Source organism: Microbacterium sp. 05T445 (assembly GCF_056395865.1).
In genome coordinates, this window is sequence record NZ_JBFTKJ010000002.1 from 1194014 (window position 1) to 1943142 (window position 749129).

The window sequence follows — 749129 nt, forward strand, 5'->3', positions numbered from 1 at the left end:
CGGACTCGGCCTCAAGCCGCGTGTCGCATACGGCCCGCTGCGCGTCGCGCTGAGCGGCCGCAGGGTGTCGCCGCCGCTGTTCGAGTCGATGGAGCTGCTCGGCAAGTCCGAGTCGATCCGCCGCCTCGGGGCACTGGTCGACGCGCGCGGGTGACGGCTCGGTTTGGAGCACGTGCCGGTCTCGCGTAGACTCATTCCTCGGCACGGCTTCGGCTGACAGCCTTGGGGTATGGTGTAATTGGCAACACGGCTGATTCTGGTTCAGTTGTTCTTGGTTCGAGTCCAGGTACCCCAGCCAACGAGAAAACCCCCGCAGAGCGGGGGTTTTTCGTTTTCTGCGCCGATGTGACGAGGGGGCGGGATCCGGATGCCGGATCCCSCCCCCTCTGCCTGTCTCAGGCGGTCGCGACGGCCGCGGCAGCAGTGCGGCTGCGGTGGCTGATGCGGTGGCCGATCCAGAAGCCGATCGCGATGAGGCCGCCGAGCGCGATGACCAGCATCCACGGCAGCAGGTTCGGCGTCGCCCCGGCAGCGCCGTCGGCCAGCTGCTGCGAGCCGTCGGCGATCTGGGTGTTGCCGTCGCTGAGTGTCGCTGCGCCCGCGGACAGCTCGTCGGTCCCGCCGGCGAGCGTGGCCGAGCCCTCGGCGAGGGTCGCCGTGCCGGCGTTGAGGTCTTCGAGCCCGCTCGACAGGCTCTGAGCGCCCGCCGACAGCGACGACGTGCCCTCGGCGAGGCTGGTGGCACCCGAAGAGAGGGAGCCGGCGCCGGCGTTGAGGTTCTGCGTGCCCGACGCGAGCCGTGCGGCACCACCGGCGAGCGTCTGCGTGCCGTTGGCGAGGCTGGCAGCGCCGTCACGCACCTGGGCGATGCCGGCGGTGAGCTCGTCGGCGCCTGCCGCGAGCGCGGGCGCGCCCTTGTCCTTGTCGGCGAGGGCCACGGTGCCGGGCCACTTGTTGGCGGGGTTGCCGTGAACGAGCCCATCGATGCCGCCGCGCAGCTGACCGGCGCCCCCTGCCGCCGCCAGGATGCCCTGGGCGAGAAGGGGGGCCTTCTCAGTGGGCGCGGACATCGCACCGACCTGCTTCTCGAGGCCTGCGGCAAGCAGCGCGAGGCTCTGCAGCGTCGTGTTCGAGGCATCGGCGGCGGCGAGCGTCTTCAGCGAGCTCGAGAGCGTCGCCGCGTTCAGAGGGGCCTCGGCTGCGAGCGTCGCGAGTGTCTTTTCGGCCGCGGCGAGCTTCTTGACTTCCGGGGTCGCGCCTGCGCCGGCCAGCGCCTCGAACTCCGAGGCCTTCGTGAGCAGCAGCTTCGCGTACGTGTCGGCACCCACGGCACCGGCGGCGAGCAGGTCGGCCTTGTCGGCCAGCGTCGCGGCCCCGGTCGCGGCCTGGCTCGCACCGGCGGCGAGACGCGAGGCGCCCGCGGCGGCCGAGGCGGCGCCCGAACTCACACTGGCGGCCCCGTTCGAGGCGGACTGTGCTCCCGCCGACAGCGACGTCGCGCCGGCGGCGAGGCTGGCCGCACCGGCCGCCGCGGAGGTCGCGCCGTCGGCGAGCGTCGCGGCGCCGGTGGCGGCATCCGTCGCTCCGTCGTCCAGCTTGGTCGCGCCGGCGGCGATGTCGCCGGCGCCGGCGGCCACCTCGCCCGCGCCGCTGGCGAGCTGCTGCGAGCCGTCGTCCGCCGTCGAGGCGCCGGCGGCGAGCTGCTCCGCGCCGGCGGCGATCTTGGCGGTCGTGGCGACGTACAGGAACACCATCGCCGCCAGCAGCACGCTGAGGACGATGACGGCGATGCGCATGCCGAGGCCGTGCACATGGGTCGATGATCTCGTCATTGAGTGACTCCAGGTTCGCGCCTGCGGGGGCAGGCGGTGAGGGACGCACCGGCATGCTGTCACCGGCCGACGGCGGGGCAGGGTGCCCGGCGTGGCCGCACCCTCGTTGGTGCGGCATCCGTGAGCGCCGTCGCGAAGCGGTGCGAATCTAACAGCGCGGTCCGCGCGACGGGAGGGTCGGGCGCGCGGTCTTCAAGGTGGAACCAAGTTTCACAAGGAGTGAGACTCGATTTCTTGTAGACCGTCCACAAAGCCGACCGCGCGAGCGGATGCCTCAGCTCCTGATATCCGCGATCACCTCGGCGGCGGCCTCCACCCCCAGTGCGAAGTAGTCGGGGTTGTCGTCGCTGTGGAGGAGCATCATCATCGCCACAGCGGCCGCCCACGCGTGCGCGCGACGCCACGTCGCGGTGTCGTAGCGCGTGCCGGTCGCGGCGATGAAGCGTGCGCGGCCGGTCTCGTCGAATGCGAGCCAGGCGATGGCGAGGTCGTAGGCGGGATCGCCGCCGGTGACATCGCCGAAGTCGATGATCCCTGCGAGCGTGCCGTCGCGCGCGACGAGGTTGCCGGGGTGGAGGTCGCCGTGGATCCACACCGGCGGGCGTCCCCATTCGGCGGCGGCCAGGCCGCGCCCCCACACGGCGCGCATCGCGGCCGCGCCCGTCGCGTCCAGCGTTCCGGCGTCGGCGAGGGCGGAGATGCGCTCCTGCATCAACGCCGCCTTGGTGGCGAGTGCCTGGCCCCGCACCGGGTTGACCGGGTGGTCCGCAGGGGCGGTCACGTGCAGCGCTCCGAGGGCGTCGGCCAGGGCCTCCGCCCATGTCGTGCGGGTCGGGCGGGGGATGTCCGTCCCTCGCGCGCCGTCGATCCAGGGCACGACGGACCACGCCCACGGGTAGCCCGCCCCGGGGGTGCCGGCGACGACGGGAGCGGGCACGCGCATCCCCAGGGGGGCGAGACGTGCGGCGATGCCGGGGAGCACACGCTGCTCGTGCACGACGAGCGGCGCCGCGAGCGCACGGCGGGGCAACCGCACGGCGTGCGCATCGCCCAGGCGCCAGATCTCGCTGTCCCAGCCCTCGGCGACCTTCTCGAGGGGCAGGGAGGCGGCATCCGGCACCGTGTCGGCCGCCTGAGCTGCGACGAGCGTTCGGATCAAGGCGGCATCGATGGCGATCTCGGCAGAGGGCTTGTCGGGCACGGTATCGAAGATACCCGTTGTGTTTATGTTGGAATGTGTTGTATTGTGTGGGAAACCCACCGAAGGGCAGCCACATGTACGCAACGGAGCGCCAGGAGCAGATCGAGCTCCTCCTCGCCGCCGAAGGCCGGGTGAGCGTCGTCGGGCTCGCCGAACGTTTCGACGTGACGACCGAGACGATCCGCCGCGACCTCGATCACCTCGAGTCGGTGGGAGCGCTGCGCCGCGTCCACGGGGGAGCCGTGGGTCGCGAACGTGCCAGCACGCGCGAACCCTCGCTCGAGGAGCGCCTCCAGCATCACGGCACCGCGAAGGCGGCGATCGGCCACCGCGCTCTCGACGTGCTCGGCGCGGACTTCAGCGGGTCGGTCTTCCTCGATGCGGGAACGACGACCGCCGCCGTGGCATCGGCCCTCGCACCCCGCCTCGCAGGGTCGCGCATCGAGGTCGTCACGCACTCGCTCACCCTCGGCCACGCCCTGGCGGGTGTCCCCGGCGCCTCGCTCTCGTTCGTGGGCGGCCGGGTGCGCGGCCTCACCGCCGCTGCCGTCGGCGCCGACACGGTCCGCGCGATCGGGGCGCTTCGCCCCGACGTCGCGTTCATCGGCACGAACGGGGTGTCGGCCGGGTTCGGGCTGAGCACCCCCGACCCCGACGAAGCGGCGGTCAAGCGCGCCATCGTGCAGTCCGCCCGCCGCGTCGTCGTGGTCGCCGACGCCGACAAGCTCGGCGCCGAGCTGCTCGTCGGCTTCGCGCCGCTCGCGGAGGTCGACGTGCTGGTGACGGATGCCGCTCCCGACGCCGAGCTGGCCGCGGCCCTCGCCGAGGCCGAGGTGGAGGTCTGGCTCGCATGATCGTCACGCTCACCGCCAACCCGTCGCTCGACCGGACGGTGACCCTTCCGTCACCTCTCCTGGTCGGCGAGGTGCAGAGCGCCGACGCCGCCCGCGAGGACGCCGGAGGTAAGGGCATCAACGTCGCCCGGGCGATCGCGGCGGCGGGGGAGGCGTGCACGGCCGTGCTGCCGCTGGCCGCCGACGATCCGTTCGACGGCGTGCTGCACCGTGCCGGGCTGACGCTGCGACGTGTTCCCGTCCGCGGGCACGTCAGGGCGAACCTGGCGATCACCGACCCGGCAGGGGTCACCACCAAGCTCAACCTCCCCGGTGCCGACCTGTCGGCGGCCGAGGTCTCCGCGCTCCTCGACGCGGTGGTCGCCGCGTCGGCGGGCGCCCGCTGGCTCGTCCTCGCAGGATCGCTGCCGCCCGGGGTCGCCGACGACTTCTACGTGCGCGTGACCCGCGCGGTGCGCGCCGCCCATGGCGGCGCCGCACCCCTGGTCGCCGTGGACGCGGCCGGCGCCGCGCTGACCACGACGGTGGCCGATGGCGCGCCGGACCTCATCAAGCCCAACGACGACGAGCTCGCCGAGCTCATCGGCGTCGACCTCGACGGCGCCGCAGTGGCGGCGATCGCCGACATGGCGCGCGCCCTCGTCCCCGCACGGGTCGGTGCGGCGCTGGTCACCATCGGCTCCCGGGGTGCGGTCCTCGTCCACCCCGACGGCGCCTGGACCGCCACGCCGCCTCCCATCCGCGTGGCGAGCACCGTCGGCGCCGGCGACAGCTCGCTCGCGGGCTACGTGCTCGCCGAGAGTCGCGGCTCCTCGCCCGAGGAGCGACTGCGGCTGGCCGTCCGCTACGGCGCGGCGGCGGCATCCCTCCCGGGTACGCAGGCTCCACGGCCCGCAGACCTTCCCTCCGGCGACGTGAACGTCACGCGCCTGAACTGAACCCTCGCACCGACTGACCGCAGGAGGTCACCATGACCGACACCATCACTCCCGGCCTGGTGAGCCTCGACGCGCCCCTGGGCGCCGACAAGTCCGCCGTGATCCGGGCGCTCGCCGCCCGCGTCGTCGCGCAGGGCCGCGCGATCGACGCCGATGCGCTCCACGCCGATGCCTGGGCGCGCGAGCAGAAGGACGAGACCGGGCTTCCCGGCGGCATCGCGATCCCTCACGCCAAGAGCCCGGCGGTCACGATCCCGTCACTGGCGTTCGCGCGCCTGCGCCCCGGCGTCGACTTCGGCGCCCCCGACGGCCCCGCCGACCTGGTGTTCCTGATCGCCGCGCCCGCCGACGCCGCCGAGGCGCATCTCGCGGTGCTCTCGAAGCTCGCCCGCAGCCTCATGCAGGAGGACTTCACCGCGGGGCTGCGCGCGGCCACGACCGACGACGAGGTCGTCGCGATCGTGCAGGCGGCCATCGGAGAACGGGAAGCCGCACCCGCCGCACCTGCGGCGTCGGCAGCGGTCCCGGTCACCGGCGACGGGCTCACCGTCGACGGCCGACCCGCGCGCATCGTCGCGGTGACCGCCTGCGCCACCGGCATCGCCCACACCTTCATGGCGGCGGACTCCCTGACGGCCGCAGGCAAGAAGGCCGGCGTCGACCTCGTGGTCGAGCCGCAGGGTTCCAGCGGCTACCAGGCGCTGCCCCGCGACGTCATCGAGGGGGCGGATGCCGTCATCTTCGCGACCGATGTCGACGTGCGAGAGCCGCAGCGGTTCGCCGGAAAGCCCGTGATCCGCTCCGGCGTCAAGCGCGGGATCGAGCAGCCGGACCAGCTCGTGGCCGAGGCGGTCGCGGCCGCACGCGACCCGCAGGCGACGCGCGTGGGCGGCGAGGTCGCAGCGGCGTCCGCCGCCGCAGGGGAGAAGCTGTCGTGGGGAGCCCGCATCCAGCGGATCCTCCTCACCGGTGTGAGCTACATGATCCCGTTCGTCGCGGGCGGCGGGCTTCTCATCGCCCTCGGCTTCCTGATCGGCGGGGTGAACGTCAACCAGGACAACCAGGCGTTCAAGGTCATCATCGACAACGCGCTGTGGGACCTCCCGCCCGGCGGGATCGGCCAGTATCTCGGCTCGGTGGCCTTCGTCATCGGCGCCACCTCGATGGGCTTCCTGGTGTCGGCGCTCGCGGGCTACATCGCCTTCGCGATCGCGGATCGGCCCGGCATCGCGCCCGGCTTCGTCGCCGGCGCGGTCGCGGTGCTCATGAACGCCGGCTTCATCGGCGGCATCATCGGCGGCCTGCTCGCCGGTGTCGTCGCCTGGTGGATCGGTCGGTTCCAGGCGCCTCGCTGGCTGCGCGGCCTCATGCCGGTGGCGATCATCCCACTCCTCGCGTCGATCGTCGCGTCGGGCCTCATGATCCTGTTCCTCGGCCGCCCCATCGCGACGCTGATGGCGGGACTCAACTCGTGGCTGACCGAGCTCGCCGCGACCGGCGCCATCATCGTGGTGGGTGTGATCCTCGGCCTGATGATGTGCTTCGACCTGGGCGGTCCGGTCAACAAGGTCGCCTACGCGTTCGCCGTCGCGGGCCTGGCGGCGGGCTCCGCCGACAACCCCACGCCCTACCTCATCATGGCCGCGGTGATGGCCGCCGGAATGGTGCCGCCGCTGGCGATGGCCCTCGCCTCGACGGTGCTGGCCCGCGACCTGTTCCCCCCGGTCGAGCGGGAGAACGGCAAGGCAGCGTGGCTGCTGGGTGCCTCGTTCATCAGCGAAGGGGCGATCCCGTTCGCCGCGGCCGATCCGCTGCGCGTGATCCCGGCATCCATGGCCGGCGGTGCTGTCACCGGCGCGCTCATCATGCTCTTCGGGGTGCAGTCGCTCGCCCCGCACGGCGGGCTGTTCGTGCTGTTCGCGATCGACCCGATCTGGGGCTTCCTGGTCGCGCTGGTCGCGGGTACCGTCGTGTCGGCGCTGGCCGTCATCGCCCTCAAGCGGTGGGTCGGCCGCAAGGAGCTCGAGCAGGCCGAAGCGGCCGTACCCGTGGCGGTGTGAGCCCCTCGTCCGACAGAATCGGAATCGTCGACCCCGACGGGTCCGGCGCAGACAGGAGAGAACCATGGCAGAACGTCAGGCCACCATCGCCAGCAGCTCGGGACTGCACGCCCGTCCCGCGAAGCTCTTCGTGCAGGCCGTGCAGGCGCAGTCGGTCCCGGTCACGATCGCCGTCGAAGGCGGCGCCGACCTCAACGCCGGCAGCATCCTGTCGCTCATGGGCCTCGGCGCCTCGCAGGGGACGGTCGTGACGCTCAAGGCCGTGGGCGACGGCGCCGACGAGGCCCTCGACGCGCTGGTGACCCTCCTCGAGACGGATCTCGACGCCCAGTAGAAGTACTCTCGCCCGGTGCGCCGGCGAGCGCAGTCGTGACGACGGATGCCGCGGGTCGAAGCCGCTGCGGCATCCGTCGTCCGTGTCCGGGGTCTGGACGACTCAGAGGTCGGTGGCGTCGCCGGGGTCGAGCACGACGAGCTCGCCGCCGTCCTGCTCGGCCGCCCAGCCGAGGCGCGCGCGGCCCATGTCGCGTCCGGCCACCGAGAGCGTCATGTCGTGCGTGCCGAAGACCTGCCGGGGCTTGACGGCGAGCACGAAGTCCATCGCCTCGCCGATCTTCAGCCACGGTGCGCCCACCGGTGCGGCGAGCAGCCTCACGCTGCGCCCCTCGGGCACCGCGTACGAGTCGCCGGGGTAGTAGAACTCGTCGTTGACGAGGACGCCCACGTTGTCGACCACCGGGATCGACGAGTGGATCACCGCGTGACGACCGCCGAAGAACTCCAGGCGGAACGGCTCGACCTCGATGACGTCACCGGCGTGGACGGTCGTCACGTCGTACCCGGCCGCCGCCTTCGCTACCCCTTCCGGGCCGAAGACGGGCGTCCCGGGGAACTGCTCGAGGATGCGGTCCAGGTGCGCACCGGTCCAGTGGTCGGCGTGCTCGTGGGTGATGACGATCGCGACGACGGAGTCGAGGTCCCCGAGGGGAGCGGTGAACGAACCGGGGTCGATGACGAGCGTCTTGCCCGCATCGACGAGGGTGAGGGCGGCGTGCTCGAACTTCGTGACTCGCATGCGACGAGTCAAGCGCTCCGGGGGCGCGCAGGGCAAGCGGGCGCCGGGCGCGTGAGCGGCTCCTGTGTCGATTTGGAGCGGGCCTGCGAGCCATGGCATAATCGAACGGTTGCCTGAACGGCCCCATCGTATAGCGGCCTAGTACGCCGCCCTCTCACGGCGGTAACGCGGGTTCGAATCCCGCTGGGGTCACCAGTCAGGCAACAGGATGCAGCATCCGCTGCGGATGCTGTACGGCCCCATCGTATAGCGGCCTAGTACGCCGCCCTCTCACGGCGGTAACGCGGGTTCGAATCCCGCTGGGGTCACAGTGAGAACGAGCCCCCGGTCACAGACCGGGGGCTCGTTCGTTTCTCCCGGACGAGCTCGTGCCGCCCCGCTAGGCTCGGCGACGATGGACACCCGTTTTCCGCGATCGCTCTACGGCCGGGGCACCGAGCCCGACCCGCGCTTCAGTCTCGCCAACGAGCGGACCTTCCTCGCCTGGGTGCGCACGTCGCTCGCGCTCCTGGCCGCAGGGGTCGCCCTCATCGCCCTCGACGTCGGCGTGTCCGCGGGGTTCCGCGTCGCGTCGGCGAGCGTGTTCGTGGTGCTCGGCCTGCTCGCCGCCGTCCAGGCGTGGGTCGGCTGGTACCGGGTCGAGCGGTCGCTGCGAGAATCCCGGCCGCTCCCGGGAGCCGCGTTCGGCCCTGTGCTGACGGTGGGGGTCGTCGTGGCGGTGATCCTGCTGGTCCTCGGACTGCTGTGGTGACCGAGCCCGACGCGCCGTACGACCCGGGTCTCCAGCCCGAGCGCACCCTGCTGGCGTGGCGGCGCACCTTCCTCGCGCTCGGCGTGGCGGGTGCCGTCGCGGTGCGCCTGGCGGCCGAGGTCAGCCTGTACGCGGCGATCCCGCTCGGGATCCTGCTGGTCGGCGCGGCGATGGCGGGCTACCTGCGGGTGTCTCGGCGCTATCGCCGCGCCCATGAGGGGCTCCGCGACCGCGACGTCCTCGAGATCGACGGCCTCGCGATCGCGCTCATGACTCTCACCCTGGTCGCGATCGCGGTGGCCGCGGGGGTCTACGTGATCGGAGTCGGCACCGCCGCGGCGGCGGGCTGAGGCATCCGTCAGTCGCCTTCGTGATCTGCAGATGCCGGCTGCCCGGCCTTCGCCTCCTCGCGCCTGGTACGACGACGCCGGCGGACGAGCCGCACGATGCCCCACACGGCGAGGGCGACGACGGCGGCCACCGCGAGCCAGGGGAGGAGGAACCCGATCGCGACCACGATCCCGTTGAGCGTCGCGACCAGGCCGTTCCACCCCGCGGCCAGGCCATCGCCGAATCCTGCCGGATCGGCGGTCACCGGCTCCGTCTCGGGGACGACCGAGACAGACAGCGTCGACATCGCGACCTGGTCGTCGAGCATCTTCAGCTGTTGCTGGTAGGACTCCAGCAGCGCCTGACGCTCCGACAGTGCGGACTCGGCGGCGATGAGGTCGGAGACGTTCTGGGCCCGCGCCATGAGCTCGGTGAGCCGGTCCACTGACGCCTGCGCGGCGTCGATGCGGGCCTGCAGATCCACGGTCTGCGCCGTGACGTCCTGCCGGTTGAGGTTCGTGGCGGTGACCTCGCCGACATCGCCGAGCTCGTCCACGAGCTTCGGCAGCTCGTCGGCGGGCACCCGCACCGTGATCCACGCCCCCTCGGTCGGGGAGGGGTACGGCATGGTGTCGTACACGATCCCACCGTCGGTCGGCGACACGGGACCGACGGTGCCGTCGGTGCCCACGCTCATCGACTCGACGTACCCGCCGTGCGCGATCGCGGCGTTGCCGATCGCGCGGGTCGCGGCCCCGACCTCGGCGACGGTGACCGTGGCCGAGGCGGTGGTGATGATGTCACGACCGGATGCGACGTCGCCCGTCGTGCTCCCGTCCGCATCGGGTGCGAGCAGCTCGGGCGCCGACGGGCGGGCGTCGGAGCCGGCGACGTCGGAGGCGTCGTCCTGCGCGCTTCCGGAGCCGGCCAACGGGGCGGGGGCGACGGCGGAGTCGCTGCTCGGGGCGCCACCGCCGACGAGCAGGCCGACGGAGGGCGCGATCACCGCGGCGACCGCGATCACGGCCGCGGCGGCGCCGCCCGCGATCCAGAGACGGCCGCGGCGCGTGCGGCGCGCGGAGTCGCGTGAGCGCTCACGCGCGATGTCGGCGAACAGGGCGTCCTCGATCTCGTCCACGCGCTGCGCGCTGAGGTCCGGCAGCGCCGGGTGGGCCTCGGGGGCCGGGGGCTGCGTGCTCATGTGCTCTCCTTGACGACGGTCCGGAGACGCGTCCGGATGCGGGAGAGACGATTGCGGACGACACCGTGCGCGACGCCGAGCTCGTCGGCGGCGGCCTGGTACCCGTAGCCCTCCGCAGCGCAGAGGCGGAAGATCGCCCGGTCGAGCTCGCTCAGGCCCTCCACGGCCGCCATGATCGCGGCGGCCAGGCTCTCGTCGATCACCTGCTGCTCGACGTCGACCGTGGCCGGAAGGCTCTCGTCAGCCGGCGCCGCGGTGTGCTCGCGGTCGCGCCGCTGGCGGCGGATCCGGTTCGCGCACTGGAAGCGGCAGATCGTCGCGAGCCACGGCAGCAGCGAATCGCCGACGAGCTCGAGGCCGGGGAGCTTGCGCCAGGCGACGAGGAACGTCTCCTGGGTGACCTCCTCGGCGTCCGCGGGGTTGCCGACCAGGCCGTGCGCGAGCCAGTACACAGGGCGTACGTAGGCGCGGTACAGCGTGCGGAAGGCGTGCTCGCTTCCGCTCGCGGCCGATGCCACGAGCGCGGCGTCACCGGCGGTGCCGCCCGGCGGGTCGTCGTCGGCCATCCCCATCCTCCGAATTGTCTCTCACGGTGTCAGTGTCCGCACTGCGGCGATCGTCTCACGACGCCGTTGCGCGGCATCCCGAGCCTGTATCCTTGTGCGAGCGAGAGGGAGTATCCCGGTACCGCGCATCCGTCATCACGGGTCCCGACAGAGCGACCCCGGGTGCGCGCCGCAGGCCGACCGGCCGGCGGGGGAGAGACTTTCGGCTTCGACCGACCCTTCGCACGCTCCCTTCGAAAGGCCCTCAATGGACCTCGAACTCCCGCTGTGGTTCGAAATCGGATCCCTCGTGATCCTCTCCCTGATCCTCCTGGCGGATCTGCTGCTCATCCTGAAGCGGCCCCACATCCCCTCGGCCAAGGAGTCGACCCTGTGGGTCGTCTTCTACGTGTGCCTGGCACTGCTCTTCGCGGGCCTGATGTGGATCTTCGCCGGCCCCGAGTACGCCGGGCAGTTCGTCGCGGGCTGGCTGACCGAGTACAGCCTCTCGATCGACAACCTCTTCGTCTTCGTGCTGATCATGTCGCAGTTCGCGGTGCCACGGCGCTATCAGCAGGAGGTGCTGATGGTGGGCATCATCATCGCCCTGGTGCTGCGCGGCATCTTCATCCTCCTCGGCGCCGCGATCATCGAGGAGTTCAGCTGGGTCTTCTACATCTTCGGAGCGTTCCTCGTGTGGACGGCATGGCGCCAGGCGTTCCCCGGCGGCGACCACGACTCCGACGTGAAGCAGGAGAACTTCGTGGTGCGGATGCTCCGCCGCACGATCGACATCTCCGACCACTACGACGGCGCGAAGATCCGCACGGTCGTGGACGGCAAGAAGATGTGGACGCCGATGATCATCGTGTTCGCGGCGATCGGCGTGACCGACCTGCTGTTCGCGATCGACTCGATCCCCGCGATCTTCGGCATCACCCAGAGCGCGTTCATCGTGTTCACGGCGAACATCTTCGCCCTGATGGGTCTGCGCCAGCTCTACTTCCTCCTGGGCGATCTGCTGGACCGTCTGCGGTACCTGCACTACGGCATCGCGTTCATCCTGGCCTTCATCGGCCTGAAGCTGGTCTTCCACGCGATGCACGTCAACGAGCTGCCGTTCATCAACGGCGGCGAGCCGATCGAGTGGGCCCCCGAGATCTCGACGTGGATGTCGCTGGGCGTCATCGTGATCTCGATGGTCGTGGCGACGGTGGCGAGCTTGATCGCGTCGGCGCGGGAGAAGCGCCAGCAGACGGATGCCGCGGCCGCCGTCGAGGCGCCGAAGACCTCCGACGGGAGCTGACGGACGTCATCTCGCGCGGGGGCGGCCCGGGCCGGTGGTAGCCTGGGCTCGTGCGGATCGCTCGCCTTCTCCTTAGCGGCCGCGACGAGTCCTAGTTCCCAGGCCTCCCTCGTCGCGGAGTTCGTCGCGGGCCCCACGTCATGCGGGCACAGCCCCGGAGGAGAACGAGAACCAATGAGCACGACCGACGCATCCGGCATCCCGGATCGCCCCCGGACCCTCGCCGAGAAGGTGTGGGACGACCACGTGGTCGTCCGCGGCACCGACGGCCAGCCGGACCTCATCTACATCGACCTGCACCTCGTGCACGAGGTCACCAGCCCGCAGGCGTTCGACGGTCTGCGCGCCGAGGGGCGCCCGGTGCGCCGCCTCGACCTCACGATCGCGACCGAGGACCACAACACCCCGACGCTCGACATCGACAAGCCGATCGCCGATCTCACCAGCCGCACGCAGATCGAGACGCTGCGCCGCAACGCCGCGGAGTTCGGCGTGCGCCTGCACTCGCTGGGCGACAAGGAGCAGGGCATCGTCCACGTCGTCGGGCCACAGCTGGGTCTGACGATGCCGGGCATCACGGTGGTCTGCGGCGACTCGCACACCTCCACGCACGGCGCGTTCGGCGCGATGGCGTTCGGCATCGGCACCAGCGAGGTCGAGCATGTGATGGCGACCCAGACGCTGCCGCTCAAGCCCTTCAAGACGATGGCGATCACCGTCGAGGGCGAGCTGAAGCCCGGCGTCACCGCGAAGGACATCATCCTCGCGATCATCGCGAAGATCGGCGCGAACGGCGGGCAGGGCTACGTCCTGGAGTACCGCGGCAGCGCCATCCGGGCCCTCTCGATGGAGGGCCGCATGACGATGTGCAACATGTCGATCGAGGCGGGCGCGCGCGCCGGCATGATCGCGCCCGACGAGACGACGTTCGCGTACCTCGAGGGCCGCCCTCATGCACCGAAGGGTCAGGACTGGGAGGATGCCGTCGCCTACTGGCGGACGCTTCCCAGTGACGAGGGCGCCGTCTACGACGCCGAGGTCTTCCTCGACGCCAACGAGCTCGAGCCCTTCGTCACGTGGGGGACCAACCCCGGCCAGGGGGTGTCGCTGTCCGACGTCGTCCCCTCGCCGGACGACTTCGCCGACGCCAATGAGCGCGCGGCCGCCGAGCGCGCCTTGGAGTACATGGACCTCGTTCCCGGCACCCCGCTGAAGGACGTGCCCGTGGATGCGGTGTTCATGGGCTCGTGCACCAACAGCCGCATCGAAGACCTCCGCGCCTTCGCGTCGGTCATCGAGGGCCGCACGAAGGCCGATGGCGTGCGCGTCATGGTCGTGCCCGGATCGGCCCGCGTCCGCCTCGAGGCGGAGGCCGAGGGGCTCGACAAGGTGTTCCAGGACTTCGGCGCCGAGTGGCGCTTCGCCGGGTGCTCGATGTGCCTGGGCATGAACCCAGACCAGCTCGCGCCGGGGGAGCGCTGCGCCTCCACGAGCAACCGCAACTTCGAGGGCCGGCAGGGCAAGGGCGGTCGTACGCACCTGGTCTCGCCGCTGGTCGCCGCCGCGACGGCGGTCCTGGGCCGTCTCGCGAGCCCGAGCGACCTTCCCGCACCGGTCGGGGCTGCAGCCGAGGGCACGGAGGACTGACATGGACAAGTTCACGACGCACACCGGGATCGTCGCGCCGCTGAAGCGCTCCGCGGTCGACACCGACCAGATCATCCCCGCCGTGTACCTCAAGCGCGTCACCAAGACGGGCTTCGAGGACGCACTGTTCGCCAGCTGGCGGCAGGACCCCGACTTCGTGCTCAACCAGCCCGCGTACGCCGGGGCGAGCATCCTCGTCGCCGGTCCCGACTTCGGCACCGGCTCGAGCCGCGAGCACGCGGTGTGGGCGCTGCGCGACTTCGGTTTCAAAGTGGTGCTGAGCCCCCGGTTCGCCGACATCTTCCGCGGCAACGCGGGCAAGCAGGGCCTGGTGGCGGGCGTGATCTCGGAGGACGACCTGGAGGCCGCATGGGCGGCGATCGAGGCGGATCCGGGTGTCACGATGACGGTCGACCTGGCCGCCCGCACGGTCACCATCGGCGAGCTTGAGCTGGCTTTCGAGATCGACGATTACACTAGGTGGCGGCTTCTCGAAGGGCTCGATGACATCGGGCTCACGCTGCGCGACGAAGACAAGATCGCGCAGTTCGAGGCTCGCCGAGAGGCGTGGCGGCCGCGGACGCTTCCCGTTCCGTAGTCCAGGCCGGGCGCCCCGATCGGGCGCCCGACCTCTGCAAGCCCCCTCGTGCACACTTAGTGAGGACCACCGGATGAAGCCGCTTCTTAACGTCGCCACGAGCGAAGTCTCCGCAGCAAAGGCGGGAGATCTGGAACTGAACGGTGAAGTCCTCGCGATCCGCGGCGGCCGTCCCCTGACGGGCCGCGTCGAGGTGAAGGGCGCGAAGAACCTCGTCACGAAGGCGATGGTCGCGGCCCTGCTCGGAGAGACGCCCAGCACCCTGCGGGACGTGCCCGACATCAGCGACGTCAACGTCGTCCGGTCGCTCCTGGAAGTGCACGGCGTCACCGTGCGCGACGGCGAGGAGGAGGGCACCCTCCACCTCGACCCCAGCGGCGCCGTCGCGGCGCACTTCGAAGAGATCGACGCGCACGCCGGGGCATCCCGCATCCCGATCCTGTTCTGCGGCCCGCTGCTGCACCTGCTCGGCGAGGCGCTCATCCCCGACCTCGGCGGCTGCCGCATCGGCGACCGCCCCATCAACTTCCACATGGACGCGCTGCGCGCCTTCGGCGCCGTGGTCGACAAGAGCTACGAGGGCATCCGGATCACGGCTCCCAACGGGCTGCACGGCGCGAACATCGAGCTGCCCTACCCGAGCGTCGGCGCGACCGAGCAGGTGCTGCTCACCGCCGTGCGGGCCAAGGGCGTGACCGAGCTGCGGAACGCTGCCATCGAGCCCGAGATCATGGATCTCATCGCCGTGCTCCAGAAGATGGGCGCGATCATCTCGTACGAGCCGAACCGCGTCATCTTCATCGAGGGCGTCGACTCGCTGCAGGGCTACGACCACCGCGCGATCTTCGATCGCAACGAGGCGGCCTCGTGGGCGTGCGCCGCCCTCGCCACCGACGGCGACATCTTCGTCGGCGGAGCCCGCCAGCAGGAGATGCTCACGTTCCTCAACGTCTTCCGCAAGGCCGGCGGCTGGTTCGACGTCCGCGAGGACGGCATCCAGTTCCGCCGCGGCGGAGCGCTCAAGCCCGTCATGGTCGAGACCGACGTGCACCCTGGGTTCATGACCGACTGGCAGCAGCCGCTGATCGTCGCACTGACGCAGGCCGAGGGCGAGTCCACCGTGCACGAGACGGTGTACGAGAACCGTCTGGGCTTCACGGAGGCGCTGAACCTGATGGGCGCCGACATCGTCGTGCACCCCGACGGCATCGACGCCCCCGCCCGCCGCGTGCCGCGCCGCGCCCTCGAGCAGGCCGCCGTGATCAACGGGCCGACCCCGCTGCACGGCGCCGACGTGGTGGTGCCCGACCTGCGGGGCGGTTACAGCTACGTCATCGCCGCCCTCGCAGCCGAGGGCGAGTCGATCGTGCGCAACGTCGGCATCATCCGCCGCGGCTACGAGAAGTTCTTCGCCAAGCTCGACATGCTCGGCGCCGACTTCGACGTCATCGGATGAGGCCGGTGGCGACCACCCGTCTGCGCGCGTCGGCGGAGAAGACGCGTCCGAGCATCTTCTGGCCGCTCGCGGCCATCGTGGTGCCGCTGCTCAGCCTGCTCTTCAAGCTCGAGATCGAGGACGGCGAGAAGCTGCCCCGCGACGGCGCCTACGTGCTCGCGCCGAACCACATGAGCGAGATCGACCCCCTCGTGGTCGCCCTCGCGGTGTGGCGCCTGGGTCGCGCGCCGCGGTTCATGGCGAAGGAGAGCCTGTTCCGTGTCCCGGTGCTCGGCTGGGTGCTGCGCGTGACCGGCATGGTCCCGGTCGCCCGCGCGACCTCGGCGGCCGCCGCCCGCGCGACGCTGGAGGCGTCCGAGACGCTGGTACGGCACGGGCGAGGGGTCATCGTCTACCCGGAGGGGTCGCTGACCCGCGAACCCGACCTGTGGCCCATGCGCGGCAAGACCGGTGCGGTCCGGCTCGCGCTGGCCGGCGGCATCCCTGTCATCCCGATGGCGCACTGGGGCTCGCAGCAGGTGCTCCCTCGCTACGGCAAGCTCAAGCTGTGGCCGCTGCGCCGCCGCGTGCGCGTGATCGTCGGCGACCCGGTGGACCTGTCGGCCTACGCCGACAAGGCGACGTCGCAGAGCGCGCTCGTCGAGGCCACCGACGCCGTCATGGCCGATGTCTCGGAGCTGCTGTCGCAGCTGCGCGGCGAGCCGGCCCCTGCCGAGCGCTGGAACCCGGCCGATCACGGTCAGAAGGAGACGGGTCGCCTTGAGCCGTAGACAGGATGCCGCACGCCCGCGCGTCGCCGTGATCGGCGCCGGCAGCTGGGGCACCACGTTCGGCAAGATCCTCGCCGACGGCGGTGCCCACGTGACGATGTGGGCGCGCCGCCCCGAGCTCGCCAGCGAGATCCAGGAGGGCAAGCGCAACAGCGAGTACCTCCCCGGCATCAACCTGCCCCGCGACATGCACGCGACGCACCACCTCTCCGAGGCGCTGGACGGCGCAGAACAGATCTACCTGTCGATCCCCAGCCAGGCGGTGCGGCAGAACCTCAAAGCGGTGCGTCCGCTGATCTCCAAGACCGACGCGCCCATCGTGTCGCTCATGAAGGGCGTCGAGCGGCGCACCGGGCTGCGGATGAGCCAGGTCATCGAGCAGGAGCTGCACTGCGACCCCGACCGCATCGCGGTGGCATCCGGACCCAACCTCGCCCTCGAGATCGCCCGTGAGCAGCCGACCGCCGCGGTCATCTCGTCGACCAGCCAGGAGACGGCAGAGGCCGTCGCCCGCCGTGCCCGCAACCGCTACTTCCGCACGTTCGTGAACACCGACGTCATCGGCACCGAGTTCGGCGGCGTGCTCAAGAACCTCATCGCCGTGGCGATCGGCATCGTCGACGGCGTCGGCTACGGCGAGAACACGAAGGCGTCGATCATCACGCGCGGCCTCGTCGAGATGACCGACTTCGCCGTCGCATTCGGCGCGCAGCACGAGACGCTGCAGGGCCTGGCAGGGCTCGGCGACCTCATCGCCACGTGCCAGTCGCCCCTCAGCCGCAACAACACCGCCGGGCGCCTGCTCGGCCAGGGTTATCGCTTCGACGACGTGGTCAAGCAGATGAACCAGACCGCGGAGGGGCTCGCGTCGGTCGCGCCCATCCTGCAGCTGGCGCGCGAGGTGGGTGTGCAGATGCCCATCGTCGAGCAGGTCAAGATGGTGCTCGACGGCACCATGAACCCTCGCGACATCGCGCCGCATCTCACGACCGACGACGACACCCCCCAGGGCGAGAGGACGACGAATGGACAAGCCGGCGGTGGCGGTGCTCTTTGGCGGTCGATCCAGCGAGCACTCGATCAGTTCCGCAACGGCGGGCGGGGTGCTGCGGGCGATCGACCGTGACCGCTACCGGGTGATCCCCATCGGCATCACCCGCGACGGCGTGTTCGTCCTCGAGGACGACGACCCCGACAAGTTCGCGCTGGACGCCGAGCGGCTTCCCGAGGTCGTCGACAACGGCACGCGCGTGGTGTGGCCCGAGGGCGGCGCCGACCGCACGCTGCGCGTGCGCCGCGGGGACGGGTCGCTCGACGACCTCGGCCGGCTCGACGTCGTCCTGCCGATCCTCCACGGCCTCCACGGCGAGGACGGCACCGTGCAGGGCTTCTTCGACACGCTGGGCATCCCGTACGCGGGCGGCGGCGTGCTCGACTCGGCGCTGTGCATGGACAAGCACTTCATGAAGGTCGTGCTCGCCGCGGCGGGTGTCCCCGTCTCGCCGTGGATCACGGTCACCCGCGCGCGGTGGGAGCGCGATCCCGAGGGCGTGCGAGCGGATGCCGCAGCCCTCGGCGAGCCGTCGTTCGTCAAGCCCGCCCGTGCCGGCTCGAGCGTCGGCGTCTCGAAGGTGCACGACGCGTCCGAGCTCGACGGTGCCCTGGCCGTCGCGTTCGCCGAGGACGACAAGGTCCTCGTCGAGTCGGCCATCGTCGGCCGCGAGGTCGAGGTCGCGATCCTCGAAGGGCGCGACGGAACCGGCCCGCGGGCGTCGCTGCCCGGTGAGATCGTGCTCACGACGCGCGAGTTCTACGACTTCGAGGGCAAGTACCTCGGTGGCGACGGTGCGGAGGTCGTCTGCCCCGCCGATCTGTCGGAGGGCGAGATCGCCGCGATCCGGGAGCTCGGCATCCGCGCATTCGAGGCTGTCGACGGCCGTGGGCTCGCCCGTGTGGACCTCTTCCTCGCCGAGGACGGGCTCTACGTCAACGAGCTGAACACGATGCCGGGGTTCACGCCGATCTCGATGTTCCCGAAGTGCTGGATCGCGACCGGGATGTCGTACCCCGAGCTCATCACCGAGCTGGTCGACATCGCGCTGGAGCGCGCCGCCTGAATCGGCGGCCGACCCCGCGGGTCAGCCGTCCTGGGCCGTGCCGTCGGGCAGCAGCGACTCGGTGTTCGTGCATGCCGCCTCGCGGGTCGTGGCGGTCTGCAGCACCAGACCGAGCTGCGTGAGCACCTCGTTGGGGGAGACGGTCTCGTTGTCGATGAACACCTCGACGGCGGGCACCCGCCCGTAGGTGGTGACGAGGTACTTCGGCGCCTGCGTCTCGTCGACGACCCAGTCCACGTCGCCCAGCGTGATGCACTTCGCCTCGGTGGGGCCGGGCGGCGTGACCCCGCAGCGCAGCAGCACGGCGGACGCGTCGTTCCCCCACGCGCCGGTCGCCTGTGCGTCCGTCCATCGGCGCGCTTCGCCGTCGACGCTGCCCGGCAGGCGCACGGTCACCTCGGCGCAGGCGGGGTCGTTCGCGCCCTTCGCGGGGTCGAGGTCGACGGTGGTCGAGCAGCCGGTGAGGCCGATCGTCGCGACGGCCGCGAGCCCGGCCGCGACGAGGGTGGGGATCAGGCGCACCCCTCCAGGCTAACCCGGGCCCCGAGCCGCCGACGCACGGTCGCGAGCCGACCCCGGTAGCGTGGACGGGTGGTCGACGAGCGCAGGGATCCGACGGTGGGCGAGCTGAGCGAGGGGCGCATCCTGCGCAGCATCCTCGACCGCCTCGGCGAGTCCAACGCCCTCGTCGGGCCGGGCGACGACGCCGCGGTGATCGCCGCGGCCGACGGGCGGGTGGTCGCGACGGTCGACACCCTGGTGCACGGGCCGGACTTCCGGCTGGCGTGGTCGAGCGCCTACGACCTCGGGTACAAGGCCGCCGCGGTGAACCTCGCCGACGTCGCCGCGATGGGCGCGACCCCGACAGCGCTGCTGGTCGCGCTGGCGATGCCCGAGGCGACCCGGCTGTCGTTCGTCACCGGCATCGCCGACGGTCTGCGCGCGGCGTGCCGCGATCTGGCCCCCGGCTGCCGGGTGGAGGGCGGCGACCTCACGGTGTCCGACACGCTGACCCTCGCCGTCACGGCGCTCGGGGCCCTGGCGGGGCGGGATCCGGTGCTCCGCTCCGGCGCGCACCCCGGCGACGTCGTGGCGGTCGCCGGCGACCTCGGCCGCGCCGCGCGCGGGCTGCGCGTGCTGTTCGAGCGTTTCACCGACGCGCAGGGGGCGCCCGTCCCGGTCGACGAGAGCGTGCTCGACCCTCACGAGCGCGCCGACCTCGCGGCGCAACTGCGGCCGTCGCCGCCGGTCTGGCTCGGCACGGCAGCGGCGGATGCCGGCGCCACCGCGATGATGGACGTCTCGGACGGTCTGGTGCTCGACGCGACGCGCCTGGCGACGGCATCCGGGGTCACCCTCTCTCTCGAGTCCCCGCTGCTCGGCGCGGACCCCGCGTCGGCGCTGGCGGGAGGCGAGGATCACGCGCTGCTGGCCACGTTCCCGTCGGATGCCGCCCTCCCGCACGAGTTCCACCGCATCGGCATGGTCCGGGCACGCGGCGAGGAGCCCGTCCTCGTCGACGGGCGCGCGTACGAGGGGCGCACCGGGTGGGATCCGTACCGGGATTGGGACGCCCGTACCGGGTGAGGCGCTGTCGGCGACATTCGCTAGCGTGGCACCGTGACCGCGCTCCTTGACCGCTCGACGCCCGAACAGCAGGCCATCCCGACCGCGGCGATCTCGCGCCTCGTCGCGGCGCTGGACCGCATCGAGTACCTTCACACGCTGACGATCGTCCGTCACGGGCACGTCGTGGCCGAGCACACCTGGGCGCCGTACCGGCGCGACCTGCCGACCGCGATGTACTCGGTGAGCAAGAGCTTCACGTCCATCGCGGTGGGCATCGCGATCTCCGAAGGACGGCTCGACCTGGACGAGCGCGTGATCGATCTGCTGCCGGAGCATGCGCCGGACCTGCCGTCCGCGCACCTGTCGGCGCTAAGCGTGCGGCACCTGCTCACGATGACCACCGGACACGACAGCGAGCCCCCGCTGTGGGGCGAAGCCGACTGGGCGACGACGGCGCTCGCGACCGACCTGCCCTACGAGCCCGGCACGCACTGGCAGTACAACACGCCCGCGACGCACCTGCTGTCGCTGATCGTGCAGACCCGCACGGGCGAGCGGCTGCTCGACTATCTGCGCCCGCGGCTGTTCGATCCGCTCGGGTTCCGCGACCCGGAGTGGGAGCAGAGCCCGACCGGCGTGGATGCCGGCGGATTCGGGCTGTCGATCCGTCCCGAAGAGCTGGCCGCGTTCGGGCAGCTGCTGCTGCAACGAGGGTGGTGGGGTGGGCGGCAGCTCGTCCCGGCGGAGTGGATCGACGAGGCGACGGCGTTCCAGGTGCCCAACGACCTGCCCGCCACCGACTCGCACCAGGGGTACGGATTCCAGTTCTGGCGGTGCCGTCACGGCGCGTACCGCGGTGACGGCGCCTTCGGGCAGTACGTGGTGGTCATGCCCGGCTCCGACGCCGTCGTGGCGATCACCGGCGGCCTGCCCGACATGCAGCCGGTGCTCGACCTCCTGTGGGATGTGCTGCTGCCCGCGTTCGACACCGTCGAGCCGGTCGCGCAGCGCGCCCTGCCCACGCCGATCCCTCCCGCAGGGGGTGAGCGGCGCGACGTCGACCTGCGGTTCGCCTACGACGGCCCGATCACCGAGGTGCGCATCGGCGACGGTGTCGTCACCATCGACGGCACCGAGCTGGTGTGCGTGCCCGGCGAGTGGACCGTCGCCGCCTTCGCGCCGTCAGGCGACGAGGCCCGGTTCTGGTACGGCGAGCAGGTCGCGGTCTCCGGCGGCTGGCGGGGCGACGTGTTCACGGCCGAGGTGCGCACGCTGGAGGACGCGCCGACGGTGCGGCTGGAGCTCGCCGCGGACGGCCGGCTCCGCCTCACCCGCGACGTCGGCTTCGAGAACGAGCCCTGGGAGGGCGATCCCGTCGCTCAGTCCGCGGTCGTCGCCCACCACAGCGTCGTGTCGCCGTAGCGCTTGGACCGTGTCGCGATGAGGCCCGTCGGAAGAGCCGGCTCGGGGGAGCGCGTCCCCCGCTCGATGACGACATCCGCCCCGGGCGCCAGCAGCGGCGCCAGCAGCGCGAGCGTCGACGCCAGTTCGGTCTCGCCGACGTCATAGGGCGGGTCGAGGAACACCAGGTCGTAGGGGCCGTGCGCCGACCGCAGGAAGGCGTCCGCCGAGGTGCGGTGCACGCGGATCGCGGCATCCGTCCCCACCGCCTTCGCGACGCGACCGGCGTTGCGCTGCGCGATCGTCGCGGCGCGCGGCGACTTCTCGATCAGATCAGCGGATGCCGCTCCCCGGCTGATCGCCTCGAGCCCGAGCGCACCGGACCCGGCGTAGAGGTCGAGCACCGCGGTGCCGCGCAGGAGGTCGGCCGACTCGAGGGCGCCGAACAGGGATTCGCGCACGCGGTCGCTCGTCGGTCGGGTGCCGGCGTCGGGAACGTCGAGCACGAGGGACCCCGCACGGCCGGCGATGATGCGCGTCACCCCTTCACGATATCGGTCAGGCGCGCCCCCGCTGAGGCGGACGTCGCCCGTCGAATCTAGACTCGACCCGTGGCCACCTTCACCCTCGACTCGAGCCTCGGCGGCGCGGTCGGCGGAAAGACCGCGGCGGCCCTCGAGCGCGCATTCGGCATGACGACGGTCGGCGACCTGATGGCGCACTACCCGCGGCGCTATGCGCGGCGGGGCGAGCTGACGCAGATCTCGTCGCTGCCGGTCGGCGAGCCGGTGACCATCGTCGCCGAGGTGCGGCGGGTCAACGAGCGGCGCATGAAGAACCGCAACGGCTCGCTGCTGGAGGTCGTGATCAGCGACGGCAACGGAGAGCTGTCGCTGACGTTCTTCAACCAGGCGTGGCGCGTGAAGGACCTGCGACCCGGCAGGCGCGGCATCTTCGCCGGCAAGGTGGGGGAGTACCGCGGCGCCAAGCAGCTCGCCCACCCCGACTACGAGCTGTTCGACGACGAGGAGCAGGCCCGCCTGACGGCCGAGGCCAACGCGAACCTCCCGATCCCCATCTATCCCGCCACCAGCACGGTGGCCAGCTGGCAGCTGCAGAAGATCATCGCGCTCGTCCTCGACGGGCTCGGGGACGTGCCCGATCCGCTGCCGGACGACCTGCGCGCCCGGCACGGCCTGCTCGACGCCCGCACGGCGATCGAGAAGATCCACCGACCTGCCGGAGCCGACGACGTGGAACCGGCACGCGCGACGCTGCGCATGCAGGAGGCGTTCGTGCTGCAGGCGGCCCTGCTGCAGCAGCGGCAGTTCGTGCGCGCGCTGTCGGCGATCAAACGCGCCCCGGGCGCACTCCTGGAGCGCTTCGATGCGGCGCTGCCCTTCCCGCGGACGCCCGACCAGGTGACCGTCGGCGACGACGTCAGCCGCGACCTGCAGGGCGACTGGCCGATGAACCGCCTCGTGCAGGGGGAGGTCGGCTCCGGCAAGACGCTGGTCGCGCTGCGGGCCATGCTCCAGGTGGCGCAGGACGGTGGGCAGTCCGCACTCATCGCCCCCACCGAGGTGCTCGCGGCGCAGCACGTGCGTTCGATCGCGCGGATGCTGGGGCCCCAGCTCGCACCGGAGCTCATGCCCACGCTGCTCACCGGCCAGCTCCCCGCCGCCGACCGCCGCAAGGCGGCGCTGCGTGCGGCATCCGGACAGGCGCGCATCGTCGTGGGCACCCACGCGCTGCTGAGCGAGACCACGACCTTCGCCGACCTGGGGCTCGTCGTCGTCGACGAGCAGCACCGCTTCGGCGTCGAGCAGCGCGAGTCGCTGCGTGCCAAGGGAGCGTCGCCGCACGCCCTGGTGCTGACGGCGACGCCGATCCCTCGCACGGTCGCGATGACCGTGTTCGGCGACCTCGACGTGTCGACCATCCGCACCATGCCCGCCGGCCGCGCCGGCATCGAGACGTTCGTGGCTCCGCTGGCGGAGCGCCCCGGCTGGTTCGGCCGCGTATGGGAGCGCATCGCCGAGGAGGTCGCGAAGGGACGCCAGGCCTTCGTCGTGTGCGCCGCGATCGATGCCGAGGCCCTCACCAAGGACGACACCGCCGACGAGCCTGCGGGCGACGCCGAAGGCGAGGCGAGCCGCACCCGCTGGGGCGTCGTGCAGGTGGCGGACCTGCTGTCGCGGCATCCGTCCTTCACCGACATCCGGGTCGAGATCCTGCACGGCAAGATGCCGTCGGACGAGAAGGACGCCGTCATGCAGGCCTTCGCACGCGGCGACGTCGACGTGCTCGTGGCGACGACCGTCGTCGAGGTCGGCGTCGACGTGCCCAACGCCTCGACGATGGCGATCCTCGAGGCCGACCGGTTCGGCGTCTCGCAGCTGCACCAGCTGCGCGGTCGTGTCGGGCGCGGTGGCGTTCCGGGCCTGTGCCTGCTGGTGACCGAGGCGCCCCTCGGGTCGCCCGCGCGCGAGAGGGTGGATGCCGTCGCCTCGACGCTCGACGGCTTCGCCCTGGCGGAGGTCGACCTCGAGCTGCGCGGCGAGGGCGACGTGCTGGGTGCGGCGCAGTCCGGCGCCCGTTCGTCGCTGCGGCTGCTTCGGGTCGTGAAGGACGCCGACATCATCGCCGAGGCCCGCGTCGCCGCCGAGCAGGTGCTCGCCGACGACCCTGCGCTGCTGCGGCATCCGGGACTCGCCGCCGCCCTCGAGCACAACGTGGGAACGGCCGAGCGGGCCGCCCTGGCGAAGAACTGAGGCGCGTCCGAGCGGTGGTTCGCGCCCAGTAGGCTGGTCGGCATGAGCAGCCGGATCGCCGTCGTCCCGGGATCGTTCGATCCGCCGACCCTCGGCCACCTGGACGTCATCCGCCGCGCCGCGTCGCTGTACGACGAGCTGCACGTGCTGGTGGTGCACAACCCCGGCAAGGAGGCGATGCTCCCCATCGCGCAGCGTCAGGCGCTCCTGGAGCAGTCGATCGCCGAGAGCGACATCGAGGGCGAGGTGATCGTCGCGTCGTGGAGCATGGGCCTGCTCGTGGACTACGCGACCGAGGTCGGCGCAGGGGTGCTCGTGAAGGGCATCCGCTCGCAGGTGGATGTCGCCTACGAGACGCCGATGGCGATCGTCAACCGCCACCTGGCGCATGTCGAGACGGTGTTCCTGCTTCCCGACCCCGCGCACGCCCTGGTGTCGAGTTCACTGGTGCGGCAGGTGGCGGGACTCGGCGGCGACGTCACGCCGTACGTGCCCTCGGCGGTCGCGCGCTTCCTCGACACCGGCGCCCGCGGGATCTGACCCCGCCGCGCCACGCCGCGCGGCAGGCGGAGCCGACGCCGTTCCCCGCCGGTACGATGGGTGATCGTGGTCAGAAAGCATGTGACGGGTCCGTTCGTCCTCCCGGTCCGCGACATCATCCGCCATCCCGGAGAGATGCGCGAGCACACTCTCGAGGTGGGTGCTCCGGCCAAGTGGGGCGAGGGCCTGGTGTCCGTCGCCGAGGGCGAGCCGGTGGTCGTCGAGGTGCGTCTGGAGTCGGTGCACGAGGGGATCCTCGTCTCCGGAGACGTCGACACCGAGTACACCGGCGTCTGCAGCCGATGCCTCATCGACATCGCCCAGCCGCTCGAAGTCGAGTTTCAGGAGCTTTTCGCGTATCCTGGAGAGGAAGAAGCTGACTTCGAAGTTCAAGACGACCACGTGGATCTTGAAACTCTGGTCAGGGAAGCGGTCGTCCTGTCGCTTCCGTTTCAGCCGGTGTGTCAGCCGGATTGCCCCGGCCTTGACCCGGTCACGGGCGAGCGACTGGCCGAGAACGCCGGATCGCCGCAGAGCGAGCCCCTCGATCCACGTTGGGCCGCGCTCCAGGACTTCACCACGACCAACGACGACGAATCACCGCGCTCCCGCGGCTGATACGGCATCGAGAACACAGAAGAGAGCTAGCCATGGCAGGCAACCCCCCGAAGCGGAAGGTCTCCCGTTCCAACACGCGCTCGCGTCGCGCGCAGTGGAAGGCCGAGGCGCCCGCCCTCGTCAAGACGGTCGAGAACGGCAAGACCGTCTACAGCCGTCCGCACCAGGCGAAGGTCGTCACCGACTCGCAGGGCACCGAGCTGTTCCTCGAGTACAAGGGCCGCAAGGTCGCCGACGTCTGATCGTCGCACACCTGAGGTGACCGACGTCACTGCCGAGCGCACCGCGCTCGCAGACCTCACGCAGAAGCTCGGAGTCGACATCGACCCCGAGCTTCTGTCGCTTGCGCTCACACATCGCTCCTGGGCGTACGAGAACGGCCAGGTGCCGCACAACGAGCGCCTGGAGTTCCTCGGCGACTCCGTCCTCGGACTCGCCGTGACGGTGCGCCTGTTCACCGGTCACCCCGACCTCGACGAGGGTGCGCTCGCCAAGCGGCGCGCCAGCGTCGTGTCGACGGTCGCCCTGGCCGAGATCGCGCGGGGCATCGGGCTGGGCGAGCACCTCAAGCTCGGTCGCGGCGAGATCCTCACCGGCGGGCGCGACAAGGACTCGATCCTCGCCGACACCATGGAGGCGATCCTCGGCGCGGCCTACCTGTCGGCGGGACCGGATGCCGCCACCGGCCTGGTGCTGCGCCTGGTCGAGCCGCTGCTGGCCGACCCGGAGCGCTACGGCGCCGCGATGGATCCGAAGACCGCGCTGCAGGAGCTCGCGGCGCACACCCGACTGCAGCCGCCCGTGTACGAGGTCACCTCGACCGGGCCCGACCACGACCGCCGGTTCACGGCGACCGTCACCGTCGGCGACCGCACCGCCCGCGGCATGGGCACCAGCAAGAAGCACGCCGAGATGGCCGCCGCGCTGACGGCGTGGCGAGAGCTCAGCGGGCGTGCCTGAACTCCCCGAGGTCGAGGTCGTCCGCGCGGGCCTCGCACCGGCCGTCACCGGCGCCACCGTGCTCGGCGTCACGGTCTTCGACGAACGTGCGCTGACCCGTCACGCCGGGGACGGCGCCGACTTCGAGGCGCGTCTGGGGGGACGCGTGGTCAGTGCCGCCGCGCGGCGGGGCAAGTTCCTGTGGCTCCCGCTGCAGCCTGCGTCCGGCGAGAGTCGGTCGGCGGAGGCCGTCGTCGGCCACCTCGGCATGAGCGGGCAGATGCTCCTGCGGGCGCCGGGCGCGGCGCCCGAACGACACGAGCGCGTCCGGATCGACCTGGCGCATCCCGTCCACGGTGAGCTGTCGGTCGTGTTCGCCGACCAGCGCACGTTCGGCTCGCTCGCGATCGACGACCTGCTGCCGACCGCGGACGGCGCGCCCGGCGGATACGGGTGGGCCGAGGCATCCGTCCCCTCCCAGGTGGCGCACATCGCGCGCGATCCGCTCGACACCGCCTTCTCGGATGCCGCCTTCCGGCGAGTGCTCGCACGCAAGGACTCTGCGATCAAGCGGGTGCTGCTCGACCAGACCGTGCTCAGCGGGGTCGGCAACATCTACGCCGACGAATCGCTGTGGGCCGCCCGCATCCATCCCGAGGCGCCGGCGCGGACGCTGTCGACGCGCGCCGTCAACCGCCTGCTGGCCGAGGTGCGCCACGTGCTCGACAAGGCCCTCGCCGAAGGGGGCACCAGCTTCGACGCGCAGTACGTGAACGTCAACGGCCAGGCCGGCTACTTCGCGCACTCCCTCAACGCGTACGGCCGCACCGGGGAGCCCTGCCCCCGATGCGGCCGCCCGATCGTGCGGGTGTCGTTCACCAACCGATCCAGCCACTTCTGCGCGCACTGCCAGCGGATGCCGCGACCCGCCGGCGCCTGATCACAGCGGCAGCACCTTCTTCCACGCGCCCGCATACGACGCGGGCACGAAGCCGATCGCCTCGTTGATGTCGAGCATCGGCCGGTTCTCCTCGGCGTTGAACGTCGACACCCGCGGCGACTCCGGCACGAGGCCCTGCCAGCGCAGGAGGTTCGCGCACTTCACGATCGTGCCCAGCCGGTGCCCGCGATGCTCCTTGACCACGAGCGTGCCGAACTGCTGCGTCGCACTGTCGTGATCCTGCGCGATGGTCAGCTCGTTGTAGGCCACGACCTTCCCGGTGGGCACGTGCAGCACGGCGGCGACGGAGACGGTGAGGCCCTGTGCCTTCAGCCGGGCGTCGCGTCGCTGGACGCGCGCGGCATCCCAGTGCTGCTCGTCCACGACCAGGCCGCCCTGGGGCGTGTCGGTCGACATGCGCGAGAGCACGTGGGCGAACGCATCGAGGTGCTCTGCCGGGGTCGGCGACGTCCAGGCGATCTGCCGGTAGTCCTCGCCGGCCACCGACAGTGCGTCGGCGAGCATCCGCTCGACGGGCGCGGGATCGCCGGTCAGGTCGAAGACGCTGTTGCGCTCGACCTGTTCGAGACTGAACCCGTTCGCGAGGTGGAACCGCACCTGAGGATCGTCGGCGGGAACGGCGCCCCAGCCGGTCGACGGCTCGAGGCGCGGGCCGACGATGTCGGGGCGGTGCAGCGTCCACGTCTGGATGGTCGCGATCCCGCGCTCGCGCGCCTCCCGTTCGACCTCGGCGAGGAGGATCTCCTCGACACCGCGTCCCCGGAAAGGCGGGTCGACCATGAGGTCGAACTCGACCGTGCTCGCGCCCGGCTCGTTCGAGATCATGAGCGTGACCGCTCCCCGTACCTCGTCGTCATGCAGGGCCGCGAAGCCCAGCTGCGTCCAGTCGGTCTGGTCCTGCCAGGACCCGAGCATCTCGTCGGGCTCCTCGCGGAGGTCGTCGTGACCGGCATCCTCCAGGCAGACCGCGTTGGCGATCCGCACCATCTCGAGGAACAGGCGGGCGTCCGCGGCGTCGGAACGCTCCGGGACGGGGATGGGCTGAACCGTCACCACTTCCAGCGTCGTCAGGTCATTCATCGAGCACCTTCTTCCATGCGCCCTCGTACGCGATCGGCGCGAAGCCGATCGCCTCGTTGATGTCGAGCATCGGGCGGTTCTCTTCTGCGTTGTAGGTGATGACGCGCGCCGAAGCAGGCGCCACGTCGCGCCACGCCAGCAGCGCAGCGCACTTGACGAGCGTTCCGAGCTTGTGGCCTCGGTGCTCCTTGAGGACGAGCGTGTCCTCCTGATGGGTCGCCTCGGTGCGGTCCCTGCCGATCACGAGCTCGTTGAACGCGCACAGCTCGCCGGTGGCGATGTGCTGGGCGGCCGTGACCTGCAGAGTGCGGCCGGCGTCGACGTACTTCGCATCGTGCTCGGCGACCCGCGCGGCATCCCACACCTCCTCGTCGAACTCCATCGCCGCAGCAGGCGCGTCGGTCGACATCCGCGACTTCATCCAGCCGTAGCCGGCGACGTACTCGGCGGGTGTGGGAGCGGACCACTGCACGAGCCGGTACGGCGCGGAGGCCGCCCGCGCCTGGGCGAGCAGGCGTTCGACGTCGGCGAACGACCCGGTCAGGTCGAAGGCGCTGCAGCGTTCGACCTGCTCCAGCGTGTAGCCGTGGTGCAGGAAGAAGCGGGCGACGTGGTCCTCCGGGATCGTGCCGAACCCGGTCGGTGGAGCCAGCCGCGGCCCCTCGGAGGCCGGGTGCTCGGCCCAGGACTGCAGCACGGTGCGGCCGTGCTCTCGCGCGGTGAGCTCGACCAGCTCGTAGGCCGCGGAGCCGATGCCCCGGCCCCACACCTCGTGCCGCAGCTCGACGAGCCACATGGCGACCTTCGATCCCTCTTCGTGCGGGATGTCGATGCCGATGCGACCGACCGTGCGGCCCGCGTCGACGACCAGCCAGGTCAGCCGCGTGGCGTAGTCGGACGGCTGGTAGTGGGGGAGCAGCTCCTCGGCGGAGATCCCGTGGTCGTCGTGCCCCGAGATCTCGCGGTAGATCTCGTTGCGCACGCGGACCATGTCGATGAAGTCGGCGGCGTCGGGGGCGTCGACCGCGGCGGGGACGATGAGCGGGCGGAACTCGAGCCCGGTGAGGGTGGTCATGTGCGGTGTCCTTGGTGTGGAGGCGAGGAAGCGGTGGGTGGGGTCCGCCGCCCGGAGCGGGCGGCGGACCCGGTGGCCGTCACGGCCGGGGTGCGAGGAAGGCCTCGCGCTGGTAGGCGCGTTCACGCTGCGCGGTGGCCTCCAGGTGCCGGTACGACTGCGCGTGCCGGCGTCGGTCGTCCGCGAGTCGCGGCCTGCGGGTGCTCCAGATGAGCAGCCAGAGCCCCAGTTGCAGGGCCAGGCGGTCCACGAGCGGAGTGCGGTGGTCGCGGCTCGGGAGCCGCAGCGTATCGGGGAGGCCCGACGGGCGCTGCGGCGCGGTGAGAGTGTTCATGATGTTCTCTTTCCGGATGAGGAAGGGATGCCGCCGGCGGACGCCGGGGCGGGGAAGCCGTGCCGCAGCACGACGGACGGAATGCAGGGGGGCGCGCGCTCAGCACCGCGAAGCGGATGCGGCGCAGCAGACGGGTAGCGCCCGGAACGGGCAGACTCGTCCCCTGCGGGGATCAGATGGCGGCGGGGAAGCGGCCGCTCAGCACAGCGCCGAAGGAGTCGGTCCCCGACGCGACGGCACGAATCGCTCCGCCATCACGGGCGGCGATTCCAGTGGAATTCATCAGCATCATCGGGGGACCTCCTTTCTCGACTTCAGACGCGGAGAGTCACGCTAGCGCGCCACCGATACCGGCGTCAAGCGAATTCGCAGATTCGGAGCGCACATGGCGTGTCGCGGCATCCGCTCTCCTCCGGCCGGTCGGCGGGGTTGCGGCGGTCCGCTCGGGTAGCGTAGGCGGGTAATCGACCGGTGGGGGGCGCGCATGCACCTGAAGAGCGTGACGCTCAAAGGGTTCAAGTCGTTCGCCCAGCCGACGACGTTCGCCCTCGAACCCGGCGTGACGTGCATCGTCGGGCCGAACGGATCCGGCAAGTCGAACGTGGTCGACGCCCTGGCGTGGGTCATGGGCGAGCAGGGTGCCAAGACGCTGCGCGGCGGCAAGATGGAAGACGTCATCTTCGCCGGCACGGCCACTCGCGGCCCGCTGGGCCGCGCCGAGGTGCAGCTCACGATCGACAACAGCGACGGCGTGCTCCCGATCGAGTACTCCGAGGTGACGATCAGTCGCACTCTCTTCCGCAACGGCTCGAGCGACTACGCGATCAACGGCGAGTCGTGCCGCCTGCTGGACGTGCAGGAGCTCCTGAGCGACACCGGTCTCGGCCGCGAGATGCACGTGATCGTCGGTCAGGGACGCCTCGACAGCGTGCTGCAGGCGACGCCCGAGGACCGTCGCGGCTTCATCGAGGAAGCCGCAGGGATCCTCAAGCACCGTCGCCGCAAGGAGAAGACGCTGCGCAAGCTCGACGCGATGGAGACGAACCTCACGCGGCTGAGCGATCTGGCGGGCGAGCTGCGACGCCAGCTCAAGCCCCTCGGGCGGCAGGCGGAGATCGCACGCGAGGCGGCGACCATCGCCGCCGTGGTGCGCGATGCGAAGGCACGGTTGTTCGCCGACGAGATCGCGGGGCTGCGTGCCGAGCTTGCTTCGCACGCCCAGAGCGAGCAGGAGCGCCACGGCGAGCGGATGGTGCTGCAGGAACGCCTGGACAACGCGCGGGTGCGGATCGAGCAGCTCGAGAACGACCAGCGTTCCGAGAGCGTGGACCGTGCCCGCCGTGTGGCGTTCGGGCTCGAGCGCGTGCAGGAGCGGCTGCGCGGCCTGTATGCGCTGGCCGGTCAGCGGCTGGCGCTGCTGGGCGACGCCGAGGACGAGGAGCGCCTCGAGCTCACGACGGTCTCGCAGGCCATGATCGACGAGGCGCGCGCCGAGATCGACGACGTCTCGGACGGGCTGGGCTCCGCGCAGGATGCCGCCGCCGAGGCGGGGCGCGACGTCGTCCGCGCCCGCGCCGAACTCGATGCGCTCGATGCCGACATCGCCGCGCAGAGCGCGCTGGTCTCCGAGCACGACATGCGGATCACCGCGCTGCGGGGGACCGCGGAGGCGGCGGCATCCGCTCTCGCCGCCGTGCGCACCGCCGTCGAGCGTCAGCAGAAGGCGCTGGATGCCGCACTCGCGCGTCGTGCCGAGGCCGAGCAGATCCTCGCCGGCGTCGACCCGGACCTCGTTCCCGAGGGATCCTCGGCCGATCACGCCGCCGCCTACGAGAAGGCGCAGCGCGACGCGACGGATGCCGAGTCCCGCGTCGGCTCGCTCCGCGAACGTCTGCACGCCGCCGAACGCGAGCGTGAGGCTCTGACGGCGCAGACCGCGGCGCTCAGCCGTGCGCTCGACGTCAAGAACGGGGCATCCGCCCTGATCGCACAGGGCCACGACGGCGTACGCGGGCTCGTCGGAGATGCCGTGCAGGTCAAGCCCGGATTCGAGGCCGCGATCGCCGCGGTGCTCGGGCCGATCGCCGAGGGCGTGCTGGTCGAAGACCGCGAGCGAGCCTTCGCTGTCGCGGATGCCGCGAGGGATGCCGAGGCCGGCGTCGTCGACATCGTCATCGCGGCGGCGGGGCCGACGCGCCCGCCCTTCCCGAAGCTCCCGGGTGTCGTGCCCGCGGGCGAGGTCGTGACCGCCCCGGAGGGCGTGCTGGGCCTTCTCGCCTACGTCGTGGTCGCGGACGACCTCGAGGCGGCGCAGATCGCGGGCCCCGCGCTCGCGACCGCCGAGCTCGGTGGGCCGATCACCGTGGTCACCCGGCGCGGCGAGGTCTACACCCAGTACTCGCTGCGCGCCGGCACCGGCGCTTCTCGCTCCCGCCTCGAGCTGGCAGCCGAGCGCGATGCCGCGGCCGACCGCCGCGACGAGATCGCCGTCGTCGCCGACTCGCTGCGCGAGGCGCTGGGCGACGCGACACGCGACCTCGAGTCGGCGAGGCAGCGTACGAAGGCCGCGCTGACGACTCTCCGCGAGCACGACGCGGCGCTGGCGGCGCACGCGGAGCAGGTGAACCGCGCCACCGTGCGCCATGAGGCCGCTGTCGCCGAATGCGAGCGACTCGCGGCGGGTCTCGCGCAGGCCGAGTCCGCCGTCGAGGACGCCGAGGGCTCGGCGCGATCGGCCGACGACCAGCTCACCGCCGCGCTCGAAGCGCCGCGGCCGATCCTCGACGCATCGGCGCGCGAGGGCATGCTCGCCGCACTCGAGGAGGCCCGCGACGGCGAGATGCGTTCGCGCCTGGAGGTCGAGACCCTTCGCGAGCGCATCCGCGCCGGCGAGGCGCGCGTCATCGCGCTGGAGCGTCAGCGTGAACGCGAGCGCGAGGCGGCCGCCGAGGCGGCACGCCGTGCCGTGATCCGCCGCGCCCAGCGGGAGATCGCCGCAGGGGTGGCAGGACAGCTGCCCGCCGTGATCGACTCGGTCGATCGCTCGCTCACCCAGGCGAGGGTCGAGCTGGCCGAGGCGGAGTCCGAGCGCACGGCGCTGACCGCCGAGCTGGGCGAGCTGCGCACGCAGGAGTCCGCCGTGCGCGAGCGTCTGGCCGGGTTGACCGAGAGCGTCCACAGCCTCGAGCTGCAGATCCACGAGAAGCGTCTGCACGTGACGGGCCTGCTCGAACGGGTGCAGTCAGAACTGGGCCTCGACGAAGACATTCTGGTTTCGGAATATGGCCCCGACCAGCCGGTTCCGATCGATCCGACGGCGCAGGCCGAACCGAGGGACAGGGACGACGGCGAGCCGGAGGCAGCGGCATCCGTTCCGTACGACCGCGCACAGCAGCGGCGACGCCTGCAGGAGGCCGAGCGCAAGCTCGCGCAGCTCGGCCGGGTGAACCCGCTCGCGCTCGAGGAGTTCGCCGCGCTCGAGCAGCGTCACAAGTTCATGACCGAGCAGCTCGCCGATCTGACGCAGACGCGCAAGGATCTGCTGACGATCATCGAAGAGCTCGACGAGCGCATGCAGTCGATCTTCCTGGCCGCCTTCGAGGACACCAGGACGGCGTTCGGCGAGGTGTTCCCGATCCTGTTCCCCGGAGGGACCGGCTCGATCTCCCTCACGGATCCCGATTCGCCGCTCACGACCGGGATCGAGGTCGCGGTGCGGCCGGTGGGCAAGAAGATCGAACGGCTCTCGCTTCTGTCGGGCGGTGAGCGGTCGCTCGCGGCGGTCGCATTGCTCACCGCCATCTTCAAGGCCCGGCCGAGCCCGTTCTACATCCTCGACGAGGTCGAAGCGGCGCTCGACGACGCCAACCTCGGCCGCCTTCTGGGCGTCTTCGAACAGCTGCGCGCGTCGAGCCAGCTGATCGTCATCACCCACCAGAAGCGGACGATGGAGATCGCCGACGCGCTGTACGGCGTCTCGATGCGCCAGGATGGCGTGTCCGCCGTGGTCGGCCAGCGGATCGTGGAGCGCGTCGCGTCCTGAGCCGAGCCTGTGGAATCTCCGCCGCGCGGACGACGCAGGGTGAGTAGCGTTGCGGCATGCGCACGTCCGTACGCGTCGGCCTGACCTCGATCGGCCTCCTGACGCTCCTGCTCGCCGGCTGCTCGGCCTTCCCGACCGAGGGCGCGACCCGCGTCTCGCCCGATCCGTCGGCGTCCGCGTCCGGTGGCGGCGAGAGCTCGGAGCCGGTCGAGGAGACCGAGACGCTGCCGCCCGCCGACCTCACCTTCGCCGCCGGCGCCGACCTCGCGCAGGGCGAGTGGATCGCCGGATGGAACGACCAGCTGATGGCGACGGACTCCCGATTCACGGTGTCCTCACCCGATGACGGCAACGGCAGCTGGGCCTACCTCGATGCGCAGTCGCAGTGCGTCGTCTCGTTCTACCAGGGGGCGATCACCGACCTCGAGCTCGGCGCCGACGATCGCGAGAGCACCGACAACATGCTCGCCGCCGTGCTGGGCGAGCTGATTCCCGGCGTGACCGCTGCCGACGTCGCTGCGAACGCCGTCGACGACGCCGTGGCGCAGTCGGTGCAGGCCGGGACCGTGGATGTCCGCGTCGTCATCGGCACCACCGCGGACGGCGGCACCTGGGGCGACTTCGGCCGGACCTTCGGGACTCTCGGCACGTCGCTCTTCGTGAACGTGGAGTGCCCGTCGGGTCAGGACGCGTCCACCGAGATCTCCGCGCTGTTCGATCAGTACCTGGCCGTCGTCGTCTCCTCGACCTCGACGGAGTGACGGCCGTCGCCCCATAGGCTGGGGGAATGGCAGAGAGCTCCTGGTCGCTCGGTCGCGCGCTGCGCGGCATGTTCGTCAAGCCCACCATCGATGAGGGCACCTGGGACGACCTCGAGACCGCATTGCTGACGGCCGACTTCGGGCCCGACGTGACCGAGCGGATCGTCGACGAGCTGCGCGAGAAGGTGGAGCGCTTCCGCACCACCGACCCGCGCGATCTGCAGCGGATGCTGAAGGAGACGCTCGAGGAGCACTTCGCGAAGTTCGACACCACGCTGCGGCTCACCGAGCGACCCGCCGTCGTGCTCGTCGTGGGTGTCAACGGCGTCGGCAAGACGACGACCATCGGCAAGTTCGCGAAGTTCCTGCAGCGCTACGGCCGCACGGTGGTCGTCGGGGCGGCCGACACGTTCCGCGCAGCCGCCGTCGACCAGCTCGCGACCTGGGCCGAGCGCGGCGGCGCGGCGATCGTCCGCCCGCAGCAGGAGGGGCAGGACCCGGCATCCGTCGCCTTCCAGACGATCGAGTACGCCAAGAACACCGGCACCGAGATCGTCCTGGTCGACACGGCCGGTCGCCTTCACAACAAGGGCGGTCTGATGGACGAGCTCAGCAAGATCCGTCGCGTGATCGAGAAGCAGGCGCCCATCAGCGAGGTGCTGCTGGTGCTCGACGCGACGACCGGGCAGAACGGCGTGATGCAGGCGCAGGCGTTCCTCGAGCACGCGGGTGTGACCGGCCTGGTCATCACCAAGCTCGACGGCTCGGCGAAGGGCGGTTTCGTCCTGGCGGTGCAGGAGCGGACCGGGATCCCGGTGAAGCTGCTCGGCCAGGGCGAGGGCATCGGCGACCTCACCGGCTTCACGCCGCACGTGTTCGCGGCGTCCCTCGTCGACTGATCCGATCGCCGGATCGAGCCGATTCCGCGCCATGCCGCGTTCGGGCTATCGCCGACGCGCTCGTTGCGGTTTCATGGGGTCATGGCGATCGAGCACGACTACTTCGGACTCCTCGAATCGGGGCCTGACGGATCGATCTTCTGGTCGGAGAACGTCGAACTGGGAGACCAGTCCGTCACTGTGGATCTCACGGCGCCCGACCAGGATGACGTCTCGGAGGCGGCACTCGATGTCGCCGCCGCGCTCATCTCCGCCATCGAGGACATCGACCGCAGCGCGCGCAATTCGATGGTCAACGAGCTGAACGATCGCACCAGCGAGGTGACCGAGTACATCCTGCAGCAGCAGGAGCTGCTCGGGGACGCCATCGAAGACACGCTCGTCGACATCTCGGGCGACGTGCACATGGACGTCATCCGCTCCCTGCAGCTGATGAGCATGACGATCCTCGCCGACGAGCACGGCGGCTCCGATCCGTTCGCGGTGCTCGAGTATGCGCTCGATCCCGACGCGACCGACGACGTGCTGCTGGTCAACCTGGACTCCGACGGCGGCGTGCTGTCGGTGACGAGCGCGGACTGAGCGATGCGGCCGGCACGGTCCGGCCGTGCACGGGCAGCGGCAGCCGGCGGTTCTCTCGCGCTGCTGCTCGCCGTGGCCGCGTGCGCCCCGACAGCGGCGTCGTCGGAGGAGTCCGGATCGCCCGGTGAGTCGGCGGCGCCGGAGGTGTCGGCGGCGCCGACCGCGAACGCGACCGAGTGCGTCGTCGGCCAGTGGAGCGCCGATCTCGACGACCTCATCGGACAGCTGGCCGACCAGCTCGCGGCATCCGGACTGACGGTGTCGGGCGCCGATGCGACGGGCAGCCAGACGCTCTCGATCGGGCGCGAAGGCGTGCTCGGATTCGACGCCGACATGACCTTCACCCTCGCCGTCGACATGGGCGGCGGGCTCACGATGACGATGACGCAGGCGCACACCGGCACGTTGCAGGCGAGCTGGGACTGGACCGATGACGCGACGGCCGAGGGCGGGACGATCCGCTTCTCGGACTTCCAGGACTCGGGCTACGCCGTGCAGACCACGGTCGACATCAACGGCCGGGCCGCGGACGCGCCGTTCCCACCGCCGTCGGTCGCCGCTGCCGACGTGCCCACGGTGGTCGCGTGCGAGGGCGACACGATGACGACCCACCCCGAGGGGTCGCCTTTCACGACGACCTGGAACCGCACCGACTGACGACGGGAGCGCTACACCGCCTGCGCGAACCCGCGTTCGACGTGCACGTCCTCGGCGATGTGGGCCAGGTGCACCGGGATCTCGTGCCCCTTCGAGAGCATCGACTGCGCCCAGAGGCGTCCGGCGCGGTACGAGGACCGCACGAGCGGGCCGGCGAGGACGCCGAGGAAGCCGATGCGCTCCGCCTCCTCCTTGAACTCCACGAACTCCTGCGGCTTCACCCAGCGTGCGACCGGAAGGTGCCGGGGCGACGGGCGGAGGTACTGCGTGATGGTGATGATGTCGGTGCCGGCGTCGTGGAGGTGCTGCAGGGCCTGGACGACCTCTTCCGGCTCCTCGCCCATGCCCAGGATGAGATTCGACTTCGTGATCAGGCCGGCATCCCGCGCCTGCGTCAGCACGTCGAGCGAGCGCTCGTAGCGGAACGCGGGGCGGATGCGCTTGAAGATGCGGGGCACCGTCTCGACGTTGTGCGCGAACACCTCGGGGCGGCTGTCGAACACCTCGCGAAGAAGGGCCGGATCGCCGTTGAAGTCGGTCGCGAGGATCTCGACACCGGTGTTCGGGTTCATGGCGTGGATCTGCCGCACGGTCTCGGCGTGCAGCCACGCGCCGCCGTCGGGCAGATCGTCGCGGGCGACGCCCGTGACCGTCGCGTACCGCAGGTTCATGCGCACGACGCTCTCGGCGACCCGGCGTGGCTCGTCGGTGTCGTAGTCCGCGGGCTTGCCGGTGTCGATCTGGCAGAAGTCGCAGCGGCGGGTGCACTGCGATCCGCCGATGAGGAATGTCGCCTCGCGGTCCTCCCAGCACTCGTAGATGTTGGGGCAGCCGGCCTCCTGGCACACCGTGTGGAGCTCTTCGGACTTCACGAGCGAGTGCAGCGCCTGGTATTCCGGGCCCATCTTCGCCTTGGTCTTGATCCACTCCGGCTTGCGCTCGATGGGCGTCTGCGCGTTGCGCACCTCCAGGCGCAGGAGTTTGCGGCCGTCAGGCCCGGTGGCGGGGGCGGATGCCGCTCCCGGCGTGCTGCAGGCGCTCATGCCGGGACTCCCGCGAAGTCGGCCTCGAAGACACGCGTCACGGTGGCGATGACGTCGCGCGGGGAGACGTCGGCGCCGACGATCTCGCTGATCGTGGTGACACCGGCATCCGTGATCCCGCACGGGATGATCCCGCGGAAGCCGGCGAGGGAGTTGTCGCAGTTCAGGGCGAACCCGTGCATCGTGACGCCGCGCTGGACCCGCACGCCGATCGCGGCGACCTTGTCCTCGCCGAGCGGCCGGCGCACCCACACGCCGCTGCGCCCCTCGACGCGGTAGCCCTCCACGCCGTGCCGGCGCAGCGCCTCGATGAGCAGGTGCTCCAGCCGGCGCACATGCGCGACGACGTCGACCGGCTCGGCGAGGCGCACGATCGGGTACCCGACGAGCTGGCCCGGTCCGTGCCAGGTGATCTTGCCGCCGCGGTCGACGTCGACGACGGGCGTGCCGTCGGTGGGACGCTCGTGCCGCGCCGTGCGCGCGCCGGCGGTGTACACCGGCTCGTGCTCGAGCAGCAGCAGCGTGTCGGGGCGTGCGCCCTCGACGATGTCGGCATGGATCCGGCGCTGCAGCGCCCACCCGTCGAGATAGGGGACGTAGTCGGGGGAGAGGCCGACCGTCTGGACCTCGAGCATCGTGCTCCTTCGCTGGCGCGGGCAACCACCTCACGGCAATTGCTGGATTGCGTCCAACAATACATCGCATGGGCGGATGTCGGAGGCCGGCCGTACGGTGCGTGCGTGACGACCATTCAGAACGAAGCCGATGTCTCGGTGGTGCTCGATGACTGGCCGGGAGCGCTCGCCGAGTTCGGGGAGGCCCTTGGCGCCGCGGGCGTGAGCGTCGAAGGCGGCGGTGTATGGGTGCACGGTGGGCGCGGTCTGGCGCATTTCCTGGTGACCGACGCACCGGCGGCGGTCGCCGCGCTCGAGGCGGCCGGGCTCGGTCCCGTCACGGTGAGCCCGGTCGTGAGTGTGCGCCTCGCGCAGGACGTGCCGGGTCAGCTGGGCGCCTTCGCCCGCCGCATGGGAGACGCGGGCATCCGGATCCTCGTGCAGTACAGCGACCACGACCGTCGCCTCATCGTCGTCGTGCCCGATGCCGATCGGCGCGGCGCGCAGCGAATCGCCGATCAGTGGGAGCAGGAGCGCGTCGCGCGCGAGTCATAGGGTGGGCTTCATGTCCACCGAGCCGCGCGCGGGGCGTCCTAAGGCGTCGTCGCGCGAGACCATCGCCGAAGCCGCCTGCGAGCTGTTCCTGGAGCAGGGGTACGAGCAGACCTCCATCGTCGACATCGCCAACCGCGCCGGCGTCAGCCGCTCGAGCTTCTTCAACTACTTCGCGTCGAAGTCCGACGTCCTGTGGGCGGGGCTCGACGAACGGCTGACGGCCTTCGAGGAGCATCTCGCCGCCGACGAGGGGACGGATGCCGCCGCCGCGGTGCGCGCCGAGACGCTCGGCATCGCCGAGGACTTCGCCCCCGACAGCCTGGCGCTGGGCATCGTGAACGCCGTCGCGATGGGCATCGCGGAGGAGTACGAGCGCGAGGCCGCGCTGCGCCGGTCCCGGGTGGCGCGGGCCGCCGCCGCGCGCTTCGCGCGAGGCGGTGCCGACCGCATCCGCGCGGAGGTGGCCGGGGCGGCGTGGGGCGGGGCGGTCCTCGCCGCGATCGAGGCATGGGCGCACGACGGCGCCGGGCGCACGTCGCTGTCGCGGTTCCTCGCACGCGCCGCCGATGCGGCGGCACCGCTTTCCCCCGACGTCCCGGTCGGCGACGTCCGGCAGCTGCGCGTGGTCGTCCAGGCGTCCGCGTTCGAGCAGACTCTCGCGTTCTACCGCGACGTCGTCGGAATGCCGCAGGCCGAGGCCTACGAGGCCGAAGGAGGCGCGCGGGTCGCGATCCTGGCAGCCGGCCGCGCGACGCTCGAGATCGCCAATCCCGCGCAGGTGGAGTTCATCGACCGCGTGGAGACCGACGGAGATGCCCCGAGCGATCGCATTCGTCTCGCCCTGGAGGTGAGCGATACCGATGCCGCCGCGGCCCGACTCGAGAAGGGCGGCGCCGACGTCGAGGCATCCGCCCGCGAGACGCCGTGGCGCTCGGTCAACGCACGTCTGCGTGGTCCGGCGGGACTCCAGCTGACGCTGTTCCAGGAGCTCGGCGAGGCGGACTAGCCTCGCCGCGGACGTTTCGCCGGCTGCCGGACAGGTACGGGGTAGGACACCCCGCCACTGGAGGCACCATGACCCCCGACACCCTCGACGAACTTCTGAACCGTTCGGCGCCCGCGACGAGCGCAGCAGATCCCGTCGATCTGCGCGCGATGGCAAGCGATGCCGCCCGCTGGGCTCCGCGTGGCCGGCGTCGGCGCCTCGGCATCGCGGCGGGTGCGCTGGCTGTGCTGCTCGTGGGCGGCGCCGGGGTCGCCACGGCGAACTCGAACTGGCTGTGGGGTGCGGGGATGGAGAACCCCGATCACAGCGTCACCTACACGTCGCCGACCTGGGGCGAGTGCGAGCTGCGCCTCGGAGGGTTTCAGGCGGCGAATCCCTTCGATCAGGCCGGGATCGACCGTGTGATCGACGCGTGGTTCGCCGACGCGGACATCGAGGCGCAGATGCTGCCGTTGGTTCCCAAGTACCTGCGGGTGCTCGAGGATGCCCAGGCGGCGGATCCGGTTCCGATCACGGACCCGCGGCTGCCCGATCTCAACTATTGGACGGCCGTGGATCAGGCGGTGGGCGAGCTGCTTCACGACGAGTTGAAGCGGAACGGCTATGACGGGGAGACCGGCGGAGGGCTGTCGTCCGGGGCGAGTCAGGTGCACTGCGACGGCGAGCAGTGGAAGTGAGCCGCAGCGACCAGCTGCTCACCGCAGCGCTCCTCGATGCGTCGGCCGACCTGCTCGCGTACCTTCAGCGCCGTGTCGGGGTCGACGATGCGCCGGATCTGTTGGGGGAGACGATGGTCGTCGCCTGGCGCAGAGTCCGCGATCTGCCTCCGGAGCCCGAACGTGCCCGCATGTGGCTGTTCGGCATCGCGCGCGGGGCGCTGCTCAACCATGCGCGCGGCGAGCGTCGCCGTTGGGCGCTCGCCGACCGCATCCGTGTCCACGTCGATCGGGGCGCGGCCTCGCCGGCTGCTGACGAGGGTGCCGAGGTGCGCGACGCGATAGCCCGGCTCGATCCGGACCTCGGTGAACTGGTGCGGCTGGTGCACTGGGAGCGGCTCACCCTCGTGCAGGCTGCGGAGCTCCTCGGCATCCCCGACTCGACCGCGCGAACCCGGTATGCCAGGGCGAAGGAGCAGCTGCGCGCCACGCTCGGCGTCGAGGTACCCCGGTGACGCCGGGAGGCGGCATCCGCTCGCGTAGAATCGGGGGATCATGGCGACTTTCGGCACTCTCTCCGACCGGCTCACCGAGACCTTCCGCAATCTCCGCACCAAGGGCAAGCTCACGCCCGCGGACGTCGACGGCACGGTCCGCGAGATCCGGCGCGCGCTGCTCGACGCCGACGTGGCGCTGCCCGTCGTCAAGGAGTTCACCGGCAAGGTGCGCGAGCGCGCACTCGGCGACGAGGTCAACCGGGCGCTGAACCCCGCCCAGCAGGTCGTGCAGATCGTCAACGAGGAGCTCGTCGCGATCCTCGGCGGCGAGCAGCGCCGCCTGCAGTTCGCCAAGAACCCTCCTACCGTCATCATGCTCGCGGGCCTGCAGGGCTCCGGTAAGACGACGTTCGCCGGAAAGCTCTCGCGCCAGCTCGCCAAGGACGGCCACACGCCGCTCCTCATCGCCGCCGACCTCCAGCGCCCCAACGCCGTGAACCAGCTGCAGGTCGTGGCCGAGCGCGCGGGCGCCGCGATCTACGCGCCCGAGCCGGGCAACGGCGTCGGCGACCCGGTGAAGGTCGCCAAGGACGGCGTCGAGGTCGCGCGCCGTCAGCAGCACGACGTCGTGATCATCGACACCGCCGGACGCCTCGGCGTCGACGCCGAGCTGATGAAGCAGGCCGCCGACATCCGCAAGGCGACCGACCCCGACGAGGTGCTGTTCGTCATCGACGCGATGATCGGACAGGATGCCGTCAACACGGCCAAGGCCTTCCAGGACGGCGTGGACTTCACCGGTGTCGTGCTGTCGAAGCTCGACGGCGACGCCCGCGGTGGTGCCGCCCTCTCGGTCGCGTCCGTCACCGGCCGACCCATCATCTTCGCGTCGACCGGCGAGGGCCTGGACGACCTCGAGGCGTTCCACCCCGACCGCATGGCGTCGCGCATCCTCGACCTCGGCGACATCCTCACCCTCATCGAGCAGGCGCAGCAGGCGTTCGACGAGGAGGAGGCACTCAAGGTCGCGGAGAAGCTCGCGACCGAGACCTTCACGCTCGAGGACTTCCTTGCTCAGATGCAGCAGATGCGGAAGATGGGCTCGATGAAGAAGATGCTCGGGATGCTCCCGGGCATGGGCTCGATGAAGCAGCAGCTCGAGGACTTCGACGAGCGCGAGATCGACCGCACCGAGGCGATCATCCGCTCGATGACCCCCGCCGAGCGTCGCAACACGAAGCTTCTCAACGGCTCCCGGCGCCTGCGCATCGCGCGCGGCTCGGGCATGACCGTCACCGACGTCAACCAGCTCGTGCAGCGCTTCGACCAGGCCGCCAAGATGATGAAGACCGTCGCGCGCGGCGGTGTGCCCAACATCCCCGGCATGGGCCCGATCCCGGGTGCGGGGCGCCCCGGCGCGTCGTCCAAGCGCGGCAAGCAGCAGAAGGCCAAGGGATCCCGGTCGGGCAACCCCGCCAAGCGCGCGGCCGAGAACGCGGGCATCGCCGCCGAAGCGCCCGCGCCGACCGGTTCCGGCTTCGGTCTCGGCGGTGGCGGCGCCAAGGGCGCGCCCACCGAGGCCGACCTCGCCGAGCTGCAGAAGATGCTCGGCCGCGGCTGACACCGGAGCGGACGGATGCCGCGGCTCGCGGCATCCTTCTCCTGCGGCGACTCAGTGGCCGAGCGCCGCGAGGTGGTCGCGCAGCGTGGGACCGGAGCGGAACTCCCCGACGAGATGGCGGACGACTTCGCGCAGGTCGCCGTCGGTCGCGTCGGCGATGGCCAGCTGCCGTGAGTAGCTCGCGCCGTCGGTGAGGATGCGCTCGATGCCGGCGAGCTCACGCGCGCACTTCAGCTCGACGGCGATGTCGCCGATCTCGGCGAGCGTCTCGCGCAGGTGCTCGGCGACGGGACGCTGCGTTCCGAGGTGGTCGACGATCACGCGCGCGTCCAGGCCGTAGCGCGCGGCGCGCCACTTGTTCTCGCGGATGAACCAGGGCTGGATCGTCTCCAGCGGCAGTCCTTCGTCCAGCCGGCGCGAGAAGTGCTCGACGAGCACCTGCACCAGTGCGGCCACGGCGGCGAGCTCCGGCAGCGTCGACATGCCGTCGCAGGCGCGCACCTCGATGGTGCCCCACCGCGGCGCGGGCCGGATGTCCCACCGCACCTCGGTGGCATCCTCCATCACGCCGGTGCCGACCATGTCGTCGAGGTATCCCTCGAACTGGCTCCAGTCGTGCAGCGGCCACGGCAGTCCCGCGGTCGGCAGCTGCTGGAACACCAGCGCGCGATTGGACGCGTACCCGGTGCGCTCGCCCGCCCAGAACGGGCTCGACGCCGAGAGCGCCTGGAGGTGCGGCAGATACACCGCGAGCGCGTTGATGATGGGGAACACCTTGTTGACGTCTTCGACGCCGACATGCACGTGGATGCCCCAGATCATCATGTTGCGCCCCCACCATTGGGTGCGCTCGATGAGCTTGTGGTAGCGCGTCTTGTCGGTGACGCTCTGGTCGTACCACTGCGCGAACGGGTGGCTGCCGGCGCAGAGCAGATCGACGCCGTGCGGGTCGGTGTAGGTGCGCACCGCGGCGATCGCGTCAGCGATGTCGTCGACGGCGGCTGCGACCGTGTCGCCGATGCCGCTGGTCACCTCGACGGTGTTCGTCAGCAGCTCGCCGGTCACCGTGTAGCGCTCGAGGGTCGAGTCCTCCTCGAGCGCGTCGAGCAGGTCGGGCGCGCGCGGGATGAGGTCGCCGGTCGCGGTGTCGGCGAGCATGAGCTCCCACTCCAGCCCGACCGACGAGCGCGCGGAGGTCGCGAAAGGGACCGTCATGCGCACAGTGTCGCATGCGGATGCCGCAACCCGCGCGCGTCGCGTCACACAGCGCGACAGCGCGCCCGGCTACGCTGAACCGCGGGCGGGCCCGTTCCCGGGTGCGCCGAGGAGAGGTGAGCGGATGAGCGACCGGAACGTGGTCGTGAAGGCGGAGAGCCTGCGCGAGCAGGTGGAGCGGATGATCGCCGCGCGCATCATCTCGGGCGAGCTGGCTCCGGGCACCGTGCTGACGGTGCCTTCGCTGGCGGCGGATGTCGGTGTGAGCGCCACCCCGGTTCGTGAGGCGATCCTCAACCTGGCCGGGCGCGGGTTCCTGCGTCCCATCCGCAATCGCGGGTTCGAGGTGACCGATGTCTCCGAGGACGAGCTGCGCGAGCTGAGCGAGGTCCGGGTGCTGCTGGAGGCCCCGCCGATGCGTGCGATCGCCGGCAACCTGCCCGATGAACTGGTGCCCCGGCTGTACGCGCTCGCCGAGACGATCGTCGCGGCCGGCAGCGACGGCCGGTTCGAGGACTACCTCGCCGCCGACACCGAGTTCCACCTCGCGCTGCTGGAGTGCGCCGGAAACCATCAGCTCGTGACGATCGTGCGAGAGCTGCGCCAGCAGACCCGGCTGGGCGGGCTGTCACGGCTCGCCGAGAGCGATGCGCTGACCGCGTCGTCGCTGGAACACGCGGAACTCGTGCGGCTGCTCGTCGCGGGCGACGGCGCGGGAGCGGAAGAGCTGATGCGGCGTCACATCGGGCACATCGGCGGGCTGTGGGCCGGCCGCGAGGAGCCCTCGACAGGGCGCTGAACGACGCTCGGCACATGACGCCTGGGTGTGTAATATGTTACACATCACTAGGAGGTGGGCATGCGGGTCGTCGTGATCGGTGCGGGCGCCATCGGCGCGGCATGCGCACTGGCGCTCGCCGAAGCAGGTGCCGATGTCGTGGTGGTCGACAGGGCCGGCGTCGCCGCGGAGACCAGCAGTCGCTGCGAGGGGAACATCCTCGTCTCCGACAAGGCTCCGGGCGCCGAGGCCGACCTCGCGGTGGTCGCCAATGGCGCCTGGCGCGCGCTGGCGGCGCGCCTGGACGAGGATCGCGCACCGGGGCAGCCGGCGACGGAGTTCGAGGCGAAGGGCGGCGTCGTGGTCGCGTTCCCCGCGGGGCTCGCGGCGCTCCACGAGTTCGCGGCCGCCCAGCGCTCTCTCGGCATCGCCGCCGAGCCGGTCGACGGCCAGACGCTCCGTGCGCTCGAGCCGCACCTCGCCCCGGAGGTCGTGGGCGGTGTGCACTATGCCGATGATGCGCAGGTGCAGCCCAGCCTGGCGACGCAGGCGATGCTCGCCCGGGCGCGGCGGCGGGGGGCGCGGCTGCGCCTGACCGAGGTGACCGGTGCGCTCATGGTGCACGGCCGCATCAGCGGAGTCCGCACGGCGGAGGGACCGGTGGAGGCGGATGCCGTGGTCAACTGCGCCGGACCGTGGGCGGGCGAGGTCGCGGCACTGCTGGGCGCCCGACTCGACATCCGCCCTCGCCGCGGGATGATCCTCGTGACCGTCCCGATGCCGCAGCGCATCTTCCACAAGGTCTACGACGCGGACTACGTCGGTGCCGTCGGCTCGGGCGACGCCGCCCTGCAGACGTCGACGGTCGTCGAATCGACGCCCGCGGGCACCGTCCTCATCGGATCCAGCCGTGAGCGCGTGGGCTTCTCCGCAGCGGGCGCGCTGCCTCCGCTCGCCGAGATCGCGGCGAAGGCGACACGGCTGTTCCCCTTCCTCGCCGACACGATGCTGCTGCGCACGTACCACGGGTTCCGGCCGTACACGCCCGACCACCTGCCGGTGATCGGGGCGGACGGCGACGTGGCGGGTCTGTTCCACGCTGCAGGGCACGAGGGCGCGGGCATCGGCCTGGCGCCGACGACGGGGGAGCTGATCGCGCACGCCGTGCTCGGCGCCGCCGCACCGCTGGACCCGCTGCCCTTCCTGCCGACCCGCGCGAGTCTGGCGGCGGCATGAGCGCGCACATCGAGTTCGAGGGCCGGATGCTCCAGGCCCGGGACGGTCAGACGATCGCGGGAGTGCTGCTCTCGCACGGCATCCGCACGTGGCGCACCGCCGACGGTGCCCCGCGCGGGATCTTCTGCGGCATCGGCGTCTGCCAGGACTGCGTGGTGACCGTCGACGGCGTCGAGGGCGTGCGCGCGTGCCAGCGCACCGCGGCGGACGGCGCCGTGGTCACCCGGGAGGCGCGATGACGACCGTCGCGATCCTGGGAGCCGGCCCCGCCGGACTCGCTGCTGCGCAGGCCGCGCTCGCGGCCGGCGCCGACGTCGTCGTGCTGGACGAGGGCGAGCGCGTCGGCGGGCAGTTCTGGCGCCATCACGAAGAACTCACCGACCCGAGGATGCAGCACCAGTGGTCGCGGTTCCTCCGGCTGCGCGACGCGGTGGCCGCTGCCGCGGTGCACGCGAGCAGCAGCGTGTGGCGGATCGAGATCGAGCCGCGCCTGCGCGTGCACGCGCTCGCCGGTCCCGTCGACGGGACCGCGCGCCGGGCCCTGACCATCGACGCCGATGCGCTCGTCATCGCCACCGGAGCCCACGACCGTGCCCTGCCGGTGCCGGGCTGGACGCTTCCCGGCGTCACCACCGCGGGTGCGGCGCAGGCCCTGGCCAAGCGCGACGGGGTCGCCGTCGGCGGCCGTACCGTGGTCGCCGGTGCCGGCCCCTTCCTGCTGCCCGTCGCCGCGACGCTCGCGCACATCGGGGTCGACGTCGTCGAGGTCGTCGAGGCGTGCAGCCTCGGTGCGATCGCCCGCGGCTGGGGGCGCGCGCCGTGGCAGCTCGCCGGCGCCGCCGGCAAAGCAGGGGAGCTCGCCGAGTACGCGCTGTCTCTCGCACGGCACCGCACGCCGTACCGCACCGGGCAGGCGGTGACCCGCATCCACGGCACCGACCGCGTCGAGGCGGTCACCATCCAGCGCATCGATGCCGACTGGCGCCCGATCGCGGGCACCGAGCGGCGGATCGCCTGCGACGCGGTCGCGCTCGGCCACGGTTTCGTCCCGCGCGTCGAGGCGCTCGTGCAGGCCGGCTGCGCGCTGTCGCCGGCGAGGTTCGCCGTCGTCGACGAGCGGCAGGCCACCACGGTGGCGGGCGTCTATGCGGCGGGCGAGGTCACCGGCATCGCCGGCGCCGACGCCGCCATGGCCGAGGGCGCCGTCGCGGGATTCGCCGCTGCCGGCGGCTCGCTCGACGACCCGCGCCTGCGCCGCGTGCTCGGCGCGCGCCGCCGCTTCCACGCGTTCGCCGCACGCCTGGCGACCCACGACGTCCGCCGCGGCTGGACCGGCTGGCTCGACGCCGACACGATCGTCTGCCGATGCGAGTCGGTCACCCGCGCGCGCATCGAGGAGTATGCGGATGCCTCGAGCCGCGGCATCCGACTGGCCACCCGTGCCGGACTCGGCGCCTGCCAGGGCCGCACCTGCGGGCGCACCGTCGAAGAGCTCACCGGCACCGCGATCGGCTTCGACGCGCGCCCGGTGCTGTCATCGGTGCGCATCGGAGAGCTGGCCGCCGTCCACGCCACAGACCCCCTCACCGCTGAGAAGGAGCACGAATGACCGAGCCGAACATGGACCTGGGCGGCGTCGTCGTCGCCACGACGCTGGCGTTCAAGGAGGACGCCTCGGCCCCCGCGGGCCTTGCCGTCGACTACGACCGGTTCGCCGAGCACGTCGACTTCCTGATGAGCAACGGATGCCGCGGCGTCGGCCCGAACGGATCGCTGGGGGAGTATTCGTCCCTCACCGACGAGGAGCGCCGCAAGGTCATCCAGGTCGCCGTCGAGGCCGTCGACGGCCGCGGCATCGTGATCGCGGGCGTGCACGGCGTCGGCAGCCACCAGGCCCGCCACTGGGCGGAGCTGGCACGTGAGGACGGCGCCGACGGGGTGCTGCTGCTCCCACCGACGCTGTACCGTGCCAACGAGGGCGAGGTCATCGCGCACTACGAGGAGGTCGCGAAGGTGGGCCTGCCGATCATGGCGTACAACAACCCCTTCGACACCAAGGTCGACCTGGTGCCGTCGCTGGTCGCCAAGCTCGCCGAGATCCCCGAGGTGGTGGCGATCAAGGAGTTCTCGGGCGACGTGCGCCGCGTATACGAGATCAAGGAGCGCTGCGACATCGACATCATCGCCGGTGCCGACGACGTGCTCTTCGAGCTCATGGTCAACGGCGCGGTGGGATGGTTCGCCGGCTACCCCAACGCCTTCCCGAAGGAGGCGGTGGAGCTGTACACGCTGTGCATCGAAGGCAAGTGGCACGAGGCCAAGGCGCTGTACGAGCAGCTGGTCGCGGTGTTCCGCTGGGATTCGCGGACCGAGTTCGTGCAGGCGATCAAGCTCTCGATGGACATCTGCGGCAACTCCTACGGCGGGCCGACCCGCCCGCCGCGCGGCCCGCTCTCGGACGAGCAGCGCGCCCAGGTGACCGCCGACACCGAGCGCGCGCTGGCCGCGCTGCGAGAGCGCTGATGCGCGCGCGCCGGGTGATCTCGGCCGTCGACTCCCACACCGAGGGGATGCCGACGAGGGTGGTGACCGGCGGTGTCGGCCGGATCCCCGGTGCGACCATGAACGACCGCCGCCTCTACGCGATGGAGCGTCTCGACGGGCTCAGGGGCCTGCTCATGAACGAGCCGCGCGGTCACGCGTCGATGTCGGGCGCGCTGCTGCAGCCGCCCGCGCGTGGCGATGCGGACTGGGGCGTCGTGTTCATCGAGGCCTCCGGATTCCTGCCGATGTGCGGGCACGGAACCATCGGCGTGGCGACCGTGCTGGTCGAGACCGGAATGGTCGAGGTGGTCGAGCCGGTCACCGAGATCCGCCTCGACGTCCCGGCGGGGCTCGTCATCGCCAGGGTCGCCGTCGAAGGCGGTCGGGCGGTGAACGTCACCATCGAGAACGTGCCGAGCTTCGTGGATCGACTGGATGCCGAGATCGCGGTCCCCGGCTACGGCGCAGTCCCGTACTCCGTCGCGTTCGGGGGCAACTTCTACGCGCTCGTCGACCTCGATGCCGTCGGGCTGCCGTTCGATCGCGACCGCAAGGACGACATCGTCCGCTGCGGCCTGGCGATCATGGACGCGATCAACACGCAGGCCCCTCCGCGACACCCGGTGATCGCGGGAGCCGACCACGTGCACCACGTCGAGTTCATCGCGCCCGGATCGGATGCCGTCCGCTCACGCCACGCGATGGCGATCCACCCGGGCTGGTTCGACCGGTCGCCGTGCGGGACCGGCACGAGCGCCCGTATGGCCGAGCTGCACGCCCGCGGCGAGCTCGCGCTGCACACCGACTTCGTCAACGAGTCGTTCATCGGCACCGCGTTCACGGGGCGCCTGGTGGGGGAGACGACGGTCGGCGACGTGCCGGCCGTCGTCCCGACGATCACCGGGCGCGCGTGGGTCACCGGGATCGGGCAGTATCTGCTGGACGACGACGACCCGTTCCCCGAAGGCTTCGTCTTCTGACGAACGACGCAGCCTCGTGAACCTCGATCCCGATAGGAGTCCCATGGACATCGACGTCATCGCGCAGCGCGCCGCGGGCGCGGCCCGCCCGTTCGCCGAGACCGAGCCGCGTGCCCGCGCGGCAGCGCTGGTCGCGGTCGCAGACGCCCTCGACGCGGCAGCGCCCGAGCTCATCGCCATCGCCCGTGAGGAGACAGGACTCACCGAGGCGCGTCTGGTGGGGGAGGTGCGGCGCACCACGAACCAGCTGCGACTGTTCGCCGAGGTGATCGTCGACGGCTCCTACCTCGATGCGCGCATCGACGAGGCAGACCCCGGCTATGTGATCGGTCCACGCCCGGACGTGCGCCGGGTGCTGGAACCCGTAGGGCCGGTGCTCAACTTCGCGGCGTCGAACTTCCCGTTCGCGTTCTCGGTCGCCGGGGGCGACTCCGCGGCCGCGCTCGCCGCGGGCTGTCCGCTCATCGTCAAGGCGCACTCCGGCCATCCGGAGCTCTCCCGGCGCACCGCGGCGATCGTGACCGGGGCGCTGGCCGCGGCGGGCATGCCGGACGGCGTGTTCCAGCTCATCGAGGGTCAGGATGCCGGTGTCGCGATGCTGCGGCATCCGCTCATCCGCGCCGGAGCCTTCACCGGGTCGACGCATGTCGGGCGGCTGCTGGCCGACGTCGCCGCCGCGCGTCCACGGCCGATCCCGTTCTTCGGCGAGCTCGGCAGCGTCAACCCGGTCTACGCGACCGGTGGCGCGGTCGCAGACGAGCCTGAGCTCCTCGACGGGTTCCTCGCGTCGGTGGCGGGCTCTGCGGGCCAGCTGTGCACGAAGCCCGGCTTCCTGTTCGTGCCCGCCGGCGCCGACCTCGCCGGCGTGGGCGCGTCCGCGGCCGCGGTGACGGAGCACCGCCTGCTGAACCCGGGCATCGGCCGCGCGTTCGAGGAGCGTCGCCGCGCGGTGCTCGAGGCGCCTGGTGTGACGGTGCTCGCCGAAGGCGGCGTGCGGGTCGAGGACGAGCAGCGCTTCGCCACGCCGACCGTCGTCGAGGTCGACCTCGACACGCTGCGTGCGCACCGCGACGAACTGCTCGAGGAGTCGTTCGGCCCCCTCTCGGTGATCGTGCGCTACGCCGATGCCTCGGAGCTCCCCGACGTGCAGCGCGAGCTGTTCCCGGGCAACCTGACCTCGACGCTGCACGCCACGGCGCAGGAGCTCGCGGACGGCGAGCTCACGGACCTCGTGGACGCGCTCGCCGAGACCAGCGGCCGGGTGCTGTTCGGCGGCTGGCCGACGGGCGTGTCGGTCACCGGTGCGATGCAGCACGGCGGTCCGTACCCGGCCACCACGAGCGATGCCACCAGCGTCGGCACGGCGGCGATCACGCGGTTCCTTCGCGGTGTGGCCTATCAGAACGCCCCGCAGGAGCTGCTGCCGCCCGCGCTGCGCGACGACAATCCGTGGGGCGTCGTGCAGCGCCGCAGCGTCGCCGGGCTCTCGTCCGGCTGGGGATCGCTCACCGGCGCGCACTGACACGCGCGGGACGACGACGGGCGGATGCCGCGGCATCCGCCCGTCGTGCTGTCACCGCAGGCTGAATCCTGCGGCGAGGGGGTCGTCTGGATCGAGCTCGAACGTGCACGAGCCGACGCGGAACGCATGCCCGGCCACCTCGGGGATGACCCCGGCGGCGGTGCGCTCGACGACCCGCGCGCGGAAGGTCGTGCCGATGATCGAGTCGTGGGTGAGGACCTCGCCCTCGCCCAGCTCGCCGGTGTGGTCGAGCAGCGCCACCCGCGCGGCGGTGCCCGATCCGCACGGGCTGCGGTCGACCTCGCCGTCGGCGAACACCGTGACGTTGCGCTGATGCGGGCCTTGTGCGGTGCGCCCGAGGTCGTCGAACAGGATGGTGCCGTAGACCCCTGACAGTCGCGGGTCGGGCAGCTGGGCGGCGGGATGCTCGTCGAGCGCCCACTTGATCTCGCGGCCGAGTCGGATGAGCTCGGCCGTGTGCTCGGGCGTCACGGCGAGGCCGAGGGCGGCGGCCGGCAGCGTCGCGTAGACGGCCCCTCCGAACACGAGGTCCACGGTGACCTCACCGCGGCTGGTCACGACCGCGATGCCGCGCTGCAGCACGCGCGATTCGACGTTGCGGAACACGACCCCCGTGGTGCGACCGCCCTCCCGCTGCACCCGGGCCTGCACGCGGCCGCTCGGCACGTCGATCGTGACGACCGTCTCGCCGTCGTCGGGAGCCGGCATCCGTCCTGATGCCACGGCCCACGCCCCGAGCGCGATCGTCCCGTGGCCGCACGCCGTCGAGAACCCGTCCTTGTGCCAGAACAGCACGCCGAAGTCGGCTCCGTCGTCGTCGGGCTCGGTGAGGAATCCGCCGTACATGTCGTCGTGGCCGCGAGGCTCGAGACAGAGGAAGCGCCGTACGGCGTCGGTGTCGGCGCCGATCGCGTTCATGCGTCGCGCCGCCACCGTGTCGCCGACGGTCGGCACGTCCGTCACGATGCGGAACGGCTCCCCGGCGGTGTGCCAGTCCTCCGTGGTCCAGCTGGTCTTCTGCGTCATCGCTCCTCCGAAGCGTCCGGGGCGATCGCGAGAGCCGCGACCGCGAGGTCCTGCCATCCCATGCCGCAGGTCTTGACCACGCGGGGCCGATCGGCGCTCGGCGCGATCCGCCCGGTGAGGATCGCGGCGGCGGGCACGAGGTCGTCGGCGCGCAGGTGTCCCTCCTCGATCGCGAGCACGACATCGCCGGCCTCGGCGAGGGCGACGCGCTCGGTCTCGACGATCACCTGGGCGCGCCCGAGCAGCGCCCCCGGCAGCTCTCGTACCCGCGGCTCGTGCGAGCCCACGGCGACCACGGTGGCGTGGTCGGCGACGAGCCCATCGGCGAACAGCGGCGCGGTCGCGGTGGTCGCGCACACGACGAGATCGGCGCCGGCGACGTCGTCGGGAGTGCCGGCGCGGGCCTCGAGGCCGAGCCGCGCCACGTCGGCGACGGCGCGCTCCCGCCGGGCGGCGTCCCGCCCGATGAAGGTCACCCGACGCACGTCGCGGATGGCGTGCAGGGCCTCGACGTGACGGATGCCCTGCGGGCCGGTGCCGAACACCACCAGCTCGGATGCCTCAGCGGGGGCGACGACGTCGACCAGCGCCGCGGACACCGCGGGCGTCCGGATCGCCGTGAGCTCGGTGCCGTCGAGCAGGGCGAGCGGACGCAGTGTCTCGCCGTCGAGGACCACGTACACCGCCTGGATCCGGTCGAGTCCCCGGTCGGGGTTCGCGGGGGAGACCGTCGCGAGCTTCTGCCCGGCGAGCGCCCCGACTGCGGCGGGCATGAGGAGGAGCTGACCGTGGGGCACGTCGACGATCGTCCGGGGAAGGTCGTCGTCGGGGTCGAACCCGTCGCGGACCGCCTGCTGGAGCGCGCGGATCGCGACGATCGGACGGACGGACGCCCGCAGAGCGGGGCCGTCGATGAGGCGGAGGTCCGCGAGGACGCCGCGGGATGTGAGCATGGACAGACCCTAACGTGTGGTGTGTAATATGTCACGTACTGCGGGGCGATGGCGCCTCGCCCTATGGATCAAGGGTGACTCATGGCACGGAAGAAACTGCTCGCAGCAGCCGCGTCGGCGGCGGCGCTGTCCCTCCTCATCGCCGGCTGTTCATCGTCGGGGACCACTGGGGACGCGGATGCCGGCGAGGCGAAGACGGGAGGCATCCTCAAGGTCCTCTCCAACGGCGATCTCGACCACTACGATCCGCAGCTGAGCGCGTACGTGCCGACCTACAACGTGCTGCGGGCGATCGTGCGGCCGCTGGTGAGCTATGCCGCCAGCACCGACGCCGATGAGCGCATCCAGCTGCAGCCCGACCTCGCCGAGGCCGTTCCGACGCCGAGCGAGGACGGGCTGACGTACGAGGTCGCGCTGCGCGAGGGCCCGGCGTGGGACGCTCCCGACGGCGCCCGCGCGATCGTCGCGGAGGACGTCGCGCGCGGCTTCAAGCGCATGTGCAACCCGGTGATCGCCAGCGCGCAGCTCAGCTACTTCCAGAACCTCATCGTCGGCATGGCGGACTTCTGCGAGGGCTTCGCCGCCGTCGCCCCCACGCCGGCGGCCATGAAGGAGTACATCGAGGCGACGCCGATCAGCGGCATCCAGACTCCCGACGAGCAGACCGTGGTCTTCACGCTCACCGAGCCGGCCAGCGACTTCCCCTACATGCTGTCGCTCGACTCGACCGACCCGGCCCCGGTCGAGGTGCTCGACTACCTGCCCGATTCGCCCGAGTACCGCCAGAACTTCATCGCATCCGGCCCGTACCGCATCAAGGAGTACGTCGCCGACGCCAAGCTCGTGCTCGAGCGCAACCCCGCCTGGGAGGCCGAGAGCGACCCGCTGCGCAAGGCCAACGTCGACGGTGTCGAGATGACGATGGGCGTGGAGGCGGATGCCGCGATGCAGGAGCTGCAGGCGGGATCCTCCGACATGCTGTTCGACCTCAGTCCCAGCAACGCCAACATCCAGCAGTTGAAGGCGCAGGGCGACGACAAGCTGCAGTTCTTCGCCAACGGCGCCGTCGACCAGTTCATGTGGATGAACACCGTCTCCGACAACAACGGCGGTGCGCTGCGCGACCCAAAGGTGCGCGAAGCGCTGCAGTACGCCATCGACAAGGCCGCCGTCGTGCAGACCATGGGCGGCGACGAGCTCGCCGGCGTCACCAACGGCATCTTCGGCCCGGGCATCGTCGGGTACGAGGAGTCCGACCCGTTCCCCACCGATGGTTCGAAGGGCGACCCCGAGAAGGCCAAGAAGCTGCTCTCCGAAGCGGGCTTCCCCGACGGCATCACGCTGAAGTTCCCGTACCGCCAGGTGGGGCTCCAGCCCGACATCGCCCAGACGATCCAGTCGAGCCTCGCGAAAGCCGGCATCACGGCCGAGCTCACACCGGTGCAGGCCACCGACTACTACGCCAACTTCATGACCAACCGCGACAACGCCGCCACCGGTGCATGGGACATCGCGCTGGTCGGCTGGTCGCCGGACTGGCAGGGCGGCGCCGCGCGGAGCGTGTTCCAGCCGCAGTTCTCCTTCAGCGGCACGCCGCAGACCTACAACTACGTCGACTTCGACAGCGAAGAGGCCAACGCCCTGGCCGCGCAGGCGCTCGCCGCCGGCACGCCCGAGGAGGCGGCGTCGCTGTGGCATGACGTGGACGTCGCGGTGATGAAGGACACGCCCATCGTCAGCATCGCCTACCGCAAGGTCCGCGTGTACCACTCCGACCGCGTCCAGGACTTCGCCGTGTACGCCCAGAGCCAGAACGGCGACTGGACGAACCTCTGGCTGAACGACTGACCAGCAACCGCTGACGAACGGGGCCGGGCGGCCTGTCCGCCCGGCCCCGCGGAAGGGAGCCATGATGGCGCTACTGGATGTCCGCAACCTCGTGGTCGACATCCCCACCGAGGACGGAACGGTGCATGCCGTGCGGGACGTGTCGTTCCAGGTGCAGCAGGGGGAGTTCTTCGGCGTCGTGGGGGAGTCGGGCTCGGGCAAGTCCGTGATGGTGCAGTCGATCATGGGGCTGATCCCCGCCGCCCGTACCGCGGGAACCGTCTCGTTCGAGGGGCGGGATCTGCTCCGACTGCCGGCGGACGAGCTGCGCGGCATCCGGGGAAGGCAGATCAGCATGATCTTCCAGGACCCGCTGTCGAGCCTGCACCCGCAGTACACGGTCGGGTGGCAGATCGTCGAGCAGATCCGCGCCCACGAGAAGACCAGCCCGGCGGCCGCCAAGGCCCGTGCGATCGAGCTGCTCGAGAAGGTGCGCATCCCGGATGCCGCACACCGCTTCTCCGCGTACCCCCACCAGTTCTCCGGGGGCATGAGGCAGCGCGTGATGATCGCGATGGGCCTCGCGCTCGAGCCCGCGCTGATCATCGCCGACGAGCCGACGACCGCACTGGACTCGACGGTGCAGGCGCAGATCCTCGATCTGCTGGGCGAGATGCAGCGCGATCTCGGGACGACCATCCTCATGATCAGCCATGACCTCGGCGTGCTCTCCCGCGTCGCCGACCGCGTCATGGTGATGTACGGCGGGCGCAAGATGGAGCTGGGCGCGAGCGCCACCGTGCTCGAGTCGCCGGGTCATCCGTACACCTCGGGCCTGCTGCGCTCCTCCTCCTTCAACCGTGCGCCCGGCACGCCGCTGATCCCGATCGCCGGGCGTCCGCCGAGCCTGCTGAGTCCACCGGTCGGCTGCGTCTTCCGAGACCGGTGCGCCGACGCGCTGCCCGAGTGCACCTCCCGGCCGCCGGTGCGGCGCTACGACGACGGCACCGAGGTGTCGTGCTGGCGCGAGGATCCGCCCCGCGAGCCTACGGAGGCGCACGCGGCGCCGGCCGCCGTCGCGGGGGCCGCCGACGCGGGCGCCGAGTTCGTGCGCGTGAACGGGCTGCGGGTCGCTTTCCCGCAGCGGCGGGGACCCGATCGCGTGGTCCTCGAGGACATCGATCTGTCGGTGCGTCGCGGCGAGACGCTGGGGCTGGTCGGCGAGAGCGGATGCGGCAAGACGACGCTCGCCCGCGCGATCGCGGGTCTGGTCCCGGTGTCGGCCGGATCGGTGACGTTCGACGGCGAGTCGATCGTCGGTCTCGGGCGCGATCAGTGGCGGTCGCTGCGGCGCCGAGTGCAGGTCGTGTTCCAGGACCCGTTCGGATCGCTCAACCCCCGGCGCCGCGTCGGCTCGATCATCGCGGACCCGCTGCGCATCCATCGCGAAGGGACCGCGTCCGAGCGGCGCACCCGCGTGCAGGAGCTGATGGAACTGGTGGGACTGAACCCCGAGCACTACAACCGCTTCCCGTCGCAGTTCTCCGGCGGTCAGCGCCAGCGCATCGGGATCGCCCGCGCGCTGGCGCTGCACCCCGAGCTGATCATCCTCGACGAACCGGTCTCGGCGCTGGACGTCTCGATCCAGGCGCAGGTGCTCAACCTCCTCGACGAGCTCCAACAGCGACTGGGGCTGACGTACCTCTTCATCTCGCACGACCTCGCCGTCGTGCGACATGTGTGCGACCGCATCGCCGTGATGGAGTCCGGTCGCATCGTGGAATCGGGGGATGCCGGCGAGATCTACGACCACCCGCAGCATCCGTTCACCCGGCGGCTGCTGTCGGCGTCCGCGCCCGAGATCCCCCGCGTGCTGCGGCCCCGTCGTGTGCTCGAGACCATCACGGAAGGGGCCGCCTGATGGCCGTGTATCCCAAGACCGCGACCGCCGCGGCACGCGTGATCGGGCAGGTGCAGGCGCGCAGCTCGCTCTCGCTCACGATGCGGCGGCTGTTGCGCGACCCCGCCAGCGTCGCGTCGATGATCGCGATCGTGCTGATCGTCCTGTTCGCGCTGGGCGCCCCGGTCGTGGAGGCGCTCACCGGGCACGGACCGACCGAGCAGTTCCGCGACACCGGGCTGACCCCCGAGGGGCTTCCGGTCCCGCCAGGAGGCGAATTCCTGCTGGGCACCGACCAGCTCGGCAGGGACATCCTCGTGCGTCTCGCCTACGGTGCCCGCGTCTCGCTGCTGGTCGGCGTGGCGGCCTCGCTGCTGGCGGCGCTCATCGGCATCGTCGTGGGCGTCGTGGCCGGGTTCGTGGGCGGCGTCACCGACACTGTGCTCAGCCGCATCATCGATCTCGTCATGACGGTGCCGTTCCTGCTCGTGTCGATCGCCCTGGTGTCGGTGGTCGGCCCGAGTCTCGGGCTCTCGATCGGAGTGATCGTGTTCTTCGGCTGGACCGGGCTCGCCCGCGTCATCCGCGGGCAGGTGCTCGCGCTCCGCCATCGCGAGTTCGTCGAGGCGGCGCGATCGCTCGGCGCGAGCCGGACGGCGATCATGTTCCGCGACATCCTGCCCAACCTCGTCGTGCCGATCATCGTCTACACGACCCTCATGATCCCCGGCGCCATCGTGTTCGAGGCGACGCTGTCGTTCCTCGGGCTGGGAGTCGTGCCGCCGACACCGAGCTGGGGCAACATGCTGGCGGATGCCGCCAACGGGTCGCTGTACCTCGTCGCGTGGTGGATGGTGGTCGTGCCCGGAGGGGCGCTGCTCCTGCTGACGCTCGCGTTCAACCTGCTCGGCGACGGGCTGCGCGATGCGCTGGACCCCTCGGCGGCGAAGGGCGGAGCGCGATGACGCGGTTCATCCTCTCGCGCCTGGGCTTCGGCGTGCTGGTGCTGTTCCTGCTCAGCGTCTTCGTGTTCGTGCTGTTCTACGTCACGCCGTCGGACCCTGCCCGCATCATCGCGGGAGACAAGGCGACCGAGGAGCTCATGGCGCAGATCCGCACCCGCCTGGGGCTCGACCTGCCGATCTGGGAGCAGTACCTGCGCTTCGTCGGGGGGCTGCTCACCGGCGACCTCGGCTACTCGTACCGGTCGAGCATGCCCGTCGGGCAGATCATCGCGCAGCGGCTGCCGGTGACGCTGTCGCTCGTGTTCGGCGGGATGGTGTTCTGGCTGGCGATCGGCCTGCCGATCGGCATCTCGTCGGCCAAGCGTCCCGGCTCGGTGCGCGATCGCGTGGGCCAGGGTTTCGCGATCGTCGGCATCAGCTTCCCGACCTTCGTGCTCGGGATGCTGACGCTGTACACGCTGTACTTCCTGCCGACGAAGGTGGGACTGACGCTCTTCCCGCCCGGCGGCTTCACGCCGTTCTTCGAGAACCCGCTGGAGTGGGCGTGGCATCTGCTGCTGCCGTGGACCACGCTCGCTCTGGTCGTCGCCGCCGTGTACGCGCGGCTGACCCGCGGCCAGATGCTCGAGGTGTTCGGGCAGGACTACATCCGCACCGCCCGCGCGAAGGGGCTCACCGAGCGCCGGGTCACGTATGTCCACGCGTTCCGCAGCGCCATGCCGCCGCTGATCACGCAGCTCGGCGTCGACCTCGGCCTCATGCTCGGCGGCGTCATCGTGATCGAGCAGGTCTTCGGCCTGCTCGGCGTCGGCTCGCTCGCCGTCTCGAGCGTCGCCCAGCAGGATCGCCCCGTCATCATCGCCGTCGTCCTGCTCGGCGGCGTGTTCGTGGTGATCTGCAACCTCGTCGTCGACGTGCTGTACGCCGTGATGGACTCCCGCGTCCGCACCGCCGGCCGGTGACGGCGAGCCGCGGCATCCCGTTCCCCATCCCCATCCCTCAGCGAAGGAGCACCATGTCCCACGCCCACTCCCATGCCCCGACGTCGCTCGACACCGCGGCCCGGCCCGCCGGGTCGATGCCGGCATCGGACGGCGTCGATCCGCGGATGCCGCGCCTCGCGCAGGCGGCAGGATTCGCCGCGGAGATGAGGTCGGGGTGGGGTGAGGCCGACCGGACCCCGATGCTGCCGGAGGGGGCGGCCGCTGCCGCGGCGCAGCACCGCCGCCGGCTCGCCGACGCGCTGCCCGGCCGCACGCTCGTGGTGTCGGCCGGCCGCGCCCCGGTGCGCGCCAACGACACCGTGTACGAGTTCCGCGCCGACAGCGACTTCCTGTGGCTGGTCGGTGCGGCGATCGAGGACGCCGTGCTCGTCATGACCGGTGCCGACGCGACGGTGTACCTGCCGCCGCCCGGCCGCCCGGGCGACGACGCGTTCTTCGCGGACCCGCTCCACGGCGAGCTGTGGGTCGGCCCCATCCCCGGCCTCGCCGAGTACGCCGCCGCCCTCGAGGTCCGCACGCGGCCGCTGTCGGAACTGGCGTTGACGGACGACTCTCTGATCACAGGGACGCGGCCGGCGGCCGGGCCCGTCGCGGCCGCGCTCGCGGGCGCGGACCGCTCGGGCGATCTCGCCCGGGTGCTCGCCGAGCTGCGGATGTACAAGGACGAGTGGGAGGTCGCAGAACTGCGGGCAGCCGTCGACGACACCGTCGCGGGCTTCGCCGCGACGACGCTGGAGATCCCGCGTGCGGTGCGCCAGGGCGGGGAGCGCTGGCTGCAGGGCACCTTCGACCGGCACGCGCGCACCGTCGGCGCGGGGCCGGGGTACGCGACCATCGTGGGGTCGGGAGCTCACGCGCCGATCCTCCATTGGGTGCGGGCCGAGGGTGCGGTCGATCCGGAGGCGCTGCTGCTGCTGGACATGGGTGTCGAGCGCCGCTCGGGCTACACCGCGGACGTCACCCGCACGCTGCCGGCGAGCGGCCGCTTCACGGCCACGCAGCGGGGCGTGCACGACCTCGTGGAGCGCGCGCACCGTGCGGGCCTGGCCGCCGTCGCGCCGGGGCGTCCGTGGAGCGACTTCCACGCCGCGTGCATGGAGGTGCTCGCGCAGGGCCTCCACGACTGGGGCCTGCTCTCGGTCTCGGTCGACGAGGCGCTCTCGCCCGCCGGCCAGCAGCACCGGCGCTACATCGTCTGCGGCGTCGGACACCACCTCGGCATCGACGTGCACGACTGCGCGTCGTCGAGCTACGCGGCCTACCAGGGGGCGACGATGCAGCCCGGCATGGCGCTCACGGTCGAGCCCGGGCTGTACTTCCACGCGTTCGACGAGACGGTGCCGCCGGAGCTGCGCGGCGTCGGCGTGAGACTCGAGGACGACATCGTCGTGACGAGCACGGGCTCCGACATCCTCTCTGCCGCCCTTCCCATCGACGCGACCGGCGTCGAGGAGTGGATGCAGACGCTCGGCGCGTGAGGTTCGGCGGGCTCCCGGGACACCCCACGGGCGGGTGTTCGCGGGAGCCCGCGCGTTATGGGATAATTATGGGTCGGACCGCACGCTCGACCCTCTATCCAGCGTGGTGGTCCTCCTCTGAGCTCCCGCCGGGTGTGCACCCCACGCTCCAGGCGACCGGTTCGTTCACTTCCCACACATTCAGGAGAATCGTGGCTGTCAAGATCCGTCTCAAGCGCCTCGGCAAGATCCGTGCGCCCTACTACCGCATCGTCGTGGCCGACTCGCGCACCAAGCGCGACGGTCGTGTCATCGAGGAGATCGGCAAGTACCACCCGACCGAGGAGCCCTCGTTCATCGAGGTCGACTCGGAGCGTGCGCAGTACTGGCTGTCCGTCGGCGCGCAGCCGACCGAGCAGGTGCTCGCCATCCTCAAGCTGACCGGCGACTGGGGCCAGTTCAAGGGCGACAAGAACGCGGTCTCGACCGTGAAGACCCGCGAGGACAAGGCCGCATTCGAGGTCGACTCCTCGAAGAAGTCGGTCATCAAGCCCAAGGCTGAGAAGAAGGCTGCGGAGCCCGCCGAGGCTCCCGCCGACGAGGCGACCGACGCGGCCGCCGAGGCCGCCGAGGCCGCCGAGTAATCCGTTGCTCGCCGCCGCGCTCGAACACGTCGTCAAGGGGATCGTCGATCACCCGGATGACGTCCGCATCGACTCGTCCACGTCGCCTCGCGGCGACGTGCTCGAGGTGCACGTCCACCCCGACGACCGGGGTCGCGTGATCGGGCGCGGCGGCCGCACGGCCAAAGCCCTGCGCACCCTCATCAGTGCTCTCGCCGACGGCCGCCGCGTGCGCGTCGACGTCGCGGATGACTGAGGTGGCAGGCGAAGACACCGCGGGTTCGGGCGCTGACGCCCGCAAGCCCGCAGGAGCGATCCCCCCTTCCGGCAAGACGCAGCTGCGCGTCGGCCGCCTCGTGAAGGCCCACGGCCTCAAGGGTGCGATCAAGCTCGAGCTGTACACCGATGACCCCGAGGGGCGCTTCGTCCCCGGCGCGACGTTCACGCTCCAGGTTCCGGAGTCGTCGCCGTGGCACGGCAAGCCGCTCACGGTGCGCGAGTTCCGGTTCATGAACAGCCACCCCGTCGCCTTCTTCGAGGGCGTCGACGACCGCAGCGCGGCCGAGGAGCTCATCCGCGCGATCCTCTGGGTCGACGAGGACGAGAAGTCCTCGCCCGCCGAAGAGGACGCCTGGTTCGACCACCAGCTCGTCGGGCTGGACGTCGTGCGCGACGGCGCCGTCGTCGGCAGGGTCGCACGGGTGGATCACTTTCCCGCGCAGGACCTGCTCATCGTGAAGGTGCGCGACGAAGAGGTCCTGGTGCCGTTCGTCAAGGCGATCGTGCCCGAGGTCGACATCGCCGCGGGTCGGCTCATCGTGACGCCGCCCGCGGGGCTCTTCGAAGAGCTGCCGGACGACGAGGACGCGCCCGCCGAAGCGGACGCCGACGGCGCCGACGCCACCGACTGACCCCCGCTCACACGCGGCACCGGCCGCCCGTGCGGCAGATGTGATCTGCGGGTAACACGGCGGGAAAGGCCCCGGAACCTCGGCCAGCGATCATCGGAGGCATGGGCGAAGTACGCACCGTGTGCTCTTACTGCGGCGTCGGCTGCGGGATCGCGGTCACGACCTCGCGCGCCGGGGCGGGGCATCCGCCCACGATCACGAAGGTCTCGGGCGACCGCGCGCACCCGACCAACGCCGGCCGGCTGTGCACCAAGGGCGCCACGCACGCCGAGCTGATGCAGGCGCCCGGCCGCATGACGACGGCGCACATCCGGCGTTCGCGCGGCGAGCCCACCACACCGCTCGCCGTCGCAGACGCGGTGACGGATGCCGCCGCCCGCCTGCGTGCGATCCTCGACGAGCACGGACCCGATGCCATCGCGCTCTACGTCTCGGGGCAGATGAGCATGGAGGCGCAGTACCTCTCGAACAAGCTCGTGAAGGGGTATCTGCGCGGCATCCACATCGAGTCGAACTCCCGGCTGTGCATGGCGTCGGCGGGAACCGGTTACAAGCAGTCGCTCGGCGCCGACGGGCCGCCCGGATCGTACGAGGACTTCGACCGGGCCGACCTGTTCTTCGTGATCGGATCGAACACCGCCGACTGCCATCCCATCCTGTTCCTGCGCATGGCCGACCGGCTCAAGCAGGGCGCGAGGCTGATCGTCGTCGATCCGCGACGCACGACGACGGCCGACCGCGCCGACCTGTTCCTGCAGATCGTGCCGGGCACGGACCTCGCCCTCCTCAACGGCCTGCTGCACCTGCTGGTCGAGGCCGGAGACATCGACGAGGAGTTCATCGCCGCCCACACCGAAGGCTGGGGGCATATGGCGGAGCTTCTCGCCGAGTACCCGCCCGCCCGCGTGGCCGAGCTGACCGGCCTCGCCGAAGACGACATCCGCACGGCCGCCCGCTGGATCGGCGAGGCCGACGAGTGGATGACGCTGTGGACGATGGGCCTCAACCAGTCCACCCACGGCACGTGGTCGACGAACGCGATCTGCAACCTCCATCTCGCGACCGGGGCGATCTGCCGGCCGGGCAGCGGTCCGTTCTCGCTGACCGGTCAGCCCAACGCCATGGGTGGCCGCGAGATGGGCTACATGGGTCCCGGGCTGCCGGGGCAGCGTGCGGTGTTCAGCGCATCCGACCGCGGCTTCGTCGAAGAGGTCTGGGGGCTCGAGCCGGGCGCGATCCGCGAGGAGTCCGGCACGGGCACGATCGACATGTTCCGCCGCGCGGCCGACGGCGAGATCAAGGCGGTCTGGATCATCTGCAGCAACCCGGTCGCCTCGGTGGCGAACCGCAAGACGGTGATCGAGGCGCTGGAGACCGCCGAGCTCGTCATCGCGCAGGACGTCTACACCGAGACCGCCACCACCGCGTACGCCGACATCCTGCTGCCCGCGACGCTCTGGGTCGAGACCGACGGCGTGACCGTCAGCAGCGACCGGACCCTCACCCTGGTGCGCGACGTCGTCCCCGCTCCCGGCGAGGCGCAGCCGGACTGGCTGACGATCTGCCAGGTGGCGCGGGCGATGGGTTTCGAGGGCTTCGACTTCGCTTCCAGCGCCGAGGTGTTCGACGAGATCCGGCGCTTCTGGAACCCGCAGACCGGGTGGGATCTGCGCGGCGTGACGTACGAGCGGCTGCGCGAGACACCCGTGCAATGGCCTGCTCCGCCGGACGACGTGGCGACGCGGCATCCGATCCGGTATGTCAACGACGGGGTCAGCCAGTCGCTGCACGTCGAGGAGGACGGCACGGTGCCGCGGCTCGCCTTCGCGACGCCGTCGCGGCGGGCGCAGTTCCTCGCTCGACCGCATCTCGCGCCCGCGGAGCTGCCCGACGACGACTACCCGTGGGTGCTCAACACCGGCCGCCTGCCGCACCACTGGCACACGATGACGAAGACCGGACGCGTCGCGAAGCTCGCGAAGCTGCACCCGGGGCCGTTCGTCGAGGTGCATCCGATCGATGCCGAGCGGCACGGGATCGCGGAGGGCGACCAGGTCGAGGTCGCGTCGCGCCGCGGCCGGTTCGTCGTGCCTGCCGTCCTCACCGACCGCGTGCAGCCGGATGGCCTGTTCGCGCCGTTCCACTGGAACGACGAGCACGGCGAATACGTCACGGTCAACGCGGTCACCAGCGACGCCGTGGATCCGCTGTCGGCGCAGCCGGAGTTCAAGTTCGCCGCCGTCTCGCTGCGCCGCGTCGGCCCAGCGGCCGGGGGAGCCGGGGCGTCCACCGCCTCCGCCGACGAGGCCCTCGCGGGTGCCGGCGTCAGCCTCGCACCGCCGCAGCTGAGCGAGGTCGAGGGTGCGTACCTCGCCGGGTTCCTGTCGACGGTGCGCTCGGTCGTGCTCGCCCCGGGCGAGGTGCCCGTGCTCCCCGCCGAGTCCCCGCTCGGAGCGCTCGCTCGCGCGTGGTTCGACGGCGTCCTCGCGGGCGCCTTCTCGCGCACCTCCCTCGGGAGTCGGATGCCGCCGGCCGACGCCGCGGACGAGGTCGTGGTGCTGTGGGGCTCGCAGACGGGCAACGCCGAGGAGTTCGCGACGACTGCCACCGCGGCACTCGGAGCACGAGGCATCCCCGCCCGCGCGCGGAGCATGGCGGAGCTGCGCGCCACGGACCTGACCGACGTGCGCCGACTGCTCGTGGTCACCTCGACGTTCGGCGACGGCGGGCCTCCCGACAACGCCGCCGCGCTCTGGCACGAGCTCAACGCCGCCGGTGCGCCGGAGCTCGCGGGGCTCCGCTACGCGGTGCTCGCGCTCGGCGACTCGAACTACGACGACTTCTGCGGCCACGGTCGCCGGCTGGATGCGCGCCTGGGCGAGCTCGGCGCGACGGCCCTCCTCGATCGGGTCGACCTCGAGCCTGACGCCGACGAGCCGCGGGCGGCGTGGCTCGCGCAGATCCTCGAGACGCTGGCCGCGGAGGGGGCGACCGCTGCGGCCCCTCTGCCCGCGCCGGCTGCGCCCGCCAAGCGCCTCTTCAGCCGTGCGAACCCGGTGCACGCCCCGCTCGTGCGCAACGATCTGCTGAGCGCAGCGGGGTCGCAGAAGGAGGTGCGGCGCATCGCGTTCGACCTCACGGGCTCGGGTGCGGCATACGAGGCGGGCGATTCGCTCGGCGTGGTGTGCACCAACGCGCCCGCAGTGGTGGCGGAGTGGCTCGCCGCGACCGGTGTCGCCGCGCACGCGATCGTCGAGATCGATGGCGAGGAGCGCACCTTCGCAGACGCGCTCCGCACCCGCCTGGACATCACCAGGGCCCCGCTCGAGCTGGTGCGCTTCATCGCGGAGCGCAGCGGCGACGGCACGCTGGGCGCACTGCTGCGCCGTGAGAACAAGCGCAGGCTCGAGCAGTTCCTGTGGGGCCAGCAGGCCGTCGACCTGGTGCGCGACTTCCCGGTGCAGGCTTCCGCGTCCGAATGGACGGGGGTGCTCAAGCGCCTGCTGCCCCGTCAGTACTCGATCTCGTCGAGTCCCAAGTCCGACCCGGACACCGTGGAGCTCACGGTGTCGGTGGTCCGGTTCCGGACGGAGTCGGGGCGCGCCCGCGGCGGCGTGTGCTCGACGTTCCTCGCAGACGGTGACGCCCACGCCGCGCCGGTCTACCTGCAGCGTTCACCCGCCTTCCGCCCTCCCGCCTCCGGCGACACGCCGATGATCATGATCGGTCCGGGAACCGGGATCGCGCCGTTCCGCGCGTTCCTGCATGACCGCCGCGCGGACGGGCACACCGGCCGCAACTGGCTGTTCTTCGGCGAGCAGCACGCCGCGACCGACTTCTACTATCGGGACGAGCTCGACGGGATGCGCGCGGACGGCTTCCTCACCCGCCTCGACGTCGCGTTCTCGCGCGACCAGCGCCAGAAGATCTACGTGCAGGACCGCATGATCGAGCACGGGGCGCAGCTGTGGCGCTGGCTCGAGGACGGCGCGCACCTCTACGTCTGCGGCGACGCGATGCGCATGGCCAAGGACGTCGACGCCACCCTCATCGGCATCGCGCAGCAGCACGGCAGCCTCTCCGACGAGGCAGCCGCCGAGTATGTGCGGGGCCTCGCCGCCGACGGGCGCTACGTGCGCGACGTCTACTGAACGTCCCGTCCCTCGCCTCGTGGCCGCCGCGCACGGAGATGAGCGGATGCCTCGACCCGAGGCATCCGCTCATCTCCTGCACGTGCGATCAGATGCGCTGCGAAGCCAGCGACTTCCGGGGGATCACGTAGACGAACACGGTGAGCAGCAGCAGTCCGACGTAGGCGGCGACGAAGCCGTGGAAGGCGGCGGAGTAGCCGCCGGTGGCGAGCTGGGACGCGTTGAGCACCTGCGGCACGAGGAACCCGCCGTACGCGCCGATCGCCGAGATGAGGCCGAGCGCCGCCGCGGAGGTGCGGGACATCTTCGTCGCCTCGGGGGTGCCGGGCTCGAGGCCCTTCGCCTGCGAGCGGGCGGCGAAGATGCTCGGGATCATCCGGTACGTCGACCCGTTGCCCATGCCGGTCGCCGCGAACAGCACCAGGAAGCAGGCGAGGAACACGGCGAAGCTGTGAAGCGGCAGCGTCCAGACCAGGGCCAGGGCACCCAGGGCCATCACCGAGAACGCCCCCACCGTCACACGTGCGCCGCCGAACCGATCGGCGAGGCGGCCGCCGTACGGCCGCGCGAGCGAACCGACGAGTGCGCCGAGGAAGGCGAGCGAGACGGCCGCCTGACCCACCTGGATCGTCGAGAACTCGGGGAACTGGTCGGCGATGAGCTTGGGGAACACGCCGGCGAACCCGATGAACGAGCCGAACGTGCCGATGTAGAGCACGGCCATGATCCAGAGGTGGGGTTCCCGCAGCGCCGCGGCGGAGCTGGCGAAGTCCGCCTTCGCCGAGGAAAGGTTGTCCATGTACCGCCAGGCGCCGAACATCGCGACGAGGATCAGCGGGATCCACATCCACCCGGCGAGCGAGATGTTGAGGGTCGCGCCGGCGCCGATCGTCACCGCGATCGGCACGGCGAACTGGGCGACCGAGGTGCCGAGGTTGCCGCCTGCCGCGTTGAGGCCGAGCGCCCAGCCCTTCTCCTTCTGCGGGAAGAAGTAGGTGATGTTCGCCATGGAGCTCGCGAAGTTGCCGCCGCCGACACCGCCGAGGGCTGCGATCAGCAGCAGCACGCCGAACGGCGTCCCGGGGTCGGCGACCGCGATACCGAGCAGGGTCGCAGGGATGAGCAGCAGGCCCGCCGACACGATCGTCCAGTTGCGGCCGCCGAAGATCCCCACCATGAACGTGTAGGGAACGCGCAGCGTCGCCCCGACGAGGCTCGGCAGCGAGATGAGCCAGAACGATTCCGAGCTCGTGAGCTGGAAGCCCGCCGCCGGCAGCATCACGACGACGATGCTCCACAGCTGCCAGATGATGAACCCGAGGAACTCGGCGAAGATCGACCAGCCGAGGTTGCGCCGCGCGATGGCGCGGCCCTCCGCGAGCCAGAAGGCCGGGTCCTCGGCGTTCCAGCCGTCGATCCAGCGACCCGGTCGTCGGGTGAGGGCGACGGGTGCGAGGTGCGAAGCGGTGATGCGGGGCGGTGCGGCGGTCTCCGTCGGCGACGGAGCGTCGGTCGTGGTCATGGCGCCTCCTGGGATGAGCAGACACGGGGGTGCGTGCGTCTCCACGCTAGGAACCGGGTGTTTCGGCCCGCCGGACCCCGCGGTTACCTCTCGGTCACTTCTCGCTCACGCCTCGCCGCGAGCCGCGGTGGGCACCCCGTCACACGACCGAAACACCGGCTGCTTCTAGACTCGAAGACATGCGCGTCGACATCGTCACGATCTTCCCGACGTTCTTCGACGTGCTCGGCGTCTCGCTGATCGGGAAGGCGCGGGATCGCGGCATCCTCGACATGCACGTCCACGACCTTCGCGACTGGACCCACGACCGGCATCGCACCGTCGACGACACCCCGTACGGCGGCGGCGCCGGGATGGTGATGAAGCCGGAGCCCTGGGGCGAGGCGCTCGACGAGGTGCTCGACGACGACGCCGTGCTGCTGGTGCCGTCGCCCGCCGGCGAGCTGTTCACGCAGCCGATGGCGCGGGAGCTCGCGCAGGAGAAGCACCTCGTCTTCGCGTGCGGACGCTACGAGGGGATCGACCAGCGCGTGGTCGACCACTACGCCGAGCGCGGCCGCGTGCGGCTGGTCAGTCTGGGCGACTACGTGCTCAACGGGGGAGAGGTCGCCGCGATGGCCGTCATCGAAGCCGTGTCGCGCCTCATCCCGGGAGTCGTCGGAAACCCCGAGAGCCTCGTCGAGGAGTCGCACGAGCTCGGCCTGCTCGAGTACCCGAGCTACACCAAGCCCGCGCAGTGGCGCGGGTTGGAGGTGCCGCCGGTGCTGCTCAGCGGCAACCACGGCGCGATCGCGGCGTGGCGGCACGAGCAGAGCGTCGAGCGCACGCGCGCGCACCGGCCGGACCTGCTGCCGCAGTCCGACTCCGCGTCCTGACGGAGACGGATGCCGCGGCCGCACGCCCGCACGCATCACGCGGGTTCGACCACATCGAGTCGGTAGCCGCGTTTGACCACGGTCTTGACGAGATCCGGGACCCCCAGCGACTCGCGCAGGCGCGCGACGGCCATCTCGACGGCGTGGGTGTTCTCTCCCGACCGCGGCAGGGCGGCCTGCAGGCGCGGCCGCGAGACGACACCCCCGCCGGCGTCGAACAGGGTCCCGACGATGTCGGTCGCGCTCCGCGACAGCGGGATGTGACGGCCGTCCAGCACGATCCCGGTGCTGCGCAGCTCCAGTCGGCCGCCCGAGGTCGGGAGGGATGCCACACCGCCTCCGCCGAAGTGCGTGACCACGGCGCGCACGAGCGACCCCAGACGACCGCGCTCGGCGACGAGCGGTCGCAGGCCCACGCCGCACAGCGGACCCGCCGTGATCGGACCGACGGCGGCCATCAGCAGCCGCCTTTCGGCCTCGCGCTCGACGATCTCCTCGAGCACGCCCTCGTGACGGGCGGCTGCGAGCCACTCCGCGGCGCCGGGAGCGGAGGTGAACAGCACCGCGTCGACCTCGCGCTGTGCCGCGGCGATGACAGAGCGCGAGACGGCGGCGGGATCCGGGGGAGGACCCCATCGGTACACCGTCAGGCTCACCACGTCGGCGCCCGCCTTCACGAACAGCTCGTCGAGCCCGTCGGCCCCCGAGCCGTGGTGCTGCACCGCGACACGGCGGCCGGCGAGCCCCTCGGCCAGGAGGAACTCGCCGAGCTCGGCCGAGGTCTCGGACTCGGCGACCCAATCCGCGGTGAGGCCGGCCTGCTGGATGGCTCCGCGCGCCTTGGGGCCCCGCGCGACGAGCTGAGCCCGCGAGAGCGCGGCGTGGAGCTCGTCGAGGAGCCCCGCTTCGTCGGCGGCCTCCATCCAGCCCCGGAAGCCGACGCCGGTCGTCGCGACGACGACGTCCGGCTCGCGCGCGATGAGCTCGCGCGTCGCGGCGATGAGGGCGTCGTCGTCGATGTGGGGCACGATCGTGAGCGCCGGCGCATGCCGCACGTGGGCGCCGTGGCGCTCGAGCGCGGCGGCGAGCTCGGACGCGCGACGATCGACGGCGATGACGATCGTGCAGCCGTCGAGAGCGGCTGAGAGGGTGGGGCGCGGGGTGGAGCTCAACGGACGATGCCACCTGCCAGGAGGGGGTCGGGCGACAGCAGCCCGGCGCGGGCCACCTCGCCGATCACGATGACCGCGGGATTGCGCACGCCGGCGCGCCCGGCATCCAGCACCACGCCTCCCAGCGTGCTCCGGGTGGTGCGCTGGTCGCGGTGGTGACCGCGTTCGACGATCGCGACGGGCCGGTCGGCGGGCACCCCGGCGTGCAGCGCGTCGGAGACGACGCGGGGCAGAGCGCCGACGCCCATGAGGATGACGGTGGTCACGCCCTCGTCGCGGAGGGCTGCGACCGTGGCGTCGGTCACCTCGGACGGGCCGTTCACGATGTGCACGGCACCGGCGACACCGCGATGCGTGATCGGGATGCCGGCGGCCTGGGGAACGGCGATGGCGCTCGAGATGCCGGGGACGACGTCGACCGGGATGCCGGCCGCGAGGCAGGCGGCGACCTCCTCGCCGCCGCGCCCGAACACGAAGGGATCGCCGCCCTTGAGACGGACGACGTGCTTGCCTTCTCGCGCGCGACGGACCAGCAGGTCGTTGATCTCCTGCTGGGGCACCGGGTGGTGGCCCGGATGCTTCCCGACGTCGACGACCTCCGCGTCCGCGCGGACGTGCTCACGGATGTCGGTCGGGCCGAGGCGGTCCATCACCACGACGTCCGCGCGCCTCAGCAGGCGCCACGCCCGCACCGTGAGCAGATCGATCGGGCCCGGGCCGCCGCCGACGAGGTCGACACGCCCCATGGCGGTCATCGCTCGCCCTCCCAGCGGACGAGGACATCCCCGCCGTCGACCGCCACCGGCCAGACGTGCAGGCTGCGGGGCTCCTTGCCCTGGGTGTCGAGGCAGGCGCCGGTGCGCAGATCGAAGACCTGCTTGTACATGGGGGAGGCGACCGTCGGGACGCCCTGGCGCGTACCCACGATGCCCCGTGAGATGACGTGCGCGCGACTGTAGGGGTCGAGGTTCGACAGGGCGTGGACGCGGCCCGGCGTGCCGTCGGGTCCTCGAAGGAGGAACAGCGCGATCTGCGTGCCGCCGAGGAGGGCGGCCCTGCCGCGCTCCACCTCGAGGTCGTCGAGCGCGCAGACGCGCACCCAGCCCTCCCTCGGGGCGGTGTCCTCGGCTGTCTGCGGGTCGACGAGGGTCATCGGCGCACCTCCAGGGTCGTTCCTGCGATGACCACGCGCGCGTCGGCGCGCTCGCCGTCGGTGGCCGGTCGTGGCTGTCCGCGCTCGACGGTGTACGCCAGCGACGGGTCGGGCGTGGTGGGCGTGTTGACGAACGACGCGAATCGGCGCAGCTTCTCGGGGTCTTCGAGGGTCGCCTTCCATTCGTCCTCGTAGGAGTCGAGATGGGCCGCCATCGCGGCATCCAAGTCGGCGCAGATGCCGAGGCTGTCGTCGAAGATCACCTCGCGGAGGCCGTCGATGCCGCCGTCGAGGTCCTCGAACCATGGTGCGGTGCGCTGCAGCCGGTCGGCGGTGAAGATGTAGTACATCAGGAACCGGTCGATCGCGGTGAGCAGCTCCTCGTCGCCGAGTCCTTCGGCCAGCAGCACGGCATGGCGAGGCGTGAACCCGCCGTTGCCTCCGACGTACATGTTCCAGCCGGCTTCGGTCGCGATGACGCCCACGTCCTTGCCGCGGGCCTCCGCGCACTCGCGCGCACACCCCGACACGCCCAGCTTGAGCTTGTGGGGCGAGCGCAGGCCGCGGTAGCGCAGCTCGAGCTGCACCGCCATGCCGACCGAGTCCTGCACGCCGTAGCGGCACCAGGTCGAACCGACGCACGACTTGACCGTGCGCAGCGACTTGCCGTAGGCGTGGCCCGACTCGAAGCCCGCGTCCACGAGCCGCTTCCAGATCGCGGGGAGCTGTTCCAGGCGCGCCCCGAACATGTCGATGCGCTGACCGCCGGTGATCTTCGTGTACAGGCCGAAGTCCTGGGCGACCTGCCCGATCACGAGCAGTCCCTCCGGCGTGATCTCGCCGCCGGGGATGCGGGGGACCACCGAATAGCTGCCGTCCTTCTGCAGATTCGCCATGACGTGGTCGTTGGTGTCCTGGAGCGTCGCGTTCTCACCGTCGAGCACGTGGCCGCGCACGAGCGTGGCGAGGATGCTGGCGAGGGCGGGCTTGCAGATGTCGCAGCCGCGACCCGAGCCGAAGCGCTCGATGACGGCGCTGAACGTCGTGAGTCCGGACACACGGACCGCATCGAACAGCTGGCGCCGCGACATGTCGAAGTGCTCGCAGATCGCGGTGCTGAGCGTCGCCCCGGACTTGGCGAGCTCGGTGCCGACGATCTTCTTCACCATCATCACGCACGAGCCGCACGCCGCCCCGGCCTTGGTGCACGCCTTGATGCCCGCGACATCCGTGCATCCCTCCTTGTGCACGGCGTCACGGATGGCGCCCGCGGTGACGTTGTTGCACGAGCACACGAGCGCCTCGTCGGGCCGGTCGCCGGTCGGAGCCGCGACGCCGCCCTCCGGCAACAGGTAGGCGGCCGGGTCGCCTCCGAGCGCGCCGCCCACCAGCGGCCGCAGCGCGCCATAGGCCGAGGCATCACCGACGAGGATGCCGCCCAGCAGCGTCTTCGCGTCGTCCGACAGCACCAGCTTCTTGTAGACGCCCGCGACCGGGTCGGCGTAGGTGACGTCGAGCGCCCCCGGTGTCTCGGCGAACGCGTCGCCGAAGCTCGCCACGTCGACGCCCGACAGCTTGAGCTTCGTCGACAGGTCGTAGCCGGGGAAGGATGCCTCTCCGCCCAGCAGCCGCGTCGCAGCGACCTCGGCCATCGCGTAGCCGGGGGCCACGAGCCCGACGCACGCTCCGTCGTAGTTGGCCACCTCGCCGATCGCGAGGATGCGGGGGTCGGACGTCTGGCAGCCGGCGTCGATCCGCACGCCGCCCCGGGGATCCACGTCGATCCCGGCGGAGCGCGCGAGCTCGTCGCGAGGACGCACCCCGACGGTGAACACCACGACGTCGGTGCGCGCGTACGAGCCGTCGCGGAACTCCAGCCCGGTGACCCGCCCGGTGCGATCGGGGTCCAGCCGCGTCGTCACCGTCCCGGTCCGGACGGCGATGCCGCGCGATTCGATGAGGCGACGCAGCGCCGTGCCTGCGGGCAGATCCAGCTGTGCCGACATGAGCCGGTCGGAGGACTGCACCACGGTGCAGTCGACGTCGAGCCCCTGAAGGGCGCCGGCGGCCTCGAGCCCGAGCAGGCCGCCCCCGATCACGGTTCCGACCAGTCGGCGCCCGAGCTCGGCGGACCGCCGCTGAACGAAGTCCGCGAGGCTCTCGACGTCATCGAGCGTCCTGTAGACGAAGCAGCCGTCGAGGCCGAAGCCGTCGACGGCGAGGCGCGCCGCATACGATCCGGTCGCGAGGATGAGCCTGTCGTAGCCCACGCTGGTGCCGCTGCGCGTGGTCACCCGCCGCGCCGCGCGGTCGACGCGCGTCACGGCATCACCTCGCAGAAAGCGCACGCGAGGGTCGTCGAGCACCGCGCGCTCGAGCTCGAGGTCCTCGGGGGAGGCGCCCGCGAAGAAGCCGGTCAGCCCGACGCGGTCGTAGGGGTGCCGCTCCTCCTCGCCGATGAGGGTGATGCGCCACCGCTCGTCGCCACGGCTCAGGAGGCTCTCGACGAAGCGGTGCGCGACCATGCCCGCGCCGACGACCACCACATGGGTGCCGAGAGCGGGGACGCCGGTCATGTCGTCACGGTACGCGGGCGATGTTGCCGCAGCGTCAGCGCCATGTTTCCAGCTGCTGACGCGGTCGCGGTGTGCCATGGCTCCTCCTTGCAGGACGGATACTCGGTGACGCCGACGCTACGAGAGCGGTGTTTCACCGCCGGACCGCCCGCGGTTACCTCGAGCGAACGTTTCGATCACAGCGCCTCCGGGGCCGACGTGAGAAGAGCGCGCCGGATGCCGCCTCCCGCTGCGCGCACCGATGCGGCGCCCGCCGCGCAGCGAGGGCCCTTGCCACCGCCCGCTGCGAGGAGGATTCTCTCCGCATGGGGACACTCGCATCGCGCGAGCTCGAGTTGATCCGCGCCCAGTTCACATTTCCCGCACGCGATCGCGTCGTCACGAACAACGCGGCGAGCACGCAACCGCCGCTGGCGGTGTTCGAACTGCTGCGCGACCTGTCCGAGACGTACGAGAACGTGCACCGTGGCCAATCCGACGCATCCGTCCGCACGACCGAGATGTTCGAGGCGTCCTACGACACCATCGCGGCGTGGGTCGACGCGCCGTCGCGGCGCACACTGTCGATGCACCGCAGCACGACCGAGGCGATCAACGCCGCGATGTACTCGTTGATGGCCGATTTCCGCGACGGCGACAACGTCGTGACGACGCTGATGGAGCACAACTCGAACTACGTGCCGTGGCATGCGCTGTGCCGCGAGATCCTGCCGCGCCTCGGCCGCCGGGTCGAGTGCCGTCTCGCGCGCTTCGACCATGAGACCGGCCGGCTCGACCTCGACCACCTCGCGTCGCTCGTCGACTCCCGCACCAAACTGGTGTGCTGCACCGGAGGCTCCAACTTCCTCGGCACGAAGCCGCCGCTGGACGAGGTGCGCGCGATCGCCGACGCCGGCGGCTACGAGCAGCCCGACGGGCACCGCGGTGCGCTGCTGCTCATCGACGCCGCGCAGCGATTCGCCAGTTCGCGCCTGGATGTGCGATCGATGGATGCCGACTTCGTCGCCTTCTCCTTCCACAAGCTGCTCGCGCCCTTCGGCGTGGGTGTGCTCTACGCCAAGGAGGCCCTGCGCGAGTCCCTGCCGCCGTTCCTGTACGGCGGCGACATGATCGCCGAGGGGAAGGTGTTCCCGGACCGCGTCGAGTACAACGACCTGCCGTGGAAGTACTCCGCCGGCACGCCGAACATCCTCGGCGTCATCGCGTCGGCGCAGACCCTTCGCCTCATCATCGACATGGTCGGCGCCGATCCGGTGCGCGCGTGGTTCCGCACCGACGACCCCCTCGACCAGGATGCCGTCGAGACCGCGATGTCGATCGTCGCCGAGCACGCGGCATCCCTCACCCGCCAGGCGATGGACGGCCTCTCCGACATCACGGGGCTGCGCATCTACGGGGTGCCGCGGGGCGAGGAGCGCACCCCGCTGGTCGCCTTCAACGTCGGTGGACACTCGCCGTTCGACATCGCGCGCGCACTGAACGCGCAGGGGATCGAGTCGCGCGCCGGATGCCACTGCGCGACGCTCGCCCACCACGACCTCGGTATCGACCCGCCGGCGAGCTGCCGCGTGAGCTTCGCGCTCTACAACACACCCGACGAGGTGGATGCCGTGGTCGAGGCCGTGCGCCGCGCGGTGGACTCACCGGAGGAGTTCCGGGCGATCCCGGCGCCGCCCGCGTCCGTCGATCGCACCATGTCGTCGGCAGGCCATGGCCAGGCAGGCCGGCCATCCCGCTCGGGTAGGGTGTAGCGACCCACCGCGAGGAGGACATCCGTGCACACCTGGCCGGGATCGGCGTATCCGCTCGGGGCGACCTTCGACGGGAGCGGCACGAACTTCGCCCTGTTCAGCGAAGGCGCCGAACGGGTCGAGCTGTGCCTGTTCGGGGAACGTGGCGCGGAGACGCGCGTGGACCTCGTCGAGGTGGACGCGTTCGTGTGGCACGTGTACGTGCCCAACATCCAACCCGGGCAGCGCTACGGCTACCGGGTCCACGGCGCGTACGACCCCGCCCAGGGGCTCCGGTTCAACTCCGCCAAGCTGCTCCTCGATCCCTACGCGAAGGCGGTCGAAGGTGCCGTCCGCTGGGGACAGCCGCTGTACGGCTACACCTTCGGCGACCCCGACTCCCGAAACGACGAGGATTCCGCCGCAGACATGATGAAGGGGGTGGTCGTCAACCCGTTCTTCGACTGGGCCGGCGACCGCAGGCCCGGGACGCCCTACTCGGAGACGCTCATCTACGAGGCGCACGTGCGGGGTCTCACGATGCGGCATCCGGCCATCCCCGACGAGATGCGCGGCACCTACAGCGCCCTCGCGCACCCCGCGATCATCGAGCATCTCCTGAAGCTCGGCGTCACCGCCATCGAGCTCATGCCGGTGCACCAGTTCGTGGACGACGCCATCCTCCAGGACAAGGGACTGTCCAACTACTGGGGCTACAACACCATCTCCTTCTTCGCCCCGCACAACCGTTACGCCGCGACAGGTCAGCGCGGACAGCAGGTGCAGGAGTTCAAAGGCATGGTCCGGGCGCTGCACGCCGCGGGGATCGAGGTGATCCTCGACGTCGTCTACAACCACACCGCGGAGGGCAACCACCTCGGACCCACGTTGTCGATGCGCGGCATCGACAACGCCGCCTACTACAAGCTCGAAGACGACAAGCGCTTCTACACCGACTACACCGGCACGGGGAACAGCCTCAACGTGCGCAACCCGCATTCGCTGCAGTTGATCATGGACTCGCTGCGGTACTGGGTGCTCGACATGCACGTCGACGGATTCCGCTTCGACCTCGCCTCGGCGCTGGCACGCGAGTTCTACGACGTCGATCGCCTCGCCACGTTCTTCGAGCTCGTGCAGCAGGATCCGGTGGTGTCGCAGGTGAAGCTCATCGCCGAGCCGTGGGACGTCGGCCCCGGCGGGTATCAGGTCGGCAACTTCCCGCCGCAGTGGACGGAGTGGAACGGCAAGTACCGCGACACCGTCCGGGATTTCTGGCGCGGCGAGCCGCAGGCTCTCGGCGAGTTCGCCTCACGGCTGACCGGATCCAGCGACCTGTACGAGCACTCCGGGCGCCGGCCGGTGGCATCCGTCAACTTCGTCACGGCGCACGACGGCTTCACGCTGCGCGACCTCGTCTCGTACAACGAGAAGCACAACGACGCCAACGGCGAAGGCGGACGCGACGGCGCCGACGACAACCGCTCCGACAACTTCGGCGTCGAAGGACCCAGCGACGATCCCGCCGTGCTGACGCTGCGTGCTCGCCAGCAGCGCAACCTCATCGCCACGCTGCTGCTCAGCCAGGGCGTGCCGATGCTGCTGCACGGCGACGAGCTGGGCCGCACGCAGCAGGGGAACAACAACGGCTACGCGCAGGACAACGAGACGACGTGGGTCGACTGGGATGCCGCCGACCTGCCGCTGCTGGAGTTCACCGCCGCGATGGCGCGGCTGCGGCGGGATCACCCGACCTTCCGCCGGCGACGGTTCTTCGAGGGCCGTCCGGTGCGCCTGGACGTCGGGACCACCGTCCAGGACATCGCGTGGCTGCGCCCCGACGGCACGCTGATGCAGCCCGAGGACTGGGACTCGGGATTCGGCCGGGCCGTGGGGGTGTTCCTCAACGGACTCGGCATCCGCGAGCAGGATCGCCGTGGCGAGGAGATCCGCGACCGCCACTTCATCGTCCTGTTCAACGCGGGCGACGACATCATCGACTTCCGCATCCCGGTGGTCGAGCACAGCCCCGACTGGGAGGTCGTCATCGACACCGCGGGGGAGCGGGCCGACTCGGCCGTGCTGGAACCGGGCGAGGTCGTCCGTCTGGCGGCCAAGTCGCTCATCGTGCTCAGCGAGCACCCGCGGGTGGAACGCGAGATGGATCACTCCGTCGCGGCGTCGCTGGCGGCGCTGGCGGCCGCGACGCCGCCCGCCCACGCTCCGCGCGCAGAACTGCGCACCTGAGCAGACGCGACCGGGGCTCAGTCGACGCCGAGCCAGGACCGATCGGTGAGGACGATCGGTCCGTCCTCGGTGATCGCCACGGTGTGCTCGGAGTGCGCGCCGCGGGAGCCGTCGACCGAGCGCAGCGTCCAGCCGTCGGGATCGGTGATCAGCTCGTCCGTCGTCTGCAGGAACCACGGCTCCAGCGCCATCACCAGCCCGGCGCGCAGCGGGTAGCCGCGCCCCGCCTTGCCGTCGTTGGGGATGTGCGGGTCACCGTGCATGATGCGGCCGACGCCATGGCCGCCGAAGTCGGTGTTGATCGAGTAGCCGTCGCCGTGCGCGACCGCCGCGATCGCGGCCGAGATGTCGCCGATGCGGTGGCCGACGGTCGCGGCCGCGATGGCGGCATCCAGCGCCCGCTCGGTGGTGTCGATCAGCGCGAGATCCTCGTCGCGCGGCGTGCCCACGACGAACGAGACCGCGGAGTCGGCGACCCAGCCGTCGACCGAGACGGCGAAGTCGAGTGACACGAGGTCGCCGTCGCACAGCGCGTAGTCGAACGGCAGTCCGTGCAGCACCGCGTCGTTGACCGATGTGCAGATGACCTTGCCGAAGGGTCGCGCCCCGAACGAGGGGTGGTAGTCGATGTAGCACGACTCGGCGCCGGCGCGGCGGATCAGGTCGTGCGCGCGGCGATCGATCGCCAGGAGGTTCGTGCCCACCCGGGTCTCGTCGCGCAGCGTCGCGAGGGTCTCGGCGACGAATCGCCCTGCGGGCTTCATCGCCTCGATCTCGGCAGGAGTGCGCAACTCGATCATGGGGGGTCCTCTCGTTTCCCTCCATTCTTGCCGACTCCGCGAGGCGTGGCTGGGAGGATGCTCCGGGGCGCGCGGATGCGGACCACGACGATCGCCCGCGGGCGTAGCATCGGAGGCATGTGGCTGCGTCGCGCGTTCTTCGGCTGGCTCATCCCGGCCGCTTTCGTACTGCCGCTGTGGCTGCTGGTCGGATGGGCCGTCTTCAATGCGGGCGGCTGGGCGTTCCTGTGGGTGCTGTTCCTGGCCATCCCCGGCGTGTTCCTGTGGCAGCTCCTGCTCACCCTCCTCGTGCGTGCGCGAGGCACCGTGCGCGCCCATCGCGCCGTGTCGTGGTGGGACGTCCTCGGCTTCACGGTGTGGCACGCGCTGGTGATCTCGCTCGGCTTCTTCGCGCAGTCGTGGTGGGCGCCGGTGATGGTCGTCGCGATCCTCGCGGGGGTCGGACTGTTCTGGCTCGAGCTGTGGCAGCTGTGGAGCGAGGCCCGCCCTTCACGGTTCGTGCTGCATACGACCGACGGTGTCGCGTACATCCCGGCGCAGGCGGACGCTCCGGATCCCGTGGCGCAGGAGGTCATCGTGATCACCGAGAAGCAGGGACCGCCCGCAAGCTGACGTGGTTTGGCGGGGTGCGGCATCCATGGCAGAATGGTTGTTTGTGCCCTGACCGGTTCTGCCTCAGGGGAACCAGCTGTACGGCGTCACGCCGGAGGCCTGCGGCACGCTCATTCCTTTTACCATCATTCCCGCGGTCGACCTGTGGCGGCCGCAGAGAGAGACGATCATGCAGATCCTCGACGCCGTCGACGCGGCTTCGCTCCGCTCCGACATCCCGGAGTTCGCCCCCGGCGACACCGTGAAGGTGCACGTCAACATCACCGAGGGCAACCGCTCCCGCATCCAGGTCTTCCAGGGCGTCGTCATCGGCCGCTCGGGCGACGGCGTGCGCGAGACCTTCACCGTCCGCAAGATCAGCTTCCAGGTCGGCGTCGAGCGCACCTTCCCGGTGCACTCCCCGGTCATCGACCACATCGAGGTCGTGACCCGTGGTGACGTGCGTCGCGCGAAGCTCTACTACCTGCGCAACCTCCGTGGCAAGAAGGCCAAGATCAAGGAGAAGCGCGACAACTGACACCTGCTGTCACAGCGCATTCGACGAAGCCCCGGACCGGCGTGTCCGGGGCTTCGTCGTTCTCCGGGACGGCCAGGAGTGTGCGACCCTTGAAGGCGGGCGCCGCGACCGTCGACACCCTGAAGGATCCCCATGACGACCGAGAAGTCGGCCCCGGCAGAGCCGGCGGAGACGCCCGCGGCGGACGCGGCCACCATCCAGCCCCGTCGCCGTGGCTGGCTGATCTTCCTTCGCGACGTGCTCGTGATCATCCTGATCGCGGTGCTGGTGTCGCTGGTCGTCAAGACCTTCGTCGTCCGCTCGTTCTACATCCCCTCCGGCTCGATGGAGGACACCCTCCACGTCAAGGACCGCATCCTCGTCGACGAGATCACGCCGCGCTTCGGCGGGTACGAGCGCGGCGACATCGTGGTGTTCCGGGATCCGGGCGGCTGGCTGCCGCCGAGCACCGAGCCGCCTCGCCCGCCCGTGGTCGAGGGCATCGAGTGGGTGCTCTCGCTCGTAGGCCTGGCGGCCCCCGACAGCGACGACCACCTCGTGAAGCGGATCGTCGGCCTCCCGGGCGACCACGTCGTGTGCTGCAACGCGCTCGGCCAGATCACCGTGAACGACGTGCCGATCGACGAGAGCGCGTACATCGAGGTGCCGCCGGGGGAGTCCGCGGCATCCGGCGACCCCTTCGACGTCGTGGTCCCCGACGGCAGCCTGTGGGTGCTCGGCGACAACCGCTACCGCTCGAAGGACTCGCGCTACAACACCGACCAGCCCGGCAAGGGATTCGTGCCGATCGACAACCTCGTCGGGCGTGCGTTCCTGGTGACCTGGCCGTTCGACAGGTTCGGTCTGCTCGACTTCCACCACGAGGTGTACGCCGGCGTCCCGGACCCCGTCCAGGAGAGCGACTCGCGATGACCGTCGCCGAGCCCCGGCTCACGCTCGAGCGGCGCCTGCTGCGCGAGCACGCACTCGTGATCGCGTGCGACGAGGTCGGGCGCGGCGCGCTGGCCGGTCCCGTCGCCGTCGGCGCGGCGGTGGTGGATCCGGTGCGCTCGCGCAAGCGGATCCCGCAGGGTCTGCGCGACTCCAAGCTCGTCCCGGAGCCGAAGCGCGCCGATGTGGCCGCCCGCGCGGCGACGTGGGTGGCGGCCAGCGCCGTGGGCTGGGCGAGCTCGGCGGAGATCGACGAGATCGGGATCATGCGCGCGCTGGGCCTGGCGTCGATCCGTGCGCTGGCTGATCTGCGCGCGCAAGGGGTCGTCCCCGAGGAGGCGATCGTCATCCTCGACGGCAACTACGACTACATCACCCCCGCCGGTGCGTGGGGTCTCACCGTGCGGCCGGTGATCAAGGCCGATCGGGACTGCGCGTCCGCGGCCGCGGCATCCGTGATCGCGAAGGTGGCCCGCGACGGGCTCATGACCGAGCTGCACGATGAGCTCCCCGTGTACGACTGGGCTCGCAACAAGGGGTACGCGAGCCCCGACCATCGCGAGGCGATCCGCACGCACGGGATCAGCCGCCACCATCGTGCGTCCTGGTCGATCGCCGAGGCGCCCACCCTGTTCTGAGCGTTCGCCGGCGGCGGACCCTGGGGTGCGGCATCCCTTCGCGCCCATAGGATGGAAGCACCATGGATGACGACGTCTTCGAAGACTACGACCGCGAGCTCGAACTCGCGCTGTACCGCGAGTACCGCGACGTCGTCTCGCAGTTCCAGTACGTGATCGAGACCGAGCGCCGCTTCTACCTCGCCAACGAGGTGAACGTCGTGCGCCGCGACACCGAGCACGACTTCTACTTCGAGATCTCGATGTCCGACGTGTGGGTGTGGGACATCTACCGCGCCGACCGCTTCGTGAAGGCGGTGCGCGTGCTCACGTTCAAGGACGTCAACGTCGAGGAGCTCTCCCGCCGGGACTTCCACCTGCCCGAGGAGCTCTCGCTCGACACGTGAGCGGGACGTCCGCTCCTCCCCAGGTCGGCGATCCCGGCATCTTCCGCCTGTTGTGAACGGATGCCGCATCCTGCCGTCCTCGCGAGCGCCCTCTCGCGCGACGATGCCGGAATGGCAGACAAGGACCTTCTCGGGCGTGCGGGCGAGGACCGCGCCGCCCGCTACTTCGAAGAGCTCGGGTTCGCGGTCCTCGCCCGCAACTGGCGGTGCCGAGCAGGCGAACTGGACCTGGTCGTGGCGGACGCCTCCGCCGTCGTGGTCGTCGAGGTCAAGACGCGTCGCAGCGACGACTACGGCCACCCGCTCGAGGCGATCGACGCGCGCAAGCGTGCGCGGTTGTGGCGTCTCGCGATGGCATGGGCCGGCGCTCACCGCGACCAGATGCAGGGCCGCCGCCTGCGCATCGACGCGATCGGGCTGACCGGCGCCGACCCCGCCGCTGCGCGCCTGGAGCACCTCGCCGACGTGGAGGTGCCGTGAGCGTCGCGCGCACGTGGGCGGTGGCGCTGGTGGGCGCCCAGGGCGAGTGCGTCGAGGTGGAGGCGGATCTGTCGCAGCAGACGCCGGAGTTCCGCATCATCGGCCTGCCCGACAAGGCGCTGGGCGAGGCGGTGCAACGCGTGCACAACGCCTGCGCGAACAGCGGCGTGCCGCTTCCCCGGCGGCGGCTGACGGTCAACCTGTCGCCGGCGAGCCTTCCCAAGCAGGGCTCCGGGTTCGATGTCGCGATCGCGGTGGCGTCCCTCGCGACCGAGGCGACGATGGACGTCTCGTCGATCTCGGCGACCGTGCACATCGGCGAGCTCGGGCTCGACGGGCGCCTGCGGCCCGTGCCGGGTGTGCTGCCGGCCGTGGTCGCCGCGCGACGAGCCGGGCATCGTCGCGTGGTGGTGCCGCACGCGAACGGGGCGGAGGCCGAGCTCGTCGACGGGGTCGAGATCTTCGCCGCGGTCAACCTCGCGCAGGTGATCGCGTGGCACGGCGGCGACATCGAGGTGCCCGACGACGTCCCGGTGGCGATGATCGACGACGACCCGGTCCGCGGGCCGGAGCCCGACCTCGCCGACGTGATCGGCCAGCGCGACGCCGTCGAGGCGCTCATCGTGGCGGCCGCGGGCGGCCACCACCTGCTCATGTGCGGGCCTCCTGGCGCGGGGAAGACGATGCTCGCACGCCGGCTCCCCGGCATCCTTCCCGAACTGGACGACAGCGCGGCCCTCGCCTGCGCGTCGATCCGGAGCCTGTCGGGGTCGCGGGTCGTCGAGCTCTCACGCACGCCTCCGTTCGAGGCGCCGCACCACAGCGCCAGCGTGGCGGCGCTGGTGGGCGGCGGGTCGCGCGTGGTCCGCCCCGGAGCGATCGCGCGGGCGAGCGAGGGAGTGCTGTTCCTCGATGAGGCGGGGGAGTTCGCCGCCAGTGCTCTGGACGCGCTCCGTCAGCCGCTGGAGTCCGGCGCCATCGCCATCGACCGCGCCGGCGCGCATGCGCAGTACCCGGCGCGCTTCCAGCTCGTGCTGGCCACGAACCCCTGTCCCTGCGGTGACTACGGCATCCGCGGCGGGACGTGCACGTGCCCGCCGGCGGCGGTACGTCGATACCTCGGCCGGCTGTCGGGACCGCTGCTGGATCGCATGGACATCGAGCTGACGCTGACGCGTGTCTCGGTCGCGCAGCGCGACGCCTACCCCGTGACTTCGACGGCGGTGGCGCGCAGTCGCGTCGCCGAGGCGCGTGCCCGCGCGCGACGTCGTCTCGCAGGTACCCCGTGGCGGCTGAACGCCGAGATCCCGGGGGCGTGGCTGCGTGAGGGACCGCTCGCGCCGTCACCGGTCGTGCGTCGGCCGCTGGATGCCGCGCTGCACCGCGGGGTGCTGACGCTGCGGGGATACGACCGCGTGCTGCGGGTGGCGTGGTCGCTGGCCGACATCGAAGGGCGCGAACAGCTCGGACCCGCGCACGTCGGCAAGGCGCTGTACCTGAAGAAGGGGATCGCGCTGTGACGGCGTTCGATCTCAGCGCCGCGGCGGCGTCGCGTGCTCTCGCGTCCCTGCGTCCCGATCTCGCCGGCGAGCAGGCACGTGCGCGGTACGCCGTCGCCGTGTGGTGCTGCCTCATCGAACCCGGCGACTCGGTCGCGGGCCGCATCGTGGCGGCCCGCGGGTCCGTCGAAGGGCTCGAGGCGATGCTGTCGGGTGGAGCGCTGCCCGAGGTCGCCTCGGGGGAGCTGGCCGACGCCCGCAGGCGATGGATGCCGCGACTGTCTTCGCGCGCGGTCGCCGACGCGCTCCAGTCCGCGGCGGCGCGTCGGGTCGTGCTGGTGACCCGTGACGACCCGGAGTGGCCGACCCAGGTGGACGACCTCGACGGGCACGCGCCGTTGTGCCTGTGGGTGCGCGGAGACGTCGCGGCGCTGGCGCGGTTGCAGGACTCCGTCGCGATCGTGGGCGCCCGCGCCGCGACCCGGTACGGCGAGCAGGTGGCGATGGAGCTGGCCGCGGAACTGGCCGGCGACGGGGTGCCCGTGATCTCGGGCGGCGCCTACGGGATCGACGGCGCTGCGCATCGGGCGGCACTCGCGGTCGGCGGACTGACCGCCGCACTGCTCGCCGGCGGCGCCGACCGCGCCTACCCCGCAGGGCACACCCAGCTGATCGACGACGTGGTCAGGGACGGCGTGGTCGTGAGCGAGGTGCCGTGCGGCACCGCACCGACGAAGTGGCGGTTCCTCCAGCGCAATCGCCTCATCGCCGCGCTGTCGGCGGCGACGGTGGTCGTGGAGGCGGGGTGGCGCAGCGGCTCGCTCAACACCGCCGGGCACGCGGCCGCGCTGGCCCGGCCGCTGGGCGCAGTGCCCGGCCCGATCACCTCCGCGACGTCGGCCGGCACGCACCGGCTGATCCGCGAGTACGGTGCCCAGTGCATCACGGGCGCCGACGACGTGCGCGAACTGCTGGGCGTTGTGCCCGCGCGACAGGGAGCGATGCCCTCCGAAAACGGGCGCACCGACGACCTGTCCCGCGTGAAAGACGCGATGAGCACGCGCGTCTGGAGAGACACCGGCGACATCGCGCGGCGAGCGGGAATCGCTCCCGATGCCGTTGCGAGCATGCTCGGTCTGCTGCGCCTGGAGGGCGCGATCGAAGCGAGCGCCGAAGGTTGGCGACTGCGCCGCGTCGCATGAGCCCGGTGCGTCGCACCGACGTCGGCACGGGCGGGGGAGCAAGCTGGTGGGGTGAACATCACCGAGTCGGCGGCGGCGTACCTGCGCCATGTCGCCGACGTGCGGCGGCTGTCGCCCGCGACGGTCAAGGCGTACCGGTCAGATCTCGCGGGACTGGCCGCCGCCTGCGGTGACGTCGAGTTGGCCGACGTGGGACTCGACCAGCTCCGGGACTGGCTGTGGGTCGCGGTCCAACGCGGCGACAGCAGGGCGACGATCGCCCGTCGCTCCGCCGCGGTTCGCGGGTTCTTCTCGTGGGCGACGGAGACCGAGCTCATCCACGTCGACCCGAGCCTTCGACTGGTCGCCCCCAAGCGCGGTCGCACGCTGCCCAAGGTGGCGACGGTGGACGTGCTGGGGCAGGTGCTCGAGCGGATGGAGCGCGCCGCCGCCGACGGCGACGCGATCGCCCTGCGCGACCACGCGATCCTCGAACTGCTCTACGGCTCGGCCCTGCGCGTGTCCGAACTGTGCGGCCTGGACATCGACGACCTCGACCGCGAGCGGCGCACCGCCCGGGTTCTCGGCAAAGGATCGAAGGAGCGCGTCGTCCCGTTCGGCCTGCCGGCCGCAAGGGCGGTGGACGCCTACCTCGTGCGCGGACGCTCGGCGCTGGCCGCGCGGGCAGTGGAAGGTGGCACGCCTGCGGCATCCGCTCTGTTCCTAGGTGCCCGCGGCGGGCGGATCGGGCCGAGGGCGGTCTACGACCTCGTCTCGCGGGAATTGGGACCGCAGCTGGGCGCACAGGTCGGCCCCCACGCCCTGCGGCACTCCGCGGCGACGCATCTGCTCGACGGCGGCGCCGACCTGCGCGCCGTGCAGGAGATGCTCGGTCACGCCAGCCTCGGCACGACGCAGATCTACACGCACGTCTCGAGCGAACGCCTCGCCGCGTCCTACCGGCTGGCGCATCCGCGCGCCTGATCAGGTTCAGCAGCAGGGCAGGAGCACGGCCCGCGGCACCCCGCCCAGCAGGACGAGCGGATTGATGTAGGCGCCGTCCAGGCGTACCCCCAGGTGCAGGGTGCCCGCGGCGGCATGACCACCGGTCGCGAGCCGGCCGACCGCGGTTCCCGCCGCCACGACGGCGCCGGCCGCGAGGTCCGAGGCGACCGGTTCGAGCGTGGAGACCAATCCGTCGCCGTGGTCGATCGTGACGACCCCGCGCCCGGCCACCTGCCCGGAGAACGCCACCACACCCGGCGCCGGGGCGCGGACGGTGTCGTCGCCGAGCGGCGCCATGTCGATGCCGCGGTGCCCGGGCCCGTACTCGTGCGCCGGCGCGACGAATGGGCGCTCCAGGCGGAACGGGCGAACCGGCCACTCCCAGTCCCGCGACAGCGCGACCGTCCCTCCCGGCGCGGGCGCGTCGTCGCCCCGCGCCTGCGCAGTGCCCGCAGCGCACAGCAGGGTGGCCACGCACACCGCGACCGCGAGAGCGCGTGCGTTCGCGCGGCGAGCCGGCGGCCGCATCGGGATGGTCATGAGGCGACTTTCGCTCACCCGCGACAGCCCCGGAAACGGATGCCGCAGACCGGCGCGGAGCCGCGGTCGACCGCCGTCGGGGGAGGAAGGTCCGCAGGGTCGCCGGCTGATACACTGGGTGAGCACTCCGCATGTCGGGGTGACTCCGCGTGCCCACAGCGCTGAAACCCCTGAGTCTGACGAAGGGTGAGGCGCGGCATCCATCCCCAACGGTCCCTGCGAACGCTCACGAGCGGACGCGAGGCGGGAATGAGCCGGGCACCAGGCTCGCCGGAACCTCCGGCGCGAGAACAACCGCAACAGGCGCGAACGCGCCGGACAGGAGAACGGCCATGGCCGTCGTCACCATTCGCCAGCTGCTCGACAGCGGCGTCCACTTCGGACACCAGACCCGCCGGTGGAACCCGAAGGTCAAGCGCTTCATCCTCACGGAGCGCAGCGGCATCCACATCATCGACCTCCAGCAGTCGCTGACGTACATCGACAAGGCGTACGAGTTCGTCAAGGAGACGGTCGCCCACGGCGGCACCATCCTCTTCGTCGGCACCAAGAAGCAGGCGCAGGAAGTCATCGCCGAGCAGGCGACCCGCGTGGGCCAGCCCTACGTCAACCAGCGCTGGCTCGGTGGCCTCCTCACCAACTTCTCGACGGTCTCCAAGCGCCTCGCGCGTATGAAGGAGCTCGAGGAGCTGGACTTCGAGGACCCGGCCGCGAGCGGCTTCACCAAGAAGGAGCTCCTCCTGAAGAAGCGCGAGCTCGACAAGCTGCACAAGTCGCTCGGCGGTATCCGCAACCTCCAGAAGACCCCCTCGGCCATCTGGGTCGTCGACGCCAAGCGCGAGCACCTCGCCATCGACGAGGCCTCGAAGCTCGGCATCCCGGTGATCGGCATCCTCGACACCAACGCCGACCCGGACGAGTTCCAGTACCCGATCCCCGGCAACGACGACGCGATCCGCTCGGTGGGCCTGCTCACCCGCATCATCGCCGACGCCGCCGCGGAGGGCCTGATCCAGCGCCACCAGCCCACCGACGAGACCGCTGACGCGGAGCCCCTCGCCGACTGGGAGCGCGAGCTGCTCGAGCAGGGCGCCGCCGCCGCTGAGGCCGACGCCGTCGAGCTGGACGCCGAGGCCGTCGTGGCCGAGGCCGTCGCCGAGGAGCTGGCCGCCGAGGGCGACGTCGCAGACGCCGTCGTGGTCGAGGCCGCTGCCGAGGAGCTCGCCGCCGAGGCCGTCGTGGCCGAGGCCGTCGCCGAGGAGCTGGCCGCCGAGGCCGGCGACAACGCGTAATCACCTCTTCACGCCCGGCGGAGTCGTCCCAGGACGACTCCGCCGCGGCATCCACGAGAACTCACAGAATCAAGGAGCCGCCACCCATGGCAAACTTCACGATCGCCGACATCAAGACGCTGCGTGAGCAGCTCGGCACCGGCATGGTCGACACCAAGAAGGCGCTCGAGGAGGCCGACGGCGACCTCGAGAAGGCCGTCGAGATCCTGCGCCTGAAGGGCGCGAAGGGCAACGCCAAGCGCGCCGACCGCTCCACCAGCGAGGGCCTCGTCGCCGCGAAGGAGGTCGACGGTCAGGTCACGATCATCGAGCTCAACACCGAGACCGACTTCGTCGCGAAGAACGACCGCTTCCTCGCGCTGGCCGAGAAGGTCCTCGACGCCGCTGCCGCCGCGCACGCCGAGTCGGCCGAGGCCGCCCTCGCCGCGCCCGCAGGTGACCAGACCGTCGCTGAGCTCATCTCGGACGAGGCCGCCATCATCGGCGAGAAGGTCGAGCTGCGTCGCGTCAGCACGCTGTCCGGCGACCACTTCGAGATCTACCTGCACAAGACCAGCAAGGACCTGCCCCCGCAGGTCGGCGTGGTGCTCGCCTACTCGGGCGACGACGCCGAGACTGCTCGCAGCCTCGCGCAGCACATCTCGTTCGCGAACCCGTCCTACCTGTCGCGCGACGAGGTCCCCGAGGCCGACGTCGAGAAGGAGCGCGAGATCGTCACCGAGATCTCCCGCAACGAGGGCAAGCCCGAGGCCGCCCTCCCGAAGATCGTCGAGGGCCGCGTCAACGCGTTCTTCAAGCAGGTCGCCCTGCTCGACCAGGACTACGCCAAGGACAACAAGCTGTCCGTCGCGCAGGTCGCGAAGGACGCCGGTCTGACCCTGACGGGCTTCGCCCGCTTCAAGGTCGGCGCCTGACATTCTGAGAAGGCCCGCATCGGCAATCCGGTGCGGGCCTTTTCTCATGCCCTTCGGTAGTTTGTGGGAGACGAGAGGACCACTGTGATCAACGAGAACACCGGACGCCGCCGCGTCCTCCTGAAGCTGTCCGGCGAGGCGTTCGGGGGTGGCCAGCTGGGGGTGAACCCCGACGTCGTCAGCCAGATCGCACAGGAGATCGCCGCGGCCGTCGACCGCGTCGAGATCGCCATCGTCGTCGGCGGCGGGAACTTCTTCCGCGGCGCCGAGCTGAGCCAGCGCGGCATGGACCGCGGTCGCGCGGACTACATGGGCATGCTCGGCACCGTCATGAACGCCCTCGCGCTGCAGGACTTCCTCGAGCAGGCGGGCGCCGCCACGCGCGTGCAGTCGGCCATCGAGATGACCCAGGTCGCCGAGCCCTACATCCCTCGCCGTGCCGAGCGGCACATGGAGAAGGGCCGTGTCGTGATCTTCGGCGCCGGCGCGGGGCTGCCGTACTTCTCGACCGACACGGTGGCCGCCCAGCGCGCCCTCGAGATCGACGCGCAGGAGGTCCTCGTGGCCAAGAACGGCGTCGACGGCGTGTACACCGCCGACCCGAAGAAGGATGCCTCGGCGACGAAGATCGACCGGATCACCTACCTCGATGCGCTGCAGCGGGGCCTCAAGGTCGTGGACTCGACCGCCTTCAGCCTGTGCATGGACAACCGCATGGATATGCGGGTGTTCGGCATGGAGCCCGCGGGCAATGTCACCCGAGCCCTTCTCGGCGAGTCGATCGGCACTCTCGTCACGGCCTGAGGGCCCCCGCCGATAGACTTGACGAGCCCCATCCACGTGAAGGAGACACTGTGATCGCGGACGTCTTGACCGATGCCGGAGCGCGCATGGACCGCGCCGTCGAGGCTGCGAAGGAGGACTTCGCGACGGTGCGCACCGGACGGGCGAACCCGCAGCTGTTCCAGAAGGTCCTCGTGGACTACTACGGAACCCCCACGCCGCTTGCCCAGCTCGCCTCGATCAACAACCCCGAAGCGCGCACCCTCATCGTCACGCCGTACGACAAGTCGGCGCTGAAGGCGATCGAGCAGGCGATCCGCGACATCCCGAACCTCGGCGTGAATCCCACGAACGACGGCAACCTCGTGCGCATCACGATGCCCGAGCTGACCGAGGAGCGTCGCAAGGAGTACGTGAAGCTCGTGCGCAGCAAGGGCGAGGACGCCAAGGTGCACGTGCGCGGCATCCGTCGCAAGGCCAAGGACGACATCGACGCGCTCAAGGGCGAGGTCGGCGACGACGAGCTGACTCGGGGCGAGAAGGAACTCGACGCGCTCACGCGCGCCCACGTCGACGACATCGACGAGGCGCTCAAGCGCAAAGAGGCCGAACTCCTGGAGGTCTGAGGCCTGCGCATGACGGACGCATCCGAGCCGCCGGGGGGTGACGAACCGGACTCCCCGCAGACGCGGCGCGAGGCCGGTGACGCATGGCGCGCGGCCGATCCGCACGACTCCGGCCAGCTTCAGGCCCATCTCCGCGCCGCCCGCAGCGAGCTCGAGAACCAGGTGGCTCAGGCTCGCGCCGAGTTCGAAGAGGCGAACGAGCGCATCAAGGAGCGCACCGGCCGCGATCTGATCCTCGCGACCCTGATCGGGCTGGCGATCGGCGCCGTGCTGCTGGGGTCGCTGCTGTTCGTGAAGTGGGCGTTCGTGGTGTTCGCCCTCGCGGCGGCGCTGCTGGCGGTGCTCGAGTTCTCCCGGGCGCTCATCGCGAGCGGCCGGCGCGTCGACCTCGTCCCGCAGCTGATCGCGGGCGCGGGCCTCATCGTCTCCGCCTATTTCATCAGCTCCTGGCTGCACTGGGTGGTGCTGTTCGTCGCGCTCGCCTTCGTCGTCGTGTGGCGCCTCGTCGCGCAGATGGCGGCCCACGACGGCCGCACCTACGGCACCGTCCTCGGCGACGTGCTGATCGCCTCGTTCGTGCAGCTGTACGTCGCGTTCCTCGGCAGCCAGTGCGTGGTGCTGCTGAGCAAGGACGGCGGCGAATGGTGGGTGCTGTCGTTCATCATCGTGGCCGTCGCGGTCGACACCGGCGCATACGTCGCCGGGATCACCCTCGGCAAGCACCCCATGGCTCCCCGGATCAGCCCCAAGAAGACGTGGGAGGGCTTCGCCGGAGCAGCCCTGGCAGCGATCGTCGCCGGCGTCCTCGTCGGACTGTTCATGCTCGGACTCGACTGGTGGATGGGCATCGTCTTCGGAATCGTCATCCTCGCCACGGCGACGGTCGGCGATCTGGGAGAATCGATGATCAAGCGCGACCTCGGCATCAAGGACATGAGCTCGTTCCTGCCGGGGCACGGCGGTGTGCTGGACCGGCTCGACTCGATCCTTCTCTCGGCCGTCGGCGCGCTGGCCCTCTACGACTTCCTCACCCCGCTGGTGGCATCATGACGGCATCCGAGACCACATCCCGCTCGTCCTTCCCCGAAGCCCGAGGGCGGGAGAAGGGCTACGAGAAGCAGCCGGTCGACGAGTTCCTCGCCCGCGCGCGCATGTCGTTCGAGCAGGGGACCGAGGTGCTCACCGCCGCCGACATCCGCCAGGCAGCCTTCCCGCTGGTGCGGCACGGCTACGCGATCGCGTCGGTGGATGCCGCGCTCGGCCGCATCGAGGACGCCTTCGCCGCCCGTGAGCGGTCGTCCGCCGTGGCGGCGACCGGAGTGCAGGCATGGGTCGGCCACACGCGCGAGCTCGCGCAGGAGGTGCTGGACCGGCTGACGCGCCCGACCGGGAAGCGGTTCGCCCGCGTCTCGCCGCTGCGGTACGGCTATCGGATCGCCGAGGTGGACCTCGTCACCGACAAGCTCGCGCGGTTCCTCGAGACGGGGGAGTCGGTCACCGTCGAGCAGGTGCGGTCGGTCGCATTCCGCATGCAGCGCGGCGGCTATCGCGAGACGCAGGTGGATGCCGTGCTCGACGCGGTCGTCGAGGTCATGCTCGCCGTCAAGTGACCGGCAGCGGCGGGCCGGATGGAAAGCCCGGTCGCCCCTGTGCAAGAATCGGGACCACTGTGACTTCTGGAAACGAGCCGTACCCGACCAGACGCGCCCGTCGTCACGAGCTGTCGACGCGCACCAGCGCACGGACGGTCCCGACGACCCGACCCGGTGGCGCCGTCGCCACGGCGACCCGCGCCGGCAGCACCGGCGGTGCGCCCGCAACCGCGACCGCCCGCTGGTCGCGCAGCCGTGGCGTCCTCGGCGCCTTCGCCGCCTTCGCGGTGCTGGGCTTCGTCGTCGCGTACATCGGCCCGACGGGGCTGGCGCTGGCGCAGGCGAGCACCGAGGACGAACCCGCGCAGTCGCTGTACGCGAGCTCGCTGGACGACGTCCAGTTCATCGACGGCGTGTCCGACCCTGATGCCGAGCCCGTCGCGCTCGACCGCGGTGGGTACGACGTGTTCGTGAAGCCCAAGCCCAAGCCCGTTCCGACCGCGGTGGCGGCTCCCGCCTCGGGTGGTGGGTGGCGCCCGCCGTTCGTGTCGCCCGATCCCGGGTCCGCGCAGGCGATCGCCTACGACATGGTCCTGGCGCGCGGCTGGGGCGACGACCAGTTCGCCTGCCTGGTGGCGCTGTGGAAGAAGGAGTCCGGCTGGCGCGTCAACGCGTACAACGCCGGCAGCGGTGCCTACGGCATCCCTCAGGCCCTCCCCGGCAGCAAGATGGCCAGTGCGGGCGCTGACTGGGAGACCAACCCGGCGACGCAGATCGCGTGGGGACTCGGCTACGTCGGCGGACGCTACGGCACCCCGTGCGGCGCGTGGGACCACTCGCAGCGCACGGGCTGGTATTGAGCCATGCCGCGGTCGAACCGCCGCCGTCACGACTCCAGCGGCGACGAGTCGTTCGAGCGCCTGCTGGCCGGCTGGAAGCGCACCGAGATGCGCCGGGGCGTGGAGTGGACCGTGCAGCCGGTGTCGGCGGCGCAGGCGCAGAAGGCGTACACCTGCCCGGGTTGCGGCAGGCAGATCGAGGTGGGCGTCGCGCACCTCGTCGCGTGGCGTGCCGACGGCGTGCTCGGTGATGCCGCCGATCTGGCGGCGCGCCGGCATTGGCATCAGCATTGCTGGAAGGTGGCGTGATGGAGATCCGCGGACCGATGCAGCTTCCCGCGCGTCGTGAGGATATCGAGCTCGAGACCCTCGACGGACTGACGCTCGTGGGGGAGCTCGCACTGCCCGAGGACCGCGAGCCGGTCGCGACGCTGGTGACGCTGCATCCGCTTCCCACCGCCGGCGGGTTCATGGACTCGCACATCCTGCGCAAGGCGGCGGCGCGGCTTCCGGCGCTGGCCGATCTCGCGGTGCTGCGCTTCAACACCCGCGGGACGACCTCTCCGCGTGGCACGAGCGACGGCGGGTTCGACGGGGGCCGCGCAGAGGCGTTCGACGTGGCGGCCGCGATGGACTTCGTGCACGCACGCGGCCTGCCGCGCCCGTGGCTGGTCGGATGGTCGTTCGGCACCGAGCTGGCGCTGAAGTACGGCCGCGACCACGCAGTGGAGGGCGCGGTGCTGCTGTCGCCGCCGCTGCACCGCGCGACCGACGCCGAGGTTGCCGCGTGGGCGGGCGATGACCGCCGCCTCATCGTGCTCGTTCCGGAGTTCGACGACTACCTGCGACCGGATGCCGCGGCACAGCGCTTCGCGAGCGTCCCGGAGGCCGTCCTCATCCCTGTCGAAGGCGGCAAGCACCTGTGGGTGGGGGAGAGCCAGACGCGGCGCGTGCTGACCGAGATCGTGGCCGCCGTCAATCCGGACGCGCTGCCGCTGCCGACCGAGTGGGACGGCCCGGTCGTCGCGGACTGACGCGGGTCAGCGCTCGTTCTGACGCGGGATGACCACCTGGCGGTAGATGATCAGGATGCTCGCCGCGACCGGGATCGCGACCAGCGCACCGAGCAGTCCCAGCAGCGAGCCGCCGGCGAGGGCGGCGATCACGACGACCGCGCCCGGCACCGCGACCGCACGGCCCATGATGCGCGGCGAGATCACATACGCCTCGATCTGCATGTAGATCAGGTAGTAGATCGCCGCGATGAGCGCCGTGACCGGCGTGGGGCTGAGCACCAGGCACGTCAGCACGATGATCGTGGAGCCGGTCAGCGTGCCCACCAGCGGGATGAGCGAGAAGAAGAACGCGATGACCGCGAGCACCGCCGGGAAGGGGGCGCGGATGATCGTCAGGAAGATCGCGCTGAGGACGCCGTTGATGAGGCCCAGCGTCACCTGGCCGATGACGTAGTACCCGACCGAGTCGGTGATCTGCTCGCCGAGGTCCATGAACCGGGCCCGCTTGGATGCGGGGACCAGCTGGTAGACCGCGCGCTTGAGGCTGGGGGTCGACGCCGTGAAGTAGATCGTGAGGATCAGCACGATGAAGGCGCCCGCGAACCCGGCGATCATCGCTCCGATGATCGCGATGATGCTTCCGCCGATCTCCCCGCCGATGGCGCCGACGTCGAGCGAGTTGTACCAGTCCTCGATGTAGGTCCAGGCCTGGTCGATGTCCAGGTTCGGGAACACGGAGTGCAGCCAGGACTGGATCTCGCCGACGGGATCGTCGAACGCCCCCTTGTCGATGAGGTCCTGGATCGCGGCGACCAGCTGCCCGATCTGCTGCACGATGATCGGAACGACCATGACGATGATGCCCGCGAACGCGGCGAGCACGCCGAGGATCGTGATGAGCACGGCCGCCCAGCGGGGGAGCTTGCGGCGCTCGAGCCAGGCCACGATCGGGTCGAGGCCGAGTGAGAGGAACAGCGCGGTACCGACGTACAGCAGGATCGTCTGCAGGTTCTGGATGCTTCCGATCAGCAGCAGCCCGAGACCGACGCCCAGCGTTGCCAGCAGCGCGGTGCGGAACGGGTTGTGCAGCTTCATCGGCGTCCCCCCTCATCGACCCGGTGTCGATGCGTGTCCGCCCAGGATACGCATGACCGGCGTTCAGCCCGGGAAATGCTCCCTCTCACGCGCCTCCCAGGTCGTATTCGATAGTCTGAAACGTCGAATCGAAGGGCCGTGCTCCGATCACGCGCCCGGGAAAGGTGTTCTTCGTGCGTTTCGTGTGGGCTGTGGCGGCATTCGTGCTGGCCGCCCTGATGATCGGCGCGGGCATCGCCCAGCGGACGGTCTTCCAGGGTCCCAAGACCGAGACCACGGCGATCTCGGTCGAGGAGTCGGCTCCGTACCTCCTCATCGACGGCGCCGTGCTCAATCAGATGGCGGGTACGCAGACGCTGCGCGCCCAGGCCAAGGGCGACCTCTTCGCCGCTTACGGCCGGACGGCCGATGTCGAGGCGTGGCTCGCCGACACCTCGTACAACCACGTCACCCTCGACGACCAGGGCCAGCCGTCGACCGAACTCGTGAAGCCCACGGCCGCCACTCCCGACGACGCCACTACCGGTGACACCGGCGCGGGCGATGCCGCTGAAGGCGATGCCGCCGCGGGCGACGCCGTCGCCGACGATGCCGCTGCGGGCGAGGATGCCGCTGCCGCCGGTCGCAGCCCGGTCGGGTCCGACCTGTGGCTCGACGAGTATCAGCAGAGCGATCTGCTCATCGCGCCGCTGCAGCTACCCGACGACATGAGCGTGCTCGTCGCCGTCGACGGCACCGCGCCGGCTCCGAGCACGGTGACCGTGACCTGGCCGCTGGAGAGCTCCACGCCGTGGGCGGGTCCGCTCATCGTGGGTGGCGGCATCCTGATGGCCGTCGGCGTCTTCCTGTACATCCTCGGCATCCGCCACGCGCGCCGTAAGCGCGGCCCGCGCCGGAAGGGGCTGCCGATCCCGGTGACCGAGCCGATCGACATCGCGATGGAAGACGAGGACAAGGGCGTGATCAGCAGCTCGCAGGCCCCCACGCGTCGCGCGGTGTCGGGTGGTCGACGTGCGTTCGCCGTCGTCCCCGTCGTCGCCGTCTCGGCGCTGCTGTTCTCGGGCTGCTCCGCCGACGCGTGGCCGCAGCTCAGCGCATCGCCGACGCCGTCGCCGACGGCGACCGTGGTGGCGCCCGAGGGCCAGCAGGCGCCTGCCGTGACCAAGGCGCAGGCCGAGCGCATCCTCACCCGCATCGCCGCCACCGTCGCAGACGCCGACGCGGCCATGGACGGCGATCTCGCCGACACCCGCCTCGAGGGTGCGGCCCTGGCTGCGCGCGACACGAACTACAAGCTGCGCGCGGCGATCGCAGACCTCCCTGCGCCGGCGCCGATCCTGTCCAAGCCGCTCGAGATCATCCTGCCGCAGGCGTACGACGACTGGCCCCGCTCGGTGATCGCCGTCGCCGATGACGAAGAGTCGAAGACGTCGAGCATCATGGTCATGACGCAGCAGGATCCCTGGGCGGACTACAAGCTGTCGTACATCGGGAGCCTGGAGGCATCCACGTCGCTGCCCCGCCTCGCGCCCGCCTACATCGGCGCCTCCCAGGTCGAGCCCGACTCCAAGTTCCTGCTGCTGCCGCCCGACCAGGTCGCCGCCGCCTACGCCGACGTCATCAACAACGGCGAGTCCAGCCAGTACTACGACATGTTCGAGGTCGAGGGCGATCAGCTGCGCACCAGCATCGAGGCCGACCGCAAGCGCCGTCTCGACGACTTCAACCAGACCGGCGCCTCGACGGGCAAGCTCGAGTTCTCCTCCGCGCCCGGACCGCAGCCGCCCTTCGCGCTGCAGACGGTGGAGAGCGGTGCGATCGTGGCGGTCAACCTCAACGAGATCGACACGGTCACGCCCACGAACCCGGACGCGGTCATCAAGGTCCCGGAGAACAACCAGACGGTGAGGACGCTCGCCGGCGCCGATCAGTCGGCAACGGGCTTCTCGACGACCTTCAGCGACCAGGTGTTCTTCTACGTGCCGGGCCCCGGCTCGAGCGAAAAGATCCGCCTGCTCGGCTATTCCTCCGACATCCTCGACGCGAAGGTGATCTCTTGAGCGACCCCTCCCTCGGCTCGGCGGTGCGCGGCGCCGTCGACCTGTCCGCGCTGCGCAACCGCCCCGCGGGCGCGGCCCCCGGCGAGGAGCAGCCGGCGGGTGAGACGATCGCCGTGCCGTCGCTCGTGCTCGACGTCACCGACGACACGTTCCCGCAGGTGCTGGAGCTGTCGCGCACCGTTCCCGTGGTCGTGGACCTCTGGGCGGAGTGGTGCGGACCCTGCAAGCAGCTGAGCCCCGTGCTGGAGCGGGTCGTCACCGAGCTCGGCGGCTGTGTCGTGCTCGCGAAGGTCGACGTGGACGCGAACCCCCAGCTGTCTCAGGCGTTCCGCGCTCAGTCCATCCCGATGGTCGTCGCCCTCGTCGCGGGCCAGCCGGTGCCGATGTTCAACGGCGCGGTGCCCGAGCAGCAGGTGCGCGAGGTGTTCGCCCAGCTCCTGCAGCTGGCCGCGCAGAACGGCGTGACCGGTTCCGTTTCGGTCGATGGAGCGGCGCCCGAGGCCGAGCCGGTCGAAGCACCGCTGCCGCCCCTGCACGTCGAGGCGTTCGAAGCCATCGAGGCCGGGGACTACACGCGCGCGATCGCGGCGTACGAGAAGGCCCTCGCCGAGAACCCGCGCGACGCCGAGGCGCGCGCCGGCCTCGGCCAGGTCCGGCTGCTCGACCGTGTGCAGGGCCTGGACCTGCACGCCGCCCGTGCCGCGGCTGCCGCCGCTCCTACCGACGTCGAGGCGCAGCTGAACGTCGCAGACCTCGATCTCTCTGGCGGCCACGTGGAGGATGCCTTCGCGCGCCTGCTCGATCTGTTCGCCGCGCTGCCGGCCGACGAGCGCACGCCCGTGCGCGAGCGGCTCCTGGAGCTGTTCGCATTGGTCGGCGACGCCGATCCGCGCGTGATCGCGGCGCGCGGACGCCTCGCCTCGCTCCTGTTCTGACGATCAACGCCGAAGGCCGTCGTCCGTTGGACGACGGCCTTCGGCGATTCCGCTCAGCCCTGCGTGGGCGACGGGATGTGCGCCTGCGTCTCGTGGCGGAGCCACAGGACGCCCAGCGGCGGCAGCACGAGCGACGCGCGTCCGCCCGCGCCGGCATGGACGACGCCGAGGTTGCCGACCCCCGATCCGCCGTACACCTGCGCGTCGGTGTTGAGGATCTCGTGCCACACTCCGCTCTCGGGGAGATCGAGCTCGTACGAGCTGATCGGCGTGCCCGAGAAGTTCGCGGCGACGACCACGGTGTTGCCGTGCCAGTCGCGTCGGGCGAAGGCGATGACGTTCGGGTTCCACTTCGGCCCGCCGAGGCGGGTGAACGCCGCGCCGTCGCCGTCGCGCGCCCACAGAGCCGCATGGTCGCGGTAGACGCGATTGAGTGCGGCGACGAACCCGTGCAGCTGTGCGTGGGTCGGCTGGTCGAGCAGCCACCAATCGAGCGAGCGGGCGTCGGACCACTCCGAGAGCTGGCCGAATTCCTGTCCCATGAACAGCAGCTGCTTGCCCGGGTGGCCCCACTGGTACGCCAGGAAGGCACGCATGTTCGCCAGCTGCTGCCAGTGGTCTCCCGGCATCCGTGCGAATAGGCTCCCTTTGCCGTGCACGACCTCGTCGTGGCTGATCGGCAGGACGTAGTTCTCGCTGAAGGCGTACACGAACGAGAACGACATCTCGCCCTCGTGATGAGAGCGATACAGCGGATCTCGCTTGATGTACTGGAGCGAGTCGTTCATCCAGCCCATGTTCCATTTGAACCCGAAGCCCAGGCCGGCCTGGCTCGTGGGCGCGGTGACGCCGGGGAAGCTCGTCGACTCCTCGGCGATCATCGCGATGCCCGGATAGCGCTTGTACGCGGTCGCGTTCACCTCCTGGAGGAAGCGGATCGCCTCCAGGTTCTCGCGTCCGCCGTGGACGTTCGGCGCCCACTCGCCCTCTTCGCGCGAGTAGTCGAGGTAGAGCATCGATGCGACGGCGTCCACGCGAAGGCCGTCCACGTGGAACTCCTCGAACCAGTACAGCGCGTTGGCCACGAGGAAGTTGCGCACCTCGTTGCGGCCGTAGTCGAAGATGTACGTGCCCCAGTCCCGGTGCTCGCCGCGACGGGGGTCGGGGTGCTCGTACAGCGGTTCGCCGTCGAACCGCGCCAGGGCGAAGGCATCCTTCGGGAAATGCCCGGGGACCCAGTCCATGATCACGCCGATACCGGCCTGGTGCAGCCGATCGATGAGGTGGCGCAGGTCATCGGGATGGCCGAACCGGCTGGTGGGTGCGTAGTACCCGGTGACCTGGTAGCCCCACGAGCCGCCGAACGGGTGCTCCGCGAGGGGCAGGAGTTCGACGTGGGTGAAGCCCTGGCCCGTGATGTAGTCGATGAGCGGATCGACGGCGTCGCGGTACGACAGCCCCTGCCGCCATGAACCGAAGTGCAGCTCGTAGACCGACATCGGCCGCGACACCGGCGCGCTCTTCGCCCGCTCGGCGAGCCAGGCGCCGTCGCCCCACGTGTAGGCGGAGCCGACCACGACGGACGCGGTCGCGGGCGGCACCTCGGCGAAGCGCGCCATCGGGTCGGCCTTGAGCGCCCACTCGCCGCCGCGGGAGCGGATCTCGAACTTGTAGGTCGTGCCTTGGCCGATGCCGGGGATGAACAGCTCCCACACGCCGCTCCCGCCCATCGAGCGCATGGCGTGGCCTTGGCCGTCCCAGCCGTTGAAGGCGCCCACGACCCGTACGGCGCGGGCGTTGGGCGCCCACACCGTGAACGCGGTCCCCATGGCGCCCTCGTGCTCGCGCTCGTGGGCGCCGAGCACGCGCCACAGCTCCTCGTGCCGTCCTTCGGCGATCAGGTGCAGGTCGAGCTCGCCGATCGTGGGGGAGTGCCGGTACGGGTCGTCGCTGACGTAGTCCGGGCCCTGGGGATAGCTCGCCGCCAACGTGTAGGGGCCGCGGCTGCCCGTGCGCGTCCCTTCCCAGATGCCCCCGCGCACGTGCTCCAGCGGAACGCGCGTGCCGTCTTCGAAGACGGCCGTCACGCCACGGGCGAGGGGACGCCGCGCACGGATGGTCCACGTGGGCGTGCCTTCGGCATCCGCGTCGGGATGGATGCCGAGCACTGCGTGCGGGTCGTGGTGCGTTCCCGCTGCGACGGCATCGAGCAGCTGGTCGGAGGGCGTCATCGGGACTCCTTCACATGGAGGATGTGGACGGGCTCGGCGAACGCGTCCAGCATCACGAAGTTGTGATCCGCCCAGGTCCACCGGGCACCGGTGAGGAGGTCCTCGACCTCGTACGGGGCGCCGGGCTCGACGCCCCACACACGGGTGTCGAGGTGGACCATCGTCTGACGCACGGAATGCGGGTCGGTGTTGACGACGACGATGATCGTGTCGCTGCGCCCGTCCGGCGACAGCGCGGCCTCGAGGTGCTTCGCGTACACCAGGATCGCGTCGTCGTCGCTCCAGTGGACCGTGAGGTTGCGCAGCTGCAGAAGTGCGGGATGCGCCCGCCGGATCTCGTTCAGGCGGGTGAGGAAGGGCGCGAGCGATTCGCCGCGGTCGACGGCGCCCGTCCAGTCGCGGATCTTGTACTCGTACTTCTCGTTGTCGATGTTCTCTTCGGACCCCGGCCGCGCCACGTTCTCGTACAGCTCGTAGCCGGCGTAGACGCCGTACGTCGGCGACGCGGTGGCGGCGATCGCCGCCCGCACCCGGTACGCGGGACGCCCTCCGAACTGGAGGTACTCGGTGAGGATGTCTGGCGTGTTCACGAACAGGTTCGGCCGCAGGAAGTCGTCGGTCGTGTGGGCGAGACCTGAGAGGAACTCCTCGAGCTCGGCCTTCGTGTTGCGCCACGTGAAGTAGGTGTAGCTCTGCTGGAACCCGGCCGCGGCGAGGCTCTGCAGCGGCGCCGGTCGGGTGAACGCCTCGGCCAGGAACACGACGTCCGGCTCGGTGGCGGTCACCTCGCGGATCAGCCACTCCCAGAACTGCAGCGGCTTGGTGTGCGGGTTGTCGACACGGAAGATGCGCACGCCCTGCGCGATCCAGTGACGCACGACCCGCAGCACCTCGGCGCGGATCCCCGCGGGATCGTTGTCGAAGTTGACCGGGTAGATGTCCTGGTACTTCTTCGGCGGGTTCTCGGCGTACGCGATCGAGCCGTCGGGCAGCGTGGTGAACCACTCCGGGTGCGCGGTGACCCAGGGGTGGTCGGGGGCTGCCTGCAGCGCCAGGTCGAGAGCGACCTCGACTCCCGCGCCGCGGGCCGTGCGCACGAACGAGCGGAAGTCGGCGAGCGTGCCGAGGTCGGGGTGGACGGCGTCGTGCCCGCCGTCGGCGGAGCCGATCGCCCACGGCGACCCCGGGTCGCCGGGCCCCGCGTCGAGGGTGTTGTTGGGGCCCTTGCGGTTCAGCGTGCCGATCGGATGGATCGGCGGCAGGTAGAGCACGTCGAAGCCCATGTCGGCGACGGCGGGCAGTCGCTTGGCGGCCGTGCGGAACGTGCCGCTCTTGATCGTGCCGTCCTTGAGCCGGCGCGCGCCCTCCGACCGGGGGAAGAACTCGTACCAGGCGCCGACGCCTGCGCGCTCGCGCTCCACGAGCACCTCGTGCTCGTCGCCCACCGTCGCCAGCGACATCAGCGGCCGTGCCCGGAAGCCGCGGGCGATCGTCGGATCGGTCACGATCCCCAGCGCCGCCGTGTCGTCCACGTCGCTGTCGCGAAGGGATGCCGCGGCCGCGGCGAGCGTCTTCTTCTCACCGGCGGGGCGGCCCCGCTCGGCGCAGGCCCGGTCGAACAGGAGCGCGCCGAGCTCGCGCATGAGGGCGGCATCCACTCCTGCGGCGATCTTCAGCGAGGCGGCGTGCTCCCACGTCGCGAAGTCGTCGCCGAACGACTCGAAGCGGAAGCGCCACACGCCCTGCTCGAGCAGCGCCACCTCCGCGCGCCAGCGGTCGAAGCCGTCCTCCAGCGGGTCGAGCCGGTGCAGCGATTCGTCCCCCGAGGGCGAGAACAGGCGCACCTGCACGCCGATGCGGTCGTGCCCCTCGCGGAACGCGGTCACTCGGAACGGCACGACCTCGCCGGCGAACGCCTTGGGCCGGTAGTCGCCCCACGGCACGGACGGCGAAGGCAGCGCCAGCGGGACCCGCTGCGATGCCGTGTCGCGTTCCGGCTGCCAGGCGCGGATGTCGCGGACAGGGAGGGCCGAGGCGCTTCGCCACGGGCGGGAGCGCGCGGAGCGCGTCGACGTGACCACGAGTCGAACCTATCGCGCGGCCGACGACCGCGACAGCGACGTGACCGGGCCGGGCCACCCTCGGCGGCTATTCGGCACGGAACAGGTGCATCGAGGTGCCGGGCAGGGCCACGACATCACCGGGGCGGGCGACGAAGCGGGCCTCCGCAGGGACCTCGTCGGCGCTCGACCACAGCGAGACGTAGCGGCTCACCCCGTCGATGTCGGGCAGTGTCACCTGCGTCGCCCGCTCGGTGCCGTGCACCATCAGCAGCACGCGGTTGAACTCCTCGAACTCCGGCGTCGACGCGGCGACGTACTGCAGCGTGCGGTGGGACGGATCGGTCCACCGCTCGATCGACATCGTCTCGCCGTGCTCGTCGTACCACTCCATGACGGAGGCGGACGGCGTGTGCTCGCCGAGGCGGGCGAACCGACGCGGGCGCAGCGCCGGGTTCTCGCGGCGCAGCCGCAGCAGGTGGCGCACGTGGGCGTGGACGTCCCGCTGCCAGGGGGCGTGCTCCCACGAGAGCCACGTGAGGGCGGAGTCGTGGCAGTACGCGTTGTTGTTGCCGCGCTGCGTCCGGGCGAACTCGTCGCCGGCCGTCAGCATCGGCACGCCGGCCGACAGCAACAGCGTCCCCAGCAGGTTGCGCATCGCCTTGCGGCGCGTCGCGAGGATGCCCTCGTCCTCCGTCGGTCCCTCCGCGCCGTGGTTGAACGACCGGTTGGTGTCGGCGCCGTCGCGGTTCTGCTCCCCGTTGCCGTGGTTGTGCTTGACGTCGTACGAGACGAGGTCGCGGAGGGTGAACCCATCGTGCGCGGTGACGAAGTTGACCCCCGCGAGCGGCCCGCGCTCGTCGCTGAACGTGTTGGCTGACCCGGCGAGCCGCGTCGCGAACCCGCCGATGCCGACAGGTGAGGTCGATGCGCGCCGGGCGTAGTCGACGTCGCTCAGCCAGAAGTTGCGGACGCGGTCGCGGTAGCGGTCGTTCCACTCGCTCCAGCCCTCGCCGAAGTTGCCGGTCTGCCAACCGCCCATGCCGACGTCCCACGGTTCGGCGATCTTCTTGACGCCCTCCAGCGCCGGGTCGTCGACGATGGCGCGCAGCAGCGGGTGGTCGGGCGTGAAGTTGTGCGCCGCATCCCGACCGAGCGTCGCCGCCAGGTCGAAGCGGAAGCCGTCCACCTGCACGTCGTTCGCCCAGTACCGCAGCGAGTCCAGCACCAGGCGGGCGGCGGCATCCGTCGACGTGTCCAGGGAATTGCCGCAGCCGGTCACGTCGATGTACGCGCCGTCCTCCTGCTGCCGGTAGTAGGCGCGGTTGTCGATGCCGCGCAGGCTCGAGCGAGGACCGCCGATGCCCTCCTCGGACGTGTGGTTGTAGACCACGTCGAGGATCACCTCGAGGCCCGCCTCGTGGAGGCCCTTCACCATGCCCTTGAACTCGCGCAGCACCGCATCGGGGCCCTCGCGACGGGACTCCTCGGTCGCGTACGGGGCGTGCGGGGCGAAGAAGCCGACGGAGTTGTAGCCCCAGTAGTTGGTCAGCCGGTGCTGGAGCAGCCGCGGCTCGGTCGCGAAGGCGTGCACCGGGAGCAGTTCGATGCTCGTCACGCCCAGGTCGAGGAGGTGCTGCACCATGGCAGGGTGCGCGAGACCCGCGTAGGTGCCGCGCAGCGCCCCGGGGACATCGGGATGCCGCTTCGACAAGCCTTTGAGATGGCCCTCGTAGAGCACTGTGCGGTCCCACGGGACAGCGGGCTTGGCGACACCGGCCCAGTCGAACGTGCTGTCGACGACCGCCGACCGCCAGCCGTCGAATCCGGTGCGCACGAGCCCGCGCGCGTACGGGTCGAGCAGCAGCGTGCCGGGGTTGAACGTGTTGCCGGGGCCGGGAGGGCCGTCCACCCGGACGGCGTAGCGCGTCCCCGGTCGCAGCAGCGGGGTCGTGATCTCCCACACGCCGTCGCCGACGGGCGCCAGCGGTTGCGTGGCCGTGATCCAGTCGAGGTCGGTGTCGTCGAAGACCACGAGGTCCACCGCGTCGGCGGCGCCCGACCACACCCGCAGGCGTCCGCCGTCGGGCAGGAGCACCACACCCATCCCGTCCAGCTCGGAGCCGAGCAGGCCTCGGGCGGGCTGCACGACGACAGGGTTCGGGCTGACCATGCGGACTACGATAACCATGGTCCGAGTCGGGCAGGTTACGGGACCGGATGCCGGCGGCTCGGATACCGGGTCGCACCCGGTGCACGTCGATCGCGAAGGGGGCCCGGTGAGCGTCTACCTCGACCACGCCGCGACCACGCCGCTGCGCCCCGAGGCTCGCGAGGCGTGGCTCGCCGCGGCGGAGACCGTCGGCAACGCGTCCTCGATCCACGGTGCGGGTCAGCAGGCGCGTCGTGTGCTGGAGGAGGCCCGGGAGCGGCTTGCCGCCGTGGTCGACGCCGATCCGATCGAGATCGTGTTCACATCCGGCGGCACCGAGGCGGTGAACCTCGCGGTCAAGGGCCTGTGGTGGGCCCGCGCGGACGAGGCCGATGCGGTGGTCCTCCCGGACGGCGAGCACCACGCCACGCTCGACGCCGTCGAGTGGCTCGAGGGTCAGGGCGCGCGACTGCGGCACGTCGGGATCGACGCCGCCGCCCGGATCCGTACGGACCGGTTCGCCGCGGCCCTGCCGGGCGCCGCCCTCGCCACGGCGCTCGTGGCCAACAACGAGACCGGCACCGTCAACGACGCTCCGGGACTCGCCGGCGCGGCCGCCGGGGCGGGCGTCCCGCTGCACCTGGACGCCGTCGCGGCGTTCGGCCATGTGCCGGTGACGTTCCGCGGCTGGCGCGGGGATGCGCGGGGACGCACGGGACTGGCGGCGATGAGCCTGTCGGCGCACAAGATCGGCGGCCCCGCAGGCGTGGGGGCGCTCGTGGTCGCCCGCGGCGCGGAGCTGACCGCGCTGCTGCACGGCGGCGGCCAGCAGCGGCGGCTCCGCGCGGGCACGCAGGACGTCCCCGGCGCGGCAGCGTTCGCCGTCGCCGCCGAGCTCGCGGCGGGTGAGCGCGAGGCGGAGGCCGCTCGGCTCGCGGGGCTGCGCGAGCGGCTCGTGGGAGGCATCCGTTCCTCCGTCTCGGGCGCGCAGCTGCTCGGCGACCCCGTCGATCGCGTGCCGGGCAACGCCCACCTGCTGTTCCCGGGCGCGTCCGGCGAGACGCTGCTGTTCCTCCTCGACATGGCCGGGATCGCGGTGTCGACCGGGTCCGCGTGCCAGGCCGGCGTGCCCGAGCCCTCGCACGTCGTCCGTGCGATGGGGCGGACGGATGCCGAGGCCCGCCAGGTGCTGCGGTTCACGCTGGGCCGCACCACCACGGACGCCGACGTCGACGCCGTGCTCGCGGTGCTGCCGGAGTCCGTCGAGCGTGCGAGGGCGGCATCCGGGTCCCGGTCAGGTGCGGGTTCGTAGACTGGTCTCATGCGGATCCTTGCGGCCATGAGTGGTGGAGTCGATTCCGCCGTCGCGGCCGCGCGGGCCGTCGAGGCGGGACACGACGTCGTCGGCGTGCATCTGGCGCTCTCCCGCGCCGGTGGGACGCTGCGTACCGGCAGTCGTGGCTGCTGCACGATCGAAGACGCGATGGATGCCCGCCGCGCGGCCGACCGGCTCGGCATCCCGTTCTATGTCTGGGACTTCTCGGAGCGGTTCCGCGACGACGTCATCGATGATTTCGTCGCCGAGTACCGTGCCGGGCGCACACCCAACCCGTGCATGCGCTGCAACGAGAAGATCAAGTTCGCCGCGCTCCTGGAGCGCGCGCTGGAGCTCGGATTCGACGCGGTCTGCACCGGGCACTACGCCACGCTCGTGGACGGCCCCGAGGGCCTCGAGCTGCACCGCGCGTCGGATGCCGCGAAGGACCAGTCGTACGTGCTCGGCGTGCTCGATGCGCAGCAGCTCGCGCACACCTACTTCCCGCTCGGAGCGACGCCGTCGAAGGCGCTCGTCCGGGCCGAGGCGGAGGAGCGCGGTCTGACGGTGGCCCACAAGCCCGACAGTCACGACATCTGCTTCATCCCCGACGGCGACACGCGCGGGTGGCTCGCCGACAAGGTCGGCGCCGAGCAGGGCGACATCGTCGACCGCGCCGGCGCGGTCGTGGGCACGCATGAGGGCGCGCACGCCTTCACCGTGGGCCAGCGCCGCGGGCTGCAGCTCGGCGTGCCCGCCCCTGACGGCAAGCCCCGCTTCGTGCTGGAGGTGCGACCGGTGTCGAACACGGTCGTCGTGGGGCCCAAGGAGGCACTCGCCACGGCGGAGATCGCGGGGGAGCGGTACTCGTGGGCGGGGCGCGCCCAGGCGCCGGGGGAGTTCGCCTGCCACGTGCAGATCCGGGCGCATGCCGACCCCGTGCCGGCGATTGCGACCCTCGCCGAGGGCACCCTCACGGTCGTCCCCGTAACCCCGTTCGACGGCGTCGCCCCCGGGCAGACGGCGGTCCTCTACGACGGAACCCGCGTCATCGGGCAGTTCACGATCGACCGCACCGTGTCGGCCGTCCCCGTCGACGCCTGACGGGCGAGCGGATGCCGCCACCCTGCCGCGCCACGGCCGCGCAGGGCCTCGGCACTGTCGGAGCCCGCTCCTAGACTGGCGGGGTGACGGATGACCTCGGTACGCCAGCTCCCGGTTCGCTCGACGAGGGGCCGGCCCTTCCCGCCGACGCCGGACTGGAGGCTTCCCGTGCGGAGGCCCAGGAGCTGACCGAGCGCATCCTGGACGCGCGCGACGCCTACTACGGCCGCGACGCCGAGCTGGTCGACGATGCGACGTACGACGGCTGGATGCACCGGCTCGAAGAGCTGGAGCGGCTGCACCCCGAGCTGCAGGGCCAGGACTCCCCGACGCTGACGGTCGGTGCGGCCGAGAGCTCGATGTTCGCACCGGTCGAGCACGCGGAGCGCATGCTGAGCCTCGACAACGTGTTCAGCCTCGACGAGCTGCGCGACTGGTGCGTCAAGACCGAGACGGCGGCGGGCCGCAGAGTCCGCTGGCTCACCGAGCTCAAGATCGACGGCCTCGCGATCAGCCTGCGGTACGAGCGCGGCGTGCTGACCTCGGCGGCCACGCGGGGCGACGGGCGCACCGGCGAAGACGTCACGGTGAACGCGGTGCGGGTGGCGGGCATCCCGCAGCGGCTGGCCGGGAGCGGGCATCCCGATCTGGTCGAGGTGCGCGGCGAGGTGTTCATCCCGGTCGCGGCCTTCGAGAAGCTCAACGCGCTGCAGGCCGACATGCGTGACCGCGCAGTGGAGGAGACCCGTGCCCGCAGCCGGGTGTTCGACGAGGCGAAGGCGCGCGTGAGCGCGGAGCGACGCTTCCCCTCTTTCGCGAACCCGCGCAACGCGGCCTCGGGCGGATTGCGCCAGCAGCTCGACAAGAAGGACGGACTGGAACGCGAGGCCGGCCAGGCGCGCCTGGACTCGCTGCGGCTGTTCGTCCACGGGATCGGAGCGTGGAGCCGGCCGCCGGTCGATTCGCAGAGCGAGACGTACGGCCTCCTCGCGGAGTGGGGGCTGCCGACGAGCCCGTACTTCCGCACCGCCGACGACATCGACGGCGTCCTCGACTTCGTCGCCCATTACGGCGAGCACCGCCACGACGTCGAGCACGAGATCGACGGCGTCGTGGTCAAGGTCGACGAGCTCGCCCTGCACGACGAGCTCGGCGCGACCAGCCGTGCACCGCGCTGGGCGATCGCCTACAAGTACCCGCCCGAGCAGGTGAACACCAAGCTGCTCGACATCGTGGTGTCGGTCGGGCGCACCGGACGCGCCACGCCCTTCGCGGTGATGGCACCGGCGCGCGTCGCCGGGTCGGTGGTGCGGCAGGCGACGCTGCACAACCAGGACGTCGTGCGCGCGAAGGGCGTCCTGATCGGCGACACCGTGGTGCTGCGCAAGGCCGGCGATGTGATCCCCGAGATCCTCGGCCCGGTCGTCGAGCTGCGCGATGGCACCGAGCGCGAGTTCGTGATGCCGGCGGACTGCCCCGAGTGCGGCTCGCCGCTGGCGCCGGCGAAGGAGGGCGACATCGACCTGCGATGCCCGAACACCCGCGCGTGCCCGGCGCAGGTGCGCGGTCGCGTCGAGCACATCGGCTCGCGCGGAGCGCTGGACATCGAGGCGCTCGGCGAGGTCACCGCCGCCGCGCTGACCCAGCCGTCGGTGCCCGACGTGCCGCCGCTGCAGACCGAGGCGGCGCTGTTCGACCTCACCGTCGAGCAGCTCGTGCCGATCGAGGTCGTCGTCCGCGACGCCGAGACCGGTGAGCCGCGGATCGACGAGAAGACCGGCGAGGTGGTGCGGCGCGCGCCGTTCCGGCGCAATCCCACGCCGACCGAGAAGAAGGCCGGGATCGAAGGGCCGCAGCCGTCGGCTCAGGCCCTCACGCTCATCGACCAGCTCGAGCTCGCGAAGACGAAGGAGCTGTGGCGGTTCCTCGTCGCGCTGAACATCCGCCACGTCGGCCCCGTCGCCGCCCGTGCGCTCGCGCAGTGGTTCGGCTCGGTGGACGCGATCCGCGCCGCGTCCCGCGACGAGCTCGCCGATGTGGAAGGGGTCGGCGGCATCATCGCGGACTCGCTCCTGGACTGGTTCGACGTCGACTGGCACCGCGAGATCGTGCAGCGCTGGACCGACGCCGGAGCGCAGCTGGCGACCCCGGGGCATCCCGGGCCCGGCGCCGCCGTCACCGCCGGGGGCGTCCTCGACGGGTTCACCGTCGTAGCCACGGGCTCCCTCGACGGCTACAGCCGCGAGGGGGCGCAGGAGGCGATCATCAAGGCAGGCGGCAAGGCGGCCTCCAGCGTCTCGAAGAAGACCGACTTCGTCGCCGCCGGCCCCGGAGCGGGGTCCAAGCTGGCGAAGGCCGAGGAACTCGGCATCCGCATCCTCGACGCCGCGCAGTTCCACATCCTCGTCACCCAGGGGCCGGACGCCCTCGACGCACTCGTGCCCGACGCCGGCTGAGAAGGCCGATCGCCCGGCCTCCGACGCCCCCGGTGCATTCGCATGTCGAGGCTGGGAGGATGGCGGCATGTCGCAATGGCTCTACCGCATCGTGCCCTCGCGCCCGGAGATGGTCCTCCACGCGACGCCCGAGGAGACGCGCACCGTCGGCGAGCACTTCGCCTACCTCGTCGCGCTGCGCGATCTCGGCATCCTGATCCTGGCAGGTCGCACTCAGGAGGAGGATTCCTTCGGCATCGCGATCTACGAAGCCGACGACGAGGAACGAGCCCGCGAGATCATGAACGCCGACCCGGCGATCGCCGCGGGGGTGTTCCTCGCCACGCTGCACCCGTATCGGATGGCGGTGGCCCGGGGCGGGCTCGCCGGCTGAGCCGTCAGGTCCCCGCGTTGAGGGTGAGCAGCCGGTCGCGCACCTGGCGGCGCAGCACCTTGCCGATCAGCGACTTGGGCAGCTCGTCGACGACGTAGACGCGGCGGGGCACCTTGTACGGCGTCAGGATGCTGCGCGCGAACTCGCGGACCGCCTCGACGTCGATGTCCTGACCGGGGGCGACCACGATCGCCGCCACCACCTCCTCGCCGGAGTGCTCGCTCGGCAGGCCAACGACCGCCGCGTCCTCGACCTGTGGATGCTGGCGCAGCGCGTTCTCGACCTCGGTCGGGGCGACATTGAAGCCGCCGGTGATGATGAGCTCCTTGATGCGGTCGACGATGCGCACGAAGCCCGCCTCGTCGATGGTCACGATGTCGCCGGTGCGGAACCAGCCGTCGGTGAAGACGGCCTCGGTCTCCTCCGGCTTGCCGTAGTAGCCGCCGAAAACCTGCGGACCGCGCACCACGAGCTCGCCGCGCTCCCCGGCCGGCACGTCCTGCGTCGGGTCGTCGGGGTCGACGACGCGGCATTCGGTGCCGGGAAGGGGAAGCCCGACGGTGCCGGGCACGCGGTTGTCGGCCACGGGGTTGGCCATGAGCACCGGCGAGCACTCGCTCAATCCGTAGCCCTCGACGAGGTAGCCGCCGGAGGCCTCCTCGAACGGCACCACGAGCTCGTGCGGCAGGGCCATCGCCCCGGAGATGGCGACCTCGGTCCCCGCGAGCGAGACGCCCTTCTCGCGTGCGGCCTTGAGGAGGCGGTCGGCGATGGGCGGCACCAGCGGCAGGAAGGTCGCGGGGTGCTTCTTGGTCACCTCGAGCACCATGTCGGGGTCGAAGCGCGGGAAGAGCACCAGGCGGGCGCCCATCGACATCGCGAACGTGAGGCACAGGGTGAGCCCGTAGGCGTGGAACATCGGGAGCACGGCGTAAACGACGCAGCCGTCGCCGCGCACGATCGAGGGCACCCATGCGCGCGCCTGGGCGGCGTTGGAGAGCAGGTTGCGGTGCGTCAGGGCGGCGCCCTTCGGCGTTCCGGTGGTGCCGCTCGTGTACTGGATCAGGGCGAGGTCGTCGGTGCGCGGGCGCGGATGGGATGCCGGCAGCGGGGTGCTCGCCACCACCTGCTCCCACGGCACGGTGCCCGTCACGCGCGTGGCCAGGGCCTCCCGAGCCTCGCGCGCCTTGGCGATCGGGAGCTTCAGCGCCAGACGCGTGCCGAACGGCATCGCCTTGATCACATCGGCCGAGATCAGGTTGGTCACCGCGAGGTCGGACGGGAACTCCTGCACGGTCTGCACGACCTTGGTCCACACGATCGCGTGCTTGGCGCCGTGGTCCTCGAACTGCTTGCGCAGCTCGCGCGGCGTGTACAGCGGGTTGTGCTCGATGACGACTGCGCCCAGTCGCAGGATCGCGTAGAACGCGACGATGTGCTGCGGACAGTTCGGGAGGACGATCGCGACCGGGTCGCCGGCTTTCACGCCGAGGTCGCGCAGACCCGCTGCGGCCCGTTCGATCTGCTCGTGCAGCGACCGGTACGACGTCTCGCGTCCGAAGAACTGCAGGGCCGCGGCATCCGGATAGTCCCGTGCGGACGCGTCGACGATGTCGACGAGCGAGCCGGTCACGGGCGCCAGGTCCTCCGGGACGCCGTCGGCGTAGCTGGCGGTCCACGGGCGCGGCGGGTCGTAGGTCGTCACGGCGACAGCCTACGCCGGGGGAGGCTTCCGCCCGCGGACCGCTCGCCTCCGGCCCGCGCCCGCAGACCGCGCGGCGGGCTTGACTACACTTGGGGGGTGTCTGAAATCACCCCCGATCTCGTGCGCCATCTCGGTGTGCTCGCCAGGATCCAGCTGAGCGACGAGGAGGTCGAGCGACTGACCGGTCAGCTCGACGTCATCGTCGACAACATCGCGAAGGTCTCTGCGGTCGCCACGCCCGACGTTCCCGCGACGAGCCACCCGATCGCGCTGCAGAACGTGTTCCGCCCGGACGAGGTCGGCGACCAGCTGACCCTCGCGCAGGTGCTCCAGAATGCACCGGATGCCGCGGACGGCCGTTTCCGCGTGACAGCGATCCTCGGCGAAGAGCAGTAAGGGGCTCGCACGTGACCGATCTCACGAAGCTGAGCGCTGCCGCGCTCGCCGACAAGCTCGCCGCCGGCGAGGTGTCCAGTGTCGAGGCGACGCAGGCGCACCTCGACCGCATCGCGGCGGTGGATGCCGACATCCACGCCTTCCTCCACGTGAACGAGCACGCGCTCGCCGTGGCCGCCGACATCGACCGCCGTCGCGCCGACGGCGAGGACCTCGGCCCGCTCGCCGGTGTGCCGCTGGCAATCAAGGACGTGCTGGTGACGACGGACATGCCGTCCACCAGCGGCTCGCGGATCCTCGAGGGCTACATGTCGCCGTACGACGCGACAGTCGTCGCCCGCTCGCGCGCGGCGGGCCTCGTGCCCCTGGGCAAGACGAACATGGACGAGTTCGCGATGGGCTCGTCGACGGAGCACTCCGCGTACGGCCCGACCCGCAACCCGTGGGACCTGGACCGCATCCCCGGCGGCTCCGGCGGCGGCTCGGCCGCGGCCGTAGCGGCGTTCGAGGCGCCGCTGGCGCTCGGCTCCGACACCGGCGGCTCGATCCGTCAGCCTGCGCACGTCACCGGCACGGTCGGCGTCAAGCCGACGTACGGCGGCGTGAGCCGGTACGGCGCCATCGCGCTGGCATCGAGCCTCGACCAGGTCGGCCCCGTGACCCGCACGGTGCTCGACGCGGGCCTCCTGCACGATGTCATCGGCGGCCACGACCCCCACGACTCGACCTCGCTCGCACACGCATGGCCGTCGTTCGCCGCCGCAGCGCGCGAGGGCGCCACCGGTGAGGTGCTGAAGGGACTGAAGGTCGGCGTCATCCGCGAGCTCCCCGACAGCGGCTTCCAGGCCGGCGTGTCGGAGTCGTTCCGCGCGGCGCTGGCAGCGATGGAGGCGCAGGGCGCCGAGATCGTCGAGATCAGCGCGCCGCACTTCGAGTACGGCGTCGCCGCGTACTACCTGATCCTTCCGGCGGAGGCATCCAGCAACCTCGCCAAGTTCGACTCGGTGCGCTTCGGCCTGCGCGTGGACGTGCCCGGAGGCACCGTCGAGGACGTCATGGCCCGCACCCGCGACGCCGGCTTCGGCGACGAGGTCAAGCGCCGCATCATCCTCGGCACGTACGCGCTGTCGGCCGGCTACTACGACGCGTACTACGGCTCGGCGCAGAAGGTGCGCACGCTGATCCAGCGCGACTTCTCCGAGGCGTTCGCGCAGGTCGACGTCATCGCGACGCCGTCGGCGCCGACCACCGCGTTCAAGCTGGGCGAGAAGATCGACGACCCGCTGCAGATGTACCTCAACGACGTCACCACGATCCCGGCGAACCTCGCAGGCGTACCCGGCATCTCGATCCCGTCGGGCCTGGCGGCGGAGGACGGCCTGCCTGTCGGCATCCAGTTCCTCGCCCCCGCCCACGAGGACGCCCGCCTGTACCGCGTCGGTGCCGCGCTGGAGTCGCTGCTGGTCGATTCGTGGGGCGCGCCGCTCCTCGACAGGGCGCCGGCGCTCGGCGCGAACGGAGGTGCCCGCTGATGGCGAAGGACAAGCTGATGGACTTCGACAAGGCCCTCGAGCTCTTCGAGCCGGTGCTCGGATTCGAGGTCCACGTCGAGCTCAACACCGAGACCAAGATGTTCTCGGCCGCGGCCAACCCCGCGAACTCCGCGAACCACGGCGCCGAGCCCAACACCCTCGTCGCCCCGGTCGACATGGGGCTGCCCGGCGCGCTGCCGGTGGTCAACGAGACCGCCGTCCGCTACTCGATCAGCCTGGGCCTGGCGCTCGGCTGCTCGATCGCGCCGTCGAGCCGATTCGCGCGGAAGAACTACTTCTACCCCGACCTCGGCAAGAACTACCAGATCTCGCAGTACGACGAGCCGATCGCGTTCGAGGGGTCGGTCGACATCGAGCTCGCCGACGGCGAGATCGTGACCGTGCCGATCGAGCGCGCGCACATGGAAGAGGATGCCGGCAAGCTCACGCACGTCGGCGGCTCGACCGGCCGCATCCAGGGCGCGGAGTACTCGCTGGTCGACTACAACCGCGCCGGCGTACCGCTGGTCGAGATCGTCACCAAGCCGATCTTCGGCGCCGAGCATCGCGCTCCCGAGATCGCCAAGGCGTACGTCGCCACGATCCGCGACATCGTGATCGCTCTGGGCATCTCGGAGGCGCGCATGGAGCGCGGCAACCTCCGCTGCGACGCAAACGTGTCGCTGCGCCCGCGCGGCCAGGAGAAGCTCGGCACGCGCACCGAGACCAAGAACGTCAATTCGATGCGCTCGGTCGAGCGTGCGGTCCGATACGAGATCCAGCGGCAGGCGGCGATCCTCGCCGACGGCGGCACGATCACGCAGGAGACGCGCCACTGGCACGAGGACACCGGCACCACCTCGCCCGGCCGCCCGAAGTCGGACGCCGACGACTACCGCTACTTCCCGGAGCCCGACCTGCTGCCGGTCGAGCCGGCGCTCGAGCTGATCGAGCAGCTGCGCGCGGCCCTTCCCGAGCCGCCCGCCGCCCGCCGCCGTCGTCTGAAGGCGGACTGGGGATTCACCGACCTCGAGTTCCAGGACGTCGTCAACGGCGGGCTGCTCGCCGAGGTGGAGGCGACCATCGCCGCCGGCGCGTCGCCCGCCGCCGCCCGCAAGTGGTGGACGGGCGAGCTGACGCGCATCGCCAACGCGCAGGAGCGCGAGGCCTCGGAGCTGGCGACGCCCGCCGATGTGGCCGCGCTGCAGGCGCTCGTGGACGCCGGCACCCTCACCGACAAGCTCGCCCGCCAGGTGCTGGAGGGCGTCATCGCGGGTGAAGGCACTCCGCAGCAGGTCGTGGACGCCCGCGGGCTTGCCGTCGTCTCGGACGACGGCGCGCTGATCGCCGCGATCGACGAGGCGCTCGCCTCGCAGCCCGACGTGCTCGAGAAGATCCGCGACGGCAAGGTGCAGGCCGCCGGCGCCGTCATCGGCGCCGTCATGAAGGCGATGAAGGGGCAGGCGGATGCCGCCCGCGTGCGCGAGCTGATCCTCGAGCGCGCCGGAGCGGCCGGAGCCTGATCCGGCGCCGTCGTCGACGCGCCGAGAGGGCGGATCCCCTGGGGGGGATCCGCCCTCTCGCATGTCGGTGACACCTGAGAGGATCGAACACATGGGGCGTGGCGACGGTACGGGCCGGATCGTCTCACCGGAGGGCGCGGACGACTCCGGGACCGGCATCCTGCATGTCGACATGGATGCCTTCTACGCGTCCGTCGAGCAGCTCGACGACCCGTCCCTGCGGGGCAAGCCGATCATCATCGGTGCGCCCGAGAGCAGGTCGGTGGTCTCCAGCGCGTCGTACGAGGCACGCCGGTTCGGCGTGCGCTCGGCGATGCCGGTCGGTCAGGCGCTCCGGCTGTGCCCCACGGCGATCGTGGTGACCCCCCACTTCGAGCGGTATCTCGAGATGTCGGCGCAGGTCATGCGGATCTTCCGCGACGTCACGCCGCTGGTCGAGCCGCTGTCCATCGACGAGGCGTTCCTCGACGTGCGCGGCGCCCGCCGACTGTGGGGGAGTCCCGGCGAGATCGCCCGCATGCTCCGGCGTCGGGTGCTGGACGAGACCGGACTGCACTGCAGCGTGGGCGTCGCCGCCACCAAGCACGTCGCGAAGATGGCTTCCACGCTGAGCAAGCCCGACGGTCTGCTCATCGTCGCCGAAGCAGACACGGCGGCGTTCCTCGCTCCACGCTCCGTGCGTGCGCTGTGGGGTGTCGGTCCCAAGGCATCCGAGGCGCTGGAAGGACGCGGCATCCGCACCATCGCAGACGTGCTCGATGCGCCGCGCGAGGTGCTCGAGCGTGCCCTGGGCGCCGCGATGGGCGACCGCGTCTGGCATCTCGCCCGCGGCATCGATGCGCGTGAGGTCGACACCCGGCGCGTCGAGAAGAGCGTGGGGCACGAAGAGACCTTCCACGAGGACATCGCCGACACCGTGGTGCTGCGTTCGGAGCTGCGCCGCCTCGCCGATCGCGTCGGGGCGCGCCTGCGCAGCAACGGGTGGGAGGCCTCGACGATCGCGATCAAGGTGCGCTTCGCGGACTTCACCACGATCTCCCGCTCGCAGACGCTGCCCGAACCCACCGCGGTGGGTCAGCGCATCGGGGATGCCGCCCACGAGCTGTTCGCATCGGTCGACCGCATGCTCCCGGTGCGTCTCATCGGGGTCCGCGCCGAACGGCTCCGGGAGGCGGGTTCTGCGGTGGCCACGCTGTGGGACGACGACGAGGGGTGGCGTCGCGTCGAGGACGCACTGGACGGCGCGACGGCGCGATTCGGGCGAGGGGCGGTCACCCGCGCCACGCTGCTGAACCCGCGTGGCGGCGGAGCACCGCCGACGAGCCCGCCCGCGCCGCGCCTGGATCAGGGGTGAGCGCCGGCACGGTCGCGCGATCGCGCTGTGCCGAGCCCGCTCGGGCCGCTAGCGTTGACGCATGCCCAACATCGCACTCGAGCTCGGCAAGCAGTCCGCGTCCTTCGGCGTGAAGAGCGCCTACGGCGAGCAGCAGGACGTCGACGGCGTCCGCCTCATCCCGGTCGCGCTGACGTGGTCGGGGTTCGGCGGCGGTTCGGACGAGGCCGGCAACGGCGGCGGAGGCGGAGGCGGCTGGGCGATCCCCGTCGGGGCCTACGTCCGTCGCGGAGACGACCTGCGGTTCGAGCCCAACATCATCGCGCTCATCGCCGTCGCGGTTCCGTTCGTCTTCTTCGCCGGCCGCGCGCTCAGCCGTGTCATCCGCACCCTCAAGAAGTAGCGCCGACCCGGTCGGATCCTCGCTCGCCGCCGCCGTCGGCCGTGTGATCACCGCGATCGGCGCGGTCGCGGCATCCAATCCTGTCGTGCTCGTCGACGGGCGCAGCGGTGCGGGCAAGACGTCGTTCGCCCGCGCGCTGGTCACCGCCTGGCCGCAGCGCGGCCGTGTGCAGCTGGTGGCCCTCGACTCGATCTATCCGGGCTGGGACGGTCTGGACGAGGGGGTCGAGCTGGCGCGCACATCGATCCTCGTCCCGCACGCGCGCGGGATGATCGGCGTATGGGAGAGATGGGACTGGACCGCGGGGATGCCGGCGGAGGCGCACGCGGTCGACCCGTCGCTGCCGCTCATCGTGGAAGGATCCGGGCTCCTGACCCCCGCGACGGCCAAGCTCGGCGACGTGCGGGTGTGGCTCGAGTCCCCGGCGGCCTCGCGCAAGCGCAGGGCCCTGGATCGCGACGGCGACGCGTACCGGCCGTACTGGGACCGGTGGGCGCGGCAGGAGCAGCGTCACATCGAGCGGGACGATCCGGTGCGCCACGCGACGCATCTGTTCGCCGTGCCGTGACGTCGGGCGATCAGTCTTCGCGGTCGATCGCCGCGACGAGACCATCCAGGCGGTACGCGATCCACTCGTAGACACCGAAACGAGGATCGCCGGCTTCGTGGTCCTCCGGGCCGTTCACGCCCAGTCGGGTGGCCAGGACGAGACGGATCGCCGAGAGTGTGCGCAGCCAAGCCCGCGCGGCGTCGGGGTCGAGGCGGATCTCGACCTGTTCGAGCAAAGCCGGGTCGTCGGGATCGTCCGGGATCTGGGCGGCATCGTGCAGCGACGCGAGCACGACCTCAGCGTCGGCGGCGCGGCGATCGAGGAGGTCGGGCTGCGTCAGCGCGCGGAACTCGCGCGTCGCGGCGTCGTCATCGGGGTACGCGTCCGGCGAGAGGCGGGCGATGGCCGGGTCGCCGTCGTCGGGCGTCGACTCGCGCAGCAGATCGGCGAACTGACCCACGAGACCTGCCAGGTGGGCTGCCTCCAGGCGGGCCAGCTCCATCACGATCGTGCGGTCGCTCATCGAGGTGCCTGCCGGACCGTCGCCCACAGGCCGTAGTCGTGCATCGCGTGCGCGTGGAGCTCCATGTGCTCGCGGGCACCCTCCGAGACGACGGCGTGGCCCTCGTTGTGCACGGCCAGCATGAGCTGCTCGGCGCGGGCTCGCGGCATCCCGAAGTACTCCCGGAACACATGCGTGACGTAGCTCATCAGGTTCACCGGATCGTCCCAGACCACCGTCTGCCAGGTGCGGCCGGGATCGGTCTCGGACGCGAGGTCGACGTTCTCGTCGACGTCTGGTGTGACCAGCGGAGTCATCAGGCCCATCCCAGCTCGTGGAGGCGCTCGTCGTCGATGCCGTAGAAGTGCGCGATCTCGTGCACCAACGTGGTGTGCACCTCGTCCCGGAGCTCGTCCTCGTCATCGCACACCGCCAGATGCGGCTCGCGGTACACGATGATCCGATCGGGAAGCTCGCCGACACCGTACCGCTCTCGCTCCGTCAGAGCCCAGCCGTCGTACAGGCCCAGCAGGTCGAGGCTGCCGTCCTCCGGACGGTCCTCGACGACGAAGACGACGTTGTCGAGCCCTTCCACCATGTCGTCGGGGAGGGTGTCGAGCTCGTCGATCACGAGCTGTTCGAAGCGCGCGGCATCCATCTCCATCATGATGCCTCGCTCCTACGCGAATGGGGCGCGATACTCGCGCCCCATTCGACCGGATTGGGGTGAGTAACGGGACTTGAACCCGCGACCCCCTGGACCACAACCAGGTGCTCTACCAACTGAGCTATACCCACCATGTCTCCCGCTCGCGCGGGCAACCAGACGATTCTCTCACACCTCAGGAGCAAACGACGACACGACGGCGGCAGCGGCCGCACGCGCGCCGTCACTCGTCGGCCCGGGCTCGGGGACGAAGACCGCCTGGCGGTAGTAGGCCAGCTCGCGGATGGATTCGAGGATGTCCGCGAGCGCACGGTGACCGCCGTCTTTCGCCGGCGCGTGGATGTAGGCGCGCGGGTACCAGCGCCGGGAGAGCTCCTTGATGCTGGACACATCGACGTTGCGGTAGTGCAGCCACCGGTCGACGCGCGGCATGTACTTGGCGAGGAACATACGGTCGGTGCCGATGGTGTTGCCCGCCAGCGGCGCCCGGCCCTCCAGCGGGACGAACCGCTGGATGTACTCGAGCACCTGGAACTCGGCATCGGCGACCGTGATCCCGTGAGGGATCGCGTCGAGCAGCCCCGACGTGCGGTGCATGTTCGTCACGAACTCGTTCATGTTCGCCATGGCCGAGTCGTCGGGTTTGATCACCACGGCGAAACCGGGGTCGAGCGGTCGGAGCTCGAAGTCCGTCACGACCACCGCGATCTCGACGAGTTCGTCGACACCGAGGTCGAGACCCGTCATCTCGCAGTCGATCCAGACCAGCCGGTCGTTCTCGGATGCACCCACCATGTGCTCCATCCTTGTCAGTGGTCCAGACATCCCACGGGCCTGGACGCAGGCTCCGGCTCCCACGCCGTTCCCGTCGCCCCTCCGGGAGGATTCGAACCCCCGACCTGGCGGGTAGAAACCGCTCGCTCTGTCCCCTGAGCTACGGAGGGAAGGGTGTATCCACACTACCGGGTCGCGCCATGCCGACGCGGACCTGGTACTCGGGCGCGGCGCGGCGTAGCGTCGGGTCGGAAGCATCGAGAGGAGTTCGCCATGAGCACCACGGACACGCACCACCCGCTCTGGGTCGCGTACGGCGCGTCCGGCGTCGCCGGGAGCATCCGCAAGGACGACGACGGCTACACGGTCACGATGGCCGGTGCGGACGGTTCCGCGGGCACGTATCCGTCGATGGAGATCGCCAAGAGCGCACTGCACTCCCGGATGGCGCCGGGGAGCGACTGGCCCAGCTTCCGCGAGCACTGACGCCCGGCGCGGAACGGATCAGGAGGAGCGCTCCGCGGCGGCGGGCGCAGCCTCGCGGCGGGTGTCGAGCAGGGGAAGAGCCAGGTGGACGAGCGGGCCGATGAGGACCGCGAACAGCACCGTGCCGATTCCCACCGTGCCTCCGAGCGCCCAGCCGACGAGGAGAACCGTCACCTCCACGAGCGCGCGGCACAGCCAGATCGGCCAGCCCAGCCGCGCGTTCATGCCCGTCATGAGCCCGTCGCGGGGGCCGGGGCCGAACCGCGCGCCGATGTAGAGCCCTGACGCCACAGCGACCACGAGGATGCCGCCCAGCAGTGTGGCGAACTGCGCGACCAGTCCGGTGATCGGCGGCACGATCCCGAGGACGATCTGCATGCTGGTGCCGACCAGCAGGATGTTGGCGACCGTTCCGATGCCCGGCTTCTGGCGCAGCGGGATCCACAGCAGCAGGACGAAGAACCCGACGATGTTCGTGATCCATCCGATGCCGACGCCGGTGCGCACCGAGAGTCCTTGGGCGAAGACCGTCCACGGATCGACGCCGAGTCCGGCCTCCACCGTCAGGGCGCAACCGGCGCCGTAGAGGAAGAGTCCGACGAGCAACTGAGTGACACGACGAGGCATGACTACATCCAATCGCAGAATTGGCCCGTGGCGACCAGTCCAATGCGACTAGTCTGGCTGCCATGGACTCCCGCGTCTCGGCGCGTGCCCTGGCCACCTCCCTCGGCGGGTGGCGCACGCGCGAACCCGCCTACGAAGCACTGGCCGACGGCATCCGCCTGCTGTGCCTCGACAACCGCCTCGCTCCACGCACTGCCCTGCCCGCCGAACGGGAGCTCGCCACGGCCCTGCACGTCAGCCGCAGCACCGTGGCCGCCGCCTACCGGAGCCTGCGCGGGACCGGGCACATCGCCAGCCTGCGGGGGTCCGGCAGCGTGACGCTCCCGCTCGGGCGGCGCGAGCCCGGCCGCGTCCTGGCCGTCGACGGCATGATCGATCTGCAGCAGGCCAGCCCGCCGGCCTGGCCGGGTCTGGCGGGGATCATGGCCGATGTCGGCGCGAACGCCTCGTCGCTGGTCTCGCGCGTCGGGTACGACGTGCTCGGGCGCATCGAGCTGCGAGAAGCGATCGCACGGCGGTACACCGAGCGCGGGATCCCGACGACGCCTGCCGAGGTCCTGGTCACCACGGGTGCGCAGAGCGCGATCCACCTCGTCTCGTCGGTGCTCATCGGCCGCGGCGACCGAGTGCTCGTCGAAACCCCGACCTACCCCCACGCCGCGGATGCGCTCCGGCGTGCGGGTGCCCGTCTGGTGGGGATCCCGGTGGTGACCGATGCCGGCTGGGACATCGATCGCGCCGAGCAGGCGTTCGCGCGCACGCTGCCGGTCATGGCATACCTCATGCCCGACTTCCAGAACCCGACCGGCTGCAGCATGAACGCGTTCGAGCGGGAGTCGCTGCTGACGGCGGGGGAGCGGTCGGGGTCGGTGATCGTCCTCGACGAGACGACCGCCGATCTCGACATCGATCGCGGGCCGCTCGCACCGGGATTCGAGACGAGCGAACCCGGCACCGTCGTCCGACTCGGGTCGCTCGGCAAGACGGTCTGGGGCGGGCTGCGGATCGGGTGGGTGCGAGCCGACGGGGACCTCATCCGTCGCCTCGTGGCCGCGCGTCCGGCGCATGACCTCGGAACGCCCGAGTTCGAGCAGGCGATCGCGACGCGGCTGCTCGAACACTTCGACGACATCGTCGAGCAGCGGTCGCAGCTGCTGCGGTCGGGTCGAGATGCGGTGGTCGAGGCGCTGCGCCCGGCGCTGCCGTCGTGGGGCGTCCCCGACGTCCGCGGCGGCGTCTCGCTGTGGATCGAGCTGGACGCGCCGCTGAGTTCCGCGCTCGTGATGGAGGCGCGTTCCCGAGGCGTGCTCCTGTCGGCCGGTCCCAGGTTCTCGGTGGAGGGTGGTCACGAGCGCCACCTGCGGGTGCCGTTCACGTCGCCGCCGGAGGAGATGGTCCGCGCGGCCGGCGTGCTCGCCGACGCATGGGCGGCTGTTCGCGCGGGGGCGCCGTCGTCGCTGGTCGAGCAGGCCAGCGCCGTCGTCTGACCCGGTGCCCCGTGGTGACGTGACCGGCCCCGCCGGGATCGCCCGTCATCGTGTGAAGCGCAGGCAGTCGATCGCGTCGTCGGCGTTCCAGAAATCGCCCAGGTCGCGGAAGGCATGCGAGCCGGGATGGTAGCGGCGCGCCCGGAAGCGGATGCCTCCCGGCTCGGCGACCTGCTGCACGTGTCCGATCACGCGACCGCTCCTGTCCAGGACGCGCCAGAGCGCAGGCGCCGCCTCCTTGAGGCGCACGGACGAGCGGAGCGTGGGTGGGGTGGCATGCGTGCGAGATTCGATGATGAGAGACATGGCGACCTCCTGTGTATCGAAGATATGTGCGACCTCCGACATCCGTGCGCTTCGCGATTCCTCCCCGGCACGCGCTGCTGACAGGCGATCCCCAGATCTCGAGTCGACCGCGCCGGACGCCGGCCCGGGCGACGACGCTGGACCCACCGCCGGCGTCCTCGGGCACGGGGCGCCGGCGGATCGGGGAGGGTCCCCGGAGAGAAGGAGGAATCATGAGCGACAACGGCGACCGGATCACGATCACGGGGAACGTGGCCACCGAGCCCGAGTTCAAGCGGACGACGGGCGGGGTGGCGATCACGACCTTCCGCGTCGCCCGAGACCTGCGACGCTTCGACCGCGCGACAGGGGCGTGGACGGATGCCGGCACCAACTGGTACACCGTCTCGGTGTTCCGTGCGCTGGCCGATCACGCCTTCCGTTCTCTCAACAAGGGGGATCGGGTGATCCTCACGGGTCTGCTGCGGCTGCGCGAGTGGGACAACGGCACCCGCCGTGGCACGGCCGTCGAGATCGACGCCGACGCCATCGGTCACGACCTGCTGTGGGGGACGTCGACCTTCGTGAAGGACACGGGATCGCGGCCGGAGGCTGACGATGTCTCGGTGACGAGCGTCGACGCCGATGACACGTGGGCCGCGCCCGGCCTCGCGTCCGACGAGTCTGGACCGGGCCGGGAAGCCGAGCTGGTGGGCGCTCCGGCGGGAGCGGGCGACCGGCCGGTGCTCACCGTCGTGACCGAGGAGACACCGTTCTGACGCGATCCAGGGTTCCCCGGGAGGGCGGAGGGCGGCCGTACACTCTCCTCTGTGAGCCGAGACCTGCCGACCCGCGTCCCCTGCGTGAGCCGTCGGCGAGGTCGGACGTCCGCGGGCTCCGCTGCGGCGATCCTCGCCGCGGCGCTGGCGCTCACCGCCTGCACTCCCGGGATCCCGTCCGCGAGCCCGACGCCCTCTGCGACGGTGACCGCCTCCGGGACGCCCGTCGCCACGCCCACCGCCACGGCCCCGGCACCGCCTGCGCTCGTGCCGGAAGGCACCGCGGCCGACAACCTGCCGCTGTTCGCCGCCGTGACGGCTGGAGTCTGGGCGACCGACGCCCGGCTGTCGGGTCGCGCCTATATCGACGCCCTGGTGGCAGCGGGCTTCGACAAGGCCGCCATGCAGGTGACCAACGACCAGTCGACGGTCGGCAACCCCGCCGAGACGATCCAGTTCGCCGTCCGGTGGGGCGACCAGTGCCTGATCGGCCAAGTCGGTCCGGCGACGGGCGACCCGGTCACGGTGGTGGTTCCGGGGCTGGCCGAAGGCGCCTGCCTGGTGGGGAACACGCGCCCGATCGACTGGTGACGTCGACCAGCGCCGGCGACGGCACCCGCGGCGGCGCTCACGGCTCGCGCCGCACTCCCGGCCGGTAGGCTGGGACGCTGACGTCCGATTCCGAGGAGAACAGAAACCCGCATGGCTGAGTACATCTACTCGATGGTCCGCGCCCGCAAGTCCGTCGGCGACAAGCTGATCCTCGATGACGTCACGATGGCGTTCCTCCCGGGCGCGAAGATCGGCATGGTCGGTCCGAACGGTGCCGGCAAGTCGACGATCCTCAAGATCATGGCCGGGCTCGACACCCCGTCGAACGGCGAGGCGAAGCTGAGCCCCGGGTTCACCGTCGGCATCCTGATGCAGGAGCCCGAGCTCGACGAGAGCAAGACCGTTCTCGAGAACATCCAGGACGGCATCGCCATCAAGGCGAAGGTCGACCGCTTCAACGAGATCTCCGGTCTGATGGCAGACCCGGACGCCGACTTCGACGCCCTGCTCGCGGAGATGGGCGTCCTCCAGGAGGAGATCGACGCCGCCGACGCCTGGGATCTGGACTCCCAGCTCGAACAGGCGATGGACGCGCTGCGCACCCCGCCCGGCGACGCCCAGATCGGGCCGCTCTCCGGTGGTGAGAAGCGCCGCGTCGCACTGACCAAGCTGCTCCTGCAGAAGCCCGACCTGCTCCTGCTCGACGAGCCGACCAACCACCTCGACGCCGAGAGCGTGCTCTGGCTCGAGCAGCACCTGCAGAAGTATGCGGGCGCGGTGATCGCGATCACCCACGACCGGTACTTCCTCGACAACGTCGCGGAGTGGATCGCCGAGGTCGACCGCGGCCGGCTCATCGGCTACGAGGGCAACTACTCGACGTACCTCGAGAAGAAGGCCGAACGTCTCGCCATCCAGGGCAAGAAGGACGCCAAGCTCGCCAAGCGCCTCGCCGAGGAGTTGGATTGGGTCCGCTCCAACGCGAAGGGGCGCCAGGCGAAGTCCAAGGCGCGCCTGGCCCGCTACGAGGAGATGGCAGCCGAGGCGGACCGCACGCGCAAGCTCGACTTCGAGGAGATCACGATCCCGCCGGGGCCGCGCCTGGGCAGCGTCGTGATCGAGGCGAAGAAGCTGCAGAAGGGGTTCGACGGCCGCTCGCTCATCGACGGGCTCAGCTTCAGCCTCCCGCCGAACGGCATCGTCGGCGTGATCGGCCCGAACGGCGTCGGAAAGACCACGCTGTTCAAGACGATCGTCGGTCTCGAGCCTCTCGACGGCGGCGACCTGAAGATCGGCGAGACGGTCAAGATCAGCTACGTCGACCAGTCGCGCTCGAACATCGACCCGAACAAGACGCTGTGGGAGGTCGTTTCGGACGGGCTCGACATCATCACCGTCGGCAAGACCGAGATCCCCTCGCGCGCCTACGTGTCGAAGTTCGGCTTCAAAGGTCCCGACCAGCAGAAGAAGGCGGGTGTGCTCTCCGGCGGTGAGCGCAACCGCCTGAACCTCGCGCTGACCCTCAAGGAGGGCGGCAACCTGCTCCTCCTCGACGAGCCCACCAACGACCTCGACGTCGAGACCCTGCAGTCGCTCGAGAACGCGCTGCTCGAGTTCCCTGGATGCGCCGTGGTCATCACGCACGACCGGTGGTTCCTCGACCGCATCGCGACGCACATCCTCGCCTACGAGGGCACCGACGAGAACCCCGACCAGTGGTACTGGTTCGAGGGCAACTTCGAGGCCTACGAGGCGAACAAGATCGAGCGTCTGGGCGCGGAGGCCGCCCGCCCCCACCGCACCGCCTACCGCAAGCTGACCCGTGACTGAGAACACGGAGTCGTCGGACGGGCCCMCCGGGCCCGCCCCSACGCCTGCACATCCCCATCCACCTGCGATGGGGCGATCTCGACGCGTTCAACCACGTCAACAACACGTCGATGCTGAAGCTCCTCGAAGAGGCGCGTGTCCGGGCGTTCTGGGTCCCCGAGCCCGGAGAGGACGCCCCTCCCACCGCAGTCCTCGACTCGAGCATCTTCAGCGGCATGCTGACGCTGATCGCGCGACAGGAGATCGAGTACCTCGCACCCGTGCCGTATCAGCGGCATCCGCTCGACGTGCAGATGTGGTTCGGCAAGCTCGGCGGCTCGAGCATCGAGGTCTGCTACGAGGTGTACAGCCCTGTCGAGACCGGTGAGAGCGGACAGACGCTCTACGCGCGCGCGACGACGGTGATCGTGAAGGTGGATGCCGCGACCGGTCGTCCGCTGCGGCTCTCCGCCGAGGAGCGCGACGCCTGGGAGCCGTACGTGGGCGCGCCCATCTCATACGGCCACCGGCGCTGACTCACCCGGCGGCCGTCCCGGCGTCAGGCACGCGGACCATGATCTCCTGCGCCACGCTCGCCATCAGCGTGCCGTCGGCCGCGTAGACCCGCCCGGTCGCCAGGCCGCGGCCGCCGCGGGCGCTCGGCGACTCCTGGACGTACAGCATCCACTCGTCCACCCGGCCGAAACGGTGCCACCACATCGCGTGGTCGAGGCTCGCGACCTTCAGACCGGGCGTCGCCCACGACAGGCCGTGCGCGCGAAGGATCGACTCCTGGATGGTGAGGTCGCTGAGGTAGGCGAGCGCGGCGCGGTGCACGCCCGGGTCGTCGGGGATGGGGCGGCGCACGCGCATCCACACGGCCTGCCTCGGCTGTCGGTCCTCATCGGCCGCGGCATAGATCGGGGACGGGATGTGGCGGAGGTCGACGGGTCGATCGGTGAAGAAGCGCTTGGACATCGGGTGCAGACCGTCCAGGTGCGCCTCGATGTCGGGCTGCTCGTCGGGGCCGGGGATGCCCTCGGGCATCGGGGCGTGGTGATCCAGACCGGGGTCCTCGTCCTGGAACGACGCGATCATCGAGAAGATCGGGACGCCCTCCTGGAACGCCTGCGTCCGACGGGTGGAGAACGACCGGCCGTCGTGGATCCGGTCGACGGCGAACGTGATGCCCTTGGTCGAGTCACCAGGCCGCAGGAAGTAGCCGTGCATGGAGTGCACGACCCGCTCCTCGGGCATCGTCCGCGACGCCGCGACGATCGACTGCGCCAGCACCTGACCGCCGTACACCCGCCCCAGCGGCATCGACTGCGACCGTCCGGTGAAGATGTCCTCGGTGGTGCGCGCGTCCGACGCGCTCAGATCGATGACCGACAGCATCGACGCGACCGGATCGGTCTCCGGCACGGATGCGGTGTGCGGCTCGGCGTCCACGGGGCTCCTCTCCCGGGCGGCGGCCGCCCCTGGGTCCGCTTGGTAGCTTAGGGGCGATGTATCCGCGCCTCCTGCTCGCCGATCCCGACTCCGCCTCCGATGCCCTCACCTTCGCCGGGCGCGCCGCCCGCTTCACGATCGAGGGCGTGCGCCTGCAGGCCTCGGCCGGGGTCCTCGCGATGACGGCGGCGCCGCTCGCGCCGCGGGGGTTCGGCGATCCCACACCGACCGTGCTGGCGCTGCGCACGCTCGCCGCCGACCCCGAGCTGGTGTGCGACCTCGTGGTGGAGGCATCCGCTCTCTCGCCGGCGCCCGACGATCCGCGCGCGCTGTCGCTTCCCGACACGGCGTTGTCGCCGGCGTGGGCCGGCATCTCGGCGCCGCGCGCGGGCTGGCAGGCGCGACCGGGCATCGACGCGTCGACGCTCGCCGCCAAGGCGCAGGGCGGGATCGCGCGCGTCGCCGACACCGTCCCGACGGACGCCGGGGAGGACGTCGTGCGGACGGTGCGCGCCGCCGTCTGGGGCGCACCGGACGACGAGCTCGGCGGGCTGCCGCTGGGCGTGGCGTTCGCGGCTCTCAGCATGGGCTTCATCAGCGGCGGGGAGACGGCGCGCGTGTTCACCAGCGGCCCCTGGACCCGGGTGAGCCTCGACCGCGGACACGTGCTGGTGCGCGGTCCCGTGGCGACCGGGCTCACGCCCGTGCGGCGCACGGGCACCTCCGCCGGGTGACCCGGACGCCGCCCGCCGTCGTGCGGTGAGGCGCCCGGGCCGACCGGAAACCGTCAGTGCGCGGTCACACGGCCTGTGCGGCCGCGCGGCCGGCGATGCGGCCCGAGAAGAGGCATCCGCCGACGAACGTGCCCTCGAGGGCACGATAGCCGTGCACGCCGCCGCCGCCGAAGCCGCTCGCCTCACCGGCCGCATAGAGTCCGGGGATGGGCGCGCCGTCGGAGCCCAGCGCGCGGGCCGACAGATCGGTCTCGATGCCGCCGAGCGACTTGCGGGTCAGCACGTGCAGCTTGACGGCGATGAGCGGGCCGGACTCGCGGGCGAGGATGCGGTGGGGGCTCGCGGTGCGGATGAGGCGGTCGCCGCGGAACGCGCGCGCCGAGCGGAGCATGGCGATCTGCGCATCCTTGGTGAAGTCGTTGTCGATCTCGCGGTCGCGCGCCTCGAGCTCGAACCGCACGCGCTCGGGATCCAGCGCATCGCCGCCGGGAAGCGCCTGCATGCCGGCGATGAGGTCGTCGAGCTTGTCGCGCACCACGAAGTCTGCGCCGTGGTCCATGAACGCCTGCACAGGCCCCGATGCGCCCTTGCCGAGCCGGGACTTGGCCAGCAGGCGCACGTCCTTGCCGGTGAGGTCGGGGTTCTGCTCGCTGCCCGAGAGGGTGAACTCCTTCTCGATGATCTTCTGCGACAGCACGAACCAGGAGTGGTCGTACCCGGTGGCGCGCAGGTGGGCGAGCGTGCCGAGTGTGTCGAACCCGGGGAACAGCGGGACGGGCAGTCGCGTGCCCGTCGCGTCGAGCCACACCGACGAAGGGCCGGGGAGGATCCGGATGCCGTGATCCGGCCACACCGGGTCCCAGTTCTGGATGCCCTCGACATAGTGCCACATGCGGTCGCCGTTGATCAGCCGCGCTCCTGCGGCCTCGCTGACCGGCTGCATCGATCCGTCGACGTAGGCGGGCACCCCGGTGATCATCGTGGCCGGGGGAGTGCCGAGGCGCTCGGGCCACGCCTTGCGCACGAGGTCGTGGTCGCCGCCGATGCCGCCGGAGGAGACGATCGTGGCGCCCGCGGTCACGGCGAACGAATCGACCACCTCACGAGAGGAGGCGACGCCGCGAGCCGCCCCCGAGGGTGCGAGCACGTCGCCTTCCGCGCCCGTGACGACGCCGTCCTGGACGGTGAGCGCGGTCACGCGGTGACGGGGGAGGATCGTGACGCGCCCGTCGGCCTCGCCCGCCTCCACGGCCGCCTGGAACGGCGCGACGATGCCGGGACCCGTTCCCCACGTGATGTGGAACCTGGGCACGGAGTTGCCGGGGCCGGTGGCGGTGTAGCCGCCGCGCTCGGCCCATCCCACGATCGGGAAGAAGCCGACGCCCTTCTCGCGCAGCCACGCCCGCTTCTCCTGGTGCGCGAACTGCAGGTACGCCTCCGCCCAGCGCCGGGGCCAGAGGTCCTCTTCGCGGTCGAAGCCCGCGGTGCCGAACCAGTCCTGACGCGCCAGCTCGAGCGAATCGCGGACGCCGAGCCGGCGCTGTTCGGGAGAGTCCACGAAGAACAGGCCGCCGAACGACCACCACGCCTGCCCGCCGAGGTTCGACCGCGGCTCCTGGTCGACGATGGTGACGCGCTTGCCTGCGGCGACGGCTTCTCCGGCCGCGACGAGACCGGCAAGCCCCCATCCGATCACGAGCACGTCGGTCTGGTGGGTGGCGGGGGGCATGTCGACTCCTTCGTCGGCGGGGGGTGGGGGGATCAGCGGGATGCTGGCGGGTCCGCGGGCGGTGCCGCGGTGACGGGAAGGGATGTCGCGGTGCGCGCTCCGGCGGCCGGGCCGATGCCCGACGGCTGGAACGTGTTCACCATGGCATGCGCGGCGCGCAGCAGGTAATCCCACAGCGTCGCTTCGTGCAGCGGCGGGAGCTGCAGCTCGTCGACGGCCACGCGCATGTGGGCGAGCCACCGGTCCCGCGCGTCGGGGTCGACGTGGAAGGCGGCGTGGCGCATGCGCAGGCGCGGGTGTCCGCGCTCCTGGCTGTACGTCGTGGGGCCGCCCCAGTACTGCTCCAAGAAGAGGGTGAGCCGCTCTTTGGCCGGTCCGAGGTCCTCCTCGGGGTACATCGGACGCAGCACCTCGTCGTCGGCGACGCCGCGATAGAACGCATCGACGAGACGCACGAAGGTGTCGTGGCCGCCCACTTCGTCGTAGAAGCTCAGCGGCGCGGCGTCGGTCATGACGTTCCTCCGGGGGTCGTGCCGGACGCATCGCCGGGATCCTGCGTCTTCTTGCCGGTGCGCTTGGGCTTCCAGACGGCGCGCTCCGGCGCGGGCGACACCGGGGTGGGCTTGGTCTTGGGCGGGTTGGCGCCGCGCACGCGCTGGGCGCCCTCCAGGCCCGACGGCATGACGGCCGTGAGCGCGGGGAGGGTGATGCCCATCTCGTCGATGGTGTGCTTCAGGCGCATGCGCAGCTCGCGGGCCACGTCGTCCTTGGCGTTGGCGCGCGTCTTCATCACCAGCCGGATCACGAGCGCGTCGCCCGAGATCGACTCGAGGCCCCACACCTCCGGCTGCTCGAGCACGCGGGTGCGCCACTTCGGGTCCTTGGCGAGGGCCTTGGCGGTGTCGAGCATCGCCTTCTCGACCTCGTCGATGTCGGAGTCGGCCGCCACCGACAGATCGAGGATGACGCGCGACCACCCCTGTGACAGGTTGCCGATGCGGGTGATCTCGCCGTTGCGGACGTACCAGAGCGTGCCGTTGACGTCGCGGACGTGCGTGACGCGCACGCTGACGTACTCGACGATGCCGGTGGCCAGGCCCAGGTCCACGACGTCGCCGATGCCGACCTGGTCCTCGGCGACGATGAAGATGCCGTTGAGGACGTCCTTGACGATGTTCTGGGCGCCGAAACCGAGACCGGCGCCGATCGCGGCGGTGAGCAGCGTCAGCGATCCGAGCGCGGTCGGCGCGAGCACGTTGATGATCAGCAGCAGCGCGACGATCACGATCGTCACGTTGACGATGTTGCTGAGGATCGAGCCGAGCGTGCGGGTGCGCTGCACCAGGCGGACCGACGCGAGCGGCGAGCGCTCGAGCGCCTGCGTGTCGTCGACGTTCGCCTTGGACTTGGCGCCGTTCACGATGCGGTTCACGACCCGGTGGATCACGAGCCGGAGCACCCAGCTGAGGATCAGGGCGCCGAGGACGATGCACGCGACGCGCAGCAGATTCCAGCCGGAGGCTACGAAGAAGTCACCGACCTGACGCCAGAACTCGACGCTCGTGATCGATGGCTCTTCGGGCGGCGGAGTGGTGTCCAGGGGGAAGCGCATCATCGTCACGATCCTAACGAGGGATGCCTCCGTCCCGCCTGGGAGCGCGGGTCAGTGCGCGCCCTCATCGGCGCCGGGCAGCGGCGCCGACGCGTCGACGAGCCGCAGCCGGTGCGCGAGGATCACCGCGTGTACGCGGTCGCGCGCTCCCACCTTCGCGAGGACGCGTCCCACGTGCGTCTTGACCGTCGACTCGCTCACGAACAGATGGCGGGCGATCTCGGCGTTGTTCATGCCCTGGGCGATCGCGAGGAAGACGTCGCGCTCGCGGTCGGTGAGCTCGGCGGTCGGGTCGTCCGCGGGCTCGGACGGCGCCGGAACGGGCGCGGCGTGCACCCGCTCGATCAGCCGTCGGGTGACCGATGGGGCCAGCACCGCGTCGCCGCGGTGCACGGCGCGGATCGCCGCCGTCAGCTCGGCACGCTCCGCGTCTTTCAGGAGGAAGCCGCCGGCACCGGCATCCAGCGCTCCGAAGGCGTACTCGTCGAGGTCGAAGGTGGTCAGCACGAGGACGCGTGTCTCGGGGTGCGCCTGCACGATGGCGCGGGTGGCGGCGATGCCGTCGGTGCGCGGCATCCGGATGTCCATCAGCACCACCTCGGGACGAAGCTCGGCGACGGCGCGCACCGCCTCGTCGCCGTCCGCGGCCTCGCCGACCACGACGATGTCGGGCTCGGCTTCGAGGACGAGGCGGAAGCCCACGCGGATCAGCTGCTGGTCGTCGACGAGCAGGACTCTGATGCCGTCGCTCACGGGGTGGTCTCCTTCATGGTGGTCGGTGCCGGGCGTTCCCAGGGAAGCGTCGCGCGGACCCCCCAGCGGCCCTCGCCGACGGGACCGGCCTGCAGCGAGCCGCCGACATGCGCGATGCGCTCGCGGAGGCCGAGGATGCCGAAGCCGCTGCGTGCGGCCGGATCGGCCGTGACCGGAGCGGTCCGCACGCCGTCGTTGACCACCTCGATGTCGATGCGGTCGTCGCGGGCCGACACGCGCACGTCGATCGTCGTGGCATGCCAGGAGTGGCGCATCGCGTTGGTGAGCGATTCCTGCACGATCCGGATCACGGCGAACCGGGTGTCGGCGGGAGCCTGCTCCCACGCGCCCTCCACGCGTAGCACGACGGGGAACCCGGCGCGCTGGGCCGCCTCGACGGCATCCGCGACGCTCGCCGGCTCGGCGGGGGTCAGCGGGGCGTCCTGCGACGGGTCGGGGGCTCGCAGCACCCCCAGCATCGCGCGCATCTCGGTGAGGGCGCCGCGTGCCGTCGTCGCGATCTGCTGCGTGGCGGCGCGGGCCCGTTCGGGGTCGGGCGTCGCCGAGGCTCCTTCGGCGAGGGCGACGACGACGGTGAGGTTGTGCGACACGATGTCGTGCATCTCGCGCGCGATGCGCGTCCGCTCGGCCGCCGCGGCCAGCTGCGCCTGCTGGTCGCGCTCGACCAGCAGTTGCCGGGACCGGTCGATGAGGGCCTCGAGATAGCGGCGCCGGTTGCCGACGTTGATGCCGATGAGGGCGGCGATGAGCATCCCGACCACCGCCACCACCAGTGAGGTGATGAAGTACTGCAGCTCGGTGGGCACCGCCATGCAGGCGACGAGCGTGTACAGCCCCACGATCGCCGAGGCCGCTCCGAATGCGATCCAGCAGGCCTTGACCGATCGGTAGGCCGCGATGGCGTAGATCGCGAACGCGGGAAGCAGGTGGGCCGCCGCGGACAGGCCAGGCGGGAGGATCACCACCGGCACCAGCGTGGCCGCGAACACCGTCACCGGCCGCGTCCGACGGAACATCAGGGCGCCGCTGCCGAGCAGGATCAGGATGACCGCGTACCACGTCTGCGCCACGGTCGGTGTGAGCGGCCCCTCGACGAGGAACGCCGCGGAGGGGGCCGACAGCAGGAACGCGATGATCGCCACCAGCGCGTCGGTGAACCGGGGATGCCGCGCCCAGAAGCGGCGCAGCACCCCCGGCGGGCGTGGCAGCAGCAGATCGTCGTCGGCGCCGGGAGCGGCGCCGACGACGGTCCGGCGGTCACGAGGAGACATCCGATCGACTCTACGCGTCGCGTGTGCGCAGCACGCCCCAGCCGATCAGCAGCGGGATGAGGGTCCAGCCGGCGAGCGCCAGCAGGGACGGCAGCAGGTCTTCGGCACCCGGCGCGGTGAGCGCGCCCGCCGCGTTCATGGGCAGGTACTTCGCGAGATCGACGACCCAGCGCCATCCCTCGCCCGCCATCACGAACATGTTGAACACGATCGGCAGCACGAACAGTGCGCCGACGGTCGCGGCGATCGCGCCGGCGCCGTTGCGGATGATGAAACCGAATCCGAGCCCGATGAGGGTGAAGGCGACCATCGACAGCACGCCGAACGCCAGCGGAACGATCGACTGCGAGGGCTCCGACCAGTCGATCCCCTCCGTCAGGAAGGGGGCCGTCGCGACGATCGAGATCGCGTAGATCACCGCGGTGACGACCGCCATCAGCGCGGAGACCACGACGGCCTTGGCGAGGATGACGCCGCCGCGGCGAGGCTCGGCGGTGAGGGTCGACCGGATCATGCCCGTCGAGTACTCGCCGGTGATGACGATCGCGCCGAGGATGCCCGCGACGAGCATCGTGAACTGCGTCGGCATCAGGATCGCGCTGACAGCGGGGAAGCCCGGTCCGAAGCTGGACGAGGCGCTCGCGATCATCATCGCGATGGCGATCGACAGCACAGCGGCCACGCCGAGCGACCACCAGGTGGATCGGACGGAGACGACCTTGATCCATTCGGAGCGCAGCAGGTGGGCGAAGCTCAGCCGGTAGGGCGATGTCGTGGTGCGCGAGCGCGTCGTGGGCTCGGCGGCGAGGGCGGTCATGCGATCTCCTGGGACTTGTACTCGACGGCGTCACCGGTCAGCGCGAGGTACGCGTCTTCGAGGGAGCCGGTGCGGGAGGTGAGCTGGTGCACGGGGATGCCGAGCTGCGCGGCGAGGTCGCCCAGCGTCTCGGCGGTGAGGCCGGTGATCTCGGCGGCGCCGGGCTCTGCGGCGGTGACGGTGATGTCGGGGCCCGAGACCGCGGCGACGAGGTCGCTCAGACGCGGCGAGCGCACCAGGACGGTGTTGCTCGTCCACGCCCGCACCAGGGCCGACAGCTCGGCGTCGGCCAGCACCTGGCCGCGACCGAGCACGATCACGTGGTCGGCGGTCTGCGCCATCTCGCTCATGAGGTGGCTGGACAGCAGCACGGTGCGTCCTTCGCCGGCGAGGTGCCGGACGAACTGGCGCACCCAGCGCACGCCCTCCGGGTCGAGCCCGTTGACCGGCTCGTCCAGGATCAGCGTGTGCGGGTCGCCGAGAAGGGCGGCGGCGATGCCGAGCCGCTGTCCCATGCCGAGCGAGAACTTGCCGGCGCGCTTGCCGGCCACCGAGCCGATGCCGGTGAGCTCGATCACCTCGTCGACGCGGGCACGGCCGATCCCGTGGGTGGCGGCCATCGCGCGCAGGTGGTTGCGCGCCGAGCGTCCGGTGTGGACGGCCTTCGCGTCCAGGAGCACGCCGACCTCGGCCAGCGGGGCTCGCAGCTTGGCGTAGGGCGTCCCGTTCACGGTGACCGAACCCGACGTGGGCCGGTCGAGGCCGACGATCATGCGCATGGTGGTGGATTTGCCGGCGCCGTTCGGACCGAGGAACCCGGTCACCTTGCCGGGCTGCACGGTGAAGGACACCTCGGAGACGGCGGTCTTGTCTCCGAAGCGCTTCGTGAGCTGTTCTGCAACGATCATGTCCACCACGGTATGGGCGGGCCCGGTCCGCGCGCGTCCGCCCGCAGGATGAACCCTCCGCCGCGGAGTGGTACCACGGTGCCGAACACGACGGATGCCCCGACCCGCATGGGGCCAGGGCATCCGCTCGATGGTGCTTACTGTGCGTCGCGATCCTGCACGGCCAGCGCCCGCTCGACGCCCGCGAGGTTCTCGGCGACCAGGCGGCGCAGCGCCGGGGGCGCGTCGGTGTTGGCGGCCAGCCACGCCCGCGTGGCGTCGCGGAGGGCGACGTCCGCCAGCGGCGACGGGTACAGGCCGACGATCAGGTACTGCGCGATCTGGTACGTGCGCGAGTTCCAGATCGGCAGCAAGGCGTCGAAGTAGCGCGCCACGAAGCCGTCCAGCAGGTCGCGGCCGGCCGGGTGCACGAACCCGAGCGCTGCGGAGCGGACGATCGTGTTCGGCTGGTCGTCATTGTCGACCAGCGACGACCACGCGGCGGCCTTCGCCTCGACGGTCGGCAGCGCCGCCTTCGCCTGCGCGGCGAACTCCCCGCCCTTGGCGGTGTTGTCGGCGGCGAGGGCCTCGTCGATGTCGGATGCCGTCACCACGCCGCCGGCGGCGAGGGCCACCAGCAGCTGCCACGACAGGTCGGTGTCGATCTCGAGGCCGTCGAAGACGACCTCGCCGTCGCGGACCTGGCGCACCTGCTCCCACTGGGCCGCGGTGGCGGCGGCGGACGCGAACGCGGTCACGAACTGCAGCTGGCTGTCGCTGCCGGCCTCGGCGGCCTGCGCGAGCTGCCACAGTGCGTCGGCGACCCTGGCGCGCGTCGCGTCGCGCTTCTCGGGCGCGACGTAGGAGTTCGCGGCGAGCTGCAGCTGACCGAGCGTGGTGCGGACCGTGGTCGACTCGGTCTCGGCGCCGAGGTTGCGCAGCACCAGGTCGACGTAGTCCGACGCGGATGCCTCGGCATCCCGTGTCTGGTCCCACGCGGCACCCCACACCAGCGAGCGCGCGAGCGGGTCGCTGATCTTGCCGAGGTGGTCGATGGCGGTCTGCAGCGACTGGTCGTCGAGGCGGATCTTCGCGTAGGCGAGGTCCTCGTCGTTCAGGAGCACCAGCGCCGGGCGCTTGAGGCCTCTGAGCTCCGCCACCTCGGTGAGGTCGCCGTCCACGTCGAGCTCGACGTGGTGCACGCGCACGAGCGCGTCGCCGTCGAGGTCGTAGAAGCCGACGCCCAGGCGGTGCGGGCGGATGGTGGGGTAGTCGGCCGGCGCCGTCTGCACGATCGCGAAACGCGTGATCGTGCCGTCGACGTCGGTGACGATCTCGGGGGAGAGCGTGTTGACGCCCGCGGTCTCGAGCCACTTCTTCGACCACGTCGACAGCTCGCGGCCGCTGGTGACCTCGAGCTCGGAGAGCAGGTCGGACAGCTCGGTGTTCGACCACTCGTGCTTCTTGAAGTACGCCGCGACGCCCGCGAAGAACGCTTCGATGCCCACCCACGCGGCGAGCTGCTTGAGCACCGAGCCGCCCTTGGCGTACGTGATGCCGTCGAAGTTGACCTGCACGTCCTCGAGGTCGTTGATCTGCGCGACGACGGGGTGCGTCGAGGGGAGCTGGTCCTGGCGGTACGCCCAGGTCTTCTCCATGGCGTTGAACGTGGTCCACGCCTCGGTCCACTCGGTGGCCTCGGCGGTGGCGATGGTCGATGCCCACTCCGCGAACGACTCGTTCAGCCAGAGGTCGTTCCACCACTTCATCGTGACGAGGTCGCCGAACCACATGTGGGCGAGCTCGTGCAGGATGGTGACGACGCGACGCTCCTTGACGGCATCCGTCACCTTCGAGCGGAAGACATAGGTCTCGGTGAAGGTCACCGCACCCGCGTTCTCCATGGCGCCGGCGTTGAACTCCGGCACGAAGAGCTGGTCGTACTTGGCGAACGGGTACGCGTAGTCGAACTTCTCCTCGAAGTACGCGAAGCCCTGACGCGTCTTGTCGAAGATGTAGTCGGCGTCGAGGAACTGCCAGAGGCTCTTGCGGCCGTAGACGCCGAGCGGGATGACGCGGCCGGAGGCGCTGGTGAGCTCGGAGAACGTCGCCTCGTACGGGCCGGCGATGAGCGCCGTGATGTAGGACGAGATGCGCGGCGTGGGCTCGAAGCGCCACGTCGCCGTGCCGTCGCCGTGCTTCTTCGGCTCGGGCGTGGGGGAGTTGGAGACGACCTTCCAGGGCTCCGGCGCGGTGATCGTGAACGCGAAGGTCGCCTTGAGGTCGGGCTGCTCGAAGACCGCGAACACGCGACGCGAATCGGGCACCTCGAACTGCGAGTACAGGTAGACCTCGCCGTCGACCGGGTCGACGAAGCGGTGCAGGCCCTCACCGGTGTTGGTGTACAGGCAGTCGGCGTCGACGACGAGCTCGTTCTCGGCGGCGAGGTCGTCCAGCGCGATGCGCGAGTCCGCGAACGCGGTCGCCGGGTCGATGGCCCGGCCGTTGAGGGTGATCTCGCGCACCTCGCGCGCGATCAGGTCGATGAACGTCGAGGCACCCGGCGTCGCGGTGAAGCGGATGACGGACCGGGATCCGAAGACCTCGGCACCCTTCGTCAGATCGAGCGCGACCTCGTACGACTGCGTGTCGACGATCGCGCGGCGCTCCTGCGCCTCGATGCGGGTGAGGTTCTCTCCAGGCACTGCTTTGGCTCCCATGGGTGAGGATGACGGATGATCTCGAGGCGCTCGCAGAGCGAGGACTCGTTCCGGCGGCTGCCGACCAGCGCTGCTGGCGCCGGCGACAACCGTCCCAGCCTACGCGGTGCGGCCGCCGGAATGCCTTCTGACGTGGCTTCTGGCGTGATCGAGCGCCGACGGCAGGTCGTCGAACAGGTGGTTCTCATGGCGCAGCGCGTCCAGGACGCCCACGGTGCGGAACAGCTCCTCGTGCCCGGGACGGACCCCCTTGATGAGGACCGTCACGCCTCGGCGCTCGAAGGCGTGCACGATGTCGGTGAGTACGCGCGCGCCGCTCGCATCGACCAGCTCGAGCTGCGACATGCGCAGCAGGACCACCGAGATGCCGGTGAGTCCCGTGATCTCGTCGAAGACGCGATCGGCGGAGACGAAGATCAGGGGGCCGTCGAGGCGCACGATCGCGATGTGCGCGTCCTCGGGCGCCGGGTCACCCGGTGCCTCCTCGCGATGGGCCGACGTCGCATGCGATAGGCCGCGCAGGGCGAACACCCCTGCGCAGACGACCCCGATCGCGACGGCGACGACGAGATCGACCGACACGGTGATCAGCGCGGTGATGACGAATGCGGCGGCGTCCGCCCGCGTCGAGCCCAGGATCGAGCGCACCGTGCGGGCGTGGACCATCCGCACCGAGGTCAGCATGAGGACCCCGGCCAACGCCGCCAGCGGGATCGCGCCCACGGGCGCGGCTGCGAAGAGGACGATGGCGAGGAGGACCCCTGCGTGCACGATCGCCGCCAGGCGGGTGCGGCCGCCGGAGCGGACGTTGACGGCCGTGCGCGCGATGGCGCCGGTGGCCGGCATCCCGCCGAACAATCCGGACCCGATCGACGCGAGGCCCTGGCCGAAGAGCTCGCGGTCGGGATCGTATGGACCGGTGTCGGCAAGCGAGGCCGCGACCCGCGCCGAAAGGAGCGATTCCACCGCGGCCAGCGCCGCCACTGTGAGGGCCGGGAGCAGGAGCTCGCCGAGAACCGCGGGGTCGAGGACCGGGAGCGCGGGCATCGGCAGCGACGCGGGCAGTGCGCCGATGACCGCGAGAGGGTTCGGCACGAGGGCGGCGCCGATCGTGACGAGGACGATCCCGACGAGGGAACCGGGGATCGCCGGGTTGATGCGCGGAGCGACGGTCATGCACGCGACGACCACGCCGACCGCGCCGAGGGCCCACGGGACATAGGTCCAGTCGGCGCCGGCGATCGCCTGTACCGCTGCGACGAGGGCGTTGGAGCTGTGCTCGCCGGGCCTGCTCAGCGTCGGTGCCACCAGGAGCGGCACCTGCTGCAGGAAGATGATGGCCGCGATGCCGAGCGTGAAGCCCTCGATGACCGGCCACGGTATGAACGACACCGCCCTGCCCAGCCGCATCGTTCCCGCAACGGCGACCATGATCCCCGCCAGCACGCTGACGGTCGCGACGGCCCCGGGGCCGTGCGATGCCACGATCGGGACCAGCACGACCACCATCGCGCCGGTCGGACCCGATACCTGCACGTGAGAGCCGCCGAAGACCGCGGCGAGAAGGCCCGCCACGATCGCGGTCACGAGCCCCGCATCGGCCGACAGTCCCGAGCTCACGCCGAATCCCAACGCGAGCGGGAGGGCGACGACCCCGACGGTGAGGCCGGCCAGGATGTCGGCGCGCCACGTGCGCTTCAGCCCGCGGTAGTCCTCACGCGAGGGGAGCAGGGTGCGCAGACGGCGTAGCGCTGGCCGTGCCCGACCCGGCCGGGGCGCGCCATCCGTCCCGCTCAACTGGTCGGCAGCGCGGGCAGGGATTCGGCATCCGCGAGCAGATCGCGGTCGGCGGAGAGGACGTCCCGCAGCAGTGCGCGGGCGACCGCCAACAGCTGGGCGACCTTGTCGTCGGCCAGCCGGTAATACACGTGGCTCGCACGACGTTCCGACTCGACGAGACGGTGACGGCGCAGCACGGCGAGGTGTTGCGAGAGGTGGGATGCCTCCAGTCCTGTCTCTGCCTGGAGATCCGCGACGGAGACTTCGTCGGCCGCGGCCAGCAGCTCCAGGATGCGGATGCGGAGCGGATGGGACAGGCCCTTGAACAGACCCGCCTTGACCTCGTACAGCGGACGTTGCTGGCGTGTTAGTGGCATGATGAAGTCATCATACCGACGGGGGTGCCGTGCGGACGATGTCAGGATGGAGGGGTGACTTCTCCCGAGCAGCACGCCGTCCCGTTCGCCTCTCCCGCCGCCTCCGCCGGCGCTCCGTTCGTGGAGCAGCCGGTCGCCTACGACGGCATCCTCCTGGCCGGCTTCGGCGGCCCGGAGGGGCAGGACGACGTCATCCCCTTCCTCCGCAACGTCACCCGCGGTCGCGGCATCCCGGATGAGCGCCTCGAGGAGGTCGCTCACCATTACCGGCACTTCGGCGGCGTCAGCCCGATCAACGCGCAGAACCGCGCGCTCAAGGCGGCGCTCGAAGCCGAGCTCGCCCGGCGCGACATCGACCTGCCCGTCTACTGGGGCAACCGCAACTGGGCGCCGTACCTGGACGAGGCGGTGACGGATGCCGCCACTGCCGGCGACACGAACCTCCTGGCCCTCGCCACCAGCGCGTACTCCTCCTTCTCGAGCTGCCGGCAGTACCGGGAGGACTTCGCCCGTGTCCTCACCGACACGGGTCTGGCCGGCACCGTCACGATCGACAAGGTGCGCCAGTTCTTCGACCATCCCGGCTTCGTCCAGCCGTTCATCGACGGCGTCCGCGACGCGGTGGCCGGGTTCCTGGCCGACGGCGTGGCGTCCGAGGCGATCCGGGTGCTGTTCTCCACCCACAGCATTCCGACGGCGGATGCCGAGCGCTCCGGCCCCCGTGAGGGCGACGAGCTGCACCGCGACCTCGGCGAGGGCGGCGCCTACGCCGCGCAGCACCTGGCGGTCGCGGAGGTCGTGATGGCGGCCGTGGCAGCCGAGGTGCCGGGCGCCGAGCACGTCGCGTGGGACCTCGTCTACCAGTCGCGCTCCGGCCCGCCCAGCCAGCCGTGGCTCGAGCCCGACGTCAACGACGTCATCGCGGAGCTCCCGGAGGTGGGGGTGAAGGCCGTCGCCATCGTGCCGGTGGGGTTCATGAGCGATCACATGGAGGTGCTCTGGGACCTCGACACCGAGGCGATGGATGCCGCCGCCGAGGCGGGCATCCGCGCGGTGCGCACGCCGACGCCCGGCGTCGACCCGGTCTTCGTCGCCGGGCTCGTCGACCTCGTCGAGGAGCGGCTGAACGGGGCGCCGGCAGGGGAGCGCCCCCACGCGACCGACCTCGGACCGTGGTTCGACGTATGCCGCCCCGCGTGCTGCGAGAACGTGCGCGCGGGGTTCAAGCCCGCGGCCGCCGGCATCGCGCCCTGACCGGTCTCCGCGAGGATCCCGACCGCGCCGCGGGCGCGGCATCCGTCATCCGCCCTCTCTAAGATTGAGCCCATGCGCATCCACATCGCGACCGATCACGCCGGCCTCGAGTTCTCGACGCAGCTGCAGCACCACCTCGCCGCCGCGGGACACGAGGTCGTCGACCACGGCCCGCTCGAGTACGACCCGCTGGACGACTACCCGGCCTTCTGCATCCGCGCGGCGCAGGCGGTCGTGCGGGACCAGACCGACGGCATCGAGACGCTCGGCGTCGTCTTCGGCGGATCGGGCAACGGCGAGCAGATCGCGGCGAACAAGGTCGTCGGCATCCGTGCGGCGCTGGTGTGGAGCATCGCGACGGCCGAACTCGCCCGCGAGCACAACGACGCCAATGTGATCGCGATCGGAGCGCGCCAGCACACGTTCGACGAGGCCGCCTCGTTCATCGACCGCTTCATCGCGACGCCGTTCACCGGCGAGGAGCGCCACGCGCGCCGGATCGCGCAGCTGGCCGCCTACGAGCAGGATGGCAGCCTCGAGCCCGACCCGCGCGCGACCGCCGGACAGCCCGACGTCCTCGCCGCCGACGACAGCTCGTTCGACCCCGAAGCGGGCTGACGCGTGCCCGAGGGCCATTCCGTCCACCGCATCGCCCGCCAGTTCGACCGCAACTTCGTCGGTCGCGTCCTGGCGGCCTCCAGCCCGCAGGGCAGATTCGTAGAGGGCGCCGGCGTCATCGACGGGCGCACCGCGACGGCGGTGCGCGCGGTCGGCAAGCAGATGTTCCTCGAGTTCGACGACGACCTGTGGCTGCGGGTTCACCTGGGCATGTACGGGGCGTGGGACTTCGCGGGCGAGATCCTCGTCGACCCGACGATCGCCTCGGCCAACGGCCGCATGGGGCAGACCAACCAGCGCGGCACCGACCTCGACACCCCGATCCTGGATGCCGCCGGCGAGAACTCGCTGACCTCCATCGGCGCGCCCCGGCGCACGCGCGTGCACGTGCGCATGTCGGAGCAGACGACGGGCCTCGCGGACGAGGGCGACGAGTGGCCGCCGCCTGTCGTCGGGCAGGTGCGCCTGCGCCTGCTCACCGTCCCCACGCCCTCTCCACTCGCCGCCGGCGCGTCGAGCGGAGCCTCGGGGCGCGTGGGCCCACTGACCTGCGCAGACCTGCGCGGTCCGACGGCGTGCGAGCTGCAGACGCCCGACGAGGTGGCGGCGACCATCGCGAAGCTCGGCCCCGACCCCCTCGTCGACGACGTCGCCGAGGGCGAGGAGCGGTTCACCGCCGTCGTGCGGCGCAAGCCCACCGCCATCGGACTGCTGCTCATGGATCAGAACGTGGTCAGCGGCATCGGCAACGTGTACCGGGCGGAGCTGCTGTTCCGGGCCCGCCAGAACCCGCACACCCCGGGTCGCGACGTGCCAGAGGAGGTCGTGCGCGACATCTGGCGCGACTGGGTCCGGCTGCTCGCGATCGGCGTCGAGACGGGCCAGATGATGACGATGGACGACCTCGACCCCGAGGCGTACCGTGCAGCGATGGCCAGCCGCGACGACCGCCACTGGGTCTACCACCGCGCGGGGCTGCCGTGCCGCGTGTGCGGCACGGCGATCGTGGTCGAAGAGGCCGCGGGACGCAAGCTCTACTGGTGCCCCCGCTGCCAGGCCTGACCCCTGGGCGGCGCCCCTAGGCTGGGGCCATGCGTCAGAACCCGAGCTTCGCCATGACGGATGTCGGCGAGATCCGCCGCCTGATCGAGCAGAACCCGTGGGTGACGCTCGTGAGCTCCACCGACGACGGGCTCGTCGCGTCGCACTACGCCGTGCTGCTGGATGCCGACCGCGACGATCTCACCATCGTCGGCCACGTCGGCAAGCCCGACGACCTCATCCACGGCCTCGGCGAGCGCGAGCTGCTCGTGGTCGTGCAGGGCCCGCACGGGTACGTCTCGCCCGGGTGGTACGGCGGCGTCGCGAGCGTGCCCACCTGGAACTTCGTCTCGGCGCATCTGAGCGGCATCCCCGAGCTGCTGACGCCCGAAGAGAACCTCGAGGTGCTGGAGCGGCTCGTCTCGCGGTTCGAGAGCGGGATGCCGCAGCCGCGCCTGATGTGGGAGCCGCCCAACGATCCGGAGTACGTGCGTCGCCTCGAGAAGGGCACGACCGGATTCCGCCTCACGCCGACGAAGGTCGTGGGGAAGCGCAAGCTCAGCCAGAACAAGCCCGACGAGGTCGTCGAGACGGTGATCGTCGAGCTCGAAGCCGGCGGCAGCCCGTACGCGGATCCGCGGCTTCCCGCCGAGATGCGTCGCGACCTCGCGACGCGGAAGGCCGCTCGGTGACCGCGGCGCAGGGGGATGCCGTCGACGTCATCGCCGACGCGCGCCTGACCGGCGTCGACCGCAGCGATCCGTTCGGCTCCGACCTCGTCGACGTGCATCTCGCCGAAGGCCTCGTCGTCGACATCGCACCCGCCGGTGCGCTGCCGCGGCGCGGGGTCGTGGTCGACGCCGGCGGCGGTCGGGTGGTTCCGGGACTCTGGGACCACCACGTGCACACCGTGCAGTGGGCGCTGTCGGCGCAGCGCGTGCCGCTGGGCGATGCGACCTCCGCGGCGCATGCGGCCTCCCTCATGGCGGACGCGATCGCGCTTCCGGACGGTCGTCGCGTGGGCAGCGGCTTCCGCGACGCGTTCTGGTCCGACGTCCCCGACCTCGCCGCGCTCGACGCGGCGACCGGCGAGACGCCGACGTACCTCATCAACGCGGACGTGCACAGCGTGTGGCTCAACTCCGCCGCGCTGCGGCGCGAGGGCTTCGTCCCCGACGGCAGCGGCATCCTCCGCGAAGAGCCGGCGTTCGAGATCTCGCGGCGCCTCAACGCCGTCGACACCTCGGTGTCGGATCCGCTCGTGGCGCGGATGGCGCAGGATGCCGCCTCCCGCGGCGTCGTGGGGATCGTGGACCTCGACATGGCCTGGAACGAGGACGCGTGGGTGCGCCGCCTCGCGCAGGGGTTCGACGCGCTGCGGGTCTCGTTCGGGATCTACCCGGAGCACCTGGACCGCGCGATCGCCGAGGGCCTGCAGACCGGCGACGTCGCGCGGGGAGCGGCATCCGATCTGGCGCGTGTCGGTTCGCTCAAGGTGATCACCGACGGCTCGCTGGGAACGCGGACCGCGGCGTGCTCGCACGCGTATCCGGGCGACCCGCACAACCACGGGCTGCTCACCGTCGATCTGCCCACGCTCGTCGACCTCATGACGCGGGCGACGGCGTCGGGCATCTCCTCGGCGATCCACGCGATCGGCGATGTCGCGAACTCCCATGCGCTCGAGGCGTTCGCGGTGACCGGCGCGTGGGGCACCGTCGAGCACGCGCAGCTGGTCGCGCATGCCGATGTCCCGCGCTTCGCCCGGCTCGGCGTCGGTGCGAGCGTGCAGCCCGAGCACGCCCTCGACGACCGTGACCTCACCGACACCGTGTGGGCGGGGCAGACCGCCCAGCCGTACCCGCTGCGCTCGCTCGCCGACACCGGTGCGAACCTGCTCTTCGGCTCGGACGCGCCGGTCTCGCCGCTGGACCCGTGGGCGGCGATGGCGTCCGCGGTGTTCCGCACGCGCGGCGGCCGCGAGCCTTGGCAGCCACAGCAGCGGCTGGACCCGGCGACCGCGCTGGCAGCGTCCACCCGCGGCGGCTCGGCCGTGCCCGCGCGCGTTGAGCCGGGCGATCCCGCCGACCTCGTCGTCTGCGAGCACGACCCGCTGAGCGCCGACGAGACGCAGCTGCGCGCGATGCGCGTCGCCGCCACCCTCCTCGGCGGGCGCCTCACGCACATCGCCTGACCCGTCCTGCGATGCGGGGGCTTTCCCCCGTATCGGTTGGGGAGGGGGTCGGATGCCGTCCCGCCGGCGCCGCCGCGAGGCTGGATGGCATGACCACCCCACCGTCCGCTCCTCCCGCACCCCCGTTCCCGGGGTCGGCGGCGACGCCGACCGCGCCGCGGCGCAAGCGGCGTCGCCGGGGTCTCCTGATCACACTGATCGTCGTGCCGCTCTCGGCGGTCGTGCTGCTGGTCGGCGCGGCGGCGGTGTGGTTCGCGGCCAACGCCGTCCGGGCGACGCCCCCGGCGGCGGGCACGGTCGACTTCACGCACCCGCTCGCCGTGCCGCCGCTGGCGCCGTCGCGCGTCGAGAACGGCGTGCGCATCTTCGACCTGACCGCGCAGGAGGGGGAGTCGTCCCTGGTCGCGGGGTCCGCGACGCCGACGCTCGGTTACAACGGCTCGTACCTCGGTCCGACGCTCGTGGCCGACCGCGGCGAGCGCGTGCGCGTCGACGTCACCAACACGCTCCCCGACTCGACGACCGTGCACTGGCACGGCATGCATCTGCCCGCCGCGATGGACGGCGGTCCGCACACGCCGATCGCCGCGGGTGCCTCGTGGCATCCCGAATGGCTCGTGGACCAGCCCGCCGCAACGCTGTGGTACCACCCGCACCTTCACGGCCGCACGCGGGAGCAGGTGGACGCGGGCCTGGCGGGGATGTTCCTGCTCCGCGACGAGCAGGAGGCCGCGCTCGCGCTGCCGCGGGAGTACGGCGTCGACGACATCCCCCTCATCGTGCAGGACCGCTCGTTCAATGCCGACGGCTCGTTCGGCGGTGGGCTGGGCATGCAGTTCGACGGTGTGCTCGGCGACACGATCCTCGTGAACGGGACCGTCGCCCCCTACCTCGACGTCCGCACCGAGCGGGTGCGGCTGCGCCTGCTCAACGGCTCGAGTGCGCGCATGTACGACTTCGCGTTCGCCGACGGCCGGTCCTTCGATCTCATCGCCACCGACGGCGGGCTGCTCGATGCCCCCGTCGACGCGACCGACATCCCGCTGTCGCCCGGCGAGCGCGCCGAGATCGTGGTGACGCTCACCCCCGGCGAGCGCATCGCCCTCCGCTCCAACGCGCCCGACCCCGCGTTGCACGCAGGGTCCGCGGCGTTCGACGTGCTGGAGCTGCGAGCTGCGGCATCCCTCGCCCCCTCACCCCGGGTCCCCGCTCACCTCGCGTCGCTGCCGGACAGCGCGCAGCTCGAGGCGGGGGCGACGGATGCCGCCGCCGAGCGCACGTTCGTGATGTCAGGGCACAACATCAACGACAAGCAGATGGACCTCGGCCGCGCCGACGTCGTCGCCACCGTCGACACCGACGAAGTGTGGACCGTCCGCAACGACAATCCGCTGCCGCACTCGTTCCACGTGCACGACACGCAGTTCCGGATCCTCAGCATCGACGGTGCGCCGCCGCCGGCGGGTCTGGCCGGCTACAAGGACACGATCGCGCTCGAAGGAGACCGGGAGTACCGGCTGCTGGTGCGGTTCGCGGACTACGCCGATCCGACCACGCCGTACATGTACCACTGCCACCTGCTGTGGCACGAAGACCAGGGCATGATGGGACAGTTCCTGGTCGTCGAACCGGGCCAGCAGCCCGAACTGAAGCGTCCCGAGGGAGACACCGATGACCAGCATGACCACTGACCCCGCGGCGCAGCCGACGGCAGACCCCACACCCGCCGGCGCCGGGTTCTGGGCGTCCTACGGTCGCGCATGGGTGCGCACCCCCGGCAGCGCGCTGTATCTCCTGGCCGTCTTCGTGCTGGCGATGATCTCGATCAGCGTGCTGGCGTCGCTGTTCTGGACGAGCGTCGGCCTGCTGATCCTCGTGATCGGCCTGCCGCTGGCAGTGCTGACGCTGCTCATCGCGCGCGGCTTCGGCGTCGCGGACCGCTTCATGCTCCAGCTCACCGGGCTTCCGCCCATCGCCGAGCCGCAATGGAACCGCGACAAGCCCGACGCGACCGGATTCTGGATGACGCTCACACGCCCCGCACGCAACGCGCATTACTGGATGTACCTGGTGCACGGCATGATCGTGAGCCCGATCATCAGCACGATCTCGTTCGTGCTCACCACGGTGTGGCTGAGCGTCGGACTCGGCGGACTGACGTACTGGTTCTGGGGCCTGTTCCTGCCGCGGAGCTGGAACGACGACGGCTCCGGGGGAGAGTGGGGACACTACGTCGCCGACTACCTCCCGCGGCTGTTCGGCGGGTGGTCGAGCTGGGCCGTCGAGGTCACGCTGTACCTGATCGCCGGCATCCTGTTCACGGTGACCATGCCGTGGGTGCTCGGCGGGCTCGCGCGCGGCCATCACGCGGTCGCGCAGGGCATGCTCGGCCGCTGGCGCTCCGACGAGCTCGCCGCAGAGGTGCAGGCCGAGGCGACCGCGCGCGGTGCCGCCGTGCACGCCGAGGACGTCGCGCTGCGCCGCCTCGAGCGCGACATCCACGACGGCCCCCAGCAGCGGCTGGTCCGCCTGCAGATGGACCTGGCGGCGCTCGAACGGCGTGCCGAGTCGGGCGACGCGGATGCCGCGGCCGAGCTCGCCCGCGAGGCCCGAGGTCACGCGAAGGCGGCGCTGGACGAGCTGCGTGCGCTGTCCAGCGGAGTGGCCCCGCCGCTCCTGCAGGACCGCGGTCTCGCCGCGGCGCTCGCCGCCGTCGCCACCAGCTCGCCGCTGTGGGTGCAGGTCGAGGTCGCCCCAGCGATCGACCGCGCGGTGAGTCAGGAGGTCGCGCGCACCGTCTACTTCGTCGTCGCCGAGCTGCTGACGAACGCCGTCAAGCACTCCGGCGCCACGGCGGTGACGCTGCGCGCGTCGCTGCGCCGCACCGCGACCGGTGCGCCCACCCACCTCGACGTGTGGGTGGTCGACAACGGACGCGGCGGGGCGGTCGTCAGCACCGGGCACGGCCTCGAAGGGCTGCAGGGGCGCATCGCCGGCCTGCGCGGCGTCCTCGTGATCGACAGCCCCGTCGGCGGACCGACCGCGGTGGGGGCCCACATCCCGCTCACGGTCCTGCCGTGACGGGTGCCTATCCTGAGGAGATGGCCGTCTCCGCCGATTCGCTCCCGCTCCGCGTCGTGCTCTTCGAGGACTCCGTCCTGCTGCGCGAAGGGCTGGTGCGGCTGTTCGACGAAGCCGGATACACCACCGCAGGCGCCTGGGGCGACGCGGACGACGTCGTCGCCCGCGTCCGTGACGCACGGGCGGATGTCGCGATCCTCGACGTGCGGCTGCCCCCGGGGTTCCGCGACGAGGGCATCCGCGCCGCCCTGGCGGTGCGGGCGGCGCTGCCGGAGGTCGGCATCCTCGTGCTCAGCCAGTACGTCGAGGGTGTCTACGCCCGCGAGCTGCTCGCGGGCGGTGAGGGGGGCGTCGGCTACCTCCTGAAGGATCGGGTCACGTCGCTCGACGAGTTCACGGATGCCGTGCATCGCGTCCGCGAGCGAGGCACCGTGCTCGACCCGCTCGTCGTGCAGGGGCTGCTGTCGGCCCGGCCCGACCCGCTGTCGACGCTGACCCCGCGCGAGCGCGACGTCCTCACCCTCATGGCGGAGGGCCGCAGCAACGCCAGCATCGCGCAGCGCCTGTTCATCGGCGTGGGCGCCGTGGAGAAGAACATCAGCGCGATCTTCGCCAAGCTCGGGCTCGAGGAGTCGGGCACCGAGCATCGCCGAGTGCTGGCCGTGCTCGCGTTCCTGCAGCATCCCTGACACGACGAAGACCCCCGGGAATCCCGGGGGCCTTCGTCACGGAGAAGCTCTCACTCGGCGAGGTGCGCGAAGAGGAACCAGCGGTCCTTCTCGATCGACTCCTTGATGCCGATGGCGATGTCCTGGCTGGTCAGGTCGAACTCGTCGAGCCCGTCGATGGCCGCCTGGACGTCCGCGATGACGGCATCCATGTCGGTGATCACGTTGCGGATCAGGGCGTCCCACTGGGTGAAGCCGGCGGGAACGGCCGTCGACGTCTTCTGCGCGACAGTGCCGACGCGGGCGTCGATCGGCAGACCCAGGGCGACGATGCGCTCGGCGGCCTGGTCGGCGCCGGCCTGCGCGTTGGCCACCACGGTGTCCAGAAGCTCGTGGATCGCGATGAAGTTCGCGCCGCGCACGTTCCAGTGCGCCTGCTTGCCGTTGACGGCCAGGGCCTGAAGGCCCAGGACCACAGGGGTGAGGAACTGCGCCGTCGCGGCAGCGACGTCGGGGTTGGCTGCGGTTGCGGGGGTGGTCTGGGTGTTCGTCATGTCTCGCCTCCATCGTGCGGAGCGTCGCTCGTCTCGGCGATCGGCCTCCGTTGACAGCAACGCTACTCAGCGGGAGGCATTCCGCAAGCAAGACAAGGCTGGGCTAAACGGGCGGTTCCGCGCCGTCGATGCGGGCATGGCGGGCCGCAGCGGCTAACGTCGATTCGTGCCTTCCGCCGATCACGACCTCGGACCGCAGCATCTGGGCGTTCCCGCCAAGACCGTGACCCGTGAGCCCCGCGACCGCTCGCCAGAACACGCCGAGCCCTCGCGGTTCCTCCCGCATGTGCAGGGGCTCCGCGCGATCGCGGTCCTGTGCGTGGTGCTCTACCACTTCTGGCCTGGCCGGATCACCGGCGGGTACATCGGCGTCGACATCTTCTTCGTCATCTCGGGCTTCCTCATCACGTCGCACCTGATGCGCGAGCTCACGGCGACCGGCACCGTGAGGCTCGGTCAGTTCTGGGCACGCCGTGCGCGGCGCCTGCTGCCGGCATCCCTCCTCGTGCTGCTGTTCTGCGCGGTCGTCGTGATGTCGCCGTACCTCATGCCGACATCGGCGCTGCCCAACGAGGTGCGCGAGATCCTCGCGTCGACGTTCTACGTCGAGAACTGGTACCTGGCGCTGAACTCGGCCGACTACCTCAACCACTCCGGCTCGCCGACGACCGTCCAGCACTACTGGTCGCTGTCGCTGGAAGAGCAGTTCTACGTGATGTGGCCGCTCATCATGCTGCTGGCGGCATGGGTCGCGGTGAAGTGGTTCCGCGGCGCACGCCGTCGCGCCATCATCGTGGCGCTGGGCATCGTGACCGTCGTCTCGTTCGCGTTCTGCGTCGTCTTCACGATCACGAACCCCGCGCCGGCGTACTTCGTCACGTTCGGGCGCATGTGGCAGTTCGGCGTGGGCGCCATGATCGCCCTCGTGCCGATGCTGCGCGTGCGCAATGCGATCGGCAGCTTCGTCCTCGGGTGGGGCGGCATCCTGCTGCTGGTCTACGTCACCTTCACGTTCGACGGCCAGACGCCGTTCCCCGGGTACATGGCGGCGCTGCCGACGCTGGGTGCCGCGGCGGTCATCGCCGCGTCGAACACCGACCGCTGGTGGTATCCGACGCGAATCCTCGCGATCCGGCCGGCGCAGTTCGTCGGAGACATCTCGTACTCGCTCTATCTGTGGCACTGGCCGCTCATCATCATCGCGCCCTCGGTGCCGTTCTGGGGTCTCACGATCTACCACCGCGTCGCCTTGCTCGTGCTCTGCTTCGTGCTCGCCTGGCTGACGAAGCGGTTCGTCGAGGATCCCGTGCGCGGCTGGAAGGTGCTCACCACCCGCCGGGCCCGGGTCACGCTGTGGTCCTCGCTCGCCGCGATGATCGTCGTCGCGCTGGTGGCGGGCGCGGCGTGGTTCGTCAACGCCCCGCTCTACAACCAGGGCACGCGCGAGATCGCCGAACTGCAGGAGAACCCGCCCGAGTGCTTCGGTGCCGCATCCGTGCTCGACCCGTCGTGCGCCGACGCCGACTTCGGCGGCAAGATCCTCCCGGCCCCCGGTTTCGCAGGCATCGACCGGCCGGAGAACCCGGAGTGCTTCGTGCAGCTGACCGACTCCCGCCCGGTGTCGTGCACTTTCGGGTCGGACGACCCCGACGCGCCGCGTGTCGCGCTGATCGGCGACAGCCACGCGTACCAGCTCCTGCCGACCTTCCAGCGGATGGCGGAGGCGAACGGCTGGCAGCTCGTCACGTGGTTCAAGGGGGCGTGCCCCTGGAACTCGACGCCGCTGTCGACGCCCGGCGCGTTCGGTGAGGCGTGCTCGCAGTGGCGCGACCAGGTGCAGCAGGCGATCGACGACACCGATCTGGACGCCGTGTTCACCGCTGCGATCGCGACCACGCCGTACTCGTCGGCCGGGTACGATTCCGTGCACGACGCCGCCGTCGCCGGCTACCGGGACGCGTGGAGCACGGTCACCGACCGCGGGATCCCGGTGATCACCGTCGTGGACAACCCGGTGTGGGAGACCGACCCCAACAAGTGCCTGCGCACGCGTGATGTGTCGGAGTGCGACGGGGCCCGGTCGGACGTGCTCGTCGCCGACGACCCGCTGCGGGATGCGGCATCCGGTCTCGACGCCGTGACGCTCCTCGACTTCACCGACGTGTTCTGCGGCGCCGACACGTGCGCGCCGGTCGTCGGCGGGGCGAACATCTACCGCGACCAGGACCACCTCACGGTGACCTTCGTCGACACCCTCGCCCCCTGGTACACCGAGGCCATCGACAAGGCCCTCGCCAGTAGAGTCGAGCCATGATGATCGCACCGGGAGCATCGGTCCTCTCCGCCGCAGGACGGACCCCCGCGCTGGATCCCACCGCGTTCGTCGCCGCGGGCGCACGCGTCGTCGGGGGAGTGACCCTCGGCCCCGGCGCCAGCGTCTGGTACAACGCGGTGCTGCGCGCCGACGGCGACACCATCACGGTCGGCGCCAACTCGAACCTGCAGGACAACGTGTCGGTGCACGTCGATGCGGGCAGGCCCGTCGTGATCGGAGAGAACGTCTCGGTCGGCCACAACGCCGTCGTCCATGGCTGCACGATCGGCGACGGATCGCTCATCGGCATGGGGGCGGTCGTCCTCAACGGCGCCAGGATCGGGTCCGGATGCCTCATCGCCGGCGGCGCGGTGGTGCTCGAGGGGTCCGAGATCCCGGACAGCTCACTCGTCGCAGGCGTGCCGGCGAAGGTGCGCCGGGAGCTCACCGAGGAGGAGCGCGCCGGCCTGCTGCGCAACGCCGAGCACTACCTCGCCCACGTGCAGGAGCATCGGGGAGCCACCTCGGTCGCGTGAGCGCAGCGCGTCATTCCCGCGTCGGGGGATGGTGCTTTCCGCGATGCACCTCGTAGAGGCGCACGTGGCCCGGCCACGACGGGTCGTTCTCGATGGGCAGATCGTCCATGAAGTGCCGGACGATGTGGGCCAGTTGCCCCGGGTGGCTGAAGTTGATGGCGTGCGCGGCACCCTCCAGCAGCACCACCAGCACGTGGCTGTCGGTCTGACTGGCGATCTCGTCGACACGATGCGCGTGGGGCAGCAGCGGGTCGCGCTGGCCCAGCACGACCAGCGTCGGGATGCGCATCTCCAGCAGGCGCTGCAGCGACGGATACTGCGTGAGCGAGCGGAACATGCGCATCGTGCTCGGCACCCCGAACCGCACGTAATCGGGGACCGCGACCCGGGCCATCCTGATCGGCTCGCGCGGGGCGTCCACCGAGAGCTGCTTGATGGCCCGGCGCAGCGGCTGGTTGAAGAGCCCGCCGGCGGGGGAGACGAGCACCGCGCGATCGATGCGCTCCGAGTAGCGGTGCGCGAACTCGATGATGACGGGGCATCCCATCGAGTTGCCGACCAGCGTCGCCTTCTCGACATCGCGATCGTCGAGGAAGTCCCGGGCGGCACGCGCAAGGTCGGGGATGTCGAGCATGTCCTTCCGGCTGCCGCTGCGGCCGAAGCCGGGGAGGTCGGGCACATACGTGTGGAACTCGTCGGCGAGACGCTCGGCGGTCGGCAGCAGGTAGCGGCCGGAGAGCCCGAACCCGTGCACATGCATCATGACGCGCGCATCCTGAGGCACCAGCGGGGATTCGCGGTAGAAGACGTCCACACCGTCGATGCGCGTCCACTTCTCAGCGAGGGTAGACGCCGGGTGGCGCGGCAGCTTGCGGGGCTTGTCGGCCCCGTCGGGTGTCATCGGTGTGCTCATCGCGGCTCCTGGACAGCGTCGATCCGTGCGCAGCCAGTCTGCCGTGCCGTTCGCGCGCGAGGAATAGGCGCGCGCGACCGGCAGACGAAGAACGCCCGGGAGCACGACCTTCGGCCGGCTCATCCGGTCATCGGAGCGGAAGGCGGAGCTCGGCCAATCCGAAGCGGATCGGTTCCGACGGCATCCATGCGAAAGGCCCATCGCCTCGACTTCGTCGGCACGCTGGGCCTTTGGAGGGGATGACGGGAATCGAACCCGCACCATCAGTTTGGAAGACTGAGGCTCTACCATTGAGCTACATCCCCGTGCGCCCGCTGCCGGGCACCTACCGATCGTAGTACATGGTGGCGACCGTCCCGTTCCGGACGCGCGGCCGAGCGGAGGAGCCGGCGATGGAACGCACGGGCGGCCAGGTGGTCGAGGCCCTCGTGGCCACCCTCAACGCGGGCGACGTCGGCGGCATGGACGACGTGTTCCACGACGACGCGGTGATCGAGTGGCCGCAGTCGGGCGAACGCATCGTCGGCGCCGGCAACCGGCGTGCGATCTACGGTGCCTTCCCGCAGCTTCCGGCGATCTCGCCGCGCCGGCTCACCGGCGAGGGCGACCTGTGGGTGCTCGAAGCCGACCTGGACTACGGTGACGGCGATCCGTATCAGACGGTCTTCGTGTTCGAACTGCGCGACGGGCTCATCGCGAAGGAGACCGCGTACTGGACCAAGCCGTTCCCCGCGCCGGACTGGCGCGCGGAGTGGGTGGAGCGGATGTGAGCCGCGCGCAGGAACGTTCCTGGCCGGTCGGCTAGACTTCTCGGGGCCGAAAGGCGCACGTACGCGTGCGAACCCGCCCGGGGCGTAGCTCAGCTTGGTAGAGCGCCCGCTTTGGGAGCGGGAGGCCGCAGGTTCAAATCCTGTCGCCCCGACATCACGGCCCTGAAGAATTCCGAAACCCAGACCTTCAACTGCCGCGTCCTCGCGCGGTCCGATAGAGGAGAAGTAACAGGCATGGTGAACAGCACCGTCGAGAAGCTCAGCCCGACCCGGGTGAAGCTGCACATCACGGTCAGCCCCGACGAGCTGAAGCCGTCGATCAAGCACGCGTACGAGCACATCGCGCAGGACGTGCAGATCCCCGGCTTCCGCAAGGGCAAGGTGCCCGCGCCGATCATCGACCAGCGCATCGGTCGCGTCGCCGTCCTCGAGCACGCGGTCAGCGAGGGTCTCGACAACTTCTACCGCGAGGCCGTCTCGGCCCACGAGCTGCGCGTTCTCGGCCGCCCGTCGGCCGAGGTCACCGAGTGGCCGAACGAGAAGGACTTCTCGGGCGACCTCGAGGTCGAGGTCGAGGTGGACGTGCGTCCCGAGTTCGACCTGCCCGCCTTCGAGGGCACGACCGTCGAGGTCGAGGCCATCGAGGTCGACGAGGCCGCGATCGACGAGGAGCTGGACCGCCTGCGCGGCCGCTTCGGCACGCTCGTGACCGTCGACCGCCCGGCATCGACGGGTGACTTCGTCGAGCTCGACCTCGTCGCCACGATCGACGGCGCCGAGATCGACCGCGCCGAGGGCGTCTCGTACGAGGTCGGCTCGGGCGAGCTTCTCGAGGGCATCGACGAGGCCATCGACTCGCTCACCGCCGGTGAGGACACCACGTTCCGCTCGAAGCTCGTCGGCGGCGACCACGCCGGCGACGAGGCCGAGGTCTCGGTGTCGGTCAAGGCCGTCAAGGAGCGCGAGCTGCCCGAGGCCGACGACGACTTCGCCCAGATCGCGAGCGAGTTCGACACCATCGGCGAGCTGCGCGACAGCCTCAAGGAGCGCGTCGCTCAGCAGGGTGCGTTCACGCAGGGCTCGGCCGCGCGCGACAAGCTGATCGAGGTCCTCCTCGAGAAGGTCGAGATCCCGGTTCCGCCGCAGCTCATCGAGGACGAGGTGCACAACCACCTCGAGGGCGAAGGCCGTCTCGAGGACGACGTGCACCGCGCCGAGGTCGCCGAGGCCAGCGAGAAGCAGTTCAAGACGCAGATGCTGCTCGACAAGATCGCCGAGTCGGTCGACGTGCAGGTCTCGCAGGACGAGCTCACCCAGTACCTCGTGCAGTCGGCCGCGCAGTACGGCATGGCCCCGCAGGACTTCGTGAACGCGCTGCAGGAGGGCAACCAGCTCCCCGCCATCATCGGCGAGGTCGCCCGCAACAAGGCCCTCGCGGTCGCGCTCGGCAAGGTCACCGTCGTCGACACCAACGGCAACCCCGTCGACCTCAGCGGCTTCGTCGCCGTCGAGGACGAGGAAGAGGTCGTCGAGGAGGCGGAGGAGATCGCGGATGCCGCGGCCGACGCCGAGGCCGTGATCGAGGCCGAGGAGGCCGAGAAGCCCGCCAAGAAGGCGCCCGCCCGCAAGCCCGCCGCCAAGAAGGCCGCCGCTGCCGACGAGGCCGAGGCCGCTCCTGCGGAGAAGGCTCCCGCGAAGAAGGCTCCGGCCAAGAAGGCTCCGGCCAAGAAGGCCGCTGCCGACGCGGAGTGATCGCCCGCTAGGCGAGAGCGACAGACTCGAGGGGACGGATGCCGCGGCATCCGTCCCCTCCGTCATGAAAGGTGGACGCATGACCGACTCCTGGAACGCGCGCGTCGACGCGGTGTGGGAGGACGACATCCTCGACGACGACGAGCGGATGACCCTCATCGACGCCCTCGCAGCGGAGCGCCCTTCGAACGATGCCCGGGCGCTGTTCGAGCAAGCCGGTGCCCGCGACGCCGCCGGGCTCGAAGCCGAGGCCGAGCCGCTGTACCGCGCGGCCCTCGAAGCGGGCCTGGATGACGAGCACCGGCCGCAGGCCGTGATCCAGCTCGCCAGCACGCTGCGGAACCTGGGGCGTCCGGACGAGGCCGTGGCGATGCTGCGCTCAGAGGTGGAGCGCGAGCCCGCGTCGCCGCTTCGCGACGAGGCGTCGGCGTTCCTCGCGCTGGCACTGGTGTCCGCCGGCGAAGCTGCGGAGGCGGCATCCATCGCCCTGCGCACCCTCGCCCCGCACCTGCGTCGCTACCGGCGCGCCGTGGACTGGTACGCCGTGGAGCTGACGGGCGACGGCGGCTGATCTGCCCAGGGCGAACACGGGCGGGTCGTTCGTGGTGCGCCGGTAGATTCGATGGCGACCCAAGGAATCAGGAGTACACATGGCCGAACCACTTGTCGCGACCAGCGTCTTCGACAGGCTGTTGAAGGACCGCATCATCTGGCTGGGGTCGGAGGTGCGTGATGACAACGCCAACGAGATCTGCGCGAAGATCCTGCTTCTCGCTGCCGAGGACTCCGAGAAGGACATCTACCTCTACGTGAACTCGCCCGGCGGGTCCATCACGGCCGGCATGGCGATCTACGACACCATGCAGTTCGTGCCCAACGACATCGTCACGGTCGGCATCGGCATGGCCGCCTCCATGGGCCAGCTCCTGCTCACCGCGGGCACCAAGGGCAAGCGCTACATCACCCCGAACGCGCGCGTGCTGCTGCACCAGCCGCACGGCGGATTCGGCGGCACCGCCAGCGACATCCAGACGCAGGCGCAGCTGATCCTCGACATGAAGAAGCGCCTCGCCGAGATCACGGCGTCGCAGACCGGCAAGACCGTCGAGCAGATCAACGCCGATGGTGACCGCGACCGCTGGTTCACGGCGCAGGAGGCGCTGGACTACGGCTTCGTCGACCACATCCGCGAGTCTGCCGTCGACGTCATCGGCGGCGGCGGCACCGGCTCGGCGAGCTGAAGCACCGAAGGCGAAAGAGAGAGAACCCGCACATGCAGACCCCCACCTTCGGTCCGAGCGCCCCGCAGGGCCTCCAGATGCCCGGCAGTCGCTACATCCTGCCGCAGTTCGAGGAGCGCACGGCCTACGGCTACAAGCGCCAGGACCCGTACAACAAGCTGTTCGAGGACCGCGTCATCTTCCTGGGAGTCCAGGTCGACGACGCCTCGGCGGACGACGTCATGGCCCAGCTGCTCGTGCTCGAGTCCCAAGACCCCGACCGCGACATCATCATGTACATCAACTCGCCGGGCGGCTCGTTCACGGCGATGACGGCGATCTACGACACCATGCAGTACGTGTCGCCGCAGATCCAGACCGTCGTGCTCGGCCAGGCGGCCTCCGCCGCTGCGGTGCTGCTGGCCGCCGGCGCGCCGGGCAAGCGCCTCGCCCTGCCGAACGCGCGCATCCTGATCCACCAGCCCGCCGTGGGCGAGGCCGGTCACGGTCAGGCGTCCGACATCGAGATCCAGGCCGCTGAGATCCTCCGCATGCGGACCTGGCTCGAGGAGACGCTGGCGAAGCACTCGAACAAGACGCAGGCTGAGGTCAACAAGGACATCGACCGCGACAAGATCCTCTCCGCCGAGGAGAGCGTCGCGTACGGTCTCGTCGACCAGGTGCTGACCACCCGCAAGCGCGGGCAGCAGGCACTGACGAAGTAGGCACGCTCCGCGTGAGTTCACGGCGCCCCGCCGTCCGGATCCTCCGGGCGACGGGGCGCCGTCGTGCGCAACGGGTGTTCCGCTGACCGCGAACCCGACTCCCTCCACAACGTGCGTCGCAATGCCGCCGCTTGTCGGCGTCAGCTATTAGGCTCGGAGAACAGTCGGGGGGCTTTCCCCGCCGCGACGAGGAGGGGCCACATGGCACGCATCGGTGAGAGCGCCGACCTGTTCAAGTGCTCCTTCTGCGGCAAGAGCCAGAAGCAGGTGCAGCAGCTCATCGCAGGACCGGGCGTCTACATCTGCGACGAGTGCGTCGAGCTGTGCAACGAGATCATCGAAGAGCGCATGGCCGAGTCGTCGTCGGGCGTCGTCGCCGACTTCGATCTGCCCAAGCCGCGCGAGATCTTCGGGTTCCTCGAGGAGTACGTCGTCGGGCAGACCGACGCGAAGCGCGCGCTGTCGGTCGCGGTCTACAACCACTACAAGCGCGTGCGCGCCCACGGCACGATCCAGTCGGCAGAGCAGCGTGCCGAAGAGATCGAGATCGCCAAGAGCAACATCCTCCTGCTCGGCCCGACCGGCTGCGGCAAGACCTACCTCGCGCAGACGCTCGCGAAGCGCCTGAACGTCCCTTTCGCCGTCGCCGACGCCACCGCGCTCACCGAAGCCGGCTACGTCGGCGAGGATGTCGAGAACATCCTGCTGAAGCTCCTGCAGGCCGCCGACTTCGACACCAAGCGCGCCGAGACCGGCATCATCTACATCGACGAGGTCGACAAGATCGCCCGCAAGGCCGAGAACCCGTCGATCACCCGCGATGTCTCGGGGGAGGGCGTGCAGCAGGCGCTGCTGAAGATCCTTGAGGGCACCGTCGCCTCCGTGCCCCCGCAGGGCGGACGCAAGCACCCGCACCAGGAGTTCATCCAGATCGACACCACGAACGTGCTGTTCATCGTGGCTGGCGCGTTCGCCGGTCTGGAAGACATCATCTCGTCGCGCGTGGGCAAGCACGGCGTCGGGTTCGGTGCACCGCTGCACAACAAGGGCGACGATCTCAGCCTGTTCAGCGAGGTGCAGCCCGAAGACCTCCACAAGTTCGGCCTGATCCCCGAGTTCATCGGCCGTCTTCCCGTCGTGGCCTCGGTGTCGCCGCTGGACCGCGAGGCCCTGATGGAGATCCTCACCGAGCCCAAGAACGCGCTGGTCAAGCAGTACCACCGCATGTTCGAGCTCGACGGGGTCACGCTGGAGTTCGACCGCGAGGCGCTGGAAGCCATCGCCGACCTCGCGGTGGCGCGCAAGACGGGCGCCCGCGGCCTCCGCGCGATCCTCGAAGACGTGCTCGGCCCGATCATGTTCGAGATCCCCTCGACGGACGACGTCGACAAGGTCATCGTCACGCGGGCAGCGGTCGACGAGGGCGCGGCACCGACCCTGGTGCTGCGCGAGAAGCGCAAGAGCGCCTGAGCGCCACCCGACTGCGTGTCGGAGGTGCCGAGTAGCTTCGGTGCGTGAACACCCCGCAGCCGTTCTCGATCCACGTCCCTGACGCCGAGCTCGCCGATCTGCGCGATCGCCTCGAGCGATTCCGTCCGCTGCCGGATTCGCCGCGACGACCGGCGTCGGGAATGGATGCCGTGTACCTCGCCGACCTCGTCGACGCGTGGCGGCAGTGGGATTGGCGCTCCCGCGAGGCGTGGCTGAACGCGCATCCGCAGTTCCTCGCGGACGCCGGCGGCGACACGATCCACTTCGCGCACCTTCGCTCCGCACGGGACGACGCGCCTGCACTGCTGGTGATGCACGGCTGGCCGCACACGTTCGCGTTGCAGCTGGACTTCGCCGACCTGCTTCCGGACTTCCACGTCGTGGTGCCGAGCTTCCCGGGCTTCGGATTCTCACCGCCGTACACCGACGGCCCGATGACGGAGGTGCGGCTGGCGGCGACGATGCACGCGCTCATGACCGACGTGCTCGGGTACGACACGTATCTCACCTACGGCGAGGACGTCTCGGCCAACGTCAACGACCTGATCGCGGGCACGTATCCGGCGTCGGTGTCGGGAGTCGTCGTGACCCACTCCCACTTCCCGTCAGCTGCCGAGCGTCCCGCGCTGACGGCCCCGGACGAGATCGCCTTCTTCGCGCGGCTGGAGCGATGGGGCGGGGAGAACGGCGCGTACGGGCACGTGCAGGCCACGCGCCCCGACACGCTGGCGGCGGCTCTCAACGACTCGCCTGCAGGACTGCTGGCGTGGCTCACCGAGAAGCTCGTCGAGTGGAGCGACACACCCGCCGGAGACCCGAGCGCGATCGAGCGGCGTCTCTCGCGCGATCGGATCCTCACCGAGGCGATGATCTACTGGACCACCCAGAGCATCGGCACATCGTTCCGCCCCTACTACGAGGGCGCCGACCAGCCCGACGCGATGCCGTCCGTGGAGGTGCCGGCATCCGTCCACATCCAGCGCCACGAGGGCGACTACCCGCAGTCGCTTGCCGAGCGCTTCTACCTCGACCTGCGCACGTTCGAGCGTCTCGACGAAGGCGGGCACTTCGCGATCGCCGAAGTGCCCACCGTCATGGCCGATCGGGTTCGCGCGTTCGCGCGCGAACTCGGCCTGCTGTGAGCCGCCGTCAGCCGGCGAGCCCGCGGCGCTCGAGGAGCGGCTGGATGTCGGCATCCCGGCCCCGGAAGTCGCGGTAGGCCTCCAGCGGGTCCTTCGAACCGCCCACGCCCAGCAGGCGGCCACGGAAGCGGTCGCCGTTCTCGCGGCGCAGTCCGCCGTTCTCACGGAACCACTCGACCGTGTCGGCGTCGAGCACCTCGCTCCAGATGTACGAGTAGTAGCCCGCGCTGTACCCGCCGGAGAAGACGTGCGCGAAGTACGTGGACGAGTAGCGCGTGGGCACGGCGGGGTTGTCGAGTCCGATGTCGGCGAGCGCGGATGCCTCGAACCCGGCGACGTCGATGTCGGTGGCGGCCTCCGTCACCGACAGCGAGTGCCAGGCCTGGTCGAGCCACGCCGCCGCGAGGTACTCGCTGGTCGCGAAGCCCTGGTTGAACGCCTCGGAGGCGTGGAGCTTCTCGACGACCTCGGCGGAGAGAGGCTCGTCGGTGTCGATGTGACGGGCGTACGCGGCGAGGATCTCGGGCCAGTAGATCCACATCTCGTTGACCTGGCTGGGGAACTCCACGAAGTCGCGGAAGACGTTGGTGCCCGCGAAATGCGGGTACGTGACGTGCGCGAACAGCCCGTGCAGCGCGTGGCCGAACTCGTGGAACAGCGTCGTCACCTCGTCGAGGCTCAGGAGTGTGGGCTGCCCGGCGGCCGGCTTGGGCACGTTGAGGTTGTTCACGACGATGGGGTCGGTGCCGCGCAGCCGGGACTGCAGCACGATCGAGTTCATCCACGCGCCGCCCCGCTTGGTGTCACGCGTGTAGAGATCGAGGACGTACAGGCCCAGCGCCGATCCGTCGGCGTTGTGCACCTCGAAGACACGGGTGTCGGGGTGATAGCCGCCCAGGTCCGTGCGCTCGGTGAAGGTGATGCCGTACAGGTCGGTGGCGGCACGGAACACGCCGTCCTGCAGCACCCGCTCGGCCTCGAACCAGGGGCGCAGCGCCGCCCGATCGAGGTCGTACTCGGCGGCGCGCACCTTCTCGGTGTAGAACGCCCAGTCGTGGGCCCCGAGCGGGAACGGCGCGGGCTCCGCGTCGATGATCGCCTGCAGTTTCTCCTGCTCGCGCCGGGCGTTGCGCGCGGCGGGCGCGGCGAGCTGGCGGAGCAGGTCGTGCACTGCGGCGGGGGAGCCCGCGGTCTCGTCGGAGGTGACATAGGCCGCGTGCGAGTCGTAGCCGAGCAGCGCCGCGCGCTCGGCCCGCAGCCGGACGATCTCGAGCAGCGTGGCGCGGTTGTCGTGCTCGTTTCCGCGTGATCCGCGGGAACGGGATGCCGCGAGCAGCCGCTCGCGCGAGGAGCGGTCGGTGAGGCTCGACAGGTACGGGTGCCCGGTGAACAGCGTGAGCGTGACCACCCACTTGCCGTCCAGGCCGCGGTCGGCGGCCGCCTGCGCGGCCGCGGAGAGCTCGCCGTCGGAGAGGCCGTTCAGCTCGGCCGCGTCATCGAAGACGACGGCGAGGTCGTTCGTGTCGGCGAGCAGGTTCTTCTCGAACTGCGTGGTCAGGGTGGACAGTCGCTGGTTCAACCCGGTGAGGCGCTCCTTCGCGTCGTCGTCGAGCCCGGCGCCGGCATGCGACATCTCGGTGTGGTGACGTTCCACGAGGTAGCGCTGCTCGGCGTCGAGCCCGAGGTCGTCGAGCTGGTCGTGGATGGTCTTGATGCGCCAGTACAGCGCCGCGTCGAGCTGGATCGAGTCCTGGTGCGCCGACATGAGCGGCGCGAGCTGCTCCTCGATCTCCTGGATCTCGGGCGTCGCGTCGGCCGACGAGACCGTGTAGAACGTGCGGGCGACGTCGCCCAGCAGTCGGCCGCTCTCCTCGAGGGGGACGAGCGTGTTCTCGAACGTGGGCATCGATCGCACGCGGGTGATCGCGGAGACTTCCGCACGGTGCGCGGCGAAGGCCGCCTCGAAGGCGGGCAGGTAGTGTTCGGGCCGGATCGCGGCGTAGTCCGGGAGGCCGTAGGGGAGCGTGCTGGGGGACAGGAGCGGGTTGTCGGTCGCCATGCGGCCAGCCTAGTCGCGCGGAGGCGATCGCCGACAGACCTTTGCAAACAGAGAGTTGCAAACAGAGAGTTGCAAAATAGTGCTTGCAAAGAAGTCTTTGCGCTCGTACGATGAGGACATGGCAGACGAGACCCCCACCGCGGCGGACGACGCGGGCGCATCGCTGGAGTCGACGCGGGCAGACCGCGTTCTCGACGCGGGTGCGCTGCGCGCCCTCGCCCACCCGCTGCGCGTGAAGATCTACGACATCCTCAGCCAGTACGGGCCGCAGACGGCGAGCTCGCTCGCCGAGCGACTGGGGGAGTCCTCGGGGTCCACCAGCTACCACCTGCGCGCCCTCGCCAAGCACGAGCTCATCCAGGAGGTCGCCGACCGCGGGTCGGGGCGCGAACGCTGGTGGGAGCGCCCCGTCGGCGGCGTCTCCTTCGCCAGCGCCGAGGCCCTCAAGACGCCTTCGGGCAAGGCGGCCACCCAGATCGTGATGAACGAGTTCTTCAAGCTCCGTCAGGAGCAGCTCATGCACTACATCGATCAAGGTCTGACCTCGGAGACGGAGGACTGGCAGGAGGGGAGCATGATCTCCACCGCCACCGCCCGCCTCACCCCCGAGCAGTCGACCGAACTCTCCCGCAAGATCATGGCGCTGATCGACGACGCCGTGGACAAGTACCGCAGTCAGACCGGCGAGAACGTGCGGCCCGTCACCATCCGGGCAGACGTGTTCCCGCTTCCCGAGCTCGAGGATTAGGAGCGCAGTCATGACCACTCTCACCGCCCACTACGCCACGACGCGGGTCGCGACCCGCACCACCGGCTTCGAGCGCACGCTGCTGCGCGCGGCATCCGCTCTCGACGCCTTCGTCGTCACCCGCCTCGAGCGACGCGACGGCGACGAGCTGCGGCGCGTGCAGCTGGCTCAGGATGCCACCGCCGAGGCGCGTCGTTCGGCACAGGCACGGGGCGCGATGGGCGTGCTGCCGCGATGAGCGACAGCACCGAGATCGCCGAGAAGACCGGGTCGTCGGCCGGGCGGGCACGCAGGGTCCCGCTCGGCCGCGACTTCGGAAAGCTGTGGACCGCGGCGGCGTTCAGCAACCTCGCCGACGGCGTCGGGCGCGTGGCGGTGCCCCTCATCGCCACCACGCTGACCCGCGACCCGCTGGCGATCTCGGCGATCGGCGCCCTGGCGTTCCTGCCCTGGCTCGTGTTCGGCCTGCCCGCCGGCATGATCGTCGACCGCTTCGACCGTCGCTGGATCATGGCGATCGCCAACACCATCCGCGGCACCGCCGCGGTCGGCCTGGCGCTGCTGACGGTCACCGGCTCGATCACGATCTGGTGGCTGTTCGCCGGCGTCCTGGTGTTCGGGCTCGGCGAGACGCTGTTCGACAATGCGACCAACGCGATCGTTCCGAGCGTGGTGAAGCGGCCGGCCCTGGACCGCGCGAACGGCTGGCTGCAGGCCGCGCAGGTCACGATCGACAGCTTCATCGCCTCGCCGATCGGCGGCGTGCTGTTCGCCGTCGCCCTCGCGCTGCCGCTGTGGGTCGGCGCCGCAGGTTACCTCATCCCGATCGTGCTGGCCGTGATGCTGCCGCTGTCGGCCGCGCGTCCTCTCCGCGACGCCGCCCTCGCACCGTCGGCCGAGGCTGCGGTCGCCGCGGGAGACCCGCTCGCCGCCGTCGAAGCCGAGACCGCCCGCCCCGAGCCCGCCGCGAGCGTGTCGGCACGCGACGCGGTGCGATACCTGTGGCAGCACCGGTTCCTGCGCTCCATGGTGCTGTTCACGTCGGTCGTCGGCTGCGCGTTCGCGTTCGCCCAGGCGCCGGTGTTCCTGTACTTCCTGGACGTGCACGGGGTGAAGCCCGCCGCCATCGGCGTGGTCACGGCCGGGATCGGGCTGGGGGCGCTGCTGGGATCGCTCATCGCATCACGGCTGGTGGAGCGCTTCGGGCGAGGCAAGGTGATGCTCGGCGCCAACCTGGTGGCCACCGTCGGCCTCGTCGGGGTCTGGGCGGCACCCGAGGCGATCAGCGCGACCGTCGCCTACGGAACCATGGCGTGCGCGGTGTCGATCTGGAACGTGCCGTGGGGCGCGCTGCGCCAGTCCATCGTCCCGGGCCACCTGTTCGGACGCGTGCTCGGGATCATCCGCACCTTCACGTGGGGGATCTTCCCGTTCGCGACGCTCCTCGGCGGATGGGTGGCCCGATTCGACCTGCGGCTGCCCTTCCTCATCGCGTCAGGGGTGACGCTGGTGGCGACCCTGGTCGCCGCGCGCCTCCTGCTGGAGGCGACGCGGCACACCGTGCCGGAGGAATGATCCGCGGACGCGCTCGGCGCGTCGGGTCTCAGCCGAACTCGTCGTCCGGATCGTGCCGCACGACGGGTTCGCCTTCGGCGTCGAGTGTCACGATGACCCCTGTGTCGAGCTCCGCGATCGGCTTGCCCTCGAGCCAGGTCAGCGTCCAGCGAGGACGCGGCTGACCGAGGTCGTCGCCGGGGATCGAGGCGTCGACACCCCGGACGCCGCGCGCGAGCGCGTCCGGCACGGCCTTCGGCGGCTCGTCGCCCGAGGTCCAGCGTGTGCCCAGCTGCATGTCAGGCCTCCTGCGCGGCGAGCTCGATCTCGGTCACCGACAGGGCGTCGGCATCCGCGTACTGGATGTCGGCGATCCGTCCGACCGCCTTCAGGTCGCCCTCGGCGAGCTTCAGGGCGGCGACGGATGACGCGGGCCCGGCGATGACGGCGCGCTCCACCGGCGTCTTCTGCGAGGCCTTGGCCTCGGTCTTGGCGCGGCGGATGCCGACCAGCGCCTCGCTCACCGTGGTGAGGACGGCGGGGTCGCCCGACTCCTCGTCCGGCGCGACGGGCCAGGCCGCGGCGTGCACCGAGCCCTCGTTGAACCAGGACCAGGCCTCTTCGGTCGCGAACGCGAGCACGGGCGCCAGCAGCCGCAGCAGCGCCGACATCGCCAGGCGCAGCGCGAGGGCCGCCGAGGCCTGCCCGGCATCGGTCTGGTTGTAGGCGCGCTCCTTGACGAGCTCGAGGTAGTCGTCGCAGAACGTCCAGAAGAACGACTCGGTCAGCTCCAGGGCCCGGGCGTGGTCGTAGTTCTCGTACGCCCTGGTGGCCTCGCGCACGACGCCGTGGAGGGTCGCCAGCATGGAGGCGTCGAGGGCGTGCGTGACCTCCGCGCCGTCCGGCACGGGGAACGAGAGAACGAACTTGGCGGCGTTGAGCACCTTGATCGCCAGGCGCCGTCCGATCTTGATCTGCGTCGGGTTCTGCGGGTCGAACGCGGCGTCGGTGCCCAGCCGGCTGGAAGCCGACCAGTACCGCACCGCGTCGGATCCGTGCTGAGCGAGGATGTCGGCGGGCGTGACGACGTTGCCCTTGGACTTGGACATCTTCTTGCGGTCGGGGTCGACGATGAAGCCCGAGATCGCGGCATCCGACCACGGCGCGCGGTCGTCCTCCAGCGCGCTGCGCAGCATCGTCGAGAAGAGCCACGTGCGGATGATGTCCTGGCCCTGCGGACGCAGATCGAACGGCGCGACGAGGTCCCACAGCTCGGGGTCGCGCTCCCAGCCGCCCGCGAGCTGCGGGGTCAGCGACGAGGTCGCCCAGGTGTCGAAGATGTCCTTCTCGCCCTCGAAGCCGCCGGCGACACCGCGCTGGTCCTCGGTGTAGCCCGGGGGCACGTCGGTCGTCGGGTCGACGGGCAGGCTCGCCAGGTCGGGGGTGAGGACCCGCTCGTAGTCCCGCTCGCCGTTCTCGTCGAGGCCGTACCAGACCGGGATCGGCACGCCGAAGAACCGCTGGCGCGAGACGAGCCAGTCACCGGTGAGACCGCCGACCCAGTTCTCGTAGCGCACCCGCATGAACTCGGGGTGCCAGCTCATGCCCTTGCCGAGGGACAGGAGCTTGTCACGAAGGGCCTCGTCGCGTGCGCCGTTGCGGACGTACCACTGGCGGGTCGAGACGATCTCGAGCGGGCGGTCGCCCTTCTCGTAGAACTTCACCGGGTGGCTGAAGGGCTTGGAGACCTCCAGCAGCTCGCCCGACTCCTCGAGGAGCTCGACCATGCGCTTCTTGGCGCTGAACACGGTCTTGCCGGCGAGCTCGGCGTAGGCCGCCTTGCCGGCATCCGAGACGATCGCCTCGGGGGCGTCGGCGAGCACGCGGCCGTCCATGCCGAGGATGGTGCGGTTGGGGAGGTCGAGTTCGCGCCACCACACGATGTCGGTGACATCGCCGAAGGTGCAGATCATCGCGATGCCCGTGCCCTTGTCCTGCTGCGCGAGGTGGTGGGCGAGCACCGGCACCTCGACGTCGAAGACCGGCGTGCGCACCGTCGAGCCGAAGTAGGGCTGGTACCGCTCGTCGTCGGGGTTGGCCACCAGCGCGACGCAGGAGGCGAGGAGCTCAGGGCGGGTCGTCTCGATGACGATGTCGCCGGTGCCGTCGGTCTTGTGGAACGCCACCTTGTGAAACGACGCGGTCTGCTCGCGGTCCTCGAGCTCGGCCTGGGCGATCGCGGACCGGAAGTCGATGTCCCACAGGGTCGGCGCGAGCGACTGGTACGCCTCGCCGCGCTCGATGTTGCGCAGGAACGCGCGCTGGCTGGTGCGGATCGTGTCGTCCGAGATCGTGCGGTAGGTCTGAGTCCAGTCCACCGACAGCCCGAGTTGACGGAAGAGGTCCTCGAAGTGCTTCTCGTCCTCGAAGGTCAGCGCCTCGCACAGCTCGATGAAGTTGCGGCGGCTGATCGGCACCTGGTCGGCGGGCTTGAGGCTCTTCGCGTCGCCCTGGAACGGCGGGGTGAAGCCGGCCTCATACGGCAGGGAGGGGTCGCAGCGCACGCCGTAGTAGTTCTGCACGCGCCGTTCGGTGGGCAGGCCGTTGTCGTCCCAGCCCATCGGATAGAACACCGTCTTGCCGCGCATGCGCTCGAAGCGCACCTTCACGTCGGTGTGCGTGTAGCTGAAGACGTGGCCGATGTGCAGCGATCCCGATGCGGTCGGCGGGGGAGTGTCGACCGAGTAGATGCCTGCGCGTCCGACCTCGGCGGCGCGGATGCGGTCGAACAGGTACGTGCCCCGCTCCGACCATGCGGCATCCCACTTGCTCTCGAGGCCCTCCAGCGCGGGCTTGTCGGGGATCTGTCCCTGCGTAGGGCGGGCGTCGGTCATGGCGTCTCCTCGAGCGATATGTGCGGCACTGTGTGAGCGTGCCTGAGTGTGGGATGTCGCTCGATTCTATCGGGTGCGTCTGCACCCGGGATGCGAGCGGATGCCGGGGGCCCCGGCATCCGCTCGCCGCACGTGCGCTCAGGCGTTCGCGGTGACCGTCGCGGGATCGGTCGCGAGCTCCGGCTCGGGAGCCCGTCGCGCGGCGAACCACGCCGAGACGAGCGTGACGACCGACATGATCGCCAGGATCACGCCGGGGTGCCACCACGCGTAGCCGGTCGCCTCGCCGAGCTGCAGCGTGAGGTAGGGCACGAACCCGCTGATCGTCGCCGCCAGCGCGTAGGCGACCGAGAGCGCCGAATAGCGGAAGCGGTCGGGGAAGAGGTCGTTCATGAGGCCGCCCAGGGCCGCCCACGCCATCGTCGGCAGGATCCCGCCGATCAGCATCGTGGCGACGAGGATCGGGAAGGTCGCGAACTGCAGCAGGAAGTACATCGGGAACGTGATGAGCAGCGTGCCCAGCGCGCCCCACACCACGACGTTCGCCGAGCCGACGCGGGCCGCCCACGCTCCGAAGAGCGGAATGGTGATCAGCTGCAGCAGCCCGCCGATCGTCGTCGCGACCAGCAGATCCTGGAAGCTGAAGCCGAGCTCGGCCACGCCGTAGTTGACGGTGTAGGTGTTCATCAGCGAGTAGGAGCCGATGCCGAGCAGGGCGGCGCCGATCGCGATGGCCATCGCGCCGGGACGCTGCGCGAACATCGTGACGAACGGCACGCGGTCGCGGCGTCCCTCGGCGACGACGCTCTCGAACACGGGCGTCTCCGAGATCGACCAGCGCAGGTACAGCGACACCAGCAGCAGCGGGATCGCGAGGAGGAACGGGATGCGCCATCCCCACGCCGCGATCTGTTCGGCGGGAAGCACGGCCGTGAGGACGATGAACACCGTCGCGGACAGGATGGAGCCGACGGGGGAGCCGAGCTGGGGGACCGACGCGTAGAACGCGCGCTTGACGGGACCGGAGTTCTCGGTCGCGATGAGGATCGAGCCTCCCCACTCGCCGCCGAGCGACAGGCCCTGCACGATGCGCAGCAGGAAGAGGAGGATCGCGCCGAGCCAGCCCGCCTGCGCGTAGGTCGGAAGCAGGCCGATGAGGCCGGTGGCGACGCCCATGATCGCGACCGTCCACAGCAGCGTCGCGCGGCGGCCCAGCCGGTCGCCCATGTACCCGAAGATCACGGCGCCGATCGGCCGCACCACGAACGCGAGCGCGATCGTGAGGAACGCGGCGCTCGTCGCGCCGAACTCGCCCAGCGGGTCGAAGAACAGCGGGCCGACGAAGAAGGCCGAGAAGTAGGCGAAGAGGTAGAAGTCGAAGGATTCGAGCGAGGTGCCCACCATCGACGCCCACGCGACACGGCGCGTCGGGACGGCTTCGAGGGCGAGTGCGGGTTCGGGTGCTGCTGCGGTCACGAGCAACCAGTGTGCCACGGTGCGAGCCTTGTTGGATCCGATTCAGAAACCTCGTCCGTGCCTGGTCGTCGCGGGACTCAACTCGCCGACACCGCGTTGGCCATGATCACCGACGAGAAGAACTCCGCGCTGCGCTTGGGTCGGCGCTCCTGCGTCGCGAAGTCCACGGCGACGATGCCCCACCGCTGCGTGTAGCCCTCCGCCCATTCGAAGTTGTCGAGCAGCGACCAGACGTAGTGACCCTCCAGCGGCACACCGTCGGCGATCGCGCGTGCGGACTGCTGGAAGTGCGCCCGCAGGAAGTCGACGCGCTCCGGATCGTCGACCGTGAGCTCGGCGGTGCGGTCCGGCACCCCGTTCTCCGTGATGATGAGAGGAATCGCCGGATACTCGTCCTTGAGCCGGATCAACAAGTCGTACAGGCCGGCGGGATGGATCTGCTGCCACGCGGCAGCCGAGGTCGGGGCGATCTCGACGGTATTCCCGCCGCCGTCGATCCCGGTCACCCCGTAGTACTGGATGGCGAGCAGATCGCACGGCGTGGAGATGACGTCGAGATCGCCGGATCGCTGCAGATCTCGGAACTCCGCCGGATCGGCGGGCAGCCTCCCCGGCTCCGGTCCGATCGCGTCGTCAGGGTAGGTCCCGAGCAGGATCGGGTCGAGGAACAGCCGGTTCTCCCTGGCATCCGTGGATGTCGCAGCGTCGGGGTCGTCCGGCTCCGTCGCGATGACGGGGATCAGGTTGAGCGCGGGCCCGATCCGACCCGGCGTCCCCAGTTCGCGGAAGCGCTGCACGGCACGGCCATGGGCCAAGAGCTGGTGGTGCACGGCAGCGGCCGCGATGTCGGGGTCGCGCAGTCCCGGTGCGTGGACCCCGTACCAGTGCCCCACGAACGCGTGCGTCTTGGGTTCGTTGAGCGTCAGCCAGTCCGCGGCTGACGGCCCGAGCGCGTCGAAGCACACCTCGGCGTAGTCGGCGAAACGCTCGGCGATGTCCCGTGACGTCCAGCCACCGGCATCCTGCAGCGCCTGCGGCAGGTCCCAGTGGAACAGCGTGATCGTGGGATGGATGCCGGCACCGGCCAGTGCGTCGACGAGACGTCGGTAGTAGTCCAGGCCCTTCTGGTTGACCGCGCCGGCGCCCGTGGGCAGCACACGCGACCAGGAGATCGAGAAGCGGTAGGCGCCGAGCCCGAGCGTGCCCATGAGCGCGACGTCTTCGGCGTACCGGTGGTACTGGTCGGCCGCCGGGTCGCCGGTGGAGCCGTCGACGATCGTGCCCGGCTGCGCCGCGAAGGTGTCCCAGATCGAGGGGCCTCGTCCGTCGGCGTCCAGAGCGCCCTCGATCTGGAATGCGCTCGTCGAGGCTCCCCAGGTGTACCCCTGCGGGAACGCCATCGGCTGCGTCGGCGGCGTCCAGGTGGGCGTGCGCGTGGGGCCGGCCACGGAGCCCGGTGGAGTGCAGGAGGCGAGCGCCGCGGCGAGGGCGCCGCCTCCGGTGGCCAGGAGGAACGTGCGGCGGGTGAGGTCGCTGCGCCGATGCGGGACTGCGGGCATCATCGCCTCCGGGAGTCCGGATCGTCGAGAGCGCTGAGAGCGCTTCCATGCCGTGGTCCAGCCTACTCCCGGCCTGGCGGGTACAATCAAGCATCGACATCGATCCGGCCATCACCGGGGAGTCTTCGGAAGAACGCGAAGCCGGGCTTCGTCAGTAGAACCGAACGGGTCAGGCCCGTCACAGCCGCAGTGAGAGAGGGCGGATGCCTCGGCACCGTCAATGCAGGGTGGTACCGCGGTCCGCGAGGGTCGTCCCCGCAGGAAGCACACGAGCGAGCACCTGCGAGAGAAGATGACCTACCCCCGCCCCTCCGCCTTCGGGCCCGCGGCCGACGCCGCGCCGGCCTCCGTCGTTCCCAGCCCCCGCTTCCCCGACATCGAGCAGGAGACGCTCGCGTTCTGGGAGGCCGATCAGACCTTCCGTGCGTCCATCGCGCAGCGCGACGGCGCGGAGGAGTGGGTCTTCTACGACGGCCCGCCCTTCGCCAACGGCCTGCCGCACTACGGCCACCTCCTCACCGGCTACGCCAAGGACGTCTTCCCGCGCTTCCAGACGATGCGCGGCAAGAAGGTCGACCGCGTCTTCGGCTGGGACACGCACGGCCTCCCGGCCGAGCTCGAGGCCATGAAGCAGCTCGGCATCACGGAGAAGAGCGAGATCGAGGCGATGGGAATCGCCACGTTCAACGCGAAGTCCCGCGAGTCGGTGCTGGCGTACACGCACGAGTGGGAGGACTACGTCACCCGCCAGGCGCGCTGGGTCGACTTCGAGCGTGGCTACAAGACGCTGGACCTCACGTACATGGAGTCCGTGCTGTGGGCGTTCAAGACCATCTACGACAAGGGCCTCGCCTACGAGGGGCACCGCGTGCTGCCCTACTGCTGGCGCGACGAGACCCCGCTGTCGGCGCACGAGCTGCGCATGGACGACGACGTCTACAAGATGCGCCAGGACCCGTCGGTGACGATCACGTTCCCGCTCACCGGCGTCAAGGCCGAGGCCCTCGGCCTCACCGGCGTGCGCGCGCTCGCGTGGACGACGACGCCGTGGACCCTCCCGACGAACTTCGCGCTCGCCGTCGGTCCCGACATCCGCTATGTCGTCGTCCCGGGCGGCCCCAACGGCGCCGCCGACGTGCCCGCGGGCGATGATCCCGAAGGCGCCACCGCGCACCGCTACCTCCTCGCCGAGGAGCTGCTGGCCGGCTACGCCAAGGACCTCGGCTACGACTCGGCCGAGGCAGCTCGCGAGGCCGTCGACCAGACCGTGATCGGCGCCGAGCTCGAGGACGTCACGTACGACCGCCTGTTCGACTACTACGCGGACGCCGCGATCTGGAACACGCAGCGCGCGTGGCGCATCCTCGTCGACGACTACGTCACCACCGGTGACGGCACCGGCATCGTCCACCAGGCCCCGGCCTTCGGTGAGGACGACCAGCGGGTGACCGAGGCCGCCGGCATCCCGCTCATCATGAGCCTCGACGACGGCGGACGCTTCCTGTCGCAGGTGACGGATGTCGCCGGCGAGCTGTGGATGGATGCGAACCGTCCGCTCATCCGCCTGCTCAAGCAGGAAGGGCGTCTGCTGCGCGAGGCGAGCTACGAGCACTCCTACCCGCACTGCTGGCGCTGCCGGAACCCTCTCATCTACCGGGCCGTGTCGAGCTGGTTCGTGCGCGTCACCGAGATCAAGGACCGCATGCTCGCCGGCAACGAGCAGATCACGTGGGTCCCCGAGAACGTCAAGCACGGCCAGTTCGGCAAGTGGCTCGAGGGCGCGCGCGACTGGTCGATCAGCCGCAACCGCTACTGGGGCTCTCCGATCCCGGTGTGGAAGAGCGATGACCCGGAGCACCCGCGCGTCGACGTGTACGGGTCTCTCGAGGAGCTCGAACGCGACTTCGGGCGCCTGCCGCGCAACGCGGAGGGCGAGGTGGACCTGCACCGTCCGTACATCGACGACCTGACGCGCCCGAACCCCGACGACCCGACCGGCAAGAGCACGATGCGCCGCATCGAGGACGTCTTCGACGTCTGGTTCGACTCCGGCTCGATGCCGTACGCCCAGGTGCACTACCCGTTCGAGAACCAGCAGTGGTTCGACGAGCACTCGCCGGCGGACTTCATCGTCGAGTACATCGGGCAGACGCGCGGCTGGTTCTACGTCATGCACGTGCTGTCGACGGCGCTGTTCGACCGTCCCGCGTTCACGGGTGTCTCGTGCCACGGCATTGTGCTGGGCAGCGACGGCCTCAAGATGTCGAAGTCGCTGCGCAACTACCCGGACGTGAGCGAGGTGTTCGACCGCGACGGCTCCGACGCGATGCGCTGGTTCCTGATGTCGAGCTCCGTGCTGCGCGGCGGCAACCTCATCGTCACCGAGGAGGGCATCCGCGCGGGCGTGCGTGAGTTCCTGCTGCCGCTGTGGAACGCGTGGTACTTCTTCGCCACCTACGCCAACGCCGCCGGCGGGGCGGGCGGCGAGGGCTACCAGGCGTCCTGGCGCACCGACTCGACGGACGTGCTCGACCGCTACATCCTCGCGCTCACCGGCGACCTGGTACGCGAGGTCGCCGCCGACCTCGAGGTGCTCGACTCGACGCTCGCGGCGGCCAAGCTCCGCGATTTCGCCGAGGCGCTGACGAACTGGTACATCCGCCGCTCGCGCGACCGGTTCTGGGTGGGCGTCTCCGACGACCCGACCAGCCGCGAGGCGTTCGACACGCTGTACACGGTGCTCGAGACCCTCACGCGCGTCGCCGCGCCGCTGATCCCGCTGGTCTCCGAGAAGATCTGGCAAGGTCTCACCGGCGGACGCAGCGTCCACCTGCAGGACTGGCCGGATGCCGCCGCCTTCCCCGCCGCGGACGACATCCGCGACGCGATGGACGCGGTGCGCGAGGCGTCCAGCGTCGCCAACGCGCTGCGCAAGAAGGAGGGGCGCCGGGTGCGCCTGCCGCTTCCGACGCTCACCGTGGCGGTTCCGGATGCCGCCTCCCTCGCGCAGTTCGACGGGATCCTGCGCGACGAGCTCAACGTGAAGTCGGTCGAGCTCATCGAGCTCGGCGACGACGTGTCGGAGCGCTACGGCATCAGCAAGCGCCTCACCGTGAACGCGCGCGCGGCCGGACCCCGCCTGGGCAAGCAGGTGCAGCACGTGATCTCCGGTGCGAAGGCCGGGGTCTGGGAGGAGCGCGACGGCGTCGTGGTCGTCGACGGCATCGCCCTCGAACCGGGGGAGTACGACCTCACGCTCGAGGCCGGCGGCGTCGCCGACGGCACCGCGATCGCCCTGCTGTCGGGTGAGGGCTTCGTGCTGCTGGACACCACCACGACGCCCGAGCTGGAGGCCGAGGGCCTGGCGCGCGACGTGATCCGCGCCGTGCAGGACACCCGTAAGGCCGCCGGCTTCGACGTGAGCGACCGCATCCGCCTCGGACTGCTGTTCGACGACGCCGCCGACGGCGAGGCTGTCGTGGCGGGGTTCGATGCGGCCGACGTGGCGGGCGAGACGCTCGCCGTCGCCCACGCCGTGGGCACGCGGGCCGGGCAGCTGCTGGTGTCGGGCGACGGTGACACGCCCATCGAGTACGAGGCGGTGGTCGACGCCGGCACGTACGCCAACCGCGGCGCCTTCACCGTCTCGGTCGGCCGGACGGGGGCCTCGGCATGAGCGATCGCGATCGCCGGCGCGCCGACGCCGTCTACGAGGCGCTCCTCGAGCGTCAGGGCGAGCGCTGGGTGCAGCCGCGCGTCGAGCGCACGCGGCGTGTGCTCGAGCTGCTGGACGACCCGCAGAAGACCTACCGCGTCGTGCACGTCACCGGAACCAACGGCAAGACCTCGACCAGCCGCATGATCGAGAGCCTCGTTCGCGCGCACGGACTCCGCACCGGCCTGTTCACGAGCCCCCACCTGGAGCGGTTCACCGAGCGAATCATGGTCGACGGCGCGCCGATCGACGACGCCGCGATCGCCGACGCCTGGGACGAGATCGCGCCGTTCGTCGACCTGGTCGATGCCGAACTCGAAGCGCAGGCGGATGCACCGCTGACGTTCTTCGAACTGCTGACCGTGCTCGCGTTCGTCGCGTTCGCCGACGCGCCGATCGACGTGCTGGTGCTCGAGGTCGGCATGGGAGGGTCGTGGGACTCCACGAACACCGCCGACGGCGACGTCGCGGTCTTCGCGCCCATCGACCTCGATCACGCCGATCGGCTCGGCGACACCATCGCCGAGATCGCGACGGTCAAGGCGGGCATCATCAAGGACGGCGCGGCCGTCGTGTCGGCAAGACAGGATGCCGCGGCCGAGGCCGTGCTGCGTGCAGCCGCCGCCGCGCGCGGCGCGACGATCGCGTTCGAAGGGGCGGAGTTCGCGCTCGCGCAGCAGCGGCTCGCGGTCGGCGGTCAGCAGATCACCGTCCGCGGCCTCGCGGCCACGTACGACGACGAGTACCTGCCGCTGTACGGCGCCCACCAGGGCTTCAACGCCGCACTGGCGATCGCCGCGGTCGAGTCCCTCGTCGGCGGCGGGTCGCAGCCGATCGTCGGCGACGTCCTGGCCGAGGGCCTGGGCACCGTGACCTCGCCCGGACGCCTGCAGCTGGTCGGCGCGAGCCCGACCGTGCTGGTCGACGCCGCCCACAACCCGCACGGTGCGCGAGCGCTCGTGGCAGCGCTGCGCGAGACGTTCGACTTCGACGAGTGGGGCGTCGTGCTCGGGGTGCTCTCCGACAAGGATGCCGCCGGGATCGTCGCGGAGCTGGCACCGGTCGCCGCGCACGTCTTCGCGACCGCGCCCGACTCCGAGCGCGCCGAGGACGCCGACACCATCGCCGACCTCGCCGAGGCGCACGACCTTCGCGTCTCGGTGCACCGCGATCTGGCGGAGGCCGCCGAAGCGGCACGCACGTGGGCCGCGGCATCCGATCGACGCGCTGTCGTGATCGCGGGGTCCGTCGTGCTCGCCGGCGAGGCGCTGGCACTGGCGGCCGCCGAAGACTGGAAGAACGGATGGACCGCGTGAGCGCCGATCGTCAGCCCGAGCCCCGTCGCCCCCGTGGTGCGGCCGAGTCCCTGGCGACCATCGTGCTCGGGTTCGAGTCGATCGTCGTGTTCCTGGCCGGTCTCGTGGTCTACGGCCTCAGGGCGCTGCCGGCGCCGATCGAGCCGTGGTGGGGGATCGTGGCGGGCGTGGTCCTCGCCGTCCTGATGATTCTCACGACACGGGTCGTGCGGTACCGCTGGGGGATCGTCCTCGGGTGGGTCCTGCAGGCGATCCTGGCGCTGGGCGCTTTCCTGCTGCCGGCGCTTGCGGTCGTCGCGGTCATTTTCGGCGCCATGTACGGATATGCCACCATCAAGGGGGCCGCTCTGGATCGGCGCAATGCGCGTCTGGCAGCGAATCCGCCCGAACAAGCCTGACCCGAAACGGAGACTCGCATGCCCACCGAAGAGACCCTCGTCCTCGTCAAGCCCGACGGCGTCGCCCGTGGCCTCACCGGCGCGATCCTCGCCCGCATCGAGGCGAAGGGATACGCGCTGGTCGACATCCGGCTCGTCGAGCCCGACCGCGAGACCCTCGAGCGTCACTACGCCGAGCATGAGGGCAAGCCGTTCTACGAGCCGCTGCTCGAGTTCATGATGTCGGGGCCGTCGGTGGCGATCCGCCTCGCGGGCAACCGTGTGATCGAGGGCTTCCGCTCCCTCGCCGGCACCACCGACCCGACCACCGCCGCACCCGGCACGATCCGTGGCGACTACGGCCGCGACTGGGGCCTGAAGGTGCAGCAGAACCTGGTGCACGGCTCCGACAGCCTGGAGTCCGCCGCGCGCGAGCTCGAGATCTGGTTCGCCTGATCCTCCGCCGTCGCGGCCTCGGGGCGTGCCCCGGGGCCGCCGGCCGTGGTCCCCGCGGGATCAGCCGAACAGCGTCTGCCAGATGTTGACGATCGCGTTCATCTCGAACTGCGCGAGCAGCAGGATGATCGCGTAGCTGACGATCGCCGCCAGCGGCACCCACACCATCAGCCGGTCTGCGGCGTGACGCACCCGCTCGGACACCGGCACGATCCCGGCGCGCAGCATGTGGAGCGTCACCGCGTAGAAGGTCGGGATCGTCACGGACCACGTGACCATGCACCACGGGCACAGCGTGTGCAGGTTCGGCGCGTAGATGCTCTGGCTGATGAGCCAGATCACGAAGCCGAACGCGAATGCGATGCCCGCCCAGAAGCACCACCAGAACCAGCGGGCGAATCGCGCACCCGCCAGGATCGCCACGCCGACGACGATCGGCGCGACCCAGCCGGTGAGCCCGAGGATCGGGTTGGGGAAGCCGAACACGCTGCCCTGCCACGAATCGAGGTTCGCGGTGCACTGCACCAGCACGCTGAAATCGCACGACGCGATCGCGTCGGGGTTGGCGAGCGCGTGCAGCTTCTCCACCGTGAGGGAGAACGCCGCCCACCAGCCGATGACGCCGGCGATCACGAGCCAGATGGCCAGTCCGGTCGGGCGGGTGTGCGTCTGCTGCTCGGGCATGCCTCGGATTATGGCATCCGCGCGTGTGCGGATGCCGCACCGCATCGCCGTGCGAAAACCCCTGGCGCGCCGCGAATGGGCAATCCGGCGAGGGAAGTGCGATAATGGGGGTCGATGACGTGCGGCCGCGCCGTGGCGATCATCACCAGAAGACTTCAGGGCGACGAATGCCCTTGGCAGTGCGAACCTCCGCTTAGCGCCGGACCTCCACTGCAGACCGAGTGAGTTCGCGGCACCGCCCCGTCCAGAGGGCATGGGCGGCGCCGCACGAGATTTCGCCGGGCGACGCGCGGTGCCGCCCCGCTAGGAGTACGCCAGTGATGGCAGATGGAAACGATGAAGACTTCACCCCTCAGACCGAACCGGACGCGCCGCTGACCACAGCGGTCGACGACGAGGTTCCCGCGTCCGACGCGGGTGCTCCGGAAACGGACGAAGGGGCGGTCGAGACCTCCGCGCCGGCGGAGAAGACGAACGAGCCTGCCCAGGACGACAGCGACGCCCCCGCCGAAGACGCGGTGACCGACGTCGCCGCGCCGACGGACGAGGCGAGCGACGACGTCGCACCCGCGACGGAGGACTCCGCATCCGGGACGGACGCCACGGCCGAGGCCGACGCGCCCGCCGAGGCGGATCCGACCGACGACGCCGCTGCGGTCGCCGAGCCGACGGACGCGCCTGTCGCCGAGCCGGAGACGGCGGAAGACACCGCGCCCGGCGCGGACGGCCCCCTGACCGCGGTGAGCCTCGGGCTCCTGCCCGAGGTGTTCGTGTCGGCGGTGTCGACGGAGCTGCTCTTCTACGCGCCCGAGGTGATCGCGCTTCCCGCGCGCCCCGGCCGTCAGCCCGAACCCGAGCCGGAGGCGGCCATCCCCGCCACCGGCAGCACGTCGCGCCGCCGCAACCGCCGGCGCGGCGGCGAGGGCCGGGACGAGGCATCCGCTCCGTCCGAGCCGTCTCAGCCTCGCCAGCGCGCCGTGGAGCTCATCACCGAGCCGCAGCGCATCAAGGGCTCCACGCGCCTGGAGGCGAAGAAGCAGCGCCGCCGCGACGGCCGTGAGGCCGGACGCCGTCGTGCCGTCGTGACCGAGGCCGAGTTCCTCGCGCGCCGCGAGGCCGTCGACCGCGTCATGATCGTGCGCTCGCGCAACGGCCGCATCCAGATCGCGGTGCTCGAGGACAACGTGCTCGTCGAGCATTACGTCGCCCGCAGCCAGGACGCCTCGCTCATCGGCAACGTCTACCTCGGCCGCGTGCAGAACGTGCTGCCGAGCATGGAGGCCGCCTTCGTCGACATCGGTCGCGGACGCAACGCCGTGCTGTACTCCGGCGAGGTGGACTGGGACGCCGTCGAGACCGGCAACCAGCCGCGCCGCATCGAGCTCGCGCTCAAGTCCGGCGACCGCGTGCTCGTCCAGGTCACCAAGGACCCGGTCGGCCACAAGGGCGCGCGCCTGACGAGCCAGATCTCGCTGCCGGGCCGCTACCTCGTGTACGTGCCGGGCGGTGCCATGAACGGCATCTCGCGCAAGCTCCCCGACACCGAGCGTGCGCGCCTGAAGAAGATCCTCAAGGAGGTGCTGCCCGAGTCCTCGGGCGTCATCGTCCGCACCGCCGCCGAAGGTGCCACCGAGGACCAGCTCACCCGCGACGTGCAGCGTCTCACCAATCAGTGGGAGCACATCTCGAAGCAGGTCGAGTCGATCCAGGCGCCCGCGCTGCTGCACTCCGAGCCCGATCTGCTGGTCAAGATCGTCCGTGACGTCTTCAACGAGGACTTCTCGAAGATGCTCATCCAGGGCGACGACGCGCACCACACGATCTCGAAGTACCTCGAGTCGGTCGCGCCCGATCTCCTGGAGCGCGTCGAGCGCTTCGAGGGCGAGCACGACCCGTTCGACGAGTTCCGCGTCACCGAGCAGATCGAGAAGGCGCTGGACCGCAAGGTGTGGCTGCCCTCCGGCGGTTCGCTCGTGATCGACCGCACCGAGGCGATGACGGTCGTCGACGTCAACACCGGCAAGTTCGTCGGGTCGGGCGGCAACCTCGAAGAGACGGTCACGAAGAACAACCTCGAGGCCGCGGAGGAGATCGTCCGCCAGCTGCGGCTGCGCGACATCGGCGGGATCATCGTCGTCGACTTCATCGACATGGTGCTCGAGTCCAACCGCGACCTCGTGCTGCGCCGGCTCATCGAGTGCCTGAGCCGCGACCGCACCAAGCATCAGGTCGCCGAGGTCACCTCGCTCGGGCTCGTGCAGATGACGCGCAAGAAGCTGGGCCTCGGCCTGCTGGAGACCTTCAGCGAGCCGTGCGAGGTCTGCGCCGGGCGCGGGCTGATCGTGCACCACGATCCGGTCGTGAAGCACCGTGCTCCTGCCGCCGGCGCCCCGTCGACCGGTCGCCGCCAGCGCGGCGGTGCGGCGCCCGCCCCCGCCAACGGCGGCTCGAACGGCACCCACGTGATCACCGAGGGCGTGAAGTCGGCGCTCGCGCAGATCGCGGCATCCACGATCCACCACCACGAGGACGCGCCCGCCGCAGAGGCGTCACCGGTCGCTGAGCAGGCTCCCGCGGAGCGTCCCAAGAAGCCGCGCAAGAAGCGTCAGGACTCCGGGTCGAAGAAGCAGCCCAAGACCGAGAAGGACATGCTCCTGGACTCGGTGCTCAACGCGCTCCCCGAGCCGAAGGCTCCGGGACAGGGCCGCGCACGCCGTCGCGTGACGACGGCCGCGCTCACCGGGACTCCCGTACCGCCCACGGCGGACTGAGAGCGATCCGGGGTCGGTTCCGACCGGCCCCGGATGCCTCGTCGGTGTGTCAGCGGCGGTCTCGCCCTCGCACCCTCAGACCCGATGCGATGAGGCGGCGCACCAGCTCGCGACCGCTCACGTGCTGCGCACCGGCCGCGATCAGGCGCGCGTGCGCCTCCTCGGGGACGTCGTAGTGATCGAGGTCGAAGCCGCGCCGGGGGATCCCGTTCGCGGCGGCGAAGGCGTGGAGCTCCTCCAGGTCGGAGTCGGTCACCAGGTGTGCCCACAGGCGCCCGTGCGCCGGCCAGAGCGGATCGTCGATGAGGATCGCCACGTGCAGATCCTACGCACCCCGGACCGCGACACGGGCGCCCTGCTTTCGCGGACTGTTCCCGCATCTGATAAAGTGGACCCTTGGTGCGTCGAGAAATCCGCACCAGGTCTTTCATGACGTCCTGAGCGCGTGCGCGTGCTCCCAGAAGAAACAGGTGTGAAGTGGTTTACGCAGTTGTGCGCGCCGGTGGCCGGCAGGAGAAGGTCGAGGTCGGCACGATCGTCGTTCTCGACCGCCAGGCCGCGAAGGTCGGCGACAAGATCGAGCTCCCCGCGGTGCTTTTCGTCGACGGTGACACCGTCACGACCGACGCCGACAAGCTCGCGAAGGTCACCGTGACCGCCGAGGTCCTCGGCGAGGAGCGCGGCCCGAAGATCGTGATCCAGAAGTTCAAGAACAAGACCGGCTACAAGAAGCGCCAGGGGCACCGTCAGGACCTCACGCGCGTCAAGGTCACCGGCATCAAGTAAGCCACAGGAGACGCAGAGATGGCACACAAAAAGGGCGCAAGCTCCACCCGCAACGGTCGTGACTCCAACGCTCAGCGCCTCGGCGTGAAGCGCTTCGGCGGCCAGGCCGTCAACGCCGGCGAGATCCTCGTCCGCCAGCGTGGCACCCACTTCCACCCCGGCGCCAACGTCGGCCGCGGTGGCGACGACACCCTGTTCGCGCTGGCCGCGGGCTCGGTCGAGTTCGGCCAGAAGGGCGGCCGCAAGGTCGTCAACATCGTGGCGGTCGCTGAGTAATCCAGCGAGTCGCACAGACTTCCGGAAGGGGCGGGCTTCGGCCCGCCCCTTCCCTTTATCCCGATCCCGGCTCGCCCGGGATCAAGACCTGAGGGGGACCGCATGGTCACGTTCGTCGACCGGGTGACGCTTCACCTGCGGGCCGGCAAGGGCGGCAACGGCTGCGTGTCGGTCAAGCGCGAGAAGTTCAAGCCGCTCGCCGGCCCGGATGGCGGCAACGGCGGTCACGGCGGTGACGTCGTGCTCGTCGCCGACCCGCAGGTCACCACCCTGCTGTCGTACCACCACTCGCCGCACCGCTCCAGCGGCAACGGCGGGTTCGGCATGGGCGACCATCGCTCGGGCGCCGCGGGGGAGTCCCTCGAGCTGCCGGTGCCCGTCGGCACGGTGGTGAAGGATGCCGCCGGCGAGACGCTCGTCGACATGATCGAGCCGGGCATGCGCTTCGTCGCGGCCCCCGGTGGTCTCGGCGGTCTCGGCAACGCCGCCCTCGCGAACCCGAAGCGCAAGGCGCCGGGCTTCGCACTGCTGGGCACGCCCGGCTGGGAGGGCGATGTCTTCCTCGAGCTCAAGACGGTCGCGGACGTCGCGCTCGTCGGGTTCCCCTCGGCGGGCAAGTCGAGCCTCATCGCGGCCGTCTCCGCCGCGCGCCCGAAGATCGCCGACTATCCGTTCACCACGCTGCATCCGAACCTGGGCGTGGTGCAGGCGGGCGACCAGCGCTACACCGTCGCCGACGTCCCCGGTCTCATCGAGGGCGCCAGCGAGGGCAAGGGCCTCGGCCTGGAGTTCCTGCGTCACGTCGAGCGCTGCACGGCGCTCGTGCACGTGCTGGACTGCGCGACGCTCGAACCCGGACGCGACCCGCTGAGCGACCTCGACGTCATCCTGGCGGAGCTCGCGGCGTATCCGGTGCCCGAAGGGCAGACGCCGCTGCTCGAGCGTCCCCAGCTGGTGGCGCTCAACAAGGTCGACGTCCCGGAGGCGAAGGATCTCGCCGACCTCGTCCGCCCCGACCTCGAGGCGCGCGGCTTCCGCGTGTTCGAGATCTCCACGGTGAGCCATGAGGGTCTGCGTCAGCTGACGTTCGCGCTCGGCGACATCGTCGCCAAGCACCGTGCGGAGCTTGCGGCCACCCCCGTCCCGGAGCGGGTCGTGATCCGCCCCAGGGGCTCGCAGAAGGAGTTCACCGTGCGCGTCGAAGGCGGCACGTACGGCAACATCTACCGCATCCTCGGCGACAAGCCGCTCAAGTGGGTGCAGCAGACCGACTTCCAGAACGAGGAGGCCGTCGGCTACCTCGGCGATCGCCTCGAGAAGCTGGGGGTGGAGACCGAGCTGTTCCGCGCCGGTGCGACCCCCGGCGCCACCGTCGTGATCGGCGAGGGCGACGGCATCGTCTTCGACTGGGAGCCCTCGATCTCGTCCAACGCCGAGCTGATGGCGGCCCCGCGCGGCACCGACCCGCGCCTGCTGCGCGACACCCGCCGGACCACGTCGGAACGTCGCGAGAAGTACCACGACATGATGGATGCGAAGGCCGAGGCGCGCGCCGAGCTCGAGGCCGAGCGCATCGCCGAGCGCTACCGAAACGAGGAGGACGCCGAGTGAGCGCCCGCGAGCGCGGCGACCTCGTCGCCGCGCGCCGCGTCGTCGTCAAGGTCGGCTCCTCGTCCATCAGCGGGGAGAACGCCCAGAAGATCGCGCCGATCGTCGACGCCCTGGCGGCCGCACACGGCCGCGGCACCGAAGTGGTGCTGGTGTCCTCCGGCGCGATCGCGACCGGGATGCCGTACCTCCTGCTCGACGAGCGCCCCAGTGACCTCGCCACCCAGCAGGCGGCGGCGGCGGTGGGGCAGAACGTGCTCATCTACCGCTATCAGGACGCGCTGCGACCCTTCCGCATCGTCGCAGGGCAGGTGCTGCTCACCGCCGGCGACCTCGAGAACCCGATGCACCGGTCGAACGCCCGCCGGGCCATGGAGCGGCTGCTGGGTCTGCGGATCCTCCCCATCGTCAACGAGAACGACACCGTCGCGACGCACGAGATCCGCTTCGGCGACAATGACCGGCTGGCCGCGCTCGTCGCGCAGCTGATCGGCGCGGACGCCCTGGTGCTGCTCAGCGACATCGAGTGCCTGTACACGCGTCCGCCGCACGAGCCGGGCGCGCAGCCGATCCGGCACGTCAGCTACGGGGACGACCTCCATGGCTTCGAGTTCGGCTCGGTGGTCGTCAACAGCGTCGGCACCGGGGGAGCGGCCACCAAAGTTTCGGCCGCGCGGCTGGCCGCGGCATCCGGTATCGGGGTCCTCGTCACCAGCGCCGACCTCGTCGGCGAGGCGCTGACGGGCGACGACATCGGCACCTGGTTCCAGCCGAACCCCGAGCCCGCGGCGCCCGTCGCGACAGGTCCCGTGCGTACGGCGGTCGATACACTGGGCTGATGACCACCATCGCCACCACGGCACGCGAACGGATGCTGCTGGCCAAGGACGCCGCACGCAGCATCGGCCTGCTGGGCGATGAGTCCAAGCGCGAGGCGCTCCTGGCGATCGCCGACGCGATCGAGGCTGCGACGCCCGCGATCGTGGCGGCCAACGCCGAGGATCTGCAGCGGGGCAGCGACAGCGGACTGTCGACCGCGTTGCAGGACCGCCTGCGGCTGGACGAGCCCCGCGTGGCGGCCCTGGCCGCGGCGGTGCGGGAGATCGCGGCGCTTCCCGACCCGGTGGGGCGCGTGCTCGACGAGCGCACGCTCGCGAACGGCGTCTCGCTGACCAAGGTCGCGGTGCCCTTCGGCGTGGTGGGCTCGATCTACGAGGCACGGCCGAACGTCACCGTCGATATCGCGGCCCTCGCGCTGCGCTCGGGGAACGCGGTCGTGCTGCGCGGCGGAACGGCGGCAGAGCGCACCAACGCGGCACTCGTGCGCGCGATGCGCGACGCGCTGGCCGAGCGGGGGATCGACCCCGAGGCGATCCAGACCGTCGACGAGTTCGGACGCGAGGGTGCCCGCGACCTGATGCACGCCCGCGGGATCGTCGACGTGCTCGTGCCGCGGGGGAGCGCCCAGCTGATCGAGACGGTGGTCACCGAGTCGTCGGTGCCGGTGATCGAGACCGGTGCGGGCGTCGTCCACATCGTCCTGGACGAGACCGCGCCGCTGGACTGGTCGCGCGACATCGTCGTCAACGCCAAGACGCAGCGTCCCAGCGTGTGCAACGCCGTCGAGACCGTGCTGGTGCATCGCGGCGCCGCCGATCGCCTGGTCGGTCCTGTCGTAACGGCGCTCCAGGATGCCGGGGTCACCGTCCACGGCGACGACACCGTCGCCCGGCTGGCCGCCGGCGTCACGCCCGCGACCGACGAGGACTGGGCGACCGAGTACCTCAGCCTCGACCTGTCGATGCGCGTCGTCGACGACCTCGACGAGGCGCTCGCCCACATCCGTCGCTACTCGACCCATCACACCGAGTCGATCATCACGCAGGACGCCGCCAACGAGGCCCGCTTCCTCGCCGAGGTGGACTCCGCCGTCGTGATGGCGAACACGTCCACCCGTTTCACCGACGGCGGCGAGTTCGGCTTCGGCGCCGAGGTCGGCATCTCCACGCAGAAGCTCCACGCGCGGGGGCCGATGGGACTCGCCGAGCTCACCAGTTCGAAATGGCTGGCGCGGGGTGCCGGGCAGGTGCGCGCGTAACGGAATAGACTGTTCGAGTCCGCGCCTCCAGAGGCGAACCCGAACGGAGCCCGAATGACACTCGCCACGATCATCGCCCTCGCCGCAGAGCAGTCCGAGCACAGCGGCAACGTCGCTCTCGAGACGGTCGGGTTCGGCATCACCGCGATCGTGGTCTTCGGCGCGCTCGCGCTCGTGACCCTGTCGTACCGCAACGTGGCCAACCGCCACTCGCGCAAGGCCGAGGCGTACGCGAAGGCTCACGCCAACGATGTCCAGCGAGCGGGGCACGGTCACTGAGGCGGCTTCATGCCGGTGACGACAGCCCCGAGGATCGGGGTCATGGGCGGCACGTTCGACCCGATCCACCACGGTCACCTGGTCGCAGCCAGCGAGGTGGCGCAGTGGTTCGATCTCGATGAGGTCGTCTTCGTGCCCACGGGCGAACCGTGGCAGAAGGCTGACGTGTCGCCGAGCGAACATCGCTATCTCATGACCGTCATCGCGACGGCATCCAATCCCCGCTTCACGGTCAGCCGCGTCGACATCGACCGTCAGGGACCCACATACACCATCGACACGCTCCGCGATCTGAAGGCCCAGCGCCCGGACGCGGAGCTGTTCTTCATCACGGGCGCAGACGCCATAGCGCAAATTCTCAGTTGGAGAGACCATGATGAGTTGTGGGACCTCGCCCACTTCGTCGCGGTGTCCAGACCCGGCCACGTGCTGAACACGGACGGTCTGCCCAGCGACGACGTCAGCCAGCTCGAGATCCCCGCCCTCGCCATCTCATCGACGGACTGCCGCGATCGAGTGGAACGAGGACACCCGGTGTGGTACCTCGTGCCCGACGGGGTTGTCCAATACATTGCGAAGCATCATCTCTACCGGAGCAAGGAATGAGTACACCCGAGCAGCCGGCGACACCAGCCCTCACCCGTAAGCAGATCCGCGAACTGCGCAACACGGGCTCCACGCCCGTGATCGCCGGAGCGACGGACGCCGCCGAGGCGCCCGCCGAGACGGCTGCGCCCGAGACCGCGGCGCCGTACGTCGCGCCGCCGCCGGTCGTCCCGGCGGCCGACGCCGTCACGGCCGCACCGTTCCCGCGTCCCGCTGAGCCCGCCGTCATCGCGCCGGCGCCTGTCGCCGATTCCGCCGTCGACCTCGGCGTCTCGCCGCTGACGCGCCGTCAGGCCCGCCAGCAGGAGCGCATCCGCACCGCCTCGGTGCCGGTGATCACGCCCGAGGTCGTCGCCGCGCACGCGGCCGCCACCGGAGCCGTGGCATCCGGATTCGCGTTCGCGCCCGCCCCTGCGCCCGCCGCGCCTCAGCCTTCGCCCTTCGAGGAGTCCGAGCCCCGCCTGTTCGCAACGGCGGATGACGACGGGGCCGTCTCGACCGACAGCGGCATGCACGCGCTGTTCGGCCTGCCCCGCGAGGCGGCGCCGGAGGAGCAGGCGCCTGCGCCGAGCTGGGAGCAGCCCGCGACCGTTGCGGCGCCGGTGTTCGCCCCCGAGTCCCGCGAAGCCGACGAGGATTCGCTCGACGACGTGTTCGCCGCGGCGCCCCCCGCCGGGGAGCCCGTCGAGGCGAAGTCGGTGAGCCCGCTCCTCGGCGCGAGCCTGCTGGACGCGCCGGAGGCTGTCGTCGAGCCCGCCGTCGTCGAGGCCCCGCCGTCGTTCGACCAGCTCCTCTCCCGTACGACGGGCGCGATCGCGCTCCCGAACGCGCTGATCGTGTCGCAGGCGCCCGAAGTGGCGCCGCTGGTGGCCCCGGTCACCGCGACCGGCGAGGTCATCGTCACCGGCACGTTCAACCTGCCCGAGGGGCTGGGATCGACCGGTCACGCCAAGGGCACCGCCGACGGCAAGGAGATCGACGCGACGCTCGTCGACGGCGAACTCCCGTCGCACTCGTCCCCGACGCCCATCGCGGCCAGCGCCGCGGTGAGCACCGTCAAGACTCCGGGCGACGTCATCAAGCCCCCGGCGCCCGAGAAGGGCGGCAAGCTGATGATGTCGCTGGCGATCACCGCCGGCGTGCTGGCGCTGGCCCTCGTGGGCGTCCTGATCCTCGCCTTCGTGACGGGAGTTTTCTGATGACCGCGAGTGCGCAGTCGCACGACATGCTGCAGATCGCCGCTGCCGCGGCGGACGCGAAGGGCGGCGAGGATCTCGTCGCCCTCGACGTGTCGGGGCCGCTTCCCCTCGTCGACGTCTTCCTGCTCGTCACCGGGCGCAGCGAGCGCAACGTTGCCGCCATCGCCGACGAGGTCGAGGACAAGCTCCTCGAGGCCGGCTTCAAGCGCCTTCGCCGCGAGGGCCGCGAGGAGTCGCGCTGGGTGCTGATCGACTTCGGCGACCTCGTCGTGCACGTGTTCCACGAGCAGGAGCGGGTGTACTACGGGCTCGAGCGGCTGTGGAAGGACTGCCCTGTGGTCCCGATCACCCTGCCCGCTCGAGCGGCTGTCGAGGAGTGACGTTGGTACGGAGCACCCCTCGGAATGTTGTAAGCTAGACGAGTTGCCCCGCGAGAGCGGGAACAACATCCGGGCCTGTGGCGCAGCTGGTAGCGCACCTGCATGGCATGCAGGGGGTCAGGGGTTCGAGTCCCCTCAGGTCCACCGGAAAGCCCCCGATTCTTCGGGGGCTTTTGCCGTTCCTGACCCTTCCGGGGGAGTCTCCGCTCCGGTCGACCGTCTTTCCACAGGCGAGGCGGGCTCATCGTCGGGATGGGTGCTGTACGCCCTATGTTGGGGCGATGAGTCAGGTTCCTGCCGGCTGGTATCCGGATCCGCACAACGCGTTGATGCACCGTTTCTGGGACGGCCGGACGTGGACCGCCGCGACGACGCCGAGCCAGGCGTCCGCGCCGGCCGGCGCGGACGGGAACACCGGCTGGATCTGGCTGATCGTGCTCCTGCCGATCTTGCCGACTCTGCTGATGCTCTTCATTCCTTGGGAGGCGATGTACGCGGGTGCCTATTCGGTGACCGACCCGCGCGCGATCGCGAACGCGCAGATGGCGATGCTCCTGTCGCCTGCGTACGTGCTCAGCTCGCTCCTGGGCTGGGTCGGGTTCGGACTGTCGGTCTTCTTCGCCTACCGCGACTACCGCGAGCTCCAGGCGCGGCAGATCCCCAGACCCGTGCACTGGGCATGGTCGTTCCTCGGCTCGGTGTACCCGATCGCACGATCGGTCGTCGTCAAGCGCCGCATCGGCCGCGGGCTGGCGCCGCTGTGGGTCAGCGTCGGGGTGCTCGTGTTCGGCTTCATCGTCGCCGGCGTCATCAGCGCCCGGATGATGGCAGGCATGTCCGTGCTCTTCTTGAACACGTTGGCGCTGACGGTCTGAGCGGCAGCTGTTCAGGCAGGACGTACCGGTCCCGCCCCCGCCCTATGCTGATCGGCGGTGCACCGTGCGCCATCGAACGGGAAGTGAGACGTGATGCAGAGGACACGACGGAAGCTGGGTATGACCGTGGCAGGTTTCGCGCTGGCCGCAGGTGCCGTGTTCGGAGTCAGCGCGCCGGCCACGGCGTTGATTCCCGGATGGTCGTCCTGGCCCGCCGTCGGGCTCGACGCCTGCCTCTACTGGAAGGGGCAGAAGATGAAGCAGGGGTACCTCACCACGGCGTGCGTGCCGGTGAACAGCACGTACTACAGCTTCCAGTACCATCGCTGATCCAGGACACCGTCAACCCATTGCGCCAGCGAGGTGCGGGGGAGAAGGTGGGAGCCATGAGCGACGTGACCCCCTTCCTCTGGTTCGACGACGCGGCCGAGGAGGCCGTCACGTTCTACACCGGCCTCATTCCCGGCTCGGAGATCATCGAGCTGAGCCGCTACCCCGACGAGGTGCCCGGCATGGGCGGCAAGGTCATGCACGTGCACTTCCGGCTGGCAGGACGTGACTACATGGGCATGGACGCGGGTCCCCAGTTCCCGTTCACCGAAGCCGTCTCGCTGTACGTGGCGTGCAGCGATCAGGCGGAGGTCGACCGCTACTGGGACGCCCTCACGGCTGACGGCGGACAGGAGCAGCCCTGCGGCTGGCTCAAGGACCGGTGGGGACTGTCGTGGCAGATCATCCCGCGGCGCCTGGTCGAGCTCATCCGTCACCCCGACCCGGTGATCTCCCATCGCGCGGTGCAGGCGATGCTCCGCATGCGCCGCATCGACCTCGCGGCGCTGGAAGCGGCGGTGGCTGACGGATGACGCGACACGCCCGGTCGGTGGCGGTCGGATGCCTCATCCTGGCGCTGGCCGCGGCATCCGGGTGCGCCGCATCGGCGCCGGAGCCCGCACCCTCGCGCGTGACACCCACGCTCGGCCGGAGCACGCCGACGGCGGAGGGGGTCTCGTGGCGCGTCGGCACGGACGTGGGAACGCTGGCGTCGGATCTCGCCGCACCGTGGTCGGTGGTGCCGCTCGACGACGGCGGAGCCCTCATCTCTGAGCGCGGCGACGGGACGGTGCTCGAGCTCACGCCAGGCGGCGGCATCCGCCATGCCGGCACCGTGCCGGGGGTGGTCTCGGGAGGGGAGTCCGGCCTGCACGGGCTCGCCGTGCTCGGAACCGGTGAGGAACGCCTGCTCTACGCCTACTTCGGGGCGGCCGATGACAACCGGGTGGTGCGGATGCCGCTGCGCGGCGACAGCGGGAGCCTGGAGCTGGGCGCACCCGAGGTGATCCTCGACGGCATCCCGCGCGCGAACACCCACGATGGCGGCCGCCTCGCGTTCGGGCCGGACGGCTACCTCTACGTGACGACGGGCGACGCCCAGAGCGGCGACGCCGCGCAGGACCGCGACTCCTTGGGCGGCAAGATCCTGCGGATCACCCCCGAGGGCGATCCGGCTCCGGGCAACCCGTGGGGAACGCGCGTGTGGTCGATGGGCCACCGCAACGTGCAGGGGATCGCCTGGACCGTGGACGGGACGATGTGGGCCAGCGAGTTCGGCCAGAACACCTGGGATGAGCTGAACCGCATCGAACCGGGCGGCAACTACGGGTGGCCGGTCGTCGAAGGGACGGCGGGGCGCGAGGGGTTCATCGATCCCGTCGCCCAATGGCCCACCAGCGACGCCAGCCCGAGCGGCATCGCGGCGTACGGCGACACCGTGTTCATGGCGGGGCTGCGCGGCGAGCGGCTCTGGCAGATCGACACGCGCGACGGCGGCATCGTGGGGACGCCGGTGGCCGCTCTGGCGGGCGAGCACGGGCGACTGCGGGACGTCGTGGCGCTGCCCGACGCGTCGGTATGGGTGCTCACCAACAACACCGACGGCCGAGGCACACCGCGGCCCGGCGACGACCTGCTGCTGCGGATCGGGTTGGTACCTGGCCCATGACATGTCGCGGTCGACCCGCGTGTGGGCACGCTACGGTGAGAGCGTGAGCACGCAGCCCCGCTGTCCGCATTGTCGTCACTTCGTCTATCTCGACACCCTGCGGTGTCCGAACTGCGAGGCCGAGATCGGCTACCACCTTCCGACGCGGGAGTTCCACGGCATCCGCAACGGTCAGGCGGTGGTCGACGGGGAGATCTGGTACACCTGCTCGAACCGCGAATGGGCGTGCAACTGGCTGGTGTGGGAGAACGCGCCCGCCGGTCGCTGCTTCTCGTGCCGGCTGACCCGCCGTCAGCCGGCGTCCAACGACACCGTCGCGCTCGAGAAGCTGGCCAAGACGGAGGAGGCCAAGCGCCGGCTCCTCCTGCAGCTGGCGGATCTGGGTCTCCCGATCGTCGGGTGGGACGTGGAGAAGGGCGGCCTCGGGTTCGACCTCATCTCGAGCCTGTCCGACGGCAAGCCGGTGACCATCGGCCACGCGAACGGCATCATCACGATCGACCTCGCCGAGAGCCTCGACGACCGCCGCGAGGCGCTGCGCGTGCGGCTGGGCGAGCCCTATCGCACGATCCTCGGTCACCTGCGACACGAGGTCGGCCACTACTTCCAGAACGTGCTGCTGACCGACGACGCACTGTGGGACCGCTGCCGAGAGCTGTTCGGCGATGAGCGCGCCGGCTACCGCGACGCGCTGAAGCGCCACTACAAGCTCGGCGCCCCCGCAGACTGGCATGAGTCGTTCATCTCCGAGTACGCCACGATGCACCCGTGGGAGGACTTCGCCGAGACCTTCGCCCATTACCTCCACATCACCGGGACGCTGCAGACCGCCGCGGTCATCGGCATCCACCTGGACGCCTCCGTCACGAACCTGCGCGACACGGACGTCGTCCCGCTCGCGTCGTACGAGAACGAGCCCATCCAGCGACTGCTCGCCGATTGGGAGTGGATGTCGCAGGCGTTCAACCGGATCAACCGCTCGATGGGGTTCGGCGACCTGTACCCGTTCACGATCGTGGCTCCGGTGCGGCACAAGCTGGCGTTCGTCCATGAGATCGTGACCCGCGCCCCGCTGAGCCCGGGGGAGCAGTACGCCCTCGCGACGGCCGGCGAGACGGAACGGTCATGACGACGTTCGCGCGAGGGCAGCGGGTGATCGGCGCAGCCACGCACTACGTCGAGAACCAGCCGCCGTGGCGCGTCGACGTCGACGAGTACGCGCTCAACGCGCCGCTCATGGACGCCGTGCAGGCGTTCGGTGCGGGGTGGGCAGACGGCGGCCTTCACGAGGCGGGTGCGGTCGTCGGCTCGAGCGCGTTCCAGCGCGATGCGGAGCTGGCCAACGTCCACACCCCGACGCTGCAGGCCCACGATCGTTGGGGATTCCGGCTCGACGAGGTGGAGTACGACCCGTCGTACCACCGCATCATCGGCGAGGCCGTCGCACGCGGGGCCCACACCTCGGCGTGGGCGGATCCGCGTCCGGGCGCGCACGCCGCGCGCGCGGCCATGTTCATGCTCTTCGCGCAGGTCGAACCGGGGCACGCGTGTCCCGTGTCGATGACCCACGCCGCCGTGGCGTCGATCCAGGACTCGCCGTGGGTCGCCGACGACTGGCTGCCGCGGATGCACTCGCGTGAGTACGACCCGCGCCTGATCGTCGTGGGCGGAAAGCGCAGCGCGCTCGTGGGCATGGCGATGACGGAGAAGCAGGGCGGATCCGATGTGCGCGCGGGCACGACAGTCGGCGAGGCGATGGGCGGCCACGCCTACCAGCTCACCGGGCACAAGTGGTTCTGCTCCGCTCCGATGTCGGACGGCTTCCTGGTGCTCGCGCACACCCGCGACGGCGGCCGCGACCAGGGTCTGACCTGCCTGTTCGTACCGCGGATGCTGCCGCATGACATGCGCAACGCGTTCCGCATCCAGCGGCTGAAGGACAAGCTCGGCAACCGTTCGAACGCGTCCGCCGAGGTCGAGTTCGACGGCACCGTCGGGTTCCTGGTCGGCGAGCCGGGGCGTGGCGTGCGGACGATCATCGAGATGGTGCAGCGCACGCGCCTCGACTGCGTGCTGGGAACGGCCGCCGGGATGCGCCAGTCGCTGGCCGAGGCGCTCTGGCATGCGCGCGGCAGGGAGGCCTTCGGAGCGCTCCTGATCGATCAGCCCGCGATGACGGCGGTGCTCGCCGACCTCGCACTGGAGTACGAGGCCGCGATGCTGACGGGCATGCGCCTCGCGCAGCTGTTCGAGGCAGAGGCATCCGATCGCGACATCGCGCTGCGCCGCCTCGCGACCCCGGTGTCGAAGTACTGGGTCTGCAAGCGCGGGCCCCACCACGCGTACGAGGCGCTCGAGTGCCTGGGTGGCAACGGCTACACCGAGTCCTTCCCGCTGGCGCGCCGGTACCGCGAGCAGCCGGTGATGGCGATCTGGGAGGGGTCGGGCAACGTGATCGCGCTCGACGTGCTGCGCGCGCTCAGTCGTGACAGGGAGTCGGGCGACGCCTTCGCCGACGAGCTCGCCACAACCGCGGGGGCGTCGGCGGTCCTCGACCGGCACGTCGGCCGGACGCTCGCACTGCTGGGACGCATGACCGCCGCCGACCCCGCGGATGCCGCCTCCCAAGCGCGTCGGCTGAGCGAAGACCTCGCTCTCGCGCTGCAGGCATCGCTCATGCTGCGTCACGCGCCCGCCCGCGACGCCGACACCTTCATCGCGGCACGCATGGGGGAGGACCGCGGCGCGCAGTACGGCGTGCTGCCGTCGGCGACGGACGCCGCGGCCATCGTCGCCCGGCACTGAGGCCCGTCACCGCGCCTACGCTGGGAGGGTGAGAACCCGGCCGCGCACCCGTTCGCTCTTCGCGGTCATCGCCGTCGCGGCGGTGGCGTGCGTCGCGTGCGCCCCCACTCCCGCCGCACGACCATCCGTCTCCCCGTCGCCGGTCGCATCGGTGACACCGCGTCCTTCGCCGTCGGCCGACGCGCTCACCGCCGCGGAAGCGGCAGTGGCCGCGATGACGGTGCGTGAGCGGGCGGCGAGCGTGGTCATGGGCCACGTGCCGACGACGGATGCCGCCGCACTGCGGGACTACATGGCATCCACCGGGATCGGCGGGTTCATCCTCATGGGTGCGAACATCCCGGGGGACGAGGGGCAGCTGCGGGCCATCACCGACGCGCTGACGGTCGATCCGGCGAACCCGCCGCTGATCGCGATCGACCAGGAGGGCGGTGACGTGTCGCGGCTGCCCTGGGACGGGTTCCCGGCGCCGTACGCCTTGCAGCAGGCCGACTCCGCCGCGGTGGAGGCCGCGTTCGCGGGGCGCGGCGCGCTGGTGCGCCAGGCGGGTGCGAACGTCAACTTCGGCATCGTTGCCGACGTCACGGCCGACCCGTCGTCGTTCATCCACCGCCGTGTCCTCGGCGCGACGCCGGACGTCGCCGCCGACCACGTGGCCGCGGCCGTGCACGGTGAGCAGGGCGACGTGTTCTCTACGCTCAAGCACTTCCCCGGGCACGGCGCAGCGGCGGGCGACTCGCACTCGTCGATCCCGTCGACGCCGATGACCCTCGATCAATGGCGCGCCGCTGATGCCCGCCCCTTCGCCGCCGGCATCGCCGCGGGCGCCCCGATCCTCATGTTCGGCCACCTGGCCTACACGGCGGTCGATCCGGCGCCTGCGAGCCTGTCACCGGAATGGCACCGCATCGCCCGCGACGAGCTCGGCTTCGACGGTGTCGCGATCACCGACGACCTCGGCATGCTGCTGGACTCGGGGCTGCCGCAGTACGCCGATCCCGTCGCGAACGCGGTGGCCTCGCTCGCCGCGGGCAACGACATGGCGCTGATGGTCGCCCACTCGACCCCCGACACGGCCACGGCCATGGTCGACGGGATCGTGGCCGCCGTCGAGTCCGGCGCGCTCCCGGCCGAGCGACTCGAGGACGCGGCGGTGCACGTGGCGGAGCTGCGGCAGGCGGTCGCGGCCGCGGGGGACGGCCCGCTGCCGTGCGTCACCTGCGAGCACGACCGCTGAGTCAGTCCAGCGCGATCGCGACCAGTCGTCCGCGGATCGCCTGTCCGCGCTCGGCGAATCCGCGCTGCTCGCGGACGTACGCCGCCTTGCCCTCCGGCGTCTCGATCGGGACGGCGTCGTACCCCCAGTCCGCGAGGTCGTACGGCGATGCGCGCATGTCGAGCACGCGGATGTCGCGCGCCAGCTCGAAGGCGTCCAGCAGCAGCTCGCCCGGCACCAGCGGCCCGAGCTTGACCGCCCACTTGTAGAGGTCCATGCCGGCGTGCAGGCAGCCCGGCTGCTCCAGTTCGGGCTGGCGTTCGCGCGTCGGGGTGTCGCGGTTGAGCGGCACCGCAGCGGGGGTGAAGAAGCGGAACGCGTCGAAGTGCGTGCAGCGGAGGTCATGCGCCTCGACGACGGCGTCGGTCGCGCTCTGCCCGAGGCGGAGGGGGACCGGATGCCGGTGCTCCGGCTGCCGGTACACCATCGCCCACTCGTGCAGCCCGAAGCAGCCGAAACCCGGCGCCCGATCGGCGGTCGCCCGGAGGATCCGTCCGACGTTGGCCACCAGCGCGCCCCGCTCGGCGCGGAACGCTTCGCCGTCGACGGCCAGGGCGCCCGGAGCCGCGCCGGGACGGTACCACCGCCACGCGGCACGGGCGTCCTCTGCGGCATCCGCCAACTCCACGCCCTCTCCGGGATGCCAGCGGTGCAGCAGCGACGGCTTGTAGGAGTAGTACGTGAACAGGAAGTCCTCGACGGGGTGGGTCTCGCCCCGCGCGGAACGCTCCCGATGGGCGCGTGTCAGCGACTGGGCCCGCTCCTCGTGCGCCGCCGCGCGCGAACGCCACTGACGGCCGGCGAGCACCGGAGCCGCGGGAGGAGCGATCGTCACCGTTCGAGGATACGCGCGCGGTGCGCCGCCGACCGGGTCCGCGTCAGTCGTGGACGGGCTCGATGAGCTCGGGCGAGTCGTTGCGGACATTGCCCACGGCCGTGGACACCTCGTGGTCGTCCAGCGTGTCGGCGAGGGCCGGGGCAGCATCGATCGCGGCGTCGAGCACGTCTCGGACGTTATCGGTCGTCGGGTCGAGCCACGCGTCGGCGTGGTCGGGGTCGAGGAACAGCGGCATGCGGTCGTGGATCGAGCCGAGGTGACCGATCGCGTCGCGCGTGAGGATCGTGAAGCTCAGCAGCCAGCGCTCGGGGTAGTCGTCGCCCTTGGTCTTGTCGCGCCACCACTCGTAGAGCCCGGCGAGGAACAGCGGCTCGCCGTCGGCGGGGTGGATGTAGTGCGGGATCTTGACGCCGTCGACGTTCTTCCACTCGTAGTAGCCGGATGTCGGGACCACCGCGCGCCGCTTCTCGAGCGCGCCGCGGAACATCGGCTTGTCTTCGAGCTCCTCGGCCCGCGCGTTGAATGCACGGGCGCCGATCTTGGTGTCCTTCGCCCAGGACGGGATGAGTCCCCAACGGGCGGCCTCGAGCCGGCGGGTGGGAGGCTCGGTCTTGGCCGAGTCGAGCACGATCGCGGCGCGCGCGGTCGGCGCCACGTTGAAGGAGGGGGCCGGCAGATCGTCGCCCTCGACGTCGACCCGCAGCACGCCGACGAGCTCGGAACCGGCACTGGCCACCACGAAGCGTCCGCACATGCGGCCAGCCTACGCGCGGCCTCCGACGTCAGACGGCGGCGGGACCGTGTCCCAGGACGCCGACGCCTTCGAGGCGGTCGAGCAGGCCCGCGCCGTCGCTGTCCGCCACCCACGGCACCCCGGCGGCGGCGTGGTGGTTGACCGCCGTGCGACCGCCGGCGAGCACGGCCTCCGCGGGGGAGAGCCGCCGGATCGCGACCGCCACGACCTTCGAGGGATGCTCGTCGGTGAACGTCGTGTAGATCGCGTCGTCGTGCTGGCCGTCGTCGCCGATCAGGAGCCAGCGCACGTGCGGGAACTCCTCGGCGAGGCGACGGAGGTTCGAGAGCTTGTGCGCCCTGCCGCTGCGGAACCAGCGGTCGTGGGTGGGGCCCCAGTCGGTGAGGAGCATCGCACCCGGCGGGAACACGTGACGGCTCAGGAACCGCATGAGCGTGGGGGCGATGTTCCACGCGCCGGTGGACAGGTAGATCAGCGGCGCGCCGGGGTTCTCCCGCACCACGCGCTCCATGAGCACCGCCATCCCCGGCACGGGCTGGCGGGCGTGCTCGTTCACGACGAACGAGTTCCAGGCGGCCAGCAGCGGGCGCGGGATGGCCGTCACCATGACCGTGTCATCGACGTCCGACACGATCCCGAACCGGACGTCGGGGGCGACGATGAACGCCCGGGTCTCGACGGGCTCGCCGCCCTCGACCGTCACCGTGAACGTCTGCCATCCGGGTTCGAGGCTCGCGGGCAGGCGCGTGTCGATGACACCGCCGCGATCGGCCACGACCTCATGGTCGACGCCGGCGATCGTGACGGTCACCTGCGCGTAGCCGATCGGCACCGCCACGAAGCTGCGCCACCCGCGCACGCCGGCGTATTCGCCGGTTCCCCGGGGCTTCGCGGGCGGCACGATCATCACCCGGCCGAGCACGCGCACCCAGTCCGGTCCGCCGTAACCGGGGAAGGGCGTCACCGTGGGGGACTGCCCCCGTCGCCGGGCCCGTCGCTCGCGCCACGCGTGGAACCGGTATTCCAGACGCGCGAGCCACATCACCTTGGCGCGCGCAGGCTGGACGTCGGTCTCGGGCATCCCCTCAGTCTTTCACGTCCGTCGTGTGGACTTCGTCCGGGCCGTCGTGCTCCAGGTGCCGGCGCTCCACGCGCTCGAGGACCTTCTTGGCGACGAAGACGAGCACCAGGAACAGCACGATCACGCCGACGAAGATGTAGCCGGCGTAATGGAGCTGATCGGAGAGTTCGCGGTAGGTCCCCGCGGCGACCGAGGCCACCGAGATGTAGAGGGTCGACCAGAGCACGCAGGCGGGGATCGTCCAGGCGAGGAAGCGTCGATACGGGAAGCCGCTCATGCCGACCGTCAGCGGTACCAGCGAGTGGAGCACCGGCAGGAACCGCGAGATGAAGATCGCCGGACCGCCGCGTCGGCGGAGGTAGCGCTCGGACCGCTGCCAGTTCTCCTCGCCGATGCGCCGGCCCAGACGCGAGTGGCGGATGCTCGGGCCGATCAGCCGGCCGAGCCAGAAGCCGATGCTCTCGCCGATGAGGGCGCCGATCACGACGGCGACCCCCAGCATCACGCCCTCCCAGGGCGAGGCCACCGCCGTCGCGGCGACGATGACGACGGTGTCGCCGGGGACGACGAGTCCGACGAGCACGCTGGTCTCCAGCATGATCGCCAGGCCCGCGAGGAGGGTCCTGACGACCGGATCGACGCTCTGCACAGCGTCGAGCAGCCACGTCAGGAACTCGTTCACGCCACGAGCCTAGAGGCCGCAGCGTCCCTCTAACCTGGGAACATGTCGGAGCCCCTCGCCGTCGTCGACGTCCCGGACTGGGCGGATCCGGCATCCGTCTTCGCCGCCCTGTTCGCGCACGAGACGCATGCGTTCTGGCTGGATGCCGGTCCCGACGCCGCGGAGGGCTGGAGCTGGATGGGAACCGGCGCCCCCGCCGACCCACGGGTCGTGCGCGACACGGTCTGCGCAGGCGACGGACCCGAGGACGACGGTCCCACGTTCCGCGGCGGGTGGGTCGGCTGGATCGGATACGACGACGCCGCCGCACGGGCGGGCGCACCCGCAGCGCACGACCACGATGCGGTGCCGCGGGAGCTGTGGCTGCGGGTCGCCTCCCTCATCGCGTTCGACCACGGCACGCGTCGCGTCCACGTCCTCGGCGCTGCCGCCGAGGTGGATGCGCTCGCCGCAGCGGTGGGCGTCGTCCCCGCCGCCGCGCCCGTCGCCCCGGCGTCGTCGCGCGGGACCGCCGCCGCACGGCATACCCCTGTCGAGTACGCGGCGCTGATCGAGCGCTGCCGCGATGCGATCCGTGAAGGGGATGCCTACCAGCTGTGCCTCACGACGCGCTTCGAGGTGGCGGGGCGCATCGATCCGCTCGAGGCCTACGCCCGGCTGCGCGCGGCCACGCCCGCGCACCACGGCGGCTTCGTGCGCTCCGGCGACGTGGCGCTGCTGAGTGCGAGCCCCGAACGCTTCCTCCACATCGACGCGGCCGAGGGCGCCCCGGTCGTGCGCACCCGTCCGATCAAGGGCACACGCCCCCGCGATCAGGACCCCGAGGTGGACGCGGCGCTCGCCGCGGAGCTTCGCGCGAACGAGAAGGAGCGGGCCGAGAACGTGATGATCGTCGACCTCATGCGCAACGACCTCTCCCGCGTGAGCGTCGACGGCACGGTGGGGGTCGACGCCCTGCTCGAGGTCGAGTCGTATCCCGCGGTGCACCAGCTCGTGAGCACCGTGTCGGGATCCCTCCTTCCCGGGACCACCCTCGGCGACCTGCTGGACGCGACCTTCCCGGCCGGATCCATGACGGGTGCGCCGAAGCTCTCGGCGATGACGATCCTGCACCGCCTCGAGGCCGCCCCGCGCGGGGTGTTCTCCGGCTGCTTCGGCTGGGTGGGCGAAGACGGCGCCCTCGATCTCGCGATGGTCATCCGCTCGATCGTGGTACGACCGGGCGGCGCGTACGTGGGCGCCGGAGGGGGCATCACGTGGCGGTCGGATGCCGCCGCCGAGGTCGCTGAGGTCGGCGTGAAGGCTCGCGGACCCCTGGCGGCGCTGGGGGCGACCCTTCCGCCGGGCTGGTGAGCGCGGCATTCCGCTAACCTGGAGGATGCGCTTCGCGCGCTGCGCGCGCTTTTCCGGCATCCGATGATTGGTTCTTCCCCCGTGAGTCAGACCGTCTCCTCCGACACCACCGCGCCCGCCGAGGGCTACGACGCGTACGCCATCCAGAACAAGTGGCAGGCGCGCTGGGCCGAGGCCGACCCGTTCCGCGCCGGCGGCGCCGACGACACGCGTCCCCGCAAGTACGTGCTCGGCATGTTCCCGTACCCCTCGGGAGACCTGCACATGGGCCACGCCGAGAACTATGCGTACGTCGACGTCGTGGCCCGCTTCTGGCGTCACCGCGGCTACAACGTCCTGAACCCGATCGGGTGGGACTCGTTCGGCCTCCCCGCCGAGAACGCGGCGATCAAGGGCGGTGCCGGCTCGGACCCGCGCGAGTGGACGTACGCGAACATCGAGCAGCACAAGAAGAGCTTCCGCGAGTACGGCTCGTCCTACGACTGGTCCCGCATCCTGCACACCAGCGACCCCGAGTACTACCGCTGGAACCAGTGGCTGTTCCAGCGCCTGTACGAGCGCGGCCTGGCGTACCGCAAGGCGAGCCCGGTCAACTGGTGCCCGAACGACCAGACGGTGCTGGCCAACGAGCAGGTCGTCGACGGCCACTGCGAGCGCTGCGGCGCCGAGGTCGTCAAGAAGAACCTGACGCAGTGGTACTTCAAGATCACCGACTACGCCGACCGGCTGCTGGACGACCTGAACCAGCTCGAGGGCTTCTGGCCGCAGAAGGTCCTCCGCATGCAGCGGAACTGGATCGGCCGGTCGGTCGGCGCCGACATCGACTTCGAGATCGAGGGCCGCGCCGACAAGGTGACGGTGTTCTCGACGCGTCCCGACACGCTGCACGGCGCCACCTTCATGGTCGTCGCGCCCGACAGCGACCTCGCCGCGGAGCTCGCAGTGGGTTCGTCGGCCGAGGTGCGCATGCGCTTCCAGGACTACGTCGAGCGTGTCCAGCGCGAGACCGACATCGAGCGTCAGTCGACCGATCGGCCCAAGACGGGCGTGTTCCTCGACCGCTTCGCGATCAACCCCGTCAACGGCGACCGCCTGCCCATCTGGGCCGCCGACTACGTGCTGGCCGACTACGGCCACGGTGCGGTCATGGCCGTTCCGGCCCACGACCAGCGCGACCTCGACTTCGCGCGGGCGTTCGACCTGCCGGTGAAGGTCGTCGTCGACACGACCGCGCCGATCACCGGCGCGATCCCCGTCATCGAGCTCGACGACGACGGTGTGCCGCTGGATCCGGGTCCGCTCGAGTCCCTCGCCGATATCGACCCGGCCAAGACGGGCATCGCGCTGACCGGTGAAGGCCGCCTGATCAACTCCGGCTCGCTCGACGGGCTCTCCAAGCGCAACGCGATCGCACGCATCATCGAACAGCTGGAGGCCGCCGGCACCGGACGCGCCGCCAAGTCGTACCGCCTGCGCGACTGGCTGATCTCGCGCCAGCGCTTCTGGGGCACGCCGATCCCCATGATCCACACGCAGGACGGTCGCATCGTGCCGGTCCCCGACGACCAGCTGCCGCTGGAGCTGCCCGATGCGCGAGGGCTGGACCTGAAGCCGAAGGGCACGTCGCCGCTGGGCGGCGCGACCGAGTGGATGCAGACGACCGACCCCGAGACGGGCGAGCCGGCGCTGCGCGACCCCGACACGATGGACACGTTCGTCGACAGCTCGTGGTACTTCCTGCGCTTCCTCGCGCCGAACGACCCGACGCAGGCCTTCCCGTCTGCCGAGGCGGACCGTTGGGCGCCCGTCGACTCGTACATCGGCGGCGTCGAGCATGCGATCCTGCACCTGCTGTACGCGCGGTTCATCACGAAGGTCCTGTTCGACATGGGACTGATCGATTTCACCGAGCCGTTCTCGAGCCTCATCAACCAGGGCATGGTGCTGCTGGGCGGCTCGAAGATGTCGAAGTCGAAGGGCAACCTCGTCGAGTTCGCCGCGAGCATGGTCGACCCCGGCGCCGATGCGTCTCGCGTCGCGATGGTGTTCGCAGGACCGGTCGAGGACGACATCAACTGGGAGGACGTCTCGACGACGGGTGCCCAGAAGTTCCTGGCGCGCGCCTGGCGCGTCGCCAAGGACGTCACGAGCGAGCCCGACGTGATCTGGGCCGAGGGCGACGCGGCGCTGCGCCGTGTGACGCACCGTCTGTGGGCGGATGCCCCGGGGCTGGTCGAGCAGACCAAGTTCAACGTCGTCGTCGCGCGGCTGATGGAACTCGTCAACGCCACACGCAAGGTCATCGACACCGGTGCCGGCCCCGCCGACCCCGCTGTGCGCGAAGCGGCCGAGGCCACCGCGATGGTCCTCGACCTGTTCGCCCCGCACCTGGCGGAGGAGATGTGGGAGATCCTGGGCTACGACGGCTTCGTCGGCCTGGTGCCATGGCGCGCCGCCGATCCGACGCTGCTGGTCGAGGAGAGCGTGACCGCCGTGGTGCAGATCGACGGCAAGGTGCGCGGGACGCTGCAGGTCCCCGCTCGCATCGATGCCGCCGAGCTCGAGCGCCTGGCCCGCGCGGACGAGAAGGTCGTGCGGTCGCTCGCCGGGCGTGAGATCACGCGCGCCGTGGTGCGTCCGCCCAAGGTCGTGAGCTTCAGCACGCACTGACGCTCCTCCACAGCCGACGGCGGCCGCGGGGTCTTCACGACCTCCCGGCCGCCGTCGGGGTGTGAGGGCTGCTCCTCCTAGCGTGGGCCCGTGACCGCCGGTGACCCCCGAGATGCCGCGACGACGGATGCCGCATCCGCCCGTCGCCGGCTGGGCATCGGCGCGGTCGTGGTGGTGGTGATCGCCGCGCTGGCGGTCACGGTCGGCATCGGCATCCTTCGCGGCGCGACGGCGCCCGTCGACGAGGTCATGGTCGACCCGACCCCAGCGGCGTCCGCGACGGACTCGACGGGGCTTTACGTGCATGTCTCCGGGGCGGTGCGAGCACCCGGGCTGTACGTGCTCCCGGGCGGCTCCCGTGTGGTGGATGCGATCGCGGCCGCCGGCGGTTTCGCCGACGACGCCGATCGCGACGGGGTCAACCTGGCGCGCGGACTCGACGACGGCGAGCAGCTGCCGGTGCCGCGCGAAGGCGAAGTGCCGGCGGCGCCCGGCGGGGCGGTGCCGGCGGCACCCGAAGGGAAGATCGACCTGAACACGGCCGACGCCGGCCGTCTCGAGACGCTTCCCCGCATCGGTCCGGCACTGGCCGAGCGCATCATCGCGTGGCGCGACGACAACGGCGGATTCACCAGCATCGAGGACCTGCTGGCGGTGCCGGGCATCGGCGACAAGATGCTGGAATCGCTCCGCGACCTCGTGACGGTGTAGCTGATGCCGCGAGGTGCGCTGCGACTGGTCCCGGTCGCCGTGGCCGCGTGGGCGACGGCGGGCGCGGCGATCCTCGCGCCGTCCTGGGCGGCCTGGATGGCGCTCTCGCTGTGGGCCCTCGTCGGGCTGGCGACGGTCACGGTGCTGTGGCTGGGCCGGGCGCGGTCCCGGGGTGCGCGGCCGGCCCTGCGCCGCGCCGTCGTCATCCTCGTCCTCGCCGCAGCGGCCGCTGCCGCCTCGGCTTCCCACGTCGCGTGGATGAGCGCCGCGCGATCCGGCATCGCCGACCTCGCGCTCGACCACGGGCGCGCGGTGGCCGTCCGCGCGGAGGTCGTGGGCAAGGTCGAACGGCGCGCGGACGGGTCGCTGGCGTTCGATGCGCGCGCGGGCCGGTTCGGCGTCGGCGAGCGCTCGGTCGCGGCGGATGCCGACATCGTGGTGCGCGTCGCGCCGGAGGACGTCGACGTCCTCACCGCGTTGGACCTCGGCGCCGTCGTCGACGTGCACGGCACCGCGACGCCCGGGCGTCCGGGGGAGCGTGCGGTGCTGGTGCTGTGGGCGTCGCGCGGGGTGGAGGTCGTGAGCCCGCCGGCCGGCGTGCTGGAGGTCGCTGCGAGCCTCCGACACGCGCTCGTCCGTGCCGTCGACGGTCTTCCCGGCGAAGGCGCGGGACTCATCCCCGGTCTCGCCGTCGGCGACACCTCGAGCGTCTCGCCCGCACTCGATGCGGCGATGAAGCAGGCATCGCTGTCGCATCTGACCGCGGTCTCCGGCGCGAACTGCGCCCTGGTCGTCGGCCTCGCGTTCGCTGCGGCGGCGATGTGCGGCGCCTCGCGCGGCGTCCGCGTGGCGTGCGGCCTCACGGCGCTCGTCGGGTTCGTCGTGCTGGTCACCCCCGAGCCCAGCGTCGTGCGCGCCGCGGCGATGGCGGCGATCGCGATGCTCGCCGTGCTCCTCGGGCGCACCGGAGCCGCCCTCGCGCTGCTGTGCGTCGCGGTGAGCGTACTGCTCGTCGTCGATCCGTGGCTCGCGGCCTCCCTGGGCTTCGCGCTGTCGGTGGCGGCGACGGGCGCGCTGCTGGTGGGCACGCGCCCGTTGGCGGCCGGTCTGGCGCGCGCGATGCCCCGACCGGTCGCGCTGGCACTGGCGGTTCCGCTGGCGGCGCAGCTCGCCTGCGGGCCGCTGTTGATTCTCATCCAGCCGACGGTGCCGCTGTACGGTGTCGTCGCGAATCTCCTGGCCGGCCCGGCGGCACCCGCCGCCACGGTGCTCGGGCTCGCAGCGTGCCTGAGCGCGCCTCTGGGGTGGCTGCAGTCCGGGCTCACGGCGTTCGCCTGGGTGCCGGCCTCCTGGATCGCCGCGACGGCCACCACGACGGCGAGCCTGCCACTGGATGCGGTTCCGTGGCTCGAAGGGTGGCCCGGAGCGCTCACGCTGGCGGCGACCGGACTCGCGGTCGCGCTGGCGATCACGCTGCCGCGCGGGGGAGGGCGCGGGAACCGGCTCGTGCGCGGGACGTCGATCGTGCTCGTCGCGGTGATCGCCGGCGTCGGAGTGGGTGGCGCCGCGCTCGGTTCGGTGGCCGGACGGTGGGCACTGCCGGCGGGATGGACGGTGCTGGCATGCGACGTGGGTCAAGGCGACGCCGTGCTGTTGCGTTCCGAGGGGGCGGTCGCCCTCGTCGACACCGGCCCCGCACCGGAGCCGCTGGCAGCCTGTCTGTCCCGCGTCGGGATCTCCCGCATCGACCTGCTGGTGCTGACCCATTACGACCTCGACCACGTCGGGGGCATCGAGGCCGTGCAGGGCATGGTGGGCACCGTCCTGCTCGGCCCGTACGTCGCCAAGGGGCGTGAGGCGGTCGCGGGCCTCACGGCATCCGGAGCTCGCACGGTCCAGGCGTCCGCGGGCATGTCCGGCGCTCTCGGCGGCGCGCGGTGGCGCGTCCTGTGGCCACCGCCCGACAGTCGGGCCTTCCCATCGGGCAACGACGCCAGCGTCGTCGTCGACATCCGCGGAGGAGGCATCCCGCCCACGCTCCTGCTGGGCGACCTGTCGGCCTCGCCGCAGCGCGCGTTGACGGCATCCGGGCTCCTCGATCCGCCGTACGCGATCGTGAAGGTCGCCCATCACGGCAGCGCGGATCAAGATGCCGCGCTCTACGCCGCCGCGCAGCCCGCGGTCGCCCTGATCTCGGTCGGCACGGACAACGACTATGGCCACCCGCGCGACGAGACGCTCGCCTTCCTCGAGGAGCTGGGCGCCCGCATCGTCCGCACGGATCGCGACGGCGTCGTGGCGCTGTGGTCCCGGGCAGCGGGTGCGGTGTCTGTGTGGCGCGAGAGAGGCGGCTAGGCGGCCGAGCGTCGGTCGGTCTCGGTAGGGTGGAGCAATGGCATCCTCCGCGCGTCGAGCGCCCGCCAAGCCGGCGCGCAGCGCCATTCCTCAGCTCTCGTGGCGTGCCCCGCAGCCCGCGCCGATCGTGCTGGTGTCGGGCCCGGAGGAGGTCTGCGCGGAGCGCGCGATCGCGGGTGTGCGCGACTACCTCCGCGCCGAGGATCCGACTCTCGAGGTCTCCGACCTGCGCGCCGACGACTACGCGGCGGGAACGCTGCTGGCGGTCACGTCGCCGTCGCTGTTCGGCGAGCCGCGGCTCGTCCGCGTCAGCGGTGTCGAGAAGTGCTCCGACACCTTCCTCGCCGAGGCGGTCTCGTACCTCGCCAACCCGCAGGACGGCGCCACGGTCGTGCTGCGCCACACCGGCGCCACCGTACGGGGCAAGAAGCTCCTCGACGCGATCCGGGCCGGCCAGGGCTCCGGCGTCGAGGTGGGGTGCCCGGCCATCAAGCGCGACTCCGATCGCTACGACTTCGCGGCGGGGGAGTTCGGCGCGGCGAGCAAGCGCATCGCGCCTTCGGCGCTGCGCGCACTCGTGTCCGCCTTCGCCGACGACCTCACGGAGCTGGCCGCCGCGTGCCAGCAGCTGATCGCGGACGTCCCGGGCGACATCACCGAGCAGGTCGTCGAACGGTACTACGGCGGCAGGGTCGAGACATCGGCGTTCACCGTGGCCGACACCGCCATCGCCGGGCGGTACGGCGAGGCGCTCATCGCGCTGCGCCACGCCCTGGCCTCGGGCGCCGATCCTGTGCCGCTGGTCGCGGCGGTGGCGATGAAGCTGCGCACCATGGCGCGCGTGGCGGGCAACCGCGAACCGGCGGCCGCCCTCGCGGCGCGGCTCGGCATGAAGGACTGGCAGGTCGATCGCGCCCGCCGGGATCTGGTGGGGTGGAACGAGGAGAGCCTCGGTCGCGCCATCCAGGCCACGGCGCGGGCGGATGCCGAGGTCAAGGGCGGTTCGCGCGACGCGGTCTTCGCACTCGAACGCATGATCACCGTCATCGCGACGCGCGCCCCGTACGGGGCCTGAGCCGCGGGAGCGACGCGAAAGGCCCGCCCCTTGCGGGACGGGCGCTTTCGACTGTCGGTCTCACGACCGGCGGTCGGGATGCCTCAGAGCGCGGAGACCTGCTTGGCGATGGCCGACTTGCGGTTCGCCGCCTGGTTCTTGTGGATGACGCCCTTGCTGACGGCCTTGTCGAGCTTCTTGGCCGCCGTGCCCAGCGCCTTCTCGGCCGCGGCCTTGTCGCCGGCGGCGATCGCCTCGCGGGTGCGACGGACGTGCGTCTTCAGCTCGCTCTTGACGGCCTTGTTGCGCTCGCGCGCCTTCTCGTTGGTCTTGTTGCGCTTGATCTGCGACTTGATGTTCGCCACGTGTCGACGGTTCTTTCGTTCGAAGGTGAATCGGATTGATGTGCCGGTCAGCGAGAGAGGGGCGCTTCGCGGCGGTCGTATGAGCGAACCCACACGCAAGCCAAACAGGGAGTCTACCAGGTCGTCCTGTGCGGCGTTGACAGCCGCGCGTGGTCATGAGTGGTCCCGCGGGTGGTGCATGATCGACGGAGCGGATGCGCCAGCGTGGGTGCCCGCACGCCACATGAGAAAGGGCTCACCATGGCGTCTGCCTCGCTCGTCGACCCGTCCGCGTTCCCCCACGGCTTCCGCTGGTCTGCCGCAACAGCCGCCTTCCAGATCGAAGGCTCACGCACCGCAGACGGTCGCGGCCGGTCGATCTGGGACGACTTCGTGGAGACGCCTGGTGCGGTGCGCGACGGCGGCACGGCCGACCCGGGGCCGGACAGCTATCGCAGGCATCGCGAGGACGTGGCGCTGCTGCGCGACCTCGGCGTCGACCGCTACCGCTTCTCGATCTCGTGGGTGCGGGTGCTCCCCGAGCCCGGAGGCGCCGTGGTGCAGGCGGGGCTCGACTACTACCGCCGGCTGGCCGACGATCTGCTGGATGCCGGCATCACTCCTTTCGCGACGCTCTACCACTGGGATCTGCCGAGCGTGCTCGAAGAGCGCGGCGGCTGGCTCGAGCGCGACACCGCGCTGCGCTTCGCCGACTACGCGCAGGTCGTCGCCGATGCGCTGGGTGACCGCATCCGCCACTGGTACACCCTCAACGAGCCTGTGTCGACGACGCTGCAGGGGTACGCGGTCGGCACCCTCGCGCCGGCCAAGCAGCTGCTGTTCGGCTCGTTGCCCACCGTGCACCACCAGCTGCTCGCCCACGGCCTCGCGACGCGGGTGCTGCGCGACGCGGGTGCCGAAGAGGTCGGGATCGTCAACAACCACACCCTGGTGCTGCCCGCGTCGGAGTCCGAGGTCGACCTGATGGCGGCGGCGACGTACGACCTGCTGCACAACCGCGTGTTCGCGGAGCCCGTCCTGACGGGCGCCTACCCGGACCTCGAGGCCTTCGGCATCCCGCCCATGCCCGTCGAGGAGGGCGATCTCGAGCTCATCAGCAGCGGCTCGGACTTCTACGGGATCAACTTCTACAACCCGACCTCGGTCGCCGCGACGCCCGAGGGCAGCCCGATCCCGTTCGAGGTCGTCCCGACGTCGGGCGCGCCGGTCACGGGGTTCGGTCCGGAGTGGCCCATCGTGCCTTCGGCCCTGACGGAACTGCTCGTGGGCTTCCGGGATCGTTACGGCGATGGCCTGCCGCCGCTGATCATCGGGGAGAACGGCGCGTCGTTCCCGGAGCCCGACCACGTCACGGGCGCCGTCGACGACGCGGACCGCATCGCCTACATCGCCGGCCACATCGACGCCGTCGGTGCCGCCGTCGCGGCGGGGGTCGACGTGCGGGAGTACACCGTGTGGTCGCTGCTGGACAACTTCGAGTGGGCCGACGGCTACACCCAGCGCTTCGGGCTGGTGCACGTGGACTTCGACACCGCCGCGCGCACGCCCAAGGCGTCGTTCGACTGGTACCGCGCCTTCATCGCCCAGGCCCACGCATGAGCGCGCGGCAGGGCGCCAAGGTCGGCGTCGGCTGGTTCACTCTCTTCACGCTCGCGTGGCTCGCACTCTGGACGGTGCAGCTGACACCGCTGCAGTTGCTGATCCCGCTGCAGCTGAACACGCCGGACGACGCCGACGGCTGGATCTCGGGTGTCGTCTCCTCGGGGCTCGTCCTCGCGATCGGCGGTGTCGCCGGCGTGATCGCAGCACCCGTCGCGGGAGGCCTCTCCGACCGGACCCGCGGTCGCCTGGGCCGCCGCCGCCCTTGGGCGCTCGGCGGAGTGTGGCTCGGCACCGTGTCGCTCGGCGCGATCGCCTTCGCATCCGGGCCGTGGGGCGTCGGTCTTGCCTGGGTGGGCGTGTCGGTCGGCGTCGCAGTGGCGTCGGCCGCGTTCACAGCGCTCATCGCCGACCAGCTGACCACCCAGCGTGGTGCGGCATCCGCCGCCGTCTCGTCTTCGCAGGCCCTGGGCATCGTCGTCGGCGTGGGCGTCATCGTGCTCCTGGAGCTCGGCGTGCTGGTCGGCTACCTCGTCCTGGCCGTCTTCCTCGCCGTCGTCGGAACGCTGGCGGCGCTGCTGCTGCCCGATCCGCCGGCGCGGTCGGAGGTGGCGGTCGCGCGCGAGGTGCGCACGCTCGGCGAACGCCTCGCCGCACTGCGCGACCGCGACTTCGCGTGGCTGCTCGCGGGCCGTCTGACGGTCAACATCGGCAATGCCCTCGGCACCGGCCTGCTGCTGTTCTTCCTGCTCTACGGTCTGCACCGGGATGCCGCCGTCGCCGAGGACGAGCTGCTGCTCCTGATCCTCGTCTACACGGTGTTCGTGGTCGGCTCGTCGATCGCGTCGGGATGGATCTCCGACCGCACCGGCCGCCGGATCCCGTTCGTGGTGTGGTCCGCCGTCATCCAGGGGTTCGCGTCGATCCTCCTGGTGCTGGTGCCGTCGCTCACCACCGCGATGATCGCCGCGGCGCTGCTGGGCGTCGGCTACGGCGCCTACATGTCGGTGGGGCTCGCACTGGGCACCGACCTGCTGCCGTACCCGGAGGACCACGCGCGCGACCTCGGCTTCGTGAACGTCTCGGCCAGCCTCGGGCAGCTCATCGGTCCGCTGCTCGGCGCGGGGCTCGTGGCGCTCGTGGGCGGGTTCTGGCTGCTGTTCCTGGTGGGCGGCATCCTGTCGATCGCCGGCGGCATCATGACGTACGCAATCCGCCCGCGCGCACGGACCGGTTCAGCGGTCTGACACCTCGAGGGTGGTGAGGGCGACCTCGAGGACGGCGTCGAACACGCGCGGACGCATCACCGTGACGTGGTGGGTCGTGCGGGGCACGACGATGAGCTCGGCGTGCGGTGCGACCTTCGTGAACAGCCTCTCGTTGACGCGCAGCTGGTCGTACTGACCGTTGACGAACCACAGCGGGACGTCGATGCGGCGCAGGGCCGTGAGCAGGTCGAGCACCGAGAGACTGCGCAGCGCGGTGTCCTGGGCGTCCAGCGCGTAGCCGCCGGCGCCGAAGTCGGCGCGCGTCTCGTCGGGCAGGATGCGGTCGAGCATGCGGTCCGTCAGCCACATCCCGCGATCGGGAAGCGCGTCGAACCCGCGCGCGAGCATCCGGTAGGTCGCCAGTCCCACCCCGCGCGGGATGGCCGTGCAGGATGCCGCGAGGAAGCCCGCGACGGGAGGCTCGTCCTCGCCCCCGGTGTACGCGATCGACAGCAGCCCACCCATCGAGTGGCCCACGAGCAGGACGGGGCCGCGTTCCGCGGCCGAGCGCACGGCGTGGTCGATCGTCGCCCGGGCGGACTCGAGGGTGAACGCCTCGGCCATCCGCGTGCCGTGCCCGGGAAGATCGACCGCCGTCACGGGGTTGCCGCGGGCGGTCAGGTACTCGACCTGGGCGCGCCACATGGTCGCGGACGTCCGGATGCCGTGCACGAGCACGACCTGGACCACCATGCGGCCAGGTTAGCGGCGAGCAGAGGCGCGCGCCGGGCGGCACGGCATCCGGTTGTCAGGTCGGCACCCGTAGAATCGTCTGGACATGTCACCCCGCGCCCTGAAGCCTCTCGAGCCGTCTGCGACCCCTCCTGAGCTGATCCGCAACTTCTGCATCATCGCCCACATCGATCACGGCAAGTCGACGTTGGCCGACCGCATGCTGCAGATCACCGGCGTCGTCTCCGACCGCGACATGCGCGCGCAGTACCTCGACCGCATGGACATCGAGCGCGAGCGCGGCATCACGATCAAGTCGCAGGCGGTGCGGATGCCGTGGGCCACGGCCGACGGCACGTTCGCGCTGAACATGATCGACACGCCCGGGCACGTCGACTTCACCTACGAGGTGTCGCGCTCCCTCGCCGCATGCGAGGGAGCGATCCTGCTCGTCGACGCGGCGCAGGGCATCGAGGCCCAGACGCTCGCGAACCTCTACCTCGCGCTCGAGAACGACCTGCACATCATCCCGGTGCTGAACAAGATCGACCTGCCCGCCGCGGACCCCGAGAAGTACGCGGCCGAGCTCGCCGGGCTCATCGGCGGCTCGCCCGACGACGTGCTGCGCGTGAGCGGCAAGACGGGCATGGGCGTGGAGGAGCTGCTGGACCGCATCGTCGCGCAGATCCCCGCACCGAAGGGCGATGCCAACGCGCCCGCCCGCGCCATGATCTTCGACTCGGTGTACGACTCGTACCGCGGCGTCGTGACATACGTGCGCATGGTCGACGGCAAGCTGGAGCCGCGCGAGCGCATCCAGATGATGTCGACCAGGGCGACCCACGATCTGCTGGAGATCGGTGTGTCCAGCCCCGAGCCGAACCCCACCCGAGGTCTGGGCGTCGGCGAGGTCGGCTACCTCATCACCGGTGTGAAGGACGTGCGCCAGTCGAAGGTCGGCGACACGATCACGAACCACCGCAAGCCCGCCACGCAGGCGCTCCCGGGATACACCGACCCGAAGCCGATGGTGTTCTCGGGCATCTACCCGATCGACGGCAGCGACTACGCCGACCTCCGGGAGGCGCTGGACAAGCTCAAGCTCTCGGATGCCTCCCTGCAGTACGAGCCCGAGACCTCGGTCGCCCTCGGATTCGGGTTCCGCTGCGGCTTCCTGGGCCTGCTGCACCTGGAGATCATCACCGAGCGCCTGGCGCGCGAGTTCGACCTCGATCTCATCACGACGGCGCCGTCGGTGACCTACGAGGTCATGACAGACACCGGCGAGACGGTGACCGTCACGAACCCCAGCGAGTACCCCGACGGGCGCGTGGCGGAAGTGTCCGAGCCCGTCGTCAAGGTCGGCATCCTGCTGCCGAAGGACTACGTCGGCACCGTCATGGAGCTGTGCCAGTCGCGGCGCGGCACGCTCCTCGGGATGGACTACCTCAGCGAGGACCGCGTCGAGCTGCGGTACAACATGCCGCTCGGCGAGATCGTGTTCGACTTCTTCGACCACCTGAAGTCCAAGACGCAGGGCTACGCCAGCCTCGACTACGAGCCCGCCGGCTCCCAGACCGCCGACCTCGTCAAGGTCGACATCCTGCTGCAGGGCGAGAAGGTCGACGCGTTCAGCTCGATCGTGCACCGCGAGAAGGCCTACGCGTACGGCACGATGATGACCGAGCGGCTGCGCAAGCTGATCCCGCGTCAGCAGTTCGAGGTGCCGATCCAGGCCGCCATCGGCGCACGCATCATCGCGCGCGAGAACATCCGCGCGATCCGCAAGGACGTGCTCGCCAAGTGTTACGGCGGCGACATCACCCGCAAGCGCAAGCTCCTCGAGAAGCAGAAGGAGGGAAAGAAGCGCATGAAGATGGTCGGTCGCGTGGAGGTCCCCCAGGAGGCGTTCATCGCCGCCCTCTCGGGAGACGTCGAGGGCAAGGGCGCGAAGTAGCGTCCGCCCGGGCCGTGCGCCCGATCACGCCAGCAGGTGTCGCAGGTACCGTTCCGGCGCCGACAGGTATGAGCGCCAGTGCGAGACCAGTTCCAGGTCGTCCCATTCGGCTTGGCGCATGCCCCACGGGCCGAGCTCGATGATGCGCGCGCCGGGGAGCGATGCGAGCACCGGGGAGTGCGTCGCGCACAGCACCTGTCCGCGCTCCTCGGCGATCCGGTGGAGCGTCGAGATGAGCGTGAGGGTCGACGAGAACGAGAGCGCCGCCTCGGGCTCGTCGAGGCAGTAGAAGCCGGGGGAGTCGAAGCGCGTGTCGAACATCGCCAGGAACGACTCGCCGTGACTCATCTCGTGGAAGGCAGGCTCTCCGCGCGCCGAGGGATTCTCTTCGAGATACGTGTAGAACGAGTGCATCGTCTCGGCGCGGAGGAAGTACCCCCATCGCGCGGCGCCTACGCCGCGCTGGATCCGCAGCCAGTCCGACAGCGGCGACTCGGTGGCGCGGGTGCGGTGATGGGCTGAGGCCGACCCGCCCTCGGGTGAGAACCCGTAGGCGATCGCGATGCCCTCGAGCACCGTCGATTTGCCCGACCCGTTCTCGCCGACCAGGAACGTGACCCCTGGGCCGAGGTCGAGGCCCTCGTCGAGCAGCTGAGCGACCGCCGGGATCGTCACCGGCCATCGGGTACGGTCGGCCGGCGCGAGCTCGTCCCGTGCGCGGACGGCCACGACGGGTGGCTGAAGGAAGTCCGCAGCGCGCATTCCGGCAGTCTCGCATGGCCGGCCGACACGCCTGCCGTCGGCCGTGAGCCCAATGCCGGCGGGCGCCTCCCACGAGCCGGTCAGGAGCACCCCTTAGGCTGGTACCCATGCGTCGAGGAACCTTCCGTGACGACACCGTCGACTACGCCGCCGTCGGCGCCACGCAGGCGCCCGATCTGATGCAATATCCGCCGGAGCGCAGCATCCCCGCGGAGGAATCGTGGCGCATCGGCAGTGGCGAGGGCCGCTTCCAGGCCGCGAGCGAGGCGCTGATGTCATGGACCGCGCTCAAGGGCGCGGGACTCGAGGTCACCGACGTCCGGCCCGCGTCCGGGCCGACGTACTCGGGCGTCAGCTTCGACGCCGAGGGCAACCCCGTCGCGCCGAGCCGCTCCGAAGCCGAGCAGCGCTTCGACGCCGAGGGTACGCCGTTCGTCGGGCCCGGCACGACGATCCGCGTCGACGGCCGCGTGAAGGGGCTGCGCGCCGACGCCGAGCTGCGCGTCATCTTCGCTGTCGAGGAGCCCCGGCGTGTCGGTTTCGCGCTCGGCACCGTGAGCGACTCGGTCGTCAGCGGCGAGGAGTCGTTCATGATCGAGTGGTACGAGAACGACGAGGTGTGGTTCACGGTGCGGGCGTTCGACGCTCCGCATGCCGTGCTCTACCGCGTCATCCCGGCGCTCACCAAGCGCCGACGGCGCGAGCTGTTCACCCGCTACCTGCGCGCGATCTCGCCGCTGTACACGACCCCCGCGTGAGGCGCTGATGGGCTCCGCTCTTCCGCTCGGCGAGCCCGTTCCCGCGGACGGATCGCTGCCTTCGGGCACCCGCGTCGACGAGGCGACCGACTTCGGCGTGTACCTGCACGTGCCGTTCTGCCGGGTCCGCTGCGGCTACTGCGACTTCAACACGTACACGTCCTCCGAGCTGCGCGGCGCCCGCCAGGACCAGTACGCCGACACCCTCCTGCGCGAGATCGAGCTCGCATCGGCCGTGCTCGAGCGGGCGGGAGGCAACCGTGCGGCGTCGACGGTGTTCTTCGGCGGCGGCACGCCCACGCTGCTCCCGCCCGGTGACCTGGGCCGCATGCTCCAGGGCGTCCGCGGTGCCTTCGGCATCGTCGAGGGCGCCGAAGTCACGGTCGAGGCGAACCCCGACACGGTCACCCCGGCGGTGGCGGCCGAGCTCGCGGCATCCGGCGTCACCCGCCTGTCGATCGGCATGCAGTCGGCCGTGCCGCACGTGCTGGCGGCCCTGGACCGCACCCACGACCCCGAGAACGTGCGCACCGCCGTGGCGGCCGCACGCGAGGCGGGGCTCGACGTGAGCGTCGACCTCATCTATGGCGCCCCGGGGGAGTCCCTCGACGACTGGCGCGCCTCGCTCGAGACCGCCGCCGCCCTCGAGCCCGACCACCTCTCGGCGTACGCGCTCATCATCGAGGACGGCACGAAGCTGGCCCGTCAGATCCGACGCGGCGAGGTCCCCGCACCGGACGACGACCTCCAGGCCGATATGTACGAGCTGGCCGACGACCTTCTCGCGGGCGCCGGCTACGACTGGTACGAGGTCTCGAACTGGGCACGCGGCGACGCGCATCGGTCGCGCCACAACCTCGCGTACTGGACCGGTTCGGACTGGTGGGGGTTCGGGCCAGGCGCGCACAGCCACATCGCCGGGGTCCGGTTCTGGAACGTCAAGCACCCGGCCGCGTACGCCCAGCGGCTCGCGTCCGGAGAATCGCCGGCGGCAGGTCGCGAGATCCCGGATGCCGAGGCCCGCGCGCTCGAGAGCGTCCTGCTCCGCACCCGCATCCGTGAGGGGCTCCCGGTCGCGGAGCTGCTCGGCGAAGGACGCCACGCCGTCGCCGCCCTCATCGCGGACGGGCTCATCGACGGCCCCGCCGCCGTCCACGGCCGCGTCGTGCTGACCCGGCACGGACGGCTGCTGGCGGACGCGGTCGTGCGCAGCCTCACGGAGTGATCCGTCCACCGCGTACAGGGGTCCTCCTGGGGGTGGAAGACCCGCTCGGGCGTCGCTCGGCGATCCTGACAGGTGCATCGGATAGAATTGGCACTCCAGTCATGCGAGTGCCAGACGCGGCGTGAGGAGGCGGGATGGTCAGCGAGCGGGGTCTGCAGGTGCTGCGCGCGATCGTTCAGGACTACGTCGACACGCGCGAGCCGGTCGGCAGCAAGGCGATCGTCGAGCGGCACGCCTTCGGCGTGTCCGCTGCCACGATCCGCAACGACATGGCGCTGCTCGAGGACGAAGAGCTCATCGTGGCGCCCCACACCTCGTCGGGTCGCGTGCCGACCGACAAGGGGTACCGCGTCTTCGTCGACCACCTGGCCGAGCTGCGCCCGCTCAGCCCCGCGCAGCGCTCCGCCATCGCGTCGTTCCTCGACGGCTCGGGCGACCTCGACGACGTGCTGGTGCGCACCGTGCGCGCCCTCACCCAGCTCACCGGCCAGGTCGCGATCGTGCAGTACCCCTCGTTCGCCCGCGCCACGGTGACGCACGTCGAGCTGGTGCAGCTCGGCGGCGGACGGATGCTGGTGATCCTCGTCACCGACACCGGCCGGGTGTCGCAGCGACTCACGCACGTCGGTGACGACTTCGACGACGCCGACCTCGCCCGCATCCGCGCCGGACTCGGGACGCTGCTGGTCGGCAGGCCGGTGCGCGAGGGGCTGCAGCGCATCGCAGACCGCCTCGGCGCGCGTGCCGAGCAGGCGCCGGCGCACGAGCGCGCCACCGACGAGATCGTGCGCGCCGTGGCCGAAGAGCTCGAGGAGTTCCGCCAGGACCGGCTCGTGATGGCAGGCAGCGCCAACCTCGCTCGGCGCGAGGCCGACTTCCGCGGCAGCATCTACCCGCTGCTCGAGGCGATCGAGGAGCAGGTCACGCTGCTGCGACTGATGGGCGACATGGTGGCCGACGAGCAGGGGCTCGCGGCAAGCATCGGCCGTGAGAACGAGCCGTTCGGCCTGGCGGAGGCATCCGTCGTCGCCAGCGACTACGACGCGACCGGCTCGGTCGCCCGCGTCGGCGTGCTCGGGCCGACCCGCATGGACTACCCCACGAACCTCGCGGCGGTCCGTGCCGTCGCGCGCTACCTCACGCGCATGCTCGAGCAGGACGAGAACTCCCGCTGACGCGGACGCGAACACACGATTCCCGCGGCACTCCCGCGGCAGGAAGGCGAAAGTGGCTGACCACTACGAGGTCCTCGGCGTCTCACGCGACGCCACCCCCGATGAGATCAAGAAGGCCTACCGGCGGCTGGCCCGCCAGCTGCACCCGGATGTGAACCCGGGGGAGGAGGCATCCGAGCGCTTCAAGCTCGTGACCCACGCGTACGACGTGCTGAGCGACCCCGATCAGCGCGCCCGCTACGACATGGGCGGCGGCGACTCGCCCTTCGGCGGCGGCGCCGGCGGCTTCGGCGGCTTCAACGACATCTTCGAGACCTTCTTCGGGGCCGCCGGCGGCGCCCGCGCGGGCCGGCCGCGGTCGCGCCGCGAACGCGGGCAGGACGCCCTCGTGCGGGTGACGCTCGAGCTCGGCGACGTCGTGTTCGGCACGCACCGTGACATCGAGGTCGACACCGCCGTGCTGTGCGAGACCTGCCAGGGCTCGTGCTGCCAGCCCGGCACCAGCCCGGTGACCTGCGACATCTGCCACGGCACCGGCAACGTGCAGCGCCAGGTGCGCAGCCTGCTCGGCAACGTCGTCACCACGCAGCCGTGCAACGTGTGCCAGGGCTACGGCACGACCATCCCGTACCCGTGCGCGACCTGCCAGGGGCAGGGCCGGGTGCGGGCACGCCGCACGGTGTCGCTCGACATCCCCGCCGGCGTCGAGACGGGCCTGCGGCTGCAGCTGCCCGGCTCGGGCGAGGTCGGCCCGGCGGGCGGCCCCAACGGCGACCTGTACATCGAGGTCACCGTGTCGCCCCACGAGGTGTTCAGCCGCGACGGCGACGACCTGCTCGCGACGCTCGAGGTGTCGATGCCCGACGCGATCCTCGGCACCACCACGACGATCGAGTCGCTGGACGGCCCCGTCGACCTCGAGGTGCGGGCGGGCGTGCAGGCCGGCGACATCCTGACGATCAAGGGCCGCGGCATCACGCCGCTGCGGGGCACGCAGCGCGGCGATCTCAAGGTGGGCGTGCACGTCGTCACGCCCACGCGCCTGGACCACAAGGAGCGCGCCCTCATCGAAGACTTCGCCAAGCGCACCAAGGCGCCCGCTCCCAAGCTGGCCGAGTTCCACCAGGGCCTGTTCGCGAAGCTGCGCGACCGCTTCCGGAACGGCTGAGCCGTGGCGCTGCACTTCCTCCTCGACGACGCGCTCACGGCGGTGCCCGGCGATGCGGTGACGCTCACCGGGTCCGAGGCGCATCACGCCGCCACGGTGCGACGGGTGCGGGTCGGCGAGCAGATCACGCTCGGCGACGGGCGCGGCGCGTGGCTCACCGGCGAGGTCGAGTCGGTGGGGCCGCGCGAGGTGGTCGTGCGCATCGCGGGACGGACGGATGCCGAGGCTCCGCGTCCGCGTCTGGTGCTCGTGCAGGCGCTGGCCAAGGGCGATCGCGACGAGCTCGCGGTGCAGGCGGCGACCGAGCTCGGGGTGGATGAGATCGTGCCGTGGCAGGCGGCCCGCAGCGTGTCCCGGTGGGATGCGGCCAAGGCGGCCAAGGGCCGTGCCCGGTGGTCGACGATCGTGCGGGAGGCCGCCAAGCAGGCCCACCGCGCGTGGGTGCCCGAGGTCGCCGAGCTCGCGACGACCGGGCAGCTCGCGCGCCGGGTGGCGGCATCCGTCGTCCTGGTCCTGGAGCCGACGGCGACCGACCGACTGAGCGCGCTCGCCCTCGACGCCGGCGACGAGCGGGACGTCCTGCTGATCGTCGGGCCCGAGGGCGGCATCGCCGCCGAGGAGCTCGATGCGCTGGCGGCCGCGGGCGCACGCCTCGTGCGGCTCGGCGACACCGTGCTGCGCACCTCGACGGCGGGTCCGGCCGCTCTGGCCGTGGTGAGCACGGCGCTCGGGCGCTGGTGACCGGGCACGTGGCGACCGTCCTCGCACGGGGCCGCGTCGGTAGACTTGCGGCATGACCGATCCCTCGATCTTCACGCGCATCAGAACGGGCGAGATCCCCTCCGAGATCATCGCGGAGACCGAGAACGCGTTCGCGATCCGCGACATCGCCCCGAAGGCGCCGGTGCACCTCCTGGTGATCCCGAAGACCGAGCAGTACCGCAACGTCGTCGAGCTCGCGGCAGGGGATCCCGCCCTCATGGCCGAGGTCGTGGGGCTCGCGAACACGGTGGCCGCAGAGCATTCCGACGGCGACTTCCGCCTCGTGTTCAACACCGGCCCGAACGCGGGCCAGACCATCTTCCACGTGCACGCTCATGTGCTCGCGGGCGGCCTCGACGAGAAGAGCCTCGGTGCCTGATCAACCCCCTCACGACACCGTGAGCGACCGCGTCTTCGCCGACGGCGTCGCCATGGTCCAGCTGCTCGGCCCGCAGGACCGCCTGCTGCGCGTGGTGGAGAAGGAGCATCCCGGCGTCGACGTGCATGTGCGCGGCAACGAGATCACCCTCACGGGGGATGCCGCCTCCGTCGCCGCGGCGCGATCCCTCGTCGACGAGCTCCTCGCGATGACCCGTGCCGGCCACGCGCTCGGCGAGGACGACGTCGCGTCCTCGAACCGCATCCTCCGCTCTGAGGGCGGACCCCGCCCGTCCGAGGTGCTCGGCGAGGCGATCCTGTCGTCGCGCGGCAAGGTCATCCGTCCGAAGACGCTCGGGCAGAAGGCGTACGTCGACGCGATCGAAGAGAACACCATCGTCTTCGGCATCGGCCCCGCCGGCACCGGCAAGACCTACCTCGCGATGGCCAAGGCCGTGCAGGCGCTGCAGCGCAAGGAGGTCAGCCGCATCATCCTGACGCGGCCCGCGGTCGAGGCGGGGGAGCGGCTCGGCTTCCTCCCCGGCACCCTGACCGACAAGATCGACCCTTACCTGCGACCGCTGTACGACGCGCTCAACGAGATGATGGACCCCGAGCTGGTGCCCAAGCTCATGGCGACCGGCACGATCGAGGTCGCCCCGCTGGCGTACATGCGCGGCCGCACCCTCAACGACTCGTTCGTCGTGCTCGACGAGGCGCAGAACACCACCCCCGAGCAGATGAAGATGTTCCTCACGCGCCTGGGCTTCGGCACGCGCATGGTCGTGACGGGCGACATCACGCAGATCGACCTGCCGCAGGGCGCGTCGGGTCTGCGGCTGGTCACACGCGTGCTCGGCGACATCGACGACATCCACTTCTCGTACCTCACCAGCGACGACGTCGTCCGCCACACCCTGGTCGGCCGGATCGTCGACGCCTACAGCGAGTACGACGAGCGGCGCATCGCCGCGCGGCGCGAGCGCGACGAGGCGACTGAGTTCGCCAACCGCGCAGAGCGGCGCGCCGCGACCGCTCGCACGCCCGGACCCCGTGATCACCTTCCGAAGCGAGGACGCCCATGACCATCGAGATCGGCAACGAATCGGGGATCGCCGTCGATGAGACCGTCCTCCTGCGGCTCATGGAGCACAACCTCGCCGAGCTTCACGTGAGCCCCGACGCGGACGTCGCGATCCTCCTCGTCGACGAGGGCGCGATGGAGGCGCTCCACGTGCAGTGGATGGACGAGCCCGGCCCCACCGACGTCCTCAGCTTCCCGATGGACGAGCTGCGCCCCGGCACCGAGGACGCCCCGACGCCGGCGGGACTGCTCGGTGACATCGTGCTGTGCCCGCAGGTGGCCGAGGCGCAGGCCGTGGCGGCCAAGCACTCGACGCTCGACGAGCTCGTGCTGCTCACGACGCACGGCCTGCTGCACCTCCTCGGCTTCGATCACGCCGAGCCCGAGGAGGAGCGCGAGATGTTCGGCCTGCAGCGCGAGCTCATCGCGTCGTTCCAGGCGGCCGAACGGCGCAGACCCCGCGCATGACCGCTGCCCTCCTGCTCGTCGCCGCCGCGCTCCTGCTGGCGTTCGGCGCGCTCATGGTCGCGATCGACGCGGCGCTGGGTGTGACCTCACGCGCGGATCTCGCGGAGCTCGGCGCGGGCGGACGCAACGCCACCTCGCTGCAGCGCATCGCCGCCGATCCCGAGGCGCACGCCAACGCGGTGCTGTTCATCCGCGTGCTCGCCGAGACGACCGCCGCGGTGCTGGTCACGGTCGCCTTCACGCTGCTGTTCTCGAACATCTGGTGGGCGATGCTCGCCGCCGCGGTCCTCATGACCGGCGTGTCGTACGTGGTCGTCGGAGCCAGCCCCCGCACCGTCGGCCGGCTCCACGCCAAGGGGCTGCTGCGTGGCGCGGCGCCGATCATCCGCGGCGTGCGCATCATCCTGGGCCCGCTCGCGCACGGCCTCGTCGCCCTGGGCACCCGCATCACGCCCGGCGCCTCCCGAGGCTCGACGTTCGCCTCCGAGGAGCAGCTGCTCAGCATCATCGACGAGGCGGCCGAGAACGAGCTCATCGAGCAGGACGACCGTGAGCTCATCCACTCGGTGTTCGACTTCACCGACACCTTCGTGCGCGCCGTCATGGTGCCCCGCACCGACATGGTGACCGTGGATGCCTCCACCTCGACCCGTGAGGCGATGTCGATCTTCCTCGAGAAGGGCGTCTCGCGCGTGCCCATCGTTGACGACGACGCCGACGACGTGGTCGGGGTTCTCTACCTCAAGGACCTCGTGCAGTTCGGCTGGCGTGACGAGTCGGGATGGCGGGATGCGCCGATCAGCCGCATCGCGCGCCCCGCGGTGTTCGTGCCGGAGTCGATGAAGGCCGAGACGCTGCTGCAGCAGATGAAGCGCGACGCCGTGCACGTGTGCCTCGTCATCGACGAGTACGGCGGCGTGTCGGGCCTCGTGACGTTGGAGGACCTCATCGAGGAGCTCGTCGGCGACATCTCGGACGAGTACGACCCGCGCGCCGAGGAGGTCACCGAGCTCGAGCCCGGCCACTACCGGGTGAGCGCCCGGCTCGGTCTGGACGAGGTCGGCGATCTGTTCGGTCTCGAACTGGAGGACGAGGACGTCGATTCGATCGGCGGCCTCCTCGGCAAAGCGCTCGGACGCGTCCCGCAGCCGGGTGCGACCGCCGAATACGCCGGTCTCGTGCTCACCGGCGGCGCCTCGCGCGGCCGCGGTCGGGGCATCTCGACCGTGTTCGTCGAGCGCGGCGAATCCGGCGCCGACACCGGGCGCTCGCCCCGGACCGGCGAGATCCGCACCGTGAGCACCCGCACCGGGGAGATCCGGCTGCCGAGGAAGGAAGACACGCCATGACCGAGAACGACTCCGCAACGACTCCCGAGGGGCGCTCCGGCTTCGTCACGTTCGTCGGACGCCCCAACGTCGGCAAGTCGACCCTCACGAACGCGCTGGTCGGCGAGAAGGTCGCGATCACCAGCGACAAGCCGCAGACCACGCGGCGCGCGATCCGCGGCATCCTGAACCGTCCCGCCGGGCAGCTCGTGATCGTCGACACCCCCGGCCTGCACAAGCCGCGCACGCTCCTCGGGCAGCGGCTGAACGACCTCGTCGAGCAGGTGCTCGGCGACGTCGACGTCATCGGCTTCTGCGTACCGGCCACCGAGAAGGTGGGCCCCGGAGACCGCCGCATCGCGGAGTCGCTGAGCGGGTACGGGCGCGCGAAGAAGGTCGCCATCGTCACCAAGACGGATGCCGCCGCCCGCGAGCAGATCACCGAGCGGCTCATCGAGGTCGACCAGCTGCGCGACGACTGGGCGGCGGTCATCCCGCTGTCGGCGCTCACGCGCGACCAGCTCGACGTGCTGACCGACGAGCTGCTGGCACTGATGCCGGAGGGCCCGGCGCTGTACCCCGACGGCGTCGTCACAGACGAGTCGACCGAGGACCGCATCGCCGAGATCATCCGCGAGGCGGCTCTCGACGGCGTGCGCGACGAGCTGCCGCACTCGATCGCCGTGGTCGTGCAGGAGGTCGCACCCCGCGAGGACTCCGACCTCACCGACGTCTTCGCCGACATCGTCGTCGAGCGCGACAGCCAGAAGGGCATCATCATCGGCCACAAGGGCTCACGGCTGCGCGATGTCGGCGCCCGCGCACGCGTGCAGATCGAGCCGCTCCTGGGCACCAAGGTGTTCCTGAAGCTGCACGTGCGCATCGCGAAGGAGTGGCAGCGCGACCCCAAGCAGCTGGGGCGTCTCGGCTTCTGACCGCGGTTCAGCTGCCGGTGAGGTGCAGCGCGGAGCGGACGACGACCACGTCGTCGCCGAACTCCGCGTCGGCCGCCTCCTGGAGGCTGCCGTCGTCCCAGACGACGTCCACCCACAGCCACCCGTCCTGCGGGAACGAGCCGAGGTACGCGTCGCCCAGGCGGTCCGGCATCTCGTCCTGAAGGCGTGCGAGCGTCGCGTCGTCGCCGGCACCCGGCTCGCCTCCGGTCGGGTCGACCGGAGCGATGGGGTCGTAGAGCGCCAGCATGACCGGGGTGTTCGTCATCGCGAACGTGGCTCCGTCGTACGTGCCGCGCACCGCGTAGGCCCCCCACCTGGTGTCGCCCGAGGTCTCCGAGCCATCGACCCCGTCCCAGGTCCAGCCCTCCACCGGCAGCCCCGTGCACTGCGGCGGATAGGACTCCGCGACGGCGCCGAGGCACAGCTGCACGTCGCCGCCCACATCGAGCACGGTGCCGACCGCGCCCACCTCATCCTCCGGTGGGACCGGGGCGACGGTTCCGAAAGCGGCCGGGGCAGGCGTGGCGCCGGGCCCCGCGCCGGCGCACCCGGCGGCGGCGAGCATGACGAACGCGGTGGCGGCGACGATGCCGAGCGGGCGACGAAGACCTCTCATACACCGTTGGTGTCGCGGGCGCCGGGATCGTCTCAGAGCGGATGCCGCGGCATCCGCTCCGCCGGCCGGTTCGCGCTGCGGTCCGAACGGGGTGTAGCCTGATGACATGCGCTTCGGCGGGCTTCTCCTTCTTAGCCGCCGCGACGAGACCTCGTTCTAGGGCCTTCCTCGTCGCGGAGCTTTGTGTTGGCCCGCAACATCAGGCATCGAGCCGGCCCGTTCGGGCGATCCGCTCGACAGACGAGAGAAGCGACGACCATGCAGAACACCCAGAAGCCTTCGGGCATGCCGATCCACAAGTATCGGCCCTTCCACGAGCAGATCGCCGTGCATCTGCCCGATCGCACCTGGCCCGACCAGCGCACCACGACCGCACCCCGCTGGTGCGCCGTCGACCTGCGTGACGGCAACCAGGCGCTCATCGACCCGATGAGCCCCGAGCGCAAGCGCGTCATGTTCGAGCTGCTGGTGAGCATGGGCTACAAGGAGATCGAGGTCGGCTTCCCGTCGGCGAGCCAGACCGACTTCGACTTCGTGCGGCAGTTGATCGAAGAGGACCTGATCCCCGACGACGTCACCATCCAGGTGCTGACGCAGGCCCGCGAGCACCTCATTGAGCGCACGTACGAGTCGATCGCCGGCGCCAAGCAGGCGATCGTGCACCTGTACAACTCGACGAGCGTGCTGCAGCGCGAGGTGGTCTTCCGCACCGATCGCCAGGGCATCATCGACATCGCCCTGGAGGGCGCGCGCCTGTGCCGCGAGTTCGAGAAGCGCATCCCCGAGACCAAGGTGTTCTACGAGTACTCTCCCGAGAGCTACAGCGGCACCGAGCTCGAGTTCGCCCTCGACGTCTGCAACCAGGTCATCGAGATCTTCGAGCCGACCCCCGAGCGCAAGGTCATCATCAACCTGCCCGCGACGGTCGAGATGGCCACGCCCAACGTCTACGCCGACTCGATCGAGTGGATGAGCCGGCGCCTGGCGCACCGTGAGAACGTCATTCTGTCGCTGCACCCGCACAACGACCGCGGCACCGCGGTCGCCGCGGCGGAGCTGGGCTACATGGCCGGCGCCGACCGCATCGAGGGATGCCTGTTCGGCAACGGCGAGCGCACCGGCAACGTCGACCTGGTCGCGCTGGGGATCAACCTGCTGACGCAGGGCGTCGACCCGCAGATCGACTTCAGCGACATCGACCAGGTCAAGCGCACTGTCGAGTACTGCAACCAACTGCCGGTGCACGAACGCAGCCCGTGGGCCGGCGACCTGGTGTTCACCGCGTTCAGCGGCTCGCACCAGGACGCCATCAAGAAGGGCTTCGAGGCCATGGAGGCCCGCGCGGCCGCCGAGGGCGTCACGGTCGACGAGATCGAGTGGGCGGTGCCGTATCTGCCTATCGACCCGAAGGACCTGGGTCGCTCGTACGAGGCCGTCATCCGCGTGAACTCGCAGTCCGGCAAGGGCGGCGTAGCGTACCTGCTGAAGACCGACCACTCGCTGGATCTGCCGCGCAAGCTCCAGATCGACTTCTCGGGCGTGGTGCAGGCCAAGACCGACGCCGACGGCGGCGAGGTGACCAGCGACCAGATCTGGCAGATCTTCACCGACGAGTACCTGCCGTCCGACGTCGCCGACGAGCGCTGGGGCCGCTTCGAGCTGCTGGCCACCAGCACCCGCAGCGACATGTCGGGCGATGTCGCGCTCGACATCACGCTGCGCGACGGCGACGACCGGTACGAGGCATCCGGGCGGGGCAACGGCCCGGTCGCGGCGTTCCTCGAGATCGTCCGCGCGCAGGGCTTCGACGTCACGCTGTACGACTACGTCGAGCACGCCCTCAGCGCCGGTGGCGACGCGCAGGCGGCCGCCTACATCGAACTGCAGGTCGATGGCGAGCGCCTGTGGGGCGTCGGCATCGACTCCGACATCTCGACCGCATCGCTCAAGGCGATCGTGTCGGGCGTGAACCGCGCCATCCGCACGCGGCAGCGCTCCGAAGCCCTCGCGGGCGTCTGAGCGCGAACCGTCGACGGGTGTGCGCGGGTGATCCCTGCGCGCACCCGTCGGTGTTCCCGCCCCAGGCTCCTCAGTTCTTGACGATCGGGATGGCCGACGTCTCGACGGCGACCTTGCGGCGGTAGAGCGCGCGCTGCTCGGGCAGCGAGATGTCGAAGATCACTGCGAGCAGGCGGATGACTGTCGTCACCACGATGCCGACGATCGCCGCTACGACGACGTTCGCGCCGAGCTGCTGCGAGACGGCCAGGATGAGGCATCCGACTCCCGCGGCGACGGCATACAGCGAGCCGACATGCATGATCGCGACCGGCAGTCCCATGATCACGTCGCGAAGGATGCCGCCGCCCACCGCCGCGCACACGCCGACGAACACGGCGGGCACGAGGGGAAGACCGAGCGCGAGCGCCTTGCTCGTGCCGAAGGCGCCGAACATGCCGATGACGAGAGCGTCCAGGCCCACGATGAGGGCGTTGAGCCGCTGGAACAGGCCCGCCAGCAGCATGCCGAAGAGGGCGGCCCCCGCGGCGGTGAGCAGGTACCAGTTGCTCTGCAGGGTGGTGGGCGTGACGTTGAGCAGCAGGTCGCGGATGAGACCGCCGCCCATGCCGACGAGGATGCCGATGATGGCGACCCCGAGCATGTCCAGGCGTCGCTCACCGCGGAACCCGGAGGCGAACAGGGCGCCCTGGATTCCGCCGAGGCCGACGGCGATGAGATCCGCCCACAGCGGGATCACGAAGACCGGCGCGTTCACCCCTCCATTCTCGTGCCGCGCCGCACCCGATCGCGCGGCGGCACGACGATAATTGACGGGTGCCCACCTATCGCGACGAAGTCGTGGTCCTGCGCACCCACAAGCTGGGGGAAGCGGACAGGATCGTGACGATGCTCAGCCGCCGCCACGGCAAGCTGCGGGCTGTCGCGAAGGGCGTGCGCCGCACCTCGTCCCGGTTCGGTGCGCGGCTCGAGCCGTTCATGGTCGCCGACGTGCAGCTGTACCAGGGGCGTTCGCTCGACATCGTGCAGCAGGCGGAGTCGCTCGGCTCCTACGGCGCCGACATCGTGGCGCACTACGACCGCTACACGTCGGCGCACGCGATGGTCGAGGCCGCCGACCGGCTCAACGAGGCCGAGGCGACCCCGCAGCAGTACCTGCTGCTCGTCGGCGGCTTGCGTGCGCTCTCGCGGGGCGAGCACGCCTCTCGCAGTGTGCTCGACTCGTACCTGCTGCGTGCGATGGCGCTGTCGGGCTGGGCGCCGGGACTGGGCGAGTGCGCCCGCTGCGGCAAGAACGGGCCCCACGACACCTTCGTCGCGCAGCTCGGCGGCATCGTCTGCCGCGACTGCGCGCCGACCGGCGCGGCGCGGGTCGACGCGTCCACCGTCCTGCTCCTGCAGTCGCTGATGGCGGGGGAGTGGGACGCGGTGGATGCCGCCCCCCACGGCTCGACGGCGGCCGCGTCGGGCCTCATCGCCGCCTACGCGCAATGGCACCTGGAGCGCGGCATCCGCTCGCTCTCCCACGTCTCGGCCCCGCAGGAAGGTCCCCGGTGACTCCGAAGCCCTTTACGCATCGCGATGCGGTGCCGTACCGCCCGCTCGACTGGACCGGCATCCACCCGCCGGAATACCCGAAGGGGGCCGTGCCGAACCACATCGCGATCGTGATGGACGGCAACGGGCGGTGGGCGAACCGTCGCGGACTCACCCGCATCGAGGGGCACAAGGCGGGCGAGGCCGCCCTGCTCGACGTCGTCGCCGGCGCGATCCAGGCCGGCGTCAAGCACCTGTCGGTCTACGCGTTCTCGACGGAGAACTGGTCGCGCTCGCCCGACGAGGTGCGGTTCCTGATGGGGTACAACCGCGACGTCCTGCACCGCCGACGCGACCAGCTCAACGAGTGGGGCGTGCGCATCCAGTGGGCCGGCCGTAAGCCCCGCCTCTGGGGATCCGTGATCAAGGAGCTGCAGTTCGCCGAACGGCTGACCGCGGGCAACGACGTGCTGACCCTCACGATGTGCGTCAACTACGGCGGACGCATCGAGCTGGTCGACGCGATGCGCTCGATCGCCGACGACGTCGCTGCCGGCAGGCTCAGGCCCTCCGCCGTGACGGAGAAGCTCATCCAGCGCCGGCTGTACCGGCCGGACATGCCCGACGTCGACCTGTTCCTGCGCTCCAGCGGCGAGCAGCGCACCTCGAACTTCCTGCTGTGGGAGTCGGCGTACGCGGAGTTCGTCTTCCTCGACACCCTGTGGCCCGACTTCACCCGTGAAGACCTGTGGCACGGCATCGACGTCTTTCTCGGGCGTGACCGGCGCTTCGGCGGCGCCGTCGACGCACCCACGGCCGATTCAGCACATTCGTCGGAATAGATCGCCGCGGTGGGCGGGTTGTCCCCAGCATGACGGACGCCATCAAGATCGACGTGTGGAGCGACATCGCCTGCCCCTGGTGCTACATCGGCAAGCGGAATCTCGAGAACGGGCTGGCCGCGGCATCCGCGGATGACGACGCCCCCGCGGTGGAGGTGACCTTCCACTCGTTCGAGCTCTCGCCCGACACCCCGGTCGACTTCGAGGGCGACGAGCTCGATTTCCTCGCCGAGCACAAGGGCATGCCCCGCGAGCAGGTGCAGCAGATGCTGGAGCGTGTCACCGGCGTCGCCGCCGACGCGGGACTGGAGTACCGCTTCGACCTGCTCAAGCACACGAACACCGTGAAGGCGCACGAGCTGCTGCACTTCGCGAAGGAGCAGGGCCGCCAGCACGAGCTCGCCGAGCGCCTGATGTCGGCCTACTTCACGGAGGGGCGCCACCTCGGCCGCGAGGACGAGCTCGTCGCGCTGGCCGCGGATGCCGGACTCGACGCCGACGCCGCACGTGCGGCTCTGCAGAGCGGCCGCTACCTCGACGCCGTCCGCGCGGACCAGGCCCAGGCCGCCGCCTACGGGATCAACGGCGTGCCGTTCTTCGTGATCGACGGCAAATACGGCGTGTCGGGAGCCCAGCCCGCGGACGCGTTCGCGCAGATCGTGCGTCAGGTGTGGGCCGAGCACCGCGAGCCCGCCGACGTCCAGGCCTGACCGCCTCCAGACGGAACGGGCCCGCCGCGACGATTCGCGGCGGGCCTGTTCCGTGTGCGGGCTCAGTGTGGGAGATGGGCCTCGATCACCTCGACGATCGCCGGGTCATCAGGCTTGACGGTGGGGCGGAAGCGGTGGACGCCGCCCTCCGGCGTCAGCACGAACTTCTCGAAGTTCCACAGGATCGGGCCCTTCTTACCCTCGGTGTCACGCGCCTTCTTCAGCGCCTTGTAGACCGGCGCCGAGCCGGGGCCGTTGACCTTGACCTTGTCGAAGACCGGGAACGTCACGCCCCACGTCGTGGAGCAGTACTCGAGGATCTCGTCCATCGAGCCGGGCTCCTGACCCATGAACTGGTTGCACGGGAAGCCCAGCACGGTGAAGCCGCGATCGGCGTACGCGCGCTGCAGCTCCTCCAGCTGCTCGTACTGCGGGGTGAGCCCGCATTTCGAGGCGACGTTCACGATGAGCAGCACCTGCTCGCCGTACTCCGCCAGAGTCGCGGTGCCGCCGTCGGCGGTCTGGAAGGGGATCTCGCGCAGGTCGGTCGTGGTCGCCTCGGTCATAGCCCCAGGCTAAGCCCTCCACGCCGAGGGAAGGCCGTTCAGCCAAGGGACGGATTCCTGTAAGAGAATGGAAGGGTGACGACCGCTCTCGCCCCCGCGCCGACGCTGCGCATCGGGCCCATCGAACTCGACGCCCCCGTGGTGCTCGCGCCGATGGCGGGCATCACGAACACCGCCTTCCGGCGCCTGTGCCGCGAGTACGGCGCCGGTCTCTACGTCAGCGAGATGATCACGACGCGCGCCCTCGTCGAGCGCAACGCCACGACGATGCGTCTCATCACGCACCACGAGTCCGAGACGCCGCGGTCGATCCAGCTGTACGGCGTCGACCCCGCGACGACCGAGGCCGCCGTCCGACTCCTCGTCGAGGAGGACCGCGCCGACCACATCGACTTGAACTTCGGATGCCCCGTCCCGAAGGTCACCCGCAAGGGCGGCGGAGCGGCCCTGCCGTGGAAGCTCGGCCTGTTCCGCGACATCGTGACGCGTGCCGCGCGCGCCGCGGGCGACATCCCGCTCACCGTCAAGATGCGCAAGGGCATCGACGTCGACCACCTCACCTACCTGGATGCCGGACGCATCGCGGAGGACGCCGGAGTGGCGGCCGTCGCGCTGCACGCGCGCACCGCGTCGGAGTTCTATTCGGGACAGGCGGACTGGTCGGCGATCACGAAGCTCAAAGAGACGGTGACCAGCGTCCCGGTGCTCGGCAACGGCGACATCTGGTCGGCCGACGACGCCGTGCGCATGATGGACGAGACCGGCTGCGACGGCGTCGTCGTCGGTCGCGGCTGCCTCGGCCGCCCGTGGCTGTTCGGCGATCTCGCACGTGCTCTCGGCGGCCCCGACGCCGCTCCGGCGCAGCCTGTGGACGCGACGCTCGGCTTCGTCGCCGACGCCTTCCGTCGCCACGCCGAGCTCCTGGTCGAGTTCTTCGAGGACGAGGACCGCGGATGCCGCGACATCCGCAAGCACGTCGCCTGGTACTTCAAGGGGTACCCGGTGGGCGGCGAGCTGCGGGCCAGTCTCGCGACCGCCTCGAGCCTCGCCGAGATCGACGATCTGCTGGCGACCATGGACCTCGACGCGCCGTACCCCGGCGCCGCCGCCGAAGGCCAGCGCGGTCGCGCCGGCACCCCGAAGCGGCCCGCGCTGCCCGACGGCTGGCTGAACTCGCGTGAGCTCAGCGCCGAGGCGACCACCGCCATCGCCGAAGCGGAACTCGACCACAGTGGCGGGTGACGTGGCCGGCGCGTCCGACCGCCCGGCGGGGTACGACGACGCGGATGCCGCCCGCTTCCACGCCGAGCGCCACCGTTCCCAGCGCGACGACTTCGCGCGCGACCGCGCGCGCGTGCTGCACTCGGCGGCCCTGCGCCGGCTCGCGGCGAAGACCCAGGTGCTCAGCCCGGCCAGTCCCGCGGACTTCGCGCGCAACCGGCTGACGCACTCCCTCGAGGTCGCGCAGGTGGGCCGCGAGCTCGCGACCGCGCTCGACCTCGCCGCCGACGTGGTGGACACCGCGTGCCTCACCCACGACCTCGGGCATCCGCCGTTCGGCCACAACGGGGAGCGTGCACTCAACGAGTGGGCGGAGGACGTCGGCGGCTTCGAAGGCAACGCCCAGACGCTGCGCATCCTGACCCGCCTCGAGCCGAAGGTGATCGACGCCGAGGGCCGCAGCTTCGGCCTGAACCTCACGCGTGCGAGCCTCGATGCGTCGTGCAAGTACCCGTGGACGGCGGATCACCCGCTGCCCGATCCCGGTGGGCGGCTGAAGTTCGGCGTGTATCCCGAAGACGAAGAGGTGTTCCGCTGGCTGAGGGCCGACGCCCCGGGCCGCGTTCGCTGCATCGAGGCCGAGGTCATGGACCTCTCCGACGACATCGCCTACTCGGTGCACGACTTCGAGGATGCCGTCGTGAACGGCTACCTCGACCCCGCGCGCCTCGTCGACGCCCGCGAGCACGAATGGCTGCTCACCGCGATCCAGTCGTGGGTCGGGTTCGACTTCGCCCGCGACGAGCTCGAGGACGCCCTCTTCCGCCTCACTCGCATGCCCGAGTGGATCGACGCGTTCGACGGCACCCGTGCGGACCTCGCCCGCCTCAAGAACCTCACGTCAGATCTCATCGGTCGCTTCGCTCGCGCCGCGACGACGGCTACGCGCGAGGCGTACCCCACGTCGGTGCTCACCCGCTACCGCGGGCACCTCATGGTGCCGCGCATCGTCGAGGCGGAGATGGCGGTGCTCAAGGGCATCATCGGTGCGGCCGTGGTGTCGATCGAGGGCCGCAAGGAGCTCTACAAGGAGCAGCGCCGCCTTCTGAAGCGCCTGGCGACCGCCCTGTGGGAGCGCCCCGATGTCCTCGACGCGCTCCACGCCGAGGACTTCGCGGCGGCCGAGACGGATGCCGCGCGTCGGCGCGTCGTCGTCGACCAGGTCGCGAGCCTCACCGACCAGCTCGCCATCGCGTGGCACGGCTCGCTCGTCGCACCGGTGGATGCCGCATCCGTCGGCGTCTGGGCGCCCGGCGCGCGTCCCATGGATGCCTCCGCGCACGCGGCGGGCCGCCCCGCCGAGGTGCGCTGATGGCCGGGCGCATCCGTCAGGCCGACGTCGACGAGGTCAAGGCCCGCACGAACATCGCCGACATCATCGGCGAGCGGGTCGCGCTGAAGTCCGCGGGCGTCGGTTCGCTGAAGGGCCTGTGCCCGTTCCACGACGAGCGCAGCCCCAGCTTCAACGTGCGCCCGCAGGCGGGTTTCTACCACTGCTTCGGCTGCGGTGAGTCGGGCGACGTCTACTCGTTCCTACGGGCGATGGATCACGTCACGTTCACAGAGGCCGTGGAGCGTCTCGCGGGCCGGATCGGCTTCGCGCTGCACTACGAGGACGGGGGATCGGCGCCCGAGCACACCGGCCGGGCCCGTCTGTACGCGGCGAACGCGGCCGCCGCCGAGTTCTTCCGTGCGCAGCTGATGACGCCGGATGCCGACATCGCGCGCCGCTTCCTCGGACAGCGCGGCTTCGATGCCGGCGCCGCCGGCCACTTCGGCGTCGGCTACGCGCCCAAGGGCTGGTCGGGGATGCACGCCGCGCTGCGTTCCGAGGGCTTCACGGACGAGGAGCTGTCGTCGGCAGGACTCGTGTCGCAGGGCCAGCGCGGCGTCTACGACCGGTTCCGCGGCCGTGTCGTGTGGCCGATCCGCGACGTGACCGGTCAGGTGATCGGCTTCGGCGCGCGGCGGCTCCACGACGATGACAACGGCCCCAAGTACCTCAACACGCCCGAGACCACGATCTACAAGAAGGCGCAGGTGCTCTACGGGCTGGACCTGGCCAAGCGCGACATCTCGCGCGAGCACCGGGTCGTCGTCGTCGAGGGCTACACCGACGTCATGGCCTGCCATCTCGCCGGCATCACCACGGCGATCGCGACCTGCGGCACCGCGTTCGGCTCCGACCACATCACGGTGCTGCGCCGCGTGATGGGTGACGACTCGACGGCGGGCGAAGTGGTGTTCACCTTCGATCCGGATGCCGCCGGCCAGAAGGCGGCGCTGCGCGCCTTCGCCGACGCCAAGCGCTTCAACGCCCAGACCTATGTCGCCACCGGTCCGGAGGGGCTCGATCCGTGCGACCTGCGCCTCGCGCGGGGCGACGGTGCCGTGCGGGCGCTGATGGAGACGAAGGTCCCCATGGTCGAGTTCGTGCTCGACCAGCGGATCTCGGGCTACGACCTGTCCAGCGTCGAGGGTCGGGTGGGTGCGCTGCGCACCGCGGCTCCCGTCGTCGCCGAGCTGCGCGACCCCCTGCTGCAGCCCGAGTACGTGCGCGTGCTCGCGCGGCGGCTCGGCATGGACACCGAGGACGTGCGGCGCGAAGTCGAGCGTGCGGGCAGGGGCGGCGGCCGTCGGGATGCCGGCCCCAACGCCGAAGCGCAACCTGCCGCCGCCCCCGACGACGGGGCGCTCCGCGTGACCCTCGCGACCCTGCCCCGCACCCCCGAGGTCGGACTGGAGCGCGACGCCCTGATGGGCATGCTGCAGTTCGGTCACCGGATGGATCCGACGCTGGTCGCACGCGCCCTCGAGCTGCCGTTCCGGCATCCCGCTCTCGACGCGGTGCGGGTCGCCGTGCGCGACGCCGCCGGCATGCAGCGGCCGGGGTGGGCGGTGGATGCCGTCGCCACGGTGCGAGAGCCCTACCGCGCCCTGGCGGCCGAACTGCTCGCCGGCGACTTCCCGGCCCTGAGCGACGACGCCGCCGTCGCGTCCGCCGGCGATCTCGCCCGCCGCCTCGTGCTGCGGGGGCTGGACGGCGAGAAGGCGGAGCTGCTCGGTGCGATCCAGCGCGTGCCGGCCGCCTCCGACGAAGGGCGCGCCATCCGGCTGAAACTGCGCGAACTCGATGCGCGCCGCCAGGCCGTGGCGGACGAAGCCTCCTGAACCGTCCCCCACGGCTGGCGTGCGCGGCGGCCGGACGGCAGGATGAGGGTATGGCTCGACGACGGGACGCGGATGCCGCGATCGACTGCTCCGACATCTCGATCGCCCGCGCGGGGCGGGGCGGTCCGGCCCAGCGGGTCGTCGACGGCGTCTCGTTCCGCCTCCTTCACGGCGGGATCCTGGCGCTGATGGGTCCGACCGGGTCGGGGAAGTCCTCGCTCGCGGCGGTGCTCGCGGGCGCCGAAGAACCGGGACTCGCCGTCGTCGGCGGCAGCGGGCACGTCGAGGGCATCCCGGTGCGTCGTCCGGGGCGCGCTCACCGGTATCTCACCTACTACGCGGGGTACCTGCCGCAGTCTGCGGGGGCACGGCTGCCCGCACGCCTCACCGTGGCGGAGGTGATCGGCGAACCGATCACCAGCCGTGACAAGCGAGTGAGCTCCCGCGCCCTCGCGGTGCGGGTCGCATCGCTCCTGGACGAGATGATGCTGCCGCTGGGCGCTGCCGCGAAGTACCCCTACGAGCTCAGCGCGGGCATGCGTCAACGCGTCGCGTTCGCCCGCGCGCTCGTGCTGCAGCCGCGCGTGCTGATCGCCGACGAGCCCTTCGCGAACATGGACGTCGAGGTGCGCAAGACGGCGCGGGATGCCGTTCTCCGCCGCCAGCGCGAACTCCAGATGGCAGCCCTCGTCGTGACCAACGAGCCCGAGGTGGTGAAGGATCTCGACGCCGACGTGCTGGTGCTGCACGCGGGGCACACGGTGGCCTTCGGCCACGGCACCCGGGACCTGCTGTGGACCCCCAGTGGCGAAGCCGATCGGCGGCTCGTGAGCTCATGAAAGTGGCGTCGATGGTCATGAGCACGGGTTGAGCTTTGCTAGTATGGACTGGTTGCCCGCACGAGAGTGCGGAACATTCCTCCATAGCTCAATTGGCAGAGCAATCGGCTGTTAACCGATAGGTTCTTGGTTCGAGTCCAAGTGGGGGAGCGAAGGCCCTGAGGCTCCACCCTCGGGGCCTTCTTCTGTTTCCCCGACGAGGTACGCGATCGTCGTGCCGAGCGCCCCGGCGATTGCGCGCAGGTCATCGAGTGACCATCCCCGCTCGCCGCGCAGGCGCTTGCCGAGGCTGCTCTGGTCAAGGCCGACCTGGCGCCCCAGCGCGGTCTGCGTGATGCGGCGATCCCACATGATCATGTGCACGCGTCGCCCCACGACGGCATCGAGGCTCTCGCCCGTCTGAAAAGTGCTGATCTGACTCATGCCGCACAGCATAGCCTCATACGGTCAAAACGGACAACACGCGCGCAGGTTTGTCTGATTAGTCCGATATGTCCTATGGTTCGGAGCCATGAGGACATCTCAGCAGGATCAGGACGAATCGGACTACCTCACTCCGATCGAGGCGTCGCGAGCAACGGGGCTCAGCGTTCGTCAGCTCGCTCGGCTCGCCGACGCTGAGCGCATCCGCAGCATCCGGCCCGGCACCCATCGCAGGTATCGCACTGAGGACATCTCGGCGATCATCGCCGGCGAGCCGTGGGCGCCGGCGTCATGAAGTTCTTCATGACGTTGTGGCTCAATGCCGCGGCCGAGGTGACGGTGCTCCGCGAGCACGTCGCCTGGCTCGAGCAGCAATGGACCCGCGCCGAGACGGACGCCGACTACTGGTACTTCGAGGCCAACAACCCCGACGAGGCCCGCGAGCGCCGCCGCTCGCTGGCATCCACGGCCGCGCTCGACGCGCGCGCCGCGCGACAAGAGACCGCTCAACGATGGGCGGCCGATGCCGCCAGGAAGCAGGCATCATGACCAACCTCGACTGGTGCGACCGCGGCAACCACTTCTGCAACGTCGGCGGATGCCAGTGCCCGTGCCACACGGCGGAACCGTTCGAACCCCCGCGGTCCCGCGTGCGGTTCGTGGACACGGACCCGCGACCGCGCGGCCTCGACGCGCTGATCCCGACCGCGGTGGCCACCCCCGCGCCGGACGTGCGCATGCTCCAGTGGAAGCAGCTCGAGGCGGCGCTGTTCTCTCTCACCAACGCGCAGTTCGAGTACGAACGCGGCGAGCACGAGAATGGCCGCACGCATGTCGAGGACTGCCGGCGCGCGATCGGTGCGCTCGCGCTGACGCTCGCTGACGGTCCGGATGCCGAGGGCTATGCGCGGCTCTTCGACGCGATCATGACCGAGCCGAAGGTGCAGCGATGAACCGCCGGCTTCACCTCGCTCTCGCACTCCTCGTCGCGTCCGTGCTCGAGATGCTCGCCGTCCGGCTCATCGACGCGCTCGTGCCCGGTGACCTCCTCGCGGTCGGCCTGTGCATCCTCGCGGGCGTCGTAGCCGGCGTCTGCGTCGTCGCCTATTGGGAAGAGGTGATCGACCGTGCCCGATCGTGAGTACTTCGTCTATCGCACGATGAAGGGCACCCAGGTCTACACCGTGACGGCGCGTTCGAAAGCGGATGCAGTGCGCAAGGTGATGGAAGGACACGGGACGGCTGAGAACTTCGAAATCACGGATGCCGCCCGCACCGCGCTGGCGATCGAGGCGGGCGAGCTGTGAGCGCACTCGATGGAACGCTCGAGGTCGGCGACATCGTTTGGCAGCAGATGTACTCGCCGGTTCACCCGAATCCGCACGCAACACTCGCCGAGCGGATCGCCGGCGGTGTGACCTACATGCAGCGCCGCCAGATGCGCCTCAAGCGCATTTGGCGAGACGGCGTCGATGGGCCTTGTCCGCACGCCGACGAGGACGGCCTGCATCCGCTCAGCGGCTTGCCTCTAGATGAGCACTCCGAGCACTACTACTGCGTCGCGCTCGACAACGAGGCGGACGGCTCGAGCACCACGAACAACTGGTGCGTGCTCGAGCACGCCGAGGTCGACGGTGCCCTGTGGTGAACGAACGAACCGCACCGTGGACGGGCGAGATCGACGCGGTGGAGATCGCTGGCCACATCGCCGAGAGCCCGACCACCCTCGGGCGCGGTTTCGACGGCGACCTCTACGAGTACGTCGACGGCGTATTCATGCGCGACGAGAACGTGGTGACGAAGCGCACCGCGGCCGCGCTCGGCAAGAAATGGTCGCGCACCGTCGCCGGCCAGGTCGAGGCGCACCTGCTGAACATCGACCTTCCCTCAGTAGGTCTACCCGAGCTGCCGAGCGGCCGGCTCCCGTACATCGTGCTCGAGAACGGCATCTATTGGTGGGAGGACGACACGCTCGACGAGCACTCGCCCGAGCTCGGCGCGCTCACCAAGCTGCCGATCACCCACGACCCGATCGCCGTCCCGCACTCGTTCATCGAGTGGCTCGGGCAGGTGTTCGGCGACGACGCCGAGATGCACCGGCACATGTGGGAGGTCATCGGCTACCTCATGATGACCGGCAACCCGTTCCAGAAGATCATCCTCTTCCACGGTCCCGGCGGCGACGGCAAGGGCACGCTCATGCGCGTGCTGCGCGCGATGCTCGGCAAGCCCAACTACAGCTCGGTGTCACTGCACCAGCTCGTCGACGACCGCTTCGCGACATCCGCCCTCTACGGCAAGATCGCCAACATCTCGGGCGACCTGTCCGAGAAGTTCCTCGCCGACCCGCAGGTGCTCAAAGAGATCACCGGCGGCGACTCGATCAACGCCTCGCGCAAGTTCGGCCAGTCATTCGAGTTCGTGCCCTACGCGGTGCCGCTGTTCTCCAACAACGGCCACTTCCGCACCTCCGACACCTCGCGAGGCTGGCGTCGTCGATGGATGGTCATCAACTTCCCCACGGCCGTCGAAGAGCTGGCGCTGGCCGGCGAGCTGCCCTACCTCGACGAGCAGAACCTCATCGATGAGATACCCGCGATCTTCAACGTCGCGATGGACGGACTGCGCCGGCTCATGGCGCGCGGCAAGTTCGCGCCGCCCGCCGCCGCCCTCGAGGCGACCGAGGCGATGCACAACGACGCCGACCCGTTCATGTTCTGGCTCGACGACGACGACGGCGTGTGGCGCGGTGACGACCAGTCGTCGCCCTGCGCGGACGTGTACCGGAAGTACTCCGCGTGGTGCCGCCGCAACGGCTACAGCGCGCTCGCCTCCGGGCCGTTCGGGATGCGCCTCAAGGGACTCGGCGTCACCCGCACTCGCCCCCGTGACGGTCTCGCGCGCGTGTGGCGCTACCAGGGCATCAGCGTGATGCTCTCGAACGTGGAGGGCTGACATGGTGCGGTCCAGGCGCGCGGCCGCGGTGCCGGCGCGGTCCACCCTCGGGCGCCCCCGCACCCCCGGAATGACGAGGCTTCGCCCTCTACACGCCTGTGGTCGGTCCGGTGGTCCAGGACCGGTCCATGAGGTGGTATCGGGGAGTTCCCAGTGGGGGAGCGGGTGGTCCAGGCGGTCCACCCATTTCCTAACCCACACACAAAGAAGAGAAGAAGTAGAGATAAGCGATCTGCCTGGACCGGCTGGACCGGCGGTGACCACGTGAGCGAGAAGCACCGCGATCCTGTCTTCCTCGCCAACCGGCGGATCATCCGTGCACAGGTCACGCGGGCCTGGCGCCTCGGCGACGACGTGCACTGCTGGCGGTGCGGTCGTGTGCTCGAGCCCGGCTCGCCGTACGACGTCGGCCACATCAACCCGGACGGTGGGCCGGGCATCGACAACCTGGCACCCGAGCACCGGCACCGCGTCGGCGGATGCCGCGGCAACCGGTCCGCCGGCGGCCAGCTCGGCGCCGCGATCACCAACGCTCGGCACGGCTCTAGTACTCCATCGCGGCGCCGGTCGTCGGGCCTGCTCAACTGGCGGTTGGTCGGGTCTTTTTTTAGCCAGCGGTGTAACCCCCGCCTTCGGCTCCAACAGCAATCCCTCCCCCTGAACTGGAGACTCGCATGACCCTCACGCCCACGCTCGCCGATCTGTGGTCCGAGGCCAACTGGCTCGAGTGGCGCTCCCGCGTCGACACGCTGCCGGCCGTCCGGCTCACCGATCTGGTGACGACACCGCAGGGCCGGGGCGAGTTCATCGAGGGCTCGCGGCTGCTGCGCCTCGATCAGCGGGAGCGGGCCGGCGACGGTGGGCGCGGGCCTTCGCCGGCGCAGCTGCTCATCGCCGACATGCTCGGCGCCGGCCACTTCATGAACGCGATCTTCGAGGCGCGCCGCACGACGAAGACGACCGCGTGCCAGGCGGTCATGCTCGGCCGGGCCTCGCACCGCGACGACTACCGCATCGGGTGGACCATGGCGACGACCGGCGCGAAGGCGGGCGAGCGGTTCCGGCAAGACATCGTCGCGCACCTCCAGAAGCTCTACCCGGACCCGAAGTCCGCGCCGTTCACCATCAACTTCGGCAAGGGCACCGAGCACGTGTGGTTCAAGTCGACGGGCGCCTACCTGAACGTGTACACGCCGAACGGTGACGGGTTCCGCTCGGGCGGGTTCGACTTCGCTCTCGTCGATGAAGCCATGGCCGCCGACATCGAGCAGGCCGCCGACATCACCCGCGCCGTCATCCCGACCATGGACACCAAGCCCGGCGCGCAGTTCGTCCTCGCCGGCACCGGTGCGAAGTGGCGGACCGGCAACATGCTGTGGGACGCGCTGCACGACCCGGATGCCGGGGTCGCCTGGCACGGCATCCCCGACCAGATCGACCCGGCCGAGCTGGCATCGTGGGAGCCTCACCTCGAGCACCCGCTCACCCGCGCCACCGGCGGGCGGATGCGGGAGCACATCGAGCTGGCGCACATCGGCGTCGGATTCACCACGCCCATCGAGGCCGTCAAGCGATCGTTCGACCGGTGGCCGCTCGATGACTTCCTCATCGAGTACGGCGGGCAGTTCGGATTCGAGGGCGCCGCCGACGTCATCATCCCGCCAGCATGGTGGGAACGCGCGGCGGTCGACCGCGACCTCGCCGAGCTCGCCCCGCCGGCACGGTTCTCGGCCGCGATGAAGGTTCACCACCTCGGCACGCACGCCGCCCTCGCCGTCGCGTGGGAGTACGAAGAGTCCGCCGATCTGGTCTCCGACGCGCTCGCGCTCGAGGGCGTGACCGAGCGGCCGACGCGGCGCGCGGTCGCGGTGTGGCTGCACCAGACCGGTACCGAGGGATTCGAGCGTGACGTATTCGCCAAGATGCGCCGCAAGCAGCTCGTGTACGACAACTACGGGCACACCGCGATCATCGCCAAGAAGCTCGAGAAGCTGCCGTTGAGGCCCGACCTCAAGCCGACCAAGCCGGGTGACATCCCGCTGTCCACGGTGCGCATGTTGCAGGGCCTCGAGGACGGCACGGTCGTGCACTTCCGACAGGCAGTGCTCGACGGTGCCGCGGCGATCGCCACGCGCCAGAAGTTCGGCAACTACGGATCCTTCCGGTTCGGCCCACCCAAGACCGACCCCGAGGCAGACCTCACCGCACTGGAGGCCGCGGCGCTCGCGCTGCACTTCCTCGACGACCAGCCCACCCACGTCAGCCCGGCCGACGCCGTGCAGTTCTGAGGCGACGATGATCTACCTCGATGTCACACGCGAGAGCGTCGTTGTCGTCTGCCAGGAGTGCGGAATCTGGCAGGTCATGGCGTTCACGAAGCTCGACGCGTGGGAGCGCGCGGCAGCTCACGAAGCGCGCGCCCATCCCGAGCGAACACAGGCGCGCGACGCGCTCTCGACGTTCCGGAAGCGTGCGCGACACGCCGGGTGATTTTCGGGTGTTGGCAGTCGGGTCGAACCTCATGCCGTGGGTTTCTGGCGCGATCTCTTCCTCGGCGGTCCGGCGATGTCGGCGACGGCAGGCCTGCTGTCGTGGTACTCGCCGCAGGACAGCATCCAGTCGCTATTCACCGCCGACGCGCTCCCCGTCGCCCCCGACACGCTCACTCGCGACGTCGCGCTGAGCATCGGCCCGGTAAAGCGTGCGCACGACATCACGTGCGGCGTCCTAGCCGACATGCCGTGGGTGCAGCACGACGGTGCCACTCCGCTCTCGGATCAGCCCGATTGGCTGGTGACCACGGCATCAGGCATCCCGCCGTACGACCTCCGATGGGCTGTCGTCTCCGACCTGTTCATGTCGGGATGGGCGGCGATCGGCTTCCAGCTCGGCGGAGACCGTACGCCGGTCGACGCGATCCACATCCCGAAGGGGAGCTGGTCGCTCGACAACGACGGCACCATCCGCGTCAAGTCCACGGTGCCGGCGAATTACCGGCAGCTCGTCGTGCCGATCCGCCTCGGCTACGGGTCGAACGGCATGCTCGGTGACGCGATCGTGGACCTGAAGGCGGCGCTCTCGATCCGCGGCTCGTACCGCGACCGCATCGAGAACCCGATCGCGCAGACCATCCTCACCCTCGTCGGGGAGCGGTGGGATGCGTGGTCGCCCGAAGAGCGCGAGCAGTTCCGGCAGCTCTGGATCAATGGCCGCTCGGCCGAGGGCGGCGCGACCGCGATGAAGCCGGATTGGGTGACCGTCGACACGTCCGGCGAGATTGCAACCGACCTGTTCGAGTCCGGCCGCAACGGCAACCGCCTCGACCTCGCCAACCACGCCGGTCTGCCTGCGTCGCTGCTGGAGGGCGTGCGTCAGGGCGGCTCGGGCGGCGGCACCGAGATGCGCTACACGGGCGTGCAGAACGGTGCGCAGCGCAACGAGGTCTGGGACTTCGGCCTCAAGAAGTACGCGTCGGCGATCGCCGCTCGCCTCTCGCTCGACGACGTGTGCCCGAAGGGGCAATCGATCCGCGTCGACACCGGCGCATTCCTGTCGGTGCCGGCACCGACCCAGCAGCAGACAAGCGAGGACTGAACATGCACGACATCACCATCCAGGGCGGCGAGGTGCTCGCGAGCCTCGACGAGCGAACCATCACCGGCCTGCTGATCCCGTTCAACGAGGTCGGGCAGACCAACGCCGGACGGTTCACCGTCGAGGCCGGCTCGATCGAGCTGCCCGCCGATCCCGCCGTCGTCACCCTCAACGTCGACCACGACCGGTACAAGCCGGTCGGCCGCGCATCCCGCCTGTGGGAAACGGCGCAGGGGATCATGGCCGCGTTCAGCATCGGCCGCACCCCGGACGGTGACGCGGTGCTCGCCGACGCGCTCAACCCCGGCGGCAAGCGCCGGGCGCTGTCGGCCGAATTCAAGACCGACATCGATGCCGGCCGCGTCGCCCGCAACGGCGTGCTCGCCGGGGCCGCGATCCTCGCCGCCGGCGCGTTCCGCTCGGCTCGCGTGCTCGCCGAGCTGGCCGAGGGCGAGATCGCCAGCGACAAGAGCGAGTCGGAGTACGTCTACACCGACTGGGACGGGCGCAAGTTCAAGCGCGTCTACGAGTCCGAATCCACCACCGAAGAGGTAGACGGCGGCACCAAGACCACCACCGTCACCACATCCACCGAGACCGAGGTCGACTCGGCTGACACCGAAGAGGAGGCCCCCGTGGCCGAGCAGGAAACCGTCATGGCCGGGGCCGTCCCCGGCACCATCGTCGAGAGCGGCGCGGCCGTCACCGCCGGCCGCGCGCCGAGCATCCAGACGATCGCGCAGGCGATCGCCGACCTCAAGACGAACCGCAACGACCAGCAGGCCGTCGAGGTTCTCGCCGGCCTGTCCGACCTGACGTTCGCCGACGCCGGCGGCGCGATCCACCCCAACTGGATGGGCCTCATCTCGGCGGGCATCCCCTACGTGCAGGAGTACATCTCGCTCTTCAACCCCGGCACCGAGATCTACGCCGGCGGCAAGAAGGGCTTCAAGATCAAGCGCGGCACCGCGGGCGCCCCGCTGAATGCGCCGCTTGACGGCACCTGGGCGGGCAACAAGACCGCGATCAAGTCGTACAAGGGCTTCACCACGGACCACTCCAGCGTCCTCGACCGCTGGGCGATCGGCGAGGACATCGGCCGCGAGTTCTACGACCTGCCCGGCGGCATGGACTTCGTGCTTGCGTTCCTGCAGTTCCTCCAGGAGGACTACCTGATCTGGCAGGACGAGCTGGCGCTCGGCTATGCCGTCGCCGCCGCCGGCGCGCCGGTCGCGCCGAACTCGCCGGCCCTGCCGGCGAACTACCCGACCGCGCTGAAGCACCTCATCCATGGCATCCTCGCTGTCAAGAAGCGCAAGGCTGACGGCCGCCGCGACACGCCCACGTTCGCGATCGCGAACGACAAGGACTTCGAGGAACTGATCTACGCGGCCGGCGGCGAGCAGAACCTGCCCGCGTTCGTCAGCATCGCGCTGTCGACCTCGGGCAACGGCACTGTGGACGGCAACGTGCACGTGGTCAACGGCGACATCGGCATCGAGGACACCGGCGCGTGCCTCGTCGGTTCGTCGTACGCGATCGACTTCGACCGTCCCGCGGGCGGGCTGCTCGAGGTCGACGCGCTCGACATCGCACGCGGTGGCGTCGACAAGGCCGTGCACGGCTACCTCCAGACGTTCGTGAAGCGTCCCGAGGCGCTCGTGCTCGTCGGCGTCGCAGACGTCTGATCGGCCGGGGGGAGTGTAGGCGATGGCCGCATGGTTCACGTTCGATCCTCAAGACGAGGCGTCGCTCGAGCGTCTGCTCGGCGACGGTGGGACCAACGAGGGCGCCTGGCCGGAAGCACCGGTCAACCGTCCCGAGGTGCTCACCATGCTCTTCGAGGTCGCACGGGAACAGGTCATCGCCTACGCCCCCGCCCCCGGCACGGCCGAGTCGGCGGTCGCCGCGGTGCTCGAGCGCTTCGGCCTCGAGCACAAGCTCGTCGACGTGCTCGCCGTGCTCGAGCTGGACGCGCTCACCGCCCCGCCGCAGCGGTATGTGTACGCGCAGCTCCAGCAGGCGGTGACGTTGTGGAACGCCGGCCGCACCGCGCCGGACGGCACGGTCGGCGACGGCGCGTTCGTGTTCACACCGCGGCCGCTGGACAAGACCATCCGCGGAATCATCCGCCCGATGGACGGGAAACCCCATGTCCTCTAGCGTCCGCGAACAGGTCGCGGCGCTGATCAAGCCGCTCATCACCGGGAACCGGTGGAGCATCCAACCGCACACGGTCAAGCAGCTCGGAACATCGCTCACGCGTACCACCGTGTTCATCGAGCACACCGGCATCGACCCGCAACCGATCGCGCCGGTCGGCATGGTCGACAACACGTGCATCGTCACGATCCTCTCGGCACTCGCTGACTGGCAGAAGGCCGAGGACGCGCTCGACGCGAAGGTCATGGACCTCATCGCGGCACTCGACGCCTCGACCATCCTCACGTGGTCCAACGCTCGCAAGGTCGAGGTCGCCGAAACCTATCTCGGGTGGGCGATCACGCTCACCGTCATCACACAGAAGGAAGGCTAACCATGGCCAAGATCGCAGCAACTCCCGTGCTCTTCAAGGCACCGGTGAGTCTCGGAACCGACGAGTACACGGCGCACCTGAACAAGGCCGAGTTCGTGCCGACGCAGCCGACTGCATCGGTGACCGACCTCGACGGCAAGGTCACCAACTTCGGCGGCAAGTCGGGATGGATCCTCGACATGGCCGGCTTCCAGGACTGGTCCTCGGCGAACACGCTCGCCGCGTACCTCACCGCTCATGAGGGCGAAGAGATCGACGTGACGGTCGGCCCGGACGCGTCCGGCGCGACGCACGCGGGCAAGGTGATCGCCGCGGCCGTCAACAAGGGCGGCACGATCAACACGCCGGCGCAGTGGGCCAAGCAGCTCCCGTGCAACGGCGATGTCATCACCACCTACCCGGAGCCGTAACCATGGCTGGAGTCGGCCGCATCTCGCTGCTCATCGACTCCCCGCTACGCACCGCCAATCTTGCGTTCCGGGGCCTAGAGCCTGAGGTGCGCAAGCAGATCACCTCCCACACCAAGCGGATCGCCGATCCGGTGTGGAAGGAAGAGACCCGCGGGCACGCGCTGTCCCGACTCCAACAGCGCGTGCTCGCGGGCACGAGCCGCGTGGGTGTGTCCGGACTGTCGATGTCGCTCCGCTCCGGTGGAGGTGGCCGTCTGTCGAGCGGCACTCTCACCGGCTTGCTGGCGCGCGCCGTCGAGTTCGGCGCGAACTTCGCCCGGAAGGTCACCGTCCGCAATCGCAAGGGGACCACGTTCCAGCGGCGCATCGGTGAACGGTTCGGTTCCGCAAACCGACGAGGTAACACCGTGATCCCGGCCGCACGTGCGGTCATTCCCCGGATGGCTTCTCTAATCGTGCAGACCACGATCCGCACCGTCCACGAGCTTCGAGAGAAGGTGAGCAGATAGTGGCCGCCGGCGACATCACCGTCCGCATTGACTCCGAAACTAAGGCGTTCCGGCAGGGCGTCGAGTCCGGCATCATCGCCCCGCTCGAGGACGCCGAGAAAGCACTCGACGACCTCGGCAAGAGCAACGGGCCGGCTGACCTCGAGCGCGACCTCAAGCGTGCGCAGAACGAAACCGAGCAGCTCGCCGACGAGACCAAGAAGACCGCCCGCCAGATCGAGGACTCCTATCGCACCGCCGGCCGCGACATCAAGAAGGGCGTCGGCGACGGGCTCAAGGACGCCAAGGATGAGGCCCGGCAGTCCGGTCGGGAAGCCGCCGCGTCGTTCTCGGGTGAGTGGGACGACGTCGGCGACTTTGTACAAGAGACGGTTGCGAACGGGCTTGGTCCCGCCGGCATCGCTGGTGGCGCGCTCATTGGAGCTGTCGTCGCCACCGCCACGCAGTCTGTCGATGCATGGAACGACAAGATCCAGGGCATCCAGGATGCCACCGCCGAGATGTGGCAGAACGCTGCCGCCGAGGGGCAGAAGTTCGTCGACGGCGAAGCGGTCCGCGCCGAGGCTACGCGCATCCTCTGGGACAAATCCTATGAGGCACAGTTCGCGGCGGCCGAGAAGGCGGGGGTCGACCGTGCCGATCTCGCGGTCGCGATCGCCACCGGAGAGGGCGAGGCGTACGACCGGGTGCACCAGCAGCTCATGGACGCGTACGACGCCGAGGGCCGCAAGGTCGACGAGAACTACGACAAGTACGCCGCGGCCGGTGAGGGCGGCATCCAGCTCGAGTCGTCACAGGCGCAGGAGATTGCACGAACCATCGACATCCTCGACGCGAAGGGCCAAGCCGTCGACGACAACAAGCGCCGTGCCGCCGATGCTGCTGACGCCGAGAAGGTGCTTCAGGAGCAGACCCGCGACCAGATCGACCGCACGGCGCGCGCCGCACAGGAACGCTACGAGGGTCTCGCCGCGACCTACGGCAAGCCGATCCAAACGACCATCAAGGTCAACGTCGACGACGCCGCGGCGTGGGCTCGGCTGGCGAAGCTCACCGGCCCCAAGTACGTAGACATGCGCGTCAAGCCGCGCGGAACGGCGGAGTGGGAATGAGCGACGTCACGATCAGCCACGCCGCCGGCGCCCTCACCGCGGACGCGACCACCGAGTATCGGTCAGAGCGACCGGCGCGGACGAACGCGCATCCGATCCTGGGGTCCGAGGACATCGACTTCACCTTCCGGCCCGCCGGAAAGCGCACGGGTTCGTTCGCGCTCGTGTTCGGCGACGACGCCGCAGCGGATGCCGCGCTTGTGGTGCTGTCGACACCGCAAGTGTTCACGCTCGCAAGCGTCTCCCGGCCAGGCATCAACATGTCGTTCGTGATCGTGACGGGTAGCTCACCCGGCCTCGAACCTGGGCGGGCCGGCGAGACGCTCGTGCGGGTGCCGTTCCAAGAGGTGACACCGTGACCGGTTCAGAGCACGAGTACTCGGTCGCTCTGCTGACCGTACCCGAGACGCCGCTGACGCTCGACGAGGACGACCCCGGCATGGTCGGGTTCAACGCCGGTCGCGCCCCGCACGTTGCGGGCGGACTTCGGCTGAGCGAGGCGTCAGCTGCAGTGCTCGCCGACCTGGACCCGCGGGAGACCCCACGCGTGCGGCTCGACGTGACCGCGACATTCCCGACGATCACGCAGACCCGATCGTTCAACCTCGGCATCCGCGACCTCGAGCGCGACCAGGACGACGGCGTGCCGGTTCTGTCGATTGCGTCCGATGAGGCGCTGCTGTCCGACTACCGGCCGATGACCGACGACGGCACCCCGTTCAAGCTCGCCGCCAGTCTGCGCGACGTCATCGACTACGTGCTGAATGTGGTCTCGCCCGGCGCCGTGCTCGAGGCATCGCCGGCGCACGACGCGAACATGACGCCCGTGTTCGCGGTGACGAACCTCATGCCCAACCCCACCGTCCGGCTCGCGCAGGGCAACTGGCTCGCGGGCGGGACGAACGGCACCCTCACCCGCGGCGCGGCGATCAGTGGCACCCCGGAGTCGCGGGCCCCATCCGGCACCATCACAGCGTGGACCGGGAACAGCGGTCTCGGCACCGGTGGCGCGTTCGCGCAGACCGCCACCGCCGTCCCGTACGCGGCTTGCCGTGGCTCGCGGGAGTACACCGTGAGCACCTACGTGCACGCGAACGTCGCCAAGACGGTGCGGCTGTCGATGCAGATGTTCGGCGACGACGGCGCGCTGCTGTCGGGCGGCACCGATGTCACGTTCGACGTGTACAGCGCGGCCGGCGCTCTCGTCGCGTCCGGGGTGACCTCCTACGCGCTGACCGCGAACACCTTCTATCGGTTCGTGGGCCGGTTCAAGACGCTGCCGAACGCGGCCCGACTGGGACCGTTCATCTACCCGACGTCGGCCGTGCAGTGGGCGAACGGCAACTCGCTCGTCACTCTCGGCTGGATGCTGCACGACGGCTGGTACCCGGTGCCGGTGCGCTACTTCGACGCGTCGACCGCCGCGGACGCGACCTACACGTACGCGGCGACCGGCACCGCCCACCAGTCCGCGGCGACCCGCACACCACTCGTCGACGGCCCCGACCCGGACGCGCTGATCTGGCGCTCCGGGCGCACCGCGCTCGAGTTCCTACAGCCCCTCGTGCAGGCCGCCGGCTACCGGCTGGTGTGCGACGAGCAGCGGCGCTGGACCCTGCGCGACGAGTCGTACCAGGCCGCCGGGACGCTCGCGATCCGCTACGGCGTCAACATGATCGCCGGTGCCGAGCGCATCTCGCGCGACTCCGACCTGTGGTTCGACGCCCGCGTGACCCGCTACCGGTGGAAGGACCGCGACGGTGTAGAGCAGGAACGCGTCGACGCGTTCGCGCTGCCCGGCTACACGAAGGCGACCGAGCTTGTCGTCGAGGCGCCGTATCCCGGCCCCGGCCGATCCGAGTATGCGGTGCGCCGCGCTCAGGGCCGCGGCCGGGAGGTCACCGCGAGCAAGGTCGCCGACTGGACTGCCAACGCCGAGCAGCTCGTCACCGTCGTTCTCGACGGCGCGCCGACGCAGGTCGGCGCGACGCAGACCGTCGAGTACGACCTGTCCAATGACCGCATGACGATCAACACCCGCACCACGGACACTCCTGAATCGGCGTGGGTGCTGATCCCGGAGGGCGAGAGCTGGCTCGACTCACCGATCGGTGAGTCCTGGACTGAGGAGGTCATCTGATGGCAGACCTGGGAGACGACGCGATCGCGGAAGGCATGGCGATCGTCGATCCGAACGCGGATCGCCGGCAGGGTGCCGACGAGATCACCCGCACCCGCGACTACGTGGCGCAGTACTACCGCGCCGCCAAAACCTACGCGGCCGGGCTGGTCGCCGGCATCTCGACGGCATGGGCCGACATCACCGGCAAGCCGACGAACTTCCCGTCCCGCTCCGACATCGTCACGCGGCCCGGCGTCGCCGGGACCGTCGAGCAGGCGCTGAACGACATCTTCGGTCTGGCGAGCGGGAAGGTGAGCAAGGCCGGCGACACGATGACCGGGAACCTGTTCCTGCCCAACGCGACCCCGGCGACCGCCGGCTACACGGCCGCGTTCATCAACAACGACGGGCGGGTGTCGAAGGGTGCCTCATCGATCCGGTACAAGGATCTGCTCGACGACCCCGACATCGCCACGCTCGGCGACATCTGGCCGCGCCTGCGCGAGTTCACGTTCAAGGGCGGCGACGGCAAGCCCGTGCTCGGCTACATCGCCGAGGAGCTGGCCGCCAACCCCGCACAAGAGCGGTTCGTCGTCTACGCGACTGCGCCGGACGGCGACGGGGTGCTCGTCGCGACCGACGTGCCCGAGTCGATCGACTTCCTGCAGATGCTCATGGCGATGACCGCGCAGCTGCACGCCGAGAACCTTGAGCTGACAGCGCGTGTCGAAGCGCTGGAGGCGGCACGATGACCCTCGTCACGATCCGCCCCGGCGTCGCGTTCCAGCAGCCCGCGGCCGAGTCGTTCCAGCGCTACGAGCACGCCCTCGGCAGGCCGGCGGACGTGAACCGCACCACGGTCTCATGGGACGCCCAGATGGTGAAGTACCGCGCGTATCTCGCCTATCTCGCCGGCGGGCCGTGGGCGCCGCTGGCGCTGCACCCGTCCAAGACGAAGCACGTCTACCGCCCCGACGACCCCACCAGCGCCACCGCGTGGGACACCGACGAACACGGCGACCAGCTGCTCGAGGAACACGGCTGGATCGCCGACGTCGCCGACGAGCTGTGGCACCGCGAATACCGCTGGTGGTGCGACCAGCATCGCCACGAGGGCATCCCCGCCGCGGTCGGTGCGACCCCGATCCCACCCTCAATCCCGATCCAAGGAGACGACATGTCGATCATCATCGTTGCGGCTTCGGCCGGCGGCTTCATCAAGAAGGGCATGGCGTTCGCCGACAACCTCACCGAACCGCTCACCGTGCTCACCGCGAAAGAGCTCGAAGCGCTCGACTACGCCAAGGAGCACCAGGGCATCCCGTACCGCAAGGCCGTCTGGGATGCGCCGACGATCCTGAAGCTCATCAACGAGCGCGGCATCCGGCCACAGACCGGCCCCGCCGGCGCCGCCGAATACACGAAGGTCAACTACTGAGTCATGCCGCCCACGGAAGACACCGACGTGGTGCTCGCACGCCTCGACCAGCGCTTGATCGCGGTGGAACGCGACGTGCGAGACATCAAGACTGCCACCGCGCAGCGCACACCAACGTGGCCGTCAGTGATGGCAGCACTCGCGGCCGTCGCCGCGCTCGTGCTCACGCTGCTGCAAATCGTCTAGCGAACTCATCGGCTGAAAGGAAACACCATGACCCCGACCCCCTCCACCCGCGCCGAGACTCGAGCCCGCCTCGAGGCCGCAGGCGCGCTCGAGCTGCCCGCCACCGGCATCGAGTACACGGCCGAGCTCGCTCGTGAGTACCGGCCGCGCGTCTCGGCGCGCGTGCGTGACGGCGTCTACTGGGCCACGCTCGCCACGGCCGCGGCATCCGTGTTCGCGTCGGGCATCGCCGGCATCTGGTTCCCCGACATCGCACCGCAGGTGCTCGCCACCGGCGGCGTCGCGACGAGCGTCATGGGCATCATCGGCGGCGGGGTCGGCGTCATCTACAGACCCGGCGCGCGGGGCTAGTCGAGGTCGGATGACCGGATGCCGGCCGCGCGCATTGCCGCGCGGTCGGCATCCTCGGCGTCCTGGCGGCGGACGGACAGAATGCCGTGCTTCACCCCGACCCGGATCACGACGTAGAGCACGAGCGCGTTCACGAGGATGCCGAGCAGCACCCACAGGATGATCGATGCGTCCATGCGCCCGATCCTAGGCGGCGATCGGTCGCTTCCTGTGCATCACCGTCGCCGCCGCGATCCGCCGGCGGGCCTCGTCGTCGAGGTGGAGATAGCGTTGCGTGGTCGCGAGCGACGCGTGGCCGAGCATCTCTTGCACTGCCCGTAGGTCACCCGTCACGTTGTACGCGGCCGTCGCGCCAGCGTGGCGCAGGCTGTGCGGGTTCCATCCGGTGAGTCGAGTGATGATCTTGTTGACGCTCATCGGGTGCATGTGCGGCGAACGGATGCCGGGGAAGTAATATCCGCCGCGGCCCTGCTCGCGCTCGATCGCGTGCAGGGCGAACAACAGCGGCTCGTTGGCATAGACGATCCGCTCCTTGTTGCCCTTGCCGATGATCCGCAGCCGCTCGCCCTCACGCGCGCGCATGTGCAACGTGGTGAGCTCGGTGAGGCGCAGACATCCGTACCGGGCGAGCAGCACCATCGCGCGCTGCTGAGTCGACGCCCTCGAGAGCGCGAGTTCGACATCGTCATCCGGCGCGACGCGAGGCACCCGCACCGGGACCCGGATCGACCGGATATCGGTGGTCGGGTCGTCGGTGCGGATGCCGCGCTTGTGCGCCCATCCGAAGAACACGCGCCAGGACGCGAGTTCGGACTTCCGGGTCTCGGGCGCCAGCGTGCGGCGGCGCGCCATGATCTGCTCGAGGTCGACGATGCCGGCGCTCGCGAGGTCCACGCTCAGCGCAAGAGTGCGGACGTGCCGCATGCGCAGGTCGATGGTGCCCGAACCGCGGTCGGACGCGAGCAGCCACGTGTGAAAGGCGGTGATGATGAGGCTGTTGTTACTGTTGCTCATATCACCGGAGTTAATCGAAGATGGGAGCGACACGCCGAGCACTTCGGCCGTCCAAAATGCTGAGCGTCAGGCGCTCTGCTCGCCGGCGCCGCGGCCGCGAGCGAAGTCGACGTGAACGATTTCGCCGGACGGCTGGAAACCGATAGGTTCTTGGTTCGAGTCCAAGTGGGGGAGCGAAGGCCTCGGGGCTCCACCCCCGGGGCTTTCTTCTTTCCCGCCGTTCTCTCCAGGAGTGCCGATGCCCGGTCGTGCCAAGCCGTCGCCGCCGCTGGCGGTCGAGGGCGGCGTCCCGGCGCCGGCGCCGATCTACCGTTCGATCCCGTTGCTGATCTCGCTGGCGCTGTTCGCCGGCGCGGTGGCGTGGGTCGGCATCGTGGTGCTGTTGGGCGGCGCACCGTGGATGTTCCCGATCGCAGTGCCCTCACCGTGGCTCTTCCTGGCGCTGGTGCCGTCCGTCGCCGCGATCCTGCTGGCCTTCCGCGGCATCGCGGTGTGGTCGCTCGTCCTGGCCGTGGTGAGCCTGTGGCTGGTGCCGACGGGGATCGCGACGATCGTCGTCGTCCTCGTCGCGCTGTGGACGGTGCGCGGCATCCGTCGTCAGTGGGCCGCCCACGATCTCGACACCGTCCTCGCGACTGCCGCCGCACACGATCTGCCGGTGCTCGTGGTGCAGCACGTTGCAGGCCGGGCCGGACGCCGCAAGCCGTCGGACACCACCCAGGTGCAGGTGCGCGACGTCGACACCGGGGCGCTGTCGACGGCACGCGTGTGGGGCCCGATGCGCACGGGCACCACGCTCGTGCGCCAGGGCATGAACGTCATCGCGCAGGCGCCGCCCGGCGCCGACGCCGAGCTTCGCCGCTGGGTCGAACGTCAGAACCGCCGGGGCGCCGCCGCGCCGGTGTGACCCCACCGGGCGGGCCGCGGCCGGCGCTGTGGGATCATGCGAGCATGGCGCACGTCGGACCATCGATCCTCACCCGCGGCCTCGTCTCCTTCGGGGTCGGCATCATCGCGGGAGTCGCCGTCACGCCCTTTCTGGGGCTCGCCGCGGGTCTGCTGGCAGCGTGGTCGGCGCTGTCGATCACGAGCATGCTGTTCATCCTGCCGGTGGTGTGGCGGATGGATGCCGCGCAGACGCGCGCCCACGCGACCATCGAAGACCCGAGCAGGCGTGTGACCCGGCTGATCGCCCTCGTCGGGAGCATCGCGAGCCTCGGCGCCGTCGCGGTCGTGCTGTTCCAGGCACAGCGGGCCGACGAGCTGACGTCGTTCCTGCTCGCGGGGATCGCGGTGATCGAGGTGGCGGCATCCTGGGGTCTCATCCAGGTCGACTACCTGCTGCGCTACGCGCACCTGTACTACACCGACCCGGTCGGCGGCATCGACTTCAACCAGTCCGAAGACCCCATGTACACCGACTTCGCGTACTTCTCGCTCGGCCTCGGCATGACCTACCAGGTCGCCGACACGAACGTCACGGTGAACGCGATCCGCCGCACCGTCATCGCGCAGACGCTGCTGGCCTACCTGTTCGGCGCCGTCATCCTCGCAACGGTGATCAATCTGGTCACGGGACTGGGCGGCTGAGGGTCGCCGGGCGGTGACCGAAGGGCGGGCGGGAGGCCGCGGCATCCCGCCCGCCCTCGTCCGGTCACAGGTTCGTGAGCAGCTCCTTCATCTCCGCGATCTCGGCGGTCTGGTCGTCGACGACCTGCTGCGCGAGCGCGAGCACGCCGGGGTCCTTCGCCTGCGCGAGCGCGACGTCCGCCATCTCGACGGCGCCCTCGTGGTGCACGATCATCTGCTTGAGGAACAGCCGGCTCGCCGTCGCGCCGTCGGCGGCCTCGAGCGCGGACATGTCGTCCTGCGACATCATGCCGTCGCCGTGGTCCATTCCGCCCGAGGCGTCGGCGTCGTAGGGGACGCCCCAGTCCTCCAACCACCCTTGCATGAGCGCGATCTCGGGCCCCTGTGCGGCCTTGATGCGCTCCGCGAGGTCGACGACGCGCGGGTCGGCCTCGTCCTTGGCCAGCACGACCTCGGCCATCTCGATCGCCTGCTGGTGGTGGGGGATCATCATCGTCACGAACATCTGGTCGGCTGTCGTCACGGCGGTCACGGAGCCCGACGGTGCGGGCGAGCCGTGATCCATGCCGGGCATGGATTCGGAGCCGGATCCACCGCCTGCGCAGCCTGCGAGGAGGACGGCGAGGGCCAGGGGAGCGGCGACCGCGATGGCGCGGAGGGGTGTGCGTGTGTTCATTTCGAGGTCTCTTTCGATCGGCGTGTCGGTTGTTCTGATCCGCGCGGGCGCGGTGACGCATCGCCCGCTCGTGCGGGCGCGATGCGGATCAGGTCCGACTGATCGAGAGCACGATGAGAGATGGTGGATGCTGCGGCGCCCGGTCCGCCGCGTCGCGTGACGCGGCCACGAGCAGGCGCAGGTCGCTCCATGCCATCAGCCATGACGACGGGCGCGGCGCGACGAGGAGTGCGGTCAGCAGCAGCACGAGGACGCAGGCGACCGCCCACGCACTGCCTCCCGACCCGTTCGCGGCACCGGCGCAGCCATCCGCGCAGGACTTCGCTGAAGAGGTGTACGCGCCGCCGGCCATGGCGTCGTTGCCGGACGTCATCGCCGCCGCATGGGGTGCGTGCGCGGCACCTTCGAAGGCCGTCGCCCCGCCGCTTTCGACCGAGATCGCGGATGGCGATCCGTGGGCCGCATGCGAGGCGGGCGAGGTCAGCACATGCATCCCGAACAGGCCGACGACGATGGCGAGGATCGTCAAGAGCCGTACGGCCGACGCCGCACGTGGCGAGGCGGTCGGGAGCGGCATCCGATCTCCTCCTCGGGCGTGGCGGCGGGGCGTGGCGTCGCACCACACTCTACGCCATACCCCAGGAGGGTATCGCGGCTCGCCGCGAGATCAGGCGTCGATGTCGTCGATGCCGGGGGTCCAGGCGCTGCCCGGGCGACCCCAGCCGCGCTTGCGCGCGATCTTCTGCACGGTCTTCCAGTCGCCGTCGTCCAGCCGGTCGACGTACAGGATGCCGTCGAGGTGGTCGAACTCGTGCTGCATGATGCGTGCCCGCCAGCCGTCGACCCGGATGCCGACCTCGGCGCCGTCGAGATCGGTGCCGGTCACCATCACCTCGTCGGAGCGGCGCAGCGGGAACCGCTCGCCGGGGAAGGACAGGCATCCCTCCGACTCCTCGTCGGGATCGGGCGCGCCGGGCTCGAGCGGCCGCATCCACAGCTCCGGGTTGATGATCACGCCGCGCCAGGGCTCACCGTCGTCGTCGGCGTAGGTGTAGGTGTAGATGCGCAGCGGCACACCCACCTGCGGTGCCGCGAGGCCGACGCCGGGGGCGGCATCCATCGTCTCGAACATGTCGGCGACGAGCGTGCGGATCTCTTCCGTGATCTCGTCGACGGGGGAGGCGGGAGCGTGCAGGACGGGATCGCCCATGATGCGAATCGGGAGAACAGCCACGCCTTGAGCCTATCGAGCGACCAGTCCGGCTAGTGTCGATATGTGGTGTGGACCGGTGTCGAGCTCGAGGACGTGGGCGATCAGCTCGTCGGCGCGTTCCAGAACCCCGGCATCCTGATCGGCATCCCTCTCGCGCTGCTCGGCGCCGTCTTCATGTCGTTCGGCGCGCAGTACCAGCACCGCGGCGTGACCAAGGTCGAACGCCTCACCGGGTCCAGCGGGAGCGCGGGGCTGGAACTCAGCCATCTGCTCAAGCTGCTCGCGCGTCCGTCGTGGGTCATCGGCACGCTCATGCTCGCCCTGGCCATCGTGTGCCAGCTCTCCGCCCTCGCGTTCGCCCCGCTGATCGTGGTGCAGCCGCTCGGCGCGATCGCCCTCGTCATCACGACCCTGCTGAACGCGCAGATCAGCGGGCACAAGCCCACCAAGCGATCGCTCATCGCGATCGCCGCCTGCGTCGGCGGCATCTTCGTGTTCGTCACGATCGCGGCGCTGTTCGCGACCGAGAAGCCCGTCTCCAACGGTCAGCTGATCACTATCCTGGTGCTCCTCGGCATCGTCACCATCGTGTTCGCGGGTCTGTGGATCTGGCTGCGCAAGCGCATGGGCGCGCTCTTCTACATCGTCGCGGCCGGTGTGATCTACGGCTTCGTCGCGACGCTCGCGAAGGTCGTGATCGAGCGCTTCAAGGTCAGCGAGTTCAACGGGCTCACGTGGGCATGCCTCATCGCGCTCATCATCGGCGCCATCGTGGGCGCCTACTTCGTGCAGAGCGCGTACGCGTCCGGCCCGCCGGACCTCGTCGTCGCCGGGCTCACCGTCATCGACCCGATCGTCGCGATCTTCATCGGCCTGACGGTGCTGCAGGAGGCCGCCGGCGCACCGCTGTGGGTCTACATCTCGTTCGCCGTCGTCGGGGCGGTCGCCGTCTGGGGTGTATTCCAGCTCGCCCGGCATCACCCGCAGGTGATCAGCGAGAGCCAGGAGCTCCCGATCCAGCGGGGGAGCAGCGGAGGGGTGACGGATGCCGCGCATCCGCGCACCGGTTCCGTCAAGGTCACCGAGGCCGTGTCGAAGGTCTGGCCCGAGCCGCCCGTGAAGGACCGCGCCGACGACACCGACCCGCGCTGACGCGGGCATCCGGCTCGGCGGGCCGGTAGGCTCGTTGCGCGCACCCGGTGTGCGCAAGGGGCGGTGGCCAAGCTGGTGAAGGCAGCGGGCTCATAACCCGACGATCGTGGGTTCAAGTCCCACCCGCCCTACGAAGACCCGGACTCCTGCTGCGGGGGGCTCTCTTCGCCGGCGTACTCGTCGACGACGCGGCGCGCGAACTCGTCGGTCATGCGGTGCGTCTCGTCCTGCTTGCGTACGGCTTCCTCGGCCGTCTCGGTCGACGTCGCCCAGAGGCCGGCGATCCGCTCTTCGAGGTCGCGCACCTGCTCACGGACGGACGCGTCGGAGCGCACGCGCGCCTCCTCGGCGGCATCGCGCACCACTCTGGTGGCGGTGTCGATGATCCGCCGCTCCAGCAGCAGGACGATGCCGACGAGGAACAGCGTCGTGCCGACGCCGCCGAGGACGCCGGCCAGGTACGCCGCGCGGTCCGCACCGGGAGCCGCGAGCAGGCCGAGGACGATCAGCGTCGAACCGGCCACGATGCACGCGGTGAACCACCCCCATCGGATGCGCGGCTGAGCGTCGGTCGGAGACTCCGTCATGCTCACAGCGTAGAACCGGGCATGCACGGCCGGCGCGAACACACGTTTCGCGACGGGATTCGTTCACCCGCCTAACTTTTTTGAGATCCACCCTGTTCCGCGGACCGCCTCTGCGTGTAGCGTCGGCCTCATCAACTGTCCCCTGGCTCCCTGTGGAGGCGAACAATGAAGTTCTTGCAGAGGCTCGGACGATCGATCATGCTCCCGGTGGCTGTGCTGCCGGTCGCCGCGATCCTCTCGGGCATCAGCTTCTGGATCAGCAATGGCGGGAAGAGTCCCAACATCGTGTCGGCGTTCCTCGGCGCCGCCGGCGGCTCGCTCCTGGACAACATGGCTCTTCTGTTCGCCGTGGGCATCGCACTCGGCATGGCGCAGAAGTCTGACGGCACGTCGGCACTGGCAGGACTCGTGTCCTGGCTGGTGGTGACGACGCTGCTCAAGCCCGAGACGGTGGCGCTCTACACCGGGATCGCCGACGTCAACGAGGTCGACCCCGCCTTCCTGAAGGTGCAGAACGTCTTCGTCGGCATCATCTGCGGTCTGATCGGAGCGTTCTGCTACAACCGCTTCAAGGACACGAAGCTGCCAGACGCACTGTCGTTCTTCTCCGGCAAGCGCTCGGTCGCGATCGTCACCGCGGGTGTCTCGCTCGTCGTCGCCGTCGCGCTGTACTTCGTGTGGCCGTGGGTCTACGGCGGACTGGTCACCTTCGGCGAGTGGATCGTCACGCTCGGCCCCTTCGGCACCGGCATCTACGGGTTCCTCAACCGTCTGCTCATACCCGTGGGCCTGCACCACGCCCTCAACTCGGTGTTCTGGTTCGATGTCGCCGGCATCAACGACCTCAACAACTTCCTGTCGGGCGAAGGCACCTACGGGGTCACCGGCCAGTACATGACCGGGTTCTTCCCGATCATGATGTTCGGTCTTCCCGGCGCGGCTCTGGCGATGTACCTGACAGCCAAGACCACGCGCAAGAAGCTCGCCTACGGCATCCTGCTCGGTGGCGCGATCTCGTCGTTCTTCGTCGGCGTGACGGAGCCGCTCGAGTTCGCCTTCATGTTCCTGGCTCCTGTGCTGTATGTGACGCACGCCCTGTTCACGGGAATCTCGATGGCGATCAGCCAGATACTTCCCGTACGCATGGGCTTCGGATTCTCGGCCGGCTTCGTCGACCTCGTGCTCAACTGGATGAACCCGATGGCGCAGAACCCGTGGCTCATCCCGGTGATGGGCGTGTTCTGGTTCTTCGTCTACTTCGGGGTGTTCTACTTCTTCATCAAGCGGTTCAACCTCAAGACGCCCGGTCGTGAGGACGACGACATCCTGGGCGAGGGCACCGAGTACGACACGCACGCCGCCGACGACAAGTACCTCGTCACCGGCAGCCGCTTCATCGACGCGCTCGGAGGCAAAGAGAACATCCTCGAGCTCGAGAACTGCGCCACCCGTCTGCGAATGGAGATCGACGACGTCAGCAAGGTGGATGACGCCGCGCTCAAGCGCGCCGGCGCCGCGGGCACGATGAAACCCGGTGGCAAGTCGGTGCAGGTGGTGTACGGCACCAACGTGCAGTTCGTGAAGGATGCGATGGAGCAGATCATCGCCGGCGAGGTCCAGGCACCGGTGGGAGCCACCCCGGAGCCGGCGATCGCCGCCGCGGCCACCACCGCGGTGATGACCGACGCTCCCGCCACCACCACGGTGAAGCTGCGCCAGCCGCTGGAAGGCACGGTCGTCGCGCTCTCTGAGGTGCCCGACCCGACGTTCGCGCAAGGGATCATGGGCCCCGGCCTCGCGATCGAACCGATCGGCGACACCGTCGTCGCGCCGGCCGACGGCACCATCGGGGCGACCTTCGAGACCAGCCACGCAGTGGCGCTCGTCCTCGAGGACGGCACGGAGCTGCTCATCCACGTCGGCATCGACACGGTCGGGATGAAGGGCGACGGCTTCCAGACCCTGGTCCAGAAGGGACAGAAGGTCACCGCCGGCACACCGCTGCTGCGCTTCGATCTGAAGAAGATCGAGGCGGCCGGCCACCCGTCGATCACCCCGGTGATCGTGCTCAACAACGAGAACGCGTCCGTCTCGTTCGACTGACGGCTGCTTCCGGCCCGCGATGAGGGGACGGATGCCTCGATTCGAGGCATCCGTCCCCTCTCACATCGCGTTGCCGATGTAGGAGTACTTGACGAAGACCTCGGGGGCGAGGCCTGCCTCTTCGAGCACGCCCTGCACCGCGCTCAGCATGTAGCTGGAATCCCAGCCCATGTAGAGCGAGTGCTCGTCGTCGAGGCGGTCCCACTGACCGTTCCAGGACTGCGCGGTGTACACGGGGCCACCACGTCGGGCGCTGTAGGAGATCACCGCGTCGCGTGAGTCGGCCCACAGTCGCTTGAAGACGCGATTGAAGAGATACTTCACGTCGGGCACCTCCCAGTGCTCGCCGCAGTACTCCACGTACGACCACTCCCGATGCCAGCCCGCGGGCCAGCCGCGCCGGCGCACGGCGTCGAGGATGGGAGTGAGTCCGTCGTCGTCGATGGCGGGGCCGCCGGGGCGCTTCCACACATCGACGAACCGCTCCGTGAGCTGTGCGGAGCGCGCGGCGATCGCCGCCGTGCCCCACGCGGGAAGTTCCGCGAGCTCGGCGGTGGTCGCCACGGTGCTCCGGGCGTACAGCGCCTGCTTCTCGGGGAAGGACCGGTCGAAGGCGCGCAGGGCCAGATCCTCTTCGAGGACCGTGAGATTGCCGATCGTGCCGGCCAAGGCACGGTGGCTGTTCTGTTCGTCGTCGCTGTAGGACGCCCACTCGCGGATGCCGTCGCCCGACCAGCCGTCACCGGGCGCCTGCGGGAAGATGTGCTCGACGTCGAACCCACCCGTGCCGTCGACGCCGGCGATGCGGCCGAGCACGTACGGTGCGTGGGGGAGTTCGGAGTACTTCAGCGCCACCGCGATTCGCTCGTCGGACGGGGTGATGCGCGAGATCGCCGAGACCAGCGCGTCGAACCCCTCCTCGCGGGCGCGGCAGAGGCGGGCGACGAGGCGCTCCACCCCGGTGCCGACGACCGAGCGGCGCACCAGCATCGACTGGACCATCTCGAGGGTCTCGATCAGCTCGGCGCGGTCGATGCGGCCGAGCTCGACATCGCGGTACGCCCGCATCACGAGCGGGTACATGGCGGTGCCGAATGTGCCGAGGTACCCGAGGTGACGTGAGATCTCGGCATCCGAAGCCTCATCCGGATGCAGCAGCACGCGGTACACGCGCGACAGCGCCCGCCATTGATCGGCGTGGCGCAGCAGGTCGGCGAACTCGAGCCGCGGGAACACCTGGCGGAATGCGTCGTACACGCCGCGCCCGCCGACGACCGTCACCTCGCGGCCGGTCGTCATGATGAGGTACTGGCGCCAGAACTCGGCGATCGCGTCACCGGTGTTCTGCTCGATCGGCTGCCAGAACTCGGACTCGATCCGCCGCTGCTCTGCGTGCGTGAGTCCCATCAGCACGTAGTTGTGGATGAGCTCGTGATCGCGCAGCGGCTCGCCGGTCGAGTTGAGGCTCTCGAAGATCTGCTGCGCGTTCGCCCCCGCTCCGAGCGTGATCGCGACGTGTTCGAGCTTCTGCAGTCCCCGCCAGATGTGGGGTGCTTCCTCGAGGCTGATCTGACTGCGGAAGAACGCGTAGTTGTCGTCGAAGCGGGAGTCGCGCTGCGAGCCGGGTGGGAGCGGGAGGTCGAGGACGACCCGCTCGAACACCGATGCCCAGGCGCGATGCGGGCGGAGCTTGGTGCGCGTCGCGTCGTGCGAGTGCACCAGGACGCGCTGCAGCTGGTCGGCCAGCTTGGGGTCGGTCTCGCGCACGGTGTGGTGCAAGGCCGCGACGAGCAGCATGAGCGTCGTCGTCCGCTGCTGACCGTCGATCAGCACGAGCTCCGCCTCTTCGCCCTCGCCGCTCGCGGACGACAGCAGCGAGCCGATGAAGTGCATGCGGCGGTCGTCGAGGTCCGCGACCGCGCGGATGTCGGCCAGGAGCTGCTCGCACCCGCCGATGTCCCATCGGTACTGCCGCTGATAGACCGGGACGACGATCGTCCAATCCGCTGCCGACAGCCATCCGATCGTGTTGACAGCGGTCGCATCGACGTTCGTGGCACTCACCATGGCCCGTCCAGTCTATGGGGGCACTCCGAGCGCCCGGTTATTCACGGCCCGCCCCCGGGGGCGTCCGAAGGGCCCGAGGTAGGCTTGCCTAAGTTGGGCCTGTAAAAACGCGCTGGCCCGCTGACCGAAAGGCAATCCGTCATGGGTTACATCAAGTCCGCCGCTCTCGAGGAGACCGGCTTCGTGGTCCTGGACTCGTACAACAACGAGATCGACCCCAAGGAGTGGCTCGACGTCGAGTACGTCGACTGGAAGTCCTCGGGCGACACCCGCTTCGCTCCGCTGGCCTCGGCCAAGGGAGAGATCGAGTGCAACGGCTTCTGGAACCACACCCCGCCGCGCACCGACAAGGACGGCGTGTGGATCGATTCGCAGACCGAGATCGCGCCGACGCTCACCGCACGTGCGCAGGAGCCGGGTGCCAACGTCGGGCGCTGCCGCATCATCGAGCTGCAGCCGAACACGTACGCCGACTGCCTCTACAACCTCCACCAGGACGACAACAACCGCCTCAACCCCGACGGCACCGGCTGGGTCGTGCGCGGCTTCTTCAACCTCACCGACGACAAGGACAGCTTCTTCGTCCTTCGTGAGAACCGCACCGACCCGAGCGTCGAGTACCGCATCGCCCTGCCGGCCGGCGCGCAGCTGATCATCGACACGCAGCGCCTGTGGCACGCCGCCACGCACAACGGCGACGAGCCGCGCTACTGCCTCATCACGTCGTGGGAGTCGGGCCCCGAGCTCGACGCCTACATCGCGAAGTACAACGGCAAGCCCGAGGCGGAGCTGTTCGAGGTTCCGCAGGACGTCCTCGACGCCGGCCAGGCCGAGCAGGCCCGCCGTGACGCCGCCCGTGCCGCGTACTACGCCGCAAAGGGCAAGGCCGAGGTCCAGGCGATGAGCGAGGCCTGAGCCTCGCTCCGCCGACTCCCAGAGGGCGTCGGAATCACAGTCTTGTGATTCCGGGGCCCTCTCGGCGATAATGGCGGCAGCACAACCGAACATGCTCGTCGTGACACCGTCGCAGGTCGTAGGGGAAGACGCACCTGACGAACGGAGAGATCATGGCGACACATCAGGCGCGTGGGGTGATCTTCATCCACTCCGCGCCACGAGCGTTGTGCCCCCACCTCGAGTGGGCCGTTGGCCGTGCTCTCGGGCGTGCGGTGAGCTTCGCGTGGACCGATCAGCCGGTCCTCAGCGGCAGCCGGCGCGCCGAGTTCTACTGGGAGGGCAGCGCCGGCACGGGCTCCGCACTGGCCACAGCGATCCGCGGGTGGGAGCACCTGCGCTTCGAGGTGACCGAGGACCCCACCCCGCGCAGCGACGGCGGCAGGTGGTTGCACACGCCGGGCCTCGGCATCCACTATGCGCAGACCGACACCGCGGGCAACGTCGTCATCGGCGAGGACCGCATCAGGTACGCGATGGAGCTCGCAGGCGGTGACGCGTTCGAACTGCACCGCGAGCTGCAGGTCGCGCTCGGTGCGGCGTGGGACGAGGAGCTCGAGCCGTTCCGCCACGCCAGCGACGCCGCCCCCGTCGTCTGGCTCCACAAGGTGGGCTGAGCGCGCACGACAACTCCACAGACGCAGGCGGTGCGAGGCGCCACTACCGAGGCTCGGAGGCCATGAATCCCGGGTCGCGGGACCGCGAACCACCGCCTGACACGACAGACGCCCCCGGTCGGCTTCACCGGGGGCGTCTTCGCGTCGAGGAATGAGGCCGAGGCGTCAGACCGAGGCGAACGCGGCGACGGCGTTGTGACCGCCGAAGCCGAACGAGTTGCTGATCGCGAGCTGCGGACCGTCGCCGAGCGGCATCGGGGTTCCCGAGATGCGGAACGGCACCTCGGGGTCCTGCGTCGTGAGGTTGATCGTCGGGGGAGCGATGCGGTTCTGGATCGCCAGCACCGTGAAGATCGCCTCGAGTGCGCCGGTGCCACCGAGGAGGTGACCCGTCGACGCCTTCGTGGCGGAGACCGGGATGTCGTCGATCCGCGCCCCGAAGACCGACCGCAGCGCGGTGTACTCGTTCGGGTCGCCGACCGGCGTCGAGGTGGCGTGGGCGTTGATGTGCGTCACGTCGTCGACCGAGGCATCCGCCATCTCCAGCGCCATCCGCACGGCGCGCGACGCGCCGAGACCCTCGGGGTCGTTCGCAGTGATGTGGTACGAGTCCGCCGTCACGCCGCCGCCGACGACGGCCGCGTAGATCTTCGCGCCGCGGGCACGGGCGTGCTCCTCGGTCTCGAGGATGAGCACGGCGGCACCCTCGCCCATGACGAAGCCGTCACGGTCGACGCTGCACGGACGCGACGCCGTCGCGGGGTCGTCGTTGCGACGGGACAGCGCCTGCATCGACGAGAACGCGGCGATCGTCACCGGGTGGATGACCGACTCGGTGCCGCCGGCGATCACGACGTCGGCGTAGCCGGCGCGGATGTGCTCGATCGCGTTCACGAGCGACTCCGTGCTCGATGCACAGGCGCTGGCGACGGTGCGCGCGTAGGCGCGCGCGTTGAAGTGGAGGGAGAGGTTGCCGGCGGCCGCGTTCGGCATGAGCATCGGGACCGTCATCGGCAGCACGCGCCGCGGTCCCTTCTCGCGCAGCGTGTCCCAGCCGTCCAGCAGCGTGTGAAGGCCGCCGATGCCCGTCGCGAAGTCGACACCCAGGCGGTCCGGGTCGACCTCGGGACTGCCGGCATCCGCCCACGCCTCCATCGCCGCGACCAGCGCGAACTGCGAGGACGGGTCCAGGCGCTTGGCGATCGGACGCTCGAGGACCGTGTCGGGGCGCACCTTGGCCTCCGCGGCGAAGGTGACCGGCAGCTGGTACTGCTCGACCCAGTCGTGCTCCAGGGTGCGGGCGCCGGAGACGCCCTCCAGGAGCGCGGACCAGCTCTCGGGTGCCGTGCCGCCCAGCGGCGACGACGCGCCGATGCCGGTGACGACGATGCGGGAGTTGCTCATGTCGGTTCTAGATCCTCGTGGGTGAGCCGGTGGGGGCCGAAGCCCCCACCGGAGGGCTTACGCCTGGTTCGACGTGATGAAGGTGACGGCGTCGCCGACGGTCTTGAGGTTCTTGACCTCGTCGTCGGGGATGGTGACGCCGAACTTCTCCTCGGCGTTGACGACGATCGTCATCATCGAGATCGAGTCGATGTCGAGGTCGTCGGTGAACGACTTCTCGAGGGCGACCTCGTCGGCCGAGATGCCCGTCTCGTCGGTGATGAGCTCCGCGAGTCCGGCGAGGACCTCGTCGTTGGTGAATGCCATGGGATTCTCCTGTTTTTCTTAGGGGTACGGGGGCCCGGGCGGGCCGGGTCTCAGTCTAGGGTCGGGGTTCGCCGTGTCAGGGGAGCACGACGACCTGAGCGCCGAACACCAGTCCGGCGCCGAAGCCGATCTGCAGGGCCAGGCCGCCCGAGAGCTCCGGGTGCTCCTCGAGCAGGCGATGCGTGGCGAGCGGGATCGACGCCGCCGACGTGTTGCCGGTCGTCTCGATGTCGCGGCCGACGACCACGGTGTCGGGGAGCTTCAGCTGCTTGGCGAACTCGTCGATGATGCGCATGTTCGCCTGGTGCGGGATGAAGGCAGCCAGATCGGATGCCTCGATCCCGGCGGCTTCGAGCGCCTGGCGTGCGACCTTGACCATCTCCCACACGGCCCAGCGGAAGACCGTCGGGCCTTCCTGGCGCAGCGTCGGCCACGGTGCGGCGCCGTCGCGGAACTCGGTGAGCGTGTGGTTCATGCCCACGGCGTCGGCCTTCGAGCCGTCGGAACCCCACACCGTGGGGCCGATGCCGGGGGTGTCGCTCGGGCCGACGACCGCAGCGCCCGCGCCGTCGCCGAGGAGGAACGAGATGCTCCGGTCGGTCGGGTCGACGATGTCGCTGAGCTTCTCGGTGCCGATGACGACCGCGTAGTGCGCGGCACCCGCGCGGATCAGCGCGTCCGCCTGCGCCACGCCGTACGCGAAACCCGCGCAGGCGGCGTTCACGTCGTAAGCGGCGGCGGGGTTGGCTCCCACGCGGTCGGCCACGATCGCGGAGACGGACGGGGTCTGCTTCGGGTTGCTGATCGTCGCGACGATGACCGCATCGATCTGCGACGGGTCGACGCCGGAGCGCTCGATCGCCTCGCGTGCGGCGTCGGTGGCGAGGTCGATGGCGTCGGTTTCGGCCACGGCACGGGTGCGCGTGACGATGCCGGTGCGCTGACGGATCCACTCGTCGCTGGAGTCGATCGGGCCGATGAGGTCGTCGTTGGGGACGGCGATCTCGCCACGGGCGGCGCCGTACGCGTAGATGCGCGTGTGAGCGGCACCGGTGGGCTGGACGAGTGTGGGGGTCATGCGCATTCTCCGGTCAGGCATCGACGGCCACGAGCGTGGCGGCCGCCTCCAGGTCGTCGGGGGTCTTCACGGCGACGGCGGGCACTCCGCGCAACGCGCGCTTCGCCAGCCCGACCAGCGTGCCCGCGGGGGACAGTTCCACGATGCCCGACACACCGGCATCCGCGAAAGACGCCATGCACAGATCCCAGCGCACCGGGGAGGCCACCTGGTCGACGAGCAGGTCGACGAACCTCGGGCCCGACGCGATCGCGGACCCGTCGCGGTTCGTCCAGAGCGTGACGGCGGGATCGGATGCCGCGACCTCGGCCGCCGCCTCGCGCAGCGTCTCGACGGCGGGTGCCATGTAGTGGGTGTGGAAGGCGCCCGCGACCTGCAGCGGGATGACCCGCGTCCCGGCGACCGGTTCTGCCGCGAGGGCGCCGAGCGCGTCGAGCGCGCCGGCGACGACGAGCTGTCCGCCGCCGTTGTAGTTGGCGGGGGCGAGTCCGAGCTCGTCGAGGCGGGCGAGGACGGATGCCTCGTCTCCGCCGATCACCGCACTCATGCCCGTGGCGGCGACCGAGGCGGCCTCTGCCATGGCACGGCCGCGGATGCCGACGAGGGTGAGAGCCGCCTGCTCGCTGAGGACACCGGCCGCGGCTGCCGCGGCGAACTCGCCGACGGAGTGGCCGGCGACGCCGCCGACGCGGTCGCGATCGGGCAGCGCGTTCCACGAGAGCAGGCTCGCGGCCACGATGAGCGGCTGCGCCACCTGAGTGTCGCGGATGCGGTCCGCGTCCCACTCCGTGCCCGCGGCGACCAGGTCGACGCCGGCCCAGTCGGAGTAGCGGGCAAGACGATCGGCGGCGCCGTCCATCTCGAGCCAAGGTGCCAGGAAGCCGGGGGACTGGGAGCCCTGCCCAGGGAAGACCGCGATTCTCACCGTTCCATCCTGCCAAGGATCATGGGCGGGCATCTGGCGATACCGTCAAAGAATCCCGCCGGGGTTTGTGCGTGGCCCACACGCTACCGCGGCGAGCGCGTCACGCCGACGGGCGGCGAGGCGCCGCCGGGCGCCGGCGGGAGGCATCCGTGCCGATGGAGCCGAGGATCAGCGCCGTCTGCAGGATGAGCGCCTCGCGTGGTCCCGTCGCATCCCACCCGATCACCTCCGACACGCGCTTGAGTCGGTAGCGCACCGTGTTGGGGTGCACGAACAGCTCGCGCGCAGTGGCCTCGAGCGAGCGCCCGTTGTCGAGGTACGCCCACAGCGTGGCCACCAGATCGGCGCTGTGCCCCTGGAGCGGCCGGTAGATGCGCTCCACCAGCGTGAGCTTGGCGAGCGGGTCGCCGGCCAGGGCCCGCTCGGGGAGCAGGTCGTCCGCCTCGACAGGGCGAGGCGCATGACGCCATGCCCGTGCCACGGCGAACCCGGCCAGCGCGGCACGGGCGCTCTGGCTCGCATCGACCAGGGCGGGCACCGTGGGACCCAGGACGAGGTATCCGCTCCCGAACCCCGGCTCGAGCCGCTTCGCGATCTCGGCGAACGGCAGGTCGATCTCCGCGTCCTCGGCACGCGCAGCGGGCTCGGCACGGCCGACCACGAGCACGAGGCGCGAGCCCTGCACCCCGATCAGCACGTCGACGCCGAGCTTGCGCGCGGTGCGGCGCAGCTGATCGACGTCGAACAACGGGGGAGTCGTGCCCACGAGCACCGCGACCTCGCCGTGACCGTGCCAGCCGAGGGCAGCGATGCGGCTGGGAAGCTCTTCGTCGGCCTCGCCCGTGAGGATCGAGTCGACGACCAGCGCCTCCAGCCGCGCGTCCCACAGGCCGCGGGCCTCGGCCGCACGTGCGTACACGTCGGCCGCCGCGAAGGCGACTTCGCGCGAGTAGAGCAGGATCGCCTCGCGAAGATGCTCGCCCTTCCCCGCGACGCGCTCCTCGGTGACCTCGACGGTGACGCGGATCAGCTGCAGCGTCTGCGTCAGACTGACGCTGCGCAGCAGCTCGCGCGGCGCGGCGGCGAAGATGTCGGACGCGATCCACGGCGTCGAGCCGGGGTCGTCGTACCACTGGATGAACGACGTGATGCCTGCCTGGGCCACCAGCCCGACGGCGGAGCGTCGGGCCGGCGGCATCTCGGCATACCAGGGGAGCGTCTCTTCGAGCCGCTTGATGGTGACGGTCGCGAGATCACCCGAGATGCGTCGCAACCACGCGAGCGTCTCGGTCTTGTCCATCACCTCCGCGGGCTTGGGCATCCGCGGATCAGCTCTCGCCGCCCGCGTTCCCGCTCGTGCCGGCGGTCACGTCGTACAGGCGGTACTTCTGGATCGCCTGGGCGGCCAGGCCGCGGTCGACCACGCCCTCCTCGGCCAGCGCCTGCAGGGTGCGGACGACGACCGACGGTCCGTCGATCTTGAAGAAGCGACGGGCGGCGGCGCGGGTGTCCGAGAAGCCGAAGCCGTCGGCACCGAGGGTCGCGAACCGGTTCGGTACCCACGGGCGGATCTGGTCCTGCACGGCGTGCATGAAGTCGCTCACGGCGACGACCGGGCCCGCGGCATCCTTCAGCTTGTCGGTGATGTACGCGGTGTGCGGCTCCTCCTCCGGGTGGAGGAAGTTGTGCTCGTCGGCGGCGAGGCCGTCGCGGCGCAGTTCGCTCCACGAGGTCACCGACCACACGTCGGCCTGCACGCCCCAGTCCTCGCGCAGCAGCTCCTGCGCCTCGAGCGCCCACGGCACGCCGACGCCCGACGCGAGGAGCTGGGCCTTCGGCCCTTCGCCCTCGGCGGTGGAGATGCGGTGGATGCCGCGCAGGATGCCGTCGACGTCGACATCGGCGGGCTCCGCGGGCTGCACCAGCGGCTCGTTGTACACCGTGATGTAGTACATGACGTTCGGGTCGGGGTGGTTGCCGCCGTACATGCGCTCGAGGCCGTCGCGCACGATGTGCGCGATCTCGTAGCCGTACGCCGGGTCGTACGACACCGTCGCCGGGTTCGTCGACGCGAGCAGCTGCGAGTGCCCGTCGGCGTGCTGCAGGCCCTCGCCGGTGAGCGTGGTGCGGCCGGCGGTGGCGCCGATGATGAAGCCGCGCGCCATCTGGTCGCCCGCCGCCCACTGGGCGTCGCCGGTGCGCTGGAACCCGAACATCGAGTAGAAGACGTAGACCGGGATCAGCGGCTCGCCGTGCGTGGCGTACGAGGTGCCGGTCGCGGTGAAGGCCGCGACGGCGCCCGCCTCGTTGATGCCGACGTGCATGATCTGGCCCTGCGGGCTCTCCTTGTACGCCAGGAGCAGCTCACGGTCGACCGAGGTGTAGTTCTGGCCGTGCGGGTTGTAGATCTTCGCCGTCGGGAAGTACGCGTCCATGCCGAACGTGCGGGCCTCGTCGGGGATGATCGGCACGATGCGGTGGCCGAAGTCCTTCGCGCGCAGCAGGTCCTTCAGGAGGCGCACGAACGCCATGGTCGTCGCGATCTCCTGCGTTCCCGAGCCCTTCTTGGGCAGCGCGTACGCGTCGTCGCCGGGCAGCTGGAGGCCGACGTGGTGCGAGCGGCGCTCGGGGAGGAAGCCGCCGAGCGTGCGGCGCCGCTCCAGCATGTACTGGATGGTCTCGTCCTGGCCGCCCGGGTTGAAGTACGGCGGCAGGTACGGGTTCTCCTCGAGCTGCGCGTCGGTGATCGGGATGCGCATCGAGTCGCGGAAGTGCTTGAGGTCCTCGAGCGTCATCTTCTTCATCTGGTGGGTCGCGTTGCGGCCCTCGAAGTGGTGACCGAGGCCGTAGCCCTTGATCGTCTTGGCGAGGATGACCGTCGGCTGGCCCTTGTGCTCGGCGGCGGCCTTGTATGCGGCGTAGACCTTGCGGTAGTCGAGGCCGCCGCGGCGCAGCTTGCCCCAGATGTCGTCGTCCGACCAGTCCTTGACCAGCGCCGCCGTGCGCTCGTCGCGCCCGAAGAAGTGCTCGCGGATGAACGCGCCGTCCTCGGCGCGGTAGGTCTGGAAGTCGCCGTCAGGCGTCGTGTTCATGAGGTGCACGAGGGCGCCGTCGACGTCCTTCGAGAGCAGCTCGTCCCAGCCGGAGCCCCAGACGACCTTGATGACGTTCCAGCCCGCGCCGCGGAAGTAGCTCTCCAGCTCCTGGATGATCTTGCCGTTGCCGCGCACCGGGCCGTCCAGGCGCTGCAGGTTGCAGTTGACGACGAAGGTCAGGTTGTCCAGGCCCTCGTTCGCGGCGACCTGCAGCTGTCCGCGGCTCTCGACCTCGTCCATCTCGCCGTCGCCGAGGAACGCCCACACGTGGGAGTTCGACAGGTCCTTGATGCCGCGGTTGGTGAGGTACTTGTTCGTCATCGCCTGGTAGATGGCGTTGATCGGACCGAGACCCATCGACACGGTCGGGAACTGCCAGTACTCCGGCATGAGGCGCGGGTGCGGGTACGAGGGCAGCCCTTCGGGCGCCTTCGACTTCTCCTGGCGGAAGCCGTCGAGCTGGCTTTCCGTCAGGCGGCCCTCGAGGAAGGACCGCGCGTAGATGCCGGGCGAGGCGTGACCCTGGATGAACACCTGGTCGCCGCCGGACGGGTCGTCGAGCCCGCGGAAGAAGTGGTTGAAGCCGACCTCGTACAGGGATGCCGACGACGCATACGTCGAGATGTGCCCGCCGACGCCGATGCCCGGGCGCTGTGCGCGGTGCACCGTGATGGCGGCGTTCCAGCGGATCCAGCGGCGGTAGCGACGCTCGAGCTCCTCGTCACCGGGGAACTCGGGCTCGTTGTCGGGCGCGATCGTGTTGATGTAATCCGTCGTGGGAACCTGCGGCACGTTCAGCTGCAGTTCGTGCGAGGTCTGCAGCAGGCTCAGCATGATCTCGCGGCCACGCCCGTGACCCTTGGCCTGCACGAGCTGCTGGAGGGACTCCTGCCACTCGGAGGTCTCGTCGGGATCGCTGTCGAGCGGGTCCTGCGAGTACGGATCCTGATCGTTGACAGTCACAGAAGACCTTTCGTCGTCTGGCAGATCGTGCCAGGGAATCGCTACCGGAGCGGGGCGGGCTTTGTCAGCCCTGCACAACGCACCACCCGCCAGCCTACCGAGTTCGGACGGCCCCGGACGCACCTCGTAGACTGAGGGCGAGGGCCTTTAGCTCAGCTGGTAGAGCGCCACGTTTACACCGTGGATGTCGTCGGTTCGATCCCGGCAGGGCCCACCACGCTCATCAGGGCCGGTCGGACCGCGCCTCCTCGTCGCCGTCCTCGCGCTCATGCGAGACGACATGAGGCAGCGCGAACTCCTCGTAGCCGGGCTGGCCGATCTTCGAATGCCGGTGCGAGTAGGCGAAGTAGACGACGAATCCGATGAGCAGCCACACCACGAAGCGCAACCACGTCTCGACCGTCAGATTGAGCATCAGGTAGATGCAGATCGCCGCCGACAGCCCGGGCAGCCACGGGTTCAGCGGCACGCGGAAGGTGCGATGCAGGTCGGGGCGCCGGCGCCGCAGCACGATCACCCCCACCGAGACGAGAACGAACGCCGACAGCGTGCCGATGTTCACCATCTCCTCGAGCAGTCCGACGGGCGTGAACCCGGCGACGACGGCGACGACGACGGTCACCAGGATCGAGATCACCCACGGTGTGCGGAACCGGGGGTGCACCTTGGCCAGCCGGACGGGCAGGAGCGCGTCGCGCGACATCGCGAAGATGATGCGCGTGGCGCCGATCAGCAGCGTGAGCACGACCGTCGTGAGGCCCGCCACCGCGCCGGCGGAGATCAGCGTGGCCATCCAGGTGGCGCCGTGGAAGGCGAAGGCGTTGGCGAGCGCCGCGGCAGGATCGAGGTCCTGGTAGGGCACCATGCCGGTGACGACGAGGGCGACGGCGCAGTACAGCAGCGTGCAGATCACCAGCGAAGCGATGATGCCGATCGGCAGGTCGCGCTGCGGGTTGCGCGTCTCCTCGGCGGTGGTCGCGACGACGTCGAAGCCGATGTAGGCGAAGAACACCAGTGCGGCGCCGGCGAAGATGCCGCCGACGCCGAACGCGGTCGGCTCGATGCCCGAGAAGAACTGCAGCAGCGGCTGGGTGAGTCCGGTCGCCGCTTCCTTCGGCGCGGCGGGAGGCACGAACGGCGACCAGTTCGCGGGGTTCACGAACAGCAGCCCCGCGACGATGACGAAGAGCACGATGAACAGCTTCACGGCGACCAGCACCATGTTGACCCGCAGCGACTCCTTGATGCCGAAGGTCATCAGCCCGCCGAGCACCAGCACGAGCAGGATCGCCATGAGGTCGACGGTGCCGCCGTATCCGATCTCGGCCGGGATCGGCATCCCGAGCTGCTGCAGCAGGGTGCCGAGGTAGGCGCTCCAGCCCTGCGCCACCACGCTCGCGCCGAGGAACATCTCGAGGATGAGGTCCCACCCGATGATCCACGCGAACAGCTCGCCCAACGACGAGTACGAGAACGTGTAGGCGGACCCCGACACCGGCACGGTCGACGCGAACTCGGCGTAGCAGAGCGCGGCGAGCGTGCACGCGACCGCCGCCACCGCGAAGCTGATGACGATCGCCGGTCCTGCGACCTCGTGCGCCGCGCGGCCGGTGAGCGTGAAGATGCCCGCTCCGATCACGACGCCGATGCCGAAGACGGTCAGGTCGAGGGCGGTGAGGGACTTCTTGAGCCTGAATTCCGGTTCGTCGGTGTCGGCGATCGACTGCTCGACGGACTTGGTGCGAAGAACGCCCATGGTTCGTGCCTTTCGTCGTCGGAAGGGCCGGTCGTCGAATGCTAGTCGCCGCCGCTCGCGCCGTCGATGCCCACGGTAGGTTGGTCACGTGAACGCCAGCCCCGCAGATCAGGCCCGCCTCGTCGAGGTCGCCCAGCTCGACGCCCGCATCCGCCAGGCCGACAACGCCCGCAAGAACCCGCCGCAGGCCGGGCGCGTGCAGGAGCTGCTCGGACGTCGTCAGGAGCTTTCACAGGAGCTCACGATCCGTTTGGGTGCGCGTGACGATCTGCGTTCCGAGCTGGCGCGCATCGAGTCCGACGTCGCCGTCGTCGACGCCCGCGCGGCACGCGACACCGACCGGCTCGCGGCATCCAGCAACTCCAAGGAGGCGCAGGGTCTCGAGAGCGAGCTCGGCGCGCTGGCACGCCGCAAGAGCGATCTGGAGGATGCCGAGCTCGCCGTCATGGAGCGCCTCGAGGTCGCCGATGCCGCCGTCGCGGAGCAGGAGGCCCTGATCGCCGCCACCAACGCGGAGGGCGCCGAGCTCAGCGCCGAGGGCAAGCGTGCCGTCGCCGAGGCGACGGCCGCGTTCGATGCCGCCACGCGCGATCGCGCCGCCGTCGCCGGGGCCGTCCCTGCCGATCTGCTGGGGATGTACAACCGCCTCGCTCTGCGCAGCGCCGGTGCCGCGTTCCTGCGTCGCCGCACCTGCGAGGGCTGCCACATGGTGCTCGCAGGCACCGACCTGCAGGTGCTGCGCCAGGCGGCGGAGGACGACGTCGTGACGTGCCCCGAGTGCGGCTGCATCCTCGTGCGCGACGGCGAGTCCGGCCTCTGACCGATCCCCGTGCCGCCATGGGCGCCGCCGACCCCGCCGCCTGGATCGTCCTCGGGCGGTCGGAGACCGGGGCGACGGCCGTCCACCTGGACGCGGCAGCGGCCGAGACCGGCCGGTCGGAGATATCTGCGGGCGAGCTGACCCGCTGGGTGGCGGACGTCGAAGCGCAGCAGGCGCCGCGATGGGTCTGGCACGACACCCCGCAGTGGTACGCCGCGCTCCTGGCCGACGGCGTCCGCGTCGCGCGGTGCCAGGACCTCCGGCTGTGCCACGCGATCCTCCGCGATTCCGCACACGTCGACGACGCGGCGGCCGTGCGCACCCCGTCGCCGTGGGATGCCGCACCTTCGGCCGAGGCCGATGACTCCCCGCCCGCCCTGTTCGATCTCGACGACGCCGGCCCGGCACCCGGTCCTCCCGCCGGGGTCGACGACGCCCTGGCCGAGTTCGCACGACAGCGCGCCGCGGTCGCCGGGAGCACGGAACCGGGGCGCCTTCGTCTGCTGGTGGCCGCGGAGTCCGCGGGAGCGCTCGTCGCCGCCGAGCTGCGAGCTGCCGGGCTGCCGTGGGATGCCGCCGCACACGACCGGATCCTGGTCGAGACCCTCGGTGAGCGACCGCTCGGCGGCGGGCAGCCGGCGAAGCTCGCCGCCGCCGCGGCACGGGTGCGGGAGGCGCTGGGCGACCCGGCGGCGAGCCTGGACTCCCAGCCGAAGCTGCTGCGTGCGCTGCACCGGGCGGGCGTGCTCGTGGAGTCCACGAGCCGCTGGGAGCTCGCCGAGCAGCGGCATCCGGTCATCGAACCGCTCCTGGAGTACAAGAAGCTCTCGCGGCTGCTGTCGGCGAACGGCTGGACGTGGCTGGCCGACTGGGTGGCGGACGGCCGGTTCCGGGCGGTGTTCGTGCCAGGAGGCGTGGTGACCGGCCGCTGGGCGTCGTCGGGCGGAGGCGCGCTGCAGCTGCCCCGCCAGCTGCGCGAGGCGGTCCGGGCCGACCCGGGGTGGCGGCTCGTGGTCGCCGACGTCGCCCAGCTCGAGCCCCGCGTGCTGGCGGCGATGTCGGGCGACCTCGCCCTCGCGGAGGCCGCCCGCGGCCGCGACCTCTACGCCGGCATCGTCGACAGCGGCGCGGTAGCCACCCGCCAGGAGGCGAAGATCGCGATTCTCGGGGCGATGTACGGCGCGACGACGGGGGAGTCCGGGCGTCTGGTGCCACGGCTGCGGCGCGCCTACCCGCGCGCGATGGGACTGGTCGACGACGCGGCGCGCACCGGTGAGGACGGCGGCATCGTCTCCACCTGGCTAGGTCGCACCTCGCCGCCGCCGTCGGAGGCGTGGTCGGCCGCGCAGTCCCTGGCGACCGAGGCGGAGGCATCCGGGGCGGACGAGACCCGCGCGAAGCGGTGGGCGCGCGATCGGGGTCGGTTCACCCGCAACTTCGTCGTGCAGGGCACCGCCGCCGAGTGGGCGCTCGCCTGGCTCGCCGATCTGCGCGGTCGACTCGCCGCGCTCCCGCCGGTCGACGCCGCGCACGGCGCGCCACGCTCCGGCCCCGCCTTCGCACGACAGCCGCACCTCGCCTTCTTCCTCCACGACGAGGTGATCGTGCACGCTCCCGAAGAGCACGCGGAGGCCGCGGCGCAGGCGGTCACGGATGCCGCGGCCGCCGCCGGACGCCTGCTGTTCGGCGGATTCCCGCTCGACTTCCGGCTCGACGTGCGCATCGCCGAGACCGCCCTCAAGGACTGAGGTCACCTGCAGGCGGGCGAGACCACCTCGACGTCGGCCGGCGTGAGCAGCGGCGTGTGCAGGAGTGAAGGCGCGACGTCACGCCCGAGGTCGACCACGAAGCGGAAGGTGACCTCCTTCGTCTCGCCGGGTCGCATCGAGATCGTCGTCGCGCTCGTCGGGAATCCTTCATCGGTGACGTCGGTCGAAAGGACGTTCTCTCCGCCGACGGTCACTCCATCGAAGAACGCTCCCGGAGGCGCGGCGACGCTCACGCTCATCCGGATGTCACCGGGCTCGACGCCTTCGATACCGCCGCCGGTGACCCACCAGGGGAGGGCGGTCCCCGCATCCGGCGCCGCAGTGTTGGTCAGAGCGACCGTCACAACTCCGTCGGACAGTCCATCCGGCCGGCAGTCCGCACGCCCCACGGTCATCGCGACGTCCAGGAACGGGCCCATCTTCCCCGCCGTGGCGTCATTGAAGTACACCGCGAATGCACCGGGACCGGCGTCGGCATGGCGCACACTCTGCCCGGCGAAGGCGCTTGCTGCGAAGCGCTTCTCGTCCGCCGGGTCCGCGCTCCAGATCGCGATCCGCCCATCGGCTATCGGCTGAACGAGGGCATCCACCAGAGCGAACGTGTCGACACCGCCCGACAGCACCGTCGCGAACAGCGTCGCCGTGAGTTGCTGCTGAAGCGCGGTCTGCTGGTCGCGATCGAGTTCGAGGTACGCATCCACGAGCAGCTTCTGGACCACGTTGTCGGAGTTCAGTTCGGTGCCGTCGGGAAGCACGACGGGCCCGGCGGCGTGCAGCATCGCGGCGACCGCCGGCATATCGAGCGAGATGACGGCGTCTGGGCTGACATCCGAACGGGTGCTCCACCAGGCGGTGACGAGTTCCGCCGTCACCGGGAAGGACGACGGCATGGTCGCGTTCTGGACGAACCGGCCGACGCGGTCGCCGTACAGTTCGGTCGTCGATGCCGGCACGGGTGCGACCGGCTCGGTCTGCCCGGGGAAGTCGCTGCTGTCTGCTTGGTCCACGAGGGACACCGAGCCGTTGTCCGCTCGCAGCAACGCGAACGATCCGCTGATGCCTCCGGCCGTACGAAGCTCAGCGTTGTTCTGCAGCATCACCAGGATGTTACGCGGCCCATCAGCCCCCAGGACCGTCGGCAGCGCCTCCGCTGCGGGCGCGATCTGTTCCAGCGGGGCCGCGGCGACACCGACCGCCCCGGTCAGGCGATCCACCCCGGACGCGAGGGGGGCGATGAGCTGTCTTGTGTCGATGTCGGTCAGAGCGCTGTCGGCCGCGGTGAGCGCGTCCGATGTGCGCCGGAGCGGCCCGGCGAGAGCAGTGAGGTGCTCGACGTCGAATGCGGCTCCGTCGGCAGAACTCGATTCCAGCACGGAGATGAGCGGGTCGGCTGCGACGGTGATGGCGTGCAGGTGGGATGAGACCACGCGCGCCGCTGCGAGGTTCGGACCGATCCAAGGCGTGAGCTCGGCGACACGCCACACCGGATCGCCGCTCAGGGCGTCGGCTTGCGCCGTATGTGATCCGAGCTCGGTCACCACCTGCCCGAGACGATCCAGATCCCTGCTGTTCGCTGCGTCCTCGAGCTGCGATGCCAGGGGGAGCATCGCCTCGAGCTCGGCCTTCAGGAGCACCGCCCTCACCCCGACCCAGACGGCTGATGCGATCAGCACCAGGCCGACTGCGCCGAGAGCAAGGAGGATCGTCCTCCGGTGCGTCCCCTTCCGCGTGGCGTCAGGAGACGTCACCGACTCATCCGTTCGTGTGACCGCGGCGTCGACGCAGGACGACCAGACCAGCGCCACCCAGTGCCAGGATGCCGCCCACGATGGCGATCGGCATCATCGACGCGCTCAGTCCTGTCGCCGGGAGCCCTGCGGTGGCCGGCGTCGGCCGCGGGTCGGTGGCACACTGCGGCGTCGACGGCGGATAGGACAGCGGAACCGCCATCTCCGGGTTCACGGTGATCTTCGCGGAGATGTTGCCGCGGGTCCACCGGAAGTTGCCGTCGGTCTCGACCCACTGCCCGTCCACGAACGCCCAACCGGGCCACCCCGTGGCATTGCCCTGCGCGTCGACCGAGGCGCCCGGCCACAGGACGCGACCGCTCAGGTGACCGTTGACCAGATCTCCGAGCAGGATCGTCGCGGTGTTGGTGCCGTCGGTGAGCACGAGCCGGGCCGTGTGCCCCGTGGACTGATTGTCGGGGTCCGTGAGGGTCACCGAGTAGCTGATCCACGGAACGTCCTTGTTGCATTCGCCCACCGCGGTCGAGCCGGCGAGCGTGGGCTCGACGGGTTCGGTGGGGGTGTAGCCGTCGTCCTCTTCGGTCGCGACGGACACCGTGTTGACAGGTCCGACCGCGGCCGAAGCGGCAGTCGGCACAGAACAGATCATTGCCGCGATGACAAACGCGGACACGACAAACTTGCGCACGTCGATCAGCCTCCCCAGGTGGCTATCTCGCTGGATCCTCACCCCAGTGGAGAGTCCAGTTGGGGTTCATGATACAGCACGTCGGGGACAGCCGCAGGAGGTCAGCGCGGTGCCGGCCGTCGCACGTAGGATGAGGACGCGAATGGGTCGGCTGGACGGTCGCGTCGCGGACGGTTCGCCGTCGCGCGCCGAGGAACGTCCGGGCTCCGCAGGGCAGGGCGGTGGGTAACACCCACCCGGAGCGATCCGCGAGACAGTGCCACAGAAAGCAGACCGCCCCGGTTTCGGCCGGGGTAAGGGTGAAAGGGTGGTGTAAGAGACCACCGGGGTCGTGGTGACACGACCCGCAAGGTAAACCTCGCCCGGAGCAAGGCCAGACAGGGGATGACGACGCGGCCCGCCGAGTCCCCGGGTAGGCCGCTGGAGCGGCACGGCAACGTGTCGCCGAGAGAGATGACCGTCCACGGGGCTCACGCCCCCGGACAGAACCCGGCGTACAGGCCGGCCCATTCGCCCTCTCGGTCGGGACGCCCCCTGCCGCCGTCAGCCGCGCGCGAGCGCGGCCGCCCCGATGATGCCCGCGTTGTTGCGGTGAACGGCAGGGACGATCGGCGTCCGCAGCTCCAGCAGGTGCAGGAACTGGTCGGCGTGCTTGGACACGCCGCCGCCCACCACGAACAGGTCGGGGCTGAACAGGAACTCGATGTGGCTGTAGTACCACTGCAGCCGCTTGGCCCACTGCTCCCACGTGAGGCTGTGGCGCTCCATCGCGGAGTACGCGGCGTAAGCCTCGGCATCCTTCCCGTGCCGTGCGCGCTGCACGTGGCCGAGCTCCGAGTTGGGAACCAGCACGCCGTCGTACAGGAGGGCGGAGCCGATCCCGGTGCCGAGCGTGGTGAGGATCGTGAGTCCGGGCTGGTCCTTCGCGGCGCCGTACCGCACCTCCGCGACACCGGCGACGTCGGCGTCGTTCGCGAAGTGGATGTCGCGTCCCAGGCCGTCCTCGAAGAACTTCTCCGCCTCGAAGTCGACCCACTGATCCGAGACGTTCGCTGCCGACAGGGTGCGGCCGTTCTTCACGATCGCCGGAAACGCGACGCCGAGCGGAACCGAGTGGTCGTCGGCGACACCGAGGGTCGTCAGCACTTCGGTCACGGCGGCGAGCACGTCCGGCGGGTGGGCACCCGGAGGCGTCGCGACCTTGATGCGGTCGCTCACCAGTTCGCCGCGGTCGAGGTCCACGATCCCCGCCTTGATTCCGGTTCCGCCGATGTCCACGCCGACGGCGTGCGCCCCCTCAGATGCCATGGCCCCCAGCCTAGCCACGCGGACGGGGACGCCGCTGAGCCGGCGTCAGTAGGATCGTGCTGACGGTCACCAGCCCCGCGATCCGAGGAGCGCATCATGACGAGCGGCAGCGAGAAGTACTGGTACAACCTCCGCACCGGAGAGGTCGAGAAGGGCTTCGAATCGCCGGCGCCCGATCGCGCCGGTCCGTTCGACACTCCCGAGGAGGCGGCGAAGGCGCCGGATGTCATCCGCGAGCGCTCGAAGGCGTGGGCCGACGAAGAGTCCCGCGAGGACTCCTGGGGCGGCGGCGCCGTGTCCGGCGACGCCGACGGCGACCAGTAGTCTGGCTTCGCCACGGTCGCACGGACGAACCGGGCGGATCGGGCACCGGAGAGGACGCGATGGACAAGCAGCGTGACTTCGTTCTGAGGACCATCGAAGAACGGGGCGTCAAGTTCGTTCGCCTGTGGTTCACGGATGTGGTGGGAACGCTGAAGTCGGTCGCGATCGCCCCCGCGGAGGTGGAGGGCGCGTTCAGCGAGGGCCTCGGCTTCGACGGCTCGGCCATCGAGGGTCTCACGCGCTCGTACGAGTCCGATCTGCTGGCGCACCCCGACCCGACGACGTTCCAGATCCTGCCGTGGCGCGGCGAGATCGACCCCACCGCGCGCATGTTCTGCGACATCACGACGCCCGACGGTCAGCCAGCCGTCGCCGACCCGCGCCACGTCCTCAAGCGCACGCTCGCAAAGGCCGCCGACGCGGGGTTCACCTTCTACACGCATCCTGAGATCGAGTTCTACCTGCTCAAGTCGTCGTCCTTCGGCGCCGACGGCCCGGAGCCGGTCGACTCGGCGGGCTACTTCGACAACGTCCCCGGCGGCACGGCGCACGACTTCCGCCGCCGTTCGGTGCGGATGCTGGAGGACCTCGGCATCTCCGTCGAGTTCAGCCACCACGAGGGCGGTCCCGGTCAGAACGAGATCGACCTGCGCTACGCGGACGCACTGACGACCGCCGACAACATCATGACCTTCCGCACGGTCATCAAAGAGGTCGCGATCGAGCAGGGCGTCTACGCGACGTTCATGCCCAAGCCGCTCACGGGAAAGCCCGGCAGTGGCATGCACACGCACATGTCGCTGTTCGAGGGCGACGTGAACGCGTTCTACGAAGAGGGCGCGCAGTACCAGCTCTCGAAGGTCGGCCGCCAGTTCATCGCCGGACTGCTGCGCCACGCCAACGAGATCTCGGCGGTCACGAACCAGTTCGTCAACTCGTACAAGCGCCTGTGGGGCGGCGACGAGGCGCCCAGCTTCATCTGCTGGGGCCACAACAACCGCTCCGCCCTGGTGCGGGTGCCGCTGTACAAGCCCAGCAAGGGGCAGTCGTCGCGCGTCGAGTACCGCGCCCTCGACTCCGCGGCGAACCCGTACCTCTCCTTCGCGCTCATGCTCGCCGCAGGTCTGAAGGGCATCGAGGGCGAGTACGAGCTGCCCGCGGAGGCGGAGGACAACGTCTGGTCGCTGACGGATGCCGAGCGCCGCGCCCTCGGCTACGCGCCGCTGCCGGCGAGCCTCGACCACGCGCTGGAGTACATGGAGGAGTCCGAGCTCGTCGCCGAGACGCTGGGCGAGCAGGTCTTCAACTACGTGCTCCTCAACAAGCGCCGCGAGTGGCAGGAGTACCGCTCCCAGGTGACCCAGTTCGAGCTCAAGAGCAACCTCGAGATGCTCTGAGGCCGGATCCGGCATGTCCGCGAGTGAACGTCCCCGTTCCCTCACCCCGCTCGCCCGGCTCGGCTTCGGTCGCCTCGCGGAGGCCGAGTCGCTGCTCGCCGAACTGGCGTCGCTGGTCGGCGTCTCGCGAGAGGCCCTGCTCGAGTCCGCGTCCGACGCGGCCGACCCCGACGAGGCGCTGCAGGCGCTGACACGGCTCGCGCGCCGCGACCCCGCACCCGTGCAGCGCGCGCAGGCACGGCCGGGCGCCTGGCGCGTCCTGTGGGCGCTGCTGGGCGCGTCCACAGGGTTCGGCGAGTTCTTCTTCCGGCATCCCGGAGAGATCGACGAACTCGACGGCGCGGGGCAGCGACTCCCGACCGCGGCCGAGCTCCGGGCCACGATGCTGGACGCGGTCGGCGCGGTCGACGGGTTCGCCGCAGAGGGCGGCGAGAGCGCGTGGGTGGCTCTGCGCGTGCGCTACCGCCGCATGCTCGCGCGCATCGCGGCCTACGACCTGCTCAGCCCTGCGCCGGTGGACCAGATCGCGGCGGTCTCGGCGAGCCTTGCGGATGCCGCCGGCGCGGCGCTGGAGGCATCCCTCTCCGTCGCGCGCACGCGCGTGTCGGGCGGCGCCGTCGGGGCCGGGCTGTTCCCCCGCGAACAGGTCGCGCGCACGCGGCTGGCGATCATCGGCATGGGCAAGACCGGCGCGCGCGAGCTCAACTACGTCAGCGACGTCGATGTCATCTTCGTCGCCGGCGGCGAGGGCACCGCGACCGACGAATTCGGCGAGAGCCGCATCGTCGACATCGCGACCCGCCTCGCGGTCCAGACGATGCGCGGGATCTCGGGCGTCGAGATCGAGCCGCCGCTGTGGGAGGTCGACGCGAACCTGAGGCCGGAAGGCAAGCAGGGGGCGCTCGTGCGCACCCTCGACTCGCACCTGGCCTACTACGACCGCTGGGCGAAGAGCTGGGAGTTCCAGGCACTCCTCAAAGCACGTCCGATCGCGGGCGACGAGGAGCTCGCCCAGGCGTACATCGACGCGGTCCAGCCCAAGGTGTGGACCAGCGCCGCGCGGGAGAACTTCGTCGACAGCGTGCAGCGCATGCGCGAGCGCGTCACCGAGCACATCCCGTCGGCGGACGTCGCATATCAGCTCAAGCTCGGGCCGGGCGGCATCCGCGACATCGAGTTCACCGTCCAGCTTCTGCAGCTCGTGCACGGGCTCTCGGACGAGAGCATCCGCCAGCGCGGCACGCTCGACGCCCTGGACGCCCTCGTCGCCGAGGGGTACATCGGACGGGTCGAGGCATCCGCGTTCTCGCGCGACTATCGCGTGCTGCGGCTGCTGGAGCATCGCGTGCAGCTGCGGCAGCTGCGTCGCACGCACCTCATGCCCTCGCGGCCCGAGGAGCTGCGGGTGCTCGCCCGTGCGACGGGCCTGGCCGACACCGGCGAAGGCGTGTGGGCGCTGTGGGAGTCCGTCAAGCGCGAGGTGCGCGACATCCATGTGCGGCTGTTCTACCGGCCGCTGCTGTCGGCGGTCGCGGCGCTTCCCGCCGACGAGCGCGCGCTGTCCACCGAGCAGGCGCACGACCGACTCGCCGCGATCGGGTTCGCCGACCCCGCAGGCGCGCTGCGCCACATCGCCGCCCTGACGACGGGCCTCAGCCGCAAGGCGACCATCCAGCGGCATCTGATGCCCGTGATGATCCGGTGGTTCGCGGACGGCGTCGACCCGGACTACGGGCTGCTCGCATTCCGGCGGTTGAGCGAACGCCTGGGCGACACGCACTGGTTCCTGCGCATGCTCCGCGACTCGTCGGGTGCGGCGGAGAGCCTCTCGCGCGTGCTCTCGGGATCTCGGTACGTGGGCGAGCTCATCGAGTGGATCCCCGAGTCCGCGGCGTGGCTCGACGACCCCGAGCTGCTGCGTCCCCGCTCCGGTGTCGCGTTGCAGCAGGAGGCGCGGGCCATCCAGACCCGGCACGACACGGTCGTCGACGCGATGCGCGCCGTCCGGGCGCTGCGCCGGCGCGAGCAGCTGCGCATCGCAATGGCGGCGATCCTCGGCTCGGTCACGATCGACGAGGTGGCCGACGCGCTGACCACCATCACCGAGGTCACGATCCAGGCCACACTGCGCGCCGTGCGGCGCGAGGTCGTGCCGCCGGAGGATGCCGCGATCGACTTCTCGGTGATCGCGATGGGGCGTTTCGGCGGAGCCGAGCTCGGGTTCGGATCGGACGCGGACGTGATGTACGTCTACCGTGCCAACGGGGTGGATCCTCAGCGGGCGCACGAGCTCGCGCTCCGGCTCGTCGCCGAGCTGCGGACGTACTCCGAGGACCAGCGCGTGCCGCTCGAGCTCGACGCCGGTCTGCGCCCGGAGGGGCGCAACGGCCCGCTCGCGCGATCGCTCGACGCCTACGCGGAGTACTACCGGCGATGGGCGCAGCCCTGGGAGGCGCAGGCGCTGCTGCGAGCCCGCGGTGTGGCGGGCAGCGTCAAGCTCCTCGGCGACTTCATGCAGCTGGCCGACCAGGTCCGCTACCCCGCGGCGATCGAGGCGGGCGCCGTCCGGGAGGTCAAGCGGATCAAGGCGCGCGTCGAGAGCGAGCGCCTGCCGCAGGGCGTCGACCCGTCGCGGCACCTGAAGCTCGGACCAGGGTCGCTCAGCGACGTCGAGTGGCTCGTGCAGCTGCTGCAGCTCCAGCATGCGCACGCCGTGCCCGCGATGCGGACGACGTCGACGCTCGGGGCGTTGCGCGCCGCCGAGGACGCCGGCCTCATCCCGTCCAGCGCCGCCGACCGGCTCGCCGCCGCGTGGCGACTGGCCAGCCGGCTGCGCTCGGCGAACACGCTGCTGTCCGGCCAGACCAGCGACGTCCTCCCGGTCGACCGTCAGAAGCTGGACGGGATCGGGCGTCTGCTGGAGTACCCGCCGCGCTCGGCCACCCAGGTCGAGGAGGACTACCTCGGCGCCACGCGACGCTCCCGGCGCGTCTTCGAGAAGCTCTTCTACGGATGACGCGGGAGCACCCGGGGAGTCGGCCTAACGGTAGACGTCCCGGCGCCGAGGGCCCTAGGGTAGGCGGCGGATGCGCGCTCCGGGGGGACGCAGGATCCCCCGTCCACCGCATCCGCCGGCACCGCGCACGTCGGTGGCCGTTCTCGTAGCGATGGGGGAAGCGTCATGTCCGACCAGATCGACACCGAGGAGACGCCGGCGTTCACGCGGCGAGGAGAGGCGACGCTACGGGCGCGGCACACCATTCCCGCCGGCGAGTCGCTTCCCGACACGGCGTACCAGATCGTGCACGACGAGACGATGCTCGACGGTAATGCGCGGTTGAACCTGGCGACCTTCGTGAGCACCTGGATGGACGACGAGGCGAAGAAGGTCTACGACGACGCGTTCGACAAGAACATGATCGACAAGGACGAGTACCCGCAGACGGCGGCGATCGAGGACAACTGCTGGCACATGCTGGCGAACCTCTGGAACGCACCCGACGCGGCAGGGGCGATCGGCACCTCCACCATCGGGTCGTCGGAGGCGTGCATGCTCGGCGGCCTGGCCTTCAAGCGGCGCTGGCAGCAGGCCCGGCGCGCCGCAGGCAAGTCGACAGATTCCCCCAACCTGATCATGTCGTCGGCGGTGCAGGTGTGCTGGGAGAAGTTCTGCAACTACTTCGACGTGGAGCCGCGGTACGTGCCGATCAGCGAGGACCACAAGACGCTCGACGGCCACGACCTCGAGAAGTACGTGGACGAGAACACCATCGGCGTCGTCGCGATCATGGGCGTCACCTACACCGGCATGTACGAGCCCGTCACCGAGATCGCCAAGGCGCTCGACGACATCCAGGCCAAGACCGGGCTCGACATCCCGATCCACATCGACGGCGCCTCCGGTGCGATGATCGCCCCCTTCCTGCAGCCCGACCTCGTGTGGGACTTCCGGCTCGAGCGGGTGCACTCCATCAGCACCTCGGGCCACAAGTACGGCCTGGTCTACCCGGGTCTCGGGTGGATCGTGTGGCGCGAGGCGAAGTGGCTGCCCGAGGACCTCGTCTTCAAGGTCAGCTACCTCGGCGGCGAGATGCCGACGTTCGCGCTCAACTTCTCGCGGCCCGGGGCTCAGGTGCTGCTGCAGTACTACCTGTTCCTGCGGCTGGGCTTCGAAGGGTACCGGGCGGTGCAGCAGGCATCTCAAGACGTCGCGAAGTACCTCGCGGACGGGATCGGCAAGATCGGAGCGTTCGAGTTGTGGAACGACGGCAGCGACATCCCGGTGTTCGCCTGGCGCCTGGCTGCCGGGCACACCAAGAACTGGAATCTCTACCACCTGCAGGACCGCCTGCGCATGAAGGGATGGCTGGTTCCGGCCTATCCGATGCCCGACAACCTCGCCGACCTCACGGTGCAGCGCATCGTGGTGCGCAACGGGCTCAGCATGGACCTGGCCGACGACCTGCTGGCCGACATCCAGACGGAGACCGCCTACCTGGACGCGCTGGAGTCGCCGATGCCCGTCGAAGGTCAGCGGCCCGGATTCCACCACTGAGGAGCCCGAGATGTCCGCAGATGCTCCTGCCTCGGGATCGGCGACCACGAGCGTCGCCCCCAGCCATCCGCTCGCGCCGCGCAAGGCGGTGACGAGCTTCCTGGGCGTGGGGCAGCTCGCGCTGCTGACGCTCGTCGTGGTGGCGAGCCTGCGCTCGCTGCCGGCGATGGCGGTGTTCGGGCTCGGCAGCGTCACGCTGTACCTCATCCCGGCGATCTTCTTCCTGGTCCCGACGGCGCTCGTCGCCGCCGAGCTCGCGACCGGCTGGAAGGGCGGCGTCTACATCTGGGTCCGTGAAGCGCTCGGCAACCGCTGGGGCTTCACCGCGGTCTGGCTGCAGTGGATCCAGAACGTGGTCTGGTATCCGACGCAGCTCTCGTTCATCGCCGCCGCTCTCGCCTTCGTGTTCTTCGATCCGAAACTGTCGGACTCCGGCTTCTTCACGGCGATCGTGATCCTGGTGCTCTACTGGGGGTCGACCCTCATCACGCTGCGCGGCGGCAACTTGTTCGCCAAGCTCGGCTCGTGGGGCGGCATCCTGGGCACGCTGCTCCCCGCCGCGATGCTCGTCCTCTTCGGAGCCATCTGGGTGTTCAGCGGTCAGAAGAGCGAGGTGCCGCTCGAGGCCTCCGCGATGATCCCGCCGTTCACCGGCCTCGCATCCATCGTGCTCATCGTGTCGAACGTGCTGGCATACGCGGGCATGGAGGTCAACGCCGTCCACGTGAATCAGATGCGCGACCCCGGACGCGGCTACCCGCGCTCGGTGTTCCTCGCCTCGATCCTCATCCTGCTGGTGTTCATCCTTCCGACGATCGCGATTGCGGTCGCGGTGCCGCCGAAGGAGCTGGGCCTCACCAACGGCATCATGCTGGCGTTCCAGGAGTACTTCACCCAGTGGGGGATCGGCGAGTGGGCGACCGCGGTGGTCTCGGCGCTCATCGCCGCCGGCGCGCTCGCGTCGGTCATCACGTGGATCGCCGGTCCGTCGAAGGGCCTGCTCGCGGCAGCCGAGACGGGTCTGCTGCCGCCGGCGCTGCAGAAGCGCAACAAGGAGGGTGTGCAGACGGGGATCCTGATCCTGCAGGGGAGCATCGTGACGCTGCTCGCCGCGATCTTCATCATCGTGCCCGACGTGAGTGCGGCGTTCGTGGCGCTCATCGACATGGCCGCCGCGCTGTACCTGATCATGTACATGCTGATGTTCGCATCGGCGATCGTGCTCCGCCGCAAGGAGCCGGACGTCAAGCGCGCGTACCGGGTTCCGGCGATGGACCTCATCGCCGGGATCGGGTTCCTCGCATGCCTTGCGGCGTTCGTGCTCGCCTTCATCCCGCCCGATGGCTTCACGGCGTTCTCGCCCGCGGTCTATCCGTGGATCGTGGCGGCCGTCATCGTCGTACTCGGCCTGCCGCCCTTGATCTTCTATGCGGCACGGCGCCCCGGCTGGGATCGCCGCAGCGCGGCCGAGAAAGCAAAACACGGCACCCACGAGGAGGACGAGAGCGGCGCGGCATCCGCGACAGCATCGAGCGGATGACGGATGCCTCCACTCGTCGTCTTCGCCTCCGCTGTCGGTGAACCCTGAGCGTCGTCGAGGGCGCTACCGGCACGGACTGCGCCGGCTGATCCCGCGGGCGACCGAGGAGCACGGCCGGACGGCGACTCCGCTCGAGCTCCTGTTCGACCTGACGTTCGTCGCCTCCTTCGCCGTGGCCGGCGACGAGTTCGCCCACGGGATCGCGGAGGGGCACTGGGCGACCGCGACCGTCGCTCTCGTGTTCTCGATGTTCGCCGTGGTCTGGGCCTGGATCAGTGTGAGCTGGTTCGCGTCGGCGTTCGACAACGACGACTGGGTGTGCCGCCTCCTGACGATGGTGCAGATGGCGGGCGTGATCGTGCTCGCCGTGGGGCTGCCGGCGTTGTTGGCTTCGATCGCGCGCGGCGTGGTCCTCGACAACCGGGTGATGGTCGCCGGCTACGTGATCATGCGCCTCGCGCTCGTGGGCAGTGGGCGCGCGCGGCGCGCGTGAATCCTCGCTACCGACGCATACGATCCGCAGTACGACGTCTCGGCGACGACCGTCGTCGCGGCGATCGCGGTTCCGGTGGTCGTCTTCATGGTGGTTCGGCTCCTCCTGCAGGCGTGGCTGGTGTCTGCGCTCCCGCGCGACGCCGCCGCACAAGGGGGTGCGACAGCACCGGCGATCATCGCGATCCCGCTCGCCGCCGCAGGAGTGCCCGTATGGGTGTGTCTGCTGGTCGTGCTCGTCTCACCGACCTGCATGGTGCTCTCGTTCGAACTCGGCGGGTGGCGAACCATGGACGCCCAACTGGCGCGGATCGCCCCGCGCGACGGTCGGTCTGTCCGTTCGGCACCCCTGTGAGAACGCCGCTGACGGCACACGTCGAGCCGTCAGCCGATGGAGGCAGCCGCCGCACGGATCGCTTGGAGAGTCGCCTCCGGCCGGGAGACCATGGAGACGTGCGAGGCATCCACTTCGGTGACCGTCGCACCCGCACGGTCGGCCATGCGGCGCTGCGTCTCGATCGGAATCACGCGGTCTTCCGTGCCGAGGACGGCCCAGCTCGGGATCGTCTTCCACGCGGGGGCGGCGGAGGGTGTCACGTTCGCCACGAAGGATGCCGGACGCTGCGTCGCCACGATGCTCCACCGGTCGGCTTCGGGGAGGTCCTGCGCGAACGCGTCGTGCACCGTCGCCGGCTTCAGGAACGCCTCGGCCGCACCCTCGGGGGCACCCGGGTAGCCGGCGACATCGAGCACGGTGGTCGGATCGGCGACCGCGAGCGCAGAGCCCGAGCCTTCGAGGATCCCCACGACCGTCTCGCCCTCGTCGGGGATGAAGGCGTCCACGTACACGAGCGCACGCACGTCACCGCCGTGCGCGCCGGCGTTCGTGATCACGGCGCCCCCGTAGGAGTGGCCGACGAGCACGACAGGGCCGGTGGTGCGCTGTGCGAGGAACGAGGCGATGTAGGCGGAGTCGCTCGTCAACCCACGCAGCTCGTTCGGTGGCGCCAGGACCGTGAACCCCTCCGCCTGCAGCGGACCGGTGATCGCGTTCCAGCTGGATGCATCGGCCCACGCGCCGTGGACGAGGACGATGGTCGGCTTGCTCTCTGACATTTCGACTTCCCATCTCTTGTGCCGCCGGGGCGGCTGCGGATGATCAAAGTCGCGCCGTGTGCTGTCCTGGACGCGCTGACCGCCACCCTAGAGGCCCGACCGCCGCCCGCGCCAGCATTTCATCCTCAGCGAGCGGTCGACGCGTCTCAGCCGCCGTCGGAGGGGGAGACGCACGGCGACGAGCGCGGGGCGACTGCGAAAGGCGGCCGATGACGGATGCCGCGCCTTGGCACGGCTGCGTCAGGTTGCGGCATCCGTCACCCGACGCCCGATCCGGTCAGGGGCAGTACGGGATGCCGTCGATGCGGTCGCCTTCCGCGGCGCTGCCGGTGACCGCGGCGACCACGCGGAGCGCGCGGTCCCAGTACCGCGCGTAATGCAGAGGATCGGCGTTGATCTGTATGCGATGCGCGACGAGCGTCGGCTCCATCGCGGCGCGGTCGGGCGCGCGGTCCGCCATCGCCCGATAGAACATCGTCGATGCGGAGTACGGGTCCAGGCGCGCTTCGCGGGGACCCCAGGAATCCTGCTGCTGGAACAGGCCGATCGATGTCGTGCGCGAACCGTCGGGATTGGTGGCTCCGCTCGTCTCCCAGTCGCCGTAGTCGATGTTGCGCAGGGACGACTCGCCCATCGCGGTCATGACGGCGATCGTCTGGTCGCGCTCGCCGAATCCGAGGTCCCGACCTGCGGCGAGGATCGTGCAGGCGTTGTCGAGCTGCGCGAGACCGTAGCCCGCGACCGCCGGCTCGGCGGCCGGGGCCGGCACGATGGCTTCCCCGTCCTCCGACAACGCCTCGAAGAACGCACCGGCCAGCGCGCTGCCACCCAGCACGACGACGGCGAGGAGAACCACCGGCACAGCGATCGCGGTGAGGACGGCCGCAACGGTGCGCCCCCGACGCCGGCGACTTCGCCGCCGTGCCGCCGTGCGCCGGCCCGCGGACACCTTCGACCGAGCCGTGCGACGTCGGCGTGGCGTCACGACGCTGCGAGCAGGCATCGGTTCTCGCTTCCGGTCGGGGATGGCGCGGATGTGCCTGTTCAGCATAGGCACGCGCGCCCGGAGACTCGGCTGGTCGGCCTGCCGGCCGCCGTGCGTGGACAGCGAAGGCCCCCGGGCTCCCTTGATCTCTCTCGGGAGCCCGGGGGCTCAGATGCTGGAACGGACGTCAGACGCCGAAGTACAGCTCGTACTCGAACGGGTGCGGGCGCGCGTTGAGCGGCTGGATCTCGTTCTCGATCTTGTACTCGATCCACGTCTCGATCAGCTCGGGCGTGAACACGCCGCCCTTGAGCAGGAACTCGTGGTCGGCGCGCAGCGCCTCGAGCGAGTCGAGCAGCGAGTTCGGCACCTGCGGGATGTTCTTCGCCTCCTCGGGAGGAAGCTCGTACAGGTCCTTGTCGACCGGCTCGTGCGGCTCGATGCGGTTCTGGATGCCGTCCAGGCCCGCCATCAGCTGCGCGGCGAAGGCGAGGTACGGGTTGCCCGAGGCGTCCGGCGCGCGGAACTCGATGCGCTTGGCCTTGGGGTTGGAGCCGGTGATCGGGATGCGGATGGCCGCCGAGCGGTTGCCGGCCGAGTACACCAGGTTGACCGGCGCCTCGTAGCCCTTCACGAGACGCTTGTACGAGTTGAGCGTCGGGTTGGTGAACGCCAGCAGCGCCGGCGCGTGCGCCAGGATGCCGCCGATGTACCAGCGAGCCAGGTCGGAGAGCTGTGCGTAGCCCTTCTCGTCGTAGAACAGCGGCTTGCCCTCGAGCCACAGCGACTGGTGCGTGTGCATGCCCGAGCCGTTGTCGCCGAAGAGCGGCTTCGGCATGAAGGTCGCGACCTTGCCCCACTCGTTCGCCACGTTCTTGACGATGTACTTGAACTTCAGGATGTCGTCGGCCGCGTGCACCATCGTGTCGAAGCGGTAGTTGATCTCCTGCTGACCGCCGGTGCCCACCTCGTGGTGCGCACGCTCGAGGTGCAGGCCCGACTCGATGAGGCGGAGGCTGATGTCGTCGCGCAGGTCGGCCGTCTTGTCGACGGGCGAGACCGGGAAGTAGCCGCCCTTGAAGGGGGTCTTGTTGGCGAGGTTGCCGCCCTCTTCGGCGCGGCCGCTGTTCCAGGCGCCCTCTTCGGAGTCGACCGAGTAGAAGCTGGAGTTCTGCTTCACCTCGTAGCGGACGTCGTCGAAGATGTAGAACTCCGCCTCGGGGGCGAAGAACGCGGTGTCGGCGATGCCGGTGGACGCGAGGTACTTCTCGGCCTTCTTGGCGACCTGGCGCGGGTCCTTCGAGTAGATCTCGCCGTTGCGCGGGTTGTAGATGTCGAAGACCATGATGAGGGTCTTGGCCTCGCGGAACGGGTCGAGGTATGCCGTCGACACGTCCGGGATCAGCTGCATGTCCGATTCGTGGATGTTCGCGAAGCCTCGGATCGAGGAGCCGTCGAACAGCTGGCCGACCGTGAAGAACTCCTCATCGACGGTGGAGGCCGGGATGTTGAAGTGCTGCTGCACGCCAGGAAGATCCGTGAAACGGATGTCGAGGAACTTGACGTCCTCGTCCTTGATGAACTTCAGCACCTCGGATGAATCTTTGAACATGAAGACTCCAGAGGTAGGGCATTCGGATCCGCCCGCGCGGCGGGCATGATGGCAAGCTACCGGCAGGGGATTGCCCGGCAGTATCACCTGTGTTTCCGGGATGTTACGACGGCCTGGGTACGCTTGAGAAGTGACGCAGAGCACGCAGGACTACCCCGGAGAGCGACTCGGGCTGCCCCGTGAAGGTACCGGATCGATCGGCCGTCTCGGCCGCCGAGTGGGCGCGCTGTTCGTCGACTACGGCGCCGCCTACCTCATCTCGGGCTTCTTCGAGTGGGATCCGCTCGCGATCCTCGCGCTGTTCGCCGCGATCCAGCTGGTGTTCCTGCCGACGCTCCAGGGGAGCCCCGGGCACCGGCTGTTCGGGCTGCGCCTGGTTCGCCTGGACGGCGCGTGGGTCGGGCTGTGGCGGCCGATCATCCGCACGGCGCTGCTGATCCTCGCGATCCCCGCCGTCATCTGGGATGCCGACCAGCGAGGACTGCACGACAAGGCGGCCGGCACGGTGCTGATCCGCTCCTGAAACGACCGTCGCCACCGCGATGCGGTGGCGACGGATCAGCTCAGCTCAGCGAGGACGCTGTGCGCGCGCCTTCGTCGGGTCGATGCCCTTCGGGATCGGCAGCGACGTCAGCGACTGGGAGACCGAGTCGACGCGCTTGATCACCGCGGCCATCGTGGCGCGGTCGACCTTCTTCGGGAGCGCCTTGATGGTCGAGGAGAGCTTGGAGATCGGCACGTCGCCCTCGCCATGGCCGACGTAGAGAACGGTGACGGGAACGCCCGACGCCACGCGCTGCACCTTGGAGCGCTCGTCGTTCACCAGGCGCGTGAGGCGCCCACGTGCGCCCTCGCCGACGATCACGACGCCACCGCGGCCGATCGCGCGGTAGACCGCCTCCTGCGTCTTGGGGTTGATGCCCACCGGCATCTCGCTGGCCTGCCACTTGCGACCGAGAGAGGTCGACATGACGTGGCCGGTGGCTCCCGGCATCCCATCGATCTTCTTGTACATCGCGCGCGTCGACAGGCGGGTCATCGTCATCATCGAGGCGAGCACGCCGAGCATGAGGCCCGTGATGCCCCACAGGATGATGCTCCACACCGCGACGGGCGGGATGGCGAAACCGATGCCGACACCGACGGCGGCGCCGAGGAGCAGGGTGCCGATCAGCAGGAACGGCAGCCAGCGGTACTCCTTCTGCGTGAAGGTGTACAGGGTGCGGATCTGGGAGAAGAATCCAGGGCCCTTGTCGGGGGCGGAACTGCGCGCGGCCATAGCTTCCAGCCTACCTTTTCTGAGGGGCTCACCTCGGCTCCTCCACAGTCGACACGGGTCGTTGCCGATCCCCGGCCCGCGGACCGCGGCGGCTCGTCTCGCCGGCACGAGCACAGACTGGGCGCGTGACGAGCGAAGCCGAACCCTGGGGCGGCGCCTACCGCACGATCCGGGCGGTGCGCGCCCGTGAGGACGCCCCGTGGCCGGGCGTGCTCGCACGCAGTGCCGACGGCACCCGCCTCCTGGTCGACACCGGAGTCCTCGGCCCCGGTTGGGCGGGCTGGGGCGCGGCGCCGGACGGCCACGTGCTCGCCCCGCTCGACGTCGTGCGGCGACCCGACGGCCATGACGTGGTGCTGCCCATGTGCACCGAACGACTGGAAGACTTCGTACACCGCAGGGCGGGGCGGATGCCGCTCACCGTCGGGGAGGCGGTCACGTTGGGGGTGAGCGTGCTGCGCGGGTGCGCACAGCTCGGGGTGACACCCGCGGTCACCGGCGAATGGTGGCTCGATGAGGTGGGCAGACCGGTGCTGGCGACGGATGCCGCCCCCACCGGCGCGCTCGAGGCCGCTGCCGTCCTGCTGGGGGCGGTCGCCGTCGATCCACCGTTGCGCGGACCGTGGGAACTCGCGCTGCGGGCCGTCTCCGCCGAGCGCGTCTCCTCGCGGGACCTGCTGGCCGCCGAGGACGCGCTGTTCGCCGTCGCGGCGCCCGAGCCGCTCAGCACCGTCAGTCTGCGGCCGCGCAGCGCGGCAGACCTTGCGCAGGACCGGGAGCCGCGCCACGCCGAACCGGTCGAGGAGGACGCCGCTCCGAGATCGATCTGGCAGGGGCTGCTGTCGGGCGTCGACGACGGTCTCGCCGACACCGTGTCGCGGGCGACGACCGCCGTCTGGCGGCGGCTGCGCGCCCGTGACCGTCCACCGAAGAAGTCCAGAAGACGCGCGCCCTGGCTCGTCGCCGCAGTCATCGGCGTCGCCGTCCTGGCGGGCGGATTCCTCTGGCCGGCGACGGGCGGAGACGCGGGTGCCGGGGCCGCCACGTCGCCTCGGTCGGGCGCGGAACCCACCGCGACAGCCCGCTCCTCCACGCCGCCGGAGTCCGCGGCTCCCGTGCCCACGTCGGTCGCGTCCGCGGCGGGGGAGTCATCCGGCTCCGCGGACGCACCGGGGGATCTCGCAGCGGTGACCAGCACCCTGCTCGACGCGCGCCTCGCGTGCGACGGGGACGAAGGCTGTCTCGCCACGGTCATCGCCGACCCGGCGACACCACCGCTGGGCGGAGCCATCGACCTTCCCGCAGCCATGCGGACGGTCACGCTCCTGGACGACTTCGGCGACCTCGCGGTGCTCCGCATCGACGCCGCGGATGCGGCATCCGCGTCACAGCTCGTGGTGATCCTGCGCAGAGACGAGAAATGGCTGCTGCGCGACGTTCACGACGTCGCGCAGCAGCCATGAGAGCGCGGGGCGCTCTGCGATCAGATGCCGAGCTGGCCCTCGAATGCGGCAGCCTCGAGCCGCGACTTGACGGCTCCGAGGAACCGGGCCGCGTCCGCACCGTCGATGACGCGGTGGTCGTACGACAGAGCGAGGTAGACGTATGAACGGACCGAGATCGCGTCCTTGCCGTCGACCGTCACCACACCCGGGCGCTTCACGACGACACCGGTGCCGAGGATCGCCGTCTGCGGCAGGAAGACGACGGGGGTGTCGAACAGAGCGCCACGCGAACCCGTGTTGGTCAGCGTGAACGTTCCGCCGGCGAGCTCGTCGGGCTTCAGCTTGTTGTCGCGCGTACGGGCCGCGAGGTCTGCGATCTCGTGGGCGATCTGCGCCAGGTCCTTCGACGCGGCGTCACGCAGCACCGGAGTCAGCAGGCCCCGCTCCGTGTCGACGGCGATCGACAGGTTCTCGCTGGCCGGATAGACGATCTGGTCTCCGTCCACCGTCGAGTTGACGATGGGGTACGCCTGCAGCGCCTCGGCGGCGGCGAGGGCGAAGAACGGCAGGAACGACAGCTTGTCGCCCGTCTTCGCGAGGAAGTCGTTCTTCACCTTGTCGCGGAAGTTGGCGAGCTTCGTCACGTCGACCTCGACGACCGTCGTGAGCTGCGCCGTCGACTGCATCGACTCGACCGCACGCTGGGCGAGCACCTTGCGCAGGCGCGACATCGGCTGCGTCGTCCCCCGCAGCGGCGAGACCTCGACGGGCGCCGGTGCGGCGGCGGGAGCGGCCCCGGCAGCAGGAGCCGCGGCGGCTTCGGCGGCACGCAGGACGTCCTCCTTGCGGATGCGACCGCCGACGCCGGTGCCCTTGACCGCGTTGAGGTCGACACCCTGCTGCTGTGCGAGTCGGCGCACGAGCGGGGTCACGTAGGTGACGGAGTCGTCGTCGGCAGCGACCTCAGCAGCCGGCGCGGCCGAAGCCGGCGCAGCGGCGGGAGCCGTGGCGGCAGCGGGCGCGGGGGCGGCAGCAGGAGCCGGGGCAGCAGCAGGCGCCGGGGCAGCAGCCGCGGGAGCCGGGGCGGCAGCGGCGGGAGCCGGGGCGGCAGCGGGAGCGGGAGCGGGCGCAGCGGCCCCGGCCTCGCCGATGCGCGCGAGCGGCGAACCCACGGCGACGGTCTCGTCCTCGGCGACCAGGATCTCCTGGAGCACGCCGGCGAACGGCGACGGGATCTCGGTGTCGACCTTGTCGGTCGAGATCTCGAGCAGCGGCTCGTCGACGGCGACGTCGTCACCGACCTGCTTCAGCCAGCGGGTGACGGTGCCCTCGGTGACGCTCTCGCCGAGCTCGGGGAGGACGACGTCCTTGCCCGCACCGGACGCGACGGGCGCGGCCTCGGCGGGGGCGGCGGCAGCGGGCGCGGCCTCAGCAGGAGCGGCCGGAGCGGGCTCCGCGGGAGACTCGGCGGGCGCAGCGGCCGGTGCGGCCTCCTCGGCCGCGGGCGCGGGCGCCGCCGCCGGAGTACCGGAACCGTCACCGATCTTCGCCAGCACGGCGCCGACCTCGACCGTCTCGTCCTCCTGGACGAGGATCTCCTCGATGACGCCGCTCACCGGCGACGGGATCTCGGTGTCCACCTTGTCCGTGGAGATCTCGAGCAGGCCCTCGTCCGCCTGGACCGTGTCGCCGACGTTCTTGAGCCAGCGGGTGACCGTTCCCTCTGTCACGCTCTCACCGAGAGCGGGGAGGACCACGGATGTGCTCATGAGGATGTCTCCTTCTGAAGAAATAGTCGGATCTAGCTTAGTGAAGGGCGCGACCCGGGAGGGTCAGAGCGCGTGCAGGGGCTTGCCCGCGAGCGCGAGGAACGCCTCGCCGAGGGCCTCCGACTGCGTCGGGTGCGCGTGGATGAACGGAGCGATGTCTTCGGGGTGGGCCTCCCAGCCCACGGCGAGCTGACCTTCGGTGATGAGCTCGCCGACGCGGTCGCCAACGAGGTGCACCCCGAGGACCGGGCCCTCCTTCGCGCGGACCACCTTGACGAGCCCGCCGGTTCCGAGGATCTCACTCTTGCCGTTGCCGGCGAGGTTGTACTCGTACGCGACGATGCCGTCGGCGCCGTGCGCCTCGGCCGCCTGCGCCTCGGTGAGGCCGACCGACGCGACCTCCGGGTGGCTGTAGGTGACCTTGGGGATCTGCGTGTCGGGGATCACGACGGGATTCAGGCCCGCGATCTCTTCGGCGACGAAGATGCCCTGCTGGAAGCCTCGGTGGGCCAGCTGCAGCCCCGGCACGATGTCGCCGACCGCCCACACGTGCGCCGCGCTGGTGCGCAGGCGCTCGTCGGTGAGCACGAACCCGCGGTCGATCGTGACGCCGGCCTCTTCGTAGCCGAGACCGGCCGATGCCGGACCGCGTCCGACCGCGACGAGCAGGTAGTCGGCGGTGAACACGGTGCCGTTCTCGAGCGTCACGGTGACGGCATCGGAGGTCTGCGTCGCCGACTGGAAGCGCACTCCCAGCGAAGAACGGATGCCGCGCCGGCGGTACGCCCGCTCGAGAGCCTTGCTGAGCGCGACGTCCTCGTTGGGCACGAGGTGGTCCAGCGCCTCGACGATCGTGACGTCGGCGCCGAACGAGTGCCAGACGCTCGCGAACTCGACGCCGATCACGCCGCCGCCGAGGATCACCACGCTGCCCGGGATCTCGTCGAGCTCCAGCGCCTGCTCGCTGGTCAGGATGCGGCCGCCGATCTCCAGGCCCGGGAGGCTGCGGCTGTACGAGCCGGTCGCGAGGACGACGTCGGTGCCGCGGTAGAGGTCGTCGCCGACGCGCACGGCGGGTCCCGGCTCGAGGCGCCCCTCGCCGGTGACGACGGTGATGCCGCGCGCCTTCACGAGGCCTTCGAGGCCCTTGTACTTCTTCGCGACGATGCCCTCGCGGTAAGCGCGTACCCCCGCGGGGTCGATGCCGTCGAAGGTGGCGCGGATGCCCATGGACGCGGCATCCCGCGCCGTGTCGGCGACCTCAGCGGCGTGCAGCAGCGCCTTGGTCGGGATGCACCCGCGGTGCAGGCACGTGCCGCCCACCTTGTCCTTCTCGACGAGGGCGACGGTCTTGCCGAGTTCGGCCGCGCGCAGAGCGGCCGCATAGCCGCCGCTTCCACCGCCCAGAACGACGAGATCGAAGGTGTGGTCGGTCATCGTGCCTCCTCATCGAGGTCTGCCAGGACGAAGCGGATCAGGCTGCGCACGGTCGCGGCAGTCGGTCCCTTGTCGGTGTAGCCGTACGGCGCGCCCTTGTGGGTGCCGCTGCCGGCGATGTCGAGATGCACCCACGGGATGCGGGGCGCATCTGCCTCGTCGCCCGTGCGGCCGACGAAATGGCGCAGGAACAGTCCTGCGAAGAGCGAGCCTCCGGCAGAGTCGCCGATCTTGGCGTTCTGCAGGTCGGCGATGGGGGAGTCGAGCTCCTCGACCATGTGCGCGGGGAGGGGCAGCTGCCACGCCGGCTCGCCTGCCTCGGCGGCGGCGGCGAGGTAGCGGGCGACCGCCTCGTCGTCGCCCATGACGCCGGTGTGGCGTGTGCCGAGCGCGACCAGGATGGCACCGGTGAGCGTGGCGACGTCGACGATCACGTCGGGCTTCTCGCGGCTGGCGGCGACGAGCCCGTCGGCGAGCACGAGGCGGCCCTCGGCGTCGGTGTTGAGCACCTCGACCGTCGTCCCGTCGAGCATCCGCAGCACGTCGCCCGGGCGGGTGGCGCGGCCGGACGGCATGTTGTCGGCGAGGCAGAGCCACGCGGACACCTTGACGTGGCCCTGCACGGATGCCACCGCCCGCAGCACGGCGAGCACGGTCGCTGCGCCCGCCATGTCGTACTTCATGCCGACCATCGACGCCGCGGGCTTGAGCGACAGGCCGCCGGTGTCGAAGGTGATGCCCTTGCCGACGAGCGCGACATGGCGCGTGGCGCCCTCCGGCGAGTACTCGAGGCGGACCAGGCGTGGCGGGCGGTCGGAGCCCTGTCCGACGCCGAGGATCCCGCCGAAGCCCTGCTCGCGCAGCGCCTCCTCGTCGAGGATCTCAACCGTCACAGGCAGGTCGGCGACCGCGTCGACGGCACGCTGTGCGACGTCGGCGGGGCCGAGCCACTCGGCGGGCGTGTGGACGAGGTCCTTCACGAGGGCGACGGATGCCGCGGTCTCGACGACGCGCGTGAGCTCGGTGTCGTCGGTCTCGGCGTCGCCGTGGACGACGACGCGCTCGGCGCGCGGCTTGGGTGCCTCGGTCTTGTACCCCGCGAATCGGTAGCCGCCCAGCGCCGCGCCCTCAGCCAGCGCCGGCCAGAGCGCCGGATCGGCCGACGGGGCTGCGAGGGCGACGGTCGCGAAGCCGGTCAGGGAGCGGATGGCGGTGCCCGCCGCATCGCGCAGGGCCGCGGCATCCGGTTCCGCGCCCGTTCCCACGACGGCCAGCGGAAGGGACGTGGCCGCGGGTGCGGGCACACGGACGAAGGATCCGGTCGCGCCCGTGAATCCGACCGCCGTCAGGGCCTCGCGAAGGCCCGGCCAATCCGGCAGATCGGTGGGGGCGTCGGCCTCGAGCGGCGGCAGTGCCAGCACGATCGCATCGGCATCGGACTCTCGGACGGGTGCGTTGCGGTACTCGAGGTCGGGGAACGACATGGTCTCCATCCTAGGGACGACGACTGTTCGCTCTGAGCGACACCGACGCGACCCGAGGTGTGCGCACGGCTCGTACCATGGGGACATGTCCTTTCCCGGTCCGCTGTTCGAGCGTGCGGCCTCGGCGCCGCCCGTTCCGCGCGGCCTGCCCCTGGTGATCGCCCTGACCGGGTTCACGGATGCCGGCAGTGCGGTGAGCCGGATGATCGACTACTTCCGCGACGACCTCTCGCCGTCGTTGATGGTGGCTTTCTCCAACGACGTGCTGCTGGACTACCGCGCGCGTCGCCCGATCGTGTCTTTCGAGAAGGACCACCTGACCGACTACCGGCCGCAACGGTTGGAACTCTCGTTCGCTCACGACGCGCTCGGGCAGCCGTTCCTCCTGCTGGCCGGCTATGAGCCGGACTTCGCGTGGGACGCGTTCTCCGCGGCGGTCCTCGACTTCGTCGACGCGTACGGCGTGTCGACCGTCACCTGGGTGCACGCCATCCCGATGCCGGTGCCGCACACGCGGCCGATCGGCACCACCGTCAGCGGGACGCGCTCGGAGCTGACCGAGGCCCACTCGGTGTGGCAGCCGCACACGCAGGTGCCGGCGACGGCCGGGCATCTCCTGGAGTACCGCCTCGCCGCCGCTGGAGTGCGGGTCGCCGGCTTCGTGCTGCTGATCCCGCACTACCTCGCCGACACCGAGTACCCCGCCGCGGCCCTCGCGGCGCTGGACAGTCTGACGGTCGCGACGGGACTCGTCTTCGCCGGCGACGTGCTGCGCGACGAGAACCACGAGTACCTCGAGAAGGTGACCGAGCAGATCGACGCGAGCGACGAGCTGGCCACCATGGTGCAGGGGCTCGAGGAGCGCTACGACGCCTATATGGCCGGCTCCACGCTCGCCACGCCGATGATCCACACCGGCGATCTGCCCAGTGCCGACGAGCTGGCCGCCGAGCTCGAGCGGTTCCTCGCCAGTCGTCCCGGCGAGGACGACAGACGCGGCTCCTGACCCGGCCCACTGGGGGCGGTGGAATTCGCCGCGGGACCTGCGCGTTGACTTCATTGATGGAGGTGCGTCGATCTCCGCGGGGCGATGCTGGCGGCGCACGGCAAGTATGAGATACTAGACGCTCTGACCCGTTGTCAACCGTTTTCGGCGGCCTCCGCCGAAGACGTGGACTTGACAAGGGTCTTACTAGTGTCCGAAACCGACCGGAACGCGTTCAGCGCGTCGACCGGTGAAAGGCGAAACGTGACTCCAGGCACGAACACGAAGGCTCGCTCGGCCGCGAAGGACACCGAGACGGACGAGACCAAGGCTCCCGCGAAGAAGGCTCCCGCGGCCAAGGGCACGCGCGCGAAGGCCGCGCCCAAGACGGCTTCCAAGCGCGCGAAGAAGTCGGACGCCGACTTCGAGGACGACGTCGAGGAGCTCGACGACGACGTCGAACTCGACGGCGACGACCTCGACGAGGACGCCGACGAAACGAGCGAGGGCTCGGCGACCGCGAAGAAGGGCGACAAGCCCGCGACCGACGAGGCCGCCGCGGCCGACGACGACGAGGACGAGGAGGAGAGCACCAAGCCGGCGTTCACCGAGCCGCTCCCGACCGGCGCGATCGTCATCTCGTCCAGCGACGAGGACGACGTCCCCGTCTACTCGACCCAGATCACCGGCGCCACCGCCGACCCGGTCAAGGACTACCTCAAGCAGATCGGCAAGGTGCCGCTCCTGAACGCGGCCGAAGAGGTCGAGCTCGCGATGCGCATCGAGGCGGGCCTGTTCGCCGAAGAGAAGCTGTCGCACATGTCGGCGGCCGAGAAGACCTCGCAGCTCGGACTCGACCTGCAGTGGGTCGCTCGCGACGGCCAGCGCGCGAAGAGCCACCTGCTCGGCGCCAACCTGCGTCTCGTGGTCTCGCTCGCCAAGCGCTACACCGGCCGCGGCATGCAGTTCCTGGATCTGATCCAGGAGGGCAACCTCGGTCTCATCCGCGCGGTCGAGAAGTTCGACTACACCAAGGGCTTCAAGTTCTCGACGTACGCGACGTGGTGGATCCGTCAGGTGATCACCCGCGCCATGGCCGACCAGGCGCGCACCATCCGCATCCCGGTGCACATGGTCGAGGTCATCAACAAGCTCGCGCGCGTCCAGCGTCAGATGCTGCAGGATCTCGGTCGCGAACCCACGCCCGAGGAGCTCAGCCGCGAGCTCGACATGACCCCCGAGAAGGTCATCGAGGTGCAGAAGTACGGCCGTGAGCCGATCTCGCTGCACACGCCCCTCGGTGAGGACGGCGACAGCGAGTTCGGTGACCTCATCGAGGACACCGAGGCCGTGGTCCCCGCCGACGCGGTGGGCTTCACGATGCTGCAGCGTCAGCTGGAGTCGCTCCTCGATTCGCTCTCGGAGCGCGAGGCCGGCGTCATCCGCATGCGCTTCGGCCTCGGCGACGGCCAGCCGAAGACGCTCGACCAGATCGGCGACACGTTCGGGGTCACCCGCGAGCGCATCCGCCAGATCGAGTCGAAGACGATGGCGAAGCTGCGGCACCCGTCCCGCTCGCAGTCCCTCCGGGACTACCTCGAGTGAGCGAGGCGAACGCCGGCAAGGCGCTCACCGTCCAGGTCGAAGGCTCGTCGTTCGCGCGCATCCCGATCCGTACGCGGGTCGTGATGCCCGGCGACGACCTCGACGAGTTCGTCCGCGAGTACGCGGCTGACGTGGTGCGCGAGGGCGACCTGCTGTTCGTGACCGAGAAGATCGTCGCGATCACGCAGGGACGCTCGTACCTGGTGGAAGACATCAAGCCCCGCAAGCTCGCGTTCTTCCTCTCGAAGTACGTCACCCGCACGCCGTACGGCATCGGCCTGGGCATGCCCGAGACGATGGAGATGGCGCTGCGCGAGTGCGGCACGATCCGCATCCTGTTCGCCGCGGCGGTCTCGGCGGTCACGAAGCTGTTCGGCCGCAAGGGCGACTTCTATCGCATCGCCGGCGACAAGGCGCGTGCGATCGACGGCCCCACCTCCGGCACGATCCCGCCGTACAACAAGGCGGTCGTGCTCGGACCGGAGCGCTCGCGCGAGGTCGCGATGCACCTCAAGGCGCTGCTGGGCGGCGTCCCGGACGTCGCGGTGGTCGACATCAACGACCTCGGCGGCAACATCCTCGGCTCGACGCTCGACAAGGCCGGCGAGAAGCAGCTGGTCGCGATCCTCAAGGACAACCCGCTCGGGCAGGGGCATCAGTCCACGCCGCTCGGAGTCGTCCGCTCGGTCTGACCGCGCACGCGAAAGGGCGCGGCATCCATCCGGATGCCGCGCCCTTCACGTTCCGCGGAGGTCAGAACCCGATGGCCTCGCGGTAGCGCGGCTTGTGGCCGGTGCGGATGCCGGTGACGCTGGGCTTGTTCTCGTACACGCCGGCGCCCCAGTTGCCCTCGACGAGCACCGGACCGTCGGGGGTCACCACGATGTCCCAGCCGACGTACTGGATCTGCGGGACGACGCGCGCGACCTGGTCGACGAACTCCTTGACCTGCTCCACCATCGGCAGCTGGAAGTCGGCGATCACGAAGCCGCTGTCGGGGTGCTTCTCGTGCACGTGGCTGTGCGAGTCGTAGCCGGGACCGACGGCATGACCGTTCTCGTCGAGCATCGTGTAGAAGCCGCCGAAGGTCATCTGGTCGCTCACGGCGCCGCGGCCGAACTTCTGGGCCATCGCGAGGATGTGGGTCTTCTCCCCGTCGAAGAACGCGGTCACCCGCGTGGTGTTCACCGTGCCCGGGCATACCGCCGCGAGGTCGTCGTGCTGGCGGATGACCTCCTCGATGAGGATCTCGCCGCGCGCGAGCAGCCCGCGGTGGAAGTCGTCCCAGTCGGTGACGTCGGCGGCGTGGTAGCGATGCACGCCGGTGCCGGCCTGACCGACGGGCTCCTTGGTGACGATCGTGCCCTGCCGTTCGGTGAACGCGCGCACCTCGTCGGCGTTGCCCTCCTCGACGACCATCCACTCGCGACGGAGGAACTCGCTGAAGACGCGATCGAACTCGACCTTGTCCTGGAACTGGCCGCGGTAGTCGGGGTGGTCGTACTTCTGCGACAGCTCATTGGACACCGGGTGCGTCATGTACGTCGCCCGCTCGGCGCGGTTCAGGATCGCGAAGTCGTAGTCGACGTAGTCCTGGAAGCCGACCTGCTTGAACCCGGCTGACCACAGCATGTCGACCAGCACTGCGGGCGTCCACTTGCCGTGCGCACGCGCGGTCTCCTTCGCGCGCTCCAGCACGGACCCGAGGTCGATGCGGCGGATGCGCCAGGCGAGGTAGCGAAGGCGGTTCGAGAGGGCGAGGCCCTGAGAAGACATGCGTGCTCCGGGTTCGGTTCGGGGGACCCCGATAGTCTAGAGGCGTGACTTCCTCGATCCCTGGGCACGCCCCGTCCGCGCCGGGATCGGAACCTCGCAGCGCCCCCGTCGCGCACATCTCCCGGGGCGCGCTGGCCGCGAACGCACGCCGCGCGTGGGAGAGCGGCATCCGTTCCTTCTCGCCGTCGATCCTCGAAGCGGATGCCTGGGGCCACGGTGCAGGCCTCGTCCTCGAGGTGCTGGAAGCCCAGGGATTCTCCCGTGACGCCGGTGCTCGGACGCCCAGGCTCTCGCCTGCCGCGCTGTACGGCCTGCCGGATGCCGACGGCACGGCCACGCCGGTGCTGCGGCTGACGGGCACCGTCCTCTCGATCAAGGACCTCCGGGCCGGCGAGGGCGTCTCGTACGGCTACGCGTTCCGCGCCCCCGCCGACACCCGCATCGCCCTGGTGACCGGCGGGTACGCGCAGGGCGTGGTCCGGCAGCTCGGCGGCGCCGTCGACGTCGTGATCGCGGGGGAGCGGCATCCGATCGTCGGGCGGGTCGCGATGGACGTGTGCGTGGTGGAGATCTGGGATGCCGCGGTGAGCCGCGGCGACGAGGTGCTGTTCCTCGGCGACCCTGCGCAGCGGGAGCCGTCGCTCGCGGACTGGTCGAGGGCGACGCGGCTGCGCGACGGTGAGCTGATCGCGACAGTCGGCCTGCGCGCGATCCGCGAGGTCGCCCCGTGACCGCGCGCCTGCACGTCGATCTCGACGCCCTGGCGCGCAACATCGCGACGGTCCGCGCGACGGTCGCCCCCGCCGCGCTCATGCTGGTGGTCAAGGACGACGCGTACGCACACGGCCTCGAGCCCGTCGTGCGGGCGGCGGCCGCCGCCGGTGTCGAGTGGTTCGGCGCGTTCGACGTGCGCACCGGCAGCGCCGTGCGCGCCGCGGTGGGGGAGGACGCACGGATCTTCGCCTGGATCGCCGCCTCGCGGGCCGACCTCGACGACGCCATCGCCGCACGCATCGACCTCGGCATCGGCGACGCCGACCTCTTGGAAGATCTCGCGGACGCCGCGCGCGATGCCTCGGCGACGGTACGGGTGCACCTGAAGATCGACACCGGCCTGCACCGCAACGGCGTGCGGCCAGAGCGCTGGCACGCCTTCGTGACGCGCGCTGCGGTACTCCAGCGGGAGGGCCTGATCGACGTGGTCGGCGTCTGGAGCCACATCGCGGAGGCGTCGGATGCCGAGGACGACGACGCCCGCGCCGTCTACGAGTGGGCGCTCGAGGAGGCCGCGGCGGCCGGTCTTCACTCGCCCACGCGTCACCTCGCCGCCAGCGCCGCGTCCTTCGCGCGGCCCGAGTTCCGCTACGACATGGTCCGCGTCGGCGCGTTCTGCTACGGCATCCGTTCCGCGGGCGGTCCGTCTGCCGACGAGCTCGGGCTGGTCCCGATCGGACGGCTCGATGCGGAGGTCCTCGCCGTCGACGGCGACGTCGTCCGCATCGGCCTCGGAGCGCTCGACGGCCTGCCGTCGTCGCTGGGGGAACGCGCCACGGTGGGCACGCCGGCGGGCGCGCGTGCGCTGCTGGCGGTACGGGATGCCGATTCGCTCGTCGCGGCGTGGCCGGGCGCGTCGGCGGGAGACGTCGTGACCGTCTACGGACCGGGCATGCAGGGCGAAGGCAGTGCGACCGACCTCGCGGAACTCATCGGCACGATCGGCGAGGAGATCGCGCTGCGCGTCTCACCCCTGGTGCGCCGCGAGCACTCCTCGCGCTGAACGGCGGGGTGGCGCCCTTGGGGCGCGGCCTCAGGCGGACTCGGAGAGCCGGGCCGTCTCGTCGTGCCACGACGTCGCGATCGCGCGCAGCTTCTCTTCGTACTTGCGTCCGTGGTGGGCGCAGAACAGCAGCTCGCTGCCATTGACCTCGGCCGCGATGTAGGCCTGAGCACCGCACGAGTCGCAGCGATCCGTCGCCGTGAGGCGGTACTCGAGGACGGCGGCATTCTCGGTGGGTGTCGAAAGCGTGGTCATCTCGGTGCCTCCTCGTATGCGTAGAACTCCGTAGCGGTCATGAAATACAACCACGCCGATGTTTCGAGAATGCCGCGAACGGGTCACATTTCGCTCAGCGCGTACCCGGCGTCGGCGCGGAGCGTGTCTGCGCCGGGGCACCGGGTGCCCCGATTACGATGGGAGATTGTGACCGCCGAGTACTCCGCCCATCATCTCCAGGTGCTCGAAGGGCTCGAGGCGGTCCGCAAGCGCCCCGGCATGTACATCGGCTCGACCGACTCGCGCGGCCTCATGCACTGCCTCTGGGAGATCATCGACAACTCCGTCGACGAGGCGCTGGCGGGCCACGGCTCGCGCATCGACATCGTGCTCCACGCCGACGGCAGCGTCGAGGTGCGGGACCGCGCCCGAGGCATCCCCGTCGACATCGAGCCCCGCACGGGTCTGTCCGGTGTCGAGGTCGTCTTCACCAAGCTCCACGCCGGCGGCAAGTTCGGCGGCGGCTCGTACGCGGCATCCGGCGGTCTCCACGGCGTCGGCGCGTCGGTCGTCAACGCGCTCTCGGAGCGGCTCGACGTCGAGGTCGACCGCGGCGGCAAGACGTGGGCGATGTCGTTCCACCGCGGCGAGCCCGGTGTGTTCTCCAACGGCAGCCCCGACTCCGCGTTCACCCCGTTCGAGGACCGCAGCGAGCTGCGCGTCGCCGGTCGCGCCGCCAAGGGCGTCACCGGCACCCGCATCCGCTACTGGGCGGACCGGCAGATCTTCACCAAGGACGCGGCGTTCAACCTGCAGGAGCTCGAGCAGCGCGCCCGGCAGACCGCGTTCCTCGTCCCCGGCCTCGAGATCGTCATCCGCGACGAGCGGCCGGGTTCCGAGACCGGCGAGCCGGTGGAGACCAGCTACCGCTTCGACGGCGGCATCTCCGAGTTCGCGGACTTCCTCGCCCCCGACGCGGCCATCACCGACACCTGGCGGCTCACCGGTGCCGGCACGTTCACCGAGACGGTCCCCGTGCTCCAGGCGTCGGGCGCGATGGTGCCGACCGAGGTCGAGCGCGAATGCCAGGTCGACATCGCGGTGCGATGGGGCACCGGCTACGAGACGTCCTCCCGTTCGTTCGTCAACATCATCGCGACCCCCAAGGGCGGCACACATCAGCAAGGGTTCGAGCAGGGCCTCATGAAGGTTCTGCGCGATCAGGTCACGCAGAACGCGCGGCGGCTCAAGGTCGGCACCGACAAGCTCGAGAAGGACGACATCCTGGCCGGCCTCACCGCCGTGCTCACCGTGCGTCTGCCCGAGCCGCAGTTCGAGGGCCAGACGAAGGAGGTGCTCGGCACCCCGGCGGTCCGCCAGATCGTGTCGAACGTCCTCACGCGCGAGCTCACCGCCCGCTTCACGTCGACCAAGCGCGACGACAAGGCGCAGACGTCGCTGCTGCTGGACAAGGTCGTCTCCGAGATGAAGGCGCGCATCTCGGCGCGCACGCACAAAGAGACGCAGCGCCGCAAGAACGCGCTGGAGTCCTCGTCTCTGCCCGCGAAGCTGGCCGACTGCCGCTCGAACGACGTCGCCGAATCCGAGCTGTTCATCGTCGAGGGCGATTCGGCCCTCGGCACCGCGAAGCTTGCGCGCAACAGCGAGTTCCAGGCGCTGCTGCCGATCCGCGGCAAGATCCTCAACGTGCAGAAGGCGTCGATCAGCGACATGCTGTCCAACGCCGAGTGCGCCGCGATCATCCAGGTGATCGGCGCCGGCTCCGGCCGCTCGTTCGACCTCGATGCCGCGCGCTACGGCAAGATCATCCTGATGAGCGACGCCGACGTCGACGGCGCCCACATCCGCACGCTGCTGCTGACGCTGTTCTTCCGCTACATGCGACCCCTCATCGACGAGGGCCGGGTGTACGCGGCCGTGCCGCCGTTGCACCGCGTGCTGGTCATGAACCCCGGCTCCAAGCCGAACGAGACGATCTACACGTACTCCGAGAACGAGCTGCACACGCTGCTCACGAAGCTCACCAAGGCCGGCAAGCGCTGGCAGGAGCCCGTGCAGCGCTACAAGGGTCTCGGCGAGATGGATGCCGACCAGCTCGCGACGACGACGATGGACCGCGCCGGTCGCACCCTGCGCCGCGTGCGGATGCAGGATGCCGAGGCCGCGGCATCCGTCTTCGAACTGCTCATGGGCAACGACGTGGCGCCGCGAAAGGAGTTCATCATCGACTCCAGCGACCGCCTGCTGCGCGACCGCATCGACGCCTGAGCCTTCACCGCACGCGAGAGGGCCGTCGTCCGTGGACGACGGCCCTCTCGCGTGGAACGAACGGACTCAGCGGATGCCGGTGCCCACCGCGCCGATGACGCCGTCGATCGGGGTGCCCGAGGCATCGCGCTTGGCGCCGGACTCGGGCAGCGTGCGCGTCGCCCCGTCGGACCCGATCGCGCGGGGGTCGGTTCCGACCCATGCGATCGTGAGCGCGTCCTCGCCCTTCAGGAACCGCTGGGCGCGCACGCCGCCGGTGGCGCGGCCCTTGGCGGGGAACTCGCTGAACAGCGACACCTTGGCGCTGCCGGCGTCGGTTCCGGCCAGCGCGCTCGTGGATCCCGCGATCGTCACCACGACAGCGTCGAACTCCGACGGGCCGACCACGTCGAACGCGATCACCTGAGCGCCGTCGGTGAGGCGGATGCCGGCCATGCCGCCCGCCGAGCGTCCCTGCGGGCGCACCGACGACGCGTCGAAGCGCAGCAGCTGGGCGTCGCTCGCCACGAACACGAGCTCGGCGCCGTCCGAGGCCGGCGCCGCGCCCACGACGCGGTCGCCGTCCTTCAGGGCGATGACCTCGATGTCGTGCTTCGTGCCGATCTCATTCGCCGCGACGCGCTTGACCACGCCGTGGGCGGTGCCGATCGCGATCGGGGGAGTCTCGGCGAGGGGCACGATCGCGACGACGTGCTCGCCGCCGCTCAGGCCGAGGTACTGATCGGCGCGCGTGCCCGCGGCCAGCTGCACCGAGTTGCCGGGCACCGAGGGCAGGTCGACCGGAGTGAACCGGACGAGGCGCCCGAGGTTCGTCACGGCCCCGAGGTCGCCACGGGTCGACCCGTCGACGACCGACCGGATGGCGTCGTGCTTGGACCGGCGGGCGGGCGCCACGATGCCGCCGCCGGGAGCGTCGGGGGAGAGTTCGGCCCGGACCATGCGTCCTGTCGCGGACAGGAAGACGCGGCATGGCGCGTCGGCGATCTGCAGGTCGGCGGCCACCGCGGCGGCGCGGGAGCGCGGCTGCACCGGGCCGCCGTTGAGGAGGACGGTGCGCCGGGGCGTGCCGAACGTCTCGGCGGCGGCATCCAGTTCCTTGGCGACCTGCGCGCGCAGCAGCACGTCGCTGCCGAGCAGCTCCTCGAGCTGGGCGATCTCGATCTTGAGGTTGTCGCGCTCGGTCTCCAGCTCGATGCGCGAGAACTTGGTGAGGCGGCGCAGGCGCAGCTCGAGGATGTACTCGGCCTGGACCTGCGACAGGTCGAACACGTCCATGAGGCGCCCGCGCGCCTGCTCGCCGTCATCGGAGGTGCGGATGACCTGGATGACCTCGTCGATGTCGAGGATGGCGATGAGGAGGCCCTCGACGAGGTGCAGTCGCTCTTTGCGCCGCTCGAGGCGGTAACGGCTGCGACGCGTGACCACGCTGATGCGGTGGTCGAGGTACACGCGGAGCAGCTCACGCAGCCCGAGGGTCTGCGGCTGGCCCTCGACCAAGGCGACGTTGTTGATGCTGAACGAATCCTCGAGCGGCGTGAGCCGGTAGAGGTGGTCGAGCACTGCCTGCGGGTCGAAGCCCGTCTTGATCCCGATGACCAGGCGCAGACCGTGGTGCCGGTCGGTGAGGTCGTTGACGTCCGAGATGCCCTGCAGCTTCTTCGCGTTGACGGCGTCCTTGATCTTCTCGATCACGCGCTCGGGGCCGACCAGGTACGGCAGCTCGGTGACGATCAGGCCGGTTCGGCGCGGGCCGAGCGATTCGATGGAGACCTTGGCGCGGGTGCGGAAGCTGCCGCGCCCGTTGGTGTACGCGTCCTTGATCCCGTCGAGGCCGACGATGATGCCGCCGCCGGGGAGGTCCGGACCGGGCACGAACTCCATGAGCTCTTCGACGGTCGCCTCAGGGTTGTCGAGCAGATGCGTGGCGGCGCCGACGACCTCGATGAGGTTGTGCGGCGCCATGTTCGTCGCCATGCCCACCGCGATGCCGGTCGTGCCGTTGACGAGCAGGTTGGGGAAGGCCGCCGGCAGCACCTCGGGCTGCTGGAACTGTCCGTCGTAGTTCGGGATGAAGTCGACGACGTCCTCGTCGAGGTTCTCCGTGAGCGCGAGCGCGGGAGGCGCGAGGCGCGCCTCGGTGTAGCGGGGGGCGGCGGGGCCGTCGTCGAGGGAGCCGAAGTTGCCGTGACCGTCCACCAGCGGCACCCGCAGCGAGAACGGCTGTGCGAGGCGTACGAGGGCGTCGTAGATCGGGGCGTCGCCGTGCGGGTGGAGCTTTCCCATCACCTCGCCCACGACGCGGGCGCTCTTCACGTGCCCGCGGTCGGGCCGCAGGCCCATGTCGGCCATCTGGAACAGGATGCGGCGCTGCACCGGCTTCAGGCCGTCGCGCGCATCCGGGAGCGCGCGCGAGTAGATCACCGAATACGCGTACTCGAGGAACGACGTCTGCATCTCGGATGAGACGTCGACGTCCTCGATGCGTCCGTGGTCGGCGGGTGAGGAGTCGGTGCGGGATGCAGGCATGTGACGTGAAAGCCTCGGGTGACGGCGGGAGCGGCGGGGGCGCGGCCGCTGTGTGCGAGACTGGCCCCGATGACCCTCAGCCTACCCGCGGACCCGGTGCGTGCCCGGAGCCTCACCCGTGTCGTGTCCGAGATGTCGGCGGCACTGGACGGCGGATCGGAGTGGTTCGCCCCGGCGCGCAGCGCCGTCGTGTGGGTGCTCGACGGGCTGGGCGTGTACAACCTCGCCGCCCGCGCCGGGCACGCCCGCTTCCTGAGCGAGGCGCGGACCAAGAAGGATGCCGCGCGCACCGTGTTCCCGTCGACGACGGCGGCCGCCCTGACGAGCCTGCTGACCGGCGCGCTGCCCGGCGAACACGGCATCGTCGGGTACCGCGCACGCGTGCCGGGCACCGACGACGTCATCAATCAGCTCCGAGGCTGGGACACCGACGGGCTGCCGCTGTCGTTCCAGCGCGCGACGCCGCTGTCGGCCTCGCTCGGACGCCCGTTCTTCGCCGTCTCCCGCAACGAGTACGCCGGCACCGGCTTCACCGCCGCCACCCTGGGCGACGCGGAGTTCCACGGTGCCGACGACTTGGACGAGCGCGTCGAGGTCGCCGCCGACCTCGCGGCGCGGCATCCGGGTTCCCTCGTCTACCTCTACGCCCCGGATCTGGACGGCATCGGCCACAAGCGAGGCTGGGAGTCGGACGAGTGGGTCGCCGCGCTGGAGCGGGTGGATGCCGCCGCCCGCCGACTCGCGTCAGCGCTGGACCGCGGCACCGGCGTGCTCGTGACATCCGACCACGGCATGATCGACGTAGCGCGACACCGCCACATCCTGCTGGAGGACGGGGAGCCGCTGCTGGACGGCGTGCGGCTCATCGGGGGAGAGCCGCGGATGCTGCACCTCTACGCCGAACCCGGCCAGGCGGGCGACGTGCTCGCGCGGTGGCGCGAGGCCGAGGCATCCCGTTCCTGGGTGCTCTCGCGGGACGAGCTGATCTCCTCCGGCCTGATGGGCCCCGTGGCCGCGGACGTCGCGGACCGGATCGGCGACGTCATCGTGGCCGCGCGAGCGGGCATCGCGTACTACGACGACCGGCTCAGCGACAAGGCGCCGCAGAAGATGATCGGCCAGCACGGCTCGCTCACCGATGAGGAGCGCGTCGTGCCGCTCATCCGGCTCGGCGCGTTCGCCTGAGCCGGATCAGTCGTCCGAGCGGGCGCCGAAGACGATCTCGTCCCAGGACGGCATCGAGGTGCGTCCCTTGCGGCGCCCCGCTTCGGCCACGGCAGCGGGCGACGGCGCCTGGTACTCGGGAGCCGGGAGCTCCTCGTCCGCGGGCGTCTCGTCGTAGCCGGGCTCCAGCGCGTCGAACAGCGCGACCGGCGCCGACGAGCGCGACGGGGCGGCGACCTCTTCCGCGCCCGGCAGCGGCTCGCGCTGACCGCGCCGCCGACGCAGCGCCTCGAGCAGGTCGGCCGTCTCGGCCGAGGTCGCCACCGGCGGCTCACTGGCGCGCTTGATGGCTGCCTCCTGCACCGCGGGCGCCGCCGGCGACGGAAGGTCGGGCTGCTCGAGATCGGCATCGGGAAGGCGGCGCGGTCCGAACGCGCCGCTGTCGAAGCGGGAGTCGTCCTTGGACGGCACGCTGTCGAGCGCCCTGAGACGGGGGATGAGGCCCTCGGGAAGGGAACCCTGGCGTGAGAGCTGGATCGCGTCGGCGTTCAAGGGCGCCAGCGTGCTGCGGCGCGGATCGAAACCCCACCGGGCGTCGTGGCCGATGTCGTTCGAGGTGAACTCGAGCTTGACGATCCAGCCCGTCGGCTCCTTCCAGCTGGTCCAGCGTTCGCCCATGGCACCGGCCTCGGCCAGCTTGGTCCGCACCGCCGAGCCGAACGTGCTCTGGCCGTCGCTCTCGAAGTCGCCTCCGAGCAGCACCGGCACCGCCAGCGCCTGGCCGACGATGTGCTCGCGCTCGGCGAGCACCGGTCCCTCGAAGCGAACGATGTCCTCGACGCGGGCACCCAGCAGTTCGGCGACCTCCCGTGCGGACAGACCCGAGCGGATGTGGGACTGGATCTCGCGGGGACTGGGACGGGAGGTGTGCGTGTCGCCCTCGCGGTCGCGCCGCGCCTTGCGCAGCTCGATCCGCAGCACGTCGTCGACGTCCAGCGCGAATCTCTCGCCGGACTCGGTCGCCAGGATGAGCTTGTCGTCCTCGGTTCCGATGACCTTGAGCTGTTCCATGCGAACGCCCCTCCGATCCTGCGTGTTCGCCCATGGTGTCACAGGGCACCGCGAGCGCCGGGAATATCCCGCGCGTGCCGCGAGTTTCACGCGAACGCAAGGACCGGACGCCGCCGGATCGCATTTGCGAAAAGGCGAATGGTCGTGCAAACTATCGCCGCCCGCAAGGGCGAGCGCAACCCGCGATACCCGGAAGTTGAGATCTTCACGCATGGCCACCGATTACGACGCCCCCCGCAAGACCGAGGATGACAGCGAGTCCATCGAAGCGCTCAAGGAGCGTGTCCCGGACAAGCTGTCGGGGTCGGTCGATGTGGAGGACGCCGACAACCCGTCGGGCTTCGAGCTGCCCGGAGCCGACCTTTCGGACCTCGAGCTCGACGTCGTCGTTCTCCCGCCTCAGGAGGATGAGTTCACCTGTATGAACTGCTTCCTCGTGAAGCACCGTTCGCAGCTCGACCACGAGACTGCGGCCGGGCCTATCTGCTCGGAGTGCTCGGCGTGAGCTGAGCCCGCCGCACAGCGGCGGACAGACGATCCGGCGTTCGCGAGGAGATGACCCACGCGCTCGTCGGATCGTCCACGTCTGTGACCGGGATCACGACGACTCCGTCGATCCCGCCCCGGATGAGGTGCCACGAGCGCGCGTCGAGACCGGCTCCCCGCGCGTGGCGCGCGTCCTCTCCGACATGCACCTCGGGATCGCCGAGGAACTCGACGCCGATGTGGGCACGACCTGCGCGCAGCTCGCCGTCGCGCACCTCGACCACGGGGGCCGCGGCGATCAGCAATGCGATCAGCGCCACTCCGACGCAGGCGCCCACCACGAGGGCGAGCGTGGTGTCGATCGGGGTGAAGACGAGGGCCGCCATCGGCGCCGCGAGGGCCGCCGCGACCAGGATCCACAGCGACGGGCCGAGGCGTTCGCGGTAGTCGCTGCGAGTGCGTGTGGCGGACCCGGCATTGCGCATGGAGTTCTGCATTACCCTCGTTGGGTGACTGAAACGGTGGACGTCCCCATTATCGCCCCCGACGTCCCGGTGTACGCGCACCCGGGCGACGCCGGAGCCGACCTCGTCGCCGCGGAGGCGGTACGCCTCGGCCCTGGGGACCGTGCGCTCGTCGGCACCGGTGTCCGCATCGCTCTTCCGGACGGCTACGTCGCCTTCGTGGTTCCCCGCAGCGGCCTGGCCGCCAAGCACGGCATCACGATCGTCAACGCTCCCGGCACGATCGACGCCGGCTACCGCGGCGAGATCAAGGTGATCCTGCTCAACACCGACCGCGAGCACGCGCACGAGATCGCGGTGGGCGATCGCATCGCCCAGCTCATCGTGATGCCCGTGCCACGCGCGACATTCATCCCCGTGGAGACCCTCCCCGACAGCGTGCGCGGCGAGGGCGGCTTCGGCTCCACGGGCTACCAGAAGGACGGAGTCCTGGCATGACCGACCCCTCATCCGCCGACGTTCCGCGCAAGGCCGCGCCCGACGACAGGGCTGAGGTCGGCCCGTTCGACGAGTCCGAGGCGAACCCCGTGCGGCCCTACATCGACCTGGGCGGCATCAAGATCCTTCCCCGCGAGGGACTGAACCTGCGTCTCGAGGTCGAGGAGCAGACCAAGCGCATCGTCGCGGTGGGGCTGGACTACGCCGACTCGACCCTGCAGGTGCAGCCGTTCGCGGCGCCGCGAACGGCCGGGCTGTGGGACGAGACGCGCGAGCAGATCCGCCAGCAGATCCGCCAGCAGGGCGGGCGCGTCGAGGAGCGCGAGGGACCGCTCGGCCCGGAGCTCCTCGCCGAGGTGCCCGTCATCGCCGGGCCCGACGGCACGGCCGGCAAGCGGCTGGCGCGCTTCGTGGGCGTCGACGGTCCGCGGTGGTTCCTGCGTGGCGTCATCGGCGGCGCGGCGACAGCCGACGTCGAGGCCGCTGCCGCCGTGGAGGACCTGTTCCGCTCGATCGTCGTCGTGCGGGGAGGCTCGCCGATGCCGCCGCGCGACCTGATCCCGCTCCGCATGCCGGCCACGCCGGGCACCGCGTGAGCGAGACGGCCGTGCCCGACGAGGAGACAGCGCCGGGCGGCGCCGCCGAACCGGACGAGAACACCCCCGGCGCGGATGCCGCTGCCGGCGCGGACGCCGCGCCCCCGGCATCCGCTTCCGAGGTCCTCGGCGCGGCGCTCGGGAACGCGGCCCGCCGAGCCGGGCTGGACCCCGCCGAGGGCAAGACGACGGGGCACGTCGTGTGGTCCGCCATGGGCGGCTGGCGCGGCATCCTCGAGTCGGTCCTTCCCAGCCTCGCGTTCGTCGTGCTGTTCACCGTGACGAAGGACCTCGTCGTCTCGCTGGCGGTGTCGGTGGGACTCGCCGCGATCTTCACGCTCGTGCGGATCGTGCAGAAACAGCCCGTCAGCGCCGCGCTGGGCGGCCTCATCGCCACGGTCGCCGCCGCGGTCCTGGCGCTGCTGACCGGCCGCGCCGAGGACAACTTCGTCTGGGGCTTCTTCACGAACGGCCTGTACGGCACCGCCTTCCTGGTGTCGGCACTGGTCGGCTGGCCGCTGATCGGCCTGGCCGTCGGGTTCCTGATGCAGGAGGGCACCGCCTGGCGCGCCGACAAGCGCAAGCGCCGCGTGTTCTTCTGGCTGTCGATCGCGTGGGCCGGGCTGTTCGCCGCCCGGCTGATCGTGCAGCTGCCGCTGTACTTCTCGGGTGACGTGACCGCCCTCGGCACCCTGAAGCTCGTAATGGGGCTTCCGCTGTTCGCGCCCCTCGTCGCGGTGACATGGCTCGCGGTCCGCGCGCTGTACCCGCGCCGCGAGTCGCACGCGGATACCGCTGTCGAGTGATACATTTATCTCGACATCAAGATAGTTTTCCCCCGATCGGGTGAGGTCGCCCTCACTAGCCGAGCGCTCGCGGGCGGGGGAAGATGGGGATGCCGGACTCCGGCACGATCCCGCCGCCGACGAAGGAGACAGACGTGTCCACGGTTGACAGCTTCGGTGCGAAGAGCACCCTGACGGTCGGCAGCACCGACTACGAGATCTTCCGCGTCGACACGGTCGCGGGCTACGAGAAGCTCCCGTTCAGCCTCAAGGTGCTGCTCGAGAACCTGCTCCGCACCGAGGACGGCGCGAACGTCACGAAGGAGCAGATCCAGGCCCTCGGTTCGTGGAACCCGGCGGCCGAGCCCGACACCGAGATCCAGTTCACGCCCGCGCGCGTGGTCATGCAGGACTTCACCGGCGTGCCCTGCATCGTCGACCTCGCGACGATGCGCGAGGCGGTCACCGCGCTCGGCGGAGACCCCAACAAGATCAACCCGCTCTCGCCCGCCGAGATGGTCATCGACCACTCGGTCATCGCAGACCTGTTCGGCCGCGAGGACGCCCTCGAGCGCAACGTCGAGATCGAGTACGAGCGCAACGGCGAGCGTTACCAGTTCCTGCGCTGGGGCCAGACGGCGTTCAACGACTTCAAGGTCGTGCCCCCGGGCACCGGCATCGTGCACCAGGTCAACATCGAGCACCTGGCCAAGGTCATCTACGACCGCGAGGTCGGCGGCGTCCTGCGTGCCTACCCCGACACCTGCGTCGGCACCGACTCGCACACCACGATGGTCAACGGACTGGGCGTGCTGGGCTGGGGCGTGGGCGGCATCGAGGCCGAGGCGGCGATGCTCGGCCAGCCCGTGTCGATGCTGATCCCGCGCGTGGTCGGCTTCAAGCTCACCGGCGAGATCCCCGCCGCCGTGACCGCGACCGACGTCGTGCTCACGATCACCGACATGCTGCGCAAGCACGGCGTGGTCGGCAAGTTCGTGGAGTTCTACGGCGAGGGCGTCGCCTCGGTGCCGCTGGCCAACCGCGCCACGATCGGCAACATGAGCCCCGAGTTCGGCTCGACCGCGGCGATCTTCCCGATCGACGACGTGACGCTGGACTACCTGCGCCTGACCGGTCGCGACGAGGACGCCGTGGCGCTCGTCGAGGCGTACGCCAAGGAGCAGTCGCTCTGGCACGACGCTGCGAACGAGCCGAACTTCAGCGAGTACATGGAGCTCGACCTCTCGACGGTCGTCCCCTCGATCGCCGGCCCGAAGCGCCCGCAGGACCGCATCCTGCTGTCGGAGGCGAAGGCGCAGTTCGAGAAGGACATCGTCAACTACGCCACGGCGTCGACGACCGACGACATCGTCGACCTCGACAGCAAGCACTCGTTCCCGGCATCCGACCCGGGCAGCGTCCCCGGCGAGGAGACGCCCACCACGCGTCCGGTGCACATCAACAGCGGCGCCCCCGCGACGGCCTCCAAGCCGATCAAGGTCACCACGCCCGATGGCGAGGCCTACATCCTCGACAACGGCGCCGTGACCCTCGCCGCCATCACGTCGTGCACCAACACGTCCAACCCGTCGGTCATGATCGCCGCGGGCCTGCTCGCCAAGAAGGCGGTCGACAAGGGCCTCAAGCGCAAGCCGTGGGTCAAGACGACGCTCGGCCCCGGCTCGAAGGTCGTCACCGACTACTACGAGAAGTCGGGCCTGGACAAGGCGCTCGAGGGTCTCGACTTCTTCACCGTCGGCTACGGCTGCACGATCTGCATCGGCAACTCGGGTCCGCTCATCGAAGAGGTCTCCGCGGCGATCAACGAGAACGACCTCGCCGTCACCGCCGTGCTCTCGGGCAACCGCAACTTCGAGGGCCGCATCAGCCCCGACGTGAAGATGAACTACCTCGCCTCGCCGCCCCTGGTGGTCGCGTACGCACTGGCCGGGTCGATGAACTTCGACTTCGAGACCGACGCGCTCGGCAAGGACCTCGACGGCAACGACGTGTTCCTCAAGGACATCTGGCCCTCGCCGGAAGAGGTCCAGCAGATCATCGACACGTCGATCTCGCGCGAGCAGTTCATCAAGCAGTACGCCACCGTGTTCGACGGCGACGAGCGCTGGAAGAACCTGCCGACGCCCGAGGGCCCCGTCTTCGAGTGGGACGCCGACTCGACCTACGTGCGCAAGGCTCCCTACTTCGACGGAATGTCGATGGAGCTGACCCCGGTCGCCGACATCTCCGGCGCCCGCGTCATGGCGACCCTCGGCGACTCGGTCACCACCGACCACATCTCGCCCGCCGGCAACATCAAGGCCGGCACGCCCGCCGCTCAGTACCTCACCGAGCACGGCGTCGCGCAGAAGGACTTCAACTCCTACGGCTCGCGCCGTGGCAACCACGAGGTCATGATCCGCGGCACCTTCGCGAACATCCGCCTGAAGAACGAGCTGGTCGCCGCGGTCAACGACGGCCAGATCGTCGAGGGCGGCTTCACGCGCGACTTCACGCAGGAGGGCGGCCCGCAGTCGTACATCTACGACGCGAGCCAGAACTACCAGGCGCAGGGCACGCCGCTCGTCGTCTTCGGCGGCAAGGAGTACGGCTCGGGCTCGTCGCGCGACTGGGCGGCCAAGGGCACGAGCCTGCTGGGCGTGAAGGCCGTCATCACCGAGAGCTTCGAGCGCATCCACCGCTCGAACCTCATCGGCATGGGCGTCGTGCCGCTGCAGTTCCCCGCCGGCGAGAGCTGGAAGTCGCTGGGCCTGGACGGCACCGAGATCGTCTCGATCTCGGGCCTCGAGCAGCTCAACGAGGGCGTCACCCCGAAGACCGTCAAGGTCACCGCGGAGCCGAGCGAGTTCTCGCCCGAGGGGAAGCAGACCGTGACGTTCGACGCGGTCGTCCGCATCGACACGCCCGGTGAGGCCGACTACTACCGCAACGGCGGCATCCTGCAGTACGTGCTGCGTTCGCTGGTCTGACAGCTGATTCACGGGGGACCGGATGCCTCGGCATCCGGTCCCTCGTCATGCCGCGGGTAGACTGACAAGGCCCTCCCGGGGCCGGAAAGGAGCGGGGATGTCGCTGCTGTCGTCCATCACCGGACCCCGCGACCTCGACGCGCTGACCATCGATCAGCTCGAGCAGCTCGCGGAGGAGATCCGCGGCTTCCTCGTCGAGAACGTCGCACGCACGGGGGGTCACCTCGGCCCGAACCTGGGCGTCGTGGAGCTCACCATCGCGCTGCACCGCGTATTCGACTCTCCGAACGACCCGATGGTGTTCGACACCGGGCACCAGTCCTACGTGCACAAGCTGCTCACCGGTCGCCAGGACTTCTCGAGGCTCCGCGCGCGCGGCGGGCTCGCCGGCTACCCGCAGCGCTCCGAGAGCCCGCACGACGTCGTCGAGTCGTCCCACGCCTCCAGCTCGCTGAGCTGGGCGGACGGGGTCTCGCGCGCCCTCACCCGCACCGGCCGCAAGGATCGCCACGTCATCGCCGTCGTCGGCGACGGCGCGCTCACCGGCGGCATGACGTGGGAGGCGCTCAACAACATCTCCGACGACAACGACCGCAACCTCATCATCGTCGTGAACGACAACGGCCGCTCGTACGCGCCGACCATCGGCGGTATGGCGCGGTACCTCAACCGCGTGCGTACCGCGGACTCGTATCGCACTCTGCACCGTGGCTCCGATACGCTGTTCCGCAAGTTCGGCCCCGCCGGGCGAGCGGTGTACCGCGGGGTCCGCGGCGGCACGCACGGCTTCCTGTCGCGGTTCACGAACAACGCGGCGCTGTACTCGAACCTCGACATCAAGTATCTCGGCCCGGTCGACGGGCACGACCTGCCGGCCCTGCTCGAGACGCTCGAGCTCGCGAAGTCGTACGGCGCACCGGTGATCGTGCACGCCATCACCGAGAAGGGGCGGGGCTACGCTCCCGCCGTCGAGGACGAGGCCGATCAGTTCCACGCGGTCGGCAAGATCGACCCCGTCACCGGTGAGGCGCTCGGCAGCGCGTCCGGTCCCGCCTGGACCGACGTCTTCGCCGACGAGCTCGTGACCGTGGGGGAGGACCGCGACGACGTCATCGCCATGACCGCCGCCATGCTGCGTCCTACCGGCCTGCTCCCGTTCGCACAGCGGTTCCCCGATCGCGTGTACGACGTCGGCATCGCCGAGCAGCACGCGGTGGCGTCGGCGGCCGGCCTGGCGTTCGGCGGGCTGCATCCTGTCGTCGCGATCTACGCGACCTTCATGAACCGCGCGTTCGACCAGGTGCTGATGGATGTCGCGCTCCACAAGGCCGGCGTGACGTTCGTGCTCGACCGGGCCGGTGTCACCGGTCCCGACGGGCCCAGCCACCACGGCATCTGGGACCTCGCGATGCTGCAGATCGTGCCGCACATCCGGATCGCGGTGCCGCGTGACGAGGCGCGCCTGCGCGAGGTGCTGCGCGAGGCCGTCGCCGTGGACGACGCACCCACCGTGGTGCGCTTCCCGAAGGGCAGCGTGAGCGCGGACCTTCCCGCGATCGAGCGGCTCACGGACGGCGTCGACGTGCTCTCGCGCTCCGACACCCCCGACGTGCTGCTGGTGGGCATCGGCCCGATGGCGCACATCGCCATGGACGTGGCCGAGCGCCTGCGCGCGCAGGGGATCGGCGCCACCGTGGTCGACCCCCGGTGGGTCGTTCCGGTGCAGCCGTCGATCGTCGAGCTCGCGGCATCCCATCGACTGGTCATCACCATCGAGGACGGCATCCGCGTGGGCGGCATCGGCACCCGGGTGCGCCAGGTGCTGCGCGAGGCCGGCGTCGACACCGCGGTGGACGAGCTGGGCGTGCCGGACGAGTTCATCGACCACGCCTCTCGCGAGCAGATCCTGGAGGATGCCGGTCTCACGGCGTCGAAGATCGCCCACGACGTCGTGGCGCAGGTGCTGGGCACCCGAATCCCGGTGGCGCGAGGGGCGCAGACCACCGAGATCCCGGTCATCCCGAATCTCGCCCGCAGCCGCGAGGACTAGCGCGCGACGTCGTCGATCACGATCAGAGGGCGTCTTCGACGGCCTCGTCCACATCGCGTCGACGGGCCGGAACCGTCGCCGCTTCCGCACGCCGGGAGCGGCGCACCGTCCATGCCCAACCGAGCGGAAGCGCCGCCGTCGAACCGGCGATCGTGATGACCGCGAGCCAGTTGCCCAGTTCGAGGGAACGCGCGGTCACGAGCTCGAACGTCCCCACCACGAGCAGTCCGATCGCCGCCCCGAGCATCGCGAATGCGATGACGTGCACGGCGATCCGGCGGCGACGACGCAGCGACCGCCCGAGCCACCACGCGGCGCCGCAGAGCAGCAGCGTCACCACGCCGGAGACCAGGAGGGCGATCGGCACGACGTAGATCAGGAGCATACCCAGGGTGGCCGTCAGCGGCCCCGAGCGAGGGTCGGACGTGACGATCGTCGTCGCCGCGTACAGGAGGTCGAACAGCAGGTTGAAAGCCAGCCACGCCGCCACGGCGCCGCGCACGAACTCGTCCGATGTGAACGCCAGCGGCTCGGCCTCCGTCCGCGGAGACGGTTCGCCGGCGCTCACGCCTTGACTTCTGCGATGAGGTCGAGCAACTCCCGCAGCGGCTTTCGCAGCAACGGCATCCGGGTGAGCGGCAGCGCCAGCCGCAACAGCTTGAGGCCGCGGTCGAGCAGGGTACGGGTGCGCCGCTGTCCGGGTGAGCGGTCGTAGACCCAGAAGAGCGCGAGCAGCAGGTGGCCGAGCACGAGCGCGTCGGGCAGGCTCTTGCGGAACTCGTCCGGCAGCCCCGGCCCGGATGCGCCGTCGACGGCCTCGCGGAACAGCCCCTCCACGATGCGCAGCGCGGGGGCGGACTCCTCCGAGAGCGGATTGATCGGAGACCGAGGCGACACCGCCGCGGAGAGGAACTCGGGTGCGAACGGGTGGTACGGCGTCAGCTGGTCGAGCCCCGTGCGGTACACGATCGCCAGTCGATCGACGAGATCGGTGGATGCCGCCAGCTCCGGCTCCGCGGCGTCCCGGTGCTTCTCCTGCACATCGAGATAGAGCTCCTGGACCAGGTGGTTCTTCGACGCGAAGTGGTAGTGCGTCGTCCCCACCGAGACGCCGGCCTCCTGTGCGATGAGCCGGATGGTGGTGGCGTCGTATCCTCGTTCACGAAAGGACCGCAACGCGATGTCGCGCAGCTGCGCGCGCGTGCGCTCGCTCTTGGTGAGGAGGGGAGTGTGCTCCGCGGCATCCGAACTGAACATGTTCAGACGCTAGCACGGGAGCGCGCGTGAAAGCATGGTGACATGACTTCCGCGAACCTCACCCGTGACGAGACGGCGGCCCGATCGAGCACGATCCGCCTCGACACCGTCGAGATCGACCTCGACCTGCGCGACGCACGCGACCTCGCGACGCAGACCTTCCCGACGACGGCCACACTGACGTTCGCGGCGACGGCGGCGGCGACCTGGCTCGACTTCCTCGGGGAGGCCGTCGACAGCGTGACGGTCAACGGCGCGGCGCGCGACGTCGACTGGGACGGCGCCCGCCTCCGCATCGACGGGCTCGCGGCGCACAACGTCGTGATCGTGCGGGCCCGCGGTCGATTCAGCAACTCGGGCGAGGGGCTTCATCGCTTCCGCGACCCCGTCGACGGCGAGGTGTACCTGTACACGCAGTACGAGCCTGCCGACTCCCGGCGCGTGTACCCGGTCTTCGAGCAGCCCGATCTGAAGGCGCGGTGGCGGTTCACGGTGAGCGCCCCCGCGGGCTGGGAGATCCTGTCCAACGGTGCGGAGACCGCACGCGAGGTCGTCCCCGGCGGAGTGCGCGTCGAGTTCGCCGAGACGCTGCCGCTGTCGAGCTACATCACCGCGGTCGCGGCGGGGCCCTACCACCGCGTCGACGGCGAGTGGCGCAGCGCCGAGCGCACGGTGCCGCTCGGCGTGCTCTGCCGGGCCTCGCTCGCACCTCACCTCGACGCCGACGAGATCCTGGACATCACGCGGCGCGGGCTCGAGTTCTTCGAGCAGGCGTTCGCGTACGCCTACCCGTGGGGCAAGTACGACCAGATCTTCCTCCCCGAGTACAACCTCGGCGCCATGGAGAATCCCGGCCTCGTGACCTTCACCGAGGGCTACATCTTCCGCGGCGCGTCGACGGCGGTGCAGCACGAGGGCCGCGCGAACACGATCCTGCACGAGATGGCGCACATGTGGTTCGGCGACCTGGTCACGATGCGATGGTGGGACGACCTGTGGCTGAAGGAGTCGTTCGCCGACTTCATGGGTGCGCATGCCGCCGTCGTCGCCGGGGGATTCCCGGATGCGTGGGTGACCTTCGCCAGCCGGCGCAAGGGCTGGGCGTACGCGCAGGACCAGCTGCCGACGACGCATCCGATCGTCGCCGACATCCCCGACCTCGAGGCGGCCAAGCTGAACTTCGACGGCATCACGTACGCCAAGGGTGCGTCGGTGCTCAAGCAGCTCGTCGCATTCGTGGGGGAGGATGCGTTCTTCCGCGGTGCGCAGCGCTACTTCGCGGACCACGCGTTCGGCAACACCACGCTGCCCGACCTGCTGTCCGCGCTCGAGGCGGAATCCGGACGCGACCTCACGGCCTGGAGCCGCGCCTGGCTGCAGACCAGCGGGCTGTCGGAGATTTCCGTCGAACGTGACGGCGCGGACGCCCTGGTGCTGACGCAGACCGATCCGCGTCCCCACCGGCTCACGAGCGGACTCTTCGCCATCGCCGACGGGCAGCTCGTCCGGCAGGACGTGTTCGAAGTCGACGCCGTCGAGGCACGCACACTCCTGTCCGACGTGACGGGCGCGGGGATCGACCTCGTGCTCCCCAACGTCGACGACCGCACCTACGCGAAGGTCCGCCTCGATGCGCGGTCGACCGATGCCGCCGCGGCGCACCTGTCGTCGGTCGATGACCCGGTCGCGCGTGCGGTGATCTGGGCTTCGCTGTGGAATGCCACCAGGGACGGTGAGCTGCCCGTGGCGCGCCTCCTGGAGATCGTGTCACGGCACGCTGCGCAGGAGTCGAACATCGCGCTGGTCGCCGACGCGCTCACGCACGCCGACGTCGCGATCGGGCGGTACGCCGCCTCGGGCGCGCGCACGGCCCTCGCCGATGCGTGGCTCGAGACCTGCTGGGCGGCGCTCTGGGCGGCCGAACCCGGCTCGGATGCCCAGCTCGCCTGGGCCCGCGCCCTCGGCGCCGCCGCGGAGCGGTCCGCCGACCGCGCGGACGACATCCGGGGCATCCTCGCCGGCGCTGTCCCGGCTCCCGCCGGACTCGCCCTCGACCCCGAGCTGCGCTGGGCGTGGCTGGTCGCGCTTGCGGCGACGGGGCACGCATCGGAAGACGATGCGGACGCCGAGCTCGAGGCAGACCCGTCGGCGCAGGGACACATCGCGCACCGGACCGTCCTGGCTGCGCGGCCCGACGGCACCGTGCGTGCGGCGGCCTGGTACGCCGCATGGGATGACGAGAGCCTGACCAACGATCATCTTGCGGCCACGATCGCCGGGGTGCGCGCCGGTGATCGGCGTGACCTCGTCGAGGCCTTCGACGACGAGTACTTCGCCCGGATCCGCCCGACGTGGGCCACGCGCAGCATCGAGATCGCGCGACGGCTCGTGGTCGGACTGTTCCCGTCGTCCGATTCACTGGACGACGTCGATGCGTGGCTCGCAGGGAATCAGGATGCCCCCGCCGCGCTGCGCCGGATCGTGATCGAGCAGCGCGACGGCCTCGCACGCGACCTGCGCGTCCGCGCCGCACAGCCGGTGGCACCGTAGGCACGGACCTCCCGCAACGCTGACGACCCCGGGCGCAAGCCCGGGGTCGTCAGCGTATCGGTGAGCGTCAGCTCGCGATTCCCCGGATCGGCGGGTGGTGGAAGGTGTCGCCGAACACGCGCTGCGAGGCGCCCTCACGATCGAGGTACGGCGAGGCGCCGCCGTCGATGAACGGCCAGCCGGCACCGAGGATGAGGCACAGATCGATGTCTTCGACCTCGGGCACCACGCCTTCGTCCAGCATCAGCTTGATCTCCTGCGCGAGGCCGTCCTGTACGCGAGCGAGGATCGTCGCCGCCGAGGCCGGGGTGGAGCCCACGGCCGGCTTCAGCAGCTTCTCGGCAGCCTTGGTCCAGCCGGTCACGCGACCGCCCTTGTCCTTCTCGACGACCTCCGGCAGCTCCGCGAGCGCATGGAAGTTCTCGTTCGCGTAGAACCGCTCGGGGAAGGCGTGCACCATCGTGTCCTGCACGTGGGCGGCGACCTTCCAGCCGACGAGGTCGATGAGCTGGAACGGCCCCATCGGCAGGCCGAGCGGCGCGAAGGCCTTCTCGACGTCGGCGACCGGCGTGCCCTCGTAGACCGCGCGCGCGGCCTCACCCATGACCTTGGCGAGCAGGCGGTTCACGACGAACCCGGGCGCGTCGGCGGTGAGCACCGCGTTCTTGCCGAGGTTCTTCGCGACCACGAACGCGGTCGACAGAGCGGCATCCGAGGTCTGGGGCGTCTTCACGATCTCGATCAGCGGCATGACCGCCACCGGGTTGAAGAAGTGGAAGCCGACCAGCCGCTCCGGGTGGGCCAGCTTCGCACCGATCTCCTCGACCGACAGCGACGAGGTGTTGGTCGCGAGGATCGCGTCCTCGGCGATGATCTGCTCGATCTCGCCGAACACCTGCTGCTTGACGCCGACCTCTTCGAAGACGGCCTCGATCACGAAGTCGCAGTCCGCATAGAGGCTCTTGTCGGTCGTGCCGGTGACCAGGGCCCGCAGCTTGTTGGCCGAGTCGCCGTCGAGGCGGCCCTTCGCCTCGAGCTTGCCGATCTCGTCGTGGATGTACGCCACGCCCTTGTCGACGCGTGCCTGGTCGAGGTCGGTGATGAGCACCGGCACCTGCAGCTTGCGCACGAACAGCAGCGCGAACTGGCTGGCCATGAGACCTGCACCGATGATGCCGACCTTGGTGACCTTCTTCGCCAGCTCCTTGTCGGGGGCGCCGACCGGTCGCTTGGCGCGCTTCTGCACCAGATCGAAGGCGTACATGGATGCCGCGAACTGATCGCCCGTGACGAGCTCGGCCAGCGCCTCGTCCTCACGTGCGAATCCCTCGGCCTTCGTGCCGCTCTTCGCCTTGTCGAGCAGGTCCAGCGCCGCGTACGGCGACGTGGGCACGGTGCCGATCTTCGACTCGAGCATGCCGCGGGCCATCTTGATGGCGATCGGCCACTTGGTGAGACGCTCGATCTTGCCAGGCTCGTTCTTGCGGTCGACCTTGATCTTGCCGCCGAGGACGCCGTCGGCCCAGGCCAGCGAGTCCTCGAGGTAGTTCGCGGCCGGGAAGATCGCGTCCACGATGCCGTAGTCGAACGCCTGCTGCGGCTTGAGCATGCGGTTCTGCTTCAGCGGGTTCGAGATCACGACCTCGAGAGCGTTCTCGATGCCGATCAGGTTCGGCAGCAGATACGCGCCGCCCCAACCGGGGATGATGCCCAGGAACACCTCGGGCAGCGCGATCGCCGCGGCGGAGGCATCCACGGTCCGGTACGTGCTGTTGAGCGCGATCTCGAGGCCGCCGCCGAGGGCGAGCCCGTTGACGAAGGCGAACGTGGGCACGCCGAGGTCGCCGAGCTTGCCGAACACCTTGTGGCCGAGCTGGGCCACCAGGCGCGCGTTGTCCTTCGAGCCGACCTTGCTGATGTCGGACAGGTCGGCGCCGGCGGCGAGGATGTACTGCTTGCCGGTGATGCCGACAGCCTGGATCTCGCCGGACGTCGCCCGCGCCTTGAGGGCGTCGAGCGTCTCGCCGAGCTGGAACATCGTCGCGGGGCCGAGCGTGTTCGGGCGGGTGTGGTCGCGGCCGTTGTCGAGCGTGACAAGTGCCAGCACCTTGCCGGAGGGGAGGCGGATGTCGCGCACTCGCGAGTGCGTGATCACCTCTCCTTCGGTGACGGCGAGGATGGGGGAGAAGTCGATGTCGTCGTAGTTCGTCATTCCTCGATTACTTCCGCTTCTTGCCGTCGAAGTAGGGGTTCTCCCAGATGACCGAGCCGCCCTGGCCGAGGCCTACGCACATCGCGGTGAGGCCGTAGCGGACGTCGGGACGCTCGGCGAACTGGGCCGCGAGCTGGATCATCAGGCGCACGCCCGACGCCGCGAGCGGGTGACCCAGCGCGATCGCGCCGCCCCACTGGTTCACGCGCGGGTCGTCGTCGGCGATGCCGAAGTGGTCCAGCAGCGAGATGACCTGGATCGCGAAGGCCTCGTTGAGCTCGAACAGACCGATGTCGTCGATCGTGAGTCCGGCCTTCTTCAGCGCCTTCTCGGTCGAGGGGATCGGGCCGATGCCCATGATCTCGGGCTGCACGCCCGCGAAGGCGAACGAGACGAGCTTCATCTTCGGCTGCAGGCCGAGCTCCTTGACCGCGCCGCCGCCGGCCAGCAGCGACATCGTCGCGCCGTCGGTGAGGGGCGAGGAGGTGCCGGCCGTCACGCGCCCGTGTGGGCGGAACGGGGTCTTCAGCGCCGCGAGGTCTTCCATCGTGGTCTGCGGGCGACGGCCCTCGTCCTCGGTGGCCAGGCCCCACGAGCCGTCGGCGTCCTTGGTCGCCACCGGCACCAGGTCGGGCTGGATCTTGCCGGCGTCGTACGCCGCCTGCGCCTTGTGCTGGCTCAGCATGCCGAAGCGGTCGGAGCGCTCCTTGGTCAGGTGAGGGAAGCGGTCGAAGATGCGCTCCGCGGTGACGCCCATGTTGAGCGCGCCCGGGTCGACCATCCGCTCCGCGACGAAGCGCGGGTTCGGGTCGGCGTTGCCGCCGATCGGATGGTGGCCCATGTGCTCGACGCCACCCGCGAGGGCGAGGTCGTACATGCCCACGCCGATGGACCCTGCCATCGTCGTGACACTCGTCATGGCGCCCGCGCACATGCGGTCGATCGCGAAGCCCGGGACGGTCTGGGGGAGTCCCGCGAGGATCGCGACGCTGCGGCCGAGGGTCAGTCCCTGGTCACCGGTCTGGCTCGTCGCCGCGATGGCGACGTCGTCGATGCGGTCCTTCGGAACGCCGGGGTTGCGCTCCATGAGCCCGATCGTCGCCTTGACGGCGAGGTCGTCCGCTCGGGTGTTCCAGTACATGCCTTTCTCGCCGGCGCGCCCGAAAGGGGTGCGCATTCCGTCGACGAAGAAGACGTCCGAAATCTCGGCCACTCTGCCTCCAAAAATAGGGATGAGGCCAGCCTAAGAGGGCCCGTGGAACGGCAGGAATCGGGTGGGGGATTCCTACGAAGCGGTTTCCGACGCCTCCGAGGGCCTTTGCACGGAACCCACAAAGGCATCAGCGATCACCTGTGCAGTCTGCTCAATCTGCCAGGGCCGCGCGCCGAGGCCCTCCAGCGCTTCACCGACGGATTCCGGCGTGAGCGGCGTCGGCGGAGTCCAGGCGACGCGCCGCAGCAACTCCGGGGTGAGCAGATTCTCCGTCGGCATGTGGAGCTCTTCGGCGCGGTGCTCCACCTGCGGGCGCGCCGCCTTGAGGCGTGCGTCGGCCTCGGGGTTGCGGTCGGACCACGCTCTGGGCGGCGGCAGCGTGTCACCGCCGGTGGCACGCTCGAGGGGCAGCTGCGTGGTGGCCCGCCCGGCCTCGATCGCGGCCCACCACCGATCGATCTGGGATCGGCTGGCACGCCCCGTGAAGTCCTTCACCGCAGCCAGCGCGGCCTTGGACTTCGGGTCGGCGAGGATCGCCGCCACCAGCGCGCGGTCGGGCACGAGCCGGCCGGGAGCGACATCCTCAGCCCGCGCGTACTCTTCGCGCGCCGTCCACAGTTCGCGCGCCACGGCGAGGTTCTTGCGCCCGCGGACGGTGTGGAGCCCGGAGAGACGGCGCCAGGGCTCTTCGCGGGGCGGCTTCGGCTCGCGTTCGAGCACGGCCTGGAACTCCTGCGCGGCGTAGTCCGTCTTGCCCTGCTCGACGAGCTCGTCCGCGAGCTTGTCGCGCACATCGACGAGGTGCTCCACGTCCAGCGCGGCGTACTCCAGCCAGGACTGCGGGAGCGGTCGCGTGGACCAGTCCGACGCCGAGTGGGCTTTGGCCAGCGTGATGCCCAGCGTGTCTTCGACGACCGCACCGAGACCGACGCGGTCGTGGCCGAGCAGACGGGCGGCGAGCTCCGTGTCGAAGATCGTCGCCGGTTCCAGACCCAGCTCCCGCAACGACGGGAGATCCTGGCTGGCCGCGTGGAGCACCCACTCCTCGCCGCCGATCGCGTCCTCGAGCGCGCTGAAGTCCCCGATCGGCGGGGGGTCGAAGAGGAACACCCCCGCTCCGCGACGGAAGACCTGCACGAGGTAGGCGCGCTGGGAGTAGCGGAAGCCGGACGCGCGCTCGACGTCGACGGCCACAGGTCCATGCCCGTCTGCCAGTCGCCGTGCGGCTTCTGCAACGTGGGTGACCGCGTCGATCACCTCGTATTCAGCCACGTGACGACCTGCGAGTACCGAGCATCGTGATCCCTTCCGAGCCGGGCGGGAGACCCGCCAGCATGCAAACCAGTTCTGCCCATGCTTTCACGTGCGCGGCGATCCCGCCTTCCGGGGACCACGACGCGCGCAGTTCGATCTGCGCTCCGTCGCCCTCTGCGGCGAGGGAGCCGAACCCCTTCGAGAGCGTCTTCGTGGCTGTGCCGGATGCCGAGTGATAGCCGGCGCCGTGGGAGGCGAGCGCATCCGTGAGCCACGTCCAGGCGACGTCCGCCAGCAGCGGGTCGACGCCGATCTCGGGCTCGAGCGGCGCCTGCGCGAAGCAGACGATGCGCCACGGACCGTTCCACGGTGTCGGCTCGTCCGGGTCGTAGAGGAGCACGAGTCGTCCGGCGCCGAACGGTGAGTCGGCGTCCTCCGCCGTCGAGCGGACGTCGGCGGCGATCGCGAAAGCCTGCGGTGCGATCCCCTCGGGAGCGGCGATCTCGCGCACGGTCAGGTCGTCGCGGAACCGGATGGCACGCACCGCTGCGGTCGCCTGCTCGAACGAGCGCGGTGCCGCCGGAGGTCGGTGCTCAGCCACGCGGACAGACTAGAGTGAGGCCTCGATGGTCGCCTCCAGGCGCGCCGCGATGCACGGCGCAACTCGCACCCCCTACCGCCGATCGAGCTCACCCGCTCTCGTCGCCGGGTTGAAGGCCGCGCTGGCTGTGCTCAGCGTGGCCCTGGCCGGCGTGCTCGGCGCGTTGGCCGCCGGTTCCGTACTGATGGCTCGACGCGTGGTCACCCCGGCGCGGCGGCAGGCCGACACGCGGATCCTCGCGCTCGACACGGCCGCCCAGACCATCACGCTGTCGCGGACGCCCGATACGGAGCTGCCAGGCCGATACGGGCTGTTCACGAGCGGGACATCCGACTACGTCAAGCTCGGCTCGGTGCTCTCCGAGGACGCCACGAGTGTCAAGCGCAAGCTGCTCACGCACGTCGGCGCGGACGCGCGACTGGCGCCGGAGGCCGCGTTCAGCGGCTGGTACTACGACCACCCCGGGCAACTGCACCTCCCGTTCACCCCGGAGCTGATCGGTTCCACGGTCGGCCCGTGCCCGGCGTGGCTGTTCCCCGCGGGCGACGGCGACACGTGGGTGATCCAGGTGCACGGCCGCGGCACGACGCGCGCCGAGTGCCTGCGCGCCGTACCGGTCTTCCATGCGCTCGGCATCACCTCGCTCGTGGTGTCCTACCGCAACGACGGCGAGGCTCCGCGCAGTCGCACCGGCACGTACGCGCTCGGCGCGACCGAGTGGCGCGACGTGGACGCCGCAGTGGGTTTCGCGCGCCGAAGGGGAGCACGTCGGGTGATCGTGATGGGCTGGTCGATGGGCGGTGCGATCGCGCTGCAGCTCGCGCTCAACTCCGCCCACGGCGACGCCATCGCCGGCCTCATCCTGGAGTCGCCCGTCGTCGACTGGCGCGTCGTGCTGCAGTACCAGGCGCGCGAGCAGCGCGTCCCCACCGCGATCACCGGACTCGCGATGGAGGCGCTGCAGGCGGAGTGGGCGACGCCCCTGACGCGGACCGGGGCGGCCATCCGGCTCGACCAGCTCGACGTGGTCTCGCGGGCGGCGGAGCTGCGGCATCCGATCCTCATCCTGCACAGCGACGACGACGGATTCGTGCCGTCGGACGCCTCGCACGACCTCGTCGCGGCACGTCCCGACCTGGTGCAGATGCAGGTGTTCGAGGTCGCACGTCACACCAAGCTGTGGAACTACGACCAGCAGCGGTGGAGCGACAGCATCCGGGAGTGGCTCTCCGCCCAGGGGATCGTCGCGGACTGACGTCGCGACGATCAGGCGGCGGTCTTGGTGCGCACCTGTCGCTGCGCGCGCAGGAGCATTCCCGTCATGCCCGAGATGCGCAGCGGCGAGACCACGCGGGTGAGACCCAGCGTCTGCGGGAAGTCGCCGGGGACGGCGAGCACCTCGGTCGCGCTGAGGCCCGTCAGCCCCTGCGCGAGGATGCTCGCGAAGCCGCGCGTCGTGGGAGCCTCGGCCGGCGCGGTCGCGTGCATCGCGACGACGTCGTCTCCGTCGACGTCGACGACGATGAACACCGGTGACTGGCACTCGACCACGCGCTCGTACAGCTCGGGGTGCCCCTCGTACTCGGCGGGTATCGGGGGCAGTTCGTAGGAGTACTCGAGCAGCAGCTGCAGCCGATCGGGCTCGGGCAGCTCGAGGAACTCGTCGCGGATCTCGGCGAGGCGCTCGGGCAATGCGGCGTGGGTCATCCCTTCGATTCTCCCACGCGAAGGGATGCCGCGGCCCGCCGCGATCGCAGGGTCAGGCGCCGGGCGCCGCACCCGGCTCGGCGCCCGTGACGATCGGCACGCGCACCGCGCTGCCCCACTCGGTCCAGGATCCGTCGTAGTTGCGGACGTCGGGGAAGCCCAGCAGGTGCGCGAGCACGAACCACGTGTGGCTCGACCGCTCGCCGATCCGGCAATAGGCGACGATCGCGTCGTCGTCCTTGAGCCCGAGCTCGCCGCGGTAGATCGCGTCGAGCTCGGCGCGCGTCTTGAACCCGCCGTCTTCTGCGACGGCCCGCGCCCACGGCACGCTGCGGGCGGTGGGGATGTGGCCGCCGCGCAGCGCCCCCTCCTCGGGGTACGCCGGGGCGGAGGTGCGGGATCCGTCGTACTCCTCGGGCGAGCGCACGTCGATCAGCGGGCCGCGGCCGAGGTGCGCGAGCACGTCGTCCTTGTAGGCCCGCAGCAGGGTGTCGTCGCGCTCCACCACCGGATACTCGGTCGGCGTCGGCCGGGAGGCATCCGTCGTGATCGGGCGTCCCTCGGCGATCCACTTGTCGCGGCCGCCGTCGAGCAGACGAACGTCCTGGTGGCCGAACAGCGAGAACACCCACAGGGCGTAGGCGGCCCACCAGTTGCTCTTGTCGCCGTAGATCACGACCGTGTCGTCCCGCGAGATGCCCTTGCGTCCCAGCAGCGCGGCGAAGCCCTCGCCGTCGACGTAGTCGCGCACGACGGGATCGTTGAGCTCGGTGTGCCAGTCGACCTTCACCGCGCCGGGGATGTGGCCGGTCTCGTAGAGCAGCACGTCCTCGTCGGACTCCACGACGACGAGCCCGGGCTGGCCCAGGCGGGCCTCCAACCAGTCGCCCGTGACGAGACGGCCGGGCTCGGCGTACTCGGCGAACTTCGCGGACGAGGTGTCGGTCTCGACGGTCATGGCTTCTCCTGGATTCGGGCGGGATGCTCGGCGAGCGGTGTTACGCCGGAGCGGTCGGGGCGCACGGGTGACGGTTAGGGTTGAACAGTCGCCTTCGACCCTAGATTCCCGGGCGTGCGAGCACAGCCCCGCCGTAAGACACCGTCACAGGCATTCCCGCAAGACTCCGACAGGATCCGCATGACCGTCTCCGCCACCCGCACCGGTGTCGTCCACCTCGCGGAGCGCACTCCGCAGCTCGCCGGCGCCGAGATGGTCGCTGCCCTGGTCCCGCCGCCCCAGTTCGCCGACGCGACGTTCGACTCGTACCGCGCCGACCCGGCATTCCCGTCGCAGCAGGAGGCGAAGGACCTGCTGCAGGCGTTCTCCGGTGCGTCCGCCCCCGCGAAGGGGGGACTGTTCCGTCGCGCGAAGCGTCCGGAGCTCAAGCCCGGCGTCTATCTCGACGGCGGCTTCGGCGTCGGCAAGACGCACCTCCTCGCGTCCGTCTACCACGCGATGCCCGCGCGCCGGAAGTACTTCGGGTCGTTCATCGAGTACACGGCGCTCGTGGGCGCGCTCGGCTACCAGAACACGGTGGAACTCTTCCGCGGCTCCGACCTCCTCTGCATCGACGAGTTCGAGCTGGACGACCCCGGCGACACGATGGTGATGACGCGTCTGCTCGCGGAACTTGTGGCTTCGGGGACGAGGCTGGCGGCGACATCCAACACTCCTCCCAACGCGCTCGGCGAGGGTCGTTTCGCCGCGCAGGACTTCCTCCGTGAGATCCACGCGATGGCCTCGAGCTTCCAGACGATCCGCATCGACGGCACCGACTTCCGCCATCGCGCCGTCGACGGCCACGCGGAGGTGCTCGACGTCGCGCACTACGAGCAGGCGATCGCGGATGCCGCCACCACCGGTCTCGCGTCGGACGACACGTTCGACGCGCTCGTCGCCCACCTCGCGCACGTGCACCCGTCGCGGTACATCCGCCTGATCGAGGACCTCTCGCTCGTGGGACTGCGGGACGTCGCCCCGTTCACCGACCAGTCCGCCGCGCTGCGGTTCGTCGCCTTCATCGACCGCGTCTACGACGCGCAGCTGCCGATCCGCGCCACGGGGACGTCACTGGATCTCGTCTTCCCCGAGGAGATGCTCGCGGGCGGGTATCGCAAGAAGTACCTGCGCGCGATCTCGCGCCTCGTGGCGTCGACTCTCGCCTGATTCGCGGCGCGTCTTCGGCGCGCCGAAACACGATGTTTACGTGCGGGCACCCCGTGTAACGGAAGAGAAACACGGGTTGTCCGGCTGCCGAAACGGACCGTCGCGACACTGAAGGGACCCGACGCTATACCCGCGTCCCTGCAGAGAGGTTCTCTTCGCGATGGATCAAGGCAACACCGCATTCATCCTGATAGCGGCAGCACTCGTCCTGCTGATGACTCCAGGACTCGCGTTCTTCTACGGCGGCCTCGTGAAGGCCAAGAGCGTCATCAGCATGATGATGCTGAGCTTCGGGGCCATGGGCCTCATCGGCGTCCTCTGGGTCGTGTACGGCTACGCGATCGCGTTCCCGGGCTCCGACGGCCTCGTGCCGCCGTGGTCGATCGACTGGTCGGCGATCGGCCTGGAGAGCCTGCTCGAGGTCCCCGACGGCGCGGCCTACCCGCCGCTGGCGTTCGTGGCCTTCCAGGCGACGTTCGCCATCATCACCGTCGCGCTGGTGTCGGGCGCGATCGCCGACCGCGCCAAGTTCGGCTCGTGGATGATCTTCGCCGCCGTGTGGGCGACGATCGTCTACTTCCCGGTGGCGAGCTGGGTCTTCAACTTCGGCCTGGCCGATGACGGCAGCTTCGCGTACGGCGGCTGGATCACGTACGGCATGCAGCAGGCCTTCGGCGTCGGCGCGATCGACTTCGCCGGCGGCACCGCGGTGCACATCAACGCCGGCGCCGCGGCCCTGGCCCTGGCCCTCGTGCTCGGCAAGCGCCTCGGCTTCCAGAAGGGCGTGCACGTGCCGCACAACCCGCCGTTCGTCCTGCTGGGCGCCGGTCTGCTGTGGTTCGGCTGGTTCGGCTTCAACGCCGGGTCGGAACTCGCCGCCGACGGCACCGCCGCGGTCGCATTCGTGAACACGATCGCCGCCCCCGCCGCTGCACTGCTGGCGTGGCTCGTGGTCGAGAAGATCAAGGACGGCAAGCCCACCTCGGTGGGTGCGGCCTCGGGCGCCGTCGCCGGCCTCGTCGCGATCACGCCCGCGTGCGCCGCGCTGACCCCGATCTGGGCCATCGTGCTCGGCCTGCTCGCCGGCGCCGTCTGCGCCCTGGCGATCGAGCTCAAGTACAAGTGGGGCTTCGACGACTCGCTCGACGTCGTCGGGATCCACCTCGTCGGCGGCCTCCTGGGCACGCTGTACCTCGGCTTCTTCGCCAACAACACGGGCCTCATCTACAGCGGCGAGTTCACGCAGCTGATGGTGCAGGCGATCGCCGCGGTGTCGGTGCTGGTCTACTCGTTCGTGCTCGCCTACGGCATCGGCTTCGCGATCGAGAAGACGATCGGATTCCGCGTCAAGAACGAGGACGAGGTCGCCGGCATCGACACCGTCGTCCACGGTGAAGAGGGCTACGTGCTCGAGGGCGCCCGCGCCTGACCCGCACGGCAGTGCCCCGAAGGGGCGTCGCGGTTCCCCCCACCGCGACGCCCCTTCGGCGTGCACAAGGCGACGGATGCCGCGCCCCGGCGGATATCGTGATCCCGTGGCCCGCGGCATCCTCTCGTCCCTCCTCGCTCTTCTGCGTCCTTCGCGGTCCTCGCCGGCCCCCGCGCGCATGGCGGAGACCTCCGGCGAGGATGTTCCCGGGCGCTTCGGGCCGACGGCGACCGTCGAGGTCGCCGCACCGCCGAAGGCCGCGCTGCGGATTACGTACGGGCCGGACCACGACGCCGACCCCGACGCGGGGGAGGTGGTGTGGACCTGGGTGCCGTACGCGGAGCGCGACGGGCGCGGCAAGGACCGTCCGGTGCTCGTCATCGCCCGCCGCGACGCCGACACCGTGTACGCGGTCAAGCTCACCAGCAAGGCGCATGACGGCCAGCGCGACTTCCTGCCGATCGGGGCGGGCCCGTGGGACTCGCAGGGGCGACCGTCGTGGGTCGACGTCGACCAGTTCTACGTCGTGCACCGTGACGGGATGCGCCGAGAGGCGGCCGCTCTCGACCTCGAGCGCTTCACGCGCGTGGCCGCCGAACTGACCCGCCGCTACGGCTGGGAGGTCGGCGGGCCGCTCTAGGCTGAACGCACCCGCCCGCAGACGGAAGGTACCCGCGTGTCCGAGACCCTGCATGCTCTCCTCACTCGCCACGTCGCGGCGAGGACGATCCCCGGAGCGGTGGGGGTCTTCGGGGATGAGGCACCGATCGCCGTCGGTCATGACGCACCGGGCGGCGCCGCCATCCGACCGGACGCCGTCTTCCGCGTTCAGTCGATGACGAAGGCGGTCACGGCCGCGGCGACGCTGCGACTCGTGCAGGACGGCATCCTCGCGCTGGATGATCCGGTCGCGACCTGGCTGCCCGAGCTGAGTGCGCCGCGGGTCCTGCCGCACCCCGACGCGCCCCTGGCGGACGCGCGACCGGCCCGTCGACCGATCACGGTGCGCCACCTGCTCACGAACACGTCGGGCTACGGGATGATGACGACCGACTCCCCGCTGAGAGCGGCGATGATCGCCACCGGGATGGAAGCCGGGGCGGAGCCGGTGTCGCTCGGCGCACAGGACTGGCTCGAAGCGCTGGCCGCGCTGCCGCTCGCGTTCGAGCCGGGGGAGGGGTGGCGGTACCATCACTCGTTCGGCGTCCTGGGCATCCTGCTCGGCAGGGTCGGTGATCGCACGACCGAGGAGGTGCTGCGAGCTACCGTGTTCGAGCCGGCGGGGATGACGGACACCGGATTCACGGTCCGATCCGGCGAGGAGCACCGGCTCGTCGCGGCGTTCCGGCGCACGTCGGACGGATTCGTTCAGACCGAACCGGCCGGCCGCGGCTTCTTCGTCGCCCCCGCGCCATTCGACGTCAGCCACTCAGAGCTCGTCTCCACTGTCGCCGACTTCCGGGCCTTCCTACGGGCCATGTGGGACGGCCGCCTAATCGAGCGTGCGCTGGTGGACGAGCTGCGCCGCGATCAGATCCCTCCCGCCGCGAAGGCCGAAGACAGCTTCTTCCCCGGGTTCTGGGAGGGCACCGGCTGGGGCTACGGCGTCTCCGTCGTGACGAGCGGCGACCACCGCGGCAGGTTCGGGTGGTCGGGAGGCCTCGCGACGGACTTCTTCGTGGATCCGGACGGCACGATCTGCATCGTCATGGCCCAAGTCGAGATGGACGACGCCGTGTTCGGCATGCTCGGCGAGCTGCAGGCTGTCACCGGGATCTGACGACGCGCAAGCGGAACCCGCGGTCCCGGGCGCGACGGATCCGAGAGCCGCACCGTGGGGTGACGGCCGACCTCAGGCTGTCTCCTCCTGAGGTGCGCGCGAGGGAATGTGCGTCGGTTTGGTGCCGCGTCCTCGGTCCTCGTCGTCCGCACCCGATCGGGTCGTCGCGGTCCGGGCGGACGCGTGCCAATGCATGCTCTTCACCCTTGCCCACCGTTTGTCGCGGGCCGCTCGCTGCTCGTCGGGTGTCTGCTCGGTGCGGGGATGGCTCGTCATCCTCAGACCGTACGCGCACCACATGTGCGCGCTCACAGCGGGGCCCCCTTCGCGCGCAGCCAAACGAAGCCTCGAACGGGGCACCCGTGCCCATCGCGCACGCCGAACCGCGCCCGGAAACGCGAAAGGCCCGGCTGACCGGGCCTTTCTGGTGGTGGGCGATACCAGACTCGAACTGATGACCTCTTCCGTGTGAAGGAAGCGCGCTACCAACTGCGCCAATCGCCCGTTCCCCGAGGGGGACGAGTAACGATAGTACCGGATGCCGGAGCATGCCTCGAACCACATCGGTGTGACACGCGCGGGGTGCACCTGGTTTTGCATGCGGCGGAGGATCGGCTAAAGTCATTCAAGTGCCCGGAGCGAAAGCGAAGGGAACGAAATGCGGATGTAGCGCAGTTGGTAGCGCATCACCTTGCCAAGGTGAGGGTCGCGAGTTCGAGTCTCGTCATCCGCTCGAGTGCAGGGATCCCCTCCAGGGATCACGGCACGTGGGGTCAAACCACACGCGGTGGCGTGGCCGAGCGGCTAGGCACCGGCCTGCAAAGCCGTTTACACGGGTTCGAATCCCGTCGCCACCTCGCCGACAACTTAACAGCCTCTTTAGGCGCGATTGGCGCAGCGGTAGCGCGCTTCCCTGACACGGAAGAGGTCACTGGTTCGATCCCAGTATCGCGCACTACTTCAAACCCCCGGTTATCCGGGGGTTTTGTGCTTTCCGGGGTGCCCTGTCAGGCTGACGCGATGAGCTCCTTCACCGACGTCGTCGAGGCCCACCGATGCTGTTGCTTCTGACCGGCGCCAGCGGGGCGGGAAAGTCGACGGTCCTTTCACGCCTCGAGCGAGTGGACTGGGATCAGCCCGTCGAGTGCGCGGAGTTCGATTCGATCGGCGTGCCCGCGGACGCCGACACCGCGTGGCGGCACGGCGCGATCGAGCAGTGGGTCGTTCGCGCGCTGCACTCCCAGCAGCAGGGCCGCCATCTTCTGCTCTGCGGTCAGGTGCCGCTGGGGGAGCTCCTGGCCGCGCCGTCGGCCGACCGGCTCGACGGCATCGCCGCGTGCATGCTCGCCTGCTCCCCGGACGTGCGTAGCGCCCGGCTGACCGCTCGCGGCGAGCCGGAGGAGAGCCTCATCCACCACGTGCGGTTCGGCGAGTGGTTCCACCGTCACACGCTCGATCCGACCCACATGCCCGAGGTCATCCGCGTCGACAGCAACGTGCCGATGCGGTGGGACCGCTGGGCGACGTGGGAGGCCGGCGATCCTCGTTGGCACGCCGACATCATCGAGACCGACGGACTGGCGCCCGACGCCGTCGCCGCGCGGGTCGAGGAATGGGCGAAGCGCACCCTCGCGCGTGGCAATACCGCATCCGCAGGCGCGATGGCGCGTCGGTAGCCTGAGCGCGTGACCCTCGTCGACGACATCCGTGCCGAGTTGCGCGCGGCGGCCGACCCCCAGCTCGCTCCGGGCCAGCAGGCGTACATGAAGTCCGCGATGCCGTTCCTGGGCGTGCGGGTTCCGCAGGCGCGGAGGATCGCGAAGCAGGCCGCCCGCCAGACGACGGATGCCGCGGCGCTGCGATCGGCCGGACTCGAGCTGTGGGACGCCGCGGAGTATCGGGAGGAGCGCTATGCCGCGATGGCGCTGCTGTCGGCGCGTGCTCTCCGCGGCGATCAGGATCTCGTCCCGCTCATCGCGCACATGGTGCGCACGGGACGGTGGTGGGACTACACCGACGAGCTCGCCCACCGTCTCGCCGAGCTGCATGACGCGCGGCCCGCCGAGACGGCCGTGCTCGTGCGGGCATGGGCGCGCGACGACGACATGTGGATCCGGCGCATCGCGATCCTGTCGCAGCTGGGGCGCGGCATCCGACTCGATGCGCACGTGCTCTCAGACACGATCGCACCCAACATCGGCGACGCGGAGTTCTTCATCCGCAAGGCGATCGGGTGGGCGCTGCGGGAGTACGCGCGCGTCGCGCCCGACTGGGTGCGAACGTACGTGGCGACGCACGACCTCAGCCCGCTGAGCCGGCGCGAAGCCCTCAAGCATCTGGGTGACCAGCCGGATTCGGGCACTCGCTAGACTCGGGGGATGGAACTCGTCCGGTCGACCGCCATCTCGGCACTGCAGACCGACACGCGAACGCTCGGCGCCTGAGCGGGCGGGGCGCGTCGTGCGCCCGAAGCTGAGTAGCCTTGATCCGAGCCATTCCCAGGAGAGTTTCCGTGACTGACGCTGTGTCCTATCCCGCTGACGGCTTCGCCCTGTTCCCCGACCGTTCTGTGGTCGCGCTGAGGGTGAACGGCGAACTGAAAGACCTCGCGACGGTGGTGACCGAGACGGATGCCGTCGAGCCGGTGACCATCGACAGCCCCGACGGCCTCGCGATCCTGCGCCATTCGACCGCGCACGTGCTCGCGCAGGCCGTGCAGCGCATCAACCCGCAGGCCAACCTCGGCATCGGTCCGCCGATCACCGACGGCTTCTACTACGACTTCGGGGTGGAGCATCCCTTCACCCCCGAGGACATCAAGGCCATCGACAAGGAGATGCAGCGCATCATCCGCGAGGGCCAGCGCTTCGTCCGACGTGTCGTCACCGACGAGGAGGCGCGTGCCGAGCTCGTCGACGAGCCGTTCAAGCTCGAGCTCATCGGCCTGAAGGGCGGTCCTTCGGCGAACTCGGGAACCGTTTCGAAGGTGGAGGGCGCCTCGGTCGAGGTCGGCGCCGGCGAGCTGACGATCTACGACAACGTCGACCGCGACGGACAGACGGTCTGGAAAGACCTCTGCCGCGGCCCGCACCTGCCGAACACCCGCATGATCGGCAACGGCTGGGCCCTGCAGCGCATCGCCGGTGCGTACTGGCGGGGGAGTGAGAAGAACCCTCAGCTGCAGCGGATCTACGGCACCGCCTGGCCCACCAAGGACGAGCTGCGCGCCTACCAGACGCGCCTCGAAGAGGCCGCCAAGCGCGACCACCGCAAGCTCGGCAAGGAGCTCGACCTGTTCTCGTTCCCCGACGAGATCGGCTCGGGCCTGTCGGTCTGGCACCCGCGCGGCGGCATCGTGCGCGGCGAGATGGAGCAGCACGCCCGCCGCCGTCACATCGCGGGCGGTTACACCTACGTGTACACGCCTCACATCTCGAAGGAGGACCTGTTCCTCACCTCGAACCACCTCGTCACGTACAAGGAGGGCATGTTCCCGCCCATCGTGATGGACGAGGAGCGCGACGAGCACGGCGAGATCGTCAAGCACGGCCAGGACTACTACCTGAAGCCGATGAACTGCCCGATGCACATCCTGATCTACAAGGAGCGTGCGCGCAGCTACCGCGATCTGCCGATGCGTCTCGCGGAGAACGGCACGGTGTACCGCAACGAGCTCTCCGGCGCGCTCCACGGCCTCACCCGCGTGCGCGGCTTCACGCAGGACGACTCGCACCTGTTCGTCACCCCCGACCAGCTCGAGGCGGAGACGACTCGCGTGCTCGAGTTCGTCATCTCGATGCTGCGCGATTTCGGCCTGGACGACTTCGAGCTCGAGCTGTCGATGCGCGACGACGAGAAGGACAAGTGGATCGGCTCGGACGAGTTCTGGGACTACTCGACGAACGCGCTGCGCAACGTGGCGGTCGCCAGCGGTCTGAAGCTCACCGAGGTGCCCGGCGAGGCGGCGTTCTACGGGCCGAAGATCGACCTCAAGACCCGTGATGCCATCGGCCGCACGTGGCAGTTGTCGACCGTGCAGGTCGACCCGAACCTGCCCGAGCGGTTCGAGCTGGAGTACACCGATCGCGACGGCCAGAAGAAGCGGCCGATCATGATCCACCGCGCGCTGTTCGGGTCGATCGAGCGGTTCTTCGCGATCCTGCTCGAGCACTACGCCGGTGCGTTCCCGGTGTGGCTGTCTCCGGTGCAGGTGGTCGGCATCCCCGTCGCCGAGGACTTCGCCGACTACCTGGGCGAGGTCATCGACCAGCTCAAGGCCGAGGGCGTCCGCGCCGAACTCGACCACTCCGACGACCGCATGCAGAAGAAGATCCGCACGCACACCACGCAGAAGGTGCCGCTGCAGCTCATCGCGGGCGCGCAGGATCAAGCGGCCGGCACCGTGTCGTTCCGCTTCCGCGACGGCTCGCAGGAGAACGGCGTGCCGATCGCCGACGCGATCCGCCGCGTGCGCGAAGCGATCGACTCGCACGCGCTGGTGAACAACGCGGAGGACTTCGCGTGAGCTCCGACGAGGTCGGGTCGGCGGCGCCGGAAGCGGATGCCGCCGACTCGGCGCTCGTCGACGCGGCGACGCTTCCGGGCGTCCCCGACGAGTTCCAGCGCCTGTGGACGCCGCACCGCATGGCCTACATCCAGGCCGGCCCCGAGGTCCTGCGCAAGGAGTGCCCGTTTTGCGAGGCTCCCCGCAAGTCCGACGAGGACGGCCTCATCGTCTTCCGCGGACGCACGGCCTACGCGCTGCTGAACCTCTTCCCCTACAACTCCGGGCACCTGCTGGTGTGCCCCTACCGCCACATCGCGACGTACGACGAGGCGACCGACGAGGAGGTCGCCGAGATCGGACTGCTGACGCAGCAGGGCATGCGGGTGCTGCGCGAGGTCTCGCGCTGCGACGGTTTCAACATCGGCATGAACCAGGGCCACGTGGCCGGCGCCGGCGTCGACGAGCACCTGCATCAGCACATCGTGCCGCGGTGGTCCTCCGACGCGAACTTCTTCCCGATCATCGCCAAGACCAAGGCGCTGCCGCAGCTGCTCGGCGACGTGCGCCGGGCCGTGTTCGACGCCTGGAACGACTGACAGCGAGCGGATGCCGCGGGCCGAGGCCCGCGGCATCCGCTCGCGCGTGCGCCATCGGCGTTCGCTTGGTCAGCGCACCTGCTGGACGGCGAACTGCAGGCGCGGGTGGGCGTAGGCCTCCTGCGCCTCGACGAGCTGCAGCTCGCGCTCGCCCGACGCGTGGGTGCGCTCGAGGAGGTCGTAGACGCTCGACGTGGTGCGCGCGAGCGCATCGGCCGCATCGCCGGTACGGCGGAAATGGGCGGTGAACAGCGCCGCGGTGACGTCACCCGAGCCGTTGGCCTTCATCGGGATGTGCGGCGTCTGCACGATCCAGGCGCCCTCTTCGGTGACGGCGAGCATCTCGATCGTCCCCTCGGGGCGGTCCGGGCGCTCGACGCTGGTGACGAGCACGGTGCTCGGCCCCATGGCACGGGCGAGATCGGCCGAGGCGAGCGTGGACTCCAGATCGGCGGGCTCGGTCCCGGTCAGGAATCCGAGCTCGAACTGGTTCGGCGTGATGATGTCGGCAGCCGGAACCACGCGCTCGCGCAGCAGCACCGGGATCGCCGGCGCCACGAAGCATCCGGACTTGGCGTTGCCCATCACGGGGTCGCACGCGTACACGGCGGCCGGGTTGGCCTGCTTCACCCGCGCCACGGTCTCGAGGATCACGTCGGCGATGCCCTCGCCGCCCTGGTACCCGGAGAGGATGACGTCGATCTGCGGGAACGCGCCGCGCTCCTCGATGCCCAGGATCACCTCGCGCACGTCGTCGGGGCTGATCATCGGACCGCGCCAGGCGCCGTAACCGGTGTGGTTGGAGAAGTTCACCGTGTACACCGGCATGACCTCGACGCCGATGCGCTGGAGCGGGAAGACGGCTGCGGAGTTGCCCACGTGGCCGTACGCGACCGCGGACTGGATCGAGAGGATCTTCACCGCTCGATCATGCCACTTCCCGCGTGGCGAGCCGGCCACCCGCCGCCCGAACAGCGGCGGCCACGTCCGCGGCGAGCCGCTCGGCATCGACGTCGTCGAGGTCGTGCACGGTGAGCCGGAGCCGATGGGACGGGCTGCCGTCGCCGAGGACGAACTCATCGCCCGGACGCGCGAGCCAGCCGCGTCTCATCAGCTGCTCCGAGACCGCGCGCGCGGGCACCGGAAGGGGGATCCAGAGGTTCAGCCCGTCACCTGCCTCGGCGAGCACGCCGTTCGCGGCCAGCAGCGCGATGAATGCCTCGTTGCGCGCCGCATAGTGCAGGCCGGCACGTTCGATCGCGGTCATGACGGCGGCATCCGTCACGAGTGCATGCGTCAGCCGCTGCAGCAGGTGGCTCACCCAGGTGGTGCCGGGGGTCAGGCGCATGGCGAGGCGATCAGCCGTCTCGGGATCGGATGCCGTCACGGCCAGGCACATATCGGGGCCGAGGAACTTCGACACCGAGCGCACCAGCGCCCAGCGGCGGTGATCGGGCGAGATCAGCGAGTGGAACGGCTGCCGCGAGAGCAGCGAGAAGTGGTCGTCCTCGATCACGAGGACGTACGGGTGCTCCTTCAGCACCGCGCGCAGCTGCTCGGCACGGCGCTCCGACAGGCTCGCCCCCGTGGGGTTCTGGGCGCGCGGGGTGTGGACGACCGCACGCACGCCCTGCTCGAGCGCCGCGCGCAGCCCGTCGACGGTCATGCCCTCCTCGTCGACCGGCACGGGGACCGGCCGATAGCCGCCGATGCGGACGGTGTGGATGCTCGTGAGGAAGCAGGGGTCTTCGAGGGCGACGGCGTCGTCGCGCGTGAGCGCCTGTGCGAGCAGGCGCTCCACGGCATCCGCGGCCCCACTGGTGACCGTGAGGCGCAGTTCGGCCGCCGTGGGGAGGCCCTCGCTCATCCAGGCGCGCGCCCAGGTCTCGAGCCCCGGGTCGATGACCGGCTCGCCGTACAGCACCGGGCGGCCGGTCACGCTCGCCAGCGCGAGCGAGGGGTCGGGGATGAGGTCCGGATCGGGGTTTCCGGTTCCGACGTCGCGGAGGACGCTGTCCAGCGCGAAGCCTTCCTGCGCGACAGGTGCCAGGTCTGCCACACGCGTGCCGCCGCGGCCGCGCGTGACGACGACGCCCGCCTGCGTGAGCTGGCGGTATGCGGCGACGACGGTGTTGCGGTTGACGCCGAGGCCGTCGGCCAGCACACGCACCGGCGGGAGGGCGTCGCCCGGGCGCAGACCACCCCGCTCGATCAGAGCGCGGACGCTCTCCGCGATGTCGGATGCCGAGCGGCCGCCGATGTCCAGCTCCATGCCACCGTCCCTCTCCGTCGTCGTCGCTTGCCGGATGCCCCGGGACCGCTGAGTCTACGGTGCAGTACATGCTATCTTTTGGCCTAGGCCAATACCCACCATTGTCCTCACTCGTCGCGCCTACGCGCGCGACCCGACGAAGGGAACCCTCGTGACCACTGCCGACACGGGAACCGACCGCGTCAAGCGCGGCCTCGCCGAGATGCTCAAGGGCGGCGTCATCATGGACGTCGTCACGCCCGACCAGGCGAAGATCGCCGAGGACGCCGGCGCCGTGGCCGTGATGGCCCTCGAGCGCGTGCCCGCCGACATCCGCGCGCAGGGGGGCGTCTCGCGCATGAGCGACCCCGACATGATCGACGGCATCATCGAGGCCGTCTCGATCCCGGTCATGGCGAAGGCCCGCATCGGCCACTTCGTCGAGGCGCAGGTGCTGCAGGAACTCGGCGTCGACTACATCGACGAGTCCGAGGTACTCTCGCCCGCCGACTACGTCAACCACATCGACAAGTGGAACTTCACCGTCCCGTTCGTCTGCGGCGCCACCAATCTGGGCGAGGCGCTGCGTCGCATCAACGAGGGTGCCGCCATGATCCGCTCGAAGGGGGAGGCAGGCACCGGCGACGTGTCGGAGGCCACCAAGCACATCCGCAAGATCACCAGCGAGATCAACGTGCTGCGTTCGATGTCCAAGGACGAGCTGTACGTGGCCGCGAAGGAGCTGCAGGCGCCCTATGACCTGGTCGCCGAGATCGCCGAGACGGGAAAGCTCCCGGTGGTGCTGTTCGTCGCGGGCGGCGTCGCCACTCCGGCGGACGCGGCGATGATGATGCAGATGGGCGCCGACGGCGTGTTCGTCGGCTCGGGCATCTTCAAGTCGGGCAACCCCGTGCAGCGTGCCGCCGCCATCGTCAAGGCGACGACCTTCTACGACGACCCCAAGGTGATCGCGGACGTCTCGCGCGGCCTCGGCGAGGCGATGGTCGGCATCAACGTCGCCGACCTGCCCGCACCGCACCGGCTCGCCGAGCGCGGCTGGTGACCACGGCGGCTCCGCGGATCGGCGTCCTCGCTCTGCAGGGCGACGTCCGTGAGCACGCCCGCGTGCTCACGGACCTCGGCGCCGGCGTCACCCTGGTGCGCCGGCCCGAGGAGCTCGCCGTCGTCGACGGGCTCGTGATCCCCGGCGGCGAATCGAGCGTCATCGACAAGCTCTCGCGGGCGTTCGGCATGCGTGAGCCGGTCCGGGACGCGATCGCCGCGGGCATGCCCGTCTACGGGACGTGCGCCGGACTCATCCTCCTCGCCGACCGCATCACCGACGGCATCGAGGGCCAGCAGACCTTCGGCGGACTCGACGTGACCGTCAGGCGCAACGCCTTCGGAAGCCAGGTCGACTCGTTCGAGGTGGACCTCGACATCCCGACGCTCGGGGCGCCGCCCGTGCATGCCGTGTTCATCCGGGCGCCGCTCGTCGAGCACGCCGGTGAGGGCGTCGAGCGCCTGGGCACCCTCGCCGACGGGCGGATCGTGGCCGTGCGCCAGGGTGCGCTGCTGGGCACGTCCTTCCACCCGGAGGTGACCGGCGAGCACCGTTTCCACGAGCTCTTCCTCGACATGGTTCGCGAGCGCCGGCGGTGATCGGGCGCGTCGGTGCGGCGGGGGTAGATTCTCACGCATGACGATCAACGACTGGTGGCGGGAGCATCCGGAGGAGCGCTACTGGATGATCGCCCCGTCGCGCGGAGTGGTCGGCGACGCGCTGTCGGCGCCTAAGGCGCAGGATGATCGCCGCTTCGAGTGGTCTCACGAGCTCGTCGGATTCACCGAGCCCGGCGACACGCTCTTCGTCTGGGACCGCACCCTGCCGGTGCCGGGCATCGCGGCGTGGGGTCGCGTGCTCGGCCCCTTGGGCGAGGAGCAGCGCGATCGCCGCGGCGACGCCCTGCCGCACTGGCGGATGCCGATCAGCGACACGCTGCGACTGGCTGCGCCGATCACGCTCCCGAACCTCCGTCGGGTCGGCGACGAGATCGTGACGGTGCGCGATCGTGTGGAGCAGCTCACCGACGGACCGGTGTACTTCCCGTTCATCGGATCCGCCGAGACCCTGGCGCCGGCACCCGCGTATCTGACCAAGGTGCCGCGCGACCTCGTCGCGCTGCTGTCGTCCCGCTTCGGCTTCGAGTTCGCCCTGTAGCGGGCGGCCCCGAAGCACCCCCGGCGGCGACGTCCAGACCGTCCTCGCGAACCCGCACGTCGGCGGGGAATAGAATGTTCCGTCGGGCGGGCGCCGCGCCGCATGGTGCAGGCTGACGCGAACCGCCCACGAGCGTGATTCAGGAGGACCATGTCCGGGCATTCCAAGTGGGCAACGACCAAGCACAAGAAGGCGGTCATCGACAGCCGCCGTGCCAAGTCGTGGGCCAAGCTCATCAAGAACATCGAAGTGGCCGCCAAGCTCGGCGGCCCCGACCTGCAGGGCAACCCGACGCTGTTCGATGCCGTGCTCAAGGCGAAGAAGACGTCGGTCCCGAAGGACAACATCGACCGCGCGATCAAGCGCGGCGCCGGCATCGGCGGCGAGTCGGTCGAGTACTCGTCGATCATGTACGAGGGGTACGGGCCGAACGGCGTCGCCCTCATGATCGAGTGTCTGACCGACAACAAGAACCGCGCCGCGGCCGAGGTGCGCACCGCGCTGACCCGCAACGGCGGCACGCTCGCCGACCCGGGAAGCGTCGCGTACAACTTCACCCGCAAGGGCGTCATCGTCGTCGGCGGCGAGGGCACCAGCGAGGACGACGTCATGCTCGCCGTGCTCGAGGCGGGCGCCGAAGAGGTCGAGCCGCACGCCCAGGGGTTCGAGGTCATCACCGAGGCGACCGACCTCGTCACCGTGCGCACGGCCCTGCAGGACGCCGGCATCGAGTACGAGTCGGCCGACGTCGAGTTCGTCCCGAACCTCAAGGTCGAGGTCGACGCCGACACGGCTCGCAAGGTCTTCCGGCTCATCGACGCGCTCGAAGACAGCGACGACGTGCAGAACGTCTACAGCAACTTCGACCTCACCGCCGAGGTGCAGGCCGAGCTCGAGAACGACGAGGACTGATCCGGACGGCGGCATCCACGCCGCCCTCCGCTGTCCTCCGGCGCGTCGCCCCCGATCAGGCACGCGCTGACGGATGCCCCGTCCAGGCGCGCCTGGGCGGGGCATCCGTCGTCCTCGCCTAACGTGGGGGAGTGACATCCTCCCGCGGCCGTCTGCGCGTGCTCGGCGTCGATCCGGGCCTCACCCGCTGCGGCGTGGGCGTCGTCGACGTGGCTCCCGACCGCTCGGCGACCCTGGTTCACGTGGGCGTGGTGCGCTCCGATCCGCACGCGCCGATCCAGGAGCGACTCGCGATCATCGCGGCCGGTCTGCGCGCCGTGCTCGACGAACACGAGCCGGACGTCGTCGCCGTGGAGCGCGTGTTCGCGCAGCAGAACCGCTCGACGGTGATGGGCACCGCCCAGGCCAGCGGCATCGCGCTGCTCCTCGCGGGCGAGCGCGGTCTGGCGGCGGCCACCCATACGCCCTCCGAGGTGAAGGCGGCCATCACCGGATACGGCAACGCCGACAAGCGGCAGGTGCAGACCATGGTCGCGCGCGTGCTGCGGCTCGACGAGCTGCCCAAGCCCGCTGACGCGGCCGATGCCCTCGCCCTGGCGCTCTGCCACGCCTGGCGCGGCGCGCCGTCGGCCACGGCATCCGCCACGCCTCTCACCCCTGCGCAGCGCGCGTGGGCGGAAGCCGAGCGCCTCACCCGTCGATGACGGCGGGCGCGGGGCGCGTGTCGCTCGAACAAACGTCCGAACCGCGCCGTAGGCTCGACGCATGATCTCCTCAGTCCGCGGCACCGCGGTGCACGTCGATGCTGATGCCGTCGTCGTCGAAGTCGGGGGAGTCGGACTCCATGTCGCGGTGACCCCGCAGGTGGCCCGTTCCACGCACCTCGGCGACGCCGTCCTGCTGCACACGTCGCTCATCGTCCGCGAGGACGCGCTCTCGCTGTTCGGCTTCGAGTCCCGCGAAGAGCTCGTCGTGTTCGGCCAGCTGCTCGGAGTCACCGGCGTCGGGCCGAAGTCCGCCCTGGGCGTCCTGGCCACCCTCACCGTGCCGCAGATCGCCGACGCGGTCTCGGCCGACGACGACGCCCCCTTCCGCCGGGTGTCCGGCATCGGCCCTAAGACGGCCAAGCTCATCGTGGTGCAGCTCGCGGGCAAGATCGCCGTGACGCGCCCCGCCGGCGCCGGGGGAGCGGATGCCGCACCCAGCCCGGCGATCCCCGCACAGGTGGTGCAGGCTCTGGTCGGTCTCGGCTGGTCCGAGCGCGTCGCCGCGGAGGCCGTGGAGATGATCGGCGCCGATGCGTCCGATGCGGACCGTGCATCGGTGCCCGCGCTGCTGCGGCTGACGCTGTCGGCGCTCGGCCCGGCGCGGAAGGAGCCGGTCGGTGGCTGACGTGCGCGAGGCGAGCGAACCGGTGGACGAGACCGAGCTCGCGATCGAAGGCGCGCTGCGCCCGGGCTCGCTCGCCGAGTTCGTCGGCCAGCAGAAGGTGCGCGGCCAGATGCAGCTGCTGCTGGACGCCGCCCGCATCCAGCAGCGCCCCGCCGATCACATCCTGCTCTCCGGACCGCCCGGCCTCGGCAAGACGACGCTCGCGATGATCGTCGCGCACGAGAGCGGTCGCCCGCTGCGTCTGTCGAGCGGTCCTGCCATCCAGCACGCCGGCGACCTCGCCGCGCTGCTTTCCAGCCTCACGCCCGGCGAAGTGCTGTTCATCGACGAGGTGCACCGCATGGCGCGCTCGGCCGAGGAGATGCTGTACCTCGCCATGGAGGACTTCCGCATCGACATCATGGTGGGCAAGGGTGCGGGCGCGACGAGCATCCCGCTGGATCTGGCACCCTTCACGCTCGTCGGCGCGACGACCCGCTCCGGCCTGCTGCCCAATCCGCTGCGCGACCGCTTCGGCTTCACGGCCCACCTCGAGTACTACGAGCCCGAAGAGCTGGAGCGGGTGATCGAACGCTCCGCGGCGATGCTGGGCGTGACGCTGCCGCCGGCCGCCCGTGCCGAGATCGCGCGCCGCTCGCGCGGCACGCCCCGCATCGCCAACCGACTACTGCGCCGCGTCCGCGACTATCTGGTCGTCCACGGTCGCACCGGCGCAGACATCGCCGCGGTCGACGCCGCCCTCGACCTCTACGACGTCGACCGGATCGGGCTCGACCGGCTGGACCGCGCCGTCCTCGACGCCCTGGTGCGGCGGTTCCGCGGCGGCCCCGTCGGCCTCGGAACGCTGTCGGTCGCGGTGGGCGAGGAGGCCGACACCATCGAGTCGGTCGTCGAGCCGTATCTGGTGCGGATCGGCTTCATGGGCCGCACGCCGCGAGGTCGCATCGCGATGCCGGAGGCGTACGCCCACCTGGGTGTGCCCACCGTCGACTCGGCGCTGCGATTCGATGACCTATAATCGCTGGAGGCTTCCGCCCACCCCCCTCCTGCAAGGCAGCGCCGCCCTGGCGCCCGCCTGACCCGAAAGGTGCTCCGGCTCCATGGACTTCGCCTCCTTCCTCCAGCAGTACGGTCTCATCCTCCTGCTGGTCGTGCTCCTCGTCTTCATGTTCTGGAGCTCGCGTCGTCGCATGCAGAAGCAGAAGGCGGAGCAGGAGGAGAAGGCGCGTCAGACGGTGCCCGGCTCCGAGGTGCTCCTGCAGGGCGGCCTCTACGGCACGATCATCTCGTACGACCCCGACAACCTCGACCAGCCGGCTGTCGTCGAACTCGCCCCCGGCGTCGAGATCAAGGTCCACAGCCAGGCGATCCTGCGCGTCGTGAACCCCACCGTGGGCTCGGTGACCGAGGACGAGTTCCTCGCCGCCGAGGAGAGCCACGCCGAGTACGCCGAGGGCGTCGCCAACGGCGACATCAGCTCGATCAGCGACGACCAGATCAGCGCCGCTGACAAGGACAAGAACGACCCCGACACCGACGCCGGAACCAAGTCTCAGGGCTGACACCCGACCATTCGGCCGTTCGGGCTCATCGAGAAAGCGAAGACGTGGCGACATCCACTCCCGTCCGGCATGCGTGGCGCGCGCTGACCGGCCTGCTGGCCATCATCGCGCTGCTGTTCGGCATCAACGCCCTCGGCGTCTACGTCTTCGGACAGAGCTCGTGGGCGCCGGCGCTCGCGCTCGACCTCCAGGGCGGCACGCAGATCGTGCTGGAGGCGCAGACCGAGAACGGGGCCGACCCGTCGACGGAGCAGATGCAGCAGGCCGTCACGATCATCCGGCAGCGCGTCGACGCCTCCGGCGTCGGTGAGGCCGAGGTCACCACGCAGTCCGGCAACCAGATCGTCGTGCAGATCCCCGGACAGGCCGATGAGGAGACCCGCAACCGCATCGAGGCATCCGCCCAGCTGCAGCTGCGCGCCGTGCTCTACGCCGGCGACCCGGCCACCGAGTTCGTCGGCGAGGACGGCAAGTCCACGCCGTACCCGACGCCCGACCCCTCACTGCAGGCGACCCCGACCGCCTCGCCGACCAACGGCAGCGACACGGCGTGGATCACGCCCGCACTCCAGGCCCAGTTCCTCGCGTACGACTGCGCCGATCCGGCCAACGACCCGGCCAACGCGCCGGCCGATGAGCCGCTGATCACCTGCAACGCCGACGGCACGGTCAAGTACATCCTCGGCCCGGTCGAGCTCGACGGCTCGTCGATCGACGACGCCACGTTCGGCCTCCAGCAGAACAACGGCCAGTGGGCCGTCAACTTGCAGTTCGACGGCGACGGCACCAAGACCTTCGGCGAGATCAGCCAGCGCCTCTACGGCGCGCAGGCCCCGCTCAACCAGTTCGCGTTCGTGCTCGACGGCTACGTGCTGTCGGCGCCGTCGATGAACGGCGTGATCCTCGACGGCAAGCCGAGCATCACCGGCAGCTTCACGCAGGAGACCGCGAAGGTCCTCGCCGACCAGCTCAAGTACGGCGCGCTCCCGCTGAGCTTCACGGTCGAGAGCTCGAACTCGATCTCCGCGACGCTCGGTTCGCAGCAGCTGCAGATCGGTCTCATCGCCGGCCTCATCGGCCTTGCGCTGGTCGCGATCTACTCGCTGATCGTCTACCGCGCGCTGGGATTCATCATCATCGCGTCGCTCGCGGTGATGGCGGTGCTGACGTACCTGACGCTGTGCATCCTGGCCTGGCGGATGGGCTTCCGCCTGTCGCTGGCCGGCGTCGCCGGCCTGATCGTGACGATCGGCTTCACAGCGGACTCGTTCATCGTCTACTTCGAACGAATCCGAGACGAGCTGCGCGACGGCAAGTCGATCACCGCGGCCGTCGAGGACGGCTGGGGACGCGCCAAGCGCACGATCTACATCTCGAAGTCGATCAACATCCTGGCGGCCGTGGTGCTGTACATCCTCGCGGACGCCACCGTGAAGGGCTTCGCCTTCACGCTCGGTCTCACCACGGCGATCGACGTCCTGATCTTCATCCTGTTCACCCACCCGGTGCTACAGCTGCTCGCACGCACGAGGTTCTTCGGGTCGGGGCATCCGCTCTCCGGGCTCGACCCGACCGCCCTCGGCGCGGTGTACCGCGGCCGTGCGCAGTTCCGCGAGCCGGTGCTCGCCACCGGTGCCGCCGGGCGACGCAACGCCAAGTCGCGCGGTGAGGCGGCGCGTCGTCAGACCATCGCCGAGCGCAAGCAGGCCGAACTGGCGGCTGCCGAGAACACGAAACCCGGCACGACCGTCAAGGAGGGAGACGACTGATGCGCTCCATGAGCCAGCTCGGCAACGACCTCTACACCGGCAAGACCTCGTTCCCGTTCGTCGGTCGCCGACGTCTGTGGTTCCTCATCGCCGCGATCCTCGTCATCGGTTCCGCGCTGGTGCCGCTGTTCCGCCCCATCCAGTTCTCGATCGAGTTCACCGGCGGGTCGCAGTTCACCGTCAGCGGGCTCGAGGCGCCGATCGATCAGGTCCTCGCGAGTGACGCAGTGCACTCGGTCGTGCCCGACGCCACCACGAAGGTCGTCACCATCGGCGAGAACGCCGTGCGCGTGCAGACCGACCAGGTGACCGACGCGCAGAGCCGCGAGATCTCCGCGGCGCTGGCCGAGGCGTACTCCGTCCCCGAGAGCGAAGTCAGCTACGCGTTCATCGGCCCCAGCTGGGGTGCCGACGTGACCCGTCAGTCGCTGTGGGGACTCGCGATCTTCCTCGCTCTGACCTTCATCATCCTCGCGCTGTACTTCCGTACCTGGAAGATGTCGACCTCGGCGATCATCGGCCTCGTGGACGTGCTCATCATCACGATCGGCGTCTACTCGCTGTTCGGGTTCGAGATCTCGCCCGCAGCCGTCATCGGCTTCCTGACGATCCTCTCCTACGCGCTGTACGACACCACTGTCGTGTTCGACAAGATCAGGGAGAACACCAGCGAGGACGGCGAGGTCTCCGGGCGCACATTCGGCGAGTCGGTGAACCTCGCGGTGAACCAGACGCTGGTGCGCTCGATCAACACGACGGTCGTGGCGATCCTCCCGACCGGCGCGATCCTGTTCATCGGCCTGGTGTGGGTGGGTGCGCAGACGCTCACCGACCTGTCGCTGTCGATCTTCGTGGGAACGATCGTGGCCGCGTACTCGACGATTTTCGTCGCGTCGCCGCTGTACTCGCTGCTGCGCGAGAACGAGCCGGCGATCAAGGCGCGCGACCAGCGCGTCATCGCGGCGCGGGCGCTGGCCGGCACCCCGGCCTGAGGGTCGAGCGCGCGGGCGTAGGATTGTGAGGTCCGGCGGAGGGGAGGGGATCGAGTGACAGAGACCGTCCCTCCCGCCCAGTCCTCGTCCCTGCGCCGGCTCGTTCCGCGGATCTTCTCGCGCTCGGCGCGCCGCGACGACGTCGAACAGCTGCTTCGGACGGTGCGCACGCACCATCCGAAGGGCGACCTGTCGATCGTCGAGCGCGCGTACTCGGTGGCCGAGACGGCGCACTCGGGACAGGCGCGGCAGAGCGGCGAGCCGTACATCACGCATCCGCTGGCCGTCGCGCAGATCCTCGCGGATCTGGGCCTGGGCCCCCGCGCGATCGCAGCGGCCCTGCTGCATGACACGGTCGAGGACACCGAGTACTCCCTGGAGATGCTCACCCAGGAGTTCGGCGACGAGGTCGCCATGCTCGTGGACGGCGTGACCAAGCTCGACAAGGTCAAGTACGGCGAGAGCGCCCAGGCCGAGACGGTCCGCAAGATGATCGTCGCGATGTCGCGCGACATCCGCGTGCTGCTCATCAAGCTCGCCGACCGCCTCCACAATGCGCGCACCTGGGGGTTCGTCCCGCCGGAGAAGGCGCGCAAGAAGGCGACCGAGACGCTCGAGATCTACGCGCCGCTCGCGCACCGGCTCGGCATCCAGGCGATCAAGTCCGAGCTCGAGGACCTCTCGTTCGCCGTGCTGCACCCCAAGCTGTACGCCGAGATCGACAGCCTCGTGAAGCAGCGGACGCCGCAGCGCGAGCAGTACGTGCAGAGCGTGATCGACGCCGTCGACAGCGACCTGCGCGAACTGCGCATCCGCGGCCGCGTGATGGGCCGACCGAAGCAGCTGTACTCCGTCTACCAGAAGATGGTCGTCCGAGGTCGCGAGTTCGACGACATCTACGACCTCATCGGCATCCGCGTGCTCGTGGGCAGCGTCCGCGACTGCTACGCCGTGCTCGGCGCCATCCACGCGCGGTGGACACCGCTGCCGGGGCGCTTCAAGGACTACATCGCGACGCCCAAGTTCAACCTCTATCAGTCGCTGCACACGACGGTCATCGGCCCGGGCGGACGCACCGTCGAGATCCAGATCCGCACGCACGAGATGCATCAGCAGGCCGAGTACGGCGTCGCGGCGCACTGGAAGTACAAAGAGCAGATGAACGGCGGCAAGTCGGGCTCGAAGTCGCTCGACACCGACATGGCCTGGCTCGCCCACATCTCCGACTGGCAGGCCGAGACGGCCGACCCCGGCGAGTTCCTCGACTCGCTGCGGTTCGAGATCGGCGCGAAAGAGGTCTACGTCTTCACCCCGAAGGGGCGGGTGATCGGCCTTCCCGCCGGTGCGACCCCTGTGGACTTCGCCTATGCCGTCCACACCGAGGTCGGCCACCGCACCATGGGGGCGAAGGTCAACGGCCGCCTCGTGCCGCTCGAGTCCGAGCTCAAGAGCGGCGATGTCGTCGAGGTGTTCACCTCGAAGAACCCGGATGCCGGCCCCAGCCAGGACTGGCTCGGCTTCGTCCGGAGCACCCGGGCCCGCAACAAGATCCGCGGCTGGTTCACGAAGGAGCGCCGCGAGGAGGCGATCGAGCAGGGCAAGGAGTCGATCGCCCGCGCGATGCGCCGGCAGAACCTGCCGCTGCAGCGCCTGATGAGCCAGGACTCGTTCTCCGAGGTCGCCCACCAGCTGCGCTACGAAGACGTCTCCGCCCTGTACGCGGCGGTCGGCGAGGGTCACGTCTCGACGCAATCGGTCATCGAGAAGGTCACGGCGCTCGTCGCGGCCAACGACACCGCGACCGGCCCGATCGACCTGCCCGTCGTCGGCCGTGCCCGTGCGCCGCGCGGCGGCGACTCCGGGATCCTGGTGCGCGGGGCCCCCGACATCCTCGTCAAGCTCGCCAAGTGCTGCACGCCGGTCCCCGGGGACCAGATCGTCGGCTTCGTCACCCGCGGCAGCGGCGTCTCGGTGCACCGTGCCGACTGCACGAACGTGAAGTCGCTCATGCAGGACCCGGAGCGCCTCATCGACGTCGAATGGGCGCCCACGACCAAGAGCGTGTTCCTGGTGCAGATCCAGGTCGAGGCGCTCGACCGCTCCGGGCTGCTCAGCGACGTCACCCGCGTGCTCAGCGAGCACCACGTGAACATCCTGTCGGCGACCGTCTCGACGACCAACGACCGCTTGGCGCTCAGTCGCTTCGTGTTCGAGATGGGCGACATCGTCCACCTCGACCGTGTCCTCAACGCGGTCCGGCGGATCGACGCCGTCTACGACGTCTATCGCGTCACGTCGTCCTGAATCTCTGCGAGGATCGCCCCGAGGCGCACGAGCGCCGTGCGCTTGTGGGGGAGCACCCCCGCCTCGAGCCGCGAGATCGCGCGGGAGACGGCATCCGGGTCCACCCGTGCCAGCATCAGGGCCGCCCGTGCGTGCTCGTCGCCCGCGGCGCGTGACAGATCGACCAGCGTGCGCTCGACAGTGGTGACCCGTACGCCCCCGAGCAACTGCAGGTCGTCGGCGGGCACGGCGAGGTCGCGGTAGACGAGCTGCCGGTCGGGGACGACGTGGAGCCGCCGCGAGACGGCGCGCTGCACGGTGTGACGCGCCGGCGGCATCGGGAGACCGCCGTGCACCCACGCCGCGCTCAGGTGGGTCGCGGCGAGTCGGTCGCCGAGGATGCGGCTCAGCGAGCCCGCGCGCAGCGCGGCGGTCTCGACCGCATCCGCCGGCATGTACGCGTCGCCGAGCTCGACGAGATGCCCGTCGAGACAGGCAGCCGTCAGCTCGGCGCGCGAGAGGCGGTCGTCGACGAAGTAGAGGAACGGCGAGGCCATACCGGGAGTGTGCCGCACCGGCGTCGGCGGACGGATGCCGTCAGCCGACGCCTGTGGACAACCCCGGTGGGGCGATCAGCCGCCCAGCGCCTTGAGCCACGACCGGCGCGCCTCGAGCGCCTCGGTCGCGTTCGCGATGGCCTTCTTGTCGCCGGTCTTCTTCGCCGCAGCGAGTTCGTCCTCGAGCTTCTCGATGGCGTCCGTCAGCTGGCGCGTCATGTCGTTCGCACGCGCCTTCTGCTCCGGGTCGTTGCGCTTCCAGTCGGCGTCCTCGCGCCCGCGCAGACCGTTCTCGATGCGACGCAGCTCGTCGTCGAGGGAACGCTCCGTGTCGCGCGGGAAGATGCGGCCGATCTCGTCCCAGCGGCGCTGGATGCCGGTCAGGATCGAGCGCGCCTTCGCGATGTCGCGCTCGTCGGGGACGACCTTCGCCTCTTCGAGCAGCGCACGCTTCAGGTCGATCTTCTCTCGGGACGCCTCGGCATCCGCCGCTTCGCGCTCCACGCGGGCGCCGTAGAGCGCGTCGCCGGCTGCCTTGAACCGCGCCCACAGCGCGTCGTCGACCTTCTTGCCGGCACGGCCCGCGGTCTTCCAGTCGTCCAGCAGCTCGCGATAGGCCGGGATGCCGTCCTCACCCTTGGACGAGAGAGCCTCGGCCTTCTCGACCAGCGCCGTCTTGCGGTCGCGGACGGCCTTGTGCGCCTCGTCGAGCTCGGCGTAGAACGCGCGCCGGTGCTTGTCGACGGTGGCGCGTGCGTCGCGGAATCGCTTCCAGAGCTGCTGCGCCGTCGACTTGGGCAGGCGGGGGCCGTGCTGCTGCTGCGACTGCCACTGCTCGAACAGCGCGTTGAGGTCGGCGGTGGCCTGCTTCCACTGCACGGTGCGGGGGTCGCGGGCGGCAAGCGCCTCGGCCTTCTCGACCAGCTCGGTGCGTGCCTTGACCGCGTCTTCGACGGCTTCGCGCGCCGCGACGGCCTCGGTCTCGGACTCGGCGGCGAGCGTCTGCGTCAGCGCGGCCACGCGCGCAACCAGGCTCGCGAGGTCGCCCACGGCGGCGGCGCCGTCGAGCTTGCCGTTGATGGTCCGCGCGGTGGATCGGAGGTCGGAGGCGGATGCCCCGCCGCGGCGGTGCCGCACCTCCAGGAGCGTCACCTCGCCGGCGAGGTCCGCGTACTTGCGCTCGAAGTACGCGAGCGCCTCCTCGGCCGATCCGTCGGGGTACTGGCCGACCACTCGCCAGCCGTCGGCCTCGCGGACCGACACGGTGCCGTCGTCGTCGACGCGGCCCCACGGCTCGGCGGCGGGGGCCTCCACGACCACCTCGACGACCTCGACGGCGACCACGTCACCGTCGTCGGCCACCTCGACGATCTCCACGGCGTCGACTTCGACGACCTCGACGCTCTCGTCCGCGGGGGCTTCCTCGGCGGGGGCCTCGTCCGCGGGGGCCTCCTCGACGGGAGCCGTAGTGTCGGCGTTGCCCGCCGCGTCGTTCGCGGAGGACTCGTTCTCGCCGGCCTCGGGCGTCTCGGGGGCGTCGGTCTCGGGCTGGGAGTCTGCTGCGGCAGTCACGGGATGCACCTCATCACGGCTCACGCCGTTGTAGGGAGTAGGACGGGTCACAGCCTAGTACGGCGGATGCCTCGTCTCCGATGCCCTCCGCCGATGAGGACCGTGGTGTCAGGGCGTCGGGGTGGCGCTCGGCTCGGGCGTGGTGGCCGTCGGGCTCGGGGCCGGCGTCGTGGCGGTGGGAGTCGGCGTCGACGTGGGGGCCGGCACGCCCGGACCTGCGATGAAGTAGGCGGTCTGCACGCCGATGAGGCCCAGCACGACAAGGCCGCCCACGATGCCCGCGATCAGATTGTCGCGGGTGCGACGGCGCTCCTGGGCGTCGTGGAACTGCCGTCGTGCCTCGTACAGCCGCGTGCGCTCGCGCGCAGCCCGCGCGTCGCGGTTCTTGCCACCGTTCGCCACGTGACCTCCTCGTTCACTCCGTCCGCGCCTCCGCCTCGGCGCCGTCGGATGGACGCGGGCATCGGGTCGCAGGTGCCTGGATCCGCACCCGGGCGGGTTGATCCTACGGGGCGCCACCGCGGCGGCCAAACCACGGCCGATCCGGTGTCCCAGACGCGGGATAGCCTGGTGGGGTGACGATCTCCGCTCCCTCTCCGCGTGCCTCCGGCGCGTCGCGCGGAGCCGCCGGGAGCGGGGGCGCACAGACCGCGCTCTTCCAGGGGCTGACCCCGCTCGCGGTGCGTATGCGTCCCACCTCCCTCGAAGAGGTCGCCGGTCAATCGCATCTGCTTCGGGCGGGATCGCCGCTGGTGACGCTGGCCAACCCCGATGCCGCCGCCCGCGCTGCGACGTCGGTCATCCTGTGGGGCCCTCCCGGTACCGGCAAGACGACGCTCGCGCAGGCGATCGCACGTTCCTCGGGTCGCCGCTTCGTCGAACTGTCGGCCGTCACCGCGGGCGTGCGCGACGTCCGCGAGGTGATGCAGGAGGCGCTGACTCAGCGCGACCTCTACGGGCAGTCCACGATCCTCTTCCTCGACGAGATCCACCGCTTCACCAAGGCGCAGCAGGACGCACTGCTGCCGGGCGTCGAGAACGGCTGGGTGGTCCTCATCGCGGCGACCACCGAGAACCCGTCGTTCTCGGTGATCTCGCCCCTGCTCTCACGATCCCTGCTGCTGACCCTCAAGCCGCTCACCGACGACGACCTCGGGATGCTGCTCGATCGCGCCGTCGCCGATGCGCGAGGCCTCGCCGGCGCGGTCGCCCTCGGTGGCGACGCCCGCGAGGCCCTCGTGCGCCTCGCCTCGGGCGACGCCCGCCGGGCGCTCACGGCGCTCGAGGCTGCGGCATCCCTCGCCGTCCCCGACGACGACGATGCCGACGGGGGCACGCCCGAGGTCACCGCCGAGCAGGTCGCCCAGGCGGTGGATCGCGCGCTGCTGCGCTACGACCGGCAGGGCGACGAGCACTACGACGTCATCAGCGCGTTCATCAAGTCGATCCGCGGATCGGATGTGGATGCCGCGATGCACTACCTCGCCCGCATGATCGAGGCGGGGGAGGACCCTCGGTTCATCGCACGCCGCCTGATCATCTCGGCCGCCGAGGACATCGGCCTCGCCGACCCGCAGGCCCTGCCGATCGCCGTCGCCGCTGCCGACGCCGTGCAGTTCATCGGAATGCCCGAAGGCCGCATCCCGCTCGCCGAGGCGACGGCCTATCTCGCCACGACGGCGAAGTCCAACGCCGCGTACCTCGCGATCGACGCCGCGATCGCGGACGTGCGCAGCGGCGGGTTCGGGCGGGTGCCGGTGCACCTGCGCGACGCGCACTACCCCGGAGCGAAGCGGCTGGGGCACGGCAAGGGGTACGTCTACCCCCACGACGCCGAGATCGGCATCGCCCCGCAGCAGTACCTGCCCGACGAGCTGCGCGGCCGCCGCTACTATCAGCCGAAAGCCCTCGGGGCCGAACGGGATGTCCAGGCCCGCCTGGAGAAGATCCGCCGCATCCTCGAAGGCGAGTGACGGCACCGATTCCGAACGGAGCATCGCATGACCCCGGCTGTCGTCGCGTGCCTTGTCGCTTGCGTCGTCCTGGGCGCGCTGGCGGTCCTCCAGATCTGCGTCGCAGCCGGCATGCCGTGGGGACGCCTCGTCTGGGGCGGACAGCACACGGTGCTGCCTCGGCGCCTGCGAGTCGGCAGCGCCGTGTCGGCGGTGCTCTACGTGGGGTTCGCCGGGATCCTGCTCAGCCGTGCCGGACTGCTGCCCGGTGGCCAGACAGCGGTGATCCGCGTTCTGACGTGGGTGCTCTTCGCGTACTTCGTCATCGGAATCGGCATGAACGCGATCTCACGCAGCCGAGCCGAACGGCTGACGATGACCCCCGCGTGCGCCGTGCTCGCGGCGTCGACGCTGGTCGTGGCGCTCTCCTGAGGGGCACATCCCAGATCTGGTAGGCTTGAGCGGCTCGAAACTCCGTTTTCGGGCATCCCCTCTCTTCTGAACCACCTTCCGGCATGCCCCGGCGTGCAGTCCGGACAGGGCGAAGACAGGGCGATACGCCCGCGAGCCGTGAAAGACACGGCAGCGTCATCGAAAGGAACACTTCGTGGCAACGAAGTCCCAGGACCGCCGCAAGGTCCGTCTGTCCCGCGCTCTCGGCGTGGCCCTCACCCCGAAGGCCGCCAAGTACCTCGAGAAGCGCCCCTACGCTCCGGGTGAGCACGGCCGCACCAAGCGCAAGCAGGACAGCGACTACGCCGTCCGCCTCCGCGAGAAGCAGCGTCTGCGCGAGCAGTACGGCATCCGCGAGAAGCAGCTGCGCATCCAGTTCAACGAGGCCCGCCGCACCCAGGGCCTGACGGGTGAGAACCTCGTCGAGCAGCTCGAGATGCGTCTGGACGCCCTCGTCCTGCGCGCCGGCTTCGCCCGCACCACCGCGCAGGCGCGTCAGCTCGTCGTGCACCGCCACATCCTCGTGGACGGCCAGCTCGTCGACCGCCCGTCGTTCCGCGTGAAGCCGGGTCAGCTCATCCACGTCAAGGGCAAGAGCGAGGGCCTCGAGCCCTTCCAGGTGGCGGCTGCCGGCGGTCACGCCGACGTCCTGCCCCCCGTTCCGGGCTACCTCGAGGTCGAGCTCGACAAGCTGCAGGCCCGTCTCGTGCGTCGCCCCAAGCGCGCCGAGGTCCCGATCGTCTGCGACGTCCAGCTCGTCGTCGAGTACTACGCCGCTCGCTGATCCGTTCAGCGACCGACGGTCGTACACGAAGGGCGCCGGGGCAACCCCGGCGCCCTTCGCCGTCTCCGGCGGCACGCGTCGTTTCCGCATGACGGGTCGCGTTTCGGCCTACGATGGATGGATGCCGCGCCCCGGCGGCCCGCGAGGAAGTGGTGACATGAAGAACCTCCTGTGGTTCCTGCTCGGCATCGCCGGTGGGTTCGTTCTCGCGCACCTGGTCAACAAGGACCCGCGCGGACACGAGATCCTCGCTGACGTCGACGCCCGCATCACGGAGTTCACCGATCGCATCGGCGACGCGTACCGCGAGCAGGAGGCGCGCTTCGCGGGCCTCGTCGACGACGTGCGGGATGCCGCCGCCGACGCCGCGAGCTCCGCGGCATCCGGCCTGGCCGAGGCTGCGACCGACGTGGCCGAAGCCGCCAAGGGCGCGGCGGACAAGCTCACCGACTGATTCCGGCTCACCGCCCTCGCGGCAGCGGGCGCACACCGCGTCCGCGCCCGACATCCGCTTTCGAACACGCACGCATTCGCACGCACACGCAAGGACCCGCATGAAGACCGCCGAGATCGCACAGCGCTTCCTCGATTACTTCGAGAAGAACGGCCACACCATCGTCCCCTCGGCATCGCTGGTGACCGACGACCCGGCGCTGCTGTTCACGGTGGCCGGCATGGTGCCGTTCATCCCGTACCTGTCGGGCGACGTGCCGGCGCCGTACCCGCGCGCGGCCGACAACCAGAAGTGCATCCGCACGAACGACATCGAAGAGGTCGGCAAGACCCCGCGCCACGGCACGTTCTTCCAGATGCTGGGCAACTGGTCGTTCGGCGACTACTTCAAGGAAGGCGCGATCCGCTACGCGTGGGATCTGCTGACCAGCCCCGAGTCCGAAGGCGGACTCGCGTTCGACCAGAAGGATCTGTGGGTCACCGTCTACGAAGAGGACGACGAAGCCCACGACCTCTGGCTGAAGCTCACCGACCTTCCTGAGGAGCGCATCCAGCGTCTCGGCAAGGACACGAACTACTGGAGCACCGGGCTTCCGGGCCCCGCGGGCCCCTGCTCGGAGATCTTCTTCGACCGCGGGCCGGAGTACGGCATCGACGGCGGCCCCGCCACCGACGACGACCGGTACGTCGAGATCTGGAACCTCGTGTTCATGCAGTACGAGATCACCAACGTGCGCTCGAAGTACGACTTCGACATCGTGGGCGAACTGCCGAACAAGAACATCGACACCGGCATGGGCCTGGAGCGCATCGCGTTCATCAAGCAGGGCGTCGACAACATGTACGAGACCGACCAGGTGCGTCCGGTCCTCGACAAGGCGGTCGAGCTGTCGGGCCGCACGTACGGCGCGAGCCATGAGGACGACGTGCGCTTCCGCGTCGTCGCCGACCACGTCCGTTCGTCGCTCATGCTGATGTCGGACGGCGTCACGCCCTCCAACGACGGCCGCGGCTACATCCTGCGCCGCCTGATGCGTCGTGTGATCCGCTCGATGCGTCTGCTGGGCGTCGACGGGCCGACCTTCGACGTGCTGTTCGCGGCATCCCGCGACGCCATGAAGGACGCCTACCCCGTGGTCGAGGCGGACTGGGCGCGCATCTCGCAGTACGCCCTCGCCGAAGAGGCGACGTTCCTGCGCACGCTCGCCGCGGGCGAGGCGATCCTCGACGAGTCGCTCGCCGAGACGAAGGCGGCCGGCGGCACGTCGATCCCCGGCGACGAGGCGTTCCTGCTGCACGACACCTACGGGTTCCCGATCGACCTCACGCTCGAGATCGCCGAGGAGGCGGGCCTGACCGTCGACCGCGCGGCGTTCGACACCCTGATGCAGGAGCAGCGCGCACGCGCCAAGGCCGACGCGCGGGCGCGCAAGCGCCAGCTGGCAGACACCAGCGTCTACCGCGACCTGCGGGCGCAGGGCGAGACCGTGTTCACCGGCTACACCGACCTCGAGGCGGAGTCGCAGGTGCTCGGCATCCTCATCGACGGCGTGTCGGTCGATCGCGCCGGCGTCGGCCAGATCGCCGAGGTGATCCTCGCCGAGACCGCCCTGTACGCCGAGTCCGGCGGCCAGGTGGCCGACAAGGGCGTCATCGTGGGCCCGGGCTACGAGCTCGAGGTGCTCGATGTGCAGAAGCCGGTGCCCGGCCTCATCAGCCACACCGTCGAGGTGTCGACAGGTGAAGTGGGCGTCGGCCAGCCGGCGACGACGGTGGTGGATGCTGCGAACCGCCGCGCCGCGCGACAGGCGCACTCCGCCACCCACCTCGTGCACGCCGCGCTGCGCGACACGCTCGGCAAGACCGCGACGCAGGCGGGCTCGCTCAACCGCGCCGGTTACATGCGCTTCGACTTCTCGTGGGGCCAGTCGCTCTCGGACGACACCAAGACCGAGATCGAGGAGATCGCCAACAACGCGGTGCGCGACAACCTCGAGGTGACCACGCGCGTGCTGCCGCTGGACGAGGCGAAGTCGCTCGGTGCGATGGCGCTGTTCGGCGAGAAGTACGGCGACACCGTGCGCATGGTCGACATCGGCGGCCCGTGGTCGCGCGAGCTCTGCGCCGGCACGCACGTGTCGACCAGCGCCGAGATCGGGCTCATCAGCCTCGTCGGCGAGTCGTCGGTGGGCGCCTCGAACCGCCGTGTCGAAGCGCTCGTCGGTCTGGACGCGTTCCGCTCGCTCGCGGCAGAGCGCGCGCTGGTGTCGCAGCTCACGTCGTCGCTCAAGGCGCCGCGCGAGCAACTGCCCGCGCGCATCGCCGAGCTCCAGGCGAGCCTCAAGGCGGCCGAGAAGAAGATCGCGGCGTTCGAGGCCAAGGCGCTCGGCGACCGTCTGCCCGCCCTCACCGGCGCGGCGACCCGGATCGGGGACACCCTGGTCGTCGCGGAGTCGCTCGGCAGCGCGGCATCCGCCGACGACGTCCGCTCGCTCGCCCTGCAGGTGCGGGACCGCCTCGGATCGGACGCGGCGGTCGTCGCGCTCGGCGCGGTCGTGAACGACCGTCCGGTCGTCATCGTGGCCACCAACGACGCCGCTCGCGCGGCGGGCGCGAAGGCGGGCGTGCTCGCCAAGGGCGCCGCGGGTGTCCTCGGCGGCGGCGGCGGAGGTCGCGACGACGTCGCCCAGGGCGGCGGTACGGATGCCGCGGCGCTCCCGGCGGCGCTGGCCTCGGTGAAGGACGCACTCGGCGCGTGAGCGGGTTCCGGCGGGGGACGCGGCTCGGGATCGACGTGGGCAAGGCCCGGGTCGGGGTGGCCAGGTGCGATCCCGACGGGCTGCTCGCGACGCCCGTGGAGACGGTGCCGCGCGACGAGTCGTCGGTGGCGAGGATCACGGCGCTGGCCGACGAGTACTCGGCGGCCGAGCTCTACGTGGGCCTGCCGCTGAACATGCGCGGTGAGGACACCGCGTCGACCCACGACGCGCGCGAGTTCGCGGCGGCACTGGCGGCGGCATCCGCTCTGCCCGTCCGTCTCGTCGACGAGCGCCTGTCGACGGTGTCGGCACACGCCGCTCTGCGCAGTTCGGGCAGATCCCAGCGATCGTCGCGTAGCATCGTTGACCAGGTCGCCGCGGTCGTTCTGCTCCAGCAAGCGCTCGATGTCGAGAAGAACACCGGTCGCCCGCCCGGAACACTCGTCCCCCAGGAGCCCGCCTGATGTCCGACTCATCGCCCACCGGCGACGCCGTGCCCATGTCGCGTCGCGCCGCCCGCGAGGCCGCCGCCCGTCACGCGGCGACGGGGGAGACGCCCACGGCGCAGCCGGCTGATGCGACGGCAGCGGCATCCGCCTCGACGGAGCCGGCCCCGGCCGCCCCGGGGGCACCCGTCACCTGGGATTCGCTCATCACCGGTGCCACACCCATCATCGGGAGCGGTCCCACCGCTGCGGCGGAAGCTCCGGCGGAAGCGCCGGCGGATGCCGAGCCGGCACCGGGGAGCGGCTTCCAGCCCGTGCCTCTGCGCACGCCGCGCCCGTCCCGCACCGACCTCGATGCGACCGCCGACACGGATCCGTGGCTGTTCTCCGGCGACACCGCGCCCGCGATGCCCTACAGTCGTGGCAACACCGGCGCGACCGCGACGGTGACCGCCACGGCGGCTCGGACGGCGACGTTGGCCGACCGATCGCCCCAGCAGACCGCGCAGCGTCCGCCCACGGCCACGCTCGACGACCTGTTCAGCGGTTCGACCTCGACGGACGACATCGGATACGTGCCACCGCCCACGAACAAGAAGCGCCGCCGCGTCGGCGGGTGGATCGCCCTCGGTGTCGTCCTTGTCATCCTCGGCGGCATCGCCGCGGGCGGTCTGTACGTGTGGACCACCTACGAGGACAAGATCCGCGAGGTGATGGGGTGGGAGGAGCCCAAGGACTACGAGGCGGGCCTGGCCACCGGCGAGACCTCCATCACCATCGAGTCCGGCTTCACCGGTGAGCCGATCTCGAAGGCGCTGTACGACGCCGGCGTCACCAAGACCCCCGACGCCTTCTACGACTACCTGATCAAGAGCGGTCAGAACCCGAACTTCCAGCCCGGTGTCTACACGCTCCAGAAGAAGATGACGTCCGAAGCCGCCCTGGCAGCGCTGCTGGATCCCGCGAACAGGATGGAGTACACCGCTCAGATCCCCGAGGGCTTCACGGTCCAGGGGACGCTCGAGCGCATCTCCGAGGGCACCGGCATCCCGCTCGACCAGCTGCAGGCCGCCGTCGCCGACCCTGCCGCCTACGGTGTGCCCGTCGATCCGGCCATCGTCGCGGCGGGCGGACAGCCGCTCGAGGGCTGGCTGTTCCCTGCGACCTACACCTTCGATCCGAACGTGACGGCGCAGTCCGCGATCCAGACCCTCGTGGACCGGACCGTGGAATCGCTCGATGCGGCAGGCGTGCCGGTGGACAAGCGCCAGGAGATCCTCACGACCGCCTCGATCATCCAGCGCGAGGCGCGCTACGAGGCGGACATGCAGAAGGTGTCGCGCGTCATCCAGAACCGGCTCGACCCCGGCAACCAGGAGACGTTCGGCAAGCTGCAGATGGACTCGACGGCGCAGTACGGCTACGGCGAGCTGCACGACGGTTCGGCCAGCTCCTCCCAGGAGGCGCTGGACGACCCGAACCCGTGGAACACGTACGTCCACACCGGTCTGCCGATCGGCCCCATCGCCAATCCGGGCGACGTCGCGATCAACGCGGCGATGCACCCCGCCGACGGGCCGTGGCTGTACTTCGTCACGGTCAACATGGACACCGGCGAGACGGTCTTCACGAACACCTACGCAGAGCACCAGAAGGCGATCAAGCAGATGCAGCAGTGGTGCTCCGAGCACCCGGACTCGGGGTGCTGAACCCGGCGGCCACCCGCCTGGAGGTGTGGGGCGACCCCATCGCGCACAGCCGTTCACCGCAGCTGCACGCGGCGGCGTACGACGTGCTCGGCCTGGACTGGACGTACGGACGCCGGCAGGTGGGCGAGGAGTCGTTCGCCGGTGAGCTCGCGGGGCTCGACGACACGTGGCGCGGCCTGTCGCTCACCATGCCCCTCAAGGGCGTGGGGTTCGCCGCAGCGGTCGACCGCGACCGCCGAGCCGAGCTGACGGGCGCGGTGAACACGCTCCTGCTCGACCGGACCGGGCCTCGCGGCTTCAACACCGACGTCGGCGGCATCGTGCGGGCACTCGCGGACGAAGGCGTCACGGCCGTCCCGGACGCGCGCATCGTCGGCGCCGGCGCCACGGCGACGTCCGCCCTGGTGGCACTGGCCGAGCTGGGCGCCCGCGAGGTGGAGGTCGTCGCGCGCCGTCCGGAAGCCGTCGAACCGCTCATGCGGCTCGGCGTCCGCCTCGACCTCGACGTGACCGCGGCGCCGTTCGCGGCATCCGCTCTGCGCGACGTGCCCCTGACGATCGCGACGCTCCCCGGCGACGCGCCCGTTGCGGATGCCGCGGCCGACGCGCTCGCCCGCTCCGGCGGCCTGCTGCTGGACGTCGTGTACGGGCACTGGCCGACGGTCCTGTCGGCGGCGTGGGAGCGCGCAGGCGGGACGGCCCGCTCCGGACTGGGGATGCTGCTGCATCAGGCACTGCTGCAGATCCGGATCTTCCGGCACGGCGACCCCGACACCCCGCTCGCGGAGGAGGCGCGCGTCCTCGCCGCGATGCGGAGCGTGCTCGAAGGCCCCGCGGCGGCGTAACCCCCGCCGCGGGCGTGGGAGACTGGACCAATGCTCCGCGTGCTCACGGCCGGCGAATCGCACGGCCCCGAACTCGTCGCCGTCATGGAGGGTCTGCCTGCGGGCGTCCCCATCTCCCGCGCCGCGATCCAGGCGGATCTCGCGCGCCGCAAGCTCGGCTACGGCCGCGGGTCGCGCATGAAGTTCGAAGAGGACGAGCTGACGATCTCGTCGGGTGTCGTCCAGGGGTTCACGCTCGGCAGCCCCATCGCCCTGCGCATCGGCAACACCGAGTGGCCCAAGTGGGCCGAGGTGATGAGCGCCGAGCCGGTCGAGCTCACCGAGAAGTCGCGTGGCCGCGGTGCGGCGCTCACGCGCCCCCGGCCTGGGCACGCCGACCTCGTCGGCATGCAGAAGTACGGGTTCGACGAGGCCCGTCCCATCCTGGAGCGCGCGAGCGCGCGTGAGACCGCGGCCCGCGTCGCCCTCGGTGCGCTGGCCCGGGCGTTCCTCAGCGAGCTCGGCATCCGGCTGGTCAGCCACACGCTCTCGATCGGGCCGGTGCAGGTGCCGTCCGGTGCGGCGCTGCCCACGCCCGACGACGTCGAGGCGCTCGACGCCGATCCGCTGCGCTGTTTCGACGCCGCCACGAGCGCGGCGATGGTCGCCGAGGTCGACGACGCCCGCAAACAGGGCGACACGCTGGGCGGCATCGTCGAGGTGCTGGCCTACGGCCTTCCGCCGGGACTCGGATCGCACGTCCACTGGGACCGGCGCCTGGACGCGAAGCTCGCGCAGGCGCTCATGAGCATCCAGGCGATCAAGGGCGTCGAGGTCGGCGACGGCTTCGAGACGACCCGCCGCCGTGGCTCCGCCGCTCACGACGAGCTGTTCACCGCGACCGACGGCATCACCCGTTCCAGCGACAAGGCGGGCGGCACCGAGGGCGGCATGTCGACCGGCACCGTGCTCCGCGTCCGTGCCGGAATGAAGCCCATCGCCACCGTGCCGCGGGCGCTGCGCACCGTCGACGTCGCCACCGGCGACGCGGCCTCCGCCCACCACCAGCGCTCCGACGTGTGCGCGGTGCCCGCTGCCGGCGTCGTGGCCGAGGCGATGGTCGCGGTCGTGCTGGCCGAGGTCGTGCTGGAGAAGTTCGGCGGCGACAGCATCGCCGAGACGCGCCGCAACTTCGAGGGATACCTCGCGGCCATTCCGGAGGCGCTGCGCAGCGCGACGGAGAGCGACGCCGGCATCGCCGACCATGACCTCGCCCTCTGACGTCGTCGTTCTGATCGGCCCGATGGGGGCCGGCAAGACGAGCATCGGCCGGAAGGTCGCCAAGGCGCTGCGGGTGCCGTTCTACGACACCGACGCCGCCGTGGTGCGCGACCACGGGCCCATCGATGCGCTGTTCGCCGAGCGCGGCGAAGCGCATTTCCGCGCGCTCGAGCGTGCCGCGGTGTCCGACGGCCTCGCCGGCGGCGGCGTCGTGTCGCTCGGCGGCGGTGCCGTGCTCGACCCGACCACCCGCGCCGCGCTGGCGGAGCACCGCGTCGTGCTGCTCACCGTGTCGCCGCGCGTCGTGGCCGCGCGCGTGCGCGATTCGAACCGGCCGCTCCTGCAGGGCGAGGACGCCATGACCCGGTGGACCGCGATCTTCGAGGAGCGCCGCCCGGTGTACGAGGAGCTCGCCGACGTGACGTTCGACACGTCCAGCGGACCGCTGCAGGATGTCGTCGACGCGATCGTCGCCTGGGTCCGCGGCGGCACTGCCGAGCCGACGCCGCACGACGGCGCGCACGAGAAGGAGCAGAAGGCATGACCGATGCCACGACCATCGCCGTGAGCGGGGACGCCAGCTACGAGATCACCGTGGGACGCGGCATCCTGTCGTCCCTCGGCGAGGCTCTGCCGCCCGCCGCCCGCAAGGTGCTGGTGATCCACCCGCCCACCCTTGCGGAGCAGGCCGAACGTCTGCGCGCGCAGCTGGTCGGCGACCGCGAGGTGCTGCTCGCCGAGATCCCCGACGCCGAGGCGGGCAAGCGCATCGAGGTCGCCGCGTTCTGCTGGCAGGTCATGGGCAAGGCGGACTTCACCCGCACCGACGCCGTCGTCGGCTTCGGTGGGGGAGCGGTGACCGATCTCGCGGGCTTCGTCGCCGCCACCTGGCTGCGCGGCGTCGAGGTCGTGCAGGTGCCGACCACCGTGCTCGGCATGGTCGACGCCGCCGTGGGCGGAAAGACGGGCGTGAACACCGCCGAGGGCAAGAACCTCGTGGGCGCGTTCTGGGCGCCGCGCGCCGTGATCTGCGACCTCGACCTGCTCGACACGCTGTCGCGCAACGAGCGGGTCGCGGGCTACGCCGAGGTCGTCAAGGCCGGCTTCATCTGGGCGCCCGAGATCCTCGACCTCGTGGAGGCGGACCCCGAGAACGCCGTCGATCCGCGCAGCGCCGCGTTCCGACGCACCATCGAGCTCGCGATCGAGATGAAGGCGCGCGTCGTGGGGGAGGACCTCCGCGAGGCGGGTCTGCGCGAGATCCTCAACTACGGGCACACCCTCGGCCACGCGATCGAGCACGCCGAGCGCTACCGCTGGCGCCACGGCGCCGCGATCTCGGTGGGCATGGTCTTCGCGGCGGAGCTCTCGCGTCTGGCGGGCCGGCTTCCGGATGCCGCCGTCCAGCGTCACCGCGACATCCTCGAGTCGCTGGGGCTGCCGGCGAGCTACCGCCCCGGAGCCTGGCCGCAGCTGCTGTCGTCGATGCAGCGCGACAAGAAGAGCCGCGGCGGCATGCTGCGGTTCATCGTGCTCGACGACATCGCGAAGCCGACCGTGCTGCAGGCGCCGGACGAGTCGCTCCTGTTCGCCGCGTACCAGGAGGTCGCCGGCTGAGCCCGCGGCGAGGACCGCGGTAGGGTGCACGGATGACGGCATCCCCCGATCCCGGTGTCGCGGTGCGCCGCATCCGCTCCGACGAATGGCCCGCGGTGCGCGCGCTGCGACTGGAGTCGACGAGCGACCCGGACGCCGGCATCGCCTTCCTCGAGACGCCGGAGCAGGTCGCCGCACGCTCCGAGCAGTTCTGGCGCGACCGCGCCGAGATCGCGGCGCAGAGCGACACCACCGCGCAGTTCGTCGCGCTGGTCGACGGCAGCTGGGTCGGGAGCCTCTCGGTCCTCATCCGCGCCACGGGTCAGACCGACCATCTGGGGCGATTCGTGGACGACCGCAGGGCGGACGTCGTCGGGGTCTACGTCAACCCGGCGCACCGGGGCTCGGGCGCCGTCGATCTGCTGCTCGCCGCGGCAGCGGAGTGGGCGACCAGGCAGGGTCTTCACCGGCTCAGCCTCGACGTGCACCGTGACAACCCCCGCGCCCAGGCCGCCTACCGCCGTGCCGGGTTCGTGCCCACCGGCGAGACCTTCTCGAGCTCGATCGGACCGGAGATCGTGATGGCACGGCCGTTGCCCTGACGCAGGGCGACCTGTCGCCCGCTGATATCGTGCGACCATGACCACCCCTCGCCGGCTCCTGCTCGTCAACGGTCCCAACCTCAACCTGCTGGGCACCCGCGAGCCTGAGATCTACGGCACCGCGACGCTGGCCGACGTGGTGCAGCTGACCACGGATGCCGCCGCCCGCCGCGGCTTCGAGGTGCGATCCGTGCAGAGCAACCACGAGGGCGTGCTCCTGGACGCCATCCATGCCGCCCGCGAGGACTGCGCCGGCATCGTGATCAATCCCGGCGGCCTCACGCACACCTCCGTCGTGCTGCGCGACGCGCTCTCCGGCGTGGCGCTCCCGGTGGCGGAGGTGCACATCTCCGACGTGCGCGCCCGCGAGGAGTTCCGTCACCACTCGTACGTGGCGGACATCGCCGTCGTGCACGTGATCGGGGAGGGCGTGGCGGGCTATGCCACCGCGGTGACGCGCCTCATCGACATCCTCACCGGTCAGGCGGAGGGCTGAACACCACATAGTTGAAGTGCACTCATTTTTGAGTACACGCATTTATATGGACCCCCGGAATGCGGAGCTCCACCCCGTGGGGCGACGCGAACGCAACAAGGACACCAAGCGCGCCGCCATCTTCGATGCTGCGGCGGCCCTCTTCGAGGCGCAGGGCTTCGCCGCCGTCACCCCCCAGCAGATCGCCGACCGTGCGGACGTCGCCGCCGGCACGGTCTCCGCTACGCCTCATCGAAGGCCGAGCTCCTGCTGATGGTGTACAACGTCGAGTTCGAGCGCGCCGTCGCGCGCGGCCACGACGCCGCAGCACGTTCCGATGACCGCGAGGACGCGGTCATCGCGCTGCTCGCTCCCGTGCTGGACTGGGGGAGCACGCACGCCGAGAACACGCTCGCCTATCAGCGCGAACTGCTGTTCGGGACCACGAACGAGCGGTACCGCGCAGAAGGACTCGAACTCGCCGCCGATCTCGTGTCCAGGATCGCAGCGATCATCGCCCACCCCGATCCGGCCGACGACGATGCCGTCCAGGCCGCGCGTTCGGTGTTCGGCGCCCTCCACCTCGCACTGATCGAGATCGTGACAGCCGTGTGGCACCTCACCGACCCCGTCGCCACCCTGTCGGGCCAGATTCGTCAGATCATCGCCGGAGCGGACCGCACGGCCCGGCACCCCGACGAACACGGAAAGGGAGAACAACCATGACAGACACGAAGATCGCCACGGTCGCCGTCCTCGGCACCGGTGTGCTGGGCGCACAGATCGCCTTCCAGACCGCCTATCGCGGCTTCCCGGTGACCGCGTACGACATCAGCGACGACGCGCTCTCGGCCGCGCGCGAGCGCTTCACCCGCCTGGGCCACACCTATGCCGCCGAGGTGCCGGGAGCGACACCCGAGACGATCGCCGCCGCGCACGCGCGCCTGCAGCTCACGACGGACCTGGCGGTCGCAGCCCAGGCCGACCTCGTGATCGAGGCGATCCCCGAGATCCTCGACCTCAAGCGGTCGACCTTCGAGAAGCTCGGTGCGCTGGCACCGGCATCCACCATCTTCGCCACCAACTCGTCGACGCTGCTGCCCAGTCAGATCGGCGACGCGAGCGGACGGCCGGACCGCTTCCTCGCGCTGCACTTCGCCAATCGCGTGTGGCAGTTCAACACCGCCGAGGTCATGGGGACCCCCGAGACGGACCCCGATGTGTTCGCCGAGGTCGTTCGGTTCGCCGGCGACATCGGCATGGTGCCCATCGAGCTGCGCAAGGAGAAGGCGGGCTACGTCCTCAACTCGCTGCTGGTCCCGCTGCTGAACTCGGCCATCGCGCTGGCGGCCGACGGCTATGCCGACGTGGACGACATCGACCGCACCTGGCGCATCGCGACGGGAGCACCCATGGGTCCGCTCCAGATCCTCGACGTCATCGGACTGACCACGCCGTACAACATCCTCACGCACGGCTCGGGGGCCGACGCGAAGCTCGCGGAGTGGCTGAAGGAAACTACATCGACGAAGGCCGGCTGGGCGTGGCGACCGGGCAGGGCTTCTACACGTACGCCTGAGCTGCGGCGTCACCTCCGCGTTCACCGGCGGTCCGCCGGACCGTGTCACGGAATGCCGCGGCCTCGCACCAGGCCCGCGCCGCGGCATCCCGTAGAATGTCCTGTCGGCGGTGCGTCGCAGGACGCGCCCGCCCCGAACGACTTTCCCTGACGAACGGACAGATTCACCTCATGGCTTCCACCGCAGACATCAAGAACGGCGTCGTCCTCAGCATCGACGGACAGCTGTGGAGCGTGGTCGAGTTCCAGCACGTCAAGCCGGGCAAGGGCGGCGCGTTCGTCCGCACGAAGCTCAAGAACGTCGTGTCGGGCAAGGTCGTCGACCGCACCTACAACGCCGGCGCGAAGATCGAGATCGAGAACGTCGACCGCCGCGACTTCACCTACCTGTACAACGACGGCGAGGGCTTCGTCTTCATGGACGTGGCCGACTACGACCAGCTGACGGTCGGCGCCGCCACGGTCGGCGACGCGGCCCACTTCCTGCTCGAGAACCAGCAGGTGCAGATCGCGCTCAACAACGGCAACCCGCTGTACGTCGAGCTGCCGGCATCCGTCGTCCTCGAGATCACCTACACTGAGCCGGGCCTGCAGGGCGACCGCTCGTCGGCCGGCACCAAGCCCGCCACGCTCGAGACCGGCTACGAGATCCAGGTTCCGCTGTTCCTGGAGACCGGCACCAAGGTCAAGGTCGACACCCGTACGGGCGATTACCTCGGCCGCGAGAAGTAAGGCGTGAGCGCCCGCTCGAAGGCGCGCAAACGCGCGCTCGACATCCTCTTCCAGGCCGACGTCCGCGGCGACGAGCCGGCGACCGTGCTCGCCGCCGAGGCCAAGCGCGCGGCCAACGAGCCCGCCCGGCAGACCTCGTGGCTGTACGCCCGCGAGATCGTCGACGGCGTGATCGACAACCAGGACGCCATCGACGAGCAGATCACCACGTTCGCGAAGGACTGGACGCTCGCCCGCATGCCCGCCGTCGACCGCGCCGTACTGCGCATCGGCGTGTGGGAGATCCTCTACAACGACGAGGTCCCCACCGCCGTGGCGATCGACGAGGCGGTCGAGCTCGTCAAGGAGTTCTCGACCGACGAGTCGGGGCCGTTCGTCCACGGCGTGCTCGCCCGCATCGCCCGCGCGAGCTGACCGCCCGGCGCGCGCCCGTGTGTCGGCGGGGCTTGGCAGGATGGATGCCGTGACCCCGTCGGCCGGACCCCCTCCGTTCGTCGACCCCGGCAGCATCCGCCGCAGCAGCGACAGCGGCACATACGAGCGCGGGGTCGCGTACTTCGCCGACGGCGCCGTGCAGCGGCTCGACTGGGACCCCGTCACCGCGATCATCGAGGCCGTCGTGGACGGCAGCGGCGGGCGCACGTACCGGACCCGCGTCCGGCTGGATCCGCAGCACCCGGATCGACCGATCGCGGCGACCTCATGCACATGCCCGGTGCAGTTCGACTGCAAGCACACCATCGCGACGCTGCTCGCGGGCAACAGCCTCGCGTCCGCCGCACCCGGCGAGCCGGCGGGGGCGTCGTGGCGCGCGGTGCTCGCACCGGCGGACGCGGCGCCGCGCACCCGCACACCCCTGGCACTCGGGATCGAGCTGCGCCAGCGCGTCCGCCGCGGAGCATCGTCCTGGGCGCCCGCGCGCGTGGAGTCCGCGACGCCGCGCGGCCTTCACCAGCACGGCACCGATGTGCTCGTGGGGCTGCGCCCGCTCGAGCGGTCCGCGCGCTCGGACGCCTGGATCAAGGGCGGGGTCTCGTGGGACGCGCTGCGCCGCCCGACCACCGCATACGACCCCGCGCAGGCCCGCTGGTTCGCCGAGCTGCACAGCATCGGCCGCGACGTCCGCTCCTTCGGCGCCTTCTCCGACGTCTCGGAGTGGCTCACCCTGGACGACATCGAGTCGAGCCTGCTGTGGCCGCACCTGACCGTGGCGGGCGGTCTCGGCATCCCACTGGTGCCGACCAAGCGCACCGCCTCGGTCGCGCTGGCATCGACCGCCGCGGTCACCGTGCAGGCGCGACGCACCGCAGGCGGCCTCGAGATCGCGCCGCTCGTCACCGTCGACGGGGAGCGAGCGGATGCCGCAGCCGTCCGGCCCGTCGGCCGCACCGGCCTCTACCGCTTCGCGGTGCAGCGCGAGCGCATCGACCTCGTGCTGGCCGCCGTCGCGCTGCCCGACCCGCTGCCGGCGCTCCTGACCGCGCGCGAGGCCGTCGCGGTGCCGGCCGACGAGGCCGAGGAGTTCGTGCGCGACCACCTGCCGCGGATCGCACGACGGGTCGCGATCGACGCGCCGGGCTTCGAGGTCGCACCGCCGCCTCAGCCGCGCCTGGTCGCGATGGTCCGGTTCGAGCCGAGCCACCGGCTGGTGTACACGCTGTCGTGGCGATACGGCGACGCCGACCTGCTCGGCTGGGACTCGGCAGGCGAGGACCGCGACGCGGCGGCCGAAGGGCTCATCCGCGGCCGCGTCGAGGACCTCTGGCGCGATCACGCCCCGGTGGACTTCGCTTCCGCGGGTTCGCTGTCGGGGACCGACGCGGCCGAGTTCGCGTCGCAGCTGCTTCCGCTGCTCGAAACCGATCCCGACGTGAGCGTGGAGATCTCGGGGGAGCGGCCGCGTTATCGCGAGCTCGCCGGCGATCCCCGGATCGCGGTGTCCACGGTCGAGACGACCGACGCGGACTGGTTCGACCTCGGCGTGGTGGTCACCATCGACGGCCGGCGCATCCCGTTCGGGACGCTGTTCACGGCGCTCTCGCGCGGACGCAAGAAGATCCTGCTCAGCGACGGCGCGTACTTCTCGCTGTCGCACCCCTCGCTGCAGCGGCTGCGCGACCTCATCGACGAGGCCGGGGAGCTCGACGAGTGGGAGACGGGGCCGCGCCTGAGCCGCTATCAGACCGCGCTCTGGGCGGACTTCGAAGACCTCGCCGACGAGGCGCAGCCCGCCGTCTCGTGGCGCACGACGGTCGAGGCGCTCCGCGATGCCGACGGCGTGCCCGCTGCGCCGCTCCCGATATCCCTGCACGCGCAGCTGCGCCCGTACCAGAAGGTCGGGTACGACTGGCTCGCCTTCCTGTGGCGGCACCGCCTCGGCGGGATCCTCGCCGACGACATGGGACTGGGCAAGACGCTGCAGCTGCTGGCCCTGCTCGCCCACGCTCGTGAGAGCGGCGAAGCGCGGCCCTTCCTGGTGGTCGCGCCCACCTCCGTGCTGTCGACGTGGCGCAGCGAAGCCGCACGGTTCACGCCCGACCTGCGGGTGGTCGTGGTCGACGCGACGCGCGCGAAGCGCGGTACGACGGTGACGGATGCCGCCGCCTCGGCCGACGTCGTGGTGACCTCGTACACGCTGCTGCGGCTGGACGAACGCGAGTACGGCGCCGTGGAATGGGCGGGCCTCATCCTCGACGAGGCGCAGTTCGTGAAGAACAGCCAGACCAAGGCCTACCGGGTCGCGCGCGACCTGCGCGCGGACGTCGTGTTCGCGGTCACCGGCACCCCGATGGAGAACAGCCTCACCGAGCTGTGGGCCCTGCTCTCGCTCACCGCGCCGGGACTGTTCGCCTCCGGCCGGCGCTTCCGTGAGGAGTACGTGGGGCCGATCGAGAAGGGCAAGGTCCCCGAGAACCAGGAGGGTGGTGCGTACCGCGCCGGGCGCCTCGCGCGGCTGCGGCGCCGCATCCGCCCCCTCGTCCTGCGCCGCACGAAGGAACTCGTCGCGGCCGACCTTCCCGCCAAGCAGGAGCAGGAGGTGCGCATCGAACTGGGAGCCGCTCACCGCGCCCTCTACGACACCGTGCTGCAGCGGGAACGGCAGAAGGTGCTCGGACTCCTGGACGACCTCGATCGCAACCGCTTCATCGTGTTCCGGTCGCTGACGCTGCTGCGGATGCTGAGCCTGGCTCCCGAACTGGTCGATCCGGCGCACGCGCACATCGCGCCCAGCAAGCTCGGCCCGCTCTTCGAGCAGCTCGACGAGGCGCTGGCGGAAGGGCACCGCGCACTCGTGTTCAGTCAGTTCACCTCGTTCCTGGGCCTGGTGGCCGCGCGACTCGAGGAGCGCGGCATCCCGTACGCCTATCTCGACGGATCGACACGCGACCGCGACGCGGCCGTCGATGCGTTCCGCGGGGGAGAGGCGCCGGTCTTCCTCATCAGCCTCAAGGCCGGCGGCTTCGGCCTGACACTCACCGAGGCGGACTACGTCTTCCTCCTGGACCCCTGGTGGAACCCCGCCGCCGAGGCGCAGGCGGTCGACCGTGCGCACCGCATCGGCCAGCACCGCAGCGTGATGGTCTACCGGCTCATCGCGAGCGGCACGATCGAGGAGAAGGTGATGGCGCTGCAGCAGCGCAAGGCCCGCCTGTTCCGCTCGGTCATGGACGACGACGCGCTCTTCGGCAAGGCCCTCACCGCCGACGACATCCGCGGTCTGTTCTCCGACTGAGGCTCCGGCGGCACCGCAGCCGAGCGCGCCGGAACGCCGCGGATCCGCTTTTGCACGGCCGGGGCGACCGGTACCCACGGCGAGCCTCGCCTAGACTCGTGTGGTTCGATTCAGGAGGACTCCCATGCGCATCACGGGCCTCGGCCACGCCGGAATGTTCATCGAGACCGCCGGAGGAACCATCCTCTGCGACCCGGTGATCGGCCCGACCTTCTTCGGGTCGTGGTTCCCGTTCCCCGACAACCGGGCACTGGACTGGGAGAAGTACGGCAAGGCCGACTTCCTCTACATCTCGCACCGGCACCGCGACCACTTCGACCCGGCGCTCATGCACAAGTACGTGCCGAAGGACATCAAGGTCCTGCTGCCGGAGTATCCCACCGACGACCTCGAGCAGGACCTGCGGAAGCTCGGCTACGACAACATCGTCTACACCCAGGCGGGCGTCCCCCTGGAGTTCGGCGAGCTCAAGGTCATGGTGACGCCGCTGCGCGCCCCCAGCGACGGCCCCATCGGCGACTCGTCGCTCAGCGTCGACGACGGAACGGCCAGCATCCTGAACCAGAACGACTCCCATCCGCTCGATCTCGAGAAGCTGATGACGTTCTCCAAGCCCGACGCGTACTTCACGCAGGTCTCGGGCGCGATCTGGTGGCCGATGGTCTACGACCTGCCGCAGGACGCGAAGCAGAACTTCGCCAAGCTCAAGCGCGACGCCCAGAACAAGCGGGCGATGTACTACATCGAGAAGGTCGATGCCGAGCACGTCTTCCCGATGGCGGGTCCGCCGATGTTCCTGCGCGAGGAGCTGTTCCGCTACAACGGGTACGGCCTCGAAGGCGACGCGATCTTCACCGACCAGCGGCAGTTCCTGAAGCACATGAAGGAGCACCGCCCCGAGCAGAAGGGCTACGAGTTCCTGCCGGGGACCGTCGTGGAGGTCTCGGGCGGCGACGTCTCCATCACCCAGACGCTGTACACGGATGCCGAGATCGACCGCATCTTCGACGACAAGTGGTCGTACCTCGCCGAGCAGCGGGACTCGCGCCAGGACGAGGTGAGGGCCGAGGAGGCCTCGCGCGCCGCCGTGCTGCCGCCGGCCGAGATGCTCGCTGCGATCCAGGAGTGGTGGGAGCCGCTGCTGCGCCGCGCCCGCACCATCCGCAACGGTGTGGGCGGCAACGTGCGCTTCCGCATCGGCGAGCTCGACATGGTCGTGGACTTCCCGAAGGCGAAGGTGCGCGAGTACGCCGGCGAGGAGTGCATCTACTGGTACACGATCCCCGCCGATCTCGTCTCGACCAACATCGCGGACCACGAGATCGACTGGTCGAACTCGATCTTCCTGTCGATGCAGTTCGAGGTCGGACGCAGCGGCAAGTTCAACGAGTTCCTGACGACATTCCTCAAGTGCCTGTCGCGCGACCGCATCGAGTACGTGGAGAACTGGTACGCGGAGCAGACCGATCAGACCGAGGACGCGCAGCTGGGCGACTGGATGGTGCAGCGGCGCTGCCCGCACCTGCGCGCCGATCTCACCAAGACCGGCAAGATCGAGGACGGCGTCCTCACGTGCTCGCTGCACGACTGGAAGTGGGACCTCGCGACGGGCAAGTGCCTGACCAGCCAGGGGCACCCCATCCGCGCGTCGCAGGTGGAGGACGATCTGTTCCGCGCAGCGACGACTCCGGCGGCCTGACGACCCCGATCCCGACGGCTCGTTGTGGAGTTTCTACAACGAGATGACGAACTCTCTCCGCCGATGTGTGCGCTCGACGCCAATCTTCGCGGGTTCGTATCACCGCGCGGCCCTTCCGAGTCCTGATCACCGTGCCCGCATCCGCGGGCGATCAGAACCCGAAGGAGCCACGCCATGACCACCGTTCCGATCACCGGCGCCGGCAGCGTCGTCCCCGCGTCCACCGGTCGCACGAATCCCGCCCGCACGTTCCTCGCCCTGGCCGCTCGCGCCGAGGCCGGTACCAAGGTCTTCCTGCAGCGCTGGAGCGTCGCCGCTCTGCGCATCGCACTGGGCGCCGTGTTCGTCGTGTTCGGGGCGCTGAAGTTCATCCCCGGCGCGAGCCCGGTGGAGGAACTCGTGAGCCGGACGTGGGAGAAGCTCACCTTCGGACTCGTGGACGGCCAGGCCGCACTCGTGGCCACCGCGATCATCGAGGTGACCGCCGGTGCGCTGCTGATCGCCGGGGGCGCGTTCGCCCGCATCGGTCTGGTGGTGCTCGCCTTCGCCTTCGTCGGCATCCTGTCGCCCATCGTGCTGCTGCCCGCCGAGGTGTTCGGTCCCGCCGGGCCGACGCTGACCGGCCAGTACATCTTCAAGAACGTCGTGCTGATCGCCGCGGCGCTCGTCGTCGCCTCGCGGGTGCTGCGCGGGCCGTCGCCGCGACGCTGACCCGAGGCACATCGCACGACGAAGGCCGGCTCCCGCGGGGGCCGGCCTTCGTCGTGCCCTAGACTGGTTCCGATCACAGCAACCTTTAACCCCGTCCTGTGAGGCGGAGAAGGGAGCGGCGGATGAGCACGCGCATCGTGCTGCACGAGGCCGACATCGCCCGGGCCCTGACTCGGATCTCCCACGAGATCCTGGAGTCCAACAGGGGCCCCGAGGGCCTCGTCCTCCTCGGCATCCCCACTCGCGGCGTCACGCTCGCCCATCGCATCGGCGCGCTCGTCGCACAGTTCGGCGGAGTACCGGTCCCCGTCGGCGCGCTCGACGTCACGATGTACCGCGACGACCTGCACCGCAACCCGACCCGCGCGCCGCAGCCGACACAGATCCCCGCGGGCGGCATCGACGGCAAGGTGGTCGTGCTGGTGGACGACGTGCTGTTCTCCGGCCGCAGCATCCGCGCGGCGCTCGACGCCCTGCAGGACATCGGCCGCCCCGCCGCGGTGCGTCTCGCCGCTCTGGTCGATCGCGGTCACCGCGAACTGCCGATCCGCCCCGACTTCGTGGGCAAGAACCTGCCGAGCTCCCGCGACGAGCGCGTCAACGTGCGCCTGTCCGAGAACGACGGCGCCGAAGAGGTGACGATCGAGTCATGAGGCACCTGCTCGACACCAAGACCCTCTCTCGTGAGGACGCCCTGCGCATCCTCGACGTCGCGGAGGACATGGCCGACACCCAGCGTCGCGAGGTCAAGAAGCTGCCGACGCTGCGGGGCAAGACCGTCGTCAACCTGTTCTTCGAAGACTCCACCCGCACCCGCATCTCGTTCGAGGCCGCGGCCAAGCGGCTCTCGGCCGACGTCATCAACTTCTCCGCGAAGGGCTCCAGCGTCTCCAAGGGGGAGTCGCTGCAGGACACCGCGCAGACCCTGCAGGCGATGGGGGCGGATGCCGTCGTCATCCGCCACGGCGCCTCCGGCGCACCACGGACCCTCGCCACCAGCGGCTGGATCAGCGCGGGCGTGGTCAACGCCGGCGACGGCACGCACGAGCATCCGACGCAGGCGCTGCTGGACGCCTTCACGATCCGCAAGCGCCGGTTCGGCGACGACAGCCGCGGACGCGATCTCGCCGGGGTCTCGGTCACCGTCGTCGGCGACATCCTGCACTCGCGCGTCGCCCGGTCGAACGTGTGGCTGCTCACCACGCTGGGAGCCCATGTGACGCTGGTCGCGCCGCCGACCCTCGTGCCGCAGGACGTCTCGAACTGGCCGGTGCGCGTGCTGTACGACCTCGACGAGGCGATCGAGGCGGGCCCGGACGCCCTGATGATGCTGCGCATCCAGCTGGAGCGGATGAATGCGGCGTATTTCCCCACTGAACGGGAGTATTCGCGCCGCTGGGGCCTTGACGCACGCCGACTGCAGGCGCTCGGAGCCGATAGCATTGTGATGCACCCCGGACCCATGAACCGGGGTCTGGAGATCTCCGCAGAGGCCGCGGACTCACCCCGTTCGACGGTGCTCGAACAGGTGACCAACGGCGTCTCGGTGCGCATGGCCGCGCTCTACCTGCTGCTGGCGGGCGCGGAGCGCGACACCGCCGATCCCGCACCCTCCGGGGACGGACGAGAGAAGGAGAACACCCGATGAGCGAGACCCTTCTCTTCCGCGGAGCGCTGGTCGAAGGCAGCACCGCCGCCGATCTCCTCGTCTCCGACGGCGTGATCGCCGAGGTCGGCACCGGCCTCAGCCACGCCGGCGCGACCGTCGTCGACGTCGACGGACTCGTGCTGCTTCCCGGCCTGGTCGACCTCCACACGCACCTGCGCGAACCCGGGTACGAGGCATCCGAGACGATCCTCACCGGCTCGCGCGCGGCTGCGGCCGGCGGCTACACCGCGGTGTTCGCGATGCCCAACACCTCGCCGGTGGCCGACACCGCGGGCGTCGTCGAGCAGGAGCTCGCCCTGGGCGAGGCGGCGGGCTTCGTCACCGTGCAGCCGATCGGCGCCGTCACCGTCGGGCAGAAGGGCGAACGCCTCGCCGAGCTCGGCGCGATGGCCGACTCGCGTGCCCGCGTGCGCGTGTTCAGCGACGACGGCTTCTGCGTGTGGGACCCGCTGATCATGCGCCGCGCGCTGGAATACGTGAAGGCGTTCGACGGCGTCATCGCCCAGCACGCGCAGGACCCGCGCCTGACCGAGGGCGCCCAGATGAACGAGGGCGCCGTCTCCGCCGAGCTGGGCCTCGCCGGCTGGCCGGCGGTCGCCGAGGAGTCGATCATCGCCCGTGACGTGCTCCTGGCCGAGCACGTCGGCTCGCGCCTGCACGTGTGCCACCTGTCCACGGCGGGCAGTGTCGACATCATCCGTTGGGCGAAGAAGCGGGGCGTCAACGTCACCGCCGAGGTCACGCCCCACCACCTGCTCCTCACCGACGAGCTCGTGCGCGACTACGACGCACGCTTCAAGGTGAACCCCCCGTTGCGCCGCGAAGAGGACGTGCTCGCGGTGCGCGAGGGCCTGGCCGACGGGACGATCGACATCGTCGCGACCGATCACGCCCCGCATCCCGCCGAGGCGAAGGCCTGCGAGTGGCATGCGGCCGCCAACGGCATGGTGGGCCTGGAGAGCGCCGTGCGCGTGGTGCAGCAGGCGATGGTCGACACCGGCCTCATCACGTGGGGCGATGTCGCCCGGGTCATGTCGCGCGAGCCCGCCCGCATCGGCCGCCTGGCGGGCCACGGCACGCCGCTGACCGAGGGTCAGCCGGCATCCCTCGCCTTCTACGACCCCGCTCCGCGCCGCACCTTCACGACCGGCGACCTTCGCGGTCGCAGCGTGAACTCGCCGTACCTCGGGCGCGAACTGCCCGGCGAGGTGCGGTGGACGCTGCACCAGGGCACGGCCACGGTCGCCGACGGCGTGCTGCTGGACTCCCCGGGGGTGCGCGCATGACCCGTGAAGGCGCCCTCGCGGTCATGACCGCCGTCGCCGTGGGGCTGCTCGCCGCGCTCGCATGGGCGTGGTGGCGCAAGACCCGGCGCGACGCGACGCCGTTCGTGCACCCTGGCGATCTCCCCGCGGATGCCGCGGTGGTCGCGACCTTCGAGACGCTCTACGTCGCCACGACCAAGCACGACGAGCCGCTCGAGCGGATCGCCGCTCCCGGGCTCGGCATGCGCTCCCGGGCGACCGTCACGGTCGCCGACGCCGGCGTCGCCGTCGATCTGACCGGGCAGGAACGGTTCGTCCTGACCCCCGATCAGATCATCGACGTCGGCCAGTCCACCGTCGCCATCGACCGCGTGGTCGAACAGGACGGTCTCACCCGCCTCACGTGGCGCACCGACGCGGACACGACCGTCGACTCCTACTTCCGACCCCAGGATGCCTCGGCCCGCGCCCTCGTGGACGCCGTGGCCGGCATCCTTCCCCCGACCCAGACGGGAACCGACGCATGACCTCCCTGTTCCACACAGACCCGGCCGTCCTCGTGCTCGAGGACGGGACCCGCCACGTCGGCCGCGCGTACGGCGCGCTCGGCACGACGATCGGCGAGGTGGTCTTCGCCACCGGCATGACCGGCTATCAGGAGACCCTCACCGACCCCTCGTACGCGGGTCAGATCGTCCTCCAGACGGCACCGCACATCGGCAACACCGGCATGAACGGCGAAGATCCCGAGTCCCGACGCATCTGGGTCTCGGGCTACATCGTGCGCGACCCCTCCCGTGTGGTGTCGAACTGGCGCGCCGACGAGTCGCTGGACGACGCCCTGGTCAGTGACGGCGTCGTCGGCATCAGCGGCATCGACACGCGCGCCGTGACGCGCCACATCCGGTCGGCCGGATCCATGCGGGGCGCGATCTTCTCGGGCGATGCCGCCGCCGTCGATCCCGACGAGCAGCTTCGCCTGGTGCGCGAGGCGCCGCAGATGGCCGGTCAGAACCTGTCGGCCGAGGTGTCGGTCGCGACCGCCGAGGTCACGCCGGCGACGGCGGAGCGCATCGGCAACCTCGCCGTGCTCGACCTCGGCGTCAAGCAGGCCACCGTCGACAACCTCGCCGCGCGCGGCTTCGACGTGCACGTGCTGCCGCAGGACGTCACGATCGACGAGATCCGCGCGATCGAGCCGGTCGCGGTGTTCTACTCGAACGGCCCGGGCGACCCGGCCGCCTCCGGCGACCACGTGGCGCTCCTGCGCAGCGTGCTCGACGACGGCCTGCCGTTCTTCGGGATCTGTTTCGGCAACCAGCTGCTCGGCCGCGCCCTGGGGCTCGGCACCTACAAGCTGCCGTTCGGCCACCGCGGCATCAACCAGCCGGTGCTCGACAAGGCCACCGGCCGCGTCGAGATCACCGCTCACAACCACGGTTTCGCCGTCGATGCCCCCCTGGAGGGCGCGTTCGACAGCCCGAACGGCTACGGGAAGGTCGAGGTGAGCCACGTCGGCCTCAACGACCAGGTCGTCGAGGGCCTGCGCGCGCTCGACATCCCGGCGTTCTCGGTGCAGTACCACCCCGAGGCCGCCGCCGGCCCCCACGACGCCAACTACCTGTTCGACCGCTTCCGCGACCTGGTCGTCGCGACTCTGGAGACCAAGAAGAATGCCTAAGCGCGACGACATCAACTCCGTCCTGGTCATCGGCTCCGGCCCGATCGTGATCGGGCAGGCGTGCGAGTTCGACTACTCGGGCACGCAGGCCTGCCGCGTGCTCCGCGAGGAGGGCGTGCGCGTCATCCTGGTGAACTCGAACCCGGCCACGATCATGACCGACCCCGACTTCGCCGACGCGACGTACATCGAGCCGATCAACTGGCGCGTGATCGAGACGATCATCGCCAAGGAGAGGCCCGACGCGATCCTGCCGACGCTGGGCGGTCAGACGGCGCTCAACGCCGCGATCGACCTGCACAAGCACGGCATCCTCGAGAAGTACGACGTCGAGCTCATCGGCGCCGACTTCGAGGCGATCAACAAGGGCGAGGACCGCCAGATCTTCAAGCAGCTGGTGCTCGACGCGGGCGCCGATGTCGCGGCATCCGTCATCTGCCACACGATGGACGAGCTCCTCGCCGGCGCCGAGAAGCTCGGCTACCCGCTCGTGGTGCGCCCGTCGTTCACGATGGGCGGCCTCGGCTCGGGCTTCGCGTACGACGAGGCGGACCTCCGTCGCATCGGCGGCGCGGGCCTGCACGACTCGCCCACGAACGAGGTGCTCCTCGAGGAGTCGATCCTCGGGTGGAAGGAGTACGAGCTCGAGCTCATGCGCGACACCGCCGACAACACGGTCGTCGTCTGCTCGATCGAGAACGTCGACCCGGTGGGCGTCCACACCGGCGACTCGATCACCGTCGCCCCGGCGCTCACCCTCACCGACCGCGAGTACCAGAAGCTGCGCGACATCGGCATCGACATCATCCGCGCGGTGGGCGTCGACACCGGCGGCTGCAACATCCAGTTCGCGGTGAACCCCGAGAACGGGCGCATCATCGTGATCGAGATGAACCCGCGCGTGTCGCGCTCGTCGGCGCTGGCCTCGAAGGCCACGGGCTTCCCGATCGCCAAGCTCGCCGCCAAGCTCGCGATCGGCTACCGCCTCGACGAGGTGCCGAACGACATCACGAAGGCGACGCCGGCGAGCTTCGAGCCGACGCTGGACTACGTCGTCGTGAAGGTGCCGCGCTTCAACTTCGAGAAGTTCCCCGCCGCCGACACCACGCTCACCACCACCATGAAGTCGGTGGGCGAGGCGATGGCGATCGGGCGCAACTACGCCACGGCGCTGCAGAAGGCGCTGCGTTCGCTCGAGAAGCGCGGCTCCAGCTTCCACTGGGGCGACGAGCAGCGCTCGGCGGACGAGCTCCTCGAGATCGCGAAGACGCCGACCGACGGGCGCATCGTCGTCCTGCAGCAGGCACTGCGCAAGGGCGCCACGATCGAGCAGGCGTTCGAGGCGACCAAGATCGACCCGTGGTTCCTCGACCAGATCGTCCTCATCAACGAGGTCGCCGAGTTCGTGCGCCAGGCGGGCGAGCTGGATGCCGCCACCCTGCGCGTCGCCAAGGAGCACGGCTTCAGCGACGCCCAGATCGCGCAGCTGCGCGGTGACAGCGAGGCCCAGGTGCGCGGCATCCGTCACGGCCTGGGCGTGCGTCCGGTCTACAAGACGGTCGACACGTGCGCGGGGGAGTTCCCGGCGCTCACGCCCTACCACTACTCGAGCTACGACCTCGAGACCGAGGTGACGCCGTCCGAACGCACCAAGGTCGTCATCATCGGCTCGGGCCCGAACCGCATCGGCCAGGGCGTCGAGTTCGACTACTCGTGCGTGCACGCGTCGTTCGCGCTCTCCGACGCCGGGTACGAGACGGTGATGGTCAACTGCAACCCCGAGACCGTGTCGACCGACTACGACACGTCCGACCGCCTGTACTTCGAGCCGCTGACCCTCGAGGACGTCCTCGAGGTGCTCCACGCCGAGGCGCAGTCCGGCACGATCCTGGGCGTCATCTGCCAGCTCGGCGGCCAGACGCCGCTGGGTCTGGCGAAGGGCATCGAGGAGGCGGGGTACACGATCCTGGGCACCAAGCCCGCGGCCATCGATCTCGCCGAGGAGCGCGAGCTCTTCTCGCGCCTGCTCGACGACGCCGGCCTGGTCGCACCGCGCAACGGCACCGCGATCGACGTCGACGGCGCCGTGGCGGTCGCCGAGGAGATCGGCTACCCGGTGCTGGTGCGCCCGAGCTTCGTGCTCGGCGGCCGCGGCATGGAGATCGTCTACTCGACCGAGGCGCTGCGCGACTACTTCGTGCGGATCGCGGATGCCGCGATCATCGGCCCCGGCATGCCGCTGCTCGTGGACCGGTTCCTCGACGACGCGATCGAGATCGACGTCGACGCGCTGTTCGACGGCGAGGAACTGTACATCGGCGGCGTGATGGAGCACCTCGAGGAGGCCGGCATCCACTCCGGCGACTCGTCGTGCACGCTCCCGCCGGTGAGCCTCGGCCGCACCGACATCGACCGTGTCCGCGAGGCCACGCACGCCATCGCGAAGGGCGTGGGCGTGCGAGGGCTCCTGAACGTGCAGTTCGCGATCTCGGCCGGGGTGCTCTACGTCATCGAGGCGAACCCGCGCGCGAGCCGCACGGTGCCGTTCGTGTCGAAGGCGCTCGGCATCCCGCTGGCCAAGGCCGCGTCGCGCATCATGGCCGGCGCCTCCGTCGCCGAGCTCAAGGCCGAGGGCCTGCTGCCCGCGCAGGACGGCTCCCGCGTGCCGCTGGACGCCCCCGTGGCCGTCAAGGAGGCGGTGCTCCCGTTCAAGCGGTTCCGCACCCGTGAGGGGCAGACCGTGGACTCCGTGCTCGGCCCCGAGATGCGCTCGACCGGCGAGGTGATGGGCATCGACCGCGACTTCCCGACGGCGTTCGCGAAGTCGCAGGAGGCCGCGTACGGCGGTATGCCGCAGTCCGGCACCGTGTTCATCTCGGTGGCCGACAGCGACAAGCGCGCCGTCATCCTGCCCGCGCACCGCCTGCAGGAGCTCGGCTTCGACCTGGTCGCGACCGAGGGGACCGCCGAGATCCTCGCCCGCAACGGCATCGCCGTGCGGGTGGTGAGCAAGTACTCCGAGACCCAGGAGTCCGGCGGCACCAACATCGTCGATCTCATCAACGCGGGCGACATCGACATCGTCGTGAACACCCCCTCGGGCGGCGCCGCACGCGCCGACGGATACGAGATCCGCGCCGCGGCGGTCGCCGGCGACAAGGCCCTGTTCACCACGATGGCCGTCCTCGGCGCCGCGGTGAGCGCCCTGCCGGTGCTGCGCGAGGGCTTCAAGGTGAAGAGCCTGCAGGAGTACGCCGCCGAGCGACAGGGAGCTGCATGATCTCATTCGGGGAACGCGTCCGCGCCGCGATGGCGGAGCACGGGCAGCTGTGCGTCGGCATCGACCCGCACGCCCACCTGCTGGCGGAGTGGGGGCTGGATGCCTCCGCCGCCGGTGCGCGCGAGTTCGGCCTCCGCGTGGTCGAGGCCGCCGCCGGGCAGGTGGCGGTGGTCAAGCCGCAGGTCTCGTTCTTCGAGCGCTACAGCTCGGCCGGCTTCGTCGCGCTCGAGGCCGTGCTCGCGGCCGCCCGAGAGGCCGGCCTGCTGGTGATCGCCGATGCCAAGCGCGGCGACATCGGCTCGACGATGGACGCCTACGCCGGGGCCTGGCTCGCGCAGGGATCGCCGCTGGAGGCCGACGCGCTGACCGTCAGCCCGTTCCTGGGCGTGGGCGCCCTCGACGGCACCTTCGAGCTCGCCCGGCGCCACGGCAAGGGTGTGTTCGTGCTCGCGGCGACGAGCAATCCCGAGGCGCTGTCTCTGCAGCGCGCGACGCATACCGACGGTGAGACGGTGTCGGCCGACATCGTCCGCGAGGTGTCCGAGCGCAATCTGCGCGCGACCCCCGACGGGCAGTGGGGGAGCCTCGGCTTCGTCATCGGCGGCACGGTCGAGTGGGCGGATGCCGGCCTCCGGCCGTTCGCTCCGACCGCGCCGATCCTGGGGCCAGGCTTCGGTCATCAGGGCGCGGAACCGCGGCACCTCCGCGCGCGCTTCGGCGACCAGGCGGAAGCGGTGATAGCGTCGGAGAGCCGCAGCATCCTGGCTGCCGGACCCGACCGGCTCGCCGCGCGCATCTCCGAGCGCGCCCTTCTCTACCGTGGTGATTGACATGCCCGATTCACGCACCCCTCCCGAGGTCGACAGGGTGGCGGCGTCCCGCCGCGCCGTCGCCGCTCGACGCGAACGCGCCGCCCTGAAGAAGGACGTCGCCATGCGGGTGATCACGCCTCAGGAACTGCTGCGGCGCGCCCTTGCCGACCCGACGTCACCCGCCGGCGCGATGCGGGTGCCGGAGTTCCTCACCGCGATCCCCGCGATCGGCGAGGGCAAGCGCGACCGCATCCTGCAGGATCTCGAGATCTCGCCCGTCAAGCGCCTCGGCGGCCTCGGCTCCCGGCAGCGGGAGGACCTGCGACGCTTCCTCGACGCACGCTGGCCCGAACTCGAGCCGCGCGGCGGCCGCAGCCGCCTCGTCGTGCTCGCGGGCCCCACCGCGGTGGGCAAGGGGACGGTGGCCGCCCACATCAAGGAGCACCACCCCGAGATCCTGCTGTCGGTGTCTGCCACGACCCGGGCGCCCCGCCCCGGTGAGGTCGACGGCGAGCACTACTACTTCGTCGACGACGCCGAATTCGACCGCATGATCGCCGACGGCGAGCTGCTCGAGCACGCGACCGTGCACAACGCCTACCGCTACGGCACGCCGCGGGGCCCGATCGAGAAGGCACTCTCCGAGGGTCGCACCGTGCTGCTGGAGATCGACCTGCAGGGCGCCCGTCAGGTGCGCGAGGCAGACCCGTCCGCGACGCTGGTGTTCCTGCTGCCGCCCAGCTGGGACGAGCTCGTCCAGCGGCTGGTCGGCCGCGGCACCGAGGACGCCGCCGAGCGCGCACGGCGCCTGCGCACCGCGAAGACCGAGCTGGCCTCGCAGGGGGAGTTCGACTACCGCGTCGTCAACGACGAGGTCGCGCACGCCGCGTCCGAAGTCGCCCGCCTCGCGCGCTGACGCCAGAGCGCACCGCCGATAGGCTTCCGCGGTGCATGACGAGCTCCTCGACGGTCAGCGACTGGCCGAACGGTTCTACTTCGATGCGGTCCGCCCGCTGATCGCCGAGCGGTGGCCAGGCCTTGCGGTCGCGGCCGGGCGTCTGGGCGCGGGCTCCGACGTCCTCGGGCTCGACGATGCGACGTCCCGCGACCACGACTGGGGGCTGCGGCTGAGCCTGTTCGTCGACGACACGATGGTTGACGCGGTCGACCGGGCCCTGGCCTCCGATCTGCCGGAGAGCTTTCTCGGACTGCCGACGAGGTTCGCCTTCTCGGGTGACACGGCCGCTCGTCATCACGTGCACGTGTCATCACCGCGCGCGTTCGCCGTGGAACGGCTGGGCTTCGACCCTTCCGCGCCGATGACCGCGGTCGACTGGCTGTCGGTGAGCGGCCAAGCGGCCCTCGAGATCGTCGCCGGGCCGGTGTTCGTGGACGACACCGGCGACATCACCCGGATCCGCACGGCGCTGCGGCAGTACCCCGACGGTGTGCGGAGCTATGTCGTCGCCTCGGGGTGGCAGCGCATCGCCGAGGAGCTGCCGCTGCTCGGCAGAGCCGCGCAGGTCGGCGACGACCTCGGGTCGCGGATCATCGCCGGCCGCATCTGCGCGACCGTCATTCATCTCGCGTTCGTCCTCACGCGCAGATGGATGCCGTACGCGAAGTGGAGCGGCACTATGCTCGCGGGCATCCCGGGCACCGGGGCTGTGACCGACGCGCTGGACGGCGCGTTGCGGGCCCGGGACGGCCAGGAGAGGCAGGAGCGGCTCGCGACCGCGCTCGACGCTCTCCTCGACCTGCAGCGGGACGCGGGGCTGCCTGCCCCCGCACCCGCGACCGAGGCGTTCTGGGACCGCCCGTTCCTCCACCCGCGTGCCGAGATCGTCCAGCATCTGCGGGAGCGGATCACGGATGCCGACGTCGCCGCACTGCCATCGGGCCGCGGCTGCATCGAGCAGCGCACCGACAACGTCGCGATCCTCGTGGACCCCGCGGCGCGGCGCGCCCTCGCCGCGGTGTGAGCCTGCGGCGCGCCGACCGGGTAGACTGGTGGGATGCGTCCGCGCGCCGATGGCGCGCGCCCATCGGCACACCGTTCACGCCGGGCCGCGGCATCCATCCCCGCCCCGGGCACATCGTCAGACCAGGAGGTTCCCATGGCCGGAACGAACCAGGGCATCATCGAGCCCCCCATCGACAGCCTGCTCGAGAAGGTCGACTCGAAGTACCAGCTCGTGATCTTCGCGTCCAAGCGTGCGCGCCAGATCAACGACTACTACTCCGACCTGCACGAGGGCAACCTGTTCGACAACGTCGGCCCGCTGGTCGACTCGACCGTCGAGGACAAGCCCCTCACGATCGCGATGCACGAGATCCACGAGGACAAGCTGCGCCTGCGCCGCGCGGAGTAATCCTCCCCGTTACGACCGCTATGCCCCCGAAGACGGCCATGTCCGCCTCCGGGGGCATACTGGTGTCCGCCCCCTCGACTCCCGGCACGCCCTGACGACCGGAGCCACGAAAACTGGAGTATCGATGACCGACCTGCGTCTGTTCACGTCCGAATCCGTCACCGAGGGCCACCCCGACAAGATCTGCGACCAGATCTCGGACTCGATCCTCGACGCGATCCTGGACGCGGACCCCAACGGGCGCGTCGCCGTGGAGACGCTCGTCACCACGGGTCTCGTCCACGTCGCCGGCGAGGTGTCGACCTCCGCGTACGTCGAGATCCCGGCGATCGTGCGCGACGTCGTGAACCGCATCGGCTACACCTCCAGCGAGACCGGCTTCGACGGCGGCTCCTGCGGCGTGAGCGTGTCGATCGGCGCGCAGTCCTCCGACATCGCCGCCGGCGTCGACAAGGCCTTCGAGCGTCGCGAGGACGGCTCGGAGGACCCGCACGACCTGCAGGGCGCCGGCGATCAGGGCATCATGTTCGGCTACGCAACCACCGAGACGCCGCAGCTCATGCCGATGGCCGCGTGGACGGCGCACCGCATGGCCGAGCGGCTCGCCGAGGTGCGCCGGTCGGGCGAGCTCCCGTTCCTGCGCCCCGACGGCAAGACGCAGGTCACGCTGGGCTACGACGGCGCCGTCCCGAAGACGGTGGAGTCCGTCGTGCTCTCGACGCAGCACCACCCCGACATCTCGCAGAAGGCGCTGCGCGCCGCCGTCCGCGCCGAGGTCATCGACCCGGTGCTCGAGGCGACCGGGCTCGACCTTCCCGACGTGAAGTTCTACATCAACCCGGCCGGACCGTTCGTCATCGGCGGCCCCAAGGGCGACGCCGGCCTCACCGGACGCAAGATCATCATCGACACGTACGGCGGGGCATCCCGTCACGGCGGCGGGGCGTTCAGCGGCAAGGACCCGTCGAAGGTCGACCGCTCCGCCGCGTACGCGATGCGCTGGGTCGCGAAGAACGCGGTCGCGGCCGGGCTCGCCGACCGCCTCGAGGTGCAGGTCGCCTACGCGATCGGAAAGGCCAAGCCGGTCGGGCTCTACGTCGAGACGTTCGGCACCGGCCGCGTCGACGACGAGGTCATCACGCGGGCGATCCTCGACGTCTTCGATCTGCGCCCGAGGGCGATCATCGACCAGCTCGACCTGCTCCGTCCGATCTACGCGCAGACCGCGGCGTACGGCCACTTCGGCCGCGAGCTGCCCGATTTCACGTGGGAGCGCACCGACCGCGCCGACGCGCTGCGCGCGGCCGCCGGGCTCTGACCCCGGCCGCGTGACCGCGGTGAGCGACGAGCAGCACGGCCCCGACGAGGGCGCGCGGCGCGTGCGTCGTGTCGCGCGCGTGCTCGTGGACTCGCCGCTGCCGCAGCTGGACCGGCTGTTCGACTACGAGATCCCACCCGAGCTTGCCGTCGACGCGCAGCCGGGCGTTCGCGTGCGCGTTCCCTTGCGCAGCGCCGGCCGTGTCGTGGACGGCCTGCTCGTCGAGGTGGGCGAGCCGGATGCCTCCGACCGCCCGCTCTCGCAGCTCGAGGCCGTGGTGTCCCCGGTGCCGGTGCTGCCCCCCGCGCTGTATGCGCTTGCCCGTCGCGCCGCCGACCGCGCCGCGGGATCGGCCGGCGACATCCTGCGTCTGGCGATCCCCAAGCGGATGGTGCGCGCCGAGAAGGCGTGGCTCGCAGCCGACGCGCCCGCACACCCCGTGGTCGACGCCGCGGCGGTGGAGTGGGCGGATGCCGTGCTCGCCGTGTATCCCGGGTTCGCCGAGGCGCTGGAGCAGCGCGAACGACTCGCGGTCGATGCTCCGCCGTCCCCGACGTTGCTCGAGGACGGCACCGTGGTCGGCTCATGGGCCGTGCTGTTGGCGGCTGCTGCCACGCGCACGCTGGCGTCGGGGCGGAGCGCGGTCATCGCCGTCCCGGACCACCGGGACCGTGCCCAGCTGGAGGCGGCGCTGGGAGGCCGCATCCCCGACGAGGCCTTCGTCCGCGACGACGCGAAGCAGAGCGGACCTGCCCGCTACGCGGCGTTCCTGCGCACGCTGTCCGAGGCCCCGTGCGTCGTGATCGGCAACCGGTCGACCGTGTACGCCCCTGTCGCCGATCTGGGTCTGATCGCACTCTGGGACGACGGCGACCCGCTCCTCGCCGAGCCCCTCAGCCCCGGCGTGCACGCGCGCGATGCCGCGCTGCTGCGCCAGGAGCTCGACGGCAGCGCCCTCGTGTTCGCCGGCCACACCCGCACGACCGATGTCGAACGACTCGTCGGCATCGGCTGGGTGCGCGAGCTTCCCGCCGCGCGGCGTCAGAGCCCGCGCGTCGTGCTGAGCGCGAATCGCGAGGGCGAGTCGCGCGCCGCGCGGGTGCCGTCCTCGGCGTTCGCCGCCGCACGCGAGGCTCTCGCCGACGGTCCGGTGCTGGTGCAGGTGGCCCGGCCCGGCTATGCGCCCGTCCTGGTGTGCGCGAAGTGCCGGCATCCCGCCCGCTGCGCGCACTGCGGCGGGCCGTTGCACGCCGCCCGGCACGGCGCCGTCCCGGCGTGCACGTGGTGCGGCCGGGCCGCACACGCCTGGAGCTGCCCGGAGTGCTCCTCGACCATGCTGCGCATGGCCTCGTCGGGGAGCGAACGGACGGCGGACGAGCTCGGTCGGGCTTTTCCCGGCATCCGGGTCATCGTCGCCGACGGCGATCATCCGGTGGCTCAGGTCGACGCGCGCCCGGCGCTGGTCGTGGCGACCCGTGGCGCCGAGCCGCTCGCGATCGGCGGCTACCGGGCCGTGATCCTGCTCGACGGCGACAAGATGCTGATGGCCGACGACCTCCGCATCGGCGAGTCGTGCCTGCGCTGGTGGTCCAACGCCGCCGCGCTGGCCGCGCCCGGCGCGCCGGTGCATCTCGTGGGCGTCGGGGGAGACGTGGCACGGGCCCTCGCCACGTGGACGCAGGCGCAGTACGCACGGGCGGAGCTGGCAGACCGCGCGCCGCTGCGGATGCCGCCGACGATCCGCGTCGCGGCGCTGGACGGTCCGCGCCGTGCCGTCGATACCGCCCTCGCCGACCTGCGGGAGGCCGTTCCCGAGCTCGACCCCGAGGCCGTCCTCGGTCCGATCGCCCGTGAAGACGCCGTGCGCGCCCTCGTGCGGTTCGACTACGGCCTCGGCGCGCGCGTGACCGAGAGTCTGCGGGCCTCGGTCGTGGCGCACGCGGTGAAGGGCCGCCGCCCAGCCAAGGGACGCGCTCCGGGGGCCGCCAATACACTGAAGGTTCGGGTAGACGTGCCCGACCTCGACCTCTGATCCTCGACGTTCAGGAGCCTCATGCGTCTCGTCTTCGCCGGCACACCCGCGCCGGCGGTCCCGTCGCTGCAGCGATTGGCGGCATCCGGTCACGACATCGCCGCGGTCGTCACCCGCAACGACGCGCCCATCGGCCGCAAGCGCGTGCTGACGCCGTCGCCGGTGGCCGCCGCCGCGACCGAGCTCGGACTGCCGGTGATCCGCGCCGACCGGCTCGACGCCGCGGTGACCGCAGAGATCGCAGCGCTGGAGCCGGAGCTCGGCGTGATCGTCGCGTACGGCGGCCTCGTCCGCGAGCCGCTGCTGTCGACGCCCGAGCACGGCTGGATCAACCTCCACTTCTCGCTGCTGCCGCGCTGGCGTGGCGCGGCACCGGTGCAGCACGCGCTCATCGCGGGCGATGCGCAGACCGGGGCCAGCGTGTTCCAGCTCGTCCCCGAGCTGGACGCGGGAGCCGTCTTCGGCGAGTTCGCCCTCGACATGCCCGCCGGGACCACCGCGGGAGAGCTGCTGTCGATGCTCGCCGAGGACGGCGCGGGGCTCCTGGAGGACGTCGTCGGCGACATCGCGGCCGGGACCGCCGTCGCGCGCCCTCAGATCGGCGAGCCGACGTACGCGGGCAAGCTCGGCGACGAGGACGGCCGCATCCGCTGGGACGAGCCCGCTGCGGCGGTGCTCGGGCGGATCCTCGGCGTGACCCCCGAGCCCGGTGCGCACACGACCATCGACGGTGCGCGATTCAAGGTGCTCGCCGCCGCCCCGGCCGGGGATGACACGCCGCGACTGGCACCCGGTGTGCTCGCCCTCCACGGCAAGCAGGTGATCGCAGGAACCGCATCGGCGCCGATCGCGCTGGAGACGGTGCAGCCGGCCGGCAAGGGCGCGATGCGTGCCGCCGACTGGTGGCGCGGCCTGCGCGAGACGACCCCGGTGGCGGGATCGTGAGCCGCACGGTCGCGGCGCGCCGCGTCGCCTACGAGACCCTGCGTGCCGTCCACGAATCGGACGCCTATGCGAATCTGCTGCTGCCGACGGCGATCGGGCGGGCGGGGCTGTCGACCGCCGACGCCGCCCTGGCGACCGAGCTCACCTACGGCACGCTCCGCCGGCAGGGCACCTACGACGCGGTGATCGCCATCGCCGCCGACCGTCCCGTCTCGGACGTCGACCCCGCCGTGCTCGACGCGCTCCGCCTGGGGGTGCACCAGCTGCTCTCGACGCGCGTCGCCTCGCACGCCGCCGTGAACGAATCGGTCGAACTCGCCCGCGCTGCCGGCGGGCGCGGCGCCGCCGGCTTCGCGAACGCGGTCCTGCGCCGCATCTCCCGCGACACGCCGGGCGACTGGATGACGCATGTCGCCGCGAGTGCCCGGTCCGACGACGAGCAGCTCGGCCTGCTGTTCTCGCACCCGGTGTGGGTCGTCCGGGCGTTCCGGCGGGCGCTGGCCGCCGAGGGGCGCGCCGACGAGCTCGAGGCCCTCCTGACGGCCGACAACGCGTCGCCGCGCGTGACCATGGCCGCGCTGCCGGATCTCGCCGACGTGCCGGAGGACGCCCGGCGCACGCCGTTCTCGCCCATCGGCTTCCGTCTGGGCGGCGGCGACCCCGATGCGATGGTGCGGGGCTCGGGCGGCCGCATCCGCGTGCAGGACGAGGGCTCGCAGCTGGCCGCCCTCGCTCTCACCCGCGCACTGCCGGTGAATGCGGGGGAGCGGTGGCTCGATCTGTGCGCCGGCCCGGGCGGGAAGACCGCGGTGCTGGCGGCCGAGGCGCTCGCACACGGCGCGGCGCTGGAGGCGAACGAGATCTCGCCGGCCCGCGCCGGACTGGTGCGGCAGGCGATCGCCGGCGTGCCGCTGGAGGTGCCCGTATCGGAGCAGGACGGCCGCACCCGCGCCGAAGAGGCGCCGCAGAGCTATGACCGCATCCTCGTGGATGCCCCGTGCACGGGTCTCGGCGCCTTGCGACGTCGCCCCGAGGCGCGGTGGCGCAAGGCGCCCAGCGACGTCCCCGCGCTCAGCGAGCTTCAGCGCGAGTTGCTCAGCGCCGCCGTCGGCGCGCTCAAGCCGGGCGGCGTCGTTGCCTACGTCACCTGCTCGCCGCATCTCGCCGAGACATCGGGCGTGGTCGCCGACATCCGTCGCGAATGGGGTGCGGCGCTCGAGGAGCTCTCGGCTCGCGACGTCATCACCGCACTCGCGGACGCCGATCCCGTCCTGCCGCCGCAGGCCGACGGGAGCGGGCGGGCGCAGCTGTGGCCGCACCGCCACAACACCGACGCGATGTCGGTCTCGCTGCTGCGTCGGGTCTGATCACTCGCGCAGCGTGAAGCTGCGCGGCATCCCCTCGAACTCGGCGCGCAGGGCGGTCAGGGCCTCACGATGCGTGCGCCCGAGGTCGCGGGCGTCGACGGTGACCTGGGCTCCCTCGGGCATCGCGTCGGCGAGCTCACGCAGCACGGCGACCACGCGTTCCGTGCCCGCGAGGCCCAGTTCGCCCGAAAGGCGCAGGACGCGGCCGTGATCGGTGTCCTCGACGGTGAACGCGGGGACGGCGACGCTGTCGTGGGGCTCGAGCAGATGCATGCCGAACCGCTCGGCGAGCGTCTCGATGACGGCGATGCCGCGCACGGAGTTGCCGTGGGCGTCCAGCCGCGGGCTGAAGGCGGCGACGCCGAACTGCGACGGGGCGACGGCGAGCAGTCCGCCGCTCACCCCGCTCTTGGCCGGAAGGCCCACCCGCAGCAGCCACTCGCCGGAGTAGTCGTACATGCCGCAGCTTGTCATGATCGACAGCACATCACGGGCGACGGCCTCGGCGACGACGCGGTCGCCGGTCACCGGGTTGACCCCGCCGAAGGCGAGGGTCGCCGCCATCACGGCGAGATCGCGGGCGGTGACCAGAAGCGAGCACTGCCGGAAGTACGTCTCGACGGCGATGTCGACGGAGCCGTCGACGATGCCGTACGAGCGCAGGAGGTGGGCGAGCGCCCGGTTGCGGTCGCCGGTCGCCGACTCCGACGCGTAGACCTGCTCGTCGACCCACAGCGACCGGCCGGCGAAGGCCGAGAGCCCCTCCACGATGAGCGCGGTGCGGTCGTCGACGCCGTCACCGGGGATGAGGGCGGATGTCGCGATCGCGCCGGCGTTGACCATCGGGTTGGCCGGGCGCCCGGTGCCGGGCTCGAGGCTGATCGCGTTGAACGGCTCGCCGCTGGGCTCGGCGCCGACCTTGCGCAGCACCGCGTCGCGGCCACGCTGCGCCAGGGCAAGTGCCAGGACGAAGGGCTTGGAGATCGACTGGATCGTGAACTCGTGGTCGACGTCGCCGACGGCGCGGACCCGCCCGTGCGGGCCGACGGCGGCGAGGGCGAGCCGGTCCGGGTCGGCGGCCGCGAGCTCGGGGATGTACCCGGCCGGTGCGCCGTCGTCGTGCGGGCGGACGTCTTCGAGAACCTCGTGCAGCAGCGACGTGATCGGATCCACGGCTCGACCATAATGGACGCGTGCTCCCGACCTCCGAGAACGGCCGCCAGGGCGGCATCCGCATCAATCCCAGCATCCTGGCCGCCGACTTCGTGAACATGCAGGCCGAGCTCGCACGGATCGCGACCGCCGACTTCGTGCACGTGGACGTGATGGACAACCACTTCGTCCCGAATCTGACGTTCGGGCCGCAGATGGTGGAGCGCATCCAGGCGACGAGCCCCGTGCCGCTGGATGTCCATCTCATGATCAGCGACCCCGATCGCTGGGCGCCGGGGTATGCGGAGCTGGGCGCCGCGTCGGTCACCTTCCACCTGGAGGCCGCGACCGAGCCGGTCGCGCTGGCACGCCGGCTGCGCGACATCGGCGCCCGCGCGGGCGTCGCGGTCAAGCCCGCGACGCCGGTCGACGGCCTCTTCGACCTGCTCGACGACTTCGACCAGATCCTCGTGATGACCGTCGAGCCCGGGTTCGGCGGGCAGTCGTTCATGCCCGAGACGATGCCCAAGCTGCGCAGGCTCGCCGACGAGGCGCGGCGTCGAGGGTCATCGGTCTGGCTGCAGGTCGACGGCGGCATCGCGGACGCGACCATCGCGCAGGCCGCCGAGGCCGGTGCCGACACATTCGTCGCGGGGTCCGCCGTGTTCGGCGCCGCCGACCCGGCCAACGCGATCGCGGGCCTGCGCGCGGCCGCCGCCGCGCACCACATCCACTGAGCCGCCGTCACGCGGCGCCGCGGCATCCTCCCGGTTCGATACCCTGGGTGTTGTGAAGACGTTCGACACGCTGTACGCCGAGCTCGCCGCGAAAGCGGTCGAGCGCCCCGAGGGATCGGGCACCGTCGCGCAGCTGGACGCCGGCGTCCACGCGATCGGCAAGAAGATCGTGGAGGAGGCCGCCGAGGTCTGGATGGCGGCCGAGTACGAGTCGACGGATGCCACGGCCGAGGAGATCTCGCAGCTGCTGTACCACCTGCAGGTGCTGATGCTCGCGAAGGGGCTGAGCCTCGAGGACGTCTACCGACATCTCTGAGCGCGCGCTCCCATCCGCCCTCGAACCCGAAAGCCCCGCTGCCATGCTGCGAATCGCCGTGCCGAACAAGGGATCGCTCGCCGAGACCGCCTCAGAGATGCTCCACGAGGCGGGCTACATCGGTCGTCGCGACCCCAAGGACCTCCACGTCATCGACCCCCAGAACGAGGTCGAGTTCTTCTACCTCCGCCCGAAAGACATCGCCACGTACGTCGGCTCCGGCGCGCTGGACGTCGGCATCACCGGCCGCGACCTGCTGCTGGACGCCCGCATGCCCGGCGCCCGCGAGATCGAGGCCCTCGGCTTCGGCGACTCGACCTTCCGTTTCGCGGGCCCTCCCGGACGCTTCTCGGCCGTGCAGGACCTCGAGGGCGCCCGTGTCGCGACCGCCTACCCCGGCCTGGTCGACGCGTTCCTCGACGAGCACGGCGTGGCCGTCGACCTGGTCCCGCTGGACGGCGCGGTCGAGTCGGCGGTGCGGCTGGGAGTGGCGGATGCCGTCGCCGACGTGGTCTCGACCGGCACCACGCTGCGCCAGGCGGGGCTCGAGATCTTCGGCCCGGTGCTGCTGCAGTCCGAGGCCGTGCTGATCACGTCGCCCGCCGAGGCGGAGGGCACCGAGACGCTGCTGCGGCGCCTGCGCGGCGTCATGGTCGCCCGGCGCTACGTGATGGTCGACTACGACCTGCCCGTCGCCCTTGTCGACGAGGCGGTCAAGATCGCCGGCGGCATCGAGTCGCCCACGATCTCGCCGCTGCGCGACCCGGAGTGGGTCGCGGTGCGCGTCATGGTCGCCCGCAAGGGCGTCAACCAGGTCATGGACGCGCTGTACGCCATCGGCGCCCGCGCCATCCTCGTCACCGCGATCCACAACGCGAGACTCTGATGAGGGGGACCGTGTCATGAGCCTGGTCTGCCGCGTCATCCCGTGTCTCGACGTCGCCGCGGGCCGCGTCGTCAAGGGCGTGAACTTCCAGAACCTGCGCGACATGGGCGACCCCGTCGAGCTCGCGCGGGAGTACTTCCGCCAGGGCGCCGACGAGATCACCTTCCTCGACGTCACGGCGACCGTCGACGAGCGCTCCACGACGTACGACGTCGTGCGCCGGACGGCCGAAGAGGTCTTCATCCCGCTCACCGTCGGCGGGGGAGTGCGCTCCACCGACGACGTCGCGCGGCTGCTGGCGGTGGGCGCCGACAAGATCGGCGTCAACTCGGCGGCGATCGCGCGTCCGGGTCTGCTCGACGAGATCGCCGACCGGTTCGGCGCCCAGGTGCTGGTGCTCTCGCTCGACGTCAAGCGTTCTCCCGCGACCGAGTCGGGCTTCGTGGTCACCACGCACGGCGGCCGCACCGAGACGACGCTCGACGCGCTGGAGTGGGCTCGCGAGGCGATCGACCGCGGCGCGGGGGAGCTCCTGGTGAACTCCATCGACGCCGACGGCACCAAGCAGGGGTTCGACCTGGAACTCGTCGCGCTGATGCGCGAGCTCGCCAGCGTGCCGGTGATCGCCTCGGGTGGCGCCGGCAAGGCGGAGGACTTCGGCCCGGCGATCGAAGCGGGGGCGGACGCCGTGCTCGCGGCATCCGTCTTCCACTCCGGACAGCTCACCGTGGGCGACGTCAAGGCGGCGATGACCGCCGAGGGCATCCCGGTGAGAGAGGTGGCGGCATGAGTGAGACGGTCGACGAGCGCGTCGCGCGCGTCACGTACAACGGCGACGGGCTGGTCGCCGCGATCATCCAGCAATGGGACACCCGTGAGGTGCTCATGCTGGGCTGGATGGATGCCGAAGCCCTCCGTCGCACGCTGACCGAGGGTCGCGTCACCTTCTGGTCGCGCTCCCGCCAGGAGTACTGGCGCAAGGGCGACACGTCCGGTCACATCCAGCTCGTGCGCGAGGCGCGCCTGGACTGCGACGGCGACGCGGTGCTGGTCGAGGTCGAGCAGGTGGGTCCCGCCTGCCACACCGGCACCCGCACGTGCTTCGACGCGGACGACCTGGAGGCCGTGCGCGGCCCGGAGCCGGTCGCGTGATCCGCCGCGCACGGCTGATGTCGGTCGTCGTCATCGTCGCCTGCGGTGCGCTGGGCGTGATCTCGTCCACCCAGACCTGGCTGACGGTCGTGCTCGACGACGGCGCCCACCACGCGCTCGAGGTGCCCGGTGCCTCGGCGGTGCCCGTCCTCGCCCCGCTCAGCCTGGCCGTTCTCGCGCTCGGCGCCGCGCTGTCGATCGTCGGACTCGCGCTGCGCTACGTCTTCGGCGCCCTGGCGGTCCTCATCGGCGGGCTGCTGGCCTGGCTGACCGCGGCCGTGGTGTTCCAGCATCCCGTCTCGGCGGTCGCCTCGGTCGTGACCGAGGCGACAGGCATCGCGGGGGAGTCGTCGGTCGCGAAGCTGGTCGCGTCCATCACGGCGACGGCCTGGCCGGCGGTCACCCTGGCCGTCTGGGCGGTCCTCGTCGTCGCCGGCGTGTTCGTCCTCGCGACCGGTCACGCGTGGGCGCGCACCGGTCGCCGCTACCGCACGGTCGATGCTCCCCGCACGTCCACCCCGGCCGGATCCCGGCCCCACGACGCGGCCGGATCGCGCTCCATCGACGACTGGGACGACCTGTCGCGTGGCGAGGATCCGACCGCCTGACCGCTAGACTGGCGGCGTCCCGCGCTTCCCAGGATTACCGAGGAGATTTCCATGAGCAACAACATCGGCGACCCCGGCCACGGACACTCGCCCGCCGCCTGGACGGCCGTCGTGATCATGCTCATCGCGGTCACGCTGGGCACCGTGTTCTTCTTCCTCGACATGCCCGCACTGGTCTGGGCGTCGGCCGGACTCCTCCTCATCGGCCTCATCGTGGGCTGGGCGATGGCCAAGGCCGGCTACGGCGTGAACGGCTCGAAGTACGCCGCGAAAGAGCACTGAGCCGTGCTCGCCGACCTGACGGCCGGCGCAGTCGAGGATGCCGAGGCCCGCGCCTCGGTGCGCCCCCTGGCGACGGTCGAGGCCGCAGCCCTCGCGCAGCGTCCTGCGCTCGACGTCCTCTCTGCGCTCGCTCCCTCCGATCGCGTCAAGATCATCGCCGAGGTCAAGCGCGCGAGCCCCTCGCGCGGTGACCTCGCCGACATCCCCGACCCGGCGCTGCAGGCACGCCGCTACGAAGAGGGCGGGGCATCCGCCATCTCGGTCCTCACCGAGGGGCGCCGCTTCAAGGGCAGCCTCGCCGATCTCGAGGCCGTGAAGGCCGCGGTCGCGCTGCCCGTGCTGCGCAAGGACTTCATCGCCACCGAGTACCAGGTGCTCGAGGCGCGCGCGTCGGGCGCCGACCTGGTGCTCCTCATCGTCGCCGCACTCGAGCAGGACGTGCTCGAGCGGCTCTACGCGTTCACGCAGCAGCTCGGCATGACCGCCCTCGTCGAGACGCACTCGGCCGATGAGGTCGACCGCGCCGCCGACCTCGGCGCGCGCCTGGTCGGCGTCAACGCACGCGACCTCTCCACGTTCCAGCTCGACCGCGACCTGTTCGGGCGCCTCGCGGAGCGCATCCCGGCGGACGCGGTCAAGATCGCCGAGTCCGCGGTGCTCGTGCCCGAGGACGTCGCCCACTACCGGGCGTCCGGCGCAGACGTCGTCCTCGTCGGCGAGGCCCTGGTCACCAACGACCCCGTGTCCACCCTGCGCGCATTCCTGGAGGCAGGCGCATGAGTCTTCGTGAGGCCGCCGGGCCCCTGTTCGGCGAGTTCGGCGGGCGCTACATGCCCGAGTCGCTCATCGCCGCGATCGACGAGCTGACCGCCGAGTACGAGGCCGCGAAGGCCGATCCGGCGTTCCAGGCCGAGTTCGTGAGCCTGCTGCACTCGTACGCAGGGCGCCCGTCCCCGATCACCGAGGTGCCGCGCTTCGCCGAGCACGCCGGCGGTGCGCGCGTGTTCCTCAAGCGCGAGGACCTCAACCACACCGGATCGCACAAGATCAACAACGTCCTGGGCCAGGCGCTGCTCACCAAGCGCCTCGGCAAGACGCGGGTCATCGCCGAGACCGGCGCGGGCCAGCACGGCGTCGCGACGGCGACCGCTGCGGCCCTGTTCGGCTTCGACTGCACGATCTACATGGGCGAGGTCGACACCGAGCGCCAGGCTCTCAACGTGGCGCGCATGCGCCTGCTGGGCGCCGAGGTCATCCCGGTCACGACGGGATCCCGCACGCTCAAGGACGCCATCAACGACGCCTACCGCGACTGGGTCGCCAGCGTCGAGACCACGAACTACATCTTCGGCACCGCGGCAGGGCCGCATCCGTTCCCCGCCATGGTCCGCGACTTCCAGAAGGTCATCTCGGAGGAGGCGCGCGCGCAGCTCCTCGATGAGGCCGGCCGGCTCCCGGACGCCGTGCTGGCGTGCGTGGGCGGCGGCTCGAACGCGATCGGCATGTTCGACGCGTTCCTCGACGACGAGGGCGTCAAGCTCTACGGCGTCGAAGCCGCCGGCGACGGCGTCGACACACCTCGTCACGCGGCATCCATCGAACGCGGCCGCCCGGGCGTGCTCCACGGCGCGAAGACGTACGTGCTGCAGGACGAGGACGGCCAGACGATCGAGTCCCACTCGATCTCGGCGGGCCTGGACTACCCGGGCGTCGGCCCGGAGCACGCGTGGCTGGCCTCCATCGGCCGCGCCGAGTACATCCCCGCGACCGACGACGAGGCGATGCAGGCGCTGCGCCTGCTGTCGCGGACCGAGGGCATCATCCCGGCGATCGAGTCCGCGCACGCCCTCGCCGGTGCGCTGCGGATCGGCCGGGAGCTCGGCCCCGACGCCATCCTCGCGGTGTGCCTGTCCGGTCGCGGCGACAAGGACATGGACACCGCCGCCCGCTACTTCCACCTGTACGACGAGGAGGCCGGGGCATGAGCTCGCGCGTCGCCGCGGCGATCGACGCCGCCCACGCCGAGGGCCGCGGCGCATTCGTCGGCTACCTCCCGCTCGGGTTCCCGGATCTGAGCACGAGCATCGAGGCCGCGGTCACGCTGGCCGAGAACGGCGCCGACATCCTCGAGCTCGGCCCGCCGTACTCCGACCCGGTCATGGACGGCACCGTCATCCAGGAGGCCACGCAGGCCGCCCTGGCCCGCGGCTTCCGCCTGCGCGACACGTTCACTGCGGTGCGCGAGATCACGCGGCGCGTGGATGTGCCGGTGCTCGTGATGACGTACTGGAACCCCGTGATGCAGTACGGCGTCGACCGCTACGCCGACGACCTGCTCGTCGCGGGCGGAGCCGGGCTCATCACGCCCGACATCACGCCGGAAGCCGCACCCGAGTGGATCGCCGCCAGCGAGCGGACGGGCCTGGACCGCGTCTTCCTCGCGGCACCCACGTCGACCGACGAGCGCCTGGACCTCATCGTCCGCAACTCGACGGGCTTCGTCTACACCGTCTCGACCATGGGCATCACGGGGGAGCGCGCGCAGCTGGATGCGGCCGCGCGAACGCTGGTGTCCCGGCTGCGAGAGCACGGCGCCGAGCACGCCTGCGTCGGCATCGGCATCTCCAACGCCGAGCAGGTCGCGGGTGTGCTGGAGTACGCCGACGGCGCGATCGTGGGCACCGCGCTGGTCCGCGCCCTGCGCGAAGGCGGTCTCGAAGGCCTCGCCACGACGGCGCGCGCCCTCGCCGCGGGCACCGCTCTCGACGCGAACTAGACTTCTCAGGTCGGCGGATGCCGCCGGCCGCCACCTGCACGGATCCAGCAAGGACACGGTTCTCCCATGATCACCGCCGCCGCGAGCGTCGTCGCCAGCATCCCGAGCCCGCCGATCAGCTACTTCGACATCGGCCCCCTGCGGATCCACATCTACGCGCTGTGCATCATCACGGGCATCATCATCGCGACGCTGTGGACCAACGCCCGCCTCACCAAGCGCGGGGCCGAGCCGTGGGTCGTGATCGACATCGCCCTCATCGCGGTGCCGCTGGCGATCATCGCAGCGCGCATCTACCACGTGCTGACGCACTGGAGCTTCTACTTCGGCGAAGGAGCCAATCCCTGGTCCGCCCTGTACATCTGGGAGGGCGGCATCGCGATCTACGGCGCCCTCATCGGCGGTGCGATCGGTGCGTGGCTCGGATGCCGGTGGACCGGCATCCGCTTCTGGACCTTCGCCGACGCCCTCGCGCCCGGGCTGCTGCTGGCGCAGGCGATCGGCCGGTTCGGCAACTGGTTCAACCAGGAGCTGTTCGGATGGCCCACCGACGTCCCGTGGGGCCTCGAGATCGACTATCCGAACCCCGCGTGGCCGATCGGCCTTCCCGAGGGCACGCTGTTCCACCCGACGTTCCTGTACGAGGTCATCTGGAACACCCTCGGCGTGATCTTCCTCGTGTGGGTCGGTCGCCGCTTCCGTCTGCAGTGGGGGCGCCTGTTCGGTCTGTACCTGGTCTGGTACAGCGGCGGACGCATCGTCTGGGAGTCGATCCGCATCGACCCGAGCGACATCTTCCTCGGCATCCGCACCAACGTGTGGGCCGCCATCGCGGGCGTCGTCATCGGTCTGACGATCTTCTTCGTGCAGAAGCGCCGTCACCCCGGGCTGGAGCCGTCACCCTATGTGTCCGGACGCGAATGGACGGCCGGACAGGCTGTACAATCGCAGAACACCGACGACTTCGTCGACGTCAGCGAACCCGTGACGTCCGAGATCGACGGGGCCAGCGCCACAAGCACTCCTGCCACCAAGTAACGCGCCTCATCCCCCAGAGGCGTGCGCACAGGGCCGACGTCGTCCCATCTTGATTATCAACGTGAGGACGGTAGGTATGGCTTCGAGCCCCCGTCACGTCGCCTCCCAGGAGGCGAGCACCCCCGCATCATCCGGCCGGGCCGGATTCCCGCAGAAGCAGGGGATGTACAACCCCGCTTTCGAGAAGGATGCCTGTGGCCTGGCCATGGTCGCCACGCTTCGCGGCGAGGCCGGCCACGACATCATCGAGCTGGCGCTGACCGCGCTGCGCAACCTCGAGCACCGAGGCGCGATCGGCTCGGACGCCGGCACCGGTGACGGCGCGGGAATCCTGACGCAGATGCCGGACGCGTTCCTGCGTGCGGTCGTCGGCTTCGACCTGCCCCCGGTCGGGGAGTACGCCGCGGGCATGGTGTTCCTGCCCCGCGACGACGAGGCGCGCACCGCGCAGAAGTCGGGGATCGAGCGGATCGCGGCATCCGAGGGCCTGACCGTGCTCGGCTGGCGCGAGGTCCCGACCGCCGACGAGCACCTGGGCAAGCTGGCGTTCGCCGCGCGCCCGGTGTTCGAGCAGCTGTTCGTGTCTCGCCCCGCGATCGGGAGCGAAGCGGCCCTGTCGGGCATCGCGCTGGACCGCCGCACCTTCCGTCTGCGCAAGCGCGCGCGCACCGAGCTCGACGCCTACTTCGTGTCCCTGTCGGCCCGCACCCTCGGCTACAAGGGCATGGTCACGACTCTCCAGCTCGAGCCGTTCTACCCCGACCTGACCGACGAGCGGTTCGCGTCGGAGCTGGCCGTCGTGCACTCGCGGTACTCCACCAACACGTTCCCGTCGTGGCCGCTGGCGCAGCCGCTGCGCATGCTCGCGCACAACGGCGAGATCAACACCGTCAACGGCAACCGCAACTGGATGCGCGCGCGTCAGTCGCAGCTCGAATCCGAGCTGCTGGGCGACATCGAGCCGCTGCTGCCGATCTGCACCGAGGGCGCCAGCGACTCGGCGTCGTTCGACGAGGTGCTCGAGCTCCTCACGCTCACCGGCCGCAGCCTGCCGCACGCCATCATGATGATGGTGCCGGAGGCCTACGAGAAGCAGGCCGACATCGACCCGAAGCTGCGGGCGTTCTACGAGTTCCACTCGATGCAGATGGAACCCTGGGACGGCCCCGCCGCGCTCATCTTCACCGACGGCACGATGGTCGGCGCGACGCTGGACCGCAACGGCCTGCGTCCCGGACGCTGGACCGAGACCACTGACGGCCTCATCGTCATCGGCAGCGAGACCGGCGTGCTCGACTTCGAGCCCGAGCGCATCAAGCGCCGCGGGCGTCTGCGTCCCGGCCGCATGTTCCTCGTCGACACGGCCGAGCGCCGCATCATCGAGGACGACGAGATCAAGGCCCAGCTGGCCGATCTCGCACCGTGGCAGGAATGGCTCGACGGCGGACGCGTGCGCCTGGCCGACCTCCCCGAGCGCGAGCACATCGTGCACCCGATCGCCTCGATCACCCGCCGTCAGCGCACGTTCGGGTACACCGAGGAAGAGGTCAAGATCCTCCTCACCCCGATGGGGCAGACCGGAGCCGAGCCGCTGGGCGCGATGGGCTCCGACACCCCTGTCGCCGTGCTGAGCGAGCGCCCGCGCCTGCTGTTCGACTACTTCACGCAGCAGTTCGCGCAGGTGACCAACCCGCCGCTGGACTCGATCCGCGAAGAGGTCGTCACGTCGCTGAGCCTCGGTCTCGGCCCGGAGCGCAACCTGCTCGAGTGGGGTCCCCAGCACACCCGTGTGGTGACGCTGGACTTCCCGGTGATCGACAACGACGAGCTGGCCAAGATCCAGCACATCGACACGGCGCTGCCCGGACGCACGTCGGTCACCATCCGCGGTCTGTACCGCGTCGAGGCCGGCCACAAGGGCATGAAGAAGCGCCTCGAGCAGATGTGCCAGGAGGTCGACCAGGCCATCGAGGACGGCGCGGAGTTCATCGTGCTCTCCGACCGCGACTCCAACAAGGACCTCGCGCCGATCCCGTCGCTGCTCATGCTGGCGGCGGTGCATCACCACCTGATCCGCAACCAGACGCGCATGACGTGCGGTCTCGTGGTCGAGGCGGGCGACGTGCGCGAGGTGCACCACATCGCGACGCTCATCGGCTACGGTGCGTCCGCGGTCAACCCGTACCTCGCGATGGAGACGGTCGAGTACCTGGTGCGCTCCGGCTTCATCACCGGCCTCGCGCCCGAGAAAGCGGTAAAGAACCTGATCTACGCGCTCGGCAAGGGCGTGCTGAAGATCATGTCGAAGATGGGCATCTCGACCGTATCGTCGTACGCGGGCGCGCAGGTGTTCGAGGCGATCGGGCTGTCGCAGGACTTCGTCGACACCTACTTCACCGGCACCGAGTCCAAGCTCGGCGGCGTCGGACTGGACGTCATCGCGGCCGAGAACGCCGCCCGGCACGCGTACGCCTACCCGGAGGATGCCGCCGTCCGCGCACACGAGCGGCTGTGGACCGGCGGCGAGTACCAGTGGCGCCGTGACGGGTCGCCGCACCTCTTCAACCCCGACACGGTGTTCCGGCTGCAGCACTCGACCCGCACGCGCCGCTACGACATCTTCCGCGAGTACACGAAGCTGGTGGACGACCAGGCGAACGAGCTGAAGACGCTCCGCGGCCTGTTCGCGCTCAAGACCGAGGGCCGCACGCCGGTGCCGCTGGACGAGGTCGAGCCGGTGTCGTCGATCGTGAAGCGCTTCTCGACCGGGGCGATGAGCTACGGCTCGATCTCCCGCGAGGCGCATGAGACGCTCGCCGTCGCGATGAACCGCCTCGGCGGCAAGTCGAACACGGGCGAGGGCGGCGAGGATGCGGACCGCCTCCTCGACCCCGAGCGGCGCAGCGCCATCAAGCAGGTCGCGTCGGGACGCTTCGGCGTGACGAGCCTCTACCTCACCGAGGCCGACGACATCCAGATCAAGCTCGCTCAGGGTGCGAAGCCCGGCGAGGGCGGTCAGCTGCCGCCGACCAAGGTGTACCCGTGGGTCGCGCGGACGCGTCACGCGACCGCCGGCGTCGGCCTCATCTCGCCGCCGCCGCACCACGACATCTACTCGATCGAGGACCTCAAGCAGCTGATCTTCGACCTGAAGCGCGCCAACCCGGGCGCACGGGTCCACGTGAAGCTCGTGAGCCAGTCGGGCATCGGGGCGGTCGCCGCCGGCACCGCGAAGGCGCTGGCCGACGTCATCCTGGTGTCGGGTCATGACGGCGGCACCGGCGCGAGCCCGCTGAACTCGCTCAAGCACGCCGGCACGCCGTGGGAGCTCGGCCTCGCCGAGACGCAGCAGACGCTCATGCTCAACGGCATGCGCGACCGCGTGGTGGTGCAGGTCGACGGTCAGCTCAAGACCGGCCGCGACGTCATCATCGGGGCGCTGCTGGGCGCCGAGGAGTTCGGTTTCGCGACCGCGCCGCTGGTGGTGTCGGGGTGCATCATGATGCGCGTCTGCCACCTCGACACGTGCCCCGTCGGCGTCGCGACGCAGAATCCGGCGCTCCGCGCCCGCTTCAACGGCAAGCCCGAGTTCGTCGTGAACTTCATGGAGTTCATCGCCGAAGAGGTGCGCGAGTACCTCGCCGAACTCGGCTTCCGCACGCTCGACGAGGCGATCGGCCGCAGCGACCTGCTCGACGTCGACCGTGCGGTCACGCATTGGAAGACCGGCGGGCTCGACCTGGCTCCGGTGCTCGAAGGCCCCGCCTTCGCCGAGGACGAACCACGTCGCAACACGACGGCGCAGCTGCACGAGCTCGAAGAGCACTTCGACGTCGCGCTCCTGGAGCGTGCGCGCGAGGTCGTCGCGCACGGCGGGCAGATCACGATCGACCTGCCGATCCGCAACACGGAGCGCGCCGTCGGCACCCTGCTCGGCCATCACGTCACGCGTGCGCACGGTGAGAACGGCCTGCCCTCGGGCAGCATCGTCGTAAACCTCACCGGGTCAGCGGGGCAGTCGTTCGGCGCGTTCATGCCGGCCGGCATCACGCTTCGGCTCGAGGGCGACTCCAACGACTACGTCGGCAAGGGGCTCTCGGGCGGCCAGATCGTGGTCCGTCCGCCGCGCGGCGCGACCTTCGACGCCTCGCAGAACGTCATCGCGGGCAACGTGATCGGCTACGGCGCGACGCAGGGCACGCTGTTCCTGCGCGGTGTCGTGGGCGAGCGCTTCTTCGTCCGCAACTCGGGGGCGACCGCGGTCGTCGAGGGCGTGGGGGACCACGCGCTCGAGTACATGACCGGCGGCCTGGCGGTGATCCTCGGCGCGACCGGGCGCAACCTCGGCGCCGGCATGTCCGGCGGCACAGCGTACGTCTACCGGCTCGATCCCAAGCTCGTCAACCGCGAGGCGCTCGCAACCGGCGAGCTCGAGCTCGGCGAGCTGGGTTCCGGGGATGCCGAGATCCTCCGCGACCTGCTCGAACAGCACGTCGCCGAAACCGAATCGACCCTCGCCCAGGCTCTCCTCGACGACTTCGAGGCGGAGCTGGCGAACTTCGTCCGGGTCCTGCCGCGCGACTACGCCGCGGTGCTGCAGACCCGCCAGGAGGCCGTGGCCGAGGGGCTGGACCCCGACGGCGACGTCGTCTGGAACCGCATCCTGGAGGTGACGGGTGGCTGACCCGAAGGGCTTTCTCAAGGTCACCGAGCGCGAACTGCCGCCGCGGCGGCCCGTGCCGGTGCGCATCATGGACTGGAAAGAGGTCTACGAGCCCGGTGACACGGCGGTGCTGCGCCGCCAGGCGGGCCGCTGCATGGACTGCGGCGTGCCGTTCTGCCACAAGGGCTGCCCGCTGGGCAACCTCATCCCCGAGTGGAACGACCTGACCTGGCGCGGCGAGGGCCGCGCCGCCAGTGAGCGCCTGCACGCGACGAACAACTTCCCGGAGTTCACCGGGCGGCTGTGCCCGGCGCCGTGCGAGAGCGCGTGCGTGCTCGGCATCAACCAGCCCGCCGTGACCATCAAGCAGGTCGAGGTCTCGATCGTCGACGAGGCGTTCGCGAACGGCTGGATCGAGCCGGAGCCGCCGGGGCGTCTGACGGGCAAGACCGTCGCCGTCGTCGGGTCGGGTCCTGCCGGACTCGCGGCCGCGCAGCAGCTCACGCGCGCCGGCCACACGGTCGCCGTGTTCGAGCGCGACGACCGCATCGGCGGGCTCCTGCGCTACGGCATCCCCGACTTCAAGATGGAGAAGAAGCACCTCGAGTCGCGGCTTCGCCAGATGCAGGACGAGGGCACGCGGTTCCGCGCGGGTGTCGAGATCGGCAAGGACATCACCTGGTCCGACCTGCGCGCCCGCTACGACGCCGTCGTGATCGCCACCGGATCGACCGTTCCCCGTGAGCTGCCGATCCCCGGCCGCGACCTCGCCGGTGTGCACTTCGCGATGGAGTACCTGGTCGAGTCCAACAAGGCGGTCGCGGGCGACGCGGTGCCCAACCAGATCTCGGCCGAGGGGAAGCACGTCGTCGTCATCGGCGGCGGCGACACCGGCGCGGACTGCATCGGGACGGCGCACCGTCACGGCGCGCTGAGCGTGACCAACCTCGCGATCGGCCGCCGCCCTCCGGGGGAGCGGCCCGAGCACCAGCCCTGGCCGATGGACCCGAACGTGTTCGAGGTGCAGTCGGCGCACGAGGAGGGCGGAGAGCGCTCCTACCTCGCGTCGACCGTCGAGTTCCTCGGCAACGACGCGGGAGAGGTGCGCGCGCTGCGCGTGGCAGAGACCGAGTTCGTCGACGGCCGCCGCGTGCCCAAGAGCGGCACCGAGCGCGAGATCCCCGCCGACCTCGTCCTGATCGCGATGGGTTTCACCGGCCCCGAGCACGCGCTCCTCGAGGAGCAGCTCGGCGCCCGGTTCACCGAGCGGGGCAACGTGCGCCGCGAGGACGACTACCAGACGACCGCCCCGGGCGTGTTCGTGGCCGGCGACGCCGGCCGCGGACAGTCGCTCATCGTCTGGGCGATCGCCGAGGGGCGCGCCGCCGCAGCCAGCGTCGACCGCTTCCTCATGGGGGGGACCGAGCTGCCTGCTCCGGTCCGCCCGACCGATGTCGCCATCGGCCTGCAGCCCGCGTAGGCTGGCCGAGGCACTCGCCACCTTTCAACCCACCCGGAGAAACCACGGATGAGACGCGCCAAGATCGTCGCCACCCTTGGGCCCGCCACGTCGTCATATGAGATGGTCCGCGCGATCATCGATGCCGGCGTCGACGTCGCCCGATTCAATCTGAGCCACGGGGACTACTCGGTCCACGACAACAACTTCGCCAACGTGCGCAAGGCCGCCGACGACGCCGGACGGGCGGTCGCGATCCTCGTCGACCTGCAGGGTCCGAAGATCCGTCTCGGCAAGTTCGAGAACGGACCGCACGAGCTCGCGGTCGGCGACATCTTCAAGATCACCACCGAGGACATCCTCGGCACCAAGGAGATCGTCGGCACCACCTTCAAGGGCCTGCCGCACGACGTCAAGCCCGGTGACTTCCTGCTCATCGACGACGGCAAGGTGCGTGTCCAGGTCGTCGAGACCGACGGCACCGTCGTCACCACCAAGGTGATCGTCGCGGGCCCGGTGTCCAACAACAAGGGCATCAACCTTCCCGGTGTGGCGGTCAACGTCCCCGCACTGTCGGAGAAGGACGAGGCCGACCTGCGCTGGGGTCTGCGCGCCGGCGCCGACCTCATCGCGCTGTCGTTCGTGCGCGACGCGAAGGACGTGCAGCGCGTGCACGTCATCATGGCCGAGGAAGGACGCCACGTCCCGGTCATCGCGAAGATCGAGAAGCCGCAGGCGGTCGACAACCTCGAAGAGATCATCGACGCGTTCGACGGCATCATGGTCGCCCGTGGCGACCTGGGCGTCGAGCTGCCGCTCGAGGCGGTGCCGATCGTGCAGAAGCGCGCCGTCGAGCTCTGCCGTCGCATGGCCAAGCCCGTCATCGTCGCGACGCAGATGCTCGAGTCGATGATCGAGAACCCGGTCCCCACCCGCGCCGAGACGAGCGACGTGGCCAACGCCGTGCTCGACGGCGCGGACGCGGTCATGCTCTCGGGCGAGACCAGCGTGGGCAAGTACCCGGTCGTCGTCGTCGAGACGATGGCCCGCATCGTGGAGTCCACCGAGGAGCACGGCCTGGAGCGCATCCAGCCCTTCACGACCAAGCCCCGCACGCAGGGCGGCGCGATCACGCTGGCCGCGATGGAGGTCGCCGAGTTCGTCGACGCGAAGTTCCTCTGCATCTTCACCGAATCCGGCGACACCGCTCGCCGCATGTCCCGCCTGCGTCCCCGCATCCCGATGATCGGGTTCGCTCCGGAGCCGGCGATCCGTCGGCGCATGGCGCTCACGTGGGGCGTGCAGTCGACGCTCGTCGAGCACGTCGCCCACACCGACCTGATGTTCATCCAGGTCGACGACTACCTGCTGTCGAACGACCTCGCGAAGGTCGGCGACAAGGTCGTCGTGATCTCGGGGTCCCCTCCCGGGATCATCGGCTCCACGAACGACATCCGCATCCACAAGGTGGGCGATGCGGTGCACGGCAAGGCGCCGATCTACAAGAACCACGCCTGACAAGCCCGCCCGGACGGCTGCGACCACTACTGTGGTCGCAGCCGTCCGGCTTTTTCGAGAAAGGTGGCGCCGATGTTCTTCGGTGACTTCTGGTGGTTCCTGCTGTGGAGCTTCTACTTCATCGCGTACCTGTACGTGGTGATCGTGATCATCACGGACCTGTTCCGCGACGACAAGCTGAACGGATGGCTGAAGGCGCTGTGGATCATCGCGCTCGTGTTCGTCCCGTTCCTGACGGCGCTGATCTACATCATCGCCCGCGGCAAGGGCATGGCTGCCCGTGCGCAGTCCGCGCGCGGCAACGTGGTCCCGGAGTCCGACGACTACCGCCCGTCGGCCTCATCGAGCCCCGCCGAGGACATCGCCAAGGCGAAGGAGCTGCTCGACGCGGGCACGATCACCCAGGGTGAGTTCGACGCGCTCAAGAGCAAGGCGCTGGGCAACCAGTACTTCGGGGCCTGACCCCTCACACAGCGGAAGAGCGGATGCCTCAGGTCGAGGCATCCGCTCTTCGGCGTTTCGCGGGTGGGTTTCAGCTGATCTTCTTGCGGTAGATCGCCATCGACGCGATGTACGCGACGACGAGGATGCCGACCAGCCAGGCCAGTGCGACCCAGATGTCGTTGCCGACCGGCTGGCCCGTGAACAGGGCTCGCATCGAGTCGACGATCGAGGTCACCGGCTGGTTCTCGGCGAACCACTGCACCGGCCCCGGCATGGTCTCCGTGGGAACGAAGGCCGAGCTGATGAAGGGGAGGAAGATCAGCGGGTACGAGAACGCGCTCGCCCCGTCGACGGTCTTCGCGCTCAGTCCCGCGATCACGGCCAGCCAGGTCAGCGCCAGCGTGAACAGCACCAGCATGCCGATCACCCCGAGCCAGGCGCCGAAGCTCGCCTCGGTGCGGAACCCCATGAGCAGCGCCACGCCGATGACGATCGCGAGCGACACGACGATGGAGACCAGCGACGTGAGCACATGTGCCCACAGCACCCCCGACCGTGAGATCGGCAGCGACTGGAACCGCTCGAAGATCCCGCTCTGCATGTCCAGGAACAGCCGATAGGCCGTGTAGGCGATGCCCGAGGCGATCGTGATGAGCAGGATGCCGGGCAGCATGTAGTCGATGTACGAGCCCTTGTCCGCACCGGTGTTGATGGCACCGCCGAAGACGTAGGTGAACAGCAGCATCAGTGCGATCGGGGTGACCGCGGTCGTGATGATGGTGTCGGGGCTGCGCAGGATGTGGCGCAGCGAACGACTGGTGAGTACGGCGGTGTCGCCGATGGCGTGAGCGGTCATCGTCCTTCCTTCCGGGTCTTGGCGCCGCCGGCCTGGGCGTCGTCGGGTTCTTTCGTGGTGTCCTCGCCGGTGAGCGCGAAGAAGACGTCCTCCAGGCTCGGCTGCTTCTCGACGTACTCGACCTCGGCGGGCGGGAGCAGCTGCTTGAGCTCGCTCAGCGTGCCGTTGACGATGATGCGGCCCTTGTGGAGGATCGCGATGCGGTCGGCGAGCTGCTCGGCCTCATCGAGGTACTGCGTGGTCAGCAGCACCGTGGTGCCGGCGCGGGTCAGCTCCTTGACGGCATCCCACACCTCCAGCCGGGCGGCCGGGTCCAGGCCCGTCGTCGGCTCGTCGAGGAAGATCACCGGCGGGTTGCCGATCAGGCTCATCGCGATGTCGAGCCGGCGGCGCATGCCGCCGGAGTAGGTCGACACCTTGCGGGAGCCGGCATCGGTCAGCGAGAACCGCGCGAGCAGTCCGTCGGCGATCGTGCCGGGGTCCTTGAGGTGACGCAGCTGGGCGATGAGCACGAGGTTCTCGCGTCCGCTGAGCACTTCGTCGACCGCGGCGAACTGACCGGTGAGGCTCACCGTCTCGCGCACCTTCTGCGCCTGTGTGGCGACGTCGAACCCGCCCACGGCCGCGGTGCCGGCATCCGCTTTCAACAGCGTCGACAGGATGCGGACGACCGTGGTCTTGCCCGCCCCGTTCGAGCCGAGCAGCGCGAAGATGCTGCCCCGCGCCACGTCGAAGTCGACGCCGCGCAGCACGTGCAGGTCCTTGTAGGACTTCTCGAGTCCCTTGACGTGGATGGCTACGTTGTTCACTTGCCCTCACTCCGTTCTGCCTCGTCGATCGCCTTGGTCAGGCGAGCGCGCTCCTTGTCGATCCACTGCTTGCCGGAGTAGGCGGCGGTGAACTCCTCGGCGAAGCTCACCGGCTCCTCTCCGACGATGTCGCGCACCGGCGTGCCGTCGGCCGCCGCGCGCTCCCAGAGGTCCGCGAAGTCGCTGAACATCTGGATCATCGTGTCGCCGTCGGTGACACCGCCGGCGTACATGAAGTAGCGCTCGAGGGCCTTGGCGGCACCCCGGTAGGGCTCCGGCAGCGCCTCGATGCGCGCCTTGTACTGCTTGTACTGCTTCTTCTGCTCGAGCGAGCCGGTGACGACCTCGTACCACTTGGCGGCCATGATCAGTCCTCTTCCTTGGGGGTGGTGTTGTCTGCGTTCTGGTGGTGGAGCTGTTCGATGCGTTCTGCCAGGAAGCTCCACGTCCTCCAGAACTCTGCGAGCTGTTCGCGACCCTGCGCGTTGAGGGAGTACACCTTGCGCGGCGGGCCCTTCTCCGACGGAACCTTCTCGACGTCGACGAGGCCACGCTGCTCGACCCTGACCAGCAGGGCGTAGACCGTTCCTTCGGCGATGTCGGAGAAGCCCTGGTCGCGCAGCCACGAGGTGATCTCGTAGCCGTAGGCGGGCCGGCCGGACAGGATCGCGAGGACGATCCCCTCCAACGTGCCCTTGAGCATCTCGGTCTCCTGCTTGCCCATGAGGCACCTCCTTCTGACTACTCAGTGTTGTTGACTACTGGTAGACGGTAACACTAAGTACCGGTACTTAGCAACACCGAATACCAGACTTCTCCGAGAGCGCGAAAACGACGAAAGAGCGGATGCCTCAGATCGAGGCATCCGCTCTCATCGGACGTAGGGGAGTGCCGGTGTTAGCGTTCCAGCATGGTCGCCATGACGACACGGGTTCGGCGTCCGGCGTCGCTTATCGCCGCCGCGGTGCTGGCGTGGCTGCCTCCGGTCGCGCTCGTGGTGGGCAGAATCGCCTGGTCCGATACCCCGACGGTGGTCCCGGTCCACTGGACGGGGAGGGGAGTGGCCGACAATTGGGCGAGCGCCGACGCCGCTTTCTGGTTCTGCCTCATCCCCGGGGTGATCGGCGCCCTCGTCATCAGCGTGCTCGTGGCGACGAGCGGCTCCGACATCCCGCGCGTGCGCGGGAGCCTGGGCCTGGGAGCGATCTCGGCGTTGACCGGGACCATCGCGCTGATGTGGTTCGTCGCGGCGCTCATCGCAACCGACACGAGCGGGCAAGGGGTGTCACCTGGGTGGCTCGTCGTCGCGGGCGTCCTGTTCGGCGGTGCGGTGTTCGCCGTGGCCGCGATCAGTCCTCGAGAATGAGCGCGTTCGCACGCGCAGCCACACCCCTGAATGGTGCCGGTGGTGGGAGTCGAACCCACACGCCCTTGCGGGCAACCGAGTTTGAGTCGGTCGCGTCTGCCATTCCGCCACACCGGCCCACGCGGCATGCCGCGCGTCCGCGAACGACCATACCGTAGGATTGGCGGGTGACTGAGCAGGAGCAGAACGCCGCCCCGACGGCATCCACACCCCGTCGTGTCGTCGTGGCAGAGGATGAGTCGCTCATCCGCCTCGACATCGTCGAGATCCTTCGAGACAACGGATTCGACGTCGTCGGCGAGGCCGGAGACGGCGAGACCGCGGTGGCGCTCGCCACCGAGCTGCGTCCCGATCTCGTGATCATGGACGTCAAGATGCCGCAGCTGGACGGCATCTCGGCCGCCGAGAAGCTCAGCAAGAACCACATCGCGCCGGTCGTGCTGCTGACCGCCTTCAGCCAGAAGGAGCTCGTCGAGCGTGCGAGCGAGGCAGGCGCCCTCGCCTACGTCGTGAAGCCGTTCACGCCGAACGACCTGCTGCCGGCGATCGAGATCGCCCTGGCCCGCTACGAGCAGATCATCACGCTCGAGGCCGAGGTCGCCGACATGGTCGAGCGCTTCGAGACCCGCAAGCTCGTCGACCGCGCCAAGGGCCTGCTCAACGAGAAGATGGGCCTGTCCGAGCCCGAGGCCTTCCGCTGGATCCAGAAGGCGTCGATGGACCGCCGCCTCACCATGCAGGACGTCGCCAAGGCGATCATCGAGCAGCTGGCCCCCAAGAAGGCCTGAGAGACGCACAGAAGAGCGGATGCCCCGAACCGGGGAATCCGCTCGTGCGGCCGAGGTGGATCGGGGTGCAGACGCCTGTGACGGTGCCGGAGGTCGCCGAGCGCGTGTGGGTCGCGTTGATGTCGACGCCGACGGCCAGGCGCCCGGGGCCGGCGTAGAGGTTCGCGGCCATCGAGCCCAGCGACTCGCCGAGCACGACGTACGCCCCGCCGTGGAGGAGGCCCACCGGCTGGGTGTTGCCCTCGACCGGCATGGTCGCGACCGCGCGATCGACGGCGAACTCGGTGAAGACGATGCCCATCTTCTCCGCGAGCGCGCCCATGCCCCGGCTGGTGGCCCACTCGAGGCCGTCGGCGGTCGCGGGGGAGTGCTCGGACATGGCTCTCCTTCAGAGGAGGTGGGGGAGAATCGGTGTCGCCGGCCCTGGCTAGGCTTGCAGGGTGACGGACTCCGCAAAGCCTACCCTTCTCGTCGTCGACGGCCATTCGCTGGCATACCGGGCGTTCTACGCACTCCCCGTCGACAACTTCTCGACGAAGGACGGGCAGCACACGAACGGGATCTACGGGTTCCTCGCGATGCTGATCAACCTCATCAAGGCGGAGAAGCCGACCCACCTCGCGGTGGCGTTCGACACGTCGCGCCAGTCGTTCCGCACGCGGGAGTACACCGAGTACAAGGCGAACCGGTCCGAGACACCGTCCGAGTTCAAGGGCCAGATCCCGCTGCTGCAGGACTGCCTCGCCGCGATGAGCATCCAGGTGCTGCAGCAGGAAGACATCGAGGCCGACGACATCCTCGCGACGCTGGCCACGCAGGGCGCCGAGCAGGGCTTCCACGTGCTGGTGTGCTCGGGCGACCGCGACACGATCCAGCTGGTGAACGACGACGTCACGCTGCTATACCCGAACGTACAGGGGGTCTCGCAGCTGAAGCGCTACGACCGCGACGCCGTGATCGAGCGGTACGGCGTGCCGCCCGAGCAGTACCCCGACATCGCCGCGCTCGTCGGCGAGACCAGCGACAACCTGCCCGGCGTGCCCAAGGTCGGCGAGAAGACCGCGGTGAAGTGGCTGACCCAGTTCGGCTCGCTCGACGCCCTGCTCGAGGGCGCCGACTCCATCAAGGGCGTGGTCGGCGGCAACCTGCGCGATCACCTCGACGACGTGCGGCGCAACCGCCGCCTCAACCGGCTGCTCACCGACGTCGAGCTCCCGCTCGGCCCCGCCGACCTCGAGGTCCAGCCGATGGACGCCCAGGCCGTGCGCGACATCTTCTCGCGGCTCGAGTTCAAGACGCTCATCCCGCGTGTGGCCGAGCTCGCCGGCATCGAGCAGCAGATGGCGGCCGTCACGTCGGCCGCCGCCGAACTGGCACCCGTCGCGAAGGAGCTCGCGCCCGCAGAGTTCGCAGCCTGGCTCGACGCCGCGGCCGGCGAACTCGGCGTCACGATCGCCGTCGAGGGCGGACTGCCCGCACGCATCGGGGTGGCGACGGCCGATGCCGCGGCCGAGGCGACGTGGACCCCCGACCTCGCGGCCGCGCTGACCCCGTGGCTCACCTCCGACGCCCCCAAGGCGTTCGCCGACGCCAAGGCGCAGGTCAAGGCGCTGCGCCGCGCCGGTCTGCGCCTGGGCGGACTCGCGTTCGACGTGATCCTCGCCGGCTGGCTGCTGCGGCCGAGCTTCCCCGACAAGACGCTGGCCGACCTCGTCGACCGGTACCTGGACGAGAAGCTCCCCGAGTCCGACCCGACGCAGCTCGTGCCCGAGACCGAGGGCGCCACCACCGGACAGCTGTCGTGGTACCTGGTGCGCGTCGCCCGCGCCGTGCGCGCGGAGCTGCCCGAGAGCGTCGCCGCCGTCCTCACCGACATCGAGCTGCCGACGCTGCACACCCTCGCCGACATGGAGCTCGCGGGCGTCGCCGTCTCGCACGCGACGCTGTCCGAGTTCTCGGGCGAGCTCGCGACCCGCGCCGACGCCCTCGCCCTCGAGGCCTACGCCGCGATCGGCCGCGAGGTGAACCTCGGTTCGCCCAAGCAGCTGCAGGACGTGCTGTTCGAAGAACTCCAGCTCCCGAAGACCCGCAAGACCAAGACCGGCTACTCGACGGATGCCGCGGTGCTGGCCGATCTGCAGGAGACCAACCCGCATCCGTTCCTCGACCTGCTGCTGCAGCACCGCGAGGCCACGAAGCTGCGGCAGATCATCGAGTCTCTCGACAGCGCCATCGGCGGCGACCGCACGAGCGGCGCCGACGGCCGCATCCACACCACCTATGTGCAGACCGGCAGCCAGACCGGTCGCCTGTCCAGCACCGACCCGAACCTGCAGAACATCCCGATCCGCACCGAGGAGAGCCGGCGCATCCGTTCCGCCTTCACCGTCGGCGAGGGCTACGAGACCCTGCTGACCGCCGACTACTCCCAGATCGAGATGCGCATCATGGCGCACCTCTCGGAGGACCCCGGCCTCATCGAGGCGTTCAACTCGGGAGAAGACACCCACCGCTTCGTCGGCTCGCGTGTCTTCGGCGTCGCCCCCGAAGACGTCACCCCTGCGATGCGCACCAAGGTCAAGGCGATGTCGTACGGCCTCGTCTACGGGCTGTCGGCGTTCGGGCTCTCCAAGCAGCTGCGCATCGAGCAGTCCGAGGCGAAGCAGCTCATGATGGAGTACTTCGCCCGCTTCGGCGCGGTGCGCGACTACCTGCGCTCGTCCGTCGAGCAGGCGCGCATCGACGGCTACACCGAGACGATCTTCGGCCGCCGGCGCCCGTTCCCCGATCTCGCGAGCCCCAACCGGGTCCTCCGCGAGAACGCCGAGCGCGCCGCTCTCAACGCCCCGATCCAGGGCAGCGCCGCCGACATCATGAAGATCGCGCTGTTCCACATCCACGACGACTTCGCCGCGCAGCAGCTCGGATCGCGCGTGCTGCTGCAGATCCACGACGAGCTCGTGATCGAGGTGGCTCCGGGGGAGTGGGATGCCGCCGAGCACATCGTCCGCACGCGCATGGGCGACGCCGCACAGCTCTCGGTGCCGCTGGACGTGCAGATCGGCCGCGGCGAGAACTGGGACGTCGCCGGGCACTAGCCGACCCGTGGCCGGGCGGGCGACGGATGCCGGATTCTCGTTTGTCGGCATCCCGTCTCATCTCTAGGCTCGGTTCCATGACAGACGAAACCCGCACACCCACGCAGATCGACAAGATCGCTGATGCGTGGGTCGACACGCTCGCAGAGCTCGAGCCGACGCTCGCGACCTACATCGGTCGGTCGGAGTACAACGACCGGTTCGGCGACTACAGCCCGGACGGGTACCAGCACCTCGTCGACGAGGGGCGCAAGACGCTCGTGGCACTGCAGGCAGCGACGCCGGCCGACGACGTCGACTCGGTGACCAAGGACGACCTCTCCCGCGAGATCCAACTCGAGCTGGATCTGCACGATGCGAAGTGGAACCTCCGCGACCTCAACGTCATCGCGTCGCACGCACAGGACATCCGCTCTGCGTTCGACCTGATGCCGACCGCGACCTCCGACGACTGGTCGGTCGTCGCGACGCGTCTGGCAGCGGTCCCCGGTGCCATCGAAGGCTACGTCGCGACGCTGCGCGAGGGCATCGCGCAGGGCGTCGTGCCCGCCCGACGCCAGGTCGTCGAGGTCGTGACGCAGATCGCGCGGTACACCGCGGACGGCGGCTTCTTCGCGACCTTCGCTGCGGAGGCCGCGCCCGAAGAGGGCCAGCTCCCCGCGTCGCTCGCGCGCGACCTGGCTGACAACGCCAACTCGGCGCGCGTCGCCTACGACGAGCTCGCCTCGTTCCTGGCCAACGAGCTCGCCCCGGCCGCGAACGAGAAGGATGCCGTCGGCCGCGAGCTGTACGCGCTGCACTCGCGCCGCTTCCTCGGCGCCACGATAGACCTCGACGAGACGTACGACTGGGGCGTCGAGGAGCTCGCCCGCATGGTCGCCGAGCAGGAGTCGATCGCGAACGAGATCAAGGCGGGCGCGTCGGTCGAGGAGGCCGTCGCGCTCCTGGAGCAGGACGCCAGCCGCAAGCTGTACGGCACCGACGCCCTGCAGAAGTGGATGCAGGAGACCAGCGACCGTGCGATCGCCGAGCTCGGCAAGACCCACTTCGACATCCCCGAGCCGATCCGAAAGCTCGAGTGCATGATCGCGCCGACCAAGGAAGGCGGGATCTACTACACCGGTCCGACCGACGACTTCTCGCGTCCCGGACGCATGTGGTGGTCGGTGCCCGAGGGCGTCGAGGAGTTCGACACCTGGCGTGAGCTGACGACGGTGTACCACGAGGGGGTTCCCGGTCACCACCTGCAGATCGCGCAGGCCGTCTACAACCGCGCGCAGCTGAACACGTACCGTCGCCTGCTGGGTGGCACGTCGGGCCACGCCGAGGGCTGGGCGCTGTACGCCGAGCGCCTCATGGAGCAGCTCGGCTACCTGTCCGACCCTGCCGACCGCCTGGGCATGCTGGACGGCCAGCGCATGCGCGCCGCCCGTGTGGTGCTCGACATCGGCGTGCACCTCGAGAAGCCGCGCCCCGACGGCCAGGGCACGTGGGATGCCGACTTCGCGCTGGAGTTCATGCTGCGCAACGTCAACATGCCCGACGAGTTCGTGAAGTTCGAGGTCAACCGCTACCTCGGCTGGCCGGGCCAGGCGCCGTCGTACAAGGTCGGCCAGCGCATCTGGGAGCAGCTGCGCGACGAGGTCGCCGAACGCGAAGGCGCCGACTTCTCGATCAAGAAGTTCCACAAGCGCGCGCTCGACCTCGGCGGGGTCGGACTCGACACGCTGCGCACGGCGCTGCTTCGCTGACCTCCGCAGAGGAACGCAGGACTCAGGGACCGGGCTGCAGCCCGGTCCCTGAGTCCGTCGAGGCAGCGCGCAGCAGCGCGATGACCTCCCGATCGCTCGTGGCGGCGAAGCGGTCGTAGTACTGCCCGACGGCCCAGAAGTCCGCCTCGCGATGAGGGCACACGAACTCGTCGACGGCATCGGCGGGCGCCTGCCACGCGACGGGAGCGACCGGCACGGCGAGCACGATGCGACGCGGGGAACGGCCGCGCACCGATCGGCAGGCGGCGAGGGCCGTGGCACCGGTGGCCACACCGTCGTCGACCACGATCGCCGTGCGGTCGGTGAGATCGGCGGCCCGCGAGCCGTAGGCATCCGTCCGCCGCGCGAGCTCGTCGCGCTCGGCCTCTTCGACCTGCTCGAGGTCCTGCGGCGACATCCCGGCCCAGCGCACCGCCGCGGGGGTGACGATCCTGACGCCGTCGGCGATCGCCCCGACGGCATACTCCTCGTGACCGGTGGCACCGAGCTTGCGCACGACGACGGCGTCCAGGGGCAGCCCCAGCTCGTCGGCCACCGCTGCGGCGACCACGACACCGCCGCGCGGGATGCCGAGGACGACGGCATCCGTTCCCCGCCACCGCTCGAGCGCGGCGGCGAGCTCGCGGCCGGCTGCCCGGCGATCCGCGAACCGTGCCATGCCTCCACGCTACGCTCGCCACAACCGGGTGTCTCGGGAATGCCTCGACCGCCGCCAAGGTTCATGCAGGCGCATAGAAGGAGACGACATGACCTCTCTCGACCCCGCCGCGATCGAGCTCGGACTCGACACGTTCGGAGATGTGACCCGCGATGCCTCCGGTGAGCTCATCAGCGGCGCCCAGACGATCCGCAACGTCGTCGAGCAGGCGGTGCTCGCCGACCAGGTGGGGCTGTCGTTCTTCGGCGTGGGCGAGCATCACCGCCGCGAGTTCGCCGTCTCCAGCCCGGAGATCGTGCTCGCCGCCGCCGCGGCGCGGACCGAGAGGATCCACCTGGGCACCGCTGTCACGGTGCTCTCCAGCGACGATCCGGTGCGCGTGTTCGAGCGGTTCTCGACACTGGATGCCATCTCGAACGGGCGGGCGGAGGTCATCCTCGGACGCGGCTCGTTCATCGAATCGTTCCCGCTGTTCGGCTTCGACCTGCGGGACTACGAGGCGCTCTTCGACGAGAAGCTCGACCTGTTCTCGCAGCTGCTCACCGAACAGCCGGTCACGTGGAGCGGCACGCTGCGTGCGCCGCTGGACGCCGCCGACGTCTTCCCCAAGACCGAGAACGGCCTGCGCGCGTGGGTGGGCGTGGGCGGAACGCCCGAATCCGCGGTGCGCGCCGCACGCTACGGGTTCGGTCTCATGCTCGCGATCATCGGCGGCCCGTCGGCGAGGTTCCGTCCGTTCGCCGACCTGTACCGGCGCTCCCTCGACACCTTCGAGCAGCCGCAGCTGCCGGTCGGCGTCCACTCACCCGGACACATCGCCGAGACCGACCAGCAGGCGTGGGACGAGGCTTACGAGGGCTTCGAGGCGATGAACAACACCATCGGCCGCGAGCGCGGCTGGCCGGCGTACAACCGCCTGCGCTTCCAGCACGACGTCGGTCCGGAAGGCGCGCTGTACGTCGGCTCGCCCGAGACGGTGGCCCGCAAGATCGCCGACACGGTCCGCACGCTCGGCGCCTCGCGCTTCGACATGAAGTTCTCCACGGGAACGCTCTCGCACGAGAAGATGCTGCGGTCGATCGAGCTGTTCGGCACCGAGGTCGCCCCGCGCGTGCGCGACATGCTCGCGTGAGCCCCATGGCGGCTGTCGCGTCCGTAGCATGACGCTATGACGGATGCCTCGTCTCGACCCCCGCTCGCGCCGGCTCCCGCGGGCGGGGTGACGCTCTCGGAACGCCTCGACCGCCTGCCGTTCACCCGCGCGCACCTGCGTGTGCTGACCGGCTCGGGGATCGGCTGGGCGCTGGACGCCATGGACGTCGGGCTCATCTCGTTCATCATCGCGGCGCTCGCGGCGCAGTGGAGCCTGGAGCCGGGGCAGACCGCCTGGATCGCGTCGATCGGGTTCGTCGGGATGGCCGTGGGGGCGAGCGTCGGCGGACTTCTGGCCGACCGGTTCGGCCGCCGCCAGGTGTTCGCGCTCACCCTCCTGGTGTACGGCGTCGCGACGGGCGCGAGCGCCCTCGTCGGCGGCCTGGCAGCGCTCCTGGTGCTGAGGTTCTTCGTCGGACTGGGCCTGGGCGCCGAGCTGCCGGTCGCCAGCACCTACGTCAGCGAGTTCGCCCCGGCGCGCATGCGCGGGCGTCTCATCGTGCTCCTGGAGGCGTTCTGGGCGGTCGGCTGGACGCTGGCCGCCCTCATCGGGTACTTCGTGATCCCGGCATCCGACGCCGGCTGGCGCTGGGCGTTCGCGCTGGGTGCGATCCCTGCGGCGTACGCGCTCGTTGTGCGCTGGGGTCTGCCCGAGTCGGCGCGGTGGCTGGAGCGGCGGGGCCGGTTCGCGCAGGCGGACTCGGTCGTGCGCACGTTCGAAGCCGCCGCGGGGGCCGAATCGCCCGCCGCGCACAGCCGGCCGACGGCACCGCCCGCCACGGCGACCTCGCTCCGTCAGCGACTGGGCGCCCTCTGGTCTCCCGAGTTCCGCATGCGCACGGCATGCTTGTGGCTGGTCTGGTTCTGCGTCAACTTCTCGTACTACGGCGCGTTCATCTGGATCCCTTCGATCCTCGTCGCGCAGGGCTACGACCTGGTCCGCTCCTTCGGCTTCACGCTGGTCATCACGCTGGCGCAGCTTCCGGGGTATGCCACGGCGGCGTGGCTCATCGAGGTGTGGGGGCGCCGCGCGACGCTGTCGGTGTTCCTGGTCGGTTCGGCGGCGTCGGCGATCGTGTTCGGCACGGCGAACGGCCCCGCCGGGATCATCGCGGCCGGCATGGCGCTGTCGTTCTTCAATCTCGGCGCCTGGGGCGCGCTGTACGCAGTGACACCGGAGATGTACCCGACGTCGCTGCGCGCCACCGGCTCGGGCTGGGCGGCGGGTGTCGGCCGCATCGCATCCATCGTGGCGCCGCTGGCGGTGCCGCCCCTGCTGCTGGCCGGCGGCGCGCCCGTGCTGTTCGTGGTGTTCGCCGTGTTCTTCGCCGTGGCCGCGGCGGCCGCGTGGGGCCTCGTGGACCGGAAGGGTGCCGCGCTCGACGACCGATGACCGGTCGGCCCTGCGAGCGGTCCTAGGCTGGAAGTCGTGGCATCAGTTCGATACGTCGCCATCGGCGACTCCTTCACCGAGGGCGTGGGCGACGAGCTTCCCGACGGGCACGTCCGCGGCTGGGCCGACCTCGTCGCGCACGGTTGGGCGGATGCCGTCGGCGAACCGATCGAGTACGCCAATCTCGCGATCCGCGGCAAGCTGGTGTGGCCGATCGTCGAGCAGCAGCTCGAGCCCGCCCTCGCTCTCAAGCCGACCCACCTGTCGTTCAACGGCGGCGGCAACGACATGCTGCGTCCGCGCACGAGCGTCGCACACGTCGTATCGGCGTTCGACACCGTGCTGCGGCGCTGCGACGAGGAGGGCGTGCAGCTCATCGTTCTCTCCGGCGCGAATCCCACCGCGCAACTTCCGCTGCGACGGGTGATCCAGCGTCGCGGCGACCTGCTCTCGCACGCCGTGGAGAACCGTCTGGCGTCCCGCACCGACGTCGTGCAGGCCTACAACTGGTTCGACACCGAGCTCGCGACGCCGCCCTATTGGTCGGAGGACCGGCTGCACATGAACTCCCGCGGCCACCACCGCGTCGCCGCGCGCGTGCTCCACGCACTGGGCATGGACCCGCATCCGCAGTGGTGGTCGCTGCCGCCGCTGCCGCCTGCGGGCGCACGGGGCGCCGCGTACTACCGCGAGCACGTCGGTCCGTGGGTACGTCGGCGGCTGACCGGAACCTCGTCGGGCGACGGGCGCGTGCCGAAGTTCGGCCAGTGGAGCGAGGTCCCGCCCTCCCTGCCGTGAGACCGTCAGCCGGCGGTTCGCGCGTACTCCGAGCCTGAAGGGGTGCGCTCCAGCAGTCCCGCGTCCACGAGGTAGCGCCGCAGCACCGCGACGTCCGCGGTGAAGGGCTCCAGCCGCGCGTTCGTCTCCGCTTCGCTGAGCACCTCGCCGGGGCGCAACGCGCGCTCGACGACCCACCGCAGCAGTTCGGCGCGTTCGGTGTGCTGCGCCGGGTAGCGGTCGATCCGCCCCTCCGCGTCGAGGAACCGCTCGGGCCCCGACGGCTTGGCCGGCGGATCCTCCGAGAGGATGCCGCGTACTGCCGCATCGTCGAACACGAGCGCGCCCGACTCGTCCTGGCGCACGACGCCGAGCTCGACCAGACGCGCGATCGCGCGGCGACGTCGACTCTCGGTCGGCTCCGGCCCGGTCATGGCCTCCGCGAGGACCGTCCGCAGATCGGGGTTGAGCAGAGCGGCCAGGACTCCGCGCAATCTGTCGCTCACGTCGCCGCATCCTTCACGGCATAGGTCAGCTCCGCGAAGGCGCCCGATTGCCGGGCGGCGGTGAGCTGGAGCCGGTCTGCGCCCAGGCGGCGGGGGAGCAGCGGCTTGCCGGAGGGCAGGGTGGCGGGTGCGATCGACAGGCGGATCTCGTCGAGCAGCCCGGCATCGGCGAACTGGCCGGCCAGGTCGCCGCCGCCGACGATCCAGACGTCGCGATCGCCCGCGGCATCCCGGATCTGCGGCCATGCGTCGGCGACGTCACCGGAGGCGAAGCGGATATCGGCCCCCGGCACGGCGGGCAGCTCGCGCCGCGAGAACACCCATGTCGGCCGTGCGCCGTAATAGGCGGGCCACTTCTCGGGGTGCGCGATGAGATCCTCGTGCTCGAGCACCCAGCGATAGGTCGACGAGCCCTGCACGAGCACGCCGATCCCTGAGAGGAAGCGCTGGAAGTCCTCGTCGCCGCCCTCGCCGCCCGGCGCGGCGAACAGCCAGTCGAGGGAGTCCTGGTCGTCGGCGAGGAAGCCGTTGAGTGTGGTGGCCGTGTAGAAGATCACGCGGGTCATGCGGTCACGGTAGCGCGGACGTCCGACGAAGGGGTTGACGCGTATTTAACTAGTGCGTATAGTACCTAGCAGTTGAATACCGAGGAGGGCGAGATGGCCGATGCACTGAGCCGTACGTTCGCGGCACTCGCCGACCCCACGCGCCGGGCCATGCTCGCCCGGCTGAGCGAGGGCGAGGCGACGGTGGGTGAGCTCGCCGAACCGTTCGACATGACCTTCGCGGCCGTGTCGAAGCACCTGCGCGTCCTCGAGGGAGCGGGGCTGGTCACGAGAGGCCGCAACGCCCAGTACCGTCCTGCTCGGCTCGACGCGCGACCGCTCGCCGCGGCATCCGACTGGATCGGCGGCTACGCGCAGTTCTGGGAAGACAGCCTCGGTGCGCTCGATCAGTACCTCAACGCCCTGCAGCAGCTGGGCACCCCTCACGATCCGCAGACCGGCGGCCACGCCGCACCCACCGAGAAGGAGAACGACCATGACTGAGTACTTCACCGTCACGCGCACCCTGCGGGCGCCCCGCGAACTGGTGTTCGAGACCCTCACCAAGCCCGAGCACTTCGCCGTCTGGTTCGGCACCGCCGCCGTCGAGGTGCCGCAGGACAGCCTGACGATGGACGTGCGACCGGGTGGCGCCTTCCGCGCCGTCATGCTGCTGCCCGACGGCAACCGCATCGACTGGGCGGGGGAGTACAAGGTGGTCGAACCGCCGTCGCACCTGGCGATGACGCTCACCGACCAGCCGGGCGACGACGCCGGACTGCCCGTGCTGTTCGATCTCGATGAGACCGGCGACGGCACCGTCCTCACGATCCGCCAGGACCGCTCGGACTTCACCGACGAGCAGGTGGCGGCCACGATCGCCGGCTACAACTCGTTCGTCGACGACATCGAGCGGCTGCTGGAGCGCCTGCAGACCGTCTGACGTCACAGCGCGCCCGGGCGGCGCAGCGCGCTCATCGCGAGCACGCTGCCCGCCCGGGCGCTGTCGCGCGCATCGGCGCCGCCGAGCGCCGCGACGATGTACCCGGCGGCGAACGCATCGCCGGCGCCGGTCGAATCGACGACGTCCTCGACGCGCGTCACCGGCACCGGCTCGGTGCGCCCGTCGGCGATCACGAGCACCGGGTCGGCTCCGCGCTTCACGACATAGGCGCCCGCCGCGGCGGGAGTCACGCCCAGCTCCGCCGCCGTCCGCGCTTCGTCCTCGTTCGCGAAGACGACGTCCGGACGCACCTCCGCCAGGATCCGCCGCAGCTGCGCCCCGCCGAGCTCCCGCATGGTCGCGACGCTCGACAGGTCGAGGCTCACGCGCGCACCGTGCGCCGCGACGGCGGCCGCGGCATCCGTCACCGCCGCGCGCGATCGCGCCGACGCGAACCCGTACAGCGGGATGTGCACCCACTCGGCCCCGTCGAGCCAGACGGGGTCGATCGCGTCGAGCTCGGCGGCGGCGCCGCGGTCGGTGATCATGGTGCGCTCGCCCACGGCGTCGACCAGGACCACGATCGAGCCCGTTCGGCCTTCGCGCTGCACGGCGACGTCCACGCCCGCCGCCTCGAGTTCGCCCACGAGGGCGCGCGCGAGCGTGTCGTCGCCCACGCGGCCGATGAAGCGGACCGGATGCCGCGCCGCGGCCGCCACCGCGACATTGGCCGCACTGCCGCCCCGCGTCAGGCGCACCTCGGCCGGGTTGTCGGTGCCGCGCTCGAGCGTCGCGCCGCCGAGGACGATGAGGTCGGCGACCAGGTCGCCGATCACGACGAGCATCAGGCGTCCGCGGCGAGCGCGAGCGCGATGCGCGCACCCAGGTCGACGTTGCCGCGGTACACCTCGACGTTGACGTCGAGGCTGCGTCCGCCGGTCTCGCGCCGGAGGTAGTCCAGCAGGAACGGCGTCGTGTCGTGTCCGGTGATGCCCTCCGCATCGGCGGCGGCGAGCGCGCGTGCGAGGACGTCGTCGTGCAGAGCGGGATCCAGCTCGCGGTCTGCCGGCACCGGATTCGCGACGAGCAGGGTCGACGCGATCCCCAGAGCGTCGCGCGTGCGGGCGATCGCCGCGATCTCGGCGGGGGAGTCGACCGCGTACTCCACGTCGTGGCCCGAGTCGGCGATGTAGAAAGCCGGGTAGTCGGTCGTCCGATACCCCACGACGGCGAGGTTGAGCGTCTCCAGGCGTTCGAGGGTGAGCGGGATGTCGAGGATCGACTTCACTCCGGCGCTCACGACGATCAGTGGCAGCCCCGCCAGCGTGGTGAGGTCCGCCGACTCGTCGAACGTCTGCGGCGCGCCGCGGTGCACGCCGCCGAGCCCGCCGGTCGAGAACACCCGCACCCCGGCCCGTGCCGCCAAGTGCGCGGTGGCCGCGACCGTGGTGCCGGCGCTCAATCCCTTCACCGCCGCGACGGGGATGTCGCGCACGCTCGCCTTGACCACCCCGTCCGTCGTCGACAGGCGGGTGATCTCATCGAAGGAGAGCCCCACCGTGGGCCTGCCGTCGATGAGCCCGATCGTCGCGGGCACGACGCCGAGGGCGCGCACGCGGGCCTCGGCGTCCAGCGCCACCTCGAGGTTGCGGGGGCGTGGCAGTCCGTGGGTGAAGATCGTGGACTCGAGGGCGAGCACGGGGGCGCCGGCCGCGACGGCTGCACGCACCTCCGGGGAGACGACGAGCGGGTCGGTCACGAGGCATCCTTCCGGACCGGGCAGGCCGTTCGGCCCGGACATCGCCACAGTACCGATCAGGCCCGGCGGTGGCGGGGTCGCCGCGGCGGGTCCATGCCCATCCGGACCCTCGTGCGCTTGCGTTCGATGACGATGAAGACGCTGCCGAGCAGCCACAGCGGCACCTGCGCGAGGAAGGCGAGGCGGAACGCGTCCAGCGAATAGGTGGCGGGGGTTCCGGCACCCTGCAGGTCCAGCGCCAGGCCGATCAGGAGGATCGCCACGAGCGCCGCGAGGAAGCCACCGGCGTTGGTCACCCCGGTGGCGGTGCTCAGCCGGTGCGAGGGGTTGTGGGTGCGCGCGTGGTCGAACGCGATCATGGATGCCGGACCGCCGGTGGCCAGCGCCACGGCGAGTGCCAGCAGGAGCCACAGCGGGGCGGGACCGGGGTAGGCGATGACGGCGAGCCAGGCCGCCGCCTGCACGGCGATCGTCGGCAGCACGAGCGCGCGCGAGCGCAGGTGCGGGATGCGGCGCGAGAGCTCGCCCATGATCGGGCCGAGCACCATGCCGACCACGACGTACAGCGACATGATCGACGCCGCCTGGGCGGTGGTGCGTCCCTCGCCGGCGGTGAGGAACGGCATGCCCCACAGCAGCACGAACGCCGTCCCCGCGAACGGTGTCGTGAAATGCGACCAGAACGCCAGGCGCGTGCCCGGGTGCGCCCACGCCGCACGGATGCCGACGCCGTTGTCGACCGCCGACGTCACGACACGAATGGCCCCGGTGTCGGTGTCGACCGAGACATCCTCGGTGCGGTCCGGCGGGTGGTTGCGGATGAGCAGGAACACCAGGATGCCGAACAGGACGCCGAGCCCCGCGATGCTGCCGAAGGTGATCGTCCAGGAGGTGGCGTGCAGCAGGGCGGCCAGCGGCACGAGGGCGATGAGCTGGCCGGTCTGCCCGACGATGCCGGTGAACTGCACCATCAGCGGCCCGCGCTGCGCCGGGAACCAGGTCGCGATGAGGCGCAGCACGCCCGGGAAGATCGCGGCGTCGCCCGCGCCCAGCAGCAAGCGGGCGAGGATCGCGACCCCGACGCTGGGGGAGACCGCCATGGTCAGCTGACCCACCGCCATCAGCAGCATCCCGATGGTCATGATGGGGCGCGCCCCGTAGCGGTCCAGCAGCACGCCCACCGGGATCTGCATGCCGCCGTACACCGCGAGCTGCACGACGGCGAACATCGACAGCGTGGCGGCGTCGGCGTCGAACCGCGCGGCGGCGTCGACGCCGACGGCGCTCAGCGACGACCGGTTGGTGATCGCGAGGACGTAGGCGGCCACGCCCACCGTCCAGATGATCCACGCACGCAGTCCCGGTCCCGCGGCGGCGGGACGGGACAGGGAGGACACCTTTCCAGGGTAGTCATCGAACGGATGCCGGCTGCCGCGGCATCCGATCGCCGTCACGGGGCGTCGCGCTCAGTTCTGGAACTCGTAACGGATGCTGTCGTCGTCCGGCATGACGATGACGTGCCCGTCCTGCTGCGTCCAGCCGTCGTGGAGGAAGAACAGGCGCCCCCCGCTGACGACCAGGAGCCGCAGGCCCGTGTAGCGGTACAGCGGGGCGTCTGCGCTGCCCACCGACGTCTCGACGACTCCCGGTGCCGCGATGGCGAGCTCCACGGGGCTGTAGACGGTTCCGCGGGGGAGTGTCGCGACGCCGCGTTCGTAGTCGGCGGCGAGCCGCTGGCCGACGGACTCGGCGAAGTCCGCGGTGCCCCAGAAGAGCAGGAGGGTCACGAGCGTCGTCACGAACGTCGCCTCCATCACGCGACGCGTGCGGGAGGACGCCGAGGCGGGCCCGGGTGACGCGTGTCGCAGGATGCGCAGTCCCCATGCGGCCAGGAGCACGCACACCGCGATGACATACGGATGCAGTGGGAGGGCGGCATCCGGCCGGATCAGCACCACGAGCAGGAGCGCGGCCGCCGCGATCGTGCCGATGACGATCGCCGCGCGGGCGAGTCCGCGGATGAGTCGGACCCCCTTGCCGGCATCCAGCGCGGCCCGGAGGTACTGGTCCAGCGCGTACCAGCCGATCGCCACGATCGTCAGCAGCGCGAGCGGCAGGAACAGCGAGTTGATGCTGCGCAGCATGTAGTCCTGAGGCGTGTAGCCGAACAGGCTCACGTCCAGCCCCATCGCCTTGGCCTGCGCGTTGGAGCGGGCCCAGCCGAAGTACAGCAGGAGCGCGGCGCCGATCGTGACGGGAGGGCCGACCGCGGAGATCGCCTTGAGCGTGCGCGACCACGGGTCGGGCGGAGGCTCGGCGGGCTCAGGAGCGGCCGGGACGGCTTGTTCGCTGTTGCTCGAGGGAGCGGACCGCGTGGCTCGCGACATGCTGCACCGTCATTCCGAGGGAGAGGCGGACGGCTCGGGGCTGGGGGATTCGCACACGTCGGGCTCGGGATACACGAAGTCGACCGTCCCCAGCACCTCCCCATCGGGGGTCGCCGCCTGGATGGTGGACTCCTGCCCGGGCGTGCCGACCGGCATCTCGAAGAAGAGGTGCTCCCGCGCTCCGATGGTCAGGTTCAGGCCGTCTGAGCTTCCGTCCACGGTGAGCACGGTGGTCGGGAGCAGCCGCCCGTTGAGCACGTACCAGCGACTGCCGCAGACGTGCCCATCCTCCGCGGGTTCCTGCGGGATGACGCCGTTGAGAACCAGCTTGCAGGCGACGCCATCCGCCGGAGCGGTCGTGACGACCTCGACCTCGGGGTGCTCGGCGTGGAACGCGAGCGCCCGCTGGAGCGCCACCTGCACGGCTGCGCCGTGGCACGCCCCGCTGCCCGGATCCTCCGGGGGTGGATCGAGCGCGTCCACCTGCGCCTTGGCCTCAGCCCATACGGCGTCGCCGCCGCCGGCCATCGCGGCGCATGTCGTGGCCGCGGCGGTCCAGAGAGGAGCCTCGAAACCGGCACGGACCGCCGCATCGAGCGCGGCGCAGTCCCGGTCACGCAGCAGCAGGTACCAGCTCTGCTCCGGGGGATCTCCCGGGGATGCCGGCCCCGGGGGCACCCATGACAGCACGGGATCCGGTTCGCTCGGCTCATCGGGCGCCACCGGGCCGACCGGTCCGGGTGCGGGTGGAGCAGGGCTCGGAGCGGGTTCCGTCTGCTGCGCGGCCGGCTCTTCTGTGGTCGATGCGACCGGAGCGCAACCTGCGGCGGCACTCACGAGAAGCGTGACGGCGACGGCGATCACAGTCCGTCGCGCGAGGGGTGCCCGCAGTGTCCAGCGTGCCATGGTCCGCTCCCTGTCTGCTCAGGAACGCGGGGCCCGGCTGTCGTGCGGGGCCGGAGCCCGCCCGTCACTGCACAAGAGCGACGCCGCGGAGCGGCTGATACATGTGCGGCCCGTCCGCGAATGGTGCTGCGGATGCCGTGGGTCGCGGCATCCGCTCGCTGTCAACCCCCTCCCTGGCCCCGGCACTGTAGGCAAGCGTTGACTCCGGGATAACCCGTCCCGGCCAGGGGAGGGCCGCCAGGCACCCCGGAAAGGAGCTTCGCATGAGTATCGGAGCAGGAATCGTACTGTTCGCGATCGGAGCCGTCATCGCGTTCGCACTCAACGTGCAGGTCGACTGGGTCGACCTCCACATGCTCGGCTACATCCTGATGGGCGCCGGAGTCGTGATCTTCCTCCTCGGGCTCGTGATGATGATGCGCCGTCGCCGCTCCGACGTCGTGACGCGCACCGCGGTCGACCCGGCCTCCGACGTGGAGGTGACCCGCCGCACGACCCGTACACCGGACGACACCGTCGGCCTGTGACACGAACGGACCCCGACCACAGGCACGGGGGCGCCTTGGTCGGGGTTCCGGCGCGCTCAGACGCCGTCGATCTGCGCCACGAAGCCGTCGAGCCCTTCCAGCGTGATGGGGGCGCCCAGCAGCGCCTCGTGCTCGGCACGACGGGACTCCCATCTCTCTCGAGACATGACGTACCGGTTGTGGAGCACCGCGGCGCCCTCACGGGCGACGTGGAACGCCCCGTCGGGCTCGTAGCCGGCACGTCGCGAGACCGCGTTCGACGGCCCGTTGTCGACGAAGGCGCCGGATGTCGCCTCCTGCGCGCCGAGTCCTGCGAACGCCAGATGCAGCATGAGCAGCCGCATCCGGGTGCCGATGCCGTACCCCTGGTGGGGGCGCCCGAGCCAGGAACCGGTGGACACTCGGCGCAGCACCGGCCACTCGTCGGCCGTGATGCCCTGGATGCCGACCGGGACGCCCTCATGGACGACGGCGAGTTCGAGCGCGAACGCCGTGTGGGAGACCCGCGAGCGGGCCGCCCACTGATACGTGAGCACGCTGCGTGCGACCTCCTCCGCCGTGCCGCGCGACCACGGGTGCTCGAAGGGCATCGCACCCGGATCGTGGATGCCGCGTCCCGCCAGCTCCGCGAGCTCGACGAGCAGGTCGTCGTCGATCCATCGGAGCTCGAGGTCTCCGGAGCGCACACGCACCGTCGAAGCCGGCCAGAGGTGGGCGAGAGCGTCGGGGTGCGGCATCTCGGAAGTCTGTCAGATCCGACCCCGGGCTCGGGAGGGGGCCACGGAAATGGCCAGGTCCCGTCCGAATCGACGTAGAATGGGCAGGCGCCCACTCGAATGGGCGCCTGCCCACTAGGATGGAACATGCCGACTGGTCGATCTCTCGCCGACGCCCGCACCATGCTGCTCGATGCCGGCCGCATCGTGCTCGCCGCCGACGGCCCGAGCGGGCTGACCAGCCGAGCGGTCACGGACGCCTCGGGCGTCGCCAAGGGCGTCCTCCACCGCCACTTCGCCGACTTCGACGCCTACCTCACGGCGCTCGTCACGGAGGAGGCTTCCCGCATCCGCGCGGTCGAGCCGGCCGTGGCGACGTCCGCGCCGGCGGCCGTGGCGGACGTGATCGAGCAGATCTTCACGCCGACGATGACCGGGCTGGTCACCATCGTGATCACCCGTGACGATGTCCGGCGGCGCGTCGACCCCGAAGGAGGGCGGGGGATCCCGCTGCTGGGTGACGCGGCATCCGTGCTGGCGGATGTGCTCGCCGCCGAGCGCGAGGTCGGGTGGATCCGTGCCGACGCGGACACCGCGGTGCTCGCCCTCGCCCTGGTCGGCAGCGTGCACCTGCTGACCGCGGGGGCGGCGGGCGTGCTCCCGGATCAGGACAGCATCCGCGAGGTCGTCACGGCGCTCCTCGCCGGGTCGATCACACCGCGCTGAAGGGGCGAGCGCCCCGTGGTGGGCGCGCGGCGCTCGCTCCGCGGGATGGTGCGTCCATCCCGCTGCCGCCCTGGGCGCTAGCCGGCTGTCACGCCTGCGCGCGGCCGGTGCTGAGCGGTCGTGTACCAGTCACCGCGCGCCCGCTCGATCGCGAGGCCCACGTCGAACACCGTGGCGTCGTCGTACGGACGCGCCACCACCTGGACCCCGATGGGCACGTCGTGCGCGGAACGCGCTACCGGCACCGCCAGGACCGGGTTGCGGTTGGCGATGTTGAACGGCATCGTCAGCATCGCCTCGACGTGACTCGCGTGATGCTCGCCGTCGATGGTGATCCCGTCTTCGTAGTACTCGTCGGCCAGGAACGCGGGGATCGACGCGACCGGGCACACCAGGGCGTCGTAGTCCTGGAAGAGCCGCGCCAGCACCAGGTGCACGGCGATCTTGCGCTCCTCCACCTCGAGCGGGCCGATCTCTGCGGCCGCGCCCCGTGCGAGCTCGATCGCCTGGAGCGTGGGCGGCTCAGCGAGGTCGGTCCGTCCCTCGAGGACCGACTCGATCCACGGCACGAAGCTCGAGCCGAAGTGCGCCCACGCGGTGTCCGCGACGAAACGGTGGTCCAGCGGCACCTCGACCTCCTCGACCACCGCGCCCGCGGTGCGCAGCCACTGCGCCGCCTGCGCGACCGCCTCGCGCACTTCGGAGACCACACGGTAGTCCCCGAACGTCGTCGCAAGGGCGATGCGGCGTCCCGTCAAGTCGGCGTCGGGCATGAGCGGTGCGCGATCGGGCAGGCTCATCTGATCCATCGGATGCTGCCCCGCGATGGCGTTCTGCAACAGCGCGACGTCGAGTACGGTGCGTCCCATCGGACCGTCGGTGCAGAAGTCGTCCATGTAGTTCCCCGGCACCGTCGGCACGCGGCCGAAGGGCGGCTTGTAGCCGACCACGCCGTTCATCGACGCCGGGATGCGCGTGGACCCGCCGATGTCGGAGCCGGTCGCCAGCGGCGCGTATCCGGCGGCGAGCGCCGCGCCCGAGCCGCCGGACGATCCGCCGACGGCATAGGCAGGGTTCCACGGGTTGCGCGTGATGCCCCACATGCGGGTGCGCGTGAACGCCGCGATGCAGAACTCCGGCGTGGTCGCCCGGAGGAACGGGATGCCGCCCGCCTGGAGGATCCGCTCGACGATCGGGTGCGTGGTCTCGGCGATGTCTCCCAGCAGCGGGGACCCCAGCGTCACCGGGTGCCCCTGGATCGCCTGGGCCTCCTTGATGATGACCGGGAGGCCTTCGAGCGCCCGCGCCGTGCCGTCGGCCCAGCGCCGGGTCGATTCCGCGATCGCCGCGTCCAGCGGCAGCACCTCACCTGTCACGGCGTTGACGACGGGTTGCACGAGCTCGATGTGCGCGCGAAGGGCGCCGATGTACTCCGCCGGGGTCAGGCTTTCGGCGCGGTAGCGATCCAGCACCTCGTGCGCGGTGAGGAAGGCAAGGGGTTCGGTCATGGCAAGAGCTCCTCTTGGTGGGCGGGTCAGGCGGTGTGCGCGTCGGCGCCGCCGACGACGGTGCGCACGATGCGCGCGGTGTGGATCTCGGCGGGATCGAGAAGGAACGGGTCGCGGTCGAACTGGACCAGATCGGCGCGCATGCCGACGGCGACACGTCCGGAATCGCGGGCCCCGCAGATCTCGGCGGAGCCCGCCGTGTAGGCGTTCCAGATCGCATCGAGAGGGAGGCCTTCGGCAGGCAGGAATGCCGGCGCGTCGAAGCCCAGCAGATCTGTCGGCGGGCGCCGGTTGACGGCGATGTGCATACCGAGGACCGGATCGGGCGACGACACGTTCCAGTCGCTGCCGACCGTGAGCCGCGCGCCGGACTCGTAGAGCGAGCCGTACAGCCACTGCAGCTCGCGCCGCTCGTCGCCCAGCTGCGGGAGGACCAGTTCGTCGCGATCCGGGAGCGCACAGCCCCACAGCGGTTGGATGTTCGCGGTCGCGTCGACGGTTCGGAAGCGCGGCAGGTCATCCGGTTGGATCACCTGCACGTGGGCGATGTGATGCCGTACGCCGGTGTGGCCGTTCTCCCGCCGCGCCGCTTCGATCGCGTCGAGGGCATCACGGACCGCCCGATCGCCCAGCGCGTGGAAGTGCGCCTGGAACCCGCGCGCGTCCAAGAGCGGAACGGCGTCGAGCAGCGTCTCGCGGGTGATGAAGCTGAGCCCTCGATCCGGGGTCTCGTGTCCGCACGCGTCCCGGTAGGGATGCACCATGGCGGCCGTCCGCGCTTCGACCACGCCGTCGAGCATGAGCTTCACGGACGTCGCGCGGTACCGTCTTCCGTACGCGCGATCGCGCTGAGCGACGAGGTGATCGATCTGCTCCAGCCCACGCTCGCGGTCCCACCAGAGCGCGCCGACGACGTCGGCCACGAGGGTGCCGGCGCGATCGGCGGCGTCATAGACGTCGAAAGGATCGTCGTATCCGCCGTAGGCGCCGACGAGCGCGTCCTGCCAGCCGACGATCCCGAGCGAGAACAGATGGCGCTGCGCGTCGAGAAGGCCGTCGGCGTACTCCGCGGCGGTCTTCCTCGGCATCAACGCGCTCACGAGCGCCATGGCACCTTCGTAGAGCATCCCGTCCGGTTCGCCGTCCGCGTCGCGCCCGATGCGGCCGTCAGCGGGGTCCGCGGTGCTGCGGCCGATCCCCGCCAGCCGCAGAGCGGCGCTGTTGACCCAGGCACTGTGGGCGCCGCGTTCCAGCATGTAAGCGGGACGCTCGCCCGCGACACGGTCGAGCATCTCGGCCGTCGGGTGTCCGCCCGCGAACGAATCCATGTTCCATCCGCCGCCGGCCACCCACGCTGCGGCGGGATGTCCGCTCACATAGTCGGCGATCACCTCGAGGCACTGTTCGGCGGTGACGCAGTCGTACATCGAGCAGTCGCGCATGCTCAGGCCGCCGAACACGGCGTGGATGTGGGAATCGCGGAAACCAGGGCTCAGCAAACCTCCGTCGAGATCGACGAGCTCGGTGTTGGGGCCGGCGAGTGCGCGCAGCTCGACGTCGGGGCCGACGGCGCTGATCCGGCCGGCGGTGACTGCCACGGCGCACGATCGGGTGGGGCGCGAACCGCCGAGATAGACGGTGCCGTTGAGATAGATGCGGTCGGGGCGTGTGGTCATCGTCCGACTCCTTCCGTGTGGGGGATGGGGGCTGCCGCCGGCGTCGAGAGCGGCTCATGCCGCGCGGCGGCGCCGCGGGGCATCGACGCGAGCAGCGTGCGGGTGTACTCCGTCCGCGGGGCGGTGAGGAGATCGCGGGTGGCGCCGTGCTCCTCGACCCTGCCGCCGCGCAGCACGACCGCCTCCTCGGTGATGTACTGCACGACGGCCAGGTTGTGGGTGATGAACAGGTAGCTGAGCCCCTCTTCGTCGCGCAGATCCTGCAGCAGGTTGAGCACCTGCGCCTGCACCGAGACGTCCAGCGCCGCGACGGCCTCGTCGAGGATCAGGGTCTGCGGCCTGACCGCCAGCGCCCGTGCGATCGCGGCCCGCTGTCGCTGACCCCCCGAGAGCAGCCCCGGACGCGACTGCCGCTCGCGGTCGCCGAGCCCGACCCGCTCGAGCAGCTCCACCGCGCGAAGGCGCACATCGCCTCGCGCGTGACCGTGGAGCCGGAGGGAGCGCTCGATGGCGTCACCGATGGTCCTCCGCGGGTTGAGCGAGAGGTACGGGTCCTGGAACACGATCTGCACGCGCCGGGCTCGCGCCAGCCGCTGGGCGGCTCCGCGTGGAGGCCGCACCGGCTCGCCCGCGACGAGCACGTCGCCCGAGGACGGGCTCTCCATCCCGAGGATCACCTTCGCGATGGTCGACTTGCCGGCTCCCGACTCGCCGATCAGGCCGACCGACGATCCTTCGCCCACGGTGAGGGACACATCGTCCAGCACCTGCTTCTCGTGGCCGTGCGAGCCGAAGGTCTTGCTGACGCCGACGAGTTCGATCGCATTCATGCGGACACCTGCACGCAACGGAGGACACGGTCGCCGACCGCGATGGTGGGGATGGACGGCACGTCGCAGTCGGGGGATCGGTACCGCGCGCACCGGGCCGAGAAGCGGCATCCTGTCCCGTCCGCAGCCAGTGGAAGGACTCCGCCCGGGATCGCGGGCAGCCGGTGACCGATCGGGTCGCTCACACGAGGGATGGCCGCGAGGAGCGCGGACGTGTACGGATGCCTCGGGGCCGACAGCACCGCATCGGCCGGGCCTCGTTCCTGCACCTGGCCGGCGTACAGAACGCAGAGCTCGTCGCAGAGCTCTCCCGCCAGGTCGAGGTCGTGGGTGACGAACACCACCGCGACTCCGGTCTCCTCTCGCAGGCGCCGCAGCAGCTGCACGATCTCCGCCTGTGTGGTGACGTCCAGGGCTGTCGTCGCCTCATCGCAGATCAGCACCTTCGGCGCCGGCATCATGGCGGCGGCGATGACGACGCGCTGGAGCATCCCACCGGACAATTCGTCGGGATAGCTGCGCAGCACCCGCGCGGGCTCGCGCAATCGCATGATGGTGAGCAGCTCCATCGCGCGGGCGCGCGCGGCGACACGGGTGAGCTGCCCCGACGTCGTCACCGCCTCGAGCAGGAAGTCCTCGATCGGATGCAGCGGATTCACGCTCGCACGGGGGTCCTGGAAGACGATGCCTGCCACGGCGCGGCGGATCTCCCGGCGCTGCTTGGCCGACGAGCCCACGATGTCGACGCCGTCGACGGTGATCTGGCCCGACACCTCCGCGCCTGCGGGAAAGCTCCCGAGGATGGCCCGGGTCAGCAGCGACTTGCCGCTGCCGGACTCGCCGACGATGCCGACGCACCATCCTGGCGCCACGTCGAGCGAGACATCGTCGAGCACCGTGCGCCGCGACGCGGCACCGGGCAGACGCATCGAGAAGCCGTCGATGGTGATGATGGTCATCGGCGTGTCCCTTCCGAACGTGCCATGAGGCTCTCTCCTACGGTGTTGACCGAGACCACGACCATCACGAGCGCGACGGCGGGGATCGCCATGACCCACCACGCACCGAGCAGCAGTGACGGCAGGCTCTCGTTGAGCATGAGTCCCCAGTCCGCCTCGGGCGCCTGCACCCCGAGCCCGAGGAACGACAGGGCGGCGAGGTCGACCATCGCGTAGCCGAAGCTCACGATGCACTGCGACATGATGATGGGTGCGACGTTGGGCACGACGCTCGTGGCGAGCGTTCGGCCGCCGGAGAAGCCCATGACCTGATCCGCGACGACATACAGCTTGGTGCGCTCGGAGAGCACGACGCTGCGGGTCAGGCGTGCGATCACGGGGGAGTACGCGATCGCGATGCCGATCGCCGGAGCGACGATGCCCGGACCGAAGAGCGCGACGGCGAGCACCGCGGTGAGCAGGCCGGGGAAGGCGAACAGGAAGTCGATCACGCGCGTGAGCACCTGGTCGGTGGCGCCGCCGTACCACCCCGCCGCGGCCCCCATCGACACACCGATCACGACCGAGACGACGATCGCGATGACAGGTCCGACCACACTCGTGCGCGCACCGTAGAGCAGGCGGCTGAGCGTGTCGCGTCCGCTGCCGTCGGTGCCGAGGATGTGGCCCTGCGTCCCCGGTGGCGCGTTCATCAGGCCCAGGTCCACGGCATACGGGTCGTAGGGCGCGAGCAGCGGAGCGAAGATCGCACCGATCGCGAACACGACGAGGATGGCGAGCCCGATCCGGAAGCCCCAGGACGACCGCGCGCGCGTCGGCGTCTGTCGCACGGCGCGCGCCGTGCGAATGGCGGTGGTGCTCATGTCAGGACCTCCCAGTCCGACGCAGGCGGACATCGATCAGCGGTGTCACGAGGTCGACGATCAGATTCGTGAGGATGAAGGCGGCGACGATCAGCAGGGTCACGGCCTGCACGACGGCCATGTCGAGGTTCTTGACCGATTCGACGATGAGGCTGCCGATGCCGTTGAGTCCGAACACCGACTCCACGAGCTGGCTCGTCACCAGCAGGCCCGCGACGAGCACGCCCGAGAAGGTGAGGATGGGCACCGCCGCGTTGCGAGCGACGTGGTGACGGAAGACGTACGTGCCGGCCAGTCCGCGCAGGTGGGCCGACTCGACGTGATCGGCGCCCAGCTGCGCGCGCACCGAGGAGCGGGTGATGCGGGCCATGAGACCGACGTAGCTGATAGCCAGGGCGATCGCCGGCAGCGTCAGGTGGTAGATCCTGTCGAGCGGATCGGGGCCGCCGGCGCCGAAGGTGGGGAACCAGCCGAGCATGCCCGAGAAGACGAAGAGCAGGACGAGCGCGGCCACGAAGGCGGGCAGCGCCGACATCGCCGCGGTTGCGACGAGCACCGACCCGTCGATGCGGCCGCCACGCACGGCAGCCGCCGCGCCGAGCGCGAGGCCCACCACCACGATCAGCAGGCCCGTGTACATCACCAGCCAGGCCGTCGTCGGCAGGCGGCCGGCGATGAGCTCGCTCACGTCCTGCTGGAACTGGATCGAATAGCCGAAGTCCCCGTGCAGGATGCCGGTGAACCAGTTCCAGTACCGCTCCAGGAACGGCAGGTCCAACTCGTACTGGGCGCGCAACTGCGCGACGAGCTCGGGCGTGGGCTTGCGCCCCCGCATCAGCACCGACAGCGGATCGCCGGGCACCAGGTAGAGCGACGAGAAGACGATCACCGTCGTCAACCACATCGTGACGACCGCGCCGAGGACGCGGCCCCCCACGACGCGGGAGAAGTCGCGGGCCCGGGAGCTCACCCCTGGTCCTCGCCGTAGTCGAGGGCTGCACCGTCCAGGACCAGCGATTGGGATGCCGGGCGCCGGTCGACGGCGAACCACACCGGGTCGTCGGTGCCCGGGTGGATCGGGTACTGCCCGGCGAGCGATGTCGACAGCTGCAGGCGCAGCCGGTGACCGCGGCGCATCCGGTAGGCGGTGTCGCCGAGCCGCAGCGTGAACGGCGTCGTACCGTCGGCGACCACTTCGCCCGCATTACCCAGGATGAACCGCGCGTCTCCGTCGGGCGCCACGTCGTACAGCCGCGCGACGACGAAGGTTCGTTCGGTGGCGGCCGAGATAACGCCCGTGAAGGTGCACCGACCGACGAGGTTCCAGGGCTCATCGGCAGCGAGACCGTCGAAGACCGTCGTGTCGCGCCGGTCCGCGAGCGACGATTCGTCGGGCAGGCCCGCACGGTTCTGATCCCATTCGCTCGGGATGAGGAAGGGCACAGGGTCGGCGGGGTCGTGCAGCCAACTCACGGCGCCCGTCGTCGGGTCGGGCGTGAGCGCCCCGTCGGCGGCGGGGTGCAGTCGCCGGGTGCGCGTGCTCCGCGGCGGCCAGGTAGACGCCTCGCGGTCGCCCACGCCGCACAGTTCGTACCGCACCCGCGGCGATGCCCATCGCCCGACCCCTCCGCGCAGGTAGTGGTCGAAGAAGGAGATCGGCAGTTCCAGCAGCGCGGGGATGTGACGTGCCAGCGCATCCCGGTCGATGCCGAAGTCATCGGCGGCGGCCGTTCCGTCCGGTCGCCACCGATAGTCCTCGTGGTCGCTGGACCACATCACGAGGAACTGGTGCTCGGACGCGGGGGAGTCCAGCGCCGCGTTCCAATCGTCCAGCTGCCAGAACTGGAGGTTGTCGAACCACCCGCCGGTGTGCAGCGCGGGGATGTGCAGGGCGCCGGCCGGGTTCCCGTCGGGGAACACCGTCGCTGCCATGCCGTCGGGATCGCCCAGTCGCTCCACGTAGGCGCGCAGCAGCGCGTCGCCCGATTCGAGCGACGGGTGCACCATGTCGATGGCGGGGATCGTGGCGTGATCGGTGCCGTGCTCGAGCACGAGCTCCTGCACGGCCCAGGCGTCGACGAGCCAATCCAGCAGCGTGAGTGTCGGCATCCCGCCGCCGGGCGACATGTCGAGGAAACGATGACCGGTGACCCTGGGCACCATCGCCTTATGGGCGGGGTGTCCGGCGCTGGCCAGCGCCCACTGCGTGAAGCCGTAGTACGAGTCGCCCCATGTGCCGACGCTGCCATCCGACCACGGCTGCGCGACGATCCAGTCCACGGTGTCGTACCCGTCGTGCGCCTCGTTGACGAAGGGTTCGCGCTTGCCGCCCGAGCGGTATTTGCCGCGTACGTCCTGCGCGACCACCGCGAAGCCGTGCGCGGCGAAATGCGCACCGATCTGCGGGATGAAGGTGTACCGGCCGGTCTTGTCGTAGGGCAGCCGGATCAGCACCGTCGGCACTCGGCCGAGCCCGGGCCCTGGGAGGTAGACGTCGGTGGCGAGCAGAGTGCCGTCACGCATCGGCACCTCGGTCTGCGTGGCGCGCCCGTCAGGCACGGACTGGCCGAGAACGGTCGGGATCGGGTGAACGGTGGTCATTCGGCTGTGGCCTTTCCGACGGTGGCCGCCCAGGGGCGGTAGAGGAACGATTGGGTGGGAGCGGCGCCCGTGACGCCTTCGCTCTGGTAGAGGCGGATGTACTGCGAGGCGAGTGGGATGATGTTCCGCCCCTCGCTGTAGAGCCGCTGCGCCTCGGTGATGGTGGTGGCCCGCTCGTCGTCGTCGGTCTGGGTGCGGCTGAGCGCGACGAGCCGGTCGAACTCGGAGTCGCTGAAACCGGAGGCGTTGAACACCGAATCGCTCGTGTACACCTGGTAGTAGGCCGACGGCTCTGCGAAGTCGAGGTAGCCCTGCCAGAGCATCAGGTCGGTGCCCACCCGCGCCGCGTCGTCGAAGTAGAGCGACAGGTACTCGCTGTCGTTCTGGGCGTTCAGTTCGATCTCGATGCCCACACGGGAGCCGGCATCCTTGACCGCCGTCGCGAGCTGGGTCGCCTCGGCGATCGCGGCCGGGTAGCTCAGGACCGCCGCATCGGTCGGAGCACCGGCCTCCGCGACGAGCTTCTTCGCCTTGTCGAGGTCGGTCTTCGCGGGCGGCAGTGCGTCCCACGCCTGCTGGAAGATGTCCTCCGAGTAGCCCCAGGCCGACTTCGGCGTGAGCGTGCGCAGCTCGGCGGCGGCCTGCCCATAGATGCCGTTGCGGATGCCGTCGTAGTCGACGGCGAGCGCGAGTGCCTCACGCAGACGTGGGTCGGCCAGAGGCCCGTCGGCGACGTGCACGAACATCATCGTGGTGAGGTCGAGGCTCGGGCCGTAGGCGACCGTGCCCTTCGACGCCGTCAACTGCGGGATCGAGGCGACCGGGAACCCGAACGCACCGTTGAGATCCCCCGTCTGCAGGGCGGTCGTCGCGGTGGCGGCGTCGGTGATGAAGCGGAACTCGACGGTGGGCGTGAGCGGCTTACGTGCGGCATCCCAGTAGTTCGGGTTCTCCTGCAGGGTGATGCGTTCGCCCTTGTCCCAGCTCTCCACCGCATAGGGGCCGGTGCAGACAGGCAGGCCATCCGGCGAGCCGAGGGCGGCACCTGCGACGGTCGCGGCCGATGCCTTCAAGATCGCCGCCGACGGCAGCGCGAGGAAGCGCTCGATGAGGCCGTCCGGTTCGCTGAGCGTGATGGTGATCTCACGGTCGCCGGTCTGATCGATCGACGTGGCGGACGTGTAGGCAGCACTCCATGACGATGCGAGGGCAGGGTCGAGATAGCGGCGGAGGCTGAACAGGACGTCGTCGACGGTGACGGGGGAGCCATCGGAGAAGACGATGTCGTCGCGCATCGTGATGCGGTAGTGCAGCTCGTCGATCTCCTCGACCTGCCCCAGGTTCGGCGTGAAGCTCATGTCGGGCTCGATGCGCAGGATGCTCTCGCACACGTTCGCGACGACCGCTGAGTTGGAGTCGCTCGACGAGAACGCCGGGTCGAGGGAGTACGGCTCGCCGAACGGCAGGTTCCACACCAGCCGTTGCAGTCCCTCGGTGGCGGCCGGGGTCTCGAGCACGAGCTCGACCTCGCCGGGTGCGTTCGCCGGCGTCGCCGCGCACGCGGTCAGCGCCAGCAATGCACCGGCCGCGATGGCGGCGGTGACTCGTCGCGTGTTCGACACAGTGTCCTCCTCGACCTCTCGCGCACCGCCTCGTCGCGGTGCGTCGGCTACATGGAAGCGCAGATCGAAGTAGTTTGTCAACATGACAAAGTATGGTTGTTCGTCAGAATGACGATTTTGACGACACGACGTGGTGGGCGTCGTCTGGCAGAGTTGCGGCACGAGAGAGGGAGGCGCTGGTGAGGCCGAGTCTGGCGACCGAACGCCAAGCAGAGATGCTCGAAGCGCTGGCGGAATGCGTCGCCGAGGTGGGCATCGAACGACTCACCGTCCAGGCGGTCGCGGACAGAAGCGGCTGGAGCCGGGGACACGTTCGGCATTACCTCGGCAACAAGGCCGACCAGCTGAACGCGCTCGTCGATCTCTATGCGGAGCGCTACGCCTCGACGCTCGAGCGCATCGTCGATGAGGCACCCGTGGGTGCGCGCCGGCAGGCGGTGCACGACGAACTCTTCGGCGAAGCCTGGCAGGACGCCCATCCGCAGGACGATGTCGTGCTCGACGCACTCACCGCCTACGCAGCGGCCAATCCCGACTCGGGGATCTCATTGACGCCCATGTACCGGCGCATCGTCGTCGCGATCGGCATCGCACTGACCGAGCGCTTCGACGAAGACGAGTCGACCGCGCGCGCAGAAGTCACCCTCGCGCTCGCCTATGGGCTATCGAGCATGATCCGGCTGGGGGCCTTCGGGCGTACCGCAGCCGCGAAGCACGCTGCAGACGTGCTCGGACTCGGTGACGCGCCCCACGGGTGACACCTCACCACGACGCCGGGGGCGTGGCGACCACCCCCAGACGTCGTCAGCGGAGCAGGTCCAGCGCCGCTCCCACGACGCTGTCGGCGTCGATGCCGTGGTGGCGGTACAGGTCGTCGAGGTCGCCGGACTGCCCGAACCGCGAGACGCCGAGGTTGCGCGACTCCACGTGGTGGACCGAGGAGAGGAACGCGAGCGTGTGCGGGTGCCCGTCGAGCAGCGTCACCATCGGGCGAGCGCGCTCGGCAGGAAGGATCTGGTCGAGGATCCACGACGGCGCGGTCTCGTCCGTGCCCCGCCGCGACTGCAGGGCCTCGAAGATCAGGCCCGGGCTGGTCACGCACACCACGTCGGCAGGGTGCCCCATCGCACCCAGCCGTTCCGCCGCCTCGAGGGCTTCGGGAACGAGGGCACCCATGGCCACCAGCGTGATCTCGGGCTGCTCGGCGGCGCGCAGCAGGTAGCCGCCGGCGGCCACCTGCTTGCGACGGCGTTCCCGCGCCGCGGGGTCCGCCGGGACCCGGGCGAGGCTCTGATCCAGTGGGCGCGTCGACAGCCGCAGGTACGCCGAGCGTCCTCCCGGCTTGCCCATCTGCGCCATCGCGGCCAGGAGCGTCCACTCCACGTCGATCACGAATGCCGGCTCGAAGGCGAGGCACTCGGGCTGCTCCAGGCCGATCGAGGGCGTCTTGATCGACTGATGCGCACCCCCTTCGGGGGCCAGCGTCACACCGGACGGGGTCCCCACGAGGATCGACTGCCCACCCGCGTACATCCCGTACGACCACGGCTCGAGGGCGCGCTCGACGAAGGGGTCGTAGATGGTGCCGATGGGGATGAGCGGCTCGCCCCAGCGGCTCCAGGTGGTGCCGAGCTCGCCGATCAGCGAGACGAGGTTGACCTCGGCGATGCCGAGTTCGATGTGCTGGCCGGTGGGCCGCTCCCGCCAGTGCAGGATCGTCTCGTTGTCGTCGTCGAACCAGTTGCGGCGTTCCTCGACCGACCACACGCCGACCTTGTTGATCCAGCCGCCGAGGTTCGTGCTCGAACTGACGTCGGGGCTGACAGTCACCACGCGCCGGGCGGCATCGGGCGCCACGCGCGTGAGCTCGACGAGCGTGCGACCGAGCGCTGCCTGCGTCGTCGCCACGCCGTGAGGGGTGCGCCCGAGATCCGCCGGCACCGGTGGGGGACTGGTCGGCGCGATCCGCGGCCGCTCGAGACGCTGTGCGGTGGCGGCGCACAGCCGGCCTTCCGGACTGTCGTCGGGGAACCGTCGCCAGGGCGACGCGGCATCCTCGCCGAGCCGGTCGGCGAGCTGCGCGAACTGCTCGACACTGAGCAGCGACGAATGGTTCTGCGGGTGCCCCTCGATGGGCAGCCCCCGCCCCTTGACCGTGTAGGCGATGATCACCGTCGGGCGGGAGTCGTCGATCTGGGCGAACGCCGTCCGCAGCGCCTCGAGGTCGTGGCCGCCGAGATTGCGGACCAGGCTCAGCAGTTCGGCGTCGCCCATGCCGGCGATGAGCGAACGGATGCCGTCAGCCCTGTCGCCGGCGCCGGGCAGTCGGTCGCGAAGCTCGGCCGCAGAGCAGCGGAGCAGCCGCTGGTACTCGGGGTTGGGCATCTCCACGATCCGCGCACGCAGGTCGTCGCCGCCGGGCAGCTCGAATGCCCGCTGGAGCTCCGTGCCGAACTTCGCGGTGAGCACCTGCCAGCCCGCGGCGTCGAACATCTTCTCGATCCGGGTCGCCGCGATGTTCGGCACGACGCGGTCGAGCGACTGCCGGTTGAGGTCGACGATCCAGACGATCTCACCGAGGTCCTGGACCGAAGGATCGAGCACCGCCTCCCAGATCGCACCCTCGTCGAGCTCGGCATCGCCCAGGAGCGAGTACTGGCGCCCGCGGTTGCGACGGCCGGTGAGCGTCTCGGTGTATCGCCGTGAGATCGCGCCCCAGATCGGCGCGGTCGCACCGATGCCGACCGATCCGGTCGAGTAGTCCGCCGGCACCGGGTCCTTCCGCCGGCTGGGGTAGCTCTGCAGCCCGCCGAACTGGCGGAGAGTCGTCATCCACTTCTCATCGAGCTCGCCCAGGAGGTACTCGATCGCATGCAGCACCGGTGACGAGTGCGGCTTCACCGACACCCGGTCCTCGGGCCGGAGCTGCTCGAACCAGAGCTCGGTCATGATCGTCACCATCGAGGCGCTCGACGCCTGGTGGCCACCGACCTTGACCCCGGAGGCGGTCGTGCGCACGCGGTTGGCGTGGTGGACCAGCGCGGTGGCGAGCCACAGCACCTTCTGCTCCAGCGCACGCATCGCGGTGAGCCGGTCATCCTCGGTTCGAAGGTCCACGTCGACGTTCATCGGGCAACTCCCATGTTTGAGCTTGTGCGCACACAGCATGTCCGAACGCGACAGCACGCGCAATCGCGGTTCGAAATCTGAGCATCCTGCGCAATAATCGAGAAACACGACGAAGGGAATGGGGCACAGTGAGCAGATCGCGGGCCGATGCCACCGACCGGGCGATCCTCGACGCCCTCATCCGCGACGCGAGCGCCACAGGCGTCGCCATCGCCGATCGCACCGGCCTCTCGCGCAACACGGTGCGCGCGCGACTGCAGCGCTACGAGGACGACGGCGCACTGCTGCCGTTCGAGCATCGGATCTCGCCGCGGTTCCACGGCTTCCCGCTGCGCGCCTTCGTCACGACCACGGTCGTCCAGCGCGAGCTCGGCACGGTGGCGGACATGCTCGTGGCCATCCCCGAGGTGCTCGAGGTGAGTGGGATCGCGGGCAGCGCCGACCTCATGATCCAGATCGTGGCGCGCGACACCGAGGATCTCTACCGCGTCGCCGGCGCGATCCTCGACATCCCCGCCGTGGTGCGGACCGAGACCGCGCTGGTCATGCGCGACCTCGTGCCCTACCGGGCCGCACAGCTGCTCGACGAGCAGCGCTGACAGCACCCTGCTCGGACGCAACGCCCGACGCCGTGCGCGCTCAGTCCGCCATCTGCCTGCGGAGCCAGTACTCCGTCTGATCCACGTGCCCTGCCGCCGCGGCCGACGCCGCCCAGGGATCGCGGGCGACGAGCCCTCGCACGATGGCACGGTGCCCGGCATCCGAGAGAAGCTTCATCTGGACGGCGTCGTCGGGATCGAGGATCCGGTACTGACGCGTGCGGGAGCGCAGGACGTCCAGCAGGCTGGTGAGGGCATCGTTGCCCGCCATCCGCGCGATGCGCATATGGAGCTCGTGATCGAGGCGGGACTCCTCTTCGTGCTCGTCGCTCGCCGCGATCCGCTCCACGAGCTCCTCCAGCTCCGCGAGCGCGTCGGGGTCGGCCTGAGCGGCGGCGACGGCGGCGGAGTGGGTCTCGAGAGCCCGTCGGATGTCGACGAGCTCGAGGATCGCGTCCAGCGGGAGCAGGTCCATGGTGAGCGAGAGGCCGCCGATGAGGTCGGCCGGACGGAGTGCGCTGACGTAGCTGCCTGATCCGTGCCGGGTCTCCAACACACCCAGTGCCGCCAGCATCCTGATGGCCTCGCGCACAGAGCCACGCGACACCCGTAGCTGCTCACACAGCTCGCCCTCGCTGGGCAGCTTGTCGCCGGGGCGGAGCGCGCCGTCGGCGATGAGCGCACGCAGTCCGTGCAGTGCGGTGTCGAGAGCGCCCATGATCCTCCTTGCGAACTCCTACGAGTGTGGCCAAGGATCGACCGTCGCGGAAGTTGTATAACAATTATGAGATCTGGATGAGCAAACTGGCATCATAGACACCCGATGTGCCAAAGTTGTGCGACAACTTCCCCCCTTTTCCGTCTTTCTCAAGGATGAGCCCCGCCATGGACGACCTCCGTACGGCCGCCCGCATCGAACCGGTGCGCCTCGCGTCTTTCGACCGGGCGCGCGACGCCTGGCCCCTCGATCCCGCGATCGTCCACCTGAACCACGGCTCCTTCGGAGCGGTGCCGAGCGAGGTCGTCGCCGTCCAGGACGAGCTCCGTCGCGCGGCCGATCTCAGCCCGGTCGGCTGGTTTCCGCGTATCGCCGAGAAGGTCGCCGCCGCCCGCGTACTCACGGCCCCCTTCGTCGGAGCCGATCCCGACGACGCCGTCTTCGTCCCCAATGCGTCTGCCGCGGCGACGGTCGTCTTCAATGCGCTGCGATTGGATGCCGGTGACGAGATCCTCGTCACCGACCACGGCTACGGCGCCGTGACGATGGGCGCCGCCCGCCTGGCGCGCCGGTTCGGCGCCCACGTACGTACGGTGCCGATCGGACTCTTCGATGACGCAGACGCGGTCCTTGCGAGCTTCGCGGCCGCGATGGGCCCCCGGACACGCCTCATCGTGGTCGATCAGGTCACCTCGCCGACCGCCCGCCGGCTTCCCACCGCGGAGATCACCGCGCTCGCGCACGAGCACGGAGTCCGCGTGCTGGTCGACGGTGCGCACGCTCCGGGACTGATCCCGGACGCGGCGGCCGAAGGCGGCGGCGACTGGTGGTTCGGCAACTTCCACAAGTGGCCGTGCGCACCCCGGGGATCGTCGATGCTCGTCACGCGGGCCGAGGATCGCGACGACCTCTGGCCGCTCATCGACTCCTGGGCCGCGGGGGAGCGGTACCCGGCACGCTTCGACTCCCAGGGCACGCTCGACGCCACCTCGTACCTCGCCACGCCCGACGCCCTCGCGTTCGTGGAGCGCGAGTTCGGGTGGGACCGGACCCGCCTCACCCTCGACGCGACGGCGGATGCCGGAGCGCGGATCATCGCCGACGCGTTCGAGCAGCACTCGGACGAGCCGGCGCTGGTCGATCTGCCGATGCCGGTGCCGTCCATGCGGCTCGTCCGTCTGCCGCGCGGCATCGGTCGCACCCGCGAGGAAGCCGACGATCTGCGGATGCGCATGTTCGACGAGGTGGGCGTCGAGACGGCCTTCACCAGCTTCGCCGGCGCCGGCTACTTCCGCCTCTCGGTCCACCTCTACACCGAGCCCGGCGATTTCGAGGCGTTCGCAGAGCGCTGCGTGCCCCGCATCCTCGCCGCTGCCGCAGCATCCTGACCCCCTACCTGCAACACCCACCCACAACGAAAGGAAAGCCCATGGTGGATCGCCGACGACTCACCGCCATCGCCGGAGCGGGCACCGTCGCCCTGCTGGCGCTCACGGCCTGCTCGAGCGGTGCATCGAGCGCCGACAGCGCCGATGGCAAGGTCACGCTCCAGATGGTGGAGAGCCTCACCAACCCGGATCGCACGAAGCTGATCCGGGGAATGCTCGACGATTTCGAGGCCGAGAATCCCGGTATCACGGTCAAGCTCGTGTCGCCGCCGACCGAACAGGCCGACACGACGATCCAGCAGATGCTGCAGTCCGGCAAGGGCGTCGACGTCCTCGAGGTGCGCGACCTCACGGTCGGCCCGTTCTCGAACAACGGCTGGCTCTACGACCTGTCCGGTGATCTGAAGACCTGGGACGGCTGGGACGCGCTCACCGACAATGCGAAGGCGGCATCCGCACAGGAGGACGGCAAGAGCTACTTCTTGCCCTACGGCTTCTACGGCCTGACCCTGTTCTACCGGACCGACCTCGTCGAAGAGGCGGGCTTCTCCGAGCCGCCGCACTCGTGGACGGACCTGCTCGAGCAGGCCTCGAAGATCCAGGATCCGGCGAACAACCAGTTCGGCTACGCGTTCCGCGGCGGCAAGAACGGCAGCTCGAACGTCGTCGCCGCGATCGAGGCGTACACGGCCGACGACCTCGACCCGGCGAACGCGTTCCTCCTCGAGGACGGATCGACGATCTTCTCCGCGGCGGAAGCGCAGGATGCCGTCGACGACTACTTCGCGCTGTTCACCGAGGCCTCGCCGCCGTCGGCCGTGTCGTGGGGCTACCCCGAGATGGTCGCCGGCTTCACCAACGGCACCACCGCCTTCCTGCTGCAGGATCCGGAGGTGATCGCGACGGTCTCCGCGTCGACGCTGAAGCCCGAGCAGTGGAGCACCGCCCCGCTCCTCGTCGGTCCGACCGGCAAGGCTGCGCAGCCGCTGGCCGTGGCGGGATGGGGAGTGGCCGAATCGAGCGAGCACAAGGATGCCGCGGTGAAGCTCGTCGAGTACCTCTCGTCCGAGGGCCCCGCGACGACGTTCGCCCAGAAGAACAGCCTCGTGCCGATCATCGCGGGCGCCGCGGAGGACCCCTACTACGCGACAGGTCCGTGGGCCAGCTACGTGACGATGACGCAGAACCCCGACACGTACGTGAACGTGCAGCAGCCTCGCGGCGAGGCCTGGTGGACGGAATGGATGCAGAAGGCTGACCAGGACGTGCAGAGCGTCCTGCTGGGCAGCATGACCACCGAGGACCTGCTGTCGTCGTGGGACTCCTACTGGACCGACAAGTACTCGAACGGATGATGTCGTGACGTCGACGTCCACTGTCGAGCGCCCGGCCGGCTCTGCCGGCCGGGCGGCTCCGGCGGGTCGATCGGGCCCGCTCGCCCCGCCGCCCGCCGGGCGGCGCCGCACCACCTTCCGCGCCCGCCATGCGCTGATGATCCTGGCGTTCCTGGCACCGGCGATCGTGTTCGTGGTGTGGTTCACGTACTACCCGATGCTGCAGGGCGCGCGCATGGCGTTCCTCGACTACAACCTGTGGGATCTGACGTCGACGCCCTTCGTCGGGTTCGACAACTTCGTGCGGGTGCTCACCGACCCGGTGTTCCCCACGGTCGCGGGCAACACCGTACTCTGGGTGGTCGGATCGCTGGTTCCGCAGTTCGTCATCGGGTTCCTGATCGCGCTCGCACTGCGCCGGCGCTTCCGCTTCCGCGGGGTGTACCAGGCTCTGATCTTCTTCCCGTGGGCGGTCTCGGGCTTCCTCATCGGGATGCTGTTCCGCTGGATGTTCAACGCAGAGTTCGGCGTGATCAACGACCTGCTGATGAAGGTCGGTGTCATCTCGACGCCGATCCCGTGGCTGGCCGACCCGACGCTGGCGATGTTCGCCGTGATCACGGCGAACGTCTGGTATGGCGTCACGTTCTTCGCGATCATGATCCTCGCCGCCTTGCAGTCGGTGCCCGACGAGGTTCTCGAGGCGGCGAGCATCGACGGCGCGGGCAAGGTCCGTCAGCTGTTCTCGATCGTGATTCCCTACATCGCCACGACGCTCCTGCTCACCGTGCTGCTCCGGGTGATCTGGATCTTCAACTTCCCCGACATCATCTGGGCGATGACCGGCGGGGGACCGGCGGGTAGGACGCACATCCTCACCACGTGGATGATCAACTTCACGCAGCAGGGCAACTACGGCACCGCGAGCGCGATCGGACTCATCATCGTCGCGGTCCTCTTCGTGTTCTGCGCGTTCTACCTCTTCGCGATGCGGAAGGCGAGGCGATGAGCGCCACCATGACCCTGACCACGTCCCGCCAGGATGCCTCGCGGCCGGTCGCGCCGCCGCGGCGCAGGATCACCGCCGGCGGAGTGGTGAAGTTCGGCGGGCTCGGGCTGTGGCTCGTGATCAGCCTGTTCCCGCTGTACTGGATCGCCCTGACGTCGTTCAAGTCGCCGCAGACGATCAATACGTTCCCGATCGAGTACTGGCCGTCCGATCCGTCGCTGGACAACTACGCGAACCTGTTCGGCAACGCGAACTTCGGCGTGTTCCTCGCCAACTCCGCGGTCATCGCGCTGGTGGCCGGCGCCACTGCCACCCTGATCGCGCTGCTGAGCGCCTACGTGATCAGCCGGTTCGAGTTCCGCGGCAGGGGAGCGGTCATGATCGCGTTCCTGCTCACCCAGATGATCCCGGCATTCATCGCCCTCGGCCCGCTGTACACGATGATGACCGACCTGGGTCTGGTCGACAATCGCTTCGGCCTGATCCTTGTCTACGTCGCCGTGTGCATCCCGTTCTCCACGGTGATGCTGCGCGGGTTCTTCGAGAATGTGCCCGATGCCCTCGAAGAGGCCGCGATGATCGACGGATGCTCGCGACTGGGCGCGTTGTTCCGCGTGCTGGTCCCCGTGATGACGCCCGGCATCATCGCCGCGTTCATCTTCAACTTCGTCAACTGCTGGAACGAGCTGTTCCTGTCGGTCGTGCTGCTGCAGTCCGAGGAGAACCGCACGGTCCCGGCGGCGTTGAACGGCTTCATCTCCACCTTCAACGTGGACTGGGGCTCGATGTCCGCAGCGGCGGTACTCACGATCCTGCCCACGATGGTGCTGTTCGCCCTCGCCAGCCGCTGGATCGTTGCCGGTCTGACCGCCGGATCGGTCAAGGAGTAGCCGGCAGAGCCCGCGGGATGCGTCCGTGTCGACGCAGTCCCGCGGGCTCGCCGGCTTCACCACGTGACGGTCTTGAGCCGCCGGGGCTGCGCGGCGGTCGTGTACCCGGAGCCGCGGATCACCGCGGGGGAGTGGGGCCAACCTGGCGGCAGAAGCTCCGCACCCTGACTGTGCGGCCGCTACGCCTTGCTCAACAGGTGCGCGGTGGGCTCGTAGTCGATCTTCCAGTCGACGTAGACCCCGGCGATGCCGTCCTCTGGACAACGCAAGCCCACCGACACCCAGCGCACCTCTCGCTGTGCGGTGAGCGCGAACCCGGTGGCCGCGGTGAACACGTCGTTGTCGCAGGTGCAACGCGCCTGCTCGATCTCGTCCACGTCGTCGAAGTGCTCGTCGGAGTCCGCGATCCCCGCCTCCCGCTCGCATTCGGCGCAGATTCGGGCAGCGAGGCCGACCTCGTCGTCGAACACGAGCAGGAAAGTGCCGTTCCCGCATTCGCAGACGGCTTCGATCACTTCGTCGACGCGGTAGCCACCGGCGGCGAACTCCTCGATGCTCGCGCGGAGCTCATCGAAGGGTTGATGGCTCGACTCCGTGGGCGCGGCATCCATGCAACCGATCATCTCGCACTCACGCGCGACAGCGGCATCCGGCTTCACTCACTAGGTTCAGTGTGTGAGCCATCCGATGCCGTATGCCCCCCTGCCGATCTGCCAGGCCGACGTCACGTACGAGTACGGCCAGGACTCCGTTCCACGCGCCGGAGTCGAGGCGGGCTCGCTCGAGGAACTCCATCTGGATCACAGCACGCGGTTCCCGGGCACGTCACGGAAGATCTGGATGCACCGACCGGCGGGCCTCGCCGCGTCCGACGAAGCCGCCGTGATGTTCTTCAATGACGGCTGGTGGTACCTCGACCCGGACGGCGACGTACGCGGCGCCACGGTCCTCGACAACCTGGCGGCCGCCGGGGATCTGCCGCCGATGATCGGCGTCTTCGTCGACCCCGGCGTGCTCGACGTGGACGGCACGCCGACGAAGCACCGCAACGCGGAGTACGACGCCTTCGACGATGCTTACGCGAGCTTCCTGCTCGAGGAGGTGCTACCACTTGTGGAGGAGCGCTTCACCATCTCGGAAGACCCGATGATGCGGGGGATCTGCGGGGGAAGCAGCGGCGGCGACGCCGCTATGACGGCGGCCTGGAGCCGACCGGACGGCTTCGGCAGAGTGATCACGTTCAACGCGAGCTTCGCCCAGATCCCCGGCGGGAATCCATACCCGGCGGTGCTCGCGAGCGCGACCCACAGGCCGTTGCGAGTATTCCTGCACGCGGCGCACCGCGACCTGAACTGGAACGCGCGCGAGCACAACTGGTTCGCGGAGAACCTCGAGACCGCTGCCGCGCTCGCCCGCGCCGGGTACGACTTCCGGCTGGTCGTCGGTGATGGCGGGCACAGCCCGAACCACGGGGGAGTACTTCTCCCCGACGCCATGCGGTGGCTGTGGAGCGGGCAGGCGTGCTGAACCTCGCGGGTTCGCCGCGTCGCTGATCTGGAGCCGGGCGGTGAGTTCGGGGACCTTCTCGTCTCGGAGCTCGACATCGACACCAGCACCGGGCAGATCGTCGGCAGCCGGGAGTCGTATCCGCATCGAGCAACGGACCTGATGCCGCCAGGAGTCGCGTGGGCGTCGTGGGTCATCGAAGTCACCGGTCGTCGACGAGGCACCCAAGCCCTAGCGCTGTCCGTCCGGCGAGCCTCATCGGCTCGCCGGACGAGTCATCGATCGGAGACGGTGACGTCGGCCCAGAGCAGCCGTTCGTTCTGACGGATTCCGTTCCGCGCGTACATCGACACCGAGCGCTCGGAGGCGTGGACGCTCACATGCTCGGCACCACGCGCTCTCGCCGATTCCTTGACGGCATCGACGAGTGCGCCGCCGACTCCTCGGTCGCGATGTCGTGGCAGCACGTAACACGACTGCAGGTCGCCGGAGCATCGTTCGAGGTGACCGACGCCTGGAACCCGCGGAGTCAGCGCGAGCCACGCCATCCCGATCATCTCGCCGTCATCGTCGAGCGCGACGTGGGGCACGTGGGTCGAACGGTGCTCACGGGCCCACCGCGCCGCCTGTGCGACGAACTCGTGCTCGTCGCCCGGGGCCGGACCGCCGTTCTCGATCGCCCACAGCCAGCGCAGCCGGACGACGGCCTCGAGCTCAACCTCGTCCGCAATTCGGACCGTGAAACCGGGGGAGTGGGGCATGCGTCGACCCTATGAGGCCTTGTCGGGTGAGGGATGCACCGCGCCGTGGGTCGGGCTGCACGATCCGCCCCCGCGATCGGGAGGGTCCCCATGATCGCAACGTCGATGTCGCCAGCCATGGTCGGGAGCCCAAGCGACCCGAGGCGTCGGGTAGGGATGCTCCCAGAGTTCGACGTGGGCTCTCGTGCCTGAGCAAGTTCGACGTGGATGCGACTGGCAGTCCGTTCGCCACATCCACGGCGTGATTGTGGATGCCTGCGACCACGCCGCCGAGCACGGTGACGATCACGAGGTTCAGGATCGCCCACGATCGAGGCGACGTGAGTTCACGCCAAACTGTGAAGGTGACTGATTTCGAGGACCTGCTCACCGCGGAGGCGGCGCCTGCACCTCGAGTCACTCGGTAAAAGGTACTGGTTCTCGCCTCGCGCATCGCACTTCTTCTCTGCCTGCCCATCGCGGTGTTCAGTTGGGCTGCAGCAGAGTCGTCGACGTCGTTGCTCCTGATCGGAGACGTCTCCGGTGTCCAGGTCGGCATCGTTGCGGGCATGGTCGCCGTCGTCGCGCTCCTCGGACTTCTGTGGAACACGTCGTCGAGCAACCGGTGGCTCATCGTCGCGATCCCCGGCAGCGTGGGAGCGGGCCTGGTCCTGATTCTCGCCCTCGTCTTGCTCCCGCTCACTGGAGTCACGTCCACCCCGGTCCAGGTGGACCGATGCCCGACCGGCTACGTGGCCATCGAGCGGCTCGGGGGCGTCGGCAACTTCGTGGGAGTTCGCGAGGGCACCCGGATCATCAAGGCGCACGAGTACTGGGCGGACGACTTCGGCATGCCGTTCTCCAACGGAACGGCATCGGTCAGCGTCGGCAGCGGCGCGATCGACATCGCGTACCCCGGTGGACCCGGGTTCTCACTTCCGGTCCTTGCAACATCCACCTGCGCCGATTGACGGGTCGGCGCAGCCGAAGCGACACCGCTGACTGGGGGAGCAGGTCTGGGAGAGGACCGGTGAGGCTGCGGGTGCCGGCCGATTCCGACTCAGCGCGCGGTTGCCGGCAACGCAACGCCGTAGCGTGCGGCGACCCGCTCGAACTGGGCGAACAGCCTCGGCCAGCGTTCCTCCTGGCCGAACCCAGCTTCGGCGACAGCGAGCTGATCGGCCATGCGTACGGTGTCGCCCGTCGCACACCACCACGCGAACAGCTCGAGGTCGAGGCCGGATCCCGCCGAGCGCATCGCCGCGACGAGGGCCTCGGGTCCGTCCAGCGCGACGAGATGTTCGTCGACCTCGCCGAGCGCGTGCTGCAGCGCTTCGGCCAGCGGCGCGTCATCCCAGTCCTCGAGGTCGACCCATTGACCCGGCCACTGCACGACCTGCTCGAAGCGCCGACGGTAGGGCGGTGTCACTTTCGTGGGGTCGTCGGGCACGACGGTGCCGACCGCGCGCGCGAACGCCGGCACGTAGGCAGCGAGCTCGACGTAGAACCGGAGGTGGTCGGGAGCGTTGCCCTGGCTGCGCTGCAGCGTGATCCAATGCACGGCGGCGTCGGTGCGCCGCACCCAGCTGAGCTTGCGCTTTGCGTAGCCGCGCGACTTCAACAGCGGCGCCACGGTGTCGCGGACGAGGGCGTCGAAGCGGTCGTCGAGCTCAGACATGCCGGCCACTCTAACGGACCTGTGGCCGTCGCTTCGCGACAGACGCGCGAGCCGTCAGCGTCGATCCCTTCCCGCTCAGCGGATCACGAGCACGTGCCGGGCCGCCACATGAGCGCGCGAGCGGTGATAGCCCCTGCGGGGGAGACGATAGCCGCGGAATCCTGCTGTCACCGTTCATGCGATGATCACGGTGGACTCTCCCGCAACCCGCCCGAAGGAGTACCGGCGATGACCGAGCCAGCAGCAGCCGTGCTTCTGAACGGTTCGTCAGGTGTCGGAATGTCCCGCACATTGTCAGAGCTCGGCGCGCTGCTGGGGGAGAGGCGTGCACCGCACGCCCTCATCGATCTCGATTACCTCACGCTGTCGTGGCCGCGACCTCGAGATGATCCCTGGGGCGGCAGGATCGCGCGCGAGAACCTCGCCGCGGTCGCCGCGAACTACCGCAGGAGCGGTATCGACCGGATCGCGATCGCCCACGTGTTCACCGACCGGGCGCATCTCGACGGCTGCCGCACGGCTCTGGGCGCGGCGTCCGCGGCGGAGATCCCCGTAGTGCGCCTGCGCGCGTCGCGGCACGTCGTCGAGCCGGGTACGAGGAACTCACGAGCGCACTCGACGAGGCTGACCTCGACGATCATGTCCTCGACGTCGACACTCTGACTCCGCGAGAGGTCGCCGAGCACGTTGCCGATGTCGCGGGTTGGTGACCGCGGGGGAGCGCACAGAGAAAGCCGTTACCGCACCATCTGAGCGTCGGTGATCATCGGCGCGGCAGGGTCGGTGTGCTCGATGCCGTCGAACTCGAATCCGTTGCGGAGATAGAAGGCGATTGCGCGGGGGTTCTCTTTGGCGACCCAGAGCATGGCCGGCCCGTCTCCGAGCGTTGCGTCGAGCAGTGCCTGCGCTGCGCCGGAGCCATAGTGGGATGCTGCGAGGTAGATCGAATAGAGGTGGCGATCGCGCGGTGGTTCGTTGCCTGCAAGATCGCGACCCGGTCCCACCCATGCGAAACCGATGATCGACCCACCGGTCTCCGCGATGCGGACGACGGCGTCGTCGTTCGGGTGGGAAAGTATGTGGTTCCACATCTTATGACGGCCGGCGATGTAGTCGTCGGTGAAGAAGTCATCGGGAAGGAGATGTGTGTACGCCTCGCGCCAGGTCGACACGTGAAGATCGGCGATCTCGGCAGCGTCGGCCACCGAGGGCTCTCGAATGGTGAAGTCCACCGGCTCATCGTGCCAGATTCGCAGTCGGGGGGGTAGTCGCGAAACGACGCGGTGTCGATTCACCCGTTACCAAACCGGCCGCGGCCACGAGAGCGCGCACGATGGGCCAACTGATGGAGGTCGAGGGGAGCGGCCCCATCCGCATCAGCCGTGAGGCTGTCACCCTTGAGTTGACATAATGTGCATTATCGGCGGTCTCTCGTTCGAGGACGTCATGCCCGGATCGCCCGGTACTTTGGGTCCATGGGCGATGACGCGGCGCAGCGCGGGCCGAGTTCTCCGGTCCCGCCGCGCGAGGTTCTTCGGCAGCCTGCGTTCGCGCTGTTCTGGAGCGCCGCAACGATCCGTGCATTCGGCGGCGCCATCGCCGGAGTCGCATTCCAGGTGCTCATCGTCACGATTCTCGACGCGACGCCCATCCAGATCAGCATCCTGAGCGCACTGGGCGTCGTCCCGTACCTCTTCTTTGGGTTGATCATCGGCGCTCTGATGGACCGCTGGCGGCGCCAACGCACCCTGGTCGTCACCAGCGTCGGGCGCGCACTCGTCCTCGCGGCCATCCCGGTGCTGCTGCTTACGGGAACGCTGAGCTTCTGGTCGCTGGCTGCCGTGGTTCTCACGTTCGGCGTCCTCACGCTGTTCGCCGATTCGGCGGCGCAGCCGTTCCTGCCGCGGATCGTTCCTCGCAGCTCACTCGTGTCTGCCAACGCCCGCCTCAGCCAAAGCGCGACCGTCGCCGACACCGCTGGACCCGCGCTGGGCGGGGCCCTGCTCAACCTCGTCGGCGCACCGATCCTGTTCGCGTTCGAGGCCATCATCAACGCCGTCGCGGCGATGCTCCAGGCGCGCATCAAGATCGACGAACCCCGCGCCGCGTCGCGTCCGCCAGGACGCCACATCGGCCACGAGATCGCGGAGGGAATGCGCTACACCTATCACCATCGGACCCTCCGCCCGCTGGCGATATCGGTACACACGTGGTTCCTGGCCAACAGCATCGTGTCGACCGTCACCGCCGTCTTCGTGCTCCGGCAGCTCGCCATGCCGGCATGGGCGTACGGCATCACACTCGCGTTCGGGGGCGTCGGAGGATTCATCGGTGCTCTCATCGCGCCACGAGTCGGTGCTCGGATCGGAGCGGGCCGGGCGATCCTCCTCGGCCGCGCGCTGGTCATCCTCCCCTGGCTCGCCCTCGCCGTCCTCCCGCTCACCGCGGGCAGCTCGATGGGCGTCCTTCTCGCGGTCGTCTCGGCGGCGCAGTTCGTCTACTGCTTCGCGATGGGGATCGAAGACGCGAACGACATCGCGTACCGCCAGGCGGTCGCTCCCGACGACATCCAAGGGCGCATGAACTCCACCATTCGCACGATGAACAGAGTGGTGTACTTCTTCGGCGCGCTCCTCACCGGAGTCCTCATGACGCTCCTGGGGTACCAGCTGACGATCGGCATCGGAGCCGGGATCTTCGCCCTCGCCGCACTCGTCGTCCTCGTGTCACCGCTTCGCGACGCACGACACGAGGACGCCTCTGTGCTCGACTCCGCGTGACGTCGATCAGCGCCCTCGGCTCGCTCGGGATCACTCCGCGAGCTCGCGGATGAACAGCATCTGTGCGACGATCACCCGTTCGGATGGTGTGATCGCGATGTGTGCCACAGTTGCCACTGTGGCCTGCTCCTCAGGCGGTCGCTCGTCGATGCACGCTGCGGGGATCACCGGCGTGCCGCGGCGCGTGCCCGGCAGCAAGGACGGACTCAGAGGAACTCGGTGACGAAGATCAGCACGGTAAGAGGGATACAGGTCGACGGCGGATGGAGTGTCGACTCCAATGCGTTCATCGACGAGCGCTACAGCGCACAGGAGGTGCCGTTCGATGACACGGTGCTGTTCTCCGCGGTGAACGGGATCACCGGAGTGTCGATCTCCATCTCATACGAGAACGCGGCCATCGGCTATTCGCTCGAACAGATTCAGCTGTCGAGAGCGGCAGGCAGATGGACGTACGACGAGACAAGAAGTATCCACACAACGATCGCAACCGGCCACGACATCGAGGCGATCTTCGGCCTCCTTCCCCAGTTCCTCAATCCGCTCGGCAAGGACCTGATCCCCCTCCGACTCTCCAGTTGGACAGTGATGGTCAACAATCTGACCGAAGCGGAGACTGAGCACCGCGACGTGGAACTGATCTTCTCGGCGACGCGAGGGAAGCTCTTCATAGACGTCACCTACACCCGAGGCCAAGCTCTGCCATATTGCGCCTACATGGGGCTTTCGAGGCATCCATACACCGAAGTCACGTACATGCTCGATAGGCCGACGATCACGCACAAGGTGATCCACGTGAAGGAGGCGGGCGCCGTCTCTGCGTTGATCGATGATCTGCTGACCGGACTCGAGCCCTACTACGCCAGCGTCACCTGACATCCGGATGCTGCGGTTTCGCTGACCCGGCGCAGGGCAGCGATCAGCACACCGTCATTCCGCGAACTCGCGGATGAAGAGCGTCTGCGCGACGATCATCCGTTCGATCTCCTTGGGGTCCACGGACTCGTCGGACGCGTGGATGCGCGCCTGTGCCGTGTCCTCCGCGCCCCACAGCACGATCGCCGCTTCCGGCGCGATCGTCTTGAACGACGCCACGAGTGGGATCGAGGCCCCGCTTCCGATCGACTCGACCTCCGCACCGTACGCCTCACGCAAAGCGTCCTCCGCGGCGACGATCGCCGGGTGGGACTCGTCGACGGCGAACGGATGCCCCACCTTGACCCTTTCGACGACCACGTCGCAGTTCCACGGACGCTGGGATCGCAGGTGCGCCATGAGCGCCTCCAGCTGCGCATCGCCGTCGGAGCCCGGGATGATCCGCATCGAGAGCTTCGCCTTCACCTCGTTGAGCAGCACGTTGGAGGCCTCCGTCGTGTTCGGCAGGTCCATGCCGAGCACGGTGACCGAAGGCTTCGCCCAGACACGGTCGGACAGCGAGCCGGTGCCGAGGAATTCGACGCCGGGCAGGATCGCCGAGCCGGCCCGGTACACCGCCTCGTCCATCTCGGCGCCGTCCCAGTGCCCGCTGTCGACACCCGGGATCACGGTGTCGCCGTTCTCGTCGTGCAGCGTGTCGAGGATGCGGATCATCGCCGTGAGGGCATCCGGTGCCGCTCCCCCGAACTCCCCCGAATGCACCGGATTCGCCAGGGTGCGCACCGTCACCGTGCATGCGACGTCACCCCGAAGGGCCGTCGTCAGACCAGGACGCCCGGGTGCCTGCGGGCCGATGTCGGCGATCACGTACGCGTCGGCGGCGAACATCTCGGGGTTCGCCTCGACGAAGGCCTCGAGGTGCGAGATCGTCTCCTCCTCCCCCTCGACCAGGATCTTCACGCGACACGGCCGGTCGGCGCCGAGGAGCTTCAGCGTCGCGTAGTGGATGACGAGCCCCGACTTGTCGTCTGCTGCGCCGCGTCCGTAGATGCGGCCGTCGTCCTTGGTGACCGGCTCGAACGGTGCGCTCGACCACCCCTGGCTCTCAGGAGCCGGCTGGACGTCGTAGTGCGCGTACAGCAGCACCGTCGGCGAACCTTCCGGCCCGGGCAGGTCGGCGAACACGCACGGGTAGCCGCCCGGGACATCGACGAGCGCCACGCCTGTCGCGCCCGCCGCTTCGAACAGGTCGACCACCGCCTGGCCCATCTTGTGCACCGGCTCCGGGTCGAATCCGGGGAACGCGATCGACGGGATGCGGACGAGCCCTTCGAGGTGCTCGATCACTTCCGGCATGAGTGCCGCGGCAGCCTCCGCCGTCGCAGATGTGTCGGACATGGTTGCTCCTTTCCGCGCACGGGATCGTGCGCCATGGATGCCGGGATCTCGCGCCCGCTCAGGCGGGGATGATGAGCTGAATCAGCAGGCCCGCGCCCACGACCGCGACCCACGAGACGAGCATCGGGATGGTGAACGAGTGCCACACCGGCACCTGCGTCAGCTTGGTCGATCCGGTCTGGTCGGTCTCGACGGAGGCGATCTGCGAGCCGTTCGCGGGGAACAGCCACACGCCGATGAGGGACGGCCACATCGCGGTGATGATGCCGGCGGGAAGCCCGGCGGCCAGCGCGATCGGGATGATCGTGTTCGTCGTCGCCGACTGGCTCGTGGTGAGGCCGGCCACCAGGAACAGCGCGACCGCCAGCAGCAGCGGGTTGGTCTGGATCATCGCTCCCAGCGGTTCGATGATCGTCTCCTCGTTCGCCGAGATGAAGGTGTCGGCCATCCATGCGATGCCGAACAGCGCGACCGCCGCGACGTATCCGGCACGCAGCAGCGGCTGCTCCACCACTGCCGAGGGCTTGACCTTGCGCACGAGGATGATCACCAGCGCCACGGTGAACATCACCATCTCGATGACCGGCGACATGCCGATCGGCACGAGCTCACCCTCCTCGTTGGGGAACGCCGGGCGCAGTGACGGGAACAGGCCGAGGGCCACCACCAGGAGCGTGCCGGCCACGAAGATCCACGCGGCGGTCGCACCGCCCGGGGGCACCGGATGCTCGATCGGCTTGACCTCGACATCCGCTCCCCCGCCGGAGGTCTTCGTGGCGGCCGCCGTCGTGCTCGCGCCGCTGACCTTCGCCGTGTACGCGGCCTGGAGCGGAACCGGCACCTCGACGACGCCCTCCTTCACGCGCTTGAGGAACACCGGGTCGTCGACGAGGTCCTTGCCGACGCGCTGTTGGATCAGGGACGTCACGATGCAGGCGACGATCGCGGCGGGAACGGTGACGGCGAGGATCTGCGGCAGCCCGTACCCCGTGCCGTCCATGAGCACGAGATAGGCGGCCATCGCCGCCGAGACGGGACTAGCTGTGATGCCGAGACCCGAAGTGACGGTCGACGCTGCGAGCGAGCGCTCGGGCCGCTGGCCGTTGCGATACGCCGTCTCGTAGATCACCGGGATCAGCGCGAAGAAGATGTTGGACGTCCCCGACAGGACGGTGAACACGAACGCGACCAGCGGCGCGACGTACGTGAGCCGTCGCGGATTGCGCTGGATGATCTTCGAGGCGATCGCGACCAGGTAGTCGATGCCGCCCGCGGCCTGCATGGCGGAGGATGCCGTGATCACGGCGATGATGATGAAGAAGGCGTCGACGGGCGGCGATCCGGGTTCGAGACGGAAGACGAAGACGAGGATCGCGGTGCCGACCACGCCCCACAGGCCCAGCCCGATCCCCCCGGTGCGGACGCCCATGACGATCGCGCCGATCACCACCGCTGCTTGCAGAACGACGACCGCGATCTCCATCGGAACCTCCGAAGTCAACTGCTCCTGCGCCGACCATAGCGACCGGCCGCGTCGCCGTCGAGAGGCATGCCGACCGCGGTATTCGTCGGCGGCGGACCGCTGCTCAGGAGGTGCGGCGCCTCGGCCGAAGCGGGATCAGACGACCCACGCACCAGCGCGCATGAGCACCCGGCCCGCCAGTTCGTCCGACTCCCGCCAGGCCTGGATGCGCGTCGGACGCAACGTGATGAAGACGTAGCCGTCGAGCCCTCGCGGGTCCCAATCGGCTTGGCCGGCGTACGCCGCGCCGAGCACCGCGTCCTCATCGACGCCTGTCGCCCCCTCGACCACGGCGTCGATGATCGCCACGTCCCGTGTCGGCCCGACAGCCAATCGCGCCGTCCCCGAGGTCCCGAGATTGCGTGCGGTCACCGACGCGCCGTCGAGCGCGATCACCACACGGTCGCCGATCCACGCGAGCGACAGCGGCACCAGATGCGGCGCTCCCGCGGCCGATGCCGTCGCCACCCAGACGTCGGCGGCGGGCGCGGTCAAGGCCGCGAGCAGATCGGCCTTGCGTGTCGAGCGGTCGCGGGGTTCAGGCATCCGTGGCTCCTTCGTGTCGGCGCGTGCCAGTCTGGCAGAGCCCGCCGACGTCGATCAGCCGCGGACGATCTCGCGCAGGGTGCCGATCACCAGGCGTACGCCGCCCGCCTCCCGCAGCACCGTGACCAGGGTGTGCGTGCACGAACGGCAGCGGACGATCGCCGCGGACTCGTCCAGTTCCACCACCGTCTCGGCCAGGGGCGCCGCCGCGCCGCAACCGCCGCAGACGCCGATCAGCGCGGTCACGTCGACGCCGAACACGTCCCACAGCATCCCGGCCGCGGCGTTGCCGTCGACCGTGCTCGCCGCGATCTCCGCTCGCATCATGCACCTCCGAAGCGTTCGGTCCTGATCCGCGCCGACGGATGCCCGAGCCCGACCAGCGCATCCGCGACATGCTCGACGAACCCCGTCGGCCCGCACACGTACACGATCGGCGACTCCGCCGGCGTCCAGACGGCCTCGCGCAGCGCGGCTTCGTCGATGCGCCCGACCGCACCGGGCCAACCCTCGGGCGCCGCACGGGTGTAGCGCCAGGTGACCGCCACTCCCCCATCTGCGGCGCCGCGCTCCAGCTCGTCGCGATATATCGCGTCTTGCTCCGTGCGCACCGAGTACAGCAGGCGGACGGATGCCGCGGCTCCGGCATCCCTCGCTGCACGCGCGATCGCCACCAACGGCACGATCCCCGACCCGCCCGCGATGAGCTGCACCGGCACCTCTCCCCCGACCCGCCACACGAAGTAGGCGCCGAGCGGGCCCTTGACCTCGAGTTCGTCGCCGGGCAGCACGTCGCGCACGAGGTAGGGCGAGACCTCGCCCGCGGGGATCTCGTCGACCGCGAGCTCGATCGTCTCTGCCTGACCATAAGACCCCAACGAGTACGAACGCACCGCCTGATACCCGTCTTCGGCCGTGAGCCGCACATCCACGTGCTGGCCGGCGTCGTTGCCCGGCCAGCCGGGCACCTGGAGCCGCAGGATGCGCGCCGACGGCGTGGCGGTCGTCGCGTCGACGACCCTGGCCGGCCGCCACCCGCCGACGGTCACCAATACCGCTCCTCGGTCCACGGGTCGCCGTGCATGTTGTAGCCGTTCTGCTCCCAGAAGCCGGGCGCGTCGTCATCCATCAGAGTGAGCCCGCGCACCCATTTCGCGCTCTTCCAGAAGTAGAGGTGCGGCACGAGCAGGCGCGCGGGACCGCCGTGCTCGGGATCCAGCGGCTCTCCCTCGAACTCGAACGCGACCCACGCCCTGCCGTCACGCAGCTCGTCCAGCGGGATGTTCGTCGTGTATCCGCCGTAGGAATGCGCCATCGCGTACGAGGCGTCCGTCTCGACGGCATCCAGCAGCGTATCCAGCGATACGCCTCGCCACGACGTGCCGAGCTTCGACCAGCGCGTGACGCAGTGGATGTCGGTGTGGACGTCGTCGATCGGCAGGGCGAGGAACTCGTCCCACGTCCATGACACGAGGGAACCGCCCTCGCTGCGGATGGCGAAGCTCCACTCGTCGGTGTCGATCCGCGGTGTCGGGCCCGCCGACAACACCGGGAAGTCCTCGGTCAGATACTGGCCCGGCGGCAGCCGCGGGTCGCTCTCCCGGCGATGCGCACCGAAACCTCTCGAGATGACGGCCATGACCCCTCCTCCCGCGCCGGATGCGCAGGATCACGCTAGCGCCGCGGGGTCCGCGCGCGCGAGAGGCTTCGGGCAACACACGTTCACGGTCGCCCCGATGTTCGACATGAGGTCTAGGCTTTACCCGCATCACATACAGGGAACTCTCAGAAAGGCCCCCACATGTCCACTGCATCCGAAGCCGAGAAGTCGGCCGTCAACGGAATCCGCACGGCGCTCGGCGTCGGCGGCGTCCTCGCCCTCATCGTCGGCATCCTGATCCTGGTGTGGCCGGCGAAGACCGCCGCGGTCGTCACGGCCATCATCGCGATCTACGCGATCGCCGCCGGCCTCGTGTACGCCGGCCTCGGCATCTTCTCGAAGACCAAGGGCGGCTGGGCGCGCGTCGGACACATCGCGCTCGGCGTGCTGTTCATCATCGCCGGCGTCGTGGCGCTGTTCAACCTCGGCCAGACCACCGCGTGGCTGGCGCTGTTCCTCGGCATCCTGATCGGCATCATGTGGATCGTCGAGGGCATCGTCGCGCTGTCGACGCTCGGCGACGCGTCGTCGAAGGGCTGGTCGATCTTCTTCGCCATCCTGAGCATCATCGCGGGCATCATCGTGCTGTTCGCGCCGATCTGGGGCGTCGTCGTGCTGTGGTGGATCCTCGGCATCTCGCTGATCGTCCTCGGCATCATCAACATCGTGCGCGCCTTCACCTTCAAGGGCGACATCTGATCCTCATCGGATCGAAACGGAAGGCCCCGGGAGCGACTCGCTCCCGGGGCCTTCCTTGTGGTCTGCGTGTCAGCCGACCGGCAGATGGCGCTGCCACCAGTCGAGCACGGCGTCGAAACGCTCGACGCGGTGGCGCGGCTGGCCCGAACGGGTGAGCTCGTGGTTCTCGCCGGGGAACACCAGCAGCTCCGCCTCGGTGCCCTGACGCTTGAGCGCCGAGTAGTACCGCGTCGCCTGCTCGAGCGGGCACCGGAAGTCCAGCTCGGAGTGCATCACCAGCGTGGGCGTCGTGACCTGGCCGACGACCGCCATCGGGCTCTGGCGCGCGATGTCGTCGGCGGAGATGCCGACATACTCGTCGCCGAAGAACGACCCGATGTCGCTGGTGCCCTGGAACGACGTCGGCTCGAGGAAGCCCCGTTCCACGATCGCGCCTGCGAAGCGGTGGTCGTGCGCGATCACCCACGCGGTGAGGTATCCGCCGTACGAGCCACCCTGGACGCCCACGCGATCGCCGTCGAGACGGGGATCGTCGGCGATCGCACCCTCGAGGATGTCGATGACATCCGCGAAGTCGACGGTGCCCATCTGCTGACGGATGCTGCGCCCATGCGCGCGCCCATAGCCCGCGGAGCCGCGCGGGTTGGAGTAGACCACCGCGTAGCCTGCGTCCACGAGCACCTGCGTTTCGTCGAACAGGTGGACCCCGTACGACGCGAACGGTCCGCCGTGGATCTGGAGGATGACCGGGAACGGCCCCTCGCCGTCCGGAGTCGCGACCCAGCCGTGGACGGGGTACCCGTCTCGGCCGGTGACGGTGAGCTCGCGCGGGAGGGCGATCCCGGATGCCGCGGCCGCCGCGCCGAACGCCGTCAGCGTGTGCGCTTCGCCGCCGTCGACGAGGACCAGCTCGCCGAACGAGTCGGCGCGGGCGAGGGAGGCCACGATGCGCTCGCCGCCGACGGCGTGCCCGCCGACCTCGACATCACCGCCGAGCAGCTCGGTGATCGCGCCGTCGCGGGCCACGCGCAGCAGGCGCGCGCGGCCGCGGGTGCGGTCCTGCACCAGGAAGCCGTCGCCGTCGACGGTGAGGTAGCCCTCGCCGAGGTCGATCGTGTCGGCATCCGTGACCGCGCGTGCGGCGCCGTTCTCGAGCAGCCACAGCCCCACGCCCGGCGCGATGAAGTCGACGCCGTCGCCCACCTCGTGGGCGAGCACGCCGATCGTGCCGTCGGAGGCGACCGCGAGGTCGAACAGCGACAGCCCCGCGTCGGCCCCGAGCACCTCGCGCTCGCCCGATCCGTCGACGGCGACGGCGACGACGCGGGTGCGCAGGTCGCGGCGCGCCGGCTCGATGGCGTCGAGCACGGTCAGCAGCTCGCTGCCGTCGGCGGAGAAGACGATGCCGCCGTGCGACGTCGAGCCCTCGGTCAGCCGGCGAGCCTCGGCAGCCACCACGGTCTTCTTCGGCGGCGTCGCGTCGTCGGGGCGCACCGCGGCCGCGGGCTCGTAGAACGGCTCCGCGTCCGGCTGCGGCGCGGCGATCACGAAGAGGTGCGCCGGCCGGTCGCCGATGTACCCCATGCCGTTGGAGTGCCACCGGATGCCGGTGATGTGACGCGGCGCCTCGGCCGCGGCATCCAGGCCCTCGACGCTGCCGTACCGGCCCTTCTCCGGGACGCGCGCGAGGTAGGCGAGGGTCGCGCCGTCGGGCGACCACGCATAGTCCTCCATGCCCAGGACGGCGTCGGTCGCCTGCACCGGCTCGCCGCCGGCGGCATCGACCACGTGCACCTGCGGCTTGCCCTTCGCGTCGCCGCGCACGAACGCGAGGCGCGTGCCGTCGGGTGAGAGCTTCGGCGCGCCGTCGGCGATGCCGCGCGTCAGGCGCCGAGGCGTGCCGTCGGGCAGCTCGACGCGCCAGACCTGCCCGACCGCGCGGTTGGCGATGATGTCGGGGCGCGAGGTCGCGAAGACGGCGAACGAGCCGTCAGGTGCGACGTCGGGCCGCCCGACCGAGATCAGCGTCTCGATGTCGTGTGCCCGCATCGGTTACTCCGCCCCGAACGACGAGACGTCGCCGACCAGGCGCGTGTTGTCGGCGGGCACCGGGTCGACCGCGGCGGCGGCCACCTCGGCGGCGAACTCCGACACGTTGTAGAGCTTGCCGGCGTCGTCGCGGCGGGCGGCGATCGCGCCGGGGTTCGCGCGCTCGAGGAGCGTGGCGGTGATGGTGCCCTCGATCATGTCGCCCGAGACGACGACGAACTCGACGCCGCGCTCTGCCAGCGCCGGGATGCGCTCGCGGAGGGCGTCCTCGCCCGCGCGCTTGGACAGCGCGACCGGCTCGTACTCGGGCATCGTCGGGGTGGTGCGGATGAAGTGCGCCTGGTGGCTCGTGACGAAGACCACGCGCGAGCCCTCGCCCAGCAGCGGCAGCGCCGTCTCGAGCACGCTCACCTGGGCGTCGCGGTTCAGCTGCAGCGCGTAGTCCTCGGCCATGCCGGACTCCATGCCGCCGGAGGCGTTGAGGACGAGGATGTCGAGCCCGCCGAACTCCGTCTTGACGGCGTCGAACATCGCCTGCACGGATGCCGGGTCGGTGAGGTCGGCGCCGACCACGAGGGCCTGCACACCGAGCTCGCGCAGCTCGGCGGCGAGCTTCTCGGCGCGCGGCGCCTTGTTGCGGAAGTTGATGACGACGTTCGCGCCGGCCTCGGCGAGATAGCGGACGGTGTCGGCGCCGATGCCGCGCGACGAGCCGGTCACGAGCGCGGTCTTGCCGCTCAGGGCGCCGGCGGGAATCGGGGTGGAAGTCTCAGTCACGAAACGACCCTACCTGCTAGGTTCGAGGCAAGAGGAGGCGCACCGTGGAGCTCATCCAGACCATCGAGCAATGGGCGTGGATCGGCTGGATCGTGCTGATCCTGGCCTTCTGGGCGATCGAGATGCTGACGCTCGATTTCACCTTCCTGATGCTCGGTGTCGGCGGCCTCGCCGGCCTCGCGTCCGACCTTCTCGGCGCCCCGATCTGGCTGCAGGTCATCATCGCCGCGGCCGTCGCCGCCGTCCTGGTGCTGTTCCTCCGGCCGCCGCTGCTGCGGCGCCTGCGCCGCGGCGAGGATCCGACCCCCTCCAACGTCGACGCGCTCGTCGGCCTGGGCGGCGTCGTCGTCTCGTCCGTCGGCGCCCACGGCGGCCAGGTCAAGCTCGCCAACGGCGATGTCTGGACGGCGCGCGCCGAGACCGGCGACCTCGAACCCGGCGCACGTGTGCGCGTCAGCCGCATCGACGGCGCGACCGCGATCGTCCGCTCCGACTCACCCGACATCCCCCTCACCATTACGGAGGACCCGCAGGCATGAACGACTTCGGCTCAGCCATCCCCACAGCGATCGGTTGGCTCCTCGCGATCGCGGTCTTCATCTTCGTGCTGGTCGTCATCGTCCGCTCGATCCGCATCATCCCGCAGGCCAGCGCCGGCATCGTCGAGCGCCTCGGCCGCTACCACAAGACCCTCAGCCCCGGGCTGAACCTGCTGGTGCCGTTCATCGACCGGCTCCGCCCCCTCATCGACATGCGCGAGCAGGTCGTCTCGTTCCCCCCGCAGCCGGTGATCACCGAGGACAACCTCGTCGTCTCCATCGACACCGTCGTGTACTTCCAGGTCACCGACGCACGCGCGGCGACGTACGAGATCGCCAACTACCTCGGCGCCGTCGAGCAGCTCACCACGACGACCCTGCGCAACGTCGTCGGCGGCCTGAACCTCGAAGAGGCTCTGACCAGCCGCGACGAGATCAACGGCCAGCTGCGCGTCGTGCTCGACGAGGCCACCGGCAAGTGGGGCATCCGCGTCGGACGCGTCGAGCTGAAGGCCATCGACCCGCCGCTGTCGATCCAGGACTCGATGGAGAAGCAGATGCGCGCCGAGCGCGACCGCCGCGCGCTGATCCTCACCGCCGAGGGCACCAAGCAGTCCGCGATCCTGACCGCCGAAGGTCAGCGGCAGGCCGAGATCCTGAAGGCCGAGGGCGACAAGCAGGCCGCCGTGCTGCGGGCCCAGGGCGAGGCGGAGGCGATCCAGACCGTCTTCAACGCCATCCACGTCGGCAACGCCGACGACAAGCTGCTCGCCTACCAGTACCTGCAGACCCTGCCCAAGATCGCCGACAGCGCGTCGAGCAAGCTGTGGATCATCCCGAGCGAGTTCACCGAGGCGCTCAAGGGTCTCACCGGCTCGTTCGCCGGCGTGATGACGGATGCCGCAGCAAAGGGCCGCACGCCGTCCGCGGGCGGATCGGCATCCGGCGGGGCGATCACTCCCCCGACGCCCGCTCCGTGACGCACCCCTGGTTCCAGGGCGTCGCGACACCGCGCGTGCTCGCGCACCGCGGCCTCGTCACGCCCGAGGCCGCGCGCACCGGGATCGTCGAGAACTCCTTCGCGGCCGTCGCGGCCGCTCACTCCGCGGGTGCCCGGTACGTGGAGTCCGACTGCCATCGCACCGCGGACGGCGTCATCGTGCTCTTCCACGACGACGACCTCTCCCGCGTCACCGGCGACCCCCGCAAGGTGGCCGAGGTGTCCGCCGTCGAGCTCGAGCACCTGATGGCCGACCGCGGCGGACTCATCACGCTCGCGCAGGCGCTCGACGCGTTCCCGACGGTGCGCTTCAACCTCGACGTGAAGGCGAAGGATGCCGCGGTCGCGGTCGGGACGACGGTGGCGCCGTACGCCGACCGGGTGCTGGTGACGAGCTTCTCCGACGAGCGTCGTCGCACGGCGCTGACAGCGGCGCACGCCGCGAGAGGCGGCATCCGTCCGGCGACCTCCAGTGGCCGGGGTACGATCGTGCGAGTGCTCGCGGGGGTCGCCGCGAGATCGGACCGGCTCGTCAGGCAGGCGCTGAGCGGCGTCGACGCCCTGCAACTACCCGAACGGCAGGGAGGTCTGCACATCGTTACCCCGCGCCTCCTCGCCGCAGCCCACCGCCACGGCGTCGAGGTGCACGTGTGGACCGTCAACGACCCTGACGACATGGTGAGGCTGGTGCGGATGGGCGTGGACGGCATCGTCACCGACCGCGCCGACCTCGCCCTGGCCGCACTCGCATAGCGCACCCGGGCGACAGGCGCCCTGCGCCCCTGTGCATCCACTGTGAAAGGTCGATGAACAGGGCCCCTTCGGATGATCCGCTCAGGTCACTTCGTTATACCTGTACAGCGACGAGAGGACCACACAATGGCAGACCGCAGCCTGCGCGGCATCAGACTCGGCGCCCAGAGCCTACAGAGCGAAGAGGGCGTCGTGTTCCATGAGCGCGCACAGCACATCTACTCGTGCACGTCTTGCGGACGTGACACGACCTTGACCTTCGCGGCCGACGCCGAGGTTCCCCCGGCCTGGGAGTGCCGCACGTGCGGCGCAGAGGCCCTGCTGCGCGTCGGTGACGGCACCGCGACCGTCGACCACTCGGGCGACAAGACGCCCCGCAGCCACTGGGACATGCTGCTGGAGCGCCGCACCCTGCCCGAGCTCGAAGAGCTTCTCGAGGAGCGTCTCGCCTACGTCCGCGCCCGTCGCGGCGCCGCCGAGACCGTCCCCGCGGACAAGCTCAGCGCCTGAGCGCCTTGCGCGCGACGCCGGCCCTACGGGGTCGGCGTTTTCGCGTCCCCGCGCGGACGCAGCCGCCCCGTCACGCCGAGTGAGACGAGGGCGATCGCGCCACCCCACACCAGCAGCAGCTGGATCGCGCCGCCGAGCATCACCGCGGGCGTGAGCCCGGTGCGCAGTGGCACGTCCTCCAGCATGTGGCCGGCGGTGTCGGCCGCGATCCCGGCGATCTCCGTGCCGTCGGGCGCGATGATCTGGCTCGTCCCCACCGTGGAGATGTTGACGACCGAGCGCCCCGTCTCGACCGCGCGCATGCGGGCGAACGCGAGCTGCTGCAGGTTCTCATCGGTGCCGCGGAAGTCGGCGTTGTTGGTCTGGAACATGTAGATCTCGGCACCGTCGACCGCGCCGTCCCAGATCACGTCGTCGTAGATGACGTCGAAGCAGATCGCGAGGCCGACGCCCACGCCGTTCACGTCGAAGTACGGCCGCGCGCCGCCGGGCGTGTACTCGCGCTGGATGAGGTCGATCAGCTCCGGTGCGAACATCCGGTACAGCCAGCGATCCGGCACGTATTCGCCGAACGGCACAGGATGCCGCTTGTCGTACACGTCGACCGGATTGTCGGCATCCTGCTCCCACAGCAGGGCCGAGTTGAAGTACTCGTCGCCGCGCTGCGTGATCGCCGCGATCACGAGGGGCGCATCGACCCGGTCGGCGACGGCGTCGAGCGTCGCCGCCGTGCCCTCGTTCGCCGTCGGATCGGAGTCGACACCGCCCTCGGGCCACAGCAGTACGTCGAGGTCCTCGCCGAACAGCGGCGCGCTCGCCTGCAGCTGCGCGTTGAACACGTCGTTGCGGCCGCGCTCGTCGAAGTAGCCGGCAGGCCCGTTGCCCTGCACGGCGCCGACGCGCATGGACCCGGCATCCGTCGTCGGGAACTGCGGCAGGACGAAGAGCACGACGAGCGTGAGCGCCGTCGGCAGCGCTGTGCGCAGGTCGCGGAACCGGCGCAGCCGCACCCACTCCACACCGCTCGCGCAGGCGAACACGATGAGGAACGACAGTCCCGCCACGCCCACCCACGACGCCACGCTCGCGAGCGGGCTGTCGGCCTGCGTGATGCCGACCCGGCCCCACGGGAAGCCGCCGTACGGCCATGTGCCGAGCAGCTGCTCCCGTAGAACCCACAGCGCCGCCACGAGCGCAGGCAGAGCCACCAGACGCGCCCAGGTCCCGTTGCCGACCCTCGGCAGCCACCGGTAGGCCAGCGCGATCGGCACGGCCGCGGCGGCGGTGAGCACCGCTTCGAGCGTCGACAGCGCCAGCCACGGCACGGGGCCGAGGTAACGCGCGGTGAACGAGACGTTGACCAGGAAGAACGCGAGGCCGTAGACGAGACCGACCAGCACCGCACCCCATACCCGGCGCCCGATGAGGCTCACCAGGGTCAGCGGGATGGCGACGAACACCATCGGCCACCAGGCGAGCGCAGGGAACGCCGTGGTGAGCGCGAGACCGCCGAGCGCCGCCGCGATGACCGCGGCCCACAGCGGCAGGAGCGGGCGCGGCATAGGCGGGCGGGACGGCGCGTCGGAGGGCACGGATTCCACCCTAGGCGAGCGTCACGGCGCGACCGGCCGCACCGCGGCCGCTCACACTCCGGAGTACGCGACGATGCCGCGGCGCACGGCATCCAGCGCCTTGCGCGCGGTGCCCGCGATCGGCTGGTCCGCGACCAGGGAGAGCTGGTCGAGCAGGTCGATCGTCTGCTTCGACCAGCGCACGAAGTCGCCGGCGGCCATGTCGGCCTCGATCAGCACGCGGTCCAGCATGCCGCCGCGCGCCCACGTGTGCATCGCCTGCGCAAGGCCGGCCGCGACCGGCTCGGTGCCGGGCAGCCGGTGCTCCTGCTCGAGGTCGTCGAGCTCCTGCCACAGCGCGAGCGTCGCCTCGAACGCGGGACGGAACGCGCCCCGCGGCAGGCCCCGCTCCCCCGGACCGCCGTCGTCCCGGCGAGGCTCGTAGACCAGCGAGCAGGCGAGCGCCGCGAGGGAGGCGGCATCCAGGTCCTTCCAGATGCCACGCCGCAGCGACTCGGCGACCAGGAGGTCGCGCTCGCCGTAGATGCGCCGCATGGTGCGCCCGGCGGGTGTCAGGGTCGTCGCGCCGTCCTCCGACACGCTCACGTACTCCAGCGCGCCGAGCACGTCGACGACCCGGTCGAAGATGCGAGCGACGGTGCCGGTGCGGGTCTCGATCTGGCGGCGCAGCTTGTCGATCTCGCGCTTGAGCTTCCAGTAGCGCTCGGCCCACCGCGCGTGATGCTCGCGATCGGGGTACTGATGGCACGGATGCCGCTGCATGCGCTTGCGCAGGCTCGCGATGCGCCGTAGCCGCTCGTCGCGCGTGCGCCGCGAGGCGCTGACGTCCTTGCGGTTGATCTTCTCGAGGTCGCTGAGCTCGCGCCGGATGCCGGAGTACTCCGCGAAGTCGCCCCGGTCGCAGGTCATCGCCTTCTGGTAGCCGGCGAGCGACTCCTCCTGGTCGCGCACCTGGCGCGCGAGCCCGACGACGGCGCGATCGGCCTGGAACTGGGCGAACGACGACTCGAGGATCTCGCGCGCCTTCGCCCGGCCGAACTGGTCGATGAGGTTGACCGCCATGTTGTACGTCGGCCGGAAGCTCGAGTTCAGCGGATACGTGCGACGCGAGGCCAGCGCCGCCACCGCCTGCGGATCGAGCCCCTCGGTCCACTGGATGACGGCATGCCCCTCGACGTCGATGCCACGACGACCCGCGCGCCCGGTGAGCTGGGTGTACTCCCCCGACGTGATGGCCACGCGCGCCTCGCCGTTGAACTTCTCGAGCTTCTCGAGCACGACGGTGCGCGCGGGCATGTTGATGCCCAGCGCCAGCGTCTCGGTGGCGAACACGACCTTCACGAGCTTGCGCTGGAAGAGCTCCTCGACGACCTCCTTGAACGCGGGCAGCAGGCCCGCGTGATGGGACGCCACCCCGCGCTCGAGGTTGTCGCGCCACTCCCAGAAGCCGAGCACCGCGAGGTCCTCTTCGAGCAGCGTCCGGGTACGCTCCTCGACGATCTGCCGGATCTCCTGCCGCTCCTCGTGAGAGGTCAGCCGCACGCCGGAGCGCCGCACCTGCTGCACGGCGGCATCGCATCCGACGCGGCTGAAGATGAAGAAGATCGCGGGCAGCAGGTTCGCCCGCGAGAGCAGCTCGACGACATCGGGACGATCGAGGCGCTCGACGCGCTGCACGTTCGCGGAGCGCACCGGCCGCTTCATGCCACGGTTCGGACGGCGACGGGATGCTTCATACCCGCCGTGCCGAGCGCTGTTCGACGCCTGCACGCGGCGGTTGTTGTCGAAGTTCGAGCCCTTGAACGACCGGATGCGCATGAGCTCCTGGTTGACCTGCGCGGTGGCGATCCCGGCGCGGTCGTCGAACAGCGGCAGCAGGTCGCCGCGTACCAGGACATGCTGCTCCAGCGGCACCGGACGCGTCTCGGACACGATCACCTCGGTATCGCCGCGCACGGTGTCGAGCCAGTCACCGAACTCCTCGGCGTTGGACACGGTCGCCGACAGCGACACCAGCCGCACGCTCGGCGCGAGGTGGATGATGACCTCCTCCCACACCGCGCCGCGGAACCGGTCGGCGAGGTAGTGCACCTCGTCCATCACGACGTACCGCAGGCCGCGCAGCGCCGGAGAATCGGCGTAGAGCATGTTGCGCAGCACCTCGGTGGTCATCACCACGATGCGCGCGTTCCCGTTGATGTTGGTGTCGCCGGTGAGCAGGCCCACCTCGCCCTCGCCGTACACCTCCTGGAGTTCGCGGAACTTCTGGTTCGACAGCGCCTTCATCGGCGTCGTGTAGAACGCCTTCTCGCCGGGCTCACGCATCGCCAGGTGCACCGCGAACTCGCCGACGATGGTCTTGCCGGCACCGGTGGGCGCAGCGACCAGGACGCTGCGGCCCTCTTCGAGGGCGCGGCATCCTTCGATCTGGAACGGATCGAGCGTGAACTTCTGGGATGCCGCGAACGCCGCCGTGAGGGGATGGCTCCGCTCCTGACGCGCGGACTCGCTGGCGCGCGCGTAGCGCTCGGCGGGAGCGGGCTGGCTCACGAGACCTCGGGAGGCAGCAGCGTGGCGGAGCGCTTGGCCTTGCGCCGGTCGAACAGCATCGACAGGCCGACGGCGGCGAAGTACAGGACGCACAGGATGCCGGCCAGCAGCAGCATCGACGTGACATCGGCGGCGGGGGTCGCGGCAGCGGCGAACACCGTGATGATGATGATGGCGACGCGCCAGCCCTTGAGGATGCCGCGTCCGGAGACCACGCCGGCGAGGTTCAGCGCGACGAGGAACACCGGCGTGACGAAGGACACCCCGATCACGAGCAGCAGTTTGAAGACGAAGTCGTAGTAGGTCGCGTAGTCGTAGAACTGCGCGATCCCCTTGCCGTTCGGCACGAAGTTGGCCATCAGCACCACCATGTGGGGCATGATCAACCAGCCGACGTACAGGCCCGCGCCGAACAGCGGGATCGCCGCCGCCAGGAAGCCGACCGTGTAGCGGACCTCCTTGCGCGTGAGGCCCGGCATCACGAACGCCCAGATCTGCCACAGCCACACCGGCGCGGAGATCAGCAGGCCGATCGCGAACGCGATCCGCATGTGCAGATCGAAGCCGCTGGAGACGGTCGTGAAGTTGAGTGCGGTGTACTCGCGGCCCGCCTCGCCCGCGATCTGCTCGATCGGCTGCGAGAGCAGGTCGATCACCCATCCGCTGATGAGGAACGCGATGACCATTCCGACGATCAGGCCGATCGCCGCGATGAAGAAGCGCCTGCGCAGTTCGCGCAGATGTCCCCCGAGGGACATGCGCTTATCGCGCCGAGGCTGCTCGGGCTCCTCGATGCGCGGTGGTTCCGTGGTCACCACGGTTCGTCAAGAGGACGGGTCTGCGGGACCGCTCGACTTGGCGGGGGTGTCGGCCTTGGGAGCGTCCGGCGACACGTTCTCGGCCTTGGCCGCGTCGGTCGAATCGTCCTGCTTCATCGCCTTCATCTCGCCCTTGAAGACCCGGGCGGACTGGCCGAGGCTCTTCGCGAGCGCCGGAAGCTTGGCGGCCCCGAACAGGAGCAGGATCACCGCGAGGATGATCAGAAGGTGCGGCCATCCAAATGCGCCCATGCGGGATCTCCTTGTCGGTGCGGATGTGGGTCCAGTGTAACCCGCTGCGGGGGACGGCGAGCGTCTAGCGGTACTGCGCGAGTCCTGCTTCGGCCCAGTCGGCGACGGCGCGGCGTGCCGCCGGCGGCTCCAGCACCTCGACGACCCCGCCGCGCCGTGCGGCCAGGCGCCGCAGGCTCAGCTCATCGGCGACGCGCATCGTCGCCACGGTGACGCCGTCCGCGGTCTCGAGCGCGGCACGGTCGACGTACTCGCCGAGCAGCGGCGCGACGTCCTGCGGGAAGCGGATGCGGGCGACCACGTCGCCGGCGTCGGTGTCGAACCAGTCCGGCGCCTGCTCCCCCGCGTGCGTGCTCGGGATGCCGGTGAGCTCGAGGTCGCTGACGCGGTCCAGGTGGAAGGTGCGCATCGCCTCGCGCAGATGGCACCAGCCCTGCAGGTACCACTGACCGGCCGCGATGTGGACCTTCACAGGGTCGACGGTGCGCGTGGTGGGAGCGGCATCCGGAGCCTTGTACGTGAAGGAGACGGCCACGCCGCGGCGCAGCGCGTCGGCGACGAGGTCGCGCACGGCGTCGACGGGCTCGGTGGCGAGGATCACCTCGGCCGGCATGGCCGACGCGCCACGGGAGAGTTTGGCGAGGAGCCCCGCGTAGAGCTCGGTGTCGCCCACCCCTGGGATGGAGCGTGCCAGCTGGAGCCCGGCGAGCAGGGCCGCCGCCTCGCGCGCGGTGAGCTTCGGCGCACGCTCCAATCCGACGGAGTTGGTGATGACGATGAGGTCGCGCTCGTCGAGGAGGTCCCAGTCGATGTCGAAGAGGTCGTTCGCCATCTGCCAGTAGCCGCGGTCCCCGGGCAGGCCGATGACGGTGAGCTTCTCGACCATCGAGCGCATCTGCTCAGCAGACACGTCGAACTCGTCCGCCGCCTCGGCGAGCGACACCTCGCCCTTGCCCACGAGGTAGGGCACGAGCTGCAGCATGAGGGCGGCACGGTCGGTGGCGACCAGGGGCCGGGGCCGGCGGGGACTCATGCCGCACCCCCTCGCGCGGATGCGTCGCGGTGGATGTCGCGGGTCGCAGCGAGGCGGTCGATCACGCGGTCGCGCAGGTCGGCGGGTTCGACGACGCGCACCTCGGGGCCGTACGAGGCGAGCTCGTCGGCGAAGATGTGCACGTCGACGTACGGCACGCGGATGCCCTGCTCCGCGGGCTGGGCGCGACGGGCGAGCCGCAGCGCGGCTTCGGTACCGGGATTGACCTCGAGCAGCGCGGAGTTGCGCGCGGCGACCTCTTCCAGCCCGGACAGCGCCCGCTCTCCGGCGCCCTCGCGCAGCGCCGGGTCGAACGAGGAACGCGTGAGGGCGACCGGACCCACGATGCGCGCGAGCAGGAAGGTGCGATCGGCACGGGCATCGAGGTCGATGCCGAAGACGTGCCAGCGGCCCTCGTACTCGACCAGCGCGAGCGGCTGCACCCGGCGCGTGCGCGGTGCCGCCTCCCCCGGCTTGAGGTACGGGAAGGTGACCACGCGGCTCAGCTCGATCGCCTGCTGCAACGAGGGGAAAGCGGGGTCGCGCGGGCTCAGCCGTGGCGAGAACCCGAGGATCGGCTCGTCGACCAGGTCGCCGAGGGCGCGGATCTTGCGCAGCCCGCTGCGAGCGTCGTCCGACATCGAGCTTTCGCTCCACACGCCGCCCGCGAGGGTCAGCAGCGCCTGCTCGGCCGGAGTGAAGTCGATGTCCTCCGGCAGCTCGTACTCCGCGCTGGGCACCCGGTACCGCGCTTCGCGCAGATCGTCCGGGTCGGCCCAGTCGCCGATCGTCTCGATCGGCACTCCGAGGCCGCGCAGCGATTCCTTGTCACGCTCGAACATCTTCTCGAGGGCATCCTTGGACGCCCCCGACTCGCTCTGCTCGCGATACCCCGCGACCGAGGTAAGGATCGTGTCCTTGGTGAGACCCTGGTCGGTCGCGATGAGCGCCACCACGAGGTTCACCAAACGCTCCTCGGGCGGGATCTTCGCAGCGGCAGTGGCAGGCACCCGCCTATCTTAGGGCCGCGACGAGCAGCCGGAGCGGACGCGCCGACAGGTCGGCGACCGCGCCCATCACTGCGACGACGCGGCGTCCAGACCCAGGATGTCGATCACGAAGACGAGCGTCGACCCGGCGGGGATGGACCCCTGCGCCTTGTCGCCGTACCCCTGGTCGGGCGGGATGACGACCATCACCTGCGAGCCCACGGTCTGGCCCTCGAGGGCCTTCGCGAAGCCGGGGACGACCGAGTCCAGCGTGAGCGAGGCCGCTTCGCCGTCCCACGTGGTGTCGAACGCCTCGTCGGCTCCCCACACCACGCCGGTGTAGTGGACGCGCACCGGCTGGTCGCCGGTCACCTCTTCGCCGTCGCCCTTCTTGAGGGTCTGGATGACGAGGTCCGACGGCGGCGCCCCGTCGGGGATGATGAGCCCGGGCCGGCCGTCGGGAGCCCGCACGACGCTGGGGAGCCCGAAGCCGCTGTTGAACTGCAGCGCGCCGTCCGCCGACGGCAGGTACACCTTGCGCACGTCGACGACGGCGACGACGCTGTCGTCCTTCTCGAGGTCGAAGCCCGGTGCGACCTCGGGCGTCATGTCATCGGGAGCCAGTGCGATGGCGACGCGCGACCCTTCGGCGGCGCAGTGCAGCGCTTCGCTGATCCCCGGGAAGTTGGTGGCCCACTGCGCCGGTGACGACACGCGGGACAGGTCGCCGTCGTACGCGGTCGCGACGATCGGGTCGCCGGTGACGCCGCTGAACAGCGAGATGTCCACGACCATGAGCTGGTTGTCGGCGGTGATCGCCGTGCCGTCGCCGGTGACGACGTCCTCGTATGCCAGCTCCGGCGCCTTCAGAGGCGTGTAGATGTCGACCTTCGGCTTGTCGGCGGTGTCGCCCGTGACGTGGATGAGGTCCATGACGTCGGGGTTCGAGACCGTGGGACGCGAGCAGCCGGACGGCGAGCCGGCCGTCGCGCATGCAGTGAGGCCGACGGTCACCAGGCCCAGGACGACGAGGGCAGCGGGGATCTTGCGCACCGGAACAGTCTAGGCGGTGTGGTCGGCCTCGCCCGCGCGCCCGGAGGCCTGACGCGCGCCTTCCGCAGCCCGCTCGGCCTCGCGCACCCGCTTGCGCAGGTTCTTGTCGGTGATCTGCCGGTCGCCCACGGCGCCGGGCGTCCACAGCTCGACGTCCTCGTCGCCGTAGCTCGACTTCGATGCGCGGCGCTTGACCTCCGGCGGGATCGCTCCGGGAGCGAGGCGGCGCGCCCACACCAGGAAGCCGGTGTGCGCGACCATGCGGTGATCGGGACGCACCGCGAGGCCCTCGACGTGCCAGCCGCGGACCATCGTCTCGTTCGCATCGGGCTCGGTGAACAGCCCGGTGCCGCGGATGTACTCCGCGACGCGGCTCAACTGGGTCGCGGTGGCGACATAGCAGACGACGACACCCCCCGGCGTGAGCGCGTCGGCGACGACGTCGATGCACTCCCACGGCGCGAGCATGTCGAGCACGATACGGTCGACGGATGCCGCATCCACGGCCTGCGGCAGCTCGGCGGCGAGGTCGCCGACGACGACGTCCCAGTTCGCGGGCACCTCTCCGACGAAGGTCTCGACGTTCGCGCGCGCCACCGCGGCGAAGTCGTCGCGACGCTCGAACGAGACCAGACGCCCCTCCGCGCCGATGGCACGCAGCAGCCACAGCGACAGCGCACCGGAGCCGACGCCGGCTTCCACGACGGTCGCACCGGGGAAGATGTCGGCCTCGGCGAGGATCTGCGCGGCGTCCTTCGGGTAGACGATCGCCGCGCCGCGCGGCATCGACATGACGAAGTCGCGCAGCAGCGGTCGCAGCGCCAGATACTCGTGGCCGCCGCTGTTGGCGACCACCGAGCCGTCGGGCTGACCGACCAGCTGGGAGTGACGCAGCACGCCGTGATGCGTGTGCAGTTCGCCGCCCTCGCGCAGCGTGATCGTGTGCAGGCGGCCCTTGGGGCCGGTCAGCTGCACGCGGTCGCCCATGCGGAACGGGCCGCTCGGGCGTCCCGTGGTCAGAGTGTCCTGCTGAGCGCTCATCGGGCGACCTCCTCGGCCGGGTGAGACGCGGCCATGCGCGCGCGGTGGGAAGCGTGGAAGGCGACGACGTCGTCGGCGGTCCGACCGTCGAGGGTGTCCCACAGCACGTGGGCTCCGGCGCCGGTGAGCGAGACCATGAGGGGCACGCCGATCACCGACGCGCCGGAGGCGACGGCCGAACGCAGCCCGTTCGGGGAGTCCTCGATCGCCACGGTCTCATCGGGCGTGACGCCGAGCGCCTCGCACGCCTGCAGGTACGGGTCGGGGAACGGCTTCGGGCGGGTGGCGTCGTCACCCGCGATCACGACGTCGAACGCGTCGAAGTCGATCAGGTCGACGACGGTCTGCGCCATGCGCCGCATCGACATCGTCACCAGCCCGGTCTTGATCCCGGCGGCCCGCAGGCTCGCCAGCAGCTCCTGCGCGCCCGGGCGGAACGGCACGCCGGTCACCGAGAGCTGCCGCATGACCTCCTCGGTGAGGTGGTCGATGATCGCGTCGCCGCTCATCCGGACGCCCGCCTCCTGCAGGATGCGTGCGGAGTCCTCCAGTCCGAGGCCGACCAGGCCCAGTGCCTGCTCGTGGGACCACGTCCCCCCGAAGCTCTCGATGAGAGGCGTCTCCGCCGCCATCCAGTAGGGCTCGGTGTCGACGAGGGTCCCGTCCATGTCCCACAGGACGGCGGAGAGTCGAGGCGCATTCACCGTGCAATCCTACCGAGAGGGCTCCGGCCTCCCGTCCGGACAGGGGCATATCCTGGAAGGAACCCGCAACCGCTGCGGGCGGAGGGGGTCTCGTGGACGGACTGGGTCGTCGTGTGCTCGTCGCCGCGTTCGACGGGTGGAACGATGCGGGCGAAGCCGCGTCATCCGCCATCACGCAGCTGCGCGAGTCCGGCGCGTACGAGACCGTCTTCTCGGTGGACCCCGAGCTGTACTTCGACTACCAGTACACCCGGCCGCACATCGCCGCCGACGGGGACGGGCGCCGCACCCTCCGCTGGCCGGAGGCGACGCTGCTGCGCCCGTCGACCGCCACGCGTGGGACGCAGCTGTGGCTGCTCACCGGCGTCGAGCCCGCGCGTGCCTGGCAGGCGTTCTCGTCCGAGCTGATCGATGTGGCGCTGCGCGAAGACATCACCGGGTTCGTCGCGATCGGCTCGATGATGTCGGACGTCCCCCACACTCGTCCCATCTCGGTCTTCGCGGGCAGCGACAACGAGGCCCTGCGCGGGTCGCTCGAGCTGGAGCGCAGCACCTACGAGGGGCCCGTCGGCATCCTCAGCGTCCTGGGTGATGCGGCCGAGCGCGCCGGCATCCCGACCGCGAGCCTGTGGGCGAGCGTCCCGCACTACGTCGCCGGACACACGCCTTCGCCGAAGGCGACGCTGGCCCTGCTCGACAAGCTCGAGGAGCTCACCGGTGCGTCCGTGCCGCGCGGGGACCTGGCCGCCGAGGCGGCGGCATGGGAGGCATCGATCGACGCGGCCGCGGCCGACGACGAGGAGATGACCGAGTACATCCACCAGCTCGAGCGCACGCGCGACACGTGGGACTCCCCCGAGGCCTCGGGAGATGCCATCGCGCAGGAATTCGAGCGGTACCTGCGCCGCACCGACGGCAAGCCGGGCGACGGCCCCACCAAGCCGGGGCGCGACGACCCGCGTCGCTGAGCGGCATCCGCTCCCGCCGCGCTTCGTCTCGGTCGCTGCGCTCCCTCGCTCAGCGACCGGTGCCAATCCCCATACGACCATGACGGTCGCTGCGCTCCCTCGCTCAGCGACCGGTGCCAACCCCATACGACCATGACGGTCGCTGCGCTCCCTCGCTCAGCGACCGGTGATCCCGGTCGCCGAGCGAGCGCCGGCGAGCGAAGCGTGCCGGCTACGGGTTGATGACGCCCATGCTCAGCAGCACCAGAAGCAGCGACCCGACCGCCACGCGGTAGACCACGAACGGCAGGAAGCTGTGCTTGGAGATCCAGCTCATGAAGAACGCGATCACGCCGAGCGCCACGATGAACGCCACGCCGGTGGCGACGGCGGTCTCGCCGAGCGTGAAGACGCCGGGCTCGTCGAGGCTCTTGAACAGCTGGAAGAAGCCACTGCCGAACACAGCCGGGATCGCGAGCAGGAACGCGTAGCGGGCGGCCGCGGCACGCTCGTAGCCCATGAAGAGACCGGCGGTGATGGTGCCGCCCGAGCGCGACACGCCCGGGATGAGCGCCAGCGACTGCGCGAAGCCGTAGATCACGCCGTGGCCGACGGTGAGGTCCTGCAGCTTGCGCTTCTTCGCGCCGACATGGTCGGCGATGCCGAGGAGCACGCCGAAGAAGATCAGCATCCCGGCGGTGATCCACAGCGACCGCAGCACGGTCTCGATCTGGTCCTGGAACAGCAGGCCGAACACGACGATCGGGATGCTGCCGATGATGATGAGCCAGCCCATCTTCGCGTCCGGGTCGTTGCGCGGGATGCGTCCGATCAGCGCCTTGAACCAGTGCCCGACGATGCGCACGATGTCGCGCCAGAAGAACACCACGACGGCCGCCTCGGTGCCGATCTGCGTGATCGCGGTGAACGCCGCGCCCGGATCCTGCGCGGACGGCAGGAACTCGCCCAGGATGCGCAGGTGCGCGCTCGACGAGATCGGGAGGAACTCGGTCAGTCCCTGGACGAAGCCGAGGATGATCGCTTCGAGAAGCATGGGCGCCTTTCAGCCGGGCATGACGGATGCCGCTTCGCGCGGCATCCGTCGGATCTCAATAGGTGCGGAGCAGATCGGTGAGCACGGCCTGGCCGAACACCAGCGCGTCGATCGGCACGCGCTCGTCGACGCCGTGGAACATGCCCGTGAAGTCCAGGTCGGACGGCAGGCGCAGGGGCGCGAAGCCGTAACCGGCGATTCCGAGGGCCGCGAGCGCCTTGTTGTCGGTGCCGCCGCCCATGAGGTACGGGACGACCGGGGCGCCCGGGTCGTGACGGCCCAGCGCCGCGACCATGGCGTCGACGAGGTCGCCCGAGAAGGGCACCTCGAGGCCGATGTCCTGGTGGACGACCTCGACGTCGACGTCGTCGCCGACGATGCGGCGGATGTCGGCCAGGGCCGCCTCCTCCGTGCCCGGGAGCACGCGCACGTCGACGAGCGCCTCCGCGCGGTCGGGGATGACGTTGTGCTTGTAGCCGGCGACGAGACCCGTCGGGTTGGTCGTCGTGCGCAGCGTCGAGCGGAGGAATCCGGATGCCGCACCCGTCGCCGCGGCGACGGCGTCCGGGTCGTCGGCACTGATGCCGAGGAGCGCCGCGAGCCGCTCGGACATCTCGCGGCTGGTGTCGGTGAGCGTGACCGGCCAGGCGGTGCGGCCGAGCGCCGCGACAGCCTCGGCGAGGCGGGTCACCGCGTTGTCGGCGTGGAGGCTGGAGCCGTGCGCGGCGCGGCCGCGGGCCACGAGCTTGATCCACACCAGCGCCTTCTCCCCCACCTGCAGCAGGTAGGCGTGGCGGTCGCCGATCGGGATGGAGTAGCCGCCGACCTCGCTGATCGCCTCGGTGGCGCCCGCGAACCACTCGGAGTGGTTCTCCACGACCAGGGCCGACCCTTCCACGCCGCCGTTCTCCTCGTCGGCGAAGAAGGCGAGCACCAGGTCGCGCTCGGGCTGCTCCCCCGCGCGCAGGATGTCGGCCACCGACGTGAGGATCATGGCGTCCATGTCCTTCATGTCGACGGCGCCGCGACCCCACAGCATCCCGTCCTTCACGACGCCCGCGAACGGGTCGACGCTCCAGTCCTCGGCGATCGCCGGGACGACGTCGAGGTGACCGTGCAGGACGAGGGCCGGCTTGTCGCGGTTGCGGCCGGGAACGCGCGCCATGACGTTGGTGCGACGCGGGATCGGCTCGTAGTACTCGGGCGTCAGGCCGAGGCCTTCGAGGTAGGCGCCGACGTACTCCGCGGCCTCCCGTTCACCGGCCGCTCGGCCACCACCGTGGTTCGTCGTGTCGAAGCGGATCAGATCCCGCGCGAGCGCGGCGACTTCAGGCAGTTCGGCTTCGGGCATGCGCACCAACCTACCGTCTCGCGGAGGGGGGTCCCTGTGCGGACCCTCCCTCCGCGCGCGGGCTACGCACTGAGCGCAGCGGTAGGGGGCACCCGCGCGGCGCGGGCCGCGGGGAGGATGCCGGCGAGGCCGCCGACGACGATCGTCACGGCGAGGCCGATGCCGAGGATCGGCACCGGGATCGTGACGATCCACCCGTTCGCCAGTGCGACGCCCGCGGTCACCGCCACCCCGAGCACCACACCGGCGATCCCGCCGAGGGCGGCCAGCAGGACGGCCTCGGTCAGGAACTGCGAACGGATGTTGCGCCGGGTCGCGCCCAGGGCTCGCCGAAGCCCGATCTCGTTCCGACGTTCCAGCACGGCGACGATCATCGTGTTGGCCACGCCGATTCCGCCGACGAGGAGCGCGATGGACCCCACTCCGATGAGCAGGCCGGTGAACGCCTGGTCGACGGCGTTCTTGGCGGCGAGCGCGTCCGACGGACGGCTCACCAGGACCGACGTGGGCGACTTCGGCGCCAAGGTCGGCGGGATCATCTTGCGCACATCCGTCACCGCCTCGTCCGTCGAGCGCTCGTAGAGCGTCGTCGGCGCACCGGTGAAACCCAGGGAGGTCTTGGCGTACTCTCCACCGACCAGTGCACTCCCGTTGAGCTCCGGAACGAGCGGGGACGGATCGAGGATGCCGACGACCGTGACCTCCTGCCCGCCCAGCCAGATCAGCGCACCGGGTTCACGGATGCCCAGGCGCTCCGCGGTGCTCGCGCCGAGCACGGTGACCGGGAGCTTCGCGGCATCCCCCTCCAGCCACTTCCCCACCCGCACCGAGGCACCGGTGGCATCGAGCAGTCCGCCGCCCGCGACCAGCACGCCGATGCCGCCTGACGCGTTCGGATCCACCAGTGCGTTGCGGTAGACCTTCACCTTGTCCAGGTCGGCGGTCCATGCGGCGTGCTCCACTCCGTCGATCCGGCGCACGCGGTCGGCCGCATCCTCGGGCAGTGCCGTCGACTTGCCGAGGAGGTCATTGCCGGCCGTCGCGGTGAGCAGGTTGGTGCCGAGCTCCGACAGGGCAGCCTGCACCCGTGCCTGGCTGGACACCGAGATGCCGAGCACGGCGATCATCGCCGCGATCCCGATCGCGATCCCGGCCGCCGACAGGGCGGCCCGCAGCGGATGCGCACGCAGGCCGCGCCACGCCAGCAGGGCCTGATCGGATGGTCGGACGCGTGAACTGCTGCCGGTCATGCCGCCATCACCTCCCCGCCCTCGTCGCCGATGATGGATCCGTCGCGCAGCGATACTCGCCGCGGCAGGCGCTGCGCGAGCTCGCGGTCGTGCGTGATGACGACGACGGTCGTGCCGTGGTCTCCCAGTTCTCTGAGCAGGGCCTCGATCTCCTCTCCGGTGCGCGAGTCCAGCGCACCGGTGGGCTCGTCGGCGAGCAGCAGCGTGGGGTTGCCCACGACGGCACGCGCGATGGCGACGCGCTGACGCTCCCCGCCAGAGAGCTGATGCGGACGATGCCCCATGCGGTCCGCGAGTCCGACCCGCTCCAGCGCCTCCGCCGCACGGCGTCGCCGCTCGGGCCGTGGCACTCCGGAATAGAGCAGCCCCGTGGCCACGTTCTCCCACGCCGTCACCCCCTCTGAGAGGTGGAAGTGCTGGAACACGAACCCGATGCGCCTGGCGCGCAGGGCGGACAGTTCCGCGTCGCCCATGGTGCCGACATCCTCACCCGCGATCCGGATCTCACCCTCGCTGGGGCGGTCGAGTGTGCCCATGAGATTCAGCAGGGTCGACTTGCCCGACCCGCTGGGCCCCACCACGGCGACCATCTCGCCCGTGCTGATCACGAGGTCGATGTCGTGCAGCGCGACGGTCGGCGGTTGGCCGTACCGGCGCCCGATGCCCGACATCTCCACCACCGGCGCGCTCATTGCCCGACCACCACCTTGTCCCCCGCCGCGAGTTCCTTGCCCTCGACCTGGACCTGGCCGCTGGTGATGGCGCCGACGCTCACCGGGACTGTCACGATCTTCTTGCCCTCGAGCTTCTCGACGGCGAAGCCGCCGTCAGGCTGTGCAAGCAGCGCCAGGATCGGCACGATGAGGACGTCCTCCGCGAGCGGCTTGGTGAGCAGGACGGTGACTGTCGCCTGCTCGTAGGCTGCGCCGGCAGCGGGATCGTCCAACGCGATCGCCAGCGGCACCTGCATCACCTTGCCGCCGCTCGATCCGTCGCGTTCGACCGGAGGCTCGACGGCTGTCACCTTTCCGGTGACCCGTGAACCGTCCGGCAGCAGCACGTCCACCGGCGAGCCGACTGTCGCAAGACCCGCCAGGTCCTGGTCGACGAAGGCGGCGACGGCGCGGCCGGTGCCGGTCACGGTGAGCAGCCTCTCGCTTGCGGCATCCCCGAGCTTCGCCTCCACGGTGGTCACCCGCACGGGACCGGGGCCGAACACGACGCGCCCCAGCTCGATCGTGCCCGTCTGCTCCAGCCCGACCGCCTTCTGCCACTTCTTGATGGCGGCGATCGTGTCTGCACGGAAGACCTGATTCGGCTCGCCCGCGAAGTAGCCCAGCGAGCGGAGGTTCTCCTCCAGCTGCTGCACGTCGGGGCCAACGGTCATCCCCTCCGAGAAATCGCGCCACGCGGGCAGCGCACCGGAGAACAGCACGATCGGCCGGTTGTCCACCGAGAACAGCACGCTGCCGGGGTCGATGACGGCACGGGCCCCGGGCAGGCCGGTGACCGTCCCCTGGATCTTGCTGCCGAGCGGCGTCGGCTCGCCGTAGCCCAGCGTGCCGGAGGAGCGCACCTGCTCCCGCAGGTCGCCTCGTATCACCTCGACGCTCTGCGGCGGCTTCTCGGCCTGCGGCTCGGCGGCGGCGCCCGGACGAGGGACGACCAGAATCGCCGCCGCGACGCCGACGGCGATCACCGCTGCTGTGACCCCGGTGATGACGGCAGTGCGTCGCCTCACTTCGAGCCCTCTTCTCCGTACGCCTCGACCGAGCAGGCATCGACGTCATCGGCCGAGATGACGCTGGTATCGATCGCCGGTGACATGCCGCCCTTCTCCGGGTCGGGGTAGTCGTAGCCGCGGTCGCGCAGGCACTTGGCGAACGTGAGCTGCGCCTGGAAAATCTCGTCGTCGCTCATCTGGTTCTCCTGCGCGGGCGGCTCGCCGACCTTCTTGACGCAGTCTTGAATCGCCTTGTTGTACGCCTCCGTGTCGGCTTCCGTTTGGACGGTCTCACCGCTGCGGAACGAAGAGTCGAAGCCCGCGGCATCCAGGCAGCTGTCGTAGCGCGCAGCCCAGTCCTCATACGACTCCTCCGTGGAGAGCGTGTCCTCGTCCGGCGCCTTCTGCGGACCGCCGGCGCAGGCGGTGAGGCCGATCGTGAGCAGCACACCAGCCGCCGCGAGTGCGAGCAGCCGGCGGGATCGGGTTCCGAGAGTTGACATGGTGTTCCTTTCGTCGCCCTCAGCCCAGCCGGCGTGCGGTTGCGAGGAGGTCAAGGCGGGCTTTGACCTGGCTCTTACCTGCCGGGTGTTTCACTGGGAGCCGTCCGCCGACCGACGCGGACAGGATCGAGGTGACGCGTGCGGGTGCTGATCGCGGAGGACGAGGAGTTCCTCGCGGAGTCGCTGCGGGAAGGGCTCGCACTGGAGCGGATCTGGGCGGATGTCGCCCCGGACGGCGACGCGGCGCTGTTCGCCGTCGACGTCAACGACTACGACGTCGTCGTCCTCGACCGGGATCTGCCCGGCACGCACGGCGACGACGTGTGTCGCCGGCTGGTGGCCCGCGAGGAACGGCCTGCCGTGCTGATGCTCACCGCTTCCGGCGGGTGGCGGGACCGCGTCGCCGGGCTCGGACTCGGCGCGGACGACTACCTGGGAAAGCCGTTCGAGTTCGAGGAGCTCGTCGCGCGCCTGCGTGCGCTCACCCGGCGTCGCTTCACCCCGCTTCCCCCGGTGCTCGAGGCCGGCGACCTGGCCCTGAACCCGGCGCAGCACACCGTCTCGCGCGCAGGGAGGCGGATCGACTTGAGTCCGAAGGAGTTCTCGATCCTCGAGGAGCTGCTGCGCGCCAAGGGGATGCCGCTCAGCGCGGAACGTCTGCTGGAGAAGGCCTGGGACGAGAACGCGAACCCGTTCACCAACTCGGTGAAGGTGACCGTGAGCACGCTGCGGCGAAAGCTCGGCGAGCCCCCGCTGATCCGGACGATCACGGGCGCCGGATACGTCGTGGATGCCGACGATGAGCGCTGAGCGCGACCGGCGGGCGTTTCGGCTGACGGCCCGCACCCGGCTCGCCGCCACCTATGCCCTCCTGGTGGTCGGGGTGGGAGCGGTGATCCTCACGATCGTGGCGCTGTTCATCGTCTTCGTGCCGGACTACGAATTCGTCCCCGCCGCGACCGTCAGCCCCGCCGCCCCCGCGCCGTCGGACGCTCCGATCGTCGAGCAGCCCGAGCCGCAGGACGTGGCCGGGCTCACGCCGACCACGTCCACGGAGTCGCTGTTCGTCGTCAGCACCCAGGACGAGATGCTGCGCCTCCTGCTGATCACGTGCGGCGCGGCGATCGCCGTGCTCGCGGTGATCGGCGCCGTGGCGGGCTGGTTCGTCGCCGGGCGGGTGCTGCGTCCGCTCCGACAGGTGAACTCCGCCGCCCGGCGCGCTTCCCACGGCAGCCTTGACCATCGCATCGCGATGACCGGTCCCCACGACGAGATCACCGATCTGGCCGACACGTTCGACGACATGCTCGCCCGTCTCGAGCGCGCGTTCGCCGCGTCCACCCGGTTCGCGCAGAACGCGTCTCACGAACTGCGCACCCCGCTGTCGGCCACCAAGACCGCGCTCGAGGTCGCCCTTCGCACCGCCCCGCCGGAGCAGCACCCGCTGCTGCGCAAGCTGCAGGAGAGCAACGAACGGAGCCTGCACACAGTGGCGTCCCTGCTCGACCTCGCCGACGTCGCCTCGCCGCTGGCGGAGGATCAGATCGTCTCGCTCAGCGAGACCGTCTCGCAGGTCGTCGAGGAGCAGCATCCTGAGATCGCGGCCCGCTCGCTCGGGCTGGAGCTGGAGCTCGAGCCGGCGTCCGTGGTCGGCGATCCGGTGCTGCTGCGGCAGCTCGCGGAGAACCTCGTCGCCAACGCGGTGGTCCACAACGTCGACGGCGGGCTGCTGCGCGTCACGACGCGCGAGGGCGCGGACGGCTGCGAGCTGCGGGTCGAGAACGACGGTGCCGTGCTGCCCGACGAGCTCGTGGCCACGCTCACCGAGCCGTTCGTGCGCGCCGAAGGCCGCGCCCACGGCGGCCTCCGGCGGGGCCGGGGGCTCGGTCTGACGCTCTCGCAGGCCGTCGCCGACCGCACCGGCGCCGCGCTCCGGCTCTCGGGTCGCGCCTGCGGCGGCCTCGACGTGCGCTGCGTGTTCCCCGCGGTGGGAGCATCGTCGCAGGACGGGATGCCGGGCGCATCCGCGCGCGGCTGACCATCGGCGCGGAGCCGCCCGCGGGACGCCGGTGGCGGCATCCGCTCCCTCCGGGGAATGCAGAAGACCCCCGGCCTGGAATCTCTTCCTGACCGGGGGTCTTTCTGTGTTGTGCGCGAGGGGGGACTTGAACCCCCACGCCCTATACGGGCACTAGCACCTCAAGCTAGCGCGTCTACCTATTCCGCCACCCGCGCAGGTGGTTTTCGGTTTCGCAACCGAGGAATGACATTACCACGTCACCGGAGGTTCAACGAATCGGCGCACGCCCGGGCGCGTCATCCCATCGTGACGCCGAACGCCAGTCCGAGCACGTACGTCACCGCGGCCGCACCGAAGCCGATCGCGAGCTGGCGCAGCGCCCGCCGCAGCGGCGGCGCACCCGACAGCAGGCCCACGGCGGCGCCGGTCGCCATGAGGGCAACGCCTACGAGCACGAGTGCCACGACGATGGCGGCGAGCCCCGACAGGCCGAAGATCCACGGCAGCACCGGGATGATCGCGCCCGAGGCGAAGAACAGGAAGCTCGACAGTGCCGCAGCCCATGCGCTGCCCACGACCTCGCCGTGGTCGGCGATCTCGACGGGACCGGTGTCGGTGCGGCCGCGCCCGAGCGCCTGCGCCGCCTCCACCGCGCGGCGGGCACGGGCAGTCGCCTCTGCCTCCGGCATCCCTCGCGTCCGGTACACGAGCGCGAGCTCGTTGGCGTCGATGTCGAGGTGCGGGATGGCGCCGTCGGCGAAGTCGCTCGGCTCGGTGGCCGCCAGCAGCTCGCGCTGGGAGCGCACCGACACGTACTCCCCCGCGCCCATCGACAGGGCGCCCGCGAGCAGGCCTGCGACGCCGCTGAAGAGCACGAACTGGCTCGAGACCCCGGTCGCGCCGATGCCCATGACCAGGGCGAGGTTCGAGACGAGGCCGTCGTTGGCGCCGAACACCGCGGCCCGGAACGTGCCCGACAGCCGGCGGCGGCCGCGGGCGGCGAGTCCTCGCACCACCTCGTGGTGGATCTTCTCGTCGGCGGCCATGGTGGCCGTCGCGAACGGCTCGTCGTCGTAGGGCGAGCGGGCCTCGGCGTTCTGCGCCAGGGCGAGCACGAAGATCGAGCCGAAGCTCTTGGCCATCGAGCCGAGCATGCGGGTGCGCACATCGGGGTGCGGCAGGCGAGCGGGCTCCCCGCCGAGCAGCTGCAGCCAGTGGGCCTCGTGGCGCCCCTCGGCCTCCGCGAGCGCGAGCAGGATCTCGCGCTCCTCCCCCTCGCGGCGGCCGGCGAGCTCGCGGTACACGCGTGCTTCGGCGCGCTCGTTCACGAGGTACTGCGCCCAGCGGCGGCGGTCACGGTCGGTCGGTGCGGCGGGCGCGCTCACTCAGGCCTCCAGTCAGGGGTTCGGGACCTGTCAACGGTAGCCAGCACCGGTCGCCGCATCGGCCGGAAACCGAGGATTGCCAGCATTTCGGGTTTCCGAACCTCACCGGCGTCCGAGCGCCGTGCGCAGTCCGCGTTCGCCCCGACGCATCACGTGCGCGTGGGCGCGCTCGAACGCCGGGCGGAGCAGCCAGGCGGTGGCGTTCATCCAGGCGCGCCGGGTCTCGACATCCCAGCGCCACGTGACGACGGATGCCGCCTCGCCCGCCGATTCGACGGTCACACGCCCGCTCCCCCGCAGGTCGCCGTCGCTGCGCGCTCCGACGGCGCGTCCCGGCTCCACGTCGCTGAGCTCCAGCAGCATCCGCAGGCCGTACCCGAGGGGACTGCGCACCTGCAGCACGATGCGCTCTCCCGGCACCAGGCGCCGCGGCGGCATCGGCGTGCTGAGCCCCGGCCACCAACCCCGACCACCGGGCGTGTCCACCGTCTGCGGTGTGGTCGAGAGCATCCGTTCGAGCTCGCCCCACACACGATCCGCGGGCGCGGCGATCAGCCAGCGCGACACGAACGAGTACGCCTGCGGCATGCCCGGATTCTAGGCCCGGCATGCGCCGTCGCACCGGGCCCCTGCGGTCAGGAGCGGACGCGCTTGCGCAGCACCTCGATGCGGGCCTGCAGCTGGGCGACCGTGGCGTGCGAGACGGCGGGGCCGCCGCAGATGCGGCGCAGCTCGGCGTGCACCTGGCCGTGCGGCTCGCCGGACTGACGCGCGTAGAGGCCGACGAGGCTGTTGAGCAGCTGGCGCTGCTCCTTCAGCGTGCGGTGCAGCGCCTGCGGCAGGGCCGGCTCCTCCTGCGGCGCGGACTCGCGCTCGCGGGCCTCGCGGGCGCTGCGGTGGCGCGACTGGCGCGACACCCGCGACATCAGCACCTCGTGCACCTGGTCGGGTTCGAGCAGGCCCGGGATGCCGAGGAACTCCTCCTCCTCGACGGTGCCGGGCACGGCGAGCTGGCCGAACTCCTTGCCGTCGAACAGCACGCGGTCGAAGTGGGCGAGCGAGCCGAGCGCCTGGTAGGTGAACTCCTCTTCGAGCGCGTCGGACGCCTTGTCCTCGCGCTCGGCCGCGTTCATCAGGTCTTCTTCGGCGTTCCACTCGTCCTCGCCGTCGGAGTCGCGGTCCAGCGCATGGTCGCGCTGGCGCTCCATCTCGTTGGCGAGGGCGAGCAGCTGGGGCACGTTCGGCAGGAACACGCTCGCCGTCTCGCCACGGCGGCGAGCACGCACGAAGCGGCCGATGGCCTGGGCGAAGAACAGCGGGGTCGAGGCGCTGGTCGCATACACGCCGACGGCGAGCCGCGGCACGTCGACGCCCTCCGACACCATGCGGACGGCCACCATCCAGCGCGAGGTCGACTTCGAGAACTCCTCGATACGGCTCGATGCCTCGGCCTCGTCCGACAGCACCACCGTCGGCGCCTCGCCGCTGAGCTCGTGCAGGATCGCCGCATATGCCCGCGCGGCGGTCTGATCCGTCGCGATCACGAGGCCACCGGCATCCGGGACATGCTCGCGCACCTCGGTGAGGCGCCGGTCGGCCGACCGCAGCACGGCGGGGATCCAATCGCCCTCGGGGTCCAGCGCGGTGCGCCAGGCCTGCGAGGTGATGTCCTTGGTGTTGTCCTGGCCGAGCTGGGCCTCCATCTCCTCGCCGGTCTTGGTGCGCCATCGCATGTGGCCGGCGTAGACCATGAACAGCACCGGGCGCACGACGCCGTCCTCGAGCGCCCGGCGGTAGCCGTAGGCGTAGTCGGTGCGGGAGACGCGGATGCCCTTCGCATCGGGGTGGTACTCGACGAACGGGATCGGGGCCGTGTCGCTGCGGAACGGCGTCCCGCTCAGCAGCAGCCGCCGCGTCGCCCGCGAGTACGCCTCGCGCAGCGCGTCGCCCCAGCTGAGCGCGTCGCCGCCGTGGTGCACCTCGTCCAGGATCACGAGAGTCTTCGCGTCCATCGTGAGGCGCTGATGCACGGATGCCTTCACGGCGACCTGGGCGTAGGTCACGGCGACGCCGTGGTACTGCCGCGCGGGCGCGAAGTGCCGGTTGCTGAAGGCGGGATCGAGACGGATGCCGACGCGCGCGGCAGCGTCGGCCCACTGCGTCTTCAGGTGCTCGGTGGGGGCGACCACCACGATGCGGTTCACGATGTGACGGCGCAGCAGCTCACTGGCCAGACGCAGGGCGAAGGTCGTCTTGCCGGCGCCCGGGGTCGCCGCCGCGAGGAAGTCGCGCGGTCCGCCGCCCGCCCCGTCGGGGCCGTCCAGGCCGAAGTACAGGTCCAGGGCCTCGGCCTGCCAGGCACGCAGGCGCTGTGCGGTTCCCCACGGCGCGCGCTGCGGGTAGGTCGGACTGAGGTGCTCGGCGGCGAAGCTGCCGATGTGCGGCTCCGCGCCGTGCGGCCCGGTGTCCGGCGATGCGCTCTGCGGTGGTTCGGAGGGGTGCGGGTCGATGGCGGCGGGGAACGATTCGATCGTTGTTTCGTCCGTCACCGATCACACCTCCCCCGTAGACAACGAGTCACCACGATAGACGACCCGCACGACATCCCGGGTCCGGCGCGGCGGCTCGCGCGGACCGTCGACGTCGTCCGTCGCGGTAGCCTGACTGTCGGTCACGAGCCGAGGAACGGAAGACGGATGTCCACGACACAAGATCCCCGCACCCCTTACGTCGCGAATGCCGAGCCGCACCCGTGGCGGCGCTACGTCGCGCTCGGCGACTCGTTCACGGAGGGCGTGGGCGACCCCGAGCCGTCCGCGCCGAACGGCTTCCGCGGCTGGGCCGACAGGGTCGCCGAGGTGCTGTCGGAACAGGTCGACGACTTCGCCTACGCGAACCTGGCCATCCGCGGCCGCCTCATCGGGCAGATCGTCGACGAGCAGGTGCAGCCGGCGATCGACCTCAAGCCCGACCTCGTGACGTTCTCGGCGGGCGGCAACGACGTCATCCGTCCCAACGGCGATCCCGACAACGTGGCGCAGCGCTTCGAGGATGCCGTCGTGCGCCTCTCCCGCGACGGCGCGACGGTCGTCGTCTTCACCGGCATCGACACCGCGTTCACCCCGGTGTTCCGCGGCATCCGCGGCAAGGTCGCGATCTACAACGAGAACATCCGCGCGATCGCCGACAAGTACGACTGCATCGTGGCCGACCAGTGGGCGCTCAAAGAGGTGCAGGACATGCGCTTCTTCGACGACGACCGCCTGCACTACAACGCGCTGGGCCACCACGAGGTCGCGCGCATGGTGCTGCGGGCGCTGAACGTCCCCAACGATCTGCAGCCGATGCGGCCCGACCCGCTCCCCATCCGCACCTGGCGCGAAGCGCGCGCGGTCGACCTGGTGTGGGCACGCTCCTACTTCGTGCCGTGGGTGCTGCGGCGCCTGCGCCATCAGTCGTCGGGCGACAACGTCACCGCCAAGCGTCCCGACCCGCTGCCGGTGATCACGCTGGCACCGGGGCAGGATCCCGCAGCCCACCGCGGCGAGGAGGTCTGACGTGGCGACACATCTCGTGACCGGCGCGGGCTCGGGCATCGGCGCGGCCCTCGCCGAGCGGCTCAGCGCCCGCGGCGACGACCTGTGGCTCCTCGTCCGCGACGCCGGCCGCGCCGCGCAGCTGCGCGAGCGGTTCCCGGCGGCGCAGACGCTGGTGGGCGACCTCGCCGACCCGTCGCGGCTGTCGTGGGCTTTCAGCCACCAGAGCGTTCCGCCTCAGCTCGACTCGCTCATCCATGTCGCCGGCGTGGTGGAGCTCGGCGCGATCGCCGACACCCCCGTCGCGACGTGGCAGCACCAGCTCAACGTCAACGCCGTCGCGCCGGCGGAGCTCACGCGTCTGATGCTCCCGGCGCTGCGCGCGACCCGCGGGCGCGTCGTGTTCGTGAACTCCGGTGCCGGACTGCGCGTGAGCCCCGAGTGGGGCTCGTACGGCGCGAGCAAATTCGCGGTGCGCGCCGTCGCCGACGCCCTGCGTGAGGAGGAGCGCGCGAACGGTGTGCGGGTCACCACGGTGTACCCCGGCCGCACCGCCACCCCGATGCAGGAGAAGGTCCACCAGCAGGAGGGTGCGTCCTACGACGCGGCGCAGTGGATCGATCCGGCGTCGGTCGCCGAGGCGATCCTCGCCGCGCTCGACCTGCCGCGCGACGCCGACCTCACCGAGCTCACCGTCCGTCCCGGCGCCTGACGCGGCCGCAGCGTCATCGCGGCCGGCTCAGCGTGCCCGCAGCTCCCACAGCGCGACCGCGCTCGCCGCGGCGACGTTGAGCGAGTCAACGCCTCCCGCCATCGGGATCGTGACGACGGTGTCGGCGGCCTCGAGCGCGCGCCGCGAGAGGCCGTCCCCCTCGGCGCCGAGCATCAGCGCGACGCGTTCCGGGCGCCGCGCGCTGAAGGCGTCGAGCGATACCGCATCGTCGGCCAGCGCGAGCGCCGCGAGCTGGAATCCGGCGTCGTGCAGCACACCGCGGGCGTCGCTCCACTCCGGAAGACGCGTCCACGGCACCTGGAACACCGTGCCCATGCTCACCCGCACGCTGCGGCGGTACAGCGGGTCGGCGCACCGTGGACTCACCAGCACGGCGTCCGCTCCCAAGCCCGCGGCGGCGCGGAAGATGGCTCCCACGTTGGTGTGATCGACGATGTCCTCCAGCACGACGACCAGGCGGGCGTCGGCGACCACGTCGGCCAGGGCGGGCAGCTCCGGCCGGTGCATCGCCGCCAGCGCGCCCCGGTGCACCGCGTACCCGGTCAGCGACTCGGCGATCTCGGGGGTCACCACGTACACCGGCACCGAGGCATCCGTCACGAGGCCCGCGACATCGGGCAGCCACTTCTCCTGCACGAGGACCGACCGCGGCCGGTGGCCCGCGGCGATCGCGCGCGCGATGACCTTGGCCGACTCGGCGATGTAGAGGCCGCCCTCCGGTTCGAGCACGCGCCGCAGCGCGACGTCGGTGAGGTCGCGGTAGTCCGCGAGCCGGTCGTCGGTGGCATCGGTGATGGGGATCGCGTGCATCGCGTCCCATCGTCGCACGGGCGGAGCAGCTCACACCGCGGTGCCGACCGCCGCCCAGGCGCGGGCGGTGACCGCGAAGGCACCGTCGCCCATCTCATCGCGCAGAGCCTGCTCCAGGCTCCTCACGTGCGCCTCGTCGAGGGTCGCCACGTAGCGCCCGGCGGGGCCCACGCCCAGCAGGAACGGCTCCCACCAGGCGTCGAAGCCGGAGAACGACACGGTGCTCTCGACGACGGACTGCCGCACGTCGGTGAGTCCGGCGCGCTCGAAGATGTCGACGAGCTGGCCCTCGACCGCCCCGCTCAGCCCCGCCTCGCCCCTCACGTCCGCGTCGAGTGCGCGCGCCACCCGCCAGAAGGCCGACAGCGGTCCGCCCTCTCCCGCGTGATCCCAGACGCAGGCCGAGACCCGCCCGCCGCCCGCGCTCACGCGCGCCATCTCGCCGACGCCGCGGACCGGGTCTGTCATGAAGTGCACGACGAGCTGCGCGAGCACGGCGCCGAACTCGCCGTCGCCGAAGGGGAGCTCCTCGGCGGTCGCGACGCGGGCATCGACGCCCGGGCACGCCTGCGCGGTCGCCGCGACGAAGGCCGGCTCCGGATCGACGGCGTCGACCTGCGCGGCGCCGCGTCGGCGAGCGAGCTCGAGCGTCAGCATCCCTGGTCCGCATCCGACGTCGAGGACGCGCGCCCCGGGGTCCACCCCGGCCAGTCCCAGGTCGGCGAACTCCACGGCCAGCGGCGTCGAGAAGCGGCCCATGAAGCGCGCGTACGCCTCCGCGCTGACACCCCCGAAGCTGCCCACGGGGTCATCCTGGCACGCGCCGCCCCGCCGTAACATCCCCGAAAACAGCGGGGCCTACACTCGACCACGAAGGGGGTGCGCCGTGACGTCCACCGCGATCGGATCGGATGCCCGGACGACGGATGCCGTCGCCCAGGCGATCGAGGTCCTCGCCGGCCGCCGCATCGCGGTGCTCACCGGTGCCGGTGTGTCGACCGACTCCGGCATCCCCGACTACCGCGGCGAGGGCGCCCCCGTGCGCACGCCCATGACGGCCGAGCAGTTCCTCTCCAGCGATGCCTCGCGCCGCCGTTACTGGGTCGGCAGCCACCTCGGCTGGAAGGCGTTCGCCACGGCCGAGCCGAACGCCGGGCATCGCGCGATCGCCGCCCTGGAGACGCGGGGGCTCGCCACCGGCGTGGTCACGCAGAACGTCGACGGCCTGCACGTGCGCGCCGGCAGCCGCCGCGTCGTGGAGCTGCACGGCACCATGCGCCGCGTCTTCTGCACGCACTGCGGCCAGGTCTTCGACCGCCGCGACCTCGCCCGCCGCGTCGAGGACGACAACCCGTGGATCCGGGTGCCCGAGAACGTGGCACTCGGTCCCGACGGCGACGTGCTGCCCGAGAGCACCGACGGCTTCCGCATCCCGGAATGCAGCGTGTGCGGAGGGATGCTGAAGCCCGACGTGGTGTTCTTCGGCGAGTTCATCCCCGCCGAGAAGTTCCGCGAGGCCGAGCAGCTCGTGCACACCAGCGAGGCGCTCGTGGTGGCGGGGTCCTCGCTCGTGGTGAACTCCGGCATCCGCCTGCTCGAGCGCGCCCGACGCCGGCGGCTGCCGGTCGTCATCGTGAACCGCGGCGCCACCCGCGCCGATGCGCGCGCCACCGTCAAGATCGACGCCGGGACCAGCGAGGTGCTGCAGGCGTTCGCCGACGGGCTCCCGGCCCTCGGCTGACGCGGCTCCCTCCCAGAAGGCGCCGATAGGCTCGAACGGTGACTGCGCTGACCCTCATCCGCCACGGCGAGACCGACTGGAACCTCGCACGACGGATCCAAGGGTCCACCGACATCCCCCTCAACGACACCGGGCGGGCCCAGGCTCGGGCGACCGCCGCCGTGCTGCGCGAGCGGCTCGATCCGGCGCTGCCGGTGACGGTCGTCTCCAGCGATCTCGCCCGTGCCCGGGAGACGGCCGAGATCATCGCCGCCGAGCTCGGCGCGGCCGCCCCGCGTGCGTACCGCGGGCTTCGCGAACGCGGGTACGGCGAGGCCGAGGGCGTCGACGTCGACGAGTTCCGCGCCCGGTGGGGCGACTGGCACTCCGCCGAGGTCCCCGGCGCGGAGCCCTGGACCCTGGTGCGCGAACGCGGCATCGCCGCCCTCGGACGCGCGGTGCGCGACCACCGGCGCGCGACGGCGCCGGCCGCGGCATCCCTCCTCGTCGTCAGCCATGGCGCGCTCATCCGCGAGATGATCCGCCACGCCACCGGTGGCGAGATGCCGACCGAGGGCGAGCGCCTCGCCAACGGGTCGACGCACGACTTCGTGTTCGAGCGCGACCACCTGCGCCTGATCTCGTACGCGGGCGTCGTGGCCTGACGCGCGTCAGTCCTTCGCGCGCGCCAGCACGGCCCGGGCGTGCCGGAGCACCGGCTCGTCGATCATGCGCCCCTCGTACGAGAACACGCCGCGCTCGCTGCGCGCCGCCTCCAGCACACGGCGGGCCCAAGACACGCTCTGCTCGTCGGGCCGGTAGGCCGCGCGGATGACGGCGACCTGACTCGGGTGGATGCAGGCGGTGGCGCGGAAGCCGGATGCCGCGGCATCGGCCGCCTCGATCGCCAGGCGCTTCGTGTCGGCGATGTCGAGGTGCACGGCGTCGATCGGGGCCTTGCCGCGGGCGCCCGCCGCCAGCAGCACGCGCGAGCGGGCGTACCGGGCGATGTCGCGGTACCGCCCGTTCGGCTTGCGGCTGGACGTGCCGCCGAGGGAGGCGACCAGGTCCTCCGCGCCCCACATCAGCGCGACGACGTTGTCGAGCGCCGCCAGCCGGTCGGCCTGCGCCACGCCCTTCGCCGTCTCGCACAGCGCCACCACCTCGAAGCGCGCGTCGATGCGCCCGATCCGCTTCGGCGACTCGGACTTCGCGACCATGATCCGCCGGTAGTCGGTCTGCGACAGGGTCGCGAGGTCGGCGGCGAACGCGTCGGTCTCGGGAGGGTTCACGCGCACGATCACGCGGGACGGGTCGAGCTCGGACTCGATGAGATGCCCGCGCGCCGCCGTCTTGTCGGCGGGCGCCACCGCGTCCTCGAGATCGAGGATGACGGCATCGGCCCGCTCGAACGCCTTCGCGAAGCGCTCGGGGCGGTCGGCCGGGCAGAACAGCAGCGCGGGACCGAGGTCGAAGGTCACGGTGTTCCCCCTTCGGCGGGATCGGTGGCAGGTTCCGGCGCGCACCACATCAGCGCCGTCCGCGTCGCGAGCGCCACGACCTCACCACGCTGGTTGCGGCCGGTGTGCCGCATCGTGACGATCCCCTGACCGGGACGGGACGCCGACAGCCGCTTGCCCGTGATCTCGGTCTCGGAGTACAGGGTGTCGCCGTGGAAGACCGGTGCCGGGAACGTGATGTCGGTGAGCCCGAGCTGCGCGACGAGGGTCCCTTGCGTGATCTGCGAGACGGATGCCCCGATCAGGGTCGCGAGCGTCCACATCGAGTTCATCAGGCGCCGGCCGAACGGCTGCGACTCCGAGAAGGCGGCATCCAGGTGCAGCGCCTGCGTGTTCATCGTGAGCGACGAGAACAGCACGTTGTCGGCCTCGGTCGCGGTGCGGCCGGGACGATGCAGGTAGCGGGCGCCGACGTCGAGCTCTTCGTACCAGAGCCCGCGCTGCTCGATCTCGTGAGGGGTCACGTCTGTCACGCTACCCTCACGCCACGCCCAGTGCCCGCGCGATCACGAGCAGCTGCACCTCGCTGGTGCCCTCGCCGATCTCGAGGATCTTCGAGTCGCGGTAGTGGCGGGCCACCGGGTACTCGTTCATGAAGCCGTTGCCGCCGAAGACCTGCGTCGCGTCCCTGGCGTTGTCCATCGCCGCGTCGCTCGCGGTGAGCTTCGCCATCGCCGCCTGCGTCTTGAACGGCTTGCCGGCGTCGCGCAGTCGCGCGGCGTGGTGCCAGGCGAGCCGGGCGACGTGCACGCGCTGCTGCATGCGCGCGAGGAGGAACTGGATGCCCTGGCGGGTGGCCAGCGCATCGCCGAACACGGTCCGCTTCTTGGCGTAGTCGACGGCGGCTTCGAGGCATCCCTCCGCCGCTCCCGTCGACAGCGCGGCGATCGCGATGCGCCCCTCGTCGAGGATGTGGAGGAAGTTCGCGAAGCCGCGGCCGCGCTCGCCGAGGAGGTTGCCCTCGGGTACGCGCACGTCCTGGAACGTCAGTGGGTGCGTGTCGGAGGCGTGCCAGCCGACCTTGTCGTAGGCGGGTTCGACCGTGAAGCCGGGCGTGCCGTTGGGCACGACGATCGTCGAGATCTCCTTGCGACCGTCGGACTCGCCGGTGACCGCGGTGACCGTCACGAACCGCGTGATGGACGTGCCGGAGTTGGTGATGAACTGCTTGGAGCCGTTGATCACCCACTCGTCGCCGTCGAGGCGTGCGGTGGTGCGCGTGGCACCGGCATCCGATCCCGCCTCCGGCTCGGTGAGTCCGAAGCCGGCCAGGGCGCGTCCACCGAGCAGGTCGGGCAGCAGCTCGCGCTTCTGCTCCTCCGTGCCGAAGCGGAACACCGGCATCGCGCCGAGGCTCACGCCCGCCTCGAGGGTGATCGCGAGGGACTGGTCGACGCGGCCGAGCGCCTCGATCGCGAGGCACAGCGCGAAGTAGTCGCCGCCCTGCCCGCCGTACTCCTCGGGGAACGGCAGGCCGAACAGGCCCAGCTCCCCCATCTGCGCGACGACGTCCATCGGCAGGGTGTGCGTGCGGTCGGCCTCGTACGAGACCGGCGCGACGACCTCGTCGGCGAACTGCCGCACGAGGCCCGCGAGCTCGCGCTCGTCCTCCGACAGGTCGTAGGTGTCGTAGCTGTCCATGATGCTCCTCGGGTGTCAGGAGGTGGGTGCGGTCGCATGGTCGGCGACCGCATCCGCGGGAAGGGAGGGGTCGGATGCCGCGGCCTCCGCCGCGGCGAGGCTCACGTGCGCGAGCACCTGATCGCGACGCACCTGGTCGCCGACGGCGACGTCCACGCGCACGACGCCGTCGTGGGGTGCGAGCACCGGGTGCTCCATCTTCATCGCCTCGATCGTGACGATGCGGTCGCCGGTGGAGACCGTCGCGCCGTCGGCGACATGGACCGCGACGACCGCACCGGGCATCGGCGCGCGCAGCTCGGGATCGGATGCCGCCGCCGCGCGCTCGCGGGCAGCCAGGCGCCGCTCCATCGCGGCGCGCCGGGTCAGCGGTCGGAGGCGATGCGCCGCACCGTCGGCGTGCACCCACACCCAGCCGTCGTCGTCCTGCGCCCCGACGATCCCCGCGTGCGCACCGCGGGCTCCGGCGCCGGCGCGCCAGCCGTGCGTGCCCACCGGGACGACGGGGAACGATCCGGGCGAAGCGGCGGGCACGAGGCGCACCTCGCCGTCGGCGGTCTCGACGGACACCTGCGGCGCGGCGGCAGGAGCGCCCGATCGCCAGCCGGAGGCCGCGCGCCACAGGGCGCTCGCACGGTGATCGCCGTGCGGCGGGCGCTCCTGCAGCAGACGCGCGGTCGCCGCCGCGACCTCCAAGGCGGCCGCAGCGGGCTCCGGCGCGGAGAAGGCGGGCATCCGGTCGATGAGCCCGGTGTCCATGTCGCCCGAACGCACGCCGTCCTCGGCGATCAGCGCGCGCAGGAATCCGATGTTCGTGTCGACGCCCAGCACGACGGTGTCGGCGAGCGCGGCATCCAGGGCGGCCAGCGCGGCACCGCGCTCGGCGCCGTGCGCGATGACCTTCGCGATCATCGGGTCGTAGTCCGAGGTCACCACGCTGCCGGTCTCGACGGCGGAATCCGTGCGGGCATCGGGCGCCGCACGCCACACCAGCACCTCTCCGGTCGCGGGCAGGAAGCCGCGCTCCGGCGACTCGGCGTACACGCGTGCCTCGATCGCGTGGCCGTCCAGGCGCACGTCGTCCTGCGAGAACGCGAGCCGCTCCCCCGCGGCGATCCGCAGCTGCTGCTCGACCAGGTCGAACCCGGTCACCAGTTCGGTGACGGGGTGCTCCACCTGCAGTCGCGTGTTCATCTCGATGAAGAAGAACTCGTCGGGGCGGTTGGCGGCGACGAGGAACTCGACGGTTCCGGCGCCGCGATAGTCGACCGATGCCGCAGCCGCGCACGCCGCGGCGCCCAGGCGTTCACGGGTCGGGGCGTCGACGACCGGCGACGGCGCCTCCTCGATCACCTTCTGGTGGCGACGCTGCAGCGTGCACTCGCGCTCGCCGAGGTGCACCACGTGCCCGTGCGCGTCCGCGAGCACCTGCACCTCGATGTGCCGCGGCCGCTCGATCAGGCGCTCCAGGAGCAGCGTGTCGTCGCCGAACGCAGCGGCCGCGACCCGGCGCGCCGTGGCGAGCGCGTCGGGCAGCTCGCCCGCCGCACGCACCACCTGCATACCCTTGCCGCCCCCGCCGGCGGACGGCTTCACCAGGAGCGGATAGCCCGTGAGATCCGCGGATGCCGCGATCTCGGCATCCGTCATCCCCACGGCGCTGAACCCGGGCACGGTGGGAACGCCGTGCGCCGCGACGTGCGCCTTCGCCCGGATCTTGTCGCCCATGACCTCCAGCGCCCGCTCGTCGGGGCCGATGAAGACGATGCCTGCGTCCGCGCATGCCCGGGCGAACGCGACGTTCTCGGACAGGAACCCGTAGCCGGGGTGGACGGCCTGTGCCCCGGTCGCCAAGGCGGCGGCCACGACGGCGCCGATGTCGAGGTACGACCGCGCCGCCGCCGCGGGCCCGATGCGCACCGCGGCATCCGCCTCGCGTACATGGGGCGCGTCGGCGTCGGCGTCGCTGTAGACGGCGACGGAGCGGATACCCAGGCGTCGCAGCGTGCGGATCACGCGGCGCGCGATCTCGCCGCGGTTGGCGACGAGGACGGTGTCGAACATTTCGTCTCGCTTCGCTCGCTCAATGACCGAGGGCTTGCTTCGCACTCTTTCCCTCACATCCGGAAGACGCCGAAGCGTGGCTCGGGCAGCGGCGTGCGCGCGACGACGTCGAGCGCGAGGCCGAGGAGGTCGCGGGTGTCCTGCGGGTCGACGATGCCGTCGTCCCACAGGCGCGCCGTGGCGTAGTAGGGGTTGCCCTGCTGTTCGTACTGCTCGCGGATGGGCGCCTCGAACGCCGCCTGATCCTCGGTGGCCCAGTCCTCGCCGCGCGCCTCGAGCTGGTCGCGCTTGACGGTCGACAGCACGGAGGCGGCCTGGGTGCCGCCCATCACCGAGATGCGGCTGGCGGGCCACGTCCACAGGAACCGCGGCGAGTAGGCGCGGCCGCACATCGAGTAGTTGCCCGCGCCGAACGATCCGCCGATGACGACGGTGAGCTTCGGCACCCGCGTGGTGGCGACGGCCGTGACCATCTTGGCGCCGTCTTTCGCGATGCCGCCGGCCTCGGCATCCCTCCCCACCATGAAGCCCGAGATGTTCTGCAGGAACAGCAGCGGTACGCCGCGCTGGTCGCACAGCTCGATGAAATGGGCGCCCTTCTGGGCCGACTCGCTGAACAGCACCCCGTTGTTGGCGACGATGCCGACCGGGTGCCCGTGGATGCGCGCGAAGCCGGTGACCAGCGTGTCGCCGTACTCCCGCTTGAACTCGTGCAGCTCGCTGCCGTCGACCAGGCGCGCGATCACCTCGCGCACGTCGTACGGCTGGTTCACATCGACGGGGACGACGCCGTACAGATCGGATGCCGGCACCGCCGGCTCGACCGTCGGCACGACCTCCCATGCCGGCTCGGCGGGCGCGGGCAGCGTGGCCACGATGTCGCGCACGATCTCCAGGGCATGCTCGTCGTCTTCGGCGAGGTGGTCCACCACACCGGAACGCTTCGCATGCAGCTCTCCCCCGCCGAGCTCCTCCGCGGTGACGACCTCGCCGATCGCCGCCTTCACCAGCGGCGGCCCGCCGAGGAAGATCGTGCCCTGGTTCCGCACGATGACGGTCTCGTCGCTCATCGCCGGCACGTACGCGCCGCCCGCGGTGCACGAGCCGAGCACGGCGGCGATCTGCGGGATGCCGGCGGCCGACAGCCGCGCCTGGTTGAAGAAGATCCGGCCGAAGTGGTCGCGATCGGGGAACACCTCGTCCTGCATCGGCAGGAACGCCCCGCCGGAGTCGACGAGGTAGATGCACGGCAGCCGGTTCTCGAAGGCGATCTCCTGCGCACGGAGGTGCTTCTTGACGGTCATCGGGTAGTACGTGCCGCCCTTGACCGTGGCGTCGTTGCACACCACCATCACGTGGCGCCCGTGCACGAGGCCGATCCCTGCGATGACGCCCGCAGCGGGCGCCTCTCCCCCGTACAGGCCCTCGGCCGCCAGCGGTGCGACCTCGAGGAACGGGCTCCCCTCATCGAGCAGGCGCGCCACCCGCTCGCGCGGCAGCAGCTTGCCGCGCGCGACGTGGCGCTTGCGGGACGCGGCCGGCCCGCCGAGGGATGCCGCGGCCAGCCGCTCACGCAGCTCCTCGGCCAGCATCCGCTGCGCGTCGCCCGTGCGCGCGAAGGCGTCGTCCTGCACCGCCGCGGTGCTCAGCACGCTCATATGGCTCCCTCGCGTCATCGTCGTCGACGTCACGATCGGGTCACACCCGTTGTCGTGGCATGGCCAGATTGGTTAGTGTTCACTAACTGAGCTTTAGGTTAGCGAGGCTTAACTGAAATGACAAGCGGCATCACCGAACGCGATCGCGCCAAGGCCGACCGCCACGCGGCGATCCTCCACGAAGCGGCCGCCCTCTTCGCCGAGCGCGGATTCAGCGGCGTGAGCCTCGAAGACATCGGCGGCGCCGTCGGCGTCAGCGGACCGGCGTTGTACCGCCACTTCGCCAACAAGCAGGCGCTCCTGGGCGCGATCCTGCTCGAGGTCAGCGAGAGGCTCCTCGCCGGCGGACAGGCCGTGCTCGCCGCGCACGACCTCGCCACCGACCGGCTCGACGCGATCATCGCGTTCCACGTCGAGTTCGCCCTGCAGGACGCCGACGTCATCCGCGTGCAGGACCGCGACCTCGCCAGCCTCAACGACGACGACCGGCACACCGTGCGACGCCTACAGCGCGAGTACGTCGAAGTGTGGATCGGCATCCTCTCCAGCGTCCACCCCGAGCGCGACGAGGACGACCTGCGGGTGCGCGCGCACGCGTGCTTCGGGCTCATCAACTCCACGCCCCACACCGTGCGCGCCTCGCGCTCACGGCCGGGCGAGCGCGACATCCGCAGCATCCTGCACACCATGGCGCGCGCCTCGCTCACGGCCTGACGCGCCGGTGTCCTAGTCTGGACGGACCATGGCGGGGCCTGGCCGACAGGGCGACGCAGGCAGGGCGGGCAGCGTCGACGGCACCGAGACGCCCGAGCCCGAGCGTGCTCCCGAGACGGGCGAGTCCAGCTCGCGCCGCGACTTCTTGAAGCTGGGCGGCGTCGCCGCGGCCGGACTGGTCGTGGGAGGCGCGGTCGGAGCGGCCGCCGGCGCCTCGATCGGCCACACCATCGGCTACCGCGAAGGGTCCGTCGATCTCACCGCCCTCCCGCCGCGCTCGGAGCCCGGGTTCGACCACGTCGTGGTGCTCATGGGCGAGAACCGCTCGTTCGACAACCTCCTCGGCTGGCTCTACACGCGCGAGAACCTCCCCGACGGCGCCGCGTTCGACGGCCTCGCCTTCGGCCGTCACGCCAACACCGCGCCCTCCGGCGAGCGCGTCGAGGTGCACACCTACTCGGGCCCCACCGACGACGTGATGGCACGGCCCGATCCCGACCCCGGCGAGGAGTACCCGCACGTCAACACCCAGCTGTTCGGCACGGTCGACCCACCGGGGAACGCCGCCGCCCAGGTGGGCGACATGGTCGCGCCGTTCAACGCGCCGAGGCCCGGCGCGAAGCCGACGATGGAAGGGTTCCTCCACGACTACTGGAACAACCTGACGCGCCTGCGCCACGGTCAGCCGCCCACGCTCGAGGAGGCATCGCACATCATGGGCGGCTTCTCGCCCGAGCAGCTGCCTGTGCTGTCGACCCTCGCGAAGGGCTTCGCCGTCTTCGACGCCTGGTTCGCCGCGGTGCCGTCGCAGACCTACTGCAACCGGTCGTTCTTCCACGCGTCCACCTCGCACGGGTTCGTCACCAACAAGCACGGCGGTGGATACGACAAGTGGCTCGACGCCGCGCAACGGCCCACGATCTTCAACCGCCTCGAAGAGGCCGGCATCCCGTGGAAGGTCTACTTCGACGAGATGCAGCTCGTCTCGCTCACCGGCATCCTGCATGCTCCGGTGCTCGAGGAGCACTGGCGCACCGGGCACTTCGGGCACATGTCCGAGTTCTTCGAGGATGCCGCCGCCGGACGCCTCCCCGCCTACGCCTTCATCGAGCCGCGCATGGTGTACGACCACAACGACTTCCACCCGCCGTTCGGCGCCCTGCGCGAGAGCCGGGTCGACGGCTCACCGGTGGTCGACTCCGCCGTCTCGGATGTCCGGGCCGGCGAGAAGCTGGTGGCCGACGTCTACAACGCCGTCAAGGGCAGCGCGACCGCGGACGGCTCGAACGCGATGAACACGCTGCTGCTGATCACGTTCGACGAGCACGGCGGCACGTACGACCACATGCCGCCGCCGGAGGCGACGCCGCCCATCGCCGACGACGCTCCCGGCGAGATGGGCTTCACCTTCGACCGGCTCGGCGTGCGGGTGCCGACGATCGCGGTCTCGGCGTACACGCGGGCGGGCACCATCGTCCACGACGAGATGCACCATGCCGCCGTCGTCGCGACCCTCACGCGGCTGCACGGTCTGCGTCCGCTCACCCGACGTGACGCCGACGCGCGCGACCTGTTCTCGATCGTGAACCTCGACACCCCGCGCGATCCGTCGAGCTGGCCGGTCGTGCACCCGATGTACGTGCCGCCGAACCCGGCCGAGGACGAGCTGTCCGACCTCAAGGACGGACCCCACAAGGACAAGCCGCTGAGCCCGCCCGGCCGCGGCCTGCTGGGGCTGCTGCTCGCGCGATACGGCCCGCCCGACGCGCCCGAGCCCCAGACGTACGCCGAGGCCTACGACGTGCTGCAGGAGCACGGGCTCGGGCTGTTCTACCCCAAGATCTCCTGACGCCGCACCACCGCCCGGCCGGCCCCAAGGCACCGGCCGGGCGGTCGCTGTCAGCGAAGCAGCATCGCGCGTCCCGGCTCCCGCAGGATGTCGGCGACCTCGACGAGGAACCGCGATCCCTGCTCGCCGTCGACGAGGCGGTGGTCGAACGACAGCGCGAGCGTCATCACATCGCGCAGCGCGATCTCGCCGCGGTGCTCCCACGGCTGGCGACGCACCGCGCCCAGCGCGAGGATGCCCGCCTCCCCCGGGTTGATGATCGGCGTGCCCGCGTCGACGCCGAAAACGCCCACGTTGGTGATCGAGAACGTGCCGCCCATCATGTCGGCGGGCGCCGTCTTGCCCGAGCGCGCCGTCTCGGCGAGCGCGCGGATCGCATCGGCGAGTTCCACGAGGGTGAGCTCCTGCGCGTCGCGGATGTTCGGCACCACGAGGCCCCGCCCGGTCGCCGCGGCGATCCCGAGATTCACGTAGTGATGCTCGACGATCTCGCCGGCGTCCTCGTCCCACGTCGAGTTCAGTCCGGGGTGGCGGGCCAGGGCGAGACAGACGGCCTTCGCGGCGACGGCCATGACCCCGATGCGGTGGTCCTGGAGGGCGCGATCGGCCTTCAGCGAGGCGATGAGCTCGCTCGTCGCGGACACGTCGACCGTCAGGAACGTCGTGACGTGCGGGGCGGTGAAGGCGCTGCGCACCATGGCGGCGGCGGTCATGCGTCGCACGCCGCGGATCGGGGTGCGGGTCGTCCGGTCGCCGCCGACGGCGGGACGCGGCGGTTCGAACGCCTCGGTCACCGCCGGCTCAGCGGCCGGCGCGGCGGTCACGCCGATGCGCTCCGCGTACGCCTCGACGTCGCCGCGCGTGATGATCCCGGTCGCACCGGTCGCCTCGACGAGGGCCAGGTCGACGCCGAGCTGCTTCGCAAGCGCGCGCACCGGCGGCGTGGAGCGCGGCCGTTCTACAGGGCGCTCGCCCACATCGCCGAGCTGGATCGCGTCATGGGGTGCCGCCTCGAGGACCGCGGTGTCGGACACCGCAGTCGCCTGCCCGGCGACGCGCGCCCGTCGCTGCGGCCGGCCGGCGCCGCGCGGGGCGGCGCCGTACCCGACGAGATTCGGCTGCGCCTTCTCCGCCGGAGCGGATGCCGCATCCGCCGCCGCTGCGTGTTCGGCCGCCGCCCCTGCAGGAGCGGCCGCCACGGCGTTCGCGTCGAGCGTCGACGGAGGGGAGACATCCGCCGCCCCGGTGTCGAACGAGATCAGCACCGAGCCGACCAGGATGACATCGCCCGTCTCGGCGTGCAGCGCCGTCACGGTACCCGCGTACGGCGAGGGCAGCTCGACGACGGCCTTGGCGGTCTCGACCTCGGCGATGGTCTGGTTCAGCGCCACCGTGTCGCCGACGGCGACCAGCCACTGCACCAGTTCGGCCTCGGGAAGTCCCTCGCCGAGGTCGGGGAGGAGGAAGTCCTGCGTCATGCGTCCCGCACCCCGCTCAGGCTGTTCGGGCGGTCCATGACGCGGTCCACGGCGTCCAGGATCCGATCGAGGTCGGGCAGATGGTGCTTCTCGAGCTTGGCGGGCGGATACGGGATGTCGTGTCCCGTGACGCGCTGCGGTGCCGCCTCCAGGTAGTTGAAGCAGCGCTCGGTGACGCTGGCGATGAGCTCTGCACCGACGCCGGCTTCGCGCGCGGCCTCGTGCGTGACCACGACGCGACCGGTCTTGCGGACCGAGGCCGTCACCGTGCGGTAGTCGACCGGCGAGATCGACCGCAGGTCGATGACCTCGATCGACACTCCGTCGTCCTCGGCGGCGGTGGCGGCATCCATCGCCGTCGCCACCTGCGCGCCGTACGTCAGCAGCGTCACGTCGCTGCCCTCCCGGGCGACCCGCGCGAGCCCCATCGGCGGGGCGTCGGCGAGCTGCAGGTCGAGGTCGACCTCGCCCTTGGTGTGGTACAGCCGCTTGGGCTCGAAGTACACCACGGGGTCGTCGGAGGCGATCGCCTGCCGCAGCATCACGTAGGCGTCCTGCGGGTTCGACACGGCGATCACGCGCAGCCCGGAGGTGTGCACGAAATACGCCTCGGGCGACTCGGAGTGGTGCTCGGCGGCGCCGACGCCGCCCGCCCAGGGGATGCGGATCGTGATCGGCATCGTCACGTTGCCGCGGGTGCGGTAGTGCAGCTTCGCGACCTGGCACACGATCTGATCGAAGGCCGGGTAGACGAAGCCGTCGAACTGGATCTCGACGACAGGGCGGTAACCGCGGAACGCCAGTCCCACCGCGGTGCCCATGATGCCCGCCTCGGCGAGCGGGGTGTCGACGACCCGCTGCGCGCCGAACTCCTCCTGCAGGCCGTCGGTGATGCGGAAGACGCCGCCGAGCTTGCCGATGTCCTCCCCCATGAGGAGCACCTTCGGGTCGTCGGCCATCGCGCGCCGCAGGCCCTCGTTGATGGCCTTCGCCATCGTCAGCTGCGTCATCGTGCCGCCTCCTCGGCGCCTGCCGGGGCGAACCCGTCGAGATACGCGCGGAACCACTCGCGCTGCTCGTCGATGCCCGAGTGCGGCTCGGCGTAGACCTCGTCGAACACCGTGATCGGCTCACGGGTGCGCGCGCTCATCGCGGCCTCGCGCACGCGGGCGGCGAGGGCGTCGGCATCCGCGTCGACGCTCGCCGCGAAGGCGTCGTCGTACTCGCCGCGCGACCGCAGCAGCTGCTCGACGCGGGCGATCGGGTCGCGGCGGCGCCAGGACTCGACCTCCTCCTTGTCGCGGTAGCGCGTGGGGTCGTCCGACGTGGTGTGCGGCCCCATCCGGTAGGTGACGGCCTCGATGAACGCAGGACCCTCGCCGCGTCGGGCGATGTCCAGCGCCCAGCGCATCGCGGCGAGGCACGCGAGGACGTCGTTGCCGTCCACGCGCATGCTCGGGATGCCGAAGCCCGGCGCGCGCCCGGCGATGGGGAACTTCGCCTGCACCGTGACCGGCTCCGAGATCGCCCACTGGTTGTTCGTGCACACGAAGACGACCGGGGCGCGGAACGACGACGCGAAGACCATCGCCTCGTTGACGTCGCCCTGGCTCGAGGCGCCGTCGCCGAAGTACGCGACCGAGACCTGGTCGGTGCCGTCGCGCTGGACGCCCATCGCGTACCCGACCGCGTGCAGCGCCTGCGCGCCGATGATGATCTGCTGCGTCGCGGTGTTCAGCTCGTAGGGGTCGTACGTGGAGTGCTCCTCGCCGCGCCAGGCGAGGACGAAGTCGGAGGGCTTGCCGCCGCGGGCGTAGACGACGCCCGTCTCGCGGTAGCTGGGGAACGCGAAGTCGTCCGCACGCAGCGCCCGCGCGGTGCCGATCTGCGTCGCCTCCTGCCCCTGGCACGGCGGCCACAGCGCCAGCTGGCCCTGCCGCTGCAGGGCGACGCCCTCGGTGTCGATGCGGCGCAGCAGCACCATGTCGCGGTACAGACCGCGCAGCGCCTCGGCATCGACGTCGGCGACCCAGCGGTCCAGCTCGGCGTCGGCGATGCGCTCGCCGTCGGGGGTCAGCAGTCGGGCGACATCCTCGATGTCGGTGGCCGGATCCGCTGTCGGTGTCAGGGTGTGCGTCATCGTCATCACTCCTCGTTGCGGGCTCCCTCGTGAGGAGCCGCCTCGTGTGCGCCGGCCTCGTCGCCGGCTCATTCGAGGCTACGTCCGCATCGCACCTCGCTCAAGCATTCGCGATCTTCTTGAGCATGTTGACAACCAGGAGGGGATTCAGGCGTGCTAACGTTTCGCACTATGAGTGCCCTCGATCACGTCGACCTGGAACTGCTCGCGGCGCTGTCCGCAGACCCCCGGGCGACCGTCGTCGCACTGGCCGAACGGCTCGGTCTGTCGCGCAACACCGTGCAGGCGCGCATGGCCCGGCTCGAGAAGGCGGGCGTGTTCCTGTCGTACGAGCGGGCGATCTCGTCGGCATCCCTCGGGTTCCCGATCGAGGCGTTCATCAGCGTCATCGTGCGGCAGGCCGATCTGCCCCGGATCGCCGTCGAACTGGCGCGCGTGCCCGAGGTGGTGCAGGCGCACGGCCTGTCGGGTCAGGTCGATCTGCTGGTGCGCGTGGCGTGCCGCGACACGCAGCACCTCTTCGACACCGACGCCCGCATCCTGGCGATCGAGGGCGTCGAGCGCACCGAGACGTCGCTGGTGATGGGCGAGGTCATCGCCCACCGCGTCACGCCGCTCATGGAGCTGGCACGACAGGTACCGTAGCCGCCTCGCCCTTCGGGTTGCCGGTGGACGAGGCATCCGCCCGCACCAGCACCACGCCCACGAGGATCAGCGCACCGCCGACGAACTGGATGGGCGCCGGCACCTCGGCGAGGAAGATCCACGCGAACATGAGGGCGAACAGCACCTCCGACAGCCCGACGAACGAGGCGACGCGCGCGCCGATGCGCGGCACCGCCATCACCCCGAACGCGTAGCCCACCGTCGTGGCGACGGCGGCGACCCAGAGCATCGGCATCCACCACGGCACCTCCGTGCCGGCGAGCACGACCGTGACCGCTGGCGCCTGGAACGGCAGGATGCCGGTGAGGCACAGCACGCCCATGACGAGGGCGCCGGTCAGCAGGCCGCTGGCAGCCAGCGCCAGCGGCGGGAGCTCGTCGCCGGCGCGCTCGGAGATGACGAAGTAGGCGCACACGCACACCGCGGCGGCCAGGGCGAGCAGCGTTCCGAGCAGGTCGAAGGATGCCCCCGAGATGTCGACGACCAGCACGAGGCCGGCCATCGCCACCACCGAACCCCAGATCACCAGCGCCGACGGCGCCTTGCGGGTGCGGATCCAGACGAATGCGACGAGCATGACCGGCGCGAGGTACTGGATGAGCAGCGCCACGGCCACCGGCATCCGCTGCATCGCGGAGAAGAAGAACAGCTGACAGCCCAGCACGGGCATGAGGCCGAACCCGACGATGAGGCGCCAGTGGCGCCGCAGGAACCCGCGTTGACGTGCCATCGCACGGAACAGCGCCGGCGACAGGATGAGGCCGGCGATCCCCATCCGCACCAGGAGCGCCGCGCCGAGCGACCAGCCGGCCTCCAGCAGCGGCTTGACGAACGGTCCGCTCGAGGAGAACGCGAGGGCCGAGCCCACGGCCATGATCAGGCCCGTGGTGCGCAGACGTGCGGTGGAACCCACGGCCGAACTCGGTGCGATGACGGGGAGCGACGCGGTCTGGGCGGTCATGGGCGGCATCCGACTGTCAGGGGTGAAAGGTGTTTACACTGGTGACAGTAGCGAACGGGATGTCAGGAGTCAACGTGGTTTTCATTCATGACACGGAGCAGAACCTCCGCGCCGCCGCGTATCTGGTCAACACGCTGCCCGGCTTCGACGGCGACGACACGCTCACGACCCTCGAGGACTTCGCCGCGTACCTGGAGGTCAACCCCTACACGGGCGTCATCCGGCGAGATCTCGCGGAGCTGGATGCCGTCCGCGCCGTCCGCTCACGACTGCGCCAGCTGTGGGAGGTCGACCGGGAGGGAGCGGTGCCACTGGTCAACGAGATGCTGCGCGACGGCGACGCGCTGCCCCGCCTGGTGATCCACGACGGCTTCGACTGGCACATCCACGCCACGAGCGACGACGCACCGCTGGCCACCCGCATCCTCGTCGAGGCGGCCATGGCGTTCATCGACGTCATCCGCGCCGACGAGTACGACCGGGTGCGCGTGTGCGCGGCCGACGACTGCGACGGCGTCTACGTCGACTTCTCGAAGAACGGCTCCAAGCGCTACTGCGACACCGGCAACTGCGGCAACCGCATGAACGTCAACGCGTATCGGCGTCGGAAGGCGCGAGAAACCGCGTGATCGCCGCGGCGGCGACCGCCGGGGTCTCGTAGTGGATGAGGTGCCCGACATCGGGGATCTCGACGAGCTCGGCGTCGGCGAACAGCGTCGCCAGCGTCCGCTCGGCCTCGATGGGCGTGATGTCGTCGCGCTGTGCGGCCACCAGCAGCGTCGGCTGCGCGATGCGCGGCGCGAACTCGCGCACGTCGTGCGAGACCGACGCGACGAACGCGTCGTGCAGCACGTCGCGGTCCGCGAAGCGCGAGAAGTAGGTGTCGTGCTGATCGTGCACGAATCGGCGGATGCCGGGGTCCTTGGTCTTGGCCATCGTGACGCTCATCCCCCGCACGATGAGCCCGTTGCGCAGCAGTGCGTCGCCGAGCCCGGAGGGCAGCTTCGCACCCGCCCAGTAGTAGAACACCGCGAGCCGGGTGAGCACGCCGCGCGGACCCTCCAGCGCCGGGGCGCCGATCGGGTTCACGAGGATCATCCGCGGCGTCTCGAGGCCGCCCGCAACGGCGGCCGAGACCACGATCGAGCCGAACGAGTGTCCGAGGATGACGGCGCCGGGCGCGACCGCTCCGGCGAACTCCTGCAGCCACTGCGCGTAGAGGTCGAGGTCGTGCCTGCGGCCCGGGATCGGCGCGGTCTCGCCGAAGCCCGGAAGGTCGGGTGAGATCACCCGGACGCTCGGCAGGTGCGCGACGACGGGCTCGAGGCCGTGGTGCTCGCCACGGAAGCCGTGCACCGCGACGACGGTGGTGGCCGCATCCGACGGCCCGTAGACCCAGTAGGCGGTGACGCCGCCGAGCACCTCGAGCTCGCGTCGCTCGACGGGGATCTCGTCCAGCAGCGGGGCGTAGGGGTTGGGCGCGCTCACCCGTCGAGTCTACGAGTCCCGCCCGTGCCCGGCCTGTACGCGGAGCGCCTTCGCCCGGATGTCGGCGGCGGCGCATACCGTGAACGGCATGAGCCGCCCGCATCCCGAACAGCTGCCGCTGTGGGATGTGCCGGACTGGGTGCGCATGGTCGGGGTCTTCGACCTCGAGACCACGGGCGTCGACGTGACCGGCGATCGCATCGTGACGGCGCACGTGGGCCTGCTGGATGCCGGCGGCCGCGTCATCCGCGCACGCGACTGGCTCGCCGACCCCGGCGTCGAGATCCCCGAGGGAGCGAGCGCGATCCACGGCATCACGACCGAGCACGCCCGCACGCAGGGCCGCCCCGCCCGCGACGTCGTGACCGAGGTGGTCGAGGCGGTGAGCGGACTGCTGGATGCCGGCATCCCCGTCGTCGCCTACAACGCGCCGTTCGACTTCTCGCTGCTGAAGTACGAGTCGTTGCGGCACGGCATCGCGCCGATCGAGAACCCGACCCCGGTCATCGACCCGCTCGTGGTCGACAAGGCGTACGACCGGTGGCGCAAGGGCAAGCGCACGCTGGAGGTCGTCGCGGCGCACTACGCGGTGCGGCTGGATGCGGCGCACGAGGCGTCCGCCGACGCGGTCGCGGCCGGACGCGTCGCCCAGGCGCAGGCCGAGCGCTTCGCGCCGTGGCTGCCCGAGACGGCGGGCGAGCTGCACACCCGGCAGATCGGGTGGGCCCGGGCGCAGGCCGAGAGCCTCACCGAGTACTTCATCCGCATCGGCCGGATCGACCCCGACGACCGCCTCGACGGCCGCTGGCCGATCCGCTGAGCACTCCCCCGCGCAAACGCAGAAGACCCCGCCGAAGCGGGGTCTTCCGGGCGGGGCTGCTTACTTGGCGCCGCCGAAGTTCTTGAAGCGCTGGTTGAACTTCTCGACACGACCGGCCGAGTCCATGATGCGCTGCTTGCCCGTGTAGAACGGGTGCGAGGCCGACGAGATCTCGACGTCGATGACGGGGTACTCGACGCCATCGAGCTCGATCGTCTTGTCGCTGGTCACCGTCGAGCGGGTGAGGAAGGTCTCGCCCGAGCCGAGGTCACGGAACACGACGGCCTGGTAGTCCGGGTGGAGGTCAGTCTTCATGATGGTCCTTTGAGGATGGTGCCCTGGATTTTGCCAGGACGGTCAAAGTCTGGTGGTGCGAGCGCACCAAAGAGTGATTCTATCAGCCCCGAGCGGGGACGCCGAACCGACCGGGTCAGTGGGTGGCGCGGGCGGCGAAGCGCCCGCCGTCCTCGGTGAGGCGGATGGGCACGCCGAAGGTGTCGCTGAGCGCCTCGCCGGTCAGCGTGTCGCGGATGGGACCGGATGCCACCGCCTGGCCGTCGCGCAGCAGCAGCACGTGCGTGAAGCCGATCGGGATCTCCTCGACGTGGTGCGTGACCATGATCATCGCAGGCGTCGTCGGCGCCTGGGCGTAGCCGCTCAGCAGCATGAGGAGCTCCTCGCGGGCGCCCAGGTCCAGGCTCGCGGTGGGCTCGTCCAGCAGCAGCAGCTCGGGGTCGGTCATGACGGCGCGGGCGATCTGGACGCGCTTCTGCTCGCCGTCGCTGAGCGTGCCGAACGTACGGTCGGCCAGGTGGTCGAGCTTCCACTCGGCGAGCACCCGCAGCGCGCGCCGCTCGTCGATGTCCTCGTAGTCCTCGCGCCAGCGGCCGAGCACCGAGTACGCCGCCGTCAGCACGACGTTGAGCACGGTCTCCTCCGGCGGCACGCGGCGCGCCATCGCGGAGGACGCGAACCCGATGCGAGGGCGCAGCTCGAACACGTCGGTGCGGCCGAGCCGCTCGCCGAGGATCGTCACCGTGCCCGACGTGGGGTGCAGCAGCGTATCGGCCATCTGGAGCACCGTGGTCTTGCCGGCGCCGTTGGGGCCGAGCACGACCCAGCGCTCGTCGTCGTTGATCGTCCAGTCCAGGTGGTCGACGATGTTCCGGGCGTTCCGGCGGACGACGACGTCGGAGAATTCGAGCACCTGGGGCATGCCGATAGCCTATCGGCCGTCGGCGGCGACCTCCGCGTACAGCGCCGCCGTCTGGTCGGCGATGCGCCCCCAGCTGAACTCCTCGGTCGCCCGCCGGCGACCTGCCTCGCCGTATGCCTGCGCCTGCGCCGGATCGCTCACCACCTCGGTGAGCACGCGCGCGAGATCGGCCACATAGCGCTCAGGGTCGACCGGCGTGCCGGTGCCGTCCTGCGCCTGCTCGATGGGCACCAGACGCCCGGTGACGCCGTCCACCACGACCTCGGGGATCCCTCCGGTGGCCGTGCCCACCACGGCCGCACCGCACGCCATCGCCTCCAGGTTCACGATGCCGAGCGGCTCGTAGACCGAGGGGCAGACGAACGTGGTGGCGGCGCTGAGGATCGTGCACAGCTCGTGGCGGGACAGCATCCGATCCAGCCACACGACACCCTCGCGGGTGTCCTGCAGCCCCCGCACCAGCTCCTCGACCTCCGCCATGATCTGCGGCGTGTCGGGCGCCCCCGCGGCGAGCACCACCTGGACGTCGGCGGGAAGGCGCTCGGCGGCGCGCAGGAAGTACGGCAGGCCCTTCTGCCGCGTGATGCGCCCCACGAACACCACCGACGGCTTGGCGGGATCGATGCCGAGCTCGGCCAGCAGCGCCGGATCGTCGACCGGATGCCACGCCTGGACGTCGATGCCGTTGTAGATGACGCGCACCTTGTCGCCGTCGAGCTCCGGGTAGCTGCGCAGGATGTCGGCCCGCATGCCCTCGCTCACCGCGACGATGGCCGCTGCGCTCTCGTACGCGGTCTTCTCGATCCAGCTCGACACGGCGTACCCGCCGCCCAGCTGCTCGGCCTTCCACGGCCGCAGCGGCTCGAGGCTGTGGGCCGTCACGATGTGCGGGATGCCGTGCAGCAGGGATGCCAGATGCCCGGCGAAGTTCGCGTACCAGGTGTGACTGTGCACGACGTCGGCGCCGGCGACGTCGGAGACGATCTCCAGATCCGTGCCGAGGGTCTGCACGGCGGCGTTGGCCGCGGCCAGTTCCGAGGGCACGCCGTACGATGTGGTGCCCTCTTCGTCGCGGTCCGCGCCGAACGCGCGCACCCGCACGTCGAGGTCGGTGCGCAGCGCCTTGACGAGCTCGGTCACGTGAACTCCCGCACCCCCGTAGATCTCCGGCGGGTACTCCTTCGTGACGATGTCGACGCGCATGTGTCGAACGCTAGTACACGGCCCGGAACGCGTCATAGTGTGGGGGCCATGCCAGCTGCACCCAAGGTCTTCGGAATCATCCTCGCCGGCGGCGAAGGGAAGCGGCTGATGCCGTTGACCGCGGACCGCGCGAAACCCGCCGTCCCCTTCGGCGGTCAGTACCGCCTCATCGACTTCGCGATCTCGAACCTGATCAACTCGGGTCTGCGGCAGATCGTGGTCCTGACGCAGTACAAGTCCCACAGCCTCGACCGCCACATCTCGCAGACGTGGCGCATGTCGGCGCTGCTGGACTCGTACGTGACGTCGGTGCCCGCGCAGCAGCGGCTCGGGAAGCGCTGGTTCTCGGGGTCGGCCGACGCGATCCTGCAGAGCCTCAACCTCATCAACGACGAGCAGCCCGACATCGTCGTCGTCATCGGCGCCGACCACGTGTACCGCATGGACTTCCGGCAGATGCTCGCCGCGCACATCGAGTCCGGCGCGCGGGCCACGGTGGCCGGCATCCGCCAGCCGATCTCACTGGCCAACCAGTTCGGCGTCATCGACGTCGAGCCCGACTACCCGATGCGCATCCGCGACTTCCTCGAGAAGCCGCAGAACCCGGTGGGGCTGGCCGACGCGCCCGACCAGGTGCTCGCGTCGATGGGCAACTACATCTTCGACGCGCAGGCGCTCATCGAGGCGGTGGAGGCCGACGGGGAGTTCCCGACGTCCAACCACGACATGGGCGGCGACATCGTCCCCTACTTCGTCGGCCGCGGCGAGGCGGGCGTGTACGACATGAACCGCAACGAGGTGCCGGGCTCGACCGATCGCGACCGGTACTACTGGCGGGATGTCGGAACCATCGACTCGTTCTTCGACGCCCACCGCGATCTCATCTCGACGCTGCCGATCTTCAACCTCTACAACACCGACTGGCCGATCCACTCGCAGGCGGTGAACTCGCCCCCGGCGAAGTTCGTGCGCGACTCGGTGGGCCGCATCGGCAACGCGATCGACTCGATCGTGTCGCTCGGGTCGGTGCTGTCCGGCACGCACCTCGAGCGCAGCGTCGTCGGCCCGTGGACGCTCGCGGGCGGCGGGTCGACGATCACCGACTCGGTGCTCTTCGACCACGTGCAGGTCGGGGCGGGCGCGCGGGTGCACCGGGCGATCCTCGACAAGAACGTCCTGCTCGAAGAGGGCGCGACGGTCGGCGTGGACCGCGAGCGGGACCTTGCGCGCGGCTTCACGGTCACCGACAGCGGCATCACCGTCGTCGGCAAGGGCGTGCGCGTCGAACGGTGACACGCGGTCGGGAGCGGCATCCGCGTCCGGCTAGCGTGGAGGCATGCCTGCCGCACCCGCCCGCTTCCTCGTCGTGCTGGACGCCGACTCGACGCTGATCCGCAACGAGGTCATCGAGCTCATCGCCGACGAGGCAGGGCGCGGGGCCGAGGTGGCCGCCGCGACCGAGGCAGCGATGCGGGGCGAGGTCGACTTCGCGACCAGCCTGCGATCGCGGGTCGAGGCCCTGCAGGGCGTGCCGGTCACGGCGTTCGCGCGGGTGCTGGCGCGCATCGAGCCGACGCCGGGGGTGCGCGAGCTCGTCGCCGCCGTCCACGAGCGCGGCGGCGCGGTCGGGGTGGTGTCGGGCGGGTTCCACGAGATCCTCGACACCGTCGCGCCGGACCTCGGGGTCGACGTGTGGCGGGCGAACCGGCTCGCGACGAGCGACGGCGTGCTCAGCGGCGCGGTGGACGGCGGGATCGTGGATGCCGCGGGCAAGGCCGCCGCGCTGCGCGAGTGGGCGGCCGAGCGCGACGTGCCCCTCACCCGCACGCTTGCGATCGGCGACGGCGCGAACGACCTCGAGATGATGGCGGTGGCGGGACTCGGCGTGGCCTTCAACGCCAAGCCGGCGGTGCGCGAGCGCGCCGACGTCGTCGTCGGCCCGGTGGATCTGGCAGAGGTCATCGCGCTGCTGCCGTGACCTGCCGGGGTGTCGGTGCCCTGGCGTAGCGTCGGGGCATGCACATCATCCTCGTTCCCGGACTCTGGCTCGACGCATCCTCCTGGGGCGACGTCGCCCCCGCGCTCGAAGCGGCGGGGCATCGCACCCACGCTCTGACGATGCCGGGAGTCGGCGCCTCCGGAGCCGCCGCCGTGGGCATCGGCATGGCGGACTGGGTGGCCGCCGTCGTCGCCGAGATCGACCGACTCGACGGGCCTGTCGTGCTCGTCGGGCACTCCGGCGGCGGCAACGTCGTCTACGGCGCCGTGGACGCACGCCCCGACCGGGTCTCGCACGTCGTGTTCCTCGACACGTTCCCGCCGGGCGACGGCGGAGCGGTGTCGGAGTTCCCCGTCGTCGACGGCGTGATCCCCTTCCCCGGGTGGGACTTCTTCGACGAGTCCGACGTCGCCGACCTCGACCCGCAGACGCGTGCCGATGCCGCGGCCCGCGCGAAGTCGGTGCCCGAGCGGGTTCCCACCGACCCCATCCGGCTGTCCGACGAGCGGCGCCGCGCGGTGCCGGCCACGATCATCACCGGCACGGTGCGCGAGGCGCAGATCCGCGAGATCATCGCCGCGGCGCCGGTGTGGGCGGCCGAGCTCGCCGCCGTCGAGCAGCTCGAGGTCATCGAGCTCGGCGCCGAAGGCGACCCGACCGGTCACTGGCCGCAGTTCTCGCGGCCGGGCGCGGTCGCCGAGGCCGTCCTGCGGGCGATCGACTGACGCGCACGGGCCCGGCGATGCGAGGCATCGCCGGGCCCGTCGCGGAGGGGCTGCGGGTCAGTGCCCCATGCCGAGGCCGCCGTCGACCGGGATCACGGCGCCGGAGATGTACGCGGCGTCATCCGACGCCATCCAGGTGACGACGCCGGCGACCTCGTCCGCGGACGCGAACCGACCGGCGGGGATGCTCTTCTGGTACTCGGCCTGCGTGTCGGCAGGAAGCTCGGCCGTCATGTCGGTCTCGATGAAGCCGGGCGCCACGACGTTCGCGGTGATGCCGCGGCCGCCGAGCTCGCGGGTGAGTGAGCGGGCGAAGCCGACCAGGGCGCTCTTGGAGGCCGAGTAGTTGATCTGGCCGGCGGAGCCGTACAGGCCGACAACGCTCGAGATGAGGATGACGCGACCCCAGCGGGCGCGCAGCATGCCCTTCGAGGCGCGCTTGACGACACGGAAGGCGCCGCCGAGGTTGGTGGCCACGACGCTGTCGAAGTCGTCCTCGGTCATGCGCAGCAGCAGCGTGTCCTTCGTGATGCCCGCGTTGGCCACGACGATCCCGACCGGACCGAGGGTGTTCTCGACCTCGGTGAAGGCGGCGTCGACGGCGGCGGCATCCGTCACATCCGCCCGCACCGTGAGCGTGCCCTCGGGGCCCTCGCCCGAGCGCGCGGTCACGGCGACCTTGTAGCCCTCGGCGACGAAGCGCTCCGCGATGGCACGGCCGATGCCGCGGTTTCCGCCGGTGACGAGGACGACGCGATCGGTGGACATGTGTGGACTCCCGGAGGTCAGTGGCCGAACCGGACCAGCCTACCGGCGGCGGGGTCGCGGCATCCGTCACCCGTTTGACACCCCCCAGTGCCGCTGGGACGCTGGAGGCGGACATCGACGAAAGGCCTCGCCGTGAGCGACAACATCCCGCAGAACCCCGCCCCGGAGCCCGGCGCGTACCCGCCCGTTCCGCCGGCGCCGGCGGCCCAGCCGGCACAGCCCGCGCAGCCGGTTCAGCCGCCGGCAGCACCCGCGCCGGGCGGCTACGCCGCTCCGGCACCGGGCGCATACCCTCCACCGGCGTACGGCACGCCGCCGGCGAACGCCGCCCCCGCCTACGGCGCTGCTCCGGCCTACGGCGCCGCCCCGGCGTACGGTGCGGCGCCCGGTTACGGCTACGGCGCGCAGCCGAAGACCAACACGCTCGCCATCGTCTCGCTCATCGCGTCGATCTCGAGCTTCGTCATCCTCCCGCTGATCGGGTCGATCGTCGGCGTGATCACCGGCCACATGTCGCTCAACCAGCTCAAGACGAGCGGCGAGCAGGGCCGCGGCATGGCGCTGGCCGGCACCATCGTCGGCTGGGTCGGCCTCGGCCTCACGATCATCGGCATCATCGCCCTGATCCTGTTCTTCTCGGTCGCCGTCGCCACCTACAACCAGTACGGCGGCAGCTACTGAAATCGATCGCCCCGGGACACGCTCCCGGGGCGATCGCCGGGTGCAACCGGCGTACGCTGGAAGTACCGTGAAGAGTTCGAGCCACGCCCCTTCGGCGACATCGCTGCCGCGCGCCCCGCGCGACGATGTCGACGCGCGCTCGGTGCGCTATCTGGTCACGATGGGCATCCGCGTGGCGTGCTTCATCCTCATGGTCGTCATCACGCCGTACGGCTGGTACACCTGGGTGTTCGGCGCCGCGGCGATCTTCCTCCCGTACATCGCGGTCGTGTCGGCGAACGTCGGCCAGGAGGGCCGGCGCAACCGCCGCGAAGACCCGGAGCCGGCGCTTCCCGCGGCCCCTTCGACGACGGCCCCGAGCGATCCCGGCGTCATCCGCGTGGAAGAGAAGCACGCCATCACCGACACTCCGGACCAGACCGAATGAACGCCGACCATCAGGCCGACGAGGCCGTCTGCTCGCGGGCGGGATGCCGCGGCGCAGCGCACTGGCGCATCGACTGGCGCAACCCGCGCATCCACACCGGCGACCGCAGCAAGACCTGGGTCGCGTGCGACGAGCACGTCGGGTATCTGCGGGAGTTCCTCGCCGCCCGCGACTTCCCGCTGACGGTGTCCCCGCTCTCGCCCGCGGAGGCGGCCCGATGAGCCGCCGGTCGGTGAGCATGCAGCATCTCCCCCGTGCGGGCCGCTGGGCGATCTACATCGCCCTCGCGGTGGTGTTCGCGATCGCGTGCGCGTTCCTGTCGAACTGGCAGTTCTCGCGCAACCAGGAACGCTCCGCCCAGCTCGCGCTGGTCGCGCGGAACTACGACGCGACGCCCGTGCCGCTCGCCGAGGTCATCGCCCCCGGGGCCGAGCTCGACCCGCAGGACGAGTGGCATCCGGTCGTCCTCACCGGCTCCTACCTGGCCGACGACGAGCTGCTGGCGCGCAACCGCCCGCACGGCGGCACGTCCGCGTTCGAGGTGCTGGTGCCCTTCCAGCTCGACGACGGCCGCGTGCTCCTCGTCGACCGCGGCTGGGTGCCGCCGGGCGACGACCAGCCCGGACCGGATGCCGTGCCGACGCCGCCGTCGGGGCAGACGACCGTGATCGTGCGCCTGCGACCTGGCGAACAGCTGCCCTCCTCGGGTCGCTCCGCCCCAGATGGGCAGGTGCCCACCATCAACCTCGGACTGGTCGCCGACACGATCTCCCCCGCCGCCGGCGAGGCCCTCGATCGCAGCGCCTACGGCGTGATGGTCTCCGAGGACCCCGCGACCGCGACGGCTCCGGGCGCGCTGGAGGCACCGTCCGACGACCCCGGCCCGCATCTGTCGTACGCGATCCAGTGGATCCTGTTCGCGATCATGGGCTTCGTCTTCATCGGCTACGTCATCCGCACCGAGCGCCGGCATCGCCGCGAGGACGCCGAGGACGCGGACGCCGCGGACGGCGAGCAGACGGATGCCGCTCCCGCGCCGGCGGCGGCATCCCGTCGTCGCCGTGACCGCGACGCCGAGGACGAGGACGCCCTGATCGACGCCGCGGGCCGCTGACCTGCAGGCCCGGAAGCGGGAGCCCGCGCGCCGCGCGTGCGCGGCTCAGGCCAGCGTGACCAGGTCCGCGTAGTCGCGGCCCCAGATGTCTTCGACGCCGTCGGGCAGGATGAGCACGCGCTCGGGGTTGAGCGCCTCCACGGCACCCTCGTCGTGCGAGACCAGCACGACTGCGCCCTCGTAGTGTGCGAGCGCGCCGAGGATCTCCTCGCGCGACGCGGGGTCGAGGTTGTTCGTGGGCTCGTCGAGCAGCAGCATGTTCGCCGACGACACCACGAGGGTCGCGAGGGACAGACGGGTCTTCTCGCCGCCCGACAGCACGCCGGCGGGCTTCAGCACGTCGTCGCCGGTGAACAGGAACGACCCGAGCACCTTGCGCGCCTCGGTCGCGGTGATGTCGGGCGCCGCCGACATCATGTTCTCCAGCACCGAGCGTGAGACGTCGAGGTTCTCGTGCTCCTGTGCGTAGTAGCCGATCTTGAGGCCGTGACCGGGCTCGAGCCGCCCGGTGTCGGGCTGGTCGACGCCCGCGAGGATGCGAAGCAGCGTCGTCTTGCCGGCACCGTTGAGGCCCAGGATGACGACCTTCGAGCCGCGGTCGATCGCGAGGTCGACGTCGGTGAAGATCTCGAGCGAGCCGTACGACTTCGACAGCCCGGAGGCCATGAGCGGCGTCTTGCCGCACGCGGCGGGCTTCGGGAAGCGCAGCTTCGCGACGCGCTCCTCCTGACGGACCTCGTCCAGGCCTGCGAGCATCTTCTCCGCACGCGCGACCATCTGGTGGGCAGCGGCGGCCTTGGATGCCTTGGCGCCGAACCGGGCGGCCTGCTGCTGCAGCACGGTGGCCTTCTTCTCGACGTTGGCGCGCTCCTTCTTGCGGCGCTCCTCGTCGGCCACCCGCTGGCGCAGGTAGTTCTTCCAGTTCATGTTGTAGACGTCGATGACCTGGCGGTTCGCGTCGAGATAGAACACGCGGTTCACGGTCTCGCCGACGAGCTCGACATCGTGGGAGATCACGATGAGCCCGCCCTTGTAGCCCTTCAGGAACTCACGGAGCCACACGACGCTGTCGGCGTCGAGGTGGTTGGTCGGCTCGTCGAGGATCATCGTCTGCGCGTCCGAGAACAGGATGCGGGCCAGCTCGATGCGGCGGCGCTGGCCGCCCGACAGCGTCTTGAGGGGCTGGTCGAGGATGCGGTCCGGCAGCGAGAGGTTGTGGGCGATGGATGCCGCCTCCGCCTCTGCCGCGTACCCGCCGAGGGCTTCGAAGCGCTCGGTGAGGTTGGCGTACTTGCGCATCGCGCGCGCGGCGACCGCCTCGTCGTCGTCGCCCATGGCCAGGGACGCCTCGTGCATGCCGATCGCGAGAGTGCCGAGGCCGCGGGCGTCGAGGATGCGCGTGCGGGCGAGCATCTCGGGATCCCCCGAACGGGGGTCCTGCGGCAGATAGCCGAGCTCCCCCGACCGCTCGACCTTGCCGTCGGCGGGGATGAGATCCCCGGCGAGCACCTTGGTCAGCGTGGTCTTGCCGGCGCCGTTGCGGCCCACGAGGCCGATCTTGTCGCCGTCGGACACGCGGAACGACACGTCCGACATGAGGACGCGGGCGCCTACGCGGATTTCGAGGTCGTGCACGGCGAGCACAGCAGGTGTCCGTTCGATCGGTGGTGGGTGGATCGGCCGAGTGGCCAGCCATCCAGTATACGGTGACGCATCAGACCGACGCGTGACACGAAATACCTCCGCAGGGTGACCTGGTCGGTACCGGAGAGGGATGCCGCGGCGCATGCCCCGCGCATACCGTTCCGGGGTGGAACTGCTCAGCGACCTCATTCTCCAGGCCGTCTCGTCCCCGTGGCTGTACGCCACGATGTTCGTGGTGGCCGTCGTCGACGGCTTCTTCCCGCCCGTGCCGAGCGAGACGGTGCTGGTCGCCGCGGCGGCGGTCGCGGCATCCACCGGCCGCCCCGATCTGCTGCTGCTGGGTGCGATCGCCGCGATCGGCGCGGCGATCGGTGACAACATCGCGTTCGCGATCGGCCGGAGCGTCGGCACGACCCGGTTCGCGTGGATGCGACGACCCCGTGTCGCCGCGACCTTCGAATGGTCGCGGACCACGCTCGAAAGGCGCGGCGCGGGTCTGATCCTCGGTGCCCGGTTCATCCCGGTGGGCCGCGTCGCGGTCAACCTGTCGGCCGGCGCGCTCGGCTACCCGTGGCCGCGGTTCGCGCTGCTCAGCGTGCTCGCCGGAGCGGGCTGGGCCGTGTACAGCGTCGCCATCGGGCTGCTCGCCGGCGCGTGGCTGAAGGATCAGCCGCTGCTGAGCGCGGGGCTGGGCATCGTCCTCGCCGTGGGTCTCGGTCTGATCGTCGACCGGGTCGTCGCGCTGCGCGCCCGGCGCGCCGAGAGCGCGACGCGCGCGCAGCGCGCCTGAGAGGATGACTGCATGCGCGTGACCACCGCTGTCGAGGCGCCCCGCCGCATCCGCCGACCGAACACGATGACGCTGGCCTTCGGCGCGCTGGCGCTGGTCGCCGTCGCGCTGTTCTCGGTGCTGGTGCCGGTGCTCATCGCGCTGTACGGACAGCCCCCCGCGTTCGCGTTCCTCTTCGGCGCACTGCTGTGCGGCGCCCTGCTCCTGGCGGTCCGCTACCCGCGCTGGGCGATCGCGGCGTTCACGGTCTCGGCGCTGGCGCTCCCCCTCCCGATCGTGGCGGCACCCGAGACGACATGGCCGTGGCCGTGGTCGGTCCCGGCCATGCTCACCCTCTTCGCGTTCCTCGGCGTCCTCACAGTCCGGCACGGCTGGCGGTTCGCGCTGGCTGCGTGGCTGCTCAGCATCGGCGGCACGCTCGCGGTCGTGATCGCGCTGTCCGCCGTGGTCCCCGTCGTCCCCGCGATCGTGAACCTCGTCATCGTGACCTCCATCTCGGGTGCGGCGCTGCTGGTGGCGGTGCTCGTCGCCAGCCGGCTGCGGGTGGGTGCCGAACTCACCCGGGAGCGCGAACTGTCGGCGCTCGAGCAGTCCCGCCGGGTGCTCGTCGAGGAGCGCACGCGCATCGCGCGAGAGCTGCACGACGTCGTCGCCCACGGCATGTCGCTCATCCAGGTGCAGGCCTCGACCGCGCGCTACCGAGTTCCGGGACTCCCCGACGAGGCGGTCACGGAGTTCGACGAGATCGCCCAGACGGCCCGGTCGGGGCTCACCGAGATGCGCCGGCTGCTGGGAGTGCTGCGCACCGAGGATCAGCAGCCCGACCTGACGCCGCAGCAGGGTCTGCGCGACATCGACGCGCTCGTCGCGGCGGTGCGGCGCGCGGGAGCCGAGGTCGAGGCGTCGCTGTCCCCCGCTCCCGACGCCATCCCTTCGGCGGTCGACATCGCGGCCTTCCGCATCGCCCAGGAGGCGCTCAGCAACGCCGTGCGCCACGCGCCGCATGCCCGCATCGACGTCGAGGTGAGGACGGATGCCGAGGCGGTGCGCATCGTCGTCCGCAACGGTCCGGGCACCTCCCCCGAAGTCGTGGCAGCCGGCACGGGGCGCGGCCACGGGCTCCTCGGCATGCGGGAGCGCGCCGCGCTGGTGGGCGGTAGCGTGGAGGCCGGCCCCGACTCCGACGGCGGCTGGACCGTGCGCGCCGTCCTCCCGCTCACCGATCCCACCGGAGGGGCATCGTGACGATCAGCGTCCTCGTGGCAGACGACCAGGCGATGGTCCGTGCCGGCTTCGCCGCCCTGCTCGACGCGCAGCCCGATGTCCGGGTCGTCGGCCAGGCCGCTGACGGTGCCCAGGCGGTCGCGCTGGCTGCCCGTCTCGAGCCGGATGTGGTCCTGATGGACGTGCGGATGCCGGAACTCGACGGGATCGCGGCGACCCGCCGCATCCTCGGCCCGACCTTCCCCGCCGCGCGGGTTCCCCGCATCCTGATGCTCACCACGTTCGACGTCGACGACTACGTGTACGACGCGCTGGAGGCCGGGGCGAGCGGATTCCTGCTGAAGGACGCGCTCCCCGAGGACCTCGTGCATGCGGTCCGCGTGGTCGCCGCGGGCGACGCCCTGCTCGCGCCCAGCGTCACTCGGCGCATGATCGAGCATTTCGCGGCCCGTCGGCCGCGAGCCGGTCGCGCCGTCGCGACGCTGGGCGAGCTCACCGATCGCGAACGAGAGGTGCTCACCCTCATCGGGAGCGGACGCTCCAACACCGAGATCGCGGCGGATCTGTTCATCTCGGAGCAGACCGTCAAGACACACGTCGGAAAGGTGCTCGCCAAGCTCGGCGCGCGCGATCGCGTGCAGGCGGTCATCTTCGCCTACGACGCCGGACTGGTGGAGCCTGCCGGCTGACATCACCCCACGGAGTGAGGGCACGACGACACCACGGAGCGATGCGGCGGCCGCCACCGCGTTCCTAACCTTCCGGGGACGACATCCCCGGGAGGACCTCATGACCGTCGCTCACGCCGCCCACGCGGCATCCCCGCTCCGCAGCCCCGGCAGAGACCGCGCGATCGATCTGGTGCGGGCCTTCTGCATCATCGGCGTCGTCGTGCTGCACGCGATGATGGTCGGCGTCGCCGTGACCGGCGGGCAGCCGTCGTTCGTGAACGCCAGCGACGGCACGGCCTGGATCGTGCCGCTGAGCTGGGCGCTGCAGGTGATGCCGCTGTTCTTCGTGATCGGCGGGTTCTCGGGTGCCACCGCGTTCCGCCGCTCCCGCGAGCGCGGCGGAACTGCGGTGGGCTTCGTCGGCGGACGCATCCACCGGCTCCTGCTGCCGGCCGCGGTCACGGTCGGCACGGTCGGCGTGCTGCTCGCGCTGGTCGCGTCGGCGGGGGTGCCCGCCGACCTGGTCGCGCTCGCCGGGTTCCGGTTCGGGCAGCCGCTGTGGTTCCTGGGGGTCTTCCTGGTGTGCCAGGCCCTGCTTCCCGCCCTGCTGCGTCTGCACGAGCGTGCCCCGCTCACCACCATCGCGGGGCTCGCCGCCGCGGCGGTCTGCGTCGATGTCGCGCGTATCGGCACCGGCCTGGAGGCGCTCGGGTTCCTCAACCTCGCCTTCGTGTGGCTGACGCTGCAGCAGGTCGGGTTCTTCCTCGCCGACGGACGCATCGATGCGCTCTCGCGTCGCACGCGCGGCCTGCTGGCGGCGGGCGCGCTCGCAGCGCTCGCGGGTTCGTTCCTGCTCGGCATCCACTCCCCCGATCTCGTCGCCAACATCAACCCGCCGACGACGGCCCTGCTGCTGGTCGGGGTCGTCCACACCGCGCTCTTCTCGCTGCTGCGCACGCCCCTCGCGCGTCTGGCGTCGCGGCGGGTGCCCGCGGCCGTGACCGACTTCGTGACCCCGCGCGCCATGACCGTGTACCTGTGGCACATGCCGGTGCTGCTGGCGCTCGCAGGGCTGCTCGCGTGGACGGCGATCGCCACGGGGATGCCTCTTCCCGACATCGACGGACCCGCCTGGTGGCTGACCCGTCCGGTGTGGCTCGCTACGGCGCTGGCCGCCACCGCCGTCGTCGCGCTACTGCTCGCCCGCGTCGAGGCGCTGCGGCTGCCGACGGCGTCCCGTTCCGTGTGGCGCGTCGGCGCGGGCACGCTGGCGGGCACGGCGGCGGTGGCGCTCCTGCTCGTCGCCGGCACGTCGCCGGCGACGGCGCTCGTCGCCGTGGGCCTGTTCGTCGGCGCGCTGCGGCTCGCCCGGATCCCGGCGCCACGCCGGGTCGCACTCGGCGCTCCCGTCGCGGTGTGACTCTCCGGGCGGTGACCGCGCGTCCTATGCCTGACCGACAGCGAAATGCCGATTCCTTGGTGGACGGCGTCCAAGTATCGCCTGCCGGTGCCCCCTAGGCTGATTCCCATGTCATCCATCGCCGCCGCCCCGACCGCCTCCGCCGGTACCCGTCGCGTGCTCGCCGACGTCATCGCCCGCCCGTCCTCCCGCGCCCGCGCGTTCGCCCTCGATGCCGGACTGGTCATCGCCGGCGCGATGGTCGTGGCCCTCCTCGCCCAGATCGAGATCCCGCTGTGGCCGGTGCCCATCACCGGCCAGACGCTGGGCGTCATCGTCGTCGGCGCCGCGCTCGGCGCCTGGCGCGGAGCCGCCGCCCTCACCACGTACATGCTCGTGGGCCTCGCCGGCCTTCCGGTGTTCGCCGGGTTCACCGGCACGGTGGCCGCGGTCGCCAAGCCGAGTTTCGGCTTCGTGATCGGCTTCATCTTCTCCGCGTTCGTCGCCGGCTGGTTCGCCGAGCGCGCGTGGGACCGTCGCCCCGCCCTGGCGTTCGTGGGATTCGCCGCGGCCAGCGCGGTGCCGTTCGTCTTCGGCATCCCGTACATGGCGTTCATCCTCAACGTCGTCATGGGCCTCGACTTCTCGTTCTGGGCGCTGCTGCAGGCCGGTCTCTTCCCGTTCATCGTGGGCGGCCTCGTCAAGGCAGCGCTGGCCGCGGCCATCATCCCGGGCGCCTGGGCGCTCGTGCGTCGGGTCGACAAGACCAAGGAGTGAACCGACGCCTCCACACGAGGCATCCTGAATCGAAAGCCCCGGCCCGCACGGCCGGGGCTTTCGCGTCGGCGCGGCCGGATTTCGCAATCTGGGAGACGGCTGAGTAAGGTTGACCTAACTCAGCCCTGAGTAAGGGCATCCTTACCTAACTCCTCGGAGGATTCCGTGCGCCTTCCCCGCCCTGCCGCCGCCACCGCGATGCTCGCCGTCGCCGCCGTCGCCCTCGTGGGCTGCGCCACGGCAGCCGGCGACGACAGCACCTCGACGACTTCCGCGGCCGGGGACGGCTTCCCCGTCACGATCGAGCACGCCTACGGCGAGACCGTCATCGCATCCAAGCCCGAGCGCGTCGCGACGGTCGCGTGGTCGAACCAGGAGGTGCCGCTCGCGCTCGGCGTCGTTCCGGTGGGCATGGCGGAGGTGACGTGGGGCGACGACGACGGCGACGGCGTGCTGCCGTGGGTCGAGGACAAGCTGGACGAGCTCGGCGCCGACACCCCGGTGCTCTTCGACGAGACCGACGGCATCGACTTCGAGGCCGTCGCCGACACGCAGCCCGACGTGATCCTGGCCGCCTACTCAGGCCTCACGCAGGAGGAGTACGACACGCTGTCGAAGATCGCGCCGGTCGTCGCCTACCCCGAGGTCGCCTGGGGCACCTCGTACGAGGACATGATCCGCCTGAACTCGACCGCGATCGGTCTGGCCGAGGAGGGCGAGGCGCTCATCGACGAGCTGCACGGCACCGTCGACACGGCGCTCGCCGACTTCCCGGAGCTCGCCGACTCCACCGTGCTCTTCTCGTACATCGACCCGTCGGACTTCAGCAAGGTGGGCTTCTACACGACCCTCGACACCCGTCCGGGCTTCCTCGCCGACCTCGGCGTCCCCGTTCCGACGGTCGTCGCCGACGAGTCCGCGGCCACCGACCAGTTCTACACGACGGTCAGTGCCGAGGAGGCCGACCGCTTCGCCGACGTCGACGTGTTCGTCACGTACGGCGATGCGAGCGGCTCGATCGTCGCCCAGCTGCAGGCTGACCCGCTGCTGTCGCAGATCCCGGCGATCGCGGAGGGGCGCATCGCCATCCTCGAGGAGTCCACCCCGCTGGCGGCGTCGGCGAACCCGTCGCCGCTGTCGATCGGCTGGGGCATCCACGACTACTTCGCGCTCCTCGCCGGCGCCCTGAGCTGACCGTTCGCCCGAAAGTCCTGCGGAGGTTCGTCCCGTGACCCTCACCGAGGTCCGGCCGTCGTCGCCGGATGCCGCCACCCTGCGGCGTCCGGCGGCGGTGCGGCTGGCGTGGCTCGCCGTGACGGCGCTCGTGCTCGCCTGCCTGTGCGCCGCGTCCGTCGCCGTCGGCGTACGGGCGGTGTCGCTCGACGACATCCTCGCCGGACTCGCCGGCGGCACCGACGGGGTGGCGCAGGCCGCGGTCGCCGCGCGCCTGCCGCGCACGGTGCTGGCCGTGCTCGTCGGCGCCGCACTCGCACTGTCGGGCACAACGATGCAGGCGGTCACCCGCAACCCGCTGGCCGACCCGGGGATCCTGGGCGTCTCGGGCGGGGCGGCACTCGCCGTGGTGATCGGCATCGCCTTCTTCGGGATGTCGGACCCCTACGCGGTGATCGCCGCCTCGATCGCCGGGTCGGCGGCCGCGGCCGTGTTCGTCTACGCGGTCGGCTCCCTCGGACGGGGCGGCGCGACCCCGCTGAAGCTCGCGCTGGCGGGGGCGGCGGCATCCGCCGCGTTCATGTCGCTCGTCAGCGCGATCCTGCTCCCCCGCATCGACATCGTCGAGACCTTCCGGTTCTGGCAGATCGGCGGCGTCGGCGGGGCGACGTGGGACCGGGTCGCGGTGGTCGCGCCGATCCTCGCCGTGGGCGCTGTCGTGTGCCTCGCGTGCGCACGCGGCATGAACTCGCTGGCGCTGGGCGACGACTTGGCCGCCGGGCTGGGCGAGCACGTGATGCGCACCCGGCTGATCTCGTCCGCGGGCGCCGTGATCCTGTGCGGTGCGGCGACCGCGGTCGCGGGCCCGATCGCGTTCGTCGGCCTCGTCGTCCCTCACCTGTGCCGCCTGCTGATCGGGGCCGACCACCGGTTCCTCCTGCCGTTCACGGCGATCGCCGGCGCCGGGCTCCTCGTCGCCGCGGACGTCGTCGGACGGGTGGCGGCCCGTCCCGAGATCGAGGTGGGGATCGTCACCGCGCTCATCGGCGCGCCGGTGTTCATCTGGATCGTCCGTCGTCAGAAGGTGCGCGAACTGTGACCCCCGCCTCCACCTCGGTCCTCGCCCCCGCCCTCTCCCCCGTCGCCGCGATCGCGGCCGGGCGCCGGCGCCGCGGGCGACGACGGATCGTCGTCGTCGGAACGCTCGCGGCGGCCGTCCTCGTGGTCTTCGCCGTGTCGCTCATGGTGGGCAACTCCTTCTACGGCCCTGGTGAGGTCGTCCGCGTCATCCTGGGGCAGACCGTCCCGGGGGCCTCGTTCACCGTCGGCGAGCTGCGGCTGCCCCGGGCGGCCCTCGGCCTCCTCGCCGGATTCGCGTTCGGGATCGCCGGCGTCACCTTCCAGACGATGCTGCGCAACCCGCTGGCCTCCCCCGACATCATCGGCATCACGTCGGGGGCGAGCGCCGCTGCCGTGTTCGGGATCGTGGTGCTCGCGCTCTCCGAGACGCTCGTCTCGGTGCTGGCCGTCGCCGGCGCCCTGCTGACGGCCTTCGTGATCTTCCTGCTGTCCGACAAGGGCGGATTCGCCGGCACGCGGCTCATCCTCATCGGCATCGGCGTGGCCGCGATGCTCGACAGCGCGGTGACCTACGTGCTGTCCCGCGCGGCGGCGTGGGACCTCCAGTCCGCGATGCGGTGGCTCACCGGCAGCCTCAACGGCGCGACGTGGGAGGCGGTGCTCCCGCTGGCGGTGGCAGCGGTGGTCATGGTGCCGGTGCTGCTCGCTCAGGGCCGCGGCCTCGGTGCGCTGGGGCTCGGGGATGACGCCGCCGCGAGCCTGGGAGTGGCGGTCACCCGCACCCGCCTCCTCGCGATCGTGGCCGCCGTGGTGCTGCTGGCGTTCGCAACCGCCGCGACCGGCCCGATCGCCTTCGTCGCGTTCATGGCGGGTCCGATCGCGGCGCGGCTCGTCGGCTCCGGCGGATCGCTGCTCGTGCCGGCAGGACTCGTCGGCGCGCTGCTCGTGCTCGTAGCCGACCTCATCGGCCAGTTAGCCTTCGACAGCCGCTACCCCGTGGGTGTCGTCACCGGCGTCCTCGGCGCTCCCTACCTCATCTACCTGCTCATCAGGACGAATCGCTCCGGAGGCTCGCTATGACGGCATCCCCCGCCCGCCGCGCACCCCACGCGCTCGCCGCCGAGGCGGTGACGCTCGGCTACGGCGACCGAACCATCGTCGACGGACTGGACCTCGAGGTCCCCCCGGGCCGCATCACGTCGATCGTGGGTGCGAACGGATGCGGCAAGTCGACGCTGCTGCGCGCGCTCGCACGCCTGATCTCACCGCGGTCGGGCCGCATCGTGCTCGACGGCAGGGCGCTGCACGGCCGCCCCTCCAAGGATGTCGCGCGCACCCTCGGCCTCCTGCCGCAGAGCCCGACCGCGCCGGAGGGCATCGCGGTCGCCGATCTCGTCGGCCGTGGCCGCCACCCGCACCAGAAGCTGCTGGCACGCTGGAGCGAGCGCGACTACAGCGCCGTCGCGGAAGCGCTCGCCGCCACCGGCACCGCGGATCTCGCCGACCGCTCGGTGGACGAGCTGTCGGGCGGGCAGCGCCAGCGGGTGTGGATCGCGATGGCCCTGGCGCAGGAGACCGACATCCTGCTCCTCGATGAGCCCACGACGTTCCTGGACGTCGCCCACCAGGTCGAGGTGCTCGATCTCCTCACCGATCTCAATCGCGAACGCGGCACGACGATCGTCATGGTCCTGCACGACATGAACCTGGCAGCGCGGTACTCCGACCATCTGGTCGCGCTGCGCAACGGCCGGATCGTCGCCGGCGGCCCGCCGCGCGAGATCATGACCGACGCGCTGATCCGCGAGGTCTTCGACCTGGACGCGCTCGTCGTCGCCGATCCGGTGTCGGGTGCCCCCATCGTCCTGCCCCGCGGCCGTCACCACGTGACGACGGATGCCGTCTCCCCTGTTCCCGCCCTCACCACCGGAGTGCTCGATGCCTGACGCCGACGTCCCCTACCGCTTCTTCCGCGCCCGCGTGAGCGCGATCGCCGATGTGACGCCGAGCTTCCGGCGGTTCACCTTCGGCGGCGACGATCTCGCCGACTTCGGCGACCCCGGGCTGGACCAGCGGATCAAGATCGTCTTCCCGACGCCCACCACAGGCCTGGAGGCCATGCCCGTGGGCGAGGACTGGTCCGCGCAGTGGCGCGATCTGCCCGAGGAACGGCGCCTGCCGTTCCGCACGTACACGACGCGCTATGTGCGCAACGACCTCCGCGAGGTCGACGTCGACATGGTCGCCCACGACGTGATCGGCCCGGCATCCGAATGGATCGCCCGGGCGGCGATCGACGACGAGGTGCTGATCTTCGCCCCCTCTGCCGGTCACCGCGGCGTGAGCTTCGGCGTGGACTTCGTCCCACCCTCCCGCGTCGACGCCGTCCTCCTGGCCGGCGACGAGACCGCCGCGCCGGCGATCGCCGCGATCCTGGAACAGCTCCCCCGCGACGCCCGCGGAGTGGTCGCCGTCGAGCTTCCGCACGCGGACGACGCGGCGTACCTGCCGCGGCATCCCGGTTTCGAGTATCGGATCGGGGCGCGCGGCGAGGCCGAGCGCCACACTCACCTGATGACGTCGGTGGCGGATGCCGCCGCGGCCCTCGCCCCACGGGGCCAGGGTGCGGACGTCGAGGAGGTCGACGTCGATGCCGACATCCTGTGGGAGGTGCCGCGCACCGCGAAGGGCGGTGCCGCGCTGAAGAGCGCACGGCTGTACGCCTGGCTCGCCGGCGAGGCCGGCGCGATCAAGGCGCTGCGGCGACACCTCGTGTCCGAGCTCGGGGTCGACCGGCGCGCGGTCGCCTTCATGGGCTACTGGCGTCTGGGCAGGGCGGAGAACTAGAGGATCGCGCCCAGGCCGGCGATGAGCGCGTCCAGTCCCTTGTCGAAGACCTCCATGCTGCGCAGGCTCGACAGCCCGGGCTCCTCGACCGACGGATGCCGCGCTCCGGCGCCCCGCGCCCACACGACGAGGAAACCCGTCGCGTAGGCATCGGTGATCGCGAGCACCTGACGCGCCTGCTCGACGGAGAGCCCTCCCTCCGCGAGGTTCTCGGCGAATCCGTTCAGGTGCTCGGCGACGGGCGAGCTGTCGTACGGCGCCAGAGCGAGCAGTTCGAACGACCGCGGAGTCCGGACGGCCAGATCGCGGTACGACTCCAGCGCGCGACGCACGCCCTGCTGCCACGTCTCACCGCGGACACGCCGGGTGTCGAGCTCGGAGATGAGGCGCCCCACGATGGCGTCCACGAGATCCTCGCGACTGCGCACGTGGGTGTACAGACTCATCGGCGCGCAGCCGAGCTCGACGGCGAGCGATCTCATCGTGAGCGCCTCGAGACCGTCGCGCTCGATGAGGCCGACGGCCGCGGCGGTGATGTCATCGCGGGTCAGCTTGCGCCGCTGCGCAGGGACGACTTGACGTGGGGTCACGGATGCCACAGTATCGGTCCGTACATCGTACGGAAACGGAGAATCAATGGAGCTCTTCCAGCTGACGGCCACTCGGGCCACCGCGATGTTCCACCGCCGCGAGCTCTCGCCGGTGGAACTGCTCGAGGCGGTCATCGCGCGCACCGAGGCGACCGAGCCGGTCATCAACGCGGTGACCGAGCAGTGGATCGACGAGGCGCGCGTGTCGGCCGCGCTGTCCGAGCGCCGCTACGCACAGGGCGAGGCGGTGCGTCCGCTCGAGGGCATCCCGCTCATGCTCAAGGACGAGCAGCCGATCGCCGGGCGTCTTCTCGAAGACGGCAGCCTCCTCGAGAAGGGGCACATCGCCGACGTCACCCACCCCATCGTCGACCGCATCATCGAGTCCGGCGCCGTGATCCACGGCCGCACCACGACCCCGGAGTACTGCTGCGCACCGGTGACCCACACCACGCTGTGGGGCATCACCCGCAACCCCTGGAACCCCGATTACACGCCGGGCGGCTCGTCCGGAGGCTCCGGCGCCGTGCTCGCCGCGGGCTCGACGATCCTCGCCACCGGCTCCGACATCGGCGGATCGATCCGCATCCCGTCCTCCTTCTGCGGCGTCGTGGGCTTCAAGCCGCCGTTCGGTCGCGTTCCCGGCCTCGCGCCGTTCAACTCCGACACCTACTGCGCCGACGGCCCGATGGGCCGCAGCGTCGCCGACGTGGCGATGCTGCAGAACGTGATCTCGGGACCGTGGTCGGGCGACGCGGCGTCGCTGCGTCCGCAGCTGCCGGTCTCGGGCGAGCCCACGTCCCTGGCAGGCATGCGCATCGCGCTGTGCGTCGACCTCGGCGGGTACCGGGTGGACCCCGCGGTCGAGGCGAACACGCGGGCGGCCGCCGCCGCACTCGTGGAGGCGGGCGCGATCGTCGAGGAGGTCACGCTGCCGTGGGGCCCCGAACGCGTGCACGAGACCGCGTGGCCGCACTTCGGCGCCGTCATGGGGCCGTTCATCGACTCGGTCGCCGACGGCGATCCGGACAAGACCGCGCAGCTCATGCCGTACACGCGCGCGTTCGCGTACTCGGCGGCCAACAGTGCGTCGTACATCGACGGGCTCGTCGCGGAGACCGAGTTCTACCGCCCGTTCGGCGAGCTCATGATGCGCTACGACGCGCTGGTGTGCCCCACCGTCGCCGGCACCGGCCTCGCCGCAGACGAGCCGTGCACCGACACGCGCGACGTCTTCGCGCAGCTCATGACGCTGCCGTTCAACGTGATCGGCCGCGTGCCCGTGCTCGCCGTCCCGTCCGGCAAGGCGCCCAACGGCGTGCCCACCGGCGTGCAGATCGTCGGCCGCACCTACGACGACACCACGGTGTTCCGGGTGGGTGCCGCCCTCGAGCGCGAGCTCGAGCTGTGGACCGACCCCGCCTGGTGGCCGACCATCTGACCGGCTGAGCCTCAGCGGCTCGGGACCGCCTCGTGCGCGTGCCCGAGCCGCAGGCCCGGCACCAGGGCGCCCAGCGCGAGCACCACCGCGATCCCGAAGACGGCGGGGAAGCCGGCATCCGTCCCCGCCAACGCGGTGAACACCAGCCCCATCACCGCGATCGACGATGCCGAGCCGACCGCGTCCGAGATCGACAGCGCCGAGGAGTTGAAGCCCTGGTTCTGCGGTGTCGAGTACGCCAGCGTGAGCACGGTCAGGCGCGGGTACATGAGACCCATACCGCCTCCGGCCAGGCCCCAGCCGACGATCAGCACCGCGGGGTGCAGGCCCAGCATCGCCGTCGCCGCCGCGATGAGGAGCGAGGCCACCAGCAGCGCCGTTCCCACGAGGGTGATGCGCGTGTTCCCGAGCCGATCGCCGAAGCGGCCCTGCACGTCGGCGGCGGCCGCCCACGCCAGCGCGGCGGCGGTCAGCCCCAGTCCCGCCCACGTCGGCGAGAAGCCGTAGCCGTCGATGAGCAGATACGGGACGTAGATCTCCGCCCCGAACAGCGCACCCGCGATGAGCCCGCGCATCAGCACGACGCTGGGAAGTCCCCTCGCCGCCCGCAGCGTCCCGCGCGGCAGCAGCGGGCGTGCCGCCAGACCGATGACGACGACGGAAGCCGCCACCGCGGCCCATGCCCAGGTTCCGAGCTCGCCGGCGAGGCTCAGCCCCAGCGCCCCCACCGCGACCGCCACGGCGCACGCCAGCCGCGGCGCGATGCGGGCGGTCGCGGGGTGATCCGTGCGCAGCGGAAGGCCGTGCAGGCGCGCGACGACCATCGCGAACGCGACGACGGTGAGCGCCGCCACGCCGAGGAAGACCCAGCGCCAGTGCAGGAACTCGGTGACCGCGCCCGCGAGGAACGGGCCGATGAGCGAGGGCACCACCCACGCCGCGGAGAACGCCGCGAACACCCGGCCGTGCAACGCGCCGGGATACACGCGCGCCACGACGACGTAGAGGGCGACCGTCTGACCGCCGGTGCCGAGGCCCTGCACCAGGCGTCCGGCGACGAGCACCGGCATCGTGAGGGCGAAGCCGGCGATGAGCAGGCCTATGACGAACAAGCCCACCGCCGTGCTCAGCGGCGCCAGGACGCCACCGCGGTCGCACCACGCGCCGGCGGCGACCATGCCGATGACGCTCGTCGCGAGCGTGCCCGCGAAGGCGACGGCGTAGAGGCGCTCGCCATCGAGGTCGGCGCTGACCACGGGCATGACCGTCGTGACGGCGAGCGATTGCATCGCCGCCAGGAAGATCAGCGCGATGGCGCCGATCGTCACCCAGACGTACCGCGCGTTCCAGATGCCGACGGAGGCGTCCGTCCGGGACGTCACGAGCGCGCCAGCGCGCCCAGGCGCACCACCGCTTCGCGCAGCACGTCCGGCGAGCAGCCGAAGTTCAGGCGCACGTGGCCCTTCCCCTCTTCGCCGAAGTGCGGGCCGAAATGCAGCGCGACCTTCGCGTCGCGCAGGATCCGCACCGCCGGGTTGTCGCCCCAGCCGACGTCGGAGAGGTCGATCCACGCGAGGAATCCGGCATCCGGGATCCGGTAGCGCGCGCCGGGCACGTGTTCGGCGAGCAGCTCCGCCAGGAGCGTCCGGTTCTCGTCCAGCGCCGCGAGCTGCGCATCGAGCCACTCATCGCTCTCGGGCGAGAACGCGGCGACGGCCGCGAGGGCGCCGAACAGCCCCGTGCGCCACTCGACCTCCTCGGGAAGACCCCGCACGACCGCCGTCGTGGCGTCGTCGGCGGTGACCATCAGCGCGCACTTCAGGCCGGCGAGGTTGAACGCCTTGCTCGCACTGGCGACGGTGTAGCCGACGCGGGCGGCAGCGGGCGAGGCGGCGAGGAACGGCGTGAAGGTCGCGCCGCGACCGATCAGCGGCGCGTGGATCTCGTCGCTGACGACGACCGCGTCATGGCGCTCGACCAGCTCGGCCAGCGCCGCGAGGCTCTCCCGGGAGTGCGCGGTGCCGGTGGGGTTGTGGGGGTTGCACAGAAGCACCGCCCGCGCGCCGGCGGCCAGCGCCGCCTCGATGCCGGGGAGGTCGAGCTCCCAGGCATCCCCGGTGTCGCGCAGCGGCACGCGCTCCACGACGGCGCCCGCCTCGGGGATGCAGTCGTAGAACGGCGGGTACACCGGCGGCGTCACGATCACCCGGTCGCCGGGTTCGGTCACCTGACGCAGGATCTCGACGACGCCCATCATGACGTCGCACGTCGTACGGATCCGCGAGGGGTCGACGGTCCACCCGAAGCGGCGCTGCGCGAACCCGACGTACGCGGCCGTCACGCCCGGGTCCGGCGGGGTGTAGCCGGTGTCGCCCAGCTCGACCGCCCGGGTCAGCGCGGCGGTGACCGCCGGCGCCGGCGAGAAGTCCGTCTCCGCGACGAACAGCGGCAGGACGTCCTCGGGGTACTTGCGCCACTTCGTGCTGGTGCGCTGCCTGAGCCGATCGATGGGAAGTGCCTGCAGAGGGGTGACGCTCACTCCACGAGCCTATCGATCCCCCGAGGAGCCGGACACGCCGCCGTCACCCTGCGAAACGGCAGGGTGACGGCGCATGCGTCAGATCGCGAAGCCGAGGGCGCGCATCATGTCGCGCCCGTCGTCGGTGATCCGCTCCGGGCCCCACGGCGGCATCCACACCCAGTTGATGCGGAACCGCTCGACGATGTCGTCGAGGGCCTGAGCGGTCTGCTCCTCGAGCACGTCGGTGAGCGGGCAGCCCGCCGACGTGAGCGTCATGTGGATGACCAGCGCGTCGTTCTCGTCGTCCCACGCGAGGTCGTAGATGAGGCCGAGGTCCACGACGTTGATCCCGAGCTCCGGGTCCATGACGTCCTTGAGAGCCTCGGTCACCTCGTCGTACTTCTCGGGGGTGAGCGTCGCCGTCATAGGACGATCCTACGCTTCGCTGCCGACGGGGGCCTCGGCCGGCTCCTCTTCGCCCGAGGGCAGGAAGCGGTCGTAGCCCTCGTCCTCGAGGCGGTCGGCCAGCTCCGGGCCGCCCTCCTCGACGATGCGCCCCGCCACCATGACGTGCACGAAGTCGGGCGCGATGTAGCGCAGGATGCGGGTGTAGTGCGTGATGAGCAGCACGCCGAGGTCGGTCTCCGCCTTGGCGCGGTTGACGCCCTCCGAGACGATCTTCAGCGCGTCGACGTCGAGGCCGGAGTCGGTCTCGTCGAGGATCGCGATCTGGGGCTTGAGCAGCTCGAGCTGCAGGATCTCGTGGCGCTTCTTCTCGCCGCCCGAGAAGCCCTCGTTGACGTTGCGCTGCGCGAACTTCGGGTCCATGCGCAGATTCTTCATCGACGCCTTGACGTCCTTCGTCCACGTGCGGATCGAGGGCGCCTCGCCGTCGATCGCGGTCTTCGCGGTACGCAGGAAGTTCGTGACGGTGACGCCGGGGATCTCGACCGGGTACTGCATCGCGAGGAACAGACCGGCACGCGCGCGCTCGTCGACCGACATCGCGAGGACGTCCTCGCCGTCGAGCGTGATCGAGCCGCTGGTGACCGTGTACTTGGGGTGACCGGCGATCGTGTAGGCCAGGGTCGACTTGCCGGAGCCGTTGGGGCCCATGATCGCGTGGGTCTCACCCTTGCGGATCGTGAGGGTCAGGCCGTTGAGGATCGGGGTGGTTCCGGCATCCGTCTCGACCGTCACGTGGAGGTCGCGGATCTCGAGGACAGACATTGTTCAGTACCTTCTTCAGTTCACTTCGAGCTTGACGGTCGCGTCGATGAGCACGTCATCGCCGTCGACGGTGACCGCGAAGACCGGGACCGGCTCGTACGCGGGGAGATTGAGGGGCTTTCCGGTGCGCAGCGAGAACGCCGAGCCGTGGGCCCAGCACTCCAGCGAGTCGCCGTCGACGAAGCCCTCCGACAGCGAGATGTCGCCGTGGGTGCACACATCGCCGATGGCGTGGACCTCGCCGCTCGAGTCGAGCACGACGGCGATGGCGACGCCGTCCACCTCGACGCGACGGGCCTCGTCCTGGACGAGGTCGCTGAGGGCGCACACCCGCTGAGCGGTCATCGGGCCGCCTCCTTGGCGAGCTCTTCCTCGATCGCGGCGAACAGCTCGGCCTCGAGGTCCTCGACGCCGATCTTCTGCACGATCTCCGCGAGGAAGCCGAGCACGACCAGGCGTCGCGCCTCGTCCTCGCTGATACCGCGGGCCTGCAGGTAGAACAGCTGCTCGTCGTCGAAGCGACCGGTCGCGCTGGCGTGGCCGGCCCCGCGGATGTCGCCCGTCTCGATCTCGAGGTTCGGGATCGACTCGGCGCGGGCGCCCTCGGTGAGGACCAGGTTGCGGTTGGCCTCGTACGAGTCGGTGCCGACGGCATCCGGTCCGATGAGGACGTCGCCGATCCACACGGTGCGCGCCGCGGCGCCCTGGAGTGCGCTCTTGTAGAGCACGTCGCCCGACGTCTCGGCACCCTTGTGGTGCAGGTACACCTGGCTCTCGAGGTGCTGACCGGAGTCGGAGTAGCTCAGGCCGTACAGCTCGGCGTGCGAACCGGTGCCCGCGAGCTCGACGCTCGGGTTCACCCGCACGACGCCGCCGCCGAAGCTGACCACGATGTGGCGCAGCGACGCGTCGCGGTCGACGCGGGCCTGATGGGATGCCGCGTGCACGGCGTCGTCGTCCCAGCGCTGCACCGTGACGAGCTCGAGGTGGGCGCCCTCGCGGACGATGATCTCGACGTTCTGGGCGAACTGGGCGCTGCCGACGTGGTGGAGCACGACCGTCGAGCGGCTGTGGCGGGATGCCTCGATCACGACGTGCGCGTGGGCGACGAGGTCTGCTCCCCCGCCCACGGCCTCGATCACGACGGGCTCGTCGAGCTCGGCCTCGGCCGGGATCTGCACGTACAGCGCCTCGGCCGACCGGGTCCAGGCGACAGCCGCGGGCAGGTCCTCGGGCGAGAACACCTCGCCGCGCGGCGCCGTGCCGATCTCCAGACCGGCGCCGGCCACCGGGCCGGTGACGGTCACCGAGACGGCGCCGGCGTCGCCCGCGGCATCCGCGAACAGGCGCTGCAGGCGCTGGATGGGCGTGTGCTTCCAGTTGACCTCGCGTCCCGTGGGCGCCTCGTAGGCGGCCGGGTCGGCGGAGTGGAAACGTTCGGAGCGGGTCTGCACCGGGATGAACGCACCGGCGCCATCGGTGTGGCCCTTCGCGCCGGGAATGGTGGGGGCCTCAGTGGTGGGGCTCATCTAGCCGACGGATCCTTCCATGCCCATCTCGATGAGCTTGTTGAGTTCGAGCGCGTACTCCATGGGCAGCTCCCGCGCGATCGGCTCGATGAAGCCGCGCACGATCATGGCCATGGCCTCGTCTTCGGGCATGCCGCGGCTCATCAGGTAGAACAGCTGCTCTTCGCTGACCTTCGAGACCGTGGCCTCGTGGCCCAGCTGCACGTCGTCGACGCGGATGTCGATCGCCGGGTAGGTGTCGGAGCGCGAGATCGTGTCGACCAGCAGCGCGTCGCAGCGGACCGTGTTGGCCGAGTGGTGCGCGTTCGCGTCGACCCGGACCTCACCGCGGTAGCCGGCGCGGCCTCCGCCGCGCGCGATCGACTTCGAGACGATCGAGGACTGCGTGTACGGCGCCATGTGGATCATCTTGGCGCCGGCGTCCTGGTGCTGGCCGGGGCCCGCGAACGCGACGGACAGGGTCTCGCCCTTGGCGTGCTCGCCCATCAGGTAGATCGACGGGTACTTCATCGTGACCTTGGAGCCGATGTTGCCGTCGATCCACTCCATCGTCGCGCCCTCGTGCGCGATGGCACGCTTGGTGACGAGGTTGTAGACGTTGTTCGACCAGTTCTGGATCGTCGTGTAGCGCACGCGGGCGTTCTTCTTCACGATGATCTCGACGACGGCCGAGTGCAGCGAGTCGCTCTTGTAGATCGGGGCGGTGCAGCCCTCGATGTAGTGCACGTACGAGCCCTCGTCGGCGATGATGAGCGTCCGCTCGAACTGGCCCATGTTCTCCGTGTTGATGCGGAAGTAGGCCTGCAGCGGGATCTCGACATGCACGCCCGGCGGCACGTAGACGAACGAGCCGCCCGACCACACCGCGGTGTTCAGCGCCGCGAACTTGTTGTCGCCGGCGGGGATGACGGTGCCGAAGTACTCCTCGAAGAACTCCGGGTGCTCGCGCAGCGCGGTGTCGGTGTCCATGAAGATGACACCCTGCGCCTCGAGCTGCTCGTTGATCTGGTGGTAGACCACCTCGGACTCGTACTGCGCGGCGACGCCGGCGACCAGGCGCTGGCGCTCGGCCTCGGGGATGCCGAGCTTTTCGTACGTGTTGCGGATGTCCTCGGGGAGGTCCTCCCACGACTGCGCCTGCTTCTCGGTGGAGCGCACGAAGTACTTGATGTTGTCGAAGTCGATCTCACTGAGATCCGCACCCCATGTCGGCATGGGCTTGCGATCGAACAGCTGCAGCCCCTTGAGCCGGGTCTTGAGCATCCACTCCGGCTCGGCCTTCAGCGCAGAGATGTCGCGCACCACGGCGTCGCTCAGGCCACGCCTGGCGCTCGCTCCCGCGGCATCGGCATCGTGCCAGCCGAACTCGTAGACACCCAGGCCTTCCAGCTCCGGGCGATCGATCAGCACATCAGTCATCGTCACGTTCTCCTCCGGGCCCTGGCGGTGTCATCCGTCCCGGCATCCGTACTCTCCGGTGGAGATACCGGAGGGGGGATGCCGCTTCTCGGGCCCTCTCAGCGGCGCTGACCATCGCGCCTAGACTGTCAGTGGTGCGCGACGCGATGAGACGCGCGCGACCGACACCTCGATTCTACAGGTTCCGCCCTGCCACGGGCGCGCCGGGTCCCGGAAGCGGGCCGACGCGACTTCCACCCCGCTCGCAGGAGGAACCGCTGCCAGGAGGCGACGAGCAGTATGTCCGCGGACCCGACCACGACCACCGCACCGGGCATCTGGCAGCGATTCCGGAGCTGGCTGCCCGCGCGTGTCGACCGCCGCGTGAAGGTCGCCGCCTGGATCTCGCTGATCCTCGAGATCGCGATCGTCGGCACCGGCGGCGCCGTGCGGCTGACCGATTCGGGGCTGGGCTGCGAATGGCCGCTGTGCACCCCCGATTCGCTGTTCCCGACCGCCGAGCAGAGTTACCACAGCCTCATCGAGTTCGGGAACCGGGGGCTCTCGTTCTTCGTCGGCCTGGCGGCCGTCGCCGTCATCGTGCTGATCTCGCGGTTCCGCCGCGAACGACGCGATCTGTGGACGATGGCCTGGATCGTCTTCGCCGGCGTGCTGGTGCAGGCCGCGGTGGGCGGCATCCTGGTCATCTTCGACCTGCACCCGAACCTGGTCTCGTTCCACTACATCGTCTCGCTCGTCCTGGTCGCCGTGGCCGCCGCCTTCGTCGCGCGGATGGGGCAGCCGGCGGGCCGTCGCGAGCTCGCCGTCCCGCGGTGGCTCGCGATCCTCACCCACATCACCTCGTTCGTCCTCGCCGTGACCGTGCTGATCGGCGTCCTCACCACCGGCGCCGGCCCTCACTCTGGCGACCCGGAGGTCACGCTGCGCAACGGGTTCGACGCGTCGCTGCTCGAGCACGTGCACGCCTGGCCGGGCTACACGCTGTTCGCGCTCACCCTGGTGCTCGTCATCGGCGCGTGGCGTCACCGTGCGACCGCGCGCGCCGCGCTGCAGTGGTCGCTCGCCATGCTCGGGGTCGAGCTCGTGCAGATCGGTGTCGGCCTCTACCAGGCGCGCAACGATCTGCCTCCGCTCGCCGTCGGCGTGCACATGGTGCTCGCCGCCGTCGCGGTGGCGACGATGACGGCCCTCGTCATGCACCTGAAGCGGCCGATCGAGAGCCCTTCCGCGCACAGCTGATCCATAGCTTGCGGATTGGCGCCGCACGGACTCCTTTGGGAGGGTGGGATGCCGCGGCCGCCCGGGTCGCGCATCCGGAGGAGTGATCCCTACATGCCCACCCGTCCCCGTCTCATCAGCAGCATCCCGTTCTGGGGCCTCGTCGTCGTATCGCTCGCGACCATCGGCGGCGGCTGGTACCTCACGACCGACAAGCTCGGCTCGATGACCACGAAGCTCACCGACGGCAGCGCGACGGGTGTCGACGTCTACGTCGGCCAGTCGGTCGCGCAGCTCGGATCGATCCTGATCGGCGCCGGCGTCATCGGCGTGCTGCTCGCCTTCGGCATCGCCGCCCTGTCGACGCTGCGCCCGCAGGCTCCCGTCGAGGTCGTCGAGCCCATCGACTGGCAGGCCGAGTCCGCGGCCGCCGCGGACGAGGTCGTCGCGCAGCCCGAGGTCGTGGCCGAGCCCGTCGTCGAGGCCGAGCCCGTCGTCGAGGCCGAGCCCGTCGTCGAGGCCAAGCCCGTCGTCGAGGCCAAGCCCGAGGCATCCGACACCTCGCGCTGACCCGCAGTAACGCGAAGAGGCCGCCCGGTTCGCCGGGCGGCCTCTTCGCGTCTGCGGATCAGAAGGGCAGCAGCGGGTCGACCGCGATCGCCACGAACAGCAGCGTGAGGTACGTGATCGACGCGTGGAACACGCGCATCGGCCGCGGCTCGGTGCCGCGCACGGCGCGGTTGTAGAGCACGTGCGACTCGTAGATGAACCAGCCGCCGAACACCACGGCGGAGACGATGTAGACCAGGCCCATGTCGGCGACGGGGATCAGCAGCAGCGAGCACACGACGGTCGCCCACGCGTAGAGGATCACCTGCAGGCCGACCTGCGAGCCGGCCCGGGTCGCGCCGAGCATCGGAACGTCGACGCCCTCGTACTGGTCCTTGTACTTCATCGACAGCGGCCAGTAATGCGGCGGCGTCCACAGGAACACCAGCACGAACAGGATGACGGGCGGCCAGGCGAGCGAGCCGGTGACCGCCGTCCAGCCGATGAGCACCGGGAAGCAGCCGGCGATGCCGCCCCACACGATGTTCTGCTCGGTGCGGCGCTTGAGGATCATCGTGTAGATCACGACGTAGAAGAAGATGGCGACGGCGGAGAGGGTCGCGGCGAGCCAGTTCGTGGTGAGCCACAGCCACACCGTCGAGAACACCGCGAGCGACCACGCGAAGATCAGGGCGCCGCGCGGCGAGACCTCGCCGGTCACGAGCGGGCGGTTCACGGTGCGCTGCATGTGCGCGTCGATGTCGCGGTCGAGGTACATGTTGAACGCCGCCGCGGAACCCGCGCTCGCGGTGCCGCCGATGACGGTCGCCACCATGAGCCACAGGCTCGGGAAGCCGCCCTGCGCGAGGATCATCACCGGCACGGTGGTCACCAGCAGCAGCTCGAGCACCCGCGGCTTCATCAGCGCCACGTAGGCGCGGATCGTGCGTCCGACGCTCTGCTGCGACCGGCGGGATCCGTCGGCGGATGCCTCGGTCCCGGCCGTCTTCGTGATGTCCATGGCCCCCGCAATCGCCGCCTGCAGAATCCCCCCAAGTCTAGGGCATCCCTTCCGACCGCCCTGCGGCGGCCCGGCGGGGGCCGCTCCGCGGCGATCACAGCCGTCGGGCGGCCCACGTGAAGGGATCGTGACCCGCACGACACCGCCTCGTCACCGGCGAGGACCGGGCGTCCGCAAGACTGCGTCACATAGACGGCTCGCATGGCCTGGGCGGCATGCCGCTTCGCTATGCTGAGAAACACGCGCGCCCGTCGCCGATTCCCCCTTCTCCATCCGGACAAGGGCCGCGAGCCGGCCACCAAGGGCGCACCTCCTCGAGAAAGGCGGCCCGGTGTCGGAACTGCGTTGGGATGAGATCGATCGGCGCGCGGTGGACACCGCCCGCGTGCTGGCAGCGGACGCGGTCGAGAAGGTCGGAAACGGCCACCCCGGCACGGCGATGAGCCTGGCGCCCGCCGCCTACCTGCTGTACCAGCGGGTGCTGCGGCATGACCCCGCCGACACGCACTGGGTCGGCCGCGACAGGTTCATCCTGTCGGCCGGGCACTCGTCGCTCACGCAGTACGTACAGCTGTACCTCGGCGGCTTCGGGCTCGAGCTCGACGACCTGAAGGCGCTGCGCACGTGGGGTTCGCTGACGCCGGGTCACCCCGAGTACGGCCACACCAAGGGCGTCGAGATCACGACCGGTCCCCTCGGGCAGGGCCTCGCGTCGTCGGTCGGATTCGCGTACGCGGCGCGCTACGAGCGCGGCCTGTTCGATCCGGACGCCCCCGCGGGCACCTCGCCGTTCGATCACCACATCTACGTGATCGCCGGTGACGGCGACCTGCAGGAGGGCGTCACCTCCGAGGCGTCGTCGCTCGCGGGTCACCAGGAGCTGGGCAACCTCATCGCGATCTATGACTCGAACCAGATCTCGATCGAGGACGACACCAACGTCGCCTTCACCGAGGATGTCGCCAAGCGCTACGAGTCGTACGGCTGGCACGTGCAGATCGTGGACTGGAAGAAGACCGGCCAGTACGTCGAGGACGTCGCGGAGCTCCACTCCGCGCTCGAGGCCGCGAAGGGCGAGACGGCCAAGCCGTCGCTCATCATCCTGCGCACGATCATCGGCTGGCCCTCCCCCGGCAAGCAGAACACCGGCAAGATCCACGGCTCCGCGCTCGGAGGCGACGAGCTCGCCGCCACCAAGAAGGTCCTCGGGTTCGATCCCGAGCAGTCGTTCGTCGTCGCCGACGACGTGATCGCCCACACCCGCGCCTTGAAGGACCGCGCCGCCGAAGCGCGTGCCGTCTGGCAGGAGTCGTTCGACGCCTGGGCCGAGGCCAACCCGGAGCGCAAGGCCCTGTTCGACCGCCTCGAGGCCGGCGAGCTGCCCGGTGACCTGGCATCCGCCCTCCCCTCGTTCGAGGCCGGCAAGGAGGTCTCCACGCGCGCGGCATCGGGCACGGTCATCAACGCCCTGGCCGGCGTGCTGCCCGAGCTGTGGGGCGGCTCGGCCGACCTGGCCGAGTCGAACCTCACCACGATCAAGGACGCCAAGTCGTTCATCCCCGCCGAGTGGTCGACCCACGAGTGGTCGGGCGACCCGTACGGCCGGGTGCTGCACTTCGGCATCCGAGAGCACGCCATGGGCGCGATCGTCAACGGCATCAAGCTGCACGGCCCGACGCGTCCGTTCGGCGGCACGTTCCTCATCTTCAGCGACTACATGCGCCCCTCGGTGCGCCTGGCCGCGCTGATGAACATCCCGTCGATCTTCGTGTGGACGCACGACTCCGTCGCGCTCGGCGAGGACGGCCCCACGCACCAGCCCGTCGAGCAGCTCGCGACCCTGCGCGCCATCCCCAGCTTCACGGTGGTGCGCCCCGCCGACGCGAACGAGACCTCGGCCGCGTGGCTGGAGATCGTGCGCCGACAGGGCGGCCCGTCGGGCATCGCGCTGACCCGCCAGAACATCCCGGTGTTCGCACGCGGCGAGGGCGAGGCGTCCGGTGATGTGTTCGCCTCGACCGACGGCGTCGCCAAGGGCGCCTACATCCTCGCCGAGGCGCCGAACGGCACCCCCGACGTGATCCTCATCGCGACCGGCTCCGAGGTGCAGCTGGCGGTCTCCGCGCGCGAGACCCTCGCCGCCGAGGGCATCAACGCCCGCGTGGTGTCGGCCCCGTCGCTGGAGTGGTTCGACGAGCAGGACGCCGCGTATCGCGAGAAGGTCCTCCCCGCCGCCGTCAAGGCGCGTGTGTCGGTCGAGGCCGGCTCCGCGCTCACCTGGCGCGGCATCGTCGGCGACGCCGGCCGCTCCGTCGCGATCGACCACTTCGGCGCGTCGGCCGACTACAAGACCCTGTTCCAGAAGTTCGGCATCACCGCCGAGGCCGTCATCGGGGCCGCCCGCGAGTCGCTTGCGGCCGCGGCGGCACTCGAGCCCGCGACGGCACAGTAAGCACGAGGAGAAGGCAGCATGAGCACCCCCACCGAGAAGCTCGTCGCCCAGGGCGTCAGCATCTGGCTCGACGACCTGTCGCGTGAGCGCATCACGTCGGGCAACCTGACCGAGCTCATCTCGACGCGCAACGTCTCCGGCGTCACGACCAACCCGACGATCTTCCAGGGCGCGATCGGCGGCGGCGGACACGCCTACGCCGCACAGCTGGCCGAGCTCGCCGCGGCCGGCGCGTCCGTCGACGACGCGATCTTCGCGGCCACCACCGACGACGTGCGCGACGCGGCCGACATCTTCCGCCCCGTCTACGACGCGACCGGCGGCGTCGACGGCCGCGTGTCGATCGAGGTCTCCCCCGACCTCGCCCACGACACCGACGCGACCATCGCGCAGGCCAAGGAGCTGTGGGCCAAGGTCGACCGCCCGAACGTGCACATCAAGATCCCCGCGACCAAGGCGGGCCTGCCCGCGATCACCGCGGTGCTCGCCGAGGGCATCTCGGTCAACGTGACGCTGATCTTCAGCCTGGAGCGCTACGCCGAGGTCATCGAGGCCTTCCTCGCCGGCCTCGAGCAGGCGCAGGCCAACGGCCACGACATCTCGCAGATCCACTCGGTGGCGTCGTTCTTCGTCTCCCGCGTGGACACCGAGGTCGACAAGCGCCTCGCCGCGATCGGCACCGACGAGGCCACGGCCCTGAAGTCGCTGGCCGGCGTCGCCAACGCCCGCCTCGCGTACGAGCTGTTCGAGCAGGCGTTCGCCACCGACCGCGCGAAGGCGCTGACGGATGCCGGAGCCCACCTCCAGCGGCCGCTGTGGGCCTCGACAGGCGTCAAGGACCCTTCGCTGCCCGACACGCTGTACGTCACGGAGCTCGTCGCTCCCGGCACCGTCAACACGATGCCCGAGAAGACCCTCGAGGCCACCTTCGACCACGGCCCCGTCGGCGGCGACGCCGTCACAGGCGCCTACGCCGGCGCGCACGACGTCTTCGCGCGTCTCGCCGCGGCCGGTGTCGACTTCGCCGACGTCACCCAGGTGCTCGAGGACGAGGGTGTCGAGAAGTTCATCGCCTCCTGGCACGACCTGCAGGGCACCGTCCGTACGGCGCTCGCGGACGCGCTCGAGGCTGCACGATGAGCTTCGACATCCATCTCAGCGGTCACGTCAAGTCCGTCGTCGAAGCGACGCTCCCCGAGCTGGTGAGCAGCCTGGTCGCCTCCGGCATCACCGCCGGAGACGCCTCGCTGTGGGGCCCCGACGCCGAGGCCGAGGCCTCCCGGCGTCTGGGCTGGGTGCAGTCGGTCAGCGTCTCGCGTCCGCTGGTCCCCGAGATCCTCGCGCTGCGCGAGCGGCTCGCCGGCCTCGGCGTGACGCGCTTCGTGCTCGCGGGGATGGGCGGCTCGTCGCTGGCTCCCGAGGTGATCGCCCAGACCGCCGGCGTGCCGCTGGTGATCCTCGATGCCACGGCCCCCGGCCAGGTGCTCGCCGCGATCGACGGCGACGCCGAGAGCGGCGATCTCACCCGCACCGCCCTGATCGTGTCGTCGAAGTCCGGATCGACCGTCGAGACCGACTCGGCCAAGCGCGCGTTCGAAGCCGCCTTCCGCGACCTCGGCATCGACCCCGCCGAGCGGATCATCGTGGTGACCGACCCGGACTCGCCGTTGGACGAGTCGGCCCGCGCCGCCGGATACACCGTGTTCAACGCCGACCCCACCGTGGGCGGCCGCTACTCCGCGCTCACCGCCTTCGGGCTGGTGCCGGCGGGCCTGGCGGGAGCCGACATCTCCGAGCTCCTGGACGAGGCGGAGGCCTCGCTGCTCGAGGTGGCGATCGACTCCCCCGACAACCCCGCGCTCGTGCTCGCCGCGGCCATCGCCGGCGGCGAGCCCCGCCGCGACAAGCTCGGGCTCATCACCGACGGCACCCACATCCAGGGACTCCCCGACTGGATCGAGCAGCTCATCGCGGAGTCGACGGGCAAGCAGGGAACCGGCATCCTTCCGGTCGTCCTGCTCCCCGTCTCCCCCGAGGTCGACGCCAAGCCGGTCGATCTGCAGATCGTGCGCCTGGTCGACGAGGCCAAGGAGTTCCACCTCTTCGAGCACCACGAGGGCGAGATCCTCGTGAGCGGATCGCTCGGCGGGCAGTTCGTGGTGTGGGAGTACGCGACGGCGATCGCGGGACGGATGCTGGGCATCGACCCGTTCGACCAGCCCGACGTCGAATCGGCCAAGGTGGCCGCACGGGGCCTGCTCGACGCGCGCCCCGCGCCCACCGCACCGGCCTTCACGGTCGAGGGCGTCGAGGTGCGGGTCTCGGACCCCGAGCTCGCGGCATCCGGAACCGTCGCCGGGGTGCTCGACGCCCTGTGGGCGCGCATCCCCGAGGGCGGGTACGTCGCCATCCAGGCGTACGTGAACCGGCTGGAGCTGCCCCAGCTGGCAGGTCTGCGCGAGCTCGTCGCGGCCGACTCGGGTCACCCGACCACGTTCGGCTGGGGTCCCCGGTTCCTCCACTCGACGGGGCAGTACCACAAGGGCGGCCCCGCCAACGGCGTCTTCCTGCAGATCCTCGAGCAGACCGACGTCGACCTCGAGATCCCCGACCGGCCGTTCACGTTCGGCGAGCTCCTGCAGGCGCAGGCCGCCGGCGACGCCACCGTGCTCGCCGAAGGGCACGGCCGTCCGGTCGTGACCCTCACCCTGACCGACCCGCAGATCGAAGTGCTCTCGCTCTTCGAGGCCGCCCAGTAGGAGTCCGCCACCGCCTATGACCGTCGAGATTTCGCGCGGGCACAACCCGCTGCGCGACCCGGAGGACCGGCGCCTCAACCGCATCGCCGGCCCGAGCGCGCTCGTGATCTTCGGGGTGACGGGAGACCTCTCCCGCAAGAAGCTCATGCCCGCCGTGTACGACCTCGCCAATCGCGGTCTGCTGCCTCCCGGGTTCGCCCTTGTCGGCTTCGCCCGCCGCGATTGGGCGGACCAGGACTTCGCCCAGGTGGTCTACGACGCCGTGCGCCAGCACGCGCGTACCGAGTTCCGCGACGAGACCTGGCAGCAGCTGCTGCAGGGCATCCGGTTCGTGTCGGGAGAGTTCGACGATCCCGACGCGTTCCGGCGTCTCAAAGAGACGGTCGACCGGCTCGACACCGAGCGCGGCACGATGGGCAACCACGCCTTCTACCTGTCGATCCCGCCCAAGGCGTTCCCGCTCGTGGCGGAGCAGCTGAAGGCGTCGGGGCTCGTCGACGACACCGCCGATCAGCCGGACCGCTGGCGCCGCGTCGTCATCGAGAAGCCGTTCGGCCACGACCAGGAGTCGGCGCGGGCGCTCAACGACGTGCTGCGATCGGCGTTCCCGACGGACTCGATCTTCCGCATCGACCACTACCTCGGCAAGGAGACGGTCCAGAACATCCTGGCGCTGCGCTTCGCGAACGAGCTGTACGAGCCGATCTGGAACCGCAACTACGTCGACCACGTGCAGATCACGATGGCCGAGGACATCGGCGTCGGCGGCCGCGCAGGCTACTACGACGGCGTCGGCGCGGCGCGTGACGTCATCCAGAACCACCTGTTGCAGCTCATGGCGCTGACCGCCATGGAGGAGCCCATCTCGTTCGACGCGAAGGACCTTCGCGCCGAGAAGGAGAAGGTGCTCGCCGCCGTCACGCTCCCCGCCGACCTCGCCCGCTCCACTGCGCGCGGTCAGTACGCAGGCGGCTGGCAGGGCGGCGAGAAGGTGCTCGGCTTCCTCGAGGAAGACGGCATGAACCCGCACTCGACGACCGAGACCTACGCCGCGGTCACCCTCGAGGTGAACACGCGGCGCTGGGCGGGCGTCCCGTTCTACCTGCGCACCGGCAAGCGTCTCGGGCGCCGCGTCACCGAGATCGCCGTGATCTTCAAGCGCGCCCCCGAGCTGCTGTTCTCGCGCAGCCAGACGTCGGGCCAGGGCCAGAACGCGCTCGTGATCCGCGTGCAGCCCGATGAGGGCGTCACGATCCGCTTCGGCTCGAAGGTGCCCGGCGCCGGCGCCCAGGTGCGCGACGTCACGATGGACTTCGGCTACGGCCACGCCTTCACCGAGGCGAGCCCCGAAGCGTACGAGCGCCTCATCCTCGACGTCCTGCTCGGCGACCCGCCGCTGTTCCCACGGCACGAAGAGGTCGAGCTGTCGTGGAAGATCCTCGACCCGATCGAGAAGTTCTGGGACGCGCAGGGTGGCCCGCTCGAGCAGTATTCGCCCGGGTCGTGGGGCCCGGATTCCGCGGACGAGATGCTCGCCCGCGATGGCCGCACCTGGAGGCGCCCGTGATCGTCGACCTTCCCGACACGACCGTCAGCAAGATCTCGCGCGCGCTGGTCAACGTCCGTGAGGAGGGCGGCGCCGTCGCCCTCGGCCGCGTGCTGACGCTCATCATCCTCACCCGCGAGGGCGCCGTCGAAGAGGTCATCGAGGCCGCGAACGACGCGTCGCGCGAGCACCCGATGCGGGTCATCGTGCTGATGATCCCCGACCAGTACGACGCCGAGTCGCGCCTGGACGCCCAGATCCGGGTCGGCGGCGACGCGGGGGCCAGCGAAGTCGTCACGCTGCGCGCGTTCGGCGATGCCGGCCACTCGAACCTCGAGAGCCTCGTGACGGGCCTGCTGCTGCCCGATGCGCCCGTGGTGGTGTGGTGGCCGAACCGCACGCCCGAGCGCATCTCGAAGACGTCGATCGGCCGCATCGCGCAGCGCCGGATCACGGATGCCGCAGCCCAGCCCGACCCGTCAGCCTGGGTCGCCGGGCTCGGCGCCCAGTATGCGCCCGGAGACACCGACCTGGCGTGGACGCGCCTGACCCGCTGGCGCGAGCAGCTCGCGGCGATCCTCGACCAGCCGCCGTACGAGCCCGTGCTCGGCGTGCGGGTGCGCGGCGCGGCGGACTCGCCGTCGACGGCGCTCCTCGCCGCCTGGCTGCGCCTCACCCTCGACGTCCCGGTCGACTGGTCGTACCTGACCCCCGAGGAGTGGCCCCACGGCATCAAGTCGGTCGCGCTGGTGCGCCCGAGCGGCGAGGTGCTGCTGGAGCGCCCCACGCCCGGCGTCGCGATCCTCACCCAGCCCGGTCAGCCCAGCCACGAGCTCGCTTTTCCGCGCCGGACGCTGCGCGAATGCCTCGCTGAGGAGCTCCGTCGCCTCGACCCGGACGTCCTGTATGGTCGAGTCATCACCGACGGCTGGGAACTCCTCAGCGGTTCGGCGACGAAGGAGACGCAGGATCGATGAGCGCCGCGCACCGGTCGGACAGGGTTGAGGATCATGCCTGAAGGCTGGGCCGAGAAGCGCGTCGTCATCAGTCCCGACCCCGCCGCGCTGGCCGAATCGGTGGCCGCGCGCTTTCTGAGCCGCGTCGCCAAGCGCGTGGACGAAGGCAAGCTCGCCCACATCTCGCTCACCGGCGGGACCATGGGTTCCGCAGTGCTGGCCGCAGCGGCGCGCAACCCGCGGGCGACGCGGATCGACTGGTCGCGCGTGCACTTCTGGTGGAGCGACGAGAGGTTCGTTCCGAGCGGCCACGCCGACCGCAACGAGCAGCAGGCGCGCGACGCATTCCTCGACGGTCTCGACATCCCGGCCGCCAACATCCACGCGCCGCTGCCGAGCGACGACGGCGTGGACCTGGATGCCGCGGCCGCCGCCTATGCCGCGGACCTGGCCGCGTTCGCCGGCGACGAGGGCCCGTGGCCGGCCTTCGACGTCTGCTTCCTGGGTGTCGGCCCCGACGGTCACATCGCATCGCTCTTCCCCGACCGGTCCGAGATCCAGATCACCGACCGCGCCGTGGTCGCGGTCCGGGACTCCCCCAAGCCGCCGCCGGAGCGCGTCACCATGACGCGGCCGGTCATCAACAGCTCCAAGCGGGTGTGGCTGGTCATCTCGGGCACCGACAAGGCATCGGCTCTGGGCCTCGCGCTGGCCGGTGCCAGCTACACGAGCGTGCCGGCAGCCGGCGCGAAGGGCCGCAAGCGCACCGTGTTCTTCGTGGACGAGGCGGCAGCGGCACAGGTCCCGCCCGACCTCATCGACCGGGAGTACTGACCCCGGTCCGGGCAGCACCCCACCGATACAGAAGAGAAGAGCGGATGCCGACGGCATCCGCAAGTAGCGCACCGTCTCGTTGCCGAGCGCGTCCCAGTACGAGACCGCGATGCGGTCGGCGTGGAAGCCGTGGTCCTGTTCGCCCATCGGGCCCGCGCCGACGCGGGTGCCGCGGATCGCGTTTCCTCCGGTGGCCATCAGATCGCCTGGAACTTCGTGATGAGCCCGAGGGCCACGATGGACGCGAACCACACCAGCGCGAGGACAACCGTGAAGCGGTTGAGGTTGCGCTCGGCGAGTCCGGACGAGCCGAGGGCGGACGTCATGCCGCCGCCGAACATGTCGGACAGGCCGCCACCACGCCCCTTGTGGAGCAGGATGAGGAGGGTCAGCAGGAGACTCGTGATGCCGAGAAGCACCTGCAGGACGAACTCGATGATCTGCACAGTCGTTGAAGCCTTTCGATGCGATCATTCGCCGATCGCACAGGGGTCAAGTATACGTGTACGCCGGCGGGCGACGAGGAACCCTCGCACACCCGCCGGCGACGGCGTCAGACGCCGACGTGCTTCTGGTAGCGGATGATCGCGGCGAACTCGTCGACCACGAGGCTGGCCCCGCCGACCAGGGCACCGTCGACGTCGGGTTCGCGCATGAAGCTGGCGATGTTGCCCGACTTCACCGACCCGCCGTAGAGGATGCGCGTGCGCGCGGCGGCGTCAGCGCCGAGCTTGTCGGCGATGACCTCACGGAGCGCGGAACACACCTCCTGTGCCTGCTCGGGCGAGGCGACCTGGCCGGTCCCGATCGCCCAGACCGGCTCGTACGCCACGACGATCTCGGCGTCAGCGGCCACGCCCTCGAGGGCGACCTCGAGCTGCCCGACAGAGACCGCGGTAGGACCGGATGCCTCGCGCTGCTCGAGCGTCTCGCCCACGCAGATGACCGGGACGAGGCCGTGCTTGATCGCCGCCTTGACCTTGGAGGCCACGACCTCATCCGTCTCGCCGTGGTACTGGCGTCGCTCGGAGTGGCCGATGATCACGTAGCGCGCGTCGAGCTTGGCCAGGAACGCGCCGGAGACCTCGCCGGTGTAGGCGCCGGAGTCGTGCGCCGAGACATCCTGCGCGCCCAGGGCGAACGGGATCTTGTCGGCGTCGAGCAGCGTCTGCACGGTGCGCACATCGGTGAACGGCGGGAAGACCGCCACCTCCACCGAGCCGTCCTCGTGCTTGGCGTCCTTCAGCGTCCAGTGCAGCTTCTGGACGAACGCGACCGCCTGCAGGTGGTCGAGGTTCATCTTCCAGTTGCCTGCGATCAGCGGCGTACGGGTGCTCACTGCCATCCGAGGACCTCCAGTCCGGGGAGCTTCTTGCCCTCGAGGAACTCGAGGCTCGCGCCTCCGCCCGTCGAGATGTGACCGAACTGGTCGTCGGCGAATCCGAGCTGGCGGACCGCCGCGGCCGAGTCGCCGCCGCCGACGACGGACAGGCCGTCGACCTCGGTGAGCGCCCGTGCGACCGTCTTGGTGCCCGCGGCGAACGCCGGCATCTCGAAAACGCCCATCGGGCCGTTCCAGAACACGGTGGTCGACGAGCGGATCGCGGCGGCGAACAGCTCCGCCGTCTGCGGGCCGATGTCGAGGCCGAGACCGTCAGCGCCGAACGGCGTGTCCTCGAGCGCGTCCGCCGGGGCGACGACGTGGTCGGCGTCGGCGGCGAACGCCGAAGCCATGACCGCGTCGACCGGCAGGATCAGCTCGACGCCGCGCTCGGCGGCATCCGCGATGTAGCCCTTGACGGTGTCGATCTGGTCGACCTCGAGCAGGCTCTTGCCGACCTTGTAGCCCTGGGCCGCGAGGAAGGTGAACAGCATGCCGCCGCCCACCAGGATCTTGTCGGCGCGCGGCAGCAGGTGCGCGATGACGCCCAGCTTGTCGCTGACCTTCGAACCGCCGAGCACGACCGCGTAGGGCCGCTCGGGGTTCTCGGTGAGGCGGTCGAGGACGTCGACCTCCTTCTCGATCAGGAAACCGGCGGCCGACGGCAGGAGCTCGGCGAGGTCGTACACCGACGCCTGCTTGCGGTGCACGACGCCGAAGCCGTCCGACACCAGCACATCGCCGAGCTCGGCCAGCTGCGCGGCGAAGGCGCGGCGCGCAGCCTCGTCCTTCGCGGTCTCACCGGGGTTGAACCGCAGGTTCTCGATGACGGCGATGTCGCCGTCATCCAGGGCGGCGACGGCCTCATGGGCCGACTCCCCCACGGTGTCGCGCGCGAAGGCGACGGGCTTGCCGAGCAGCTCCGACAGGCGCTGGGCGACCGGCTCGAGGCTGTACTTCGGGTCGGGAGCGCCGTCCGGGCGCCCGAGGTGGGAGCAGACGACGACGCGGGCGCCCTGGTTGATCAGGGCGTTGAGCGTGGGGAGCGTGGCCCGCACACGGCCATCGTCCGTGATGACCGCGTCCTGGAGAGGGACGTTGAGGTCAGCACGGACGATGACGCGCTTGCCGGCCAGCGAACCCAGGGTGCTGAGGGTGCGCAGAGCCATGGCCGTTGGTTACAGGCGCTCGGCGACGTACTCGGTGAGGTCGACCAGGCGGTTCGAGTAGCCCCACTCGTTGTCGTACCAGCTCGAGACCTTGACCAGGTTGCCGCTGACGTTCGTCTGGCCGGCGTCGAAGATCGACGAGTACGGGTCGAGCTGGATGTCGGTCGACACGATCGGGTCGGTGTTGTACTTCAGGTAACCCACCAGGCGACCGTCGGCGGCGGCGGCCTCGTAGGCGGCGTTGACGGCCTCCTTGGTGAGGCCCTCGGTCGGCGTGATGATCGTCAGGTCGACGATGGAGCCGGTGGGGACCGGCACGCGGTACGACGAGCCGCTCAGCTTGCCGTTGAGCTCGGGCAGCACCAGGCCGATGGCCTTGGCCGCACCCGTCGAGGCCGGCACGATGTTCAGCGCGGCAGCGCGAGCGCGGTGCAGGTCGCTGTGGGGGCCGTCCTGGAGGTTCTGGTCGGCGGTGTAGGCGTGCGCCGTCATCATGAAGCCGCGCTCGATGCCGAACGCGTCGTTGAACACCTTGGCCAGCGGCGCGAGGCAGTTGGTCGTGCACGACGCGTTGGAGATGATGTTCATCGTCGCCGAGTCGTACGTGTCCTCGTTCACGCCCATGACGAAGGTGCCGTCGACGTCGGTGCCCGGCGCCGAGATGATGACCTTCTTGGCGCCGCCCTGGATGTGCTTGCCCGCATCGGCCGCGTTGGTGAAGCGACCGGTGGACTCGATGACGATGTCGACGCCGAGCTCGCCCCACGGCAGGTTCGCGGGGTCGCGCTCCTCGAAGACCTTGATGGCCTTGCCGTTGACGGTGATCGAGTCCTCGTCGTACGAGACGTCGGCGTCGAGACGGCCGCCGACCGAGTCGTACTTGAGCAGGTGGGCCAGGGCCTTGTTGTCGGTGAGGTCGTTCACCGCCACGACCTCGAGGTCTGCGCCCTGCGCGAGTGCCGCGCGAAGGAAGTTGCGTCCGATACGGCCGAAGCCGTTGATGCCGATCTTGACAGTCACGGAATTGCTCCTGAGATGTGTCGTGCGCGAGTGCGCGGTTGTTGCGATTGCAGACAGAGACAACGGCGTCCCAGCGGGCGGACCCGCAGGGACGCCGCGCTTGCTATGACAGTACCAGCAGGCCCGCCGTCTTCGAACGGGCGGCATCGAGGCGCTGCGCGACGTTCTGCCAGTTCGCGATGTTCCAGACCGCCTTGACGTAATCGGCCTTGACGTTGAGGTAGTCGAGGTAGAACGCGTGCTCCCACATGTCCAGCTGGAAGATCGGGATCGTGCCCTGCGCGGTGTTGCCCTGCTGATCGAAGAGCTGCTGGATGATCAACTGCTCGCCGATCGGGTCCCAGCTGAGCACGGCCCAGCCCGAGCCCTGGATCCCGTTCGCGACGGCGGTGAAGTGCGCCTGGAACTTGTCGAAGCCGCCGAAGAACTCGTCGATGGCGGCGCGCAGCTCGCCCTCGGGCTCTCCGCCGCCCTCGGGCGAGAGGTTGGTCCAGAAGATGGAGTGGTTGACGTGGCCGCCGAGGTGGAACGCGAGGTCCTTCTCGAGCTTGTTGACATTCGCGAGGTTGCCCGACTCACGAGCCTCGGCGAGCTGCTCCAGCGCGGTGTTCGCTCCGGTCACGTACGCCTGGTGGTGCTTGCTGTGATGCAGCTCCATGATCTTGCCGCTGATGTGCGGCTCCAGCGCGGCGTAGTCATAGGGGAGGTCGGGCAGGGTGTACTTCGCCATGTTCTCTTCTTCCTGTCGGCGCGCGCCGAGTCCCCGGCGCAGCGAGGGTGACGGACTCATCCTACTGAGCGCCAACGCACGCGTGACGGGGTTGCTTCCCTCCGCGACATATGAAAGAACGGCTGCCGCGATTCGCGGCAGCCGTTCTTCCGATCAGTCCTCGATCCCTGCGGGGACGGCGGACTCAGTACCGGGCAGCCCCTCGGCCTCGGCCTTCTTGTCGGCCATCGCGAGGAGCCGGCGGATGCGCCCGGCGACCGCATCCTTCGTGAGCGGCGGGTCGGCGTGGTGGCCGAGCTCGTCCAGGCTCGCGTCACGGTGGGCCAGGCGCAGATCGCCGGCCTGACGGAGGTGGTCCGGCACCTCGTCGCCGAGGATCTCGAGCGCGCGCTCGACGCGGGCGCACGCCGCGACGGCGGCCTGGGCGGAGCGACGGAGGTTCGCATCGTCGAAGTTGACCAGGCGGTTGACCCCGGCGCGGACCTCGCGGCGCTGACGCATCTGGTCCCATTCGCCGGCGGCGCGCACGGCGCCCATCGCCGCAAGGGCGGCGCGGATCGCCTCCCCCTCGCGCACGACGACGCGCGGGATGCCGCGCACCTCACGCGCCTTGCCCGCGATGCCGAGACGGTGCGCGGCGCCCACGAGCGCCATCGCGGCCTCCGAGGACGGGCAGGTGATCTCCAGCGCGGCGGAGCGCCCGGGGTCGCTGAGCGTGCCGGCGGCGAGGAACGCGCCGCGCCAGATGGCCGCGAGGTCGCCGCGCGAACCGGTGGTCAGCTTGTTGGGCAGACCGCGGACCGGGCGACGCCGCTGGTCGAGCAGACCGGTCTGACGGGCGAGGGTCTCACCGCCCTCGATGACGCGGACGGCGTAGTGGCTGCCGGTGCGGGCACCGGAGCCCTGCACGTGGACGAGCTCGGGGCGCACGCCGTAGAGCTCGACGAGGTCGCGGGCGGTGCGACGGGCGAGGACGTCGGAGTCGAGCTCCGCCTCGACGGCCACGCGGTTCGCGATCGAGTGCAGGCCGCCCGAGAATCGCAGCAGCGACGTGAGCTCGGCCACCCGTGCCGTAGGGCGCGGGTCTCGCACGGTGATCAGCTCGGCCTTCACGTCAGCGGTCAGCGACACGGGTCTCCTTCAGGGTCTTGCGGGAACGACCGTCTAGCCTACCCGGCCGGTTCGGCCGCCGACCTCTCACTCGCGTCCGAGGTCGCGGTCCTTGATGCGCACGGCGACGCCCGGCACGGTGGCCAGGCGGTCGGCGAGCTCGCGCACCATGACGACCGAGCGGTGCTTTCCACCGGTGCAGCCGACCGCGATCACGGAGTGCCGCTTGTTCTCGCGCTGGTAGCCTTCCAGCACCGGGCGCAGCGCTTGACTGTACGCCTCCAGGAACTCCCGCGCACCCTCCTGGCCGAGCACGTAGTCGCGCACCTCAGGGTCTTCGCCGGTGAACGGGCGGAGCCGCTCGTCCCAGAACGGGTTGGGCAGGAATCGCATGTCGGCGACGAGATCGGCATCCGGCGGCAGCCCGTACTTGAACCCGAAGCTGAGCAGTGTCAGCGTGTGGCGGGCCGATCCCGCCTCGGTGAACATGTCGGCCACCTGCGTGGCGAGCTGGTGGATGTTGTAGCTCGAGGTGTCGATGATGAAGTCGGCGCTCTCGCGCACCGCCGCGAGGCGAGCGCGCTCGAGACGGATGCCGTCGAGGACGGTGCCGTCGCCCTGCAGCGGGTGCGGGCGGCGCACAGCCTCGAAGCGCCGCACCAGCGCGTCGTCGGAGGCGTCCAGGAACATCAGGCGGATCTGGCGCCGCTCACGCAGCGCGCGCATCGCCTCGGGGAGGTCGGAGAACAGGTCGCGCCCGCGGACGTCGACCACGACGGCGACGCGCGGGAGCACACCTCCCGCGAGCTCGGTGAGGTCCAGGAGCGGCTTGAGCATCTGCGGCGGCAGATTGTCGACGACGTACCAGTCGAGGTCTTCCAGCGCGTTCGCCGCCGTCGAGCGTCCGGCACCGGACATACCCGTGACGATCAGCACCTCGCCGATGTCACCGTCGCGACTCGTCGCCTCGGTCATGACCACCCCCGTCCCGACCAGCCTAGTCACTGGAGCGTGCGGCGGCCGGAGCCAGATGGGTGTGGATGGCCGCGGCGAGCTTCGGACCCACCCCGGGAAGCTCCGCGATCTCGTCCGGCGTCGCCTTCCTGAGCGCCGCCACCGAGCCGAAGTGGCGCAGCAGCGCCTTGATGCGCGCCTCCCCCAGCCCCGGGACCTCCGCCAGCACGCTCTGGATGTCGCGCCGCCGGCGCTTGCGCTGATGCGTGATCGCGAAGCGGTGGGCCTCGTCGCGCAGCCGCTGCAGCAGGTACAGCGCCTCGGACGTGCGCGGCAGGATCACGGGGTACTCCTCCCCCGGCAGCCACACCTCCTCGAGCCGCTTCGCGATACCGCACAGCGCGATCTCCTCGTGACCGGCGTCGCGGAGGGCGCGCGCGGCCGCCTCGACCTGCGGCTGACCGCCGTCGACCACCAGCAGCTGCGGCCGGTACGCGAAGCGGGGGCGGCGCCGCTCGGTCACGACGAGCTTCTCGCCCTCCGGCCCCTCGGTCGTACGGACCGCGGACGCGGCATCCGCCTCGCTCTCCTCCGGGCGATCCAGGTACGCGAGCCGGCGCGTGAGCACCTGGTAGAGCGAGTCGGTGTCGTCGGTGGTCTCGGCGACGCCGAACGAGCGGTACTGGTCCTTGCGAGGCAGTCCGTCCTCGAACACGACCATCGAGGCGACGACGTTCGTGCCGCTCAGGTGCGAGACGTCGTAGCACTCGATGCGCAGCGGCGCCTCGGCGAGGTCGAGTGCCTCCTGCAGGTCGGTGAGCGCCTGCGTGCGAGCCACGTAGTCGCTGGTGCGGCGCGTCTTGTGGAGCATCAGCGCCTGCTGCGCGTTCAGGGTCGCGGTACGCATGAGGTCGGCTTTGCGTCCGCGCTGGGCGACCTGGATCGTCACGTTCTTGCCGCGCCGCTCGCGAAGCCACTCCTCCAGATCGGCGGCATCCTCGGGCATCGCCGGCACCAGCACCTGCTTCGGGATGTCGGCCCCCTCGGCGTTGCCGTAGGTGCGCTGCAGCACCTGGTCGACGAGGTCGCCGCCTGAGATGTCGATCTCCTTCTCGATCGTGGTCGCCCGCACCCCTCGCACGCGACCGCCGCGGATCACGAAATGCTGCACGGTCGCGGCCAGTTCGTCCTCGGCGATGCCGAACAGGTCGGCGTCGGTGTCGGCGGCCAGCACGAGCGCGCTCCGGTTGAGCACCGCGTCGATCGACTGCAGCCGATCGCGGTAGACCGCGGCCGCCTCATAGTCCATCGCCGCCGAGGCCTCGCGCATCCGCGCGGTGAGCTCCTTCGTGAAGCGCTGGTCGCCTCCGGACATGAACGCGATGAAGTCCTCGACGATCGCGCGGTGCTCCTCGATCGTGACCTTCATCGAACAGGGACCGCCGCAGCGCCCGATCTGGCCGGGGAAGCACGGCCGGCCGGTCGCCATCGCCTTCTTGTACGACGCGTCGCTGCAGGTGCGGATCGGGAACACCTTGATCATGAGGTCGATGGTGTCGTGCACCGCCCACACCTTCGGGTACGGGCCGAAGTACTTCGCGCCGGGGATGCGGCGGTTGCGCGTCACGATGACCCGCGGCGCCTCGTCGGCCAGGGTGATCGCCATGAACGGATAGGACTTGTCGTCCTTGTAGCGGACGTTGAACGGCGGATCGAACTCCTTGATCCACTGGTACTCGAGCTGCAGCGAGTCGACATCGGTCGCCACGACCGTCCACTCCACGGAAGCGGCGGTCGTCACCATCCGCCGGGTGCGCTCGTGCAGCGTGCGCAGCGGCGCGAAGTAGTTCGACAGGCGCGCGCGGAGGTTCTTCGCCTTGCCGACGTACAGCACACGGCCGTCCCGGTCGCGGAACCGGTAGACCCCCGGATTGGTGGGGATCTCCCCCGGCTTCGGCTTGTACGGGACGGTGGGAGCGGAGCGCGCCATGCCGCTCAGCCGGCCTTGCGCGCCCCGACGAGCTCGGCGACCGCGTGCGTGGGCGCGCGCATGCCGAGCACCTCGGCCAGGAAGGCGCCGGTGTGGCTGGCATCGACGCGTGCGACCTGCTCCGGGGTGCCCGTGGCGATGATCTGGCCGCCGCCCGCTCCGCCCTCGGGCCCGAGGTCGATCACCCAGTCCGAGGACTTGATGACGTCGAGGTTGTGCTCGATGACGATGACGGTGTTGCCCTTGTCGACCAGGCCGTTGAGCACCTCGAGGAGCTTGCGGACGTCTTCGAAGTGCAGACCCGTGGTGGGCTCGTCGAGCACGTAGATCGACCGGCCGTTCGTGCGCCGCTGCAGCTCCGTCGCGAGCTTCACGCGCTGCGCCTCGCCGCCGGACAGGGTCGTGGCGGACTGCCCCAGTCGCACGTAGCCGAGGCCGACGTCGACGAGCGTCTTGAGGTAGCGGTGGATGGCCTGGATCGGCTCGAAGAACTCGGCAGCCTCGGCGATCGGCATCTCGAGCACCTCGGCGATGTTCTTGCCCTTGTAGTGCACGGCCAGGGTGTCGCGGTTGTACCGCTTGCCGTGGCAGACCTCGCAGTCGACGTACACGTCGGGAAGGAAGTTCATCTCGATCTTGATCGTGCCGTCGCCCGAGCACGCCTCGCAGCGGCCGCCCTTGACGTTGAAGCTGAAGCGTCCGGGCTGGTAGCCGCGCACCTTCGCCTCCTGCGTCTCGCTGAACAGCGTCCGGATGCGGTCGAACACGCCGGTGTACGTGGCCGGGTTGGAGCGCGGCGTGCGGCCGATCGGCGCCTGGTCGACGTGCACGACCTTGTCGAGGTTCTCGAGGCCGGTCACCCGCGTGTGCTTGCCGGCGACACGGCGTGCGCCGTTGAGGCGCGTGGCGAGGACCTGATACAGGATGCCGTTCACCAGCGAGGACTTGCCCGAGCCGCTGACGCCGGTCACCGCGGTGAGCACGCCGAGCGGGAAGTCGACGGTGACGTTCTTGAGGTTGTTCTCGCGCGCGCCGACGACCGTCACCTGGCGCTTCTTGTCGATCTTGCGGCGCTTCTTCGGGGTCGGGATCGCTCGCCTGCCGGAGAGGTAGTCGCCGGTGATCGAGTCGGGGTCCTCGAGCAGCTCGCCGATCGGGCCGGAGTGGACGACCTCGCCGCCGTTGACGCCGGCCCCGGGGCCGATGTCGACGACCCAGTCGGCGGCGTGGATGGTCTCCTCGTCGTGCTCGACGACGATGAGCGTGTTGCCGAGGTCGCGCAGCGCCACCAGCGTCTCGATGAGCCGGCGGTTGTCACGCTGGTGAAGGCCGATGGACGGCTCGTCCAGCACGTAGAGCACGCCGGTCAGGCCCGAGCCGATCTGGGTCGCGAGGCGGATGCGCTGCGCCTCGCCGCCGGACAGGGTGGCGGCGGCGCGGCTGAGGCTCAGGTAGTCCAGGCCGACGCGGATGAGGAAGTCCAGCCGCAGGCGGATCTCGCGCAGCACCTGCGCCGCGATGGTCGCCTCGCGGTCGGTGAGCGTCAGCTTGGCGAAGTACTGCCGCGCCTCGCCCAGGCTCAGCCGCGAGGCGTCGGCGATCGAGTGCCCGTGCACCTGCACGGCGAGCACCTCCGGCTTGAGGCGCGCACCGTCGCACACCGGGCACGGCACCTCGCGCAGGTACTCCGACCAGCGCTGCCGCTGCGTGTCGGACTCGGCCTGCGTGTACTGCCGCTCGATGTAGGGCACGACGCCTTCGAAGCCGGACGAGTAGCGCATCTCGCGGCCGTACCGGTTCTTCCACCGCACGGTGACCTTGTAGTTCTCACCGCGCAGCACGGCTTCGCGCACATCCGCCGGGAGCTTCTTCCACGGGGTGTCGAGAGAGAAGCCCAGGTCGTTCGCGAGGCCCTCGAGGAGGCGTTCGTAGTACTGGAACAGTCCCTTGCCCTGCGTCGTCCACGGGATCAGGACCCCCTCGCGGATCGAGAGGTCCTCGTCGCCCAGCATGAGCTCGACATCCACCGACATGCGGGTGCCCAGGCCCGAGCAGGCCGGGCAGGCGCCGAACGGGGCGTTGAACGAGAACGTGCGAGGCTCGATCTCGGTCAGCTGCAGCGGGTGGCCGTTCGGGCACGCCAGCTTCTCGGAGAAGGACTGCCACGCGGCATCCCCCTCCTCGTCGACGAAGTTGACCTGCATGACGCCGCCGGCGAGCGAGAGCGCCGTCTCGACCGAGTCGGTGACGCGCTCCAGGATTCCGGGGGCCGCGACGAGCCGGTCGACCACGACCGCGATGTCGTGCTTGTAGCTCTTCTTGAGCGTCGGCGGCTCGGCCAGCTGGATCAGCTCGCCGTCGACGATCGCGCGGGCGTAGCCCTTGGCGCCGAGCTCCTTGAAGAGGTCGACGAACTCGCCCTTCTTCTGAGTGACGACGGGCGCGACGATCTGGTACCGCGTGCGCTCGGCCAGTTCCATGAGCTGGTCGGCGATCTGCTGCACCGTCTGGCGCTGGATGACCTCGCCGCACTCGGGACAGTGCGGGATGCCGATGCGCGCCCAGAGCAGACGCATGTAGTCGTGGATCTCGGTGATCGTGCCGACGGTCGAACGCGGGTTGCGGTTGGTGGACTTCTGGTCGATCGACACCGCCGGGCTGAGGCCCTCGATGAAGTCGACGTCGGGCCGATCGACCTGGCCGAGGAACTGCCGCGCGTACGCGCTCAGCGACTCGACGTACCGGCGCTGGCCCTCGGCGAAGATGGTGTCGAATGCGAGGCTCGACTTGCCAGAGCCTGACAGGCCCGTGAAGACCACCAGCGAATCGCGCGGGATGTCGAGGTCGACATCCTTGAGGTTGTGCACGCGGGCACCGCGGACGCTCAGCTTTCCGCTGGTGCCGCCGACGGCGTTTCCGGACGTGTTCCCGGGCATGTTTCCGGGCAGGGCGACAGGGACGATGGGCACCCGACAAGTCTAGGCGGGGCCTCCGACATCGGCTCCGGATCGTGCTTCCTGTGCGCTGTGAACCACCGGCAGGCCGGCATCCGCCCGGCGCAGCCAGTGAAGCCCGAACGCCGCGGCCACGATCAGCACCCCTGCGCCTGCGAGCGCGGCCCACGCGATCCCCGCGCCCTCCGCAGGCGGGGCCAGCATCGCGACGCCGAAGGCGAGCGGCTGCGCGACCAGCTGGATCGCGACGAAGCGGCGCAGCGTCGGCACCAGCGCGCGTGCGGAGATCCATGACAGCGCGGGGACCGTCCACGCGAGCGACGCCAGGACGTGGATCGCGTGCACCACGAGCATCCCGATCGCGGTGTGCGCCGGCTGCGGGTCGGCGAACAGCATCCCGAGCCCGACACAGGCTCCCCCGATCCAGCCGCCCAGCGACCGCGGCATGACCGCACCGATCACCGCGGCCGCGATGGCGAGGCCGCGCCACAGCGGCACCGGCACGAGCGTCATCGCGCCGGCGGCCGTCACCGCGACCAGCAGCCCGCGCAGGAGCACGGCCGGCAGGCCGCCGCGCACGCGGAACGCGTGTGTCCGCCGCGTCATCGCCGCACCGCCCGGAGGCGCCGCTGCCCGCGCGCCGCGATCCGCAGCGCCGTGTCGGGCGATCCATCCGCCCACGGCACGACGTCGATCCCCGTCGCGCGCAGCTCGGCGAACACGTCCTCGCGCTCGGCGAGCAGCGTCCGCATCGCGAGCAGCCGCTCGCGGCCGAGGCGCTCGGCGTGCGGCGCGGGCAGCACGTCGACGGCGACGACCGCGTGCCCGGCGGCACGCCAGAGCGTGGCGAGCTCTGCCGCCGCACCGTCGAAGAACGTCGACAGCATGAAGACGATGGACCCGTGCGCGATCATCGGCGCCCGCCGATAGCGGACCTCGACGTCGCTCGCGCCCGTCGCCGCGATGACGTCGCGCAGACGTGCGAGCTGGCGCGCCCCGGCGCCGGCCCGCACGGTGCGGCCGTCGGGCGCGAGAACGTGGTACGCGACGCGATCGCCGGCCTGCGCGGCGGAGGTCGCGATCGACAGCGCGGCCTGGCGGGCGAGATCGAGCGACGTGACGCCGCTGTGCTCGGGGTCATCGGTGCCCCAGGTCACGACCGCCTCGCCGAGGTCGTCGGCGGTGTCGATCGCGATCACGACCGTGCTGTCGCTCAGCGCCTGGGTGCGTCGCACCAGCAGGTCGCCGGGGCGCCGCGCCAGACGGGCGGTGGCACGCCAGTCGACGCGCCGCAGCTCGTCGCCGGGCGCGAACGGATGGATGTCGCGGAAGTCGCCGCCCTGCCCGGGCCGGGCACCCTCGTGACCGCCGTGCAGACCGGTGAGGCGCAGCGCCACCGGCAGCTGCTGCAGCGGGACGGTGTCGGGGACGCCGTTCCAGGCGAGCGACGTGCGCGGCCCGGGGTCGGTGACCCACGCGCCGTCCTGGTCGACCCCGCGTGCCGTCACGGCGATGAGCTCGGTCGGACCACTGTGCCGCAGCCGGCTGCGCATGCGCAGCGTCCCGTCGCCCGGCGCGACATCGGCCACGCCGGTGCGCAACCCGCCCTGATCGACGGCGAGCTGCACCCAGTCGGCCGACAGCGCGGCATCCACTTCGCCGACGACGGCACCTGCCTGCGGGCCGTCCGAGGCCGCCCTCGCCGACACCGTGAGGCGGAGGATGCCGTCGGCCGGGCGCCGCGCGAGCGCCCACACCGTCGCGAGGCCCAGCGGGAGGCCGACCGCCACGAGGTCGGGGCGCGAGAACGCCACACCGGCCGCGGCCAGCAGCACGGCTCCGATCAGCCCCACCGCGGTGACCGGCGTCCGCAGCCAGCGCAGCGGCGCCTCGGCTGTCGTGCGGACGCTCTCGCTCATCGCGGCAGGGCGACGGTCGGCGGAACGGGCACCTGCGCGACGGCCGCCGACACCACCGAGGCGGGATCGACGCCCTGCGCCCACGCCTGCGGGGTCAGCGTGAGACGGTGCGCGAGCACCGGCACCGCGAGGTGTTTGATGTCGTCGGGGCGGACGTACGCCCGCCCGTCGAGCGCGGCGAACGCCCTGCCCAGAAGCACGAGGGCCTGCGAGCCGCGCGGCGACGCACCCACCGCCACGTGCGGCGCCGTCCGCGTCGCCCGGGCGAGGTCCGTGCAGTAGCGCGCGATGTCGGGGTCGACGTGGATCGTCTCGACGGCCCGCTGCAGGTGCAGGAGGCCCTCGGCGTCGAGGACCTGCTCGACCTGGGCGTCCGGGCTCTGCCGCCGCACGCGATCGAGGATGATCTGCGTCTCGCCCTCCGCGGTCGGGTACCCGACCGAGAGCCGCACCATGAAGCGGTCGAGCTGCGCCTCGGGCAGCGCGTACGTGCCCTCGTACTCGATCGGGTTGGAGGTGGCGATGACATGGAAACGCACGGGCAGCGGGAACCTCACCCCCTCGACGGTCACCTGGCGCTCGGCCATCGCCTCGAGCATCGCCGACTGCGTCTTGGGGGTGGTGCGGTTGATCTCGTCGGCCAGGAGCAGCCCCGCGAAGATCGGACCGGGGCGGAAGCGGAACTCCCCCGTGTCGGGGGCGTAGACGTACGAGCCGGTGACGTCGCCCGGCAGCATGTCGGGCGTGCACTGCAGCCGCCGGAAGTCGAGCCCGAGCGCTGTCGCGAGGCTGCGGGCGGCGAGCGTCTTGCCGAGTCCGGGGACATCCTCGAACAGCACGTGGCCGCCGGCCAGCACGGAGGCGAGCGCGATCGTGAGGGGGTCGTCCATCCCGACGATCGCCCCGCGCACGCTGTCGAGGACGCGGCGCCCGAGATCGGCGATCTCGTCGGCGGACGGGAGGGATCGGGTGGGTTCCGGGTGCATCAGCGCTCCTGGTTCGTGTGGGACGGAAGGCGGTCGATCGCGGTCATGACGCGTTCGAGGTCGGTGAGCGTCACCTCGGGACGGACGAAGGTCTCGCGGATGCCGGCACCCAGGAGCTCGTCCACGGCCCGGCTCTGGCCGGGGTCGTCGAGATCGAGCCCGAGGCGGGCGAGACGCCGGCGCAGCACGCGCTCCACGCGACGCACGATCACGAGGCCCGCCACGCCGGTGCGGGCGTTGATGTTCCAGGCGAGGCGCGAGACCTCGGAGCCGCGGGGACGGCGCTCGGGGCGCGGGGGTGGCCACGACCGCTCGCCGATGTGCCCGGCGCGGCTCAGCAGGCCCACGGCGACGATCAGCAGCAGCCAGGCGGCGGCGAACTCGACGGGCACGCCGAGCCCGCCGAGGCCGACGACGACCACCGTGCCGACGGCGAGGCCCAGCACGACGAGCAGCACCCGCTTCACCGTCACCGCCACTCCCGTTCGATCCGCTCCAGCAGCCGCCGCGCGTCTGCCCGATCGGTCTCCGTTGCGACGTAGCCGCCGAACCGCACTCGTTCGTAGAGCGCGAGCAGCCGCCGCGCCTGCTCGCCGATGGCGGATCGTCGCGCGATGATCCGCACTGCGAACTCCCCCGGTGTCTCGCTGACACCGCGGACGACGCCCGAGTCCGCGGCGGCCTCCTCGACGCCGACCCAGGCGGCGACGATCGCGTCCCCGGGCACCGCCGGATCGTCGAGGCGCCCGAGCGCCGCCGCGATCCCCCGCTGGATGACCGCGACGTCCGGCTGGGCTTCGGCCGCTGCTGCCGCGGCCGCCGTCGCGGCGACCGTCGCGCCCTCGCGCTCCTGCGGCGCCCGCCTCTCCCCGGCGCGGCGGAGAGCCCGCACGACCGTCACGACGAGGAGTGCGAGCAGCGCGGCGGCGAGCACGCCGAGGAGGATCAGGATCACCGCGCCGGCGGCGCCCGGGTCGGCGTCCCGGAGCAATTCGGGGAGTGGTTCGCTGGTCGCGGTCGCCTGCGGAGGCGGTGCGGCGGTCCGCGTGGCTTCCGCCCGCGGAACAGCCTCGAACTGCGGGACGCCCTGCACCCCCGACAGCAGCATGAGCAGGAGGCACACGCCCACGACGGCCGCCGCGGCGACGAGCCCGCCCGCGCGCGCCGAGCGGGAGCGGACGGCCGGTGTCATGACCCCACCCTAGAGCGCCGCGGACGCGCCGACGGTGCCGCCCAGAACACGGATGCCGCGGGGCGATGGCCCCGCGGCATCCGTGTTCGTCGAACCTCGTCAGCGCACCAGCACGGTCACCGTCGGGCTCTTGGACGTCGCGACGGTCGCGCTCCCGCTGTAGACGACCGACAGCTTGTGCGCCCCCTTGTCGAGCGCCGGCAGCTTCACCTTGACCGTGCCACGGCTCTTGTCAGTGAGCGTCGCTGTCGCGATCGCGGTGTCGCCGTCGTAGATCGTGACCTCGCCGGTCGGACGCACACCGCCCTCTGCGATCACCACGGTGGTGAACTGGATCGCGGACTTCGCGTTCGCGATCAGCTTGTTCGGGATCCCGACGGTGACGCTGTCGGCCTTGGCGATCGTGACGGGAACCACCACCGACGTGCCGGTGCTCGCGCCGGTGAGCGTGAGCTGGACCGTACCGCCGAACGGCACGTTCGAAGGGAGCTTCACCGACACCGTCGCCGTGCCGTAGTCGTCGTTGAGGACTGCGGTGGTGCCGATCGTGTTGTCCACGGGGAACGCACCGAGCTTCTCGCCGTCGAGCGAGACGACGATCTCGGAGTCGGTGACGTCACCGGGTGCCGACATCGCCCACGACTTGACGGCGAACCCGACCTTCGCGCCTCGGTCGTACGCTGCAGGGGCACCGGCAGGGAACCCGATCTCGACCGCGTGCTGGGCGTAGTCGACCGGCAGCGGCGTGGTCGCGGCGAACGTGGCGAGGTAGTCCACCATCGCCGCGAGGTCGACCTTGCCGGTGTCGCGCTTCGCCGTCCCGTTCGCGAGTTCGAAGAAGTTGTCGCCGCCGGTCGAGAGGAAGGAGTTCACGGTCACCGAGTAGGTCGCCGCGAGGTCGATCGGCTCGCCGTTCAGCCACATGCCCGTCACGGTGCCTCGCGTGCCGGTGTACGACACCTTCGACTCGTCCACGTCCGTCGTCTTCGGGTCATCGAGCGGGAACTCGGTCACCTGCTGCTGCGTGTAGGTGTAGTCGAAGCCCTCGGAGACACCGAGCCGCAGGAAGTTGCGGCTGGGCACCTTGTTGAGCGCGTCGCGCTGCCACTGCTGCTCGAGCACCTTCTTGATCTGCGCACCGGTGAGCTGCATGTTCACGAGGGTGTTCGCGAACGGCTGCACCACGGCCGCCTGCTTGTAGGTGAGCGTGCGCGGATAGGAGCCGTTGCCGGGATCCGTGCCGAGCATGTCGGTGCGCAGGCCGCCGGGGTTCATGAACGCGATCTGCGCCGCGCCCGACTCCTGCCCCTCGGTCGCCCACTGCTGCACCTCGGCGACGAGGTTGCCCAGGGTCGACTCTCCGCCGCGGTTCTCGCTTCCGCTGGCGAACTTCGCACGGTTCAGGGCGCCGCCCAGCTTGCCGAGTTCGACAGCGCCGAGCACCTCGGCCTGCTTGGAGGCCGTGTCGGCGATCTTCGCGGTGGCGGGATCAGCCGGGTACTTCGCGACGAACGCGTTGTCCTCGAGGGGCAGGATCGCCTGGGTCTTCGCGGTGACCTGTCCGGCGTCATCCACGGAGTAGACGAGCTGGTTGAGGTTGGTGCCGTACTGGCCCGCCGACACGACCGGGCGGTCGGTGACGGCACGACCCTCCGTCGCCCACTGGGCGACCGGGAACGAGCAGTTGTAGGCGAGGTGGGTGTGCCCCGAGACGATCGCGTCGACGTCGGGCGAGACGTTGTTGATGATGTTCGCCCAGGCGCCGGCGTCGTCCATGGTGGTGCAGTCGGTGGATGCCGCACCTTCGTGCACGAGCATGACGACGAGGTCGGCGCCCTCGGCGACGAGGTCGGCCGCCTCGGCGTTGACCGACTGCACGATGCCCTTCACGGCGATGTCGGCGATGCCGCCGGGGCTCACCAGGGTGGGGAGATCCTCGGTGACGGCTCCGACGAAGCCGACCTCCACGTCGCCGAAGGTCTTGATCCACGTGGCGGGTACGGCGTCGTCGCCGGTGGCCTTCATCTTGAGGTTGGCCGCGATGTACTGCCACTTCGCGCCGCCGAACGGGTTCGTGGTGGCGTCGTAGGGCGCCATGACGCGGTTGACGAGATCGTTGTAGCCCTGATCGAGCTCGTGGTTGCCCACCGCCGACACGTCCAGACCGGCTTCGTTGAGCGCATCGATCGTCGGCTTGTCGTGCTGGATGAACGACTCGAACGTCGACGCGCCGATGAGGTCGCCCGCGGCGGCGAACACGGTGTTGGGATTCGCCGCGCGCAGCTGCTTGACGGCGCCGGCGAGCACGGCCGCCCCGGCTTCGCCGTTCGTCGTGTTGTTCAGGATGCGACCGTGGAAGTCGTTGGTGGCGAGGATCTGCACCTCGGTCGTGGCCGCATGGGCGGCGGGAGCGACGAGGACGCCCGTCGCCAGCGCGGCGACCGTCAGAGCCGATGCTCCCAGAGCGAGACGACGACGGGGAGACGGGGGTGCGGAACGCGGATCAGATCGCATGGATGCGTGCTTCTTTCTCGTGGCGATGCAGAACGCGGTGCGCGTCGGATCGAGCCGGGTTCGGGGGGACCGAGGCGCACCGATTCTGAGACTAGGAGAATCCTGGACGTTCGCCTAGAGCCCGGATGAACGTTCCCGCAACGGTCGGCGAATGCCTCGCGAGCGGTCAGCGCGGTCCGGAGAAGGGTCGCAGTGCGTCACGCAGGGCGAGCAGCGTGGCAGCGTCCGTCCCGGTCGCGGCCATCACCTTGCCCGGGACCTCGAGCGCACGCTCGCGCAGGCGCCTCCCGGCATCGGTGAGGCCGACGTCGAGCACGCGCTCGTCACCGTCGCGTCGCGAGCGTGTCACGAGGTCCTGCGCCTCCAACCGCTTGACCAGTGGCGAGACCGTGGCAGGCTCCAGCGCGAGTTCGTCGGCGAGCTCCCGCAGCGACCGCGGCGACCGCTCCCACAGCGCCAGCATCACGAGGTACTGAGGATGCGTCAGCCCCATCGGCTCGAGGATCGGCCGGTACACCCCCACGACGTTGCGCGCCGCCGTCACCAGCGCGAAGCACACCTGGTTGTCGAGCGCGAGCAGGGCGTCGGGGCCGAGTTCGGAATCCTTCACGCGATGATCCTATCGTGGGCTAATCATTAGTACACTAATGAACATGCCGGACATGGATGCCACCCCCGACGCCCACCGCCCCCTCCGCGAACGCGTGCGCGAGGCCGGCGGCTGGTACGCCTGGTTCAACACGAAGCTGATCCGGCTCGCCGGACCCGCGGCGGTGGGGCCGTACGAGACGACGCCCCCGCCGACAGCGTCGGAGCGCGCCGAACGGGCATGCCCGCTGTGCGGTCAGCCGATCTCGCATCACTCGTTCGACCGCTCCGGCCCGAAGCCGCTGATGCACTGCCCGTGACGGCGAGGGTCAGGCGTGGCCCGCGCGCTCCATGGCGCGCAGTTCCTTCTTGAGGTCCTGCACCTCGTCACGCAGCCTCGCCGCGAGCTCGAACTTCAGCTCTCCGGCGGCCGCCAGCATCTGCTGACTGAGATCAGCGATGGTGGCCTCGAGCTGCTCGGCGCCCTCGGCGGCGATCCCCTCGCGCCGCAGCTGCGGAGTGGGGCTCTTGCCGACACCCGACTTGGTCTTGGCCGCCGCCTTGCCGCGCAGCATCCGGTCCGTGTCGGAGGCCTCGCGCGCGAGCACCTCGGTGATGTCGGCGATCTTCTTGCGCAGCGGCTGCGGGTCGATGCCGTTGACCCTGTTGTACTCGACCTGCTTCTCGCGGCGGCGGTCGGTCTCTTCGATCGCCTTCGCCATCGAGTCGGTGACCGTGTCGGCGTACATGTGCACCTCACCCGACACGTTGCGCGCCGCGCGGCCGATCGTCTGGATGAGCGAGGTGCCGCTGCGCAGGAACCCCTCCTTGTCGGCGTCGAGGATCGACACCAGCGAGACCTCGGGCAGATCGAGTCCCTCGCGGAGCAGGTTGATGCCGACGAGGACGTCGTAGACGCCCGCGCGCAGCTCGCTGAGGAGCTCGACGCGTCGCAGCGTGTCGACGTCGGAGTGCAGGTACCGCACGCGCACGCCGTGCTCGCCGAGGAAGTCGGTGAGCTCTTCGGCCATCTTCTTCGTGAGCGTGGTGACGAGCACGCGCTCGTCGCGCGCCGCGCGGATGCGGATCTCCTCGAGCAGGTCGTCGATCTGACCCTTCGACGGCTTGACGATGATCTGGGGGTCGACGAGGCCGGTCGGGCGGATGATCTGCTCCACCACTCCGTCGGCGATCCCCATCTCGTACCGGCCGGGCGTGGCGGACAGGTAGACGGTCTGCCCGATGCGGTTCTTGAACTCGTCCCAGCGGAGCGGGCGGTTGTCCATCGCGCTGGGCAGCCGGAAGCCGTGCTCGACGAGCGTGCGCTTGCGCGAGGCATCCCCCTCGTACATCGCCCCGATCTGCGGGACGGTCACATGCGACTCGTCGATCACCATGAGGAAGTCGTCGGGGAAGAAGTCGAGCAGCGTGTGCGGCGGCTCCCCCGCCGAACGTCCGTCGAGGTGCCGCGAGTAGTTCTCGATGCCGGAGCAGAACCCGAGCTGCTGCAGCATCTCGAGGTCGAACGTGGTGCGCATGCGCAGGCGCTGCGCCTCGAGCAGCTTGTTCTGCGACTCGAGCTCCTTGAGCCGCTCGGCCAGTTCGTCCTCGATCGTGCCGATCGCCCGCTGCACGGTCTCGGTCCCCGCCGCGTAGTGCGTCGCCGGGAAGATCGGCACGCTGTCGAGGCGCTGCACCACGTCGCCCGTGAGGGGATGCAGCATGAACAGCGCCTCGATCTCGTCGCCGAACATCTCGATGCGGATCGCGTACTCCTCGTACACCGGGATGATCTCGATCGTGTCGCCGCGCACACGGAAGTTTCCGCGTGAGAAGTCCACGTCGTTGCGGTTGTACTGCATCGCGATGAACTTGCGGATGAGCGCGTCGCGGTCGTACACCTCGCCGACCTGCAGCGCCACCATCGCGCGCAGGTACTCCTCGGGCGAGCCGAGGCCGTAGATGCACGACACGGTGCTCACCACGACGACGTCGCGCCGGCTCAGCAGCGAGTTCGTCGTCGAGTGCCGCAGTCGCTCGACTTCGGCGTTGATCGAGGAGTCCTTCTCGATGAAGGTGTCGGTCTGGGGGACGTACGCCTCGGGCTGGTAGTAGTCGTAGTAGCTGACGAAGTACTCCACCGCGTTGTGCGGCATGAGCTCGCGGAACTCGTTCGCCAGCTGGGCGGCGAGCGTCTTGTTGTGCGCCAGCACGAGCGTCGGCCGCTGCACCGCCTCGACGAGCCACGCCGTGGTCGCCGACTTGCCCGTGCCGGTCGCGCCCAGCAGCACGACGTCGGTCTCGCCGGCGTTGATGCGCGCCGCCAGTTCGGCGATGGCCTGCGGCTGGTCGCCGGACGGGGCGAATTCGCTCACGACCTCGAACGGCCGCACGGATCGAGTGGTCTGCACCCGTCCAGCGTAGGCGTCGCCTCCGACACGGGGGCGGAGTTCGCGGCGAGCGGATGCCGCCACCCGCCCCGCCGGAGGGCCCGGCTAGGTCTGCGCCGCGCGCTCGGCGAGGTGACGGTCCAGCGCCTCCCACAGCCCGTCGACCTGGTGCAGCGTCTCATCGACCGTGCCGCCGGTCTCGATCACCACGTCGGCGATGGCCAGCCGCACGTCGTCCGCGACCTGGGAGGCGATGCGCGCCGCCGCCTCCGCCTCGCTGAGCCCGCGCAGTTCCACGAGCCGGCGCGCCCGTACGTCCACGGGCGCGTGGGCGACCACGATGAGCTCCCACGGGTCGCCGACGCGCGCCTCGACCAGGAGCGGCACGTCGTAGACGACCACCGCATCGGGGTCGGCGGCGAACGCCTCCGCGAACCGCCGAGCGGACTCGGCCTTGACCGCCGGGTGCACGATCGCGTTCAGCCGCGCGATCGCCGCGTCGTCGCCGAACACCCGGGCTCCCAGCGCCGCGCGGTCCAGCGAGCCGTCGGGGCGCAGCATCCGCTCGCCGAAGGCGTCCGCGATCGCGGACAGCACCGGTGAACCCGGCTGCTGGACTTCGCGCACGAGCTGGTCGGCATCGACCACCACGGCGCCGTGCTCGGCCAGGCGGTGGGCGATCGTGGATTTTCCCGAGGCGATGCCTCCGGTGAGCGCGACGAGGGGCATGCATCGAGGATGCCACGCCCGCCGCGGATGCGTGCGCCCTGCGACGCCGCCAAGCCTGCGCCGTTCCTGAGGCTGGGCTGAGCACGCATTGAGGGGCCGGGAGTAGCCTCGGGGCACCCGAAGGGAACGATCCGCCGTGTGGTACTGGGGAGGGCGGGGTGATGAACGTCGAACGCGACTGGGGAACGAACGACGAGATCCCGTCCTGCCGCGCGCGCCGCGCCCGCCGTCTTCACGATAGCCGTCGCAGCGGGATCACCCGAGGGAACGGACCGGCCGCGATGTTGGGGACGCTCGCGGCTCCGGTCCGTGCTCCGAGGACGCGCGAGGGGCGGGGCAGGGGGTACTCCCCCGCCCTCCGCGCGACCCCGGGTTCGCGCGCAGCCCGTCGTCGCCGTCGGACCACGCGCGTCCCGTGAACGGTGGCGGAGAACACCGGTTCGAGGCGGCATTCTGGGATATCATGACCGACGTCCAGGATCCGTCCACCGTGTCACCGGATCCGGGGGGTGCACCGGTGGAAGAAGCGCGCGTCGCCGTCGTGATCGAGGACGAGGAAGACATCCGCTCGTTGCTGTCGACGGTGCTGTCTCAGGCGGGCTTCGAGGTGCACGGTGCGGCGAACGGCGCCGAAGGCGTCGACCTCGTCCGCATCCACCGGCCGCTGGTGACGACGCTCGACGTGAACATGCCCGGAATGGACGGCTTCGAGACCGCCAAGCGCATCAGGGCGATCAGCACCACCTACATCGTGATGCTCAGCGCCCGCACCGAGGAGATCGACGCCCTGCAGGGTCTCGAGGCCGGAGCCGACGACTACGTCGCCAAGCCGTTCCGCCCTCGCGAGCTGCGCGCCAGGATCGACGCGATGCTGCGCCGGCCGCGTCATGTCGTCGCACCCGAGGACGCGCCACCACCCGCCGTCGCTTCCGCCGACGGCGCGTGGCTCGAGCATCACGGGCTCCGGCTGAACGTGCAGACGCACATCGTGAGCGTCGACGGCCACGACATCGAGCTCACCCGCAGCGAGTTCGACATCCTCGCCGACCTGCTGGTCGCCGGGCGTCGGGTGCGTGCGAAGTCCGAGATCGCGCTGATGCTCCGTGGCGACCAGTACGCGGTCAGCGACTTCGTCTCCGACAGCGATGCCCGCGCGATCGAGGTGCACATGGCGAACCTGCGTCGCAAGCTCGGCGAGTCGCCCTCCCATCCACGGTGGATCGAGACGGTGCGCGGCGTCGGCTACCGGCTGACCGCCTGAGAGCGACGACCGGCGGGGTGCCGCTACGGACCTTCGTCGACCAGCACGGAGGTCTCCACGTTCGCAGCCGCACGGGCTGCCGCCTCGCGGGCCGCTCGCACCAGCTCCGACGGGTCGTGACCGGAGGTCTCGCTGAGGGCCACCCCGACACCCACGACGGGGATCACTCCCCCGCCCACCTTGCCGAGGTCGTCGAACAGTCCGCGATAGATCGCCCCGGCCGCCCGCCGCGCCTCCTGCGCAGACGTCACCGCGAGCGCCACCACGAGTCCGGTGGCACCGTCCTGGGCGACCACGGCGTTCGTGGGAGCGTGGCGCCGCACGCCCGAGCGCCAGGTCTCGGAGACGGCGCCGGCCACATCGCTCCCGAACGCGGTGGATATCTCGTCGAGGTCGTCCAGCCGCACGGCGGTCACCGCGATCTGCTCGGATCGTCGCGCTCCTCGCCGGCACAGCGCAGCGAGGGCCGTGTCGAACGACTCCGCGGAGACGATCCCCTCATCGAGGTCCGCCGATCCGCCGTCGCGCAGGTACCCGCGCATCGGCGCGCGACTGGCCCGCAACACCGACGTGACGACGACGGCGACGATGGTGAGGGTGACGGTGAGCACACCCGTGCTCACCGTGCCGAATGCGCTCTGGAACAGAGCGCTGTCAGGCCCCGACGTCAAGAATGCCGTCGTGCGGGAGATGTAGTACAGCGACTCGAAGCCGAGCACGGCGCCCAGGACCCAGGCCGTGCGCGACTCGCGCAGCTCGCCGCGCAGGCATTCGACGGCGCCTGCCGCCGCGAAGCCGAGCAACGGCAGGAACATCCAGAGCGCGCCTGCCCAGTCGCCGCCCTGGTCACCGGCCACCACGACGGCGGTCCCGGCGGCGACGACTGCCGCGGCCACCAGCACGGACGACCACCGCAGGCCCCGTCCGTTGAATCGACGGCATCCGAGCCACATGCAGCCCGTGCCCGAAACGAACGCCGCGTTGCCGATCGCGATCGCCCACCATGCACTGTCCGACTGGACCCAGATCGTGTAGGCCAACGTCGTCAGCATGGCCGACAGGAAAGCCAGCGACCAGATGCGCCCCGCCCCCTCGTCCCGGCGGAGCAGCGTCTCCAGGATGAAGAGCACACCGCTGACGTTGACGACCAGCGCCGTCATGATCACGACCGTCGCCACGTCGAGGCTCATGGTGTCTCTCCCTCCGGTCGGATCGCGGGCAGCTTCACGATGAACGTCGAGCCGACGCCGACGGCGCTGTGGAGTGCGAGTTCGCCGCCGTGCGCGCGGACGATGTCGCGGGTGATCGCCAGGCCCAGCCCGGTGCCCGCGCGGCGTTCGCGCCCTGCCTTGTAGTACCGCTGGAACAGCCGTGATCGGTCCGTGTCCGAGATGCCCACGCCGGTGTCGCGCACCAGGACCCAGCTCGACGTGCCGTCGCTCGTGGTCCCCACGAAGACCGTGCCGCCGTCCTTGTTGTAGACGATCGCGTTGGAGACGAGGTTGTCGACCACCTGCCGCAGCCGGAGCGGGTCCGCCCACGCCGCGGCGGGCTCCAATCCCGTCACGTCGATCGTGATCGCCCGTGCAGCGGCGCGCGGGACGGCGTCGGTCGCAGCGCCGCGCACCAGCTCGCGGAGATCGACGGGTTGAGCGACGAGGGATGCCTCGACCGACGACGGCGATGAGCTCGACGCGGCCAGGATGTCGGCCACGATGCGCAGCAGTCGCTCGGCGTTGCGCTCGGCGACGTCGAGTCCGGCCCGCACGTCATCGGGCGTGTCGGGATCTTCGATGGCGAGGTCGAGGTAGCCGAGGATCGACGTGAGCGGCGTCCGCAGCTCATGCGAGACCGACGCGACGAGATCGTCGCGCGCACGGAGGGCAGTGAGCTCCGCGGTGATGTCTCGCGACACCACCACGGCGCCGGCATCCGCACCGTCCGAGTCGATGAGGCGGCGCGCGGTGATCGTGAGGGCGCGTCGCGGTCCCGGCTCGACACCGAACCACACCACCTGGTCGTCGAACGACTCGCCGCGGCGGGCCCTCTCCAGTGGAAGCTCATCGGGCGGGAGAGCCGCGGCACCGTCGTCACGGAACACCGCGACCTGCGCCTGGTCGTCGGGTTCGAGGCCCTGCAGCAAGCGGCCGTGCGCGTTGTTGGTGATCGCGATCCTCCCGTCCGCACCGATGCGGACGATTCCGAAGTCCACCGCATCCAGCACTTCGGTGAGGACCTGCTCCTGACGCCGCGTGCGCGCCAGGACGCTGCGCAGCAGGTCCGACTGCTTCGCGAGGAGCATGCGCTGCGCATCGGAGCGCCGTGCGTTGAGGTTGCTTGTCGCGGCGACCGCGATGAGCACGAGCGGGAGGAGGAAGGTGCGGTAGGTGACCTCTGGTGCGGTGAGGGCGGTCAGCACGCTCACGATGCCGGCGATCGCGACGATGACCCCGAACAGCCCGAGCAGGCCGAACCCCCCGGCGAGCCAGGTCGTCGGGAAGATCCACAGCAGGCCGAGCACCGTGTCGGGTGCGGCGACCTGCATCATCGTGATGGCGATGATGTCGGCCGCCGGGACCAGCGCCACCCATCCGTACGGCAACCGGCTCCACGGCACGATCAGCGTCCCCGCGGTGACCCCCATCACCACGACCAGGCCCAGGAAGAAGAGCACCGGATCGCCGGAGAAGGGGCCGAGTGCCACCATCACGCCGAGCACGAAGACCACCGCGGCCAGCAGCAGCTGGTTCAGCGTCGCGGTGCGGCCCCGCGTGCGGTCGGCGGCATCCGGAGCGGTGCCGACGGCGCGAGGACGAGCGACGGGTGCACCCGGTTCGCCCGACGTCGCGGCGGTCATACCGTGACGGTAACGGATGCCGCGTCCTGGCGGGAGGGTGGGACCTCCGTCACGCGTGTGCCGCGAGCGCCTCGCTGAGCCAGCGCGCGTAGGCGTCCCACGGGTCGTCGACGCCGGCCGCCAGGGCCTCGATGTGGGCCTGGAGCGCCTCGGAGCTGCGGAACCACTCGGTGCCGCCGTGGCGGTCTGCGGAGAACTGCCGGTGGCGCCGCTGCTCGAGCGCCCGGCCGCCGCGCTCGAAGGCGAGCAGCTCGTCGTGCCGGATCGCCCCCAGCCGCTGCCGAGGATTGGCGCTGGTGCCGATCTTCACGCGGTCGGCGTACCGGATGTAGTAGACGACGTCCACACGCGGCGGCGCGAACTCGGCGTCAGGGATCTCGCCGTGGCGCCACTCGCACACCGCGCACAGCCAGCCCGACGGGTAGCGCGCTCCCAGCCGCGAACCGCACACGACGCAGGGCGACGGCAGCACGTCGGTCACACCGTACTCGGCCGCCGCCCACTCCGCGGCGACGGCGAGATGCGCCTCGCACAGGGGCAGGGGCGCGTCCGCGGGCACCGGCCCACGGCATCCGTCGTCGTCGACGAGGCAGCGCGCAGCAGCAGGGTTCACGGGCACACGGCGATGCTAGGTGAGGCCCCCGACGTCGGTCTCGGCCGGAGGGGTGATCGGATGCCGCGGGCCGCGGCATCCGATCGTCCACGCATGCGAAATGGCCGCCACCCGGAGGTGACGGCCATTTCGGACCAGACGGTTCAGCGAACCGGACGGCTCAGCTCAGGATCAGCGACCCGAGAGCTTCTCGCGCAGAGCGGCGAGGGCCTCGTCGTCCGCGAGCGTGCCCGCGGGGCCGCTGTCGGACGAGAACGACGTCGCACCGGTCTCGATCGGAGCAGCCGCCTCGGCCTCGAGGGCCTTGGTGACGGCAGCCTTGTGGGCCTCCCAGCGAGCGTGGGCAGCGGCGTACTCCTGCTCCCACTTCTCACGCTGCTCGTCGAAGCCTTCGAGCCACGCGTTGGTCTCGGGGTCGAAGCCCTCGGGGTACTTGTACTCCCCGTGCTCGTCGTACTCCGTGACCATGCCGTACAGGGCCGGGTCGAACTCGGTGCCGTTGGGGTCGACCGACTCGTTGGCCTGCTTGAGCGACAGCGAGATGCGGCGACGCTCGAGGTCGATGTCGATGATCTTGACGAAGACCTCTTCGCCGACCGACACGACCTGCTCGGCGAGCTCGACGTGCTTGCCCGACAGCTCCGAGATGTGCACGAGGCCCTCGATGCCGTCCGCGACGCGCACGAACGCACCGAACGGAACGAGCTTGGTGACCTTGCCCGGCGCGACCTGACCGATCGCGTGGGTGCGGGCGAAGACCTGCCACGGGTCCTCCTGCGTCGCCTTCAGCGACAGGGAGACGCGCTCGCGGTCGAGGTCCACCTCGAGGATCTCGACGGTGACCTCCTGGCCGACCTCGACGACCTCGGACGCGTGCTCGATGTGCTTCCACGAGAGCTCCGAGACGTGGACGAGACCGTCGACGCCACCGAGGTCGACGAACGCACCGAAGTTGACGATCGACGAGACCGTGCCCTTGCGGACCTGGCCCTTGTGGAGGTTGTTGAGGAACGTGGTGCGCGACTCGGACTGCGTCTGCTCGAGCAGGGCGCGGCGCGAGAGCACGACGTTGTTGCGGTTCTTGTCGAGCTCGAGGATCTTCGCCTCGATCTCCTGGCCGAGGTACGGCGTGAGGTCGCGGACGCGGCGGAGCTCGATGAGCGACGCGGGGAGGAAGCCACGAAGACCGATGTCGACGATGAGACCACCCTTGACGACCTCGATGACCTGGCCGGTCACGACGCCGTCGTTCTCCTTGATCTTCTCGACGTCGCCCCATGCACGCTCGTACTGCGCGCGCTTCTTGGAGAGGATGAGGCGGCCTTCCTTGTCCTCCTTCTGGAGAACGAGGGCTTCGACCTCGTCGCCGACCTTGACGACCTCGTTGGGGTCGACGTCGTGCTTGATGGAAAGCTCACGCGAGGGGATGACACCCTCGGTCTTGTAACCGACGTCGAGGAGGACCTCGTCGCGGTCGATCTTCACCACGGTGCCCTCGATCAGGTCGCCGTCGTTGAAGAACTTCAGAGTCTTCTCGACCGCGGCCAGGAAGTCCTCAGCAGATCCGATGTCGTTGATCGCGACCTGCTTGGTGGCCGGGGCGGTCGTTGCGCTAGTCATGTAGTGGGTTGTCCTTGTTGGGTTGGATGTCGGGCCGTGGCTGTCGACAGCACCCGGCCGCGAGAGCGCGAACGGATGCCTCGAGCCGAGGCGAAGCGGTTTTTCGATCGATGCCACTCGGACCCTTGCGGAATCCGGTCACCGGCGCGAACCGGCATCCTGGCGTGGCGAGACAGCCACACGAGTGACACTCCAGGGTATCAGAACGCCCGGGTCATCTGCGATGTTCCCGATGGGCACCGGATCGGCCTCCGACGCGGGCCGCGCGGCTCACCGCGGCAGGTCGATCGGGGCGGTGTTGGTGCGGTCGGGATCGAAGCGTTCAGGGGCGGATGCCTGCTCTCCGCGCAGCTGCGCGAGCCTCTCGTCCTCGCGGCGCTGGGCGTCGGCGAGCCAATCCCATCCCGACGTCGGCGCGGCCGCACGACGCACCTCGGGCACCGGCACGGTCGGCTGGTTCCCGTCCGCGACGGCGGACACCGTCACGGTCGCCGGCGCCTCCGGCGCGGGGACCGCGCCGACGTAGGGGTCACCGCGGCCGGCTGCGCCGCGCAGACCCGCCTGCTGGATGACCCGCTGGATCGTGAGACCGCGCTCGTCGGGATCGCCGACGTACTTGATCTCGCGGAGCCCCTGCTCCTGCGCCGCCGATTCGAAGACGAAATGGCCGTATCCGAAGATGCGGCCGATGACCGGCTTGTACACCGAGATGTCGAGGATGCGGGCGAGCGGCATCGTGGCGATGCGCTGCGAAAGGATGCCGTGCACGCGGAACACGCGCATGTTCGTGATCACGAAACGGTCCATGTGCTGCTCGAAGAACCGCCAGATCGCGTGCAGCGTGACCGCGCCGCCGATGAGTGCGGGCGCCCACCAGGCCTGCGCCGGAACGAAGAACGCCAGCAGCAGCACCACGACGCCCGCGAACAGCTCGAGGACGGCGGAGACGGTAGCGGCCCAGTGCTTGCGGACCTCGTCGACGACCCGCTCCCCCTGATCGGAGATCAGGTGCTTCTCGATCCGCGGATCGAACATGCTCAGCCCGCAGCGAGAGCCATGAAGAAGTTGACCACGGCCTCACCTGCACCCCACACGGCGCCGACAGCGCCCTGCACCGCATTGGCCGCATCCTGCGGCCGGGTGATGAGGTAGAACGCCGCGAACGCGATGACGAGCACCACGACGATGCGCTTGACGAGCTTCACGATCCGGGGTCCCTTCGACTTCTGCTGTTCTACCGTACGAAGGCCCGCACGCGCGCAGGCGCGCGGCGCGTCGCGGATCAGGGGCGCAGCAGCACTTTGATCGCGCGTCGTTCGTCCATCGCAGCGTACGCCTCGGCGGCCTCTGCGAGCGGCAGCTCGAGGTCGAACACGCGGCCGGGTCGGATGGCGCCGGAACGGACGTCGGGCAGCAGCTCCTCGATGTAGCCGCGCACCGGCGCGACGCCACCGTTCACGCCGACGTTCCGGTTGAACATCTGGCGCACCGGCAGCTCGGGTCCGCCGTTGGGCACGCCGACGTAGCCGACCATCCCGCCCGGACGCGCCGAGCGCAGGGCCTGATCCATCGACTCCTTGGTGCCGACGCACTCCAGCACGCGGTCGGCGCCGATGCCGCCGGTGAGGGCCCGGACCGCCTCGACGCCGGCATCCCCCCGCTCCTCGACGACATGGGTCGCGCCGAAGTCCCGGGCGAGAGCCTGGCGCTGCGGATGCCGCGACATCGCGATGATCGTCGTCGCCCCGAGCCGCTTCGCCGCGATGATCGCGCACAGGCCCACCGCTCCGTCGCCCACGACGGCGACGGTGTCGCCGGGACCGACGCCCGCCGAGACCGCGGCGTGGTGGCCGGTGCCCATGACGTCGCTGAGAGTCAGCAGACCCGGGATCTCGGAATCCGTCACCGGCGCCGGAACGACGGCGAGGGTGCCGTCGGCCAGCGGCACGCGCACGCGCTCCCCCTGGCCGCCGTCGGCGAAACCCCCGACACGGTCGTCGCTGCCCCACCAGCCGCCGTTGAGGCAGGAGGTGCTGACGCCGTTGCGGCAGTTCGCGCAGGTGCCGTCGCACACGTAGAACGGGGCGATCACGAAGTCGCCGGGGCGCACGACCTGCACCTCGGGTCCGACCTCCTCCACGATGCCCACGAACTCGTGCCCGATGCGGTGCGGCTCGTGGGTCGCGGTGACGCCGCGGTACGGCCACAGATCGGAGCCGCACACGCACGCGGCGACGACGCGCACGATGGCGTCGGCGCCCGTGGAGAGCACCGGATCGGGGACGTTCTCGACGCGGATGTCACGGGCGGCGTGGATGACGGTGGCGAGCATGACTCGAGCCTAGATCCGCCGGCCCCTGCCACGATGGGCCCATGTGGATCGGCTGGATCGAATTCGACCTGCTGCTGGGCGACGTGCGTTCCCTGAAGGAGAAGCGCAGCATCCTGCGGCCGCTCATCGCCGAACTGAGCCGACGCACCGAGGCGGCGGCCGCGGAGGTCGGCGAGCACGACCTCCACCGCCGCGCGCGGATCGGCGTCTCCATCGTCGCGTCGGGATCATCGCACGTGCGGGACGTGCTCGATCGCGCCGAACGGCTGGTCGCCGAGCACCCCGAGGTGACGCTGCTCTCCGCGCGCCGGGGGCTGCACTCGAGCGAAGACTGAATCAGCCGCGCAGCGCGTGACCGATGAGCTCGTCTCCCGCGCCGAAGCGGATCGTGCGCCCGATGGTGGTGTCGTCCGCGATCGCGTCGGCGATGACGGCCGCCACGTCCGCGCGCGCGACGGCGCCGCGTCCGCCCGGATCCAGCTGGATGCGCCCGGTCGGCGGGTCGAACGTGAGCGTGCCGGGCGCGAGGATCGTCCAGTCCAGCCCGCTGGCCGCGAGGTGCGCGTCCGCGGCCCACTTGGCGTCGGCGTACGGGAAGAACGAATTGCTCGGATCGACGCCGTGGTCGGCGCGGGAGCCGATCCACGACACCATCACATAGCGCAGCGCGCCGGCCGCGGCGGCGGCATCCATCGACCGGATCGCGGCGTCACGATCCACCGCGTACGTGCGCACGGGGTCTCCCCCGCCGGCGCCGGCCGACCACACCACGACGTCGTTGCCGGCGACGAGGTTCGTCAGCTGCGCGATGTCGAGCGTCTCGACGTCGGCGACCAGCGGCTGCGCGCCCGTGGCCGCGACCTCCGCCTCGTGGTCGGGATCGCGGATCACCGCCGTGACGGTGTGGCCTGCGGCGACCAGCAGCGGCTCGAGCAGCAGCGCGACCCTGCCGTGCCCTCCGAGGACCATGATGCGCGTCATGGTGCTCCCTTCGCCGGCCCCCACGCTACGCCGCGTCACCCGTGCTGTCAGGCCGCCAGGCTGACGCGCTCGGCGGTGATCGCCCGCACGGCGTCACGGCCCGCCCGGTTCGCGCCCACGGTCGACTGCGACGGACCGTAGCCGATGAGGAACAGGCGCGGCTCGTCGATCGACCGCCCGTTCTCGACGCGGAACCCGCCCTCGGGCGTCCGCAGGCGCAGGGGTGAGAGGTGGTCGAGCGCGGGGCGGAACCCGGTCGCCCAGAGGATGACGTCGGCGGGCTCGAACGATCCGTCGGGCATGCGCACGCCGGCCTCCTCGATCGAGGCGAACATCGGATGCCGCACCAGCACCCCGCGCTGCTGCGCCGCGCGCGCCCACGGCGTCCAGTGCATCCCGGTGACCGAGATCACGCTGCCCGGTGGCAGGCCGCGGCGGACGCGGTCCTCGACGCCAGCGATCGCGGCCACCCGTGCCGGGATGTCGAAGTCGTCCTCGATCCACTCCGGCTCGCGCCGGGTCACCCAGAACGTGTCGGCCACGTGCGAGATCTCGTCGAGCAGCTGCACCGCCGACACCCCGGCGCCGACGACGACGACGCGCTGACCGCGGAACTCGTCGGCGGAGACGTAGTCGGCCACGTGGAGCTGCCGGCCGCGGAACCGTTCCTGCCCCGGGTAGCGCGGCCAGAACGGCCGGGTCCACGTGCCGGTCGCGTTGATGACGAAGCGTGCGGCCCACTCGCCGCGATCGCTGTGGACGACGAGCCGCCCGTCGGGCTCGTCGTCTGCGCGGCGCACCGCCGTGACCTTGACCGGACGCAGCACGTCGAGCGCGAAGCGCTCCTCGTACGCGGCGAAGTAGGACGGAAGGATGTCGCGGCTGGCCGCGCCCGGATCCGCCGCCGGCACCGCATACCCCGGCAGCTCGTGGATGCCGTTGACCGTCACCATGCGCAGCGACGTCCAGCGGTGCTGCCAGGCGCCGCCGGGCCGGTCGTTCGCGTCGAGCACGACGAACGTCTCGTCGCCGGCCGCCGCGCGGGCCAGCGGCACGAAGCCTCGCCGCTGCAGGTGGTAGGCCGCCGACAGACCCGCCTGCCCGGCGCCGATCACGACGACGTCGACGGGTGCGGGTTCCATGCCGGCCTCAACAGCCGCCGGCCCGCGGTGATTCCCGCGGGCCGGTGCGGCTCAGTTGAGGCTGCGCGTGGAACGCGGGATCGCTCCGTCGCGGTAGAGGTCGGCTGCCACGTCCTGCAGCGCGGTCAAGGCGACCCGCTGCGGCATCGGGCCGTACGAGACCCGCGCGACGCCCAGCGCCTCGTACTCCGCGGCGGTCAGTGCGCCCGGCAGCCCGATGACGCTGATCTTGCGCTCGCCGATGCCGTCCACCAGGCGACGGGTGATGTCGGCGTTCAGGATGCCCGGCACGAAGACGAGGTCGGCTCCGGCGGCGAGGTAGGCGCGCCCGCGCTCGACCGCATCGGCGATCGACTCGTCGAGCGGCCGGTCGCCCGCGCGCACGAACGCGTCGGTGCGCGCGTTCAGCACGAAGGGCACGCCCTCCGCCGCGCCGGCGGCGACGACCGCCTCGACCACGGCGACGGCCTCGTCGAGCGGACGCAGGCGGTCCTCGATGTTGGCGCCGACGACTCCGACGCCGATCGCCCGACGGACGGTCTCGCCGGCATCGTCGTAGCCGGCGTCCAGGTCGGCGCTGACCGGCAGGTCCCCCGACGCCTCGACGATACGGCCGATCATGTCCAGGGCGATGTCGAGGGGGATGCCGCCGTCGGGGTACCCGAACGACGCGGCGATCGAGTGGCCCGCCGTGGCGATGGCGCGCGTCTCGGGAAGGGCGGCGATCGCGCGTGCGGACACGGCATCCCACACGTTCACGACGCGGAGGATCTCGGGCGCGGCGTGCAGTCGCGCGAGGGTCTGTGCTTTCTCAGCCTGCGTGGTCATGCATGTCACGCTATCGGCGCACCGAGGTGCGCAGGGCCGATCAATCCGGGTCGATGCGTCCGTCCAGGTACCACCAGCGGCCGCTCTGCCGCACGAAGCGGCTCCGCTCGTGCAGCACGCCGCGATCGCGGCCCCAGCGCCACGAGGCGCGGAACTCCACCTCGCCGCGCGCATCGCCGTCGGCGCCGGCCTCGACGTCGACGATCTCCAGACCCGCCCACCGCTGGGCTGGATCGAGCGTCAGGTCGTCGGGGCGCGTGCCCGGATGCCAGGTCTCGGCGAGGTACCGCTCATCGCCGACCACGAACGCGGTGTAGCGCGACCGCATCAGCCGTTCGGCCGTCGGCGCCGGGGTTCCGCGCAGCGCCGGGGCGCAGCATCCGCCGAAGCGGTCCCCGCTGCCGCACGGACACGGATCGTCGTCGGCGACCCGCGCGAACCCGCCGGCGGACGCGTTCGACGCGGCCGCACCGAACGACACGTCAGGCGCCCGCCTTCTCGGCGCACGACACGCAGCGCGTCGCGAAGGGCCGCACCCGCAGGCGGGCGATCGGGATGCCGCGACCGCAGTCCACGCACACGCCGTACGTGCCCGCCTCCCAGCGCTTGACGGCCTCGTCGATCTCGCCGATCTCGCGCCGCGCCGCCTCTTCCAGCGCCACGGCGCGCGCCCACTCCCCCGACAGCGTCACGCCCTCGGGGTCGTGCTCGTCGTCGGCGACGTCGGCACCCCGATCGGCGCGCAATTCGGCGAGCGTCTCATCGATGGTGGCGATGCGCGCGGCGGCGGCATCGTGCAGCTCATCGAGGAGCCCGCGCAGCTCGGCTCTGCTCGCGGCGGAGGTCATCGCACGAGACTACGCCCGGATGCCGACTGCGCGGCGGCGCCGTGCCGGATCAGCCCGTGACCTCCACGGTGAACGTGACGTCCTGGATGCCGCCGTCGGAGTTGGAGAGCACGACCTCGGTGGTGCCCTCGGCCTTCCCTTCGACGCCCGGGTCGAACGTCGCGCCGCCGTCCTCGCGCCCCGGCGTGAAGGTGGCGACCGACGGGTCGGCGACCTCGCCGCTGTAGCTGTCGACCGCGAGATCCCCGGTGTCGATGTTCAAGCACCTGGCCGACCTGCAGCGCGATCGTCTCCCCCTGCAGCGACCCGACGTCGCGCGTCACCGGCGCGACCACCGGCGACGGCGCGGCGCACCCCGCGAGCACGGCGAGCGAGGCGGCGAGGACAACCACGGCAAGACGCTGGGCGATGACCATGCCGTCATGATGGCAGTCCAGCCTCTGCACGGCGAGCATCGAGGCGACACGAGGCCGGACCGTAGCGTTCTCCCAGGTCTCGGTGTGAACCTGAGGGCACGTCCGCAGGCCGGGACCCCGGCCCGGCCCGCTGGACGCCCCCCGATGGCGAGCGTCATGGCGACCCTCTCGTGCCGACCCCCCCGTGGCGCGAGGGCGGTCGCACCACGACCCGCCCCGAAGCCGGCGATCCGAAACCCCCGGACGCGATCGCCGGCTTCTGCACCCTGCAGACTGTGGATAACTCGGCCGGCGCGCCGATGCCGCGCATTACCGTGGTGACCGTGAGAGCACGGATCGCGGCAGTGGCGCTCGGCGCCGCGGTGATGCTGTCGCTCGCAGGCTGCACGACTCCGCCGCCCACTCCGACGCCGACCCCCGCCTTCGCCAGCGACGAGGAGGCCTTCGCCGCCGCCGAGGCGACGTATCGCGCGTACGTGGACGCACTGAACGAGGTGGACCTGGGCGATCCCGAGACGTTCGAGGCGGTGTACGACCTCACGACCGGGGATCTCAATGCGTCGGACAGGAAGTCGTACTCGACCTGGCATGCAGACGGCTACACGAAGATCGGAGCGGCCAGCATTGCCTCGATCGACGCCCAAACGATCGATCTCTCGCCAGTCGCCCGCGTGGTCGCAAACACCTGCTTGGACATTTCGTCCGTCGACGTGCTCGATTCGACCGGCGCCTCAGTGGTCGCACGCGATCGACCTCCTGTCCAGGCTCTCCAAGTCACTTTCGTCAGCGGGTCGAGCCCTACAGCCCTCTTGATCGCCAGCCTCGATCCGGCAACCGACGGTGACCAATGCTGAGTGGGATTGCAGTGGCCCTTGTGGCGGTCCTTCTGGGCTCCCCAGTACCAACTCAGTCCACCTGCGACTCAGCAGGAATCTTCGTCTCCGCCTGCGCCTCAGCCAACGACTCTCAAGTGGACGTCGCCGCGGTGGATGAATCTCCCGATACGCCTGACAACCCCAATGGCGTTACTCGCCAACCCGAGAGTCTTCAATCCCCCGCTCCCCCAGCTCCTCCCGAGGACTGCGGTCCTCTGAACCGGTGCGTCGACTACACCGTCGTCAGCCTCCCCGACGTCACGCTCGCCGACATCGCGTCGTTCCGCCCGGCGCAGCCGACGCTCGCGGGAGAGCCTGCCGGCTTCGGCGTCGTGGGGATGCCGACGAACCTGCTGGCGGCGGCATCCGAGCAGCGCATCCCCGGGACGGTCCTGGGCTGGGATGTCACCGTGCGGTTCGTGCCGGTCGCGTTCGTGTTCGACAACGGCGACGGCACGACGACACGGTCCAGCACCGGCGGCGCATCGTGGCAGAGCCTCGGGCAGAGCCGGTTCACGCCGACCGTCACCAGCCACGCCTACCGCGCCCGCGGGACGTACGGGGTGTCGGTGACCGTGGAGTACGCGGCATCCGTCGACTTCGGCACCGGCTCGTGGCGCGCAGTGCCCGGAGTGGTACGTGCGCAGGCGGCGGGCTACGACGTGCGAGTGGTCGAGGTGCGCACCGCGCTGGTGGACCGCACCTGCGACGAGGCGCCCGCCGGCCCCGGTTGCTGACCGGCGGCGGCGAGCGAGCGCCGTGCCCGCTTCGCGGCACGCACGACGGCCCGCGCAGGCACCCCGATGAGGTAGGCGACGGCGCCGGCGGCGGAGGTGTCCTCCCGCCCCAGCGCGACCCTCCGTTCCCACGCGTCACGCAGGGCGCCGCCTCGCCGACGGACTGCGGGCCGCGGCGCGAGCGAGCCGATCGCACGTCGCGCCACGAGCGCCTCGACGTGGTCGATCCAGTCGTCGGCGTCCGGGGCATGGAAGTAGTTGTCGTCGAGCCACTCGGGATCCGGATGCCGGAACCGCCGCGCGACGACGTCGTCCTCCCCCGCGAGCAGGTCGGCGTCGGCGAGGGTCTCGTTGATGAGGCTCGCCGACACGCCGAACGTGTCCAGCGCGATGACCGGGATGCCGCGTGCGATCGCCTCGATCGCGGCGGTCGAACTCACGGTGACCAGACCCTGCGCGGTCGCGAGTGCGGCCCGCATCGGCGCGGTCGAGGTCACCAGGTTCGGCGGCAGCGGGCCGAGCGAGGCGAGAAGCTCCGGGTAGCCGTCCTGCTCGGCATGGGTCTGGTGCTCGCCGTCCGCGGCGCGCAGCTTCACCACGACGCGCCGCGACGGGTCCACCTCCGCCGCGCGCACGAGCAGTCGCGCGATCCGCAACCGGTCGGCGCGTTCGGCGGGGACCTTGGCCTGCGTCGCGAAGACCAGGTCGGTGCCGCCCGTCTCGCCGATCCGGCGCTGTCCACCGGGATCGGCGGCGTGCGAGCCCCGCGCGAAAGGCAGCGTCGCCAGGGCGTACCGGTGCGCGTAGCCGGTGCGCGCGGAGAGCGCGCCGAACTCCCGCACCTCGCGGCGCGAGTGCACCACGAACAGGTCGCACTGCAGGCGGTACACGACCGCCTTGCGGGTCGCGGGGATCGAGATGCCCGGCAGGCCGGTCACCACCACCGGACGCGGATCCAGGGCGGCGAGTTCTCGCGCGAGCACCCGCACGAGCGGCCCGCGCGCACCGATCACGACGACGTCCGCACCGAGCTCGCCGAGCCGCTCGGCAAGCCTGCCGTGGGCGATCCGCTCCGCTCTCTCGCGCGGCAGACCGCTGCCGCTGAGCGCCGCGGCCAGCTGTGCGTCGCTGACCACCAGGGGCGTGTCGAGCACGAGGAGCGCGGCATCCCATCGATCGCCGATGCTGCCCAGCAGAGCCGCCGCCCACTTGACGTAGGAATCGGTGTCGGCGATCGCGACCACCCGCGGCCGGCGACCCGCCGCGCCGTCGGGCCTCACGCGGGCACGCGGCGCAGCTTCGCCATCGGCGCGAGCTCACCCGGGTAGACGCGCTTGACGCCGTCGCCGAGGGCCGCCTCGATGACGCGGATGTCGCGCACCAGGTGCGACAGCCCCGTCGGCTCGAGCGATGCGGCGTGGTCCGACCCCCACATCGTGCGGTCGAGCGTGATGTGGCGCTCCACGGCGACGGCGCCCAGGGCGACCGCGGCGAGCGAGATCTGCAGGCCCCGCTCGTGCCCCGAGTACCCCACGGGAACACCCGGGTAGCGGTCGCGCAGCGCGGGGATCATGCGGAGGTTCGCCTCCTCCGGCTCCATCGGATACGTCGAGGTGGCGTGCATGAGCACGAGCCGGTCGGTGCCCAGCACCTCGATCGCCGCGTCGATCTGCGGGATCGTCGACATGCCGGTCGAGAGGATGACGGGCTTGCCGGTGTCGCGCAGCGCCTCCAACAGTTCGACATCGGTCAGCGACGCCGACGCCACCTTGTGCGCGACCACGCCGAGGTCCTCGAGGAACGCGACGCTGGGCACATCCCACGGCGAGGCGAACCACTCCAGCCCGCGCAGCAGCGCGTGGTCGGAGATCTCGATGTACTGGTCGCGGTCGAACTCGACCCGGCGCCGGTACTCGAGGTAGGTCATCGTGCCCCAGGGGGTGTCGCGCGGGATGTCGCGCATGTGCTCGGGCGTGGCGATCTCGGGCGTGCGCTTCTGGAACTTCACGGCGTCCGCGCCCGCGTCGGCGGCCACGTCGATGAGCTGCTTGGCCAGCGCGACGTCGCCGTTGTGGTTCAGGCCGATCTCGGCGATGACGTACGCGGGCCGTCCGCCCCCGACGACGCGGGATCCGATGGTGACGGTCATGGTGCCTCCAGTGATGCGGTGGGGTGATCGGATGCCTCGTCCCGCCCTCGAGCGCGGCCGGCGAGCACCCGCTCGGCGAGGTCGCGCACGGCGCCGGCGCCTCCGGGTCGATCGAGCACGACCCGGGCGGCGGAGAGGACGAGAGGATGCGCGTCGGGGACCGCGACGGGCCACCCGACGAGGTCGAGGCACGCGAGGTCGTTGACGTCGTTGCCGAGGTAGGCGATGCGCGAGAGCGGGACGCCGTGCTCGGCCGCCCATTCGCGCAGCACCGCGGCCTTGTCGGCGGCGGCCTGGCGCACGTCGACGCCGAGCTTGCGTGCGCGGGCCGTCACGACCGGGTTCGCCTCGGTCGAGAGGATGAGGAACGGGATGCCGGCGGCTCGCAGCATCCCCACTCCCATGCCGTCGGAGCGGCTCACGGTCACCGATTCGACGCCGTTCTGGTCGACGTGCACGGTGTCGTCGGTGTGCACGCCGTCGAAGTCGGTGACGACCGCGTCCGCGTCGATGGCCCGGCCGCGCGTGGTGCGGTCGATGAGCGGAGCGAGCGCGCGGGCGATCTCGAGCTCTTCGAGGGTGTCGATCTCGATCGCGGTCGCGGGCGCGACCTCGGCGATGCCGACGCTGCCGAAGAAGCGGTGGCCGGCGGCGCGGAAGCCGGTGGCGCGCATCACGTAGAACCCGCCCGTCTCGAGGTACTGCGGGTCGCGGTCCTGCCGGCGCGGCCGCACGTCGACGTCGTGGTTCACGGCCTCCGCCGCGTCGCCGACGCCCTTCTCCCACACGAACCCGTACGACTCGACGGCCGCGAACACGCTGTCGCGCCGACGCGACCGTACGAGGTGGATCGCGTCGGCGAGTGCACCCACGTCGATGAACGGCGAGGTCGCCTGCAGGAATGTCAGTACGCCGACGTCGACACCGCGGCGCTCGAGCTCGTCGAGCGCATGCAGCAGCGCGCTCTCCGAGCTCGATCGGTCCCCTGCCAGGTCCGCAGGCCGCTCGACGACCTCGGCACCCCACTCGGCGGCCACGGCCGCGATGTCGGCGTCGTCGGTCGTCACGACGACCCGGTCGATCGCGGTGCACCGGCGCGCGGCATCCACCGCGCGTGCGACCAGCGGCACGCCGCCCACGCGCTGCAGGTTCTTGCGTGCCACGCCCTTGGACCCGCCCCGGGCGGGGATGATCGCCACCACCTCGCTCATGCCACGGCCTTCCGTGCGGTGCGGCGGCCACGGTCGGCCCGCACCACGGAGCCGGTCCCCGCCAGCACGAGCGGCAGCGTGGTCGCCGTGCTCGAGGGCAGCGTGTGCACCTCGAGCGGTTCCCGCGCGCCGGCGAGCACGAGCTCGACCGGCAGGCCGGTCTCGCGGATGCGCACACCCGGCAGCGTCGCGACCGCGTCCAGCTGCTCGGCCGTCTCCCGGCGATGCGGGAGATAGACGGCCGCGTCGGCGGAGGCATCCCTCACCCACTGCAGATAGTCGATGAGCATCATGCGTCCGTCGACCGGCAGGGCGCTGCCCAGCACGATGCGGGGTCCGAGGTCCGCCGCGGCGGGCGCCGTCGCGCGGGTCCAGGAGAAGTCGTGCCGACGGATGCCGTAGCCGAGGTCGCCGAGCGCGTCCAGCCGGTCGGCGCCGAGGTCGAAGGCGGTGAACATCCCGGCGCGGCGCGCGCCGGCGCGACGGTGCACGAGCTCTGCCGCGAACGGGGCGACGACGGTGGTGAGACCGCGTTCCGCAACGTTCGGCCGTGCGTACGGGCGACGTCCGAGGAGCGTGTCGGCGTACGCGATCGCGTGCGCGCCGTCGTCCAGGAACGTCACGCGGTGCGGGCGCAGCACCGCCGCGGCCAGACGGAACTGCCCCGAGAACCCGTCGCCGACGAGCCAGTGGCCGTGGCGTGCCAGCAGGTTCCACGGGATGCCGAGATACGGCTCCAGGTCGCCGAAACGCGCGCCGCGCGCGAGCAGCTCGTCTGCGGTCGCGGAGATCTGCGGCGTCAGGCGGCCCGCGACGGGCACGACGGCGGAGTGGGCGGCTGCCCACTCGGCGGCGCCGACGAGCTGCAGCGGGGACTCGACCCACGCCAGCACATCCTCACGACCCATGACGCCTCCTCTGCCAGCCGTCCGTCCACGGTGCGCGCGGGATGTGAACGCGACGGGTGCGCCAGGGCGACCTCCGACGGTCCGGCAGGTGAACGCCGGGTGTCCTCGTTGCACCGTCCCGCGAACGATGTCGGGATGCCGCGTCGCACCCGCGTGCCAGGATGAACGCGTGACCGACGACCGTCTGATGCTGCTCGACTCCGCCTCGCTGTACTTCCGTGCGTTCTACGGGGTGCCCGACACCGTCCGCGCGCCGGACGGGACGCCCGTGAACGCGGTGCGCGGCTTCCTCGACATCATCACGAGGCTCGTGACGACGTATCGCCCGACGCACCTCGTGGCGTGCTGGGACGACGACTGGCGACCGCAGTGGCGGGTCGACCTGATCCCCACGTACAAGACGCATCGCGTCGCCGAGGTGGTCGCCGCCGGTCCCGACGTCGAAGAGGTGCCCGACCCGCTCGAGGTGCAGGTCCCGGTGATCCGCGACGTGCTCGGCGCCCTCGGCATCCGCATCGTCGGCGCTGCCGAGCACGAGGCCGACGACGTGATCGGCACGCTCGCCACCACCGCGACCATGCCGGTGGACATCGTCACCGGCGACCGGGACCTGTTCCAGCTCGTCGATGACGCCCGCGACGCACGTGTGGTCTACACGGCGCGCGGCATGAGCAACCTCGAGGTGCTCACCGATGCCGCGGTCGTCGCCAAGTACGGAGTGCTGCCCTCGCAGTACGCCGACTTCGCGACGCTGCGCGGCGACTCGTCTGACGGCCTCCCGGGCGTCGCCGGCATCGGCGAGAAGACCGCGGCCGGTCTCCTGGCGACCCACGGCGACCTCGAAGGGATCATCGCGGCGGCCGAAGCAGGTGAGGGGATGTCGGCGGGTGTCCGGGCCAAGGTCCTCGCCGGTCTCCCCTACCTGTCGGTGGCGCCGAAGGTGGTCGCCGTCGTGCGCGACCTGCCGCTGACCGTCCCCGACCCGCGGCTGCAGCCGCTGGACGCCGCCGCGAAGGCGGAGGCGATGGCGCTGGCCGAGAAGTGGGCCCTCGGCGCCGCGATGACCCGCATCGTCGACGCCCTCGACGCGGTCTGAGCCGCGTGCGCGTACTCCCACGGGAGTACGCGCACGGCTCCCGTGGTCAGACTCCTCACAGTCGGACGCGGCGTAGCATCGACCGCATGCCCGGGCCCGCGCGACACGACTCGGGCGGCGGCGTGCCGATGCGGCACTCGACGTCCGGCGACGACGCCACGGCGCGCTTCCGTCCGCCGCCCGCGGTCGTGCTGCTCGTCCCCGTGTTCGTCTCGCTCGTGGTGCAGGTCGCGGGCACAATCGGGCTGGCGTGGTGGCAGCGCGTCCCGCTCCCCGCGACGCTCACGAGCCTGGCGCTGGGAGTGGCATCCGCACTGTGTCTTCTCGCTGCCCGGCGCCTGCCCGGCCCGACTGTCGCCGCCGTCGCCGCGCTCGCCGCGATCGACCTGTTCGTGCCGCCGATCGCCGGCCCGCCCCCGATCGCCCTCGTGTTCGCGATCATCGGGGCCGTCGTGCGCGGCGCCCGGACGTGGGCGCTCGTCGCCGTCGGAGCGGCGTGGCTCGCGGTGGTCGCCGGGGGCGAATTCGCCGGGGTGGCATGGCATCCCGCCCGCGTCGCCGTCGCCACCGTCGGCCTCGCGCTGTGCTTCGTCATCGGCGAGGGGATCCGCGCCCGGGTGCACGCCGCCGAGCAGCGACGCACGCAGCTGGTGGCCCGCCGGCGGGCCGCGGAGCAGGACGAGCGCACCCGCATCGCCCGCGAGCTGCACGACGTGCTCGCCCACTCGCTCAGCCAGATCGCGGTGCAGTCGGGTGTCGGTCTGCACCTGTTCGACCGCGAGCCGGAGCGGGCGCGCGAGGCGCTCGCGAACATCCGATCGCTCAGCGCGACCGGCCTCGACGAGGTGCGCGGCGTGCTGGCGTTCCTGCGCGGCGACGAGGTCGGCGCGCCCGACACCGCGCCGCTGACCCCCCAGCCGCAGCTCGCCCAGCTGCCCGGGCTCATCGCCGGCAGGTCGGGGCTGGGGCTCACCGTCGATCTCGAGGACCGGCTGGCCGATGAGGTGCCGCCGAGCGCGGTGCAGACGACCGCCTACCGTATCGCGCAGGAGGCCCTCACGAACGTCGTGCGCCACTCCGCGGCGTCGCACGCCGTCGTGACCGTCGCGCACGAGGAGTCCGACCTCGTGGTCACGATCGCCGACGACGGCGCCGGCATCCCCTCCGGCGCGACCGAGCGGGGCGGGCTGCGCGGCATGCGCGAGCGGGCCGAGCTCGCCGGCGGCCGACTCACGGTCGACAGCGGCGTGAGCGGCACCGCGGTGGTGGCACGGCTGCCATGGGCGGGGGCGGCATGATCCGCGTCGCGCTGGCGGACGACCACCTGCTGGTGCGCGCGGGGTTCCGGGCGCTGCTGGACTCCGAGCCCGGCATCGAGGTGGTCGCCGAGGCCTCCGGCGGACAGGAGCTGCTGACCGCGCTGCGCGCGACCCCCGTCGACGTCGCCCTCGTCGACATCCGCATGCCCGACGGCGACGGACTGTGGGCCGCCGAGCAGATCGCCGCCGACCCGGCACTGTCGGGCACGCGCGTCGTGATCGTCACCACGTTCGAGCTCGACGAGTACGTGATCCGCGCCGTGCTCGCCGGCGCCAGCGGATTCCTCGTGAAGGACACCGAGCCCGCCGACCTCATCCGCGCGGTGCGCGCCGTGGCCGCGGGCGACGCGCTGCTGTCGCCCGGCGTCACGCGCACTCTCCTCGACCGCGCGGCCGCGGGACTGCGTCAGGTGCCCGACCCGCGCCTGATCGAGACGCTCACCGAACGCGAGGTCGACGTGCTCCGACTGGTCGCCGAGGGTCTCACCAACGAGGAGATCGGCAGCCGGCTGCACCTGTCGCCGCTCACCGCGAAGACCCACGTGTCGCGCATCATGCAGAAGCTGTACGCGCGCGACCGCGTGCGGCTCGTGATCATCGCCTACGAATCGGGCCTCGTCGGCAGCGAGCAGCCATAGCCGCCTACTCCGGGGAGAGCAGCCGAGATCGCTCCGCCGGGCGGATTCGCGGATGCCGCCGCGCGCGTTGACTCGAGGCATCCGATCGGCCATCCCGGCGCGATCGGACCGAGAGAGGATTCCGCATGTCCACTGCACTCGCCACGGGGATCGTGGCCACCCATGTCGTCGGCCCATGGGGCTTCGGCTGGTGGTTCCTGCTGATCCCGCTGTTCTGGATCGCCCTGTTCGTGACGCTGTTCGCCGTCTTCGGACGGCGCTGGCGCCGCGCGGCCGCGGACGGCGGCTACGGACCCTACGGGCGCAACCCCGCCCGTCAGGCCGAGGTCACCCTCGCCGAGCGGTACGCGAAGGGCGACATCGACGAGACCGAGTACCGCGCCCGACTCGAGGTGCTCCGGGCGAACGCCGCCCAGTGAGCCGGCCCGGACGCGGGCCGAGGATGCCGCAGCCCCTGCGCAGTTCGCGGCTCAGGCATCCCGCTCGCGTCCGGTCCACTCTCGCAGCCGGTCCAGCGACCACGTCGTGACGATGCGCTCCGGGGGCACGCCGAGGCGCTCCGCACGCTCGGCGCCGTAGTCCAGCAGCGACAGCTGGCCGGGCGCATGCGCATCGGAGTCGATGGAGAAGAGGCATCCGATCTCCAGCGCCAGCGTCATCAGCTCGTCCGGCGGGTCTTGCCGCTCCGGACGCGAGTTGATCTCCACGGCCACGCCGTGCGCCGCGCACGCCGCGAACACGGCGCGCGCGTCGAAGACCGACGGCGGCCTCGTCCCCCGTGCGCCCTCGACCAGTCGGCCGGTGACGTGACCGAGCACGTCGACGTGGGGATTCGAGGCCGCCGCGACGAGCCGGCGCGTCATCGGTCCCCGCTCCATCCGCAGCTTGGAATGCGCCGACGCGACCACGATGTCGAGCCGATCGAGCAGCTCAGGCTCCTGATCGAGCGCGCCGTCCTCGAGGATGTCGACCTCGATGCCCGACAGCAGCGTGAAACCGCCGCCGCTCATCCCCGCGACGACTTCGAGCTGCGACCGCAGGCGCTCGGGCGAGAGGCCGTTGGCGACCCGCAGCCGGGGCGAGTGGTCGGTGAGCGCGAGGTACTCGTGCCCGAGCGCACGGGCCGCATCGACCATCAGGTCGATCGACGTCAGCCCGTCCGACCAGTCCGAGTGCGAGTGCAGGTCGCCCCGCAGCAGCGGGCGCAGCGACGACGTGCGCTGCACCCCTGCCCGCTCCCGGAGGTCGACGAGGTACTCCGGCACCTCGCCCGCGAGCGCCTGCTGGATGACCGCGAACGTCGAGTCGCCGATGCCCTTGCGGCGGCGCAGGGATGCGGCATCCCGCAGCTGCGCGTCGCTCAGGCCCTCGATGGCGTCGGCCGCCGCGCGGAACGCCTTCGACTTGTACCGCGACGACCGCTCGCGTTCGAGCAGCGTCGCGATCTCGGCGAGGGCCTCGTGCGGATCCACGCGGTGCGGCGGTCGTCCGTCAGGCGATGTTCGTGCGCTTGATCACGACCGGCACGCTGGCCAGCCGATGGATCGCCCAGCCGAACAGGATCGCGAGGACCCCCATGCCGGCGGCGAACAGCGCGACGCCGTACGCGACGACGGAGGTGAAGAGGGACGCCCGCAGGAACGAGGCCTGCATCACCGTCGCGCGCACCGGGTCGTCCTGGTCGAGCTCGGCGTAGGTCTTGCCGCCGGAGGCCTCGAGCGCGTGGGTGTTGATGATGTCGGCCTGCACGTACGCGGTGAACGGACCGGTCACCTGCTGACCCTGGAACGCCGCGGCGTCGTCGGGGATGGTGATGTTCTCGGCGGTGAGCTGGTTCGTCACGCCGATCCAGGCGATGACGCCCACCACGATCAGCAGGACGCCTCCGATGATGCCCAGGATGCCGATCGCCTTCACGAGGCCGACCTTCTTCTCCGGGGGTTCGATCACGTCGGCGGTGCGGGGCTCGTCCTGGCTCATTGCGTCCTCCTCGAAACCGGATCGTTGTGCCACACGCTAGCGGCGCGGGCATCCGGCGCGTAAGAGGCCGCGCCGTGTCAATTCCCCCGCGTCGTCGGAGTCAGGACGCCAGCGTGCGCGTGGTCTCGACCCACCGCTCGAGCGTCGCGGTCGCCCCGCCGTTGTCGATCGCGGCCGCGGCGTCGTCGCGGGCCTCTGCGAGGCGCTCGAGGATCGGTCGCTGCACCTGCGCGGCATCCCGGAACAGGCGGTACGCGACGATGCCGGCCGCAGCGTTGAGCAGCACGATGTCGCGCACCGCGCCCTCCTCGCCGCCGAGCACGCGCCGCACGACCGCGGCGTTGTGCGCCGGGTCGCCGCCGAGCAGGTCGTCGATGTCGGCGAGCGGGATGCCGAGATCCCGCGGGTCGAGGTCGTGCTCGTGGATGTCGCCGCGGCTGACCTCCCACAGCCTGCTGTGGCCCGTCGTGGTGAGCTCGTCCAGGCCGTCGTCGCCGCGGAACACGAGTGCGGTCGCACCGCGGGTGCGGAAGACGCCGGTGATGAGCGGCACGCGGTCGAGGTGCGCCACGCCGACCGCGTTGGCCTCGGCGCGAGCCGGATTGCACAGCGGGCCGAGGAAGTTGAATACGGTGGGCACGCCCAGCTCGCTGCGGGTCGCGCCCGCATGCTTGAACCCGGGATGGAACGCGGCGGCGAACGCGAAGGTGATGCCGGCCCGCGACAGCGTCTCGGCGACAGCGTCCGGCGACAGCGTCAGATCGAGGCCGAGCGCACCCAGCACGTCGGAAGAGCCCGACGACGAGCTGGCCGCCTTGTTGCCGTGCTTGACGACGGGGATCCCGGATGCCGCGGCCACGAGCGCCGCCATCGTCGAGACGTTGACCGTCCCGAACCGGTCGCCGCCGGTGCCCACGATGTCGAGCACCGCGGCGTCCACCGGCAGCGGCAGCGCCGCCTCGAGGATGGCGTCGCGGAAGCCCACGATCTCGTCGACCGTCTCGCCCTTGGCGCGCAGCGCGACCAGGAATCCGGCCAGTTGCGAGGGCGTGGCCCGGCCGGACATGATCTGCCGCATCGCCCACGTCGACTCCGACACGCTCAGGTCGCGCCGCTCCAGCAGTGTCGTGAGGATTCCCGGCCAGGTGTACAGCTCCGCCATAACGCAGAAGCCTAGTCGTGCGCGGGAATCGGAACCGATTCGTGACACGGGGTCCCCGATTGTGCGATTCTGCGTCTTCACCACGTGTTCACGGCAGAGTCGCAGGCTCCTCTTAGGTTCCCCTAAGTCGGCGCCAGGGCAAACACATGCCCTCCGATGCGAAAATCGCGGGCCCGAATCGGCCATAATGGGGAGCGTGACGACCTCCACAGCGACCTACTCCCAGGCCATGCGGTCCGTCAAGCGGCCAGATCCGGTCGCTGTCGGAACCATCGTGTGGCTCGGCAGCGAGGTGATGTTCTTCGCCGGCCTGTTCGCGATCTACTTCACCCTGCGCAGCACCTCGCCCGAACTGTGGGCGCAGGAGACGCAGCTGCTGAACATCCCCTACGCGACCGTGAACACGATCATCCTCGTGCTGTCGTCGGTCACGTGCCAGATGGGCGTGTTCGCCGCCGAGCGGTTCCAGCCCTACTCGACGAAGAAGCGCGGGTGGCTCGGCTGGGGCATGGTCGAGTGGTTCTGGCTGACGTTCGCACTCGGTGCGATCTTCGTCTCGGGCCAGGTCTGGGAGTACGCCCAGCTCGTCACCGAGGGCATGCCGATCAGCGCGAACTCCTACGCGTCGGCGTTCTACCTCACCACCGGTTTCCACGCGCTCCACGTGACGGGCGGCCTCATCGCCTTCCTCCTCGTGATCGGCCGTGCGTACGCCGTCAAGAACTTCGGGCGCAAGGAGATGACCTCCTCGATCGTCGTGTCGTACTACTGGCACTTCGTCGACGTCGTCTGGATCGCCCTGTTCCTCGTCATCTACTTCCTCAAGTGAGAGCGGAGCTGAAACCCGACATGGCACGAGAGACCACGCGCCGCTCGAAAGGCCGCCGCAGCCCCTGGGCCGCTGCAGCACTCATCGGCATCGGCCTGCTCATCACCGGAGGCGTCTATGCAGGCGCATCCGCGGCGATGGCTGCGACGACGCCCGAGACCACCAAGAACTCCGCGCTGACGGTCGAGGACGGCAAGAAGCTGTTCCAGGCCAACTGCGCCACCTGCCACGGCCTGGATGTCCAGGGCACTCCCGACGGACCGTCGCTGTACGGCGTCGGCGAGCTCGCCGTGCACTTCCAGATGAGCACCGGTCGCATGCCGCTGCAGATGCAGGGCCCGCAGGCCCCGCAGAAGCCCGCGCAGTTCACCGACGAGCAGATCGCCGCGATCGGCGCGTACGTCCAGTCGATCGCCCCCGGCCCCACCTTCCCCCAGGAAGAGGTGCTGGACGGCGAGGGCAACACCTCCGAGGGCGGCGAGCTCTTCCGCATCAACTGCGCGATGTGCCACAACGTCGCCGGCGCCGGCGGTGCGCTGACCGAGGGCAAGTACGCCCCCAACCTGCACACCACGACGCCGCTCAACATGTACGCGGCCATGGTGACCGGCCCGCAGAACATGCCGGTGTTCAACGACATGACGCTGACCACCGAAGAGAAGCGCGACATCATCACCTACCTGCTCTACCTGCAGGACAACGAGTCTGCGGGCGGCTTCACGCTCGGCTCGCTCGGCCCCGTCTCCGAGGGCCTGTTCATCTGGATCTTCGGCATCGGCTCGCTGATCGCCGTCACCGTGTGGATCACGGCGAAATCCAACTGATCGACGTTTACAAGACGCAATACTGACGAGGAGCAGCATGGCCCACGAGGACGACCCGCTAGAGCACGAGAGGGCTTCATGGAAGCCCTCCCCCGGGCTCGCCGTCGCGGTCACGGACCCGGTGGACAACCCTGGCCTCCCCCCGCACCGCGAGCGGATGACCGACAAGGACCCCGCGTCGATGCGGCGCGCGGTCCGGGGCGTGTACACGCTGTTCTACCTGTCGATCGCCGGCAGCATCTGGGCGGTCGCCGCCTACATGCTGTTCCCGATCGAGAGCGGGCGGATCGTCGACATCCGCAACAACAACCTCTTCATCGGTCTCGGCATCGCCTTCGCGCTGCTGGCGATCGGCATCGCGGCCATCCACTGGTCCAAGGCCGTCATGTCCGACAAGGAGTTCGTCGAGCCCCGCCACGCCACCCGCGGCCGTGACACGACGCGTGAAGCCGCCATCCAGGCGTTCGCCGACGCCGACGCGGAGTCCGGCTTCGGCCGCCGCGTCATGATCCGCAACTCGATGATCGCGGCCCTGGTCGCATCGGTCGTTCCCGGCGTCGTGCTCTTCCGCGGTCTCGCTCCGTTCAACTCGCCGGAGAAGCCGCACGCCGGCGACCCCGTCTACCTGCTCGAGCACACCATGTGGAAGAAGGGCATGCGCCTGGCGCACGACCCCTCGGGCGAGCCCATCCGCGCTGCGGACCTCACGCTCGGCTCCGCCGTGCACGTGATCCCCGAGGCCCTGGCCGAGGTGTCGCACAGCGAGGGCTACCTCGACGAGAAGGCCAAGGCCCTCGTGCTCCTGGTCCGCCTGCTCCCCGAGCAGCTGACCGAGTCCGAGGACCGCAAGGAGTGGTCGTACAACGGCATCGTCGCGTACTCCAAGGTCTGCACCCACGTCGGCTGCCCCGTCGCGCTCTACGAGCAGCAGACCCACCACCTGCTGTGCCCGTGCCACCAGTCGCAGTTCGACGTCACGGACCACGCCAAGGTCATCTTCGGACCTGCCGCGCGCCCGCTGCCGCAGCTGCCCATCACCGTCGACGACGAGGGCTACCTGATCGCCCGCAGCGACTTCCTCGAACCCGTCGGCCCGAGCTTCTGGGAGCGTCATTGAGCACCGCAACCGTCACCGAGCAGCCTGAGGCTCCCGCGTCGACGAACGGACGCGAGAAGCCTCTCGGCGGCCGCTTCATCGGCGCCACCGCGAACTACATCGACGAGCGCACGAGCCTCTCCGGCTTCGTGAAGGAGCTCGGCCGCAAGATCTTCCCCGACCACTGGTCGTTCATGCTGGGTGAGATCGCGCTGTGGGCGTTCGTCGTCGTGCTCCTCTCGGGCACGTTCCTCACGTTCTTCTTCCAGGCATCGATGGTCGAGACGCACTACAACGGCGCCTACATCCCGATGCGCGGCATCGAGATGTCGGCGGCCATGTCGTCGACGCTCGAGATCTCGTTCGACCTGCGCGGCGGTCTCCTCGTCCGCCAGATGCACCACTGGGCCGCTCTCGTGTTCGTCGCCGGCATCGGCGTCCACATGCTGCGCGTGTTCTTCACCGGTGCATTCCGCAAGCCGCGCGAGCTCAACTGGGTGATCGGCTTCATCCTCTTCATCCTCGCGATGGGTGAGGGCTTCACCGGCTACTCGCTCCCCGACGACGTCCTGTCGGGCAACGGTCTGCGCATCATCGACGGCATGGTCAAGGGCATCCCGATCATCGGCACCTGGACCTCGTTCCTGCTGTTCGGCGGGCAGTTCCCGGGCGACGCGATCGTCGGACGCCTGTACACGCTGCACATCCTGCTGCTGCCCGCGATCCTCGTCGGCCTGCTCGTGCTCCACCTCATGCTGATGGTGATCAACAAGCACACGCAGTTCGCGGGTGCTGGACGCACGAACAGCGTCGTGGTCGGCTACCCGATGATGCCGGTCTACATGTCGAAGATGGGCGGCTTCCTGTTCATCACGTTCGGCGTGATCGTGCTCATCGCGTCGCTGTTCACGATCAACCCGATCTGGAACTACGGCCCGTACGACCCGTCCCCGGTGTCGGCCGGTACGCAGCCCGACTGGTACATCGGCTTCGCCGACGGCGCCCTGCGCCTGGTTCCCCCGGGCTGGGAGTTCGTCTTCCTGAACCGCACGTGGTCGTTCAACATCATCGTGCCGCTGGTCGTCCTGGGCCTGTTCATCGTGCTCGTCCTGATCTACCCGTTCATCGAGGCATGGGTCACGGGCGACAAGCGCGAGCACCACATCGCCCAGCGTCCCCGCAACGCGGCGACCCGCACCGCCATCGGCGCCGCCGGTGTCACCTTCTACGCGGTGCTGTGGGCCGCGGCCGCATCCGACATCATCGCCACGCACTTCTGGCTGACGATGGAGGGCGTGATCCACACGCTGCAGGCGCTGCTTATCGTCGGACCGGTGATCGCGTACTTCGTGACCAAGCGCATCTGCATCGCCCTGCAGAAGAAGGACCGTGAGATCGCGCTGCACGGCTACGAGTCGGGTCGCATCGTCCGCCTGCCCGGTGGCGAGTACATCGAGGTCCACCAGCCGGTCGACGCCTACGAGCGCTTCAAGCTGGCCGACTTCGACACCTACGAGCCGCTCGTGGTCCGTCCGAACGCCAAGGGTCGCATCCCGTGGCACCAGAACCTGCGCGCGTCGATCTCGCGATGGTTCTTCGAGGACCGCCTCACCCCCGTCACGCAGTCGGAGCTCGACGCGGCGCTGGCCCACCAGCACCACGACCTCGACCACATCGCGGCCGAGGAGGATCTCGAGATCCAGGGTGCGCACGAGCGCGCCGGTGTGCCGGAGGCCCCGCACAAGCCGATCGACGACGAGAAGCACGGCGAGGTGCCGGTGCGCCCCTCGAACGTCATCGTCCCCGAGCCGGAGCCGGGCACGAAGCAGCCGAAGAACCGCGAGAAGGAGTCCGACCAGTAGGTCGTCACCACTTCGAGACGGATGCCTCGGCACGATCCCTTCGATCGTGCCGAGGCATCCGTCGTTTCGCGGGCGCTCCGCCACCAGCTGACCGCCGCTCCCCCGGGTCGGCAGAAATCGCACGCTGCCTGTCAGCGCTCGAGAGGATCGTCGCCCAGGCGCCGGCTTAGCCTGGTCGCATGACCGACGCGCTCGCCTACTTCTCCACCAAGCTCGCCCTCGAGACCGACGCGTCGGACGTGTACGCCGCGCAGAAGAGCGGCGAGGACTTCGTGCTCGTCGACGTGCGCGGCGACGAGGCGTGGGCGCAGGGGCGGGTCCGCGGCGCGATCCACATGCCCTACCGCGAGATCGCCGAACGGGCACCGCGCGAGATCGATCCGTCGACGCCCGTGGTGGTCTACTGCTGGAGCCCCGGCTGCAATGCCGGCGCGAAGGGCGCCGTCGAGTTCGCGAAGCTCGGCTACTCCGTCAGGGAGATGATCGGCGGCTACGAGTACTGGGTCCGCGAAGGCCAGCCGACGGAGAACGACGAGGGCGCGCTCCCCCGCGTCTTCGACCCGCAGGTGATGGTCGTGCGGGCGCCTGTGGCGCGCTGAGCGCCGCGTTCAGGCCGATTCCAGGCCTTCCATGAACCGGGCGGCGGCCGCCCCGTAGAACGCCGTCTGTGCGGGCAGTTCGTCTCTCGCGGTCCCATCCACGGTGATGTCGCACATCACGACGGTGACGTTGTCACGACTCCCGGCATCGAGCGCGAGCGTCACGCAGGCACGTGCGGCATCCCCCGCGTCGACATGTGCCAGCAGGAGGGCCCGGATGTCGGTGTCGGGAACGTAGTCCGTGAGTCCGTCGCTGCACAGCAGCCAGCGGTCACCGTCGTGGGCCTCGTGGCCGGTGACGGTGGCGGCATCGCGCTCGGCACCGCTCAGCGACGCCGTGATGATGTTCCGGCGAGGGTGGGAGACGGCATCCTCGATCGAGACCAGCCCCTGATCGACGAGCGCCTGCACCAGCGAATCGTCACGGCTCTGCTGCACGAGCATCCCGTCGCGCAGCCGGTACGCCCGCGAGTCGCCGGTGTGGGCCAGCAGCAGACTCCCGTCGCGAGCCACGAAGAGCCCCGTGAAGGTCGTGGCCATGCCGCTCAACGCGGGGTCCCGCTCGACGTGCGCACGCAGGTCCCAGTTGGCCATGCGCACCGAGTCCGCGAGCTGCTCGGGCTCCACGCCGTCGAGGCGGCCGGCGGCGAGCCGGTGGACGAACGCGGCCGAGGCGAGATCTCCCGCCGGTCCTCCCCCGACGCCGTCCGCCACCGCCGCACCCCAGCCGGCGGTGAACGCGGCGTCCTGGTTGGTGGAGCGGTGGGGGCCGATGTCGGAGTAGGCGGATGCACGAAGACGCGCACGGGATCCCGTCATGAACGGGATCCCGTGCGCGTCACAGGGAAGACCATGCGGTCAGCCGCGGGCCGGATCAGCGGGCGAAGTATCCGCGGTAGTACTCGTACACCCAGCCGACGATCGCGACGACGAAGACGCCGATGCCGATCGGCATGAGCCAAGCGCCGACCGCGAGGCCGATCATGCCGAGCGCCGCCGAGAAGGCCAGCACGATGGGCCACCACGACCAGGGGCTGAACTCGCCGAGCTCGGGGTCGCCGTCGTCGATGTCGGAGGTCAGGACGTCCTCGGGAAGCTCGCCGCCCTGGGCCTTGTGCACGCGACCGATGTAGAACGCGATGAGCGCAGCCATCAGTGCGGTGAACAGCAGGGCGACGGAGCCGACCCACTCGACGCCGTGGAACCATGGCTTGTCGGGGTGGGCGATGATGTTCCACGCTGTGTAGACCGACGCGACCAGCAGGAAGAACGCCGAGAGCAGCCACCAGAGTCCGGTGTTCGTGCGCACCTTACTTCACCTCTCCATCGGCGAGATCGGCAACCGGAGCTGCGGGAGCATCCTTCGCGGGTCCGACGCCGACCGGGACGCCGGCTTCGGGGTGGTTCAGGTCGAACGCGGGCCGCTCGCTGCGGATGCGCGGGATCGACGTGAAGTTGTGACGCGGAGGCGGGCACGAGGTCGCCCACTCGAGCGAGGCGCCGTAGCCCCACGGGTCGTTGACCGTGACCCTGGGAGCCTTGCGCGACGTGATCCAGACGTTGAACAGGAACGGGATCATCGAGGCGCCCAGGATGATGGCGCCGATCGTCGACACCTGGTTCTGCCAGGTCCAGCCGTCTGCCGCGGAGTAGTCCGCGTAGCGGCGCACCATGCCGTCCACGCCCAGCCAGTGCTGGATGAGGAACGTCATGTGGAAGCCGATGAACAGCATCCAGAAGTGCACGTAGCCCAGGCGCTCGTTGAGCATCTTGCCGGTCCACTTCGGCCACCAGAAGTAGAAGCCGGCGAACATCGCGAACACGACGGTTCCGAACACCACGTAGTGGAAGTGTGCGACGACGAAGTACGAGTCCGACAGCGCGAAGTCCAGCGGCGGCGAGGCGAGGATCACGCCGGTGAGACCACCGAACACGAACGACACCAGGAAGCCGAGCGCGAAGACCATAGGCGTCTCGAATGTCACCGAGCCGCGCCACATCGTGCCGATCCAGTTGAAGATCTTCACACCGGTGGGCACCGCGATGAGCATCGTCATCAAGGCGAAGAAGGGCAGCAGCACCGCACCCGTGACGTACATGTGGTGGGCCCACACGGCGACCGACAGGGCGGCGATCGCGATGGTGGCGTACACGAGCGTCTTGTATCCGAAGATCGGCTTGCGGCTGAACACCGGGAAGATCTCCGACACGATGCCGAAGAACGGCAGCGCGATGATGTACACCTCAGGGTGTCCGAAGAACCAGAACAGGTGCTGCCAGAGGAGCACGCCGCCGTTGGCCGGGTCGTAGATGTGGGCCCCGAGCACGCGGTCCGCGGCAGCCGCCAGGATCGCCGCGGCGAGCACCGGGAACGCCATCAGGATCAGGATGCTGGTGACCAGCGTGTTCCACGAGAAGATCGGCATCCGCCACATGGTCATGCCGGGAGCGCGCATCGTGATGATCGTGGTGATGAAGTTCACCGCACCGAGGATGGTGCCGAAACCGCTCATACCGAGGCCTAGCATCCAGAGGTTTCCACCGGCACCGGGCGAGAACGACGCGTTGGCGAGCGGCTGGTAGGCGAACCAGCCGAACGAGGCCGCACCCTGCGGGGTGAGGAAGCCGGCGACGGCGATCGTCGAACCGAACAGGAACAGCCAGAAGGCGAACGCGTTCAGTCGCGGGAACGCGACGTCGGGGGCACCGATCTGCAGCGGCAGGATGGCGTTCGCGAAGCCCGCGAACAGCGGCGTCGCGAACATCAGCAGCATGATCGTGCCGTGCATCGTGAACAGCTGGTTGTACTGCTCCTTGGTGGGGATGATCTGCATCCCGGGCTCGAAGAGCTCCGCACGGATGATCAGCGCCATCACTCCACCGAGGAGGAAGAAGATGACCGATGCGATGAGGTACAGGTAGCCGATCGTCTTGTGGTCGGTGGAGGTGATCCACTTGACGATGATGTTGCCCTTCTGCTCGACGCGCGTGGCGCTGAGCAGTGCGGCCTGACGCGGCGGCAGCGTCGTCGGGCGACCGTGGGTCCCCTCCTGGAGCGGAAGCGTCGTCGCCATGATCAGTGGTCTCCCTCTTCCTCGGACGCCTCGCCCGTGCCACCCGTACCCGGGAGGTTCTGCAGGCGGTCGTACGCGTCGTTGATGTCACCGGTCTGACCGGCTTCGCGCAGCGAGTCGAGGTAGTCCTCGTACTCGCCCTCGCTGACGACCTTCACGTTGAACAGCATCATCGAGTGGTAGTCACCGCACAGCTCGGCGCACTTGCCGGCGTACGTGCCCTCCCGCGTCGGGGTGAAGGACCAGAAGTTGTCCTTCCCGATGTACATGTCCTTCTTGTAAAGGAAGTCGATGATCCAGAACGAGTGGACGACGTCACGCGACGCGAGCTTGATCTTCACGGTCTTGTCGACCGGCAGGACCAGCGTCGGCAGGGCCTCCTGGTCGATGTCGCCGTTGGGTGCGGGCTGGGCCTGGACGCCCATCGTCCACACCGTGTCTTCTTCGGTGTCGCCGTTGTACTCGAAGTCCCAGGCCCACTGCTTGCCGATCGCGGTGATCGAGACATCCGGGTCCTCGTACTGCGTCTCGAGGATCGTCTGGTCGCGCGCCGTGAAGGCGAAGAACCCGATCACGAGGATGAGCGGCACGATCGTGTAGAAGATCTCGATCGGCATGTTGTAGCGCAGCTGGACGGGAAGACCCATCTGGCCCTTGCGACGCCGGTAGGCGATCGCCGCCCACCCCATCAGGCCCCAAGTGATGACACCCACGATGAGCAGCACGATCCACGAGTTCACCCAGAGACCGGCCACCATGTCGGTGTGATTGGTGGCCGCCTGGCCGTCTTCAGTGAACCCGGGGAGGAAGCCGTGCAGCTCGGTCGGGGTGCATCCGGCGAGGACTGCAGCCGTTGCGATCCCGATCGGGAGAACGGCCCAGCGGATACGGCGTTTCGAAGGCACGGTGCACCTTTCCGATCACGAACAGGACTCTCGCCAGTCTAGGGCAAGCGTCCAGGCGATTCAGGCCATCCGCTCAGGTTGACGCGTGTCGGGAACACGGAAAACGGCGGGCCCGGGCGCTATTCGAAGCGCACCGGACCCGCCGGAAAGTGCTCTGATCGTTAGCCGACCTTCGCGTGGCGCGGATCAGTGGAAGCTGTCGCCGCAGGCGCACGAACCGGCGGCGTTGGGGTTGTCGATCGTGAACCCCTGCTCCGAGATGGTGTCCTTGAAGTCGATGGTGGCACCGTCGAGGTACGGCACGCTCATGTCGTCGACGATCACCTCGACGCCGTCGAAGTCGACGGTCTTGTCTCCGTCGAGGTAGCGCTCGTCGAAGTAGAGCTGGTAGATCAGGCCGCTGCAGCCCCCGGGCTGGACGGCGACGCGCAGGCGCAGGTCGTCGCGACCCTCCTGCTCGAGCAGGCTGCGGACCTTGCCGGCGGCGGCGTCGGTCAGCAGCACACCGTGGTCGCGGGCGGTCTGCTCGGTCGTCAGTGCGGTGTCGGTCATGGCGCTCCTCCGGACGGGCCGCCGGGATCGATCATCCACAGCCGGCGGCGGGATGCCTCGATTCTACGCGTGCGCGCTGCCAGGAGGCTCCGAGATCGGCGGGATCGCGCCGATCTCGGAGCAGCGCCTACGCCTGCGGGGCGCGTGCGTCGAGCTTCTCGAGCAGGAGCGCCTCGGAGAGCACGGCGTTGCGGAAGGTCTCCAGGTGCAGCGACTCGTTCGGGCTGTGCGCCTTCGCGTGCGGGTCCTCGACGCCGGTGACGAGGATCTGCGCGCCCGGGAACTCGCGCACGAGGTCGGCGATGAACGGGATGGATCCGCCCACCCCGATGTCGACGGACTCGACGCCGTACCCCTCGTGCAGGGCCGCGCGAGCGGCCTCCACGGCCCAGCCGGACGTGTCCACGAGGAACGCGTCGCCGTAGTCCTGGTCGGAGAACTCCAGCTGGGCGCCGAACGGCGCGTTCGCGCGCAGGTGCGCCTCGATGGCGGCATACGCGTCACGGGCGCTCTGGCCGGGCGCGATGCGCGCGCTGATGACCACCGAGATCTCGGGGCTGAGCGTGTTCGACGCGTTCACGACGCTCGGCGCGTCGATGCCGGTGACCGTGATCGACGGCTTGTTCCAGATACGGCTCAGGATCGTGCCGCGACCGATCGGCGAGACCCCCGCGGGGAGCCCGGCCTCGTCGCGCAGCGTCTCCTCGCTGTACGGCGGGGTCTCGGCATCCCGCTCGGTGAGGCCTGCCACGGCGACCGCGCCGTCCTCGTCCCACAGCGTCGACAGCAGCTTGACCGTCGCCATCATGGCGTCGGGCACCGCTCCCCCGAACATGCCGGAGTGCGACGCGTGCTCGAGGGTGCGCACACGCAGGGTGAAGCGGGTGTTGCCGCGCAGCGACACCGTCAGCGCCGGCGTCTTCGCGTCCCAGTTGCCGGAGTCGGCGACGACGATGACATCGGCGCGCAGCGCGTCGGCGTTGTCGGAGAGGAACTGCGCGAACGAGCGCGAGCCGGCCTCCTCCTCGCCCTCGAAGAAGAGCGCGACGCCGAGGTCGAAGTCGTCGCCGACGCCCTCCTTCAGCGCGCGCAGCGCGGCGACGTGCGCCATGATGCCCGCCTTGTCGTCGGCGGCGCCGCGACCGTACAGGCGGCCACCGCGGACGGTCGGCTCGAACGGCGCGGACTCCCACAGCGACTCGTCGCCGGTCGGCTGCACGTCGTGGTGCGCGTACAGCAGGATCGTGGGCCGGCCGTTGCGCGCGGCCCGCGTGGCCAGGACCGCGGGGTTGCCCTGCTCCCCCGTCTCAGGGATGACGGCGGTGCGGATGTCCACCGTCTCGAACAGGCCGGTCTCGCGCACGAGAGCGGCGACGGCCTCGGCGCTGCGCTGCACCTGCGCCGGGTCGAAGCCCGGGAATGCGACGGAGGGGATGCGCACGAGGGTGCCGAGATCAGCGAGGGCGGAAGGGATGCCGGAGGCCGCGGCGTCGCGCACAGCATCCTGTCGGGAGAGCTCAGAGGTCATGCGGGTAATCTTAAGTGCACCCCTTCTCCGCACTGCGAGGATCATCCGTGGCCAAGAACTCCGAATCCGTGTCGAACGACGTTCCCTCCGAGGGCACCGTCCTGAACGGCACGCCCGTCGGCAAGGGCCGTGCGACGCCGTCGCGGGCCGAGCAGGAGGCCGCCCGCAAGCGGCCACTCGTGCCCGACACCAAGGAGGCGAAGGCGCGCGCGAAGGCCGACCTCGCCACCCAGCGCGAGAAGGCCCGCATCGGCATGGCCAACGGCGACGCGCGCTACCTCCCCGCCCGCGACCAGGGCCCGCAGCGCAAGTTCGTGCGCGACTGGGTCGACGCGGGCTGGCACCTCGGCGAGGCCGTGATGCCCGCCATGGTGCTCGTGATCCTCGCGACCTTCATCCCGGTCCCCGGACTGCAGTACTACGCGTTCGTCGGCCTGTGGGTGTTCATCTTCATCGTCATCGGCGACATGGTGATCACCTCGATCACCGTCAAGCGCGCGGTCAAGAAGAAGTTCGGCGAGGGCAAGGTCGAGAAGGGCCTCGGCTGGTACGCCGCGATGCGCACCGTGCAGATGCGGTTCCTGCGCCTGCCCAAGCCGCAGGTCAAGCGAGGTCAGAAGCCCGCCTGACTCAGCGACGCTTCGTCAGCCCGCGGTTGATCTGGCGCGCCCAGAGCGGACCGCGGTAGAGGAAGGCCGTGTAGCCCTGCACCAGCGAGGCTCCGGCATCCATCCGCTCCTGCACATCCGCTGCGGTCTCTACGCCGCCGACCGAGATCACGCAGAACTCGGCGGGGACGGCCTCCCGCAGCAGACGAAGCACCTCGAGCGCGCGCACTTTCAGCGGCGCGCCGGAGAGCCCGCCGTCGCCCGCGGCCGCGATCGTCGCGGCGTCGGTGACCAGGCCCTCGCGTGAGATGGTCGTGTTCGTCGCGATGATCCCGGCGAGCCCTGCGTCGACCGCCAACTGGGCGATCGCGACGATCTCGTCGTCGGCGAGGTCGGGGGCGATCTTCACGAGCAGCGGGGTGGCTCCGGCGGCCTCGCGCACCGCGTCCAGCAGCGGGCGCAGCGTCTCGACCGCCTGAAGGCCTCTCAGGCCGGGGGTGTTCGGTGACGAGACGTTGACGACGAGGTAGTCCGCGAGGGGCGCGAGCAGGGTCGCGCTGCGGACATAGTCGGCGGTGGCGTCGGCGACCTCGACGACGCGGCTCTTGCCGATGTTCACGCCGAGCACCGCGCGACGGGAGCGGCGGCGAAGCCGGCGCAGGCGGGCCGCTGCGGCCTCGGCGCCGTGGTTGTTGAATCCCATGCGGTTCACGACGGCGCGGTCGGGGACGAGCCGGAACAGCCGCGGCCGCGGGTTGCCGTCCTGCGGGATCGCGGTGACCGTGCCCACCTCGACGTGGCCGAACCCGAGCGCGTGGAGACCCGATGCGCCCTTCACGTCCTTGTCGAAGCCCGCGGCGACCCCGAACGGCGACGCGAAGGTCAGTCCCAGGGCGGTCGTGGCGAGCTCGGGAGCGGGACGGGTGAGCGCTCGCGCCGCCCACGAGAAGGGCGGCACCCCCAGCACCCGGATCACCAGCATCGCGGCGTGGTGGGCGGACTCGGGATCCATGCGCGACAGCACAGTGCGGAAGAGGAGGGGATACATCCCTTCTAGGCTATCCGGTCGCCTCTGCGCGGCCGGACGTGCGTCGTCCGGCGCTTCACCGCATCCTGTCGGCGGCTAGTCGGCGGCGGACTCCGCAGGTGCCGCGGTCGCGCCGGCGTGCCCATGATCCGCCCGCAGCTGCTCGATCGCCGCCTCGAAGTCCTCGAGCGAGTCGAACGCCTGGTAGACGCTCGCGAACCGCAGGTAGGCGACCTCGTCGAGGTCGCGCAGCGGGCCGAGGATCGCCAGTCCGATCTCGTTCGCGTCGAGCTGCGACGCGCCGGTCTGACGGATGCTCTCCTCCACCGTCTGGGCGAGCACGGCCAGGTCGGCTTCGGTCACGGGGCGACCCTGGCACGCCTTGCGCACCCCTGACATGACCTTCTCGCGGCTGAACGGCTCGATCACGCCCGAGCGCTTGATGACGTTGAGGCTCGCCGTCTCGATGGTCGTGAAGCGACCGCCGCATTGCGGGCACTGACGACGGCGACGGATGCTGAGACCGTCGTCGCTGGTGCGTGAGTCGATGACGCGCGAGTCGGCGTGGCGGCAGAACGGGCAGTGCATGGCAGGGACAGCCTACGCCGGGATTCCGGTCTCAGTCCTGAAACCGCGCCGTGACGGCCTCGCCGTGCGCGGGCAGGGCCTCCGCCTCGGCGAGCGTCACGATGGCGTCGCGGACCGCTGCGAGAGCGGCACGGTCGTACTCGATGACCTGCTGCGGGCGCAGGAACGTCGCCGCGGACAGACCCGCCGAGTAGCGCGCCTGACCACCGGTCGGGAGCACGTGGTTGCTGCCGGCCAGGTAGTCGCCGAGGCTCACCGGGGAGTCGGGCCCGACGAAGACCGCCCCCGCGTGCACGAAGTCGTCCGGGCGAGGATCGACCAGGTGCAGCTCGAGGTGCTCGGGTGCGTAGGCGTTGCTGAACGCGGTCGCCGCGGCGAGGTCGTCCACGAGCACGACCGCGGACTGCGGCCCGGCCAGCGCGACGGCGACACGTTCGGCGTGCCGGGTCGCGGCCGCGCGCGGGGCCAGTGCGTCGTTGACCGCCTCCGCCAGCTGCTCCGAGGTGGTGACGAGCACTGCGGAGGCCTGCTCGTCGTGCTCGGCCTGGCTGATGAGGTCGGCGGCGACCAGGCGGGGGTCGGCCGAGTCGTCGGCCACGATGAGGATCTCGGTGGCGCCGGCTTCGGCATCCGTCCCCACCAGGCCCGCGACGGCGCGCTTCGCGGCGGCGACGAAGTTGTTGCCCGGACCGGTGACGACGTCGACAGGTGCCAGGTCGAGGGATTCCACGCCGTGCGCGAGCGCGCCGATCGCGCCGGCACCGCCCATCGCGTACACCTCGGTCACCCCGAGCAGCTTCGCGGCGCCGAGGATCACCGGGTGCACCCGCCCGTCGAATGCGCGCTGCGGGGGCGAGGCGAGGGCGATCTCGGACACTCCCGCGACCTGGGCGGGCACGACGTTCATGACCACGCTGGACGGGTACACCGCCTTGCCACCGGGGACGTAGAGGCCGACGCGCCGCACCGGCTGCCAGCGTTGGATCACACGCGCACCCGGACCGAGCTCGGTGACGGTCGGTGCGGGCACTTGAGCAGCGGATGCCTGGCGCACACGCGCGATCGCCTGCTCCAGCGCCGATCGCACCGCCGGGTCGAGTGACGCGAGCGCTTCGTCGAGGTGCTCCGCGGGAACACGGATGTCGTGCCCGGTGACGCCGTCGAACCGCTCGGCCTGCTCGCGTAGCGCGGTCTCGCCGCGCGTCGCCACGTCGTCGACGATGTGCGCGGCGGTCGCCAGGGCCTCCTCCCGCGCCGCGACGGCACGGGGAACGGTCGCGAGCAGGTCGGCGGGCGAGAGCGTGCGCCCGCGCAGATCGATCGTCCGGAGCATCCGTCTACGGTACCGCGCGGGCGTGGGAGGTCAGCCGCGCGTGACGCCGGAGACGTCGTGCAGGTAGCCGATGCGGCCGTCCTCGTGGCGCACCACGAACACCTCGCCGCGGTCCTCGATGACGAGGGCCCAGGCCGACGGACCGATGCGGAACACGGGGATGCCGATCTCGTCGACGATGTCGCGCTCTTCGGGCGCGAGCGCCCAGAAGGCCTGGTGAGGGCCGGCCGCCGATGCAGCGGCAGGCGCGGCCGCGTCGGCCGTGCGCTCCGGCTCGCGTGCCTCCTCGGCGGCCTGGTCCCCCGCCGAGTCCGTCGACTCGTCGGTCCGCGATTCGGCCGCGGTGGGCTCCGTGTCTACAGCCTCGGCCTCGGTCTCCGTCTCCGCCGCATCGAGCACGACGGTCTCGTCGGCGCTGTACGGCGTGATCACCGTGGTCTCGGTGGCGTCTGGAGTGCCCGGCGTCGCGTCGACGGCGTCGGCCGGGGCCGCGGCATCCGTTCCCTCGGAGACAGGCATGGGCGGCCGCGGCGAGACCGGGCGCACGGGACGCGCGGCGCGGTGAGCGGGCACCTCGGGTCGCCCGCGGAAGTCCTGCGCGAACGGACCGATGAAGGGCGCGAAGACGGTGAGCACCACGCCTGCGAGCATGAGGAAGAACTCGACCCAGACGACCCACGTGGCGAGGAAGAAGCCCTGATCGGCCAGCGTGATGAAGGAGTGCCACAGCATTCCCAGCCACAGCACGGTCGAGACCGAGAACGCGACGGACGCGAACTGGTCGATCGCCAGCGAGCCCACACGGCGGATGCCCTGCGGCGACAGCCGTCGCAGCACGACGAGGAAGACGGCCACCGTCGGAACGGCCACGGTCAGGACCCAGTCGATTCCACTGCCCCACACGGACGGCCCTTGGCCGATCGCGCCGATGATCGGGAAGAACGACACCACGAACGCGACGAGCCACGTGCCCGCGAGCGCGACCTCACGGATCGAGAACGGCCCGACGCCGTACTGCGGCTGCTCCTCGTCCACGGTCGCCGCCTCGTCGATGTCCACGTCCTGCTTCTCGTCCGTCACGTTCGTTCCTTCCGGCGGGCTCCCGAGGCCCGCGTCGACCCGATATTACCTACGGCGAATGAGATGCCGATGAGACGGCACGTCACCGCGCGGGGGTTCATCATCCGAGGCACTGGGGCCCGAGCAGCCCCTTGAGCTCGCCGTACAGATCAGGGGTGATCCGTACCGTGTGCGGCACCTCGAACACCTTCGCGACGGTGCCGCTGTGCAGCTTCAAAGACACCTCGGTGTCGCCCGAGTGGCGGTTCAGCGTCTGCAGCAGCTCACCGATGAGGGCCTCGCTCGCCCGGCGTTCCGGCATGATCAGCACCAGCGTGCTCGAATCGTCCACGTTCCCGAGGTCGGGGGTGAACGCCGACTGCGCGTGCAGGTTCATGCCGTCGTCCCGCCGCGAGACCCGCCCTCGCACCACGAGGATCGAGTCCGCCTGCAGCATGTGCTGGAACTCGGTGTAGGTCTTGCCCATGAACATGACAGTGATCTCGCCGTCGAAGTCCTCGACGGTGATCATGCCGTAGGGGTTCCCGCTCTGCTTCGCGACGCGGTGCTGCACGCTCGTGACGAGGCCGGCGATCGTCACCTGGTCGCCGTCGCCGATGTCTTCGGAGGCGAGCAGATCGTGGATGCTCGTCGACGCGTGCTTGGCGAGCGGGATCTCGAGGCCTGCCAGCGGGTGGTCGGACACGTACAGGCCGAGCATCTCGCGTTCGAAGGCGAGCTTGTCCTTCTTGGTCCACTCCGGACGCTCGGGCACCTTCGCGGCCTGCTGCGGCTCGTCGTCGCCCCACAGGGCGTCGAAATCGAACCCGACCTCGCCGTTGGCCTCGCGACGCTTGTCGAGCACCGCCGCCTCGGTCGCGTCCTCGTGGATCTCCATGAGCGCGCGCCGTGTCGACCCCATCGAGTCGAACGCACCCGCCTTGATGAGGGATTCCACGGTCCGCTTGTTGGCCACGTGCGCCGGAACCTTCGAGAGGAAGTCGTGGAAGCTCGTGTACGTCGCATCCGAGCGAGCGGCGACGATCCCGTCGACGACGTTCCCGCCGACGTTGCGCACAGCGCCCAGGCCGAAGCGGATGTCCTCCCCGACGGCCGCGAAGTACCGGATCGACTGCCCGACGTCGGGCGGCAACACCTTGATGCCCATGCGACGGCACTCGTTCAGATAGACCGCCATCTTGTCCTTGGAGTCGCCGACGCTGGTGAGCAGCGCCGCCATGTACTCGGCGGGATAGTGCGCCTTGAGATACGCGGTCCAGTACGACACGAGTCCGTATGCGGCGGAGTGCGCTTTGTTGAAGGCGTAGTCCGAGAAGGGCAGGAGGATGTCCCACAGGGCCTGGATCGCTGCTTCGCCGAAACCGCGCTCCTTCATGCCGCCGGAGAAGCCCTCGTACTGCTTGTCCAGCTCGGACTTCTTCTTCTTGCCCATGGCGCGGCGGAGGATGTCGGCCTGTCCGAGCGAGAACCCGGCGACCTTCTGCGCGATGGCCATGACCTGCTCCTGATAGATGATCAGGCCGTAGGTGGTGTCGAGGATGTCGCGCAGCGGATCTTCGAGCTCAGGGTGGATCGGCGTGATGTCCTGCAGGCCGTTCTTGCGCAGGGCGTAGTTCGTGTGCGAGTTGGCGCCCATCGGCCCGGGTCGGTACAGCGCGATGACGGCCGAGATGTCTTCGAAGTTGTCGGGCTTCATGAGCCGCAGGAGCGACCGCATCGGGCCGCCGTCCAGCTGGAAGACGCCCAGCGTGTCGCCGCGGGTGAGCAGGTCGTAGGCGGGCCGGTCGTCGAGCGTCAGGTGCTCGAGGTCGAGCTCCTCCCCGCGGTTGAGGCGGATGTTGTCGAGCGCGTCGGAGATGATCGTGAGGTTGCGCAGCCCCAGGAAGTCCATCTTGATGAGGCCGAGGGTCTCGCACGACGGGTAGTCGAACTGCGTGACGATCTGGCCGTCCTGCTCGCGGCGCATGATCGGGATGATGTCGAGCAGCGGCTCGGACGACATGATGACGCCGGCGGCGTGCACGCCCCATTGGCGCTTGAGGCCCTCGAGCCCGAGCGCACGGTCGAACACCGTCTTGGCCTCGGGGTCGGTCTCGATGAGCGTGCGGAACTCGACAGCCTCCTTGTAGCGGGGATGCTGCGGGTCGAACATGCCGTCCAGCGGCATGTCCTTGCCCATGACGGGCGGGGGCATCGCCTTGGTCAGGCGCTCCCCCATGCTGAACGGGAACCCGAGCACGCGGCCGGCGTCCTTGAGAGCCTGCTTCGACTTGATGGTGCCGTACGTGACGATCTGCGCGACGCGCTCGGAGCCGTACTTCTCGGTGACGTAGTCGATCACCTCGCCGCGGCGCCGGTCGTCGAAGTCGACGTCGAAGTCGGGCATCGAGACGCGGTCGGGGTTGAGGAAGCGCTCGAAGATCAGCCCGTGCTCGAGCGGGTCGAGGTCGGTGATCTTCATGGCGTAGGCCACCATCGAGCCGGCACCCGAACCACGGCCGGGACCGACGCGGATGCCGTGGTCCTTCGCCCAGTTGATGAAGTCGGCGACCACGAGGAAGTACCCGGGGAATCCCATCTGCAGGATGATCCCGGTCTCGTACTCGGCCTGCTTGCGGACCGTGTCGGGGATCCCGCCGGGGTACCGGTAGTGCAGGCCGCGCTCGACCTCCTTGATGAGCCAGCTGTCCTCGGTCTCGCCGTCGGGGACGGGGAAGCGCGGCATGTAGTTCGCCGACGTGTTGAACTCGACCTTGCAGCGCTCGGCGATCAGGAGCGTGTTGTCGCACGCCTCGGGGTGGTCGCGGAACAGCTGCCGCATCTCCTGCGCGGTCTTGATGTAGTACCCGTCGCCGTCGAACTTGAAGCGGTTCGGGTCGTCGAGCGTCGATCCCGACTGCACGCACAGCAGCGCCGCATGCGCGTCGGCCTCGTGCTGGTGCGTGTAGTGCGAGTCGTTGGTGGCGACCAGCGGGATGTCGAGATCCTTCGCGAGCCGCAGCAGATCGGTCATGATCCGCCGCTCGATCGAGAGCCCGTGGTCCATGATCTCGGCGAAGTAGTTCTCCTTGCCGAAGATGTCCTGGAACTCGGCGGCCGCTGCGCGCGCCGCGTCGTACTGACCGAGCCGCAGGCGTGTCTGCACCTCGCCGGACGGGCACCCGGTCGTCGCGATCAGGCCCTTGCCGTAGGTCTGCAGGAGCTCGCGGTCCATGCGCGGCTTGAAGTAGTAACCCTCCATGCTCGACCGCGAGCTCAACCGGAACAGGTTGTGCATGCCCCCGGTGGTCTCGCTCCACAGCGTCATGTGGGTGTAGGCGCCGGAGCCCGAGACGTCATCGCTCTTCTGCTCGGGCGTGCCCCACGCCACGCGCGACTTGTCGCTGCGGTGGGTACCCGGGGTGACGTACGCCTCGAGCCCGATGATCGGGTTCACACCTGCGGCCTGCGCCGCGCGATAGAACTCGAACGCGGCGAACGTGTTGCCGTGGTCGGTGACGGCGATGGCCGGCATCCCGTACTCGGCGGCCGCCTGCGTCATCGCGCCGATCTTGGCCGCCCCGTCGAGCATCGAGTACTCGCTGTGCACGTGCAGATGAACGAAGGAGTCGGATGCCACGCCTCGAGTCTACGGAGGGTCGCCGACGTCGCGGCGGGCCCCGCCGGGTGTCGGCGGGACCGGCCGCCGAGGTGGGTTCACCCTCGAGTGGAGGGTGAAGCTCGGGAAATACCGGATGCCGCGCAGGCGGTTCACGGAGTCTCAGAAGTCCTCGTCGAGCGCGTACTGCTGCTGCCACGAGTGGGGTCGCGGGATGCCCAGGCCGTAGAGGTACCGGATCAGCTGGCCGTGGTGCTGCGTCTCGTGCTCCAGCAGCGCGAGGACGTAACGAAGCGAGTCGTCGTCGCCCGGGTCGAGCCCGGCCACCCATTCGTCGACATCGGCGGCGGTCTGCACGAGCGCGGCGCGCACGGCTGCGGCATCCGTCGTCTGCTCCGCCGTGACGGGACTCGTGAACCCCTGCCACTCCCCCGCCTTCGCCGCGCGCGGGTAGCTTTCGCGCGCGCCGAGCACGCACCACAGCTGATGGCCGATCGTGTCGGAAGGAAGATCGACCAGGTGCGAGGCGAGCTGCTCCGCGGTGACGGTATCGACGAAGTCGAGGTAGAGCGTGTTGGCGCGCTCGAGGCGGCGGCGCAGGAGGTGGTTCACGCGTCCACGCTAGAGGTCGCGCCGCATCAGCACGCGAGGAAACCCCGAGAGCACCGACTCGGTGTCGGCGGCCTTGGCGAAGCCCGCCTGCTCGAACAGCCGCCGCGTGCCGACGTACGCCATCGTGAGGTCGACGCGTGCATCGCCGTTGTCGACGGGGTATCCCTCGATCGCGGGCGCGCCGCCGTCGCGGGCGAACTGGACGGCGCCGTCGATCAGCGCGTGCATCACGCCCTTCTTGCGGTGTCCGGGGCGGACGCGGAAGCACCACAGCGACCAGACATCGAGGTCGTCGACGTGCGGGATCTTGCGGAAGGTCGCGAAATGCGTGCGCGTGCGCGGCGCGACAGCCGCCCACCCGACCGGCACATCACCGTCGTACGCGAGCACGCCGATCGGTCCCTCCTCGTCGATCAGCCTGCGCACGCGCTCACCGCGCTCGGGGCCGCGCAGGGCGAGATTCTCCTTGGAGGGAATGCGATAGCTCAGACAGAAGCACACGTTCGAGTCGGGGTTCTTCGGCCCGACCACCGCCGCGACGTCGTCGAACACCGTCGCGGGACGCACCTCGATCGTCATGGACACATCGTGGCGCAGGGCTCCGACATCCGCTCTTCCCTTCCGCAGATCCCCGCACGCGCGTCGAGAGCGGCCGCCGCCGGGCCGTGCGTAGGGTGAGAGGATGCCGACCCCCGACTTCGTCCTCGACCTCCGCCGCAAGATCGGCACGCTCCCGCTGCCGCTCGTCGGCACGACCGCCGTCGTATTCCGCGGCGACCGCGTGCTGCTCGGACGCCGCAGCGACAACGGCGCCCTCACGCCCATCACCGGGATCGTGGATCCGGGCGAGGAGCCCGCCGACGCGGCCGTGCGCGAAACGCTCGAGGAGGCCGGCGTGGTGTGCCGCGTGGATCGGCTCGCGTGGGTGCACCAGCTGCCGCGGGTCGTCTATCCGCACGGCGACCAGGTCGACTACCTCGACGTGGTCTTCCGCTGCACGTGGGTGTCGGGCGACCCGATCCCCGTCGACGGCGAGATGACCGAGGTCGGCTGGTACGACGTCGATGCGCTGCCCGACCTCGAGCTGCCCGACATGTACCGCCGCATCGCATACGCGCGCGCCGAGGGCCCGGCGCAGTTCGAGGGCGGCCGCTGACGCGACCGGTCAATCGCCGCGCAGCACCTCGAGGGCGTGCGCGAGGTCTGCCGGATAGTCCGACGTGAACGTGACCCAGTCCCCCGTCGTCGGGTGCGCGAACGACAGCTCGTGGGCGTGCAGCCATTGGCGCGTGAGCCCCAGACGGGCCGAGAGGGTCGGGTCGGCGCCGTAGAGCGGATCGCCGACGCACGGATGCCGATGCGCGGCCATGTGGACGCGGATCTGGTGGGTGCGACCGGTCTCGAGGTGGATCTCGAGCAGCGACGCACCCGGGAACGCCTCGAGCGTCTCGTAGTGGGTCACCGAGTCCTTGCCGTCCGGTGTCACCGCGAACTTCCACGAGTGCGACGGATGCCGCCCGACCGGCGCGTCGATGGTGCCGACGAGGGGGTCGGGATGCCCCTGGACCACGGCGTGGTAGATCTTCTCGACCTCACGCTCCTTGAACGCGCGCTTGAGCGCGACGTACGCGCGCTCGGTCTTGGCGACCACCATGAGCCCGCTCGTGCCGACGTCGAGGCGATGGACGACGCCCTGACGCTCGGCCGCACCGGTCGTCGCGATGCGGTACCCGCCCGCCGCGAGGGCTCCCAGCACCGTGGGCCCCTCCCAGCCGAGCGACGGATGCGCCGCGACGCCCGAGGGCTTGTCGACCACGACGATGTCGTCGTCGTCGTAGACGATGCCCAGGTCGGGCACCTCCACCGGGACGACGCGAGGCTCCTCCTTCGGCGCCCACGACACGTCCAGCCACGCGCCGCCGCGCAGCTTGTCGGACTTCGCGAGCGTGCGCCCGTCCATCGTCACGCCGCCGGCTTCGGCGACATCGGCCGCGAAGGTGCGCGAGAAGCCGAGCATCTTCGCGAGGGCCGCATCGACCCGAGCGCCGTCGAGCCCGTCGGGTACGGGAAGGCTGCGCGATTCCACGTCAGAGTTCGGCGCCGGATCCCGGTCGCCCGGGCTCGCGTCCGGCATCCCGGTCCGCTTCGTACTTCTCGGCCTCCGCCTCGGCTTCGGCCGCTACCTCGCGCTGTTCGCTGTCGCTGAGCGGCGGAAGACCTCGCTCGTCGGCGGGGATGCCGGCATCCGGGTCCGCGACGGGGAACTCGTCGCCGAATCCCTCCACCGCACCGCCCGGCGCGAACTGGTCGCCCTCGGCACCCAGGATGGTCTCTTCGTTCTCAGCGCGGTCGCCGTCTCGCGTACCGTCCATGTGCAACCCCACGAGCACCAGTATGGCGACAGCGATCATGTCGCACACGATGAAGATGTCGGCGATGTTGTAGATCGCGGGCGACATGCCCGGGAAGAACCACATCCACGGCGTGTTGATGAAGTCGACGACGTGACCGACCCCGAACCCGGGATCGCGCAGCAGGCGGTCGGTGAGGTTGCCGAGGACGCCGCCGAGGAGGAGACCCAGGACAACGGCCCAGACCCGTGAGCGGACGCGGCGCGCGGCGAGCCAGCCGATGACCACGGCCACCGCGGCCAGCGCGATCGTGAAGATCCAGGTGACCTCCTCGCCGAGCGAGAAGGCGGCGCCGGGGTTGCGCGTCAGGTAGAAGCTCAGGAAGTCGCCGAGGACCGGGACGTTCTCCTGATAGGGCAGGTTCTGAAGCGCGAAGTACTTCGCCAACTGGTCGGCGGCCAGCACCAGCACCGCGAGTCCCGCGATGGTGGCGCCGGCCGCCGCCTGACGAAGGGGAGGTCGGCCCGACAAGGGCTAGAGGCCCAGCGCCGAGACCGGCTGTGCGCCGGACGTCGTCGCCGTGGTCTCGAGGTCGCGCAGCTTGCCCTCGATGTAGCTGCGCAGCTGAGCGCGGTAGTCGCGCTCGAAGTTGCGCAGCTCCGAGATGCGGCTCTCGAGGCCCGAGCGCTCGCGGTCGAGCTTGGCGAGCTCCTCGCGGCCACGCGTCTCGGCGTCGGAGACGATCGAGGCTGCCTGTGCCTTGGCGTCGGCGATGAGCTGGTCGCGCTGGGCGATGCCCTCGGCGACGTGCTCGTCGTGCAGACGCTGCGCGAGCTCGATGATGCCGGCGCTGGCCGCGGGTGCGGCACCACCGACGGGAGCGGCCTCGACGGCCGGGGCCGGGGTGGGCTCGGCAGCGCGCGCCGGGGCGGCACCCGACTCGTACGCCGCCAGCTTGGCCTTCAGCTCCTCGTTCTCAGCGAGAGCCTTGCGCCACTCGACGACGATCTCGTCGAGGAAGTCGTCCACCTCATCCGGGTCGAAACCCTCCTTGAAGCGGACGTGCTGGAACTGCTTGGTGACGACGTCATCGGGGGACAAAGCCATGGTGATTCCTCTTTCGAGCGTCTGGGTGGGCCGGTCTTGCGATCGGAGCCAGGGGGCCGATGTCGGTGTGGCCGCCGGTGTGGAGGCCGTTCGTATCAGCAAAGCATAGTCACCGGTTCTGGGAGAGTCGAAGGACGACAGACCGGATCACGGAAACCGCTCAGCCTGCGATCGTGCGCGTGATGCTGAGGAGGATGAAGCACAGCAGCATCGTCAGCGCGAATCCGAAGTCGATCGCGATCGCCCCGACGCGCAGCGGCGGGATGAAGCGCCGGAACAGCTTGATCGGCGGATCGGTGACGGTGTAGATGATCTCGGCGGCGACCAGCCCGGCGCCACGAGGGCGCCACTCACGGTTGAAGAACGGGATCCAATCGAGGATCAGTCGCGTGAGCAACACGAAGACATAGAGCAGCAGCGCCAGGTTGAGGATCGCTGCGATGAGTTGGACGACTGCCACGTAGCCAGATTACGGCTGCGCGAACGGAACCGAGTCCGGGTCCGCCTGCGCGACCGCCCCGTCACCCGACACGGCGACGTTCTCGGGCGACAGCAGGAAGACCTTGCTGGTGACCCGCTCGATGCGCCCGTAGAGGCCGAGCGACAGACCGCTGGCGAAGTCGATCAGGCGGCGCGCGTCGGCGTCGCTCATCTGCGAGAGGTTGATGATGACGGGGATGCCGTCACGGAAGTTCTCGGCGATGACCTGGGCGTCGCGGTACTGCTTCGGGTGCACCGTGAGGATCTCGTTGATCGCGGGCGGTGCCGGCTGGCGGACGACGGTGGGCCGGTGGATCGGCGTCACCGGGGCAGCCGGCTTGTCGACGACCTGCTCGGACTTGCGGGCACGCGGCTGGGGCGCCGGCTCCTCGTAGACCTCTTCCTCGTCAGCGAGTCCGAGGTACACCATCGTCTTCTTGAGCGGGTTCGACATCTGATCCTCCGTAGTGCTCATCTGTTCCGAGGCTAACCGCGTTGTGGTCTGGGTCCGGTGATTGCCGAACCGATGCGAAGGTGTGTCGCGCCGGCGGCGATCGCCTCGACGAAGTCCGCGGTCATGCCCGCCGAGATCCATTCCGCATCGGGTACGACCGCCCGCACGTCGTCGGACAGCCCCCTCAGCCGCGCGAACGCCGGGGCCGGCGGTTCGTCGAGCGGCGCGACCGCCATGACGCCACGCACCCGCAGCGAGGGCAGTGCGGCGGTGTGGGCGGCGAGGACCTCCAGGTCGCCGGCCGCGACGCCGCCGCGGCCCGGGTCATCGGTGAGGTTGACCTGCAGCAGCACGTCGAGGACCGGTTCGCCCGGTTCGGCGGCGGCGTGCAGCGCGTCGGCGAGGCGGGTGCGGTCGAGCGAGTGGACCACGGATGCCGCCGCCCGGATAGCCCGCGCCTTGTTGGTCTGCGCCTGCCCGATGAAGTGCCAGCGCAGGCCGTCGAGATCACCGACCTCGACGGCCTTGCGGCTGAACTCCTGCTGCCGGTTCTCCCCCACGTCGCGCACGCCGAGCGCGTACAGCTGCTCGACGAGCGAGGCGGGATGGAACTTGGTGACGACGATGCGGGTCAGCTCGGCGGGATCGCGGCCCGCCACGTGCGCGGCATCCGCGATCCGCTCGTCGATCGCCGCGAGACGTGAGGCCAGGTCTCCCATCGGTTCCGAAGCTCGCCGGGCGGCTTACTTGAGGAAGTCGGGGATGTCGAGGTCGTCGTCGCCGAAGGCGGCGTCGTACGACGACTCGGCGACGGCACCGACGGTGACCGGGATCGCGGGCTGCTCGACGGTGTCGCGATCCTTAGCAGCCTCGTCGGCAGGCGTCACGGGCAGCGCCGGCGTCGAGACCACGCGGCTCGCCGACATCGGCTCGATGCGCGCCTGCGGCTCGCCGCCGTCGAAGCCGGCCGCGATGACCGTGACGCGCACCTCGTCGCCGAGGGTGTCGTCGATGACCGTTCCGAAGATGATGTTCGCCTCGGGGTGCGCAGCCTCCTTGACGAGCTGGGCGGCGTCGTTGATCTCGAAGATGCCGAGGTTCGACCCGCCCTGGATCGACAGCAGCACGCCGTGCGCGCCCTCGATCGAGGCTTCCAGCAGCGGCGATTCGACGGCGAGCTCGGCGGCCTTGATGGCACGGTCCGCGCCCCTCGCCGAGCCGATGCCCATGAGGGCGGAACCGGCGCCCTGCATGACCGACTTGACGTCCGCGAAGTCGAGGTTGATGAGACCGGGCGTCGTGATGAGGTCGGTGATGCCCTGGACACCGGCGAGGAGCACCTGGTCGGCCGTGGCGAACGCCTCGATCATCGAGATGCCGCGATCGCTGATCTCGAGGAGTCGGTCGTTGGGCACGACGATGAGGGTGTCGACCTCTTCCTTCAGGCGTGCGACGCCGGACTCCGCCTGCTGCTGACGGCGACGGCCCTCGAACGAGAAGGGCTTCGTCACGACACCGATCGTGAGTGCTCCTATCGACTTCGCGATCTTCGCGACGACAGGAGCGCCACCGGTGCCGGTGCCGCCGCCTTCGCCCGCGGTGACGAAGACCATGTCGGCACCGCGCAGCGCCTCCTCGATCTCCTCCGCGTGGTCTTCGGCGGCACGACGGCCCACCTCGGGATCGGCGCCTGCACCGAGCCCACGCGTGAGCTCGCGGCCCACGTCCAGCTTGACGTCGGCGTCGCTCATGAGCAGCGCCTGGGCGTCGGTGTTGATGGCGATGAACTCGACGCCTCGCAGGCCGAGCTCGATCATGCGGTTGACCGCGTTCACGCCGCCGCCGCCGACGCCGACCACCTTGATGACGGCGAGGTAGTTCTGGTTCTGGCTCATGCCGGCCTCCGTAGCCCTGGACCTTCTAAACCTTCAACCTCTAGTAGAGGTATAAAGAATTGCCCGGTATGCAATTCCTTGTCACGAAAGTAGATGGATGCCGCGCCGTCGCCTGGAATGGGACGGCGTGTCGCCGCATCCGGGCCCGGATCCGGCCTGCGAGGTCAGCGGACGACGATCGCGTGCGGCGAAGAGACGTCGTACGTGGCGACGTCGGCAGGCGGACGGGCAGCCATCGCCTTCTGCAGCACGACGGCCTTGATGGCAGATTCCTCGGCACTCCCCCACACCACCTGGGTGTTGGTGCCGCCCAGCGTCAGGGTCACGTCGTCGGGAGTGGATGCCGACACCTCGGTGACCTGCAGCCGGATCTCGTCCGGAAGCGCGCGCATCACGCGCCCCGCCGAGGCGAACGCATCAGACTTCACGCCGCCGGTGATCGTGAGCAGCGGCGTCCCGGGGCTGGGCGTGGCCGACGTCGACAGCGCGACGCCCGCCGCGTCGACGAGGGTGTACCCGGCGCGCGTCTGGATCAGTCCCACCGGCGTGCGCTCGACGATCCGCACGACCAGCTCGTGCGGCGGGCGCGCCTCGAGCGCGTAGGTCTCGATGAGCGGGAACGCGATCAACGCGGCCTTGACGGCACTTTCGTCCACCAGCGGCAGCGGCTTGCCGACCTGGCCGGAGAGGGCCGCGGAGATGTCGGCGGCCGCGAGCTGCTCGGCTCCGACGACCGAGATCTTCTCGACGGCGAAGAGCGGACTGTAGGCGGCTCCGACGGTCGCCAGCGCCAGGACGACGACGGATGCCGCGGCCCCGAGCCACAGCGCTCGGCGACGCCGCTGACGGACGGTGAACCGTCGGATCTCGGCGCGCAGCGCCCTGCGGCGGGCCCGCGCCGCCTTCCAGACCTCACGGAAGCCGACATCACCGTCCGACGCTTCATCGTCCGCCGGGGCGTCCTTCGCGGCCGCAGCCGCGGGCCGGCCGGGAAGCGGCGTCGGCCCGGCGAGCGGGATGACCGGTGCGGTGGGGTTCTCGTCGGAGTCCCCGGCGTCCGCCGGGCCGGCGGCATCCGCCATCGCCCGTCCTCGCACCGGCGCGACGTTCTCGTCCACCGACACGACGTGTTCCGGCTCGGACGGCGCCGACGCGTTCGCGCCCTTGTCGCCGCGCGGTGCGGCGGGAGACTGCGGCAGCGGCGAGGGGCGGCGCATACGGCCTTACTCCCCCGAGCCCGCTCGGCCCAGCGCCTCGAGCACCTGCGGGATGATGAGGTACACGTTGCCGCAGCCCAGCGTGATGACGTAGTCGCCGTCGCGCGCGACCGACGCGGTGTAGTCGGCGGCCTCCTGCCAGTCCGGCACGAAATGCACGTGCGACGGGTCGGCGAACGCCCCGCTCACGAGTTCGCCGGTGACTCCGGGCACCGGGTCTTCGCGGGCGCCGTAGACGTCGAGCATGACGGTGTGGTCGGCGTACTGTTCGAGCACCTCGGCGAACTCGCGGTACATCTCCTGCGTGCGCGAGTACGTGTGCGGCTGCTGGATGGCGATGATGCGTCCGTCGCCGACCACCGTCCGCGCCGCGGCGAGGGCCGCGGCGACCTCGGTCGGGTGGTGGGCGTAGTCGTCGAAGACGCTCACCCCGCGCTCGACGCCGTGCAGCTCGAAGCGGCGGACCGTGCCCGCGAAGCCTTCGACCGCGCGCACCGCCGGCTCGAGGCCGTGGCCGAGCGTGAGCAGCACCGCGACCGCGCCGGCGGCGTTGATCGCGTTGTGAGCCCCCGGGATCGGCAGCTGCGCGTCGACGGTCGTTCCGTCGTAGCTGATGCGGAACGAGACCGGCCCTTCGGTGACGATGTCGCTCACCCGCACCGTCGCGTCCGCCGCCTCGCCGAAGCTGACGACATGCGGGTGGGTGAGCTCCGCGGCCACGCGCCGCGCGCCCGCGTCGTCGGAGGAGATGACGACGGCTTCGCGCGCCTCGTTCGCGAACCGGGCGAACGCCGCGTAGAACGCGTCGCGGGTACCCCAGTGGTCGAGGTGGTCCGGGTCGACGTTGGTGATGAGCGCGATCGACGTGTCGTACAGCAGGAACGTGCCGTCCGACTCGTCGGCCTCGATGACGAAGATGTCGTCGCTGCCGCTGCCGCTCGAGACGCCGAGCTGGGCGATGACGCCGCCGTTGACGAACGTCGGGTCCACGCCGAGATCACGCAGCGCGGTCACGATCATGCCCGTCGAGGTGGTCTTGCCGTGCGCGCCGGCGACCGACACCAGACGACGCCCGCCGATGAGCCAGTACAGCGCCTGCGAGCGGTGGATGACGTGGAGACCGCGCTCCTTCGCCAGCACGAACTCCGGATTCTCGGGCCAGATCGCCCCGGTGTGCACGACGGTGTCGACGTCGTCGGCGAGGTTCGCGGCATCGTGGCCGACGTGCACCGTCGCCCCCAGTTCGGCGAGCTCGCGCAGCGCTTTGCTGTCGGCGCGATCGGAGCCCGACACGCGGATGCCGCGCTCCAGGTACATGCGGGCGAGCCCCGACATGCCGGATCCGCCGATTCCGATGAAATGGGCGGCGGTGATGTCGGCGGGAATGGGAAGGCTGAGATCGGGTCTGATCATGACCCGTCAATCCTAAGTTGACGGGCGGATGCCGCGGCCCCGGCGCGCCCGGCACGTCCACGGAGTCGGCACGCTATGTGTTGACACATTGGTACAAAGGAGTACACGATCATCGTGTGACAACCGATCCTGGGTCGACGAGAGCCGTCTCCTCCATCGTCATCGATCCCTCTTCCGCGGTCCCGCCGTTCGAGCAGCTGCGCGCGGGTCTCGTGGATGCCGTCTCGTCGGGCGAGCTCGCCGCCGGGGAACGCCTCCCGACCGTGCGCAAGCTCGCGGAAGACCTCGGCATCGCCCCGGGAACCGTGGCCCGCGCGTATCGCGAGCTGGAGGCATCCGGGATCATCGAGACGCACGGCCGCAACGGCACGTTCGTCGCGTTCGACGCCGATCCCGCGCGTCAGCAGCTGCAGCGCGCCGCTGCCGCGTTCGCGGCGCAGGTGCGTGACCTGCGGCTCGATTCCGACGAGGCCCTGGCCCTCGTCGCGGCGGCGCTGCGCGCATCCGGCCCTGCGACCGCCTGACCCGACACGTCAGCCGCGAAGCGCGTCGTCGATCATCGCGACCACGTTCTCGGTTCCGGTGCGCATGCCGACGGATGCCGCGGCCTCCACCATCGCCGCACGCCGCGCGCCGTCGGCGAGCAGCGGCACGACGTCCGACCGCACCCGCTCACCGGTGAAGTCGGCATCCGGGATCAGCACGGCGGCACCCGCACGCACGGCGGACGACGCGTTCAGCGCCTGCTCCCCGTTGCCCACCGCGTACGGAACGTAGACGGCCGGGATGCCGAGCGCGCTGATCTCGCTGACCGTGGCCGCGCCGGCGCGCGAGACGATGACGTCCGCCAGCGCGAACGCGAGGTCCATGCGGTCGATGTAGCGGAGCATGGCATAGCCCGCGGCGCCCGGGTCAGGCAGCTCGGAGCGCTCCCCGGTCGCGTGCAGAAGCTGCCAGCCGGCGGCGAGCACGTCGCGCCATGCGGCATCCTGTCCCTCGCCGAAGGCTTCGTTCAGGCGCTTCGCGCCCAGCGACCCGCCGAAGACGAGCAGCACGGGGCGCGATGCGTCGAGTCCGAAGTGCTCGGCCGCCTCGGCGCGGAGTGCGGCACGGTCGAGCGTGACGATCTCGTGGCGCAGCGGCATCCCGACGACGCGCGAGCGCTTCAGCGGCGTGCCCTCGAATGCGACGCCGACGCCCGCCGCACGGCGGGCGCCCAGCACGTTCGCGAGGCCCGGGCGGGCGTTCGCCTCGTGGACCACGAAGGGGACGCGCTCACGACGCGCCGCGACGTAGGCGGGAGCCGAGGCGTAGCCGCCGAAACCGACGACGACATCCACGCCGCGCTCGCGCATGTGCGTGCGCACCTGGTTGATCGCACGCGGGAACCGCGCCGGGAACGCCGCGGCGGCGCCGTTCGGGCGCCTCGGGAACGGCACCTTGTCGACGAACAGCAGCTCGTATCCCCGCTCGGGCACCAGGCGCGCCTCGAGCCCTTCGCGCGTGCCCAGCACGAGCACTTCGGCCTCGGGATCACGGGCACGCAGGGCATCGGCTACGGCGAGCAGCGGGTTGACGTGGCCGGCAGTGCCACCGCCGGCGAGGAGGTACGTCGTCACTCCCCGAGCCTACCCGTCGCCCGTGGCGGCACCGGTGTCAGCGGACGGCGCGGAGCTTCGCACGCTCACGCGCCGCACGTGCCGCCGCGATCCTCGCCTCGCGTCGGGCGACGGATGCCGGGAGCGTCCGCGTGAACGCGAGCAGCACCCCGGAGGCGAGCAGCACCGACAGCAGCGACGTGCCGCCCTGCGACATGAACGGCAGCGGAACGCCCAGCACCGGGAACACGCGCAGCACGACGCCGATGTTGATCAGCGCCTGGCCGACGATCCAGACCGTGATCCCGCCGGCGGCGATGCGAACGAAGGGGTCATCGGTCTTGCGGATGACGTGGAACGCGCCGACCGCGTAGAGGGCGAACAGCGTCAGGACGACCGCGCAGCCGATGAGGCCGAGCTCCTCGCCGACGATCGCGAAGATGTAGTCGTTCGCGGCAGCCGGCAGCCAGTCGTACTTCTCCCGCGAGTTGCCGAGTCCCAGTCCGAAGATCCCGCCGCTCGCGAGGCCCCAGATGCCGTGAAGCGGCTGATAGCAGTCGTTCAGATAGTCGGCGAGGCAGTTCGGGTTCAGGAAGCTCATGAACCGTCGCATGCGGTCGGGGCTCGTCACCGCGAGGAACACGACGGCGCCGGCAGCGGCGATCGCCGGCAGGACGAAGATGCGCAGCTTGACGCCCGAGAAGAACAACGCACCCAGCACGATGAGCACCAGGATCATCGCGGTGCCGAGGTCGTCGCCCGCGAGCACCGTCGCGATCGCGAGCCCTGCCACGGGCACGAGCGGGATGAACACGTGCTGCCATTTCGAGAGCAGCGTGCGCTTGCGGAACAGGACGAAGGCGACCCAGAGCGCGAGTCCGAGCTTCAGGAACTCCGACGGCTGGGCCTGGAAGCCCGCGATCGTGATCCAGTTGCGGTTGCCGTCGACGAACCCGTGCCCCAGCGGGGTGAACACCAGCAGCTGGAAGGCGACGCCGAAGATGAGCGCCGGCCACGCGATCTTCTTCCAGAACGACACCGGCAGGCGACTCGCGACGAACATCAACGGGATGCCGATCGCGGCGAACATGACCTGCTTGAGCACCATCTCCCACGGCGCCTCGCCCTTGGCGGTGGCCGTGGCGGAGGTCGCGGAGAGCACCATGACGAGCCCGAAGGCCGTCAGCAGCAACGTGGTCGACGCGATGAGCAGGAACTCGCTCGGGACCGGGGCGAAGATGCGCCCGAGCGTCACCCGAGCGGCCAGACCGCGTCGAGCGGGCTTCTCAGCCTCGGTCGGCGGCGTCTGGGGCGTCCGGATCCGCGGGGGCTGCGTCGTGGTCACCCGGGTCCCCCGTTCCGATCCGATCCCTCACGGCCGCCGCGAATCGGCGACCGCGGTCTGCGTACGAGGCGAACTGGTCGAAGGATGCCGCAGCGGGAGCGAGCAGAACCACGTCCCCGTCACGCGCCACCCCTGCCGCCAGTTCGACGACCTGCGCCATGACCTCTTCAGTCTCATCGGCGTCGACCTCGAACACGGGCACCGCCGGCGCGTGTCGCTCGAACGCGGCGACGACCGCTGCGCGGTCGATCCCGATGACGATCGCGGCTTTCGCGCCCGTCCCTCGCCCCGCGACGAGCTCGGAGATGTCGACGCCCTTCAGCAGGCCGCCGACCACCCACACGGCGCCCGGGTAGGCCGCCAGCGACGACGCGGCGGCGTGGGGGTTCGTCGCCTTGGAGTCGTCGACCCAGGTGATCCCGGCATGACGCGCGACGACCTCGATGCGGTGCGGGTCGAGGCGGAAGCCGCGCAGGGCGTCACGGACGGCGGTGGGGGCGACATCCAGCGACCGGGCCAGCGCGGCGGCGGCGAGGATGTTTGCGACGATGTGCGGGGCGGCGAGCCCGAGGGACGCCAGCTCCTCGATCGTGGTCAGCTCGAGGGCGCTCTTGTGGCGGTCCTCCAGGAACGCGCGGTCCACGACGATGCCCTCGACCACGCCCAGGTCGCTCGGTCCGGGGACGCCGAGGTCGAACCCGATGGCGCGCGCGCCCTCGACCACGTCGGCGTCTTCGACCATCGTCTGAGTGGCGGCATCCGCCTTGTTGTAGACGCAGGCGACGCGCGTGTTGTCGTACACGTGCGCCTTCGCCGCACGGTACTCCTCGAACGAGCCGTGCCACTCGAGGTGGTCGTCAGCGAGGTTGAGGCACACTGCGGCGTGCGGCGAGACCGGAGCCGGCGAATCCTGCAGCCCCAGGTACCAGAGCTGGTGGCTCGACAACTCGACGACGAGCACGTCGAACCCGGAGGGGTCGCGCACCGCGTCGAGCACCGGCGTGCCGATGTTGCCGACCGGGGCGGCGCGCAGCCCTCCGGCGACGAGCATCGTGGCGGTCAGGCGCGTGGTGGTGGTCTTGCCGTTGGTGCCCGTGATCAGGATCCAGTCCGCCGGGCTGCCGTCGGCGCGCACGACCTTGTCGCGCACGCGCCAGGCGAGTTCGATGTCGCCCCACAGCGCGATCCCGCTCTCGCGCGCCCACGAGACGACAGGATGCCGCGGCGCGAAACCCGGCGAGGCAACGACGACCTCGGGGGCGAACGCGGCGAGCTCGTCGGGCACGGCATCCAGCGACCCGGCCCACAGGCGTGCGCCGATGACGGGAAGCAGCCGCGCGTACTCCTCGGCCGCGGTCTCGGTGACGACGAGGACGTTTGCGCCGAGTTCGGCCAGCGTGTCGGCGACGGAGAACCCGGTGACCGACAGGCCGAGCACCGCGACGCGCAGGCCCTTCCAGTCGGCGTTCCAGCTGGTGAGGGACGCGAGACGGTCCGAAGTCATGTGCGAGAGAGCCATTCCACGTAGAAGAAGCCGACGCCGGTCACGGCGAGCAGGCCGGCGATGATCCACATCCGCACCACGATCGTCACCTCGGACCAGCCGCGCATCTCGAGGTGATGGTGGAACGGACTCATGAGGAACAGGCGCTTGCCGCGGGTGATCTTGAAGTACAGCCGCTGCAGGATGACCGAGCCGGGGCCGATGATGAAGACGCCCGCGACGAGCACGGCGAGCAGTTCGGTGCGGGTGAGGATGGCCATGGCCGCGATCACGCCGCCGATCGCCATGGAGCCGACATCGCCCATGAAGACCTTGGCCTTGGGCGCATTCCACCACAGGAACCCGACGAGGGCGCCCACGAACGCCGCCGAGATGATGGCGAGATCGAACGGGTCGCGCGTCGGGTAGCAGGCGGCCTTGGCCGCGGCCGAGAGCGACTCGGCGCCCCAGCAGGCCTGGTTGAACTGCCAGAACGCGATGAGGCTGTAGGCGCCGGTGACGAAGATGCCCGAACCTGCGGCGAGCCCGTCGAGGCCGTCGGTCACGTTGGTGCTGTTCGAGAACGCGACGCCGATGAACGAGACCCACGCGAGGTAGAGGATCCAGCCGAGGATCAGGCCGACGCTCATGAACGACAGTACGGGCACGTCGCGGAAGACCGACACGAACGGCGATGCGGGAGTCTGCCCGAAAGCGTTCGGGAAGCTCAGCGCGACGACGCCGAACGGCACGGTCACGAGGACCTGCCCGAGGATCTTTCGCCAGCCGCTCAGGCCCTGGAACCGCTGCTGGCGGACCTTCATGTAGTCGTCGATGAATCCGACGACGCCGAGCCCCACCATCATCCAGATCACGAGCAGACCCGAGATCGTGGGCGGGTTGTTCCCGGCGAAACCGCCGACGAGGTAGCCGACGATCGTTCCGACGATGAAGATCGTGCCGCCCATGGTCGGCGTGCCGCGCTTGGTCTGGTGGTTGGGGTTGCGGATGTCTTCCGGCGTGCGGATGACCTGCGCCCAGCCCCACTTGCGGAACAGCCGCAGGAAGACCGGTGTCAGGAAGAGTGTGAAGGCCAGCGAGATCGCCGCCGCGGTAAGGAGTGATCTCACGAGAACGATTCTCCCAGACGATCGCCCAGGAACCGCAGCCCTGCCGAGTTGGACGACTTGACCAGCACGCGGTCCCCTTCGCGCAGTTCGCCCTGCAGGTAGTCGAACGCCTCGTCGGCGGTCGAGAAGAACACCGCCTCGTTGTCCCATGAGCCCTGCGCGACGGCCTCGAGGTACATGCGCCGGGCGGCGTCGCCGACCACGACGATGCGCTGGATGCCGAGCCGCACGGCGAGAAGGCCCACCCGGTCGTGCTCCTCCTCGGCGTACTCGCCGAGCTCGCTCATCGCGCCCAGGACGGCGACGGTGCGCTCTTCAGGTCCGGTGATCTGCGCGAGCGTGCGCAGCGCCGCCGCCATCGAGTCAGGGCTGGCGTTGTAGGCGTCGTTGATGATGCGCACGCGATCGGAGCCGAGCGGCTGCATGCGCCAGCGCTCGGCGATCTCGACGGTCTCCAGGCGCGCGACGGCGTCGGCGAGCGACACCCCGAGCGTCGTCGCGGCGGCGATCGCGGCCAGCGCGTTCATGACGTGGTGCTCCCCCAGCACCCGCAGGCGCAGCGGCAGCGAGACGCCGTCGGCGGTCACCGTGAAGGAGGTTCCGGATGCCGTCACCACGACGTCGTCGGCGCGCACATCGGCGGCGGCGGGTCCACGGCCGAACCAGCGCACGCTTGCGCTCTGTTCGGCGGCGATCGGGGCCATGGCGGCCACGCGGGCGTCGTCGGCGTTGAGGACGGCGACTCCCCCGGTGCTCAGCGCGCGGACGAGCTCGGACTTGGCGTGGAAGGTCGCCTCGATCCCGCCGAATCCGCCGGCGTGCGCCATGCCCACCATGAGCACGACGCCGACGTCGGGGTCGACGAGGCCCGCGAGCCGCGCGATCTCGCCGGGAGCGCTGGCGCCGAACTCGCTCACCAGGAATCGCGTGGACGCGGTGACCCGGAGCATCGTCAGCGGCGCGCCGATCTCGTTGTTGAACGAGGCCTTCGGCGACACGGTCTCGCCCTCGCCCTCGAGGATGCGAGCGAGCAGGTTCTTCGTCGTGGTCTTGCCGTTGGACCCGGTGATGCCGACGACGCGCAGGTCTCCGGCAGACCGCACCCGCTTCACGACCTCGCGCGCGAGCGCGGCCAACGCGGCCACGACGTCGGGCACGACGATCTGCGAGACGGATGCCTCCACCGGGCGCTCGACGATGGCCAGCACCGCGCCCTTCTCGACGGCGGCGCCGACGAACAGGTGGCCGTCGGTGTCTTCGCCCGGCTTGGCGACGAACACGCCGCCGGGCTCGATGAGGCGGGAATCGGTGTCGACGGCACCCGACACCACGGTGTCGGGCGTGTCGGCGCCCGCGAGGCGGACGTCGCCCGAGATGGCATGGGCGATCTCGGCGATGGTGAGCGCGATCATGGGGAGAACTCCGGCCCTAAGCAGCAATCCGGCACTGGGGTGACTACCCGAACTTGGGCAGCAGCTCCGGCGACGTCGTCGAGGGCATGACGCGGTAGGTCTTCAGAACCTGGGTCATGGCCTTCTGGAACGCGGTCGCGTTGGCCGCAGACGATGTTACCTTCGTCGGCTCGTCGAGGGTGACGACGACCACGTACTCCGGGTTCTCGGCCGGCGCGAAACCGACCATCGTCGTGTAGTACACGCCGGCCTTGTAACCGCCGTTGACCAGGTCCGCCTTCTCGCCGGTTCCCGTCTTGCCGCCGATGCGGTACCCAGGGATCGCGACAGTCTTCGCGTACGGCGCCTGCAGGAAGACGTTCTCGAGCATCTTGCGCATCTCGGCCGACGTGCTCTCGCTGATGACCTGCTCGGGGTCTGCGACCTCGGGCTTGACGACGGTGCCGTCGGGCTTGGTGCACGACTCGATGATCTGCAGCGGCATCTTCACACCGCCGTTGACGATCGCGCCGTACGCCCGGGCGAGCTCGGGCATGGTCGTCGTCACGCCCTGGCCGAACGCGGTGTTGTAGGTCGTCTGCGCGTCCCAGTTCTCGACCGGATGGATGAGGCCGTTCGCCTCCTGGGGGTACCCCGTGTCGGTGCCCTGGCCGATCCCGAATCGCTCGAAGTAGTCGTAGCGCGTCTGCTTGTCGACCTTCTCGCTGAACTTCGAGATGCCGGCGTTCGACGAGTCGATGAGCACACCGGTGAGCGTGTAGGTGAACGCCGGGTGCTGGAACGAGTCGCGCACGCGTGCGCCGTTCGGGAAGGTCTCCTTGCCCGAGGCGACGACGGTCGACGTCGGCGTCTGGCCTCCAGCATCGATCACGGTCGCCGCCGTCAGACCCTTGAAGGTCGATCCGGGCTCGAACGTCCCGCGGAGGATCTGGCTGGTGCGGTCGTCGGGGTTCGGCGTGCCGTCGACGTTGTTCGGGTCGACCGTCGGGTACTCCGCCGCCGCCCGGACCTTCCCCGTCTTCACCTCGTAGACGAGGATCGATCCGTGCTGGGCGGCCATGTCCTGCGTCTGCTCGGCGATGAGCTGCTGCAGGTACCACTGCAGGTCGCGGTTGATCGTCAGTTGCAGCGTGCCGCCGTCGGTCGCGGGCGTCTCCGACTCGGTGCCCGGGATGACGACGCCGTCCTTGCCCTGCTCGTACGTCCGGGTGCCGTTCGTCGCGGCCAGGCACGCGTTCTGGGACTCCTCGAGACCTTCGAGGGCCTTTCCGTCGCTGCCCATGAATCCGACCAGGTTCCCGGCGACAGCGCCGTCGGGGTAGGCGCGCGCGGGGTGCGCCACGCACGCGATGTACGGCGCCTTCAGATCGGAGAGGGCACGGAACTGCTCGGTCGACAGGCCCTTCTTCAGCTGCGCGTACTGCGAGCCGGCGTTCTCCGCCAGCGCGTCGCCGACGATGGCGCGCACCTCCTCGGGCGTCTGCCCGGTGATCTCGGCGACATCGTCGGACACGTCGGCCCACAACCGCGACTTCGACTCCCCCTTGAGCACCTCGGCGTCGATCTGCGTGATCAGCAGGGGGGAGAGCTGGCAGTCGTAGCGGAGGATGCTGCCCGCCAGCGTCTGCCCGTTCTCGTCGACGATGGACCCCCGCGTGCCGTACAGCTTCTGGGTGCCCGCGAAGGCGGCGTTGAGCGAGTCCTTGATGTGGTCGTCGGCGTTGACCACCTGGATGTCGACCAGACGGACGATGAAGCCGGCCAGGACCGCCAGGACGACGGCGAGGGCCACGACCGTGCGGCGTCGGGGGCTTCGGGTGCTTCGTGTCGTCATCTGCGTCTCGCGTCGTCGTCTCTTCAGCGGTCGTCGGTGCGGTCTCGTCGATTCAGTGTGTGCTCGGAGTGGGCAGCCCGTCGGTGATCGGCGGCGGAGTGTTGCCGACTCCGCCGTCGGGCGTCTCGGCGACCTCGACCGGCAGGCCGTCGATCGTCGCGTCGGGAACGGTCACCAGCGGCGTGTCGGCGATGAGCGAGTTCGCCACCGCTCCGCGGCCGATCGCGTCCACCGACGACGCTCCCATCGCGACCTCGGACGGGCCGAGGATCGCGCCGTCGCTGAGCCGCAGGTAGCTCGGCGCCTCGTTGATCACCATGCCGAGCGCGGCGGCGTTGGCCGCGAGATACTGCGGCGAGCTGAGCCCTGCCACGTCGTCGTACAGGATCTGCTTCTGATACGACAGGTCCCGCTGCTGCTGGGTCAGCGCCGACAGCTCGTAGGTGCTCTGCGTCGTCATGATCGACAACGACATCTGCGCCGCCGCGATGAGGAAGGCGCCCAGCACCGCGACGATGCCGTAGAGGAGCTTCGGGCGGCGCCGGCGCGACGGGGCGTCGAGCACCCGCAGTCGCCGGCGGGGGGCATCCGATCGATCCGGGGCGATCGCACCGGACAGACGTGCCGCGGCCGTCGTGATCGTGCTCATGCGTCACCCCTCACTCGCTCGGCCGCGCGCAGTCGCACCGGGGTCGCGCGCGGGTTGACCGCGCGCTCCTCGTCGGTGGCGAGCTCGGCGCCGCGCACCAGAAGCCGGAACTTCGGCGCGTGCTCGGGCAGCTCGACAGGAAGCCCTGCGGGCGCCGTCGAGGCCGACGCCTCGGCGAACGCCCGCTTGATCAGGCGGTCCTCCAGGGACTGGTACGACATGACGACGATGCGGCCGCCGACGGGAAGGATGCCGAGGGCTGACGGGATCGCCCGTTCCAGCACTGACAGCTCGCGGTTGACCTCGATGCGCAGCGCCTGGAAGACGCGCTTGGCGGGGTGCCCGGCGCGCTGCACGGCGGCCGGCGTCGCGGCCTGCAGGATCTCGACGAGCCGGCCCGACCGCTCGATCGGAGCTTCGGCGCGGGCGGCGATGATGGCCCGGGCGTAGCGCCCCGCGAGCTTCTCCTCGCCGTACCGCTCGAAGATGCGGCGCAGGTCGCCTTCGCCGTACGTGGCGAGGATGTCGGCGGCGGTGGTGCCCGCGGACTGGTCCATGCGCATGTCCAGCGGCGCGTCCTGGGCGTACGCGAACCCGCGCGCGGCCTCATCGAGCTGCAGCGACGAGACGCCGAGATCGAACAGGATGCCGTCTGCCGCGGCGAAGCCGGCCGAGGCGACGGCATCCGCGATCCCGTCGTACACGGTGTGGACGAGCGTGACGCGGTCCCCGAAGCGGGCCAGCCGCTCCCCCGCGATGCGCAGCGCGTCGGTGTCGCGGTCGAGGCCGACCAGGCGCAGGCCCGGGAAGCGCTCCAGGAACGCCTCGGAGTGCCCGCCCATGCCGAGCGTCGCGTCGACGAAGACGGCGCCGTCGCGCTCGAGCGCGGGTGCCAGCAGCTCGACGCAGCGCTCGAGCATGACGGGGGTGTGGATGTCGCGCGGGTCCATGGATCGATGGGCCGGAGACTCCCCCGACCCTGATCCCCATCCGCTCTGACCTGGCACCGGGGAAGTGGCGTCAGGGCGGGAGCGGCTGGGAGTCAGGATCGGGGGCCTCAGAACAGGCCCGGAATCACCTCCTGCTCCAGCTCGGCGTAGCTCTCTTCGTTGGCCTCCGCATAGGTGTTCCATGCGGTGGCGTCCCAGATCTCGGCATGAGCGCCCACGCCGGTGACGACGAGGTCGCGCTCCAGGCCGGCATATGCGCGCAGCGGAGGGGGGATCGTGATGCGGTTCTGGCTGTCGGGCTTCTCGGCGCTCGCGCCGGAGAGGAACATGCGAAGGAAATCGCGCGCCTGCTTGTTCGCGAGCGGCGCCTCGCGGATGCGGTCGTGCACCCGTTCGAACTCCTTCTCGCTGAACACGTACAGGCAGCGGTCCTGCCCGCGCGTCACGACGACACCCCCACCAAGGTCGTCGCGGAACTTCGCCGGGAGGATGACGCGCCCTTTGTCATCGAGCTTGGGTGTGTGCGTGCCCAAAAGCATCGGTACATCACACCCCCTTCAAAGCCGGCCCCCCGGGTGCCCGCCACTTTACTCCACTCTCCTCCACTTCGCCATCGATTCGAAGCTGAGCACTCCCTGTGAGCTCCACCGGGGCCTGTAAGGCGCCTTTCTGCTCCGCCGCACGGGCAACAAAAAAGCACCGACCCGAAGGTCGGTGCTCTGTGTGCCGGATCAGGCGGCGGGGACGCTCAGCGTTCCTCCTGCCGCCTGTCCCAGCGGTCGTTCATGCGATCCATGAACGAAGAGTTCTTGGCGGTGGGCTTCGGTGCCGGACGGTCGGCCCCGGCGCGAGCGCGTCCGGGACCACGGCTCGGGGTGACGGCCAGCAGGACTCCGCCGAGCATCACGACGAAACCGATGACACCGACGACGATCAGCTGCTGCGAGACGCCGACGATCAGACCGCCGAGACCCAGCAGCACCAGGATCGTGCCGTAGACGATGTTGCGATAGCTCAGGGTGCGTCCGTCGCGGGGCGCGCTGACGACATCCGCGTCGTTGCGCATGAGATGGCGTTCCATCTCGTCCAGCAGGCGCTGCTCCTGTTCGGAGAGTGGCATGCTTCCCCCTCTGTACTTCCGGTGGCTCGATTGTACGCGTGCCTTTCGTCACTAGGCTAGGCCCGTGTCCGCCCCCGCAGAGCCGATCGTAGCCATTTCCCAGCGAGTGGACATGTTCGTCTCGGCGCAACGCGACAGTGTGAGGGATGCCGGAGCAGAGGCCGCCCGGTTCGTCGAGGCCGCGGCGGACGCCGCGACCGGCGGAAAGCGCCTCCGCGGGCGTTTCTGCATCGCCGGGTGGAGGGCCGTGGAGGAAGCCGGGACGCCTGCCGGCGGCATCCCGTCGCCCGTCATCGCCGCAGCCGCGGCGCTCGAGGTGTTCCACGCGGCCGCCCTCGTCCACGACGACCTCATCGACAACTCCGACACGCGCCGCGGGCGCCCCTCGACGCATCGCGCGCTCGAAGCCGGGCACCGCGGCGCGGGCTGGCTCGGCGACGCCGACGCCTTCGGCCGTTCGGGCGCGATCCTCGTCGGCGATCTGCTGGTGGCATGGAGCGACGACCTCCTCGAGGAGGGGCTGTCGGAGGCTCTGCCGGAGCGCGCCGCCATGGCGCGACGCCAGTATGCGCTGATGCGCCGCGAGGTCACCCTCGGCCAGTTCCTGGACGTGGCCGAGGAGTCGGCGTTCGTCACCGAGCCCGACGACCTGCATGCCGAGCGGGCACTGCGGGTGGCATCCTTCAAATCCGCGCGCTACAGCGTGCAGCAGCCGCTCGCGATCGGTGCGGCGCTGGCCGGGGCGGATGCCGCGCAGCTGGCGGCGCTGGCCGCGTTCGGCCACCCGCTCGGGATGGCCTTCCAGCTCCGCGACGACGTGCTGGGCGTGTTCGGCGACGAAGCGGCGACGGGCAAGCCCTCCGGCGACGACCTGCGCGAGGGCAAGCGGACGGTGCTGATCGCCTATGCCCGCGAGGCGCTGCCCGCGAGCGCGCGCCGCATCCTCGACGAGATGGTCGGCGACCCGGCGCTCGATGTGGAGCAGATCGCGTCGCTGCAGCAGACGATCGTCGACACCGGCGCGCTCGATCGCGTCGAGCATCTCATCGCCGACTACGCGCATGCCGCCGATCGAGCGCTGTCGGGCGCCCGGCTGGGCAACGCCGCCGTCGGCGAGCTGCGCGACCTCGCTCGCGCCGCGACGGTCCGCACGACCTGACCGCGCGGCTGCGTGCCCTGGCCTCGGTCAGGCGAGGGTGCGCGCGACCCGGCGGACCTCGGCCTTGCGTCCGGCCAGCAACGCCTCGATGGGCGCCACGCCGATCGACTCCTCCGGGGTCAGCAGCCAGTCGATCGCCTCGTCGTCGGTGAACCCGGCGTCGTGCAGCACGATCACGGTCCCCCGCAGCGAACCGAGCGGTTCGCCGTCCACGATGAACGCTGCGGGCACCTTCAGGACGCCGTCGCGGCGAGATCCGACGAGCTGGAACTCGTCGAGGAAGCGCCGCACGCGACCGAGCGGTTCGCCGAGCACCTCCACGAGGTCGGGCAGGGTGAGCCAGTCGGTCTCGAAGCGCGGGGCGTCGTCAGAGGTCACGGAAGCAACTATCTCAGATAGTGAGGAGCGCAAGCTCGCCTCCCTCTGGCCTCATCCGTCACATGCGCACCTCTTATAACTCCCGTTGACACCCTTCGACATCCGTGACACGGTTTTCGCAGTCGACTGAGGGGGGAAACTCGTGCGACCTGTTCGGAGTACCAGGAACCGTGTCCGCCAGGGCGGTGCGCAGACGCGCATGCTGTTCGCGGGGGCGCCGGTCGCCGTGGCCGGATCCATCGCGCTGTCGCTCGCCGCGGCGCCGGCCCACGCCGCCGCCGAGGACGCCGCCTCCCGCGGCGTCTCCCCCGCCGAGATGCGTGGCATCCGCTCCGCGATGCATCCGGCAGCGGCCGACGGCATCCCACGCACCGTCGGATCGGTCGCCACAGCCGCCGTCCCACGGGTGCCCGCGGTGCGCGCGGCAGCCGAGGCGGCGCCCGCGACCTACGTCGTGCAGCGCGGCGACACCGTGAGCCGGATCGCGTCACGCTTCGGGCTGCGCACGTCCGACGTCCTGGCCCTCAACGGGCTCGGATGGTCCACCGTCATCTACCCGGGACAGGTGCTGAAGCTCACCGGTGGCGCGACCGCCGCACCGGCGCCCGCTGCTCCCGCTCCCTCCCCTGCTCCGGCGCCCGCCGGTGCCTACACGGTTCAGCGCGGCGACACGGTCAGCGCGATCGCCAAGCGTCACGGCGTGACCACCAACGCGGTGCTCGCCGCGAACGGCCTCGGGTGGTCGTCGATCATCTACCCCGGCCAGAAGATCGCGATCCCCGGCGCCGGCGCTCCGGCGGCGGCACCCGCTCCGGCGCCCGCCCCGGCTCCTGCGCCCGCACCGGCTCCTGCGCCCGCACCGGCACCGGGTGCCGCCGGAGGCGGGACGTACACGATCGTCGCCGGCGACACGATCAGCGCGATCGCCCAGCGCCACGGCGTCACGACCGACGCGGTCCTCGCCGCGAACGGCCTGGGACGATCGTCCATCATCTACCCCGGGCAGTCGCTGCGGATCCCGGCATCCGCTCCGGTCATCCCGGGACTGACCTCGGAGCAGGTCGCGAACGCCCAGCTGATCGTGCGCATCGGGCGAGAGCTCGGCGTGTCCGACCGCGCCATCGCGATCGCCCTCGGCACCGCCATGCAGGAGTCGTCGCTGCGCAACGTCACGTGGGGCGACCGCGACTCGCTCGGCCTGTTCCAGCAGCGTCCCAGCTACGGGTGGGGCACCGAGGCGGAGGTTCAGGATGCCGCCCGCGCGACCCGCGCGTTCTACGGAGGCGCCGGCGACCCGAACGGGGCACGCACCCGGGGGCTGCTCGACATCGCCGGCTGGGAGGGCCTGACCTTCACCCAGGCGGCGCAGGCCGTGCAGATCTCGGCCTACCCCGACGCGTACGCGCAATGGGAGTCGTCGGCGCAGGCGTGGCTCGCCGCGCTGGGCTGAGCGTCACATTACGGTCTCGCGGGGTGAGGCGTTCCGCGGGCTCGCAGGTCGGAATCCGTAGACTCTCAGCGTGAGCACGAGTCAGCAGACGGACCCGCTGATCGGCCGTCTCGTCGACGGCCGGTACCGGGTGCGTGCTCGCATCGCCCGCGGCGGCATGGCGACGGTCTACGTCGCGACCGATCTGCGCCTCGAACGCCGGGTCGCGCTCAAGGTCATGCACTCGCATCTGAGCGACGACAGCGTGTTCCAGAGCAGGTTCATCCAGGAGGCCCGCGCGGCGGCGCGACTGGCCGACCCGAACGTCGTCAACGTGTTCGACCAGGGCCAGGACGGCGACATGGCGTATCTCGTCATGGAGTACTTGCCGGGCATCACGCTGCGCGAACTGCTGCGCGAGCAGCGCCGCCTGACCGTGCCGCAGGCGATCTCGATCCTCGACGCCGTGCTGTCGGGCTTGGCCGCCGCCCACAAGGGCGGCATCGTGCACCGCGACGTGAAGCCCGAGAACGTGCTGCTGGCCGAGGACGGCCGCATCAAGATCGGCGACTTCGGCCTCGCGCGCGCGACGACAGCCAACACCGCCTCGGGCGCGCAACTGCTGGGCACGATCGCGTACCTCGCCCCCGAGCTGGTCACGCGCGGCACCGCCGATGCCCGCAGCGACATCTACGCCATCGGCATCATGCTGTACGAGATGCTCACCGGCGAGCAGCCCTACAAGGGCGAGCAGCCGATGCAGATCGCCTTCCAGCACGCGACGGACTCCGTCCCCCGTCCGAGTGTCAAGAACCCGGGCGTGCCCGAGCCGCTCGACGAGTTGGTGCTGTGGGCGACCGAGAAGTCGCCCGACGAGCGTCCGGTCGATGCGCGCGAGATGCTGAACCGGCTGCGCGACATCGAGCGCGAGCTGGGCGTCGCGCCGGTCGTCGCCCGCACCGGACCCATCGGCATCGTCGGCGAGTCCTCGGCTGCCACCGGAGAGCTCACGGTGGTGCTGCCCAGCACTGCGACCGGCCCCGTCGCGACCCTCGACGAGGTCGACAACTCGGCGCGGCTGCGGACGGCGACCCGGCGACGGCGCACTCGCGGTGCCTGGCTGCTCGTGCTGGTGCTGCTGCTCGCTGTCATCGCGGGCGGCACCGGGTGGTGGTTCGGCTCGGGTCCCGGATCGCTCGTCGTCGTCGCCGACGTGACCGGGCAGACGTACGACGCCGCTGCGGCCCGCCTGAAGCAAGACACCCTGGTCGCGGTCCGCGTCGACGCGAACAGCCTCGACGTCCCCGCCGGAGAAGTCATGAGCACCGACCCCGGCAAGGGCACCCGCGTCGACCGTGACTCGCAGGTGACCGTCACGGTGTCGCTCGGTCCCGCCGAGGCCACGTTCGAGAAGCTCAACGGGCAGTCCGAGGCCGATGTGCGCACGCTGCTCGACGCGCAGCACGTGACACCGGGCGACTCGGCCTCGTATTACACGGACGGCTCCGCCGGCACCGTGGTCTACGTGGCCGTCCAGCCCGCCGGCGGCGGCGACACCGTCGAATGCGGCGACGGCTGCACGGTGCACCAGGGCGACACCGCGACGATCGGCGTCTCGCTCGGCCCGCTCCCGAGCGTCGTCGGGATGCCGGTCGACAAGGCCACGCAGACGCTCAAGGATCTGGGCATCACCGTCAGCGGCACGACGGAGGAGTACAGCACCACGGTCGAGAAGGGCGACGTCATCAGCATGGCCGACCGCGACCCCGCGGGGTGGTGGCGCTCGGGCGACACGACGACCCTCGTCGTGTCGAAGGGTCCCGAGCTGTTCGAGGTTCCCGACGTGCGCGGCATGACCCGTGACCAGGCGGTCGCCGCGCTGTCCGAGCATTTCGAGGTGTCGGGCGTCGTGTTCCCGTGGAACATCGCGCAAGACAGCCTCACCGAGGTCAAGTCGCAGAAGCCGAAGGCAGGCTCTCAGCAGCCGGCAGGCACGACGGTCGAGATCTCGATCGACATCCGCGGCTGAGTCCCAGAACGCAGAAGATCCCGGATGCCTCTGGCCGAGGCATCCGGGATCTTCGTCGTTTCAGGCGACCGAGGTCAGCGCTTCTCGAGCTCCTCGGCGACGAGGAAGGCGAGCTCGAGCGACTGCATGTGGTTGAGGCGCGGGTCGCACAGCGACTCGTAGCGGGTGGCGAGGGTGGCCTCGTCGATCTGCTCGGAACCGCCCAGGCACTCGGTGACGTCGTCGCCGGTGAGCTCGACGTGGATGCCGCCGGGGAACGTGCCGACCTCGCGGTGCGCGTCGAAGAATCCGCGCACCTCGTCGACCACGTCGTCGAAGCGACGCGTCTTGTAACCGGTGGGGGTCGTGATGCCGTTGCCGTGCATGGGGTCGGTGACCCATAGCGGCGTGGCGCCGGAGTCCTTGACGGCCTCGAGCAGCGGCGGCAGCGCGTCGCGGATCTTGCCGGCCCCCATGCGGGTGATGAAAGTGAGGCGGCCGGGCTCGCGTTCGGGGTCGAGCTTGTCGATGAGCGCGAGAGCGGTGTCGGCCGTCGTGCTGGGGCCGAGCTTCACGCCGATGGGGTTGCGGATCTTCGAGAAGTAGTCGACGTGCGCGCCGTCGAGTTCGCGCGTGCGCTCGCCGATCCAGAGGAAGTGCGCGGACGTGTTGTACGGCGTGCTGGTGCGCGAGTCGATGCGCGTCATCGGCCGCTCGTAGTCCATCAGCAGGCCTTCGTGGCCGGTGTAGAACTCGACGCGCTTGAGCTCGTCGAAGTCGGCACCGGCGGCCTCCATGAAGCGGATGGCGCGGTCGATCTCGCCCGCCATGCGCTCGTACTGCTGGTTGGCGGGGTTCTGCGCGAAGCCCTTGTTCCACGAGTGCACCTCGCGCAGATCGGCGAAGCCGCCCTGCGTGAACGCGCGGATGAGGTTGATGGTCGACGCGGCCGTGTGGTAGCCCTTCAGCAGCCGCTGCGGGTCGGCACGGCGCGACGCCTCGGTGAAGTCGTAGCCGTTGACGATGTCGCCGCGGTAGGCCGGCAGCGTCACCTCGCCGCGGGTCTCGGTGTCGCTGGAGCGGGGCTTGGCGAACTGGCCGGCCATGCGCCCCATCTTGACGATCGGCATCGATGCGCCGTACGTCAGGACGACGGCCATTTGCAGCACCGTCTTGATGCGGTTGCGGATCTGCTCGGCCGTGGCGCCCGCGAAGGTCTCGGCGCAGTCGCCGCCCTGCAGCAGGAAGGCGCGGCCGGACGCCGCGCGCGCCAGGCGGTCGCGCAGGTTGTCGACCTCGCCGGCGAACACCAGCGGGGGCAGCGTCGCGAGCTCTGCGGAGGCCTCGGCCACCGCCTCGGCGTCATACCACTGCGGCTGCTGCTTGATCGGCAGAGTCCGCCAGTGGTCGAGGGCGTCGAGGTGCTGAAGCATCCCTCGAGTCTAGCCGCGGGCAGAGGGGCCCCGGCGCCTCATGACGACCGGCGCAGCGGCCGCGCGACCGCGGTCAGCGCGAGGTCGTCTTCAGCCGGTCCTTCACCGTCGACGCGTAGACGTCCTCGTACTCCTGCTCCCCCAGTCGCTGCAGCGCGACCATGATCTCGTCCGTGATGGAGCGCAGGATGTACCGGTCGCCCTCCATCCCCTCGAAGCGCGAGAAGTCCAGCGGCTCGCCGATCACGATCCCGACCCGCACGATGCGCGGAACCCGCGTGCCGATCGGCATCATCGTGTCGGTGTCGACCATCACCACCGGCACGACGGGCACATGCGCCTCGAGTGCCATGCGCGCGATGCCGGTGCGACCGCGGTACAGCTTGCCGTCGGGGCTGCGTGTGCCCTCAGGGTAGATGCCCAGCAGGTCGCCGCGACCCAGCACCTGCAGCCCCGTGTTGAGGGATGCCTCGGATGCCTTGCCGCCGGAGCGGTCGATCGGCAGCTGGCCCGTGCCCTTGAAGAACATGCGCGTGGCCCAGCCTTTGAGGCCCTTGCCGGTGAAGTAGTCGCTCTTGGCAAGGAACGCCACGGGACGGTCGATCATGAGCGGCAGGAAGATCGAGTCGACGAACGACAGGTGGTTGCTCGCGAGGATCGCAGCGCCCTCGGCGGGGATGTTGCGACGGCCGACGATCCACGGGCGCCAGATCGCCTTGACGATCGGTCCGATCACCACGTACTTCATCAGCCAGTAGAACATGCGACTACCCCTCGGGGGACGCCAGGTCCGCGGCGCCGATGAGCCCCGCATCGTTGACGAGCTGCGCGATCTTGAACCCCGCGATCGGCCGGTCGCCGTAGCCGGGGAGCGAGCGCTCGTAGGCCACGCGCATTGGCTCGAGGAGCGCGTCGCCGAGCTGCGCCACTCCGCCGCCGATGACGAACAGCTCGGGGTCGAGCACGGCCTGGAACCCGCCGCACGCCTCGCCGAGCGCGGTCGCGACGCGCCGCAGCGCCTCTGCGGCGCCGGGGTCGCCCGCGAGCACCAGCCGCGACACCGCGGGTCCGGTGATCTTGCCGTGCTCGGCGCGGTGCGCCGCCAGCGCGGCGCCGATGCCGCCGGCGTCAGCGATGTCGTTCGCCTCGCGCTGCAGGGCGCGGCCGGACGCGTACTGCTCCAGGCATCCGCGCTGCCCGCAACCGCAGAGCAGCCCGTCCCGGATGAACCGGATGTGACCGAGCTCCGCCGCGATGCCGTGACCGCCGCGGAAGAGCGCGCCGTCGAGCACGATCGCGCCGCCGACACCGGTGCCCATGGTGAGCATGACCATGTGGTCGACGCCCTTCCCGGCACCGAAGCGGTACTCGGCCCAGCCGGCGGCGTTCGCGTCGTTCTCGATCGAGACGGGCAGTCCGATGCCTTCTTCGAGGGTCGCCTTCAGCGGCTCGTTGTGCCACGCGATGTTGGGCGCGTGGATGACGGTCGCGCGATCGCGGTCGATGAAGCCCGCAGCGGCCACGCCGACCGCGGCGACGTCGTGCGCCGCGCGGAAGTAGCGGGCCATGTCGACCACTGCCTGGGCGAGCGCGACGGTGTCGGTGGGCGTGTCGACGCGGAGCTGCTCGACGATGCCGCCGTCGGAGTCCACGACTCCGCCCGCGATCTTGGTTCCGCCGATGTCGATGCCGACCTTGAGCACAGTCTCCCTCTCCGGCCGTCGCGCGTGCGACAGCGTCTTGAAGTCTAACCAGGCGTCGCCCTCCACACCCCCGCAGGGTCTGGATGTGTCAGCGGATTAGACTCGCATGAGACCCACCCGAGATTTCAGTCGTCCGGTACCGAAGGAGCTGCCGTGGTCCAATTCGAAGTCCCCGCGATCGTCCCCGCCGATCCGCAGGCAAACATCACCGATCTGCTCGTCGAGCGCGTGAAGGCGACGCCCGACCTCGCGCTGTTCTCCGTCCCCGACGGGGAAGGCTGGCGCGACATCACCGCCGCCGAGTTCCAGCGGCAGGTCATCGCCCTCGCCAAGGGCTTCGTCGCCGGCGGCATCGAGCCCGGCGACAAGGTCGGGTTCATCGCGCGCACCACCTACGAGTGGACGCTCGTCGATTTCGCGCTGTTCTATGCCGGCGCCGTCATGGTGCCGATCTACGAGACGAGCTCGGCCGCGCAGATCGCGTGGAACCTCGCCGACTCCGGCGCGATCGCCGTGATCACCGAGAACGCCGACCACACCGCCCGCTTCGCCGAGGCGCGCCCCGAGCTGCCGCTCATCCGCGCCGCGTGGGAGATGCACAACGGCGCCCTCGCCACGCTGGCCGCCGATGGTGCGGGCGTCGCGGACGACGAGATCGAGCGTCGCCGCAACATCGCCAACGGCGCCGACATCGCGACGCTGATCTACACCTCAGGTTCGACCGGCCGGCCGAAGGGGTGCGTGCTCACGCACAGCAACTTCGTCGAGCTGGCCCGCAACGCGGCCAAGTCGCTGCACGAGGTCGTCGAGACGCCGGGCGCGTCCACACTGCTGTTCATCACCACCGCGCACGTCTTCGCGCGCTTCATCTCGATCCTCGACATCCACGCCGGCGTGAAGACGGGTCACCAGCCCGACACCAAGCAGCTGCTGCCGGCGCTCGGCTCGTTCAAGCCCACGTTCCTGCTGGCCGTGCCGCGCGTTTTCGAGAAGGTCTACAACTCTGCGGAGCAGAAGGCCGAGGCCGGCGGCAAGGGCAAGATCTTCCGCTCCGCGGCGCGGACGGCCATCGAGCACTCGACGCTGCTGCAGGAGGGGAAGAAGATCCCCTTCGGCATGAAGATCAAGTTTGCGCTGTTCGACAAGCTCGTGTATTCCAAGCTGCGCGAGGCCATGGGCGGCCGCGTCACGTACGCGGTGTCGGGCTCCGCTCCCCTCGGCCCGCGCCTCGGGCACTTCTTCCACAGCCTGGGCGTCACGATCCTCGAGGGCTACGGCCTCACCGAGACGACGGCGCCGGCGACGGTCAACCTCGCCAACAAGTCGAAGATCGGCACCGTCGGGCCCGTGCTGCCCGGCGTGGGCATCCGCCTCGCCGACGACGGCGAGATCCAGGTGCGCGGCGTCAACGTGTTCAAGGAGTACTGGCGCAACGCCGAGGCGACCGCGGCGGCATTCGACGGCGACTGGTTCAAGACCGGCGACATCGGCGCGTTCGACGACGAGGGCTTCCTCACCATCACCGGCCGCAAGAAGGAGATCATCGTCACCGCCGGCGGCAAGAACGTCTCGCCGGCGGCGCTCGAGGACCCGATCCGCGCCAACCCGATCGTCGGCCAGGTCGTGGTCGTCGGCGACCAGAAGCCGTTCATCGCGGCGCTGGTGACGCTCGACCCCGAGATGCTCCCCGCGTGGCTGGCGAACAACAACCTGCCGGGCGACATGTCGCTGGCCGACGCCGCGAAGAACGACGCGGTGCGGGCCGAGGTGCAGCGTGCGATCGACCGCGCCAACAAGGGCGTCTCGCGTGCCGAGTCGATCCGCAAGTTCACGATCCTCCCCAGCGAGTGGACCGAGGACAGCGGGCACCTGACCCCGAAGATGAGCATCAAGCGCAACGTGATCCTCGCCGACTTCTCCGGCGACATCGACGAGCTCTACGCGGTGCCGGTGAGCACCACGAACGTCTCGCTCAGCTGAGGCGCGGACGACGAAAGAAGAGCGGATGCCGGGAGCCCCGGCATCCGCTCTTCTTCTACGATCTGGATGCGGCCGCCGCCATGCGTTCGGCGACCGGAACGACTCAGAACCAGTCGGACTCGCGGATCTCGCGCATCGCGGCGCGACGCTCGTCCGGCGTGAGGCGCTCGAGGTAGAGCATGCCGTCGAGGTGGTCGGTCTCGTGCTGCAGCGCCTGGGCGAGCAGCCCCTCGCCCTCGAGCACGATCTCGTTGCCGTCGAGGTCCATGCCGACGACCTTCGCCCGCGGGTAGCGGACGGCGTCATGCCAGAGTCCGGGCACCGACAGGCACCCTTCGCCGATGGCCTCGGGCTCGCCGGAGACCTCGACGAGCACAGGGTTCAGGACGTACCCGATGTCGCCGTCGATGTTGTAGCTGAAGGCCCGCAGGCCCACGCCGATCTGCGGCGCGGCGACGCCGGCGCGGCCGGGCAGCTCAACGGTGTCGACGAGGTCTCGGACGAGGGCGCGTACGCCGTCGTCGATCTCGCCGATGGGATTGCTGACGGACTTCAGGACGGGGTCGCCGAAGACCCGGATGGGACGAACGGCCATTGTTCAGGCAGCCGGCGCGAGGGAGCGGAGGCCTTCGACGACCGTGGCGGCCAGCTCGCGCGCGGCGTCGCGGGTGGCCGGCTGCAGCTCGCGGAAGGCGATCGCGCTGCCCGCCGCGATGTGCGGGTCGTACGGCATGCGCACCACGGCGCGCACGCGGGTGCGGAAGTGCGCCTCGAGCTCGTCGAGCTGCACCAACGGGTGTCCGGGGCGTGCGTTGTTGAGCACGACCACCGCGCCGCGGACCTTGTCGGCGTAGCCGTTGGTCTCGAGCCAGGTGAGCGTCTCGGACGCGAGCCGGGCCTCGTCGACGCTGAGACCGGCGACGATCACGAGCTGGTCGGCGAGGTCGAGCGTGGCACCCATCACCGAATGGACGATGCCGGTGCCGGTGTCGGTGAGCACGACCGAGTAGTAGTGGGCCGCGAGCGACGCGACGTCGCGGTAGTCGACGTCGTTGAACGCCTCGGAGACACGGGGGTCGGTGTCGGACGCGACGACGTCCAGGCGGGTCTCGTCGCGCGCGACGATGTTCGACAGGTCGTTGAAGCCGACGACGTCGCCGCTCACGCGCACCAGGTCGCGCACCGTCTTGCCGCTCTCGCGCGAGATGCGCTCGGCGAGGGTGCCGCGATCGGGGTTGGCGTCCACCGCGATGACGCGGTCGTCGCGCGCGTCGGCGAGGGCCATGCCCAGCAGCGTGGTGACGGTCGTCTTGCCGACGCCACCCTTGCGCGAGAGCACCGGCACGAACCGGGCGCCGCCGGCGAGTGGTGCCGCGATGCGCCGGTCGAGCTCCTTGCGGGCCTTGGCGCGCTTGCTGTCGCCGAGGTTGATCCGACGGCCCGAGATCGAGTACACGAACTGCTGCCAGGCGCCCTCCGGCTCAGGCCGCACCACCTGGTGCGGGTCGAGCAGCCGGTCGGCGGTGAGCAGGTCGGCGGTCTCGCGGTCGTTCTCGAACTCCCCCAGTCGCTTCGAGGTCAGCGAGACCTCGCCACGCGGGAAGGAGCGCTCGACGGCGCGCTCCACGACCGGCTGCGCACCGGTGTGCTGCGCCTCGCGACGGGTCGCGGGTGCGGCGGCGGCCTTCGCGGCAGCGGCTGCGGACACCGACGGCGGGGCCGGGGCCGATGCGGCCTTCGCGCCGCCCGGCGTGCTGGTCGCGTCGCCCTTGTCGGCGTCGTCTGCCGGGGTCTTGGCGCTCATGGGTTCCTCCGCGGTGTCGTCGGTCGCGATGACATCGTCTCCCGTGACGGCGGCCTGCGCCAGAGCGGCTTCGGCGGCGGCCTCGTCGAGCACGATGTCGAACTCCGCCGGATCGAATTCCGCGCCGAAGTCGTCGTCTTCGAAGTCGGTCTCGTCGAAGTCGGCGCCGGTGAAATCGTCGGCGACGCTCACGACCTCGACCGCGGGTGCGGCGACGTCTGCGGGCTCGGATTCGACGGATGCCTCGGCCTCGACGTCTGCGACAGGGATCTCGGCGGCCTCAGGCTCGTCGACGGCGACCTGGTCGTCGGCGTCCGCCGGCAGTTCGGCGACATCGGCATCCGCTTCTGCGGGCGTCTCGACGTCCAGCGGTCCCTCGGTGTTCTCGTCGATCTCGAGGATCTCCTCGAGGTCGACGACCTCCTCGGCGTCGACGATGTCCTCCGCGGCGGCCTCGGGCTCGGCCTCAGGTGCAGCCGCGTCCTCCTCCGCCTCGACGGTCCACTCCTCGAGCTCCGCCACCGTCTCATGCTCGGCCGGGGCGTCGAAGGCGTCGTCCTCGACCGCAGCGACCGGCAGGTCGGCATCCGCGGGGATCTCCACCACGAACGGGACCTCGTCGTCGATCACGCCGTCGTCGTCGCGATCGTCGTCCGCCTCCGTCGGCAGCTCGACGTTCACCTGGGCCGTCGCGCCACCGAGGATGCCGAGACCGGTGGTGTCGAGGCTGCCGGTGTCGGAGAGCACGCCGTTCTGGGGCTCGTCGGGCGTGTGTTCGGTGCGATCGGGCGTCACTGCGAAGCTCTCCTGGAAAACGGCGGTATCGGGCGGATGCCGCCTTCCAGGCTACTGGGCAGGACGTAGGACGACCAAAAGGTCGCCCGCTTCCACTTGTGCGGTCGCTCCGATGGCAAGCCGCTCGACGACGCCGTCGACGGGGGCGGTGATGGCCGCCTCCATCTTCATCGCCTCGATCGACGCCACCGGCTGGCCGGCTGCGACGGTGTCGCCGACGGCCGCCTTGAGGGTGACGACACCCGAGAACGGCGCCGCCACCTGGCCCGGCCGGGTGGTGTCTGCCTTCTCGGCCTGCCGCGCCTCGACCTGGATGCTGCGGTCGCGGACGAAGACCGGGCGGAGCTGCCCGTTCAGCGTCGTCATGACCGTGCGCATGCCCTTGGGATCCGCCTCGCCGATCGCCTCCAGGCCGACGTACAACTGCACGCCCGGGTCGATCTCGGCGACGTGCTCCTCCCCCGGCTTGAGGCCGTAGAGGTAGTCGGGCGTGCCGAGCGCGGTCAGATCGCCGTACGTCTCGCGGGCCTTCTCGAACTCGCGTGCGGGTCCGGGGAAGAGCAGCCGGTTGAGGGTGCGCCGACGGGTCGCGGCATCGCCGGCGAGCCCCTCCTGCTCGGCGGCGGTGAGAGGCGGGATCTCGATGGAGATCGTCCGCCCTTCGAGCACCTTGGTGCGGAACGGCTCGGGCCAGCCGCCCGGCAGGTCGCCGAGCTCGCCCGCCATGAAGCCGACCACCGAGTCCGGGATGTCGTAGTTCTGCGGGTTCGCCTCGAAGTCGGCGGGGTCGGCGCGCACGGCGACGAGCGCCAGCGCGAGGTCGCCGACGACCTTCGACGACGGCGTCACCTTGGGGATGCGGCCGAGGATGCGGTCGGCGGCCGCATACATGTCCTCGATGAGCTCGAAGTCGTCGGCCAGCCCCAGGGCGATCGCCTGCTGGCGCAGGTTCGAGAGCTGACCCCCCGGGATCTCGTGGTGGTAGACGCGGCCGGTCGGCGACGTGAGGCCGGACTCGAACGGACGGTACAGGTGGCGTACACCCTCCCAGTACGGCTCGAGGTCGCTGACCGCCTGCAGGCTGAGGCCGGTGTCGCGGTCCGTGTGGGCGAGCGCCGCGACCAGCGCAGAGAGCGACGGCTGGCTCGTGGTTCCCGACATCGGGGCGGCTGCAGCATCCACCGCGTCCACTCCCGCGGCGCTCGCCGCGAGCAGCGTCGCGAGCTGGCCGCCCGCGGTGTCGTGCGTGTGCAGGTGCACCGGAAGGTCGAAGTTCTCTCGCAGCGCGGTGACCAGCTTGGCCGCGGCTGCTGGACGCACGAGGCCCGCCATGTCCTTGATGGCGAGGATGTGCGCGCCCGACTCGACGATCTGCTCCGCGAGGCGCAGGTAGTAGTCGAGCGTGTACAGCTTCTCGGCCGGGTCGAGCAGGTCGGAGGTGTAGCAGAGCGCCACCTCGGCGACCGCGGTGCCCGTGGCGCGCACGGCGTCGATCGCGGGGCGCATCTGCGAGACGTCGTTCAGCGCGTCGAAGATGCGGAAGATGTCGACGCCGGTGGCAGCCGCCTCGCGGACGAAGGCGTCGGTCACCTCGACCGGACGCGGCGTGTAGCCCACGGTGTTGCGACCGCGCAGCAGCATCTGGATGGGGATGTTCGGCATCGCCTCGCGCAGCGCTTCGAGGCGCTCCCACGGGTCTTCGGCCAGGAAGCGAAGCGCGACGTCGTACGTCGCCCCGCCCCACGCCTCGACCGACAGCAGCTGCGGCGTCATCCGGGCCACGTGCGGGCCGACACGGACCAGATCACGGGTGCGCACCCGCGTGGCGAGGAGAGACTGGTGCGCGTCGCGGAAGGTCGTCTCGGTGACGGCGAGGGCGCTCTGCGCGCGCAGCGCGCGGGCGAAGCCCTCGGGGCCGAGCTCGCGCAGCCGCTCCAGGGTGCCCGCCGGGGGCGCTGCCGCGAGGTCGATCGCGGGCAGCTTCGAACCCGGCGACACCGACAGCGGCTTCTCGCCGTAGGGGCGGTTGACCGTGACGTCGCCCAGCCAGTTCAAGAGCTTCGTCGCCCGGTCGCGAGACGGGTTGCTGGTCAGCAGCGCGGGGCGCTCGTCGATGAAGGACGTGCTCACGTCGCCGGCGGCGAACGCCGGGTCGTCGAGCACGGCGCGCAGGAACGGGATGTTGGTGGCGACGCCGCGGATGCGGAACTCCGCCAGCGCCCGGCGTGCGCGCGCGACGGCCGCGGGGAAGTCGCGTCCGCGGCACGTGAGCTTCGCGAGCATCGAGTCGAAGTGCGGGCTGATCTGCGAGCCCGCCGCCGTCGTGCCGCCGTCCAGACGGATGCCGGCACCTCCGGGTGAGCGGTACGTCGTGATGCGGCCGGTGTCGGGGCGGAAGCCCTGCGACGGGTCCTCGGTCGTGATGCGGCACTGCAGGGCGGCGCCGCGCAACTGGATGCGGTCCTGCGTGAGGCCGAGCTCGGCGATCGTCTGCCCCGCAGCGATGCGCATCTGCGACTGCACGAGGTCGACGTCCGTCACCTCCTCGGTCACGGTGTGCTCGACCTGGATGCGCGGGTTCATCTCGATGAAGACGACCTCGCCGGTGCGGGGTCCTGCGGTCTCGAGGAGGAATTCGACGGTGCCGGCGTTCTCATAGCCGATCGACCGGGCGAACGCGACGGCGTAGCCGTGGAGCGCGTCGCGGACGGCCGGGTCGAGGTTCGGCGCCGGGGCGATCTCGATCACCTTCTGGTGGCGCCGCTGCACCGAGCAGTCGCGCTCGAACAGGTGGACGGTCTCGCCCGTCTTGTCGGCGAGGATCTGAACCTCGACGTGACGGGGGCGCTGCACCGCCTGCTCGAGGAACACGCGGGCGTCGCCGAAGGCGCTGCCGGCCTCGCGCATCGCCTCGGCCAGGGCCGGCGCGAGCTCCTCGGGGCGCTCGACGCGCCGCATCCCGCGTCCGCCGCCACCCGCGACGGCCTTGACGAAGATGGGGAAGCCGATGTCGTCGGCCTGGCCGAGCAGCGCGTCGACGTCGTCCGACGCCTCGGTCGAGCGCAGCACCGGCACGCCCGCGGCGATCGCGTGGTGCTTCGCGGTGACCTTGTTGCCGGCCATCTCGAGCACGTTCGACGGCGGGCCGATGAAGGCGATGCCGTTCGCGGCGGCCTTCTCGGCCAGTTCCGGGTTCTCGGAGAGGAAGCCGTAGCCGGGGTAGATCGCATCGGCGCCGGCCGCCAGCGCGACCCGGATGATCTCGTCGACATCGAGGTAGGCGCGGACGGGATGGCCCTTCTCGCCGATCTCGTACGACTCGTCGGCCTTCTGGCGATGCAGCGAGCCACGGTCCTCGTAGGGGAACACCGCGACAGTGCGGGCACCCAGCTCGTAGGCCGCACGGAATGCGCGGATGGCGATCTCGCCTCGGTTCGCGACCAGGATCTTGCGGAACATTCGACCTCCGTGTGCGGCGGTGCGGGCGGGCCTGAGTGTGCTCTCAGCCTAGGGGACGGTAACGTGGTGCCTTGTGCACGTCCTATCCGTCAGCTCGCTCAAGGGTGGCGTCGGCAAGACGACCGTGACTCTCGGACTCGCGTCGGCGGCTTTCGCCCGCGGAGTCCGCACGCTCGTCGTCGACCTCGACCCGCAGTCCGACGTATCGACGGGGATGGACATCCAGGTCGCCGGTCGCCTGAATGTCGCCGATGTCCTCGCCAATCCCAAGGAGAAGACGGTCCGCCAGGCCATCACCTCCAGCGGCTGGGCGAAGGTCCATCCGGGCACGATCGACGTCATGATCGGCAGCCCTTCGGCCATCAACTTCGACGGGCCGCACCCCAGCGTGCGCGACGTCTGGAAGCTCGAAGAGGCGCTCGCCACGATCGAGGGCGACTACGACCTCGTGCTCATCGACTGCGCGCCGTCGCTGAACGCGCTCACGCGCACCGCGTGGGCGGCATCCGATCGCGTCGTCGTCGTCACCGAGCCCGGCCTGTTCTCGGTCGCCGCCGCGGACCGCGCGCTGCGCGCCATCGAAGAGATCCGCCGCGGCCTCTCCCCCCGCCTGCAGCCGCTGGGCATCGTGGTCAACCGCGTCCGCCCGCAGTCGATCGAGCACCAGTTCCGCATCAAGGAGCTCCGCGACATGTTCGGCCCCCTCGTGCTGAGCCCGCAGCTGCCCGAGCGCACGTCGCTGCAGCAGGCGCAGGGCGCCGCGAAGCCGCTGCACATCTGGCCCGGCGACTCCGCGCAGGAGCTCGCCGCCGACTTCGACTCGCTGCTGGACCGCATCATGCGCACCGGCCGCATCCCCGTCCCGGAGGACGCACGCTCCTGAGCGGATCGGATGCCGGAGCCCCGGCATCCTGTCGGGTGACCAGTCTGCTCACCTGATGGTCAGATTGCGCACTTTGTGCTCGTGGTCGTGAGCGCGACTTGCTATCCGTCGCGTTCTCGCTGAACATATCGACCATGGCATCGATGACGCTGCACCCCGACAGTCTTGCCGTGCACGCCGGCCGCGAGGATCTCGCGAGCCTCGGTGTCCACGCACTCCCCCTCGACCTCTCATCGACCAATCCGCTGCCCGACATCGAGCTCGGCGGCATGTCCTACGAGGTGCTCGCCACCGGCGGACACCCGTTCGAGGGCGGATCGAACGTCTACGCACGGCTGTGGAACCCGACCGTCGCGCGCTTCGAGGAGGCCTTGGCCCGTCTCGAGCACGCTGAAGAGGCCGTGGCGTTCTCGTCGGGTATGGCGGCGGTGACCGCGGTGCTGCTGGCCCTCACGCACGAGTCGGGCAACCGCCACGTGGTAGCTGTCCGCCCGCTGTACGGCGGCACCGACCACCTCCTGGCCTCGGGGCTGCTCGGCGTCGAGGCGACGTTCTGCACGCCCGACGGCGTGGCGGCGGCGATGCGCGACGACACGGCGCTGGTCGTGCTCGAATCCCCCGCCAACCCGACGCTCGAACTCGTCGACATCCGCGCGGTCGTCGCGGCCGCAGGCTCGGTGCCCGTCGTCGTCGACAACACGTTCGCGACGCCGGTGCTGCAGAATCCGCTCGACCTCGGCGCGGCGCTCTCGCTGCACAGCGCCACGAAGTACCTCGGCGGCCACGGCGACGTCGTGGGCGGCGTCGTCGCGTGCGACGCGCGTCTGGCCGCGGCGCTGCGCCGCACCCGCGCCATCACGGGCGCGATCATGCACCCACTGGCCGCCTACCTGCTGCACCGGGGCCTCGCGACCCTGCCGGTGCGCATGCGCGCCCAGCAGGCGAGCGCCCGTATCGTCGCCGACTGGCTCTCCACGCGCGACGAGGTGGCCCGCGTGCACTTCCCCGGATTCGCCGCCACCGACCCGCACGGACTCGTGGGCACGCAGCAGTCGGGCCCAGGCGCGATGATCGCGATCGAGCTCACCGGGGGGTTCGCTGCGGCGGCCGCGCTGACGGCATCCGTCCAGCTCTTCACGCACGCCGTCTCGCTCGGCAGCGTCGACTCGCTCATCCAGCACCCGGCGGCGCTGACGCACCGGCCGGTCGCCTCCGAGGCCAAGCCCTCCGACGCGCTGGTGCGCCTGTCGATCGGGCTGGAGGACCCCAGCGACCTCATCGCCGACCTCGCGCAGGCGCTCAGCGCCACGACGGACGACGCGCGCGAGCGGGTCGACTCGGCGGTGGGCTGACTCAGGCCGAGCGGGCGGAGCGACGCGCCGCGAGCTCGTCCATGGGGTCGGGCTTCTCGACCTCGAATGCGACGAGCTCGGACTCGACCTCGCGCAGCACCTTGCCGACGGCGATGCCGAAGACGCCCTGCCCGCGGCTGACGAGGTCGATGACCTCGTCGTTCGAGGTGCACAGGTAGACCGACGCGCCGTCGCTCATGAGGGTCGTTCCGGCGAGATCGCGGATTCCGGCAGCACGGAGCTGATCGACGGCGGTGCGGATCTGCTGCAGGGAGATGCCGGTGTCGAGGAGGCGCTTGACGAGCTTGAGCACGAGGATGTCGCGGAAGCCGTACAGGCGCTGCGATCCCGAACCGCTCGCGCCGCGCACGGTCGGCTCGACGAGCTCGGTGCGGGCCCAGTAGTCGAGCTGGCGGTAGGTGATGCCGGCGGCCTTCGCCGCCGCGGCGCCGCGGTAGCCGACCTCGTCATCCATCGCGGGAAGCCCGTCGGTGAAGAGGAGTTCGGCGCTGAACGGTTCGCCAGGAGCCACGTCTCCGGTCATGGTCGTTCCCCCCTCCGGAATCGATAACTCCACGCTAGATGAGCCTCCCCCTTGCGGCAACGACATCCGGCTGTCGGAGGTCGGCGTGTCGCGGGCCGGGGCTCCGAAAGTCAGGACAGCAGGCGGTCCAGTGCGCTGCGGACGAAGATGGCGCGCACGTCGTCGAGGCGCCGGGTGAGCTCGGGTGCGAGCTCGCCGGCGCGGCCGCGGGAGGCGGCATCCGTCCGTCGCAGCAGCGGGGCGAGCGCCGATTCGACGAGGGCGACGTCGCGTTCCGCGCTCTGCCGCAGGGCCCGCACGTGGCGCGGCTCGATGCCGTGCCGGTCGAGCGCCACGAGGGCGCGCAGCAGCGTGACGGACTGCTCGGTGTACGACTCGGCGCCGATCAGGATGCCGGTGCTGATGGCGTCGTTGAGCAGCTGGGGCGCGGCCCCCGACGCGGCGAGCAGTTCGTCGCGACGGTAGCGGCGCGGGGCCGGCACGATCGACGGCGGCGGCACGGCGGTCGGCGTTGCGGGATCGCGGCCGGCATCGACGTCTTCGAGGTAGTCGCGGATGACCGACAGCGGCAGATAGTGGTCGCGCTGCAGCGTCAGCGCGAGCCGCAGCCGCTCCAGGTCCTCCTGCGAGAACTTGCGGTAGCCGGACTCGGTGCGCAGCGGCGTGACGATCCCCTGGACCTCGAGGAAGCGCAGCTTGCTCGAGGTCAGCGACGGGAACTCCGGCGAGAGCCGCGCCAGGACCTGTCCGATGCTGAGTAGCCCCGCGGACGGCGCCCTGTCACGGGCGGATGCCGGCATCAGGCGTCCGCCGCCCGCGAGAGATCGGCGGGTGAGACGAAGAAGTTGAGTCGGAACTTTCCGATGCGCACCTCGGCGCCGTTGGTGAGCGTGGCCCGGTCGACCCGCTCCCCGTTGACGTAGGTGCCGTTCAGGGAACGCTGGTCGACGAGTTCGAACACCGTGTCGGCGCGGGTGATCTCGGCGTGACGGCGCGAGACGGTGACGTCGTCGAAGAAGATGTCGGCTTCGGGATGCCGCCCCACGGTCGTCACGTCGGCATCGAGCAGATACCGGGCTCCGGCCGTCGGGCCCGAGCGCACCAGCAGCAGCGCGGCCCCCGAGGGGAGCGCGTCGATCGCGTCGAGCTCGGCTTCGCCCAGTTCGCTGCCGAAAGGCACGAACGAGAGGTCGGAGTCGTGGCCGAACGTCTGCGTCGTGTCGGTCGCGGACTCGTGCGCGTCGGCCCCGGCCGCGCGGCGGATGTCGCCCTCATCGGGTCGGCGGTCGTGCTCCACGGTTTCCTCCTCTGTCTCGTCAGACTATCGGATCACCTCCGGCTCGCGTGAGGCGGATTGCGGACCGATCCTCGCCGCCGTCGGCCCGGGGGCGGAAAAGACCCACGTGGCGCAATGTTTCGTCCGATGTCACCCGAGATGCCGCGGCGCGCGCGTCCACCTAGCCTGGCACCACCGACCGATCAGAAGGAGACCACCGTGTCGAGCCCGCACAGCCACATCCCGCCCCTCGAGGTGCGTGAGCGTGCGGCGTGCATGTGCGACCACGGTGACACGTGCTCCTCGTTCGCCCCCGGCCACGCGCTGCACTTGATCCAGGCGCGACTGGCGGCGGCGACGCCGTCGGACTGGGCGGACGCGATCGTCGAGGACTCCGACGCCCGCTCGGGCTTCGTGATCGTCCGCGCCCTCGCGGACGGCGCGTCGATCGCGCTGTGGAACGGCACGGGGGCCGCGGAGGCGGCCGTCCCGGGCACGCCGGTCGCCCTGCACGGGCGCTACCACGTGCTCGCCATCGGCGGCGCGCGGTTCAACGTCCTTCGGGGCTGACCGCAGGCGGCGGCGCCCGGGTTCGAAAGAGAGAGCGACGAGCCTCAGCTCATCGCCATCATCATGTCCTTGACCGCCATGCAGGCGTCCATGCAGGCCTTGCAGGCCTGAGCGCACATCTTGCAGACCTCGCTGTGGTCGGCGTGCTCCATGCATTCGTCCATGCAGACCTGGCACATCGCGATGCACGCGTCGAGCATCGACATCATGGAGGCCGGCGTCATGCCCTGCGGCCGCATCATGGCGCGCATCATCGTGTTGCACATGTCGGCGCAGTTCATGCACGCCGGAGCGCACGACATCCCCTGGGTGGAGCACACGGTGCATGCCTGCTCGCAGGCCGAGCAGGCGTCCATACAGGCCTGCATGACCGACATGTCCATGGTCTCCATGCCGGGCATCGACATCATGTCCTTCGACATGGCGCCCATCATCATCGCGTCCATCTGCCGCCATCCTTCCGTCACCGGGTCGGCGGGCAGGTCCCCCGCCTGCGGCCATGGTAGACCTCGGCGTCCGCGGATCGAAGGGGCGGATAGGCTCGATCAGGTGATGTCACACACAATCCACACACCGCTCCGAGCCCGTGCCTGGGCACTGCTGGCCGCACTGCTGGTGGCCTTCGGCGTCGTGATGGCCTCGGCATCCCCCGCCCTCGCGCACGACGGCCTGGTCGGCACCGACCCCGCCGCCGACAGCACCGTCGACGCGCTGCCCGCGCAGCTGACGCTCACCTTCAGCGCCGAGGTCGCCGACGACGAGGGCGCCACGGTCATGGAGGTGACGGATGCCGCGGGCGCGAGCCTCGCCGCCGGCGCTCCGACCGTGCGGGACAACGTGGTGACCCAGGCCCTCGCGGGCGAGGCATCCGGTGTCGTCACGGTGAAGTGGAAGATCGTCTCGAGCGACGGCCACCCGACGTCCGGAGAGTACGCGTTCACCGTCGTCGGCGCGCCGGCGCCCACTCCGACCGAGACCACGGCACCGTCCCCCACGGCCACCTCCCCCGTCGAGAGCGCGACGCCGAGCCCGACCGTCAGCCCCGAGCCCGCCTCGAGCGACGGTGCGAGCGCCCTGCCGTGGATCATCGCCGGCGTGTTCGCCGTGGCGCTCCTCGGTGCGATCGTGTACCTCCTGGTGTCGCGCGCACGGCGCGAGAAGGCGCTCTCCGAGCAGCCGACGGCCGGCAACGGCGACGCCCCGCAGCCCGGCTCCGAGCCCGGCGACGACCACTAGGCTGGAAGCATGCCTCACTACGACGTCGCCATCCTCGGCGCGGGGCCCGGCGGGTACGTCGCGGCCGTCCGTGCCTCTCAGCTCGGCCTCAAGGTCGCGATCATCGAAGAGAAGTACTGGGGCGGTGTCTGCCTCAACGTCGGCTGCATCCCCTCGAAGGCTCTGCTCAAGAACGCCGACCTCGCGCACCAGTTCCACCACAAGGCCGACCTGTTCGGCATCTCGGGTGACGTGCACTTCGACTTCGGCGTCGCATGGGACCGCAGCCGCAAGGTGGCGGAGACCCACGTCAAGGGCATCCACTACCTGATGAAGAAGAACAAGGTCGACGAGTACGAGGGGCGCGGCTCGTTCGTCGACGCGAACACGATCGACGTCGCGAAGGCCGACGGCACGACCGAGCGCGTGACCTTCGACAACGCCATCATCTCGACCGGTTCGAAGGTGCGTCTGCTTCCGGGCGTGGTGCTCGGCGGGAACATCGTCACGTACGAGGAGCAGATCCTCGCCCGCGACCTGCCGCAGTCGATCGTCATCGTCGGCGCCGGCGCCATCGGCATGGAGTTCGCCTTCGTGATGGTGAACTACGGCGTCAAGGTCACGATCATCGAGTTCCTCGACCGTGCCCTCCCCAACGAGGACGCGGACGTCTCGAAGGAGATCGCGCGCCAGTACAAGAACTACGGCGTCGACATCCTCACCTCGACCAAGGTCGAGACGGTCACCGATCAGGGCGACAAGGTCACCGTGACCTACACCGCGAAGGACGGCACCGCCGGCTCCATCGACGCCGACAAGGTCATGATGTCGATCGGGTTCGCCGCGAACGTCGAGGGTTTCGGCCTCGAGAACACCGGCGTCAAGCTCACCGACCGTGGTGCGATCGACATCGACGACCACATGCGCACCAACGTGCCGCACATCTACGCCATCGGCGACGTCACGGCGAAGCTACAGCTGGCCCACGTGGCCGAGGCGCAGGGCGTCGTGGCGGCCGAGACGATCGGCAAGGCCGAGACGATGACGCTGGGCGACTACCGCATGATGCCGCGCGCGACGTTCTGCTCGCCGCAGGTGGCCTCGTTCGGTCTCACCGAGCAGCAGGCGCGCGACGCCGGCTACGACGTCAAGGTCGCGAAGTTCCCGTTCTCGGCCAACGGCAAGGCGAACGGCCTGGGCGAGCCCATCGGCTTCGTCAAGCTCATCGCCGACGGCGAGCACCTCGAGCTGCTCGGCGGCCACCTCATCGGCCCGGACGTCTCGGAGCTTCTGCCCGAACTCACGCTCGCGCAGAAGTGGGACCTCACCGCCCTCGAGGCGGCGCGCAACGTCCACACGCACCCGACCCTGTCGGAGGCCGTGCAGGAGGCCTTCCACGGCCTCGCCGGCCACATGATCAACCTCTGATCCGCTGACGCTGAACGCCCCGGACCTCGTCGAGGTCCGGGGCGTTACGTCTCGGTCGCTGCGCTCCCTCGCTCAACGACCGGTCCCCCTCGGCGCGTACATCAGCCGTCTCACCCCAGGTCGCTGAGCGAGCGAAGCGAGACGAAGCGTCAGGCACCGAGGGTTCGAGCGAGCCTCACCCCCGGTCGCTGAGCGAGCGAAGCGAGACGAAGCGTCAGGCGGCGAGCCTCAGCCCCGGTCGCTGACCGAGCGAAGCGAGACGAAGCGTCAGGCGCCGAGGGTTCGCGCGAGCCTCAGCCCCGGTCGCTGAGCGAGCGAAGCGAGACGAAGCGTCAGGCGGCGAGCCTCAGCCCCGGTCGCTGAGCGAGCGAAGCGAGACGAAGCGTCCGGCGGCGAGCCTCAGCCCCGGTCGCTGAGCGAGCGAAGCGAGACGAAGCGTCAGGCGCCGAGGGTTCGCGCGAGCCTCAGCCCCGGTCGCTGAGCGAGCGAAGCGAGACGAAGCGTCAGGCACCGAGGGTTCGGGCGAGCTTCGAATCGGATGCCGCAGCCCGGCCGCCGACGGCTCGCACCGCGGCTTCCGCGGCGGCGAACAGTACAGCGCGCTCCTCGGGCGAGGACGGCGCGGCGGAGCCGAGTTCGAACTCCCACTCCCGCCAGGTGCGCTCGATGCCGGCGCGCTCGTCGGTGGCCACGACATGGTCGTCGACGAACTCGGCGACGAGGCCTCCCTCGGCGTCCTGCAGCGCGTACGCGGTGCGCCGGTTGCGGATGCGGGCGATCGGCGCCAGGCGCACAGTGACGCCCACCGACGCGACCGCCTCGGTGACGGCATCCGGGATCGTGTCCTCGGTGCCGAGCGGCCAGTGCAGCTCCAGCCGCCCGCCGTCGGCGCCGCGGGGTCCCTTGATGTGCCAGCCCTCGTCGGGCCCGCCCGTGCGGCGCCGCACGGCGTAGCCAGCGTGGGCGAGCGCGAGATCGTCGCTGTCGAGGTAGACGGCGTCGAGCTCGCGGAGCTCGGCCGCGCCGACCGTCGCGATGCCGGGCAGTCCTGCCCAGTCCGGAAGAGGCGTGGCGTCGTCGACGTCGAACTTCAGCTCGACCTCGACCGACCGTGCCGCGCCGACATCGCCCGGATCAGTCGTCACGACCGTCCGGGTTCGGGTCGATGTCTTCGGTGGCCTCGACGTACACGTAGCGCGCCTCGGTGGGCCCGTCGTGGTCGCCGGTGTTCAGCTCGCCGCCCTCGCGGCGGTAGACGAGCTGCCCCTCGCCGTAGGGGACGATGTACGAGTCGGAGACGGCGGGGTCGAGCGGGATGATCTGCCCGTCGAGGGGCCCTCCGTGCAGTCGTGCGATGGCCATGACGCCAGCGTAGACCCGGCCGCCGGGACGTCGCGCGATCGCCTCGCCGAAACCGTTCACCCACGGATGCAAGCGCTTCCAGGTTCGCACCCTAGAATCGCTCGCGTGAAGGCCATCCGCACGTTCACCGTCCGTCCCGTCCTCGCCGACTCGCTCGCTCCGCTGGACCGCCTCGCGTCGAACTGGCGCTGGTCGTGGAGCCGTGCCACGCACGCCCTGTTCGCATCGATGGATCCCGCGCTGTGGGACGAGATCGGCGCGAACCCCGCCCGCATGCTGGGTGCGCTCGGCCAGCAGCGCCTGGACGAGCTGGCGCACGACGCCGACTTCGTCGCCCGCGTGCGTGAGGAGGACGAGCGCCTCACCGCCTACCTCGACGACGACCGCTGGTTCCAGCACCTTGAAGGCGCCAAGCCCGCGCACATCGCCTACTTCTCCCCCGAGTTCGGCGTCGACGGCTCGCTGCCGCAGTACTCCGGGGGCCTCGGCATCCTCGCCGGCGACCACCTCAAGAGCGCCTCCGACCTGGGCGTTCCGCTCACCGGTGTCGGCCTGTTCTACCGCGCCGGCTACTTCCGCCAGTCCATCGGCGACGACGGCTGGCAGCGCGAGAGCTATCCGCTGCTCGACCCGTACGGCCTCGGCCTCACCCTGCTGCGCGACCGCGCGGGCGCACCGGTCGAGATCGCCCTCGACCTGCCCGGCGACCGTCGCCTGCACGCGCGCGTCTGGATCGCCGACATCGGCCGCATCCCGCTGCTGCTGCTCGACTCCGAGACCCCGTCGAACAGCGACGAGATGCGCCGCGTCACCGATCGCCTGTACGGCGGCGGCGGCGAGCACCGCCTCCTCCAGGAGCTCCTGCTCGGTGTCGGCGGCGTCCGCGCGGTGCGCGCGTTCAGCGACCTCACGGGACGCCCGACCCCCGACGTCTACCACACGAACGAGGGGCACGCCGGGTTCCAGGGCCTGGAGCGGATGTCGGAGCTCATCACCCACGACGGGCTCAGCTTCGACGAGGCACTGGCACAGGTGCGCGCGGGAACGGTCTTCACCACCCATACTCCGGTGCCTGCGGGCATCGACCGCTTCCCTCGCGACCTCATCGCGGACTACCTCGCGAGCGGCCTCTTCCAGGGCCTCGACGCGGGGCGCGCGATCGCCCTCGGCCTCGAGATCTGGGACGGCGGCGACCAGGGCATGTTCAACATGGCCGTGCTGGGCCTGCACCTCGGCCAGCACGCGAACGGCGTCTCGGTGCTGCACGGCGCGGTCAGCCGGGGCATGTTCGGGATGCTGTGGCCCGGCGTCGACACCGAGGAGGTGCCGATCACCTCGATCACCAACGGCGTGCACGCGCCGACGTGGGTGCATCCCGCGCTCAAGGCCGTGAGCGAGCGGGCCTGGGGCGACGCCCATTCCGATACCCATGACTGGAACGACCGCGCGGTCGTCAGCGACGCCGAGCTGTGGGGCGTGCGCCAGCAGATGAAGGGCGAGCTCGTGGCGGAGGCACGGCGGCGGGTCGCGGCATCCGTCTCCAACGGCCACACCCCCGCGCGGGTGGACGACCTGCTCGACCCCGAGGTGCTCACGATCGGGTTCGCACGCCGCGTGCCGACCTACAAGCGCCTGACGCTGATGCTGCGCGACCCCGAGCGGCTCACCCGTCTCCTCACCGATCCCGAGCGTCCGGTGCAGATCGTGATCGGCGGAAAGTCGCACCCCGCCGACGACTCGGGCAAGATCCTGATCCAGCAGCTGGTGCGCTTCAGCCGCGATCCCCGGGTGCGCGGGCGGATCGTGTTCCTGCCGGACTACGACATCACGCTCGCCAAGGACCTCTACCCGGGGTGCGACGTGTGGCTCAACAACCCGCTGCGCCCGCTCGAGGCCTGCGGTACGAGCGGCATGAAGGCGGCGCTCAACGGCGCGCTCAACCTGTCGATCCTCGACGGCTGGTGGGACGAGTGGTTCGACGGCGAGAACGGCTGGGCGATCCCGACGGCCGACACCGCGTCGAACGACGAGGAGCGCGACGACGCCGAGGCGGCCGCGCTCTATGACCTCATCGAGCACCAGCTCGTGCCGAAGTTCTACGACCGCGAGGGCGGCATCCCGACCGCGTGGCTGGGAATGGTACGGCACACGATGACCGAGCTCGGCAAGAAGGCCACGAGCGATCGCATGGTGCGCGACTACGTCGAGCGGCTGTACGTGCCCGCCGCCGCGCACGACGTGGCGCTGCGCGCCGACGGCTTCGCCGAGGCCCGCGCGGTCGCCGCGTTCGTGACCCGCGTGAAGGATGCGTGGGGCCGCGTGTCGGTGGCGAGCGTCGACAGTTCCGGCATCCCGCAGCAGGCGCAGGCGGGCGACATCCTCGAGGTCCGGGCCGACGTCCGTCTCGACGGGCTCTCGCCCGACGACGTCGCCGTCGAGCTGCTGTACGGCGCGACGAACGAGGACGACGCGCTCGCCCGCGACCACTCGGTGTACCGCCTGTCGCGCGGCGCCGTCGTCGACGGCGTGACGGCGTTCACCGGCACCCTGCCCCTCACGGTGACCGGGACGTTCGGCTACACCGTCCGCGTGCGCCCGTCCCACCCCACTCTGGTCTCGCCGGTCGAGCTGGGCCTGGTGACGTACGCCTCCTAGACCGCGATGACGGATGCCTCGGCCCGGCGTGCGACGCCGGGCCGAGGCATCCGTCTCCCTGCGACCTGCCCCGCCCGTAGGCTGGAGCGGTGAAGCCGTTCGTCCTCCTCGCCACGCGAGCCGAAGACGTGCCGGCCGACGAGGAGTATGCGCTGTTCCTGCGCTACAGCGGACTCTCGCCCGAGCAACTGGTGCGGATCCGGCTGGAGGCGGAGCCCATGCCACGGCTGGACCTCGACGCGATCTCGGGGATCTTCGTCGGAGGTGGGCCGTTCAACGCGTCCGACCCCGTCGAGAAGAAGTCGGCGGTGCAGCGACGCGTGGAGGGCGAGTTCCAGACGCTCCTCGATGAGGTCGTGGCGCGGGACTTCCCGTTCCTGGGTGCTTGCTACGGCATCGGAACGCTCGGCGTGCACCAGGGCGCCGTGATCGATCGCACCTACTCCGAGCCGATCAGCGTCGTACCGGTGACGGCGACTGCGGCGGGGGCGTCCGATCCCCTCCTGGCGGAGCTGCCGGAGACCTTCGAGGCGTTCGTCGGCCACAAGGAGGCGATCACGCGTCTCCCTGCCTCGGCGACGCTGCTCGCGTCGTCACCGGGATGCCCGGTGCAGATGTTCAAGGTCGGCCACAACGTGTATGCGACGCAGTTCCACCCTGAGCTCGACCTCGACGGCATCACCACGCGCATCCACGCGTACGCCGACTACGGATACTTCGCGGCGCACGAGCTCGAGCTCACCCTGGACGCGGTTCGGCGGGTCGGTGTGTCGCACCCGAGCCGCATCCTGCGGGCGTTCGTCGAGCGCTACACCCGCTAGCGGGGCGCGGTCTCTGGGCACGGCGACCGCGCGATGATACGCTCCCCGCAACCGGCTGCCTCAACCCGAAACGAGGTGCGTCATGGGCTCGAAGAAGCTGCTCATCACGGCAGGTGCGATCGTGCTCGTCGCGTCGGCTGCAGTTCTTGCGCCGGGCATCGTCTCGGGGACTCCGTTCGCTCCGCTGCTGCCGGTGTCATCGTCCCCCGCAGCACACCACGATCCCGATGGTCCCACCGGCAACGGCAATGCGTACGGGCACCACAAGGACTCCCCCGAATTCCCCGGCGACAACGGGCAAGGGCACGGGAACGGGAACGGGAACGCGTACGGGCACCACAAGGACTCCCCCGACTTCCCGGGCAACAACGGCAACGGGCAGGGTCACCCCGACGACGACTGACCGCCGCGGATTCCGGCGCCCGATCGTGAAAGACACCCACGCGGGTCGTCCTCACCCGGTGCGCGGCGAGGTCACTCCCCTGTCGCGTCGATGATGCGCGAGACGGATGCCTCGCCCGCGGGTGCGACCTCGGCCAGGGCCGGTCCGAGTCCGATGTCGACGAGCACCAGGTCTCCCGTCACCTCCGAGCCACGGCCGGTGACGAGGCCGGCCTTCACCGCGCCGAAGGTGACGGTGACGGATGCCGCCAGCACGGCGTCGTCGGCAGCTCCGGTGTCGGGATGCAGACCGCTCGGGAGGTCGACGGCGATGACCCGAGGCATCCGGCCGCCCGCTCTCGCGTCAGCGAGCAGCGTGGTGACGGCCGTGCGGGCGGTGCCACGCAGAGCCGGGTCGCGCGAGGCGCCGATGCCGAGGATGCCGTCGAGCACGACCGCGTAGTCCCGTGCGCTGTCACGCATCTCGGGGAGGTCGATCGACCGCGCCCCCGAGCCGACCGCGGCGGCGAGAGCCGGCTCGTGGAACCGCTCGCCGACCGGGAGCACGTCGACGTCGGCGATGTCGGCGAGGCGAGCGGCGGCGTAGAGCGCGTCGCCGCCGTTGTCTCCGCTGCCGGCGAGCACCAGCACGCGCGGGCGCGGCGCGTTGGTGTGGCCGGATGCGAAGGGCTCCAGTGCGCCGGATGCCGCGACCGCGCCGCGCGAGATCAGCTCGGCGCGGGCGACCTCGGCGAGGGCCGCCGCGGCGCGCTGCATCAAGGTGACGCCTGCTTCGAGGAGCGGCCGTTCCGCGGCGCGGACCTGGTCTGCGGTGTAGGTGGGCACGCGTTCGCTCACGGCTCGCCGCCTTCCTTCCCGGTGCTGCCGGCCCGTCGTTCGAGGCGGGCACGCCGTTCGTCGTCGGCGTCTGCCCGCGCGAGCTGGAGTTCGGCGGCGGCGACGCGCGCGGCATCCTCCGCCCGCCGCACGCGGCGCATCGCGAACGTGGGCGTCCCGAACTTCTCGCGGATTCGGTCGCGCTGCTCGGCGACGCCGACGATGATCCAGGTCGACGAGAGCAGCACCACCTGGGCGGAGAGGTTGAACCACAGCAGCAGCGCGATGACCGCCGCGAACGACGCGAACAGCGGGTTGGCGGTCGCACCGCGCACGAACAGGCCCGACAGCTGCTGCAGCACCGTGAGCCCGACGGCACCGATGAGCGCACCCGGCCACAGCACGCGGGCAGGCGCTCGTACACCGCTCAACACCACGAAGCCGAGCGCGATGATCCCGGCGTCGAGCACGAAGATCGCGCCGACGGCGAGCGCCTGCGACGCGAGGTGAGCGACCCAGTCCTCGCCGCCCAGCCAGCCGCCGACGGATTCGATGAAGGTCGTGCCGTAGAAGGTCGCGGCGGCCGACAGCAGGAATCCGCCGCCGATAGCGAGGGCGAGCAGCAGGTTGCGCACGATCACCCAGATCCAGAACACGTCGTCGTGGATCTCGTCGGCGAGGGTGCGCAGCGCAGCCCGGAGGGAGCCGATGGCCCCGATCGACGCGCCGATCAGACCGATGAGCGACAGGATGCCGGTGAACGTGAACGCAATGGGGGCGCTCAGCGCCTCCGGCTTGATCAGCCCGTTCTCGCCGATGAGACCGGGGATGGCGGCGTTGACGGTGTCGATGAGCGCCTGCCAGGCGGCGGGGTTGCCGTCGAACCACAGCGCGGCGAACGAGAAGCCCAGCAGCACCGCGGCGAACACCGAGAACAGCGCCCGGTAGGTGATGCTGTCAGCGAGCATGAACCCGCGGCGCTCGAGATAGTGGAACCAGACGCGGACCGGCTTGAGCGACAGCATCCATGCCGTCGCCTTCGCGATCAGGTCCGCCATGGCGCCACCCTATCGAGTGCGCACAGCCCACGGCGCCCCGTTGACGTGCGCGCCATAGTATGTCCCTGGGGATAGGGGAATGCCGTGAGAGGTCTTGCACAGACGCTCGTGCTCACCGGAGCCGTACGAGCCGCCGACATGTCCGCCGCGCTCGCGCAGGTGGGCGACGGACCGGAGCTGCAACGCCTGCTGGTGAGTTCGAAGCTCGTCACCGAGGCGCAGGTTGCGGAGGCCATCGCCCTGCACACCGGCCATCGCTACGTCGACCTCGCAGAGATGCCGCTCGACCCCAACGTGGTCGCGCTGGTGCCCGGAACCCTGTGCCGCCGGTACGGCCTGATCCCGGTCGATCGCCGCGGCGAGCGCCTCACCGTGGGCGTGCTCGACCCCACCGACATCGTCGCCCTCGACGACGTGGCCAGCATCACCGACCTGTTCGTCGAACCTGTCGTCGTCGCCGAGGATGCGCTGGCGCAGATGTTCGAGCGCTTCCTCCGCTCCGATGAGGAGCTCAGCGAGCTGTCGATGTCGATGGAGGAGTCGAGCGAGGCGAATCAGACCGCGTTCACCGAGAACCTCGAGGAGCAGGACAACGACGCGCCTATCGTGCGATTCGTGAACCTGCTGATCGCACAGGCGATCAACGACCGTGCGAGCGACATCCATGTGGAGCCGGGTGAGAAGCAGCTCACCGTGCGGTTCCGCATCGACGGCGTGCTGCACGAGATGCAGAAGGCCGACCGCGCCATCCAGGACGGCATCATCTCGCGCCTGAAGATCATGTCGTCGATCGACATCGCCGAGAAGCGCAAGCCGCAGGACGGCCGGCTCTCGGTCACCCACGAACACCGCACCGTCGACGTGCGGGTGGCGACGCTGCCGACCGTGTGGGGCGAGAAGATCGTGATGCGCATCCTCGACAACACCGGCCAGGTGATGACGATGCGCGACCTGCTGTTCTCGAGCACCAACGAGAAGCGGTTCCGCGAGGCGATCACCAAGCCCCACGGCATGATCCTCGCGACCGGCCCCACCGGCTCCGGCAAGTCGACGAGCCTCTACACGGCACTGCGGGCTATCGCGAACCCGAAGATCAACGTCATCACCGTCGAGGACCCGGTCGAGTACCGCATCGCCGGAATCAACCAGGTGCAGGTCAACAACCGCGCCGGACTGACGTTCTCGAACGCGCTGCGCTCGATCCTGCGCTCCGATCCCGACGTCGTGCTCGTCGGCGAGATCCGAGACCAGGAGACGGCGAACATCTCCATCGAGGCCGCGCTCACCGGTCACCTCGTGCTCTCGACGCTCCACACCAACGACGCACCGTCTGCGTTGACACGCCTCACCGAGATCGGCTGCGAGCCGTTCCTCGTCGCCACGGCCCTCACGGCCGTCATCGCCCAGCGCCTCTCGCGCCGACTGTGCATGCGCTGCCGCGAACCGCTCGTCGAGAGCTCCGAGGTGCTGACTTCTCTCGCCTTCCCGCACGACCCGGCCGATCTGCCGCAGCTCTACCAGGCGTCGGCGGCAGGCTGCGCCGCGTGCAGCAACACCGGCTACCGCGGCCGCGTCGCCCTGCACGAGATCATGACGCTCAGCGACGAGATCGAGACGCTCGTCGTGACCCGGGCGACGGGCACCGAGATCCGTCAGGTCGCGCTGGAGCAGGGCATGGTATCGCTCCGCGAGGACGGCTGGTCGAAGGTGTCGCAGGGGCTCACGACCATCGAAGAGGTGCTGCGCGTCACCGTGTGACGCGCGGCACGGTCTCGCTCTGCGACCGGGACGGCTGCGCCGGCCCCGGTCGCCCGAGCGTGCGGTGCTTCACGCCTGCTTGGCCAGCTCCCCGTACAGCGTGAAGATCGGCAGGTACAGCGAGATGACCATGCCCCCGATGACGACGCCCAGTCCCACGATGAGGATGGGTTCGATGGTCGACGACAGCTGGGCCGTGGCGGTCTCGACCTCGTCCTCGTAGAAGTCGGCGATCGACGCGAGCATCTCGACGAGCGTGCCGGATTCCTCACCCACAGACACCATCTGCGGCACCATCGCGGGGAACACCTCGGCTTTGGCGAGGGGCGCAGCGAACGAGCGGCCCTGTCGGATCGACTCCTGCACGTCGCGGACGGCCTGCTCGATCTTCCAGTTGTTCGACGCCTGCCCGACGATGGCGAGCGCCTGGATGATCGGTACGCCGGCGTTGAGCATCATCGACAGGTTTCGCGCGAACCGCGCCACGGCGATCTTCGTGGTGAGCTTTCCGAAGACCGGCATCTTCAGCTTGATCGGGTCGACGAAGCGACGGTACTGCTCGGTGTGGCGGTTGGCGCGCCACCAGATCACCGCGACGATCACTGTCAGCACGATCGCAGGCAGGATCCACCACATGTTGTTGGAGATCGTCACGAGGATCTGGGTCGGCAGCGGGAGCTGCGAACCGAGTCCCCTGAACATGCCCTCGAAGATCGGCACGACGAAGGTCACCATGACGAGCACGCCGATGATCGCGATGACCAGCACGATCGCCGGGTACGTGACCGCGGCACGGATCTTGTTGTGCAGCTCGGCTTCGCGTTGATAGTTCTCGGCGATCGAACTGAGCGCACCACCCAGGAACCCGCCCGATTCGCCGACCTTGACGATGCTGAGCATCAGCGGCGGGAAGGTCTGCGGATGCCGAGCGAGCGCCGCTGAGAACGAAGACCCCGACTCCACATCGGCCTGCACCTGCACGAGCGCCGGCTGCAATCGCTTGTCGTCCGTCTGCTCGATCAGGATCGACAACGTCCGCATGAGAGGAAGACCGGCGTTGATCAGACCGGCCATCTGCCGGGAGAACACGGCGAGGGTGCGCGCCGAGACGTGCTTGGTCGCGCCAGGCAGTTTGATCTCACGGTTGAGCCCCGTGTTGGACTTGAGCGTCACTTCGAGCGGAGTGAGTCCCTGAGCCTTCAGCTTGCCGGTCACCGCGGATTCGCTCGCGGCCTCGATCGTGCCCTTGACGACAGCGCCTCCGCGCGGATCGACCGCCCGGTAGACGAACTCCTGCACGACGGCCATCGGTCAGCTCTCCTTTCCGGGCGTGGCCCACCCGTAGCCGAACCCGCCCGGATCGTAGACCTCGTCGTCGGCGTCCGCCTCGCCGTTCCAGTCGACGTCGCGCACTGTCGGGTCGACGCGGCCGCCGACGGTCGGCGTACCGAAGCGCGACCCCATGCCGATGCCCGTGCCAGCGGCAGTATCCGCGGGAGCGGGTGCGGCCGCATCCGCTTGCCTCCACCCGCCGGCGTGATGCGCCCACTCCTCCGCGTCGAGGTCGCGCGGCGTGATGTAGACGCCGTCGAGACTCTTGGGGTCCACGGCGAAGTCCATCGCGACATTGCGGGCGATCGTGCCATCGGCGACGAGCCGGCGCAGATCCTGGTCGAGCGTGTGCATGCCGACTTCGGAGCCGGCCTGCATCGCCGAGTAGATCTGCGCGACCTGCCCCTCGCGGATCATGTTCGCCACCGCAGGCGTGTTGACGAGCACCTCGGTGGCGATCGTGCGGCCGTTGACCTGTGCGAGCGGAAGCAGCGTCTGGCTGATGATCCCCTGCAGGGTGTCGCCGAGCTGAGTGCGGATCTGATGCTGCTGGTCGGCAGGGAACACGTCGATGATGCGGTTGATGCTTTTCGCGGCGCCCTGCGTGTGCAGCGTCGAGAGCACGAGATGACCGGTCTCTGCCGCCGAAAGCGCCGTCGAGATCGACTCGGGGTCTCGCAGCTCTCCGATGAGGATGACGTCTGGGTCCTGACGGAGAACCCGGCGCAGCGCCTCCGCGAACGAGTTGGTGTCGCGACCGACCTCGCGCTGATGGATCAGCGCACGCTTGGACTGGTGGTGGAACTCGATCGGGTCCTCGATCGTGATGATGTGCGCGGGCACCAGCCGGTTGACGATGTCGACCATCGCGGTGAGGGTCGTCGACTTGCCCGAGCCTGTGGGACCGGTGAGGAGCACGAGTCCTCTTGGCCGGAGCGCGAGGTCGCGGGCGATCTCCGGGGCCCCCAGCTCTTCGAGCGAGTACACGCGATCGGGGATGTAGCGGAGAGCGATCGCGATGGACCCCAGTTGCCGGTAGACGTTGGTGCGGAACCGACCGATGCCGGCGGTGGCATGAGCGAGATCGACCTCGCCGTGCTCCAGGAACTCCCGCCGCTGCCCCTCCGTCATGAGGTCGAACGCGGTCCGCTCCACCCACTCGTCGGACAGCGCGTCCGGGTAGCCCGGCACCGGCACGAGGTCGCCGTCGACGCGCAGCAGCGGCGGTGCGCCGGCCGTGATGTGCACGTCCGACGCGCGATGGCGCGCGCCCCGGGCGAGGAGTGTCTCGAAGTCGAGGTCTTCCATCGTCCTCACCCTTCCGTGTCGACGTAGGTCAGGGCCGAGATCTGGACGTCGATGCCGCCTCCGCCACTCGGCGCCATCGTCGCGGTGACGTTGTTGAGCAGACGTGGGCCGGTCCGCAAGGCGTCGAGGAACGCGGTGGCCTGCGCGATGTCCGCTGCGGTCGCGCTGATGACGAAGTCGACCTGCTGCCGTCCCGCGGCTGCTCCGGGGGCCGATGCCGGCCCTGCGTCCGCGGCGGTGCCGTCGGTGGGGTCAGCCGCTTCGGCCGTCGCTTCCGGTGTGGGCGCGGGCTGGGCTACGGCCGCGTCGCCCTCGGTCGCACCGGTACGGGGGACGAACGCGACCTGCTGGCCCGCCGTGACCGCCGTGATCCGGACCCCGGATGCCTCGGCAGCGCGCGCGGCGACTTCGAAGACGTCGTCGAGTTGACCGGTCGCCGGGATCTGTGAGCGCAGCCCCGCAACGTTCGCCTCGATCTCATCGAGGTTCTCCTGCTGCGCGTTGAGGCTGTCGACCTGCGCCTGATAGAGCTCGTTCGTGTTCGCAACGGTCGCGGTCTGCGTGTCCACACTGACGGCCTGGAAGTACAGCGGCACAGCGACGAGGAACACCCCGAGCGCGATGACACCGAGCGAGACGATGATCCCGATCGCGGTGACGATGTGCTTCGGCATCACTCGCCCCCCTCTTCCGGCGCGTACTGATTCGAGTACACGGTCTGGTCGAACTGGACGGCGAGCAGGTAGGTGTATCGACCGCCTGTCGTCGGATTCGTCGTCACCGACTGCCCGTCGGCGTAGAGCACTCCCTCGACGCCGCGAAGCGACCGGATCAGCGGCACGATGTCGATCGGTGTCGGGCTGTCGAACGTGACGGTGCCGACCAGCCCCTGTTCGACGGTCGGGTCGGCTCCCTGTGGCGCGCCGCCGACAGCGAGGTCGACACCCGTGATGGCGGTGTCGGCCGGAAGCACGCTGCTGATCTTGCCCACCACCGGTGTCCAGGCGAGGTCCGTCGCCATCGCGTCCGTGCGGTACGCCGTCAGCTCCGACTCGGTCGCGAGAGCCCCGCTCACCTCCGAGAGAGAGGCGATCTCGGTGAGCAACACATTCGTCCGGGTCTGCTCGGCGACCAGGCGCTGGTCGGCGATGAACTTGAACGCGAATGCGCCGGCGATGATGAGGAACGCGACGACGATCGCGCCGAGGACGATCCACACCCACAGGCGCACCAGCTGGTCGCGCTCGCGGCGCGCGGTCTCGCTGCGCGGCATGAGGTTGACGCGCGGTGCTCCCGAGAGCGGGACTGGGATGACGGTCATTTCGAGACCTCCCCGAGTGCGATGCCGACGGTGCCGACGAGGTTGAGTGCGACCTCTCCCGCGGGCGGCGGGGTCGACATCGAGATCGCATCGCCGACGGAGACGGTCGTCATCGGTGTGTCGATGGCCGCGCCCAGCGCCGGCAGGACGCCCTCGACGGCGGCACCTGCACCGGTGACGAACACGCGACTCAGCGGGACGGAGTTCGCACGGCTCCCGAAGAACGCCAATGTGCTGCGCAGGCGGGCAGCGAGGTCGGAGACACCGGGAGGCGTCGCCGCGCGGATGGAGCCGCGGGTGCGGCTGGGCGCGGCGAGGCCGGTCCCGCCGCCGAGCCCGTTGACGACCGCGAGCGCGAACTCCGGCTCCGCGATCTCGGCGTTGTGGCGTCGCGTGGCTGCGGTGGCGACATCGATCGGCAGCAGGCGCACGAAGTGTGGAACTCCGCCCTTCGAGATCACGACCTGCGTGGTGTGATCGCCGATGCTGATCGTGGCGACCGTCTCCTCAGGCGAGGCGAGCGGCGCGGTGACGCGAGCGAGGCCGAAGGCCGCCAGGTCGACCGCTCGCGCGCGCACCTTGACCTTCGCGAGCGTGGAGATGATGTGCTCGATGTTCTCCGCCACGGCCGCAACGAGCAGCCCCGAGACCTGATCCGCCTCCTGCGTCAGGGGGAAGAAGTCGAGCACCGCCTGACTCGCGGGCACCGGCAGCAGGTCCTGCACCTGGTACGGCAGCGCTTCACGCAGCAGGTCGGGCCGCATCGCTTGGGTCGTGTACTCGCGCACCAGGATCCGGCGGCTGGCCACGCCGAGCACGGCATCCTTGCTCCGGAATTTCGCGCCGGTCCACAGCTGCCTGAGCGCGACCGCGACGGCGCCCGCGTCGAGCACCTCCGAGTCGCGCGCGGCCTCCGGTGGTAGCGGTACTTCACCGTACGCGACGAGTTGAGGTCTGCGACCCAGTGAGATCTCCGCGGCACGGACGCTCTCCTCGGTCACCTCCAGCCCCACGATCGTCTTCCCCATGGTTTCCCCTTCCCCAAAGACTGTCGGCGTCAGGCGCCGACGAAGAGATTCACGTACCAGCGGCCTACGGCTTCGCCGGCGAAGACACCCGTCCACGCGCCGAGGATCATCCACGGGCCGAACGGAATGGCGGTCTTGCGGCCTACGCGCCGCAGCAGGAGGAGCACGATGCCGAACACTCCGCCGTACAGGAACGCGGCGAACGCCCCCACCGCGAGCGCCCCCCAGCCGAGCCAACCGAGGTAGATGCCGATGACGCCCGCGAGCTTGACGTCTCCGCCGCCCATGCCGCCGGGCCGAGCCGCGCGCAGCAGGAAGTAGAACAGGTACATCCCCGCCATGCCGATCGCCGCACGAGCGAGCGCGCTCCAGTCGCCGGTCAGCCACGCGGCGACGACGAACAGGATGCCAGCGACGAGGTAGCTCGGAAGCACGATGCTGTTGGGCAGCCGGTGCGTGTCGAGATCGATGAGCGTCAGGACGACGGAGATCGCGGCGAAGTAGAGGAACGCGACGATGACCAGCCCGAGCGCCCACGCTTCTGCGACGCCGACGCTCGCCTCGCTCGCGGAGTGAGCGACGAACGAGCCGGACGGCGCGTCGAAGCTCCAGGAGTACACCGCGAGCCCCCACCACGCGACCAGCGCGAACGCGGTCCCCGTCACCGCTTCGACGATCGGGTACCGCGCCGAGATCGGCGCTTTGCAGTTCGCGCACTTTCCGCGCAATGCGATCCACGACACGACCGGGATGTTCTGCCACGGCTTGATCGCGACATCGCAGTGCGGGCATCGGCTCTCGCGCAGCAGCGAGATCTCCGCCGGCACGCGGTAGGCGACGACGTTGAGGAACGACCCGATGAGGAGGCCGAGCACCCCCGCCACGATGACGAGGAAGATGACGACGGAAGTCACCGGCTACTGCTCGCTCTGCGAGACGCGCGACGGCGGCTGGATCGTGGTGATGATGGTCCCGTCGTCACCGGTCCCTGTGGCGTCCTTGATGTAGCACCCGAGGTTGATCAACGGCGCCCATGCCATCGCACGGCAGGTGAAATCCGGTTGCACCCAGTGGTTGGTCGACGTTTCATTGTCGGCTGCGTAGAACTGGCCGGTGAAGGAGATCGCACTGGCGGAGTTCGGCACCTTGTCCAGACCGCACGGCGAATAGATCATGAGGTATGGCGTCATCGTGCTCGACTTGCCGGGCAGGTTGAGCTCGTCGACCGGATTCGTGGGCGACGGTCCGCAGTTCGGGCCCGCTGTCGTGGGTCCGGAGTCAGCGTGGATCATGAACAGCTGTGGCGTGGCGGCCGCACCGACCGACGTGAGCGACCCACCCACCGTGACGTTCATCTCGACGGCGGCAGGGACGAGGAAGACCGCATCGTTCTTGATGTTCCCCGCATTGAGAGTCACCGTGACGTCCGTCGTGCAGGCGCGATAGTCGATCCCGTAGCGGGTCTTGCCGCTGCCCAGGGGCACCGCGAGCACAGCCGTCATGTTCGCCTTGCAGTTCGTCGCCGAGTTCGCGACCGTCGTCCACTGCACGTCGGTGCCCCAGAGAGCCGGGTCCACGCCGAGGTCCAGCCAGTTCGTCATCTGGTACACCGCGTCGAGCGTCGGGTTGAAGACGGCGGGGGAAGGCGTCACCGAAGCGGTCTTGGTGCCCTTGACGGTCACGCCGGTCCCGGTGATCGTCGTCTTGGCTTTGACGTTTCCGTCCACCGTTCCCTTGGAGAGGGTCACAGACCCTCCCGACAGCACGTTCCCGACGATCTCGCCATTGTTCGTGTCGATCGTGATCGAGCCGTTCTGGGAGACGACATCACCCGTACCGGGGACCCCCGTCGTTCCGATCGTGGTCTTCGGACCGCCGACGGTGATGGCGTCCCGTGCGTAGATGCTGCCGGTGACGTCGCAGCTCTGACTGAGCACGACCCCGCCACGCGGAACCCACAGATCTCCGTTGATCGTGGAGTCGCTGTTGCAGGTGTACGTTCCGTCACGGATGACGACATCACCGAGGTAGGTCGACTTCGTCAGTTTGAAAGTCCCGGAGAAGTAGGCCAGTGAGCCGCCCGGCTGGTTCGTGAAGGTGGCCAGTCGCTGATAGATGGCGACCACCGTGGTGGAATCACCGTCGGGACCCACGCCGGTGGACGTGATCTGAATCGTCGCGCTGGCCGTGGTGCTCAGGCACGAGTCGGTGAGGTGCGCGGCGTCGGCACCGAAGAGTGCCGAAACGCTGCGGTAGGTCGGGTTCGTCGAATCCGAGATCGACTTCGTGCACCCGTTCGCCATCACCGCAGCGAGCATCGCATCGCGTCCTGATTCGGCGGCGACGAACGCCTGCGTCTGGCTCAGGTTGTTCTCGTTGGCCCGGAAGGTGAAGAGCACGCTCGCGGCGATCAGCGACGCGATGACGAAGCCGACCAGCATCAGGACGAGGACCATGACCAGCGCGACGCCGTCCTGCGAATCGCCCGGGTCGTCGCTGTCTCGAGGCTTCGAGAATCTCATGTCCAGCATGATCCCCCTCCTGTGGGAGAAGTCCGCAGCGACGCCGACCCGCTGATGTTGACGGGAGCGGCGGCCGTCCCGAGGTTGAACGCGTAGTCGATCGTGTTGCTGCCGATGAGCGTGAAGTACGCTGCCGATCCGGGGACCTTGGTCACGTGGCTCGCCCACGATGCCGGCGAGGGCAACGCTGCCCCCGTCACTGCCGACGCCATGTGCAGGCCGCCGTCGGACGCCACCCAGAAGAGCTGGCATTGCTTGCTGTCGGTATAGGCGGTGCGGACCCACAGTGTCGACCCGCCGTCCGTGACACGCAGGGCGACCCCGTTGCGAACCGCTCGTTCGACGCTCTGGCCGACCAGCTGTCCGCTGTTGGTTGCCGCGGTCGTCGTGGTGACGTCGTTCTGAGCCCGCCATGAGTTGGTGAAGATGGTCCCGATGACGCCGGCCAGTATGCCGAGCAGCACGACGACCACGATGAGCTCGACCAGTGACAGTCCGTCGTCATCCTTTCGGTCCTCGCGAGCCGCCGGCATCGTCATGGCACGTAGACCTTCGCTGTCACAGTCGCTACCTGCTTCCCGGCCGCCGACGTTGCGATGAGCGTGAGGGTGACCGCCTGCAGATGAGTGGTGGAGGTGCAGGTCGGCGCGGGACCTTTGATCGTGATGGTGCCGCCGCTGCCGTCCTTGGTGGTCGTGCCCGGATTCGCCGCCGCCCGCAAGTCCGCGCATGACACGTTGGTCGTATTGCGCAGCTCTTCTATCTGGGAGTTGAGCGCACGCGTCGCGGTCGCCGTCGACGACTGCTGGGACGAGTAGGCGATCCCGTTGTAGAGGACGGGCAGGATCGCCACAGCGATGATCGCGAGCAGGAAGAACGCGATGATCATCTCGACGAGGCCGAACCCCGCAGCGTCGGCGCTGCGATCCCTCATCCGCGCACCTCCCCAAGTGGCAGAATCCCCGGCTCTAATGATGCCATGCGGCGGAAACCGTCGCTTGAAATCGATACGGGTTGGGCGAACGGAGCCGCCCAACCCGCACATGTGCCGAGGCTACGAGCAAGTTGGAGCGGCTGCAGTCCCGCCGACGCCCGGTCCGGCAGACCAGCTGAAGGAACCATTCGTCGCGGTCACGCACACGTTCGAAACGGACGTGCTTCCGCTCGACAGCGAGACCGTGATCGAGCCGTCACCAGCCGACGCCGCGGCGGCACCAGGCGAAACGGCGGTGACACCGGTGACACCGGTGCCCGCGATCGCAGCGGCCGCAGCGGTCGCACCGTTCGCGGCAGCTGCCTTCACAGCGTTCTCCGCGGCGACCTGCTGGATGTTGACGAAGATCGGCACCGCGATCGCGACGAGAATGCCGAGGATCACGACGACGATGATGAGCTCGATGAGCGAGAAGCCCTTCTCGTCATCCTCCTCGCGACGCTGCTTCATCGCCTCGAGGTAGTTCTTGATAGTTGCACGCATGGCGCGTCTCTCCCCAGTGTGAGTTGAAAGGTCAGCTCCGACCGACCGGGCACACGAGTGCCGGCCCTCAATATCCCTATTAACCAGTCCCAGACTCTGTCAGAGCTGGGTTCGAGACCACGCTCAGGCGTGAATCCCCTCCCGCCATCGATCATGCACGCGGGAGGTCAGCCCCGCCCCCTGGGCATGCTCAGCGTTGACGCAGGATCTGCGCAACTTGCCACGCCCCAGCGCTTTCGGGGTCGCCACCGGGTCTCCGAGTGAGCTTCTCCGCGTACTCTTCACTGGAACGCGCCGAGGGGAGCAAGGGGTGGCGGGTCTTCCACTGTGGGTCGCCATGGCGATCTGCCTCGCAGCGCTGGGGCTGCCCGGGGCACTCATCGGGCTCGCGCTGCGCCTGCGAGGCCTGTGGCTGGCGGCGCTGGCACCGGTGCTCTCGTTCTCGGTCATCGGCATCGCCGCGATCGTCGCTCCCGTCTTCGGCGCCGAATGGTCGATCTGGCCGGTAGCGGTCGTCGGAGCGATCGCCGTTCTCCTCGCATGGGCGATGACGCTCCTCGTTCGCGCACCCCGCGCAGGAGTGAGCTCTCGCACCTCGCAGTGGTCCGCGCCCATCGCCGTGGGGGCGGGCGCCCTGCTGATGGCGCTGCGATGCCTGCGCGGCATCCCCGGCGCCGACCTCTTCGCGCAGTCGTTCGACAACGCGTTCCACCTGGCCGCCGTCCGGTACATCCTCGACGCCGGGAACGCCTCACCCTGGGCCGTGTCGACCCTCGGCCTGCCGGACGAAGGCGGCTTCTTCTACCCCACCGGATGGCACGCCCTCGTCGCGCTGGTGGCCGAGGCATCCGGATCCCCCATCGCCGTCGCATCGAACGCATGCCTCGTCGTCGTCGCCTGTCTGGTGTGGCCGCTCGGGGTGGTTCTGCTCACCCGGACCCTCTTCGGAACTCAGGCCCCGGTGCTGATCGCCGCCGGCGCGATCTCCGCGGGATTCGCCACATACCCGTTCATGATGATCGTCACGATGGGCACATACCCGCTGGTCGCAGCGATCGCCCTGCTGCCGGCGGCGGTGGCCGCCGCGGTCGCGTGCGCAGGCGTCGGCAGCGGTCGTGCGTCCCGAAGGAGTGCGGCGCTTGCGCTGGTTGCGTCGGTGCCCGCTCTCGGACTGGTGCATCCTTCCGCTCTCGTGATGCTCGTGGTGCTCACGCTTCCGATCGCGATCGTCGCTGCGGCGAAGATCGCCCGCAGCCGACCCGACCGGGCACGCCTGGTGGTGCTGGCGACCGTCCTCTACGGCGCATTGATCCTGGTCGCCGTGCTTCTGCTCCGCACCCCGATCGACCAGCCGGACACTCTGCGCTCCTCCGTCGCGCAGGCGCTCGGCGAGGTCGCATCGAGCGCCTTCGGCGCCATGCCGATCTCCATCCTGCTCGCCGTGACGACAGGCATCGGTGTCGTGGCCTCCCTCCGCCGCAGGCGTGCGACGGACTGGGTCGCGATCGGCTTGTGGGCGGCCGTCGCGACCCTCTACGTCGGCACGGTCGGTGGTGACGAATTCCTTCATCTCGTGCTCGGCGGCCCCTGGTACTCCGACGCGACGCGCATCGCCGCCTTCACTCCTGTGGTGATCGCACCGCTCGCCGCGTCGGGTGCGGCGGCGTGCTGGACGTGGCTCACGGCATGGGTTCGGCGTCGCGGTGCGGGACGACGAGCCCTGCGGATCGCGGCTCTGGCGACCGCCCTCGTGGTGTTCGCCGCCGCGTCGATCCAGTCCGGCCCGGTGCGCGGGATGGATGCCGCGCTGCGCTCAACGTTCACCCCGACCGACAACGCGCTCCGCAGCCTCGTGGGGGTCGGACCCGACGAGCGAGAGCTGATCCGGTTCATCGCGCAGCGCGTACCCGAAGGCGACGTGATCGCGAACAACCCCCGCGATGCCTCGGGCTTCATCTACCCCCTCACCGGGCGACGGCTGCTCACGCCGTACATGCTCACGTCCATCGACCACGATCGCGAGGTGTTCTACGCCGGCATCGCGCAGGCCGAGCCGACGGATGCCGCGTGCGACGTCGCACAGCGCCTCGGCGTGCGATGGGTCGTGGAGTTCCACCCCGATCAGGTCCTGTCCGGCGACGAACGATTCGCGGGCATCGAAGACATCGGAACGTCACCCGTCGTCGAACTGGTGAAGCGCGTCGGCGCCTCGTCGCTGTACAGGATCACGGGCTGCGGTTTCGGCTGACCCCATGGTCGGCATCGGGCGCGGCGGTCCGCGCGTCGATGTCGTCGGCACGCGCACGCGGTGCCGGTCGCCGGTCCGATGTGAACGCCGCACATGACGAGGGCGCGACACCCGCTCTGGTCAGTCGAGGATCGCGAGCGCTTGCTCGACCATCAGAGCCCCGAGCCACACCGCCGCGATGAGCGAGCCGACGAGGGCGACCACCGACAAGACCCTCCTCGTCCTGCGCTGCGCCGCGATGATCAGTCCACCGATCGCGAGGAAGAACGCCCCCAGGGCGAGCGCGACGCTCACGAGACCGACCATGCCGGCGGTCGCGGGATCCCAGGCGGCCAGCCAGACCACCACCGCGATACCGCCGGCCACCGCGAGGACGATCAGCACGACCGATGCCAGCGCCGGCACATTGCGAGGCGCAGCCTCCGGGAACGGTGGCCGCACCTCGCCGACGTATGAGCTCGACACAGGCTGGTAGACGATGGGAGACGGCGGACGATCTTCGGCGGAGATCGCGCGCCGGGGCGCGATCTGGTCGGGCATCTCCTCGGCCGGCTTGGGAGCGGCGGCGGCGAGGGCACCCGGGGTCGGCACGGGCGACCAGGGTGGGGGCTGCGGCGCGACCGACGCTGACGGCGCCGCGCCGCCGGCTACGGCATCCATGTCGGCCGCCCTCCGCCGTGTCGCCCTCGATGCGTCCGGCTCGGGCGACACCTCGGGATGGCGCTCGCCTGGCTCCTCCCCCGCGTGCGCAGACTCGTTCGCGGCGCCGATCGACCGCACCCGGTCGGTCCACGCAGCGCCATCCCACCACCTCAGGCGGTCGACGGCGGATGCGTCCGCGTACCAACCGGGTGGCGGTCCCCCCAGAGACCCGTCCGACATCGTGCTCCCCAGCAGAAGGAATGCTCACTCGAGCGCAAACATACCCGAGCGATGGGACCGCTACCATCGTGTCTCTCTCGACGCGGAACCAGCCCGACGCACCGAGGCCGCGTCAGCCGTCGAGCACCTCGAGGCGCACGGCCACCGGGCCGCCGTCGACGAGTGCCTCGGCATCCCTCACGGCCTTCTTCAGGGGCAGCACGTACGAGCCCGAGTCCGAGGAGGGGAAGATCGAGGTCGCCCACTCGGTGCCGCCGATGCGCGCTCGCACCCGCACCGACCCGAACCCGCGGTACGGCCGCGGAATCTCGCGGATGTCGGCGCTCAACTCAGGCGGCACGGCGGTGAAGAACCAGGCCGAATCCTCGCGGGCGTCCCAGCGGAAGACCTCTCCGTCGAACTCGATGATCACCCGCCGACGCTACCGCCGACCGCTGACACCCGTCACAGGTGTTCGCCGGGCGCACCGCCGTGGCGGTCGATCAGGCGCTGCAGGCAGCTCGACCAGCCGTCGATGTGCTGCGTGCGCTCTTCTGCCGTGGCGAACCCGGAGTGGCGCACGACGACGCGGGTGGCGGCATCCGCGGCAGGCTCGAGCTCGATCTCGACATCGGTCGCGTGCTCCTCCCCCGCCCACCGCCACGCGAGCCGCAGGAACCGGGGCGCGTCGAACGTCAGCACCGTCGCCTCGACGGCGAGATCGACCGGAGCCGACCGCACCTCCCAGCGGCCGAGCTCGCGCAGCTCGACCCTGGCCGTGGCCTCGAAGCGCGGCGGCCAGTACCACTGGGCGAGCAGGTCGGGCAGGGTGAACTCGCGCCAGACGACGCCGACGGATGCCGCGACCAGCGCTTCTTCGGTGAGCTCGTGCATGCACACACGCTAACGCCTGCGCTCGCCCGGCACCCCTACGATCGAACGCGTGCCGAACACGCCGCGATCGACCACCCGAACGTCACCCGACCGACCGGGACGCGACCTGTCGCGGCCGTTGCCGGCGGCGCTCAGCTGGACGGTGCTGCTCGCCTTCGCTGCGGCGTTCGCGCTCGCGCATGTCGTGCTCGGCCTCTCGTGGTGGCTGCCGGCGCTCTACGGCGCGGCGAGCGTCATCGCCTTCGGCGCCTACGGGATCGACAAGGCGGCGGCACGACGTGGCGCCGACCGCATCTCGGAACGCACGCTGCTGGTCCTCGGGCTCATCGGCGGCTGGCCGGGGGCGCTCGTGGCGCAGCAGGTGTTCCGCCACAAGACACGCAAGCGGTCGTTCCGGCGCGCGTTCTGGGCGACCGTCGGCGTCAACGTGCTCGTGCTGGCCGCGTGCGTCTACCTCGTCGCGGCGCCCGCGGTGACCTGAGACCCCACGCCGGGACCGGCGGCCGACAGCGGATACCTATTGCGGGCGCATCCGCCGCGGGTGTAGTTCCGTTGCTGACGCGCTCCCGCAGGCTTCCTCGCCTCCTGGGGAACGGGCAGCGCGCAGAGAGGCGCGCCATGCGTGCATACGCCGTCGCCACCGCAGGAGCTCCACCCGCGCACCACGATCTCGACATCCCCGAGCCCGACGACGGCGAGGTGCGCGTGCGCGTGGCCGCGGCATCCGTCAACGGGTTCGACGTGGCCGTCGCCGCCGGATACATGGCGGGATTCTTCGAGCATCGCTACCCCGTCGTCCTCGGACGCGAGTTCGCCGGCATCGTCGACGCCGTCGGCCCCGGCGTCGACGGGTTCGCCGTCGGGGACCGCGTGCTCGGGGTCGTGTCGAAGCCACACCTCAAGGACGGCGCCTTCGCCGAGTACACCACCGCAGTCGCCGCGGACGGTGTCACCGCCGCACCAGGCTTGCTCAGCGACTCCGCGGCCGCCTCGCTCGGTCACACCGGGTCGACCGCGCTCTCCGTCCTCGCCGCGCTGGGGGACGTCGAAGGCAGGACCGTGCTGATCGTCGGCGCCACGGGCGGCGTGGGGACGCTGCTCACTCAGCTCGCCGCCGCGGCGGGCGCGACGGTGATCGCCACCGGCCGCACCGCGGAGGGCAGGCAACTGCTCGAGGAGCTCGGCGCGGCCCACGCGGTCGACTACGCCGACCTGGCGGCATCCGTCCGCGCCGTCGCACCCGACGGCGTCGACGGGGCCGTCCACCTTCACGGCGACCCCGCCGAGTTCGCGCCGCTGGTCAAGGACGGCGGGGTGCTCGTGTCGACGCTGCTCTATGCGCCGGAATGTTCCCCGACGCGGACCGGCTGACCCCGGCGCCGATCGCCGGATACCCGACCGGGGAAGGACTCCGGCGACTGACGGGACTCGTCGACGCCGGCGAGCTCCGGGTGATCGTCGACCGCGAGCACGGGTTCGACGAGGTTGCGGACGCGTTCGCGGCCTACGGCCACGAGACCGTCGGCAACATCGTGGTGCTCATCGACTAGCCGGCGTCGGGCAGACGCGGGTGGGGGTGAAGCTTCCTCCGCCCGCGTCGACGGCGGCCGGGCTCAGCGGCCGTATTCCGGCGCCCAGTCGTCGCCGTCGGGGATCCAGTCCGCCGAGGCGGCGGCATCCGTCGCCGACGGCTCGGCCCGGCGCCACGCGGCGCCCTCGGGCCAGCTCGCGGCGAACGTCGACGCGACCTTGAACACACGGCGCGACAGCCCCGACAGGGTCTGCACCGGCCGGGCCGACACCGGCATGCGCAGCTGCGGGTCATACCGCACGCCGTCGGACGATCGCAGCCTGATCGTCAGGTCCAGATCGTCGTGGATGCCGGCATTGCCCCGGTCGACCTGGTCGCGCACGCGCTCCCACACCCGGGCGCGCATCGCGAAGTTCGAGCCGAACACGAGCGGGATGCCGAGCCACTTCTTGATCCAGTAATGCCCGCCGCCGATGTACCACCGCTCGCCGAGGTAGTTCTGCAGCGGGGTGCCGCCGTAGAACTCGGCCCCGCCGGTCAGCACGCCCAGCGACGGATCGGCGACGAAGGCGCGCACCAGCCGCGCGATCCAGTCGGGGTGCGGACGCGAGTCGGCGTCGAGCCGCGCGATGATGTCGGCGCCCTCGAGCGCCTCGTCGTAACCGCGTGCCGCGGCCGGCCAGATGCCGATCGCCGGCTCGTGGAACACGACTGCGCCGTACCGGCGCGCGACGGCGGCGGAGGCATCCGTGCTGGCGTTGTCGACGACGATCACTCGGTCTGCCGGACGGGCCTGTGCGGCGAGGGCGGCGAGGCACGCCTCGAGGAATCCGGCATCGTCGCGGCACGGAATGACCACGGCGACACGAGGAGCGAGGGGCACAGCCACACCATACTCCCGCGCCGACAGGGGGCGGCGCACACGCCGCGACGAGTCGCAGTCCTTCGTCGTGACCAGGCGGAACCCGGCGTCGGAGGCGAGCGTTTTTGATCCTTGAGACCGCTCTCAGGTTTGGTTACATTCCTGTAAGTAAGACGTCCACCTCTGCGGCGTCTTCACCTCAACGGAGAGGAACTGCCATGCCCGTCCCCGTTTCCCGTCGAACGCTGCGGCTCGGCGCCGTCGCCACCGGCGCCGCGCTCATCGCGAGCGCGCTGCTGGCCGCCCCGGCCGTCGCAGCACCACCACGCACCGTCGACCCGTTCCATCCGGACTTCGGACCGAACGTCACCGTCTACTCCCCCGACACCCCCGTGGCCGACATCCAGGCCGACCTCGACGCGCTGCACGCACAGCAGGTCGATGCCGAGATGAGCACCGCACGCCACGCGGTGTACTTCCTGCCCGGTGAGTACGGCTCGGCGGCCGACCCACTGCAGGTGAAGGTCGGCTACTACACCGAAGTGGCCGGGCTCGGCGCCTCGCCCGACGACGTCACCGTGCACGGCGCGGTCGAGGTCTACAACCGCTGCCTCGCCGACGGCGGCACGACCAACTGCCTCGCCCTGGTCAACTTCTGGCGCACGATCTCGAACCTGGCGATCGACATCCAGACGCCCGACCGCGGCTGCCGCAGCGGAGCCGACTTCTGGGCCGTGTCGCAGGCGGTGTCGATGCGTCGCCTCGACATCTCGGGCGGCAACGTCTCGCTCATGGACTACTGCACCGCCGGCCCGCAGTTCGCCAGCGGCGGCTTCATCGCCGACTCCCGGCTGCCGTTCGTGATCAACGGCTCGCAGCAGCAGTGGCTGATCCGCAACAGCGAGGTCGCCGGCTGGTCCAACGGTGTGTGGAACCAGGTGTTCTCGGGCGTCGTGGGCGCACCCGACGACGCCGCCTTCCCCGACCCGACCTACACGACGATCGACCAGACCCCCGTCAGCCGGGAGAAGCCGTACCTGTACGTCGGCGACGACGGCCGCTACAACGTCCGCGTGCCTGCGGCGCAGCGCGACACGAGCGGGGTCAGCTGGGCCTCCGGCGAGACGGCGGGGCGCAGCATCCCGATCACCGACTTCTACATCGCGACTCCGTCGGACTCGGTGAAGGACATCAACAACGCCCTGGCCCGCGGCCAGAACCTGATCCTCACGCCGGGCGTCTACGACATCGCCCAGTCGATCCAGGTGAAGCGCGCGAACACGGTCGTGCTCGGCCTCGGCCACGCGACGCTCACCGCCGTGGGCGGCGCGGTGCCGCTGGAGGTGAAGGATGCCGACGGCATCGTCGTCGCGGGCGTCACCATCGATGCGGGCACCACGCTCTCGCCGGTGCTGCTGCGCGTCGGCAACCCGAACGGTGGCAAGAAGCTGGACGCGAGCAACCCGATCACCCTCAGCGACGTGTACTTCCGCGTCGGCGGGCCGCACATCGGCAAGGCCACCACGGCCCTCGAGGTGAACTCCGACCACGTGCTCATCGACCACACCTGGGTGTGGCGCGGCGACCACGGCGTGGAGGGCTTCACGAACGGCGTCAACGGCGACACCGACCGATGGAACACCAACACCGGCACCAACGGCGTCATCGTGAACGGCGCCGACGTGACGGCGACGGGCCTGTTCGTCGAGCACTTCCAGACCTACAACACTCTCTGGAACGGCGAGAACGGCCGCGTCATCCTCTACCAGAACGAGCTGCCCTACGACCCGCCGACGCAGGCCGACTGGACGCAGCCGAACGGCACGCTCGGCTACCCCGGGTACAAGGTCGCCGACGGTGTGAAGAAGCACGAGCTCGACGGCGCGGGTGTGTACGTGTTCAACCAGAACAACCCGTCGATCGTCACCGCGAACGGGTTCGAGGTGCCGCAGACGCCCGGCGTCACGCTGCACCACATCATGACGGTGAACCTGTCGGCCGGAACGATCCAGAACGTCGTGAACGGCATCGGCGGCGCCGCCGACATGTCCCACGTGGGCGCGCCGCAGTTCATCGTGGACTACCCCACGCCCTGACAGGAGAGCGGATGCCTCGGCTCGGCGTGCGACGCCGGGCCGGGGCATCCGCCGTCCCGGCCCGACGCAGGCGACTCAGCGGCGGCGCACGTGGGCGTCGAGCGCGGCGGCGATCTCGCCCGCGGCGGCGAGCAGCTCGGGCGTGAGCGCGTCGACGAACGTCTCTCGCACCGCGCGGAGGTGGGGCGCCGAGGCCCGACGGAACGCGGTGGCGCCGGCATCCGTCAGCACCACCTCCGCGCCACGGCTGTCGACCGCGCAGTCCTCGCGTACGAGGAGTCCCCGGCGCTCCATGCGGCCGAGGTGGTGGGACAGCCGACTGCGCTCCCAGCCGATCGCGGACGCCAGCTCGGACGGGCGCAGGCGGCGGCCGTCCGCCTCGGACAGCGCGAGGAGCACGCCGTAGTCCCCCGTCGACAGGCCGGAATCGTGCTGCAGGCGCTGCTCGAGCTCGACACGCACCGCCTCGGTGGCCTCGATGAAGCTGCGCCACACGTGCAGCTCGTGCGCGGTCGGAGTACGGCGCTCTGCGGTGCGGGGCATAGAACCACTCCTCGTGTTGTTGACATGTCAATCATATTCATGAAGACTCGAGGCGCAAGTGGTTGATACGTCAACGACTTCGCGCCCGGGAGACGACAAGGAGCACCACGCCATGACCGCGATCGAGTTCGGACTGGACACCTTCGGCGACGTCCCCGAAGACGACGAGGGCGGGCTGCTCAGCTACGGCGCCGCCATCCGTCAGGTGGTCGACGAAGCGGTGCTGGCCGACGAGCTGGGCGTCGACGTGTTCCTCGTGGGCGAGCACCACCGGCCGGAGTACGCGATCTCGGCCCCCGAGACGGTCCTCGCGGGCATCGCCACCAGGACCTCCCGCATCCGGCTCGGCTCGGGTGTCACGGTACTGAGCTCCGACGACCCGGTGCGGGTGTTCCAGCGCTTCGCGACCGTCGACGCCCTGTCGAACGGACGGGCGGAAGTGATCCTCGGCCGCGGCTCGTTCACCGAGTCGTTCCCGCTGTTCGGCTACGACCTGGCCGACTACGACGTGCTGTTCGAGGAGAAGATCGACCTGTTCGCCGAACTCCTCAAGGAGAAGCCCGTCACGTGGCAGGGCACCCGGCGCGCGGCGCTGCACGAGGCGGACGTGTTCCCGAAGACCGAGTCAGGGCACCTGCGCACGTGGGTCGGCGTCGGCGGCTCGCCGCAGTCGGTCGTGCGCACGGCGCAGTACGGCTTCCCGCTCATGCTCGCGATCATCGGCGGCGCCCCGGAGCGCTTCGCGCCGTACGTCGACCTGTACCGCCGTGCCGCCGCCCAGTTCGGCACCCCGGCCCACCCGGTGGGGATGCACTCGCCCGGTTTCGTCGCCGACACCGACGAGCAGGCGCGCGAACTCGTGTGGCCGCGCTACAAGGTGATGCACGACCGCATCGGCGCGCTGCGCGGCTGGCCCCCGATCAGCCGGGCCCAGTTCGACCACGAGGTGGCGCACGGCTCGATGTACGTCGGATCCCCCGAGACGGTCGCCCGCAAGATCGCGAACGCCGTCGACGCCCTCGGCGTCGGTCGCTTCGACATGATCTACACGGCCGGTTCGACCCCGGCCCGCGAGCGGCTGCACGCCGTGGAGCTGTACGGCTCGAAGGTGGTGCCGATGGTGCGCGAGCTGCTCGTCGAGCGCGCGGAGGCACGCGAGAAGGATGCCGCGGCCGACACGGTCGGAGCTCCGGCGTGACCGCGCCCGCGGCGACGGCCGTGCGGGAACCCGGCCGGGCTACCATGGGCCGCGTGGACGGCACGGGCGAGAACGACACGACCCGGATCGGCACCCTCGGGATCCTCGGCGCCGGCAAGGTCGGCACCGTCCTCGCGCGCCTCGCCGCCGCCGCGGGCTACCGCGTCCTGGTCGCCGGATCCGGCGACCCCGGGCGGATCGCGCTGACCATCGACGTGCTGGCCCCCGGCGCGGCCGCGGTCGAGGCATCCGTCGTCGCCCGCGACTCCGACGCGGTGATCCTGGCGCTCCCGCTCGGCAAGCACCGCACCCTGCCGATCGCCGAACTGCGCGGGAAGCTCGTCATCGACGCGATGAACTACTGGTGGGAGGTCGACGGCCTGCGCGCAGACCTGAACGACCCCCGCACGTCGACGAGCGAGATCGTGCAGCGGTTCCTTCCGGATTCGCACGTCGTCAAGGCCTTCAACCACATGGGCTACCACGACATCGACGAGGAGGCGCGCCCGGCCGGCGCGCCCGGCCGCAAGGCGATCGCCATCGCCGGCGACGACCCGCACGACATCGCGCTCGTGGCGCAGCTCGTCGACGATCTCGGCTTCGACCCCGTCGTGGCGGGAGGCCTCGCCACGGGAATCATGCTCGAGCCGGGCGCGGAGGCGTTCGGCGCCGACGTCGACGCCGTCGAGCTGCAGGCGATGCTCGACCGCTTCCCCACGTCGCAGCGCGGGATCGTCGTCGCCCGCGCCCGTCAGGGCGACGGGGGCGCCGCCGCCTGACGGCTTCCGCGGAGTCCGGCGCCGTGGCTCACCACTGCGGGTGGATCGCCGCCCGCAGGTCGCTGTCGTAGACCTCGCGCACGACACGGTCGAACGCGTCGACGTCGAAGCCGGCGTCCAGGAGCGCGCCGGCGGCCGCGTTGGCCTGCGCCTGCCGCACGTTGCGGGCGCCGGGGATGACGCTGGTCACGCCGGGCTGCGACGCGATCCATGCCAGAGACGCGGCGGGCAGCGAGACGCCGTCGGGAAGGGCTGCCGCCAGTTCGGCGGCAGCGGCGATCCCGGTCTCGAAGTCGACGCCCGAGAACGTCTCGCCGCGGTCGAACGCCTCGCCGTGCCGGTTGTAGGTGCGGTGGTCGTCGGCGGCGAACGTCGTCTGGGCGGTGTACCTGCCCGACAGCAGGCCCGAGGCCAGCGGAACCCGCGCGAACACGGCGACGCCTGCGGCCTCGGCCGCCGGCAGCACCTCGTCGAGCGGCTTCAGACGGAACGGGTTGAAGATGATCTGCACGTTGCTCACGTGCGGCCGGGCGATCGCCGCGAGCGCCTGCGCGCACGTCTCGACCGACACGCCGTAGGCGGCGATCGCGCCGTCGGCCACGAGCGCGTCGAGGGCGTCGTACGTGGCGTCGTCCTCGATGACCGCCGTCGGCGGGCAGTGCAGCTGCACCAGGTCGAGCGTGTCGACGCCCAGGTCGGCGCGGGACCGGTCGGTCCAGGCGCGGAAGTTCTCGGGTGTGTAGTTGGCGGGCTCCTGCGCCAGGCGCCTGCCCATCTTCGTCGCGACCGTGATGCCGTGCTCGCCGCGCGTGGCGAGGAACCGGCCGATGATCGACTCGCTGCGGCCGTCGCCGTACACGTCGGCGGTGTCGAAGAGCGTGACGCCCTGATCCGCGGATGCCGCCAGCACCGCCGTCGCGTCGTCCTCGCTGACCGCGCCCCAGTCGGCGCCGAGCTGCCAGGTGCCCAGGCCGATCGCCGAGACCGAACGGCCGGTGCGGCCGAGTGCGCGCTGCTGCATGAGGATCCTCCGAGACGGGGTGGGGAAGGACACCAGCTTCCCACGGCGCCCAGGGTCGCGGCGCCGTCAGGGGCCGATGATCACCGGGGTTCCGAGGGGAAGTTCGGCGAGCTTCGTGATCGCCGCCGGGTCGACGCGGAGGCATCCGTTCGAGATCTGCCCGGAATGGTCGTCGTGGTAGTGGAAGGCGGCGATCGCGACATCCGCTCCCCCGAAGCCGTCGAGGGTCGGCGACTGCACCGACAGGTAGACGATCGGGTACCCGCGCGTGTACGGATACTCCGGCGCCACCCTGGTCGTCATGATGAACGCCCGCCCGAGCGGGGTCGGCGTCCGCTCCGTGCCCCACGCGAAGTCCGTCGCGACCCGCTCGACGACGCCCGCCCGAACGATGTCGATCGTGCGCGCCGAGATGCTGACCACGACACTGGCGTCGGTGGGTGCGAGGTCGACATCGGATCTGCGCAGCCACCCGGTGACCTGCGCCGACGTGCCCTGCGAGGGGACCGCCTGTCGCCCCGTGAGCAGCACCTTGACCCAGTGCGTCTGCTCCTCCACCACCGGCACGGCGGTGCCGTCGTAGAGGAACTCGTGCGGCAGATAGGCGACCGGCTCTCCGGTGGGGTCCGCCCACACCGGTGCGCCGATCCCCCGCGCCACCGCATGCTCGGGCAGCGGCGCCGTGAACGCATCGTCGTCGACCGGCAGCGCCGGGATCACCGCGAAGACGTTGACCTGCGGCAGCGTCGAGACGTCGTACGCCGCCGTGTCGGGCGGGAACCCCGTGAGCGTCGGGGTGGGCGTGGGACGCGGAGTCGGCGTGACGGTGACGCTGGACGAGGACGACGGAGCGGATGCCTCCGTCGCCGGTGGCCGCAGCAGCCACGCCGCCACGATCCCGCCGACGACCAGGATCGCGGCAGCGAGCGCGATGAGCGCCCACCCGCGCGCGCGACGCCTCGGCGCCGTGGCACGACCCGGCGCCTCAGCCGGCGCGACCGACGCCGCGTCGTCTGTTGCGGCATCCCGCATTCCCCCATGGTCTGCCGCGAGGCGGGATGCCGCAACCGGCCGTCGCGGCCGGCCACGGACGGCTCAGAGTCGGGCAGCCCGGCGGCGGGACCGGGCGAGCACGCGGAGGGCGAGGTCGCACGCGGTCGCGAACGCGATGGTGGCGACGTACACGCCGAGGTCGCGCGCGTCGAACACCGTGCCGAGGACGAGCATCACCGGGGCGAACTGCGCTCCCCACGCCAGCGGCAGACCCGTGAGCTGGAACAGCTCGACGCCCGCGCACCACGCCGCGGCGATCGCCCCCACGGCGAGCACCGGAAGACGCGGGGCGATCAGCACCACCGCGAGATACGCTGCGACGGCGTACAGCGCGTCGCCCGCGATATCGGTGGCCGCGGTGTCGGGGAGCGCGACGTGCACGAGGAGTCCGGCGCCCACCGTGGCGACCAGCAGCGCCGCCGCGACGATGCGCCGGGTGCGCGGCCGCCCCGCCCGTGGCGGATCGACCTCGGTGGTCGTCCCCGGCTCGGCGCGCGTGAAACCCATGCGTTCAGTCTCACGCACGCCGAGCACGACGGCGTGCGGTCAGGCGCGGGTCCCGCCCGCGGGCTCCAACCAGAAGTCGTTCGACGCGGATCCGTCCGGGCGCGTGCTCTCCTGGAACACGAACTCCAGTCCGCGCTCGTCGAACGCGGCGAACCACTGATCCCAGGTGACGGCCGTGAGGTCTTCGACGTCGCTGCCGAAGTCGAAGTCGATGCGCAGGTCGCCGACGTCCCCGCCGTCCGCTGCGGCGCCGACGGTCGCCGGGGAGGCATGCCGGTCGTCGGCCCACCGACGGATCACCTCGTGGTCGGTGGTCGTCGTGTGCTCCACCGGCTCCTGCGGGGCGGTGTCGTCGCCGCGCTGCGCATCCCCTCCGCCGTGGTCGCGACGCACGCCCGCGACCCTCTCCTCGGCACCCGCGGAACGTTCCGGGATCGTGGGCTGACCCGGCGTCGTGGGCTGGCCCGGTGTCGTGGGTTGCTCCGGCGTCGAGGGCTGCCCGGGGGTCGTGGGCTGTTCCGGGATGCCGGTGTGGCCTGTGTCGGTCATGGCGTCCTCCTTCTGCTCCACCCAGCCTGCGGCGGGAGGGACGTCGAGAGGAGGGGCTTGCCAGCGGACGGCCCGCGCGCTAGCGCTCAGTCCCGGCCGGTGCCGATCTGCGCGGCCATGAGCGTGACGAGCTCGTACAGCACGTGGCTCGCGGCGATGCCGGTGAGCTGTGCGTGGTCGTAGGCGGGCGACACCTCGACCACGTCGGCGCCGACGACATTCAGATCGCTCAGGGCTCGCAGCATCCGAAGCAGTTCCCGGCTCGTCATGCCGCCTGCCTCGGGGGTTCCGGTACCGGGTGCGTGCGCGGGGTCGAGCACGTCGATGTCGATCGAGATGTACAGCGGCTTGTCGCCGATGCGGCGGCGCATGCGCGCGATCGACGCCTCGAGGCCCTGCTCCTCGATGTCGACGCTCGACACGATCGAGAAGCCCAGCTTCTCGTCGTCGACGAGGTCCTGCTTGGAGTACAGCGGGCCGCGCGTGCCGACGTGACAGCTCGCGGTGAGGTCGATGAGCCCCTCCTCGCTCGCCCGGCGGAACGGCGTGCCGTGCGTGATGGGCGCCCCGAAGTAGGTGTCCCACGTGTCGAGGTGCGCGTCGAAGTGCAGCACCGCGACCGGGCCGTGCTTCTTGTTCACGGCACGCAGCAGCGGCAGAGCGATGGTGTGGTCGCCGCCGACCGTGACGATCCGCTCGACGCGCTCCCCCAGCGCCGTCGCGGCCGTCTCGATGTCGGCCACGGCCTCGCCGATGTCGAACGGGTTGACCGGGATGTCGCCCGCGTCCACGACCTGGGCCGCCGCGAACGGCGACACGTCCTGGGCGGGGTTGTAGGGCCGCAGCAGGCGCGACGACTCGCGCACGTGCGACGGGCCGAAGCGCGCGCCCGGGCGGTAGCTCACTCCTGTGTCGAACGGGATGCCGACGATCGCGATGTCGGCGCTCGGCACGTCTTCGATGCGCGGCAGCCGCGCGAAGGTCGCGATGCCGGAGTAGCGGGGGTTGGCGGACGCGTCGACGGGGCCGACGGGCGTGTGGCGGTCGGTCATGACTCACCTCTCGGGGATGACTGCGGGATGTGGATGAGCTGCACGCCGCCCGCCGCGACCGCGGCGACCAGTGCGGGCTCGATGTCTTCGTGGCGCTCGACGCGGCGGCCGGTCGCGCCGAACGCGTTCGCGAGGGCGACCCAGTCGGGCTGGACCAGGTCGACGCCGATGGGACGGATGCCGCGATCGACCTCGTTCTGCTTGATCTCGGCGTACCCTCCGTTGTCGACGCACACGACGGTGAGGTCGAGGCGCTGCTCGACGGCGGTGGCCAGCTCGTTGACGCAGAACATCAGCGCACCGTCGCCGACGACGGCGACGACGTGGCGGCCGCCCCTGGGCTGGGCGACGCGCGCACCGATCGCGGCGGGAAGCCCGTACCCGAGCGTCGCGTACGTGGGCGTGTACAGCAGCGAGTGCGGGCGCGACTGGCGCAGCACGTTCGCAAGCGCCATGTAGACGATCTGCGACGAGTCGCCCGCGACGATCGCGTCGTGCGGCAGCGCGCCGGCGATCGCCTCGGCCAGCGCGACGGTCTCGGGGAGGACGGCGACGGTCTCGGCCGCGATCGCGGCGCGCTCGGAGGCGAGATCGGGGGTGCGCCGCGGGGCTTCGGGCAACCCCGCGAGCAGTTCCTCGACGACGGCGGTGCAGTCGCCCACGATGCCGACCGTGGCCTCGAGGTTCTTGTGCAGCTGCGCGGCGGAGATGTCCACGCGCACCACGGATCCCCGGGCTTCGAGGGTCGGGGCCCACAGCTCCGCTTCGCCGAGCTTGGATCCGAGCACGAGGAGCACATCGGCGTCTTCCGCCACCCGGCGGGCGGCCTCGATCCGGAGGTTGGAACCGAGCGACAGCGGGTGATGCTCGTCGACGGTCGCCTTGCCGTTGAGCGTCGTGACCACGGGCGCGCCCAGCCGCTCCGCGAGCGCGGTGACCGCACGACCGGCGCGGGTGGCCCCGCCCCCGGCGACGATCACGGAGCGCTGCGCCGCCTGGAGCAGTGCCACCGCCTCCCGAACGGCCGCCGCGGCGCCGCGCGCCGGCGCGGGTGCGGGGCGCGCCGCTCGAGCGGCCGCGGGGACGTCGGCGGGAGCCTCCAGCACGTCGAGCGGGATCTCGATGTGCACGGGCCGCGGACGCCCGGTGCGGAACAGTGCGAAGGCGTCGTGCACCGCGTCGACGGCATCCGTCGCGCTCGTCACGCGACGCGACCACTCGGCGATCGCGCCGACCATCGCGGTCGCGTCCTTCGTCTCGTGCAGCGTGCCGACGTCGCGGAACTCGGACCCGAGGGCCACGCCCGGCGAGATCACCAGCAGCGGCCGCGACTCGCAGAAGGCCGTGCCGATCGCGCTCATGGCGTTCTGCAGACCGGGGCCCGATGTCGTGATGACGACCCCCGGCAGACCGGTCTGCTGCGCCCAGCCGTCGGCCCCGTACCCCGAGCCCTGCTCGTGCCGGTTGGTGATCGCGCGGATGCCGAGATCTGCGAGCGGCCGGTAGAGCTCGAGGTTGTGGGTGCCCGGGATGCCGAACACCGCGGTCACGCCGTAGTTGCGTACGGTCTCGAGCACGGCCCGGCCGGCCGTGTCGGCGTACGGCGCCGCGACGTCGGACGTGCTCATGGCGCCAGCACCTCGGCGCGCACCGCCGCGTACCGTCGCTCGCCGCCGACCCACGTCTCGAGGACCGGGATCTGGGAGATCTCGCCGACGTCGACCGCCAGCGGATCGGTGCCGAGCACCGCGAAGTCGGCGTACTTGCCGGCCTCGAGCGAGCCCAGGTCGTCCTCACGGCCGAGCGAGACGGCGCCTTCGTACGTGTGGGCGCGCAGCGCGGCATCCGCCGACACCCGGAGGGAGTCCGGCCCGAGCTTGTGCCCGCGACGCGTGACGCGGGTCACCGCTGTCTGGATGGCCTCCAGCGGGATGGGTTCGGCCACCGGCGCATCGGACGAGATCGTGAAGGGCACGCCTGCGGCCTCGAACTCGCCGAGAGGGTTGAACCGCTCCCCCGGCGTGCCGATCGCCTGCTCGACGCCCTCGCCCCAGTTGAAGTAGTGCTGGGTCTGGTTCACCGGACGGATGCCGGCCGCCGCCATGCGCCGGATCTGCTCGGGCGTCGGCAGCCCGCAGTGCTCGATGCGGTGGCGGGCGTCGTCGTCGGGGTTCTCGGCGAGAGCCGCCTCGATCGCCGACACGACCATCTCGATCGCCGTCGGCGACTGCGCGTGCGTGGCGGTCTGGAGGCCTGCGGCGTGGGCCTTGCGGATGAGCTCGGCGTACTCGGCGGGCTCGTGGTAGAGCTGCCCGGTGCGGCACGGGTCGCCGACGTAGCCGTCGGGGAAGTACGCCGTCCAGCCGCCCAGCGTGCCGTCGGCGTACAGCTTGATGCCGGCGAAGCTCAGGTGGGCGTTGCCGAACTGGCCGACCAGCCCCATCTCGAGCGCCTCGTCGAGCAGGTGCGACAGCAGGTACATCGACACCCGCAGCTCCAGGCGACCTGCCTCGGCGAGCCGCAGGTACATGTCGAACTCGCGGCGCGACACCTGCGCGTCGCCGATCGTCGTCACTCCCCCGGCGAGGAACCGCTGCGTCGCCACATCCAGCTGCCGCAGGTGCTCCTCCGGCTCGTCGGCGAGGTGGAAGTTCGGGCCGTGGTGGCCGATCTTCACGCCGTGGACGCCCGTGAGCATGTTGCACGCGGCATCCGAGATCTCGCCGGTGAGCTCGCCGTCCTCGTCGCGGAAGATCTCGCCGCCCTCGGGGTTCGGGGTGTCGCGGTCGACGCCGTTGATCTCGAACGTGTACGAGTTCACGACACCGCCGTGCCCCGACGCGTTCATGAGGTACACCTCGCGGTCGGTCGCGACCTCGTCGAGCTCGAAACGGGACGGATGCCGCTGCTCGGCGAGGTTGCGGTGCTCGTAGCCGTAGCCGCGCACCGGACGCCCCGCCGGCAGCTCGGCGGCGGCTGCCTTCAGCAGCGCGACGATCTCGGGGATGCTGCCGGCCTTCTCGGGACCGCAGTCGACCCACGTCATGAGCTGGCCGTACATGAGCGGGTGGGCGTGCGCGTCGACGAAGCCTGGCACGATGACCGCGTCGCCGAGGTCGACGACCTCGGGATCGAGGCGGAGGGCGGCTGCGGCATCCTGACACTCTTGCGCCGTGCCGATCGCGACGATCCGGCCGCGGTCGGTCAGCATCGCCGTGGCGGTGCTGCCCTGCGCGTCGACGGTGTGGATGGCGCCGGCGGTCACCAGACGCGGGGCCTGCTGCGCGGGGCGGTCGAAGGGGGCGAGCTTTCTCATGGCTTCCTCACGAAGGTGTGGTGCGGGCCGGACGGGCGCAGGGCGCGGCCGTCCGGCCCGGGCGGATCAGATGGTGCGAGCCGCGGTGGTGTCGGTGCGCGGAGTGAAGGAGTCCGTCACCGGCGCCTCGTCGGAGTGCTGCGGCGCGAGCCAGGTGCAGATGCCGGCGAGCGCGGCCATGCCGACGAACATCGCGATGACCGACCAGACGCTGCCCGTCCAGGCGATGAGCATGGTCGCGAACCAGGGCGAGAAGCCGGCCCAGATCGCCGCACCGACGCCGTACGACAGGGCGATCGACGTGTAGCGCGCCTGCGGGCGGAACATCTGCGCCAGGATCGCCGCGATCGGCGCGTAGGTGGCGCTCATCGCGATGCGCACCAGCGAGGCGAGCAGGAAGATGACGGGCTCGATCTTGCCCGGCAGCACCAGCATGAACGGCACGAACGTGAGTACCGAGGTCACCAGGCCGATGTACATGATGTTCTTGCGGCCCCACTTGTCGCCGAGCCACGCGACCGGCAGCGTGACGACGAACTCGATGAACGAGGCGATCGTCATCGCGTCGAGGATGAGCTGCGGGCTCATGCTGATCGGCTCGCCGGTCGCGTACGAGGTCGCGAACGTGGTCGCCAGGTAGTAGCCGCCGGTCGAGATCGGCAGCAGGCCGATGCCGAGGAGGATCGGCTTCCAGTTGACCCGCAGCGCGAACGCGAGCGGCATGGCCTGCTTGCGGCCTTCCACCTTCTGCTCGAAGACCGGGGACTCCTCGACGCGGTAGCGCACCCAGAAGCCGACGGCGACCAGCACGATCGACAGCAGGAACGGGATGCGCCATCCGCCGTTCATGATGAAGTCGTCGCCGAAGCGCGACATGATCGCGAACACACCGGAAGCCAGCAGCGCGCCGGCCGGGTTGCCCAGCTGCGTGAAGCCGCCGTAGAAGGTCTTCTTGCCCGCCGGAGCGTGCTCGACGCTCATCAGCACCGCGCCGCCCCACTCGCCGCCCACCGCGAGGCCCTGCAGGGCGCGCAGCAGGATGAGGAGGATCGGCGCCATGATGCCGATCGCCGCGTACGTGGGGAGGCATCCGACCAGCACGGTCGACACGCCCATCAGCAGCAGTGTGATCACGAGCGACACGCGGCGGCCGAGCTTGTCGCCGATGTGGCCGAAGATGATGCCGCCCAGCGGCCGGACCAGGAACGCCACCGCGAACGTGGCGAACGCGGCCGCGGTCTCGGCCAGCGGGTCGCCGCTCGGGAAGAAGAGCGGTCCGAACACGAGTGCGGCGGCCGTCGCATAGACGTAGAAGTCGTACCACTCGATGGTGGTTCCCACGAACGCGGCGATGCCTGCGCGCCGCGCCCTGCTGGTGGTGGAATTCATGACCGCTCCTTTGCGGGAAATGTCGGGATGCGAAGGATGCTAGGGACGACGGATGCCGCGACGCAAGGGCAGAACTCCAGCGCATCGCACTTTCGACTGGCGTTCTGCAGCGAGGAGCCGACAGAATCTCCAGTCGCGTCACGCAGGATTGGTTATACACTCGATTTCTGTGCACCATGACGTGCGTTCCCCGGAAAATCGGCGAATCGAGGGTCTGTGATGGATTTCGACGCGGAGCTCATCCGCGAGCTGCAGGTCGACGGCCGTGCGAGCATCCACTCCCTCGCCGGACGACTCGGCCAATCGCGCGCCGCGGTCTCGACACGCCTGAACGCGATGCTCACCGACGGCACCGTGCGCGTCGTCGCCGCCGTCGACCCGGTCTTCCTCGGACAGCACGTGCTCGCCCATGTGTCGATCCGCACCCACGACGGCGTGGAGCCGGTTGCGCAGCATCTGCGCGGCCTCAGCGAGACGGTGCTCGTCTCGGCCGTGGGCGGAGCCTACGACCTCGTCACCGAGGTGCGGCTCGGGTCGATGCCCGCGCTGCACGAGCTGCTGGCGCAGATCCGCGCCCTGCCCGGCGTCGCCGACATCAACACCCTCATCTACACCGACGTGGTCAAGGGGTTCTTCGTGTCGGAGTACCACGGCGACATCACGATCGACGCGATCGACACCGCGCTCATCGAGCAGCTGCAGCGCGACGGCCGCACGAGCTACCGCGCCCTGGGCGAGGCGGTGCGGCTGTCGCCGTCGGCCGTGACCACGCGGGTGCAGCGGCTCATCGATGCCGGCGTCATCAAGATCAGCGCGGTCGAGGCGCGCGGGCTCGCGCACCGTCAGCTGTCGATGGGGGTCGGGCTCAATCTCGCCGGTGCGGACGACCGCCTCACCGAGGCGCTGCGCACGTGGCGGGGCGTCGACTTCGCGGCCCGCACCCTCGGGCGCTTCGACGTCGTCACGACGCTCGTCGAGCCGTCCGCAGGTGCGCTCTACGCGAGCCTCGAGCGGATCCGGGCGATCCCGGGCGTGGCCCACATCGAGGCGTGGTTCCACCTCGCGGTGCTCAAGGAGGACTATGCCCGCACGCTGCGCTCGGCGGGCGGCGGCATCCCGCAGCCCATCGGCTCGGCCGGTGGCTGAGCCGATGGGCTGCGGTGCGAGCGGCTACGCGCCGCCGGCGAGGTCGATGCGGACGAGCTCCCACGCGGGGACGTCCAACACGCCGGCCGCGTCGAGGGCGGCGACCGCGCCGTTCGCGACGCGATAGGCCACGCCGGGCACGTGCGTGGCGTTGAGCACGACGAGCTCGCGCACGCCCGTCAGGTCGAGCTCGGCCACGCCCGACTCGTAGTCGATCACCAGGAGCACATCATCGCGTCGCGACTGCACGACCGGGTAGCCGCGATGCGGAAGGCCGACCTCGATCCGGCCGTCGAGGAGGAGTTCGCGCAGCGAGCGCCACTGCGCGAGCCGCTCGGCGATCGTCCGGCAGTGCTCCTCGGTGAGGGTCGACAGTGGCATCGAGACCTGCGGCACGCCGAAGTACCCCGCCAGCAGCTGGCGCACCACCGCGTCGGCCCCCATCTCGGGCGCCCACATGATGGGGTCGGCGTGCACGATCTGCTCGCGCGTCATGAGCCGGAGGTCGACCACCGAGCGCCGGTTGCGGTCCGCGTCGGCCGGGCAGTCGTCCGCGCGCACGACGTCCGCGAACGCCGCGACCGTCGGTGACACGTACGGCTGACGGAACTCGATCAGCGCGCCCGGGCGCACGACGTCGACGGCATCCGCCACGCCGCGCAGCAGCTCGACCATCGCGAACCCGACGTCGTCGATGTCGCCCGTGGACGGCGTGCCCGCGTAGATCGACGCGTTGTTGAGGAAGTCGATCTTCAGCCCGTCGAGCCCGTAGTCGCGCATGAGCCGCTCGCACGTGCCGACGACGTAGTCGCGGACCTCGCGGTGACGCGGATCGAGCACCCATGCCCGCAGCCCGTCGGAGTACTCGCTCGCGAACGGCGCCAGCCGCGCGAACGCCTCGCTCTGCTCGCCCACCAGCAGCGGCGCGATCCACAGCACGGCCTCGAGGCCCCGCGCCTGTGCACGGGCCACGAAGTCGGCGAGGTCGGGGAACTTGTCGGTGTCGGGCACCCAGTCGCCGCACCCGGCGTACCAGCGGCCATCGCCGTACCGCTGCCAGCCGTCGTCGAGGAAGACCGAGCCGAAGCCGAGCTCCGCCGCGATCGGCAGGTCGCGCGAGACGATCTCGTCCGAGATGCGCTGCGAGTAGGCGTACCACGTCGAGTACACCGGCTCGAGAGCAGCAGACGACGCGGGACGCGCGGGCGTACCCGCGTAGAGCGCGTCGGCCACCGTCCGCAGCGCCCGCGCGTAGGGGGCGGCATCCGTCACCACCACCACATCGAGTTCCGCGGTGCGACGGGCGATCCGCTCGTCGATCGGGAGGCGCACGACGAAGTTCTTGTCCTCCTCCGAGACGCCGAACTGCAGCTCCCCCTCGCCGACGGTCCAGTCGACCCCGAAGGACAGGTGCGACGCGCCGTCGGCGTCGTAGAGCACTCCCACGGGCGCCGAGCGGATCGAGCTGAACGCGTCGGTGCCGAGCCAGTCGGCCGGAAGGCCGCGATACGTCCCGAGCGCCGGGAACCAATAGCCGGCGGCATCCCCGAGCGGAGCCTGCAGGATCACCTGCCCGCCTTCGCGGATGGCGAGCCGGATCCGACGGACGTCGCCGTCGTCGACGATCTGCAGCACGCTGCAGCCGCCGCCGGTGCCGACGCGGATTCCGCGGGTCAGCTCGGTCCATTCGACCGAGGAGAGCTGGTGGTCTTCGAGTAGCACGAACGGGACTCCTATTGCTTGACAGCGCCGGCGAGGATGCCGGCGACGAAATGACGCTGCAGGAACAGGAACAGCACCAGGATCGGCAGCACCGACAGGAGGGTTCCCGTCATGAGCTGTCCGTAGTCGGTGGTGCCGATGCCCTGCAACGACGCGAGCGAGACGGGGATGGTGAAGGATTCGGGCGTGCGCAGCACGACCAGGGGGTAGACGAACTCGTTCCACTGCGCGAGGAAGAGGAAGATCGCGAGCGCTGCCAGAGCCGGACGCACGGTCGGCAGCACGATCCGCGAGAACACGCGGAACTCCCCCGCCCCGTCGACGCGGGCCGCCTGCAGCAGCTCGTCGGGCACCGCCTGCATCGTCTGACGCATCAGGAAGATGCCGAACGGCAGCGCGAGGCTGGGCAGGATCAGCGCCTGATAGGTATCGAGCCAGCCGAGGCCCACCATGATCTGGAACAGCGGCACGAGGGTCACCTGCGACGGCAGCGCCAGGGTCACCAGCACCGCGGCGAACATGACGTTCTTGCCCCAGAACTCGAATTTCGCGAAGGCGTACCCGGCCGCCGTGCAGACCACCAGGCCCAACAGCGTGTAGATGGATGCCACCAGCACCGAGTTCGCCATCGCGCGGCCGAACAGGGTGTCGGAGAACAGGCCCGCGAGGTTGTCGAAGAACGCCGGCCCCGGCAGCAGGTTCGGCGGCGTCGCGAAGATCTCGCTCGAAGGGTAGGTGCTCGCGACGATCAGCCAGTAGAACGGCAGCAGCATGAGCACCGCGCCGGCGGCGATCGCGGTGGTGAGCACGAGCGACTTGGTGCGCCGGGCGCGCACGCCGATGAGCGCGTCGGTCATCGCTTCTTCTCCTTCGGGGACTTCTCTCGGAAGAGACGGAACTGGATGAGCGAGATCACCGCGATGATGAGCGTCAGCGCGTACCCGATGGCCGAGGCGTACCCGAAGTCGAAGTAGCGGAAGCCGTTCTGGTACAGGTACATGCCCACGGTGAGCGTGGCGTTGTCGGGCCCGCCGTTGGTGAGCACGTAGGGCTCATCGAAGAGCTGGAGGGTGCCGATGGTGGACAGGATCACGGTCAGCAGCAGCGCGGGACGAAGGCCCGGGATGGTGACGTTCCAGAATCGCTGCCACGCCGACGCGCCGTCGACCTGCGCGGCCTCATACAGCTCGCCCGGGATCGACTGCAGCTGCGCGAGGTAGATGATCGCACTCTGCCCCGTGTAGTGCCACGTCATGGCGATGACGATCGAGATCTTCGCCCAGAACGGGTCGATGAGCCATGGGATCGGGCCGATCCCGACATAGCCGAGGACCTGGTTGACGAACCCGGGACCGGAGTTGAACAGCGCGCTGAAGAGGATGCCGTAGGCGACCAGGCCCATGACGATCGGCACGAAGTACGCCATGCGGAAGAAGGCGCGGGCCTTGAGCAGCAGCGAATTGAATGCCACGGCGAGCACGACGGCCAGGCCCAGCATGAGCGGCACCTGCACGACGAGGATGATCGCCGTGTTGCCCAGCGCCGTGTAGAACAGCGGGTCGCGCAGCAGCCGCAGGTAGTTGTCGGCGCCGACGAAGGTGATCACGCCGCCGATGTTGGAGGTGAGGCTCGTCCAGAACGCCGACAGGTACGGGTACAGCTTGAAGGCGAGGAAGAGCAGGACCGTGGGGGCCAGGAAGAGGTACGGGGTGATGCGGGGGTGGCCGCCTGTCGCCCGCCGGCGGCGGCGCCGCGGCGGTGTCAGGTCGGCCCGCCCGGTGGACGGGTTCGCGAGAGCGGTGTCGAGCACGGAGTTCATATCACGTCGATCCGGTGAGTCGTGGGGGTGCGCTGGCGCTCACGCCGGCGCACCCCTCTCGAATCGGTCGGCTCAGTCGGCCAGCTTGCGCCCGGTCTGCTGGGCGACCTGGTCGGCGGCCTCGTCCATCGCCTTCTGCGGGTCTGCACCCGAGAGGAGGACCCGCGTCTGCGCGTCGGTGTACGCCTTCAGCGCACGGGCGTAGTCGCTGGTGTAGTTCACGACGGGCGTGTCCTGCGCGAGCTCGGCGATGAAGATCGCGTTGGGCGACTGACCGTTGAAGTAGTCGCTCGGTGCGGCGAAGCCGTCGGACTCGAGCATCGGCTTGAAGCCGGGGAACATGCCGCCGCCTTCGTAGACGAGCTTCTGGCCCTCGAGCGTGCCGAGCGCGAAGTTCACGAACTCCCACGCCGTCTTCTGGTTCTTGCTCGCGGTCGGGATCGACAGGTAGGTGCCGCCGTTGACCGCGGCGGTGATGCCGCCGGTCTCGACAGCCGGAGGCAGGCGCACGCCCCAGTTGCCGGCCATGTCGGGCGCCTCGTTCTCCATCACGCCGGCCATCCAGCCGCCGGCGGGCATGATCGCGACGTCGTTCTCGCCGCGCAGCTGAGCCAGCAACGCGTCCCAGCTGCCCTGCACGTCGGCGACGATGCCCAGGTCGTTGGCGCGCTTGATGATGTCGAGGGAGTTCACGCCCGCCTCGCCGTTCATCGTGATGTCGCCCTTCTCGTCGAAGTAGAACGAGCCCTGCAGCGCGGTGAGCAGCTGCCACAGTCCGGCCGAGTCGGCCTCGGTGGCGGCCTTGTCGACGGCGAACAGCGGGACGCCGGTCTTCTCCTTGATCGTCACGCCCGCGTCGAGCAGCTGGTCCCACGTCTCGATCGAGTCGATGTCGATGCCGGCCTGCTCGAAGACGTCGGAGCGGTAGAAGAACCCGGTGGCGTTCACCTCGTAGGGGATGCCGTAGACCGCGCCGTCCGCACCGGAACCGCTCTTCCAGGCGCCGGAGGGGAACTCCGTGGCCAGCGAGTCCGCGCCGAAGTCGCGGAGGTCGACGAGCTGACCGGGGAACTTCTCGACGTAGTTGCCCATGTAGTCGATGCCGATGTTGAGCACGTCGGGCAGCCCCTGGCCGCCGGCGGCCATGCCCGTGGTGATCTTCTCCCAGATGGCGGGGTTGCCCACGTCCTGGACGTCGATCTCGACATCAGGGTGCAGCTTCTGGAACGCCGGGATCGCCGCCTTCAGGCCGTCGCCGGGTGCGTTCCAGGTCCAGACGGTGATCTTGCCCGAGACGTCCTCGTTCTGAGCGGCGCCGTCCGTGCCGGTCGAGCATCCGGCGAGCGCCACCACGGTGGCCGCTGCGGCGGCGGTCGCCGCGATGCGCAACGCGCCCTTCCTCTGGGTGAACCTCATTGTTCGCTGTCCTTTCCTGTTCTGGTGCAGGTCACGCGTCATCCGCGACATCGAGACCGTAGCATAGGCTCGGTATATATGCAGTACATTTCTGCAAGTTTGCAATGGAGGAAACATGACCGCCGACCTGTTCCACCTACGCGCCGCGGGCGTCAGCGTCGTGGTCGAGAGCACGCCGACAGCGCTCCCCCGCGTCCTCTACTGGGGCGAGTCGCTGGGCGACCTGGACGACGACGGGCTCACCGCGATCGCAGCGCTGACGCGTGGGGTGCGGGTGGGCAACGAGCTCGACGTGCCGCAGACCGTCGGCGTGCTCGCCGAGCCGCGCCAGGCCTGGATGGGCCCGCAGGGTCTGTCGGGTCATCGGATCGACGGCACCGCGGCGTTTCCCGACTTCGCGACGGTGAGCACGATCCGCGAGGAACCGCTGGGCCCCGTCGTCGCCGAGCGGCTCATCGCCACCGGCGTCGATGCCGGTGCCGGGCTGACCCTCCGTATGGAGATCGAACTGCTCGCCTCCGGTCTCGTGCGCACCCGAGCCGGCGTCCGCAACGACGGCGACACCCCCTACGTCGTCGAGGGCCTCGATCTCGCCCTGCCCGTCCCCGGCCGGGCCGACGAGCTGCTCGACTTCTCGGGCCGCCACAACGGCGAGCGCCGTCCGCAGCGCTCCGCCCTCGTCGACGGCACGCACCTTCGCGAGGCGCGACGCGGCCGGACCGGACAGGATGCCGCCACTCTGCTGGTCGCCGGCACTCCCGGCTTCGGCACCGAGCGCGGAGAGGTGTGGGCCGTGCACGTCGCGTGGTCGGGCAACCAGCGCATGTGGGCCCACCGCTCCAACGGCGGCCGCATCGCCCTCGGCGGCGGCGAGCTGCTGCTGCCGGGCGAGCTGGAGCTCTCCCCCGGCGCTGCATACGACGGGCCCTGGCTCTACGCGAGCTACGGGAACGGGCTGGACGAGGCATCCGCTCGCATCCACCGGGCCCTCCGTGCGCGACCCGGGCACCCCGCCGTCGGGCGCCCGGTGACGCTCAACACGTGGGAGGCGGTGTACTTCGACCACCGGATCGAGCCGCTGGCCGAGCTCGCCCAACTCGCCGCGGCCACCGGCGTGGAGCGCTTCGTGCTCGACGACGGGTGGTTCGGCTCCCGCCGCCACGACCGGGCGGGCCTCGGTGACTGGACGGTGTCGGCCGAGGTGTGGCCCGACGGGCTCGGGCCGCTCGTGGAGCGGGTGCGGGCCCTGGGCATGCAGTTCGGCATCTGGTTCGAGCCCGAGATGGTCAACCCCGACTCGGACCTCGCTCGGCAGCATCCGGAGTGGATCCTCTCTCCCCTGCACCGTGACGCTCCGCTGGCGCGGCAGCAGCTCGTGCTCAATGTCGGCCACCCGGACGCCTACGCGTATCTGCGCGACCACATCGTCGCGGTGGTGGCCGAGCACCGCATCGACTACATCAAGTGGGACCACAACCGGGACCTCGTCGAACCGCTGGACCGCACCACCGGCCGCGCGGGCGTCCACGCGCAGACGGCGGCGGTGTACCGCCTCATGGACGACGTGCGCGCGGCGTGCCCGTGGCTGGAGATCGAGTCATGCTCGGCCGGCGGTGGACGCATCGACCTCGGCGTGGTCGAGCACACCGACCGGTTCTGGACGAGTGATTCCAACGACCCGCTGGAGCGGCAGCGCATCCAGCGCGGCACCAGCCTGCTGATGCCGCCGGAGCTCCTCGGCTCGCACGTCGGCGCCGCGCGTGCCCACACGTCCGGCCGCACCGCGTCGCTGGCCTACCGTGCCATCACCGCGATGATCGGGAGCTTCGGCATCGAGTGGGATCTGCGCGAGGCCTCCGCCGACGAGCTCGCCGAGCTGCGGGCGTGGATCGCCGAGTTCGTGCGGGTGCGGACGCTCATCGAGCGCGGCACGCTGTTGCGCCTGGAGACCCAGCCTGCCCTGGTCGCGCAGACCGTCGTCGCCGACGATCGCACCCACGCGCTCGTGACGATCGCGTCCATCGACACCCCGACGCACCTTCCCGGGCCGGCCGTGCGCCTGCGCGGGCTGGACCCGCAGCGCCGGTACCTCGTGCGGCGCGTGCAGCCGGCGGCATCCGTCGACCCGACCGTGACCCGCGCGCAGCCGGACTGGTGGTCGCGGGAGAGCGTGGTGCCGGGTTCGGTGCTCATGGCCGTGGGCCTGCACGCGCCGATCCTGCGCCCCCAGGAGGCGGGACTCGTCGAGCTCATCGCACAGGATGCCTCGGCATGACCGGGCTGCGGATCGAGACCGACGATGCCGCCCTGGCGGAGATGTTCGACTGGGCCGTGACCACGGCGCGCGGCTTCGTCGTGGCCGACGGCACGAAGGGCCCGCTCGATGTGAGCGAGGCCGACGCGCCGCCGTACCGCCAGGCCGAGTACCGCGCGTCGTACCACGCCGGGTACCGCCATCGCAGCGGCTACTACCTGCGCGACTTCGCCCACCAGGCGCTCGGTGCGCACCTGCTCGGGCTGCAGGCGGAGAACCGGGCGATGCTCGACTCGTTCGTGCGCACCGCGACACCCGAGCACGGCGGCTGGCCGGTGTGGGCGCTGAACTTCGACCGCGTCACCCCGCTGTCGATCGACTACCGCGGTCCCGACCGGTTCGTGCGGGAGCTGCCGGCGGCGTTCGAGCTCGTGGAGCTCATCCACGTGCTGTACCGCTGGACGGGCGACCGCGGGCTGCTCGACCACCGCGCGCACTGGCGTCAAGCGGTCGATGCCTTCGTGGCGGAGCGCGATCACACGCTGCCCAACGGCGTCGCCGAAGCACAGGGTCCGGGCATCTTCGACGGCGCCGCGAGCTACAACGAGCGCCCCGGTGAGCACCTGCTCGAGGCGGGCGACGGCTTCGCCGCGCAGTACGCGGCCTTGCGGCACGCCGCCGCCCTCGAAGCGGCCGGCGATCCCGACGGCGGCGAAGGCACACGGTTCGCCGCGTGTGCCGCGGCCCTCGCCGCGGAGTTCCGCGACCGGTGGAGCCGGCCGCAGGGGCGGTCCTCCGACCGCGCCTTGACCGGATTCGCCGCGCTCGACGGACTCGTGTCGGCGTACCTGGCATCGGGCGAACCGGTGACCGGGTGGCTGCGGGAGGGGACGTGGTTCCTGCCGCTGAAGGGGCTGCTCACCGCGGGCGACCCGCGGCGCGACGGGCTGCTGGATGCCATCGACGCCGCGTCGCGGCATCCGCAGCTCGCCCCGACCAACATCGAGGCGCTCTCCTACCTGCCCGACGTGTTCCTCCGTCACGGGCGTCCCGACACGGCGGACGAATGGATGCGGCTCCTCTACGCCCGGCGCGACGACGCGCACGAGGTGCCCCAGCAAGGCCGCAACGGCACCTACCCCGAGCTGTCGTTCACCCTCGTCGGGCAGATCGCCGCCGGGTTCCTCGGCCTCGAGCCCGACGCGGCGGCGATGCACCTCACCACCCGGCCCGCGCCGCCGTCGTCGGTGGGGCGCCTCGCGGTGCACGGCGTGCCGTTCGGCGACGGCACGATCGACGTCGGCTGGGAGCGCGGCGGGGCGCACTGGGTCGAGAATCGCACGCCGCTGACGCTGGTGTGGCACCCCGAACCGCGCACGGGCGCGGCGTTCCACGACCCGCACCTCGGTGAGGACGCGGCGTCCGCCGCAGTGCTGGTCCAGCCGGGTCAGCGTCGGAGCACGGGCGCCGCGGCGGCGCGCTAGCCGACGCGGACGGGGCCGGTCGAGCCTCGCAGGCGCAGCTCCGGGTCGATGAGGGCCTCGGAGGTCTGCACGCTGCTGTTCTGGATCATCGTCAGCAGCGTTCGCACGCAGCTGCCCGCGATGCGCTCGACCGGCTGACGGACCGTGGTCAGCGGCGGCGCGGTGAAGTCGAGCAGGTACGAGTCGTCGTAGCCGATCACCGACAGGTCGCGCGGTACCTCGACCCCGCGCCGGGCGGCGCCCGTGATCACGCCGAGGGCCATGTCGTCGCTGGAGGCCACGATCGCGGTCACCCCGAGCGGCAGCAGGTCGTCGACGGCGTGCCGGCCGCCGTCGACGCTGTAGTGCTGACGCACCACGTAGTCCTCGGCGTCGGTGAGGCCGCGCGCGTCCATCGCCTCGAGGAACCCCTCGAGGCGACGGTCGGCGGGTGTGTTGCCCGCGGGACCGGCGCACATGCCGATGCGGCGGTGGCCCAGGTCGTACAGGTGGGCGACCGAGATCTCGGCGGCGTGCCAGTCGTCGGTCGAGATGACCGGCATGGTGCTGTCGGGGAAGCCGCCGTTCACGCTCACGTACGGGATGCCGCGGCTCTCCAGCAGCTGATGCGCCGCGGGGTCGGCGTTGCGCACGGTGTTGCTGGCCGAGAGGAAGACGGCGGCTGCGATCCCGGCATCCAGCAGCGGCTCGATGTAGTCGCGCTCGATCGCCGAACCCGGCATCACCGAGCAGACGTAACCGCGCAGGCCCCGCAGCGTCAGCTCGCTCTCGAGCGCGTTGCACAGCGCCGAGAACACGGGGGTGCGCAGGCCGGGCACGAGGATGAGCACGATCTCGCCCTTGCTGGGGCGCTCGTAGCCGACCTCCTGCAGCGCCCGCTCGACCTGCTCGCGCGTGGACGCGGACACGCCGTACTTGCGGTTGAGCACGCGGCTGACGGTCGCCTCGCTCACCCCCGCGATCGCCGCGACCTCGGCCAGCCTCACCGTTCCGGCGGGCGAGCGGGTGCGGCGCACGGCCGCGGAGGTCCCGTTCGTTTCGGGCTGCGCTTCGCTCATGAGCCCATTCTGGCCTGAGCGCGGGGGCACGAAGGCGTTCCCCGGGCGATCGTCGTGTCGCGCCCCGGGAAACGCCTCGAGCGCGGCGTCACTCGGGATCGTTGCCGGATTCGCGACCCATGCGGAACGGCGTATCCACTCCGGCGTAGGCGAGGTGGGTCATGAGCCCCTCCGACGCGTGCGGCAGGTTGTGGCAGTGGTCCATCCAGATACCCGGGTTGTCGGCGACGAACGCGACCTCGTACGACTCGCCGTGCTCGACGTTCAGCGAGTCCACCCACCACGGGCTGCCGGTCGCCGCCACCCCGTCGCGCGAGAGCACCAGCAGGTGGTGGCCGTGCAGGTGCATCGGGTGCACCTCGCCGCTGTTGTTGGCGATGCGCATCACCACGACGTCGCCCTCCTCGACCATGTACATCGGAACGTCGGGAAGGATGCCGCCGTTGATCGTCCACCAGAAACCGGGGCGCCCGTCGAGGAAGCCGGGAAGACGGCCGATGTCGTAGTCGAACCGGCGGTCGGGGGCGTCCGGGTCGAACCCGACGTCGGCGGGGGTGCCGTACGAGAGCAGGTCCACGGCCGCCCGCGGCGGCGACGACGTCGGCGCCGCGGCGCCGTCCGGGCCGATCACGAGCGAGACCCCCGGCCACTGCACGCGCACGGCGCCGGTCGCGGGCACGCGGACCTCGAGGTCGGCGCGACCGCCGGCGGTCAGCGTCACCGCTTGGCCGTCGACGGGCGTCGGGCCGGTGAGCTCGGTGCCGTCCACCGCGAGCACCCGGAACGTCGACCCGGTCACCCACGCCGAGGTGGGCGTGCTGTCGGTGTTGATCATCCGCACCCGCACGAGGCGCCCAGGCTCGACCTCCTGCCGCACCTCCCCGGTGGCGCCGTTGACGGTGCGCTTCCCGCCCGGGTAGGTGTGGATCGCGGCGACCGCATCGGATGCAGCCCCCTCGGCGCCGGACTCGGCCGGAGCGTCCGTCGACGCCGCGGCCGCGGCATCCGTGTCCGCCGCCGGCTCGAGGATCAGCGCGCCGAACAGACCGCCCACCACCTGCGGGTGCGAGGCCTGGTGCGAGTGGTACCAGAACGTGCCGACCTGCTCGGCGACGAAGCGGTAGGTGAAGGTCTCGCCGGGCATCACCGCGTCCTGCGTGACGCCGGCCACGCCGTCCATCGCGTTGGGCACGTCGACGCCGTGCCAGTGCGCGGTCACGCCGGCCGGCACGTCCTCGTTGCGCAGCACGACCTCCACGAGCTGACCCTGCCGGGCGCGGATCGTCGGCCCCGGCGTCTGGCCGTTGAGCGTGAACCCGTCGAATCGCCCACCCCCGTCGAGCGTCACCTGCTCGGCGCGCGCGACGAGTTCGACGTGCACGTCCGCAGGCCGATCCGGGTCGACGGCGAGCTCTGTGACGCTGATCGCCTCGGCGGCCGCCGTGCTCCCCGCTGCCGCTGCCCCGTGCCCGTGGCCGAGCGCCGATGCGGGCGCCCCGGGTCCGCCGCCGTAATCGGGCGTACCCATGTCCATCGCGGAATACGTACCGGGCAGCACGCTCCCCCACCACGCCCAGCCGACGAGCACCAGCGCGATCGCGGCGACGACGACCGCGAGCCGGCGGGCGAACCACGCCCACCGGCCCGACGCAGGCGCCGTCCTAGACGGCAGCACGCTCGGCGACCGAGGCGACGGCGTCGGCCTGCCCGGCGACGCGGCGCTTCGAGGCGTTGAGCCCGGCCAGCAGCGCCGTGGTGAACAGCAGTAGCGCGTTCACGCCGTGCAGGAACCCCAGCAGCGGGATGCTGTGGCCGAACAGTCCGAGCGTCACCTGCACGACGACGAGGGCGAGCACGCCCCCGGCGAACGCGATGCCGTGGGGCACCTTGGCGAAGAACGAGAAGATCAGCAGGAGCAGCGCGAGCGTCGGGATGACGAACATGCCGTTCATGCCATGGATCATGAAGCCCATCACCTCGGGGAACGGCGGCGGACCGTCGGCGGCCGACGCGTCGATGACTCCGCCTTCCGAGAGGAAGACGTCGAGTCCGGCCGACGCCCACGCGTGGGAGGCGGCCTGCAGCGCGACGAGCGCGCAGATGAGGAATGAGACGATGCGGTATGCGATGCGCATGGGGGTGCTCCTTGGTGTCGGATTCAACGACACTCCAGAGCCTGCGACCCGCAGGGTGATACATCCCGGGTTTGGAGGTATCGGCGCGCGGGTCGGGCCGAGGCCGGATCAGACCGGCTGCTGGGCCCACAGGTCGGGGCCGAACACCTCGTAGTGGATGCGCTCGGACGGTCTGAAGGTGCTCGAGGACGAAGGCCTGAACCTCGGCGAGACCGTGCAGGTCGGCACACGAGGGCGCCCGCCGGTTCGTCACCGCGCACCGCTGCCGGCTGCAGCTGTCGCACGCTCCTGCCTCCCGGGTGTGACCGTCCCGCTCCCCGGGCGGTTCGGGCGATCGCCTCGGAGCGATAGCGTCGGTAGCGCGGATGACGCGTCCGCGCGGAGGGAAGGCTCGGATGGAACAGTTCGACACGATCGTGGTGGGCGCCGGTGTCGCGGGGCTCACGGCGGCACGCCTGCTCTCCGGCGCCGGTCGGCGCGTCGTGGTGCTCGAGGCCCGCGACCGCGTCGGCGGAAGGGTGTCGACGGACCGCCGCCACCCGGGCCTCGCCACCGACATGGGAGCGTCGTGGATCCACGGCATCACCGGCTCCCCCGTCGCCGCCGCCGCCGAGGCGTTCGGCATGCGCACCGTCGAGTTCACCGTGGGCGGCTACCAGCCCGACAGCCGCCCCATCGCGTACTACGCCCCCGACGGCAGCCGGCTCCCGGATGCCGCCGCCCAGGCGTACATCGCCGACATCCACGCCGTCGACGCCACACTGCGCGAGATCATCGCCGGCTCCGCGCCCGACGCCTCCTACCGTGACGTCACCGAGGAGGCGCTCGCCGCGCAGGGGTGGGACGCGGAGCGCACCGAGCGCGTGCGGGAGTACCTGGAGCACCGGTCGGAGGAGCAGTACGGCGCCTGGATCGACGATCTCGCCGCGCACGGGCTCGACGACGACGCGATCGACGGCGACGAGGTCGTCTTCCCCGACGGTTACGACCGCCTGCCGCGACGGCTCGCCGAGGGGCTCGACATCCGCCTCACGCATGTCGTGGAACGCGTGCAGTGGTCGGCGGACGGTGTCGTCGTGACGACCGACCACGGCGCGTTCGCCGCCGGCACCGCCGTGGTGACCGTTCCGGTAGGGGTCCTGCAATCCGGTGACTTCGCGATCGAGCCGGCGCTGCCCGAACCGGTCGCCGGCGCGCTCGACCGGCTCGCGATGAACGCATTCGAGAAGGTCTTCCTGCGCTTCCCGACGAAGTTCTGGGACGACGGGGTGTACGCCGTCCGGCAGCAGGGCCCGGAGAGCCGCTGGTGGCATTCGTGGTACGACCTGACGGCGCTGCACGACGCCCCGACGCTGCTGACGTTCGCCGCGGGTCCGGCGGCAGAGGCCACGCGCGATTGGACCGAGGAGCAGATCGTGGAGTCGATCCTCGTTCAGCTGCGCCGGCTGTACGGCGACCGCGTCGAGAAGCCGACGCGCGTGCACGTCACCGACTGGCAGGACGACCCGTGGTCGCTCGGTTCGTACGCCTACATGACGGTCGGCTCCACGACCGCCGACCACGACGACCTGGCGACGCCGATCGGCGGGGTGCTGCACCTCGCCGGCGAGGCGACGTGGACCGACGACCCGGCGACGGTGCCCGCAGCGATGTTCTCGGGGCATCGGGCCGCCTGCCGCGTGCTCGGCCGCGCGGTGCCGATCGAGGGCGCGTGGGAAGAGGCATCCGCTCCCCCCGCCTCGTGACGACGTCGTCCCCACGTGACGCGGGACGACTCAGCCGGCGGACTCCCGCAGACCGACCTTCGGCTTTGCCCACGACCGGCCGCGGGTGTCCTTGAGGATGTCGTACTCGACGTCGACGTGCGGCTCGATGGCGCTGTACTTGTCGTTGGGTGCGCCGATCACGAGCTGGAAGCCGAGTCCGCGCCAGGCTCCGATCGCGCGCTTGGTGAAGTGCGCGTCGGCCTTGATGAGCGCCTCGTCCATGAACACCGGTGCGTAGCGCGGACGCTCGGCGCCGGCATCCCCCAGCTGATAGCGCAGGGCCGCGCCCACGATGAAGGCGATGAGCTCCTGCGACTCGCCACCGGACTTCTCGCCGATGTGGTCATAGAGCGCGATGTGCTGCTTCGTGGCCGCATCGACCCGCTCGGCGCTGACCCGGACGTGGTTGCGCACGTCGACGAGGTCGCCGAAGTCCGGTGCGGAGCGCCGCATCCGCCCGATGAGCCGGGTCATGCGGCGATAGACCTGCTCGCGGTCCTCGTCCGAGGATGCGGCGTCGATGAGACCGCGCACCTCGCGCAGCTCGCGGCGGAAGCGCTTGCGCGTCTCGGACTGGTTCTCCCGTGTCGTGATCTGCAGCCGGTGGTCGTCGTCGTAGAACGGCAGATCCTGCATGATGCGGTTGATCGGCTCGATCCGGTCGCGGATCTCGCGCAGCGAGCGGCTGAGCGTGGCATCGAGGTTCGTCAGGTCGTTGCCGGAGAGCTTCAGCAGGCTGTCGCGCCAGTCCGCCTCGAGCTGATGCAGACCGCTCGTCTCCAGCGCCTCGAGGATCCGCTCGAAGTCGGCGATCGACGTGTCGGGGTCGGGCAGCAGGTTCGGGTTCGGCCAGCGCTCCAGGAAGCCCACCATGATGCGCCGCACGCTGTCGTGCTGCTCGTCGTGCGATGCCACCGCGGCCGCGTGGTCCTCGTCGAGCCGCTGTGCGGCGGTCGCGAGCGCCCCGTCGAACCGGGTCAGCACCGTCGACGGGCTCGCCGCAGCGGCGGACTCGCGCAGCGTGAACCGCGTGTCGAGGAACGCCCGCTGGTCGTCGTCGAGCACAAGCCCGGCATCTTCCGCGGCGTCGATCGTCGACTGCGTGGCGTCGACGTCGTCGGTCACGTCGCCCCACCGCTCCTCGATCCGCTCGCGCTCGGCCTCGGCGCGCCCGATCTCCTCACGCAGGCGCGCCGCCGTGCCCTTGGCCGCGGCGATCTGCCCCTGCAGGCGAGCGATCTCGGGGTTGGATGCCGTGACGTCGTCCTGCACGGCGGTCCAGCGGTCCCGCTCCGCGGCGACGGTGTCGACGTCGATCTGGTCCCACGTGAGGTCGCCGATCTTCGCGTAGACGGCGAGCCGGGCGTCCACGGCATCCAGCGACTCCTCCGCGGTCTTCGCGGCCTCGGTCGCACGCTCCACCCGGTTGCGCGCGTCGTCGAGACGGCCCGCGAGGACGTGCAGCCGGCGCTCGTTCGAGAAGCCGAGCACGTTGTCGCGGCCGTGGCCGCCGTGCGCGCCGCGGTTGCCCTCCGACATCTGGCCGGTCAGAGTGAGCGCCATGCGGTGCTGCGAGAGCTCGCGCGCGGTATCGACGCACACGAAGCCGAATCGGTCGTCGAGTCGTTCCTGCAGCCAGCCGGTGAACGGCGATGCCTGGTAGTCCAGGCGCCCGGGCAGGGTGTCGGCGTCGCGCCCGCCGTTCGCGTCGATCCCGGTGTGAACGCCCTCGTACCGCAGGCGCACCGGTGTGCGCACGGTGTCGATCGCGGCGCGGAACGCCGGCAGGTCGGCCACGTCGATGAGGAGCGTCGTCGCGAAGCCTCCCAGCGCGAGATTGAACGCCTCGCGCCACGGCTCGAACTCCGTGCGCACCTCGATGAGCTCGCCCACGAACGGCAGGTCGTCGGGGTCCAGGCCTGCCGCCTCGGCGAGCAGCTCGCGGGACTCGTGCAGCGCTCGCGGGATGTTGTCGCGGCGCCCGGCGGCGCGACGGATCTCAGCCTCGAGCTCGGTCACCTCGGCCTCGGCGGACTTGAGCTCCAGCGCGGCATCCGAGAAGGCATTGCGCGCGGTGCGCTTGGCGTCGGCGTCGGCGATCCCCGCCCGCGCCTGCGCGACGAGCGTGTCGAACTCGGCGCGCGTCGACACCGCGGTCTCGAGCGCGCGGAGGTCCTCGTCGAACCGGACGCGGTTCACGCGCACGGTCGAGAGTCTCCGCTCCACCTCGCGCAGTTCGCGCTGCGCGGTCTCGAGGCGGTCGCCGCCCGACTGCCGCAGCACGTCGGCCAGGCCGTCGCGCTCGGCCTCGGCGGCGTCGGCGAGGGCGCGCTTCTCGCGCAGGGTCACGTCGACCGTGTGCGTGCGGTCTCGCAGCTCGGTCTCGACCTCGCGCAGCAGGTTCAGCCGGTGCTCGGCCCGCCACAGGCTCGCCAGCGACGCCGGGTCCGAGAAGTCGCCGATCTCGCCGATCAGCCGCACCCGCTCGGCGGCCGCGGCGATCTTCTCGCGCAGGTCGCGCAGCGGCTCGAGCGTGCTCACCTGCTGCCGGGCCGTGAGCATGCGCGTGCGTGTGCCCTCGAGTTCGTCGAAGTGCGCCACCACGGCGTCGGCGGTGGCCATCGTCTCGGGCTCTTCGAGCACGAGACGCTTGTACAGGTCGTCCACGGTCGTGATCTGCTGCCCCGCCTGGATGCGGGCCAGGAGGCTCATCGCCTTCGAACCGGCACCGGCTGCGCCGATGCCGAGCACGGCGTGCAGGCGCGCCGAGAATTCGCGGTCGGTGCCCACCGGGTCGAGCCCGACGGACTTCAGCGACGTGTCGGTGAGGTGCTGCGCAGCCGCGCGCTCCAGCGTGCTGAGGTCGAACGCGGCGTCGCTCGTCGCCCGCACGCGAACGGTGTCTTCGAGCACGCGCGCGCCGGCCGGGATGTACCAGGCGCGGACGGCGGTGAACCGCGATCCGTCGTGGTCGATCCACGTCATGGCGACGGCGGTCCAGGTGTCGACGCCGTCACCGCGCAGGACGCGCATCTTGGTGCCGTCCTCGGTGCGCGACTCATCGAGCTTGCCGCGGCCGTAGGAGAGGATGTTGCGCTGCTCGTCGCCGCGCGGACGTCCCGTCACTCCCCCGTTCGATGCGCCGTTGAACGGCGTCGTGTGCGGCATCATCAGGGCGATGTACGCGTCCATGAGCGTGGACTTGCCCGACCCGGATCCGCCGCACAGCAGCGTCGCCGCGGGCGAGAAGCGCACGCGGTGGGCGCCGTCGTATCCGCCCCAGTTGACCAGCTGCAGGTCTTCGGCCAGCCACTGCTGTCCGCGGGATGCCGCCGGGATCAGTCCGAACAGCGTGTCGAGCATCGTCATCGCAGCGCCCCCTCGAGCTCGGCGTCGTCCAGCGCGTCCTCGTCCAAGACGTCATCGGGGCCGCCCTCGTCGAGGTCTCCGTCGTCGAGCGGCGCCGCCTGCTGCGCGCGCAGCCAGTCGCGCAGCTCCCGCAGCTTCTCGGCACTGAGGACGATCTCGACGAGCGCACTGATGCGGAAGCGTCCCGCCGACTCCTCCTCGACGATGCCATCGCGCGCCAGGCGCTCCATCGCCTTGCGAACGGCACGCTGGCGGCGCGCGGTGTCGCCGTCGGCCTCCGCGAAGTAGCTCAGCACCGTCTGCTCGACATCCTCGATGTCCACGCGGGCCGACGGCTCGCCCGCCGCCGTCTCGCGCTGGTAGACCGTGCGGAGGTGCACGAGCACGAGCGTCTCGGGACGCGAGTACGGGGCATCCCTCAGCAGGATCGGCACATCGAGCTCGTCGGAGCGCACCTGCTGCTTGTAGGCGACGCCGCGGTCGTGGTCGATCACGAGGCGCACGAACAGGTCGTTCAGGCGCGACTCGATGAGCTGCTGGTTGTCGAGCAGCGCCTTCCACGTGTCGCGATGGCGGTCGGCCTGCACGAACCGGCGCTGCAGCACGTGCACCAGCACGCGCCGCACGTCGGCGTCGAGAACCCCGCGGTCGCCCGCGAACAGCTCGTCCGGGTCGTCCTCCATCGCCACAGGCCGGATGAACGGCGCCGTCGCATCCTCTCCCGCGGCGTCGGGATTCAGGATGCCGGTCCCCGGCACCTCGGGCTCGGTGCCGGTCTCGGCGATCGTGGTGCCGGGCTCAGTCATCGTCCGTCTCCTTCGCGGTGCGGGCGGTCACGGCGCCGAACGCGAACCGTCGCGTCGTGCCGTCGGGGCGGAGGGCCTCGACGACCGACACGGTCTCGCCCTCGTTCATGCCGTTGCGGTGGGCGATCTCCAGGAGACCGAGCAGGTCCACCGGCCGCCGGGTGTCGTCCGCGGCGCCCTGGAACGCCTCACCGAGGTCGAACTCGTCGCCGAGCCCCGTGACGTAGGCCTCGAGCTCCGCGTACCGTGGCCCACCCCACGCGCGGGTGTCGGCATCCAGGAACTCTGCGTGCTCGTCGGCGTCCGCCAGCGGCGCCGGCGCCCCCGGCGGACGGACGTCGCTGACCGACTGGCGGAGATGACCGATGTCGGCCATCGGCAGGCTGCGCAGCGGTTCGACCGGCGCGTCGGGCGAAGGACCGCTCGTCCAGGTCTGCAGGCCCGACATCACGTCACGCAGCAGATCGTCCACCTGGCGGTCCCGCACCGGGTCGTGGGTGCGCACCTGGCCGGTGATGACATGCGAGGCGCGGCGCTGCGCGGTCAGCACCTCGAGGACGCCCAGCTCGACGCGCCGGCCGATCGCATCGAGCTCCTGGCGCTGCTCGGCGTCCATGAGCCGCGCGAACGGCTGGGCGAGCACGGAATGCAGCTGCTCGGCGAGGTCGTCGATGCGCTCGGGATCGCCGAGCAGCCGCAGCGCGCCGGCGAACGCACGCCCCTCGGACGTGGACTGCATGACGTGCTGCCCGCGCTCGAGGTATTCGCGCAACACCTCGCCTGTCGGGCGCACATCGCGGCGGAGATCTGCGACGACATCGCGCTGCATGGCCTTGATCGACTCCGCGACGCGCGCGAAGTCGGCGGGCAGCTCGCGGGCCAGGTGCAGGATGTTCTCGGCCTCCTCCAGCAGCTGCTCGTCGTCGACCGGCTCGGCCACGCCGTGCGAGAGCCGCACGATCTCGGCGTCGATCGCGTCGCGCTCCTCGGTGAGACGCTGCAGGCGCCGTGCCGGGTCGGCCTCGGCATCCGATGCGAGTCGTTCGACGGCCTCCAGCAGCGTGCGCACGCGCGAGTTCGACACACGGGTGCGCCCGCCGCCGGTGCGGCCGGTGATCTCGAGGGCGCCGACCGCGTGGGCGGTGAGGCGGTAGACCTCGACGTCGCCCTCGATCTGCGGGACCAGCCATCCGACACGCACCCAGTAGCGGCAGATCTCGCGGGCCGTGCCCGACGGGAGAGCCCGCTCGCCGTCGTCGTACCCGGCGCCTCGCAACTCGTCGAGGATCTCGCTCACCTCGGCGTGCGCGTCGGAGACGGCGACCGTAGGCCGATCCACCGTGAACACGATCGACAGGACGGCGACCACGAACGGCGCGTAGCGACCGTGGAGAAGATCGAGGGTGGGAGTCCTGAACGCCGCCAGGGAGCGCAGATACGCCGCCTCGGCACGCGTGTTCGTCATCGGATCAAGCGTATCGGGCGGCGCGGCCTCATCCCGTCAGCGGCCCGTGCGGGGCGGCATCGGTGCGGTGCATGGCGCAAGTCGAGGCCGCGTACCTCGTGGCGTGCTGCGATGACGCGCGGGTCTGGGTCGAGTTCCGGGAGCTCATCCCCCGGGCGCCGCGGAGCACCGCCGCGGCCATCGACGCCGTCCTGAGTCCGGCCCGCATGCCGCGGCAGCGCAACAGGGTGTGTCGCCGCGGCGAGCGCACGCCCGGTCGTTCGGCAGCACCGTGGATGCCGGGATGCCGGAGTCGTAGGCTGGCGCCGTCGAAGGAGGTTCGCCGTGACTGTCGACATCGAGGTCGTGCCGCTGGACAAGCCGGACGACGTGAACGTGATCATCGGCCAATCGCATTTCATCAAGACCGTCGAGGACCTGCACGAGGCCCTCGTCGGGGTCGGCGGCGCACTGAGGTTCGGGGTGGCGTTCTGCGAGGCATCCGGGGCCCGCCTCGTCAGACGCACCGGCAACGATGCGGACCTCGTCGACCTGGCCGTTACCGCCGCGACCGCGATCGCGGCGGGGCACGTGTTCGTGATCATGCTCCGCGACGGGTTCCCCGTGAACGTGCTCAACCAGGTCAAGGCGGTGCCCGAGGTGTGCACCGTCTTCTGCGCGACAGCCAATCCCGTGCAGGCCCTCGTCGCCGTGACGGATGCCGGCCGCGGCGTCGTCGGCGTCATCGACGGCCAGCCGCCCGTCGGTGTCGAGACCGACGAGGATGTCGCCGACCGCAAGGAGCTGCTCCGCGCGATCGGCTACAAGCTCTGACGCGGCGCCGACGTCAGGACGCGAGAGCGACGTTCCGCAGCGGTCATGCGGTCATCGTCGCCAGCAGTTCGGCGACCTCGACGGAGAAGACGCCGATGCGCGTGTCGGCGATGCCGACCGGCATCCACAGCACGCCCTCGTGGATGAGTCCGCCGCAGGAGTAGACCACGTTGGGCACGTAGCCGTCTCGTCGGTCCTGGAGGGGCTCGAGGATCGGGTCGGTGGTGCGACCGATGACGATGGTGGGGTCGCGCAGGTCGAGCAGCAACGCCCCGATCACGTACGTGCGCATCGGCCCGACCCCGTGCGTGAGCACGAGCCAGCCCTGCGGCGTCTCCATCGGCGAGCCGCAGTTGCCGGTCTGGACGATCTCCCAGGGCGCGCGTGGTGCGTGCACCCGCCCGACCATCGTCCAGTTCATCCCGTCGTGCGATTCGGCGAGGGAGATGCTCTCGCCGTCGGTGCGGCACAACGCGAGGTACCTGTCATCGACCATGTGGGGGAACAGCGCCATCCCCTTGTTCTCCGCGGCGTCACCGGTCAGGCGATGCATGCTGAACCGCCGGAGGTCGGGACTGACGATGAGGCGTGGAGCGATGGCGTGCCCGTCGAAGGCGGTGTAGGTGGCGAGGTATCCCGTGCTGCCGTCGCCGTCGGTGAAGCGGACGAATCGGGCGTCCTCCATCCCCTGGTGCTCCTCCGCCGCGACGGGCATGAGCACGCGCTGGCTCAGGCCCGTGTGGAGCGGGAACTCCGCGCGATACGCGGACGTCGCCAGATTGTGGAGCGCCTCGATCTGCGGACGGCTGTCGGCGCGCGACGACAGTCCGCTGGGCAGCGCCGCGACGGCGGCATCCAGGTCAGCAGTCGAGAACCGATCGGGCAGTTCGCGCAGAACGGCGTGAGAGGTCTCGTTGAGGATGCCGTCGCGCTCCGCGGCGGCCCGGAAGTGCGCGATGCTCCAGTCCCCGTCGGCCAGCTGCGGGCGCCAGACCGGGCGTCCGCGGGCCTCGAAGGTCCAGTTCGAGCCGGGACCGATGACGGCTTCGGCGAACTCGATCGACGAGAGGTGCCCTTCGCCGATCGCTCGGAGGGCGACCGCGATGCGCAGCCTGCCGGCGCCGATGCCGCTCTGGTCGGGGTGCACGACGGCGCTGGGGTTGCACAGGGCGGCTCCTTCGAGGGCGAACTCCGCGGTGAAGCTCGCTCCGAGCAGGATCCGCCGCGGCTCGGCGATCTCGACCGGATCGGGCAGGCGAGAGCTCACCGCGTCCGCGTTGGCGAGGAGCAGCCCGCGCAGATCGGGATGCCGCGCCCCGAAGTCCCGTGTCAGCCGTGCCGCGATCTGCTCGGTGTCTTCGTCCGTCAGCGCGAGGACGCGGGCGACGACCTCCGTCGCGCGGGACCCGGTGACGGGCAGTTCCTCGCCAGGAAGGAACAGCCGACCGATCACCCGATCCGGCTCGGCGCGGAGGGCGGCGGGGTGCATCCGGCCGAGCATCATGCGCGGCTCGGCATTCCGATGCGGGACGCCTGCTGGTGGGTGCTGATGGCCGCCAGCGTCGACTCGGCCCCGCGGTTCTCGTTGCGCCCGTCCCGTTGCAGCCCGTCGAACCCCGCTCCGGTGTCCTCGTCGATCATCGGGATGCCGCCGTCGTTGCGGCCGGTGAACCACTGCCAGGCCAGTTCCACGCCGGCAAGCCAGTCCGGGTCGCCGGTCACCTCGTAGGCACGTGCGCAGGCGTCGGCGATGGCGGCGACCTCGAGCGGCTGCTGATCGAACTGCGGGTCCGCGTCGCCGGGGCCACGGCCGGTGGTGCCCGTCACCGAGAGGCGGTCCCCTGCGGTCTCGAGCGTGAGCAGGAACGTGAGCAGGTGCAGGCCCCGGTCGGTCGCGACGTCGTCGCCCAGGGCGCTGCCCGCTGCGATCAGAGCCTCGGCGATGGAGGCGTTCGCGTATCGCAGACGCGGCTCGGGCCACGGCCAGCTCGCTCTGTGCTGCGCAGGGACGGCGCGGACGAGGTCGGCGAGGAGTGCCTCGGCGGCGCGATCGCCGGGATGCGTCCGGGCGACCTCGGCCGCGCCGAGCGCCGCGAACGCCGTCGCGTGCAGATCACGTGATCGTTGCACGGCCGCACGATGGAACGCGTGCAGGGCGCGGCCCCGGATCGACGGGTCGGATCCCTGTGCCGCCGCGGTCCCGAGAGCCCAGAGCAGTCGTCCCCACCAGTCGCCCGTGGACGGCTCGTCGGACCACCGGCCGTGCTCGTCCATCCTGTTGTGCGCGCGTCCGTCCGGCCCGATGGCGGCCTCCAGGAAGCGGAGGTACAGCTCGGCCAGCTGCAGGATCTCGGCCTCCTGCCCCGGGTCGCGCACGACCACGATGAGCGCGCGCGCGACGTCGTCGACGCAATACCCGTGCTCACGCCGTGGCGTATCGAGCAGCGCGTGCTCGAAGACGCCCTGGTGATCGGTGAGCGCTCGCAGGTGCAGGAACCGCGTCGGCGCGTGCATCACGCTGCCTGCGCGGCGTCGAGCCCGGCGGCCACGAGTCGATACCGGTTCGCGACCGCTGCCCACGTCGTCAGGCTCGCGCCGTGCAGCGCGGCTTCGCGCATGCGCCGGGCGACGCCGTCCGCGCTGAGGATCCTTCGCAGAGCGGACGCGACGGACCGCGGGTCCTCATGGGCGACGATGATGCCGGCGCCGTCGGCGAGCAGTTCGACCGCGTGCGGGAAGCCGGTGGCGACCACCGGGATGCCTGCGGCCACCGCCTCGGCCAGGACGCCGGAGGTGGCCTGATCGCGGGAGTCATAGGGCAGCAGCACGACGTCCGCCGACGCGATCAGCGCGGCGAGCTCGGCGGGGTCCAGGTAGCGTCCGTCGAGGTGGACGGACGGCTGGATGCCGAGCTCGCCGACCAGATCGGTGAGTCCGGCTCGGTAGCTCTCACCCGCGTGCGCGAGGACCTTCGGGTGCGTCTGGCCGGCGACGACGTACTCGATCGGAGGGTCCATGTCGGCGAGCTGGGCGATGGCCCGGATGCCCCACTCGATGCCCTTGCCCGGCGAGATCAGGCCCCACGTGAGGACGCGTCTGCGACGATGCGGCGTGGCGGCGGCGAGGGCCACGTGGGCCACGCCGTGAGGGATGACGCGCACGATCGAGGAGTCCACCGCGTAGTGCTGGGTGAGAATGTCGCGCGCACCGCTGGTCATCACGACCACCTGGGCGGCGAGCGCGCACACCCGGGTGAGCACCCGTCGCTGGTTCGGCGTCGGTGCCGGGAGCACGGTGTGAAGCACCACGATGACCGGTGTCGTGACGGAGGCGAGCACGTCGAGGATCTCCTCGCCGTCCTGCCCGCCATAGATGCCGTACTCGTGCTGAACGATCGCGACATCGCAGCCGTTGAGGGCCGAGGTCGCGGCGTTCATGCTGTGCCGGTCGCGTGCGATCAGCTCCGTCCTCACGCGCGGGGAGGCGTCGACGTCACGACGGTGCGCGCCATCGGGTCCGTCCAGCACGCGCACGATGTCCGCCGTGTCCGACGGCCCGACGGTCAGCGCGTGCGCAAGGGCTTCGGTGAACGTCGCGAGACCGCAACGGGTGGGCGGGTAGGTGCTCAGGAATCCATAGTGGGTCACGGGGACGCTCTCCTCGGTGTTGCCCGAGCGCCGACGGCGTCTCGGGTAGTGGCGAGACGTCTGCCGAAGGCATCCCTCGTGGAATCGCGTCGATGGCGATCCGGTCCACGGCCGGAAGGGCTGAGCTCCCGGACGCTGTGGTCGCACACTACGCGCGCCACCTGTGAGTCGGCCTGGGTGAGGCGAAAGCGCGCCGTCACCGCGTCTGCCGGACGTCGACGGCCGCAGAGCGGCTGCATCGTCAGCTCGTGGCGAGGGGACTGTGCACCCGGAGCGCACCCGGACGGACGCTGACCCGGACCCGCGTGACATGTCCGAAAGCGTCGCCGTCGAGTTCGATGGCGTGAGGGGTCTCGAAGTGCGCATCGAACTGGCGTCCCTGCACGTACGCGAGCGCGTCGTGCGCCGGCGCCCGCTCGAGCAGCTCCCGGCCGGCGCGACCGCGACGAGCCATGCCTTGGAGTGCGAGCCGGAACCCGATGCGCGCCCATCCGAAGGGCCCTTCCGGGCGCATCATCACCACGTCCAGGAGTCCGTCGTCGATCACGGCGGTGGGGATCAGGAGCATGTTCCCGGTGAGCGTTCCGCAATTGCCGACGATGACGGTGTGCGCCCGCGTCGATCTGGCCCGACCACGGTCGACCCGGTAGTCGAGGTGGAAGCGTCGGTTCGCGAGGATCGAGCGGGCGATCGGCGAGACGTAGGCGAACCATCCCAGGTGCTTCTTGGCGAGCGCGCTCGTGTTCTGCGCCATCTCCGCGTCCAGGCCGATGCCGGCCATGACCACGAACACGTGCGTGCGCCGTGCGCCCGTCTCGTCCTCCAGGTCGGCGACACCGACATCGACAGCGCGGATCTGCCCGGTGAAGGCGGCGGCGACGCAGGCGGCGACGTCGTTGAGGGGTGTTCCGAGGTCGCGCGCGAGGAGGTTTCCGGTGCCTGCGGGAAGCAACGCGATCGGGATCCCGGTGCTGTGCATCACCTCCGCCACCGCTCGGACGGTGCCATCACCACCGGCGACGATCACCACTGCCGGACGATCGAGGAGGGCTTTCTCCGCGGCCGCCCGACCCGAATCGTCGCTGTCGGTCTCGTACCAGCGCGTCTCGCCCCACCCGTGCAGGCGCTCCTGTTCCTCGACGACCGGACGGACCCGATCAGCACGCGACTTGGCCGGGTTGTAGACGACCGCAGCGTGGCTCAGGCTCGTGCCCGGTGCGGCCCGGGTGGTCTCGGGGTGAGGGGCTGGCACTGTCGCCACACTCCGTTCGAAAGGCAGAACAGGGTCGCCGGGCGTACGGGACGAGCGGTACCCGTCCCGCATCCCATCACCGGCGGGGTCGGTGACCGTGACCGCCCTCGCCCGTCCAGTCGTTGATCTGAGCGAGGTCGGCGTCGGCACGGGCCGTCTGTTCGGCCCCTTCCCCGTGCTCTGTCGTCCTCTCGGAGGCCCGGAAGGACACCGACTCCGCGAGCGCCGCCACGGCTGCCGCCCGCACCTGCTCGCTCGCAGCGGCATCCCGGAACCGGTCCGCCGCAGCATCCTCTTTCGCATGGACCCCGGCACTGATCTCGGCGAGCCGGTCGGCGACCACCCGTGCGAGCCCGTCACGCAGCTCCTCGAGATTCGTGTTCGCGATCTCCAGGCGACGGTCCGAGACCGTCAGCTCGACCGTCGGATACCCCGCCCGCGCAAGGAAGGTCCTAGTATCCTCGCCGAGGATCTCGGTGACCTCGTCCCGTTCGGGACGACGTGTGAACACCGCTTCGACCGTGTACCGGTCCGGTGCATGGTCTGTCATCAGCGCAGCAGGCAACGAACCCACCAGCACCGATCCCAGGCCCAGCGTCGCGGCAGCTGTGCCGCTCGTTCGTGTCTGTGTCTCCATGACCGAACGGTACGCCTGCAAGATGTACGCCTCACAGGTTCGGCGGTGTACCGCCCCGTTGAGGCGGTCACCGTCGGAGACGACGAGAGCCTCCCGCATTCCTGCGGAAGGCTCTCGTCTCTCGTCGACCTCGGGGAAGTCTCCTGCGTCAGGTTCTGACTTCCTCCGGATGGTCGGGATGACAGGATTTGAACCTGCGACCCCTTGACCCCCAGTCAAGTGCGCTACCAAGCTGCGCCACATCCCGATATTCAGTTGACGTGCCCGCACTGCCGCGCGGACAACTCCCCCATCCTACCCGGTCCGTGGAGGCGTCGCGAACACGGCGACGCCCGGGCGTGGCATCCTCACGGCTTGCCGGTGTCGGCAGCCGCGGGTACGTTCGCGGAATGGCCCAGATCACCATCGAACCGGCCACCGCGGGCCGCTTCGACGACGCGCAGCACGCGCTGACGGGCGGCGGCGACGGACGCAGCTGCCAGTGCCAGTGGTGGATGCTCACCAACGCGGACTTCGACAAGACGACGCTGGACGAGCGGCGGGAGCTGCTCCGCGACGAGCTCGCTGAGACACCATCGCCGGCACTCATCGCCTACGTCGACGGCGAAGCGGCGGGCTGGGTGCGGGTCGGGCCGCGGACGCGTCAGGTCCGGCTCGCACGCACGCGCAACTTCGCCTCGCATTCCGACGAGCCATGGGACGACGAGGCCGTGTGGGCGGTGACCTGCTTCGTCGTCCGCAAGGAGCACCGCAAGCAGGGTCTCAACGCCCGGCTGCTGGCGGCGGCGGTCGACTACGCCCGCGCCGCCGGTGCGCGTGTGCTCGAGGCGTACCCGCTCGACCCCGACGCGGGCAGGAAGATCCCGGTCAACGACCTGTACCACGGGGTGCTCTCGACGTTCGAACAGGCGGGTTTCCGCGAGGTCGCCCGCCCGCGACCCCACCTGGCGATCGTCTCCCTCGACCTCGCCGACTGAGCGAACCGGCACACCGGTCGCTCAGCGCACCGTCCGCGCTTCGCGCCGCGCCCCGTCGACCTCGAGCACACCCACCACTGCTGCCAGCAGGGCCGCCGCGGCGACGTACTCCGACGACGGGAGCAGTCCGCACAGTCCGATGAGCAGCGCTCCCGCGAGGACCGCCGCCGACGCCCACCGCGACAGCGCGCCGCGCAGCAGCACCAGCCACGACGCGGCGACGACGATGGCGATCGGCAGTGTCAGCGCGAGCCCGGCCACGGTGCCGGAGACCTCGGAATGGCCGGTGATCTGGTCGATCTCGACCTCGACGCCGGCAGACACGGCGCCCACCGCGGCGAAGATCACGTAGTGGAGGTAGCCGAACCGGAAGCCCGACCGCAGCCCGCCAAGACGCCCGTGCTGCTCGCGGGAGAAGTACACCCACCAGATGCCGGCCGTGACGACGATGCCCGAGATCGCGAGCGTGATCAGCTCCGGCATGTGCTCGCCTTCACCGAGTGCGTCGAAGATCGCGTTCGCGGAGGCGAGCAGGCTCTCGCCCAGCAGCAGCAGCGTGAACAGCCCGTACCGCTCCGCGATGTGGTGCGGGTGCCACGGCGTGCGCCCTGCCGCCTCTCCCCACACCGGCACGAGGAGTTCGAGCACCACCAGCGCGAAGAACGTCCAGAACTGCGCCGTCGGGTCGAGCAGATAGATGCGCGCCACCCACAGCACCTGCACGACGGTGACGCCCGCCGCCATGCGCAGCGCCGTGCGCCGGGAGCCGGGATCGGATGCCGCGGCCCGCAGCCACTGCGCGACCATCGCGAGCCGCATGATGACGTAACCCCATGTCACCACGAGGAAGTCGAACTCCACCATCGCATCGTGGACGCCCGCCGCCAGGACCAGCACGCCACCCATCTGCACGATCGTGAGCACGCGGTACAGCCAGTCGTCGGTGTCGAACGCCGACGAGAACCACGTGAAGTTCATCCACGCCCACCAGATCGCGAAGAAGACCATCAGGTACGCGAGCACGCCCTGCCCGACGTGGTCGTCGCTGATCAGGTGGTGGAGGTTCTGCGAGGCCTGCGACACCGCGACGACGAACACGAGGTCGAACAGCAGCTCGAGCGGGGTCGATACGCGGTGCGGGGCGTCCGTGTCGCGAGCGGACATCCGGATCAGCCCCATCCGGGCGAGCACATCGGTCATGCGACGATTATGGTTGCCCTGCACATCGAGGAGGATCATGCGTCGGCTCTGGATCGGGTTCGTCCCCTACATCGCGATGTCGGTGGTGCACGTCGCCGCTCTCGCGGCGGATGCCGATGCGCTCGCGGCGCCGACGAAGCTCACGCTGATGCCGATGCTCGCCCTCGCCGCGGTGTGGGGCGCCGCCGGGTCGTCGTGGACCGGCGCGCACACGCTGCTGCTCGTCGCGATCGGGCTGTCGTGGCTCGGCGACGGCGCGGGCACGTTCTTCCCGTTCGCCCCCGAGCTGCCGATGATGCTCCTCTGCTTCGGCCTGGCCCACATCGCCTACATCGTGCTGTTCTGGCGGCGGCTCGCCGTTCGCCGGGTGCCGCTGTGGGCGGGTGTGTACGCGGTGTGGTGGATCGTGCTGCTGGCCGTGCTGTGGCCGCACCTCGGCGGTCTCTCGTTCGCCGTGGCGGCGTACGGGCTCGTGCTGGGCGGGACCGCGGTGGCGGCATCCCGCTGTCATCCGCTCATCGTGTGGGGCGGTGTGTTCTTCCTGACGTCGGACTCCGTGCTCGCGTTCCGCCTGTTCATGCCCGATGCGATGCCGGACTGGACCAGTCCCCTCGTCATGCTCACGTACTGCCTCGGCCAGGGGCTGATCGCGGCGGGCGTCGTCGTCGGTGTTCGGGCGCGGCGGGCGGTCGCGTCCGAACCGGTGGCCGTATGACGGATGCCGCGCCCCCGGCGCGCCCCGTGCGCGTGGATTCCTGGCTCTGGGCGGTCCGGATCTACAAGACCCGTTCTGCGGCCACAGCCGCCTGCCGTGCGGGACATGTCCGCGTCGGCGGTGAACGCGCCAAGGCGGCGCAGACCGTCAAGCCGGGCGACGAGGTGCGCGTGCGCATCGACGGGTTCGACCGGATGCTCGTGGTGCGCCAGACGATCACCAAACGTGTCGGCGCGCCGCTCGTGGCGGCGGCGATGGAAGACCGGACACCACCGCGCGACCCTACGCCCGTCATGGCCCAGCGCGACCGCGGGGCCGGCCGTCCGACGAAGCGGGAACGGCGCGAGATCGACCGCCTGCGCGGCCGCGACGAGCTCTGACTCCTCTGGCGCGCTTCGTCTCGCTCCGCTCGCTCAGCGACCGAGCCGAAGGGCGCTCCCCCACCCTGACCGAGGGAGGACTGCGCTTCGTCTCGCTCCGCTCGCTCAGCGACCGGACCGGCACCCGCGCCCCACCGGCCCCTGAGCGAGGGAGCGCAGCGACCGAGACGAAGGGCGCTCCCCCACCCGGTCCCTGAGCGAGGGAGCGCAGCGACCGAGACGAAGGGCCCCGTCAGCCCTCGAGGAGATCGAGCAGCCAGCGGGCGCCGCGCACGGCGGCTCCGGCATCCGTCACCCGCTCGGCGAGTCTGCGGTCGCTCGTGACCACCGTCACCGTGCGGCCGGCGGCGAGCACATCGCGGGCGACCTCGACGATCGCGTCGTCGCCGGACGCCTCGGCGCGCACGACCGCGATCCCCTGCGTGTCTGCGGCCGCGCGGGCCTGCCCCTCCACGACGGCGGTCCACTCCGGGTGCCACGTGTGCTCGGGCAGGTCGAGAGCGGATGCCGGCACCCCCTGGTCCGCGAGGTCGGCGAGGCGTGCGATGAGGCGCGTGGCCGCCCCGGGGCGGTCCCGCCACCAGCCGTCGGGCACGGCGCCCATCACGTTCGCGACGTCGACGACCACCGCCGGCCGCACCGGAAGAAGGGCGCGCAGGCGCTCCCACGACGCGGCGAATCCGGGATGCAGCGGGTAGTCCGTGACGTCGACGACGGGCACCCAGGCGAGCTCACGGCTCTCGGGATCGCTGATGGCGGGCTCGAACGGCACCACCACGTCGCCGACCACGGTGGTGTAGCTCCAGTAGCCGAGGTCGAACACGCTCTGCACCCGCGGGCGGACGGCGGCGCGCGGCACGCCCGCCTCTTCGGCCGCCTCGCGCAGGGCCCCGTCGCACGCCGACTCGCCCTCGTGGCGCGCGCCGCCGGGGAGCGCCCAGGTGTCGCCGAAATGGCTCCACGACACCCGGTGCTGCAGAAGCACGCCGCGCTGCGGGTCCAGAGCCAGCAGCCCGGCGGCACCGAACCGGCCCCAGTACCGCTCCCCCGAAGGCGCGACGACCCACGCGTCGCCCGGATCCCGCGGACCGTGCGGTCGCCGCGGCTCGTCGGGCGAGAGAGGCTCGATCGTCACCCCGCCAGCCTGTCACACGCGCAGGATGCCGCGGACCGCCTGACGCCGTTCGTCACGGGAGCGCATCGGGCCGCGCATCCCGGATCGGCACGGTCGGGCAGCACCACCCCTCCCGGCAGAATGGCCCGATGGACTACGACCTCGACGACGACCCGGCACGCATCCAGCCCGACATGGTGTGGGGGTGGCTCTCCACCGAGGCGTACTGGGGGCGTACGCGCACGCGCGCCGACGTCGAGGCCCAGCTGGCAGGTGCCTGGCGGGTCGTCGGCGCGTACCGCCGCGACAGCGGTGAGCAGGTCGGCTTCGCCCGCGCCGTCTCGGACGGGGTGAGCATCGCGTACCTCGCCGATGTGTTCGTGCTGCCCGACCATCGCGGTCACGAGCTCGGCAAACGGCTGATGCGTCTCATGATCGACGACGGTCCCGGGGCCGAGATGCGCTGGATGCTGTTCACCGACGACGCGCACGGGCTCTACCGGCAGTTCGGCTTCGCCGCGCCCGACGCCACAGCGATGGTCCGTCCCTCGCTGTACCGCCGCAGCGTCGAGTCCTGAATCGTCGCCGCCGCCGAGGCGGACGAACGAGAAGACGGATGCCTCGGCCCGAGGCATCCGTCTTCTCACGGTGCGTCAGCGCTGGCGACGCTCGCGAACACGCATGTTGATGACGATCGGCGTGCCCTCGAAGCCGTACAGCTCGCGCAGGCGGCGCTGGATGAAGCGTCGGTAGCCCGGGTCGAGGAATCCGGTCGTGAAGAGCACGAAGGTCGGCGGACGCGTCGACGCCTGCGTGCCGAACAGGATGCGCGGCTGCTTGCCGCCGCGCAGCGGGTGCGGGTGCTCGGCGATCAGCTCGGTGAGGAACGCGTTGAACTTGCCCGTCGGGATGCGCTGGTCCCACGACTCGAGCGCCGTCTCGAGCGCCGGCACCAGCTTGTCGAGGTGACGACCGGTGCGGGCCGAGATGTTGACGCGGGGCGCCCACGCGACGTGCGCGAGATCCTGCTCGATCTCGCGCTCGAGGTAGCGGCGGCGGTCCTGGCCGTCCATGTCGTCGTCGTTCAGGCGATCCCACTTGTTGAACGCCAGCACGAGCGCGCGGCCCGACTCGAGCACCAGGTCGATGATGCGCACGTCCTGCTCGCTGAGCGGCTGCGTGACGTCGAGCACGACGACGGCGACCTCCGCCTTCTCGAGCGCGGCCGAGGTGCGCAGCGACGCGTAGAAGTCGGCGCCCTGCTGCAGGTGCACACGGCGACGGATGCCGGCGGTGTCGACGAAGCGCCACATCTTGCCGCCGACCTCGACGATCTCGTCGACCGGGTCGCGGGTGGTGCCGGCGAGCTCGTTGACGACCACGCGCTCCTCGCCGGCCGCCTTGTTCAGCAGCGACGACTTGCCGACGTTCGGGCGCCCGAGGATCGCGACGCGGCGCGGGCCGCCGATCTCGTGCTTGGCGACCGCCGACACGTCGGGCAGCACCTTCATGATCTCGTCGAGGAGGTCCGCGACACCGCGGCCGTGGATCGCCGAGACCGGATACGGCTCCCCGAGCCCCAGGTTCCACAGCACGGCGGCCTCGGGCTCCTGGCGGGCGTCGTCGATCTTGTTGGCGACGAGGAACACCGGCTTGCCCGCCTTGCGGAGCAGGCGCACCACGTGCTCATCGGTCGACGTGGCGCCGACCATAGCGTCGACGACGAACAGCACGACATCCGAGAGGTCGATCGCGACCTCGGCCTGGAGGGCGACCGAACGGTCGATGCCCTTGGCGTCGGGTTCCCAGCCGCCGGTGTCGACGAGCGTGAAGCGGCGGTCCATCCACTCGGCCTTGTACGTGACGCGGTCGCGGGTGACACCCGGGGTGTCCTCCACGACGGCTTCGCGGCGTCCGAGGATGCGGTTCACCAGCGCCGACTTGCCGACGTTGGGGCGGCCGACGATCGCGACCACCGGCAGTGCCGGCAGGAACTCGATGCCGTCCTCGCCGCGGACGAGGCCCTCCAGGAGCGCCGCGTCCTCCTCGTCCAGGTCGTAGTCCTCGAGGCCGACGCGCAGCGCGGCGGCCCGCTGCTCGGCGAGGTCCTCGTCGAGCGCGGCGAGGTTCTCCGCGAGGTGGTCGTCGCCGGCCTCGAACTCGTCGAAGTCGGCGTTGTTGTCAGCGGCCATCTCAGGCTCCTGTCTGCAGTGGGTCGACCGCGGGCGCGCCCGAGGCGGCCTGGATCACGCCGAGCACGGCGTCCACGGTCTGGTCGAAATCAAGGTGGGTCGAGTCGACGACCTCCACGCCGGGCGCGGCGGTGAGGAAGTCGACGACGGCCGAGTCGGACGCGTCGCGCTGGTGCAGCGCCGCGGCGACGGCCGCGGCATCCTGGGTCGTCACCTCGAGGCTGCGGCGCGCGGCACGAACCTCCGGCGCGGCGGTGAGGAGGATGCGCACGGGCGCGTCGGGCGCGACGACGGTCGTGATGTCGCGCCCCTCCACGACGACGCCGGGGCGTCCGGAATGCGCGACCAGCGAGCGGAACAGCGCGTTCACGGACTCGCGCACGGCGGGCACACGGGCGACGCCGCTGACGGCATCCGACACGCGCGGCTCACGGATGGCGTCCGTGACGTCTGTCTGCCCCACACGCACCCAGTACGCGTCGGGATCGAGCGAGATCGCGTAATCGAAGTCGCCCGAGACGTCGAGGACGGATGCCGCGTCAGAGGTGTCGATGCCGTGCTGGAGGGCGTGCCATGCCAGGGCGCGGTAGGCGGCGCCGGTGTCGAGGTACCCGTAGCCGAGGCGCCGCGCGACCTGCTTGGACACGCTGGACTTGCCGCTGCCGGCGGGGCCGTCGATGGCGACGACGAGGGGCTCAGTCATTGGTGGTGCTCGCAATCTTCCAGCCGCGCGACTCCAGGCCGTCGACCGCCCTGCGCACGGCGCTGGGGACGACGCTGATCTCGGCGAGGCCGAACTGGGCGCCGGGCGAATGCTCCAGGCGCAGGTCTTCCACGTTGACGCCGAGGTCGCCGAGCTCGCCGAACAGGCGGCCGAGCTGCCCCGGAGTGTCGTCGACCATCACGACGACCTGCTCGAAGCGACGGTTCTGGCCGTGCTTGCCCGGCAGGCGCTCCACCCCGTCGTTGCCGCGGCGGATGGTGTCGGCGACGGCACGGCGCGCACCCGGCGCGTCGGGCTCGCGCAGCGCGTCCGCGACGGCGCTCAAGTCGGCAGCGAGCAGGTCGAGCACGTCGACCACCGGCGCTGCGTTGGCGCCGAGGATCTGCACCCACAGTTCGGGGGCGGATGCCGCGATCCGCGTGGTGTCGCGCACACCCTGGCCCGCCAGGCGCAGCGAGCCGTCGGGGGCGTCGACGAAGCGGCCGGCGAGCAGGCTCGCGACCAGCTGCGGAACGTGCGACACGAGCGCGACGCCGCGGTCGTGGTCTTCGGGGGTCATCTCGATGGGCGTCGCGCCGAGGTCGAGGGCCAGGCCCTCCACCAGCGCGAGATCCGCCGACGGCGTCTCGCCGTCGCGGCAGACGACCCACGGCCGGCCGACGAAGATGTCGGCGCGGGCCGAGATCGCGCCGCCCCGCTCGCGCCCGGCGAGCGGATGCGACCCGATGTAGTGGGTCAGGTCGACGCCGCGCTCGCGCAGCGTCCGCAGCGGTTCGAGCTTGACGCTGGCGACGTCGGTCACCACCGCGCGCGGGTACCGTGCGAGCTCGCGCTGGATCACATCGGCGGTGACATCGGGTGGGACGGCGACCACGACGAGCGACGGATCGTCGGACTCCGCCGCGCGGCGCCCGGCACCGTAGTCCACGGCCAGGCGGAGCTGCGAGGGCGACGTGTCGTCGAGCGCGACGTCGACGCCGCGTGCCGCGAGCGCGTGACCGATGCTGGCGCCGAGCAGGCCGGCACCGACGATCCGCACCGTGCCCTGCACGCGCGGGGCGAGAGCGGACTCGACGGCGCGCTCGCGCGCCGAGGTCGGCCTCGTCTCGGTCACTTGCGTCTCCTGTTCACCCGCGAGGCGGCTTCCGTGCGCCGCCAGGGGGACATGTCACTGCGGCGTCGGATCGCCATCGGGGGTATCGGTCGCGTCCTCCGCCGGCGGGGAAGAGGTCGCACGGCGCGCGAGAGTCAGCAGAGCGCCCCGCTCCACTTTAGTCAACTCGCGGGCTCGCCCGGCTGGCAGCGTTCCCAGGTGGAGCGGACCGAACTGCCGGCGCACCAGTTCCACGACCGGATGCCCCACCTCAGCCATCATGCGGCGCACGATGCGATTGCGTCCGGAGTGCAGGGTCAGCTCGACGAGGGAGCCGCCGCCCTCCGCCGAGGAGGAGAGCAGCCGTGCCTTGTCGGCGGCGATCGGACCGTCCTCCAGCTCGACACCGCGCAGCAGCCGCTGGATCGTCTGCGGCATCACGCGCCCGTCGACCTTGGCGATGTAGACCTTGGTCACGCCGAACGACGGGTGGGCCAGCACGTGTGCGAGCTCGCCGTCGTTGGTGAGCACCAGCAGACCGCTGGTCTCGGCATCCAATCGCCCCACGTTGTAGAGCCGCTCCTCCCACTCCTTGGTGAAGCGGCGCAGGTCGGGGCGGCCCCGGTCGTCCTTCATCGAGCTGACCACGCCGGTCGGCTTGTTGAGCATGACGTAGCGCTTGGACTGGTCCAGCTGCACCGCCGTGCCGTCGACGTCGACGAGGTCGTTCTCGGGGTCGATGCGCGAGCCGAGCTCGGTCACCACCTGGCCGTTCACGCGCACGCGACCTTCGACGATCAGCTGCTCGGCCACGCGCCGAGAGGCCACCCCCGCGTTCGCGAGCACCTTCTGCAGCCGCACGCCTTCCGTGCTCTCGGCCGCTGCGGTCATCGCCGCACCCCCTCATCGATCCCGTCGCCCTCGCCGGCGCGCGCGACCTCGTCGGCGCCGTCCAGCAGGGGCGAGATGTGCGGCAGCTCGTCGAGCGAGTTGATGCCCAGGTGCATCAGCAGCGCGTCGGTGGTGCCGTAGTTGATGGCGCCGGTCTCGGCATCCGCGAACAGCTCCGTGATGAGCCCGCGCGCGAGCAGCGTGCGCACAACCGAGTCGACGTTCACGGCACGGATCGAGGCGACCTGGCTACGGGTGACCGGCTGCTTGTAGGCGATGACGGCGAGCGTCTCGAGCGCCGCCTGCGACAGGCGCGACGGCGCCTGTCCGCCGACGAACTCGGCCACCAGGTCATCGAGCTCCTCGCGCACGTAGAGCCGCCAGCCCCCGCCGACCTCGCGCAGCTCGAAGCCGCGCACCGGTCCGCCCGAGCGGCCGTCGTAGTCGTCGACCAGCGCGTCGACCGCCTGCCGCACGGCCGGCACCGGCGCGCCGACCGCGGTGGCCAGGCTCACCAGGCTCTGCGGCTCCTCGACGACGAGCAGGATCGCCTCCAAGCGCCGCGCGACGTCGGAGGTCGTGACGACCACGGCCTCGGTGTCCGGGGTGCCGTCCTCCACGGACGGAGGCGTCGGATCATCGGTCATAGTCGGCTCCCAAAGTGGCGAGGTTCTCGTCGCTCCAGCGCTGCGCGCTCCAGCGGAGGGTCAGCTCGCCCAGCGGCTCGAGCTGTTCGAAGGACAGGGCGGCGTGGCGATACAGCTCCAGCACCGACAGGAAGCGCGCCACGACCACGCCCGGCTGACCGACGCCGGCGATCAGCTCGCGGAAGGTCAGGGCTCCGGCATCCCGCAGCAGCGTCACCACGATCGCCGCCTGCTCGCGGATGCTGACCAGCGGGGCGTGCAGGTGATCGAACCCGATGCGCGGGATCTCCTTCGGCGTCATCGCCAGGAGGGCGAGCGCCGCGAAGTCGTCGGCGCTCAGCGACCACACGAGCTCCGGCACCGCGTTGCGGTACTTCTCGTCGAGGCGCACCGAGCGGGCATGACGCACGCCCTCGCGACGCAGGCACCTTTCGAACCAGGCCGAGACCTCCTTGAACGCGCGGTACTGCAGCAGGCGCGCGAACAGCAGGTCGCGTGCCTCGAGGAGCGCCACCGACTCGGCGTCGACGAGCTCGCCCTGCGGCAGAAGACCGGCGACCTTCATGTCGAGCAGCGTCGCCGCCACGACGAGGAACTCGGATGCCTCGTCCAGCTCCTCGCCGGGCCCGAGGTCGCGCAGGTAGGCGATGAACTCGTTGGTCACCAGCGACAGCGACACCTCGGTGATGTCGAGCTCGTGCTTGGAGATGAGGGTCAGCAGCAGGTCGAACGGACCGTCGAAGTTCGACAGCGACACCCGGAACCCGGGATCCGCCTCTCCCCCGCCGGCGGCGGGAGCCGCAGCCCCGGGAGCGGACCCCTCGGGCCGCAGCGCGGATGGATCAGGCGACAGCACCACGGGCGACCAGCTCCCGCGCCAGTCGCAGGTAGGCCTGCGCGGCGGCGTGCTCCGGCGCGAACTCGGTGATCGGCATGCCCGAGACCGAGGCATCCGGGAACTTGACGGTGCGGCCGATGACGGTCTCAAGGACGTCGTCGCCGAACGCGTCGACCACACGCTCGAGAACCTCACGCGAGTGCAGCGTGCGCGGGTCGTACATCGTGGCGAGCACGCCGTCGAGCGTGATCGTGGGGTTGAGCCGGTCGCGCACCTTGTCGATCGTCTCGATCAGCAGCGCGACGCCGCGCAGCGCGAAGAACTCGCACTCCAGCGGGATGACCACGCCGTGGCTCGCGGTGAGCGCGTTCACCGTCAGCAGGCCCAGCGATGGCTGGCAGTCGATGAGGACGACGTCGTAGTCGGCGCTGAGCCGGCGCAGTGCCCGGGCGAGCGTCTGCTCGCGGGCCACCTCGTTTACCAGGTGCACCTCGGCGGCCGACAGGTCGATGTTCGCCGGGATCACGTCGAGGTTCTCGACCCGCGACTGCACGATGACCTCGCGCGGGTCGCGCTTGCTGTCCAGCAGCAGGTCGTAGATGGTCGGGATGTCGTGGGTCTGGATGCCGAGACCCGCAGACAGCGCACCCTGCGGGTCGAAGTCGACGGCGAGCACCCTGCGGCCGTAGCCGGCCAGCGCCGCGGCCAGGTTGATCGTGGTGGTCGTCTTGCCGACGCCGCCCTTCTGGTTGCACAGCGAGATGATCCGGGCCGGGCCATGGCCGTCGAGCTTCGGCGGTGTCGGGAATCCCTGGTACGGCCGTCCGGTCGGGCCGATGGGGACGTCTGTCCCCGCGGTCTTCACCGACCTGGTCTTCGCCGTGCTCTCAGCCACCGTGCTCCCGCTTCCTCGTGCTCGCTCGATCCTAGTGGGCTGTAGGGCAATCCTTCAGCGCAGCGCCGTCTCCACGGCACATGCAGGGCGTGCGCGGCGCCCGCGCGAGGCGGGCGCCGCAGCTCGATCAGCGCGCTGCGCCGGCGAGCGTTCCGGTGACCTTCGCGCCCGAGGGATCCCAGGCGACGCAGAGGACCTCGCGGTCGCCGCCGTCCCACGAGCCGGCGGTCGGGTACATCGGCCAGTAGTCGAGAGCGGACTCCTCGTAGGCCAGGCCGATGAACGTGGTGAACTGCGGCACGCAGGTCGCCTGGGCGTCGGCCTTGATGGCCTCCTCGCCGGGGTAATTCCCCTCTGCCAGGTCGTACGCGTAGTAGACCTCGTCCTCGTGCGGCTGGTCGCACGGAACGACGGGCACATCGCTCACCTCTTCGGTCGAAGAGACCTCCGACGTATTCAGGCAGTCACCCACGCGGACCGCGAAGACGTCGGCGTTGTCCACCTGCTCGGTGACCTCGCCGGTGTCAGCGTCACGGACCGGCTGCGACGCCGGCGTGAACTGGTTGATGAGTGAGCAGCCGCTCAGGCCCACCGCTGCTGCGACGGTGACGGCTGCGAGTGCGATTCGGACATAGTTGTACTTCATACATCCCCCCGGATGAATCGACGAGGTCTGTCCGGGTGACAGACCTCCGACCGCTCAGTCTGTCGGAACTCGGTGTCTCATCGCGAATCGGCTACCGGGCGCGCGGGTGGGAGGTCGCATAGACGTCGCGCAGCGCGTCCACCGACACGTACGTGTAGATCTGCGTCGTCGCCACCGACGCGTGGCCGAGCAGCTCCTGCACCACGCGCACATCGGCGCCGCCCTGCAGCAGGTGGGTCGCGAACGAGTGCCGCAGCGTGTGCGGCGACACGTGCGCGGTCAGGTGCGCGCGCTCGGCGGCGGAGTGGATGACGAGCCAGGCGCTCTGCCGCGACAGCGGCGCACCGCGGGCTCCGAGGAAGAGCCGCGAGCTCGCACGCCCCCGGCGCGACAGCTCCGGGCGGGCGCGCGTGAGGTACGCGTCGACTGCGGCGCGGGCGTACGACCCGACCGGCACGATGCGCTCCTTCGAGCCTTTTCCCCGCACGCGCAGCACATCACCGTGCGCCATGTCGTCGACATCCAGCTGCACGATCTCCGAGACGCGTGCACCGGTCGCGTACAGCAGCTCCAGGAGCGCACGGTCGCGCAGGCCCACGAGGTCTCCGGGCGCCGCCCCGACCCCGTCGGCGCCCCCGGCGAGAACGGGCGCCGGGCCGGAGGCATCCAGCAGCCGCTCGACCTGATCGATCGTGAGCGCCTTCGGCAGCCGGCGCGCCTGCTTCGGAGGACGCAGGTTCGACGACGGGTCGGCCGGCTCGATGCCCTCTCGCGCCAGGAAGCGGTGCAGTCCCCGCACCGAGGACTGCAGGCGCGCCAGCGACGACGCCGCGATGGGCGGCTGCGCCGCGGCGCGGTCGGCGACGAAGCTGCCGAGCATCACCGGCGTCACGGCCGAGGTGTCCTCGACGCCCTGCTCGTGCAGCCACACGACGTAGCCGGCGAGATCTCGCCGGTAGGCCGCCACGGTGTTCTCCGACAGGCCGCGCTCGATCGAGACGTGGCGCAGGTACGCGTCGACCGCCCGCTCAAGCTGCATGCCCGGCCTCCCGGAGTCGCACGTCAGGTCCTCGACGCCTCCGCGGGTGCCGGCCGGCCGCCCGCGCGCAGACGTTCCGCTGCCGCGAGCACGCCGACGGCGAGGATGCCGTTGCGGATCCGCCCCGCGAGGATCCCGGCGGCCGCGTCGGCCAGCGGCAGCCACTCGAGGCGGATGTCGGCCTCTTCGTCCTCCCGCGCGTGCACGCGGCCGGCGGGACCGAGCCCTCGCGCGAGGAACAGGTGCACGATCTCGTCGTTGCCGCCCGGCGTGGTGAAGATGCTCACCAGCGGCTCCCACGAGGACGCGACGAGGTCGGCCTCCTCGGCGAGCTCGCGCTGCGCCGCGACGAGCGGCGACTCGCCTGCGATGTCGAGCAGTCCCGCCGGGATCTCCCAGTCGCGCATGCGGATGGGATGCCGGTACTGCTGGATCAGCAGCACCCGGTCCTCATCGTCGAGCGCCACCACCGCCGCCGCGCCGGGGTGATCCACGTAGTGACGCACGATCCGCCCGTCGCCGTAGGCGACGGTGTCGCTGCGTACGTCCCACGCCCGGCCCTCGAAGACCAGCTCGCTGTCGAGGACCGTGACGTCGACGGGCTCGTCCGCGAGCGGGCCCGCCGACGGCGCGGCCGAGGCGCCGGGCTGCGGCATCCGTTCGTCCGTCACGTCAGCCGTTCTCGACCTCGAACAGCTCGCTCGAGCGGTGACGCTCGAGCGCCGCGCCCACGAGTCCGCGGAAGAGCGGGTTGGCGTCCGTCGGGCGCGAGCGCAGCTCGGGGTGCGCCTGCGTGGCGATGTAGTACGGGTGCACGTCGCGCGGCAGCTCGACGTACTCGACGAGGTTCAGGTCCGGGTTGATGCCGGAGAACACCAGGCCGGCCTCGGCGATCTGGTCGCGGTAGCGGTTGTTCACCTCGTAGCGGTGGCGGTGTCGCTCCGACGCCCGGTCGGCGCCGTACACCTCGGCCGCGATCGACCCCTCGGCGAGCTCGGCCGGGTACAGGCCCAGCCGCATCGTGCCGCCCAGGTCGCCGTGATCGAGGATGTCGACCTGCTCCTCCATGGTCGCGATGACGGGGTGCTTCGTGTCCGGGTCGAACTCGCTCGACGATGCATCCTCGATGCCGGCGACGTGGCGCGCGTACTCGATGACGATGCACTGCAGACCCAGGCAGATGCCGAGCGTCGGGATGCCCTGCTCGCGCGCGAACTTCAGGGCGCCGATCTTGCCCTCGATGCCGCGGATGCCGAAGCCTCCCGGGATCACGATGCCGTCGAGTGGGCCGAGCGCCTTGGCGGCGCCTTCGGGCGTCTCGCACTCGTCCGAGGGGATCCAGCGGATGTTGACGTGCGTCTCCTGCGCGAACCCGCCGGCCTTGAGGGCCTCGGTGACCGAGAGGTACGCGTCGGGCAGGTCGATGTACTTGCCGACCAGTCCGATCGTGACCTCGTGCTTGGGGTTGTGCACGGCGTTCAGCACGCGCTGCCAGCGGGACCAGTCCACGTCCGCCGCCTTCGACAGGCCCAGCGTGCGCACGATGTACTCGTCGAGACCCTGCTCGTTGAGCATCGACGGGATGTCGTAGATGCTCGGCACGTCGACCGCGTTCACCACCGCGCCCTCGTCGACGTCGCACATGAGCGCGATCTTGCGCTTGTTGGACTCGGTGACGGGGCGGTCGCTGCGCAGCACGAGCGCGTCGGGCTGGATGCCGATGCTGCGCAGCGCGGCGACGGAGTGCTGCGTGGGCTTGGTCTTCTGCTCCCCTGACGCGCCCATGAACGGCACGAGCGACACGTGCACGAAGAAGACGTTCTGGCGTCCGAGCTCGTGGCGGATCTGACGCGCCGACTCGATGAACGGCTGCGACTCGATGTCGCCGACCGTGCCGCCGATCTCGGTGATGATGACGTCGGGCTTGGGCGTCTCATCCGCCTGCAGACGCATGCGCCGCTTGATCTCGTCGGTGATGTGCGGGATCACCTGCACGGTGTCGCCGAGGTATTCGCCGCGGCGCTCCTTGGCGATCACCTGCGAGTAGATCTGGCCGGTGGTGACGTTGGCCGCCTGGCTCAGCTCGATGTCGAGGAACCGCTCGTAGTGGCCGATGTCGAGGTCGGTCTCGGCGCCGTCGTCGGTCACGAAGACCTCGCCGTGCTGGAACGGGTTCATCGTGCCCGGGTCGACGTTCAGGTACGGGTCGAGCTTCTGCATCACGACGCGCAGTCCGCGCGCCGTGAGCAGGTTTCCGAGGCTCGCCGCGGTCAGGCCCTTACCCAGAGAAGAAACGACACCACCGGTCACGAAGATGTGCTTGGTGGTGTCGTTCGAAGTGTCGCCGCGGAAAGAATCAGAAGTCTGCATCACGGGCTTTTATCCTATCAGTCGACTTCGGTGCGAAGGCTGAGCAACTCGCGTGCGTGTGTCAGGGCGGCATCCGAATCGGGCATGCCCGACAGCAGACGGGCCATCTCGGCCTCCCGGTCGGCCCCGTCGAGGCGCCGGACATCGGATGCCGTCACCGAGCCGTCGTTCGCCTTCACGACCGTGAGGTGGTTCGCGGCGAACGCGGCGACCTGCGCCAGGTGCGTGACCGCGATGACCTGCGAGGACTGCGCGAGTCGCGCCAGACGCCGGCCCACCTCGATGGCGGCGGCGCCGCCGATGCCGGCATCCACCTCGTCGAACACGAACGTCGGGACCGGGTCGACCCCGGCGATCACGACCTCGATCGCGAGCATCACACGACTGAGCTCTCCCCCGCTCGCGCCGCGGGACACGGCGCGAGGCTCGGCACCCGGGTGCGGGGCAAGCAGGATCGCGACATCGTCGCGCCCCGACGCGGACGGGGCGCCGTCCGAGACGGCGACCTCGAGGCGGGCATCGGGCATCGCGAGAGCGCGCAGCTCCGTGGTGACGGCGGCGCCGAGCCGCACCGCCGCTTCGGTGCGGGCGGCGGTGAGCGCCGCGGCGGCGTCGTCGAGGACGGATGCCGCCGCATCGCGCTGCTCGGTCAGCCGCTCGATGCGGTCCGAATCGTCGTCGAGCTCGGCGAGGCGGGACGATCCGGTGTCGAGCAGGTCGATCGCGGCATCGAGCGAGCCGTGCGTGCGCACCAGGGCGGCCAGCACCGCGCGACGCTCTTCGACGGCGGCGAGCTCGTGCGGGCCGGACTCGTCGAGGTCGGCGAGATACCCCGCCAGTGCGGCGGCGACGTCGGCGACGCGGTAGCCGAGATCGGCCAGCTGACCGGACAGCTCCGCGAGGACCGGATCATGCACCCGCTCCAGCGCGCGGCGGGCCTCGGCCAGCAGTGCGCCCGCGTCGGGCTCGTCGCCCTCGCCCGACAGTCCGTCGTGGGCGGTGGCGGCCGCGACGCGCAGCTCCTCGGCGTTGGCCAGGCGTTCCGCACGGGCGGCGAGGTCGGCGTCCTCGCCGGACTCGGGTGCGGCCTGCTCGATCTCGGCGAGCTGCTCGCGAAGCTCGGCCGCCTCCCTGGCGCGCGCATCACGATCGTCCGTGAGCTGTGAGAGCTCGCGGTCGACCGCGCGCCAGTGCTCGAACGCGCGGCGATAGGCATCACGCGCGGTCTGGACGCGTTCGCCGCCGAAGCGGTCCAGCGCCTCGCGCTGGGCCGTCGCCGACCTCAGTCGCAGCTGTTCCGACTGCCCATGGACCACGACGAGCTCGTCGGCGAGATCGGCGAGCACGCCGGCCGGTGCTGCGCGGCCGCCGACCGAGGCGCGGCCACGTCCTTCGCTGGAGATCGAGCGACCGATGTACAACTCGGCGCGGCCGGCACCGATGGGCTCGACGTCGCCGCCGGCCTCGCGCACGCGCGCGGCCACCGGCCCGTCCTCAGGCACGATCCAGACGCCGTCGACGGTCGCCTGGCTGGCTCCGGCGCGCACCGCGCCGGAGTCGGCGCGCTGACCGAGCAGCAGCCCGAGTCCGGTCACGACCATCGTCTTGCCCGCGCCGGTCTCCCCCGTGATGGCGGTGAAGCCGGGCCCGATCGGCAGCGTTGCCTCGGCGATCACGCCGAGATCGCGCAGGCGCATCTCTTCGATCACCGGGCCACCTCCGGATCGGCCGCGGGGGCCGCATGGCCCGCTTCGCGGGTGTCCGCCGTGGCGGAGGCATCCTCCGCAGTCGCGATGTCGTCCGCGACGGGCAGCACACCGGTGATCGCCGCGGGACCCCGCCACCCCTCGACGGGCAGGCGGAACTTCCGCACCAGCCGGTCGGTGAACTGGGCGGGGTGCAGCCGCGCCAGGCGCACCGGCCGGTCGGACCGCCGCATCACCACGCGTGCGCCCGGAGGCAGGTCGTGCGAACGGCGGCCGTCGCACCAGAGGATGCCGGTGCCGTTCGTGCGCTCCAGGACCTCGATCGCCACGGCGTGCTCCGGCCCGACGACCAGCGGCTTGGCGAACAGGGCGTGCGCCGACAGCGGCACCACCGCGATCGCCTCGACCGTCGGCCAGATCACGGGGCCGCCGGCGGAGAAGTTGTACGCCGTCGACCCGGTGGGAGTCGACACGACCATGCCGTCGCAGCCGAACGTCGACAGCGGACGGCCGTCGATCTCGACGACGACCTCGAGCATGCGCTCGCGACTGGCCTTCTCGACGGTGGCCTCGTTGAGCGCCCACGTCTCGTAGATCACCGAGTCGCCGGTGTCTTTCACGCGCACCTGGAGCGCCATGCGCTCCTCGACCTCGTACTCCCGCGCGATGACGCGCCGGACGGCCTCGTCCATGTCGTCGCGCTCGATCTCGGCGAGGAAGCCCACGTGTCCCATGTTGACGCCGAGTACCGGCGCGCTCCCGTCGCGGACGAGCTCCGCGGCGCGCAGGATCGTGCCGTCGCCGCCGAGCACGATCGCCAGTTCGATCGCGGCGACCGGAACGTCGACCCCGAGGATCGCGACATCCGCCAGCGCCGCGCCCGCATCGACGAGCTCTTCCCTGTCGTCCGGGGCCAGCACGGGACGCGCGCCGGCGGCGCGCAGCGCGGCCACGACCCGCTCGGCCGCGGCGACGGTGTCGGCGCGATGCGCGTGCGCGACGGCCAGGATGCTGCGCTCGGCGCGTGCGTCGGCGTTGTTCATCGGCTCCCCGCCAGTCGGTTCACGGTGCCCAACCATTCTGTCGGATTGCTCCCCCGGCCCGGCGCGAAGTGGGCGATGTACTCGGAATTCCCGTGCGTACCCGCGATCGGGGAGGAGACGAAGCCGAGCGTGCCCAGACCCGCGTCCCAGGCCGCCCACAGGACGCCGGCGACCGCGTCGGCCCGGAGCACCGGGTTGGTCACCAGTCCGCCCTTGACGGCGGTACGACCCACCTCGAACTGCGGCTTGATCAGCAGCACCACGTCGGCATCGGGCGCCGCGACAGCCGTGACGGCGGGCAGCACGTGCGCGAGCGAGATGAACGAGAGGTCTCCGGTGATCACCGAGGGCGCGGCATCCACTCCGCTCGCCGCCGCCAGCGACGCCGCCGTCATGTAGCGCACGTTGAAGCCCTCGATCGACTGCACACCCGGGTCGTCGGCGACGGATGCCGCCAGCTGCCCGTGCCCGACATCCACCGCGATGACCGGCTCGGCGCCGCGCTCGCGCAGCACCTGGGTGAAGCCGCCGGTGGACGCGCCCATGTCGAGGGCGACCCTGCCTCGCACGTCGACGTGGAACGCGTCGAGACCGGCGATGAGCTTGTGGGCCGCGCGGCTGACGTAGTGGTCGGCGCCGGCGACCTCGATGACGCTCTCTTCACCGACTGCCGCCGACGCCTTCACGACGGGGCGGCCGTCGACGGTGACGAGCCCCTCCGCGATCAGCGTGGCCGCGTGCGTGCGGGAGCGCGCGAGCCCTCGGGCGGCGAGGGCGGCGTCGAGTCGGACCGTCATGACGGCGCGCCGGGGGTCGCCTCGAGGCGACGTGCCAGCGTGTCGTGCAGCGTCTCGTACGCGTCGGCGCGGGTGGCGAGCGGCTGCGCCTCGATCACCTCGAGGGTCGACAGCAGATCGCCGGTCTCGTCCTCACGGTCGCGGGCCTGGTCCATGTCCCCAGGATACGGGGGCGTCGTGGAAGTCCCGGGGATCAGGGCCGGTGGAACGGGTCCGCGTACAGGCGCTCGGGCACCCGGAACCCGAAGATCGCGCGCCCCGAGTCCCAGATCGCCGCGGCGCCGGCGCGCACCAGATCGATGGGCTGCTCGCCCTCGCTCAGGATGCGCACGTCGGGCCCGTCGATCTGCACGCGCGCGCCGCGCACAGCGGCGATGCCGTCGGAGACGCGCACCTGCGGGTACGGCTCGTGCAGCTCGCGCAGGTCGCCGAGGATGAACGTCGGACGCGAGCTCTCGGGCGCCGCCAGCACGTGCTTGGGCCGGTCGACACCGGTCAGCACGAGCGCCGACGCGATCCCGGCCCGGTTCGCGCCGAGGATGTCGGTGTCGAGCCGGTCGCCGAGGAAGAGCGGATGCCGCGCCCCGAACCGGGCGACGGCCTCCTCGAAGATCGGGACCTCGGGCTTACCGGCGACGGTCGCGAGTCGGCCCACCGCGGTGTGCACGGCCGAGACCAGGGTGCCGTTGCCGGGGGCGATGCCGCGCGACTGCGGGATGGTCCAGTCGGTGTTGGTGGCGACCCAGGGGATGCCGCCCTCGTCCTCCGGCGTCTTCAGCGCGAAGGCCGCCTCGGCCAGCTGCGTCCAGCCGACCTCGGGAGCGAACCCCTGCACGACCGCCGCGGGGGCATCGTCGGCACTGCGCGTGACGACGAAGCCGGCCTTCTCGACCTCGACCACGAGCCCCTCGCCGCCGACGACGAGCACGGTCGAACCCGGCGCGATCTGCTCGGCGAGCAGGCGCATCGCGGCCTGCGGGCTGGTGACGACGTCACGCGCGCCGGTCGCGAGTCCGAGCTCGCTCAGGTGCGCAGCGACGGACGCATCGGTCCGTGACGCGTTGTTCGTGATGTACGCGAGGGCGCGCCCGTCACGAGCGCGATTCAGGCTCTCGACGGCGTGCGGGAGCGCGCCCGAGCCCGCGTACACGACCCCGTCGAGGTCCGCGAGCACGACATCGACGCCGTCCAGCGGGGAGGGCGCCGCTGCGCGCCGCCCGAACAGCGCCATCAGCGTGTGGCCTCGTCGCCGCCGTCCGAGCCTTCGTCGCCGGCCTCGTCGACGCCGGCTTCGACCAGGATCTCAGCGACCTCGTCCGCGACCGAGACCTCGCCCGCTGCGGCGGACTCGTCGAGGTCGTCCTCGGCCCCGTACGCGTCATCGGACTCGTCGAGGTCGTCGTCCTCATCCAGGTCGACGACGCCGTCCGCGTCCTCGACGTCGCCGCGCGACTCGTCCTCGTCGTGCTCCTCGAGCACCTCTTCGACGAACACCGTCTCCAGATCGCCGACACCGGATGCCGCATCGATGGCCTCGGCTGCGACCTCCGCGCGACGGCGCCACTGGGCGGCCTCGTCTTCGCGTCCGAGTTCCTCCAGCACCGCGGCGCGCGCGGCGAACAGTCCGGGGCTCCACTCGAAGGCGCGATCGGGGTCGAGCTCCGGGATGTCGAGCTCCTGCAGTGCGCGGTCGGTCTCACCGAGGTCGAGACGGGCGCCCGACATCGCGATCGCGAGCTCGACCCGCACCGGCGTCTCGAGCGAGGCGCGATCGACCGAGCGTCCCACTTCGAGCGCGCGGTCGGGGCGCCCGACACCGCGCTCGCTGTCGACCATGAGCGCGATCTGGTCGTCGCGGCCGGAGATGCGGCGATAGGTGCGCAGCTCACGCAGCGCGAGCGCGAAGTCGCCGGTGGCGTAGGCGGTGATCGCAAGGGTCTCGCGGACGACGGCGATGCGGCCGGCGCGGCGGGATGCCGACAACGCGTGCTGGTGCGCGAGCTCGGGGTCTTCGTCGATCAACTGCGAGGCCATCGCGAGGTGACGCGCGACCAGGTCGGCGTTCTCCTTGGTCAGCGTCTTCAGCTCGTTGCGAGCCGCCGGCGCGAGGTCCTGCGCGATGACCTCGTCGGGGATGATCGGGTCATCGTGCCGGGCACGCACCGGACGGATCTCACCCTCGCGCACGGCACGGTCCGGACGGTCGGCGCCACCGCGCGTGGGGCGCGCGCTGCGCTCAGCAGGACGACGGTCGCCGTAGGAACGGTCGCCATCACGCTTCGCGTGCGGACGGTCGCCATCACGCTTGGCGTACGGACGGTCGCCATCACGCTTGGCGTACGGACGGTCGCCATCACGCTTGGCGTAGGGACGATCACCGTCACGCTTGGCGTACGGACGGTCACCGTCGCGCTTGGCGTAGGGACGGTCACCGTCGCGCTTGGCGTAGGGACGATCACCGTCACGCTTCGCGTAAGGACGGTCACCGTCGCGCTTCACGTAAGGCTTGTGATCACCGTCACGCTTCGCGTAAGGACGGTCACCGTCGCGCTTCACGTAAGGCTTGTGATCTCCGTCACGCTTCGCGTAAGGACGGTCACCGTCGCGCTTCACGTAAGGATTGTGATCTCCATCGCGCTTGGCGTACGGCTTCTGATCACCGTCGCGCTTCACGTAAGGACGATCACCGTCACGCTTGACGTATGGCTTGTGATCACCGTCACGCTTCGCGTACGGCTTGTGATCTCCGTCACGCTTCGCGTACGGCTTGTGATCTCCGTCGCGCTTCGCGTAGGGACGGTCTCCATCGCGCTTGACGTACGGACGGTCACCCTCACGCTTGGCGTACGGCTTGTGATCTCCGTCACGCTTCGCGTACGGCTTCCGGTCTGCACCAGCCGAGGACGGCTTCCGGGTGGATCGTTCGCGCGACGCGCGACTCTCGTCGCGTGGCTCCTGCTCTGCCATTGTTCGATCCTCCTGGATGCGGTCTTCGTCGGCAATCCACCGTGTTAACGCGGAATGGCCACCCTGCGTTGGGTGGCCATTCCGTGTAATGGGTGTCCGGCGGTGTCCTACTCTCCCACAGGGTCCCCCCTGCAGTACCATCGGCGCTGAGAGGCTTAGCTTCCGGGTTCGGAATGTGACCGGGCG

718 protein-coding genes, 18 tRNA genes, 1 rRNA gene, 1 other RNA gene and 3 pseudogenes (1 of these 741 cut by a window edge) are annotated in these 749129 nt (G+C 70.6%); 402 read left to right on the forward strand and 339 right to left on the reverse strand.

The genetic code is table 11. The annotated features are described in order from the left end of the window. Both gltX and AC1DDU_RS15095 read left to right on the forward strand, forming a co-directional pair. A protein-coding gene (gltX, locus tag AC1DDU_RS15090; RefSeq protein ID WP_477435486.1) for a glutamate--tRNA ligase crosses the window boundary here: on the forward strand, positions 1-154 show its 3' end. 1373 nt of this gene lie to the left of the window's left edge; only the last 154 of its 1527 coding nucleotides appear in the window; its start codon lies off the left edge, out of view; its stop codon occupies positions 152-154. A 69-nt stretch (positions 155-223) separates the two neighbouring features. Continuing rightward, positions 224-298, forward strand: a tRNA-Gln gene (locus AC1DDU_RS15095). A gap of 97 nt (positions 299-395) precedes the next feature. Here AC1DDU_RS15095 and AC1DDU_RS15100 read toward each other — a convergent pair. Both AC1DDU_RS15100 and AC1DDU_RS15105 read right to left on the reverse strand, forming a co-directional pair. After that, positions 396-1832: a hypothetical protein gene (locus AC1DDU_RS15100; RefSeq protein WP_477435488.1), complete on the reverse strand. Its 1437-nt coding sequence runs from the start codon at positions 1830-1832 to the stop codon at positions 396-398. Between the two features lie 274 nt (positions 1833-2106). Continuing rightward, entirely contained in the window at positions 2107-3033 is a 927-nt protein-coding gene (locus tag AC1DDU_RS15105; RefSeq protein WP_477435490.1) for an aminoglycoside phosphotransferase family protein, read from the reverse strand. 74 nt (positions 3034-3107) lie between these two features. Here AC1DDU_RS15105 and AC1DDU_RS15110 point away from each other — a divergent pair, with 74 nt between their 5' ends. The 4 genes from AC1DDU_RS15110 to AC1DDU_RS15125 all read left to right on the forward strand — a co-directional run bounded on the left by AC1DDU_RS15110 (position 3108) and on the right by AC1DDU_RS15125 (position 7219). After that, positions 3108-3887: a DeoR/GlpR family DNA-binding transcription regulator gene (locus tag AC1DDU_RS15110; RefSeq protein WP_477435492.1), complete on the forward strand. Its 780-nt coding sequence runs from the start codon at positions 3108-3110 to the stop codon at positions 3885-3887. Further along, positions 3884-4825, forward strand: a complete 942-nt coding sequence (locus AC1DDU_RS15115; RefSeq protein ID WP_477435494.1) for a 1-phosphofructokinase family hexose kinase — start codon at positions 3884-3886, stop codon at positions 4823-4825. Before AC1DDU_RS15110 ends, AC1DDU_RS15115 begins: the two co-directional genes overlap by 4 nt. 32 nt (positions 4826-4857) lie before the next feature. Then, positions 4858-6885 (forward strand): PTS fructose transporter subunit IIABC, encoded by a 2028-nt coding sequence (locus tag AC1DDU_RS15120; RefSeq protein WP_477435495.1) that lies wholly within the window; start codon positions 4858-4860, stop codon positions 6883-6885. A gap of 64 nt (positions 6886-6949) precedes the next feature. After that, a complete protein-coding gene (locus AC1DDU_RS15125) occupies positions 6950-7219 on the forward strand; it encodes an HPr family phosphocarrier protein (RefSeq protein ID WP_477435497.1) in 270 nt (89 codons plus the stop codon). A gap of 102 nt (positions 7220-7321) precedes the next feature. Here the strand turns inward: AC1DDU_RS15125 and AC1DDU_RS15130 are convergent, their stop codons facing one another. Continuing rightward, positions 7322-7960, reverse strand: a complete 639-nt coding sequence (locus tag AC1DDU_RS15130; protein ID WP_477435499.1) for an MBL fold metallo-hydrolase — start codon at positions 7958-7960, stop codon at positions 7322-7324. A gap of 119 nt (positions 7961-8079) precedes the next feature. On the opposite strand from AC1DDU_RS15130, the gene AC1DDU_RS15135 reads away from it, so the two are divergent. The 4 genes from AC1DDU_RS15135 to AC1DDU_RS15150 all read left to right on the forward strand — a co-directional run bounded on the left by AC1DDU_RS15135 (position 8080) and on the right by AC1DDU_RS15150 (position 9061). Next, positions 8080-8155: transfer RNA gene (locus tag AC1DDU_RS15135), tRNA-Glu, on the forward strand. Positions 8156-8195: 40 nt separating this feature from the next. Continuing rightward, positions 8196-8268, forward strand: a tRNA-Glu gene (locus tag AC1DDU_RS15140). 86 nt (positions 8269-8354) lie between these two features. Beyond that, a complete protein-coding gene (locus tag AC1DDU_RS15145; RefSeq protein ID WP_477435501.1) occupies positions 8355-8711 on the forward strand; it encodes a YidH family protein in 357 nt (118 codons plus the stop codon). Then, positions 8708-9061 carry a DUF202 domain-containing protein gene (locus AC1DDU_RS15150; protein ID WP_477435502.1) on the forward strand — a complete coding sequence of 118 codons (354 nt, stop codon included), beginning with the start codon at positions 8708-8710 and terminating at the stop codon, positions 9059-9061. Before AC1DDU_RS15145 ends, AC1DDU_RS15150 begins: the two co-directional genes overlap by 4 nt. Before the next feature lie 8 nt (positions 9062-9069). Here the strand turns inward: AC1DDU_RS15150 and AC1DDU_RS15155 are convergent, their stop codons facing one another. Both AC1DDU_RS15155 and AC1DDU_RS15160 read right to left on the reverse strand, forming a co-directional pair. After that, positions 9070-10242 (reverse strand): DUF4349 domain-containing protein, encoded by a 1173-nt coding sequence (locus tag AC1DDU_RS15155; protein WP_477435504.1) that lies wholly within the window; start codon positions 10240-10242, stop codon positions 9070-9072. Then, a complete protein-coding gene (locus AC1DDU_RS15160; RefSeq protein ID WP_477435506.1) occupies positions 10239-10808 on the reverse strand; it encodes an RNA polymerase sigma factor in 570 nt (189 codons plus the stop codon). The genes AC1DDU_RS15155 and AC1DDU_RS15160 overlap by 4 nt, the downstream gene beginning before the upstream one ends. A 247-nt stretch (positions 10809-11055) precedes the next feature. Here AC1DDU_RS15160 and AC1DDU_RS15165 point away from each other — a divergent pair, with 247 nt between their 5' ends. The 7 genes from AC1DDU_RS15165 to AC1DDU_RS15195 all read left to right on the forward strand — a co-directional run bounded on the left by AC1DDU_RS15165 (position 11056) and on the right by AC1DDU_RS15195 (position 18681). Next, on the forward strand, positions 11056-12093 hold the full coding sequence (locus AC1DDU_RS15165) for a TerC family protein (protein WP_477435508.1): 1038 nt from the start codon (positions 11056-11058) through the stop codon (positions 12091-12093). Positions 12094-12267: 174 nt separating this feature from the next. Next, on the forward strand, positions 12268-13740 hold the full coding sequence (leuC, locus tag AC1DDU_RS15170) for a 3-isopropylmalate dehydratase large subunit (protein ID WP_477435509.1): 1473 nt from the start codon (positions 12268-12270) through the stop codon (positions 13738-13740). A 1-nt stretch (position 13741) separates the two neighbouring features. Beyond that, positions 13742-14338, forward strand: coding sequence for a 3-isopropylmalate dehydratase small subunit (gene leuD, locus AC1DDU_RS15175; RefSeq protein ID WP_477435511.1), 597 nt, complete (start codon positions 13742-13744; stop codon positions 14336-14338). Between the two features lie 73 nt (positions 14339-14411). Further along, positions 14412-15794 carry a UDP-N-acetylglucosamine 1-carboxyvinyltransferase gene (murA, locus tag AC1DDU_RS15180; RefSeq protein WP_477435513.1) on the forward strand — a complete coding sequence of 461 codons (1383 nt, stop codon included), beginning with the start codon at positions 14412-14414 and terminating at the stop codon, positions 15792-15794. A 5-nt stretch (positions 15795-15799) separates the two neighbouring features. After that, entirely contained in the window at positions 15800-16564 is a 765-nt protein-coding gene (locus AC1DDU_RS15185) for a lysophospholipid acyltransferase family protein (RefSeq protein WP_477435515.1), read from the forward strand. Between the two features lie 28 nt (positions 16565-16592). Continuing rightward, positions 16593-17690 (forward strand): NAD(P)H-dependent glycerol-3-phosphate dehydrogenase, encoded by a 1098-nt coding sequence (locus AC1DDU_RS15190; protein ID WP_477436854.1) that lies wholly within the window; start codon positions 16593-16595, stop codon positions 17688-17690. Then, positions 17590-18681, forward strand: a complete 1092-nt coding sequence (locus AC1DDU_RS15195; protein WP_477435517.1) for a D-alanine--D-alanine ligase family protein — start codon at positions 17590-17592, stop codon at positions 18679-18681. Before AC1DDU_RS15190 ends, AC1DDU_RS15195 begins: the two co-directional genes overlap by 101 nt. A gap of 21 nt (positions 18682-18702) precedes the next feature. On the opposite strand, the gene AC1DDU_RS15200 is transcribed toward AC1DDU_RS15195, so the two are convergent. Then, positions 18703-19203, reverse strand: a complete 501-nt coding sequence (locus tag AC1DDU_RS15200) for a DUF3515 family protein (protein ID WP_477435519.1) — start codon at positions 19201-19203, stop codon at positions 18703-18705. 69 nt (positions 19204-19272) lie between these two features. Between AC1DDU_RS15200 and thiL the strand changes: the two genes are divergently transcribed. Then, complete coding sequence (gene thiL / locus AC1DDU_RS15205) at positions 19273-20268, forward strand: thiamine-phosphate kinase (protein ID WP_477435521.1); 996 nt, start codon at positions 19273-19275, stop codon at positions 20266-20268. 33 nt (positions 20269-20301) lie between these two features. Beyond that, positions 20302-21672: a serine hydrolase domain-containing protein gene (locus tag AC1DDU_RS15210; protein ID WP_477435522.1), complete on the forward strand. Its 1371-nt coding sequence runs from the start codon at positions 20302-20304 to the stop codon at positions 21670-21672. Here the strand turns inward: AC1DDU_RS15210 and rsmD are convergent. Beyond that, positions 21630-22193: a 16S rRNA (guanine(966)-N(2))-methyltransferase RsmD gene (rsmD, locus tag AC1DDU_RS15215; protein WP_477435524.1), complete on the reverse strand. Its 564-nt coding sequence runs from the start codon at positions 22191-22193 to the stop codon at positions 21630-21632. The genes AC1DDU_RS15210 and rsmD overlap by 43 nt on opposite strands. Before the next feature lie 69 nt (positions 22194-22262). Here rsmD and AC1DDU_RS15220 point away from each other — a divergent pair, with 69 nt between their 5' ends. The 6 genes from AC1DDU_RS15220 to mutM all read left to right on the forward strand — a co-directional run bounded on the left by AC1DDU_RS15220 (position 22263) and on the right by mutM (position 27462). Further along, entirely contained in the window at positions 22263-24425 is a 2163-nt protein-coding gene (locus tag AC1DDU_RS15220) for an ATP-dependent DNA helicase RecG (protein WP_477435526.1), read from the forward strand. 42 nt (positions 24426-24467) lie between these two features. Next, entirely contained in the window at positions 24468-24965 is a 498-nt protein-coding gene (coaD, locus tag AC1DDU_RS15225) for a pantetheine-phosphate adenylyltransferase (RefSeq protein ID WP_477435528.1), read from the forward strand. Positions 24966-25100: 135 nt separating this feature from the next. After that, positions 25101-25583 (forward strand): YceD family protein, encoded by a 483-nt coding sequence (locus tag AC1DDU_RS15230; RefSeq protein WP_477436856.1) that lies wholly within the window; start codon positions 25101-25103, stop codon positions 25581-25583. Positions 25584-25615: 32 nt separating this feature from the next. After that, complete coding sequence (gene rpmF / locus AC1DDU_RS15235; protein ID WP_276179369.1) at positions 25616-25825, forward strand: 50S ribosomal protein L32; 210 nt, start codon at positions 25616-25618, stop codon at positions 25823-25825. A 16-nt stretch (positions 25826-25841) separates the two neighbouring features. Beyond that, entirely contained in the window at positions 25842-26543 is a 702-nt protein-coding gene (gene rnc / locus AC1DDU_RS15240) for a ribonuclease III (RefSeq protein ID WP_477435530.1), read from the forward strand. Further along, a complete protein-coding gene (gene mutM, locus AC1DDU_RS15245) occupies positions 26536-27462 on the forward strand; it encodes a bifunctional DNA-formamidopyrimidine glycosylase/DNA-(apurinic or apyrimidinic site) lyase (protein WP_477435532.1) in 927 nt (308 codons plus the stop codon). Before rnc ends, mutM begins: the two co-directional genes overlap by 8 nt. On the opposite strand, the gene AC1DDU_RS15250 is transcribed toward mutM, so the two are convergent. The 3 genes from AC1DDU_RS15250 to AC1DDU_RS15260 all read right to left on the reverse strand — a co-directional run bounded on the left by AC1DDU_RS15250 (position 27463) and on the right by AC1DDU_RS15260 (position 29972). Beyond that, positions 27463-28563: an N-acetyltransferase family protein gene (locus tag AC1DDU_RS15250; protein ID WP_477435534.1), complete on the reverse strand. Its 1101-nt coding sequence runs from the start codon at positions 28561-28563 to the stop codon at positions 27463-27465. Further along, positions 28556-29638: a GNAT family N-acetyltransferase gene (locus tag AC1DDU_RS15255; RefSeq protein ID WP_477435536.1), complete on the reverse strand. Its 1083-nt coding sequence runs from the start codon at positions 29636-29638 to the stop codon at positions 28556-28558. The genes AC1DDU_RS15250 and AC1DDU_RS15255 overlap by 8 nt, the downstream gene beginning before the upstream one ends. A 79-nt stretch (positions 29639-29717) precedes the next feature. Continuing rightward, on the reverse strand, positions 29718-29972 hold the full coding sequence (locus AC1DDU_RS15260; RefSeq protein ID WP_477435538.1) for a hypothetical protein: 255 nt from the start codon (positions 29970-29972) through the stop codon (positions 29718-29720). Positions 29973-30456: 484 nt separating this feature from the next. On the opposite strand from AC1DDU_RS15260, the gene smc reads away from it, so the two are divergent. From smc to AC1DDU_RS15285, 5 genes are all read left to right on the forward strand, one after another. Then, positions 30457-34014 (forward strand): chromosome segregation protein SMC, encoded by a 3558-nt coding sequence (gene smc / locus AC1DDU_RS15265; RefSeq protein ID WP_477435540.1) that lies wholly within the window; start codon positions 30457-30459, stop codon positions 34012-34014. Positions 34015-34070: 56 nt separating this feature from the next. Further along, positions 34071-34775 carry a hypothetical protein gene (locus AC1DDU_RS15270; RefSeq protein ID WP_477435542.1) on the forward strand — a complete coding sequence of 235 codons (705 nt, stop codon included), beginning with the start codon at positions 34071-34073 and terminating at the stop codon, positions 34773-34775. Between the two features lie 26 nt (positions 34776-34801). Then, positions 34802-35674, forward strand: coding sequence for a signal recognition particle-docking protein FtsY (ftsY, locus tag AC1DDU_RS15275; RefSeq protein WP_477435544.1), 873 nt, complete (start codon positions 34802-34804; stop codon positions 35672-35674). A gap of 81 nt (positions 35675-35755) precedes the next feature. Next, on the forward strand, positions 35756-36256 hold the full coding sequence (locus AC1DDU_RS15280; protein ID WP_477435546.1) for a DUF2004 domain-containing protein: 501 nt from the start codon (positions 35756-35758) through the stop codon (positions 36254-36256). A gap of 3 nt (positions 36257-36259) precedes the next feature. Further along, positions 36260-36913, forward strand: coding sequence for a hypothetical protein (locus AC1DDU_RS15285; protein WP_477435548.1), 654 nt, complete (start codon positions 36260-36262; stop codon positions 36911-36913). 11 nt (positions 36914-36924) lie between these two features. Here the strand turns inward: AC1DDU_RS15285 and lipA are convergent, their stop codons facing one another. After that, the gene (gene lipA, locus AC1DDU_RS15290) at positions 36925-37956 is read right to left on the reverse strand and encodes a lipoyl synthase (protein WP_477435550.1); all 1032 of its coding nucleotides are present in this window, start codon (positions 37954-37956) and stop codon (positions 36925-36927) included. Next, positions 37953-38591: a lipoyl(octanoyl) transferase LipB gene (gene lipB, locus AC1DDU_RS15295; protein WP_477435551.1), complete on the reverse strand. Its 639-nt coding sequence runs from the start codon at positions 38589-38591 to the stop codon at positions 37953-37955. Before lipB ends, lipA begins: the two co-directional genes overlap by 4 nt. Positions 38592-38696: 105 nt before the next feature. On the opposite strand from lipB, the gene AC1DDU_RS15300 reads away from it, so the two are divergent. The 5 genes from AC1DDU_RS15300 (at position 38697) to ffh (ending at position 42905) form a co-directional block, all read left to right on the forward strand. Continuing rightward, positions 38697-39125: a hypothetical protein gene (locus AC1DDU_RS15300; protein WP_477435553.1), complete on the forward strand. Its 429-nt coding sequence runs from the start codon at positions 38697-38699 to the stop codon at positions 39123-39125. 10 nt (positions 39126-39135) lie between these two features. Further along, positions 39136-40131, forward strand: coding sequence for a TetR family transcriptional regulator (locus AC1DDU_RS15305; RefSeq protein WP_477435555.1), 996 nt, complete (start codon positions 39136-39138; stop codon positions 40129-40131). 68 nt (positions 40132-40199) lie between these two features. Continuing rightward, positions 40200-40808 carry a hypothetical protein gene (locus tag AC1DDU_RS15310; RefSeq protein ID WP_477435557.1) on the forward strand — a complete coding sequence of 203 codons (609 nt, stop codon included), beginning with the start codon at positions 40200-40202 and terminating at the stop codon, positions 40806-40808. After that, a complete protein-coding gene (locus AC1DDU_RS15315; RefSeq protein WP_477435558.1) occupies positions 40805-41302 on the forward strand; it encodes an RNA polymerase sigma factor in 498 nt (165 codons plus the stop codon). Before AC1DDU_RS15310 ends, AC1DDU_RS15315 begins: the two co-directional genes overlap by 4 nt. 40 nt (positions 41303-41342) lie before the next feature. After that, positions 41343-42905 carry a signal recognition particle protein gene (ffh, locus tag AC1DDU_RS15320; RefSeq protein WP_477435560.1) on the forward strand — a complete coding sequence of 521 codons (1563 nt, stop codon included), beginning with the start codon at positions 41343-41345 and terminating at the stop codon, positions 42903-42905. Positions 42906-42956: 51 nt separating this feature from the next. On the opposite strand, the gene AC1DDU_RS15325 is transcribed toward ffh, so the two are convergent. After that, on the reverse strand, positions 42957-44120 hold the full coding sequence (locus tag AC1DDU_RS15325) for a glutamate--cysteine ligase (RefSeq protein WP_477435562.1): 1164 nt from the start codon (positions 44118-44120) through the stop codon (positions 42957-42959). A 124-nt stretch (positions 44121-44244) separates the two neighbouring features. Between AC1DDU_RS15325 and AC1DDU_RS15330 the strand changes: the two genes are divergently transcribed. The 7 genes from AC1DDU_RS15330 to AC1DDU_RS15360 are packed head-to-tail and all read left to right on the forward strand — an operon-like array spanning position 44245 to position 51180. Further along, a complete protein-coding gene (locus AC1DDU_RS15330) occupies positions 44245-44919 on the forward strand; it encodes a GntR family transcriptional regulator (RefSeq protein ID WP_477435564.1) in 675 nt (224 codons plus the stop codon). Between the two features lie 60 nt (positions 44920-44979). Further along, positions 44980-46134 (forward strand): NAD(P)/FAD-dependent oxidoreductase, encoded by a 1155-nt coding sequence (locus tag AC1DDU_RS15335; RefSeq protein WP_477435566.1) that lies wholly within the window; start codon positions 44980-44982, stop codon positions 46132-46134. Further along, positions 46131-46373, forward strand: a complete 243-nt coding sequence (locus tag AC1DDU_RS15340) for a (2Fe-2S)-binding protein (RefSeq protein WP_477435568.1) — start codon at positions 46131-46133, stop codon at positions 46371-46373. The genes AC1DDU_RS15335 and AC1DDU_RS15340 overlap by 4 nt, the downstream gene beginning before the upstream one ends. Then, the gene (locus tag AC1DDU_RS15345) at positions 46370-47743 is read left to right on the forward strand and encodes an FAD-dependent oxidoreductase (RefSeq protein WP_477435570.1); all 1374 of its coding nucleotides are present in this window, start codon (positions 46370-46372) and stop codon (positions 47741-47743) included. Before AC1DDU_RS15340 ends, AC1DDU_RS15345 begins: the two co-directional genes overlap by 4 nt. Beyond that, complete coding sequence (locus AC1DDU_RS15350) at positions 47740-48657, forward strand: dihydrodipicolinate synthase family protein (RefSeq protein WP_477435572.1); 918 nt, start codon at positions 47740-47742, stop codon at positions 48655-48657. The genes AC1DDU_RS15345 and AC1DDU_RS15350 overlap by 4 nt, the downstream gene beginning before the upstream one ends. After that, positions 48657-49658: a proline racemase family protein gene (locus tag AC1DDU_RS15355; RefSeq protein ID WP_477435574.1), complete on the forward strand. Its 1002-nt coding sequence runs from the start codon at positions 48657-48659 to the stop codon at positions 49656-49658. The genes AC1DDU_RS15350 and AC1DDU_RS15355 overlap by 1 nt, the downstream gene beginning before the upstream one ends. A 43-nt stretch (positions 49659-49701) precedes the next feature. Continuing rightward, complete coding sequence (locus AC1DDU_RS15360) at positions 49702-51180, forward strand: aldehyde dehydrogenase (NADP(+)) (RefSeq protein ID WP_477435576.1); 1479 nt, start codon at positions 49702-49704, stop codon at positions 51178-51180. Between the two features lie 51 nt (positions 51181-51231). Here AC1DDU_RS15360 and AC1DDU_RS15365 read toward each other — a convergent pair whose 3' ends face one another. Both AC1DDU_RS15365 and AC1DDU_RS15370 read right to left on the reverse strand, forming a co-directional pair. Further along, entirely contained in the window at positions 51232-52227 is a 996-nt protein-coding gene (locus AC1DDU_RS15365) for a proline racemase family protein (RefSeq protein WP_477435578.1), read from the reverse strand. Further along, positions 52224-53180 carry an ornithine cyclodeaminase family protein gene (locus AC1DDU_RS15370; protein ID WP_477435580.1) on the reverse strand — a complete coding sequence of 319 codons (957 nt, stop codon included), beginning with the start codon at positions 53178-53180 and terminating at the stop codon, positions 52224-52226. Before AC1DDU_RS15370 ends, AC1DDU_RS15365 begins: the two co-directional genes overlap by 4 nt. 81 nt (positions 53181-53261) lie before the next feature. On the opposite strand from AC1DDU_RS15370, the gene AC1DDU_RS15375 reads away from it, so the two are divergent. From AC1DDU_RS15375 to AC1DDU_RS15415, 9 genes are all read left to right on the forward strand, one after another. Further along, the gene (locus AC1DDU_RS15375; protein WP_477435582.1) at positions 53262-55028 is read left to right on the forward strand and encodes an ABC transporter substrate-binding protein; all 1767 of its coding nucleotides are present in this window, start codon (positions 53262-53264) and stop codon (positions 55026-55028) included. A 64-nt stretch (positions 55029-55092) separates the two neighbouring features. Next, positions 55093-56928 carry a dipeptide ABC transporter ATP-binding protein gene (locus tag AC1DDU_RS15380; protein ID WP_477435584.1) on the forward strand — a complete coding sequence of 612 codons (1836 nt, stop codon included), beginning with the start codon at positions 55093-55095 and terminating at the stop codon, positions 56926-56928. Beyond that, positions 56928-57872, forward strand: a complete 945-nt coding sequence (locus AC1DDU_RS15385) for an ABC transporter permease (protein ID WP_477435586.1) — start codon at positions 56928-56930, stop codon at positions 57870-57872. Before AC1DDU_RS15380 ends, AC1DDU_RS15385 begins: the two co-directional genes overlap by 1 nt. Continuing rightward, positions 57869-58834, forward strand: coding sequence for an ABC transporter permease (locus AC1DDU_RS15390; protein ID WP_477435588.1), 966 nt, complete (start codon positions 57869-57871; stop codon positions 58832-58834). Before AC1DDU_RS15385 ends, AC1DDU_RS15390 begins: the two co-directional genes overlap by 4 nt. A 53-nt stretch (positions 58835-58887) precedes the next feature. After that, positions 58888-60354 (forward strand): aminopeptidase P family protein, encoded by a 1467-nt coding sequence (locus tag AC1DDU_RS15395; RefSeq protein ID WP_477435590.1) that lies wholly within the window; start codon positions 58888-58890, stop codon positions 60352-60354. A gap of 191 nt (positions 60355-60545) precedes the next feature. Continuing rightward, positions 60546-60977: a 30S ribosomal protein S16 gene (gene rpsP / locus AC1DDU_RS15400; RefSeq protein ID WP_477435592.1), complete on the forward strand. Its 432-nt coding sequence runs from the start codon at positions 60546-60548 to the stop codon at positions 60975-60977. Positions 60978-60981: 4 nt separating this feature from the next. Further along, positions 60982-61212: an RNA-binding protein gene (locus AC1DDU_RS15405; RefSeq protein WP_045276246.1), complete on the forward strand. Its 231-nt coding sequence runs from the start codon at positions 60982-60984 to the stop codon at positions 61210-61212. Next, complete coding sequence (gene rimM / locus AC1DDU_RS15410) at positions 61205-61867, forward strand: ribosome maturation factor RimM (RefSeq protein WP_477435594.1); 663 nt, start codon at positions 61205-61207, stop codon at positions 61865-61867. Before AC1DDU_RS15405 ends, rimM begins: the two co-directional genes overlap by 8 nt. Positions 61868-61968: 101 nt before the next feature. Further along, positions 61969-66018: a molybdopterin-dependent oxidoreductase gene (locus AC1DDU_RS15415; RefSeq protein WP_477435596.1), complete on the forward strand. Its 4050-nt coding sequence runs from the start codon at positions 61969-61971 to the stop codon at positions 66016-66018. An 88-nt stretch (positions 66019-66106) separates the two neighbouring features. Here AC1DDU_RS15415 and AC1DDU_RS15420 read toward each other — a convergent pair whose 3' ends face one another. Next, on the reverse strand, positions 66107-67540 hold the full coding sequence (locus tag AC1DDU_RS15420; protein WP_477435597.1) for an MFS transporter: 1434 nt from the start codon (positions 67538-67540) through the stop codon (positions 66107-66109). A 179-nt stretch (positions 67541-67719) separates the two neighbouring features. Here AC1DDU_RS15420 and trmD point away from each other — a divergent pair, with 179 nt between their 5' ends. Further along, positions 67720-68415: a tRNA (guanosine(37)-N1)-methyltransferase TrmD gene (trmD, locus tag AC1DDU_RS15425; RefSeq protein ID WP_477435599.1), complete on the forward strand. Its 696-nt coding sequence runs from the start codon at positions 67720-67722 to the stop codon at positions 68413-68415. A 35-nt stretch (positions 68416-68450) separates the two neighbouring features. Here the strand turns inward: trmD and AC1DDU_RS15430 are convergent, their stop codons facing one another. Genes AC1DDU_RS15430 through nirB form a run of 4 tightly spaced genes read right to left on the reverse strand, consistent with a single transcriptional unit; the run spans position 68451 to position 73316 of the window. Continuing rightward, positions 68451-69587, reverse strand: coding sequence for a uroporphyrinogen-III synthase (locus AC1DDU_RS15430; protein ID WP_477435601.1), 1137 nt, complete (start codon positions 69585-69587; stop codon positions 68451-68453). Then, entirely contained in the window at positions 69584-70342 is a 759-nt protein-coding gene (gene cobA / locus AC1DDU_RS15435) for a uroporphyrinogen-III C-methyltransferase (protein WP_477435603.1), read from the reverse strand. The genes AC1DDU_RS15430 and cobA overlap by 4 nt, the downstream gene beginning before the upstream one ends. After that, the gene (gene nirD / locus AC1DDU_RS15440) at positions 70339-70740 is read right to left on the reverse strand and encodes a nitrite reductase small subunit NirD (RefSeq protein ID WP_477435605.1); all 402 of its coding nucleotides are present in this window, start codon (positions 70738-70740) and stop codon (positions 70339-70341) included. Before nirD ends, cobA begins: the two co-directional genes overlap by 4 nt. After that, positions 70737-73316: a nitrite reductase large subunit NirB gene (gene nirB, locus AC1DDU_RS15445; protein WP_477435607.1), complete on the reverse strand. Its 2580-nt coding sequence runs from the start codon at positions 73314-73316 to the stop codon at positions 70737-70739. The genes nirD and nirB overlap by 4 nt, the downstream gene beginning before the upstream one ends. A 305-nt stretch (positions 73317-73621) precedes the next feature. Between nirB and AC1DDU_RS15450 the strand changes: the two genes are divergently transcribed. Then, on the forward strand, positions 73622-75067 hold the full coding sequence (locus AC1DDU_RS15450) for an aminotransferase class V-fold PLP-dependent enzyme (RefSeq protein WP_477435609.1): 1446 nt from the start codon (positions 73622-73624) through the stop codon (positions 75065-75067). A 24-nt stretch (positions 75068-75091) separates the two neighbouring features. Next, a complete protein-coding gene (gene glgX, locus AC1DDU_RS15455) occupies positions 75092-77293 on the forward strand; it encodes a glycogen debranching protein GlgX (RefSeq protein WP_477435611.1) in 2202 nt (733 codons plus the stop codon). Between the two features lie 17 nt (positions 77294-77310). Here the strand turns inward: glgX (AC1DDU_RS15455) and map are convergent, their stop codons facing one another. After that, on the reverse strand, positions 77311-78093 hold the full coding sequence (gene map, locus AC1DDU_RS15460; protein WP_477435613.1) for a type I methionyl aminopeptidase: 783 nt from the start codon (positions 78091-78093) through the stop codon (positions 77311-77313). Between the two features lie 117 nt (positions 78094-78210). On the opposite strand from map, the gene AC1DDU_RS15465 reads away from it, so the two are divergent. The 9 genes from AC1DDU_RS15465 (at position 78211) to AC1DDU_RS15505 (ending at position 85320) form a co-directional block, all read left to right on the forward strand. Continuing rightward, complete coding sequence (locus AC1DDU_RS15465) at positions 78211-78705, forward strand: MFS transporter permease (RefSeq protein WP_477435615.1); 495 nt, start codon at positions 78211-78213, stop codon at positions 78703-78705. Between the two features lie 169 nt (positions 78706-78874). After that, complete coding sequence (gene rplS / locus AC1DDU_RS15470) at positions 78875-79222, forward strand: 50S ribosomal protein L19 (RefSeq protein WP_286289106.1); 348 nt, start codon at positions 78875-78877, stop codon at positions 79220-79222. Between the two features lie 132 nt (positions 79223-79354). Then, entirely contained in the window at positions 79355-80134 is a 780-nt protein-coding gene (gene lepB / locus AC1DDU_RS15475) for a signal peptidase I (RefSeq protein ID WP_477435617.1), read from the forward strand. Beyond that, positions 80131-80790, forward strand: a complete 660-nt coding sequence (locus tag AC1DDU_RS15480; RefSeq protein ID WP_477435619.1) for a ribonuclease HII — start codon at positions 80131-80133, stop codon at positions 80788-80790. The genes lepB and AC1DDU_RS15480 overlap by 4 nt, the downstream gene beginning before the upstream one ends. Before the next feature lie 62 nt (positions 80791-80852). Then, a complete protein-coding gene (locus tag AC1DDU_RS15485) occupies positions 80853-81176 on the forward strand; it encodes a DUF2469 family protein (RefSeq protein ID WP_127818250.1) in 324 nt (107 codons plus the stop codon). A gap of 111 nt (positions 81177-81287) precedes the next feature. Continuing rightward, positions 81288-81656, forward strand: a complete 369-nt coding sequence (locus AC1DDU_RS15490; RefSeq protein ID WP_477435621.1) for a YraN family protein — start codon at positions 81288-81290, stop codon at positions 81654-81656. Next, positions 81653-83176 (forward strand): YifB family Mg chelatase-like AAA ATPase, encoded by a 1524-nt coding sequence (locus tag AC1DDU_RS15495; RefSeq protein WP_477435622.1) that lies wholly within the window; start codon positions 81653-81655, stop codon positions 83174-83176. The genes AC1DDU_RS15490 and AC1DDU_RS15495 overlap by 4 nt, the downstream gene beginning before the upstream one ends. Next, a complete protein-coding gene (gene dprA, locus AC1DDU_RS15500) occupies positions 83173-84357 on the forward strand; it encodes a DNA-processing protein DprA (protein WP_477435624.1) in 1185 nt (394 codons plus the stop codon). Before AC1DDU_RS15495 ends, dprA begins: the two co-directional genes overlap by 4 nt. Before the next feature lie 51 nt (positions 84358-84408). Next, complete coding sequence (locus AC1DDU_RS15505; RefSeq protein ID WP_477435626.1) at positions 84409-85320, forward strand: tyrosine recombinase XerC; 912 nt, start codon at positions 84409-84411, stop codon at positions 85318-85320. A gap of 6 nt (positions 85321-85326) precedes the next feature. Here AC1DDU_RS15505 and AC1DDU_RS15510 read toward each other — a convergent pair whose 3' ends face one another. Then, the gene (locus AC1DDU_RS15510; protein ID WP_477435628.1) at positions 85327-85881 is read right to left on the reverse strand and encodes a peptidoglycan DD-metalloendopeptidase family protein; all 555 of its coding nucleotides are present in this window, start codon (positions 85879-85881) and stop codon (positions 85327-85329) included. Positions 85882-86213: 332 nt separating this feature from the next. Here AC1DDU_RS15510 and rpsB point away from each other — a divergent pair, with 332 nt between their 5' ends. The 9 genes from rpsB (at position 86214) to AC1DDU_RS15555 (ending at position 92961) form a co-directional block, all read left to right on the forward strand. Beyond that, entirely contained in the window at positions 86214-87173 is a 960-nt protein-coding gene (rpsB, locus tag AC1DDU_RS15515) for a 30S ribosomal protein S2 (protein WP_477435630.1), read from the forward strand. An 86-nt stretch (positions 87174-87259) separates the two neighbouring features. Next, positions 87260-88087 carry a translation elongation factor Ts gene (tsf, locus tag AC1DDU_RS15520; protein ID WP_477435632.1) on the forward strand — a complete coding sequence of 276 codons (828 nt, stop codon included), beginning with the start codon at positions 87260-87262 and terminating at the stop codon, positions 88085-88087. Between the two features lie 84 nt (positions 88088-88171). Beyond that, positions 88172-88891: a UMP kinase gene (gene pyrH, locus AC1DDU_RS15525; RefSeq protein WP_477435634.1), complete on the forward strand. Its 720-nt coding sequence runs from the start codon at positions 88172-88174 to the stop codon at positions 88889-88891. A 50-nt stretch (positions 88892-88941) separates the two neighbouring features. Further along, on the forward strand, positions 88942-89496 hold the full coding sequence (frr, locus tag AC1DDU_RS15530) for a ribosome recycling factor (RefSeq protein ID WP_477435636.1): 555 nt from the start codon (positions 88942-88944) through the stop codon (positions 89494-89496). Positions 89497-89505: 9 nt separating this feature from the next. After that, complete coding sequence (locus AC1DDU_RS15535; RefSeq protein ID WP_477435637.1) at positions 89506-90546, forward strand: phosphatidate cytidylyltransferase; 1041 nt, start codon at positions 89506-89508, stop codon at positions 90544-90546. Next, positions 90543-91106 carry a DivIVA domain-containing protein gene (locus tag AC1DDU_RS15540; protein WP_477435639.1) on the forward strand — a complete coding sequence of 188 codons (564 nt, stop codon included), beginning with the start codon at positions 90543-90545 and terminating at the stop codon, positions 91104-91106. The genes AC1DDU_RS15535 and AC1DDU_RS15540 overlap by 4 nt, the downstream gene beginning before the upstream one ends. A 59-nt stretch (positions 91107-91165) precedes the next feature. Then, positions 91166-91948, forward strand: a complete 783-nt coding sequence (locus AC1DDU_RS15545) for an aggregation-promoting factor C-terminal-like domain-containing protein (RefSeq protein ID WP_477435641.1) — start codon at positions 91166-91168, stop codon at positions 91946-91948. Between the two features lie 3 nt (positions 91949-91951). Further along, entirely contained in the window at positions 91952-92236 is a 285-nt protein-coding gene (locus AC1DDU_RS15550; RefSeq protein ID WP_477435642.1) for a hypothetical protein, read from the forward strand. Then, a complete protein-coding gene (locus AC1DDU_RS15555; protein ID WP_477435644.1) occupies positions 92236-92961 on the forward strand; it encodes an alpha/beta hydrolase in 726 nt (241 codons plus the stop codon). Before AC1DDU_RS15550 ends, AC1DDU_RS15555 begins: the two co-directional genes overlap by 1 nt. 6 nt (positions 92962-92967) lie before the next feature. On the opposite strand, the gene AC1DDU_RS15560 is transcribed toward AC1DDU_RS15555, so the two are convergent. Further along, on the reverse strand, positions 92968-94038 hold the full coding sequence (locus AC1DDU_RS15560) for an AI-2E family transporter (protein WP_477435646.1): 1071 nt from the start codon (positions 94036-94038) through the stop codon (positions 92968-92970). A gap of 173 nt (positions 94039-94211) precedes the next feature. On the opposite strand from AC1DDU_RS15560, the gene AC1DDU_RS15565 reads away from it, so the two are divergent. Then, positions 94212-96098, forward strand: a complete 1887-nt coding sequence (locus AC1DDU_RS15565; protein ID WP_477435648.1) for a DUF8094 domain-containing protein — start codon at positions 94212-94214, stop codon at positions 96096-96098. Next, on the forward strand, positions 96095-97033 hold the full coding sequence (locus tag AC1DDU_RS15570) for a tetratricopeptide repeat protein (protein ID WP_477435650.1): 939 nt from the start codon (positions 96095-96097) through the stop codon (positions 97031-97033). The genes AC1DDU_RS15565 and AC1DDU_RS15570 overlap by 4 nt, the downstream gene beginning before the upstream one ends. A 53-nt stretch (positions 97034-97086) precedes the next feature. Here the strand turns inward: AC1DDU_RS15570 and glgB are convergent, their stop codons facing one another. The 3 genes from glgB to glgX (AC1DDU_RS15585) all read right to left on the reverse strand — a co-directional run bounded on the left by glgB (position 97087) and on the right by glgX (AC1DDU_RS15585) (position 103497). After that, positions 97087-99264: a 1,4-alpha-glucan branching protein GlgB gene (gene glgB / locus AC1DDU_RS15575; protein ID WP_477435652.1), complete on the reverse strand. Its 2178-nt coding sequence runs from the start codon at positions 99262-99264 to the stop codon at positions 97087-97089. Beyond that, a complete protein-coding gene (locus tag AC1DDU_RS15580; protein ID WP_477436858.1) occupies positions 99261-101228 on the reverse strand; it encodes an alpha-1,4-glucan--maltose-1-phosphate maltosyltransferase in 1968 nt (655 codons plus the stop codon). The genes glgB and AC1DDU_RS15580 overlap by 4 nt, the downstream gene beginning before the upstream one ends. A gap of 184 nt (positions 101229-101412) precedes the next feature. After that, the gene (gene glgX, locus AC1DDU_RS15585; protein WP_477435654.1) at positions 101413-103497 is read right to left on the reverse strand and encodes a glycogen debranching protein GlgX; all 2085 of its coding nucleotides are present in this window, start codon (positions 103495-103497) and stop codon (positions 101413-101415) included. 106 nt (positions 103498-103603) lie between these two features. Between glgX (AC1DDU_RS15585) and AC1DDU_RS15590 the strand changes: the two genes are divergently transcribed. The 4 genes from AC1DDU_RS15590 (at position 103604) to AC1DDU_RS15605 (ending at position 108724) form a co-directional block, all read left to right on the forward strand. Continuing rightward, positions 103604-104788, forward strand: a complete 1185-nt coding sequence (locus tag AC1DDU_RS15590) for a cysteine desulfurase family protein (RefSeq protein ID WP_477435656.1) — start codon at positions 103604-103606, stop codon at positions 104786-104788. A 9-nt stretch (positions 104789-104797) separates the two neighbouring features. Then, a complete protein-coding gene (gene mnmA / locus AC1DDU_RS15595) occupies positions 104798-105895 on the forward strand; it encodes a tRNA 2-thiouridine(34) synthase MnmA (protein ID WP_477435658.1) in 1098 nt (365 codons plus the stop codon). Positions 105896-106080: 185 nt separating this feature from the next. Further along, positions 106081-108351 (forward strand): NAD-dependent DNA ligase LigA, encoded by a 2271-nt coding sequence (ligA, locus tag AC1DDU_RS15600; protein WP_477436860.1) that lies wholly within the window; start codon positions 106081-106083, stop codon positions 108349-108351. A 67-nt stretch (positions 108352-108418) separates the two neighbouring features. After that, positions 108419-108724, forward strand: coding sequence for a YciI family protein (locus tag AC1DDU_RS15605; RefSeq protein WP_477435660.1), 306 nt, complete (start codon positions 108419-108421; stop codon positions 108722-108724). Positions 108725-108728: 4 nt separating this feature from the next. Here AC1DDU_RS15605 and AC1DDU_RS15610 read toward each other — a convergent pair whose 3' ends face one another. Further along, on the reverse strand, positions 108729-110429 hold the full coding sequence (locus tag AC1DDU_RS15610; RefSeq protein ID WP_477435662.1) for a long-chain-fatty-acid--CoA ligase: 1701 nt from the start codon (positions 110427-110429) through the stop codon (positions 108729-108731). Positions 110430-110525: 96 nt separating this feature from the next. Here AC1DDU_RS15610 and gatC point away from each other — a divergent pair, with 96 nt between their 5' ends. From gatC to AC1DDU_RS15640, 6 genes are all read left to right on the forward strand, one after another. Then, positions 110526-110825 (forward strand): Asp-tRNA(Asn)/Glu-tRNA(Gln) amidotransferase subunit GatC, encoded by a 300-nt coding sequence (gene gatC / locus AC1DDU_RS15615; protein ID WP_477435664.1) that lies wholly within the window; start codon positions 110526-110528, stop codon positions 110823-110825. An 11-nt stretch (positions 110826-110836) separates the two neighbouring features. Further along, entirely contained in the window at positions 110837-112357 is a 1521-nt protein-coding gene (gene gatA / locus AC1DDU_RS15620) for an Asp-tRNA(Asn)/Glu-tRNA(Gln) amidotransferase subunit GatA (RefSeq protein WP_477435666.1), read from the forward strand. Continuing rightward, positions 112357-113880 (forward strand): Asp-tRNA(Asn)/Glu-tRNA(Gln) amidotransferase subunit GatB, encoded by a 1524-nt coding sequence (gene gatB / locus AC1DDU_RS15625; RefSeq protein ID WP_477435667.1) that lies wholly within the window; start codon positions 112357-112359, stop codon positions 113878-113880. Before gatA ends, gatB begins: the two co-directional genes overlap by 1 nt. Positions 113881-113971: 91 nt before the next feature. Then, positions 113972-115234, forward strand: coding sequence for a DNA polymerase IV (locus AC1DDU_RS15630; RefSeq protein WP_477435669.1), 1263 nt, complete (start codon positions 113972-113974; stop codon positions 115232-115234). A gap of 61 nt (positions 115235-115295) precedes the next feature. Continuing rightward, positions 115296-115616, forward strand: a complete 321-nt coding sequence (locus AC1DDU_RS15635; RefSeq protein WP_477435671.1) for a hypothetical protein — start codon at positions 115296-115298, stop codon at positions 115614-115616. Further along, the gene (locus tag AC1DDU_RS15640; protein ID WP_477435673.1) at positions 115591-116184 is read left to right on the forward strand and encodes a nucleoside/nucleotide kinase family protein; all 594 of its coding nucleotides are present in this window, start codon (positions 115591-115593) and stop codon (positions 116182-116184) included. Before AC1DDU_RS15635 ends, AC1DDU_RS15640 begins: the two co-directional genes overlap by 26 nt. A 10-nt stretch (positions 116185-116194) precedes the next feature. Here the strand turns inward: AC1DDU_RS15640 and AC1DDU_RS15645 are convergent, their stop codons facing one another. The 6 genes from AC1DDU_RS15645 to AC1DDU_RS15670 form a co-directional block, all read right to left on the reverse strand. After that, on the reverse strand, positions 116195-116689 hold the full coding sequence (locus tag AC1DDU_RS15645) for a DUF2017 family protein (RefSeq protein WP_477435675.1): 495 nt from the start codon (positions 116687-116689) through the stop codon (positions 116195-116197). Continuing rightward, positions 116686-116994, reverse strand: coding sequence for an ATP-dependent Clp protease adapter ClpS (gene clpS, locus AC1DDU_RS15650; protein ID WP_477435677.1), 309 nt, complete (start codon positions 116992-116994; stop codon positions 116686-116688). The genes AC1DDU_RS15645 and clpS overlap by 4 nt, the downstream gene beginning before the upstream one ends. Next, positions 116985-117332, reverse strand: coding sequence for a metallopeptidase family protein (locus AC1DDU_RS15655; protein WP_477436862.1), 348 nt, complete (start codon positions 117330-117332; stop codon positions 116985-116987). The genes clpS and AC1DDU_RS15655 overlap by 10 nt, the downstream gene beginning before the upstream one ends. A gap of 58 nt (positions 117333-117390) precedes the next feature. Beyond that, positions 117391-117466, reverse strand: a tRNA-His gene (locus tag AC1DDU_RS15660). A gap of 37 nt (positions 117467-117503) precedes the next feature. Further along, a complete protein-coding gene (gene orn, locus AC1DDU_RS15665; RefSeq protein ID WP_477435679.1) occupies positions 117504-118130 on the reverse strand; it encodes an oligoribonuclease in 627 nt (208 codons plus the stop codon). A gap of 76 nt (positions 118131-118206) precedes the next feature. Then, positions 118207-118279 (reverse strand) — tRNA-Arg (locus AC1DDU_RS15670). A 103-nt stretch (positions 118280-118382) separates the two neighbouring features. On the opposite strand from AC1DDU_RS15670, the gene AC1DDU_RS15675 reads away from it, so the two are divergent. Then, complete coding sequence (locus AC1DDU_RS15675) at positions 118383-118595, forward strand: methyltransferase (RefSeq protein WP_477435681.1); 213 nt, start codon at positions 118383-118385, stop codon at positions 118593-118595. Positions 118596-118613: 18 nt separating this feature from the next. On the opposite strand, the gene yczE is transcribed toward AC1DDU_RS15675, so the two are convergent. Further along, on the reverse strand, positions 118614-119222 hold the full coding sequence (gene yczE, locus AC1DDU_RS15680; protein WP_477435683.1) for a membrane protein YczE: 609 nt from the start codon (positions 119220-119222) through the stop codon (positions 118614-118616). A gap of 62 nt (positions 119223-119284) precedes the next feature. On the opposite strand from yczE, the gene yczR reads away from it, so the two are divergent. Further along, positions 119285-120709 carry a MocR-like transcription factor YczR gene (yczR, locus tag AC1DDU_RS15685; protein WP_477435685.1) on the forward strand — a complete coding sequence of 475 codons (1425 nt, stop codon included), beginning with the start codon at positions 119285-119287 and terminating at the stop codon, positions 120707-120709. A gap of 45 nt (positions 120710-120754) precedes the next feature. Here the strand turns inward: yczR and AC1DDU_RS15690 are convergent, their stop codons facing one another. After that, positions 120755-121057: a hypothetical protein gene (locus AC1DDU_RS15690; RefSeq protein WP_477435687.1), complete on the reverse strand. Its 303-nt coding sequence runs from the start codon at positions 121055-121057 to the stop codon at positions 120755-120757. 170 nt (positions 121058-121227) lie between these two features. On the opposite strand from AC1DDU_RS15690, the gene AC1DDU_RS15695 reads away from it, so the two are divergent. The 4 genes from AC1DDU_RS15695 (at position 121228) to AC1DDU_RS15710 (ending at position 124670) form a co-directional block, all read left to right on the forward strand. Next, a complete protein-coding gene (locus AC1DDU_RS15695) occupies positions 121228-121773 on the forward strand; it encodes a single-stranded DNA-binding protein (RefSeq protein ID WP_477435689.1) in 546 nt (181 codons plus the stop codon). 51 nt (positions 121774-121824) lie between these two features. Next, positions 121825-122364 carry a DUF6993 domain-containing protein gene (locus AC1DDU_RS15700; RefSeq protein WP_477435691.1) on the forward strand — a complete coding sequence of 180 codons (540 nt, stop codon included), beginning with the start codon at positions 121825-121827 and terminating at the stop codon, positions 122362-122364. Between the two features lie 111 nt (positions 122365-122475). Continuing rightward, a complete protein-coding gene (gene ettA / locus AC1DDU_RS15705) occupies positions 122476-124155 on the forward strand; it encodes an energy-dependent translational throttle protein EttA (RefSeq protein ID WP_477435693.1) in 1680 nt (559 codons plus the stop codon). A 110-nt stretch (positions 124156-124265) separates the two neighbouring features. Beyond that, complete coding sequence (locus AC1DDU_RS15710) at positions 124266-124670, forward strand: acyl-CoA thioesterase (protein WP_477435695.1); 405 nt, start codon at positions 124266-124268, stop codon at positions 124668-124670. Position 124671: 1 nt separating this feature from the next. Here AC1DDU_RS15710 and AC1DDU_RS15715 read toward each other — a convergent pair whose 3' ends face one another. After that, positions 124672-125532: an acyl-CoA thioesterase gene (locus AC1DDU_RS15715; protein WP_477436863.1), complete on the reverse strand. Its 861-nt coding sequence runs from the start codon at positions 125530-125532 to the stop codon at positions 124672-124674. A 110-nt stretch (positions 125533-125642) separates the two neighbouring features. Here AC1DDU_RS15715 and AC1DDU_RS15720 point away from each other — a divergent pair, with 110 nt between their 5' ends. Further along, on the forward strand, positions 125643-126320 hold the full coding sequence (locus AC1DDU_RS15720) for a DUF8185 domain-containing protein (protein ID WP_477435697.1): 678 nt from the start codon (positions 125643-125645) through the stop codon (positions 126318-126320). 64 nt (positions 126321-126384) lie between these two features. Here AC1DDU_RS15720 and AC1DDU_RS15725 read toward each other — a convergent pair whose 3' ends face one another. The 10 genes from AC1DDU_RS15725 to AC1DDU_RS15770 all read right to left on the reverse strand — a co-directional run bounded on the left by AC1DDU_RS15725 (position 126385) and on the right by AC1DDU_RS15770 (position 138286). Beyond that, positions 126385-128049 carry an FAD-binding dehydrogenase gene (locus AC1DDU_RS15725; protein ID WP_477435699.1) on the reverse strand — a complete coding sequence of 555 codons (1665 nt, stop codon included), beginning with the start codon at positions 128047-128049 and terminating at the stop codon, positions 126385-126387. A gap of 32 nt (positions 128050-128081) precedes the next feature. Then, a complete protein-coding gene (locus AC1DDU_RS15730) occupies positions 128082-128561 on the reverse strand; it encodes a globin (RefSeq protein ID WP_477435701.1) in 480 nt (159 codons plus the stop codon). Further along, a complete protein-coding gene (locus tag AC1DDU_RS15735; RefSeq protein WP_477435702.1) occupies positions 128558-129664 on the reverse strand; it encodes a mechanosensitive ion channel family protein in 1107 nt (368 codons plus the stop codon). The genes AC1DDU_RS15730 and AC1DDU_RS15735 overlap by 4 nt, the downstream gene beginning before the upstream one ends. A gap of 48 nt (positions 129665-129712) precedes the next feature. Next, positions 129713-130414, reverse strand: a complete 702-nt coding sequence (locus AC1DDU_RS15740; protein WP_477435704.1) for a response regulator — start codon at positions 130412-130414, stop codon at positions 129713-129715. Further along, positions 130411-131706, reverse strand: a complete 1296-nt coding sequence (locus tag AC1DDU_RS15745; RefSeq protein ID WP_477435706.1) for a sensor histidine kinase — start codon at positions 131704-131706, stop codon at positions 130411-130413. The genes AC1DDU_RS15740 and AC1DDU_RS15745 overlap by 4 nt, the downstream gene beginning before the upstream one ends. Positions 131707-131716: 10 nt before the next feature. Next, positions 131717-132523 carry an ABC transporter permease gene (locus tag AC1DDU_RS15750; RefSeq protein ID WP_477435708.1) on the reverse strand — a complete coding sequence of 269 codons (807 nt, stop codon included), beginning with the start codon at positions 132521-132523 and terminating at the stop codon, positions 131717-131719. After that, positions 132520-133431 (reverse strand): ABC transporter ATP-binding protein, encoded by a 912-nt coding sequence (locus tag AC1DDU_RS15755; RefSeq protein WP_477435710.1) that lies wholly within the window; start codon positions 133429-133431, stop codon positions 132520-132522. Before AC1DDU_RS15755 ends, AC1DDU_RS15750 begins: the two co-directional genes overlap by 4 nt. A gap of 137 nt (positions 133432-133568) precedes the next feature. Then, positions 133569-136115, reverse strand: coding sequence for an aminopeptidase N (gene pepN, locus AC1DDU_RS15760; RefSeq protein WP_477436865.1), 2547 nt, complete (start codon positions 136113-136115; stop codon positions 133569-133571). A 114-nt stretch (positions 136116-136229) separates the two neighbouring features. After that, a complete protein-coding gene (locus AC1DDU_RS15765) occupies positions 136230-137927 on the reverse strand; it encodes a SulP family inorganic anion transporter (protein ID WP_477435713.1) in 1698 nt (565 codons plus the stop codon). Then, positions 137924-138286: an ArsR/SmtB family transcription factor gene (locus AC1DDU_RS15770; protein ID WP_477435715.1), complete on the reverse strand. Its 363-nt coding sequence runs from the start codon at positions 138284-138286 to the stop codon at positions 137924-137926. Before AC1DDU_RS15770 ends, AC1DDU_RS15765 begins: the two co-directional genes overlap by 4 nt. Positions 138287-138340: 54 nt before the next feature. On the opposite strand from AC1DDU_RS15770, the gene AC1DDU_RS15775 reads away from it, so the two are divergent. The 8 genes from AC1DDU_RS15775 (at position 138341) to AC1DDU_RS15810 (ending at position 147163) form a co-directional block, all read left to right on the forward strand. Continuing rightward, complete coding sequence (locus AC1DDU_RS15775) at positions 138341-139540, forward strand: ferrochelatase (RefSeq protein ID WP_477435717.1); 1200 nt, start codon at positions 138341-138343, stop codon at positions 139538-139540. A gap of 72 nt (positions 139541-139612) precedes the next feature. Beyond that, a complete protein-coding gene (locus tag AC1DDU_RS15780) occupies positions 139613-140158 on the forward strand; it encodes a ribose-5-phosphate isomerase (protein ID WP_477435719.1) in 546 nt (181 codons plus the stop codon). Positions 140159-140161: 3 nt separating this feature from the next. After that, positions 140162-141220: an Fpg/Nei family DNA glycosylase gene (locus tag AC1DDU_RS15785; RefSeq protein ID WP_477435721.1), complete on the forward strand. Its 1059-nt coding sequence runs from the start codon at positions 140162-140164 to the stop codon at positions 141218-141220. 29 nt (positions 141221-141249) lie between these two features. Beyond that, complete coding sequence (locus AC1DDU_RS15790; protein ID WP_477435723.1) at positions 141250-141891, forward strand: FMN-binding negative transcriptional regulator; 642 nt, start codon at positions 141250-141252, stop codon at positions 141889-141891. Next, positions 141888-143393, forward strand: coding sequence for an amidohydrolase (locus tag AC1DDU_RS15795; RefSeq protein ID WP_477435724.1), 1506 nt, complete (start codon positions 141888-141890; stop codon positions 143391-143393). The genes AC1DDU_RS15790 and AC1DDU_RS15795 overlap by 4 nt, the downstream gene beginning before the upstream one ends. A gap of 89 nt (positions 143394-143482) precedes the next feature. Further along, a complete protein-coding gene (locus AC1DDU_RS15800) occupies positions 143483-145084 on the forward strand; it encodes a multicopper oxidase family protein (protein ID WP_477435726.1) in 1602 nt (533 codons plus the stop codon). Continuing rightward, entirely contained in the window at positions 145074-146474 is a 1401-nt protein-coding gene (locus AC1DDU_RS15805; protein ID WP_477435728.1) for a sensor histidine kinase, read from the forward strand. Before AC1DDU_RS15800 ends, AC1DDU_RS15805 begins: the two co-directional genes overlap by 11 nt. 20 nt (positions 146475-146494) lie before the next feature. Next, positions 146495-147163 carry a response regulator transcription factor gene (locus AC1DDU_RS15810; protein ID WP_477435730.1) on the forward strand — a complete coding sequence of 223 codons (669 nt, stop codon included), beginning with the start codon at positions 146495-146497 and terminating at the stop codon, positions 147161-147163. A gap of 50 nt (positions 147164-147213) precedes the next feature. On the opposite strand, the gene AC1DDU_RS15815 is transcribed toward AC1DDU_RS15810, so the two are convergent. Beyond that, entirely contained in the window at positions 147214-147696 is a 483-nt protein-coding gene (locus tag AC1DDU_RS15815; RefSeq protein WP_477435732.1) for a Dps family protein, read from the reverse strand. A 166-nt stretch (positions 147697-147862) separates the two neighbouring features. On the opposite strand from AC1DDU_RS15815, the gene AC1DDU_RS15820 reads away from it, so the two are divergent. Further along, positions 147863-150010, forward strand: a complete 2148-nt coding sequence (locus AC1DDU_RS15820) for an acyltransferase family protein (RefSeq protein WP_477435733.1) — start codon at positions 147863-147865, stop codon at positions 150008-150010. Further along, complete coding sequence (locus tag AC1DDU_RS15825; protein WP_477435735.1) at positions 150007-150546, forward strand: gamma carbonic anhydrase family protein; 540 nt, start codon at positions 150007-150009, stop codon at positions 150544-150546. The genes AC1DDU_RS15820 and AC1DDU_RS15825 overlap by 4 nt, the downstream gene beginning before the upstream one ends. 10 nt (positions 150547-150556) lie before the next feature. Here the strand turns inward: AC1DDU_RS15825 and AC1DDU_RS15830 are convergent, their stop codons facing one another. Together AC1DDU_RS15830 and AC1DDU_RS15835 are read right to left on the reverse strand one after the other, a co-directional pair. Then, positions 150557-151459 (reverse strand): alpha/beta fold hydrolase, encoded by a 903-nt coding sequence (locus tag AC1DDU_RS15830; protein WP_477435737.1) that lies wholly within the window; start codon positions 151457-151459, stop codon positions 150557-150559. Between the two features lie 231 nt (positions 151460-151690). After that, positions 151691-151764: transfer RNA gene (locus AC1DDU_RS15835), tRNA-Gly, on the reverse strand. 87 nt (positions 151765-151851) lie between these two features. Here AC1DDU_RS15835 and AC1DDU_RS15840 point away from each other — a divergent pair. From AC1DDU_RS15840 to AC1DDU_RS15875, 8 genes are all read left to right on the forward strand, one after another. Then, the gene (locus AC1DDU_RS15840) at positions 151852-152229 is read left to right on the forward strand and encodes a nuclear transport factor 2 family protein (protein ID WP_477435738.1); all 378 of its coding nucleotides are present in this window, start codon (positions 151852-151854) and stop codon (positions 152227-152229) included. Between the two features lie 78 nt (positions 152230-152307). After that, positions 152308-152381 (forward strand) — tRNA-Pro (locus AC1DDU_RS15845). Positions 152382-152463: 82 nt separating this feature from the next. Next, positions 152464-153981, forward strand: coding sequence for a trigger factor (gene tig / locus AC1DDU_RS15850; protein ID WP_477435740.1), 1518 nt, complete (start codon positions 152464-152466; stop codon positions 153979-153981). 79 nt (positions 153982-154060) lie between these two features. Continuing rightward, positions 154061-154552: a tetratricopeptide repeat protein gene (locus tag AC1DDU_RS15855; protein ID WP_477435742.1), complete on the forward strand. Its 492-nt coding sequence runs from the start codon at positions 154061-154063 to the stop codon at positions 154550-154552. 79 nt (positions 154553-154631) lie between these two features. Beyond that, positions 154632-155222: an ATP-dependent Clp protease proteolytic subunit gene (locus AC1DDU_RS15860; RefSeq protein ID WP_477435744.1), complete on the forward strand. Its 591-nt coding sequence runs from the start codon at positions 154632-154634 to the stop codon at positions 155220-155222. A 32-nt stretch (positions 155223-155254) separates the two neighbouring features. Next, a complete protein-coding gene (locus tag AC1DDU_RS15865) occupies positions 155255-155926 on the forward strand; it encodes an ATP-dependent Clp protease proteolytic subunit (RefSeq protein ID WP_477435746.1) in 672 nt (223 codons plus the stop codon). Between the two features lie 201 nt (positions 155927-156127). Then, positions 156128-157396 carry an ATP-dependent Clp protease ATP-binding subunit ClpX gene (gene clpX, locus AC1DDU_RS15870; protein WP_477435748.1) on the forward strand — a complete coding sequence of 423 codons (1269 nt, stop codon included), beginning with the start codon at positions 156128-156130 and terminating at the stop codon, positions 157394-157396. 44 nt (positions 157397-157440) lie between these two features. Further along, positions 157441-158559 (forward strand): epoxide hydrolase family protein, encoded by a 1119-nt coding sequence (locus AC1DDU_RS15875; protein ID WP_477435750.1) that lies wholly within the window; start codon positions 157441-157443, stop codon positions 158557-158559. 7 nt (positions 158560-158566) lie between these two features. Here AC1DDU_RS15875 and AC1DDU_RS15880 read toward each other — a convergent pair whose 3' ends face one another. Then, positions 158567-160618 carry a M3 family metallopeptidase gene (locus AC1DDU_RS15880; RefSeq protein WP_477435752.1) on the reverse strand — a complete coding sequence of 684 codons (2052 nt, stop codon included), beginning with the start codon at positions 160616-160618 and terminating at the stop codon, positions 158567-158569. Positions 160619-160736: 118 nt separating this feature from the next. Between AC1DDU_RS15880 and AC1DDU_RS15885 the strand changes: the two genes are divergently transcribed. From AC1DDU_RS15885 to AC1DDU_RS15895, 3 genes are read left to right on the forward strand one after another with little or no spacing between them, the layout of a single operon-like run. Next, positions 160737-161366, forward strand: coding sequence for an ArsR/SmtB family transcription factor (locus AC1DDU_RS15885; protein WP_477435754.1), 630 nt, complete (start codon positions 160737-160739; stop codon positions 161364-161366). 10 nt (positions 161367-161376) lie between these two features. After that, entirely contained in the window at positions 161377-161604 is a 228-nt protein-coding gene (locus tag AC1DDU_RS15890) for a hypothetical protein (RefSeq protein ID WP_477435756.1), read from the forward strand. Then, positions 161601-162941: an MFS transporter gene (locus AC1DDU_RS15895; protein ID WP_477435758.1), complete on the forward strand. Its 1341-nt coding sequence runs from the start codon at positions 161601-161603 to the stop codon at positions 162939-162941. The genes AC1DDU_RS15890 and AC1DDU_RS15895 overlap by 4 nt, the downstream gene beginning before the upstream one ends. 28 nt (positions 162942-162969) lie before the next feature. Here AC1DDU_RS15895 and AC1DDU_RS15900 read toward each other — a convergent pair whose 3' ends face one another. The 4 genes from AC1DDU_RS15900 to AC1DDU_RS15915 form a co-directional block, all read right to left on the reverse strand. Then, positions 162970-163218, reverse strand: coding sequence for a hypothetical protein (locus tag AC1DDU_RS15900; RefSeq protein ID WP_477435760.1), 249 nt, complete (start codon positions 163216-163218; stop codon positions 162970-162972). A gap of 1 nt (position 163219) precedes the next feature. After that, positions 163220-165814, reverse strand: a complete 2595-nt coding sequence (gene valS, locus AC1DDU_RS15905) for a valine--tRNA ligase (RefSeq protein WP_477435762.1) — start codon at positions 165812-165814, stop codon at positions 163220-163222. 138 nt (positions 165815-165952) lie between these two features. Then, the gene (locus AC1DDU_RS15910; protein ID WP_477435764.1) at positions 165953-167308 is read right to left on the reverse strand and encodes an MFS transporter; all 1356 of its coding nucleotides are present in this window, start codon (positions 167306-167308) and stop codon (positions 165953-165955) included. A gap of 59 nt (positions 167309-167367) precedes the next feature. Then, positions 167368-168849: a GH1 family beta-glucosidase gene (locus AC1DDU_RS15915; protein WP_477435766.1), complete on the reverse strand. Its 1482-nt coding sequence runs from the start codon at positions 168847-168849 to the stop codon at positions 167368-167370. 292 nt (positions 168850-169141) lie between these two features. Here AC1DDU_RS15915 and ileS point away from each other — a divergent pair, with 292 nt between their 5' ends. From ileS to ndk, 4 genes are read left to right on the forward strand one after another with little or no spacing between them, the layout of a single operon-like run. Next, positions 169142-172525, forward strand: a complete 3384-nt coding sequence (gene ileS, locus AC1DDU_RS15920; protein WP_477435768.1) for an isoleucine--tRNA ligase — start codon at positions 169142-169144, stop codon at positions 172523-172525. Beyond that, the gene (locus AC1DDU_RS15925; protein WP_477435770.1) at positions 172522-173880 is read left to right on the forward strand and encodes a bifunctional folylpolyglutamate synthase/dihydrofolate synthase; all 1359 of its coding nucleotides are present in this window, start codon (positions 172522-172524) and stop codon (positions 173878-173880) included. The genes ileS and AC1DDU_RS15925 overlap by 4 nt, the downstream gene beginning before the upstream one ends. After that, positions 173868-174278 (forward strand): DUF4233 domain-containing protein, encoded by a 411-nt coding sequence (locus AC1DDU_RS15930; protein ID WP_477435772.1) that lies wholly within the window; start codon positions 173868-173870, stop codon positions 174276-174278. Before AC1DDU_RS15925 ends, AC1DDU_RS15930 begins: the two co-directional genes overlap by 13 nt. A gap of 18 nt (positions 174279-174296) precedes the next feature. Continuing rightward, the gene (gene ndk, locus AC1DDU_RS15935; RefSeq protein ID WP_477435774.1) at positions 174297-174713 is read left to right on the forward strand and encodes a nucleoside-diphosphate kinase; all 417 of its coding nucleotides are present in this window, start codon (positions 174297-174299) and stop codon (positions 174711-174713) included. 60 nt (positions 174714-174773) lie between these two features. Here the strand turns inward: ndk and AC1DDU_RS15940 are convergent, their stop codons facing one another. Continuing rightward, a complete protein-coding gene (locus AC1DDU_RS15940) occupies positions 174774-175397 on the reverse strand; it encodes a vitamin K epoxide reductase family protein (RefSeq protein WP_477435776.1) in 624 nt (207 codons plus the stop codon). A 320-nt stretch (positions 175398-175717) separates the two neighbouring features. On the opposite strand from AC1DDU_RS15940, the gene AC1DDU_RS15945 reads away from it, so the two are divergent. After that, positions 175718-178168 carry an Rne/Rng family ribonuclease gene (locus AC1DDU_RS15945; protein WP_477435778.1) on the forward strand — a complete coding sequence of 817 codons (2451 nt, stop codon included), beginning with the start codon at positions 175718-175720 and terminating at the stop codon, positions 178166-178168. A 49-nt stretch (positions 178169-178217) separates the two neighbouring features. Here AC1DDU_RS15945 and AC1DDU_RS15950 read toward each other — a convergent pair whose 3' ends face one another. Beyond that, positions 178218-178484 carry a DUF4031 domain-containing protein gene (locus tag AC1DDU_RS15950; protein ID WP_477435780.1) on the reverse strand — a complete coding sequence of 89 codons (267 nt, stop codon included), beginning with the start codon at positions 178482-178484 and terminating at the stop codon, positions 178218-178220. Positions 178485-178645: 161 nt separating this feature from the next. Between AC1DDU_RS15950 and rplU the strand changes: the two genes are divergently transcribed. The 17 genes from rplU (at position 178646) to AC1DDU_RS16035 (ending at position 192316) form a co-directional block, all read left to right on the forward strand. Beyond that, positions 178646-178954: a 50S ribosomal protein L21 gene (gene rplU / locus AC1DDU_RS15955; RefSeq protein WP_109211193.1), complete on the forward strand. Its 309-nt coding sequence runs from the start codon at positions 178646-178648 to the stop codon at positions 178952-178954. A gap of 18 nt (positions 178955-178972) precedes the next feature. Next, positions 178973-179230, forward strand: a complete 258-nt coding sequence (rpmA, locus tag AC1DDU_RS15960) for a 50S ribosomal protein L27 (protein WP_045302739.1) — start codon at positions 178973-178975, stop codon at positions 179228-179230. Positions 179231-179332: 102 nt separating this feature from the next. Then, positions 179333-180841, forward strand: a complete 1509-nt coding sequence (obgE, locus tag AC1DDU_RS15965; RefSeq protein WP_477435782.1) for a GTPase ObgE — start codon at positions 179333-179335, stop codon at positions 180839-180841. After that, positions 180838-181677, forward strand: a complete 840-nt coding sequence (proB, locus tag AC1DDU_RS15970; RefSeq protein ID WP_477435784.1) for a glutamate 5-kinase — start codon at positions 180838-180840, stop codon at positions 181675-181677. The genes obgE and proB overlap by 4 nt, the downstream gene beginning before the upstream one ends. After that, on the forward strand, positions 181677-182936 hold the full coding sequence (locus tag AC1DDU_RS15975) for a glutamate-5-semialdehyde dehydrogenase (protein ID WP_477435786.1): 1260 nt from the start codon (positions 181677-181679) through the stop codon (positions 182934-182936). The genes proB and AC1DDU_RS15975 overlap by 1 nt, the downstream gene beginning before the upstream one ends. Before the next feature lie 54 nt (positions 182937-182990). Then, positions 182991-183215, forward strand: coding sequence for a hypothetical protein (locus AC1DDU_RS15980; RefSeq protein ID WP_477435788.1), 225 nt, complete (start codon positions 182991-182993; stop codon positions 183213-183215). Positions 183216-183224: 9 nt separating this feature from the next. Continuing rightward, positions 183225-183821 (forward strand): nicotinate-nucleotide adenylyltransferase, encoded by a 597-nt coding sequence (gene nadD, locus AC1DDU_RS15985; protein WP_477435790.1) that lies wholly within the window; start codon positions 183225-183227, stop codon positions 183819-183821. Next, positions 183818-185020 (forward strand): hypothetical protein, encoded by a 1203-nt coding sequence (locus AC1DDU_RS15990; RefSeq protein WP_477435792.1) that lies wholly within the window; start codon positions 183818-183820, stop codon positions 185018-185020. The genes nadD and AC1DDU_RS15990 overlap by 4 nt, the downstream gene beginning before the upstream one ends. Further along, positions 185020-185400 carry a ribosome silencing factor gene (gene rsfS / locus AC1DDU_RS15995; protein WP_477435794.1) on the forward strand — a complete coding sequence of 127 codons (381 nt, stop codon included), beginning with the start codon at positions 185020-185022 and terminating at the stop codon, positions 185398-185400. The genes AC1DDU_RS15990 and rsfS overlap by 1 nt, the downstream gene beginning before the upstream one ends. Before the next feature lie 71 nt (positions 185401-185471). Further along, positions 185472-185544: transfer RNA gene (locus tag AC1DDU_RS16000), tRNA-Ala, on the forward strand. Positions 185545-185681: 137 nt separating this feature from the next. After that, the gene (locus AC1DDU_RS16005) at positions 185682-186275 is read left to right on the forward strand and encodes a DUF2510 domain-containing protein (protein ID WP_477435795.1); all 594 of its coding nucleotides are present in this window, start codon (positions 185682-185684) and stop codon (positions 186273-186275) included. Positions 186276-186395: 120 nt separating this feature from the next. Next, complete coding sequence (locus AC1DDU_RS16010) at positions 186396-186605, forward strand: hypothetical protein (RefSeq protein ID WP_477435797.1); 210 nt, start codon at positions 186396-186398, stop codon at positions 186603-186605. 56 nt (positions 186606-186661) lie between these two features. Further along, a complete protein-coding gene (locus AC1DDU_RS16015; RefSeq protein WP_477435799.1) occupies positions 186662-187138 on the forward strand; it encodes a VOC family protein in 477 nt (158 codons plus the stop codon). Next, positions 187135-188274: a PQQ-dependent sugar dehydrogenase gene (locus AC1DDU_RS16020; RefSeq protein WP_477435801.1), complete on the forward strand. Its 1140-nt coding sequence runs from the start codon at positions 187135-187137 to the stop codon at positions 188272-188274. The genes AC1DDU_RS16015 and AC1DDU_RS16020 overlap by 4 nt, the downstream gene beginning before the upstream one ends. Positions 188275-188317: 43 nt before the next feature. Beyond that, a complete protein-coding gene (locus AC1DDU_RS16025) occupies positions 188318-189403 on the forward strand; it encodes a zinc-binding metallopeptidase family protein (RefSeq protein ID WP_477435803.1) in 1086 nt (361 codons plus the stop codon). Then, positions 189400-191079, forward strand: a complete 1680-nt coding sequence (locus AC1DDU_RS16030) for an acyl-CoA dehydrogenase family protein (protein WP_477435804.1) — start codon at positions 189400-189402, stop codon at positions 191077-191079. Before AC1DDU_RS16025 ends, AC1DDU_RS16030 begins: the two co-directional genes overlap by 4 nt. Before the next feature lie 28 nt (positions 191080-191107). Continuing rightward, positions 191108-192316 (forward strand): glycoside hydrolase family 3 N-terminal domain-containing protein, encoded by a 1209-nt coding sequence (locus AC1DDU_RS16035; protein ID WP_477435806.1) that lies wholly within the window; start codon positions 191108-191110, stop codon positions 192314-192316. Between the two features lies 1 nt (position 192317). On the opposite strand, the gene AC1DDU_RS16040 is transcribed toward AC1DDU_RS16035, so the two are convergent. The 4 genes from AC1DDU_RS16040 to AC1DDU_RS16055 are packed head-to-tail and all read right to left on the reverse strand — an operon-like array spanning position 192318 to position 195710. Continuing rightward, positions 192318-193190: a 3-methyladenine DNA glycosylase gene (locus AC1DDU_RS16040; protein WP_477435808.1), complete on the reverse strand. Its 873-nt coding sequence runs from the start codon at positions 193188-193190 to the stop codon at positions 192318-192320. Between the two features lie 43 nt (positions 193191-193233). Next, positions 193234-193947, reverse strand: coding sequence for an SOS response-associated peptidase (locus tag AC1DDU_RS16045; RefSeq protein WP_477435809.1), 714 nt, complete (start codon positions 193945-193947; stop codon positions 193234-193236). Between the two features lie 28 nt (positions 193948-193975). Beyond that, a complete protein-coding gene (locus AC1DDU_RS16050; RefSeq protein ID WP_477435811.1) occupies positions 193976-195028 on the reverse strand; it encodes an App1 family protein in 1053 nt (350 codons plus the stop codon). A gap of 4 nt (positions 195029-195032) precedes the next feature. Further along, positions 195033-195710 (reverse strand): DedA family protein, encoded by a 678-nt coding sequence (locus tag AC1DDU_RS16055; protein WP_477435812.1) that lies wholly within the window; start codon positions 195708-195710, stop codon positions 195033-195035. Between the two features lie 42 nt (positions 195711-195752). Here AC1DDU_RS16055 and AC1DDU_RS16060 point away from each other — a divergent pair, with 42 nt between their 5' ends. The 5 genes from AC1DDU_RS16060 to holA all read left to right on the forward strand — a co-directional run bounded on the left by AC1DDU_RS16060 (position 195753) and on the right by holA (position 203874). Continuing rightward, the gene (locus AC1DDU_RS16060) at positions 195753-197063 is read left to right on the forward strand and encodes an anthranilate synthase component I family protein (protein ID WP_477435813.1); all 1311 of its coding nucleotides are present in this window, start codon (positions 195753-195755) and stop codon (positions 197061-197063) included. A 63-nt stretch (positions 197064-197126) separates the two neighbouring features. Further along, on the forward strand, positions 197127-199733 hold the full coding sequence (leuS, locus tag AC1DDU_RS16065) for a leucine--tRNA ligase (protein ID WP_477435815.1): 2607 nt from the start codon (positions 197127-197129) through the stop codon (positions 199731-199733). A 90-nt stretch (positions 199734-199823) separates the two neighbouring features. Continuing rightward, positions 199824-200444 carry a ComEA family DNA-binding protein gene (locus AC1DDU_RS16070; RefSeq protein ID WP_477435817.1) on the forward strand — a complete coding sequence of 207 codons (621 nt, stop codon included), beginning with the start codon at positions 199824-199826 and terminating at the stop codon, positions 200442-200444. Positions 200445-200447: 3 nt separating this feature from the next. After that, complete coding sequence (locus AC1DDU_RS16075; protein WP_477435819.1) at positions 200448-202799, forward strand: ComEC/Rec2 family competence protein; 2352 nt, start codon at positions 200448-200450, stop codon at positions 202797-202799. Between the two features lie 37 nt (positions 202800-202836). Beyond that, positions 202837-203874 (forward strand): DNA polymerase III subunit delta, encoded by a 1038-nt coding sequence (gene holA, locus AC1DDU_RS16080; RefSeq protein ID WP_477435821.1) that lies wholly within the window; start codon positions 202837-202839, stop codon positions 203872-203874. An 83-nt stretch (positions 203875-203957) separates the two neighbouring features. Here holA and rpsT read toward each other — a convergent pair whose 3' ends face one another. Then, positions 203958-204218, reverse strand: coding sequence for a 30S ribosomal protein S20 (rpsT, locus tag AC1DDU_RS16085; protein ID WP_477435822.1), 261 nt, complete (start codon positions 204216-204218; stop codon positions 203958-203960). Between the two features lie 240 nt (positions 204219-204458). Here rpsT and AC1DDU_RS16090 point away from each other — a divergent pair, with 240 nt between their 5' ends. Both AC1DDU_RS16090 and AC1DDU_RS16095 read left to right on the forward strand, forming a co-directional pair. After that, positions 204459-205817 (forward strand): GH1 family beta-glucosidase, encoded by a 1359-nt coding sequence (locus AC1DDU_RS16090; protein ID WP_477435824.1) that lies wholly within the window; start codon positions 204459-204461, stop codon positions 205815-205817. Next, positions 205814-207064 (forward strand): MFS transporter, encoded by a 1251-nt coding sequence (locus tag AC1DDU_RS16095; RefSeq protein ID WP_477435826.1) that lies wholly within the window; start codon positions 205814-205816, stop codon positions 207062-207064. Before AC1DDU_RS16090 ends, AC1DDU_RS16095 begins: the two co-directional genes overlap by 4 nt. On the opposite strand, the gene AC1DDU_RS16100 is transcribed toward AC1DDU_RS16095, so the two are convergent. Next, positions 207053-207778, reverse strand: a complete 726-nt coding sequence (locus AC1DDU_RS16100; protein WP_477435828.1) for an alpha/beta fold hydrolase — start codon at positions 207776-207778, stop codon at positions 207053-207055. The genes AC1DDU_RS16095 and AC1DDU_RS16100 overlap by 12 nt on opposite strands. A gap of 85 nt (positions 207779-207863) precedes the next feature. Between AC1DDU_RS16100 and lepA the strand changes: the two genes are divergently transcribed. Beyond that, entirely contained in the window at positions 207864-209714 is a 1851-nt protein-coding gene (lepA, locus tag AC1DDU_RS16105; protein WP_477435830.1) for a translation elongation factor 4, read from the forward strand. Between the two features lie 24 nt (positions 209715-209738). On the opposite strand, the gene AC1DDU_RS16110 is transcribed toward lepA, so the two are convergent. Then, a complete protein-coding gene (locus AC1DDU_RS16110; protein ID WP_477435832.1) occupies positions 209739-210476 on the reverse strand; it encodes an AAA family ATPase in 738 nt (245 codons plus the stop codon). 107 nt (positions 210477-210583) lie between these two features. On the opposite strand from AC1DDU_RS16110, the gene AC1DDU_RS16115 reads away from it, so the two are divergent. The 10 genes from AC1DDU_RS16115 to era all read left to right on the forward strand — a co-directional run bounded on the left by AC1DDU_RS16115 (position 210584) and on the right by era (position 219757). Next, positions 210584-211234 (forward strand): DUF1990 family protein, encoded by a 651-nt coding sequence (locus AC1DDU_RS16115; protein WP_477435833.1) that lies wholly within the window; start codon positions 210584-210586, stop codon positions 211232-211234. A gap of 7 nt (positions 211235-211241) precedes the next feature. Further along, on the forward strand, positions 211242-212459 hold the full coding sequence (hemW, locus tag AC1DDU_RS16120; RefSeq protein ID WP_477435835.1) for a radical SAM family heme chaperone HemW: 1218 nt from the start codon (positions 211242-211244) through the stop codon (positions 212457-212459). Between the two features lie 134 nt (positions 212460-212593). Next, the gene (hrcA, locus tag AC1DDU_RS16125) at positions 212594-213634 is read left to right on the forward strand and encodes a heat-inducible transcriptional repressor HrcA (protein WP_477435837.1); all 1041 of its coding nucleotides are present in this window, start codon (positions 212594-212596) and stop codon (positions 213632-213634) included. Between the two features lie 52 nt (positions 213635-213686). Further along, positions 213687-214802 (forward strand): molecular chaperone DnaJ, encoded by a 1116-nt coding sequence (gene dnaJ, locus AC1DDU_RS16130; protein WP_477435839.1) that lies wholly within the window; start codon positions 213687-213689, stop codon positions 214800-214802. A gap of 3 nt (positions 214803-214805) precedes the next feature. Continuing rightward, a complete protein-coding gene (locus tag AC1DDU_RS16135) occupies positions 214806-215543 on the forward strand; it encodes a 16S rRNA (uracil(1498)-N(3))-methyltransferase (RefSeq protein WP_477435841.1) in 738 nt (245 codons plus the stop codon). 52 nt (positions 215544-215595) lie between these two features. Next, positions 215596-215943 (forward strand): HIT domain-containing protein, encoded by a 348-nt coding sequence (locus AC1DDU_RS16140; RefSeq protein WP_477435843.1) that lies wholly within the window; start codon positions 215596-215598, stop codon positions 215941-215943. A gap of 52 nt (positions 215944-215995) precedes the next feature. Further along, positions 215996-217027 carry a PhoH family protein gene (locus tag AC1DDU_RS16145; RefSeq protein WP_477436867.1) on the forward strand — a complete coding sequence of 344 codons (1032 nt, stop codon included), beginning with the start codon at positions 215996-215998 and terminating at the stop codon, positions 217025-217027. After that, on the forward strand, positions 217024-217494 hold the full coding sequence (gene ybeY, locus AC1DDU_RS16150) for an rRNA maturation RNase YbeY (RefSeq protein ID WP_477435845.1): 471 nt from the start codon (positions 217024-217026) through the stop codon (positions 217492-217494). The genes AC1DDU_RS16145 and ybeY overlap by 4 nt, the downstream gene beginning before the upstream one ends. Next, positions 217491-218843, forward strand: a complete 1353-nt coding sequence (locus tag AC1DDU_RS16155) for a hemolysin family protein (protein ID WP_477435847.1) — start codon at positions 217491-217493, stop codon at positions 218841-218843. Before ybeY ends, AC1DDU_RS16155 begins: the two co-directional genes overlap by 4 nt. Further along, entirely contained in the window at positions 218840-219757 is a 918-nt protein-coding gene (gene era / locus AC1DDU_RS16160) for a GTPase Era (RefSeq protein ID WP_477435849.1), read from the forward strand. Before AC1DDU_RS16155 ends, era begins: the two co-directional genes overlap by 4 nt. 7 nt (positions 219758-219764) lie before the next feature. Here the strand turns inward: era and AC1DDU_RS16165 are convergent, their stop codons facing one another. After that, positions 219765-220394, reverse strand: a complete 630-nt coding sequence (locus AC1DDU_RS16165) for a hypothetical protein (protein ID WP_477435851.1) — start codon at positions 220392-220394, stop codon at positions 219765-219767. A 258-nt stretch (positions 220395-220652) separates the two neighbouring features. Here AC1DDU_RS16165 and leuA point away from each other — a divergent pair, with 258 nt between their 5' ends. Further along, the gene (gene leuA, locus AC1DDU_RS16170) at positions 220653-222413 is read left to right on the forward strand and encodes a 2-isopropylmalate synthase (protein ID WP_477435852.1); all 1761 of its coding nucleotides are present in this window, start codon (positions 220653-220655) and stop codon (positions 222411-222413) included. Between the two features lie 70 nt (positions 222414-222483). Here leuA and AC1DDU_RS16175 read toward each other — a convergent pair whose 3' ends face one another. Next, entirely contained in the window at positions 222484-223170 is a 687-nt protein-coding gene (locus AC1DDU_RS16175) for a trimeric intracellular cation channel family protein (RefSeq protein WP_477435854.1), read from the reverse strand. Between the two features lie 59 nt (positions 223171-223229). Here AC1DDU_RS16175 and recO point away from each other — a divergent pair, with 59 nt between their 5' ends. Genes recO through AC1DDU_RS16190 form a run of 3 tightly spaced genes read left to right on the forward strand, consistent with a single transcriptional unit; the run spans position 223230 to position 225501 of the window. Then, a complete protein-coding gene (gene recO, locus AC1DDU_RS16180; RefSeq protein ID WP_477435856.1) occupies positions 223230-223970 on the forward strand; it encodes a DNA repair protein RecO in 741 nt (246 codons plus the stop codon). Continuing rightward, positions 223967-224791, forward strand: coding sequence for an isoprenyl transferase (locus AC1DDU_RS16185; protein ID WP_477435858.1), 825 nt, complete (start codon positions 223967-223969; stop codon positions 224789-224791). The genes recO and AC1DDU_RS16185 overlap by 4 nt, the downstream gene beginning before the upstream one ends. Before the next feature lie 29 nt (positions 224792-224820). Next, positions 224821-225501, forward strand: a complete 681-nt coding sequence (locus tag AC1DDU_RS16190; protein ID WP_477435860.1) for a DsbA family oxidoreductase — start codon at positions 224821-224823, stop codon at positions 225499-225501. Positions 225502-225563: 62 nt separating this feature from the next. Here the strand turns inward: AC1DDU_RS16190 and AC1DDU_RS16195 are convergent, their stop codons facing one another. After that, the gene (locus AC1DDU_RS16195; protein WP_477435862.1) at positions 225564-226067 is read right to left on the reverse strand and encodes a glutathione peroxidase; all 504 of its coding nucleotides are present in this window, start codon (positions 226065-226067) and stop codon (positions 225564-225566) included. A gap of 75 nt (positions 226068-226142) precedes the next feature. Here AC1DDU_RS16195 and dusB point away from each other — a divergent pair, with 75 nt between their 5' ends. The 5 genes from dusB (at position 226143) to AC1DDU_RS16220 (ending at position 231508) form a co-directional block, all read left to right on the forward strand. Further along, positions 226143-227309: a tRNA dihydrouridine synthase DusB gene (gene dusB, locus AC1DDU_RS16200; RefSeq protein ID WP_477435864.1), complete on the forward strand. Its 1167-nt coding sequence runs from the start codon at positions 226143-226145 to the stop codon at positions 227307-227309. Then, positions 227299-228660, forward strand: coding sequence for a deoxyguanosinetriphosphate triphosphohydrolase (locus AC1DDU_RS16205; protein WP_477435866.1), 1362 nt, complete (start codon positions 227299-227301; stop codon positions 228658-228660). The genes dusB and AC1DDU_RS16205 overlap by 11 nt, the downstream gene beginning before the upstream one ends. Beyond that, positions 228660-230519 carry a DNA primase gene (gene dnaG, locus AC1DDU_RS16210; RefSeq protein ID WP_477435867.1) on the forward strand — a complete coding sequence of 620 codons (1860 nt, stop codon included), beginning with the start codon at positions 228660-228662 and terminating at the stop codon, positions 230517-230519. The genes AC1DDU_RS16205 and dnaG overlap by 1 nt, the downstream gene beginning before the upstream one ends. A 50-nt stretch (positions 230520-230569) precedes the next feature. Continuing rightward, a complete protein-coding gene (locus AC1DDU_RS16215; RefSeq protein WP_477435869.1) occupies positions 230570-231358 on the forward strand; it encodes an ATP-binding cassette domain-containing protein in 789 nt (262 codons plus the stop codon). 77 nt (positions 231359-231435) lie between these two features. Further along, positions 231436-231508, forward strand: a tRNA-Asn gene (locus AC1DDU_RS16220). Here AC1DDU_RS16220 and AC1DDU_RS16225 read toward each other — a convergent pair. After that, positions 231470-231793, reverse strand: a complete 324-nt coding sequence (locus AC1DDU_RS16225) for a helix-turn-helix domain-containing protein (RefSeq protein ID WP_477436869.1) — start codon at positions 231791-231793, stop codon at positions 231470-231472. The genes AC1DDU_RS16220 and AC1DDU_RS16225 overlap by 39 nt on opposite strands. A gap of 76 nt (positions 231794-231869) precedes the next feature. Between AC1DDU_RS16225 and AC1DDU_RS16230 the strand changes: the two genes are divergently transcribed. The 22 genes from AC1DDU_RS16230 to AC1DDU_RS16335 all read left to right on the forward strand — a co-directional run bounded on the left by AC1DDU_RS16230 (position 231870) and on the right by AC1DDU_RS16335 (position 246994). Next, entirely contained in the window at positions 231870-232076 is a 207-nt protein-coding gene (locus AC1DDU_RS16230) for a helix-turn-helix domain-containing protein (protein WP_477435871.1), read from the forward strand. 8 nt (positions 232077-232084) lie between these two features. Next, complete coding sequence (locus AC1DDU_RS16235) at positions 232085-232330, forward strand: hypothetical protein (protein ID WP_477435873.1); 246 nt, start codon at positions 232085-232087, stop codon at positions 232328-232330. After that, positions 232327-232734 (forward strand): hypothetical protein, encoded by a 408-nt coding sequence (locus AC1DDU_RS16240; protein ID WP_477435875.1) that lies wholly within the window; start codon positions 232327-232329, stop codon positions 232732-232734. Before AC1DDU_RS16235 ends, AC1DDU_RS16240 begins: the two co-directional genes overlap by 4 nt. Further along, positions 232731-232922, forward strand: coding sequence for a hypothetical protein (locus AC1DDU_RS16245; RefSeq protein WP_477435876.1), 192 nt, complete (start codon positions 232731-232733; stop codon positions 232920-232922). The genes AC1DDU_RS16240 and AC1DDU_RS16245 overlap by 4 nt, the downstream gene beginning before the upstream one ends. Next, complete coding sequence (locus AC1DDU_RS16250; protein WP_477435878.1) at positions 232909-233088, forward strand: hypothetical protein; 180 nt, start codon at positions 232909-232911, stop codon at positions 233086-233088. Before AC1DDU_RS16245 ends, AC1DDU_RS16250 begins: the two co-directional genes overlap by 14 nt. Beyond that, complete coding sequence (locus AC1DDU_RS16255; RefSeq protein WP_477435880.1) at positions 233085-233429, forward strand: hypothetical protein; 345 nt, start codon at positions 233085-233087, stop codon at positions 233427-233429. The genes AC1DDU_RS16250 and AC1DDU_RS16255 overlap by 4 nt, the downstream gene beginning before the upstream one ends. Next, positions 233426-234736: a DNA primase family protein gene (locus AC1DDU_RS16260; protein WP_477435882.1), complete on the forward strand. Its 1311-nt coding sequence runs from the start codon at positions 233426-233428 to the stop codon at positions 234734-234736. Before AC1DDU_RS16255 ends, AC1DDU_RS16260 begins: the two co-directional genes overlap by 4 nt. Before the next feature lie 264 nt (positions 234737-235000). Then, complete coding sequence (locus tag AC1DDU_RS16265; protein WP_477435883.1) at positions 235001-235414, forward strand: hypothetical protein; 414 nt, start codon at positions 235001-235003, stop codon at positions 235412-235414. Continuing rightward, on the forward strand, positions 235411-237024 hold the full coding sequence (locus tag AC1DDU_RS16270; protein WP_477435885.1) for a hypothetical protein: 1614 nt from the start codon (positions 235411-235413) through the stop codon (positions 237022-237024). Before AC1DDU_RS16265 ends, AC1DDU_RS16270 begins: the two co-directional genes overlap by 4 nt. 238 nt (positions 237025-237262) lie before the next feature. Continuing rightward, on the forward strand, positions 237263-238330 hold the full coding sequence (locus tag AC1DDU_RS16275) for a hypothetical protein (protein WP_477435887.1): 1068 nt from the start codon (positions 237263-237265) through the stop codon (positions 238328-238330). 2 nt (positions 238331-238332) lie between these two features. Continuing rightward, the gene (locus AC1DDU_RS16280) at positions 238333-240018 is read left to right on the forward strand and encodes an HK97 family phage prohead protease (protein WP_477435889.1); all 1686 of its coding nucleotides are present in this window, start codon (positions 238333-238335) and stop codon (positions 240016-240018) included. A gap of 22 nt (positions 240019-240040) precedes the next feature. Further along, on the forward strand, positions 240041-240493 hold the full coding sequence (locus tag AC1DDU_RS16285; protein WP_477435891.1) for a hypothetical protein: 453 nt from the start codon (positions 240041-240043) through the stop codon (positions 240491-240493). Next, the gene (locus tag AC1DDU_RS16290) at positions 240483-240866 is read left to right on the forward strand and encodes a hypothetical protein (protein ID WP_477435893.1); all 384 of its coding nucleotides are present in this window, start codon (positions 240483-240485) and stop codon (positions 240864-240866) included. The genes AC1DDU_RS16285 and AC1DDU_RS16290 overlap by 11 nt, the downstream gene beginning before the upstream one ends. Before the next feature lie 2 nt (positions 240867-240868). Next, a complete protein-coding gene (locus AC1DDU_RS16295) occupies positions 240869-241276 on the forward strand; it encodes a hypothetical protein (protein WP_477435895.1) in 408 nt (135 codons plus the stop codon). Between the two features lie 2 nt (positions 241277-241278). Further along, entirely contained in the window at positions 241279-241785 is a 507-nt protein-coding gene (locus AC1DDU_RS16300) for a hypothetical protein (protein ID WP_477435897.1), read from the forward strand. Beyond that, entirely contained in the window at positions 241785-242897 is a 1113-nt protein-coding gene (locus AC1DDU_RS16305; protein WP_477435899.1) for a hypothetical protein, read from the forward strand. The genes AC1DDU_RS16300 and AC1DDU_RS16305 overlap by 1 nt, the downstream gene beginning before the upstream one ends. Then, on the forward strand, positions 242894-243256 hold the full coding sequence (locus AC1DDU_RS16310) for a hypothetical protein (RefSeq protein ID WP_477435901.1): 363 nt from the start codon (positions 242894-242896) through the stop codon (positions 243254-243256). Before AC1DDU_RS16305 ends, AC1DDU_RS16310 begins: the two co-directional genes overlap by 4 nt. Next, positions 243253-245037 (forward strand): hypothetical protein, encoded by a 1785-nt coding sequence (locus AC1DDU_RS16315; RefSeq protein ID WP_477435903.1) that lies wholly within the window; start codon positions 243253-243255, stop codon positions 245035-245037. Before AC1DDU_RS16310 ends, AC1DDU_RS16315 begins: the two co-directional genes overlap by 4 nt. Continuing rightward, entirely contained in the window at positions 245037-245771 is a 735-nt protein-coding gene (locus tag AC1DDU_RS16320; RefSeq protein WP_477435905.1) for a hypothetical protein, read from the forward strand. Before AC1DDU_RS16315 ends, AC1DDU_RS16320 begins: the two co-directional genes overlap by 1 nt. Then, positions 245768-246457 (forward strand): hypothetical protein, encoded by a 690-nt coding sequence (locus AC1DDU_RS16325; RefSeq protein WP_477435907.1) that lies wholly within the window; start codon positions 245768-245770, stop codon positions 246455-246457. The genes AC1DDU_RS16320 and AC1DDU_RS16325 overlap by 4 nt, the downstream gene beginning before the upstream one ends. Before the next feature lie 3 nt (positions 246458-246460). After that, positions 246461-246643: a hypothetical protein gene (locus AC1DDU_RS16330; protein WP_477435909.1), complete on the forward strand. Its 183-nt coding sequence runs from the start codon at positions 246461-246463 to the stop codon at positions 246641-246643. A 27-nt stretch (positions 246644-246670) separates the two neighbouring features. Continuing rightward, a complete protein-coding gene (locus AC1DDU_RS16335; RefSeq protein ID WP_477435911.1) occupies positions 246671-246994 on the forward strand; it encodes a hypothetical protein in 324 nt (107 codons plus the stop codon). On the opposite strand, the gene AC1DDU_RS16340 is transcribed toward AC1DDU_RS16335, so the two are convergent. Continuing rightward, positions 246991-247170: a hypothetical protein gene (locus tag AC1DDU_RS16340; RefSeq protein WP_477435913.1), complete on the reverse strand. Its 180-nt coding sequence runs from the start codon at positions 247168-247170 to the stop codon at positions 246991-246993. The genes AC1DDU_RS16335 and AC1DDU_RS16340 overlap by 4 nt on opposite strands. A 10-nt stretch (positions 247171-247180) precedes the next feature. After that, positions 247181-248050 carry a tyrosine-type recombinase/integrase gene (locus AC1DDU_RS16345; RefSeq protein ID WP_477435915.1) on the reverse strand — a complete coding sequence of 290 codons (870 nt, stop codon included), beginning with the start codon at positions 248048-248050 and terminating at the stop codon, positions 247181-247183. 196 nt (positions 248051-248246) lie between these two features. Between AC1DDU_RS16345 and AC1DDU_RS16350 the strand changes: the two genes are divergently transcribed. Together AC1DDU_RS16350 and AC1DDU_RS16355 are read left to right on the forward strand one after the other, a co-directional pair. Further along, positions 248247-248915 (forward strand): hypothetical protein, encoded by a 669-nt coding sequence (locus AC1DDU_RS16350; protein ID WP_477435917.1) that lies wholly within the window; start codon positions 248247-248249, stop codon positions 248913-248915. 44 nt (positions 248916-248959) lie between these two features. Then, positions 248960-249598 carry a DUF1345 domain-containing protein gene (locus AC1DDU_RS16355; RefSeq protein WP_477435919.1) on the forward strand — a complete coding sequence of 213 codons (639 nt, stop codon included), beginning with the start codon at positions 248960-248962 and terminating at the stop codon, positions 249596-249598. Between the two features lie 64 nt (positions 249599-249662). Here the strand turns inward: AC1DDU_RS16355 and AC1DDU_RS16360 are convergent, their stop codons facing one another. The 3 genes from AC1DDU_RS16360 to def all read right to left on the reverse strand — a co-directional run bounded on the left by AC1DDU_RS16360 (position 249663) and on the right by def (position 251508). After that, positions 249663-250274 (reverse strand): DUF305 domain-containing protein, encoded by a 612-nt coding sequence (locus AC1DDU_RS16360; RefSeq protein WP_477435921.1) that lies wholly within the window; start codon positions 250272-250274, stop codon positions 249663-249665. Positions 250275-250362: 88 nt separating this feature from the next. After that, positions 250363-250803, reverse strand: a complete 441-nt coding sequence (locus AC1DDU_RS16365; RefSeq protein WP_477435923.1) for a DUF6153 family protein — start codon at positions 250801-250803, stop codon at positions 250363-250365. A 138-nt stretch (positions 250804-250941) separates the two neighbouring features. Beyond that, the gene (gene def, locus AC1DDU_RS16370; RefSeq protein WP_477435924.1) at positions 250942-251508 is read right to left on the reverse strand and encodes a peptide deformylase; all 567 of its coding nucleotides are present in this window, start codon (positions 251506-251508) and stop codon (positions 250942-250944) included. Positions 251509-251550: 42 nt separating this feature from the next. Here def and AC1DDU_RS16375 point away from each other — a divergent pair, with 42 nt between their 5' ends. Together AC1DDU_RS16375 and AC1DDU_RS16380 are read left to right on the forward strand one after the other, a co-directional pair. Further along, positions 251551-252639: a DMT family transporter gene (locus tag AC1DDU_RS16375; protein ID WP_477435926.1), complete on the forward strand. Its 1089-nt coding sequence runs from the start codon at positions 251551-251553 to the stop codon at positions 252637-252639. 57 nt (positions 252640-252696) lie between these two features. Continuing rightward, positions 252697-252770: transfer RNA gene (locus AC1DDU_RS16380), tRNA-Ile, on the forward strand. On the opposite strand, the gene AC1DDU_RS16385 is transcribed toward AC1DDU_RS16380, so the two are convergent. Next, positions 252768-253226: a hypothetical protein gene (locus AC1DDU_RS16385; RefSeq protein ID WP_477435928.1), complete on the reverse strand. Its 459-nt coding sequence runs from the start codon at positions 253224-253226 to the stop codon at positions 252768-252770. The two genes, AC1DDU_RS16380 and AC1DDU_RS16385, sit on opposite strands and share 3 nt — an antisense overlap. Before the next feature lie 198 nt (positions 253227-253424). Here AC1DDU_RS16385 and nagE point away from each other — a divergent pair, with 198 nt between their 5' ends. Further along, positions 253425-255329, forward strand: coding sequence for an N-acetylglucosamine-specific PTS transporter subunit IIBC (gene nagE, locus AC1DDU_RS16390; RefSeq protein ID WP_477435930.1), 1905 nt, complete (start codon positions 253425-253427; stop codon positions 255327-255329). 60 nt (positions 255330-255389) lie between these two features. Here nagE and AC1DDU_RS16395 read toward each other — a convergent pair whose 3' ends face one another. Then, entirely contained in the window at positions 255390-257396 is a 2007-nt protein-coding gene (locus AC1DDU_RS16395) for a DUF262 domain-containing protein (RefSeq protein ID WP_477435932.1), read from the reverse strand. Between the two features lie 141 nt (positions 257397-257537). On the opposite strand from AC1DDU_RS16395, the gene AC1DDU_RS16400 reads away from it, so the two are divergent. Together AC1DDU_RS16400 and AC1DDU_RS16405 are read left to right on the forward strand one after the other, a co-directional pair. Next, positions 257538-258311, forward strand: a complete 774-nt coding sequence (locus AC1DDU_RS16400; protein WP_477435934.1) for a hypothetical protein — start codon at positions 257538-257540, stop codon at positions 258309-258311. A 152-nt stretch (positions 258312-258463) separates the two neighbouring features. Beyond that, positions 258464-258967: a DUF3145 domain-containing protein gene (locus AC1DDU_RS16405; RefSeq protein WP_477435936.1), complete on the forward strand. Its 504-nt coding sequence runs from the start codon at positions 258464-258466 to the stop codon at positions 258965-258967. A 165-nt stretch (positions 258968-259132) separates the two neighbouring features. On the opposite strand, the gene AC1DDU_RS16410 is transcribed toward AC1DDU_RS16405, so the two are convergent. The 6 genes from AC1DDU_RS16410 to aceE all read right to left on the reverse strand — a co-directional run bounded on the left by AC1DDU_RS16410 (position 259133) and on the right by aceE (position 266738). Then, positions 259133-260371 carry a beta-ketoacyl-[acyl-carrier-protein] synthase family protein gene (locus AC1DDU_RS16410; RefSeq protein WP_477435938.1) on the reverse strand — a complete coding sequence of 413 codons (1239 nt, stop codon included), beginning with the start codon at positions 260369-260371 and terminating at the stop codon, positions 259133-259135. Positions 260372-260428: 57 nt separating this feature from the next. Beyond that, complete coding sequence (locus AC1DDU_RS16415) at positions 260429-260677, reverse strand: acyl carrier protein (protein WP_013586517.1); 249 nt, start codon at positions 260675-260677, stop codon at positions 260429-260431. A 76-nt stretch (positions 260678-260753) separates the two neighbouring features. After that, on the reverse strand, positions 260754-261755 hold the full coding sequence (locus tag AC1DDU_RS16420; RefSeq protein WP_477435940.1) for a beta-ketoacyl-ACP synthase III: 1002 nt from the start codon (positions 261753-261755) through the stop codon (positions 260754-260756). 13 nt (positions 261756-261768) lie between these two features. Continuing rightward, the gene (locus tag AC1DDU_RS16425) at positions 261769-262680 is read right to left on the reverse strand and encodes an ACP S-malonyltransferase (RefSeq protein ID WP_477435942.1); all 912 of its coding nucleotides are present in this window, start codon (positions 262678-262680) and stop codon (positions 261769-261771) included. 100 nt (positions 262681-262780) lie between these two features. Further along, positions 262781-264001, reverse strand: coding sequence for a PucR family transcriptional regulator (locus AC1DDU_RS16430; protein ID WP_477435944.1), 1221 nt, complete (start codon positions 263999-264001; stop codon positions 262781-262783). Between the two features lie 7 nt (positions 264002-264008). Further along, a complete protein-coding gene (aceE, locus tag AC1DDU_RS16435; RefSeq protein ID WP_477435946.1) occupies positions 264009-266738 on the reverse strand; it encodes a pyruvate dehydrogenase (acetyl-transferring), homodimeric type in 2730 nt (909 codons plus the stop codon). Positions 266739-266879: 141 nt separating this feature from the next. Between aceE and AC1DDU_RS16440 the strand changes: the two genes are divergently transcribed. Continuing rightward, positions 266880-266955 (forward strand) — tRNA-Val (locus AC1DDU_RS16440). 6 nt (positions 266956-266961) lie between these two features. Here the strand turns inward: AC1DDU_RS16440 and AC1DDU_RS16445 are convergent. Further along, entirely contained in the window at positions 266962-268494 is a 1533-nt protein-coding gene (locus AC1DDU_RS16445) for an amino acid permease (RefSeq protein WP_477435948.1), read from the reverse strand. 88 nt (positions 268495-268582) lie between these two features. Between AC1DDU_RS16445 and AC1DDU_RS16450 the strand changes: the two genes are divergently transcribed. Next, positions 268583-269314 carry a zinc ribbon domain-containing protein gene (locus AC1DDU_RS16450; RefSeq protein WP_477435950.1) on the forward strand — a complete coding sequence of 244 codons (732 nt, stop codon included), beginning with the start codon at positions 268583-268585 and terminating at the stop codon, positions 269312-269314. 17 nt (positions 269315-269331) lie between these two features. Beyond that, positions 269332-271062 carry a bifunctional 3'-5' exonuclease/DNA polymerase gene (locus tag AC1DDU_RS16455; protein WP_477435951.1) on the forward strand — a complete coding sequence of 577 codons (1731 nt, stop codon included), beginning with the start codon at positions 269332-269334 and terminating at the stop codon, positions 271060-271062. A gap of 2 nt (positions 271063-271064) precedes the next feature. On the opposite strand, the gene AC1DDU_RS16460 is transcribed toward AC1DDU_RS16455, so the two are convergent. Next, a complete protein-coding gene (locus AC1DDU_RS16460; RefSeq protein ID WP_477435953.1) occupies positions 271065-272831 on the reverse strand; it encodes a DUF4012 domain-containing protein in 1767 nt (588 codons plus the stop codon). Positions 272832-272835: 4 nt separating this feature from the next. Further along, a complete protein-coding gene (locus AC1DDU_RS16465) occupies positions 272836-273468 on the reverse strand; it encodes an LPXTG cell wall anchor domain-containing protein (protein WP_477435955.1) in 633 nt (210 codons plus the stop codon). Between the two features lie 194 nt (positions 273469-273662). Between AC1DDU_RS16465 and rnpB the strand changes: the two genes are divergently transcribed. Beyond that, positions 273663-274032, forward strand: an RNA gene (gene rnpB / locus AC1DDU_RS16470) — RNase P RNA component class A. Positions 274033-274062: 30 nt separating this feature from the next. Here the strand turns inward: rnpB and ppgK are convergent. Then, positions 274063-274827, reverse strand: a complete 765-nt coding sequence (gene ppgK / locus AC1DDU_RS16475; RefSeq protein WP_477435957.1) for a polyphosphate--glucose phosphotransferase — start codon at positions 274825-274827, stop codon at positions 274063-274065. A 96-nt stretch (positions 274828-274923) separates the two neighbouring features. Here ppgK and AC1DDU_RS16480 point away from each other — a divergent pair, with 96 nt between their 5' ends. The 7 genes from AC1DDU_RS16480 to AC1DDU_RS16510 all read left to right on the forward strand — a co-directional run bounded on the left by AC1DDU_RS16480 (position 274924) and on the right by AC1DDU_RS16510 (position 283490). After that, positions 274924-275151 carry an SPOR domain-containing protein gene (locus tag AC1DDU_RS16480; RefSeq protein WP_477435959.1) on the forward strand — a complete coding sequence of 76 codons (228 nt, stop codon included), beginning with the start codon at positions 274924-274926 and terminating at the stop codon, positions 275149-275151. Between the two features lie 59 nt (positions 275152-275210). After that, a complete protein-coding gene (gene glnA / locus AC1DDU_RS16485; protein ID WP_477435961.1) occupies positions 275211-276548 on the forward strand; it encodes a type I glutamate--ammonia ligase in 1338 nt (445 codons plus the stop codon). A 13-nt stretch (positions 276549-276561) separates the two neighbouring features. Next, positions 276562-279564: a bifunctional [glutamine synthetase] adenylyltransferase/[glutamine synthetase]-adenylyl-L-tyrosine phosphorylase gene (locus AC1DDU_RS16490; RefSeq protein WP_477435963.1), complete on the forward strand. Its 3003-nt coding sequence runs from the start codon at positions 276562-276564 to the stop codon at positions 279562-279564. 165 nt (positions 279565-279729) lie between these two features. Further along, positions 279730-281103, forward strand: a complete 1374-nt coding sequence (gad, locus tag AC1DDU_RS16495; RefSeq protein WP_477435965.1) for a glutamate decarboxylase — start codon at positions 279730-279732, stop codon at positions 281101-281103. A 10-nt stretch (positions 281104-281113) separates the two neighbouring features. Then, positions 281114-282643, forward strand: a complete 1530-nt coding sequence (gene gadC, locus AC1DDU_RS16500) for a glutamate/gamma-aminobutyrate antiporter GadC (protein ID WP_477435967.1) — start codon at positions 281114-281116, stop codon at positions 282641-282643. 37 nt (positions 282644-282680) lie between these two features. Then, the gene (locus AC1DDU_RS16505) at positions 282681-283136 is read left to right on the forward strand and encodes a low temperature requirement protein A (RefSeq protein ID WP_477435969.1); all 456 of its coding nucleotides are present in this window, start codon (positions 282681-282683) and stop codon (positions 283134-283136) included. Between the two features lie 87 nt (positions 283137-283223). Then, on the forward strand, positions 283224-283490 hold the full coding sequence (locus tag AC1DDU_RS16510) for a hypothetical protein (protein ID WP_477435971.1): 267 nt from the start codon (positions 283224-283226) through the stop codon (positions 283488-283490). A 29-nt stretch (positions 283491-283519) separates the two neighbouring features. Here the strand turns inward: AC1DDU_RS16510 and AC1DDU_RS16515 are convergent, their stop codons facing one another. The 3 genes from AC1DDU_RS16515 to glnA (AC1DDU_RS16525) form a co-directional block, all read right to left on the reverse strand. Further along, positions 283520-284251, reverse strand: a complete 732-nt coding sequence (locus AC1DDU_RS16515; RefSeq protein WP_477435972.1) for an alpha/beta fold hydrolase — start codon at positions 284249-284251, stop codon at positions 283520-283522. 277 nt (positions 284252-284528) lie between these two features. Continuing rightward, entirely contained in the window at positions 284529-285107 is a 579-nt protein-coding gene (locus AC1DDU_RS16520; RefSeq protein WP_477435974.1) for a peptidase M23, read from the reverse strand. Positions 285108-285423: 316 nt separating this feature from the next. Next, entirely contained in the window at positions 285424-286848 is a 1425-nt protein-coding gene (glnA, locus tag AC1DDU_RS16525; RefSeq protein ID WP_477435976.1) for a type I glutamate--ammonia ligase, read from the reverse strand. Positions 286849-286978: 130 nt separating this feature from the next. On the opposite strand from glnA (AC1DDU_RS16525), the gene AC1DDU_RS16530 reads away from it, so the two are divergent. Then, positions 286979-287371 (forward strand): RDD family protein, encoded by a 393-nt coding sequence (locus tag AC1DDU_RS16530; RefSeq protein WP_477435978.1) that lies wholly within the window; start codon positions 286979-286981, stop codon positions 287369-287371. Positions 287372-287416: 45 nt separating this feature from the next. Here the strand turns inward: AC1DDU_RS16530 and AC1DDU_RS16535 are convergent, their stop codons facing one another. After that, a complete protein-coding gene (locus tag AC1DDU_RS16535; RefSeq protein ID WP_477435980.1) occupies positions 287417-288127 on the reverse strand; it encodes a DUF4191 domain-containing protein in 711 nt (236 codons plus the stop codon). A gap of 125 nt (positions 288128-288252) precedes the next feature. Here AC1DDU_RS16535 and AC1DDU_RS16540 point away from each other — a divergent pair, with 125 nt between their 5' ends. Further along, positions 288253-289590, forward strand: coding sequence for a hypothetical protein (locus AC1DDU_RS16540; RefSeq protein ID WP_477435982.1), 1338 nt, complete (start codon positions 288253-288255; stop codon positions 289588-289590). A 20-nt stretch (positions 289591-289610) separates the two neighbouring features. Here the strand turns inward: AC1DDU_RS16540 and sucB are convergent, their stop codons facing one another. The 3 genes from sucB to AC1DDU_RS16555 form a co-directional block, all read right to left on the reverse strand. Beyond that, the gene (gene sucB / locus AC1DDU_RS16545; RefSeq protein WP_477435984.1) at positions 289611-291341 is read right to left on the reverse strand and encodes a 2-oxoglutarate dehydrogenase, E2 component, dihydrolipoamide succinyltransferase; all 1731 of its coding nucleotides are present in this window, start codon (positions 291339-291341) and stop codon (positions 289611-289613) included. 63 nt (positions 291342-291404) lie between these two features. Then, the gene (gene lpdA, locus AC1DDU_RS16550) at positions 291405-292778 is read right to left on the reverse strand and encodes a dihydrolipoyl dehydrogenase (RefSeq protein ID WP_477435986.1); all 1374 of its coding nucleotides are present in this window, start codon (positions 292776-292778) and stop codon (positions 291405-291407) included. Beyond that, complete coding sequence (locus tag AC1DDU_RS16555; protein WP_477435988.1) at positions 292775-294262, reverse strand: leucyl aminopeptidase; 1488 nt, start codon at positions 294260-294262, stop codon at positions 292775-292777. Before AC1DDU_RS16555 ends, lpdA (AC1DDU_RS16550) begins: the two co-directional genes overlap by 4 nt. Before the next feature lie 85 nt (positions 294263-294347). Here AC1DDU_RS16555 and AC1DDU_RS16560 point away from each other — a divergent pair, with 85 nt between their 5' ends. The 3 genes from AC1DDU_RS16560 to AC1DDU_RS16570 all read left to right on the forward strand — a co-directional run bounded on the left by AC1DDU_RS16560 (position 294348) and on the right by AC1DDU_RS16570 (position 297544). Beyond that, entirely contained in the window at positions 294348-295268 is a 921-nt protein-coding gene (locus AC1DDU_RS16560; RefSeq protein ID WP_477435990.1) for a proteasome assembly chaperone family protein, read from the forward strand. 243 nt (positions 295269-295511) lie between these two features. Further along, positions 295512-296852 (forward strand): RNA polymerase sigma factor, encoded by a 1341-nt coding sequence (locus tag AC1DDU_RS16565; protein WP_477435992.1) that lies wholly within the window; start codon positions 295512-295514, stop codon positions 296850-296852. Next, positions 296849-297544 carry a coenzyme F420-0:L-glutamate ligase gene (locus AC1DDU_RS16570; protein ID WP_477435994.1) on the forward strand — a complete coding sequence of 232 codons (696 nt, stop codon included), beginning with the start codon at positions 296849-296851 and terminating at the stop codon, positions 297542-297544. Before AC1DDU_RS16565 ends, AC1DDU_RS16570 begins: the two co-directional genes overlap by 4 nt. 61 nt (positions 297545-297605) lie before the next feature. Here AC1DDU_RS16570 and AC1DDU_RS16575 read toward each other — a convergent pair whose 3' ends face one another. Then, positions 297606-298628: a sugar-transfer associated ATP-grasp domain-containing protein gene (locus tag AC1DDU_RS16575; protein ID WP_477435996.1), complete on the reverse strand. Its 1023-nt coding sequence runs from the start codon at positions 298626-298628 to the stop codon at positions 297606-297608. Positions 298629-298672: 44 nt separating this feature from the next. Here AC1DDU_RS16575 and AC1DDU_RS16580 point away from each other — a divergent pair, with 44 nt between their 5' ends. After that, the gene (locus tag AC1DDU_RS16580) at positions 298673-299359 is read left to right on the forward strand and encodes an alanine racemase C-terminal domain-containing protein (RefSeq protein ID WP_477435998.1); all 687 of its coding nucleotides are present in this window, start codon (positions 298673-298675) and stop codon (positions 299357-299359) included. Then, positions 299356-300405 (forward strand): alanine racemase, encoded by a 1050-nt coding sequence (locus AC1DDU_RS16585; protein WP_477436000.1) that lies wholly within the window; start codon positions 299356-299358, stop codon positions 300403-300405. Before AC1DDU_RS16580 ends, AC1DDU_RS16585 begins: the two co-directional genes overlap by 4 nt. A gap of 30 nt (positions 300406-300435) precedes the next feature. Here the strand turns inward: AC1DDU_RS16585 and AC1DDU_RS16590 are convergent, their stop codons facing one another. Further along, complete coding sequence (locus AC1DDU_RS16590; RefSeq protein ID WP_477436002.1) at positions 300436-300660, reverse strand: DUF7455 domain-containing protein; 225 nt, start codon at positions 300658-300660, stop codon at positions 300436-300438. Positions 300661-300828: 168 nt separating this feature from the next. Here AC1DDU_RS16590 and AC1DDU_RS16595 point away from each other — a divergent pair, with 168 nt between their 5' ends. After that, entirely contained in the window at positions 300829-302910 is a 2082-nt protein-coding gene (locus AC1DDU_RS16595) for a DNA gyrase/topoisomerase IV subunit B (protein ID WP_477436004.1), read from the forward strand. Between the two features lie 66 nt (positions 302911-302976). Here AC1DDU_RS16595 and AC1DDU_RS16600 read toward each other — a convergent pair whose 3' ends face one another. After that, positions 302977-305436: a DNA gyrase/topoisomerase IV subunit A gene (locus tag AC1DDU_RS16600; RefSeq protein WP_477436006.1), complete on the reverse strand. Its 2460-nt coding sequence runs from the start codon at positions 305434-305436 to the stop codon at positions 302977-302979. Positions 305437-305505: 69 nt separating this feature from the next. Between AC1DDU_RS16600 and AC1DDU_RS16605 the strand changes: the two genes are divergently transcribed. Further along, positions 305506-306621: an alkaline phosphatase family protein gene (locus AC1DDU_RS16605; protein WP_477436008.1), complete on the forward strand. Its 1116-nt coding sequence runs from the start codon at positions 305506-305508 to the stop codon at positions 306619-306621. A gap of 6 nt (positions 306622-306627) precedes the next feature. Here the strand turns inward: AC1DDU_RS16605 and sepH are convergent, their stop codons facing one another. Beyond that, complete coding sequence (gene sepH / locus AC1DDU_RS16610) at positions 306628-307671, reverse strand: septation protein SepH (protein WP_477436010.1); 1044 nt, start codon at positions 307669-307671, stop codon at positions 306628-306630. 211 nt (positions 307672-307882) lie between these two features. On the opposite strand from sepH, the gene AC1DDU_RS16615 reads away from it, so the two are divergent. Next, positions 307883-308176: a DUF4193 domain-containing protein gene (locus AC1DDU_RS16615; protein ID WP_477436012.1), complete on the forward strand. Its 294-nt coding sequence runs from the start codon at positions 307883-307885 to the stop codon at positions 308174-308176. Here AC1DDU_RS16615 and AC1DDU_RS16620 read toward each other — a convergent pair. Further along, the gene (locus tag AC1DDU_RS16620; protein ID WP_477436013.1) at positions 308151-308654 is read right to left on the reverse strand and encodes a DUF3093 domain-containing protein; all 504 of its coding nucleotides are present in this window, start codon (positions 308652-308654) and stop codon (positions 308151-308153) included. The genes AC1DDU_RS16615 and AC1DDU_RS16620 overlap by 26 nt on opposite strands. 12 nt (positions 308655-308666) lie before the next feature. On the opposite strand from AC1DDU_RS16620, the gene dut reads away from it, so the two are divergent. The 5 genes from dut to dxs all read left to right on the forward strand — a co-directional run bounded on the left by dut (position 308667) and on the right by dxs (position 315540). Then, on the forward strand, positions 308667-309119 hold the full coding sequence (gene dut / locus AC1DDU_RS16625) for a dUTP diphosphatase (protein ID WP_477436015.1): 453 nt from the start codon (positions 308667-308669) through the stop codon (positions 309117-309119). Further along, complete coding sequence (locus AC1DDU_RS16630; RefSeq protein ID WP_477436017.1) at positions 309116-309715, forward strand: DUF3710 domain-containing protein; 600 nt, start codon at positions 309116-309118, stop codon at positions 309713-309715. The genes dut and AC1DDU_RS16630 overlap by 4 nt, the downstream gene beginning before the upstream one ends. Then, on the forward strand, positions 309712-310521 hold the full coding sequence (locus tag AC1DDU_RS16635; protein WP_477436018.1) for a DUF3159 domain-containing protein: 810 nt from the start codon (positions 309712-309714) through the stop codon (positions 310519-310521). The genes AC1DDU_RS16630 and AC1DDU_RS16635 overlap by 4 nt, the downstream gene beginning before the upstream one ends. 134 nt (positions 310522-310655) lie before the next feature. Further along, on the forward strand, positions 310656-313490 hold the full coding sequence (locus tag AC1DDU_RS16640) for an aconitate hydratase (RefSeq protein WP_477436020.1): 2835 nt from the start codon (positions 310656-310658) through the stop codon (positions 313488-313490). Between the two features lie 97 nt (positions 313491-313587). Next, positions 313588-315540, forward strand: coding sequence for a 1-deoxy-D-xylulose-5-phosphate synthase (dxs, locus tag AC1DDU_RS16645; RefSeq protein WP_477436022.1), 1953 nt, complete (start codon positions 313588-313590; stop codon positions 315538-315540). 22 nt (positions 315541-315562) lie between these two features. Here the strand turns inward: dxs and AC1DDU_RS16650 are convergent, their stop codons facing one another. Next, positions 315563-316108, reverse strand: coding sequence for a hypothetical protein (locus AC1DDU_RS16650; protein ID WP_477436024.1), 546 nt, complete (start codon positions 316106-316108; stop codon positions 315563-315565). After that, the gene (locus tag AC1DDU_RS16655; protein WP_477436026.1) at positions 316105-316797 is read right to left on the reverse strand and encodes a TetR/AcrR family transcriptional regulator; all 693 of its coding nucleotides are present in this window, start codon (positions 316795-316797) and stop codon (positions 316105-316107) included. Before AC1DDU_RS16655 ends, AC1DDU_RS16650 begins: the two co-directional genes overlap by 4 nt. Before the next feature lie 42 nt (positions 316798-316839). Here AC1DDU_RS16655 and pepN (AC1DDU_RS16660) point away from each other — a divergent pair, with 42 nt between their 5' ends. Further along, complete coding sequence (gene pepN / locus AC1DDU_RS16660) at positions 316840-319347, forward strand: aminopeptidase N (RefSeq protein ID WP_477436028.1); 2508 nt, start codon at positions 316840-316842, stop codon at positions 319345-319347. A 67-nt stretch (positions 319348-319414) separates the two neighbouring features. Here pepN (AC1DDU_RS16660) and AC1DDU_RS16665 read toward each other — a convergent pair whose 3' ends face one another. The 4 genes from AC1DDU_RS16665 to AC1DDU_RS16680 all read right to left on the reverse strand — a co-directional run bounded on the left by AC1DDU_RS16665 (position 319415) and on the right by AC1DDU_RS16680 (position 324627). Beyond that, the gene (locus AC1DDU_RS16665; protein WP_477436030.1) at positions 319415-321559 is read right to left on the reverse strand and encodes a 3-hydroxyacyl-CoA dehydrogenase NAD-binding domain-containing protein; all 2145 of its coding nucleotides are present in this window, start codon (positions 321557-321559) and stop codon (positions 319415-319417) included. Positions 321560-321566: 7 nt separating this feature from the next. Further along, positions 321567-322772, reverse strand: a complete 1206-nt coding sequence (locus tag AC1DDU_RS16670; RefSeq protein ID WP_477436032.1) for a thiolase family protein — start codon at positions 322770-322772, stop codon at positions 321567-321569. Positions 322773-322844: 72 nt separating this feature from the next. Continuing rightward, the gene (locus AC1DDU_RS16675; RefSeq protein WP_477436034.1) at positions 322845-324044 is read right to left on the reverse strand and encodes a ribonuclease D; all 1200 of its coding nucleotides are present in this window, start codon (positions 324042-324044) and stop codon (positions 322845-322847) included. Further along, on the reverse strand, positions 324037-324627 hold the full coding sequence (locus AC1DDU_RS16680) for a DUF3000 domain-containing protein (RefSeq protein ID WP_477436036.1): 591 nt from the start codon (positions 324625-324627) through the stop codon (positions 324037-324039). Before AC1DDU_RS16680 ends, AC1DDU_RS16675 begins: the two co-directional genes overlap by 8 nt. 25 nt (positions 324628-324652) lie before the next feature. On the opposite strand from AC1DDU_RS16680, the gene AC1DDU_RS16685 reads away from it, so the two are divergent. Beyond that, positions 324653-325882 (forward strand): alpha/beta hydrolase family protein, encoded by a 1230-nt coding sequence (locus tag AC1DDU_RS16685; RefSeq protein ID WP_477436038.1) that lies wholly within the window; start codon positions 324653-324655, stop codon positions 325880-325882. Between the two features lie 11 nt (positions 325883-325893). Here the strand turns inward: AC1DDU_RS16685 and AC1DDU_RS16690 are convergent, their stop codons facing one another. Next, positions 325894-326334, reverse strand: coding sequence for a SufE family protein (locus AC1DDU_RS16690; RefSeq protein WP_477436039.1), 441 nt, complete (start codon positions 326332-326334; stop codon positions 325894-325896). Positions 326335-326386: 52 nt separating this feature from the next. After that, the gene (locus tag AC1DDU_RS16695) at positions 326387-327292 is read right to left on the reverse strand and encodes a sulfurtransferase (RefSeq protein WP_477436041.1); all 906 of its coding nucleotides are present in this window, start codon (positions 327290-327292) and stop codon (positions 326387-326389) included. A 180-nt stretch (positions 327293-327472) separates the two neighbouring features. Here AC1DDU_RS16695 and zapE point away from each other — a divergent pair, with 180 nt between their 5' ends. From zapE to AC1DDU_RS16715, 4 genes are all read left to right on the forward strand, one after another. Continuing rightward, positions 327473-328501 (forward strand): cell division protein ZapE, encoded by a 1029-nt coding sequence (gene zapE / locus AC1DDU_RS16700; RefSeq protein ID WP_477436043.1) that lies wholly within the window; start codon positions 327473-327475, stop codon positions 328499-328501. Positions 328502-328661: 160 nt separating this feature from the next. Further along, positions 328662-329930 carry an ammonium transporter gene (locus AC1DDU_RS16705; RefSeq protein WP_477436045.1) on the forward strand — a complete coding sequence of 423 codons (1269 nt, stop codon included), beginning with the start codon at positions 328662-328664 and terminating at the stop codon, positions 329928-329930. Between the two features lie 106 nt (positions 329931-330036). Then, a complete protein-coding gene (locus AC1DDU_RS16710) occupies positions 330037-330570 on the forward strand; it encodes a type II toxin-antitoxin system PemK/MazF family toxin (protein WP_477436047.1) in 534 nt (177 codons plus the stop codon). 36 nt (positions 330571-330606) lie between these two features. Next, the gene (locus AC1DDU_RS16715) at positions 330607-331710 is read left to right on the forward strand and encodes a serine hydrolase domain-containing protein (RefSeq protein WP_477436049.1); all 1104 of its coding nucleotides are present in this window, start codon (positions 330607-330609) and stop codon (positions 331708-331710) included. Between the two features lie 428 nt (positions 331711-332138). On the opposite strand, the gene AC1DDU_RS16720 is transcribed toward AC1DDU_RS16715, so the two are convergent. Then, positions 332139-332214: transfer RNA gene (locus AC1DDU_RS16720), tRNA-Val, on the reverse strand. Positions 332215-332370: 156 nt separating this feature from the next. Here AC1DDU_RS16720 and AC1DDU_RS16725 point away from each other — a divergent pair. From AC1DDU_RS16725 to AC1DDU_RS16755, 7 genes are all read left to right on the forward strand, one after another. Next, a tRNA-Gly gene (locus tag AC1DDU_RS16725) sits at positions 332371-332443 on the forward strand. Between the two features lie 53 nt (positions 332444-332496). After that, positions 332497-332567: transfer RNA gene (locus AC1DDU_RS16730), tRNA-Cys, on the forward strand. A gap of 26 nt (positions 332568-332593) precedes the next feature. After that, positions 332594-332665: transfer RNA gene (locus AC1DDU_RS16735), tRNA-Val, on the forward strand. Positions 332666-332765: 100 nt separating this feature from the next. After that, positions 332766-333386 carry a DEAD/DEAH box helicase family protein gene (locus tag AC1DDU_RS16740; RefSeq protein WP_477436051.1) on the forward strand — a complete coding sequence of 207 codons (621 nt, stop codon included), beginning with the start codon at positions 332766-332768 and terminating at the stop codon, positions 333384-333386. 9 nt (positions 333387-333395) lie between these two features. Next, positions 333396-334079, forward strand: a complete 684-nt coding sequence (locus tag AC1DDU_RS16745) for a DNA alkylation repair protein (RefSeq protein ID WP_477436053.1) — start codon at positions 333396-333398, stop codon at positions 334077-334079. A 143-nt stretch (positions 334080-334222) separates the two neighbouring features. Beyond that, positions 334223-336235: a threonine--tRNA ligase gene (gene thrS / locus AC1DDU_RS16750; protein WP_477436055.1), complete on the forward strand. Its 2013-nt coding sequence runs from the start codon at positions 334223-334225 to the stop codon at positions 336233-336235. Further along, positions 336232-336813, forward strand: coding sequence for an HIT family protein (locus AC1DDU_RS16755; RefSeq protein ID WP_477436057.1), 582 nt, complete (start codon positions 336232-336234; stop codon positions 336811-336813). Before thrS ends, AC1DDU_RS16755 begins: the two co-directional genes overlap by 4 nt. Before the next feature lie 69 nt (positions 336814-336882). Here AC1DDU_RS16755 and pdxY read toward each other — a convergent pair whose 3' ends face one another. Continuing rightward, positions 336883-337734, reverse strand: coding sequence for a pyridoxal kinase PdxY (gene pdxY / locus AC1DDU_RS16760; protein WP_477436059.1), 852 nt, complete (start codon positions 337732-337734; stop codon positions 336883-336885). Positions 337735-337741: 7 nt separating this feature from the next. Beyond that, entirely contained in the window at positions 337742-339085 is a 1344-nt protein-coding gene (locus tag AC1DDU_RS16765) for an aminotransferase class I/II-fold pyridoxal phosphate-dependent enzyme (protein ID WP_477436061.1), read from the reverse strand. A gap of 151 nt (positions 339086-339236) precedes the next feature. Here AC1DDU_RS16765 and pdxS point away from each other — a divergent pair, with 151 nt between their 5' ends. From pdxS to AC1DDU_RS16820, 11 genes are all read left to right on the forward strand, one after another. Continuing rightward, a complete protein-coding gene (gene pdxS / locus AC1DDU_RS16770; RefSeq protein ID WP_477436063.1) occupies positions 339237-340127 on the forward strand; it encodes a pyridoxal 5'-phosphate synthase lyase subunit PdxS in 891 nt (296 codons plus the stop codon). Then, positions 340121-340726, forward strand: coding sequence for a pyridoxal 5'-phosphate synthase glutaminase subunit PdxT (gene pdxT / locus AC1DDU_RS16775; RefSeq protein WP_477436871.1), 606 nt, complete (start codon positions 340121-340123; stop codon positions 340724-340726). Before pdxS ends, pdxT begins: the two co-directional genes overlap by 7 nt. Positions 340727-340763: 37 nt before the next feature. Further along, positions 340764-341285 carry a hypothetical protein gene (locus AC1DDU_RS16780; protein ID WP_477436065.1) on the forward strand — a complete coding sequence of 174 codons (522 nt, stop codon included), beginning with the start codon at positions 340764-340766 and terminating at the stop codon, positions 341283-341285. A 150-nt stretch (positions 341286-341435) separates the two neighbouring features. Then, a complete protein-coding gene (locus tag AC1DDU_RS16785) occupies positions 341436-342197 on the forward strand; it encodes a YebC/PmpR family DNA-binding transcriptional regulator (RefSeq protein WP_477436067.1) in 762 nt (253 codons plus the stop codon). 131 nt (positions 342198-342328) lie between these two features. Then, on the forward strand, positions 342329-342901 hold the full coding sequence (gene ruvC / locus AC1DDU_RS16790) for a crossover junction endodeoxyribonuclease RuvC (protein WP_477436069.1): 573 nt from the start codon (positions 342329-342331) through the stop codon (positions 342899-342901). Between the two features lie 61 nt (positions 342902-342962). After that, on the forward strand, positions 342963-343589 hold the full coding sequence (gene ruvA / locus AC1DDU_RS16795; protein WP_477436071.1) for a Holliday junction branch migration protein RuvA: 627 nt from the start codon (positions 342963-342965) through the stop codon (positions 343587-343589). Beyond that, on the forward strand, positions 343582-344607 hold the full coding sequence (gene ruvB, locus AC1DDU_RS16800) for a Holliday junction branch migration DNA helicase RuvB (protein ID WP_477436072.1): 1026 nt from the start codon (positions 343582-343584) through the stop codon (positions 344605-344607). The genes ruvA and ruvB overlap by 8 nt, the downstream gene beginning before the upstream one ends. An 82-nt stretch (positions 344608-344689) precedes the next feature. After that, positions 344690-345151, forward strand: coding sequence for a preprotein translocase subunit YajC (locus tag AC1DDU_RS16805; protein WP_477436074.1), 462 nt, complete (start codon positions 344690-344692; stop codon positions 345149-345151). 44 nt (positions 345152-345195) lie between these two features. After that, a complete protein-coding gene (gene secD, locus AC1DDU_RS16810; RefSeq protein WP_477436075.1) occupies positions 345196-346920 on the forward strand; it encodes a protein translocase subunit SecD in 1725 nt (574 codons plus the stop codon). Next, the gene (gene secF, locus AC1DDU_RS16815; protein ID WP_477436077.1) at positions 346920-347912 is read left to right on the forward strand and encodes a protein translocase subunit SecF; all 993 of its coding nucleotides are present in this window, start codon (positions 346920-346922) and stop codon (positions 347910-347912) included. The genes secD and secF overlap by 1 nt, the downstream gene beginning before the upstream one ends. Before the next feature lie 54 nt (positions 347913-347966). Continuing rightward, positions 347967-350216: a RelA/SpoT family protein gene (locus tag AC1DDU_RS16820; RefSeq protein ID WP_477436079.1), complete on the forward strand. Its 2250-nt coding sequence runs from the start codon at positions 347967-347969 to the stop codon at positions 350214-350216. On the opposite strand, the gene AC1DDU_RS16825 is transcribed toward AC1DDU_RS16820, so the two are convergent. The 3 genes from AC1DDU_RS16825 to AC1DDU_RS16835 form a co-directional block, all read right to left on the reverse strand. Then, positions 350195-350752, reverse strand: coding sequence for a hypothetical protein (locus tag AC1DDU_RS16825; protein ID WP_477436080.1), 558 nt, complete (start codon positions 350750-350752; stop codon positions 350195-350197). The two genes, AC1DDU_RS16820 and AC1DDU_RS16825, sit on opposite strands and share 22 nt — an antisense overlap. A 75-nt stretch (positions 350753-350827) precedes the next feature. After that, on the reverse strand, positions 350828-352324 hold the full coding sequence (locus tag AC1DDU_RS16830; protein ID WP_477436082.1) for a DUF349 domain-containing protein: 1497 nt from the start codon (positions 352322-352324) through the stop codon (positions 350828-350830). Between the two features lie 108 nt (positions 352325-352432). Continuing rightward, complete coding sequence (locus AC1DDU_RS16835) at positions 352433-352726, reverse strand: dioxygenase (RefSeq protein ID WP_477436084.1); 294 nt, start codon at positions 352724-352726, stop codon at positions 352433-352435. A gap of 284 nt (positions 352727-353010) precedes the next feature. Here AC1DDU_RS16835 and AC1DDU_RS16840 point away from each other — a divergent pair, with 284 nt between their 5' ends. The 35 genes from AC1DDU_RS16840 to AC1DDU_RS17010 all read left to right on the forward strand — a co-directional run bounded on the left by AC1DDU_RS16840 (position 353011) and on the right by AC1DDU_RS17010 (position 390853). Continuing rightward, a complete protein-coding gene (locus AC1DDU_RS16840) occupies positions 353011-354297 on the forward strand; it encodes a replication-associated recombination protein A (RefSeq protein ID WP_477436873.1) in 1287 nt (428 codons plus the stop codon). Positions 354298-354324: 27 nt separating this feature from the next. After that, positions 354325-354708 carry a hypothetical protein gene (locus AC1DDU_RS16845; RefSeq protein WP_477436086.1) on the forward strand — a complete coding sequence of 128 codons (384 nt, stop codon included), beginning with the start codon at positions 354325-354327 and terminating at the stop codon, positions 354706-354708. A gap of 175 nt (positions 354709-354883) precedes the next feature. Then, complete coding sequence (gene rpsD / locus AC1DDU_RS16850) at positions 354884-355513, forward strand: 30S ribosomal protein S4 (RefSeq protein WP_477436088.1); 630 nt, start codon at positions 354884-354886, stop codon at positions 355511-355513. A gap of 157 nt (positions 355514-355670) precedes the next feature. Continuing rightward, the gene (locus AC1DDU_RS16855; protein ID WP_477436089.1) at positions 355671-355967 is read left to right on the forward strand and encodes an ATPase; all 297 of its coding nucleotides are present in this window, start codon (positions 355671-355673) and stop codon (positions 355965-355967) included. 100 nt (positions 355968-356067) lie between these two features. After that, positions 356068-358725, forward strand: a complete 2658-nt coding sequence (gene alaS / locus AC1DDU_RS16860) for an alanine--tRNA ligase (RefSeq protein WP_477436091.1) — start codon at positions 356068-356070, stop codon at positions 358723-358725. Then, entirely contained in the window at positions 358722-359189 is a 468-nt protein-coding gene (gene ruvX, locus AC1DDU_RS16865) for a Holliday junction resolvase RuvX (RefSeq protein WP_477436093.1), read from the forward strand. Before alaS ends, ruvX begins: the two co-directional genes overlap by 4 nt. Further along, on the forward strand, positions 359189-360880 hold the full coding sequence (gene mltG, locus AC1DDU_RS16870) for an endolytic transglycosylase MltG (protein WP_477436095.1): 1692 nt from the start codon (positions 359189-359191) through the stop codon (positions 360878-360880). The genes ruvX and mltG overlap by 1 nt, the downstream gene beginning before the upstream one ends. Next, entirely contained in the window at positions 360847-361725 is an 879-nt protein-coding gene (locus AC1DDU_RS16875; protein WP_477436096.1) for a shikimate dehydrogenase, read from the forward strand. The genes mltG and AC1DDU_RS16875 overlap by 34 nt, the downstream gene beginning before the upstream one ends. 30 nt (positions 361726-361755) lie before the next feature. Beyond that, positions 361756-362985 (forward strand): chorismate synthase, encoded by a 1230-nt coding sequence (gene aroC, locus AC1DDU_RS16880; RefSeq protein ID WP_477436098.1) that lies wholly within the window; start codon positions 361756-361758, stop codon positions 362983-362985. Beyond that, positions 362969-363529, forward strand: a complete 561-nt coding sequence (locus AC1DDU_RS16885; protein WP_477436100.1) for a shikimate kinase — start codon at positions 362969-362971, stop codon at positions 363527-363529. Before aroC ends, AC1DDU_RS16885 begins: the two co-directional genes overlap by 17 nt. After that, a complete protein-coding gene (aroB, locus tag AC1DDU_RS16890; protein WP_477436102.1) occupies positions 363526-364602 on the forward strand; it encodes a 3-dehydroquinate synthase in 1077 nt (358 codons plus the stop codon). Before AC1DDU_RS16885 ends, aroB begins: the two co-directional genes overlap by 4 nt. Before the next feature lie 32 nt (positions 364603-364634). Continuing rightward, positions 364635-365183 (forward strand): GNAT family N-acetyltransferase, encoded by a 549-nt coding sequence (locus AC1DDU_RS16895; protein ID WP_477436104.1) that lies wholly within the window; start codon positions 364635-364637, stop codon positions 365181-365183. A 37-nt stretch (positions 365184-365220) separates the two neighbouring features. Further along, a complete protein-coding gene (gene aroQ, locus AC1DDU_RS16900; RefSeq protein WP_477436106.1) occupies positions 365221-365679 on the forward strand; it encodes a type II 3-dehydroquinate dehydratase in 459 nt (152 codons plus the stop codon). A gap of 46 nt (positions 365680-365725) precedes the next feature. Further along, positions 365726-365932, forward strand: a complete 207-nt coding sequence (locus tag AC1DDU_RS16905; RefSeq protein ID WP_477436108.1) for a TetR family transcriptional regulator — start codon at positions 365726-365728, stop codon at positions 365930-365932. Beyond that, entirely contained in the window at positions 365932-366384 is a 453-nt protein-coding gene (locus AC1DDU_RS16910) for a hypothetical protein (RefSeq protein WP_477436110.1), read from the forward strand. The genes AC1DDU_RS16905 and AC1DDU_RS16910 overlap by 1 nt, the downstream gene beginning before the upstream one ends. Beyond that, positions 366381-367388: a 3-hydroxyacyl-CoA dehydrogenase gene (locus tag AC1DDU_RS16915; RefSeq protein WP_477436112.1), complete on the forward strand. Its 1008-nt coding sequence runs from the start codon at positions 366381-366383 to the stop codon at positions 367386-367388. Before AC1DDU_RS16910 ends, AC1DDU_RS16915 begins: the two co-directional genes overlap by 4 nt. Positions 367389-367408: 20 nt before the next feature. Next, the gene (gene efp, locus AC1DDU_RS16920) at positions 367409-367969 is read left to right on the forward strand and encodes an elongation factor P (RefSeq protein ID WP_477436114.1); all 561 of its coding nucleotides are present in this window, start codon (positions 367409-367411) and stop codon (positions 367967-367969) included. A 3-nt stretch (positions 367970-367972) separates the two neighbouring features. After that, on the forward strand, positions 367973-368383 hold the full coding sequence (gene nusB, locus AC1DDU_RS16925; RefSeq protein WP_477436116.1) for a transcription antitermination factor NusB: 411 nt from the start codon (positions 367973-367975) through the stop codon (positions 368381-368383). A 49-nt stretch (positions 368384-368432) separates the two neighbouring features. Then, positions 368433-371702, forward strand: a complete 3270-nt coding sequence (locus AC1DDU_RS16930; RefSeq protein ID WP_477436118.1) for a DEAD/DEAH box helicase — start codon at positions 368433-368435, stop codon at positions 371700-371702. A gap of 124 nt (positions 371703-371826) precedes the next feature. Continuing rightward, positions 371827-373401, forward strand: a complete 1575-nt coding sequence (locus tag AC1DDU_RS16935) for a Rieske 2Fe-2S domain-containing protein (protein WP_477436120.1) — start codon at positions 371827-371829, stop codon at positions 373399-373401. A 174-nt stretch (positions 373402-373575) separates the two neighbouring features. Further along, entirely contained in the window at positions 373576-374112 is a 537-nt protein-coding gene (locus AC1DDU_RS16940; RefSeq protein ID WP_477436121.1) for a DoxX family protein, read from the forward strand. 122 nt (positions 374113-374234) lie between these two features. Further along, positions 374235-374765: a bifunctional pyr operon transcriptional regulator/uracil phosphoribosyltransferase PyrR gene (gene pyrR, locus AC1DDU_RS16945; protein WP_477436123.1), complete on the forward strand. Its 531-nt coding sequence runs from the start codon at positions 374235-374237 to the stop codon at positions 374763-374765. Beyond that, positions 374762-375760 (forward strand): aspartate carbamoyltransferase catalytic subunit, encoded by a 999-nt coding sequence (locus AC1DDU_RS16950; RefSeq protein WP_477436125.1) that lies wholly within the window; start codon positions 374762-374764, stop codon positions 375758-375760. Before pyrR ends, AC1DDU_RS16950 begins: the two co-directional genes overlap by 4 nt. Beyond that, entirely contained in the window at positions 375757-377067 is a 1311-nt protein-coding gene (locus AC1DDU_RS16955) for a dihydroorotase (RefSeq protein ID WP_477436127.1), read from the forward strand. Before AC1DDU_RS16950 ends, AC1DDU_RS16955 begins: the two co-directional genes overlap by 4 nt. Next, entirely contained in the window at positions 377064-377573 is a 510-nt protein-coding gene (locus tag AC1DDU_RS16960) for a PH-like domain-containing protein (RefSeq protein ID WP_477436128.1), read from the forward strand. Before AC1DDU_RS16955 ends, AC1DDU_RS16960 begins: the two co-directional genes overlap by 4 nt. Then, positions 377570-378727, forward strand: a complete 1158-nt coding sequence (carA, locus tag AC1DDU_RS16965) for a glutamine-hydrolyzing carbamoyl-phosphate synthase small subunit (protein ID WP_477436130.1) — start codon at positions 377570-377572, stop codon at positions 378725-378727. Before AC1DDU_RS16960 ends, carA begins: the two co-directional genes overlap by 4 nt. Further along, positions 378720-382007 carry a carbamoyl-phosphate synthase large subunit gene (carB, locus tag AC1DDU_RS16970; RefSeq protein ID WP_477436132.1) on the forward strand — a complete coding sequence of 1096 codons (3288 nt, stop codon included), beginning with the start codon at positions 378720-378722 and terminating at the stop codon, positions 382005-382007. The genes carA and carB overlap by 8 nt, the downstream gene beginning before the upstream one ends. Then, the gene (gene pyrF, locus AC1DDU_RS16975) at positions 382004-382837 is read left to right on the forward strand and encodes an orotidine-5'-phosphate decarboxylase (RefSeq protein ID WP_477436133.1); all 834 of its coding nucleotides are present in this window, start codon (positions 382004-382006) and stop codon (positions 382835-382837) included. Before carB ends, pyrF begins: the two co-directional genes overlap by 4 nt. 1 nt (position 382838) lies before the next feature. Next, positions 382839-383735, forward strand: a complete 897-nt coding sequence (gmk, locus tag AC1DDU_RS16980; protein WP_477436135.1) for a guanylate kinase — start codon at positions 382839-382841, stop codon at positions 383733-383735. Between the two features lie 31 nt (positions 383736-383766). Further along, positions 383767-384801, forward strand: a complete 1035-nt coding sequence (locus AC1DDU_RS16985) for a DUF4037 domain-containing protein (RefSeq protein WP_477436137.1) — start codon at positions 383767-383769, stop codon at positions 384799-384801. Between the two features lie 135 nt (positions 384802-384936). Next, entirely contained in the window at positions 384937-385191 is a 255-nt protein-coding gene (rpoZ, locus tag AC1DDU_RS16990) for a DNA-directed RNA polymerase subunit omega (RefSeq protein WP_018170775.1), read from the forward strand. A gap of 124 nt (positions 385192-385315) precedes the next feature. Next, positions 385316-386509, forward strand: a complete 1194-nt coding sequence (gene metK, locus AC1DDU_RS16995) for a methionine adenosyltransferase (protein ID WP_477436139.1) — start codon at positions 385316-385318, stop codon at positions 386507-386509. A gap of 10 nt (positions 386510-386519) precedes the next feature. Then, a complete protein-coding gene (locus AC1DDU_RS17000; RefSeq protein WP_477436141.1) occupies positions 386520-388541 on the forward strand; it encodes a primosomal protein N' family DNA-binding protein in 2022 nt (673 codons plus the stop codon). Between the two features lie 21 nt (positions 388542-388562). Then, a complete protein-coding gene (gene fmt / locus AC1DDU_RS17005; RefSeq protein ID WP_477436143.1) occupies positions 388563-389486 on the forward strand; it encodes a methionyl-tRNA formyltransferase in 924 nt (307 codons plus the stop codon). Next, positions 389483-390853 carry an RsmB/NOP family class I SAM-dependent RNA methyltransferase gene (locus AC1DDU_RS17010; RefSeq protein WP_477436145.1) on the forward strand — a complete coding sequence of 457 codons (1371 nt, stop codon included), beginning with the start codon at positions 389483-389485 and terminating at the stop codon, positions 390851-390853. The genes fmt and AC1DDU_RS17010 overlap by 4 nt, the downstream gene beginning before the upstream one ends. On the opposite strand, the gene glsA is transcribed toward AC1DDU_RS17010, so the two are convergent. Beyond that, positions 390854-392026 carry a glutaminase A gene (gene glsA / locus AC1DDU_RS17015; protein WP_477436147.1) on the reverse strand — a complete coding sequence of 391 codons (1173 nt, stop codon included), beginning with the start codon at positions 392024-392026 and terminating at the stop codon, positions 390854-390856. Positions 392027-392046: 20 nt separating this feature from the next. Here glsA and rpe point away from each other — a divergent pair, with 20 nt between their 5' ends. The 15 genes from rpe (at position 392047) to AC1DDU_RS17090 (ending at position 407902) form a co-directional block, all read left to right on the forward strand. After that, positions 392047-392742 (forward strand): ribulose-phosphate 3-epimerase, encoded by a 696-nt coding sequence (rpe, locus tag AC1DDU_RS17020; protein WP_477436148.1) that lies wholly within the window; start codon positions 392047-392049, stop codon positions 392740-392742. 52 nt (positions 392743-392794) lie between these two features. After that, positions 392795-393058 (forward strand): phosphoribosyl-ATP diphosphatase, encoded by a 264-nt coding sequence (locus AC1DDU_RS17025; RefSeq protein WP_477436150.1) that lies wholly within the window; start codon positions 392795-392797, stop codon positions 393056-393058. Positions 393059-393101: 43 nt separating this feature from the next. Next, on the forward strand, positions 393102-393944 hold the full coding sequence (hisG, locus tag AC1DDU_RS17030) for an ATP phosphoribosyltransferase (RefSeq protein ID WP_477436152.1): 843 nt from the start codon (positions 393102-393104) through the stop codon (positions 393942-393944). Between the two features lie 16 nt (positions 393945-393960). After that, a complete protein-coding gene (gene hisF / locus AC1DDU_RS17035; protein WP_477436154.1) occupies positions 393961-394734 on the forward strand; it encodes an imidazole glycerol phosphate synthase subunit HisF in 774 nt (257 codons plus the stop codon). Beyond that, a complete protein-coding gene (hisI, locus tag AC1DDU_RS17040) occupies positions 394731-395096 on the forward strand; it encodes a phosphoribosyl-AMP cyclohydrolase (RefSeq protein ID WP_477436156.1) in 366 nt (121 codons plus the stop codon). The genes hisF and hisI overlap by 4 nt, the downstream gene beginning before the upstream one ends. After that, positions 395096-395704, forward strand: a complete 609-nt coding sequence (locus AC1DDU_RS17045) for a Trp biosynthesis-associated membrane protein (protein ID WP_477436875.1) — start codon at positions 395096-395098, stop codon at positions 395702-395704. Before hisI ends, AC1DDU_RS17045 begins: the two co-directional genes overlap by 1 nt. A 51-nt stretch (positions 395705-395755) precedes the next feature. Beyond that, on the forward strand, positions 395756-395986 hold the full coding sequence (locus tag AC1DDU_RS17050; RefSeq protein ID WP_477436158.1) for a DUF6704 family protein: 231 nt from the start codon (positions 395756-395758) through the stop codon (positions 395984-395986). Between the two features lie 3 nt (positions 395987-395989). Beyond that, entirely contained in the window at positions 395990-396766 is a 777-nt protein-coding gene (trpC, locus tag AC1DDU_RS17055; protein WP_477436159.1) for an indole-3-glycerol phosphate synthase TrpC, read from the forward strand. After that, positions 396763-397971, forward strand: a complete 1209-nt coding sequence (gene trpB, locus AC1DDU_RS17060) for a tryptophan synthase subunit beta (protein ID WP_477436161.1) — start codon at positions 396763-396765, stop codon at positions 397969-397971. The genes trpC and trpB overlap by 4 nt, the downstream gene beginning before the upstream one ends. After that, on the forward strand, positions 397968-398762 hold the full coding sequence (gene trpA / locus AC1DDU_RS17065; protein ID WP_477436163.1) for a tryptophan synthase subunit alpha: 795 nt from the start codon (positions 397968-397970) through the stop codon (positions 398760-398762). The genes trpB and trpA overlap by 4 nt, the downstream gene beginning before the upstream one ends. Positions 398763-398828: 66 nt before the next feature. Further along, on the forward strand, positions 398829-399800 hold the full coding sequence (gene lgt, locus AC1DDU_RS17070) for a prolipoprotein diacylglyceryl transferase (protein ID WP_477436164.1): 972 nt from the start codon (positions 398829-398831) through the stop codon (positions 399798-399800). A 76-nt stretch (positions 399801-399876) separates the two neighbouring features. Beyond that, complete coding sequence (gene gltB / locus AC1DDU_RS17075; RefSeq protein ID WP_477436166.1) at positions 399877-404484, forward strand: glutamate synthase large subunit; 4608 nt, start codon at positions 399877-399879, stop codon at positions 404482-404484. After that, complete coding sequence (locus AC1DDU_RS17080) at positions 404477-405943, forward strand: glutamate synthase subunit beta (RefSeq protein ID WP_477436168.1); 1467 nt, start codon at positions 404477-404479, stop codon at positions 405941-405943. The genes gltB and AC1DDU_RS17080 overlap by 8 nt, the downstream gene beginning before the upstream one ends. A 48-nt stretch (positions 405944-405991) precedes the next feature. Continuing rightward, complete coding sequence (gene pyk, locus AC1DDU_RS17085) at positions 405992-407440, forward strand: pyruvate kinase (protein ID WP_477436170.1); 1449 nt, start codon at positions 405992-405994, stop codon at positions 407438-407440. Between the two features lie 72 nt (positions 407441-407512). After that, entirely contained in the window at positions 407513-407902 is a 390-nt protein-coding gene (locus AC1DDU_RS17090) for an SHOCT domain-containing protein (RefSeq protein ID WP_477436172.1), read from the forward strand. Positions 407903-407972: 70 nt separating this feature from the next. Here the strand turns inward: AC1DDU_RS17090 and AC1DDU_RS17095 are convergent, their stop codons facing one another. Genes AC1DDU_RS17095 through AC1DDU_RS17110 form a run of 4 tightly spaced genes read right to left on the reverse strand, consistent with a single transcriptional unit; the run spans position 407973 to position 410273 of the window. Continuing rightward, on the reverse strand, positions 407973-408740 hold the full coding sequence (locus AC1DDU_RS17095) for an ABC transporter permease (RefSeq protein WP_477436174.1): 768 nt from the start codon (positions 408738-408740) through the stop codon (positions 407973-407975). Continuing rightward, positions 408737-409549 carry an ABC transporter ATP-binding protein gene (locus tag AC1DDU_RS17100; protein WP_477436176.1) on the reverse strand — a complete coding sequence of 271 codons (813 nt, stop codon included), beginning with the start codon at positions 409547-409549 and terminating at the stop codon, positions 408737-408739. The genes AC1DDU_RS17095 and AC1DDU_RS17100 overlap by 4 nt, the downstream gene beginning before the upstream one ends. Next, entirely contained in the window at positions 409546-409914 is a 369-nt protein-coding gene (locus tag AC1DDU_RS17105) for a DUF1048 domain-containing protein (protein WP_477436177.1), read from the reverse strand. Before AC1DDU_RS17105 ends, AC1DDU_RS17100 begins: the two co-directional genes overlap by 4 nt. A gap of 2 nt (positions 409915-409916) precedes the next feature. Continuing rightward, entirely contained in the window at positions 409917-410273 is a 357-nt protein-coding gene (locus AC1DDU_RS17110; RefSeq protein ID WP_477436179.1) for a PadR family transcriptional regulator, read from the reverse strand. Positions 410274-410468: 195 nt separating this feature from the next. Here AC1DDU_RS17110 and AC1DDU_RS17115 point away from each other — a divergent pair, with 195 nt between their 5' ends. Next, complete coding sequence (locus tag AC1DDU_RS17115) at positions 410469-410915, forward strand: DUF1648 domain-containing protein (RefSeq protein ID WP_477436181.1); 447 nt, start codon at positions 410469-410471, stop codon at positions 410913-410915. Between the two features lie 31 nt (positions 410916-410946). Here AC1DDU_RS17115 and AC1DDU_RS17120 read toward each other — a convergent pair. Continuing rightward, positions 410947-411032 (reverse strand) — tRNA-Leu (locus AC1DDU_RS17120). Positions 411033-411082: 50 nt separating this feature from the next. On the opposite strand from AC1DDU_RS17120, the gene AC1DDU_RS17125 reads away from it, so the two are divergent. Then, the gene (locus AC1DDU_RS17125; RefSeq protein WP_477436183.1) at positions 411083-411703 is read left to right on the forward strand and encodes an ANTAR domain-containing response regulator; all 621 of its coding nucleotides are present in this window, start codon (positions 411083-411085) and stop codon (positions 411701-411703) included. Here the strand turns inward: AC1DDU_RS17125 and AC1DDU_RS17130 are convergent. After that, entirely contained in the window at positions 411672-412082 is a 411-nt protein-coding gene (locus AC1DDU_RS17130) for a hotdog fold thioesterase (protein WP_477436184.1), read from the reverse strand. The two genes, AC1DDU_RS17125 and AC1DDU_RS17130, sit on opposite strands and share 32 nt — an antisense overlap. Positions 412083-412143: 61 nt before the next feature. On the opposite strand from AC1DDU_RS17130, the gene polA reads away from it, so the two are divergent. Beyond that, a complete protein-coding gene (polA, locus tag AC1DDU_RS17135) occupies positions 412144-414801 on the forward strand; it encodes a DNA polymerase I (protein ID WP_477436186.1) in 2658 nt (885 codons plus the stop codon). Positions 414802-414878: 77 nt separating this feature from the next. Continuing rightward, positions 414879-416552: a DUF885 domain-containing protein gene (locus AC1DDU_RS17140; RefSeq protein ID WP_477436188.1), complete on the forward strand. Its 1674-nt coding sequence runs from the start codon at positions 414879-414881 to the stop codon at positions 416550-416552. A gap of 22 nt (positions 416553-416574) precedes the next feature. Here the strand turns inward: AC1DDU_RS17140 and AC1DDU_RS17145 are convergent, their stop codons facing one another. After that, on the reverse strand, positions 416575-417231 hold the full coding sequence (locus tag AC1DDU_RS17145; protein ID WP_477436190.1) for a phosphoribosyltransferase: 657 nt from the start codon (positions 417229-417231) through the stop codon (positions 416575-416577). Between the two features lie 88 nt (positions 417232-417319). Between AC1DDU_RS17145 and AC1DDU_RS17150 the strand changes: the two genes are divergently transcribed. Genes AC1DDU_RS17150 through AC1DDU_RS17160 form a run of 3 tightly spaced genes read left to right on the forward strand, consistent with a single transcriptional unit; the run spans position 417320 to position 420574 of the window. After that, complete coding sequence (locus tag AC1DDU_RS17150) at positions 417320-418363, forward strand: LLM class flavin-dependent oxidoreductase (RefSeq protein WP_477436192.1); 1044 nt, start codon at positions 417320-417322, stop codon at positions 418361-418363. 36 nt (positions 418364-418399) lie between these two features. Further along, positions 418400-419776, forward strand: coding sequence for an MFS transporter (locus AC1DDU_RS17155; protein WP_477436193.1), 1377 nt, complete (start codon positions 418400-418402; stop codon positions 419774-419776). A 36-nt stretch (positions 419777-419812) separates the two neighbouring features. After that, a complete protein-coding gene (locus AC1DDU_RS17160) occupies positions 419813-420574 on the forward strand; it encodes an SGNH/GDSL hydrolase family protein (RefSeq protein WP_477436195.1) in 762 nt (253 codons plus the stop codon). Between the two features lie 5 nt (positions 420575-420579). Here the strand turns inward: AC1DDU_RS17160 and AC1DDU_RS17165 are convergent, their stop codons facing one another. After that, complete coding sequence (locus tag AC1DDU_RS17165; protein WP_477436197.1) at positions 420580-421059, reverse strand: DUF2087 domain-containing protein; 480 nt, start codon at positions 421057-421059, stop codon at positions 420580-420582. Continuing rightward, positions 421056-421625, reverse strand: a complete 570-nt coding sequence (locus AC1DDU_RS17170; RefSeq protein ID WP_477436199.1) for a dihydrofolate reductase family protein — start codon at positions 421623-421625, stop codon at positions 421056-421058. Before AC1DDU_RS17170 ends, AC1DDU_RS17165 begins: the two co-directional genes overlap by 4 nt. A 93-nt stretch (positions 421626-421718) precedes the next feature. Between AC1DDU_RS17170 and AC1DDU_RS17175 the strand changes: the two genes are divergently transcribed. Continuing rightward, on the forward strand, positions 421719-422108 hold the full coding sequence (locus AC1DDU_RS17175; RefSeq protein WP_477436201.1) for an ArsR/SmtB family transcription factor: 390 nt from the start codon (positions 421719-421721) through the stop codon (positions 422106-422108). Continuing rightward, the gene (locus AC1DDU_RS17180) at positions 422101-422547 is read left to right on the forward strand and encodes an SRPBCC family protein (RefSeq protein WP_477436203.1); all 447 of its coding nucleotides are present in this window, start codon (positions 422101-422103) and stop codon (positions 422545-422547) included. The genes AC1DDU_RS17175 and AC1DDU_RS17180 overlap by 8 nt, the downstream gene beginning before the upstream one ends. A gap of 2 nt (positions 422548-422549) precedes the next feature. On the opposite strand, the gene AC1DDU_RS17185 is transcribed toward AC1DDU_RS17180, so the two are convergent. From AC1DDU_RS17185 to AC1DDU_RS17205, 5 genes are all read right to left on the reverse strand, one after another. After that, positions 422550-423392 (reverse strand): carbohydrate kinase family protein, encoded by an 843-nt coding sequence (locus tag AC1DDU_RS17185; protein ID WP_477436205.1) that lies wholly within the window; start codon positions 423390-423392, stop codon positions 422550-422552. After that, positions 423392-424306: a pseudouridine-5'-phosphate glycosidase gene (locus AC1DDU_RS17190; RefSeq protein ID WP_477436206.1), complete on the reverse strand. Its 915-nt coding sequence runs from the start codon at positions 424304-424306 to the stop codon at positions 423392-423394. The genes AC1DDU_RS17185 and AC1DDU_RS17190 overlap by 1 nt, the downstream gene beginning before the upstream one ends. Before the next feature lie 56 nt (positions 424307-424362). Beyond that, on the reverse strand, positions 424363-425703 hold the full coding sequence (locus AC1DDU_RS17195; protein ID WP_477436208.1) for an MFS transporter: 1341 nt from the start codon (positions 425701-425703) through the stop codon (positions 424363-424365). Positions 425704-425772: 69 nt separating this feature from the next. Then, positions 425773-426693, reverse strand: coding sequence for a hypothetical protein (locus AC1DDU_RS17200; protein ID WP_477436210.1), 921 nt, complete (start codon positions 426691-426693; stop codon positions 425773-425775). A 9-nt stretch (positions 426694-426702) separates the two neighbouring features. Beyond that, positions 426703-427599: a hypothetical protein gene (locus AC1DDU_RS17205; protein WP_477436212.1), complete on the reverse strand. Its 897-nt coding sequence runs from the start codon at positions 427597-427599 to the stop codon at positions 426703-426705. 263 nt (positions 427600-427862) lie between these two features. Here AC1DDU_RS17205 and AC1DDU_RS17210 point away from each other — a divergent pair, with 263 nt between their 5' ends. Beyond that, the gene (locus tag AC1DDU_RS17210) at positions 427863-428126 is read left to right on the forward strand and encodes a DUF6458 family protein (protein WP_477436214.1); all 264 of its coding nucleotides are present in this window, start codon (positions 427863-427865) and stop codon (positions 428124-428126) included. A 56-nt stretch (positions 428127-428182) separates the two neighbouring features. Here the strand turns inward: AC1DDU_RS17210 and AC1DDU_RS17215 are convergent, their stop codons facing one another. Then, positions 428183-428863 (reverse strand): GNAT family N-acetyltransferase, encoded by a 681-nt coding sequence (locus AC1DDU_RS17215; protein WP_477436216.1) that lies wholly within the window; start codon positions 428861-428863, stop codon positions 428183-428185. 126 nt (positions 428864-428989) lie between these two features. On the opposite strand from AC1DDU_RS17215, the gene AC1DDU_RS17220 reads away from it, so the two are divergent. Next, positions 428990-429568, forward strand: coding sequence for a TetR/AcrR family transcriptional regulator (locus AC1DDU_RS17220; RefSeq protein ID WP_477436218.1), 579 nt, complete (start codon positions 428990-428992; stop codon positions 429566-429568). 77 nt (positions 429569-429645) lie between these two features. Here the strand turns inward: AC1DDU_RS17220 and AC1DDU_RS17225 are convergent, their stop codons facing one another. From AC1DDU_RS17225 to AC1DDU_RS17260, 8 genes are read right to left on the reverse strand one after another with little or no spacing between them, the layout of a single operon-like run. Further along, complete coding sequence (locus AC1DDU_RS17225) at positions 429646-431076, reverse strand: amidase (protein ID WP_477436220.1); 1431 nt, start codon at positions 431074-431076, stop codon at positions 429646-429648. Positions 431077-431102: 26 nt separating this feature from the next. Continuing rightward, positions 431103-432752, reverse strand: a complete 1650-nt coding sequence (locus AC1DDU_RS17230) for an amidohydrolase (RefSeq protein WP_477436222.1) — start codon at positions 432750-432752, stop codon at positions 431103-431105. Beyond that, positions 432749-433582 carry an ABC transporter ATP-binding protein gene (locus AC1DDU_RS17235; RefSeq protein WP_477436224.1) on the reverse strand — a complete coding sequence of 278 codons (834 nt, stop codon included), beginning with the start codon at positions 433580-433582 and terminating at the stop codon, positions 432749-432751. Before AC1DDU_RS17235 ends, AC1DDU_RS17230 begins: the two co-directional genes overlap by 4 nt. Further along, a complete protein-coding gene (locus AC1DDU_RS17240) occupies positions 433579-434541 on the reverse strand; it encodes an ABC transporter ATP-binding protein (RefSeq protein WP_477436226.1) in 963 nt (320 codons plus the stop codon). The genes AC1DDU_RS17235 and AC1DDU_RS17240 overlap by 4 nt, the downstream gene beginning before the upstream one ends. Continuing rightward, entirely contained in the window at positions 434538-435404 is an 867-nt protein-coding gene (locus AC1DDU_RS17245; RefSeq protein ID WP_477436227.1) for an ABC transporter permease, read from the reverse strand. The genes AC1DDU_RS17240 and AC1DDU_RS17245 overlap by 4 nt, the downstream gene beginning before the upstream one ends. Position 435405: 1 nt before the next feature. Continuing rightward, entirely contained in the window at positions 435406-436374 is a 969-nt protein-coding gene (locus AC1DDU_RS17250) for an ABC transporter permease (RefSeq protein WP_477436229.1), read from the reverse strand. Beyond that, a complete protein-coding gene (locus tag AC1DDU_RS17255; protein ID WP_477436231.1) occupies positions 436371-438005 on the reverse strand; it encodes a CocE/NonD family hydrolase in 1635 nt (544 codons plus the stop codon). The genes AC1DDU_RS17250 and AC1DDU_RS17255 overlap by 4 nt, the downstream gene beginning before the upstream one ends. After that, the gene (locus tag AC1DDU_RS17260) at positions 438002-439627 is read right to left on the reverse strand and encodes an ABC transporter substrate-binding protein (protein ID WP_477436233.1); all 1626 of its coding nucleotides are present in this window, start codon (positions 439625-439627) and stop codon (positions 438002-438004) included. The genes AC1DDU_RS17255 and AC1DDU_RS17260 overlap by 4 nt, the downstream gene beginning before the upstream one ends. Before the next feature lie 215 nt (positions 439628-439842). Between AC1DDU_RS17260 and AC1DDU_RS17265 the strand changes: the two genes are divergently transcribed. After that, positions 439843-440385 (forward strand): TetR/AcrR family transcriptional regulator, encoded by a 543-nt coding sequence (locus AC1DDU_RS17265; RefSeq protein ID WP_477436235.1) that lies wholly within the window; start codon positions 439843-439845, stop codon positions 440383-440385. Between the two features lie 46 nt (positions 440386-440431). Here the strand turns inward: AC1DDU_RS17265 and AC1DDU_RS17270 are convergent, their stop codons facing one another. Beyond that, positions 440432-442756 (reverse strand): transketolase-like TK C-terminal-containing protein, encoded by a 2325-nt coding sequence (locus AC1DDU_RS17270; RefSeq protein ID WP_477436237.1) that lies wholly within the window; start codon positions 442754-442756, stop codon positions 440432-440434. Positions 442757-442884: 128 nt separating this feature from the next. Between AC1DDU_RS17270 and AC1DDU_RS17275 the strand changes: the two genes are divergently transcribed. Then, positions 442885-443355 carry an Lrp/AsnC family transcriptional regulator gene (locus AC1DDU_RS17275; protein WP_477436238.1) on the forward strand — a complete coding sequence of 157 codons (471 nt, stop codon included), beginning with the start codon at positions 442885-442887 and terminating at the stop codon, positions 443353-443355. 40 nt (positions 443356-443395) lie between these two features. Here AC1DDU_RS17275 and AC1DDU_RS17280 read toward each other — a convergent pair whose 3' ends face one another. After that, positions 443396-444073 (reverse strand): FadR/GntR family transcriptional regulator, encoded by a 678-nt coding sequence (locus AC1DDU_RS17280; protein WP_477436239.1) that lies wholly within the window; start codon positions 444071-444073, stop codon positions 443396-443398. A gap of 167 nt (positions 444074-444240) precedes the next feature. On the opposite strand from AC1DDU_RS17280, the gene AC1DDU_RS17285 reads away from it, so the two are divergent. Genes AC1DDU_RS17285 through AC1DDU_RS17300 form a run of 4 tightly spaced genes read left to right on the forward strand, consistent with a single transcriptional unit; the run spans position 444241 to position 448694 of the window. Further along, positions 444241-445461 (forward strand): aminotransferase class V-fold PLP-dependent enzyme, encoded by a 1221-nt coding sequence (locus AC1DDU_RS17285; protein ID WP_477436240.1) that lies wholly within the window; start codon positions 444241-444243, stop codon positions 445459-445461. A 41-nt stretch (positions 445462-445502) separates the two neighbouring features. Continuing rightward, positions 445503-446816 carry an ABC transporter substrate-binding protein gene (locus tag AC1DDU_RS17290; protein ID WP_477436242.1) on the forward strand — a complete coding sequence of 438 codons (1314 nt, stop codon included), beginning with the start codon at positions 445503-445505 and terminating at the stop codon, positions 446814-446816. Between the two features lie 4 nt (positions 446817-446820). Then, on the forward strand, positions 446821-447804 hold the full coding sequence (locus AC1DDU_RS17295) for a carbohydrate ABC transporter permease (RefSeq protein WP_477436244.1): 984 nt from the start codon (positions 446821-446823) through the stop codon (positions 447802-447804). Continuing rightward, the gene (locus AC1DDU_RS17300; protein ID WP_477436246.1) at positions 447801-448694 is read left to right on the forward strand and encodes a carbohydrate ABC transporter permease; all 894 of its coding nucleotides are present in this window, start codon (positions 447801-447803) and stop codon (positions 448692-448694) included. Before AC1DDU_RS17295 ends, AC1DDU_RS17300 begins: the two co-directional genes overlap by 4 nt. A gap of 179 nt (positions 448695-448873) precedes the next feature. On the opposite strand, the gene AC1DDU_RS17305 is transcribed toward AC1DDU_RS17300, so the two are convergent. Beyond that, on the reverse strand, positions 448874-449353 hold the full coding sequence (locus AC1DDU_RS17305; protein ID WP_477436248.1) for a hypothetical protein: 480 nt from the start codon (positions 449351-449353) through the stop codon (positions 448874-448876). 28 nt (positions 449354-449381) lie between these two features. On the opposite strand from AC1DDU_RS17305, the gene AC1DDU_RS17310 reads away from it, so the two are divergent. Then, a complete protein-coding gene (locus AC1DDU_RS17310) occupies positions 449382-450221 on the forward strand; it encodes an alpha/beta hydrolase (RefSeq protein ID WP_477436250.1) in 840 nt (279 codons plus the stop codon). A gap of 254 nt (positions 450222-450475) precedes the next feature. Here AC1DDU_RS17310 and AC1DDU_RS17315 read toward each other — a convergent pair whose 3' ends face one another. Further along, positions 450476-450961 (reverse strand): GNAT family N-acetyltransferase, encoded by a 486-nt coding sequence (locus tag AC1DDU_RS17315; RefSeq protein ID WP_477436252.1) that lies wholly within the window; start codon positions 450959-450961, stop codon positions 450476-450478. A 497-nt stretch (positions 450962-451458) separates the two neighbouring features. Between AC1DDU_RS17315 and AC1DDU_RS17320 the strand changes: the two genes are divergently transcribed. Further along, positions 451459-451911, forward strand: a complete 453-nt coding sequence (locus tag AC1DDU_RS17320; protein ID WP_477436254.1) for a hypothetical protein — start codon at positions 451459-451461, stop codon at positions 451909-451911. Between the two features lie 89 nt (positions 451912-452000). Here the strand turns inward: AC1DDU_RS17320 and AC1DDU_RS17325 are convergent, their stop codons facing one another. Beyond that, entirely contained in the window at positions 452001-452618 is a 618-nt protein-coding gene (locus AC1DDU_RS17325; protein WP_477436256.1) for a DUF4304 domain-containing protein, read from the reverse strand. A 228-nt stretch (positions 452619-452846) separates the two neighbouring features. Here AC1DDU_RS17325 and AC1DDU_RS17330 point away from each other — a divergent pair, with 228 nt between their 5' ends. Then, on the forward strand, positions 452847-453281 hold the full coding sequence (locus AC1DDU_RS17330; RefSeq protein ID WP_477436258.1) for a hypothetical protein: 435 nt from the start codon (positions 452847-452849) through the stop codon (positions 453279-453281). A 74-nt stretch (positions 453282-453355) separates the two neighbouring features. Here AC1DDU_RS17330 and AC1DDU_RS17335 read toward each other — a convergent pair whose 3' ends face one another. Further along, positions 453356-453850: an N-acetyltransferase family protein gene (locus AC1DDU_RS17335; protein WP_477436260.1), complete on the reverse strand. Its 495-nt coding sequence runs from the start codon at positions 453848-453850 to the stop codon at positions 453356-453358. Between the two features lie 243 nt (positions 453851-454093). Between AC1DDU_RS17335 and AC1DDU_RS17340 the strand changes: the two genes are divergently transcribed. Beyond that, positions 454094-455398: an MFS transporter gene (locus AC1DDU_RS17340; protein WP_477436262.1), complete on the forward strand. Its 1305-nt coding sequence runs from the start codon at positions 454094-454096 to the stop codon at positions 455396-455398. A 219-nt stretch (positions 455399-455617) separates the two neighbouring features. Next, entirely contained in the window at positions 455618-456274 is a 657-nt protein-coding gene (locus AC1DDU_RS17345; RefSeq protein ID WP_477436264.1) for a hypothetical protein, read from the forward strand. A 54-nt stretch (positions 456275-456328) separates the two neighbouring features. Here the strand turns inward: AC1DDU_RS17345 and AC1DDU_RS17350 are convergent, their stop codons facing one another. The 6 genes from AC1DDU_RS17350 to AC1DDU_RS17375 form a co-directional block, all read right to left on the reverse strand. After that, a complete protein-coding gene (locus AC1DDU_RS17350) occupies positions 456329-457672 on the reverse strand; it encodes a M20/M25/M40 family metallo-hydrolase (RefSeq protein WP_477436266.1) in 1344 nt (447 codons plus the stop codon). Positions 457673-457730: 58 nt separating this feature from the next. After that, positions 457731-459155 carry an anaerobic C4-dicarboxylate transporter family protein gene (locus AC1DDU_RS17355; RefSeq protein WP_477436268.1) on the reverse strand — a complete coding sequence of 475 codons (1425 nt, stop codon included), beginning with the start codon at positions 459153-459155 and terminating at the stop codon, positions 457731-457733. 135 nt (positions 459156-459290) lie between these two features. Next, positions 459291-459740 carry a pyridoxamine 5'-phosphate oxidase family protein gene (locus tag AC1DDU_RS17360; RefSeq protein WP_477436270.1) on the reverse strand — a complete coding sequence of 150 codons (450 nt, stop codon included), beginning with the start codon at positions 459738-459740 and terminating at the stop codon, positions 459291-459293. 54 nt (positions 459741-459794) lie between these two features. Then, positions 459795-460067, reverse strand: a complete 273-nt coding sequence (locus AC1DDU_RS17365) for a DUF6510 family protein (RefSeq protein ID WP_477436272.1) — start codon at positions 460065-460067, stop codon at positions 459795-459797. Further along, positions 460064-460789, reverse strand: a complete 726-nt coding sequence (locus AC1DDU_RS17370; RefSeq protein ID WP_477436877.1) for an FAD-binding oxidoreductase — start codon at positions 460787-460789, stop codon at positions 460064-460066. Before AC1DDU_RS17370 ends, AC1DDU_RS17365 begins: the two co-directional genes overlap by 4 nt. Then, positions 460786-461379 carry a sulfite oxidase-like oxidoreductase gene (locus AC1DDU_RS17375; RefSeq protein ID WP_477436274.1) on the reverse strand — a complete coding sequence of 198 codons (594 nt, stop codon included), beginning with the start codon at positions 461377-461379 and terminating at the stop codon, positions 460786-460788. The genes AC1DDU_RS17370 and AC1DDU_RS17375 overlap by 4 nt, the downstream gene beginning before the upstream one ends. A 162-nt stretch (positions 461380-461541) precedes the next feature. Here AC1DDU_RS17375 and AC1DDU_RS17380 point away from each other — a divergent pair, with 162 nt between their 5' ends. Beyond that, entirely contained in the window at positions 461542-462099 is a 558-nt protein-coding gene (locus tag AC1DDU_RS17380) for an HdeD family acid-resistance protein (protein ID WP_477436276.1), read from the forward strand. A gap of 69 nt (positions 462100-462168) precedes the next feature. On the opposite strand, the gene AC1DDU_RS17385 is transcribed toward AC1DDU_RS17380, so the two are convergent. Beyond that, positions 462169-464148, reverse strand: a complete 1980-nt coding sequence (locus tag AC1DDU_RS17385) for a S9 family peptidase (protein WP_477436278.1) — start codon at positions 464146-464148, stop codon at positions 462169-462171. Between the two features lie 3 nt (positions 464149-464151). After that, positions 464152-464925 carry an SDR family oxidoreductase gene (locus AC1DDU_RS17390; protein ID WP_477436280.1) on the reverse strand — a complete coding sequence of 258 codons (774 nt, stop codon included), beginning with the start codon at positions 464923-464925 and terminating at the stop codon, positions 464152-464154. Between the two features lie 44 nt (positions 464926-464969). Here AC1DDU_RS17390 and AC1DDU_RS17395 point away from each other — a divergent pair, with 44 nt between their 5' ends. The 4 genes from AC1DDU_RS17395 to AC1DDU_RS17410 all read left to right on the forward strand — a co-directional run bounded on the left by AC1DDU_RS17395 (position 464970) and on the right by AC1DDU_RS17410 (position 467727). Further along, positions 464970-465464, forward strand: coding sequence for an NfeD family protein (locus AC1DDU_RS17395; RefSeq protein ID WP_477436282.1), 495 nt, complete (start codon positions 464970-464972; stop codon positions 465462-465464). Next, a complete protein-coding gene (locus AC1DDU_RS17400; protein WP_477436284.1) occupies positions 465461-466444 on the forward strand; it encodes an SPFH domain-containing protein in 984 nt (327 codons plus the stop codon). The genes AC1DDU_RS17395 and AC1DDU_RS17400 overlap by 4 nt, the downstream gene beginning before the upstream one ends. Beyond that, positions 466441-467217 carry a glycerophosphodiester phosphodiesterase family protein gene (locus tag AC1DDU_RS17405; RefSeq protein WP_477436286.1) on the forward strand — a complete coding sequence of 259 codons (777 nt, stop codon included), beginning with the start codon at positions 466441-466443 and terminating at the stop codon, positions 467215-467217. Before AC1DDU_RS17400 ends, AC1DDU_RS17405 begins: the two co-directional genes overlap by 4 nt. A gap of 126 nt (positions 467218-467343) precedes the next feature. Beyond that, complete coding sequence (locus AC1DDU_RS17410; RefSeq protein ID WP_477436288.1) at positions 467344-467727, forward strand: RNA polymerase-binding protein RbpA; 384 nt, start codon at positions 467344-467346, stop codon at positions 467725-467727. Positions 467728-467750: 23 nt separating this feature from the next. Here AC1DDU_RS17410 and lnt read toward each other — a convergent pair whose 3' ends face one another. From lnt to AC1DDU_RS17455, 9 genes are all read right to left on the reverse strand, one after another. Continuing rightward, complete coding sequence (lnt, locus tag AC1DDU_RS17415) at positions 467751-469289, reverse strand: apolipoprotein N-acyltransferase (protein ID WP_477436879.1); 1539 nt, start codon at positions 469287-469289, stop codon at positions 467751-467753. Positions 469290-469370: 81 nt separating this feature from the next. Beyond that, a complete protein-coding gene (locus AC1DDU_RS17420; RefSeq protein ID WP_477436290.1) occupies positions 469371-471869 on the reverse strand; it encodes a DEAD/DEAH box helicase in 2499 nt (832 codons plus the stop codon). After that, positions 471866-472627: a twin-arginine translocase subunit TatC gene (tatC, locus tag AC1DDU_RS17425; protein WP_477436292.1), complete on the reverse strand. Its 762-nt coding sequence runs from the start codon at positions 472625-472627 to the stop codon at positions 471866-471868. The genes AC1DDU_RS17420 and tatC overlap by 4 nt, the downstream gene beginning before the upstream one ends. A gap of 66 nt (positions 472628-472693) precedes the next feature. Beyond that, positions 472694-472939 (reverse strand): Sec-independent protein translocase subunit TatA, encoded by a 246-nt coding sequence (tatA, locus tag AC1DDU_RS17430; protein WP_477436294.1) that lies wholly within the window; start codon positions 472937-472939, stop codon positions 472694-472696. 64 nt (positions 472940-473003) lie between these two features. Next, positions 473004-473972 (reverse strand): helix-turn-helix transcriptional regulator, encoded by a 969-nt coding sequence (locus AC1DDU_RS17435; protein ID WP_477436296.1) that lies wholly within the window; start codon positions 473970-473972, stop codon positions 473004-473006. After that, positions 473969-474982: a helix-turn-helix transcriptional regulator gene (locus tag AC1DDU_RS17440; protein WP_477436298.1), complete on the reverse strand. Its 1014-nt coding sequence runs from the start codon at positions 474980-474982 to the stop codon at positions 473969-473971. Before AC1DDU_RS17440 ends, AC1DDU_RS17435 begins: the two co-directional genes overlap by 4 nt. Before the next feature lie 66 nt (positions 474983-475048). Continuing rightward, positions 475049-476014 carry an FKBP-type peptidyl-prolyl cis-trans isomerase gene (locus tag AC1DDU_RS17445; RefSeq protein WP_477436300.1) on the reverse strand — a complete coding sequence of 322 codons (966 nt, stop codon included), beginning with the start codon at positions 476012-476014 and terminating at the stop codon, positions 475049-475051. Between the two features lie 9 nt (positions 476015-476023). Then, the gene (locus AC1DDU_RS17450) at positions 476024-477055 is read right to left on the reverse strand and encodes a tRNA (adenine-N1)-methyltransferase (protein ID WP_477436302.1); all 1032 of its coding nucleotides are present in this window, start codon (positions 477053-477055) and stop codon (positions 476024-476026) included. After that, a complete protein-coding gene (locus AC1DDU_RS17455) occupies positions 477052-477723 on the reverse strand; it encodes an HAD family hydrolase (protein WP_477436881.1) in 672 nt (223 codons plus the stop codon). The genes AC1DDU_RS17450 and AC1DDU_RS17455 overlap by 4 nt, the downstream gene beginning before the upstream one ends. Before the next feature lie 128 nt (positions 477724-477851). On the opposite strand from AC1DDU_RS17455, the gene AC1DDU_RS17460 reads away from it, so the two are divergent. Then, entirely contained in the window at positions 477852-478727 is an 876-nt protein-coding gene (locus AC1DDU_RS17460) for a PAC2 family protein (protein ID WP_477436304.1), read from the forward strand. Between the two features lie 211 nt (positions 478728-478938). On the opposite strand, the gene AC1DDU_RS17465 is transcribed toward AC1DDU_RS17460, so the two are convergent. From AC1DDU_RS17465 to AC1DDU_RS17490, 6 genes are all read right to left on the reverse strand, one after another. After that, a complete protein-coding gene (locus AC1DDU_RS17465) occupies positions 478939-479760 on the reverse strand; it encodes an undecaprenyl-diphosphate phosphatase (RefSeq protein WP_477436306.1) in 822 nt (273 codons plus the stop codon). A 55-nt stretch (positions 479761-479815) separates the two neighbouring features. Beyond that, on the reverse strand, positions 479816-481111 hold the full coding sequence (locus AC1DDU_RS17470; RefSeq protein ID WP_477436308.1) for a M20/M25/M40 family metallo-hydrolase: 1296 nt from the start codon (positions 481109-481111) through the stop codon (positions 479816-479818). 62 nt (positions 481112-481173) lie between these two features. Then, entirely contained in the window at positions 481174-482361 is a 1188-nt protein-coding gene (locus AC1DDU_RS17475) for an ABC transporter permease (RefSeq protein ID WP_477436310.1), read from the reverse strand. Further along, a complete protein-coding gene (locus AC1DDU_RS17480) occupies positions 482358-483053 on the reverse strand; it encodes an ABC transporter ATP-binding protein (RefSeq protein ID WP_477436312.1) in 696 nt (231 codons plus the stop codon). Before AC1DDU_RS17480 ends, AC1DDU_RS17475 begins: the two co-directional genes overlap by 4 nt. Continuing rightward, positions 483050-484102 (reverse strand): peptidoglycan-binding protein, encoded by a 1053-nt coding sequence (locus AC1DDU_RS17485; protein ID WP_477436314.1) that lies wholly within the window; start codon positions 484100-484102, stop codon positions 483050-483052. The genes AC1DDU_RS17480 and AC1DDU_RS17485 overlap by 4 nt, the downstream gene beginning before the upstream one ends. Then, entirely contained in the window at positions 484099-484533 is a 435-nt protein-coding gene (locus AC1DDU_RS17490; protein WP_477436316.1) for a hypothetical protein, read from the reverse strand. The genes AC1DDU_RS17485 and AC1DDU_RS17490 overlap by 4 nt, the downstream gene beginning before the upstream one ends. 192 nt (positions 484534-484725) lie before the next feature. On the opposite strand from AC1DDU_RS17490, the gene AC1DDU_RS17495 reads away from it, so the two are divergent. Continuing rightward, positions 484726-485397, forward strand: a complete 672-nt coding sequence (locus tag AC1DDU_RS17495) for a response regulator transcription factor (RefSeq protein WP_477436318.1) — start codon at positions 484726-484728, stop codon at positions 485395-485397. Further along, complete coding sequence (locus AC1DDU_RS17500; RefSeq protein ID WP_477436320.1) at positions 485387-486625, forward strand: sensor histidine kinase; 1239 nt, start codon at positions 485387-485389, stop codon at positions 486623-486625. The genes AC1DDU_RS17495 and AC1DDU_RS17500 overlap by 11 nt, the downstream gene beginning before the upstream one ends. Before the next feature lie 112 nt (positions 486626-486737). Here AC1DDU_RS17500 and AC1DDU_RS17505 read toward each other — a convergent pair. The 4 genes from AC1DDU_RS17505 to AC1DDU_RS17520 form a co-directional block, all read right to left on the reverse strand. Then, positions 486738-486822: transfer RNA gene (locus tag AC1DDU_RS17505), tRNA-Leu, on the reverse strand. Between the two features lie 81 nt (positions 486823-486903). Beyond that, entirely contained in the window at positions 486904-487761 is an 858-nt protein-coding gene (locus AC1DDU_RS17510) for a VIT1/CCC1 transporter family protein (RefSeq protein ID WP_477436883.1), read from the reverse strand. A gap of 333 nt (positions 487762-488094) precedes the next feature. After that, positions 488095-488580: an SRPBCC family protein gene (locus AC1DDU_RS17515; protein ID WP_477436322.1), complete on the reverse strand. Its 486-nt coding sequence runs from the start codon at positions 488578-488580 to the stop codon at positions 488095-488097. Positions 488581-488627: 47 nt separating this feature from the next. Beyond that, on the reverse strand, positions 488628-490430 hold the full coding sequence (locus tag AC1DDU_RS17520) for a DEAD/DEAH box helicase (protein WP_477436884.1): 1803 nt from the start codon (positions 490428-490430) through the stop codon (positions 488628-488630). Between the two features lie 258 nt (positions 490431-490688). On the opposite strand from AC1DDU_RS17520, the gene AC1DDU_RS17525 reads away from it, so the two are divergent. Together AC1DDU_RS17525 and AC1DDU_RS17530 are read left to right on the forward strand one after the other, a co-directional pair. After that, on the forward strand, positions 490689-491549 hold the full coding sequence (locus AC1DDU_RS17525) for an SGNH/GDSL hydrolase family protein (protein ID WP_477436324.1): 861 nt from the start codon (positions 490689-490691) through the stop codon (positions 491547-491549). A gap of 1 nt (position 491550) precedes the next feature. Continuing rightward, positions 491551-492240 (forward strand): SDR family oxidoreductase, encoded by a 690-nt coding sequence (locus AC1DDU_RS17530; protein WP_477436326.1) that lies wholly within the window; start codon positions 491551-491553, stop codon positions 492238-492240. 27 nt (positions 492241-492267) lie between these two features. Here the strand turns inward: AC1DDU_RS17530 and AC1DDU_RS17535 are convergent, their stop codons facing one another. Together AC1DDU_RS17535 and AC1DDU_RS17540 are read right to left on the reverse strand one after the other, a co-directional pair. After that, a complete protein-coding gene (locus tag AC1DDU_RS17535; RefSeq protein WP_477436328.1) occupies positions 492268-493071 on the reverse strand; it encodes a TrmH family RNA methyltransferase in 804 nt (267 codons plus the stop codon). 30 nt (positions 493072-493101) lie between these two features. Continuing rightward, positions 493102-493875 (reverse strand): methyltransferase domain-containing protein, encoded by a 774-nt coding sequence (locus tag AC1DDU_RS17540; protein ID WP_477436330.1) that lies wholly within the window; start codon positions 493873-493875, stop codon positions 493102-493104. An 82-nt stretch (positions 493876-493957) separates the two neighbouring features. Here AC1DDU_RS17540 and AC1DDU_RS17545 point away from each other — a divergent pair, with 82 nt between their 5' ends. Further along, the gene (locus tag AC1DDU_RS17545; RefSeq protein WP_477436332.1) at positions 493958-494812 is read left to right on the forward strand and encodes a Sir2 family NAD-dependent protein deacetylase; all 855 of its coding nucleotides are present in this window, start codon (positions 493958-493960) and stop codon (positions 494810-494812) included. A gap of 38 nt (positions 494813-494850) precedes the next feature. Next, positions 494851-495456: a histidine phosphatase family protein gene (locus AC1DDU_RS17550; protein ID WP_477436334.1), complete on the forward strand. Its 606-nt coding sequence runs from the start codon at positions 494851-494853 to the stop codon at positions 495454-495456. Between the two features lie 6 nt (positions 495457-495462). Here AC1DDU_RS17550 and AC1DDU_RS17555 read toward each other — a convergent pair whose 3' ends face one another. From AC1DDU_RS17555 to AC1DDU_RS17575, 5 genes are read right to left on the reverse strand one after another with little or no spacing between them, the layout of a single operon-like run. After that, a complete protein-coding gene (locus tag AC1DDU_RS17555) occupies positions 495463-496272 on the reverse strand; it encodes an HpcH/HpaI aldolase/citrate lyase family protein (RefSeq protein WP_477436336.1) in 810 nt (269 codons plus the stop codon). Beyond that, complete coding sequence (locus AC1DDU_RS17560) at positions 496269-496775, reverse strand: MaoC family dehydratase (protein WP_477436338.1); 507 nt, start codon at positions 496773-496775, stop codon at positions 496269-496271. Before AC1DDU_RS17560 ends, AC1DDU_RS17555 begins: the two co-directional genes overlap by 4 nt. Before the next feature lie 16 nt (positions 496776-496791). Further along, complete coding sequence (locus AC1DDU_RS17565) at positions 496792-497952, reverse strand: acyl-CoA dehydrogenase family protein (protein WP_477436340.1); 1161 nt, start codon at positions 497950-497952, stop codon at positions 496792-496794. Positions 497953-497967: 15 nt separating this feature from the next. Next, positions 497968-500016, reverse strand: coding sequence for an acetyl/propionyl/methylcrotonyl-CoA carboxylase subunit alpha (locus AC1DDU_RS17570; RefSeq protein ID WP_477436342.1), 2049 nt, complete (start codon positions 500014-500016; stop codon positions 497968-497970). Positions 500017-500069: 53 nt separating this feature from the next. Next, entirely contained in the window at positions 500070-501674 is a 1605-nt protein-coding gene (locus AC1DDU_RS17575) for a carboxyl transferase domain-containing protein (RefSeq protein ID WP_477436344.1), read from the reverse strand. A gap of 117 nt (positions 501675-501791) precedes the next feature. Here AC1DDU_RS17575 and AC1DDU_RS17580 point away from each other — a divergent pair, with 117 nt between their 5' ends. Together AC1DDU_RS17580 and AC1DDU_RS17585 are read left to right on the forward strand one after the other, a co-directional pair. After that, complete coding sequence (locus tag AC1DDU_RS17580) at positions 501792-502388, forward strand: SACE_7040 family transcriptional regulator (protein ID WP_477436346.1); 597 nt, start codon at positions 501792-501794, stop codon at positions 502386-502388. A 28-nt stretch (positions 502389-502416) separates the two neighbouring features. After that, positions 502417-504237 (forward strand): alkaline phosphatase family protein, encoded by a 1821-nt coding sequence (locus AC1DDU_RS17585; protein WP_477436348.1) that lies wholly within the window; start codon positions 502417-502419, stop codon positions 504235-504237. 50 nt (positions 504238-504287) lie between these two features. Here AC1DDU_RS17585 and AC1DDU_RS17590 read toward each other — a convergent pair whose 3' ends face one another. Genes AC1DDU_RS17590 through pdhA form a run of 3 tightly spaced genes read right to left on the reverse strand, consistent with a single transcriptional unit; the run spans position 504288 to position 507861 of the window. Beyond that, complete coding sequence (locus AC1DDU_RS17590; RefSeq protein WP_477436350.1) at positions 504288-505715, reverse strand: dihydrolipoamide acetyltransferase family protein; 1428 nt, start codon at positions 505713-505715, stop codon at positions 504288-504290. Beyond that, positions 505712-506725: an alpha-ketoacid dehydrogenase subunit beta gene (locus tag AC1DDU_RS17595; RefSeq protein ID WP_477436352.1), complete on the reverse strand. Its 1014-nt coding sequence runs from the start codon at positions 506723-506725 to the stop codon at positions 505712-505714. The genes AC1DDU_RS17590 and AC1DDU_RS17595 overlap by 4 nt, the downstream gene beginning before the upstream one ends. Further along, positions 506722-507861 (reverse strand): pyruvate dehydrogenase (acetyl-transferring) E1 component subunit alpha, encoded by a 1140-nt coding sequence (gene pdhA, locus AC1DDU_RS17600; protein ID WP_477436354.1) that lies wholly within the window; start codon positions 507859-507861, stop codon positions 506722-506724. Before pdhA ends, AC1DDU_RS17595 begins: the two co-directional genes overlap by 4 nt. Before the next feature lie 165 nt (positions 507862-508026). Between pdhA and AC1DDU_RS17605 the strand changes: the two genes are divergently transcribed. After that, entirely contained in the window at positions 508027-508500 is a 474-nt protein-coding gene (locus AC1DDU_RS17605; protein ID WP_477436356.1) for an Lrp/AsnC family transcriptional regulator, read from the forward strand. On the opposite strand, the gene AC1DDU_RS17610 is transcribed toward AC1DDU_RS17605, so the two are convergent. Continuing rightward, on the reverse strand, positions 508472-509482 hold the full coding sequence (locus AC1DDU_RS17610; RefSeq protein ID WP_477436358.1) for an EamA family transporter: 1011 nt from the start codon (positions 509480-509482) through the stop codon (positions 508472-508474). The two genes, AC1DDU_RS17605 and AC1DDU_RS17610, sit on opposite strands and share 29 nt — an antisense overlap. Positions 509483-509556: 74 nt before the next feature. Between AC1DDU_RS17610 and AC1DDU_RS17615 the strand changes: the two genes are divergently transcribed. Beyond that, positions 509557-510111 (forward strand): CGNR zinc finger domain-containing protein, encoded by a 555-nt coding sequence (locus tag AC1DDU_RS17615; RefSeq protein ID WP_477436360.1) that lies wholly within the window; start codon positions 509557-509559, stop codon positions 510109-510111. Here the strand turns inward: AC1DDU_RS17615 and AC1DDU_RS17620 are convergent. Further along, positions 510071-510970, reverse strand: coding sequence for an alpha/beta fold hydrolase (locus tag AC1DDU_RS17620; RefSeq protein ID WP_477436362.1), 900 nt, complete (start codon positions 510968-510970; stop codon positions 510071-510073). The genes AC1DDU_RS17615 and AC1DDU_RS17620 overlap by 41 nt on opposite strands. 88 nt (positions 510971-511058) lie before the next feature. Here AC1DDU_RS17620 and AC1DDU_RS17625 point away from each other — a divergent pair, with 88 nt between their 5' ends. Beyond that, on the forward strand, positions 511059-511790 hold the full coding sequence (locus AC1DDU_RS17625) for an exonuclease domain-containing protein (RefSeq protein ID WP_477436364.1): 732 nt from the start codon (positions 511059-511061) through the stop codon (positions 511788-511790). A 60-nt stretch (positions 511791-511850) separates the two neighbouring features. Here the strand turns inward: AC1DDU_RS17625 and AC1DDU_RS17630 are convergent, their stop codons facing one another. The 3 genes from AC1DDU_RS17630 to glgA all read right to left on the reverse strand — a co-directional run bounded on the left by AC1DDU_RS17630 (position 511851) and on the right by glgA (position 514209). Continuing rightward, the gene (locus AC1DDU_RS17630) at positions 511851-512105 is read right to left on the reverse strand and encodes a type B 50S ribosomal protein L31 (RefSeq protein WP_477436366.1); all 255 of its coding nucleotides are present in this window, start codon (positions 512103-512105) and stop codon (positions 511851-511853) included. A 115-nt stretch (positions 512106-512220) separates the two neighbouring features. After that, on the reverse strand, positions 512221-513006 hold the full coding sequence (locus AC1DDU_RS17635; protein WP_477436368.1) for an ABC transporter ATP-binding protein: 786 nt from the start codon (positions 513004-513006) through the stop codon (positions 512221-512223). A gap of 9 nt (positions 513007-513015) precedes the next feature. Continuing rightward, positions 513016-514209 carry a glycogen synthase gene (gene glgA, locus AC1DDU_RS17640; RefSeq protein WP_477436370.1) on the reverse strand — a complete coding sequence of 398 codons (1194 nt, stop codon included), beginning with the start codon at positions 514207-514209 and terminating at the stop codon, positions 513016-513018. Positions 514210-514257: 48 nt separating this feature from the next. On the opposite strand from glgA, the gene AC1DDU_RS17645 reads away from it, so the two are divergent. Genes AC1DDU_RS17645 through AC1DDU_RS17655 form a run of 3 tightly spaced genes read left to right on the forward strand, consistent with a single transcriptional unit; the run spans position 514258 to position 516933 of the window. Next, positions 514258-515502 (forward strand): glucose-1-phosphate adenylyltransferase, encoded by a 1245-nt coding sequence (locus tag AC1DDU_RS17645; RefSeq protein WP_477436372.1) that lies wholly within the window; start codon positions 514258-514260, stop codon positions 515500-515502. Positions 515503-515545: 43 nt separating this feature from the next. Then, complete coding sequence (gene serB / locus AC1DDU_RS17650) at positions 515546-516187, forward strand: phosphoserine phosphatase SerB (RefSeq protein WP_477436374.1); 642 nt, start codon at positions 515546-515548, stop codon at positions 516185-516187. A 38-nt stretch (positions 516188-516225) separates the two neighbouring features. Beyond that, complete coding sequence (locus AC1DDU_RS17655; RefSeq protein ID WP_477436376.1) at positions 516226-516933, forward strand: alpha/beta fold hydrolase; 708 nt, start codon at positions 516226-516228, stop codon at positions 516931-516933. 57 nt (positions 516934-516990) lie between these two features. Here AC1DDU_RS17655 and fabG read toward each other — a convergent pair whose 3' ends face one another. Then, entirely contained in the window at positions 516991-517701 is a 711-nt protein-coding gene (fabG, locus tag AC1DDU_RS17660) for a 3-oxoacyl-ACP reductase FabG (protein ID WP_477436378.1), read from the reverse strand. A 132-nt stretch (positions 517702-517833) separates the two neighbouring features. Between fabG and AC1DDU_RS17665 the strand changes: the two genes are divergently transcribed. The 4 genes from AC1DDU_RS17665 to AC1DDU_RS17680 all read left to right on the forward strand — a co-directional run bounded on the left by AC1DDU_RS17665 (position 517834) and on the right by AC1DDU_RS17680 (position 519923). Beyond that, complete coding sequence (locus AC1DDU_RS17665) at positions 517834-518382, forward strand: DUF4190 domain-containing protein (RefSeq protein ID WP_477436380.1); 549 nt, start codon at positions 517834-517836, stop codon at positions 518380-518382. Between the two features lie 67 nt (positions 518383-518449). Then, complete coding sequence (locus tag AC1DDU_RS17670) at positions 518450-518809, forward strand: DUF3099 domain-containing protein (RefSeq protein ID WP_477436382.1); 360 nt, start codon at positions 518450-518452, stop codon at positions 518807-518809. Beyond that, positions 518806-519030 (forward strand): hypothetical protein, encoded by a 225-nt coding sequence (locus AC1DDU_RS17675; protein WP_477436384.1) that lies wholly within the window; start codon positions 518806-518808, stop codon positions 519028-519030. The genes AC1DDU_RS17670 and AC1DDU_RS17675 overlap by 4 nt, the downstream gene beginning before the upstream one ends. Beyond that, positions 519027-519923 (forward strand): SURF1 family cytochrome oxidase biogenesis protein, encoded by an 897-nt coding sequence (locus AC1DDU_RS17680; RefSeq protein ID WP_477436386.1) that lies wholly within the window; start codon positions 519027-519029, stop codon positions 519921-519923. Before AC1DDU_RS17675 ends, AC1DDU_RS17680 begins: the two co-directional genes overlap by 4 nt. A 45-nt stretch (positions 519924-519968) precedes the next feature. Here the strand turns inward: AC1DDU_RS17680 and AC1DDU_RS17685 are convergent, their stop codons facing one another. Beyond that, the gene (locus AC1DDU_RS17685) at positions 519969-521567 is read right to left on the reverse strand and encodes an ABC-F family ATP-binding cassette domain-containing protein (protein ID WP_477436388.1); all 1599 of its coding nucleotides are present in this window, start codon (positions 521565-521567) and stop codon (positions 519969-519971) included. 166 nt (positions 521568-521733) lie between these two features. Between AC1DDU_RS17685 and AC1DDU_RS17690 the strand changes: the two genes are divergently transcribed. The 10 genes from AC1DDU_RS17690 to AC1DDU_RS17735 all read left to right on the forward strand — a co-directional run bounded on the left by AC1DDU_RS17690 (position 521734) and on the right by AC1DDU_RS17735 (position 531528). Continuing rightward, a complete protein-coding gene (locus AC1DDU_RS17690; RefSeq protein WP_477436390.1) occupies positions 521734-522357 on the forward strand; it encodes a DedA family protein in 624 nt (207 codons plus the stop codon). Between the two features lie 12 nt (positions 522358-522369). Continuing rightward, entirely contained in the window at positions 522370-523602 is a 1233-nt protein-coding gene (locus tag AC1DDU_RS17695) for a sensor histidine kinase (protein WP_477436392.1), read from the forward strand. Further along, positions 523599-524270, forward strand: coding sequence for a response regulator (locus AC1DDU_RS17700; RefSeq protein WP_477436394.1), 672 nt, complete (start codon positions 523599-523601; stop codon positions 524268-524270). Before AC1DDU_RS17695 ends, AC1DDU_RS17700 begins: the two co-directional genes overlap by 4 nt. Before the next feature lie 100 nt (positions 524271-524370). Beyond that, positions 524371-525672 (forward strand): acyltransferase family protein, encoded by a 1302-nt coding sequence (locus AC1DDU_RS17705; RefSeq protein WP_477436396.1) that lies wholly within the window; start codon positions 524371-524373, stop codon positions 525670-525672. A gap of 108 nt (positions 525673-525780) precedes the next feature. Next, positions 525781-526428: a biotin transporter BioY gene (locus tag AC1DDU_RS17710; RefSeq protein WP_477436398.1), complete on the forward strand. Its 648-nt coding sequence runs from the start codon at positions 525781-525783 to the stop codon at positions 526426-526428. Between the two features lie 165 nt (positions 526429-526593). Then, on the forward strand, positions 526594-527622 hold the full coding sequence (locus AC1DDU_RS17715; RefSeq protein ID WP_477436400.1) for an iron-siderophore ABC transporter substrate-binding protein: 1029 nt from the start codon (positions 526594-526596) through the stop codon (positions 527620-527622). Between the two features lie 34 nt (positions 527623-527656). After that, positions 527657-528700 (forward strand): FecCD family ABC transporter permease, encoded by a 1044-nt coding sequence (locus AC1DDU_RS17720; RefSeq protein WP_477436401.1) that lies wholly within the window; start codon positions 527657-527659, stop codon positions 528698-528700. Then, positions 528697-529761 carry a FecCD family ABC transporter permease gene (locus AC1DDU_RS17725; RefSeq protein ID WP_477436403.1) on the forward strand — a complete coding sequence of 355 codons (1065 nt, stop codon included), beginning with the start codon at positions 528697-528699 and terminating at the stop codon, positions 529759-529761. The genes AC1DDU_RS17720 and AC1DDU_RS17725 overlap by 4 nt, the downstream gene beginning before the upstream one ends. Further along, positions 529758-530627, forward strand: a complete 870-nt coding sequence (locus tag AC1DDU_RS17730; RefSeq protein WP_477436405.1) for an ABC transporter ATP-binding protein — start codon at positions 529758-529760, stop codon at positions 530625-530627. The genes AC1DDU_RS17725 and AC1DDU_RS17730 overlap by 4 nt, the downstream gene beginning before the upstream one ends. Then, entirely contained in the window at positions 530620-531528 is a 909-nt protein-coding gene (locus AC1DDU_RS17735; RefSeq protein ID WP_477436407.1) for a siderophore-interacting protein, read from the forward strand. The genes AC1DDU_RS17730 and AC1DDU_RS17735 overlap by 8 nt, the downstream gene beginning before the upstream one ends. On the opposite strand, the gene AC1DDU_RS17740 is transcribed toward AC1DDU_RS17735, so the two are convergent. Beyond that, positions 531525-532118, reverse strand: a complete 594-nt coding sequence (locus AC1DDU_RS17740) for a TetR/AcrR family transcriptional regulator (protein WP_477436409.1) — start codon at positions 532116-532118, stop codon at positions 531525-531527. The two genes, AC1DDU_RS17735 and AC1DDU_RS17740, sit on opposite strands and share 4 nt — an antisense overlap. 46 nt (positions 532119-532164) lie before the next feature. On the opposite strand from AC1DDU_RS17740, the gene AC1DDU_RS17745 reads away from it, so the two are divergent. Further along, positions 532165-533559: an amidase gene (locus AC1DDU_RS17745; protein ID WP_477436411.1), complete on the forward strand. Its 1395-nt coding sequence runs from the start codon at positions 532165-532167 to the stop codon at positions 533557-533559. An 11-nt stretch (positions 533560-533570) separates the two neighbouring features. On the opposite strand, the gene AC1DDU_RS17750 is transcribed toward AC1DDU_RS17745, so the two are convergent. The 7 genes from AC1DDU_RS17750 to sufB all read right to left on the reverse strand — a co-directional run bounded on the left by AC1DDU_RS17750 (position 533571) and on the right by sufB (position 540258). Further along, positions 533571-534941: an MFS transporter gene (locus AC1DDU_RS17750; protein WP_477436413.1), complete on the reverse strand. Its 1371-nt coding sequence runs from the start codon at positions 534939-534941 to the stop codon at positions 533571-533573. Next, the gene (locus AC1DDU_RS17755; RefSeq protein WP_477436415.1) at positions 534938-536098 is read right to left on the reverse strand and encodes a MalY/PatB family protein; all 1161 of its coding nucleotides are present in this window, start codon (positions 536096-536098) and stop codon (positions 534938-534940) included. The genes AC1DDU_RS17750 and AC1DDU_RS17755 overlap by 4 nt, the downstream gene beginning before the upstream one ends. Before the next feature lie 78 nt (positions 536099-536176). After that, positions 536177-536506 (reverse strand): metal-sulfur cluster assembly factor, encoded by a 330-nt coding sequence (locus AC1DDU_RS17760; RefSeq protein ID WP_045298811.1) that lies wholly within the window; start codon positions 536504-536506, stop codon positions 536177-536179. Between the two features lie 9 nt (positions 536507-536515). Then, complete coding sequence (gene sufC, locus AC1DDU_RS17765) at positions 536516-537310, reverse strand: Fe-S cluster assembly ATPase SufC (RefSeq protein ID WP_477436417.1); 795 nt, start codon at positions 537308-537310, stop codon at positions 536516-536518. Between the two features lie 15 nt (positions 537311-537325). Beyond that, a complete protein-coding gene (locus AC1DDU_RS17770) occupies positions 537326-537655 on the reverse strand; it encodes a non-heme iron oxygenase ferredoxin subunit (RefSeq protein ID WP_477436419.1) in 330 nt (109 codons plus the stop codon). Continuing rightward, entirely contained in the window at positions 537652-538839 is a 1188-nt protein-coding gene (sufD, locus tag AC1DDU_RS17775) for a Fe-S cluster assembly protein SufD (RefSeq protein WP_477436421.1), read from the reverse strand. The genes AC1DDU_RS17770 and sufD overlap by 4 nt, the downstream gene beginning before the upstream one ends. Next, entirely contained in the window at positions 538840-540258 is a 1419-nt protein-coding gene (sufB, locus tag AC1DDU_RS17780) for a Fe-S cluster assembly protein SufB (protein ID WP_477436422.1), read from the reverse strand. A 279-nt stretch (positions 540259-540537) separates the two neighbouring features. Here sufB and AC1DDU_RS17785 point away from each other — a divergent pair, with 279 nt between their 5' ends. After that, the gene (locus AC1DDU_RS17785; RefSeq protein WP_477436424.1) at positions 540538-541497 is read left to right on the forward strand and encodes a COX15/CtaA family protein; all 960 of its coding nucleotides are present in this window, start codon (positions 540538-540540) and stop codon (positions 541495-541497) included. Positions 541498-541590: 93 nt separating this feature from the next. Next, positions 541591-542046, forward strand: a complete 456-nt coding sequence (locus AC1DDU_RS17790; protein ID WP_477436425.1) for a dinucleotide-utilizing enzyme — start codon at positions 541591-541593, stop codon at positions 542044-542046. A gap of 58 nt (positions 542047-542104) precedes the next feature. On the opposite strand, the gene AC1DDU_RS17795 is transcribed toward AC1DDU_RS17790, so the two are convergent. After that, positions 542105-543046: a heme o synthase gene (locus AC1DDU_RS17795; RefSeq protein ID WP_477436427.1), complete on the reverse strand. Its 942-nt coding sequence runs from the start codon at positions 543044-543046 to the stop codon at positions 542105-542107. A gap of 331 nt (positions 543047-543377) precedes the next feature. Between AC1DDU_RS17795 and tkt the strand changes: the two genes are divergently transcribed. Genes tkt through pgl form a run of 6 tightly spaced genes read left to right on the forward strand, consistent with a single transcriptional unit; the run spans position 543378 to position 551593 of the window. Then, the gene (gene tkt, locus AC1DDU_RS17800; protein WP_477436429.1) at positions 543378-545498 is read left to right on the forward strand and encodes a transketolase; all 2121 of its coding nucleotides are present in this window, start codon (positions 543378-543380) and stop codon (positions 545496-545498) included. A gap of 18 nt (positions 545499-545516) precedes the next feature. Beyond that, entirely contained in the window at positions 545517-546638 is a 1122-nt protein-coding gene (tal, locus tag AC1DDU_RS17805) for a transaldolase (protein WP_477436431.1), read from the forward strand. Continuing rightward, positions 546635-548257: a glucose-6-phosphate isomerase gene (locus tag AC1DDU_RS17810; protein ID WP_477436433.1), complete on the forward strand. Its 1623-nt coding sequence runs from the start codon at positions 546635-546637 to the stop codon at positions 548255-548257. Before tal ends, AC1DDU_RS17810 begins: the two co-directional genes overlap by 4 nt. A 16-nt stretch (positions 548258-548273) precedes the next feature. Then, positions 548274-549824: a glucose-6-phosphate dehydrogenase gene (gene zwf, locus AC1DDU_RS17815; protein ID WP_477436434.1), complete on the forward strand. Its 1551-nt coding sequence runs from the start codon at positions 548274-548276 to the stop codon at positions 549822-549824. Continuing rightward, positions 549821-550780 carry a glucose-6-phosphate dehydrogenase assembly protein OpcA gene (locus AC1DDU_RS17820; RefSeq protein WP_477436436.1) on the forward strand — a complete coding sequence of 320 codons (960 nt, stop codon included), beginning with the start codon at positions 549821-549823 and terminating at the stop codon, positions 550778-550780. The genes zwf and AC1DDU_RS17820 overlap by 4 nt, the downstream gene beginning before the upstream one ends. 33 nt (positions 550781-550813) lie before the next feature. After that, entirely contained in the window at positions 550814-551593 is a 780-nt protein-coding gene (pgl, locus tag AC1DDU_RS17825; protein WP_477436438.1) for a 6-phosphogluconolactonase, read from the forward strand. Positions 551594-551656: 63 nt separating this feature from the next. Here pgl and AC1DDU_RS17830 read toward each other — a convergent pair. The 17 genes and pseudogenes from AC1DDU_RS17830 to AC1DDU_RS17910 all read right to left on the reverse strand — a co-directional run. Next, positions 551657-551791: pseudogene (locus tag AC1DDU_RS17830) on the reverse strand (RNA polymerase-binding protein RbpA); the annotation flags it as partial. After that, complete coding sequence (gene secG / locus AC1DDU_RS17835) at positions 551791-552039, reverse strand: preprotein translocase subunit SecG (protein WP_477436440.1); 249 nt, start codon at positions 552037-552039, stop codon at positions 551791-551793. The gene secG and the pseudogene AC1DDU_RS17830, both read right to left, overlap by 1 nt. A gap of 107 nt (positions 552040-552146) precedes the next feature. After that, the gene (gene tpiA / locus AC1DDU_RS17840) at positions 552147-552938 is read right to left on the reverse strand and encodes a triose-phosphate isomerase (RefSeq protein WP_477436442.1); all 792 of its coding nucleotides are present in this window, start codon (positions 552936-552938) and stop codon (positions 552147-552149) included. Further along, positions 552929-554143: a phosphoglycerate kinase gene (locus AC1DDU_RS17845; protein WP_477436444.1), complete on the reverse strand. Its 1215-nt coding sequence runs from the start codon at positions 554141-554143 to the stop codon at positions 552929-552931. The genes tpiA and AC1DDU_RS17845 overlap by 10 nt, the downstream gene beginning before the upstream one ends. Positions 554144-554152: 9 nt before the next feature. Next, positions 554153-555163 (reverse strand): type I glyceraldehyde-3-phosphate dehydrogenase, encoded by a 1011-nt coding sequence (gene gap / locus AC1DDU_RS17850; protein WP_477436446.1) that lies wholly within the window; start codon positions 555161-555163, stop codon positions 554153-554155. A gap of 103 nt (positions 555164-555266) precedes the next feature. After that, positions 555267-555893, reverse strand: a complete 627-nt coding sequence (locus AC1DDU_RS17855) for a superoxide dismutase (RefSeq protein WP_477436448.1) — start codon at positions 555891-555893, stop codon at positions 555267-555269. 153 nt (positions 555894-556046) lie between these two features. After that, on the reverse strand, positions 556047-557024 hold the full coding sequence (whiA, locus tag AC1DDU_RS17860; RefSeq protein ID WP_477436450.1) for a DNA-binding protein WhiA: 978 nt from the start codon (positions 557022-557024) through the stop codon (positions 556047-556049). A gap of 66 nt (positions 557025-557090) precedes the next feature. After that, positions 557091-557978 (reverse strand): RNase adapter RapZ, encoded by an 888-nt coding sequence (gene rapZ, locus AC1DDU_RS17865; protein ID WP_477436452.1) that lies wholly within the window; start codon positions 557976-557978, stop codon positions 557091-557093. 22 nt (positions 557979-558000) lie between these two features. Continuing rightward, on the reverse strand, positions 558001-559947 hold the full coding sequence (uvrC, locus tag AC1DDU_RS17870; protein WP_477436454.1) for an excinuclease ABC subunit UvrC: 1947 nt from the start codon (positions 559945-559947) through the stop codon (positions 558001-558003). A 5-nt stretch (positions 559948-559952) separates the two neighbouring features. Beyond that, positions 559953-562916, reverse strand: a complete 2964-nt coding sequence (gene uvrA / locus AC1DDU_RS17875; protein ID WP_477436456.1) for an excinuclease ABC subunit UvrA — start codon at positions 562914-562916, stop codon at positions 559953-559955. Positions 562917-562925: 9 nt separating this feature from the next. Continuing rightward, positions 562926-563507: a hypothetical protein gene (locus tag AC1DDU_RS17880; protein ID WP_477436458.1), complete on the reverse strand. Its 582-nt coding sequence runs from the start codon at positions 563505-563507 to the stop codon at positions 562926-562928. After that, positions 563504-564820 carry a DUF58 domain-containing protein gene (locus AC1DDU_RS17885; RefSeq protein WP_477436460.1) on the reverse strand — a complete coding sequence of 439 codons (1317 nt, stop codon included), beginning with the start codon at positions 564818-564820 and terminating at the stop codon, positions 563504-563506. Before AC1DDU_RS17885 ends, AC1DDU_RS17880 begins: the two co-directional genes overlap by 4 nt. Further along, on the reverse strand, positions 564817-565806 hold the full coding sequence (locus tag AC1DDU_RS17890; RefSeq protein ID WP_477436462.1) for an AAA family ATPase: 990 nt from the start codon (positions 565804-565806) through the stop codon (positions 564817-564819). The genes AC1DDU_RS17885 and AC1DDU_RS17890 overlap by 4 nt, the downstream gene beginning before the upstream one ends. Next, on the reverse strand, positions 565806-566279 hold the full coding sequence (locus tag AC1DDU_RS17895; protein WP_477436464.1) for a hypothetical protein: 474 nt from the start codon (positions 566277-566279) through the stop codon (positions 565806-565808). Before AC1DDU_RS17895 ends, AC1DDU_RS17890 begins: the two co-directional genes overlap by 1 nt. Continuing rightward, positions 566276-566998: a DUF4129 domain-containing protein gene (locus AC1DDU_RS17900; RefSeq protein WP_477436466.1), complete on the reverse strand. Its 723-nt coding sequence runs from the start codon at positions 566996-566998 to the stop codon at positions 566276-566278. Before AC1DDU_RS17900 ends, AC1DDU_RS17895 begins: the two co-directional genes overlap by 4 nt. Positions 566999-567097: 99 nt before the next feature. Then, positions 567098-569512 (reverse strand): 5'-nucleotidase C-terminal domain-containing protein, encoded by a 2415-nt coding sequence (locus AC1DDU_RS17905; protein WP_477436468.1) that lies wholly within the window; start codon positions 569510-569512, stop codon positions 567098-567100. A gap of 166 nt (positions 569513-569678) precedes the next feature. After that, positions 569679-570122 carry a MarR family winged helix-turn-helix transcriptional regulator gene (locus AC1DDU_RS17910; RefSeq protein ID WP_477436470.1) on the reverse strand — a complete coding sequence of 148 codons (444 nt, stop codon included), beginning with the start codon at positions 570120-570122 and terminating at the stop codon, positions 569679-569681. 37 nt (positions 570123-570159) lie between these two features. Between AC1DDU_RS17910 and AC1DDU_RS17915 the strand changes: the two genes are divergently transcribed. Further along, positions 570160-570420, forward strand: a complete 261-nt coding sequence (locus AC1DDU_RS17915) for a hypothetical protein (protein WP_477436472.1) — start codon at positions 570160-570162, stop codon at positions 570418-570420. A gap of 9 nt (positions 570421-570429) precedes the next feature. Here AC1DDU_RS17915 and uvrB read toward each other — a convergent pair whose 3' ends face one another. Continuing rightward, positions 570430-572511: an excinuclease ABC subunit UvrB gene (uvrB, locus tag AC1DDU_RS17920; protein ID WP_477436474.1), complete on the reverse strand. Its 2082-nt coding sequence runs from the start codon at positions 572509-572511 to the stop codon at positions 570430-570432. 84 nt (positions 572512-572595) lie between these two features. Beyond that, positions 572596-573219: a dephospho-CoA kinase gene (gene coaE, locus AC1DDU_RS17925; protein WP_477436476.1), complete on the reverse strand. Its 624-nt coding sequence runs from the start codon at positions 573217-573219 to the stop codon at positions 572596-572598. A 463-nt stretch (positions 573220-573682) separates the two neighbouring features. Here coaE and AC1DDU_RS17930 point away from each other — a divergent pair, with 463 nt between their 5' ends. Then, complete coding sequence (locus tag AC1DDU_RS17930) at positions 573683-574480, forward strand: response regulator transcription factor (protein WP_477436478.1); 798 nt, start codon at positions 573683-573685, stop codon at positions 574478-574480. Positions 574481-574503: 23 nt separating this feature from the next. On the opposite strand, the gene AC1DDU_RS17935 is transcribed toward AC1DDU_RS17930, so the two are convergent. The 7 genes from AC1DDU_RS17935 to AC1DDU_RS17965 form a co-directional block, all read right to left on the reverse strand. Beyond that, positions 574504-575670 (reverse strand): diguanylate cyclase domain-containing protein, encoded by a 1167-nt coding sequence (locus tag AC1DDU_RS17935; protein WP_477436480.1) that lies wholly within the window; start codon positions 575668-575670, stop codon positions 574504-574506. Beyond that, a complete protein-coding gene (locus AC1DDU_RS17940; RefSeq protein WP_477436482.1) occupies positions 575667-577337 on the reverse strand; it encodes a sensor histidine kinase in 1671 nt (556 codons plus the stop codon). The genes AC1DDU_RS17935 and AC1DDU_RS17940 overlap by 4 nt, the downstream gene beginning before the upstream one ends. Positions 577338-577386: 49 nt before the next feature. After that, a complete protein-coding gene (locus AC1DDU_RS17945) occupies positions 577387-577956 on the reverse strand; it encodes a GIY-YIG nuclease family protein (RefSeq protein WP_477436484.1) in 570 nt (189 codons plus the stop codon). Between the two features lie 165 nt (positions 577957-578121). Further along, positions 578122-579570, reverse strand: a complete 1449-nt coding sequence (gene rpsA / locus AC1DDU_RS17950; RefSeq protein WP_477436486.1) for a 30S ribosomal protein S1 — start codon at positions 579568-579570, stop codon at positions 578122-578124. A gap of 270 nt (positions 579571-579840) precedes the next feature. Continuing rightward, positions 579841-580605 carry a PH domain-containing protein gene (locus tag AC1DDU_RS17955; protein ID WP_477436488.1) on the reverse strand — a complete coding sequence of 255 codons (765 nt, stop codon included), beginning with the start codon at positions 580603-580605 and terminating at the stop codon, positions 579841-579843. A gap of 2 nt (positions 580606-580607) precedes the next feature. Next, complete coding sequence (locus AC1DDU_RS17960; protein WP_477436490.1) at positions 580608-580775, reverse strand: hypothetical protein; 168 nt, start codon at positions 580773-580775, stop codon at positions 580608-580610. 77 nt (positions 580776-580852) lie between these two features. Then, complete coding sequence (locus tag AC1DDU_RS17965) at positions 580853-581902, reverse strand: zinc-dependent alcohol dehydrogenase family protein (protein ID WP_477436491.1); 1050 nt, start codon at positions 581900-581902, stop codon at positions 580853-580855. Between the two features lie 41 nt (positions 581903-581943). Between AC1DDU_RS17965 and AC1DDU_RS17970 the strand changes: the two genes are divergently transcribed. Next, a complete protein-coding gene (locus AC1DDU_RS17970; RefSeq protein ID WP_477436493.1) occupies positions 581944-582237 on the forward strand; it encodes a DUF503 domain-containing protein in 294 nt (97 codons plus the stop codon). 1 nt (position 582238) lies between these two features. On the opposite strand, the gene AC1DDU_RS17975 is transcribed toward AC1DDU_RS17970, so the two are convergent. Genes AC1DDU_RS17975 through AC1DDU_RS18000 form a run of 6 tightly spaced genes read right to left on the reverse strand, consistent with a single transcriptional unit; the run spans position 582239 to position 585963 of the window. Further along, positions 582239-582883 carry an SDR family oxidoreductase gene (locus AC1DDU_RS17975; protein ID WP_477436495.1) on the reverse strand — a complete coding sequence of 215 codons (645 nt, stop codon included), beginning with the start codon at positions 582881-582883 and terminating at the stop codon, positions 582239-582241. A gap of 47 nt (positions 582884-582930) precedes the next feature. After that, the gene (locus tag AC1DDU_RS17980; RefSeq protein ID WP_477436497.1) at positions 582931-584025 is read right to left on the reverse strand and encodes an NAD(P)-binding domain-containing protein; all 1095 of its coding nucleotides are present in this window, start codon (positions 584023-584025) and stop codon (positions 582931-582933) included. Between the two features lie 51 nt (positions 584026-584076). Then, positions 584077-584853 (reverse strand): isocitrate lyase/PEP mutase family protein, encoded by a 777-nt coding sequence (locus AC1DDU_RS17985; RefSeq protein ID WP_477436499.1) that lies wholly within the window; start codon positions 584851-584853, stop codon positions 584077-584079. Between the two features lie 40 nt (positions 584854-584893). Continuing rightward, positions 584894-585334: a YchJ family protein gene (locus tag AC1DDU_RS17990; protein ID WP_477436501.1), complete on the reverse strand. Its 441-nt coding sequence runs from the start codon at positions 585332-585334 to the stop codon at positions 584894-584896. Position 585335: 1 nt separating this feature from the next. Continuing rightward, positions 585336-585701, reverse strand: a complete 366-nt coding sequence (locus AC1DDU_RS17995; RefSeq protein WP_477436503.1) for a TraR/DksA family transcriptional regulator — start codon at positions 585699-585701, stop codon at positions 585336-585338. A gap of 49 nt (positions 585702-585750) precedes the next feature. Further along, positions 585751-585963 (reverse strand): hypothetical protein, encoded by a 213-nt coding sequence (locus AC1DDU_RS18000; protein ID WP_477436504.1) that lies wholly within the window; start codon positions 585961-585963, stop codon positions 585751-585753. Between the two features lie 324 nt (positions 585964-586287). On the opposite strand from AC1DDU_RS18000, the gene AC1DDU_RS18005 reads away from it, so the two are divergent. Next, the gene (locus tag AC1DDU_RS18005; protein ID WP_477436506.1) at positions 586288-586971 is read left to right on the forward strand and encodes a hypothetical protein; all 684 of its coding nucleotides are present in this window, start codon (positions 586288-586290) and stop codon (positions 586969-586971) included. 131 nt (positions 586972-587102) lie between these two features. Then, the gene (locus AC1DDU_RS18010; RefSeq protein WP_477436508.1) at positions 587103-587729 is read left to right on the forward strand and encodes a hypothetical protein; all 627 of its coding nucleotides are present in this window, start codon (positions 587103-587105) and stop codon (positions 587727-587729) included. Here the strand turns inward: AC1DDU_RS18010 and AC1DDU_RS18015 are convergent. The 4 genes from AC1DDU_RS18015 to AC1DDU_RS18030 are packed head-to-tail and all read right to left on the reverse strand — an operon-like array spanning position 587648 to position 591997. Further along, positions 587648-589009, reverse strand: a complete 1362-nt coding sequence (locus AC1DDU_RS18015) for a DUF6716 putative glycosyltransferase (protein ID WP_477436510.1) — start codon at positions 589007-589009, stop codon at positions 587648-587650. The genes AC1DDU_RS18010 and AC1DDU_RS18015 overlap by 82 nt on opposite strands. Next, complete coding sequence (locus AC1DDU_RS18020; protein WP_477436512.1) at positions 589006-589878, reverse strand: N-acetylneuraminate synthase family protein; 873 nt, start codon at positions 589876-589878, stop codon at positions 589006-589008. Before AC1DDU_RS18020 ends, AC1DDU_RS18015 begins: the two co-directional genes overlap by 4 nt. Next, a complete protein-coding gene (locus tag AC1DDU_RS18025; RefSeq protein WP_477436514.1) occupies positions 589875-591089 on the reverse strand; it encodes a cytidylyltransferase domain-containing protein in 1215 nt (404 codons plus the stop codon). The genes AC1DDU_RS18020 and AC1DDU_RS18025 overlap by 4 nt, the downstream gene beginning before the upstream one ends. Beyond that, the gene (locus AC1DDU_RS18030) at positions 591086-591997 is read right to left on the reverse strand and encodes a hypothetical protein (RefSeq protein ID WP_477436516.1); all 912 of its coding nucleotides are present in this window, start codon (positions 591995-591997) and stop codon (positions 591086-591088) included. The genes AC1DDU_RS18025 and AC1DDU_RS18030 overlap by 4 nt, the downstream gene beginning before the upstream one ends. A gap of 187 nt (positions 591998-592184) precedes the next feature. Between AC1DDU_RS18030 and AC1DDU_RS18035 the strand changes: the two genes are divergently transcribed. From AC1DDU_RS18035 to AC1DDU_RS18050, 4 genes are all read left to right on the forward strand, one after another. Next, positions 592185-593093: a 5'-3' exonuclease gene (locus AC1DDU_RS18035; protein WP_477436886.1), complete on the forward strand. Its 909-nt coding sequence runs from the start codon at positions 592185-592187 to the stop codon at positions 593091-593093. 86 nt (positions 593094-593179) lie between these two features. Beyond that, positions 593180-594391, forward strand: a complete 1212-nt coding sequence (locus AC1DDU_RS18040) for a sensor histidine kinase (RefSeq protein WP_477436518.1) — start codon at positions 593180-593182, stop codon at positions 594389-594391. Then, positions 594388-595050: a response regulator gene (locus tag AC1DDU_RS18045; RefSeq protein ID WP_477436520.1), complete on the forward strand. Its 663-nt coding sequence runs from the start codon at positions 594388-594390 to the stop codon at positions 595048-595050. Before AC1DDU_RS18040 ends, AC1DDU_RS18045 begins: the two co-directional genes overlap by 4 nt. A gap of 125 nt (positions 595051-595175) precedes the next feature. Further along, entirely contained in the window at positions 595176-595469 is a 294-nt protein-coding gene (locus tag AC1DDU_RS18050) for an SHOCT domain-containing protein (protein WP_477436521.1), read from the forward strand. A gap of 51 nt (positions 595470-595520) precedes the next feature. Here the strand turns inward: AC1DDU_RS18050 and AC1DDU_RS18055 are convergent, their stop codons facing one another. The 3 genes from AC1DDU_RS18055 to trpD all read right to left on the reverse strand — a co-directional run bounded on the left by AC1DDU_RS18055 (position 595521) and on the right by trpD (position 598192). Then, positions 595521-596522 carry a PHP domain-containing protein gene (locus AC1DDU_RS18055; RefSeq protein WP_477436523.1) on the reverse strand — a complete coding sequence of 334 codons (1002 nt, stop codon included), beginning with the start codon at positions 596520-596522 and terminating at the stop codon, positions 595521-595523. Between the two features lie 19 nt (positions 596523-596541). Continuing rightward, a complete protein-coding gene (locus AC1DDU_RS18060) occupies positions 596542-597030 on the reverse strand; it encodes an aromatic ring-opening dioxygenase LigA (protein WP_477436525.1) in 489 nt (162 codons plus the stop codon). Between the two features lie 100 nt (positions 597031-597130). Next, the gene (gene trpD / locus AC1DDU_RS18065) at positions 597131-598192 is read right to left on the reverse strand and encodes an anthranilate phosphoribosyltransferase (protein WP_477436527.1); all 1062 of its coding nucleotides are present in this window, start codon (positions 598190-598192) and stop codon (positions 597131-597133) included. A gap of 187 nt (positions 598193-598379) precedes the next feature. Between trpD and ctaE the strand changes: the two genes are divergently transcribed. The 5 genes from ctaE (at position 598380) to AC1DDU_RS18090 (ending at position 603402) form a co-directional block, all read left to right on the forward strand. Continuing rightward, on the forward strand, positions 598380-599021 hold the full coding sequence (gene ctaE, locus AC1DDU_RS18070) for an aa3-type cytochrome oxidase subunit III (RefSeq protein WP_477436529.1): 642 nt from the start codon (positions 598380-598382) through the stop codon (positions 599019-599021). Between the two features lie 20 nt (positions 599022-599041). Beyond that, positions 599042-599845, forward strand: a complete 804-nt coding sequence (gene qcrC / locus AC1DDU_RS18075; protein WP_477436531.1) for a cytochrome bc1 complex diheme cytochrome c subunit — start codon at positions 599042-599044, stop codon at positions 599843-599845. 37 nt (positions 599846-599882) lie between these two features. Further along, positions 599883-600962 (forward strand): cytochrome bc1 complex Rieske iron-sulfur subunit, encoded by a 1080-nt coding sequence (qcrA, locus tag AC1DDU_RS18080; protein WP_477436533.1) that lies wholly within the window; start codon positions 599883-599885, stop codon positions 600960-600962. Further along, positions 600959-602803, forward strand: a complete 1845-nt coding sequence (gene qcrB, locus AC1DDU_RS18085; protein ID WP_477436535.1) for a cytochrome bc1 complex cytochrome b subunit — start codon at positions 600959-600961, stop codon at positions 602801-602803. Before qcrA ends, qcrB begins: the two co-directional genes overlap by 4 nt. Before the next feature lie 179 nt (positions 602804-602982). Further along, positions 602983-603402: a rhodanese-like domain-containing protein gene (locus AC1DDU_RS18090; protein ID WP_477436537.1), complete on the forward strand. Its 420-nt coding sequence runs from the start codon at positions 602983-602985 to the stop codon at positions 603400-603402. Between the two features lie 9 nt (positions 603403-603411). Here AC1DDU_RS18090 and AC1DDU_RS18095 read toward each other — a convergent pair whose 3' ends face one another. From AC1DDU_RS18095 to AC1DDU_RS18120, 6 genes are all read right to left on the reverse strand, one after another. After that, positions 603412-604221 carry a PP2C family protein-serine/threonine phosphatase gene (locus AC1DDU_RS18095; protein ID WP_477436539.1) on the reverse strand — a complete coding sequence of 270 codons (810 nt, stop codon included), beginning with the start codon at positions 604219-604221 and terminating at the stop codon, positions 603412-603414. A gap of 55 nt (positions 604222-604276) precedes the next feature. Then, positions 604277-604711, reverse strand: a complete 435-nt coding sequence (locus tag AC1DDU_RS18100) for a cytochrome c oxidase subunit 4 (protein ID WP_477436541.1) — start codon at positions 604709-604711, stop codon at positions 604277-604279. 1 nt (position 604712) lies between these two features. Further along, the gene (gene ctaD, locus AC1DDU_RS18105) at positions 604713-606476 is read right to left on the reverse strand and encodes an aa3-type cytochrome oxidase subunit I (RefSeq protein WP_477436543.1); all 1764 of its coding nucleotides are present in this window, start codon (positions 606474-606476) and stop codon (positions 604713-604715) included. Positions 606477-606478: 2 nt separating this feature from the next. Then, positions 606479-607381, reverse strand: a complete 903-nt coding sequence (gene ctaC / locus AC1DDU_RS18110) for an aa3-type cytochrome oxidase subunit II (RefSeq protein ID WP_477436545.1) — start codon at positions 607379-607381, stop codon at positions 606479-606481. A gap of 186 nt (positions 607382-607567) precedes the next feature. Next, positions 607568-607933 (reverse strand): iron-sulfur cluster insertion protein ErpA, encoded by a 366-nt coding sequence (gene erpA, locus AC1DDU_RS18115; protein WP_477436547.1) that lies wholly within the window; start codon positions 607931-607933, stop codon positions 607568-607570. 127 nt (positions 607934-608060) lie between these two features. After that, on the reverse strand, positions 608061-609461 hold the full coding sequence (locus tag AC1DDU_RS18120; protein WP_477436549.1) for a M20/M25/M40 family metallo-hydrolase: 1401 nt from the start codon (positions 609459-609461) through the stop codon (positions 608061-608063). A 47-nt stretch (positions 609462-609508) separates the two neighbouring features. Between AC1DDU_RS18120 and AC1DDU_RS18125 the strand changes: the two genes are divergently transcribed. After that, on the forward strand, positions 609509-610090 hold the full coding sequence (locus AC1DDU_RS18125) for a DUF3043 domain-containing protein (protein WP_477436551.1): 582 nt from the start codon (positions 609509-609511) through the stop codon (positions 610088-610090). A gap of 1 nt (position 610091) precedes the next feature. On the opposite strand, the gene AC1DDU_RS18130 is transcribed toward AC1DDU_RS18125, so the two are convergent. From AC1DDU_RS18130 to AC1DDU_RS18160, 7 genes are all read right to left on the reverse strand, one after another. Next, on the reverse strand, positions 610092-611117 hold the full coding sequence (locus tag AC1DDU_RS18130; RefSeq protein WP_477436553.1) for a quinone-dependent dihydroorotate dehydrogenase: 1026 nt from the start codon (positions 611115-611117) through the stop codon (positions 610092-610094). A gap of 75 nt (positions 611118-611192) precedes the next feature. Next, entirely contained in the window at positions 611193-611684 is a 492-nt protein-coding gene (gene nrdR / locus AC1DDU_RS18135; RefSeq protein WP_477436555.1) for a transcriptional regulator NrdR, read from the reverse strand. A 31-nt stretch (positions 611685-611715) separates the two neighbouring features. Next, positions 611716-613017 (reverse strand): histidinol dehydrogenase, encoded by a 1302-nt coding sequence (hisD, locus tag AC1DDU_RS18140; RefSeq protein WP_477436557.1) that lies wholly within the window; start codon positions 613015-613017, stop codon positions 611716-611718. A 30-nt stretch (positions 613018-613047) separates the two neighbouring features. Next, a complete protein-coding gene (locus tag AC1DDU_RS18145; RefSeq protein WP_477436558.1) occupies positions 613048-614097 on the reverse strand; it encodes a hypothetical protein in 1050 nt (349 codons plus the stop codon). A gap of 100 nt (positions 614098-614197) precedes the next feature. Further along, positions 614198-617668: a DNA polymerase III subunit alpha gene (dnaE, locus tag AC1DDU_RS18150; protein WP_477436888.1), complete on the reverse strand. Its 3471-nt coding sequence runs from the start codon at positions 617666-617668 to the stop codon at positions 614198-614200. Positions 617669-617857: 189 nt separating this feature from the next. Beyond that, positions 617858-618307 (reverse strand): DinB family protein, encoded by a 450-nt coding sequence (locus AC1DDU_RS18155; RefSeq protein WP_477436560.1) that lies wholly within the window; start codon positions 618305-618307, stop codon positions 617858-617860. Between the two features lie 9 nt (positions 618308-618316). Further along, entirely contained in the window at positions 618317-618886 is a 570-nt protein-coding gene (locus AC1DDU_RS18160; RefSeq protein WP_477436562.1) for a GNAT family N-acetyltransferase, read from the reverse strand. Between the two features lie 103 nt (positions 618887-618989). Between AC1DDU_RS18160 and AC1DDU_RS18165 the strand changes: the two genes are divergently transcribed. After that, positions 618990-619463, forward strand: coding sequence for an NUDIX hydrolase (locus AC1DDU_RS18165; RefSeq protein ID WP_477436564.1), 474 nt, complete (start codon positions 618990-618992; stop codon positions 619461-619463). Positions 619464-619472: 9 nt separating this feature from the next. Here the strand turns inward: AC1DDU_RS18165 and AC1DDU_RS18170 are convergent, their stop codons facing one another. The 9 genes and pseudogenes from AC1DDU_RS18170 to murC all read right to left on the reverse strand — a co-directional run bounded on the left by AC1DDU_RS18170 (position 619473) and on the right by murC (position 627224). Continuing rightward, on the reverse strand, positions 619473-620393 hold the full coding sequence (locus AC1DDU_RS18170; protein ID WP_477436566.1) for an RluA family pseudouridine synthase: 921 nt from the start codon (positions 620391-620393) through the stop codon (positions 619473-619475). Between the two features lie 223 nt (positions 620394-620616). Next, positions 620617-621189, reverse strand: a pseudogene (gene lspA, locus AC1DDU_RS18175) (signal peptidase II); the annotation flags it as partial. 3 nt (positions 621190-621192) lie between these two features. After that, entirely contained in the window at positions 621193-621765 is a 573-nt protein-coding gene (locus AC1DDU_RS18180) for a DivIVA domain-containing protein (RefSeq protein WP_477436568.1), read from the reverse strand. Positions 621766-621925: 160 nt separating this feature from the next. Further along, the gene (locus AC1DDU_RS18185; RefSeq protein WP_477436570.1) at positions 621926-622225 is read right to left on the reverse strand and encodes a YggT family protein; all 300 of its coding nucleotides are present in this window, start codon (positions 622223-622225) and stop codon (positions 621926-621928) included. A gap of 9 nt (positions 622226-622234) precedes the next feature. Continuing rightward, entirely contained in the window at positions 622235-622699 is a 465-nt protein-coding gene (locus tag AC1DDU_RS18190; RefSeq protein ID WP_477436889.1) for a cell division protein SepF, read from the reverse strand. A 32-nt stretch (positions 622700-622731) separates the two neighbouring features. Then, positions 622732-623418 (reverse strand): YggS family pyridoxal phosphate-dependent enzyme, encoded by a 687-nt coding sequence (locus tag AC1DDU_RS18195; protein ID WP_477436572.1) that lies wholly within the window; start codon positions 623416-623418, stop codon positions 622732-622734. 24 nt (positions 623419-623442) lie between these two features. Continuing rightward, positions 623443-624594, reverse strand: coding sequence for a cell division protein FtsZ (ftsZ, locus tag AC1DDU_RS18200; RefSeq protein ID WP_477436574.1), 1152 nt, complete (start codon positions 624592-624594; stop codon positions 623443-623445). A gap of 164 nt (positions 624595-624758) precedes the next feature. Further along, on the reverse strand, positions 624759-625811 hold the full coding sequence (locus AC1DDU_RS18205) for a cell division protein FtsQ/DivIB (RefSeq protein WP_477436576.1): 1053 nt from the start codon (positions 625809-625811) through the stop codon (positions 624759-624761). A gap of 6 nt (positions 625812-625817) precedes the next feature. After that, positions 625818-627224, reverse strand: a complete 1407-nt coding sequence (gene murC, locus AC1DDU_RS18210; RefSeq protein ID WP_477436578.1) for a UDP-N-acetylmuramate--L-alanine ligase — start codon at positions 627222-627224, stop codon at positions 625818-625820. Positions 627225-627340: 116 nt separating this feature from the next. Between murC and AC1DDU_RS18215 the strand changes: the two genes are divergently transcribed. Beyond that, a complete protein-coding gene (locus AC1DDU_RS18215; RefSeq protein WP_477436580.1) occupies positions 627341-627748 on the forward strand; it encodes a GntR family transcriptional regulator in 408 nt (135 codons plus the stop codon). A 9-nt stretch (positions 627749-627757) separates the two neighbouring features. Here the strand turns inward: AC1DDU_RS18215 and AC1DDU_RS18220 are convergent, their stop codons facing one another. The 10 genes from AC1DDU_RS18220 to AC1DDU_RS18265 all read right to left on the reverse strand — a co-directional run bounded on the left by AC1DDU_RS18220 (position 627758) and on the right by AC1DDU_RS18265 (position 638745). Then, complete coding sequence (locus AC1DDU_RS18220; RefSeq protein WP_477436582.1) at positions 627758-628843, reverse strand: UDP-N-acetylglucosamine--N-acetylmuramyl-(pentapeptide) pyrophosphoryl-undecaprenol N-acetylglucosamine transferase; 1086 nt, start codon at positions 628841-628843, stop codon at positions 627758-627760. Positions 628844-628880: 37 nt separating this feature from the next. Further along, complete coding sequence (gene ftsW / locus AC1DDU_RS18225) at positions 628881-630167, reverse strand: putative lipid II flippase FtsW (RefSeq protein ID WP_477436584.1); 1287 nt, start codon at positions 630165-630167, stop codon at positions 628881-628883. Further along, a complete protein-coding gene (gene murD / locus AC1DDU_RS18230; RefSeq protein ID WP_477436586.1) occupies positions 630109-631671 on the reverse strand; it encodes a UDP-N-acetylmuramoyl-L-alanine--D-glutamate ligase in 1563 nt (520 codons plus the stop codon). The genes ftsW and murD overlap by 59 nt, the downstream gene beginning before the upstream one ends. After that, on the reverse strand, positions 631668-632780 hold the full coding sequence (mraY, locus tag AC1DDU_RS18235) for a phospho-N-acetylmuramoyl-pentapeptide-transferase (RefSeq protein WP_477436588.1): 1113 nt from the start codon (positions 632778-632780) through the stop codon (positions 631668-631670). The genes murD and mraY overlap by 4 nt, the downstream gene beginning before the upstream one ends. After that, positions 632777-634192 carry a UDP-N-acetylmuramoyl-tripeptide--D-alanyl-D-alanine ligase gene (locus AC1DDU_RS18240; protein WP_477436590.1) on the reverse strand — a complete coding sequence of 472 codons (1416 nt, stop codon included), beginning with the start codon at positions 634190-634192 and terminating at the stop codon, positions 632777-632779. Before AC1DDU_RS18240 ends, mraY begins: the two co-directional genes overlap by 4 nt. Before the next feature lie 43 nt (positions 634193-634235). Continuing rightward, positions 634236-636026: a peptidoglycan D,D-transpeptidase FtsI family protein gene (locus tag AC1DDU_RS18245; protein WP_477436592.1), complete on the reverse strand. Its 1791-nt coding sequence runs from the start codon at positions 636024-636026 to the stop codon at positions 634236-634238. A 52-nt stretch (positions 636027-636078) separates the two neighbouring features. Then, on the reverse strand, positions 636079-636675 hold the full coding sequence (ftsL, locus tag AC1DDU_RS18250) for a cell division protein FtsL (protein WP_477436594.1): 597 nt from the start codon (positions 636673-636675) through the stop codon (positions 636079-636081). Further along, complete coding sequence (gene rsmH / locus AC1DDU_RS18255; RefSeq protein ID WP_477436596.1) at positions 636672-637625, reverse strand: 16S rRNA (cytosine(1402)-N(4))-methyltransferase RsmH; 954 nt, start codon at positions 637623-637625, stop codon at positions 636672-636674. Before rsmH ends, ftsL begins: the two co-directional genes overlap by 4 nt. A 107-nt stretch (positions 637626-637732) precedes the next feature. Next, on the reverse strand, positions 637733-638164 hold the full coding sequence (gene mraZ, locus AC1DDU_RS18260) for a division/cell wall cluster transcriptional repressor MraZ (RefSeq protein WP_056367092.1): 432 nt from the start codon (positions 638162-638164) through the stop codon (positions 637733-637735). A 209-nt stretch (positions 638165-638373) separates the two neighbouring features. Next, entirely contained in the window at positions 638374-638745 is a 372-nt protein-coding gene (locus AC1DDU_RS18265) for a DUF3040 domain-containing protein (RefSeq protein ID WP_477436598.1), read from the reverse strand. 112 nt (positions 638746-638857) lie between these two features. Here AC1DDU_RS18265 and AC1DDU_RS18270 point away from each other — a divergent pair, with 112 nt between their 5' ends. Further along, positions 638858-639904 carry a polyprenyl synthetase family protein gene (locus AC1DDU_RS18270; RefSeq protein ID WP_477436891.1) on the forward strand — a complete coding sequence of 349 codons (1047 nt, stop codon included), beginning with the start codon at positions 638858-638860 and terminating at the stop codon, positions 639902-639904. A 27-nt stretch (positions 639905-639931) separates the two neighbouring features. Here the strand turns inward: AC1DDU_RS18270 and AC1DDU_RS18275 are convergent, their stop codons facing one another. Continuing rightward, positions 639932-640282 carry an Rv2175c family DNA-binding protein gene (locus AC1DDU_RS18275; protein ID WP_477436600.1) on the reverse strand — a complete coding sequence of 117 codons (351 nt, stop codon included), beginning with the start codon at positions 640280-640282 and terminating at the stop codon, positions 639932-639934. A 199-nt stretch (positions 640283-640481) separates the two neighbouring features. Here AC1DDU_RS18275 and AC1DDU_RS18280 point away from each other — a divergent pair, with 199 nt between their 5' ends. Continuing rightward, positions 640482-641732, forward strand: coding sequence for a LysM peptidoglycan-binding domain-containing protein (locus tag AC1DDU_RS18280; RefSeq protein ID WP_477436602.1), 1251 nt, complete (start codon positions 640482-640484; stop codon positions 641730-641732). 70 nt (positions 641733-641802) lie between these two features. Further along, the gene (gene pknB, locus AC1DDU_RS18285) at positions 641803-643740 is read left to right on the forward strand and encodes a Stk1 family PASTA domain-containing Ser/Thr kinase (protein WP_477436604.1); all 1938 of its coding nucleotides are present in this window, start codon (positions 641803-641805) and stop codon (positions 643738-643740) included. A 74-nt stretch (positions 643741-643814) separates the two neighbouring features. Here pknB and AC1DDU_RS18290 read toward each other — a convergent pair whose 3' ends face one another. The 3 genes from AC1DDU_RS18290 to AC1DDU_RS18300 all read right to left on the reverse strand — a co-directional run bounded on the left by AC1DDU_RS18290 (position 643815) and on the right by AC1DDU_RS18300 (position 646855). Continuing rightward, positions 643815-645152 carry a class II 3-deoxy-7-phosphoheptulonate synthase gene (locus tag AC1DDU_RS18290; RefSeq protein ID WP_477436606.1) on the reverse strand — a complete coding sequence of 446 codons (1338 nt, stop codon included), beginning with the start codon at positions 645150-645152 and terminating at the stop codon, positions 643815-643817. A gap of 73 nt (positions 645153-645225) precedes the next feature. Then, positions 645226-645915 (reverse strand): lysophospholipid acyltransferase family protein, encoded by a 690-nt coding sequence (locus AC1DDU_RS18295; RefSeq protein ID WP_477436608.1) that lies wholly within the window; start codon positions 645913-645915, stop codon positions 645226-645228. A gap of 4 nt (positions 645916-645919) precedes the next feature. Further along, positions 645920-646855, reverse strand: coding sequence for an ROK family glucokinase (locus AC1DDU_RS18300; protein WP_477436609.1), 936 nt, complete (start codon positions 646853-646855; stop codon positions 645920-645922). Positions 646856-647008: 153 nt separating this feature from the next. Between AC1DDU_RS18300 and AC1DDU_RS18305 the strand changes: the two genes are divergently transcribed. Then, positions 647009-648835 carry an AMP-dependent synthetase/ligase gene (locus AC1DDU_RS18305; RefSeq protein WP_477436611.1) on the forward strand — a complete coding sequence of 609 codons (1827 nt, stop codon included), beginning with the start codon at positions 647009-647011 and terminating at the stop codon, positions 648833-648835. A 103-nt stretch (positions 648836-648938) separates the two neighbouring features. Here AC1DDU_RS18305 and AC1DDU_RS18310 read toward each other — a convergent pair whose 3' ends face one another. The 3 genes from AC1DDU_RS18310 to AC1DDU_RS18320 are packed head-to-tail and all read right to left on the reverse strand — an operon-like array spanning position 648939 to position 654893. Beyond that, positions 648939-649430, reverse strand: a complete 492-nt coding sequence (locus AC1DDU_RS18310; protein ID WP_477436613.1) for a peptide deformylase — start codon at positions 649428-649430, stop codon at positions 648939-648941. 3 nt (positions 649431-649433) lie between these two features. Beyond that, complete coding sequence (locus AC1DDU_RS18315; RefSeq protein ID WP_477436615.1) at positions 649434-651434, reverse strand: MinD/ParA family ATP-binding protein; 2001 nt, start codon at positions 651432-651434, stop codon at positions 649434-649436. Between the two features lie 51 nt (positions 651435-651485). After that, complete coding sequence (locus tag AC1DDU_RS18320; RefSeq protein WP_477436617.1) at positions 651486-654893, reverse strand: pyruvate carboxylase; 3408 nt, start codon at positions 654891-654893, stop codon at positions 651486-651488. A gap of 73 nt (positions 654894-654966) precedes the next feature. Between AC1DDU_RS18320 and AC1DDU_RS18325 the strand changes: the two genes are divergently transcribed. Both AC1DDU_RS18325 and AC1DDU_RS18330 read left to right on the forward strand, forming a co-directional pair. Beyond that, entirely contained in the window at positions 654967-655776 is an 810-nt protein-coding gene (locus tag AC1DDU_RS18325; protein WP_477436619.1) for a ParA family protein, read from the forward strand. A 134-nt stretch (positions 655777-655910) separates the two neighbouring features. Then, positions 655911-657128, forward strand: a complete 1218-nt coding sequence (locus AC1DDU_RS18330; protein ID WP_477436621.1) for a trans-sulfuration enzyme family protein — start codon at positions 655911-655913, stop codon at positions 657126-657128. Between the two features lies 1 nt (position 657129). On the opposite strand, the gene AC1DDU_RS18335 is transcribed toward AC1DDU_RS18330, so the two are convergent. From AC1DDU_RS18335 to AC1DDU_RS18345, 3 genes are all read right to left on the reverse strand, one after another. After that, the gene (locus tag AC1DDU_RS18335; RefSeq protein ID WP_477436623.1) at positions 657130-657672 is read right to left on the reverse strand and encodes a MerR family transcriptional regulator; all 543 of its coding nucleotides are present in this window, start codon (positions 657670-657672) and stop codon (positions 657130-657132) included. Positions 657673-657782: 110 nt separating this feature from the next. Continuing rightward, positions 657783-658472, reverse strand: a complete 690-nt coding sequence (ftsR, locus tag AC1DDU_RS18340; protein WP_477436625.1) for a transcriptional regulator FtsR — start codon at positions 658470-658472, stop codon at positions 657783-657785. Continuing rightward, positions 658472-658969 (reverse strand): FHA domain-containing protein, encoded by a 498-nt coding sequence (locus AC1DDU_RS18345; RefSeq protein ID WP_477436627.1) that lies wholly within the window; start codon positions 658967-658969, stop codon positions 658472-658474. The genes ftsR and AC1DDU_RS18345 overlap by 1 nt, the downstream gene beginning before the upstream one ends. A 198-nt stretch (positions 658970-659167) precedes the next feature. On the opposite strand from AC1DDU_RS18345, the gene AC1DDU_RS18350 reads away from it, so the two are divergent. Then, positions 659168-659518 carry a hypothetical protein gene (locus AC1DDU_RS18350; protein WP_477436629.1) on the forward strand — a complete coding sequence of 117 codons (351 nt, stop codon included), beginning with the start codon at positions 659168-659170 and terminating at the stop codon, positions 659516-659518. Positions 659519-659562: 44 nt separating this feature from the next. On the opposite strand, the gene AC1DDU_RS18355 is transcribed toward AC1DDU_RS18350, so the two are convergent. Further along, positions 659563-659964 carry a four-helix bundle copper-binding protein gene (locus tag AC1DDU_RS18355; RefSeq protein WP_477436631.1) on the reverse strand — a complete coding sequence of 134 codons (402 nt, stop codon included), beginning with the start codon at positions 659962-659964 and terminating at the stop codon, positions 659563-659565. A 106-nt stretch (positions 659965-660070) separates the two neighbouring features. Between AC1DDU_RS18355 and AC1DDU_RS18360 the strand changes: the two genes are divergently transcribed. Both AC1DDU_RS18360 and lpdA (AC1DDU_RS18365) read left to right on the forward strand, forming a co-directional pair. Continuing rightward, positions 660071-660754 (forward strand): copper resistance CopC family protein, encoded by a 684-nt coding sequence (locus AC1DDU_RS18360; protein ID WP_477436893.1) that lies wholly within the window; start codon positions 660071-660073, stop codon positions 660752-660754. A gap of 9 nt (positions 660755-660763) precedes the next feature. Beyond that, entirely contained in the window at positions 660764-662161 is a 1398-nt protein-coding gene (lpdA, locus tag AC1DDU_RS18365) for a dihydrolipoyl dehydrogenase (protein ID WP_477436633.1), read from the forward strand. Between the two features lie 503 nt (positions 662162-662664). On the opposite strand, the gene AC1DDU_RS18370 is transcribed toward lpdA (AC1DDU_RS18365), so the two are convergent. Continuing rightward, entirely contained in the window at positions 662665-663306 is a 642-nt protein-coding gene (locus tag AC1DDU_RS18370; RefSeq protein ID WP_477436635.1) for a CYTH domain-containing protein, read from the reverse strand. Further along, on the reverse strand, positions 663296-663523 hold the full coding sequence (locus AC1DDU_RS18375) for a response regulator (protein ID WP_477436636.1): 228 nt from the start codon (positions 663521-663523) through the stop codon (positions 663296-663298). The genes AC1DDU_RS18370 and AC1DDU_RS18375 overlap by 11 nt, the downstream gene beginning before the upstream one ends. A 105-nt stretch (positions 663524-663628) precedes the next feature. On the opposite strand from AC1DDU_RS18375, the gene glgP reads away from it, so the two are divergent. The 3 genes from glgP (at position 663629) to AC1DDU_RS18390 (ending at position 667402) form a co-directional block, all read left to right on the forward strand. Continuing rightward, positions 663629-666178: an alpha-glucan family phosphorylase gene (glgP, locus tag AC1DDU_RS18380; protein WP_477436637.1), complete on the forward strand. Its 2550-nt coding sequence runs from the start codon at positions 663629-663631 to the stop codon at positions 666176-666178. 89 nt (positions 666179-666267) lie between these two features. Beyond that, positions 666268-666999, forward strand: coding sequence for a glutamine amidotransferase (locus AC1DDU_RS18385; protein WP_477436638.1), 732 nt, complete (start codon positions 666268-666270; stop codon positions 666997-666999). 82 nt (positions 667000-667081) lie between these two features. Further along, complete coding sequence (locus AC1DDU_RS18390; RefSeq protein WP_477436640.1) at positions 667082-667402, forward strand: hypothetical protein; 321 nt, start codon at positions 667082-667084, stop codon at positions 667400-667402. A 71-nt stretch (positions 667403-667473) separates the two neighbouring features. Here AC1DDU_RS18390 and AC1DDU_RS18395 read toward each other — a convergent pair whose 3' ends face one another. Then, positions 667474-668238: an NAD(P)H-hydrate epimerase gene (locus tag AC1DDU_RS18395; protein ID WP_477436642.1), complete on the reverse strand. Its 765-nt coding sequence runs from the start codon at positions 668236-668238 to the stop codon at positions 667474-667476. Continuing rightward, positions 668235-669275 (reverse strand): YihY/virulence factor BrkB family protein, encoded by a 1041-nt coding sequence (locus AC1DDU_RS18400; RefSeq protein WP_477436644.1) that lies wholly within the window; start codon positions 669273-669275, stop codon positions 668235-668237. The genes AC1DDU_RS18395 and AC1DDU_RS18400 overlap by 4 nt, the downstream gene beginning before the upstream one ends. A gap of 84 nt (positions 669276-669359) precedes the next feature. Between AC1DDU_RS18400 and AC1DDU_RS18405 the strand changes: the two genes are divergently transcribed. Further along, positions 669360-671033, forward strand: a complete 1674-nt coding sequence (locus AC1DDU_RS18405; RefSeq protein WP_477436646.1) for a GspE/PulE family protein — start codon at positions 669360-669362, stop codon at positions 671031-671033. Between the two features lie 69 nt (positions 671034-671102). On the opposite strand, the gene AC1DDU_RS18410 is transcribed toward AC1DDU_RS18405, so the two are convergent. The 10 genes from AC1DDU_RS18410 to AC1DDU_RS18455 form a co-directional block, all read right to left on the reverse strand. Beyond that, positions 671103-672341 (reverse strand): type II secretion system F family protein, encoded by a 1239-nt coding sequence (locus AC1DDU_RS18410; protein WP_477436648.1) that lies wholly within the window; start codon positions 672339-672341, stop codon positions 671103-671105. 3 nt (positions 672342-672344) lie between these two features. After that, a complete protein-coding gene (locus AC1DDU_RS18415; RefSeq protein WP_477436650.1) occupies positions 672345-673673 on the reverse strand; it encodes a type IV pilus twitching motility protein PilT in 1329 nt (442 codons plus the stop codon). A gap of 5 nt (positions 673674-673678) precedes the next feature. Beyond that, complete coding sequence (locus AC1DDU_RS18420) at positions 673679-674347, reverse strand: hypothetical protein (RefSeq protein ID WP_477436652.1); 669 nt, start codon at positions 674345-674347, stop codon at positions 673679-673681. Continuing rightward, the gene (locus tag AC1DDU_RS18425; RefSeq protein WP_477436654.1) at positions 674347-674994 is read right to left on the reverse strand and encodes a hypothetical protein; all 648 of its coding nucleotides are present in this window, start codon (positions 674992-674994) and stop codon (positions 674347-674349) included. Before AC1DDU_RS18425 ends, AC1DDU_RS18420 begins: the two co-directional genes overlap by 1 nt. Further along, on the reverse strand, positions 674991-676022 hold the full coding sequence (gene pilM, locus AC1DDU_RS18430) for a type IV pilus biogenesis protein PilM (RefSeq protein WP_477436656.1): 1032 nt from the start codon (positions 676020-676022) through the stop codon (positions 674991-674993). The genes AC1DDU_RS18425 and pilM overlap by 4 nt, the downstream gene beginning before the upstream one ends. A 29-nt stretch (positions 676023-676051) precedes the next feature. After that, positions 676052-676936, reverse strand: a complete 885-nt coding sequence (locus AC1DDU_RS18435) for a prepilin peptidase (RefSeq protein WP_477436658.1) — start codon at positions 676934-676936, stop codon at positions 676052-676054. A 3-nt stretch (positions 676937-676939) separates the two neighbouring features. Further along, positions 676940-678544, reverse strand: a complete 1605-nt coding sequence (locus AC1DDU_RS18440) for a hypothetical protein (RefSeq protein WP_477436660.1) — start codon at positions 678542-678544, stop codon at positions 676940-676942. Further along, complete coding sequence (locus tag AC1DDU_RS18445) at positions 678541-679083, reverse strand: prepilin-type N-terminal cleavage/methylation domain-containing protein (protein WP_477436662.1); 543 nt, start codon at positions 679081-679083, stop codon at positions 678541-678543. Before AC1DDU_RS18445 ends, AC1DDU_RS18440 begins: the two co-directional genes overlap by 4 nt. Beyond that, entirely contained in the window at positions 679080-679478 is a 399-nt protein-coding gene (locus AC1DDU_RS18450; RefSeq protein WP_477436664.1) for a type IV pilus modification PilV family protein, read from the reverse strand. Before AC1DDU_RS18450 ends, AC1DDU_RS18445 begins: the two co-directional genes overlap by 4 nt. Before the next feature lie 120 nt (positions 679479-679598). Continuing rightward, positions 679599-680021: a type IV pilin protein gene (locus AC1DDU_RS18455; protein WP_477436666.1), complete on the reverse strand. Its 423-nt coding sequence runs from the start codon at positions 680019-680021 to the stop codon at positions 679599-679601. 310 nt (positions 680022-680331) lie between these two features. Here AC1DDU_RS18455 and AC1DDU_RS18460 point away from each other — a divergent pair, with 310 nt between their 5' ends. Continuing rightward, entirely contained in the window at positions 680332-682269 is a 1938-nt protein-coding gene (locus tag AC1DDU_RS18460; protein ID WP_477436668.1) for a DUF6541 family protein, read from the forward strand. A 120-nt stretch (positions 682270-682389) separates the two neighbouring features. On the opposite strand, the gene AC1DDU_RS18465 is transcribed toward AC1DDU_RS18460, so the two are convergent. The 4 genes and pseudogenes from AC1DDU_RS18465 to AC1DDU_RS18480 all read right to left on the reverse strand — a co-directional run bounded on the left by AC1DDU_RS18465 (position 682390) and on the right by AC1DDU_RS18480 (position 684024). Next, the gene (locus tag AC1DDU_RS18465; RefSeq protein ID WP_477436900.1) at positions 682390-682929 is read right to left on the reverse strand and encodes a hypothetical protein; all 540 of its coding nucleotides are present in this window, start codon (positions 682927-682929) and stop codon (positions 682390-682392) included. Between the two features lie 111 nt (positions 682930-683040). After that, a pseudogene (locus AC1DDU_RS18470) lies at positions 683041-683151 on the reverse strand (DUF2510 domain-containing protein); the annotation flags it as partial. A 112-nt stretch (positions 683152-683263) separates the two neighbouring features. Then, positions 683264-683563 carry a DUF1905 domain-containing protein gene (locus AC1DDU_RS18475; protein WP_477436670.1) on the reverse strand — a complete coding sequence of 100 codons (300 nt, stop codon included), beginning with the start codon at positions 683561-683563 and terminating at the stop codon, positions 683264-683266. Between the two features lie 32 nt (positions 683564-683595). Beyond that, a complete protein-coding gene (locus AC1DDU_RS18480) occupies positions 683596-684024 on the reverse strand; it encodes an SRPBCC family protein (RefSeq protein ID WP_477436672.1) in 429 nt (142 codons plus the stop codon). Positions 684025-684073: 49 nt separating this feature from the next. Between AC1DDU_RS18480 and AC1DDU_RS18485 the strand changes: the two genes are divergently transcribed. From AC1DDU_RS18485 to AC1DDU_RS18495, 3 genes are all read left to right on the forward strand, one after another. Next, positions 684074-684505, forward strand: coding sequence for a DUF1294 domain-containing protein (locus AC1DDU_RS18485; protein ID WP_477436674.1), 432 nt, complete (start codon positions 684074-684076; stop codon positions 684503-684505). 137 nt (positions 684506-684642) lie between these two features. Beyond that, positions 684643-685395 carry an NADP-dependent oxidoreductase gene (locus tag AC1DDU_RS18490; RefSeq protein ID WP_477436676.1) on the forward strand — a complete coding sequence of 251 codons (753 nt, stop codon included), beginning with the start codon at positions 684643-684645 and terminating at the stop codon, positions 685393-685395. Next, positions 685371-685574, forward strand: coding sequence for a zinc-binding dehydrogenase (locus AC1DDU_RS18495; RefSeq protein WP_477436678.1), 204 nt, complete (start codon positions 685371-685373; stop codon positions 685572-685574). The genes AC1DDU_RS18490 and AC1DDU_RS18495 overlap by 25 nt, the downstream gene beginning before the upstream one ends. Before the next feature lie 63 nt (positions 685575-685637). On the opposite strand, the gene AC1DDU_RS18500 is transcribed toward AC1DDU_RS18495, so the two are convergent. Further along, a complete protein-coding gene (locus AC1DDU_RS18500; RefSeq protein WP_477436680.1) occupies positions 685638-686438 on the reverse strand; it encodes a glycosyltransferase family 2 protein in 801 nt (266 codons plus the stop codon). Positions 686439-686635: 197 nt separating this feature from the next. On the opposite strand from AC1DDU_RS18500, the gene AC1DDU_RS18505 reads away from it, so the two are divergent. Further along, the gene (locus AC1DDU_RS18505; protein WP_477436682.1) at positions 686636-688513 is read left to right on the forward strand and encodes an adenylyl cyclase; all 1878 of its coding nucleotides are present in this window, start codon (positions 686636-686638) and stop codon (positions 688511-688513) included. 75 nt (positions 688514-688588) lie between these two features. Here AC1DDU_RS18505 and AC1DDU_RS18510 read toward each other — a convergent pair whose 3' ends face one another. Next, entirely contained in the window at positions 688589-689056 is a 468-nt protein-coding gene (locus AC1DDU_RS18510) for a MarR family winged helix-turn-helix transcriptional regulator (protein WP_477436684.1), read from the reverse strand. A 112-nt stretch (positions 689057-689168) separates the two neighbouring features. Here AC1DDU_RS18510 and AC1DDU_RS18515 point away from each other — a divergent pair, with 112 nt between their 5' ends. Both AC1DDU_RS18515 and AC1DDU_RS18520 read left to right on the forward strand, forming a co-directional pair. Further along, complete coding sequence (locus AC1DDU_RS18515) at positions 689169-690254, forward strand: LLM class flavin-dependent oxidoreductase (RefSeq protein ID WP_477436686.1); 1086 nt, start codon at positions 689169-689171, stop codon at positions 690252-690254. Beyond that, on the forward strand, positions 690251-691033 hold the full coding sequence (locus AC1DDU_RS18520) for an NADPH-dependent F420 reductase (protein ID WP_477436688.1): 783 nt from the start codon (positions 690251-690253) through the stop codon (positions 691031-691033). The genes AC1DDU_RS18515 and AC1DDU_RS18520 overlap by 4 nt, the downstream gene beginning before the upstream one ends. 28 nt (positions 691034-691061) lie before the next feature. Here the strand turns inward: AC1DDU_RS18520 and AC1DDU_RS18525 are convergent, their stop codons facing one another. The 8 genes from AC1DDU_RS18525 to AC1DDU_RS18560 form a co-directional block, all read right to left on the reverse strand. After that, entirely contained in the window at positions 691062-692054 is a 993-nt protein-coding gene (locus tag AC1DDU_RS18525; protein WP_477436689.1) for an aldo/keto reductase, read from the reverse strand. Positions 692055-692120: 66 nt separating this feature from the next. Continuing rightward, a complete protein-coding gene (locus tag AC1DDU_RS18530; protein WP_477436691.1) occupies positions 692121-693086 on the reverse strand; it encodes a L,D-transpeptidase in 966 nt (321 codons plus the stop codon). Positions 693087-693149: 63 nt separating this feature from the next. Beyond that, positions 693150-693614, reverse strand: a complete 465-nt coding sequence (locus tag AC1DDU_RS18535; protein WP_477436693.1) for a DUF2809 domain-containing protein — start codon at positions 693612-693614, stop codon at positions 693150-693152. A 39-nt stretch (positions 693615-693653) separates the two neighbouring features. Continuing rightward, on the reverse strand, positions 693654-694163 hold the full coding sequence (locus tag AC1DDU_RS18540; RefSeq protein ID WP_477436695.1) for a hypothetical protein: 510 nt from the start codon (positions 694161-694163) through the stop codon (positions 693654-693656). An 86-nt stretch (positions 694164-694249) separates the two neighbouring features. Then, a complete protein-coding gene (gene speB, locus AC1DDU_RS18545) occupies positions 694250-695215 on the reverse strand; it encodes an agmatinase (RefSeq protein WP_477436697.1) in 966 nt (321 codons plus the stop codon). Next, a complete protein-coding gene (locus tag AC1DDU_RS18550) occupies positions 695212-696843 on the reverse strand; it encodes a thiamine pyrophosphate-binding protein (protein WP_477436699.1) in 1632 nt (543 codons plus the stop codon). Before AC1DDU_RS18550 ends, speB begins: the two co-directional genes overlap by 4 nt. Further along, positions 696840-698531: an amidohydrolase gene (locus AC1DDU_RS18555; protein WP_477436701.1), complete on the reverse strand. Its 1692-nt coding sequence runs from the start codon at positions 698529-698531 to the stop codon at positions 696840-696842. The genes AC1DDU_RS18550 and AC1DDU_RS18555 overlap by 4 nt, the downstream gene beginning before the upstream one ends. A gap of 66 nt (positions 698532-698597) precedes the next feature. Beyond that, positions 698598-699920, reverse strand: coding sequence for an MFS transporter (locus AC1DDU_RS18560; protein WP_477436703.1), 1323 nt, complete (start codon positions 699918-699920; stop codon positions 698598-698600). Positions 699921-700139: 219 nt separating this feature from the next. Here AC1DDU_RS18560 and AC1DDU_RS18565 point away from each other — a divergent pair, with 219 nt between their 5' ends. Then, positions 700140-701066, forward strand: coding sequence for an Lrp/AsnC family transcriptional regulator (locus AC1DDU_RS18565; protein WP_477436705.1), 927 nt, complete (start codon positions 700140-700142; stop codon positions 701064-701066). 24 nt (positions 701067-701090) lie between these two features. Here the strand turns inward: AC1DDU_RS18565 and AC1DDU_RS18570 are convergent, their stop codons facing one another. The 4 genes from AC1DDU_RS18570 to AC1DDU_RS18585 form a co-directional block, all read right to left on the reverse strand. Continuing rightward, entirely contained in the window at positions 701091-702788 is a 1698-nt protein-coding gene (locus AC1DDU_RS18570) for a glycoside hydrolase family 36 protein (protein ID WP_477436707.1), read from the reverse strand. A gap of 11 nt (positions 702789-702799) precedes the next feature. Next, positions 702800-703645 carry a carbohydrate ABC transporter permease gene (locus AC1DDU_RS18575; RefSeq protein WP_477436709.1) on the reverse strand — a complete coding sequence of 282 codons (846 nt, stop codon included), beginning with the start codon at positions 703643-703645 and terminating at the stop codon, positions 702800-702802. Further along, positions 703642-704607 (reverse strand): carbohydrate ABC transporter permease, encoded by a 966-nt coding sequence (locus tag AC1DDU_RS18580; protein WP_477436711.1) that lies wholly within the window; start codon positions 704605-704607, stop codon positions 703642-703644. The genes AC1DDU_RS18575 and AC1DDU_RS18580 overlap by 4 nt, the downstream gene beginning before the upstream one ends. A 72-nt stretch (positions 704608-704679) precedes the next feature. Further along, positions 704680-706023, reverse strand: coding sequence for an ABC transporter substrate-binding protein (locus tag AC1DDU_RS18585; RefSeq protein WP_477436713.1), 1344 nt, complete (start codon positions 706021-706023; stop codon positions 704680-704682). 115 nt (positions 706024-706138) lie between these two features. Between AC1DDU_RS18585 and AC1DDU_RS18590 the strand changes: the two genes are divergently transcribed. Together AC1DDU_RS18590 and AC1DDU_RS18595 are read left to right on the forward strand one after the other, a co-directional pair. Continuing rightward, positions 706139-708298, forward strand: coding sequence for an alpha-galactosidase (locus AC1DDU_RS18590; RefSeq protein WP_477436715.1), 2160 nt, complete (start codon positions 706139-706141; stop codon positions 708296-708298). After that, a complete protein-coding gene (locus AC1DDU_RS18595; protein WP_477436717.1) occupies positions 708295-709761 on the forward strand; it encodes a hypothetical protein in 1467 nt (488 codons plus the stop codon). The genes AC1DDU_RS18590 and AC1DDU_RS18595 overlap by 4 nt, the downstream gene beginning before the upstream one ends. On the opposite strand, the gene AC1DDU_RS18600 is transcribed toward AC1DDU_RS18595, so the two are convergent. The 3 genes from AC1DDU_RS18600 to AC1DDU_RS18610 all read right to left on the reverse strand — a co-directional run bounded on the left by AC1DDU_RS18600 (position 709758) and on the right by AC1DDU_RS18610 (position 712954). After that, positions 709758-710819 (reverse strand): LacI family DNA-binding transcriptional regulator, encoded by a 1062-nt coding sequence (locus tag AC1DDU_RS18600; protein ID WP_477436719.1) that lies wholly within the window; start codon positions 710817-710819, stop codon positions 709758-709760. The genes AC1DDU_RS18595 and AC1DDU_RS18600 overlap by 4 nt on opposite strands. 88 nt (positions 710820-710907) lie before the next feature. Next, positions 710908-712494 carry a multicopper oxidase family protein gene (locus AC1DDU_RS18605; RefSeq protein ID WP_477436721.1) on the reverse strand — a complete coding sequence of 529 codons (1587 nt, stop codon included), beginning with the start codon at positions 712492-712494 and terminating at the stop codon, positions 710908-710910. Continuing rightward, complete coding sequence (locus tag AC1DDU_RS18610; RefSeq protein WP_477436723.1) at positions 712481-712954, reverse strand: hypothetical protein; 474 nt, start codon at positions 712952-712954, stop codon at positions 712481-712483. The genes AC1DDU_RS18605 and AC1DDU_RS18610 overlap by 14 nt, the downstream gene beginning before the upstream one ends. Before the next feature lie 395 nt (positions 712955-713349). Between AC1DDU_RS18610 and AC1DDU_RS18615 the strand changes: the two genes are divergently transcribed. Further along, positions 713350-714699: a flavin monoamine oxidase family protein gene (locus AC1DDU_RS18615; protein WP_477436725.1), complete on the forward strand. Its 1350-nt coding sequence runs from the start codon at positions 713350-713352 to the stop codon at positions 714697-714699. Positions 714700-714729: 30 nt separating this feature from the next. Here AC1DDU_RS18615 and AC1DDU_RS18620 read toward each other — a convergent pair whose 3' ends face one another. The 3 genes from AC1DDU_RS18620 to AC1DDU_RS18630 form a co-directional block, all read right to left on the reverse strand. Further along, positions 714730-718089 (reverse strand): ATP-binding protein, encoded by a 3360-nt coding sequence (locus AC1DDU_RS18620; protein WP_477436727.1) that lies wholly within the window; start codon positions 718087-718089, stop codon positions 714730-714732. Beyond that, positions 718086-718772, reverse strand: coding sequence for a DUF4194 domain-containing protein (locus tag AC1DDU_RS18625; RefSeq protein WP_477436895.1), 687 nt, complete (start codon positions 718770-718772; stop codon positions 718086-718088). The genes AC1DDU_RS18620 and AC1DDU_RS18625 overlap by 4 nt, the downstream gene beginning before the upstream one ends. Before the next feature lie 115 nt (positions 718773-718887). Then, positions 718888-720360, reverse strand: coding sequence for a DUF3375 domain-containing protein (locus AC1DDU_RS18630; RefSeq protein ID WP_477436729.1), 1473 nt, complete (start codon positions 720358-720360; stop codon positions 718888-718890). Between the two features lie 324 nt (positions 720361-720684). Between AC1DDU_RS18630 and AC1DDU_RS18635 the strand changes: the two genes are divergently transcribed. After that, entirely contained in the window at positions 720685-721173 is a 489-nt protein-coding gene (locus AC1DDU_RS18635) for an adenosine-specific kinase (protein ID WP_477436731.1), read from the forward strand. Positions 721174-721216: 43 nt separating this feature from the next. Here AC1DDU_RS18635 and AC1DDU_RS18640 read toward each other — a convergent pair whose 3' ends face one another. From AC1DDU_RS18640 to AC1DDU_RS18665, 6 genes are all read right to left on the reverse strand, one after another. Then, on the reverse strand, positions 721217-722662 hold the full coding sequence (locus AC1DDU_RS18640) for a glycoside hydrolase family 130 protein (protein WP_477436733.1): 1446 nt from the start codon (positions 722660-722662) through the stop codon (positions 721217-721219). Between the two features lie 11 nt (positions 722663-722673). After that, positions 722674-723687 carry a glycosyltransferase gene (locus AC1DDU_RS18645; RefSeq protein ID WP_477436735.1) on the reverse strand — a complete coding sequence of 338 codons (1014 nt, stop codon included), beginning with the start codon at positions 723685-723687 and terminating at the stop codon, positions 722674-722676. Next, a complete protein-coding gene (locus tag AC1DDU_RS18650; RefSeq protein WP_477436737.1) occupies positions 723687-724820 on the reverse strand; it encodes a glycosyltransferase in 1134 nt (377 codons plus the stop codon). The genes AC1DDU_RS18645 and AC1DDU_RS18650 overlap by 1 nt, the downstream gene beginning before the upstream one ends. A gap of 241 nt (positions 724821-725061) precedes the next feature. Further along, positions 725062-726072, reverse strand: a complete 1011-nt coding sequence (locus AC1DDU_RS18655) for a diacylglycerol/lipid kinase family protein (protein ID WP_477436739.1) — start codon at positions 726070-726072, stop codon at positions 725062-725064. A gap of 76 nt (positions 726073-726148) precedes the next feature. Further along, positions 726149-726709, reverse strand: coding sequence for a hypothetical protein (locus AC1DDU_RS18660; protein ID WP_477436741.1), 561 nt, complete (start codon positions 726707-726709; stop codon positions 726149-726151). Positions 726710-726879: 170 nt separating this feature from the next. Next, a tRNA-Pro gene (locus tag AC1DDU_RS18665) sits at positions 726880-726956 on the reverse strand. Between the two features lie 142 nt (positions 726957-727098). On the opposite strand from AC1DDU_RS18665, the gene AC1DDU_RS18670 reads away from it, so the two are divergent. Then, positions 727099-727686, forward strand: a complete 588-nt coding sequence (locus AC1DDU_RS18670; protein WP_477436743.1) for an N-acetyltransferase family protein — start codon at positions 727099-727101, stop codon at positions 727684-727686. Positions 727687-727707: 21 nt separating this feature from the next. Here AC1DDU_RS18670 and AC1DDU_RS18675 read toward each other — a convergent pair whose 3' ends face one another. Then, positions 727708-728886 carry a low temperature requirement protein A gene (locus AC1DDU_RS18675; protein ID WP_477436745.1) on the reverse strand — a complete coding sequence of 393 codons (1179 nt, stop codon included), beginning with the start codon at positions 728884-728886 and terminating at the stop codon, positions 727708-727710. Positions 728887-728923: 37 nt separating this feature from the next. Between AC1DDU_RS18675 and AC1DDU_RS18680 the strand changes: the two genes are divergently transcribed. Beyond that, positions 728924-729601: a lysoplasmalogenase gene (locus tag AC1DDU_RS18680; RefSeq protein ID WP_477436747.1), complete on the forward strand. Its 678-nt coding sequence runs from the start codon at positions 728924-728926 to the stop codon at positions 729599-729601. After that, complete coding sequence (locus tag AC1DDU_RS18685) at positions 729598-729981, forward strand: RNA-binding S4 domain-containing protein (protein ID WP_477436749.1); 384 nt, start codon at positions 729598-729600, stop codon at positions 729979-729981. Before AC1DDU_RS18680 ends, AC1DDU_RS18685 begins: the two co-directional genes overlap by 4 nt. A gap of 232 nt (positions 729982-730213) precedes the next feature. Here AC1DDU_RS18685 and AC1DDU_RS18690 read toward each other — a convergent pair whose 3' ends face one another. Continuing rightward, on the reverse strand, positions 730214-731116 hold the full coding sequence (locus AC1DDU_RS18690; RefSeq protein WP_477436751.1) for an NUDIX domain-containing protein: 903 nt from the start codon (positions 731114-731116) through the stop codon (positions 730214-730216). 128 nt (positions 731117-731244) lie between these two features. Here AC1DDU_RS18690 and AC1DDU_RS18695 point away from each other — a divergent pair, with 128 nt between their 5' ends. Next, complete coding sequence (locus tag AC1DDU_RS18695) at positions 731245-731673, forward strand: GNAT family N-acetyltransferase (RefSeq protein WP_477436753.1); 429 nt, start codon at positions 731245-731247, stop codon at positions 731671-731673. Between the two features lie 75 nt (positions 731674-731748). Here AC1DDU_RS18695 and der read toward each other — a convergent pair whose 3' ends face one another. The 17 genes from der to AC1DDU_RS18780 all read right to left on the reverse strand — a co-directional run bounded on the left by der (position 731749) and on the right by AC1DDU_RS18780 (position 748139). Further along, on the reverse strand, positions 731749-733287 hold the full coding sequence (der, locus tag AC1DDU_RS18700; protein WP_477436755.1) for a ribosome biogenesis GTPase Der: 1539 nt from the start codon (positions 733285-733287) through the stop codon (positions 731749-731751). A gap of 1 nt (position 733288) precedes the next feature. Then, positions 733289-733990: a (d)CMP kinase gene (gene cmk, locus AC1DDU_RS18705; protein WP_477436757.1), complete on the reverse strand. Its 702-nt coding sequence runs from the start codon at positions 733988-733990 to the stop codon at positions 733289-733291. Further along, positions 733983-735125, reverse strand: a complete 1143-nt coding sequence (locus AC1DDU_RS18710; protein WP_477436759.1) for a prephenate dehydrogenase — start codon at positions 735123-735125, stop codon at positions 733983-733985. The genes cmk and AC1DDU_RS18710 overlap by 8 nt, the downstream gene beginning before the upstream one ends. 54 nt (positions 735126-735179) lie before the next feature. Beyond that, positions 735180-735995, reverse strand: a complete 816-nt coding sequence (locus tag AC1DDU_RS18715; protein ID WP_477436761.1) for a pseudouridine synthase — start codon at positions 735993-735995, stop codon at positions 735180-735182. Continuing rightward, positions 735992-736642, reverse strand: a complete 651-nt coding sequence (gene scpB, locus AC1DDU_RS18720) for an SMC-Scp complex subunit ScpB (protein WP_477436763.1) — start codon at positions 736640-736642, stop codon at positions 735992-735994. Before scpB ends, AC1DDU_RS18715 begins: the two co-directional genes overlap by 4 nt. After that, a complete protein-coding gene (locus tag AC1DDU_RS18725; RefSeq protein WP_477436765.1) occupies positions 736632-737501 on the reverse strand; it encodes a segregation and condensation protein A in 870 nt (289 codons plus the stop codon). Before AC1DDU_RS18725 ends, scpB begins: the two co-directional genes overlap by 11 nt. Next, a complete protein-coding gene (locus tag AC1DDU_RS18730) occupies positions 737485-738375 on the reverse strand; it encodes a ParA family protein (RefSeq protein WP_477436767.1) in 891 nt (296 codons plus the stop codon). Before AC1DDU_RS18730 ends, AC1DDU_RS18725 begins: the two co-directional genes overlap by 17 nt. Before the next feature lie 127 nt (positions 738376-738502). Then, the gene (locus AC1DDU_RS18735; RefSeq protein ID WP_477436769.1) at positions 738503-739021 is read right to left on the reverse strand and encodes a septum formation family protein; all 519 of its coding nucleotides are present in this window, start codon (positions 739019-739021) and stop codon (positions 738503-738505) included. Positions 739022-739112: 91 nt separating this feature from the next. Further along, entirely contained in the window at positions 739113-740060 is a 948-nt protein-coding gene (gene xerD / locus AC1DDU_RS18740; RefSeq protein ID WP_477436771.1) for a site-specific tyrosine recombinase XerD, read from the reverse strand. A 23-nt stretch (positions 740061-740083) separates the two neighbouring features. Continuing rightward, entirely contained in the window at positions 740084-740716 is a 633-nt protein-coding gene (locus AC1DDU_RS18745) for an NUDIX domain-containing protein (RefSeq protein WP_477436897.1), read from the reverse strand. Positions 740717-740732: 16 nt separating this feature from the next. After that, complete coding sequence (locus AC1DDU_RS18750; RefSeq protein ID WP_477436899.1) at positions 740733-742430, reverse strand: CTP synthase; 1698 nt, start codon at positions 742428-742430, stop codon at positions 740733-740735. A 17-nt stretch (positions 742431-742447) separates the two neighbouring features. Next, the gene (gene recN, locus AC1DDU_RS18755; protein ID WP_477436773.1) at positions 742448-744139 is read right to left on the reverse strand and encodes a DNA repair protein RecN; all 1692 of its coding nucleotides are present in this window, start codon (positions 744137-744139) and stop codon (positions 742448-742450) included. Continuing rightward, entirely contained in the window at positions 744136-745179 is a 1044-nt protein-coding gene (locus AC1DDU_RS18760) for an NAD kinase (RefSeq protein WP_477436775.1), read from the reverse strand. The genes recN and AC1DDU_RS18760 overlap by 4 nt, the downstream gene beginning before the upstream one ends. Next, positions 745176-745976 carry a TlyA family RNA methyltransferase gene (locus AC1DDU_RS18765; RefSeq protein ID WP_477436777.1) on the reverse strand — a complete coding sequence of 267 codons (801 nt, stop codon included), beginning with the start codon at positions 745974-745976 and terminating at the stop codon, positions 745176-745178. Before AC1DDU_RS18765 ends, AC1DDU_RS18760 begins: the two co-directional genes overlap by 4 nt. Then, positions 745973-746131, reverse strand: coding sequence for a hypothetical protein (locus tag AC1DDU_RS18770; protein WP_477436779.1), 159 nt, complete (start codon positions 746129-746131; stop codon positions 745973-745975). The genes AC1DDU_RS18765 and AC1DDU_RS18770 overlap by 4 nt, the downstream gene beginning before the upstream one ends. 38 nt (positions 746132-746169) lie before the next feature. Continuing rightward, entirely contained in the window at positions 746170-747207 is a 1038-nt protein-coding gene (locus tag AC1DDU_RS18775; RefSeq protein WP_477436781.1) for an HAD-IIA family hydrolase, read from the reverse strand. Then, complete coding sequence (locus AC1DDU_RS18780) at positions 747207-748139, reverse strand: hypothetical protein (RefSeq protein WP_477436783.1); 933 nt, start codon at positions 748137-748139, stop codon at positions 747207-747209. The genes AC1DDU_RS18775 and AC1DDU_RS18780 overlap by 1 nt, the downstream gene beginning before the upstream one ends. Here AC1DDU_RS18780 and AC1DDU_RS18785 point away from each other — a divergent pair. Further along, entirely contained in the window at positions 748125-748991 is an 867-nt protein-coding gene (locus tag AC1DDU_RS18785) for a hypothetical protein (protein WP_477436785.1), read from the forward strand. The two genes, AC1DDU_RS18780 and AC1DDU_RS18785, sit on opposite strands and share 15 nt — an antisense overlap. Positions 748992-749037: 46 nt before the next feature. Here the strand turns inward: AC1DDU_RS18785 and rrf are convergent. Beyond that, positions 749038-749129: ribosomal RNA gene (gene rrf / locus AC1DDU_RS18790) — 5S ribosomal RNA — on the reverse strand; the annotation flags it as partial.

Excerpts from the sequence above, each read along its gene's own strand:
- AC1DDU_RS15100 (WP_477435488.1), bottom strand. The coding sequence starts at position 1,832 with ATGACGAGATCATCGACCCATGTGCACGGCCTCGGCATGCGCATCGCC.
- AC1DDU_RS15110 (WP_477435492.1), top strand. The coding sequence starts at position 3,108 with ATGTACGCAACGGAGCGCCAGGAGCAGATCGAGCTCCTCCTCGCCGCC.
- AC1DDU_RS15115 (WP_477435494.1), top strand. The coding sequence starts at position 3,884 with ATGATCGTCACGCTCACCGCCAACCCGTCGCTCGACCGGACGGTGACC.
- AC1DDU_RS15120 (WP_477435495.1), top strand. The coding sequence starts at position 4,858 with ATGACCGACACCATCACTCCCGGCCTGGTGAGCCTCGACGCGCCCCTG.
- AC1DDU_RS15125 (WP_477435497.1), top strand. The coding sequence starts at position 6,950 with ATGGCAGAACGTCAGGCCACCATCGCCAGCAGCTCGGGACTGCACGCC.
- AC1DDU_RS15130 (WP_477435499.1), bottom strand. The coding sequence starts at position 7,960 with ATGCGAGTCACGAAGTTCGAGCACGCCGCCCTCACCCTCGTCGATGCG.
- AC1DDU_RS15145 (WP_477435501.1), top strand. The coding sequence starts at position 8,355 with ATGGACACCCGTTTTCCGCGATCGCTCTACGGCCGGGGCACCGAGCCC.
- AC1DDU_RS15155 (WP_477435504.1), bottom strand. The coding sequence starts at position 10,242 with ATGAGCACGCAGCCCCCGGCCCCCGAGGCCCACCCGGCGCTGCCGGAC.
- AC1DDU_RS15160 (WP_477435506.1), bottom strand. The coding sequence starts at position 10,808 with ATGGCCGACGACGACCCGCCGGGCGGCACCGCCGGTGACGCCGCGCTC.
- AC1DDU_RS15165 (WP_477435508.1), top strand. The coding sequence starts at position 11,056 with ATGGACCTCGAACTCCCGCTGTGGTTCGAAATCGGATCCCTCGTGATC.
- leuC (WP_477435509.1), top strand. The coding sequence starts at position 12,268 with ATGAGCACGACCGACGCATCCGGCATCCCGGATCGCCCCCGGACCCTC.
- leuD (WP_477435511.1), top strand. The coding sequence starts at position 13,742 with ATGGACAAGTTCACGACGCACACCGGGATCGTCGCGCCGCTGAAGCGC.
- murA (WP_477435513.1), top strand. The coding sequence starts at position 14,412 with ATGAAGCCGCTTCTTAACGTCGCCACGAGCGAAGTCTCCGCAGCAAAG.
- AC1DDU_RS15195 (WP_477435517.1), top strand. The coding sequence starts at position 17,590 with ATGGACAAGCCGGCGGTGGCGGTGCTCTTTGGCGGTCGATCCAGCGAG.
- coaD (WP_477435528.1), top strand. The coding sequence starts at position 24,468 with ATGAGCAGCCGGATCGCCGTCGTCCCGGGATCGTTCGATCCGCCGACC.
- AC1DDU_RS15230 (WP_477436856.1), top strand. The coding sequence starts at position 25,101 with ATGCGCGAGCACACTCTCGAGGTGGGTGCTCCGGCCAAGTGGGGCGAG.
- rpmF (WP_276179369.1), top strand. The coding sequence starts at position 25,616 with ATGGCAGGCAACCCCCCGAAGCGGAAGGTCTCCCGTTCCAACACGCGC.
- AC1DDU_RS15250 (WP_477435534.1), bottom strand. The coding sequence starts at position 28,563 with ATGAATGACCTGACGACGCTGGAAGTGGTGACGGTTCAGCCCATCCCC.
- AC1DDU_RS15255 (WP_477435536.1), bottom strand. The coding sequence starts at position 29,638 with ATGACCACCCTCACCGGGCTCGAGTTCCGCCCGCTCATCGTCCCCGCC.
- AC1DDU_RS15260 (WP_477435538.1), bottom strand. The coding sequence starts at position 29,972 with ATGAACACTCTCACCGCGCCGCAGCGCCCGTCGGGCCTCCCCGATACG.
- smc (WP_477435540.1), top strand. The coding sequence starts at position 30,457 with ATGCACCTGAAGAGCGTGACGCTCAAAGGGTTCAAGTCGTTCGCCCAG.
- AC1DDU_RS15270 (WP_477435542.1), top strand. The coding sequence starts at position 34,071 with ATGCGCACGTCCGTACGCGTCGGCCTGACCTCGATCGGCCTCCTGACG.
- ftsY (WP_477435544.1), top strand. The coding sequence starts at position 34,802 with ATGGCAGAGAGCTCCTGGTCGCTCGGTCGCGCGCTGCGCGGCATGTTC.
- AC1DDU_RS15280 (WP_477435546.1), top strand. The coding sequence starts at position 35,756 with ATGGCGATCGAGCACGACTACTTCGGACTCCTCGAATCGGGGCCTGAC.
- AC1DDU_RS15285 (WP_477435548.1), top strand. The coding sequence starts at position 36,260 with ATGCGGCCGGCACGGTCCGGCCGTGCACGGGCAGCGGCAGCCGGCGGT.
- lipA (WP_477435550.1), bottom strand. The coding sequence starts at position 37,956 with ATGAGCGCCTGCAGCACGCCGGGAGCGGCATCCGCCCCCGCCACCGGG.
- lipB (WP_477435551.1), bottom strand. The coding sequence starts at position 38,591 with ATGCTCGAGGTCCAGACGGTCGGCCTCTCCCCCGACTACGTCCCCTAT.
- AC1DDU_RS15305 (WP_477435555.1), top strand. The coding sequence starts at position 39,136 with ATGTCCACCGAGCCGCGCGCGGGGCGTCCTAAGGCGTCGTCGCGCGAG.
- AC1DDU_RS15310 (WP_477435557.1), top strand. The coding sequence starts at position 40,200 with ATGACCCCCGACACCCTCGACGAACTTCTGAACCGTTCGGCGCCCGCG.
- ffh (WP_477435560.1), top strand. The coding sequence starts at position 41,343 with ATGGCGACTTTCGGCACTCTCTCCGACCGGCTCACCGAGACCTTCCGC.
- AC1DDU_RS15325 (WP_477435562.1), bottom strand. The coding sequence starts at position 44,120 with ATGACGGTCCCTTTCGCGACCTCCGCGCGCTCGTCGGTCGGGCTGGAG.
- AC1DDU_RS15330 (WP_477435564.1), top strand. The coding sequence starts at position 44,245 with ATGAGCGACCGGAACGTGGTCGTGAAGGCGGAGAGCCTGCGCGAGCAG.
- AC1DDU_RS15335 (WP_477435566.1), top strand. The coding sequence starts at position 44,980 with ATGCGGGTCGTCGTGATCGGTGCGGGCGCCATCGGCGCGGCATGCGCA.
- AC1DDU_RS15340 (WP_477435568.1), top strand. The coding sequence starts at position 46,131 with ATGAGCGCGCACATCGAGTTCGAGGGCCGGATGCTCCAGGCCCGGGAC.
- AC1DDU_RS15345 (WP_477435570.1), top strand. The coding sequence starts at position 46,370 with ATGACGACCGTCGCGATCCTGGGAGCCGGCCCCGCCGGACTCGCTGCT.
- AC1DDU_RS15350 (WP_477435572.1), top strand. The coding sequence starts at position 47,740 with ATGACCGAGCCGAACATGGACCTGGGCGGCGTCGTCGTCGCCACGACG.
- AC1DDU_RS15355 (WP_477435574.1), top strand. The coding sequence starts at position 48,657 with ATGCGCGCGCGCCGGGTGATCTCGGCCGTCGACTCCCACACCGAGGGG.
- AC1DDU_RS15360 (WP_477435576.1), top strand. The coding sequence starts at position 49,702 with ATGGACATCGACGTCATCGCGCAGCGCGCCGCGGGCGCGGCCCGCCCG.
- AC1DDU_RS15365 (WP_477435578.1), bottom strand. The coding sequence starts at position 52,227 with ATGACGCAGAAGACCAGCTGGACCACGGAGGACTGGCACACCGCCGGG.
- AC1DDU_RS15370 (WP_477435580.1), bottom strand. The coding sequence starts at position 53,180 with ATGCTCACATCCCGCGGCGTCCTCGCGGACCTCCGCCTCATCGACGGC.
- AC1DDU_RS15375 (WP_477435582.1), top strand. The coding sequence starts at position 53,262 with ATGGCACGGAAGAAACTGCTCGCAGCAGCCGCGTCGGCGGCGGCGCTG.
- AC1DDU_RS15380 (WP_477435584.1), top strand. The coding sequence starts at position 55,093 with ATGGCGCTACTGGATGTCCGCAACCTCGTGGTCGACATCCCCACCGAG.
- AC1DDU_RS15385 (WP_477435586.1), top strand. The coding sequence starts at position 56,928 with ATGGCCGTGTATCCCAAGACCGCGACCGCCGCGGCACGCGTGATCGGG.
- AC1DDU_RS15390 (WP_477435588.1), top strand. The coding sequence starts at position 57,869 with ATGACGCGGTTCATCCTCTCGCGCCTGGGCTTCGGCGTGCTGGTGCTG.
- AC1DDU_RS15395 (WP_477435590.1), top strand. The coding sequence starts at position 58,888 with ATGTCCCACGCCCACTCCCATGCCCCGACGTCGCTCGACACCGCGGCC.
- rimM (WP_477435594.1), top strand. The coding sequence starts at position 61,205 with ATGACTGAGGTGGCAGGCGAAGACACCGCGGGTTCGGGCGCTGACGCC.
- AC1DDU_RS15415 (WP_477435596.1), top strand. The coding sequence starts at position 61,969 with ATGGGCGAAGTACGCACCGTGTGCTCTTACTGCGGCGTCGGCTGCGGG.
- AC1DDU_RS15420 (WP_477435597.1), bottom strand. The coding sequence starts at position 67,540 with ATGACCACGACCGACGCTCCGTCGCCGACGGAGACCGCCGCACCGCCC.
- trmD (WP_477435599.1), top strand. The coding sequence starts at position 67,720 with ATGCGCGTCGACATCGTCACGATCTTCCCGACGTTCTTCGACGTGCTC.
- cobA (WP_477435603.1), bottom strand. The coding sequence starts at position 70,342 with ATGACCGCCATGGGGCGTGTCGACCTCGTCGGCGGCGGCCCGGGCCCG.
- nirD (WP_477435605.1), bottom strand. The coding sequence starts at position 70,740 with ATGACCCTCGTCGACCCGCAGACAGCCGAGGACACCGCCCCGAGGGAG.
- nirB (WP_477435607.1), bottom strand. The coding sequence starts at position 73,316 with ATGACCGGCGTCCCCGCTCTCGGCACCCATGTGGTGGTCGTCGGCGCG.
- AC1DDU_RS15450 (WP_477435609.1), top strand. The coding sequence starts at position 73,622 with ATGGGGACACTCGCATCGCGCGAGCTCGAGTTGATCCGCGCCCAGTTC.
- map (WP_477435613.1), bottom strand. The coding sequence starts at position 78,093 with ATGATCGAGTTGCGCACTCCTGCCGAGATCGAGGCGATGAAGCCCGCA.
- AC1DDU_RS15465 (WP_477435615.1), top strand. The coding sequence starts at position 78,211 with ATGTGGCTGCGTCGCGCGTTCTTCGGCTGGCTCATCCCGGCCGCTTTC.
- rplS (WP_286289106.1), top strand. The coding sequence starts at position 78,875 with ATGCAGATCCTCGACGCCGTCGACGCGGCTTCGCTCCGCTCCGACATC.
- lepB (WP_477435617.1), top strand. The coding sequence starts at position 79,355 with ATGACGACCGAGAAGTCGGCCCCGGCAGAGCCGGCGGAGACGCCCGCG.
- AC1DDU_RS15480 (WP_477435619.1), top strand. The coding sequence starts at position 80,131 with ATGACCGTCGCCGAGCCCCGGCTCACGCTCGAGCGGCGCCTGCTGCGC.
- AC1DDU_RS15485 (WP_127818250.1), top strand. The coding sequence starts at position 80,853 with ATGGATGACGACGTCTTCGAAGACTACGACCGCGAGCTCGAACTCGCG.
- AC1DDU_RS15490 (WP_477435621.1), top strand. The coding sequence starts at position 81,288 with ATGGCAGACAAGGACCTTCTCGGGCGTGCGGGCGAGGACCGCGCCGCC.
- AC1DDU_RS15510 (WP_477435628.1), bottom strand. The coding sequence starts at position 85,881 with ATGACCATCCCGATGCGGCCGCCGGCTCGCCGCGCGAACGCACGCGCT.
- rpsB (WP_477435630.1), top strand. The coding sequence starts at position 86,214 with ATGGCCGTCGTCACCATTCGCCAGCTGCTCGACAGCGGCGTCCACTTC.
- tsf (WP_477435632.1), top strand. The coding sequence starts at position 87,260 with ATGGCAAACTTCACGATCGCCGACATCAAGACGCTGCGTGAGCAGCTC.
- AC1DDU_RS15535 (WP_477435637.1), top strand. The coding sequence starts at position 89,506 with ATGACGGACGCATCCGAGCCGCCGGGGGGTGACGAACCGGACTCCCCG.
- AC1DDU_RS15540 (WP_477435639.1), top strand. The coding sequence starts at position 90,543 with ATGACGGCATCCGAGACCACATCCCGCTCGTCCTTCCCCGAAGCCCGA.
- AC1DDU_RS15550 (WP_477435642.1), top strand. The coding sequence starts at position 91,952 with ATGCCGCGGTCGAACCGCCGCCGTCACGACTCCAGCGGCGACGAGTCG.
- AC1DDU_RS15555 (WP_477435644.1), top strand. The coding sequence starts at position 92,236 with ATGGAGATCCGCGGACCGATGCAGCTTCCCGCGCGTCGTGAGGATATC.
- AC1DDU_RS15560 (WP_477435646.1), bottom strand. The coding sequence starts at position 94,038 with ATGAAGCTGCACAACCCGTTCCGCACCGCGCTGCTGGCAACGCTGGGC.
- glgB (WP_477435652.1), bottom strand. The coding sequence starts at position 99,264 with ATGACGCCCTCCGACCAGCTGCTCGATGCCGTCGCAGCGGGAACGCAC.
- glgX (WP_477435654.1), bottom strand. The coding sequence starts at position 103,497 with ATGGTCAGCCCGAACCCTGTCGTCGTGCAGCCCGCCCGAGGCCTGCTC.
- mnmA (WP_477435658.1), top strand. The coding sequence starts at position 104,798 with ATGCGGATCCTTGCGGCCATGAGTGGTGGAGTCGATTCCGCCGTCGCG.
- AC1DDU_RS15605 (WP_477435660.1), top strand. The coding sequence starts at position 108,419 with ATGTCGCAATGGCTCTACCGCATCGTGCCCTCGCGCCCGGAGATGGTC.
- gatB (WP_477435667.1), top strand. The coding sequence starts at position 112,357 with ATGGCGAAGGACAAGCTGATGGACTTCGACAAGGCCCTCGAGCTCTTC.
- AC1DDU_RS15630 (WP_477435669.1), top strand. The coding sequence starts at position 113,972 with ATGGGGCGTGGCGACGGTACGGGCCGGATCGTCTCACCGGAGGGCGCG.
- AC1DDU_RS15635 (WP_477435671.1), top strand. The coding sequence starts at position 115,296 with ATGCCCAACATCGCACTCGAGCTCGGCAAGCAGTCCGCGTCCTTCGGC.
- AC1DDU_RS15645 (WP_477435675.1), bottom strand. The coding sequence starts at position 116,689 with ATGAGCGACCGCACGATCGTGATGGAGCTGGCCCGCCTGGAGGCAGCC.
- clpS (WP_477435677.1), bottom strand. The coding sequence starts at position 116,994 with ATGGGCCTGATGACTCCGCTGGTCACACCAGACGTCGACGAGAACGTC.
- AC1DDU_RS15655 (WP_477436862.1), bottom strand. The coding sequence starts at position 117,332 with ATGGAGATGGATGCCGCGCGCTTCGAACAGCTCGTGATCGACGAGCTC.
- orn (WP_477435679.1), bottom strand. The coding sequence starts at position 118,130 with ATGGTGGGTGCATCCGAGAACGACCGGCTGGTCTGGATCGACTGCGAG.
- AC1DDU_RS15675 (WP_477435681.1), top strand. The coding sequence starts at position 118,383 with ATGAGCACCACGGACACGCACCACCCGCTCTGGGTCGCGTACGGCGCG.
- yczE (WP_477435683.1), bottom strand. The coding sequence starts at position 119,222 with ATGCCTCGTCGTGTCACTCAGTTGCTCGTCGGACTCTTCCTCTACGGC.
- yczR (WP_477435685.1), top strand. The coding sequence starts at position 119,285 with ATGGACTCCCGCGTCTCGGCGCGTGCCCTGGCCACCTCCCTCGGCGGG.
- AC1DDU_RS15690 (WP_477435687.1), bottom strand. The coding sequence starts at position 121,057 with ATGTCGGAGGTCGCACATATCTTCGATACACAGGAGGTCGCCATGTCT.
- AC1DDU_RS15695 (WP_477435689.1), top strand. The coding sequence starts at position 121,228 with ATGAGCGACAACGGCGACCGGATCACGATCACGGGGAACGTGGCCACC.
- ettA (WP_477435693.1), top strand. The coding sequence starts at position 122,476 with ATGGCTGAGTACATCTACTCGATGGTCCGCGCCCGCAAGTCCGTCGGC.
- AC1DDU_RS15710 (WP_477435695.1), top strand. The coding sequence starts at position 124,266 with ATGCTGAAGCTCCTCGAAGAGGCGCGTGTCCGGGCGTTCTGGGTCCCC.
- AC1DDU_RS15715 (WP_477436863.1), bottom strand. The coding sequence starts at position 125,532 with ATGCTGTCGGTCATCGATCTGAGCGCGTCGGACGCGCGCACCACCGAG.
- AC1DDU_RS15720 (WP_477435697.1), top strand. The coding sequence starts at position 125,643 with ATGTATCCGCGCCTCCTGCTCGCCGATCCCGACTCCGCCTCCGATGCC.
- AC1DDU_RS15725 (WP_477435699.1), bottom strand. The coding sequence starts at position 128,049 with ATGCCCCCCGCCACCCACCAGACCGACGTGCTCGTGATCGGATGGGGG.
- AC1DDU_RS15730 (WP_477435701.1), bottom strand. The coding sequence starts at position 128,561 with ATGACCGACGCCGCGCCGCTGAGCTTCTACGACGAAGTGGGCGGCCAC.
- AC1DDU_RS15735 (WP_477435702.1), bottom strand. The coding sequence starts at position 129,664 with ATGATGCGCTTCCCCCTGGACACCACTCCGCCGCCCGAAGAGCCATCG.
- AC1DDU_RS15745 (WP_477435706.1), bottom strand. The coding sequence starts at position 131,706 with ATGTCTCCTCGTGACCGCCGGACCGTCGTCGGCGCCGCTCCCGGCGCC.
- AC1DDU_RS15750 (WP_477435708.1), bottom strand. The coding sequence starts at position 132,523 with ATGACCGCCCTCGCCGCCGAGCCCACGACGCGCTCGCGCACCACGACA.
- AC1DDU_RS15755 (WP_477435710.1), bottom strand. The coding sequence starts at position 133,431 with ATGATCGTTGCAGAACAGCTCACGAAGCGCTTCGGAGACAAGACCGCC.
- AC1DDU_RS15770 (WP_477435715.1), bottom strand. The coding sequence starts at position 138,286 with ATGCCACTAACACGCCAGCAACGTCCGCTGTACGAGGTCAAGGCGGGT.
- AC1DDU_RS15780 (WP_477435719.1), top strand. The coding sequence starts at position 139,613 with ATGCGCATCCACATCGCGACCGATCACGCCGGCCTCGAGTTCTCGACG.
- AC1DDU_RS15790 (WP_477435723.1), top strand. The coding sequence starts at position 141,250 with ATGCGTCAGAACCCGAGCTTCGCCATGACGGATGTCGGCGAGATCCGC.
- AC1DDU_RS15800 (WP_477435726.1), top strand. The coding sequence starts at position 143,483 with ATGACCACCCCACCGTCCGCTCCTCCCGCACCCCCGTTCCCGGGGTCG.
- AC1DDU_RS15805 (WP_477435728.1), top strand. The coding sequence starts at position 145,074 with ATGACCACTGACCCCGCGGCGCAGCCGACGGCAGACCCCACACCCGCC.
- AC1DDU_RS15810 (WP_477435730.1), top strand. The coding sequence starts at position 146,495 with ATGGCCGTCTCCGCCGATTCGCTCCCGCTCCGCGTCGTGCTCTTCGAG.
- AC1DDU_RS15815 (WP_477435732.1), bottom strand. The coding sequence starts at position 147,696 with ATGACGAACACCCAGACCACCCCCGCAACCGCAGCCAACCCCGACGTC.
- AC1DDU_RS15825 (WP_477435735.1), top strand. The coding sequence starts at position 150,007 with ATGATGATCGCACCGGGAGCATCGGTCCTCTCCGCCGCAGGACGGACC.
- AC1DDU_RS15830 (WP_477435737.1), bottom strand. The coding sequence starts at position 151,459 with ATGAGCACACCGATGACACCCGACGGGGCCGACAAGCCCCGCAAGCTG.
- AC1DDU_RS15840 (WP_477435738.1), top strand. The coding sequence starts at position 151,852 with ATGGAACGCACGGGCGGCCAGGTGGTCGAGGCCCTCGTGGCCACCCTC.
- tig (WP_477435740.1), top strand. The coding sequence starts at position 152,464 with ATGGTGAACAGCACCGTCGAGAAGCTCAGCCCGACCCGGGTGAAGCTG.
- AC1DDU_RS15855 (WP_477435742.1), top strand. The coding sequence starts at position 154,061 with ATGACCGACTCCTGGAACGCGCGCGTCGACGCGGTGTGGGAGGACGAC.
- AC1DDU_RS15860 (WP_477435744.1), top strand. The coding sequence starts at position 154,632 with ATGGCCGAACCACTTGTCGCGACCAGCGTCTTCGACAGGCTGTTGAAG.
- AC1DDU_RS15865 (WP_477435746.1), top strand. The coding sequence starts at position 155,255 with ATGCAGACCCCCACCTTCGGTCCGAGCGCCCCGCAGGGCCTCCAGATG.
- clpX (WP_477435748.1), top strand. The coding sequence starts at position 156,128 with ATGGCACGCATCGGTGAGAGCGCCGACCTGTTCAAGTGCTCCTTCTGC.
- AC1DDU_RS15880 (WP_477435752.1), bottom strand. The coding sequence starts at position 160,618 with ATGGCGACCGACAACCCGCTCCTGTCCCCCAGCACGCTCCCCTACGGC.
- AC1DDU_RS15885 (WP_477435754.1), top strand. The coding sequence starts at position 160,737 with ATGGCAGACGAGACCCCCACCGCGGCGGACGACGCGGGCGCATCGCTG.
- AC1DDU_RS15890 (WP_477435756.1), top strand. The coding sequence starts at position 161,377 with ATGACCACTCTCACCGCCCACTACGCCACGACGCGGGTCGCGACCCGC.
- AC1DDU_RS15895 (WP_477435758.1), top strand. The coding sequence starts at position 161,601 with ATGAGCGACAGCACCGAGATCGCCGAGAAGACCGGGTCGTCGGCCGGG.
- AC1DDU_RS15900 (WP_477435760.1), bottom strand. The coding sequence starts at position 163,218 with ATGCAGCTGGGCACACGCTGGACCTCGGGCGACGAGCCGCCGAAGGCC.
- valS (WP_477435762.1), bottom strand. The coding sequence starts at position 165,814 with ATGACCGACGCCCGCCCTACGCAGGGACAGATCCCCGACAAGCCCGCG.
- AC1DDU_RS15915 (WP_477435766.1), bottom strand. The coding sequence starts at position 168,849 with ATGCCCGCAGTCCCGCATCGGCGCAGCGACCTCACCCGCCGCACGTTC.
- ileS (WP_477435768.1), top strand. The coding sequence starts at position 169,142 with ATGACCTACCCCCGCCCCTCCGCCTTCGGGCCCGCGGCCGACGCCGCG.
- AC1DDU_RS15925 (WP_477435770.1), top strand. The coding sequence starts at position 172,522 with ATGAGCGATCGCGATCGCCGGCGCGCCGACGCCGTCTACGAGGCGCTC.
- AC1DDU_RS15930 (WP_477435772.1), top strand. The coding sequence starts at position 173,868 with ATGGACCGCGTGAGCGCCGATCGTCAGCCCGAGCCCCGTCGCCCCCGT.
- ndk (WP_477435774.1), top strand. The coding sequence starts at position 174,297 with ATGCCCACCGAAGAGACCCTCGTCCTCGTCAAGCCCGACGGCGTCGCC.
- AC1DDU_RS15940 (WP_477435776.1), bottom strand. The coding sequence starts at position 175,397 with ATGCCCGAGCAGCAGACGCACACCCGCCCGACCGGACTGGCCATCTGG.
- AC1DDU_RS15945 (WP_477435778.1), top strand. The coding sequence starts at position 175,718 with ATGGCAGATGGAAACGATGAAGACTTCACCCCTCAGACCGAACCGGAC.
- rpmA (WP_045302739.1), top strand. The coding sequence starts at position 178,973 with ATGGCACACAAAAAGGGCGCAAGCTCCACCCGCAACGGTCGTGACTCC.
- obgE (WP_477435782.1), top strand. The coding sequence starts at position 179,333 with ATGGTCACGTTCGTCGACCGGGTGACGCTTCACCTGCGGGCCGGCAAG.
- AC1DDU_RS15975 (WP_477435786.1), top strand. The coding sequence starts at position 181,677 with ATGACCACCATCGCCACCACGGCACGCGAACGGATGCTGCTGGCCAAG.
- AC1DDU_RS15980 (WP_477435788.1), top strand. The coding sequence starts at position 182,991 with ATGACACTCGCCACGATCATCGCCCTCGCCGCAGAGCAGTCCGAGCAC.
- nadD (WP_477435790.1), top strand. The coding sequence starts at position 183,225 with ATGCCGGTGACGACAGCCCCGAGGATCGGGGTCATGGGCGGCACGTTC.
- AC1DDU_RS15990 (WP_477435792.1), top strand. The coding sequence starts at position 183,818 with ATGAGTACACCCGAGCAGCCGGCGACACCAGCCCTCACCCGTAAGCAG.
- rsfS (WP_477435794.1), top strand. The coding sequence starts at position 185,020 with ATGACCGCGAGTGCGCAGTCGCACGACATGCTGCAGATCGCCGCTGCC.
- AC1DDU_RS16005 (WP_477435795.1), top strand. The coding sequence starts at position 185,682 with ATGAGTCAGGTTCCTGCCGGCTGGTATCCGGATCCGCACAACGCGTTG.
- AC1DDU_RS16010 (WP_477435797.1), top strand. The coding sequence starts at position 186,396 with ATGACCGTGGCAGGTTTCGCGCTGGCCGCAGGTGCCGTGTTCGGAGTC.
- AC1DDU_RS16015 (WP_477435799.1), top strand. The coding sequence starts at position 186,662 with ATGAGCGACGTGACCCCCTTCCTCTGGTTCGACGACGCGGCCGAGGAG.
- AC1DDU_RS16020 (WP_477435801.1), top strand. The coding sequence starts at position 187,135 with ATGACGCGACACGCCCGGTCGGTGGCGGTCGGATGCCTCATCCTGGCG.
- AC1DDU_RS16030 (WP_477435804.1), top strand. The coding sequence starts at position 189,400 with ATGACGACGTTCGCGCGAGGGCAGCGGGTGATCGGCGCAGCCACGCAC.
- AC1DDU_RS16045 (WP_477435809.1), bottom strand. The coding sequence starts at position 193,947 with ATGTGCGGACGCTTCGTGGTGGCCAGTGCCGGTTCCGAGCTCGTCGGC.
- AC1DDU_RS16050 (WP_477435811.1), bottom strand. The coding sequence starts at position 195,028 with ATGCCCGAGACCGACGTCCAGCCTGCGCGCGCCAAGGTGATGTGGCTC.
- AC1DDU_RS16060 (WP_477435813.1), top strand. The coding sequence starts at position 195,753 with ATGTCGGAGCCCCTCGCCGTCGTCGACGTCCCGGACTGGGCGGATCCG.
- leuS (WP_477435815.1), top strand. The coding sequence starts at position 197,127 with ATGATTGGTTCTTCCCCCGTGAGTCAGACCGTCTCCTCCGACACCACC.
- AC1DDU_RS16075 (WP_477435819.1), top strand. The coding sequence starts at position 200,448 with ATGCCGCGAGGTGCGCTGCGACTGGTCCCGGTCGCCGTGGCCGCGTGG.
- holA (WP_477435821.1), top strand. The coding sequence starts at position 202,837 with ATGGCATCCTCCGCGCGTCGAGCGCCCGCCAAGCCGGCGCGCAGCGCC.
- AC1DDU_RS16090 (WP_477435824.1), top strand. The coding sequence starts at position 204,459 with ATGGCGTCTGCCTCGCTCGTCGACCCGTCCGCGTTCCCCCACGGCTTC.
- AC1DDU_RS16095 (WP_477435826.1), top strand. The coding sequence starts at position 205,814 with ATGAGCGCGCGGCAGGGCGCCAAGGTCGGCGTCGGCTGGTTCACTCTC.
- AC1DDU_RS16100 (WP_477435828.1), bottom strand. The coding sequence starts at position 207,778 with ATGGTGGTCCAGGTCGTGCTCGTGCACGGCATCCGGACGTCCGCGACC.
- lepA (WP_477435830.1), top strand. The coding sequence starts at position 207,864 with ATGTCACCCCGCGCCCTGAAGCCTCTCGAGCCGTCTGCGACCCCTCCT.
- AC1DDU_RS16110 (WP_477435832.1), bottom strand. The coding sequence starts at position 210,476 with ATGCGCGCTGCGGACTTCCTTCAGCCACCCGTCGTGGCCGTCCGCGCA.
- AC1DDU_RS16115 (WP_477435833.1), top strand. The coding sequence starts at position 210,584 with ATGCGTCGAGGAACCTTCCGTGACGACACCGTCGACTACGCCGCCGTC.
- hemW (WP_477435835.1), top strand. The coding sequence starts at position 211,242 with ATGGGCTCCGCTCTTCCGCTCGGCGAGCCCGTTCCCGCGGACGGATCG.
- hrcA (WP_477435837.1), top strand. The coding sequence starts at position 212,594 with ATGGTCAGCGAGCGGGGTCTGCAGGTGCTGCGCGCGATCGTTCAGGAC.
- AC1DDU_RS16140 (WP_477435843.1), top strand. The coding sequence starts at position 215,596 with ATGACCGATCCCTCGATCTTCACGCGCATCAGAACGGGCGAGATCCCC.
- AC1DDU_RS16145 (WP_477436867.1), top strand. The coding sequence starts at position 215,996 with ATGGTCCAGCTGCTCGGCCCGCAGGACCGCCTGCTGCGCGTGGTGGAG.
- ybeY (WP_477435845.1), top strand. The coding sequence starts at position 217,024 with ATGACCATCGAGATCGGCAACGAATCGGGGATCGCCGTCGATGAGACC.
- AC1DDU_RS16155 (WP_477435847.1), top strand. The coding sequence starts at position 217,491 with ATGACCGCTGCCCTCCTGCTCGTCGCCGCCGCGCTCCTGCTGGCGTTC.
- era (WP_477435849.1), top strand. The coding sequence starts at position 218,840 with ATGACCGAGAACGACTCCGCAACGACTCCCGAGGGGCGCTCCGGCTTC.
- AC1DDU_RS16165 (WP_477435851.1), bottom strand. The coding sequence starts at position 220,394 with ATGAGAGGTCTTCGTCGCCCGCTCGGCATCGTCGCCGCCACCGCGTTC.
- leuA (WP_477435852.1), top strand. The coding sequence starts at position 220,653 with ATGCAGAACACCCAGAAGCCTTCGGGCATGCCGATCCACAAGTATCGG.
- AC1DDU_RS16190 (WP_477435860.1), top strand. The coding sequence starts at position 224,821 with ATGACGGACGCCATCAAGATCGACGTGTGGAGCGACATCGCCTGCCCC.
- AC1DDU_RS16195 (WP_477435862.1), bottom strand. The coding sequence starts at position 226,067 with ATGACCGAGGCGACCACGACCGACCTGCGCGAGATCCCCTTCCAGACC.
- dnaG (WP_477435867.1), top strand. The coding sequence starts at position 228,660 with ATGGCCGGGCGCATCCGTCAGGCCGACGTCGACGAGGTCAAGGCCCGC.
- AC1DDU_RS16215 (WP_477435869.1), top strand. The coding sequence starts at position 230,570 with ATGGCTCGACGACGGGACGCGGATGCCGCGATCGACTGCTCCGACATC.
- AC1DDU_RS16225 (WP_477436869.1), bottom strand. The coding sequence starts at position 231,793 with ATGCTGTGCGGCATGAGTCAGATCAGCACTTTTCAGACGGGCGAGAGC.
- AC1DDU_RS16230 (WP_477435871.1), top strand. The coding sequence starts at position 231,870 with ATGAGGACATCTCAGCAGGATCAGGACGAATCGGACTACCTCACTCCG.
- AC1DDU_RS16235 (WP_477435873.1), top strand. The coding sequence starts at position 232,085 with ATGACGTTGTGGCTCAATGCCGCGGCCGAGGTGACGGTGCTCCGCGAG.
- AC1DDU_RS16240 (WP_477435875.1), top strand. The coding sequence starts at position 232,327 with ATGACCAACCTCGACTGGTGCGACCGCGGCAACCACTTCTGCAACGTC.
- AC1DDU_RS16245 (WP_477435876.1), top strand. The coding sequence starts at position 232,731 with ATGAACCGCCGGCTTCACCTCGCTCTCGCACTCCTCGTCGCGTCCGTG.
- AC1DDU_RS16270 (WP_477435885.1), top strand. The coding sequence starts at position 235,411 with ATGACCCTCACGCCCACGCTCGCCGATCTGTGGTCCGAGGCCAACTGG.
- AC1DDU_RS16280 (WP_477435889.1), top strand. The coding sequence starts at position 238,333 with ATGCACGACATCACCATCCAGGGCGGCGAGGTGCTCGCGAGCCTCGAC.
- AC1DDU_RS16285 (WP_477435891.1), top strand. The coding sequence starts at position 240,041 with ATGGCCGCATGGTTCACGTTCGATCCTCAAGACGAGGCGTCGCTCGAG.
- AC1DDU_RS16290 (WP_477435893.1), top strand. The coding sequence starts at position 240,483 with ATGTCCTCTAGCGTCCGCGAACAGGTCGCGGCGCTGATCAAGCCGCTC.
- AC1DDU_RS16295 (WP_477435895.1), top strand. The coding sequence starts at position 240,869 with ATGGCCAAGATCGCAGCAACTCCCGTGCTCTTCAAGGCACCGGTGAGT.
- AC1DDU_RS16300 (WP_477435897.1), top strand. The coding sequence starts at position 241,279 with ATGGCTGGAGTCGGCCGCATCTCGCTGCTCATCGACTCCCCGCTACGC.
- AC1DDU_RS16310 (WP_477435901.1), top strand. The coding sequence starts at position 242,894 with ATGAGCGACGTCACGATCAGCCACGCCGCCGGCGCCCTCACCGCGGAC.
- AC1DDU_RS16320 (WP_477435905.1), top strand. The coding sequence starts at position 245,037 with ATGGCAGACCTGGGAGACGACGCGATCGCGGAAGGCATGGCGATCGTC.
- AC1DDU_RS16325 (WP_477435907.1), top strand. The coding sequence starts at position 245,768 with ATGACCCTCGTCACGATCCGCCCCGGCGTCGCGTTCCAGCAGCCCGCG.
- AC1DDU_RS16330 (WP_477435909.1), top strand. The coding sequence starts at position 246,461 with ATGCCGCCCACGGAAGACACCGACGTGGTGCTCGCACGCCTCGACCAG.
- AC1DDU_RS16335 (WP_477435911.1), top strand. The coding sequence starts at position 246,671 with ATGACCCCGACCCCCTCCACCCGCGCCGAGACTCGAGCCCGCCTCGAG.
- AC1DDU_RS16340 (WP_477435913.1), bottom strand. The coding sequence starts at position 247,170 with ATGGACGCATCGATCATCCTGTGGGTGCTGCTCGGCATCCTCGTGAAC.
- AC1DDU_RS16350 (WP_477435917.1), top strand. The coding sequence starts at position 248,247 with ATGCCCGGTCGTGCCAAGCCGTCGCCGCCGCTGGCGGTCGAGGGCGGC.
- AC1DDU_RS16355 (WP_477435919.1), top strand. The coding sequence starts at position 248,960 with ATGGCGCACGTCGGACCATCGATCCTCACCCGCGGCCTCGTCTCCTTC.
- AC1DDU_RS16360 (WP_477435921.1), bottom strand. The coding sequence starts at position 250,274 with ATGAACACACGCACACCCCTCCGCGCCATCGCGGTCGCCGCTCCCCTG.
- AC1DDU_RS16385 (WP_477435928.1), bottom strand. The coding sequence starts at position 253,226 with ATGACGGAGTCTCCGACCGACGCTCAGCCGCGCATCCGATGGGGGTGG.
- nagE (WP_477435930.1), top strand. The coding sequence starts at position 253,425 with ATGCTCCCGGTGGCTGTGCTGCCGGTCGCCGCGATCCTCTCGGGCATC.
- AC1DDU_RS16395 (WP_477435932.1), bottom strand. The coding sequence starts at position 257,396 with ATGGTGAGTGCCACGAACGTCGATGCGACCGCTGTCAACACGATCGGA.
- AC1DDU_RS16400 (WP_477435934.1), top strand. The coding sequence starts at position 257,538 with ATGGGTTACATCAAGTCCGCCGCTCTCGAGGAGACCGGCTTCGTGGTC.
- AC1DDU_RS16405 (WP_477435936.1), top strand. The coding sequence starts at position 258,464 with ATGGCGACACATCAGGCGCGTGGGGTGATCTTCATCCACTCCGCGCCA.
- AC1DDU_RS16410 (WP_477435938.1), bottom strand. The coding sequence starts at position 260,371 with ATGAGCAACTCCCGCATCGTCGTCACCGGCATCGGCGCGTCGTCGCCG.
- AC1DDU_RS16415 (WP_013586517.1), bottom strand. The coding sequence starts at position 260,677 with ATGGCATTCACCAACGACGAGGTCCTCGCCGGACTCGCGGAGCTCATC.
- AC1DDU_RS16420 (WP_477435940.1), bottom strand. The coding sequence starts at position 261,755 with ATGACCCCCACACTCGTCCAGCCCACCGGTGCCGCTCACACGCGCATC.
- AC1DDU_RS16430 (WP_477435944.1), bottom strand. The coding sequence starts at position 264,001 with ATGCCCAAGCCCGCGGAGGTGATGGACAAGACCGAGACGCTCGCGTGG.
- AC1DDU_RS16445 (WP_477435948.1), bottom strand. The coding sequence starts at position 268,494 with ATGGGCGTTCTTCGCACCAAGTCCGTCGAGCAGTCGATCGCCGACACC.
- AC1DDU_RS16455 (WP_477435951.1), top strand. The coding sequence starts at position 269,332 with ATGGGCGCCGCCGACCCCGCCGCCTGGATCGTCCTCGGGCGGTCGGAG.
- ppgK (WP_477435957.1), bottom strand. The coding sequence starts at position 274,827 with ATGGCATCTGAGGGGGCGCACGCCGTCGGCGTGGACATCGGCGGAACC.
- AC1DDU_RS16480 (WP_477435959.1), top strand. The coding sequence starts at position 274,924 with ATGACGAGCGGCAGCGAGAAGTACTGGTACAACCTCCGCACCGGAGAG.
- glnA (WP_477435961.1), top strand. The coding sequence starts at position 275,211 with ATGGACAAGCAGCGTGACTTCGTTCTGAGGACCATCGAAGAACGGGGC.
- AC1DDU_RS16490 (WP_477435963.1), top strand. The coding sequence starts at position 276,562 with ATGTCCGCGAGTGAACGTCCCCGTTCCCTCACCCCGCTCGCCCGGCTC.
- gad (WP_477435965.1), top strand. The coding sequence starts at position 279,730 with ATGTCCGACCAGATCGACACCGAGGAGACGCCGGCGTTCACGCGGCGA.
- gadC (WP_477435967.1), top strand. The coding sequence starts at position 281,114 with ATGTCCGCAGATGCTCCTGCCTCGGGATCGGCGACCACGAGCGTCGCC.
- AC1DDU_RS16510 (WP_477435971.1), top strand. The coding sequence starts at position 283,224 with ATGGTGGTTCGGCTCCTCCTGCAGGCGTGGCTGGTGTCTGCGCTCCCG.
- AC1DDU_RS16515 (WP_477435972.1), bottom strand. The coding sequence starts at position 284,251 with ATGTCAGAGAGCAAGCCGACCATCGTCCTCGTCCACGGCGCGTGGGCC.
- glnA (WP_477435976.1), bottom strand. The coding sequence starts at position 286,848 with ATGTTCAAAGATTCATCCGAGGTGCTGAAGTTCATCAAGGACGAGGAC.
- AC1DDU_RS16535 (WP_477435980.1), bottom strand. The coding sequence starts at position 288,127 with ATGGCCGCGCGCAGTTCCGCCCCCGACAAGGGCCCTGGATTCTTCTCC.
- sucB (WP_477435984.1), bottom strand. The coding sequence starts at position 291,341 with ATGAGCACATCCGTGGTCCTCCCCGCTCTCGGTGAGAGCGTGACAGAG.
- lpdA (WP_477435986.1), bottom strand. The coding sequence starts at position 292,778 with ATGACCGACCACACCTTCGATCTCGTCGTTCTGGGCGGTGGAAGCGGC.
- AC1DDU_RS16555 (WP_477435988.1), bottom strand. The coding sequence starts at position 294,262 with ATGTCGTTCCCCGACCTCGAGTACCGCAACGCACCCGTCCGAGAGTCC.
- AC1DDU_RS16560 (WP_477435990.1), top strand. The coding sequence starts at position 294,348 with ATGTCCTTTCCCGGTCCGCTGTTCGAGCGTGCGGCCTCGGCGCCGCCC.
- AC1DDU_RS16575 (WP_477435996.1), bottom strand. The coding sequence starts at position 298,628 with ATGTCTTCTCAGGGCCTCGCCCTCTCGAACCGCCTTCGCTACCTCGCC.
- AC1DDU_RS16590 (WP_477436002.1), bottom strand. The coding sequence starts at position 300,660 with ATGACCACGCTTTCGACACCCACCGAGAATGCCGCCGTCCTCGAGTAC.
- AC1DDU_RS16600 (WP_477436006.1), bottom strand. The coding sequence starts at position 305,436 with ATGCCTGCATCCCGCACCGACTCCTCACCCGCCGACCACGGACGCATC.
- AC1DDU_RS16605 (WP_477436008.1), top strand. The coding sequence starts at position 305,506 with ATGACCCTCAGCCTACCCGCGGACCCGGTGCGTGCCCGGAGCCTCACC.
- sepH (WP_477436010.1), bottom strand. The coding sequence starts at position 307,671 with ATGGAACAGCTCAAGGTCATCGGAACCGAGGACGACAAGCTCATCCTG.
- AC1DDU_RS16615 (WP_477436012.1), top strand. The coding sequence starts at position 307,883 with ATGGCCACCGATTACGACGCCCCCCGCAAGACCGAGGATGACAGCGAG.
- AC1DDU_RS16620 (WP_477436013.1), bottom strand. The coding sequence starts at position 308,654 with ATGCAGAACTCCATGCGCAATGCCGGGTCCGCCACACGCACTCGCAGC.
- AC1DDU_RS16630 (WP_477436017.1), top strand. The coding sequence starts at position 309,116 with ATGACCGACCCCTCATCCGCCGACGTTCCGCGCAAGGCCGCGCCCGAC.
- dxs (WP_477436022.1), top strand. The coding sequence starts at position 313,588 with ATGTCGCTGCTGTCGTCCATCACCGGACCCCGCGACCTCGACGCGCTG.
- AC1DDU_RS16655 (WP_477436026.1), bottom strand. The coding sequence starts at position 316,797 with ATGTTCAGTTCGGATGCCGCGGAGCACACTCCCCTCCTCACCAAGAGC.
- pepN (WP_477436028.1), top strand. The coding sequence starts at position 316,840 with ATGACTTCCGCGAACCTCACCCGTGACGAGACGGCGGCCCGATCGAGC.
- AC1DDU_RS16665 (WP_477436030.1), bottom strand. The coding sequence starts at position 321,559 with ATGACGAACTACGACGACATCGACTTCTCCCCCATCCTCGCCGTCACC.
- AC1DDU_RS16685 (WP_477436038.1), top strand. The coding sequence starts at position 324,653 with ATGGTCGCCTCCAGGCGCGCCGCGATGCACGGCGCAACTCGCACCCCC.
- AC1DDU_RS16690 (WP_477436039.1), bottom strand. The coding sequence starts at position 326,334 with ATGACCCACGCCGCATTGCCCGAGCGCCTCGCCGAGATCCGCGACGAG.
- AC1DDU_RS16695 (WP_477436041.1), bottom strand. The coding sequence starts at position 327,292 with ATGACCGTCGAGACCGACACCTCGTCCGCGAAGTTCGCCGAGTACGCC.
- zapE (WP_477436043.1), top strand. The coding sequence starts at position 327,473 with ATGACCGTCTCCGCCACCCGCACCGGTGTCGTCCACCTCGCGGAGCGC.
- AC1DDU_RS16705 (WP_477436045.1), top strand. The coding sequence starts at position 328,662 with ATGGATCAAGGCAACACCGCATTCATCCTGATAGCGGCAGCACTCGTC.
- AC1DDU_RS16740 (WP_477436051.1), top strand. The coding sequence starts at position 332,766 with ATGCTGTTGCTTCTGACCGGCGCCAGCGGGGCGGGAAAGTCGACGGTC.
- AC1DDU_RS16765 (WP_477436061.1), bottom strand. The coding sequence starts at position 339,085 with ATGGAGCTGGACATCGGCGGCCGCTCGGCATCCGACATCGCGGAGAGC.
- AC1DDU_RS16780 (WP_477436065.1), top strand. The coding sequence starts at position 340,764 with ATGACGATCAACGACTGGTGGCGGGAGCATCCGGAGGAGCGCTACTGG.
- AC1DDU_RS16785 (WP_477436067.1), top strand. The coding sequence starts at position 341,436 with ATGTCCGGGCATTCCAAGTGGGCAACGACCAAGCACAAGAAGGCGGTC.
- ruvA (WP_477436071.1), top strand. The coding sequence starts at position 342,963 with ATGATCTCCTCAGTCCGCGGCACCGCGGTGCACGTCGATGCTGATGCC.
- AC1DDU_RS16805 (WP_477436074.1), top strand. The coding sequence starts at position 344,690 with ATGGACTTCGCCTCCTTCCTCCAGCAGTACGGTCTCATCCTCCTGCTG.
- secF (WP_477436077.1), top strand. The coding sequence starts at position 346,920 with ATGCGCTCCATGAGCCAGCTCGGCAACGACCTCTACACCGGCAAGACC.
- AC1DDU_RS16825 (WP_477436080.1), bottom strand. The coding sequence starts at position 350,752 with ATGGCCTCGCCGTTCCTCTACTTCGTCGACGACCGCCTCTCGCGCGCC.
- AC1DDU_RS16840 (WP_477436873.1), top strand. The coding sequence starts at position 353,011 with ATGCGTCCCACCTCCCTCGAAGAGGTCGCCGGTCAATCGCATCTGCTT.
- AC1DDU_RS16845 (WP_477436086.1), top strand. The coding sequence starts at position 354,325 with ATGACCCCGGCTGTCGTCGCGTGCCTTGTCGCTTGCGTCGTCCTGGGC.
- AC1DDU_RS16855 (WP_477436089.1), top strand. The coding sequence starts at position 355,671 with ATGAAGAACCTCCTGTGGTTCCTGCTCGGCATCGCCGGTGGGTTCGTT.
- alaS (WP_477436091.1), top strand. The coding sequence starts at position 356,068 with ATGAAGACCGCCGAGATCGCACAGCGCTTCCTCGATTACTTCGAGAAG.
- mltG (WP_477436095.1), top strand. The coding sequence starts at position 359,189 with ATGTCCGACTCATCGCCCACCGGCGACGCCGTGCCCATGTCGCGTCGC.
- aroC (WP_477436098.1), top strand. The coding sequence starts at position 361,756 with ATGCTCCGCGTGCTCACGGCCGGCGAATCGCACGGCCCCGAACTCGTC.
- AC1DDU_RS16885 (WP_477436100.1), top strand. The coding sequence starts at position 362,969 with ATGACCTCGCCCTCTGACGTCGTCGTTCTGATCGGCCCGATGGGGGCC.
- aroB (WP_477436102.1), top strand. The coding sequence starts at position 363,526 with ATGACCGATGCCACGACCATCGCCGTGAGCGGGGACGCCAGCTACGAG.
- AC1DDU_RS16895 (WP_477436104.1), top strand. The coding sequence starts at position 364,635 with ATGACGGCATCCCCCGATCCCGGTGTCGCGGTGCGCCGCATCCGCTCC.
- aroQ (WP_477436106.1), top strand. The coding sequence starts at position 365,221 with ATGACCACCCCTCGCCGGCTCCTGCTCGTCAACGGTCCCAACCTCAAC.
- AC1DDU_RS16905 (WP_477436108.1), top strand. The coding sequence starts at position 365,726 with ATGGACCCCCGGAATGCGGAGCTCCACCCCGTGGGGCGACGCGAACGC.
- AC1DDU_RS16910 (WP_477436110.1), top strand. The coding sequence starts at position 365,932 with ATGGTGTACAACGTCGAGTTCGAGCGCGCCGTCGCGCGCGGCCACGAC.
- AC1DDU_RS16915 (WP_477436112.1), top strand. The coding sequence starts at position 366,381 with ATGACAGACACGAAGATCGCCACGGTCGCCGTCCTCGGCACCGGTGTG.
- efp (WP_477436114.1), top strand. The coding sequence starts at position 367,409 with ATGGCTTCCACCGCAGACATCAAGAACGGCGTCGTCCTCAGCATCGAC.
- AC1DDU_RS16935 (WP_477436120.1), top strand. The coding sequence starts at position 371,827 with ATGCGCATCACGGGCCTCGGCCACGCCGGAATGTTCATCGAGACCGCC.
- AC1DDU_RS16940 (WP_477436121.1), top strand. The coding sequence starts at position 373,576 with ATGACCACCGTTCCGATCACCGGCGCCGGCAGCGTCGTCCCCGCGTCC.
- pyrR (WP_477436123.1), top strand. The coding sequence starts at position 374,235 with ATGAGCACGCGCATCGTGCTGCACGAGGCCGACATCGCCCGGGCCCTG.
- AC1DDU_RS16950 (WP_477436125.1), top strand. The coding sequence starts at position 374,762 with ATGAGGCACCTGCTCGACACCAAGACCCTCTCTCGTGAGGACGCCCTG.
- AC1DDU_RS16955 (WP_477436127.1), top strand. The coding sequence starts at position 375,757 with ATGAGCGAGACCCTTCTCTTCCGCGGAGCGCTGGTCGAAGGCAGCACC.
- AC1DDU_RS16960 (WP_477436128.1), top strand. The coding sequence starts at position 377,064 with ATGACCCGTGAAGGCGCCCTCGCGGTCATGACCGCCGTCGCCGTGGGG.
- carA (WP_477436130.1), top strand. The coding sequence starts at position 377,570 with ATGACCTCCCTGTTCCACACAGACCCGGCCGTCCTCGTGCTCGAGGAC.
- carB (WP_477436132.1), top strand. The coding sequence starts at position 378,720 with ATGCCTAAGCGCGACGACATCAACTCCGTCCTGGTCATCGGCTCCGGC.
- pyrF (WP_477436133.1), top strand. The coding sequence starts at position 382,004 with ATGATCTCATTCGGGGAACGCGTCCGCGCCGCGATGGCGGAGCACGGG.
- gmk (WP_477436135.1), top strand. The coding sequence starts at position 382,839 with ATGCCCGATTCACGCACCCCTCCCGAGGTCGACAGGGTGGCGGCGTCC.
- rpoZ (WP_018170775.1), top strand. The coding sequence starts at position 384,937 with ATGGCCGGAACGAACCAGGGCATCATCGAGCCCCCCATCGACAGCCTG.
- metK (WP_477436139.1), top strand. The coding sequence starts at position 385,316 with ATGACCGACCTGCGTCTGTTCACGTCCGAATCCGTCACCGAGGGCCAC.
- fmt (WP_477436143.1), top strand. The coding sequence starts at position 388,563 with ATGCGTCTCGTCTTCGCCGGCACACCCGCGCCGGCGGTCCCGTCGCTG.
- hisG (WP_477436152.1), top strand. The coding sequence starts at position 393,102 with ATGCTGCGAATCGCCGTGCCGAACAAGGGATCGCTCGCCGAGACCGCC.
- hisF (WP_477436154.1), top strand. The coding sequence starts at position 393,961 with ATGAGCCTGGTCTGCCGCGTCATCCCGTGTCTCGACGTCGCCGCGGGC.
- hisI (WP_477436156.1), top strand. The coding sequence starts at position 394,731 with ATGAGTGAGACGGTCGACGAGCGCGTCGCGCGCGTCACGTACAACGGC.
- AC1DDU_RS17050 (WP_477436158.1), top strand. The coding sequence starts at position 395,756 with ATGAGCAACAACATCGGCGACCCCGGCCACGGACACTCGCCCGCCGCC.
- trpB (WP_477436161.1), top strand. The coding sequence starts at position 396,763 with ATGAGTCTTCGTGAGGCCGCCGGGCCCCTGTTCGGCGAGTTCGGCGGG.
- trpA (WP_477436163.1), top strand. The coding sequence starts at position 397,968 with ATGAGCTCGCGCGTCGCCGCGGCGATCGACGCCGCCCACGCCGAGGGC.
- lgt (WP_477436164.1), top strand. The coding sequence starts at position 398,829 with ATGATCACCGCCGCCGCGAGCGTCGTCGCCAGCATCCCGAGCCCGCCG.
- gltB (WP_477436166.1), top strand. The coding sequence starts at position 399,877 with ATGGCTTCGAGCCCCCGTCACGTCGCCTCCCAGGAGGCGAGCACCCCC.
- pyk (WP_477436170.1), top strand. The coding sequence starts at position 405,992 with ATGAGACGCGCCAAGATCGTCGCCACCCTTGGGCCCGCCACGTCGTCA.
- AC1DDU_RS17090 (WP_477436172.1), top strand. The coding sequence starts at position 407,513 with ATGTTCTTCGGTGACTTCTGGTGGTTCCTGCTGTGGAGCTTCTACTTC.
- AC1DDU_RS17095 (WP_477436174.1), bottom strand. The coding sequence starts at position 408,740 with ATGACCGCTCACGCCATCGGCGACACCGCCGTACTCACCAGTCGTTCG.
- AC1DDU_RS17105 (WP_477436177.1), bottom strand. The coding sequence starts at position 409,914 with ATGGCCGCCAAGTGGTACGAGGTCGTCACCGGCTCGCTCGAGCAGAAG.
- AC1DDU_RS17110 (WP_477436179.1), bottom strand. The coding sequence starts at position 410,273 with ATGGGCAAGCAGGAGACCGAGATGCTCAAGGGCACGTTGGAGGGGATC.
- AC1DDU_RS17115 (WP_477436181.1), top strand. The coding sequence starts at position 410,469 with ATGACGACACGGGTTCGGCGTCCGGCGTCGCTTATCGCCGCCGCGGTG.
- AC1DDU_RS17130 (WP_477436184.1), bottom strand. The coding sequence starts at position 412,082 with ATGTCCGAGCACTCCCCCGCGACCGCCGACGGCCTCGAGTGGGCCACC.
- AC1DDU_RS17140 (WP_477436188.1), top strand. The coding sequence starts at position 414,879 with ATGACAGACGAAACCCGCACACCCACGCAGATCGACAAGATCGCTGAT.
- AC1DDU_RS17145 (WP_477436190.1), bottom strand. The coding sequence starts at position 417,231 with ATGGCACGGTTCGCGGATCGCCGGGCAGCCGGCCGCGAGCTCGCCGCC.
- AC1DDU_RS17150 (WP_477436192.1), top strand. The coding sequence starts at position 417,320 with ATGACCTCTCTCGACCCCGCCGCGATCGAGCTCGGACTCGACACGTTC.
- AC1DDU_RS17155 (WP_477436193.1), top strand. The coding sequence starts at position 418,400 with ATGACGGATGCCTCGTCTCGACCCCCGCTCGCGCCGGCTCCCGCGGGC.
- AC1DDU_RS17170 (WP_477436199.1), bottom strand. The coding sequence starts at position 421,625 with ATGACCCGCGTGATCTTCTACACGGCCACCACACTCAACGGCTTCCTC.
- AC1DDU_RS17175 (WP_477436201.1), top strand. The coding sequence starts at position 421,719 with ATGGCCGATGCACTGAGCCGTACGTTCGCGGCACTCGCCGACCCCACG.
- AC1DDU_RS17180 (WP_477436203.1), top strand. The coding sequence starts at position 422,101 with ATGACTGAGTACTTCACCGTCACGCGCACCCTGCGGGCGCCCCGCGAA.
- AC1DDU_RS17185 (WP_477436205.1), bottom strand. The coding sequence starts at position 423,392 with ATGCTCGTCGTGATCGGCGACCTGGTCGCCGACCTCATCGTCCTCGGC.
- AC1DDU_RS17200 (WP_477436210.1), bottom strand. The coding sequence starts at position 426,693 with ATGTCGCGAGCCACGCGGTCCGCTCCCTCGAGCAACAGCGAACAAGCC.
- AC1DDU_RS17205 (WP_477436212.1), bottom strand. The coding sequence starts at position 427,599 with ATGGCACGCTGGACACTGCGGGCACCCCTCGCGCGACGGACTGTGATC.
- AC1DDU_RS17210 (WP_477436214.1), top strand. The coding sequence starts at position 427,863 with ATGAGTATCGGAGCAGGAATCGTACTGTTCGCGATCGGAGCCGTCATC.
- AC1DDU_RS17215 (WP_477436216.1), bottom strand. The coding sequence starts at position 428,863 with ATGCCGCACCCCGACGCTCTCGCCCACCTCTGGCCGGCTTCGACGGTG.
- AC1DDU_RS17220 (WP_477436218.1), top strand. The coding sequence starts at position 428,990 with ATGCCGACTGGTCGATCTCTCGCCGACGCCCGCACCATGCTGCTCGAT.
- AC1DDU_RS17225 (WP_477436220.1), bottom strand. The coding sequence starts at position 431,076 with ATGACCGAACCCCTTGCCTTCCTCACCGCGCACGAGGTGCTGGATCGC.
- AC1DDU_RS17230 (WP_477436222.1), bottom strand. The coding sequence starts at position 432,752 with ATGACCACACGCCCCGACCGCATCTATCTCAACGGCACCGTCTATCTC.
- AC1DDU_RS17235 (WP_477436224.1), bottom strand. The coding sequence starts at position 433,582 with ATGAATGCGATCGAACTCGTCGGCGTCAGCAAGACCTTCGGCTCGCAC.
- AC1DDU_RS17240 (WP_477436226.1), bottom strand. The coding sequence starts at position 434,541 with ATGACCATCATCACCATCGACGGCTTCTCGATGCGTCTGCCCGGTGCC.
- AC1DDU_RS17245 (WP_477436227.1), bottom strand. The coding sequence starts at position 435,404 with ATGAGCACCACCGCCATTCGCACGGCGCGCGCCGTGCGACAGACGCCG.
- AC1DDU_RS17255 (WP_477436231.1), bottom strand. The coding sequence starts at position 438,005 with ATGACCACCGTTCACCCGATCCCGACCGTTCTCGGCCAGTCCGTGCCT.
- AC1DDU_RS17265 (WP_477436235.1), top strand. The coding sequence starts at position 439,843 with ATGCTCGAAGCGCTGGCGGAATGCGTCGCCGAGGTGGGCATCGAACGA.
- AC1DDU_RS17270 (WP_477436237.1), bottom strand. The coding sequence starts at position 442,756 with ATGAACGTCGACGTGGACCTTCGAACCGAGGATGACCGGCTCACCGCG.
- AC1DDU_RS17280 (WP_477436239.1), bottom strand. The coding sequence starts at position 444,073 with ATGGGCGCTCTCGACACCGCACTGCACGGACTGCGTGCGCTCATCGCC.
- AC1DDU_RS17285 (WP_477436240.1), top strand. The coding sequence starts at position 444,241 with ATGGACGACCTCCGTACGGCCGCCCGCATCGAACCGGTGCGCCTCGCG.
- AC1DDU_RS17290 (WP_477436242.1), top strand. The coding sequence starts at position 445,503 with ATGGTGGATCGCCGACGACTCACCGCCATCGCCGGAGCGGGCACCGTC.
- AC1DDU_RS17300 (WP_477436246.1), top strand. The coding sequence starts at position 447,801 with ATGAGCGCCACCATGACCCTGACCACGTCCCGCCAGGATGCCTCGCGG.
- AC1DDU_RS17310 (WP_477436250.1), top strand. The coding sequence starts at position 449,382 with ATGCCGTATGCCCCCCTGCCGATCTGCCAGGCCGACGTCACGTACGAG.
- AC1DDU_RS17315 (WP_477436252.1), bottom strand. The coding sequence starts at position 450,961 with ATGCCCCACTCCCCCGGTTTCACGGTCCGAATTGCGGACGAGGTTGAG.
- AC1DDU_RS17325 (WP_477436256.1), bottom strand. The coding sequence starts at position 452,618 with ATGTCTGAGCTCGACGACCGCTTCGACGCCCTCGTCCGCGACACCGTG.
- AC1DDU_RS17330 (WP_477436258.1), top strand. The coding sequence starts at position 452,847 with ATGACCGAGCCAGCAGCAGCCGTGCTTCTGAACGGTTCGTCAGGTGTC.
- AC1DDU_RS17340 (WP_477436262.1), top strand. The coding sequence starts at position 454,094 with ATGGGCGATGACGCGGCGCAGCGCGGGCCGAGTTCTCCGGTCCCGCCG.
- AC1DDU_RS17350 (WP_477436266.1), bottom strand. The coding sequence starts at position 457,672 with ATGTCCGACACATCTGCGACGGCGGAGGCTGCCGCGGCACTCATGCCG.
- AC1DDU_RS17355 (WP_477436268.1), bottom strand. The coding sequence starts at position 459,155 with ATGGAGATCGCGGTCGTCGTTCTGCAAGCAGCGGTGGTGATCGGCGCG.
- AC1DDU_RS17360 (WP_477436270.1), bottom strand. The coding sequence starts at position 459,740 with ATGCCTGAACCCCGCGACCGCTCGACACGCAAGGCCGATCTGCTCGCG.
- AC1DDU_RS17365 (WP_477436272.1), bottom strand. The coding sequence starts at position 460,067 with ATGATGCGAGCGGAGATCGCGGCGAGCACGGTCGACGGCAACGCCGCG.
- AC1DDU_RS17375 (WP_477436274.1), bottom strand. The coding sequence starts at position 461,379 with ATGGCCGTCATCTCGAGAGGTTTCGGTGCGCATCGCCGGGAGAGCGAC.
- AC1DDU_RS17380 (WP_477436276.1), top strand. The coding sequence starts at position 461,542 with ATGTCCACTGCATCCGAAGCCGAGAAGTCGGCCGTCAACGGAATCCGC.
- AC1DDU_RS17385 (WP_477436278.1), bottom strand. The coding sequence starts at position 464,148 with ATGCGGGCACACGACATCGAGACGCTGATCTCGGTCGGGCGGCCCGAC.
- AC1DDU_RS17400 (WP_477436284.1), top strand. The coding sequence starts at position 465,461 with ATGAACGACTTCGGCTCAGCCATCCCCACAGCGATCGGTTGGCTCCTC.
- AC1DDU_RS17410 (WP_477436288.1), top strand. The coding sequence starts at position 467,344 with ATGGCAGACCGCAGCCTGCGCGGCATCAGACTCGGCGCCCAGAGCCTA.
- lnt (WP_477436879.1), bottom strand. The coding sequence starts at position 469,289 with ATGCCGCGCCCGCTCCTGCCGCTGTGGGCCGCGGTCATCGCGGCGGCG.
- tatC (WP_477436292.1), bottom strand. The coding sequence starts at position 472,627 with ATGTCCCTCGGGGGACATCTGCGCGAACTGCGCAGGCGCTTCTTCATC.
- tatA (WP_477436294.1), bottom strand. The coding sequence starts at position 472,939 with ATGGGCGCATTTGGATGGCCGCACCTTCTGATCATCCTCGCGGTGATC.
- AC1DDU_RS17435 (WP_477436296.1), bottom strand. The coding sequence starts at position 473,972 with ATGAGTCCCCGCCGGCCCCGGCCCCTGGTCGCCACCGACCGTGCCGCC.
- AC1DDU_RS17450 (WP_477436302.1), bottom strand. The coding sequence starts at position 477,055 with ATGAGCGCTCAGCAGGACACTCTGACCACGGGACGCCCGAGCGGCCCG.
- AC1DDU_RS17455 (WP_477436881.1), bottom strand. The coding sequence starts at position 477,723 with ATGGACGGGACCCTCGTCGACACCGAGCCCTACTGGATGGCGGCGGAG.
- AC1DDU_RS17465 (WP_477436306.1), bottom strand. The coding sequence starts at position 479,760 with ATGCTTCTCGAAGCGATCATCCTCGGCTTCGTCCAGGGACTGACCGAG.
- AC1DDU_RS17470 (WP_477436308.1), bottom strand. The coding sequence starts at position 481,111 with ATGCCCGAAGCCGAACTGCCTGAAGTCGCCGCGCTCGCGCGGGATCTG.
- AC1DDU_RS17475 (WP_477436310.1), bottom strand. The coding sequence starts at position 482,361 with ATGACCGGCAGCAGTTCACGCGTCCGACCATCCGATCAGGCCCTGCTG.
- AC1DDU_RS17480 (WP_477436312.1), bottom strand. The coding sequence starts at position 483,053 with ATGAGCGCGCCGGTGGTGGAGATGTCGGGCATCGGGCGCCGGTACGGC.
- AC1DDU_RS17500 (WP_477436320.1), top strand. The coding sequence starts at position 485,387 with ATGAGCGCTGAGCGCGACCGGCGGGCGTTTCGGCTGACGGCCCGCACC.
- AC1DDU_RS17510 (WP_477436883.1), bottom strand. The coding sequence starts at position 487,761 with ATGCTCGGCTCGATGGCCAAGAGCTTCGGCTCGATCTTCGTGCTCGCC.
- AC1DDU_RS17515 (WP_477436322.1), bottom strand. The coding sequence starts at position 488,580 with ATGCCGCAGGCGTACTCGTTCGTGTCGCGCTGGCTGATCGCCGCGCCC.
- AC1DDU_RS17525 (WP_477436324.1), top strand. The coding sequence starts at position 490,689 with ATGTCCACGACACAAGATCCCCGCACCCCTTACGTCGCGAATGCCGAG.
- AC1DDU_RS17535 (WP_477436328.1), bottom strand. The coding sequence starts at position 493,071 with ATGCACGCGATCCCCATCACCGATGCCACCGACGACCGGCTCGCGGAC.
- AC1DDU_RS17565 (WP_477436340.1), bottom strand. The coding sequence starts at position 497,952 with ATGGACAGCTACGACACCTACGACCTGTCGGAGGACGAGCGCGAGCTC.
- AC1DDU_RS17570 (WP_477436342.1), bottom strand. The coding sequence starts at position 500,016 with ATGTTCGACACCGTCCTCGTCGCCAACCGCGGCGAGATCGCGCGCCGC.
- AC1DDU_RS17575 (WP_477436344.1), bottom strand. The coding sequence starts at position 501,674 with ATGAGCGTGCTGAGCACCGCGGCGGTGCAGGACGACGCCTTCGCGCGC.
- AC1DDU_RS17580 (WP_477436346.1), top strand. The coding sequence starts at position 501,792 with ATGACAAGCGGCATCACCGAACGCGATCGCGCCAAGGCCGACCGCCAC.
- AC1DDU_RS17585 (WP_477436348.1), top strand. The coding sequence starts at position 502,417 with ATGGCGGGGCCTGGCCGACAGGGCGACGCAGGCAGGGCGGGCAGCGTC.
- AC1DDU_RS17590 (WP_477436350.1), bottom strand. The coding sequence starts at position 505,715 with ATGACGCAGGACTTCCTCCTCCCCGACCTCGGCGAGGGACTTCCCGAG.
- AC1DDU_RS17595 (WP_477436352.1), bottom strand. The coding sequence starts at position 506,725 with ATGACGCAGCTGACGATGGCGAAGGCCATCAACGAGGGCCTGCGGCGC.
- pdhA (WP_477436354.1), bottom strand. The coding sequence starts at position 507,861 with ATGACGATGACGCACACCCTGACACCGACAGCGGATCCGGCCACCGAC.
- AC1DDU_RS17605 (WP_477436356.1), top strand. The coding sequence starts at position 508,027 with ATGAGTGCCCTCGATCACGTCGACCTGGAACTGCTCGCGGCGCTGTCC.
- AC1DDU_RS17610 (WP_477436358.1), bottom strand. The coding sequence starts at position 509,482 with ATGACCGCCCAGACCGCGTCGCTCCCCGTCATCGCACCGAGTTCGGCC.
- AC1DDU_RS17625 (WP_477436364.1), top strand. The coding sequence starts at position 511,059 with ATGAGCCGCCCGCATCCCGAACAGCTGCCGCTGTGGGATGTGCCGGAC.
- AC1DDU_RS17630 (WP_477436366.1), bottom strand. The coding sequence starts at position 512,105 with ATGAAGACTGACCTCCACCCGGACTACCAGGCCGTCGTGTTCCGTGAC.
- AC1DDU_RS17635 (WP_477436368.1), bottom strand. The coding sequence starts at position 513,006 with ATGCCCCAGGTGCTCGAATTCTCCGACGTCGTCGTCCGCCGGAACGCC.
- glgA (WP_477436370.1), bottom strand. The coding sequence starts at position 514,209 with ATGCGCGTCGACATCGTCACGAAGGAGTACCCGCCGGAGATCTACGGG.
- AC1DDU_RS17645 (WP_477436372.1), top strand. The coding sequence starts at position 514,258 with ATGCCAGCTGCACCCAAGGTCTTCGGAATCATCCTCGCCGGCGGCGAA.
- serB (WP_477436374.1), top strand. The coding sequence starts at position 515,546 with ATGCCTGCCGCACCCGCCCGCTTCCTCGTCGTGCTGGACGCCGACTCG.
- AC1DDU_RS17655 (WP_477436376.1), top strand. The coding sequence starts at position 516,226 with ATGCACATCATCCTCGTTCCCGGACTCTGGCTCGACGCATCCTCCTGG.
- fabG (WP_477436378.1), bottom strand. The coding sequence starts at position 517,701 with ATGTCCACCGATCGCGTCGTCCTCGTCACCGGCGGAAACCGCGGCATC.
- AC1DDU_RS17675 (WP_477436384.1), top strand. The coding sequence starts at position 518,806 with ATGAACGCCGACCATCAGGCCGACGAGGCCGTCTGCTCGCGGGCGGGA.
- AC1DDU_RS17680 (WP_477436386.1), top strand. The coding sequence starts at position 519,027 with ATGAGCCGCCGGTCGGTGAGCATGCAGCATCTCCCCCGTGCGGGCCGC.
- AC1DDU_RS17695 (WP_477436392.1), top strand. The coding sequence starts at position 522,370 with ATGCGCGTGACCACCGCTGTCGAGGCGCCCCGCCGCATCCGCCGACCG.
- AC1DDU_RS17705 (WP_477436396.1), top strand. The coding sequence starts at position 524,371 with ATGACCGTCGCTCACGCCGCCCACGCGGCATCCCCGCTCCGCAGCCCC.
- AC1DDU_RS17710 (WP_477436398.1), top strand. The coding sequence starts at position 525,781 with ATGTCATCCATCGCCGCCGCCCCGACCGCCTCCGCCGGTACCCGTCGC.
- AC1DDU_RS17730 (WP_477436405.1), top strand. The coding sequence starts at position 529,758 with ATGACGGCATCCCCCGCCCGCCGCGCACCCCACGCGCTCGCCGCCGAG.
- AC1DDU_RS17735 (WP_477436407.1), top strand. The coding sequence starts at position 530,620 with ATGCCTGACGCCGACGTCCCCTACCGCTTCTTCCGCGCCCGCGTGAGC.
- AC1DDU_RS17745 (WP_477436411.1), top strand. The coding sequence starts at position 532,165 with ATGGAGCTCTTCCAGCTGACGGCCACTCGGGCCACCGCGATGTTCCAC.
- AC1DDU_RS17760 (WP_045298811.1), bottom strand. The coding sequence starts at position 536,506 with ATGACGGCGACGCTCACCCCCGAGAAGTACGACGAGGTGACCGAGGCT.
- sufC (WP_477436417.1), bottom strand. The coding sequence starts at position 537,310 with ATGTCTGTCCTCGAGATCCGCGACCTCCACGTGACGGTCGAGACGGAT.
- AC1DDU_RS17770 (WP_477436419.1), bottom strand. The coding sequence starts at position 537,655 with ATGACCGCTCAGCGGGTGTGCGCCCTCAGCGACCTCGTCCAGGACGAG.
- sufD (WP_477436421.1), bottom strand. The coding sequence starts at position 538,839 with ATGAGCCCCACCACTGAGGCCCCCACCATTCCCGGCGCGAAGGGCCAC.
- sufB (WP_477436422.1), bottom strand. The coding sequence starts at position 540,258 with ATGACTGATGTGCTGATCGATCGCCCGGAGCTGGAAGGCCTGGGTGTC.
- AC1DDU_RS17785 (WP_477436424.1), top strand. The coding sequence starts at position 540,538 with ATGTCCGCGGACCCGACCACGACCACCGCACCGGGCATCTGGCAGCGA.
- AC1DDU_RS17790 (WP_477436425.1), top strand. The coding sequence starts at position 541,591 with ATGCCCACCCGTCCCCGTCTCATCAGCAGCATCCCGTTCTGGGGCCTC.
- AC1DDU_RS17795 (WP_477436427.1), bottom strand. The coding sequence starts at position 543,046 with ATGGACATCACGAAGACGGCCGGGACCGAGGCATCCGCCGACGGATCC.
- tal (WP_477436431.1), top strand. The coding sequence starts at position 545,517 with ATGAGCACCCCCACCGAGAAGCTCGTCGCCCAGGGCGTCAGCATCTGG.
- AC1DDU_RS17810 (WP_477436433.1), top strand. The coding sequence starts at position 546,635 with ATGAGCTTCGACATCCATCTCAGCGGTCACGTCAAGTCCGTCGTCGAA.
- zwf (WP_477436434.1), top strand. The coding sequence starts at position 548,274 with ATGACCGTCGAGATTTCGCGCGGGCACAACCCGCTGCGCGACCCGGAG.
- pgl (WP_477436438.1), top strand. The coding sequence starts at position 550,814 with ATGCCTGAAGGCTGGGCCGAGAAGCGCGTCGTCATCAGTCCCGACCCC.
- tpiA (WP_477436442.1), bottom strand. The coding sequence starts at position 552,938 with ATGGCAGTGAGCACCCGTACGCCGCTGATCGCAGGCAACTGGAAGATG.
- AC1DDU_RS17845 (WP_477436444.1), bottom strand. The coding sequence starts at position 554,143 with ATGGCTCTGCGCACCCTCAGCACCCTGGGTTCGCTGGCCGGCAAGCGC.
- AC1DDU_RS17855 (WP_477436448.1), bottom strand. The coding sequence starts at position 555,893 with ATGGCGAAGTACACCCTGCCCGACCTCCCCTATGACTACGCCGCGCTG.
- rapZ (WP_477436452.1), bottom strand. The coding sequence starts at position 557,978 with ATGACCGAGGCGACGAGTCGCGACGGTGACATCGGCGAGGTGCTGATC.
- uvrC (WP_477436454.1), bottom strand. The coding sequence starts at position 559,947 with ATGGCGCGCTCCGCTCCCACCGTCCCGTACAAGCCGAAGCCGGGGGAG.
- AC1DDU_RS17880 (WP_477436458.1), bottom strand. The coding sequence starts at position 563,507 with ATGACGCGGCGGACACACGCGTTCCGCGTGCGCGGCGGCCTGCCGGCC.
- AC1DDU_RS17885 (WP_477436460.1), bottom strand. The coding sequence starts at position 564,820 with ATGAGCGAGAGCGTCCGCACGACAGCCGAGGCGCCGCTGCGCTGGCTG.
- AC1DDU_RS17890 (WP_477436462.1), bottom strand. The coding sequence starts at position 565,806 with ATGCACCCGGAACCCACCCGATCCCTCCCGTCCGCCGACGAGATCGCC.
- AC1DDU_RS17900 (WP_477436466.1), bottom strand. The coding sequence starts at position 566,998 with ATGACACCGGCCGTCCGCTCCCGCTCGGCGCGCGCGGGCGGGCTCGTC.
- AC1DDU_RS17905 (WP_477436468.1), bottom strand. The coding sequence starts at position 569,512 with ATGCGATCTGATCCGCGTTCCGCACCCCCGTCTCCCCGTCGTCGTCTC.
- AC1DDU_RS17915 (WP_477436472.1), top strand. The coding sequence starts at position 570,160 with ATGAACATGCCGGACATGGATGCCACCCCCGACGCCCACCGCCCCCTC.
- coaE (WP_477436476.1), bottom strand. The coding sequence starts at position 573,219 with ATGCCCCTCGTCGCGCTCACCGGAGGCATCGCCTCGGGAAAATCCACG.
- AC1DDU_RS17930 (WP_477436478.1), top strand. The coding sequence starts at position 573,683 with ATGACCGACGTCCAGGATCCGTCCACCGTGTCACCGGATCCGGGGGGT.
- AC1DDU_RS17935 (WP_477436480.1), bottom strand. The coding sequence starts at position 575,670 with ATGAGCCTCGACGTGGCGACGGTCGTGATCATGACGGCGCTGGTCGTC.
- AC1DDU_RS17940 (WP_477436482.1), bottom strand. The coding sequence starts at position 577,337 with ATGACCGCCGCGACGTCGGGCGAACCGGGTGCACCCGTCGCTCGTCCT.
- rpsA (WP_477436486.1), bottom strand. The coding sequence starts at position 579,570 with ATGACTAGCGCAACGACCGCCCCGGCCACCAAGCAGGTCGCGATCAAC.
- AC1DDU_RS17955 (WP_477436488.1), bottom strand. The coding sequence starts at position 580,605 with ATGTTCGATCCGCGGATCGAGAAGCACCTGATCTCCGATCAGGGGGAG.
- AC1DDU_RS17965 (WP_477436491.1), bottom strand. The coding sequence starts at position 581,902 with ATGCTCGCCACCGTCATCCACGCCGCCCGTGACATCCGCGTCGAGAAC.
- AC1DDU_RS17970 (WP_477436493.1), top strand. The coding sequence starts at position 581,944 with ATGTGGATCGGCTGGATCGAATTCGACCTGCTGCTGGGCGACGTGCGT.
- AC1DDU_RS17975 (WP_477436495.1), bottom strand. The coding sequence starts at position 582,883 with ATGACGCGCATCATGGTCCTCGGAGGGCACGGCAGGGTCGCGCTGCTG.
- AC1DDU_RS17980 (WP_477436497.1), bottom strand. The coding sequence starts at position 584,025 with ATGGAACCCGCACCCGTCGACGTCGTCGTGATCGGCGCCGGGCAGGCG.
- AC1DDU_RS17985 (WP_477436499.1), bottom strand. The coding sequence starts at position 584,853 with ATGACCACGCAGGCTGAGAAAGCACAGACCCTCGCGCGACTGCACGCC.
- AC1DDU_RS17995 (WP_477436503.1), bottom strand. The coding sequence starts at position 585,701 with ATGACCTCCGCCGCGAGCAGAGCCGAGCTGCGCGGGCTCCTCGATGAG.
- AC1DDU_RS18020 (WP_477436512.1), bottom strand. The coding sequence starts at position 589,878 with ATGACCGTCACCATCGGATCCCGCGTCGTCGGGGGCGGACGGCCCGCG.
- AC1DDU_RS18025 (WP_477436514.1), bottom strand. The coding sequence starts at position 591,089 with ATGAGCGAGGTGGTGGCGATCATCCCCGCCCGGGGCGGGTCCAAGGGC.
- AC1DDU_RS18030 (WP_477436516.1), bottom strand. The coding sequence starts at position 591,997 with ATGGGTCGTGAGGATGTGCTGGCGTGGGTCGAGTCCCCGCTGCAGCTC.
- AC1DDU_RS18035 (WP_477436886.1), top strand. The coding sequence starts at position 592,185 with ATGCTGCTCGACTCCGCCTCGCTGTACTTCCGTGCGTTCTACGGGGTG.
- AC1DDU_RS18040 (WP_477436518.1), top strand. The coding sequence starts at position 593,180 with ATGCCCGGGCCCGCGCGACACGACTCGGGCGGCGGCGTGCCGATGCGG.
- AC1DDU_RS18045 (WP_477436520.1), top strand. The coding sequence starts at position 594,388 with ATGATCCGCGTCGCGCTGGCGGACGACCACCTGCTGGTGCGCGCGGGG.
- AC1DDU_RS18050 (WP_477436521.1), top strand. The coding sequence starts at position 595,176 with ATGTCCACTGCACTCGCCACGGGGATCGTGGCCACCCATGTCGTCGGC.
- AC1DDU_RS18060 (WP_477436525.1), bottom strand. The coding sequence starts at position 597,030 with ATGAGCCAGGACGAGCCCCGCACCGCCGACGTGATCGAACCCCCGGAG.
- trpD (WP_477436527.1), bottom strand. The coding sequence starts at position 598,192 with ATGGCGGAGCTGTACACCTGGCCGGGAATCCTCACGACACTGCTGGAG.
- ctaE (WP_477436529.1), top strand. The coding sequence starts at position 598,380 with ATGGGGAGCGTGACGACCTCCACAGCGACCTACTCCCAGGCCATGCGG.
- qcrC (WP_477436531.1), top strand. The coding sequence starts at position 599,042 with ATGGCACGAGAGACCACGCGCCGCTCGAAAGGCCGCCGCAGCCCCTGG.
- qcrA (WP_477436533.1), top strand. The coding sequence starts at position 599,883 with ATGGCCCACGAGGACGACCCGCTAGAGCACGAGAGGGCTTCATGGAAG.
- AC1DDU_RS18090 (WP_477436537.1), top strand. The coding sequence starts at position 602,983 with ATGACCGACGCGCTCGCCTACTTCTCCACCAAGCTCGCCCTCGAGACC.
- AC1DDU_RS18095 (WP_477436539.1), bottom strand. The coding sequence starts at position 604,221 with ATGACGGGATCCCGTGCGCGTCTTCGTGCATCCGCCTACTCCGACATC.
- ctaD (WP_477436543.1), bottom strand. The coding sequence starts at position 606,476 with ATGGCGACGACGCTTCCGCTCCAGGAGGGGACCCACGGTCGCCCGACG.
- erpA (WP_477436547.1), bottom strand. The coding sequence starts at position 607,933 with ATGACCGACACCGCACTGACGACCGAGCAGACCGCCCGCGACCACGGT.
- AC1DDU_RS18120 (WP_477436549.1), bottom strand. The coding sequence starts at position 609,461 with ATGACCTCTGAGCTCTCCCGACAGGATGCTGTGCGCGACGCCGCGGCC.
- AC1DDU_RS18130 (WP_477436553.1), bottom strand. The coding sequence starts at position 611,117 with ATGTATCCCCTCCTCTTCCGCACTGTGCTGTCGCGCATGGATCCCGAG.
- nrdR (WP_477436555.1), bottom strand. The coding sequence starts at position 611,684 with ATGCACTGCCCGTTCTGCCGCCACGCCGACTCGCGCGTCATCGACTCA.
- hisD (WP_477436557.1), bottom strand. The coding sequence starts at position 613,017 with ATGCTCCGGACGATCGATCTGCGCGGGCGCACGCTCTCGCCCGCCGAC.
- dnaE (WP_477436888.1), bottom strand. The coding sequence starts at position 617,668 with ATGCTCGACGGGGCGGCCAAGATCGGCGCGATGACGCAGGCGGCCGCC.
- AC1DDU_RS18160 (WP_477436562.1), bottom strand. The coding sequence starts at position 618,886 with ATGACGATCGAGGTGCGTCCCGCGACGGTGTTCGACGACGTCGCGGCG.
- AC1DDU_RS18165 (WP_477436564.1), top strand. The coding sequence starts at position 618,990 with ATGCCGACCCCCGACTTCGTCCTCGACCTCCGCCGCAAGATCGGCACG.
- AC1DDU_RS18180 (WP_477436568.1), bottom strand. The coding sequence starts at position 621,765 with ATGGCTTTGTCCCCCGATGACGTCGTCACCAAGCAGTTCCAGCACGTC.
- AC1DDU_RS18190 (WP_477436889.1), bottom strand. The coding sequence starts at position 622,699 with ATGTCGAACCCGCTCAAGAAGACGATGGTGTACCTCGGACTCGCTGAC.
- AC1DDU_RS18195 (WP_477436572.1), bottom strand. The coding sequence starts at position 623,418 with ATGGGAGACCTGGCCTCACGTCTCGCGGCGATCGACGAGCGGATCGCG.
- ftsZ (WP_477436574.1), bottom strand. The coding sequence starts at position 624,594 with ATGAGCCAGAACCAGAACTACCTCGCCGTCATCAAGGTGGTCGGCGTC.
- AC1DDU_RS18205 (WP_477436576.1), bottom strand. The coding sequence starts at position 625,811 with ATGCGCCGCCCCTCGCCGCTGCCGCAGTCTCCCGCCGCACCGCGCGGC.
- murC (WP_477436578.1), bottom strand. The coding sequence starts at position 627,224 with ATGATCAGACCCGATCTCAGCCTTCCCATTCCCGCCGACATCACCGCC.
- murD (WP_477436586.1), bottom strand. The coding sequence starts at position 631,671 with ATGACTTCGGACCGTCTCGCGTCCCTCACCAGCTGGAACGCCGACTGG.
- AC1DDU_RS18240 (WP_477436590.1), bottom strand. The coding sequence starts at position 634,192 with ATGATCGCGCTCACCATCGCCGAGATCGCCCATGCCATCTCGGGCGAC.
- AC1DDU_RS18245 (WP_477436592.1), bottom strand. The coding sequence starts at position 636,026 with ATGACGACACGAAGCACCCGAAGCCCCCGACGCCGCACGGTCGTGGCC.
- ftsL (WP_477436594.1), bottom strand. The coding sequence starts at position 636,675 with ATGAGCACGATCACGACGGCCGCGGCACGTCTGTCCGGTGCGATCGCC.
- rsmH (WP_477436596.1), bottom strand. The coding sequence starts at position 637,625 with ATGGACCCGCGCGACATCCACACCCCCGTCATGCTCGAGCGCTGCGTC.
- mraZ (WP_056367092.1), bottom strand. The coding sequence starts at position 638,164 with ATGCTTTTGGGCACGCACACACCCAAGCTCGATGACAAAGGGCGCGTC.
- AC1DDU_RS18265 (WP_477436598.1), bottom strand. The coding sequence starts at position 638,745 with ATGCCACTCTCCGAACAGGAGCAGCGCCTGCTGGACGAGATGGAACGC.
- AC1DDU_RS18270 (WP_477436891.1), top strand. The coding sequence starts at position 638,858 with ATGTTCGTCTCGGCGCAACGCGACAGTGTGAGGGATGCCGGAGCAGAG.
- AC1DDU_RS18280 (WP_477436602.1), top strand. The coding sequence starts at position 640,482 with ATGCTGTTCGCGGGGGCGCCGGTCGCCGTGGCCGGATCCATCGCGCTG.
- AC1DDU_RS18290 (WP_477436606.1), bottom strand. The coding sequence starts at position 645,152 with ATGCTTCAGCACCTCGACGCCCTCGACCACTGGCGGACTCTGCCGATC.
- AC1DDU_RS18295 (WP_477436608.1), bottom strand. The coding sequence starts at position 645,915 with ATGTTCTACTGGCTGATGAAGTACGTGGTGATCGGACCGATCGTCAAG.
- AC1DDU_RS18310 (WP_477436613.1), bottom strand. The coding sequence starts at position 649,430 with ATGGCCGTTCGTCCCATCCGGGTCTTCGGCGACCCCGTCCTGAAGTCC.
- AC1DDU_RS18320 (WP_477436617.1), bottom strand. The coding sequence starts at position 654,893 with ATGTTCCGCAAGATCCTGGTCGCGAACCGAGGCGAGATCGCCATCCGC.
- AC1DDU_RS18330 (WP_477436621.1), top strand. The coding sequence starts at position 655,911 with ATGGCATCGATGACGCTGCACCCCGACAGTCTTGCCGTGCACGCCGGC.
- AC1DDU_RS18335 (WP_477436623.1), bottom strand. The coding sequence starts at position 657,672 with ATGACCGGAGACGTGGCTCCTGGCGAACCGTTCAGCGCCGAACTCCTC.
- ftsR (WP_477436625.1), bottom strand. The coding sequence starts at position 658,472 with ATGCCGGCATCCGCCCGTGACAGGGCGCCGTCCGCGGGGCTACTCAGC.
- AC1DDU_RS18355 (WP_477436631.1), bottom strand. The coding sequence starts at position 659,964 with ATGGACGCGATGATGATGGGCGCCATGTCGAAGGACATGATGTCGATG.
- AC1DDU_RS18360 (WP_477436893.1), top strand. The coding sequence starts at position 660,071 with ATGTCACACACAATCCACACACCGCTCCGAGCCCGTGCCTGGGCACTG.
- lpdA (WP_477436633.1), top strand. The coding sequence starts at position 660,764 with ATGCCTCACTACGACGTCGCCATCCTCGGCGCGGGGCCCGGCGGGTAC.
- AC1DDU_RS18375 (WP_477436636.1), bottom strand. The coding sequence starts at position 663,523 with ATGGCCATCGCACGACTGCACGGAGGGCCCCTCGACGGGCAGATCATC.
- AC1DDU_RS18390 (WP_477436640.1), top strand. The coding sequence starts at position 667,082 with ATGGGCTCGAAGAAGCTGCTCATCACGGCAGGTGCGATCGTGCTCGTC.
- AC1DDU_RS18400 (WP_477436644.1), bottom strand. The coding sequence starts at position 669,275 with ATGGCGGACCTGATCGCGAAGGCGACGGCATGGATGCTGTCGCTCAAG.
- AC1DDU_RS18410 (WP_477436648.1), bottom strand. The coding sequence starts at position 672,341 with ATGGCCGTCGTGCAGGAGTTCGTCTACCGGGCGGTCGATCCGCGCGGA.
- AC1DDU_RS18415 (WP_477436650.1), bottom strand. The coding sequence starts at position 673,673 with ATGGAAGACCTCGACTTCGAGACACTCCTCGCCCGGGGCGCGCGCCAT.
- AC1DDU_RS18420 (WP_477436652.1), bottom strand. The coding sequence starts at position 674,347 with ATGCCGAAGCACATCGTCACCGCGATCGGGATCATCGTCTCGCTCGGT.
- AC1DDU_RS18425 (WP_477436654.1), bottom strand. The coding sequence starts at position 674,994 with ATGACCGTCATCCCAGTCCCGCTCTCGGGAGCACCGCGCGTCAACCTC.
- pilM (WP_477436656.1), bottom strand. The coding sequence starts at position 676,022 with ATGGGGAAGACGATCGTGGGGCTGGAGGTGACCGAGGAGAGCGTCCGT.
- AC1DDU_RS18440 (WP_477436660.1), bottom strand. The coding sequence starts at position 678,544 with ATGAGATTCTCGAAGCCTCGAGACAGCGACGACCCGGGCGATTCGCAG.
- AC1DDU_RS18445 (WP_477436662.1), bottom strand. The coding sequence starts at position 679,083 with ATGACGATGCCGGCGGCTCGCGAGGACCGAAAGGATGACGACGGACTG.
- AC1DDU_RS18450 (WP_477436664.1), bottom strand. The coding sequence starts at position 679,478 with ATGAGGGATCGCAGCGCCGACGCTGCGGGGTTCGGCCTCGTCGAGATG.
- AC1DDU_RS18455 (WP_477436666.1), bottom strand. The coding sequence starts at position 680,021 with ATGCGTGCAACTATCAAGAACTACCTCGAGGCGATGAAGCAGCGTCGC.
- AC1DDU_RS18465 (WP_477436900.1), bottom strand. The coding sequence starts at position 682,929 with ATGGATGCCGTAGCCGGCGGCGCGGCGCCGTCAGCGTCGGTCGCGCCG.
- AC1DDU_RS18480 (WP_477436672.1), bottom strand. The coding sequence starts at position 684,024 with ATGCACGAGCTCACCGAAGAAGCGCTGGTCGCGGCATCCGTCGGCGTC.
- AC1DDU_RS18490 (WP_477436676.1), top strand. The coding sequence starts at position 684,643 with ATGCGTGCATACGCCGTCGCCACCGCAGGAGCTCCACCCGCGCACCAC.
- AC1DDU_RS18495 (WP_477436678.1), top strand. The coding sequence starts at position 685,371 with ATGTTCCCCGACGCGGACCGGCTGACCCCGGCGCCGATCGCCGGATAC.
- AC1DDU_RS18505 (WP_477436682.1), top strand. The coding sequence starts at position 686,636 with ATGCCCGTCCCCGTTTCCCGTCGAACGCTGCGGCTCGGCGCCGTCGCC.
- AC1DDU_RS18510 (WP_477436684.1), bottom strand. The coding sequence starts at position 689,056 with ATGCCCCGCACCGCAGAGCGCCGTACTCCGACCGCGCACGAGCTGCAC.
- AC1DDU_RS18515 (WP_477436686.1), top strand. The coding sequence starts at position 689,169 with ATGACCGCGATCGAGTTCGGACTGGACACCTTCGGCGACGTCCCCGAA.
- AC1DDU_RS18525 (WP_477436689.1), bottom strand. The coding sequence starts at position 692,054 with ATGCAGCAGCGCGCACTCGGCCGCACCGGCCGTTCGGTCTCGGCGATC.
- AC1DDU_RS18530 (WP_477436691.1), bottom strand. The coding sequence starts at position 693,086 with ATGCGGGATGCCGCAACAGACGACGCGGCGTCGGTCGCGCCGGCTGAG.
- AC1DDU_RS18535 (WP_477436693.1), bottom strand. The coding sequence starts at position 693,614 with ATGGGTTTCACGCGCGCCGAGCCGGGGACGACCACCGAGGTCGATCCG.
- AC1DDU_RS18540 (WP_477436695.1), bottom strand. The coding sequence starts at position 694,163 with ATGACCGACACAGGCCACACCGGCATCCCGGAACAGCCCACGACCCCC.
- speB (WP_477436697.1), bottom strand. The coding sequence starts at position 695,215 with ATGACCGACCGCCACACGCCCGTCGGCCCCGTCGACGCGTCCGCCAAC.
- AC1DDU_RS18550 (WP_477436699.1), bottom strand. The coding sequence starts at position 696,843 with ATGAGCACGTCCGACGTCGCGGCGCCGTACGCCGACACGGCCGGCCGG.
- AC1DDU_RS18555 (WP_477436701.1), bottom strand. The coding sequence starts at position 698,531 with ATGAGAAAGCTCGCCCCCTTCGACCGCCCCGCGCAGCAGGCCCCGCGT.
- AC1DDU_RS18560 (WP_477436703.1), bottom strand. The coding sequence starts at position 699,920 with ATGAATTCCACCACCAGCAGGGCGCGGCGCGCAGGCATCGCCGCGTTC.
- AC1DDU_RS18565 (WP_477436705.1), top strand. The coding sequence starts at position 700,140 with ATGGATTTCGACGCGGAGCTCATCCGCGAGCTGCAGGTCGACGGCCGT.
- AC1DDU_RS18575 (WP_477436709.1), bottom strand. The coding sequence starts at position 703,645 with ATGACCGACGCGCTCATCGGCGTGCGCGCCCGGCGCACCAAGTCGCTC.
- AC1DDU_RS18580 (WP_477436711.1), bottom strand. The coding sequence starts at position 704,607 with ATGAACTCCGTGCTCGACACCGCTCTCGCGAACCCGTCCACCGGGCGG.
- AC1DDU_RS18585 (WP_477436713.1), bottom strand. The coding sequence starts at position 706,023 with ATGAGGTTCACCCAGAGGAAGGGCGCGTTGCGCATCGCGGCGACCGCC.
- AC1DDU_RS18590 (WP_477436715.1), top strand. The coding sequence starts at position 706,139 with ATGACCGCCGACCTGTTCCACCTACGCGCCGCGGGCGTCAGCGTCGTG.
- AC1DDU_RS18595 (WP_477436717.1), top strand. The coding sequence starts at position 708,295 with ATGACCGGGCTGCGGATCGAGACCGACGATGCCGCCCTGGCGGAGATG.
- AC1DDU_RS18600 (WP_477436719.1), bottom strand. The coding sequence starts at position 710,819 with ATGAGCGAAGCGCAGCCCGAAACGAACGGGACCTCCGCGGCCGTGCGC.
- AC1DDU_RS18610 (WP_477436723.1), bottom strand. The coding sequence starts at position 712,954 with ATGCGCATCGCATACCGCATCGTCTCATTCCTCATCTGCGCGCTCGTC.
- AC1DDU_RS18615 (WP_477436725.1), top strand. The coding sequence starts at position 713,350 with ATGGAACAGTTCGACACGATCGTGGTGGGCGCCGGTGTCGCGGGGCTC.
- AC1DDU_RS18620 (WP_477436727.1), bottom strand. The coding sequence starts at position 718,089 with ATGACGATGCTCGACACGCTGTTCGGACTGATCCCGGCGGCATCCCGC.
- AC1DDU_RS18625 (WP_477436895.1), bottom strand. The coding sequence starts at position 718,772 with ATGGAGGACGACCCGGACGAGCTGTTCGCGGGCGACCGCGGGGTTCTC.
- AC1DDU_RS18630 (WP_477436729.1), bottom strand. The coding sequence starts at position 720,360 with ATGACGAACACGCGTGCCGAGGCGGCGTATCTGCGCTCCCTGGCGGCG.
- AC1DDU_RS18640 (WP_477436733.1), bottom strand. The coding sequence starts at position 722,662 with ATGCACCCCGCCGCCCTCCGCGCCGAGCCGGATCGGGTGATCGGTCGG.
- AC1DDU_RS18645 (WP_477436735.1), bottom strand. The coding sequence starts at position 723,687 with ATGCACGCGCCGACGCGGTTCCTGCACCTGCGAGCGCTCACCGATCAC.
- AC1DDU_RS18660 (WP_477436741.1), bottom strand. The coding sequence starts at position 726,709 with ATGGAGACACAGACACGAACGAGCGGCACAGCTGCCGCGACGCTGGGC.
- AC1DDU_RS18670 (WP_477436743.1), top strand. The coding sequence starts at position 727,099 with ATGGCCCAGATCACCATCGAACCGGCCACCGCGGGCCGCTTCGACGAC.
- AC1DDU_RS18675 (WP_477436745.1), bottom strand. The coding sequence starts at position 728,886 with ATGACCGATGTGCTCGCCCGGATGGGGCTGATCCGGATGTCCGCTCGC.
- AC1DDU_RS18680 (WP_477436747.1), top strand. The coding sequence starts at position 728,924 with ATGCGTCGGCTCTGGATCGGGTTCGTCCCCTACATCGCGATGTCGGTG.
- AC1DDU_RS18685 (WP_477436749.1), top strand. The coding sequence starts at position 729,598 with ATGACGGATGCCGCGCCCCCGGCGCGCCCCGTGCGCGTGGATTCCTGG.
- AC1DDU_RS18695 (WP_477436753.1), top strand. The coding sequence starts at position 731,245 with ATGGACTACGACCTCGACGACGACCCGGCACGCATCCAGCCCGACATG.
- der (WP_477436755.1), bottom strand. The coding sequence starts at position 733,287 with ATGGCCGCTGACAACAACGCCGACTTCGACGAGTTCGAGGCCGGCGAC.
- cmk (WP_477436757.1), bottom strand. The coding sequence starts at position 733,990 with ATGACTGAGCCCCTCGTCGTCGCCATCGACGGCCCCGCCGGCAGCGGC.
- AC1DDU_RS18715 (WP_477436761.1), bottom strand. The coding sequence starts at position 735,995 with ATGACCGCAGCGGCCGAGAGCACGGAAGGCGTGCGGCTGCAGAAGGTG.
- scpB (WP_477436763.1), bottom strand. The coding sequence starts at position 736,642 with ATGACCGATGATCCGACGCCTCCGTCCGTGGAGGACGGCACCCCGGAC.
- AC1DDU_RS18735 (WP_477436769.1), bottom strand. The coding sequence starts at position 739,021 with ATGAAGTACAACTATGTCCGAATCGCACTCGCAGCCGTCACCGTCGCA.
- xerD (WP_477436771.1), bottom strand. The coding sequence starts at position 740,060 with ATGCAGCTTGAGCGGGCGGTCGACGCGTACCTGCGCCACGTCTCGATC.
- AC1DDU_RS18745 (WP_477436897.1), bottom strand. The coding sequence starts at position 740,716 with ATGCCGCAGCCCGGCGCCTCGGCCGCGCCGTCGGCGGGCCCGCTCGCG.
- AC1DDU_RS18750 (WP_477436899.1), bottom strand. The coding sequence starts at position 742,430 with ATGCAGACTTCTGATTCTTTCCGCGGCGACACTTCGAACGACACCACC.
- AC1DDU_RS18760 (WP_477436775.1), bottom strand. The coding sequence starts at position 745,179 with ATGAACAACGCCGACGCACGCGCCGAGCGCAGCATCCTGGCCGTCGCG.
- AC1DDU_RS18765 (WP_477436777.1), bottom strand. The coding sequence starts at position 745,976 with ATGACGGTCCGACTCGACGCCGCCCTCGCCGCCCGAGGGCTCGCGCGC.
- AC1DDU_RS18770 (WP_477436779.1), bottom strand. The coding sequence starts at position 746,131 with ATGGACCAGGCCCGCGACCGTGAGGACGAGACCGGCGATCTGCTGTCG.
- AC1DDU_RS18775 (WP_477436781.1), bottom strand. The coding sequence starts at position 747,207 with ATGGCGCTGTTCGGGCGGCGCGCAGCGGCGCCCTCCCCGCTGGACGGC.